The sequence below is a fragment of the Alphaproteobacteria bacterium PA2 genome, from assembly GCA_002256425.1.
In the GTDB taxonomy this organism is placed as follows: Bacteria; Pseudomonadota; Alphaproteobacteria; order Caulobacterales; family Caulobacteraceae; genus Phenylobacterium.
Window position 1 is genome coordinate 2,268,403 of sequence record NKIZ01000001.1, and the last position, 909,495, is coordinate 3,177,897.

At 64.4% G+C, this 909,495-nt stretch carries 846 protein-coding genes, 13 tRNA genes, 6 pseudogenes and 2 riboswitches (2 of these 867 cut by a window edge); of the genes and pseudogenes, 358 read left to right on the forward strand and 507 right to left on the reverse strand.

The annotated features are described in order from the left end of the window. Both CFE28_10935 and CFE28_10940 read right to left on the reverse strand, forming a co-directional pair. Positions 1–370, reverse strand: partial view of a hypothetical protein gene (locus CFE28_10935; GenBank protein ID OYU70458.1) — the 5' portion only. The gene continues 161 nt to the left of window position 1, outside the view; only the first 370 of its 531 coding nucleotides appear in the window; the start codon lies at positions 368–370; its stop codon lies off the left edge, out of view. Positions 371–592: 222 nt separating this feature from the next. Beyond that, positions 593–1,576 carry a peptidase M23 gene (locus CFE28_10940; protein ID OYU71673.1) on the reverse strand — a complete coding sequence of 328 codons (984 nt, stop codon included), beginning with the start codon at positions 1,574–1,576 and terminating at the stop codon, positions 593–595. Positions 1,577–2,985: 1,409 nt separating this feature from the next. Between CFE28_10940 and CFE28_10945 the strand changes: the two genes are divergently transcribed. After that, positions 2,986–3,486: a calcium-binding protein gene (locus CFE28_10945; GenBank protein OYU71674.1), complete on the forward strand. Its 501-nt coding sequence runs from the start codon at positions 2,986–2,988 to the stop codon at positions 3,484–3,486. Positions 3,487–3,519: 33 nt separating this feature from the next. On the opposite strand, the gene CFE28_10950 is transcribed toward CFE28_10945, so the two are convergent. Next, a complete protein-coding gene (locus tag CFE28_10950) occupies positions 3,520–4,251 on the reverse strand; it encodes a hypothetical protein (GenBank protein OYU70459.1) in 732 nt (243 codons plus the stop codon). A gap of 72 nt (positions 4,252–4,323) precedes the next feature. Here CFE28_10950 and CFE28_10955 point away from each other — a divergent pair, with 72 nt between their 5' ends. Beyond that, a complete protein-coding gene (locus tag CFE28_10955; GenBank protein ID OYU70460.1) occupies positions 4,324–5,808 on the forward strand; it encodes a serine 3-dehydrogenase in 1,485 nt (494 codons plus the stop codon). 33 nt (positions 5,809–5,841) lie between these two features. Here the strand turns inward: CFE28_10955 and CFE28_10960 are convergent, their stop codons facing one another. The 5 genes from CFE28_10960 to CFE28_10980 form a co-directional block, all read right to left on the reverse strand. Beyond that, complete coding sequence (locus CFE28_10960; protein ID OYU70461.1) at positions 5,842–8,382, reverse strand: hypothetical protein; 2,541 nt, start codon at positions 8,380–8,382, stop codon at positions 5,842–5,844. 125 nt (positions 8,383–8,507) lie between these two features. After that, positions 8,508–10,424, reverse strand: a complete 1,917-nt coding sequence (locus CFE28_10965; protein OYU70462.1) for a hypothetical protein — start codon at positions 10,422–10,424, stop codon at positions 8,508–8,510. A gap of 211 nt (positions 10,425–10,635) precedes the next feature. Then, positions 10,636–12,258, reverse strand: coding sequence for a hypothetical protein (locus tag CFE28_10970; GenBank protein OYU70463.1), 1,623 nt, complete (start codon positions 12,256–12,258; stop codon positions 10,636–10,638). Positions 12,259–12,750: 492 nt separating this feature from the next. Next, complete coding sequence (locus tag CFE28_10975; protein OYU70464.1) at positions 12,751–13,161, reverse strand: transcriptional regulator; 411 nt, start codon at positions 13,159–13,161, stop codon at positions 12,751–12,753. A 777-nt stretch (positions 13,162–13,938) separates the two neighbouring features. Next, a complete protein-coding gene (locus CFE28_10980; protein OYU70465.1) occupies positions 13,939–14,331 on the reverse strand; it encodes an XRE family transcriptional regulator in 393 nt (130 codons plus the stop codon). A gap of 385 nt (positions 14,332–14,716) precedes the next feature. Here CFE28_10980 and CFE28_10985 point away from each other — a divergent pair. Then, positions 14,717–14,792, forward strand: a tRNA-Thr gene (locus CFE28_10985). Between the two features lie 864 nt (positions 14,793–15,656). On the opposite strand, the gene CFE28_10990 is transcribed toward CFE28_10985, so the two are convergent. The 13 genes from CFE28_10990 to CFE28_11050 form a co-directional block, all read right to left on the reverse strand. Beyond that, positions 15,657–16,472, reverse strand: coding sequence for a methyltransferase (locus CFE28_10990; protein ID OYU70466.1), 816 nt, complete (start codon positions 16,470–16,472; stop codon positions 15,657–15,659). Positions 16,473–16,726: 254 nt separating this feature from the next. Next, positions 16,727–17,023, reverse strand: coding sequence for a hypothetical protein (locus CFE28_10995; GenBank protein OYU70467.1), 297 nt, complete (start codon positions 17,021–17,023; stop codon positions 16,727–16,729). A gap of 556 nt (positions 17,024–17,579) precedes the next feature. Beyond that, positions 17,580–17,942: a hypothetical protein gene (locus CFE28_11000; GenBank protein ID OYU70468.1), complete on the reverse strand. Its 363-nt coding sequence runs from the start codon at positions 17,940–17,942 to the stop codon at positions 17,580–17,582. 44 nt (positions 17,943–17,986) lie between these two features. Continuing rightward, the gene (locus CFE28_11005) at positions 17,987–19,522 is read right to left on the reverse strand and encodes a methyltransferase (GenBank protein OYU70469.1); all 1,536 of its coding nucleotides are present in this window, start codon (positions 19,520–19,522) and stop codon (positions 17,987–17,989) included. Positions 19,523–19,683: 161 nt separating this feature from the next. Further along, positions 19,684–24,000, reverse strand: a complete 4,317-nt coding sequence (locus CFE28_11010; GenBank protein OYU70470.1) for a hypothetical protein — start codon at positions 23,998–24,000, stop codon at positions 19,684–19,686. Between the two features lie 192 nt (positions 24,001–24,192). Then, a complete protein-coding gene (locus CFE28_11015; protein OYU70471.1) occupies positions 24,193–25,737 on the reverse strand; it encodes a hypothetical protein in 1,545 nt (514 codons plus the stop codon). Between the two features lie 68 nt (positions 25,738–25,805). Next, positions 25,806–26,843, reverse strand: coding sequence for a glycosyl transferase family 1 (locus CFE28_11020; GenBank protein ID OYU70472.1), 1,038 nt, complete (start codon positions 26,841–26,843; stop codon positions 25,806–25,808). Beyond that, positions 26,840–27,874 carry a glycosyl transferase family 1 gene (locus CFE28_11025; GenBank protein OYU70473.1) on the reverse strand — a complete coding sequence of 345 codons (1,035 nt, stop codon included), beginning with the start codon at positions 27,872–27,874 and terminating at the stop codon, positions 26,840–26,842. Before CFE28_11025 ends, CFE28_11020 begins: the two co-directional genes overlap by 4 nt. Before the next feature lie 6 nt (positions 27,875–27,880). Next, positions 27,881–28,990, reverse strand: coding sequence for an aminotransferase DegT (locus CFE28_11030; protein ID OYU70474.1), 1,110 nt, complete (start codon positions 28,988–28,990; stop codon positions 27,881–27,883). Further along, positions 28,987–29,646, reverse strand: a complete 660-nt coding sequence (locus tag CFE28_11035) for a hexapeptide transferase (GenBank protein ID OYU70475.1) — start codon at positions 29,644–29,646, stop codon at positions 28,987–28,989. Before CFE28_11035 ends, CFE28_11030 begins: the two co-directional genes overlap by 4 nt. Further along, positions 29,627–30,640, reverse strand: coding sequence for a GDP-mannose 4,6-dehydratase (gmd, locus tag CFE28_11040; protein ID OYU70476.1), 1,014 nt, complete (start codon positions 30,638–30,640; stop codon positions 29,627–29,629). The genes CFE28_11035 and gmd overlap by 20 nt, the downstream gene beginning before the upstream one ends. A gap of 86 nt (positions 30,641–30,726) precedes the next feature. Then, positions 30,727–32,031, reverse strand: coding sequence for a secretion protein HlyD (locus CFE28_11045; GenBank protein ID OYU70477.1), 1,305 nt, complete (start codon positions 32,029–32,031; stop codon positions 30,727–30,729). A 32-nt stretch (positions 32,032–32,063) separates the two neighbouring features. After that, positions 32,064–33,770, reverse strand: coding sequence for a type I secretion system permease/ATPase (locus tag CFE28_11050; protein ID OYU70478.1), 1,707 nt, complete (start codon positions 33,768–33,770; stop codon positions 32,064–32,066). A gap of 591 nt (positions 33,771–34,361) precedes the next feature. On the opposite strand from CFE28_11050, the gene CFE28_11055 reads away from it, so the two are divergent. From CFE28_11055 to CFE28_11085, 7 genes are all read left to right on the forward strand, one after another. Further along, entirely contained in the window at positions 34,362–34,658 is a 297-nt protein-coding gene (locus CFE28_11055; protein ID OYU70479.1) for a transcriptional regulator, read from the forward strand. Positions 34,659–34,696: 38 nt separating this feature from the next. Continuing rightward, complete coding sequence (locus tag CFE28_11060; protein OYU70480.1) at positions 34,697–36,238, forward strand: hypothetical protein; 1,542 nt, start codon at positions 34,697–34,699, stop codon at positions 36,236–36,238. Between the two features lie 628 nt (positions 36,239–36,866). Continuing rightward, positions 36,867–37,703, forward strand: coding sequence for a methyltransferase (locus CFE28_11065; protein OYU71675.1), 837 nt, complete (start codon positions 36,867–36,869; stop codon positions 37,701–37,703). Next, complete coding sequence (locus CFE28_11070; protein OYU70481.1) at positions 37,700–39,013, forward strand: glycosyl transferase family 1; 1,314 nt, start codon at positions 37,700–37,702, stop codon at positions 39,011–39,013. The genes CFE28_11065 and CFE28_11070 overlap by 4 nt, the downstream gene beginning before the upstream one ends. Positions 39,014–39,159: 146 nt before the next feature. Beyond that, positions 39,160–39,762 carry a recombinase gene (locus tag CFE28_11075; protein ID OYU70482.1) on the forward strand — a complete coding sequence of 201 codons (603 nt, stop codon included), beginning with the start codon at positions 39,160–39,162 and terminating at the stop codon, positions 39,760–39,762. Then, complete coding sequence (locus tag CFE28_11080) at positions 39,759–39,968, forward strand: hypothetical protein (protein ID OYU70483.1); 210 nt, start codon at positions 39,759–39,761, stop codon at positions 39,966–39,968. The genes CFE28_11075 and CFE28_11080 overlap by 4 nt, the downstream gene beginning before the upstream one ends. A gap of 178 nt (positions 39,969–40,146) precedes the next feature. Continuing rightward, complete coding sequence (locus tag CFE28_11085; GenBank protein OYU70484.1) at positions 40,147–40,431, forward strand: transcriptional regulator; 285 nt, start codon at positions 40,147–40,149, stop codon at positions 40,429–40,431. Here the strand turns inward: CFE28_11085 and CFE28_11090 are convergent. The 5 genes from CFE28_11090 to CFE28_11110 all read right to left on the reverse strand — a co-directional run bounded on the left by CFE28_11090 (position 40,409) and on the right by CFE28_11110 (position 46,704). Continuing rightward, positions 40,409–41,665, reverse strand: a complete 1,257-nt coding sequence (locus CFE28_11090; GenBank protein OYU70485.1) for an integrase — start codon at positions 41,663–41,665, stop codon at positions 40,409–40,411. The genes CFE28_11085 and CFE28_11090 overlap by 23 nt on opposite strands. Positions 41,666–41,983: 318 nt before the next feature. Next, positions 41,984–43,549, reverse strand: a complete 1,566-nt coding sequence (locus tag CFE28_11095; GenBank protein ID OYU70486.1) for a GMP synthase (glutamine-hydrolyzing) — start codon at positions 43,547–43,549, stop codon at positions 41,984–41,986. Between the two features lie 15 nt (positions 43,550–43,564). Beyond that, positions 43,565–44,836: an MFS transporter gene (locus CFE28_11100; GenBank protein ID OYU70487.1), complete on the reverse strand. Its 1,272-nt coding sequence runs from the start codon at positions 44,834–44,836 to the stop codon at positions 43,565–43,567. A 9-nt stretch (positions 44,837–44,845) separates the two neighbouring features. Beyond that, on the reverse strand, positions 44,846–45,244 hold the full coding sequence (locus CFE28_11105) for a hypothetical protein (protein OYU70488.1): 399 nt from the start codon (positions 45,242–45,244) through the stop codon (positions 44,846–44,848). Beyond that, on the reverse strand, positions 45,244–46,704 hold the full coding sequence (locus tag CFE28_11110) for an IMP dehydrogenase (protein ID OYU70489.1): 1,461 nt from the start codon (positions 46,702–46,704) through the stop codon (positions 45,244–45,246). Before CFE28_11110 ends, CFE28_11105 begins: the two co-directional genes overlap by 1 nt. A 207-nt stretch (positions 46,705–46,911) precedes the next feature. Here CFE28_11110 and CFE28_11115 point away from each other — a divergent pair, with 207 nt between their 5' ends. Both CFE28_11115 and CFE28_11120 read left to right on the forward strand, forming a co-directional pair. Next, positions 46,912–47,475, forward strand: coding sequence for a phage tail protein (locus tag CFE28_11115; GenBank protein ID OYU70490.1), 564 nt, complete (start codon positions 46,912–46,914; stop codon positions 47,473–47,475). A gap of 39 nt (positions 47,476–47,514) precedes the next feature. Then, positions 47,515–48,141 carry a glutathione S-transferase gene (locus tag CFE28_11120; protein ID OYU70491.1) on the forward strand — a complete coding sequence of 209 codons (627 nt, stop codon included), beginning with the start codon at positions 47,515–47,517 and terminating at the stop codon, positions 48,139–48,141. Between the two features lie 30 nt (positions 48,142–48,171). Here CFE28_11120 and CFE28_11125 read toward each other — a convergent pair whose 3' ends face one another. Genes CFE28_11125 through CFE28_11135 form a run of 3 tightly spaced genes read right to left on the reverse strand, consistent with a single transcriptional unit; the run spans position 48,172 to position 51,681 of the window. Continuing rightward, positions 48,172–49,800, reverse strand: coding sequence for a glycosyl transferase family 1 (locus tag CFE28_11125; GenBank protein ID OYU70492.1), 1,629 nt, complete (start codon positions 49,798–49,800; stop codon positions 48,172–48,174). Between the two features lie 55 nt (positions 49,801–49,855). Continuing rightward, on the reverse strand, positions 49,856–50,569 hold the full coding sequence (locus CFE28_11130; GenBank protein OYU70493.1) for an rRNA methyltransferase: 714 nt from the start codon (positions 50,567–50,569) through the stop codon (positions 49,856–49,858). Then, positions 50,566–51,681: an exopolyphosphatase gene (locus tag CFE28_11135; GenBank protein ID OYU70494.1), complete on the reverse strand. Its 1,116-nt coding sequence runs from the start codon at positions 51,679–51,681 to the stop codon at positions 50,566–50,568. Before CFE28_11135 ends, CFE28_11130 begins: the two co-directional genes overlap by 4 nt. A gap of 155 nt (positions 51,682–51,836) precedes the next feature. Here CFE28_11135 and CFE28_11140 point away from each other — a divergent pair, with 155 nt between their 5' ends. Further along, positions 51,837–52,217: a DNA-binding protein gene (locus tag CFE28_11140; GenBank protein OYU70495.1), complete on the forward strand. Its 381-nt coding sequence runs from the start codon at positions 51,837–51,839 to the stop codon at positions 52,215–52,217. A 102-nt stretch (positions 52,218–52,319) separates the two neighbouring features. Continuing rightward, positions 52,320–53,135 carry a phenylalanine 4-monooxygenase gene (locus tag CFE28_11145; GenBank protein OYU70496.1) on the forward strand — a complete coding sequence of 272 codons (816 nt, stop codon included), beginning with the start codon at positions 52,320–52,322 and terminating at the stop codon, positions 53,133–53,135. Positions 53,136–53,304: 169 nt separating this feature from the next. On the opposite strand, the gene CFE28_11150 is transcribed toward CFE28_11145, so the two are convergent. After that, the gene (locus CFE28_11150; GenBank protein ID OYU71676.1) at positions 53,305–57,384 is read right to left on the reverse strand and encodes an autotransporter; all 4,080 of its coding nucleotides are present in this window, start codon (positions 57,382–57,384) and stop codon (positions 53,305–53,307) included. 89 nt (positions 57,385–57,473) lie between these two features. Continuing rightward, positions 57,474–59,258 carry a hypothetical protein gene (locus CFE28_11155; protein OYU70497.1) on the reverse strand — a complete coding sequence of 595 codons (1,785 nt, stop codon included), beginning with the start codon at positions 59,256–59,258 and terminating at the stop codon, positions 57,474–57,476. Positions 59,259–59,540: 282 nt separating this feature from the next. Between CFE28_11155 and CFE28_11160 the strand changes: the two genes are divergently transcribed. From CFE28_11160 to CFE28_11170, 3 genes are read left to right on the forward strand one after another with little or no spacing between them, the layout of a single operon-like run. After that, complete coding sequence (locus CFE28_11160; protein ID OYU70498.1) at positions 59,541–60,947, forward strand: hypothetical protein; 1,407 nt, start codon at positions 59,541–59,543, stop codon at positions 60,945–60,947. Continuing rightward, complete coding sequence (locus CFE28_11165; protein ID OYU70499.1) at positions 60,944–61,888, forward strand: hypothetical protein; 945 nt, start codon at positions 60,944–60,946, stop codon at positions 61,886–61,888. Before CFE28_11160 ends, CFE28_11165 begins: the two co-directional genes overlap by 4 nt. 11 nt (positions 61,889–61,899) lie before the next feature. Next, complete coding sequence (locus CFE28_11170; protein OYU70500.1) at positions 61,900–62,880, forward strand: transglutaminase; 981 nt, start codon at positions 61,900–61,902, stop codon at positions 62,878–62,880. Between the two features lie 61 nt (positions 62,881–62,941). Here the strand turns inward: CFE28_11170 and CFE28_11175 are convergent, their stop codons facing one another. From CFE28_11175 to CFE28_11185, 3 genes are all read right to left on the reverse strand, one after another. Next, positions 62,942–65,704, reverse strand: a complete 2,763-nt coding sequence (locus CFE28_11175; protein OYU71677.1) for a hypothetical protein — start codon at positions 65,702–65,704, stop codon at positions 62,942–62,944. 496 nt (positions 65,705–66,200) lie between these two features. Further along, a complete protein-coding gene (locus CFE28_11180) occupies positions 66,201–67,796 on the reverse strand; it encodes an amidohydrolase (GenBank protein OYU70501.1) in 1,596 nt (531 codons plus the stop codon). A 281-nt stretch (positions 67,797–68,077) separates the two neighbouring features. Continuing rightward, positions 68,078–68,152 (reverse strand) — tRNA-Lys (locus tag CFE28_11185). 164 nt (positions 68,153–68,316) lie between these two features. Here CFE28_11185 and CFE28_11190 point away from each other — a divergent pair. Beyond that, the gene (locus CFE28_11190; GenBank protein OYU70502.1) at positions 68,317–68,829 is read left to right on the forward strand and encodes a hypothetical protein; all 513 of its coding nucleotides are present in this window, start codon (positions 68,317–68,319) and stop codon (positions 68,827–68,829) included. A 1-nt stretch (position 68,830) separates the two neighbouring features. Here the strand turns inward: CFE28_11190 and CFE28_11195 are convergent, their stop codons facing one another. Next, a complete protein-coding gene (locus CFE28_11195; protein ID OYU70503.1) occupies positions 68,831–69,943 on the reverse strand; it encodes a tRNA guanosine(34) transglycosylase Tgt in 1,113 nt (370 codons plus the stop codon). Between the two features lie 3 nt (positions 69,944–69,946). Beyond that, positions 69,947–70,993 carry a tRNA preQ1(34) S-adenosylmethionine ribosyltransferase-isomerase QueA gene (locus CFE28_11200; GenBank protein OYU70504.1) on the reverse strand — a complete coding sequence of 349 codons (1,047 nt, stop codon included), beginning with the start codon at positions 70,991–70,993 and terminating at the stop codon, positions 69,947–69,949. 66 nt (positions 70,994–71,059) lie between these two features. Here CFE28_11200 and CFE28_11205 point away from each other — a divergent pair, with 66 nt between their 5' ends. Continuing rightward, positions 71,060–72,025 carry a hypothetical protein gene (locus CFE28_11205; GenBank protein ID OYU70505.1) on the forward strand — a complete coding sequence of 322 codons (966 nt, stop codon included), beginning with the start codon at positions 71,060–71,062 and terminating at the stop codon, positions 72,023–72,025. Here CFE28_11205 and CFE28_11210 read toward each other — a convergent pair. From CFE28_11210 to CFE28_11280, 15 genes are all read right to left on the reverse strand, one after another. Continuing rightward, positions 72,022–72,579: a phosphohydrolase gene (locus tag CFE28_11210; GenBank protein OYU70506.1), complete on the reverse strand. Its 558-nt coding sequence runs from the start codon at positions 72,577–72,579 to the stop codon at positions 72,022–72,024. The two genes, CFE28_11205 and CFE28_11210, sit on opposite strands and share 4 nt — an antisense overlap. Next, positions 72,576–73,037, reverse strand: a complete 462-nt coding sequence (locus CFE28_11215; protein ID OYU70507.1) for a peptidylprolyl isomerase — start codon at positions 73,035–73,037, stop codon at positions 72,576–72,578. Before CFE28_11215 ends, CFE28_11210 begins: the two co-directional genes overlap by 4 nt. After that, positions 73,037–73,903, reverse strand: a complete 867-nt coding sequence (locus CFE28_11220; GenBank protein ID OYU70508.1) for a peptidylprolyl isomerase — start codon at positions 73,901–73,903, stop codon at positions 73,037–73,039. The genes CFE28_11215 and CFE28_11220 overlap by 1 nt, the downstream gene beginning before the upstream one ends. Positions 73,904–73,954: 51 nt before the next feature. Then, positions 73,955–74,467, reverse strand: coding sequence for a pantetheine-phosphate adenylyltransferase (locus CFE28_11225; protein ID OYU70509.1), 513 nt, complete (start codon positions 74,465–74,467; stop codon positions 73,955–73,957). An 87-nt stretch (positions 74,468–74,554) separates the two neighbouring features. Further along, positions 74,555–77,347 (reverse strand): DNA gyrase subunit A, encoded by a 2,793-nt coding sequence (locus CFE28_11230; GenBank protein OYU70510.1) that lies wholly within the window; start codon positions 77,345–77,347, stop codon positions 74,555–74,557. Between the two features lie 190 nt (positions 77,348–77,537). Continuing rightward, positions 77,538–78,029: a single-stranded DNA-binding protein gene (locus CFE28_11235; GenBank protein ID OYU70511.1), complete on the reverse strand. Its 492-nt coding sequence runs from the start codon at positions 78,027–78,029 to the stop codon at positions 77,538–77,540. A 115-nt stretch (positions 78,030–78,144) separates the two neighbouring features. Next, complete coding sequence (locus tag CFE28_11240) at positions 78,145–78,531, reverse strand: hypothetical protein (protein ID OYU70512.1); 387 nt, start codon at positions 78,529–78,531, stop codon at positions 78,145–78,147. A 33-nt stretch (positions 78,532–78,564) separates the two neighbouring features. Continuing rightward, entirely contained in the window at positions 78,565–79,257 is a 693-nt protein-coding gene (locus CFE28_11245; GenBank protein ID OYU70513.1) for a hypothetical protein, read from the reverse strand. Between the two features lie 42 nt (positions 79,258–79,299). Further along, positions 79,300–82,146, reverse strand: coding sequence for a hypothetical protein (locus CFE28_11250; GenBank protein ID OYU70514.1), 2,847 nt, complete (start codon positions 82,144–82,146; stop codon positions 79,300–79,302). Positions 82,147–82,233: 87 nt separating this feature from the next. Continuing rightward, complete coding sequence (locus CFE28_11255; GenBank protein OYU70515.1) at positions 82,234–83,061, reverse strand: flagellin; 828 nt, start codon at positions 83,059–83,061, stop codon at positions 82,234–82,236. Positions 83,062–83,245: 184 nt separating this feature from the next. Then, positions 83,246–83,434 carry a hypothetical protein gene (locus tag CFE28_11260; GenBank protein ID OYU71678.1) on the reverse strand — a complete coding sequence of 63 codons (189 nt, stop codon included), beginning with the start codon at positions 83,432–83,434 and terminating at the stop codon, positions 83,246–83,248. A 273-nt stretch (positions 83,435–83,707) separates the two neighbouring features. Beyond that, complete coding sequence (locus tag CFE28_11265) at positions 83,708–84,538, reverse strand: flagellin (protein ID OYU70516.1); 831 nt, start codon at positions 84,536–84,538, stop codon at positions 83,708–83,710. 292 nt (positions 84,539–84,830) lie between these two features. After that, positions 84,831–85,652, reverse strand: coding sequence for a flagellin (locus CFE28_11270; protein ID OYU70517.1), 822 nt, complete (start codon positions 85,650–85,652; stop codon positions 84,831–84,833). 260 nt (positions 85,653–85,912) lie between these two features. Next, a complete protein-coding gene (locus CFE28_11275) occupies positions 85,913–86,275 on the reverse strand; it encodes a hypothetical protein (protein OYU70518.1) in 363 nt (120 codons plus the stop codon). Further along, positions 86,241–86,660, reverse strand: a complete 420-nt coding sequence (locus tag CFE28_11280) for a flagellar biosynthesis repressor FlbT (GenBank protein OYU70519.1) — start codon at positions 86,658–86,660, stop codon at positions 86,241–86,243. Before CFE28_11280 ends, CFE28_11275 begins: the two co-directional genes overlap by 35 nt. Before the next feature lie 239 nt (positions 86,661–86,899). Between CFE28_11280 and CFE28_11285 the strand changes: the two genes are divergently transcribed. From CFE28_11285 to CFE28_11295, 3 genes are all read left to right on the forward strand, one after another. After that, complete coding sequence (locus CFE28_11285; GenBank protein OYU70520.1) at positions 86,900–88,702, forward strand: flagellar protein FlbA; 1,803 nt, start codon at positions 86,900–86,902, stop codon at positions 88,700–88,702. A gap of 157 nt (positions 88,703–88,859) precedes the next feature. Beyond that, positions 88,860–89,726: an ATP-binding protein gene (locus CFE28_11290; protein ID OYU70521.1), complete on the forward strand. Its 867-nt coding sequence runs from the start codon at positions 88,860–88,862 to the stop codon at positions 89,724–89,726. Positions 89,727–90,025: 299 nt separating this feature from the next. Further along, positions 90,026–90,805, forward strand: a complete 780-nt coding sequence (locus CFE28_11295) for a hypothetical protein (protein ID OYU70522.1) — start codon at positions 90,026–90,028, stop codon at positions 90,803–90,805. A gap of 24 nt (positions 90,806–90,829) precedes the next feature. Here CFE28_11295 and CFE28_11300 read toward each other — a convergent pair whose 3' ends face one another. Both CFE28_11300 and CFE28_11305 read right to left on the reverse strand, forming a co-directional pair. Then, positions 90,830–91,204 (reverse strand): hypothetical protein, encoded by a 375-nt coding sequence (locus CFE28_11300; GenBank protein ID OYU70523.1) that lies wholly within the window; start codon positions 91,202–91,204, stop codon positions 90,830–90,832. A gap of 17 nt (positions 91,205–91,221) precedes the next feature. After that, on the reverse strand, positions 91,222–92,049 hold the full coding sequence (locus CFE28_11305; GenBank protein OYU70524.1) for a universal stress protein UspA: 828 nt from the start codon (positions 92,047–92,049) through the stop codon (positions 91,222–91,224). Between the two features lie 142 nt (positions 92,050–92,191). Here CFE28_11305 and CFE28_11310 point away from each other — a divergent pair, with 142 nt between their 5' ends. From CFE28_11310 to CFE28_11325, 4 genes are all read left to right on the forward strand, one after another. Beyond that, positions 92,192–92,785 carry a phosphohydrolase gene (locus CFE28_11310; protein OYU71679.1) on the forward strand — a complete coding sequence of 198 codons (594 nt, stop codon included), beginning with the start codon at positions 92,192–92,194 and terminating at the stop codon, positions 92,783–92,785. 2 nt (positions 92,786–92,787) lie between these two features. Further along, positions 92,788–93,300, forward strand: a complete 513-nt coding sequence (locus CFE28_11315; GenBank protein OYU70525.1) for a protein tyrosine phosphatase — start codon at positions 92,788–92,790, stop codon at positions 93,298–93,300. Then, positions 93,300–94,262 (forward strand): NAD regulator, encoded by a 963-nt coding sequence (locus CFE28_11320; GenBank protein OYU70526.1) that lies wholly within the window; start codon positions 93,300–93,302, stop codon positions 94,260–94,262. The genes CFE28_11315 and CFE28_11320 overlap by 1 nt, the downstream gene beginning before the upstream one ends. A 71-nt stretch (positions 94,263–94,333) precedes the next feature. Further along, a complete protein-coding gene (locus CFE28_11325) occupies positions 94,334–95,317 on the forward strand; it encodes an NADP-dependent oxidoreductase (GenBank protein OYU70527.1) in 984 nt (327 codons plus the stop codon). Positions 95,318–95,354: 37 nt separating this feature from the next. Here the strand turns inward: CFE28_11325 and CFE28_11330 are convergent, their stop codons facing one another. From CFE28_11330 to CFE28_11340, 3 genes are all read right to left on the reverse strand, one after another. After that, positions 95,355–95,831, reverse strand: coding sequence for a hypothetical protein (locus CFE28_11330; GenBank protein ID OYU70528.1), 477 nt, complete (start codon positions 95,829–95,831; stop codon positions 95,355–95,357). A gap of 70 nt (positions 95,832–95,901) precedes the next feature. Next, complete coding sequence (locus CFE28_11335) at positions 95,902–96,807, reverse strand: C-5 sterol desaturase (GenBank protein ID OYU70529.1); 906 nt, start codon at positions 96,805–96,807, stop codon at positions 95,902–95,904. Further along, positions 96,807–97,178: a hypothetical protein gene (locus tag CFE28_11340; GenBank protein OYU71680.1), complete on the reverse strand. Its 372-nt coding sequence runs from the start codon at positions 97,176–97,178 to the stop codon at positions 96,807–96,809. The genes CFE28_11335 and CFE28_11340 overlap by 1 nt, the downstream gene beginning before the upstream one ends. A gap of 146 nt (positions 97,179–97,324) precedes the next feature. Here CFE28_11340 and CFE28_11345 point away from each other — a divergent pair, with 146 nt between their 5' ends. From CFE28_11345 to CFE28_11360, 4 genes are read left to right on the forward strand one after another with little or no spacing between them, the layout of a single operon-like run. Beyond that, the gene (locus tag CFE28_11345) at positions 97,325–98,296 is read left to right on the forward strand and encodes a short-chain dehydrogenase (GenBank protein ID OYU70530.1); all 972 of its coding nucleotides are present in this window, start codon (positions 97,325–97,327) and stop codon (positions 98,294–98,296) included. Next, complete coding sequence (locus tag CFE28_11350; protein ID OYU70531.1) at positions 98,278–99,579, forward strand: hypothetical protein; 1,302 nt, start codon at positions 98,278–98,280, stop codon at positions 99,577–99,579. Before CFE28_11345 ends, CFE28_11350 begins: the two co-directional genes overlap by 19 nt. 45 nt (positions 99,580–99,624) lie before the next feature. Next, entirely contained in the window at positions 99,625–100,653 is a 1,029-nt protein-coding gene (locus CFE28_11355; GenBank protein OYU70532.1) for a glycosyl transferase, read from the forward strand. Positions 100,654–100,662: 9 nt separating this feature from the next. Next, positions 100,663–101,340: a methyltransferase gene (locus CFE28_11360; GenBank protein ID OYU70533.1), complete on the forward strand. Its 678-nt coding sequence runs from the start codon at positions 100,663–100,665 to the stop codon at positions 101,338–101,340. On the opposite strand, the gene CFE28_11365 is transcribed toward CFE28_11360, so the two are convergent. Continuing rightward, positions 101,316–101,768, reverse strand: a complete 453-nt coding sequence (locus tag CFE28_11365; protein OYU70534.1) for a hypothetical protein — start codon at positions 101,766–101,768, stop codon at positions 101,316–101,318. The genes CFE28_11360 and CFE28_11365 overlap by 25 nt on opposite strands. 77 nt (positions 101,769–101,845) lie before the next feature. Here CFE28_11365 and CFE28_11370 point away from each other — a divergent pair, with 77 nt between their 5' ends. Beyond that, positions 101,846–102,931 carry a radical SAM protein gene (locus CFE28_11370; GenBank protein OYU70535.1) on the forward strand — a complete coding sequence of 362 codons (1,086 nt, stop codon included), beginning with the start codon at positions 101,846–101,848 and terminating at the stop codon, positions 102,929–102,931. Positions 102,932–102,937: 6 nt separating this feature from the next. Here the strand turns inward: CFE28_11370 and CFE28_11375 are convergent, their stop codons facing one another. Both CFE28_11375 and CFE28_11380 read right to left on the reverse strand, forming a co-directional pair. After that, positions 102,938–103,201, reverse strand: coding sequence for a hypothetical protein (locus CFE28_11375; GenBank protein ID OYU70536.1), 264 nt, complete (start codon positions 103,199–103,201; stop codon positions 102,938–102,940). Positions 103,202–103,416: 215 nt separating this feature from the next. Further along, positions 103,417–103,788, reverse strand: coding sequence for a hypothetical protein (locus CFE28_11380; GenBank protein OYU71681.1), 372 nt, complete (start codon positions 103,786–103,788; stop codon positions 103,417–103,419). A 171-nt stretch (positions 103,789–103,959) separates the two neighbouring features. Here CFE28_11380 and CFE28_11385 point away from each other — a divergent pair, with 171 nt between their 5' ends. Both CFE28_11385 and CFE28_11390 read left to right on the forward strand, forming a co-directional pair. Then, the gene (locus CFE28_11385; protein ID OYU70537.1) at positions 103,960–104,322 is read left to right on the forward strand and encodes a thiol-disulfide oxidoreductase; all 363 of its coding nucleotides are present in this window, start codon (positions 103,960–103,962) and stop codon (positions 104,320–104,322) included. Then, entirely contained in the window at positions 104,319–104,777 is a 459-nt protein-coding gene (locus tag CFE28_11390; GenBank protein ID OYU70538.1) for a DUF3429 domain-containing protein, read from the forward strand. Before CFE28_11385 ends, CFE28_11390 begins: the two co-directional genes overlap by 4 nt. On the opposite strand, the gene CFE28_11395 is transcribed toward CFE28_11390, so the two are convergent. Continuing rightward, complete coding sequence (locus tag CFE28_11395) at positions 104,774–106,114, reverse strand: RNA methyltransferase (protein OYU70539.1); 1,341 nt, start codon at positions 106,112–106,114, stop codon at positions 104,774–104,776. The genes CFE28_11390 and CFE28_11395 overlap by 4 nt on opposite strands. 230 nt (positions 106,115–106,344) lie before the next feature. On the opposite strand from CFE28_11395, the gene CFE28_11400 reads away from it, so the two are divergent. Both CFE28_11400 and CFE28_11405 read left to right on the forward strand, forming a co-directional pair. Continuing rightward, positions 106,345–106,770 (forward strand): hypothetical protein, encoded by a 426-nt coding sequence (locus tag CFE28_11400; GenBank protein ID OYU70540.1) that lies wholly within the window; start codon positions 106,345–106,347, stop codon positions 106,768–106,770. 76 nt (positions 106,771–106,846) lie between these two features. Then, positions 106,847–107,479 (forward strand): hypothetical protein, encoded by a 633-nt coding sequence (locus CFE28_11405; protein ID OYU71682.1) that lies wholly within the window; start codon positions 106,847–106,849, stop codon positions 107,477–107,479. 54 nt (positions 107,480–107,533) lie between these two features. Here the strand turns inward: CFE28_11405 and CFE28_11410 are convergent, their stop codons facing one another. From CFE28_11410 to CFE28_11440, 7 genes are all read right to left on the reverse strand, one after another. Further along, positions 107,534–108,268: a TlyA family rRNA (cytidine-2'-O)-methyltransferase gene (locus tag CFE28_11410; protein ID OYU70541.1), complete on the reverse strand. Its 735-nt coding sequence runs from the start codon at positions 108,266–108,268 to the stop codon at positions 107,534–107,536. Then, positions 108,269–110,020 carry a fatty acid--CoA ligase gene (locus CFE28_11415; protein ID OYU70542.1) on the reverse strand — a complete coding sequence of 584 codons (1,752 nt, stop codon included), beginning with the start codon at positions 110,018–110,020 and terminating at the stop codon, positions 108,269–108,271. A gap of 42 nt (positions 110,021–110,062) precedes the next feature. Continuing rightward, positions 110,063–111,553, reverse strand: a complete 1,491-nt coding sequence (locus CFE28_11420; GenBank protein OYU70543.1) for a peptidase S10 — start codon at positions 111,551–111,553, stop codon at positions 110,063–110,065. A 71-nt stretch (positions 111,554–111,624) separates the two neighbouring features. Beyond that, positions 111,625–114,288 (reverse strand): valine--tRNA ligase, encoded by a 2,664-nt coding sequence (locus tag CFE28_11425; protein OYU70544.1) that lies wholly within the window; start codon positions 114,286–114,288, stop codon positions 111,625–111,627. A gap of 123 nt (positions 114,289–114,411) precedes the next feature. Next, positions 114,412–114,975, reverse strand: coding sequence for a pole-organizing protein PopZ (locus CFE28_11430; GenBank protein OYU70545.1), 564 nt, complete (start codon positions 114,973–114,975; stop codon positions 114,412–114,414). A gap of 141 nt (positions 114,976–115,116) precedes the next feature. After that, positions 115,117–116,571 (reverse strand): hypothetical protein, encoded by a 1,455-nt coding sequence (locus CFE28_11435; GenBank protein ID OYU70546.1) that lies wholly within the window; start codon positions 116,569–116,571, stop codon positions 115,117–115,119. A 123-nt stretch (positions 116,572–116,694) separates the two neighbouring features. Next, positions 116,695–117,267: a protein-L-isoaspartate O-methyltransferase gene (locus tag CFE28_11440; protein OYU70547.1), complete on the reverse strand. Its 573-nt coding sequence runs from the start codon at positions 117,265–117,267 to the stop codon at positions 116,695–116,697. Positions 117,268–117,402: 135 nt separating this feature from the next. On the opposite strand from CFE28_11440, the gene CFE28_11445 reads away from it, so the two are divergent. The 4 genes from CFE28_11445 to CFE28_11460 all read left to right on the forward strand — a co-directional run bounded on the left by CFE28_11445 (position 117,403) and on the right by CFE28_11460 (position 119,602). Next, positions 117,403–117,476, forward strand: a tRNA-Cys gene (locus tag CFE28_11445). A gap of 33 nt (positions 117,477–117,509) precedes the next feature. Further along, positions 117,510–117,728, forward strand: a complete 219-nt coding sequence (locus tag CFE28_11450; protein ID OYU70548.1) for a hypothetical protein — start codon at positions 117,510–117,512, stop codon at positions 117,726–117,728. Further along, positions 117,725–117,934 (forward strand): hypothetical protein, encoded by a 210-nt coding sequence (locus tag CFE28_11455; GenBank protein OYU70549.1) that lies wholly within the window; start codon positions 117,725–117,727, stop codon positions 117,932–117,934. The genes CFE28_11450 and CFE28_11455 overlap by 4 nt, the downstream gene beginning before the upstream one ends. Next, on the forward strand, positions 117,935–119,602 hold the full coding sequence (locus tag CFE28_11460) for an amidohydrolase (GenBank protein OYU70550.1): 1,668 nt from the start codon (positions 117,935–117,937) through the stop codon (positions 119,600–119,602). Between the two features lie 7 nt (positions 119,603–119,609). Here the strand turns inward: CFE28_11460 and CFE28_11465 are convergent, their stop codons facing one another. After that, positions 119,610–120,113 (reverse strand): hypothetical protein, encoded by a 504-nt coding sequence (locus CFE28_11465; GenBank protein ID OYU70551.1) that lies wholly within the window; start codon positions 120,111–120,113, stop codon positions 119,610–119,612. Between the two features lie 123 nt (positions 120,114–120,236). Between CFE28_11465 and CFE28_11470 the strand changes: the two genes are divergently transcribed. Beyond that, on the forward strand, positions 120,237–121,367 hold the full coding sequence (locus tag CFE28_11470; protein ID OYU70552.1) for a dolichol monophosphate mannose synthase: 1,131 nt from the start codon (positions 120,237–120,239) through the stop codon (positions 121,365–121,367). Continuing rightward, the gene (locus tag CFE28_11475) at positions 121,289–122,851 is read left to right on the forward strand and encodes a glycosyl transferase family 39 (GenBank protein OYU70553.1); all 1,563 of its coding nucleotides are present in this window, start codon (positions 121,289–121,291) and stop codon (positions 122,849–122,851) included. Before CFE28_11470 ends, CFE28_11475 begins: the two co-directional genes overlap by 79 nt. A gap of 36 nt (positions 122,852–122,887) precedes the next feature. On the opposite strand, the gene CFE28_11480 is transcribed toward CFE28_11475, so the two are convergent. Beyond that, on the reverse strand, positions 122,888–123,181 hold the full coding sequence (locus tag CFE28_11480; GenBank protein OYU70554.1) for a hypothetical protein: 294 nt from the start codon (positions 123,179–123,181) through the stop codon (positions 122,888–122,890). 113 nt (positions 123,182–123,294) lie between these two features. On the opposite strand from CFE28_11480, the gene CFE28_11485 reads away from it, so the two are divergent. Beyond that, positions 123,295–124,530, forward strand: a complete 1,236-nt coding sequence (locus CFE28_11485) for a hypothetical protein (GenBank protein ID OYU70555.1) — start codon at positions 123,295–123,297, stop codon at positions 124,528–124,530. 18 nt (positions 124,531–124,548) lie between these two features. On the opposite strand, the gene CFE28_11490 is transcribed toward CFE28_11485, so the two are convergent. Together CFE28_11490 and CFE28_11495 are read right to left on the reverse strand one after the other, a co-directional pair. Next, complete coding sequence (locus CFE28_11490; GenBank protein OYU70556.1) at positions 124,549–124,947, reverse strand: cytochrome C; 399 nt, start codon at positions 124,945–124,947, stop codon at positions 124,549–124,551. Positions 124,948–124,957: 10 nt separating this feature from the next. Then, a complete protein-coding gene (locus tag CFE28_11495; GenBank protein OYU70557.1) occupies positions 124,958–126,550 on the reverse strand; it encodes a monoamine oxidase in 1,593 nt (530 codons plus the stop codon). A gap of 221 nt (positions 126,551–126,771) precedes the next feature. Here CFE28_11495 and CFE28_11500 point away from each other — a divergent pair, with 221 nt between their 5' ends. Then, on the forward strand, positions 126,772–128,034 hold the full coding sequence (locus CFE28_11500; protein ID OYU71683.1) for a sulfate permease: 1,263 nt from the start codon (positions 126,772–126,774) through the stop codon (positions 128,032–128,034). 3 nt (positions 128,035–128,037) lie between these two features. Here CFE28_11500 and CFE28_11505 read toward each other — a convergent pair whose 3' ends face one another. From CFE28_11505 to CFE28_11520, 4 genes are all read right to left on the reverse strand, one after another. Beyond that, positions 128,038–128,862 carry an enoyl-CoA hydratase gene (locus CFE28_11505; protein ID OYU71684.1) on the reverse strand — a complete coding sequence of 275 codons (825 nt, stop codon included), beginning with the start codon at positions 128,860–128,862 and terminating at the stop codon, positions 128,038–128,040. A gap of 64 nt (positions 128,863–128,926) precedes the next feature. Continuing rightward, entirely contained in the window at positions 128,927–130,162 is a 1,236-nt protein-coding gene (gene kynU, locus CFE28_11510; GenBank protein OYU70558.1) for a kynureninase, read from the reverse strand. Next, positions 130,159–130,515: a protein kinase gene (locus tag CFE28_11515; protein OYU70559.1), complete on the reverse strand. Its 357-nt coding sequence runs from the start codon at positions 130,513–130,515 to the stop codon at positions 130,159–130,161. Before CFE28_11515 ends, kynU begins: the two co-directional genes overlap by 4 nt. Beyond that, positions 130,512–131,498 carry a phosphotransferase family protein gene (locus CFE28_11520; GenBank protein OYU70560.1) on the reverse strand — a complete coding sequence of 329 codons (987 nt, stop codon included), beginning with the start codon at positions 131,496–131,498 and terminating at the stop codon, positions 130,512–130,514. Before CFE28_11520 ends, CFE28_11515 begins: the two co-directional genes overlap by 4 nt. A 116-nt stretch (positions 131,499–131,614) precedes the next feature. Between CFE28_11520 and CFE28_11525 the strand changes: the two genes are divergently transcribed. Further along, on the forward strand, positions 131,615–132,949 hold the full coding sequence (locus CFE28_11525) for an acyl-CoA dehydrogenase (protein ID OYU70561.1): 1,335 nt from the start codon (positions 131,615–131,617) through the stop codon (positions 132,947–132,949). A gap of 1 nt (position 132,950) precedes the next feature. On the opposite strand, the gene CFE28_11530 is transcribed toward CFE28_11525, so the two are convergent. Then, positions 132,951–134,297, reverse strand: coding sequence for an oxidoreductase (locus CFE28_11530; protein OYU70562.1), 1,347 nt, complete (start codon positions 134,295–134,297; stop codon positions 132,951–132,953). Between the two features lie 2 nt (positions 134,298–134,299). Then, complete coding sequence (locus CFE28_11535) at positions 134,300–135,121, reverse strand: hypothetical protein (GenBank protein ID OYU70563.1); 822 nt, start codon at positions 135,119–135,121, stop codon at positions 134,300–134,302. Between CFE28_11535 and CFE28_11540 the strand changes: the two genes are divergently transcribed. Next, entirely contained in the window at positions 135,020–135,874 is an 855-nt protein-coding gene (locus tag CFE28_11540; GenBank protein OYU71685.1) for a hypothetical protein, read from the forward strand. The two genes, CFE28_11535 and CFE28_11540, sit on opposite strands and share 102 nt — an antisense overlap. Here CFE28_11540 and CFE28_11545 read toward each other — a convergent pair. Beyond that, positions 135,871–137,232 (reverse strand): hypothetical protein, encoded by a 1,362-nt coding sequence (locus CFE28_11545; protein ID OYU70564.1) that lies wholly within the window; start codon positions 137,230–137,232, stop codon positions 135,871–135,873. The two genes, CFE28_11540 and CFE28_11545, sit on opposite strands and share 4 nt — an antisense overlap. Positions 137,233–137,466: 234 nt before the next feature. On the opposite strand from CFE28_11545, the gene CFE28_11550 reads away from it, so the two are divergent. From CFE28_11550 to CFE28_11560, 3 genes are all read left to right on the forward strand, one after another. Beyond that, a complete protein-coding gene (locus tag CFE28_11550) occupies positions 137,467–138,507 on the forward strand; it encodes a hypothetical protein (protein OYU70565.1) in 1,041 nt (346 codons plus the stop codon). A 398-nt stretch (positions 138,508–138,905) separates the two neighbouring features. Then, positions 138,906–138,981 (forward strand) — tRNA-Asn (locus CFE28_11555). 60 nt (positions 138,982–139,041) lie between these two features. After that, positions 139,042–139,812 carry a pseudouridylate synthase gene (locus CFE28_11560; protein ID OYU70566.1) on the forward strand — a complete coding sequence of 257 codons (771 nt, stop codon included), beginning with the start codon at positions 139,042–139,044 and terminating at the stop codon, positions 139,810–139,812. Here the strand turns inward: CFE28_11560 and CFE28_11565 are convergent. Both CFE28_11565 and efp read right to left on the reverse strand, forming a co-directional pair. Next, positions 139,809–140,987, reverse strand: a complete 1,179-nt coding sequence (locus tag CFE28_11565; protein ID OYU70567.1) for an aminoacetone oxidase family FAD-binding enzyme — start codon at positions 140,985–140,987, stop codon at positions 139,809–139,811. The genes CFE28_11560 and CFE28_11565 overlap by 4 nt on opposite strands. Before the next feature lie 22 nt (positions 140,988–141,009). Next, positions 141,010–141,576 (reverse strand): elongation factor P, encoded by a 567-nt coding sequence (efp, locus tag CFE28_11570; GenBank protein OYU70568.1) that lies wholly within the window; start codon positions 141,574–141,576, stop codon positions 141,010–141,012. Positions 141,577–141,717: 141 nt separating this feature from the next. Between efp and CFE28_11575 the strand changes: the two genes are divergently transcribed. Continuing rightward, positions 141,718–142,785, forward strand: coding sequence for an EF-P lysine aminoacylase GenX (locus CFE28_11575; protein OYU70569.1), 1,068 nt, complete (start codon positions 141,718–141,720; stop codon positions 142,783–142,785). A 19-nt stretch (positions 142,786–142,804) separates the two neighbouring features. Continuing rightward, positions 142,805–143,836: a lysine 2,3-aminomutase gene (locus CFE28_11580; protein OYU70570.1), complete on the forward strand. Its 1,032-nt coding sequence runs from the start codon at positions 142,805–142,807 to the stop codon at positions 143,834–143,836. Here CFE28_11580 and CFE28_11585 read toward each other — a convergent pair whose 3' ends face one another. Continuing rightward, positions 143,837–144,277 carry a lactoylglutathione lyase gene (locus CFE28_11585; protein ID OYU70571.1) on the reverse strand — a complete coding sequence of 147 codons (441 nt, stop codon included), beginning with the start codon at positions 144,275–144,277 and terminating at the stop codon, positions 143,837–143,839. Positions 144,278–144,523: 246 nt separating this feature from the next. Here CFE28_11585 and CFE28_11590 point away from each other — a divergent pair, with 246 nt between their 5' ends. Then, positions 144,524–145,600, forward strand: a complete 1,077-nt coding sequence (locus CFE28_11590) for an efflux transporter periplasmic adaptor subunit (GenBank protein ID OYU70572.1) — start codon at positions 144,524–144,526, stop codon at positions 145,598–145,600. Positions 145,601–145,673: 73 nt separating this feature from the next. Then, a complete protein-coding gene (locus tag CFE28_11595; GenBank protein OYU70573.1) occupies positions 145,674–148,901 on the forward strand; it encodes a transporter in 3,228 nt (1,075 codons plus the stop codon). Between the two features lie 3 nt (positions 148,902–148,904). Here the strand turns inward: CFE28_11595 and CFE28_11600 are convergent, their stop codons facing one another. Both CFE28_11600 and CFE28_11605 read right to left on the reverse strand, forming a co-directional pair. Next, entirely contained in the window at positions 148,905–150,740 is a 1,836-nt protein-coding gene (locus CFE28_11600) for a metal ABC transporter permease (protein OYU70574.1), read from the reverse strand. Continuing rightward, a complete protein-coding gene (locus tag CFE28_11605; GenBank protein ID OYU70575.1) occupies positions 150,737–151,591 on the reverse strand; it encodes a hypothetical protein in 855 nt (284 codons plus the stop codon). Before CFE28_11605 ends, CFE28_11600 begins: the two co-directional genes overlap by 4 nt. A 22-nt stretch (positions 151,592–151,613) precedes the next feature. On the opposite strand from CFE28_11605, the gene CFE28_11610 reads away from it, so the two are divergent. Then, the gene (locus CFE28_11610) at positions 151,614–152,213 is read left to right on the forward strand and encodes a Rossman fold protein, TIGR00730 family (GenBank protein ID OYU70576.1); all 600 of its coding nucleotides are present in this window, start codon (positions 151,614–151,616) and stop codon (positions 152,211–152,213) included. On the opposite strand, the gene CFE28_11615 is transcribed toward CFE28_11610, so the two are convergent. The 4 genes from CFE28_11615 to CFE28_11630 all read right to left on the reverse strand — a co-directional run bounded on the left by CFE28_11615 (position 152,210) and on the right by CFE28_11630 (position 156,096). Next, on the reverse strand, positions 152,210–153,871 hold the full coding sequence (locus tag CFE28_11615) for an NAD+ synthase (protein OYU70577.1): 1,662 nt from the start codon (positions 153,869–153,871) through the stop codon (positions 152,210–152,212). The genes CFE28_11610 and CFE28_11615 overlap by 4 nt on opposite strands. Positions 153,872–153,890: 19 nt before the next feature. Then, a complete protein-coding gene (locus CFE28_11620) occupies positions 153,891–155,045 on the reverse strand; it encodes an aminotransferase (GenBank protein OYU70578.1) in 1,155 nt (384 codons plus the stop codon). A 90-nt stretch (positions 155,046–155,135) separates the two neighbouring features. Then, a complete protein-coding gene (gene dksA / locus CFE28_11625) occupies positions 155,136–155,564 on the reverse strand; it encodes an RNA polymerase-binding protein DksA (GenBank protein ID OYU70579.1) in 429 nt (142 codons plus the stop codon). A gap of 85 nt (positions 155,565–155,649) precedes the next feature. Continuing rightward, on the reverse strand, positions 155,650–156,096 hold the full coding sequence (locus tag CFE28_11630) for a flagellar assembly protein FliX (GenBank protein ID OYU70580.1): 447 nt from the start codon (positions 156,094–156,096) through the stop codon (positions 155,650–155,652). A gap of 216 nt (positions 156,097–156,312) precedes the next feature. Between CFE28_11630 and flgI the strand changes: the two genes are divergently transcribed. The 7 genes from flgI to CFE28_11665 all read left to right on the forward strand — a co-directional run bounded on the left by flgI (position 156,313) and on the right by CFE28_11665 (position 161,574). Continuing rightward, positions 156,313–157,422: a flagellar biosynthesis protein FlgA gene (flgI, locus tag CFE28_11635; GenBank protein ID OYU70581.1), complete on the forward strand. Its 1,110-nt coding sequence runs from the start codon at positions 156,313–156,315 to the stop codon at positions 157,420–157,422. Further along, complete coding sequence (locus CFE28_11640; protein ID OYU71686.1) at positions 157,422–157,763, forward strand: chemotaxis protein chel; 342 nt, start codon at positions 157,422–157,424, stop codon at positions 157,761–157,763. The genes flgI and CFE28_11640 overlap by 1 nt, the downstream gene beginning before the upstream one ends. Further along, positions 157,760–158,203, forward strand: a complete 444-nt coding sequence (locus CFE28_11645) for a flagellar basal body protein (protein ID OYU70582.1) — start codon at positions 157,760–157,762, stop codon at positions 158,201–158,203. Before CFE28_11640 ends, CFE28_11645 begins: the two co-directional genes overlap by 4 nt. Positions 158,204–158,283: 80 nt before the next feature. Further along, positions 158,284–158,445, forward strand: a riboswitch (FMN riboswitch). Positions 158,446–158,526: 81 nt separating this feature from the next. Continuing rightward, positions 158,527–159,039, forward strand: a complete 513-nt coding sequence (locus CFE28_11650; protein ID OYU71687.1) for a riboflavin synthase subunit beta — start codon at positions 158,527–158,529, stop codon at positions 159,037–159,039. Then, a complete protein-coding gene (locus tag CFE28_11655) occupies positions 159,036–159,455 on the forward strand; it encodes a thioesterase (GenBank protein OYU70583.1) in 420 nt (139 codons plus the stop codon). Before CFE28_11650 ends, CFE28_11655 begins: the two co-directional genes overlap by 4 nt. 97 nt (positions 159,456–159,552) lie before the next feature. Continuing rightward, complete coding sequence (locus tag CFE28_11660; protein ID OYU70584.1) at positions 159,553–160,773, forward strand: peptidase M19; 1,221 nt, start codon at positions 159,553–159,555, stop codon at positions 160,771–160,773. Between the two features lie 3 nt (positions 160,774–160,776). Continuing rightward, complete coding sequence (locus CFE28_11665) at positions 160,777–161,574, forward strand: enoyl-CoA hydratase (protein ID OYU70585.1); 798 nt, start codon at positions 160,777–160,779, stop codon at positions 161,572–161,574. Positions 161,575–161,600: 26 nt separating this feature from the next. On the opposite strand, the gene CFE28_11670 is transcribed toward CFE28_11665, so the two are convergent. Together CFE28_11670 and CFE28_11675 are read right to left on the reverse strand one after the other, a co-directional pair. Further along, positions 161,601–162,968: an MFS transporter gene (locus CFE28_11670; protein ID OYU70586.1), complete on the reverse strand. Its 1,368-nt coding sequence runs from the start codon at positions 162,966–162,968 to the stop codon at positions 161,601–161,603. An 82-nt stretch (positions 162,969–163,050) separates the two neighbouring features. Continuing rightward, positions 163,051–164,895, reverse strand: a complete 1,845-nt coding sequence (locus CFE28_11675) for a DUF885 domain-containing protein (GenBank protein ID OYU70587.1) — start codon at positions 164,893–164,895, stop codon at positions 163,051–163,053. 232 nt (positions 164,896–165,127) lie between these two features. Here CFE28_11675 and CFE28_11680 point away from each other — a divergent pair, with 232 nt between their 5' ends. Together CFE28_11680 and CFE28_11685 are read left to right on the forward strand one after the other, a co-directional pair. Further along, positions 165,128–168,025 (forward strand): excinuclease ABC subunit A, encoded by a 2,898-nt coding sequence (locus CFE28_11680; GenBank protein ID OYU70588.1) that lies wholly within the window; start codon positions 165,128–165,130, stop codon positions 168,023–168,025. A 72-nt stretch (positions 168,026–168,097) separates the two neighbouring features. Next, positions 168,098–168,709 (forward strand): glutathione S-transferase, encoded by a 612-nt coding sequence (locus CFE28_11685; GenBank protein ID OYU70589.1) that lies wholly within the window; start codon positions 168,098–168,100, stop codon positions 168,707–168,709. Between the two features lie 228 nt (positions 168,710–168,937). On the opposite strand, the gene CFE28_11690 is transcribed toward CFE28_11685, so the two are convergent. Next, positions 168,938–169,804 (reverse strand): hypothetical protein, encoded by an 867-nt coding sequence (locus CFE28_11690; GenBank protein OYU70590.1) that lies wholly within the window; start codon positions 169,802–169,804, stop codon positions 168,938–168,940. 133 nt (positions 169,805–169,937) lie between these two features. On the opposite strand from CFE28_11690, the gene CFE28_11695 reads away from it, so the two are divergent. Further along, positions 169,938–171,317, forward strand: a complete 1,380-nt coding sequence (locus CFE28_11695) for a methylenetetrahydrofolate--tRNA-(uracil(54)-C(5))-methyltransferase (FADH(2)-oxidizing) TrmFO (protein OYU70591.1) — start codon at positions 169,938–169,940, stop codon at positions 171,315–171,317. Here CFE28_11695 and CFE28_11700 read toward each other — a convergent pair. The 6 genes from CFE28_11700 to yajC all read right to left on the reverse strand — a co-directional run bounded on the left by CFE28_11700 (position 171,314) and on the right by yajC (position 176,017). Next, a complete protein-coding gene (locus CFE28_11700) occupies positions 171,314–171,997 on the reverse strand; it encodes a phytoene synthase (protein ID OYU70592.1) in 684 nt (227 codons plus the stop codon). The two genes, CFE28_11695 and CFE28_11700, sit on opposite strands and share 4 nt — an antisense overlap. A gap of 65 nt (positions 171,998–172,062) precedes the next feature. Next, positions 172,063–172,668 (reverse strand): hypothetical protein, encoded by a 606-nt coding sequence (locus CFE28_11705; GenBank protein ID OYU70593.1) that lies wholly within the window; start codon positions 172,666–172,668, stop codon positions 172,063–172,065. 77 nt (positions 172,669–172,745) lie between these two features. Further along, on the reverse strand, positions 172,746–173,105 hold the full coding sequence (locus CFE28_11710) for a hypothetical protein (protein ID OYU70594.1): 360 nt from the start codon (positions 173,103–173,105) through the stop codon (positions 172,746–172,748). Next, positions 173,106–174,047, reverse strand: coding sequence for a protein translocase subunit SecF (gene secF, locus CFE28_11715; GenBank protein ID OYU70595.1), 942 nt, complete (start codon positions 174,045–174,047; stop codon positions 173,106–173,108). A gap of 8 nt (positions 174,048–174,055) precedes the next feature. Next, entirely contained in the window at positions 174,056–175,648 is a 1,593-nt protein-coding gene (secD, locus tag CFE28_11720) for a protein translocase subunit SecD (protein OYU70596.1), read from the reverse strand. A gap of 9 nt (positions 175,649–175,657) precedes the next feature. Beyond that, positions 175,658–176,017: a preprotein translocase subunit YajC gene (yajC, locus tag CFE28_11725; protein OYU71688.1), complete on the reverse strand. Its 360-nt coding sequence runs from the start codon at positions 176,015–176,017 to the stop codon at positions 175,658–175,660. 116 nt (positions 176,018–176,133) lie between these two features. Between yajC and CFE28_11730 the strand changes: the two genes are divergently transcribed. The 5 genes from CFE28_11730 to CFE28_11750 all read left to right on the forward strand — a co-directional run bounded on the left by CFE28_11730 (position 176,134) and on the right by CFE28_11750 (position 181,369). Beyond that, entirely contained in the window at positions 176,134–176,973 is an 840-nt protein-coding gene (locus CFE28_11730) for an AAA family ATPase (GenBank protein OYU70597.1), read from the forward strand. 93 nt (positions 176,974–177,066) lie between these two features. Next, entirely contained in the window at positions 177,067–178,236 is a 1,170-nt protein-coding gene (locus CFE28_11735) for an acetyl-CoA acetyltransferase (GenBank protein OYU70598.1), read from the forward strand. A 61-nt stretch (positions 178,237–178,297) separates the two neighbouring features. After that, on the forward strand, positions 178,298–180,331 hold the full coding sequence (gene fadH / locus CFE28_11740; protein OYU70599.1) for an NADPH-dependent 2,4-dienoyl-CoA reductase: 2,034 nt from the start codon (positions 178,298–178,300) through the stop codon (positions 180,329–180,331). A gap of 2 nt (positions 180,332–180,333) precedes the next feature. Next, positions 180,334–181,023 carry a hypothetical protein gene (locus CFE28_11745; protein ID OYU70600.1) on the forward strand — a complete coding sequence of 230 codons (690 nt, stop codon included), beginning with the start codon at positions 180,334–180,336 and terminating at the stop codon, positions 181,021–181,023. Positions 181,024–181,099: 76 nt separating this feature from the next. Further along, positions 181,100–181,369 (forward strand): hypothetical protein, encoded by a 270-nt coding sequence (locus tag CFE28_11750; GenBank protein ID OYU70601.1) that lies wholly within the window; start codon positions 181,100–181,102, stop codon positions 181,367–181,369. 23 nt (positions 181,370–181,392) lie between these two features. Here the strand turns inward: CFE28_11750 and CFE28_11755 are convergent, their stop codons facing one another. Both CFE28_11755 and CFE28_11760 read right to left on the reverse strand, forming a co-directional pair. After that, positions 181,393–182,367 (reverse strand): nitronate monooxygenase, encoded by a 975-nt coding sequence (locus tag CFE28_11755; GenBank protein OYU70602.1) that lies wholly within the window; start codon positions 182,365–182,367, stop codon positions 181,393–181,395. Positions 182,368–182,484: 117 nt separating this feature from the next. Then, the gene (locus CFE28_11760; protein OYU70603.1) at positions 182,485–183,534 is read right to left on the reverse strand and encodes an aspartate-semialdehyde dehydrogenase; all 1,050 of its coding nucleotides are present in this window, start codon (positions 183,532–183,534) and stop codon (positions 182,485–182,487) included. Between the two features lie 315 nt (positions 183,535–183,849). Here CFE28_11760 and CFE28_11765 point away from each other — a divergent pair, with 315 nt between their 5' ends. Next, positions 183,850–185,307, forward strand: a complete 1,458-nt coding sequence (locus CFE28_11765) for a sugar transporter (GenBank protein ID OYU70604.1) — start codon at positions 183,850–183,852, stop codon at positions 185,305–185,307. Here the strand turns inward: CFE28_11765 and CFE28_11770 are convergent. From CFE28_11770 to CFE28_11835, 14 genes are all read right to left on the reverse strand, one after another. After that, positions 185,304–186,386, reverse strand: coding sequence for an acyl-CoA dehydrogenase (locus tag CFE28_11770; protein ID OYU70605.1), 1,083 nt, complete (start codon positions 186,384–186,386; stop codon positions 185,304–185,306). The two genes, CFE28_11765 and CFE28_11770, sit on opposite strands and share 4 nt — an antisense overlap. 11 nt (positions 186,387–186,397) lie before the next feature. Next, complete coding sequence (locus CFE28_11775; GenBank protein OYU70606.1) at positions 186,398–187,576, reverse strand: acyl-CoA dehydrogenase; 1,179 nt, start codon at positions 187,574–187,576, stop codon at positions 186,398–186,400. Positions 187,577–187,635: 59 nt separating this feature from the next. After that, positions 187,636–189,381, reverse strand: a complete 1,746-nt coding sequence (locus tag CFE28_11780; GenBank protein OYU70607.1) for a peptidase M24 — start codon at positions 189,379–189,381, stop codon at positions 187,636–187,638. Positions 189,382–189,481: 100 nt separating this feature from the next. Further along, positions 189,482–190,147, reverse strand: a complete 666-nt coding sequence (locus CFE28_11785; protein OYU70608.1) for a protein-L-isoaspartate O-methyltransferase — start codon at positions 190,145–190,147, stop codon at positions 189,482–189,484. A 1-nt stretch (position 190,148) separates the two neighbouring features. Beyond that, positions 190,149–190,940 carry a 5'/3'-nucleotidase SurE gene (locus CFE28_11790; protein OYU70609.1) on the reverse strand — a complete coding sequence of 264 codons (792 nt, stop codon included), beginning with the start codon at positions 190,938–190,940 and terminating at the stop codon, positions 190,149–190,151. Then, a complete protein-coding gene (locus CFE28_11795) occupies positions 190,937–192,217 on the reverse strand; it encodes a serine--tRNA ligase (GenBank protein ID OYU70610.1) in 1,281 nt (426 codons plus the stop codon). The genes CFE28_11790 and CFE28_11795 overlap by 4 nt, the downstream gene beginning before the upstream one ends. 54 nt (positions 192,218–192,271) lie before the next feature. Next, entirely contained in the window at positions 192,272–193,240 is a 969-nt protein-coding gene (tatC, locus tag CFE28_11800) for a twin-arginine translocase subunit TatC (GenBank protein ID OYU70611.1), read from the reverse strand. Then, on the reverse strand, positions 193,237–193,728 hold the full coding sequence (gene tatB / locus CFE28_11805) for a twin-arginine translocase subunit TatB (protein ID OYU70612.1): 492 nt from the start codon (positions 193,726–193,728) through the stop codon (positions 193,237–193,239). Before tatB ends, tatC begins: the two co-directional genes overlap by 4 nt. Positions 193,729–193,778: 50 nt before the next feature. Beyond that, entirely contained in the window at positions 193,779–193,976 is a 198-nt protein-coding gene (locus tag CFE28_11810) for a twin-arginine translocase TatA/TatE family subunit (protein OYU70613.1), read from the reverse strand. An 87-nt stretch (positions 193,977–194,063) separates the two neighbouring features. Next, a complete protein-coding gene (scpB, locus tag CFE28_11815; GenBank protein ID OYU70614.1) occupies positions 194,064–194,741 on the reverse strand; it encodes an SMC-Scp complex subunit ScpB in 678 nt (225 codons plus the stop codon). Continuing rightward, positions 194,738–195,550, reverse strand: a complete 813-nt coding sequence (locus tag CFE28_11820) for a segregation/condensation protein A (protein OYU70615.1) — start codon at positions 195,548–195,550, stop codon at positions 194,738–194,740. Before CFE28_11820 ends, scpB begins: the two co-directional genes overlap by 4 nt. After that, positions 195,541–196,563, reverse strand: a complete 1,023-nt coding sequence (locus CFE28_11825; GenBank protein ID OYU70616.1) for a beta-N-acetylhexosaminidase — start codon at positions 196,561–196,563, stop codon at positions 195,541–195,543. The genes CFE28_11820 and CFE28_11825 overlap by 10 nt, the downstream gene beginning before the upstream one ends. Continuing rightward, complete coding sequence (locus CFE28_11830; protein OYU70617.1) at positions 196,560–197,498, reverse strand: sporulation protein; 939 nt, start codon at positions 197,496–197,498, stop codon at positions 196,560–196,562. The genes CFE28_11825 and CFE28_11830 overlap by 4 nt, the downstream gene beginning before the upstream one ends. 97 nt (positions 197,499–197,595) lie before the next feature. Then, complete coding sequence (locus CFE28_11835; GenBank protein OYU70618.1) at positions 197,596–198,765, reverse strand: deoxyguanosinetriphosphate triphosphohydrolase; 1,170 nt, start codon at positions 198,763–198,765, stop codon at positions 197,596–197,598. An 82-nt stretch (positions 198,766–198,847) separates the two neighbouring features. Between CFE28_11835 and CFE28_11840 the strand changes: the two genes are divergently transcribed. Beyond that, positions 198,848–199,180 carry an iron-sulfur cluster assembly accessory protein gene (locus CFE28_11840; protein ID OYU70619.1) on the forward strand — a complete coding sequence of 111 codons (333 nt, stop codon included), beginning with the start codon at positions 198,848–198,850 and terminating at the stop codon, positions 199,178–199,180. A gap of 28 nt (positions 199,181–199,208) precedes the next feature. Here CFE28_11840 and CFE28_11845 read toward each other — a convergent pair whose 3' ends face one another. Together CFE28_11845 and CFE28_11850 are read right to left on the reverse strand one after the other, a co-directional pair. After that, complete coding sequence (locus CFE28_11845) at positions 199,209–200,180, reverse strand: curli production assembly/transport component csgg (GenBank protein ID OYU70620.1); 972 nt, start codon at positions 200,178–200,180, stop codon at positions 199,209–199,211. 85 nt (positions 200,181–200,265) lie between these two features. Then, the gene (locus CFE28_11850; GenBank protein OYU70621.1) at positions 200,266–200,997 is read right to left on the reverse strand and encodes an ATPase; all 732 of its coding nucleotides are present in this window, start codon (positions 200,995–200,997) and stop codon (positions 200,266–200,268) included. Between the two features lie 45 nt (positions 200,998–201,042). Here CFE28_11850 and CFE28_11855 point away from each other — a divergent pair, with 45 nt between their 5' ends. Together CFE28_11855 and CFE28_11860 are read left to right on the forward strand one after the other, a co-directional pair. Continuing rightward, complete coding sequence (locus CFE28_11855; protein ID OYU70622.1) at positions 201,043–202,506, forward strand: hypothetical protein; 1,464 nt, start codon at positions 201,043–201,045, stop codon at positions 202,504–202,506. Continuing rightward, positions 202,503–203,708, forward strand: a complete 1,206-nt coding sequence (locus CFE28_11860) for a hypothetical protein (GenBank protein OYU70623.1) — start codon at positions 202,503–202,505, stop codon at positions 203,706–203,708. The genes CFE28_11855 and CFE28_11860 overlap by 4 nt, the downstream gene beginning before the upstream one ends. Here the strand turns inward: CFE28_11860 and CFE28_11865 are convergent. From CFE28_11865 to CFE28_12045, 37 genes are all read right to left on the reverse strand, one after another. Continuing rightward, entirely contained in the window at positions 203,692–204,687 is a 996-nt protein-coding gene (locus tag CFE28_11865; protein ID OYU70624.1) for an RNA pseudouridine synthase, read from the reverse strand. The two genes, CFE28_11860 and CFE28_11865, sit on opposite strands and share 17 nt — an antisense overlap. Beyond that, positions 204,684–205,067 (reverse strand): camphor resistance protein CrcB, encoded by a 384-nt coding sequence (locus CFE28_11870; GenBank protein ID OYU70625.1) that lies wholly within the window; start codon positions 205,065–205,067, stop codon positions 204,684–204,686. Before CFE28_11870 ends, CFE28_11865 begins: the two co-directional genes overlap by 4 nt. A 41-nt stretch (positions 205,068–205,108) precedes the next feature. Further along, a complete protein-coding gene (locus CFE28_11875) occupies positions 205,109–205,852 on the reverse strand; it encodes an RNA pseudouridine synthase (GenBank protein ID OYU70626.1) in 744 nt (247 codons plus the stop codon). Further along, positions 205,822–207,123 (reverse strand): AAA family ATPase, encoded by a 1,302-nt coding sequence (locus CFE28_11880; GenBank protein ID OYU70627.1) that lies wholly within the window; start codon positions 207,121–207,123, stop codon positions 205,822–205,824. The genes CFE28_11875 and CFE28_11880 overlap by 31 nt, the downstream gene beginning before the upstream one ends. Positions 207,124–207,147: 24 nt before the next feature. Beyond that, positions 207,148–208,563, reverse strand: a complete 1,416-nt coding sequence (locus tag CFE28_11885) for a serine protease (protein OYU71689.1) — start codon at positions 208,561–208,563, stop codon at positions 207,148–207,150. A 68-nt stretch (positions 208,564–208,631) separates the two neighbouring features. Then, a complete protein-coding gene (locus tag CFE28_11890) occupies positions 208,632–209,876 on the reverse strand; it encodes a tetracycline resistance MFS efflux pump (protein OYU70628.1) in 1,245 nt (414 codons plus the stop codon). Between the two features lie 173 nt (positions 209,877–210,049). Beyond that, entirely contained in the window at positions 210,050–211,333 is a 1,284-nt protein-coding gene (locus CFE28_11895) for a tetracycline resistance MFS efflux pump (protein ID OYU70629.1), read from the reverse strand. A gap of 76 nt (positions 211,334–211,409) precedes the next feature. Continuing rightward, a complete protein-coding gene (locus tag CFE28_11900) occupies positions 211,410–212,618 on the reverse strand; it encodes an alkaline phosphatase family protein (protein OYU70630.1) in 1,209 nt (402 codons plus the stop codon). 107 nt (positions 212,619–212,725) lie between these two features. Then, positions 212,726–213,142, reverse strand: a complete 417-nt coding sequence (locus CFE28_11905; protein OYU70631.1) for a 50S ribosomal protein L17 — start codon at positions 213,140–213,142, stop codon at positions 212,726–212,728. A 48-nt stretch (positions 213,143–213,190) separates the two neighbouring features. After that, on the reverse strand, positions 213,191–214,207 hold the full coding sequence (locus CFE28_11910; protein OYU70632.1) for a DNA-directed RNA polymerase subunit alpha: 1,017 nt from the start codon (positions 214,205–214,207) through the stop codon (positions 213,191–213,193). 80 nt (positions 214,208–214,287) lie between these two features. Next, positions 214,288–214,677, reverse strand: coding sequence for a 30S ribosomal protein S11 (locus CFE28_11915; protein ID OYU70633.1), 390 nt, complete (start codon positions 214,675–214,677; stop codon positions 214,288–214,290). A 12-nt stretch (positions 214,678–214,689) separates the two neighbouring features. Next, positions 214,690–215,058: a 30S ribosomal protein S13 gene (locus tag CFE28_11920; GenBank protein OYU70634.1), complete on the reverse strand. Its 369-nt coding sequence runs from the start codon at positions 215,056–215,058 to the stop codon at positions 214,690–214,692. A 188-nt stretch (positions 215,059–215,246) separates the two neighbouring features. After that, the gene (locus CFE28_11925) at positions 215,247–215,813 is read right to left on the reverse strand and encodes an adenylate kinase (GenBank protein OYU70635.1); all 567 of its coding nucleotides are present in this window, start codon (positions 215,811–215,813) and stop codon (positions 215,247–215,249) included. Between the two features lie 64 nt (positions 215,814–215,877). Further along, complete coding sequence (locus CFE28_11930) at positions 215,878–217,227, reverse strand: preprotein translocase subunit SecY (protein ID OYU70636.1); 1,350 nt, start codon at positions 217,225–217,227, stop codon at positions 215,878–215,880. 144 nt (positions 217,228–217,371) lie between these two features. Beyond that, positions 217,372–217,884: a 50S ribosomal protein L15 gene (locus CFE28_11935; protein OYU70637.1), complete on the reverse strand. Its 513-nt coding sequence runs from the start codon at positions 217,882–217,884 to the stop codon at positions 217,372–217,374. Positions 217,885–217,966: 82 nt separating this feature from the next. Beyond that, positions 217,967–218,143 (reverse strand): 50S ribosomal protein L30, encoded by a 177-nt coding sequence (locus tag CFE28_11940; protein OYU70638.1) that lies wholly within the window; start codon positions 218,141–218,143, stop codon positions 217,967–217,969. Between the two features lie 3 nt (positions 218,144–218,146). Next, a complete protein-coding gene (locus CFE28_11945; GenBank protein ID OYU70639.1) occupies positions 218,147–218,752 on the reverse strand; it encodes a 30S ribosomal protein S5 in 606 nt (201 codons plus the stop codon). Between the two features lie 10 nt (positions 218,753–218,762). Continuing rightward, positions 218,763–219,119: a 50S ribosomal protein L18 gene (locus tag CFE28_11950; protein ID OYU70640.1), complete on the reverse strand. Its 357-nt coding sequence runs from the start codon at positions 219,117–219,119 to the stop codon at positions 218,763–218,765. Positions 219,120–219,122: 3 nt separating this feature from the next. Beyond that, positions 219,123–219,656, reverse strand: coding sequence for a 50S ribosomal protein L6 (locus tag CFE28_11955; GenBank protein OYU70641.1), 534 nt, complete (start codon positions 219,654–219,656; stop codon positions 219,123–219,125). 1 nt (position 219,657) lies between these two features. Further along, positions 219,658–220,053 (reverse strand): 30S ribosomal protein S8, encoded by a 396-nt coding sequence (gene rpsH, locus CFE28_11960; protein ID OYU70642.1) that lies wholly within the window; start codon positions 220,051–220,053, stop codon positions 219,658–219,660. Positions 220,054–220,063: 10 nt separating this feature from the next. Continuing rightward, positions 220,064–220,369: a 30S ribosomal protein S14 gene (locus CFE28_11965; GenBank protein OYU70643.1), complete on the reverse strand. Its 306-nt coding sequence runs from the start codon at positions 220,367–220,369 to the stop codon at positions 220,064–220,066. A 20-nt stretch (positions 220,370–220,389) separates the two neighbouring features. Continuing rightward, positions 220,390–220,947, reverse strand: a complete 558-nt coding sequence (locus CFE28_11970) for a 50S ribosomal protein L5 (GenBank protein OYU70644.1) — start codon at positions 220,945–220,947, stop codon at positions 220,390–220,392. Then, positions 220,940–221,254: a 50S ribosomal protein L24 gene (locus tag CFE28_11975; protein OYU70645.1), complete on the reverse strand. Its 315-nt coding sequence runs from the start codon at positions 221,252–221,254 to the stop codon at positions 220,940–220,942. Before CFE28_11975 ends, CFE28_11970 begins: the two co-directional genes overlap by 8 nt. Then, on the reverse strand, positions 221,254–221,622 hold the full coding sequence (locus tag CFE28_11980; GenBank protein OYU70646.1) for a 50S ribosomal protein L14: 369 nt from the start codon (positions 221,620–221,622) through the stop codon (positions 221,254–221,256). The genes CFE28_11975 and CFE28_11980 overlap by 1 nt, the downstream gene beginning before the upstream one ends. Positions 221,623–221,637: 15 nt before the next feature. After that, complete coding sequence (locus tag CFE28_11985; protein ID OYU70647.1) at positions 221,638–221,889, reverse strand: 30S ribosomal protein S17; 252 nt, start codon at positions 221,887–221,889, stop codon at positions 221,638–221,640. 13 nt (positions 221,890–221,902) lie between these two features. Next, entirely contained in the window at positions 221,903–222,097 is a 195-nt protein-coding gene (locus CFE28_11990) for a 50S ribosomal protein L29 (protein OYU70648.1), read from the reverse strand. Beyond that, entirely contained in the window at positions 222,097–222,525 is a 429-nt protein-coding gene (locus CFE28_11995; GenBank protein OYU70649.1) for a 50S ribosomal protein L16, read from the reverse strand. Before CFE28_11995 ends, CFE28_11990 begins: the two co-directional genes overlap by 1 nt. A 9-nt stretch (positions 222,526–222,534) precedes the next feature. Further along, the gene (locus CFE28_12000; GenBank protein OYU70650.1) at positions 222,535–223,293 is read right to left on the reverse strand and encodes a 30S ribosomal protein S3; all 759 of its coding nucleotides are present in this window, start codon (positions 223,291–223,293) and stop codon (positions 222,535–222,537) included. Then, positions 223,293–223,673, reverse strand: a complete 381-nt coding sequence (locus tag CFE28_12005) for a 50S ribosomal protein L22 (protein OYU70651.1) — start codon at positions 223,671–223,673, stop codon at positions 223,293–223,295. Before CFE28_12005 ends, CFE28_12000 begins: the two co-directional genes overlap by 1 nt. A gap of 2 nt (positions 223,674–223,675) precedes the next feature. Next, positions 223,676–223,954: a 30S ribosomal protein S19 gene (locus CFE28_12010; GenBank protein ID OYU70652.1), complete on the reverse strand. Its 279-nt coding sequence runs from the start codon at positions 223,952–223,954 to the stop codon at positions 223,676–223,678. 3 nt (positions 223,955–223,957) lie between these two features. Then, on the reverse strand, positions 223,958–224,794 hold the full coding sequence (locus CFE28_12015; GenBank protein OYU70653.1) for a 50S ribosomal protein L2: 837 nt from the start codon (positions 224,792–224,794) through the stop codon (positions 223,958–223,960). Between the two features lie 4 nt (positions 224,795–224,798). Next, positions 224,799–225,098: a 50S ribosomal protein L23 gene (locus CFE28_12020; GenBank protein OYU70654.1), complete on the reverse strand. Its 300-nt coding sequence runs from the start codon at positions 225,096–225,098 to the stop codon at positions 224,799–224,801. Continuing rightward, the gene (locus CFE28_12025; protein OYU70655.1) at positions 225,098–225,736 is read right to left on the reverse strand and encodes a 50S ribosomal protein L4; all 639 of its coding nucleotides are present in this window, start codon (positions 225,734–225,736) and stop codon (positions 225,098–225,100) included. Before CFE28_12025 ends, CFE28_12020 begins: the two co-directional genes overlap by 1 nt. Beyond that, the gene (locus CFE28_12030; protein ID OYU70656.1) at positions 225,736–226,485 is read right to left on the reverse strand and encodes a 50S ribosomal protein L3; all 750 of its coding nucleotides are present in this window, start codon (positions 226,483–226,485) and stop codon (positions 225,736–225,738) included. The genes CFE28_12025 and CFE28_12030 overlap by 1 nt, the downstream gene beginning before the upstream one ends. A gap of 11 nt (positions 226,486–226,496) precedes the next feature. Continuing rightward, a complete protein-coding gene (locus tag CFE28_12035) occupies positions 226,497–226,805 on the reverse strand; it encodes a 30S ribosomal protein S10 (protein ID OYU70657.1) in 309 nt (102 codons plus the stop codon). A 316-nt stretch (positions 226,806–227,121) separates the two neighbouring features. After that, positions 227,122–227,427 carry a hypothetical protein gene (locus CFE28_12040; GenBank protein OYU70658.1) on the reverse strand — a complete coding sequence of 102 codons (306 nt, stop codon included), beginning with the start codon at positions 227,425–227,427 and terminating at the stop codon, positions 227,122–227,124. 117 nt (positions 227,428–227,544) lie between these two features. After that, positions 227,545–228,393 (reverse strand): hypothetical protein, encoded by an 849-nt coding sequence (locus CFE28_12045; GenBank protein OYU70659.1) that lies wholly within the window; start codon positions 228,391–228,393, stop codon positions 227,545–227,547. 202 nt (positions 228,394–228,595) lie between these two features. Between CFE28_12045 and CFE28_12050 the strand changes: the two genes are divergently transcribed. Further along, the gene (locus CFE28_12050; protein OYU70660.1) at positions 228,596–229,273 is read left to right on the forward strand and encodes a hypothetical protein; all 678 of its coding nucleotides are present in this window, start codon (positions 228,596–228,598) and stop codon (positions 229,271–229,273) included. Between the two features lie 109 nt (positions 229,274–229,382). On the opposite strand, the gene tuf (CFE28_12055) is transcribed toward CFE28_12050, so the two are convergent. The 4 genes from tuf (CFE28_12055) to CFE28_12070 all read right to left on the reverse strand — a co-directional run bounded on the left by tuf (CFE28_12055) (position 229,383) and on the right by CFE28_12070 (position 233,659). Beyond that, positions 229,383–230,573 (reverse strand): elongation factor Tu, encoded by a 1,191-nt coding sequence (tuf, locus tag CFE28_12055; GenBank protein ID OYU70661.1) that lies wholly within the window; start codon positions 230,571–230,573, stop codon positions 229,383–229,385. A gap of 49 nt (positions 230,574–230,622) precedes the next feature. Continuing rightward, positions 230,623–232,701, reverse strand: a complete 2,079-nt coding sequence (gene fusA, locus CFE28_12060; protein OYU70662.1) for an elongation factor G — start codon at positions 232,699–232,701, stop codon at positions 230,623–230,625. A gap of 101 nt (positions 232,702–232,802) precedes the next feature. Continuing rightward, positions 232,803–233,276, reverse strand: coding sequence for a 30S ribosomal protein S7 (locus CFE28_12065; protein OYU70663.1), 474 nt, complete (start codon positions 233,274–233,276; stop codon positions 232,803–232,805). An 11-nt stretch (positions 233,277–233,287) separates the two neighbouring features. Then, the gene (locus CFE28_12070) at positions 233,288–233,659 is read right to left on the reverse strand and encodes a 30S ribosomal protein S12 (protein ID OYU70664.1); all 372 of its coding nucleotides are present in this window, start codon (positions 233,657–233,659) and stop codon (positions 233,288–233,290) included. Positions 233,660–233,993: 334 nt separating this feature from the next. Here CFE28_12070 and CFE28_12075 point away from each other — a divergent pair, with 334 nt between their 5' ends. Next, positions 233,994–234,659, forward strand: a complete 666-nt coding sequence (locus tag CFE28_12075; GenBank protein OYU70665.1) for a hypothetical protein — start codon at positions 233,994–233,996, stop codon at positions 234,657–234,659. A 25-nt stretch (positions 234,660–234,684) separates the two neighbouring features. On the opposite strand, the gene CFE28_12080 is transcribed toward CFE28_12075, so the two are convergent. The 4 genes from CFE28_12080 to rpoB form a co-directional block, all read right to left on the reverse strand. Continuing rightward, positions 234,685–235,731, reverse strand: a complete 1,047-nt coding sequence (locus CFE28_12080) for a phospho-N-acetylmuramoyl-pentapeptide-transferase (GenBank protein OYU70666.1) — start codon at positions 235,729–235,731, stop codon at positions 234,685–234,687. A gap of 124 nt (positions 235,732–235,855) precedes the next feature. After that, the gene (locus CFE28_12085) at positions 235,856–237,832 is read right to left on the reverse strand and encodes a hypothetical protein (protein OYU70667.1); all 1,977 of its coding nucleotides are present in this window, start codon (positions 237,830–237,832) and stop codon (positions 235,856–235,858) included. A gap of 123 nt (positions 237,833–237,955) precedes the next feature. Beyond that, the gene (rpoC, locus tag CFE28_12090) at positions 237,956–242,149 is read right to left on the reverse strand and encodes a DNA-directed RNA polymerase subunit beta' (GenBank protein ID OYU70668.1); all 4,194 of its coding nucleotides are present in this window, start codon (positions 242,147–242,149) and stop codon (positions 237,956–237,958) included. A gap of 90 nt (positions 242,150–242,239) precedes the next feature. Next, positions 242,240–246,310 carry a DNA-directed RNA polymerase subunit beta gene (gene rpoB, locus CFE28_12095; GenBank protein OYU70669.1) on the reverse strand — a complete coding sequence of 1,357 codons (4,071 nt, stop codon included), beginning with the start codon at positions 246,308–246,310 and terminating at the stop codon, positions 242,240–242,242. Between the two features lie 336 nt (positions 246,311–246,646). Between rpoB and CFE28_12100 the strand changes: the two genes are divergently transcribed. Next, a complete protein-coding gene (locus CFE28_12100) occupies positions 246,647–247,948 on the forward strand; it encodes a hypothetical protein (protein ID OYU70670.1) in 1,302 nt (433 codons plus the stop codon). 61 nt (positions 247,949–248,009) lie between these two features. Here CFE28_12100 and CFE28_12105 read toward each other — a convergent pair whose 3' ends face one another. The 12 genes from CFE28_12105 to CFE28_12160 all read right to left on the reverse strand — a co-directional run bounded on the left by CFE28_12105 (position 248,010) and on the right by CFE28_12160 (position 255,786). Continuing rightward, the gene (locus CFE28_12105) at positions 248,010–248,387 is read right to left on the reverse strand and encodes a 50S ribosomal protein L7/L12 (protein ID OYU70671.1); all 378 of its coding nucleotides are present in this window, start codon (positions 248,385–248,387) and stop codon (positions 248,010–248,012) included. A gap of 48 nt (positions 248,388–248,435) precedes the next feature. Further along, a complete protein-coding gene (locus CFE28_12110; GenBank protein ID OYU71690.1) occupies positions 248,436–248,951 on the reverse strand; it encodes a 50S ribosomal protein L10 in 516 nt (171 codons plus the stop codon). Between the two features lie 331 nt (positions 248,952–249,282). Continuing rightward, positions 249,283–249,783, reverse strand: a complete 501-nt coding sequence (locus tag CFE28_12115; GenBank protein ID OYU70672.1) for a hypothetical protein — start codon at positions 249,781–249,783, stop codon at positions 249,283–249,285. Then, the gene (locus tag CFE28_12120; protein ID OYU70673.1) at positions 249,768–250,595 is read right to left on the reverse strand and encodes an enoyl-CoA hydratase; all 828 of its coding nucleotides are present in this window, start codon (positions 250,593–250,595) and stop codon (positions 249,768–249,770) included. The genes CFE28_12115 and CFE28_12120 overlap by 16 nt, the downstream gene beginning before the upstream one ends. Before the next feature lie 33 nt (positions 250,596–250,628). Continuing rightward, positions 250,629–251,081, reverse strand: a complete 453-nt coding sequence (locus CFE28_12125) for a transcriptional regulator (protein OYU70674.1) — start codon at positions 251,079–251,081, stop codon at positions 250,629–250,631. 15 nt (positions 251,082–251,096) lie between these two features. Next, positions 251,097–252,293, reverse strand: a complete 1,197-nt coding sequence (locus tag CFE28_12130; GenBank protein ID OYU70675.1) for an acetyl-CoA acetyltransferase — start codon at positions 252,291–252,293, stop codon at positions 251,097–251,099. Positions 252,294–252,343: 50 nt separating this feature from the next. Then, entirely contained in the window at positions 252,344–253,423 is a 1,080-nt protein-coding gene (locus CFE28_12135; protein OYU70676.1) for a hypothetical protein, read from the reverse strand. 125 nt (positions 253,424–253,548) lie between these two features. After that, complete coding sequence (locus CFE28_12140; protein ID OYU70677.1) at positions 253,549–254,238, reverse strand: 50S ribosomal protein L1; 690 nt, start codon at positions 254,236–254,238, stop codon at positions 253,549–253,551. 3 nt (positions 254,239–254,241) lie between these two features. After that, complete coding sequence (gene rplK / locus CFE28_12145; protein OYU70678.1) at positions 254,242–254,673, reverse strand: 50S ribosomal protein L11; 432 nt, start codon at positions 254,671–254,673, stop codon at positions 254,242–254,244. An 81-nt stretch (positions 254,674–254,754) separates the two neighbouring features. After that, positions 254,755–255,321, reverse strand: a complete 567-nt coding sequence (locus CFE28_12150; protein ID OYU70679.1) for a transcription termination/antitermination protein NusG — start codon at positions 255,319–255,321, stop codon at positions 254,755–254,757. Between the two features lie 10 nt (positions 255,322–255,331). Continuing rightward, positions 255,332–255,643 (reverse strand): preprotein translocase subunit SecE, encoded by a 312-nt coding sequence (gene secE / locus CFE28_12155; protein OYU70680.1) that lies wholly within the window; start codon positions 255,641–255,643, stop codon positions 255,332–255,334. Positions 255,644–255,710: 67 nt separating this feature from the next. Beyond that, positions 255,711–255,786 (reverse strand) — tRNA-Trp (locus tag CFE28_12160). Between the two features lie 367 nt (positions 255,787–256,153). On the opposite strand from CFE28_12160, the gene CFE28_12165 reads away from it, so the two are divergent. Beyond that, positions 256,154–257,035: a hypothetical protein gene (locus CFE28_12165; protein ID OYU70681.1), complete on the forward strand. Its 882-nt coding sequence runs from the start codon at positions 256,154–256,156 to the stop codon at positions 257,033–257,035. A 109-nt stretch (positions 257,036–257,144) separates the two neighbouring features. On the opposite strand, the gene tuf (CFE28_12170) is transcribed toward CFE28_12165, so the two are convergent. The 3 genes from tuf (CFE28_12170) to CFE28_12180 form a co-directional block, all read right to left on the reverse strand. Next, positions 257,145–258,335 (reverse strand): elongation factor Tu, encoded by a 1,191-nt coding sequence (gene tuf, locus CFE28_12170; protein ID OYU70682.1) that lies wholly within the window; start codon positions 258,333–258,335, stop codon positions 257,145–257,147. A gap of 27 nt (positions 258,336–258,362) precedes the next feature. Next, positions 258,363–258,436, reverse strand: a tRNA-Gly gene (locus tag CFE28_12175). 51 nt (positions 258,437–258,487) lie between these two features. Beyond that, positions 258,488–258,573, reverse strand: a tRNA-Tyr gene (locus CFE28_12180). Between the two features lie 65 nt (positions 258,574–258,638). On the opposite strand from CFE28_12180, the gene CFE28_12185 reads away from it, so the two are divergent. Continuing rightward, positions 258,639–259,448, forward strand: coding sequence for a 23S rRNA (guanosine(2251)-2'-O)-methyltransferase RlmB (locus CFE28_12185; GenBank protein ID OYU70683.1), 810 nt, complete (start codon positions 258,639–258,641; stop codon positions 259,446–259,448). 57 nt (positions 259,449–259,505) lie between these two features. Further along, positions 259,506–261,029: a hypothetical protein gene (locus CFE28_12190; protein OYU70684.1), complete on the forward strand. Its 1,524-nt coding sequence runs from the start codon at positions 259,506–259,508 to the stop codon at positions 261,027–261,029. Between the two features lie 111 nt (positions 261,030–261,140). On the opposite strand, the gene CFE28_12195 is transcribed toward CFE28_12190, so the two are convergent. Further along, positions 261,141–262,376, reverse strand: a complete 1,236-nt coding sequence (locus CFE28_12195) for an acyl-CoA dehydrogenase (GenBank protein ID OYU70685.1) — start codon at positions 262,374–262,376, stop codon at positions 261,141–261,143. A 337-nt stretch (positions 262,377–262,713) separates the two neighbouring features. On the opposite strand from CFE28_12195, the gene CFE28_12200 reads away from it, so the two are divergent. After that, entirely contained in the window at positions 262,714–264,384 is a 1,671-nt protein-coding gene (locus CFE28_12200; protein OYU71691.1) for a hypothetical protein, read from the forward strand. Positions 264,385–264,471: 87 nt separating this feature from the next. Further along, positions 264,472–265,611, forward strand: a complete 1,140-nt coding sequence (locus CFE28_12205; protein ID OYU70686.1) for a hypothetical protein — start codon at positions 264,472–264,474, stop codon at positions 265,609–265,611. A 70-nt stretch (positions 265,612–265,681) separates the two neighbouring features. Here CFE28_12205 and CFE28_12210 read toward each other — a convergent pair whose 3' ends face one another. After that, complete coding sequence (locus tag CFE28_12210) at positions 265,682–266,728, reverse strand: amidohydrolase (GenBank protein ID OYU70687.1); 1,047 nt, start codon at positions 266,726–266,728, stop codon at positions 265,682–265,684. Positions 266,729–266,857: 129 nt separating this feature from the next. Here CFE28_12210 and CFE28_12215 point away from each other — a divergent pair, with 129 nt between their 5' ends. Further along, the gene (locus CFE28_12215; protein OYU70688.1) at positions 266,858–267,610 is read left to right on the forward strand and encodes a tellurium resistance protein TerC; all 753 of its coding nucleotides are present in this window, start codon (positions 266,858–266,860) and stop codon (positions 267,608–267,610) included. 15 nt (positions 267,611–267,625) lie between these two features. On the opposite strand, the gene CFE28_12220 is transcribed toward CFE28_12215, so the two are convergent. After that, positions 267,626–268,897 (reverse strand): cytochrome P450, encoded by a 1,272-nt coding sequence (locus CFE28_12220; protein OYU70689.1) that lies wholly within the window; start codon positions 268,895–268,897, stop codon positions 267,626–267,628. 159 nt (positions 268,898–269,056) lie between these two features. On the opposite strand from CFE28_12220, the gene CFE28_12225 reads away from it, so the two are divergent. Continuing rightward, entirely contained in the window at positions 269,057–269,767 is a 711-nt protein-coding gene (locus tag CFE28_12225) for a lysoplasmalogenase (GenBank protein ID OYU70690.1), read from the forward strand. Here the strand turns inward: CFE28_12225 and CFE28_12230 are convergent. Continuing rightward, positions 269,725–271,515 carry a methionine--tRNA ligase gene (locus CFE28_12230; protein ID OYU70691.1) on the reverse strand — a complete coding sequence of 597 codons (1,791 nt, stop codon included), beginning with the start codon at positions 271,513–271,515 and terminating at the stop codon, positions 269,725–269,727. The genes CFE28_12225 and CFE28_12230 overlap by 43 nt on opposite strands. Positions 271,516–271,674: 159 nt before the next feature. Between CFE28_12230 and CFE28_12235 the strand changes: the two genes are divergently transcribed. The 5 genes from CFE28_12235 (at position 271,675) to CFE28_12255 (ending at position 276,149) form a co-directional block, all read left to right on the forward strand. Next, a complete protein-coding gene (locus CFE28_12235) occupies positions 271,675–272,109 on the forward strand; it encodes a hypothetical protein (GenBank protein OYU70692.1) in 435 nt (144 codons plus the stop codon). 77 nt (positions 272,110–272,186) lie between these two features. Beyond that, positions 272,187–273,299, forward strand: a complete 1,113-nt coding sequence (locus tag CFE28_12240) for a spermidine/putrescine ABC transporter substrate-binding protein PotF (GenBank protein OYU70693.1) — start codon at positions 272,187–272,189, stop codon at positions 273,297–273,299. Then, a complete protein-coding gene (locus CFE28_12245) occupies positions 273,296–274,459 on the forward strand; it encodes a polyamine ABC transporter ATP-binding protein (protein ID OYU70694.1) in 1,164 nt (387 codons plus the stop codon). The genes CFE28_12240 and CFE28_12245 overlap by 4 nt, the downstream gene beginning before the upstream one ends. Continuing rightward, entirely contained in the window at positions 274,456–275,355 is a 900-nt protein-coding gene (locus CFE28_12250; GenBank protein OYU70695.1) for a putrescine ABC transporter permease PotH, read from the forward strand. Before CFE28_12245 ends, CFE28_12250 begins: the two co-directional genes overlap by 4 nt. Then, positions 275,352–276,149: a putrescine ABC transporter permease PotI gene (locus tag CFE28_12255; GenBank protein OYU70696.1), complete on the forward strand. Its 798-nt coding sequence runs from the start codon at positions 275,352–275,354 to the stop codon at positions 276,147–276,149. The genes CFE28_12250 and CFE28_12255 overlap by 4 nt, the downstream gene beginning before the upstream one ends. Here CFE28_12255 and CFE28_12260 read toward each other — a convergent pair. After that, the gene (locus tag CFE28_12260) at positions 276,146–277,558 is read right to left on the reverse strand and encodes an amidase (protein ID OYU70697.1); all 1,413 of its coding nucleotides are present in this window, start codon (positions 277,556–277,558) and stop codon (positions 276,146–276,148) included. The two genes, CFE28_12255 and CFE28_12260, sit on opposite strands and share 4 nt — an antisense overlap. 118 nt (positions 277,559–277,676) lie before the next feature. On the opposite strand from CFE28_12260, the gene CFE28_12265 reads away from it, so the two are divergent. After that, a tRNA-Thr gene (locus tag CFE28_12265) sits at positions 277,677–277,752 on the forward strand. 23 nt (positions 277,753–277,775) lie between these two features. Here the strand turns inward: CFE28_12265 and CFE28_12270 are convergent. Both CFE28_12270 and CFE28_12275 read right to left on the reverse strand, forming a co-directional pair. After that, entirely contained in the window at positions 277,776–279,008 is a 1,233-nt protein-coding gene (locus tag CFE28_12270) for an aminotransferase (protein ID OYU71692.1), read from the reverse strand. 10 nt (positions 279,009–279,018) lie between these two features. Beyond that, positions 279,019–281,412 carry a TonB-dependent receptor gene (locus tag CFE28_12275; protein OYU70698.1) on the reverse strand — a complete coding sequence of 798 codons (2,394 nt, stop codon included), beginning with the start codon at positions 281,410–281,412 and terminating at the stop codon, positions 279,019–279,021. Positions 281,413–281,524: 112 nt separating this feature from the next. Between CFE28_12275 and CFE28_12280 the strand changes: the two genes are divergently transcribed. Together CFE28_12280 and CFE28_12285 are read left to right on the forward strand one after the other, a co-directional pair. Continuing rightward, the gene (locus tag CFE28_12280) at positions 281,525–282,142 is read left to right on the forward strand and encodes a hypothetical protein (protein ID OYU70699.1); all 618 of its coding nucleotides are present in this window, start codon (positions 281,525–281,527) and stop codon (positions 282,140–282,142) included. Positions 282,143–282,203: 61 nt separating this feature from the next. Next, positions 282,204–282,722, forward strand: a complete 519-nt coding sequence (locus CFE28_12285; protein ID OYU70700.1) for a cytochrome c family protein — start codon at positions 282,204–282,206, stop codon at positions 282,720–282,722. A gap of 2 nt (positions 282,723–282,724) precedes the next feature. Here CFE28_12285 and CFE28_12290 read toward each other — a convergent pair whose 3' ends face one another. The 5 genes from CFE28_12290 to CFE28_12310 form a co-directional block, all read right to left on the reverse strand. Continuing rightward, a complete protein-coding gene (locus CFE28_12290; protein OYU70701.1) occupies positions 282,725–285,967 on the reverse strand; it encodes a multidrug transporter AcrB in 3,243 nt (1,080 codons plus the stop codon). Next, a complete protein-coding gene (locus CFE28_12295; GenBank protein OYU71693.1) occupies positions 285,964–287,121 on the reverse strand; it encodes an efflux transporter periplasmic adaptor subunit in 1,158 nt (385 codons plus the stop codon). The genes CFE28_12290 and CFE28_12295 overlap by 4 nt, the downstream gene beginning before the upstream one ends. Positions 287,122–287,365: 244 nt before the next feature. Next, positions 287,366–288,136, reverse strand: a complete 771-nt coding sequence (locus CFE28_12300) for a class II aldolase (GenBank protein OYU70702.1) — start codon at positions 288,134–288,136, stop codon at positions 287,366–287,368. A 139-nt stretch (positions 288,137–288,275) separates the two neighbouring features. Next, positions 288,276–289,892 (reverse strand): hypothetical protein, encoded by a 1,617-nt coding sequence (locus tag CFE28_12305; protein ID OYU70703.1) that lies wholly within the window; start codon positions 289,890–289,892, stop codon positions 288,276–288,278. Between the two features lie 81 nt (positions 289,893–289,973). Continuing rightward, positions 289,974–291,068, reverse strand: coding sequence for a tRNA 2-selenouridine(34) synthase MnmH (locus CFE28_12310; GenBank protein ID OYU70704.1), 1,095 nt, complete (start codon positions 291,066–291,068; stop codon positions 289,974–289,976). Between the two features lie 99 nt (positions 291,069–291,167). Between CFE28_12310 and CFE28_12315 the strand changes: the two genes are divergently transcribed. Next, entirely contained in the window at positions 291,168–292,214 is a 1,047-nt protein-coding gene (locus tag CFE28_12315; GenBank protein OYU70705.1) for a selenide, water dikinase SelD, read from the forward strand. Between the two features lie 150 nt (positions 292,215–292,364). On the opposite strand, the gene glpK is transcribed toward CFE28_12315, so the two are convergent. Next, the gene (gene glpK, locus CFE28_12320) at positions 292,365–293,864 is read right to left on the reverse strand and encodes a glycerol kinase (protein OYU70706.1); all 1,500 of its coding nucleotides are present in this window, start codon (positions 293,862–293,864) and stop codon (positions 292,365–292,367) included. Here glpK and CFE28_12325 point away from each other — a divergent pair. The 3 genes from CFE28_12325 (at position 293,806) to CFE28_12335 (ending at position 296,456) form a co-directional block, all read left to right on the forward strand. Next, positions 293,806–295,065 (forward strand): hypothetical protein, encoded by a 1,260-nt coding sequence (locus CFE28_12325; protein ID OYU70707.1) that lies wholly within the window; start codon positions 293,806–293,808, stop codon positions 295,063–295,065. The two genes, glpK and CFE28_12325, sit on opposite strands and share 59 nt — an antisense overlap. Before the next feature lie 34 nt (positions 295,066–295,099). After that, positions 295,100–295,882, forward strand: coding sequence for an NAD kinase (locus CFE28_12330; GenBank protein ID OYU71694.1), 783 nt, complete (start codon positions 295,100–295,102; stop codon positions 295,880–295,882). A gap of 91 nt (positions 295,883–295,973) precedes the next feature. Then, positions 295,974–296,456: an Hpt domain-containing protein gene (locus tag CFE28_12335; protein OYU70708.1), complete on the forward strand. Its 483-nt coding sequence runs from the start codon at positions 295,974–295,976 to the stop codon at positions 296,454–296,456. 23 nt (positions 296,457–296,479) lie between these two features. On the opposite strand, the gene CFE28_12340 is transcribed toward CFE28_12335, so the two are convergent. After that, complete coding sequence (locus CFE28_12340; protein ID OYU70709.1) at positions 296,480–297,277, reverse strand: NUDIX hydrolase; 798 nt, start codon at positions 297,275–297,277, stop codon at positions 296,480–296,482. Positions 297,278–297,328: 51 nt separating this feature from the next. Next, the gene (locus CFE28_12345) at positions 297,329–298,477 is read right to left on the reverse strand and encodes a hypothetical protein (protein ID OYU70710.1); all 1,149 of its coding nucleotides are present in this window, start codon (positions 298,475–298,477) and stop codon (positions 297,329–297,331) included. Positions 298,478–298,678: 201 nt separating this feature from the next. On the opposite strand from CFE28_12345, the gene CFE28_12350 reads away from it, so the two are divergent. Continuing rightward, positions 298,679–300,475 (forward strand): hybrid sensor histidine kinase/response regulator, encoded by a 1,797-nt coding sequence (locus CFE28_12350; protein OYU70711.1) that lies wholly within the window; start codon positions 298,679–298,681, stop codon positions 300,473–300,475. A gap of 68 nt (positions 300,476–300,543) precedes the next feature. Beyond that, positions 300,544–301,737: a CoA transferase gene (locus CFE28_12355; protein OYU71695.1), complete on the forward strand. Its 1,194-nt coding sequence runs from the start codon at positions 300,544–300,546 to the stop codon at positions 301,735–301,737. Here CFE28_12355 and CFE28_12360 read toward each other — a convergent pair. Beyond that, complete coding sequence (locus tag CFE28_12360) at positions 301,734–303,404, reverse strand: hypothetical protein (GenBank protein ID OYU70712.1); 1,671 nt, start codon at positions 303,402–303,404, stop codon at positions 301,734–301,736. The two genes, CFE28_12355 and CFE28_12360, sit on opposite strands and share 4 nt — an antisense overlap. Positions 303,405–303,488: 84 nt before the next feature. Then, positions 303,489–304,337, reverse strand: a complete 849-nt coding sequence (locus CFE28_12365; GenBank protein OYU70713.1) for a lytic transglycosylase — start codon at positions 304,335–304,337, stop codon at positions 303,489–303,491. 152 nt (positions 304,338–304,489) lie between these two features. Between CFE28_12365 and CFE28_12370 the strand changes: the two genes are divergently transcribed. Continuing rightward, positions 304,490–305,176, forward strand: a complete 687-nt coding sequence (locus CFE28_12370; GenBank protein OYU70714.1) for an energy transducer TonB — start codon at positions 304,490–304,492, stop codon at positions 305,174–305,176. Positions 305,177–305,196: 20 nt separating this feature from the next. Here the strand turns inward: CFE28_12370 and CFE28_12375 are convergent, their stop codons facing one another. Genes CFE28_12375 through CFE28_12395 form a run of 5 tightly spaced genes read right to left on the reverse strand, consistent with a single transcriptional unit; the run spans position 305,197 to position 309,969 of the window. Beyond that, positions 305,197–306,366, reverse strand: coding sequence for an acyl-CoA dehydrogenase (locus CFE28_12375; protein ID OYU70715.1), 1,170 nt, complete (start codon positions 306,364–306,366; stop codon positions 305,197–305,199). 14 nt (positions 306,367–306,380) lie between these two features. Then, positions 306,381–307,397 (reverse strand): D-amino-acid oxidase, encoded by a 1,017-nt coding sequence (locus CFE28_12380; protein ID OYU70716.1) that lies wholly within the window; start codon positions 307,395–307,397, stop codon positions 306,381–306,383. A 34-nt stretch (positions 307,398–307,431) separates the two neighbouring features. Beyond that, a complete protein-coding gene (locus CFE28_12385; protein ID OYU70717.1) occupies positions 307,432–308,202 on the reverse strand; it encodes a hypothetical protein in 771 nt (256 codons plus the stop codon). Further along, positions 308,199–309,017 carry a hypothetical protein gene (locus CFE28_12390; GenBank protein ID OYU70718.1) on the reverse strand — a complete coding sequence of 273 codons (819 nt, stop codon included), beginning with the start codon at positions 309,015–309,017 and terminating at the stop codon, positions 308,199–308,201. Before CFE28_12390 ends, CFE28_12385 begins: the two co-directional genes overlap by 4 nt. Further along, positions 309,001–309,969, reverse strand: coding sequence for an ABC transporter (locus CFE28_12395; GenBank protein OYU70719.1), 969 nt, complete (start codon positions 309,967–309,969; stop codon positions 309,001–309,003). Before CFE28_12395 ends, CFE28_12390 begins: the two co-directional genes overlap by 17 nt. A gap of 344 nt (positions 309,970–310,313) precedes the next feature. On the opposite strand from CFE28_12395, the gene CFE28_12400 reads away from it, so the two are divergent. Beyond that, positions 310,314–311,813 (forward strand): FAD-containing monooxygenase EthA, encoded by a 1,500-nt coding sequence (locus tag CFE28_12400; protein ID OYU70720.1) that lies wholly within the window; start codon positions 310,314–310,316, stop codon positions 311,811–311,813. Positions 311,814–311,879: 66 nt separating this feature from the next. Here CFE28_12400 and CFE28_12405 read toward each other — a convergent pair whose 3' ends face one another. Then, entirely contained in the window at positions 311,880–312,464 is a 585-nt protein-coding gene (locus CFE28_12405) for a TetR family transcriptional regulator (GenBank protein ID OYU70721.1), read from the reverse strand. A gap of 373 nt (positions 312,465–312,837) precedes the next feature. Between CFE28_12405 and CFE28_12410 the strand changes: the two genes are divergently transcribed. Beyond that, a complete protein-coding gene (locus tag CFE28_12410) occupies positions 312,838–313,248 on the forward strand; it encodes an XRE family transcriptional regulator (protein OYU70722.1) in 411 nt (136 codons plus the stop codon). 3 nt (positions 313,249–313,251) lie between these two features. Here CFE28_12410 and CFE28_12415 read toward each other — a convergent pair whose 3' ends face one another. Next, positions 313,252–314,058, reverse strand: coding sequence for an RNA methyltransferase (locus CFE28_12415; GenBank protein ID OYU70723.1), 807 nt, complete (start codon positions 314,056–314,058; stop codon positions 313,252–313,254). A gap of 149 nt (positions 314,059–314,207) precedes the next feature. On the opposite strand from CFE28_12415, the gene CFE28_12420 reads away from it, so the two are divergent. The 4 genes from CFE28_12420 to CFE28_12435 all read left to right on the forward strand — a co-directional run bounded on the left by CFE28_12420 (position 314,208) and on the right by CFE28_12435 (position 318,847). Then, positions 314,208–315,464, forward strand: a complete 1,257-nt coding sequence (locus CFE28_12420; protein OYU70724.1) for a cytochrome P450 — start codon at positions 314,208–314,210, stop codon at positions 315,462–315,464. Positions 315,465–315,608: 144 nt separating this feature from the next. Then, positions 315,609–316,364, forward strand: coding sequence for a crotonobetainyl-CoA--carnitine CoA-transferase (locus CFE28_12425; GenBank protein ID OYU70725.1), 756 nt, complete (start codon positions 315,609–315,611; stop codon positions 316,362–316,364). A gap of 4 nt (positions 316,365–316,368) precedes the next feature. Further along, positions 316,369–316,947 carry a GNAT family N-acetyltransferase gene (locus CFE28_12430; protein ID OYU70726.1) on the forward strand — a complete coding sequence of 193 codons (579 nt, stop codon included), beginning with the start codon at positions 316,369–316,371 and terminating at the stop codon, positions 316,945–316,947. Next, positions 316,937–318,847: an epimerase gene (locus CFE28_12435; protein OYU70727.1), complete on the forward strand. Its 1,911-nt coding sequence runs from the start codon at positions 316,937–316,939 to the stop codon at positions 318,845–318,847. The genes CFE28_12430 and CFE28_12435 overlap by 11 nt, the downstream gene beginning before the upstream one ends. On the opposite strand, the gene CFE28_12440 is transcribed toward CFE28_12435, so the two are convergent. Then, positions 318,844–319,581, reverse strand: a complete 738-nt coding sequence (locus CFE28_12440) for a hydrolase (GenBank protein OYU70728.1) — start codon at positions 319,579–319,581, stop codon at positions 318,844–318,846. The genes CFE28_12435 and CFE28_12440 overlap by 4 nt on opposite strands. Before the next feature lie 10 nt (positions 319,582–319,591). Beyond that, positions 319,592–320,362 (reverse strand): 3-ketoacyl-ACP reductase, encoded by a 771-nt coding sequence (locus tag CFE28_12445; protein OYU70729.1) that lies wholly within the window; start codon positions 320,360–320,362, stop codon positions 319,592–319,594. A gap of 104 nt (positions 320,363–320,466) precedes the next feature. Here CFE28_12445 and CFE28_12450 point away from each other — a divergent pair, with 104 nt between their 5' ends. Genes CFE28_12450 through CFE28_12460 form a run of 3 tightly spaced genes read left to right on the forward strand, consistent with a single transcriptional unit; the run spans position 320,467 to position 324,232 of the window. Next, positions 320,467–321,966 carry an FAD-binding oxidoreductase gene (locus CFE28_12450; protein ID OYU70730.1) on the forward strand — a complete coding sequence of 500 codons (1,500 nt, stop codon included), beginning with the start codon at positions 320,467–320,469 and terminating at the stop codon, positions 321,964–321,966. Further along, positions 321,967–323,007 (forward strand): glycolate oxidase subunit GlcE, encoded by a 1,041-nt coding sequence (locus CFE28_12455; GenBank protein OYU70731.1) that lies wholly within the window; start codon positions 321,967–321,969, stop codon positions 323,005–323,007. Between the two features lies 1 nt (position 323,008). After that, positions 323,009–324,232, forward strand: coding sequence for a glycolate oxidase iron-sulfur subunit (locus CFE28_12460; GenBank protein ID OYU70732.1), 1,224 nt, complete (start codon positions 323,009–323,011; stop codon positions 324,230–324,232). On the opposite strand, the gene CFE28_12465 is transcribed toward CFE28_12460, so the two are convergent. Continuing rightward, a complete protein-coding gene (locus CFE28_12465) occupies positions 324,216–325,157 on the reverse strand; it encodes an ornithine cyclodeaminase (protein ID OYU70733.1) in 942 nt (313 codons plus the stop codon). The two genes, CFE28_12460 and CFE28_12465, sit on opposite strands and share 17 nt — an antisense overlap. Positions 325,158–325,248: 91 nt before the next feature. On the opposite strand from CFE28_12465, the gene CFE28_12470 reads away from it, so the two are divergent. Together CFE28_12470 and CFE28_12475 are read left to right on the forward strand one after the other, a co-directional pair. Then, positions 325,249–326,454: an acyl-CoA dehydrogenase gene (locus tag CFE28_12470; GenBank protein OYU70734.1), complete on the forward strand. Its 1,206-nt coding sequence runs from the start codon at positions 325,249–325,251 to the stop codon at positions 326,452–326,454. 145 nt (positions 326,455–326,599) lie between these two features. After that, the gene (locus tag CFE28_12475; GenBank protein OYU70735.1) at positions 326,600–328,783 is read left to right on the forward strand and encodes a hypothetical protein; all 2,184 of its coding nucleotides are present in this window, start codon (positions 326,600–326,602) and stop codon (positions 328,781–328,783) included. A 99-nt stretch (positions 328,784–328,882) separates the two neighbouring features. Here CFE28_12475 and CFE28_12480 read toward each other — a convergent pair whose 3' ends face one another. Then, positions 328,883–330,289, reverse strand: coding sequence for a malonyl-CoA synthase (locus CFE28_12480; protein ID OYU70736.1), 1,407 nt, complete (start codon positions 330,287–330,289; stop codon positions 328,883–328,885). 93 nt (positions 330,290–330,382) lie between these two features. Between CFE28_12480 and CFE28_12485 the strand changes: the two genes are divergently transcribed. The 4 genes from CFE28_12485 to CFE28_12500 all read left to right on the forward strand — a co-directional run bounded on the left by CFE28_12485 (position 330,383) and on the right by CFE28_12500 (position 334,021). After that, entirely contained in the window at positions 330,383–331,591 is a 1,209-nt protein-coding gene (locus tag CFE28_12485) for a hypothetical protein (GenBank protein OYU70737.1), read from the forward strand. Further along, complete coding sequence (locus CFE28_12490) at positions 331,588–332,640, forward strand: hypothetical protein (GenBank protein ID OYU70738.1); 1,053 nt, start codon at positions 331,588–331,590, stop codon at positions 332,638–332,640. The genes CFE28_12485 and CFE28_12490 overlap by 4 nt, the downstream gene beginning before the upstream one ends. A 72-nt stretch (positions 332,641–332,712) precedes the next feature. Then, complete coding sequence (locus CFE28_12495) at positions 332,713–333,153, forward strand: limonene-1,2-epoxide hydrolase (protein OYU70739.1); 441 nt, start codon at positions 332,713–332,715, stop codon at positions 333,151–333,153. Positions 333,154–333,223: 70 nt separating this feature from the next. Continuing rightward, positions 333,224–334,021: a hypothetical protein gene (locus CFE28_12500; protein ID OYU70740.1), complete on the forward strand. Its 798-nt coding sequence runs from the start codon at positions 333,224–333,226 to the stop codon at positions 334,019–334,021. Here the strand turns inward: CFE28_12500 and CFE28_12505 are convergent. From CFE28_12505 to CFE28_12590, 18 genes are all read right to left on the reverse strand, one after another. Continuing rightward, a complete protein-coding gene (locus CFE28_12505) occupies positions 334,018–335,481 on the reverse strand; it encodes an apocarotenoid-15,15'-oxygenase (protein OYU70741.1) in 1,464 nt (487 codons plus the stop codon). The genes CFE28_12500 and CFE28_12505 overlap by 4 nt on opposite strands. A gap of 52 nt (positions 335,482–335,533) precedes the next feature. Then, entirely contained in the window at positions 335,534–335,863 is a 330-nt protein-coding gene (locus CFE28_12510; GenBank protein OYU70742.1) for a hypothetical protein, read from the reverse strand. Beyond that, the gene (locus CFE28_12515) at positions 335,860–336,765 is read right to left on the reverse strand and encodes a hypothetical protein (GenBank protein ID OYU70743.1); all 906 of its coding nucleotides are present in this window, start codon (positions 336,763–336,765) and stop codon (positions 335,860–335,862) included. The genes CFE28_12510 and CFE28_12515 overlap by 4 nt, the downstream gene beginning before the upstream one ends. Before the next feature lie 55 nt (positions 336,766–336,820). Then, positions 336,821–336,897 (reverse strand) — tRNA-His (locus CFE28_12520). A gap of 144 nt (positions 336,898–337,041) precedes the next feature. Further along, complete coding sequence (locus tag CFE28_12525; protein OYU70744.1) at positions 337,042–337,737, reverse strand: energy transducer TonB; 696 nt, start codon at positions 337,735–337,737, stop codon at positions 337,042–337,044. A gap of 3 nt (positions 337,738–337,740) precedes the next feature. Beyond that, positions 337,741–338,193, reverse strand: coding sequence for a biopolymer transporter ExbD (locus tag CFE28_12530; protein ID OYU70745.1), 453 nt, complete (start codon positions 338,191–338,193; stop codon positions 337,741–337,743). A 5-nt stretch (positions 338,194–338,198) separates the two neighbouring features. Continuing rightward, positions 338,199–339,110 carry a tonB-system energizer ExbB gene (gene exbB / locus CFE28_12535; protein ID OYU70746.1) on the reverse strand — a complete coding sequence of 304 codons (912 nt, stop codon included), beginning with the start codon at positions 339,108–339,110 and terminating at the stop codon, positions 338,199–338,201. A 526-nt stretch (positions 339,111–339,636) separates the two neighbouring features. Continuing rightward, on the reverse strand, positions 339,637–342,915 hold the full coding sequence (locus CFE28_12540; protein OYU70747.1) for a carbamoyl-phosphate synthase large subunit: 3,279 nt from the start codon (positions 342,913–342,915) through the stop codon (positions 339,637–339,639). A gap of 89 nt (positions 342,916–343,004) precedes the next feature. Further along, positions 343,005–343,080 (reverse strand) — tRNA-Phe (locus tag CFE28_12545). Between the two features lie 65 nt (positions 343,081–343,145). After that, entirely contained in the window at positions 343,146–343,319 is a 174-nt protein-coding gene (locus CFE28_12550; protein ID OYU70748.1) for a DNA gyrase inhibitor YacG, read from the reverse strand. Then, complete coding sequence (locus CFE28_12555; protein OYU70749.1) at positions 343,316–344,356, reverse strand: RNA-binding protein; 1,041 nt, start codon at positions 344,354–344,356, stop codon at positions 343,316–343,318. The genes CFE28_12550 and CFE28_12555 overlap by 4 nt, the downstream gene beginning before the upstream one ends. Next, positions 344,353–344,934, reverse strand: coding sequence for a septum formation protein Maf (maf, locus tag CFE28_12560; protein ID OYU70750.1), 582 nt, complete (start codon positions 344,932–344,934; stop codon positions 344,353–344,355). The genes CFE28_12555 and maf overlap by 4 nt, the downstream gene beginning before the upstream one ends. A gap of 8 nt (positions 344,935–344,942) precedes the next feature. Next, the gene (locus CFE28_12565; protein OYU70751.1) at positions 344,943–345,161 is read right to left on the reverse strand and encodes a translation initiation factor IF-1; all 219 of its coding nucleotides are present in this window, start codon (positions 345,159–345,161) and stop codon (positions 344,943–344,945) included. 127 nt (positions 345,162–345,288) lie between these two features. Further along, positions 345,289–345,756, reverse strand: coding sequence for a low molecular weight phosphatase family protein (locus tag CFE28_12570; protein ID OYU70752.1), 468 nt, complete (start codon positions 345,754–345,756; stop codon positions 345,289–345,291). 3 nt (positions 345,757–345,759) lie between these two features. Next, complete coding sequence (locus CFE28_12575; GenBank protein OYU70753.1) at positions 345,760–346,239, reverse strand: hypothetical protein; 480 nt, start codon at positions 346,237–346,239, stop codon at positions 345,760–345,762. A gap of 193 nt (positions 346,240–346,432) precedes the next feature. Then, a complete protein-coding gene (locus CFE28_12580; protein ID OYU70754.1) occupies positions 346,433–346,876 on the reverse strand; it encodes a hypothetical protein in 444 nt (147 codons plus the stop codon). A 110-nt stretch (positions 346,877–346,986) separates the two neighbouring features. Beyond that, the gene (hisD, locus tag CFE28_12585; GenBank protein OYU70755.1) at positions 346,987–348,276 is read right to left on the reverse strand and encodes a histidinol dehydrogenase; all 1,290 of its coding nucleotides are present in this window, start codon (positions 348,274–348,276) and stop codon (positions 346,987–346,989) included. 32 nt (positions 348,277–348,308) lie between these two features. Further along, positions 348,309–348,728 carry a hypothetical protein gene (locus CFE28_12590; protein ID OYU70756.1) on the reverse strand — a complete coding sequence of 140 codons (420 nt, stop codon included), beginning with the start codon at positions 348,726–348,728 and terminating at the stop codon, positions 348,309–348,311. 247 nt (positions 348,729–348,975) lie between these two features. Between CFE28_12590 and CFE28_12595 the strand changes: the two genes are divergently transcribed. Together CFE28_12595 and CFE28_12600 are read left to right on the forward strand one after the other, a co-directional pair. Continuing rightward, positions 348,976–349,050: transfer RNA gene (locus tag CFE28_12595), tRNA-Thr, on the forward strand. Between the two features lie 103 nt (positions 349,051–349,153). Further along, positions 349,154–349,750 carry a hypothetical protein gene (locus CFE28_12600; GenBank protein OYU70757.1) on the forward strand — a complete coding sequence of 199 codons (597 nt, stop codon included), beginning with the start codon at positions 349,154–349,156 and terminating at the stop codon, positions 349,748–349,750. On the opposite strand, the gene CFE28_12605 is transcribed toward CFE28_12600, so the two are convergent. The 13 genes from CFE28_12605 to CFE28_12665 all read right to left on the reverse strand — a co-directional run bounded on the left by CFE28_12605 (position 349,707) and on the right by CFE28_12665 (position 358,928). Continuing rightward, positions 349,707–349,922, reverse strand: coding sequence for a hypothetical protein (locus tag CFE28_12605; GenBank protein ID OYU70758.1), 216 nt, complete (start codon positions 349,920–349,922; stop codon positions 349,707–349,709). The genes CFE28_12600 and CFE28_12605 overlap by 44 nt on opposite strands. Next, positions 349,894–350,286 (reverse strand): hypothetical protein, encoded by a 393-nt coding sequence (locus CFE28_12610; protein OYU70759.1) that lies wholly within the window; start codon positions 350,284–350,286, stop codon positions 349,894–349,896. The genes CFE28_12605 and CFE28_12610 overlap by 29 nt, the downstream gene beginning before the upstream one ends. A gap of 66 nt (positions 350,287–350,352) precedes the next feature. Further along, positions 350,353–350,595 carry a hypothetical protein gene (locus CFE28_12615; GenBank protein OYU70760.1) on the reverse strand — a complete coding sequence of 81 codons (243 nt, stop codon included), beginning with the start codon at positions 350,593–350,595 and terminating at the stop codon, positions 350,353–350,355. Continuing rightward, complete coding sequence (locus CFE28_12620) at positions 350,592–350,933, reverse strand: hypothetical protein (GenBank protein ID OYU70761.1); 342 nt, start codon at positions 350,931–350,933, stop codon at positions 350,592–350,594. The genes CFE28_12615 and CFE28_12620 overlap by 4 nt, the downstream gene beginning before the upstream one ends. Then, positions 350,930–352,018, reverse strand: a complete 1,089-nt coding sequence (locus tag CFE28_12625) for a hypothetical protein (protein OYU70762.1) — start codon at positions 352,016–352,018, stop codon at positions 350,930–350,932. Before CFE28_12625 ends, CFE28_12620 begins: the two co-directional genes overlap by 4 nt. After that, positions 352,018–352,374 (reverse strand): hypothetical protein, encoded by a 357-nt coding sequence (locus tag CFE28_12630; GenBank protein OYU70763.1) that lies wholly within the window; start codon positions 352,372–352,374, stop codon positions 352,018–352,020. The genes CFE28_12625 and CFE28_12630 overlap by 1 nt, the downstream gene beginning before the upstream one ends. A gap of 5 nt (positions 352,375–352,379) precedes the next feature. Further along, positions 352,380–353,888 carry a hypothetical protein gene (locus CFE28_12635; GenBank protein OYU70764.1) on the reverse strand — a complete coding sequence of 503 codons (1,509 nt, stop codon included), beginning with the start codon at positions 353,886–353,888 and terminating at the stop codon, positions 352,380–352,382. Positions 353,889–354,466: 578 nt separating this feature from the next. Further along, a complete protein-coding gene (locus CFE28_12640; protein OYU70765.1) occupies positions 354,467–354,874 on the reverse strand; it encodes a hypothetical protein in 408 nt (135 codons plus the stop codon). A 22-nt stretch (positions 354,875–354,896) separates the two neighbouring features. Continuing rightward, complete coding sequence (locus CFE28_12645; protein OYU70766.1) at positions 354,897–355,556, reverse strand: hypothetical protein; 660 nt, start codon at positions 355,554–355,556, stop codon at positions 354,897–354,899. A gap of 1 nt (position 355,557) precedes the next feature. After that, positions 355,558–355,755 carry a hypothetical protein gene (locus tag CFE28_12650; protein OYU70767.1) on the reverse strand — a complete coding sequence of 66 codons (198 nt, stop codon included), beginning with the start codon at positions 355,753–355,755 and terminating at the stop codon, positions 355,558–355,560. Positions 355,756–355,796: 41 nt separating this feature from the next. Next, the gene (locus CFE28_12655) at positions 355,797–356,420 is read right to left on the reverse strand and encodes a hypothetical protein (protein OYU70768.1); all 624 of its coding nucleotides are present in this window, start codon (positions 356,418–356,420) and stop codon (positions 355,797–355,799) included. A gap of 9 nt (positions 356,421–356,429) precedes the next feature. After that, positions 356,430–357,629: a hypothetical protein gene (locus CFE28_12660; protein OYU70769.1), complete on the reverse strand. Its 1,200-nt coding sequence runs from the start codon at positions 357,627–357,629 to the stop codon at positions 356,430–356,432. Between the two features lie 486 nt (positions 357,630–358,115). Then, the gene (locus CFE28_12665; GenBank protein OYU70770.1) at positions 358,116–358,928 is read right to left on the reverse strand and encodes a hypothetical protein; all 813 of its coding nucleotides are present in this window, start codon (positions 358,926–358,928) and stop codon (positions 358,116–358,118) included. Positions 358,929–359,202: 274 nt separating this feature from the next. On the opposite strand from CFE28_12665, the gene CFE28_12670 reads away from it, so the two are divergent. Continuing rightward, positions 359,203–359,988: a hypothetical protein gene (locus tag CFE28_12670; protein ID OYU70771.1), complete on the forward strand. Its 786-nt coding sequence runs from the start codon at positions 359,203–359,205 to the stop codon at positions 359,986–359,988. Positions 359,989–360,104: 116 nt separating this feature from the next. After that, positions 360,105–360,512, forward strand: a complete 408-nt coding sequence (locus tag CFE28_12675; protein ID OYU70772.1) for a hypothetical protein — start codon at positions 360,105–360,107, stop codon at positions 360,510–360,512. Here CFE28_12675 and CFE28_12680 read toward each other — a convergent pair. Together CFE28_12680 and CFE28_12685 are read right to left on the reverse strand one after the other, a co-directional pair. After that, complete coding sequence (locus tag CFE28_12680; GenBank protein OYU70773.1) at positions 360,509–362,197, reverse strand: hypothetical protein; 1,689 nt, start codon at positions 362,195–362,197, stop codon at positions 360,509–360,511. The genes CFE28_12675 and CFE28_12680 overlap by 4 nt on opposite strands. A gap of 100 nt (positions 362,198–362,297) precedes the next feature. Next, positions 362,298–363,026 carry a hypothetical protein gene (locus CFE28_12685; GenBank protein OYU70774.1) on the reverse strand — a complete coding sequence of 243 codons (729 nt, stop codon included), beginning with the start codon at positions 363,024–363,026 and terminating at the stop codon, positions 362,298–362,300. Between the two features lie 225 nt (positions 363,027–363,251). On the opposite strand from CFE28_12685, the gene CFE28_12690 reads away from it, so the two are divergent. Then, on the forward strand, positions 363,252–363,692 hold the full coding sequence (locus CFE28_12690) for a hypothetical protein (protein ID OYU70775.1): 441 nt from the start codon (positions 363,252–363,254) through the stop codon (positions 363,690–363,692). Here the strand turns inward: CFE28_12690 and CFE28_12695 are convergent. The 4 genes from CFE28_12695 to CFE28_12710 form a co-directional block, all read right to left on the reverse strand. After that, positions 363,668–364,264, reverse strand: a complete 597-nt coding sequence (locus tag CFE28_12695) for a DUF1287 domain-containing protein (GenBank protein ID OYU71696.1) — start codon at positions 364,262–364,264, stop codon at positions 363,668–363,670. The two genes, CFE28_12690 and CFE28_12695, sit on opposite strands and share 25 nt — an antisense overlap. A gap of 65 nt (positions 364,265–364,329) precedes the next feature. After that, positions 364,330–364,641, reverse strand: coding sequence for an addiction module antidote protein, HigA family (gene higA, locus CFE28_12700; GenBank protein ID OYU70776.1), 312 nt, complete (start codon positions 364,639–364,641; stop codon positions 364,330–364,332). 27 nt (positions 364,642–364,668) lie between these two features. Continuing rightward, entirely contained in the window at positions 364,669–364,953 is a 285-nt protein-coding gene (locus CFE28_12705) for a Killer protein (GenBank protein ID OYU70777.1), read from the reverse strand. A 73-nt stretch (positions 364,954–365,026) separates the two neighbouring features. Beyond that, entirely contained in the window at positions 365,027–366,262 is a 1,236-nt protein-coding gene (locus CFE28_12710; GenBank protein ID OYU70778.1) for a hypothetical protein, read from the reverse strand. Between the two features lie 204 nt (positions 366,263–366,466). On the opposite strand from CFE28_12710, the gene CFE28_12715 reads away from it, so the two are divergent. Continuing rightward, positions 366,467–366,664, forward strand: a complete 198-nt coding sequence (locus CFE28_12715; GenBank protein OYU70779.1) for a hypothetical protein — start codon at positions 366,467–366,469, stop codon at positions 366,662–366,664. A 253-nt stretch (positions 366,665–366,917) separates the two neighbouring features. Here CFE28_12715 and CFE28_12720 read toward each other — a convergent pair whose 3' ends face one another. The 9 genes from CFE28_12720 to CFE28_12760 all read right to left on the reverse strand — a co-directional run bounded on the left by CFE28_12720 (position 366,918) and on the right by CFE28_12760 (position 374,319). Further along, positions 366,918–367,592 (reverse strand): aquaporin family protein, encoded by a 675-nt coding sequence (locus CFE28_12720; protein OYU70780.1) that lies wholly within the window; start codon positions 367,590–367,592, stop codon positions 366,918–366,920. A 3-nt stretch (positions 367,593–367,595) separates the two neighbouring features. Continuing rightward, positions 367,596–368,114 carry an ArsR family transcriptional regulator gene (locus tag CFE28_12725; protein ID OYU70781.1) on the reverse strand — a complete coding sequence of 173 codons (519 nt, stop codon included), beginning with the start codon at positions 368,112–368,114 and terminating at the stop codon, positions 367,596–367,598. Positions 368,115–368,122: 8 nt separating this feature from the next. Further along, positions 368,123–368,455, reverse strand: a complete 333-nt coding sequence (locus CFE28_12730; protein OYU71697.1) for a transcriptional regulator — start codon at positions 368,453–368,455, stop codon at positions 368,123–368,125. 199 nt (positions 368,456–368,654) lie between these two features. Then, the gene (locus CFE28_12735; protein OYU70782.1) at positions 368,655–369,833 is read right to left on the reverse strand and encodes a serine hydrolase; all 1,179 of its coding nucleotides are present in this window, start codon (positions 369,831–369,833) and stop codon (positions 368,655–368,657) included. A 26-nt stretch (positions 369,834–369,859) separates the two neighbouring features. Continuing rightward, complete coding sequence (locus CFE28_12740; GenBank protein ID OYU70783.1) at positions 369,860–370,378, reverse strand: GNAT family N-acetyltransferase; 519 nt, start codon at positions 370,376–370,378, stop codon at positions 369,860–369,862. 60 nt (positions 370,379–370,438) lie between these two features. Continuing rightward, positions 370,439–370,639: a hypothetical protein gene (locus CFE28_12745; protein OYU70784.1), complete on the reverse strand. Its 201-nt coding sequence runs from the start codon at positions 370,637–370,639 to the stop codon at positions 370,439–370,441. 5 nt (positions 370,640–370,644) lie between these two features. Continuing rightward, a complete protein-coding gene (locus CFE28_12750) occupies positions 370,645–372,438 on the reverse strand; it encodes a Na+/galactose cotransporter (protein OYU70785.1) in 1,794 nt (597 codons plus the stop codon). Between the two features lie 355 nt (positions 372,439–372,793). Then, on the reverse strand, positions 372,794–373,138 hold the full coding sequence (locus CFE28_12755) for a hydroxylase (protein ID OYU70786.1): 345 nt from the start codon (positions 373,136–373,138) through the stop codon (positions 372,794–372,796). Between the two features lie 62 nt (positions 373,139–373,200). Further along, on the reverse strand, positions 373,201–374,319 hold the full coding sequence (locus CFE28_12760) for a hypothetical protein (GenBank protein OYU70787.1): 1,119 nt from the start codon (positions 374,317–374,319) through the stop codon (positions 373,201–373,203). 198 nt (positions 374,320–374,517) lie between these two features. On the opposite strand from CFE28_12760, the gene CFE28_12765 reads away from it, so the two are divergent. Both CFE28_12765 and CFE28_12770 read left to right on the forward strand, forming a co-directional pair. Continuing rightward, positions 374,518–374,877, forward strand: a complete 360-nt coding sequence (locus CFE28_12765; GenBank protein OYU70788.1) for a hypothetical protein — start codon at positions 374,518–374,520, stop codon at positions 374,875–374,877. Positions 374,878–374,896: 19 nt separating this feature from the next. Beyond that, positions 374,897–375,376 carry a hypothetical protein gene (locus CFE28_12770; GenBank protein ID OYU70789.1) on the forward strand — a complete coding sequence of 160 codons (480 nt, stop codon included), beginning with the start codon at positions 374,897–374,899 and terminating at the stop codon, positions 375,374–375,376. Between the two features lie 5 nt (positions 375,377–375,381). Here the strand turns inward: CFE28_12770 and CFE28_12775 are convergent, their stop codons facing one another. After that, entirely contained in the window at positions 375,382–375,882 is a 501-nt protein-coding gene (locus CFE28_12775) for a hypothetical protein (protein ID OYU70790.1), read from the reverse strand. Here CFE28_12775 and CFE28_12780 point away from each other — a divergent pair. Genes CFE28_12780 through CFE28_12790 form a run of 3 tightly spaced genes read left to right on the forward strand, consistent with a single transcriptional unit; the run spans position 375,881 to position 377,424 of the window. Next, positions 375,881–376,354, forward strand: a complete 474-nt coding sequence (locus tag CFE28_12780; GenBank protein ID OYU70791.1) for a hypothetical protein — start codon at positions 375,881–375,883, stop codon at positions 376,352–376,354. The two genes, CFE28_12775 and CFE28_12780, sit on opposite strands and share 2 nt — an antisense overlap. A gap of 3 nt (positions 376,355–376,357) precedes the next feature. Further along, on the forward strand, positions 376,358–376,585 hold the full coding sequence (locus tag CFE28_12785; GenBank protein ID OYU70792.1) for a transcriptional regulator: 228 nt from the start codon (positions 376,358–376,360) through the stop codon (positions 376,583–376,585). Continuing rightward, positions 376,582–377,424, forward strand: a complete 843-nt coding sequence (locus CFE28_12790; GenBank protein OYU70793.1) for a hypothetical protein — start codon at positions 376,582–376,584, stop codon at positions 377,422–377,424. Before CFE28_12785 ends, CFE28_12790 begins: the two co-directional genes overlap by 4 nt. 3 nt (positions 377,425–377,427) lie before the next feature. On the opposite strand, the gene CFE28_12795 is transcribed toward CFE28_12790, so the two are convergent. Further along, positions 377,428–378,264 carry a hypothetical protein gene (locus tag CFE28_12795; GenBank protein OYU70794.1) on the reverse strand — a complete coding sequence of 279 codons (837 nt, stop codon included), beginning with the start codon at positions 378,262–378,264 and terminating at the stop codon, positions 377,428–377,430. A 57-nt stretch (positions 378,265–378,321) separates the two neighbouring features. Continuing rightward, complete coding sequence (locus CFE28_12800) at positions 378,322–379,110, reverse strand: hypothetical protein (GenBank protein ID OYU70795.1); 789 nt, start codon at positions 379,108–379,110, stop codon at positions 378,322–378,324. A gap of 96 nt (positions 379,111–379,206) precedes the next feature. On the opposite strand from CFE28_12800, the gene CFE28_12805 reads away from it, so the two are divergent. Continuing rightward, complete coding sequence (locus CFE28_12805) at positions 379,207–379,593, forward strand: transcriptional regulator (GenBank protein ID OYU70796.1); 387 nt, start codon at positions 379,207–379,209, stop codon at positions 379,591–379,593. A gap of 24 nt (positions 379,594–379,617) precedes the next feature. Here the strand turns inward: CFE28_12805 and CFE28_12810 are convergent, their stop codons facing one another. Together CFE28_12810 and CFE28_12815 are read right to left on the reverse strand one after the other, a co-directional pair. Next, positions 379,618–380,535 (reverse strand): protein-tyrosine-phosphatase, encoded by a 918-nt coding sequence (locus CFE28_12810; protein OYU70797.1) that lies wholly within the window; start codon positions 380,533–380,535, stop codon positions 379,618–379,620. Positions 380,536–380,561: 26 nt separating this feature from the next. Beyond that, positions 380,562–382,871 carry a TonB-dependent receptor gene (locus CFE28_12815; protein OYU71698.1) on the reverse strand — a complete coding sequence of 770 codons (2,310 nt, stop codon included), beginning with the start codon at positions 382,869–382,871 and terminating at the stop codon, positions 380,562–380,564. 237 nt (positions 382,872–383,108) lie between these two features. On the opposite strand from CFE28_12815, the gene CFE28_12820 reads away from it, so the two are divergent. Beyond that, the gene (locus CFE28_12820; protein ID OYU70798.1) at positions 383,109–383,510 is read left to right on the forward strand and encodes an aldehyde-activating protein; all 402 of its coding nucleotides are present in this window, start codon (positions 383,109–383,111) and stop codon (positions 383,508–383,510) included. A gap of 201 nt (positions 383,511–383,711) precedes the next feature. On the opposite strand, the gene CFE28_12825 is transcribed toward CFE28_12820, so the two are convergent. The 3 genes from CFE28_12825 to CFE28_12835 all read right to left on the reverse strand — a co-directional run bounded on the left by CFE28_12825 (position 383,712) and on the right by CFE28_12835 (position 385,877). Further along, on the reverse strand, positions 383,712–384,260 hold the full coding sequence (locus CFE28_12825; protein OYU70799.1) for a cysteine hydrolase: 549 nt from the start codon (positions 384,258–384,260) through the stop codon (positions 383,712–383,714). A gap of 30 nt (positions 384,261–384,290) precedes the next feature. Further along, entirely contained in the window at positions 384,291–385,385 is a 1,095-nt protein-coding gene (locus CFE28_12830) for a hypothetical protein (GenBank protein ID OYU70800.1), read from the reverse strand. Positions 385,386–385,451: 66 nt separating this feature from the next. Then, the gene (locus CFE28_12835; protein ID OYU70801.1) at positions 385,452–385,877 is read right to left on the reverse strand and encodes a hypothetical protein; all 426 of its coding nucleotides are present in this window, start codon (positions 385,875–385,877) and stop codon (positions 385,452–385,454) included. A 46-nt stretch (positions 385,878–385,923) separates the two neighbouring features. Between CFE28_12835 and CFE28_12840 the strand changes: the two genes are divergently transcribed. Both CFE28_12840 and CFE28_12845 read left to right on the forward strand, forming a co-directional pair. After that, positions 385,924–386,835 (forward strand): transcriptional regulator, encoded by a 912-nt coding sequence (locus CFE28_12840; protein OYU70802.1) that lies wholly within the window; start codon positions 385,924–385,926, stop codon positions 386,833–386,835. Positions 386,836–386,903: 68 nt separating this feature from the next. Beyond that, a complete protein-coding gene (locus tag CFE28_12845; protein ID OYU70803.1) occupies positions 386,904–387,284 on the forward strand; it encodes a hypothetical protein in 381 nt (126 codons plus the stop codon). 48 nt (positions 387,285–387,332) lie between these two features. On the opposite strand, the gene CFE28_12850 is transcribed toward CFE28_12845, so the two are convergent. Both CFE28_12850 and CFE28_12855 read right to left on the reverse strand, forming a co-directional pair. Continuing rightward, positions 387,333–388,145 (reverse strand): short-chain dehydrogenase/reductase, encoded by an 813-nt coding sequence (locus CFE28_12850; GenBank protein OYU70804.1) that lies wholly within the window; start codon positions 388,143–388,145, stop codon positions 387,333–387,335. Positions 388,146–388,195: 50 nt separating this feature from the next. Beyond that, entirely contained in the window at positions 388,196–389,167 is a 972-nt protein-coding gene (locus CFE28_12855) for an aldo/keto reductase (GenBank protein OYU70805.1), read from the reverse strand. 92 nt (positions 389,168–389,259) lie between these two features. Between CFE28_12855 and CFE28_12860 the strand changes: the two genes are divergently transcribed. Beyond that, positions 389,260–389,880, forward strand: coding sequence for a hypothetical protein (locus tag CFE28_12860; protein OYU70806.1), 621 nt, complete (start codon positions 389,260–389,262; stop codon positions 389,878–389,880). Between the two features lie 26 nt (positions 389,881–389,906). Here CFE28_12860 and CFE28_12865 read toward each other — a convergent pair whose 3' ends face one another. Beyond that, on the reverse strand, positions 389,907–390,629 hold the full coding sequence (locus CFE28_12865) for a chromosome partitioning protein ParA (GenBank protein ID OYU70807.1): 723 nt from the start codon (positions 390,627–390,629) through the stop codon (positions 389,907–389,909). A gap of 120 nt (positions 390,630–390,749) precedes the next feature. Continuing rightward, positions 390,750–391,259, reverse strand: a complete 510-nt coding sequence (locus CFE28_12870; GenBank protein OYU71699.1) for an AsnC family transcriptional regulator — start codon at positions 391,257–391,259, stop codon at positions 390,750–390,752. Between the two features lie 93 nt (positions 391,260–391,352). Here CFE28_12870 and CFE28_12875 point away from each other — a divergent pair, with 93 nt between their 5' ends. The 3 genes from CFE28_12875 to CFE28_12885 are packed head-to-tail and all read left to right on the forward strand — an operon-like array spanning position 391,353 to position 395,102. After that, positions 391,353–392,399, forward strand: coding sequence for an arginine N-succinyltransferase (locus CFE28_12875; protein OYU70808.1), 1,047 nt, complete (start codon positions 391,353–391,355; stop codon positions 392,397–392,399). Next, complete coding sequence (astD, locus tag CFE28_12880) at positions 392,386–393,822, forward strand: succinylglutamate-semialdehyde dehydrogenase (GenBank protein OYU70809.1); 1,437 nt, start codon at positions 392,386–392,388, stop codon at positions 393,820–393,822. Before CFE28_12875 ends, astD begins: the two co-directional genes overlap by 14 nt. Continuing rightward, complete coding sequence (locus CFE28_12885; GenBank protein OYU70810.1) at positions 393,819–395,102, forward strand: succinylarginine dihydrolase; 1,284 nt, start codon at positions 393,819–393,821, stop codon at positions 395,100–395,102. The genes astD and CFE28_12885 overlap by 4 nt, the downstream gene beginning before the upstream one ends. On the opposite strand, the gene CFE28_12890 is transcribed toward CFE28_12885, so the two are convergent. Next, positions 395,099–395,539: a hypothetical protein gene (locus CFE28_12890; protein OYU70811.1), complete on the reverse strand. Its 441-nt coding sequence runs from the start codon at positions 395,537–395,539 to the stop codon at positions 395,099–395,101. The genes CFE28_12885 and CFE28_12890 overlap by 4 nt on opposite strands. 140 nt (positions 395,540–395,679) lie before the next feature. Between CFE28_12890 and CFE28_12895 the strand changes: the two genes are divergently transcribed. The 3 genes from CFE28_12895 to CFE28_12905 all read left to right on the forward strand — a co-directional run bounded on the left by CFE28_12895 (position 395,680) and on the right by CFE28_12905 (position 402,781). Continuing rightward, positions 395,680–397,449 (forward strand): amidohydrolase, encoded by a 1,770-nt coding sequence (locus CFE28_12895; protein OYU70812.1) that lies wholly within the window; start codon positions 395,680–395,682, stop codon positions 397,447–397,449. Positions 397,450–397,557: 108 nt separating this feature from the next. Then, a complete protein-coding gene (locus tag CFE28_12900) occupies positions 397,558–400,596 on the forward strand; it encodes a TonB-dependent receptor (protein ID OYU71700.1) in 3,039 nt (1,012 codons plus the stop codon). Positions 400,597–400,741: 145 nt separating this feature from the next. Next, positions 400,742–402,781: a hypothetical protein gene (locus tag CFE28_12905; protein OYU70813.1), complete on the forward strand. Its 2,040-nt coding sequence runs from the start codon at positions 400,742–400,744 to the stop codon at positions 402,779–402,781. A 71-nt stretch (positions 402,782–402,852) separates the two neighbouring features. On the opposite strand, the gene CFE28_12910 is transcribed toward CFE28_12905, so the two are convergent. Beyond that, the gene (locus tag CFE28_12910) at positions 402,853–403,341 is read right to left on the reverse strand and encodes a DNA mismatch repair protein MutT (protein OYU70814.1); all 489 of its coding nucleotides are present in this window, start codon (positions 403,339–403,341) and stop codon (positions 402,853–402,855) included. A 103-nt stretch (positions 403,342–403,444) separates the two neighbouring features. On the opposite strand from CFE28_12910, the gene CFE28_12915 reads away from it, so the two are divergent. Both CFE28_12915 and CFE28_12920 read left to right on the forward strand, forming a co-directional pair. Beyond that, on the forward strand, positions 403,445–404,446 hold the full coding sequence (locus CFE28_12915; protein ID OYU70815.1) for a fatty acid desaturase: 1,002 nt from the start codon (positions 403,445–403,447) through the stop codon (positions 404,444–404,446). Between the two features lie 9 nt (positions 404,447–404,455). Continuing rightward, positions 404,456–405,742: a peptidase M20 gene (locus CFE28_12920; GenBank protein ID OYU70816.1), complete on the forward strand. Its 1,287-nt coding sequence runs from the start codon at positions 404,456–404,458 to the stop codon at positions 405,740–405,742. A 191-nt stretch (positions 405,743–405,933) separates the two neighbouring features. Here the strand turns inward: CFE28_12920 and CFE28_12925 are convergent, their stop codons facing one another. Next, positions 405,934–408,018 carry a hypothetical protein gene (locus CFE28_12925; GenBank protein OYU70817.1) on the reverse strand — a complete coding sequence of 695 codons (2,085 nt, stop codon included), beginning with the start codon at positions 408,016–408,018 and terminating at the stop codon, positions 405,934–405,936. A gap of 141 nt (positions 408,019–408,159) precedes the next feature. On the opposite strand from CFE28_12925, the gene CFE28_12930 reads away from it, so the two are divergent. The 5 genes from CFE28_12930 (at position 408,160) to CFE28_12950 (ending at position 412,098) form a co-directional block, all read left to right on the forward strand. Then, on the forward strand, positions 408,160–408,798 hold the full coding sequence (locus CFE28_12930) for a hypothetical protein (protein ID OYU70818.1): 639 nt from the start codon (positions 408,160–408,162) through the stop codon (positions 408,796–408,798). A 19-nt stretch (positions 408,799–408,817) separates the two neighbouring features. Beyond that, positions 408,818–409,282 (forward strand): hypothetical protein, encoded by a 465-nt coding sequence (locus CFE28_12935; GenBank protein OYU70819.1) that lies wholly within the window; start codon positions 408,818–408,820, stop codon positions 409,280–409,282. A 495-nt stretch (positions 409,283–409,777) separates the two neighbouring features. Continuing rightward, a complete protein-coding gene (locus tag CFE28_12940) occupies positions 409,778–409,966 on the forward strand; it encodes a hypothetical protein (protein OYU70820.1) in 189 nt (62 codons plus the stop codon). 25 nt (positions 409,967–409,991) lie between these two features. Continuing rightward, on the forward strand, positions 409,992–410,990 hold the full coding sequence (locus tag CFE28_12945) for a hypothetical protein (GenBank protein ID OYU70821.1): 999 nt from the start codon (positions 409,992–409,994) through the stop codon (positions 410,988–410,990). Positions 410,991–411,357: 367 nt separating this feature from the next. After that, the gene (locus CFE28_12950; protein OYU71701.1) at positions 411,358–412,098 is read left to right on the forward strand and encodes an ATP-sensitive inward rectifier potassium channel 10; all 741 of its coding nucleotides are present in this window, start codon (positions 411,358–411,360) and stop codon (positions 412,096–412,098) included. On the opposite strand, the gene CFE28_12955 is transcribed toward CFE28_12950, so the two are convergent. The 10 genes from CFE28_12955 to fliQ form a co-directional block, all read right to left on the reverse strand. Next, positions 412,095–413,990 carry a beta-glucosidase gene (locus CFE28_12955; GenBank protein ID OYU70822.1) on the reverse strand — a complete coding sequence of 632 codons (1,896 nt, stop codon included), beginning with the start codon at positions 413,988–413,990 and terminating at the stop codon, positions 412,095–412,097. The genes CFE28_12950 and CFE28_12955 overlap by 4 nt on opposite strands. 117 nt (positions 413,991–414,107) lie before the next feature. Beyond that, the gene (locus tag CFE28_12960) at positions 414,108–416,051 is read right to left on the reverse strand and encodes a hypothetical protein (protein ID OYU70823.1); all 1,944 of its coding nucleotides are present in this window, start codon (positions 416,049–416,051) and stop codon (positions 414,108–414,110) included. Positions 416,052–416,133: 82 nt separating this feature from the next. Beyond that, positions 416,134–417,453 (reverse strand): serine hydrolase, encoded by a 1,320-nt coding sequence (locus CFE28_12965; protein OYU70824.1) that lies wholly within the window; start codon positions 417,451–417,453, stop codon positions 416,134–416,136. Beyond that, positions 417,453–418,736, reverse strand: coding sequence for a phosphatidylserine decarboxylase (locus CFE28_12970; protein ID OYU70825.1), 1,284 nt, complete (start codon positions 418,734–418,736; stop codon positions 417,453–417,455). Before CFE28_12970 ends, CFE28_12965 begins: the two co-directional genes overlap by 1 nt. 121 nt (positions 418,737–418,857) lie before the next feature. After that, complete coding sequence (locus tag CFE28_12975; protein ID OYU70826.1) at positions 418,858–421,158, reverse strand: TonB-dependent receptor; 2,301 nt, start codon at positions 421,156–421,158, stop codon at positions 418,858–418,860. Positions 421,159–421,276: 118 nt separating this feature from the next. Beyond that, positions 421,277–422,617, reverse strand: coding sequence for a hypothetical protein (locus CFE28_12980; protein ID OYU70827.1), 1,341 nt, complete (start codon positions 422,615–422,617; stop codon positions 421,277–421,279). A gap of 21 nt (positions 422,618–422,638) precedes the next feature. Continuing rightward, positions 422,639–424,714 carry a hybrid sensor histidine kinase/response regulator gene (locus CFE28_12985; GenBank protein OYU70828.1) on the reverse strand — a complete coding sequence of 692 codons (2,076 nt, stop codon included), beginning with the start codon at positions 424,712–424,714 and terminating at the stop codon, positions 422,639–422,641. A 107-nt stretch (positions 424,715–424,821) separates the two neighbouring features. After that, positions 424,822–425,901 (reverse strand): flagellar biosynthesis protein FlhB, encoded by a 1,080-nt coding sequence (flhB, locus tag CFE28_12990; GenBank protein OYU70829.1) that lies wholly within the window; start codon positions 425,899–425,901, stop codon positions 424,822–424,824. A 3-nt stretch (positions 425,902–425,904) separates the two neighbouring features. Beyond that, positions 425,905–426,663 (reverse strand): flagellar biosynthetic protein FliR, encoded by a 759-nt coding sequence (gene fliR, locus CFE28_12995; GenBank protein ID OYU70830.1) that lies wholly within the window; start codon positions 426,661–426,663, stop codon positions 425,905–425,907. 4 nt (positions 426,664–426,667) lie between these two features. Next, complete coding sequence (fliQ, locus tag CFE28_13000; protein ID OYU71702.1) at positions 426,668–426,931, reverse strand: flagellar biosynthetic protein FliQ; 264 nt, start codon at positions 426,929–426,931, stop codon at positions 426,668–426,670. 177 nt (positions 426,932–427,108) lie between these two features. On the opposite strand from fliQ, the gene CFE28_13005 reads away from it, so the two are divergent. After that, complete coding sequence (locus CFE28_13005; protein ID OYU70831.1) at positions 427,109–427,363, forward strand: plasmid stabilization protein; 255 nt, start codon at positions 427,109–427,111, stop codon at positions 427,361–427,363. Then, positions 427,360–427,785: a VapC toxin family PIN domain ribonuclease gene (locus CFE28_13010; GenBank protein OYU70832.1), complete on the forward strand. Its 426-nt coding sequence runs from the start codon at positions 427,360–427,362 to the stop codon at positions 427,783–427,785. The genes CFE28_13005 and CFE28_13010 overlap by 4 nt, the downstream gene beginning before the upstream one ends. A gap of 7 nt (positions 427,786–427,792) precedes the next feature. On the opposite strand, the gene CFE28_13015 is transcribed toward CFE28_13010, so the two are convergent. The 4 genes from CFE28_13015 to CFE28_13030 form a co-directional block, all read right to left on the reverse strand. Beyond that, positions 427,793–428,425 carry a superoxide dismutase [Fe] gene (locus tag CFE28_13015; GenBank protein ID OYU70833.1) on the reverse strand — a complete coding sequence of 211 codons (633 nt, stop codon included), beginning with the start codon at positions 428,423–428,425 and terminating at the stop codon, positions 427,793–427,795. Positions 428,426–428,565: 140 nt separating this feature from the next. After that, positions 428,566–428,955, reverse strand: coding sequence for a VapC toxin family PIN domain ribonuclease (locus tag CFE28_13020; protein OYU70834.1), 390 nt, complete (start codon positions 428,953–428,955; stop codon positions 428,566–428,568). Next, positions 428,948–429,190, reverse strand: coding sequence for an AbrB family transcriptional regulator (locus tag CFE28_13025; GenBank protein ID OYU70835.1), 243 nt, complete (start codon positions 429,188–429,190; stop codon positions 428,948–428,950). Before CFE28_13025 ends, CFE28_13020 begins: the two co-directional genes overlap by 8 nt. A gap of 94 nt (positions 429,191–429,284) precedes the next feature. Beyond that, on the reverse strand, positions 429,285–430,787 hold the full coding sequence (locus tag CFE28_13030) for an ABC transporter ATP-binding protein (protein ID OYU70836.1): 1,503 nt from the start codon (positions 430,785–430,787) through the stop codon (positions 429,285–429,287). A 292-nt stretch (positions 430,788–431,079) separates the two neighbouring features. Here CFE28_13030 and CFE28_13035 point away from each other — a divergent pair, with 292 nt between their 5' ends. After that, entirely contained in the window at positions 431,080–432,162 is a 1,083-nt protein-coding gene (locus CFE28_13035) for a hypothetical protein (GenBank protein ID OYU70837.1), read from the forward strand. 14 nt (positions 432,163–432,176) lie between these two features. On the opposite strand, the gene fliE is transcribed toward CFE28_13035, so the two are convergent. The 3 genes from fliE to flgB are packed head-to-tail and all read right to left on the reverse strand — an operon-like array spanning position 432,177 to position 433,351. Next, positions 432,177–432,485, reverse strand: coding sequence for a flagellar hook-basal body complex protein FliE (fliE, locus tag CFE28_13040; protein OYU70838.1), 309 nt, complete (start codon positions 432,483–432,485; stop codon positions 432,177–432,179). Between the two features lie 13 nt (positions 432,486–432,498). Then, on the reverse strand, positions 432,499–432,918 hold the full coding sequence (flgC, locus tag CFE28_13045; GenBank protein ID OYU70839.1) for a flagellar basal body rod protein FlgC: 420 nt from the start codon (positions 432,916–432,918) through the stop codon (positions 432,499–432,501). 10 nt (positions 432,919–432,928) lie between these two features. Then, positions 432,929–433,351, reverse strand: coding sequence for a flagellar basal body rod protein FlgB (flgB, locus tag CFE28_13050; GenBank protein ID OYU70840.1), 423 nt, complete (start codon positions 433,349–433,351; stop codon positions 432,929–432,931). 105 nt (positions 433,352–433,456) lie between these two features. Here flgB and CFE28_13055 point away from each other — a divergent pair, with 105 nt between their 5' ends. Together CFE28_13055 and fliP are read left to right on the forward strand one after the other, a co-directional pair. Further along, positions 433,457–433,756, forward strand: coding sequence for a hypothetical protein (locus CFE28_13055; GenBank protein ID OYU70841.1), 300 nt, complete (start codon positions 433,457–433,459; stop codon positions 433,754–433,756). Further along, positions 433,749–434,555: a flagellar biosynthetic protein FliP gene (gene fliP / locus CFE28_13060; GenBank protein OYU70842.1), complete on the forward strand. Its 807-nt coding sequence runs from the start codon at positions 433,749–433,751 to the stop codon at positions 434,553–434,555. Before CFE28_13055 ends, fliP begins: the two co-directional genes overlap by 8 nt. A 129-nt stretch (positions 434,556–434,684) precedes the next feature. On the opposite strand, the pseudogene CFE28_13065 reads toward fliP, so the two are convergent. The 5 genes and pseudogenes from CFE28_13065 to CFE28_13085 all read right to left on the reverse strand — a co-directional run bounded on the left by CFE28_13065 (position 434,685) and on the right by CFE28_13085 (position 440,775). Continuing rightward, a pseudogene (locus CFE28_13065) lies at positions 434,685–437,555 on the reverse strand (endoglucanase). A 144-nt stretch (positions 437,556–437,699) separates the two neighbouring features. After that, positions 437,700–438,590: pseudogene (locus CFE28_13070) on the reverse strand (hypothetical protein). After that, on the reverse strand, positions 438,587–439,150 hold the full coding sequence (locus tag CFE28_13075; protein ID OYU70843.1) for a flagellar positioning protein PflI: 564 nt from the start codon (positions 439,148–439,150) through the stop codon (positions 438,587–438,589). The pseudogene CFE28_13070 and the gene CFE28_13075 overlap by 4 nt, the downstream one beginning before the upstream one ends. Beyond that, positions 439,147–440,151: a flagellar motor switch protein FliM gene (locus tag CFE28_13080; GenBank protein OYU71703.1), complete on the reverse strand. Its 1,005-nt coding sequence runs from the start codon at positions 440,149–440,151 to the stop codon at positions 439,147–439,149. Before CFE28_13080 ends, CFE28_13075 begins: the two co-directional genes overlap by 4 nt. 96 nt (positions 440,152–440,247) lie before the next feature. Next, a complete protein-coding gene (locus CFE28_13085) occupies positions 440,248–440,775 on the reverse strand; it encodes a flagellar basal body protein FliL (GenBank protein OYU71704.1) in 528 nt (175 codons plus the stop codon). A gap of 306 nt (positions 440,776–441,081) precedes the next feature. On the opposite strand from CFE28_13085, the gene flgF reads away from it, so the two are divergent. The 5 genes from flgF to CFE28_13110 are packed head-to-tail and all read left to right on the forward strand — an operon-like array spanning position 441,082 to position 444,616. Continuing rightward, the gene (gene flgF, locus CFE28_13090) at positions 441,082–441,819 is read left to right on the forward strand and encodes a flagellar basal-body rod protein FlgF (GenBank protein ID OYU70844.1); all 738 of its coding nucleotides are present in this window, start codon (positions 441,082–441,084) and stop codon (positions 441,817–441,819) included. 13 nt (positions 441,820–441,832) lie between these two features. Further along, complete coding sequence (flgG, locus tag CFE28_13095) at positions 441,833–442,621, forward strand: flagellar basal-body rod protein FlgG (protein ID OYU70845.1); 789 nt, start codon at positions 441,833–441,835, stop codon at positions 442,619–442,621. Between the two features lie 4 nt (positions 442,622–442,625). Then, positions 442,626–443,351: a flagella basal body P-ring formation protein FlgA gene (gene flgA / locus CFE28_13100; protein OYU70846.1), complete on the forward strand. Its 726-nt coding sequence runs from the start codon at positions 442,626–442,628 to the stop codon at positions 443,349–443,351. 14 nt (positions 443,352–443,365) lie between these two features. Next, a complete protein-coding gene (locus tag CFE28_13105) occupies positions 443,366–444,097 on the forward strand; it encodes a flagellar basal body L-ring protein (GenBank protein ID OYU70847.1) in 732 nt (243 codons plus the stop codon). 30 nt (positions 444,098–444,127) lie between these two features. Continuing rightward, on the forward strand, positions 444,128–444,616 hold the full coding sequence (locus tag CFE28_13110) for a hypothetical protein (protein ID OYU70848.1): 489 nt from the start codon (positions 444,128–444,130) through the stop codon (positions 444,614–444,616). On the opposite strand, the gene CFE28_13115 is transcribed toward CFE28_13110, so the two are convergent. From CFE28_13115 to CFE28_13130, 4 genes are all read right to left on the reverse strand, one after another. Then, positions 444,613–446,529, reverse strand: coding sequence for a 1-deoxy-D-xylulose-5-phosphate synthase (locus CFE28_13115; protein OYU70849.1), 1,917 nt, complete (start codon positions 446,527–446,529; stop codon positions 444,613–444,615). The genes CFE28_13110 and CFE28_13115 overlap by 4 nt on opposite strands. A 29-nt stretch (positions 446,530–446,558) precedes the next feature. Beyond that, entirely contained in the window at positions 446,559–447,443 is an 885-nt protein-coding gene (locus tag CFE28_13120) for a farnesyl-diphosphate synthase (GenBank protein ID OYU70850.1), read from the reverse strand. Beyond that, positions 447,443–447,685, reverse strand: coding sequence for an exodeoxyribonuclease VII small subunit (locus CFE28_13125; protein OYU70851.1), 243 nt, complete (start codon positions 447,683–447,685; stop codon positions 447,443–447,445). Before CFE28_13125 ends, CFE28_13120 begins: the two co-directional genes overlap by 1 nt. Positions 447,686–447,757: 72 nt before the next feature. Continuing rightward, positions 447,758–448,684, reverse strand: a complete 927-nt coding sequence (locus CFE28_13130; GenBank protein ID OYU70852.1) for an acetoin utilization protein — start codon at positions 448,682–448,684, stop codon at positions 447,758–447,760. Positions 448,685–448,718: 34 nt separating this feature from the next. Here CFE28_13130 and CFE28_13135 point away from each other — a divergent pair, with 34 nt between their 5' ends. The 5 genes from CFE28_13135 (at position 448,719) to CFE28_13155 (ending at position 453,874) form a co-directional block, all read left to right on the forward strand. Next, a complete protein-coding gene (locus CFE28_13135) occupies positions 448,719–449,249 on the forward strand; it encodes a GNAT family N-acetyltransferase (protein ID OYU70853.1) in 531 nt (176 codons plus the stop codon). A gap of 88 nt (positions 449,250–449,337) precedes the next feature. Then, positions 449,338–450,534: a VWA domain-containing protein gene (locus tag CFE28_13140; protein OYU70854.1), complete on the forward strand. Its 1,197-nt coding sequence runs from the start codon at positions 449,338–449,340 to the stop codon at positions 450,532–450,534. A 43-nt stretch (positions 450,535–450,577) separates the two neighbouring features. Then, positions 450,578–451,234: a TetR family transcriptional regulator gene (locus CFE28_13145; protein OYU70855.1), complete on the forward strand. Its 657-nt coding sequence runs from the start codon at positions 450,578–450,580 to the stop codon at positions 451,232–451,234. Between the two features lie 86 nt (positions 451,235–451,320). Next, a complete protein-coding gene (locus CFE28_13150) occupies positions 451,321–452,409 on the forward strand; it encodes a hypothetical protein (GenBank protein OYU70856.1) in 1,089 nt (362 codons plus the stop codon). Between the two features lie 169 nt (positions 452,410–452,578). Further along, positions 452,579–453,874, forward strand: a complete 1,296-nt coding sequence (locus CFE28_13155) for an MFS transporter (protein OYU71705.1) — start codon at positions 452,579–452,581, stop codon at positions 453,872–453,874. Here CFE28_13155 and CFE28_13160 read toward each other — a convergent pair. The 5 genes from CFE28_13160 to CFE28_13180 all read right to left on the reverse strand — a co-directional run bounded on the left by CFE28_13160 (position 453,840) and on the right by CFE28_13180 (position 457,502). Beyond that, positions 453,840–454,841: a lysophospholipase gene (locus CFE28_13160; GenBank protein OYU70857.1), complete on the reverse strand. Its 1,002-nt coding sequence runs from the start codon at positions 454,839–454,841 to the stop codon at positions 453,840–453,842. The two genes, CFE28_13155 and CFE28_13160, sit on opposite strands and share 35 nt — an antisense overlap. After that, the gene (locus tag CFE28_13165) at positions 454,838–455,338 is read right to left on the reverse strand and encodes a uracil-DNA glycosylase (protein ID OYU71706.1); all 501 of its coding nucleotides are present in this window, start codon (positions 455,336–455,338) and stop codon (positions 454,838–454,840) included. Before CFE28_13165 ends, CFE28_13160 begins: the two co-directional genes overlap by 4 nt. Positions 455,339–455,424: 86 nt before the next feature. Continuing rightward, on the reverse strand, positions 455,425–456,063 hold the full coding sequence (locus CFE28_13170) for a glutathione S-transferase (protein ID OYU70858.1): 639 nt from the start codon (positions 456,061–456,063) through the stop codon (positions 455,425–455,427). Continuing rightward, complete coding sequence (locus tag CFE28_13175) at positions 456,060–456,350, reverse strand: hypothetical protein (protein ID OYU70859.1); 291 nt, start codon at positions 456,348–456,350, stop codon at positions 456,060–456,062. Before CFE28_13175 ends, CFE28_13170 begins: the two co-directional genes overlap by 4 nt. 3 nt (positions 456,351–456,353) lie before the next feature. Then, positions 456,354–457,502, reverse strand: coding sequence for an acyl-CoA dehydrogenase (locus CFE28_13180; protein ID OYU70860.1), 1,149 nt, complete (start codon positions 457,500–457,502; stop codon positions 456,354–456,356). A gap of 119 nt (positions 457,503–457,621) precedes the next feature. On the opposite strand from CFE28_13180, the gene CFE28_13185 reads away from it, so the two are divergent. Further along, a complete protein-coding gene (locus CFE28_13185) occupies positions 457,622–458,080 on the forward strand; it encodes a thioesterase (GenBank protein OYU70861.1) in 459 nt (152 codons plus the stop codon). Then, on the forward strand, positions 458,077–459,075 hold the full coding sequence (locus CFE28_13190) for a hypothetical protein (protein ID OYU70862.1): 999 nt from the start codon (positions 458,077–458,079) through the stop codon (positions 459,073–459,075). The genes CFE28_13185 and CFE28_13190 overlap by 4 nt, the downstream gene beginning before the upstream one ends. Here the strand turns inward: CFE28_13190 and CFE28_13195 are convergent. The 3 genes from CFE28_13195 to CFE28_13205 form a co-directional block, all read right to left on the reverse strand. After that, positions 459,072–459,686, reverse strand: a complete 615-nt coding sequence (locus tag CFE28_13195; protein OYU70863.1) for a glutathione S-transferase — start codon at positions 459,684–459,686, stop codon at positions 459,072–459,074. The genes CFE28_13190 and CFE28_13195 overlap by 4 nt on opposite strands. A gap of 7 nt (positions 459,687–459,693) precedes the next feature. Further along, positions 459,694–460,977 carry a Na+ dependent nucleoside transporter gene (locus CFE28_13200; protein ID OYU70864.1) on the reverse strand — a complete coding sequence of 428 codons (1,284 nt, stop codon included), beginning with the start codon at positions 460,975–460,977 and terminating at the stop codon, positions 459,694–459,696. Positions 460,978–461,065: 88 nt separating this feature from the next. After that, complete coding sequence (locus CFE28_13205) at positions 461,066–462,145, reverse strand: NADH:flavin oxidoreductase (protein ID OYU70865.1); 1,080 nt, start codon at positions 462,143–462,145, stop codon at positions 461,066–461,068. Between the two features lie 98 nt (positions 462,146–462,243). Here CFE28_13205 and CFE28_13210 point away from each other — a divergent pair, with 98 nt between their 5' ends. Further along, the gene (locus CFE28_13210; GenBank protein ID OYU70866.1) at positions 462,244–462,669 is read left to right on the forward strand and encodes a hypothetical protein; all 426 of its coding nucleotides are present in this window, start codon (positions 462,244–462,246) and stop codon (positions 462,667–462,669) included. Positions 462,670–462,689: 20 nt separating this feature from the next. Here the strand turns inward: CFE28_13210 and CFE28_13215 are convergent, their stop codons facing one another. The 3 genes from CFE28_13215 to CFE28_13225 form a co-directional block, all read right to left on the reverse strand. Next, positions 462,690–464,141 carry an MFS transporter gene (locus tag CFE28_13215; protein OYU70867.1) on the reverse strand — a complete coding sequence of 484 codons (1,452 nt, stop codon included), beginning with the start codon at positions 464,139–464,141 and terminating at the stop codon, positions 462,690–462,692. Then, on the reverse strand, positions 464,104–465,594 hold the full coding sequence (locus tag CFE28_13220; GenBank protein OYU70868.1) for an MFS transporter: 1,491 nt from the start codon (positions 465,592–465,594) through the stop codon (positions 464,104–464,106). Before CFE28_13220 ends, CFE28_13215 begins: the two co-directional genes overlap by 38 nt. 109 nt (positions 465,595–465,703) lie before the next feature. Then, entirely contained in the window at positions 465,704–466,609 is a 906-nt protein-coding gene (locus tag CFE28_13225; GenBank protein ID OYU70869.1) for a 3-oxoacyl-ACP reductase, read from the reverse strand. Between the two features lie 215 nt (positions 466,610–466,824). Here CFE28_13225 and CFE28_13230 point away from each other — a divergent pair, with 215 nt between their 5' ends. Next, positions 466,825–468,720 (forward strand): methyl-accepting chemotaxis protein, encoded by a 1,896-nt coding sequence (locus CFE28_13230; GenBank protein OYU70870.1) that lies wholly within the window; start codon positions 466,825–466,827, stop codon positions 468,718–468,720. 60 nt (positions 468,721–468,780) lie between these two features. On the opposite strand, the gene CFE28_13235 is transcribed toward CFE28_13230, so the two are convergent. The 3 genes from CFE28_13235 to CFE28_13245 are packed head-to-tail and all read right to left on the reverse strand — an operon-like array spanning position 468,781 to position 471,610. After that, positions 468,781–469,746, reverse strand: coding sequence for a hemolysin secretion protein D (locus CFE28_13235; GenBank protein OYU70871.1), 966 nt, complete (start codon positions 469,744–469,746; stop codon positions 468,781–468,783). A gap of 2 nt (positions 469,747–469,748) precedes the next feature. Next, positions 469,749–470,471 (reverse strand): ABC transporter ATP-binding protein, encoded by a 723-nt coding sequence (locus tag CFE28_13240; GenBank protein OYU70872.1) that lies wholly within the window; start codon positions 470,469–470,471, stop codon positions 469,749–469,751. Beyond that, complete coding sequence (locus CFE28_13245; GenBank protein OYU70873.1) at positions 470,468–471,610, reverse strand: permease; 1,143 nt, start codon at positions 471,608–471,610, stop codon at positions 470,468–470,470. The genes CFE28_13240 and CFE28_13245 overlap by 4 nt, the downstream gene beginning before the upstream one ends. Before the next feature lie 200 nt (positions 471,611–471,810). On the opposite strand from CFE28_13245, the gene CFE28_13250 reads away from it, so the two are divergent. Next, positions 471,811–473,289, forward strand: a complete 1,479-nt coding sequence (locus tag CFE28_13250; protein ID OYU70874.1) for an MFS transporter — start codon at positions 471,811–471,813, stop codon at positions 473,287–473,289. A 19-nt stretch (positions 473,290–473,308) separates the two neighbouring features. On the opposite strand, the gene CFE28_13255 is transcribed toward CFE28_13250, so the two are convergent. Continuing rightward, entirely contained in the window at positions 473,309–474,439 is a 1,131-nt protein-coding gene (locus CFE28_13255) for a sodium:proton antiporter (protein OYU70875.1), read from the reverse strand. 164 nt (positions 474,440–474,603) lie between these two features. Here CFE28_13255 and CFE28_13260 point away from each other — a divergent pair, with 164 nt between their 5' ends. The 3 genes from CFE28_13260 to CFE28_13270 all read left to right on the forward strand — a co-directional run bounded on the left by CFE28_13260 (position 474,604) and on the right by CFE28_13270 (position 477,619). Continuing rightward, positions 474,604–475,848 carry a hypothetical protein gene (locus CFE28_13260; GenBank protein OYU70876.1) on the forward strand — a complete coding sequence of 415 codons (1,245 nt, stop codon included), beginning with the start codon at positions 474,604–474,606 and terminating at the stop codon, positions 475,846–475,848. A 5-nt stretch (positions 475,849–475,853) separates the two neighbouring features. Next, positions 475,854–476,999: a hypothetical protein gene (locus CFE28_13265; protein ID OYU70877.1), complete on the forward strand. Its 1,146-nt coding sequence runs from the start codon at positions 475,854–475,856 to the stop codon at positions 476,997–476,999. Positions 477,000–477,067: 68 nt separating this feature from the next. Then, on the forward strand, positions 477,068–477,619 hold the full coding sequence (locus CFE28_13270; protein ID OYU71707.1) for a GNAT family N-acetyltransferase: 552 nt from the start codon (positions 477,068–477,070) through the stop codon (positions 477,617–477,619). Here the strand turns inward: CFE28_13270 and CFE28_13275 are convergent. Next, positions 477,616–477,885 (reverse strand): N-acetyltransferase, encoded by a 270-nt coding sequence (locus CFE28_13275; protein OYU70878.1) that lies wholly within the window; start codon positions 477,883–477,885, stop codon positions 477,616–477,618. The two genes, CFE28_13270 and CFE28_13275, sit on opposite strands and share 4 nt — an antisense overlap. 85 nt (positions 477,886–477,970) lie before the next feature. Between CFE28_13275 and CFE28_13280 the strand changes: the two genes are divergently transcribed. Beyond that, complete coding sequence (locus tag CFE28_13280; GenBank protein OYU70879.1) at positions 477,971–478,537, forward strand: hypothetical protein; 567 nt, start codon at positions 477,971–477,973, stop codon at positions 478,535–478,537. A 5-nt stretch (positions 478,538–478,542) separates the two neighbouring features. Here CFE28_13280 and CFE28_13285 read toward each other — a convergent pair whose 3' ends face one another. Further along, on the reverse strand, positions 478,543–479,730 hold the full coding sequence (locus CFE28_13285; GenBank protein ID OYU70880.1) for an acetyl-CoA acetyltransferase: 1,188 nt from the start codon (positions 479,728–479,730) through the stop codon (positions 478,543–478,545). A 95-nt stretch (positions 479,731–479,825) separates the two neighbouring features. On the opposite strand from CFE28_13285, the gene CFE28_13290 reads away from it, so the two are divergent. Next, entirely contained in the window at positions 479,826–480,464 is a 639-nt protein-coding gene (locus CFE28_13290) for a heme-binding protein (protein ID OYU70881.1), read from the forward strand. On the opposite strand, the gene CFE28_13295 is transcribed toward CFE28_13290, so the two are convergent. From CFE28_13295 to flgK, 3 genes are read right to left on the reverse strand one after another with little or no spacing between them, the layout of a single operon-like run. After that, positions 480,451–481,614 carry a tRNA 2-thiouridine(34) synthase MnmA gene (locus CFE28_13295; protein ID OYU70882.1) on the reverse strand — a complete coding sequence of 388 codons (1,164 nt, stop codon included), beginning with the start codon at positions 481,612–481,614 and terminating at the stop codon, positions 480,451–480,453. The two genes, CFE28_13290 and CFE28_13295, sit on opposite strands and share 14 nt — an antisense overlap. A 43-nt stretch (positions 481,615–481,657) precedes the next feature. Further along, entirely contained in the window at positions 481,658–482,587 is a 930-nt protein-coding gene (locus CFE28_13300; protein OYU70883.1) for a flagellin, read from the reverse strand. A gap of 11 nt (positions 482,588–482,598) precedes the next feature. Continuing rightward, positions 482,599–484,704: a flagellar hook-associated protein FlgK gene (gene flgK, locus CFE28_13305; protein OYU70884.1), complete on the reverse strand. Its 2,106-nt coding sequence runs from the start codon at positions 484,702–484,704 to the stop codon at positions 482,599–482,601. A gap of 477 nt (positions 484,705–485,181) precedes the next feature. Between flgK and CFE28_13310 the strand changes: the two genes are divergently transcribed. From CFE28_13310 to CFE28_13325, 4 genes are all read left to right on the forward strand, one after another. Continuing rightward, positions 485,182–486,717: a hypothetical protein gene (locus tag CFE28_13310; GenBank protein ID OYU70885.1), complete on the forward strand. Its 1,536-nt coding sequence runs from the start codon at positions 485,182–485,184 to the stop codon at positions 486,715–486,717. A 2-nt stretch (positions 486,718–486,719) separates the two neighbouring features. Beyond that, a complete protein-coding gene (locus CFE28_13315) occupies positions 486,720–487,406 on the forward strand; it encodes a flagellar hook capping protein (GenBank protein ID OYU70886.1) in 687 nt (228 codons plus the stop codon). Positions 487,407–487,455: 49 nt separating this feature from the next. Beyond that, positions 487,456–488,841: a transposase gene (locus CFE28_13320; protein OYU70887.1), complete on the forward strand. Its 1,386-nt coding sequence runs from the start codon at positions 487,456–487,458 to the stop codon at positions 488,839–488,841. Positions 488,842–489,006: 165 nt separating this feature from the next. After that, positions 489,007–489,297: a hypothetical protein gene (locus tag CFE28_13325; protein OYU70888.1), complete on the forward strand. Its 291-nt coding sequence runs from the start codon at positions 489,007–489,009 to the stop codon at positions 489,295–489,297. Between the two features lie 72 nt (positions 489,298–489,369). Here CFE28_13325 and CFE28_13330 read toward each other — a convergent pair whose 3' ends face one another. Then, on the reverse strand, positions 489,370–489,756 hold the full coding sequence (locus tag CFE28_13330) for a hypothetical protein (protein OYU70889.1): 387 nt from the start codon (positions 489,754–489,756) through the stop codon (positions 489,370–489,372). 80 nt (positions 489,757–489,836) lie between these two features. Here CFE28_13330 and fumC point away from each other — a divergent pair, with 80 nt between their 5' ends. Continuing rightward, positions 489,837–491,228 (forward strand): fumarate hydratase, class II, encoded by a 1,392-nt coding sequence (gene fumC, locus CFE28_13335; GenBank protein ID OYU70890.1) that lies wholly within the window; start codon positions 489,837–489,839, stop codon positions 491,226–491,228. Beyond that, the gene (locus CFE28_13340; protein ID OYU70891.1) at positions 491,228–491,665 is read left to right on the forward strand and encodes a GNAT family N-acetyltransferase; all 438 of its coding nucleotides are present in this window, start codon (positions 491,228–491,230) and stop codon (positions 491,663–491,665) included. Before fumC ends, CFE28_13340 begins: the two co-directional genes overlap by 1 nt. Position 491,666: 1 nt before the next feature. On the opposite strand, the gene CFE28_13345 is transcribed toward CFE28_13340, so the two are convergent. After that, positions 491,667–492,626 carry a farnesyltranstransferase gene (locus CFE28_13345; GenBank protein ID OYU71708.1) on the reverse strand — a complete coding sequence of 320 codons (960 nt, stop codon included), beginning with the start codon at positions 492,624–492,626 and terminating at the stop codon, positions 491,667–491,669. 144 nt (positions 492,627–492,770) lie between these two features. Between CFE28_13345 and CFE28_13350 the strand changes: the two genes are divergently transcribed. Continuing rightward, positions 492,771–493,556 (forward strand): methyltransferase, encoded by a 786-nt coding sequence (locus CFE28_13350; GenBank protein OYU70892.1) that lies wholly within the window; start codon positions 492,771–492,773, stop codon positions 493,554–493,556. A gap of 15 nt (positions 493,557–493,571) precedes the next feature. On the opposite strand, the gene CFE28_13355 is transcribed toward CFE28_13350, so the two are convergent. Continuing rightward, the gene (locus CFE28_13355) at positions 493,572–494,381 is read right to left on the reverse strand and encodes an acyl-CoA thioesterase (GenBank protein OYU70893.1); all 810 of its coding nucleotides are present in this window, start codon (positions 494,379–494,381) and stop codon (positions 493,572–493,574) included. 117 nt (positions 494,382–494,498) lie between these two features. Here CFE28_13355 and CFE28_13360 point away from each other — a divergent pair, with 117 nt between their 5' ends. After that, entirely contained in the window at positions 494,499–495,299 is an 801-nt protein-coding gene (locus CFE28_13360; protein ID OYU70894.1) for a short-chain dehydrogenase/reductase, read from the forward strand. A gap of 499 nt (positions 495,300–495,798) precedes the next feature. On the opposite strand, the gene CFE28_13365 is transcribed toward CFE28_13360, so the two are convergent. Both CFE28_13365 and CFE28_13370 read right to left on the reverse strand, forming a co-directional pair. Next, positions 495,799–496,818: a ketol-acid reductoisomerase gene (locus CFE28_13365; protein ID OYU70895.1), complete on the reverse strand. Its 1,020-nt coding sequence runs from the start codon at positions 496,816–496,818 to the stop codon at positions 495,799–495,801. Positions 496,819–496,979: 161 nt separating this feature from the next. Next, positions 496,980–497,705, reverse strand: a complete 726-nt coding sequence (locus CFE28_13370) for a hypothetical protein (protein ID OYU70896.1) — start codon at positions 497,703–497,705, stop codon at positions 496,980–496,982. 225 nt (positions 497,706–497,930) lie between these two features. Here CFE28_13370 and CFE28_13375 point away from each other — a divergent pair, with 225 nt between their 5' ends. The 6 genes from CFE28_13375 (at position 497,931) to CFE28_13400 (ending at position 503,423) form a co-directional block, all read left to right on the forward strand. Then, on the forward strand, positions 497,931–498,770 hold the full coding sequence (locus CFE28_13375) for a thymidylate synthase (GenBank protein ID OYU71709.1): 840 nt from the start codon (positions 497,931–497,933) through the stop codon (positions 498,768–498,770). Between the two features lie 30 nt (positions 498,771–498,800). Then, entirely contained in the window at positions 498,801–499,739 is a 939-nt protein-coding gene (locus tag CFE28_13380; protein OYU70897.1) for a hypothetical protein, read from the forward strand. 57 nt (positions 499,740–499,796) lie between these two features. Further along, positions 499,797–500,315, forward strand: coding sequence for a dihydrofolate reductase (locus tag CFE28_13385; protein OYU70898.1), 519 nt, complete (start codon positions 499,797–499,799; stop codon positions 500,313–500,315). Positions 500,316–500,420: 105 nt separating this feature from the next. Further along, positions 500,421–501,332 (forward strand): gluconolaconase, encoded by a 912-nt coding sequence (locus tag CFE28_13390; GenBank protein OYU70899.1) that lies wholly within the window; start codon positions 500,421–500,423, stop codon positions 501,330–501,332. After that, the gene (locus tag CFE28_13395) at positions 501,325–501,753 is read left to right on the forward strand and encodes a globin (protein OYU70900.1); all 429 of its coding nucleotides are present in this window, start codon (positions 501,325–501,327) and stop codon (positions 501,751–501,753) included. The genes CFE28_13390 and CFE28_13395 overlap by 8 nt, the downstream gene beginning before the upstream one ends. Positions 501,754–501,812: 59 nt before the next feature. After that, positions 501,813–503,423 (forward strand): acyl-CoA synthetase, encoded by a 1,611-nt coding sequence (locus CFE28_13400; protein ID OYU70901.1) that lies wholly within the window; start codon positions 501,813–501,815, stop codon positions 503,421–503,423. Between the two features lie 42 nt (positions 503,424–503,465). On the opposite strand, the gene katG is transcribed toward CFE28_13400, so the two are convergent. Both katG and CFE28_13410 read right to left on the reverse strand, forming a co-directional pair. After that, positions 503,466–505,658, reverse strand: coding sequence for a catalase/peroxidase HPI (katG, locus tag CFE28_13405; protein OYU70902.1), 2,193 nt, complete (start codon positions 505,656–505,658; stop codon positions 503,466–503,468). 126 nt (positions 505,659–505,784) lie between these two features. Next, positions 505,785–507,566 carry a hypothetical protein gene (locus CFE28_13410; GenBank protein OYU70903.1) on the reverse strand — a complete coding sequence of 594 codons (1,782 nt, stop codon included), beginning with the start codon at positions 507,564–507,566 and terminating at the stop codon, positions 505,785–505,787. Positions 507,567–507,642: 76 nt separating this feature from the next. Between CFE28_13410 and CFE28_13415 the strand changes: the two genes are divergently transcribed. Beyond that, positions 507,643–508,599, forward strand: a complete 957-nt coding sequence (locus tag CFE28_13415; protein ID OYU70904.1) for a hypothetical protein — start codon at positions 507,643–507,645, stop codon at positions 508,597–508,599. A gap of 39 nt (positions 508,600–508,638) precedes the next feature. On the opposite strand, the gene CFE28_13420 is transcribed toward CFE28_13415, so the two are convergent. Then, positions 508,639–509,739, reverse strand: coding sequence for a 12-oxophytodienoate reductase (locus CFE28_13420; protein OYU70905.1), 1,101 nt, complete (start codon positions 509,737–509,739; stop codon positions 508,639–508,641). Positions 509,740–509,958: 219 nt separating this feature from the next. Between CFE28_13420 and CFE28_13425 the strand changes: the two genes are divergently transcribed. Beyond that, positions 509,959–511,227 carry a cytochrome P450 gene (locus CFE28_13425; GenBank protein OYU70906.1) on the forward strand — a complete coding sequence of 423 codons (1,269 nt, stop codon included), beginning with the start codon at positions 509,959–509,961 and terminating at the stop codon, positions 511,225–511,227. 224 nt (positions 511,228–511,451) lie between these two features. Here the strand turns inward: CFE28_13425 and CFE28_13430 are convergent, their stop codons facing one another. From CFE28_13430 to CFE28_13465, 8 genes are all read right to left on the reverse strand, one after another. After that, positions 511,452–511,724: a hypothetical protein gene (locus CFE28_13430; protein OYU70907.1), complete on the reverse strand. Its 273-nt coding sequence runs from the start codon at positions 511,722–511,724 to the stop codon at positions 511,452–511,454. Next, positions 511,714–511,977, reverse strand: coding sequence for a hypothetical protein (locus CFE28_13435; GenBank protein OYU70908.1), 264 nt, complete (start codon positions 511,975–511,977; stop codon positions 511,714–511,716). Before CFE28_13435 ends, CFE28_13430 begins: the two co-directional genes overlap by 11 nt. 32 nt (positions 511,978–512,009) lie before the next feature. Then, entirely contained in the window at positions 512,010–513,167 is a 1,158-nt protein-coding gene (locus CFE28_13440) for a 1,4-butanediol diacrylate esterase (protein OYU70909.1), read from the reverse strand. An 8-nt stretch (positions 513,168–513,175) separates the two neighbouring features. Further along, a complete protein-coding gene (locus CFE28_13445; protein ID OYU70910.1) occupies positions 513,176–513,934 on the reverse strand; it encodes a methyltransferase in 759 nt (252 codons plus the stop codon). A 35-nt stretch (positions 513,935–513,969) separates the two neighbouring features. Continuing rightward, positions 513,970–515,193, reverse strand: a complete 1,224-nt coding sequence (locus tag CFE28_13450; protein ID OYU70911.1) for a pimeloyl-CoA dehydrogenase large subunit — start codon at positions 515,191–515,193, stop codon at positions 513,970–513,972. Positions 515,194–515,232: 39 nt separating this feature from the next. Continuing rightward, positions 515,233–515,520: an antibiotic biosynthesis monooxygenase gene (locus CFE28_13455; protein ID OYU70912.1), complete on the reverse strand. Its 288-nt coding sequence runs from the start codon at positions 515,518–515,520 to the stop codon at positions 515,233–515,235. Positions 515,521–515,634: 114 nt separating this feature from the next. Further along, positions 515,635–515,922 carry a hypothetical protein gene (locus CFE28_13460; GenBank protein OYU70913.1) on the reverse strand — a complete coding sequence of 96 codons (288 nt, stop codon included), beginning with the start codon at positions 515,920–515,922 and terminating at the stop codon, positions 515,635–515,637. 102 nt (positions 515,923–516,024) lie between these two features. Then, positions 516,025–516,720 carry a molecular chaperone DjlA gene (locus CFE28_13465; protein OYU70914.1) on the reverse strand — a complete coding sequence of 232 codons (696 nt, stop codon included), beginning with the start codon at positions 516,718–516,720 and terminating at the stop codon, positions 516,025–516,027. 72 nt (positions 516,721–516,792) lie between these two features. Between CFE28_13465 and CFE28_13470 the strand changes: the two genes are divergently transcribed. From CFE28_13470 to CFE28_13480, 3 genes are read left to right on the forward strand one after another with little or no spacing between them, the layout of a single operon-like run. Beyond that, complete coding sequence (locus CFE28_13470; GenBank protein ID OYU70915.1) at positions 516,793–520,350, forward strand: 5-oxoprolinase; 3,558 nt, start codon at positions 516,793–516,795, stop codon at positions 520,348–520,350. Positions 520,351–520,379: 29 nt separating this feature from the next. After that, positions 520,380–521,144: a hypothetical protein gene (locus tag CFE28_13475; GenBank protein OYU70916.1), complete on the forward strand. Its 765-nt coding sequence runs from the start codon at positions 520,380–520,382 to the stop codon at positions 521,142–521,144. Positions 521,145–521,158: 14 nt separating this feature from the next. Continuing rightward, on the forward strand, positions 521,159–521,806 hold the full coding sequence (locus CFE28_13480) for a protein-disulfide isomerase (protein OYU70917.1): 648 nt from the start codon (positions 521,159–521,161) through the stop codon (positions 521,804–521,806). Here the strand turns inward: CFE28_13480 and CFE28_13485 are convergent. Further along, a complete protein-coding gene (locus CFE28_13485) occupies positions 521,803–522,690 on the reverse strand; it encodes an ATP-sensitive inward rectifier potassium channel 10 (GenBank protein ID OYU70918.1) in 888 nt (295 codons plus the stop codon). The genes CFE28_13480 and CFE28_13485 overlap by 4 nt on opposite strands. 55 nt (positions 522,691–522,745) lie before the next feature. Then, complete coding sequence (locus CFE28_13490) at positions 522,746–523,147, reverse strand: hypothetical protein (protein ID OYU70919.1); 402 nt, start codon at positions 523,145–523,147, stop codon at positions 522,746–522,748. Positions 523,148–523,310: 163 nt separating this feature from the next. Here CFE28_13490 and CFE28_13495 point away from each other — a divergent pair, with 163 nt between their 5' ends. After that, the gene (locus CFE28_13495; protein OYU71710.1) at positions 523,311–524,000 is read left to right on the forward strand and encodes a TIGR00266 family protein; all 690 of its coding nucleotides are present in this window, start codon (positions 523,311–523,313) and stop codon (positions 523,998–524,000) included. Positions 524,001–524,210: 210 nt separating this feature from the next. Next, on the forward strand, positions 524,211–525,143 hold the full coding sequence (locus CFE28_13500; GenBank protein OYU70920.1) for a hypothetical protein: 933 nt from the start codon (positions 524,211–524,213) through the stop codon (positions 525,141–525,143). A gap of 66 nt (positions 525,144–525,209) precedes the next feature. Here CFE28_13500 and CFE28_13505 read toward each other — a convergent pair whose 3' ends face one another. Beyond that, positions 525,210–526,319, reverse strand: coding sequence for a succinylglutamate desuccinylase (locus CFE28_13505; protein OYU70921.1), 1,110 nt, complete (start codon positions 526,317–526,319; stop codon positions 525,210–525,212). A gap of 95 nt (positions 526,320–526,414) precedes the next feature. Between CFE28_13505 and CFE28_13510 the strand changes: the two genes are divergently transcribed. Then, positions 526,415–527,695 carry a Xaa-Pro dipeptidase gene (locus CFE28_13510; protein ID OYU70922.1) on the forward strand — a complete coding sequence of 427 codons (1,281 nt, stop codon included), beginning with the start codon at positions 526,415–526,417 and terminating at the stop codon, positions 527,693–527,695. An 8-nt stretch (positions 527,696–527,703) separates the two neighbouring features. Here CFE28_13510 and CFE28_13515 read toward each other — a convergent pair whose 3' ends face one another. Together CFE28_13515 and CFE28_13520 are read right to left on the reverse strand one after the other, a co-directional pair. Beyond that, the gene (locus CFE28_13515; GenBank protein OYU70923.1) at positions 527,704–528,246 is read right to left on the reverse strand and encodes a hypothetical protein; all 543 of its coding nucleotides are present in this window, start codon (positions 528,244–528,246) and stop codon (positions 527,704–527,706) included. Positions 528,247–528,314: 68 nt separating this feature from the next. Next, positions 528,315–529,124, reverse strand: coding sequence for an AraC family transcriptional regulator (locus tag CFE28_13520; protein OYU70924.1), 810 nt, complete (start codon positions 529,122–529,124; stop codon positions 528,315–528,317). Between the two features lie 187 nt (positions 529,125–529,311). On the opposite strand from CFE28_13520, the gene CFE28_13525 reads away from it, so the two are divergent. Further along, positions 529,312–530,346 carry a metal-dependent hydrolase gene (locus CFE28_13525; GenBank protein OYU70925.1) on the forward strand — a complete coding sequence of 345 codons (1,035 nt, stop codon included), beginning with the start codon at positions 529,312–529,314 and terminating at the stop codon, positions 530,344–530,346. A gap of 4 nt (positions 530,347–530,350) precedes the next feature. Here CFE28_13525 and CFE28_13530 read toward each other — a convergent pair whose 3' ends face one another. The 9 genes from CFE28_13530 to CFE28_13570 form a co-directional block, all read right to left on the reverse strand. After that, a complete protein-coding gene (locus tag CFE28_13530) occupies positions 530,351–530,806 on the reverse strand; it encodes a hypothetical protein (protein OYU70926.1) in 456 nt (151 codons plus the stop codon). Continuing rightward, positions 530,772–531,197, reverse strand: a complete 426-nt coding sequence (locus CFE28_13535) for a hypothetical protein (GenBank protein ID OYU70927.1) — start codon at positions 531,195–531,197, stop codon at positions 530,772–530,774. Before CFE28_13535 ends, CFE28_13530 begins: the two co-directional genes overlap by 35 nt. A gap of 3 nt (positions 531,198–531,200) precedes the next feature. Beyond that, positions 531,201–531,839, reverse strand: a complete 639-nt coding sequence (locus CFE28_13540; protein OYU70928.1) for a coenzyme A pyrophosphatase — start codon at positions 531,837–531,839, stop codon at positions 531,201–531,203. 41 nt (positions 531,840–531,880) lie between these two features. Continuing rightward, on the reverse strand, positions 531,881–534,535 hold the full coding sequence (locus CFE28_13545) for a methionine synthase (GenBank protein OYU70929.1): 2,655 nt from the start codon (positions 534,533–534,535) through the stop codon (positions 531,881–531,883). After that, entirely contained in the window at positions 534,536–535,597 is a 1,062-nt protein-coding gene (locus CFE28_13550) for a 5-methyltetrahydrofolate--homocysteine methyltransferase (protein OYU70930.1), read from the reverse strand. Then, entirely contained in the window at positions 535,594–536,454 is an 861-nt protein-coding gene (locus tag CFE28_13555; GenBank protein OYU70931.1) for a subclass B3 metallo-beta-lactamase, read from the reverse strand. Before CFE28_13555 ends, CFE28_13550 begins: the two co-directional genes overlap by 4 nt. After that, positions 536,451–537,371 (reverse strand): methylenetetrahydrofolate reductase [NAD(P)H], encoded by a 921-nt coding sequence (gene metF, locus CFE28_13560; protein ID OYU70932.1) that lies wholly within the window; start codon positions 537,369–537,371, stop codon positions 536,451–536,453. Before metF ends, CFE28_13555 begins: the two co-directional genes overlap by 4 nt. Before the next feature lie 2 nt (positions 537,372–537,373). Further along, complete coding sequence (locus CFE28_13565; protein OYU70933.1) at positions 537,374–538,339, reverse strand: ArsR family transcriptional regulator; 966 nt, start codon at positions 538,337–538,339, stop codon at positions 537,374–537,376. Positions 538,340–538,454: 115 nt separating this feature from the next. Further along, positions 538,455–539,384 carry a hydroxyacid dehydrogenase gene (locus CFE28_13570; protein ID OYU70934.1) on the reverse strand — a complete coding sequence of 310 codons (930 nt, stop codon included), beginning with the start codon at positions 539,382–539,384 and terminating at the stop codon, positions 538,455–538,457. A 112-nt stretch (positions 539,385–539,496) separates the two neighbouring features. Here CFE28_13570 and CFE28_13575 point away from each other — a divergent pair, with 112 nt between their 5' ends. The 3 genes and pseudogenes from CFE28_13575 (at position 539,497) to CFE28_13585 (ending at position 541,804) form a co-directional block, all read left to right on the forward strand. Next, entirely contained in the window at positions 539,497–540,876 is a 1,380-nt protein-coding gene (locus tag CFE28_13575) for an adenylosuccinate lyase (GenBank protein ID OYU70935.1), read from the forward strand. Continuing rightward, a pseudogene (locus CFE28_13580) lies at positions 540,839–541,135 on the forward strand (hypothetical protein). The gene CFE28_13575 and the pseudogene CFE28_13580 overlap by 38 nt, the downstream one beginning before the upstream one ends. Positions 541,136–541,159: 24 nt before the next feature. After that, entirely contained in the window at positions 541,160–541,804 is a 645-nt protein-coding gene (locus CFE28_13585; protein OYU71711.1) for a hypothetical protein, read from the forward strand. On the opposite strand, the gene CFE28_13590 is transcribed toward CFE28_13585, so the two are convergent. Next, the gene (locus CFE28_13590) at positions 541,801–543,126 is read right to left on the reverse strand and encodes an aspartate aminotransferase family protein (protein OYU70936.1); all 1,326 of its coding nucleotides are present in this window, start codon (positions 543,124–543,126) and stop codon (positions 541,801–541,803) included. The genes CFE28_13585 and CFE28_13590 overlap by 4 nt on opposite strands. A gap of 163 nt (positions 543,127–543,289) precedes the next feature. On the opposite strand from CFE28_13590, the gene CFE28_13595 reads away from it, so the two are divergent. Next, complete coding sequence (locus CFE28_13595) at positions 543,290–544,306, forward strand: aldo/keto reductase (protein OYU70937.1); 1,017 nt, start codon at positions 543,290–543,292, stop codon at positions 544,304–544,306. A gap of 57 nt (positions 544,307–544,363) precedes the next feature. Here the strand turns inward: CFE28_13595 and CFE28_13600 are convergent, their stop codons facing one another. Further along, entirely contained in the window at positions 544,364–545,620 is a 1,257-nt protein-coding gene (locus CFE28_13600) for a peptidase U34 (protein ID OYU70938.1), read from the reverse strand. Positions 545,621–545,750: 130 nt separating this feature from the next. Here CFE28_13600 and CFE28_13605 point away from each other — a divergent pair, with 130 nt between their 5' ends. Further along, positions 545,751–546,596, forward strand: a complete 846-nt coding sequence (locus CFE28_13605) for a hypothetical protein (protein OYU70939.1) — start codon at positions 545,751–545,753, stop codon at positions 546,594–546,596. Between the two features lie 152 nt (positions 546,597–546,748). Further along, on the forward strand, positions 546,749–547,978 hold the full coding sequence (locus CFE28_13610) for an MFS transporter (GenBank protein ID OYU70940.1): 1,230 nt from the start codon (positions 546,749–546,751) through the stop codon (positions 547,976–547,978). Positions 547,979–547,980: 2 nt separating this feature from the next. Here the strand turns inward: CFE28_13610 and CFE28_13615 are convergent, their stop codons facing one another. After that, positions 547,981–549,450 (reverse strand): carotenoid oxygenase, encoded by a 1,470-nt coding sequence (locus tag CFE28_13615; protein ID OYU70941.1) that lies wholly within the window; start codon positions 549,448–549,450, stop codon positions 547,981–547,983. A 22-nt stretch (positions 549,451–549,472) separates the two neighbouring features. After that, positions 549,473–549,871: a hypothetical protein gene (locus tag CFE28_13620; GenBank protein OYU71712.1), complete on the reverse strand. Its 399-nt coding sequence runs from the start codon at positions 549,869–549,871 to the stop codon at positions 549,473–549,475. A 266-nt stretch (positions 549,872–550,137) separates the two neighbouring features. On the opposite strand from CFE28_13620, the gene CFE28_13625 reads away from it, so the two are divergent. Next, entirely contained in the window at positions 550,138–550,815 is a 678-nt protein-coding gene (locus CFE28_13625; protein OYU71713.1) for a hypothetical protein, read from the forward strand. Positions 550,816–550,885: 70 nt separating this feature from the next. Here the strand turns inward: CFE28_13625 and CFE28_13630 are convergent, their stop codons facing one another. Then, positions 550,886–551,323, reverse strand: coding sequence for a hypothetical protein (locus tag CFE28_13630; protein ID OYU70942.1), 438 nt, complete (start codon positions 551,321–551,323; stop codon positions 550,886–550,888). 108 nt (positions 551,324–551,431) lie between these two features. Then, entirely contained in the window at positions 551,432–551,884 is a 453-nt protein-coding gene (locus tag CFE28_13635) for an AsnC family transcriptional regulator (protein OYU70943.1), read from the reverse strand. Positions 551,885–551,981: 97 nt separating this feature from the next. On the opposite strand from CFE28_13635, the gene CFE28_13640 reads away from it, so the two are divergent. Both CFE28_13640 and CFE28_13645 read left to right on the forward strand, forming a co-directional pair. After that, on the forward strand, positions 551,982–553,100 hold the full coding sequence (locus CFE28_13640; GenBank protein ID OYU70944.1) for a saccharopine dehydrogenase: 1,119 nt from the start codon (positions 551,982–551,984) through the stop codon (positions 553,098–553,100). Positions 553,101–553,141: 41 nt separating this feature from the next. Next, on the forward strand, positions 553,142–554,650 hold the full coding sequence (locus tag CFE28_13645; protein OYU70945.1) for an aldehyde dehydrogenase family protein: 1,509 nt from the start codon (positions 553,142–553,144) through the stop codon (positions 554,648–554,650). A gap of 58 nt (positions 554,651–554,708) precedes the next feature. On the opposite strand, the gene CFE28_13650 is transcribed toward CFE28_13645, so the two are convergent. From CFE28_13650 to CFE28_13660, 3 genes are all read right to left on the reverse strand, one after another. Beyond that, positions 554,709–555,368, reverse strand: a complete 660-nt coding sequence (locus tag CFE28_13650) for a methyltransferase type 11 (GenBank protein ID OYU70946.1) — start codon at positions 555,366–555,368, stop codon at positions 554,709–554,711. A gap of 103 nt (positions 555,369–555,471) precedes the next feature. Next, on the reverse strand, positions 555,472–560,514 hold the full coding sequence (locus CFE28_13655; GenBank protein OYU70947.1) for a hypothetical protein: 5,043 nt from the start codon (positions 560,512–560,514) through the stop codon (positions 555,472–555,474). Positions 560,515–560,697: 183 nt separating this feature from the next. Next, complete coding sequence (locus tag CFE28_13660; protein OYU70948.1) at positions 560,698–562,365, reverse strand: energy-dependent translational throttle protein EttA; 1,668 nt, start codon at positions 562,363–562,365, stop codon at positions 560,698–560,700. 208 nt (positions 562,366–562,573) lie between these two features. Here CFE28_13660 and CFE28_13665 point away from each other — a divergent pair, with 208 nt between their 5' ends. The 3 genes from CFE28_13665 to CFE28_13675 all read left to right on the forward strand — a co-directional run bounded on the left by CFE28_13665 (position 562,574) and on the right by CFE28_13675 (position 568,469). Continuing rightward, positions 562,574–564,937 carry a TonB-dependent receptor gene (locus tag CFE28_13665; GenBank protein OYU71714.1) on the forward strand — a complete coding sequence of 788 codons (2,364 nt, stop codon included), beginning with the start codon at positions 562,574–562,576 and terminating at the stop codon, positions 564,935–564,937. A gap of 110 nt (positions 564,938–565,047) precedes the next feature. Further along, positions 565,048–566,631, forward strand: coding sequence for an amidase (locus CFE28_13670; GenBank protein OYU70949.1), 1,584 nt, complete (start codon positions 565,048–565,050; stop codon positions 566,629–566,631). A gap of 77 nt (positions 566,632–566,708) precedes the next feature. Beyond that, positions 566,709–568,469 carry a hypothetical protein gene (locus CFE28_13675; GenBank protein ID OYU70950.1) on the forward strand — a complete coding sequence of 587 codons (1,761 nt, stop codon included), beginning with the start codon at positions 566,709–566,711 and terminating at the stop codon, positions 568,467–568,469. 1 nt (position 568,470) lies between these two features. On the opposite strand, the gene CFE28_13680 is transcribed toward CFE28_13675, so the two are convergent. Then, positions 568,471–569,697 (reverse strand): acyl-CoA dehydrogenase, encoded by a 1,227-nt coding sequence (locus CFE28_13680; protein OYU70951.1) that lies wholly within the window; start codon positions 569,695–569,697, stop codon positions 568,471–568,473. Between the two features lie 14 nt (positions 569,698–569,711). Beyond that, complete coding sequence (locus CFE28_13685) at positions 569,712–570,824, reverse strand: acyl-CoA dehydrogenase (protein ID OYU71715.1); 1,113 nt, start codon at positions 570,822–570,824, stop codon at positions 569,712–569,714. 137 nt (positions 570,825–570,961) lie between these two features. Between CFE28_13685 and CFE28_13690 the strand changes: the two genes are divergently transcribed. Next, positions 570,962–571,537 (forward strand): hypothetical protein, encoded by a 576-nt coding sequence (locus CFE28_13690; GenBank protein OYU70952.1) that lies wholly within the window; start codon positions 570,962–570,964, stop codon positions 571,535–571,537. Positions 571,538–571,539: 2 nt separating this feature from the next. On the opposite strand, the gene CFE28_13695 is transcribed toward CFE28_13690, so the two are convergent. Both CFE28_13695 and CFE28_13700 read right to left on the reverse strand, forming a co-directional pair. Further along, the gene (locus CFE28_13695; protein ID OYU70953.1) at positions 571,540–572,970 is read right to left on the reverse strand and encodes a hypothetical protein; all 1,431 of its coding nucleotides are present in this window, start codon (positions 572,968–572,970) and stop codon (positions 571,540–571,542) included. Positions 572,971–572,976: 6 nt separating this feature from the next. Then, positions 572,977–574,599: a hypothetical protein gene (locus CFE28_13700; GenBank protein OYU71716.1), complete on the reverse strand. Its 1,623-nt coding sequence runs from the start codon at positions 574,597–574,599 to the stop codon at positions 572,977–572,979. Here CFE28_13700 and CFE28_13705 point away from each other — a divergent pair. Continuing rightward, positions 574,522–576,429: a hypothetical protein gene (locus CFE28_13705; protein OYU70954.1), complete on the forward strand. Its 1,908-nt coding sequence runs from the start codon at positions 574,522–574,524 to the stop codon at positions 576,427–576,429. The two genes, CFE28_13700 and CFE28_13705, sit on opposite strands and share 78 nt — an antisense overlap. Positions 576,430–576,500: 71 nt before the next feature. Next, the gene (locus CFE28_13710) at positions 576,501–576,749 is read left to right on the forward strand and encodes a hypothetical protein (protein ID OYU70955.1); all 249 of its coding nucleotides are present in this window, start codon (positions 576,501–576,503) and stop codon (positions 576,747–576,749) included. A 70-nt stretch (positions 576,750–576,819) separates the two neighbouring features. Here CFE28_13710 and CFE28_13715 read toward each other — a convergent pair whose 3' ends face one another. Together CFE28_13715 and CFE28_13720 are read right to left on the reverse strand one after the other, a co-directional pair. Beyond that, positions 576,820–578,751 carry a hypothetical protein gene (locus tag CFE28_13715; GenBank protein OYU70956.1) on the reverse strand — a complete coding sequence of 644 codons (1,932 nt, stop codon included), beginning with the start codon at positions 578,749–578,751 and terminating at the stop codon, positions 576,820–576,822. A gap of 137 nt (positions 578,752–578,888) precedes the next feature. Further along, positions 578,889–579,536: a hypothetical protein gene (locus tag CFE28_13720; protein OYU70957.1), complete on the reverse strand. Its 648-nt coding sequence runs from the start codon at positions 579,534–579,536 to the stop codon at positions 578,889–578,891. 193 nt (positions 579,537–579,729) lie between these two features. Between CFE28_13720 and pepN the strand changes: the two genes are divergently transcribed. Both pepN and CFE28_13730 read left to right on the forward strand, forming a co-directional pair. Continuing rightward, positions 579,730–582,348 carry an aminopeptidase N gene (gene pepN, locus CFE28_13725; protein ID OYU70958.1) on the forward strand — a complete coding sequence of 873 codons (2,619 nt, stop codon included), beginning with the start codon at positions 579,730–579,732 and terminating at the stop codon, positions 582,346–582,348. A 138-nt stretch (positions 582,349–582,486) separates the two neighbouring features. Then, positions 582,487–585,015, forward strand: coding sequence for an ATPase (locus CFE28_13730; GenBank protein ID OYU70959.1), 2,529 nt, complete (start codon positions 582,487–582,489; stop codon positions 585,013–585,015). Positions 585,016–585,036: 21 nt separating this feature from the next. On the opposite strand, the gene CFE28_13735 is transcribed toward CFE28_13730, so the two are convergent. The 15 genes from CFE28_13735 to CFE28_13805 form a co-directional block, all read right to left on the reverse strand. Further along, the gene (locus CFE28_13735) at positions 585,037–585,471 is read right to left on the reverse strand and encodes a hypothetical protein (GenBank protein ID OYU70960.1); all 435 of its coding nucleotides are present in this window, start codon (positions 585,469–585,471) and stop codon (positions 585,037–585,039) included. Beyond that, complete coding sequence (locus tag CFE28_13740; GenBank protein ID OYU70961.1) at positions 585,468–588,359, reverse strand: bifunctional glutamine synthetase adenylyltransferase/deadenyltransferase; 2,892 nt, start codon at positions 588,357–588,359, stop codon at positions 585,468–585,470. Before CFE28_13740 ends, CFE28_13735 begins: the two co-directional genes overlap by 4 nt. Further along, a complete protein-coding gene (locus CFE28_13745; GenBank protein OYU70962.1) occupies positions 588,359–589,759 on the reverse strand; it encodes a histidine kinase in 1,401 nt (466 codons plus the stop codon). The genes CFE28_13740 and CFE28_13745 overlap by 1 nt, the downstream gene beginning before the upstream one ends. 18 nt (positions 589,760–589,777) lie before the next feature. Continuing rightward, positions 589,778–590,449 (reverse strand): DNA-binding response regulator, encoded by a 672-nt coding sequence (locus CFE28_13750; GenBank protein OYU70963.1) that lies wholly within the window; start codon positions 590,447–590,449, stop codon positions 589,778–589,780. Between the two features lie 24 nt (positions 590,450–590,473). Further along, positions 590,474–592,027, reverse strand: a complete 1,554-nt coding sequence (locus CFE28_13755) for a serine protease (GenBank protein ID OYU70964.1) — start codon at positions 592,025–592,027, stop codon at positions 590,474–590,476. Between the two features lie 215 nt (positions 592,028–592,242). Then, positions 592,243–592,689: a cytochrome c-type biogenesis protein CcmH gene (locus tag CFE28_13760; protein OYU70965.1), complete on the reverse strand. Its 447-nt coding sequence runs from the start codon at positions 592,687–592,689 to the stop codon at positions 592,243–592,245. After that, positions 592,686–594,659, reverse strand: a complete 1,974-nt coding sequence (locus CFE28_13765) for a heme lyase NrfEFG subunit NrfE (GenBank protein OYU71717.1) — start codon at positions 594,657–594,659, stop codon at positions 592,686–592,688. The genes CFE28_13760 and CFE28_13765 overlap by 4 nt, the downstream gene beginning before the upstream one ends. Next, positions 594,656–595,141, reverse strand: a complete 486-nt coding sequence (locus CFE28_13770; protein OYU70966.1) for a cytochrome c biogenesis protein CcmE — start codon at positions 595,139–595,141, stop codon at positions 594,656–594,658. The genes CFE28_13765 and CFE28_13770 overlap by 4 nt, the downstream gene beginning before the upstream one ends. Continuing rightward, positions 595,138–596,229 carry a c-type cytochrome biogenesis protein CcmI gene (gene ccmI / locus CFE28_13775; GenBank protein ID OYU70967.1) on the reverse strand — a complete coding sequence of 364 codons (1,092 nt, stop codon included), beginning with the start codon at positions 596,227–596,229 and terminating at the stop codon, positions 595,138–595,140. The genes CFE28_13770 and ccmI overlap by 4 nt, the downstream gene beginning before the upstream one ends. 43 nt (positions 596,230–596,272) lie before the next feature. After that, positions 596,273–597,643: a hypothetical protein gene (locus CFE28_13780; GenBank protein ID OYU70968.1), complete on the reverse strand. Its 1,371-nt coding sequence runs from the start codon at positions 597,641–597,643 to the stop codon at positions 596,273–596,275. Positions 597,644–597,750: 107 nt separating this feature from the next. Further along, the gene (locus CFE28_13785; protein OYU71718.1) at positions 597,751–599,040 is read right to left on the reverse strand and encodes a sensor histidine kinase; all 1,290 of its coding nucleotides are present in this window, start codon (positions 599,038–599,040) and stop codon (positions 597,751–597,753) included. Positions 599,041–599,135: 95 nt separating this feature from the next. Then, entirely contained in the window at positions 599,136–599,828 is a 693-nt protein-coding gene (locus CFE28_13790; protein ID OYU70969.1) for a DNA-binding response regulator, read from the reverse strand. Between the two features lie 10 nt (positions 599,829–599,838). Next, complete coding sequence (locus CFE28_13795; GenBank protein ID OYU70970.1) at positions 599,839–600,171, reverse strand: hypothetical protein; 333 nt, start codon at positions 600,169–600,171, stop codon at positions 599,839–599,841. A gap of 83 nt (positions 600,172–600,254) precedes the next feature. After that, positions 600,255–601,148: a molecular chaperone DnaJ gene (locus CFE28_13800; protein ID OYU70971.1), complete on the reverse strand. Its 894-nt coding sequence runs from the start codon at positions 601,146–601,148 to the stop codon at positions 600,255–600,257. A gap of 94 nt (positions 601,149–601,242) precedes the next feature. Then, positions 601,243–601,704 (reverse strand): hypothetical protein, encoded by a 462-nt coding sequence (locus CFE28_13805; GenBank protein ID OYU70972.1) that lies wholly within the window; start codon positions 601,702–601,704, stop codon positions 601,243–601,245. A gap of 55 nt (positions 601,705–601,759) precedes the next feature. Between CFE28_13805 and CFE28_13810 the strand changes: the two genes are divergently transcribed. The 7 genes from CFE28_13810 (at position 601,760) to CFE28_13840 (ending at position 611,207) form a co-directional block, all read left to right on the forward strand. Then, a complete protein-coding gene (locus tag CFE28_13810) occupies positions 601,760–603,976 on the forward strand; it encodes a penicillin-binding protein (protein OYU70973.1) in 2,217 nt (738 codons plus the stop codon). 48 nt (positions 603,977–604,024) lie between these two features. Continuing rightward, a complete protein-coding gene (locus CFE28_13815; GenBank protein OYU70974.1) occupies positions 604,025–605,818 on the forward strand; it encodes an elongation factor 3 in 1,794 nt (597 codons plus the stop codon). Between the two features lie 537 nt (positions 605,819–606,355). After that, the gene (locus tag CFE28_13820; protein OYU70975.1) at positions 606,356–607,360 is read left to right on the forward strand and encodes a nitrate ABC transporter substrate-binding protein; all 1,005 of its coding nucleotides are present in this window, start codon (positions 606,356–606,358) and stop codon (positions 607,358–607,360) included. A gap of 12 nt (positions 607,361–607,372) precedes the next feature. After that, complete coding sequence (locus CFE28_13825; protein ID OYU70976.1) at positions 607,373–608,122, forward strand: ABC transporter ATP-binding protein; 750 nt, start codon at positions 607,373–607,375, stop codon at positions 608,120–608,122. Next, positions 608,119–608,886, forward strand: a complete 768-nt coding sequence (locus CFE28_13830) for an ABC transporter permease (protein ID OYU70977.1) — start codon at positions 608,119–608,121, stop codon at positions 608,884–608,886. The genes CFE28_13825 and CFE28_13830 overlap by 4 nt, the downstream gene beginning before the upstream one ends. A gap of 36 nt (positions 608,887–608,922) precedes the next feature. Then, the gene (locus CFE28_13835) at positions 608,923–610,101 is read left to right on the forward strand and encodes a hypothetical protein (protein ID OYU70978.1); all 1,179 of its coding nucleotides are present in this window, start codon (positions 608,923–608,925) and stop codon (positions 610,099–610,101) included. Positions 610,102–610,106: 5 nt separating this feature from the next. Beyond that, the gene (locus CFE28_13840; protein OYU70979.1) at positions 610,107–611,207 is read left to right on the forward strand and encodes a hypothetical protein; all 1,101 of its coding nucleotides are present in this window, start codon (positions 610,107–610,109) and stop codon (positions 611,205–611,207) included. Here CFE28_13840 and CFE28_13845 read toward each other — a convergent pair whose 3' ends face one another. From CFE28_13845 to CFE28_13870, 6 genes are all read right to left on the reverse strand, one after another. Further along, positions 611,208–612,593, reverse strand: coding sequence for a hypothetical protein (locus tag CFE28_13845; protein OYU71719.1), 1,386 nt, complete (start codon positions 612,591–612,593; stop codon positions 611,208–611,210). It lies immediately after the preceding gene. A gap of 144 nt (positions 612,594–612,737) precedes the next feature. Further along, a complete protein-coding gene (locus CFE28_13850) occupies positions 612,738–613,472 on the reverse strand; it encodes a 16S rRNA pseudouridine(516) synthase (protein ID OYU70980.1) in 735 nt (244 codons plus the stop codon). Beyond that, positions 613,469–614,377: a methyltransferase gene (locus CFE28_13855; protein ID OYU70981.1), complete on the reverse strand. Its 909-nt coding sequence runs from the start codon at positions 614,375–614,377 to the stop codon at positions 613,469–613,471. The genes CFE28_13850 and CFE28_13855 overlap by 4 nt, the downstream gene beginning before the upstream one ends. A gap of 5 nt (positions 614,378–614,382) precedes the next feature. Then, entirely contained in the window at positions 614,383–615,984 is a 1,602-nt protein-coding gene (locus CFE28_13860) for a peptide chain release factor 3 (GenBank protein OYU70982.1), read from the reverse strand. A gap of 75 nt (positions 615,985–616,059) precedes the next feature. Next, positions 616,060–616,440 (reverse strand): hypothetical protein, encoded by a 381-nt coding sequence (locus CFE28_13865; protein OYU70983.1) that lies wholly within the window; start codon positions 616,438–616,440, stop codon positions 616,060–616,062. An 89-nt stretch (positions 616,441–616,529) separates the two neighbouring features. Next, positions 616,530–616,862 carry a hypothetical protein gene (locus tag CFE28_13870; protein OYU70984.1) on the reverse strand — a complete coding sequence of 111 codons (333 nt, stop codon included), beginning with the start codon at positions 616,860–616,862 and terminating at the stop codon, positions 616,530–616,532. A gap of 221 nt (positions 616,863–617,083) precedes the next feature. Here CFE28_13870 and CFE28_13875 point away from each other — a divergent pair, with 221 nt between their 5' ends. Further along, a complete protein-coding gene (locus CFE28_13875) occupies positions 617,084–617,872 on the forward strand; it encodes a hypothetical protein (GenBank protein ID OYU71720.1) in 789 nt (262 codons plus the stop codon). On the opposite strand, the gene CFE28_13880 is transcribed toward CFE28_13875, so the two are convergent. Beyond that, a complete protein-coding gene (locus tag CFE28_13880; GenBank protein OYU70985.1) occupies positions 617,869–619,500 on the reverse strand; it encodes a two-component sensor histidine kinase in 1,632 nt (543 codons plus the stop codon). The genes CFE28_13875 and CFE28_13880 overlap by 4 nt on opposite strands. Positions 619,501–619,662: 162 nt before the next feature. Between CFE28_13880 and CFE28_13885 the strand changes: the two genes are divergently transcribed. After that, on the forward strand, positions 619,663–620,094 hold the full coding sequence (locus CFE28_13885) for a cysteine desufuration protein SufE (GenBank protein OYU71721.1): 432 nt from the start codon (positions 619,663–619,665) through the stop codon (positions 620,092–620,094). On the opposite strand, the gene CFE28_13890 is transcribed toward CFE28_13885, so the two are convergent. The 4 genes from CFE28_13890 to CFE28_13905 all read right to left on the reverse strand — a co-directional run bounded on the left by CFE28_13890 (position 620,091) and on the right by CFE28_13905 (position 623,657). Further along, positions 620,091–620,585, reverse strand: a complete 495-nt coding sequence (locus CFE28_13890; GenBank protein ID OYU70986.1) for a histidine kinase — start codon at positions 620,583–620,585, stop codon at positions 620,091–620,093. The two genes, CFE28_13885 and CFE28_13890, sit on opposite strands and share 4 nt — an antisense overlap. Before the next feature lie 182 nt (positions 620,586–620,767). Beyond that, positions 620,768–621,190 carry a MucR family transcriptional regulator gene (locus tag CFE28_13895; protein ID OYU70987.1) on the reverse strand — a complete coding sequence of 141 codons (423 nt, stop codon included), beginning with the start codon at positions 621,188–621,190 and terminating at the stop codon, positions 620,768–620,770. A gap of 268 nt (positions 621,191–621,458) precedes the next feature. Further along, complete coding sequence (locus CFE28_13900) at positions 621,459–622,688, reverse strand: hypothetical protein (protein OYU70988.1); 1,230 nt, start codon at positions 622,686–622,688, stop codon at positions 621,459–621,461. A gap of 84 nt (positions 622,689–622,772) precedes the next feature. Beyond that, positions 622,773–623,657: an enoyl-CoA hydratase gene (locus tag CFE28_13905; GenBank protein ID OYU70989.1), complete on the reverse strand. Its 885-nt coding sequence runs from the start codon at positions 623,655–623,657 to the stop codon at positions 622,773–622,775. Positions 623,658–623,800: 143 nt separating this feature from the next. Here CFE28_13905 and CFE28_13910 point away from each other — a divergent pair, with 143 nt between their 5' ends. The 4 genes from CFE28_13910 (at position 623,801) to CFE28_13925 (ending at position 627,617) form a co-directional block, all read left to right on the forward strand. Further along, positions 623,801–625,339 (forward strand): acyl-CoA synthetase, encoded by a 1,539-nt coding sequence (locus tag CFE28_13910; protein OYU70990.1) that lies wholly within the window; start codon positions 623,801–623,803, stop codon positions 625,337–625,339. A gap of 9 nt (positions 625,340–625,348) precedes the next feature. After that, a complete protein-coding gene (locus tag CFE28_13915; protein OYU70991.1) occupies positions 625,349–626,617 on the forward strand; it encodes a hypothetical protein in 1,269 nt (422 codons plus the stop codon). A 92-nt stretch (positions 626,618–626,709) separates the two neighbouring features. Then, positions 626,710–627,042 (forward strand): tRNA-binding protein, encoded by a 333-nt coding sequence (locus CFE28_13920; protein ID OYU70992.1) that lies wholly within the window; start codon positions 626,710–626,712, stop codon positions 627,040–627,042. Continuing rightward, on the forward strand, positions 627,039–627,617 hold the full coding sequence (locus CFE28_13925) for a demethoxyubiquinone hydroxylase family protein (protein OYU70993.1): 579 nt from the start codon (positions 627,039–627,041) through the stop codon (positions 627,615–627,617). Before CFE28_13920 ends, CFE28_13925 begins: the two co-directional genes overlap by 4 nt. 13 nt (positions 627,618–627,630) lie before the next feature. Here CFE28_13925 and CFE28_13930 read toward each other — a convergent pair whose 3' ends face one another. Continuing rightward, a complete protein-coding gene (locus CFE28_13930; GenBank protein ID OYU70994.1) occupies positions 627,631–628,182 on the reverse strand; it encodes a carboxymuconolactone decarboxylase in 552 nt (183 codons plus the stop codon). 123 nt (positions 628,183–628,305) lie between these two features. On the opposite strand from CFE28_13930, the gene CFE28_13935 reads away from it, so the two are divergent. The 6 genes and pseudogenes from CFE28_13935 (at position 628,306) to CFE28_13960 (ending at position 635,683) form a co-directional block, all read left to right on the forward strand. Then, positions 628,306–628,572 carry a transcriptional regulator gene (locus tag CFE28_13935; protein ID OYU70995.1) on the forward strand — a complete coding sequence of 89 codons (267 nt, stop codon included), beginning with the start codon at positions 628,306–628,308 and terminating at the stop codon, positions 628,570–628,572. A gap of 218 nt (positions 628,573–628,790) precedes the next feature. Then, entirely contained in the window at positions 628,791–629,345 is a 555-nt protein-coding gene (locus CFE28_13940) for a lipocalin (protein OYU70996.1), read from the forward strand. 178 nt (positions 629,346–629,523) lie between these two features. Then, positions 629,524–632,049, forward strand: a complete 2,526-nt coding sequence (locus CFE28_13945; protein OYU70997.1) for a TonB-dependent receptor — start codon at positions 629,524–629,526, stop codon at positions 632,047–632,049. A 151-nt stretch (positions 632,050–632,200) separates the two neighbouring features. Next, the gene (locus CFE28_13950; GenBank protein OYU70998.1) at positions 632,201–632,563 is read left to right on the forward strand and encodes a response regulator; all 363 of its coding nucleotides are present in this window, start codon (positions 632,201–632,203) and stop codon (positions 632,561–632,563) included. A gap of 124 nt (positions 632,564–632,687) precedes the next feature. Beyond that, positions 632,688–635,012 (forward strand): annotated as a pseudogene (locus CFE28_13955) (hybrid sensor histidine kinase/response regulator). A gap of 248 nt (positions 635,013–635,260) precedes the next feature. Further along, positions 635,261–635,683, forward strand: coding sequence for a hypothetical protein (locus tag CFE28_13960; GenBank protein OYU70999.1), 423 nt, complete (start codon positions 635,261–635,263; stop codon positions 635,681–635,683). Here CFE28_13960 and CFE28_13965 read toward each other — a convergent pair. Beyond that, positions 635,680–637,239 carry a proline--tRNA ligase gene (locus CFE28_13965; protein OYU71000.1) on the reverse strand — a complete coding sequence of 520 codons (1,560 nt, stop codon included), beginning with the start codon at positions 637,237–637,239 and terminating at the stop codon, positions 635,680–635,682. The two genes, CFE28_13960 and CFE28_13965, sit on opposite strands and share 4 nt — an antisense overlap. Before the next feature lie 120 nt (positions 637,240–637,359). Here CFE28_13965 and CFE28_13970 point away from each other — a divergent pair, with 120 nt between their 5' ends. Further along, a complete protein-coding gene (locus CFE28_13970; GenBank protein OYU71001.1) occupies positions 637,360–637,809 on the forward strand; it encodes an enoyl-CoA hydratase in 450 nt (149 codons plus the stop codon). Between the two features lie 52 nt (positions 637,810–637,861). Here CFE28_13970 and CFE28_13975 read toward each other — a convergent pair whose 3' ends face one another. Continuing rightward, positions 637,862–638,797 carry an esterase gene (locus CFE28_13975; protein OYU71002.1) on the reverse strand — a complete coding sequence of 312 codons (936 nt, stop codon included), beginning with the start codon at positions 638,795–638,797 and terminating at the stop codon, positions 637,862–637,864. Then, positions 638,794–639,726 carry a hypothetical protein gene (locus CFE28_13980; protein ID OYU71003.1) on the reverse strand — a complete coding sequence of 311 codons (933 nt, stop codon included), beginning with the start codon at positions 639,724–639,726 and terminating at the stop codon, positions 638,794–638,796. The genes CFE28_13975 and CFE28_13980 overlap by 4 nt, the downstream gene beginning before the upstream one ends. Before the next feature lie 159 nt (positions 639,727–639,885). Between CFE28_13980 and CFE28_13985 the strand changes: the two genes are divergently transcribed. The 3 genes from CFE28_13985 to CFE28_13995 all read left to right on the forward strand — a co-directional run bounded on the left by CFE28_13985 (position 639,886) and on the right by CFE28_13995 (position 641,158). Then, positions 639,886–640,140 (forward strand): hypothetical protein, encoded by a 255-nt coding sequence (locus CFE28_13985; protein ID OYU71004.1) that lies wholly within the window; start codon positions 639,886–639,888, stop codon positions 640,138–640,140. Between the two features lie 86 nt (positions 640,141–640,226). After that, positions 640,227–640,505, forward strand: coding sequence for an antibiotic biosynthesis monooxygenase (locus CFE28_13990; GenBank protein OYU71722.1), 279 nt, complete (start codon positions 640,227–640,229; stop codon positions 640,503–640,505). Between the two features lie 71 nt (positions 640,506–640,576). After that, positions 640,577–641,158, forward strand: coding sequence for a hypothetical protein (locus CFE28_13995; GenBank protein OYU71005.1), 582 nt, complete (start codon positions 640,577–640,579; stop codon positions 641,156–641,158). Between the two features lie 3 nt (positions 641,159–641,161). On the opposite strand, the gene CFE28_14000 is transcribed toward CFE28_13995, so the two are convergent. Further along, positions 641,162–642,031: a glutathione-dependent disulfide-bond oxidoreductase gene (locus CFE28_14000; protein OYU71723.1), complete on the reverse strand. Its 870-nt coding sequence runs from the start codon at positions 642,029–642,031 to the stop codon at positions 641,162–641,164. Positions 642,032–642,207: 176 nt separating this feature from the next. Continuing rightward, positions 642,208–643,032, reverse strand: coding sequence for a peptidase S1 (locus CFE28_14005; protein ID OYU71006.1), 825 nt, complete (start codon positions 643,030–643,032; stop codon positions 642,208–642,210). A 110-nt stretch (positions 643,033–643,142) separates the two neighbouring features. On the opposite strand from CFE28_14005, the gene CFE28_14010 reads away from it, so the two are divergent. From CFE28_14010 to CFE28_14025, 4 genes are read left to right on the forward strand one after another with little or no spacing between them, the layout of a single operon-like run. Further along, a complete protein-coding gene (locus CFE28_14010) occupies positions 643,143–643,952 on the forward strand; it encodes a dehydrogenase (protein ID OYU71007.1) in 810 nt (269 codons plus the stop codon). A gap of 2 nt (positions 643,953–643,954) precedes the next feature. Next, positions 643,955–645,520, forward strand: coding sequence for a dehydrogenase (locus tag CFE28_14015; GenBank protein OYU71008.1), 1,566 nt, complete (start codon positions 643,955–643,957; stop codon positions 645,518–645,520). Next, positions 645,517–647,613, forward strand: a complete 2,097-nt coding sequence (locus tag CFE28_14020) for a S9 family peptidase (protein ID OYU71009.1) — start codon at positions 645,517–645,519, stop codon at positions 647,611–647,613. Before CFE28_14015 ends, CFE28_14020 begins: the two co-directional genes overlap by 4 nt. Then, positions 647,591–648,133: a GNAT family N-acetyltransferase gene (locus CFE28_14025; GenBank protein OYU71010.1), complete on the forward strand. Its 543-nt coding sequence runs from the start codon at positions 647,591–647,593 to the stop codon at positions 648,131–648,133. The genes CFE28_14020 and CFE28_14025 overlap by 23 nt, the downstream gene beginning before the upstream one ends. Before the next feature lie 4 nt (positions 648,134–648,137). Here the strand turns inward: CFE28_14025 and CFE28_14030 are convergent, their stop codons facing one another. The 10 genes from CFE28_14030 to CFE28_14075 form a co-directional block, all read right to left on the reverse strand. Next, positions 648,138–649,481, reverse strand: coding sequence for an iron transporter (locus tag CFE28_14030; protein OYU71011.1), 1,344 nt, complete (start codon positions 649,479–649,481; stop codon positions 648,138–648,140). Positions 649,482–649,494: 13 nt separating this feature from the next. Further along, on the reverse strand, positions 649,495–649,734 hold the full coding sequence (locus tag CFE28_14035; GenBank protein ID OYU71012.1) for a hypothetical protein: 240 nt from the start codon (positions 649,732–649,734) through the stop codon (positions 649,495–649,497). A 74-nt stretch (positions 649,735–649,808) separates the two neighbouring features. Then, positions 649,809–650,201, reverse strand: a complete 393-nt coding sequence (locus CFE28_14040; protein OYU71013.1) for a response regulator — start codon at positions 650,199–650,201, stop codon at positions 649,809–649,811. 47 nt (positions 650,202–650,248) lie between these two features. Further along, entirely contained in the window at positions 650,249–652,747 is a 2,499-nt protein-coding gene (locus CFE28_14045) for a hypothetical protein (protein OYU71014.1), read from the reverse strand. 69 nt (positions 652,748–652,816) lie between these two features. Then, positions 652,817–653,212, reverse strand: coding sequence for a response regulator (locus CFE28_14050; protein ID OYU71015.1), 396 nt, complete (start codon positions 653,210–653,212; stop codon positions 652,817–652,819). Positions 653,213–653,282: 70 nt separating this feature from the next. Beyond that, positions 653,283–656,351, reverse strand: a complete 3,069-nt coding sequence (locus tag CFE28_14055) for a hypothetical protein (protein OYU71016.1) — start codon at positions 656,349–656,351, stop codon at positions 653,283–653,285. 340 nt (positions 656,352–656,691) lie between these two features. Further along, complete coding sequence (locus CFE28_14060; GenBank protein OYU71017.1) at positions 656,692–659,811, reverse strand: hypothetical protein; 3,120 nt, start codon at positions 659,809–659,811, stop codon at positions 656,692–656,694. A 299-nt stretch (positions 659,812–660,110) separates the two neighbouring features. Further along, the gene (locus CFE28_14065; protein OYU71018.1) at positions 660,111–663,161 is read right to left on the reverse strand and encodes a hypothetical protein; all 3,051 of its coding nucleotides are present in this window, start codon (positions 663,159–663,161) and stop codon (positions 660,111–660,113) included. A gap of 106 nt (positions 663,162–663,267) precedes the next feature. Further along, the gene (locus CFE28_14070) at positions 663,268–664,275 is read right to left on the reverse strand and encodes a hypothetical protein (protein ID OYU71724.1); all 1,008 of its coding nucleotides are present in this window, start codon (positions 664,273–664,275) and stop codon (positions 663,268–663,270) included. Between the two features lie 546 nt (positions 664,276–664,821). Continuing rightward, positions 664,822–664,895, reverse strand: a tRNA-Gln gene (locus CFE28_14075). Between the two features lie 125 nt (positions 664,896–665,020). On the opposite strand from CFE28_14075, the gene CFE28_14080 reads away from it, so the two are divergent. The 6 genes from CFE28_14080 to CFE28_14105 all read left to right on the forward strand — a co-directional run bounded on the left by CFE28_14080 (position 665,021) and on the right by CFE28_14105 (position 671,466). Next, positions 665,021–665,097, forward strand: a tRNA-Pro gene (locus CFE28_14080). 43 nt (positions 665,098–665,140) lie between these two features. Continuing rightward, positions 665,141–666,082 (forward strand): hypothetical protein, encoded by a 942-nt coding sequence (locus CFE28_14085; GenBank protein ID OYU71019.1) that lies wholly within the window; start codon positions 665,141–665,143, stop codon positions 666,080–666,082. Positions 666,083–666,161: 79 nt separating this feature from the next. After that, entirely contained in the window at positions 666,162–667,946 is a 1,785-nt protein-coding gene (sppA, locus tag CFE28_14090) for a signal peptide peptidase SppA (protein ID OYU71020.1), read from the forward strand. Between the two features lie 48 nt (positions 667,947–667,994). Then, entirely contained in the window at positions 667,995–668,537 is a 543-nt protein-coding gene (locus CFE28_14095) for a hypothetical protein (protein OYU71021.1), read from the forward strand. A 76-nt stretch (positions 668,538–668,613) separates the two neighbouring features. Further along, positions 668,614–669,810: an aspartyl beta-hydroxylase gene (locus CFE28_14100; protein OYU71022.1), complete on the forward strand. Its 1,197-nt coding sequence runs from the start codon at positions 668,614–668,616 to the stop codon at positions 669,808–669,810. Between the two features lie 48 nt (positions 669,811–669,858). Continuing rightward, complete coding sequence (locus CFE28_14105) at positions 669,859–671,466, forward strand: hypothetical protein (GenBank protein ID OYU71023.1); 1,608 nt, start codon at positions 669,859–669,861, stop codon at positions 671,464–671,466. 311 nt (positions 671,467–671,777) lie between these two features. Here the strand turns inward: CFE28_14105 and CFE28_14110 are convergent, their stop codons facing one another. The 4 genes from CFE28_14110 to oppB form a co-directional block, all read right to left on the reverse strand. After that, positions 671,778–674,792, reverse strand: coding sequence for a TonB-dependent receptor (locus tag CFE28_14110; protein OYU71024.1), 3,015 nt, complete (start codon positions 674,790–674,792; stop codon positions 671,778–671,780). 240 nt (positions 674,793–675,032) lie between these two features. Further along, positions 675,033–676,892 carry a hypothetical protein gene (locus CFE28_14115; protein ID OYU71025.1) on the reverse strand — a complete coding sequence of 620 codons (1,860 nt, stop codon included), beginning with the start codon at positions 676,890–676,892 and terminating at the stop codon, positions 675,033–675,035. Between the two features lie 57 nt (positions 676,893–676,949). Beyond that, entirely contained in the window at positions 676,950–677,840 is an 891-nt protein-coding gene (locus CFE28_14120; protein ID OYU71026.1) for a peptide ABC transporter permease, read from the reverse strand. Then, positions 677,837–678,760, reverse strand: coding sequence for an oligopeptide transporter permease (gene oppB, locus CFE28_14125; GenBank protein OYU71027.1), 924 nt, complete (start codon positions 678,758–678,760; stop codon positions 677,837–677,839). The genes CFE28_14120 and oppB overlap by 4 nt, the downstream gene beginning before the upstream one ends. Before the next feature lie 101 nt (positions 678,761–678,861). On the opposite strand from oppB, the gene CFE28_14130 reads away from it, so the two are divergent. Together CFE28_14130 and CFE28_14135 are read left to right on the forward strand one after the other, a co-directional pair. Further along, on the forward strand, positions 678,862–679,272 hold the full coding sequence (locus CFE28_14130; protein ID OYU71028.1) for a TIGR01244 family protein: 411 nt from the start codon (positions 678,862–678,864) through the stop codon (positions 679,270–679,272). Between the two features lie 220 nt (positions 679,273–679,492). After that, positions 679,493–680,386 (forward strand): MBL fold metallo-hydrolase, encoded by an 894-nt coding sequence (locus tag CFE28_14135; protein OYU71029.1) that lies wholly within the window; start codon positions 679,493–679,495, stop codon positions 680,384–680,386. Here CFE28_14135 and CFE28_14140 read toward each other — a convergent pair. Next, positions 680,371–682,581: a long-chain fatty acid--CoA ligase gene (locus CFE28_14140; GenBank protein ID OYU71030.1), complete on the reverse strand. Its 2,211-nt coding sequence runs from the start codon at positions 682,579–682,581 to the stop codon at positions 680,371–680,373. The genes CFE28_14135 and CFE28_14140 overlap by 16 nt on opposite strands. 110 nt (positions 682,582–682,691) lie before the next feature. Between CFE28_14140 and CFE28_14145 the strand changes: the two genes are divergently transcribed. Further along, a complete protein-coding gene (locus CFE28_14145; GenBank protein OYU71031.1) occupies positions 682,692–683,267 on the forward strand; it encodes a hypothetical protein in 576 nt (191 codons plus the stop codon). Here the strand turns inward: CFE28_14145 and CFE28_14150 are convergent, their stop codons facing one another. From CFE28_14150 to CFE28_14165, 4 genes are read right to left on the reverse strand one after another with little or no spacing between them, the layout of a single operon-like run. Beyond that, positions 683,268–683,639, reverse strand: a complete 372-nt coding sequence (locus CFE28_14150; protein OYU71725.1) for a hypothetical protein — start codon at positions 683,637–683,639, stop codon at positions 683,268–683,270. It abuts the gene before it with no gap. 6 nt (positions 683,640–683,645) lie between these two features. Then, on the reverse strand, positions 683,646–684,104 hold the full coding sequence (locus CFE28_14155) for a hypothetical protein (protein OYU71032.1): 459 nt from the start codon (positions 684,102–684,104) through the stop codon (positions 683,646–683,648). A gap of 3 nt (positions 684,105–684,107) precedes the next feature. Continuing rightward, positions 684,108–685,082, reverse strand: coding sequence for a hypothetical protein (locus CFE28_14160; protein ID OYU71033.1), 975 nt, complete (start codon positions 685,080–685,082; stop codon positions 684,108–684,110). A gap of 59 nt (positions 685,083–685,141) precedes the next feature. Beyond that, entirely contained in the window at positions 685,142–685,531 is a 390-nt protein-coding gene (locus CFE28_14165; GenBank protein OYU71726.1) for a TIGR02301 family protein, read from the reverse strand. A gap of 119 nt (positions 685,532–685,650) precedes the next feature. Here CFE28_14165 and CFE28_14170 point away from each other — a divergent pair, with 119 nt between their 5' ends. Together CFE28_14170 and CFE28_14175 are read left to right on the forward strand one after the other, a co-directional pair. Beyond that, positions 685,651–686,256, forward strand: a complete 606-nt coding sequence (locus CFE28_14170; GenBank protein OYU71034.1) for a hypothetical protein — start codon at positions 685,651–685,653, stop codon at positions 686,254–686,256. Positions 686,257–686,696: 440 nt separating this feature from the next. Then, on the forward strand, positions 686,697–687,167 hold the full coding sequence (locus CFE28_14175; GenBank protein OYU71035.1) for a hypothetical protein: 471 nt from the start codon (positions 686,697–686,699) through the stop codon (positions 687,165–687,167). Here CFE28_14175 and CFE28_14180 read toward each other — a convergent pair. Beyond that, positions 687,139–688,062: a LysR family transcriptional regulator gene (locus CFE28_14180; GenBank protein OYU71727.1), complete on the reverse strand. Its 924-nt coding sequence runs from the start codon at positions 688,060–688,062 to the stop codon at positions 687,139–687,141. The two genes, CFE28_14175 and CFE28_14180, sit on opposite strands and share 29 nt — an antisense overlap. A 178-nt stretch (positions 688,063–688,240) precedes the next feature. Between CFE28_14180 and CFE28_14185 the strand changes: the two genes are divergently transcribed. The 3 genes from CFE28_14185 to CFE28_14195 all read left to right on the forward strand — a co-directional run bounded on the left by CFE28_14185 (position 688,241) and on the right by CFE28_14195 (position 691,245). Next, a complete protein-coding gene (locus CFE28_14185; GenBank protein OYU71036.1) occupies positions 688,241–688,939 on the forward strand; it encodes a hypothetical protein in 699 nt (232 codons plus the stop codon). Positions 688,940–689,029: 90 nt separating this feature from the next. Beyond that, a complete protein-coding gene (gene wrbA, locus CFE28_14190; protein ID OYU71728.1) occupies positions 689,030–689,629 on the forward strand; it encodes an NAD(P)H:quinone oxidoreductase, type IV in 600 nt (199 codons plus the stop codon). Positions 689,630–689,994: 365 nt separating this feature from the next. Further along, positions 689,995–691,245 (forward strand): hypothetical protein, encoded by a 1,251-nt coding sequence (locus CFE28_14195; protein ID OYU71037.1) that lies wholly within the window; start codon positions 689,995–689,997, stop codon positions 691,243–691,245. On the opposite strand, the gene CFE28_14200 is transcribed toward CFE28_14195, so the two are convergent. From CFE28_14200 to CFE28_14210, 3 genes are read right to left on the reverse strand one after another with little or no spacing between them, the layout of a single operon-like run. Then, positions 691,242–691,781, reverse strand: coding sequence for a metal-dependent phosphohydrolase (locus CFE28_14200; GenBank protein ID OYU71038.1), 540 nt, complete (start codon positions 691,779–691,781; stop codon positions 691,242–691,244). The two genes, CFE28_14195 and CFE28_14200, sit on opposite strands and share 4 nt — an antisense overlap. Beyond that, entirely contained in the window at positions 691,768–693,270 is a 1,503-nt protein-coding gene (locus CFE28_14205) for a phosphonate monoester hydrolase (protein OYU71039.1), read from the reverse strand. The genes CFE28_14200 and CFE28_14205 overlap by 14 nt, the downstream gene beginning before the upstream one ends. Positions 693,271–693,283: 13 nt before the next feature. Next, complete coding sequence (locus tag CFE28_14210; protein OYU71040.1) at positions 693,284–694,204, reverse strand: Hsp33 family molecular chaperone; 921 nt, start codon at positions 694,202–694,204, stop codon at positions 693,284–693,286. A gap of 89 nt (positions 694,205–694,293) precedes the next feature. On the opposite strand from CFE28_14210, the gene CFE28_14215 reads away from it, so the two are divergent. The 4 genes from CFE28_14215 (at position 694,294) to CFE28_14230 (ending at position 698,783) form a co-directional block, all read left to right on the forward strand. Continuing rightward, on the forward strand, positions 694,294–695,430 hold the full coding sequence (locus tag CFE28_14215; GenBank protein OYU71729.1) for a threonine aldolase: 1,137 nt from the start codon (positions 694,294–694,296) through the stop codon (positions 695,428–695,430). 111 nt (positions 695,431–695,541) lie between these two features. Then, on the forward strand, positions 695,542–695,838 hold the full coding sequence (locus CFE28_14220; GenBank protein OYU71041.1) for a hypothetical protein: 297 nt from the start codon (positions 695,542–695,544) through the stop codon (positions 695,836–695,838). 58 nt (positions 695,839–695,896) lie between these two features. Then, positions 695,897–697,084: an acyl-CoA dehydrogenase gene (locus CFE28_14225; GenBank protein ID OYU71042.1), complete on the forward strand. Its 1,188-nt coding sequence runs from the start codon at positions 695,897–695,899 to the stop codon at positions 697,082–697,084. A gap of 178 nt (positions 697,085–697,262) precedes the next feature. Then, a complete protein-coding gene (locus CFE28_14230) occupies positions 697,263–698,783 on the forward strand; it encodes a hypothetical protein (protein ID OYU71043.1) in 1,521 nt (506 codons plus the stop codon). Here the strand turns inward: CFE28_14230 and CFE28_14235 are convergent. Both CFE28_14235 and CFE28_14240 read right to left on the reverse strand, forming a co-directional pair. After that, entirely contained in the window at positions 698,780–699,880 is a 1,101-nt protein-coding gene (locus CFE28_14235) for a glycosyl hydrolase family 10 (GenBank protein ID OYU71044.1), read from the reverse strand. The genes CFE28_14230 and CFE28_14235 overlap by 4 nt on opposite strands. A 97-nt stretch (positions 699,881–699,977) precedes the next feature. Continuing rightward, complete coding sequence (locus CFE28_14240) at positions 699,978–702,092, reverse strand: hypothetical protein (protein OYU71045.1); 2,115 nt, start codon at positions 702,090–702,092, stop codon at positions 699,978–699,980. A 185-nt stretch (positions 702,093–702,277) separates the two neighbouring features. Here CFE28_14240 and CFE28_14245 point away from each other — a divergent pair, with 185 nt between their 5' ends. Together CFE28_14245 and CFE28_14250 are read left to right on the forward strand one after the other, a co-directional pair. After that, complete coding sequence (locus tag CFE28_14245) at positions 702,278–703,252, forward strand: hypothetical protein (GenBank protein OYU71046.1); 975 nt, start codon at positions 702,278–702,280, stop codon at positions 703,250–703,252. A 16-nt stretch (positions 703,253–703,268) separates the two neighbouring features. Next, on the forward strand, positions 703,269–704,510 hold the full coding sequence (locus CFE28_14250) for a hypothetical protein (protein OYU71047.1): 1,242 nt from the start codon (positions 703,269–703,271) through the stop codon (positions 704,508–704,510). Here CFE28_14250 and CFE28_14255 read toward each other — a convergent pair. Beyond that, positions 704,473–706,065, reverse strand: coding sequence for a hypothetical protein (locus CFE28_14255; GenBank protein OYU71048.1), 1,593 nt, complete (start codon positions 706,063–706,065; stop codon positions 704,473–704,475). The genes CFE28_14250 and CFE28_14255 overlap by 38 nt on opposite strands. Further along, on the reverse strand, positions 705,878–706,696 hold the full coding sequence (locus CFE28_14260) for a glycosyltransferase (GenBank protein ID OYU71049.1): 819 nt from the start codon (positions 706,694–706,696) through the stop codon (positions 705,878–705,880). The genes CFE28_14255 and CFE28_14260 overlap by 188 nt, the downstream gene beginning before the upstream one ends. A 39-nt stretch (positions 706,697–706,735) precedes the next feature. On the opposite strand from CFE28_14260, the gene CFE28_14265 reads away from it, so the two are divergent. From CFE28_14265 to CFE28_14325, 13 genes are all read left to right on the forward strand, one after another. Beyond that, complete coding sequence (locus tag CFE28_14265; GenBank protein OYU71050.1) at positions 706,736–707,389, forward strand: UDP-phosphate galactose phosphotransferase; 654 nt, start codon at positions 706,736–706,738, stop codon at positions 707,387–707,389. Continuing rightward, positions 707,386–708,336, forward strand: a complete 951-nt coding sequence (locus CFE28_14270; GenBank protein OYU71051.1) for a hypothetical protein — start codon at positions 707,386–707,388, stop codon at positions 708,334–708,336. The genes CFE28_14265 and CFE28_14270 overlap by 4 nt, the downstream gene beginning before the upstream one ends. After that, positions 708,021–709,301, forward strand: a complete 1,281-nt coding sequence (locus tag CFE28_14275; GenBank protein ID OYU71730.1) for a hypothetical protein — start codon at positions 708,021–708,023, stop codon at positions 709,299–709,301. Before CFE28_14270 ends, CFE28_14275 begins: the two co-directional genes overlap by 316 nt. 93 nt (positions 709,302–709,394) lie before the next feature. Beyond that, positions 709,395–710,144: a transaldolase gene (locus tag CFE28_14280; protein OYU71052.1), complete on the forward strand. Its 750-nt coding sequence runs from the start codon at positions 709,395–709,397 to the stop codon at positions 710,142–710,144. 8 nt (positions 710,145–710,152) lie between these two features. After that, entirely contained in the window at positions 710,153–710,890 is a 738-nt protein-coding gene (locus CFE28_14285) for a nucleotidyl transferase (GenBank protein OYU71053.1), read from the forward strand. Next, positions 710,887–711,426 carry a D,D-heptose 1,7-bisphosphate phosphatase gene (locus CFE28_14290; protein ID OYU71054.1) on the forward strand — a complete coding sequence of 180 codons (540 nt, stop codon included), beginning with the start codon at positions 710,887–710,889 and terminating at the stop codon, positions 711,424–711,426. The genes CFE28_14285 and CFE28_14290 overlap by 4 nt, the downstream gene beginning before the upstream one ends. A 19-nt stretch (positions 711,427–711,445) precedes the next feature. Next, positions 711,446–712,063: a sugar isomerase gene (locus CFE28_14295; GenBank protein ID OYU71055.1), complete on the forward strand. Its 618-nt coding sequence runs from the start codon at positions 711,446–711,448 to the stop codon at positions 712,061–712,063. 3 nt (positions 712,064–712,066) lie between these two features. Next, positions 712,067–713,092 (forward strand): galactokinase, encoded by a 1,026-nt coding sequence (locus CFE28_14300; GenBank protein OYU71056.1) that lies wholly within the window; start codon positions 712,067–712,069, stop codon positions 713,090–713,092. After that, on the forward strand, positions 713,089–714,150 hold the full coding sequence (locus CFE28_14305) for a dehydrogenase (GenBank protein ID OYU71057.1): 1,062 nt from the start codon (positions 713,089–713,091) through the stop codon (positions 714,148–714,150). Before CFE28_14300 ends, CFE28_14305 begins: the two co-directional genes overlap by 4 nt. After that, a complete protein-coding gene (locus CFE28_14310) occupies positions 714,132–714,824 on the forward strand; it encodes a hypothetical protein (GenBank protein ID OYU71058.1) in 693 nt (230 codons plus the stop codon). The genes CFE28_14305 and CFE28_14310 overlap by 19 nt, the downstream gene beginning before the upstream one ends. Before the next feature lie 72 nt (positions 714,825–714,896). Then, positions 714,897–715,658 carry a hypothetical protein gene (locus CFE28_14315; protein ID OYU71059.1) on the forward strand — a complete coding sequence of 254 codons (762 nt, stop codon included), beginning with the start codon at positions 714,897–714,899 and terminating at the stop codon, positions 715,656–715,658. 165 nt (positions 715,659–715,823) lie between these two features. Beyond that, positions 715,824–716,606 (forward strand): hypothetical protein, encoded by a 783-nt coding sequence (locus CFE28_14320; GenBank protein OYU71060.1) that lies wholly within the window; start codon positions 715,824–715,826, stop codon positions 716,604–716,606. Between the two features lie 77 nt (positions 716,607–716,683). Further along, positions 716,684–717,490, forward strand: a complete 807-nt coding sequence (locus CFE28_14325) for a hypothetical protein (GenBank protein OYU71061.1) — start codon at positions 716,684–716,686, stop codon at positions 717,488–717,490. Positions 717,491–717,493: 3 nt separating this feature from the next. Here CFE28_14325 and CFE28_14330 read toward each other — a convergent pair whose 3' ends face one another. From CFE28_14330 to CFE28_14375, 10 genes are all read right to left on the reverse strand, one after another. Further along, positions 717,494–718,354, reverse strand: a complete 861-nt coding sequence (locus CFE28_14330; GenBank protein ID OYU71062.1) for a hypothetical protein — start codon at positions 718,352–718,354, stop codon at positions 717,494–717,496. Further along, complete coding sequence (locus CFE28_14335; GenBank protein OYU71063.1) at positions 718,351–719,355, reverse strand: hypothetical protein; 1,005 nt, start codon at positions 719,353–719,355, stop codon at positions 718,351–718,353. Before CFE28_14335 ends, CFE28_14330 begins: the two co-directional genes overlap by 4 nt. A gap of 9 nt (positions 719,356–719,364) precedes the next feature. Further along, positions 719,365–720,675, reverse strand: a complete 1,311-nt coding sequence (locus CFE28_14340) for a DUF58 domain-containing protein (GenBank protein ID OYU71064.1) — start codon at positions 720,673–720,675, stop codon at positions 719,365–719,367. A 3-nt stretch (positions 720,676–720,678) separates the two neighbouring features. Further along, positions 720,679–721,545, reverse strand: coding sequence for a magnesium chelatase (locus CFE28_14345; GenBank protein OYU71731.1), 867 nt, complete (start codon positions 721,543–721,545; stop codon positions 720,679–720,681). Positions 721,546–721,621: 76 nt separating this feature from the next. Then, positions 721,622–722,842: a hypothetical protein gene (locus CFE28_14350; protein ID OYU71065.1), complete on the reverse strand. Its 1,221-nt coding sequence runs from the start codon at positions 722,840–722,842 to the stop codon at positions 721,622–721,624. After that, positions 722,839–723,495: a hypothetical protein gene (locus CFE28_14355; protein OYU71066.1), complete on the reverse strand. Its 657-nt coding sequence runs from the start codon at positions 723,493–723,495 to the stop codon at positions 722,839–722,841. The genes CFE28_14350 and CFE28_14355 overlap by 4 nt, the downstream gene beginning before the upstream one ends. A 75-nt stretch (positions 723,496–723,570) precedes the next feature. Then, entirely contained in the window at positions 723,571–724,347 is a 777-nt protein-coding gene (locus tag CFE28_14360) for an ABC transporter (GenBank protein ID OYU71067.1), read from the reverse strand. Continuing rightward, positions 724,344–725,321, reverse strand: a complete 978-nt coding sequence (locus CFE28_14365; protein ID OYU71068.1) for an ABC transporter permease — start codon at positions 725,319–725,321, stop codon at positions 724,344–724,346. The genes CFE28_14360 and CFE28_14365 overlap by 4 nt, the downstream gene beginning before the upstream one ends. Next, positions 725,318–726,112: an ABC transporter substrate-binding protein gene (locus CFE28_14370; GenBank protein ID OYU71732.1), complete on the reverse strand. Its 795-nt coding sequence runs from the start codon at positions 726,110–726,112 to the stop codon at positions 725,318–725,320. The genes CFE28_14365 and CFE28_14370 overlap by 4 nt, the downstream gene beginning before the upstream one ends. A 99-nt stretch (positions 726,113–726,211) precedes the next feature. After that, positions 726,212–727,465 carry a phosphatidylserine decarboxylase gene (locus CFE28_14375; protein ID OYU71069.1) on the reverse strand — a complete coding sequence of 418 codons (1,254 nt, stop codon included), beginning with the start codon at positions 727,463–727,465 and terminating at the stop codon, positions 726,212–726,214. Positions 727,466–727,527: 62 nt separating this feature from the next. Between CFE28_14375 and CFE28_14380 the strand changes: the two genes are divergently transcribed. The 4 genes from CFE28_14380 (at position 727,528) to CFE28_14395 (ending at position 731,163) form a co-directional block, all read left to right on the forward strand. Then, complete coding sequence (locus CFE28_14380) at positions 727,528–728,301, forward strand: hypothetical protein (GenBank protein ID OYU71070.1); 774 nt, start codon at positions 727,528–727,530, stop codon at positions 728,299–728,301. A gap of 12 nt (positions 728,302–728,313) precedes the next feature. Continuing rightward, the gene (locus CFE28_14385; protein ID OYU71071.1) at positions 728,314–728,886 is read left to right on the forward strand and encodes a YbjN domain-containing protein; all 573 of its coding nucleotides are present in this window, start codon (positions 728,314–728,316) and stop codon (positions 728,884–728,886) included. A 63-nt stretch (positions 728,887–728,949) separates the two neighbouring features. After that, on the forward strand, positions 728,950–730,203 hold the full coding sequence (locus CFE28_14390; protein ID OYU71072.1) for an MFS transporter: 1,254 nt from the start codon (positions 728,950–728,952) through the stop codon (positions 730,201–730,203). Positions 730,204–730,239: 36 nt separating this feature from the next. Further along, positions 730,240–731,163, forward strand: a complete 924-nt coding sequence (locus CFE28_14395; protein ID OYU71073.1) for a 3-hydroxyacyl-CoA dehydrogenase — start codon at positions 730,240–730,242, stop codon at positions 731,161–731,163. A gap of 28 nt (positions 731,164–731,191) precedes the next feature. Here the strand turns inward: CFE28_14395 and CFE28_14400 are convergent, their stop codons facing one another. Both CFE28_14400 and CFE28_14405 read right to left on the reverse strand, forming a co-directional pair. Further along, entirely contained in the window at positions 731,192–731,788 is a 597-nt protein-coding gene (locus CFE28_14400; protein ID OYU71074.1) for a hypothetical protein, read from the reverse strand. Beyond that, complete coding sequence (locus CFE28_14405) at positions 731,785–732,264, reverse strand: GNAT family N-acetyltransferase (protein OYU71075.1); 480 nt, start codon at positions 732,262–732,264, stop codon at positions 731,785–731,787. Before CFE28_14405 ends, CFE28_14400 begins: the two co-directional genes overlap by 4 nt. A gap of 40 nt (positions 732,265–732,304) precedes the next feature. Between CFE28_14405 and CFE28_14410 the strand changes: the two genes are divergently transcribed. Beyond that, positions 732,305–732,646, forward strand: coding sequence for a transcriptional regulator (locus CFE28_14410; protein OYU71733.1), 342 nt, complete (start codon positions 732,305–732,307; stop codon positions 732,644–732,646). Here the strand turns inward: CFE28_14410 and CFE28_14415 are convergent. Both CFE28_14415 and CFE28_14420 read right to left on the reverse strand, forming a co-directional pair. Continuing rightward, positions 732,643–733,596: an oxidoreductase gene (locus tag CFE28_14415; GenBank protein OYU71076.1), complete on the reverse strand. Its 954-nt coding sequence runs from the start codon at positions 733,594–733,596 to the stop codon at positions 732,643–732,645. The genes CFE28_14410 and CFE28_14415 overlap by 4 nt on opposite strands. 17 nt (positions 733,597–733,613) lie before the next feature. Beyond that, on the reverse strand, positions 733,614–734,681 hold the full coding sequence (locus CFE28_14420; GenBank protein ID OYU71077.1) for an MBL fold metallo-hydrolase: 1,068 nt from the start codon (positions 734,679–734,681) through the stop codon (positions 733,614–733,616). Between the two features lie 169 nt (positions 734,682–734,850). Between CFE28_14420 and CFE28_14425 the strand changes: the two genes are divergently transcribed. The 4 genes from CFE28_14425 to CFE28_14440 all read left to right on the forward strand — a co-directional run bounded on the left by CFE28_14425 (position 734,851) and on the right by CFE28_14440 (position 739,639). Further along, entirely contained in the window at positions 734,851–736,173 is a 1,323-nt protein-coding gene (locus CFE28_14425; protein OYU71078.1) for a hypothetical protein, read from the forward strand. 210 nt (positions 736,174–736,383) lie between these two features. After that, a complete protein-coding gene (locus tag CFE28_14430; protein ID OYU71079.1) occupies positions 736,384–737,466 on the forward strand; it encodes a glycosyl transferase in 1,083 nt (360 codons plus the stop codon). Then, entirely contained in the window at positions 737,463–738,098 is a 636-nt protein-coding gene (locus tag CFE28_14435; protein OYU71080.1) for a methyltransferase type 11, read from the forward strand. The genes CFE28_14430 and CFE28_14435 overlap by 4 nt, the downstream gene beginning before the upstream one ends. Beyond that, on the forward strand, positions 738,095–739,639 hold the full coding sequence (locus tag CFE28_14440) for a hypothetical protein (protein ID OYU71081.1): 1,545 nt from the start codon (positions 738,095–738,097) through the stop codon (positions 739,637–739,639). The genes CFE28_14435 and CFE28_14440 overlap by 4 nt, the downstream gene beginning before the upstream one ends. A gap of 45 nt (positions 739,640–739,684) precedes the next feature. On the opposite strand, the gene CFE28_14445 is transcribed toward CFE28_14440, so the two are convergent. Genes CFE28_14445 through CFE28_14455 form a run of 3 tightly spaced genes read right to left on the reverse strand, consistent with a single transcriptional unit; the run spans position 739,685 to position 744,019 of the window. Continuing rightward, positions 739,685–741,226, reverse strand: coding sequence for an acetolactate synthase large subunit (locus tag CFE28_14445; GenBank protein ID OYU71082.1), 1,542 nt, complete (start codon positions 741,224–741,226; stop codon positions 739,685–739,687). A 46-nt stretch (positions 741,227–741,272) separates the two neighbouring features. Beyond that, on the reverse strand, positions 741,273–743,051 hold the full coding sequence (locus CFE28_14450; protein OYU71083.1) for a feruloyl-CoA synthase: 1,779 nt from the start codon (positions 743,049–743,051) through the stop codon (positions 741,273–741,275). Positions 743,052–743,110: 59 nt separating this feature from the next. Continuing rightward, the gene (locus tag CFE28_14455; GenBank protein OYU71084.1) at positions 743,111–744,019 is read right to left on the reverse strand and encodes a LysR family transcriptional regulator; all 909 of its coding nucleotides are present in this window, start codon (positions 744,017–744,019) and stop codon (positions 743,111–743,113) included. A 67-nt stretch (positions 744,020–744,086) separates the two neighbouring features. Here CFE28_14455 and CFE28_14460 point away from each other — a divergent pair, with 67 nt between their 5' ends. Next, on the forward strand, positions 744,087–744,902 hold the full coding sequence (locus tag CFE28_14460; GenBank protein ID OYU71085.1) for a dioxygenase: 816 nt from the start codon (positions 744,087–744,089) through the stop codon (positions 744,900–744,902). Between the two features lie 31 nt (positions 744,903–744,933). Continuing rightward, positions 744,934–745,551 carry a polyisoprenoid-binding protein gene (locus tag CFE28_14465; protein OYU71086.1) on the forward strand — a complete coding sequence of 206 codons (618 nt, stop codon included), beginning with the start codon at positions 744,934–744,936 and terminating at the stop codon, positions 745,549–745,551. 59 nt (positions 745,552–745,610) lie between these two features. On the opposite strand, the gene CFE28_14470 is transcribed toward CFE28_14465, so the two are convergent. Together CFE28_14470 and CFE28_14475 are read right to left on the reverse strand one after the other, a co-directional pair. After that, on the reverse strand, positions 745,611–746,948 hold the full coding sequence (locus CFE28_14470) for a dihydroorotase (GenBank protein OYU71087.1): 1,338 nt from the start codon (positions 746,946–746,948) through the stop codon (positions 745,611–745,613). Then, the gene (locus tag CFE28_14475) at positions 746,948–747,913 is read right to left on the reverse strand and encodes an ADP-heptose--LPS heptosyltransferase (protein ID OYU71088.1); all 966 of its coding nucleotides are present in this window, start codon (positions 747,911–747,913) and stop codon (positions 746,948–746,950) included. The genes CFE28_14470 and CFE28_14475 overlap by 1 nt, the downstream gene beginning before the upstream one ends. Before the next feature lie 70 nt (positions 747,914–747,983). On the opposite strand from CFE28_14475, the gene CFE28_14480 reads away from it, so the two are divergent. The 8 genes from CFE28_14480 to CFE28_14515 all read left to right on the forward strand — a co-directional run bounded on the left by CFE28_14480 (position 747,984) and on the right by CFE28_14515 (position 755,509). After that, on the forward strand, positions 747,984–748,793 hold the full coding sequence (locus CFE28_14480) for a glycine cleavage system protein T (GenBank protein OYU71089.1): 810 nt from the start codon (positions 747,984–747,986) through the stop codon (positions 748,791–748,793). Between the two features lie 36 nt (positions 748,794–748,829). Beyond that, positions 748,830–749,420 (forward strand): DNA-3-methyladenine glycosylase I, encoded by a 591-nt coding sequence (locus CFE28_14485; protein ID OYU71090.1) that lies wholly within the window; start codon positions 748,830–748,832, stop codon positions 749,418–749,420. A 274-nt stretch (positions 749,421–749,694) separates the two neighbouring features. After that, a complete protein-coding gene (locus tag CFE28_14490) occupies positions 749,695–750,285 on the forward strand; it encodes a ribonuclease HII (GenBank protein ID OYU71091.1) in 591 nt (196 codons plus the stop codon). A gap of 79 nt (positions 750,286–750,364) precedes the next feature. Beyond that, positions 750,365–751,351, forward strand: coding sequence for an enoyl-CoA hydratase (locus CFE28_14495; protein ID OYU71092.1), 987 nt, complete (start codon positions 750,365–750,367; stop codon positions 751,349–751,351). A gap of 25 nt (positions 751,352–751,376) precedes the next feature. Continuing rightward, positions 751,377–752,009 carry a hypothetical protein gene (locus tag CFE28_14500; GenBank protein OYU71093.1) on the forward strand — a complete coding sequence of 211 codons (633 nt, stop codon included), beginning with the start codon at positions 751,377–751,379 and terminating at the stop codon, positions 752,007–752,009. 50 nt (positions 752,010–752,059) lie between these two features. Continuing rightward, positions 752,060–753,112: a hypothetical protein gene (locus CFE28_14505; protein OYU71094.1), complete on the forward strand. Its 1,053-nt coding sequence runs from the start codon at positions 752,060–752,062 to the stop codon at positions 753,110–753,112. Positions 753,113–753,197: 85 nt separating this feature from the next. Then, a complete protein-coding gene (locus CFE28_14510; protein OYU71095.1) occupies positions 753,198–754,277 on the forward strand; it encodes a modification methylase in 1,080 nt (359 codons plus the stop codon). Between the two features lie 59 nt (positions 754,278–754,336). Continuing rightward, positions 754,337–755,509: a hypothetical protein gene (locus CFE28_14515; protein OYU71096.1), complete on the forward strand. Its 1,173-nt coding sequence runs from the start codon at positions 754,337–754,339 to the stop codon at positions 755,507–755,509. On the opposite strand, the gene mutY is transcribed toward CFE28_14515, so the two are convergent. After that, positions 755,506–756,537, reverse strand: a complete 1,032-nt coding sequence (gene mutY / locus CFE28_14520; GenBank protein ID OYU71097.1) for an A/G-specific adenine glycosylase — start codon at positions 756,535–756,537, stop codon at positions 755,506–755,508. The two genes, CFE28_14515 and mutY, sit on opposite strands and share 4 nt — an antisense overlap. Before the next feature lie 86 nt (positions 756,538–756,623). Between mutY and CFE28_14525 the strand changes: the two genes are divergently transcribed. The 8 genes from CFE28_14525 to CFE28_14560 all read left to right on the forward strand — a co-directional run bounded on the left by CFE28_14525 (position 756,624) and on the right by CFE28_14560 (position 764,110). Further along, on the forward strand, positions 756,624–757,172 hold the full coding sequence (locus tag CFE28_14525; protein OYU71098.1) for a hypothetical protein: 549 nt from the start codon (positions 756,624–756,626) through the stop codon (positions 757,170–757,172). Between the two features lie 63 nt (positions 757,173–757,235). Further along, on the forward strand, positions 757,236–757,844 hold the full coding sequence (locus CFE28_14530) for a disulfide bond formation protein DsbA (protein ID OYU71099.1): 609 nt from the start codon (positions 757,236–757,238) through the stop codon (positions 757,842–757,844). Positions 757,845–757,862: 18 nt separating this feature from the next. Beyond that, complete coding sequence (gene smc, locus CFE28_14535) at positions 757,863–761,306, forward strand: chromosome segregation protein SMC (GenBank protein ID OYU71100.1); 3,444 nt, start codon at positions 757,863–757,865, stop codon at positions 761,304–761,306. A 235-nt stretch (positions 761,307–761,541) separates the two neighbouring features. Next, positions 761,542–761,892, forward strand: a complete 351-nt coding sequence (locus CFE28_14540; GenBank protein OYU71101.1) for a F0F1 ATP synthase assembly protein I — start codon at positions 761,542–761,544, stop codon at positions 761,890–761,892. Positions 761,893–761,908: 16 nt separating this feature from the next. Further along, complete coding sequence (locus CFE28_14545) at positions 761,909–762,694, forward strand: F0F1 ATP synthase subunit A (protein ID OYU71102.1); 786 nt, start codon at positions 761,909–761,911, stop codon at positions 762,692–762,694. A gap of 49 nt (positions 762,695–762,743) precedes the next feature. Beyond that, positions 762,744–762,968: a F0F1 ATP synthase subunit C gene (locus tag CFE28_14550; GenBank protein OYU71103.1), complete on the forward strand. Its 225-nt coding sequence runs from the start codon at positions 762,744–762,746 to the stop codon at positions 762,966–762,968. 72 nt (positions 762,969–763,040) lie between these two features. Further along, positions 763,041–763,607: a hypothetical protein gene (locus tag CFE28_14555; protein ID OYU71104.1), complete on the forward strand. Its 567-nt coding sequence runs from the start codon at positions 763,041–763,043 to the stop codon at positions 763,605–763,607. Continuing rightward, a complete protein-coding gene (locus CFE28_14560; protein OYU71105.1) occupies positions 763,607–764,110 on the forward strand; it encodes an ATP F0F1 synthase subunit B in 504 nt (167 codons plus the stop codon). The genes CFE28_14555 and CFE28_14560 overlap by 1 nt, the downstream gene beginning before the upstream one ends. Before the next feature lie 47 nt (positions 764,111–764,157). On the opposite strand, the gene CFE28_14565 is transcribed toward CFE28_14560, so the two are convergent. The 6 genes from CFE28_14565 to CFE28_14590 all read right to left on the reverse strand — a co-directional run bounded on the left by CFE28_14565 (position 764,158) and on the right by CFE28_14590 (position 769,810). Then, a complete protein-coding gene (locus tag CFE28_14565; protein OYU71106.1) occupies positions 764,158–764,565 on the reverse strand; it encodes a hypothetical protein in 408 nt (135 codons plus the stop codon). 101 nt (positions 764,566–764,666) lie between these two features. Continuing rightward, on the reverse strand, positions 764,667–765,122 hold the full coding sequence (locus CFE28_14570; protein OYU71107.1) for a hypothetical protein: 456 nt from the start codon (positions 765,120–765,122) through the stop codon (positions 764,667–764,669). A gap of 128 nt (positions 765,123–765,250) precedes the next feature. Then, on the reverse strand, positions 765,251–766,819 hold the full coding sequence (locus tag CFE28_14575) for a glycine dehydrogenase (aminomethyl-transferring) (protein OYU71108.1): 1,569 nt from the start codon (positions 766,817–766,819) through the stop codon (positions 765,251–765,253). After that, positions 766,816–768,162: a glycine dehydrogenase (aminomethyl-transferring) gene (locus CFE28_14580; protein ID OYU71109.1), complete on the reverse strand. Its 1,347-nt coding sequence runs from the start codon at positions 768,160–768,162 to the stop codon at positions 766,816–766,818. The genes CFE28_14575 and CFE28_14580 overlap by 4 nt, the downstream gene beginning before the upstream one ends. 5 nt (positions 768,163–768,167) lie before the next feature. Beyond that, positions 768,168–768,533, reverse strand: a complete 366-nt coding sequence (gene gcvH, locus CFE28_14585) for a glycine cleavage system protein H (protein OYU71110.1) — start codon at positions 768,531–768,533, stop codon at positions 768,168–768,170. A gap of 14 nt (positions 768,534–768,547) precedes the next feature. Next, positions 768,548–769,810, reverse strand: a complete 1,263-nt coding sequence (locus CFE28_14590) for a glycine cleavage system protein T (protein ID OYU71734.1) — start codon at positions 769,808–769,810, stop codon at positions 768,548–768,550. After that, positions 769,811–769,904: riboswitch (glycine riboswitch) on the reverse strand. It abuts the gene before it with no gap. A gap of 73 nt (positions 769,905–769,977) precedes the next feature. Between CFE28_14590 and CFE28_14595 the strand changes: the two genes are divergently transcribed. Then, positions 769,978–770,742, forward strand: a complete 765-nt coding sequence (locus CFE28_14595; protein OYU71111.1) for a hypothetical protein — start codon at positions 769,978–769,980, stop codon at positions 770,740–770,742. Here the strand turns inward: CFE28_14595 and CFE28_14600 are convergent. The 3 genes from CFE28_14600 to CFE28_14610 all read right to left on the reverse strand — a co-directional run bounded on the left by CFE28_14600 (position 770,735) and on the right by CFE28_14610 (position 774,078). Continuing rightward, the gene (locus CFE28_14600) at positions 770,735–771,505 is read right to left on the reverse strand and encodes a hypothetical protein (protein ID OYU71112.1); all 771 of its coding nucleotides are present in this window, start codon (positions 771,503–771,505) and stop codon (positions 770,735–770,737) included. The genes CFE28_14595 and CFE28_14600 overlap by 8 nt on opposite strands. A gap of 99 nt (positions 771,506–771,604) precedes the next feature. Continuing rightward, positions 771,605–773,404 (reverse strand): arginine--tRNA ligase, encoded by a 1,800-nt coding sequence (locus CFE28_14605; protein OYU71113.1) that lies wholly within the window; start codon positions 773,402–773,404, stop codon positions 771,605–771,607. Further along, positions 773,401–774,078, reverse strand: a complete 678-nt coding sequence (locus CFE28_14610; protein OYU71114.1) for a Tat pathway signal sequence domain protein — start codon at positions 774,076–774,078, stop codon at positions 773,401–773,403. The genes CFE28_14605 and CFE28_14610 overlap by 4 nt, the downstream gene beginning before the upstream one ends. Before the next feature lie 201 nt (positions 774,079–774,279). Between CFE28_14610 and CFE28_14615 the strand changes: the two genes are divergently transcribed. From CFE28_14615 to CFE28_14645, 7 genes are all read left to right on the forward strand, one after another. Beyond that, complete coding sequence (locus tag CFE28_14615) at positions 774,280–775,233, forward strand: 4-hydroxy-3-methylbut-2-enyl diphosphate reductase (protein ID OYU71115.1); 954 nt, start codon at positions 774,280–774,282, stop codon at positions 775,231–775,233. 62 nt (positions 775,234–775,295) lie between these two features. Continuing rightward, a complete protein-coding gene (gene thrB / locus CFE28_14620; protein OYU71116.1) occupies positions 775,296–776,261 on the forward strand; it encodes a homoserine kinase in 966 nt (321 codons plus the stop codon). Next, positions 776,258–776,704 (forward strand): ribonuclease HI, encoded by a 447-nt coding sequence (locus CFE28_14625; GenBank protein ID OYU71117.1) that lies wholly within the window; start codon positions 776,258–776,260, stop codon positions 776,702–776,704. Before thrB ends, CFE28_14625 begins: the two co-directional genes overlap by 4 nt. A gap of 53 nt (positions 776,705–776,757) precedes the next feature. Further along, complete coding sequence (locus CFE28_14630; protein OYU71118.1) at positions 776,758–777,234, forward strand: hypothetical protein; 477 nt, start codon at positions 776,758–776,760, stop codon at positions 777,232–777,234. Positions 777,235–777,242: 8 nt separating this feature from the next. Further along, positions 777,243–777,593 (forward strand): hypothetical protein, encoded by a 351-nt coding sequence (locus CFE28_14635; protein ID OYU71119.1) that lies wholly within the window; start codon positions 777,243–777,245, stop codon positions 777,591–777,593. 142 nt (positions 777,594–777,735) lie between these two features. After that, positions 777,736–778,116 (forward strand): hypothetical protein, encoded by a 381-nt coding sequence (locus tag CFE28_14640; GenBank protein ID OYU71120.1) that lies wholly within the window; start codon positions 777,736–777,738, stop codon positions 778,114–778,116. Between the two features lie 65 nt (positions 778,117–778,181). Beyond that, positions 778,182–778,352 (forward strand): DUF1328 domain-containing protein, encoded by a 171-nt coding sequence (locus CFE28_14645; protein OYU71121.1) that lies wholly within the window; start codon positions 778,182–778,184, stop codon positions 778,350–778,352. Positions 778,353–778,392: 40 nt separating this feature from the next. On the opposite strand, the gene CFE28_14650 is transcribed toward CFE28_14645, so the two are convergent. From CFE28_14650 to CFE28_14660, 3 genes are read right to left on the reverse strand one after another with little or no spacing between them, the layout of a single operon-like run. Then, complete coding sequence (locus CFE28_14650) at positions 778,393–779,079, reverse strand: hypothetical protein (protein OYU71122.1); 687 nt, start codon at positions 779,077–779,079, stop codon at positions 778,393–778,395. Continuing rightward, positions 779,076–779,693, reverse strand: coding sequence for an RNA polymerase subunit sigma-70 (locus CFE28_14655; GenBank protein ID OYU71123.1), 618 nt, complete (start codon positions 779,691–779,693; stop codon positions 779,076–779,078). Before CFE28_14655 ends, CFE28_14650 begins: the two co-directional genes overlap by 4 nt. After that, positions 779,690–779,872: a hypothetical protein gene (locus tag CFE28_14660; protein ID OYU71124.1), complete on the reverse strand. Its 183-nt coding sequence runs from the start codon at positions 779,870–779,872 to the stop codon at positions 779,690–779,692. The genes CFE28_14655 and CFE28_14660 overlap by 4 nt, the downstream gene beginning before the upstream one ends. Before the next feature lie 147 nt (positions 779,873–780,019). Between CFE28_14660 and CFE28_14665 the strand changes: the two genes are divergently transcribed. The 4 genes from CFE28_14665 (at position 780,020) to CFE28_14680 (ending at position 781,891) form a co-directional block, all read left to right on the forward strand. Continuing rightward, a complete protein-coding gene (locus CFE28_14665; GenBank protein ID OYU71125.1) occupies positions 780,020–780,787 on the forward strand; it encodes a response regulator in 768 nt (255 codons plus the stop codon). 84 nt (positions 780,788–780,871) lie between these two features. Then, on the forward strand, positions 780,872–781,096 hold the full coding sequence (locus tag CFE28_14670; GenBank protein OYU71126.1) for a general stress protein CsbD: 225 nt from the start codon (positions 780,872–780,874) through the stop codon (positions 781,094–781,096). Continuing rightward, complete coding sequence (locus CFE28_14675; GenBank protein OYU71127.1) at positions 781,096–781,257, forward strand: entericidin; 162 nt, start codon at positions 781,096–781,098, stop codon at positions 781,255–781,257. Before CFE28_14670 ends, CFE28_14675 begins: the two co-directional genes overlap by 1 nt. Positions 781,258–781,348: 91 nt before the next feature. Continuing rightward, positions 781,349–781,891 carry a hypothetical protein gene (locus tag CFE28_14680; protein OYU71128.1) on the forward strand — a complete coding sequence of 181 codons (543 nt, stop codon included), beginning with the start codon at positions 781,349–781,351 and terminating at the stop codon, positions 781,889–781,891. Here the strand turns inward: CFE28_14680 and CFE28_14685 are convergent. Next, on the reverse strand, positions 781,883–782,938 hold the full coding sequence (locus CFE28_14685) for a histidine kinase (GenBank protein OYU71129.1): 1,056 nt from the start codon (positions 782,936–782,938) through the stop codon (positions 781,883–781,885). The genes CFE28_14680 and CFE28_14685 overlap by 9 nt on opposite strands. A gap of 229 nt (positions 782,939–783,167) precedes the next feature. Between CFE28_14685 and CFE28_14690 the strand changes: the two genes are divergently transcribed. Beyond that, the gene (locus CFE28_14690) at positions 783,168–784,028 is read left to right on the forward strand and encodes a hypothetical protein (GenBank protein OYU71130.1); all 861 of its coding nucleotides are present in this window, start codon (positions 783,168–783,170) and stop codon (positions 784,026–784,028) included. Positions 784,029–784,070: 42 nt separating this feature from the next. Here CFE28_14690 and CFE28_14695 read toward each other — a convergent pair whose 3' ends face one another. After that, a complete protein-coding gene (locus tag CFE28_14695) occupies positions 784,071–784,376 on the reverse strand; it encodes a PhnA protein (protein OYU71131.1) in 306 nt (101 codons plus the stop codon). A gap of 160 nt (positions 784,377–784,536) precedes the next feature. Here CFE28_14695 and CFE28_14700 point away from each other — a divergent pair, with 160 nt between their 5' ends. Genes CFE28_14700 through CFE28_14710 form a run of 3 tightly spaced genes read left to right on the forward strand, consistent with a single transcriptional unit; the run spans position 784,537 to position 787,360 of the window. Next, positions 784,537–785,322 (forward strand): hypothetical protein, encoded by a 786-nt coding sequence (locus tag CFE28_14700; GenBank protein ID OYU71132.1) that lies wholly within the window; start codon positions 784,537–784,539, stop codon positions 785,320–785,322. A 2-nt stretch (positions 785,323–785,324) separates the two neighbouring features. Next, a complete protein-coding gene (locus CFE28_14705; protein OYU71133.1) occupies positions 785,325–786,923 on the forward strand; it encodes a choline dehydrogenase in 1,599 nt (532 codons plus the stop codon). A gap of 8 nt (positions 786,924–786,931) precedes the next feature. Next, a complete protein-coding gene (locus CFE28_14710; GenBank protein OYU71134.1) occupies positions 786,932–787,360 on the forward strand; it encodes a hypothetical protein in 429 nt (142 codons plus the stop codon). On the opposite strand, the gene CFE28_14715 is transcribed toward CFE28_14710, so the two are convergent. Then, positions 787,357–789,507, reverse strand: coding sequence for a malate synthase G (locus CFE28_14715; GenBank protein ID OYU71135.1), 2,151 nt, complete (start codon positions 789,505–789,507; stop codon positions 787,357–787,359). The two genes, CFE28_14710 and CFE28_14715, sit on opposite strands and share 4 nt — an antisense overlap. 126 nt (positions 789,508–789,633) lie before the next feature. Beyond that, entirely contained in the window at positions 789,634–791,052 is a 1,419-nt protein-coding gene (locus tag CFE28_14720) for an XRE family transcriptional regulator (protein ID OYU71136.1), read from the reverse strand. A gap of 148 nt (positions 791,053–791,200) precedes the next feature. Between CFE28_14720 and CFE28_14725 the strand changes: the two genes are divergently transcribed. After that, entirely contained in the window at positions 791,201–792,793 is a 1,593-nt protein-coding gene (locus CFE28_14725) for an isocitrate lyase (GenBank protein OYU71137.1), read from the forward strand. A gap of 70 nt (positions 792,794–792,863) precedes the next feature. Here the strand turns inward: CFE28_14725 and CFE28_14730 are convergent, their stop codons facing one another. The 7 genes and pseudogenes from CFE28_14730 to CFE28_14760 all read right to left on the reverse strand — a co-directional run bounded on the left by CFE28_14730 (position 792,864) and on the right by CFE28_14760 (position 799,156). Next, positions 792,864–793,475: a thioredoxin family protein gene (locus CFE28_14730; GenBank protein ID OYU71138.1), complete on the reverse strand. Its 612-nt coding sequence runs from the start codon at positions 793,473–793,475 to the stop codon at positions 792,864–792,866. 22 nt (positions 793,476–793,497) lie between these two features. Continuing rightward, a complete protein-coding gene (locus CFE28_14735; protein ID OYU71139.1) occupies positions 793,498–795,582 on the reverse strand; it encodes a hypothetical protein in 2,085 nt (694 codons plus the stop codon). 125 nt (positions 795,583–795,707) lie between these two features. After that, positions 795,708–796,169: a hypothetical protein gene (locus CFE28_14740; protein OYU71140.1), complete on the reverse strand. Its 462-nt coding sequence runs from the start codon at positions 796,167–796,169 to the stop codon at positions 795,708–795,710. Positions 796,170–796,294: 125 nt separating this feature from the next. Next, complete coding sequence (locus CFE28_14745; protein OYU71141.1) at positions 796,295–797,125, reverse strand: hypothetical protein; 831 nt, start codon at positions 797,123–797,125, stop codon at positions 796,295–796,297. Beyond that, positions 797,122–797,754 (reverse strand): hypothetical protein, encoded by a 633-nt coding sequence (locus tag CFE28_14750; GenBank protein OYU71142.1) that lies wholly within the window; start codon positions 797,752–797,754, stop codon positions 797,122–797,124. The genes CFE28_14745 and CFE28_14750 overlap by 4 nt, the downstream gene beginning before the upstream one ends. Positions 797,755–797,828: 74 nt before the next feature. Further along, positions 797,829–798,281 (reverse strand): hypothetical protein, encoded by a 453-nt coding sequence (locus tag CFE28_14755; GenBank protein ID OYU71143.1) that lies wholly within the window; start codon positions 798,279–798,281, stop codon positions 797,829–797,831. Positions 798,282–798,361: 80 nt separating this feature from the next. After that, positions 798,362–799,156: pseudogene (locus CFE28_14760) on the reverse strand (hypothetical protein). Between the two features lie 302 nt (positions 799,157–799,458). Between CFE28_14760 and CFE28_14765 the strand changes: the two are divergent. Further along, on the forward strand, positions 799,459–801,345 hold the full coding sequence (locus tag CFE28_14765; protein OYU71144.1) for a hypothetical protein: 1,887 nt from the start codon (positions 799,459–799,461) through the stop codon (positions 801,343–801,345). A 9-nt stretch (positions 801,346–801,354) separates the two neighbouring features. Here the strand turns inward: CFE28_14765 and CFE28_14770 are convergent, their stop codons facing one another. The 10 genes from CFE28_14770 to CFE28_14815 all read right to left on the reverse strand — a co-directional run bounded on the left by CFE28_14770 (position 801,355) and on the right by CFE28_14815 (position 812,243). Further along, the gene (locus tag CFE28_14770; GenBank protein OYU71735.1) at positions 801,355–802,854 is read right to left on the reverse strand and encodes a hypothetical protein; all 1,500 of its coding nucleotides are present in this window, start codon (positions 802,852–802,854) and stop codon (positions 801,355–801,357) included. Between the two features lie 62 nt (positions 802,855–802,916). Continuing rightward, complete coding sequence (locus CFE28_14775; GenBank protein OYU71145.1) at positions 802,917–804,638, reverse strand: hypothetical protein; 1,722 nt, start codon at positions 804,636–804,638, stop codon at positions 802,917–802,919. 66 nt (positions 804,639–804,704) lie between these two features. Beyond that, entirely contained in the window at positions 804,705–805,700 is a 996-nt protein-coding gene (gene virB11 / locus CFE28_14780) for a P-type DNA transfer ATPase VirB11 (protein OYU71146.1), read from the reverse strand. Further along, positions 805,697–806,767, reverse strand: a complete 1,071-nt coding sequence (locus CFE28_14785) for a type VI secretion protein (protein OYU71147.1) — start codon at positions 806,765–806,767, stop codon at positions 805,697–805,699. The genes virB11 and CFE28_14785 overlap by 4 nt, the downstream gene beginning before the upstream one ends. Further along, positions 806,764–807,546 carry a type VI secretion protein gene (locus CFE28_14790; GenBank protein OYU71148.1) on the reverse strand — a complete coding sequence of 261 codons (783 nt, stop codon included), beginning with the start codon at positions 807,544–807,546 and terminating at the stop codon, positions 806,764–806,766. The genes CFE28_14785 and CFE28_14790 overlap by 4 nt, the downstream gene beginning before the upstream one ends. After that, positions 807,546–808,688 carry a type VI secretion protein gene (locus tag CFE28_14795; GenBank protein ID OYU71149.1) on the reverse strand — a complete coding sequence of 381 codons (1,143 nt, stop codon included), beginning with the start codon at positions 808,686–808,688 and terminating at the stop codon, positions 807,546–807,548. The genes CFE28_14790 and CFE28_14795 overlap by 1 nt, the downstream gene beginning before the upstream one ends. Beyond that, positions 808,685–811,063, reverse strand: coding sequence for a type VI secretion protein (locus CFE28_14800; GenBank protein OYU71150.1), 2,379 nt, complete (start codon positions 811,061–811,063; stop codon positions 808,685–808,687). Before CFE28_14800 ends, CFE28_14795 begins: the two co-directional genes overlap by 4 nt. Continuing rightward, the gene (locus CFE28_14805) at positions 811,063–811,347 is read right to left on the reverse strand and encodes a type VI secretion protein (protein OYU71151.1); all 285 of its coding nucleotides are present in this window, start codon (positions 811,345–811,347) and stop codon (positions 811,063–811,065) included. Before CFE28_14805 ends, CFE28_14800 begins: the two co-directional genes overlap by 1 nt. 3 nt (positions 811,348–811,350) lie before the next feature. Continuing rightward, entirely contained in the window at positions 811,351–811,659 is a 309-nt protein-coding gene (locus CFE28_14810) for a type VI secretion protein (GenBank protein ID OYU71152.1), read from the reverse strand. Continuing rightward, complete coding sequence (locus CFE28_14815) at positions 811,656–812,243, reverse strand: transglycosylase (protein ID OYU71153.1); 588 nt, start codon at positions 812,241–812,243, stop codon at positions 811,656–811,658. Before CFE28_14815 ends, CFE28_14810 begins: the two co-directional genes overlap by 4 nt. A gap of 299 nt (positions 812,244–812,542) precedes the next feature. Here CFE28_14815 and CFE28_14820 point away from each other — a divergent pair, with 299 nt between their 5' ends. Together CFE28_14820 and CFE28_14825 are read left to right on the forward strand one after the other, a co-directional pair. Then, positions 812,543–812,893 (forward strand): hypothetical protein, encoded by a 351-nt coding sequence (locus CFE28_14820; protein OYU71154.1) that lies wholly within the window; start codon positions 812,543–812,545, stop codon positions 812,891–812,893. Between the two features lie 159 nt (positions 812,894–813,052). Continuing rightward, entirely contained in the window at positions 813,053–814,579 is a 1,527-nt protein-coding gene (locus CFE28_14825; GenBank protein ID OYU71155.1) for an EmrB/QacA family drug resistance transporter, read from the forward strand. 4 nt (positions 814,580–814,583) lie between these two features. On the opposite strand, the gene CFE28_14830 is transcribed toward CFE28_14825, so the two are convergent. From CFE28_14830 to CFE28_14880, 11 genes are all read right to left on the reverse strand, one after another. Next, positions 814,584–816,464, reverse strand: coding sequence for a GGDEF domain-containing response regulator (locus CFE28_14830; protein OYU71156.1), 1,881 nt, complete (start codon positions 816,462–816,464; stop codon positions 814,584–814,586). A 72-nt stretch (positions 816,465–816,536) separates the two neighbouring features. Beyond that, positions 816,537–816,692, reverse strand: coding sequence for a cbb3-type cytochrome oxidase assembly protein CcoS (gene ccoS, locus CFE28_14835; protein ID OYU71157.1), 156 nt, complete (start codon positions 816,690–816,692; stop codon positions 816,537–816,539). Then, positions 816,689–818,749 carry a cation-transporting ATPase gene (locus CFE28_14840; GenBank protein ID OYU71736.1) on the reverse strand — a complete coding sequence of 687 codons (2,061 nt, stop codon included), beginning with the start codon at positions 818,747–818,749 and terminating at the stop codon, positions 816,689–816,691. Before CFE28_14840 ends, ccoS begins: the two co-directional genes overlap by 4 nt. Before the next feature lie 107 nt (positions 818,750–818,856). Next, on the reverse strand, positions 818,857–819,342 hold the full coding sequence (locus tag CFE28_14845) for a ferredoxin (protein ID OYU71158.1): 486 nt from the start codon (positions 819,340–819,342) through the stop codon (positions 818,857–818,859). Then, complete coding sequence (gene ccoG / locus CFE28_14850) at positions 819,335–820,843, reverse strand: cytochrome c oxidase accessory protein CcoG (GenBank protein ID OYU71159.1); 1,509 nt, start codon at positions 820,841–820,843, stop codon at positions 819,335–819,337. Before ccoG ends, CFE28_14845 begins: the two co-directional genes overlap by 8 nt. A gap of 5 nt (positions 820,844–820,848) precedes the next feature. Then, positions 820,849–821,715: a cytochrome-c oxidase, cbb3-type subunit III gene (gene ccoP / locus CFE28_14855; GenBank protein OYU71160.1), complete on the reverse strand. Its 867-nt coding sequence runs from the start codon at positions 821,713–821,715 to the stop codon at positions 820,849–820,851. Further along, complete coding sequence (locus CFE28_14860; protein OYU71161.1) at positions 821,702–821,881, reverse strand: CcoQ/FixQ family Cbb3-type cytochrome c oxidase assembly chaperone; 180 nt, start codon at positions 821,879–821,881, stop codon at positions 821,702–821,704. The genes ccoP and CFE28_14860 overlap by 14 nt, the downstream gene beginning before the upstream one ends. Next, positions 821,878–822,612 carry a cytochrome-c oxidase, cbb3-type subunit II gene (gene ccoO, locus CFE28_14865; GenBank protein ID OYU71162.1) on the reverse strand — a complete coding sequence of 245 codons (735 nt, stop codon included), beginning with the start codon at positions 822,610–822,612 and terminating at the stop codon, positions 821,878–821,880. The genes CFE28_14860 and ccoO overlap by 4 nt, the downstream gene beginning before the upstream one ends. A 13-nt stretch (positions 822,613–822,625) precedes the next feature. Further along, complete coding sequence (ccoN, locus tag CFE28_14870; protein OYU71163.1) at positions 822,626–824,278, reverse strand: cytochrome-c oxidase, cbb3-type subunit I; 1,653 nt, start codon at positions 824,276–824,278, stop codon at positions 822,626–822,628. Between the two features lie 72 nt (positions 824,279–824,350). Then, positions 824,351–824,809 carry a hypothetical protein gene (locus CFE28_14875; GenBank protein ID OYU71164.1) on the reverse strand — a complete coding sequence of 153 codons (459 nt, stop codon included), beginning with the start codon at positions 824,807–824,809 and terminating at the stop codon, positions 824,351–824,353. 167 nt (positions 824,810–824,976) lie between these two features. Continuing rightward, on the reverse strand, positions 824,977–825,342 hold the full coding sequence (locus CFE28_14880) for a hypothetical protein (GenBank protein OYU71165.1): 366 nt from the start codon (positions 825,340–825,342) through the stop codon (positions 824,977–824,979). Between the two features lie 226 nt (positions 825,343–825,568). Between CFE28_14880 and CFE28_14885 the strand changes: the two genes are divergently transcribed. The 8 genes from CFE28_14885 to CFE28_14920 all read left to right on the forward strand — a co-directional run bounded on the left by CFE28_14885 (position 825,569) and on the right by CFE28_14920 (position 835,458). Then, positions 825,569–826,231 (forward strand): Crp/Fnr family transcriptional regulator, encoded by a 663-nt coding sequence (locus tag CFE28_14885; GenBank protein OYU71166.1) that lies wholly within the window; start codon positions 825,569–825,571, stop codon positions 826,229–826,231. 38 nt (positions 826,232–826,269) lie between these two features. Then, positions 826,270–827,097, forward strand: a complete 828-nt coding sequence (locus CFE28_14890; protein OYU71167.1) for a universal stress protein UspA — start codon at positions 826,270–826,272, stop codon at positions 827,095–827,097. A 47-nt stretch (positions 827,098–827,144) separates the two neighbouring features. Continuing rightward, positions 827,145–828,641, forward strand: a complete 1,497-nt coding sequence (locus tag CFE28_14895; GenBank protein OYU71168.1) for a PAS domain-containing sensor histidine kinase — start codon at positions 827,145–827,147, stop codon at positions 828,639–828,641. Further along, positions 828,634–829,239 (forward strand): DNA-binding response regulator, encoded by a 606-nt coding sequence (gene fixJ, locus CFE28_14900; GenBank protein ID OYU71169.1) that lies wholly within the window; start codon positions 828,634–828,636, stop codon positions 829,237–829,239. Before CFE28_14895 ends, fixJ begins: the two co-directional genes overlap by 8 nt. Before the next feature lie 107 nt (positions 829,240–829,346). Continuing rightward, the gene (locus CFE28_14905) at positions 829,347–829,736 is read left to right on the forward strand and encodes a response regulator (protein OYU71170.1); all 390 of its coding nucleotides are present in this window, start codon (positions 829,347–829,349) and stop codon (positions 829,734–829,736) included. A 121-nt stretch (positions 829,737–829,857) separates the two neighbouring features. Next, positions 829,858–832,965, forward strand: a complete 3,108-nt coding sequence (locus tag CFE28_14910; GenBank protein ID OYU71171.1) for a hybrid sensor histidine kinase/response regulator — start codon at positions 829,858–829,860, stop codon at positions 832,963–832,965. 53 nt (positions 832,966–833,018) lie between these two features. After that, positions 833,019–834,563 carry an acyl-CoA synthetase gene (locus CFE28_14915; protein OYU71172.1) on the forward strand — a complete coding sequence of 515 codons (1,545 nt, stop codon included), beginning with the start codon at positions 833,019–833,021 and terminating at the stop codon, positions 834,561–834,563. Then, on the forward strand, positions 834,397–835,458 hold the full coding sequence (locus tag CFE28_14920; protein OYU71173.1) for a hypothetical protein: 1,062 nt from the start codon (positions 834,397–834,399) through the stop codon (positions 835,456–835,458). Before CFE28_14915 ends, CFE28_14920 begins: the two co-directional genes overlap by 167 nt. Here CFE28_14920 and CFE28_14925 read toward each other — a convergent pair. Continuing rightward, a complete protein-coding gene (locus CFE28_14925) occupies positions 835,430–835,942 on the reverse strand; it encodes a hypothetical protein (protein ID OYU71174.1) in 513 nt (170 codons plus the stop codon). The genes CFE28_14920 and CFE28_14925 overlap by 29 nt on opposite strands. A gap of 104 nt (positions 835,943–836,046) precedes the next feature. Between CFE28_14925 and CFE28_14930 the strand changes: the two genes are divergently transcribed. Further along, the gene (locus CFE28_14930) at positions 836,047–836,496 is read left to right on the forward strand and encodes a hypothetical protein (GenBank protein ID OYU71175.1); all 450 of its coding nucleotides are present in this window, start codon (positions 836,047–836,049) and stop codon (positions 836,494–836,496) included. Here CFE28_14930 and CFE28_14935 read toward each other — a convergent pair. The 3 genes from CFE28_14935 to CFE28_14945 form a co-directional block, all read right to left on the reverse strand. Next, the gene (locus CFE28_14935) at positions 836,493–836,840 is read right to left on the reverse strand and encodes a hypothetical protein (protein ID OYU71737.1); all 348 of its coding nucleotides are present in this window, start codon (positions 836,838–836,840) and stop codon (positions 836,493–836,495) included. The genes CFE28_14930 and CFE28_14935 overlap by 4 nt on opposite strands. A 107-nt stretch (positions 836,841–836,947) precedes the next feature. Next, positions 836,948–837,712: a methyltransferase type 11 gene (locus CFE28_14940; protein OYU71176.1), complete on the reverse strand. Its 765-nt coding sequence runs from the start codon at positions 837,710–837,712 to the stop codon at positions 836,948–836,950. 221 nt (positions 837,713–837,933) lie between these two features. Continuing rightward, positions 837,934–838,326, reverse strand: a complete 393-nt coding sequence (locus tag CFE28_14945) for a response regulator (GenBank protein OYU71177.1) — start codon at positions 838,324–838,326, stop codon at positions 837,934–837,936. Positions 838,327–838,437: 111 nt separating this feature from the next. Between CFE28_14945 and CFE28_14950 the strand changes: the two genes are divergently transcribed. From CFE28_14950 to CFE28_14980, 7 genes are all read left to right on the forward strand, one after another. Continuing rightward, complete coding sequence (locus CFE28_14950) at positions 838,438–839,973, forward strand: hypothetical protein (protein ID OYU71178.1); 1,536 nt, start codon at positions 838,438–838,440, stop codon at positions 839,971–839,973. A 21-nt stretch (positions 839,974–839,994) separates the two neighbouring features. After that, a complete protein-coding gene (gene ppk2, locus CFE28_14955; protein ID OYU71179.1) occupies positions 839,995–840,753 on the forward strand; it encodes a polyphosphate kinase 2 in 759 nt (252 codons plus the stop codon). Between the two features lie 3 nt (positions 840,754–840,756). Continuing rightward, on the forward strand, positions 840,757–841,956 hold the full coding sequence (locus CFE28_14960; protein OYU71180.1) for a cytoplasmic protein: 1,200 nt from the start codon (positions 840,757–840,759) through the stop codon (positions 841,954–841,956). A gap of 297 nt (positions 841,957–842,253) precedes the next feature. Then, positions 842,254–843,327: a hypothetical protein gene (locus CFE28_14965; protein OYU71181.1), complete on the forward strand. Its 1,074-nt coding sequence runs from the start codon at positions 842,254–842,256 to the stop codon at positions 843,325–843,327. Positions 843,328–843,411: 84 nt separating this feature from the next. After that, the gene (locus CFE28_14970) at positions 843,412–843,933 is read left to right on the forward strand and encodes a lipocalin (GenBank protein OYU71182.1); all 522 of its coding nucleotides are present in this window, start codon (positions 843,412–843,414) and stop codon (positions 843,931–843,933) included. Between the two features lie 94 nt (positions 843,934–844,027). Then, the gene (locus CFE28_14975) at positions 844,028–844,654 is read left to right on the forward strand and encodes a hypothetical protein (GenBank protein ID OYU71183.1); all 627 of its coding nucleotides are present in this window, start codon (positions 844,028–844,030) and stop codon (positions 844,652–844,654) included. Then, positions 844,644–845,165, forward strand: coding sequence for a hypothetical protein (locus CFE28_14980; GenBank protein OYU71184.1), 522 nt, complete (start codon positions 844,644–844,646; stop codon positions 845,163–845,165). Before CFE28_14975 ends, CFE28_14980 begins: the two co-directional genes overlap by 11 nt. Before the next feature lie 103 nt (positions 845,166–845,268). On the opposite strand, the gene CFE28_14985 is transcribed toward CFE28_14980, so the two are convergent. Together CFE28_14985 and CFE28_14990 are read right to left on the reverse strand one after the other, a co-directional pair. After that, entirely contained in the window at positions 845,269–845,700 is a 432-nt protein-coding gene (locus CFE28_14985; GenBank protein ID OYU71185.1) for a hypothetical protein, read from the reverse strand. Between the two features lie 102 nt (positions 845,701–845,802). After that, a complete protein-coding gene (locus CFE28_14990) occupies positions 845,803–847,614 on the reverse strand; it encodes a multidrug ABC transporter ATP-binding protein (protein OYU71186.1) in 1,812 nt (603 codons plus the stop codon). Between the two features lie 343 nt (positions 847,615–847,957). Between CFE28_14990 and CFE28_14995 the strand changes: the two genes are divergently transcribed. The 8 genes from CFE28_14995 (at position 847,958) to CFE28_15030 (ending at position 855,662) form a co-directional block, all read left to right on the forward strand. Further along, the gene (locus CFE28_14995) at positions 847,958–848,890 is read left to right on the forward strand and encodes a 4-hydroxybenzoate polyprenyltransferase (protein ID OYU71187.1); all 933 of its coding nucleotides are present in this window, start codon (positions 847,958–847,960) and stop codon (positions 848,888–848,890) included. A gap of 57 nt (positions 848,891–848,947) precedes the next feature. Next, positions 848,948–850,180, forward strand: coding sequence for a cytochrome P450 (locus tag CFE28_15000; GenBank protein OYU71188.1), 1,233 nt, complete (start codon positions 848,948–848,950; stop codon positions 850,178–850,180). Positions 850,181–850,189: 9 nt separating this feature from the next. Continuing rightward, positions 850,190–851,125: a fatty acid desaturase gene (locus tag CFE28_15005; protein ID OYU71189.1), complete on the forward strand. Its 936-nt coding sequence runs from the start codon at positions 850,190–850,192 to the stop codon at positions 851,123–851,125. Positions 851,126–851,134: 9 nt separating this feature from the next. Next, positions 851,135–851,797, forward strand: a complete 663-nt coding sequence (locus tag CFE28_15010) for a nicotinamide N-methylase (protein ID OYU71190.1) — start codon at positions 851,135–851,137, stop codon at positions 851,795–851,797. Positions 851,798–851,838: 41 nt separating this feature from the next. Next, on the forward strand, positions 851,839–852,180 hold the full coding sequence (locus CFE28_15015) for a glyoxalase family protein (GenBank protein OYU71191.1): 342 nt from the start codon (positions 851,839–851,841) through the stop codon (positions 852,178–852,180). A gap of 71 nt (positions 852,181–852,251) precedes the next feature. Then, positions 852,252–853,454 carry a hypothetical protein gene (locus CFE28_15020; GenBank protein OYU71192.1) on the forward strand — a complete coding sequence of 401 codons (1,203 nt, stop codon included), beginning with the start codon at positions 852,252–852,254 and terminating at the stop codon, positions 853,452–853,454. Between the two features lie 66 nt (positions 853,455–853,520). Further along, entirely contained in the window at positions 853,521–855,287 is a 1,767-nt protein-coding gene (ggt, locus tag CFE28_15025; protein OYU71193.1) for a gamma-glutamyltransferase, read from the forward strand. 24 nt (positions 855,288–855,311) lie between these two features. Continuing rightward, positions 855,312–855,662 carry a hypothetical protein gene (locus tag CFE28_15030; GenBank protein OYU71194.1) on the forward strand — a complete coding sequence of 117 codons (351 nt, stop codon included), beginning with the start codon at positions 855,312–855,314 and terminating at the stop codon, positions 855,660–855,662. Here CFE28_15030 and CFE28_15035 read toward each other — a convergent pair. Then, positions 855,659–855,877, reverse strand: a complete 219-nt coding sequence (locus tag CFE28_15035) for a hypothetical protein (protein OYU71195.1) — start codon at positions 855,875–855,877, stop codon at positions 855,659–855,661. The genes CFE28_15030 and CFE28_15035 overlap by 4 nt on opposite strands. Positions 855,878–855,970: 93 nt before the next feature. On the opposite strand from CFE28_15035, the gene CFE28_15040 reads away from it, so the two are divergent. The 5 genes from CFE28_15040 to CFE28_15060 all read left to right on the forward strand — a co-directional run bounded on the left by CFE28_15040 (position 855,971) and on the right by CFE28_15060 (position 860,370). Continuing rightward, positions 855,971–857,497, forward strand: a complete 1,527-nt coding sequence (locus CFE28_15040) for a hypothetical protein (GenBank protein OYU71196.1) — start codon at positions 855,971–855,973, stop codon at positions 857,495–857,497. 64 nt (positions 857,498–857,561) lie between these two features. Next, positions 857,562–857,960 (forward strand): glutathione S-transferase, encoded by a 399-nt coding sequence (locus CFE28_15045; GenBank protein OYU71197.1) that lies wholly within the window; start codon positions 857,562–857,564, stop codon positions 857,958–857,960. Positions 857,961–857,996: 36 nt separating this feature from the next. Further along, positions 857,997–859,328, forward strand: coding sequence for a modulator protein (locus tag CFE28_15050; protein OYU71738.1), 1,332 nt, complete (start codon positions 857,997–857,999; stop codon positions 859,326–859,328). A 2-nt stretch (positions 859,329–859,330) separates the two neighbouring features. Beyond that, on the forward strand, positions 859,331–860,125 hold the full coding sequence (locus tag CFE28_15055; protein OYU71739.1) for a 3'(2'),5'-bisphosphate nucleotidase CysQ: 795 nt from the start codon (positions 859,331–859,333) through the stop codon (positions 860,123–860,125). Between the two features lie 14 nt (positions 860,126–860,139). After that, on the forward strand, positions 860,140–860,370 hold the full coding sequence (locus tag CFE28_15060) for an inositol monophosphatase (protein ID OYU71198.1): 231 nt from the start codon (positions 860,140–860,142) through the stop codon (positions 860,368–860,370). Positions 860,371–860,376: 6 nt separating this feature from the next. Here CFE28_15060 and CFE28_15065 read toward each other — a convergent pair whose 3' ends face one another. Continuing rightward, positions 860,377–861,042: a protein tyrosine phosphatase gene (locus CFE28_15065; GenBank protein ID OYU71199.1), complete on the reverse strand. Its 666-nt coding sequence runs from the start codon at positions 861,040–861,042 to the stop codon at positions 860,377–860,379. A 122-nt stretch (positions 861,043–861,164) separates the two neighbouring features. Between CFE28_15065 and CFE28_15070 the strand changes: the two genes are divergently transcribed. The 5 genes from CFE28_15070 to lpxK are packed head-to-tail and all read left to right on the forward strand — an operon-like array spanning position 861,165 to position 866,881. Further along, a complete protein-coding gene (locus CFE28_15070; GenBank protein ID OYU71740.1) occupies positions 861,165–862,949 on the forward strand; it encodes a multidrug ABC transporter permease in 1,785 nt (594 codons plus the stop codon). Then, positions 862,946–863,662, forward strand: a complete 717-nt coding sequence (locus CFE28_15075; GenBank protein ID OYU71200.1) for a hypothetical protein — start codon at positions 862,946–862,948, stop codon at positions 863,660–863,662. Before CFE28_15070 ends, CFE28_15075 begins: the two co-directional genes overlap by 4 nt. Then, the gene (locus CFE28_15080; GenBank protein OYU71201.1) at positions 863,662–864,627 is read left to right on the forward strand and encodes a cation transporter; all 966 of its coding nucleotides are present in this window, start codon (positions 863,662–863,664) and stop codon (positions 864,625–864,627) included. The genes CFE28_15075 and CFE28_15080 overlap by 1 nt, the downstream gene beginning before the upstream one ends. A 47-nt stretch (positions 864,628–864,674) precedes the next feature. Next, a complete protein-coding gene (locus tag CFE28_15085; protein ID OYU71741.1) occupies positions 864,675–865,877 on the forward strand; it encodes a 3-deoxy-D-manno-octulosonic acid transferase in 1,203 nt (400 codons plus the stop codon). Next, positions 865,874–866,881, forward strand: a complete 1,008-nt coding sequence (lpxK, locus tag CFE28_15090) for a tetraacyldisaccharide 4'-kinase (GenBank protein OYU71202.1) — start codon at positions 865,874–865,876, stop codon at positions 866,879–866,881. The genes CFE28_15085 and lpxK overlap by 4 nt, the downstream gene beginning before the upstream one ends. Here the strand turns inward: lpxK and CFE28_15095 are convergent. From CFE28_15095 to CFE28_15130, 8 genes are all read right to left on the reverse strand, one after another. Continuing rightward, positions 866,878–867,945 (reverse strand): phosphotransferase family protein, encoded by a 1,068-nt coding sequence (locus CFE28_15095; GenBank protein ID OYU71203.1) that lies wholly within the window; start codon positions 867,943–867,945, stop codon positions 866,878–866,880. The genes lpxK and CFE28_15095 overlap by 4 nt on opposite strands. A gap of 80 nt (positions 867,946–868,025) precedes the next feature. Further along, a complete protein-coding gene (locus CFE28_15100; protein ID OYU71204.1) occupies positions 868,026–869,297 on the reverse strand; it encodes a phosphoribosylamine--glycine ligase in 1,272 nt (423 codons plus the stop codon). Positions 869,298–869,345: 48 nt separating this feature from the next. Then, positions 869,346–870,038: a phosphate regulon transcriptional regulatory protein PhoB gene (gene phoB / locus CFE28_15105; GenBank protein OYU71205.1), complete on the reverse strand. Its 693-nt coding sequence runs from the start codon at positions 870,036–870,038 to the stop codon at positions 869,346–869,348. A gap of 17 nt (positions 870,039–870,055) precedes the next feature. After that, entirely contained in the window at positions 870,056–870,751 is a 696-nt protein-coding gene (phoU, locus tag CFE28_15110; protein ID OYU71206.1) for a phosphate transport system regulatory protein PhoU, read from the reverse strand. 10 nt (positions 870,752–870,761) lie between these two features. After that, complete coding sequence (locus tag CFE28_15115; protein ID OYU71207.1) at positions 870,762–871,589, reverse strand: phosphate ABC transporter ATP-binding protein; 828 nt, start codon at positions 871,587–871,589, stop codon at positions 870,762–870,764. A 46-nt stretch (positions 871,590–871,635) separates the two neighbouring features. Continuing rightward, a complete protein-coding gene (gene pstA, locus CFE28_15120; GenBank protein OYU71208.1) occupies positions 871,636–872,925 on the reverse strand; it encodes a phosphate ABC transporter, permease protein PstA in 1,290 nt (429 codons plus the stop codon). Then, a complete protein-coding gene (pstC, locus tag CFE28_15125) occupies positions 872,918–874,360 on the reverse strand; it encodes a phosphate ABC transporter permease subunit PstC (protein ID OYU71209.1) in 1,443 nt (480 codons plus the stop codon). The genes pstA and pstC overlap by 8 nt, the downstream gene beginning before the upstream one ends. Positions 874,361–874,459: 99 nt before the next feature. Next, a complete protein-coding gene (locus CFE28_15130; GenBank protein OYU71742.1) occupies positions 874,460–875,716 on the reverse strand; it encodes an ATPase in 1,257 nt (418 codons plus the stop codon). Positions 875,717–876,012: 296 nt separating this feature from the next. Here CFE28_15130 and CFE28_15135 point away from each other — a divergent pair, with 296 nt between their 5' ends. The 4 genes from CFE28_15135 to CFE28_15150 are packed head-to-tail and all read left to right on the forward strand — an operon-like array spanning position 876,013 to position 880,820. Beyond that, positions 876,013–876,789 (forward strand): hypothetical protein, encoded by a 777-nt coding sequence (locus tag CFE28_15135; protein OYU71210.1) that lies wholly within the window; start codon positions 876,013–876,015, stop codon positions 876,787–876,789. Then, a complete protein-coding gene (locus tag CFE28_15140) occupies positions 876,786–877,541 on the forward strand; it encodes a sugar ABC transporter ATP-binding protein (GenBank protein OYU71211.1) in 756 nt (251 codons plus the stop codon). Before CFE28_15135 ends, CFE28_15140 begins: the two co-directional genes overlap by 4 nt. 31 nt (positions 877,542–877,572) lie before the next feature. Continuing rightward, a complete protein-coding gene (locus tag CFE28_15145) occupies positions 877,573–879,519 on the forward strand; it encodes a glycosyl transferase (protein ID OYU71212.1) in 1,947 nt (648 codons plus the stop codon). A gap of 53 nt (positions 879,520–879,572) precedes the next feature. After that, positions 879,573–880,820: a glutamate carboxypeptidase gene (locus tag CFE28_15150; protein OYU71213.1), complete on the forward strand. Its 1,248-nt coding sequence runs from the start codon at positions 879,573–879,575 to the stop codon at positions 880,818–880,820. On the opposite strand, the gene CFE28_15155 is transcribed toward CFE28_15150, so the two are convergent. From CFE28_15155 to CFE28_15180, 6 genes are all read right to left on the reverse strand, one after another. Then, a complete protein-coding gene (locus CFE28_15155) occupies positions 880,817–881,413 on the reverse strand; it encodes a haloacid dehalogenase (protein ID OYU71214.1) in 597 nt (198 codons plus the stop codon). The two genes, CFE28_15150 and CFE28_15155, sit on opposite strands and share 4 nt — an antisense overlap. Then, positions 881,410–884,109 carry a DNA mismatch repair protein MutS gene (locus tag CFE28_15160; GenBank protein OYU71215.1) on the reverse strand — a complete coding sequence of 900 codons (2,700 nt, stop codon included), beginning with the start codon at positions 884,107–884,109 and terminating at the stop codon, positions 881,410–881,412. The genes CFE28_15155 and CFE28_15160 overlap by 4 nt, the downstream gene beginning before the upstream one ends. An 86-nt stretch (positions 884,110–884,195) precedes the next feature. Continuing rightward, positions 884,196–886,088 carry an alpha/beta hydrolase gene (locus tag CFE28_15165; GenBank protein ID OYU71216.1) on the reverse strand — a complete coding sequence of 631 codons (1,893 nt, stop codon included), beginning with the start codon at positions 886,086–886,088 and terminating at the stop codon, positions 884,196–884,198. A gap of 106 nt (positions 886,089–886,194) precedes the next feature. Next, positions 886,195–887,343: a molecular chaperone DnaJ gene (gene dnaJ, locus CFE28_15170; protein ID OYU71217.1), complete on the reverse strand. Its 1,149-nt coding sequence runs from the start codon at positions 887,341–887,343 to the stop codon at positions 886,195–886,197. 128 nt (positions 887,344–887,471) lie between these two features. Beyond that, on the reverse strand, positions 887,472–889,376 hold the full coding sequence (locus CFE28_15175; GenBank protein OYU71218.1) for a molecular chaperone DnaK: 1,905 nt from the start codon (positions 889,374–889,376) through the stop codon (positions 887,472–887,474). Positions 889,377–889,555: 179 nt separating this feature from the next. Next, positions 889,556–889,945, reverse strand: a complete 390-nt coding sequence (locus CFE28_15180; protein ID OYU71743.1) for a hypothetical protein — start codon at positions 889,943–889,945, stop codon at positions 889,556–889,558. 130 nt (positions 889,946–890,075) lie between these two features. Here CFE28_15180 and CFE28_15185 point away from each other — a divergent pair, with 130 nt between their 5' ends. Continuing rightward, positions 890,076–890,687, forward strand: coding sequence for an alkylated DNA repair dioxygenase (locus CFE28_15185; GenBank protein ID OYU71744.1), 612 nt, complete (start codon positions 890,076–890,078; stop codon positions 890,685–890,687). Between the two features lie 18 nt (positions 890,688–890,705). On the opposite strand, the gene CFE28_15190 is transcribed toward CFE28_15185, so the two are convergent. The 3 genes from CFE28_15190 to CFE28_15200 form a co-directional block, all read right to left on the reverse strand. Continuing rightward, positions 890,706–892,814, reverse strand: coding sequence for a methyl-accepting chemotaxis protein (locus CFE28_15190; protein ID OYU71219.1), 2,109 nt, complete (start codon positions 892,812–892,814; stop codon positions 890,706–890,708). Positions 892,815–892,941: 127 nt separating this feature from the next. Continuing rightward, complete coding sequence (locus CFE28_15195) at positions 892,942–895,041, reverse strand: hypothetical protein (protein ID OYU71220.1); 2,100 nt, start codon at positions 895,039–895,041, stop codon at positions 892,942–892,944. A gap of 157 nt (positions 895,042–895,198) precedes the next feature. Then, positions 895,199–897,121 (reverse strand): methyl-accepting chemotaxis protein, encoded by a 1,923-nt coding sequence (locus tag CFE28_15200; protein OYU71221.1) that lies wholly within the window; start codon positions 897,119–897,121, stop codon positions 895,199–895,201. Positions 897,122–897,372: 251 nt separating this feature from the next. On the opposite strand from CFE28_15200, the gene CFE28_15205 reads away from it, so the two are divergent. Together CFE28_15205 and CFE28_15210 are read left to right on the forward strand one after the other, a co-directional pair. Next, positions 897,373–900,198, forward strand: coding sequence for a peptidase M16 (locus tag CFE28_15205; protein OYU71222.1), 2,826 nt, complete (start codon positions 897,373–897,375; stop codon positions 900,196–900,198). Continuing rightward, positions 900,198–900,452, forward strand: coding sequence for a hypothetical protein (locus CFE28_15210; protein ID OYU71223.1), 255 nt, complete (start codon positions 900,198–900,200; stop codon positions 900,450–900,452). The genes CFE28_15205 and CFE28_15210 overlap by 1 nt, the downstream gene beginning before the upstream one ends. On the opposite strand, the gene CFE28_15215 is transcribed toward CFE28_15210, so the two are convergent. The 4 genes from CFE28_15215 to CFE28_15230 all read right to left on the reverse strand — a co-directional run bounded on the left by CFE28_15215 (position 900,424) and on the right by CFE28_15230 (position 905,930). Next, complete coding sequence (locus CFE28_15215; protein ID OYU71224.1) at positions 900,424–902,037, reverse strand: bifunctional phosphoribosylaminoimidazolecarboxamide formyltransferase/IMP cyclohydrolase; 1,614 nt, start codon at positions 902,035–902,037, stop codon at positions 900,424–900,426. The genes CFE28_15210 and CFE28_15215 overlap by 29 nt on opposite strands. 166 nt (positions 902,038–902,203) lie before the next feature. Continuing rightward, the gene (locus CFE28_15220; GenBank protein ID OYU71225.1) at positions 902,204–903,949 is read right to left on the reverse strand and encodes a heparinase; all 1,746 of its coding nucleotides are present in this window, start codon (positions 903,947–903,949) and stop codon (positions 902,204–902,206) included. Positions 903,950–903,961: 12 nt separating this feature from the next. Then, positions 903,962–904,627, reverse strand: a complete 666-nt coding sequence (locus CFE28_15225; protein OYU71226.1) for a ribulose-phosphate 3-epimerase — start codon at positions 904,625–904,627, stop codon at positions 903,962–903,964. Between the two features lie 37 nt (positions 904,628–904,664). Then, on the reverse strand, positions 904,665–905,930 hold the full coding sequence (locus tag CFE28_15230; protein ID OYU71745.1) for an rRNA methyltransferase: 1,266 nt from the start codon (positions 905,928–905,930) through the stop codon (positions 904,665–904,667). Positions 905,931–906,031: 101 nt separating this feature from the next. Between CFE28_15230 and CFE28_15235 the strand changes: the two genes are divergently transcribed. Both CFE28_15235 and CFE28_15240 read left to right on the forward strand, forming a co-directional pair. Beyond that, the gene (locus CFE28_15235) at positions 906,032–906,223 is read left to right on the forward strand and encodes a DUF1674 domain-containing protein (GenBank protein ID OYU71746.1); all 192 of its coding nucleotides are present in this window, start codon (positions 906,032–906,034) and stop codon (positions 906,221–906,223) included. 1,103 nt (positions 906,224–907,326) lie between these two features. Then, a pseudogene (locus CFE28_15240) lies at positions 907,327–907,431 on the forward strand (RNA-binding protein). A gap of 81 nt (positions 907,432–907,512) precedes the next feature. On the opposite strand, the gene pyrF reads toward CFE28_15240, so the two are convergent. Further along, positions 907,513–908,202 carry an orotidine-5'-phosphate decarboxylase gene (gene pyrF / locus CFE28_15245; GenBank protein OYU71747.1) on the reverse strand — a complete coding sequence of 230 codons (690 nt, stop codon included), beginning with the start codon at positions 908,200–908,202 and terminating at the stop codon, positions 907,513–907,515. A gap of 102 nt (positions 908,203–908,304) precedes the next feature. Here pyrF and CFE28_15250 point away from each other — a divergent pair, with 102 nt between their 5' ends. Continuing rightward, entirely contained in the window at positions 908,305–908,997 is a 693-nt protein-coding gene (locus CFE28_15250) for an antibiotic resistance protein MarC (protein OYU71227.1), read from the forward strand. 83 nt (positions 908,998–909,080) lie between these two features. Then, on the forward strand, positions 909,081–909,495 hold the 5' end (the start) of the coding sequence (locus tag CFE28_15255) for an oligoendopeptidase F (protein OYU71748.1). Its footprint extends 1,376 nt past the window's final position; the window shows 415 of its 1,791 coding nt (coding positions 1–415); it begins with the start codon at positions 909,081–909,083; its stop codon lies beyond the right edge, outside the window.

The window sequence follows — 909,495 nt, forward strand, 5'->3', positions numbered from 1 at the left end:
TGCCAGACGTTGCGCCAGCAATGGCGCCCAGCACGGCTACGCTGGCCCTCTCCCCCATGGTGTTATCGTCTATGCCCGGCTCGCGCATATCCAGACCAAGGGCGCCATTCAGCGGCAGGACCTCATAGACAATCCAGTCGCAGTCTATGTACTGCGGCCGTGCATATGGATCCTCCAGGGCCGCCAGCAGGACATCGGGGATTTTTGACTGCAGGACATTGACGTCCCGCAGGGGCGCCGTAATGGCGTTGGGAAGATCAGCCCGCCTGGCCTGTGAGGGTGTCTGCACCTGCGGAGACCCATCCGGCGGAGTGGTGACACATCCGCCGACCGCAATCAGCGCCCAAATCATCAGGTGCACGCGAGCCATACAATACCCTAACGCGAAAACACGCCCAGACGAAGTGCAGATTCTTGGGTCACCTAGGGCGAATGACATTCCAATCAGATCACACACCTGCAATGCGCAAACACATCGTCCAGAAGGGCAACGACCTGAGCTCCTCCCTCCTTGTCGGCACGACGAGGTCGCGTCATCCCGCCGACAACAACCAAGCCGCGAAGCTGACCTGCCCCTAGCCCACCAGCTCGTTCACAATCGAACTGTAAAACTTGCGCTCACCACGACCTGCCCCTTCCTGAGCACCTGAAACTCTCCGCGATGGGATCCGCTTGTCCATCCCGCCCTGGGACGCCTCAGACCAAGAAGGGAGAGCGTCTGCGCCTGGTCCCGGTCGAGAGCTGTGAGAACCTTGGAAGCCAGAATTTCCCCGTTGGGGGCCGCAACGGTCAGGCGCTGAACATCTCCGGCCTTCAGGTGGATGGCCCGCACATAAGCCACCAGAATTGGACTGGCGGCGCCGGGCGCAGGCGTGCGGCCGGACTCCACATCCTCCATGGACACGACCGTGCTCGAAAAACCGGTATTGAGCACGGCGCCCGTCCGGTAGCCGAGGGCTTGCCTTGCGGCGTCATCCCAGAGGTCGGTACCGGCAATTGGGCTGCAGCGACCAGGCGCAAGATCTGGCGCAAAGGGATCGACCACCTTGCCATGACGCCGGACGCTAAGATGCAGGTGCGGAAACTCGGTCATACCCGACAGTCCGACCTTGCCCAGAACTGCGCCCCGGGCGACCTGCTGACCGACCTTCACCTTAAGGCTCCCGCGGGCCATGTGACAGTATTGTGTCTCCCAGCCATCACGGTGGGCGATGATGACGCCATTGCCACACTCTGCGCCGACGGCCGGGGGCGCGCCTTCCGCCTTGAAGGACACATCGGCTGAGCCGTCCCGTAGTCGCAGCACTGTGCCCGGCACCGCAGCCAGGACATTTACGCCCCGACGCTGCTCGGTCATGTCCGCCAGGCGGATATCGACCCCATTGTGGCCCTGATAGGTTTCGGCGCCGCAGCGATAGTCCTGGGCGCGGCCGCCTGCGCCAAGGTCAACATAGTTCTGGACAAGGCAGGCCCTTGTCGCCTTGCAGTCTATTGGCAGACCCAGAGTGAGGTCTGCCGCCCTTGTGGCCCCGGGCAGGCAGAACAGTGCCGCCACCATGACCAGACCAGCACCCATAGCCCTTACAGGCGCCAAGCTTTGCAAGGGGGCGCGGCTGTCGGACGGCAGGGCCAGCACAAGGGCCATGGGTGATCCTCAAGATCAGCCAGGCAGCGGCCTGGCGAGCCCAGGCAGGCTAGCGGTCATCAGGCCATCCCGAAATGGCAAATATCCAGGGGTGCGCAAGGTCCGATGTGGACAGCGAATTCACGGGCAGGCCTGGGCGCAGGCACGGCCTGATTGTGCACCGCAAGACGCCCAAGCCGACGACGGAAAGCCTTATGCCTACTCATTCGGTAACCACACACCTTCACGAAACACAAACAGGCCCTGTGTTCTAGGAATGACGAACGCGCAGGCAGACGTCGTGTCCATGCCTGCGCAAGGTCAAATTTTCCGGTCATGGAGATCATACTATGACAACCTTCAATGTTGACGGCCCCATCAGCTTTGGCAAGGCGCTGAAAGTCGCCCAAGCGGGCGACACGATTGCTCTGGCCGCTGGTGTCTATACCGGGCTCAGGATTACCGAGCTCAAGACAACGGGCCTGACCATCACCTCCCAGGATCCCGGCCGCCCGGCTGTCCTGAAGGACCTGCTGATCAATAATGCCAAGGGCCTGACCTTTACGGGTCTTGAGTTTGTCGTAGACGCCAGCAAGGGCGACGTACCCTTCAAGATCGCCCAGTCTTCCAACATCGTCTTTGACCACCTGAAGGTCCACGGGTCGCTGGACGGCAATGCCGCCAATGATGTCAACGCCTTCGCCGTCTACAAGAGCACAGGCGTTGTCCTGAGCAATTCGGAGATCCAGCAGGTCAAGAACGTGGTTCTTCAATCTGCAGAAGACCAGACCACCCTGACCGGCAATGATGTGCATGACATCACCGGTGTGGCGGTAAAGGTGATCACCGAGACCTCAAAACCCTCAACCTCTGCGACTGTGGACGGCAAGACGCCGACGACCAAGCCGCCTGAAACGGAGCGTCCGGCCACCAGTGCACCCCCTGCAACTGGAACCGAGCCGACAAAGACCGAGCCCCCGAAGACAGAACCTACGAAAACTGAGCCGGTAAAGACCGAAACCCCGCAGGCCGGAGTATCGACGCCGACCAAGGACCAGCCGACAGCGGGAACCGAGCCCACCAAGGCTGAGCCGACGAAAACCGAGCCCACAAAAGCTGAGCCTGCAAAGACCGATCACCCTGAAACCGGGGGATCGACCGAAACCAAGGACCAGCCTGTGACCGGGACTGTCCCGACCAAGACTCCGCCCGCGGACGCCCCCCCTGAAACAGGCAAGTCAGCCGACACGGACCAGGCGCCGACCGCCGGTTCAAAGACGCCGGAAGCGGCCTCCACCATCAAGGTCATCGCGGCGACAGAAAAGGGCGGCCGTCTTGACGGCACGGCCGGTGACGACCTCATGAAGGGTGGCAAGGGCGCTGATGAGTTCCACGGCGGGGCCGGCAACGACTATCTGCTGGGCGCCGCCGGCAATGACGCCCTCTACGGCGACGCCGGCAATGACACCCTTTCGGGGGCGGACGGTAGTGACATTCTGGCCGGTGGATCCGGGATCAACACGCTTCTGGGCGGCGGCGGCGCAGACGTCTTCGTGTTCAAGACGGGGGATTTCGAGGGCGGCGTCAGCAAGAACCGGACGACGATCAGCGACTTCTCACATGCCCAGGGCGACAAGATCGACCTTACGGGCCTGGACGCCATTGCCGGAACGGCGGCTGACGACGCCTTCACACTGATCGGATCTCAAGGCTTCCACAAGCTGGCCGGCGAGCTGCGTTATGAAGTGAGCGAGCGCAATGTCACCCTGCTGGGTGACACCAATGGTGATGGTGTCGCTGATCTCGTCATCCTGCTGTCCAATGCCGCCGGGTCGGTGACGCCAGGAGATGTTCTGCTCTAGGAGGATCACATCCCGGTCCGTGGTGCAGCGGACCTAGTCCAGTCCGTTCACTACAAAAGTCAGACCGGGGACCGGCGATGCCTCCATGGTCAGGCCCCCTGGGTGACTCAGGTCAAGACGCAGGCTCCGGTCTGGCCCCCACGGGGCGCTGGTCACGATTTCTACTGACCCAAGACGGAACGCCTCGCCCTCTCCAGGGGGCGAGGATGAGGCCCGCGCGCCCAGCGGGCTGGCCCCCAGGGCCTCAAGGGTAGAACGAGCTTCTGCTGCATCGTCGACAGGGAGCCACAGACGATCAAGCACGACCTCCCCCGCCCCCGGCGCGGCTAGATCATAGAGGGGTCCTGCTAAGTCGGGCCCACCGGGGGTTTCGAGATCGTACTCAATGACGAAGATGTCGGATATCAGCCCCTGATCCCGCCGAAAGGACAAGGTCGACCAATGGGGCGCCAGGTCCGGGCGCTCTGCGTCTGACCGGCGCGACGTCTTGCTCTTCCAGCCATGCTGATCGCCGAGGCGCTCCAGGTGATCGATGGATCCCGCGAGGCCCACCAATCTGTGAAACGCCCGGTCAAAGCCCGGCAAAACCCGACCAAGCTGATGGATGTCGAGGAAGGGACCATTCCTGAAGCGAACGCCCCTGGCTATGACCTGACCGCCTGGTGAGAACCCGTTGAGAATGCCCATGCCGAGGCGCTCATTGAGGAATGCCAGTATGCGATCGCTCCGGTCCGTCCAGATCGGAATATGGTCCAGCTCAACCACAATAGGTCTCCACCCTGAGGATGCACGCGACGCCTGCCTAACCCATTAGGCGATATTTTACCCTGCTGCTGCATGCTTTTGGCCATGAGCAGCAAGACCGCACCTGACATGTTTCCGCAGCAAGTGGGCGGCGCAACGCCCCTCCTCGCTACGCCCCAGTCCTATCTGAATGCAGATCAGCGATCAGGGGTTGTTGTAAATTCCAAGCCGAGCCTGACCATCAGCCAGGCCGCAAGCCAGCTGACCGGCGATCACGTCGGCTGGAATTCGGACCTCGGCCAGGGCGTCACCGTCACCTATGCCTACCGGGCTTCAGCGCCTTCGGTCCTGCCGGGGGATGTCGGCGGCTTTTCGCGGTTCAATGCTGCACAGATTGCGCAGGCCGAGCTGGCGCTCAAGGCCTGGTCAGATGTCGCCGACATCCGTTTCGTGCGGGTCACCGGCGCCCCTGGCCCCTATTCAAACTCAGCGACCATACTCTTCGGCAACTATGCCTATGGAGCAGCCGGCGCCTCCGCCTTCGCCTTCCTGCCTGGCAGTTCGGCTTTCTCCGCCATTGAAGGCGATGTCTGGGTCAATAATTCCTACAGTTTCAATCAGGCGCCAACCGTCGGAAACTATGGTGGTCTGACCCTTATCCATGAACTTGGCCATGCCATCGGCCTCCTGCATCCGGGACCCTATAATGGCGACGACAGCGGCGCGCTGACCTATGCTGCAGACGCGGTCTATTATGAAGACAGCCAGCAATATACGGTCATGAGCTACTTCTTCGAGGAGGAGACCGGCGGTACCGCAGCGGCCTTTTCGGCCGCCCCCATGCTCGACGACATCGCCGCCGCCCAGCTGATCTACGGTCCGAACCTGAAAACCCGGACGGGCAATACGACCTACGGCTTTCACTCCAATTCCGACCGTCCCTGGTACATGCTCGACAACAACTCCTCCGTCGCCCAGTTCGCGGTGTGGGATGCGGGCGGCAACGACACCTTTGATTTCTCCGAATACTTCAGCAACCAGTTGATCGACCTTGGTCAGGGCCATTTCTCCGACGTCGGCGGATATCTCGGCAATGTCGCCATCGCCATGGGCGTCGACATTGAGAACGCCGTTGGCGGCTATGGCGCTGACGTCATCATCGGCAACGCCCTCAACAACAATCTGAACGGTCACCTGGGCAATGACACGATTTTCGGCGATCTGGGCAATGACACGCTGAATGGCAGCGAAGGCAGCGACAGGCTGTGGGGGGGCGCCGGCAACGACACCCTCGTGGGCAGTTCAGGCAATGACTTCCTGTCCGGCGACGCCGGCGTAGACGCCCTTTATGGCGGCCCCGGCGCCGACGTCTTCCACAGCGCCCGCGGCGCGGACATCGACAGGATCATGGATTTCAACCGCGGTCAGGGCGACACCATCAACCTGGTTCTGGGGACCGCCTATACGGTTGCCCAGAGCGGGTCGGATACGATCATCACCCTGGACGATGGTGCCCAGGTCATCATGGTCGGTGTCAAGATGAGCAGTCTCACAGGCGCCTGGATGACCCTCGGCTAGGCCCTACCCTCATTCAGCCTTGCGCCCCGCCCCCTACCCGCTGACATAGCGATAGGACGGGTTATCGAACTGGCCGATGAGATTTACGCCATAGGTAGTTGTTCCATTGGCTATGGCGGTGAGGAAGGCGTCATTGGCCAAGGCATAGGAGCCGAGGTCAGCCTTGACCGCCTCCCCCAGCAACCAACCGACCATGGCAGCCTTGGTGCCAAGGCCATTCACGCCATCCTGACCATAGAAGGCGAAGTACTGGGCCCTCGTCTCTGTTCCCCCAAGACCATCGGGCACCATGCCGTTCAGCAGGAGATCGACCTTGCCGGCCGACGGCGTGGACCCAAAGATCGTCGCATAGGCCTTGCTCAGGGCATCGGCCAGGGACAGGGATCCATACCCGGCCTGGAAGGACGCCTGACCTGCCCCCGCCTTGCCCAAGTTGACCGCAAAATTGATGTAGCGGTTCTCAAGGCTGAAGCTCTGGTAATAGGCCGAGTTCAGATTGTTGGCGTTCGGCCCCGTCGGCGACACCAGATAGTCCATCCCCGCCGCCCCAGGCGTCGCCCCGGTGAAGAACTGATAAGCCAGGGTCGCCACAGATGTCGTGTTGTCGGCGGTCTTGATTATCTGACCCAAGATCCCAGACAAACTGGAGCCATCTGCAAGTTTGGCCGCGACAGACTGGCCAGTAGGGAGACCAAATGGAGAAGATGGACTGGCCCTAAGAATGTCCCTGAATGCTGTATCGACCGATGTTGGCAGATCAACGCCAATGACCAGATCCTTGTCACTGAATCTGAGCATTTCGATACTGGTCAGATGGTCGACGCCCTCTGGCGCGCCCGCGCGCAAATCGGACACTAGCCAAGTGTCGTCTGAATTGTAGGTCACTGAAAAATCTACAGAGCGCCCACCGTAGACGACGATGTCGTATCCAGACCCTCCACGGATCTTGTCATTGTCGACTTTGGTACTGGCGACCTGAGCCAGATAGGGCGCCAAGCCAACCTGGATGTATCCACTTTGATAGAGCATCCAGGTCCCAGGTCGCGGTGCATCAAAGAGTGGGTAATAGGTAGTATCGGTGGCCAACAGGGCCACACCTCCCAGCACGATGGACTGGGTGATGAAGTTTCTATCCTGACCCGATCCCTTGTATTCGTCATTGTCGAGCGTGACCTTTAGCGTCTCAACATTCATGCCTGAAGGAATATTAAACATCAGGGTCTGCGAACCTGTGAGGGATTGCCCATCACTTCCTCGATTGGCCTCAACTGGTGTGAGTTGGCCCGAGCCTATGTTTACGCCATTGACGAAGACGGAAATCTTTGGCGCGACTCCATCCAAAATGCCCCCGATACCGGTAATCCGGAGTTCTGAAGTAGCCATTGCGGGAACCGGGCCTGTTAATCCGCTTTGGTAGATCGTGTCTGCCCCTGATCCTGAAGCGACGATATCACTGCCAGAGCCTGCATAGACAGTGTCTACACCCGTCCCTGCATAGATGATGTCTGCACCACTGCTTCCAACATAGGACTTGATTTGATAGCTTTGTACGCCTGTATAAAAGTTGGTGATCGTTGCTGCTGCTGGCTTTTGATAGCTGCTGAACTCCTGCGTGTTGTAGATGGTTTGAAGAGCGCTGGCGGTCATTAGCTCGGGGGTGACCTGCCAGAGACTTACGCCAGCAAACCAGTCACCTGCGTACTTTTCCAGGGCGCTCAGATATGCAGCCAGCCCATTGTTTTGAACGGCCGTATTCACGACCTTGTTGGGACTGGGCATATCGGTCACATTGAAAAGCCCACCCGATACACTTTGATACCCCCCCTCTAGAGCAATCACCGGCTTTGCATATCGGACGGAAAGGTCGCTCAGATACCGGGTGACGTCCTTGATGTCGCCGAACGGATTATTGGTCCAGGCTGCCAGTAGCTCTTCGGCACTTGCATTGTCATTTTGGCTCAAGGGAACGTAGAGCGAAACCGAGATGGCGTCCAAAAGGTCCCAGAAGACGACGTCACCGACATCCATGACTGTAGCATTGAGGTTGAAGAGGGCGTCGTAGGTTACGAGACCCGTAAACTGGGCCCGCACATTTGCGATGAGCGCAGCCCACTCGCCCCTATGAGATGTGTCAATGAAGTTCATCTCAGTTCCAATGACAATGCCTTCGACACTGCTTTGCTGTGCAAAACTTGCCAGGCTTGTGAGATAGCCAGACCAGTCTCGAAACATCAGATCGGCGCTGAATGTCGTCAGATCTGTGTTCCAAGTATTGCGGTTGTCTGCGGTGGTGCTGAGTGTCACATGCGGCTTGAGGAAGACCTTCAATCCCAAATCATGGGCGGCAGATACGACATAAGACAGGTCTGCAAAATTCGGCGTTTGGGACGCAGCATCAGCAGCGGGGACAATGGAGCCATCATTCTTGAAATTGACGGGCCAATCCACCGGGACAAAGTTCGCACCCGTGCTCTTGATGTAAGCCAAGGCCAAATCGACCAGACTGTGATCGGCCCAAGCTGTCTTGCTCCAGCCCGTAAGGTTCAGACCCTGGTATTTGAATGGACTGGACATCTGTTTCCTATTGTTTGGGTTGGAAAATGCAATTCCGGGCTTCCACTTTCTAAAGTCCCCATTTGCGCAAACTCCGCATTCAAGGCGTCCTTGGCGGCAGAAATTGAGCTCCCTGCAGCCCGCCCCTACCCGCTGATGTAGTGGTAGGAAGGCTTGTTGTACTGCCCGATGAGATCGACGCCATAGGTGGTTGTTCCATTGGCTATGGCGGTGAGGAAGGCGTCATTGGACAGCGCATAGTCTCCGATGTCTGCCTTGACCGCCTCTCCCAGCAGCCAGCCGACCATGGCGGCCTTGGTGCCAAGGCCATTCAGCCCATCCTGGCCGTAGAAGGCAAAGTACTGGGCCCTCGTCTCCGTTCCCCCTAGACCATCGGGCACCATACCATTCAGCAGGAGAGCAATCTTGCCGGCCGACGGCGTGGATCCGAATATGGTCGCATAGGCCTTGCTCAGAGCATCGCCCAAGGACAGGGATCCATAACCGGCCTGGAAGGACGCCTGGCCGGCCCCGGCCTTGCCAAGATTGACCGCAAAATTGATGTAGCGGTTCTCAAGGCTGAAGCTCTGATAGTAGGCCGAGTTCAGATTGTTGGCGTTCGGCCCCGTCGGCGAGACCAGATAGTCCATGCCCCCGGCCCCAGGCGTAGATCCGGTGAAGAACTGGTAGGCCAGCGTTGCCACAGACGTGGCCGATTGAGCACGGATGAGGATTTGATGAAGAGCTGCGTCCGCAGATTGGGTTCCGTTGTTGACCGCGCTCACCAGTGGGGCGGCAAACGATGCGTCTGCCCAACGCGTTACATTCAGCGCTGCGGCCTGAAGGGATTGAGCTGCTGGTGTTAAATCGCCAGTGGACAAACTCGACCCAATACGCACCAAGATGGGATGGTCCGGTACCGCAATGTTTACGGTCGTGGTCTTGCTTGTTGTGGAGATCGACTGGGTACCGACAAGAGGATCAAAAACCGCCACATCCAACGCGCTGCCGAACCGTAGTGACACATTGTGGGCAGGTACATTCGTGAGCGTCAGGGAGTTGGGGCCGTAGGCGCGAACCTCGTTCCAGAGGGCCAACCAGTAGGATCCATCAGCATTCTGGAATAGTTGGTAGTGGTCGTCAGCCGTGAGACCGCTTAAATCTACCGATAGGGACATGGGTGACAATACGCTGGGCTTGTCGTTGAGCAGGTATAAAAGGTTGTGAATTGCTCTCGCCGAGATTTTTGGCGTCCCATCAGCGGTGAATAGTCCAAAATTGTCTTCGCGATCAGCGCTGTTGGCGTGATCATCGAGAAGTTCGTAGATGTAGGTCTTGACGACGCCAAGTTGGAATGCGTCCAGAAGACCTGCCAACAGAGTCTTCGCACGGACAGTCTCATCTACCAGGTCGCTCGATAGATTATAGTTTTGCAGTCCGAACTCGGTGAATATTACCGGCCGATTTGCAGCAATCTGTGCAGCCGGGATGATGGGCCGCATGACTTCGAGGGGTGTCTGACCGTTTATCAGATAGGGGTGGGCGTTTGCGTAGTCGCTGATGGCCGTCAGGTTTCCCGCGTAGTTATAGACCGTATAGGAGTACGGCAGGATGCTCATGTTTATGACGGGGACGCCGCTCGCCTTACCAATAGCATAGAGCTCGCCCTGGTAACCCGTTACAGTTGCAGGGGTGGCGCCGACCAAGGCGCCGTAGTCGCCGTTCGGTTCGTTTGAGCCTTCAATTAGATTGACAATGCCGAGAGAGATTAGCGCCTTAATCTGCCTCAGTATGTCTTTGACGTCGTTATCGCTGCCGGGGGGAATGACAAAGTCGAACTTTATGTCTGCATCGCGCGCAAACGTAGCCCAAAAGCCGTTTTGGCTTAGGTCGGTCGAACCGAAGGGTGTGTCGCGGACATTCTTTACGCCCAGATATTTGACTGCCGACAACGCAACGCCGGGGACGAGGTAGCTGTAACCAGCGAAAAGAAGATGGGTATTGACGCCTACAGAGTTGACGAAGTCGCCCGCCCGGACGGCGGTAGTGGTAATCGTAGGCATGCAGACTCCGACGGTTTCAGGTCGACGCTAGCCTGAACGCCTCCGATGTCAGTAGGAAATCCACTACCCGCACGCAGCTCATCGCGCAATGTTAAGTTGCGAAGAGGGGCCGTTTCTAGGGCTCTTGCGCGCACCCAACCAACTGGCGCCTGCTGGGGGCAATGACGCATAGGTCGAGCGCCTTTTTCTGGTTCGCCAAAGCCCCCGCCCCCTACCCGCTGACATAGCGATAGGACGGGTTATCGAACTGGCCGATGAGATTTACGCCATAGGTAGTGGTTCCATTGGCTATGGCGGTGAGGAAGGCGTCATTGGCCAAGGCATAGGAGCCGAGGTCAGCCTTGACCGCTTCTCCCAGCAACCACCCGACCATGGCGGCCTTGGTGCCCAGGCCATTCAGGCCATCCTGACCATAGAAGGCGAAGTACTGGGCCCGAGTCTCTGTTCCCCCAAGACCATCGGGCACCATGCCATTCACCAGGAGATCGACCTTGCCGGCCGACGGCGTGGATCCAAATATGGTCGCATAGGCCTTGCTCAGAGCATCGCCCAAGGACAGTGATCCATAACCGGCCTGGAAGGACGCCTGGCCCGCCCCGGCCTTCCCGAGATTGACCGCAAAATTGATGTAGCGGTTCTCAAGGCTGAAGCTCTGATAGTAGGCCGAGTTCAGATTGTTGGCGTTCGGCCCCGTCGGCGACACCAGATAGTCCATCCCCGCCGCCCCAGGCGTCGCTCCGGTGAAGAACTGATAGGCGAGCGTCGCTACCGAGGTCGTGTTGTCGGCGGTCTTGATGACCTCCTGAATTGCAGCGGCGGTTGTCGATGTCCCAGCTGCAAGTTTCAACTGCAGGTCTGATGCAAAGGCATTGGTGCTCGATGAAGAGTCAGACCGCAAAATGGCGCTGTAGGCGGCTTGAACGACCGCAGGCAGGGAGATTTCGAGCGTCACCGTACGATCGGAAAACTTGAGAAGCTCAATACTCGTCACGGTGTCCACACCGTCCCGGCCTGCCTGACTGTCGGTGATCAGCCAGGCTCCGCTTGCCTGCTTTGTCCAGGTGTAGGCGGTCGAAGCGCCCGAATAGACGGCCGTATCGATACCTTCTCCGCCATTGACGGTGTCATTTCCGCCGAAGCTGGTGATGACATCGTCTCCCGCGCCGCCATACATCCTGTCGGCCTGTCCAGACCCGATCAACTTGTCTGACAGGACCGTTGCGACACCCGTGTCACTCAGTATCGCGACGTCGAGGGCACTGATGGCGTACCTGTACCCTGTCGTCAGGACCAGGCCATTCATCAGGTCGGTATCCATGCGGAAGTTCGGACTCGAACCCACATGGAACACATTGCCCGGGGTGATCGGGACGGCCCCGCCATAGATGGCCACCGCCTTTTCGCCAGTAAAGAAGGGTGCGCCATCGCGCACCTCAATGAGTTGATCAAAGCGCGATATGTATTGGGGTTTTACATAGGTGGTCTGGTTGATGAACCCGTTGAAGCCTAGGGCGTGACCCAATTCATGGGCGATCACGTCAACCAGGTTGTTCTTGCCGCTCGGCGTCTTTGACCCGTCCAGTGGATCGATCCAGTACCACGTCGACATGAAGTCGACATCGAAGAACACCTCAATGTCCGCGACAGCCCCGTTTGGATCTATACCGGTTCGCAGCTCATAGGCCGCGCCTTGCGCGGCTATGGTGCCAGCGCTCGATGTGACCTCAGCGACGGAGCTAAGGGACCTCCCTCCCCCGCGGTTCGCATTGTTGCTGACAAGATGAAAATCGACTTCGATCGACGCGTCGGAAGGCGCCAGATAGGAAGCCCACATAGCCCATGCCGCTTCAAAGTTCCGGACTAACAGGCTGGATTGACTGGTATATCGACCTGTCGGATCAGAGAAGACGACGTTGATTGGCACCTGGAACAAACTCCAAAATGGGTGAGTTTCGTTGGCCCTTTCATGCTGCAGGGCATGCAGAAACGATCATTTCTGACTGTGGCCAAGAAATCCGCCGCTGACCATCAGACATGGCTCCCCTGCTGTCTCAATTCGGGGCGCAGTGGGCTGCCTTGCGCGTCAATAGATTTGCCTTGACGCCACACGCCCCCTTCCCGAGCGATTTCAGGATTGAAAAGAAAGAACAGAAAATACAAGCCTTAGGAGGAGCACCATCGGGACGGCGACCCATGGATCTCCAAGGCAATCCAGGCTCGGGAACAGCCCGATTGGGCCAAACTGTCTCGTGGTTTCTATTTCAACGCTAGTTTGGAATAGTCTGAAGGGGTTGGGCGCCAGATAGATGATATTGTCTTGGGAAGTTCAGAAGACATCTGACTGGGCTTCACCAGCCAGCGCTTGCGCGAGCGCTCGAACAGCGTTTCGCTCTGGATCCGAGAGCTTCTGATAGAGGCTGAGGAGCTCTTGCGCGCCTTCGACCTTCAAGGTCTTGTCCAACTCCTTTGAGCCGCGCGTCACCTTCGGCGCCTCACCGATCAAGTCGGACACTGTGGTTTTCAGCAGATTTGCGCTGTAGACCAGCATTGAGGCCGAGATCCGGTTCCGCCCCTTTTCGTATTTTTGAACCTGCTGGACGGTGACGCCGAGGTGGGCCGCCAGCGCAATCTGCGAAATCCGCATGGCCAGGCGGCGTTCCCGCACTCGTCCGCCCACGGCCTCGTCTATGACGTGATCTTCTTGTGAGTAGGAATCATCTCGCGCCTTTTTGGTCATGGGTGAGTCCTGACTTACTACTCTCGCCTGCAGTCACCATCATCGCAACCAATGTCAAATTCTCAAGTGATCATGGATGACGTTTCAAGGGCCTTTAACACTGTCGATGTGGAAGCTTCCATTCAAGGTCTGGGCTCAGCCCTGAAACTGTGCAGAACAGGCAACTAGCGCCAACAGTGCGCTCGATGCACGGTCGGAGATCGAACTTGCTGACAATGAGGGGCGTCATCGGCGCCCAACTGGCCAACTCCGCCAGGGTCAAGTTGCGACCAATCCATTGCCGGACTTCGATGCAACGGCAGACGGCGCTCAGCATGCATGACGACAACTCCTTGTCGCCCTATGCCAACCATTGATCACAAGGGCGGAAAGCGCCGCGCCAGTGGAAATTCCTTGAAATACGCCTTGGCATTTCATCCACAGGCCAAGGGGCTAGCGCCTTCTATCCCCAATTCATCCACAATCGACTGTGAACCGAAATGTGGCCTCAGTATCACTTCCGCAGACCGACAGAAAGAAGCCTTGCCGATTTGTGCCAGGAGATCGACGCCACCCGTAAGAGGCCCATTGCGACGATCGGGAATGGGTGATCGGAACTTTGCCGTCGAGGATTTGACTGCTTCACCAGACGCCACCGGCCTCAAGCGTTCTGCCACGCCTAGCCATTAAACCTGGCGCGAGGCCATTATGCGTACCCGCTCAGGACAGGCTGACCATGAATACGCCGATGTGGGTATCTCTGGATTGAAGGCCTGCGGCCTAGCAAGCCACACGTGATCAATCGCCAGCAAGCGCATGCACAAGGGCTCGAACGGCATTGCGCTCAGGGGCAGGAAGACGTCTGTATAGGCTGAGAAGCTCGCCCGCGCCCTCTGCCCCGACTGCCCTTGCCAGCGCCGCTGCGCCTCGACTTTCGTGCGGAAACTCGCCAACCAGGTCCGACACGGTCGTCTTCAGCATTTCGGCAGCCCGGACAAGCATTGAGGCGGACATACGATTGACGCCCCCTTCGTACTTCTGGACCTGCTGGAATGCGACACCCAGATGCGCCGCCAAAGTCCGCTGGGAGAGGCCTAGCGCCCGCCTGTGGTCACGGACACGCTTGCCCACGGCCTGATCAACCAGTCTGTCCTGCGCCGGATAGGGCTCTTCGTGTCCTGGTATGACCATAGATCGATCCACTAAAAATAGACGCCGCTCCACGCTTCGGACGTCAAAGCCGACTTCACACTTCTGATTGCCGACGCAGCCAAACTCTATCGGCGTGATCTGCTAAGATTTACTTGCGGGGCACTTCCGAGCCTCGGCGTTGGAGATGCTGAGAGGGCTGCCCCATTCCGTCCTGCATGTGTGTGCCCTATACCTGTCCCCGGTCTACAGATTCCCGGTGGGACATCTGCAGGAGCAGGCTGAGGCGATGCACTTCTTGACCCAATTGGCGCCTTGCAAAGCCATCACTGACATTCGGGCCTGGCCGGCGACTGCAAAATGCCGATTTGGTTACAAAAAGCTCGATCCGGTGGGGCGAAGTTTGTATGGGACTGGCAGGGATTAAGCCGCTTTAGCTCAGCTGGTAGAGCACATCATTCGTAATGATGGGGTCAGGTGTTCGAGTCACCTAAGCGGCACCACCTTGCTCCAGGATCGCATAGCCGACCGGATGCGCTGAACAATAGATGCCGGGCATGCCGCAGGCCCGGGTTTGCCAAGCGCGAGCGAGACCCTTTCGGAAATGCGGCGGGTTGTCGCGCCCTATTGATGGACCAGGTTGATTGTCGCAGAGTGATTAAACCTGTGGGCTCTCGCAGCCGCCGACCGGACATACGGGGTACAAAGACAGCACAAATTGAGCTTTCCTGTGGATAGTTTTGATTTGCGGAACCTTTCCGGTTCCCTGCCGGGCAATCCTTCTCCGTACGCGCGCCCAGACCCGTTTCCAGAAAACGGATCCAGCACGGGGTCAGGGATTTCCTCCCCGGACCTCCGAATGCGACCAAAAGACATGGGCGCCCAGGCTTGAAGGGCGTGCGGTACACTTGAAAATCGGCTGGCCCCGAGGCCCGGATTCACGTGACCCCCGCCAATTCATGGCAGGGGTCACATCAGCCCATGGTGGGGCGCCGGGCTGTCGGCTTTCATCAAAGCCCGCGCTGTGGGGGCGCGTGACGCCATTATAACCTGGTTTCCAGGTCAGAGAACACCTCAAGTTGATCACCCATGAATGTGGTGGATTTGCCCATCAGACGTGCATGCCTGGTCGGGAGTCTGACTGTGGAACCAAGACATGAGTCAAATCCCAGATAGTTGGGAATAACTGGCGCCAGATCCCCCAAAAGCGATTGACGGCGATCTGCCCGTGGCCGATTGTCCGCCCGCTTACTCTACAGTTATGGCTCCGTAACCATGGTGGTTGCGGGGCCATTTCTGCTATATGGGCAGACGCTGGCATGCTGGAAAATGGCGCGCAGTCAGAACCAGGCCCCACCCGGCAAATCCTACATTGAGAAAGTCCGCGCCTGGAAGGCGCCATCGGCGACCGTATCTGTGAGCGTGAAACCGGACCGCTCAGCCAGACGAAGGGGCGCCTCGCCCAGCGGGAAAAACACGTGGAACCGCGTAAAGGCGAAGGACCACTCATAGCAAGGCGAGGCGTGGACCATCTTGCCATCGGGTTTCAACAGGTCGCGGAAGTCCAGGAATTGCGCCAAAGGCGAAAACAGGTGCTCGATCACATTATTGGAGAAGATCCCGTCAAACCGTGCACTGACCTCTTCCCGGCGCCGCACCACAAAGGGGCTGTCGGTCTGTGCATTGGGCTCATATCCCCAGACATCATAGCCTTGGGCCCTCAATATCTCCACAGAGCGGGACCATGCGCCGCTGCCCCAGTTCAGATAGAGCCGGTCGCGGCTGGGCTTTAGCAGATCAAAGGCCCGCAGCTCTTCTTCTGTTGAATCTCCTTCACTGTAGAAGGAATAGAGCAAGGCGTAGTCAGCCGAGACAAGCGCATCTGGCGTCCTGAGATATTTCAAGGGCCCAAAGACACAGCCACACTCCGGGCACTCCAGCCGTTCCAGGCGCCCGCCACCGAACACGCACTCATCCACGCGGCCGGCGAAGGCCCCGGTCTGCCCGGCGTGACCACAGGCAAGGCAGGAAGCCAGGCCATCATCCGGCACAGCGGCTTCGAGACGATCCAGGGCGTTCCAGTAAGCCGGCACGATGAAGTCCCGGAGGCGCTGATGCTGCCCTTCAAGCTTTTCAAGCCGGATCTCCAGGTCATCAAACCGGTGTCGATCGCGATCTCGCATGGCTTAACATCTCGCTGAATGAACATCTCAAGCCAAGGCCTGGCGGCCAGGACCACTCTGCGACAAGGCAGTTGGGCAAGGCCTGACATGGAAACCTAATATTGCCTGTCAAATCAGGCAATCAGAACCCGGATTGCAACCTGCCGCCGTTGCCAAGGCTTCTGTTCCAGCCCTCCGCCCATACCCCTCCCTGAGTACACGCTTCATCGGGACGGCCGTCCTAAACAGCGTTGCCCGCCTGGACACCCTGGCGCTCAAACCATGAGGTGGAAATGGCTGGCCAGCACCTGGACCAGGCCATAGGCGGTGGCGACGCAGGCGCAGGCAATCACAAAGGCAATGGAAACATAGCTGAGCAGGAAGGAGCGGCTGACCTGGCTTGCGGGTCTGGCCGAGGACCGAAACCATTTTCCGGCTTCACCGAAGACGTAGCTGTTATTGAAGAAATAAATGGCCGTGCAGGCCATGGCGACAACCGGAATTAGACCGGTCTTTGCCCCCATGGCGCCCAGAATTCCACCAAGGGCCAAGGCGAATCCGATTTCCAACATAGCGCTATCCTATACTCAACACACTTGGGCGCCCCCACGCCCGTTCAGAGATCCCAAGCGCCCCCTCGCCAAATACGATACTACCTACCGATAACTCAACCTCCAGACAATTTCGTGACCGGCCAGGATGTATGGTCGTCGGGCCCACTCTTTTGTCACCTATCCGCCCTGCCCGCTGAATTTTTGCCAATGGCTAGCGCTGTGAGCTCCAGCACATGGCTGCCTTACCTCCGATGAATTGGCGGCAGGATGAAGATCCACACCCATTCACGTTTCACCGCAAATCAGATGTCCCCAAACCGCCGTGCTAAGTGGCAACCAGCTCCTGGACATGCCGTCTGCGGTGGTGAAACAATCACTCAAATCCGGCGTACTGAGGACTGTTTGTAGACCACGCTCCGCCCAAAGATCGCACATTCTTCCAGTTGACGCCCCTGCGACCGATCGCCGCCCTGGATGGCCAGGTCGCCCTTCTACCCTACCGGACAGAATTGGCGTCAGCCGCTAACCTAAAACCATGACGGCCACTTGCGAAGTCGGATTCCTCTCGGCCAACCTAGGCGGACTGGGCGTTCGCAACCACCAGCAGGCCAATCATGATGATCCCAAAGCCGAAGGCGGCCTGCCACGATACGGGCTCCTTGAAAACCAGCCAGGCCAGGAGAGGCACAAGCCCCGCCCCGGCCATGGAAAAGGCATAGGCCTTGTACAGTGGCACGCGGGACAGGATGTAGACCCAGAGGATAGCCGTCAGGCCATACCAGGCAAACGCCCCCCACAAGGGAAGGTTATTCATCAGCCTAGAGACGATCGATCCGCCAAGACGTCCACTCTCAATGGCCGCCAGTTTGAAAAGCGTCTGGCCGGCAGGCAGCGCGACCGCGAAGACGGAGCACAGGGCAATATCCTTGAACGTCATGCGACAATCCTTACGACCCTGCCGATCGACCTATCCCGAGCTGGCTATGCAATGCCGAGTGATTTCAGGATTGGCAGCTTCAGATCCCCAAAAACCACAGCCTGGCGCGTAAGTTCCGCGAGGTTTTCTTCAGCCGTTAGAAGGGTTTGCCCATCTTTTATAAGGCTCTGCCCCACCCCGGCAATTCGCCCCCAGGCCTGCTCTGCCCAAGCCTGCGGCGTCTGTTCACCGGCCAGATATGCCGCCAGGAACATCTGCTCAAATCGCTGAACCACAAATCCACCCCCCGTCACCGGGCTCGCGAGATAGGTGATCTCCGGCCGAACGTCGGCCTGAGCCATGATCTTCGCATTCAGTCGGACGCAAGCTTGTGCCGCCGCTGCGACGCGCTCAGGATCCTGCGCAACCTGTACGGCTCCCATTCCAACCAGGATAGGAATGGCCGAGAGCGCCTTCTGAGAGGTAATACCTGCGCCCACGCCCGCCGCTTCTACTTCTGCTACCGTGTGTACAGCGCCATCCGCCAAGAAATCCAAGAGCGGCCCATAGACTTCAGGATGAAGCGATGCCTCCCCCAGCGCACCGGCTACCTTAAGGACAACTTCGGCCCTGGGGATGGTGAGAACAATTCTCTGGGTACGAACCGCCCGGATGCGCTCCACCGCATTGAGACGTGACGCACCCTTGATCCAGACATCCCTCCGAAACTGCTGATTGACACAAAAGTCTCGAATGCTTTCCCGGTAGTTTGTATCGCCAAGGGTTCCCAACAGTGTCTGCTGTTCGGCGGTCAGGTTGATGACATCAACGCCATCCAGCGGATGTGCAGAGCAAGCGAAGCCGACCTTCGCCGCATCCATACGCTGCGCGAAGTCTGCGTAGTAAGTCACATTCCAATGATCGGTCAGATACTCGTGAGCGAGGTAGTTTTTGTTTTGAGTCGATAGCGGCTTCATGCGCTCCGCTGCGCGCGGAGCCGCCTTCAGATAGAATGGATCTACGGCGGCAAGTTGGTCCAGAAAGGCGATGCTGGAGTCAATGCGACTAAATAGAGGCGAGGCTGGCGAACCAATCCTGTCCACGTGTTCCTTGAACAGCTGACGAATTGGGGCCAGATCCGCCCAGCCAGGGAAGGTATTATAACTTACATACAGAACTCCGCCCGGCCTCAGCTTCCGGCGGACGAAATCGATCACCACATCCTGATTTGCTGTGGAAATCCAAGTCCAGACCCCATGAAGCCCTATGAAGTCAAACTCAGGGAGATCTGGCCGGGAACAGAATTCCGCAAAACCTTGCTCATCCAGGCGGTTCGCCTGCGAGGTGGAATCCGACAAGCTCCTGGCCTGGGCCGCGTGTTGCGGATTGAAATCAGTACCCCACCACTCAGTGCCCTGTGCAGCACTGTGGATCGAAATGGAAACTCCCTGACCGAACCCTAGTTCACACGCATTACCGAAACTCGGGGACTGATATCCAGCATATGCCAGGACAAACGCCGCCCGGATCGGGTTCAGCTCACCATAGTAGCCATGTGTGTATTCAACATTCTGCACATGACCCTGGCCTGTTGCAAACATAGCTCTCTCCGCCCCGACGTAAATATGTGCGGCCTAGATACTGGGCAAGGAACTTCTGCACTCAGAATTGCGGCCACTACAAAAAGAAAACGGCGGAAGACCTAAGTCTTCCGCCGCGGTAGAGCCCCCGCCCCAAAATGAGGCGGGGATTATTTCTAGGCCTAGCCGACGACCGTGAACACGCCGGGCGCACCGGCGGTCAGGGTGTCAGCACCGCCAGCATCAAGATAACCAACGAGAACCACAGCATGGTAGTTACCAAGGGCAGTCGTGCCGTTGTCGTCATAGACAAAGAGGCTCGACGTACCAGCGGTGCTCACCGTGAACTGGTTGGTCGCCGCATCGTAGTTGCCGGTAACCAAAGCTGCGTTACCAGCCGTGTCGTTGCCGAAGGTACCGCCATTGCGGGTCAGGGTGGTGCCCAGGGTCACGCCCGTAAGCGAGATCGTGGCGCCAGCCGACATGCCCGTCACGACATCAAAACCAGAGGTGTTGATGACCTGAAGGTTGGCAGGAACAGCGGCCGAGGCGACGAACCCGGAAACAACGCCCGTGTCCGAGGTCGGAGCCGCCAGGATGATGACATCAGCGCCACCGCCGGTGGTGATGCGGTCAGCACCAGCGCCAGCCGTGATGGTGTCAACGCCAGCGCCGCCGACGATGACGTCACCAGCAGCACCCGTAGTCGTCGAGGTGATGGTGTGCGCACCGGCGTCAGTTGCCGTGTAGCTGATCGTACCCGCGCCCGTCGCTGCGACGGTGTTAGCGGCAGAAGCCGTAACCGTCGTAACGCCGTGGTTGGCAGTGGTGTTGACGGTCAGCGTACCCGTACCAGCGTGGTTCGCCGTCACGGTTCCGGTGGAACCAGCAGCTTCGTTGATCGTACCGCCGTTTGCACCGGCAGTCGTAACAACCAGGGTGCTTGCTCCAGTGCGGGCGGCTTCCGTGATGGAACCACCAGCAACCGTACCAAGACCAGTGACGGTGAAGTTACCGGCGCCGGAGATGGTTTCAACCGCACCGAGAGCCGCTGCGTTGATGGTCGTCGCAGATGCGCTGGTAACGGTTTGAGCGTTGTTGGAAGCCGTCACAGAGAGCGTACCCGTCGCCGTGCTGGTCACCGCGCCCGTCGTATTCCCGGCGGTCACGAAGTTGGACGTGCCGCTGAGGGTCAGGGTTTGACCAGCAGAACCGGCAACCGTGATGGTGTTGCCCGTACCAGCAATGGTCGTAGCGCCAGCACCTTGGTTAACCGTCACCGCCGCATCAGGCGTGATGTTCAGGGTCGAGGCGCCCGTGAGAGCGATGGTCTCGAAGCCCGAAACTGCCGAAGCGCCGTTAGCAACAGCCGTTGCGCCGAAGGTCACGGTACCAGCGTCCGTCACGTTCAGAACGTCAGTGGTGCCGAGGCCACCAGCCAGGGTCGAACCAGCCGAATTGGCGACCGTGGTGTTCACGGTGTCATTCGAAGATCCGAGCGTCACGGAGGTGTTCTTTCCGCCCAGCGTAATGGTGCTGGCCGTACCACCGATGACAGTCGAAGCAACCGTGATCGACTGACCGTCGGCCGTGGTGGTGGCCGTGAGGCCGCCGCCGGTCGCGCCAGCGCCCGTGATCGAGATGCTCTTAACGTCGGTGCCGATGTTGGCGCCGAGGTTCATCAGACCGGTAACCTGCGAGAAGGTAACGTTCTCGACTGCCGTCAGCTTAACGCCGGTGGCGCCCGCTGTGGTCAGGGTCGTGAGCGTTTGGGCTTCACCAGAAACCGTGATGCTGTCCGTACCAATTCCGGCGTTGACATCGCCATTCACCAGGTTGGCGAAAGTCGAAGAAATCACGTCACCTTCGTTGGTGGCCTTGCCGGAAGCGTTGGTCGCAACCGTCGTGGACAGAACAGGGGCCAGACCGGTCAACGTGATGGAAGCACCGGTGCCGAGGCTCAGATCCGTAGCCGTCAGCGCGGAGTTACCCGTCAGAACGACCCGGAAGTCATTACCGTCGAGCTGACCATCGCCATTGATATCGATCCAGAGCGTGCTGGCGTCCTGCTGCAGGACAGCCTGACCGGCCGTCTTGGTCAGAGCGCCTTGCGACAGACCAAAGGTCGTACGCGAGCCGAGGAACAGGGCCGTTTGATTAAGGCCGAGGGCCGTCAGATCGAGTTTGTCGGTGCCGGACACGAAATCGGTGATGGTGTCGGTCGTCTTGTCACCGGACTGCGTAAGAGCAGTGTAGGTCACGAGGTCCTTACCGCCGCCGAGGGTGATGGTGTCACCCGCCGTCGCCGTACCGGCTGTAGCCGTAGCAACCAGCTTGTCATCGGCGGAGCCGAGCTTGATGGTTGCGCCGGTCAGAGCCGTGGTAACGCCGCCGCTCAGATCCAGCTTCCCGGTGGAGGCCGAGGCATCCAGGCTGGTCAGCAGAGCACCACCAACGGCGCCCGTGGTCGTCACGTCCGCGTTGTTGGTGACCGTGATGGTCTTGGCCTTAGCAGCCGTCAGACCAGCGACGGACAGAGCGCCCACGCCAGCAACAGCCGCATCGTCAGCGATGTTGACAGTCACGGAGTCGAAGTCCGTCGCCGTCACAGCGCCCAGCAGGTCAGCAGCGCCGACCTTGTTGACGTTCAGGGTCAGGGCGTCAGACGCACCATCGGTAGCCACAGCGACCGCCAGGGTATTGGCGACCGTGCCGGCGTCAACGGTGACAGCTTGGGTAGCGCCCGTCTTGGAGACGACGGTAGCGCCGATCAGGCTGTTGCCCGTAGCAATGCCCGTGCTGGTGTAGACCACGGAGGTCACGCCAGCGAACTTGCTCATGTCGACCGTGCCGGTGCCGCCTGCCGAGATTTCCAGGACTTCGATGTTCGAAGCCGTGCCACCGAGAGCGCCCGTCGCGACCGTGTTGGTCACAGCCAGGGTATCGGTGCCAGCGCCGCCGTTGAAGGAGTCCTTCGCGGCGAAGCCGTTGGAGAAGTCAGCGCGGTCGGCGCCCGAACCACCCGTGACAGCCACATCGGCTGCGCCGGAATTGGTCAGGGTCACATTGACGCCGCCCGTGTTAGCCGAAGCGTCGACGGTGCCGGTGGTACCAGCGAAGGTCAGAGCGCCGATGGTCACGCCCTGAGCGCCGGAGACATTGACGGTCGCCAGAGTGTTGGAAGCAAGCGTCGCCAGGTTGGAAGCGGCGGAGCCGGCGCCAACCACGTTGAAGATTTCAACGCCATTGGCCGTGACCGAAGACGCAGTGGTCGTCGGAACGGCCGGGTTGAACACGTTCTCCAGGGTCACCTTTTGAGTGGTGGTGGCGCCTGCAGTGGCGGCGGCGTTGTAGTTCAGGGTCGTGTTGACCGTGGCGCCGGTGGGCTGGCTCGGGTTGCGGACGGTGATTTCAGCAACCGTATTAAGACCCGTGACAACCAGATCCGAGGAGCTGTTGTCGTTGACCAGCGAGGTCACGCCAGACGCGTTGGAAACGTCGAAGGTGGTGCCACCGACGGCGTCGGACGTCACTTGCATGACTTCAATGCCAGCCGAGGTGAAGCCAGCCTGATTGACGGCAACAGCGCCCGCCGACGAATAACGCAGGGTGTCAACGCCAGCGCCGCCATCCAGGGAGTCAGCGGCCGAGAGGGTCGCATTGGTCGCGGTGAAGGTGTCGTTGCCCGTCGAACCGGCGAAGGCAGGAGCCACGTCCGGATTAGCCGTCAGAACGAAGGACTTGCCAGCGCTCGGAGCGTTCGGGAAGGCGGTCAGCAGATTGACGCCCGCGGTGGCGGTGATGCCGCCGTCCAGGGATCCATCCAGAGCGCCAACCAGCAGGCGTTCCGTAGCGGCGTTGTAGTTACCCACATCAGCCGTAGCGCCGGCGGACATGATCTGACCAACGAGAGCGGCGCGGATGGCCAGCTCAACGTTCACACCAGGAGCCTTCTGGGCCACGAAGGCGCGCAGGTATGCTTCGTTCTCGGCGCGCGACAGATAGTCGATCGCGGCGGTCACGTTGATGCCAGCGGTTGTGGCGGCGGCGGTGCCGATGACGGCTTCATAAGCGACCTGGGCCACTTCCTTGAAGGTCAGGGTGCCGTAGGTCGCCTCAAAGTTCGCCTTACCAGCGCCGGCCGCAGAAGCGCCCAGGTTGATCGCGAAATTGATGTAGCGGTTTTCGGTGCTCAGAGGAGCATACTGGCCCGGCGCAGCGTCATTCAGGTCATTGGTGTTGACCGTGCTGTCGACCAGATAGTCCATACCGTCGCCACTGGGCGTGCCGCCCGTGAAGAACTGGTAGGCCTGAACAGCCACGGCCGACGTGCCGTCGAGCATGTCGACGATGCGGTCGATGGCGTCGGAGTCGCTGAGGGCGCCCGATTGGGTCTGGGTGGCGATGCTGGCGAGCAGCAGCGATTGGGCCGCAGTCGGCGCCTTGCCGAAGTTGCCGTTTGTTAGAAAGGTAGTCAGTTCGGCTGTCGTATAAGCCATGTGGGGTCTCTCCAATGGATAGCTGTCCCTCCGCACAAGACGCACGATGGGCCCACATCGTCACTACAGTAAACTACATAGGCCTGCAACTCCCTTTCACTAACTATTTTGCAAGCACGTTTTGAGGGCGCCAGGGGCTCCCCTTCCCTATTGCGATGTCGCCATGAACGGCTTCGCTTAATGGGTTCGCGCCTACTGCGTGGGAGGCAGGCTTGTGGCCCCCGGGTCCTTCTTGATGATGTCCAGGACAGAGGTCATTGGCTTGGGGGGAGCTGGAGTCGGTTGGGCTTCAGCCCCCTGAGGGCGCGATTCGAGCCTGCTGGCAGGGCGAGGCTTTGCAGTGGGAAGCGAACCAACGGCGTCGAGGATGATGACCGGGACATCAAGTGGCGTCACGCCCCTGTACTTGACCCGCTTGAAGTTTCTTTTCGGATCATAGGTCTCGACCTGATCTGAAAGCACCTGCGGCGTAAGGGTGCCCGTCAGGGCTAGAAGCTGAACCCTGCTCACATATTCCGCCGTCTGGGCGCGGGCCAAGTTTTGTTGGGCGGCGTTCAATTCCGCCTGGGCGTTCAGGATCTCGATATTGCTGCGGAGGGCGTAACGTTCCTCAGCCCTTACCCCGAGAAAGGCCAGCTCGTTTGATTTGACTTCTTCCTGCAGGGTCTGGAGCTGCTGGCGAAGGGAGGCCATGTGTTCCCAAGCCTGGGCGACATTGGAGACCAGTTGAAGGCGCACTTCTTCCACGGACAATCGATCGCGGTTGTTTTCTTCCACCGACTGCCGAATCGCTGAGCGAATTTGTCCGGCAGAAAAGATCGGTTGGCTGAACACCACGGACGCCGATCGGCTGTCATCATAGAGGTCGCCCTGGTAGGGCAAGTAAGGAGAGCGTTGCATTTCCGCCCGCGCTGTCACTGTCGGCATGCCGTTTGCCTTGGCGCGTGCTATCCGGGCGCGGGAAGCCTGCTCATTGAATTGCGCGCCCAGGAGCTGAGGATTGTGCGATTCGGCGGTATCGAATGCAGTGTCCAGACTTGCAGGCAGCTGCTCCAGGGGCGGCAGGGGCTCTAGCTGCCCGGGATTTTGCCCAACCACCGCCAGGAACTGACTGCGGGTTGCTGCGAGTTGCTCCTGCGCGTTGAAGAGTTGCGTGCGGGCCTGAGACAGTCGCGCCCGCGACTGCGCCAGATCTGTAAGGGTCACTGTCCGGACATCATACTTCGCCTGGGTGTCCTCTAGCCCCCGCTGAAGAACCGCCACTGTCTCCTGGGCGATCTTCAGAAGCTGCTCGTCCCGTCTAACACCAGCATAGGCCGCAACCACCCGGACCATCACATCCATTTCATAGCGGCGCAGCTGCTCGCGGCCTGCCAGGATCTGGGCCTCCGCCTCGGAGACCCGTGCGCGGACCCGCCCGCCCGTATAGAGCGGCTGGACTGCCGTAACGCTCATACTGTTGGTAATGGCGTCGGCCTTGGCGCCATCCCGGCGAATTTCATAGGACGTTTCTCCGGCCTGAGCTGAAATGTTCAATCCATACCCAGCCCTCGCTTGGACATAAGACTCGTCTGCGGCGCGGACAGCAGCCCGCTGCGCCTGCAGGCCCGGATTATTGTCATAGGCATAGGCAATGACCTCCGAAAGGGTTTCGGCGCTTGAAGGGAAGGCAGCCATGCAAAGGCTGACCACGATCGCGGTGGAGGACTTGAGCATCAGGCGCACATTCATGGTCATTGGCCCAATCAGGCCTCAGCAGAAGTTGAAGATTGAGGAGGGGGAAGCAGGGGTGTCATGGCGATCTCTCAGGAGAGCAACCGTTGAATGGTCGTCTTCCAGGTCAGGTCCCGTGCCTGCCAGGCCGACCTCGCCGCCAGGCCCAGGTCTCGCGCCCGTGCTCTGTCAGAAGCAAGCCACTCAAGGCCCTCAGCCACTGAAGCCGGATGAGGCTCGGCGACGTAGCCCGTGAATTCATTGACAAGTTCCAGCAGGCCGCCTGAGTCATTGGTTGTTAGCACCGCCTTCCCTGCGGCGAAGGCTTCCATGGTCACATAGCCAAGGGAGTCCTCATCATAGGGCAGATAGGCGCAGGCCCGGGCGGAATTGACCCAATCGGCGATCATCTCACGAGGATGAAAGCCGAAATGAAGCTCAACTCTATCCTTCAGACCAAGATCCGAAACCAGCTGACGCAGCTGATCTGCATAGGCCTCGCTGTCAGGAGGCCCCGCCACCACCAGTTTCGCTTTGAGCTTGGGCAGAAGCGCCATGCCTTCGATCAGGAGGTGCTGACGCTTTCCGGGCCCGATCCGTCCGCCGGCGAAAATGTACCCGCCGTCACTGCCCCCAACAAAGAGGGCTTCATCATTAAGCGGCGGATAGAGGATTTCACTCTGAACATTGTTGTAGCGCGCCAGTCGATCCTGGGTGGTGGGTGAATTCACATAGATGGCGCGGCACTGGGCGAAGCACTGCTCATCGGCCGTCCTGATGGTTTGCTTTATCACGCCATCACGCCCCTCATCACCAAGGCCCTGGCCGACATCCCCCAAGTCATAGGCCTGCCTGAACTGGTGAAGCAGCCAGAGGGTTTTGTGTTCATGGGGAACAAGATAGGCCGGGAACTTCAGCGCAATGACGCGGTCGGCGTTATAGATGCGCAGGGTGCGGTGCAGGAGCACCTCATCAATCAGCCGCTCTGAAGGCGTCCATTGAAAGGGCAGCCTCATCAGCTCGCTTTCAACACCCGGTGTCTGATTGAGCTGCCGCACCAGATTGTCCGCCAATTCTTCAGCGCCGCCGCGGATAAAGGGCGCGGCATTGTTCACGACGAGAACCTTCATGTGGTGAGCGCCGTTACTACGTGATCCCAATCTATGTTTAGCTCGGAAAGACGGCGGAAATTTGCCTGCCCAAATTGTTCAGCGAGCTTGCGGTCCCGATAGAGCTTGTCCATCGCCTGAGCCAGGGCGACAGGATCAGGCTCAGCCACCAGGCCGTTCCTGCCATGCTCCACCAGCTCAAGCACGCCGCCGGAGTCTGTGGTGGTAATGACGCACTTCATGGAATGGGCCGCCTCAAGGGACGGATAGCCATAAGAGTCTTCGTCGTGAGGCAGATAGGCCGCCGCCAGGGCTCCAGCCAGCATGTCAGCCTTTTCGTCCTCCGAGATCCAACGATCTTCGAATATGACGCGGTCCTGAACGCCCAATGAGGCAATGAGGTCTTCGATGACCCGGGCGTAGGCCGGACTGCTGCAACTGCCGCAGAGACGCAGGCGGACATCTGTCTTCACATGGGCCATAGCCTCAATCAGCAAGGCCTGACGCTTGTGGGGTTCCACCCTGCAGACCACAAAGATTTCATCGCCATAGCCATCACACCTGAAGCGCTCTGGCTTGTAGATTGGCGGATAGAGAGGCTGAGACGCCACCCCATTGAACGCCGAGAGGCGATCACTGACCACCTGGGAGTTGGTGAAGACCTTTTGAGCTTCCCCCAACGCCCGGGTGTCGAGGTCCATCAGGGTCTGACGAATGGCGAGGTTGTGGGGGGTGGGATCTGGCGAATGGGGCTGCCCCCAGAGGTCATAATAGGCCCTGATGTGATGGATGAACCAGAGCACCTTGTTGGGATGGCGCAGGACATAGGCTGGCGGCCGAAACGCGATCAACCTGTCTCCCGCCTGGCTGAGATCCATCAGTCGGAGGGCCGCAATCTGATCAAGCATGTCATGCGGTGTCTCAATGAAAGGCAGGTAGAACCGCTCGACCTCATGACCGTGCTCTAGCAGCTTTTCCTCGAGCCACTCGACGATGAATCGGGCGCCGCCATTGATGAAAGGCACAAAGGTGGATGCGAGAACGACTTTCATGGCGACCTAGGCCAAGGCCTCGATCAACACCGAAACCACCCGGTCGAGATCAGCTTCGGACAGGCCGCCATGGGTGGGCAGGTTGATGCCGCGCTCCGAACACCAGTCCGCATTGGGATAATCCCCTTCCAGCTCGGCATAGGGCGGCATGACGTGCATGGGGTAAAAGATCGGGCGTGACTCAATTCCCGCCTGGTCAAGGGTTTCAATGACCATGTCCCGCGACTTCAGATCCGGCTGGTTAATGAGCACGGTGTACATCCAGTAGACGTGCCCGGCCCAGTTCTCACTCACAGGCAGGGTCAGTATGTCACTATAGCGAGCCAGCCGGTCTTGATACCCGGCCGCAACGCGCTGGCGCATGGCCAGATGGTCTTCGATCCGTTCCATCTGGGCCAGGCCAATAGCGGCGGCAATGTTGGTCATCCGGTAGTTATAGCCGACCACAGGAAACCAGTAGCGACGGGTCGGGTCCATGCCCTGGCTGCGGTAAAGCCGCAGCTTCTGGGCAAGGACGTCGTTATTGGTCGTAACCATGCCCCCCTCCCCTGTCGTAATGATCTTGTTGCCAAAAAAGCTGAAGGTCGCGCAATCTCCAATCCCACCGACCCGCCGGCCTTTGTAGGTGGCCCCGACGGCCTCGGCGGCGTCTTCCAGGACAAAGAGATTGTGCCGTCTGGCGACCTCCATGACGGGATCCATGTCGACCGGGTGGCCATAGAGATGCACCGGTATGATCCCCTTGGTCCGCGGCGTGATTTTGGCTTCGAGAAGGTCGGGATCCAGGTTGAAGGTTCGGGGGTCATTGTCCACGAAGACCGGGGTGGCGCCGCAATAGCGGACCGCATTTGCGCTGGCGATATAGGTCAGGTCAGGCACGAGGACTTCATCGCCCGGCCCCAGGTCCAGGGCCACCAGGGCCAGGTGCAGGGCCGTGGTGCCGTTGTTGACGGCAATGGCGTGTTTGACGCCACAGAACTCTGCAAAGGCAGCCTCGAAATCGGCAATGAACCGTCCGCTGGATGATATCCAGCCAGAGGTCATGCACTCCATGACGTACTCGGTTTCACGACCTCCGAGATCAGGGGCCGCCACGGAAATCTTTGTTGTCGTCATGGCCTTCCCTTCTGAATTTCACCCTTGGCACGAGCCGGCACCCCCACCGCGACCAGGTCTGGCGCGATGTCATCAATGACGCACGCTCCCGCGCCAATTATGGCGCCTTCTCCAATGCTGCAGCCCGGCGCGACACTGGAACCGACGCCCAGAAGGGCGCCGCTGCCAATATGTACCCCACCCGCGACCGCAGCGCCGGGTCCGACATGACTACCACGTCCGACAAAGGTGTCGTGATCGACCCCAGCCCCGGTATTGATTATGGCCAGGTCGCCAATCTGCGCATCCGCATTGATGACGGCCCCGGCCATGATCGCCACACCCCGCCCCAGGCGGGCAGAGGGAGAAATTGTCGCCCGGGGGCTGATTGCATTCACAAGATCAAAACCCAAGGCATGAACCCGTGCGCCCATGGCGAGACGAAGCTGATTGTCCCCGAGCGCAACAAAGACATGACGAACGCCCTGGGTGAACAGGGACGGCAGGATCTCATCATTGCCCAGAACGGGCGCGCCCAGAATCCGGCGCGGCGAACCATCCACATCCGTCAGCCCAAAGATCGGGACGCCAGAGCTGTTCAGCAGGTCGATGACCACCTTGGCGTGACCGCCGGCGCCGATAATGACGACGGCGTCTTTAGGGTCGGGTCCCGGCATGGACGCGATCCTTTTCCATTTCAAACTTGATACGCACCAAATCAGCGTCGACCATTTCGCGCATCATTGTCTCCAGGTCCGTGGTGGCTTCCCATCCCAGGACGCGCTTGGCCTTGGCCGGATCGCCAATGAGGACATCCACCTCAGCCGGACGCATGAAGGCCGGATCGATTTTCACGTGGTCTTCCATGCGCAGGCCAACGTGAGCAAAGGCGATCTGGCACATTTCCCGAACCGTTGTGGTGCGCCCGGTGGCGATCACATAGTCATCGGGGGTGTCCTGCTGCAACATCGCCCACATGGCCTCCACATAGTCCGCCGCATGGCCCCAGTCGCGGCGGGCATCCATGTTTCCGAGCTTCAAGGTGTCTGTCAGGCCAAGTTTGATGCGGGCCACCCCATCTGTGACCTTGCGCGTGACAAACTCTATGCCCCGCAGCGGACTCTCATGATTGAACAAAATGCCTGAGGAGACATGCAGGTTGAAACTCTCGCGATAATTGACCGCGATCCAGTGGGCATAGAGTTTGGCCACGGCGTAGGGTGAGCGTGGATAGAACGGTGTGGTCTCGCTCTGGATTGGCTGCTGCACCAGGCCATACATCTCTGATGAGGACGCCTGGTAAAACCGCGCTTCGGGGCATTCAAGACGCATGGCCTCCAGAAGGTTTGTGGCTCCAAGAGCCGTAACCTCGCCCGTCAGGAAGGGTTGGCTCCAGGACGAAGTCACGAAGCTCTGGGCCGCAAGATTGTAGATCTCGTGGGGCTGGATCGTCCGGCAGAGGCGAATGAGCGAGGAAAGGTCGATCATGTCGCCATCGACCAGATTCACCTGGCCGTGGATCCCCAGCCACTTCAGACGCTCCTGCATGAATTCTGCGGAAGCTGACCGACGCACCAGACCAAAGACCTCATAGCCCTTCGCCAGGAGTGAACGGGCAAGATAGGCGCCATCCTGGCCCGTTACACCGGTAATTAGCGCACGCTTCGACATTGCAGTCTCCGTACCGGGCAAGACGCACCCGGCCTTCATTTCAGTTGAGGACGGGCGGCGTTTGGAGAACGCGCCCAGTCAGGCCCTTACTTCTCACGCATGGTCCTGTGCAGGGCGTTTGTGAGCGGATTGAAGATATATTCAAGTGCTGAGCGCTTGCCTGTGGGCACGACCACTTCAGCTGGCAGGCCCGCCTTCAACCGCGGTTTCAATTCGGCCGGCAGGTCTGAATCCTTGATGTTCACAATTACCAGGAAATAGGGCGCACGGGTGGCCTCATCGACAAGACGATCCTGTGAGACCGATCCGACCTTGCCTTTCACGATCGGAACGGAGCGATCATGGAAGCTCGAAAACCTGAGTTCCGCCTCCATACCGGGATGTACACTGTCCACATCCGTGGGAGAAAATTGGGCGTGGATAACCATGTCGCCCTTGTCCGGGGCGATTTCCACCAAAGGCTCAGCTGGCCGGACTACGGCGCCTTCGGTGAAGAATTTCAGATTCTGGGCTGTTCCACTGACCGGCGAGACGATCTTGACGCGCCGGGCCATATCGGCAGCCACGGTATACTTTTCCCGCAGGTCCGTCGTCTGAACCTGTATGTCAGCGAGCTCCTTGGCGATATCCTGATCAAACTGCTGCCGGATTTGACGCGATTGAAGGGATGCTTCGCCAATTGCCTTTTGGGTCTGGGCTATCTCGGACTGCGCCCTGCCAATTCCCCCCAAGATCTGTTCCCTCTGGTTCTCCAGGGCCAGAATCCGAGGCTTTGGAACGAGATTTTTCGCGTAGAGCTCATTCAGCCCCACCAGCTCCTCGGTGTAGAGATCGACCTGCCTTGTCATGCTCGCCCGCTGCATTTCGATCCCTGCGATCTGCTCACGGTATTGCCCAACCCTGGCGTCAAGAATTTCCACCTGGCCGGTTACGGTGCCCAGCCGTTCCTGGAACTGTCGCTTCTCATCTTCAACAGCCTGGCGGACAACCGGATCTCCAAGCTGGGCAGCGACTTCCGGGGAGAAACGGACACTTGAATAGCGGTTTCGTTCAGAGTTCAGCCTATCGGCGCGGGCAAGCAGGGTGAAAAGCTGATTGCGAACGATTTCCAACCCCGCATCTGCCTGGACCGGGTCAAGTTCAAACAGCACCTGACCTGCCCGAACACGATCACCGTCGCGGACCATGATCTTGCGGATCATGCCGCCTTCGAGATGCTGGATGGTCTTGCGGTTGTTCTCGGTCGTCAAAACCCCTTGGCCGATCACGGCGCTGCTCAGGGGCGCAAAGGCCGCCCATAGACCCAGGACGCCGAATGTCACAAAGATCAGAACAAAGCCGATCCTGGCAAGCCGCTGATAGTTGTCACTAGGACGCGCAATGTCCGCCATGGCGATTTCTCTCTAGATTACTCTGACCCAGATCAGGCTGAGGCTGGGGCGGGCGCATTGTTGGCGATCAAGCGGCTCAGGATGTCATCGCGGTCGCCAAACTGCGTTACCGTACCGTTCTGCATGATCATGATCTTGTCTGCGAAGGCCAGTAGATTGGTCTTGTGGGTCACAAAGACAATGGTCTTTCCCAGGGTCTTCATGTGCGCGATGGCCCGCGACAGAGCCAGCTCGCCTTCGGCGTCAAGATTGGCGTTTGGCTCATCCATGACGATGAGGGCCGGCTTTCGAAAGATCGTCCTCGCCAATGCTAGCCGCTGCCTCTGGCCGCCCGAGAGGGCCGCGCCGCCATCCCCGATCTGTGTCTCGTAGCCCTGAGGCAAGGCCTGAATGACCTCGTGAACACCTGCTATCTGGGCCGCTTCGATGACATCGGCGCTCTCGAACTCGGTGAATCGCGCGATGTTCTGCGCGACGGTTCCTGAAAAGAGTTCGACATCCTGGGGCAGGTAGCCGACGTGCTGGCCCAGCTGCAGAGGGTCCCACTGCCGCAGCTCAAAGCCATCCAGGCGAACGGCGCCACTGACAATTGGCCAAACCCCGACAAGTCCGCGCACCAGGCTCGATTTGCCGGCGGCGCTCGGACCAATTATCGCAAGGGATGTGCCCGCCTCCAGAAGGAAGCTGGCATTGATCACAGTGGGGCGCTGGGCGCCAGGCGGTACAATGCTGGCGGCCTCGACGAGAAGTCGCCCCTTGGGATCAGGCAAGAGCATGCGCTCACCCCCATCTGCATTGTCACGAAACATCTTCTGCAGCCGATCCCAGCTGCCACGGGCATTGATAAAGCTCTTCCATTGCCCAACAGCAGCTTCAATCGGCGCAAGCGCGCGACCGACCAGAATTGAGGCGGCGATCATTGCGCCGGGCGAAATCTTGCCTGTGATCGCCAGATAGGCCCCACCGCCCAGGATGAGGGTCTGGACGGCCTGGCGAACGAATTTGATCGTCGCCATGATGGTCCCGCCACGATCACTGGCGGCGGCCTGCCAGCCGATCAGGTCGTCGCGACGGACCTGCCAACGGCTCTGCAGACCGCGCCACATGCCCATGGCCCGCATGACTTCTGAGTTCCGCAGGGTCGCGGCGACGTCATTCTGCGCACCGATTGACGACATGGTCGCCCGCTGGATGGGTGTGCGGGTGGCGTAATCATTGGCCACGGCCAGACCAAAAATCATGATGCCGGAGATTATGGCAAGGAAGCCGAAAAACGGATGCAGGATGAATGAAACAATCAGGAAGACCGGGATCCAGGGCGCATCACAAAACGTGATCAATCCCGCCCCGGTGATGAACTCCCGAACGCCATCCATGTCGCGAAATGCCTGTGCATCCCCTCCCCTTCGCAGAAGGGTGCCGTCCAGCACGGTGCGAAAGGTTGGCGCGCTTAGGTTCGAGTCAAATCTGATACCGCCCCGCACTAGGACCTGGGTGCGCAGAATCTCCAGGACCGCGTAGACAACAAATAGAAAGATTACAATTGCAGTGATAAAGAACAGGGTAAGCGAGTTTCGACTTGTCAGAACCCGATCATAAACCTGAAGCATGTATATTGGGCTTACGAGCGCCAATATATTGATGAACATACTGAAAAAAACGGCAATTAGTATCGCCGGCCTGACGCTTTCGAGCGCCTGGTTCAGTGGGGTCGGCTTTTCGGTTGAGTTAAAGGCCATATGCTAGCGTCTCGCTACGAAGTTATATTCTGCGCCGGCTTCGCAGGGGGCACGGGGAATTATTGGTTATAAGGAGTGGGCCGCCACTTGAGGATGCCAATTGCAAATGCCCATTCAAAGGTCACGGCAGAGACCGGCGCTAAGGGTCGCCTGACTGTGTCAAGTTTATGACCACCTAACGAAACAGAGCTCCCTTGCATCATAGAGGCTGGCGGCCTCAACACACTTCACTCCCTGAAATCGTAGCGCCTCGACGCGCATGGCGACAAGTCTGTCGCTTGCGACGCTAGCTGGAGACTCCAGCTAGCATTTCAAGGCAAGTCTTCGGCGAGATTGCCGAGGCCTTACAGAAGCGCCCTATCAGATTCAATGAATTTCTGGGCAGGGTTGAAGATTGCCGCAAACTCAGCGGCTCGAGCCGTTCTTCCTCCCCGATTCGCCAATGGCCGATGGAAAGCTTCCAGAAATCAACTTCTTTGTGGGAGAATCAATTTTGATGGGTACAGCGAGTGTAAAATGCTGTACACCTGTCCATCGGTATTGAAGAGTTTCGTTATCGGGCCAGAAGCGGCCCGGTCAGGATCGGATAGAATGTACGGCAACCCACAGAAGCGCAGCGCCGTTGAGGTGCAAGATCTCCGCCGCGAAGGCGGCCGTTGGCTGAAAGGCCTGAGAGAGGCCGCAGGGCTCTCGCAGCGCGAGTTGGCAGCTGGTGTAGGCGCGGATTATTACACTTTCATTTCGCAGCTGGAGACGGGCCGCGGACGAATCCCGCCGGACCGCTACGTGGATTGGGCGCGCGCCTTTGGCGTGCCGGAGAAAGTGTTCGTTCGTGAAATTCTTCGGTACTATGATCCGATAACCTATGGCATCCTGTTCGACGAATAGCGCCCCAACGACCCAATGACAGGAAGCAACCTTACTTCATGGTCGCCCAAGTAATTTCACTCTTCCAGCCGTCTCCTCCGGTTTCACGCGACTGGACCCAGCAGGAGACTGCCGAATTTTACCGGGTGGAGAGCGCTCTGATCCAGGCCGGCGTCCGGCTGGAGAGCGACCGGGGCGTGTCGGATGAAGGTGATCCCTGGTTCATTTTCTGTCGCGTCGACAATGGCGATGTATTCATCCATTTCGCCCGGATCGACGGGCAGTATGTTGTTGATGGCGTCGCTTTCGAAACACCCGCCCGGGGACCGGATTTTGCGGCGCTGGTCCGGCGGCTTATTTCAAACTATCCGATAGCGACCGCCCGAGCCCGTAACAATTCGAATATTTTCGTCCACCCTGCGGCCCTGCTGATCGCCCTGGTTGGCGCCGCATTTTTTCAGACCAGTGAAGCGAAGGCTGCGACTTCGACGCCCCCTGACAGCAAGGTTGAGCATCGTCGAAGCTCCCTCATTGTCGCAACCGCCCCCCAGGCAGCGGCGGGGAGCACTCCGCCGGCCCAAATCACCCTGGACGTGGATGCCAATCAAGCAGCGGCGATCCTGCTCAGCGCAGTCCTGGCCTTGCATGACGATGCGGCCATAGTTTCGCGTGGAAGTGTGACTGCGACACCCGAGGCCGAAGGCGCCTTTGCCCTTCGCAATTGGGTGATGTTGAGCTCGCAGAAGATGGAGTCGTTTGCGGGCAGTAGTCCCTCAACGCCAACTGGGGCTCTGGACCTTTCAATCGTGCGGCTTCCCGAGAGTGAGAAAGCAGCGCCGTTGTCCGTGGCTTCTACTGCAGCGGACATTTTTGGGCGTGAAAGCTCTGAGGTTTCCCTCCAGGCGCCGTCCGCGCCGTCCACGAGGGAGGTGGTGGCGCTCATTCAGGCATCTTCCGCACCTGCGGATCCGGTGGACTACTCAGCCGCAAAGCCCCTGTTTTTCCTCAAGGTTTCGAGCGCACCCGCTCCCAAGATTGAGGCCATTGCGATTTTGAGCGCCAACGCTGCCCTGGCGGAGCTTGTCGCAAAAGCCCTTCCGCAGGTCGATCGGCTGCCCACGAGCATTCTGGACCTGATCAGCAAGGGGGATCATCTCGATGCTTCTGTCCAGGGACTTGCACAGCAAGGACCGTCGGAGCCGGCAAATCCCCAACAGGACGCCCCGAAGACCGTTACGGAGCCAGGCGCCAGCAATTCGACGGAAACCCCTCCACTGGAGTCCGCGTCTGCTCCAGCAACCTCTGCCCTTCCTGTGGCCCCGGCGCCCGCAGTTGTTCAGGCGCCTACCGTAGTCGCCGCAACCGCCGTCAAGGTCCATGATGCGGCAATCAACGCAGCTATCACGGCCTTCATGAGCCATGTTGAACATCTGGATATGCTTCTGCAGGGCAACCAGTTGGTGATCTATGATCGTGACATCCTGGATCCCCTCGCAGGGCGGATGGAGCTCGATAGCATCACGATCACGTTTGAAGATGGCAGCTCACTCAGCTTGGTCGGAACCGCCGCGGACCTGAGCCATTTTCATTGGCCAGGCTGATCTCAGCGGCCACCAAGCGACCAATCGCCAATATTACCTAATACTATCAAACCGCTAGGAATGGCATAAAGTGGCGCGCGTCAATCTTACAATTGGCATCCGAAACGCCATGACAGACCCGATCGCGACGGAAGAAGCCAGGCTGATGGCGCCAGACGACGATCTGCAGATCCCTGCCAGAACTGAAGCAGCCGAAGACCGGCCCGTTGCTCAGGAAGCCTTGCCTCCAAAGGCAGGCCGCAAGACCCTCAGGGCGATCTTTTTCGGGAAGATCGCGGACTATGCGCGGCGCTATCTGACCGCGTCCGTAGACCATCGGCTCACCTTGATCCAAGACAAGCTGGAGGTTCTGAGCACCCGGAATGACCGCTTGGAAGCCCTTCTGACTGGGTTACACAGCGCCCAGGCTGCGCAGGCAGACAGATTGCTCGGACTTCTGCTTGGAAAGGCAGCTGAAAGCCAGGTTGAGACGCTGAAATGGCTGGAAACCTTGCAGGCTCAGGGTCACGGCATCGAGCTTCTGGCCCGGGGCCTTAAGGCAAATCTCGAAAACGCCCAAGGCGTGAGCGCGAAGCATGCCACCACCCTGGAAGGGGTGCAGACCAGCCTGGGCGCCCTGCCAAGCCTGATGGGCCCAAGGTTCGATGAGATCGAGGTGAAGATCCGGCCCCTGGTCACCTTTGACGAGGACTCCTACGCCATCCGCCTTCGGGACGGTTACGCCATGGTGCCGCGGAGCGAGCCGGTCTTTGCGGTCATGGTCGCAAACGCCACCTCAGAGGGCCTCGAGCCCGGCACCCGCCGCGTCCTGCAGGCCTTGATTGAGCCCGGGATGGTTGTTGCCGATGTTGGCGCCAATGTCGGCCTGCTGACCCTTGCCTGCGCCGTTGCGACCGGCCCCAGCGGCCGTGTCCTAGCCTTTGAGCCTGAGGCCGGCCCCCGGGCTCAGCTTTTGAAAACCAGGCATCTGAACGGCCTGCGTTGGGTGGACGTGCACGACCTGGCCGTCGGCGCGAAGACAGAGGTCAAAACCTTCAATGTCAGCCCGGTGATCGGGCACAGCTCGCTGTATGCCCTGCCGGAAGAAGATGGGGCGGGACGCGAAATCTCCGTCCAGGTGACCCGACTGGATGATGTCATAGCAAAGGGCGCGCGCCTTGATGTCGTGAAAATAGATGTCGAAGGCGCCGAGCTGGATGTCCTCAGCGGCATGGACCGAATTCTCGCTGAAAACCCCGACATCGCCCTTGTCGCCGAATACGGGCCGTCCCACCTGGCCCGCATTGGCATCACGCCCAAGGCCTGGTTCAAGGCCTTCAAGGACGCGGGTTTTGATGGCTATGCGATATCAGAGCCAAGTGGTGTCTGTCGGAAGGTCACTTACGGGGATTTGAAGGATGTCGTGTCTGTGAATCTGGCTTTTGTGCGATCCAAGGGCGCAGCTTACAAGCGGCTTCCGAAATGAGGATTGCCTGGGCAAGTCCCATTGATCAGCGCTCGGCGATCGGGCGGGATGGACTGAGGGTTGCCCGCACGCTCGCCCTTTGGGGTAACTCCGTGCGGATCATCTCGACCGATACGGTGACGGGCGGGAAGCCGCTGAAGACCGATTTCGAGGTATTGGACTGGAGAAACACTTCAGCGGACATCCTCCGACGGGATTTCGACATACTGGTGGCCGCGGTCGGCGACAATTTCCACTTCCACGGCGGCATGTTCAACCTGCTGGGCCATATCCCAACTGTTGGGATCTTCCACGACTTCTACCTCTACGACCTCTTCAACGGTTGGCTTTGGGATGACGGGCGAAGGCCTGACGACCTCCGGGGTCGGCTGCACGATCATGAGGTTCTGGCGATCTATGGACCTCAATTGGTCGGGCCGGGCAGATCTGCCCGATCCGGGGATCTGGACCTGGCCGGCATCGCCGAAAGTCTGCCGATGACGGAGTGGGTCGCCAGACTCTGCGATGGCGCCCTCGCCCATTCCAGTTTCTACATGGATCGCCTCCTCGCAGCTTGCCCCGGCCCGGTTGCAGAAGCCGCCATGCCTCTTGCCGGTCGCGGAATTGCGCCCTTGGGGGATCAGGCCCAATCCAGGGTCCGGATCCTCACGGTCGGCGTGATGAACCCCAACAAGTGCGTTGATCTGGTCATAGAGGCGATCGGGCGCTCCCCTGCCCTATGTGAGAGCGTTGACTATCATCTTGCAGGCCCGATTGAGCCGGCGGAGGCTGATCGCCTCACCCAACTGGCTTCCAGCCTGGGATACAAAGGCCTGACCATTCATGGCGCGGTCAGTGATGACGTCCTTAATGTACAGCTGGAGGCGTCAGACATCATCTGCTGTCTGCGACGTCCCGTCCTTGAAGGCGCGTCAGGATCAGCCATTGAGGGTCTGCTTGCGGGGCGCCCCCTCATCGTGGCCAACGCAGGCTTCTATGCCGACCTGCCAAATCATCTGGTTTTCAAAGTCCCCAAGACCCTCGACGCCGACGCCTTGACTGGGCAACTGCTTCGCCTGGTCCAGGATCCCGCCCTCCGGCGAGAGACCGGGTCTGCAGCAAGATCATGGGCCGAGGGCCGCTTTCGGCTGGAAACCTATGTCCTGGGCCTTGAAACCCTCATGCGGGATACGATTACGGCCAAGGCCGTGATCAATGTCGGCCAGAGATTTGGCCGGGACCTGCAAGGCCTCGGAATTTCGAAGGATGATCCAGCTGTAGTTGCAATCTCAGCAACCCTGTCAGGCCTTCTGGTGACCCAAGCCGGCTGATATCGGGCGACGGGGTCCTGCCCGTCCCTATCCCTCGAAAGGAATGCCGGTGAACCGGCGACATTCCCATACCACTCCTTGAAACCCGCCCCCGACACGTCCATGACCGAACTTGGCATGACGACCGGGCGGGAGAATGAGGTCAATTGCAGATCGGCTATACCCAGGTATCGACAGCAAGTCCCGACGCCGCGCCTGCGGTTGAGGCGTTGAAAGGCGCCGGCTGTGTTGAAGTCCTCATAGAAACCGCATCTGGGGCCCAGCGCGAGAGACCTGCCCTCAAGGCCGCGCTCGCACGGCTTGTAGACCACCCAGGAAGCAAACTGGTGGTCTGCCAGCTTGGAACCCTGGCGATGTCGTTTCGCCAGTTGGTTGCGACGGTGCGCGAACTGGACGGCAAGGGCCTTCACCTTCGGTCGCTCGCTGAAGGGATCGATACCCAAGCCGACGGTGGGTCGACCTACTTCGTATTTGCCGCGCTATCCGACTTCGATAAGTCGGTTCGTCTTGGGCACTATTCGGATGGCCTCAAGGCGGCGCAAAGGGGCCGGCAAAAGGGTGGGCGCCCCCTGGCCCTCAGTCTTCAGGATGCTGAACGAGCCAAGGCCCTCCTCGCTGACCGATCCTTCACGGTGCAACAGATTGCGCGCCGCCTTGGTGTATCGAGCGCAACCCTCTATCGGTATATTCCCGGTGGCCGGGCCGCACTATTCGCAAGGCAGCAAGATAGGGCTGACGACAAAACATGACCCTTCCCGAGAAGGTCGCAGCTCCGAAGGACCGAAAAAGGATCATTGTTCATCCTGACCAGGTAACCCAGCCAGATCGGCGTCCGTGGAATGATCGCCCGCTTGAAGATGTCCTGATCCGGTTCGTCCTGATGTCGGCGCTGTTCATAGGCATTGCTGCCGGCGCCATCGGTCTGGGACTGGGCCTGTTGCGTGGCGGCTCTTAGGGACAAACCCCAGTCTCCAATCGCTCACAGCAGGAGGGGCCCGCCTCATCGAGGCTGCTGTGACCGACCCAATTGCACGCATACCTGCGACGTCCTGCTACGAACCTGGATCCGAGCTTTCATTCGGCGCCATCAATCGCCTTCAATTCCCGACAAACGGCGATCAAAGGGGTTTTCAATGAAGCGCCAACCCGAACCCGCAATCCATCGGACCATCCGGCGCCAACAGCTCCGGGACCTCGTGCCGCTGGCGGATACCACCATCTATGACATGGAGCAGCGCGGTGAGTTTCCACAGCGGTTCTACCTCACAGCGCGCTGTGTGGTCTGGGACCTGTCGGAAGTCGAAGCCTGGCTTGAGGACCGGCGCCGCGCCTCTCGCGCAAGAGCCATGAAGCGCGCGCCCATTCCAGATGTACGGCTTCGCAAGACCCGTCCCGTCAGACATCCGGCCCGGGTGTGAACATGTCCATGGTAGGTGGATAAAGGGTTGGCGAATACTTCCGCCCCGCCGCCCAGGCATCCACCAGATTGGACCACTCCTGCATCATGTGACGCCGTTGAAGCTCATACTCGGCCTTGTTGTAGACGCCCCTTGAAGACCGCCCATCCTCGTGCGCCAGGCACTTCTCGATCCAGTCGCTGTTGAACCCCAACTCGTTCAGCAGGGTTGAACCTGTCCGCCGAAGATCATGAACTGTGAAAGGCTCAAGCGGCAATCCCTCCTTCTGCGCCCGTTCCACAACCGCCGTCGTGATCCGGTTGAACGTCGCCCGGGACATGGGCGCATCAGCGTCGTATCGCGAAGGCAGGACGTATCTGGAGTTTCCGGCGCAGGTCTTGAGGGCAATAAAGATGTCGACCATCTGATCCGACAGATAGACGTTGTGCGCCTTTGAGCGCTTCATGCGCTCCTTGGGGATCGACCAGACCGCGTTTTCGAAGTCGACTTCATCCCAGACCGCATCCTGCAGCTCGCTCTTTCGCACCATGGACAGGAGGATCAACTTCAGTCCCAGCCGGATCGTAGGCAATGTCGCCACATGCTCTAGCTGACTGAGCAGTATGCGGATCTCACCGGGTGACAGGGAGCGGTCCTTTGGCACGAAGGTCGCAATGGAGGCCGGCCCGACTTCGTCACCAGGGTTGGCGACCTTCTCTCCGTGAAGAATGGCGAAGGCGAAGACCTGTTTTACGATGTCCCTCACGTGGACAGCCGTCGCCGGCGCCCCTCGCGCTTTGACCTTGGCGCATAGCCCTCGCAGGTCTTCGGGCAGGACCTCCTTCAGCAGCCGTTTTCTGAACGCAGGAAGGACATCACGTTCGAAGATCGATCTGCGCATGGCGCGGGTGCTGTCGGCCATGCGCGCCTCCTTCAGCCAGCGCTCCCCAAACTCGCCAAAGTTCCGGGCTTCCTGAAGGCGCCGTTTCTCGCGCTGCTTCTCCTGGGCGGGAGAACGGCCTTCGGAAATGGCGCGCCTGGCGTCGATCACCTTCTCACGGGCCCGGGCCAGGCTGAGTCCGGATGCGCCATAGCGACCGAGGGTCAGGGTCTCCCGACGGCCGTTCAGACGGTAGTCCATGCGGAAGACGATGGAGCCAGCGGGCTGGACCACGACATACATACCGTCACGGTCCACCACCTTGTACAATTTATCCTTTGGTTTCAGTGCCTTGATAGCTGCATCAGTCAGCATTTACGCCCTCCAGAATAGCCAAAAAAAGCTGGAGAGCGACCAACTATACCGTCAGGCCGAATTCGACCATCCCGGCGCCATATTTTCTCTTATTTTTCAATGAATTATGGCGAAAATTATACCGTCAGAAGCACTCCTGAACCTGACGGTACAGGCAAATCTGGAGCGAGACAAGAATCTCCCCGCCGTCAGCTATACCGTCAGACTGGAGGACTACCCCCCGATCGACTGCGAAACATGCGGAGAGATTATTGTAGATATTTCAGTGCATTATGGCGTATTGTGGCGTAGTATCGGATACGCCCGGACAGGCCCGAATTATTCCCACTCAATTGTCCCGGGCGGCTTGCTGGTGACGTCATAGACCACGCGGTTGACGCCCCGGACCTCGTTGATGATCCGGGTGGCGCAGCGGCCCAGCACCTCCCAGGGGAATTCGAAGAAGTCGGCAGTCATCCCGTCGGTGGAGGTGACGGCGCGCAGGGCGAGCACATCTTCATAGGTACGGGCGTCGCCCATGACGCCTACGGTCTTGACCGGCAGGAGGACGGCGAAGGCCTGCCAGATCCTGTCGTAGAGGCCGGCCTTGCGGATCTCATCCAGATAGATGGCGTCGGCCTGCTGCAGGACGGCGACCTTTTCCCGGGTGATCTCGCCCGGAATGCGGATGGCCAGGCCCGGTCCCGGGAAGGGGTGACGGCCGACAAAGGCGGGCGCCAGACCCAGTTCGACGCCCAGGGCGCGGACCTCGTCCTTGAAGAGCTCGCGCAGGGGCTCCACCAGCTTGAGCTTCATGTATTCGGGCAGGCCGCCGACATTGTGGTGGCTCTTGATCACCGCCGAGGGCCCGCCCCGGGCCGAGACGCTCTCGATGACGTCGGGATAGAGGGTGCCCTGGGCCAGGAAGGCGGCGCCTTCGATCTTGGCGGATTCCTTGTCGAAGACGTCGATGAACAGGCGGCCGATGATCTTGCGCTTGGTCTCAGGGTCGGAAACCCCGGCCAGCTCGCCCAGGAACAGGTCGCCAGCCTCCACGTGGATCAGGGGGATGTTGTAGTGGTCGCGGAACAGGGTCACCACCTGCTCGGCCTCGTTGTGGCGCAACAGGCCGGTGTCGACGAAGACGCAGGTCAGCTGATCGCCAATGGCCTCATGGATCAGGACGGCGGCGACAGACGAGTCCACCCCGCCCGACAGGCCGCAGATCACCCTGCCCTCGCCCACCTGGGCGCGGATCTTTGCGACCATTTCCTGGCGGAAGGAGGCCATGGTCCAGTCGCCGGAAAGGCCCGCGATCCTGTGAGTGAAGTTGCGCAGCATCTGCGCGCCGCGGGGGGTGTGGGCCACTTCCGGATGGAACTGGACGCCATAGAACCGGCGGGCTTCGTCGGCGATCACTGCATAGGGGCTGCCCTCTGAGGCGGCGGCGACGGAGAAGCCTTTCGGGATGGCGGTGATCTTGTCGCCGTGACTCATCCAGACGGTTTCGAGATCGCCGACCTCGCCCAGACCTTCCAGCAGGGCGCAGGGACGCTCAATGCGGATCTCGGCCCGGCCGAATTCCCGGGAATGGCCGCTCTCGACCTTGCCGCCCAGCTGCTGGCAGAGGGTCATTTCCCCATAGCAGATGCCCAGGACCGGAACGCCCAGCTCGAAGACCCGCGGCGTGACCGAGGGGCTCTCATCCTCATGGGCGCTGGCCGGGCCGCCGGACAGGATCACCGCCTTGGGGGCGAAGGCGTCCAGCATGGGCTCGATCTTGTCGTAGGGATGGATCTCGCAATAGACCCCGCTCTCCCGCAGGCGCCGGGCGATCAACTGGGTCACCTGGCTGCCGAAATCGACGATCAGGACGCGTTCATGGGTAGGAGCAGCTTGGGTCATGGAAGGATGTCCGGTCTAGGCTGTCCGCTCCAGGACCGCCACGAAGAAGCCGTCGGTGCCGGCGCTCTTGGGGGTCAGGCGCAGATAACCCTCAGGGGTCAGGTGCTGAACAAATTGCATGGTGGCCGGGCGCACGGCGAAGCCGGAGCTGCGGGCCAGGAAGGCTGCGACCCGGTCCTCGTCCTCTTCGGCGAGGACGGAGCAGGTCACATAGATCATCCGGCCGCCGACCTTGACGAACTTCGCCCCCAGATCGAGGACGGCGTCCTGGTCGGCCTGACGCTTGGCGAAGGTCTCTTCGCTGAGCCGCCACTTGGTGTCGGGGTGCCGGCGCCAGGCGCCCGAACCCGAGCATGGGGCGTCGATGAAGACCACGTCCATGCGGTTATCCAGGCCCTTCAGCGCATCATCATGGACCGGCGAGCGGATCTGCAGGTTACGCACGCCTGCCCGGTCGCCCCGGCGGATGGTGTCGGCCAGGCGTCGCGCTTCGCTGTCATAGGCGTAGATCTGGCCGGTATTTCCCATGGCCGCGGCCAGGGCCAGGGTCTTGCCCCCGCCCCCGGCGCAGAGGTCCAGCACCTGGGCGCCCTTGACGTCGCCGGCGCAGGCGGCCGCGATCTGCGAGCCCAGGTCCTGCACCTCGAACCAACCCTTGGAAAAGGCCGGAATGGTCTCGACCGAGCCCGCCCGCTCCGAGGCCGCTGGGGCCGGAATACGCAGGGCGGTTTCAAGCTCAGGCAGGGCTTCGGCGTTCAGGGGCGAGGTCGCCTTCAGCGCCCGGGCCGGATCGGATTTCAGGGTATTGACCCGCAGGTCCACCGGCGCCCGCTCGGAGAGGGCCGCCCCCTCCTCCGCTGCATGGTCGCCAAACACCCGCTGGAAGGAGGCCTCCAGCCAGGCCGGATAGTCGCCCTGCACCGAAGCCGGGGCGTCAGTCAGTGCAATCGGCGTGGTCAGGGTGACGCGCTCGGCCTCGGTCAGGGGGCCATGGCCGTGGAACTCTTCGGCGACGGCCTCGGCCAGGCGATCCAGGGACCAGCCCCACTCGTAAGCGAGCACGCCCAGAATGGCCGCCCGGGGGCTCTCATCGCCCATCCGCCAGCCAAGGGACCGGCGACGGCGCAGGGCGTCCAGGGCCAGGCCCGAGACATAGGCGCGGTCCTTCGACCCCGCATAGCGGGCCCCCTCGCCCCAGTTCTTGAGCGCCATGCGAATGGGTTTGTGACGGGTTTCGACGTCAGTCAGAACTTCAATCGCCGCAGTAACTCGGCCGCCGTCACGCAAAGGGTAACCTCACAGAAAGATCGCCGAAACGACCATCAGGGTGCCGGTGAAGGCGATGAACCAGACCAGGGTCCGGGTCCAGGGAATGGACAGATAGTACATGGCCGGATGCAGGGCGCGGCCGATCACATAGAGGCCAGAGCCCCACAGGGTGACAGGGCCGGTCTTGGCCAGCAGGTAGACGACGACCACCGCTGCAGCATGCAGGGGGAAGGTCTCCAGGAAGTTCCGGTAGGACCGCTGCAGGCGGGCCGCGCCGCCAGACAGGGGGCTTGGCTCATCCTGAGGACCCCGGCCATATTCCAGACCCTGCTGGAACCGGGCGGCAATGGTCGCCCACAGCAGCTGCACCACGCCCACCAGCACGGCGCAGCCCAGGAGCAGGAGTTCGGCGGAGGGTTTGGGCATCAGACCGGGCTCGTATAGTTGGGGGCCTCACGGGTCATCATGACGTCGTGCACATGGCTTTCGCGAAGGCCGGCGCCGGTGATCCGGATGAACCGGGCCTTGTCCTGGAAGGACAGTATGTCCGGCGCGCCCACATAGCCCATGGCCGCCCGCAGGCCGCCGACCATCTGGTGCAGGATGCCGCCGATCGGACCCTTGTAGGCCACCTGACCCTCAATGCCTTCCGGCACCAGCTTCAGGGTCGAGACCTCCTTCTGGAAATAGCGGTCGGCCGAGCCATTGGCCATGGCGCCCAGGGAGCCCATGCCGCGATAGGCCTTGTAGGACCGTCCCTGGTAGAGGAAGACCTCGCCCGGAGCCTCGTCCGTGCCGGCAAAGGCCGAGCCCATCATGGCCACCGAGGCGCCCATGGCGATGGCCTTGGCGAAGTCGCCGGAATACTTGATCCCGCCGTCGGCAATGACCGGAACCCCGGTACCCTTGGCCGCGCGGACCGCGTCGGCGATGGCGGTCAGCTGGGGAACGCCCACGCCCGCCACAATGCGGGTGGTGCAGATCGAGCCCGGGCCAATGCCGACCTTGACCGAGTCTGCGCCAGCGTCGATCAGGGCGCGGGCCCCGTCATAGGTGGCCACATTGCCGGCGATGATCTGGACCTTGTTGGCCTCCCGGCGCAGGCGACCCACCGCCTTGGCGACATCGGAATTGTGGCCGTGGGCGGTGTCGATCACCACCACGTCCACACCGGCGTCCACCAGGGCCATGGAGCGCTCAAAGCCCGGATCGCCCACGGTGGAGGCGGCGCCGACCAGCAGGCGGCCCTGACCATCCTTGGCGGCCAGGGGATGGGCCTGGGCCTTTTCCATGTCCTTGACGGTGATCAGGCCAACGGCGCGATAGGCGTCGTCCACCACGATCAGCCGCTCGATCTTGTGACGGCGCAGCAGGTCCCGGGCCTCGGCCTGGGTGCAGCCCTCGCGGACCGTGATCAGGTTTTCCGAGGTCATCAGGGTCTTGGCCGGGGCGTCGGACGAGCCCTCGAACCGCATGTCGCGATTGGTGAGGATGCCCACCAGCTTGCCCGTGCCGGGCTCGACCACCGGGAAGCCGGAAATCCGCCGACGGGCCTTGATCTCCAGCACTTCCTTCAGGGGCGTGTCGGGATTGATGGTCATCGGATTGATGACCATGCCGCTTTCATAGCGTTTGACTTCGCGGACCTGGTCGGCCTGTTCCTCGATCGTCAGATTGCGGTGCAGAATGCCCATGCCGCCCGACTGGGCCATGGCGATGGCCAGCCGGCTCTCGGTGACCGTATCCATCGCCGCCGAGACGATGGGGATGTTCAGACTGATTTCGCGGGTGAACCTTGTGGTGGTGTCGACCTGCGTCGGCATGACGTCAGACGCGCCGGGTTCCAGCAAAACGTCGTCGAAGGTAAGCCCTTCGCGAATCTCCATGAGATACTCCATTTTGCGAGCCGCGTATAAGGGGTTCAGGGGGTCCGGGGCAAGGGCTGGCGGCGAGAAAGACAGCTGTGGCGGCCCTGTCAGGCGCACTTGCGTCCCGTCCCCGTGGGCCATCCTTCCCGTGCCCTGCGGACTCGAACACCGTCGCCGTTCGTTCCGGTTTGATCTAGGATCATCGAAGATCCAGCGGGACACACCATGCCGACCAATTCTGAATTCCCGAAGGCGACCTACCGTTACGACCCGTATCGCAACTTCAAGTTCCGGGTGAAGTGGGACGGAAAGTATGTGGCGGCTGTTTCCAAGGTCAGCGGCCTGTCCCGCACCACCCAGGGCATCAGACACAGGGAAGGCGGCGATCCCTCAACGCCCCACCGGCTGCCCGGCCAGAGCGAGTACGGGGCCATCACGCTAGAGCGCGGCGTCACCCACGACGTCGCCTTTGAGCAATGGGCGAACAAGGTCTGGGACTACCACAATTCCACGACGGACGATCAGCAGGGCGCCGCGGGCAATCAGGACATCTCCCTGAAGGACTTCCGCAAGGACATCGTCATCGACCTCTATAACGAGGCCGGACAGAAGGTCATGGCCTACAACATCTATCGCTGCTGGCCTTCGGAGTTCACCGCCCTTCCGGAGATGGACGCCAACGGCAATGCGGTGGCGATCCAGATGCTGAGGCTGGAGAACGAGGGCTGGGAAAGGGACACCACGATCACCGAGCCGACCGAGTCCAGCTTCACCCTGCCGCAGGGCTGAGGTTCCAAAGGTGAGCCGCCAAGAGAAGAGGACCCGTGCATGATCACCATCTGGGGCGGACAGACCTCGCGATCGATCCGGGCCGTCTGGGTGCTGGAGGAGATGGGCCTGCCCTACCAGATCCGGCAGGTGGACATGCTGGCGCCCGAGCCGGACCCGCAATTCCTGGCGGTCAATCCCGCCTACTACCTCCCGGCCCTGCAGGACGGCGAAGTCGTCATGGTCGAGTCCATCGCCATCATGGAGTACCTGATGGCCCGCTATGGCCCGACGCCGCTTGCGCCAACACCCCAGTCACCGGACTTTCCCGCCTATCAGCAGTTCCTGCACCTGGGTGAAGCCGGCCTTGCGACCCTGATGATGCCCGTCGTCGTCAGCCGCTTCCTGGCGCCCGAAGCCGAGCGGGAGAACTGGGGCGCGGCCTGGTGCGAGCAGGCCTTCCAGAAGCGGCTGAAGCTGGTCAGCGCGCGCCTCGCCGCCTCCCCCTACCTCGCCGGCGAAACCTTCACCGCCGCCGACATCTCGGTGACCTACGCCCTGGGGCTGGGGCAGAGGAACTGCGGGCTGGTGCTTGGGGATGTGGAGCAGGCGTATATGGAGCGGACGACGGGCCGCGAGGCGTACAAGCGGGCTATGGAGAGGTCGTTTGAGGGGGTGGACAATTAGGGTTATCCCACAGCGCGCTGAGGCTCCCTTCTACCCCTGCGGATGCAGCCCGGGCGCCTCCTGCCCCGTCCGCGCGACATACTCCGTATAACCCCCGCCATACTGGTGCACCCCCTCCGGGGTCAGTTCCAGCACGCGGTTCGACAGCGCGCCCAGGAAGTGGCGGTCGTGGGATACGAAGAGCATGGTGCCTTCGAAGTCGGCCAGGGCGGCGACCAGCATTTCCTTGGTGGCCATGTCCAGGTGGTTGGTGGGCTCGTCCAGGACCAGCAGGTTGGGCGGATCAAACAGCATCTTGGCCATGACCAGCCGGGCCCGCTCGCCGCCGGACAGGACCCGGCAGGGCTTTTCCACATCATCGCCTGAAAAGCCGAAACAGCCCGCCAGGGTGCGCAGGGCGCCCTGCCCCGCCTGGGGGAAGGAACTGTCGAGGGACTCGAAAATGGTCTCCTCGCCCTCCAGCAGGTCCATGGAGTGTTGGGCGAAATAGCCCATCCGCACATTGGCGCCGATGCTGACGGCACCCTGGTCGGGGGCGATGTCGCCGGCCACCAGCTTCAGCAGGGTGGACTTGCCCGCGCCATTGGCCCCCAGGACGCACCACCGCTCCCGCCGGCGCACCAGGAAGTCGAGGTCGGCATAGATGGGCTGGGATCCATAGCCCTTGTGGACGTTGCGCAGGCTGATCACGTCATCCCCTGACCGGGGCGGGCTGCGGAACTCGAACTGGACGGTCTGGCGGCGGCGGGGCGCCTCGACCCGCTCGATCTTGTCCAGCTTCTTGACCCGGCTCTGGACCTGGGCGGCGTGGGAGGCCCGGGCCTTGAACCGCTCAATGAATTTGACTTCCTTGGCCAGCATGGCCTGCTGGCGCTCGTACTGGGCCTGGCGCTGCTGTTCGCTGAGCGCCCGCTGACGGTCGTAGAAGTCGAGGTCGCCGGAATAGGTGATCAGCGAGCCGCCATCGATCTCCACCACCTTGCCGATGATCCGGTTCATGAAGGCCCGGTCGTGGGAGGTCATCAGGAGGGCGCCGTCATAGGACTTCAGGAAGGCCTCCAGCCAGATCAGGCTCTCCAGGTCCAGGTGGTTGGAGGGTTCGTCCAGCAGCATGCCGTCGGGCCGCATGAGCAGGATGCGGGCCAGGGCCACGCGCATCTTCCAGCCGCCGGACAGCAGACCGACATCGCCGTCCATGCGCTCCTGGCTGAAGCTCAGGCCCGCCAGCACTTCCCGGGCGCGGGCCTCCAGGGCATAGCCGTCCAGTTCCTCGAACCGCTCCTGCAGCTCGCCATAGCGCTCGATCACGGCCTCGAGTTCGTCGGCTTGGTCGGGATCGATCATGGCCTGTTCGAGCTGGGCCATTTCGGTGGCGATGGCGCTGACCGGGCCGACCCCGTCCATCACGGCGGCCACGGCGCTCTGGCCCGCCATCTCGCCGACATCCTGGCTGAAATAGCCGATGGTCATGCCCGGATCGATGACCACCAGGCCATCGTCGGGGACTTCCTGACCGGTGATCATGCGGAAGAGCGTCGTCTTGCCCGCCCCATTGGGACCGACCAGTCCGACCTTTTCGCCCTTCATGACCCCCATGGAGGCGTCAATGAACAGGATCTGGTGGCCGTTCTGCTTGGAGATATTGTCGAGGCGGATCATGGGCGCCCTGCTAGCCTGCTGCAGTGCAAAAGGCCAGCCTCAGGACGCCTCTGCCCTACCCCCGCCCCTTGAACCCTGTCGCCACCAGGAAGACCTCGGAGCTGTCGGCGCGGCTGGCCTTGGGCTTGAAGTTCTTCACGTCGCTGAAGTTCTGCTTGAGCAGGGTCATGACCTGGGAGGTTTCACCCCCCTGGAAGGCCTTGGCGACGAAGGTTCCCCCTGGGCGCAGGACCGAGATGGCGAAGTCGGCGGCGGCCTCGATCAGGCCCATGATGCGCAAGTGATCCGTGCGGCGATGGCCCACCGTATTGGGCGCCATGTCTGACAGGACCGCATCCGGCGCCCCGCCCAGCAGGCTGATCAGCAGGGGGCCGCACTCGGGATCGGTGAAGTCCATCTGCAGGATCTGGGCGGGCGGCAGGGGATCGACGGGCAGAAGGTCGACGCCGACAATATGGGTGACGCCCCGCTCAATGGCCACCTGGGTCCAGCCGCCGGGGGCCAGGCCCAGGTCGACGATGCGGACGCCGGGGCGCAGGATCTTCAGCCGGTCATCGATCTCCGACAGCTTGTAGGCCGCACGGCTGCGATAGCCGTGGGCCCGGGCCTTGGCCGAGAAGGGGTCATTGACCTGGCGGGACAGCCAGGCCTGGGAGGACGGGGTCCGCATCTTTGCGGTCTTCAGGCGCGCTGGTTTGCCGCGGCCTTCCTCGGCGCCGCCGCTGGGCGGCTTGACCATGCGTTTGCGGGGGGGCGGTTCATCACTCATGCGGCAGCCGCTCTCGATCGGTTGGTGCGGCGGCCGCGACGGCGACGACGGCGTTTGGGCGACTGGGCCTCGGACATCAGGGACATGAGCATGCCCTCGCGCAGGCCCCGGTCGGCGACCCGGACCCGGGTGCAGGGCCAGAGCTCCTGCACGGCCTGGAGGATGGCGGCGCCGGCCAGGACCAGATCGGCCCGGTCGGGGCCGATGCAAGGCTGCTCGGCCCGCTGGGCGTTGGTGAGGTTCAGCAGCTGGCCGGCCGCGGCGTCGCACTCATCCCGGGTCATCCAGAGACCATCGACCCGGGAGCGCTCATAGCGGCGCAGGCCCAGGTGCATTCCGGCCAGGCTGGTGATGGCGCCCGAGGTGCCGATCAGGTGGGCCCGGTCGGCGTCGAAGATCGGCCGCATGGGGTCGGCCTTGCGGAATTCCGCCAGATCCTGCTTCACCCGATCAACCATGGCCCGGAACCAGGTCTGGGTGTCGGTCAGGCCTTCGGGGAAGGCTTCGGCCAGGGTGACCACCCCCAGGGGAATGGAGACCCAGGCGCGGATCGGCAGGCGGCTGGCCGAGAACTGGCCGATGTCGCCATTGAGCCCGTCAGCGGTGAGGTCGACCCAGGAAAGCTCGGTGGAGCCACCGCCCACATCCACCACCAGGGCGGCCTCGGCGCTCTTGTCCAGAAGGTTGAGGCAGCCGGCCACGGACAGCTGGGCCTCTTCCTTGGGAGAGATGATCTGCAGGTGCAGGCCGGTTTCCTCGGCCACTCTCTGGATGAAGGCCTCGCCATTCTCCGCTCCGCGGCAGGCCTGGGTGGCGATGGCCTTGAGCTTGATCACCTTGCGGCGGCGGATCTTTTCGGCGCTGACCTTCAGCGCGGCCATGGCCCGCTCCATGGCGTGCTCCGACAGGCGGCCCGAGGCGCCCAGCCCCTCCCCCAGGCGGACAATGCGCGAATAGGCCTCGACAATCCGGAAGCCCCGGCCCTGTGGGGTGGCGATCAGCAGACGGCAGTTGTTGGTTCCGAGGTCGAGGGCGCCGAAGCATGGCGGCGCGCTTTCAGACTCTCCCCGATCCCGCACATTGGGGCCGGGCGCATTGTGCGCCGCAGACATGGGCCGCCCTGTTCTTACGCAGACGTCACACAGACGTCTCAGTTGTCGGGCATCCTACAGGATCACGGACTGCGCCGGAAGGCGTTGTCTTGCGCTGCGCTCAATGCGCATTACGTTCACCTCCCAGTTAGGTGATGTGGTGTAGATTCTTTTCCATGGAAGCTCGATCAGACAGCAGTCGCGCCGGTCGGGGGCCTGAGGCCCTCTCCGAGGTCCGCCATGCCCGCTATGCGATCGGCGATGTGGTCAAACACCGCGTCTTCTCGTTCCGTGGCGTGATCTTCGACGTGGATCCCACCTTCAACAATACCGAAGAGTGGTGGCTGTCGATCCCTGAGCACGTGCGGCCGCGCAAGGACCAGCCCTTCTATCACCTGCTGGCCGAGAACGACGAGAACGCCTACGTCGCCTATGTCTCCGAGCAGAACCTGCTGCCTGACGAGAGCGGCGAGCCCGTGGGGCACCCCCAGGCGCCCGTGATTTTCGAGTCCTTCGACCACGGCCACTACACCCTCCGCCCCCGGGTCAGCCACTAAACACCTGCATTCGGGCGGTTTCCGGAAGATTTTTCCGGACTTTGACCAATATCGAGCAAAATCCGGACGGAAATTCCGCTCATCCTGGGTGAATCTCCACCCATGAACCCCGTGCGCGCCCGTGTGGAAATAGATCAGGCCTGGGACAGCCATACCCGGGTGGATCACCGGGTCTGGGACCTGCTCTATGCCCGGCAGGTCGAGGTGCTGGAGACCCGGGCCAGCGGGGCCTTCCTGAAAGGTCTGAAGGCCCTCAATCTCGACCGGGGCGGCGTCCCCGACTTCCGGGTGCTGAACGCCGACCTGATGGCCCTGACCGGCTGGTCGCTGATCGCGGTTCCCGGTCTGATCACCGACGCCGACTTCTTCGCCCTGCTGGCGGCCCGCATCTTCCCGGCGGGGCGGTTCATCCGCACGGCTGACCAGTTGAACTATCTGCAGGAACCCGACGTCTTTCATGATGTTTTCGGTCACGCCCCCATGCTGGCCGATCCGATTTTCGCCGACTACATGCAGGCTTATGGGCAGGGCGGCCTGCGGGCCCTGGGGCGTGGCCAGCTGCACCATCTGGCGCGGCTCTACTGGTACACTGTGGAGTTCGGCCTGGTGGAAGAGCCAGGCGGCCTGAAGATCTATGGGGCTGGCATCGCCTCATCCCATGGGGAGAGCCTCTACGCCCTGGAAGACCCGGCGCCCCACAGGCTGGGTTTCGACCTGAGGCGGATCATGCGCACCCCCTACCGGATCGACGACTTCCAGAGCCTCTATTTCGCAGTTCCCAGCCTGCAGACCCTGCTGGAGGCCACCCTGGCCGACTTTGACCAGCTCTACGCCAGCCTGAGCGGCGCGGAAGATCTGGAACTGGGCGCGGTGGTTGAGGGTGACCGGGTGCTCAGTAAGGGTTTGCCTCCCCGATAGCGCCCCTTCCGGATGCCCTGCGCCTTACGAACTGGATACCGGCCTTCGCCGGTATGACCGATGGCGGAAGTCAGGTCGCGGGCCAGTCCCAACCACCGGTCACCCCGGCGAAGGCCGGGGTCCAGTTCATGGGGCTCTGAGTCCGTCATAGCCTCGAGAAGAGAGCGCCTCAGTAATCCTTACGCCAGCGGACGGCCAGCTTGCCATCCCCCTGCCCGGCCAGCTTGGAAATCAGGGACAGGGCCCGGTTGATCCGCCATTCCACCTGGGCCGAGGGCCCTTCCCGGCCGCCGCCGGTGATTTCCAGATAGACGTCGTCGGTCAGGTATTTGCCGCCCGACACGGTGACCCCGGTCGTCCCGCCGCCGCCCAGGGCCAGGCGGTCGAGGCCAGCAAAGGTCTTGAGGTTGCCGATCACGTCAAAGCCGCCGCCGCCCGCCAGGGAGGACAGGGCTGAGGCCAGCTGGGCGGCTTCCACCGGGGTCAGCTGGGAGGCCGAGCGCCCGAACAGCACCTGGGACAGGACCTCGTCGTTGGGCAGGGTCGGGGTCGAGGTCAGGGTGATTTCAGGCCTGGCCGCCGTGCCCCTGATCTGCACCGCCGCCATCAGGGTCGTATCATCCCGGCTGGCGGTGAGGTCCAGTCGGATGTCCTTGGGATCGGTGGCCAGGCGGACCGTGCCCCGCTCGTCAAAGGCAAAGCGTTTGCCGGCGAAGTCATAGTCGCCGCGCACGACCCGGGCCACGCCGGTCAGGGAGGGGCGCGAGGTCGATCCGCCTACATGGGCGTCAAGGGACAGCTCTGCATCCAGTCCGCGACCACGCAGATAGATCCGGCGCGGCGCCTTGAGGCTGACGGCCAGGAGCACCCCCTGCCCGCCACGGGTGCGTGCAGTGGTGGCGGGCGTAAGGTCCACAGGGCGATTGATCTCGACCACATCCATGGGCGTGACGCCTGAGGGGGCCGGTGGCTTGGCCGAAACATCGGCGCGATCGATCGCCAGGGCCCCGCTCAGCTTCACCTTGCCGTCGGCATTGCGGTTGATGGTCGCCTGGCCGGTGGCCGAGGCGGTGGCCAGGTCATTGTCGATGAGCCGGAAGCCTTTGAGGTCGAGACGGAAGCTGGAGTCCCCGTCCCGCAGCAGGGAGATACGGCCCTGACCGCTCAATCCGCCCCCGTGGCCATCCGAAGCGGACACCTGGGCTATGTTGAGGGCCTGATCAGCCAGGTCCGCCTGCAAGGCCACATCCCGCAGCACTAGGCCGCTGGCGCCATCCGAGAAGCGCCCATTGTCGACGCTGGCCTGCCCAACGGAACCGAGATCGGCCAGGGTCCCACCCAGCTGGCCTTCCAGATGGACATGGCCAGCCAGTTCGCGATCGCCGCCGATCAGCAGGTCCCAGAGCGGTTTGACCTCGCCATCGGCGAAGGCGCGGCCGCGCAAGGGCTTCTGGCGATTGATGGCGATGCGGAAGGGCGCCGCCGAGGTCTCGGCGGGCAGGACCAGGTCGGCCTGGGCCTTCAGTCCCTGGCTGTTGGCCAGCTGGCTGTCGATCTGGATCTGGTCGCCTGCGAGGTGAGCCCGAAGCTTGCCGTCCAGGCCCTGGGCCTTGTCTGCGCCCAGGCCGCGCGCGCCCAGCAGGTCGGCATTGAGGTCGCCGGTCAGCCGGCCGCCCTGGCCGCTGAGACTGAGGTCGGCGTCCACCTTGCCGGTGAGATCCTGATCCAGGACCCCCAGATTGATGTCGCTGAGCCTGGCCTTGAAATCCGCCGCCGCCTTGGTGAAACGCCCGTCAATATCGAGCTTGCCGCCCTCATTGGTGGCCAGTCGGATCCGGGCGCCGGTCTGGCCATCCTCGAAGGTGAAGGCCGCAGGCTCCGTGGTCTTGAGGCCGTGTACGCCCAGACGACCGCCGCCCTCAAAGCCCAGCCGGTATCCCTCGCCTTCAGCCCCCGCCAGTCCGCCCCCGGTCAGGGACCATTTTCCGGCGTGGGAGGCCCCATTGGCCTGCAGGTCGTAGGGAAGGCGTGACAGGGGGCCATCGGCTGTCAGTCGGCCGGCGCTGATGGCCACAAGCTGACCCGACAGGATGACCTCGGCCAGGTCGAGCGCCAGTTTCGCCCGTGGTCCGCCTGGCGCATCAGTGATCTGGACCTGCCCCTTGATGTCACCGCCATCGATCAGGGCGCCGCGACTGATGTTCAGCTTCAGGTCCGCACGGGTCCCATCCCCGGGTCGCAGGGCGAGGTCGCCCGACGCCTTCACCCCGCCGGCGTCCATGACCAGATCCGTGAGGTTCAGGTCGCCGCCGTTGAGGCCGAAATTCGCCCGGGCTGAGGCAGGGCCATAGGCGCTGGCGGCGTTCAGGGCCACGGCGCCCATGGTGGACTGTGCGCCCTTCTGGAAGGTCAGGGTCAGACGGGCCGCCGTGAGGGGCAGTTTCGGGATGTCGATGGCCTCGAAGTCGGCGGAAAGGTCGGCGCGAGGTTCTGACAGGGTCCCAGCGACCGTACCCGACCCCCTGGCCCGGCCGGTGATTTCCAGCGGGCCAAACCGGAAGGGGCCGTCCGCCGACCAGCCGAGGTCAAACTTCATGGGCCCCTTGAATTCCGCCTGCCCCTGCCCCGTGGCATCAAGGGCTGCGCCATCAAGACTGGCCCTGGTGAGGGTCAGCCGCCCGCCGCCAATGCCGCCCTGGGCCGCAAGGCGGGGCGCCGGACCCAGCAGGCGATCCAGCACCGGATATCCGGTGGCCAGGTTTTGACCTTTGCCATCCAGGCTGAGGTTCCAGGGCTTGCCAGCCCCACCCTGGTCGGCGGTCCATGACACCTCCGCCGCCCCCTTCGCGCCCAGCCGCGCCATGGTGAGATTGGAAGCCACAGCCTTGCCCTTCAGGGTCAGACCGCCGAACAGGCTGCGGCCGCCCTGGGCTGAAAGGGTCAGGCCGCTGCCCTGGGCCTTCAGGTCCTTGAGGGCGAGACGGCCATCGGAAAGCCTGGCCAGATCTATCTCTGCCTTCGGCGCCGCCCCCAGCATGGCGAAGAGATAGCCGCTGCCCTGACCACCGGAGCCGACGAGCTTGCCTGTCAGGCCAAGCTCTCCCCGCCTTGAGGTCAGGGTCAGAGGGCCAGAGGCGGCGCCCAGGCGATAGTCGCCGATGGCCATGGCGCCGACTGACCCGGTTCCTGCGAACCGCCAGTCGTCGCTCATCCCCGCAAGCCGGCCAGCAACCCTGGCGGGCCCCAGGCTTGGGCCGCCTGTGATCTTGCTGAGGGCCGGCGAGGTCGCCACCAGGTCCATGCCCTGCGGGCCGAGACGGCGGCCCTTCAGGTCCGCCCGGCCTGAAGCGGTCAGGGTCAGGTTGGCCATGTCCATGCGGGCGGCCATGTTGAAATGCGTCTGGTCCGCCTTGAACCCTGAAAAGGTCAACCGGGCTTCCGACCCAAGACGCTGGGCAAGATTTCGGGTCAGGGTCGAGGCTGTCAAGGAAACGCGGCCCGTCCCCTGCCCGCCCTGATCCGTCCAGACCCCGTCCAGTGTCACTGGTTGATCCGGGCCACTGGTCAGAACCGCATGCAGCTTGCCTTTGGACTCCGCCCCCCCTGCCCGGGCGTGCAGCTCGAAGGGACGGTCAGAAGGCAGGCCGAGGGCGCCGGCGAGGGCGCCGCCCCGGCTCTCCGATGCATCGGCGACGACCCTCAGGGGCTCGTACTTCAGGAAGGCCACATCGAGGGCCAGATGATCGCCGGCATGGAGCAGGCTCCTGGCCTTGATGCGACTGGTGAAGCCGCCCTTGGCCCGTCTGACCGCCAGCTGCCCGTCCAGATCAAACACGCCCCGCTGGACGCTGAACTCCGGCAGCATTTCCAGCCGGGTCCGGATGGCGTCGATCTGGATGCTGACCGGCAGTTCCCGGGAGGTCTGCTTTTCGGTCAGGCTCGGGCGGCGCAGAACCGTCACATGCTGTGCTGTGACCCGGTCAATATGCAGTTTCCGGGTCAGCAGGGGCATGTAGCGCCAGGACACCTCCAGGGCCCGGGCGTCCAGCCAGACCCCCTTTTCATCGACAATGGTCAGACGCCGGATGCGGAAGTCCTTCATCAGGTCGCCTTCGACGCCTTCGACCTTCAGCTTGCCAATCCGGCCAAGCTTGAGCCCATTGGCGCCGGCTTCAACCAGCAACCGGCCCTGTGGAGACAGGATGGCGAAGCGCGCGCTGAGGGCGCCGAACAGCAGCAGTCCGGCCATGATTGCCGCCGTCCAGACAAACAGCCGCCGCAGCGAGAACGGAGTCTTCGCCCTTGGCCCGGGCGGGCTGGTCTCTGGGGTCGCCTCGGTCAAAAGCTCTGACCTATGCTGAGATAGATCTGGAAGCTGGGATCATTGGAGCGCGGATTGAGCGGCACGGCGATGTCGACACGGATGGGCCCGAAGCCCAGGTCATAGCGCACCCCGAAGCCCGCCCCCAGACTGAGGTTCTTGCCATCGGGAATCTGGTCCGAGCCAATGGAGCCCGCATCGACAAATCCCACCAGGCCCCAGCGCTGCCCGATCTTCTGGCGTAACTCGGCGGAGGCCTCAACAAGAGCAAGGCCGCCCTGGGGAGTGTTGTCCGCCAGAACCGGCCCGACCCCTTGATAGGTATAGCCCCGCACCGAACCGCCGCCGCCGGCATAGAAGCGGCGGGAAGCCGGCACATCCGGAATGGCGCCGCCCAGGATCGCGCCCACCTTGAGACGGCCGGCGAGGACCGTGCGGCCCTTGGGATCAAAGGGCAGGTAGGCGCTGCCCTGGCTCTGCATTTTCAGGTACGGCAGGGTGGAATCCCCGCTGATCAGGGTAGGCTCCACCCGGGCCTCAAGCCGCCAGCCCCTCTTGGGATCCAGGGGATCATCTGAGCGGTCGAGCGCCATGGCGCCCAGAAGGGCTGCTGCGATCTGCGAGCGCCCCAGTCGGGCCAGGGAGCCGGCGGAAACCTCGCGGGTGCGGCTGTAGTCGAGGGACGCGCCAAGAGTGACATAGGAGGTGCGGTCAAACTTGCGTTCAACGTCCAGGCTCGTGCCGACGCCGGTCTCCTGATAGGCCGAGGTCAGCTGCTGATAGACGAAGGCCGAGCCCTTGAGGGTCTGGCGGGCCCTCTGCCAGTGCGGCAGGCTGATATCGACCCCCAGTCGGCTGTCTATGGTCGAGGCCCTTGCAAAGACCGAAGTGGTGTCGCCGCGGCGGAACTGGTTGTAGCGGGTCCAGCGGGCGTCGCCGCCAGCGCCCTCGCTGGTGGAATAGCTGGCGCCCAGCTCCAGCCGCCGGTAGGCGCGGTCAGCCAGACTGACAATGACCGGCCTCAGGCCGTTGGCGTCAGCCTGCTCCCTTGGCGCCAGGGCGACGGTGACGGACTCATAGACGCCCGTGTCGAGCAGCCGCCGCTCAAGTTCGCCCACATCGTCAGGGTCGTAGACGTCACCTGACTTCCAAGGCGCCAGATGACGCAGCCATTTGGGCTCGCTCTGGGATGGGCCGGTAATGTCCAGGCCGCCCAGGTGGACAAGACTGCCCGCAGCAATCCTGAAATCCGGACGAACCGTGCGGTCGGCATGGTCGACGATGACCTCCCGAGGCGCAGCGGCCACATCGGCATAGCCCCGCTTCTGGACAGCTGCGACGATCCGGCCTTCAGCGCTGACCACATCGGCTGCGCGACCGGCCTGACCATCGGCCAGACCCATGACCGCCTCGGCCGCCCGCTGCACCGGCTCGGCCGGCGGCGCGTCGACCCAATCGACCCTGGGATCGGCGATTCGGAATCTCTGGCCCGGCCTGATCTTCACCACGGGCTGGGATGGCTCGGTTTCAGTGACCGTCGGCTCGACTTCGCTGCCGTAATAGCCTTCAGACCTCAGGACCGCGGTGGCGTCATCGGCGGCCTCGCGGGCGCGACGGCGGGCCTCGAACCGGCTGGTGACGGGACGATCGGTCTGACCGATGGCGTCGGTGATTTTCGATTTCAGGGCCGCCTTCATGGCCCCTTCGACAGCGGCCTTCGGCTGCGCCGCGCACGCTGTTTCGGCCGCAGCCTGTGCGCAGAGAGCCGCAAGGGCGGCGCCAGCAAGGGCCAGTCGTCCCAAAGTCCAAATCCTTATGCGCCCCGCCCTAGGTGTAGCGCGCCGACACAGGTTATGTCACCCGACTGTGAGCATGCGGATGCTTTTCCATTGGGCAGAAGTCTGCCCAAATGATAGGCGCCCATCAGGTAGAGCCCTGTCTCGGGCGAATTTCCCGGTCGCACAGCGGCGCGGTTTCTAAGGTCGTCCTGCACGCAAACTGCGGGAGGCGAGTTCACGGTGGGGTACAGGGTGGCGATAGCAGGACGGTCAAATGCGGACTCAACGCCTCTGCCCTATGATGAAATGCTCACGGCCGATGGCCTTGTGCGACCTCACTACAGCGCCCTCGACCAGAGGGTGGCGGCCCTGGGCGACCAGGAGCTGGCGGACCGCCAGAGGACCCTGGAGCGGTTCTTCCTGCTTCAGGGCATAACCTTCACGGTCTATGGGGGCGAGAGCTCCACCGAGCGGATCATTCCGACAGACCTGCTGCCCCGGATCATTCCGGCGGAGGAATGGTCGGTGGTCGAAGCGGGTCTGACCCAGCGCCTGCGCGCCCTGAACATGTTCCTGGCCGACATCTATGGCGCCCAGCAGATCCTGATGGACGGCGTGGTGCCGCGGGAACTGATCCTTTCGGCCCCCTCCTATCGCCGGGAAATGCAGAACCTGTTTGTCCCGCACAAGGCCTACGCCAATGTCTGCGGCAGCGACCTGATCCGTCAGCCAGACGGAGCCTTCGCAGTCCTGGAGGATAACCTGCGGGTGCCATCCGGCGTGTCCTACATGCTGGCTAACCGCGAGGCTTCCAAGCGCACCTTCCCTGGCACCTTCCGTCTGGCGGGAGTGCGCGCCATCGACCGTTATCCCGACATGCTGATGTCGACCCTCAAGGGCATGGCGGCGGACTGGCGGCCCAATCCCCAGGTGGTGGTCCTGACCCCCGGGGTCTACAATTCCGCCTATTACGAGCATGCCTATCTGGCCCGCCTGATGGGCGCGCCCCTGGTGGAAGGCCGCGACCTCGTGGTCCACGACAACATGGTCTATATGCGGACCACCACCGGCCTCCGGCGCATCGACGTGATCTACCGCCGGGTGGATGATGACTTCATCGACCCCCTCACCTTCCGTCGGGATTCAAGTCTCGGCGTGGCGGGCCTGTTCAACGCCTATCGCGCCGGCAATGTGGTGATCTGCAACGCCCCGGGCACCGGGGTGGCGGATGACAAGGCTGTCTATGCCTATGTTCCTGAAATCATTAAGTACTACCTCGGCGAAGACGCCATCCTGCCCAATATCGAGACCTATCTCTGTCGCGAACCCGCCCAGCTGAGCCATGTCCTGGCCAATCTCGACAAGCTGGTGGTCAAGGCCGTGGGCGCCTCCGGGGGCTACGGCATGCTGATCGGGCCCCACGCCAGCGCCAAGGAGCGGTCCGACTTCGCCGAAGCTATCAAGGCTGATCCGTCCAACTATATCGCCCAACCTACCATCCAGCTTTCCACCGCGCCCTGCCTGATCGACGGGGCGATCGACGCCCGTCACGTGGACCTGCGGCCCTTCATCCTGTCCGGTGAGAAGATCGTGGTGACACCTGGCGCCCTTACCCGGGTGGCCCTCAAGAAGGGTTCGCTGGTGGTCAATTCCAGTCAGGGTGGAGGGTCCAAGGACACCTGGATTCTCGGCGCCGAGGAGACCCGGCCATGATGCTCGCCCGCGTCGCCGACAGCCTCTACTGGATCGGCCGCTATGTCGAACGGGCCGAGCACATGTGCCGCCTGTCGGACGTCATGCTGAACGCCACCCTCGACCGGACCGATGCGGCCGCCCAGGTCACAAGGAACGTCCAGGCCGCCGTTGGCGACCCGGAAACCGAAGAGGTCCTGACGCCCTATGAAATGGCCAGGTCCCTCGCCCTGAATCGGGAGGATCCGGGCTCCATCACCACCTCCCTGTCCCGGGCCAGGGAAAATGCCAGGCAGGTCCGTGACCAGATCACCACCGAGACCTGGGAACGGCTGAACCTGATCTATCTGCGGGTCACAGGGCCTGGCGCCGCCAAGGCCTTCGAGGACGGCTCGTCCAGCTTCCTGAACGAGATCATCTCGGACCTGCACATGTTCAAGGGCGCCGCCGACGCCACCATGAGCCATGGTGAAGGCTGGGGCTTCCTGATGCTGGGGGCCTATCTCGAGCGCGCCCAGCTGATCGCGCGCCTGCTCAAGGTCTGCTTTGGCGATGAGAAGCAGCCGCCGGTCACCGATCACTCGGCCCTGACTAGCCTGCTGCGGATGGGCTGCGCCCTGGAACCCTATCTGCGGCGCTACACCGCCGACATCCAGCCCAAGCTGATCCTGGAATTCCTGATGTTTGACGCAGACTTCCCGCGATCCCTTCGCTTCACCACAGCACGGATCGCCGATCACCTGGCGGGGCTGAGCGGGTATGTGGACCATTCAAGCCATTCAGGCCCCGAGCGCCTGGCCGGCCGTCTGAAGGCGCGACTGCAATACGCCGATGTGGACAATCTGCAGATCCGCGACGCCAGCCCCATGGTCGGCACGGTTCTGGACGAATGCGCAGGCATCCACTCAGCGATCTATGACACCTTCGTCGCCTATTCCCTTGAAATGCGTCTTCCGGCCTAGGACCTGAACCCATGCTTCTCGAGGTCCGTCACCTGACCGAATACCACTATGCCGACCCTGTGCGCGAAAGCGTCATGGAGGTCTGGATGCAACCCCAGAAGAGCGCCTCCCAGCGCCTGGTCGCCTTTGAACTGGAGCTAGATCCGGCGGCCCAGCTGTTCTCTTACGGCGACGCCTTCGGCAATGCCGTCTACCATTTCGATGTGCCCCAGCCCCACTCGAAGCTGGCCATTGTCGCCCGTTCGACAGTCGAGACCCAGATCCCGGCCCCCCTTCCCGACGCCCTGGACATGGGTGAATGGGACCGGTTGAAGAGCGACTTTGTCCGGGGCGAGAACTTCGACTTCCTGCGGCACCACGGCTTCGCCATAGAGACCGACGCCCTGACCAATTTCGTGATGGAATCCGGGATTGATCGGCTGAGGGCCCGCGACCCCCTCACCGCGGTGCGCCGCATGTCGGAAATCATCTATGAGTCCTTCGCCTATGAGGCCGGCGTCACCGACGCCGAGAGCCCCATCGATCTGGCCCTTAGCGTCAAGCGCGGGGTCTGCCAGGACTTCACCCACATCATGATCGCCATCTGCCGGGCCTGGGGCATTCCGGCCCGCTATGTGTCGGGCTATCTGTTCACCGACCGCCAGCATGGCGACCGCTCGGACCCGGAGGCTACCCATGCCTGGGTGGAGGTCTTCCTGCCGTCCACCCGCTGGATCGGCCTGGACCCCACCAACAATGTCCTGGCCGGAGAGCGCCACATCGCCTGCGCCGTGGGCCGGGACTATAACGACGTTCCGCCATCCCGCGGGGTCTACAAGGGTGAATCCGACAGCCAGCTGGCCGTCGCGGTTTCCGTGGGACGGGCCCGGGCCGCGCACAGCGAGCCGGAATTCATCCGCGTCGCCCAGCCGACCTTCAACCGCAGCGGCCGCCGCCGTCCTGTTCCCGGCGGCATGAATTCCGACCAGCAACAACAGCAGCAACAGCAGTAGCCTCGCCGCTGCTGATGGAAGAACGGGCCCGCCGGACTGTGACCAGTCCGGCGGGGTTCTTCTAGAAGGCCATGCGCAGGCCGACCCGGAAGACACGGCCGAGAACGTCATAGAGGCCGCGATTGGTCTGAAGGTAGCCGACCGTATTCTCTGCACCCAGATTGTTGGGGTTGGAGGTCAGGACAGGGTCCTTGTTGAACACGTTCCGGATCGAGACATAGGCCTCGGTGTCAGCCTTGTTGATCTGGAAGCTGTAGGACGCCGACAGGTCGAAATAGGTCGCCCCGTCTATGTGGTTGTCATTGATGGTGAAGTAGGGCGACACGCTGGCCGGGCAGCCGCTGGTGCATTCGGTGTAGGCGTTGCTGACGACACCGGAGCTGACGCCCCGGGCCGTTCCCGTGAAGGACCAGTCCTCGATCTTGTAGGTAGCCGTCAGGCGATAGATCCAGTCCGGGGTGCTGCCGGAATTGGCGCCGGCCAGGTCGATGTGGGTGACCCCGTCATCGGTGACGTTCTCCATATAATGGGTGGCCTGGGCCCGCAGGCTGAGGTTCCCCTTCAGAGGCTCATAGAGGTCCTCAAGGTCGGCGCGGTAGGAAGCCTCTACATCCAGCCCCCTGGCCGTCAGCTTGTTGAGGTTGGCGTAGTAGAGGTTGATGGTGTTGAGCACGCCCTTGCTGTCATAGACAAGGTTGCTGCAATAGCTCTGGACCTTGTTCAGGAAGCAGTAGTCGGCGGTCTGCTGGGCGGTGACAAAGCTGATCACCCCCTCAACCCGGATGTCATAATAGTCCAGCGAGGCCTGGAAGCCCGGCAGGAAGCGTGGCTGGACCACAACGCCGACACCATAGCCGTCGGCGACCTCGGGCTGGACGGACGGGTTGCCCTGCAGGTTCTGGACGAAGGCGGTCGAGACGCCGTTGATCGACACCGAATTGCTTCGCGCCGTGCCGCTGTCATAGAGCTCGCTCATATTGGCGGCGCGGATATCCCTGGAACGGGAGGCCCGGAAGGTGATGTCGTCAATCGGCGTATAGGTCAGGCCGGCCTTCCAGGTCGTGACCCCGCCCGAGGTGCTGTAATCGGTGTATCGGGCGGCGCCGTTGAAATCCAAACCCTTCATCAGGGGCATGAGGACTTCGACATAAGCCTCCGCCACATCATACTTTCCCTGGGTGACCTTGTAGTTGCCGTACTTCCAGCCCGACGCCTGATACTGAAGCTCGACTGCGCCTCCCATCTGCTCCTTGCGGTACTCCGCGCCAGCGGCGAGGGAGACCGGGCCGGCCCAGTTCTGGAACTCCGAAGAGCGGACATTGAAGGCGAAGACGTCCTGCTTGAACTCCTGGGTGCGGTAGGGCGTGCCCAGCACATAGTTCAGGGCGGCCTGGCTGGCCACGCCGACGCCGAACCGGTTAAGGGGCACACAGCCATTGGTCGGCGCTGTCAGGGTCGAACGGCAGACAATCTGGCCGTTGGCCGGATTGATCACCGCGTCCGTAGCCAGGGCCAGACGGGCATTGTTCCAGGTGGCGGTGAGCTTCTCGTCGGTCTCGGTCTTGCCGTGCTGGTAATAGCTGTCCCAGGTGAGGCTGTGGCCCATCAGGTCCAGGTCGCCCTTGGCCCCGACCACAAAGCGCTCGGTCTTGCGCACATTGGCGCTGCCGGAGGCCGGCATGTCGGCATTGCTTGTGCCCATGGTGAAGGTCTTCAGGCCGCCTGCGGTCATCTGCGCCTTCACCGAGGCTGGCAGATAGGCGTTATCAGCCTGGATCACGATCCCGGTCTGGGTCGGATTGATGTAGTAGCTCAGCCCCTCATACTTGGCGTAGGAGGCCTGGGCGAAGACCTGGACCTTGTCGGTCAGATCGAAGCTGACCCGGCCAAAGAGGCTGTCGCGGTCCTCGTCCGGCGCCAGACTGTTGGTGCCGTTCATGCCCGATGATGAGTACTTCCAGTCACCGCCGACCATCCACTGGCCAGAGACGGCGCCATAGGCCAGCTGATTGACCGCGCCATTGACCCCGAAGTAGGTGCCTTTGAGGGGACCGGCGGTGATCAGACCGCCCGGGGTGTAGGCCGAGATCCCGACATTGTGGGAGACAAGATAGAAGGGCGCTCCGGCCGAGAGGTCGGTATTCCGGATGGCGAAATAGCCCGACTTGTTCCAGTCACGGCTGGTATAGTGGATGCCGTCCTGGGTGACCCGCTCGGCGCTGAACAGGACATGCCCCCGGCCGTCCAGGACCTTGGCGCCCGCCGTGACATTGAATTTCCAGTTGGCGTTGTCGCCATAAGTCGTCTCGCCGTACTCCGCCGTCATTTTCAGGCCGGTATAGGTCTTATCGAGGATGAAGTTCACAACCCCGCCGACCGCATCAGAGCCATAAGCCGAAGACGCCCCGCCAGTCACAACCTCAACCCGCGAGATCAGCGCCTGGGGAAAGGTGTTGGTGTCCACCTGGCCGGTTGAAGCCGAAACCACTGAACGCTGGCCGTCAAACAGGACCAGGGTCCGGCCTGTGCCCAGGGCGCGCAGGTTCAGGGCGCTGATCCCCGCCACACCATTGCTGAGGCCGCCTGATGAGTTCGCCGCTGTCGCACTTCCCGCCACCGATGGCAGGGTGTTCACGAAGTCGGCGATGTTCGCAGCCGCAGCCGCCTTGATCTCTTCCGTGCCCAGCACATTGACCGGCGTCGGGGCGTCATATCCGTCCCTCACCACCCGCGAGCCTGTCACCATGACCTCTTCAAGGTCCGTGGCCTTGACCACCGCATCAGCCGCTTCGGCGGCGTAACTGGCCGTTGCAGCGCCCAGCATGGCGGCAAGGCTGGCAGATGTCAGGATGGAGGCCTTCAGTTTGAAGCGCCGACCGTCAAAGGTGTTGGTTTTCATGATGATTTCCGGACTGGGATGAACGTGAAGTGTTCTCGGCCGAACCCGTGGTCGTGCGTCCTGAAGGTCAGGCTGCGCCTGATCCCAACAGCCGCTCGAACACCGTCACCGGCCTCCGAACCGCCCCGCCGCCTGGCTGATCTGGCTTCTCCCGCAGAGTCCTGCGGAGGACGCGTCAATCAGGCCTAGTCTGGCGCCTCACCCCCAAGCTCTTGCATCGCGGACTCTCATGGTCCTCGATCCGATCCTCAGGCAGACTTGGAAAAACAGGAAAGACCAATTGGAAATCATCTAAATATTCACAAAATTGCCAAATTTATAAACATCATGCCTTTCAAATAGATGCCCATGAAGTCAAGCATCTGAACAAAAAAGGGCGAGCCAATCAGGCTCGCCCTTTCCATAGATATTCTGCCCTTACCTATTTTGGAGCTTCTCCATTGGGATAGGTGATCCCGAGTTGCTCCAAATAGGTCCCGTACTTCTTTGAATTGTAATAGAAGGGCTCCATTTTGGGGCGCATCTTGGCCATGATGTCGGCATTGAGCCAGATGGCCGGCTTGTCGGAAGGCGACAGGACCGGATCGTACTTGGTGTCCTTCAACTGGACGTTCTGGAAGTAATCCTTGGCGTCGGTCACCAGTTTGGGTGTCGTGACAATGTCCAGAACCGTCAGGGCGACGGCCTTTGCGCCGACCACAACACCCTTGTGGGCGATGGGTGTGGCCATGGCCATGGCCGAGGTCACATTGTGCCCGATGGCGTTGGGGATGTTGGAGGGGTAGCGGATGGTGATGGTCGGCACGCTCCACATGACGTCGCCGATATCGTCAGACCCCCCGCCCATCGGCGTTCCCCGGGTGTCCGGCTCGGAAATCGGCGCGACAACGGTCGAAAGCGGCTGGAGCTTGAAGCCCTGGGCCGTCTGGACCCGCTTGGCGAAGGTCTGGTCGTCCTCACTCCACTGCGGCATGCCCACAGCCTTGATGTTGGCGTAGGCGGCGAGGGCCAGGGGCTTGTTGCTGTAATTGGGCGCGGCATAACCCAGCACGCGGCGCTCGACCGTCGTGCCGGTCGCCTGGGCGGCGGCTTCGGAGATGGTATTGCCGAGTTCGTAGAGCTTGCGGATGGAGTCAAAGGTGTTTTCGCGGAAATAGTACCAGACCGAGGCAACACCCGGGACGATGTTCGGCTGTCCGCCCCCATTGGTGATGACATAGTGCGACCTCTGGGTCAGGGGCAGATGCTCCCGCCGCAGGTTCCAGGCCATGTTCATCACTTCCACCCCGTCCAGGGCGCTCAGGCCATCCCAGGGCTGGCCGGCGGCGTGGGCAGTCTTGCCATGGAAGGTGTATTCCACCGAGACCATGCCGTTATTGCCCCCGGGGCCCCAACCGGTTGAGAAGTCACGGCCGACGTGCACGAAGATCGATGCGTCGACCCCTTTGAACATGCCGTCCCGCACATAATAGGCCTTGGTGGCCAGGAGTTCTTCGGCCACCCCCGGCCAGACCATCAGCCGTCCAGGGATCTTGTTCTTCTCCATGACGTCCTTGGCCGAAAGGGCGGCGACGATCATGAGGGGCAGGCCCGAATTATGTCCTTCGCCATGGCCAGGCGCACCTTCAACCATGGGGGTCACGGTCGGCACGCCCGGGTATTGGGAGAGACCCAGCAGGTTATCAATGTCGCTGCCCAGGGCCACCAGGGGACCGCCCTCACCCCAGGTCGCCGTCCAGGCTGTTGGGATACCGGCTGCGCCCCGGGTGATCTTGAAGCCATTCTTCTCGAGAATGCCGGTGAGGTATTCCGAGGTCTTGAATTCCTGAAAGCCCGGTTCGGCATAGCTGAACACCTGGTCGACCATGACCTGGGCCAGTTTGGTACGGGACTCGACACCGGCCACGGCGGCATCGCGCATGGCCTGGGTGGGCTCGGCATGAGCCACGGAAACCGTAGCCGTCAGGGCGGCGAAGGCCGCAGCCCCGAGCAATCTGGACCTCAGTACATTGAACATGGAATTCCCCAGCAATTGACCAACGAAAATTCTGTGCGGGTCAGGGCCCTGCCCCGGCTGCCGTCAGCAATCCGAAGTGAGACGGCCTGAGCCTGTCGCCGACATATGAAATGTGACTCGTCAGATGCTGCAGTGCGAAACTGTGCGCTCAAGCGGCGCCGGGAACAGATTTTGGTCACATTCCTGCAAGGAATTTGAACTCGGGCGCTTGGCGCAGGAGCTCGAAACCTGGGTCGTACCGCACCGCCATGTGTGGACTGCGCCGCCTCGGCAAGGCGGAATGGTAGGCCGGGTGGGGATCGAACCCACGACCACTCGATTAAAAGTCGGGTGCTCTACCGCTGAGCTACCGGCCCTTGGCGCGACGCAGATCATGCGCCGGGCGAAGCGGCGCGGACCATAGGGCCGGGGCCCTGTCGGGGCAAGGGTCTGAGGGAAATCATCGCCGCCGGCCCGGGAAACAGGGCTTTGCCCGCCCCACCCCTTCGCGCTAGGGTGTTGCATGATCCGGCCGCACCTCTTGATCCCTGTTCTTCTGGCCCTGGGTGGATGCGTGACGGCGTCGCCTGATGGTTCCCCCCAGGTCCAGACGGCGTCGCAGGCCCGCCGGGCCGACCTGCCCAGCGCCGTCACCTCGCCTCTGCGGGATGCAAATCTGCTGCAATCCAAGATCCCCGATGTCCTGCTGGCGGCCCTGGACAATCCCTATGGGAGGCCGGCGCGGGTGGACTGCGACTGGGTTGTCGCCGAAATGCTGCCGCTGAACGGCGCCCTGGGGGTTGATCTGGAAGAGCCCGACCTGGATGACCACACCCTGGGCGAGCGGGGCGCTGAAACCGTACTAAGCGCCATTGCCGGCGCGACCTCCGGCGCACTGCCCATGCGGGCCTGGGTTCGGGAACTCTCCGGCGCCCAAAGACATGACAAGGCCATTTCAGCAGCCATTACGGCGGGTCAGATCCGCCGCGCCTATCTGAAGGGCCTGGGCGAAAGCCGGGGCTGCGCGCCGCCAGCCCGCCCCTACGGCCACTGACCTACTTTACCTGACGGTCCCGGAAGTCCTTCACGAAGGCCGCGAACCGCCCCTCGGAAATCGCCAGCCGCATGGCCGCCGTCAGGGCCTGGAAGAATGCGATGTTGTGCCAGGACAGCAGGACCTGGCTGAGTATCTCTTCCGACTTCACCAGATGATGCAGATAGGCCTTGGAATAGTGGCTGGAGGCCGGGCAATCCGAGGTCGGATCCAGGGGCGTATCGTCCTCGGCGAACCGGGCGTTCTTGAGGTTCACCGATCCCTCCCAGGTCCAGGCCTGGCCGTGGCGGCCTGATCTGGTGGGCAGGACACAGTCGAACATGTCGACGCCCCGGGCTACGGCCTCCACCAGATCAATGGGCTTGCCAACACCCATCAGATAGCGCGGCCGGTCGGCGGGCAGCATGGCGGGCGCATAGTCCAGCACCTCACACATGGCCTCATGCCCCTCGCCCACGGCCAGACCGCCCAGGGCGTAGCCGTCAAAGCCGATCTCCATCAGGCGGTCGGCGGACTCCTGTCGCAGGGCCTTGAAGGTCGAGCCCTGCTGGATGCCGAACAGGGCCTGGGTGGGGCGCTCGCCAAAGGCCGCCTTGGACCTGGCGCCCCAGCGGGCCGAGAGCTGCATGGCCGCTGCGGCGGCAGGTTCCTCCGCCGGCCAGGCCACGCACTGGTCCAGCTGCATGACAATGTCCGAGCCCAGATGCTGGGCCTGGATTTCGATGGAGCGCTCGGGCGTCATGATGTGCTTCGAGCCGTCAATATGGCTCTGGAAGGCCACGGCCTCCTCGGTCACCTTGGCGATCTTGGACAGGGACATGACCTGGAAGCCGCCGGAGTCGGTGAGGATCGGCTTGTCCCAACGCATGAACCTGTGCAGGCCGCCCAGCCGCGCCACCCGCTCGGCGCCTGGCCGCAGCATGAGGTGATAGGTATTGCCCAGGATGATGTCGGCCCCCGTAGAGGCCACCTGGTCCACAGTCAGGGCCTTGACCGTCGCCGCCGTACCCACAGGCATGAAGGCCGGCGTGCGGATGTCGCCCCTGGAGGTCTTGAGCACCCCGGTGCGGGCCGCGCCGTCTGTGGCCGAGATTTCGAAGGGAAAGGCGGTCATGGCTTAAGCCCTCCAGAGCAGGCTTGAATCGCCATAGGAATAGAAGCGGTAGCCGGTGTCGATGGCCCGCCGATAGGCCCCCTGCATGACCTCGAGGCCGGCGAAGGCGCTGACCAGCATGAACAGGGTCGACCTGGGCAGGTGGAAGTTCGTCATCAGGCCGTCCGCCACGCGGAAGCGGTAGCCGGGGGTGATGAAGATCGCGGTTTCGTCGGCGAAGGGCCGGACCAGCCCATCTTCACCCGCAGCGCTTTCCACCAGTCGCAGGGAGGTGGTGCCGACACAGACCACACGACCTCCGGCAGCGCGGGCAGAATTGATGGCGTCGGCGGTTTCCGGGGTCACCTCGCCATACTCGGCGTGCATCCTGTGCGTGGAAATGTCGTCGACCTTTACCGGCAGGAAGGTCCCGGCCCCCACATGCAGTCGGACGAAGACGACGCCAACGCCCCTGGCCTTGATCTGCGCCAGCAGGTCCGGGGTGAAGTGCAGGCCGGCGGTCGGGGCGGCCACAGAGCCGTCTGCGGCGGCATAGACGGTCTGATAGTCGACCTTGTCGCGGTTATCCTGGGCCCGCTTGGCGGCGATATAGGGCGGCAGGGGCATGACGCCGACCTCGGCCACCGCAAGATCCAGATCGACGCCGGATCGGTCGAAGGACAGGACGATTTCCCCGCCTTCCCGCTTCTCGATGATGGTGGCCTTCAGCAGGTCGCCGAACACGACCTCATCACCTGACGCAAGTCTCTTGCCAGGTCGCATGAAGGCCGCCCAGACGTTGGGCGCCAGCCTTTGATGCAGGGTGGCCTCGGTCTTGATTCTGGACTCACCCCGGATACGGATTCCGCTCATCCGGGCAGGGATCACCCTGGTGTCGTTTAGGACCAGGATATCCCCGGCGCGCAGCTGGTCTGGCAGATCCGAAACCTTCAGGTCTGCAAGTGGCCGTCCTGGCGACACCAGCAGCAAGCGCGCAGAATCCCGCGGCTCTGCAGGGCGGAGCGCAATGGCCGTTTCGGGCAGGTCAAAGTCAAAATCTGCAAGTTGCATGGGCGGGGGCGTGAAGCGCACGCAAGAGGCCCGGCGTCAAGGCTCCGCTCGTGCTAGAGGGCGGTGATGAGCGTGATTCCAAGAGTGATGCTGCTGGGTCTGGACCTTCTGGCTGTGCTGTTCGGCGCAGGCTGCCTCGTGGCCGCCCTGCTGGCCCAGGGAGGGCGGTTCAACGCCCGACTGGACCTGTTCAGCCACTTCGCCCTGATCTGGCTGTGCGGCGGCCTGGCCGTCCTGCTCTATGGTCTGGTTTCCCAGGGGCCCCGACCGTTCCTGATCGGGCTAGGGCTGGCGACCATGGCGGCGGCCCTTGCCCTGATGGCGCCTGAATACCTCCGCCCCCTGCCGAAGCCTGCGCCAGCGTCTGCTACCGGAACCATAAAGATCATCCAGTTCAACGCCTGGCGGAAGAACGCCGATGTTCAGGCCGATGTGGACTGGCTGATCTCGGAATCCCCGGATGTCATCGCCATTCAGGAACTGACCCCGGAATTCCGGGACGCCCTCATGGCGCGCGGTGGCTATTTCATGACCCGGGGCAGGCTCAGCAGCGCGCTTTTTACAAAGGCCATACCGGTCCAGAGTCCGATCGAGGTGACCCGCCCGGGCCGCGCCTGGCCAGACCTCGCCTCCGCCACCCTGCCCTCTGCTGCAGGGGACTTCACAATGATCGGCATGCACCTGACCTGGCCCACCTATCGCGGCCAGGCTGGCCACAGGGAAACGCTTCTGCAGGCCCTGGAGCGTGTTGACCGGTCAAAGGTCATAACTGTCGGCGACTTCAACCTGACCCCCTGGTCCTTCGCCCTGCAGGACTTTGACCGGCGCAGCGGCATGATCCGCCGCGATCGGGCGATCTTCAGCTGGCCGGGACGCCCCTTCTGGCGCGGACGGCTCAGGGCGCCAGTACCCTTCCTGCCCATTGATCACGTCTATGCCGGATCAGCCTGGCGCACAGTCAGCATTGCCCGCGCCCCCAAGCGGGGATCGGATCACTATCCGCTTGTGGTGGTGCTGGCGCCCGCCAGCTAGGCCAGTTCCGCGATTTCCCGGGCCAGGTTCTCGCGGGCCCCGGCTTCAAAACGCTGCCGCAGATCCGGATCAGGGTAGATGAACCTGGCCTCCAGGAACGTCTTCAGGACAGCCGGACGGCCCATCTTCCAGGCATCATCGGGGACATGGGCGTATTCTTCCCGCACAGCCCTCGCATAGGCGTCATAGGCCTCGGGTTCTGCGCCCAGGATGGCCAGGTCGATGGACACCAGGATCTCACCCAGCCTGTCCTCTTCCTCAACCTCATGTCCTGCGGTCAACAGGATCAGCCGGGCGACTTCCTCACGGGCGTGAATGGAGACGTCGAAATCCCGCAGGTCCCGGCGCGCCATCTCGGCGCTCCGGGCCTCATTGTCCTTGGCCAGCGGGTCGTAGACCGCATCATGCCACCAGATGGCGTAGGTCAGGACCTGACGCTCGCTGTCCATGAGGTCCGGGACCTCGTCCAGAAGCGCCAGGCACTGTTCTATGTGCCGGCGCGTGTGATAGCGCCGGTGAGGCTCTGCATAGGCGGCCTCAAGGGACGGGGTCACGCGTCCGCCGCGACCTTCATGGACACGATCTTGCCGGGAGCCCGCGGGGGCTCGCCCTTGGGCAGGGCGTCCACATGATCCATGCCCTCAACCACTTCGCCCCAGACGGTGTACTGGCCGTCCAGGAAGGTGGCGTCGTCGAAGCAGATGAAGAACTGGCTGTTGGCCGAATTCGGGTTGGCGGTCCGCGCCATGGAGCAGACGCCCCGGATGTGCGGCTCGCGGGAAAATTCTGCAGGCAGGTTGGGCTTGGACGAGCCGGAGGTGCCGGTGCCGGTCGGATCACCGCCCTGGGCCATGAAGCCCGGGATCACCCGGTGAAAGACCACGCCGTCATAAAAGCCCTCGCGGGCCAGTTCCTTGATGCGGGCCACATGCTGGGGCGCCAGGTCGGGCCGGAGCTTGATGGTCACTGTTCCGGCTTCGAGGGCCATGTGTATCGTGTTTTCGGGATCCATTACTTTACCTCCGATGGGATTTGAATGGCGCAGGCCGTGAAGTCGGCGCCCATTTGATTGCGGACGCGGGCCACCTCGGCTGCGAACCATGCGCTGCGCGGATCGATTACCTTGACCTTGGGACGGGTGGCTGCGGGCATGTCGGCCAGGATCTGGACCTTGACCATCTTGTCCCTGGGTTCTTCCACGGGCTCGCCGGTCTTGATGGCCCGGATGGCGTCAATGCCGGAGATCATCCGGCCAAAGGCTGTGTAGCGCTTCTCCAGGGATGGATAGGCCTGACGCATGAGGAAGAACTGGCTGTTGGCGCTGTCTGGCTCGCCGCCCCGGGCCATGCCGGCGACGCCCGGGCAATAGAGCGCCCAACCGGAAACCTTGTTGTCAGCGGTCATGGCCATCAGCATGCTGCTCTGGGTCATGACCGGCAGGGCGCCGAGGAAGCCGATGTCGGCCACGGTCTGATCGGCCACCTGGACAAACGGAGTCTGCGCCCCACGGCGGAAGGTGAACTCGGCGGCCAGGTCAGGCTGGTCGGAGCCGCCGGTGCCATCTTCCTTCGGGTCGCCCGTCTGGGCCATGAACAGGTCAATCACCCGGAAAAAGCTGCGGCCGTCATAAAAGCCCTTACGGACGAGGCCCTTGATCCGCTCCACATGCTTGGGGGCGACCTCCGGGCTGAGTTCCACCACCATCCGGCCCTTTGTGGTGTCAATCACCATGAGGTTCTCGGGATCAGGCGACCGCCAGTCGCCGGCGGTTGGCGGACCAGACGGCCCCTGGGCCACTGGCGCCGGCGGCGGTGCGGCGCAGGCCGCGCTGGACAGGGTCAGGGCCGCGATGGCCGCGATGGATAGCGATCGGATCATGGAGTCACTCGTATGGAAGACGAACGCGAACGTCCAATCTGGAGCGGGACTTTAGCCGTTTTGAGGCGGAGTCCGGCCAACCTTGGCCAGCAGGGCTTCCTTGACCCGGGGACTGACGAACTTGCTCACATCTCCGCCCAGAAGGGCGATTTCCTTGACCAGCTTCGAGGCGATGGCCTGATGCCGGGGATCGGCCATCAGGAACACGGTCTCGATCTCGCGATCCAGTTGCTGGTTCATGGCGGTCATCTGGAACTCGAATTCAAAGTCAGACACGGCGCGCAGGCCGCGGACAATGACATTGGCACCGATATGCCGGGCAAAATGCATGGTCAGGCCTTCGTAGGGCATGACAACAATTTCGGTGGATCCGCTCAGGGCTGCAGCTTCGGCTTCGACGATAGCGACACGCTCGTCGAGGCTGAACATGGGCCCCTTGCCGGTATTGATGGCCACGCCGAGGACAAGCTTGTCCACCAACTTGACCACCCGACCAATGATGTCGGTATGGCCATTGTGGATGGGATCAAACGTCCCGGGATAAAACCCAATGCGGGTCGCCATGTGACCTGATCCCCAACTGGTTCTTATCTGGCGTTTCGCCGTCCTGCGACAGATTGGCAAGTGCAAACTTGCCAGGGGCGAACACGATTATGCGTCCGGCGCTCCGGAAACGTCCTCGCCCTCACCGCCAGCATCACCGTCATCCTCATCGCCGCCCTGGTCTGCAAGGCGCTCAACAGAGACGACATGCTCGTTTTCGGCTGTACGGAAGATGGTGACGCCCTGGCTGTTACGGCCGACGACGCGAACCTGGGACACCGGGGTACGGATCAGTTGCCCCTGGTCCGTGACCAGCAGGATCTCGTCATGCTCGTCCACAGGGAAGGAAGCCGCCAGGCGGCCGCCCTTCTTGGAGAGGTCCTGGGCCAGCAGCCCCTGCCCGCCCCGTCCGGTGCGACGGAATTCATACGCAGATGTCCGCTTGCCGAAGCCTTCGGTAGAAACGGTGAGGATCTGTTCCTCTGCGGCGCCCAGCTCGGCGATCCGCTCCAGACTCAGGGAGGCCATATCCTCGCCTTCGGCCTCTTCGTCGTCGGTCGGCGCCGATGTTTCTTCGGCCTCTCCGGAATCCGCGCCCAGTTCGGCCCGACGCATGGCGTTGGCATGCTTCACATAGGCGGCCCGCTCGGCGGCGGTCGCATCCACAGACCGCAGTACGGCCATGGAGATCACCTGATCGGTGTCGGCCAGTCGTATGCCCCGCACCCCGGTGGATTCCCGGCCGGCGAAGACCCGGACCTCTTCCGTGGCGAAGCGGATGCAACGGCCCAGGGCCGTGGTCAGAAGTATGTCATTCTGGGCCGCATTGCAGAGCCCCACGCCGATGATGGAGTCGCCGTCATCCAGCTTCATGGCGATCTTGCCGTTCCGGTTGATCTGCACGAAGTCCGACAGCTTGTTCCGGCGCACGCCCCCCGACTGGGTGGCGAACATGACGTCGAAGCGATCCCAGGTGGCCTCATCCTCTGGCAGGGGCAGGATGGAAGTGATGGTTTCGCCGGGCTCGATCGGGAACAGATTGATGAAGGCCTTGCCCCGCGAAGTCGGCGTGCCGACCGGCAAACGCCAGACCTTCAGCTTGTAGACCTTGCCGCCGGACGAGAAGAACAGCATGGGCGTATGGGTCGAGGCCGAGAAGACCCGGGTGACGGCGTCCTCGTCCTTGGTCGACATGCCCGACCGGCCTTTTCCGCCCCGGTGCTGGGTGCGGTAAGTGACCAGGGGCGTCCGCTTCACATAGCCGCCGTGGGTCACGGTGATGACCATGTCCTCCCGGGCGATCAGGTCTTCGTCTTCCACGTCGGCGTCGCCGTCGACGATTTCCGTGCGGCGGGGAACGGCATAGGCCTCGCGGACCTCGACAAGTTCGGACCGGACAATGGCCATGATGTTTTCGCGGGACGACAGGGTCGTCAGGTGGCCCTGGATCAGGTCGGCCAGGCTGCGCGCCTCGCCAAAGATCTCATCCCGGCCAAGGCCGGTCAGTCGCGACAGGGTCAGGGCCAGGATGGCGCGGGACTGCTCATCGGTAAGGCGGATGTTACCGCCGTCCACGACGAAGCTGCGCGGGTCGGCGATCAGCTCCACCAGGGGCAGCATGTCGCCCGCCGGCCAGTCGCGGGCGACGAGGCGCTCACGGGCCTCTGCCGGATCCTTTGAGGACCGGATGATATGGATGAACTCGTCGATATTGGCGACGGCGATGGCCAGACCGACCAGGACGTGGCCGCGATCGCGGGCCTTGCTCAGTTCGAACTTGATCCGGCGGACCACCACTTCTTCGCGGAAGTCCACGAAGGCGACAATCATGTCCCGAAGGCCCATCTGCCGCGGACGCCCGCGATCCAGGGCCAGCATGTTGACGCCGAACGAGCTCTGCAGGGGCGTAAAGCGATAGAGCTGGTTCAGGACAACGTCGGCCGATGCGTCGCGCTTGAGCTCGACCACGACACGCATGCCGTCGCGGTCGCTTTCGTCCCGCAGGTCGGCGACGCCTTCAATACGCTTTTCACGGACCAGTTCGGCGATCCGCTCGACAAGTGAGGCCTTGTTCACCTGGAAGGGGATGGCCGTGATGATGATGGCTTCCCGGTCCTTGCGGATATCCTCGATCGCCGCCTTGCCGCGGATGATGACGGGACCTCGCCCGGTCATCAGGGCGTTGCGCGCACCGGTCCGGCCGATGATTTCGCCGCCGGTCGGGAAGTCCGGCCCGGGAACAATGTCCAGCAGCTGGTCGAGGCCGATTTCCGGGTCATCGACATAGGCCAGGCAGGCGTCGACGATCTCACCCAGATTGTGGGGCGGAATATTGGTGGCCATGCCGACGGCGATACCCCCCGCCCCGTTCACCAACAGGTTGGGAATGCGCGATGGCAGGACAACGGGCTCGGACTCCGAGCCGTCATAGTTTTCCTTGAAGTCGACGGTTTCCTTGTCGAGGTCCGCCAGAATGGACATGGCGGCCTTGGTCAGGCGGCACTCGGTGTATCGCATGGCGGCGGGCGGATCATTGTCCACCGAGCCGAAATTGCCCTGACCGTCGATCAGCAGCAGACCCATGGAGAAGGGCTGGGCCATGCGGACCAGGGTGTCATAGATCGCGACGTCGCCGTGGGGGTGATATTTACCCATGACGTCGCCGACCACACGGGCCGATTTCACGTAGGAGCGATCAGGGGTGTGGCCCTGCTCATTCATCGAAAACAGGATCCGGCGGTGAACCGGCTTGAGGCCATCGCGCACGTCGGGCAGGGCCCGGCTGACAATGACGCTCATGGCGTAGTCGAGGTACGAGCGCCTCAGCTCATCCTCAATCGCAATAGGGGCTATACCCCCCTGCCGACCGTCCAGAGACGGGGTGTTTTGATCATCACTCAAGGGAAAGGTAAGCCCTTAGAATCGGACAGAAATTCGTCCCCCCTTGTTAGCATTCGCCGACCTGAAAGACCAACAGGACTCCGGACCAGGATCAATTCATCCACAAGCCATCCACCGCTGATCCCCAGTTGCGGGGCTCAGCGGGAGGAAAATCCGGGATATCTTGAGAAATCCAGCGCTTAGGCGAAGCCTAGAACGGGATTTCGTCGTCCAGATCGGCCGAGAAGTCTTCCCTTGGGCCAGAGCCCGGATTGGCCCGGCCGCCGCCAAAGCCTCCGCCGCCTCCGGCATAGTCGCCGCTATCGCGGCTGCCGCCGGCGTCATCACCGCCGCGACCGCCCAGCATGGTCAGTTCGCCACGGAACTTCTGCAGGACGATTTCCGTCGAGAACTTCTCGACGCCCGACTGGTCGGTCCATTTGCGGGTCTGGATCGAACCCTCAATGTAAACCGTGGAGCCCTTTTTCAGATAGTTTTCCGCCACCTTCACCAGGTTCTCGTTGAAGATCACCACCCGGTGCCACTCGGTCTTTTCCTTGCGCTCGCCCGAAGTGCGATCCCGCCAGGACTCAGACGTCGCAATGCGCAGGTTTGCGACGCGATCACCCGATCCCAGGCTGCGAATTTCAGGGTCGGCGCCGAGATTGCCCACCAGAATGACCTTGTTGACGCTTCCCGCCATGAGACTTTCCTGTCGTTTCCGTAGTTTTCAAACCAGATCAGGCTAATCAAGGGCTACCCCTTGATCAACCAAAATGTTCTATCTTCGTTCCTGTCGTTGAACCTTGCGCTGCGGCCTACTGGGCGATGGCGGTCGGCAGGGTCAGACGGCCGTCGCCGGTGCGGACCAGGGCCAGGTACCTGTGTGACTCCATGGTCGGCGCCGTGAATATGCCGTCCGGCTGCAGGAAGATGAAATTGCCCTGATAGGCGCCCACCAGCATGCGCTGCGAACCGCCCATAGACAGGAACTGCAGGCGCATGGCCTCAAGCGCCGCTGCGCAGTGCTCCAGATCCTTCTGGGTCGACGGCATCCTGTTGTATTTCAGGGTTCCGTCCTTCAGGGGCTGCACATGATAGCAGACATTGGGATCGCCAGGCGGACGGGTCTTGGCGGCGCAGGCGCTCAGCCCCAGGGCGGCGACCGCGAGGGCAAGGCAGGAAACCGTCTTCAGTGCAGTCATGGCGAAGGCCTATCAGGAAAAGTCGGTCAGACCTTAGGGGACCGGCGCGACAGCGCAATTCGGCGACTGCTCGGTCAAAGGGGAAAAGGTTCGATTGTCGGTGGATGATTCCACCCTTCCGGCCACGAGGCGCAGGGTCGTTGACGCCCAACGACCATAGGCGGCGTCGCCGGCGTGTACGCAGCGGCCGTTGAACAGGGTCTGCACGCAGGCATCGAGGGAGACATCGGTCGGGGTCTTGCGCCACTCGCCGGCGGCATACTTCCAGCAGCTTTCAGGGCCCGCCCGGGAAACCTTCCGGTCGGTCTCCTCCCCGGCTGGAATCTCGGCGGGCTCAGCCGTCACGACCTCCTTGGGGGGCAAGGGCGTCAGACCCATGCCAGCCCCCTGGGCGGCCGCCAGATTGCCGCCGGGATCAACGCCAACGTCCAGGGCGCCGGTGGCCACGCCATTCTTCCGGGCGCATTCGGCCAGGGTGGCTTCACCGACAAACCTGCCGCCGACAAAGCACCGGAGGTGGGCCGTGGGATCGAGGCTGCGGTCGACCTCTCCCTTGGTTTCAACAATCAGGCCGGCCTGGGAAGCCGGGGGCGCGAGGGCCGCATCGGCGGCGTGCTCCCTGGACAGCAGGAGCGCAACCGCAAGTCCCGCCAGCAGGGCGACCAGGGCCCCGATCGCCATAAGAATGTTGGGGCGCGCCTTGAGGGCCTGCCAAATCGCTTCCATGCGCTTGGCTAGACTGCTCCTAGACGGGTTTCAAGGCCGCTATCAGCCGCCAAGGCGGCGCAGGGCTTCCTGGTAGTTGGCGATCTGCGCCGACATATAGGCCGGAATGGGCTTGTTGGAGGCTGCAGCGGCTTCGGTTACGGCCTTGGGGGTCGCCGCCGCCTGCAGGTCCTTGTAGGCCTGCCTGATGACGCCGAGGGCTGCAGCAAGCTCGGCTGCGGTGTGGGCGATTTCCTGGGCTGATTCCAGATTGATGTGCTGGTCCAGCTTCAGGCCATAGATCTGGCCCTTGCCGTCGGCAGGAACAACCTTGCCTGCCTTGGACACCACAGTGGCCCGCACAATGCCGTCGGGAATGCCGAGCCCGGCCAGGGCATCCTTGCCATCCGGGCCGGAAAACAGCTCCAAGGTGTTGAAATTGTTGGTCGGCTTGATCGAAAGGCTCTTGCCGGCGTCGGTGGTCGTCGTGGTGACCGCCGCCTGTCCGGCGAAGGCGTGCTTCACCTTGGCCGCCAGCGTGTCGAGGGTTTCGCCCTCGGCGATCGTGATGGTGGTCTTCACGCCGAAGACGCCGGCCTTCACCTGGAATGAGTCCCCAGGACGCAGGGAGCTGGCGGCGGAAAGCTGCTTGGAAGCCACGCCCCCCATGACGCCCTTGGGCAGGCCCAGCTTGTCGAGCACGCTGGCGCCGGTTGCGTCGATGGCGATGGCGTTGGGCGTCACGAACCCGGCCTTGCCGGAATAGCGCCGCGACCAGCCCAGAGCGCCGGTGCCCGGGTCAACCTGGGCGATGAAGCCGTCCTTGGTCCCCACGGCGGCCTGGCCCGGAAGATCTGTCCCCGCCTGCCCGGTCAGGAACACCTTGCCGGCGGACACGGCCATGCCGGTCACCTGATCATCGCCTGTCCCGCCATAGAAGCTGAGCCGATCGGATGCGGCCGCGGTCAGGGTCGTGCCGAGCTGGGCGACAAAGCCGTCGCGATTGCCGCTGAGGGTATTGTTGGCGGTTCCGGCGGCCAGGGCTGCATTGCCGGTGCTGCCGCCAACCACCAGGGATCCGCCATTGAGCGCCAGGCCGACGATCGACCCGCCGCCAAGGTCGCCCAGATCGCGTCTGGCTGTCTGGGTCGGCGTGGTGGTCGAAACATCAAAGCGATAGAGCACCCCCCGTCCGGCTTCGTTGTTGGCCAGCACTATGGACGTACCGTCCACCACCAGACCTGAGGGCTTGTCCGTGCCGGTTGTGCCAACCGTCTGGGTGAAGAGGGTCTGGGGCTTGCCGGTGGAGTCGGCCTTGAAAGCCTCGATATAGGTGTCCCATCCGCCGATGGCGGTCTGGCCTGGCATGGCCGACTGGGTCCGGCCGGCGACATAGACGGTGCCATCAGCGCCGAAGGCCAGATGGGTCGCCTCATCATCGCTGCGGGCGCCACGCTTTACGGTCCAGAGCTCCTCGCCCGCCGCATTGAAACTGGTGACAAAGCTGTCTGATGTGGTGGCGTCGGGCGAATTCGACGGTCCGGTCGCCGCGCCGCCGATCTCGCCATTGACCTTCCCGGCTATGGCGATGGAGCCATCAGCAGCGATCGCCATGGTCAGGCCGGCCGCGCTGGTCGTGGCGCCAAGGGTGCGGGTGAACAGCAGCTTGCCTGCCGAGTCGTACTTCTGAAGGACAGCATCCTGGGCGCCTTTCAGCGCCTGGCCGTCCACCTTGGCCGTCGCGTCAGACAGGGTGTAGACCGCACCGTCCGGGCCGACCTGGGTGGCGTGAATGACCCCCGAAGCGGCGTCGATATCCTTTGCCCAGACCCTGCCGTCAAAGAAGTTGGTCTCGCCCACCTTCTGGGTCGGCGCGGCAAACAGGCTCGTATCGGTCTGCACCTTTATGAGCTGCTGGGTGATCTTGCCGTCCTTGGTCAGGGGCTTCTTGTCGGGATCGGGATCGCCCGTGGACTGGGCGATGTAGACCGCAGGCTCGGTCGCCACCGGCGTCATGGTGACCGTATCGCCGGAGTCCAGGTTGAACTTCATTGCGAACGAGTCGGGATTGGTTCCGACCTTCACCGACTTGCCGCCCACAGTGACCATCTTGTCACCGCCGGGAATGCGCTCGACAGCAACCCGGGTCGCAACGCCTTCGGCGGAAAGCTTGCCGTTGAGATAGCCCATCACATTGACCAGGCTGCGGGGCGTCGCGCCCATCTCTGAAAGATCGACGGCGATATTGCGGGTGGTCCCGCTGCGTTTGACCGACATGGTGAACCGCACATCCCCCTGGAAGGCGTCCACTACATTTGAAGAACTGCCGGTCACCAGGGGTGGGGTTGAATAGCTGGCGGTCGTCTTTCCGACCCCCACAGTCGATTTAGCTGTCGAGGAGGTATCGCCCTGGGTGAGCCGGATGTCTTCGAACTTCAGGCTGTTGGCATAGGCGTTGATCTCGGCCAGGCCCTTCTTGAAGGTCGACTTGATCTGGTTCTTCTGGGCGGACGACAGATCCTTGCCGTTGATCTGGTCGGCGACCCCAGAGAGGGTGTTGAGGCCCGTATAAAGGGCGAACAGCTTCTTGTAGTCCGCGCTCGCGCCTTCGAGGTCGAGCTTGGCGGCGTTCTCATTGATCAGCTTGCCGCCCGACAGCGCCGCCTTGGCTGCCGCTGTCAGGGCCTTGGGATCATTGGCTGCGTTGGGAGAGGCGGAATAGGCCCAGGGTGCGGTCGGCGCGTACTTCTTGTTGGCCGAGGAGGTTGCAAAGCCGGTAGCGCCGAGCTTGGCCGAATACAGATCCGCCAGCGAAGACGTGTCAACGCCAACGGGCTCGTATGTGTCGGAGGTCGAGTTGGAGTATCCGAAGAGACTCCCGACCATGTTCGCGCTGATGTTGATCGCCATCACAAACCGTCCACGGACAGGTGTCCGAAGCTAAAGCTTTAGGCGACAAGGCTTTACGCCCCGTAAAATTACCGCGTCAGGGACAGGCTATTTGAACAGGGACAGGATGATGGACGGCGCCTGATTGGCGATGGACAGGGCCTGTGTTCCCAGCTGCTGCTGGATCTGCAGGGCCTGCAGGCGCGCACTCTCCTTGGAGAGATTGGCGTCGACGATGTTGCCTATGCCGGCCGTCACAGCGTCATCCAGCCGGGATACAAAGGAATTGTGGGCCGTGATCTGCCGCGACTGGGCGCCGAGGGTCCCAAGCGCCTGGTTCACATTGGTAATGGTCGCCGTCAGGGTGGTCATGGCCGAACTGGCCAGGGTCACAGTCGAGATGGACGCGGTCGCCGCCAGGGTGATCACGGCGCCGCCAAGGCTGAGGTTCTGCCCCGAAAGGGTCAGATAGGAATTGGAATCTGCGTTCGCCATGAAGCGAAGGGACGCCGCACTGCCGTCGAGCATGTTCGCGCCATCGAAGGTGGCGTCCTGAACAATCCGGGCGATCTGGTTCAGCAGGGTCTTGAAATCAGTGTTCAACGCTGCGCGGGAGGTCGAATCCAGGCTGGTATCTGTCGCAGCGAGGACCTTTTCCTTCATTTCCAACAAGAGGTTGGAGACGGAAGTTCCAGCAGTCACAGCCACGTCGGCAATGGACTGCGCGCGATCGAGGCTCATCTTCACGGCGGCCAGGGCGTGAAGATCCGACCTCTGCCCCTGCGCCACGGCCCAGACGGCTGCTCCATCCTTGGCCTTGGCCACGGAAAGGCCGGAACTGACACGGTTCTGGACGGTCGCCAGGTTTTCCTGGGTGGCGTTGAGGGTCTGCAGGGCCACCTGGGCCGGATTATTGCTGCGTACGCTGATGGTCATTCTGAACTCCATGGCGCGATCGGCCCAGGACTGACCTGCTACTGCGAGTCGCCGTCCTGACCGGATAGGCCATGAAATTAGGAAATTATGGTGAGCAGAAGGTTAACGCCCACGCGCCAACGCCCGCCAGCCGGGGGACGGCGACGGGAAAACCGCTTAATTTGCAGGACCTTAGGTCCCTGCTTCAGACCTTCGCGTTGACGACGCTGCCTGCAGTATAGTCAGAGGCTTCCCGCATCTTGACGATGTCTTCCCTGGGATACTGGGCCAGGGTCTCACCCGTCGTGCGGTTGATCGTCTTGTAGATGTAGGACCCCCTGTCCTCCTCGATCACCAGACGGAGATCCGCCTCATCGAGTTGTCCCGTGGCGATCTGCGAGGCGAGCGAGCCAGGCGCAATGCCAGGAGCGAGGGTTTCGCGCTTCTCATGGTGGGCCGGCGCTGCTTCAGGCGTCGGAGCCGTGGGAGGCGTAAGGGTTGTTGCGTCAACAAGCGGGGGAATTGCTGCCAGTCTGTTTTCCATTTCTCCGTTCGCCGGGGGGTATTGGCCCTGATCGGCGTCCCTGCTGGGCCAAAGATGGCGGGAAGGTCGCCCTCCCCGCCGCCATTGGCTGGGCGCGCCGCCGAAGCGACGCGCTCAACGTTCCTATCGGAACAGGCTGAGAAGGCTCTGGGTCGAGCTGTTGGCGATTGAAAGCGCCTGGAAGCCCAACTGCTGCTTGGTCTGCAGAGACTGCAGCTTCGCACTTTCCTTCGACAGGTCAGCGTCGGTGATGTTGCTGATACCTGCGTCCACGGCGTCCTGCAGCTTCGAGATGAAGTCGCGATGCTGAGTCACGATCCGCGAACCCGTACCGAAGGAGGCCAGGGCGTCAGACACCTTGCCGATCGAGACGTTCACCGCGGCCAGTGCAGTCGAGGCCGTAGCCGCCGAGTTGAACGAGCTGTTGGCCGCCACGGTGACGTTGGCGCTGCCGAGGGTCATGGACTTGCCCACAACGGTCAGCTTGGAGGTGCCGGTGTCGCTGGCGAGAGCCGAAATCGTGGCGTTCGCCGTACCGCTGATCATGTTCACGCCGTTGAAGGAGGCGTTGTTGACCGCCTTCGTGATCTGGTCGCGAAGGGCCTTGTAGTCGGTGTTCAGGATGGAGCGCGAAGTTGCGTCCGTCGAGGCGTCGACAGCGGCCAGGGCCTTTTCCTTCATCTGAAGAAGCAGGTCGGAGACCACGCCGGCCGCAGCCGAGGCCACGTCAACGGTCGACTGAACCCGGTTCAGGGATTCCATGACCGTATTGTAGGCGCGAGAAGTGCCGCGCTGGTTCTGGGCGATGGCGAAGGTGGCGCCGTTGTCAGAAGCGTTGGCGACTTTTTGACCGGTGCTGATGCGGCGCTGAGTGACGGCCAGATCAGATTGGGTCTGATTGAGGTTCTGGAGAGCGGATTGCGCGGCCAGATTGACGTTAATACCCATAGGCATTGTGTAAAACCCTTGTTTTTAAGGTCGATCACCATCGTTTTGATGGCTTGGAGCGTTTTGCTCCGGTTTCCTTAAGTGCAAGGGGCGGGCCAGAAGGCCACGGGCTATTGTCTCGCTATAAGTCGTTGAAATAGTGAGATTAAACCCTTGTTAGGGACGTATTTTCTCGGCATCTTTTGCCGGGTTACGCGGTGCTAGGGAAGAAATTGCCGACCTCACGCGGCAAAAAGCGCCTAGCGGTTCAAAGAGCTCACCAGGCGAGCCCTTTCGGACCCGCCTGGCGATGCGCCCATCACTTGAACAAGCTCAGGAGAGACTGCGGCGACTGGTTGGCGATGGAGAGGGCTTGGTACCCCAACTGCTGCTTTGTCTGCAGCGCCTGGAGTTTCGCACTTTCCTTCGACAGGTCGGCGTCGACAAGGTTGCCGATGCCGGCGTCCACCGCATCTTGCAGCTTGGAAATGAAATCCTTGTGTTGCCCAAGGACCCTCGAGTTCGTGCCAAGTTTCGCCAGTGACGTCGAAACATTGATGATCGATGCGTTCACCAGACCCAGCGCCGTGGACGCCGTGGCTGCGGAGTTGAACGAGGACGTGGTAGCGACTGTAACGATCGCGCCGCCCAGAGACATTGTCTGGCCGACAACGGTCAACTTCGAGGTGCCGGTTTCACTCGCCAGCGCCGCGACAGTCGTACCCGACAGAATGTTCACTCCGTTGAACGAAGCATTGTTCACCGCCTTGGTGATCTGGTCGCGCAGGGCCTTGAAGTCGGTGTTGAGGATGGACCTGGAAGTGGCGTCCACCGAAGCGTCCACCGCTGCCAGAGCCTTTTCCTTCATCTGCAGAAGCAGATCCTGGACAACACTACCGGCGGCTGACGCCACATCGACTGTCGATTGACTGCGAGCCAGGGACTCCTGAACGATTCCCAATGCTCTCGAGGTGCCACGCTGGTTCTGGGCGATCGCAAAGATCGCGCCATTATCCTTGGCGTTGGCGACCTTCATTCCCGTACTGATTCGTGTCTGTGTAGCTCCTAGATCCTGTTGGGTCACATTAAGGTTTTGGAGCGCAATCATTGCGCCCATGTTGGTGTTAATCGACGAGTTCATCGTAGACGTCCTTCCATTCTGGTCGGGGGTTTACCGGCTTACTGCCAGTGAGCGATTCTTCGCTTCCCAGACCATCGCAAGGCACGGGCCAGCCAGCCCCAGCGCGGCCGGTTTTTAAGATATTGATTTTATGGAATTAATTGGGCGCCCTAGCGAGCACGGTATCGTGGTGACGCTGTAAAAGTCGCAGGTGGGCATGACTTGCCGGTTCAAACCTGCTGCCGGGCCAGATGAAGTCGGCAAAAGCCGACCCTGGCGGGCTATGCGGCGACAGCTTCCCCGGACAGGCCCTGCATGATCATGCGGTTGACGTCGATCAGGTCCTGTATGTCATCACGACCGGCTATGACCTCGGTCGTATATCGGCCGACCCAGAGCGCCAGGGACAGAATTCCGGCGCGGGTCTCAGCCGGCAGCTCGTTCGAGGGATCAGCGCAGTCAGCACCCAGCGCAGACCAGAGACGCCGGTTCCAGTCCAGCGCATCCATACGACCCACAACATCAGTGCGGTCGAGTTTGGCGGCCGAAATCAGGGCCATGGTGACCTGGGCAAACAGCCGATACTCCGCCTGACGCGGAGTTTCAGCCCTAGCCGAGGTCTGCTGATACGCGCGAAGCGACATTCCCCAACCTTTGGTCTTCGTATTCAATCAATTTCCGGCAGAGCATCAAAGCCTTGTAGTACTCGCGCTCCATGCAGTGCTTGGAGACATTGACACAGACGGCCAGCACGTCGGGGTTCTGGATCGCCCCCATGAACTCGCTGAGACGCTGGACAAAGTCCTGATAGTACCGGCCGGCGTCCTGCTCATCGATATACATCATCATGACAGGCATATAGATGCGGCGGGCCGGGCTGTTGGCGTCCTCGGGCTGCAGTATGTCCTTCTCACGAAGAACCGAGGCCTTGTTCTGCAGGATGAGAACCCCTCGCCTGTCGCCATTCTGGACGACAGCGCCATTCAGCACGAACTTCTCGCCGGGTCTGAGCGACAACTTGAGCGGCAAGACTTGCTCCCCTGACTGGCGGCGACATGGACAAACGCAACAGGCAGTTGCGCGCTTTCGCCGGTTCAAAGCGGCGCAAGCCCACCTTCAATAATCCAGGCTGGTTAACGACGCCTTGCAGTTGCGGACTGGAATTCCGGTCACGGTGTCGCGGGGCCTGCAAACGGGCTTAGCCAAAGCTTAACCTCGACGCGCGCTTATCCACCCAAACAGATTCCGAAATCTCTGGAGACCCGGACATGGCGCAGGTCAAGTTTGACAAGCTGGCCCTTGAGGGTTCGGCAGCGATCGTCGCCGCGCCAGCCCAGGCGCGCATGTCTTCCGGCATTGCAGGCGACAACACCTCGCGCCAGGCCCTGCTGAACCTGTCGGCCAGCCTCATCGGCGTCAAACAGGAGGTTGTGCAGCAATATCTGAGCAAGGCGTCAGTGGAAATGGGTCGGGGCCACCCCGAACGCGCCGAAACCTGGGCCCTGAAAGCCCTGGAGGTTGACGAAAAGTCGGGGATTTCCTGGCACTACCTGGCCATGTGCCGGGAAATGGCCGGCGATTTCACCAGCTCGATCAGCTGTTACGAGGCCGCTCTGCGGTTGTTGCCGGACGACGGCGAAATCCTCAACAATCTGGGCCGCCTCGCCAGCCGGATGGGCGATGACGCCAGCGCCGAGAAATTCTTCCGGCTCTTCCTTCAGCGTTTCCCCGGACATCCTGAAGGGGCCAATAATCTGGGCTGCGTGCTGCGCAACCAGAGCCGGTTTGATGAAGCCATCGACGTCCTTAAGGAAGGCCTGAACAAGAACCCTGACAAGCCCATCCTGTGGAACGGCATTGGTTCGGTCATGGCCGAAATCGGCGACATCGAAAACGCCTTCATCTTCTATGATGAGTGCCTGAGGCTCGACCCCAAATTCAGCAAGGCCCGCTATAATCGGGGAAACATGCGCCTGGCCATGGGCGACGCCCAGGGTGCGCTCCAGGATTGCGACAAGTCGATCAGCCAGACAAAGGCTATGGACGAACTGTGCATGATGAGGCTGGCGCGAGCGGGCATTCTGTTGAACCTGGGCCGCATCAGCGCTGGTTGGGATGAGTATGAAGCCCGGCGCAATCCGAACTTTTCAGACTGCATAATCTACAATGTTGGAGACCTGCAGCAGTGGGAGCCAAAGTCGTCGATCTATGGAAAGTCCCTTCTGGTAATTTGCGAACAGGGGCTGGGCGATGAAATACTTCACGGAACCATAATTCCAGACATCATAGAAAAACTTGGTCCGGAAGGTAAACTTACGCTGGCTGTGGAAAACCGGTTGGTGAATCTCTTTCAGAGAACATTCCCAAATGCCACTGTAGGATTTCACAGGACTTACAAAATTCATGGCAGGGATTTCAGAATCTTGCCCTTCATGGATGAAGACTACTCCGGCATTGACATGTGGGCTCCCATCGCGACCTTCATGCGGGAATACCGCAGAACGCTGGACGCCTTTCCGGATCGCGTAGGCTATCTGAAGCCAGACCCCGAACGCGTGGCCTACTGGTCCAACTGGCTGAAAACCGTTTCTGACCTGCCCAAGGTCGGCCTTCTCTGGAAGAGCGGCATCATCAGCAATGGTCGCCATCGGTTCTTTTCGCCTTTTGACCGCTGGGAGCCCATTCTGAAGACCCCCGGGGTCACCTTCGTCAATCTGCAGTATGGGGATTGTGATCCGGAACTCGCCCGCGCCAGGGAAGACTTCGGTGTTGAAATCATTCAACCTCCGGGCATCGACCTGAAACAGGATCTGGATGAGGTGGTCGCCCTGTGCGCCGCCATGGATCTTGTGATCGGCTTCTCCAACGCCACCTTCAACATGGCTGCCGCGGCCGGCGCGCCGTCCTGGCTTATCCTGCCCCCGGCCGCCTGGACCAGCATGGGCACCGGTCGATATCCCTGGTACCCCCAGGTTCGGCTTTTCATGCCCGAAGAGTTCAATAACTGGGACCCGGTCATGCAGGAAATCGCCGCAAGCCTGGGCGAATACGCCGCCAACCCCACGGACTGACCCACGGAAATCTGCCCTGCAGAGGCTACAAAACCGCCGGAGAAGGCTTCTCCGCGCGGAACGCCCTTGAATGTCGCGTCCCAGGCTCTAGTCTGACTCCAGTTTGAAACAATTGTTCGAGAGCCGGCGCCCCGTCGCGTCGTCCCGGGGAGCCCATATGAAGCAGCGTTTTGAAGGCACTGAGAATTACGTCGCCACCGACGACCTGAAGGTGGCGGTGAACGCCGCGATCGCCCTGGAGCGTCCGTTGCTGATCAAGGGCGAGCCCGGCACCGGCAAGACCGTTCTGGCCTATGAAATCGCCAAGGCGCTCGATTCCGAACTGATCACCTGGCACATCAAGTCGACCACCAAGGCTCATCAGGGCCTTTACGAGTACGACGCCGTTTCCCGTCTGCGCGACAGCCAGCTGGGCGACGAGCGCGTCAAGGACGTCAAGAACTACATCAAGAAGGGCAAGCTCTGGGAGGCCTTCACCTCCGGCAAGCGCCCGGTCCTGCTGATCGACGAAATCGACAAGGCCGACATCGAATTCCCGAACGACCTGCTCCAGGAGCTCGATCGGATGGAATTCTACGTCTACGAGACCAATGAGACCATCAAGGCCGAAATCCGCCCGGTGGTGATCATCACCTCGAACAATGAAAAGGAACTGCCGGACGCCTTCCTGCGCCGCTGCTTCTTCCACTACATCAAGTTCCCGGAAGCCGAGACGATGAACGAAATCGTCGAGGTCCACTTCCCCGGCATCAAGCAGAAGCTGGTCAATGAAGCCCTGCGGATCTTCTACGACATGCGCAAGGTGCCCGGCCTGAAGAAGAAGCCCTCCACCTCGGAACTCCTCGACTGGCTCAAGCTGCTCATGGTCGAAGACATTGACGAGAACGCCCTGAAGGAACGCGATCCCACCAAGCTGATCCCGCCCCTGCATGGCGCCCTGCTGAAGAACGAACAGGACGTCCACCTGTTCGAACGTCTGGCCTTCCTGGCCCGCCGCGAAGGCGCTGCGCGCCCCGGCCAATAAGTCGGTACAGGCCTCGCTCCAGAGCATGTTCCGATAAGTGGGAACCGGTTATCGGACCGAAACATGCTCCAACGCGCTAAAAATGCGCTGAAGCGAGGCTTACCGCGAATTCACTCGACCTTTTCAGGCTTCGCCCTCACCGTTCCCATCGAACGGACAGGAGATGATCGTCCATGAAAGCCCTAGCTCTCTGCGCTGTCTCGGCACTTGCCCTGAGCACCGCCGCCTGCGCGCAACGTGACAGTCATTCGGCAGCCATGACCGGGCGTCTCGACTGCCCCGAGCAGGCTGGGGATCTCATGCGCACCAGCATTTCGCCGGATGGCAAGTCCTGCGAATACCAGATTGCAGATGGCGCCCATGTGTCCCTGAAGCTCGTGGCTCTGGACGCCAAGGGGCCCGACACCTTGCTGACCCGGCTGGAAACCGAACTCAGGGCCGAAGCCGCCACGGACGAGGGTGTTCAAACCGCTGAAACCGACGCCGCCAAGGCTGTTGAAGAGGCCCGCCAGGACGCCGCAGAAGCCCAGAAGGCTGAAGCCGAAGCCAGGGCTGACTCAGAGAAGGCCTGGTCAGCATCGGACTCGGCCAGGGATGCATCCGAGATTTCGGAAGTCGAACGGACTGTTGACTCCAAGCTCAAGGAGCGGGGCCTCAGCGACGGCGATCAGTCGGCCAGCGTTGTCCTGCCCGGGGTCCGCATTGACGCGGATGGAAAGGATGACTCAGCTCACATTTCCATGCCCGGCGTGCGCATAGACGCCGAGGGGGACGGCGCCGCCATCCGTGTTGGGCGCATGCACATCGACACCGACAATGACAAGGCCGTGGTCAAGGCCGTGTCTGATGTCCGACTGAGGGGCGAAGGTCTGGCCAGAACCAAACGGGGCATCCAGGCCATGTTTGTCTATGCCGGAGACAATCTGGGCGGTGGCTACAAGTATGTCGGCTATGAAGTGGCCGGGCCCAAGACAGGGCCGCTGACGGTCGCCATCATCAAGTCGAAGAAGTCCGGCGGTTTCCATGGCGACGTCTATGGAGACGTCAAGCGCCTGGTCCGGCGCAATGGCGGCGTGTAGGGCGCCAGACCTCCAGGCTGGCATTCAGCCTGTGGGTTGGACCTCGACGACCTTGTAGGTCAGGGGCCGGCCGTCTTCGTCCGTCACGGTGACATATTCCCCGACGGCGAAGCGATGATCGCCAAGGCGGTGCACCGGCTCGTCATCCGCTGATCCGGCTACATCATAGTCAAAGAACCAGACCTTGCCGCGATGGGCGAGGTGCCCAATGGCCGGGTCCTCATCCGGCGAAAACCGTCGCACGCTGCAGGCTGCCTTGTGTTTGGCATAGGCAGCTTCATCCAGATGGCTGTCGGAGGTCAGGGGCGCGGTCAGGGTGTAGCCTCGATGGTCATCCCCGCCGGCGAACTCCGTGCCGGGATTGCGGGCCAGCCGCATGACGATACGAGACAGGGACATGGAATGACCTTCGTGACTCAGTGGGACAGGAAAAGGGTCGGCTGATCGGCGGCCAGAAGGCTGCGGGTTGTGCCACCAAAGATGAATTCCTGGAGCCTCGGGTGACCAAAGGCGCCGGCGACCAGGATTTCGGCATTCGCCTTCTTGGCGGCGTAGAGCAGGACCGGGCCAGCATCGCCGCTGTCGGGCAGCATATCAATGTCAGCCGCAATGCCGCGGGCCGCGTAATAGCCCTGGAGCTTGGCGGGATCAAAGCTGCGGGAACTGGCCTTGGGCGCTGCCAGGATCACGACCTTTGAGGCCTTTTCCAGAAGAGGCATGGCCAGGCGCGCCGCACGGCTGGCTTCCTTGCCGCCATCCCAGGCGACCGCAACCACACCACCAACCTTGAAACCCTCACGGGCGATCAGAACGGGCCGCTGCTCGTCGGCCACCATCTGCTGGAAGACTTCAGCCAGCGGGCCCCGACCCCGTGGGGGATCATTTGAGAAGACCACCACATCTGACAGGCGGCTTTCTACCGACAGCCCAGCCCATACAGGGGTCTGAAGTGCGATGAACTGCTTCTTGGTATAGGCGCAGGCATCCATATGGGCCCGGGCGTGCTTCTCACCCACGGCGGCGGCTTCCTTCAGGGACTCAAGCGCCGTGCTCTGCACCCCACCCAGAAACCCTTCGCCCATCCAGGGCATGAGGTCGGCCACATCGGCAGGCGCATAGACGCCCGCCAGTTCGGCGCCGAAGGGCTCGGCCAGAGCGGCTCCGGCCAGGATCGCGGCCTTGTCGTCTGCGCCGCCCGACAATGGAGCGATAATCCGTGCCCAACTCATAGCTGCGTCCCTCATGATGCAAGTTCACACGCGAGCATGCCCCCATGCATTGATCTTTCTCAAGTCCTGGTTCAGGTCAGGGGATCACGAGAAGGGGAACGGCGAAGTGGTCAAAGGGTTGCGAAAGGCCAAGGACCTGCCCAGGGCCTGGCAGCGCATGTTGTCCGGCCGTCGCCTTGACCTGCTGGACCCCTCCCCCATGGATATCGAGATCGAGGACATCGCCCACGGCCTGGCCCGTGTCGCCCGGTGGAACGGTCAGACCGTAGGCGAGCACGCCTTTTCCGTGGCGCAGCACTCCCTGGTGGTCGAAGAGGTCTGCGCCCACATCCAGCCGGATCTCGAACCCCGCTGGCGGCTGACCGCCCTGCTGCACGACGCCTCGGAATATGTGATCGGCGACATGATCAGCCCGTTCAAGGCCGCCCTCGGCTATGATTACAAGGTGTTTGAGGAGCGGCTGGAAAACGCCATCCACATCCGGTTCGGCCTTCCCGCCAAGACCCCGCCGGCCATCAAGAAGCTGATCAAGCGCGCAGACCGCACCAGTGCCTTCTTCGAAGCCACCCAGCTGGCAGGGTTTGCCCGTGACGAGGCGCTCGACCTGTTCGACGCGCCGCCGGTCGGCTATCAGCTGGAGATCGAACCCCTTACCGCCCACCAGGCGCAGATGCGCTTCGTGGCCCGGTACCATACCCTGTCGGAGGCCGCCGGCTTTGCCTCTGCGCCTGCGGCTTTCGAGACGGAGTGAGCATGACCCTCATCGTCTGCGGATTGGCTGAAGCCGCCAGGGTGATCGCCGAGCGCCGCCCCTCCCATATGGTCTCACTGCTGGATCCTTCCAGCATGATCACCACCCCCCTGGGCATCAGGGCGGAGCGGCATCTGAAGCTGGGGGTAAATGACATCTCCATACCCACCGAGGGCCTGGTTCCACCCAATGAAGAGGTCGTCCTCAACCTGCTGGAGTTCAGTCGGTCCTGGGATGAGACCGCCCCCATGCTGGTCCACTGCTGGGCCGGGATCAGCCGCTCTACGGCGGCGGCCTTCGTCATAGCCTGCGACAAGAGCCCGGGAGCCGATGAGCGGTCCCTGGCCCTGACCATGCGACAGGCCTCCCGCCACGCTTCGCCGAACCGGCGGATCGTCACCCTGGCCGACGACATCATGGGCAGGGGCGGCCGCATGGTCGACGCCCTGGACGCCATGGGCGATTACGACTTCATCGGCGCGGGTGCGCCCTTTGACTTTGCAGCGCGCCACTGATGGTCAATCGGGTTGTCATCGGACTTTCAGCCGTGGTGGTCGCCGTTCGGGATGGCCAGGCCCTGGTGCTGACAGTTCGGGCGCCTGGCCAGCCGGCCGGCCTGCCCTTCGGACCCTTTGACCCCGATGGCGACCGGACATTCGAACTGGCCCTGCGGGCCTTCGTGACCGCCCAGACCCGGTTCGATCTTGGCTATGTGGAGCAGCTCTACACCTTCGGCGACAAGGGCCGGGACGCGCCTGTGGCCGTTCTGGAAGCCGGCGACCGGGCAGCCCGGGTCATCTCGGTGGGTTATCTTGGCCTGACCCCTCATGCCGTTGAAACCCACGCGCCAGACAGCGCCTGGGCGGACTGGCTGAAGTTCTTCCCCTGGGAGGACTGGCGGGAAGGCCGCCCCCCTGCCCTCACCGCCATGGAGCCCGCCCTGCGGAACTGGGCGAGAGGTGACCGACTGCCGCGCACCCGCCTCCTGTTCGCCCTGGACGGCGCACCCTGGAATGAAGAGCGGGTCCTGGAGCGCTATGAGCTGCTCTATGAGGCGGGCCTGGCGCCCGAGGCGGCCCGGGATCGCGGCGAGGCGCCGGCCCCTGCCCTTTCCGCCCTTGGCGCTGCCCTGGGCGAGCCGATGATTTCCGACCACCGGCGTATTCTGGCGACGGCCCTCTCCCGGCTGCGGGGCAAGCTGAAATACCGCCCGGTGATCTTCGAGGTCATGCCGGAGTCCTTCACCCTGTCGGCCCTGCAGCGGGCGGTTGAGGCGGTGGCGGGCATCCGGCTTCACAAACAGAACTTCCGTCGGGCGCTTGAGCGGGCTGACCTGGTCGAAGGACTGGGCAGGCTGGACCAGGACACCGGCGGGCGCCCCGCCGAACTCTTCCGCTTTCGCCGGGAAGTGCTTGGGGCCAGGCCAGTCTCAGGTCTTTCCCTGCCCCTGCTGCGGGACGATTCGTCGGCGGGCTGAAATCGGTGGTCGCCATGGCCTGCGGCTTCGTGATCTAAGGTCCGCAAAAGACCACCCCGGAGGAAACCACCATGACCGTCAACCGCCAGATCCACCTCATCAAGCGCCCCTCAGGGCTCGTGACCGTCGACGATTTCGCCATTGTCGAAACCACGACCCCCGACATCGGCGCCGGCGAGATCCAGGTCCGCAACCTGCTGATGTCCGTAGACCCCTATATGCGGCCCCAGCTGGACGCCAACCAGCCGCTCAACGCCCCCCTGCTGGGCGGCGGCATTGGTCGGGTGACCCAGTCTGACAACCCGAAGTTCCAGGTGGGCGATATTGTCCGGCACGGAGCGGGCCAGCGGGAAGTCTTCAACAGCGATGGCCGTGGCGTCCAGGTGATCAACCCCGATCCCGAATTGCCCCTCAGCGTCTACATGCACGCCCTGGGCGGCACGGGCATCACCGCCTATGGCGGGCTGCTGGAAGTCGGCGCGCTCAAGGACGGTGAGCAGGTCTTTGTCTCGACCGCCGCCGGCGCGGTCGGATCGGTGGTCGCCCAGATCGCCAAGATCAAGGGCTGCCATGTGGTCGGCGCCACCGGGGCGGCCGACAAGAAGGCCTGGCTGCTGGACGAGGTCGGGCTGGACGGCGCCATCAACTATCAGGCCGAGCCCCTCGCCAAGACCCTGAAGGCCCTCATGCCCAAGGGCATTGACGTTTATTTCGAGAACGTCGGCGGCGCCCATCTGGATGCGGCCCTGCCTCGCATGAATGTACGGGGCCGGATCCCGGTCTGCGGCATGATCTCGACCTATAACGGCGGCGGCGAAGGCGTCCGCAACCTCTCCACCATCATCTACAGCCGGGTCCGGATGGAAGGCTTCGTGGCCAGTGATTTCGGCCACCTCAACGCCCAGTTCCAGTCTGACATGACCGCCTGGCTGAAAGCCGGCAAGGTCAAGTACCAGGAGACCATTCTCGATGGCTTCGAGCGTGGGCCCGAAGGCCTGGTCGGCCTGTTCTCGGGAAAGAACAACGGCAAGATGTTGATCCGCCTGGGCGAATAGCCCTGGGGCCTGACCGGCCAGGGCCGGTCAGGCTTTCTCAGGACATCAACGTAAAGATGACCGGAAGGGCGATACCCGACAGCAAGGCGGCCAGGACCAGCCCCTTGCGGCGGTTGTACATCAGGCCCATCCACACCCCGAGGCCGGTCGAAACGACCAGACCCACCGAGACGAAGGCGAAGTAGGCCTGCATGAGCTTCACGCCGAGGGGCTTCTCACGCTTTTTTGGCGGCGCCTTAGCAGCTTCACCGCCTGCCTTGGCAGGTGCGGCGCCTTCGGGGCGCTCCCGCTTGGGCGCAGCGGCGAACACCGAATCCTTGTGCAGACGCCCCATCTTCTCGACGATGGGCAGAGGTTTGTAATTGGGGTGGCTCTCCTGCAGCCGATAGACCTGAAGGCCGCCAGAGATGGCGAACATCAACAGGCTCGGCGCGATCAGGGCGCTCACATAGACGTGGATCTGCCGGATAAACGCCAGCCGGAGGGCGGGATTGGCGCGGGGACGTTCGGACATTGTATCGCCTTCAGTTTTGACGGTGCTGGTCGTGCACCCGATAACGCGAATGCGCCGTGATCTGACGCAACTATTCGGCTGGAGCGTTCAGGGATCGCCACTGCGCCTTGAGACTGGCGCTGGTGTCGCGACTTCCGTCCGGACTCCAGCCCGGTGGTCCGACAACATAGCCAAGGACATCACGCAGGGATTTCGCCCGCGCAACATCGGAGAACATTCCGACCCATTCGTGAAACGCGACCCTCAGGATATTGAAGTCTCCCAGGTTCTTCACAATGCCATAGCGGCAGGGCTCCTCGTCCAGTTCTGGCTGGAAAGTGCCAAACAGCTTGTCCCAGATGATGAGGATTCCGGCATAATTGCTGTCGAGATAGCGCGGGTTCCGGGCGTGATGGACCCGGTGATGGCTGGGCGTATTCATCACCGCCTCGAACCAGCGCGGCATGCGGCCGATGGCTTCGGTGTGGATCCAGAACTGATAGACCAGACTGATACCCTGCTGGATGGCGATCTGGGCCGGTGAAAATCCCAGCCACGCCAGGGGCAGCCAGAGGATCCAGGTTCCGGCAATGCCGCCGGTCCAGGTCTGCCTCAGGGCCGTCGACAGGTTGTAGTGCTGGCTGGTGTGGTGATTGACGTGGGCCGCCCACCAGAACCGACGCTCGTGGCTCAGCCTGTGGAACCAGTAATAGGTCAGGTCCTCCAGGAAGAAGATCGCCACCCAGCCCCAGATGGCGGTGAAGGGGACGGTGAAGATGCGGTGGTTGTAGACGAAGACCGTGGCCGCAAAGATCGCACCGCCCAGCAGGACGCCGGGAATTCCCCGCCCAAGCCCCATGGCCAAAGAGGTCAGTGTGTCCCTGGCCTCGTAGTGGGTCTTCACCCACCCCATCCGCGCCAGGCCGATTTCCAGGATTATGGCCAGGATGAAAAAGGGAACCGCGAGGGTCACCGGGTCGAATGGGGCGTGAAGCATTATGGAACCTGGATCGGGGGCCAGGCGGCGAAGGCCAGATTCGCCCTGGGCGCCGCAAAATCATGAAGTCGGACCATTACCGTGCCGTTTGTCACCGTCGAGGCCGCAATGTCTTCCCAGGGCAGGTGTCTGGCGACAAACCCGTCGCCGGCGGCATAGAGGACCATGGCGGCGGCGCCTGACTTGGCGACGGCGCCCCGGCCGTCATCACTGATCCACACCCGCTCCAGCGGCCGGCCCGGGAACTCCTCGGACAACAGCCTCCGTGCGGCAGCTTCATCCAGGGCTGGCATGGGCCTGGCGAGTCGCGCCAAGGCCGCAAGTCCTGCCAGCACGAGGACAGCGACGCCGGATGCGGCCGTTTGCAACAGGAATGCGGTGGTGAAAATGGTCAGATCCTCCTCACCCAAGGTCCGACGCCGCCGCCTGCCCCGTCAAGGCGGCATTCGCCATGAGGCTTTGCGAACCCGGGAGAAAGGCGCTTAAGTCCTGGCAAAACATCCCAGGAGGAAATGCGATGAAGGACTTTGCCGGCAAGACCGCCGTGATCACCGGCGGCGGAACAGGCATGGGCCGGGAACTGGCTCGCCAGCTGGTGGCTGAAGGCTGCAATGTGGCCATGTGCGATGTCTCGGCGAAGAACATGGCCCAGACCATCGCCCTCTGCGACGCCGACGGCCGGCCGCAGGGAACCCGGATCACCGCCCATGTGGCAGACGTTTCCGACGAAGCCCAGCTCATCCGTTTTCGCGAAGAACTGGTGGAACAGCACCAGCTGGACCACATCCATCTGCTGTTCAACAATGCCGGTATCGCCGGCGGCGGATCCATGGTCCGTGACAGCCGTGAAGCCTGGGAAAAGACCTTCAATGTCTGCTGGGGCGGGGTCTATCTGGGGGTCCGCACCTTCCTGCCCCTGCTGATGGCGGCAGATGAGGGACACATCATCAACACCTCCAGCGTCAACGGTTTCTGGGGAACCATAGGGCCGACCACGCCCCACACCTCCTATGCCGCCGCCAAGTTCGCTGTGAAGGGCTTTACCGAAGCCCTGGTCACGGACCTGCGGAACACTGCCCCGCACATCAAATGCTCGGTAGTCATGCCCGGGCATATCGGCACGTCCATTGTCGCCAACTCCCGCAAGGTACAGGCCGGAACCGAGGCTGACGAAATGACACCTGAGGAAATCGCCGCCGCCCGCGCCGCAGCGACGGCGGCAGGGGCGGACATGAGCCAGGTCCCGGACGCCGCCATCGCCGCCATGGTCGCCGAGCGGGCCCGCAGCTTCCTGGAAGACGCCCCGATGACGGCCGCGGAAGCCGCCCGGGTCATACTTGATGGGGTCAAGGCCGAGCGTTGGCGCATTCTGGTGGGCGACGATGCCCACATGCTCGACGAATGGGTCCGCCGTGACCCGGAACAGGCCTATGAGGTGAAGTTCTATGAAGACTTCACCAAGGCTGTTGGGTGGCGACTGGGCAGCTGAGGCTTCAGACAACCCTCACCTTTGTCGTCTTGAATGGGGTCTTCCGATTCTCTGCATCTGCGGCAGGCCCACTTTCCATGTCCAACCTCCTCACCCTGCTCCGAACCGGCGACTGGCTCACGCCGCAGAGGCTGAAGCTGATCGCCGTATTGTTCGCCATGGTCTCCCTGGTGGGTCTGGCCGGCGACATCTGGGTTCATACCCGGTTCGGCGTGGTGAATGGCGAAGGCGAGCAGCTGGGTCGGGACTTCGTGAACTACTGGGCCGGGCCCCGCCTGGCCATGCAGGGCCAGGCCGCCAAGGCCTACGACCTGAACTGGTTCTGGGCCTATGAGCGCAGCCTGACAGCGCCGAACGCCGAATTCAAATGGTACGGCTATCCGCCGGTAGCCATGGTGCTGGCCGCACCCTTCGCCCTCCTGCCCTTCCTGCCGGCCTTTGCGGCCTGGACCCTCAGCGGCTGGGCGATCGTCACCGGCATGCTGTCGAACCGGCTGACGCCCCTTTGGGCAGGCCTGGCCGTGCTGGCCCTGCCAGCCTTCCAGTTCAATGTGATGACGGGCCAGAACGGCGCCTTCACCGCTGCCCTGCTGGCTGGGGGGATCATGGTGCTAGAGTCCAGCCCGATCCTCGCCGGCATGTTGTTTGGGGCTCTCTGCTACAAGCCGCACATGGGCGTCCTGATCCCGGTGGCCATGCTGGCGGCGGGCCGCTGGAAGACCATCTTCTCAGCGGCGGCGACAGTTGCCCTGCTGGTGGCGATCAGCCTGGTCTGGACCGGCCTTCCGACCTGGGAAGGCTTCCTGCACAACACGCCTTTCCACAGACGGATACTTGAGTCCCAAGGGCTGGGCTTCATCCACATGCCCTCCACCTATCTCATGCTTCGCAGGATCGGGGTGGACAGCCTGTTCGCCTATGGTCTGCAGGGGGCGACAAGTCTGCTTGCCGCCTGGATGGTCTTCTCGGTCTGGCGCACGACGGCCTCAAAGGAGCTCAAGGGTGCTGTCCTGCTGGTCGCCACTTTCGTCGCGACGCCCTATGTCTGGGACTATGACCTGATTGCCCTGCTTTTCGCCTCTGTCTGGCTCTGGGCTGAAGCTGAAAGGACCGCTTGGCGGAATTGGGAGAAGACCGCCCTGATGGCCATGCTGGCCCTGCCTAGCCTGGCGAGCCTGATAGTGCTCCCGACCGGCCTGCAACTTGGGCCTTTCGCCATGTGGTGGGTCTTGATCCTGCTGGTCCGGCGGGCGACCAGCCCCCAGAAACTGGCCACGTCCTGACCACATGCTTGGGGTTCGTTAACCCAACCCGCCTAGACGGGTTTCATGGCTGATACGATCCTGAAGCGCCGGAACAAGGCGAACCTTCGCCCCCGGGACATCCACGACGCACTCGACCGTGCAGCGGAAGTCGCTCCGCCTGTGCATGCTGCGGAAGTCGCCGTGGTCATTCCCTGCTATAACGAGCAGGCGACCATTGCTGATCTGGTCCTTGCTTTTCGGGCAGCCCTGCCCCTGGCGCAGATCTACGTATTCGACAACAATTCCAGCGACCTGACATGTCAGGAAGCCCGACGGGTCGGCGCCCTCGTCCGCCATGCCCCCCGCCAGGGAAAGGGCAATGTGGTGCGGCAGATGTTTTCAGACGTCGACGCCGACATCTATGTGATGGTCGATGGCGACGGCACCTACGATGTATCCGCCGCACCCCGCCTGATCGCCGAACTTCTGGATGGCGGTTATGACATGGTCACTGGCTCGCGGGTGACAGAGGTCCAGGCCGCCTATCGCCCCGGTCATGTCTTCGGCAATCGACTGCTCACCGGCCTGGTCAGCATCGGCTTTGGCTGTCAGGTCCGGGACATGCTTTCCGGCTACCGGGTCTTCAGCCGTCGGTTCGTGAAGAGCTTCCCGGCTTCTTCAGCCCGCTTCGAGGTTGAAACCGAGCTGACCGTTCACGCCCTGCAGATGCGCCTGCCCACCAGCGAGGTCGAGACGGCCTATGGCGCCCGGCCTGAAGGCTCGACCAGCAAGCTGAACACCATCCGCGACGGCATCCGCATTCTGGCCATGATCGGCCTTCTGCTGCGGGACGAGAAGCCCCTGCCCTTCTTCGGTGTTTGCGGCCTCGCCCTCTTCGCCGTGGCCGCCGCCATGGGACTGCCCGTCGTCGCCGAGTTCTGGAGAACGGGCCTGGTTCTGCATTTCCCGACCCTGATCGTCTCGGTCGGCGTCGCCGTGACAGGCCTGCTCAGCTTTACCTGTGGCCTCATCCTCGATTCCGTCGCCAGGGCCCGCCAGGAGCAGCGTCGCTTCGCCTACCTTCAGCACCCCGCCCCCTCTCATCTGAGATAGGCCGCACCCATGACTGTCGTTGACGCCCGCTACTATGAGGCCACAGCCCCGAAATCGCTCAGCGAGCGGGTACTGGTCTGGGCGCGGGAGGCCATGTACCGCGACTTTGAACGGGTGATGGCCCCGAAGGCCAGCGACCAGATCCTCGATGTCGGCGTGTCCGATGTGATCAATGACGGCGCCAACATGCTGGAATGGCGCTATCCCCATCGCCAGAACATCACCGCCGCTGGGCTGGGTGAAGGCGCCCTCTTCCGCAACGCCTATCCCGAAGCGACCTACCGCCAGATCCAGCCCGGGGCGCCGCTTCCCTTCGCAGATCAGCAGTTCGACATCGCCGTTTCCAATGCGGTGATTGAGCACACGGGCAGTCGCGAGGCCCAGAAGGCGTTTGTGGCTGAACTGTCGCGGGTGGCGAAAACGGTCTTCCTTACAGCTCCGAACCGCTGGTTTCCCATCGAGCATCACACCGCCCTGCCCCTGGCCCACTACCATCCAGCGACCTTTGCCGCGGGGTGTCGACTGACGGGCAAGGAACTCTGGCTGGACCCGGCGGAGCTGATCCTGACCGGCCCGGCGGACCTGCGGGCGGCAATCCCGGCGGGCCGCAAGGCAGACCTGGGCTATACGGGCCTCAAGCTGGGGCCGTTCAGCTCGAACATCTATATGGTCCTGCGGGCGGACTGAGAAAACCGCTTCAGGAGCACGACGGGATCCCGCGTCTCTGAAGTCGAGATCAGATCGGCCTTGCGCACAATCAGGCCAAGGGCTGGCCTTGCCAGAAATTCCCTGGGCTTTACCCCGCCATAGCGTGCATGCGTCAGCGCGCCCCCGGAAAAGTCCTTCAGCGCCTTCAGACGCTCACCATCGGCTCGGAAGAACGGGGGAAGGATCAGCAACCAGTCTGACTTCGCCGCCATCGCTGCCGCCACCAGTCCCCCCTGGATCAGGTCGACACCGGCGTCCTCGCAGAAGTCTGCTGTCGGGTCTTCAGATCCGTCATCAGCAACCAGGACTTCGCGGATCAGGCCATCCACCGCAGCCGGAGTGAGATCACCCAGCAGCTTCTGCAGGTCTTCGAACTGATTGCGGGCGGGGATAAGCACGGAAAACATGCCGCCACTGGCCTTGAACCCGTTGCTGAAGTCAAGAATGTTCTTTTTTTGTTCTCTTTTTCCGCTAGGGTTTCGCCATGCCTGCGACATCCCTTCCAATCCCCGCCCGCGGACGTGGCGCCCGGTCAAACATTTCCAGCCGGTTTGAAGGCCAGGTCCGCGAAGGCTTTGACGATGGCTGGACCCTTGAGGACCCTCAGCCGGCGCAGATCCGCACGACCCTGTCGGAGGAAGTCGCCCGGACCATCATCACGCGCAATGACAGCCCCGACATCGGGTTTGACCGATCCATCAACCCCTATCGCGGCTGCGAACACGGCTGCATCTACTGTTACGCAAGACCAGCCCACGCCTATATGGGGCTTTCCCCGGGTCTGGATTTCGAGACCCGGCTGTTCTTCAAACCGAACGCCGCCGAGCTATTGAGCCGCGAACTCAGCAATCCTCGCTACAAGGTCGGCGTCATACACATTGGCGGCAATACCGATCCCTATCAGCCCCAGGAGAAGGCCACCCAGGTCACGCGGCGGATCATCGAGGTTCTGGCCAAGTTTCAGCACCCCTTCTCGATCATCACCAAGTCGGGGCTGATTGAACGGGATCTCGACCTCCTGGCGCCCATGGCGGCCAGGGGCCTGGCCCGGGTCGCCATCTCCATCACCACACTGGACCGGAAGCTGGCCCGAAGCATGGAGCCCCGCGCCGCAGCGCCCGAACGCCGCATGGCTGCCGTTCGATCACTTGCCGGGGCAGGCGTTCCAACCATGGTCATGTTCGCTCCGGTCATTCCGGGGCTCAATGATCATGAACTCGAGGCTGTTCTCGAGGCTTCGGCCAGGGCGGGAGCCCGCAGCGCAGGCTATGTCGCCCTGCGACTGCCCCGGGAGATTGCGGCCCTGTTTCAGGAATGGCTGGCGACAGACCATCCGGATCGGGCTGACAGGGTCATGTCCCTGGTCCGGCAGATGCGCGGTGGAAAGGACTATGACGCAGACTGGAAAACCCGCCTGAAAGGCGAAGGGCCCATTGCAGAGATCCTGGCCAGGCGGTTCGCCATGGCGCGGAAGCGGTATGGCCTGGATCAGCCCCAACCCGGCCTCAGGACGGATCTCTTTGCCCGCCCCGGTATGCCGGGCGATCAGGGCGACCTGTTTGGGCCCTGATCTGCCCTACTTGCCGACAGCGCCGGTGATTTCCTTGATCATGGCCTGGACAGGCGCCTTGCCGCCAACCGCCCAGATCAGCTTCAGATGGGCAAGCGTGCGGGCTGCAGCGTCGTCAAAGCGCCAGTCGCAGTCTTCAAATCGACACTGACGGAAGACCGGGGTTTCCCCACCGGAATAGACCATGCGGCAATCGCGGAATTCGCAGTCCTCGAAAGCCTCGCCATCCAGCTGGACGGTCTCACGGTTGAATATGATCGCGGTCTGCATAGGTGGGCTCACGCTTCGTCGTCGTTGGCGTCAGCAGCGTCATCGTCGCCGGCGGCCGGTGAATTGGGATTGTCCCGTTCGCGTTGTTCGCGCTTGGCCTTGGCCTTTTCAGCCACCTTGATCGCCTTCAGACGATCCCGTTCCATGCGTTCGAAATTGTAGTTGGGTTTGCGCGCCATGCCCGCAGCCTCCTCGTAAACTGGATTGATCAGGGACTATTTGCGCGCCTTGCGGGCGGCATAGCGGGCGTCACGGGCGGCCTTGGCCTCGGCCTTGGTCAGCGCCTTGCGCTCCTTGCGGGCGCCGCGCTTGGCGCCCAGTTCGGCTTCGGCCAGGGCGTCGGCTTCCAGACGCTGGGCTTCGGCTATCTCTTCAGCCAGGGCCTTGGCGGTGGCGCGGGCTTCGGCGCGGGCAGAGCGGACGGCGGCCAGTTCGTCGGCCTTCTCCTTGGCCCGAAGAGCGGCGCGCTCGGCGAACATGGGGTCGATGACCGCCGCTTTGGGCTTCATCTTTTCGAGCAGGGCCTTCTTGGCCTCTGCAGCCGACTTCAATCGCTCGGCGAATCCGGTCTTGTCGTTCTCGTTCATCACACTCTGGGGTGTTTGGGCCGGGCCGTACCGGACGGTTTGAAGGTATGGCGGAAAATGTCCTGCCACCGTCTTCGGCATGGTGTAGCGTCCGAACATGGACGATCAGACCCGCAGCCGAGGCCCTGCATGGCACAGTTTGGCGCGAACACCTAACGGCGAGGCGTCTTCATGCCTCAATTGACGGTCTGGTACGACGGAGACTGCCCCCTTTGCGTCCGGGAAATCGCCCTGATCCGGCGACTGGACCCAGGCGGCAGGATTGCATTCGAGAATCTGGCTCAGGGCGGATCATGCCCCCTGGACCGGGACGCCCTGCTGGCCCGCTTTCACGCCCAGGAGGCTGGCGGCCCCATGCTTTCCGGGGCGGCGGCCTTCGCCGCCATGTGGCGGGCGACGCCCCTCCTCCGCCCTCTGGGCCTTGCCGCGCGCTGGCCACCGATCCTCTGGTGTCTGGAGCGGCTCTATCGGCTATTCCTCATCATTCGTCCCGGCTTGCAGGGACTGGTCCGACGCGTGGCGCCCCTTTCATGACTGATCCCGGCAACAACACCCCAAAAGCAGCCCTGATCCTTGGCGTAGCGGGACTTGTTCCCTTCTTCGCTCTCTCCGCCGCCATCGCCCTTCGGCTGCAGACGCCCTATGGGTCGGCCTCACTCTGGCTGGCAGCCTATGGCGCCGTCATCCTGTCATTCATGGGCGGAGCGCAGTGGGGGATTACCGTCGCCCGGCCAGGACGTGGGGATAACTGGCGGGCCTATGCGGTCAGCGTCATACCGGCCCTGGTGGCCTGGCCTGCCCTCTTCCTGCCGATTACCTGGGCCCTGGCGACCCTCTCAGTCACCTTTGCCTGCCTGCTTGGCTATGACCTTTGGACCGTCCGCCGGGGCGAGGCCCCAGAGTGGTATGGCCAGCTGAGGCTTGGTCTGACTGCTGCAGTGGTTCTCTGCCTGACCTTTGCAATCCTGGCCAACAAGAGCCCTATCTAGCGCTCAAACACCCCGACCAGTTCGATGTGGGGCGACCACAGGAACTGATCCACAGGCAGAACCTGCTTCAGGACAAAGCCTGCGTCCACCAGGGTCCTGGCGTCCCGCGCAAAGGTTGCTGGATTGCACGAAACCCCGATCACCCGCGCCACGGATGAACGGGCCAGTTCGGCTGATTGCTCAGCAGCCCCTGACCTGGGCGGGTCAAAGACCACCGTATCGATCTTTTTCAGCTCTTCGGCCAGGACGGGGCGGCGCACCAGGTCCCGGGCCTCGGCGACAATGCCCTTCAGACCAGGCGCTGTCGCCGTCGCGGCCGTCACCGCGCGGATTGCCGGCGCAGACATCTCCGCCGCCATCACCGGCGCCACTGCTGCGAGGGGGAAGGTGAAGGTGCCGACGCCGCAATAGAGGTCGGCGATCCGTGTAGCGCCCTCGGCGGCCCTGGCGACAAAGGCGCTCATCATGGCTTCGGCTTCGACCGTGGCCTGCAGGAAGGCGCCGGCCGGCAGGGCGACCGTGGCAGGCCCGAAGCGGACGGTCGGCTGGCGCGCCATGAAGGCGATCTCGCCATCAATGGTCACCCGGGCGAAGTCGGCCTCGGCGGCGCGCTCGGCAAGGGTCATGCGTGCATCAGCAGACAGACCGCCGGACTTGGCCTCGACCCCTGAAATGTCCACATCCAGCCCGGCGGCGGTCAGGGTGACGTGCAGGGTCGGCGCAGACTTGTGGTGCTCGAAGAGCGGCGCCGCCAGGCGACGCAAGGCCGGAAGCGCGGCGTCGAGACGGGGGTCAGCCACCGGACAGCGTGAAATCTCCACAACCGACCAGGATTTCCGCTCCTTGAAGCCCAGACGCGCCTCATCCCGGTTTCCCTTTCGGGCATGCAGGGCAAGACGACGACGGCTTCCCGGCTTTGCGGCTATGGCCGGCAGGATCTCGGTTTCCAGGTGCTGCAGGGCCAGGGTGCCGCGCAGACGTTCGACCTTCCAGTCCAGATAGGCCCTGGCCTCCCAATGCTGGAGAGCGCAGCCGCCACAAACGCCAAAGTGCGGACAGGGCGGCTCGACCCGCTGGGAACTGGGGGTAATGACCTTGTCCAGTTCCCGCCGCTCGCCGCCACCAACTACGCGGACCAGTTCGCCTGGCAGGGCGAAGGGCGTGTAGATGGTCTTGCCGTCCGGCCCCTTGCCGACACCGTCGCCCTCCCCGCCCACGGAATCGATACGGATTTCGATGGGGGGACCGCTGACCGGCGCAGGTCCCGGTGGACGCGGGCCAGACCTCTGGGATCCGTACCGCTGGCTTTTGCCCGGGGGGCGCTTGGACTGTTTCATGATGAGAGGGGTTTAGACCATATGGAGGCGCTCTGGATACGCCTTGCCCCAGGAAAGCGTCTGGAACCCAGGAACTCTGGCCCTGCCTGGGCAATTCCCGTCTGGGGCGCATTCGCTGGCCTTGATTAAATGAACACGACACACTCTGTTCAAGGCGCGTTCAGGTTCATTTCTTCATAACCCTATTCAACACGACGGCTCCGCCGCCGCTATCAAGGGACACAAAGCCGATGAAATCCGCACTCGCCCTCAGTCTGGCAGCCGCCTGCGCCCTGTCGGCCATGGCCGTGCCGCAATACGCCGCCGCCGTGGACCGCGATTATGGCAGCGGTGACATCTGCGTGGCCAAGAAGAAGGAAGCCACAGCCAACGGAACCATTGCCGGCGGCGCCATCGGCGCACTGGCGGGGGCGGCCCTGGCTGGAAAGAAGGACCGCGCTGCAGGCGCCGTGATCGGCGGCCTTGTCGGCGCTGGCGTCGGGCATCAGGTGGGAAAGCACTACATCAAGTGCTCGCCCTACCCGACCCGCGTGGCGCAGACCGCCTACAGCCGGAAGAACTGCCAGTGGATCACCGAGACCTATGACGGTCGCGACCACGACCTCGAAATCTGCCGCAACAAGGACGGCGTCTGGCGTCCCAGCGGCCGCTCGTAATTCTCAAGCGAACTCGTAAGGAGAGTCCTCGATGAAAAATGCATCCATCTTCACCAAGGCCGGCCTCGCCGGTCTCATGGCCCTGACCGCCGTCGCAACGGCGCCGTCCTTCGCCGCCGCCCAGTCTTCGACCTACTATGGCTCGCGCAGCTACGACTATGATCCCTGCCGTCGCGATACGGTGGGCCGATCGACCACGGGCGGCGTCCTCGGCGCCCTGGCCGGCGCAGCCATCGGCTCCAATGTCGCCGGTCGCGGCGTCCGCAAGGAAGGCGCCGTCCTCGGCGCCCTGGCCGGAGCCGCCGTTGGCGCTGGCATAGGCCGCAGCTCCGCCGCCTGCCGCCCCGATCCCCGACAGGCCTACAACACTGACAACCGCGACTATGGCGACGCGTCCTATTCCGGCTACGGCTATGATGATCGCTACAATGGCGGTTACGGCTCGGCAGGATATGGCGGCGGCTATAACAGCGGCTATGGCTATTCCAACAATGGCTACGGCTATCAGGACCGCAGCACCGTGGTCGTCCGCCGCTATGAGAGCCAGCCAGTCTACCGCGATGACCGCTATGCCGCATCGCGGGCACCGGCCAATGCCGGGAACTGCTCCCTGGCGGAAAGTCCGATCTACCTGCCGGACGGCCGGGTCCAGAAGCGCTTTGTCCGGGTCTGCCAGGACGCCAACGGCCGCTATCAAGTCGTCGACTAGGGCCTGAGTCAGGATTGAGTTACAGCGCCGCCGGGCCCGGGTCCGGCGGCGTTTCTATGTGGCCTTGATGGCGTGGATCAGAAATTCCGCCTGTCCGGCGCCACCAGAAATGGGGCTGGGGGCCATGGCCTGAACGGCCCAGTCCGCACCCTCAAGGAACCCCGAGACCTCGTCCTGAACCCGGGACAGAACCTCCGGATCCTTCACAAGCCCCCCCTTCCCCACATGGTCAGGACCTGCCTCGAACTGGGGCTTGATCAGGGCGATGAGGTCCGCGCCATTGCGCGCAAGACCCAGGGCGGCCGGCAAGACCTTGGCCAGGCCAATGAAGCTCGCGTCACAGACAATGGCGTCCGGCGCTTCGGGAACAAGCTCAACGGAGAGACTGCGGGCGTCGACGCCTTCCAGAACCACCACGGAGCTATTCCTGCGCAGACTTGCGTGGAGCTGGTCGCGTCCCACATCCACCGCATAGACCCGCCGGGCGCCCCGCGAGAGACAGACTTCGGTAAATCCGCCGGTGGAAGCGCCGACATCGACGACACATCTGTCCGTCATTGAAATCGACCAGAGGTCCAGGGCGTGAACCAGCTTGAGGGCGCCCCGTCCGACCCAGGGATGAGCCGCCGTCACCTCCAGGTCGATGTCGGGATCAAGGCCTTCGGATGCCCTGGAGACGATCCGCCCGCCCGCGAGGACGCCGCCTGCAGCAATCGCCGCCTGCGCCCTGGCCCGGCTCTCGACCAGGCCGCGGGCCACCAGCAGGGCGTCAGCGCGGACCCTGGCCATCTAGCCCAGGTCTGCGAACAGCTTCTTCAGCTCGTTCTTCAGGATCTTGCCATTGGCGTTGCGCGGCAGGGTTTCGTGCCAGAACTTGACCTGCACAGGCACCTTGAAGGCAGCCAGATGCTCCGCCACGTGGGCGCGCAGTTCGGCCTCGGTCGCCTCTGCGCCGGGCTTGAGGGTGACAACGGCGCCAGGCTCCTCGCCCAGGGTGCGGTGGACAATGCCGACCACGGCGGCGTCCATGACAGCCGGGTGATCGTAGAGGACGTTCTCCACCTCAATGCAGTAGATGTTTTCGCCGCCGCGGATCAGCATGTCCTTGGCCCGGTCGATGATGAAGCAGAAGCCTTCTTCATCCACCCGCGCAAGGTCGCCAGTCCGGACCCAGCCATCGACAAAGGTCTGGGCAGTCGCCTCGGGCTTGTTCCAGTAGAGCTTCACCACCTGGGGGCCGCGAGCCCAGAGCTCTCCCACCTGGTTGGGGCCCAGAACCGTGACGCCATCGGCCGGATCACGGATTTCCAGGTCGGAAACAGGCACTGCAGGCCCGCAGCTGTCAGGACGGTTGGCGTAATCCTCGGCGCCATGATTGGTCACCGTGGCGCAGGTCTCGGTCATGCCCCAGCCATTGCCCGGCGATGAATTGGGGAAGGTTTCCTTGATCTTCCGGACCAGTTCCGGAGCCGACGGGGCGCCGCCATAGGACACGCTCATCAGGGATGAGAGGTCATAGTTCTTGCGAAGCGGGTGCTCGATCAACTGCCAGGCAATGGTCGGCACGCCGCCAGCCAGGGTGACCCGTTCACGCTCGATCAGTTCAAAGGCCCGCACCACATCCCACTTGTGCATCATGACCAGCTTGGCGCCGCCAATGATGGAGGGGTTCAGTATGGCGATGCAGCCTGTGGCGTGGAAGAAGGGCACCGATAGCAGGGTAGCCGCCTGGGGCGCATTGGGATCTGGCGTCGGCGGCGTTTCACCGCGACGCAGGAAGGCCCGCGCGCCGATCACGACCGAGGCCATGATGTTTGAATTCACCCCCCGGTGAGTGGCCAGCGCACCCTTTGGCCGGCCGGTCGTTCCGGAGGTGTAGAAGATGGTGGCGTCATCATCGGGCAGGATTTCCACGTCCGGGAGCGCCTGATCCGGAAGCCCGCCCCAGGTGGGCGGCGCGCCGATCACCGTTTCCAGCTTGGTGACCAGGGGATGGGCGATCTCCTCCCGGGCCCGGCTGACATAGACCCGCTCGAGGTCCGGACAGTTGGGCAGATGCTCGGTCAGGCGCTCGAAGCGCTCATTGTCCACCAGGGCGACCTTGGTTCCAGAGTCGGTCAGACCGTATTCCAGCTCTTCGCCGGTCCACCAGGCGTTCAGGGGCGTGACGATAGCCCCCAGGGAAACGGCGGCGTAGAAGGCAACCGGCCATTCGGGAAGGTTGCGCATGATGACCGCGACCCGATCGCCCTTGCCTACGCCGTCAGCACTCAGGCGGGCGGCCAGGGCGGCGACAGCGCGATGGAAGGCCTCGAAGGTCACGCGCTCGTCTTCATAGACCAGGAAGACCTTCTCCCCATGGGCGCGGCCGGCCTCGACCACGGAGCGGAGGGAGGGAGGCAGGTTCTTCCAGACCCGGGTCTTCACACCACCGATCAGAACTTCATCCATCTCTCCCGGCATTCCCGGAGCCGTGAGAACCGCATGGGCCTCGGCGATGGACATGGCGGGCCAGCCGGTGGGCAGGGTCGTGTCAGTCATGGTGCATCCTCCGAAGTACTTTTCTGTCGACTTGCCTGCCGGTCAGCGGGCGCCGTAGAGCGCCATGACATCCTTGCGGAAGGCCGCCATGCTGTCAGTGCGGGAATAGAACATATGGCCGCCCGGATAGAGGGCCAGCCTTACCCGATCAGCGCTGCCCATGGGCGGGATCTGGTCGACAATCAGCCTGCTGGCGAAATACGGACAGCTCAGATCGTCATAACCATGGACGATGAGCACCTTCATCTTGCCGTCAGCCGCAAGGGACTGGCGCAGGTCAGTGACCGACTCGATGGTGTTGTAATAGCCCGGCTCCCAGGCCTGGTTCACGGCGTTGGACAGGGCGTTGAACCGGCCTTCCACCTTCCAGCCCACTGTGTGGGTGGTGAACTCGACCATGGCGCTGGTGGTCGGCGCAATAATGGCGTCGAGGATGGGGTCCCCGGCATTCTGCTCGTTGCGCCAGGGGAATGGGTCCCAGGTGGTGACATTGGGGTCATAAACCGACGGCAGTTTGCCCGTATCGCGATAGAGTTCGCGCAGGAAGGTGCGGGTATCCACGCGACCGCCCATACGCTTCACCAGGGCCGGATCCAGCCCGGTATAGCGGGTAACCCTGTCGACCACCCGCGCTACGGCGGCGGGATCGGCCATGCCCTTCATCAGATCGACGGCGAATTCACCCCGGGTATAGGCTTCGACTTCAGACAGGAGCGCAGGCGACAGGGCCTTACCCTGGCGTTCATAATTGGCCGCCGCCATGGACGGCAGGTTGATCATCCAGGGAATGGGAGAGAGGTCTTCAGCAACCCCGGTGCGGGCGTCCAGATAGGGCGACACCAGAATGACGCCCGAGGGGCCGACCCCGAGTTCAGCCTGAAGGAAGCGGGCGATGGCCGGAGCCCGATAGCCCCCATAGCTCTCGCCGACCACATATTTTGGCGAGGCCATCCGGCCGTTCTTGACCAGCCAGTCAAAGACGATCCGGGAGAGGTATTCGATGTCCGGCTTGACCTGGAAGAACCGCTTCTTGGTCTCGGCCTCATCCACCAGACTGCGGGAATAGCCGGTGCCCACCGGGTCGATGAACACCATGTCGGTGAAATCCATCCAGGTGCCGGGATTGTCCACCAGGGCGGCGGGATCGGAGGCTGAGTCGCCCTGCGCCCCGAACTGTATGCGCTTTGGCCCGATTGCGCCCAGGTTCAGATAGACCGAGGCCGCCCCCGGGCCGCCATTGAAGGCGAAGGTGATCGGCCGCTTCGGATCACGGGGGCCATCCAGGGTGTAGGCGGCGAAAACCACCTCGGCGATCTTCTTGCCCTTCTCGTCCCGCACCGGCAGGGAGCCGATGGTGGCGGTATAGTTCAGGGTCTTTCCGGCAACCCGGGTGACCTGCTTGATCGAGGCGTCCGCCGGGAAGGCCGGCAGATCAATCTTGGCGGCCTCGCCCTTGGGGTTGTCCTCCGCCACCGCAGGCGCAGCGACAACCATCAGGGTCATGACGGCGATCAGGCTCAGGAACTTGCGCATGCTCGACATCCTGTTGGGTCAGCGGAATTCAGGCTCGAACATGGGGCATCCAGCCCCAAGGCTCAAGGGTATCAGGCGACGGCTTCGAGACGCTTGAGGGCGCCTTCCAGCTTGGTTTTTGCGGCTTCAGCCTCAGCCAGGCGTTCACGATTTTCCTCGATCACCTCTTCCTTGGCCCGAGCCAGGAAGTCGGGATTGCCGAGTTTTTTCATGACGTGGGCGATGTCGCTCACATGACCGGCGATCTCCTTGACCAGGCGGGTCTTTTCCGCCGCCAGATCGATGAACTCGGCCACCGGCAGGGCCAGGGTCGCCCCCTGAACCACGAAGGGAATGGCGCCCAGAGGAGCTTCAGCCTCGAACTTCACTTCGGAAACCCGCAGGGTCTGGGCGATAACGGCGGCATTGGCCTCCAGAACGGCGCGCTGTTCGGCCGTGGCGTCGATCACCAGCAGGGCCGGACGGGCTGAATGCGGCACGTTGAGCTCCGCCTTGACCGAGCGGCCTTCAGTCACAGCAGCGACAATCAGGTCGATCTCGGCCTGGGCCTTCAGATCTACCAGATCCGGGGAGAGATCCGGCCAGCGGGCTGCCACCAGCAGGCCTTCAGGACGCCCAGCGCCAAGGTCCGCCGTCTGAGCCCAGAGTTCCTCGGTGAGGTAGGGCATGATCGGATGCAGCAGCTTCAGGATCTGATCGAGAACCCAGGCGGCGACAGCCTGGGTCTCAGCCCTGGCCGCCTCGTCTGAACCGGTCAGCAGGGGCTTGGACAGCTCCACATACCAGTCGCAGAAGGTGTTCCAGATGAAGCGGTAAAGGACGGTCGCCGCACCATCGAAGCCGCAGCTGGCTATGGCTTCGGTGACGGCGACAGAGGCCCTCTGGGTTTCGCCGATGATCCAGCGATTGAGCACGCCCTTGACCTGGGCCGGGTCAAATCCCTCGGCCCGGGCGCAGCCATTCATCTGGCAGAATCGCGCGGCGTTCCACAGCTTGGTGCCGAAATTGCGATAACCCTCAATGCGTTGGGTCGAGAGCTTGATGTCCCTGCCCTGCCCCGACATGGCTGTCAGGGTGAACCTCAGGGCGTCTGCCCCGTATTCATCCACCAGTTCAAGGGGGTCCATGACATTGCCCTTGGACTTGGACATCTTCTTGCCGGCCGCGTCCCGGACCAGGGCATTGAAGAAGACCCGCTTGAACGGGACCTCGCCCGTGAAGTGCAGGCCCATCATCATCATCCGGGCGACCCAGTAGAAGATGATGTCAAAACCGGTCACCAGGGTATGGGTCGGGTAGAAGCGCGCCAGGTCGGCGGTCTTTTCCGGCCAGCCAAGGGTCGAGAAGGGCCAGAGGCCTGAAGAGAACCAGGTGTCGAGAACGTCCTCGTCCTGCTTCAGCTCTTCATCACGGCCATAATGTTCGCGGGCGGCGGCCCGGGCCAGGGCCTCGGTTTCCTCAACGAAGATCCTGCCGTCAGGACCATACCAGGCCGGGATCCGGTGTCCCCACCAGAGCTGGCGGGAAATGCACCAGGGCTCGATGTTCCGCATCCACTCGTAATAGGTCTTTTCCCAGGCCTTGGGCTCGAGGACCGTACGCCCCTCCTCCACCGCCTTGATGGCGGGTTGGGCCAGGGTCTTGGCGTCCACATACCACTGATCGGTCAGATAGGGCTCGACCACGACACCGGAGCGGTCGCCGTGCGGGACGGCGTGCTTCGTCTTCTCGATCTCCCGCAGGAGGCCGAGCTCTTCGAAGGTTTCGACCACCTTCTTGCGGGCGGCGAAACGATCCAGGCCCTGATATTCCCGGGGGCCGTTCTCGTTGATCTTCGCAAAGGCGTCGAAGATGTTGATCATCGGCAGGTTGTTGCGCTTGCCGACCATGAAGTCGTTGAAGTCGTGGGCCGGGGTGATCTTCACGGCCCCCGAGCCCTTTTCCGGGTCGGCATAGTCGTCGGCAATGATCGGAATGGGCCGGTTGACGATGGGCAGGCGCACAGCCTTGCCGATCAGGTGCTGATAGCGCTCATCCTTCGGGTTCACGGCGATGGCCGTATCGCCCAGCATGGTTTCAGGGCGGGTGGTGGCCACCACGATCTCGCCCGTACCGTCTTCCAGAGGATAGGCGAAGTGCCAGAAGTGGCCGTCGACCTCCTTCTGCTCGACTTCGAGGTCAGAGATCGCCGTCTGCAGGGCTGGATCCCAGTTCACCAGCCGCTTGTCGCGATAGAGCAGCTTCTGCTTGTAGAGGGTGACAAACACCTTCCGAACAGCGGCGCTGAGCCCCTCATCCAGGGTAAAGCGCTCCCGGCTCCAGTCGCACGAAGCGCCGAGGCGTCGCAGCTGGTTGGTGATGGTTCCGCCGCTCTCGGCCTTCCATTCCCAGACCTTGGCCACAAAGGCTTCGCGGCCCATGTCCCGGCGGGTCATGTTGCCGGCAGCAGCCAGCTGACGTTCAACCACCATCTGGGTCGCAATGCCGGCGTGGTCCGTCCCCGGCAGCCACAGGGCAGCCTTGCCGCGCATGCGCTCGAAGCGGATCAGCACATCCTGGAGGGTATTGTTCAGGGCATGGCCGATGTGCAGGGACCCCGTCACATTGGGCGGAGGGATCACTATGGAGAACGGCTCTGCAGCCGGATCATCGGTCGGCGCAAAGGCGCCCGACGATTCCCATTGGGCGTAGAGACGCGGTTCAGCGGTTTTTGGATCGAAATTTTTGTCTAGCATGGCTCGCCTGTAGGCGGTGAATACACGCCCGATCACGCCCGCGAAAGGCGCGACAGAGCGGAATCAGGTGAGATCCCGCCCAATCCTGAAATCAGATCGCGAAATGGGCCGCCCGACGACGCCCTAGCCGCGGCTGCCGCGGGAAATACGCTCGACTTCGGCCTGGACGGTTTCCTGCACAATCCTGGGCAGATGGTCGTCAAGCCACTGCTTCAGCAAGGGCCTCAGCAGTTCGCGGGTTACGTCCTCAAGGGTGCGCCCGTCGCGAGGCATCAGAATTGAGGTCGAGAGGTGCTCGAACGCGGCCGCGGCTGCGCTGGCTGCGGGCGTACCTACCAGCCCAGGACCTGGGTCATAGGTGGGTTCCGGCAAGGGCGGCGGGACCGGCGCGGGGGTATAGACGTCCAGATCACCGACCGTATCGACCTTTTCGGTCAATTCCAGAACATCGTCCTCGTATGCCGGCTCAGGTTCGGGCGGCGGGGGTGGAGGCGGCGGCGGGGGCGGTGGGGGCGGAGGTTCGTCCTCAAGGACGATGGGCGAAGGCTCGGGCGCTGGCTCGGGCAGAGGTTCTTCATCGGCAAGTGGAAGCGCTTCGCCGGCTGGCGCCTCATCTTCGGAAATAATCCGTCGGATGGAGGCGAGGATTTCCTCCATTGTCGGTTCTTGGGATTGAGAGTCAGACATGGCGAACCGTCACTGAAGCGAAAGAGAATCCCTGCATTCGAGGCTGGGTATGCAGACGTGATCCTGCAATTTCCGGCGTAGGACGCAAGGACAGATTCGTGTGTGAGGCGAATCCGCGCACGGGAACCAATAGCGCCGGGGCTATTTCGGGGGCGTTCTTTCCGTCACGGCCGCCTTTTCCTTCGCCTTCGGCGTCAGGGCCGAATCGACGATTGCAATCGGCTCCTCCCAGGGCACCCAGCCCCAGGTCATCCGCAGCTTGTTGAAATTGGCCTTGGCGTCATAGCGGGACGTCGCCGGGATGAGGTCAGCCGTCAGGTGACCCATCTGGTTCAGGACGGTCGCGGCGGCGACGTAGGCGTCGCGATTGGCGTTGACCTGGGAAAGCTGTGCCTGACGCAGTTCCTGTTCGGCGTTCAGCACATCCAGCGTGGTGCGCAGACCAACCTGCTGCTCCTGACGCACACCTTCCGCGGCAAGCCTGGCTGACTTCACCTGCTGCTCGGTGGAAATGATGTTCGCCCGGGCCGCGATCAGTGAACTCCAGGCCTGGGTAAGGCTCTGAATGACCGACCGACGGGTAATCTCGACCGTAATCCTGTCGACATTGTTCCGCTCGACTGCGGCGCGGACCCTGGAATTGGTCAGCCCGCCGGCAAAAAGCGGAATGGTCACAACAGCTGCGCCGGTGACATTGCGCGTGTAGGTTTCAGTATGCAGGGGCTGGGCCACCCCGCTTTCGCCCAGGGTCGCCTGCAGGGACAGGGACGGAAGTCGTTCCGCCCGAGCGCCCGCCACCCGGGCGCGGCCGGCGTCTTCGGCGTACTGCGCGCCACGGATCTGGGGATTGTCCTTTTCAGCGACATCCATGGCGCCGTCGATCGTCTCAGGGATCAGGGGATCCAGGGATGGAGGTGTAGCCAGTTCACCGGGCGCCTGACCAACCACAGCGGCGAAATTCGCCCTGCTCACCGCCAGTTGTCCCTGAGCGGATTGGCGGAGGGCGACGGACGCCGCCAGTCGGGCCTCCGACTGGGCCACGTCGGTGCGGGTGATTTCACCCACTTCGAAACGCGCCTTTGATTCTTCCAGCTGCCTTTGCAGGACCGCAACATTCTCGTTCTGGATCCGCAGGGATTCCTGATCCCGTCGGACATCCATATAGGCCTGGATCACCGCGCCCAGGACCTGAGCCTCGACCCGACGAAGGGCTTCACGACCTGAGAGGATGTCCCCCCGGGCCGCAGCAACCGCCGCACCAACCCGGCCGCCGGTGTAGATGGGCTGATTGAGGGAAAGGACGGCGCGACCCGAGTTTGACTCGATATTGCCGACCAGGGCCGGAATCCGGGTCTCGCTGTAACTGGCTGTGACCTGCCCGCTTGCGCTGGGCCGAAAACCGCTCCGGGCCTGAACCCAGTTTTCGTCAAGCGCCCTCAGGCTCGCCCTTTGCGCCTGGATCGTCGGATTGGACGCATAGGCCAGCGCTATGGCGTCGGCCAGGGTGTCGGCATGGGCCGACAAAGGCGCCAGACCCAACATCAGGGCGGCGGCGGAAACCGCGGCGATGGGAGCACCACGTGTTCGTCTAGACATACAGTATCCCCGACCAAAGCGAGAAAAAGCTTGGCCTCTTATGACCGTCGAATTGCCCGGCGACTAGAGGTCGTCACCTTAAGCTTTTTTCACACGCGATGGAGATTAAGATTTCAGCGCCGACTAAAACGCAAAGCCTGCAGAAATCTCATGGCCTGCGAGAACCGGCGGCGTGGCGTCAAAAAGCACCCGGCGGCCAACGCCGTCAGCATTCCTGACATAGAGGCAGGCCTTGCCGACGGGACCGTCGCGCTCGACCAGAGCCATTCGTCCACCCAGGGCCAGGGCCTTGATCCAGGCCTCTGACGCCTTGCCAACCGCGCCTTCGACCACAATCAGATCAAAACCACCTGCCGGGACGGCATTCAGGTCGTCCCCATCGTGGCGGACAACATCAACCCCCATGTGGGACAGGACTGCGGCTGCATAAGGCGCTGCAATCGCCAGCGCCTTCTCACCCTCGACCGGCTTGACGGCCTGGAGGAGTTTGGCGACATCGCGCGGCTTGAGAAGGGCGCGACCGGGGGAATACTCCAGCGGAGCGTCAGTATAGGCGAGATAGGCCTTGCCCTTCGGGGCGAAGTCTTCCCTTGGCAGGGCCAGCATGGCGTCCTGAATTCGCAAATCGGTGACGTCTGCGGTGCGAACCTGGCTGTCGACCATGTTTGCCCGGGCTGCGGCGAGATCAGTCATGATTCTGGAAAATCCCTCGGCGACTCCCGGCGCTTATAGGTCTGTCCCCCACAAGAAGGCAATGCAAAGGCGCGAAGGTGATTGCCGTGTCGTATTGCTTCTGTTAGCCATCCCGCCCTCCCGGCTATGTCGGAACTTGGCCTGATGGCGGAGTGGTTACGCAGCGGATTGCAAATCCGTGCACCCCGGTTCGATTCCGGGTCAGGCCTCCACAAATTCCAGAGCGGGAAAGCCCGCCGATCAGGGTGGACAAGGCCATGGCGCTTTCTCTCCAACGTCGGTTCACAACGCCGGAACCAGACGAGACCCTGGAATCCCTGGCCGCCCGCGCCCTCCCCGACCTGCCGCTTGAGACCGCCATGGAGCAGATCCGCGGCTGGAACCTGCACATTTTCCTGATGCGTCGCCCGAGGGGGCTGCTGCTCGGCGGCGACGTGGTCTTCATCGAGCCACCCCAGGCATGAGCCTGGCCACAGTCCTGGCGGCCGACATCGCCGCGGGCCATGATGGCGAAGCTGACCTTGTCATTACCGTCCGATACGAGAATGGTGTCGTAGGGTCCGTTACCCTTGACGCCGACTCCGCGTTTGAAATCATGCAATCCTGTGGCGCCGCCAGCTCCGCAGACCTCGTTGGCCGACCCTGGCGCGACATCATGAAGGGGGTTTGAATGTTCGACATCCTGATCAAGAACGGCATGATCGTTGATGGAACCGGCTCGGATGCCTTTTTCAGCGATATCGGCGTCAGGGACGGCAGGATCGCCGCCATCGGACCAGACCTGAAGGATGGCGGAAAACAGGTCATCGATGTCGCCGGAATGGTGGTGTCCCCCGGCTTCATCGATCCCCATACCCATTTCGACGTCCAGCTTCTTTGGGACGGCGCGGCGAAACCCGCCCTTGAGCACGGGGTGACCTCCATCATTCCAGGAAACTGCTCCCTCTCCCTAGCCCCCATCAAGGTTCAGGACCGCAAGGCCGTGGTGGGCATGTTCCAGCAGATCGAGGAAATGCCCCCGGAGGCCTTCACCCAGGCGTTCGACTGGACCTGGGAGGATTTCGCTGGTTACCGGAAGGCCATCGAGGCCTCGCTTTCCGTGAATGTGGCCCCCCTGGTGGGCCATAGCGTCATCCGTCTTTGGGTCATGGGCGCCGACGCCCAGCAGCGCGCCGCCCGGCCGGACGAGATTTCCGCCATGCAGGACCTCCTGCGGGAATGCCTGGAGGCCGGCGCTGTGGGCCTGTCCACCAGCTTTGTCGATGTGGATGAGAACGCCCGTCCCGTCCCCAGCCGCTTCGCCCAGTATCAGGAGCTGGACGCCCTTTGCGCCGTCCTCGGCGAATTTGGCCGCATGCTCCAGATCGTGCCTGAATTCTACGACACGGACATCACCATCGCCCGGATAGATCAGCTGGCCGAGCTGTCCCTGAAGCACAGGATCCCCACGACCCTGTCTCCGGTCTTCGACAACCGCCAGTCCCCGAACAATGTGCCCCGCACCCTGGCGCGGATCGAGGAACAGACGGCGCGGGGGGCCAGGGTCTGGCCGCAGATGCAGACCCGCCCCATCGACATCAGCTTTTCACTGCTTCGGCCCAGCCTGTTCTTTGCCCGCCTGCCCAGCTGGATCAAGGTCCTGCGGCTGCCGGTAGCAGACAGGATCGCAGCCCTGCGGGATCCCGCCACAGCCGACAAGCTGGTGGCCGATGTCGGAGAAGATGGCGGCGTGCGCCTGATGGGAAGGCTTGTGGTCCGTGGCGGCGGCGAAGCCCCGGAACATCTGGTGGGTCGCACCCTGGGAGATCTTGCTACCGAGCGCGGTGAGGTTCCCGCCCGGGCGCTCATCAACCTGTCCCTGGAGAACGACCTGGACATCGCCTTCCTGGCGGCCAATGGCGGTCATGACTCAACCGAGCGGATCGGGCCCATGCTGGCCAATCCCCTGGTGCATATCGGCGCCAGCGACGGCGGCGCCCACATCAACTCGTTCTCCACCTATGGGGACACCGGCTATCTGTTCAGCGAGTTTGTCCGGAATTCCGGAGCCATGACCCTGGAACAGGCGGTCCGCAAGATCACCCTGGATACGGCCGAGATCTGGGGTCTGAAGGACCGCGGCGTTCTGAAACCGGGCTATGCGGCGGATGTGGTGATATTCGACCCGATGATCATAGACCGGGGTGATGAGCGACCGGTCTTCGACATGCCGGGCGGCGGCATGCGCTATGTCCGCGACTCCGTCGGGGTCGATACGGTCCTGGTCAATGGCCAGGTCGCCTGGGCCAGGGGCGTCTATACCGACGCAGCACCCGGCCGGATCTGCGAACTGGCCTGAGCCCCGGCTATTCGGGGGTATTGCTGGTTCCCAGAGCCGCCTTGGCCTCGTCTGAACGCAGGGCGTCCGCGGGACAGGTGTCGCCCAGCCGCTTTGCGTCCGTGGTTGCCTTGCCCGACAGGGGCACACCGCCGATCTTGGTGGAAATGGACATGACCAGCTTGAAGGTTGTCGGCGAATAGGTCCCCTGGGCCGAGACATAGGCCACCTGCCCCTTCTTGGTGGCGCAACTGCCCTTCAGACGGATCTTGCCGTCGCCTGTGGCCCGGGTTGGATAGGTGCAGGCATAATGGCGGTTGCTGGGGCCGTTCAGGAACTTGGTGATTTCAGATCCCACCAGGCAGCGGTGCTCGATCTTCTTGGCTGAAAACAGCAGGGTGGCGATCTCGCCCACCTCCCAGTAGCCGGGCTTGGGCTTGCCATCCACAGACTCAGCGGCCATGGCCGGGGCTGCAAGGCAGGCGGAAACCACCGCCGTCAGAACAGCTGTGCGAACCATGCTCATCTTCATCAACTCCTGAACATCTCATCCTAAGAGATAGGCGTCCCGGGCCCACAGTGCAGCCATCTCGTGTCCAAGGTGTGGCGTCGAGTCGGTCGGCCTTGTAAACCGGGCTCATCAGGAGATTCCCCTTTGGCCAAGACCGCTCCGACCAAAACCGCAGCACCTTCCGAAAGGCTGGAGGTCACCGTTGTGGTGCCAACCTTCAATGAGCGGGCCAATGTCGCCAAGCTGGTCAGCAAGGTCGAAGCTGTTCTGGCCGGGAAACGCTGGCAGATCATTTTCGTCGATGACAACTCCCCGGATGGCACCGCCGCCGAGGTCAAGGCCATTGCCGCGGAAGATTCCCGGGTACAGTGCCTGCACCGCATGGGACGACGCGGGCTGGCGGGCGCGGTCATAGAAGGCATTCTGGCCAGCGCCGCCCCCTTTGTCGCCGTCATGGATGGCGACCTCCAGCACGACGAACGCCTGCTGCCGAAAATGCTCCAGGCCCTGCAGGCCGATGAGGCGGATCTGGTCGTGGGAAGCCGGTATGTGGGCGGGGAAGACGCCGACGCTTCGGCTCTTGGCGCCACCCGTGAGGCCGGCAGCCGGTTCGCCAACTGGCTGGGCCAGAAGGTTCTGCAGGTCCAGCTCAGCGACCCCATGAGCGGCTTTTTCATGATCCGGCGGGACAAGGTGGACCCGGTTGCGTCCAAGCTCGCCACGGACGGCTTCAAGATCCTGTTTGACATCGTGGCCTGCCAGCCGACGCCAATCCGCACCCTGGAACTGCCCTACACCTTCCGCGCCCGGGAGGCCGGCGACTCCAAGCTCGATAACGGCGTCGTGGTCCAGTATCTGGGCCTGCTGACCGCCAAGCTTACCCGTGACGCCGTATCACCCCGGTTCCTGATGTTCGCCATTGTCGGGGCCAGCGGCATAGTCGTGAACCTGGTTCTCCTGAGGGCCATGTTGAATGTCGGTTTCGACTCACAGGCCCTGTTTCCGTTCGCCCAGGCCTTTGCGGCCCTGGGCGCCATGACCTCGAACTATCTGATCAACAACTCCATCACCTACCGGGACCGTCGCAAGCAGGGGCTCGACCTGATTGTGGGATATGTGAAGTTCTGCCTGCTTTGCAGCGTGCCGCTCGCAGCTAACGTGGCGGTGGCTTCGGTCGTCTATCAACATGGTGCAGCATGGATCGCGGCCGGGATCGCCGGCGCCGTGGTCGCTGCGGCCTGGAACTATGTAACCACGTCCAAGGCGGTATGGTGACGGCTGAGACCACCCGGCTTCAGCACAGGCTGGGGCTGTTCGTACTGGCTGTGACGGCCCTGCGGCTTGTAGCGGCCGCCATCATCCCCCTGACCGAGGATGAGGCCTATTACCGACTCTGGGCCCAGAACCTGCACCTCGGCTATTACGACCACCCGCCCATGGTGGCCTGGTGGATCGCCCTGGGTCAGGCCCTGGTCGGCCCCACGCCCCTTGGAGTCCGGCTTCTGCCCGTCCTTGGCGCCGGGATTGCCTCCATACTTGTCGCCGCCATAGCCCGCGATCTGGGCGCCGCGCCCGGGACAGCCCTGCGCGCCAGCGTCTGGTACAACGCCACGACCACGATCGGCCTGGGGGGCATTCTCGCCACCCCAGACGCCTCGGCGACCCTCTTCTGGGTCGTGACCCTCTGGGCCCTCAGCCGGATCCATGCCGGACGAAGCCCGACCTGGTGGATCCTCGCTGGCCTCGCAGCCGGTCTGGCCTGCATCTCCAAATACTCCGCCCTCTTCCTGGGTCCGGGCGTCTTCCTCTGGCTGGTGTCAACCGCCGAGGGGCGAGGCATGCTGCGCACCCGATGGCCATGGATCGCCGCCCTGCTGGCGGGCTGCGTGTTCTCGACCAACCTCGCCTGGAACGCCCAGCATGACTGGCTGACCATGGACAAGCAGTTTGGCCGGGTCGCTCCGGGCGGGCTGAACCCCAAGCATCTGGGCGACCTGGTGCTGACCCAGTTCCTGCTGCTCAATCCCATGATCGCCATTCTGGCGGCGCGGAGCCTTCCCGCCGCCTGGAAGGACCGCTCGGGGCCCCTTGCCCTGCCGGTCCTGACCAGCCTGCCCTTCATCATCTACCTGATGACCCACGCCCTGCACGACCGGGTTCAGGCCCATTGGCCCGTGCCTCTTTTTGCGGGTCTGGTCATCGCCGCCGCCATTTTCGCGGACCGGGACTCACAGTCCGCCAGGGCAAGGCGCCTTCGGGGCCTGGCGATCGGCGCCGGGTATCTGCTCAGCCTTGGACTGATCGGTTTCATCGCCTTCGGATCCGCCCCGTCCCTCGGGCGCAAGGACCCCGTCCTGACCCTGCGGGACTGGACGCCCTTCGCCCGGGCTGTCGAGGCGCGCCGGGCGTCAGCAGGCGCGGCGTGGGTTGGAACCGTTGGCTATGGCACGGCAGCCCAGCTGGCCAATGCTGGCGCCATCACAGCACCCCTGCTCCAGGTCATCGAACGGGAGAGATATCTGGACCCAGGCCCCAGCCCTGACCAGAGCCGCCCCGGCCTCATTGTCGACCTGGACCGGCGGGTGGACGCCAAGGATCTCGTCACCTGCTTCGGCCGCGTGGAGGCCCTGGGTCAGATCGTCCGCGGACCTTCGGCGACCCACGGGATCAGGTATGACGTCTTCCTGGTTTCAGAGCCCAGGGTGGATCTGGCCGAACAGGGCTGCCCCAATGATCTGGGCAAGAAGCCGAAGAAGTAGCGCCAAGGGCCCTGGCCCTGTTCAGGCGCCCTCCAGCTAGAGTATGCGGAGCGTCGCGCCCTTCGAGCAGTTCACGCGTCCAAGCGGCACCCAACGGGATCCCTTACCCAGCCGATACTTGATCCTTACGGTTTCGGCCGGGGCAATGATCCACGGCGATGGCGCATCCGGCTCAACGTGCTCAGACCCGATCAACTCGCCTTCATCGTTGATGGCGGTGTCTTCGAAGATCAAGATATCGACAGGCGTCGCAGATACAAACCTGCAGATATTCGCCTTGTCTGCACCACTCGCAAGAGTCGCAATGGCAAGGGCCAGAAATGGCGACATGGATTTCCCCAGAGCAATTCAGCTGCGGCTCCAGATAGCAATCCAGCGTTATTTAATCTTTAAAATTGTGATGAAAGGGTCTGAAACAACCCTCCAATCCGGACGAATCACCCATGTTTCGCGCTTTTTGGCACAGAGAAGACGGCGTTTCCGCCCTTACCTTCGCCATTTCCGCCGCCGTCATGGTCGGCCTTGCCTTCGGGGCCATTTCCTTCGCCTCTGCAACTTCGGAGAAGTCCCGCATCCAGGATTCACTGGACGCCGCAGCCCTGGCTGGCGCGCAACTCTTCGTTGGAAACACCCCCACGGTGACCGCCATCGAGGACCGGGTGAAAGGCTATCTGAAGGCGGCGAATCCGACCCGCCCGGAATTGCTGGACACGAACATCACCGTGGATTCGACAGAGAAATCCGTCCTGCTGCGATACACCGGCGGCTCAAAGGGCGCCATTGCCACGCCCGTCTGGGACGGTGTGGTGAACCTGTCGGTTACATCCAAGGCCCGGCTTGGCGCGCCGACCCCCTATCCGGTCTGCATCCTGATTACAGAACCCTTCGACAACCACACCCTGCGGTCCGGCAAGAATGGGTTCATGGATCTCAACCACTGCCTGGTCCAGGTGAATACGGCCCACTGGGACGCCGTCGAAGCCGAGAAGGACGGGTCGTATATCCACATCAATGACGGCCAGAACTGCTATGTGGGGGACATCCATTTCGGGGATGTCCAGCCGGCTAAAATGCCGACCTGCCAGCTGTTCCCCGACCCCTTCAAGAACCTGACCATTCCGGCCCACAGCTGCAATCACACCAACAAGGTGGTCACGTCGTCAGCGACACTATCCCCTGGCGGCTATTGTGGCGGCCTGACCATCAATGCCGACACGACCTTCCAGCCCGGCGTCTACTACATCAAGGACGGCCCCCTGCAGATCAGCGGAGGCTCGACAGATGTCACAGCAAACGGCGTGACCTTCGTCCTTGAAGGGCATAACGCGGGACTGAAGATAAACAGCGCCGGAAGTGTTGTCGTGACCCCGGCCGCAGGCGCAGGCGACCTGGACGGTTTCGCCTTCTACCAGGACCCCGGCCCCACAACGAGCCCTATCGCCACCAGCTATGTGAAGTCGGCCAACCTGACGGTCAAAGGAGCGCTCTACTTTTCGCCATCCCTCTTCGTGATGAGTTCAGGCGCCAATATCACCGTCAACGAAGGTTCAATGGTGACGGGATATCTTCTCGCCCAGGGCGGAAAGCTGGTCTTCAATGGCAAGGGTGACGCTGTCACCGCCGCCCAGATCGCCCTGCAGAAGGACATCGAGAACATGGCGCCGGTCATCGTCCGCTAGTCCCGACGTCCTGCCTGGTCAGTGCGCCAGAAGCGACGCCTTGGCGTTTTCGCGACGACCACCATGCAGGGCCGTGACATCGGCAGGCTGGATTGGCGAGGCCTTGTTCCCCCAGGCGCTGCGCACATAGGTCAGGACGGTCGCGATCTCCAGATCGGTGAGTTCGGTCTGGAAGGACGGCATGCCGCCCCGTCCCTTGAGGACCCGGGTAATCGGCACCTTGGGGTCCCCCTGGGCGACCTTGCTGCCCTTCAGGGACGGAAATGAGCCGGGAACGCCCAGGCCACTGGCCTGATGGCACGCCGCGCAGTTATCCATGAACAGGGACTGACCCCCGGCTGCGAAGGCGGCGACCGGAGTCGCCGCCAGTACAAATCCAAACGTCCCAACTGCGAGACGTGAAACAACAGACACCATGTCCCTCCCCTTAGGCCGCGTTGATCCGGGCGTGCAGCTTGCCGATCTGCTGCCACGCGCTTTCGATGCCGCCGGCCTGCCAGCCGGTGATGTAGCTGAGGTGCTCCCCGGCCAGGTAAAGCCGGCCGTCGGGTTCGCACAGGATGGGATAGGCGGTCTCGCGACCCTCGTCGTCCCATTGGGCCCAACCGCCCAGATTGTGTTCGATCCGGTGCCAGGAGGCTGAGAAGTGCTTGTCGATGTTCGAAGAGAAGCCCTCGAACACCCGATCGCCGGCGCGGCCTGACAGCTTGGCCCGCTCGGCAGGTGAAAGGGCGCTGACCTTCGCCGCCTGGGCGCCGAAATTATAATAGCCCAGCAGCGTCCCCTTCTTGCCCTGCCAGCCATAGGACGGCAGGGACATGGTCTGGATTTCGGGGTCATCATAATAGATGTGACCCCCATAGATCTGGTGATCCTCTTCCCAGAAGCGGCGCTTCATCTGCAGGCCGATCTTGCCCACCAGGGCGTAGGACACGGCGCCGATCGCTTCCTTGAACTTCTTGGAAACCTGGAAGTCCATCTGACGCAGGACCGAAAGGGGGATGGTGCAGATGCAGTAGTCGGCCTTGATCACCCCCGGCTTGCCGTCGGCGTCCTCGTAGGCGATCTCGACGCCCTTGGCGTTCTGCCTGAAGGATTTGACCTTGGTTGAGTACTTGATCAGGTGGCCAACTGCGCCCTCAAACCCCTTGGCCACGCGATCCATTCCGCCAACCGGCTGGAACATGGTGCGTTGCTGCTCATAGCCCGTCACCGACCCCAGGGTCTTCCAGGCGCCGCCCGCCAGGACATCGCTGAAGCTGTTGGGGGTGGTAAGCTTGCCGGGCCCGGGATCAACCCCGGCTCCGGGGTGAATGTCATAACCGCGCCCCTCGGCGCCCTTGTAGGCCAGATCATTGGTCAGATAGCCCTCACGGACCAGGTAGGCGATCAGGTTTTCCCGGTCATCGGCGGTCATCTGCTGGTCAAGGGCGCCCTGCTTGACCACCTTGGCCAGGATTTCGGCGGCGCCGCCCCGGACGTCAGCGGCCACGTGACCCTTGCGGATCGGCTTGCCGTTCAGGGGCCCCTTGCCCTTGCCGTACATCACATAGGAGTTGTCGTTGTCGTTGACGAAGATCTCCAGCGGGATGTTGAATTCCTTGGTGTAATGCAGGGTCGACTGGTGGTGATAGGGTATCCGCCAGGGGCCATGATTGATGTACTGGCCATCATCGAAGTCGCAGACCTGGGTCTCTCCGCCCAGTTCGGTCAGTTTGAAGCCGCTACGGGCTGTCTGGCAGCGGCCGCCAGCGAAGCTGCGGGCTTCCAGCACGGTGACGTCATAGCCAGCCTTGGAAAGCTCATAGGCGCTGGTCATGCCCGCGACACCGGCCCCCAGGACCACGATCTTCTTGCCATTGCCGCCGCTCAGCTTGGGCGGCGCCGCCTGCGCCGAAGCGATACCGAAGCCCATGGCGGTCATGCCCGCCAACAGGAGCGCAGAGCCCCCGACACTGCTCAGGCCCTCGAGGAAGGCCCTGCGGGAAAATCCGCCACCGCTTCTGAAATCCGACTGCATGTCACCACCATCAAACTGATAATGGAGTCCAAGAGGGGAAGGCTCGGACCTTAAGACAACGGTTCTCGCGACCCTTTTGCCTAAAAAGCACCCAGCCACCGATAGGCGCCCAATCCTTGTGCGTTGCAGCGTGCTTTTTGAGTGCACCTGCGAAGTCTGAGGGACCATCTCCGGGTATGTACCTGTTTGCAGCGCCCTGGCCGGAGGCCTAGGCTTTGCAGGTGAAACCCAAGCTTCTCACCACCCTCGCAGATTATTCGGGTCGCCTGTTCATGGCCGACCTGTTTGCTGGCGTCACGGTCGCCCTTGTGGCCATGCCGCTCAGCATCGCCATAGCCATCGCATCTGGTGCAACCCCGGCTGTGGGTCTGGTGACAGCAGTGATCGGCGGTTTCCTTGTTTCCGCCCTCGGCGGCAGCCGGGTCCAGATCGGCGGACCGACCGGCGCCTTCATCGTCGTGGTCTATGGGGTGATTGCTCAACATGGCTATTCAGGTCTGGTCCTGGCGACCGCCATGGCCGGGCTGATCCTGATCATCGGCGCTGTCTGCCGCGCCGGCAAACTGATGACCTACATCCCGGAGTCGGTAATCGAGGGCTTCACCGTTGGCATCGCCGTCATCATCGGGGTCAGCCAGTTGAAAGACCTGCTGGGCCAGACGGTCGCCAAACTGCCAGCCGAGTTCATCCCCAAGATCGAGGCGCTATGGGCTGCGAGGGATAGCTTCAACACCCAGGCACTGGGCATTGGTCTGGCGGCCATGGTGCTGATCGTCCTGTTCAGGCGGCTGGCCCCTCGCCTCCCGGGATTGATTGTCGCCGTGGCCATTACCTCGGCCCTCGTCACGGCCTTTCATCTACCTGTGGACACCATTGCCTCGCGCTATGGAGACCTGCCCAGAGGCCTGCCCATGCCCGGCATTCCGGCTTTCAACCTTGCAATGGTTCTGGACCTATTGCCTTCGGCCCTGGTTATCGCCTTCCTGGCGGGCATAGAGTCCCTGCTGTCGGCCATTGTCGCTGACCGGATGATCGGCGGCGCCCACCGCCCCAATGCCGAGCTCATGGCCCAGGGCGTCGCAAATTTCGCCTCGGCCATGTTCGGCGGACTGCCTGCGACCGGCGCTATCGCCCGAACGGCGACCAATGTCAGGGCGGGCGGCAAGTCCCCCATGGCGGGCGTTATCCATGCCCTGGTGATCCTGCTGGTCCTGTTGTTCGCAGCGCCCCTGGCGGGATATCTGGCCATGCCGGCCCTGGCGGGCCTGCTGCTGGTCACCGCCTGGAACATGAGCGAGCCGCATCGCTGGAAAGAACGCCTTGCCGCCAGCCTGCCCGATCAGGCGATCTTCTTCATCACCCTGGTTCTGACAGTCCTGGCCGACCTGACAGTCGCCATCGCGGTTGGAACCGGTCTTGGCCTTGCCCTACGCCTCGCCCGCAGGACCAGGGCGCCTGAGCCCTGGTCGCCACCGGAACACTAGGACCTAGCGCGCCTTGAACTCGGCAGGCCGCTTCTCGAGGAAGGAGGTCATGCCTTCCCGGAAATCGTGGGTGCGGATCAGCTGCAGGAACTGCAGATAGACATGGTGCACATGGTCATTGAAGGTCTCGTTCAGGCCCATCCGCATCAGCCGCTTGGCCGACTGGACAGCCAGGGGCGCGTTTGACGCCATTTCCAGGGCCAGGGCGCGGGCATAGGCGGGCAGCTCAGCGTCGGGGACCACGTGCGAGGCCAGACCCATGTCGACGCTTTCCTGGGCCGTCAGGGTACGGCCGGTGAAGATCAGCTCCGCCGCCTTGGACCAGCCCAGCAGGCGGGGCAGGATCCAGGTGCCGCCGGATTCCGGCACGACGCCGCGCTTGACGAAGGCCGCCGCCATCTTGGCGCTCTGGGCCATGACCCGGATGTCGCAGCCCAGGGCCGTATCGAGGCCATAGCCGGCGGCGGAACCGTTCAGGGCGCAGATGGTCGGCTTGTCCATTGCGAACAGGACGGTGGGCGGCGTATTGCGCAGGTCGAGATTGACCGAGACATTGTTGGGCTGGGAGCCGATCCCCGAGCCCTGGGTGGCGTCAACCAGGTCGAGCCCGGCGCAGAACGCCCGACCGGTGCCCGTCAGAATCACGACGCGGACCTCAGGGTCCTCATTGGCCTTGATCAGCAGCTGGGTGATCTGGGCCAGCATGGGGCCGGAAATGGTGTTCAGCCGCTCCGGACGGTTGAGGGTCAGGGTCGCAATGCCCTCGCTCACGTCATAGAGCACCTCATCGGTGGTTTCGGCGCGGACCTTGGTTGCAGAGTCGGTCATGGTTTCCATCCCTAGATTTTGCGGCAGCTAAGGACGGTACCCCGCCCCATGCAAGAATTTTCAGTCAGGTGACTGCCGAGACCTCGGCATAACGTGGATCACGCCATGCCTCGGTCTCCATGACCTGCCTCAGAATATCCACGGCGTCCCAGACATCGGCATAGCCCACATAGAGGGGCGTGAAGCCGAACCGCAGGATGTCGGGCGCCCGAAAGTCCCCGATCACGCCGCGATCGATCAGAGCCTGCATGATCGCATAGCCGGAGGGATGCCGAAGGGCGACCTGGCTGCCCCGCGAGGCGCCGTCAGTCGGACAGGCCGGGGTCAGGTCTTCGCCGCATCTCTCGGCCACAAGCCGCAGGAAGAGGTCACCAAGCGCCATGGACTTGGTCCGGACGGCAGCCATGTCGACGCCATCAAACGCGGAGAGCGCAGCTTCGAGCGCCGCCATGCCCAGCACCTGGGGGGTTCCACACAGCAGCTGCGCCATGCCCTTGCCCGGCCGATAGTCATCGTCAAAGGCGAAGGGCTGGGCATGGCCCATCCAGCCGGTCAGGGGCGAGCGGAAATCCTGCTGATGGCGCCGCGCCACATAGGCGAAGGCCGGGGCGCCCGGGCCGCCGCTCAGATACTTGTAGCCACATCCGACGGCCAGGTCGGCCTGCGCGCCGGTCAGATCCACAGGCAGTGCGCCGGCGGAATGGCTGAGGTCCCAGAGGGTCAGGGCGCCGACGGCGTGCGCCCTGGCGGTCAGGGCCGCCACGTCATGGACCTCACCGGTCTTGTAGTGGACCTGGGTCAGGAGCAGCAGGGCGACGGTCTCGTCCAGGGCCTCGGCCAGCTGGGCCCGGGGAACCACCCGGACTTCCACCCCCGGCTCAAGGTCAGAAAGACCCTGCAGGATATAGAGATCACTGGGAAAATTGCCGGGCTCGGTGAGGATGACCTTCCGCTCCGGCCTCAGGGCCAGGGCGCCGGCGGCCAGCTTGAACAGGTTCACCGAGGTGGAGTCGCAGGCGATCACCTCATCGGCCCCGGCGCCGATCAGGGGCGCGATCCGGGCGCCGACCCGGGCGGGGAGATCGATCCACCCCGCCGTATTCCAGCTGCGGATCAGGTCCCTGCCCCACTCCTCCGCGACCACCTGTGCGAGCCTGCCCGGAACCGCCTTTGGCAAGGCGCCCAGGGAATTGCCGTCCAGATAGATCACGCCCTGCGGGAGGTCGAACAGGTACCGTCGATCCCGCAGGGGGTCGGCAAGATCGAGGGCGACGCAGTCCTCGCGGGACACCCGGCTCAAGACCCTGTCGCCGAATAGTTCGGCTGGTCGATGGCGATCTGGTCGGCGATGTTGGCCTTCAGCGCCGCCAGAAGCCCCGGGGTCCCGGCATCCATCTCTCCGGCCCGCAGTTTCTCGCACAGGAGGGCGTTCAGGGCCTTCACATCGCCGGTCTCACCCAGCAGGGCCGACAGGCGCTCAATGGCCGCGGCGTCCGCCTGCGGGCCAAGCAGAAGCTCACGCTTGACCACCGACAGGACATTGGCCGCCACCCGCGCCAGGAAGGCGTCCCTTGGCGGCAGGCCCGGCCTTATGCTGTCGATCCATTTGGCGACGGCGTCGACCAGCTCGTCAGCTCTGGGGTTCTCGATCACAGGCCCGCCTCCAGAAGATTCACAAGGTCGATTTCGGTTTCCGACACCCGCCGGCCGATCATGGGCCGCTCCACCGAGGTCGTCGCGCCGGAGGCATAGCTGGAATACATCAGCAGGCACATGACGCCCCACTTCAGCGAACCCAGGGCCTGCCAGTAGCGCACCCGGCTGAGGGGAATTTCGACGCCACCAGCTTCTGCATAGCCGTCCAGCATGTCCTGATATTCCCCGAACCCGCCGACCGGTTTGGAGCTGACCCCGAAACGCCAGGAATTGACGCACAGCCAGGAGAGGTCCTCGGCCGGGTCGCCGAGGTGGGATAACTCCCAGTCGAGAACGGCGGCCACCCCATCAGTTTCGTTTATGATCAGGTTTCCGTTTCTGAAATCCCCATGGAGCAGGACTTCAGGCATGGGCGTCGGCGCATGCTTGCGCAGGTGCTGGAAGGCCAGTTCAAGGATCGGCCGCTCGGTCTGGAAACTGCGGTAGAGGGCCTCATACCGTTCCAGCTCGCCCAGGGCGTCCGCCGACTTCAGCGGAACCTCGGAGGTCGGGATGCTGTGGATCTGCGCCAGGATCCGGCCGCACTGACGGGCCAGTTTTGGCCGGACGGCCTCGAACCGGGGATCGGTGACAATCTTGCGGCCCAGGGTCTCTCCTGCGATGCGGGCCGTTATGTGGGCCTCGCCCAGGCCATCTTCCGGCTGACACAGCCGGATCAGAGGCGCGACCGGCGCGCCGGCCTTTTCCGCCGCAGTGATCAAGGCCGCCTCGGTCGCCAGGGAGGTCGATCGTGCGCTCTCCTCGTCAAAGGGCCCCGGCCGACGGCGCAGGATCATTTCCCGTCGCCCCTCGGCGCCGTCGACGACAAAGGCCCAGGTCTCCATACTGGCCCCCGCCGACAGCCTCTGGACTTCGGAAACCGTCTCGCCCCCAAGTTTGGGGGCCAGGGCCTGAAGGCCTTTTGCAATATCGACTTCCATGACGTTAGGGCGCCTCGCGTCTTCTGGTATCTGACGATCTGGAGGACAGAGCGCCGGCTTGTAAATCGTCAAAATGACCGGAGCCGTCTTTAGACGCATGACCGAAGGGAAACGCCATGAACTTCAATCTCGACCCTGAACTGATCGCCTATCTGGGTGAGCTGGACGCCTTCATCGAGGCCAAGATCAAGCCCCTGGAAAACCAGGACGACAACATCAAGTACTTCGACCACCGGCGGGAATATGAGCGGACCGACTGGGAAGCCGGCGGCCTGCCCAAGCACGAGTGGGAGGCCCTGCTGGGCCAGGCCCGCAAGCTGGCGGATGAAGCTGGTCACCTGCGCTTCGCCTGGCCCCCGGAAATGGGCGGCAAGGGCGGTTCGAACCTGGCCATGGCGGTGATCCGCGAACACCTGGCAGCCAAGGGTCTGGGCCTGCACAACGACCTGCAGAACGAGCATTCCATCGTCGGGAACAACCCCTTCATCCTCATGTTCAAGGAGTTCGCCACCAACGCCCAGTACGAGCGCGACGGCGACAAGCTGCTGAACGGCAAGATGCGCACGGCCTTTGGCCTGACCGAACCCAATCACGGTTCGGACGCCACCTTCATGGAGACCACGGCGGTCCGTCAGGATCGGGACGGCCAGCCCGGCTGGCTGATCAATGGCGAGAAGATGTGGACCACCGGCATGCATGTGGCCACCCACATGATGACCTTCGCCCGGACCAGCGGCAAGGACGGCGACGCCACCGGCATCACCTGCTTCATCATCCCCACCGACACCCCCGGGCTGAAGATCGAGGAGTATCTCTGGACCTTCAACATGCCCACCGACCACCCTCGGGTCAGCCTGACCGACGTCTGGATTCCGGAAGACAGCTATTGGGGCGCCATCGACCGCGGTCTGGGCCTTGGTCAGAGCTTTGTGCACCAGAACCGCATCCGCCAGGCGGCGTCATCCCTGGGCGCGGCGGTCTACTGCATCGAGGAGAGCGTGAAATACGCCCGCTCACGCAAGCCCTTCGGCAAGGCGCTTGCGGACAACCAGGCCATCCAATGGCCCCTGGTCGAGCTGTCCACCCAGGCCGAAATGCTGCGCCTGCTGATCCGCAAGACCGCCTGGGAAATGGACCACATGGAGCACAAGGAGATCGAACGTCAGATCTCTGACAAGGTCTCCATGTGTAACTACTGGGCCAACCGGCTGGTCTGCGAAGCTGCCGACCGGGCTATGCAGGTCCATGGCGGCATCGGCTATTCCCGGCACAAGCCCTTCGAGCACATCTATCGCCACCACCGCCGCTACCGGATCACCGAGGGCTCGGAAGAGATCCAGATGCGCAAGGTCGCAGCCTTCCTGTTTGGCTTCATGGGACCGCGCAAGAAGCTGTTCGCCGAAAGCGACGCGAAGAACGAATACGTCCAGCCGATCCCGGCCAGGCACTGATCTAGCCGGGCGGGCGGCCCATCCAGGGATGGAAACGTCCCTGGGGATCCCGTTCCGCCCGGATGTCATCCAGGCGTTTGAGGTTCTCCGGCGCCATGAAGGCCGCGGGCCGGCGCCCAAGGTTCTCGTCGGCCAGCTGGATGCCCAGACTGTGGGCTTCGAGCGCCCGCATGTGGTCGGTGGCCCAGGCGTCGTGCCGATCTGCATCGGCCTTGTTCCGCAGGCCGCCGTAGAGGGCCAGGTAGGTCCGCGTCTCCAGGGAAAAGGCCATGTCCGGCCTGCCCCTTGAAGGATTCCAGTTGAGCCAGAGGGCGTGGCTGGGCGCCGGGGGTTGGGTGTCCGCGATCTGCCTGAGGGCCGGGATCAGGGGATCGATGGGATCATTCATCCACATGCTGTCCGAGGTCCACTGGGTGTTGGGCAGGAAGAGGGTCTTCTCTCCGGTCTTCATCATGAAGGACAGCGACAGGGGAACCAGCGGCGAGGTCAGGCTGGCCTTTGATTTCAGCGGGCTGTTGGCGATGAAGGCCACCGCCTCCTGCGCGGCCTTGAAGCTGTCGGTCATGACCGGGGCGAAGACTTCGATCCCCGGCGCGCCTATGCACATGGCCTTGCGGTTCAGCACCATCTGGAATTCCACATGGGGCGAAACCTGCGGTCCCACCTGGTCAGCCCAGGCGAAGACCTCTTCCAGATGCTTCATCCGGAAGATCTGCAGCTTCAGGCCCGTGAACTTCGGACGGTCGTGCAACCGCAGATGAAACCGCACGGCCACGGCGAAGAAGCCTGGTCCTGAGCCCCGGGCCGCCCAGTAGAGGTCGGCGTTCTCGGTCTCGCTGGCATGGACCAGATCCCCATTGGCCAGGACCAGGTCCAGACCTATGACGCTTTCGCAAGCGAGACCCACCAGCCGGCTGTTCCAGCCAAAGCCCCCCTGCAGCAGGAAGCCGCCCATGCCGACCGTGTAGGCGTGGGCCACCGGAAAGAAGAGCCCGGCCCGCCTGGCGGCGGCGTCCAGCTCCCCCGACAGGACCCCCGGACCGATAACGGCGGTCCTCGCATCCCGGTCGATCTCGATACCGTTGAGGCGGGACAGGTCCAGCATCAGCCCGCCTTCGCGGATGTGGTTCTGGGCCCAGCTATGACCGCCAGAACATATCCCGATCCTGAGGCTCTCACGCCCGGCCCGCTTAACCGCCGCGATCACTTCGAAGGCGTCATTGGCCTGGATCACCAGATCTGGCCGTCTGCCTGGATCCCGCGCGTTGAAGCTTGTGCCCAGGACAGCGTAGTCGAAGCCGCGATCCGACGGCGTCAGGACGGCGCCCTTTTGTTTTGAGGCCTGCATGGTCAGTCCTGCGGCTTGGGACCGAAGTCCGCATGGAGATCGGGAAGTATGGCGGCCAGATGGGCCATTTCCTGGGCGCAGTGGACCAGCAGGTCGCCGGCGTCTCTGAGCGGCAGGGGCGACAGTTTCGCCGCCACAGCACCCAGGGCGGCGCCAAGGGGCCCGCTCATGCCCCTGGGTCGGATATACGGCCCGCCGAGCCAGAATCTCGATCGCATCTCGCAGCCGTCCGCCGTGGGACGCAGATGGTGGATCAACCAGCCGGTCTCCACCGGCGCGCCGGCCAGCCCGCCCCGGGCGCAGATCGCCACCTCGCCCTGGGCGGCCAATCTGGCTTCGTCGAGACCAAGACTGGCGGGCGACACGAAGCGGATGGTCAGGTCCAGGCGTGAGGCGCCGACATACTCGACCACCCTGGACGTCCGGCCGACATAGCGACCAAGGTCCCCTTCCCCGTCTGCCCAGGCCGCATGGACGTGGGCCCTGGGATGCCAGAGCTTGTATTTCAACGCCTCATCCCCGTGCCAGCCGAACCACCAGTCCCACATGGCGGGCTTGACCCCGGGCATGGGAGTCAGGGCGAAGATCCGCGCCGAGCCGTCCGGGCAGACGGTGTATCCGGTCTCCATCGGCCAGTAGCCCGGCTCCAGCAGGGTCGGCGCTGCGCTCAGGTCCGGGAAGAGTTCGGGGGCCTGACCGCCCACCAGCACCGCTTCCTGCGCATGGGGCGACAGGGGCGCCATGTCCGGCCGGAAATAGCCGGCCAGCGGACTGTCCCGCAGGTCACCCGGCCTGTAGCCCAGATAGAGACTCCCTTGAGTCATGCCCAACCCTCACTTCGTGATTTATTGGGATATCTCTCATTTTTGGGAGAGTTGTCAATTTTGTCGTTCCGGGCTAGTTTCCCGCCAGCAAACGGAGGCCTCGTGACGTCATCATTCCTGTTCGCCGGGGAAGCCCGCCAACGCGGCAAGAGCGAACGCACCCGCGCCCAGCTGATGGACGCGGCGACCGGCCTCTTCGCGCGGCAGGGCTTTGAGGCCACCTCGGTGAGTGACATCGCCCGGCTGGCCGAAGTCGCCAACGGCACCTTCTACACGCACTTTGCGGGCAAGGACGCCATCGCAGCCGCCGTCGCCTACGGGATCGCCCAACGCATTATCCGGCAGCTGGACGAAGCCATGGCCGGGGTTGATGACGCCGTGGACAGGGTCAGCTTCGGGGCCCGTCAGTTCATCGAGCTTGCCAGCCGCAATCCGGACTGGGGCGGCGCCCTGTTCCATGCGGTCTGGGCGTTTCCCGAACTGCGCACCACGCTCTACGACTACCCCAGGGCCGATCTGGAGCGCGGCGTCCGGCAGGGTGTCTTCACGGTCGAAATCAACGACGCTGTGCTGACCGTCTTCGCCGGCATGGTGATGAGCGGCCTGTTCACCCGCCTGAAGGATTCAGGGGCCACAGACATTGGCCCCGCCACAGCGGAAATGCAGCTACGCATGCTGGGTGTCGCGGCTGACCGGGCGAAGGAAGCCGCCTGGCGTCCCCTGCCGCCCCTTCAGATCCGGATCGGCGACTAGGCGTACAGCCGGTCAAAGACACCCGGCAGGGTGTCTGGCAGGCCCAGCAAAGGTCCGGACGACAGCAGCAGGACGATCTCGTCACCCTTGAGGGCCGACAGCGCCTCCATAACCGCCTCGGCGCTCTCCACGCCCAGGGTCGGAATCTGCGTCGCCTCTGTCCGCGCCAGGATCTCGGCGAAGGTCGACTGGTCGTGGCTCTCGGCGCCGTGGCCGGGCGGCGGGCAGATCAGCACCCTTGCGGCGCCTTCGAACACGGTGTCGTACCAGTTCAGGGCGTCCCGGGAGCGCCAGCTGAAGGTGTGGGGCTCGAACACCACCGTCAGGGGGCGATGTGGGAAGTGCAGCCGCACGGCCTCGATGGCCGACCGGGCCTTTTCATAGGACGAGCCGAACCCCTCGATGACCGGCACGCGGGAGGTGGTGGTCAGCCGGTCCAGCCGGCGGCGGATACCCTCAAAGCTGGCAACTCCCTCGGCGAAGGCCTGGGGCGAAACCAGACCACGGGTCAGGAGATAGGCGCCGACCCCGACAATGTTCTCGATATTGTGGGCGCCCAGCAGACGGGTTCCCAGATCCAGGGTCTGCCCCTGCGGCCCCACCAGGGTGAAGGTCGAGGTCTCGCCATAGGTCACATCACGGCTGAACCAGCCGTCGCAGGGCTCGGTGTCGTACCAGAGAACCTGGGCGCGGGTCTGATCGGCCACAGCCCGGATCGCCGGATGGTTCCGCATGACGCAGAGCCCGTCCGCCGGCAGCCCGCGCAACAGCTCCAGGAAGGGCGCCTCATAGTCGGCGAAGGTCGGAAAGACATTGACGTGATCGTGGATCAGCGAGGTCAGCAGCAGGTGCTGGGGATGATAGAGGGCGAACTTGGAGCGCGTGTCGCCATTGCCGATGACGTACTCATCGCCCTCCAGCACCATGTCGGGCGCCTGACCCCAATGGCCGGTCTCCGGCAGGGAGGCTGAAATGGCGCCGATCATCCAGCCAGCGTCCACGCCCGCCTGCCGCAGTATGTGCGCCATCAGGGCCGTACAGGTAGACTTTCCGAATGACCCCGCGACGACGGTGTTCGTCCGCTCCAGGGTGAAGCGCCCGACCAGCTCTGCGAAGTTGGTGATGGGAACACCCCGCGCCTTCGCCGCCAGGACTTCGGGATTGTCCCCGCCCCCCAGTTTGGCGCTGGCGCCCAGGACCAGAACGTCCAGGCCCTCCGGCAGGTTGGCGGAGTCAAAACGGTAGGTCACCGGGAAGCCCAGCCCCGCCACATAGGTCGACATGGGCGGAAAGACGTCGGCGTCAGACCCGGAAACCTCATGACCGGCATCGCGCATCATCAGGGCCACGGCGCTCATGCCCGCCCCTGCAATGCCGGTGAAGTGAATGCGCAAAATAATACCGCCCGCGAGTCAGTCGTTAGGCTTTGGTTAACCAACGCGGCAGAGTCTGTCCCTGTCTTCTTTGAGGACACCCCACCATCACAAACTTTTCCAGCCCGGCGCGTTTGCCGGGCTTTTTTTTGATTCAGCGCTTTGCCAAGGCCGCCGTCCCGCGCTTAGCTGAACCAACAAAGGTTCAGGGAGACGAAGATGGCCAGGCCCGCATCAGGCTTCACGACCCGGCTCGCGCCCGAGGATGAGTTCACTCATGATCCCGGCGACGCCAAAAACTACAATGAAAGCATGTACTTCAACGTCTTCGATCCCAAGGCGAAGACCGGCGGCTGGTTCCGGATCGGCAACCGCGCCAATGAGCACTATGCGGAAATGACCATCTGCCTCTACCTGGCTGACGGCCGGGTGGCCTTCATGTTCGCCCGCCCCGCCATTGCCGACAATTCGGAAATGAACGCCGGCGGCCTCAAGGTCGAGGTGGTCGAACCCTTCAAGACCCTGAAGGTGACCTATTCCGGCAAGGCCCTGATCCTGGCGCGGCCCCACGAAATGGCCGAGCCCAAGAAAGCCTTCAAGGAGAACCCCACCCTGCCCTGCACCATCGACCTGACCTATGAGGGCGTCTCGCCCATGTATGGCGGCGAAACCGTGCGGATCGACGGCAAGCCCATGGAGATCGACCCGGAAAAGTCCTTCGCCAAGGCCCATTACGAACAGCATTGCGCCGCCAGCGGGACCTTCACCGTGGGTGATGAGACCTTCGAGATTTCCGGCTATGGCCTGCGCGACAAGTCCTGGGGGCCGCGCCACTGGCAGGCCATAGACTGGTACCGCTGGTGCCCGATGAATTTCGGCCGGGACTTCGGCATGATGCTGTCAGTGATCGGCGACGGCAAGGGCGGCGCCCGGCAGGGCGGCATGGTCTTCCGGGACGGGATCTATGACCTGATCGAGGAATGCGTCATCGACAGCCAGTGGGACGAGAACGGCTATCAGACCGAGCTCAAGGCCCATGTGAAGACGGAAGGCGGCAAGGTCTATGCGGTTACCGGCAAGGTCATGTCCCTGATCCCCCTGCGCAACCGCCGCACCACCCCCGACGGCGTCGAACTGCAGACCCGCATCACCGAGGGCATGACCGAATACCGCTGCGGTGATCTGGTGGGCTATGGCCTGTCGGAATACCTGGACCAGATCGTCGACGGCCAGCCGAACGGCAAGGTCGCGGGGTACTAGAATCCCCGCCACTTCGGTCACCCCGGCGAAGGCCGGGGTCCAGTTCATAAGGCTGTGAGCTGAACCTTCGCCCGAGGAGCAGACTTTCCGGACAGGCCGTGACCTACGACCTGGATACCGGCCTTCGCCGGTATGACCGATTGAAAAAATCACGCACCGAGCCCCGGCCTCCACCGGTCACCCCGGCGGAGGCCGGGGTCCAGTTCATAGGGCTGTGAGCGGGTTGTGCGCCCAAGGAGCAGACTTTTCGGACAGGCCGTGACCTATGACCTGGATACCGGCCTTCGCCGGTATGACAGGGGGTTGAGGCTGCCACTGGTGCTTCATCCACAACCCAAAAGCCGAACTGGCTTGCGCACCACGGCGGCGCGGTCTATACGCCCGCCCTCTAACGATGTTCCCCGATAGCTCAGCTGGTAGAGCAGTCGGCTGTTAACCGACTTGTCGCAGGTTCGAGTCCTGCTCGGGGAGCCATCGTCAGACTCTTTCCCCTGACAACCAGACCCCAACAGCGCAGATGCGCCAGGATGACCCATGGCCTGGACCCGCACCTATGACGAAGCCGAGCCCCAGCGGGTCAATCGCTGGCTGGCCCAGAACGGCGTCTGCTCCCGGCGTGAAGCCGAATCCCTGATCACCGACGGCCTGGTCAGCATTGATGGCGAGACCGTCGCCGATCCCGGTCGCAAGATCAGCCAGGGCCAGACCCTGGTCCTGTCCGACAAGGCCCAGACCCAACTGGCCTCCAGCCTGACGGTCGTGATCCACAAGCCCCCCGGCATTGTCTCCGCCCACCCTGAGCCCGGTCAGACCCAGGCCAGCGACATCCTGACCCGTAAGGGCTGGCGCGGCGAAGGCCCGGCCCCGACCACACACGACAAGAGCCTGCCGCCCCTGGGCCGCCTGGACATGGAGTCCCGGGGCCTGCTGATCCTCTCGGAGGACGGCGTCCTGGCCAAGGCGATCATCGGGCCGGACTCTGAGCTGGACAAGGAATATCTGGTGGAGGTCCGGGGGACCATCACCCCCCAGAAGCTGGGCATGCTGCGCCATGGCCTGCAGCTGGACCGGCGGCAGCTGCGACCGGCCAAGGTGGATATGGTCGCCGACCAGACCCTCCGCTTCATCCTGACCGAAGGCCGCAACCGCCAGATCCGCCGCATGTGCGATCTGGTCAGCCTGAACGTCGTGGATCTTCACCGCATCCGCATCGGTCCGTTGGGGCTTGGCGACCTGCCGGAGGGCGCCTGGCGCGCCCTGACCCCCAGTGAGCGGGCCCAGTTCCTGTCGGCGAAGAGAAGCTAGACCGACTGACCGGCCGACCAGCCGCTGGCCCAGGCCCACTGGAAGTTATAGCCCCCCAGCCAGCCGGTGACGTCCACCACCTCGCCTATGAAGAACAGCCCCTTGACCGCTTTGGCCTCCAGGGTCCGGCTGTCGAGGCCCTCTGTATCGACCCCGCCCAGGGTGACCTCGGCCGTGCGATAGCCTTCAGACCCCACAGGCTTGACCCGCCAGTGATTGACCGCGTCGGCCAGCCTGCGAAGCACCTTGTCTGAGCAATCGGCGATATTGCCCTTCAGCCCTTCGGCTTCCACCAGATGCTGGGCCAGCCGCTTGGGCACCAGGGTCGCCAGGACCGTATGCGGCGATTGCCGGGGCTGGTCTGTCCTTGCGGCGCGAAGGGCGGCGAAGGCGTCGACGCCGGGCGCCATGTCCAGCTCGATTTCCTCGCCCTCCCGCCAGTAGGACGAGATCTGCAGGATCGCCGGGCCGGACAGGCCGCGGTGGGTGAAGAGCATGGCCTCGGCAAACTTCGCCTTGCCGGCCTTGGCCAGGGCGTCCAGGGCGATGCCCGTGAGCCCTTTGAGGCGTTCCAGCAGGCCGACTTCAAAGGTCAGGGGCACCAGGGCCGGACGGGTCTCGGTGACCGCAAGGCCGAACTGCCGGGCCACATCATAGCCAAACCCTGTGGCGCCCATCTTGGGAATGGACTTGCCGCCCGACGCAATGACCAGGGACTGGCAGGCGATCTCGCCACCGTTCAGTTCCATCCGGAAGCCGGCTTCGCTGCGGACAATGTCGGTGACAGTCGATGACAGCCGAAGGCTGACGCCCGCCTGCCGCATGTCGGTCAGGAGGCCGTCAATGATCTCCTTCGCCGAGCCGTCGCAGAACAATTGGCCAAGGGTCTTTTCGTGCCAGGCTATGCCGTGCCGCTCTACCCAGGCGATGAAGTCGGCCGGGCGATAGCGTCGCAGGGCCGATATGGCGAAGCGCGGATTCTGCGAGAGGAAGTTCTCGGGCCGGACATTGCGGTTGGTGAAGTTGCACCGACCGCCACCGGAAATGCGGATCTTCTCGCCGGGCGCCTTGGCGTGATCAATCACCAGCACCCGACGGCCGCGCTTGCCGGCCTCGATGGCGCACATCATGCCGGCTGCGCCCGCGCCAATGACGACGACGTCGAAGGTCTCCACGCCGTCGCCCCTGATCCTGTTCCTAGTCCTTGGCGCGTTCCTGATAGGAGAAGTCGTCGGTCAGGATCACGACGCGGGTGCCCGCAGCGATATAGGGCGGCACCATGACCCGCGCGCCATTGGTCAGGATGGCGGGCTTGTAGGAGGACGAGGCCGTCTGGTTCTTCACCGCAGGCTCAGTCTCGGAGATTTCCAGGGTCACCAGGCGCGGCAGTTCCATGGCGATGGGAACACCCTCATGGGTCGAAAGGGTCACGGTCATGCCGTCAGCCAGCCACAGGGCGGAGTCGCCGACCACGTCTTCCGTCGCCGTCACCTGATCGAAGGTTTCCGGGTTCATGAAGTGAAAGCCGTCGCCGTCCTGGTAGAGGAAGTTGTAGTTGCGGTCGTCCACGAAGGCGCGCTCGACCTGCTCGGTGGTGCGCCAGCGTTCCGACACCTTCACCCCATCGGAGATCCGGCGCATGTTCAGCTGGGTCACCGGAGTGCCCTTGCCAGGGTGGATGTTTTCGGCGGTCAGAACGACATAGAGCTTGCCCTCCATATCAACGACGGCGCCTTTACGCAGAGAGCTGGCGGCTACTTTCACGGCGATCTTCCTCGTCTCTTCGCGCGGTCACAGGAACCGGGCGCGAATGTGCTAAACAAATCAGTTCCCGCGCACCTATACGATTGCGGATGAAATCTCCAGTCGCGCAGGCCTTTTGCGCTCCATTCATGGGCCCTTCTCGTGTCTCAGCCGAAATCTTCCCCCTGGTGGAGTCCCGACCGGCACGCTGACCGCCGCCCCCTTCTGCTGGCGCGCAACGCGATCACCCGGGCCGTGCGGGACTGGTTTGACGCCCGGGACTTTGTCGAGGTCGAGGTCGCGGCCCTGCAGGTCTCGCCGGGCAATGAGGCCCATCTTCACGCCTTCGCCACCGAGGCCCTGAGCCTGGAAGGCGGTCGAGCGCCCCTCTATCTGCACACCTCGCCGGAATTTGCCTGCAAGAGCCTGCTGGCGGCCGGGGAGCAGCGGATCTTCAGCCTAGGCAAGGTCTGGCGGAATCGTGAGCGCGGTCCCCTGCACCATCCGGAATTCACCATGCTGGAATGGTACCGGGTAGGTGAGGACTATCAGCAGCTCATGGCCGACTGCGCCGACCTCATGGCCCTGGCGGCGGCAACCACAGGCGCGAAGGCCTTCCGGTTCCGCGACCGCACCTGCGATCCTTTTGCCGAGCCCCAGCGCCTGACCCTGGCCGGGGCCTTTGCCGACATGGCCGGGATCGACCTGCTGGCGAGCATCGACCAGGAAGGCGCCACGAACCGGGACCAACTGGCCGGCGCCGCGGAGGCCGCCGGAATCCGGGTGGCCGGAGACGACACCTGGGCTGATGTCTTCAGCCGGGTCCTGGTGGAAAAGATCGAGCCCCATCTGGGCATGGGCCGCCCCACCCTGCTCTGCGAATATCCGGTCCCCGAGGCGGCCCTGGCCCGCCCCTGCCCCCACGATCCCCGGGTGTCGGAGCGGTTCGAGCTCTATGCCTGCGGGGTGGAACTGGCCAATGCCTTCGGCGAACTGACCGACCCGGTGGAGCAGCGGAAGCGCCTCAATGCCGAGATGGACGAGAAGGCCCGGATCTATGGCGAGCGCTATCCCGTGGACGAAGACTTCCTGAGCGCCCTGGCGATCATGCCGCCAGCCTCAGGAAGCGCCCTGGGGCTGGACCGGCTGGTCATGCTGGCTGTGGGGGCCGACCGGATCGACCAGGTCCTATGGACCCCTGTGGCCGACCAGACTGGCGTCCAGGGCTGACCTGGGCCATATGCGCCCCATGGACGCTCCTGTCACACTTCGCTCGGCCCGGGCCCTCTCCGCAGCCGGACTGATTGCGCCGGAAGCCCTGCCGGAACTCGAGCAGGTCGCAGCGAAGTATGCGGTGGCGATCACCCCGGCCATGGCGGACCTCATCGAGGAGCCGGACGACCCCATCGGCCTTCAATTCCTGCCCCAGGCCGCGGAACTGGCGCAGACGCCGCAGGAATCCGCCGACCCGGTCGGCGATGACCGGTTCTCGCCGGTTCCGGGCATTGTCCACCGCTATCCCGACCGCGCCCTGCTGAAGATCACCCATACCTGCGCCGTCTATTGCCGGTTCTGCTTCCGGCGGGAAATGGTGGGCCCTGACGGCTTGAAGCCCCTCGACGGCGCAGCCCTGGACGCGGCCCTCGCCTATCTGGCGGACCACAATGAGATCTGGGAGGTCATTGTCACGGGCGGAGACCCCTTCATCCTGTCGCCGCGGCGGATTTCAGACCTGATGTCCCGCCTGGCCGCCATCGATCATGTGAAGGTGGTGCGCTTCCACACCCGTGTGCCGGTGGTCGACCCGGAGAAGATCACACCCGATCTGGTCGCCGCCCTGCGGTCTGCGGACAAGGCCGTCTATGTGGCCCTTCACGCCAATCACCTGAGGGAGCTGACGCCTGCCGCCCGGTCAGCCTGTGCAAGGCTGATCGATGGCGGCGTGCCCATGCTGAGCCAGACCGTCCTTCTCAAGGGGATCAATGACACCCCCGATGCCCTGGGCGCCCTGATGCGCGGCTTTGTCGAGAGCAGGATCAAGCCCTACTACCTGCACCATCCGGATCATGCCCCGGGCACAGGCCACTTCAGGACGACCATCGCCGAGGGACAGGAAATCCTGCGGGCCCTGCGCGGCCGCTATTCCGGACTCTGTCTGCCGACCTACATCCTCGACATCCCCGACGGGCACGGCAAGGTGCCTATCGGGCCGGACTATCTGTCAGAAGGTCAGGTGGCGGACCCAAGGGGCGCGCTGCACCCCTATCCGCCCAGATCCTGATTACCAGGCGCCGATATTCGGCATGGATGTCCAGGGCTCGGCCGGGGCCAGGGCCGGTCCCGCCTGAAGCAACTCGACGGAAATTCCGTCCGGCGAGCGGACAAAGGCCATGCGGCCATCCCGGGGCGGCCTGTTGATCACCACGCCGCCCGCCTCGAGCCGGGCGCAGGTCTCGTAGATATTGTCGACAGCATAGGCCAGATGGCCGAAATTCCGGCCGCCCTGATAGTCTTCGGTGTCCCAGTTGAAGGTCAGCTCGACGGTGGGCGCACGACCAGCCCTGGCCATCTCCAGATCCTCGGGCGCGCACAGGAAGACCAGGGTGAAACGCCCGGCCGGGCTTTCCGACCGCGAGACCTCCATCAGGCCCAGCTTGTTGCAGTAGAAGTCCAGGGAGGCCTCGAGGTCCTTCACCCGGACCATGGTGTGCAGATACTTCATGCGCGTCTTTCCTTCGACCGGTCACTGAGAGGGGAAATGCGCTTCCGCCGAAAGGGATGCAAGAGCCGGAAATACTCAGCCGCTCACGGATCATCCGTGATGCCAGGGCCACATTCTGTCCGAGAATTCATTTGTTTCCCGTGCCTTCTGGCTCCACTCCTCGGCGCAGACTAGGGTCAAAGCGCGCCAGGGATGCTGATTCCGCAGCTTTCAATTTTTGGGTGCGCTGGTTTGGGAACGGGCTGAATGCGCTTGAAGTCCTCGCAGGTTTTTGCGATCGCCGTTGGCCTCGTCGTGGTGGCCTTTTTCGTGATCGGCAGCGTCATCAATGGCGTGAAGGAACACAGTCCAAAGCCCAAGACGGCTACAGCGGCTGATACGCGCCCTCTGGCGACCGTTCAGGTGACCGACACCCCCGAAGAACTCCACCCCTACACTGTGGCCATACGGGGTCGCACCGAGGCCGCCCGCAGCGTGGTGGTGCGGTCTGAGACGGCGGGCATTGTTTCCCAGACCCCCGCGGTGGAAGGCAGTCTGGTCAGCAAGGGGCAGGTCCTTTGCCGCCTGAATGTCGACGCCCGGGCCGCGAGCCTGGATCAGGCGAAAGCCGCCCTGAAGTCACGGATCCTGACCCAGCAGGCTTCCGCAGAACTGGCGGCCAAGGGATATCGCTCCAAGACCCAGCTGCTGCAGGATCAGGCCGCTCTGGATGGCGCCAAGGCTGCCGTGCGTCAGGCCGAAATCGCCCTGGAGCAGACCAATATCCGGGCTCCCTTTGCGGGCTCCTTCGACAAGCGCGACGCCGAAGTCGGCGCCTATCTGGCGCCGGGGCAAGCCTGCGGCACGGTGATCGAGCTGAGCCCCATCCTCATCGTCGGCGACATTCCTGAATCCGATGTCTCGAAATTCGTGGTCGGGGCGCCCGCCGTGGCGAAACTGATCTCGGGCGAGGTCCTTTCGGGCCATGTGCGCTACCTGGCCCGCGATGCGGATCCCCAGACGCGTACCTACCATCTCGAAGTGACCGCTCTGAATCCCGGCTTGAAGGCGCGGTCAGGTCTGTCTGCGGACCTTCGGATTTCCGCCGGCGCCGGGCCTGCCCACCGGATCCCGATCTCGACCCTGGTGCTTGACGCCGCAGGTCGCCAGGGCGTGCGGTTTGTCGGGCCAGGAGATGTGGTCGCCTTCGCGCCTGTGACCGTGATCGAGGAAACCGACAAGGGCATCTATGTGTCGGGCCTGAAGGGGCCGACGCGGCTGATTACGGTCGGTCAGTCCTATGTGGCTGAAGGGCAGAAGGTTCGGGTCGGTCCGGCGCGCTAGACGCTGACGGGCGATATTCCAGAGGTTTGGGGTTGCCTGGCGTTATCCGGCGGCCCTCGGGGAGACGAAGATCATGATCGGTCCCTTGATCGACGGTGCGATCAAACGGCGCAAGGTGGTTCTGGGCGTGACCCTGATCGCCGGGCTGTTTGGCCTGTTCGCCTATCTGAACATGCCCCGGGAAGCCCAGCCCGACATCAAGATCCCCTTCGTCAGCGTGGTGGTTCCCTATCCCGGGGTCAGCCCGGAAGACGCCGAACGCCTGCTGGTCAAACCCCTCGAGACCAACCTTCAGAGCATTGAAGGCCTGAAGGAAATGAACGCCGTGGCCCGGCAGGGCATGGCGGTGGTCTCCCTGGAGTTCGAGGCGGACTTCAACCAGGACAAGGTCCTGAGCGACGTTCGGGCCAAGGTCGATCTGGCCAGGGGGCGCTTCCCGCCCGACGCCGAAGAACCCATCATCCAGGAAGCCAACTTCTCCGGCGATCCGGTCATCGGCATCATCCTCTCCGGGCAGGCGCCGGAACGGGAACTGATGCGGGTGACCCGCGACCTGAAGCAGAGGCTGGAGTCCGTGCCAGGGGTGCTTGAGGCCGACCTTTCGGGCGGACGCGAAGAGTTCCTGGAAGTCACCATCGACCCCCTCCGGATGGAGGCCTACAATGTCACGCCCGGCGAGATCTCGCAGACCATAGCCCGCAACAACCAGCTGATTCCTGCAGGCGACATGCTGTCGGGCGGCGGCAAGTTCGCCGTCAAGATTCCTGGCGTTGTCGAAAAGCCCGAAGACATTCTCGCCCTGCCCATCAAGCGCGCCGGCGACCGGCTTATTACAGTCGGCGACATCGGCGATGTCAGGCGGACCTTCAAGGACGCCAGCTTCATCGCCCGCTTCGACGGCCAACCTGCCTATTCGCTGGAAGTTTCCAAGCGTTCCGGGGCCAATATCCTGGATACCGTGAAGCGGATCCGGGAGACCGTGGAAAGCGAAGAGAAGCGATGGCCTTCGACAATCCGCGCCTCCTACACCTTTGATGAGAGCGACTTCATCGGCCGGACCCTTCTGGTGCTGGAGGGAGGGCTGATCTCGGCGGCTATTCTGGTGATGATCATCATCGTCGCCAGCCTGGGGGTCAGGCAGGGCCTGATGGTCGGCCTGGCCATTCCGGCCTGCTTTACCCTGGCCTTCCTCATGCTCAACGCCATGCATGTGACCCTCAACCAGATGGTGATGTTCGGCATGGTGCTGGCGGTCGGCATTCTGGTGGACGGCGGCATTGTGGTTGTGGAGTACGCCGACCGGAAGATGGCCGAAGGCCTCAGCCGGGAAGACGCCTTCGCCGCCGCCGGCAAGCGCATGTTCTGGCCGGTGCTGAACGGCACCCTGACCACCCTGTGCGCCTTCCTGCCCTTCATGTTCTGGAATTCAATCGCCGGGAAGTTCATGAGCTTCCTGCCGCTGACCCTGTTCTTCGTGCTGGGCGCCTCGATCTTCGTCGCCCTGATCTTCACCCCGGCCCTGGGATCCATATTCGCCCGGGAAGCGGCGGTGGACGAAGAGCATCTGGCGGAAATCGAAAAGTCAGAGCGGGGCGATCCCCGCGAAATGGCCGGCTTCATGGGCTGGTACGCCCGGACCATCAGCTATCTTGGCGAGCATCCCTTGCGGGTCATGGCCGGAACCCTGTTTGTCATCGTGGCCGTATTCATGTGGTTCGGAAGCACGAAGCACAGGACCGAATTCTTCCTCGACCAGGACCCTGAATTTGTCGCGGTCTATGTCAAAGGGCGGGGCAACATGTCCGCCCCGACCCAGGACGTTCTGGTTCGGGAGGTCGAAAATCGCCTGGTCGGGATCAAGGGCGTGCAGTCGCTCTATGTCCGCACGGGCTCGGCCAGCCCGGGTGGTGGGCGCAACCAGACCCCCAATGACACCATTGGCCGCATCCAGGTCGAGTTCCTGAAATACGAGGACCGCAAGGCCCTGGGCCTGCGAGGCAAGGACATCGCCACCGAGGTCCGCAAGCGGGTCGCAGACCTGTCCGGATTGCAGGTCGAGGTGCGGGAACCCCAGGGCGGGCCGCCAACAGGCAAGGCCATCCAGGTTCAGTTAAGGGGCCCCGACCCCGCCGCCCTGAACCGCGCCGCCGACCTGATCGAAGCCAAGCTCAAGGCTGACCCCCAGCTGATCGAACTGGAAGACAACCGCACGGCCCCGGGCATTGAATGGTCCCTGGCTGTCGATCGCGAGGCCGCCGGCCGCTACGGCGTCGACGTGGTCTCCGTCGGTCAGGCGATCCAGTACCTCACGGGCGGCGTCCTGGTCGGACGTTTCAGGCCGGACGACGCCGAGGACGAACTGGACATCCGGGTGCGGTTCAAGCCTGAAGGTCGAAACGCCGCCGCATTCCAGAACCTGAAGATCCCGACAGCCCAGGGTCCGGTTCCGCTCAGCTATTTCGTCAAGAGCGTTCCAGCCCAGCAGGTCACCAGCATCCAGCGTCGTGACAGCCAGCGCCTGGTCCTTGTGCAGGCCAACACACTCCCCGGTGTCGCCGCCAATCAGAAGATCGCCGAGTTGAAGCCCTGGCTGGAAAAGGCGGGTCTTGATGACTCGGTCCGGTGGAAGTTCACCGGGGCGGACGAAGAAGGTCAGCAGGCCGTGGTCTTCTTCATGACCGCCATTGCGGCATCCCTGTTCATGATGATGATCATCCTGCTGTGGCAGTTCAACAGCTTCTATGGGGTGGTGGTCACCCTGTCGGCGGTGATCCTGTCGACGGTAGGCGTCCTGCTGGGTGTGCAGGTCAACCTGTTCCACACCTTCGACTACATCTCGGTGATCATGCTGGGCACAGGCGTTGTGGCCCTGGCCGGGGTGGTCGTCGGCCACAACATCGTTCTGGTCGACACCTTCTATCAGCTGAGACAGCAGGGGTTTGAGGCCGATGAAGCCGCCGTGCGGGCGGCAACCCAGCGATTCCGGCCGGTCATGTTGACCACACTGGTGACCGTCGTCGGCCTTCTGCCGCTGATGTTCCAGATCCATCCCGACTTCGGCCGGGCCATCATGGAATATGCCGCACCGGGTTCGGAATGGTGGGTCCAGCTGTCTGCGGCTGTCGTCTGGGGCCTGACCTTCGCCACCCTGCTGACCCTGGTCCTGACCCCGGTCCTGCTGGCGGCGCCCAAGGTCATGGGACGTCGGTTCCGCTGGCTCTACGAGGAACTTCGGGTCGCTTTGGGCCGCCCCAGGAGACCGTCCGGCGGAACCGTCCAGAGCCCCTCTCCTGCTGAGTAAGCTCTAGGCTGTCCGGGTCTGACGACGCCAGAGGGCCGCGTACTCCCCGCCCCTGGCCAGCAGGTCGTCATGAGTTCCGCGCTCGACCACCTTGCCCCGCCGCAGGACCACGATCTGGTCGGCGTCGACAATGGTCGACAGGCGGTGGGCGATGACCAGGGTGGTGCGTCCGGCCCGCACCTTGCGCAGGGTTTGCTGGATGGCCTCCTCCGTGGGACCGTCCAGGGCGCTGGTGGCCTCATCCAGGATCAGGAAACGGGGATTGGCCAGCAGGGCCCGGGCAATGCCAACCCGCTGACGCTCTCCGCCAGACAGCTTCAGGCCACGCTCCCCCACCATGGTGTCCAGGCCCTGGGGCAGGCTGTCGATGAAGGCGCCCAGTTCGGCGGCGTCAGCTGCGAGCCTGACATCGGTCTCGGAGGCCAACGGACGCGCGAAGGCGATATTGGCGCGCAGGGTGTCATTGAACAGGGCCACATCCTGAGGCACCAGGGCGATGGCGCCCCGAAGTTCCGACTGTCGGACCATTTTCAGGTCCAGCCCGTCGATGACCACCCGGCCCGAATTGGGATCCAGCAGACGCAGGGCGAGGCGCACAGCCGTGGTCTTGCCGGCGCCAGAGGGCCCGACAATCGCCGTCGTGGTTCCTGGCGGAATCCCGAAACTGACCCCCTTCAGGCCAGTTGAACGGGCGTCATGCTGGAAGTCGACCTGTTCAAAGGCGATGGCCGCGCCGCGACCGCTTGAGGGCGGCAGGTCTACAGCGTCGGAGGCGTCGACGATGTCCGGCGCCACCGCGGTCAGACTGACCATCTGCTCCATGTCGATGAAGGCCTGGCGGATTTCCCGATAGTTGAAGCCCAGCATGTTGAGGGGAACATAGAGGCTGGTCAGCAGCAGTATGGCGGTCGTGACGTCGCCGATCCGCATGCGTCCCTGGAGGACTTCGATCCCCGCAAGGACCGTCATGATGGCCAGGCCGATATTGAGGATGACCGCCTGAACCGCATTGAGCAGGGACAGCGAGGTGTTGGCCTGGACCGAGGCCTTCACATAGCGCCCCATGGCGTCCTGATAACGCCCCACAGTCCGGCCTTCGGACCCGAAGGTCTTGATGGCTTCGTAGTTGATCATGGAGTCGACGGACAGGCCGGCGGCCTTGCTGTCGGCTTCGTTCAGTTCGCGTCGATGACTGAGCCGCCAGTCGGTGATCCTGAAGGTCAGGATCGTGTAGATGACGATGGTCACCAGGGCGGTGGCGGCGAAGCGCCAGTCCAGTTTCAGGGCCATGACCGCCATGGCCAGGACAAGCTCAACAGCCGTAGGTCCCAGGCTGAAGACCACGCTGCGGATCAGGAAGTCCGTCGAGCGCGATCCCCGGTCAATGATCCGGGCCAGGGTTCCCGTCTGCTTGCTTTGATGGAAGTCCAGGGACAGGCTCAGGGTATGGCCAAAGGCTTCAACTGCGGACTTGGCCATGGTGGCCTGGGACACCGGCGTGAATATGGCCTCCCGGGCGAAGGGAGCACAGGCGGAGAGCAATCTCAGGGCGGCGAAAGCCAGGGCAAGGCCGACGAAGTTTGCGCCAAGCACCGCCCCCGCCTGGGCTCCGGGCGAGAGGGTGTTGATGGCCTCGCCCAGCATGACCGGCGCCCACACACCAGCCAGCTTGCCGGCAAACACCAGGGCCAGGGCCGACGGAATCCGCCAGGTCAGGCCCGGCGCGCCACTGCGCATGACCAGCCGTCCCAGATCGGCCATGGAACTCCAGAAGCTGAACTTCACCCCGGCAGGCGCTACAGCTCCGGGCATGCGGCCGGAAGCATGATGGAAACTCATTTGGCCGGGATCTCCTGGCCGTAGACCCAGGTTGTCTGTTCTCCCCCGCCCGGGGTCATCCAGTCCACCCTCAGGTGAGGCCCGACCATGGCCGCGCGGTAGGGGCCAGACGTGAGCGCACTGGCGCGGCTGGCGTCGATAGTCATCGCCACATCAATGGCTTCGCCAAATACCTTCAGGCTGTGCCGTCCGGGATTGACCGGTCCGGTAAGGGCCAGGACAAAGCGTCCCCCGGCGTCTGTACGCCCCTCACCCAGCTTGTCGCCATCAACCCTGATGCTGATCCGGGTTCCGGGGGGACCAAATCCCGACACGACAGCCCCGCCCTGCCGATCGATGTCGAAGGCCGTCACCCGGGATGGCTCTGGTTGGGACAGGACCAGGGCGCCGGCGCCGGCCCGCAGGACGACCCCCAGGCCATCAGGCGTCACAAGCAGATATCCCGACGACTGAAGGGTGCGGCCAGCCGTCACCTCTGACACGCCATAGAGCTGGGCCTGCCCTGAAGCTGGCGTGTTGATGACCCATCTGCCGCTGGCGTTGGCAGTGGCCTGGCCAGCAGGTCCATCCGGCCTCGCCAGCCGCACCACCGCTCCAGCCGTGGAAGCGCCGAAAATTTCCACCTGGCCAGCCACGATACGAACGGACGTCACTTGCGGGGGCGCCTGATAGTCAACCTCCGCATTCCCCTTGGCCGCTGGCGTCGGTGCGCCGGCCGGGGCCCGACTGCAGGCCGACAGGGCGCAGCAGGCCAGGATGGCAAGAATTTCGAAGGAACGTTGCTTAGGGCGCACGGTTTGGTCGAAACTCCGGGAACGTGAGTCTTGTGGCGGCGAGGCTTCCATCTTCATAGACCATTTTGCGGAGCATCCCATGGGCCATTCCCCCGAGTCCATTTCCTCGGTCTGCGTCTTCTGCGGCGCCTCCAATGACGCTGATCCCGCCCTGCTGGAGGCCGCCGCCCAACTGGGACGCGATCTGGCGGCGGCGAAGCTGAAACTGATCTATGGCGGCGGCGGGGTTGGACTGATGGGCGCCTGCGCCCTGGCAGCCCATCAGGCTGGCGGCGATGTGCTGGGCATCATTCCTCATTTCCTGAAGGTCCGGGAACAGCGCCTGGATGTGGTGGAGACCATCGTCGTGGACTCCATGCACGAGCGGAAGATCCAGTTGTTCGACCGGTCCGACGCCTTTGTGGTGCTGCCAGGCGGGATTGGCACCCTGGAAGAGATCGTCGAGCTGCTGTCCTGGCGGCGCCTGGACCTGCATGCCAAGCCGGTGGTCTTCTACAATGTGGATGGCTTCTGGGAGCCGCTCTTCGCCCTCTTCCAGCACACGGTGGACGCAAGGCTGACCCCGCCGGAATTCATGCAGAGCTGGTCGAGCGCAACCACGGTGGCGGAGATCCTGCCGGCCCTCTACGCCGCCCTGCCCGTGCCGGATGGAGATCCAGCAATCACCAGCAAGGCCTAGCTGACCATGTCCCGGAAGCCGTTGACGATGGGATAGCGGCGATCACGGCCAAAGGCCCTGGGGCCGATCTTGACGCCCGGCGCAGCCTGCCGCCGCTTGTATTCGGAATTGTAGAGCAGGCGCTGGACGCGCTCGACCGTTTCCGGCGCATGGCCCCGGGCGACGATCTCGTCCAGTGTCGCTTCCTCTTCCACCAGCCCGTGCAGGATGGCGTCCAGTTCGGCGTATTCCGGCAGGCTGTCCTGGTCCTTCTGGTCGGGCCGCAGCTCGGCGGAAGGCGCCTTGGTCAGGATGCGCTGAGGGATTGGATCATCGGCGACGCCGAAGGGATTATTGGCGTTGCGCCATTCACAGACCCCGTAGACGTCGGTCTTGTAGATGTCCTTCAGGACGTTATAGCCGCCGCACATGTCGCCATAGAGGGTAGCGTAACCCACCGCCATCTCGCTCTTGTTGCCAGTGGTCAGCAGCATGTAGCCAAGCTTGTTGGACAGGGCCATCAACGACAGGCCCCGGGTTCGGGCCTGGATGTTCTCTTCGGTCAGGTCAGGCGCCCTGTTTCCAAAATGTGGATTGAGCATTTCGGCGAAGGCGTCGACCGCAGGGGAGATCGGGATCTCGTCCAGCCGCACGCCGAGCCGACGGGCGCAGCCTTCAGCGTCCTCGAGACTGTCGCGGCTGGTGTATTTCGACGGCAGCATGAAACAGCGGACCCGATCAGGGCCAAGGGCGTCAGCAGCGACCACAGCAACAATAGCCGAGTCCACGCCACCGGACAGGCCCAGCAGCACGCCCGGGAAGCCGGACTTGTTCACATAGTCCCGCAGTCCCAGCACCATGGCGTGATAGACCTCGCCATAGCCCGTCAGCCAGTCGGCCATGGGCGCGCCGGCCAGGGTCCAGCCGTCCGAACCCCGGGTCCAGGTGGTCAGGGCCAGGGCCTCTTCGAACATAGGCAGGCGCATGACCGTCTCGCCCTGGGCGGAAACAGCGAAGGATCCGCCGTCGAAGACCAGTTCGTCCTGACCGCCCACCTGATTGACGTAGAGCAGCGGCAGGCCGGTCTCGGCGACCCTGGCCAATGCGACCTTCATCCGCTCATCATCGGCTGTTCGCCGGTAGGGCGAGCCATTGGGAACCACGAGGATTTCAGCGCCCTGCGCCTTGAGGTCCGCGCAGACCCCCTGCCCCCAGATGTCCTCACAGATCGGCGTTCCGAGGCGGACGCCCTTCCATGTGAAGACGCTGGGCCCCTCGCCGGGCTCGAAGACCCTCTTTTCGTCAAAGACGCCGTAGTTGGGCAGGTCGCACTTGAAGGCCAGCCCCCTCACCTCACCGCCGGCCAGGAAGGCCAGGGCGTTGCGGGGTCTGCGGCCGGGCGCCTCTGCGGGCCAGATCACGCCGATCAGGACCGCGAAGTCATCGTCCGTCTCAAGGGCCAACCGCTCGACGGCGGCCTTGCCGGCGCCCCAGAAGGCGGGCTTCAGGGACAGGTCTTCAGGCGGATAGCCATTGAGGAACAGTTCGGAAAATACCGCCAGATCGGCGCCAGCGGCTCTGGCCTGGGCCATGCGCTCCCGGGCGATGGCTTCGTTTTTGGCGATGGCGCCCAGGGTCGGGTTGGCCTGGATGGCGGCGATGACAAGACGGTCGGTCATATGTGGTGTGTAACCTCGCCTAAACCCGCTCGCCAGAGGCAATAGGCGTCCGGGCGGCGAACCAGGGGCGCAGGCGCGAAAGGGCTTCCCGGACCTGATCCGTTGAGACCGCAAAACTCAGGCGGATGAATTTGTGGCCCTCGACCGGATCGAAGTCGACACCGGGCGCCGTGGCGACCCCCGTCTCTTCCAGCAATTGGCGGCAGAAGCTCATGCTGTCGTCCGTCAGATGACCCACATCGGCATAGACATAAAAGGCGCCGTCCGGCGGTGCGATGGCGGCAAGACCCAGGCTCGGCAGGGCTTCCAGCACCAGGGCGCGATTCGCGCGATAGACCGCCACGTGGCCTTCCAGCTCTTCGCGGCAATCCATGGCCACCAGACCGGCGTGCTGGCTCAGGGAGGGTGGTGTCAGGAACAGGTTGGTCATGAAGGCCCGGGTGCGCTCCACAAGGTCCAGAGGCGAGATCACCCAGCCAAGACGCCAGGCCACCATGCTGAAATACTTGGAGAAACTGTTGACCACAAAGGCGCCGGGTTCGAACTCCAGAATGGAGTGGGCCCGCTCTCCATAGCTGAGGCCATGGTAGATCTCGTCGGAGACAATCGCGATATTCCGCGCCCGGCAGACTTCGGCTATGCCGGCCAGCTCATCACGGGGAATGATGGTGCCGGTGGGGTTTGCGGGGCTGGCTATGATGACCCCGGCAGGCGCAGGATCCAGGGCTGCAAGGTGTGCGGCGCTCAGCTGAAAGCGATCTTCCGGGCCACAGGGGATTTCCTGAGGTTCCAGATTCAAGGCCTTGATTGTATTGCGATAAGCCACATAGCCTGGCCTTGCCAAGGCGATGCGATCGCCCGCCGAGAACCGGGCGGACAGGGCCAGGACCAGGGCCGGAGAAGCGCCGCAGGTCAGGATCACCTGCCGGGCGTCAAGGCTGACTCCATAGGTCTCGGCATAGTGCCGGACGATCCGCTGCTTCAGGGGCTGGCTTTCCCAATAGCCCATGGGATCGGCGTCCAGCACCCGATGGGCTTCGGCTATGGCCGCGGCCGGCGCGCCCGTAGACGGCTGGCCGAATTCCATGTGCAGGATTGAGCGGCCTTCGGCCTTCAGCTTGTGCGCCAGACCACTGATGGCCACCGCGTGAAACGGATCAATCTCGACCGCCATGATCCCTCGCCAAGTCGGGCGCACTTCGCCCTCGTCGGGGGTTTAGACGGCTTCGTTCCGGTCGGCTACATCGGTGCGCCAGATCGGGGCTCAGTCGTCCCGGTGAATGCGCTCCCGACGCTCGTGACGCTCCTGGGCTTCGACGCTCAGGGTGGCGATGGGGCGGGCGTCAAGACGACCGACGCCGATGGGTTCGCCGGTATCTTCGCAATAGCCGTAGGAGCCATCCTCGATTCGACGCAGGGCTTCATCGATCTTGGAGATCAGCTTGCGCTGACGATCCCGGGTGCGGAGCTCGAGGGACCGGTCAGCCTCTGAGGTCGCACGGTCGGCCAGGTCAGGATGATTTTCCGTTTCAGCCTGCAGATGGACGAGGGTTTCCCGGGACTCCCGCAGGATTTCCTCTTTCCAAATCAACAGCTTCTGCTTGAAGTACTCACGCTGCCGTTCGTTCATGAACGGCTCGTCGTCCGAAGGACGATAATCCGGCTTGTCCGCCAACGCCGAAGCATCAGTCATTTACGCCTTACGTTCCCTTCGGAACGCCCCCTAGACTTCGGGACGGCTTATATCAAAATGGGTAGCGGCCGCAACGGACCTTGCGTCAAGCGCGAACCTTGCTCGCCGCACTCGCGTATTCCAGCTTGGCCAGCTCGACGGCGGCGCGGGTTTCGATCTCGTTGAGGATCTCTTCCAGCTTGGGATCTTCGGTCTCTTCCCGCTGATCCCTGATGGCCTGCTGGAGGCGGCCAAGGCTGTCCAGGGTGGGCTCGCCGGACAGCAGCTGCAGCTTCATCTCATCAAGGGCGTCCAGCATGCGCGCGGCGCGCCTGACGGCCTTGCGCTTGCGCTCGGTAGGGCTGCCGACATCCTGGAGAGCCAGCAGGGCGCCGACATTCATCACCGGCGACAGTGAGCTGACGCTGGCTGCAGCCGGGGCGGTGCTGGCGCCCCCGACAGTCGGCAGCGAAAATCCCTGCCCGCCGCCGGCTCCACGGGCCTTGCCGGCTCCGGTGGCGGCCCCGGCGCCGCTGGTATTGGTGACCTTCATGGAGGCGAAAAACTCTCGAACTGAACTCTGCGACTCACCTTCGCCTCCGCCGCCTTATGGCATGGTTAATGCCGGGCAAAATCTGCCCGCGCGGCGAATTCGCCTTGTGGAGGATTTGCCCTCTCGCTGATTTGATTGGCTTTTCCCGGGCGACCCAACTGGCACGCCCTTCGCAACGCGTTTGCGGATTCCGTTTCTTCGGACGACCGGGGCTGCATGCGTCGATTTTCAGGTTTCGTTTTTGGTCTGTGTTTTCTGGTGGCCAGCGCCATGGCCAGCCCATGTCTCGCCAAGTCCCGCATCAAGGACATTGTCGAGTTCGAGGGCGTCCGGAACAACATGCTGGTGGGCTACGGCCTGGTGGTCGGCCTGAACGGGTCCGGCGACTCCCTGCGCAACGCCCCGTTCACCAAGCAGAGCCTCGAAGCCATGCTGGAGCGCCTGGGGGTCAATACCCGGGACGCCAACCTGAACACCAAGAACGTCGCCGCCGTCATGGTCACGGCCAGCCTGCCGGCCTTTGTCGCCACGGGCGCCCCCATTGACGCCACGGTTTCTGCCCTTGGCGACGCCAAGAGCCTCCAGGGCGGCACCTTGCTGGTCACGCCGCTTCTTGGCGCAGATGGCCAGGCCTACGCGGTCGCCCAGGGTACGGTGCAGACCGGATCGGTTTCAGCCGGAGGCGCTTCGGGCAGTTCTGTTTCCAAGGGCGTGCCCACCGCTGGCCGCATCGCCTCGGGCGCCATTGTCGAACGCGAGATCGGCTTTCAGCTGGCGACCATGGGGCAGATGCGCATGACCCTGCGCAATCCCGATTTCACTACGGCCTCGCGCATCGCCAATGTGATCAACACCAACTTCCCCGGCTGCGCCCGGGCCGACAACCCGACCATTGTCACCATCCAGCCCCCTGCCGGACAGGACATGGTCCGCTTCCTGTCCCAGGTGGAAAACCTCTCGGTCGAGACCGACGAGCCCGCCAAGGTGGTCATAGATGAAGTGGCCGGCGTCATCGTCATGGGCGAGAACGTCCGGATTTCCACCGTAGCCATCGCTCAGGGCAATCTGACCATCCGCGTCCAGGAAAACCCCGGCGTCAGCCAGCCCGCGCCGTTCAGTCAGGGCCAGACAGCGGGCGTTCCCCAGACCCAGATCTCGGTCGACGAGGAAAAGGGCAAGCAGCTGATCACCCTGAAGAGCGGGACCTCGCTTTCAACCCTGATTTCCGGCCTCAACTCCCTGGGGGTCACCCCGCGGGACATGATCTCCATCCTGCAGGCCATCAAGGCGGCGGGCGCCCTCCAGGCCGAAATACAGGTGATGTGATGGCTGACCTCGCCTTCGTCCCCCCTGCCCTCCTGACCAGCAAGACCCCCGTCGCGCCGACCTTCGCCGGCGGAGTTACCGAGAGCATCAAGCGCGCCCAGATCGCCAGGTCCGCCAGGGAATTCGAAGCCTCTTTCCTGTCGGTGATGATGGGGCAGATGTTCCAGGGCGACAGCCTCAAGGGGCCGTTCACCGGCGGCGCCGGAGAAGACGCCTTCAAGTCCTTCATGAGCGACGCCATGGCAAAGCAGGTCGTCAGCTCCGGCGGCATAGGCATGACCGCCATCGTCCAGAGAGAAATGCTGAAGCTTCAGGGCCTCAGCGAGGAGCCCACCCAATGACCTTGTCCGCCACAGATTCAACCGACCGCGTCGAACAACTGATCGCCCTGACAGACCGCCTGACCGAGCTGATCGCCCTGGAAGCCCAGGCCTTCGAACAGCATCGCCCCCAGGACGCCGCGGCGCAGATCGACGAAGTCTCGAAGCTGGCCAATATCTATCGCCACGAGTCCACCAGGGTCCGGGCAAATCCTGAGCTGATCGCTTCGGCGCCCCTGGCCCAGCGCACCCGACTGACCCGGTCTACTGAGGCCTTTGACGCGGTCCTGGCCCGCCAGAGCCGCGCCCTTTCAGCCGCCAAGACGGTCACCGAAGGTCTGGTCCGCGCCATTGCCGACGAAGTCGCCGTCCAGCGCACCAATGCCTCCAGCTATGGCCCCGGCGCAACGACCACCAAGGCCGGACAGGCCACCGCCATCACCCTGAACAAGCGCGCCTGACAGGGCCTTCAGAATTTAAACACTTGTTCGACGACACATCCTCGTCCTAATTTGTCCCGTCGCCGGGCTTTTCCGGCGTCGCGCGTTCTCAGGGCGGGGTGAAAGTCCCCACCGGCGGTAAAGGCGGAGCTGCAAGGCGAAGCACGAGCCCGCGGGCGCTCTCCAGACCTCTGGTCCGGGGAGGCAGCAGACACCGGTTGGATCCCGGGGCCGACGGTTAGAGTCCGGTTATGAGAACCACTGGATGACGACGCCTTCTGTTTTCAGGGGGAGTCTGTCGACTGGTGTCTCCCTGAGTCGTGGTTCCTCAATGGGAGATGACCATGACCCAAGCTGCAATCGCACAAATCTCAGAATACCGCACCGCCAACGGCGCCTATCGCCCGGCCCGGATCGCCTTTGTCCAGGCCGGCTGGCATCACGACATCGTCGACAAGGCCCGGGAGGGCTTCATCGCCGAAATGGAGAAGCTGGGCTTCCCGGCCAACGCCGTCGACGTCTTCCAGACGCCAGGCGCCTTCGAGATCCCCCTCCACGCCCAGACCCTGGCCCGCACCGCCAAATACGCCGCCGTGGTCGCTGCCGCCTTTGTGGTGGATGGCGGAATCTATCGCCATGAATTCGTCGCCGAGACCGTGGTGAACGGCCTGATGAAGGTGCAACTGGATACCGAGATCCCGGTGTTCTCCGTGGTGCTCACGCCTCACCACTTCCAGGAAACGCCCGCCCACCAGGAGTTTTTCCAGGCCCACTTCGTCAAGAAGGGCGCCGAGGCGGCCAGGGCCTGCACCCAGACCCTGGAGAGCCTGCATCGTCTGACGGGCAATGCCGGATGAGTACAGACACCATCCCGGACACCTTCGCCCGACACTACCGGCAAAGCCCCCTCACCGACCCCTGGGAGCCGCTCTACAGCCGCAAGGATGACCGCAAGGTCGTCCTGGCCCTGCGAGCCGAGGCGGCGCACACCAACAGCCGCGGCTTTGTCCACGGCGGCCTGATCTCCGCCCTGGCCGACAACGCCATGGGCCTGTCCTGCGGTCAGGCCAGCGCTGGCGAAACCAGCTATATCACGGTCAATCTCAGCGTCGACTTTCTGGGAACCGCCAGGATCGGCCAGTGGCTGGAATTCGACACGGTCTATGTGAAGACCGGATCAACCCTCAGCTTCGCCCAGGCCTTCATCACGGCCGACGGCGAGGTCTGCGCCAGGGCCAATGCAGTCTTCCGGGCTGTGAAACGCCCGACTTGACGACATCGGGGCGGATCTTGCGGTCCGCCCCGATACCCACACTTGCCTCGAGCCTCTTTGGCTGTGACCTTGGCGGCCTCGTTCCAAGGAAGCCGTCATGCGCCGTTTCGCCCTGCCCCTCGCCCTTCTCCTGGCATCCGCCGCGCCGCAAGCCCTTGCAGCCAAGGCCAATCCCCTGCCGGCCTGGGCCATTGCGCACCGCGACGCCATCGTGGTGGACACCCACTTTGACACCCCGGCCAATTTCCACGTGCCGGGCTGGGACATGCTCGACCGGCACTCGGTCGCAGCCGATGGCAGCCAGGTCGACTATCCCCGCATGGTGGAGGGCGGCGTTGATGGCGGGTTCTTCGCGATCTTCACGGCCCAGGGCGCCCGGGGCGCAGAAGCGAATGCAAAGGCCCGGGACTTCGCCCTGGTCAGGGCCACCGAAATCCACGAGATGGTCGCAAGGAATAATACCCGCTTCGCCATCGCCCTGACCGCGGACGACGCCCGGAAGATCCTCGACCAGAAGAAGAAGTTCGTCTTCCTCAGTATGGAAAACGGCTCGCCCGTAGCCGGCGAAATCAGCCTGATGAGCGCTTTTTACGCCCTGGGCGTCCGGATGATGGGGCCGGTCCACTTCATGAACAATGATCTGGCGGACTCGGCCACCGACAAGCCCGAATGGGGCGGCCTGTCACCGGCCGGAAAGGCCTTTGTCGCCGAAGCCAACCGCCTGGGCATAGTGCTCGACGCCAGCCATGCCTCCGATCAGGTGCTGGACCAGATGCTGGTCCTGTCGAAGGCGCCAATCATCCTGTCCCACTCAGGCAGCAAGGCGGTCTTTGATCACCCACGCAATATTGACGACAACCGCCTGCGCGCCCTGGCGGCCAAGGGCGGGGTCATCCAGATCAATGCCTTCTCCAACTACATGGTCCCGACGCCGAAGATTCCCGAGCGTGAAGCCGCCCTCGCTGCGCTCATGAAATCCATCGGCATGACCGGCCGCGACATGAGCCCGGCCCAGCGCAAGGCCTTCCTGAAGGGCAAGGCGGCCATTGACGCCAAATGGCCCGTGCCCCGGGCCAATCTGGACGACTACATGAAGCACATGCTGCACGCCATCGAGGTGGCTGGCATCGATCACGTGGGCGTTTCCGGCGACTTTGACGGCGGCGGCGGCGTCGACGGCATGAACGAGGTCACCGACTATCCCGCCATCACCCAGCGCCTGATGGCTGCGGGCTACACCAAGGCGGACGTGGCCAAGATCTGGGGCGGCAACGCCCTGCGGGTCCTGCGCGCCGCCGAAGCCGCCAAGGGGAAGTAGCCCATGACCTATGAACACCTGGACATCGTCATAGAGGACGAGGTGGCCTGGGCCACCATGAACCGCCCCGACCGGCTGAACGCCCTGAACCCGAAGCTGGTGGACGAGCTCCGCGACTTCTTCGTCGGACTTTACTGGCGGCGGGATGTCCGGGTGGTGGTCCTGCGGGGCGCCGGGCGCGCCTTCTGCGCGGGCCTCGATCTCAAGGACCGATCAGGTTCCAACGCCGAGCGCACGGTGGGCGAGAGCCTGACGGGGCAGCGCAGGATCAGCGAGATCGTCATGGCCATGCGTCGCTGTCCCCAGCCGATCATCGCCTGTGTTGACGGTGCGGCCAGCGGCGGCGGCTTCGCCCTGGCCCTGGCCAGCGATGTGCGGATCGCCACCCCAACCCTGAAAATGAACGCCGCCTTCATCCGGATCGGCCTGTCGGCCTGCGATATTGGTGTGAGCTATTTCCTGCCCCGCATGGTCGGCAGTTCGGTAGCGGCGGAATACATGCTGACCGGCCGGTTCATGGGCGCTGACCGCGCTTACCAGCTGGGTCTGATCAGCCGCATTGTCGAGTCAAACGGCCTTGAGGCCGAAGCGCGGGCCTTCGCGGCCGACATGCTGCACGCGACGCCCCTGGGCCTGCGCCTGACCAAGGAGGCCCTGAACCACGCCATTGACGCCAATGGCCTTGAAGCCGCCATCGCCATGGAGGACCGCAACCAGATCCTCTGCGTCCAGGACGGGGACTTCGGGGAAGGCGTCAGGGCCTTTCTGGAAAAGCGGGCGCCCGACTACCGGAAAGGCTGAGCCCTTCCGGCAGCCGGGCCGCCGGATCAGGATTCCATTTCTTCGCGGATCGTCTTCCTGGCCATCCAGAACAGGAGGAAGGCGAGGATCCCGAAGCAGGTCGAGATCATCAGGGCCCAACGCACGCCCTGGGCTGATCCCAGTCCCACCCCGTTGGCCATGATGTCGGAAATCACCCCGACAACCGTGGGGCCAAGACCAAGGCCGATCAGGTTGATGACGAAGAGCAGGATGGCCGAAGTGGTCGCACGCATGTGCGGCGGCACAATGGACTGGCCGATGGCGTAGACCGGACCATACCAGAGCGAACCCAGCAGGCCGTTGATCACCAGAATGCAGAGTGCGACCGACGCTGAGGGCACGCTCACGGCAAAAATGTAGATCGGAACAGCCAGTAGCGAGGCAATGGCCGGAACGACCACATAGCCGCGCAGATCCGACTTGGCGAAACGGTCTGCGACCTGTCCGCCCGCCCAGGACGAAATGATGCCGGCTGTCCCGCCCATGAGGCCAAGAGCCAGGCCCAGGAACCCGACGGACTTGAGGTCGAACATGGCGGCCAGCCTGGCGACTTCCTCGGTATGAACACGCAGGAAGAACGACGCGGTGAAAGGCGCGTGGCCATAGCCAATGAAGGCCTTGATCGCCGCACCAACGGCGATCAGCCAGAAGGTCTTCTTCTTCAGCAGATAGGCCAGGGTTTCCGGGAAGGTGGCTTGATTGGCGACGATCCGGGCGCTGTCTTCAGCCAGCTTCTTCCGGGGCTCCTTCAGGGTGAAGATGCACAGGACCGCGAAGAGCAGACCGGGCGCGCCGGCGACGAGAAAGGCCGTCCTCCAGCCATAGGCGTCGGCGATCAGTCCGCCGAGCACCAGGCCCAGCAAGCCGCCCAGGGGCGTGCCCATGGAATAGAAGGCCAGGGCCGAGGCGCGCTTTTCCTTGGGGACATAGTCGGCGATCAGGGAGTGGGCCGGGGGTGTACATCCCGCCTCCCCCACACCGACCCCGATCCGGCAGAGGACCAGCTGCAGGAAACTGGTGGCTGCGCCGGACAAGGCGGTGAAACCTGACCAGACCGCCACTGAGGTTCCGATAATGAACGGCCGGTTCTTGCGCTCGGCCAGCTGCGCCAGGGGAATGCCCAGGAATGTGTAGAAGAGCGCGAAGGCCAGACCGCTCATCATGCCCAGTTGCCAGTCGGCCAGATGCAGCTCGTCCTTGATCGGCTCGGCCAGGATGTTGATCACCGAACGATCAAGGAAGTTGACCGTATAGATCCCCAGCAGGAGCAGCATGGCATAGCGGGTGTAACCTGCCGAATATGGTGCGGCCGTGACACTCGCGGTCGCCGGCGGCGAAACGGGATCCGTCGACGGCGAAGCGGTCTCAGTCATGGTCTCCTCCCAGAGCCTTGTTTTTTTATCATGAACACATGGTGGCGGACTTGAAGAAGTCCAGAGGCGGCGGCGGTTATTCCTACGCTTTCCCGCCTCTTGCGATCAGCGCATCCACTTCTGTCGCCAGGACGGACAGGGGAACAGCTCCGGTCTTGACCAGGGTGTCATTGAAGACCTTGACGTCAAACCGCGCGCCCAGGGCGGCTTTGGCCCTGTCCCTAAGGCGATTGATCTCCGTATGGCCGACCTTGTAGCCGCAGGCCTGCCCTGGAGAGGCGCAATAGCGGTCAATCTCACTGGTCATGGCCGCCTTGGTGCGGCCGGAATTGGCCACAGCCCAGTCAATGGCCTGTTCCCGGGTCCAGCGCTTTGCATGCATGCCGGTGTCGACCACCAGACGGATAGCCCGGAACCGCTGGGCCTGCAGATAGCCAAGCTGACCGGCCCAGTCGTTCTCGTACATGCCCATCTCATCGCCCAACTGCTCGGCATAGAGGGCATAACCCTCAACATAGGCGTTGAACCCCGCCAGGATCTGCCGGACCAGGGGCACATGGCCGCTCTCGGTCAGATAGGCGCCCTGCCAGGCATGGCCGGGCAAGGTCTCGTGATAGGTCAGGGAGGCCAGTGAGAATTTCGGCCAGTTCCGGGTCGACTTCAGATTGATGTAATAGGTCGAGGGCCGCGAGCCATCCAGGGACCCGGTGTTCATATAGCCCTGCCCTGCGCCGTCCTGGATTTCGATGGGGACGCGCTTGGCGAAGACCGGCGCCTTGAGCTTCAGATTGAACTGGCTGGCCAGACGCGGGCGCACCTGGGCGATGATGTCGTTCAGGTGCTTGATGACCTCAAGCTTGCCCGCCTCGGTGTCGGGGAAGAGCTGGGCCGGGTCATTGCCCAGGGCGATCATTCTCTCCCCGACCGTGCCCTGAGTCAGGCCATGGGCCTTGAGAACCCCATCCATCCGCGCTTCGATGGCCCGGTTCTGCTCAAGGCCCATCTGGTGGACTTCATCCGGGGTCAGGGTCGTATTGGTGCCCTGCTTGAGAAGCCAGCCGTAATAGGCCTCGCCGTCCTTCAGGCGCCAGACGCCGGCGTCATGGACAGCCTTGGCGGCATTGGTCCGAAGGATCTCTCTCTGGCGGTTCAGGGCCGGGTAGATTTCGGACTCGACGATCCTGGTCGCCATGGCGGCGTAGTCGCCGGCAATCCCCTTGGCCGCTGCGCGACCGGCGACCGAGGTCACGAACCGGGACTCCCCAGCAGCAATGGCCAGCAGGCCATCCATCTGACCCAGCATGTTTTCGGCGATGAAGTCCGGCGCAGTGACCCCCAGTCCCGCATCGCGACGAACCCGGTCTGTCTCCTGATCAACCACCTTCGCCATGGCGTGCAGACGGGCCAGATAGGCGTCGGCGTCGGCCTTGGTGTTGATCTGGTGCTGGCTGTCGAGGAATTCCGCCGTCCCGGAATAGGCCCCGCCCTGCTGGCTGACCACGTAAGGACCGGCGCTCTCGCTCATGGCGCTGAGCATGGTGTTGTCGCCGAAGTCGAAGGGGGCGGACTCAACGCCCAGTTCGAGGGCGTAGACCGCGACGGCCTTGTTGATCCGAGCCTCGTGGCTCAGGGTCGCGTCCGGAATGGCCTTGATCGCCCTGAGCTCGTCCCGGCAGAGGCGGTTCAGGCTTTCGACCTCGGCCCAGGACTCATCACTGAGACGCGATTTCAGTGCGGCGTTGGCGCCCTTGTCGAGTCCGAGGCCTGTGGCCAGTTCCGGCGACCGGTTGAGCAGGTCCCTGCCAAGACGATCGAGGCGCCCGTTCAGGGCCGTCTCTGCTGAACTGGCCTTGGCGACGGCTACCCCGCCCCCGGTCAGGGCGACGGCTGCGGCGGACAACAGGACCTGACGGCGATCAATCGACATTGGGGTACTCCAGGCAAAACAGATTACGGCATACTGAGACCAAGCAGAGGCCCGCGTCCACTGAAGAGGCCAAACCTTGCTGACACAATCGGGCGGCTGGGGCGTTAGTCTGGAGTGACAAACCTGTTGTGGCGTTTGTTCGCTTATTGTTCCCATGTTATCCCTGAGTCCGATTGCTAAATTGGCGGGCTCCGGCGATGACGTCGGTCGGTTGAGGACGTTCTGGGATTTCATGGCTGAGCAGCTGAACTTCATCCGGGTCCGAGGGGCCCGGGAGCACAATCTGAAGGACGTCAGTGTCGACATCCCCCGGGGGGAGCTGGTCGTGCTCACCGGCCTGTCGGGCTCAGGCAAGAGCTCGCTTGCCTTTGACACCATCTATGCCGAAGGCCAGCGCCGCTATGTGGAGAGCCTGTCCGCCTATGCCCGCCAGTTCCTGGAACTGATGAGCAAGCCGGATGTGGACCTGATCGAAGGCCTGTCCCCCGCCATCTCCATCGAGCAGAAGACCACCAGCCGCAATCCCCGCTCCACAGTGGGAACTGTGACCGAGATCCACGACTATATGCGCCTGCTCTGGGCGCGGATCGGCGTTCCCTATTCTCCGGCTACGGGCCTGCCGATCGAGAGCCAGACCGTCTCCATGATGGTCGACAAACTGACCGCCCTTCCCGAGGGCGAGCGGATCTATCTGCTGGCGCCGGTGATCCGCGGCCGAAAGGGCGAGTACCGCAAGGAAATCGCCGAGTGGCAAAGGGCCGGCTTCCAGCGCCTGAAGATTGACGGCGAGTTCTATCCCATTGAAGACGCGCCAGTTCTGGACAAGAAGTTCAAGCACGACATCGACATTGTGGTCGACCGGCTGGTGACCAAGCCGGGCCTGGAATCCCGCTATGCAGACTCCCTCGAAACCGCGCTGAAACTTGCCGACGGCATCGCCGTGGCCGAGTGGGCCGGGCTCGCGGAAGGTGAAACAGAGCCCCGCAAGCTGCTGTTTTCAGAGAAGTTCGCCTGCCCCGTCTCAGGCTTCACCATCAGCGAGATCGAACCCCGGCTGTTCTCGTTCAACAACCCCTTTGGCGCCTGCCCGGCCTGTGACGGCCTGGGTTCCAAGCTGGCCTTCGACCCTGACATGATTGTCCCGGACAAGGAAAAGACCCTGCACAAGGGCGCCGTCGCCCCATGGGCCAAGGGGCCCTCGCCCCTCTATACCCAGACACTCCAGGCTCTGGCCGCCCACTTCGAATTCTCCATGGACGAGCCCTGGTGGATGCTGCCCGAGCTGGCCCAGAAGGTCGTGCTCTACGGATCGGGCTCGGAGAAGATCAAATTCATCTATGACGACAACGCCAGGAAGTACGAGGTCAACAAGACCTTTGAAGGGGTCATTCCCAACCTCGAGCGGCGCTGGCGGGAGACGGACTCCAGTTGGGTCCGCGAAGAGCTGGGCCGCTTCCAGTCCGACACCCCCTGTGAGGCCTGCGCCGGATATCGCCTGAAGCCGGAAAGCCTGGCTGTGAAGATCGCCGGTCAGCACATTGGCGAGGTGTCGCGCCTGGCCATCCGCAAGGCCGGCGACTGGTTCACCGCCCTGGAGACCAGTCTGACCGACAAGCAGATGGAAATTGCCAGGCGGATCCTGAAGGAGATCAATGACCGCCTGCGCTTTCTGGTCAATGTGGGTCTGGACTACCTGAACCTCAGCCGGGCGTCCGGCACCCTGTCCGGCGGCGAGAGCCAGCGGATCCGCCTGGCCAGCCAGATCGGCTCAGGCCTGACCGGCGTGCTCTATGTCCTGGATGAGCCCTCCATCGGTCTGCACCAGAGGGACAATACCCGCCTGCTGGAAAGCCTGCGCGGCCTCAGGGACCTGGGCAATTCCGTTCTTGTGGTCGAGCATGACGAGGAAGCCATCCTCACAGCAGACTATGTGATCGACATGGGCCCGGCCGCCGGGATCCATGGCGGCGAAATCGTCAGCCAGGGCAAGCCCGCCGAGGTCATGGCCGACCCCAACAGCATTACCGGCCAGTACCTGTCAGGCGTCCGCGAGATCGAGGTTCCACTGGATCGTCGCCCGATCTCGAAGAAGAAGGTCCTGCGGGTGGTCGGCGCCACCGGCAACAATCTGAAGAATGTTACCGCCGAGATCCCGGCGGGCACCTTCACCTGCATTACCGGCGTTTCCGGGGGCGGCAAGTCCACCTTCACCATCGAGACCCTCTACAAGGCCGCCGCCCGCCGTCTGCACAACGCCTCGGACGCCCCGGCCCCCCACGACCGCATTGAAGGTCTGGAGCAGTTCGACAAGGTCATCGATATCGACCAGTCGCCCATCGGCCGGACCCCCCGCTCGAACCCGGCCACCTATACCGGCGCCTTCCAGCCGATCCGCGACTGGTTCGCCGGCCTGCCCGAGGCCAAGGCGCGCGGCTATGGCCCCGGCCGTTTCAGCTTCAACGTCAAGGGCGGCCGCTGCGAGGCGTGCCAGGGCGATGGCCTGATCAAGATCGAGATGCACTTCCTGCCCGACGTCTATGTCACCTGCGACGTCTGTCACGGCAAACGCTACAACCGTGAGACCCTGGAGATCCTGTTCAAGGGCAAGTCGATCTCTGACGTCCTCGATATGACCGTCGAGGAGGCCGCCGACTTCTTCAAGGCCGTGCCACCAGTCCGCGACAAGATGGAGACCCTCAAGCGGGTGGGTCTGGGTTATGTCCAGGTCGGCCAGTCGGCCACCACCCTGTCGGGCGGTGAGGCCCAGCGGGTGAAGCTCAGCAAGGAGCTGTCCCGGCGCGCAACGGGTAAGACCCTCTACATTCTCGACGAACCCACAACCGGCCTGCATTTCGAAGATGTGAAGAAGCTGCTGGAAGTGCTCCACGAGCTGGCCGACCAGGGCAATACCGTCGTGGTCATCGAGCACAATCTTGACGTGGTGAAGACCGCCGACTGGATCATCGACTTCGGACCCGAGGGCGGTGACGGCGGCGGCGAAGTGGTGGCCATGGGATCACCGGAGCAGGTCGCCGCCAATCCCAAGAGCTGGACCGGGCGCTATCTGGCCGAGGTTCTGGCGCGGCATGCGGAGCGACGCACGGCAAGGCGCAAGCTGATCGGGGCCTGATCCCGGGCTGGACGGCTCGCCACAGGCGGTCGCCCGTGTATGATCGGGGGGAACCTTTCAGGAGCTCCCCCCATGATCCTCTATGGCGCGCCCAATCCGGCCCCCAATCCACGCCGCGTTCGCATCTTCCTCGCTGAGAAGGGCGTCGACCTGCCCGAAACCCTGGTCAACATGATGAAGCGGGAACACAAGTCCGAGGACTTCCGCGCCAAGAACGCCATGGGCCAGATCCCCACCCTGGAGCTGGATGACGGGACCTGCATCTCCGAGACCGTCTCCATCTGCCGTTATCTGGAAGAGCTTTACCCGGAGCCGCCCATGTTCGGGACGACCCCGGTGGAGCGGGCCATGGTGGACATGTGGATCCGCCGTATCGAGTTCAGCGTCATGATGCCGGTGGGCCAGTTCTGGCGTCACGCCCACCCGCGCACTGCGGCCCTGTTGACCCAGTTCACGGACTTCGGCGAGTCAAACCGCGCGACCTATGTGGGCGCCCAGAAGTTCATGAACCGCGAGCTGGAAGGCCATGACTTCGTGGTCGGAAACACCCTGACCATGGCCGATATCTGCCTGCTTTCCACAGTCGATTTCGCCGAGTGGATCGGCCTGCCCATGGAAGCGGAGTTCACCAACCTGGCCGCATGGCACGCCCGCATGACCGCAAGGGCCAGCGCTGCGGCTTAGGTTAGGCGCGGCCACCACCGGGGATGAAACTGGACACCGGCCTTCGCCGGTATGACCGGGGGTAAGAGTTGCACGCCGAACCTGACCCGAACACCGGTCACCCCGGCGGAGGCCGGGGTCCAGGTCCTAGAGCTCTGTGTTCGGCCAGAACCCGAAATCCGGCCTTTCCGGCCGTCACAGCTGATACAACTGGATAACGGCCTTCGCCGGTATGACAGCAGTTGTAGCCTAGGGCTTGGACCAGACTCCGACCTTCCAGGCGTCATCTTCCTTGAGTTCGCGGTAGGCCACGGCCAGGGGCGAACTCAGCATGACGACCTGCAGGGTCTGGGTCAGGGCCTGTACGAACAGGGTCATCACAAGGGCCAGTGCTGATAGGGGCCGGAAATGCGAGGGATGGGAAATGGTCCCCGCCCCTCCGCCCAGGGAAACAAATCCCAGTCCGATCACCAGCAACAGGGCCCAGACCATGGCGTAGAAGACGATGGACATGACGACCATGCCCAACAGGGGCCAGAAGTGTCCTTCGGTCAGTTTCCAGGCCTGAACAATGGCCACACGACCTTCACCGAAGGTCATGGGCGTCACCAGGATCAGCCGCACGCCGACCCAGATCAGCAGTGCCGACAGGCCCAGACCGATGATGGCGCCCTGCGGGCCGCCAACCAGGGCGAAGGTCGCCGCAATGACAAAGGACAGGACACCGATCGCCTGCAGGACAAGGTTCACAATGCCAAGGCGCAGTTCATCCTGCCCCAGCTGCATATGGGCAACGCCCTTGTCATGGGGTTTGAGCACCATGCGGAAAATGCCGCCGGTCTGGATCGAGGACACTGTTGTGGAAATGACCACGATCATCAGGAAGATCGGCCAGGACTTCCGCAGCATGGCCATATAGGCGGTGGGATCCCCGCCCTGCATGCCATTGCTCTGGATGAAGGCCTTGAATTCGGGCGCCGCCATCGTGTTCATGACCACGCCCATGGTCAGCAGACCGATAAAGTAGAGCAGGCTCCACACAAGGATGGCGCTTGGCTGCTCGCGGCTCAGCCTGAAACCTTCCAGCGCCGCCTCACTTGGCGAAAACTTCGTCATCTTCTCACCAGGCCGAGCGGCTCAACGGAGCCTGCGATTCGGCCAGTCCTTCGAGAGTCTCTTGTGGGGTGCAGGCCGCAGGCTCGCAAGGCCCCGCTCGCGATCTTGGCGGATCGTTGCTAGTAAGCCACGCATGACACACAAACCCGTACACGTGATCGGCGGCGGATTGGCCGGATCAGAGGCCGCCTGGCAGATCGCCCAGGCAGGCGTTCCCGTAGTGATCCACGAAATGCGCCCCCTGCGCCAGACCGACGCTCACCAGACCGAGAACCTGGCCGAACTGGTCTGTTCAAATTCCTTCCGGGCTGATGACTGGACCGGAAACGCCGTCGGGTTACTGCATGCCGAAATGCGGAAACTGGGCTCGATCATCATGGCCTGCGGCGACGCCCATCAGGTGCCGGCCGGCGGCGCCCTGGCCGTTGACCGGGACGGCTTTTCCCTTGCGGTGACCGAGCGCCTGCTCGCCCACCCCCTGGTGACCCTCGCCCGGGAAGAGGTGGCTGGCCTGCCCCCGGCCGACTGGGACAATGTCATAGTATCAACCGGGCCCCTCACCTCGCCCGCCCTGGCCCAGGCTGTGCTGGATCTGACCGGCGAGGGCCAGCTGGCCTTCTTCGACGCCATCGCGCCCATCGTGAACTTCGAGTCCATCGACATGGGCGTGGCCTGGCGCCAGTCGCGCTATGACAAGGAAGGTCCTGGCGGGGACGCTGCGGCCTATATCAACTGCCCGATGGACAAGGCGCAGTACGAGGCCTTCATCGACGCCCTGCTGGCGGGTCCCAAGACCGAGTTCAAGGACTGGGAGAATGTCCCCTATTTCGACGGCTGTCTGCCCATTGAGGTCATGGCTGAGCGGGGGCGGGAAACCCTGCGCCACGGCCCCATGAAGCCGGTCGGCCTGACCAATGAGCATAACCCGCAGGAAAAGGCCTGGGCCGTCGTCCAGCTGCGTCAGGACAATGCCCTGGGCACCCTCTGGAACATGGTCGGCTTCCAGACCAAGCTGAAACACGGCGCCCAGACCGAGATCTTCCGGATGATCCCGGGCCTCGAAAAGGCGGTCTTCGCCAGACTGGGCGGCCTGCATCGCAATACCTTCCTCAACAGCCCGCGACTGCTGGACGGCCAGCTGCGGCTCAAGGCTCAGCCCCGCCTGCGGTTCGCCGGACAGGTCACCGGTGTGGAAGGCTATGTGGAGAGCGCCGCTGTGGGCCTGCTGGCTGGCCGCTTCGCCGCCGCAGAGCGCCTTGGCGCGCCCCTGACCCCGCCGCCGGCCACTACCGCCCTCGGCGGCCTGATCGGCCACATTACAGGTGGTCACCTTGATGGCGGCAAGGGCTCGTTCCAGCCCATGAACATCAATTACGGCCTCCTGCCCCCGGTCGAGGTCATCAAGCGCGACGAGGCTGGTCGCCGTCTAGGGGCCAAGGAAAAGAGCCGCAACAAAAAGCTGGCCGTGGGTGAGCGGGCCCTGGCCGATCTGGCCGCCTGGATGGTCGCCTAGATCCGACCGGTCATGACGGCCCACATCACGCGGGCGCGGAGGGCGAGATCGCCGGGGGTCTGCCCCCTGGCCCTGGGTCGTGACAGGGCACCGTGGGCTATGGCCGGAAAGGCTTCGGCAGAAAGGCTCGCTGACGCCGTCTGCGCGCACACAAGGGCGGACTGAGCCCCCTCCCCTTCAAGGCCGGCGGTAGCCATGAGCCGGCCAATGGCCCAGGCCTGACCTCCCGCCCGGGCGGCCTCCAGGTCTGATTGAGGATCAAGGATCCGCGCGGCGACCAGGGCGGCGTTTCCGCCTGTATCACCAGCCCATACCAGGGCTTCATCCAGGGTCATGGGTTCGGCGTCCAGTTCCCGCAGGCGGGCGTCGATCATGGACTCCAGCGGTTCGCGGGCAAGGCTCCGGCGGGTGATCGTCGCCGAAAGGGCCTGAGCCGTCGGATGCTGGCGAACGGGCCTGGCCTCGTACACCTCGTCGAGAACCTCCCGCCACCAGGCCAGCCGGATCTCGCCCATCAGGGGGTTGCTGGCCACCTTGGGCGCCCGGCCCAGCTCATGGTCGAAGGCATAGACCGCCACCACATCGGCGCGGGCCTGCACATCCCCGATGAACCGGCTGGAAAGCCAGCGGTCGGGGTCCACCCGCCGGAGCAGGTCATCGAGGTCGAGGTCATCGGTCATGGGTTCAAACGAAAAGGCCCGCCCCAGTTCGGAGCGGGCCAGATCTCTGACAAACCTTGGTCGGCCTAGCCGAACAGGGTCTGGTTCATGGTCATGGTGACCAGCATCGGGATCGAGAGGAAGGTGTTGGTCCGCGAGAACAGCATGGCGGTCCGACCTGCCTTGGCCTTGGCGTCAGCGTCGCCTTCCACCAGGCCCAGGGCGATCTTCTGGTTCGGCCAGATGAAGACCCAGACGTTGAAGCACATGACAGTGGCCAGCCACATGCCCAGACCGATGAAGGTGTGCTGCGGCACCGAGAAGCCCTGCAGGGCGCCCAGGGTGTAGGCTTCCACCAGATACCCGCGGTTCCAGGCCAGCAGTATGCCGACCACCAGGGTCAGCAGGGCCGCCCAGCGGAACCAGAACAGGGCTTCAGGGGCGATGTACTTGGAGACGCCCGGCTTCAGCTCGGCCGGAATGGCCGGCATCATGCGGATCTGCACGAAGTTGAAGTAGTAGAGCAGGCCGATCCACATGATCCCGCAGAGGACGTGGAGGAAGCGCAGGACTGCCTGCCAGAAAATCTGATCTGCGCCCTGATTGTGCTGCATGTAGCCGCCGATCACCACGAGGGAGATCAGGAAGCTGAGAATAACGGTGTTACGAAGATTGGAGAGTAGTCCGGCCATTGGTTGCGCCCCTTTAGGATCCTGCCCTGATACGGCAGCTATAGGGGTTTTTTGATCTAGCGCAAAGTACCCGCCGATCAGATGGCGATCAGGGCGGCCGCCAGTCTGCGGCCCTCGGCGGTCAGCAGGTTGTAGGTCCGGGTGGCTGTCGGGGTGTCCATGAATTCAAGGCCGATCCCGGCGCCGGCCAGGGCTTCGCGAACAGCCTTTGGCGGCAAGCCGTTTGTTGGACCCGTCCCGAGCAGGACGAATTCCACCGCCAGGGACCCCGCGGACAGCACTGCTGCGAAATCCTCAGGGGTGAGCCCCTTCAGTGAGGTCGCCGACCAGGGTTGGGCGACATCTTCCAGGATCAGGACTGACCCCTCATGCCAATCACCGGACAGACGGAAGCCGCCGCCCCCATAGGCGTCCACCGAGGGGGCGTTGCGGGCCATCTACCTGGCGGTGGCGGGCTTGAGTGGGGCGGCGTCCTCGTCATTGCGGCGCACACCCCACAGCAGGATGATCGGCAGGGCCACATAGATGGACGAATAGGTCCCGATGATGATGCCGAACACCATGGTGAAGACCAGGGGGAAGAGCACGGGGCCGCCCATGAACAGGGCGCCGGCCAGGGCCAGAATGGCGGTTGTGCCGGTGATCAGGGTCCGGGACAGTCGCTCGTTTTCCGACTTGTTGATCACTTCGGCCAGGGGCGTGGTCTTGTACTTCCTCAGATTCTCCCGAAGCCGGTCAAAGGTGATGACCTTTTCGTTCATCGAATAGCCGATCACCGTCAGAAGGGCGGCGATCGAGGTCATGGAGAATTCCAGCTGCATGAAGGACAGCAGGCCCAGGGTCAGCAGGACGTCATGGAACACCGCCACGACGGCGCCGAGGCCGAACTGCAGCTGGAAGCGGAACCAGATGTAGCCAAGCATCAGCAGCAGGGCCAGGCCCAGGGCGAAGAAGCCCTTTTGCACCAGCTCCCCCGAGACCTTGGCCCCGACCGTTTCGGCGCGCTTGATCTTGATGCCCGGGAAGGCGCGGAACAGCTCGTTGCGGACCTTTTCGGTGGCCTGGACGACATTGGTGTCTTCAGCCGACCGGAAGCGCACCATGGCGCCGTTTTCGGAGCCGAGGGTCACCACCTGAGCGTCATGCCCGCCTACACGGGTGACGGCGGCGCGAAGATCAGCCACGGGCGGCGGACCGGCGGTCTGCACTTCCAGCAGGGTGCCGCCGACAAAGTCGATGCTCATGTTAAGGCCCTTCGCGACGAAGGACGCGCCAGACGCAAGGATCAGTATGGCCGACAGGATGGCGGCATAGGGCGCCAGACCCACGAAGTTGAAACTGAATTCCCGCGGCAGGTTGCGGATGAGTGGCCAGGACATGGGGGCCTCTAAACGATCGGCAGGGTTTTGGGCTTGGTGGCGCGATACCACCAGCCGATCAGCAGTTGGGTGATGACCACGGCCGTGAAGACCGAGGTGATGACCCCGATGAGCAGGGTCCAGGCAAAGCCCTGAACCGGTCCGGCGCCGAACATCAGCATGATCAGGGCCGAGATGGCGCTGGTGATGTTGGCGTCGAGGATGGACACCAGGGCACGGGCATAGCCGTGATCCAGGGCGCTGATGGGCGAGCGGCCCGCATGGGCCTCGTCCCGCACCCGTTCATAGATCAGGACGTTGGCGTCGACCGCAACCGCCAGGGTCAGGATCAGACCGGCAATGCCCGGGAAGGTCAGGGTCGCCTGGGTCATCGACATGGCGCCGAAGATCAGCAGGACGTTGACCAGCAGGGCGATGGCCGCAAAGACGCCGAACAGGCCATAGGCCAGGATGATGAAGACGATGATGGCGGCCGCGCCAATGGCCAGCGAGATGGCGCCGGCCTTGACCGCATCCGCACCCAGTTCGGCGCCGACCGTATTCTGCTGTTCGACACTAAGGGGCGCCGGAAGGGCGCCGGCCCGCAGCAACACAGCCAGGTCATTGGCTGATTCAGGCGTGAAATTGCCGGTGATCTGACCAGATCCGCCGAGAATGGCGCTCTGGATTACCGGGGCGGAAATGATCTTGCCGTCCAGGACAATGGCGAAGCGCTTGCCGATCCCGTTGGCCGTGGCGTCACCGAAGCGCTTGGCGCCGACTCCGTTGAAGCGGAAGGTGACGACGGCCTGTCCCGTCTGCTGATCAAAGCTCTGGCGGGCGTCGGTCAACATGCCGCCATCCACCAGGGCCCGCTTCTTCACAAGGAGCTGCCCCTCGTCCTGGCTGGGCAGGATGATCGAGCCCGGCGGAATACGACCCTGGGCCGCCTCTGCCGGGGTGACCGAGTCATCCACCATCTGGAAGGTCAGCTTGGCGGTCTTGCCGATAATGGCCTTGAGGCGCTCGGGATCGCTCTCGCCCGGCGCCTGGACCACGATGCGGTCAACGCCCTGACGCTGGATTGAAGGCTCCTTGGTGCCAAGGGCGTCGATACGGCGTCGGATGATTTCGATGGACTGCTCCACCGCCTTGCCCGCCTCGGCGGCCATGGCCTGGTCGGAAAAGCTCATCTTGATGTGCTGGTCGTCGCCCTGGGCGATGGTCACATCCCGACCTGTGCCGTTGGGAAGAGGTGCGCCGACCCTGTTGCGCAGCAGGTTCATGGCCTCGTTCACCCGGGTAGGATCAGAAATCCGCACCAGAACATCGCCGCCGACCTGGCCCAGATCCGAGAAGTCGATGGTCTCCTCACGCAGGGTGGAGCGGGTGTCTTCGATCAGATTGGTGATCTTCTCCGCCCGCAGGGCCTTGGTATCCACCGACAGAAGCAGCATGGAGCCGCCCTGCAGGTCGAGACCCAGGTTCAGGGTCTTCTTGGGCATGAAGGCGGGCAAGGCGTCCCGCGTGCTCAGCGGCAGGACGTTGGGCAGGGTGAACAGGATTCCGAGGATCACGGCCGCCAGGACCGAGAACGTCTTCCACCGCGACGGCGCAATCATTGAAAGAGCCTAGACCTTGGCGTCGTTGGCGGCGGCGGCAGGCTCACCACGGGTCCGGACTTCGGCGATCATCGCCTTGACGACCTTGACCGAAACGCCCTGGGCGATTTCCAGACCGATTTCCTTGTCTTCGACGCGAACCACCTTGCCGATGACGCCCGAGTTCAGGACCACGGTGTCATTGCGCTTCACGCCCGAAACCATGGCCTGATGGGCCTTCATCCGCTGCTGCTGCGGACGGATCATCAGGAAGTAGAAAAGCACAAACAGCGGAACGAAGAACAGCAGCGAGCCGAAGGGCTCGGGCAGGCCAGCAATTCCCGGGGCGGCGCCGGCGGTCGTCTGGGCAAAAGCAGGGGTGGCGAACATGGCCTCTCCGGTCGTCAATAGGGGCGCAGCCGTGCGCCCTCTTTCAGGGTCGCCGGAAGCTAAGGGTTCCCCCCCGGTTTTGCAATGGAACGCCACTAAAGCTAATCACTCAATCCATGACATCTGACCTCAAACCCGTCCTTGAGCGCATTGCGCAGGCCCTGGAACGCATGGCGCCGCCACCTCCGGCACCGGCTGACTTCAGTTCCGCCCGCCTGTTCCGCCATGACGCCGCGACTGGCGTCTTCCGGTCGGCCCCGGACTATCCCCTTGCCCTGGACAGTCTGGTGGGGGTGGATCGCCAGAAGGAAAGGTTCCTCGAGAACCTCAGAAGATTCGCCGCGGGCCTCCCTGCCAACCACGTCCTGCTGTGGGGCGTGCGCGGTACTGGCAAGAGTTCGCTTGCCAAGGCCGCCTTCATGACAGCGGCCTTGGAAGCGCCCGTCCTGAAGCTTGTGGAAGTCGACCGGGACGAGATCACCGCCCTGCCCGACCTGTTCGACGCCCTGCGTGTCCGCAATGAGCGATTCCTCGTCCTGTGCGATGATCTCTCCTTCGAAGAAGGCGCCGACGCCGCAAAGGCGCTGAAATCTGCGCTTGAGGGCGGGGTTTCCGGCCCTCCTGCCAATGTCCTCTTCGTGGCCACCTCCAACCGCCGGCACCTCATGCCCCGGGGTCATGACGAAGCCCGCGGCCTGATCGCCACCGCCGAGGACGCCGAAGAGGAAATCAGCGTCTCGGACCGCTTCGGCCTGTGGATCGGCTTCCCACCCATGGACCAGCCCACCTATCTGGCGGCGGTGGCGGCCTATGCAGAGCGGCACGATCTGAAGGTTGAAAACCTGGAGCGTCGCGCCCTACAGTGGGCCCAACTGCGTGGCGGCCGGAGCGGCCGTGTCGCCTGGCAGTTCATCCGGGATCTGGCGGGAGAACTGGGCAAGAGCCTGCCCCTCTAGGAAAGGTTCCCTTTAAAACGCTTGTTCAAAACCAGATTGTCAAAAACCCCCTCCCCCGGCATAACTTCGCCAACCCCAGGGAGGACTACCTAAATGCGTGAAGCTGTCATCGTTTCCTATGCCCGCACCGGGCTGGCCAAATCCGGCCGCGGCGGATTCAACATCACCCCGCCGATGAGCATGGCGGCCCACGCCATCAAGCACGCCGTCGAGCGTTCCGGCGTGGAAAAAGACTTCGTTGAAGACTGCTACCTCGGCAACAACGCCCACGGCGCCGCCAATATCGGCCGCCAGGCCGCCCTTCTGGCCGGCATGCCCGTGACCACGGCGGGCGTCTCGGTCAACCGTTTCTGCTCGTCAGGCCTTCAGACCATCGCCATGGCCGCCAACCACATCCGTGGCGACGGCGCCGACTGCGTTGTGGCCGGTGGTGTGGAAAGCATCTCCATTCCCGGCGGCGGCATGGGCCGTGAAGCCATTGACCCGGAACTGGCCAATATCGCCCCGGCCATCTTCATGGCCATGATCGACACCGCCGACATCGTGGCCGAACGCTACAAGGTCAGCCGCGAATACCAGGACGAATACTCTCTGCAGTCCCAGCAGCGCATGGCCGCCGCCCAGCAGGCCGGCAAGTTCGCCGACGAAATCGTCCCGATGAAGACCAAGATGAAGGTGGTCAACAAGGAGACGAAGGAAGAGTCCATCGTCGACTACACCGTCGACCGAGACGAATGTAACCGCCCCGACACCAACCTGGCGGGCCTCTCCAAGCTGGAACCCGTCAAGGGCGCCGGCAAGTTCATCACCGCCGGCAATGCCAGCCAGCTGTCCGACGGCGCCGCCGCTGTGGTGCTGATGGAAGCCAAGGAGGCCGAGCGTCGCGGCCTGACCCCCATGGGCCGTTTCGTGTCCTGGGCCGTCGCCGGCTGCGAGCCTGACGAAATGGGCATTGGCCCGGTCTTCGCCATCCCCAAGCTGCTGAAGCGCCAGGGCCTGACCGTCGATGACATCGACATCTGGGAGCTGAATGAAGCCTTCGCCAGCCAGTGCCTCTATTCCCGCGACAAGCTGGGCATTGATCCGGCCAAGTACAACGTCAATGGCGGCTCCATCGCCATCGGCCACCCCTTCGGCATGACCGGCGCCCGTCTGACAGGTCACATCCTGCAGGAAGGCAAGCGTCGCGGCGCCAAGTGGGGCGTGGTGACCATGTGTATCGGCGGCGGCCAGGGCGGCGCCGGCCTCTTCGAGATCTACTAGGATCTACCCAAGTCCCCGCAGCTTACCGGCTGCGGGGATTTTTCTTGTCAGGACCAGACCCATGGCGACTTCCGCACGTTACCCCCTGCTGTTCTCGCCCCTGGACCTTGGCCATGTGCGCCTGAAGAACCGGGCCATCATGGGCTCCATGCACACCGGCCTGGAAGACATTCCCGGCGGCTATGAACGCCAGGCCGCCTATTTCGCTGAACGCGCCCGTGGGGGCGTCGGCATGATTATCACCGGCGGCATTTCTCCCAACACCGATCCCGGCGCCCGGGGCCGGCTGGCGACGGCTGAAGATGCTGCACAACACCGGATCGTCACCACGGCCGTTCACGCCGCCGATCCCGACGTGAAGATCTGTCTGCAGATCCTGCACGCGGGCCCCCTGTCGCGGGGCGATGAATGCGTCGCCCCCTCGGCTGTCCGCTCCCGCATCAGCCCCCAGGTACCCCACGAACTGGACGACGCCGGCATCGAGAAGCAGTTCTCCGACTTCGCCAACTGCGCCAGCCGCGCAAAGGAAGCCGGCTATGACGGGGTCGAGATCATCGGCTCGGCCGGATACCTGCTCTCGACCTTCCTCGTGGAAAAGACCAACCGGCGCACCGACCAGTGGGGCGGCCCCTTCGAGAACCGCATGCGATTCCCGGTGGAGATTGTCCGTCGGGTCCGTGAGGCCGTCGGCCCCGACTTCATCGTCATCTTCCGCATCGCCGCCATGGACATGCTTGAAGGCGGCATGGCCTGGGATGAGGTCGTCACCCTGGGCAAGGCCATCGAAACTGCGGGCGCCAGCATCATCAGCACCCACTTCTGCTGGCATGAGGCCCCCGTCCCGACCATCGCCACCATGGTGCCCCGCGCCGCCTTCACCCAGGTGACCGGCCGTCTGCGCAAGCTGCTGAACATTCCGGTCATCACCAGCAACCGTATCAACATGCCCGACGTGGCCGAGACGGTCCTGGCCCGGGGCGACGCTGATCTGGTCTCCATGGCCCGGCCCATGCTGGCCGACCCGGACCTGGTGAAGAAGGCCCTGGAGGGCCGCGAGGACGAGATCAACACCTGCATCGGCTGCAACCAGGCCTGCCTCGACCACACCTTCACCGGCAGGCTGACCAGTTGCCTGGTCAATCCAAGGGCCTGCAATGAGACCCTGCTCAACTACGAACCAGCCCTTTCCCCCAAGACCATCGCAGTGGTCGGCGCCGGGCCTGCGGGCCTGGCCTACGCCACCGTGGCCGCCGAGCGCGGTCACAGGGTCACCCTGTTTGAGGGATCAGGCGAAATCGGCGGCCAGTTCAACCTGGCCAAGCGCATTCCAGGCAAGGAAGAGTTCTACGAGACCCTGCGCTATTACGGCCGCCGCCTCGAAGTCCTGAAGGTCGACGTGCGCCTGAACACCCGGGTGGACGCCGCCGGCCTGAAGGGCATGGGCTTTGACGAGATCGTCCTGGCCACCGGCATCGAACCCCGCACACCGGACATTCCCGGCGCGGACCATCCGATGGTGGTCGGCTATATCGACGTCATCACCGGCAAGGCCAGGGTCGGCAAGAAGGTCGCCATCATCGGCGCGGGCGGCATCGGCTTCGATGTGGCTGAGCTGATCAGCCATTCCGGTCCTTCGGGCGCGACCGACATCGAGGTCTTCGCGAAGGAATGGGGCATCGACTTCAAGAACCATCCCCGGGGCGGCGTCACCGGCGTGGTCCCCCAGGTGGCCAAGGCCGATCGCGAGGTCATCCTCATGCAGCGCAAGGCCGATGCCCTGGGCAAGACCCTGGGCCGCACCACCGGCTGGACCCACAAGGCCACGCTGCAGCGTCGCGGGATCCAGATGGTCGCCGGGGTCGAATACGAAAAAATCGACGATCAGGGCCTGCATACCCTGGTGGGCGGCGAGCCCAAGCTGTTCGACGTGGACACGGTCATCCTCTGCGCCGGCCAGCTGCCCCTCCGGGCGGTCTATGAGGACCTGGAGGCCATGGGCGTGAAGGCGACCCTGGTCGGCGGCGCCTTCGAAGCTTCCGAGCTGGACGCCAAGCGGGCCATTGATCAGGCCAGCCGTCTGGCGGCTGCGGTCTGAGCATGATGGAGGCCTTCGCAGAGGGCCTCTGGATCGCCCACGGCCCGATCATCGAGGTCGCAGGCTTCCGGTATCCGACACGGATGATCGTCATCCGGCTGGCGGACGGCGGTCTGTTCGTTTGCTCGCCCGTCGCCATGACAGACAGATTGAAGCGTGAGGTTGATGACCTGGGCGACGTGCGCTGGCTGGTCGCCCCCAATTCCCTGCATCACCTGTTCCTGGGGGAATGGCAGGCAGCCTACCCAGAGGCCAGGACCTTCGCCCCACCAGGCCTGCGTGCGAAGCGGCCTGACATCAGATTTGACGAAGACCTGACAGATTCAGTTCCTGCCAACTGGGCAGAGGACCTTGATCTGGTGATCGTGCGTGGAAGCCTCATCACCGCAGAAGTGGTCTTCCTCCATCGACCCAGCCAGACCGCGATTTTTACGGACCTGATCCAGCACTTTCCGCCCGGATGGTTCTCCGGATGGCGGGGCCTGGTAGCGAGGCTGGACCGGATGACCGGCGCCCTGCCCGAGGTCCCGCAGAAGTTCCGCAATACCTTCGTCAACCGGCCAGCAGCCCGCAGGTCGATCCGCCGCGTTATGGATTGGCCATGCGAAAAGGTCATCATGGCTCATGCGCCGCCAGTGACCTCGGATGGACGCGCCTTCATCGCCCGGGCATTCCGCTGGCTCGGGGTCTGAAGCATCCACAACGGAATGGAACATAACAGGAACATTTGACTGGACATTGCAAGGCCAGCCGCCCTACCCTGCGGCCATGCTTACCCTCGCAGAGTGTCGTCAGAAGCGGTTCGACATCGTCGTCCAGTGCGACCTTTGCCGGTCCACCCATCTTGTCCGCCTGCCAGAGCGACGGACCCGGTTCGAGGGTCGGCGGGTGGCGGAATTGTTCGAGGAAGGCGTAATCGGCTGTCATTCCCACGGCGGCCTGGCCACCCTGCTGCAGATCCGGTCAAACGCTGAGTCTGCGGTGGTCGGAGGGGTACTTGAGGCCTGGCCTGCAGAAGCAAGCCTGCAGGCCCGTTAAGGCCTGCAGGGCGAAGAAAAATTCTAGGCCGAGAAGGCCCGCATGCGCTTGGCCAGGATTTCGTCGGCCTGGGTCATGATGTTCTTGACCAGGTCAGCGCAGGTCGGGATGTCGTGGATCAGGGCCTGGCTCTGGCCGGTCGTCCAGATGCCGCCATCCATATTGCCGTCCCGCAGGACGTTCTCGCGACCACGGGCGCCCGCCATCAGTTCCTGAACCTCGGCGAAGGTCTTGGTGGTGTCGCGCTGGATTTCAAAGACCTGCTCGGAGACCGCATTGCGCGCCACCCGGGAGGTGTTGCGCAAGGATCGGCCCACCAGGATGGTGTCGCGCTCGGTATTGGCGACGATCTGTTCCTTCACGTTCTGGTGGATCTTGGCTTCCTGGGTGGCGCAGAAGCGCGTGCCCATGTTTACGCCTTCGGCCCCAAGGGCCAGGGCCGCCACAAGGCTGCGGCCGTCGGCCATGCCGCCAGAGGCGATGACCGGCACATTAATGGCGTCGACCGTGGCGGGCAGCAGAACGATCAGGCCGACATCGTCTTCGCCGGGGTGGCCGGCGCATTCAAAGCCGTCAATGCTGATCACGTCGCAGCCATGCTTCACGGCCGAGACGGCGTGACGGACCGAGGTGCACTTGTGGATGACCTTGACGCCGGTCTCCTTGAAGCGCGGCAGGTGATCGATCGGGGTGCGGCCGGCGGTTTCGACGATCTTGATCCCGGATTCGATGATGGCCTCGCGATAGGCGTCATAGGGGATGGGATTGATCGACGGCAGCAGGGTCAGGTTCACGCCGAAGGGCTTGTCGGTGAGGGTCTTGATCCGCTCGATTTCCGCCAGAAGGGCTTCACCGGACGGGTACATGTGGGCGACGAGGAAGCCCAGGGCGCCGGCATTGGCCACGGAGGCCACCAGATCGCCCATGCCGACCCCGGTCATGCCGCCCATGACGAGGGGAGTTTCGACGCCGAACATTTCGGTGATGGCGGTCTTCATGGCTGGTTTCCTTCCTGGATTGCGTGTCGCCTTGCCTGGCGAGCTCGCTCCAAGAATTGCACGGGGGCCGCCACCCGTCGAGACCGCGGCGCCCCGTGCAGGCCAATTCCAGCGACTTTATGCCGGGCTGAAGCAGAAGACTTCGGCCACCTGAACAGCGTTCAGGGCGGCGCCCTTACGTAAGTTGTCCCCGGCCACGAACATGGCCAGGCCGTGGGGCACGGTCGGATCATTGCGCACCCGCCCGACAAAGACCGGATCCTGACCGGTGGCGGCCAGGGGATTGGGAACCTCGTCGATCACCACGCCGGGTGCGGCAGCCAGGAGCTCCAGGGCGGTCTGCGCCGACAGGGGCCGCTCGAATTCGGCGTTGATCGACAGGGCGTGGCCGGTGAAGACCGGTACCCGGACACAGGTGCCGGACACCGGCAAGCCAGGAATTTCCAGGATCTTGCGGCTCTCGTCCCGCAGCTTGATCTCCTCCTCGGTATAGCCGTCCTCGACCACCTCATAGTTCAGCGGAACGACATTGAAAGCGATGGGGACTGCCCACTTTTCCGGCTGGGTCAGCCCCGCCGCCGCGCCGTCGCGGGCCAGCTCGGCGCCGCTGGCGGTGACAGCCCGGTTCTGGCGTTCCAGGACATCGATCCCGGCGACGCCGCCGCCGGAGACCGCCTGATAGGTGCTGACCGTCAGACGCTTCAGACCCGCCGCCAGGTGCAGGGGCTTGAGGACCGGCATGGCCGCCATGGTGGTGCAGTTGGGATTGGCGACAATGCCCTTGGGAATGTTGTTCAGGGCGTGGGGATTGACCTCGGACACTACCAGAGGGACCTGCGGGTCATTGCGCCAGGCCGAACTGTTGTCGATCACCAGGGCGCCGGCGGCGGCGACTCTGGGCGCCAGGGCCTTTGACGTCGAGCCGCCCGCCGAGAAGAAAACAATGTCCAGGCCGGCATAGTCCGCCGTCGCGGCGTCCTCGACCACAATCGCCTGCCCCTTCCAGCTCAGGGTGCTGCCCGCCGACCGGGACGACGCAAACAGTCGCAGGGACGCCAGGGGAAAATCCCGCTCGGCCAGAAGCAGGCTCATCATCTCGCCCACAAGGCCGGTGGCGCCGACTATGCCCACATGAGGGGGGCGGGAAGCTGAAAATCGGGAAGTCATCTTGCGTCTCCTGGAAGGTGCGGAGGCGCGGGTCTTGCCTGGAGGGCCCCGCGCATCGGCGGGGCTTGGTCTGTAGTGTCGTGCGCTAGATCAGCCACGCACCCACAGACGCCCCGCCGAAGCGGATCGTTTTGCGGGTAATGGTTTTAATGGTCGCGCGGGACATGGCGGCGTCCTTAAGCGAAATGCCGACGCCTGTAAACGGGCCAGGGGATCGGACATCGGCTCTTGTCTTTCCCGGCCCGGGCCAGCAAGGTTCCTGGCTCAATCGAAGCTGAGACTTCGACCCGAAAACACAAAACCCCAGGGGGAAACATGACCACGGCCGACGCCACCCACGCCGGACCCAAACTCTCCCTGTGGACCAAGCTTTCCTACGGATTCGGCTCCGTCGCCGTCGGCGTCCGGGAAAACGGCCTCTCCTACTTCCTGCTGCTGTTCTACAGCCAGGTCATGGGACTGGACGCCCGCCTGGCGGGTCTGGCCCTTACCCTTGGCCTGGTCATTGACGCCTTTCTGGATCCGATCATCGGCTATGTGTCCGACAATTTCCGCTCGAAATGGGGACGTCGCCACCCCTTCATCTATGCCTCGATCATCCCGATCGCCCTGGTCTATTTCCTGATCTGGAGTCCGCCCACCGGGCTCAGCCAGTCAGGCCTCTTCTGGTGGCTGCTCGTCACCATGGGCGCTGTCCGCCTGTTTTATTCGGTCTTCGAGATCCCCTATGCCGCCCTGGCGCCGGAACTGACCAAGGACTACGACCAGCGCACGGTCCTGCAGTCCTTCACCCTGTTTTTCGCATGGTTCGTCGGCAACTTCATGTCGGTGTTCAACTTCTGGCTCTTTGGCCTGTTCGCCACGGCGACCATCAAGGATGGCCGTTTCAATCCCGCCGCCTATCATGTGTATGGAATGCTGGCCTCGGCCATCATGTTCGTCGCCATCGCCGTGACGGCCCTGGGCACCCACCGGCACATACCCAACCTCAGCCAGCCGCCAGCCCGGGAGAACAAGACCCTGGGGGCCATATTCCGCGACATCTACGAGACCCTGGTCGACAAGTCCTTCTTCTCGCTCTTCCTGTCGACCCTGTTTGGCTCGATCGCCGGCGGCCTGTCTGCGGCCATGGCCTTCATCAACTACACCTATTTCTGGGCCTTCACGAACGCCCAGAGCGGCCTGATGGTGACCGGCGTCTTCATCTCCGCCATCATCGGTGCGGTCCTGGCGCCCATCATTTCCCGGACCATTGGCAAGAAGCGTGGCGCCATCATCATTGGCCTGATCGCCTTCCTGGGTTCGCCCATGCTGATGGTCATGCGCCTGTTTGACCTCTTGCCGCCCAACGGCTCGCCGGTCCTGTTCTGGACCTATTTCGTGGTCAACGTTTTCGATGTCGGCCTGATCATCTGCTACCAGACCCTGGTGCCGTCCATGATGGCTGACCTGGTTGAGCATGCCGAGGTCAAGACCGGGCGGCGTTCAGAGGGGGTCTTCTACGCCGCAGCAGGCTTCATCCGGAAACTGGTGGCCGGAAGCGGCGTCCTGATTGCGGGCTTCATCATGGCCGCCGCCGGCCTGCAGAAGGGCGCAGATCCGGCGTCCGTGTCGGCTGAAACCATCTGGAAGCTGGGCGCCTATTACTCACCGACCATCGTCGCCCTCTGGATGCTGATGCTGCTGGTCCTGTCGACCTACACCATCAGCCGCGAAGGGCACGAGGAGAACCTGCGGACTATCGCCCGCAACAAGGCCTCGCAAGGCGACTAGGCGGCGAAACCCTGCAGGCGGGCCGCATCTTCGCGGACCGTCTGGGGGCCGCCGAGGATCTGGCGGTCAAAGCCTATGCGCTTGAACCAGTAGTGCAGGCCCACCAGGTCGGTGAAGCCCATGCCGCCGTGCACTTCAGTCGACCGCCGGGCCACAAAGGTTCCCACTTCTGACAGGTGGGCCTTGGCGTGGCAGGCGGTCACGGAAGCCTCATCCGGAAGGGCGTCGAGGGCGTGGGCCGCATACCAGACCATGGCCCGGCAGGGCTCGAGGGCGGCGACCATTTCAGCGCACATGTGCTTGACCGCCTGGAATGTGGCGATGGCCCGCTCGAACTGCTTGCGTTCCTTGGAATAGGCGACGGCCTGATCGAGCATGTCCTGGGACGCGCCCAGGATGTCAGCGGCGAACATCACCCGTCCCACATCGATAAGCTCACGCAGGACCACCGGACTGCTTCCGGGAAGAGCATCAGCACTTACGCCGTCAAGACGCAGTTCACCGGTCGGTCGCGTCCCGTCTATGGTCTTGAGCGCGATCCGGGTCAGGCCCAACGCATTGGCGGGAACCAGGTGCAGGCCGCCCTCCCGGTCCGCAAGGACGTAGATGTCAGCCTCATAGTCGATGACGAACAGGGCTGTTCCCGAGAGCTTCCCGTCCTTGAGGGTCACGCCGGCGTCGCCGCGGGGACCGGTGGCCTCGGACAGGGCGACTCCCGCCACCACCTCCCCGGCCGCCAGCCTGGGCAGCCAGTGACTCTTCTGGGCTTCGCTTCCGGCCCGCATGAGGGCCAGAGGCGCCAGGACGGCGGTTCCCACATAGGGCGCCGGGGTGACAAACCGGCCCATGGCCTCGGCCACAATGGCCGCGTCCAGAAAGGACAGGCCGACCCCGCCAAATTCCTCGGGGATGATCAGGCCCATGATCCCGAGGCCTGCCAGACCCTCAAGGACGTCGCTGGCGCGGACCTCGTTGTCGCCGATGAATTTGCGGGTGCGCGCCAGTCCGCCCTGCTCGGCGAGGAAGCGCTCCACCGAGGCCTGAAGCATGACCTGTTCCTGGGAAAGTCCGAATTCCATGGGTCAGGTCCTCAGGCCGAGGCCAGCTTGGCTTCCCGGGGCATGCCCAGGCCGCGCTCGGCGATGATGTTTTTCTGGATCTGCGACGTCCCGCCGCCAATGATCAGGCCCAGGAAGTACATGTAATCCCTCTGCCAGCTGCCGTGGCCGCGCAGGCGGGGCGTATCGCCATAGAGCAAGCCCAGCTCACCCAGGACATCGATGGCCAGGGCCTCCAGCTCGTGACGCAGTTCCGTGCCCTGCAGCTTGACCACCATGGCGGCGACGCCGGGGTTCTGGCGGTTCACCGCAGCCGACAACAGGCGCAGGTCGTTGCAGCGCATGGCCAGGACCCTGCCCTGGATCTGCATCAGTCGATCGCGATAGATCGGATTGTCCATGACCGGCCGGCCATCGAGGGTCTCGGTCTTCATCATGTCGGCCAGGGCGTTGACCCGGCTGAGCATGGTGTTGGGGTCAGCCAGGGAGCCGCGCTCGTGGCGCAGGATGGAATTGGCGACCTGCCAGCCCTGACCCCGGCGACCGACAATCTGATGCTGCGGAACGCGGACGTCGGTGAAGAAGACCTCATTGAAGTTCGCCGCGCCGGTCATGTCCACCAGGGGGCGGATTTCGATGCCGGGGGTTTCCATGGAAAACAGCAGGAAGCTGATGCCCTCATGCTTGGCGGCGTCAGGCTCGGTCCGCACCAGGCAGAACATCCAGTGGGCGAGATGGGCCGTGCTGGTCCAGATCTTCTGGCCATTGATCACCCATTCCTCGCCGACCAGCTCACCCTTGGTGGCCAGGCTGGCCAGGTCACTGCCGGCGTTTGGCTCGGAATAGCCCTGACACCAGAGCATTTCCCCGCGCAGGGTCGGACCGATGAACTGGACCTTCTGCTCTTCCGTGCCCATTTCCAGCAGGGTGGGCACCAGCATGGAGATCCCCTGCCCGCCCATGCCCGGTGAAATCTGCGCCCTGGCGAACTCCTCGGCGATGATCCGCGACTTCAGGATGTCGGGCTCGGCGCCATAGCCGCCATAGGCCTTTGGAATGGTCCGGGCCGCATAGCCGTTCTCGATCAGCAGGGCCTGCCAGGCCAGGGCGCTGGGGCCGCCGGGACGCGGCGCCAGATGCCGGTTGGCCTCGATGAAGGCCACCGTCTGTCGCCGGAAGTCTTCATGCTCGGCGCTATAGGACAGGTCCATGCGTTTCCCCTGCTTGCTGGGAGTCTTCTTGTATCGCCGGACCGTGAGGCCAGGTTGGACTACTTGCCCAGCACGAGTTCCGGATTGACCGGGCGGGCCCGCTCGGTCGGCACAGGAGCATAGCGGACCTCAAAGTGCAGTTGAACCTCGGACATGCCGCCCGTGTCCCCGGCCAGGCCCAGTTGCTGACCCTGGACGACCTTCTGCTGCATCTTCACATCCACCCGCGCCAGATGGCCATAGGCCGTAACCCAGCCGTCAGCGTGCTTGACCAGGATCAGATTGCCAAAGCCAGGCACCTGGTCGCCGGCATAGACAACGTCGCCGGCTGCCGCAGACCGAACCGTATCGCCGGTGCGGGCGCGGATATTGATGCCGTCATTGCGCTGGCCAGTGCCCTTGGGGCCGAAGTCGGAAATCAGGTCGCCGCGCAGGGGCCACACAAAGCGTCCCCGACCCAGGGCTGAAATCTGGGAGTCGCTGAGCGGGCCGGAAACGGCGGGCGGGATGGGCGGCGGCGTCTGGGGTCGCGGGGTCACTACGGGCGGAACATAGGGCCTGGGAGTAATAACTGGCGGTGTCGGGCGCTCGGTGACTGGCGGCGTAACCGTCACAGTCCGTGTAACCGGGGTATCAACCGGGCCGCTCCGGATGGTCTCCCGGACAGGGCCGCGATCACGGACTCCATCCGGCAGGGTTATGCGCTTGCCGGGCCGCAGGGTCTTGCCATTCAGGGCCACCAGAGCCTTGGAGGTCGTCGAGAACCGTTTGGCGATCAGGGCAAAGGTATCACCCTCCACCGGAACATACCCCTTGAGGGTCTTTGGCGGCCCCTTGAGGACCTTGCCCGGTCGCAGGATATAGGGCGCTTCGAGATTGTTGAGGTCGGCAAACTCCTTGCGGGTCATCCCCATGCCATGGGCGATGGAGTCGACCGCGTCGCCCTTGCGGACGGTATAGCTGATGGGCTTTCCGGTGAATTCGACGACCTTGCCGGTGACACTGACCCTGGTCGTGGTCACCGGGCGGGTGGCGACGGCAGGGGTGTCCGAAGGTTCTTCCTGAACCGGCTTTTCAACCGCGGGAGGCCGCGTCGTAGGCCGGGTTGGCGCGACCGGCTTTGGCGCAACTGCATCTGCCGTCACAACCACCTGGGTGCGGGTGGGGCCCTTGTCCTTGTAGCCATCCGGCAGGATCAGCTTGCGGCCCGACTTCAGGGCCTGGCCAGTCGACATGTCATTGGCCTGCGCCAGATCCTTGGCGGACACAGAGAAACGTCGGGCGACAGCGTAAAGGGTGTCCCCCTGCCCGACCACATAGGCCTTGGCCTGTCCCTTGGGCCCCTTGATACGGTCGCCGGGTTGCAGGCGGTAGGGCGGCTTCAGGCCGTTCTGGGCCGCGATATCCATGGGGTCCATGTCCCATTCCCGGCCGATTGCCGCGAGGGTGTCTCCCGACTTGACCACATGGACCTTGGCCGGACCTTCGGCGGAGACCACCCGCCCCGCAACGGTTGTCCGGGTTTCGGTGCGGGTCACCGGCGCCGGGCGCGTTTCCGGACGTGGCGCAGCGGCTTCAGCCAGGGCGCGCGCCTCGACACCTTCAGGCGCCGGAGTTGATGGCATAGGAGGCGCTTCACGCACGGCATCGTCGGGCTCCGCCGTTGGCGTCGGCAGGTCCTCATCCGTCGCCGCCGGAAGGGCGATCGGGAAGTTTGGCTTGGGCATCTGCGCCCAGGCCATTGACGTTGTCAGGGCGGTCGCCGTCACGAGGGCAAGGGCGGTTCGGGAAAGAAATTGCGTCATCGCCGCTCCGGCAGCAGTTTCGGATTCAGTCGTGGCGTTGCGGTTAACCAATGATGAAGTTCGAAGTCACAGCCAACCCACAAGTTCGTAATCTTGCGGCTCAGAGCTCCTTCGCCACCCCGTCCAACAAGGGCACAAAGCGGACTTCGGTCATCGACTCGACCGCGAATCCCCCGTGACCGTCGCCAGTATAGCGCTTTAGCACCTGCACAGGTCCCTTGCCGATCGGCGCCACCAGAACGCCGTTGGGCTTGAGTTGTGCAAGCAGGGCCTCGGGCTCATCTGACGCTGCAGCTGTGACCATAATGCGGTCAAAAGGCGCCTGTTCGGGCCAACCAAGCCCGCCATCACCGAACCGGGTGATGATGTTTGTCAGTTCCAGCTGTTTGAACCTGTACTCCGCCGCCTTCATCAGGGTGCGATAGCGCTCCACCGTGTAGACCAGCCGCGAAAGCTTGGAGAGTATTGTCGCCTGGTAGCCGGACCCGGTGCCGATCTCCAGCACGCGCGAACGGGAATCCAGACGCAGGGCCTGGGTCATCAGGCCAACTATGTAGGGCTGGCTGATCGTCTGGCCGCAGGCGATCGGAAGGGCAGAGTCTTCCCAGACCCGCTCCTGGAACAGGTCGGGGGTGAATAGCTCACGCGGTGTGGATTCGATCGCCGCAAGGACGGCGGGGTCGGTGACCCCCTGGGCCCGCAGGCTCAGGAGCAGTTTGGCCAGACGGACATTGCCCTCCTCGGCCTCAGGGGTTCCAGCCGTCATCTCAACCCCTTGGCGGTGCGCCGCCCAGGTGCGACCGCATCTTGTGGACGGTCTCCATATGGGTCAGGTCGATGTGCAGGGGCGTCACGGAGATCTTGCCGTCGTAGATGGCCGCAAGGTCTGTCCCCGGTGAAGGCCTGGACTTTTCAGCCCGGAAACCCATCCAGTAATAGGCGTTTCCGCGCATGTCGGTGCGCTTCTCGGCCTTGCGGACATGAACGTCGCGGAAGGTCTGGCGGGTCACTTCAACTTCGGTAATGGCCTCAGTGGGGCGCGAGGGGAAGTTGACATTCATCACTACGTCGTCAGGCCAGCCGATCTCCATCAGGCGCCTGACAATGCCAGGGGCGAAGTGCTCAGCCGGGGTAAAGAGCGGCGCCTTGGACATTTCCTGCCCGGCGATCGGCCAGCTCATCTGCGACAGGGCGATGGAAGGAATGCCCAGGGCCATGCCCTCTATGGCCCCAGCCACGGTGCCGGACATGGTGACGTCCTCGGCCAGGTTGGCGCCGCGATTAACCCCTGACAGAACCAGATCAGGCCGCAGACCGCCCATCAACTCGGTCACCGCCATCATGACGCAGTCAGTGGGCGTGCCAGTGGTCGAGAACCGGCGCTCAGTGACCTGGCGCACCCGGATCGGCTCATCCAGGGTCAGGGACCGACTGGCCCCGGATTGCTCATACTCAGGCGCGCAGATCCAGATGTCGTCGGTCAGGACGCGGGCGATCCGCTCCAGGGCCTCAAGCCCCTCGGCATGGATGCCGTCGTCATTGGTCAGGAGCAGCCTCACCCTTCACCGCCGATATGGGTCAGTCCGGGCAGATAGGGGTGAAGGGCCTGCGGGATGGCGATCCGTCCCTTTTCGTCCTGATAGTTTTCCATGAGGGCCACCAGAGTGCGGCCCACCGCCAGACCCGACCCGTTCAGGGTGTGCACATAGCGGGTGCCCTTTTCACCGGCCTTCTTGGTGCGGGCGTCCATCCGCCGGGCCTGGAAGTCGCCACAGCTCGAGCATGAGCTGATCTCGCGATACTGGCCCTGGGACGGGATCCAAACCTCGAGGTCATAGGTCCGCCGTGCGCCGAAACCCATGTCGCCCGTACACAGCAGCATGGTGCGGAAGGGCAGCTCGAGCGCCTTCAGCACGGACTCGGCGCAGGCCACCATGCGCTCATGTTCCGCGTCGCTCTGGTCCGGAGTGGTTATCGAGACCAGCTCGACCTTGTAGAACTGGTGCTGGCGGATCATGCCGCGGGTGTCGCGCCCGGATGCGCCGGCCTCTGACCTGAAGCAGGGCGTCAGGGCAGTGACCCGCATGGGCAGCTCTTCTTCCGCAACGATCTGACCCATGACCAGGCTGGTCAGGGGCACTTCCGCCGTCGGGATCAGCCAGCGGCCATCCGTGGTCTGGAACAGGTCATCAGCGAACTTCGGCAGCTTGTCGGTGCCATAGGCTGCGGCATCGTTGACCAACAGCGGGGGCGAGACTTCCAGATAGCCGTTCTGCTGGGTCTGGTGATCCAGCATGAATTGGCCGAGCGCCCGCTCAAGGCGCGCCAGCTGCCCCTTGATGACCGTGAAACGGGCCCCGCTCATCCGGGCGGCGGCCTCGAAGTCCAGCATGCCGAGGCCTTCGCCCAGTTCGACGTGATCCTTCGGATTAGCCACGTGATTGGGTTCACCCCAGCGACGGACCTCGACATTTCCGTGCTCGTCAGCCCCTTCAGGTACGTCTGGCGCCGGAATGTTGGGAAGGGCCGCCAGCAGGTCCTGCAGTTCGGCGCTGAAGGTGCGTTCGGCCTCCCCCTGGGCTGCGAGGTCAGCCTTCAGGGCTTCGACCTCAGCCATGAGCTGGTTGGCCAGGGCGTCATCCTTCTGGCCCTTGGCCTGGCCTATGCGCTTGGACAGGTCATTTCGCCGGGACTGGGTGGTCTCGGAAGCCAGCTTGGCCGCCCGGACCTTGCCATCCAGGTCCAGGGCCTGAGCCGCAGCGCCGGATCGACCCTTCGCAGCCCAGGCTTTCTCGTAGAGCTCGGGGGTTTCGCGAAGGGCTCGGATATCGTGCATTGGTGGCCGCCATTAACAATTGGGGCCTTGTCTAGTCCGCGTCGCCGTGGGCGCCTAGACCGGAACGATGTCCTGGGACGCCTCTTCGCGCTTCCGACGCAGCTCGATCAGCTTCACGCACCAGATCGAAATCTCGTAGAGCGCGATAATGGGCATGGCGAGCAGGGTCTGGCTGATCGGATCCGGTGGCGTCACCACGGCGGCCACGATGAAGATCCCGACAATGGCGTATCGGCGGCCTTCCCGGAGCAGATCCGAACTGACGATCCCCGCCAGGCCCAGCAGGGTCAGGACAACCGGCAACTGGAAGCAGAGGCCGAAGGCCAGAAGCAGCGTTGTCACAAGGGTCAGATAGTCCGAGACCTTCGGCAGCAACTCGACCGAAATCGCGCCTGCGCCGGTGATCTGCTGGCTCAGGGAGAACCAGAGAACAAAAGGCAGGATCATGTAATAGACCAGCCCGGCGCCCAGGACGAACAGGGATGGCGACGCGACCAGGAATGGCACAAAAGCCCTGCGCTCCTGCTTGTAGAGCCCTGGCGCCACGAAGCCATAGACCTGGGCGGCCAGCACCGGGAAGGTCACCACGACAGCGCCAAATCCCGACAGCTTCAGTTTGGTGAAGAAGAATTCCAGAGGCGCGGTGAAGATCAGTTTCAGGTTCTGGCCCGCGACATTCGGAACTTCCTTAAGACCGACCAGGGCAAGCAGCAGGTCAAAGGGTCCGCCCGAAGGCTTTTGATCTGGCGGGGTCGGCTGAAGATGCAGGAACTGCATGATCCCGTCCCAGAACCCCACCTTGGGTCCATGTCCCTGGGCAAGCTTTTCGGCGGCGAGGATCTGCGCTGCGACTTCATAGGGGTGAAGCAGCAGGGTGTAGATCTGGGTCGAGAGGGCGAAGCACACGACAAAGCCCAGAGCCAGGGCCACGACACAGATCAGCAGGCGCTGCCTGAGCTCAACCAGGTGGTCCAGCAAAGGCGCGCGAGAGGCCTCGATTTCATCGTCATGGCTGTCGCTCACGAGGCAGGTTCCGCCTTTGGTTTGCGCCTTGCGCGAACTGGCGCGGCCTTTTCGGTGGCGACCTTTTCTGCAGCAGGCTTGCGTTTGCGCGGCGCCTTCACCGGCGGGGGAGCCACCTCGACGGTCATGGGCTCTGCTGCAGCGGCCTCGATCTGATGGCTCATGGGCGGATGGAACTGGACCCCGCCAGCCTGCAGGCTGTCGCCGATTTCATTGAAGATCTGGCTCACATCGCCCATGGATTCCTGCTGGGCCTGATCAAGGATCTGGCCCTTGCGCATGGCTTCGACCTCAGCGCGAAGCTCATCAAGTTCGGACTGCCGGGCCATCTCATCAAAGCTGGCGCGGAATTCCGCAGCCATACCTCTCAGCTTAGCGACGAACTGCCCGACCACCCGCAGCATCTTGGGCAGGTCTTTGGGCCCCACCACAAGGAGGGCGACGACGGCGATAACAAGGTATTCAAGCCCACCGACGTCGGGAAGCATGCCCAGGTCCTAACAGTGCGCCCCGCCTGATGGACGGGGAATAACGGAAATCAGCTGCGAGCTTCGTCTTTTTTGGCGTCGACCGCGGCGGCTTCCGTAGAAGCAGGCTCGTCCTTGAGGCCGTCCCGGAAGGCCCGGATGCCCTTGGCGGCGTCGCCCATAATGCCGGACAGCTTGCCCTTGCCACCGAAGAACAACAGCGCGACCACAGCCACCAGCAGCCAGTGAATAGGTTGAAAAGCGCCCATACGTTTAACTCCTAATCCCGCACCAGTGCGCGGGCCGAACCTGCATATAGTCTCTTGAACGGCGCTGCGCCAAGGAGATCACCGAGTTTAGTTGAGGCTTATGTCCTCTGCGAGAAAATCCGTGTGGAATTCAGGCGCCGAGCCGTCATCCTCCAGGGGATCCTCGTCCGTAACCTCGCCCAAGGGGTTGGGCACCGAGAAGTCTGCCGGTATGTCGAGACTGAGAAGTCCAGCCGCCTTCATCTCGGCCATCCCCGGCAAATCGGCCAGACTGGCCAGGCCATAGTGTTCCAGGAAGATGTCCGTGGTGCCGAAGGTCACCGGCCTGCCCGGCGAACGGCGACGTCCGCGCATGCGCACAAGACCAAGCTCCAGCAGGACATCAAGGGTTCCCCGACTGGCCTGGACGCCGCGGACGGCCTCGATCTCCGCCCGGGTGACAGGCTGATGATAGGCGATGATGGCCAGGGTTTCCTGGGCGGCCTTGGACAGTCGACGGGGCTCGTCGCGCTCTTCGGTCATCAGGAAGGCCAGGTCGGCGGCGGTCTGGAACCTCCACCGGTCAGCGACACACACCAGCTCTACTCCGCGTCCGCCATACCGCTGCACCAGGGCGGCGACCCCGGCCTCAACGTCGGACTTTTCCGGCAGGCGCTTGGCCAGGTCATCCAGACTTAAAGGACCGGCTGCGGCGAACAGCAGGGCCTCGATCCGCCGCTCTGTGTCAGCCGGGTCGGGCGTCGCAATGTCTTCGTCTTTGGTCATGCCAGGCTCACGCGGCGGGCTCGCAGGTAGATGTCGGCGAAGGCTTCCAGCTGGCGGGCCTCCATCGCCCCTTCCTTCACCAGTTCAAGTCCCGCTGACAAGGTCGAAGCCACATAGGAGGCGCGGCTGGGCCCCTCCCCCCGGTCGGATACGGCTGGAGCCAGGCCCTCAAGGGCGGTCCACCGCGTCATGTCAGGCAAAAGGTCCCGCAGGCGCTCCCGGGCGACTTCCAGGGGATAGGCCTGGGGTGGCGTCGGCCGATAGGTGCGCACCTGCTCCTTGCGACGCTGGGCGATATAGGCGCTCATCAGGCTGTAGAGGTCGCCCTCAAGCCGGGTCGACGGAATGATGGCTATGGCCTGGGGATCGCCGCGCATGAAGACCTCCCGACCCAGTTGGGGACCGTCCTTCAGGGCTTCAGAGGCCTTGCGCATGGCGTCCAGCTTGGCCAGCCGGAAGGCCAGCTGGGCGGCGAGTTCCTCGGCAGCCGGTTCTTCAGCCTTTGGCCGTTCGGGCTTGGGCAGGAGCAGGCGGGATTTCAGGTAGGCCAGCCAGGCGGCCATCACCAGATAGTCCGCCGCCAGACTGAACCTCTGGGCGCTCAGCTTCTGGACAAAGGCCAGATACTGCTCGGCCAGCCGGGTCACCGACAGTTTCAGCAGATCGACCTTCTGGGTGCGCGCCAGGGCCAGAAGTACGTGGAGGGGACCCTCATAACCGTCCAGATCAACGATCAGGGACTCGCCATCCTCCGCCGCATTGCGGGCGGCGGTGAAGTCAAGATTGGGCTGGAACTGACCTACGCCCATTGACCACTGAAGGCCGCGTCAAAGCGCGCCCTCCCCTCTTCCACATCGAAGGGTTCCGGCGTCCTGGCCATCCGGCCAAGGGCCGCTTTCGCCCGCTGGGCGGACCTGCCAGTGAGAAGTCTGGTTCCGGCGATTACGGCCTGCATTTCAGCCATGTCGCCATTGCAGTGCAGGACGATGTCGCACCCGGCTGACAGGCTGTCCCTGGCCCGCGTGGTGAAGTCGCCGCTGAGCGCCTTCATGGACAGGTCGTCGGTCATCAGGAGGCCGTCAAACCCTATGGCTTCCCGGACGACCTTGCGCAGCACCTTGCGCGACGTCGTACCCGGACGTTTCGGATCAATGGCCGAGTAGATGACGTGGGCGGACATGGCCATGGGCATGTCGGACAGCACCCGGAAGGGCGCGAAATCCCGTCCATCGAGCTCTGGATAGCTCGCTTCGACAACGGGCAGGTCCAGATGACTGTCGGCCAGGGCCCGGCCATGCCCTGGAATGTGCTTGATGACCGGCAGGACGCCCCCGGCGATCAGGCCTTCACAGGCGGCGCGCCCCAGGGCGGCTACGACTTCGGGGGTGGCGCCATAGGCGCGGTCGCCAATGATGTCGTGAGATCCAGGGACAGGAACGTCCAGCACCGGCACGCAGTCGACATTGATGCCCAGGGCGGCAAGGTCCCAGGCCAGAAGCCGTCCGCCCAGGCGGGTAATTTCCCGCTTGTGCAGCAGGTCATTGGCGGGAAGATCCCCATAGGCCCGACCGGGAGGATAACGCCGCCAATGGGGCGGTCCCAGCCGCGCCACACGCCCGCCTTCCTGGTCGATGAGGATCGGCGCGTCCGGGCGTCCGATGGTCTCGCGCAGGGCAGTCGTCAGGGCTCTGACCTGATCGGGCGACTCTACATTGCGCTTGAACAGGATGAAGCCCCAGGGGCGGACATCCCGGAAGAAGGCGACCTCTTCCGCGCTCAGGACCAGACCCCGGCAGCCCAGAATGGCGGCGTGGATGGTCACTTCACGAAGCAGCTTTTTCCGGCGGCCTTGAGCTGGTTGCAGAAGGCGGTGGCGGCCTCACGACTGGCGAAACCGGTGACCGTGGTCCGGTAGAGGGTGGCGCCGTTCTTGTCGACGGCCTCGACCTTCTTGCCCTTGCCGGCGGCGGGGCCGGGAGCGACCTTCACGGCGTCATTCCAGCCCTTGTCAGCCAGGGCCTGGGACGAGAAGGCCCCGATCTGGACAGAGGCCGATCCGGCAGCCGCAGCAGGAGGCGCTGGCTTGGGAGCTTCCACCTTCACGGGCGCCGGCTTGGCCGGGACAACGGCAGTCGGTTTGGGGGCTGCGGGCGTTACGGCCGCGGGCTTGGCCGGAGTGGGAGCCGGCTTGGCCGCGACAGGCTTGGGCGCCGGAGTCTGAACCACGACGGGGGCTGGCTTGGGCGTAATGACCACCACCGGCGCGGGCTTTGGCGCAGGTGGCCGTTGAGCTGGCGCCGTGGCTGTGACGGCTGGCTTGAAGGCTGGAGGCGCATTGGCGGCCGGAAGGGCCGCTACGGGGGCCTTGGGCTGGACCGGCGCGGGCGCGGGCACAATATCCGTGCGCGCCTGGGGCTGTTCCGGCGGCGGGGTGAAATTGGGCGCCGAGGGTTGGGCCTGGCCTTCGTCCTGCTGATAGATCTGCAGGCCCCTTGCGGGATCTTCCGGCTGGGCCTCGGCTGGAGGCGCAGACTTCATGGTCTCCACCGGCTTGCCGACCATGGGGGGCGGACCGGATTCACGGCCAAGGCCCGACCGCAGAATGACCAGGATCACCACGAGCAACACAAAGAGTATGCCAGCGCTGACGATGAGCATCATGGGCATGGGCGCCCTTCCCCGAACCGGGCGCCGGGCGTCGAAGGTCAACGGCTCTTCGGTAGGAGGCGAATAGGCGCCTCGATCGGAATTGGGCATGCGGGGCTCCGGGGACTCAAGACCACGCGAATCAGGGACTCACGCGACTCGGTGACAGTTTACCTTCGCAAACGGCCCCTTCGCACCCTCCCTTCGATCAGTTCCAGACATCCAGCTGGAATAACTTGCGGTGCTCTTCGATGGCGAAGCGGTCGGTCATTCCGGCAATGTAATCACATACCACACGGCCCCGTCCGGCCGGATCGCGGTTCTGGGCTCGGGCGAACCACTCTGTCGGCATGACATCAGGCTCGGCCATGAACAGTTGGAACATTTCAGCCAGGATCCGCCGCGCCTGGCTGCGGGTCCGGTTGACCCGCCAGTGGCGGTACATGCGGCTGAGCAGGAACTCCCGCAAAGCGCCGAGATCCTCCAGCATGTCCCTGGAGAAAGCCACCACCGCATGATCCAGGTGGCGAACAGAGTCGGCGGTGTCGACCTTGGCCGCCGCCACCCGGCGGCCTGTCTCGGCGATCACGTCGTCAGCCATGACGCCGATCATCCGCCGCACAGCCTCCATGCGGATGATCACCGGGTCGATGTCGGGATATTCCTGGAAAACCCCATGCAGGATCGGCCCGATCAACGGCACGTCCAGCAATTCCTTCAGATGGAAGATCCCGGCGGCGACGCCATCGTCCACATCATGATTATTGTAGGCGATGTCATCGGCCAGGGCGGCCACCTGGGCCTCGGCGGACGCCCAGGTGCCCAGACCCAGGTCATAGCCCTTGTCGAAATCCACCACGGCCTTCCAGGAGGGCTTGGAGAGTTTCTCCGTCACCGGCCCATTGTGCTTGATGATGCCTTCCAGGGTTTCCCAGGTCAGGTTCAGGCCGTCCCAGCGCGGATAGCGACGCTCGAGTTTGGACACCACGCGGAAGGTCTGGACGTTGTGATCAAAGCCGCCAAAGGCTTCCATCTGGTTATCCAGCTCGTCCTCGCCGGCATGGCCAAAGGGCGGATGCCCCAGGTCGTGGGCCAGGGCGATGGTTTCAGCCAGGTCTGCTTCCAGCCCCAGGGCGGTGGCGAGAGTGCGGGCCACCTGGGCGACTTCCAGCGAGTGGGTCAGGCGCGTACGGTAGTGATCGCCTTCGTGGGCGACGAAGACCTGGGTCTTTTCCTTCAGGCGTCGGAAGGCGGTGGAATGGATGATCCGGTCGCGGTCCCGGGCGAAGGGCGTGCGGGTGCGGCTTTCAGGCTCGGCAATCTTCCGTCCCCGCGACTTTGCGGCGTCTTCGGCGAAAGGAACGCGTGGAATGACCATTCAATCCTGCACAAATGAATTTGACCCCTTGGTGAGGGCTGCTTAGGCACACATATAGGCTAGAAGTGAAGATAACGCAGCCATGACCCAACCTGACCTGACCCTGACCCCCGCCGCAGCCAGGCGGATCGCCGCCATCGGCGCCGCCGAAGGGCGGTCCGTGATGCTGCGCGTTGCGGTCGAAGGCGGCGGCTGTTCCGGCTTCCAGTACCAGTTCGATCTGGTGGAGGCCGCCAATCAGGACGACATCAGGGTCGAGCGCGACGGCTCAGCCGCCCTGGTGGACGAGATGAGCCTGGTCCTACTCAAGGGCTCGGAGATCGACTTCGTGGACGAGTTGGCCGGAGCTGAATTCCGGATCCGCAATCCCAACGCCAAGTCCAGCTGCGGCTGTGGGGTGAGCTTCTCGATCTAGCTCATCCCCGCCCCAGCCTGAGCCTGACCTACTTGGACGGCTCGAGCTTGGAGTTCAGGACCCAGCCGGTGTTGTCGTTCTCGTCGGCCACTTCCCACCACATGCCGTTCTTGGCGCCCGTCGGATAGACGGTGGCGCCGACCGGCAGATTGCGGACCAGGGCCGCCTTGGGGTCCGGGCCCTTGCGCAGGTTCAGGGGTGCGATGGCGACAAAGGTCTTGGAGGGCGCCGCCTGGGCCGGGGGCGGGCCATCGCCCAGCAGGCCCAGCTCACCGACCATCTTCGAATAGGCCTGGATGAAGGCCAGGGTGACGATCCGGCCGGTATCGGTGTCTTCATAACCGCCGCCGACCACGCCGCCGAAGCCGCCAAATCCCCCCAGACCGCCGCCGGCGCCCCAGGACACGTCAGTTTTGGCCGCATAGCCGTCCTGCACCGAAACGGTTTCAGTGGTCCGGACATTGGTCAGGGAGAGGACGGTGTTAGCTTCCAGCTTGCGGGTCTTGATGCCGCCTACCAGACCGCCCACCCGGCCACCGATCAGCGCGCCGGCGATCCCGGCCACGGCGGAACCACCGGCATTGCCGTTCTGGGCCTGGACTTCCGCCACCAGGACATAGTCCGCCGCCTTGATCTGGCCCTTGCCGACATTGGAGCCGCGCTGCAGGCCCAGGGACCCGCCAATGTCACGCTCGGTCGCCGCCGCGTTGAGGCCCGCGCCACGGTCCACCAGATTGAAACAGCCCGACTTCTGCACGAGGACCTTCAGCAGCTTTTCAGGTGGGGCCAGGTTGAACTGTGTCCAGCCATAGGGATCGTCGCCATTGGCGATGGACACCGTCCCGAGCTTACGGGTGCAACGGGGAATGTCAGAGACCGCCGCTTCCTGCATCTTCTGGGCATTGCTGGGCTTTGCTGGTTTTGGCTGGGCGAGTCCGACGCTCGGCGCAGCTGAAACCAGGGCGGCGCTCAGCAGAAGCATGCGGGCGGAAACGGACATGAGAAGACTCCCCAGGAAAAACAGCTTTAACCAAGTCTACGTCCCGACCGCACAGAAGTTAAGCCGCCTGTGCGCGACATATTGCTCAGGATCGCAGAGCCTCGAACCACCGCCCCAGCATCTGCGCCTCGAGGGCCAGCCTGGCCGTCCGCTCCGCGGCCTCCTCGTCTATGCCCCACTTCTCTTCCTGGAAGGCCTCGTCCACCCGGCTGACGGCATAGGTCTCCTCACCTGACATCCAGCCCCGCGACAGGGCCAGGGTCAGGACAGCAGATCCGAACAGGGGCGCGCCAAAGGCCAGCCCCGCCAGCCCGAAATCGTCATGCTGCAGGGCCAGGGCCTTCACCCCCGAAAGTGTCGGCTCAGGCTGGGATTGATGTCGGACTCCCGCGGCCCGGACAAAGGAGAGGCCCAGTTCGGACTCGGCGCGCTGGAGAACCGGCTCCCACGCCTCGGCCTGGCGGGCCACGAGCGCGCTGGGCGCCTCGGCGAAGTAGCAGATCAGGTCAGATCCCGCATAGTCGGCGAACTGCTGGGCCACCTGGTCCCGGACGGGCGGAATGGCCTCGATCGCCGTGAAGCCCAGCCGGCTAGCGTTCATGCCGGCAAGTTCGATGAACTCGCCCTGCCCAGCCCATTCCGCAGCCATCATCTGCGCGAGGGCTTCGGTCGGCGCGGTCAGTCTGGCGCCCTTGGACGACCTGGGGCTGCGACCGTCCAGCAGGACCTGAAATCCGGTCTCGCCAGGCTCCACCGTCACGGTCGAATAGAACCGCTTGGGCTTTTCCCCGGGTTCGTGAAATCCTCTTTGCGCCACGCAACATCCTCCGATCCGACAAAATGCGGACCCATTGCCGTGGAAATGAAGGGTCAGCGCGATTTAGGCAAGGAGCCAGCCATGGCCGACGAGGACCTTGAGGCCGCCATAGCCCTGACCCGGTTCGGCATGGGCGCGCGGCCAGGTGAATTGGCGCAGGTGCGATCTGACCCGAAAGGCTGGCTGCAGGGCCAGATCCGAAGGGAGGGCGCCGACCAGCCTCAAACCAGTCCGGCCACCACACAGGAGAGAATTGCCGAGTACCGGGAGTTCGGGGAAGCCAAGAAGCAGGCCAAGACCGCTGGCGAAACGCCTGAGGGTCGAGACCCTGTGAAAATGGCTCAGAAGAAGCTGCGGGAAGAAACAGGGGGCGACTTTGCCGCCCGGGCCCAGCTCGCCGCCACCACCGACGCGGGCTTTCGGGAACGCTGGACCCTGTTCTGGGCCAATCACTTCACGGTCAGCGCCACCAAGCTGGCGACAGCGACCCTGGTCGGCCCCTTTGAGCAGGAAGCCATCCGCCCTCACGTCTTTGGCCCCTTCACCGCCCTCCTGGGCGCCGCAGAAACCCATCCGGCCATGCTGCTCTATCTGGACCAGGCCCAGTCGATTGGCCCGGACAGTCCTGCAGCCACATTTATCCGCAGACCCCGACCCATGGGCGTGGGGCAGCAGGACCTGGCCAGAAAGGTCCGGGCGCCTGGCCTGAATGAAAACCTCGCCCGCGAAATACTGGAACTGCACACGGTCGGCGTGAATGGCGGCTACACCCAGACCGATGTCACTGAATTCGCCCGGGCCATGACCGGTCTGTCCATTGGCGGCCTGCGGGAAGGCCCGGCGACCATGGGCGCAACAATCTTCCGGGCTCAGACCCACCAGCCGGGCGACCGGACGGTCATGGGTGTTCGCTATCCCTCCGGCGGCAAGGAGCAGGCCGGCGCCATACTCACAGACCTTGCCGCCAGGCCGCAGACAGCGCGGTTCATCTGCACCAAGCTCGCCCGGCACTTTGTGGCCGATGATCCGCCTCCAGCCCTGATCGAACGCCTGACCAGGACCTGGATGAACTCCAATGGCGACCTCTCCCGGGTGGCCGCAGCCTTGATCAGCGCGCCAGAGGCCTGGGATCCACGCCCGGCCAAGTTCAAGACCCCCTATGAATTCCTGATTTCCAGCTGGCGGGCGGCCGGGGGCAGTCCAAAAGACATCACGGCCCTGGCGCCGACCCTGACCGCCATGGGCCAGAAGCCTTTCGCCCCACCCTCTCCCAAGGGTTGGCCAGAGGACGCCACATCCTGGGCGGCGCCGGACGCCCTGGTCAAACGCATGGCCTGGGCGCAGAAATTCGCCGATCGGGCCGCCGCGGATCGTGATCCGCGGGTCCTGGCCATGGACGCCCTGGGCGCCCGCCTGCAGCCAGAGACAGCCACCATGATCGCCCGGGCCGAAAGCCGCGCCGAAGGCCTGGCCCTACTGCTGATGAGCCCGGAGTTTCTACGTCGATGAACATGCTCTCACGCCGTCAGGCCCTCATTTCAGCCGCAGGCCTTGGCCTTTCCCTGAACTTCCTGGCCCGCACCGCCGAAGCCGCGACATCCAGCCGCCGGCTGATCTTCATCAACTGTCGAGGGGCCATGGATGGCCTGTCTGTCGCCCCGCCTGTCGGCGATCCAGATTATCCAGACCTGCGCCGCGGACTTGTCCTGACCGACACGGCCCTGAAGCTGGACAGCGATTTCGGCCTGCACCCCGCCCTGACCTCGGTCTACGCCCTGGCGCAGGCTGGACAGGCGCGGATCGCTCCGGCCATCGCCACCCCTGACCGGGCCAGGTCCCATTTCGAAGCCCAGGACGTTCTGGAGAGCGGATCGTCTGTCGTCTACGGCGCAACAACCGGATGGCTGAACCGCGCCGTCGGCGCCCTTCAGGCCAGGGGCAGGCTCAATGCCCTGTCCATCGGCGCCACGGCCCCTCTGGTCATGAGGGGACCGGCCGAGGTCTCATCCTGGTCCCCAGGGGCACTGGTCAATCCGCAGGCGCGCCTGCCTGGCCTGCTCATGGACCTCTACCGTAACGATCCCCTGCTCGGCCCGGCCTTCGCCCGGGGCCTGGAAACTGAAGCCATGGCCCGGGAAGCCATGCGCGAGGATCTGGACATGAGCGCTGTCGCCCCCGCAGACCTCAAGGCCTATGCCAAGCAGGGCCAGGACGCTTCGCGGAAACTGGGCGACACCCTGGCCGATTTCATGAAGGCGCCCGGCGGCCCGCAGATCGCGGCGATCAGCCTCGACGGCTTCGATACCCACGCCAATCAGGCGGGTCTGATCGCCGCCCGGCTGGGAACACTCGACGCGGTCATTGACGGCATCCAGAAGGGCCTGGGCCCTGACTGGGCCAATACGGTGATCATTGTGGCCACAGAGTTCGGACGGACGGCCAGGGTCAATGGCACAGGCGGCACCGACCACGGTACGGCCTCCACGGCCATGGTCCTCGGCGGCGGGCTGAAGCGCGGGGGGGTGATAGGCGACTGGCCCACCCTCAAGAGTTCCGCCTTGTTCGAGAACCGTGACCTGGCCCCGACCCTGGACATGAGAGCCCTCTTCAAGGGCGCGTTGGCCGATCAACTGGGCCTGGACCGCCAGACCCTTGATACGGTCGTCTTCCCTGACAGCAGGTCGGTTACGCCCCTCAGCGGCCTGATTTAGCGGGCCGCTTGGCGAAGGGGTCAGGATCGGCCTCATGCTGGTCAAAGCCGAACTTGGCGAAGCCGGCCTTCATCTCCGGGCTAATCGGCGCTTCAAGCACCAGGGTCCCCCGGGACGGATGCGGCAGGCTGAGCCTGCGGGCGTGAAGCTGCAGTTTCAGCGGGCCGGACAGCTCGACGGACTCGGCGTTCTTGTACTTGGGGTCGCCCAGTATGGGGTGACCCATGGCCAGCATGTGGACCCGTAGCTGGTGGGTTCGGCCGGTGTGGGGACGCAGCGCCATCCAGGCGACACGGGCGCCGGCCCGGGAGATCATGGTGAACTCGGTCTCCGCAGCTTCCGCCCCCGGTTCCTTGGGCTGAGCGGGAACGACCATTTCCCGGTCCCCGACGCCCTTCTTGATCAGGGGCATTGAGAGAATGCCGTCCTGGGGGCGCGGGTGACCCATGACCAGGGCCCAGTAGGTCTTCTGCGCCTTGCGACGGGCAAAGGCGCCCGCCAGCTTTGCGGCGGCGCCGGGTGTCTTGCCCAGCACCAGAACCCCGGACGTGTCACGGTCCAGCCGGTGCACCAGACGGGGCCGATCCAGTCCCTCCCCCCAGGCGCTGAGCAGGCGATCGATATGGTGCTTGGTCTTGGTGCCGCCCTGCACGGCCAGACCCGCAGGCTTGTTGAGCACCAGGACTTCCTCGTCCTCAAAAAGGACCAGACTCTTGGCGAAGGCGGTGTCGCGGGAATCCAGCTGCTTGTCACGCTCTCCCGGGGCCGGAGCTTCTGGAAGGGGCGGCACCCGGATCTGGGCGCCTGCGGTCAGGCGGGTGTCGGGCTTGGCCCGGGCGCCGTCGACCCGGATCTGACCCGAGCGGGCCAGCTTCTGGATCTGGATATGGTTCAGATGGGGCCAGCGGCGCTTGAACCAGCGGTCGAGGCGTACGCCGTCTTCACCAGCGTCCACATGCAGGGTGCGGACTTCCTTCATGCGAAGACCCTCCGGGCCAGCAGCAGGCCGGCGAACACCGCGAGGACCGACAGCACCACGGAACTCACGGCATAGCCGGCGGCGGCCCCATAGGCCCTTCGCTCGATCATAAGTGCAGTTTCCAGGGAATAGGCCGAGAAGGTCGTGAAGCCGCCAAGGACCCCAACCTGAAGCAGCAGGCGCATGCGTTCCTGATCCGCGCCGCCCCGGAAAGTCAGGTATCCGGCAAGCAGACCGATCAGGGAGCCGCCGATAAGGTTTGCGGCGAAGGTGCCATAGGGCCAGCCTGGGCCGAACCAGCGCAGGGTCTGGCCGCCCAGGGCGTAACGCGCCACCGAGCCCACCGCTCCACCGAAGGCGACGAGAAGATACTTGTCCATGCGCCCCTTATGCGCCGGTCGGGGCTTCAGATCAAAGGGCGCTATCCCAGGGACAGGGCTTTGAGGATATCGGCCATGTCGGGGGGAGTTGGCGCTTCAATCCGCTGGCTTCCGCCACTGGGGTGGGGAAAGCGCAGGGCGGCGGCGTGCAGCATCAGCCGCGGCACAGGGACGCCATCCACCGCCAGAGCGCCGCCATAGCGGGCATCTCCCGCGATAGGTCGCCCTATGGAGGCCAGGTGGACCCGAAGCTGGTGCATCCGACCCGTTTGCGGCGCCAGGTCCAGCAGGGCTGCGGTGTCGGTCATGGTCAGTGTTCTGTAGCGGGTCTCGGCGGTCTCGGCGTCAGGATGGTCCGGAGCGCAGACCCGCATATAGGCCTCCCGCCCCGCCTCATCACGACGCAGTGGCTCGGTGATCAGACCTTCACGGGGGACTGGCGCCCCGGGGGTGACAATGGCGCGATAGGTCTTGGAAAACTTCCGCGCCATCATGGCCTTGCCCAGGAAACCTGCAGCGGGTTTGGTCCTGGCTGTGAGGATGACGCCGGAGGTGTCGCGGTCCAGACGGTGGATCAGGCGGGGCCTGGCCTTGCCCGGCTTGGCGAAGGCCCAGACCAGTTCATCAAGGGTATGCACCTGACCCCGGCCGCCCTGGCTGGACAGGCCTGCCGGCTTGTTCAGCGCCAGTATGTGGTTGTCCTGATAGATCACGAGGCTGTGGACGAAGGCGATCTCGTCGGGGGTAAGGACGATCACTTGGTATCCTTGCGCGCCTGGGCCCAGCGATCGAGGCGGTCCTTGATCTTGGCTTCAACCCCCTCGCCCTTGGGGTCATAGAACTTCCGCCGGGCCATGCCGTCCGGGAAATAGTTCTGGCCGGAAAAGCCGCCCGGGACATCGTGGTCATAGGCATAGCCCTGACCATAGCCCAGGTCCTTCATCAGCTTGGTGGGCGCATTGAGGATGTGGGCCGGGGGCGCCAGGGAGCCGGTCTCGCGGGCAGCTTTCCGGGCAGCGTTATAGGCGGCATAAACGGCGTTGGACTTGGGCGCGGACGCCAGATGGACCACGACCTGGGCCAGGGCGATCTCGCCCTCGGGACTGCCCAGAAAATCGTAGGCGTCCTTGGCGGCGTTGGCGAGCACCAGGGACATGGGATCAGCTTCGCCAATGTCTTCCATGGCTGCGCGGATCAGGCGCCGGGCGATGAACAGCGGGTCTTCGCCCCCATCCAGCATGCGGGCCAGCCAGTAGAGCGCCGCGTCGGGATCAGACCCCCGGATGGATTTGTGCAGGGCGGAAATGAGGTTGTAGTGCCCTTCCCGATCCTTGTCGTAAGCGGGACTGCGTTTCTGCAGGAAGAGCCCCAGGGCCCGGGGATCCAGAGGCTGGGCGGCGCCGACATTGAACAGGGTCTCAGCCAGCGTCAGAAGGTATCGACCGTCGCCATCGGCCATGGCGATCAGGGTGGCCCGCGCCTCAGGGTCCAGCGGCAGGGGTTTGGCTTCGTGGGCTTCGGCCTTGGCCAGCAGGGCTTCAAGGGCTTCCTCGTCCAGGCGCTTGAGCACATAGACCTGAGCCCGGGACAGCAAGGCGCCATTGAGTTCAAAGGACGGATTCTCGGTGGTCGCGCCGACAAGGGTGACAATCCCCTCCTCTACAAAGGGCAGGAAGCCGTCCTGCTGGGCGCGGTTGAAGCGGTGGATCTCGTCGACGAACAGCAGGGTCGACTGGCCGGCCGAACGGCGCACACGGGCCTGCTCAAAGGCCTTCTTCAGGTCGGCCACGCCGGAAAAAACCGCCGACAGCTGCTGGAATTCATAGCCCGCCGCCTTGGCCAGAAGGCGGGCGATGGTGGTCTTGCCGGTGCCAGGCGGTCCCCACAGGATCATCGAGGACAGGCGCCTGGCCGCCGCCATTCGCCCGATGGGCCCTTCAGGACCCAGCAGGTGATCCTGGCCGACCACATCGCCCAGGGTCTGGGGGCGCAGACGGTCCGCCAGCGGCGATGGCGCCTGCGGTGTCAGTCCCGCCGCTTCGAAGAGATCAGCCATGCCAAGCCTGTATCAGGGTTTGGCTCAGGTGCGGAAGGTCCCCGTGATTTCCTTGCCACCCCTGACAATGGTCACCTGCCATTGACCGCCCTGGGCTCCCAGGACCGAGCGCAGGTCGCTGACCGATCCTATGTCCCGTCCATTGACCTTCCTGATCAGGTCGCCGGGCTGAAGTCCGGCATTGAGCGCGAAGCCCCGGCCGATCTTCAACACCATGACGCCCTTGCCCAACAGGGGATCAAGGCCCAGTTCATCGGCGACGGCCGGCGAGAGGTTGACCACGGTTGCGCCGTCAAAGGGGTGCCGACCGCTAAGGGCCTGCTCGTCCCTTGCCGGGGTGGCTGGGGGGGCTTCAGCGCGGAAGCTGACGACCCTGTTGGCGTCTCCCCGGCGATAGGTAAGCTTGACCGTGTCGCCGGGTCTTACGGCGCCGACGGCATAGGACACTGTGGAGGCGTCGATGACAGGCTTGTCGTCGACAGCCGTTATCACGTCACCCTGCTTGAGCCCGGCACGGTCCGCCGGACCGCCTGGCCAGATGTCGGCCACCAGGGCGCCCTGGGGCGAAGGCAGGCCAAGGCTCTTGGCGATCTCACCGGTCACAGTCTGGGTATGGGCGCCCAGCCATGACCGCACCAGGGTGTGACCGCCGCCCGCAGCGGTCTCGACAATGCGTTTCACCATGGCTGCGGGCACGGCGAAACCGACGCCGGAAGACGAACCCGACCGCGAGACAATGAAGCTGTTCACGCCGATCAGATCGCCGTCCATGTCCACAAGGGCGCCGCCGGAATTGCCCGGATTGATAGCGGCGTCGGTCTGGATATAGGCCGTCACCGCCTCGCCATTGGGATCGGCTGTCCGGTCCAGCGCCGAGATGATGCCGTTGGTGACGGTCTGGCCAACACCGAAGGGGTCGCCAATGGCCAGAACCAGGTCGCCCACCTGGGCATCGCCAGAGTCATCAATGGCCAGGACCGGCAACCGTTCAGATCCCGCGTCGATCTTCAGGACGGCCAGGTCCAGTCGGGGATCAGAGAGCAGGACCTTGGCGGCGAACTCCCGACGGTCCGAAAGGGCCACGGTGATTTCCTGCCCGCCCTGGATGACGTGGTTGTTGGTGACAATGATCCCGTCGGATCGGACGATCACGCCCGATCCCAGAGAGCCCTCGATCCGGTTGCGGGGCGCACCCATGCCGAAGAACTCCCAGAAGGGATCATTTGGCGTTCGCACCAGGCGCTTGGACGAGATGTTCACCACGGCAGGCGCCGCCCGCTTCACCACGGGGGCGAAGGAAGCCTTCATGGTCAGGGCTTCACTGGGCGCGGCGCGGGTCGGCTGGGCCAGGGCTGGCTGCTGGGCGCTGGACCGCGACGATGGGTCTGAACAGGCGGCCAACAGGGCAATGGCGGGGATCAGGACGCGGTAGGCGCGCATGGAGTCTCCGGGAAACAGGAACATGGTCTCAGTGAACAGGGTTTTCTGGCGCAAAGATGGCGACGGGATCAATGGGTTGAAAGGCCCCGCCCCTCTTCCTGTCGCGAGATCCAGACCAGGGTCCAGGCTATGGCGCTCAGGACGGCCCCAGCCAGAATGGTCACGCCGGACCATCCCGGACCATGTCCCAGGCTGATGGCCCAGGCGAAGAGCTGGGTAAAAGCGATGGGGCCGAACAGGCCCGTCATGCTGCCGATTGACCCCATGGCGCCCTGCAGCCTGCCCTGCTCGTCGGGGTGCACCTTTGAGGTCATCAGGGCCTGAAGGGCCGGTCCGGCGATATTGGCCAGGATCATAGGAATATTGGCCAGCCAGAAGATCAGGCCCGTGGGCGCCAGGCCGACGGCGGCGAACCCCACCACCTGAAAGGCCAGTCCCGCCAGGACCGCGCGACGCTCGCCCAGCCTCCGGGCGACGCGGCTGGCCAGCTGGGTCTGGACCACGATATTGCCCACAGCCAGCACGCTGCAGAAGATCCCCAGGGCCATGGGGGTCCAGGTGTAGCGATAGGCGGTATAGAGCACGAAGACGCTGTTCATGGCCTGGGCGGCGAACCAGAGCATGAAGAAGACCACGCCCAGGATCAGCAGCCCTGACCTCTCCCTCAGGAGGGTCAGGCTGGACCAGGGGTTGGCCTGACGCCAGTTCAGGGGCGCGCGACGATCTTTCGGCAGGGACTCCGGAAGGACGAAAAGGCCGTAGACCCCATTGGCCAGGGCCACGGCTGCCGCCGCCCAGAAGGGCGCCCGGGGATCCATGGCTCCGAGCAGTCCGCCGATGGCCGGGCCAATGATGACCCCTGTCCAGGCCGCGGCGTTCAGCAGACCATATCGCTGGGTGCGTTCTTCGGGCGGCGTAATGTCGGCCACATAGGCCATGGCGGCGGTCTGGGCGCCCGCCGTAAGGCCACACAGGATCCTGGCCACCAGCAACCAGGCAAGGTTCGGCGCCAGGGCCGTAACCACCAGATCAAGGGCCAGCCCAAAGACCGAAATCAGAATGACTGGCCGCCGGCCAAACCGGTCCGACAACATGCCCAGAACCGGCGCCGCGAAGAACTGGGCCAGGGACCAGCCTGCAAAGAGGACGCCGACCCATCGGGCTGCGCCGGGCCGATCCCCGCCCAGCAATTGCTCGACCAGTCGCGGCAGGACGGGAAAGACGATGGTGTGGGAGACCACGTCCAGACAGACGGTCACGGCGATGAAGGCGAGGCCCGCCTGGCGGGCTGGCAGGGTTTCCTGCTGTGACATAGGGGAGAACTCGAATGGTCACCGGGCATGCCGGTTCAAAGGGGACCCGGCCTGAAGACAGGCCGACGCGGACGCTCTGGCGCGGGAAGTTTCCCTGCCGGGGGCGTCTAGGCTGTCATGGTCTCGACCTCGATCATGGGGTGAGCTTAACGCGCTCGCCCGATTTGACAAGATCAGGCTGTGGCGGTCGCCTCAACCCGGCTGGGCGCATGGCCGACCCTGATCGCCAGCAGGAAGGCGCTGAGCAGCAGCCCCGAAGCGATGAAGATCGGCAAGCCGGGCATGTGCAGGGTCCGGTCCTGATGGATGGCCCAGGCAAAGGTGCCGTTGAAGATCAGTGGGCCCAGGACAGAGCCAATGCCCTGCAGGGCCTGATTGGCCCCCTGCAGTTGCCCCTGCTCCTGAGGTCCGACCCGGCGGGTCATCAGACCCTGAAGGCCAGGCTGCAGGAAGTTGGTCAGGGCGAAGACCGGCGCTGAAGCCAGGTAATGCCATCCGTCTGAGGCCAGACCGTAGAGCAGGAAACCTGCGGCCCCGCCGAGAGTGCCGAGCAGCAGGGCGCCGCGCTCGCCGATCCGCTTGACCACGGGCCCGACGGCGAAGATCTGCACCAGGACCCCGAGAACGCCCGTGCCCATCAGAGTCAGGCCGATGATGTCGCTGGTCCAGTGATAGCGATAGCCAGCATAGAGTACGAAGATCGAAGGCAGGACCGTATGGGCCAGCTGGAACAGGAAGCCCACCGAAGACAGGCCGACCAGGTCGCGATGCACCCGCAGGAACGTCAGGGACCCGACGGGATTGGCCTTGCGCCAGTCGAACTTCTTGATCCGGTTTTCGGGCGCCAGGGACTCCGGCAGGATGAAGAAGCCATAGACCAGATTGACCGTGGTCATGGCCGCCGCCACCAAGAAGGGAATGCGAAGGGCGAAATCCCCGAAGATCGGCGTCATGGCCGGGCCTGCCAGGAAGCCGCCCAGCACCGGTCCGATCAGGAATCCGAAGCCGAAGGCCGAGCCCATATAGCCGAAGGTCTTGGCACGATCTTCCGGCGCCGTGACATCCGCCACATAGGCGTTGGCGGTGGAGAAGCTGGCCGAGGTTACGCCATTGATGATCCGGCCCACGAACAACCAGGCCAGGCTGGGTGCAAAGGCCATGAACAGGAAGTCGACGGCAAGGCCGAAGAACGAGATGAGCAGGACGGGCCGCCGTCCGATCCTGTCCGAAAGCATGCCCAGAACCGGGCCGCAGAACAGCTGCATCAGACCCCAGACCGAACCGAACAGGGCGTTCCACTGGGAGGCTGTAGCCGTATCTCCGTCCGAGAAATGCTTCATGAGCTGAGGCAAGACCGGGATCATGATCCCGAACGAAATCGAATTCATCAGCGCACAGGCGAAGATGAATCCAAAGGCGGCTGTCCTGCGGCGTCCCGCTTCGGTCGTCTGTGTCATGCCTTCCCTTACCTCAGGCTGGGGTGGGCGACAAACCTAGGCCGCCAGAACGCAAAAGCTGTCAGCAGGGTGCGCGCTATTTTTCCTTTGGCTTCAGGGCTGGACGCACGGGCGCAAGGCTGCCGTCACCGGGCTGCGCCACAATCCCCGCCAGACGGGCGATCAGGGGATAGACATCCACATTGTCGAAGGTCCGAAGGCGCACCCCTGCCCTGAATGCCGGACCGCTTGCCACAAAGACCGCCGCCATTTCCGGCGCATAGGGGTCAAAGCCGTGCGTCCCCTTCTCCCAGTTGCCCGGCTTGCGGGCGCGGCTGTTGATCGTCCATCCCGTATCCGGCAGGCAGAAGATCGGCGCGACCCGGGGATTGCGACCATAGTAGAAGCGGGCCGGAAACTGACCCCTGCGCCAGCAGGTCATGTGGACGTGTCGCCTCACCAGGGCCCTGTCCAGCAGGCCTTCCTGCCCCGGCAGGGGAACCAGGGTCATGAAGGCCCCGGCGCCCAGTGTCCGGAAGGTTCCTGCAGGAACAAGGTCTTCAATGTACAGTTGGCGGTCCTCGGAAATGGCGGCCATTCCATGGTCGGCGACTATGACGAAATTGACCTCCAACCCCCGCGACTTCAGACCTGACTCCAGACGCCCGATAGCGGCGTCAACCCTGGTCGCCGCAGCGTTCACCTCTGCAGAGTCCGGGCCGTAGGTATGGCCCATGGTGTCGACGTCATCAAAGTACAGGGTAATGAACTGCGGCCGCTGATCGGGCGGTAGATCGGCCCAGGCCAGGACCTGATCGACCCGGGACTCAGCGCTTTTTGACTGGTTGAAGGGCAACCACAGGCTGGGTCTGACACCCCTGACGTCGGCCTCTGATCCGGGCCAGAACATCGTAGCCGACCGCACGCCAGACTTCTCCGCCGTGACCCACAGGGGCTCGCCCTGATCCCACCAGCGTCGATCCACCACGGCCTCATGGTTGGACATTCTGAAGGAGACCCCGGGAATGGCGGGATCCTCCATATTGTTCTCGACAATCCCGTTACGGTCAGGCCGCAAGCCGGTGATGATGGCGTAGTGGTTGGGGAAGGTCTTGGAGGGGAATGACGGGCGCATGGCCCCCGAGGCGCCCCGCGCCGCCATGGCCGACATGGTCGGCGTAACCCCCCGCCCCAGATAGTCGGCCCGGAAGCCGTCAATCGAGATCAGTACGGTCAGGGGACGGGCTGACGCAGTCTGGGTCGCCAGAGCCAAGAATGCGAGGACGAGGAGCAGTTTTTTGCGCATGCCGATTCCTAACCGGAATTCGTGACACCTGCCTACATTCCAGAACGCAAAAACCCCGGATGTCGCCATCCGGGGCCTTGCAGGAAGATCCAGTGGATCAACCGAATTTATTCGTCGCCGAAGCTCGGAGCCTGCGACGGACCGGAGTCCTTGCCCTTTTCCGAAGGATCGCGATCCACGAACTCGATCACGGCCATGGCGGCGTTGTCGCCGTGGCGGAAGCCGGCCTTCAGGACGCGGGTGTAACCGCCCAGGCGGTCCTTGTAGCGCGGGCCGAGGGTGGCGAACAGCTTGCCGACCTGCTCGACGTCACGGACCTGGCTGATCGCCTGACGGCGAGCGTGCAGGCTGCCGCGCTTGGCAAGGGTCACCAGCTTTTCGACGACCGGACGCAGTTCCTTGGCCTTGGGCAAGGTGGTCACGATCTGCTCGTGCTTGATCAGGCTGGCCGCCATATTGGCGAACATTGCCGTCCGGTGAGCCGTGGTGCGGCCCAATTTGCGGTGCGCGGAACCGTGGCGCATGGGAAGTCTCTCCTAACAGGCGGGGCGTCTCGCGACGCGCCGCAGGGATTACATCTGGTCTTCGAACTTCTTGGCCAGCTCTTCGATATTCTCAGGCGGCCAGTTGGGCACGTCCATGCCGAGGTGCAGGTTCATGCCAGCCAGCACTTCCTTGATCTCGTTCAGGGACTTGCGTCCGAAGTTCGGGGTGCGGAGCATCTCGGCTTCGGTCTTTTGGATCAGATCGCCGATATAGACGATGTTGTCGTTCTTCAGGCAGTTGGCCGAACGGACGGACAGCTCCAGCTCGTCGACCTTCTTGAGAAGGGCCGGGTTGAAGGGCAGTTCCGGCTTGGACTCGCCTTCCACCTTCTTCTTGGGCTCTTCGAAGGTGATGAAAATCTGCAGTTGGTCCTGGAGGATGCGGGCGGCGTAGGCCACCGCGTCCACCGGCGAAATGGCGCCGTTGGTTTCAACTTCCATGACCAGCTTGTCGTAGTCGAGGCTCTGGCCCTGACGGGTCGGCTCAACGCGATAGGCGACGCGCTTGACCGGCGAATAGAGGCTGTCCACGGCGATCAGGCCGATGGGCGCATCTTCCGGACGGTTCTGCTCGGAGGGCACATAGCCCTTGCCGTTCTGGACCGTGAACTCCATGCGCACCGTAGCGCCGTCGTCCAGGGTGCAGAGCACGTGGTCAGGGTTCAGGACTTCGATTTCAGAGCCGGTGTCAATCTGACCGGCGGTCACGGCGCCGGGGCCGGTTGCGCGCAGGGTCATGCGGCGCGGGCCTTCGGTGTGCATCCGAAGGGCCATCTGCTTGATGTTCAGCACGATGTCGACGACGTCTTCACGGACGCCTTCGAGCGAGGAGAACTCGTGGACCGCGCCGTCGATCTGCACGGCCGTCACAGCGGCGCCTTGCAGGGAGGACAGCAGAACGCGACGCAGGCTGTTGCCCAGGGTCACGCCAAAGCCGCGCTCAAGAGGTTCAGCAATCAGACGCGCCTTGCGGTTGGCGTCAGCGCCGAGCTCAATGAGCGGCTTTTCGGGACGGGTAAGCTCGTTCCAATTTCTCTCGATCACGGATAGGTGTCCCTCGAACGCAGGATCGCCGGACGCGACATACGCGGTCCGGCGTGGGAGTATTGCGGTGCTTACGTACTCTAGACGCGCCGGCGCTTGGGCGGCCGGCAACCGTTGTGCGGAATGGGGGTCACGTCCCGGATGGTCGTGATGGTCATTCCCACAGCCTGCAGAGCACGCAGCGCCGATTCACGGCCCGAACCCGGACCAGAAACGTTGACCTCAAGGGTCTTCACGCCGTGCTCCGCAGCCTTGCGGCCTGCATCTTCCGCCGCCATCTGGGCTGCGTAGGGAGTCGACTTCCGAGAACCCTTGAAACCCATCATGCCGGCCGAGGACCACGAGATCGTGTTGCCCTGGGCGTCGGTGATGGTGATCATGGTGTTGTTGAACGAGGCGTTCACGTGCGCCACGCCCGAAGTGATGTTTTTGCGTTCGCGCCTTTTGACGCGTGCCGGTTCCTTGGCCATCGCTGAGCTCTCTTACTTCTTCTTGCCGGCGATCGGCTTGGCCGGGCCCTTGCGGGTCCTGGCGTTGGTGTGGGTGCGCTGACCACGGACCGGGAGGCCCTTACGGTGACGCAGACCGCGATAGCAGGCCAGATCCATCAAACGCTTGATGCTGACCGCCGTCTCACGGCGAAGGTCGCCTTCCACCGTGTAGTCACGGTCGATGGTTTCACGGATTTGCAGCACTTCGGCGTCAGTGAGCTGGTTGACGCGGCGAGCCGCCTCAATTCCAACCTTGCTGACAATCTCGGCGGCCTTAGCCTGACCGATGCCATGGATGTACTGCAGCGCGATGACGACGCGCTTGTTAGTCGGGATGTTTACGCCGGCGATACGGGCCACGTCTGGTATTCTCCTGGTCACGCAGAGATGCGCGAACAACGCCCCGGCCAGGAATTCGGCCAGCACGTCCCTCGCGCTTTTCGCGGAAGCGGCCCGTTATAGGGATAGTTGCGTTTCCGTCAATGCCGCTCTTTAGCAGAACTGAAGGAATCCGCACCCAACCCTGGGCCGAACCCGCATGTTTGGCTCTAGGACCCCTTCAGAGCCGCTTCAATCGCAGCAGAGACGGCTTCCACCGTGCCCATGCCATCGACTTCCACCAGCTTCTTCTGGTCCTTGTAGTAGGGCAACAGGGGCGCCGTCTGGTCGTTATAGGCCGCCAGGCGCACCTTGAAGCTGTCGGGATTGTCGTCGGGGCGCCCCGACTCAGCGAATCGACCAGCGATGCGCGTCATCAGCGCTTCATCGTCCACCTTGAGCCGGATCACCAGATTGATGGGACGACCACGCTTGGCCAGCATGGCGTCCAGGGCTTCAGCCTGGGCCAGGGTCCGGGGGAACCCGTCAAAGATGGCCCCGCCGGCGGCTTCAGCCTCTGGAAGGCGATCCTCGATCAGGGCGATGACGATCTCGTCGGTCACCAGCTCACCGCGCTGCATCACGCCTTCGACGCGCTTGCCGAGCTCCGAACCCGAAGCAATGGCGGCGCGCAGCATGTCACCGGTGGAAAGCTGGACCATCTTGCGGTCCTCCACCAGACGCTTGGCCTGGGTTCCCTTGCCCGCGCCGGGCGGTCCGAACAGGATCAAATTCATCGCTTAAATGTCCCCTCCCCGCCTTACCCATCCCCGTGGGCGGCGAAAAAATGTCGCGACAGGTCTAACGCCCGCGCGCGCCGCGCAATTTCGACTTCTTGATCAGGCCCTCATACTGGTGAGCCAAAAGGTGGGATTGAATCTGGGTCACCGTATCCATGGTCACGCTGACCACGATCAGGATTGACGTGCCGCCCAGATAGAAGGGCGCATGATAGGCCGAGATCAGGATCTCGGGCACGAGACAGACAATGGCGATATAGGCCGCGCCCACAACGGTCAGGCGGGTCAGGACAAAGTCCAGATACTCCGCTGTCCGCTTGCCCGGACGGATCCCCGGCAGGAAGCCGCCATACTTGCGCAGGTTCTCGGCCGTATCCTCCGGATTGAAGACCACGGACGTGTAGAAGAAGCAGAAGAAGATGATCAGAAGGCCATACAGCACCATGAACAGCGGCTGTCCGTGCTGAAGCTGGCCCACCGCCACCGGCAGCCATTGCAGCTGGCTGGGCAGGTTCGCATTGGCCAGGAAGCTCATGGCAGTCGCCGGCAGAAGCAGCAGTGACGACGCAAAGATCGGCGGAATGACGCCGGCGGTATTGACCTTCAGCGGCATGAACGAGGTGTCGCCGCCGAACATGCGATTGCCCTGCTGGCGCTTGGGATACTGCACCAGCAGACGGCGCTGGGAGCGCTCCATGAAGACGATGGCCAGAATGGCCCCTACCGCTACGGCCAGGATGGCGACGCCACCGACCGCTGACATCTGCCCGGTCTGCATGACGGTCAGAAGCTGCATGATGCCGGTCGGCAGATTGGCCACGATACCGGCGAAGATCAGCAGGGAAACACCATTACCGACCCCGCGGCTGGTGATCTGCTCGCCCAGCCACATGAGGAACATGGTACCGCCGGTCAGGGTGACCACGGTCGAAATGATGAAGAACAGGCCCGGATTGAGCACCAGGCCAGGTGTCGCCTGCAGTCCCGACGCAATGGCAAAGGACTGGAGGAGCGCCAGAACAACCGTCAGGTAGCGGGTGTACTGGTTCATGGTCTTGCGACCGGCCTCCCCGCCTTCCTTCCGCAGCTTCTCCCAGGGCGGATAAACCGTACCGAGCAGCTGGACGATGATGGAGGCGGAAATGTAGGGGCTGACGTTCAGCGTAAAGATCGCCATGCGCTGGACAGCGCCGCCCGAGAACATGTTGAACATGCCCAGAATGCCCTTGGACTGACCTTCAAAGGCCTGGGCAAAGGCGACTGTGTCGATCCCCGGAATCGGCAGGTAGGTGCCAAGCCGGTAGACCACCAGGGCCAACAAGGTGAAGTAGATCCGATTGTGAAGCTCCGTCGCCTTCTGAAAGGAGCCGAAGTTCATATTGGCGGCGAGCTGTTCGGCGGCCGAAGCCATTTAGAACCTCACGGATTGATCGGGTCGTACATAGGGGGTCTGCAGCCGTCTGTCATCTGGCGACCAGGACCGATGATCCGAATACAGCGCGAAGGCGGCCTGGCCGCAAGCGACCAGTCCCTACTTCCGCGCCGCGAGACGGTGCTAGGCCTTGACCTTTTTCTGCAGCTTGCCCTTGGGGGCGTCGCTGACAACCGGAGCGGTGAGCGTGACCGAACCGCCAGCCTTCTCAACAGCGGCCACGGCCGCGGCGGAAGCGCCATAAACTGTGATGTTCAGCTTGGACTTCAGCTCGCCCTTGGCCAGGAGGCGCACACCGTCGAGTTCACGACGGACGATGCCGCTCGCCAACAGGGCGGCCGCGTCGATGGGCTTCTTGGCGTCCAGCTTGCCGGCGGCAATGGCCTGCTCCAGGCGCCACAGGTTCACTTCGGCGAACTTCAGGGCGTCAGGATTGTTGAAGCCGCGCTTGGGCATACGCATGTGCAGCGGCATCTGGCCGCCTTCAAAGCCCGCAATGGCGACGCCGGAACGGGCCTTCTGACCCTTTACGCCGCGACCAGCGGTCTTGCCCTTGCCCGAACCGGGGCCGCGGCCGACACGCATGCGGCCCTTGGTGGAACCCTCGCGGGGGGAAAGCTCATTGAGCTTGGTCATAGACGCCTCTCCTTGGAGATCAATCGCCGGCCTGCGCCGACTCGGCTGAATGGAAACCGCCCCCGAAGGGGCGGCTGGAAACTTAACTTACGACTTCGACCAGGTGGCTGACCTTGGCGATCATGCCGCGAACCGAAGGGGTGTCCTCGAGGATCGCGGTACGACCGATGCGGTTCAGGCCCAGACCGACGAGGGTCGCGCGCTGGTCCGAGGTCCGACGGATCGGGCTGCCAGTTTGGCGAACGGTGACTTTAGCCATGGGTTACTCTCCGTCGGCGGCGGTCGCGGCGGCGCCATCGGCGCGACGGCCGAGCACATCCGAAACCTTCTTGCCGCGCTTGTTTGCAACTTGCCGGGGCGAAGACTGGGCCTTCAGCGCCTGGAACGTCGCGCGCACCATGTTGTAGGGGTTGGACGAACCAACCGACTTGCCGACAACGTCCTGGACGCCGAGGGTTTCCAGAACCGCACGCATCGGACCGCCAGCGATGACGCCGGTGCCGGGAGGTGCCGAGCGGACCATGACCTTGCCAGCGCCCCAGCGGCCGTTGCCGTCGTGGTGCAGGGTGCGGCTCTCGCGGAGCGGCACGCGGATCATGGACTTCTTGGCTTCTTCCGTCGCCTTGCGGATTGCTTCGGGAACTTCCCGAGCCTTGCCGTGACCAAAGCCGACACGGCCCTTCTGGTCGCCAACGACCATCAGAGCAGCGAAGGAGAACCGGCGGCCCCCCTTCACGGTGGCGGCGACACGGTTGATGTGCACCAGCTTTTCGACGATGTCGGACTCGGCGCGCTCTTCCGTCGGAGCATTCCGGTCGCGACCCCTGCGAGGACCGCCTTCGCCGCGTTGTTCGTTTCCACGAGCCATCAGCTTACCCCTAGAAGTTCAAGCCGGCTTCGCGCGCGGCGTCGGCAAGGGCTTTCACCCGGCCGTGATACATGTAGCCGCCACGATCGAAGACGACGTCCTTGACGCCCTTTTCCATCGCGCGTTGAGCGACCAGGGCGCCGACACGCGCCGCTGCTTCCTTGTCCGAGCCCTTGGTCTTGCCTTCACCTTCGAGGGAAGACGCCGCCGCCAGGGTCACACCCGCCTTGTCATCAATAATCTGGGCGTAGATGTTCTTGGACGAACGGAAAACCGACAGGCGCGGACGCCCGTTGGCCAGGGAACGGAGACGAATGCGGGTGCGCTCGGCGCGCCGCTTCGCGGAATCTCTGTGAGAAATAGCCATGACCTACTTCTTCTTGCCTTCCTTGCGGCGAACCTTCTCGCCGGCATAACGGACACCCTTGCCCTTGTAGGGCTCCGGCGGACGGATGCGGCGGATACGGGACGCGATTTCACCGACGGCTTGCTTGTCGATGCCGCTGATCTTGATTTCGGTCTGCTTCGGCACCGCGAAGGAGATCCCCGCCGGCGGCGGCAGATCAACATCGTGGCTGAAGCCCAGTTGCAGGGACAGGTCGTTGCCCTTCATCGCCGCACGATAACCAACGCCGACCAGTTCCAGGGTTTCTTCAAACCCGGTGGTGACGCCGGTGACCATATTGGCGATCAGGGTGCGGGACAGACCCCACATGGCCTGGGCCCGGGTGGACTCCACGCGCTTGGACAGGGTCAGTTCCCCACCGTCCTGCTTGACCTCGATTTCTTCGGCCACGGTCCAGGAGAGTTGCCCCTTGGGGCCCTTCACCGAGACGGTCTGGCCGTCGATTGTGACGGTCACGCCGGCCGGAACCGGCACGGCCTTCTTTCCGATCCGCGACATCTTAGTAGACCCGCAACAGAACTTCGCCGCCCACATTGGCTTCGCGAGCCGCCGTGTCGGACATCACGCCCTTGGGCGTCGAAAGGACCGAGATGCCGAGGCCATTCTTGATGGGCTTCAGATCTGCGATCGACGAATAGACGCGACGGCCAGGCTTCGAAACGCGCTTGATCTCGACGATGACGGGCTGGCCGTCAAAGTACTTCAGCTCGATTTCGAATTCCGGGAATGCGCCGGGCTTTTGGACCAGCTGGTAGCCGCGGATGTAACCTTCTTCGGCCAGCACATCGAGAACGCGCGCACGCATCTTCGAAGCGGGGGTCGAAACCTTCGAACGTCCGCGGGTAGCGGCGTTCTTCATGCGGGCGATCATATCGCCAACGGGGTCGTTCACCATGGGACCCTCCTCACCAGCTCGACTTGACGAGGCCGGGGATCAACCCGTGCGAGCCCAGTTCGCGCAGGGCGATCCGGCTCATCCTCAGCTTGCGGTAATAAGCGCGCGGACGTCCGGTCACATCGCAACGGTTGCGGATGCGGGTCTTGGACGAGTTGCGCGGCAGCTCGGCGAGTTTAAGCCGGGCTTCGAAACGCTCTTCGAGGGGCAGGCTCTCGTTGTTGGCGATCGCCTTGAGCGCATCGCGCTTGCTGGCGAACTTCTTGACGAGGGTCTTGACCATCTCGTTACGGTTGACGGCGCTCTTCTTGGCCATTTGCTCTTTCCTTCCCGTCCCTAAGCGTTGAACGGGAACTGGAATTCCTTGAGAAGCGCACGCGCTTCGTCATCGGTCTTCGCAGTCGTGGCGACGATAATGTCCATGCCCCACATCTGATCGATCTGGTCATAGTTGATCTCGGGGAACACGATGTGTTCCTTCAGACCCATGGCGTAGTTGCCACGACCGTCGAACGAAGTGGGCTTCAGGCCCCGGAAGTCCTTCACCCGCGGCAGAGCGATGGTGATCAGACGGTCCAGGAATTCGTACATGCGGTCCGAACGAAGGGTCACCTTCGCACCGACCGTCATCCCTTCGCGCAGCTTGAAGCCGGCGATGGAGTTGCGGGCCTTGGTGGGCATGGGCTTCTGACCGGCAATCTTGGTCAGATCGGCGATCGCCGTATTGACCTTCTTGGAGTCTGAAACCGCCTCACCGATCCCCATGTTCAGGACGATCTTGTCCAGCTTGGGGATCTGCATTTCGTTGGTGTAGCCAAACTGCTCCTTCATCGCAGCGCGGATGCGCTGGCGATACTCGGTCTTCAGTCTCGGCTCATAAGCTTGCTCAGCCATTGATCACCTCGCCGGTCGTCTTGGCGACCCGAACCTTCTTGTCGCCCTCGACCCGGAAGCCGACGCGGGTCGGCTTGCCGTTGGAGTCCACCAGAGCCACGTTGGAGACGTGAAGCGGGGCTTCCTTGTTCTTGATGCCGCCCTGGGGGTCACCCTGCGACGGCTTGGTGTGGCGCTGAGCAATGTTCAGGCCTTCCACGACGACGCGGCTTTCCTTGGGCAGAACCTTCAGGATGTTGCCCTGACGGCCCTTGTCCTTACCGGCCAGGACCACAACGCGGTCCCCTTTTTTGATCTTTGCAGCCATCACAGCACCTCGGGGGCGAGGGAGATGATCTTCATGTGGTTCTTGGCGCGCAGTTCGCGGGGAACCGGGCCGAAGATCCGCGTGCCGATCGGCTCGCTCTGCTTGTTCACAATGACGGCGGCGTTCTTGTCGAACCGGATCACCGATCCGTCCTTACGCTTGATCGCCGAGGACGTGCGCACGACGATGGCCTGAAGGACGTCGCCCTTCTTCACCCGTCCGCGCGGAATGGCTTCCTTGACGGAGACGACGATCTTGTCGCCGACGCCGGCGTAACGACGCCCCGCACCGCCCAGCACCTTGATGCACATGACGCGACGCGCACCGGAGTTGTCGGCCACTTCAAGGTTGGTCTGCATCTGGATCATTGGATCGGACCTCCCTTATGACGACTGTTGGGAGTCGCCCTTAGGCAGGACTTCCCAGGTTTTGGTTTTCGACTTGGGCGCACACTCGACAATGCGGGCGATCTCGCCGGCCTTGAAGGTATTGCCTTCGTCATGCGCGTGGTACTTCTTCGACCGACGGACGGTCTTCTTCAGCACCGGATGCAGGAAGGTGCGTTCCACCTTCACAATTATGGTCTTGTCGCCCTTATCGGAGACGACGAGGCCTTCGAGAACTCTTTTCGGCATTTCGTCGGTCTCCTTAAGCCGTAGCCTGCTTGGCGCGCAGGACGGTCTTGATCCGCGCAATGTCCTTGCGGACTTCGCTCACGCGGTGGGTCTTCTCGACCTGGCCCGTCGCACCCTGGAAGCGCAGGTTGAACTGCTCCTTCTTCAGGTTCAGCAGGCTTTCGGCCAGTTGGTCGGGCGTCATGCCCCGGATGTCATCAATCTTCATCACGCGTGCTCCGCGACAGCGTCGATGCGGGTGACGATGCGGGTCTTCACCGGAAGCTTGGCTGCGCCAAGGCGCAGGGCTTCACGGGCCACATCGTCCGGCACGCCGTCGATTTCGAACATGATCCGGCCAGGGTGAACCCGGGCGGCCCAGTATTCCACGGCGCCCTTGCCCTTACCCATCCGGACTTCGGCAGGCTTGTCGGTCACGGGAAGGTCCGGGAAGATCCGGATCCAGACCCGGCCCTGACGCTTCATCTGACGGGTGATCGCGCGGCGGGCCGCTTCGATTTGACGTGCAGTGATGCGCTCAGGCTCGACGGACTTCAGCCCGTAGGACCCGAAATTCAGGGTGAAACCGCCCTTGGCGATCCCGTGGATCTTGCCCTTGAACTGCTTGCGGTACTTGGTTTTCTTCGGCGAAAGCATGGTTAGACCTTACGCTCCAGCTTGTTCGCGACGGTCACGACGCGGGCCGCGATCAGGACGATCGCCGCGCTCACGTCCACCGCCCTCACCGGCCGGGCCGGATTCGGTTGCGAGACGCTTGTCGAGGGCCATGGGGTCATGCTCGAGGACTTCGCCCTTGAACACCCAAACCTTCACGCCAATGATGCCGTAGGTCGTCTTGGCTTCGGTGAAGCCATAGTCGATGTCGGCGCGCAGGGTGTGACGCGGCACTCGGCCTTCGTGATAGGATTCGGCCCGGGCGATTTCCGCACCGCCGAGACGACCCGAAACTTCGATACGCATGCCCTTGGCGCCGATCCGCATGGCGCTTTGCAGCGACCGCTTCATGGCGCGACGGAAGGCGATCCGGCGCTCGAGTTGCTGGGCGATGTTTTCAGCGACCAGCTGGGCGTCAGCTTCCGGCTTGCGGATTTCGACGATGTTCAGGTGAACCTCGCCATCCGTCATGGCGGCGATGTCCTTGCGCAGCTTTTCAATGTCCGCACCCTTCTTGCCGATGACCACGCCAGGGCGGGCGGCATAGATGGTGATGCGGCACTTCTTGTGCGGGCGCTCGATGATGATGCGCGACACGCCAGCCTGATAGAGACGCTTCTTCAGGTTCTTGCGGACGGCGATGTCTTCATGGAGCAGCTTGCCGTACTCGGCGCCGTCGGCGAACCAACGGCTGTCCCAGGTGCGGTTGATGCCGAGGCGAAGCCCGACCGGATTGACTTTTTGACCCATCAGGCGGCCTCACCCAATTCGCGGACCACGATGGTGATCTCGCTGAACGGCTTTTCGATACGGGAAGCACGGCCGCGAGCGCGGGCCGAGAAACGCTTCATGATCAGGTTCTTGCCCACGAAGGCCTCGGCCACGACCAGGGAGTCGATGTCGAGGTTGTGGTTGTTTTCAGCGTTGGAGATCGCCGAATACAACGCCTTGCGGACGTCGCCAGCGATGCGCTTGTGGCTGAATTCCAGCTCGTTCAGGGCCCGCTGGACCTTGAGGCCGCGGATCGACTGGGCGACCAGGTTCAGCTTCCGGGCGCTGATACGCACCGCGGTCACCTTCGCCATCGCTTCGGCCGGCTTGAGCCGACGCGCTTTTGCTTGCTTGGCCATGGCTACTTTCTCTTCGCCTTCTTGTCGGCGGCGTGACCGGGGAAGTACCGGGTCGGCGCGAACTCACCGAGCTTCATGCCGACCATGTCTTCGCTGACCAGCACGGGAACGTGCTTCTGGCCATTGTGGACACCGAAGGTCAGACCGACGAATTGCGGCATGATGGTGGAGCGGCGCGACCAGGTCTTGATCACATCCTTGCGGCCGGAGCCGAGAGCGGCGTCGGCCTTCTTGAGCAGGTATCCGTCGACAAACGGACCTTTCCAGACGGAACGGGTCATGGCTTAGCGAGCCTTCCGAGCATGACGCGAACGGATGATGTACTTGTCCGTCGCCTTGTTGGTGCGGGTCTTGGAACCCTTGGTCGGCTTGCCCCACGGGGTGACCGGGTGGCGACCGCCGGAGGTGCGGCCTTCGCCGCCGCCGTGCGGGTGATCGACCGGGTTCATGGCCACGCCGCGAACGTGCGGACGACGGCCCTTGTGACGAGCGCGACCGGCCTTGCCGAGCACTTCGTTCATGTGATCCTGATTGGAGACCGCGCCGACCGTAGCCATGCAGCCGTCCTGGACCATGCGCAGTTCGCCGGAATTCAGGCGGATCTGGGCGTAGCCGGCGTCACGACCGACCAGCTGGGCGTAGGCGCCAGCCGAACGGGCGATCTGACCGCCCTTGAGGGGCTTCAGCTCGACATTGTGGATGATCGTGCCGATCGGCATGCTGCGAAGGGGCATGGCGTTGCCCGGCTTCACGTCAGCGCGCTCAGCGGCGATGACCTGATCGCCAGCCTTCAGACGCTGAGGCGCCAGGATGTAGGCCAGTTCACCATCTGCGTACTGGATCAGGGCGATGAAGGCGGTCCGGTTAGGATCGTATTCTATGCGCTGAACGACGCCGACCACGTCAAGCTTGCGACGCTTGAAGTCAACAACGCGGTAGAGACGCTTGTGACCGCCGCCACGGAAGCGGACAGCGATACGACCGCCGCCGCCACGTCCGCCGGACTTGGTCAGACCTTCGACGAGCGACTTTTCCGGACGGCCCTTGTGGAGCTCGGAACGGTCGATCAGCACCAGGGTGCGGCGACCCGGCGACGTCGGATTAAACTGCTTCAGAGCCATCGGATCAGAGCCCCGTGGTGATGTCGATCGACTGGCCTTCAGCCAGGGTCACGACAGCCTTCTTGACATCCGAGCGACGGCCCGGACGACCGCGGAACCGCTTGGTCTTGCCCTTGACGACCAGGGTGTTGACCTTGGTGACAGTGACCTTGAACAGGGTTTCGACGGCGGCGGAGATTTCGTCCTTGGTCGCGTCCATGGCGACCCGGAAGACGACCTTGTTCTGCTCGGAAAGCAGGGTGGCCTTTTCCGTGATCACCGGCGCGAGGACGGTGTCATAATGACGGGCGGAGGGATTGGCCATCAGGCGGCTTCCTTCTCAGCGAAGCGCGCATTGATCGCTTCGACCGCGTCCTTGGTGAGGACGAGGGTCTGACGACGCAGCACGTCATAGACGTTGAGACCGGCGTTGGGCAGGACATCCACATTCGGGATGTTGCGGGCGGCCAGCTTGAAGTTGGTGTCGACTTCGACGCCGCCGATGACCAGGGCGTTGATGAGGCCCATCTTGCCCAGCTGCTCGCGCAGGCCGGCGGTCTTGGCTTCCTTCAGCGCGAGGCTGTCGACGATGACCAGCGAACCAGCCTTGGCCTTGGAGGACAGGGCGTGGCGCAGGGCCATGGCCCGGATCTTCTTGGGCAGGTCAAAGGCGTGACTGCGGACGACAGGGCCGTGAGCCTTGGCACCGCCGACGAACTGGGCCGCACGGCGTGAACCGTGACGGGCGCCGCCGGTGCCCTTCTGCTTGTACATCTTCTTGCTCGTACGAGAGACCTCGTTACGAACCTGAATCTTGTGCGTGCCGGCGCGACGCTTGGCGAGTTGCCAGGTCACGACCCGCTGCAGGATGTCACCGCGGATGTCTTCGATGCCGAAGATGGCGTCGGACAGTTCAATGGAACCGCCCTTTCCGCCGTCGAGTTTGATGACGTCGAGTTTCATTATTCTTGACCCTCGGCTTGCGGCGCTTCAGCCGGAGCTTCTTCCGCAACGGCAGGAGCCGCAGCAGCCTGGCCAGCCTTACGGAAGGCGCCCGGCATCGGAAGGTCGGCCGGAGCCTTGGCCTTCACGGCGTCGCGGATCTTCACGTAGGAACCCTCGGTGCCGGGCACTGCGCCCTTCACGAGGATCAGGCCACGCTCGGTGTCGATACGCCAGATGGTGACGTTCAGGGTGGTGACGGTTTCCTGACCAAGGTGGCCAGCCATCTTCTTGCCCTTGAAGGTCTTGCCCGGATCCTGGCGCTGACCGGTCGAACCGTGAGCACGGTGCGAGACGGAGACGCCGTGGGTGGCGCGCATGCCGCCGAAGTTCCAGCGCTTCATGGCGCCGGCGAAACCCTTACCGACCGTCGTCCCGGTGACATCGACCTTCTGGCCGGCCAGGAAGTGGTCCGCCGTCAGCTCAGCGCCGACGTCGATCAGGTTTTCCGGAGACACGCGGAATTCAGCGAGTTGCTGCTTGGGCTCGACCTCAGCCTTGGCGAAGTGTCCGCGCAGGGCCTTGGTGGTGTTCTTGGCCTTCCTGGCGCCGGCTCCGAGCTGGAGGGCGACATAGCCGTCTTTTTCCTGGGTCCGCTGAGCGGTGACCGAACAGCCTTCGAGGCTGAGGACAGTCACCGGCACATGGGTTCCCGCTTCATCAAAGAAGCGCGCCATGCCCAGTTTCTTGGCGATCACGCCGGTACGCATCGACCGATCCCCTACAGCTTGATCTCGACGTCCACTCCGGCGGACAGGTCGAGCTTCATGAGCGCGTCCACGGTCTGCGGGGTGGGGTCGACGATATCGAGCACGCGCTTGTGCGTGCGGATTTCGAACTGCTCGCGCGACTTCTTGTCGATGTGCGGCGAGCGGTTGACGGTGAATTTATTGATGTGCGTTGGCAGGGGGATAGGCCCCCGCACTGTCGCGCCGGTACGCTTGGCCGTGTTTACGATCTCGCGTGTGGAATGATCCAGCACGCGGTGATCGAAGGCCTTGAGCCGGATGCGGATGTTCTGACGATCCATATCGCTCTTCAGTTTCCCCTACAGACGTCGAACCGTCCGCGTGACTTTGACCATTTCAAAGACCAACCCGTGCACCCCCTTTCGAGAGAGGCGCCCGTACGCGAAAGTCCGCTAAAACGACTTAAGACCCATGCAACGACGTTGCGGGGGTCTCAACTTGCTCCCCGAAATCCTTGGAAATCAGGGCGTTTTGCGGGCCGCGTCTGCATTCCAAATCACTCTGGAATGCACAGCCGGTCCAACAAGAGGCGCGTCTATACGTGTGCGACTCGTAGCCGTCAAGGGCTGCGGGGCGCCAAATCCCGTCCCCGCGCGATTATGGGAGCGGCGTCGAAGAGGTCAGGCTGAAAGCGGACTGGAGGTTCCGGTACACGACAACCTGCCAGCGGCTTCCGTCCGTCAGTGTCAGATCCAGCCGGTAGTTGAGGCCCGCCACCACCTGGCTCTGGGCTGCGTCCAGGCTCTTGAGGGTCGCGCCCGGGCGGTTGAGGGCGGTGACAGCAAAGACCGCCGCAGACTTTGCGTCCTCGTCGATCGCCGCCTGGCTCCACCCGCCGGTGATCGTGGGCTCGACCCGGGTTTCAGGCGGGTTGGTCGGTACAGGCGGCGCACAGGCCCCCATGGCCAGGACCAGACTTAGGGTGAGGCTCCACCTTGATGCTGAATTCATTTCCCGCTCCTTCTGTCCAGGCGCCCGCATTATGGACCATGGCGCGCCCGGACCAAGGGGTGGCGGCAACTATTCAGGCTTGTATTCCGAACCGCCGATCAGGATCGAGCCAGAACCGGCCGTCGATTTCGAGACACTGCCGGTCACCTTGTGCACCCGGATGTCCCCCGACCCGGCGACCCGCGCCCTCAGTGACCCTGCGACGAGGTCGAGATTGACATCGCCGGACCCGGCGACCGAGACCGAGGCGTCCGAAGCGTGACCTCCGGCTATCAGGACATCTCCAGATCCGGCGACCTTGACATCGACCGGACCATTCGCCGAGGCCACCTTGACGTCTCCGGAGCCGGACACCGACACCGTAACCGGGCCAGCCGCTGGGCCGGCAGAGAGATCGCCGGACCCGGCTATCCGAACGTCAAGCTCGCTGGATGCACCCATCCGGATGTCGCCAGACCCGGCCTGCCTGATCCTGGCGCGCCCAGCCACGTCCGCAAGAACCCAGTCGCCGCAGCCGGCATTGCCGACATCAAGGCTCCCAGCCTTGCCGATCACACCAAAGACAGCGCCGCCGGCTTCCCCAACCACAGCCTTGGGCGTGCGGATCACCACCTGGGGCATGTCGGCGTAAGCGATTTCGCCGAGACCAAGGACGTTCACCCGCACATTCTCGCCCATGGCGCGGCAGTTGGTGATCCGGTGGCCGAGCTTTCCGTCAATCACCACCTTGTCGCCCTCAGTGCGGACCGTCAGAGGCACCTTGGTGTTGGCCTTCAGCACCTCAACCTTGATGTCATTGCGAGCTTCGGGGATCACAACCACACGAGCAACCGCGTCGCGGACCTCGTAGGCGGCTGCATTGGCCGCGCCGCTTGAGGCCGTCAGGAAAAGCGCAGCAAGAAAAGACATTCGACCCATGGTCAGGCTCCCAATCCAGGATGATGAACAGAGGCTAGTCGCAAGCAGCACCTGAAACACTTTAATTCGAGGTCATGACAAATCGGTCATTTCGAACGGGTTCTTCGCGGCTGGCGGGTGTCTTCATACCGATTTTTCCACTGGCGCCCTTGGCGGAGACTTCTATTCTGACCCAGAGGGCGTCCTCTGGAGAGAAATTGAGATGAGACTGCAACTGGCTGTACTCGCGGCCCTGGCCGTTCTGCCGGCGACCCCAATTCAGGCGCAGGCCTATGCCGACCAACCCCCGCCTGGGGACTACTGGCGCACCTGCCGCAATGTTAACCTGGATGGATACGGCGCAAGCGCTGCCGTCAGCGCCACCTGCCGCGACGACCGTGGGCGCACGCGCAGCACGTCCCTGGCCTTCGCCAGCTGTAATGGCCCCGTGACCAACCGCGATGGTCAACTGGTGTGCGCCCGCAACGGCTACGGCCCGCCCAATCAGGGCGGCGGATACTATTCCGGCGGCAACGGCGGTTACTACGGTGGCGGCTACACCCCAGGCGGCGGCTATAACAATGGGGGCGGCTACAATGGTGGTGGCTACAACAGTGGCGGTGGCTATGGCGCTCGTCCCGGCGCCTATGCCCCGGGCGCCATCACGCTGTATTCCGGTCCCCAGTTCCAGGGGCCGGCCTTCACGGTGAACCGGGAGGTCACAAACCTTCCGCGGCAGTACAATGATCAGGCCATGAGCCTGCGTGTTCAGGGCGGTGCCTGGCAGATCTGTGCTGACAGCGATTTCGAAGGTCGCTGCCAGGTGATCGACCGCGACGTACCGAACCTGAATGAGCTGGGGCTCGGAGAGGCCATCAGCTCGGTCCGGCAGGTCCGTTAGGCGACAAGGGGACGGGGCCCTGGCCCCTCCCCGACCCGCTTCATTGCGCAATAAAAAAGGCCGCCCGGGTTTCCCTGGGCGGCCTCTTCTATGGGGTGGTGTCTGAAGACTACTCGATGATCTTCGAGACGACGCCGGCGCCGACCGTACGGCCGCCTTCGCGGATGGCGAAGCGCAGGCCCGGATCCATGGCGATCGGGGTGATCAGCTCAACGTCCAGCTCGGCATTGTCGCCAGGCATGATCATTTCCACGCCTTCACGAAGACGGATGATCCCCGTCACGTCGGTGGTGCGGAAGTAGAACTGAGGACGATAGTTCGTGAAGAACGGCGTGTGACGACCGCCTTCTTCCTTCGTAAGGATATAGGCCTCAGCCGTGAACTTGGTGTGCGGCGTGATCGAGCCCGGCTTGCAGAGAACCTGACCGCGCTCAACGTCTTCACGCTTGGTGCCGCGCAGCAGAACGCCGACATTGTCCCCAGCCTGACCCTGGTCAAGCAGCTTGCGGAACATTTCGACGCCGGTGCACACCGTCTTCTGGACGGGACGGATGCCGACGATCTCGACTTCCTCACCGACCTTCACAATGCCCTTCTCGATACGACCGGTCACAACCGTGCCGCGGCCCGAGATGGAGAACACGTCTTCCACAGGCATCAGGAACGGAAGGTCCACAGGACGCTCCGGCTGCGGGATGTAGGCGTCGACGGTTTCCATCAGAGCCAGGATCGACTGCTCACCGATCTTCGGATCGCCGCCGTCAATGGCCACCTTGGCCGAACCCATGGTGATCGGAATGTCGTCGCCCGGGAACTCGTAGGACGACAGAAGTTCGCGAACTTCCATCTCCACCAGTTCCAGCAGCTCGCTGTCGTCAACCAGGTCGACCTTGTTCATGTAGACAACCAGGGCCGGAACACCGACCTGACGGGCCAGCAGAATGTGCTCGCGGGTCTGGGGCATCGGGCCGTCGGCAGCGCTCACCACCAGGATGGCTCCGTCCATCTGGGCCGCACCGGTGATCATGTTCTTCACATAGTCAGCGTGGCCAGGGCAGTCGACGTGGGCATAGTGACGGTTGGCCGTCTCATACTCGACGTGAGCCGTGTTGATCGTGATGCCGCGGGCCTTTTCTTCAGGCGCCGCGTCAATGTCCGCGTAGGCCATGGCCTTCGCGCCGCCGGCCTTGGCCAGCGTCATCGTAATCGCCGCCGTCAGCGTCGTCTTGCCATGGTCAACGTGACCAATCGTGCCGATGTTGCAATGCGGCTTGTTGCGTTCGAATTTCTCTTTGGCCATCTCAAGCTCCAGCCCTATCCGGGCTTGTCCTCTAATCTAGGGTTGGGGTTTAGGCGTACTTCTTGATCACTTCGTCGGCGACGGCTTGCGGCACCGTTTCGTAGTGGTCGTACTGCATCGTGAACTGCGCCCGGCCTTGGCTGAAGGAACGCAGGGTGTTGATGTAGCCGAACATGTTGGCCAGCGGCACGAAGGCCGTGACCACCTGGGCATTGCCCCGGGTTTCTGTGCCCTGGATCTGACCACGGCGAGAGTTCAGGTCGCCGATCACGTCGCCCATGTACTCATCGGGGGTCAGAACCTCGACCTTCATGATCGGCTCGAGCAGCTTGGGGCTGCCCCGTTCACGGAGTTCACGGAAGGCGGCGCGGCTGGCGATTTCGAAGGCCAGGACCGAGGAGTCAACGTCGTGATAGCCGCCGTCATAGAGGGTGGCCTTGAAGTCGATCAGCGGGAAGCCGGCCAGCAGGCCATTGTCCTTGGCGGACTCGATGCCCTTCTGGACGCCGGGGATGAATTCCTTCGGGACCGAGCCACCGACAATGGTGTTCTCGAAGACGAAGCCCGTACCGGCTTCACCCGGCTCGAACTTGATCTTGACCCGGGCGAACTGACCCGTACCGCCGGTCTGCTTCTTGTGGGTGTAGTCGATGTCGGCGACGCGGCCGAGGCTCTCGCGATAGGCAACCTGAGGCGCGCCGATATTGGCTTCGACCTTGTAGGTCCGCTTCAGGATATCGACCTTGATGTCCAGGTGCAGTTCGCCCATGCCCTTCATGATGGTCTGACCCGACTCCTGGTCGGTGTGGACCGTGAAGGACGGATCTTCGGCGACCATCTTGGCCAGGGCAACGCCCAGCTTTTCCTGGTCAGCCTTCGACTTCGGCTCAATAGCGATTTCGATAACCGGCGCCGGGAAGTTCATCTTCTCGAGGATGACCGGGGACTTGGTCGGATCGCACAGGGTGTCGCCGGTGCGGGTGTCCTTGAGGCCGGCCAGGGCGACGATGTCGCCGGCGAAGGCTTCCTTGATGTCTTCACGGTTGTTGGAGTGCATGAGCAGCATGCGGCCAACCCGCTCGCGCTTTTCGCGGGTCGAGTTGAGCAGGCCCATGCCGGTTTCCAGCTTGCCGGAATAGATGCGGCAGAAGGTCAGGGAGCCCACGAAGGGGTCGTCCATGATCTTGAAGGCCAGAACGGAAAGGGGCTCTTCATCGGACGCATGGCGCACGATCGGCTCTTCTGTCTTGTAGTCGATGCCGGGCGTCGGAGGAATGTCGAGGGGCGACGGCAGATAGTCGACCACGGCATCGAGCAGGGGCTGGACGCCCTTGTTCTTGAAGGCCGAGCCGGCGAGGATCGGATAGAAGGCGCCGGTCAGAACGGCCTTACGCAGGCACTTCTTGATGACCGCTTCGGTGGGCTCTTCGCCGCCGAGATAGGCTTCCATGGCTTCGTCGTCGAGTTCGACGGCGTTTTCGATCATGTAGTTGCGGGCTTCTTCAGCCTCGGCCTTCATGTCGTCGGGAATTTCTTCGTCGTGATAGTTGGCGCCGAGACCTTCGGAGTCCCAGACCACGGCCTTCATGCGGACCAGGTCGACAATGCCCTTGAGGCTCGACTCAGCGCCGATCGGCAGCTGGATCGGAACGGCCTTCACGCCCAGGCGCTCGCGGATGGTCTTCAGGCACATCTGGAAGTCAGCGCCGATCTTGTCCATCTTGTTGACGAACACGATGCGCGGAACGTTGTAGCGGTCGGCCTGACGCCAGACGGTTTCAGTCTGGGGCTCAACGCCCTGGTTGCCGTCGAGCACGGCGACCGCGCCGTCGAGAACCCGCAGGGAGCGTTCGACTTCAATGGTGAAGTCCACGTGGCCGGGGGTGTCGATGATGTTCAGGCGGTGGCCATTCCAGTAGGCGGTGGTCGCAGCCGAGGTGATCGTGATGCCACGCTCCTGCTCCTGCTCCATCCAGTCCATGGTGGCCGCGCCGTCATGGACTTCGCCGATCTTGTGGCTCTTGCCCGTGTAATAGAGGATCCGCTCCGTCGTCGTGGTCTTGCCCGCATCGATGTGGGCCATGATTCCGAAGTTACGGTAGTCGCTGATGGGGTTCGAACGGGACATAGCGGGCGGCCTGCTAATAAGGATTTCGGCGGGTGGCAAACGAACAGCGCGGGCGGTTTATCGCAAACCGCCCGCGCCGGAAAGTCAGTGTTTCGCGGGTATTACCAGCGGTAGTGCGAGAACGCCCGGTTGGCTTCCGCCATCTTGTGGGTGTCTTCACGCTTCTTGACGGCGGAGCCGCGGTTCGAAGAGGCGTCCAGGATTTCACCGGCCAGCTTTTCGGTCATGGTGTTTTCGCCACGCTTGCGAGCGGCGGTCACCAGCCAACGGATGGCCAGGGCCTTGCGGCGGTCCGGACGAACTTCGACGGGCACCTGATAGGTGGCGCCGCCGACCCGACGGGAGCGGACTTCGATCCCGGGGGCGACGTTTTCCAGGGCCGAGTGGAAGGTTTCCAGGGGACCCTGGTCCTTGCGCTTGGCTTCCAGAATATCGAAGGCGCCGTACAGAATGTTTTCTGCGACGGCCTTTTTGCCTTCGTACATCACGTAGTTCATGAATTTTGTGACAGTGAGGTCTCCGAACTTCGGATCCGGCAGAACTTCACGTTTCTCGGCGCGACGGCGGCGGGACATGTTTCTTTTCCTTACTTAGGACGCTTGGCGCCGTAGAGCGAACGACGCTGCTTGCGGTCCTTCACCCCTTGGGTGTCGAGCACGCCGCGCAGGATGTGGTAACGCACGCCGGGAAGGTCCTTCACGCGGCCCCCACGGATGAGCACAACGGAGTGCTCCTGCAGATTGTGGCCTTCGCCGGGGATGTAGCACAGCGCTTCGAAGCCCGTGGTGAGACGCACCTTGGCCACCTTACGAAGCGCGGAGTTCGGCTTCTTCGGCGTGGTCGTGTAGACGCGGGTGCAAACGCCGCGACGCTGGGGGCAGCCCTTCAGGGCCGGAACCTTGTTGCGCGACGGCTTGTCCTGCCGGGGCTTACGGATGAGCTGGTTGACTGTTGGCATCTAATCTCTGCTCTGGAAGCGTGTGCCGTTGGGCCGAGGCGCTTCAATTGGGGTTTTTGTTGTTCTCGCTTCCGCGACCGACCTTCTGAACGCAAAAACACGCCGGCGCCTGGGCCCCGGCGGGTTCGCCCGCCCCTAGGGGAGAGCCGTTCATCAGGACCAGGGACGACTCCCGGCCTCGAAAAGAGCGCGGTTCATACTCGTGAAGGGGGTTGGCGTCAACGGCGGCGGCGACAAGTCCGCCAAATGAGGCCGCTATTCCCCGATTGTCGCTTTGCGGCCACGATTTCGCCCCGGCCTTCCAGCAGCTTGGCTGTGAGTATACGAGGGGGCGATGGCGCAGGGAAAGACCTATCAGAGGCCGGCGATCGCCCTTGCCTCCCTGGCCTTCCACGCCCTGATCCTTTCGGGACTGGCCCTCCACCATGGCCGGGAGATGCGCATCGCCGCCCCGGAAGATGTCTTCGCCGTGACGGTCCTGCCCAGATACCTGACGCCTGAGGAACAGGTGCGGCGGGCGCCGACCCTGGTGAAAATCCACAAGACGGAACGTAGACCGGAGAGGCAGGATGTCCCGCCCCTGATCCTGCCCCCTGCCCCGCCCCTGGCGACGAGCCAGCCCGGCGCTCCCCCCTCCGGCATCACCCCGGAACAATTGGGCCAAGCTCTCCGCAATGGCGGCGTCGGGTGCAATCCACCGGGACTTCCAGGCCTGAGTCGCGAGGCGCGGGAGATCTGCGAGGCGCGGCTGGCTGCAGGGGCAAGGACCGCAGGCTATCTCGGCAACGGCGTGGCGCGGGACAAGCAGGCGGCTTTTGACCAGGTCACCAGTTTCAGGGAATGGCGCAACCGTCAGGCGCCCGCCGGGATGGGACATGCCAATGTCACCGCAGAGGCGGCCCAGAGGCGAAACCAGAACGGGTCCGGTCGTCCGGGGGATGAAGGCGCAGCGCCGCCAGGCCTGGGCGACATGCCTCACAAGACAGTCGTGCCGTTCTAGCCTCAGTTAGGCGCCGGGCCTCCGTCTAGCGGACCTTCAGCACCAGAATGACCAGCAGGGCTGACAGGGCCAGCTGCACCATCAGGAACCGCACCAGAACCTGGGTGTTCGACCATCCCAGCTCCTTGCGACAATGGTCGTGCAGGGGAAAGCGGATGCCCCCGAGGATCTTCAGACCGAAGAACCGCAGCAGGGCGACCTTGAACAGTCCGGTCGCCCCGTTGAGCAGGATGACCGAGGCCGTCAACACAATGAAGGTCGGATTGTTGGTGGCGACGACCAGCATGCCGATCAGAAGCCCCAGGGGCCTGGATCCGGCGTCCCCCATCAGCACCAGGCTGGGAGCGGCGTTGTACCAGAGATAGCCTGCAAGGCAGCCGACCATCAGGAAGGCCATAATCGCCCAGTTGGCCCCTTCCCGGTTCACCGGAATGGAAAGGTGGTCCGCCACCACGGCATTGCCGATCACCGCATAGAGCAGGCCGCCCAGGATCATGATCGCAGTTCCGGCAAGGCTGCCTGAAACGCCGTCCACACCATCGGAGCAATTGGTCGCGTTGATGGAAATCCAGATGATCCCGGTCGCCAGGGGAATGGCCAGCCAGGGGCTGAGATGCAGGGTTTCCTTCCACCCCGGCAACCAGATGGGCGCATCCTGGGTTCCGCAGATCACCAGGGCCGCCGCCCCGGCGATCAGGAGGTCAAAGACGGCGAGCTGGTACTCATTGAAGCCGCCCCGTCGGTCATCGAAGTATCCGACCATCATGGCGGCCAGGATGATCGGCACGGTGTAGAGGCAGCGGGCGCCGAAGGGCACGAACAGCAGGGCGGCCAGACAGAACAGGCTCACGAAGATCAGACCTGCGCTTACCGGCTTTCCCACGCTGAGTTCGGCGTTGACCGCAAACGCCCTGCCCTTGTCTGTCGGCAGATGGCCCCAGAGTTTGGGCAGCAGGATCCAGGTCGCGAGGGCGCTCAGGGCGAAACCAGTGGCGGCAAGAAAGAAGAATGAATTGAAGAGCCGCAGAGGTCCCCAGACCTCGCCGAAATTCGCATAGATCCAGGTCAGCATCGATCGCAGGTTCCGAGGGAGAATCCCTGCGCCAGTTGTAGCGGCCGCCCAGGCGTCAGGACCAGACCCCACCAATCACCGATGACCGGCAGCGCCTAGTCACATCCCAGGCGGGCGTCCCGCCTCATGGCTTGGCTGGCAGGTTCCTGGCCAGGAATGCGCCCAGGGTCTCCAGCATCTGGATCCGGGTCGGCGACTGCATCAGATAGTGATCATCCCCCGCCAGATTGACCAGGTCCACGGACTTGCCGGCCCTGCTCAGGGCCGCGGCCATGCGCTGGGACTGTTCGGGTAGGACAATGGTGTCGCGATCGCCGTGCATGAGCAGGATGGGTATCTTGACGGCATTCACCTGCTGCATGGGCGACATGGCGCTTTGCTGCGCCAGGTCAGCGCGCCCCAGGGCACGACGCCAATACTTCAGTGAATCGGACTCGCTGCCATAGGCGCGGGCCTGTTCACGGATGAACAAGGTCACATCAGCCACCCCGGCCATGGAGGCTGCGCAACGGTATGCGTCAGGATTGAGGGTCGCCCCCGCCAGGGCCGCATAGCCGCCGAAGCTCCAGCCGAATATGCAGACCCGCTTGGGGTCCGATATGCCGGCCGACGCCAGGGCGGCGACTCCATCCAGCAGATCGGTCTGTATCTTGCCCGCCCATTCCCCATGACCAGCCTTCTCGAATTCGGCGCCATAGCCGTCAGACCCTCGAAACTGGGGTCTGAGAACGGCATAGCCCCTGGAGGCAAGGAATTGGGTGAGATAGTCGAACCCCGGATCATCATGTCCGGCCGGCCCTCCATGTGGCATGACAACAAGCGGCGGCTTGGTCTTTCCCGGCTGCACCCCTGCCGGCAAGGTCAGGAATGCCGGGATCTCCAGCCCGTCCCTGGCCTTGTAGTTGAATGCCTGGGTCGTCCCCAGGGTAAGGTCCTTCAGTTCAGGATAGGCCTCCCCGATGGGTGAGATCGCCTTCCTGGGAATGTCGAAAAGATACCAGACCGGTGGCAGATCAGCGCTCTCTACGGAAAAAACAAAGCGGCTGCGGTCCGCAGACCAGCTTTGCAGTTCCACCTGCTTGCCTTTGAATATCTTGGCGAGAACGCCATGGATCGCGCCGACGCCGGGATCCAGCCATTCGACAGCAGGAGACTTGCCCATGACCTGGACGCCGACCGCAGCCTTCAGACCGGCGTCCCAGACAAGGGCGAGATCAGCGTCCCTGGTCTGACGACTGATCGGGGTGGACGCGCCATCCTTGAGGCTCTGCCTGACAATTTGCAGGCCATCTGCGCTCTCGCGGGTCAGGAAGATGGCGTCATCCGGGTCGGAGTAACCCAGATAGCCGGTGTGATCGTCCATGCGGGTCTCGGAGAACACAGAATTCCAGGCCGACTTGCCTTTTGGTCGCGCCATGATGGTGAACTTGCCGGTCAGCTCATCGGTTTCCAGCCGGACCCTGGCCTGCCCGGTTACATCGGTCGCCCATCCCCAGGCGTCGAAATCGCCAAGCTCAGCTATGGCGCCGTTTCCATTGGCTGGATCGACGCTCCACATGGCCCATGTAAGGGAGGATTCCGCTCCCTTTCGCTTGAAGCGGGTGTTTGCATTCTGCTCCGCCTCACCGGCGTCATGAAGGCCGAGCATCAGAACCCTGGGCTTGGCTCCGCCGGTTACCCCGACGATGGGTTGTCCAACCGCAAAGTTTGAATCGACGCTGTTGTCCAGCAACCTGGACGCCACCTTTGCGGAAGGCGTGATGGCGTAGGTCCTCTCGAGGCGATAGGCGACCTTCTCGAGGGAATTGTCCCAGTGCGCGGTCTGCACCAGCACATAGGCGTCGGCCGCCCACCTGATGCCGACCGTTTCGACCTTTCCCAGCCTGAGGGACGCAACATCAGGTTTGTCGACAGTTGCGATGGAGACAGTCCGGTCATCCGGTGCGCCACCGAGAATGGCGATCATCTGCCCATTGGGCGAGATCACCGCCTGCTGGACGGACGGCAGCCTGCCAAAGGCCGATGCCGGAATCTGTGATTGCGCGACAGCCGGTCCTGCAAACCCCAACCCGAGGATGACCAACGCAACTGACACTTTCATGATACCGCCCCTCAACCTGTGACGAGGCTATCGACAGGTTATATTCGGGGCAAGATCACCTGCCAAAAACAAACGGCCCGGGATTGCTCCCGGGCCGCTGGTCTTTGACGAAGACTTCGTCGTTTAGGCGTCGGCGTTTTCGGCTTCGGCTTCCACGGCGATGATTTCCGGCAGGGGCTCCATGGCCTCTTCGCGGCTGGCGGAGAGGGCTTCGTCGCGCTTGGCGGCGATGCGCTGGAGGCTGCGCAGATAGGAGCCCGTGCCCGCGGGGATCAGACGTCCCACGATCACGTTTTCCTTCAGGCCTTCGAGGGTGTCGGTCTTGCCCTGCACCGAAGCTTCGGTCAGCACCCGGGTCGTTTCCTGGAAGGACGCGGCCGAGATGAAGCTGCGGGTCTGCAGCGAAGCCTTGGTGATGCCCAGGAGGACCGGCTGGGTAATGGCCGGACGTCCGCCGCGGGCTTCCGCCTTGGCGTTCTCCTCGAGGATTTCCGGCATGTCCAGGTGATCGCCGCGCAGGAGGCCGGTGTCGCCGGGCTCGATGATCTCGCCCTTCTGCAGCATCTGGCGCACGATCGTCTCGATGTGCTTGTCGTTGATCGGCACGCCCTGCAGTCGATAGACCTCCTGGATTTCGTCCACGAGGAATTCGGCCAGGGCTTCAATGCCCAGGATGCGCAGGATGTCGTGCGGATCCGGGTTGCCGTCGATCAGGTACTCGCCCTTGCGGATGATGTCCCCGTCGTGGACGGCGATGTGCTTGCCCTTCGGGATCAGGAATTCGACGGGTTCGCCGCCATCCTCCGGGGTGATCTTGATGCGGCGCTTGTTCTTGTAGTCGCGACCGAACTCAACACGACCATCCATTTCGGCGATGACCGCGCAGTCCTTCGGACGGCGAGCTTCGAACAGTTCAGCAACCCGCGGCAGACCGCCGGTGATGTCCCGGGTCTTGGCGCTTTCCGTCGACATACGGGCCAGAACCTCGCCGGGCTTGATCTCATCGCCGTCGCCGACGGAGAGAATGGCGCCCACGGGCAGGAGGTAACGGGCCTCGCCGCCGTTGGAGATCCGGCGATAGGCGCCGTCGGCGTCGATGACCGCCATGGCCGGACGCAGGTCCGTCCCCTTGGTCGAGGCGCGCCAGTCGATGACCACCCGGCTCGAGATGCCTGTGGCTTCGTCGGCTTCCTCGCGGAAGGAGATGTTTTCCACCAGGTCCTCGAAGCGGACGCGACCGCCGACTTCGGTGATGATCGGGGTCGAATAGGGGTCCCATTCGGCCAGACGCTGACCGCGCTTCACCTTGTCGCCATCCTTGGCCTTCAGGCGGGCGCCGTAAGGCGGCTTGTAGGATTCCCGATCCTTGCCATCCACCTGAACCGTCAGGATCAGGTTGCGGCTCATGCAGATCAGCGCGCCGTCAGGAGCGACCACGGTGTTGCCGCCGACGATCTTCACGGTGCCGTTGTTGGTGCTTTCGAAGAAGGACTGCTCAGCCACCTGGGCGGTGCCGCCAATGTGGAAGGTGCGCATGGTCAGCTGGGTGCCGGGCTCACCGATGGACTGGGCGGCGATGACGCCGACAGCTTCACCCATGTTCACCGGCGTGCCACGGGCCAGGTCGCGGCCATAGCAGGTCGCGCAGACGCCGAGCTTGGCCTCGCAGGTCAGGACCGAACGGACCTTGATCGACTGGACGCCCAGGGCATCGACCTTGTCGCACATGTTTTCGTCGAAATAGGTGTCGGCCGGGATGACGACTTCGCCGGTGTCCGGATCCTTCACGTCTTCCGCCGAGAAGCGGCCCAGGACGCGCAGGCCCAGCGAGACGAGGACGTCGCCGCCCTCGACAACGGCCCGCAGGGTGATGCCCCGGGTGGTGCCGCAGTCTTCCTCGTTGATGATGCAGTCCTGCGCCACGTCCACCAGACGACGGGTCAGGTAACCCGAGTTGGCGGTCTTCAGCGCGGTGTCGGCCAGGCCCTTACGGGCGCCGTGGGTGGAGTTGAAGTACTCCTGGACGGTCAGGCCTTCCTTGAAGTTCGAGATGATCGGCGTTTCGATGATCTCGCCGGACGGCTTGGCCATAAGGCCGCGCATGCCGCCGAGCTGCTTCATCTGGGCCTGCGAACCACGGGCGCCGGAGTTGGCCATCATGAAGATCGAGTTGATCTCGAGTTCGCGGCCGTCAGGAGCCCGCTTCACGGTGGAGATTTCCGCCATCATTTCGTCAGCGACCCGGTCCGTAGCCTTGGCCCAGGCGTCAACCACCTTGTTGTACTTCTCGCCCTTGGTGATGAGGCCGTCAGCGTATTGCTGCTCGTACTCTTCCACCAGCTTGCGGGTCTGCTCGACGATCGGCTTCTTCTTTTCCGGGATGATGATGTCATCCTTGCCGAAGGAGATGCCGGCCTTGGCGGCCTCGCGGAAGCCCAGACCCATGATCTGGTCGGCGAAGATCACCGTCGCCTTCTGACCGCAGTGGCGGTAGACGATGTCGATGAGGTTGCCGATTTCTTTCTTGGTCAGGTTCTTCTCAAGCAGGCGGTGACCCACGGCCGGGTGGTGCGGGAACAGGGCCGAGATCTTCATCCGCCCGGGGGTGGTGTCGATCAGCTTGGTCCGCAGAACGCCTTCGGCGTCCATTTCAGCATGCCGCGCCTTGATCTTGGAGTGCAGGGTCACGACACCGGCGTCGAGGGCCGCGTCGATTTCCGCCATCTGACCAAAGGCCTTGCCTTCGCCCGGCTCGCCATCGCGGGCCAGGGACAGGTAGTAGAGGCCCAGAACGATATCCTGCGACGGCACGATGATCGGGCGACCATTGGCGGGCGACAGGATGTTGTTCGTCGACATCATCAGGACGCGGGCTTCCAGCTGGGCCTCGAGGCTCAGCGGGACGTGCACGGCCATCTGGTCGCCGTCGAAGTCGGCGTTGAAGGCGGCGCAGACCAGCGGGTGCAGCTGGATGGCCTTGCCTTCGATCAGCTTGGGTTCGAAGGCCTGGATGCCCAGACGGTGCAGGGTCGGCGCGCGGTTCAGGAGAACCGGGTGCTCTCGGATGACTTCATCCAGGATGTCCCATACCGCGGGCTGTTCACGCTCCACCATGCGCTTGGACTGCTTGACGGTGCCTGACAGCCCCTTGGCGTCCAGACGGGCGTAGATGAAGGGCTTGAACAGTTCGAGCGCCATCTTCTTGGGCAGGCCGCACTCGTGCAGCTTGAGTTCCGGACCCACGACGATGACCGAACGGCCGGAATAGTCGACGCGCTTGCCGAGCAGGTTCTGACGGAACCGGCCCTGCTTGCCCTTCAGCATGTCAGCCAGGGACTTCAGCGGGCGCTTGTTGGCGCCGGTGATGACCCGACCGCGACGGCCGTTGTCGAACAGGGCGTCGACGGATTCCTGCAGCATCCGCTTTTCGTTGCGGATGATGATGTCCGGCGCGCGGAGCTCCATCAGGCGCTTGAGGCGGTTGTTCCGGTTGATCACCCGGCGATAGAGGTCGTTCAGGTCGGAGGTAGCGAAACGACCGCCGTCCAGGGGCACCAGGGGGCGCAGTTCCGGCGGGATGACCGGCACCACCGACAGAACCATCCACTCGGGCTTGTTCTTGCTCTCGATGAAGCTCTCGATGAGCTTCAGGCGCTTGGAGGCCTTCTTCAGCTTCATTTCCGAGGTGGTGACCAGCAGCTCTTCGCGCAGACGGTCAGCTTCCTTGGACAGGTCGATGCCGCGCAGCAGGCCCTGGATGGCCTCGGCGCCGATCTCGGCGGTGAAGCTGTCGTCGCCGAACTCTTCCTGATAGCGCATGTAGTCGTCTTCCGAGAGCAGCTGGTGCTGCTTCAACGGGGTCAGGCCCGGCTCGGTGACGATGTAGTATTCGAAATAGAGGACGCGCTCGATGTCCTTCAGGGCCATGTCCAGCATCATGGAGATGCGGCTGGGCAGGGACTTCAGGAACCAGATGTGGGCGACCGGGCTGGCCAGTTCGATGTGGCCCATGCGCTCGCGCCGGACGCGGGCCAGGGTGACTTCAACACCGCACTTTTCGCAGATGATGCCCTTGTACTTCATGCGCTTGTACTTGCCGCAGAGGCATTCGTAATCCTTGGTCGGGCCAAAGATACGGGCGCAGAACAGACCGTCCCGCTCGGGCTTGAAGGTCCGGTAATTGATGGTCTCGGGCTTCTTGATCTCGCCGAAGGACCACGAGCGGATCTTTTCGGGCGAAGCCAGAGCGATACGGATGCGGTCGAACGTCGGAGCGGCGGCGACCGGGTTGAAGATATTCAGGACTTCCTGGTTCATGAGCTTTCCAGATCGTCAGTCGTTTCAAAGGCGAATTGGGAGGAGCTGACGGCCCCTCCCCTCGCACGAGGCGGTATCGAAGTCCGGCGGTTAGCCGTTCTCCAGCTCCACATTCAGGCCCAGGGACCGCATTTCCTTCACGAGAACGTTGAAGCTCTCCGGAATGCCGGCCTCGAAGGTGTCGTCGCCGCGGACAATGGACTCGTAGACCTTGGTCCGTCCCGCCACGTCGTCGGACTTCACCGTCAGCATTTCCTGCAGGGTGTAGGCGGCGCCGTAGGCTTCCAGAGCCCAGACCTCCATTTCCCCGAAACGCTGACCGCCGAACTGGGCCTTGCCGCCCAGCGGCTGCTGGGTAACGAGGCTGTACGGACCGATGGAGCGGGCGTGGATCTTGTCATCCACCAGGTGGTGCAGCTTGAGCATGTAGATATAGCCCACGGTGACCGGACGCTTGAAGCGTTCGCCCGTCTGGCCATCGTACAGGGTCGACTGACCCGACCGGTCGAGACCCGCCTTTTCCAGCAGGTTCTCGATGTCGTCGATGTGCGCGCCGTCAAAGACCGGGGTCGCGAAGGGCACGCCCTTGGACAGGTTCTTGCACAGCTCGATCAGCTCTTCCTCGGTGTCGGGCAGCTCCTGATCGGGGCCGTAGACGCTGCGGAGATGATCGATCAGGGCCTGCTTCTGTCCGCCATTCTGCCAGGCTTCCATAAGCTCGGCGATCTGACGGCCAAGACCGGCTGCGGCCCAACCCAGGTGGGTTTCGAAGATCTGACCCACGTTCATCCGGCTGGGCACGCCCAGGGGGTTGAGCACGATGTCGACGTTCTGGCCGTTTTCCAGATAGGGCATGTCCTCGATCGGAAGGATCTTGGAGATAACCCCCTTGTTGCCGTGACGGCCGGCCATCTTGTCGCCGGGCTGAAGCTTGCGCTTCACGGCCACGAAGACCTTGACCATCTTCATCACGCCAGGAGGCAGTTCGTCGCCGCGCTGCAGCTTGTCGACCTTGTCCTCGAAACGACGGTCCAGGCGCTTGCGGGCTTCGTCGAACTGGCGGCGCATGGCCTCCAGCTCACCCATGGCCTTTTCGTCTTCCATGGCGATCTGCCACCAGAGACCGGGCGCGATTTCGTCCAGCTTCTCGGCGGTGACTTCGCCACGGCCCAGGCCCTTCGGACCGGAAACGGCGACCTTGCCGACGATCAGCGTACGCAGACGGCTGGTGACGTTGCGGTTCAGGATGGCGAACTCGTCGTCGCGGTCCTTGCCCAGACGGTCGATTTCGGCCCGTTCAATGGCCAGGGCGCGTTCGTCTTTTTCGACGCCATGACGGTTGAACACCCGGACCTCAACCACCGTGCCGGCGACGCCGGGGGGCAGCTTCAGCGAGGTGTCGCGAACGTCGGAGGCCTTTTCACCGAAGATGGCGCGGAGCAGCTTTTCTTCCGGCGTCATCGGGCTTTCGCCCTTTGGCGTGACCTTGCCCACCAGGATGTCGCCCGGCAGGATTTCGGCGCCGATGGCGACAATGCCGGCTTCGTCGAGGTTGCGCAGGGCTTCTTCACCAACGTTGGGAATGTCGCGGGTGATTTCTTCCGGACCGAGCTTGGTGTCCCGGGCCATCACTTCGAACTCTTCAATGTGGATCGACGTGAAGACGTCGTCCCGCACGATGCGCTCGGAGATCAGGATGGAGTCTTCGAAGTTGTAGCCATTCCAGGGCATGAAGGCGACGAGGGTGTTCCGGCCCAGGGCCAGTTCGCCCAGGTCGGTCGACGGACCGTCGGCGATCACGTCGCCCGTATTGACCTTGTCCCCCACGCGGACCAGCGGGCGCTGGTTGATGCAGGTCGAGGTGTTGGAACGCTGGAACTTCTGCAGGCGATAGATGTCGACGCCCGAACGGGTCGGGTCGTTGTCTTCCGTCGCCCGGATGACGATCCGGGTCCCGTCCAGCTGCTCGACCACGCCGGTGCGGCGGGCGACCACGACGGCGCCGGAGTCCACGGCCACGATGGCTTCCATGCCGGTGCCCACCAGGGGGGCGTCGGACTGGATCAGAGGCACAGCCTGCTTCTGCATGTTCGAGCCCATGAGGGCGCGGTTGGCGTCATCGTTTTCGAGGAAGGGGATCAGCGAAGCGGCGACAGACACCACCTGCTTGGGCGACACGTCCATCAGGTCGACGTCGGCCTTGGGCAGGAGCGAAGGTTCGCCATTGATCCGGCCGGGGACCAGATCCTCGACGATCTCGCCGTCGATGATCTTGATATTGGCCTGGGCGATGACGTGCTTGGCCTCTTCCATGGCGGACATGTAGACCACGTCCTCCGTGGTCTTGCCGTCCTTGATCCGGCGGTAGGGGCTCTCGATGAAGCCGTACTTGTTGACCACGGCATGGGTGGCCAGCGAGTTGATCAGGCCGATGTTCGGGCCTTCCGGCGTTTCAATCGGGCAGATCCGGCCATAGTGGGTCGGGTGCACGTCGCGGACTTCGAAGCCTGCGCGCTCGCGGGTCAGACCACCCGGGCCAAGGGCCGAGAGACGGCGCTTGTGGGTGATTTCCGACAGCGGGTTGGTCTGGTCCATGAACTGCGACAGCTGGGAGGATCCGAAGAACTCCCGGACGGCTGCAGCGGCCGGCTTGGCGTTGATCAGGTCGTGCGGCATGACCGTGTCGATATCGACCGAGCTCATGCGCTCCTTGATCGCCCGCTCCATGCGGAGCAGGCCGACGCGGTACTGGTTTTCCAGCAGTTCGCCGACCGAACGGACCCGGCGGTTGCCGAGGTTGTCGATGTCGTCGATTTCGCCGCGGCCATCGCGCAGGCCAACCAGGGTCTGCAGAACCGCCAGAACGTCTTCCTTGCGCAGGACGCGGACGTCGTCGGGGCAATCCAGCTCCAGGCGCATGTTCATCTTCACGCGGCCGACCGAAGACAGGTCATAGCGTTCGCCGTCGAAGAACAGCGACTTGTACATGGCCTCGGCGGCTTCCACCGTCGGCGGCTCGCCCGGACGCATGACGCGATAGATGTCGAACAGGGCGTCTTCGCGGGACGAGTTCTTGTCCACGCGCAGGGTGTTGCGCATGTAGGCGCCCATGGTCACATCATCGACGTCCAGGACGTCGAGGGTGTTGAAGCCTTGATCGGCCAGGGCCTGGATCAGGGCGACATCGAGCTCGTCGCCGGCTTCGGCGTAGATTTCGCCGGTTTCCATATTGACCAGGTCGCGGGCCATATAGCGGCCCGTCAGGGCTTCCGGCGGCAGGAGCAGGGTCGAAAGACCACCGTCTGCGAACTTCTTGGCGTTACGGGCCGAAACCTTCTGGCCGGCCGGAGCGATTTCCTCGCCCGTCTCGGCGTTGACCAGGGGGTATTCCGGCTTCACGCCGCGCCAGCGCTCGGCCTTGTACGGGGTGGCCCAGCCGCCATCGCGCTTCTCGAAGGGAACGCTTTCATAGAAGGTCGACAGGATTTCTTCGCCATCCATGCCCAGCGCCATCAGGAAGGTGCTGGCCGGCAGCTTGCGGCGACGGTCGATACGGACGAAGACGATGTCCTTGGCGTCGAACTCGAAGTCCAGCCAGGAACCGCGATAGGGAATGACGCGGGCGGCGAACAGCAGCTTGCCCGACGAGTGGGTCTTGCCCTTGTCGTGGTCGAAGAACACGCCGGGCGAACGGTGCATCTGTGAGACGATGACCCGCTGGGTGCCATTGACGATGAAGGTGCCCTTCTCCGTCATGAGCGGGATATCGCCCATATAGACGTCCTGCTCCTTGATATCCTTCACGGAGCGGGCGCCGGTTTCTTCGTCGGTTTCGAACACGATCAGGCGAAGCTTGACCTTCAGCGGCGCCGCATAGGTCATGTCGCGCTGGACGCACTCTTCGACGTCGTACTTGGGCTCCTCAAATTCGTAGGAGACATATTCCAGCACAGCGCGCTCGTTGAAGTCCTTGATCGGGAAGACCGACCGGAAGACCGCTTCGATGCCCTCGATGCGGCGGTCCGCCACACGGGTCTCTCTCTGCAGGAACTGTTCGTAGGAGGAGCGCTGAACCTCGATCAGGTTCGGCATCTGCACGGCTTCGGGGATGCGGCCGAACGAGTGACGGATCCGCTTTTTACCGGTGAAGGATTGCGCCATTTTTTTCCCTTGAGCGACGCCCGGAACGGTTTCCGCGCGTCAAGTCGTGTTCAAATCCTGCGTCCACCCTCAACCCCCAGACGGGAGCCGGACACTGGAAGCCCCTAACAACGCCAGGGGCGTTCCCTCGCATGGCCGGAGGGTAACGGGCCATGCCTCGGAACGAATGCGCACGCAGAATCGTGTCTAGAGCGAAGTCGGATTTTGCGGAGCCGCCCAGTTAGGGGTTTTGCTCACGGAAGAAAAGCCCTTTGCACAGTTTTTTTTGGGAAGCCCCCTCGCCCGCGCCTCGCAATTCGGTCTAGCCAGCATGAGTCGTGCGGCTGAAGCCGCAAAATGGAGGCTCCCATGACCCGCGCCCCGGACCGTCGCACCGTGGCCCTCGGCCTTACCTCACTGGGCCTGGCCGGAGCAACGACGCCGCCACCCGTATTGATCGCCCCGGAAAATGGTCCGGGAACCCTCAGCGCCGGACTGATCGCCCGCGGCCCGGACGGCCGGGTGCTGCGACAATTGGCGCTCGGCCGCGCCTGGGGCCCCGATGGTGTTTTCAACACCTTTACCCTCGAGGCCCCGTTCAGGGTGGCGTCAGTCTCGAAGATGATCGCCACGGTCGCCATCCTTCCCCTCTTTTCGGCAAAGGGGGTCAGTCTTGACTCCGACGCTTCAGATCATCTCGGCTTCCGGCTGAGGCATCCGGCCTTTCCGGACACGCCGATCACCCCCAGCATGCTGCTCTCCCACACCAGCGGCCTGCGGAACGGGCCGAGCTATCCCGTGCCCCTCGGTCACGCGCTCAGCGAAGCCTTCCTGCCAGGCGGGCGCCATTATGATGAGGGCCAGTGGTTCGGGCCGGCGACTTATCGCCCGGGCGCCTGGTTCACCTATGCCGACGTGAACTTCGCCCTCCTGGCCCAGATGGCCGAAGCCCTCAGCGGTCAGCGCTTCGACCTTTTCATGCACCAGGCCCTGTTCAGCCCCCTTGGCCTGGACATTGGCTTTAACTGGAGCGGCGTTTCGGCAGGGAGGCGCGCCCGTGCGGCGGCAGGCATGCGCTGGCTGGATGGCGCCTGGACACCCCAGGTCGACGCCCCGCCACCGCCCTTCCCCGAGCTCTTCCTGGCGAAGGCGAAGGACGTTCCCGGCGTCAGCCTCGACGACTATCAGCCCGGAGCCAATGGCTTCCTGACCTCCCCGCTTGGCGGTCTGCGTCTGGGCCTCAAGGACATGGACCGTCTGGCCCGGGTGTTTTCAGCAAAGGGCCGTTGGCGTGGCCGGCAGGTCATGGATCCCAAGGTCATCGCCATGATGGAAGCGCCTGCCTGGCGCCTGGACCTGTCCCACCCGAACGGACAGACCGACGAAGGCGTTTTCCAGAGCTATGGCCTGGGCATGCAGACCCCCATGGGACGCCCCGGTCCCTCAGGAGACGCCTTCTTCGGCCCCGACACCGCCGACTGGCGCGGACACCTTGGGGACGCCTATGGCTGGATGACCGGCCTGTTCTGGAATGTAAAGGACGGCCGGACCATCGTCTGGGCGATCAACGGCATGCCGGAAACCGATCGCCCGGCGGGCCTGCGGTCAACCCTGACCAGGCCCGAGGAAGTTCTGGTGGACTGGGGCCTGTCCAAATGAAAACGGGCCCGGAGGTTTCCCCCCAGGCCCGCTCTGAAACATAACGCTGGAAGCGTCTGTCTTACTTCACGGTGACCTTGGCGCCGGCTTCGGTGAGCTTCTTGGCGACTTCGTCGGCCTGTTGCTTCGAAACGTTTTCGACGACGTTCTGAGGAGCGCCTTCGACCAGGTCCTTGGCTTCCTTCAGGCCGAGGTCCGGACGGACGCCGCGGACTTCCTTGATCACGTTGATCTTCTTGTCGCCGCCGTCGGTGAGGACAACGGTGAACTCGGTCTGCTCTTCAGCAGCTTCAGCCGGGGCGGCGGCGGCGGCGGCGGCCACGGCCACCGGAGCAGCGGCGGAAACGCCCCACTTGTCTTCGAGGAGCTTCGAGAGTTCCGAGGCTTCCAGAACGGTCAGGGCGGAGAGGTCTTCGACCAGCTTTTCAAGCTTAGACATAGGGTTTTATCCTTTAGGTGATGAGGTTGGTTATCTGGGAAATACCGATCAGGCGGCGTCTTTGGCGGCGTAGGCCGACAGAACGCGCGCAATCTGCGCACCAGGGGCTTGCAGGACGCCGGCGATCTTGGTCGCAGGCGCTTGAAGCAGGCCGATGAGCTTGCCGCGGAGTTCGTCCAGCGAAGGCAGGGTGGCGAGCGCCCCGATGCCCTTGTTGTCCAGAACTTCCTTACCCATGAAGCCGCCGATGATGGCGAGCTTGTCGTTCTCTTTGGCGAACTGGGTTGCGACCTTGGCGGCGGAGACAGGGTCTGGCGCATAGGCGATGGCGACGGGGCCAGCGAAGAGGGCGTCGCCCGCTTCACCGATCGAGCCGGCAAGTGCCTTTTGAGCCAGGGTGTTCTTCACCACCTTCAGATGGGCGCCTTCCTTGCGGAGGCGGCCCCGAAGATCGGTCATTTCCGCAACAGTCAGACCCAGATTGTGGGTCACGACCACGGCGCCGGCCTCTTCGAAAACGCCCTTGAGCGTCTCGATCGAAACCTGCTTTTGAGCGCGGTCCATTGCGGTCTCCATACTCAGGTCCGACCTCGGGACAATTCCCGAAGCCGCAATATGATCCTGAAGCCCGGTTGCCCGGACCCTTGGATCAGCCTGTCCTTGAGAAGCCGCAGTCTCCGACGCCCAGGCGCTGACGCGCCGAGCCAATGGAAACCTCATCTCCCCGTCTCCCCGCGATCACGGAAGGGCTCTTCCGCCGATTATGGTCTCCGGTGGCCCCGGAAACCTCGCAGTTCATGGACAGGATCGGGGGCGAACCCCCGAACCCGCCTCCCCTTGGCGGAGGAGGCGAAACTCTAGAAGGGGCGGCGTGTACACGAGCCGCGGGGGAAACTCAAGCGCCCTGCTGCGGACGGTCAAGGATATGGGCCGCCAGGACTGCGGCCTTCTCCAGGTCCTTGGGTCGACCGAAGGTCTTAAGGATCCTGACCTGATCATCGAGGTCCGGCGCCGGCCACATCCTTCCGGCGAAGTGGTGATGGGCCACGGGCCCGGGATCCAGAGGTGTCCAGCCGTAGGGGCCCCGCACCATCAGATCACCCATCACTTCCACACGCCCGTGGGTGAAGTCGTAGGTCGAAAACCGCGACCTGAACGGCGCTTCGCCATCAAGGGGGTATCCCGTGTCCCTCCGGATCGCCCAACGGGCCTCCAGGGCCTGGGCGCCGATGGCGGTCGTCAGGATGTCGATGTCCTGACAGGACGGCCAGTCCACCCCGGCCACCATCAGGGCAGCGCTGCCGATCAAACGCCAGGGATGATCCATGGTGTCGAGATCGGCCGCCAACTCTTCCAGCAGATCTGCCAGCTCGTCTCGGGTCATGCCTTGGTCCATTCAGCTGGTCGCTTTTCGGTCCAGGCGCGGACGCCCTCCTTGTAGTCCGGCTCGCGGATCATGGCCTCCAGCAGTCGCTCGGCGGCGACTACCGAAGCCGCCGCGTCGCGATGCAGGTCCCGATAGATCTGGCGCTTCGACTCCCGTGCAGATCCCGGGGCGACATTGCGCGCCAGGGTTCGGGCATAGTCCAGCACCTGGGCCATGAGGTCTTCCGGCGCGATCAACCTGTTCAGGAACCCCATGGCCATGGCCTCTTCAGAGGTGAAGGTCCGGCTAGACAGCAGAATGTCATTGGCGTGAGTCAGACCGACAATCCGTGTCAGGACCCAGGACAGGCCGAACTCCGCCGGGAAGTTGAACCGTCCGTGCGCTGCTGTGAACTTGGCGCCAGGCACGCAGAACCGCAGGTCCGCAAAGGCCGCCAGGACCAGGCCGACCCCGGCCGCCGGACCATTGATCGCCGCAATGACCGGCTTTCCGATCCCGAAATGATAGGCGAAGGTTGCGTCGAACGCCGGATCGACGCCAAAGCCCGGCATGGAGATGGTGTCATCGGTCCCGCTGTCATAGCGGCCCTTCTCGGCGTGCCCGTCCAGGGCGCCAAGGTCAGCTCCTGCGCAGAAGGCCTGACCTTCCGGATCACCGGTCACAACAATCACCCGGACCGCAGGGTCCTGATCGGCCTGGGCCAGTATCCAGCGATACTCCGTGTGCATGCGCCCGGTCCAGGCATTGCGACGCTTGGGCCTCGCCAGGGTGACCACGGCCACCCCCTGATCGACCTCGTACCGTGTGGCCTTGAGCTCCATGGAGTCCTCCGGGCGGCGACCTTGCCTATGGTTTCAGTAGGGTGAGCCGTCCTTGTGTTTGAAGCAACCGTCTGCAGATGCGCTCATCAGGTCAATGTCCGAGCAGATGGTGACGTCGGCCTCTGACCTGGCCCCCACTTCCAGGTAGATCGCCGTCACCTTGGACCGGTTGATCAGGTGGTGACCATCGCCCGTTCCCTTGGGAAAGGCCGCACTGTCCCCGGCGCGCAGGAGGGTTTCGCCGCCGTCCTCCACCAGGACCAGTTCGCCTTCGATGACGTAGACGAACTCGTCCTCATCAGAGTGCCAATGACGCTGGCTGGACCAGTTTCCAGGCGGCAGCCGCATGAGGTTGACGCCGAAGTCCGTCAGGCCGCCAGCGTCGCCAAGGCGCTTGCGGATACGCTCAGCGCAGGGCTGGTCAAAGGGCGACGGATAGCCAACGCCCCGGCGTTCCGGAACCGCGCCGAGGTCAACCTTTGGCATGCCCCTGCTCCATGATCAGGCCCGCTCGAAGATGGCGGCAATGCCCTGCCCGCCGCCGATGCACATGGTCTCCAGACCATAGCGCCCGTCGCGACGTTGCAGCTCCCGCAGCAGGTTGGCCAGGATCCGGCCGCCAGTGGCGCCGATGGGGTGGCCCAGGGAAATCCCCGACCCGTTGACGTTCAGCCGGTCGCGCTCGTCCCAGCCCCATCCGCGCAGAACGGCCAGGACCTGGGGCGCGAAGGCCTCGTTCAGCTCCACCAGATCGATGTCATCCCAGCCCATGCCGGTGCGGGCGAACAGGCGCTCGACCGCCGGCACCGGGCCAATGCCCATGCGGGAGGGCTCACAGCCCGCCGCCGCCCAGCTGACGAACCAGCCCATGGGATCCAGGTTCAGCTCGGCCAGCTTGTCTTCACTGACCACCAGGCAGGCGGCCGCCGCATCATTCTGCTGGCTGGCGTTGCCGGCGGTGACCACCCCGCCCTTTTCGATGGCGCGCAGCTGGCCAAGGCTTTCAGCGGTCGCGTCGGCGCGGACGCCTTCATCCTTGGCGAAGATGATGGGATCACCCTTCTTCTGCTTGACCGAGACCGGCACCAGCTCGTCGTCGAACTTGCCCGCCGCCCAGGCCGCCGCCGCCCTCTGGTGGCTCATGGCGGCGTATTCATCGCACTCTTCCCGGCTGATCTGATAGTCGCGCGCCAGGTTGTCGGCCGTCTCGATCATGCCGGAAATCACGCCGAACCGCTCGATGGGCTGGCTCATCACCCGGCCGCGGGACAGGCGGTCGTGCATGGTGACAGACCCCATCCGCGCGCCATTGCGCATGTCGGTGGTGTAGTACTCCACATTGCTCATGCTCTCGACGCCGCCGGCGACGACGATGTCGGCAACGCCCGTCTGGACCATCATGGCCGCATCGATCACCGCCTGCAGGCCAGAGCCGCAACGGCGGTCCAGCTGATAGCCCGGCACGCTGATCGGCAGGCCCGCCGCCAGGGCCGACCAGCGGGCGATGCAGGGCGCCTCGCCCGAGCCATAGCCCTGGGCGAAGATCACGTCGTCAATGCGCTCGGGGTCGATCTTCGTCCGTTCCACCAGGGCCTTGAGCACCTCGGCCCCCAGCTCTCCGGCGGTCAGGCTGGACAGGCCCCCCTGAAACTTTCCAACAGCCGTGCGGATGGGCGAGACGATGGCGGCGCGTTTCATGACAGGCTCCAGGATTGCAAGGATGGGCGCAGGCGATAGGGCCTGATCGGTCAGTTGTATAGCGGCGAGAAGCTGAAGACCCAGGGCGTGTCAGTATCGACGCCCACCGAAACGGCCTTGAGATCAGGGGCGCCATAGACCTGCAACCGCGTGATGTTGCCATAGAGCGGCGGCTTGGACTCGCCCTGCCCCACCCGGAACGGGCGGTCGACAATCAGATCATGGAAGTCGCCATTGATCAGCAGGACCGGCTTGCCGAACTGGGAGCCCAGGTCGCGGATGGCCAGGGCCACCCAGTAGTACGGCCCCTCGGCGCCGCCGCGCAGTTGCTTTCCGGAGAACTCATCGCCCTGCTGATCGAAGAACATGCCCGCCTGCATGGCGATAACAACGGCCTTGGCCTTGCTGGCCTTGGCCTGGGCGAAGGTCGCCTTGATCCATTCCACATTGGCGCGATTGCGTTCAATCGCTTCAGTCGCCCGGACAGGATCGACCATGGTGAAGCCATTGCCTGATCCGGGCACGCTGATCGTGGCGAAGACAACGCCGCCCTTCTCCCATCTGGCATTCTCAACCACAGCCTTGAAATCAGAGACATCCGGCTGCCGAACCACAGGCATGGGGTGTGCCCCCAGGCTCTGGGGCTTTCCGAAATAGAGTTTGCGGATCAGGGCAAGGGCCCCGAGGGGATTGTCAAAGCCCTCGCCCTTCATATTGGCGTCCAGACCACGGAGCGGCAATAGGAGGACATAGTCCTGCGGCGTCGCCTTGCCGGCGACATACCGGGTATAGGCCTCGAGCACCTCCGGCTTGCGGCAATCCGTCCATTCATTGTCGCCGGGCGTATAGACCACAGGCTGCTCATATCGGGCGAACCAGCCGAGGACCCGCTTGTGCTCGTCTTCGGTACAGGGCGAGGCGCCCCAGATATCGCCAACATGGATACTGAAGGCCGGCTGGGAGGCGTTTATGCGGCTGATCAGGGCGTCATAGACTGGATAGTCGACGGCGGGATTGTAGGCCGTATCGCCCAGGGCGACGAAGTTGAACTTCTCCGCCAGGGCGGTCCCCGACAGGCTGAGCGATATCAGAACCCCGCTTGCAAGGGCCGCAAGACGCCTCTGAAGCATGACCTTCCTCCCTCTCGTTACCGCGACAATAGCTGAGGGAAGCCGGGGGACAATCTTTTGCCCACGAAAAAGGGCGCTGCATGACTGCAGCGCCCCTGTCTTTCGCAGATCGAAGACGGTGAGGCTTAGACGCCGACCGTGTTGGTTTCGACCTTGAAGCCCGGTCCCATGGTCGAGGACAGGCTGATACGCTTGATGTAGACGCCCTTGGCGCCGGACGGCTTGGCCTTGTTCAGTGCGTCAACCAGGGCCCGGACATTGGCCAGGATCTGGTCATCGGTGAAGCTCGCCTTGCCGATGCCGGCGTGGATGATGCCGGTCTTTTCGGTGCGGAACTCGATGGCGCCGCCCTTGGCGTCCTTCACGGCCTGAGCCACGTTGGGGGTCACGGTGCCGACGCGCGGGTTCGGCATCAGGCCGCGGGGGCCCAGCACCTTACCCAGACGGCCGACGAGGGCCATCATGTCGGGGGTGGCGATGACGCGGTCAAAGTCCATGAAGCCGCCCTGGATGCGTTCAACCAGCTCTTCAGCGCCGACAATGTCGGCCCCGGCGGCGGTGGCTTCAGCAGCCTTGGCGTCCTTGGCGATGACGGCGACGCGGACGTCGCGGCCGGTGCCGGAAGGCAGGTTCACCACGCCGCGGACCTGCTGGTCAGCGTGACGGGGGTCGACGCCCAGATTGACGGCGATTTCGACGCTTTCATCAAACTTGGAGGTGGCGTTGGCCTTCACCAGTGCGACGGCAGCTTCCACCGGATGGGCGACAGTGCGGTCGCCCGTGCGGGCCTTGATGCGCTTGGTCAGCTTGGTCATGTCTTAGGCCTCCACAATCGACAGGCCCATGGACCGGGCGGAGCCTTCGATGATCTTGGCCGCGGCCTCGATGTCGTTGGCGTTCAGGTCCTTCATCTTGTTGGTCGCGATCTCGCGCAGCTGGGTGCGGGTGATCGAACCGGCCGTATCCCGGCCCGGCAGCTTCGAGCCGGACTTCAGGTTCAGGGCCTGCTTGATGAAGTGGGTGGCGGGCGGAGTCTTGGTGATGAAGGTGAAGGACTTGTCCTGATAGACGGTGATGACCGTCGGCAGGGGCGTGCCCTTGGTTTCCTTCTCGGTACGGGCGTTGAACTCCTTGCAGAAGCCCATGATGTTGACGCCGCGCTGACCCAGAGCCGGCCCGATGGGCGGCGAAGGCGTTGCGGAGCCCGCGGGCACCTGCAGCTTGATATAGCCCAGAATTTTCTTGGCCATGTTTCTCCTCTTTGACCGGTTTCCGGTCGGTTGAGCCGTGGTGCGGAGACTGGCGCTCCTCCCACGGGTTTGTACGGGTGGTTAGGAGACCTTCTCCACCTGCCCGTATTCGAGCTCGACCGGCGTGGCGCGTCCGAAGATGGACACGGTCACGCGCAGGCGGGCGCGTTCTTCGTCGACCTGTTCCACCGAGCCGTTGAAGCTGGCGAACGGGCCATCCGTAACCCGCACGGTCTCGCCGATCTCGAACTGGATGGTCGGCTTGGGCCGCTCCACACCTTCTTCGATGGCGCCGATAATGCGGGCGACTTCCTTTTCCGAGACGGGCATGGGCTTGTTCTGGCTGCCCAGGAACCCGGTGACCTTCGGTGTGTTCTTGATGAGGTGATAGGCCTCGTCGGTGAGCTCCATCTTCACCAGGACATAACCCGGGAAGAACTTGCGCTCGGCGTTGATCTTCCGGCCGCGACGGATTTCGATCACGTCTTCGGTGGGGACCAGGATGTCGGAGAAGTTTTCGTCCAGACCCTGGGAATGGGCCTGTTCACGAATGGACTCGGCCACCTTCTTCTCGAAGTTCGAGTAGGCGTGGACGATATACCACTTGTGGCGGGGATTGGCGGCGACGACGGGCGCTTCGGCGTTCATGTCTTTTGGATCAACCCCCGTTCACGAGTTTCAGTATCAGCGCAATGCCCGTCCCGAAGATCCAGTCGACCAGGGACAGGAAGATCGCGGCCATGACCACCATGATCGCCACCATCACCGAAGTGATCCAGGTTTCCTTGCGGGTGGTCCAGGTGATCTTGCGAGCTTCAGAGCGGACTTCCCGGAAGAACTGGGCGATGCTCACCCGCTTCTTGGGGGCCGCCGGCGTCGTCGCCAGAGGCGAGGCAGGGGCGATCGCCGCAGCCGTCTTGGCGGCGCGGTTCCTCATCGCTGTCGGCGTTGAGCCGGGTTTCCTGGCCATCGAAGGTCTCGAAACTCTCTACAATGAAGGCGGCGATCCGCCCTCGGGGTCTAATATAGGCGCTTATTGGCAGGAGTGGAGGGACTCGAACCCACGACCCTCGGTTTTGGAGACCGATGCTCTACCAGCTGAGCTACACTCCTACGAACCTTACCCTTGCGGGTCTGGCCTCCAGCCAATGAACAACGCGCCGGAAAGGCTCCCGGCGCGCATCCCTCAACTAGAGCCGGGTCGTTTAGCAGCGACCATGCCTCGGAGCAAGGGTGACAAACACCAAGATTGGGCTGAACAGCGCTGGAGCACCCTTCAATGCGCTTGGCGAGTGCAAGGTCATATTCGGTTTCAGGCTGCTCTGATGCGCCCGGTCACACCGGATCAGCCCTTGGCGGGCAGACTTGCCATCAACTGAAATACACCAGGCTCGACACTTATGCCCTTGCCCACCCTTTTAGATGGCAATTATCGTGGGAAAACATTCTCAGGTAGCAGTTTGGGTTTGGGAGGCAGAAAATGCGATCAAGGGATCAGAGATTTCCACTTTTACTGGTTCTGGGCGCCATGGCATTAGCGCCCGCATCCGGATTGGCCCAGGCAAGGGGCGCCCCGCCGCCTCCTGGTGACTATTGGCAGTCCTGCCAGAACATAACCACCTTCGGGTATGGCCGTGACGCCATGATGACCGGCCAGTGCAAGGACAGGTTCGGGCGCTACCAGTCCACCAGCCTAAAGTTCGGCTCCTGCTCCTCGGTGGTCAATCTGAATGGCCAGCTGACCTGCGGATCCCTGACGCCCGGCGGCGGGAATGGCGGCGGCGGCCGCGGTTCCACCCTGAGCCTCTACAGGTACGCCAATCATGACGGCCACCTGATCGACACGACCCGCGAGTACTCGAACCTTCCTCGCCAGTACAATGACATGGCCATCAGCCTGAAGATTTCCGGGCGGGGCAACTGGGAAGTCTGCGCCGACGCCAACTTCCGCGGCAACTGCCAGACCTTTGACAGGGACGTTCCGGACCTGCGTCGCTACGGGCTTGGAGAGACCATCAGCTCCGTTCGCCCGGTGGAGTCCCACGGAGGCTACCCCCCTCCGCCTCCACCGCCGCCAGCCCCGCCCTGGAATGGCGGCGGACAGCACGGTGGAACGAGCCTCAACCTGTACAGTGTGGTCGGCTTCTCCGGACAGGCCTTCGAAGCCCGAATGAATTACAGCAACCTGCCCCGGGTCCATAACGATCAGGCCCAGAGCCTGCGGATCAACGGACGCGGCGCCTGGGAAGTCTGCGCAGACAGCGACTTCCGTGGTCACTGCGAAACCTTTGACCGCGATGTGGCGGACCTCCGCCGCTTTGGCCTGAGCCTTTCCATCAGCTCGGTCCGGCAGGTCCGTTAGGCGACAAGGGGACGGGGCCCTGGCCCCTCCCCGACCCGCTTCATTGCGCAATAAAAAAGGCCGCCCGGGTTTCCCTGGGCGGCCTCTTCTATGGGGTGGTGTCTGAAGACTACTCGATGATCTTCGAGACGACGCCGGCGCCGACCGTACGGCCGCCTTCGCGGATGGCGAAGCGCAGGCCCGGATCCATGGCGATCGGGGTGATCAGCTCAACGTCCAGCTCGGCATTGTCGCCAGGCATGATCATTTCCACGCCTTCACGAAGACGGATGATCCCCGTCACGTCGGTGGTGCGGAAGTAGAACTGAGGACGATAGTTCGTGAAGAACGGCGTGTGACGACCGCCTTCTTCCTTCGTCAGGATATAGGCCTCAGCCGTGAACTTGGTGTGCGGGGTGATCGAGCCGGGCTTGCAGAGAACCTGACCGCGCTCAACGTCTTCACGCTTGGTGCCGCGCAGCAGAACGCCGACATTGTCCCCGGCCTGACCCTGGTCAAGCAGCTTGCGGAACATTTCGACGCCGGTGCACACCGTCTTCTGCACAGGGCGGATGCCGACGATCTCGACTTCCTCACCGACCTTCACAATGCCCTTCTCGATACGACCGGTCACAACCGTGCCGCGGCCCGAGATGGAGAACACGTCTTCCACAGGCATCAGGAACGGAAGGTCCACAGGACGCTCCGGCTGCGGGATGTAGGCGTCGACGGTTTCCATCAGAGCCAGGATCGACTGCTCACCGATCTTCGGATCGCCGCCGTCAATGGCCACCTTGGCAGAACCCATGGTGATCGGAATGTCATCGCCCGGGAACTCGTAGGACGACAGAAGTTCGCGAACTTCCATCTCCACCAGTTCCAGCAGCTCGCTGTCGTCAACCAGGTCGACCTTGTTCATGTAGACGACCAGGGCCGGCACGCCGACCTGACGGGCCAGCAGGATGTGCTCGCGGGTCTGGGGCATCGGGCCGTCGGCAGCGCTCACCACCAGGATGGCGCCGTCCATCTGGGCCGCGCCGGTGATCATGTTCTTCACATAGTCAGCGTGGCCAGGGCAGTCGACGTGGGCATAGTGACGGTTGGCCGTCTCATACTCGACGTGAGCCGTGTTGATCGTGATGCCGCGGGCCTTTTCTTCAGGCGCCGCGTCAATGTCCGCGTAGGCCATGGCCTTCGCGCCGCCGGCCTTGGCCAGCGTCATCGTAATCGCCGCCGTCAGCGTCGTCTTGCCATGGTCAACGTGACCAATCGTGCCGATGTTGCAATGCGGCTTGTTGCGTTCGAATTTCTCTTTGGCCATGGGGTTCCTGCCGGCGGTCTAGAAGGTTGGAGCGGGTAGCGGGAATCGAACCCGCATATTCAGCTTGGAAGGCTGCTGCACTACCACTGTGCTATACCCGCAGAGATCGACGCCCTTTCGAGCCTCTTGAATAATGCTTTCGCTCCGGCGCGTGGTGGGGGAAGTAGGACTCGAACCTACGAAGGCTGACGCCAGGGGATTTACAGTCCCCCCCCTTTGCCACTCGGGACATTCCCCCAGCGCGCACAGAGCCCTATCAAGGCGCAGATTTTCGTCCGGCCTCAATTTGGAGCGCGTCTTATAGTGGCCTCGCACACCGAACGCAACGCAAGCCGCAAGGCCTTTCGAAAACCAGGCGGAAAGCCCGGTCCTGCGGGCTTTAAACCCCGACGGGACGCGGTGTCTGACGACTGGTTGTGGGGTTTTCACCCCGTGGTCGCCGCCCTGGAGAACCCGAAAAGGCCTGCGCCCATCCGCCTGATGGCCACCGCCGACCGGGGAAAGGAGCTGGAAAAGCGATTCGGCCGACTGCCGGTTCTCGAGGTGGTCGAGGGTCAGGCCATCAGCCAGATCCTGCCCCAGGGCGCCGTCCACCAGGGTCTGGCCCTGCGAATCCTCGAGGCTGATTCGCTGACCGTTGAGAATTTCGAGCCGGTCAGGGGCGCCGTCCTGCTCATGCTGGACCAGGTCACGGACCCGCAGAATGTCGGCGCCATCCTGCGCTCGGCCGCCGCCTTCGGGGCCAGGGGGGTCATCATCCAGGATCGCCACGCCCCGAAACTGTCCGGCGCCCTGGCCAAGGCCGCCGCCGGCGCCGTGGACAAAATTCCGGCGGTGCGGGTCATCAACCTGTCCCGCGCCCTTGAAACCCTCAGCGAGGCCGGCTGGCGCACGGTGGGTCTGGCAGGAACCGGCGAGCGCAGCCTGGAGCAGGCCCTGGACGGCGCCCCCGTGGTCCTGGTCCTGGGATCTGAGGGTGAAGGCCTTCGCCGGCTGGTGGCGGAACACTGTGACGAACTGGCGAAAATTCCCATGCCGGGGGGCTTTGAGAGCCTGAACGTCGCCGCCGCCGCAGCCGTAGCGTTGTATGAGGCCAGCCGCATTCGCCCCTGAGGTGAAACCCATACTATGACACCGAATTTCCCTCTTTAACGGCTGGAGAATTGTGTGTTGGAATGGGTGAAAGCCCGCCTTGCGCCCGAAAACCGGAGCATGGCGATGCTGAAGGAACAGAATATGGCGACTGGTCTCCAAAAGGGCGTCCGCCTGAGCGTCTCGCTCATCGCACTCAGCTTCCTGGCCAATTGCAGCCCGCCGCCGCCGGTGGACCTGCCTGCCGCCCCGCCTGTCCGGGATGGCGCCGACAATGGCCAGTCGCCTGACGCCAGTGGTGACCGCAGCGGCCTGCTGGGCGGGCCGGTGGCAGGCCCTGACGCCGTGACCTCCTCCAAGGCTGACAAGCTGATCCGGACCATGCGCCCCGACGGCGTCGAAGTGATCACCAACCGCCCCATCGCCAATCCTGGTGAGACCGCCTATGGCCGCCGTGGCGTCCGCCATCACGCCGCCGCCCCTACCCCGCGCATGGCCCCTGAACATGTGGCGCACGCCGCAGCCCCCCGGGTTGCAGCCCGTCCGGCGCCGGTCGCCAGGCCTGTGGTTCGCCCCGCCGCGCCAACCATGGTCAGGCCCGCCGCCCCCAAGGTCCTTGTCCCCGCGCCGGTGATCAAGCCGGCCCAGGCGCCGCAGGTGATCGCGCCGCCGGTGATCGCCGCGAAGCCATTTGTGGTTCCTCCCGCCGTAAAACTGGCGGCCCCCAAGGTTGACGCCCCCAAGGTGGATCCCGCCAAGGTCGCCGTCGCTGCGGCCGCAGCGGCCCAGGGCGTGCGGATGATCCCGGCCCTGGCCTCCACCGATCCCCGCCTGGCAGGTCTGCAATCGGATCTGCTGCCGACCCTGACCGACGGCGCGAAATTCGTGGTCGACCCCGGCATCGCCAAGGGCCAGGCCGGCCCGGTGTCCCTGACCCTGCCCGCCACCCTGTTCAGCGACATCCGCGACAAGGCCGCCCGCCACGGCCTGGACCGTTTCGCCCAGCAGACCAGCGTCACCGCAACCCTGACCGGAACCGGCTATGAGGTCATTCCCGCCAGCCCCCTGACCAACGAACTGTCCAAGGACAAGGCCACGGTCTTTACCTGGCAGGTCGCCCCCCAGCCGGTGGCCCGCACCCCCCTGCATGTGGATCTGGCCGCCAGCCTGACCGGCGGCTCGACCACCCTGGCCCTGCCCCTGGCCGGTCTGGAGCCCAAGGGCGCCGCCGTCGCTGGCGAGGCCGCTGACCTGTCTGGCAAGAAGCAGTTCCTCCTGCCGGGCCTGTCGGCCGGAGCGTCAAAGTCGGTGGTGGCCGCCGGCCTGCTGATGGTCGGGATCGCCTTCCTGGCCTTCGCCGCCCGCCGCAGCAATGACAGCCAGAGGGAAGAGGAACGCCGCCGTCGCCAGCGCGACGCCATGATGTTCAACGCCCCGGCCCCTGCACCTGAGCCCACCCCGGCCCCAGCGCCGGCGCCCATCATCACCCCGCCCGCACCGTCCGTCGCACCTTCGGGCGATGGCCGCAGCATTGTCCAGGTGATCGCCGAGGCCGTGTCCGACCTGCGCGACGCCGACGGCAAGGACACGCCAAAGAAGTAGGCCAGAGCCCACCTCCAGAAACGTCAAAGCCCGGCGTCACCGCCGGGCTTTTTCGTGGGCCGATCCTGTACGAGGGTCAGTCTCTTTTCGAGACCGACCCCCAAGGTCTGATCAGAGCAGGTCGCCGCCGGCCGCCGAGGCGGTGGTGCCGAACTTCTCATAGGCCTTGATCACATTGCGGCCCACCGTCCAGCGGTGCACCTCATCGGGGCCGTCCACCAGCCGCTGGGAGCGGATGTGGGTGTACCAGGCGGCGAGCGGCGTATCACGGCTGTAGCCCAGAGCCCCGTGCAGCTGGATGGCGGTGTCGACCACCTTGTGCACCATGTGGGCCAGGAAGACCTTGGCGATGGAGTTTTCCTGCCGCAGGTCCATGCCCTTCTCGGCCTTGTAGGCGATGTGCAGCAACATCAGCCGGGCCATGTAGAGCTCGCTGGCGCAGTCGGCCAGCATCCACTGGACCCCCTGGCGCTCCGACAGCTTCTTGCCGAAGGTTTCGCGCTGGGTGACGTGGGCGGCGGCCATGTCCAGGGCCCGCTGGGCCATGGCCACATTGTGCATGCCGTGCCGCAGACGCCCGTAGGCCAGACGATGCTGACCCATGTTGAAGCCCTGTCCCTCCCCGCCCAGCAGGTTCTCGGCCGGCACCTTCAGGTCGACAATGTCGATCTCGGAATGCCCGCCGCCCATGATGTGGCTGAGCGGCCCCTCCACCGCCATGGTCTGGATGTCGCGCTTGATCCGGTAGCCCGGATTGGGCAGCTCGACGATGAAGGTGGAATAGCGCTGGTGCCGGGGGGCGTCGGGATCGGTCATGGCCATGACCACCGCCAGATCGGCCGCGCTGGCCGCTGACGAGAACCACTTCTCGCCGTTCAGTATGTAGTTCTCATTGCCGTCTTTCACCGCCCGGGTCTGCATGCCCGTGGCGTCGGCGCCGGCCGCCTTTTCCGTCATGGAATAGCAGACCCGCATGTCGCCGTTCAGCAGGGGCTTGAGATACTTCTCCTTCTGCTCGGGCGTGCCGTGGGCCAGCAGGGTCAGCATGGTGGCGTCGTCCGGCCCCTGGCTGTTCATGGACAGGGCGCCCAGATGGCTCTCGCCCAGCTCCATCTGCACCAGGGCGTTGGCCAGGGGGCCCAGCCCCATGCCGCCATATTCCTTGGGGATGAAGGGCAGCCACAGACCCTGGGACCGGGCCTTGGCCCGCAGCTCGGCCAGGACGGTCTTGAAGGACTCCTTGTCCACCAGGCGCTTCTCGGCGGGAATGCACTCCTCGTGCACCCATTTGCGCACCTTGGCGCGGATGGCCTTGGCCTCGTCCGGGATCTCGAAATCAATCGACATGGTGTTTCCTCAACTGTGGTTTTTCTGGTTGCCCACAAGGTGCGGGCTTCCCGGGCTTTGGGCAAGGTCAGGAATTGTACGGAGGCGCCACCAAACCCCGGTCATACCGGCGAAGGCCGGTATCCAGATCATAGGACTCGGAAATTCAGGAAAGGCAGCTCCTCGGATCGGCGATCAGTTCACAGCCCTACGAACTGGACCCCGGCCTCCGCCGGGGTGACCGGTGGGGGATATTGCATTCCCCGCGCCCCGGTCCAATCATCGGGCAAACGGAGTCACCCCCATGCGCGCCCTGAAAATCCTGGCCCTCGCCGCCCTCACTGCAGCAGCCCCGGCCATGGCCCTCGCTGCGGGCCTGAGTTTCTCGGTCAGCTTCCCGGCCTCGGTCCAGCCCGCGCCGCAGGACGGCCGGCTGATCCTGCTGATCTCGCGCAAGGCCGAGGGCGAGCCCCGCCATCAGGTCACGCCGGAATCGGCCCTGCCCAACCCCTATATCTTCGGCCGCAATGTCAGCGGCCTGAAGCCCGGTCAGAGCGCCATCATCGACGCCGGCGCCTTCGGCTGGCCGGCCCGCAGCCTCTCGAAACTCAAGGCCGGGGACTACACGATCCAGGTGGTCCTCAACCGCTATGAGACCTATCGCCTTGAGGGCGGCCAGGTCGTCCAGCTGCCGCCAGACCGGGGCGAGGGTCAGCAGTGGGCCATAAAGCCCGGAAATCTCTACTCAAAGCCCGTGCGGATTCACCTGGACCCGGCCAGGCCCGCCACCATCAAGCTGGCCCTGACACAGACCAATCCCGCCATCGCCCCCAAGCCCGACACCCCTTACGTCAAACACTTCCGCATCAAGTCCGAGCGCCTGTCCAAGTTCTGGGGCCGGCCGGTCTATCTGGGCGCCCATGTCCTGCTGCCCGAGGGATATGAGGCCCATCCGAACGCCCGCTATCCCCTGATGGTCTTCCACGGCCATTTCCCCGACGACATTTCCGGCTTCCGCACCACCCCGCCGGACCCGGACCTCAAGCCCGACTATTCCGAGCGCTTTCACCTGGCCGGCTATAACCGCATCCAGCAGCAGGAGGCTTACGCCTTCTACCAGCGCTGGATCTCCAAGGACTTCCCCCGCTTCCTGGTGGTCGAGATCGACCACGCCAACCCCTATTACGACGACAGCTATGCGGTGAATTCGGCCAATCTCGGCCCCTATGGCGACGTCATCAATTACGAGCTGATCCCCGAGATCGAAAAGCGCTTCCGGGGTCTGGGCCAGGGCTGGGCCCGGTTCACCTATGGCGGCTCCACCGGCGGCTGGGAGGCCCTGGCCACCCAGGTCTTCTATCCCGACATGTACAACGGCGCCTTCGCCGCCTGTCCCGACCCCATCGACTTCCGGGCCTATACGGTGGTCAATCTCTACAAGGACCAGAACGCCTATACCCTGGCCGGCCAGTCGACCTCCATCGAACGCCCCGCCATCCGCAATTACATGGGCGAGATCTTCGCCACCCAGAGGGACTCAAACCATCAGGAGCTGGCCATTGCCGACAAGGGCCGCTCGGGCGGGCAGTACGACATCTGGCAGGCGGTCTATGGCCCCCGGGGCGCCGACGGCTATCCCCAGCCGATCTGGGACAAGCTGACCGGCCAGATCGACCCCAAGGTCGCCGCCTACTGGCGCGACAATTACGACCTGACCCACATCATCGCCCGCGACTGGAAGACCCTGGCCCCCAAGCTGAACGGCAAGATCCACATCTATGTGGGCCGCGGCGACAACTACTTCCTGACCAACGCCGTCTTCTACGCCCAGGACACCCTGCAATCCCTGAAAGACCCCGCCTTCGACGGCGAGTTCGCCTATGGCGACCGGGACGAACACTGCTGGAACGGCCAGTCCCCTAACCACCTGTCCCGCCTGCACTATAACTTCCAGTACCTGCCGAAGATCCTGGACCGGATCGCCAAGACGGCGCCGGCCGGGGCGGATGTGACGAGCTGGCGGTATTAGGGGGGCGGCCAGCTCCCAATGCTGGCCCGATCCTTGCCGTGTAACGGCTGATGAGTCCCGTTTCGGGACGTTGGGCGGGGCTTTGGCATGACCCAGACGGCAGGTGAGATCCGGGCGCTGAATACGGTGCGGGGGCTGGCGGCCTTGATGATCGCCCTGCTGCATGCGCCGGTGGCCTTCGGGGTGCGGGAGCTGTTTCCCCACGCCAATCTGGGGGTCGACCTGTTCTTTGTGCTGTCGGGCTTCGTGATCGCCCATGCCTATGGGCCGCGGATTGACGGGGGCATGACCCTGGCGCGGTTTGGCCAGCTGCGGCTGGCGCGGCTGTATCCCCTGATCGTGCTGGCGACCTTTGTGGGCTTTGCCCTGTGGGCTGTGCGGATTGCGGTGAACCACCTGCCGGTGACCCAGCACGCCCTGCTGGCCCTGCCCCTCAACCTGTTCCTCTGCCCTGCGCCGTCGGATTCCGATCCCGGCGGAGTCGCCTTTCCCTTCCTGCTGCAGGCCTGGTCCATCACCTGGGAAATCGTGATGTATCTCAGCTTCTTCCTGTGGCGGCGGTATCTGGGGCGTGGGGCCTGGGTGGTCAGCGTCATCGGCGGGGTGACCCTGTGGGCCCTGGCTGTGGTCTATGGCCGGCTGGACGGGGGCTGGACGACCGAGACCTTCTTCATCGGCGGCGCCCGGGCAGTGTTCGGCTTCTGGACCGGGGTGGCCATTGGCCGGCTGCGCATCCGGGAGGACGGGCCGAGCCTGTCGCCCCTGGCCGACCGGGCCCTGATGGCGGGCGCCAGCCTGGCGGCGGCGGCCATGCTGATCTACGCCATCTTCATCTCGCCGACCTATTGGTGGGCCGACGCCCTGGGGGTGACCATCGGCGTGCCCCTGGTGCTGGCGGCCCTGGTCCTGCGGCCCCAGAAGTGGCTGGAGAACTGGCTGGGCGACCGGGTGGGCGAGGCTTCATACTCGCTCTACATGCTGCACTTCATGACCCTGGACCTGCTGGGCACGGTGCTGCGGCGCCTGCCGCCGATTGATCCGACCCTGCACATCGTCCTGGGCCTGGCCTGGATGACCGGGATCGTCGCCGCCAGCTGGTGCGTCTGGCGCTGGGTGGAGACGCCCCTGCGGGTCTATTTCAGCCAGCCGATAGCTTCAAACTCCGGTCACCCCGGCGAAGGCCGGGGTCCAGTTCATAAGGCTGTGGGCCAGTCCAGCGCCCGATGAGCAGGCTTTCCGGAGAAGCCCCGCCCTACGAACTGGATACCGGCCTCCGCCGGTATGACCGGTATAAAACCTAGACCGCCAGTCGGTAGACCCGCCGGGCGGTTCCGGCGAAGAGGGCGGCCTTTTCGTCGTCGCCGGCGCCCCGCGCCAGGACCTTGAAGGCGTTCCACAGGACGTCATAGGTGCAGCTGCCCAGGTCCACGGGGAAGTTGCTCTCGAACATGCAGCGCTCGGGTCCGAAGGCCTCGATGCAGGTCTCGATATAGGGCCGCCATTCCGCCGCCAGACCTTCAGATGAGGTGGGCGGATCCGACATGAAGCTGTCAAAGCCCGGGAAGACCATGGCCAGGCCGCCCAGCTTGACGTTCACCTTCGGCGACTTCGCAAGTTCACGGATATTGTCCCGCCAGATCCCGAACCGTTCGTCCCGCTTCCCCGCATAGGCGCCAATGCCAAGCGGCGTGCCCACATGGTCCAGGACGATATCGGTGTCGGGGAAGGCCCGGGCCAGGCTGATCAGGTCGGGCAGCTGGGGCTCGAGCATCCAGGCGTCGAAGGAGAGGTTCAGCGGCGCCAGCTGCGCAAAGCCCTTGCGGAAGTCGTCGCTGAGATAGAGGCCGGGTCCCATGCGGTGCAGGGGCCCCAGGACATCGGGGTCGGCGTCGGCTGAGGCGCTCTGGCGTATGCCCCGGAAGCGGCCGCCGCCAGCGGCGATGTGGGCCTCGAGCACCCGGGCCACCGGGGCGCCGAGCTTGAGGTCCGCATGGCCGACGATTCCGGCGCAGGCGCGGATGTCGCCGAACCGGCCGCTGGCGGTGACGGCGGCCACGCCATTGACGAACTCGGTCTCGCCCACGGGCTTCAGCTCAGCCGGGCCGTCGGCGCGGTACATGGAGCCGCACTCCATATAGACCGTGCCGATGACCTTGTGGCCGCACTGCATGTCGGCGACCAGCTCCTCGGTCATGTAGCGGGGCGACATGCGGATAATGTGCTCGAAGCCATGTTTTGGCGGCGGCAGGGCGGCGATGGCTGAGGCGGGCCGGTCCCACAGGTGATGGTGCGGATCGATGATCGGCAGGTCGGGCTCGAGAATGGGCTCGCGGGCTTGGGTCATCTGGGCCTCCCTCTGTGCATATCATCCTGGCGTCCTGGGGACGTCTTTGCGCCACCCTGCCCGGCTCGTCATGTCCGGGCAAGGGCTCCTGCGGCTTGCCCTTGGGACCGCATCGCGCCATCTAGGGGCATGGACTTCATCAACGCCCTCCCAAACTCCGGTTCGCTGATCACCTTCTTCCAGGTGGTGATGATTGATCTGGCCCTGGCCGGAGACAATGCCGTGGCCGTGGGCCTGGCGGCGGCGGGCCTGCCGGTGGACCAGAGGCGCAAGGCGATCATCTACGGCCTGCTGGGCGCCGTGGTCATGCGGATCGGCTTCGCCCTGATGGCGGTCTTCATGCTCAAGCAGATCGGCCTGCTGCTGGCCGGCGGCATCCTGCTGATCTGGGTCTGCTGGAAGATGTGGTCCGAGCTGCGCGAGCAGCACGCCGAAGAGACCGCCCAAGGGGAGCAGGCCCTCGAAGACGCCACCGGAGTCGAGATCACCAATGAGGTCGCGACCACCAAGCCCCAGGCCAAGACCCTGGGTCAGGCCCTGACCCAGATCCTGATGGCGGACGTCGCCATGTCCCTGGACAATGTCCTGGCCGTGGCCGGCGCTGCGCGGGAGCACCCGCAGGTCATGGTGGCCGGCCTGCTGATCGCCATCACCCTGGTGGGCTTCGCCGCCAGCTATATCGCCCAGCTGCTGCACCGTTTCCGCTGGCTGGGCTATCTGGGCCTGGCCATCGTCTTCTATGTGGCCCTGCACATGATGTGGGAAGGCCACAGGACCGTGGTCATCGACCTCAAGGGGGTCGAGGCCTACAACGCCGCCATGCCCGACCTGCTGGACATCTCGGCCGCCGAAACCGCCGAACGCAACCACCAGCGGAAGTGACCGGACTTTCCCCGGTCAGTTCTTCGTCGGGATGATGACCGGCAGGGTTTCGTAGCCCTTCACGAAGACCGAGTGGGTGCGCTGGGGTTCGGCCACGACGCGGACTTCCGGGAAGCGCTTGAGAATCTCGTCCCAGATGATGGTCAGCTGCAGCTCGGCCAGGCGGTTGCCCACGCAGCGGTGAACGCCGAAGCCGAAGGACATGTGGTGGCGGGGCCTTTCCCGGTCGATCAGATAGGCGTTGGGGTTCTCGATGACCTCTTCGTCGCGGTTGCCCGAGACGTACCACATGACCACCACATCGCCCTTCCTGATCATCTTGCCGTTCAGCTCGAAGTCGCGGGTCGCCGTGCGGCGCATGTGGGCGAGCGGGGTCTGCCAGCGGATGGTCTCCGACACCATCGACGTGATCAGGGACGGGTTGGCCCGCAGCTTGGCGTACTGCTCGGGATACTTGTTCAGGGCGTAGATCGAGCCGGAAATGGTGTTCCGGGTGGTGTCATTGCCGCCGATGATCAGCAGGGCGACATTGCCGTGGAACTCGTGGATGTCCATGTCCCGGGTCTGCTCGCCATGGGCCAGCATGGAGATCAGGTCATTGGCCGGCGGCTCGTTGAGGCGGGCGTTCCAGAGCCCGGTGAAGGTGTTGAAGCACTCGCTGATCTCGGTGCGCTTCTGGTCCCAGCTGGTGACCGGGCCGTGCCCCGGCGCATTGGTCATCATGTCGGACCAGTGGGTCAGCTTGCGGCGGTCCTCGAAGGGGAAGTCGAAAATGGTCGCCAGGGTCATGGCGGTCAGTTCCTTGGAGACCAGATCCACCCAGTCGAACTCCTGGCCGATGGGCAGGCTGTCAAGGATCAGGCCGGCCCGCTCGCGGATGATCGGCTCGAGCCTGTGCAGGTTGGCCGGCGCCACCACCGGGCTGACCGTCTTGCGCTGCACGTCGTGCTTGGGCGGATCCATGGCGATGAAGCTGGGGCGGGTCGGCCGGTTGGAGTTCTCGGCCTTGGCTTCCAGCGAGACCAGGGTGATGCCGTCGGCCGACGAGAAGACCTCATGGTTGGTGTCCACCGCCATGATGTCGTTCCACTTGGTCACCGACCAGTAGGGTCCGAAGGCGCTGTCGGCCACATAGTGGACGGGGTCTTCCTTGCGCAGGCGCTCGAAATAGGCCCAGAGCTTGTCCTCGGTGAACAGCTCCGGCCGGGCGGGATCAAGGGTTTCCAGCGGCAGGCCATAGGCCTTTGCGCGGGTCTCTGCGGAAATATCGATGGCGCCGTCGCTCATGAGAAGTCTCCCTGAATTTCGGTCCGGCGATGGCCGCCGGCAGGACTCTGATGGTCCGATCGTCACATGACGACAATCCGAACGCTGTTTTGCAAGGGAAACCTCCCATCCGCGGCGGATTGATCTATTCTGTCGCCTTGCACCCTGGAGACCCGGACCATGAACCGCGACGCCCTGAAACCCTTGATCCTGGCCGCTTCGGTGATCTGCGGGGTCAGCTACATGGCCAGCTGGAACCTCGACCTGCCGCCCCTGGCCGGCATGGTCTGGAAGGGATCGGGGGTCGCCCTGCTGGCGGTCTGGGCCGCCCTGTCGGCGCGGAACCGGGCCGGATGGGAGATCACCGCCATCATGGGTTTCGGCGCCCTGGGCGACGTCCTGCTGGAGGCCATGGGCATGATCCCCGGCGCCCTGGCCTTCCTGGTGGGGCACAGGATCGCCATCGGCCTCTATCAACGCTATCGGCGGCCCAACCTGACCCGCAGCCAGATCGCCCTGGCCCTGACCCTGATCCCGGCTGTGGTGCTGATCGCCTTCTTCCTGCCCACGGTCCGCAGCAGCGCGCTGGGCATAGCCATCTACGCCCTGGTGCTCAGCCTGATGGCGGCCACGGCCTGGACCAGCCGCTTCCCGCGCTATCAGGTGGGCCTGGGCGCCATGATGTTCGTGGTCTCGGACCTGCTGATCTTCGCCCGCAGCGGCCCCCTCCAGGGCGCCGCCTGGGTGGGGTTCGGCGTCTGGATCCTCTATTATTTCGGCCAGCTGATGATCTGCCGGGGCGTGGTCAACACCCTGCCCGTCCTCGAAGCCGAGGACGAAGCCAGGGCTCAGGAGGCCCCGCCGAACCTTTCGGCCCATTCCGCCACCTGAGCATCCTCGACCTTGCGGAACAGGACCTCCGGCGCCTTCACCGGCCGCCCGGGGGGCAGCAGCTTCAGGGCGTTTTCCGCCGTCGGCCAGGCCCCCGGGACACTCTCACCCACCCCGCCGGCAATGGCCTCGGCGGCGAAGGGAATGAAGGGCTCTGACACCCTGGCGAACAGGGCCACCAGATTGAGCCCCGTGCGCACGGCCACAGCGGCGCGGTCTCGGTCGGTCTTCACCGCCGTCCAGGGGGCGGCTTCGGTGAGGTACTGATTGCCCAGCACCCATAGCTGACGCACAGCCTGGCAGGCCTTGCGCATTTCAGCCGCATCGAGCATGGCGGTCAGTTCTGCAAGCTTTTCAGCCACATCGGCCGCCAGCTTGATTTCCAGAGGACCATCCTCGCCACCCTCGGGAACCACGCCTTCGAAGCGGGTCTCGGTGAATTTGAGGATACGGTTGACGAAATTGCCCAGCACGTCAGCCAGGTCGGCGTTCACCTGGGCCTGGAACTGCTCCCAGGTGAAGGTGGCGTCGCTGCTCTCGGGCGTATTGGCGGTCAGCCACCAACGCCAGTAGTCGGCGGGCAGGAGATCCAGCGCCGTATCCATGAAGATGCCGCGCTTGTGGGTGGTCGAGAACCGGCCGCCGTAATAGTCCAGCCAGTTGAAGCCCTTGAGGGTGTCCACCAGCTTCCAGGGTGCATTGTCCGCCGGCCGCCACTTGCCGTCCGGGTCGAGGATCTCGTTCACCCCGATCAGGGTGCAGGGAAAGCCCACAGTGTGGAAGGGCACATTGTCCTTGCCCATGAACTCCACATAGGTGACGTCCGAAGACTCCGGGCCCCGCCACCAGGTCTCCCAGTCGCTGTCTGCCGCCTTGCCGCCGGGCGCCTTTGCGTCGGCCCATTCCCAGGTGGCGGCGATGTACTCGATGGGGGCGTCAAACCAGACATAGAAGACCTTGCCCTTGAGGCCTTCGGCGTCCGGCTTCACCCCTTGCGGGTTCGGACCCCAGTCGGCAGCGTTGACCGGCACGCCCCACTCCAGATCCCGGGTGATGCCGCGATCCTGCAGGCCCTCATCCAGCCATTTCTGGGCGATGGAGGTGACCAGGACCGGCCACTCCCCCTTCTTGCCGTTGATGATTTCCTGAAGCCGCGGGGCGAATACCGTCTGCTTCAGGAAGAGATGCTTGGCGTCGCGGATCTCGATCTCGGTGGAGCCCGACACTGAAGAGCGCGGCGAGATCAGGTCCACAGGATCCAGCTGACGGGTGCAGTTGTCGCACTGGTCCCCCCGGGCGGCGTCATAGCCGCAGTGCGGGCAGGTGCCGACCACATAGCGGTCGGGCAGGAAGCGCCTGTCGGCCAGGGAATAGACCTGCTTGGTCACCCGCTCCTCGATGAAGCCGCGCTCCCAGAGGGTCTGGGCGAAGCTCTGGGTCAGCTGGCGGTTCTGCGGCGAGGAGGACCGGCCGAAATGGTCCCAGCTGAGGCCATATCTGCGGCCAAGGTCATGCTGGATCTGGTGCTGCTCGGCGCAGAAGGTCGCCACGTCCTGGCCCGCAGCGGCGGCGGCCAGTTCGGCCGGGGTGCCATGTTCGTCCGTGGCGCAGATATAGAGGGTCTCGACGCCCCGGGCGCGCTTGTACCGGGCGAAGACGTCGGCGGGCATCATGGATCCCGCGAGGTTCCCCAGGTGCTTGACGCCGTTGATGTACGGCAGGGCTGAGGTAATCAGGACGCGGGTCATGGAAGCTCTCGAAATGAGGAGGAGCCCGGCTTATAGGGCGCCGCCCCGGCCGATTGAAACCCCGGACCTGAACCTGCGCATCCCGATACCGTTTTTCGCTAGCCTTCCCCAACGGGATGGGCCAGATTTCCCTATACGCAAAATGGGGAGGGTGTTTCCGTGTTTAATCGCATCAACTGGGTTGCAGTAACGGTCACAGTCATCGCCTTGGAAGGCCTTGGATTTGTCTGGTACGCCATGCTGTTCGGCGATGTCTGGACCGCAGCCTACACAGAGTCATTCGGACGCGCCCCGGTAGAGGGCGATATGGCGGTCATGCGCAGCCTGGGCATGGTCAACACCCTGATCCTGAGCCTCGGGCTGGCGGTCCTGCTGCCGAAACTGGGGGCGACGGGCCTCAAAGCGATCAAGTTGGCCGTTATGATCTGGTTCGCCTTCGGGTTCACCACCATGGCCATCGAATACCTCTATATGGGCGTCGGCCTGAAGCTTGTGGGGCTCAACATGGCCTATCAGCTGGTCGCCTATCTGGTCGCCGGGGCCATCATTGGCTGGCTGCCCGGCAGGGCCTCCGCCGCCCCTGCTGAAGAATGATCCCGGGGCTGCAATTTCCCACTTAACCTGCGCCCCCCCCGGACTATAACGGGGGTCACAATACCGGAGGGGGTTGCATGGTAATTTGGGTGAAGCGCTTGACGGCGGCTGTTGCAGCCGCGGCCAGCCTCGCAGTTGCCGGATGTGGGAAGGCGCCGTCTGATGAGCCGAAAATCCTGCATCTTTACAACTGGTCGGACTATATCGACCCCAAGATCCTGACAGACTTCACCTCCGAGACCGGCATCAAGGTCGTTTACGACACCTACGACTCCAACGAGATCCTCGAGACCAAGGTCCTGCAGGGTCAGACCGGCTACGACATTGTCGTCCCGTCCAATCACAACATCCCGCGTTACATCACTGCCCAGGCCCTGGCGCCGCTGGACAAGAGCCAGCTGAAGAACCTGGGCAACCTGTGGCCCAAGATCATGGCGCACATGGATCCCTTCGATCCGGGCGCCAGGTACACCATCCCCTACATGTGGGGCACGGTGGGCATCGGCTATAATCCTGAAGCCCTGGCCAAGCGGCTTCCCGGCGTGAAGATCGACTCCTGGGCCATAGCCTTTGACCCCAAGATCCTGGCCAAGCTGCAGGATTGCCGGGTCTACTGGCTGGACGCTTCAGAGGACATGTTCGCCGTCGCCCTGAACTATATGGGTCGCGATCCGAACTCGAAGTCCGTCGCAGACTACAAGGCCGCCGCCGGCATGATGTCCGCCGCCCGGCCCTATGTCCGCAAGTTCCACTCGTCCCAGTACATCGACGCCCTCGCCAATGGGGATATCTGCCTGGCCGTCGGTTACTCTGGCGACATCCTCCAGGCCAAGGACCGGGCTGAAGAGGCCGGGGGCAAGGTCAAGGTGGCCTACGCCATTCCCAAGGAAGGCACCCAGATCTGGTTTGACGTCTTCGCCATGCCAAAGGACGCTCCCAATACCGGGGCAGCCTATACCTTCCTGGACTATATGATGCGGCCGGACGTAATCGCCCGCGCCTCGAACTTCACAAAATATGCCAACGCCAATTCGGCCTCCACAAGCCTGGTGGAGGCCTCGGTCCGTGACGACCCGAACGTCTATCCGACCGACGAGGTCTTCAAGCGGCTGTTCGTAACCACCGGCAAGGAAGAGGACCTGCTTCGCGAGGTCAATCGCCAGTGGGTCCGGGTCCAGACGGGGCAATGACCGCATCCAGCCGCCTGAATATTGGCGCCGTCCGCTTCAGTTTTTCCCCCTGGGAAGACCCTGCCGCCAAGCCCCTCATCAGGTTCGATGGGGTCGTGAAGAAGTTCGGCGACGAGGTTGCGGTCAACGGCGTCTCCCTGGACATCTACGAGAAGGAGTTCTTCGCCCTGCTCGGCCCGTCCGGCTGCGGCAAGACCACCTTGATGCGGATGCTGGCCGGGTTCGAAACCCCGGATGAGGGTCGCATCACCCTGGAGGGCGAAGACATTCTGGACAGGCCGGCCCACAGGCGGCCGGTGAACATGATGTTCCAGTCCTACGCCCTCTTCCCCCATCTGAATGTCGAAAAGAACATCGCCTTCGGCCTGAAGCATCTGCCCAAGGCGGAGCGGACGGACCGGGTCCTTGAAATGCTGGCCCTGGTACGCCTGGAGGGCCTTGCCCGGCGCAAGCCTGACCAGCTGTCCGGCGGCCAGCGCCAGCGCGTGGCCCTGGCCCGGGCCATCGCCCCCCGCCCCCGGCTCCTGCTGCTGGATGAGCCCCTGGCGGCCCTGGACAAGAAGCTGCGCGACGAGACCCAGTTCGAACTGGTGGCCCTGCAGGAGCGCCTGGGCATGACCTTCATGGTCGTCACCCATGACCAGGAAGAGGCCATGGTGATGTCGACCCGGGTCGCGGTCATGGACAAGGGCCAGATTGTCCAGGTCGGCCGCCCCTCCGAGGTCTATGAAACCCCCAACAGCCGCTATGTGGCCGACTTCATCGGCGAGGTGAACCTGTTCGAAGCCCGGGTGACCTCGGCCGACGGCAAGGTCCTGAAGCTGGCCGGGGAGAACTGTCCCGCCGGCTATGAAGTAAGCGAGGATGACCTGTTGGCCCGGGGAACGCCAGTCTGGCTGGCGGTCCGCCCGGAAAAGATCCAGGTCAGCCAGGACCGCCCCCCGGCCGGTGCAGGGCCTGTGGCCAATGGCATGGCCGGCAAGGTCGCCGACATCGGCTATCTGGGCGACTGGACCACCTATCTGGTGACCGTGCCTGGCGGCATGACCGTCCGCGCAGCCAGGGCCAATTCGGCCCGGGTTGTCGAGCGGCCCATCGACTGGGACGATGAGGTCTGGCTGAGCTTCAGCCCGGACGCGGCTGTGGTGCTGACCGCTTGACCCGGCCGCGCACGCCCCGGCGAGGCCTGGCCGCCCTGGCGCCCTTCCTGTGGCTGGCGGCCTTCTTCCTGTTTCCCTTCGTCCTGGTGGCGAAGCTGTCCCTGTCGGACATTGCTCTGGCCATACCGCCCTATGCCCCGCGCCTGGACCCTTCAGAGGGGCTGGCGGGCCTGGCGACCTTTGCCCGAGGCCTGGATTTCGACGCCTACCGGCACATGATCGAGGACGGGGTCTATGCGGCCTCCTACCTGTCGAGCCTGAAGTTCGCGGCCATTGGTACAGGCATATTGCTGCTGGTCGGCTATCCCATGGCCTATGGCATGTCCCGGTGCGCGCCTGGGATGCGCCAGGCCCTGCTGATGATGGTGGTCCTGCCCTTCTGGACCAGCTTTCTGATCCGCATCTATGCCTGGATCGCCATCCTGAAGCCGGAAGGCCTGCTCAACGCCCTCCTGGCCTGGCTGGGCCTCCCGCCGGTCGCCCTGATGGACAACGACCCTGCGGTCTATATCGGCCTGGTCTACGCCTACCTGCCCTTCATGGTCCTGCCGCTCTACAGCGTGCTCGAGCGCCAGGATGAGAGCCTGCTGGAAGCAGCCGCCGATCTGGGCTGCACCCGGTTCGAGACCTTCTGGCGGGTGACATTCCCCATGTCACTACCCGGTGTGGCGGCAGGCGCCCTGCTCTGCTTTATTCCGATGGTCGGAGAATTCGTCATTCCGGACCTGCTGGGCGGCTCGTCCACCCTGATGCTGGGCAAGACCATCTGGACCGAGTTCTTCGCCAATCGCGACTGGCCCGCCGCCTCGGCCGTCGCCATCATCCTGCTGGCCACCCTGATCGTTCCGATCATCATCTATCAGCGCCAGCAGGCCAGATTGCTGGACGCCCGATGAAGCGCGGCCCGTCACCCTTCAATTTCGCCTCGATCGTGCTGGGCATGGCCTTCCTGTACCTGCCGATCATCCTGCTGGTGGTCTTCTCGTTCAACGCCAGCAAGCTGGTGACCGTCTGGGGCGGCTTCTCCACCCGGTGGTATGGCGCCCTTTTCCAGGATCAGCAGATGCTGGACGCCATCGGGGTCACCTTGCGGGTCGGCCTGGTGTCGGCGACCGTGGCGACCTTTCTGGGAACCCTGGCGGCCCTGGCCCTGTCCAGGGTCGGCGGCTTTCGGGGACGCCTGCTGTTCTCCGGAATGATCTATGCCCCCCTGGTCATGCCAGAGGTCATCCTGGGCCTGTCCCTCCTGCTTCTGTTCGTCGCTGTCGGCGCGCCCAGGGGCATCTGGACCGTGACCGCCAGCCACGCCACCATGACCATGTGCTATGCCGCCGTGGTCATCCAGGCCCGGCTGGTCAGCTTCGACAAGTCCCTGGAAGAGGCCGCCCGGGACCTTGGCAGAACACCGATACAGGCCTTCATCGAAGTCACCCTGCCCAACATCGCCCCTGCCGTCATCGCCGCCTGGATGCTGGCCTTCACCCTGTCCCTGGATGATCTGGTAATCGCCAGCTTCACCTCCGGGCCGGGCTCCACCACCCTGCCCATGCGGATCTACAGCCAGGTGCGCCTGGGCGTGAATCCGGAGATCAACGCCGTCTCCACCCTGCTGATCGGCCTGGTCGCCACAGGGGTCATTGCGGCCTATCTGGTCCAGCAGCGCCGCAGGACTGCAGATACCCTCAGCTAGAGCGGCGCAGTCCGGTCAAACCATGGCCTGGCCTGCTCCAGCTGCCCCGCCAGCCGGAACAGGGTCGCCTCATCGGCCATCCGCCCGACGAACTGAAGCCCGATCGGCAGGCCGCCGGCGCTCCAGCTCAGAGGCACGGTCATGGCCGGCTGGCCGGTATTGTTGAAGGCCTGGGTGTTGGGCATGAAGTGGAACAGCCGCTCCACGAAGAGCGAGACATCCTCGGTCAGATGGCCCACCGGAATGGCCGGGCAGCCCAGGGTCGACAGCAAGAGCACGTCATAGTCCTGGAACAGCCGCGCCACGGCCCGGCCATAGGCATGGATCGCCGCCAGACCCCTCACATAGTCGGACCCTGAAACGCCCTTGCCCCGGCGATACATGCCCCAGGTCAGGGGCTCGAGTTCATGGTCGGCGATCGGCCGTCCGCGACGGTCAGCCTCGGCGTCAACATTGGCGGTGACCGAGGCGGCGATCACATTGCCCGCCGCCAGCTGCATGGCCGCCAGGTCGCCGGGCACGGTCACCTCCTCGACAATGTGGCCCAGGGACTCGCACAGCTTCGCCGCATCCAGGACAGCGGCCTTGCACTCCGGATCCAGGGCCGGCGCCGCCAGGGCGGCAGTGGTGAAGCCGATCCGCAGGGCGCCGGGGGGCCTCAGGACCTCATCGGCAAAGGGCTTTTGCGGTGCGCTCAGGTAGTACGGGTCGCCGGCCTGGGGCTGGCAGGAAATGTCCAGCAGGATGGCGCTGTCGCGAACCGAGCGGGTCACGGCGTGCTGGATGGAAGCGCCGCCCCACCCCTCCCCTGCAGGCGAAAAGGACACCCGCCCCCGGGAAGGCTTCATGCCGAACAGGCCGCAGGCCGAGGCCGGGGTGCGGATCGAGCCGCCGCCGTCGCTGGCGTGGGCCGCCGGCACAATGCCCGCCGCCACAGCTGAAGCCGCCCCGCCTGACGAGCCGCCTGGCGTCCGCGAGACGTCCCAGGGATTGCGGCAGGGACCCAGCAGGACCGGCTCGGTCACCGGCACCAGTCCGAATTCCGGGGTATTGGTCTTGCCGAAGATCACCAGACCGGCGGCCTTGTAGGCGCTGGTCAGGGCGCTGTCCGTGGGCGAGACCACGTCCTTGAGCATGGCCGAACCGCTGGTGGTGACCGTCCCGGCCATGGCCGCGCCCAGGTCCTTCAGCAGGTAGGGAACTCCGGCCAGGGGGCCTTTCGGGGTCTGATCCGCCAGAGCCTTCCGCGCCAAGTCGGCAAGGTCGGTGGTCACAGCGTTCACCGCCGGATTGACCTGCGCCATCCGGGCCACGGCCGCGTCCAGCAGTTCGACGGGAGACACCTCGCCCCTGGTCACCAGTCCCGCCAGTCCGACAGCGTCGTGTTTGCGATAGTCCTCGAACTTCATGGCCGTGCTCCCTTTTGGTTTTCCCCAGAGGATCACAGGTCAGACCGCCTTCCAAGCCGGGATCATCGTCTCGCGCCTTGCCCCGGAGGCCGGGTCATGGCATTCGACCGCCCTTGGGGCCGGCTTAGCTCAGCTGGTAGAGCAGCGGTTTTGTAAACCGAAGGTCACGGGTTCGATTCCTGTAGCCGGCACCACAGCGCCCCGAACGTTTTCGCAGTCAGACTTGACCCTGCGCGATCACGCGCACGGCCGTCGCCAGCTTGAGGACATCGGCTTCCGTCGTGAACAAGGCCGGGGTGACGCGCACGCAAGCCCCGCCGGCGAGCCCGGTGCGATGCACCGTGAATATGCCGAACTGATCCAGAAGGCGTCTGGCCAGGGCGACATTGTCCGCCTCGGTCGTCCGGCCGGAAAGACGAAAGGCCCCGATGGCGCTGACGAGACGAGAATCGGTCGGTGTGAGGACCTGCACGCCCGCCAAAGAGCGTAAGGGCTCGCTCCAGACCCGGTGCAGGGCTGTCAGGCGTTGCTGCTTGGCCTTAACCCCGATCGCCTCATGGAAATCGATGGCCTCGTTCAGGGCCAGGAAGGCCGCCATATTGGCGGTGCCTGAGTGCACCCGGGCGCGAACATCATCGGGTGGCGTCTGGTCTTCCCCCATGAAGGGGTCGATGTCGCCAATCCGGGCGCGGCGGATATAGAGGACGCCAACCCCCTGAGGGGCGCCGATCCACTTGTGACCGTTCAGGCCGACAAAGTCAGCACCCAGGTCCGGAAGCCGGAAATCAAGCTGACCCCAGGCGTGGGCGCTGTCCAGTATGACATCCACTCCCCTTGCCCTGGCCATGGCCGTGATTTCAGCCACAGGCAGGACCAGGCCATTGCGATGGCTGACATGGGTTAGCAAGATCATCCGGACCTGGGGATGGGAGGCCAGGGCGGCCGAATAGGCATCGATCAAGCCTTGATGGGTCGCGGGCTCAGGCAGGTTCATGCTGATGACGTCAACCTGCCGGCGCACCTTGAGCCAGCGCACGGCCGTTTGCATCGCATCGTAGTCATGGTCGGCGTAAAGCACCGCGTCGCCGGGCCGCAACCGGTTATAGCCGCCGATCAGGGCCTGCAGGGCCTCGGTCGCGCCGCGCGTGAAGGCGATCTCGTCGGGGGAAACCCCCAGCGACGTCGCGGCCCGGGTTCGGACCCGCTCCAGATCCGCGCCATAGCCGCGTCGGGAATAGAAGGACGTTTCCCGGTTCACCCGCCTCAGGTGGCGCTCATAGGCCGCCAGGACGGGCTGGGCCATCATGCCCCAATTTCCGTTCTCCAGCTGAATGGTCTCGGCCGTGACGGTGTATTGGGCGGCGACCTGCGCCCAGTCCCGCTCAGACGCCCCAGCGGCCGGCCCAGCCGCCAGCGCGGCCCCCATGAGACCGCGCCGCGTCAGGGCCAGTGGGTCCGGTCTAGAACCGTGCATCAAGCCGGACGTAGTAGTTGCCGCCATTGGTGTCGTATGGCGCGTTGCGCGAATAGACGAGACCGCGGCTGGCCTGGAAGATCGCCTCGTCGGGATAGGTGTCGAGGACATTTTCCGCGCCAACCTTGATGGCCAGGGTGGGGTTGACCTTATAGGTCACCGCCAGATCGAAGAGGGTCAGGGCGTCAAACTCCTGGAAGATCAGACCCGTGGAATTACCCGTCGAGTCCGTCCAGGCCCCGTAATAGCGGGCTCGGCCAGTCAGCTCGACCGGCCCCAGGGCCCAGCTGGCCGAAGCCGTGAAGTTGTTCTTCGGCCTTGATTCCTCGAACAGGCGCTTCTGGCTGGCATTGGTCGAGATGGAGCCCGCCGTAACCGTCGTCTTGTTGTAGTTGTAGGCGCCCGTGAGATCCAGCTTCCCACCCAGAACCTCGCGGGTATAGGTCCCGACGATGTCCACACCCTTGGTGCGGGTATCGAAGTCGTTGGTGAACCAGCTGATCGACGTAAAGGCCGAGGCGCCCGACACGCCAAGCGCCACGAGCTGAGCCTTGATCGCCGGCGTCACAGCCACGGTGGCCGAGCTGCTGAAGCGCTTTTCGACGTCGATCTGGTAGACGTCCACCGTGGCCGAGAAGCCGCTGCTGTTCCGCCAGACGAAGCCGCCGGTCAGGGTCGTGGATTCCTCCGGCGAAAGCGGCTTGGCGCCCAGGAACGCGGCCACTGGATTGGTCGGCGACAGACGGCCGGCGGTGAACAGCTGCAGGGTCACGGTGTCGAGACCCTGCGAGGTGGAGGTCGAGTTCAGCTGCGCCGGGGTCGGCGCGCGGAAGCCCGTGGAGTACGCGCCGCGCAGGGCGAAATCCGGAGTGAACTCAAAGCGGGTCGCCAGCTTGCCCGTGGTCGTGGAACCGAATTCCGAGAAGTCCTCATAACGGAGCGCTGCACTGGCGGTCCATGCAGAGGTCAGGGAGCCTTCGACATCCACATAGGCCGCATAGCTGGTCTGGTCCCACTCGCCGGCCTGCTGGGCATTGAAGCCCGGGAAGCCGTTGGCGTTGGGCGCGAGGCCCGCCGAAGCCCCTGGACCCACGGCGTAGGAGGCCGTATCGCCCACGCCAATCTGGTAGGTCTCGAGACGGCGTTCGGCGCCGAAGGCCAGGTTGACCGGCTCGGCCAGTCCGGCCATGTCCAGGCGATAGGCGGCGTCGGCGTTGAGGTTGACTTCGGTCTGGGTCAGGCGGCCCAGATAGAAGCTGCGGGGGCTTGCTGGACCCAACGAAGCATTGATCGAGTTGTCGAGGTTGAACTCGGTTTCATTGCGGCCGCGGGAAACGCTGAGGTCCCAGGTGAAGTGCTCATCATCCCGATTCCTGAGACCAGCAACAATATGGTTGTCCTTGGAGTGGATGCTCTCGGTCGGCGTAAACCCGCCCGGATAGATGTTGAGCAGGTTGAAGCCCGGATAGACGGTGGTGGTCTTGAAGATGGAGGGGTTGGCCGCAGGATTGCGCCAGTTGATGTCGTTGACGCCATCGGTCTTGCCCGCAGTGCCAAAGATGTAGGCTTCCCCCACCGCGCCAAGCGGCATGGCTGCGTCCAGGGCGCCGCGATAGGTGGTCAGGTCCGGATTGCCCCACCGCTGCACGGGGTTGTTGACCTGGACCGTCGGGTTGGCGGCGGCGAAAGCGATGGCGTCGGCCCGCTGCCGGGTCCGCGAGGTGAAACCAGCATCCGCCCATTCAGCGGTGGCGTTCAGATGGCCTTCGCCCAGGGCGATGCCGGCCTTGGCGCCCAGCTGGTAGGTTGCCCCGTCGCCCTTGTAGAACTGGGAGCCCTGGGCATAGGCCGCAAAGCCCGGCTTGTCGTCGAGCAGGATATTGATCACCCCGGCAATGGCGTCCGACCCGTACTGGGCGGAGGCGCCGTCGCGCAGGACTTCGATGCGCTTGACGCCGAAGTTGGGCACCTGACCGAGGTCAGCGGACTGGGCCCCGCGCTGCCCCAGGAAGGCTGAGCGGTGCAGTCGCTTGCCATTGATCAGGACCAGGGTCTGATCAGCCGCCAGGTTGCGGAGGGTGGCTGGCCTCACAAACTGCAGACCATCAGAGGTCGGCAGTCGCTGGACGATGAAAGAAGGCACCAGTTGGGCGAGGTTTTCGCCAACCTGGCTGGAGATCGAGGACCGGATGGCCTTCTCGGAGATAACATCGATCGGGGCGAGGCTGGTGAACTGGGTGCGGCTGGTTTCGCGCGTGCCGGTGACCACCAGTTCCTCAACCTTGACGTCGCTCGCCGCTTCGGCGGCGCAAGCGGCGCCGGCTGTCAGTGAAACAAACACGGAAACGGCAGCCAACAGGCTCTGACGATAGCTGTACATTTGATAAGCCCCCAACGCTCAAGATTTGGGCGCCATGTGCCTTGGGACTGCGACATTCCTGCTACAGATCCGTGACGTTTGCGTACCGCCTGCGGAGCTTGGGCGCCGGACAATGCGGGCAGCCGACGGTTTCCCTGGACCGGGGCGCCGCCCGGGTGGGCATATTTCGGTTTCCTGTTTTGATTGGACTTCGAAATCCTGGTCTGGGATTTCGTGTCCTTTAACCGGCGCCACAGCGCCCTTAAGGACCATCCCCTTGGCTGACAAACCCATCGAGGTCTTCATCGACGCCGACGCCTGTCCGGTGAAGGACGAGGTCTACAAGGTCGCCCAGCGCTATGGCCTGAAGACCTGGGTGGTCTCCAACGCCTTCATGCAGATCCCCCAATCGCCGATGATCGTCCGGATGATTGTCGACGCAGGGCCGGACGTGGCCGATGACTGGATCGCCGAGAATGTGAGCCCCGGCGATGTGACCATCACCAATGACATTCCCCTGGCCGAGCGGGTGCTGCAGGCGGGCGGTCACGCCCTGTCGGCCACCGGGCGGCCCTTTACGGAAAACTCCATCGGTCAGGCCATCGCCCAGCGGGCCCTGATGGAGCAGTTGCGGTCGACGGGCGAGTTCACCGGCGGCCCCAAACCCTTCGATCGCAATGACCGGTCGCGGTTCCTTCAGGCCCTGGACGAAGTGATTCAGAAAGAACGTCGAAAACGCGGAATCCGGTGATTGCACGCCCCGCCGGTTGGAGTAGTGACTGGCGCCAGACTTTGAATTTCTGGAGAGACACATGCGCGCCCTTCCCATCGCCGTGGCCATTCTGGGCCTGACCCTCGCAAGCTGCAGCAAGCCGGCCGAGGAAGCCAAGGCGCCCGAATCTGCTGAGGCCCCTGAGGCGGCCGAAGCCCCCGAGGCCGAAGAGGCGGAGGAAGTGACCGAGGCGCAGAAGGCCGCCCTGGTGGCCGCCCTGCCCGCCCCCTACAATGGCGGCGACATCGCCCACGGCAAGCAGCTCTTCGCGGTCTGCAAGGCCTGCCACACCCTGGTGGAGGGCGGGGCCAACATGACCGGCCCGAACCTGTGGGGCGTGTTCGGCCGGAAGGTCGCTGCGTCCACCGGCTTCAACTATTCCGACGGCATGAAGGCTGCGACCTTCAGCTGGGACGCCGCCCAGATGGACAAGTGGATCGAGAAGCCCTCGGCCATGATCACCGGCACCAAGATGACCTATGCCGGCATGAAGGCGCCCCAGGACCGCATCGACCTGATCGCCTATCTCCAGAGCGAAACCAGCGCTCCCAAGGAATAAGCCTATTTGGCGGCGGCGGGCGCCTGCTCGCCGCCTTCATAGGCCTCAATCCTGCGGGCGATGGCCTCTGGTGACTTCGTGTACCGGGCCAGCAGGTTGTAGAAGACCGGCACGATGAACAGGGTCAGCAGGGTCGAGAAGATCGCCCCGAAGAAGATCACAACGCCGATGGTCTTGCGGCTCTCGCCCCCGGCGCCGCCCCACAGGATCAGGGGCACTGCGCCCGCCGCAGCCGAGATCGAGGTCATGATGATCGGCCGCAGACGCAGGGCGGCGCTTTCGATCACCGCCTCCCGCACTGACCGACCCTCATCGCGCAGCTGATTGGCGAACTCGACAATGAGAATGCCGTTCTTGGCGGCTATGCCCACCAGGATGATCAGACCGATCTGACTGTAGGTGTTGAGCGTCGATCCGGCGATCAGCAGGCCGAACAGTCCGCCCAGCGCCGCCACCGGGACGGTCACCATGATGACCAGGGGATGGATCCAGCTTTCGAACTGGGCGGCGAGCACCAGAAACACCAGGAGCAGCGCCATGCCGAAGGCGAGGCCCACGGCGCCGCTGGCTTCCAGATAGTCCCGGGCCGTGCCGCCCCACTTGTAATTTACCCCGGGTGTCTTGCCCAACTCCGCCTTGAAGAAATCCACAGCCTGGCCGACCGTATAGCCGGGGTTAAGCTGGACCGTCAGACTGATGGAGCGCAGACGGTCGACCCGTTCGCGACTGGGGGTATCGCCCCGCACATGGGTGGTCACGACTGAGGACAGGGGTACAGGCGAGCCGTTGGACGTGCGGACATAGAGCCCGTCCAGGTCTGACTCATTCATCCGGTTGGCGCGGTCGGTCTGAAGGATGACGTCATACTCCTGACCAGCCTTCACATAGGTGGTCGCCTTGCGGGACCCGAACATGGTCTCCAGCGCCTTGCCTACGGACTGCGCCGGGACGCCGAGCTGGGCGGCCTTGTCACGGTCCAGGGAGACCAGAAGTCGGGGCGATGTCGGCTCATAGTCCAGCCTGGGCCGGGCCATGCCTGGATTGCCCATGGCCGCCGCCATCAAGGGGCGGACAATCCGTTCAATGTCGGGATACTCATCGCCGAGCACGATGATTTCGACCCCGCCGCCGCCACCACCACCGCCGCCCCGTTGCAGGCTCGGCCTTACCGAGGCGATGGCGCGGACGCTGGTGATGGCGCCGAACTTCTTGTTCATGTCCGCAGCTAGGTCAGGGGACGAGATCTTGTGCTTGGTGTCGTCAGGCAGGGACAGGTTGCCATTGCCGGTATTGAACTGGCTCTGGCCAAACCGCGGCATGCTGTAGGTGTAGAGCGCCGCCGAGCCGTCATTCACATAGGACTGCAGGATCTTTTCGACCTGGGCGCCGGCAGGCAGCATGTAGTCGAAACCGGCCCCCTCAGGGCCCTGGACCGAGATATCGACCCGGCCACGGTCTTCGTTCGGCACCAGTTCCTTCGGAAGGAATACAAAAAGGCCACCGGCGCAAAGGGCCAGACTCACCACCAGCACCATGGAGCCCACCGTCGCCGCCGGGCGGCCCAGCAGGGCCTCAAGGGAGGCGTGGTAGGAGGCGCGCAAGCTGCCCATGCCGTGGTCGACCTTACGGGCCAGCCAGCCTTCGTTCTCGGATTTACGCAGCAGCTTGGAGGCCAGCATGGGCGATAGGCTGAGGGCCAGCAGGGCCGAGAAGCCGACCGCCGCAGAAATGGCCACGGCCAGCTCCACGAACAGCCGCCCGATATAGCCGGGCATGAACATCAGGGGAGCGAAGACCGAGATCAGCACCACCGTTGTGGCGACCACCGCGAAGAAGACCTGCCGCGCGCCGCGCTGGGCGGCGATGACCGCAGGCTCTCCCTCATCCACCCGACGCTGGATGTTCTCCACCACGACAATGGCGTCATCCACTACAAGGCCGATGGCCAGCACCAGGGCCAGCAGGGTCAGCAGATTGATGGAGAAGCCCAGGGGCGCCAGGACGATGAAGGTCGACAATATGCAGATGGGCGCGACGATGGAGGGGATCAGGGCCGCCCGCCATGTGCCCAGGAACACGAAGTTCACCAGGGCCACCAGCACCAGGGACATGGACATGGTGATCCAGACTTCCTGGATGGCGTGCCTTGTGAAGACCGTGAAATCGGTGGCGATCTTCAGCCGCGTGCCTTTGGGCAGGGTCTTGTTGACCTCTTCAACGACCTTGCGCACGCCGTCGGAGATATCCAGGTCATTGGCCTGTGACTGGCGGGTGACGGCAATGCCAACCATGTCCAGACCGTTGGATCTGAACATGCGACGGCGCTCATCCGGGCCTTCCTCGATCCGGGCTATGTCCCCGAGCCGGGTGACATAGGCGTTCAGGTTCGAGGCGCTGGCCGTCGCCGAAGACGCGGCATTGGCTGCTCCGCCTGCCTGGGCGGTGGTGCCCAGGACGCCATTGGACCCGGCGACCGACGTCGTGCTTGCCCGGGTGGTTCCCCCCGCGGTGACCGGCAGACGGGCAAACTGCTCGGGCGTGGAATACCCCCGGGCGACGCGGATGGTGAAGTCCTTGGTGGGCGCCTCCAGGGCGCCAGCCGGCAGTTCCAGGTTCTGTGCGTTGAGGGCCGATTCCACGTCGTCGACAGTAATGCCCCGGGCCGCCATGGCCTTGGGGTCAAGCCAGATGCGCATGGCGTAGATCTGGCCGCCGCCGAGATTGACGGTCGCCACGCCGGGGACCGTGGAGAGCCGCTCGACCAGATAGCGATTGGCATAGTCCGACAGCTGCAGCCGTGTCTGGTTGCTGGACTGGAAGCTGAGGAACATGATCGGTGAGGCGTCCGCATTCGCCTTGGCGATCTGCGGCGGATCCGCCTGATTGGGCAGCTGGGACGAAACCCGGCTGACGGCGTCCCGGACATCATTGGCGGCCGCATCAAGATCGCGGTCCAGGGTGAAGGACACATTGACCCGGCTGACCCCGTCCCGCGAGGTGGAGTTGACCCGGTCAATACCCTGGATCCCCGCTACCTGGCGCTCGATCACCTGGGTGATGCGTTCTTCGACAACTTCTGCCGAGGCGCCGCGATAGGTGGTGGAGACACTGACCACCGGCGGATCCACGCTGGGCAGTTCGCGGACAGACAGGGTGGTGAAGGCGGCCACGCCGACAACGCACAGGATGATCGCCGCGACGGCGGCGAAGACCGGACGCCGGACGGAGAGATCGGAAAGGGTCATTGGGCCGGCCGGCTCGCGCCCTGGGCCCCTTGAGGACCGCCCGCGCCGGAGGGCGCACCAGCGCCGGGCCTGCCGCCGCCCTTGCCCACCGGCCGGATGGGCTGGCCGGGCTGAACCTTGTTGAGACCGTCGGCGACGATCATGTCACCCGCCGCCAGACCTTCCCTGATTTCCACCAGACCGTCCTGACGCACGCCGGTCACCACGATCCGCTGGTCAGCCATCATCTTCTGGCCGACCTTCTGGGCGGCGAAAACAAAGGCATTGTCCCCCTGGACCGAAACCGCTGTCTCGGGCGCGGCGAGCCCAGTACGGTCGCCCTTGGCGATCGCCACATGGAGCATCATGCCGGGCTTGAGGGCCTGGGAAGGATTGGGAAATTCGGCGCGGGCCGTCAGGGCGCGGGTGCGTTCGTCAATGCGGGTGTCCAGCCGGGCGATCACCCCGTGGACCTCCAGGCCCGGATAGGAATCGACGGTCGCTGTCACGGCCTGCCCCTGGCGCACGGCGGACAGGAAGCGGTCGGGAACCTGGAAATCGACCCGGATGGCGCTGAGATCATCCAGGGTCACAATCGCCGCCCCGGGGTTGATGACTGCGCCGGGGGCTATGTCCGACAGGCCGACAACGCCGGAGAAAGGCGCCCGGATCATCCGGTCGCCCTGCCGCGCCTGGGCGGCGGTCACGTCAGCCTTGGCGGACAGCCAGGCGGCTTCATACTGGTCGACGGCGGCCTTGGAGGCGAAACCCTTCTCGGCCAGGGATTTCCAGCGCAGATAGGCCCGTTCGGCCTGGACCAGCTTGGCCTGGCTCTGAAGGAGCCCGGCGTCCTGTTCCGAGGATTTCAGCTCGACCAGGACCTGGCCCCTGGTCACGGTCTGACCTGGCGTGAACAGCACCCGGCTGACCAGCTGGGTCGTCGCGGCTGAAAGGGTGACAGACTGTCTGCCCTTGGCCACGCCGATGACATCGAGCGTATCGGTGAAAACATGAGGCTTTACGGCGATCAGGGTCACCTGACTGGGCATGCCGCGGCCGCCACGGCCACCGCCGGCTCCACCACCGCCACCGGGTCCGCCTGAGCTCGCTGCAGGCCCGCCGCCACCCGCGCCCTTGGCCGGGGACAGCAGCTTCACGGCGCCTGCGACAATCATCAGGACCAGCACGATCAGTGCGCCTGCGAGGAAAAAGTGACGACGCAACAAGTTGGTGAAGCTCCAGGGGCCGCAGATCGGTGGCCCGACTCTCAAGGACGAAGTGCTCTTTGGGCCTCGAATCTAGGAGCGTCCAGTGTCTGCCGGATGGCGAAATATTTCGAAGTGAAAATAATCGGATTCCGCATACAAAACGGGCGCCCCTTTCGGGACGCCCGCGTGTTTCATACCTGGCGGTCAGACCTCAGGCGTCATAGCCCGGCAGGGCCCGGTCCAGCTTGCGCAGATTACCGGCCCAGCCCAGCTTGCCGCCAATGCCCCGGGACATCTGGTTGCGCACTTCGTTCTGGGCGGCTTCCGGTGCGAACAGCACGTTCTCGCGGCCGGCCGACAGGGCCATGACCTGTTGCTTGCAGGCGCGCTCGAGGAAGAACATCCGGGTCCAGCAGTCGGCGGCGTTCTCGCCGACGGTCAGGGTGCCGTGATTGCGCAGGAGCATCATGTTCTTGGTCCCGATATCGGCCACCAGACGCTCGCGCTCGTCCAGATTCAGGGCGATGCCTTCATAGTCGTGATAGGCCAGGTCCGGCAGGACGATCAGGGCGTGCTGGGACAGGGGCAGCAGGCCTTCCTTCTGCGAGGCCACGGCCACACCCTGGTCGGAATGCAGATGCATCACATAGTGGGCGTCTTCCCGGGCGGTGTGGACCGCCGAGTGGATGGTGAAGCCCGCCGGATTGATGAAATAGGGCGTGTCCTGCAGGATGTTGCCATCCAGATCGATCTTCACCAGGGACGAGGCGGTGATTTCCTCGAACAGCATGCCATAGGGGTTGATCAGGAAGTTATGCTCAGCTCCAGGAAGCCGGGCCGAAATGTGGGTGTAGATCATGTCGTCCCACCCATGCAGGGCGACCAGACGATAGAGGGCGGCGAGATCAACCCGCGCCTGCCATTCCTCGGCGCTGACCTTGCCCTTGAGCGAGATGACGCCAGCCATTGAACCGTCGGCCATGTGAAGCCTCCCTTGGATGTTCGGTTTGATCCTTGTCTGCAAAGTCGCGCCGACTGCGAGCAGCGTCAAGGGTGGAAGGCAGCGACAGCAACTCCCCCCAATCCTCACTCAACTGAAATCAGGGCACAACTCGCTCACTTCAAAAACCCTCAGTAAGCACGCTCAGGCCATCATAATCGTCTTCATCATCGTCCTCATCATGCTCATATCCATATCTGGTTCTGCTGATCGCCTTCGAATTGATCTTCTTCAGCTTTGATATGTGATCATCAAAGTCTATCAATTTTATGTTTCGACTAGCTAGATGTCCGAATTCACCGGCATAAAGTCCGCTAAACGGTGCACTCGTATATCCAATTGATTTGCCAACAAGATTTAAAAGCCAGTTGGCATCCATCGTATTAAGTTTCGCACCAAACTTGATATCTGGTTTCCTTGATATCTTCATATCTACAAATGCTTGAATAAGCATTACACGAATGTGTCCATTATTTGACTTTGAAAGCGCTATCAATAATTGATCTGAAATTCCAATTTCACATACAATCATCAACCAAAGCATCCATACTACTTCGTGATGATGATTCAATGACAACCCCCTACTTATGATCATTTCCGCAACGGACCGCCATCCATCCTTGTCAATTGAATGACCTCTCGCATATCTTTTAGCGACTATAAGACACGCATAGTCTAGTGCGTGTGGATGCTTTTGAACAATTCTTTGAATATTGGATTCTACGAAATCCCAGTTTCCCGATATGTATATACTACTATCATCAAGAGCTCTTAATAATATCTTCATTGGACTGTCAGATCCCACCTCCTTGGAGGTATTTACTGATTCTGATATCGCCCTTTCAATATCATTTACTTCAGACGGAAATCCAAAAATTCGCCCGGTATGATCACGCAACCTCTGGGCCCAAAGATCATTTATCGGATCTAAGCTTGAATATATCTTCGTCTTCTGATCATTCAGATTCAATTCATATGTAGCAAGCACTTCTCTTAGATGAGAAAGAACAGACTGCGCATCATATTCGGTCCTCAATCCAATGTAGTAGTCATCTACATGACGAACTGCGCCAATGATAATATTGTTGACCAATTTCTCCAATTCTTCGTCGATTTTTGATAGGACAAATTCCGCGATTATTCTATAGGCATCCGGCCCTATCAATACACCTCTAGTATTTCCATTTTGGGAATTTCTGACAAAGAAATCTAGCGCATTGAACTGATTTTTCTTGGAGTTTTTATTTGTGTCCGATTTTGACTCAGAAATTCCGTGTGCAGCCCATGCTATAGAATGTGTATATATGCTTGGAAAACATTGAGATATATCGGCCTTTAGTATGTATGGTGAGAATTTTAGATTCTTCGATGTGTGTTTTGACAATTCAGATAGAGAAGGTACTTTAATTGTTCTGTCGTCTAAATGCCCTAAGGGAACAGGTCTTCCAATTGAATAATGGGATTTATTCAATTTTCTTTCAATGAATTTCCATTTCCTCCAAATAAATGTAGAAATATGAAAATATGAAACAATATTTGGAGTCCCAAAGAATCTTCTACTGCCATCATGCTTAGTGCCACTATATCTTATATATTCTGTTCTTCTTTCATGAAACTTTCCGTTGTCTAAATCCGAAACAATTCCGCGAAATGATCTCTCAGAATCTCTGGAGTCAAAACACGGAGGCAAAGTTTCCGGATACAAACCATTGTTCATGAGGCTAAAGCGAGATTTCATGCCTAATCTGTCTCCGAGTACTTTGAACCAAGATTCAATATAGCCAATTCAGAGGCGCGGATTTAATTCACTCAATCTCAGCTAGCTGTCAATTTTTACGCACGGAGAAACTCTCGTTCCTCGCGGATTAACCAACTCCGCAACCGCCCCGGCCGCAGCCTCCAGCCCCGACGTTGTCATCTCCCCAAGTTCGACCACCCCGCACAGGGGGCGTTCGTCCTTGCGGGCCGAGCGGTCATAGGCCGGGTCGTAGTGGTGCTCCATCAGGGCCTCGGCCAGGTCTGCGAAGGCGCCTTCGTCGGCCAGGGCCCGCCAGTCGGTGAGACGCTTCTGCCCGGGATAGACCGGCAGGCGGGCGAAGGCGGCTTCCAGGGCCTGACGGTCCTCGATGATGTCGCGATAGGCGGTCACCAGGTAGCGGGCCCGCTCAGCCCGGGGGGCGTGGACCTCGATGCGCGGGGCGACCTGCATGGCCTTCCACAGCAGGGGCGGCGTCATGATCTGGCCGATCTTGCTGGACTCGGCCTCGACCACCACCGGCCGAGCGGGATCCAGGGCGTCCACGGCGGCCAGCAGCCGGCTCTCGAACATCTTCTGGCTGGGCTGGGGCTTGCCGGCCATGGCGCCGAACAGGGAGCCGCGATGGTGGGCCAGGCCCTCCAGGTCCAGGGTCTGCACCCCGTAGGCGGCCAGGCGGTTCAGTATGTCGGTCTTGGCCGAGCCGGTGTGGCCGTCCAGCAATATGACCTGAAGAGGCGAGGTCTCGTCATAGAGCCTGGTCTGCACAGCCCGGCGATAGGTCTTGTAGCCCCCGGTAAGCAGGGTGACGGGCCAGCCCACCTGATCAAGTATGGTCGCCATGGCGTTGGACCTCTGCCCGCCACGCCAGCAATAGATCAGGGGCTTGAAGCCCGAAGGCCGGTCGGTCAGGGCGTTTTCCAGGTGCTTGGCGATGTTGCGGGCCACATGGGCCGCACCGATCCGGCGGGCCAGGAAACGGGACTCCTGGACATAGATGGTCCCGACCTCGGCGCGCTCTTCGTTGTCCAGGACCGGCAGGTTTTCGGCGCCCGGCAGGTGGTCCTCGGCGAACTCGCCAGGGCTGCGCACGTCGATGATGGCGTCGTATTTCGCCAGGGACGCGGCGTCGACGGCGGAGGTGGTCTGGATGGCCATGGGGATTTGCTAGCACAGCGCGGCGGGGGCATGCGAGCGGCTGGCGCCAGATTGGTGAACCGGGGTATGAGGCGCGGACTTCTTTGCAAGGACGCCCCCATGACCCAGCCCGTGCGCCTGACCTCCCTCGCCCACGGCGGCGGCTGTGGCTGCAAGATCGCCCCGGCGGTTCTGCAGGACATCCTGTCGAAAATGCCGGCGGCCGCCAGCTTTCCCAATCTTCTGGTGGGGACCGAAAGCTCGGACGACGCAGCGGTCTGGAAGCTCAATGACACCCAGGCCCTGGTGGCCACCACCGACTTCTTCATGCCTGTGGTGGACGATCCCTTCGACTTCGGCCGGATCGCCGCGACCAATGCCCTGTCGGACATCTACGCCATGGGCGGGACCCCGATCATGGCCCTGGCCATTGTCGGCATGCCCATCGACAAGCTGTCGCCGGACACCATCGGCCAGATCCTGGCCGGCGGCGCCTCGGTCTGCGCCGCGGCGGGTATTCCCGTGGCCGGGGGCCATTCCATCGACAGTGTTGAGCCGATCTATGGCCTGGTGGCCCTGGGCCTGGTCCACCCTGACCGGGTTCTGAAAAACACCGGGGCCCAGGCCGGGGACGTACTGATCCTGACCAAGCCCCTGGGGGTGGGAATCCTCAGCGCCGCCTTCAAGCAGGAGAAGATCTCCACGGCCGGCTATGACGCCCTGATCGCCTCGACGACCCAGCTGAACCTCGTGGGCCAGGCCCTGGGCGGCATGGACGGCGTCCATGCCATGACCGATGTCACCGGCTTTGGTCTGCTGGGCCACGGCCTGGAAATCGCCCGGGGCTCGGGCCTGACCGCCGTGATCTCTGCCCAGGCGCCCGCCATCCTTCCCGATGTGGAGGCCCTGGCCAAGGACGGGGTGCGAACCGGCGCCTCGGTGCGGAACTGGGCCAGCTATGGCGGGTCGGTGGACGGAGCCGACGCCCTTCCCGACTGGCGCCGCGACCTGCTGTGCGATCCCCAGACCAGCGGCGGCCTGCTGATTTCGGCCGCGCCGGACAAGGCCGATGAGGTCATGGCCCTTGTCCGCGCCGGCGGCTTCGCCAATGCCCGGGTCGTTGGCCGCCTGGAAGCCGGCGGCGGACGCATCCGGGTCGAGGCCTGACCCACACACCGGTCACCCCGGCGGAGGCCGGGGTCCAGTTCATTGGGTTGTGCATTGGTCGGATGCCCAAGGAGCAGCCTTTCCGGAAGGGCCGTGACCTACGACCTGGATACCGGCCTTCGCCGGTATGACCGGGGTTGCTTGGGGACCCTAGCCCTCCGTCCGGACCCTAGCCACGGCGTCCAGCCAGTGGGCGTAGGCGGCCTCTCTCTGGTGGCCGTCAGAACTGGGTTCATGCCGCTCCGTGGTCGGACGGCTGGCGGCGGCTTCTGCGACGTCGGCATAGACCCCGGCGCCTACCCCGGCGAACAGGGCCGCGCCAAGGGCTGTCGTCTCCTGATAGGTGGCCCGTCCCACGGCCACACCGGTCAGGTCGGCCAGCCTCTGGCTGAACCAGGACGAACGGGACATGCCCCCATCGATCCGCAGCTCCACACCCTCGCCAAAGGCTTCGGAGGCGTCGGCCCGCATGGCCTCGATCAGGTCGCGGGTCTGAAGGGCGCAGGCGTCGAAGGCGGCATGGGCGATTTCGGCCAGGCCTGTGTCCCGGGTCATGCCAAACAGCGCCCCGCGGGCATCTGCATCCCACCAGGGTGCGCCAAGGCCTGTGAAGGCGGGGACCATGACCACCCCGTGGTCGGCCTTTGCGGTCTGGGCCAGGGCCTCAACCCCGCCGCCGCCGCCGGGCACGCCAAGCCCCTCATTGACCCATTGCAGGGCCGCGCCGGCGATGAAGATCGAGCCTTCAAGGGCAAAGGTTGTCTTGCCGCCGACCCTGGCGGCGACGGTGGTAAGCAGGCGGGCGTGGGATGTCGGCGCCGCCTCGCCGGTATTGACCAGCATGAAACAGCCCGTGCCATAGGTAGCCTTCATCTCGCCGGGCCGGATGCAGCCCTGCCCCATCAATGCGGCCTGCTGGTCGCCGGCCACCCCGCGGATGGGAATGGCGGCGCCGAACAGGGCCGGATCGGTCTGGCCATAGTCATCCGCGCAATCCAGCACCCGGGGCAGGATCTGCGGCGGTACATCCAGCATTTCCAGCATGTCGGACGACCAGGCCTGCTTGCGGATGTCGAACAACAGGGTGCGGGAGGCGTTTGTGGCGTCGGTGGCGTGGACCGCCCCGCCGGTCAGCTTCCAGATGACCCAGGTGTCCATGGTGCCCATGAGCAGGTCGCCCGCCTGTGCCCGGCTCCGCGCGCCATCCACATTGCCCAGCAGCCAGGCGACCTTGGTTCCCGAGAAATAGGGGTCGAGCAGCAGGCCCGTCGTCTCGGTGACCAGGGCCTCAAGCCCGGCCTTGCGCAGGCGTTCGCATGTGGCCGCAGTGCGGCGGTCCTGCCAGACAATCGCCTTGTGGATCGGCTCGCCCGTAACCTTGTCCCAGATGACCACGGTCTCACGCTGGTTGGTGATGCCGATGGCGGTGATGTCGCCGGCCTTGCACCCGGCTTTGGCTATGGCTTCTGCGATGACCGCGACGCTGGTCTGAAAGATCTCGGTGGCGTCGTGCTCCACCCAGCCGTCCTGGGGATAGAACTGCTCGAGGGGCCGGCCGGCCTCGGCCAGGGGTTCGCCTCTGGCGTTGAAGATGATGGCCCGGGTCGAGGTGGTGCCCTGGTCGAGGGCGAGGATCAGAGGTTCAGCCATGTCGTCTCCCCGAGGGCGGCCCGGCCGCGATCAATTTGCGGCAAGGTCCTGTTTCCACGATTTTGTAACCATGTTTTCACGTCCCCGGAACAGGCTCCCCCCAGCACTTGGCACCAAAAAGGATTCGGTCTTGGGACTGGCGGCATATTCCGGCGACCTGGCGAGCTATTCCGCTGACTCCGCCTCCCCCGCCGCCCGGGACCGGCTGGTCATGGCGGTGGTCAGGCTGTGCCGGCTTGCACAGGGTGCGCCTGTGCCCACCGAAGCCGCCAGCCAGGTGTCAGGCCTGACCCATAATCTCCTGGCCTTCAGTGACCCTGAAACCCGGTTGCGCCTTGCCGAGGACCTGGCGGAGGCGCCCTGGCCCAGCCAACAGCTGGTCTGGGCCCTGGCGACCGGCCCCATCGACTCCGCTGCGACGGTCCTGAGGTCCAGCCCGGTCCTCGACCGCGCCGACCTCTGCGCCCTGGTGCGCGCCACCGGGCCAGACCATCATATCGAAATCGCCCGACGCAATGGCCTGCCCTCGCCGGTGACCGACCTGCTCATCAGCCTCAAGGACGGCGCCGTCCTGACGGCCCTGGCGGAAAACCCGCGCCTGGACCTTACCCGGTCCCACCTCAATGACCTGACAGCGGCGGCACGGACAGTGGCGGCCCTGCGCAGTCCCCTGGCGGATCATCGTCAACTTTCCGAGAGCCAGGCCTATGGGCTCTATGCCTGGTGTGATCCTGCGCTGCGGGCCCGGCTGGCGGAGCGATTCAGCCTCAAGACTGAAACCCTGGACACCGCCCTCGCTGTTTCCGACCCCGCCCTGGTGTCTGACGACGCGGCCATCGGCGCCCAGATCGCCAAGATGCACAGCGCCGGCCAGCTGACCTGCGGACACCTGGTTCGCAATGCGCTGGACAGCCAGCTTGCCGCCTTCATTCAGGGGCTGGCCCGCCTGGGCGATCTTCCGCTGCCTCGCCTGCGCGCAGCTGTGAACGGAGAGAGCGTCGAGCCGCTTGCCCTTGCCTGCCGGGCTGTGGGCATGGACCGCACGGTCTTCCCCCAGGTGCTGGCCGCCGTGCGAAGGCTTAACGGCGCACGTCCCCTTGGACGGTCTGATGACGCCGAACGGATAGATCAGGCCTTTGGCGGGATATCCCCCATCTGGGCCGCCAGGGCCTTCAGACTGCTTGACCAAAACCAGGTTTGACATTGGGCCAGGTTCCAAGGCTTTTGGCGCCGGCATGAGTACGACCAATCCTCCCGTCCGCAGCCTGGCCTTTCTGGCCAGCGATCGGCCCGAAGCCCAGGAGGCGCTCGCCCGGCTGTCGGCGCGCTATGGCCAGTGCGCACAGGACGAGGCCGATGTGGTGGTGGCCCTGGGCGGCGACGGGTTCATGCTGGAAGTCCTGCACGGCCAGCGTGGCAGCCACCGTCCCATCTATGGCATGAACCGGGGATCGGTCGGCTTCCTGATGAACGAATACGCCGAGGATGATCTGCTCGAGCGGATCAATGACGCCGAGCGGGCGACCATCCACCCGCTGAAAATGCTCGCCACAGATTCCGCAGGTGTCGTGCACAAGGCCATGGCGATCAATGAAGTGTCATTGCTGAGGCAGACCCGCCAGACCGCGAAGCTGCGGATCTCCATCGACGGCAAGGTCAGGCTGAGCGAGTTGTCCTGTGACGGCGCCCTGGTTTCAACCCCAGCCGGATCGACGGCCTATAACCTGTCAGCTCATGGTCCGATCATTCCTCTGGACGCCAAGGTCCTGGCCCTGACGCCGATCAGCGCCTTCCGCCCCCGCCGCTGGCGCGGCGCGCTTCTGGCCCACACCGCGCGGGTTTCCTTTGAAATTCTCGAAGCCGAGAAACGTCCCGTTTCGGCGGTGGCCGACAATCTGGAAGTCCGCGACGTGGTGGAAGTCCATATTTCTGAAGACCGCCAGGTCAGTATGCGGATGCTATTTGACGCAGGCCGCAGCCTGGAAGAACGGGTGCTCGCCGAGCAGTTTTCCGTTTAGTCTCGGCGAAATCCAGCCCCTGACTCGCCACACCCATTGTTAACCGGTGGGAATTAACCTTCAGGGTGATTGTGATCCGAGGTGACGTGTCTTGAGCCAAGATAACTCCGTTCAGGTGATCCCGGCCTCTAACGCCCTGCGTGAAAAGGTCGGCGGTCGGTTTGGCGCCATTGACCCGGCGGCCATCGCCAAGGCTGAGGCAGCCCTCCAGAGCCTGTCGGGCAATTTCGCCCAGTGGCTGAACGATGAAGTGGTCAAGCTCGACGGCGCGCGCCTGCGCGTGAAGAACGAGGGCCAGAACGTCGAGACGATGGAATTCCTCTATCTGCGCTGCCACGACCTCAAGGGCCTGGGCTCCACCTATGGCTTTCCCCTGGTCACCCGCTTCAGCGCTTCCCTGTGCAAGCTGATCGACGACAAGGAAAAGCGCGTCAACGCGCCGATGAACCTGATCGACGCCCACATTGACGCCATCAAGGCCGCCGTGCGCAACGAGATCAAGACCGATGAACATCCCATCGGACGCGCCCTGATCGCCGAGCTGGAAAAGACCGTCGCCGAGCTCAGCGCCTAGAGCGCCGACAGGACGAGCCCTGGCTACATGACGTTGGCCAGGGGTTCTTCGACAATCCCGTAACCGGCGTCCGGTGGCAGGGCCAGGACCTTGCCGTTCGGCGTATCCTTCATTTCCGGCCTGACCGTGACGAGCTTGCGGGCCTGCGCCCGGGCTATGCAATCGTCAGCGCTGCTGGCTTCGGCGAGAAGCTGCACATTCATGCGGGTCGGGAAGATCACCTTGCGCTTTCCGGCCTGCGCCAGGCGCAGGACTTCTGAGGGCTCAATCCACTCGGCGTCCACGGTCTCGCGGCCATCACAGGCGGCCAGCTGGTCAGCCGGGGCGTGCGCCACATAGAACCAGGTGTCGAACCGCTTGGGGGTCATGGGCGGCGTGATCCAGCGGGCGAAGACCGTCAGGGTGTTCAGGTCCAGCTTGGCGTCCAGGTCCCGCACCACGTCCAGGAAGGCGGTCTTCCCGGCGTCCACCGCCTGGCGGACCTCCATGGGGGCCACCTGATCGCCCATGGGCGAACCGTCCGTTCGCCGGGCCAGCAGAATTCCAGCTTCCTCGAAAACTTCGCGGATCGCAGCTATGCGAAGGCCGCGCTGGACGGCGTCGTGGTCCTCGCCTCCGAGAATATGATCGGCCCAGGCTGGATCATCATCCCCCGCATGGGTCTTGCCGCCCGGAAAGACCAGGGCGCCTGAGGCGAAGTCGATCTGGTGATGACGCTTGACCATCAGCACCTCGAAGGTCGGGTCATCGCGCAGGATGAGGATGGTGGCGGCGGGCTTGATTTCGCTGTCAGGCGCTATGCGTGGGGCGTTGTCGGTCATGGGCACAGCTTGGGCGCCGCTGCGGCGCAAGGCAAGAGGCCTTTGGCGGGATCAGACTGCGAGGGCCGGACGCTTCTCGGACCGGGTTTCGGTCGACAGACGGTCCATCTTGTCCAGCAGGTATTCCACGTCTTCCTTGGCCACATGGACAGGCTGGGTCAGGAAGCGCTGGAGCATGGTTTCCTGGAAGCGCTCGCGATCCTTGGCGCCGCCGTCGAATTCCATGGTATGGAAGGTGTCCACCGCCGCCCGGAAGGCGGGGAAAAGGCGGGCCGGCAGACCGGTTCTCTCGTAGATGGCCCGAAGACCAAGAGGGCCGGCGTCATGGACCATCATCCAGGTCCGGTGATGCGGAATGGCGGAGAGCTGGGACAGGCCCCACTCAAAGAACGACATATGGCCGTGGGCCAGGGATCGCAGCAGCAGGGAGGCCGTCAATCGGTCATGCTTGTGCAGGTGGGCGACAAAATTGCGGATGTCGCCGGTCTTGCCGGCCTGGTCCACCAGATCGATGGTCGCCCGCTCCTTGGCGCCCAGGGCGATATCCAGGGCCAGCTCTGCGGAAATCTCATGATGGTTCAGCAGGTGATCGCGGACCGTATCACCCACCATGTTGATGAGCTTTTCCGTCACCGACATGGGCAGGGCGTGGCGATAGGCCACCGCCGCCAGGACCCGCTCGGACTGCTCGAAGCGGACCAGGACCTCCTCCAGGGTCGCTTCTGCGAAGTCGGCGTTATCATTGGCGCAGACCGCCTCGACGGCGCGCTCGACACCATGCTCCACTATGGCCGTGCTCACGGATTTGGAAACCCGCGGGCGCTTGGCGATGACAACCTGACGGACAGGATCACCAAGACGAACAATCTCCACCAGATCCTCGTCGGTAAAGACCGGCGACATGGACAGGATGGGCAGGGCGATGCTTTCGACGTCCCTGGACAGGCGCAGGGCCACGTCCCGGGGGATCATGGGCGAGGCCTTCAGGGTGACCGCCAGGGCCCGGCGCACCAGCTCAGTGGCGTCCTGGGCCATGACCCGCAGGATGTCCTCAGCGCGCTCGCGCTCTTCCCCGGTCAGGGTGTTACGGTCGACATAGCGGCAGATCTTGTGGGCGGCGATGGCGCGCTCGTCCGGCGTCGCGCCCTTCACCAGCATGCGGACGTCTTCATCCGTCAGCGCGGCTCGTGTGGTCGACATGCCAGCCTCAATACGTCCCGAAGGGAGGGTCCCCGAAGGGTGATAATCAGTCGTTAGGCTTAATGAACGGTTTCGAAGGCGCCGGGAAGCCGGTTCCATCGACCAAATTGTGGATTGTCAAAGAGCCGCCGTAACCTGTTGCAAACTTTGAGGTCTTACCTTTCACGAATATCTCGCTGCATCCAGGAATTGTGCGACTACATGCAAGAACAACTCGCCGGGCGTCCCGTTAAGGATCAGGCCCTGACCAGACAGGCCCTCGAGGCCCAGGCGGCCCTCCTGCCCTATGCCCTGGCGACCTTCGCCATCTGCCTGCCGATTTTCGTCTGGGGCGGTAGCCTGGCGCCCAATTCCGTGTGGATGAGCATCAGCTTCGCCCTTTTCGCTGCGGCCTGGGGCATTTTCTACGCCGCTGTTTCCTGGATCAAGGCTCCGGCCTCGCAGGGCCGGATCGAGGTCAGGTCGCGCCTGCAGGTGGCTTGCGGCCTTGTCTGGTCCCTGGCCGTTGCGGAGATCGCCTTCTTCGCCGACCACGCCGGCCCCTTGCGCGAGACCCTGCTGCTGATGTCAGTCGCCGCCGCAATCCTCGTGGTGTTCTTCGCCGCACCCTGGCTGCCCAGCCTGCTGATTGTCGGTCCTGCCGCCGCAGCCGCACCGGTGCTGCTGCTCAGCCTGAACCCCGAGACCGCCGATTTGGGGCGCATATGTCTTGGGGCGGTAGCCCTGTCCCTGGCCCTGGCCCTGATCTTCAACCGTGTCCTGCGACGACAGTTCGAAATGGCCGCAGACCGCGAGGCCCTGATCGCTGACCGTGCTGGCGCTGTGGATGAAGCCAGGCGCCTGGCCCAGTCCAAGTCCGACCTCGTCGCAACCCTCAGCCACGAAATCCGCAATGGCCTGACCGGCGTGACCCAATTGCTGGCCGCCGCAGCCGAGCGCGGTCATCGCAGCGGTCCGACCCGCGAGCAGGTCGCAGACGCCCTGCGGGCCGCCAATGAGCTCATCAATGTCCTGAATACGACCCTGGATTCGGAAACCGCCGTCGCCGGCGAGCTGATGGTCAGCAAGACGGCTTTGGACTTGCCGGGACAGGTGCGGAGCCTGGCCGCCACCCAGCGCGGGATTGCTTCCGCCAAGGGCCTGGAGCTGCAGGTCTTCATTGACCCGGAACTGGAGACCCAGGGCGGAGCCGCCCTCGGGGATGCGGGCCGGGTCCGGGACATTCTGGCCAACCTGCTTTCCAACGCCCTGAAGTATACCGTCCGGGGCCGGGTCGAAGCGCGCCTCGCCCTCCTGGGCCGCGACCGCATGGTGGTCGAAATCGTCGACACTGGTCCGGGCCTCGACGCCCGGGAACTCGCCCAGGCCTTTGAGCCCTTTCATCGCGTGGAACGCACCAGCGCCGGGACTTCGGGCGCCGGACTTGGCCTGTCCCTGTCAAGGGAGCTGGCCCAGTTGATGGGCGGCAGCCTGACCGCCTCTGGTGCGGTCGGCGTTGGCTGCTGTTTCCGGCTGGAACTGCCCTTTGATCCCCTGGCTGTCGCCCCGGCCGGCGCCGAACCCGGAGATGCCGAAGTCCCGCAGCCATCAGAGCGTGATACCCTGCGGGTGCTCTTCGCCGAAGACGACGCCCTGGCCGCGGCCATGCTTCGCGCCACCCTCGAACAACTGGGCCACCAGGTGGTCCAGACCACCACCGGCCGGCGCGCCATTGACCTGGCCAGGATCTGCGACCTCGACCTGATCATGATTGATGGGGACATGCCCGGCATGGATGGTCCGGAAACCATCGCCGAGATCCGCAGGATCGATGGGCCAGCCGCAAGGGCGCCCATTGTGGCGGTGATCGAGGGTGACGCCGATCAGGCCCAGGCCTGCCGGGACGCCGGGGCCGACGCCATTTTGCGCAAGCCGGTGTCAGCGGTGGCCCTCAGCCGCGCCGTCGCCGACGCCCTGGCCGTGAAACCCGCGACGCCAAACCTCCGACTGGTCAGCTGATCGCGCCTTGAGACATCGGAGCGAAGCCGTCACTATGCCCGCGCAAACTGTAGCGGGGGGATTTCGTGCTGCTCAAGGGTCTGAAGGTCGTCGAGTTCGCGACCTATATCGCTGCGCCTGGCGCCGCCGGAATACTGGGCGACTGGGGGGCTGAGGTCACCAAGGTCGAGCGGGCCCAGGGCGATCCCATGCGTAACGCCTTCGCCGACGCCAAGAACGCCTTTGCTGGCAACCCCACCTTCGCCGTCGACAACCGCGGCAAGCGGGCCGTCGCCCTGGACACCTCCAAGCCTGCCGGCCGCGAGGCCCTGGCCAGGCTGGCGGCCGCCGCCGACGTCTTCATTACCAATGTCCGTCCCGCCGCCCTCAAGCGATCCGGTCTGGACGAGGCGACCCTGCGCGCCGCCAATCCGCGCCTGGTCTACGCCGCCGTCACCGGCTACGGCCTGGAAGGTCCGGACGCCGACAAGCCCGGCTTTGACGTCACGGCCTTCTGGTCGCGGGCAGGCGTCGCGCGCATGCACACCCCAAAGGGCTCCGAGCCCTTCATCCTGCGCACCGGGGTTGGCGATCACACCACATCCCTGGCCACGGTCTCGGCCATTCTGGCAGCCCTCTATGAGCGCGAGCAGACCGGGGTCGGGCGCTACGTCCAGACCTCCCTGCTGGCCACCGGCATCTATACGGTGAGCTCTGACCTGGCGGTCCAGCTGTCCCTGGGCCGGCTGGCCTCGAACCGGTCGCGCAAGGATCCCTTCGATCCCCTGGCGAATTTCTACCAGAGCCGGGACGAGAAATGGTTCGTGCTCAATCCCCGCAGCGGCAATGCCGACTGGCAGGTCCTGGCCCCTGTCGCCGGGCGGCCCGAGCTGGTCAATGACGAACGCTTCGCCACCAGCAAGGCCCGCAAGGCCAACGCCATGGCCCTGGTGGCCGAACTGGAGTCCGCCTTCGGCGCCCTGGACTTTGACGAAATTGCCAAACGTCTCAATGACGCCGACCAGGTCTGGGCGCCCGTCCAGACCCCCGCCGAAGTTGCTTCTGATCCCCAGGCTGCAGCCGCAGGCGCCTGGGTTGAGGTTGAGGATGGCCAGGGCGGAACCTATCGCTCCCCCGCCGCACCGGCCGTTTTCCCGGGCGCCGACATGGGCCCGCGCCCGGCCTATCCAGGCATTGGCCAGGACACCCGGACTGTACTGGGCGAACTGGGCTATAGCGCCGCCGATATCGACGCCATGATCGCAGATGGGGCGGCGACCTAGCCGATATAGATCCAGTTGCCGGTCAGACTGGTCAGCTGCACGCCGACCAGGATCACCTGATCGCCATTGCCCATGTCGACAATGGTGTCAGCGCCTGACTGTCTGAGGGTATAGGCCGTGCCTGGATCCAGCAGGACCCGGTCGCCTTCAGCCAGGGAAAAGTCCACGACCCGGTCTATGCCGGCGCCGGATGAACTGTGGAAGATGTCGGCGCCCGGACCGCCGCTGACGGCGTCGCCGCCCCGGTCTCCGGACAGCCAGTCATTGCCGGCCCCGCCGATCACCCAGTCATCTGCCTGACCGCCCCGGATGGTGTCATTGCCGTCATCGCCATAGCAGGTGTCATCGCCGAGATTGCCGTAGACAATGTCGTTCCCGGCCTCGCCATAGAGGACGTCATTATCCTTGCCGCCCACCACCCAGTCGGCGCCCGCGCCGCCCCGGGCTGTGTCGTTGCCCATATTGCCGTTGATGTCGTCAAAGCCGGTCCCGCCGGACAGGCTGTCATTGCCGTCGTCGCCCCGCAGGTAGTTGCTGCCGGAGGGGTCTGTGATGGTGTCGTTTCCGGCGCCGCCGAAAATGGAATTGTCAGCGGCGTTACTGGTGATCGAGTCCGCCCCCGATCCTGCCTTCACCGTCTCGATCGTGGTGTTGGCCATGATGAAGACGTTGTTTTTCCACTCGTAAACCTTGCTGGCGTCAGAAAAGAGACTGGCAATGTACGAGCCCGAATAGGTGGGAAACTGCGCCTGCCAATAGGCGATCTGATCGGAAATCTTGAAGTAGTCGACACTGGACCAGGTCCCGGGCGTCAGGTTCAGGATCGAAGCGCGGGTATGGGTGGACAGGTCGATCGTATCCATGCCCGAGGGATCATAGATGGTCTCGAAGGTCGGGGAACTCTGGTTGAAGGTATAGGTGTCTGCGCCGGCCCCAGCCAGGGTCTCAGCCCCATAGATCTGCTGGGCGACCTGGATGTCGAAGGACATGGGGGTTGTCGGATTGACCCAGGGGCGAAGGCCGTAGAGCAGATTGTCCGCCCGCCGTTCGAAGGAGACCACGTACTCATCAATGTCCGTATAGGACATGATCGAATACCGCTTGTTGTCCCACTCAGCCGGAAGGGGATTTGACCCTTCAAAGGGATGGTTCAGGCCAATGGCATGCCCAAGCTCGTGCACCAGGGCGATATAGTTGTAGGTCCCCGCCGTGAAACTTTCCGACACATGCTCGGCATTGATCCAGATGTCATAGAGCCGGCCAAAATTGGTGACAAAGCTGTTCTCGAGGAAGGCCTTGGTGAAGGACGGATTGCTGGTGATGTAGTTCTCGAGATTTCCGGTCGAGGCATAGCCCCAGATATTGTTCAGGTCCGTGTCATTGCTGAAGGCGACACGGATGGTCGTCTGCTGGGTCGCCGGATTGGTGTGTGTGAAGTTGGGTCTGATGACCTTGTCCCAGGCGGCCATGGCCTGATCCAGGGCCAGCGACTGGCCTGCATTCAGACCTGTCCAGACATTGGGATCAAACGGTTCGTTGTTGGTGGCGGAATATCCATCCCAGGTCTGGCCGACCTGTGGAGCGCCATAGGTGTAGTAACCGGCAGGCACATAATTGCCGCGATAGTGAAGCGCCGCGAAGATCTGGGCCGCTGTCAGGTCCGCCATGAGCTCAGGTCATCCGGGTTACGCAGATCCGATTTGCAACCTAAGGCCTTTTGCCAGGCGATCTCAAGGCCTGGCGGTCTGGACCTAGTTGTCCTTGTCGTTCCGGGCTTCCGACAGGACCCTCAGCATTTCGGTCGAGAACATTGACCCGGTCAGTCGGCCGGTGTTCGAGCCGCCTCCCCCACCGCCCAAGGTGTCAGCATCCTGGGAGCCCCGCAGGATGAGATCCACCAGTTGGTCCTGTTCGCGCTTGCGCTCAGCCTGACGGGCCGAAGCGTACTGGATGAAGCCCGAGTCCTGGACTGGCCCCGTCCCGGAGGTTTGCGTCTCGCCGCTGCCGCCGGCGCGGGTGAGATTGGCATAGACCTCGCTGACAGTGGCCGGGCGACCGTCGCGGTAGAAGATCGAGCGGTTTGAGGCCGCGGCGTCCGGAAACAGGCTCGCCGCCGAGGCGCCTGGACGGGTCTGGACGGCTTCAATGAGCCGGGCAGATCCCTGGGGACCCAGGAAGTGCGCAGCATAGAGCTCGCCCCCTGTCGGCGCCCTGCCCGTCCGGCCACGCAGATATGAGGCATGGTCAGAAGCCAGCTCGCCCGCCATGAGGGATGAGGCATGGGGGTCCAGCTTCAGGTCCATGACGGCCTTGCGCGCCTCCGCGCCATCGACATGGAAACGGCCGTCAGATCCCTTGGTGATCAGCTCGGCATAGCGGCCATAGCCGTATTTGGACCCATGCTGTTTCAGGGTGGAGAGCCAGGTCTGGTCGACGAACTGGAACAGGCCCGCGGCCGAAGAGGTGGCCGCCTTGGCCCGGGGATTGAAGCTGCTCTCCCGGTTGGCGGTCTTCATGAGGAATGTAAAGTCGACGCCCGTCGCGGTCGACGCACGCTGGATGGCCGCCTCTACGACCCCTCGCAAACCTTGAATAGCCATGGCCTGTCTGTGCCGCAGTTATGGTTAACGACGCGCTAACCATGATTTGAAACCGACCACCTTCCCCTACGTCAACATTCGGCCGCAATCAGGGCGCGCACTTGCCTGCAGGCGCCCCATCAGAGGCGCCGCCAACAGGAAGGAATGATCAGATGATTGCGCGAATTCCAGCCTTTCCGGGCCTGCCCCAGCCCCGGGCCAACGCCTCCCGCCTCACGACGCCTGTCGTTCTTGGGGTTTCGGTGGCGCTCCACTTGGCCCTGTTCGGCTATCTGGCGGTCCAGAGGTTCACCGCGCCGGCCGCCGAGGAAGACGCCCAGGCGACACCGGAAACCACCATCACCCTCTGGAACCCCCCGAAGGCTGAGGCGCAGACGACAAAGCCCCCACCGATCCATACGCCCGTCATCTCCGACAGGGCGCCGCCGGTGACCACGCCCATAAAGGCTGACCCGCAAACCCATACCATCACGCCAGCGGGGCCCATCGAGACCCTGACAACCTCCGGGACGCTCACCACCGCCCCGCCTGACCCCGATCCGGTAATCACCTCGCCATCCTGGATCCGCAAGCCCGGCGCGAAGGAGTTCGCCCGCTTCTATCCGGACCGGGCCCTGCGCATGGAAAAGGCCGGGTCCGCAGTACTGGCCTGCCGGGTCACCGGCGCTGGCGCCGTAGTCGGATGTCAGGTGGCGTCAGAAACCCCGACTTCCTACGGTTTCGGAGAGGCGGCCCTGAAGCTCGCCCCCTACTTCCAACTCTCGCCGCCCACGCGGGACGGTCGCCCCATCGAGGGCGCCGGCATCCAGATCCCGATCCGCTTCAGTCTGGGAGGATAGGCCGCACCGACAGGCCCCCGTCAGTAGCTCTTCGCCAGGCCCAGAACGCGCTCAGCGATGAAGTTGAAGACCATTTCGCGGCTGATGGGGGCGATGCGGGCGATCATGGCTTCGCGGAAATAGCGCTCCACGTCGTATTCCTTGGCATAGCCCATGCCGCCGTGGGTCAGTATGGCGGTCTCGCAGGCGTTGAAGCCGGCTTCCGCCCCCAGATACTTGGCGCCATTGGCCTCGGCGCCGCACTCCTTGCCCGCATCGAACAGGGCGGCGGCCTTGAAGGCCAGAAGGTTGGCGGCTTCCAGCTCGATCCAGGCCTTGGCCAGGGGATGGGCTATGCCCTGGTTCTGGCCGATGGGCCGACCGAAGATCACCCGTTCCTTGGCGTAGTTGGCGGCCCTGGCCAGGGCGGCGCGGCCCAGGCCCACGGCCTCGGCGGCGAACAGCACCCGCTCGGGATTGAGACCGTCCAGCAGGTAATAGAAACCACGGCCCTCCTCGCCGATCAGATCCTCGGCGGGAACCTCCAGATTGTCGATAAAGACGCTGTTGGACTCGATGGCCTTGCGGCCCATCTTCGGAATGACCGTGGCGCTGATCCTGCTGCGGTCAAAGTCTGTGTAGAACAGGCTGAGGCCCTGGGTCGGCTTGGCGCATTCTTCTTTGGGCGTGGTCCGGGCGATGATCAGGATCTTGTTGGCGCGCTGGGCCATGGTGGTCCAGACCTTGCGGCCCGAGATCACATAGCCGCCGTGTGTGCGGACGGCCCGGGTGGTCAGGCTGGTGGTGTCGAGGCCTGAGTCCGGCTCGGTAATGCCGATGCAGATCTTGTCCTCGCCGGAAATGATCCGCGGAATGGCCTTCTTCTTCAGGGCCTCGGAGCCATATTTTGCCACAGGCATAGGCCCGAAAATGTTCAGGTGCATGGCGCTGGCGCCTGTAAAGCCCGCGCCCGACTGGGCCACAGCTTGCATCATGATCGAGGCCTCGGTCAGGCCAAGCCCCGCGCCGCCAAGGTCCTGGGGCATGACCGTCCCGAACCAGCCGCCTTCGGCCATGGCCGCGATGAAGGCTTCAGGGAATTCCCCGGTCTCGTCGGTCCTGCGCCAGTAGTCGGCGTCGAACCGGGCGCAGACCCGGGTGACGCTCTCGCGGATGGCTTCCTGTTCGTCCGTGAAATCGAAGGCGGACATGTCTGCTCCAGAACTTAAACAAACCGCATGGGGTCCAGGCGGGCGGCATATGGTCCCGCCTCACCCTCCGTCAGGCAAGCGGTGATGATCTGCGCCGCCATGGGCGCCAGGAGCCAGCCATTGCGCCGGGCGCCCACCGCCAGGAAGACATTCGGGTCCGCCGTGCAGCCGATCATGGGCAGGCCGTCGGGCGTAGCCGCCCTCACCCCGACCTGGGTCTCGAAGTTCGTTTCGAGGTCGGGGAAGGCATCCCGGGCGACGGCCTCAAGGCGCATTCTGGCATCCTCCGTCGGCGCCAGATCATCAACCCCGGGCTCCATGGTTGCGCCCACGGCAAACCCTCCGGAGCCGCCGACGCAATAGCCGTTGGGCAGGCGCAGCACGCCGTCGAAGCCTGATGCCCCAGCACGCAGGATCTGCCCCTTGATCGGCGTCAGGACTTTCAGCAGCGGCGCGACTGACGTCAGGCCCTGTGCGGCGCCGGTTGCTATGACCAGTCTGTCAGCGCCTTCCAGCCCGGCGGCCGATTGCCTGCGAAACACGACGCCGGCTTCCGTCGCCGACTTCCTCAGGGCGGCGAGCGCCGCCGCGGCGTCCAGCCGCCAGTCCTCAAGGGTCAGCAGACCTTCCATCAAGGCCGGAGCGAGACCCGTCGCAGCGGCTTCCAGATCCGACCTCGCCAGTTCCTGTGCGGTCAGGCCGAGCTTTGCAAATCCTGCAGCGACCGCGCCCAGAAAATCGCCATCGCCGACGGCCATGGCCCCGCCAAGGTCCAGCTTGACGCCCACCTCCCTGGCGAGCTTCGGCCAAAGGTCACGCGCCGCCAGAAGCAGGGGAAAGTGCCCGGCGGCGACCGGATCCAGGAGGGTCTCGAAGACCGGCGCCAGCATGCCGGCGGCGACGCTGGAGGCGTTGGTCTCGGAAGGGTCGAAGACCGAAACCGTAAAGCCTGCCCGGGCCAGGCTCCCGGCGATGGTCAGACCAAAGGCTCCGGCGCCGGCGACCGTGATTCGGGTCCTGGCCCTATCCATCTGAATTTACCTGGAAAACCACAGCCAACCTGATCTAGCCCGCGAGGCGCTCTCCCCTCCGGTATCGCCGCAACCCCAGATGAAACAAGCCCAGGGCCGCACCAGCGTAGCCGCCAGCCGCAAGGATCACCACCGCCAAGGCTTCCGGACCCGGGGAACGGATCAGACTGGCGGGGGTCAGCACGATGAAGCCCGCTGGCAGGAGGGTGAAGGCGATGACCTTGACCGCACCCTGGTAGATCGTTCCGGGATAGGTGGAGAACAGCAGGGTGAAGTCCATCAGCTCGCGGGAAAAGCTGCGGGCGCCGCTCGCCCAGAAGGCCAGGCTGGCGAAGGTGATGGAGGCCGACAGATAGACCACCCCGCCGACAAGCAGAGCGATCAGGGTCCAGGGCAGGTCTGCCAGGGACAGGCCGGAAAACCAGATCAGCAGGACCGCCCCGCCCGCCAGATCGCCCCAGGCGCCCGCCAGACTCTCCCGGGACAGCAATCGGCTGATCAGCCCTTTGGGCTGGGTCAGCAGGCCATCCAGCTCGCCATTCAGTATGGTCGCCGCCATGTCACGATAGCCGCCGGCGAAGACGCCCGTGACGCCGACAAGGGTCATCATCAGACCCATCAGCAGGGCCATGTCGGGCCTCGCCCAGCCGCCGACGCTGTGGAATCCGGCGAAGAACATCCACCACATGACCAGGAAGACCAGGTCATTGAGGACCATGCCGCCCACCTGCAGGGTGAAGGCGCCCCGATCACTGAGGGATGCGCGAATGGCCGCCCTGACCTGGGCGGCGTAGAGACCGATCATACCCCGCCCTCCCGCAGCACCCTGGCTTCACCAGCGCTCCACAGGCCGGCGCAGGCCATGGTGAGCAGCCCGATCCAGACCCCCTGCCAGACCAGCCCCTGCAGGAAGCTGGGCAGTGAAGGTTCGAGCATCTGCCGCCCCGCCCAATAGAGATGGGCGGCGAAGGGCGTTCCCTGGCTGAAGTCCGACAGCCAGGCGGGATAGAGGGTGACCGGCGCAAACAGGCCGCCCAGCAGGAACATCAGCTTCTGGATGACCAGCTGGAAGGGCAGAACCCGTCGCGTCCAGAAGGCGGCGAGGCCCGCCAGGGCATAGAGCAAAAGGCCTACCGCCAGCCCGCCAAGCCCCAGGACAGCGAGAAAGGCGAACCCCTCAAGAGGCGGCCAGGTCCTGCCCGACACCGCCAGCATGGCAAGTCCCGTCAGCCCCAGGGCGCCCAGCCGCACGAGGGACCCGCCATAGGCCTGGGCCAGGGACAGGGGAAAATAGCCCTTGGGACGAAGGAGATGGGTTTCGAGACGACCGCTCCGGATCTCTCCCTCCAGAATGCTGTGGAAGGCCGGAATGGACAGGGTGATCCACTCGGTCGCCCCGACATAGAGGGCCAGGTCTCCGGGCAGGCGCACCGCCCCGACAACCTGATCTGCAGCGACCTTGTCCCAGAGGGCCGAGATCACGACCATGAGCAGGACAAAGTACAGGCAGCGTCCGGCCAGGATCTGCCACCCCGCCGCCGTCTGACGGGCGCCGAGGACCAGGGCCGCCAGGAGTGAGTCCAGATTCAAGACTGACCCCTTCTCAGCGGAGATCGGCATAGATGTCATGAATGACCTCCTCCATGGGCGGGTCTTCAATGGTGACGTCTTCGATGTCACCCGACGCCATGGCCAGGGCGATGACCTGGGCCACCGGCGCCTTGGCGGTGTCCACTTCGAGGATCGTCGTGTGGGGGGCGGACGGCCGTCGGACGACGCCAGCAAGCTCGAGGCTCGGCAGGGCCCCGGCCGACTGGAAGGTGATGATCTTCCGGCCCAGGAACCGGCGGCGCAGCTGGTCGGTGGATTGGTCCACGACGATCCGCCCCTGATTGACCACGATGACCCGCTCGCAGACCAGTTCGATGTCACGGGTGTCGTGACTGGTCAGCAGGACGGTCAGGCCCTTGGCCTGGGCCTGGTCCCGGATGAAGTCGCGGATCGCCGCCTTGGCCGTGACATCCAGACCGATGGTCGGCTCATCCAGCAACAGCAGGCTGGGCCCATGCAGCAGGCTGGCGGTGATCTCGCACCGCATGCGTTGGCCAAGGGACATGCGGCTGACCGGCTGGCCGATGAAGTCGGCCAGATCAAACCGCTCGATCATCTCACCAAGACGGTGGTCGAACACCGTCTGGGGCTGGTCATAGATGCGCCGCAGCAGGTTGAAGCTGTCCCGGGCGGGCAGGTCGGCCCAGAGCTGGGATCTCTGCCCGAACACCACGCCGATCTGGTAGGCCAGCGCCTTGCGCGACCGCCAGGGAGTCAGGCCCAGAACCTCAGCCTCGCCCGCGCTGGGTTCCAGCACGCCGGTGAGCATTTTCAGGGTGGTGGACTTGCCTGCGCCATTGGGCCCGATGACGGCCACCTGCTCCCCGGCTTCAACCTCGAACGAGACCTCGCAGACGGCGTCCACCGCCACGGTCTGCGCCGAAAAGGCCCCGCGCCAACCCTTGGCGCGGCGAGCGTAGCTATAGGACTTGGAGAGGGATCTTACGGAGACGGCGGACATTTTGAGGCTCGGAACTTTTCAGGGTCAGGACGGGTAGAGACGGGCACGGCCAATTGCTCGGGCGATAAAGCCCGGCGCCTGCGCACATCATTACGGTCTGACCAAACATGGTTCTGTTGCCTGTCCGCCGCAGAAGAATTCCGCGGATATGGCCATGGCTAACCGCAATCCGGCGGATCGGCAAGGGTTCAGGGGAGATTTTTGCGCGTGACCATCAGTTAGCGCACGAACAAACCCATCTGACCCCGCGTCCGGCAAATCTGCGGTTTGACCTTGATCAAGGAGCGGAAACGTAGAAACTCCACCTAGGTTATCATCGATAATAAAAAGACCGAGGAAGCGCCATGACGCAGACCGCCACCCTTGAACGTCCCGCCTCCACGTCGGTGGAGCATTTTGACGTCCTGATCGTCGGGGCCGGAATTTCCGGCGTCGGCGGGGCCTACCATCTGAAGGATCAGTGCCCGGGCAAGAGCTTTGTCATCCTGGAGACCCTCGACAGCTTCGGCGGCACCTGGCTGACCCACAAGTATCCGGGCATCCGCTCTGACAGCGACCTCTTCACCTTCGGCTACAGGTTCAAGCCCTGGACCAGCGCGCCCATCGCCTCGGCCGAAGAAATCCTGAAATACATGAACGAGGTCATCGACGAGAATGACCTGGGCCAGCACATCCGCTACGGCCACCACATCGAGAACGCCACCTGGTCCAGCGCCGACGCCAGGTGGACCATCGACGCCGTGAAGAAGGCCACGGGTGAGAAGGTCAAGATCACCGCCAACTTCCTGTGGATGTGCCAGGGCTATTATCGCCACTCGGAAGGCTACACCCCCGAATGGCCGGGCATGGACACCTACAAGGGCCAGATCATCCACCCGCAGACCTGGCCGGAAGACGCCAATCTGAAGGGCAAGAAGGTCGTCATCATCGGGTCTGGCGCCACTGCCGCCACCGTCCTGCCGGCCATTGCCGACGAAGTCGACCACGTGACCCTGCTGCAGCGGTCGCCGACCTATTTCATCCCGGGCCGCAATGTGGACGACCTGGCCGACACCCTGCGCCAGCTCGACATCGACCCCATGTGGACCCACGAGATCGTCCGCAAGAAGCGCCTCTATGACGGGGCGGTCTTCGCCAAGAACTCCTTCGAGCACGCGGAAATTGTCCGCGAGGAACTGCTGAACGGCGTCCGGGCCATCATCGGCGACGAACTGGTGGAAAAGCACTTCACCCCCACCTACCGCCCCTGGCGTCAGCGGGTCGCCTTTGTGCCCGATGGCGACCTGTTCAAGTCCGTCCTCAGCGGCAAGGCCTCCATCGCTACGGACGAAATCGAGACCTTCACCCCCACCGGCCTGAAGCTGAAGTCCGGGGAGACCCTGGACGCCGACATCATCATCACGGCGACCGGATTCAACCTCAGCGTCCTGGGCGACATAAACTTCACGATTGACGGCAAGCCCCTGAACTTCGGCGATACGGTCAGCTATCGCGGCATGATGTTCACCGGCGTGCCCAACATGGTCTGGGTCTTCGGCTATTTCCGCGCCAGCTGGACGCTCCGCGCCGACCTGGTGGGTGACTTTGTCTGCCGGATGCTGAACCACATGAAGGCCAAGGGCGCCAAGAGCGTGGTTCCGGCCCTGCGACCCCAGGACCACAACATGAAGCTGGGCCCCTGGATTGACCCGGAGAACTTCAATCCGGGATATCTGATGCGGGGCATGCACCTGCTGCCCAAGGCCGGTGACAAGCCGGAATGGCGTCACTCCCAGGACTACTGGACCGAGAAGGACGAGATCCCGAAAATCGATCTCGACGACGCGGCCTTCGTCTACAAATAGGGCGATCTGAGATCCCGGAATTCCAGCGCCCGCCGGTTCACACCGGCGGGCGTTCCGGTTTGTGGGCTACCGCCTGCGGAACAGGGCTTCGAGCCCCTGGATGACCTCTTCCATCAGCCGCCCCTGCTCTTCGGCGTCATCGGCCAGGGTCATGGAAGCGGCGCCATGGCCGCAGGCCCAGACCGCCAGGGAAATCCGGTGGACGGTCTGCGGATCGCGGTCAGCCTGGCTGGCGGCTGCGGCAATGGCCGCTTCAAGCACGGCGAAGGCCCTGGCCCGCGCAGCGGAGACGTCGGCCTCGGACAGCATGACAGGATCGAACATCAGGGCGTAGAGGGCCGGCTGGGCCCGGGCGAAGCCGAAATAGGCCAGGGCGCAGGCCCGGATCGGTATGGGCTGGGCTGCGTCGGCCGCGGCCTGCAGGGCGCTCTCGAGCTCGCCAAAGCCGTTGGCGGCCAGGCCCGCCAGCAGGGCCTGCTTGGACGCATAGTGGTGATAGACCGAGCCTGCAGCGATCCCCGCCCTGGCCGCAAGGCCACGCAGGTTGACCTGTCCCAGGCCGCCCTCTTCCAGCAAGGCCCGGGCCTCCTCCATCAACTGGGCCCGCAGATTGCCGACGTGATATCCCCGGCGCTTGATCATCACCATCATGGGCGGGCCTTACGCCTGGGTCGGACCTGAATGATTTCGTAAGGGCGACTCATCGGGTCCTCGAACTCGAAGCGCGGCGCCTGACCTGCGCGTCGTGGGAAAAAGCATTGGAGAGATCATGATTTCAGTCCGGGGGCCTTTGTCCACCTCTGAACATCATTCATTGCAGTCCGGGCGCAATTTTGTCGGGATTTACCAATAAAGATCACCTCATCGAAAGGCTGTGTGTGGCCGATTGCCCAACCAGGGGCCGCGTTCCCGACTATGCTCAAATCGGGGATTTTGTACGAATAACAAAGGACTAGCGAAAACGCAGCCAAATGTGCGACAAGGCCGCAATACGCGGCGCTTTGCGTAGACGAAGGATAAAGTTGTGAAAGACACCGTTGCAGACACCGGGCCCGATCCCATCGACATCGCCGTCGGCCACCGTATCCGGGTCCGTCGGAAATGGCTGGGCGTCTCCCAGTCGACCCTGGCCGAGCATCTGGGCGTGAGCTTCCAGCAGGTCCAGAAGTACGAGCGCGGCGCCAACCGGGTTTCAGCCTCCATGCTGGTGCGCATCGCCCACAAGCTGGACACCTCCGTCGGTGATCTGGTGGGTGAAGCCACCGAGCAGGCCGGCGATCCGTCCCTCTTCGAGAAGCTTGCCGTTCCGGGCGCTGTCCAGTTGCTGGAAGCCTTCGCCAGCGTGAAGCAGCCTGGCCTGCGCACGGCGATCCTGAATCTCACCCGGTCCCTGATCGAAGAAGCCGACGCCCAGCCCCAGCGCCGGGCGCGTTAGGCCCTAGACCTTCGCGAACCGCAGGTGATGCAGGACAATGCCTCCGGTGGTCGCGACATTGAGTGAGTCAAAACCGTGCGCCATGGGAATGGTCACGGTTTTTGACCTTTCCAGATAGGACTGCGGCAAGCCCGGTCCTTCCGCCCCCATCAGCACGGCGCGCCGTTCAGACGCCTTCAGATCCACAAGCCGCACCTCCCCCTGGGGACTGAGGGCCAGAGGCTGGAATCCGGCGCCTGTCAGGACAGAGATCATGTCCTCGTCACTGGACAGCCGGGCGAAGGGCATGGTCAGGGCGGCGCCGACGCTGACCCTTATGGCCTTGCGATAGAGCGGATCACAGCAGTCATGGTCGGCCAGCACGGCGTCGACGCCGAAGGCCGCTGCATTGCGGAACAGACCACCCATATTGTCATGATTGGCTATGCCGCAGACGGCCAGAACCGTGGCCTGCGCAGGCAGGTCGGCGAGCAGACGGGCGGCGTCCCGGATCTGTTTCCGTCGTCCGATCGCCAATATGCCCCGGTGGATGGGAAAGCCGACTATGGTGTCCATCACCTCCTGGTCGGCGACATAGATCTCAGCTTCGGCCGGAAGTGAGTCGATGACATCCGCCATGCCCGCCAGGCGCTTGCGGGCCAGAAGCAGGGAAACCGGCTCGACCTCGGCCGACCCGGCCAGTCGCCGGACCACAACTTCGCCCTCTGCGATGAAAATCCCGTCCCGCCCTACCAGATCCTTCTCCCGAACCTGGCAATAGGCGGAAATCCTGGGGTCCAGAGGGTCGATGATGTCATGGAAGGCGCGCATGGCCTCTGGAGAGGTCTCCCCTCGCCCGGCGTCAAGATCATCCTGAAAATCGGTGACGGATTTTCACGGCAAGCCGTTGGCGTTTACGGACTTTCAAGCTAAGTTGACGCAAGCGTCATGAATTGAGGACGACGCAAGGGAGCACGACGATGAGCGACGGAAACGTGGATCTGGCCAAAGACCATCAGGCCTTGGCCTACAGCATGCCGCTGGACCAGATTAACCCGGCTCAGCCGCAGCTCTTCAAAGACGATGTCATGTGGCCGTACTTTGAGCGTCTCCGTAAGGAAGACCCGGTCCACTACACCGAAGAACACGAGTTCGGCCCCTACTGGTCGATCACCAAGTACAACGACATCATGGCCGTGGACACGAACCACCAGGTCTTCTCGTCCGAGGGCGGCATCACCATCGCCAACCAGACCGGCGGCGAAGGCCCCCTGCCCATGTTCATCGCCATGGACCCGCCCAAGCACGACGTCCAGCGCAAGACAGTCAGCCCCATCGTCTCGCCGATCAACCTGGCGACCCTGGAGCCCCTGATCCGCGAGCGGGCCGCAGCGATCCTCGACAACCTGCCCATCGGCGAAGAATTCGACTGGGTGGACAAGGTCTCCATGGAACTGACCGCCATGACCCTGGCGACCCTGTTCGACATGCCCCAGGCTGACCGCCGCAAGCTGACCTACTGGTCAGACGTAGTCACCGCCGCCCCGGGTCAGGGCCTGATCGACACCATCGAACAGAAGATGCAGATCTTCGTCGAATACCACGCCTACTTCACCAAGCTCTGGAACGAGCGGGTCAATGCGCCGCCGGCCGCGGACCTGATCTCCATGCTGGCCCATGGCGAGGCCACCCGGAACATGGAGCCCCGCGAGTATTTCGGAAACGTCGTGCTGCTGACCGTCGGCGGCAATGACACCACCCGCAACACCATCACCGGCTCGGTGCTGGCCCTGAACCAGAACCCGGACCAGTACGCCAAGCTGCGGGCCAATCCGGAACTGGTGACCTCCATGGTCTCCGAAACCATCCGCTGGCAAACCCCGCTGGCCCACATGCGCCGTATTGCGCTCAGCGACTACGAGATCGGCGGCAAGCTGATCAAGAAGGGCGACAAGGTTGTCATGTGGTACGTCTCGGGCAACCGGGACGAAGAGGTCATCGAGAACCCCAACGCCTACATCATCGACCGCGAACGTCCCCGTCAGCACATCAGCTTCGGCTTCGGCATCCACCGTTGCGTCGGCAATCGCCTGGCCGAGCTGCAGCTGCGGATCATCTGGGAAGAAATCCTCAAGCGCTTCCCCGACATCCAGGTCGTGGCCCCGCCCAAGCGGGTCTATTCCAGCTTCGTGAAGGGCTATGAATCCCTGAAGGTGATCATTCCGCGCCGGCTCTAGTCGACGTCCGGGACGCCAGATATTCCAGCGCCCGTCGCCCGCTTCACGCCGGCGGCGGGCGTTTTCTGTTGGCCGGCAGCAGACGCAAAAAAACCCTCCGTTCATGCTTAAGACGTATGCCTTTGTCCTGCAAAGGAGCGTCCCATGAGCTCGCCGCCCCCCATCCGAACCCTTGGCGGTTCAACCGCATCGGAAGTTTCCAACAAGGCGCAACTGGCCGCCCGGCTGCGCAGCGCGGCCATTCCGGACGGTGAACTCCTCGACAATCTGGGCCTGTTCCTGACGCGGCAGACCCTGTCGCGGATCAACTTCATGCAGCAGCTCTACCAGATGATCGTGCCGGTCCACGGCGTGATCATGGAGTTCGGAGTCCGCTGGGGCCAGAACCTGGCCCTATTCTCCGCCCTGAGGGGGATCCACGAACCCTTCAACTACAACCGGCGGATTGTCGGCTTTGACACCTTCTCAGGCTTCCCGTCGGTCAGCAGCGAAGACGGCGGTGCGGTGGCTGTGGGCGACTACGCTGTCAGCGAAAACTGGAAGGACGAACTGGACGCCGTCCTGAACTTCCACGAAGCCAACGCCCCGATCCCCCAGAAGAAGAAATTCGAGCTGGTCCAGGGCGACGCCACCCAGACCCTGCCCAGATATCTGACCGACCACCCCGAAACCATTGTGGCCCTGGCCTATTTCGACTTCGACATCTACCAGCCCACCAAGGCCTGCCTGGAGGCCCTGCTGCCGCACATCACCCGGGGCACGGTCCTGGCCTTTGACGAGCTGAACTGTCCCGAATTCCCGGGCGAGACCCTGGCGGTCCGGGAGGTGCTGGGTCTGTCCCGCTACGCCCTCCGCCGGGACCCGAACAACCCCCTGACCTCCTACCTCGTCGTCGACTGAGACCATGTCAGCGCCCGCCAGCTATGCCTGTCTTCCAAGGCCGCTGATTGCGCTGGGCGACTATGCTGTCCGTCCCGTCCAGCCTGACGACATCGAGGACATCCGCCTGTGGCGCAATGCCCAGATGGACGTCCTGCGCCAACAGTCGCCCCTCTCGCCTGCTGACCAGATCGCCTACTATGACCGGCATGTCTGGCCGGTCATGCCCCAGGCCGAGCCCGCCAATATCCTCGTGACCTTCCTGAAACATGGCCAGAGGATCGGCTATGGCGGCCTGGTTCACATTGCCTGGCCCCATCGCCGTGCAGAGGTGTCATTTCTGGTGAGCCCGGACCTGGCCGCCGATGCGGCGCGATATGCCGAGGCCTTCGACACCTTCTTCGGCCTGATGAAGGTCCTGGCCTTCGACGACCTGGGGCTCAACCGGCTGACCACCGAGACCTACGCCAACCGAACCGCCCATATCGCCCGACTTGAAGCCGCTGGTTTCATTCCAGAGGGCCGACTGCGGCGTCATGTCCGGATCAATGACGATTTTATCGACTCCCTCCTCCATGGCTGTGTGACGACCGATGCAAGGTAAACGCGTTTTTGTCAGCGGCGGCGCTGGCGTGATCGGACAGGAAATCGTTCCACGCCTGCTCAAGCGCGGCGCAACAGTCCTCGTGGGAGACCTCAAGCCACGGCCCGCGGATTTCGGGCCGGAGGTCATCTATCGTCGCGGCGACCTGAACGCCATGACCACCGCCGAGTTTGAGGCCTTCGCGCCGGACGTCTTCATCCACCTGGCGGCGACCTTCGAGCGGTCCACCGAGACTTACGGCTTCTGGGAAGAGAACTTCTCGCACAATGTGGGTCTGAGCCACCACCTCATGACCCTGGCCAAGGATGCACCCTCCCTGAAGCGGGTGGTCTTCGCCTCCAGCTATCTGATCTATGATCCCGACCTCTACCAGTTCGACGCCGCCAGGGATCAGCCGACCCGGCTGAAAGAGACCGATCCCATACTGCCGCGCAATCTGACCGGCATGGCCAAGCTGGCTCACGAGATCGAGCTCCGCTACCTCGAGCCCTTCGTCGCCGACCGGTTCTCAACGGTCTGCGCCCGGATCTATCGGGGCTATGGACGAAATTCCCGGGACGTGATCTCCCGCTGGATCCGCGCCTTGCTGAAGGGCGAGCCCCTCACCGTTTTCCGGCCTGAGGGTCTGTTCGACTATATCTACGCTGCGGACACCGCCGAGGGCCTGATCCGACTGTGCGAGACCGGGTCCCTGACGGGCATCATCAATCTGGGGTCAGGCCGGGCGCGGCGGGTCAGTGAAGTCATCGAAATCCTGGCCGGTCACTTCCCCGACATGGCCTTCACGGTGGAAGAGTCCGACATTCCATTTGAGGCTTCCGAGGCTGACCTCTCCCTGCTCGATGAAGTGCTCGGTTGGCGACCGGTCCATGGCCTTGAAGAGGCCATTCCGGAGATGATCGCCTTTGAGCGCTCAAGGCTGGCCAAGCCACTTTCCGCGCCAGCCCAGCTCAAGGTCCTGCTGTCCAGCGCCTCCCGCAAGGTTCCCCTGCTCCGCGCTCTGGAAACGGCGGCCCAGGCTGTCGATCCGGAAGCCGAGGTCATCTGCGGCGACGCCAATGGCGAAGCCCTGACGGCACATATCAGCAAGGCCTTCTGGCAGATGCCCACCACGCGCCCCGAAAACCTCGACCTCCTGATCGAGGGATGCAGGTCGCGGGGGGTTCAGTTGGTTCTGCCGACCCGTGATGGCGAACTGATGTTCTGGGCGCAGAACGCCGGGGCCTTCCGCCAGGCCGGGATCGAGGTGCTGGTCTCCAGCCCGGTCGCCGTGAACACCTGCCTGGACAAGCTGGAATTCTCCCGGTTTGGCGGCCTGAACAACCTGCCGGTCATTCCGACCGTCCTGGATCTGGAAGACCTTCCCGGCGATCGCTTTGTGGTGAAGGAACGCTTCGGCGCCGGTTCCCGCGGCGTCGCGATCAATGTTGACCGATCGGCGGCCAGGGCCCACGCCCAACTTCTGGATCAACCCATCTTCCAGCCCTATGTGGCGGGTGGGGAAATCAGCGTCGACGCCTGGCTGGACAGGAAATGCAGGCTGAAAGGCCTGGTGCTCCGCCGCCGGGAGGTTGTGGTCAACGGAGAGTCCCAGGTGACCACCACCTTCCGCGACCCTGCCATTGAGGCCGAGGCCGGCCGGGTGCTGAACGCCCTTGGCCTGTCAGGTCCTGTGGTCCTGCAGATCATGATCAGCCCGGATGGAAGGCCGCACATCATCGAGTGCAATGCCCGTTTCGGCGGCGCCTCGACCACAGGCATAGCCGCAGGTCTGGACAGCCTTCGCTGGAGCCTGCTTGAAGCCCAGGGCGAAGACCTTGGGGTTCATCCCTTCCACCGCATAGCCGGCGAGGTCCGGCAGATCCGGGCCCCCGCCGACGTCTACGACCTGATCGCCTAGCCCAGATTACGCCGGAAGAGGGCCAGAACCCTCTCCCAGTGCCGCTCCGCCGAAGGCTTGTCATAGGCGGGTCTTTGCGGGAAGGCGAAGCCGTGATGAACGCCGGGATAGATCTCCACCTCGGCGTTGATCCTGTCGGCCTTGAGCGAGGCGTCCAGGGCGGCGATGGTCTCGGCCGGCGCCCAGACATCGATTTCGGCGCAGGCGAAGTAGAGTTCCCCCCTGGCCTTGCGGGCCATGACATGGGGGCTGTTCGGCTTGTCGGTGACCAGGAAGGTGCCATAGACCGAGGCCCCGGCGGCGACCTTGTCCGCATGACGCGCCGCGGCATTGACCACGAACTGACCGCTCATGCAGTAGCCGACCAGTCCGACCTTGGCCGTCGACGCCGCGGGATCAGCTTCTGCAAAGGCCAGCAGGGCGTCGGTGTCCTCCATGACCATGTCGATCGTCAGGCCATTCATCAGCTCGAACATCTTCTTGCGGCTGCCATGCTCGGGATCGGGATTGATCGGCCCCAGCTCCATTTCACCTGCCCGGTAGTAGAGATTGGGCAGCATGACGTAATAGCCGCTGGTGGCGAACCGCCGGGCCATGTCGCGTAGTTCCTCCCGGATGGCCGGGGCGTCCATGTAGAAGATCACCAGGGGATGGGGACCATCCCGGTCTGGGTGTACGATGAAGGTGGTGGTGGCGCCGGCCGTGGTCGGCACATCAAGTTGACGTTCAATCATCGGATTTACCTCAGAAGTTGACGCGGGCGCTGATGGCGCCGTCGACGACCATGTTGATGCCGGTTGTGAAGGCTGACCGGGGGCTGGACAGGAAGACCGCTGCGGCGGCGATTTCCTCCGGGGTCGCCATACGGCCTGTAGGATTGCGCTTGAGGGTCTGCTCGAAGAAGGCCGGCATGCCCGCCTTCACCCGTCCCCAGACGCCATCCTCGAAGAAGACCGTGCCGGGCGAGATCACATTGCAGCGCACGTGCTTGGACGCATTCGCCTTGGCGACGCCCTTGGCGAAGTGGATCTGGGCCGCCTTGATGGCGCCATAGGCCGAAGGATTTGCGGCCTCCGCCGCCGAGATCGAGGAAATGATGATCAGGGCCGCATCGCCCTTTTCGGCGCCGGCCTTTTCCAGGAAGGGCCTGGCGGCCTCCAGGACATTGACCGCCCCCAGCATGTCGATCTCGAACATGGCCCGCCAGTCGGCTTCCTTCGAGCCCTGGACCAGGGCGCTGGCGTTGGAGACCACGATGTCGACACCCCCCAGGGCTTCGCCTGATGCCTTGATGAAGGCCTGCAGGGCCGCGCCGTCGGCAATGTCCACCACCTGACCGAAGGCGGAAACGCCCTTGTCCTTCAGGGCTGCGACCGCGGCTTCGACCTCGTCGGCCTTGCGGGCGCAGATGGCGACATTGGCGCCTTCGTCGGCGAACAGGTCGGCAATGGCCCGACCTATGCCCCGGGTGGCGCCCGTGACGATTGCTGTCTTGCCTTTCAGACCGAGGTCCATCTTCGTCTCCCTGGAATTTGCAATTTCCTCCTTGTAGCCGAAGGCGCGGTTGAGGCTAAAGGATTGATCGCGAGATTTTCCCTCGCGGCCGGGATAGGGCGCCCATGCTTGATACCTTTGATGAACAGGTGGACGGACCGTTTGGCCAGGTCGGAACCGGCCTGCTGCGCCGGACCCTGGAGCCCCTGTTGCCGGCTGGCGGGCTGGTGACATCGGTGGAGGGCATGAAACCCTATGAGACCGACGGTCTGGCGGCCTATCGCAGCATGCCCGGCGCTGTCGCCCTGCCCGAGACCGTGCCCCAGGTCCAGGCGGTTCTGAAGGCCTGCTCGGCCCTGGGGGTTCCCGTGGTGGCACGGGGCGCAGGCACCGGCCTGTCCGGCGGCGCCCTTCCCTTCCCCGGCTGTGTTCTGCTCAGTCTGTCCAAGTTCAACAGGATCCTGGAGATAGACGCCCAGGCGCGGACAGCCCGGGTCCAGCCTGGCGTCCGCAATCTGGCGATATCCGAGGCTGTCGCCCATCTGGGCCTGTTCTATGCGCCGGATCCGTCTTCCCAGCTGGCCTGCTCCATCGGCGGCAATGTGGCCGAGAACGCCGGCGGGGTGCATTGCCTGAAGTACGGCCTGACCGTCCACAACATCCTCCAGCTGGAGGTTGTGACGATTGACGGCGATCTCGTGCATCTGGGCTCGGAGGCCCTGGATGCCCCGGGCTATGACCTGATGGCCCTGATGACCGGCTCGGAGGGCCTGCTGGGGGTTGTGACCGAGGTCCTGGTCAAGCTGACCCCCTTGCCCGAGGTCGCAAAGGTGATCCTGGCCAGCTTTGATGATGTCGAGGTCGCGGCTGGCGCCGTGGCCGCGATCATGGCGGCAGGGATCGTGCCGGCCGGTCTGGAAATGATGGACGGCCCGGCCCTTCGCGCCGCCGAGGACTTCGCCCAGGCCGGTTATCCCAAGAACGCAGCAGCCATTCTGCTCTGCGAACTGGATGGCGAGGAAGCCGATGTCGCCGAAGAGATCGAAAGGGTCTCGGCCCTGCTTTCAGGCGCCGGCGCCTTTGAGGTTCGGGTCGCCCGGGACGAGGCCGAGCGCAAGCGGTTCTGGGCCGGCCGAAAGGGCGCCTTTCCGGCCATGGGGCGGCTGGCCAATGACTATTACTGCATAGACGGCACCATTCCCCGGAGGGCCCTGCCGAGGGTGCTGACAGAGATTACCCGGCTGGCCGAGGCCCACGGCCTGGGCGTGGCCAACGTCTTTCATGCCGGAGACGGCAATCTCCACCCCTTGATCCTCTACAATTCCGAGATTGAGGGAGATTCCGAACGGGCTGAAGCCCTGGGCTTCGCCATTCTGGAACTCTGCGTGGAGGTGGGCGGCACCATTACCGGCGAGCACGGGGTTGGCCGCGAGAAGATCAACCAGATGTGTGTCCAGTTCACCCAGGGCGAAAACGACGCCTTCCACGCCCTCAAGGCCGCCTGGGATCCCAAGGGCCTGCTCAATCCCGGCAAGACCATTCCGACCCTGGCCCGCTGTGCTGAATACGGCGCCCTTCACGTGCACAAGGGCGTCCTGCCCCACCCGCATCTGGAGCGGTTCTAGGTGGATCAATCCCGCGCCCTTACAGAAGCGGTCCAGTCGGCGGCGGCGACACACCGCCCCCTGAGACTGGTCGGTGGCGGAACCCACGCCTTCTATGGCCGGCCGGTGGAAGGCAAGACCCTTTCCATAGCCGGGCACAAGGGGATCATCGACTATGACCCCAGCGAACTGGTGATCACCGCCCGAGCGGGCACGCCCCTGGCGGAGATCGAGGCGGCGCTGGCCGAGAACCAGCAGATGCTGGCTTTTGAGCCCCCGAAATTCGGCCCCTCCGCCACCCTCGGCGGCGCTGTCGCGACCGGCCTGTCAGGCCCCAGACGGCCTTTCGCCGGCGCCCTGCGGGATTTCGTATTGGGCGCCCGCATACTCGATGGCCAAGGTCAGTCCCTGCACTTTGGCGGCACGGTGTTCAAGAATGTGGCGGGGTTTGACGCCTTCCGCCTGATGGCCGGAGCCCAGGGCGGGCTGGGCCTGATCCTGGATGTCTCGCTCAGGGTCACCCCGCGACCGAGGCAGGAACGGGCCCTGGCCTTCGACCTGGCCTCCGAGACAGCCCGGCTGAAGGTCATCGACCTCATGCGCCGCCCCCTGCCTCTGTCGGGGGCATTTCACGATGGCGAGCGCCTTCACCTGCGCCTGTCCGGCGGTGAAGCGGCGGTTGCCGGAACAGCCCGGGAGCTCGGCGGCGAGAATGAGCCCCTCAGCCTCTGGACCGATATCGCCAACCTGACCCATCCGGCCCTTGCGGGGGACCAGAGGCTTTGGCGCATCGCCATTGGTCAGACCCGGACTGCGCCTGCGGACTGGGGTCCGGTCTGGGACTGGGCTGGCGGCGTTCGCTGGGTGAAACAGGACGCTGAGGCGCCAGACCTCTGGGAGGCCGCCGCGTCCCTGGGCGGACACGCCACCCTGTTCCGGGGCGCCCGCGACGAGGTTTTCCAGCCCCTGGCGCCTGCCGTTTTCCGCCTGCATGAGCGCCTGAAAGCCGCCATGGACCCCTACGGGATCTTCAATCCCGGCCGCCTCTACGAAGGGCTCTGACATGCGCACCGCCATAGAAGGCCCCCTGGCCGACACCGAAGCTGGCGCCGTCGCCGCCAAGGCCCTGCGCGCCTGCGTCCATTGCGGCATGTGCAACGCCACCTGCCCTACCTATCAGCTGGCCGGGGACGAGCTGGAGGGCCCCAGGGGGCGCATCTATCTGATGAAGCAGGCCCTGGAAGGCGCCAAACCGACCCGCCTGACCCTTGACCATCTTGACTCCTGCCTGACCTGCCGGGCCTGCGAGACCACCTGCCCCTCAGGGGTCGAATACCACCGCCTGCTGGATATCGGACGCGAGGCTGTCGCCCAGGCCGTGCCCCGCCCGTGGACGGAGAAGCTCTTGCGGGAAGGCCTGCGTCGCCTGACGATTTCCCCGCGCCTGTTCTCAAGCCTGCTGGCCCTGGGGCGGATGTTGCGACCAATCCTGCCTGCGGCCCTCAAGGACAAGCTGTCTCCCCGGGTGGAGGTGGGCGAGCGACCCGCCAGATTGCACTCCAGGACCATGCTTATGCTGGAAGGCTGCGTACAGTCGGCGGCGGCGGCCCATTTCAACGCCGCAACGGCCCGGGTCTTTGACCAGCTGGGGATCACCCTTGTGGAAGCTCCGAAGGCCCGCTGCTGCGGGTCTGTCAGTTTTCATCTGGATGCTGCAGAGGCGGCCCGGGCCCAGGCCCGCGCCAATCTTGACGCCTGGGCGGCCCTGATCGATGGAGGGGCTGAAGCCCTGATCGTCAATTCCAGCGGATGCGCCGCCTTCATCAAGGACTATCCGGACCTGTTCCGGGACGATGCCGTCTACCTGCCTCTCGCCCGCCGCATCGCCAGCATGATGCGGGACCCGATCGAGGTACTTGAGTCCGCAGACATGTCCCTGGCGCGTAGTCCGGTGGCGCCGAGGATTGCCGTGCATGAGCCCTGCACCCTCCAGCATGGCCTGAAGCTGACGGGGAGAATAGCGAGTCTTCTCAGCCGCCTGGGCTATGAACCTCAACCGGTGGCGGACAATCATCTGTGCTGCGGATCAGCCGGCGCCTATTCGATCCTGCATCCGGAAACTGCCAACACCCTGAAGGCCAACAAGCTGAAGGCCCTCAATGCGTCACAGCCTGCAGCAGTCTACACCGCCAATATCGGCTGCTGGATGCATCTGGCGACCGGCGACGGCGCGCCGGTGCGTCACTGGATGGAAGCGGTCGAAGCGGTTCTCAGCGACCGTCCATGAGGGCCTGAACGCTGGCCAGGTCCTGAACAATGTGGCCGAGGGACTTGTAGGCGGTGATCTGGTCGGCCGATTGCCGCCCTTCCAGGGCCCCGTTCAACACCTGCCCGATCTCACCGACCACATGGTCGTCTCCCACAAGGCCAGCCCCCTTGGCGACCAGGAACTCCGCCCCCTGGGCCAGCGCGCCCTCGCGGCTGTCGGCGATGAACCGGCTGGCGACAACCAGATCGCTGTCGACTTCCACCGGCCCGGCCCGGCTTGAGCCCACCAGATTGATGTGTGTCCCTGGCTGGACCCAGCGCCCAAGCAGGATCGGCGTTTCGGCCCCGGAGACGGTGCAGATGATGTCTGCTTTCGCGGCCGCAGCTTCTACTTCGGCCACGGGCAGGACTTTGAGCCCGGTTTCCTGAGCCATCCGGCCAGCGAAGCTTTCAGATCTTTCCGCTGATCGTCCCCATACCTGCACCGAAGTCAGCTTCCGAACCTTTGACACGGCGCGGATGTGGGTTGCGGCCTGTTCGCCATAGCCCAGGATCAGCAGTCGCGACGCCTCTGGCCGGGCAAGGACGTCCGTCGCCACGGCGCTGGCGGCGGCGGTCCGGATGGCGGTCACCTCGCCGGCATGGGCCAGGCAGACAGGAGCTCCAGTGTCGGGATCGAACAGCAGGACAAAGCCCTGGTGGGATTGGATCCCCCTGGCGAAATTCTCGGGATAAACGCTGATCAGCTTGGCGCCGAATGCCCTGCCCTCGCCCAGGGCGCCCGGCATGATCCCGAAGGCGCGGTCGCCGCCCAGGGGCAGGATCGAGCGCAGGTGCTGGCGGGTCACGCCCGCAGAGAAATCCTTCATGGCCTGACGCACGACCTCAATGGCCAGGTCATAGGTCAGGCGCTGCGCCACCTCCTCACGATCCAGGAAAATCATCCCGTCCTCCGCGTTGACACAAGCCGCGCCCGGTTCTCTTCTAAGCCCAAAGACCGGCGCAGAAACAGGCCGGACCCGCGGAGGACTGACCATGGCTGATTTCGGCGCAACTGAACTCGAGGCATTCCGGGCGGAAGCAAGGTCCTGGCTGGCCGCCAACTTCCCGCCTTCCCTGAAGGACCGGGGCGATATCGCGGCGTCCGAGGCGCCGGTTCCGGTCGAGGGCGACTACAAGATCTGGAAAGAGGCCATGGGCGCCAAGGGTTGGGGCACGCCCACCTGGCCCAGGGCCTATTGTGGCGGCGGCCTGACCCCTGCCGAGACGCGGGTTCTGCAAGCGGAAATGCGGGCCATCGGCGCCTGGAACCCCATTGGCGGCATGGGGGTCATGATGTTCGGTCCCACCCTGCTGGAATATGGCAATGAAGAGCAGAAGCAGAGGCACATCCCCCCGATCGTCCGGGGCGAGAAGCGCTGGTGCCAGGGATATTCCGAGCCGGGCGCCGGCTCCGATCTGGCTAGCCTGCAGACCAAGGCCGAGGACAAGGGCGACCACTTCCTGGTCAATGGTCAGAAGATCTGGACCTCCGGCGCCCAGTACGCCGACTGGTGTTTCTGCCTGACCCGGACAGATCCGACCAAGAAGCATGAGGGTATCAGCTTCCTGCTGATCGACATGCGCACCCCGGGGGTCGAGACCCGGCCCATCCTGCTGATTTCCGGCAGCTCGCCCTTCTGCGAGACCTTCTTCACCGATGTGAAGGTGCCCAAGGAAAACCTGGTCGGCCCCCTGAATGGCGGTTGGACCGTCGGCAAGCGCCTGCTTCAGCATGAGCGCAATGGCCTGTCCGGCGGCGGCGACGGCCGGCCCCGTTTCGACCCTGCCGATCTGCGGAATGCTGCCAAAAACTACATCGGCCTCGATGAGGACAACCGTCTGGCCGACCCTGACTTCCGGACCCGCCTGGTCCAGCACGACATGGACGCCAGGGCCTTCGCCCTGACCCTGCAGCGGGTGGCCGCCGAGGCCCGCAGCGGCAATGGCCCGACCGCGGCCACCTCGATCATGAAGAACGCCAATTCAAAGATCGCCACGGACCACTGCGAAATGATGGTCGAAGCCATGGGCAATCGCGGCCTGGGCTGGGAAGGCGACTACACCCCGGAAGAACGGGAGGCCCAGCGCATCTGGCTGAGGATCAAGTCCTCGACCATCGCCGGCGGATCGTCGGAAGTTCAGAACAACATCATTTCCAAGCGCATTCTGGGCCTGCCGGACACGACCGGCAAAATGTAGCGTCAAATTAGGCCTTCCGGAGCCGAAGGCGGGGTTTCTGCTTTCTTAAGCCCGCCCCCGAGTGATATCGAGCCATTCCTGCCCTCGATGGGGCGCGGATGGTGTTTGATTTTCTCGTCCGGGTGACGAGATTCAGGAGCGTAAAATGGCCCTAGCCGGAACAAGCTACTTCTTCGAAACAATTACGGCGACCCAAGCGGCCGGCTTTACTGCAGCTGACACCCTGGTGTTCTCGACGGCGGGTTCCAAGAACACCGACGCAAGCGTGACCTATATTGCCGCCGTAGCGGCTTCCGGTGCATCACCGGCCATTCCTGCGCACATTTCGATCACCTTTGGTGGCGTGACCAAGGAATTTGGCGCGACCAGCAGCTTTGACGGCTTCACCTCGGCGACCGGCGGTCTGATCTTCTCGGACGGCTCCAAGCTGCTCCTGGGCGGTTCGGCCAATGATGCCTGGCTAACGGGCGCGACCACCACCGACGTGATCTATGGCGGCGGCGGAAATGACACCATCAGCAGCGCGGGTGGCGTGGCCAACAAGGGCTCGGACACCATTCAGGGCAATGCCGGCGACGACACCATCACCGGCAGCAGCAGCGCCGACGTGATCTACGGCGGCAAGGACAACGACTCCGTGACGGCCGGCGACGGCGCCAACAACGTCAACGGCAACCTGGGTAATGACAGCATCCTCGGCGGCGCCGACGCCGACACCCTGCTCGGCGGTCAAGGCGATGACACGGTCAGCGGTGGCGCAGGCGCCAACTTCCTGAACGGCAACCTGGGCGATGACACCATCACCGATGGTAGTGACGGCACCAATACCTCCACCATCTTCGGTGAAGGCGGCAATGACTCTGTCGACAACTCAGCTGGCGGCAATGACTCCATCGATGCTGGCGACGGCAATGACAAGGTTCTCGGCGGCGCCGGCAATGAATTTGTCTTCGGTGGTGCCGGCAATGACTCCATCAATGCTGCCGGAGGAGCCAATACCGTCAACGGTAATGCGGGCAATGACACCATCACGGCTGCAGGTGGCAATGACAGCCTCTATGGCGGTCAGGGGAACGACAATATCGACCTTGGCGAAGGCACGAACTGGGCCACTGGAAATCTGGGCGATGATACGCTTGTCGGCGGACAAGGTAATGACACTCTGCTCGGTGGTCAGGGAGATGACAATCTCAGCAGCACCGGCGGTGTCGACTTCCTGAACGGCAATCTTGGGAATGACACCCTGACGGCAAGCTCTGGCGGTGGAGCAACCCTGCTCGGCGAAGACGGCAACGACTCCCTCACAGGCGGTTCGTCCAACGACAGCCTCGATGGCGGCATTGGCAATGACTGGCTGTCCGGAGGGGGCGGGTCAGACACAATGGTCGGCGGAGAAGGCAACGACTCCATCACCCAGACCGGGTCTGGCAAGTCCTCCATCGATGCAGGGGCTGGAGACGACAATCTCAATGATACGTCGTCCGGAAATGACACTATCTCCATGGGCGACGGCAACGACACTCTGACGGCTGGGGGCGGCAATGACGTCATCTCCCTTGGCGCCGGCAATGACAGTTTCAACCAGGTAATTTTTGCATCTAACGATTCAATCGACGCAGGGGATGGAAATGACACCGTCCGAGGCCTGTCAGGCGATTTCTCGATCGCTGGAGCGGCCGGCAATGACTCCATCTATGGTCAAAATGGCAATGACACCCTGATCGGCGGAGAAGGGAACGATACGATCACCGCGACGGGGATCAGTGTGGGTTCCGGCAACTGCATCATCGATGGCGGCATCGGCGATGACTTGCTGACCGGCGGCACGGGTAACGACACAATTACCGGCGGCGACGGTGCGGACTCGATCATAGACACGATTAACGGCAATGATTCGATCGACGGCGGCAACGGAGCGGATACCATTGCCGGAGGCATAGGCAATGACACCATTGCCGGTGGCCTCGACGTGGACAAGCTTACCGGCGGCGGCGGAATTGACCGTTTCGTATTCACGCCCGGCACCTCGATCAGCGCGACGCCAGACACCATCACCGACTTCACGGCCGGCGCAGGTGGCGACATCATCTCCTCAACCGTTGTCGGAAGCGCCGCCAACTTCGTGAACAGCAATGTCTTCGCGACCTATGCGCTGGCTCAGACCGCAGCTGCGGCCCTGATCAGCACAGGCAATACGGATATTGTCGCCGTCACGGTTGGCGCCGACGCCTATGTCTTCATCGACAATGGCGGGAACAACGCGATAGGCTTGGCCATCAAGCTGACAGGTGTGTCTGCGGCCAATCTGGTTGCTACCAACTTCATCTAGGCTGGATGTTCAGCAAGAGAGTTTTGGGGCCGTCTCGCAAGGGGCGGCCCTTTTGCTGTTCAGGCCTCAACTGAAATCGAAGGCTGACTTTGGCCTTGCCTAGCCCTCAAACGTCCCCGCATACCGCTCCCGCAGCAGGTTCTTCTGGACCTTGCCCATCGCATTACGTGGCAGATCTTCCACGAAGAATATCCGCTTGGGCGCCTTGAAGGCGGCCAGCTGGGTCCGGCAAGCGGCGATCATGGCCGCATCGTCGCCCTTGCCGATCACCACGGCGCACACCGCTTCCCCGAAATCGGGGTGGGGCAGGCCTATGACGGCGGACTCCGTGACCCCGTCCATCTCATCGAGGATTAGTTCGATCTCCTTGGGATAGACATTGAAGCCCCCCGAAATGATCAGGTCCTTGGCCCGCCCCGAAATCCAGACCCGCCCGTCGGGATCGCGGCGCCCCACATCGCCGGTTATGAAATAGCCGTCGGCCGTGAACTCCTCGGTGGTCTTTTCCGGCATGCGCCAATAGGCCGAAAAGACGCTGGGCCCCTTGATCTCGATGACCCCGGTCTCCTCCCCGCCGCCGATCCGAAGATCCACTCCCGGCAGGGGATAGCCCACACTCCCAGCCAGCCGGTCACCGGTCAGCGGATTGGTGGTGATGATCACAGCCTCGCTCATGCCGTAGCGCTCAAGAATGGTTTGACCGGTCCGCGTCTGGAACTCGGCGAAGGTCGATGGCAGCAGGGGCGCAGATCCGCAGACGAACAGGCGCATGTGCGCCGCCCTTTCCCGGGTAAAGTCGGGATTGGCCAGCAGGCGCGTATAGAAGGTCGGCACGCCCATCATGACGGTTGCGTCAGCCAGGCCCTTCAGCACCTGGGCGTCGTCGAACTTCGGCAACCAGATCATGGGCGTTCCGGACAGGAAGGCGCAGTGCAGGGCGACAAACAGACCATGGACGTGAAAGATCGGCAGGGCGTGGAGCAGGACATCACTTGCTGAAAAGCCCCAGGCCTGATGCAGGGCCAGGGCGTTTGACGCCAGATTGCCGTGGGTCAGCATGGCCCCCTTGGAGCGCCCGGTCGTGCCGCTGGTGTAGATGATCGAGGCCAGGTCTGCTGATGTCCGCGGCACGGCCTTCGAGAGCGGCTCTGCATCCTGTGCGCCCGCCACATATCCCACCGCGTCCTGGATGAAGAGCCTGGGCTCGGCATCCTTCAGGAAGTAATCCACCTCCCCTGGGGTGTAGGCGCTGTTCAGGGGAAGGAAGACCGCGCCAGCCATGAGCGTCGCGAGATAGATCATCACCGCCTCCGGAGACTTCTCAACCTGCAGGGCCACGCGGTCGCCAGGGACAACCCCCTCAGCGACCAGTCGCCCGGCTATGGCCGCCACCTTGGCCTGCACAAGATTGTACGAAATGGACTCCCCATCGAGCAGCCGGAAACAGACCCGATCCGGGGCCGTAGGAAAGCGCGAGGACAGCAACTCATAGAGATTGTCAGACATGGCCCGGATCCGCAGACAGAGGATTGCGTTCCGCGCGGTAACACGATCAATCTGGCCCGCATAGGTCGCGCAAGACGCCCTGAGGAGGACGCCATGAAATCCCTGCCCCTTACCCTGATCGGCCTGCTGCTGGCCGGCGTGGCCAATGCAAAGACCCTTGAGGTCCCTGCCGGTCCGGACGCCCAGGAGCGGGTGCAGACCGCACTGCTGGATGCAAGGCCAGGGGATGTCGTCGCCCTTGGCGCAGGGCGGTTCGACCTCAGCGATGGTCTGTCCCTGGACATCCCCAATGTGACCGTCCGTGGCGCCGGAGAGGCCAGGACCATACTCTCCTTCGCCGGCCAGAAGGGCGCCGGAGAAGGTCTGCTGATCACCTCCAGCGGGGTCACGGTCCGGGACCTGACGGTCCAGGATTCCCGAGGGGACGGGATCAAGTCCAAGGGCGTCGATCAGATCAGCTTCCTCAGCCTGACCGTCGAATGGACAGGCGGCCCGAAGGCCACCAATGGCGCCTATGGGGTCTATCCCGTGGCCTCCACCAATGTGCTCATCGACCGTGTCACCGTGCGCGGCGCTTCCGACGCCGGGATCTATGTTGGGCAGTCGAAGAACATCATCGTCCGCAACAGCAGGGCCGAATTCAATGTCGCCGGGATCGAGATCGAAAACTCGATGAACGCCGACGTCTACGACAATGTCGCGACCCGCAACGCCGGCGGCATACTGGTCTTTGACCTGCCGGATCTGCCCCAGATGGGTGGACACTCCACCCGGATCTTCCGAAATCAGGTCATCGACAATGACACGCCGAACTTCGCTCCGAAGGGCAATATCGTCGCCGGTGTTCCGACGGGGACCGGGGTCATGCTCATGGCCAATCGCGATGTCCATGTGTTTGAGAACACGATCAGCGGCAACCAGACCACCGGCGTGATGATCATCGCCTACATCCAGGACTTCACGGACAAGACCTATAATCCCCTGCCGCGGGACATGGTGGTTCGCGACAACACATTTGGCCGCAATGGCTGGGACCCCAATCTTGCTGGCGGCCCCATGCTCGCCAAGGCCCTCGGCGGCGCCCTGCCCCCGGTTCTCTGGGATGGCGTAAGCCAGGCTGGCGGTGTGTCAGCCCCGGTCAAGCTTTGGCTTAAGGACGGGCCTGTCCTCAATCTCCGCCTGCCCAAGGCCGGCGCCCTGGACGCCGCCAATCCGGATGTCCTGGCAAGTCTGGGATCCCCCGGCCAGGCTGAACCCAGGCCCGTCGTCCTGCCGGCGGCCCAGGCCAAACTCAAGCCGTGAGGCGGCTCTTCGCCCTGATTGCGGCGGTTGCCTGTCTTGGGGCCGCGCCAGCTCCGGTGGACCTTGCCGCCCTGATGGCGGAAAAGCCGGCCGCAAAACTGGCAGCCTATCGGCTGTTCCTGGACGAAGGTGGACGCCGTCCCAATGAGGGCGTTACGCCCTATTCCCTGAATACGCCCCTGTTCACCGACTATGCCGACAAGGAACGGTATCTCTACCTGCCGCCAGGCCGGTCGGCCCGGTACCGCGCCAGGGGCGTTCTTGACCTTCCGGTTGGCGCGACCCTGGTCAAGACCTTCTCCTATCCGGCGGACCTGCGCCGGCCGGGAGAAGCATCCCGTTCCGTGGAAACCCGCATTCTCGTCCGCAAGGCAAAGGGATGGGAGGCGCAAACCTATGTCTGGAATGCAGATCAGACCGAGGCGGTGCTCAAGCGCGCCGGCACGCGCCTGACGGTCAATACGCTGGACAAGTCCGGCCGCCCCCTGGCCATCGACTATGCCGTTCCCAACACGAACCAGTGCAAGGAATGCCACTCCCAATCCGGAACCCTCGTTCCGATCGGGCCCAAGGCGCGCAACCTCAATGGCTTGCACACCTATACAGGGGGTCAGGAAAACCAGCTCCAGCATCTACGAAACGCAGGTCTGCTGATTGGTCTGCCTTCCCCGGAGAAGATTCCGAAAACGGAGGACTGGACAGACTTGCAGGTCCCGTTGGCTGACCGGGCCCGCGCCTATCTCGACGCCAATTGCGGCCATTGTCACTCCGCCCGAGGCATGGCCAGCAATTCCGGACTCTTCCTCGACTGGGAGACGCAGAAGCCAAGCCAGCTTGGTGTGGGAAAGCGCCCTGTGGCGGCCGGTAGGGGATCGGGAGGATTGGATTTCGACATCGCCCCGGGAGATCCGGACCAGTCCATCCTGTTCTACAGAATGGCTTCCCTTGAACCCGGCGTCATGATGCCGGAACTGGGGCGATCCCTGATCCACCAGGAGGGCCTGGATCTGATCCGGGAATACCTGGCAAAAATGCCCCCGCCGCGTTGACTTGCATCCAATGTCCCCCTTTGCTCGTATTGATGACGTGAAAAGCGTCACAGGGTGTGCGGAGGAAAGTCTATGGCGCAGCAAGCAAGCCTGAAGCTGGATGTCATGAAGGCCCTGATCGCCGCCTGGTCCCGTGGCGATGTCGATGGGGCGCTTGATCACATGACCGATGACATTGTCTGGCACTACGCCGCAGGCGTCGCGCCGCCGATACGCGGCAAGGCCAAGGCCCGGAAGTTTCTCGAGAATTTCAAATCGCAGGTAACCAACGTCAACTGGCGGATATTCGACTTCGCTGAGAACGGCGACCGTCTTTTTGTTGAAGGCGTGGACGAACACACTTCCACATCCGGGACGGTCATCGCGACCCCCTATGCCGGGGTGCTGGAGTTCCGCGGCAACCTCATCTGCGCCTGGCGCGACTATGTTGATGTCGGCGTCATGGAAGCCCAGCGTGGCGGTGCGCCGGCCTCAGCCTGGGCGGCGGACCTGACCGCCAGGCCGGCGATTTGACCCCTTATCTGACTGCAGACAAACTCCAGACCGGCGTCCGCGCCGCCAGCCATACTTAGGAGCTCCCCCCATGGAAATCGCCCAGCTCTTGGCGACCAACTTCGCGATCGTTTGCGCCTTCTTCCTGGCGTGCTGGGGGATCAATGTCGTCATCAAGGATCCCAGCTTCGTCGACAGCCTCTGGGCGCTGGGCATGGTGGTGGTCGCCGTATCCACCTACTTCATGACCGGCGCACGGGGACCGCACGCCACGGTCCTGACAGTTCTCTGCGCGATATGGGGATTGCGCCTGGGCCTTTACCTGCTCTGGCGCTGGCGCAAGAATGGCCCGGATCGGCGCTATGTCACCATGATGGGCAAGGCTCAATCAGAGCGGGGCTGGGGTTTTGCCAAGGCCAGCCTGATCCTTGTCTTCGCCCTGCAGGCGCCCCTGCAGTTCATTGTCTGTCTTCCGATCCAGCTCGGCCAGGTCGCCCAGACGACGCAACTGGGTCAACTGGCTACGGCGGGCATGTCGCTGGCCATCATCGGGATCTTCTTTGAAACCGTTGGCGATTGGCAGCTGGCGCGCTTCAAGGGAAATCCGGCCAATGAAGGCAAGATCCTGGATACCGGCCTTTGGCGCTATACCCGCCACCCCAACTATTTCGGCGACGCCTGCGTCTGGTGGGGTCTTTTCCTGATTGCCGCTGAAACCGGCCCGATCGGCATAGCCTCCCTGCCAGGCCCGATCCTCATCACCCTGCTCCTGACAAAGTGGAGCGGCGTGCCCACCACTGAAGGTCGTATGCGCCGCAAGCGTCCGGAATACATGGACTATGTGGCGCGGACCTCCGGGTTCATTCCCATGCTGCCCAAAAAGCTTTAGGTGCTGGTGGCCAGCATTTCCCGACCCGCCCAAACCGCATGAGTTCCGCTGGAGATCTTGTGCGGTAGGGCGATCCTGCAGATCGGTCCCTTGGCTATGTCCCTGGCGTCCAGCAGAACGCACTCAGACCGGCCCTGGTTCTCGTCGATCAGAAAGCTCACCAGGTATCCGTCATCCTCGTCCACAGCCCCGATGCGGGGCGCGAACGGGGCTTCGCTGGCATAGACGCCTTCTGGCAGCATGAAGGTCGTACTTTCCCGGGTTTCCAGGTCGGTCTTGACGAAGCCCGTGAACAGGAACCAGCCGGGCTTGGCGACCGTTGAATACCCGTAGCGGTACTTCCGTCCGGCATACCTGGCGTTGATCATGCCAAATTCCATGATCCGCTCATCAAGATGCTCTTCCCGGGTCGAGCCGTCATTCAGGTTGAAGCGCCAGCGATGAAGCTTGGGGCGGAAGCTGTGCTCATCCAGAAAGGCCATCATGTGCTCATAGCCGGGCAGAGCATCCGTATGGGGCGCCGGAGTCGGATCCTCCTGGAAATACCCATCAAGGATGACCTCGTCGCCGTCCTCATAGGCGTTCAGCCAGTGCAGCACATAGGTCGGCGCAGCCTCAAACCACCGCACCTCTCCACCCTGCCGGGGAACAAGCGCAAACCGGGACGGAATGCCCTCGTGGAACCGCACGGCATGGATGTTCCGCTCCAGCAGTTTTGCATCCCAGAATGCCGGTAGGTCGTTCAGAATGGCGTAGTTCTCGGTGAAGGCCATGTCATGGGGCAGCCTCGGTCCGGGGACCGGCACCGGCTGGTAGACCTTGAGTTTGTCGTCTGCCCCCACCAGGCCGTAGTGCAGGTAGGGCGCATGCTTTGAATAGTTGAAGAACATCAGCTCGCCAGTGTGCTCATCGACCTTGGGATGGGCTGAAATCCCGTCGATCGGCGTCCAGGGCGCCAGGCCCTCCGTCTCGAGCGTAAGGGGATCCAGGCGGTACCCCTCGCCGCATTGATAAAAGGTCGAGAGCGCCTTTCCGGCATGGACAACAATGTCAGTTGAGGACGAGTCCTTCAGGGAGCCATGGGCGCCCCAGCCCGGCCTTTTCGCCAATTGCACCGGGTCAGCCAGGCCACCCCACAACGAGCCACGGGCCTCCTGCTCGGCGGCGAATCCCCGGGTGCGCACGAAGCGGTTCCGATAGCTCGCCTTACCGCCGGAAAAGGCGATCTGGTGGATCATGCCATCCCCATCAAAGGGGTGATAACGGCCAAGGGGCTGATGGATCTGGTTCTCGGTATTACGCAGATAGATCCCGCCCAGGTCATCGGGAATAGCCCCGAAGGTAACCTGCAGGTCGTCGACATCGACCTCTTCATGCAAAGGGGTCCAGGCCCCGTTGAGGTAAGGGTGGTTCGACGGGTTCAGCGTCGTGATGACTGCAGGAAGCCGATTGATCGACATGAGCGCCTTCTTTCCGGGTCTGCGTCAGTCTTCGCTTGCCCGAGCGCCCCTGTCAAAGGTCGGTCTTGACCCTGCGCGCCCTCAGGCGATTGGGCGGCGGGTCCATGGCGAAGTCGCCGACCTTGCCGACCCTGGCATTGCAGCTGGGGCACCGGACATCCTGGTCCTCCGGCGCGTCGGTCGGAGGATCAAATCCCTGTCCACAGGGCTTGCACTTCCAGCCGAACACCTGGGGCGGCGGAGGCGGCGGTTTCTGCGCCCGTGGCGGGCGGGAGGGCCGAGCAGGCCGCAAGGGCGCCAGCGGCTCGGGCCCCAGGGGACGAGTGACCACAACGCCAGGCTTGAGGCTCAGAGTCTTGCGGGGACGCGGTTCGTCGCTCACGGCCGACCTCCAAGCTCGCCAAGGGCGTCGACGAGGGGAAAGAGCTGGATCCAGGCCGCCGACTTGGGGGCGATCAACTCAAAATGCCCGGCGCCCTGAATGGTCAGGACCTGAACCGGATCGCCAGACTTCATGGCCGCAGCGCCATAGGCTTCGCCAAATGAGGATGGAACAATAGGGTCCAGGGCGCCTGAAACCACCATCTGGCCCCGATCAAGGGGCAGGAATCTGGGGGGCGAGGTATCAGCAAAGGCCTTGGCGCCCCGGGTCTCAAAACCTGTCAGGCGGTCAATAATGCCCGGACCACCGCAAGCGTCCGGTCCGTGATCCTTGTAGGACTCTAGGTCGATTATGCCCGCCAGGCTGACCACGGCACGAGGCTCGAGGGGCTCGCCCGCATGAAGTGGGCTTGTGGCCGGCAACCTGCTGCGCCCCGCCGCCCACACCGCCAGATGACCTCCGGCAGAGTGGCCCATGAAGACAACCCGTTTCAGGTCAATATTGCGGGAACTCGCAAAGTCACTGACCTTGTCGATACCCAGACCAACATCCTCAAACGTGCCTGGATATCCGGCTCCGTCATGCCCGAGCCGCCGGTATTCCAGATTCCATACCGCCCACCCGCGAGCAGCAAGGGCTTCGCTGAGCGGCGCCTGCAGTTCAAGGCCCGGGAGGTCTGCCCGCCAGCAGCCGCCATGGATCATGACAACAAGGGGATGCAGGCCTTTGGATTTCGGAAGGTACAGATCGCCGAACTGCTGCGGACCGTTTCCATAGGTGATCCGCTGTGCGGCCGATCCATGGGGAAGGGCCAGGATGTCCTGGAACGACAGAAGCGCCTCTGCTTGCGCAGGCGATGTGCACATCATGACAAGGGCGATCACGAGGGTCTTGAGTTTCATGGACAGAACTCCGCCGCCTGTTCCGCGACGTCGACCGGAAAGGTGTCGCTCGCGATGGTACCACCTCTCGGGCTCGAACCGAGGACCTCTAGATCCACAATCTAGCGCTCTAACCAACTGAGCTAAGGCGGCCTATCGCGAGACGAGGGTTCTAGTCGGGCCCCGGCCTTCGATCAAGTCGGGACTGAGGCCCCTTGGAAATTGGACAAAGAAAAAGCCCCGGAGGCGAACCTCCGGGGCAAATTCATCAGCCCACCTGGGATGGATCCTTTCGGATCACTCCTTGGGAAGCGTGAAGCGAAGCGGGATCCGGACAGTGCCACCATCAACTGGCGCGCCATCCAGGGCCTTGGGCTTCATCTTGAAGAGCTTGCTCATCCGCATGGCGGCCGAGCCGAATTCCTGGTCTGCAGGATCTTCTGAGACCACGGAACACCCTTCCAGAGTTCCCTTCGCCGTAACCGAGCAACTGATCGTCGCACGGCCTTCGACACCCATCCGCTGCGCCCGGTCAGGATAGTACCGGGCAATGTCCTCTCCGGACGGGCGACGCGCCCAGTCAGGATTGGAGATGACCGAAGGGCGCTTCACTTCCGGCGCGGGCGCCGGCGGCTTGGGCTCTTCGATGCGCTTCTCAACCGGGGGAACCGGCAGAGGCGGAATCGTGGGCAGATCCGACGGCACGTTCACCGGAGGACGCGGCTGCAGCTTTGGTGGCGGCGGCGGCGGCGTGTTCGGCGGCGGAGGCGGCGGAGGCGGCGGAGGCTTGGCCACCGGCTTGATCATCTGCACGTCAGTGACGTCGTCCGAGTACTGCTTAATCTTCAGCTCGAACTTCTTCTTGTAGATGATGTAACCGACGATCGCGTGTGCTGCGATCGCGATGATCAAGGCTATGCCCATAGCCCCCGAGGACTTCTGCTTGGGGGGGTCGAAGGGGTTGTGATGCAAAAATGTCGCGTCTTCAGCCATGCGTCACTTTGCCCCCGGTTTGTTGTCGTCTTTGCCGACCAGGGCCACGCTGTAGAAACCATTGTCCTGCAGCATGTTCATAACGCCCATGAAGTCGCCATAGACCACGTCCTTGTCGGCGCGGATGTAGATCCGCTCCTTGGTCGGGTCCCGACGGCCACCCATCTGTGTGCGCATATCATCACCCAGAGTGGAAATGTCGGTCGCAAAGTCCCCAATGAAGATCCGGCCGGTAGGCTGGATCGAGATATAGACTGGCTTGGGAGGTGACTTCGTGTCTGGCTTTGCAACAGCTGGCGCGAGTTCGACCTTGACGGTGACGGCTGCCATTGGAGCCGCCACCATGAAGATGATCAGAAGGACCAGCATGACGTCCACGAAGGGCGTAACATTGATCTCGCTGTTCGCTTCAACCGCGTACCTGCCACCCCCAGAGCCTGAGAGTTTGGCGCCCATCTGGTTTAGGCCCCTTTGTCGAGCTGGCGGGAGATAGCGTTCATCAGTTCCGAAACGAAGCCTTCCGAACGGGCTCCCAGGGCCGAGATGCGGGTCTGGAAGTAGTTATAGAAGATAACCGACGGAATAGCGGCGAAGAGACCGATGCCGGTAGCGAGCAGAGCCTCGGCGATGCCGGGGGCGACGACGGCCAGGTTGGTCGTGTTGGTGTTCGCGATGCCGATGAACGAGTTCATGATCCCGTAAACGGTGCCGAACAGACCGATGAACGGACCGGAGGAACCGACGGAAGCCAGGAACTGCATGCCGCTGGAGAGGCGTGTGCCGAGCGAGGACTGAACGGCGGACACGGCGGCTTCGGCGCGATGCTGCGTCGATTCGCGATGTTCGCCGCTGACGGCCAGGCCAGCCTGACGCGACAGTTCAACTTCCTGGGCAGCCGCGGCGGCCATGTCGGCCAGCGGGTTGCCTTCGAATTCTTCCGAAGTAGCGGTGCGGCCGATTTCGTTGATCGTCTTGGCGCCGCGGAAGGCTTCGAGGAAGGCGGTGGCGGTCTTGTTCAGCCCGTTGAACTCGATGGCCTTGGTCACGAGAATGGCCCAGGACAGGACCGAGCAGAGCAGCAGACCGATCATGACCGTCTTAACGACGGGGTCGGCATCGATAAACATCTGGAAGACGCCGGCCTTGCCTGCGTTCTTCATTTGCGGAGGAAGTTCTTCCGCGGGAGCGGCTTCAGCGGCCGGAGCGGCGGCTTCGGCAGCCGGTGCAGCGGCGTCAGCAGCGGCCGGAGCAGCAGCGTCAGCAGCAGCCGGAGCGGCGGGAGCGGGGTCCGCGGCGAAAGCCGGGGCGCTGCTCATGAGCGCAATGGCGCCGAGGAGCGCGATGAAAGGAGTCGTTCGTTTAATATCGAGCATCTGTCGCCAGTTCCTGCTTGGTCTAGCACGTTTGGGCCGAGGGTCGTCGCGCCAGAGCGTCTCTTCCCTAGTGAATTTTGCCCGCTGCCACGTCCAGTCACCTGTCCGAAGCACCGAAGCGGTAATCGCCGTCTCTGTTCTGACGTCGTTTTCACCGTGTGGTGAGGACGCATCCAGTCCAGAGCCAGACCTCGCTCCCCGCAGGGATCCGAAAGTCTTACCGCTTTGTTAGTCGGGCGGCAGAAGTCCTTTGGCAATCCCTTTTGAAGTGGTCAAGGGGGCATGCACCGCGCCGAGGGCAAGGTTTTGCGACACACATCCGCTGATTATTGCGATGCACAACAAACTTTCCCCCGCTCAGTGGGGTTGGCTGTCCATTTTTGCCCCAAAAACGCCGCAGTGCAGCAATTCCGGCCGGCATTCTTGGTCCTGTACAATGTTGAGAGATAGTCAGCAGGCTGGTCGCTTCAATGACAGCGCACAAATTTGCGGCAGGTCTGCGCGGGGCGTGGTCGGCCTGGATGGGTCACCAGACATCGACAAAGGACCGACGTGGGGCCGAGCGGTCAACCGGGCACGCCTTCAACCCGCGGGACAGCCATGCGCGGGTGTCCTTGGGATCGATAACCGCGTCTATTTCAAGCACCTCGGCAACAGAGACCGCCTTGCCAGCCTCATACATCCGGGCAAGCCGGGCGTCGAACATGGCCTGGCGCTTTTCCAGGTCCGGTTCAGCCTCCAGTTCCTTGCGATAGCCAAGCCGGACTGCGCCCTCCAGGCCCATCGGACCAAATTCCGCCGTTGGCCAGGCGACGATCATGGCGGGGGCCGAAAAATCGCCTGCCGACATGGCCTGGGCGCCCAGACCATACCCCTTTCTCAGAACGACCGTGAAGAACGGAACCCTGAGCGATGCCCCGACGACAAACATCCGGCTCCCGCGACGAACCCCGGCGCCTATTTCACTGTCAGGGCCAACCATGAAGCCAGGCGTGTCGCAGAGCGAGAGAATCGGGACGCCGAACGCATCACACATCTGCATGAAGCGGCCGGCCTTCTCGCCCCCCTCCCCGTCAATGGCGCCGCCCAGGAACCTGGGATCATTGGCGATGACGCCCATGGGCCTGCCTTCAACGCGCAGGAAGCCGGTTATCATGCCCTGACCGTAGCCGCCGCGCAGTTCGATCCAGCTGCCGTCATCCGCCAGGGTCTCGATCACGGCCTTCACGTCATAGACCCTGACCCTGTTCTCGGGGATCAGGTGGCGCAGCTTCCGCTGATCCGGACATGACCAGGTGGGGACGGCCCCCTGAAAACACGAGAGGATCTGCTTGGTCGCTGCGACCGCCTCGGCTTCATCCTCAACCAGCACGTCCAGGACGCCGTTCTTCCATTGGACCTCCGACGGACCGATCTCATCGGCAGTGAAGACGCCAAGACCGCCTCCCTCCACCATGGCGGGACCGCCCAGACCGATATTCGAGTATCGGGTCGCAATGGTGATGTCCGCACACCCGAAGAAGACGGCGTTGCCTGCGAAGCAACGACCGGAATTCACCGCTATGCGAGGCGCATTTCCCGACAAACGGGCGAAAGTCGTGAAGCTGGTCGTGTCGAGGGATGAGGCGCCCGTCGTGACATCAACATCGCCAGGACGACCGCCGCCGCCCTCGGTGAACCAGACGATCGGAGTTTTCCAGTGCTCCGCAAACTCGAGGATGCGGTCGGTCTTCTTGTGGCTGAAATGACCCTGGGTGCCTGCCAGGACCGTAAAATCATAGGCCAGACCCACGCACCGGGAAACTTCCGGCGGGAAGAGATGCCCATTCACCTCCCCTACCCCGGTGATGATCCCGTCCGCCGGCGTATTGCTCCTGAGATCCTCAAGGGATCGGCGTCGCTTCTGCGCGGCTATGGCCAGGGCGCCGTACTCGTTGAAACTGCCCGGATCAAACAGGTCGCCGAGATTCTCCCGGGCCGTCCTCTGGCCGGTCTTGCGCCGGCGGGCGACAGAATCGGGACGGGCCTCATCGAGGGTCAGCGCCTGGCGCGCAAGGACAGCCGCAAGGTCAGGGCGGATGGAATCCAGGTTGACCTCCACCCGGGCTTCGATCGCCTCAGACTGGTCACCAGGCTCGATGAAGACCAGGGCCTGTCCTTCGTCGACGACATCGCCGACGGCCGAGGCCAGCATTCGCACAACCCCTGCCTGCGCGGCAGCGACCACATGCTGCATCTTCATGGCTTCAAGCACGGCGAGGGTCTGGCCAATCCTGACCGTGTCGCCCTCAGCGACCTCAAATCCAACAACGGTCGCCCGCATTGGCGACGGGCTCGAAATCGTTCCGGATGGCCCGTTGACCACCGCGACGCTGACCCCGGCAGCCAGGTCCCGGGCTTCAGGGACCGGCGTCAATTCCAGGGCCCTCGCGGCGAGACTTGCCAGGTTGGCCTCGATGAACCCCGTGGTCGCGGTTGCAGACCTGACCTCCGCACGCTCCAGCAGGGCCTGAAGCAGACCGAGATTGGTTCCGGGGCCGGTCAAGCGGAACTCTGCTACAGCCCGCAAGGCCTTGGCTGCAGCCACGGCGAAGTCCCCCGAGGGGCTGTGCACGATCAGCTTGGCGATCAGGGAATCGAATGAAGGATTGGTGCGATAGCCGCCATATCCATACCCATCCACCCGCACCCCGGGTCCGCTTGGCGGCTCATACTGGCCGATCACTGCGCCGGCCGTGCTGGTCAGGCTTCCGTCGCCCGCCAGGGTCTCAAGATTGACCCTCAGTTCAATGGCGAAGCCCAGGGCGACGGGCGGGCCTTCCGCCAAGCCAAGATCCTTGATGGTCGCGCCCGCAGCTATGGCCAGTTGCAACTGGACGAGATCAAGTCCGGTCACGGCCTCCGTCACGGTGTGCTCGACCTGCAGCCGGGGATTGGCCTCGATGAAAAGGACCGTCTCGCCATCAGCGGCGTCCAGAAGGAACTCCATGGTGGTCAGGCCGCGCACCTTCGCTGCACGGGCCAGGTCCACGGCGGCGGTCGTCAGGCGCGCCCTGAGCTTATCGGAGAGGTTCGGCGCAGGGGCGACCTCAATGATCTTCTGGTTTCGCCTCTGGATCGAACATTCGCGGTCGTGAATTGCCACGGCTTCAATGCCGTCGCCCAGGATCTGGACCTCGATATGTCGGGCGGAACCGACAAACCGCTCGGCAAACAGCCGCCCGTCGCCAAAGGCCGCCACAGCCTCCCTGGCGCAGATTTCGTAGGCCTCTGCAGGATCATCGGCGGCTGAAACGGCCCGCATTCCCCGCCCGCCGCCCCCGGCTACCGCCTTGATCATGATGTCGGCCCCGAAGCTGGCCTTGAAGGCCCGGATATCCTCCAGGCTCGCGCCGCCGGCCGTGGCGGGCGCCAAAGGGACGCCAAGGCTGGCCGCCAGTTCACGGGCCTTCGCCTTGTCGCCGAACAGTTCCAGGGTTTCGGGATCGGGCCCGACAAAGGTCAGCCCTGCCTTGGCGCAAGCCCGGGCGAAGGCTGGGTTCTCGGCCAGGAACCCATAGCCGGGATGCACGGCGTCACACCGCGCCTCAATTGCCGCTGCGACCACCGCTTCAATGTCGAGATAGGCCCTGGGTCCCACGCCCTTCAGACCAATGGCCTCATCTGCCAGCCGCCCGTGCAGCGCCGCGCCATCATCTTCTGAAAAGATCGCGACAGCGGTTATGCCCAGCTCCTGCGCCGCCCGGCTGATGCGGATGGCGATCTCGCCGCGATTGGCGATCAGCAGGCGGGTAATGGCGGTCATGATCCTGGCTCCCCACGGGAACTCACGCCCCGTCACGGCACTGTGGCGCGAGGATCAAGGTCAGGACAAGTCGGGACGTAAGGGAAGGATGGTGCCTGGGGGCGGATTCGAACCACCGACACGCGGATTTTCAATCCGCTGCTCTACCAACTGAGCTACCCAGGCGCACCCCGCCGTAGCGGGAGGCGTGTCTATAAAAGAGGGTCGGGCCTCTGTCCAGCGACCGAAGGTCAGGATTCGTCTTCTGAGCCATCGATCTTGGTTTCGTCATCCTCATTGACCGGCAGGACATAGCTTCCCGTCAGCCATTTCTGCAGATCGAGATTGGCGCACCGGCGCGAACAGAACGGCGCATAGTCCGGCGTGGGGGCGTGACGGCACATGGGGCAGGTCACCTTCTTCATGCCGGCGCCACCTGCATGAGCGTTCGGTTCCAGCCATCCTGCGGCGAAAGGGTCACCCGACTCCCGACCTTTTCCCTCAAACTTGAAAAGAACTCCTGCGCAGCAGAGGCGACACCGGTTTCGGCCTTGGCGACAAGTCGCCCGCCGGGATCCATCCGGGCTTCAGTCTCCGCCAGCCGCACCAGCCGCAGGGCCAGGGTCTGGTCCGTCATCCGGCCAGCTTCATCCAGCAAGATGTCCCGGACGCTTCGGTCGCGGCGGGGAATCAGCAGCTCCATCGTGCCAAACCTGCCCACGGCGCCAATCGAGACGCCGGGATTGTCCGGGGCGAAGGCCAGACGGGCGGCGGCCAGCAGGGCATGGGCGTCATGCCCCCGTCCCACCAGATCAATGATGACTATGCCGCCCAGCCCCTTAAGGCGCAGAAGCCGCGCGGATTCCGCCAGGGCCGTCATATTGGCCTGCCGGCTGATGCGTTTGGCGTCCTGACCCTTGCGATCCCCCAGGTCCACATCAATGGCGACCAGGGCGCGGGTGGGCTCGATCGCCAGACTTCCACCGCCGGCGAGGGGGTGCACGGTTTCCAGAGCTTCCGCCTCGGCCAGATCGGCGATCCGCCGGGCTTCCGGTCCGGATTCAACCTCATCGCACTTGCCGAGCGTACAAAGCAGGGTCTCAAGATCCAGCGCTGGCGCCAGCAGACGGGGCCCGCCATCCTCCTCGCCGATGACCCTGACTGTCGCAAGCTTTCCCGGCCTCGGCGCGGTTCGGATCTCCACATCCAGCATCTGGCCTTCCACCGGGCGGCTGTCGGGCTTGAAGGCCATCATGGCTTCCCGCCCTTCGCCAAGGTCCAGAAAGGCCGAAGCGAAGGCCGGTTCGACCTTGCGGACACGACCGGCCAGTCTGGCGCCGACCTGCAGGCCGATGTCTTCGTCTTGGCGGCGGATCAGCAACCGCTCCGCGCGACCGTCCAGCAGGATGACCCCGCGGTCCTCGCCGATTCCACGGTCCAGATAGGCGCTTCGCTCAGTCATCCGTGGCGATATCCAAGACCTGTCAGCAGGTTGGCGGTCTCGTAGACCGGCAGACCCACCACCCCAGTGTAAGATCCCTCCAGCGCCATGATGAAGGCCCCAGCCCTGCCCTGAATTCCATATCCCCCAGCCTTGCCCAGGCCCTCACCTGACGCGACATAGGCCTCGATTTCCTGGCTGGTCAGTCGTTTCATGTGCAGGCGGGTTTCGGAAAGTCGGGCCGCGGATCTTCCGTCCGGCGCGATCACACAGACACCGGTCAGCACCTTGTGGGCGCGGCCCGACATCAGGGTCAGGCACTGACGCACCTCATCCTCTGTTTCAGCCTTGGGCAGTATCCTGCGGCCAACAGCCACCACCGTGTCTGCAGCCAGAACATAGGAGTCTGCTTGGTTTGCCGCGACAGCACTCGCCTTGGCCTTGGCCAGCCGTAGCGCCAGCAGGCGGGGCGTCTCGTCGCGTAAGGGTGTTTCGTCCAGGTCGGCGGCCGCCACCAGATCGGGCTGGACACCGATCTGCGCCAGAAGGTCCAGCCGTCGCGGGCTTGCTGAAGCCAGCACCAGTCGCGACGGGCCCATGGACGTCTTCAGCGAACGCGGAAGGTGATGCGACCCTTGGTCAGGTCATAGGGGGTCATTTCCACAAGAACCTTGTCCCCGGCCGAAACGCGAATGCGGTTCTTGCGCATCTTGCCCGCCGTATGGGCGACGATCTCGTGGTCGTTCTCCAGCTTCACGCGGAAGGTGGCGTTGGGCAGGACTTCACTGACGGTCCCGGGGAATTCCAAGAGTTCTTCTTTGGCCATAGAGGCTCCAAAACAGATCGGCAAAAAGACGTCCGCCGCAGTCCTGAATCGGAGCCGTGGCGATCAAAAGAGCGCCTCTATACCCTACAGCCCCCCGTTCGGTCGATACGGTCTTGCATTTCACCCCTCAGGGCGCGCCGAACCTCTGGGCGATGAGTGTGGCCAGGGCGTCGCGCACTTCACGATAACTCGCCAGTCGTGCTTCCCGCGAGCCATCTGCATCCGTCGGGTCATAGGTCGGCCAGTACTCAATGGTCACCGCCCTTCCCCGGGTCATTTCAACGGCCCTGTGCTGCGCCTGGGGCGTCAGGGATATGACCAGATCAAAGGCGTCGGCGTTCAGGTCATCAAAGGTCTTGGCCCGGTGTCGCGACAGGTCACACCCCACCTCGGCCATGACAGCCTCGACAAAGGGGTCAACCGGACCCAGTTCCTCGGCCCGGGCGTCCAGCTTCACCCCGCAGCTGTCCACATAGACCCGGTCGCCGAATTCCCGCTTCAGCAGGGCCTCGGCCATGGGCGAGCGCACCCGGTTGAAATTGCAGGCAAAGAGCACCGCGCCTGGCAAGGACGGCCCACCCGTCACGTCGGCCATGCCCTATCCCCGCCTGTAGAGGGCGCAGATCAGGGTGAAGAGCCGCCGGGCCGTATCCAGGTCAGTCTCGATCTTGCCCGACAGCCGGGTCCGCAGAAGCTCCGACGCCTCGTTGTGCAGGCCGCGACGGCCCATATCCAGGGCTTCGATCTGCTGTGGGGTGGAATTGCGGATCGCCTGATAATAGCTCTCGCAGATCATGAAGTAGTCTTTGATCAGGCTGCGGAACGGCGAGAGCGAGAGGATGTGACGCCGTTCGTACTCCGGACCGCGAACATCCAGCACCAGACGGTTTTCGATCAGGCCCATATGCAGATCATAAGGTCCGCCTGACGCCGCCTCGGGGAAAAAGAAGTTCTGTTCCAGCAGATCAAAGATCGCGATCTGCCGTTCCTGCTCCTGGTCGCGCGACACCGCAGCGAGGGATTCCTCGTCCAGTTCGACGGACTGCAGTCGGTGAAGGGATTTCTGGTCGTCGGCCATGGCGTTCAGACAGGGAGGTCTCAAGTCCTTTAGGCCAAACCCGCCCCTCGCGTCACCCTGTCTCTTTGCGCAAGCAGGACGACAAGGGCAAAACGCCCGGCGTGGGCCAACGCCGGGCGTTCCGTCATCAGGATCGTGGTCGACCCGACTGGCATGTGGCCATACCGGGAAGGCGACGGTCCTTCAGAACCTGTCAGTAGTCGTAGCGGACATGGTCCGGACCAAAGTACCGATAGTCCAGGGGCCGGACATTTCCGGCGAAGACATAGCCCACAGCGACGCCCCGCTGACCGACCAGGATCCAGTCGCCGCGACCGACGCGGGCCAGGGCCTGGAACCGCTCACCGGCATGGAGGCGCCCCACCCGATATGAAGCCATCGTCGGAGCGGCGCGCAGGGCCTGCGTCGAAATCGACACATAAGGTCTGGCGTGACGCTCATACCGGACGGGCGCTGGCATTCTGGACGCCCAGTGGTGATCGGTCTCGATCAGCACCCGGGCATGGGCCGGGTTACGGTCTTCGAACCGGGGGCCGGGATCAGCCGACGCCGAACCGGCGGCGACCAGGGAAATTGCGCCGGCCAGGAGAGCCATCGCGGCGCTGCGAGTGGACTTCGCGTTGAACAGGTTACGCATGTTTCGTCTCCGATGTTTCTCGACCGAAGCGAGGGAGGCTTCGATGGGAACCACCTTAGACAGGCCTCTCTGAACGGCGCCGGGGCGCCCCTGTCAGAAAGGGTTCATGTTCAGTTTTTGCCCTGGGACAGCCGGATCGCCGCCGACCGGCTGTGGGCCGGCAGACCTTCTGCATCCGCAAGGGCGACGGTGTGGGGCCCCAGAATTGCGAAGGATTGGGGGTCGCACTTCACAATCGAGGTGCGCTTGATGAAATCATAGAGCGACAGACCCGATGAGAACCGCGCGGCCCGGCTTGTGGGCAGGACGTGGTTGGACCCCGCCACATAATCGCCAATGGCTTCAGGTGTATGCCGACCCAGGAAGATGGCCCCGGCGTGCCGGACCCTGTCGGCCAGCCGCTCCGGATCATCCATGGCGAATTCCACATGCTCGGGGGCGATGGCGTTCACCAGGTCCGGGGCCTGATCCATCGGGGCGATGATGATTGCCCCATGATCGCGCCAGGAAGCGGCTGCGTCAGCCCCCGTACTCAGGGTGGTCAGCTGCCGTTCGACCGCATCGGTGACCTGGCCTGCGAAGGCTTCATCATCCGTGATGAGAATGGACTGGGCGGCCGGGTCATGTTCAGCCTGCGACAGCAGGTCAGCGGCGATCCATTCCGGGTCATTGCGGTTATCCGCGACCACGACAATTTCCGAAGGCCCCGCCAGGGCGTCAATGCCCACGGTTCCATAGACCTGCCGTTTTGCCGCGGTCACATAGGCGTTGCCCGGCCCGACAATCTTGTCCACGGGCGCAATGGGTCCGGCGCCGTAGGCCAGGGCGGCGACAGCCTGGGCCCCGCCTACCCTCCAGATTTCCGTCACTCCTGCTTCCTTCGCCGCCGCCAGAACTGCTGGCTGCAGCCGACCAGGGGGCGTCACCATGGCGATCCGGTCCACCCCGGCCGCCGAAGCAGGCACGGCATTCATCAGCACGGTCGAGGGATAGGCCGCCCGGCCGCCAGGCACATAGATGCCCACCGCTTCCAGCGGGGTCCAGCGCCAACCCATCTCCACCCCCGCCTCATCGGTAAAGGCGGCGTCGGCCGGTCGCTGGCGCTCGTGATAGGCCCGGATACGTTTCGCCGCGAAGGCTATGGCCTCGCGCACCTCAGCCGGACAGGCTGCAACCCCGGCGTCAATCTCGTCCTGCGTCACCCGCAGGGTCTCCGCCGTGAGCTCGACCTTGTCGAAATCCCGTCCAAAACGGATCAGGGCTTCGATTCCGTCCCGCCGCACCGCCGCCAGCACATCCCGTACCGACGCATCCACGTCGGCTGGGGTGTCCCGGCGCTCATTGATGAAGGCCTCAAAGGCGACGGGGAAGTCTGGATCGGTCGTTCGGAAGCGGCGCATAGCCGCTATTTAGCGATGCCGGGCTGCTTCCGCTATGGCGTCTCGTGACTGGGCTGGCGGGGAGTCGACCAGGGTTCTGAAAGGTCAGCCAGAATCGCGTCGACGCATTCCACGGTCACAGCCAGGTCTCCGTCTCCCGCGAACTGGAAGGTCAGCACTCCGCCGGGCGCCTCGCCGGGGGTGAATTCCAGGCTCAGCAGCTCAAGCACCGCGTCCTTGGCCGTCCGCCTCAGCCGCCGCGCCTTGACCCCCAGAACCCCGCCGATCTGCAGGGCCGAGCGCACTCGCTCTCCCCCTGGTCCCTCCCAGCGATAGCGGTTCATGGTCAGGGTCAGCCGCCGCGCCTTTGATTCGAACACGATGTCGCCGATCCGGCAAACGGCGTCCTGGGTCGCAGAAGCGATGACCGGCAGGTCCTCGGCGTCCTCAGCCAATAGTCGTAATAACGCCAACTCTACTCCTCAGCGGCGCCTGAGCCGCCACTTGTCTTGTCCTTGGGCGGGATCGCCGCCTTGCGCCGTCGCAGATTCGCCCGCAGGGCGGCGGCCAGTTTGGCCTGGCGGTCATCCTGCGGCGGTTTCGGCGATTTGCCCATGAAAAGCAGGGGTGCGACGGCGTCAGACGAAGGTCAAGTGACGTCTCGGCGTTTTTGCCCTTCACGGGAGCCTTTGCTTTGGCTATAGCCCGCCGCTCGGTTTCGCCGCCGTAGCTCAGTGGTAGAGCGCATCCTTGGTAAGGCTGAGGTCGGCAGTTCAATCCTGCCCGGCGGCACCATCTCTTCCGACCTTCGGGTCGGCGATCGGGGCGCATCGTTTTCGATGCGCCCTTTTTCGTGCCCGAATGCTGGCCGTTGCAGGCTGGACTTATTATTACCCGGATGATATTGGCCGCGCCCAACAGGAGCAAGCCCATGTCCGTTACAGCCTTCGCCGACCAGAAAATCATTGCCCAGGGCAACCTGGCCCAGGTGGCCGTGGCTCTGGCCGCCCGGACCCAGACCGTCCTTGTGCTGGACGATCAGACCGGCAGCCCCCTGGACCTGGACCTGCGGGGCGAGGCCGCCGAGATCGCTGCGCGCTATGCACAGTCTTCGCCAGCCCCGGAGAAGGCGGGTCGGGGTCGTCCAAAACTCGGCGTGGTCCCCCGGGAGGTCACCCTGTTGCCCCGCCATTGGGACTGGCTGAATGAACAGCCCGGCGGCGCTTCGGCGGCCCTGCGGCGTCTGGTCGAATCAGCCCGGAAGGAAAACGCTGGCCAGAACGCCCGTCGTCAGGCCCAGGACCTGGCCTATCGCGTCCTCTCCGTCCTGGCGGGCAACCTGCCGGACTATGAAGAAGCCCTCCGCGCCTTCTACGCCGACGACGATACCCGCTTCGAGGGCCTGACCACGGCCTGGCCCTTGGACATCCGGACCTATGTCCTGGCCCGGGTCAGGGCGGTCCGGACAGCAGACGCTGAAACCAGCCAGGCCTAGGGGGCCTCCCCAGGGCCTGCTGGGCGTCAAAGGTCTCAACTGCCAGCCGCCGGGCGCTGTCACAGGCGACAATCTGCGCCCCGCGCAGGACAAAGCCGCGATCGAGGTCCGCCTCGGTCGCGTCCTTCGGCAGGACAAAAAGCTCACAGGGCTGGCGGGCGGCTGGGGGCATTTCGATCTGCGGCCCGGCAACCGCCAAGCTGCGGGTCGAGCTGGCACAGGCGCTGGTCAGCCCGGCGCAGACGGTCGCGACGATCAGCCTTGAGGGGCGCATGGGCGGTCTCCGAATGTGAAAGGTCAGCATCAAGTTCGGCCGCAATGGCGGCGGCCTGTCCGGCCGTCCGGGCCTGATCAACCATGCGACGGCCTGAGGCCTGCGCCTCCTCCGCCGACTGTCGGGCGGCCCGGGCCGCGGCCTCGGCGGTCGCCAGCCGAGGGCGAAGGGCTGCGGTCCCGCCAGATCGGCCCCAGAGGTACAAGCCCAGGGCCAGGGCGAGGACAAGCAGGCCTCCATAGACAATGAAGGTCATCCGCATGACGGCCCCCTCCCTCCGGAAGTCGCCTTCACTTCCGACTCCATCTGTCTGAAACGAATCAGCAAATCAGCTCTCCCCTCCACCACGGGCCGCCCGCGCCAGTCGCGCCCAGTCAGTGACCGTCGCCCCGGCCAGATAGAGTGTGGCGACCACCACATTGGCGCCGATCAGGGCCAGCCCCAGACCGGCCAGGGCCCGTGGGTCATTCAGCCGACAGATGACAGCGCTGACCCCCAGACTGTTCAATCCGCAGGTCGCGAAACTGAAAATCCGCCTCCAGACCCACCGGGTCTCGACCTCGCGACTCATGATGGCCGCCCCTTCAGCCCCATCACCGCCAGGGCCGCGGCCAGACCTGCCGCCACCCAGGGGGCGCTGCGACTGATCCAGCCCCAGAACCAGGCGACCCCGGCCACCCGGTCCCGCTGGGACTCCAGGGCGTCAAGTCGCCCCTGGGCCTGTTTCAGTTCGCCCCGCACGGCGTCCACCAGCTTGCCGGCCTCTTGAGCCTCAAGTCGCACCAGCCGCTCGCGCACATCGTCCACCTTGGCGGCCAGACCCTCCAAGCGCCGGGTCAGGGCGGCCAGATTGTCGCCAATGTGCTGCAGGGTCAGGATCTGACTCTTCTGCAGGGCCACCAGGGTCATATCGCTTTCGACTTCAGCCATGGCGCCTGTCCAAAAAGGTTTGCCGCCTGCAGGGCGGTGCTGAGATAGTTTCCCAAGGTCCCGTCGGACTCCGTTGTCGTGGAATTGACGGTCCCCTTGCTGTCGGTCACCTGTCCGTGGAACAGGGCCGAGGGCAGGCCGGAAAACATGTCGATCTGCTGGGCCAGGGTCGCCATGGGCGCCTGCCGCCAGGATTGGTCCACCCCCCGAAGCTGGGCGCCCAGGGCTGCCTGGGACGCAATATTGGCCCGGGTGTTGGCGTCCTCATCCAGACCGAACTGGGCCTGGAACTGGGCCATCTGCGCCCTCTGGCGCTGGTCTTCCAGGGCCGCGTCGGATTGCGCCTTCTGCCAGGCCAGATCAGTCGTCGCCCTCTGTTGCTGGTCCTGGGCGTAGAGCTGGGCCTTCTGGAACTGGTCCTGTTGCGCCAGCTGGGCGTTGGCCACGGAGACCTGCTGGCGTCGGTCCGCATCCTGCCCGGCAAGGCCTGCGCTGGAGGTGAACATGTCCGACAGCAGCTTCGACAGCTGTGAACTCCGGGCCCGGGCCATCTCCCCCTCGGTCAGCGACCGGGTCAGGGCTGCACCGGATCCGGCAAATGCCCCCTCCCCCGCCAGGCTCAGATCCTGCGCCGCCCGCGTCCGCCCTGCCTGGGCGTCGAAGTCGGCCATGGCGGCGTCGGTCACCTGCCGGCGATAGGGGTTCTGATAGGCTTCCAGATTGTCCAGCAGGCTGGCCGCAGAAGCACTGGGCGCTGCGCTCTTCAGAATGCCGCCCAGCCAGGGATCAGCCTCTCCCACAGGCCGACCACCGGGGCTCAGGGGCGGCAGGGCTGTAAGTCCGCCTCCCGCCACACGTCCCAGCCCCAACCCTGCGGCGGCGCCCGCCGCCCGACTTTCCAGATCCGACAGCGGCGCCACAAACCGTGTCGGGTCTCCCTGTCCCAGGGCCGTCAGCCGGTCGCTCTGGGACTGCGCGCCCTGGCTCACCCAGTCCGCATTGGTCGGGGCCACCACCGAATGGCTGGTCTCGCTCGAGCTGGTCTTGGTCTTCTTCTTTCCCATCAAAGCCTCCTCATCAGTTCATCGCCCACGGTCACAAACCCATGGGCCGCAAGCACCCGCCGCCAGCCCTTGCGCCCGCTCAGGGTCACCCGGTTGCAGCCCTGCGCCCGCCCCCAGGCTTCGACGCCGGGCTTGAGTTTCAGAATGTCAGTCAGATCTCCGCCGGCCAGCCAGACATGCAGGCAGGCGCCGTCCGGATCTTCCACGCATTGGGTCACCATGGCGGCGGCCTCTCCCACCCAGAGCTGGGCCCGCCCCTGGGTCAGGTCAGCGACCAGACTCGCCTCGGTCCCGCACTCCGGGCGCAGGGCTGCCTGCAGCCAGGGCCTGCACCGGGCCCAGATGTCAGGGGTCATGGCCCCTAGCGACCTCCCGCCAGGGCGACCTTGAACACCGGCTTGCCGATCCGGCAGGCCGTGGGGGCCGAGCCTCCGGCGAACCGTATGCGGAAAAACCGCCCGTTCGCCCGGAAGTCCGCCCTTGCCTGTCCCGGCGCCAGGGCGAAGGGGCCGCTGACCGCTACATCACCTTGCGGCGCCAGACGACTGAACAGACTCAGCTTTACCGGTCCGGCCTGATCACCAAGATCGGGCCAGAGGCCCAGGGCCATGACGGTGAGGTCCTCGTCCAGCACCTGATCGGCCGTCTCGATGAACCAGCTGAAGGCTGCGCCGTCAGCGCTGTGACCGCGCTCGTGGTGGAAGACGCCGCCCTGCGGGTCGACCCCGACGGGATAGGCGGCCGGGCCGGCGTCAATCATGGTGGTCCTGGCCATTTCCCCCCGGCTCCAGGCTCCGTCCAGGGTGGAAAAGAGCACATAGCGGCTGTTCTCTACGCCATCCCTCTGGTCGGGATAATCCCACCTCACCTCGCCAAACAGGGACGTGGTCGAGGCGCAGATCTTGTCGCCCTGCGACGCCGCAAGGTTCTCCACCAGGTCCCGCCGCACCGAGCACGGCAGAACCTCCGCCGCCCCGCCCAGGTCATAGCGATAGAACTGCAGGTCAGGCCCCAGCCAGTAGGCGCTCTGCCCGGCTATGGCGACGGCCTGCGGGCCGATCAGGCCGCACCGCTCTCCCACCCGGTCAAACCGCCAGGGCTGGCCCACAGCCCCGACGAAGCTGCCGAGGAACAGGGCGTGATTGGTCCAGACCAGCAGGGAGGTGCCGATCACCCGCCCGGCGACGATCCGTCCGCCGCCCGGCAGTATGTATTCCCGCGCCGTCGTGGCGGGTCCCGTGGTCCATTCATTGTTCTTCCGCACCGACGAATGCCGCAGGCAAAGGGGGTTGAAGACCCCCGAGACCTCTTCATTGCAGCCCAGGGCGAAGACCTGATCTGTCGGCGCCATCAGCATCTGGGTGATCTGGCCCGGCGCTCCGGCCACAGGCGCAGCAGCGCTCGCCGGGTCGTTGGCCCAGGCATAGAGGCCGCCGCCCCGCGGACTGGCCAGCAGGACCTCACCCCAGGCCCCGAAAGACCATGTACGCGGAAAGAATTCTCCCGCCGCCGGTTCCGAGAACCGGCCTGAAGAATAGGTCCCGGTTCCGAACCCCTGCCCGCCCGCGCCGTCCACCTGGCCCGGTGCAAGACCCGCCGGCGTCACGTCAAAAAGTCCGCCGCCCCGCCACACCTGAAGGCCCGTATGGGTCCCAAATGCGAAGGTCAGGATGCCGGCCCGATCCGTCCAGCCAAAAGCGCCCCGACACACCCCGCTCAGGGTCTGACCTGTCAGCCGCTCCCAGCCGCCGATCACCTGCGGCCGCCCCCGCCAGAACCGCACATTGGACCCATCCGCCCACCGCCCGGCAGCCGCATAGGAGGTATCCTCAGCCCAAAGTCCCGGTGGCGGATCCAGTGGAATTCTCATAGCTTAGAGGCTCCCCTCAAAGACTATCAGTACGAGCCCAGCGCCGCCGCAGGGTCCTGCACCGCCGCCATCGTAAGCACCGCCTCCGGGATTTCCTCCGGACAACGTCTCGCTTCCCAATGCGCCGCCTACTCCACCTTGGAAATTTCCAAAGCTACCGGCCGCACCGCCGTTCAAACCAGAGCGGGGCTGTCCAGGAACATTCACGTCACCTCCCGAGGCAATCCCTGGAAGGCTTGCGACATTGCCCCTAGCTCCGCCGGTAGTCGTCACAAGCGTCGCATCAGGAAAGAGGACTGTCGTAGTCCCTCCATTGGCTCCGTCTGCAGCCTGACCTACACTCAAAGACAAGGCCTGCCCGGCGACGATCCACCGGACTGTCTGTGCATGGGCGGCACCGTCGCCGCCTGAGCCCCCACCTCGAGCGCCCCCCCCACCCCACTGCACAACCCGGTACCGCCCCGTTCGCGGACACACCCAGGTGCTGGTCCCTGCGCCGAAATTGGCCACATAGCCCAAGGTTTCGGGACGCTTGGCGCCGGTCAGGGACTGGCCCAGCCAGCCGCGCAGGCCGGGCATCAGTAGTCGCCCCACTCGGCCAGGACACAGACATTGGCCGCCGCACCCAACGCCGCATGGATCGTTTCACCGGCCTGCAGCAGGACCGGATTGGTCTCGGAGTATCCGAAGTCCGTCGTGGGAATGTCCGTCCCCGCCGTCATGGCGCAGGCGGGCATGAGGGCGCAGTCGAACAGGCGCTTGGTCACGCCGGCGTCGGTTGAACGGAACAGCTGGATCAGGGTGGCGCTCAACGCCGCCCTGGGTATGGCGCTGATCTTCGTCACCCTGGCGCCATTGGGCCCGGCCGTGGCCAGGAGGACTGTATTGGTCGGCGCGTCGGTCAGGACGGAATTGGCCGCCGACAGGGCGGCCGTTCCGGCCTTGGGAACCTGTGGCGTGATGATGCTGTTGGGGGTTGCAGGCATGGGGCCTCGCTTGTGTTGAGGGTCAGAGTGTCAGGGCGGCAGCCACCGCGAAGGCGCGCAGGGCGGCGCCCCGGGCGGCCTGATCGGCGGCGTAATTGGTCAGGTCGGCTGTGGTCAGGGTGGCCCAGGCCGGGCTGGTCCCATTGGTCCTGAGCACGCCGCCGGCGTTCCCCGCCTGCCCCGGCAGGGCGCCGGAAAAGCTGGCGAAGACCTGGGCGTCCACATAGGCCTTTGTGGCGGCGTCCTGCGGGCTGACGGGATCCCCGACACCGGAAAGCCGGGCGCCGCCGAACTCTGTCGCTCGCACCTTGTAGACATTGGCGCCGTCGCAGATCACCGCCGCCAGTTCACCGGGTCCAAGGCCCGCCGTTGCGCCGGCTCCAGTCGTCAGGGTCACCGGCCCGCCGGCGGCGTTCATCACCTCATAGCGCTTGCTGACCGCCGGAAGGGTCACGGTGCAGCCGCCAGCCCCGGTGAATTTCAGCAGGGCCGCCCGGGCCTCGTCATCGCCGTTCGACGCCGCCAGGGCATAGTCGCCGTTCAGGGCCAGGGTGACCCAGCCGGCTATGGCGAAGTCCAGCCGGGCGATCACGGCGTTCAGCCGCGGCGCGCCCCAGGTGTTCAGGTTCTCGCCCGCCGCCTGCATTTCCAGACGCAGGCGCGGGGTGAAGGAAGATGGCATGTCAGATTGCGCCTCCTGTGTCCGAGCGGATCCAGCGGACCCCGTCGGAATGGGCCAGAATGTTGAGATCCCTCACCAGCAACAGGCCCTGGGGCCAGGCTCCGGGGGGCGGCAGATCAGTGGCGGCGCAGGCAAACAGGGCCGTGGGCGAGGTCGGGGCGGCCAGTTGCCTCGCGGCCTCGACCAGCTCGCCCAGCAAGGCCCTCAACTCCGGCGGAACGCCAGGCCCGAGGGTCGCCGTCATGGCCGCCCCTCCCCCAGGACAGCGGGCTCAAGGCGCAGGGCCGCCAGGGTGCGGCTGCGCCCTTCCTTGATCCGGGCCTCGGTCAGGGCTGCGTCAAACCTGGCGGCGAACAGGCCCAGCATGTCGGCGTCCCTCAAATAGGGGGCCGCCTCCACCAGGGCGCCGAACAGGTAGAGGTCCGGATAGTCGGTCAGGACCCCGTTGACGGGTTGGCTGTCGGACAGGACCAGCCGGCCCAGCATGCGCAGGGTCAGGGTTTGGGCCCGGTCGAAGGGCCGGTCAAAGACCAGCCGGTCGCCGTCGATCCCCCAGAACCTCGGCGGCCCGGGAGCCTTGTCCACCTCCATATCGGCCGGATCCCGGAAGGTCACAGCGCAGCGGCCCGTGGCGGTCTCCAGCCACAGGCCGAGCGCTTCACGGAAGCCCGGTGGCAGGGAAACCGACCTCGACCCTGGCGTCGCCGCCAGGATCTGGTCGCTCTCCAGGCAACGGGCCCGCAGGGTGCGATTGAGCCGGGACTCCGCCAGGGCGATGAAGTCAGCCGTCCGCTCGGCTAGGTCGCTCCGCTCCATCCAGTCGGCCACGGCGGCCTTGAGCTGGCCATAGGTGCTCAGTCCCATGCTGGCCCCCTAGTTGTTGGCCAGTCGCACGGCCATCTGCGGCCGCACGGTCCTGAAACCGTAGAGGACATCGAGACGGCAGGGGAACTTGTCGCTGTTGATGTCGTACTGGCGGACAATCCGCATGGAGACGCCGTCGAACACCTCACGGGCGGCGAAATCCACCCCCCGGGGCATGATCATGTCGGCGGTCGCAAAGGCGAAGGCGCTCTTGTGATAGGCCATGGAGATCCCATGCTGGGTCCCTGCCGACCCGGCGATGTTGAGGGCCGCCGCCCCATTGGGCGAGGCCACGGCCACATTCTGCATGGGCCCGGCCAGGATGATGGCCGGCGCAATCGACAGGGGTCCCGCCCCGCCGGCGAAGGCCTGGGTGACCACGAACTGTTGCAGCTGGCTGGTGGTAGCCTTGGTCTCAGGATGCACCCGATAGACGCCGGCCAGGGTGAAGACTTCGCCCTTGGCCAGGGTCCCGGTTCCCACCGTCACATTCAGCACCGACACCGGATTGGCCGTGACCGGCAGGGCGGCCGGCAGGGTGTTGGCGGTATAGCCTGCCCCCGAGCCGCGGGCATGGCTGGGCCACAGGGTGTTCTCCATGAAGTCGAACCCGGCGGTCCGCCCCATATAGCCCTCGCGGTACTGGGCCGAGATGCTGTCCCGGTCATTGAACAGGCCCTTGAGCCCGTCCACCAGATCCACATTGTCCTGGGTGTTCAGATTGGCTGTCCGCCCGGCCAGGGGCGCCAGATTGTCCACCAGCATCTTGCGGCCCTGCAGCACCTTGGCGAAGGTCGCCGCCTGGCCGTGATTGTTCACCTGGTTGAAGACATCGGCATACATGGTCATGGCGTCGGACTCGATATTGGCCGCCAGCACGCCCATGGCCGGCTCCAGGATCCGGTCGCTGAAGTCATCCAGGGTCATGGTCAGGTCCACCGAGGTGAAGTTCAGATCCACCCCCTTCTGGGTCGCCACCTTCAGGTCGACGCTGGTCTCGGTGGTGTCCTGGGCCGCCAGGGTGGGGCCAGAGCGCACCACATACTGGTTGGGCAGCCGCACCTTCAGGGTGTCGCCGATCTTGGCCCCCTGTTTGGCGAAGCTCTCGTCATAGTCCCGGGTGATCGAGCCGACGAAGTTCAGCTTCTGATGCAGAACCCGCAGGGCCTCACGGGTCACCGTGGTCGCCGACAGCAAACTGTTGGGCATAAGTCCTCCTCTCGCCCGCCCACCACGGGCGGTCGCTAAAATTTTGAAATTGATCGATAAAGACGGTCACCCCGGCGAAGGCCGGAGAAGGGTCACCCGCCTCAGCCAGCAAGGACGAGTTCACTACAAAGGTCACAAAGACCGGTTCAATCCCGGCTTCGTGTCCCTTCGCGCCCTTCGTGGTGAAAACTTACGGCCCCGAACCAACCCCAACCCCCGGTCACCCCGGCGAAGGCCGGGGTCCAGTTCAAAGGGCCGCAGCGCCGCTCCAGACGCCCAAGGCGCAGGCTCTCCTCAAACTCAGAGCCCTGTGAACTGGATGCCGGACTCCGCCGGCATGACCGGGGAAGGGTCACCCGCCTCAGCCAGCAAGGACGAGTTCACCAAAAAAGGTCACAAAGACCGGTTCAATCCCTGCTTCGTGTCCCTTCGCGCCCTTCGTGGTGAAGACATACGGCCTCCGCCGCCATGACCGGTGATCTGAGACTACCGCCGCCGGGTCTGGGCGTTGCGGCGGCTGATCCAGTCACGGACCGGCATGTCGTCGGCAACGCCTCCCGGCCCCGCCGAGCCCCCGGACACCCGCACCGCAGGTCGCACAGCCGCCAGCTTCTCCGCCTGGGAGGCCTTGTCCCGGGCCGCCCTGGCCTCGTCTCCGGCATGGGCACGGTGCAGGATCCGCCACAGCCGCGGGTCGGCGATCTCGCGCAGTTCATCCACGGTCACGCCGAAGGCCCTGGCATATTCCACCAGCTTCGCCGCCACCTGTGGCGACCAGCCGTCAATGGTCCGGCTCAGCTCCTGACCGGTCTTCAACCATTCGGCCGCCGCCTGGCGGTCGGCCTCGATCTGCGCCTGCTGATCGGCATGGGTCAGGGCCTCGGCATAGTGGTCGCGCAATTGCCGCGCCTGTTGATACTGACCCCACAGGGCCCGCGCCTGCTCGGGGTTAGCGGCCCCGAGACCTGGCCAGTCCACCCCCTCGAATCCGGCGATCTGCTGGTCCAGCAGATGCAGCTGGGCCCGGTCGGCCAGGCTCGCCCCTACCCGCTCGGCATGGGCCTCCAGCTCGGCCCTGTGGCGGGCCAGCTCGGCCGCGCCCGCCGCGTGACCGGCGCCAGCCTCGACCAGGTCCCGGAGGGCGGAAGGGACGCGATAGACCTGCCCCTGATGCTCGACCTCATAGTCATCATCGGCGTCAACCTCAGGATCGACGCCTTCCATCTCCGCCAGGGGCGGCGTGTCGGCGTCCAGGGACAGGTCATCGCTCACGGCCCCTTCGGGCGTGTCCTTGCGCATTCTCGAAACCTCGGATTTTCAGTGAAGGAAGGTTCAGCCGCCGTCTGAAACGACCGGCCAAAATGGCACAGCTGGGGGTCCAGGCGCCGCGGATCCCCGTCGGGCGCACCTCGTCAACTTGAAGAGATCGTAGCCCTAACGAGTCCATATGTCAAGAACAAAACAGGAACAATTTCCCGCGCCAGGCGAAGGTCTCACCCCCTGAGGGTTTCCGCCCCGCTGGCGCCCGTCTTGCTCACAGACCCGGTTAACACTCACGAACAAGACGAGTCCCATGACCAACGCCGTCGTCGCCGCCAATCTGGACGTCTATGTCCGCCCCAAGATCGCCCAGTGGTACGCCACCCAGTCCGAACTGCTGAAGGCCGAGGTCACCGCCTTCGACATCGCCCGTCCGATCTGGGAAAACGGCCGGGTCCTCGACATGGGCGTCGGCGGCGGTCGCACCACCGAAAGCTTCGCCAGGGCCGCCGCCTATGTCGGCGCTGACTACAGCCAGGCCATGGTCGACGCGGCGAAGGAACGCTATCCGACCCATGAATTCCGTCAGGTCGACGCCCGCGACCTCAGCGCCTTCGCCGACGAGAGCTTTGACTTCGTCCTGTTCTCCTACAACGGCCTGGACTGTGTCGGCCACGCCGACCGCCTCCAGGTCCTGGCCGAGGTCCATCGCGTCGTCCGCCCCGGCGGCATCTTCATGTTCAGCTCGCACAATATGGACTGGGTCCATCGCCGCCGCATTCTGGGCGACATCTTCCGCATCGAGCGCGCCAGCTCACCGGTCGCCATGCTGAAGAACCTGCTCAAGCCCGCCCTGCGCATCCGCAACTATGTCCGCGCCCAGGCCTGGGCCGAGACCACGGCGGACTATCTGCTCCACCCCGATCCGGGCGACCAGTTCGCCGCCCCCCACTACAACACCTCCATCGGCGTGGTCCGCCGCCAGCTGGCCGACGCCCAGTTCAACCTGACCCATGCCATCAATGACTCCGGCGTGCCGGTCAGCGGCGATCACGAGACCGCCTCCTCGACCCTCTACTACCTGGCCACCCGGGTCTGAGGTCACGGTTCGGCAAGCCGGAAATCCCGGCTTGCACCGCGGCCCTGCCGCTCTAGAATAACCTGATACCGATCTGAGTGCGCCTGCGTTACTCAACAATTTCAGGGAGTTGGGTAATGAAAATCACGGTTGAAAGGCTGGTCCGCAAGCCTCTGCCTGTCGTCTGGGCCGCCTACACCACCCCGGCTGACATCATCGCCTGGAACGCCGCATCCGACGACTGGCACACCACCGCCTCCACCGTGGACCTGCGGGTCGGCGGCGAGTTCTCCTCCCGCATGGAGGCCAAGGACGGCAGTTTCGGCTTTGACTTCACCGGAACCTATTCCGAGGTCGAGACCGGGCGCCGCCTGGCCTACGATATGGGCGACCGCGTCGCTGAAATCGACTTCCTGCCCGAAGACGGCGGTGTCCTGGTGCGGGTCACCTTCGATGCGGAAACCGAGAACCCCGCCGAAATGCAGAGGGAAGGCTGGCAGGCCATTCTCGACAGCTTCACCCGGCACACCGAAGCCAAGACCTAGGGGCGGTTCGGCACGAGGCTGGCCAGCCGTTTGGCCACCTCATCGGCCCCCGGCCAGTCCAGGTTCTTGGCCAGCAGATCACCGATCAGCGGCGCAGCCGGCGGATAGGCGCGGATCAGCTCGATCATCTGGCTGGCCGCCTCCTCCCGCCTTGAGGTGTAGGACGGCCCGGCGCTCACCGTCAGGTCATAGCGCCCGACGCACAGGTCAAAGACCTTCTCCAGCGACCCCGACAAGGGTTGGTTGATCGCCGCCATTTCCGCCTCGCCATTGGGCCCCAGGATCCGCACCATCCGCGGCGCGCTGTAAACCTTGGGGATCAGGTCGATCAGTATGCGCCCGGCATGCCGGATCGCCCGGCTCAGATTGTCGATATAGTGGAAGGTCGAGACGTCCCCCTCCCTCTGCCGGGCCATGATCGCCTTGCCCGAGGTCTCGTTGGATTTCGCCCCCAGACTGGCGTCATACATGCCCATGATCGCCTTCATGTCGTCGCTGGCGTTCAGCGCCTCCTGAAGGGCCCCCGCCGGAACCCCGGCATAGGGCTGCCTCTGCGGGGCTTCAGGGCCGTCATATTCGATGAAGGCGTGGGACTGGGTGTTGGCGCTGGCCCACTTGGCGGCGTCCGTATCAAACGCCCCCCGTCGGCCGATGAAGGGCGTCTTGGGCGCCAGGGCCACCAGCTCGGTCGAGGCCGTCCGCCAGTAATTGTACATCCGCTGCGGATCCTTGGCGTCCCGCACCAGAGACCTCAGGCGCCGGGCGCCGTCCACATGGATCGCCTCCCCATAGACCGGCACGATGGGGATGTACCGCCCGGCCCAGTCCACGGTCTCCAGCACCTCGGCACCCGAGAGGATGTACTGCGTCACCTTGTGGCTGGTCGCCGGCCTTGGCCGCCCAACCACCGTCGCGCCCGCCGCATCGAACAGGGCCTTCTGCGCCTCATAGACATCCTGCCCCACCACCTGACCGTCCGACAGGGCCAGCAGGCTGCGGCTCACCGTCTCCCGCTTCCAGAACTCGGCCAGCCGCACCCGGTCGGCTCCGTCCCGGCCACCGCCGCCGGATCGCCGGTCAGCCCCCTCGCCGCCGGTCCAGTCGCAGACCTCCGCCCCCTTCCAGCGGGCCTCGAAGCCCTTGCGGGTCAGGCTCTCCACCACAAAGGCCAGGTTCCAGTCTGCGGAGTCCGCCCCCGTGGCGAAGGGATCGCCATAGACGCTGAACGGATCGGCCACCGGCTCGATGGCCAGGTCCTGATGGAAGCTGTCATCGTCGGCGTAGCGCGTATTGATCCGGAAATAGCCGAACCCGCCTGTCACCGCGAAATCCAGGGCTGTGTCATAGGCCACCTCGGCGTCGCTGGACTGCTCGATGTGGCGGATCAGGCCGTTCAGCAGTTCGGCTGTCTTCGGGTCCGCCCCGTCCCCAACCGGATGGCAGACAATCGCCGGCTTGTTCTGCCGCGCGTCATTGACCACCTGCCGGATGAAGGCCGGCAGCCGGTTGATGGTCAGACAGGGCCGCCCCTCGGCCTGCCGCTCGGCCATGACCCGCGGGCTCCACTGCTCCCCCAGCCGGGCGAACCGGATATCATCCGCCGCCGCCCGACGGTTCTCCCCCTCCGCCTCACTCGCCAGGGCGAAGGCCGCCTGGGCCTCACTGAGCAGATCGCTGTGCTTCATCAGACATGACTCCTTGCGCCCCGGTTGGGGGCGTTGGGTTGGTTTTTAAACTGCGTCGGTTTTGGGCCTCAGCCCGTGCAGGTCCTGTCGGCGGGTCGCCTCAGCGTCCCTGGTTCTGAGCGTCCCAGGCCTGAGCCTTCACCCCGGCGATCAGCAGCCAGAGGGTCAGGGTCCCTTCCGCCAGGAAGCCCGGCAGCAGGATCCACGGGAACAGCCCCGACGCCACGGACGGCGCGACAATCCCCAGGGCGCTGTTCACCACATAGCAGACCCCGGCAAACCCAAGGGCCCAGCCCAGGACCCGCGGCAGGAACTTCGCCTTGGCCACCAGGGCGCCAACCATTACCAGATGCAGGCCAAACAGCATCAGGCCGATGGCGAAGATCGCGGTGTGCAGCCGCAGGGAATACATGGCCAGGCCCATGGCCTGAGCCGCCTCCGCCGCTGACTTTCCATCCAGATTGCCTACCAGCAGGACTGGAACCAGGAACAGGCCGGCATTGGCCAGAATGACCGCCGAATAGACCAGCCGGAAGGCCGCCGCCCCGAAGGACAGGGCCTTGCTCACCGGCGCCAGCAGCAGGAACAGCAGGACCCCGACGGCCACATCGCCGATCGCCACCGCCACATCGGCCAGAACACCCCAGCGCCACAGGTCCTGCGAGGCCGAAATCTTCGCCGCCGTCGCCGCAGCATCGCCGGAAACAACCAGCCCGCCCCGCACCACAGCCTCGGCGAAGATCGCCCCCACCATGATCACCAGGTAGAAGGCCCCCGCCCACCGCGCAGCCCGGCGCGCCGCAGCGCCATCAGCAAGTCCAGCCATCATCGCCCGCCCCACAGAAGCCCAGCCTGAGGCTAGTTCAGCCACCAGCGGACCCGAAGTGAATTAATGTTCACGGCCTCCCCTCCGCCGGGGTGACCGAATGCAGCCAAATTCGCCTCTCAGGCGAGTTTTCTTAATTCTCTCAATCCTCTGGCGAGAAATTCTTTGACAATCCGCCGCCGCTCCCCTCCCTGCCGGGAAAAGGTTAACGCAGGCGACGGGGGTCCCATGTCCAGCATTCGCAATCTCATCGCTGCGGCGACGGTCATCATCTCCACGGCCCTGGCGCCCGCCGCCCAGGCCTGGAACTGCCCCCCGGGCTGGCTGCCGGTGGTGGACATCGACCCGCGCGCCACTGGCGGCCGGTATGGCGAGGCCTATATCGACAACGCCAATATGGACTTCGTGGCCCCGGGCATTGTCGCCATCTCGGTCTTTGTCCTGCACCAGAGGGGCTATGTGATCGATGGCCTGCCTACCAAGAAGTCCAACTTCCGTGTCGAGATCGACTGCCGCCGGTCCGACCTGCGGATTGTCAGCCTCAACCTGCTCAGCGACCGCCAGTTCATCAGCACCCGCTTCCAGGGCCGCGACCTGCGCTGGAGCACCATCCTCCCCGACACCAACGGCGACGTCATCGCCCGCTATGCCTGCTGGTACGGGCGGTAGGGCTTAAGGGCCGGGCGCCAGCGATAGTGCCCGGCGGCCGCATCCAGCCACAGGGTCAGCAGCAGGTCCTCTCGCGCACCAAAACCATGGTTCTGAACCACCCTTGGCAAGACGCCTGTGTGCGAAACAATCGCCACATGCGGTCCACCTCGAGGAAAGCCGCGCCAGGTGAGGATGTCGCCGACCTCGAGCGTCCCGGGAAATCCGGTGATCATGGCCGACTCTGATGCCTCCCAGACCTTCGCACCGCACCGCCGCCAATAGGTCTCCAGATTGGGCACCCGTCGATGGTCGATATTCCTGTCAGGCTTGGTCAGTCCCCAGCGACCCGGATAGGCCTTGAAGTTGGCGGCCATGTCTTCATGCACCAGCTGTTGCAGGTCGATGCCCCAGGCGACCCTGGCTGCCCGCACGATAACATCGGCGCACACCCCGGTGTTCATCGGTGCATCGCCATTGGGATAGGCCAGCTTCCGATAGGCCGGGTCATACCCCTTGGTCACGCCGATCTGCCTGCGCGCGGCCGCAACCAGGTCGGCGCCTGCGGCAATGTGCGGACCGCCAGCCATCATGGGTGCGGCGGCCAGTCCCGCGATCAGCTGTCGACGGGTTGGTTGCGCTATTGCCGTTTTGTCCATCACCGCGGTGCCAGCGGCTGGATCTTCGCCAGATCATCCCGGGCAGCTATGGCCGCCTTGGAAAGATCGTGTGTCGTCTGGAGGTTGATCCAGAAATCGGCGCTGGTGCCGAACACCCTGGCCAGCCGCAGGGCCGTGTCCGCCGTCACCGGCTGCTTCTCGCGGATCAAACGTTCGATCCGCGTACGATCCTTCAGCCCCATGGCCCGCGCCAGCGCCCCCGCCGTCAACCCATAGTCCGGCAGATAGTCTTCGCGGAGATGCTCGCCGGGATGCGGGGCAGGTGTTTCAAAGGTCGTGAAATCCGTCATACGCCCGCGCTCCGATGGCCAATCGCCCTAGTGATAGTCAACAAACTCAACATCTTCCGGCCCTTCATCGCCCCAGACAAAACAGATGCGATACTGGTCGTTTACCCGGATTGACCATTGTCCGCCTCTGTCCCCCGTGAGCGGGTGCAGCCGGTTGCCGGGCGGCGACCTCAGGTCGTCAACCTGAACGGCTGCGTCCAGCTGCAGAAGCTTGCGCCGTACAGCTTTCAAGGCGTCAGGCGCAAAGCCCTTGCCCGGATTTCGACCTTCAAAGATCCGCCTGGCAGCCTGACTTTTCCAACTCCGGATCATCTTGCCGATCTGCTCCGTCTCTGTAGCACATCGCGCTACACATTCAAGTCGATTGTAGCTCCATGCGCTACGATTACCCCATCCAGTCCAAAGGCCCACGCTCCATCACCCTCACCGGCCTGACCGCCCGCACCAGCCGCCGGTTCAGCGCATACTCACCAAACGCATCCGCCCCATGGCTGGCCTGATCATGCAGGGGTCCTGAAAAGCTGTAGGTTCCGGTGTTCCAGCGCTTGCGATAGGCCCTCAGCCGCTCCAGGCCCGCCGCACAAGCCGCCTCGTCGAACCAGGCCATGGGGATCATGGCTCGGGCTGCGGCTATGCGCTCCTCCGGCCCCGCCGCCGTCCCCACCTCGATGGGCGCCAGGCCCAGACCGCTCAGGGTTTCCAGCCGCGAGCGCCCCTCGGCGCCTAGTTCCCGCACCCGCACATCGTGGGGCAGGTAGTGGCGGCCATAGACATAGGGCTTCCCCGCAATCGCCTGCCGGACAATGGCCTGCAGCCCCTCGCCGGAGGTCTCGAAATAATCGATGACCCGCACCTCCCGGCCCGCCGTCTGGAAGAACCAGATGGCCGTATAGTCGTCGATCCCCAGGTCCCAGGCGGTGTCGACCTTGAGCGTCGGGTCGTAGGGCACGGAGGTGATCCGCCCCTCTGCCTGCGCCGCCTCCAGGGCCTCGCCGTAATAGGCGCCTGGCGCCGGACTGTCGAAGGCCACCATGTATTCCGAATTGAACCTGGCCCGCCCTTCGGCCTGGGAGCCGCACTCAGCGATCAGGTCGGCCTTTTCCTGGGCCAGCTGGTCGGGCGTAAACACAGAGGTCTCGGTGGCTGGCGCCTTGAGGGTGAACCAGTCGCCATCCCGACTGCGGCTCTCAAAGGCCCGCACCGCATGGTTCCGGCCCCTGGGCGTCCACAGGAACAGGGCCCAGCCGCCGTTCTCCGCCAGGATCGGCCGCATATAGGTCCAGGCGTCGGGCTTGGCCAAGGCCCACTCCGAGAACACCACGCCCAAGGGCGAGGCCCCCACAAGCCGGTCATAACTATCCGACCCCACCACCTGCCAGACCGAGCCGTTCGCGAAGGTCAGCTTCATGTCGGCGTCCCGGGTGCTAGTGCGCAGGTGTCTGGCGAAGGCCTCGTCGATCCGCTTGCGTCCGGTGTGGGGATTGACCGCGTCCCAGATGGCCTTCCGCCCCTGGGCCAGCTCGGGCAGCATGTGCCAGTAAAGGCCGGGCTTTGAGGCCATGCACATGGCCGCCCAGTGCAGGGCCACCTCATCCTTGCCCCACCGGCGATGGGCCGCCACATCGGCCCGTGTTCCGCCCTTCTGCAGATAGTCGATCAGGCCGGCCTGATAGTCTCTCGGCCGCCAGATTTCGGGAATGTGCGTCAGAATTGGCGGACCTCCACCTCATAGCCTTCCGGCCAGCCCCGGGGGTCCCGGGGCGGATCAGGATCTGGTTTCGAAGTCCCGGGCGGCGCAGCCCTGGCAGAGGACTTGGCAGGGGGCTTGGCGGTGGACTTGGCCCTCGCCTTCGCAGGCGGCCTTGCCGCCGCCCTGCCCTCAACCAGGGCCAGCCGCGCCTCAACCGCCGCCAGCCTGGCCGCACAGTCGCAATCTGGCAGGCGCGCAGGCGCAATCGCCCGCCCCCTGAGGAGTGGTCTGAACATGGAGCCTCCAACCTGTCTGGAATGTGTCGGAGAGTAAGGCCCGCCCCTGGCCGCAGACCCACTCCCTCAAACTGGTCAGAACTTACCGGAAACGACTCCAGTCGTCAAGAACAAAAGAAGAACATTTGACCGCAGAAGCAGCCCCCACCCCCGGTCATACCGGCGAAGGCCGGTATCCAGTTCATAGGTCACACCATGTCCGGAAAATCCGCTCCTCGGGCGCCCGATAACCGCCCAGCCTTACGAACTGGACCCCGGCCTCCGCCGGGGTGACCGGTGGTAGCGGGACCTCAGTCCCGCCCCTTCAGCAACCACCCCATCACCCCCAGCCCGATCCCGGCGCCCGCCAGTTGGGCCGCGATGAACCCGGGCGCTGAGGTCGGTGCAATCCCCGCAAAGGTGTCGCTGAGGCTGCGCGCAATCGTCACCGCCGGGTTTGCAAACGAGGTGGAGGCCGTGAACCAGTAGGCGCTGGTGATGTAGAGCCCGACCATCCAGGCCGTGGCCTCGGGCCGGAACCGCACCGAGCCCAGAATGACCGCCACCAGACCAAAGGTCGCAATCACCTCGGCCAGCATCTGCGACGGTCCGTCCCGCAGCTTGGTGGAGACCTGGACCAGGGGTTCAGCAAACATGGCGTGGGCCGCCCAGACCCCCAGGATCGCCCCGATGATCTGCACGGTGATGAAGGCTGCGGCCTCGCCCCAGGCCAGCTCCCGCCGCGCCGCAAAGACCAGGCTCACCGCCGGATTGAAATGGGCCCCCGATATCGGCCCCAGAATGGTGATCAGCACGGCCAGGCCGGCCCCCGTCGCCAGGGTGTTTCCCAGCAGGGCTATGGCCACATTCCCGCCGGCCAGGGTCTCGCCCATGATCCCGGAACCCACCACAATGGCCAGCAGCAGGGCGGTTCCCAGCCCCTCGGCGGCCAGCTTGCGGCCAAGGCTGAACGGCGCGTCAGCCATGGCTCAGGCCTCGTCCCGGGTCTTGCCGATGTCGGTCAGTTTGGCCTGGAGGGTCATCCGGTCCAGGGTCGCCAGGGGCAGGCTGACAAAGGCCTCGATCCGGTTCTGCAGTCGCCGATAGGTCTCGGCGAAGGCCAGGGCGATTTCCGCCTCACTTCCCTCGGCGTCGGCGGGATCAGGCACCCCCCAGTGGGCGGTCATGGGCTGGCCCGGCCAGATGGGGCAGACCTCGCTAGCGGCGTTGTCACAGACGGTGAAGACGAAATCCAGCTCGGGGGCGTCGGGGTTCTGCGCCCTGGAGAATTCATCCCAGGCCTTGGACCTGAAACCCGAGGTGTAGTAGTCCAGCTTGTCCAGCAGGGCCACGGCGTTGGGATTGACCCTGCCCGTCGGCATGGACCCCGCCGACCAACCGACGAACCGACCCTTCCCCAGCCGGTTCACCAGGGCCTCGGCCAGGATCGAGCGGCAGGAATTCCCCGTGCACAGGAACAGCACATTGTAAGGCCGCTTCATGGTCATCTCCCCCCTTAACAGCAGACTTCGTCGGACAGCTTCAGATCGCCGCAGATTTCCGGCGAGCCATTGCAGCAGTCATCCACCAGAAAGCCGAGGACCTGACGCATGCGATCAAAGCCCGCAGAATAGATGATGGATCGACCCTCCCGTCGGGAGGTCACCAGACCTGCGCCCGCCAGAATGCTCAGGTTCGCCGACAGGGTATTGGCCAGGCTGCCGGTGGTCCGGGCAATATCACCGGCCGCCAGACCCTGCGGGCCGACCTTCACCAACAGGCGGAAGACCGCAAGCCGACCGGGATGGGCCAGGGCGCTCAGAGCGCCGACAGCATCTGTAATTTCCATATTTCCGGAATAGTCGAATTCCCGGACCGGCCAAGTGAAGCTTTGATGACACCCAACCCCGGCCATGCCGGGGAAAGACAGGATCACCACAAAGGTCACAAAGACCCGTCGCCTTCGTGGCCTTGGCGCCCTTCGTGGTGAAAAGAGACGGCCCGGAACGCCGCCGCCCCAACCCCGGTCATACCGGTGGTGGGTTTGGCTACCCCAGAGCCCCTGCAATCAGGTCCTGGGTCATGGACTGCAGGCGAGGGGAATTGTCTTCCGCCATCCGCTGGATCAGACCCACAAAGATCAGGTCATTCTCCCAGTCCACCCAGAACCAGGTCCCGGCTGCGCCATCCCACTGATAGGTCCCCCTGCCCACCCGCGATCCCGCCGCCGCCGGATCATGGAAGACCGCGCCGTTATAGGCCTGCCCATAGCCCGGCCGGATCTGCTGCAGGCCAATGCCATAGCCGCCCCCCAGAACCTCGTCGGACAGGCGCTGGGCGCTCATTTCGGCCACGGAGTCCGGCGAGATGATCCGCACACCCTCCAGCTCGCCGCGGTTCAGCAGCATCTGGGCGAACCGGGCATAGTCGGTCGCCGTCGAATAGAGTCCGCCCCCGCCGCCCGGCAGGGGCGGAATGGCCTCGGGGCCCCTCACAATGATCGGCAGGTTGGAATTGGTCAGGCCCTTGGTCTTGCTCATCCGGTAGAGGGTGGCCAGCCGGGGCATCTTCTCGGCCGGCACGAAGAAGTCCGTGTCGACCATGCCCAGCGGCGTGAAGATCTTCTCGCGCATGAAGTCGGGCAGGCTCATCCCCGACAGCTTCTCGATCAGGGCGCCCTGCAGGTCCATGCCTAGGCTGTAGCGCCACTGGCTGCCCGGCATGAAGCCCAGAGGACAGGCCGCAATCGCCTTGGACATCTCCGCCAGGTTCGGCTGGCCCCAGACCCCATTGGCCAGGTATGTCACATCAACCGGATCCTCGGGGTTCCAGCCATAGCCCAGCCCCATGGTGTGGGTCAGCAGGTGCAGCAGGGTCGGCGCCGCAGCCTGCCCGTCCAGCGTCTTGACGTCGGCAAACTCGGGCAGGTGTCTGGACACCAGGTCGTCAGGGGACCACAGGCCCTGCTCCCGCAGGATCATCATGGCCACGGCCGTCACCGCCTTGGTCATGGAGAAGATGCGGAAGATGGTGTCGAACTTCAGGGGCTCGGCGGTGGCCAGATCCTTCATCCCCTGGACCGAGCGGTGGGCCACCTTGCCATGCCGGGCCACCAGGGTGACGGCGCCCGCCAGCTCTCCCGCGGCGATCAACTCGGCCAGGGTCTTATCGATCTTCGCCAGCCCAACGGGGGAAAGGCCAAGGCCCTTCGGATCTGCATCCATCATGGTCGTCTCTCCCCGACTTATTGTTTTTAAAGTATTTTTTCCAGAACGACGAATTCCAGGCCGGGAACCTGCGGCTCGCCGAACCTGGGAATGTCATAGGGAAAGGGCCGGGTCTCGCCGGTCTTCTGATAACCCCGGCGCTCGTACCAGGCGATTAGCTCTGCGCGGATCGAGATCACGGTCATTTCCATGCGCCGGGCCCCTTCGGCCCGGGCCAGATCCTCGGCCGCCGCCAGAATGGCCCGGCCCGATCCCTGGTCCTGCTCGCCCGGACGGACCACCAGCATGCCCAGATACCAGACCTCTTCGGTCTTCGGCTCCAGCCAGACCGTGCCCTTGATCTCATCTCCGGCCTTGACCAGCATCAGCCGGGCGCCGGGAATTTCGGCCAGTTCCCGGGCAAGGGTCTCCGGGTCCGTCCTCTGGCCATCCACATAGTCGGCTTCAGTGGTCCAGCCCTGCCGGGAGGAGTCCCCCCGATAGGCGGAGTTCACCAGGGCGGCGGCGGCGGTCAGGTCGGCGGCGGTGGCTTTAACGAGCATCATGCCCCCCGAAAACCACGCCCCGCCCCGAAAATCGAGCAGAAAAGCGCGGCGCCATCTCCCCTAATCCCGATGCTTCTCCGCCCGCAGGGCCATGACCATGGCGCCGACCCCGAAGGCCAGCATCACCGCCCCCCAGACCAGGTTCAGGTTGAAGCCTATGGCCTCCAGCTTCAGCTCGGCCGCCGGGGTGATGAACCCGGCCAGGATCAGCAGCAGGCCGATCCCGGCGCAGAGCAGTCCAATGGGCATGCGGACATCCATGGGGATCACCAGAAGACAATGTTGAGGGCAAGGGTGGCGGCCAGGACAATCACCCCCAGCACCACCGGGCTTTTGAACCAGGCGCTGGCGGGCTCATCCACCCTGGGCGTCAGGGAATAGACCAGTCCCACCAGGGACTCCTCGTCATGGGCCTTGGTCATCAGGCTGCCGACAATGGTCAGGACGAAACAGACGCTCCAGGCCCAGATGGCGGTGGTGAAGTTCTGGGCCATTTCGCTGGGATAGGTGTGGACCAGGCCCAGCCAGCCGCCCTTGATCCCCGCCACGGCCCCCACTGACAGGGTCAGGCCATGGTGCAGGGCCGCCGCCGCCGTCCCGGCCAGCAGGCCCCAGAAGGCGCCATGCCCCGTGGCCCGCTTCCAGAACATGCCCAGCAGGAAGGTCGCAAAGACCGGCGCATTGACGAAGGCGCAGATCAGCTGGATCAGGTCCATGATGTTGTTGAACTGGGTGGCCATATAGGCCGCGCCTATGGACAGCAGGATCCCCGCCGCCGTGGCGATCCGGCCCATGGTCAGATAGTGGGCGTCCGACGCCTCCTTGCGGATGTAGGCCTGGTAGATGTCATAGGTCCAGACGGTGTTGAAGGCCGTCACATTGCCCGCCATGCCCGACATGAAACTGGCCAGCAGGGCCGTCAGCCCCAGGCCCAGCATGCCGGTGGGCAGGCTCTTGATAAGCAGGTTCGGCGTGGCCAGGTCATAGTCCAGCTGGGGCTTGCCCGCCGCATCCAGCATGGGCTTGCCCGTCACCGCGTCCAGCTTGACCGGAATGATCCCCTGGGACGCTGCGGCCGGACTGGCCCCAACGCCACTGGCGTGGGCCGGGTTCATGGAGGCCGTGGTCAGGGCCATGGCCGCAAGACCGGGCACGATCACCAGGAAGGGAAACAGCATTTTCGGAAAGGCGGCGATCAGGGGGGTCCGCCGGGCCGCACCCATGGAGTCGGCCGCCATGGCTCTCTGCACCACCAGGAAGTCGGTGGTCCAGTAGCCGAAGGACAGGACAAACCCCAGGCCCATGATCAGACTGCCGGCGTCGATCCCCATCCGGTTGGTCTCGGGGCTGCCCATCCCCTCCCACACATGCAGGTAGGAGGGATCAAGGGTGGTGGTCAGGCCCTGCCAGCCCCCTACCGCCTTGAAGCTCAGCCAGGCCAGGGGGACAAATCCCGCCACGATCAGGAAGAACTGCAGGACCTCGTTATAGATCGCCCCCCGCAGCCCCCCGGCGTAGATATAGGTCATGACCACCAGGGCCGAGGCCAGTATGGCCGCATGGAAGATCCAGGTCTGGGGCAGGTGCAGGGCCGCAAACGGCGCGTCCAGCACGTGCAATACGGTGATCAGCTTGGCCATGGCGTACATGGACACCCCCGACCCGATGATGGTCATCACCGCAAAGCTGAGCGCATTCAGCCCCCGGGTCTTCTCGTCAAACCGCAGGCGCAGGTATTCCGGGGCCGACCTAGCCTTCGAGCCGTAATAGAAGGGCATCATGAAGATGCCGATGAAGACCATGGCCGGTATGGCGCCCAGCCAGTAGAAATGGGCCGTGGCCATGCCGTACTTGGCGCCCGAAGCGCCCATGCCGATGACTTCCTGCGCCCCCAGATTGGCCGAGATGAAGGCCAGGCCGCACACCCAGGCCGGGATCGACCGCCCGGCGAGGAAGAAGTCCGTCCCGCTCCGGGTCCGCCCGGAAGCCAGAAACCCCACCGCCAGCACCACCACCAGGTAGAGCCCCAGAATCGACCCGTCGATCAGACTTAGATGCACGCTTCGCCTCCCCAGGCTTTGGGAGGATCATTCGCTGGAATGGGGGTGAGGTCAAATGCCCACCGGTCATTCCGGCGGAGGCCGGTATCCAGGTCCTAGGTCACGGCGCATCGGGAAAGGCCGCTCCTCGGGCGCCCATCATGCTCAAAGCCTTATAAGCTGGACCCCGGCCTCCGCCGGGGTGACCGGTGGGGGGCTGATAGGTCGCGACATCTACCCCCACCCCCGGTAATACCGGCGGAGGCCAGTATCCAGTTCGTAGGTCACGGCATTTCCGGAGGGGTCGCTCTTGGGACCCTGGCCCACTACGCAGCCCCATCAACTTGACCCCGGCCTGCGCCGGGGTGACCGGGGTTCAAACCTCCCAAAGCCCATGATCCACCCCGCCCTGGAGGTAGATTGCAAACCGCCCCCGCCCCGGCATGTCCGTGGGCGCCATGGCGATGGTCGCGCCCTGGGCCGCAACCGCAGCCACGGCCGCGTCAATGTCCTGCACCCGCCAGTAGGGCCGCACCACCGGGGCTTCGCCGGGCCTCAAGGGCCCCCGCACCCCCACCTCGCCGCCGCCGGCCATGACGGCGGTCCGGGCGCCGCCCAGTTCAGGCACGGCGGGACCGAAGCTCACCCCATGGGCGGCCTCATAGGCGGCGCAGACGGCGTCGACGTCCTCGGTGACGATTTCCAGATAGTGCGGGGTCATGGCAGGGCTCCTGGCGGCATGGCCCCGCATAAGAGCCGATCCGCCCGGCGATGTTTAGCCCCCTACCCCCCGAACGCCGCGCCCACCAGGCCCTTCAGCACCCCTGACATGCGCAGGCCCACATCCTTCCGGTAGGCCGCCGCATCGCTCAGAGTCGCAGCGAAGTTGAAGTGGGTGGTTCCGCCGAGGGAGGCGCGCAGGGACTGGCCGGCGGTCGCCCCGGTGCTGGCCACCTCATAGTACTGGCTTCCCACCAGGACCGGCCGGGCCAGGGTGACGATGACGTCGCCATCCTTGGGGCCCATGGAGCGCACCACCCGCTTGGCGTTGGTGCTGGTGGGCAGGCGGAAGGACAGGCGGGTCTTTTCCTCGCGGAACCGCACGGCCGACTGGGCCGTCGCCGAGAACTCCACCGTCGAGCCGCCGACGCCCCCGGCCCAGCCATTGCGGACCACCCCGCCGGAGATCTGGGTGAAGTTGATGAACTGCCAGGCCTTGATCACCACACAGTCCAGGGCCTTGCCGATCTCGATCTCCCAGCCCGGGGCATAATAGGCGGTCTTGGACGGATAGGTCTTGCCGTTGAGATAGCAGCAGGTGCTGCCCTCGAAGGGCGACAGGTTATAGGGCGGCAGGCCGGTGGCGCCGACCACCTGGACGGTCCCGTTATGGTCGAGGTCGTTGAGGGCGCCCGTCCCGGAATTGTCCGTGATGTTGAGAACCGTATAGGTCCCGTGATTGGTCAGGCCTGTGCCGGTGAGGATGCTGGCATAGGCCGGCTGGGCCGCCAGCAGGGCCTCATCGAGCACTTCGATCCCCTTGGCCCGCAGGTCAGCCTTCAAGGCGGCCAGGCCCTCATCGGCGATGGACTGCATGATGGCGGTGTCCGGATTCTGCCAGACCATCTGGGCGGCCACCTCCCGGGCGTTTCCGCCCCCCAGGACGAGGTTGCCGAACCGGGTGGCGTTGTCCTTGCGCACGGCGCCGTCCAGCTGAAAGGCGCAGACAAAGTTGGCGATGATCACCCGCTTGACCCCGGCCAGGGAGGCGACAGCGCCCTCGACCACGGCGAAGTCGCCAGCTGGGGTCTGCCCCCGGGCGGCCGGACCGGCGAGGGCCGCCAGGCCAAGGGCCCCGGCTGAGGACAGAAGGACCCGGCGAGACAGATTGGACTTCGACATTGGCTGATTTCCCGAACGGCGATCCGGAGTCAGGCAGGCGCCCCGGTCACGCGGTTTCGGGCAGACTTGCGGACCCTGCGCGGCCTGTCTTGACCCAAACGGGTCTTGTCGCGCGGGATGAACTGTGCATGTCGGTGTCGCGATCCGGCGGGGGTCCTGATACCGTTCACCCGTCGCCTACCCGCCCGGGAAAACCAAATGGTCATGCTCGCTGCGAAATACCTGATCTGGCTTGGTCTGGTCCACATCGGGTTTGGACTGACCCGTTACCGGGGCATCCTGCTGGCGGCCCTGCGGGAGGGCTTCACCGGCCGTTTCGCCGAATCCGACGAGCGCAGGGCCGCCTTCTGGTTTCTGATGGCTGGCCCCCTGACCAGTCTCACCGGGCTGGGCGCCGTGGCCGCCGCCCGTGGAGATCAGGGTCTGATACTCACAATGGGGATCTGCTTGCTTCTGACCTGCGGCGTCGGTGTTCTGGCCTTCCCGAAATCGCCCTTGTGGACCATCCTGCCCCCAGCCTTGATCTTCATCGCAGGCGGCCTGGGCTTCGTCAGCTAGCCCCCGAAAGGAGCACCCCATGTCCCCCATGACCCTCTGCCTCTGGTACGACAAGGACGCCGAAGCCGCGGCGACCTTCTATGCGCAGACCTTTCCGGACACGAAGATCACCGGGGTCAGCCGGGCGCCCACCGACTATCCCGGCGGCGGCAAGGCGGGAGACGCCCTGACGGTGGAGTTCATCCTGATGGGCGTGCCCTGCATCGGCCTGAATGGCGGGCCCATGTACAAGCACAGCGAGGCCTTCTCCATGCAGATCGCCACCGACACCCAGGAAGAGACAGACCGCCTGTGGAACGCCATTGTCGGCAATGGCGGCGAGGAAAGTCAGTGCGGCTGGTGCAGGGATCGCTGGGGCCTCTCCTGGCAGATCACCCCGCGGGCCCTGTCCAACGCCATGGCCCGGGGCGGCGAGGTCGCACAGCGGGCCTTCACCGCCATGATGGACATGGGCAAGATCGACATCGCCGCCATTGAGGCAGCCGTGCGGGGTGACTAGGGACCCTACTGCGGCCCGACCATGGCGGTGATGAAGCTTTCATAGTCCTTCAGGGCCGTCGGATCGTCCTTCACGATCTGGACCATCTGGGCCGGAATGTCCTTCAGGTGGTCCTGCATGGCGTCCGGCGAGCCGCCCATGGATGAACCCAGGGCCCGGAAGATGGCGTAGGACTGCTGCTGGTAGGCTGGGAAGTCGACCTTGTCGGCGCCATTGGCGAAGGTCTTCACTGACAGGTCATAGAAGGCGTGGGCGTTGGGGTTGGCGAAGAAGGCCGCCTGGTCATTGCCCTGCATGTTGAAGCCCGGCTGGCCAGCTGCCCCGCCGTGATGGGGTCCCCCATGTAGATGCGCCCGCATGCGGTCATGCATGGCGTTCAGGTCATGACAGGCGGTGAGGCCGAGCAGGGCGATCAGGGGCAGAAGTCTGAAGTTCACGGGACGCTCCTTTGAGGCGTTGCAGCGGCGACCTTGTCTGGCTATCAACAGGTCAAGAAACTTGAACATGATGTCAGTGATTATTTACATTATGTCAAGAATACTTTCCATCATGGAGCCCGACATGTCCTTTCGCGAGACCTCAGCCTGGATCACCCTGGTCAGCGTCGCCCTGTGTTTCGGGATCTATTTCGGCGCCCTGGCCACGGGACTTGTCCATGTCCCGAGCCTTGAAGTCCTTCACCTTCTGCTGGCCTGCGTGGTCGGTCTCGTAGCCCTGCAGGTCGGCCTGCACGCCCTGGCGGCCCGTCTGACCCCGGCGGCGGACAGGGCCCTGGCCGATGAGCGCGAGGCCCTGATCCAGATGCGCGCCCGGTCCATCGGCTATTATGTCCTGATGGTCGGGGTCCTGGCCCTGGCCATTCCCGGGCATATGGAGATCAGCAAGATCGACCTGCTGAACTTCGCCCTGCTGGACCTGGTCATCGCAACCTTCGTCGTGGCCGCCGCCCAGATCGTCATGTTCCGGCGGAGCCTCTAGGCCATGGCCGCCCCTCCCCCCATCGCCAACCACATCCGGCGCCTGCGCTTCGAGCACGGGGAAATGACCCAGTCCGAGCTGGCGCTGAAGATCGGCATGACCCGGCAGACCATAGCCGCCATCGAGGCCGGCAAGTACGCGCCGTCCCTGGAGGCCGCCTTCAGGATCGCCAGGGCGTTCGGGGTTCCGCTGATCGAGGTCTTCCAGTGGGTGGAGGGCGACCAGCCTTGACCACCGCCTCCAGACCTCTTGCGACCTTCGGCCTCCTGTCCCTCGCGACCGTCGCTCTTGGTGTCTTCATAACCGTGTCCCAGGGCGCGCCCCTGGCCCTTGGACTGCGCAATTTCGGAGCCTGGGGGGCCGGAGCCCTGCTGGCCACAGGGATTGCAGCGGTTCGGTGGACGGGGCTGCAGGCCCTGGTCCTGCGTCTGTCGCCAGTAATCCTGCTCCTCACCCTCTTCAGCGCCGACATGCAAGGGGTCCGCCGATGGGTGGATCTGGGGCCGGTTCACCTCAACGCCGCCATGCTGGTCCTGCCGTCGGCGGTGGTGGCCCTTGCAGGGCTGGCCGGGAAAGGTCCCTGGCCCTGGGGCCCCGCCCTGGTCTGCGGCGCCATATTGGTGGCCCAGCCCGACGCCTCCCAGGTCACGAGCCTCGCCGCCGCCAGCCTCGTCATTGTCCTGCTCAGTCCGGGCAGGCCAGCCGTCAGGGCTGCGGTGGTGCTGACAGGCCTGGTCCTGACCGCCATGGCCTGGACCCGGCGCGACCCCCTGCCGCCCGTTCCGGAGGTTGAGGGCGTCATCAGCCTGGCCTTCGCCTACAGTCCCCTGCTTGGCGTTGTCGCGAGCGGCCTGCTGCTGGCCGTGGTGGTCTGGCCGCTTATGGCCCTTCGATCAGGTGAAGCAAGACTGGGCGCCGCCGCCCTCAGCGCCCTGCTGGCCGGATGGGTGCTGACGCCTTTCGTCGGCGCCTACCCCGTCCCGCTTCTGGGCCTGGGCATGAGCCCGATCCTCGGTGTCTGGCTTGGGGTGGGCATGCTAGCCCGTCAGGCCCGGTCAGACACGGCCTAGGCCCTATTTCGGACCGACAAGGCTGTAACCATACCGCCCCATATAGGGGTAGGCGGCGCTGTGGCCAGGCCGGCTCTCGGCAGGAGAGGTGACCGGGGTCAGGTTCCAGATGTTCTCGACCCCCGGCGGCAGGGCGACAATATTGGCGTCGCCTCCGGTGCTGTTGGCCGGAATGCCCTTTTCCGCAATGTAGGTCACAAAGGGCGCGAAGAACCAGAAGACCTGATAGCCGGCGTCCATGAAGGTGGCGATGACCTGACGGCTGGCTTCGGGGTGCTGGATGGTGGCTTCAGCCAGCCAGATGGCCGACTTTCTGGCGATCAGATCCTTGGCGCCCTTGAGCACCTCGGGCTCATAGCCCTCGACGTCAATCTTCACCAGACGGGTGTCGGCCGGGGCGATGTCGTCAAGCCGGACGACCATGACCGGTTCGGTCGCTTCTTCGGTCAGATTGATGCCGATCTGGCCGAAATTCCGGTGCTGGGACAGGGGCGCCTTGGGAAACTGCACCAGACCCGGCTCAGCCCCGGCGGCCGCGTGGAAGACCTCCACGTTGAACAGCCGGTTGTTGAGGACATTGGCGTTCAGCAGACCGGCGATTCCCCGGTGAGCCTCGATCGCCACGACCTGCCAGTCGGGCCTGCGGCGCGCGAAAGGCAGGGCGATGGAGCCGATATTGGCGCCCACATCGATATAGGTCCCCTGCCCCACAGCGGACTCCACCAGGAAGTCCAGCTCCATCCGGGCGAATTCCCCATGGTCCCGCAACGACCGACCTACAGTTGCGTCCAGGGCCGGAAATTGAAAATTTAAACCGTAAGCTGTGGTGCAATCGATCATGATCACGGATTGCACGGGGCGCCAGGCGGTGCAAGGTGCGCCCTGTCGCACCCCTGCTCAGAACTTGCCGTTGTTGTGAGCCATCTCCATTGGGATTTCCGAGATGATATCCCAGTGCTCGACGATCCTGCCGGCCTCCAGGCGGAACAGGTCATAGAAGGCCGAGTGGGCGCCGGCGAACTGACCCTCCGAAACCGCCAGGACGAAATTGCCCTCGGCCACCAGCCGGTGCAGGCGCGTATAGGTCATGGAGAGCCCCTCCCGGGCCATGGCCGTCAGGGCGGTGTTGAGGCCGTCCAGGCCGTCGGCAATGCCGGGATTGTGCTGGGCATAGTCCGTCTGGCTGATGAAGTCGGTGATGGCGGGAGAATCCTGGCCGATCAGAATGGTCTCGATGAAGCCCTTCACCAGCGCCCGGTTGGCCTCGGTCAGCGCCACGTCAGTCACCGCCGTCGGGCCATCGGTCTGGGTACGGCCGGAGGGATTGGCCGGGGCCAGGGGCGCCAGGTTGTCCCAATGCTCCACCACCTGGCCGTTCGCCACCCGGTAGATGTCAAAGCCTGCCAGCCTGGGGCCGCCGAACAGGTCGGCGTTCTCATAGGTGTTGTGGAAGGCCACCAGGTCACCGTCCGCCAGGGTGCGGTGGGTGGTGGCCTTCAGGCCGCTGGCCTTCAGTGCCGGCAGGAAGCCCAGAATGGTCTCACGACCCGTGGGAACAGCGGGATTATGCTGGATGTAGTCGGGGGCGATCAGGGTCTGCGCCCGGTCAGAATCAAAGTCTGTAAACAGGGCTGTCTGGGCGGCTTCGGCGATCTGGCGGGTCGGGCTGATGGGGGTCTGGGTCATGGAAGCGTCCTCTGGTCTGGCCCGGAATTGCGGCCTTGCAGGGCTCGGTATCAATCTGATACCAAGTGTCAATTACGCACCTTTTGGATACCCGGTATGCTGCAGATAACCGTCACCTCCCTGCAGGACGGCGCCAACTGTCCGATCCGCAACGTCCTGGCCATGGTCAGCGGCAAATGGCAGACCCTGATCCTCCTGGCCCTGGCCGATGGTCCCCTGAGGTTTTCCGCCATCAAGCGGGCCATAGGCGACATCACCCAGCGGGTCCTGACGGAAAACCTGCGTCTGCTGGAACGGGACGGATACCTGGTCCGGACGGTGGTCGCCACGTCGCCGGTCCAGGTCAGCTATGAGCTCACCGCCTTCGGCGACGAATTCGTCACCCTCTTCATGCCCCTGGCCGGCTGGGCCGAGGGCGCCCTGCCCCGGGTGGTCAGGGCACGGGCGGACTATGACCAGCGCAAGGCCCGGGACCAGTCATGAGGACCAGGGCCTGATCCTGTGACCCTAGCGTACGGGCTCCAGCAGCCTTGCGCGAATGGTGGCGAGCTCTGCGGCAGACACGCCCAGGCGCTTGCGGACAAAGGCTTCGACTGACCCATAGTCCTTGGTGATCTGGGCCAGGGCGGCCTCCAGATAGGCCGGGTCCGCCCGCATCAGGGGAGCGATGAGGTCGGACTTGGTGTTGCGCATGTAGGCATAGGGATCCTTGTCCCCAGGAGGCGGCGGCGCAGAGGCTGCAGCGCCCCGGAAGTCGCCGGCCTTTTCGGTCAGGACATAGTCTTCGATCACCTTGTCCCGTGGCACGCCGAGGACGCTCAGGACCAGGGCAGACGCCAGGCCCGTCCTGTCCTTGCCCGCCGTGCAATGGAACAGGAGTGGCGACTTGTGCGCCGCCAGACGATGAAAGACCTCGCTGTACTGGTCGGCATATTGCTCGGGCATCTGATGATAGAAGCCGATCATGGCCTCCCTCACCTTGGCCTGGGACGCGTCGGGCCCCTGCATGGCGCCCATGAGGGCGGCTTCACCCTTTGAGGTGTAGGCCTTCGAAAGGATTTCAGGCTCGCCAGCCCGCCAGTTGGTGGGCTCAGAGGCGCGCTCGGCTGTAGAGCGGAAGTCGATGACCGAGGTGATGCCCAGGGGCGCCAGGACGGCGTAGTCCTTGTCGGTCAGTTGGGTCAGGCTGCCGGAGCGGTAGAGGACGCCCCAGCGCACCTGATGGCGACCATCGGCGGTGCGATAGCCGCCGAGGTCCCGAAAGTTCCGCTGACCTTCCAGAGGGATGGTCCGCGGGTAGGACGCCTTGCTGGCGGCGACCGGCGCCGGGCTCGCCCGGTGCGCGACCTCCGCCAGGACTGGCGTCGCCGCCAGGCTGAGGGCCGCAACGAGGCTCAGTGTACGTAACATGGTCATGGTCCTCATTGCGGAAAGCCCCTCGCCTTTCGGCCTTACATCTTCAGATTGATTTCAAAGCCCACCGTACGGGGCTCGTTGTAAAAGCCGCTGAGACCTGCGGCCGTGCTCATGAAGTTGGCGAAGATGTGCTCTTCGTCGAGCAGGTTGCGCGACCAGATCGAAAAGGTCGCCTTGCCCGCCGAGGTCGGGATCTCCGTTATCGCCATGCGCGCATTGACGATGAAGGCCTTGTCGCCCTTGGGCTGCTTGACAGTCACAGCCCGCGTCACCGGGTCATATGCGACGTCGGTGTAGTTGGAATAATAGCCGGAGTCATAGTTGGCATCGAGGTGGGCGATGAACCTGGCGTCCATGAAGGGCGCCTCATAGTCCATGGCAAGGCTGCCGGAATTTTCGGGCGTGTAGACCTGATAGATCGGGATCGGAACGGTGATCAGCTGGCCGTTGGACTGCCGGAAGGGGTTCAGGGTGTCCGGAATGTCGACGATATTGTGCGCGAAGCTGGCCGAAAGTGTCAGGTTGTCGGTGGCAGCCAGGGTGAAGTCGGCTTCAAAGCCCTTCAGATCACCATTGCCCGGCGCATTGGTGGTCTCCGTGGTGGTGCGCAGGGTGCTGAGCAGAAGGCCGGTAACGGGATCGGTCTGAAGATACTGGGCGCTGAAGTCCAGCTGGATATCCTTGTAGGTCCCGGCATAGGCCGCGACATTCAGGCGGGCGCGGTTGTCGAAGAACTCGGTCTTGGCGCCGACTTCGAACATGGTGACGACTTCTGGATTGAAGGCTGAATAGAACAGCGAGCGGGAATTGGCGCCGCCGGACTTGTAGCCGCTGCTCCACTTTCCGTAGACAAGTACGTCGCTGCTGACGTCATAGGCGACATTGATCAGCGGATCGAAGCGCGACCAGGAGGTGTTCAGGTTGCGGGCGGCGGACACGCCATTGACCACAGGCAGGGCGCCATTGATCGTGAACAGCTGGCCGACCTTCTGGTCCTCGGTCCAGCGACCGCCGGCCGTAATGTGCAGGGCTTCGTCGAGGACCTTCGGGGTCCAGGTGGCCTGACCGAATACGCCCTTTGAAGTGGTCTCGACCCGGCTGGCGCGATCGATCCGCTGCTTCGTGGGGTCCAGGGACAGGATGGTGTAGGCCGAGCCGGCGGCGTCAGTGAACTGGTTGGTGTTGAAGGCCTGGGCGTTGTCCTGGACGTTCTCCTGATAATAGAGCGCGCCGACCACGTACTTCACAGTCTCGGTATCGCCGATCAGCTGGATTTCCTGGCTCTTCTGGTCCTGGGTAAACTGGGCCAGGCTGTAGCGGCTGAAGGTAACCCCGGTGAAGACGCCCGACTGGCTCAGCATGGTGCCCGAGGCCGAGCCGTTGTCATACTGACCCTGGCTCAGGTCCCGGAAGGACGAGATCGACTTGAGGGTCATGTTGTCATTGATCTTCCAGTCCAGAGTCAGGCGGTGACCGGAGGTCTTGCCGATGCTGGGCTGCTGGGGGCTGCCGACGCTGGCGGTGGAGGCGCGGCTGGTCTGGACCTGGGATATGGCCGCATATTTCAGGGGGCCAGGAACCAGCAGCTGGGCGTAGAGCGTCGTGGTGGAGTCGTAAGAGGTGTCATAGGCGTAGTCGGCGCTGAAGTCGGCCGACGGCGTCCAGAGCAGGCCGGCATGGATGCCGCGCTTGGTATAGCCGCCGAAATCGCTGGCGCTTTGCAGGGGGTTCTGCACCCAGCCGTCACGGGCAGTGATCACCCCGTCCAGCTTGAGGGCGAAATCACCAAAGCTTGGCAGGTCGAGGTGGAGTTCGCTCTTGTAGGAGCCGAAATTGCCAGCGCCCGCCGTGGCAGAGAGCTTGAACTTTCCGCTGGGCTTCTTGGTGACGATGTTGACCGCACCGCCTTCGGTGTTGCGGCCGAACAGGGTGCCTTGTGGCCCCTTCAGCACTTCAATGTTCTCGATGTCATAGAGGGCTGAGCCCAGACCCTGCGGGCGTCCCATATAGACGCCGTCGACATAGACGCCGACGCCCTGGTCCCGGGCGGGCTGATTGCTGTCCGAGAGAACGCCGATGCCACGGACATTCATGATCAGGGCGCCGGGGCGGGAGAAGAAGGGCGCAACCTTCAGGGACGGGATGGCGCCGTCGCCGAGGTCGACCAGGGACTGAACGTGGCGGTCTTCCATGGCCCTGGCGCTCAGCACCGAGACCGAGATCGGCGTGTCCTGCAGGTTTTCAGTGCGCTTCTGGGCGGTGACCACCACTTCTTCCAGGGCCGGGGCCTCCGAGCCGTTGGCGGCGGCTGCATCGGCCGCGATGGCCGGGGTTGAAGCCGCCATGACGATGGCGACAAGGCTGGTGGTAGCCAGATAATTTGAAATGCGCACGAAAAGCCCCTTTTTGTGGTCTGGGGCCGGTGTCTAGATCAGGCTTGCATCGGTTTTTTTGCAGATATTTTCACTATACGTGTTGGAATTGCGACAGATCAGTGACTTCTATTGTCGGTATACTGTTCAAATTTCCAACTCTATATGACGGCATGTCGCGAGACTGGCGACTTACTAAGGGGACTATGAATGCACACCGGCTCATGCCTCTGCCGCGCCGTCCGGTTCGAGATCCATGGGGACCTTGCGCCGATCCAGGTCTGTCACTGCAGCCAGTGCCGCAAGGCCCAGGGCTCGGCCTTCGCGACCAATATTCCGGTGCCCTCTGCGGACTTCCAGTTCCTGGGCGAGGTGACGTCCCTGCGGGCGTTTGAAAGCTCGCCGGGCAAGGTCCGGGTGTTCTGCGGTGATTGCGGCTCGCCCATTTTCAGCCAGAGACCCGACACGCCCGACGTCCTGCGCCTGCGGGCCGGAACCCTGGATGATCCGGTGGAGACCGTCCTGGGCTTCCACTTTCACACCGGGTCCAAGGCGACCTGGCTGCCCCTCGACGACGCCCTGCCCCACTATCCCGGTCCAAAGCCGGACTGAGCTCCGCACCGGTAATACCGGCGTTGGTTGTGTGGTCTCTGCCGATCCCCCACCCCCGGTCATACCGGCGAAGGCCGGTATCCAGTTCGTAGGTCGCGGCACCTCCGGAAAACCTGCTCCTGGGGCGCTAGGCAGGCTCACAGCCCTATGAACTGGACCCCGGCCTCCGCCGGGGTGACCGGTGGTTAGAACCTCAGGGGCTCAGCCTAGGTTGCCGGCATGGACAAACTCGATCTGAGCGCTCGGGCGGACCAGGATCCGGTGATCGGGATGGGCCAGGTGGCCAAGGGCATAATTGTGATGCCGGATGGTGGTCTCCGCGGGGCTCACCGCGTCGCCTGTCGTATGGGCGTCAGAAGCCAGGACCACGTCGAACCCATGGGAGATGGCGGCCCGGGCGGTCGCGTCGACACAGAACTCGGTCTGGAGGCCACAGATGACCAGCCGTCTGACCCCAAGCCGCGCGATCTGGTCAGCAAGGCCTGTCTGATAGAAGCCGTCCGAAGCCGTCTTTTCGATAACAGTGTCGCCCTCGTGAGGCGCCACCTCCGGATGGATGGCCCAGCCCGCCGCACCCCGCCTCATCGGCTCGTAGCTGTCTTCGCCATGCTGCAGATAGATGACGGGCGTTCCGGCGGCGCGGGCCCGGCCCGCCATGTCCGAGATCGCGGCCAGCACTTCGGCCTCGCGGTAAGCGCCCGTGACTATGGCGACCTGGACGTCGATGATGAGGAGTGCGGTGTCAGTCACTGTGTCGTCCTCGAGGTTGCGGTTGCACCGTCAGGGCTTTGTCACCGGATTCAGCCGCGCCACGCCGCCGCCGGGCAGGTGGGCCTCATAGGTGCTGAACCGCCTATCGGGGGTCATGTAGTCCGTCGAGACATAGTGTGCGCCCGAATTGAAGGCCGCAATCTGGGTCGAGCGGTCATTGGTGCGGGCCTCCACGGTATCGGCGTCGGCGCGGGTGCGGACAATCAGCCCCGCCCTGACTGCCGCCGCAATCCGGGCGGCCTGGGTCTTCGGCTCATTGAGGGTGATATAGCCCGCCGCCGACTGGCCTTCATCCACATTGACGAACATGACCCGGCCCTCGAGGTTCCTGCGGCCGGCGCGGTAGATGTCGGACTTGGCCGGGCCCTCGTCCATGGCGAACAGGAACCTGCCCCGGGCAGACTTCAACTTCGGCCAAGCGCCTGCAGCCACAGCCTCACGCAGGGTGGGATAGCGGCCCTGGACGCTGTCGGGGGTGATCAGGTCGCCGGGGCGGAAGACTGACCGGATCTCGGCGTCGATACTGTCCATGGCCGCAACGTCGAAGGGCAGAAGCTGCGTCGCGCCCGGGACCGGGATCTGGTCGGTCTTGAGGTTCATGATCACCAGGATTGGCACATGGTCAGGGTGGCGGCGGGACCAGTCGCGCATCTCCTTGAGGCACAGGACAAAGGTCTGGCAGACGCTGCGATAGTCGAGGTCCGGTACATGCATGACCTTCAGCCCCGGCGCCGCCATGAGGCTGTTGTCATAGGGAACCTTCTCCTTCGCCAGTTTCAGGCCAAGGGGGTTTGAATAGCGGCCGCCTTCGGGATCATGGACGTAGTCCAGCTCGATCTGCCGGGCCCCGGCGTCCAGCTGGTCTTTGAGGGGCGGCTTGGCGTAGTCGAGGCTGGCGGCGGTCTTCGGGTTGATCGCCTTCAGCGTCGCCATTTCGGCGGGCGCAATGGCCATCTTGTAGCTGTTGTGGGTGCCGATCGCCTGGATCGCCGTCATGGGCAGGGCGTCCACCGCCGCCCGTGTACAGCCCGGCGCCCCGCTGGGCTTCTCCAGATCACAGCCAGGGGAAACAGTCAGGGCGGCGGCGAGGATGAGGGACAGCATGGTCGGGGCCTTTCAGGTCAGGCCCCGACGCTACACGGGTTTTGTGTCAGGTCGGAGAGGGGAAAATCACCCCTCGGCCTTCAAGGCCCCGCTCCTCAGCAGACCCACGACGTACATGGCGGTCAGGGCGATATTGGGGATCACGTTCAGCCCGTAACCGGTGGCGCAGGAAAGGGTCGAGTCAATGACGAACCAGCTGATCATCCCTGCGGTAATGGCGTTCCAGAGGGACCGACCCGCAGCGCCCTGCCGAATGGCTTCCTGGACGACGAAGTGCAGCATCACCGCCCAGCCGATTGAGACCCCGCCCATGACCCCAAGGCTGAACCGCAGAGGCGCGTCGAACAGGGCCGGGCTGGGCCCCTGCAGCATGGCCAGCACCAGCCGGGCCGGAGCATCAGTCGCCGGAAGGGCGCCGCCCGCCAGAACCACCCCGAACAGGCCGATGGACAGACACCAGATGAAAAACCACGAACGCCAGAGCCCGGACATGCTGCTCTCCCTCAAGATTGAGCCTTGATGACACGCCCAGGACTGCATGCAGTCAATTACCTCTCTGGTCATTGACCCGAGCACGGCCCGGGCGACATGTAGGATCAAACTTCGGGAGTCCTGCGTGTCCCTGTCCAATCCGGAAACCCGTCCCGAGGCCGAAGCCGGCTTTCCCCGTCACCTGCGCGACTGGCGCCAGAAGCGCCGCCTGTCCCAGCTGGACCTGGCCCTGGCTTCGGGAGTTTCCCAGCGGCATGTGAGCTTTCTGGAATCAGGCCGGGCCAATCCCAGCCGCAACATGATCCTGCAGCTGAGCGAGACACTGGATGTGCCCCTGCGCGACCGCAACGCCTGGCTGACCGCCGCGGGCTTTGCGCCGGTCTTCCGCACCCGGACCCTGGACGACCCCCAGATGGGCCAGGTCCTGGCTGCCGTGCAGATGATGCTGTCGGCCCATGAGCCCTTCCCCGCCATCGCCCTGGACCGGGCCTGGAATGTCGCCATGTCCAACAGGTCCTTCGACATGCTGGGCGCCATGCTGGGGGAAGACATCTGGGAGCGGATCGGTGGCGGCCAGCGCAACCTCATGCGCCTGATGTTCCACCCGAACGGCATCAGGCCCTTCATCACCAACTGGTCAGCTGTGGGGCCCCTCATGTGGCGCCGGGCCCAGAAGGAGGCCGAAACCCTGGGCGGCCTGGAGATGCAGGCTGTGCTGGATGACCTGGCGCCCCATCAGGATTTCGAGGTCCTCTGGTCGGCCGCAGACACAGCCCTGCTGCCGGTCATGCCCTTCCAGATGCAGGTGGGCGAGCTGAGGATCTCCATGTTTGCGGTGGTCGCCACCTTCGGCACGGCCCAGGACGTCACCGCCGACGAACTGCGGATCGAGACCCTGTTCCCGGCCGATCCAGAGACCGAAGCCCTGTTCAGGGGCGCGGCGGGCGCAAACCGATGACCTGCGGGGTAATTGCGGAACGCCCGATCCTTGCAAACCATGATCACAGGATTTTTCAGGAGAGCCCAATGTCCGCATCGCCGATCGACGTCTGCCGCAAGTTCATGAAGCTGATGGAGCCGCTGAACTATGACGAGGCCCTGAAGCTGGTCTCAGACAAGTGCGAATACATCAACCCCGCACCCTTCGGCACGGTGATCGGACCGGCTGGCGTCCGCGCCGTGCTGGAGCCCTTCTTTGCGCCGACCACGGAAAACGAGTTCAAGGTCCTGCGGGAATCCACCGTCGGCAATATCGTCTTCCTCGAGCGCCTGGACCGTCACCTGTTCGGCGACAAGTGGGTCGAGCTGCCGGTGACCGGCGTCTATGAGGTCAATGACGGCCAGATCACCTACTGGCGGGACTATTTCGACGTGGCGACCATCATGTCGCAAATGCCTCAGCCCTGATCCTGATGAGCCGGCGGCGAGGCCCTGCCCCGCCGCCAGTCAGGGTCTTCAGCCGCCCAGGAACATCTGCTTGATGCCTGCCCGGAACGTATCGATGCCGACCGCCAAGCGCTGGGCGTAATTGGCCTTGGCGTCTTCACCGGCCACATAGGTGATCCTGTCGGCGTCGTCGATCACGGCGTCGTAGACCGCCTGGGCAACCTGTTCGGCCGTGGAGCTGGAGGAACGACGGTTCGGATCGGAGAAGGCCGCCATGGTCTTGCCGATGGCCTCCATATAGGCCGGGTGGGTGGTGAAGACGAGGGAGCGGCCGGCGAAGTCGGTGGAAATGCCGCCCGGCGCAATGGTCTTCACCTTGACGCCGAAGGGCTCCAGTTCGAAGGCCAGGCTCTCGCTCCAGCCTTCCAGGCCCCACTTGGTGGCGTGATAGACAGAGTTGAACGGGAAGGCCACGAGACCGCCGATCGAGGTGGTGGTGATGATGGTTCCCTTACCCTGCTCGCGCAGGGCCGGCAGGAAGGCCTGGGTCACCCGCATGACGCCCAGCAGGTTGGTGTTGAGCTGGTCCACCAGTTGGGCGTCCGTCGCGCCTTCAAAGGCGCCGGCCAGGCCGTAGCCGGCATTGTTGAACAGCACGTCGATGGGGCCTAGGGCGACCGCAGCCTTGGCGGTTTCAGCGATCTGGGCGGGGTTGGTCACATCCAGGCCCATGACGGTGACGCCCGGAACCTTGCCGAGCTCGGTTTCCTTGTCAGGGCTGCGCATGGTGGCGATGACCTTCCAGCCCTTGCTGGCGAACAGCAGGGCGGTGGCGCGGCCAAGGCCGGTGGAGGCGCCGGTGATGAAGATGGTCTGGGACATGGGATCGGTTCCTCTTGGAATGTCTGTGTCAGTTGTCAGGAGCGGACGGCCTAGCCGTTCAGGGCGCCCATCATGGCCGGAGCATACCGCGCGCCTGCTGCCAGGTCCCGGGGGAAGGCGGCGTCGATCTCGGCCAGGTCAGCGGCGGTGAGCTGGACCTCCAGGGCCCCGAAATTCTGCTGGAGATACTTTGTGCGACGGGTGCCCGGGATGGGAACCAGGTGCTCGCCCTGGGCCATGACCCAGGCCAGGGCCAGCTGGGAGGGCGCGACGCCCTTGGCTGCGGCCATGGCGATGACCTTGTCCACAAGCTTCAGATTGGCCGTGAAGGCCTCGCCCTGGAAGCGCGGATTGCCCCGCCTCCAGTCGCCCTCTTCAAAGTCGTCCGGGCTGCGGATTTCGCCGGTCAGGAAGCCCCGCCCGAGGGGGCTGTAGGGCACAAAGCCGACGCCAAGCGCTTCGCAGGCGGCGAGGATCCCGTCCTCGGGGTCGCGGGTCCACAGGGAGTATTCACTCTGCACGGCGGTGATCTGATGGACCTTGCACGCCCGCTCCAGGGTCTCGGGCGAAACCTCCGACAGGCCCAGGTGCCGGACCTTGCCCGCCTTGACCAGACCGGCCATGGCCTCGACCGTTTCCTCGATCGGCCGACCCGGCTGGGCGCGATGCAGATAGAAGAGGTCAAGGGTTTCGACGCCCAGGCGCTTGAGGCTGGCGTCGCAGGCCTCGACCGCATAGGCCGGGTCGCCATTTACGCCCTTCATGGTGATGCCGAATTTCGACGCCAGGAAGACCTTGTCCCTGCGGCCTTCCAGCACCTTGCCGATCAGGGTCTCGTTATGGCCCATGCCATAGACATCGGCCGTGTCCCAGAAGGTGATTCCGAGATCCAGGGCCAGTTCCAGGGTGGCGACCGCCTCGGCCTCGTCGAGGGCCTGGCCATAGACCGGGCTCATGGTCATGCAGCCCAGGCCCAGGGCGGAGACGGTGGGGCCTTTCGAACCAAGTTTACGGGTCTTCATGACTCTTCCTGACCAAATGACCAAAATCGTGTATCTGGTCATTCTGCCAGCTTTGGCTTGAAGTCAACCCTCAACTCATCCCATTGGGAGCCATGTCCCTGTCCGATCCGCAAACCGCGCCGACACTGCCCGGAAAACGCGAGGCCATACTTGCGGCCGCGACCGGACACTTTACGCGCTTCGGCTATCGCCGGACCTCCATGGACGACATCGCCCGGGCGGCGGGCGTCGCCAAGGGCACGCTCTATCTCTACTTCGACAGCAAGGCGGCGGTGTTCCGGGCCATGCAGATGGCCAATTTCGAAGAGGCCCAGGCCCGGTGCCAGCAGGCCGTGGACCAGGGCGCCAATTTCCTGGAACGCCTCAATGGCCTGCTTCAGGCCAATTACGGCTGGATGCACGCCCGGTTTGGCGGGTCCGAATTCCTGGCCGAACTGGGAGATGCAAGGTCAACTGTCGGGGCCGACATCGCTGAGCTGTCGGACAAGGCCTATCTGGGCTGGATCGCAGACCTGATCACCGCCGCGGATCGCTCGGGCGATATCTCCCTGACGCGAACGGGTCTGACCGGAGAAGGCCTCGCGACCACCATCCTGGCCGCCGCCCGGGGCGCGAAATCAGGATCGGCCGGGGGCGTTACGCCCGACGAATACGCCGCCAGTCTGCGACAGATTGCGGTGGTGGCCTTTGCGGCGGTTGAACCAAGGGCCTAGGGGCTCTTCCTGCAAGGCCGCCCGCCTCAGGTGCGGACCAGCCGCTCGACCAGTGTCCCTGACTGGATGTCGGCAGGATGGAGATATCGGATACGACCCGGGGAAAGTGATGAGCCCGCCGCCTGGCGGAAGGCCCAGATGGTGTCGCAGGCGCTGGCCATTTCGGCCGCCGCTTCATCATCGAAACTCTCTTCAACCGACACACCCAGTTGGGGCGCCCGCTGGTAGGACCGGCGCAGACGGATGATGGCGCTGGAAACCGGGAGGCCGAACAGCGCCAGGGCGGCGATCGCCCGGGCATTGTCTGGTCGCTCCTCGCCCTTCAGGGTCGGCGGCGCCTGGTTCAGGAGGATCATGGCCGGCTTGCCCAGGCCGCGGACCGCCGAGACGGTCGGCGCAGCCGCGACAATGTCGAGATAGGTCGGCCGCACCACGATCAGGCTGGCGTCGGCCAGGCGGATGGCCTCGAGGCGTTCAGCGTCGGACCCGGCGGCCGTATCGATCACCAGGTCTTCAATTCCAGCCTTCCGGGCATCTTCCAGACATACAAAGAGTTTTCGGGCTGTGGTCGCGCGGACCAGGGGCCCCGAACTCTTCCTGTGACCGAGCGCTTCCACGGCTGACGCCTGGGGGTCCATGTCGGCCAGCAGGGTGAAGCGTTCGCGCAGGTGCCCGCCAATGGCCAGATGGATGGCCATGGTGCTCTTTCCTGCGCCACCCTTTCGGGCGACGATCGCCAGGCTGCGCATGTGAAGGCCTCCCCATCGTCAGACCTGCGTCAATTCGACACAGACGGGAGAGGGAGCGGCAAGAACGGCGCCAACCTCAGGCGGTGTTTTCCAGGCCAGGACACCAACTGTGAGTGGTCTTCAATCCCGGCCTGGCGAGGGCGAAACCTGCACGCCAGCAAAGCCCTTTGCGGTCTTCATCACCACATGGGACGAAATCTTGGTGACCCCGAGGTTCGAATTGAGGATCTGGTCGGAAAACTCCCGCCAGGCCTCCATGTCGCCGACCACCACCCGCATCAGATAATCGTAGGCGCCGCTGACCTGGGCGGCCTCGACGATTTCGCGGGAGTCCCTGACAAAGGTCTCGAAGCGGGCGAAGTCGCCGGGATGATGCTGGCCGAGGGTGACCTCGGCAAAAATGGCGACGGTGGGCCCCAGGCGATCGACGGCGATATCGGCATGGTAGCCCTGGATCAGACCTTCCATTTCGAGACGGCGAACCCGGGCCAGGCAAGCGCTCGCCGACAGGCCCACGGCTTCAGCCAGCGCCTTGTTGCTGACCCGTCCGTCGGCCTGGAGTCGCGCCAGGATCTTCTGGTCAATGCGGTCAACCGCAGGGGCTGCTGAAATGGGAAACTCCCGCCGCAGATAATTCGGTGAGGCGACCTTGATACCGTCACCCCTGTAGTGGCGCAACCGGTAGACTGCGGCGGCTCCGTTCAGCGGAGCGCGGGGACAGTCATGGGCGAGCACCAGCCAACAACATCACTGGTCGTGAGGGTCGCCCTGCCGGGCGATCTTGAGGGCCTGTATGACCTCGCCCGGGTCGCTGGCCCCGGCATGACCAACCTCCAGGCTGATCGTGATGTCCTGGCTGAAAAGCTTGGCGCGAGCGCGGCCGCCGTGACCTCGGCAGAGGCCAGGGAAGCGGGGTCCCCCATACTGCTGGTTGTCGAGCAGTCGACGGCCGGCGCCGGACCCGAGGTCGTGGGGACAGCCTGCATCTTTCCCAGAGTCGGGGTGACCTGGCCCTTCTACAGCTACCGGATCACCCGTCAGAACCGGGCGTCCCAGGCCCTGGGCAAGCGGGTTTCCCACGACATTCTCAACCTCGCCAATGACTTCGATGGCGCCGCCGAAGTAGGCGGCCTGTTCATCCTGCCCAGCGTCCGCGGCATGGCGGCAGGCCGGCTGGTGGCCCGGGCGCGATATCTCTTCCTCGCCAGCCATCGCGACTGGTTCGGGCCTCAGGTGATCTCCGAAATGAGGGGCTATCAGGACGACGCAGGCGGCTCTCCCGTCTGGGACGCCCTGGGTCAGCGCTTCTACGACATGGACTTCGCCGAAGCCGACCGGACCAACGCCCTGACCGGCAACCAGTTCATCGCCGATCTCGGCCCCCGGCACCCGATCTATGTCAGCCTGCTGTCCGACGCCGCCCAGGCCGCCCTGGGCAAGCCCCACGATCACGGTCGCCCCGCCATGCAGCTCCTGCTGGAAGAAGGCTTCCGCTTCGAGGGCTATGTGGACATTTTCGACGGCGGTCCGACGCTGTTCGCCGATGTCGACGATCTGGTGGCTGTCAGGGACAGCCAGTCTGCCCGGATCCACCGAGTGGTCGCCGGGGACCAGGGCGAAACCCGGCTGGTCTGCGCCGGTCAGGGCCCGGACTTCCGCTGCGCGAAGGGCGCGTTCAACCCGACCGATGGGGCCGTCGAAATCAGCCAGGGCCTGGCCGACAGCCTGCGGGTCAAGGCCGGAGATCAGGTGCGCCATGTCCGCTTCTAGCCTTCAGTCCTTCAATCCCTGCACCGGCGACCTGATCTGGGAGGGCGCTGCATCAAGCCGCGCCGACCTAGACCGGGCCGTAAACACCGCCCGGAGCGCGGCTTCCGCCTGGGGCGAAACCCCGCTGGAGGACCGCCGCAGGGTTGCCCTGACCTTCGCAGGCCTGGTGACGGAACGCCGCGCCGCCATAGCCCGCCTGATCGCCGAGGAAACCGGAAAACCCTTCTGGGAAACCCTGACCGAGGCCGACAGCGTCGCCGCAAAGGTCGCCATCTCCATCCGGGCCCAGGACCAGAGGGCCGGTGAGAGCCTTGTGGAGTCCGCAGGGGTGAGACAGGCCCTGCGCCATCGGCCCCACGGCGTTCTGGCCGTTCTGGGGCCCTTCAACTTTCCGATGCACCTGGCCAATGGTCACATTGTCCCGGCCCTGCTGGCCGGCAACGCCGTGGTGTTCAAGCCCAGTGAGAAGACCCCCGCCTGCGGGGCCCTGATGGCGGAAATCTGGAAGGATGCGGGTCTTCCGGACGGCGTGCTTCAGGTCGTACAGGGCGCTGGCCAGGTCGGCGCAGACCTCGTCACCCATCCGGACATTGACGGGGTCCTGTTCACCGGATCCGTGAAGGCCGGCCGGATGATCCATGGGCAGTTGGCGGACAGCCCCTGGAAGGTGCTGGCCCTGGAGCTGGGCGGCAATAACCCGCTGATCGCCTGGGACGTCGACCAGGCCGAAGACGCCGCCCACATGATCGTCCAGTCAGCCTTCATCTCGGCGGGCCAGAGGTGCTCCTGTGCGCGCAAGCTTGTGGTGGAGACAGGTGTCCGGGGCGACCGCCTGATCGACGCCCTGAAGGAGGTCACGGCCCGCCTGCGGATCGGGGGACCGTTCGATGACCCGGAGCCCTATCTGGGCCCGGTCATAGACAATCCCTCGGCTGACGCCCTGCTCGGCGCCCACGCCGCCCTGATCGCTGCTGGAGGCAAGGTCATTCAGGGACTGGAGCGGATTGACCCTTCCCGTCCCTTCCTGCGCCCCGGCCTGATGGATGTAGGCGCCGTTGCGAACCTGCCCGATGACGAACTGTTCGGGCCCCTGCTGCAGGTCGTCAGGGTCAGCAGCTTTGACCAGGCCCTGGTTGAAGCCGGCAAGACCAGGTTCGGTCTTGCCGCTGGCCTGATCGGCGGCGACGAAGCCCTCTTTGACCGCTTCTGGCGGGGCATGCGGGCCGGCGTGGTCAACTGGAACCGTCCGACCACCGGCGCGTCTTCTGCAGCCCCCTTCGGCGGGGTTGGCGCCTCGGGCAATCACCGGCCCAGCGCCTTCTACGCCGCCGACTACTGCGCCTATCCCGTCGCGGGCCTTGAGATGTCTGAAACCACATTCCGGATCGGAAACGGTCTTGATCCGAAGACAGGTGCAGCATGACCGCCATCGAGATCAATTTCGACGGGCTGGTGGGCCCCACCCATAACTATGCAGGCCTGAGCGCCGGAAACCTGGCCTCCCAGAACAATGCCGGGGCCATCGCCAATCCGCGCCGGGCGGCGCTGCAGGGCCTGGCGAAGGCACGGCGGATGATCGAACTGGGCCTGCCCCAGGGCTTCCTGCCGCCACCCCTTCGCCCCTCTGCGGACCTGCTGCGCGCAATGGGACGCCAGGGAACGGACGAGGAGATCCTGACCGAGGTCGCGCAGGAGGACCCGGTCCTGTTCCGGGCCGCCTGTTCATCGTCCTCGATGTGGCGCGCCAACGCCGCAACTGTGATTGCCGGACCAGAGACCCATGATGGCCGCACCCGCCTGCTGGTGGCCAACCTGGCCACCATGCTGCACCGGGCCCTTGAAGCCGATGACACCTTCCAGCTCCTGAAAAAGGTTTTCCGCGACCCCGACCGGTTCGCTGTCGAGCCGGCCATGCCTTGGGGCGCCCACTTCGCCGATGAAGGCGCGGCCAACCACATGCGTCTGACCCCGGACCATGGCGCTCCGGGCCTCAACATCTTCGTCCACGGCGCCGACACTGCCGGACGCTTTCCGGTCCGGCAGACCCGCCGGGCAAGCCAGGCCCTGTGCGGACACTGTGCGCCAGGTCGCGGCATTCTGGTGGAACAGTCGCAGACGGCCGTGGACGCCGGCGCCTTCCACAATGACGTGGTGGCGGTCTCCAATCTTGACCTCCTGCTCTGCCATGCCGAGGCCTTCACCGACATGCAGGGGTTTGGCGACGACATCCGCCGCCGCTTACAAGGAGCCCGGATCATCGAGGTCAGCGACCTCAGCCTGGCCGACAGTGTTTCAAGCTATCTGTTCAATTCACAGCTCGTCAGCCTGCCCGGCGGCGGCATGGGGCTGATCCTGCCTGCCGAAGCCGCAGAAAACCCTTCGGCGAAGAGGGCTGTGGACCAGATCGTGTCCAGGGCGGGCGATATCGAACATGTTGAATACGTCGATGTCCGCGAAAGCATGCGCAATGGCGGTGGCCCGGCCTGTCTGCGTCTCCGGGTTCCCCTGTCGCAGGCTGGTCTCGCCGCCGTCCACCCCGGCTACATTCTGGATCTGGACCGGATCGAACGTCTGGAGCGCCTGGTGGAGCTTCATTGGCCGACGTCGGTTACGCCAGATGACCTGGAGGATCCTGCGCTCTGGGCCCATGCGAAGGGCGCCGAAGCGGCCCTGAAGGCCTTCATTGACCAGGCTGGGTCCTAAAGCGCGCCACCCACCATCCGCGGCTTGATCCAGGCCGGGCCGCACAGGTCGTCCTGCCAGCGCTCGAATTCCTCTCCAGGAACATCCTCCTGAAGATAGACCTGACCATCCCGGACAATGAAGACCACATCAGGTCCGGCCGGCTTTCGACGACCGTCTGCGCCCAGGGGCGCTGCAAACCCGGACCAGCCACAGGCCACTGCATCCCGTCCCACCTGACTGCGTACGACAAAATGCAGTTCCCGTGCGCCATTCAGCCGGCCATAGAGCGGCCGTCCATTGGGGTCCTTGCCCATATAGAAACAGCAGGCGTGGGCGCCGGCCCTCTGGTTAAGGGCGTTGAGGATCTGGGCGTCGGTGAGGACCTGTGGCGCGGCGCCGCGCCCCGTGCAGGCCGCCAGAAGCAGCACTGCGGCAATCCAGGCTGATCGAACCATCCCTGATGTCATCACGACCTTCCGCCGTTTCGCCCGGTCAATAGACACCCGGGCGCGATTTGCCGCAATGACGCGGTCCGCCCCTCGGAATCGACGAAAACTCCGCTAAGACTGTGGCTGAACAATCGGGGACACCAGACATGACGCGCGCCAAGCACCTTTCCGCCACCGCCCTGGCCGCGGCCCTCGCCATCAGCAGCGCCGCACTGGCGGCACCGGCGCCGTCTGTGGTGGCCATTGTCGGCGCCAACGTTTTTGACGGCACAGGCGCCGCGCCGCAGAAGGCCAATGTGATCATTCGCAATGGCCGGATCGTCGCCGTCGGTCCCAAGGTCAGGATCCCCATGGGCGCCAAGGTCATCAAGGCCGAGGGCGAGGCCCTGCTGCCGGGTTTCTATGACCTGCACACCCACTGGACCCCGGCCGGCGCCCCGGCGACCCTGCCGCAGATCGCCTCGGCCTATGTGGCGGCCGGCGTCACGACCGTGAACGACTTCCACGCCGCCCCCGAAAGCTATGCCCCCAAGCGGGCCTGGCTGGCCAACCTGACCTCTCCCCATGTCTATTATGCCGCGCGGGTCTCGACCCCCGGCGGCCACGGCGCTGACTGGGCCGACACCTCAACCACCAAGTGGGTCAACACCCCGGAGTCCGCCCGGCGGGCCATTGAGAGCCTGGCGCCCTACCACCCCGACTTCATCAAGGCCTTCACCGATGGCTGGCGCTATGGAATGGCGCCTGACAATACCAGCATGGACGGCTGGACCCTCAGCGCCCTGGTCGAGGCGGCCCACAAGCAGAACCTCAAGGTCCTTACCCATACGGTCAGCGTTGATCGGGGCGTCGTGGCCGGCAAGGCGCGGGTCGACATCATCGCCCACAGCCTGCAGGACCGCCCCATCGACTCGGCGACCATCGCCGCCATGAAGGCCGGCGGCACCAGCATTGCCCCGACCCTGGCCGTCTATGAGCCCGTCAAGCCGGGCCAGGCTGCGAGCGACCCCGAGGGCGGCAGACCCGAGCAGGCCTTCCGCAAGTTCGAATACGCCCTGGCCAACGCCAAGGCCCTGTTCGACGCCGGCGTCACGGTCGGGGTCGGCACTGATGCAGGCATGCCCGGGACGAAGCACGGCTATTCCACCCTGCATGAGATGGAACTGCTGGTCCGCGCCGGCCTGACCCCAAGCCAGGCCCTGGCGGCCGGCACCTCGATCAGCGCCCGGCTGATGTCCCAGGACAATGACCGTGGAACCATCGCCGTTGGCAAACGTGCTGACCTGGTCCTGATCAAGGGCGCGCCCTGGAAGGACATTGCCGATGTTCACAAGACCGACCGGGTGTTCATCGACGGCAAGCTGGTCTTCGGCCCGGGCGCCCCACCCATGACCGCCAACGCCGCAAAGACCCTGCCGGCCCAGGTGCTGAAAACGGCCCTGGTGGATGACTTCGAGCGGGCAGATGGCCGCACGGCCCTGGACACCCTGCGCACTGATGAATTCGATGGCGGTATTGATCGCTCGCTGGAAGTGGCCCAGGTGGTCGCCCGGCAGGACGGCGGCCACGCCCTGTCCATCGACGCCCGCATGTCGATCAAGGCCAATCCCGTGGCCGGCGCCAACTTCCCCCTGTCCCGGGGCGGGGTCCAGCCCATGGATGTGAGCGGCTTTTCGGGCGTTCAGATGCAGGTGCGCGGAGACGGGGCCTACAGCCTCGGCTTCGATGGCGTGGCCGGTCGCTGGACCCAGCCCTTCACCGCCGGCCCGGAATGGCGGACGGTGAAACTGCCTTTCAGCGCCCTGGCGGGCCGGAACCCCTGGACAGGCGGCGACGTCACCTCCCTTTCGGTGACGGCATCCCGCAAGGCCGGAGAGAAGGTCTGGATCGAGGTCGATAACCTCACCTTCTATTGATCTTTGGGCAGACAGCCCTAAAACACCCCCAGAAATCAAAGCCCGGCGCTAGAAACCTTCAGGGTTGTCGACCGGGAAACAGGCTGTTTCAGGGGAACTACCAAGATGATGACGACAAAGGCGACCTTGCGCGCTGCTATTCTCGCGACCACGGCCATCTGCTCGGCCTGGGCCACTTCAGCGGTTGCTGCTGATGCCGGCAAGGCTGAAACCGTCGATGAACTGATCGTCGTCGGCTCGCGCATTGAAGGCGCCAAGGTCACGGCCGCCCTTCCCGTCACCGTCATCGGCCAGGATCAGCTCCAGGCCGTCGCCGCCTCGTCCGGCGACGAACTCTTCCGCTCCATCCCGCAGATGGGCGATGTGAACTACAATTCCGGCTTCCTGCCAGGCAGCAGCAACTCGGCCCGTGGCGACATCGGTTCGGTCAACCTGCGTAACCTCGGCTCGGGCAACACCCTGGTCCTGCTGAACGGCCGCCGGGTGGTGAACCACCCCACCAGCCAGGCCGACGGCATCAGCCTGGTCCCGACCCTGACCTATAACACCAACGCCATTCCGACCACGGGCCTGAAGCGCCTGGAAGTCCTGCGTGACGGCGCCGCCGCCATCTATGGCGCAGACGCCGTGGCCGGCGTGGTCAACACCGTCCTGCAGAACAATTTCGACGGCCTGCAGTTCGAAGCCCAGTACGGCTCGGCCGAAAGCACCCACATGGCTGAGTACAGCCTCAATGGCCTGTGGGGCCGGAACTTCGAGCGGGGCAACCTCACCGCCTTCCTGAACTACGACAAGCGTACGGCGCTGAAGTCCACCGACCAGGACTTCACCGCCTCGTCGGACAAGCGCCCCCTGTTTGTCGGCACCCGCTTTGACGGCGCCGCCGGCGTCGACGGCCGCGCGACCACCACCCCGTGGGGCAGCTTCACCGCCGCCTCCTCGGTCCGCATCGGAACCAGCCTGATCACCAGCACGGGCGGCGCCTTCCACATCCAGCCCAACACGAATACGGGCTGCCTGGTTACCCTGGGAACCGGCGTCTGCCTTGACGACGCCGCCGCCGCCACCTCGGCGGAAGACCGCAACCTGCGCTTCGACAACGCCGCCTCGGGCCTGTCGGTCATGCCGCAGGTCAAGCGCCTCAATGTCTTCCTGACCGGCGATTATGAACTGACGGACGGTCTGACGGCCTTCGGCGAGTTCGGCATCTACAAGGCCGAGAGCACCGCCCTGCAGGCCCCGGTCGCCACCAATTCGGCCCAGGTCATCACCGCCCCGGCGACGGCCTATTACAACCCCTTCGGCGCAGCCACCCTGGGCGGTGTCGCCAACCCCAACCGGATCGCCGGCACAACGGCGCCGGCCACGGGCCTTGCGGTCACCCTGACCAGCTATGCCTTCGTGGACGCCGGCCTGTCCCGGGTCGACGTGGACAACGACCAGATCCGTTTCCTGATGGGCCTGAAGGGCGAGAAGTTCGGCTTCAAGTGGGAGTCGGCGGCCTTCTATTCGGAAGCCGAAGCCAAGGACGTTTCCGACGGCATCAGCGCCACGGCCGCCCAGCGCCAGATCGCCCTGTCGACCTCCAGCGCCTATAACCCGTTCAACGGCGGCACCGTCGCCCAGCCGAGCAATGGGGATGCAAATCCCAGCAGCACGGCCGCCATCGACGCCATCCGGATCAAGTCGACCCGCGACAGCATCAGCACCCTGGCCTCCTGGGATTTCCGCATCAACAAGGCCGACCTCTTCACCCTGCCGGCCGGCGATGTCGGCATGGCGGCCGGTCTCGAATACCGCCGCGAGACCCAGAAGGATGACCGCGACGCCCGCGTCGACGGAACCATCACCTACACCAACTCGGTGACCGGCATTGTCTATGGCAGTGACCTGGTGGGCACCAGCCCGTCTCCGGACACCAAGGGCAAGCGCAAGGTCACCTCGGCCTATGTGGAATTCGGCGTGCCGGTGATCTCGCCGGAAATGGGCATTCCCCTGGTCCGCAATGTCGAGCTCCAGCTGGCCGGTCGTTTCGAGGACTACAGCGACCTCGGCAATGTGGCCAAGCCCAAGGTGGCCATGGCCTGGGACCTGGTGGAAGGCGTCCGCCTGCGGGGTTCCTGGGCCCAGGGCTTCAAGGCGCCCAACCTCGAGCAGATCAACGCCTCGGTCATCACCCGGGCCAATACCCGCACCGACTGGGTTCGCTGCGAAGCCGACCTGCGGGCAAAGCGCATCACCAGCTTCAGCGCCTGCTCGCGGTCGCTGAGCGTCTCGGCCCAGCGTTCGGGCAATCCCGACCTGCAGCCGGAAGACTCCGAGACCTACGGCTTCGGCGTGGTGTTCGAACCCAAGTTCATCCCGTCCGAGTTCGGCCGATTCACCTTCACCGCCGACTTCTGGGACGTGAAGCAGGAAGGCATTGTCGGCCTGTTCGGTGAAGGCAACGCCCTGATCGCCGACTATCTGGCCCGCACCACCGGCGGCTCGAACCCCAATGTCGTGCGCGCCGCAGCCACGGCTGACGACGTGACCGCCTTCGCCGGCTCGGGCCTGACCCCGGTCGGCACCGTGCTCTATGTGAAGGACCAGTACGTCAACCTGCTGCCGCAGCAGGCCCGGGGCATCGACTACGCCCTGAACTGGAGCCTGAAGGGCACCAGCCTGGGTAACTTCAATGTCCAGGTCTCGGCCGCCAACCTGCTGAAGTTCTACCAGAAGCCTTCCCCGGCCATCGCCGAACTGCTGGCCGCCCGGGCTGCAGGCAAGATCAACGCCGGCACCACCATCACTGGCGGCGGCAATCTGGTGGCCCAGAACGGCCGTCCGGAGTGGAAGTGGAACGCCTCCATGACCTGGAACCTCGATCCCTTCACGGTCGGCGCCTTCACCCAGTATGTCTCGCCCATCGACGACACCGGCCTGCTGGACTCCGCCGGCTCGCCCTGGGTTATCGAGTCCCAGCTGACCGCCAACCTCTATGGCGAAGTGGCCTTCGACGAGGGCCTCATGAGCAATACCAAGGTCAAGGTCGGCGTCCGTAACCTGACCAACGAGCAACCGCCCCTGTCGTCCAACGGCTTCCTGGGCACGGTCTACCAGCCCTATTCCCGCTACTGGTATGTGAGCGTGAAGAAGTCCTTCTAGGACTGGCTGAACGGAAACTGGATCAGGGCCCGGGTAACTCCGGGCCCTTTTCTTTTGGGGCCAATTGTCGCTGCATTGGACGGTTTCATGCAGGATTAACCGTGCCCGGTTACCCGGAAGAGGGGACGAGTACGAGATCGCAAGAATGGCCGCCGCTGATTCCGATGAAAGACGCCTGCGGGCGCTCCGACAGTTCGAGGTCCTCGATACGGGTCCCGAAGCTTGCTTCGACCGCCTGACGGAACTTGCCGCTGAAATTTTCGACGCGCCGATCGCCCTCGTCTCCCTGATCGACGCCGACCGTCAGTGGTTCAAGTCCCGGTTCGGCCTGGAAGCGACGGAAACCCCGCGCAGCTGGGCCTTCTGCGATCACGCCATCCAGCTGGAGCCGAACAGCACCTTCGTCGTGGAAGATCCGGTTCGCGATCCGCGCTTTGCTGAGAACCCTCTGGTTACGGGTGATCCGAACATCCGCTTTTACTCCGGCGCTGTTCTCACCGACCGTGATGGCGTCAATCTCGGGACCCTCTGTGTCATCGACAACAAGGTGCGCGAGGCGCCCACCGAGAGGGAACTGAAGCGCCTGCGGGTTCTGGCCGACATCGTCGTCGACGAGCTTGAATTGCGGAAGGCGGCAAAGTCACTTGCTGTGAAGGAGAACCTTCTCGACCTGGCGGAACAGATGTGCCGGGTTGGACATTGGCGGGCGTTTCCGGAAAGCCAGCAAGTGGAATGGTCGGACGAACTTTACAGGATCTACGGGGTTGAAAGGCAGAGTTATCCACCTGTCTGGGGCGCCTCGCGGGACTTCTATTCAGAAGCCGACGCCGGAAAACTGGAAAACCTGTTTCGCCGCGCGGTGAAGTACGGCGAATGCCTGGACTATGAGGTCACCATTCGCCGCGGAGATGGCGAGGAGAGGATCATCACCGGCAAGACGGACATCCAGAAGGATGAATCCGGCCGTGTCTCAGTGATTGTCGGGGCCATCCAGGACGTGACCGAGTTTCGTGCAGCAACCAGGGCCGCCGAAGCCGCAGCCGAAGCCAAGGCGGAATTCCTGGCGAATATGAGCCATGAGCTGAGAACCCCCCTCACCAGCATAATCGGGTTCGCTGAGCTTGCTTCGAACCAGGCCGGGATTACTGCAGAGACCGGCGGGTATCTGAAGCGTGTGCGCAGCGCCAGCCAGGCCCTGCTTGCAACCGTCAATGACATTCTCGACTTCTCGAAACTCGAAGCGGGGCAGATCATTCTTGCGCCCGAGCCCACCGATGTGGCTGAGCTCTGCCGGGAAACCCTCGACCTCCTGACCCCCCAGGCCGCGCCCAAGGGCCTGTCGCTGAACCTGGAAACCGAAGGCAGCGTTGGCGGACACAGCCTCCTGGACGCCAATCGGGTTCGCCAGATCCTGCTCAATCTTGTCGGCAATGCCGTAAAATTCACTGCTGCGGGCGGGGTTCGGGTTGTGCTTTCCCGGGACGGTGACTGCCTCAGGTTTGAAGTCCACGACTCCGGACCGGGCATTTCGCCTGCTGACCAACAGCGCCTCTTCCAGCGGTTTTCCCAGATTGACGGGGCCATTTCATCCGGAGGTCCCGGCACCGGCCTGGGGCTGGCCATCTGCAAGGGTCTGGCGGAGGCCATGGGCGGGGAGATCGGCGTCACCTCGACCATGGGTGTGGGCGCCTGTTTCTGGATGAAGGTTCCGGCCCCGGCTGTCGAACCTCGACCGGCAAGTGTCGATGACGCGGCCCGTCAGCCCCCAATGAATCTGGATGGCCTGAAGCTCCTCGTCGCCGACGATCATGAAACCAATCGGGAACTGGTTCGCCTGATCTTCACCGGCCTTGGCGCCAGCGTGACCCTGGTCGAGAACGGACAGGACGCCGTTATCGCTGCACGAAACGAGACCTTTGACGCCATCCTGCTTGATGTGCGTATGCCGGTCATGGGTGGGGTCGAGGCCTGCCGCAGGATCAGGGAAGCCGGTGGTGAAAACGGCGAGGCCGCCATTTTCGCATTTACGGCTGATGCTGATCTGGAACAGCCAGGCATGATCGGCGGGCAGGGTTTTGACGGCCTGATCTCGAAGCCGGTCAATCCCGCCGCCATGGTGACAGCCATACTGCAGGAATTGACCCATCAGGATGCGGATCCCGGCCTTGTCCGGGCTGGCGGCTAAGGCCAATTGCATCTGAGCTGGATATCGGTCCGGTTCACGCCGGGCCGTTTTCTTTTGGGCGCCAGGGGCGGTCACCCCCGCGGAACGGTGATGTCCAGCACCTCGTCCGGATACCGCCCTGCCGCCACCTCGGGCAGCAGTTCCAGCATGCGCTCGGGAAAGACCCGCTCTACGCAGGTCGCCAGGTCCTGCAGGGTCCACCAGCGCATGTCGTCCACCAGATCATGCTCGTGGGCCTCCCAGTTGTCGCGGACCGGCTCGCCAGCGGGAACCCAGGCGACCATATAGGTCTCGATCTGCATGACCCGCTCGCCGTCCGGCAGCATACCCGGGGCGGAGCGCCGCCAGACAGCAGGTCCCAGGGTGACCTCGGTAAAGCCGGACTCCTCGGCGATTTCCCGGCGGGCGCAGGCCTCAAGGGTTTCTCCGGGGTCCGCCCCGCCGCCGACCGTGAACCAGACCCCGGAGTTCAGCGGCCGGTTGGGCAGGCGGCCCTTCATCAGCAGGATCCGGCTGTCGGGATCAAACAGCAGGACCCGGACGGTAATCCGCTCACGCATGGAGAATTCCTGACTCTGGAGGCGCCAGCCGTCGTACAAACGGCGCAAACATGATGGATATACATCGCAACCGATTTTTGGAGCCGATTCGTCCGTGACACAGATGGAAGACTGGAACCGGAAGCTCGCCGCCTACCGGAAGTCAGACCTGGGACGCAGCCTGTTCGAGCTGATCCTGACCACCGCCGCCCTGGCCGTCTGCTGGGTGCTGGGCTGGCTGACCTGGAATTTCGGCCATCCGGCCTTCGCCCTGATCTTCACCCTGCCCGCCGGGGTCTTCCTGGTGCGGATGTTCATGATCCAGCACGACTGCGGCCATGGCGCCTTCTTCGAGGCCAGGGCCGCCAATGACTGGGTGGGCCGGGCCATCGGCGTCCTGACCCTTACCCCCTACAGCTACTGGCGCCAGACTCACGCCATCCACCACGCCACCTCGGGCAATCTCGACCGGCGCGGCCTGGGGGTCATCGAAATGCTTACGGTCGCGGAATACGAGGCCCTGACGCCGATCAAGAAGCTGGGCTACCGGCTCTATCGCAACCCCCTGGTCATGTTCGGACTGGGCCCCGTCTTCGTCTTCTTCTTCCAGCAGCGCCTGCCCATCGGTCTGATGAAGCAGGGATGGCGGCCCTGGCGCTCGACCCTGGGCAATCTGGCCGGAATCGCCGTCGGTCTCGCCCTGCTGATCTGGTGGGTCGGCGTCGCGCCGGTGCTGGTGATCAACTTCCTGACCATGGTGGTGGCCGCCACCATCGGGGTCTGGCTGTTCTACGTTCAGCATCAGTTCGAGGGCGTGACCTGGGCCCGCAATGACGACTGGAACCGGGACGACGCGGCCCTGCGCGGCAGTTCCTATTACGACCTGCCCCCGGTCCTGCGCTGGCTGACGGCCAATATCGGCATCCACCATGTCCACCACCTGTCCAGCCGTATCCCCTTCTACCGCCTGTCGGACATACTGAAGGATCACCCCGAGCTGAAGGCGGTCAGCCGGATCGGCCTGTGGGAGAGCTTCAAGACCGTCCGTCTGGCCCTTTGGGATGAAGCCAACCAGCGGCTGGTCTCGTTCCGCGAGGCCCGCGCCGTCGCCCGTAACCGCACCTAGGAAGTCGCAATGATCCTTCCCCGCCTCCTGGCCGCAGCCGCGGTCCTGGCCCTGCTTTCCGCCCCGGCCCAGGCCGCAGACGCCGACAAGGCCGTCCAGAAGATCCTGGCCAGCAAGGGCTACAAGATCGCCGTCCAGACCCTTTCCGACACCCACGACCAGACCGTGGCGGACCTCATCACCCTGACGGAAATCCCCGCTCCGCCCTTCAAGGAAGCCGAGCGTGGCAAGGCCTATCTGGCCATGCTCAAGGCCGCCGGCCTGACCGAGGTGGAAACCGACGCCGAGGGCAATGTCATGGGCCTGCGCCCGGGGACCGCCCACGTTGACGGCGGCCCGGTGGTGGTCTTCGCCGCCCACCTGGACACGGTCTTTCCCGAAGGCACCGATGTGAAGGTCCGCCGTGAGGGCACGAAACTGATGGCTCCCGGGATCGGCGACGACACCCGGTCCCTGGCCACCCTGCTGGCCTATCTGCGGGCCATGGACGCCGGCAAGATCAAGACAAAGGCCGACATCCTCTTCGTCGGCAATGTGGGCGAGGAAGGGGCCGGCGACCTGCGCGGCGTCCGCTATCTGTTCAACAAGGGCAAGTATGCCGGCCGCATCAAGGCCTTCATCTCCATGGACGGCGCCGACCCGCGGTTCGTGGTCAATCAGGGGGTGGGGTCCAAGCGCTACAACATCAACTTCCACGGCCCGGGCGGCCACAGCTATGGCGCCTATGGCATCGTCAATCCCATGGCCGCCATGGGCAGGACCGTGACCGACCTCTACGCCATCACCACGCCCACCGAGCCCAAGACCACCTATGCCGCCAGCGTGGTGGGCGGCGGCACCTCGGTGAACGCCATACCCCACGACGTCTTCCTGCAGGTCGACCTGCGTTCGGAGAGCGCGGCGGAACTGGCCAAGCTGGACAAGCAGCTGAACGACATCATGGCCAATGCCGTGGCGTCCGAGAACAAGGCCCGCTCCACCCGGTTCGGCCCGGTGACCTATGAAGCCAAGGTGATTGGCGAGCGCCCCACCGGCCGCACGGACGAGTCCGCAGCCATTGTGAAATTCACCCAGGCCGCCAGCGAGGCCCTGGGCTTCGAGACCAGCTTCGAGGCCTCATCCACCGACTCCAACATGCCCATGAGCCTTGGCATTCCCGCCGTGACCATCGGCTCCGGCGGCGCCGCCGGCCGGGCTCACGCCCTGGACGAATGGGTGGATGTGGAAAAATCCAGCAGCCTCAAGGGCATGCAGGTTGGGCTGGTGTCGCTTCTGGCCCTGGCCGGAGCTCAGTAGAGCCCTTTCAGAAAGCGCCGCTCTCTACGAACTGGATACCGGCCTTCGCCGGTATGACCGGGAGGTGGAGTTCGGTCGCGCGCTATCAACAACAACCGGTCACCCCGGCGGAGGCCGGGGTCCAGTTCATAGGGTTGTGAGCGTCAGGTCGCCCGAAGAGCGGCCTTCTCCGGTATGACCGGAAATGGAACTCAGCCCTTGTCGCGCTTGGGGCCCTTGAAGGGCTTGCCGCCGCCGGCCGGCTTGAAGGGCTTGCCTTCGCCACGGGGCGGACGGGGGGCGTCATTGGACTTGCCCTTGAAGGGCTTTCCGCCACCGCCGCCGGGCTTGTCGCCATAGGGCTTGGCCTTGAAGGGCTTGTCCCCGAAGGAAGGCTTGTCTCCATAGGCGGGCTTGTCGCCGTAGGACTTCTCACCTGCCGGGCGGTCCTTGCCGGCCCAGGGCTTGGGACGGTCGCCGTCGGGCTTGCCCTCTCCTCGCTGGAATGGGGGTTTGCCCTCGCCCTTGTTGAAGGGGGGCTTGCCTTCGCCGCGCTTGAAGGGCGGCTTGCCGTCGAAGGACTTGCGCGGTCCGCCGCCACCGCCTTCGGGCCGTCCGCCGGGAGGCGTCGAGGGCTCGATCTTGATCTCGTCGGCCTCGGTGGCCTTGACGGAATTGGTGAACTTGTCGGCGGCGATATTGGCGATCTCGAACTTGGTCTCGCGATCAAAGATCCGGATCGAGCCGATTTCCTTCTTGGTCACATGGCCAAGCCGGCAGATCAGCGGGATCAGCCACTTCGGGTCGGCATTGTTGGCCCGGCCCACCGTGACCCGGAACCAGGTGACGTCTTCCGGCGCCATGCGCTCGGGCCTACCCACGGGACCGCCATCGCGGTCATCCCGCTCGGGACGCCACTTCTCGCCCTTTTCACCGCGGTCGCCGCGGTCGCCCTTTGAGCCAACAGTGCGCTGACCATTGTCACGGGGATCATCATAGAGGTCTTCCGGCGAGGGCAGACCCTTGCGGTAGAGACGGATCAGGGCCGCAGCAATGACTTCCGGCGTCATGGTCTCCAGGACCTTGGAGGCCAGGGCCAGATCCTCTTCCGCCGCCGGTTCGGCCAGGATGGGATCCTCCAGCAGGCGGATCTGGTCCTTGGCGCGGATTTCCTCGGCGGTGGGCGGGCCGCGGAACACGGCCTCGATGTGGGCCGAGGCCAGCAGCATGTCGACCTTGCGACGGCGGGTATAGGGCGCCAGCAGGACCGAGACCCCCTTCTTCCCGGCCCGGCCGGTGCGGCCCGAACGGTGCAGGAGGCCGGCCTTGTTCACCGGCAGGTCGGCGTGGATGACGAGACCAAGGTCCGGCAGGTCAAGGCCGCGGGCCGCGACGTCGGTGGCGACGCAGACCCGGGCATGGCCGTCGCGCAGGGCCTGGAGGGCGTCGGAACGCTCCCTCTGGCCCAGCTCGCCCGACAGGCCGACGACAGAGAAGCCCCGCTCGCGCAGGGCCGCATGCATGTGCCGGACCCCGTCGCGGGTATTGCAGAACACCAGGGCGCCGGGCGCCTCGAACAGGCGCAGGACATTGACCACTGCGTGCTCGATCTCGTTCGGCGCAATACGGATGACCTGGTACTCGATGTCGCCATGGGCCTGGTTGCGGTTGACCGTGTCGATCCGCAGGGCGTCAGTCTGATAGCGGCGGGCGAGGCCGGCGATTTCCTTGGCGATGGTCGCCGAGAACATGAGGGTCCGGCGGCCTTCCGGCGCGGAGTCGAGGATTTCCTCCAGGTCTTCCCGGAAGCCCATGTCCAGCATTTCGTCGGCTTCATCCAGGACCACGACCCGCAGGGCCGACAGGTCCAGATTGCCGCGCTCCAGGTGGTCCTTCAGACGACCGGGGGTGCCGACAACGATGTGGCAGCCGCCCTGCAGGGCCCGCTGCTCACGGCGCGGATCCATGCCGCCGACGCAGGAGACGACAATGGCCCCGGCGTCCTTGTAGAGCCAGGACAGCTCGGTATTGACCTGGATGGCCAGCTCCCGGGTCGGCGCGATCACCAGGGCCAGAGGCGCGACACTGTAGGCCAGCTTGTCGGCGTCACCCAGCAGGGTCGGACCAGCGGCCAGACCAAAGGCCACGGTCTTGCCCGATCCGGTCTGGGCGGAGACCAGCAGATCTCGGCCAGCGGCGTCATCGGCCAGCACGGCGGCCTGTACCGGGGTCGGCTCGGCATAGCCCTGAGCAGCCAAAGCGCGCGCCAAGGCGGGGTGAACAGTCGGAAATGGCATGAAGTTTAATGTCCTGGAGCGCCGCGCCACACACAAAAGGGATCACGGGCCGCGCTAGATGAGGCTTTGCGGCCCGAGAAGCAAGGTTTGTTTGTGGATTAGGGGCTTGATCTGCCCGACAAGGCGGGCGTTCATGGTCAGATGCCCTCGCTGAAATCCAGAATTCAGGTCAGAGCCGCCCCCGCCATCGGGATCTTGATCCTCATGCTCTGCTCGGGATTTCCGGTGGCGGCCTCCGAAGTTCGCGCCTCAGGACTTCGGGTCTCCGGAGGCGTCGTAACGGTGCGCTCGCCCGCCATGAGGGTCGCCGCCCCTGCGGGCTTCAGATCTACCGGTCCGCACAGCTTCACGAAGTCGGAGGACAACGGCTACCACTTTGATGTCTCCCTCGTGAGCTATGTCACACCCGGACAGGTCATTTCCGTGGTCGCTGAGCGCCTCGTCGAGGATGTTCCCCTGAACTATGATGACCTTGCTCCGGCTTCCTGGCCCGGCCCCTCATTCCTGGCCCGTGCTTCGGGCTGTGTCAGCATGACGTCCGCAGCCGCCGCCGCCATGCCGGCCGAAAGCGGCATGGCGGAGATCCTGAAGGCCGGTTTCAATCCGAACGGGTCCTTCGCCTTCGAAACCGCCCTGCTCCTGGCTCCGGACCGGCGGCACGAAGCGTCAATCGAATTGATCTCCCGGGTTCCATCCTGTGATGATGCCGGTAACGTCCAGGCAGTGCTTGCGGACCTGAAGGGCCGCATCAGGGTCAGGAAGACAGGGGCTGCTGGCTGAGGCCAGGAGGAAATCAGCAATGCCCAGGACCGCCAATAAATGGCTTCTCGCTGCGGGGATACTCAGCCTGCTGGCCTCCCTCATGCACATCGCCATCATCATTGGTGGCCCTGACTGGTACCGGGCCTTCGGGGCCGGCGAGCGCATGGCGCGGGCTGCGGCCCGGGGGGCCATCATGCCGACCCTGGTCACCCTTGGCATTGCCTCCGTCCTGGCGATCTGGGCGCTCTATGCCTTCTCCGGCGCGGGTCTGATCCGCAGGCTGCCCCTGTTGCGTACCGGCCTGGTGGTGATCACCGCCATCTACCTCGCCCGGGGTCTGGCTCTCTTCCCGGCCCTGATTTTCAGGCCTGACCTGGTGGACGGCTTCATCTTCTGGAGTTCGTTTGTGGTGCTTGGTTATGGCGCGACCTACGCCATTGGAACCTTCAAGGCCTGGGACGGGATGTCAAAGGCAAACCTGGCAGATGATCAGTCGGCTTGAGGCTCTGGTGGATGGAATCGGGCGCTCGGCGGCCAGCGCCCCAGCGAATGATTCATTGATGATCTGGCCCATTTGGTTGGGCGCCGGTCCGGCTGCGCACGGGGCTGAACACCCCTGATGATGCCCGCTCCGTTTGGCTGTGCGCAACAAGGCAGACCCGAGGTCTTGCAGATCGCGGCTCGCCTCCCCATGTACCGGCTGCGGCCCGGGCCCCTCTGACGATCATCGTGATCGTGATGTCGGATCGCATCGGGTGCGCTCGATGATGGGGTCCGGCTTGTTTCTCCCCCCTTCGAACACCGGCGCCTCAGCGTCGATCGCGCCCTTCTCGAGAAGGAGTGGCTCAATGGTGTCCATCTTGCTTGCGCGTCTGCGCCGCCTTCGCCTGCTGATGCAGGCGGTCCTCACCCCTATCAAGGCCAGGGGCACCCGACAGACGAAACTGCGCCCGTCGCTGTGGGGCCGCGCCCTCGTGGCGGATCAGGGTCGGACGCCATGAGGGTCGGGCCTCCCCTCGTCTCGCCCTGGACCGCAGCCCTGTCCGTCCAGCTCACCCAAACCGTCGCCAAGGCCGCGGGTCATCGCAGTGTTTCCACCGAACGGCCGGTCGAGCCCGTCAACGCCCTTCAAGACCAAATGACCAGGCGTCGCGTGAGCCCGCACACGTTCGACATTCGCGTTTGATCACCCCAGGGGCACCGGAGGCTATATGGACTTTCTAACCCAGGACTTTCTGTCAAAGCCGATCTGGATGTGGGCGAGCTTCCTCGCCCTCGTCGTCGTGCTGCTGGTGCTCGATCTCGGCGTCCTGCACCGAAAGCATCGTGAAATCGGCGTGCGCGAAAGCCTGCTGATGTCGCTCGGCTATCTTACCCTGGGCCTCGGCTTCGGGGGTTGGGTCTGGTTCACCCTCGGCGCCCAGTCCGGCATTGAGTATCTGACCGGGTTTGTAGTCGAAAAAAGCCTGGCGATGGACAATGTCTTCGTCATCGCCATGATCTTCGGATACTTCGCCATTCCCCAGATATATCAGCACCGGGTGCTGTTCTGGGGAATTCTTGGCGTCATTATTCTTCGCGCCATCATGATCGCCGGCGGGGCCGCCCTGGTCGCCGAGTTCTCCTGGCTCCTCTACGCCTTTGCAGCCTTCCTGATCTTCACGGGGATCAAGATGCTCGCCATGGCCGGCAAGTCGCACAGCTTGGCGGACAACCCGCTTCTGCGCGTCATGCGACGCTGGCTGCGGGTCACCGACGACCTGCACGGAGAGCGCTTCTTCGTCAGGATGGCAGATCAGAAGACCGGCCGGCTGGCGACCCATGTGACGCCCGTGTTCATGGCCTTGCTGCTGATCGAAATCGCCGACGTCATCTTCGCGGTGGATTCGGTGCCGGCGATCTTCGCCATCACCACCGACCCCTACATCATCTACACGTCCAACATCTTCGCCATCCTTGGCCTGCGCGCGCTCTATTTCGCCCTGGCCGCCATCATTCATCGCTTCGCCTATCTGAAGCATGCTCTGGCCGTGCTGCTGATCTTCATCGGCTCGAAGATCTTCGTCGCCGATCTGCTCGGGTGGGAAAAGTTTCCAGCATGGGTTTCGCTGAGCGTGACCCTGGCCATCCTCGCCGGGGGAATCGCCTGGTCACTCTGGCGAACCCGCCCTGGCGCTTCTGCGACAGTCCAACCCGCTGCTCACCCCTAGCCGTTGAAAGGATCTCCCATGGAAATCCGACCCTGGCGCTCTTTGCATTCTCCGGCGCCGGCCTGGTCCGCAGGCTTCCGCTCTGGTCGACCGGTCTGGTGGTGATCACCGCCAGCGACCTTGCGGAGGATGTCGAAGGGGAGCGTGTGGGCGAGCCAGTCTGACTCTGCTTCACCCCCGCGACACGCCTACAGCCCCCTGCTAACCTCTTCGCATGAAGCGCCCTCCCCCCGACCTCTCGCCGAAACACCCTCGCGTCCTGGCGCGGGGGGACGGGTTCCGGGTTATTCCCATCGGGCGCAGCCGGGCGGTGTTTTCCGATCTCTACATCCGTCTGCTGGGGGGCAGCTGGCGGACCATCGGCCTGATGCTGGGCGGGGTGTTTCTGGGGATCAATCTGGTCTTCGCCAGCGCCTATCTGGCCCTGGGGGATGGCATAGCCAATGCCCGACCGGGCTCCTTCGCCGACGCCTTCTTCTTCAGCGTCCAGACCTTCGCCACCATCGGCTATGGAGGCATGGTCCCGCGGACCATGGCGGCCAACCTGCTGGTGACCACCGAGGCCCTGTTTGGCTTCTGCTATACCGGCGTGGTGGCGGGTCTGGTGTTTTCCAAGTTCGCCCGGCCCACAGCCCGCATTCTGTTCAGCAACAAGGCGGTGATCACCACCCATGAGGGCAAGCCGCACTTCATGCTGCGGATGGTCAATGAGCGGGACAACCGGATCGTCGACGCCCAGGCCAAGCTGACCCTGATGCGTGACGAGGTGACCGCCGAGGGCAAGACCCTGCGCCGGTTCTACACCCTGCCCCTGGTGCGCAGCGAGAACCCCCTCCTGCGCCTGTCGTGGACGGTCATGCACGAGATCAACGAGGCCAGCCCCCTCTTCCACATGGACCATGAGGCCCTGCAGTCCACCGAGGCCGAGATCATTGTCTCGGTTTCAGGCCTGGACGAGACCCTGTCCCAGATGATCCACGCCCGGAATTCCTACATAGCCGACGAGATCGTCCGTGGCGCCGCCTTCGCCGATGTCCTGCACCGCAAGGACGATTTCGTGCTGGAGGTCCGGTACGACCGGTTCCACGACCTGAAGGACGAGGACTAGACCTTCACCGAAAACCCGTTGGCGAACAGCGGGTCAGGATCATCATCCGGCGTGTCCCAGCGGCGCTTGCGGACATCCTCCATGGACCTGGGCAGGCTGAAGGGCAGCCGTCCTCCAGCAGTGGCTCTGCCCGTCACCACGTCCAGCATCGCCTCATCGCTGGCGCCGAACTCGGCATAGAGGCCGTCGGCCAGGGGGGCGATATTGGTCAGGACCGCCGGGCGGTCCAGGTGGATGACAATGATCTTGCGTAGGCCGGACGGCAGGCTGCGCAGGAAGGCCAGGTCAGGGTTGTCGTCCTTGAAGTCCAGGTCCCCTTCATGCTGACGGCTGCCGAAGAAGAAGGTGGGGTGCAGGGTCTGGTAAGGGGTCGACAGGCGGATCAGGGCCGCTGTGGCCTCTGCGGGATTGTCGGTGGTGGCGAGGCCTCGGGCCTTCAGGGCGCCGTCCCCCATGCCGTGGAGAATGACGATGTCGTCGTCCCGAAGCTGACCGTCCTTGAGCAGGACAAGGGACTGCCTCTGGGCGGCCAGACCGGCCTGTCGGAACGCAGGCGAACCCACCATACTGTCGGCACTGACCTCATCCACGAAGGGCTGGTCGAACAGGCCCAGCTCGAAGGTCTGGGTCAGGACCCGCAGGACCGACTGGTCGATGCGTTCCAGGGTGATCAGCCCCTGCTCCACCGCCGACAGCAGCAGGGCCGGGTCATCCTCGCCGCCGAACTGGTCAAGGCCCGCATTGACCCCCAGAGCGACGCGCTCGACAGGCGAGAGATGCTCAACCCCCCAGGACATGGCGATGTCCTTGGGTTGCTGGGGCGGGTCGCCGGTCAGGCAGGCCTGGTTGGCGTCCTTGGAAATCGCCCAGTCTGAAATCACCACCCCGTCAAAGCCGCAGGTCCCGCGCAGCAGGTCGGTGAGCAGCAGACGGCTGAAGCCGGCGCCCACAGGTTCCACCGGCTGGCCGTTCACCAGCACGCCCTTGAGGATGTTGTAGGTGGGCATGATCCCGGCGACCTTGAACTCAAAGGCGTCGAGGAAGGCGTTCACATGGTGCTGGAAGGCCCCGCCCGGAAAGGCCGAATAGCGGCCATAGCTGTTGTGGCCGTCAAAGCCGTCCTCGGTGGCGCCATAGCCCACCCAGTGCTTGGCCACGGTCGCGACGCCGTCAGCGGTCAGGCCTGAGCGCCCGCCCTGCAGGCCCTCCACATAGGCGCCGGTCAGGGCGCGGACCAGGCCGGGGTCCTCGCCGAACGAACCCTCGATCCTGGGCCACATGGGCGAGGTGACCAGGTCCGCCTGGGGCGAGAGGGCCATCTGGATTCCCACGGCCCGGTATTCCTGCCGGACAATGTCGGCGAAGGCGCGGACCAGCTCCCGGTCGCCAATGGCGCCAAGACCCAGGGTCTCGGGCCATTGGGAAAAGCCGAAGGCCACGTCGCTGGCGCCGATGATGGACAGGAAGTGATGGCGGGGGTCCGTGCTGACCACCAGGGGAATGCCCAGGCGTCCCCGGGCGGCTATGGCCTGCAGGGCGTTGTTCTGTTCGGCGAAGGCGCCGGGCGCGGCCACCAGTCGGGTGATGGCCGCCGTGACACCGGCCTTGAGGATCAGGGCCTCGCATTTCTCAAGGTCATATTCAGGACCGTGACCCAGAAAACCCCAGGGGCCGGTTGAGGCCAGGGTGCCGTGCAGCATCTGGCCGACCTTCTCGGCCAGGGTCATGCGACCCAGCAGGTCCCTCGCCCGGTCCGCTGCAGGCAGTCGCCAGTCCTCATAGGGCGCGACCACGCCGTCGTGATCCAGATCCACGAACCATTGCCCGTCCTGCTGGATGCGGGGCCGGGGATCGAAGTCTGCGGGCGCGGCGGGATTTCGGGCAGCGGTCATGACAGGCGCATCCTCCAGGTGGGCTGAAGGGCCTCCAGGGACCGGACCGTAACCGGCCTCAATTCAGCCCTTCGAGGTAACACCCTGCCACGGCCGGCTTCAAGCAGGTTGGGCCGCCTAAGCTCCAGGCGTGAACCAGATGGGCGAGGTCCAGGCCCGCTCCTGGATGGTGGGCGGCGCCTTGGCCGGCAGGGGCAGGCCATTGTGGATGGCCAGCAGGGTCGACCAACGTGGGCTGGGCACCTCGAGCACCCGGCCATAATAGACCGCCGGACTCTTCGGGTCGAATTCTGGATCGCGCCAGGCCACGGTGAGCATGCCCGACCCGATGGTGTTGCTGGCGCGTCCGGTCTTCAGGTCCACCGTATTGCCAACGGGGGGTGCGCGACCGTCAGCGCCCGCCTTGCGGTTCCCCGACAGGGCGACATTGAAGACCTTTTCCTTCTGGACCCCGTTCTCAACCCAGAGCTTGACCACCTGAATGCGGTCGAGGTTTGCGCCCGTAGGGTCCTTGGATGCCTGGAGAATGAAGGTCGGCGCCTTGGCCTGGGCCGGTCTTTGCGGCAGGTCACGCCCCATGGGCACCCCGGCCGCATAGGCCCTGGCCACCCAGCCCGACTGTTTCAGCATGGCGTCGGAGAAGGTCCACCCGCCGAACATCCGCACCCGGATGCGGGTTCCGGACGTCGCGAAGGTCTCCTTGCGCTTCAGGGCGGCGAAGATCGAGCCCCGGGTATTCTCCTCCGCCCAGACCCCTGTCAGGGCCGCAGAGCCGAACTGGATGGGGTCATTTTCCCTCTGGCCATTGGGGCGCAGGGTCGGCGGCGGCCCCATGCCCAGGGCCCTTTTCGCATTGGCGCCGGTGGGCAGCATGGTGCGGGGATCCAGGGTCGCCTCCCCGGACGCAAAGGCGTTTTCATCACTGGCCGACAGGCCGTTGTGCGCGTCCGAAGCGCCGACCAGCCCCATCTTGAAGGGATTGGCGCCGATCCTGTTCTGAATGGTCAGCCCCCTGCCCAGGGCCTCGCGGACATAGGAGCCATGCTGATTGGGGGACGTCTGGCCCTTGTAGAGCCGGTCCATGACTTCGAAACCGGCGAACTCATCATTGGGCGAGAGTTCCGGCGTCGTCTCGGACGTACCCTTGGTCTGGGCGATCTCCACCAGGGGCTCATTGACTGCCCGCGCCCTGGCATAGGCCGCATCGATGGGCTGACCGTCCGAATTGTTCCAGTCAAAGTCCCGGCCGTCGGAAAAGTTGCTGTTGTGGGGAATGGCCAGGACGTCGCTCCCCCTGGCGCGGGCGGTCTCCAGATACTTCCAGAGATCTTCGGGACGATTTGAATCATTGGCCGAGAAGGGCGTCGGCGCGGTGTCGCCGCTGAAGATCACATTGCGGTGCATGTGGATGCCCTGCCCCGGCGAGGCGGACCACTCATAACCGATAAAGGTGGTGAACTTGCCCGGCTGGTAGTTGGCGTTGGCCGCCCGCATTTCCAGATTCCAGCCATCCGAAGCCTCGGACGCAGCCGCCAGGGCCTTGGCCGTTTCGGCCTCTCCCCGCATCATGGTCAGGACGATGAAGCCGGCGCGACCGGCCTCCTTGAACTTCTGGCCAATGGCGGACAATGAAAAGGCGCTGCCCGGCAATTCCAGCTGGGTGAACCCGCCCAGGTATTCCGAGTGATCGGTCACGGCCATGAAGTCCAGGGGCCAGGCCCGCCGGGCCGGCATGGGCTGGGTGGTGGCGATGCCATGCTCGGCGGACATCTGTGTGGCCGGCACCATGACCGTTTCGCCCCGGGCGAAACGATAGGCCTGATCGGGGGTCACCCTGCTGCCGAAGGTCCAGGCGTCCAGGGACATGGTGGTGTGCAGGTGAAGGTCACCAAAATAGGCGCGCCTCTGGTCTGCCGGGATCTGCGCGCCCGAGCCCGCGGGGGCCGCCGCCGGCTGCTGGGCATCCGTGCCTGCTCCGGCCTGACGGACGGTCAGCAACAGTCCCGCGCTGATGGCGATGGTGACCGCGGCCGTAGCCAGAAGGACCTGACGTCGCACCATGTTGAATCTCCCCTTTCCGGGATTGATGCCCGGACAGGCCGATCTGGCAAGGGCCGGAGTCGCCCGAAGAGGGGGCCGGGACCTATTTCCCGAGGGCCTGATAGGTCAGGTTGCGCAGGTCATCGCGGACAAGGGCCCGTCCGGGCGGAATGACCTGGGTCATGAAGACCACCACCACATGCTTGACCGGATCCACCCAGAAGGTGGTGCTGGCCGCCCCGCCCCAGGCATATTCGCCGACCGAACCAGGGTCGTTTGCAGACTTGCCGTCGGTCAGGACTGACCCGCCATAGCCAAAGCCGAGACCATCGCCGGAACCGCCAAGGCCAAAGCCTGCGGTGGATTTCAGCTCCACCAACTGGTCGGAGGTCAGGTGGTTGGACATCATCAGCCTGATGGACTTGCGCGACAGGATTCGCCGTCCGTTCAGGGCGCCGCCTTCCTGCAGCATTTCGGCAAACCGGGCATAGTCGTCCACCGTGGACAGCAGGCCGCCGCCGCCCGAGAAACCGGGGATGGGTTTCAGAAGGGCGCTGGTGGCGCCGACATCGGTGACCCTGAGGCCGCCGTCACGCGTGGGCCCATAGAGCGAAGCCAGGCGACCGCCCTTTTCCGCCGGCATGTCGAAACCGGTGTCGGGCATGCCCAGGGGCTCGAAGATCCGGGTCTGGAGGAACTTGCCGAAGGGCACGCCCGAGGCGCGCTGGACCACCAGGGCGGCGACATCGAGCGCCATGCTGTAGTGGAACCGCTCACCCGGTTGATAGGCCAGGGGCATGCTGGCAAGGGTCCGGGCCAGTTCGCCGCCCCCGGCATAGGCAGGGTCAAACCGCCACCGGTCCCCGCCCAGCGGAGACTTCTGGTACATGGCCGCCACCGGCGTGGTCAGCTGGAAGGCATAGGTCAGACCGGCCGTATGGGTCAGCAGGTTTTCCACCGTCATGGGACGGGCCGGCTCGGTCTGCATGACCCCGTCCTTCATGCCCGTATAGACCTGCAGGTTGGCGAACTCCGGAACGTACCTGGTGACCGGATCGCTGAATTTGAGCTTGCCCTCGTCCACCAGGATCATCACGGCGGTCGTGGTGACCGGCTTGGACATGGAATAGATGCGGAAAATCGTATCCCGCCGGACGGGCTGCCTGGCCTCCACATCCATCAGGCCAGCCTGCGCATAATAGGCTTCCTTGCCGTCCTTCAGGATCAGGACATTGGCGCCCGGGAATTTCCCGGTGTCCACCAGCTGCCGGAGATAGTCGCCGACGGGCTTGAAATCCGGCTTTGCGGAAGCACCGGCGGCATGGGCCGCCAGGGGCCCGCCGAGCAGGGCGGCGGCCAGGGCCGTGGTCAGCAGGGCGCGAAATCCAGTCTTCAACATGGTCAGATCTCCGGAGATTGCCATCACGCGGCGACAATGGGGGGCAAGCGGTAACGGCCGTCGCGGAATTCCGGCCGGGGCAGATAGGTCCGCAGGGACAGGGTGTAGGGCCCCCTGGCCGGCGCCGGCAGCCAGTTGGCCGTGCGCTCGCCGCCGGGATCGGTCCGGCCGATCCAGATGTCCAGGCCGCCGTCGGTATTGTATTTCAGACCCGGCGTCCGATCGCCGATGGAATAGCGATCCAGGACATTGTGGGTCAGGAACCGCTGCTTCTGGTCGGTGATTTCATAGAGGGTCAAGGACCAGAAGGCGTCGACCGGGGGCGGGGTCTTCATGCTGAACCGGAACAGCCCGTCACCCTGGAACTCGCCCCGCCCCGTGTCGCCTTCAGGCTGCATGTACATGGTCTCGGCCACTGGCAGGGCGGCCAGTCCGACCAGGGCGACGACCGCGCGATAGCTGTAGTCCTCGCCGAACAGGCCAAGACTGGGCAGGGGATAACTCCAGCCCTCGATGAACCGGCTCTTGCCCACCATGCCGAACAGCTCGGCCTTGGCGTCGGCAATGCCCAGCTCCACCTGTGCCCACTGGTCGGAGGTCAGGGCCGGAAGGGCCTTGCCGCCCACCAGCCTGGTCCAGTCCAGATGCGCCCTGTCTCTGGACAGGGGCGGGTCCGAGGCCATCAGGGCCGCTGCGGCGCCCAGCACCTCCGCCGCCCTGGCGTTGCGCCTTGGGAAGGCCGGGGCAGGGTCGCATCCTGGCGCCGCCAGTTTCAGACCGTCCTGCGCGGCGGTCGCCCCTGGCAGGTCTGCAATCCCGTCCACCAGGGTCCGGACAAGCATCCAGCCGTGCGGCGTGGTCATGCGGACAATCTGCGGGCCCTTGAGCTTGCTGTCGGGCCCCACCAGGGTGAAGACGCCGCCCTTGTGGCCGATGGTCCGGGGGCTGAGCACCGCGTCCGCGTCGGTGTACATGTTCATGATGTGGATGGATTGGTAGCGCGATCCCGTCGGCGGAACCGTCAGGGTGACAGGCCCCCGGGTCAGGTCGATCCAGGCCGAGGAAAACAGGGTGTCGTTGTTGGGCGCCGTGACGCCGCGATCCTGCCAGGTCGTCAGGGTGCGCTTGTGGGCCAGGGTGTTGGGCGCTCCGCCCTGACTGCGGGTATTGGCCATCTCGATCAGCGGCAGGGCGAAGATCCAGGCCTTGTGAGCCGCAGTGCGGTAGTCGCCCTCGGCGGCGTATGCCCGGGCGGCGGGGCTGAGGCCGATGGCGAGAAGGGCGGTCAGAAGGTCTCTGCGCTGCATGGAGCTTGTCCCGGTAGGTCGTGAAGGCGAGGACACGCGCCTCGGGAAGGCAAGGCGCGTGCTTCGCCGATAGGCGACGACTTTGCCCCGGACAGGCCAGGCCTGCCCGGATGCAGGGGCCCTAGCGACGAACCCGGAAGGTGAAGCCCCAGGTCTGCGGATCACCGGGGAAACCGATGACGTAGCCGGGCGAAAGGGCCTGGGATGAGGTCAGATAGTCCTTGTCCGTCAGGTTCTTGACCCAGCCATAGACGTCCCATGACCGGTCTTCCGACCGCAGGCCGGCCCGGGCGTTGACCAGGCTGCGGCTTGGCAGGATCCCGTAGATCGAGACGGTCGCCGTTGAGTTCAGCTTGGAGCGGAAGCTGTCATCGACCCCCAGATAGAACTGGGCCTCCTTGCCGCCCAGGCTGACCGGCCGATGGTACTCAAAGCCGCCTGACGCCGCCCACTTGGGAACCCCGGGAAGAGCGGCGCCGCTGAGATTGCAGGTAGCCGGAACCGGCAGGGGCTGTTCCGCCGTGCAGGGCGAGTTCGGGAACTTCGTATAGACAGCTTCGTCATAGGTCACCGAGGCGTAGAAGGACACGCTCTCGCTGGGCCGCCCCTGGGCGGACACTTCGATGCCCTTGGAGGTGACCTCGGGGATGTTTGACAGATAGGCCTTGAGCAGGACCGGATCGATGGTCAGGGCCTGATAGTCCTCATCCTTTTCCACAAAGGCCGCGGCGTTCAGGGTCAGGCGCCGGTCGAAGAGCCGGGTCTTGATGCCGGCTTCATAGGCGTCGATGGTCTCCGGGGCGATGACCGCGCTGGCGCCATTGGGCAGGGAATTCAGATTGAGTCCGCCGGAGCGGCTGCCCCGGGAATAGCTGACATAGGTCATGATGTCGGAATTGACGTCATAGGTCAGGTTCAGGTGCCCGCCCCAGGCGTCCTTCTTCGACCGGGCGACAAAGCCGCCGGCGGGGGCGAAGCCCGCGCGGATGGCCGCAAAGGCCGCCAGCGGACCGGCCAGGGGCAGGCCGCCAGTCACGACGGCATTATACGACCCCTTCTTGGTGTCAGAGGTATATCGTAGGCCCCCGGTCAGGCTCACCTTGGGGCTGACATTCCAGGTCGCCTGGCCAAAGGCGGCATAGCTGTCGGTCTTGTAGGCGTTGTTATTGCTCTGGGTGACCCCATTGAGGATCAGGGCAGGCAGGAGCGGGCTGACCAGGACCGGAATGGCGGCCGCGCCATACTGGGTCGTGCCATAAGCCTCCAGCTTTTCACGGAAGAAGTAGAGGCCGCCCACATAGTCCACGGTGTTCTCGCCTGTGGAGGCGATGCGCAGTTCCTGGGTGAACTGGTTCTGCCGGTCGATGACCTGGGATTTCTTGAAGTCATCCAGTCGGGACTGGATCAGGTCGCTGGCCGGCGACCAGTTCCAGTACCGCCAGGCGGTGATCGAGGTCAGGACCGCGCCGGGCAGGTCCCAGTCAGCCTCGACCGAAACCCCGCCGCTCTCCTGATTGGCCTTCACCGGGGCGTCGACATCCACCTGGCCGACAACTGGGGTATAACCGAACCGGGCGGCGATGGCCGGGAAGCTGACGCCGGTGGGCGGGTTCCACAGGCCGCTGATCTCGGCCGAGCAGCAGTGCATCTGCTGGCGGTTGTAGTCCGCGATCACCCGGACCTTGAAGTCATCGGTCGGCGTGAAGAGCATCTGACCACGGGCGGTCACATTGTTGTAGTCATTGATCTTCTTGCCGTCGAAGAGGTTGGTCTGGAACCCTTCCCGGTCGGTGTAGGAGAAGGAAAAACGCCCCGCCAGTCGGTCGGCGATGATCGGGCCGGTCACCGAGCCCTTGGCCTGGACATAGCCGTAATTTCCGGCGCTCACTTCACCGGCGGCGCCGAAATTGAAGGACGGGCTGGCCGTGGTCACCAGGACGGCGCCGGCCGTCGTGTTCTTGCCATAGAGGGTACCCTGGGGACCGCTCAGGGTCTCAATCCGCTCCAGATCGATCAGATCGAAGGTCGCTGCAGCCGGCCGGTTGTAATAGACACCGTCCACATAGAAGCCGACGCCGGGATCTAGGCCGTCATTTGCCAGGCCGACATTATTGCCCAGGCCGCGGATGTTGATCTGAGAGTTGCGGGCATTGACCGTCTGGAACTGGACGCTGGGCACCATCTGCGAGATCTGGCCGATCCCCACCGTATTGCTGGCCGCAAGCTGCTCGCCGCTGATGGCGGTCACGGCTGCCGGCACATTCTGGGCGTTTTCTTCCCGGTGACGGGCGGTCACCACCACTTCCTGCACGGTCGCCGTATCCTCGGCGGCAAAGGCGCTGGGCGCGATCAGGGACAGGCTGACCCCAGTCATAAGCAGGGTGGTCAGGCGCAAGCCGGACAAGGCCTTGGAATTGGTCATGAATGTTTCCCCTCAATGCGCGCCGATCCCATGGACAGGACCAGATTCTACGTTTCAGTGTCATATTTCACTGAAACGTCGCAAAGCGTCAAGGAATTCTACATTTGAGTATCCGAGCTCAGAGGGCGCGAAGTCCCAGGCTGAGGACTTCCACCACTTCAGCGGCGATCAGGGCGCGTCGGGCCTCGTCGACGTCCTGGCGGTTGAGCCAGTTCATCGAGTTCCACCAGATGTTCGGCGGGCCCACCAGGCTCAGCTCGCCGAACCGCCGCATCTGGCCGGAGGTCTGGAGTTTCGATAGCAGGTCCTGACGGACCTGATTGTCTTCAAGGATGATGTCCCGCACCTCAAGGAAGGCGTCCTCGGTCATGCCGTCCATGCCGCCTGAGCCTCTCACGGGCTCAACGTCCCGGCGAAGCTGCGCCATGGCAAGGCTTCGCTGCCATCTGACAACCGCCTCCGCGGTAGGATCGCCGCCGTCCAGGGATTCCAGCACCTGATGGAGGACATATCGGAAAATCTGTCCTGTGCGCCGCGCGCATGCCAGGGTCAGGGCCGTTTTGTCGCCGACCAGCTGATAGAGGGTACGTTTCGTTGCGCCGACAGCCAGGGCGATTTCGTCCAGCGATGTGGAGTCCACGCCCTTCCGGTTGAACAAACCTGACGCCGCCACAAGTATCGCCTCGCGTCGGGCACGGGCCAAGGCCGCGCGATCAAAAGCGTCAACCTTGGCAATCGCGAACACCTCCAGATCGACCGGCAATGGGTCCAGGACCTGTGATCGATCGGTCATCCATCCCCGGGTCAGCATGTCCTGGGCCAGGGCGATCTGCAGTCGGCGGTCGCCGACTTCGGGTCCCTGGGCGCTCATCGCCCAGCGGCTGTTGGCCGGGACCGAGATGACAATGCTGATGATGGTTCTGGCGGCGATGAAGACATCGCACGGCCGGATTTCACCCCGCGCCTGTCCCTGCGCCAACAGACCCGCGAAACGCCCCACGACCTTCTCGAAATCCCGCTGGACGATATCCCGGTCATCGGGCCGCAGAAGTCCCATTTCCGCCTGGACGCTGAGGTCCGGCGCCTCCGGGGCCATGGCCAGTGCGATAAATTCCTGGACCACGGCCATGGCGTCCGGACCGGCCGACATGGCGCCGGCCAGGGCCTGATCCAGGAGCTCACACGTCCGGCGATAGACCTGGAAAACCAGATCTTCCCGGTCCTTCACATAGTAATAGAGCGCCGCACGGGACAGGTTCAGCCGTTCAGCCAGGTCCGACAGGGGCTTGGACGACACCCCTCGGGTATTGATCATCCGCGCGGCTTCGTCGAGGATCTGGATATGCCGCGGTCGATCCGCCGCGCTGGGCGCGAGTTTCGCCGCTTTCATGAAAGCCCCATCATCGACCTGGAAGACTCCGAACGGTGGTCCACGGCCCAATTCTACAAATTGGGCCATTTTCGAACCAGTCTGTCAAACTCAGGCCGCCCGCTGGAGCTCCTGCTTCACCCGCTCGGCCAGGGTCTTGATGTCGATGGGCTTGGCCAGGAAGGAGATGTTGGCCTCCCCTTCCAGCAGGTTCGAGAATTCTGCCTCGGCATAGCCCGAAATGAACATCACCGGCGCCCCGCCCAGATAGCCGCGGGCGGCCTTGAGCAGGTCTGGTCCCTGCATGCCGGGCATGACCACGTCGGAAATCATCAGGTCGATGGAGCCGGCATGTTCCTCGGCCAGTTCCAGGGCTTCCTCGCCAGACGCGGCCTCGATCACCTCATAGCCCCGGGCGCGGAGCAGCTTGGCGGCGACGCCACGGACGGCGTCCTCGTCCTCGACAAACAGGATGCGGCCAGCGCCGGACAGGTCGCGGGCCTGGGGCCGGACGGGCTTGGCGGCCGCCGCGATGGGCGCAGCGCCTGCGACGGGCAGGTGGACCGGCAGGAAGATGCGGAAGGCAGTTCCCTTGCCGACTGTGGAATCCACGGCGATCCAGCCGTCCGACTGTTTGACAATGCCATAGACCGTAGCCAGGCCGAGGCCCGTCCCCTCGCCCACCGGCTTGGTGGTGAAGAAGGGGTCGAAGATCTTGTCGATGACGTCGGCGGGAATGCCCGAACCGTCGTCAGACACCTCGATCATGGCCTGCTCGCCCTGGGCGGCGGGATAGCCCATGACCTGGGCATCCTCTGCCGAGACCCTGGCCGTGCGGATGGTGACGGTGGAGCCCCCATGGCTGCGGATGGCGTCCCGGGCGTTGACCGCCAGGTTCATCACCGCGGTTTCAAGCTGGCCCCTGTCAGCGCGGACATGGGGCAGGCTGCGGCCATACTCGGTGCGCAGGGTCACGTCTTCCTGCAGCACCCGGCGCAGGAGGACTTCGAACTCGCTGATCAGTTCGCCCAGGTCGAGGATTTCCCTCTGGACGGTCTGTTTGCGGGAGAAGGCCAGCAGCTTGCGCACCAGGTCGGCGGCGCGGGTCGAGGTCTGGCGGATCTCGTTCAGGCCCTCATAGGAGGGATCGCCCACCGGGTGGCGGCTGGCCAGGACGTCCAGCTGCATGAAGATGGCGGTGAGCAGGTTGTTGAAGTCGTGGGCCACGCCCCCGGCCAGCTGGCCGATGGCCTGCATCTTCTGGGACTGGGCCAGCTGCAGCTCGATCTGCTTCTGCTCGGACACGTCCACCAGATAGGCCACCCAGCGCCCCGCCGACTTGGACAGGTAGAGATGGGCGATCTTGGTGGGGTCCTTGGCCAGGCGCACCTCGAGGGCCGCCTCGGTGTGGGGCTGCTCGGCCAGGCGTCGGGCGGCGTCGGCCCGGGTGACCGGTTCGATCAGTTCGCCGAACACCGAGCCGGGGCCGGCATAGCCGGGAATGGCCGCCAGGGTCGGGTTGGCTTCGATGATAGTGGCGGTGAAGGCGTCCTCGCCATCCAGCAGGGCTGCGCCAAAGGGCGAGGCGGCGGCGAAGGCGTCCAGCACCTTGGGCGGCGGCGGTGAGGCGTTGCTGAAGGCGGCCAGGACCTCGGCGGCGGCGGTGGGCAGGGCCAGGGGCTCGGGCGGCGGGCCGGACAGCCGGACCAGATAGCGGCGCTCGGCCACGCTGGTGACCGTGGCGTGATGCTCCTGACCGCGAACCTTGAGCACGGCCTTGCCGGTCTCGCCCCGGCGGGCGGCGCCCAGGGCGGCGAACAGGTTGGCGGCGGCCGGACCGGACTTGGGCAGACGGGCATGGTCGCCGAACAGCTCGGCCCAGGCGGCGTTGGCCACATGGATGCGACCGTCAGCGGCGGCGAAGGCGGCGGGTTCGTCCAGGGCCAGCAATAGGGTGTCGGGGCCAGGCTCGATCTCGCTGGGCGGATCACCGGTCATCAGCAGGGCGAAGACGCCAGCCACGGTCACGCAGACCAGGCCGACCAGCAGCAGCATGCCGCCAGTGGTCGCCACACTGCCATTCAGGGCCGGTACGGCGGCGAAGGCCACGGCCGCCAGGAACGAACCGACAGTCGCGGCCACCCAGAGGTCGGCGGGCTTTCTCTTCGAAGCTTTGGGCTTGGCCATGGTTTGCGCCGCGGGTTTTGCCTCGGGACGGGGAACAGCCCCGCTCGAATCAGGTGTCAGCATACATCAACCTGAACAAACCAAGGATTTCACAGATTTTTTGCCGGTCATACGGCGCCCGGCAGCTTCTTCTTGCCGTTCATGATGAAGCCGATGATCTTGGCGACCGCCTCGTAGTGAGCCAGGGGGATGTAGTCCTCGATCTCCACCGAGGCGTAGAGGGCCCGGGCCAGGGGGGGATCCTCGATCACGGTCACCCCGGCGGCCTCGGCCACAGCGCGGATCCGCAGGGCGACGGCGTCGACGCCCTTGGCCACGCACTGGGGGGCCGTCCCCTCGCCGTCCTCATATTTCAGCGCCACGGCGAAGTGGGTCGGGTTCATGACCACCACCGTGGCCTTGGGCACATTGGCCATCATCCGACGACGGGCCCGCTGGATCCGCAGGGCCTTCTGCCGGGCCTTGATGTGGGGGTCGCCTTCGCTCTGCTTGAAGTCTTCCTTGACCTCTTCCTTGGTCATCATCAGGCGCGTCATGTAGCGCTGGCGCTGCCAGAACCAGTCGAACCCGGCTATGGCCAGCATGAAGGAGCCTATGGAGAAGACCAGCTGCTTCATGATGCCCAGGGCGAAGGGCAGCATGAGCATGGGATCCTGCTGGGCCAGCTGCTGCAGTTCAGGCCAGTGCGGCTTGATCACCGCATAGGCGATCCAGGTCACAAGGCCCACCTTGACCAGGGACTTGGCGAAGTGGACCAGGGCGTCGATCCCGAACAGCTTCTGCAGGCCCGAAGCCGGGTTCACCTTGCCGAAGTCGAAGGTCAGCTTGTCCGGGGTCCACATGAAACCGGTCTGGATCAGGTGGCCGGCCACCCCGGCTATGGCGGTCACCCCCAGCACCAGCAGCATGAAGGGCGCAGCGGCCAGCATGGCCTGGCGCGCCACAAGGACGCCCCCGCCCCCCTGCAGGTGGATGGCTTCGGGATGCTCGAGGAACGGCATGAGGGCGGCGCTGAGATTGTGCGACAGCCAGCCGCCGAAGATCAGCAGGACCGCCGCCGCCCCGGCGAAGGAGGTCAGCTGGGGAAGGTCCTGGGTCTTGACGACATCGCCGCGCTCTCGAGCCTGCTCGAGGCGCCTACTGGTAGGTTCCTCTGACTTTGTCCCCGCATCATTTTCCTCGGCCATGATCTAGCCTGCGAAATTACGGATGAGGACGCGGTAGCCGTCGACCCAGACCAGCCCGACCACCCCAAGGGTGATGGCGAAGATCGAGAGGCCGAACAGCACCATCAGGGGTGAGGCGACGAAATAGACCTGGAACTGCGGCATGACCCGGCCGATCAGGCCGATGGCGATGTTGAAGATCAGGCCGAATACTGCCACCGGCGCTGAAAGCTGCAGCCCCATCTTGAACGATTGTGACACGGTCTGGACCGCCAGCTCCCCGGCGTCGGCCACGGGAATATCCCGGGTGAAAGGGAAGATGGCGTAGGACCGCACTATGGCGGCGATGAACATGTGGTGCAGGTCTGTGGTCATGATCAGCACCAGACCGATCAGGCCCAGGAAGGTGCCCAAGGTTGTCGAGCCAGGGGCGATGCCCGGCGCCGAGGTCTGGGCGAAGGACAGGGTGGTCTGGATCGAGACGATCTCGCCGGCCGTGGCCAGGGCGGTCAGGAACAGACGCAGTATGGTGCCGATCATCAGACCGACCAGCACCTCCTTGATCACCGCCCCGGCGATGTCGCTGACAGCAGGGGGAATGGCCGGAAGCACCGGGGCGATGACCGGGGTCAGGGCCAGGGTCATGACGAAGGCGAAGGACAGGCGGATGCGCGGCGGCACCGAGGCGTCGCCCACCCCAGGCATGGTCATGACCAGGGAGGCCAGGCGCGCAAAGATCAGGGCGCCGGCATAGATCTGCTGGGTGGTGGCGTAGGGCTCCACCTGGCTACATGCCTGCTATGCGCGCCGCGATAGACCGCATGAAGCTGCTCATCAGGGCGCCCATCAGGGGCAGGAAGAACAGCAGGGAGGCGAAGACCGCCACGATCTTGGGGGCGAAGACCAGGGTGGCCTCCTGGATCTGGGTCAGGGCCTGCAGCAGGCCGATGGCGACCCCGACAATCAGGCCGACGATCAGCACAGGGGCGGACAGCTGGATGGTCAGCCAGATCGCCTCACGACCGACGTCCAGAACTTCGGCGCCCGTCATGATCGCCCCCTCCATTGCATGGAAAACCTGAGGGACCAGATGCGCCGGTTATGGTTAACGAAGGGTTGCGGAGATAGCGATGTTCTGGTTTTGTTTCACGTGAAACTCCCTGTTGAAAACTGATATCACTATGGCTATTGTGATATCATTCCTGTTCGGTTGGAGACCATCGCCGCCATGGCCGCTGTCACCATACGCAATCTCTCTGACGCAGCTCACCGCGCCCTCAAGGCTCGCGCTGCCAGGCACAACCGGAGCACAGAGGCCGAGATACGTTCGATACTTGAAGCCTCGGTTCAGTCAGAACAACGTGTGAAGCTGGGCGCCTCCCTGGCGGAACTGAGCCGCAGGGCTGGCCTGACGAATGCCGACATCGAGGCGCTGGACACGGCCCGCGACGGCCGCCCGGCCGAGCCCATGACCTTCGGATGATCCTTCTCGACACCAATGTCGTCTCGGAGGCGATGAAACCGCAGCCCGATCCCGCAGTACGGCAATGGCTCGACGACCAGGCGGTGGAAACCCTTTTCCTGTCCGCCATCACCCTGACTGAACTCAGGTTTGGGGTCGCTTCCCTGCCCCACGGCCGACGCCGGGAGGGCTTGGCGACCGTCATCGATGGCCTGTTGGGCCTGTTCGAAGGAAGGGTCCTATCCTTCGACGCGCTGGCTGCTCAAAGATACGGCGACCTCGCCGTCAGGGCCCGGGCGGCCGGCCAAGGCTTTCCCACGCCTGACGGTTATATTGCCGCCATAGCCGACGCCCACGGCTTCGCAGTCGCCTCACGCGACGCCAGCGCCTTCAGGGCGGCGGGACTGACACTGATCGACCCATGGAAAGCCGCCGGAGTCTGATGCCCCCTCACCCCGCTGGGTGCCGCCAGGGCTCGAGTTCGCCCTTGGCCGCGGCCAGTTGCTCGCCGGCGAAATTCCAGTTGGGCAGGGCGTCGAACCAGTCTTCCAAGTAGGCCTTCCGGTCATTCTGATGGTCCAGGTAATAGGCGTGCTCCCACAGGTCGCAGACCAGCAGGGGCGTCAGGGCCGCCTGACCCAGGGTGTCGTCGGCGTCATGGGTGGACCTCACGCTGAGATCGCCTGACCGGTCAGCCACCAGCCAGACCCAGCCTGAGCCGAAATGCTCGGCCCCTTCCTTCACGAAGGCCAGCTTCAGCCCCGCCAGATCGCCAAAGCCAAAGCGGATGGCGGCGTCCATGTCCCGGTCAGGCCGCTGGGGTTCGGCGGTCATCGAGGCCCAGAAAAAGCTGTGGTTCCAGGCCTGGGCGGCGCTGTTGAACACCTTACTGTCCCCCGACATGGAGGCCTCGCGGATCACGTCTTCCAGAACGGTCGGCGCGGTCTCGGCGCCCTCCAGCAGGGCGTTGAGGGTCTTGATGTAACCGCCGTGATGCTTGTCGTGATGGAAGTGCAGGGTCCGGCTGGAAATCACCGGCTCCAGGGCGTCATGGGCGTAGGGCAGGTCGGCAAGCTTGAACATGGGGCGGTCCTCTTTCGGGGAGAACGCGCGGGGGGTGGGGATGGTTCAGTTGGGGCAGCCCTCCTGTCCAGTTCATAGGGCGCTGCATTTGAGGAAGGAGATTTGGGACCATTCTCAAGGTCCCTGACCACCAGGGCTTTCTAGCGCACCACCTGAACTTGAACGTCCACTTCCAGATCCTCCCACGCCCGATCGGCGGTGACAGCCACAGCTCCCAGTGACGCGGCCAGGGCAAGGCAGGCGCGGTCGCCCAGGGACAGGCCGGCCTGTCGGGTTGTCCGGCGCAGGAGTCCAGCGAACTCGGCCTGGGGTCGGTCCATGTCGCAAATGATCAGATCAAGCTCGGACAGGTCCTTGAGGATGTCTTCCCGGTCCAGGCCCAGGTCTGAAAGCCTGGCCACCACCTCGCTGAGATTTGCGGCGCTCATCCGGGCGCCCGGCAGAACGACCTCGACGGCGTCAGCGCCCGGCTCGTCAAACAGCACGGCCAGGAGGGCCGAGGCGTCCAGGACGTAGACAGGATCACTCATCCGAAGCGGCCCGCCGCCGGTCGGCGATCAGGTCATCGACCACGGACCCTGCCGCTGCGGCGCTGAGCTTGGCCTTGAGACGCTTCAGGGCCGCGCTGGCGGGGCGGATGCGGACCTCATCGCCATGCAGCTCCATGATGACCCCGTCGCCCTTGCCCAGACCCAGTTCCCGGCGAAAGGCGGCGGGTAGCACCAGGCGCCCGCCTTCTGCCAGCTTGCCATGTATGGCTGTCATGTTTGCAACTCCGCCCTGAATTCCCGACAAGACATCATAACATATAATGACAGATTTTCCAGTTATGCCATTTTTGCAAAGGATGGCATATCCATCACGGCAAGACCACCGTTCCATTCCCCTCCCCGTCCAACTCGATCCGCCAGGTCACCGCCTCCAGCTTCTCCAGGAACACCAGGTCGTGGCTGACCAGCAGCAGGCCGCAGGGGCAGTCGGTCAGGGCGGTTTCGAGGGCTTCTATGGAGGGCAGGTCCAGGTGGTTGGTGGGTTCGTCGAGGACCAGCAGCTGGGGTGAGCGGGACAGGCCCAGGGCCAGGAGGAGCTTGCGGATTTCCCCGGGGCTGGGTCGGGCGGTCTCCAGCAGGCGCTGGGGGCGGGAGCCCAGACGGCTGACGGCGGTCATCACCGGGCCCAGTTGCGCGGCGGGCAAGTCCTTGGCCTCGTCCAGCAGGCGGGCGGCGTCCGGCGCCGACACCTCCTGCGGCATTTCGATCAGGTGGTCCGGCGGAACCCGGATCTGCGACAGGATCTTGGCCAGCAGGGTCGACTTGCCCGCCCCATTGGGACCGACCAGGGCAATGCGGTCCGTGGGTCCCATGGACAGGGCCCGATGGCGAAGGACCCGGTGGTCCCCCAGGGGGATCTCGCCGGGTTCAAGGGCGAACAGCCGGTCGCGACGGGAGGCCTGGGCCGACAGCCAGATGCCGGTGCGGTATTCCTTGTCCACCCGGGCGGCGTCCAGGCGGTCCGCGGCCTGGCGTTCCCGGCCCTGCATCTGGCGCAGGGGGGCGCCGGCCTTGCTGTCGGCCACCCGGGCGGCGTTGATCTTGCCCCGGCCGTCACTGTCGTGACGATCAAGGTGGCGCTTGGAGCGCAGCTGGTGCTCGCGGGACGCCTTCTCCCGGCGGACAGCCATTTCCTGTTCCAGGGCCCTGTGGGCGCGGGCCGCCTTGTCCCGCTCCGCCAGGCGATGTTCGCGGTCGGCCTGGCGCAGGTCGCGGGCGGCGGAATAGCCGCCGGGATAGACCTGCACCCCCGGTGGTTCGAGCCAGATGCACTGGACGCACAGTTCATCCAGCAGGGCGCGGTCATGGCTGACAATCACTCCGACCCCGCGAAAGCCCTTCAGGGCGTCGATCAGCAGCCGCCGCGCCCCGGCGTCCAGATGGTTGGTGGGCTCATCAATGGCCAGCAGGTCGGGGCTGAGCCACAGGGCGCAGGCGATCTGGGCCCGCTTCCGCTCCCCGTGGCTGAGGGTATCCCAGCGCAGGGCGAAGTCGGGCTCTATGTCCAGCCGGCCCCGCAGCCGGGCGGCGTGGGCGCTCCAGTCTTCCAGGAAGGCGTCCAGCTCCGGCGGCGGGTGGTCGGTTCGCTGTTCGCAACAGACGGCCTGCCCGCCGCCCTCCACATGGCCAGAGGTCGGGTTCAGCCGCCCGCAGAGCAGGTTCAACAGGGTGGACTTGCCTGCCCCATTGGCGCCCAGCACCCCGGTAAAGCCCCGGGGCAGATGGGCTGACAGGCCGGAAAACAGGGGCGCCGTCGCGCCGTCATACTGATAGGAAAGGTCGCGGAAGGCGACATAGGGGGCGTCAGACACGACAGGTCTCCACTACTCGAATGGCCTTGGGCCGGGCTCGGGTATCAGATGCTGTTCGTGTTCATGGTCCTCGGATGTCCTGTAGGCGGGTGATCCGCCGGGGGAAGATTATGGCGGCCTTCCTGCGGCGTCAATCGGCTGCGGTGGGCTTGGCCGGCCCCGCCCAGGCCATTGAAGCGGACCCCGACCTCCGCCGCACTGACCGGAGCTGGCCATTGTTCCACGCCCCGGAATGCCGCTATCAGGGTCGGCGCGTCGCAGGGGCGCAGGCGCCAGGCGGAGACCCTTTTCGATGAACAGCGCAGACAGTTTCAGCGCCGACTACCCGCAGGCCCGGGCCAAGTTCCTGGAAGCGGCGCGCGAAGCCAACGGGGCGCTGGACTCCATCACCCATCCTGAGCGGGGCCCGGACGGCAGTGAACTGGCCACCGATGTCGCCTGGTTCGGCCCCAGGCAGGCCCGGTCGGTTCTGGTCCTCATTTCCGGCACCCATGGGGTCGAAGGGTTCTGTGGATCGGGCGCCCAGATCGACTGGCTGCGCCGTGGCGGCGCGGGGAGCCTTCCCGGGGACGTCGCGGTCATGGTGGTGCACGCCATCAACCCCTATGGGTTCGCCTGGCTGCGGCGGGTGACTCACGAGAATGTCGACCTCAACCGCAACTGGATCGATTTCTCAAAACCACTTCCGGCCAACCCGCTTTATGAGGATCTGGCCGAGGCGCTCTGCCCCGAGGCCTGGACACCCGAGGTCCAGGCCGCCTGCCGGAAGGCCATGAGCGCCTTCAACGCTGAAAGGGGAAGCCGGGCCCTCCAGCAGGCCGCCACCGGCGGTCAGCACACTCACCCGAAGGGCATATTCTTCGGCGGCCTTGAGCCGACCTGGTCCCGGCGGACCCAGACGGCCCTGTTCGAGCACTATCTGGGGCAGGCCGGACGCATAGGCATCATCGACTATCACACCGGCCTGGGCCGATGGGGCTATGGCGAACAGATCGTCCTGGACCCGGTGGGCAGTCCCGGCTTCGAACGGGCCCGCCGCTGGTTTGGCGCGGCCATAACCTCACCCACGGACGGCACCTCGACTTCAGCCGAAATCCGGGGCGATGGCCTGTCTGCGGCGTCAGACCTTTTGAAGCACGCCGAGGTAACCTCCATGGCGCTCGAGGTGGGAACCCAGGACCCAAGGGCCGTGCTGGATGCCGTACGGGCCGACGCCTGGGTCCACGCCCATGGCGACCCGATGAATGCTCAGGGGCGGGCGATCAAGGCGCAGATCCGGGACGCCTTCTATGGCGATCAGGACGACTGGAAGGGCATGGTGGCGGGCCAGTCCCTGCTGGCGATCAAACAGGCGCTCGGCTCCCTGGCTGTCTAGCCAGGGCAGGCGCCCTAGATCGGCATCCGCATGATTTCCTGGTAGGCGCTGATCACCTGGTCGCGGACGGCCATGACGGTTTCCAGGCTGGTCTCGGCGGCCGAGATGGCGGTGGCCACATCGATCAGCTGGGCCTTGCCCTGGGTGTGGTTGACGATCTGGGTCTCGGCATTCTTCGAGGCCTGCATGGCGTCGGTCATGGCGTTCTTGACCAGGGCGCCAAAGTCCATGCCCCCTTCGGCAGCGCCGGCGAGGCCAGAGGTCGCTGACGTGGTCTGGCCGGCGGCGGCGTAGGCCTTGGCGGCGGCAAGGGCGGTCATCATGGCTTAAGGCCCCCTATTTGCGCAGGAGATCGAGGGTGCGCATGTCCATATTGCGCGCCGTCTCGATGACATTGAGGTTGGCTTCATAGGCCCGCTGGGCCTCGCGCATGTCCAGCGCTTCCACCAGGGAGTCGACATTGGGCAATTTCACATAGCCGCTGGCGTCGGCCGAGGGATGCCCCGGCTCGTATTCCATCTTGAAGTCGGAGGTGTCGGGCATGACCTTGGTCATCCGCACCCCCTCGCCGCCATCCACCCTGACCGGTTTGAAGACCGGGATCTGCCGGCGATAGGGATCGCCGCCTGCGGTCTTCGAGGTCGAACCGGCATTGGCGATGTTCTCGGCGATGATCCGCATCCGCGCCTGCTGGGCGCGAAGGGCCGAGGTGGCGATGGTCTGGGCGGCGGAACCCGCGGACTTGATTTCAGCCATGGATCAGCTCCTAGCGGCTCGGCGGCCGGGCGGCCATCTTCAGGAGATTCAGCGACTTCTGGTAAAAGCTGACCGCCGCCTCATAGTTCATGCGGGTGTCGGTCAGTTTCAGCATCTCGTCTTCCAGCACGACGCTGTTGCCGTCCAGTGTGGTCTCGGTGTCCAGGGTCTTCCTGGACCTGACCTTCGGCGGATTGGGCGAGGTGGCTGTGTGGGCGATGTGCATGGGGCTGGTCACCGCCACCGACATCGGCCCCGGCGGCGGCGCAACCGCCGCCATGTGGGACTGGAAGCTGTACTGCTTCAGGTCCTGGGGCATGTAGTTGGGGGTGTCGGCATTGGCCACATTCTGGGCGATCACCCTCTGACGTTCCGTCAGATAGCCCATGCGCGACTTGAGCATGGCGAACAACGGAATGTCGGTGATGTCCATGGTCAATATGGTGAAGAAATAGGGTTAATCGGTCCTTAAGACCCTCCCGGCCATATCTCGCGCGGACCGGCGCCCGTCTGGCCGGCCAGCTGGACTGATCTGGACATGAACCTCGCTGACGCCGTTCGCGCCATATTCGCCCTCGCCCTGACCCTGGGGCTGGTGGGGCTTGCCGCCGTGGCCCTGCGGCGGTTTGGTCCTGACGCCCTGACCAACCTGATCCCCAAGGGCAGGATGCGGCGACTGGCCGTGGTCGAGACCCTGATCCTGGATCCCGCACGGCGGCTGGTCCTGGTGTCCTGCGACGGCGAGGAGCAGCTGCTCCTGCTGGGCGAAGGCCAGGCCCTGAAGACCCTGCCTCCCCTGCCCGTTCCCCAACCGACAAAGGCTGTTTTCGATGCTTGACCGCCTGCGCAGCCTTTGGGTTTCGACCTTCGGGTCCTGGCACAGGGACGATGTCCGGCGAGCGGCCGGCCTTGCCCTGATCGCCACACTGGCGGCCATGATCGCGCCGACCCACGCCATCGCCCAGGCGGTGAATATCGACCTGGGCACGGGCTCTGGCCTGACCAACCGGGTGGTCCAGCTGATCGGCCTGCTGACCGTCCTGTCCCTGGCCCCGTCCATTGTCATCATGACCACGGCCTTTGTGCGGATCGTGGTGGTCCTGTCCCTGCTGCGCACGGCCCTTGGCCTGCAGCAGAGCCCGCCCAATGCGGTGATCATCAGCCTGTCCCTGTTCCTGACCGCCATTGTCATGGGCCCGACCTTCCAGACCTCATACAATCAGGGGATCAAGCCCCTGCTGGACCAGCAGATGGAACTGCCCCAGGCCTTCACGGCCGCCGGCGCCCCGGTCAAGACCTTCATGCTGGCCCAGGTGGACCGCGAGGACCTGGATCTCTTCGTCCGCCTGTCCAAGACCCCCAAGCCCCAGACCGTGCAGCAGCTGCCCCTGCAGGTGGTGACCCCGGCCTTCATGATCTCAGAACTGAAGCGGGCCTTCGAAATCGGCTTCCTGCTGTTCGTGCCCTTCCTGGTCATCGACCTGGTGGTGGCCAGCGTGCTGATGAGCATGGGCATGATGATGCTGCCGCCCGTGGTGGTGTCCCTGCCCTTCAAGCTGATCTTCTTCGTCCTGGTGGACGGCTGGCGACTGGTGGCCGGCAGTCTGGTGGAAAGCTTCCATACAGCCACGCGTTAGCGGGCATCTGAACAAGGCGGGTTCTGCGGCCTACGCCGGGGTGACCGATGCTGTAGCCTAGCCCTTGGTCGCCTTGGGGGCGGCGGCGGCGGCCTGGCGGGTGGCGGGGCCAACCGGGGCCGGGGCCTGCCTGAAACGGGTCTTCATCTTGCCGACCCAGCCGGTGAAGGCCTCATTGTCGGCGGTGATCCGGCCGAAGTCCTGGACGCTGAGCTGGCCCTCGGAAATGCCCGACAGGGCAACCTTCATGGCTTCGGGATTGCGCGACTGGTCCACAAAGGGCTGATAGCGGCTGCGCAGGCGGGCCAGGCTGGCGTCATCCCCGGCCAGGCTGTAGGCCACGCCGGCCCGCAGGACCTTGCCCTCATCCTCGGAGGACAGGGCATCGGCGCGCTTGTAGCGGTCGCCCAGGCTCTTTTCGAAATTGAAGCCGGCCTGGGGCCAGTTCTTCTGGCGCCAGAGCATTTCATTGCGCAGGTCCTGGGCCTCGGCCCCGGCGTCCCGCTCCAGCAGTTCCAGCCCGGCGTCGATCCGGTTCAGGTTCATCAGGGCGCGGGCCTCCACCAGACGGCGCTGGGCGTTGAGGCCGGCGGGCAGGATCGTGGTCCGGGAACTGTTGATGGCGTCAAGGGCGGCCTCAGGCTTCTTGTCCATCAGGTAGATGACCGCCAGATCCGTGGACACCTGGGCCTTGGGCACGCCGTCCAGGCGGTTCTCGGCCTGATACTTCAGAAGCTCCGCGGCCTGGTCCAGAAGGTCCACATCCACCAGACGCCGGACCTGCTTGCGCACCATGAGGTCGCCATCCGGGCCGTAGGGTGTCAGTTCCTTGAAGTCCATGAACAGGGCCAGGGCCTGGATGGGCTCGAGCCCGTCAGCCGCGCCGTCCAGGAACAGGGATTTGAAGGCCAGGCTGAGGTCGGCCTGCAATTGCCGGGCGGTGGGCAGGTCGGGCAAGCGGTTGCCGGCGGACCGCAGGGCCTCGAGCGCCTCGCGATAACGCCCCTGGTTCAGATAGAGCTGACCAAGGGCGCGGATGGATTCAAGCTCGGTGGCGTCGCCCCGCCAGCGATACCTCAGACCGTCGAAAACCTCCGCTGCCTGGACAGGAGTGATCTTGCCCATATCCATGCGGATCTGAGTGGCCCGCAGCAGGGCGGGCGCCGACAGGGACTCGGTGGGCGCGCCGGTGATGGCGGCATAGATCCTCAGGGCGCGATCTGGATGCCCCGACATCTCGACATACCGCGCCTCGACCAGGCGGGTAGCCAGTTCTTCCAGGGGTTCGGTCTTGTCGCTTAGGGCCAGTCGGACGGACCGGCCAGCGGCCTCGACGTCGCCAAGCTCAAGGGCCGCCTGGGCGTCGGATCGCGCGAACCGCGCCTTCCACTTGGGAGAGAATTCGGCGAAGGCGTCGGCGCCGGCTGCGAACTGGCTGCGGACATCATTCCACTGGGCCAGCTGGGCGGCGGCATAGGCGCGCCACAGGGCCGCCGACGGATCGTCGGACAGGATCGGCACGCCCAGATCGACCTGGGCCTCCTTGTAGCGGCGGGCCATGATCTTGGCGATGCCCCGCAGGGCCCGGAACTCGGCGTCGTCGGAGATCGAGGCATTGGCCCGGGCCGCGTCGTTGAGAACGCCAATCGCCTCATAGGAAAGCTCGTTGCCGATCAGGAACCGCGCCAGGGCGTAACGGGCCGCTGTCGGCGCATCCTTGCCCTTCTGTGTCTCCACCATGGCGGCGTTCAGCAGGGCGTTGTACCGGGGCATGAAGCCTTCAGGCCCGGTGCGGGACCAGTCGGGATCAATCAGGCCCGGGCGGCTGGCGGCCTCCGGTGGACCAAGGGAGGATAGCGCCTTCTCCGGCTCGTCCGAAGCCTTGGCCGAGATCGGCGACAGGACAAGTCCTTCCTGACGCCCGATGTGCACAAGGTCGCCTTCGTGGGTGACCGAGAGATCCTCCACATAGGATTCCATGGCCAGGCCCTGGACCGAGGGCAGGACGGCCATCTGGACATACTCGTGGCGCGCCGCCACGCCCTTGGACGGACCAAGGGCGGTCACGACAGAGAGCTCGTCCCCGACTACGGGGTCCGACACCTTCACCGACCGGGTCGCTCCGGCCAGGGCTGCCTTCAGGGATGCGGGGCCGCCAATGTCGTCGCGGACAATGCGCACCTGATTGCCGGCCGCCTGGGGGCCCGATCCCAGGCCTATGGTCCAGGTGGATCCCAATGCGCTGGCATAGAAAGGGGTCGCAGGCGATGTGGTGATGCGCACCGCAGAATAGTCAGGGCCCTTGAAGGCCTGGACATTGGAAAACTGTTTCAGCCCCCGAGGCGCCCGGGACACGTCGATATTGGCGGGCGCATCGAACACCACCCAGATGGAAGCCCCCCTGCGGAAGACCGCCGCGCCATTGGGATTGGCCCACGGGAAGGTCAGTTCGACCTGGCCGTGCTGCAGCTTGGCGTTCATCTGGACCACCCCGCCAGGCGGAACAGGGTCGGCCCGCGGGGCCATGGTCTCGGGGACATCCTCGATCCGGGCGACCTGATCGGGTTCTGGTTTCGGCGCCGGGGTCGGCTCGACCTCGGCCTTCTGGAAGAGATTGACGAAGGTGGCGCCGTCGGCGTTTCCGACCTTGGCGTCAGCGTCGTCCGTCAGGGTTATGACCAGCTCGAGCACGCCCGCCGCATGTCTGGCTTCAGCGCTCTTGACCCAGGGCGGTGGGCTGATCCGCAGGCGGGTCAGATCGGGATTGGCGTCCCGATTGAACTTGAGGACCAGCTTCTGGCCCTCCCGGGTGACCTTGGCCTGGGCGCCGCCGGCCCAGTGGAATTCGATGCGGGTGAAGTCCTTGGCCAGACCCACATGGACATTCAGCGCGCCCCGGGGCGTCGGCCGCGCAACCGGCGCCACCGCCCCGACCGGGGCGGCGATGGCGGCGATGGTGATCGCCGCGACGCTGGAATGGAGGGCGCGCCTGAGCTTCATGGCCTAGTTGGGATTGGCCGCTGCAGGCGGAAGGGATGGCGGTTCCGGCGCCGGCTTGGGCTCAGCCGGAGGCTTCGGCTTGGGCTTCGGCTTGGGTTTAGGCTTCGGCTTGGGCTTTGGCTTTTCCGCAGGCTGGGTCGGATCGGGAGAGGCCGCAGCCGGGTCAGGACCTGCCTTGGCGCCAGCCTCGGTCGCCGCAGGCTTGGCGGCGGGGGCGGCAGGGGCTGCCGCCGCCGCAGGGACACCGGCCTTGTCCGCCCCGGCCGCTGCAATGGCGCGGGTGGCGGCGAACCTGCGGGCCAGGGCTTCGGTCAGTTTCTTGGCTTCGGCCGGAGGCATCTGGGCGAGAACCGCAGAAAGAGACTTTTCCTTCATCTTGGCGGCGATCGGCAGACGCACGGCGTCGTCCAGAATGACCATGCGCGGCGCAGCGTCCTTGGGCTTCATGCTCTCGAACACCTTGACCATGCGGTCAATTTCCGCCTGCTCCTTGGCGTCGGCCTGCCCCATCAGGCCCTTGATTTCGGACTTTACAGCGGCGAGCGCCTTGAGCTTGGCGTCGACCTTGGCTTCAGCGGCCGCCATGAGGGCCAGCTGGACCGAGAGGTCGGTCTCGCGCTTGTCCAGCTGCCCCCGCCGGGCGCCCAGGCTCTGCATGACCTGCAGTTCCGCCGGAGACAGGCCGGCGGCCTTGGCCAGCTCTGCGGCTGTGGGCGCGCAGATCTTGGCGGGCTTGGCGCCTGCCGGGGCGTTCGCAGCATCTTCACCGGCCTCTGTGGCCGAAGGCGCAGCCTCGCCACCTTCCACCGGCGGGTCGGCGGGGCCAAGCTCGTGCTCATCGCTCGCCTTGGCCTCGGGCTTTTCGCCCTTGTCTGCCGGCTTTTCAGCCGCCTTGGGCTTGGCGGCGGTTTCCGCAAACGCCCGGGCGCCGGACATCAGATCCGGCAGGGTCTCAGCCCCGGAAATGGCATTGACGGCCAGGACTCCGGCCGCCGCAACACCGATCAGGGGAAGTATGCGTGGAATTCTGTTCATCGACGCCCCGCCGCGGTCTTGCGCAGGACCAGATCCCCAGCCTCATCATCCCCGCCGAACAGTTCGTCCTCATAGCCGGGACGCTGGCGGGATGGCTTGGCTGACAACCTTGCCTCGGGCTCTGGCGCCATGCGCTGGCGGGGCTCGCGGGCCGCCGACAGCAGGGAGCCCAGCCGGTGGGCGACGCGCTCCACATCGGCCTCGGACACCGGGCGTTCCTGATCGTCTCCATGGCTGCGGCGAGGCATGGGAACCACCTCGCCCCGGGCGCGGGGTTCAGGCGCCCGCTCTACCTGCCGCTCCAGCTTTGCGGCCAGGGCGCGGGCCTTTTCGATCCGGTCGGACAGCAGGTCCACAGCCTCGTCCGTCGCTTCGCGCAGGGCGGCGAGGCCGCGCTCGGCCCGCAGGCCGGCGGTGTCCAGTTCGGCCACAGCCCGGGCGAAGCCCTCATGGCTCTGGCGCAGGGCGTTGAGGCGGCGGTTCAGGCGAAAACCCATCCAGAGGGCGACCAGCAGCAGGCCGGACAACAGGGCGTTCAGGCCGATGGCGACGAGACTCATGAGGACCTCTGAAGTTCGGATCGGGCGTTGGGAGACAGGGGAGCCTCCACCCGGACAGCGATGTGATGATTGCGGCGACCCATGCGGCCATAGGTCAGCGGGATGGTGCCGGCGCGCAGCTGGACCATGCTGTCAGGGGTGGCGTTGAGCATCAGGGTCTCGCCGACCTTGAGGTCGAGGACCCGCTTGAGGCTGATCTGCTGCTCATCGAGCACGGCGCGCACGTCCATCTGGGTGGTCCAGATCTCGGTGGCGAGGTGGCCTTCCCAGATATTGTCGCGACCGAACTTCTCACCCATGAACTGCTGGAGCAGCATCTTCCGGATGGGCTCGAGGGTGGCGTAGGGCAGCAGGAGCTCGATACGGCCGCCGCGGTCTTCCATGTCGATGCGCAGCTTGACCAGAATGGCCGCATTGGCCGGACGGGCGATGGCGGCAAAACGGGGATTGGTCTCGAGGCGGTCCAGGGTGAAGGTCACCGGGGTCAGGGGCTCGAAGGCTTCAGCGGCATCGGCCAGCACGACCTCGACCATGCGCTGGACCAGAACCCGCTCGATGGTGGTGTAGGGACGGCCTTCGATCCGCATGGCCGCCGTACCGCGACGCCCGCCCAGCAGGACGTCGACGATGGAATAGATCAGGTTGGAGTCCACGGTCAGCAGACCGTAGTTCTCCAGCTCCTCGGCCTTGAACACCGACAGGATGGCCGGCAGGGGGATGGAGTTCAGATAGTCGCCAAACCGGATGGACGAGATGTTGTCCAGGCTGACTTCGACATTGTCGCTGGTGAAGTTCCGCAGGGAGGTCGTCATGTGCCGCACCAGGCGGTCAAAGACGATTTCGAGCATCGGCAGACGCTCGTAGGACACCAGGGCCGAATTGATGATCGACCGGATGCCTGACCGTTCAGACGAGTCCTCGTCAGAGAGGTCAAAACCCAGAAGACTGTCGATCTCATCCTGGTTGAGGATGCGCTCGGCGCCCACCAGGGTCTCGGCCATGTTGTCGGCGCCCCAACCGGGGGTGTCAGCAGCGGCGCCGTCGGCGGGAGGATCTGTTTCGTCAGCCATAGGGGGCGTGCAACCGGGCCATTTGGCCTAGTTGATCAGCATCTCCTCGATCAGTACGGCGTTCACCTTTGCGGGGGCGATCACCAGGTTCACCCGGCGAAGTATCTCGGTTCTAAGTTGATAAGATCCTTGCGAACCCTGAAGATCTTCGGGGCGCAGCTCGCGCAGGAAGGTCTGGAACATGTCCTGCATGCGCGGCATGGCCGGCTCCAGGGCATCAGCCGTTTCCTCGTCCGGAACCTCAAGGGTCAGCTTGAGCTTGAGGAAGGTGGGACGGCCATCGGCCGTCTGCATGTTGACGACGATGTTCGGCAGGGTGGCGAACATGACGCCCTCAGGGCCTTCCTTGACCGTGACGAGCGGCTTTTCGTCCTTGCCCTCGCCTTCCTTCTTCTTGCCGTGCTCTTCCTTCTTGCCCTTTTCCTTTTCCTTCCCGGCCTCCCCATGGCCAGCCTCGCCATGAGCTTCAGGCTTGGGCTTGAGGAGGAAGAAGGCCGCCGCGCCGCCGCCAAGGGCCAGGACCAGCACGACAGCTGCGATGATGATGATCATCATCGGGGGCTTTTTCTTGCCGCCGCCTTCGCCTTCTTCGCCTTCCGGGACTTCGTCCTCGGACTCTTTGGCGTCTTTCTTGCTGGACACGCGCGCGTTTCCTTAGACTCTGGTCTCCCATTCATGCGTTGAACTTGGTTAATGATCGGTTTTTTTCCGGGTTCTGCTCAGCGGAAACATGCCGGGCAAAAATCGCCGACCGTCAAAAATTAACCATTCTAATCACTGATTTCATTACTGTTTTCAGGTGGCCCAATCCTTGCAGGCTCTCACGTGCTCACCCCTGAGCAGGATGCGGGTCGGATTTGAATGGATAACGCCCTCTATGTTGGCCTGTCGCGGCAGATGACCCTGCGTCGCGAGCTCGACATCGTGGCCAACAACATCGCCAACGCCGACACCACCGGATTCAAGGTCGAGAGCCTGCTGGTGAAGACGGCGCCGAGCGCGCCTGCACGCACCCAGGATGGCCCCAAGCCGGTGAAGTTCGCCCTGGATGTCGGCGTCGCCCGGGACTTCACGCCCGCCGCCCTGCACGCCACCTCGGCGGCCCTTGACCTGGGCATTGACGGACCGGGCTTCTTCAAGATTTCAACGACAGGTGGCGAACGCTACACCCGCAATGGCCACTTCCGGATGGACGACACCGGAAAGCTGGTGAACCAGGCCGGTCAGGCCGTCCTGGATGAAGGTGGCGGCGAAATCACCCTCGACCCCCAGAAGGGCGCGGTTTCCATCGCGACTGACGGCACGATCAGCCAGGGCGAGGAACGGGTCGGCAAGGTCGCGGTGGTCAAGTTCGACAGCCTGTCCGCCCTGGATAAGTCCGGGGACAATCTCTACCGCAACCTGTCCAACCAGCAGCCCCAGCCCCTGACCACCGCCGTGGTGCGTCAGTCCATGCTGGAGAACTCCAACGTCAATTCCATCGCCGAGATCACCCGGATGATCGAGGTCACCCGCGCCTATGAGTCCATGGCCAAGATGATGGACTCCACAGCTGAACTCTCCCGTCGCTCGGTCGAGCGAATGGGCCGCGTACAATAGGGAAATCTAGGTAATGCAAGCGCTTAGAACCGCCGCGACGGGCATGTCAGCCCAGCAGATGAATGTTGAAGTCATCTCCAACAACATCGCCAACATGAACACCATCGGGTTCAAGCGGCAGCGGGCCGAGTTCCAGGACCTGCTCTACCAGACCCTTGAGCGGGCCGGCGCCCAGTCCTCCGACCAGGGCACCATTGTTCCCACCGGCATCCAGATCGGCGCCGGCGTGAAGACCGGATCGACCTACCGCATCACCGAACAGGGCGCCCTGACCCAGACCGGCAACAAGCTGGATGTCGCCATCCAGGGCCGCGGCTATCTGCAGGTTCTGATGCCGTCCGGCGAGATCGGATACTCCCGGGCCGGCAACCTGTCGGTCAATGACCAGGGCCAGCTGGTGACCAAGGACGGCTATCAGGTCCAGCCCGCCGTGACCCTGCCCTCCGACGCCCTGGACGTCAGCATTTCAAAGTCCGGCCAGATCCAGGTGACCCAGGCCGGGCAGACCGCCCCCAGCATCATCGGCAATCTGGAGTTGGCGACCTTCCTCAATGAAGGCGGCCTCGATCCCATCGGCGACAACATGTTCATGCAGAGTGGCGCGTCAGGCGCGCCGACCACCGGCATTCCCGGCACGGCGGGGATCGGCACCCTGCTTCAGGGCTATACCGAGGCTTCCAACGTCGACGCCGTGAGCGAAATCACCGCCCTGATCGTCGCCCAGCGCGCCTATGAGATGAATTCCAAGGTCATCACCTCGGCCGACCAGATGCTGGCCGCTGCGAACCAGCTGAAGAGCTAGGATCATGCGCCGCATCATCATCGCCCTCACCCTGGCCCTGACCGCCGCCCCGGCCCTGGCCGGCCAGACGGTCAATCTGAAGCCCCAGGTGTTCGACGCAGATGGCGTCATCACCCTGGACGACGTCTTCGACAATGCGGGTTCGGCCGGACGGGTGGTCGTGGCCCTCCGCCAGGGCCAGACCGCAGTGCTGGACGCAGCCCTGGTCCAATCCCTGGCCCGGCGAAACGGCCTGGACTGGGCCAATCAGAACGGCCTGCGCCGGATCATTGTCGGCGGCCAGGTCGTGTCCGCCCAGAGAGCCAATATCGATGTCCTGACCTATGCCCGCAACCTGTCGGCCGGCGAGATCGTCCAGCCCCAGGACCTGCTGTGGGCCAAGGTCGCCGCCGCCCCCAGCGACGCCGCCTCCGACGCCGACCAGCTGATCGGCATGGTGGCCAAGCGTCCCCTGCGGATGGGCGCGGCCGCCGCGCGCCACGATGTCTCGGCCCAGGTGGTCATCAAGCCAGGCGACCTGGTCACCGTCACCTTCGAGGCCGAGGGGATCAGCCTGTCCCTGCAGGCCAAGTCCATCGGCGCCGCCGCGATAGGCGAAGCCGTCGATATCCAGAACATCTCGTCCAAGAAGATCATCCAGGCGGTCGCCACCGGCCCGGGCCAGGCCGCCATCGGCGCCCAGGCCGACCAAGTCCGCGCCGCCGCCCGCACCCAGATCGCACTCCGTTAGTGAAGGTTCACCTGATGCGTTTTCCCCTGCTCGCCCTCATCGCCCTGGCCCCCCTCGCCGCCTGCTCCACGGTCACCGACGTGGTGCGCGGTCCGGAAATGGCGCCGGTGGGCTATCCCTCGGCCCTGGTCCCACGCGACCAGATGGTGCTGGCTTCAGCCGCCGAGCGGGCCAGTCAGCCGGCCTCGGCGAATTCCCTGTGGCGCAGCGGCGCGCGGGCCTTCTTCATAGATCAGCGCGCGGCGAAGGTCGGCGACATCCTGACCGTCCAGATCGATATCGACGACAGCGCCAAGACCTCGAACTCCTCGACCGCGACCCGGAAGTCCAACATGTCCGCCGGAGTGCCGCACCTTCTGGGCCTGGAATCCAGCCTCGGGAAAATCCTGCCGGGCGGCTTTGACGCGTCCAACGCCCTGGAAACCACCTCGACCTCGACCAATGCCGGGGCCGGCAGCGTCAACCGGTCTGAAAAGATCTCCCTGACCATCGCTGCGGTCGTGTCGGCGGTCCTGCCCAACGGCAATCTGGTCATCCAGGGCACGCAGGAAGTGCGCACCAACGCCGAGCTGCGGCAGCTGACCGTGGCGGGCATTGTCCGGCCTGAGGACATTTCCTCGGCCAATACGGTCAAGCACACCCAGATCGCCGAGGCCCGGATCAGCTATGGCGGCCGCGGTGACATTTCGGTGGCCCAGCGCACGCCGGCCGGCATCGCCCTGACCCAGAAGTTCAGCCCCTTCTAGCACCCGTATTGCAGTGCTAGCCTTCCGGGCATGATCGCAACCCTGCCCTTCATCCTGTTCGCCCAGGTCGCCAGCCAGACGGCGGCGCCCGGGGCCTGGACCCTGGAGACTCCCAAGGCCGCCCCGGCCATCTTCACCTATGCCAGGGACGGGGCGCAGCTGGTCCAGATGACCTGCCAGCCCGACAGCGGTCAGATCCTGTTCAGGGTGGCCGTGAGGAAGCGGCTTGCAGCGCGAAAATCAGGGACGATCTGGACAAACGCCCTGGGCATGCCCGCGCCCTGGCCCGCCAGTGTGACCCTGACCTCTGCAGACACAGCCAGCACCCTGAGGGGCGCCCTGGACGCCGAGACACAGACAGGGGCGTCCATCGCCCTGGCCGAGGCCTCGACCCAGGCGCCATTCCTCAGGAACTTCGGAAAAACCGGCGCCATGACCTTCACGGTCATGGGTGAAACCATCGGGCCGGATCCTGCCAAATCTGGAGATGCCCGGAAGTTCCTCCGGGCGTGCGGCTAGGCTCGCAGGCCTGCCGCCGAGACATTGTCGACACCCAGGGCTGACAGGGCGCCACGGGCGATCCCTTCGGCGTCCAGACCCGCCTGGGCGTACTGGAGCTCGGGCTTGTCGTGATCCTGGAAGATATCGGGCAGGGTCAGGGTGCGGATCTTCAAGCCCCGATCCAGGGCGCCATGTTCCGCCAGGGCCTGAAGCACGAAGGCGCCAAAGCCGCCCATGGAGCCTTCTTCCACGGTGATCAGGGCCTCGTGTTCCCGGGCCAGGCGCAGGATCAGATCGATATCCAGGGGCTTTGCGAAGCGGGCGTCGGCGACCGTCGTTGAAAAGCCCCGGGCCGCCAGCAGGTCTGCGGCCTTGAGGCTCTCGGCCAGGCGGGTGCCGAAGGACAGTATGGCGACCGCCGTGCCTTCGCGGACAATGCGACCCTTGCCGATTTCCAGGGCCTGTCCGATTTCGGGCAGGGCGACGCCAACACCCTCGCCCCGCGGGTAGCGGAAAGCGGACGGGCGGTCGTCAATGGCCACGGCGGTGGCGACCATGTGGGCCAGTTCGGCCTCGTCGGCGGCGGCCATCAGCACCATGCCTGGCAGGGCGCCCATATAGCCGATGTCAAAGGATCCAGCATGGGTGGCGCCGTCAGCTCCCACCAGTCCGGCCCGGTCCATAGCGAAACGGACGGGCAGCTTCTGGATGGCGACATCGTGCACCACCTGGTCATAGCCGCGCTGCAGGAAGGTCGAATAGATGGCCGCAAAGGGCTTCATGCCATCTGCAGCCAGGCCGGCCGCAAAGGTCACGGCGTGCTGTTCCGCAATGCCGACATCGAAGGTGCGGTCCGGGAAGGCGGCGCCGAACAGATCCAGGCCCGTGCCGGAGGGCATGGCGGCGGTGACGGCGACGATCTTGGGGTCGCGCTCGGCCTGACGGATCAGTTCCTGGGCGAAGACCTTGGTGTACTGCGGCGCCGCGGCCTGACCCTTGGCCTGCTGGCCGGTGACCACATCGAACTTGGCGACGGCGTGCAGCTTGTCAGCGGCGGCCTCCGCCGGCTGATAGCCCTTGCCCTTCTGGGTGACCACATGAACAAGCACCGGCTTGTCCTTGATATCACGGACATTTTTGAGAATCGCCACAAGGGCGTCCATGTCGTGGCCGTCGATTGGCCCGACATAATAGAATCCGAGCTCTTCGAAGAAGGTGCCGCCGGTGACCATGCCCCGGGCGAATTCCTCGGCCTTGCGGGCGGCCTCCATCAGGGGCTTGGGCAGGGCGCCGGCCATGGAGCGGCCGATCTTGCGGATCTGACGATAGCCGCCGCCGGAAACCAGGCGCGCCATATAGGCGCTCATCCCGCCGACGGGCGGGGCGATGGACATGTCGTTGTCGTTGAGGATGACGGTCAGCTGGCCGGTGGTTTCGGCCGCATTGTTCATGGCCTCATAGGCCATGCCCGAACTCATGGAGCCGTCGCCGATGACAGCGACAACCGAGTTGGCCTTGCCCGCCGCGTCCCGCGCCGCGCAGAAGCCCAGGGCGGCAGAGATGGAAGTGCCGGCATGGGCCGCGCCAAAGGGGTCGTATTCGCTTTCCGCCCGGCGGGTGAAGCCGGACAGGCCGCCGCCCTGGCGCAGGGTCCGGATTCGGTCGCGGCGACCGGTGAGGATCTTGTGAGGATAGGCCTGGTGGCCGACGTCCCAGATCAGGATGTCGTCGGGGGTCTCATAGACATGATGCAGGGCGACGGTCAGCTCGACCACGCCCAGGCCCGCGCCAAGGTGCCCACCGGTCTGCGAGACCGCATCAATGGTCTCGGCCCGCAACTCATCGGCCAGCTGGCGCAGTTGCGGAACCGTGAGGCCGCGGGTGTCCGCCGGCAGGGAGACCGTATCAAGCAAGGGCGTGTGAGGAGGCATGATCTAAGCGGACTGGGAGAACGAAGACGTCAGTGGGAGCGATCTAGCACGAAATCGACACTGTTCCTCAGGAAATCCGCGCGTCGGCCAAAGGGTTCGAGATGGGCCTTTGTCTGGTCGATCAGCAGGTTCAGCCTCTGCCGCGCATCACCTACCCCGAGCAGGGTGACATAGTTTGCCTTGCCCTTTTCGGCGTCCTTGCCGGCCTTCTTGCCCAGAGCCGCGCCGTCGCCCTCGGCGTCCAGCAGGTCATCAACGATCTGGTAGGCCAGACCCAGGTCCTGGGCGAATCCCATCAGGGCGTGATGCTCTGCACCGCTGGCGTGAGCCATGATCATCGGAAGTTCGAAGGAGACCGCGATCAGGGCGCCGGTCTTCAGTCTCTGCATGCGGGCCACCGCGCCCAGATCGTCGCGCACCCCCAGCAGGTCGATCATCTGACCGCCGCACATGCCCCGCGCCCCGGCTGCGACGGCCAGCTTCAGCACCATGTCAGCCCGGACCCGGCCATCGGGATGGGTCTCCTGGTCGGCGAGAATTTCGAAGGCCACGGCCTGCAGGCTGTCGCCCACCAGAATGGCGGTCGCCTCGTCAAAGGCCTTGTGCACAGTGGGCTGGCCATGCCGGACATCATCGTCATCCATGGCCGGCAGGTCGTCATGAACCAGACTGTAGGCGTGGACGCATTCCACGGCGCAGGCGGCGCGCAGGACCGACTTGGGATCCAGATCAAACAGACGGCCGGTCTCTATGGCGAAGAAGGGCCGCAGTCGCTTGCCGCCGCCCAGGGCCGCATAGCGCATGGCCTCGGTCAGCCGGGCTTCGGGACCTTCGGCCCGGGGCAGCAACTCATCCAGGGCGACCGTGACCAGATCAGCGGTTTCGGCGATCCGCCGCGCAACCTCTTCGGTCATCAATTGAACTCGGCGGGCTCTGCACCGGCGCCGCCGCCGGCCCCGACCACGATCTTCTCCACACGCAGACGCGCGGCCTCGAGCCTCTGCTCGCAGTGGGACTTCAGCCGCGCGCCGCGCTCGTAGAGTTCAATGGAAGCCTCAAGGGGCGCCTGACCCGACTCTAGCTGACCGACAATCCGTTCCAGCTCGGCCAGGGCCTGCTCAAAGGTCAGGCCGTCAATATCCGAAGCGTCCGCCATCGTTGTCCCCTTGGTTCGCTGAGCAAACTAGTGAGACGACTTCACGCCCGCAACGGCGTATCGCCCTCCGTCTCAAGACAATTGCAGGGCCCGGAGGTGGGCGGTCGCCGAGGTTCCCAGGGCGTTGAGGCCATAGCCCCCTTCAAGGGAGCTGACGATCCGGCCCTTGCTGTGCTTTCGCGCCACGGTCGCTATGGCCCGGGTCGCCCATTCGAAATCTTCGGCCTGGAGATTCTGCGCCGCATCGCCCACCGGATCGCCGGCATGGGCGTCAAACCCTGCCGAGATCAGGATCAGATCCGGGGCAAAGGCGTCCAGGCGGGGCATGAGGCTCTCAAAGGCCTTGCGCCAGACTGCAGCGGGCGCGTTGGGCGGGGCGACGGCATTGCAGATATTGGCGGCTGAAACTTCATCCGGATGACCGGTGCCGGGCCACATCGGCCATTGCTGGACCGAGGCGAGGAACAGGTTGTCGGCGCCGGCGAAGGCCGCCTGGGTGCCGTTGCCGTGATGGACGTCGAAGTCCACCACCGCCACCTTCCCAAGACCTGCCGCCTGCGCCGCCCGGGCGGCGACCGCGACATTTGAGAAGATGCAGAACCCCATGGGCTTGTGAGGCTCTGCGTGATGGCCCGGCGGCCGCACGGCGCAGAAGGCCCGATCCCCCTGCCCCGCCGCGACATCGCGTACTGCCTGGACGACTGCCCCGGCTGCCCGGCGCGCGGCGGCGAGACTGCCGGCCGACATGTAGGTGTCTTCGTCCAGCATGAGCCGCCCCTGCTGAGGCGCTGATCCGAATATGGCGTCCACATAGTCGCCAAGATGCACAGTGGCGAGGTCTTCCCGGGTCACCAGCGGCGCCTCCCGGCGATCAAGCCGCAGGTCGCTTGCGTCTTGCAGGGCGTCCAGAACTGCTGTCAGTCTCTCGGAGCGCTCGACATGTCCCGGCCCAGGACTATGGCCTAACATATCGGCGTGGGTGTAGAGCCCGACCGTCATATTGATTCCATCTAGAGTGGCGCTGATCTCGTCTATGGCTGCATTAAGCATTCGCAAAGCACAAGTGGCCGATGCCGCCGCCCTGGCTGAAATTGGCGCAAAAACATTCGTCGAGACCTTCGGACACCTCTATCCGGAGCCTGATCTGAACGAATATCTGGCCCAGGCCTATGACATTGGCGAGACACGGGCCGGGCTCGAACATCCCCAGAAAGCTTCCTGGCTTGTTGAAGACGAGGGCGAGGTCGTCGGGTTCGCAACTGCTGGTTTGAGCGATTTGCCGCACCCCGACATCGGACCCAGGTCCTATGAACTCAAGCGGTTCTACCTGCTCAAGGCACGACAGAACGGCGGGATTGGCTCGACCCTGTTCCATGAGGTTATGGACTGGATGCTGGCTCAGGATCCCAGGGATCTGTGGATCGGGGTCTGGTCAGAAAACACCGGGGCCCAGCGGTTCTATGAACGCCATGGCTTCGAGCGGGTGGGCGAATACGGCTTCAAGGTGGGCTCAACAGTCGACCACGAATTCATCCTGCGGAAGACCCTGGTCCCGGCGCACTGATTCCTGCGCCTTCTAGGCTGGACAGACCGGCCTTCGGTCTTCATCTTGCCAGATCAAACAGTTGTTCGTCCCTAGAGGGGAACCCCCGATGTTCATGCGTTTCTTCACCGAGCTGCGCGACGCCAAGGTCCCGGTGTCGCTCAAGGAATACCTGATGCTCATGGAAGCCCTGGACAAGTCGGTCATCGACCGGTCGGTGGAGGACTTCTACTTCCTGTCCCGGGCCGCCCTGGTGAAGGACGAAAAAAACCTGGACCGTTTCGATCAGGTCTTCGGCCATGTGTTCAAGGGGCTGGACAAGGTCGAAGGTCTTGGCGTCGCCGACATTCCGGCTGAATGGCTCAAGCGCATTTCCGACCAGTTCCTCACCGAAGAGGAAAAGGCGCAGATCGAGGCCATGGGCGGCTTCGACAAGCTGATGGAAGCCCTGGCTGAGCGCATGCGCCAGCAGAAGGAAGAAGAAGGCGACGGCGACGGCAAGGGCAAGGGCAAGAACGGTCGTGGAGACCCCCCTGGCGACTCACCCTTCGGCGCCAATGGCTATCATCCCGAGGGCGTGCGGATCGGCCAGGACAAGGGCCGTCACGGAAAGGCCATCAAGGTCTGGGACAAGCGCGAGTACAAGAACCTCGACGACTCCGTCGAGCTTGGCACCCGCAACATCAAGGTCGCCCTTCGCCGCCTGCGCAAGTGGACCCGGGATGGCTCGGCTGAAGAGCTGGACCTGGACGGCACGATCCAGGGCACGGCCGAGAAGGGCTATCTGGACATCCAGCTGCGCCCGGAACGGCGCAACAAGATCAGCGTCCTGATCTTCTTCGACATTGGCGGGTCCATGGACAGCCATATCAAGATCTGTGAGGAGCTGTTCTCGGCCGCCCGGACCGAGTTCAAGAACATGGAGTTCTACTACTTCCACAACTGCCTCTATGAGAGCGTCTGGAAGGACAACCGCCGCCGGCACGCCGAAAAGCTGTCGACCTTCGACGTGCTCCACAAGTTCTCCAAGGACTACAAGGTCATCTTCGTCGGCGACGCGACCATGAGCCCCTATGAGATCACCTATCCGGGCGGCTCGGTGGAGCACTGGAACGAGGAAGCCGGGGCTGTCTGGCTGGACCGGGTCTGCCAGACCTTTGACGATGTGGTCTGGCTCAATCCTACGGCCGAGCGCCACTGGGACTACACCCCGTCCATCGAGGTCATGCGGCAGCTGGTGGGCGACCGTATGTTCCCCCTGACCATCGAAGGCCTGGAAAAGGCCATGAAGGAGCTGGCTCGCTGATCCCTGGGGTCAAGCTCGTCAGACGCCTGAAGGATTCGCCGAAGTGACGGACATCCCCGCACCGCATGACGCCGGAGACACCGGCGAAGCTGCGACCAAGGCGGCGGTTTTCAACGCAGCGGAGCGCCTGTTCGCCCTGCGCGGCTTCCAGAACGTGTCGGTGCGGGACATCACGTCGGAGGCAGGGGTCAATCTGGCCTCTGTGAACTATCACTTCGGGTCCAAGGACGCCCTGCTGTTCGAGATCTTCCGGCGGCGCACGGCCGAGCTCAACCGCGAGCGGGCCCGCATGCTGCACGAGGCTTCGGACAAGCATCAGGGCAAGCCGCCGGTCCGCGCCATTCTCGAGGCCCTGTTCGCGCCTCCCCTGCGCTGGGCCGCACCCTCCCTTGACCGGCGCATCTCTGTCCAGTTCATCATCCGCGCCCGCTCCGAAGGCACCGAGGAAATGCGTGATGTCCTGGTCAAGGATGTCAGCCATCTGGCCCGGTTCGCCGACGCCCTGATCATCGCCCGCCCGGACCTGCCCCGTGAGACCATTTTCTGGCGGCTGCACTTCTGTCTGGGCATGATCCACAACAACCGCTTCGCCGAATTCGATCGCCTGCACGTCCTGTCTGACGGCGCGACCCGTGAGGGCGATATCGAAGGCCTGCTCCAGCGCATGCTGGACTTCGCCGAAGCCGGGTTCCTGGCCTGACCCGCGACCTCTCCAGCCTTCTGACCAAGGCCTACGCCTTCAGGTTCCTGGACGCCTTCCTTCTGGTCTATCCGGTCTATGGCGTCATGTTCGTGGCCCACGGCCTGACCCCTGTCCAGGTCGCCTCGACCCTGATCGCCTGGTCCATCACCGGCATTGTCCTGCAGATACCCGCTGGCGCAGCGGCGGATCGCTGGTCCCGCCGCGCCGTCCTTGCGGTAGGCCAGGCCGTGCGGGCTGCAGGCTTTCTGGTCTGGGTGATCTGGCCGACCTATCCCGGATTTCTCATCGGCATGATCGGCTGGGGGGTGAAGAGCGCCCTGACCAGCGGCATATTCGAAGCCCTGCTCTATGACGAACTGGCGGCCATGGACCGGCGGGAGTCCTATGCCCAGCTGGTAGGACGAACGGCGGCCGTGTCCTATGTGGCGGTGCTAGCCGCCTCCATCGGCGCTTTCCTCAGCGTTTCCCTGGGCTATCCGGTGGTGATCCTGGCCAGCGCAGCGGCCTCCGGCGCAGCGGCCCTGGCCGCCATGTCCCTGCCCCACGCCAGGGCGGCCCTGGCGGTGCACAAGGCCCTGGACCTCACCCAGATCCGGGATGCCGCCGCCTTCGCCTTCACGCACCCCGCCATACCCTGGGTCATAGGGCTGGCCGCGGTGAGCATAGCCTTTGGCGGCGGCCTCGACGGGTTCTGGCCCATCTACGCCTCGGGAACCGGACTGAGCGTCGAGCATGTGGCCATTTTTTCGGGGGTGATCAGTGTCGGCCAGATCATTGCGAACATGACAGCCCACAGGCTGAGGCGCATCCCGGAGGCCGGATTCTATCTCCTGGTGCTCGCCATGGGCGCCCTGCTGATCCTGGCGACCGGCGTCTATCAGCCCTGGACCATCGCCATTGTCGCTTTTGTGCCCGGCCTGTTCAAACTGATCGACGTGAACTTCGACGCCCGGCTTCAGGCCCTGATCCCCTCGGAAACCCGGGCGACCCTCGGCGCCATCAAGACCTTTGTCGGTCAGATCGTCATGACCGGACTTCTGGCCGCCTTCGGGGCCCTGGCCCAGGCCAGGTCATACCGGGTCGCCTTCCTGGCCTGTGGGCTGGCCCTTGCCGGGACCGCAGTGGTCTTCCTGGCGGCAAGGCGCAAAAACGGCGGCCTGGACCCGGCCTAGTTCCAGTGCAGGCTTCCCCTGACCCGGGACTCTGCTAGACCGATCATATTGAACGGGACTAGAATTTTTCAGGGAGAGCCTGCACGCCAGAAATCGTGGCGCGGGCGGAATACATTTGGAAAAAGACAATCTGAGCAGTCCTGCCGGAGTCGCCGTCGAAGACGACTCCATGGCCGCCAAGGAAGAAGCCTATGAGCGCTTCGTCTGGGACAATCTGAAACGCAACTACATCGGCAACTACATCCACGGCATGCTGGGCATGACCGGCTTCCGGCTTGTGAATGCGCCGACCTTCCTGCCCGCCTACCTGCACCTGATCTCAGGATCCAACGCCGTGGTGGGCCTGGCCCTGGGTCTCCAGCAACTGGGCAGCGTCATTTCTCCGGTGTTTGGCGCCACCCAGATCGAGCACCGCACCAAGGTGATGCCGGCCGCCGTCTGGATGGGCGGGCTGGCGCGGGTCCAGATTGTCGGCATGGCCCTGGCCGGCTGGTTCCTGCACGGCCAGCCCCTGATCATCGCCATGATGGCCCTGATGTTCCTGTTTGGCCTGTTCATGGGCACCCAGCGGGTGGTGTTTGGCTTCCTGATGGCCAAGGTCATCCCCCTGAGCCGGCGCGGTCGGCTGCAGGCCTGGCGGAACGCCACAGGATCGCTGATCGCAGCGGCCCTGGCCTATGCAGCGGGCAAGTACATCATCAAGGCAGACCTGTTCGGGAACGGCTATTCCACCACCTTCGCCCTGTCGGCCATTCTGACCTCGCTCGGCCTGTGGGCCCTGCAGGTGCTGATCCGTGAGCCCGAGCCCCCGAACCTGCCAGCCAGGACAGGCTTCAAGGACCGACTGAAGGACTTCCCCCAGCTGATCCTGGGTGACCGGGGTTATGCCTGGTTTCTAGTGATGCAGATGCTGGGCACAGCCGGTCGGGCGGCGACGCCGTTCTACGCCATCTATGTCACCCAGCAGATGACCGCCATGGGCGCCGTCAGCGGCCTGGCCGACACCGGAACCTTTCTGGGCCTTCTGGGTCTGGCCTTCATCGGCGCCGACGCCATTTCGAACCTGGTCTGGGGCTATCTGGGCGACAAGACCGGCTTCAAGCTGGTCCTGACCCTGTCCATGTCGCTTTCCATTGCGTCCACGGTCCTGCTGATGAGCGTCCATGTTCCCTGGGCCTTCTTCCTCGCCTTCTTTGGCCTGGGCGCGTCGCAGTCGGGCTATATGATGGCTGCCCAGACCATGATCCTGGAGTTTGGCAGCCGGGAAGAAATGCCCATGCGCATTGCGATTTCGTCCATGGCCGAGGGGATCATGGCCTCCCTGGGTCCCCTGGCCGCCGGACTGATGGCCGACAAGCTGGGCTATCCCTTCGTGTTCGGAGCCTCCATCGGCTTCCTGGTCACCGGCCTCGGAATCCTGCTGGCCTTCGTCAAGGAGCCGCGGACCGCAAGGCTGGCGACCTAGGAATTGCAGGCGCGCCTGATGGCAGTGGCGCCTCTGGATCCCGGACAAAGCTGAGTATGTCGGCCCAGACCTTCGGGCCCTGCCGGTCCCGGGTCATCAGGTGCCAGCCATCGGCGTAGTAGGCTGAGCGGATGCCGGGGCTCAATCGCCCGGCGGCCGAGAACGCGGCCTCCTTCGGAATGATCTGGTCATTGGCGCCATAGAAATAAATGGCCGGCCCCGGCAGGCGGTCGATCCGCGTCCAGCCGGTCTCCATCAGCTCCACAAGGCCATAGAGCGTATCAGCCCGCGCGCCCCAGACCATCAGGGGGTCTCGCCCCATCCCGATCAGTTCCTCGCGGTTGTCCGTCGGTGAGACCTTGGTGGTGAGCCAGCGGGGCGGCTCCCAGATCTTTGACCCGTCCGAGTGGGCGGCAGCCCAGAGGGCGGCCTTGTAGGGCAAGGGTTGGGTCGACCAGCCCCAGACCGCCGGCGAGAGCAGGACAATGCGGTCTACCGGCAGGGGGCGGTCTGAAGTCGCCGCGGCAATGGTGACAGCGCCGCCCATGCTTTCGCCGGCGACGGCCAGTATGGCGTTTGGATATCTGGCCCGCACAAGGGCCACCAAGGTGCGCAGGTCCTCGACCATCAGGTCCTCGCCGGCCCAGACCCCGCGCCCGGGAGAGCGGCCAAAGCCCCGCTGGTCATAGGCGATGGTGGTCACCCCCTGCCCGGCCCACCAGGGCGCCGCCAGATGGAAGGCGTTGGCATAGTCGTTCATGCCGTGGACTCCAATGATCACCGCCCAGGGCTCGCCCCGGGCTTCCCATGTGGTGAGTCCCAGACGTACGCCGTCAAAGCTGACAAAAGCTCCGGGATCGAGGCGGGGCCCCTGGAAGGTCAGGTCGGGCCGCGCCGCCCGCTGCACCGCAAGTGGGGCGCAGGCGGTGAGGACCATGGACAGGACGGCGGCGAGAAGGCGCTTCATGGATCAAGTAGTGTTCGAACCCTTTGGCGAAGATATGGCGTCACTTCGGCTTCAAACCAGGGGTTTCGCTTCAGCCAGGCGGTATTCCGCCAGGAGGGATGCGGCATTGGAATGACTTGGGGGCCATAGTCCCGCCAGGCGCGGACCGTCTCCGTCATGTTGGCCCTGGCGCGTTCCTTCAGGGCCCAGACCTGGGCATAGCCGCCGACCAGCAGGACAAGTTCCACCCCGGGCAGGGCCGCCAGGAGGCGGCTCCTCCACAGTTCAGCGCACCTTGGCGGCGGCGGATAATCGCCGCCCCTGGGATTGGTCCCGGGGAAACAGAAGGCCATGGCCGCCACCCCGATTTCCGGACGGCCATAGAAGGTCTCGGCGTCAAGGCCCATCCATTGCCGCAAACGATCCCCGGAAGGGTCGGTGAAGGGGACCCCGCTCTCATGCACCCGCCGCCCCGGCGCCTGACCGCAGATCAATATGCGGGTCTGCGGCGCGACCATGACTACGGGTCTGGGCTGGTGAGGCAGGATGTCTGAACAGGCGCGGCAGGAACGGATTTCCTGCAGCAGGATGTCCAGGTCCGATGTCACCTCGCCACGATCGCCTTCTCGGCGGCGATATGGCCCGCGAAGGACGGCCGGGCATGGATCGCCGCCACATAGGCCGCAACCTTGGGATAGACCGCCGGATCCGGCGTCCAGCCCACATGCATCAGGTTCACGAAGGGACTGGCCACGGCGATGTCGGCCAGGGTCAGCCGGTCCTCGACCAGGAAGCCGGAGGCCGGAAGGACCGATTCCAGATAGGCCACAGCGGCCGGCAGGAGATTGGCCTCGGCGTGGGCGGCGGCGGCCTCATCGCCGGGCTTGCCCATGAATTTCGGCATGACCAGACGGTTGAAGAACATGGGACCTGCGGCGCCCACCAGAATGGTGTCGGCGTATTCATCGAACCAGATCGATTTCGCCCGGGCCCTGGCCTCGGTCGGGATGAGATTGGGCTCTGCCTTGAGGGCCTCCAGATAGGCGACGATGGCTGAGGAGTCCGCCAGGGTGAAGTCGCCATCCTCGAGGGCCGGGATCTTGCCGAAGGGACTGGCCGCCTTGAAGGCTGGCGAGCCGCCGCCCATACCCCCAGGCGCGCTCTCGACGGCTATTCCCTTCTCGGCGGCAAAGGCCAGGGACTTGCGGACAAACGGCGACATGGACGAGCCATAGATGATCATTCTTCAGGTCCTTCAGGCGTGGGCGCGGCGAACTTCGGATCGCCGTCCAGGGGCATGCGCAGGCGATAGACACCCTTGAAGTTCTCAGGGTCGGCGGGCTTGCCGTGGCGGGTCACGACGATCTTGCCCTGGCGGGCCAGGCCCCGGGCAGTGGCGCGGACATGGCCGGTCAGCCTCTGCCAGCGCTCGGGACTGGCGGCCCGGGCAACTTCTTCGGACGATGCGGACTTTCCGGGGGCCAGCTTGCTGAGCACCTCCAGGATCACCGCTTCCATATCGACGGTCATGGTCTATCCGCCCCGCTTGAGGGTCTCGCGGGCGATGATCACCTGCTGGATCTGGCTGGTGCCCTCATAGATCCGGAAGATGCGGACATCGCGATAGAAGCGCTCAATGCCGTAGTCGGCGATATAGCCGGCGCCGCCGAAGATCTGCACGGCCTTGTCAGCCACCCGCCCGACCATTTCCGAAGCGAAGTACTTGGAAGCTGCCGCTTCCAGGGTGACGCTCTGGCCGGCGTCGCGCTTGCGGGCGGTTTCGAAGGTCAGCGCCTTGGCGGCCAGGACCTCGGTCTTGCAGTCGGCGATCATGCCCTGGATCAGCTGGAACTGGCTGATGTTCTGACCAAACTGCTTTCGCTCGGAGGCATAGGCCACGCTGTCGGTGATGAGGCGCTCGGCCACGCCGATACAGACCGAGGAAATATGCAGACGACCGCGGTCCAGCACCTGCATGGCCACCTTGAACCCTTCCCCTTCGCCGCCCAGACGGTTCTCCACCGGCACCCGGACATTGTCGAAATTGACGTCGCAGATATGGGCGCCCTGCTGACCCATTTTCTTCTCGGGCTTGCCAACGGTCAGACCGGGAAGGTCCCGCTCGACCAGGAAGGCGCTCACCCCACCGCCGCCGGGCTTGTTGGGGTCGGTTCGGGCCATGACCGTAAAGAGGTGGGCCTTGTTGGCGTTGGTGATGTAGCGCTTGGAGCCGTTCAGCACATAGTGGTCGCCGTCGCGCACGGCGCGGGTCTGGACTGCGGCGCTGTCGGAGCCGGCCTCAGGCTCGGTCAGGGCGAAGGAGGTGATGATGTCGCCAGAGGCTATGCCCGGCAGGTACTTGGCCTTCTGCGCGTCCGTCCCGAACATGACCAGGCCCTGGCTGCCAATTCCGACATTGGTGCCGAAGGCCGAGCGGAAGGCGGGGCTGGTGCGGCCAAGCTCGACGCCCACCAGGCACTCCTCCTCCATGGTCAGATCAAGCCCGCCATATTCCGCAGGGATGGTCAGGCCATAGAGCCCAAGGGCCTTCATTTCCTCGATGACGTCATCGGGCATGGCGTCGGTTTCGGAGACCTGAGCCTCCAGGGGACGCAGGCGTTCAGTAACAAAGCGGCGGACGGTGTCGATCAGCTGGTCGCGGGTTTCTGGGTCTAGGGCCATGTTCGGTCTCGTTTGCGGAGGGAGGCGCTTGCATCGCTGGACGCAGCCGCTTAGGTCGGCGGCTAACCTAGTAGTGGATTGCGCGTCGGGCAAACCTTCCGGCGCATGGGAGACAAGATATGGACGGCGGCGAAGAGCAGGCCTCGGGCTGGGTGCACAAGACGGTGGAATCCGGCGAGTGGGCTGGCTGGTCCTACTACAATGCCGATCCCTTCGAGGATCATGCCGGGCCCTTCTATTATCGCGTGGACGAGGACGGCCAGCGGGTCAGCGCCTTCCGCACCGAACACAAGCACATGAATGGCGGGAACTTCCTGCATGGCGGGGCGATCATGACCTTCGCCGACTACGCCATCTTCGTCATTGCCCGGGACGCCCTGCAGGACGGCCACAGCGTGACCGCCAGCTTCAATGGCGACTTTGTCGGCTCCGTGCCCCCCGGCGCCCTGGTTGAATGCCGCGGCGAAGTGGTGCGAAACGCCCGCAGCATGGTCTTTGTTCGCGGCCTGATCACTTCGGGCCCGGATACGGTCATGAGCTTTTCGGCCATCATCAAGAAGACCCGGCCACGGACGTGAGCCCGGTCCTCTCGGTCCTCGACCTGTCGCCAGTTGGCGGCGACAACACCCAGGCCCAGGCGGTCCGTGAGACCATCGAGGTGGCCAAGGCCGCCGAACGGCTGGGCTACAACCGCTTCTGGGTGGCCGAGCACCACAATATCGGAACCCTGGGTTCCGCCGCACCAGAGATCCTGATCGCCGCCCTGACCCAGGTCACCAGCACCATCCGCCTGGGCTCTGGCGGGGTCATGCTGGTCAACTACTCGCCCCTCAAGGTGGCAGAGGTCTTCATGGAGCTGGAAGCCCTGGCGCCGGGCCGCATCGACCTGGGCGTCGGCCGCGCTCTGGGCACAGACAGCCGGACCGGCGGCGCCCTGCGCTCTGTGAGTTCAGAGGCCTTCCCGCAATACTTCGCCCTGCTGAACGCCTGGCTGCTGGACGCTTCGGGGGTCGAGCCCATCACCGACGCCCACCCGGCCCGGGGCATACACGCCAGCCCCTCAGGTCCATCCCATCCGGACCTGCACATGCTGACCTCCTCGCCCGACAGCGCTGCCTTTGCAGGCCAGTCAGGGGTCGGGATGGTGTTCGCAGAGTTCATTGCCCGGACCGATGGCGGGCCGTCTGTGGCGGCCTATAAGCGGGCCTTTGAGCCCTCGGTCTTCCGCACCAGCCCCTGGGCCGCGGTGGCCACCATTGCGCTCGCCGCTGAAACCGATGCGGAAGCCCAGAGGCTGGCAGCCCCCATGCGGGCCGGCGCCCTGGCGACCCTGGACAATGAACGGCGGCGGTTCCCGTCCATTCCCGAAGCCCTGGCCTTCCTGGCCGAGCGGGCCGACGATCCGAGGCTGCCCGGCGTCATGGCGCGGTCCATTGTCGGTGATCCTGAGACCGTCAAACGGCGACTGGCGGAAAAGGCCCAGACCACGGGCGCTGACGAGATCTTCGTCATGGCGGTCGGCCCCAGCCTCGAGACCCGGATCCGGTCGCTGGAGTTGATAAAAGGCGCCTAGGCCTGTGCTGCGGGACGCTCCCGCATGGCCTGCGCCCAGCGGGCGACTTCGGTCAGGTTTTCCGGCAGTGCCATGCGGATCAGGCGGGTGAAGTCCAGGCCGATGAAGGCGACAATGTCGGCTATGGTCAGCCGGTCGGCGGCGAGCCAGTCCCTGCCCTTGAGCCTCTGATCCAGCAGGCCCAGGGCCTTGAGCGCCTGATCGCGGTTATGGCCCCCGACCGTGGCGTCCTGCTGTTCCAGCCCCGCCAGCACGGGCGAGAGGTGGCGGACACCGATCATCAGGGGATGGGCCACAAGCAGCTCGGCCCGGCGGGTCCACATTTCGATGACCGCAACCTCATCCAGGCTTCGCCCGAACAGGTTGGGCTCTGGATATCGGCCTTCCAGATAGCGGCAGATGGCGAGGCTTTCAGTCAGGGTGGTTCCGTCGTCCATTTCCAGAATGGGCAGGCCCACAAAGCCTTCCGTCCGGGTCAGGATCTCGTCGGTCCTGTGCTGGCCTTCGGCCATGTTGAGGCGCACCACTTCGATGTCGGTGATCGCCTTCTCCGCCATCACCCAACGGACCCGGCGGGGATTGGGGGCGACGGCTGTGTCGTAGAGCTTCATGGATGACCTAGTGCTGGAAGAGTTCAGCCGGCATCAGGCCGACCACGGCGGCGGTGACGCAGGTGGCCAGGAAGCCGGCGAACATGGCCTTCCAGACCATGCCGATGACTTCAGACCGACGCGAGGGCACCAGCACCGAATAGCCGGCCACATTCATGCCCACCGAGGCGATATTGGCGAAGCCGCAGAGGGCGTAGGTCATGATCACCCGGCTGCGGTCAGCCATCTCGGCCACGGGAATGGCGCCCAGTTTGATGAAGGCGGTGAACTCGGTCAGCACCAGCTTGACCCCCAGAAGGGAACCCGCCGTGGGCGCATCCTTCCACGGAACGCCAATGGACCAGGCCAGGGGGGCGAAGATCACGCCCAGGCCGCGCTCGACCGACAGCGGCGCCCCGCCGACCGGAGGGAACATGCCCAGAATGCCGTTCAGCATGGCCACCAGGGCCACGAAGACGATCAGGGTGGCGGCGATGTTCAGCACGATCTGCAGGCCGTCTGACGTGCCCTTGATCATGGCGTCGATGGAGCTTTCGTAGACCTTGTCGGAGTCCGGATCGAGGGTCTGGGGCTGTTCCTGGGCTGGATCGCGAGGGACGAGGATGCGGGCCAGCAGGACGCCAGCCGGTGCTGAAATGATCGAGGCGGTCAGGACGTGGGCCGCGGCGTTGGGCAGGACGCCCTTCAGTATGGTCGCATAGGCCACCATGGTGGAGCCCGAGACACAGCTCATGCCCACGGCGATCAGCATGAAGAGCTCAGAGCGCGACAGACTGGTCAGATAGCTGCGGATGAAGATCGGGCCTTCCACCTGGCCCATGAAGACGGTCGCAGCCGTGGCCAGGGCCGGGGGGCCGCGCAGGCCCATGGTCTTTTCGAAGACCAGGCCAAAGCCCCTGGTGATCCACTTCAGGATTCGCCAGTGCCACAGCAGGGCCGCAAGGGCGCAGACAACCAGGATCACCGGCAGGACCCGGAAGGCGAAGACGAACATGTTCTCCGGGTGTGACAGATCGTAGGGCTGGTTCGGCGTACCCGCCAGAAAGCCGAAGACGAAGGCGACGCCGGTCTGGGTGCTGGCCGCAAGACCATCCACCGCGCCGCCCATGGCGGCCAGGACGGCGCGCAGGGCCGGAACCCCGAACAGGGCCAGGACGAGAACCGCCTGCAGGGCTATGGCGCCCGCCGCCAGCTTCCACGGAAACTTGCGGCGATCTTCCGACATGGCCCAGCAGGCCAGCAGGATCAGGGTCAGGCCCACCAGGCTCTGGAGGTTTTCAAGTCGGATCATGAATGCATCGCCCCGTCCCGCCGACCAGCTTCTCCGGCGGCAGGGTTCCATTGAGTATCAAGCGGCCCGCCGTGGCAAGCCATGGCGCCTATTCCGCAGCGACGAAGCCAGGCCAGGTGGACATGTAGCCGACAAAGGTCGGGCCAAGCCCCTCGGCCACCAGATGCGCCCGGGTGACCGGCAGGCTTACCGGCAGGAAGCCCGGATCTGCTGCCAGCTTGTTGGGATAGTCATGGTGCAGGATCGCCGCCCGACCCAGCAGGACGAAGTCGGCGCCGGCGTCCAGACAGGCCTGGGCGTTGGCGGGGGTCATGATCTTGCCGGCGACGCCCAGGCGGACCGAGCCACGGTCCAGTTCAGTGAAGACCGAGATCAGGGGCTTGTCGGTGAAACCGCCCTCGGAGGTGGTCTTGAAGCTGTCCCAGAGGGACATGTCCAGATAGTCGATCTTGCCTTCGGTCATCAGGGCCTGGGCCAGGTCGCGGGTCTCGATCAGGTCAATGCCGAACCGCTCCGGCGACAGGCGCAGGCCGAGATTGAAGTCGGCCCGGCAGCGGGCGCGGATGCCGTCGATGATTTCGCGGACAATACGGGCGCGGTTCTCTGGCGAGCCGCCATAGGCGTCGGTGCGCTGGTTGACCTCGCCACTCAGGAACTGGCCCAGGATATAGCCATGGGCGCCATGGATTTCGACGCCGTCAAACCCGGCCTTTTCCGCGCGCTGGGCGCCGGCGATGAAGTCCTCGACCAGCTGGGCGACCTCTTCGGCGGTCAGGGCCCGGGCGCTGAATTCGGCATTGTCGGAGGGGCAGACCGGCGCCTGACCGATAAGGTCAGAAGGCGACCGCATGCCGGCGTGGTGGAGCTGTACAATGGCGAGGCTGCCCTCAGCCTTGATTGCGGCCGCCAGCCGGGTCAGGCCCGGCAGGTGGGCGTCGGAGAAGATGCCGAGCTGTCCCGGAAAGCCCTGGCCGATGGCCTGGACGTGGGCGGCGCAGGTCATGGTCGCGCCAAAGCCGCCGACCGCCCTCTGGGTCAGCCAGTGATACTCATCGTCCGACAGGGTCCCGTCCGGATGGCTCTGCAGATTGGTCAGGGGCGCCAGCATGAAGCGGTTCTTCATGGAGGGCCCGCGCTTGAAGCTCATGGGCGCAAAGAGGTCGGTCATTGGCGGTCTTCCCTGATGATTTGGCATGGTCATAGGCGAGGCGGAGGCCCGGGGGCAAGGCTAACCGGCTGATAAGAATGCCCTGCTAGCTTTGAGCCATGACACAGACCTTTGGTCGCCGCACTGCGCCTTCCTATCACGCTCCGGTTCGGGAGCCGGCGATCCCGCACGAGGTGCAGCAGGCCCTGGCGGCGGTAAGGCGCCCGCAGCAGGATCCCGAGTTCGCCGCCTGGACCCGAGCCAGGGCCATGACCCGTTGGAAGATCTGGGGCATGTGCTTCCTGATCGTTCTGGGCGGCCCCCTGGCCTTCTTCCTGCCCGAAGGCGTTGGCCGCATAGCCGGCATTGCTTCCACCACAATCGGGATCACCGGCATGGTCCTGCGTTGGATGGAAAGGCCGCCCACCGCCGAGCCCCGGCGCAAGCGCTCCCGACACCAATCGGATCGGGATGGAGGTTTCGACACGGAAAGCCTTGGCGACCGGTGGTCGCCCGACGGCAGTGGCTCAGACGGCGGCGACTAGACCAGCCTATCGCGCAGGCGCTAGGGCCGGTCCGGCGGCGATGCGATCGAAACACCTGTAGCCGCCTCGAAGGTCCGCGCCTCGGCCGCCAGGGCGTCGCGAATGTCCAACTGACGACGAACCTCTCCATGGCGCTCGGCGTCAAGCTTCCAGCCAATGAAGGCGGCTCCACCAAGGAAGACCAGGGTGATGGGTGCGAAGACATAGGTCATTTCCAGACCGTGTATCGCCTGGGGCGTATTCACCGCACCCTCGGCAGCCTTGTACCCGACGATTTCCAGCACCTTGAAGCTGATACCCACCGTGATGGCTGCGCCGACCTTCTCGGCCGTGGTGATCAGGGCATAGAGCAGTCCGGTTCGTTCGTGGCCGGTTTCCAGCCTGACCTCGTCGGCCACATCGGCGACCATGGCCCGCACGATCGGAGCGAAGGCCGAGCCCACAAAGCCCACGAAGAACATGCCCGGAATGGCGAGGGACATGGTGGCCGGGGGAATGATCATCAGGGCGGTCTGGGCGACCGCATAGGCCACGGATGAAGCCATGATCGCCCTGTGCTTGCCGATCCTCTGGGCGACGGCGCCCCAGAACAGCGATCCGACCAGACCTGCAGCAATGTAGAACAGTAGCAGGATCGAGGTCTGCGGCAGGGTGTACTGGCGGGCGTCGTGGAAGAAGAACAGGTAGAGCGCCGCCGTCGTCCCCGGGCCAAGTGCGATGATGAAGTCGGCCCAGACCAGCCTGAGAACCTCCGGGCGGGTCAGCAGGGACCAGTAGTCCTGCAGTGTGACCGGCGTTTCATTGTCCGCCCGGGGCGAGATCTTTTCCGGCGTGATCAGGGCGCAGAGGACCACGGTCAGCGGCAACAACCCGATCAGGAACCAGCCCATGGCTGGCACGCCGCCGTGGGCTCCGCTGGGTTTGCCGGTCAGCGCCAGGGGAAGAAGGAGGATGAGGATGGCGCCGATCACCCCAACGGCCTGGACCACCCCATAGACCCGGCTTCGATCGTGATAGTCGGTGGCCAGGGTTGCGCCCCAGGCCGCCTGGCCCAGGGTCAGGATCGAGACTCCGGAATACAGGACCAGCAGCCAGAGCAGCAGGCCTGCAAAGCTGAGGCCGGGCTGGGCCATGAACAGCATGTAGATGGCGAGCATTGTGATGGGGGCGCCCAGGATCAACCATGGGCGATAGCGGCCCAGCCTGGTCCGGGTGCGGTCCATGGCCATGCCGAGCAGGGGATCGAGTCCCATGTCCAGCAAACGGACAATCATGAAGGCGGCGCCCACAGCGCTGAGGCCTAGGCCGATATAGGTCGAGAAGAACCGCGGCAGGTAAACGCCCATGACAAGGCCAATGGCAGCGATGGGCGCGGCCGTGGAGCCAAAGGCGGCGACAACAGGCAGGGACAGGCGGTTTGACGTCGCCACGCCCCTACTCGCTGACCGTCGGCTTGCGGTCATCGCCCACATAGACAGCGTCCGCCTGGCCCGTCAGGCCCTCAAGGCTGGCGGTCTCGTCGTAAAGGGCGTCCCGTTCTTCCAGCTGGCTGCGGATTTCTGCATGGCGCTTGGAGTCCAGCTTGTAGCCCCAGAAGCAGGCGCCGCCGAGCATGACAAAGAAGATCGGGCCGATCAGGTAAGCCAGTTCCAGACCGCGGATCTGCTCGGCGGTATTGATGGCGCCTTCCTTGGCGTTGAAGCCGATCGCCGCCAGGACGTTGAAGGTCAGGAAGATCGAGCCGGCGCCGGCGACCTTGGTGGTGGCGTTTGTGAGGGCGTACAGCAGGCCGATCTGCTCCTTGCCGCCTTCCAGCCGGATTTCGTCGCCGATATCCGCGGTCAGGGCGCGGATCATCACGCCAAAGCCCGAGGCGAAGGCGCCCAGCAGGGCCATGGGAATCAAACCAATAAGGACACTACCCTGGGGCACGGCCATCAAGGTGATCAATCCGACGGAGTAGAGCGTCGTGGTCAGCATGAGGGCGCGATGCTTGCTGATCTTGTTGGCCAGCCATGCGGTCGCAGGCGCGCCGACAAATCCGGCCAGGATGTAGACGGCCAGAAGTGCGTTGGCGTCAGTGACCGAGAAGCCACGGGAGGCCGTGAAGAAGAAGATGTAGATCGCGGCCATCCAACCGGGACCGAGGGTCACACAAAGGTCGGCCAGCAGGATCCGGACGACATTGCCCTGGGTCAGAAGGGCGACATAGTCCTTCAGCTGGAAGTGCCCTTCGGCATGGTCCCGGGTGATTTTTTCCTTGGTGCTGAGGACCACGGCGCCCACGGCGATCGGAATGAGGGCGATGATGGCCCAGCCCATGGCCATGACGCCTTCGGCATTGGACTTGCCCATGCTCGACATGACGATCGGAATGACCAGGGCCATCAGGGCGCCGGCGACGCCGACGGCGGCCAGGACGCCGAAGATCCGTGATCTTTCCTGATACGAGGTGGCCAGATTGGCCGCCCAGGCTGAGTGCGACAGGGTCAGGATGGACAGGCCCAGATACATGATGAGCAGCCAGGTGATCAGATAGACAATGGTGGCCCCGACCGGCGCGTGGAACAGCATGAAGAGGCCGCCCATCAGAATCGGCGCCCCGGCCAGCATCCAGGCCCGGTATCGGCCGATGGGTGTCCGGGTCCGGTCCATGGCCAGGCCGATGAAGGGATCGAGGGGAATATCGATCAGGCGGACTATGGCGAAGGCATTGCCGACGACGGCGAGGCTGATGCCCAGGTGCCCGGCAAAATAGGGGGGCAGTTGAACTGAAATGGCGATGGCCAGAGCCGCGACCGGCAGGCTGGTGCCTGCAAATGCTAGAATGGCGGCGAGTGAAAGCTGCTTCTGGCGATCCGCCGTCGTACCGACTGACAAGGTGTCTTCTCCCTGGGGACAGGCGTCTCTCAAGGGACGCTGCAATGCCCTAGGTTACGCGCGATGATCCAGTCTGGCGCAAGAGAAGATTTGTGACGAAGGCACATGGCGGGCGTTTTTCAGGACGCCCGCCTCAAGCCGGGTCAGGGTGCGCCTAACCGCCGGCCATCTTGCGGAAGAACTTCCCGCCCTGTTCGCCGCCGCTGAAATAGGCGGCCTGGCCTTCGGCGTCGGTGATCTTTGACCAGTTGTCGCGGACCTCTTCCACCGACAGACCGCCCTCGCCCAGATAGACACCTTCGGTCTCGTAGATACGGCTGAGGGCGAAGCTGCCGCCGCCGGCGGTCAGGATGGCGCCCGTGGGGGCTTCTTCACTGGCCAGGAAGACGACGCCCGGCGTCACATATTCCGGGTTCAGCTTGGCCAGGATTTCCGGCGGCATCAGGTTTTCGGTCATGCGGGTCGCGGCCACCGGGCTGATGGCGTTGATGTGGATGTTGTTCTTCTGCCCTTCGAGCTTGATGGTGTTCATGAAGCCGATGAGCGCCATCTTGGCCGCGCCATAGTTGGACTGGCCGAAATTGCCATAGAGGCCCGAGGACGAGGTGGTGACGATGATGCGGCCATAGTTCTGGGCCTTCATGATCTCCCAGACCGCCTTGGCCGGCTTCACCGTGCCCATCAAGTGGACATTCATCACCAGTTCGAAGTCGGCGATCTCCATCTTGGAGAAGGACTTGTCCCGCAGGATGCCGGCATTGGCCACCAGGATGTCGATCCGGCCCCAGGTGTCCATGACCTGCTTGACCATCAGGGCGACGCCCGCGTCATCAGCCACGGACGAGCCATTGGCCATGGCTTCACCGCCAAAGGCCTTGATCTCGGCCACGACAGCGTCGGCCGCTGCTGAATTGCCGCCCGAACCGTCGACCGAACCACCCAGGTCATTGACCACCACCTTGGCGCCGCGACGGGCGAGCTCCAGGGCGTGCTGACGTCCCAGGCCGCCGCCGGCGCCGGTGACGATTGCGACTTTGCCGTCGAAACGAATGTCAGCCATGGAAAATCTCCTGATGAATTGGGGCTGGAATTGCGGCGGCGTTGTGGGACGGGCCGTCTGGGCCGTCAAGCGCCGGCTTCGAACCTGCGAGCATCAACAAGAGATTAATCGCCCTGGTTGTTGCCCGTTTTTGTGGCATTTATGCACAATTAATAATCATATGCGCATGAAAACTAATCTTCCTCGGTCCATTTGAGACTTCCAAAGGCATTTTCATGTTCCAGACCATAAAATCCAAGGTCGCCATTGCAGGCGTGGGCCTGCTGATACTCAGCGCCGGCTTGGGTGGATGCGGCATTTGGGCCACTTCGCGTCTGGCGTCGGAACTGGCGTCGTCCTCCAGGATTTCAGCCCTCCTGCGAGATCACATGCAGGCAGACATGATGCACGACGCCATGCGAGGCGACGTTCTGGCTGCGCTCTTGTCTCACGATCCGCGAATGGGGCTGAACCCCGCCGAAGTGCAGACGGATGCGTCGGAGCATGCGCGGATTTTCGAAGAGTCCATTTCCAACGCCCTACACCATGCTGACGCTGACATAATTCCAATCCTCAAGACCCTTGATCAGCCGATCAAGGACTATGCTGAGGCCACCCAGACCATGGTCGCCCTGGGCTCGCGGAACCCTGAAGCCGCCGTTGTCCGACTGGGTGAGTTCAACGAGACCTTTCGTCGCGTCGAAGTTCTGATGGCAAAGGCTTCAGACAAGATCGAGTCCCGCGAAGCGGCGCAGGTAAAGGCCGCAGATGGGTTGGCGACCCTGGCCAGGACCATAATGATGATCGCTCTGGCCATCGGGCTGTCCGGCGTCAGCGCCCTGATTTTCGCCGCCAACCGAATACTTGTTACGCCATTGCTAAGCCTGACCGGAATCATGACCCAACTCGCTGAAGGGCGTCTGGACTTGAAGGTCTCTGGGATCGAGCGCAAGGACGAGATCGGCGCCATGGCCAGGGCCACGGACACATTCCGTGAGGCCGGAGAGGCCAAGCTGCGACTGGAGGCTGAGGCCGCCGCCAACCGCAGCGAGGCTGAAAAGGCCCGGGAGCAGTCCGAGACCGAACGCCGGATCGCCAATGAGGAGCAGGCGGCCGCCATGGCCGAACTGGCGACCGGCCTGGGTCGTCTGGCCGAAGGCGACCTTACCCACCGCTTCACGGCCCCGGTCGCCGACCGGTTTGAATCGGTGAAGGCAGACTTCAACCGCACGGTGGAACGGCTGGAAGAGACTGTGGGAACAGTGGTCAAGACCGTGGGTGACCTGCGCGCCGGGGCGGATCAGATCTCATCTGCCGCCGACAACCTGTCCCATCGCACCGAGCAGCAGGCGGCCAGCCTGGAACAGACCGCAGCCGCCCTGGAAGAAATCACCGCTACGGTCGCCCAGACCGCCACAGGCGCCCGTCAGGCCAATGAAGCCGTGGTCTCAGCGCGGGAGGAAACCGCCCACTCGGACGGTGTGGTGGCCGGAGCTGTCGGCGCCATGAAGCAGATCGAAAATTCCTCGAAGGAAATCAACCAGATCATCGGCGTCATCGACGAGATCGCCTTCCAGACCAACCTGTTGGCCCTCAATGCCGGCGTGGAAGCCGCCCGGGCTGGAGATTCCGGCAAGGGCTTCGCCGTAGTCGCCTCGGAAGTCCGGGCCCTGGCCCAACGCTCCGCTGAGGCCGCCAAGGAGATCAAGAGCCTGATCCAGGTCTCGTCCCAGCAGGTCAATCAGGGCGTCGGCATGGTGGGCGAAGCAGGCAAGGCCCTGCAGAACATCAGCCGCCGGATCGAGGAAATTGACACCCTGGTCGGCCAGATCGCTGGCTCCACCCAGGAACAGTCCTCCGCCCTGGCCGAGGTCAATTCCGCAATCTCGCACATGGACCAGGTGGTTCAGCAGAACGCCGCCATGGCTGAGGAGTCCTCGGCTGCCGCCAGGACCCTGAAGGACGACAACTCCCGGCTCGCGGAATTGACCGCCAGGTTCCGGGTGGGCGGCGTGCGACAAGCCAGCCCGGTTGACCGGCCAGCCCCCTCTCCTGCCCGCAGCCTGCACCGAAGGGTGGCTGCCGCTGTGGGTGGATCTCCTGCGCGCCAGGACAGCTGGGCGGAATTCTGAGCCGTCAGTAAACCCGTCACGAGGGCCCGGACCTGCGCCGGGCCCTCTTCATTTGCGGGATCAACCGCCTGTCGCGCTCGCCTGGGCCGCTGTGCGCATGAACTTCACCAGCACCCTCTGACCGATCAGGAAGGGCGCCGACTCTGACGAGACGACCACCTCGACCACCCGGTCGTCGGTCCGCTCGGACGGATCGTCAGAGACCAGCTTCCGGGCGCCGAAGACCGCCGCCTGACGCAGGACCCGGCCCGGATAGGTCCTGGCGGGATCGGACTCTGTTGAGACCTGGACGGGCTGTCCAAGAGCGACAAAAGGCAGGGCGGTTTCGGCGACTTCGGCCCGGATGATCCGCGCCGTCGCCGGCTCCAGGTCAAACAGGGCCGTGACATTGAGGGTCGAGGCCCCTGCTCCCGGATTGGCGTAGCGGCGTGCGATGCGCCCGTCAGCAGGCGCCCGGATGATGGTCAGGTCTTCATTATAGAGGGCCTGGGCCAGGGCAGCCTTTGCAGTGGCGATGTTCGCCCGCTGGGCTTCGAGATTGGCCTCCGCCTGGCGGATGGCGTCATTGGCCTGATCCAGCTTCTGACCCGCCACGAAGTTTGTGGCGACCAGACCCTGAAGTCGGGCCCTTTCCCGCCGGGCCGTCGACAGCTGGACCTCCAGCAGTGCGACCTGGGCCTGGGCCTGCCGGACCACCGCTGCAGCCTGGGCCGCCGCGAGTTTCAGCTCATCATCCTCCTGCCGGGCCAGGATCTGGCCCTTGGCCACTCGGTCGCCCTCGTGGACATAGACCTCGCGGATGATGCCGCCGCGGCGGGCGGCCACCTGGATCATGCCGCCCTCAACGTCAGCCTTGCCATTGGCTATGGCGACAAAGGGGCTCTTCTCGGCATGGGCGGCGGTCGCCTTGACTTCGGCGGCCTTCTTCGCCTTGGCCTGCCCACTCATGACCATGCCGCCAACGCCTAGCACCAGCACAGCCGCCAGGACAATCCAGGCAATGGGGCGGCGGAGTATTGCAAACATGGTCAGGCTCCCTGGGGCGCGGAGGCCGCTGCCGACGCCGTGCGCCGATCGCTGAGAATGCGGCCGTCTTCAAGATGGATGATCCGGTCGGCATAGGCTTCCAGACGGGGATCGTGGGTGACGCAGATGACAGCTGCGCCATGGGACTTGGCCGCCCTCTGCAAGAGCTGGATGACGATCTGGCCGTTCTCGCCATCAAGGGCCGAGGTGGGCTCATCGGCGAACAGTAGGCGCGGCTGCTTGGCCAGGGCGCGGGCAATGGCCACCCTCTGCTTCTCGCCGCCGGAAAGCTCTGCAGGGCGCTGGTTGAGCTTGGGGCCAAGGCCCACCTCTTCCAGGGCGGTGATCGCGCGTTCACGGCACTCATCTGGCGACAGACCGGTGTATTTCAGGACGGTGGTCACCTGCTGCAGGGCGGTCAGGGACGAGAACAGGTTGAAGCCCTGGAAGATGAAGCCGCAGTGATCCAGCCGGAACCTGTCGATCCGTCCGGGCTTCAGATCCCACAGGCTCTCGCCAAGGGCCGAGACCTGTCCCGCATCCGGTTGCAACAGTCCAGAAAGGGCGGCGACAAGGGTGGACTTGCCGGAGCCAGACGGCCCCATGACCATGGTCACGTCCCCATGACGGGCGTCGAAGTCCACCGACTTCAGCACCTCGATGAAGGTGCGGCCGGTCTTGAACCGCTTGGTCAGGCCGGTTGCGGAGAGGGCGGCGGCAGTCATCGCAGGAGATCCGCTGGCTGGCTCTTCTTCAGTATGCCCATGGCCATCAGGCCAGAGGCGATGGAGATGACCATCAGCAGGGCGGCGACCCCGACGACGGCGCCTATGGGAAAGCCCATGGGCAGGCCTGCGCTTTTGGCCAGGAGGTATACCCCGAAGGTGAAGAGCGCCGTGGCGCCCAGGCCCACCAGGCCGACCCAGAAGGACAGCTCCACCACAATCAGCCGCAGGGAGCCCATGGACACGCCCAGGGCCCGCAGGCTGGCGAACTCCTTGATATTGGCCAGGATCGCGCCCCGCAGGGTCTGCGACGTAATGCCGACCCCGATCAGGAAGCCCAGGAAGACTGAAAAGCCCAGGAAGATGCCGATGATCTGCTCCTTCAGCAGGGCGCCTTCATTGGCCTTGGCCAGCTCCGCCCGGGTCCAGACGCGGTAGGCGCCATGAGAGACGGCGTTCAGCTCATCGCGGACAATTTCGGCCCTGGAGGGATCCTTGATGCGAACCATCAGGGGGCCGGTCTTGTCGTCCTTGCTGAACATGCCCATCAGCCGGAAGGTGTCCCGGGACATGACGATGGCGGGCTGGTTGATGTCGGGATAGCCGTCCAGGAAGGCCCGGACCTTGACCGTCTTGCCCCGCACGGTGGCCGTGTCATTGAGCTTGACCCCCAGCCGCGCCATGGCCGACCGGTCGATGGCGATCGCATAGGGCTCGAGCAGGGCGATCCGCACGCTTTCAGGATAGTCCACCGGCAGGGTGACAGCCCCGGGCTGGGGATCGACCATGTTCACCTGAACAAAGGTGGTGATCTGCTTCACCCCCTTTGGCGGATGGTTCGCCCAGCTGGCGCCATCACCGTCAAAGCTGGCCACCTGCAGAACCTCGGGATTCAGATAGATCTGCGGACCGATCCTGCGGGGCAGGCCGCTGGGGCCGGAATTGATCAGGCTCTCGGACTTGGGCGACAGGATCATCAGGTCGGCCCGCGACCGGTCAATGGTCGCTGTCGCCCCCCGGACAATGCCCGTGAACAGGCCGACCTGGGCCAGGATCAGCAGGCCTGAAAAGGCCAGGGCGATCACGGCCGCCATGTACCGGCGCCATTCATAGATCAGTGTGGCCAAGGCCAGCGACATGGGTCCCTCCAAGCCGCCCGACCATGGGAGGGGCCTGACGGCCGCGCCAATTAAATCCAGGTAATCAGCTGACGAGACGCTGTTTTTCTTATATTTTTCAAGACATTAAATTTGGTTCATGTCTGGGGCGCTCGGCGGGCGGCATTGCCTCGTCCCTGAGCCGAAATCCTGTGGCTTCGCCATAATCCGAACAAAAACGGTTGCGCCATGAGACAAGCCAAGGTCTGTTGCGCGGATTACGGCTCCGTCAGAGAGCCCCCTATGAATTTTTGAGGAAACGTCACTTGAGCCCCCCCGCGTCTGCGGCGTCCAAACGCCTGTCCACCCTCGCCCTTTTCGCCTTCGCCTGCGCCGGCATTCCGGTGTCCGCCCTGGGTCTGGCCTCGGGAACCTATCTGCCGCCCTTCTATACCGGCTTTGTCGGCATCAGCCTGGTGGCCTTCAGCGTGACGACATCGGTCGTGCGCCTTGTCGACCTGACATTTGACCCCATCCTGGGCTGGATCATGGATCGCACCCATACAAAATGGGGACGGTTCCGTCCGTGGTACGTCCTGGGCGTGCCTATCACCATGCTGGGCGCCTACATGCTGCTCAACCCGCCCCTGGGCGCCGGGGTGACCTATCTGGGCCTCTGGTACCTGATCCTGTGGATCGGGCTGTCGATCCTGAGCCTCAGCCACGCGTCATGGGGCGCTGCCCTGGCCGCCAACTATCATGAGAGATCCCGCATCTATGGCTGGATGACCGCCATGGCGCCGATCGGATCGGTCAGCCTTCTGCTCCTGCCCATACTGACCGGTCACAAGCTGACCCTGGGCGATCCCAAGAGCTTCCACGACATCAGCCTGATCATCGTCTTCGGCATACCGATCGGCGCCACCATCATGCTGCTCTTCACGCCCGAGCGCCCCAAGGTCACGGCTTCCCACCAGAAGTTCGGCTTCATGGACTATGTGGCCATGATGCGCCGCCCGACCATGGCCAAGCTCATCCTGGCTGACCTGGCCTACACCCTCGGCCCGGGCGTCACCGGGCCTCTCTACGCCTTCTTTTTCGGTCAGATCAAAGGCTTCGACCGGGCCGAAATCGGCTTCCTGCTGATCTTCTATATCGGCGCAGCCCTGGCTGGCGGCTTTGCCTGGCCCATGATCGCCAAGCGCATCAGCAAGCACAGGGCCATCCAGGTGGCTTCGGTCGCCTATGCCGTGGCCCAGACCTCGCTCATGGCCACCCCGCGGGAGCTGTTCTGGCCAACGGCCATCGGCATGCTGTTCGTGGGCTTCTGCGTCAGCGCCTTCATCCTGCTGATCCGCTCCATGGTCGCCGACTATGCCGACGAGATGCAGCTGGAACAGGGTCGTGAACGGGCCGGCGTGCTCTACGCCATGGTCACAACCACCCAGAAGCTGGGCGCCTCGATCAATGTGCTGCTGGTCTTCCCGATCCTGCAGTTCATCTTCAAGTTCGACCCGAAGAAGCCGGTGAATGACGCCTTCGCCCTCCAGGGGCTGCAGCTCTGCTACCTGTTTGCACCGATCATTTTCGTTCTGGTCGGGGCAGCCCTGTTCTTCGGCTACCAGCTTGACGAGGCCCGGCACTCTGAAATCCGCGCCGCCCTCGACGCGCGGGAAGCCGCCGAAAGCGACGACCTGCCTGCCGCAGATGAACCCGTCTGAGAACGGGCCGTCCGACTGATCAGGCCAGGGCCTCGGCCATTGTGCTGAAGGCTCTGGCCGACAGGCCGTCAGGCGTGACAGCCACCACCGGCTTGCCGTCATCGCAGGCCTGACGCAGGGCGATGTCCAGGGGGATTTCCGCCAGCAGGGGCACGCCCAGCTTGACGGCCTCGGCCTTGGCGCCGCCTTCGCCGAAGATGTGAACCCGGGCGCCGGTGGCCGGGTCCGGATAATAGGCCATGTTCTCCACCACCCCGAGAATGGGGGTTCCGGTCTTGCGGAACATGGCGGCGGCCCGGCGGGCGTCGATCAGGGCGATTTCCTGGGGCGTCGAGACGATCACCACCCCATCCACCTTCAGCTTCTGGACCAGGGTCAGCTGGATGTCGCCAGTGCCGGGGGGCAGGTCAACAACCAGGACATCCAGGGGCTCGGCTTCGGAGCCCCAGGCCACGTCGCCGATCATCTGCCTGACAGCTGACGAAGCCATGGGGCCCCGCCAGATCATGGGCGCGGCCTCATCCACCAGGAAGCCGATGGACATGACCTTCATGCCCCAGGCCGCCAGGGGCTGGAGCTTGCCATCCACAAAGGCCGGATCGCCGTCGACACCCAGCATTCGGGGGGCCGAGGGGCCATAGACATCGGCGTCGAGAATGCCCACCCGAAGGCCGCGCGCTGCAAAGGCGGCCGCCAGATTCACCGAAATGGTCGACTTGCCCACCCCGCCCTTGCCGCTGGCCACAGCAATGACCCGCTTCACATGGGGGGGACGATCGGCGGTCGGCGGCGGCGCCAGCTGGGCTCCGGGATCGGCGTTCATCCTCGCCCCCTTGCGCACCCGGGTTGCACCGGGCGCGACGGGAGGTTCAGGCAGGGACGACACGCTGCCGGCCTGGGCCGTCAGAACGACCTGGGCCTTTTCGACGCCCGGCTGACGGGCGATCAGGGCTTCGGCCTCATCCCGGACAGACTGGTAGAGGGGCACGTCATCGCGGGCTACCTCCAGCATGAACCCGGCCCGCCCAGGCGCCAGAATGATGCCGCGGACCAGTCCGGCCGCAGCCAGGCCCTGGCCGGTTATCGGATCGCGCACCTGGTCCAGCAGGGTCATCAGGGCGGCGCGATCGATTGGAGCGGAGGAGGACATGGGGGCCTTTTAGGCTGGAACGCGGAACGACCCCACATTTCTTCCCGACTGACCGGGTTTTCAAGGCAATTCGCGACCGGGCCCCTCCCCTCAACCTCCATCCATATTGCATCCACAATCCTGAAATAGCCGTCCGACAGAGGCAGGAACCGGGGCACACCAAAATGGCAGGTCAGAAATTCAGGACGGCGGCGTTCGCGATTGCGGCGGCCTTGATGGCGGCCGGCTGCGGCGGCGGCGGTGACAGCTCCAGCACCCTGTCGGGCGCCGGGTCCACCAATACGGTTCCGACCGCGCCCACCATTGGCGCGGGCACGGCTGGCAACGGCAGCGCCAGCATCACCTTCACCGCGCCCACATCGAACGGCGGAACCACGATTACCGGTTATACGGCCAGTTGCACGGCGGGAACGACAGCGACCGCCGCCGGAACGGCCAGCCCCATTGTCGTTTCGGGACTGACCAATGGCACGACCTACAGCTGTTCGGTCACGGCGACCAACTCGGTCGGCGTCAGTCCGGCCTCCGGCGCCGTCAGCGTCACCCCGACGGCGGGCGGGACCACGGGCGGCAGCGTTTCGACCGCTTCCATCCTCTGCCCCTACAGCCAGAGCACGCCGAACATCACCCTGACCTCAGGGGTCACGGCGACCAGCACCTCCTCGTGGACCTGCAGCACGACCGTGCGCTCCATGACCGCAAATGGCGTCCCCAATCACCAGATCGGGACCTTCCCGAATTCGGGCAATCCAAATACGCCCACAGTCCAGTCAAATGTGACTTTCGCCGCCACCCTCACGCCGGTGCTGGGCAGCAGCAACAATACTTCGCGGTCACTGGGTTATGCCCTCAATGGCGTAAAGTTCGACCCGGCAACGGCCGGCAGCTGTCCGGCAACGGCCACAAGGGCCTCGGATTGCTCGGCTATTGGCCAGGGCGCCTATCAGCTGGAAGCCCTGCAGGCCTTTTTCGATTTCGGGGTCGACAGCAACAACGCCCACGTTCAGCCCGGCGGCGTCTATCATTACCACGGCATGCCCGAAGGCATTCTGACCGCCGCCGGGGTCTCCAGCTCGGCGCCGAAGATGCAGCTGATCGGATGGGCCCCTGACGGCTTCCCGATCTATGCCCGCTACGGATACTCGGTCGCGACCAGCGCCTCGAGCGCGCTGAAGGTGATCAAGGGAAGCTATGTCCTTGATACGGTTGCAGACTCCGGCCGGCCGCTGGCGACCAATGTTCCCCTTGGCGTCTTTCCCACGGACTGGAACTATGTCGCCGGGTCAGGGGATCTGGACGATTGCAACGGGCGCTTCGGCGTGACCCCGGAATTCCCGGCCGGGATCTACCACTACTACGCCACGGACACTTACCCCTACCTGACCCGCTGCTTCAAAGGCGTGTTCTAGACAGGATGGCGATCCAGTCCCTGCATGGAGTCGCGCGCCCCGGATGGACGGCGGGGGTGGTCTTCCTGGGCATTCTTGCCCTGGCCACCCTGTTGGCCATGGCCGGTCCAGCGCAGGCCCATCTGCTCCCGGCCCAGACGGCGACCATGAACCTTGCAGGCGACACGGCCTATTTCGTGGTCTCGGTGCCGGTCTCTGCCCTGGAGGGCATTGATGATGACCGGAGCGGCGGCGCTTCGAGGGCCGAAATAGCCCGGCATTCGGCGGATATTGCGACACAGTTCAATCGGCGCTTTCAGGTGACGGGGGACGGCAAGGCGGGACTTGCCCTGATGACCATGGCCTGGTCGCCGCAGACAGAAGGCGCCCCGACCGACAGCGCCTATGTCGTGGTGCTCCACAGTGTCCGCTTTACCGAGCCGCCCCGTGTTCCTGCGGTCGCCACCGACCTGTTTGGCGCCCGTCCCGGCGAGGCGCAAATGACCCTGACGGCCAAGCGCGACAGGCAGGAATCCACGGCTGAAGTGGCGATACTGCGGCCGGGAGCATCCGAGCACAGCTTCTTCAAGGGCGGCCTGGCCACCTTCACTGACTTCGTACGGCTTGGCGTCGAGCACATTCTGACCGGCCCGGACCATCTGATCTTCCTGCTCACTATCATGGTGGCGGCAGCAGGATGGCGTTACTGGCTGAGCGTCGTCACCAGCTTTACGATCGCGCACAGCATCACGCTCACCCTGGCGGCCTTCGATCTGGTGCGGATCTCTCCGAAGATCACAGAGCCCGGGATTGCGGCCAGCATCATCCTGATGGCGGTCCTGAACCTCTGGCGGGGAGGCCCGGAAACCAGCGGCTGGCCACGCATCGCCATCGTATTTGCCTGTGGCCTGTTGCACGGCCTGGGATTTGCGTCCGCGATCGGCGCCATGGCGGCGGATGCCACGCTCCGGCTTGCGACCCTGGCGGGCTTCAACCTCGGCCTCGAACTTGGACAGTTCGCCTTCCTGGGCATGCTTCTGGCGCTTCTTGAACTCTCCCGCAGGTTCGGCGCCCTGCCTGGCCTGCTGCCGGCGCCGCGTCTGGCTTCAATCACAGCCCTGGTCGCCGCCACCGCCATGTTTGTTGGCAGGATCCTGCCGCGCAATGGGTAAGGAACTGCCTCCCAGACGCCATTCCTGCCTTGCGGGAATGGCGGTCGGAGTCCTATTTCATCACAATCATGCCGTGTCTGGTCACCCCTGATTCCCGTTATCTGAGGTCCTTCGTGGCGGCGCTGCGGGAAGGCTTCGATCGGGACACGCTCCGGCCCGAGACAGCAGAGACCATCGCCGAGGTCGCGTCAGACCCGGAGGCCTTTCTCGAGAGTCAGTTGACCCCGCCCCGCCACATCACCCTGCCCAATGGCCGGGTGGGGCGGGCTGTACCCTCGACCTCCCTCTGGTGGGTGGAGGGTACGGAGTTTCTTGGCTGGGCCAATATCCGGCACGATCTGGATGAGCGGCTGTCAAAGGTCGGCGGACACATCGGTTATGCGGTCCGACCAGGGGCGCGGGGCCAGGGACACGCCACAGCCATTCTGGCCGCCGCCCTGCTCTGGATCGGGGACAACCTGCCGCTGAAGAGAGTGATGCTGACGGTCAGTCCCACAAACACGGCCTCAATCAGGGTGATCGAGGCCAATGGCGGGGTCTTTACCGCCGAGGTCGATCACACCTGGCGGCCAGGTGAGACAGCCCTTCAGTTCTGGATTGATATTCCTGGGAAAACCTAGCTGACCAGGTCGCGGAACTCGTCGCTGCGGTTCAGCCAGGCGGCGGCGTAGGAACAGATGGGCGTGATCTTCAGGTCCGAGTCCCGGGCATGCTGGGCCAGGGCCGCCATCAATCGGCCCGATGCGCCGGTTCCACGCAGTGCGACCGGGCTTTCCACGTGATCCACGAAAAGTCGCCCATCCTTGCGCCGGTAGTCGGCCCAGGAGGTCATGCCCTTTTCGTCCAGTTCGAAGCGGGCGCCGGTGTCTCTGAGTGCTTGGGTCATGCAACCATATTACGCTGGCCAGGCTTCTGGGCTAGGCTCTGATGATCACATCCCTGGGAGGTCGGCAATGACTTGGCGTTTGGTGATGATGGCAGGCGCAGCGACCCTGGCCGTTGCGGCCTGCAGCAAGCCCTCGCAGCCCGAGGCCGAGGCAGGTGCGGCCGCCGGAGCCCCTCAGGCCGCCAGCCAGATCTCAGCGCCGCCCCAGGCGCCGCCGACCCTGCCAAAGCGCAGACCGGGTCTTTGGAAACAGACCGTCATCGGATCAGGCATGACCCAGGTCAGCCGTATCTGCCTTGATGAGGCGGCCGAGGCCAAGCTGGCCATCTGGGGCGCCCAGACCGGCAAGGACATCTGCGCTGAACAGGAAGTGCGCCCCACGGCTGGCGGCTGGGATTTCAATTCCCGGTGCGACATGGGCAGCGGCGGCACTGTGGTCTCGGAAGGCACTGCGACTGGCGACTTCAACACCAGCTATACGGTGCAGGTACAGAGCACCACTTCAGGCGCCGCCGCGCCGCAGATGAACGGTGCGCACAAGGTCAGCATTGCTTCAGAGTGGCAGGGCCCCTGCCCGGCCGGCATGGCGCCAGGCGACATGGAACTGCCCAATGGCATGAAGATCAACATGCTCAAACTGGGCGGGAAATAGACGCCCTAGATTAGTTCCACCGCCATGGCTGTGGCCTCGCCTCCGCCAATGCAGAGGCTGGCGACGCCCTTTCGGCCGCCCCGGGCTTCCAGCGCCGAAAGCAGGGTCGCCAGGATCCGTGCGCCTGAAGCGCCAATGGGATGGCCAAGGGCGCATGCGCCCCCATTGACGTTCAGTTTCGCCCGATCGATCCCAAGCTCCTGCTCGGCCACCATGGCGACCACGGCGAAGGCTTCATTGACCTCGAACAGGTCCACATCGGCCACGGACCAGCCGGCCTTGTCGAGCACCTTGCGGATGGCCGGAACCGGCGCAGTTGCGAATTGTCCCGGCTCATGGGCGTGGGCGGCGTGCGCCACAACCCGCGCCACGACCTTCAGCCCCAACCGCTCGGCCACCGAGGCCCGAGTCATCACAAGCGCCGCCGCGCCGTCAGAGATGGATGAGGCGTTGGCCGCTGTAATGCCGCCGTCTTTGGCGAAAGCCGGCTTGAGGGTCGGGATCTTGGCGGGATCGGCCTTGAGGGGTTGTTCGTCTGACGCCACCGTCTCGACGCCCTTGCGGGTGGTGACCTCCACAGGGACGATTTCCCGGACGAAGGCGCCAGATTCCACGGCTGCCCGGGCCCGGCTGAGGGAGGAAATGGCGTAGTCGTCCATCTGGCCGCGGGTGAACTGGTAGGTCCGCGCGGTCTCTTCGGCAAAGGCGCCCATCAGCTTGCCCGGCTCATAGGCGTCCTCCAGACCGTCCAGATACATGGAGTCCGAAATCACATCATGGCCGATGCGGGCCCCGCCCCGGTGCTTGGTCATCAGATATGGGGCATTGGTCATGCTTTCCATGCCGCCTGCGATGATGACGTCGGCTGAACCGGCCGCCAGGGCGTCGTGGGCCATGATGGCCGCCTGCATGCCCGAGCCGCACATCTTGTTGACCGTTGTCGCCGCGACCGAGATGGGCAGGCCCGCGCCCAGAGCAGCCTGGCGGGCCGGGGCCTGACCAAGGCCGCCCGGCAGGACACAGCCCATGATGATCTGGTCGGCATCTTCGGCCTTCAGTCCGGCCCGCTCTACGGCGGCGCGGACAGCGGCCGCGCCCAGGTCAGTGGCCTTGACGGGGGACAGGACGCCCTGGAAGCCGCCCATGGGCGTGCGGGCATAGGCGGCGATGACGACAGGATCTGAAGTGCTCATGGACCTGATATAATCCCCGACACGGAGACTTGCATCCCTCTTCGGTCCAGAGGCGTATAGGCATTGCGGCCCGTCCGGGGTGCAGAGGAGATACCATGCCGAGCTTCGGCGAAGTCGTCGTGACCGTCCTTGCAGGATTTGGACAGCTGGTGGGCGTGCGCGCCGGAACCGAGGCGCCGAAGTACGAGGTGGTTGAGCGGCTCGGGGACGTGGAAATCCGGCACTATGGTCCGCGGCTTGCGGCCGAAGCCGTCGTATCCGGTCCCGTGGAAACCGCCCGCAATGAGGGCTTCCGCAAGGTGGCCGGCTATATTTTCGGCGGCAATACGACCAAGGCTTCCATCGCCATGACGGCCCCGGTGGCCCAGGCCAAAGCCAAGGGCTCGCAATCCATCGCCATGACAGCGCCCGTGGTGCAGAGCGCTGATGGCGCAGGCGCCTGGAGGATCCAGTTCATCATGCCGGCCAAGTACACCCGGGCGACCCTGCCCATTCCCAATGATCCGGATGTGAAGATCGTCGACGTGCCGGCCCAGGACTATGCGGTCCTTCGCTATACCGGTTCCACGGGTGCGCCCGGGGTGGCCCGGAAGACCGCCGACCTCCGGGCAGCCCTGGCGGGCAAGACCTGGGAGACTACGGGCGAGCCCCTGTCCTGGTTCTATGATCCGCCCTGGACCGCCCCCTTCCTCCGCCGGAACGAAGTGGCCATTCCGGTGGTCAGGCGGCGCTGAGGGTCCGGTCAATGAACCCGCCGCCGAGCACGCGGTCGGGGCTTGAAGGATCGTAGAGGACGCAGGCCTGACCGGGGGAAACCCCATGCTCTGGCGAATCGAAGATCACGGCGATATCAGAGCCCTGCAGGGCGAGATGGGCCGCAACCGGCTCGGCCGTCGAGCGCACCCGGGCCAGAACTGCAAGAGATTCAGCGCCCGCCGCCTCTACATTAATATGGTCGCCGAGCCAGTTGATTTCCTTGAGAATCACGCCCGCGGTTAACAGGGCTTCTCGTGGCCCGACCACCACCTGACGCGCGTCGGCATTGATCTTGACCACATACAGCGGGTCGCCGACGGCCACATTCAGTCCGCGTCTCTGGCCGACGGTATAGCGGGTCACGCCTTCGTGCCGCCCGAGAACCCGACCATCCATGTGAACGATGTCGCCGGGAATGGCGCCCTGCGGCCGGATCCGGTCAATGACCGTCGTATATCGCCCCTCGGGCACGAAGCAGATGTCCTGGCTGTCGGGCTTGTCGGCTATGGCCAGGCCCAGCTCCGCCGCGGCCCGTCGCACTTCCGGCTTGGGCATGCCGCCCAGGGGAAAGCGCAGATAGGACAACTGATCGGCCGTGGTGGCGAACAGGAAATAGCTCTGGTCCCGGGCAGGATCTGCGGCGCGGCGCAGTTCCGGTCCATTGGCGCCAACTTCCCGACGGACATAGTGGCCCGTCGCCATGGCAGAAGCGTCGAGGTCTCTGGCCACGTCCAGAAGGTCGCGGAACTTGACTGTCTGATTGCAGCGGATGCACGGCACCGGCGTTTCACCGCGCAGGTAGGCGTCGGCGAAGTCCTCGATCACCTGGTCCCGGAACCGGCTCTCATAGTCCAGGACATAGTGAGGAATGCCGATGGCGTCGGCGGCGTTGCGGGCGTCGTGAATGTCCTGACCCGCACAGCAGGCGCCCTTCTTCTGGATCGCCGCGCCGTGGTCATAGAGCTGCAGGGTGACGCCAACCACATCATATCCGGCCCTGGCCAGCAGGGCTGCGGTGACGGTGGAATCCACGCCGCCGGACATGGCCGCAACCACCCGGGCGCCCACGGGCAGGCCCACCGCCTGGCGGGCGGCTTCAACGGCGGCGTCGGTGAAGGCGGCGTTCATGGCCGCTATGTAGCGTTTCAGCCCGGACTTTGCGAGGGCGCCCCTAGCTGAGGAAGTTGAGCAGGGAGGAATCCTTCAGGGTCCGGAAGGCCTGGGCGGCAGCCTGCATGGACTGCTGGGCCAGGTTGAGCCGTGTCGAAGCCTCCGCAAGGTTCACGTCGGTGGTGTCGCTGAGGATGCTCTTGATGTTGATCTGATGAGCCTCGATGCCCGTCTGGACAGTCGTCACCCGCGCCTGGTTGTTGCCGTTCTGGGCTGTAGCCGTGGTCAGGGAGGTATGGACGCTGGTCCAGGTCGCCAGCTGGTTTTCCAGGAAGGTGCGCTGGGCGGCGGTCAATTGTCCATTGAAGGGCCCGCTACCCCCCTGATGGAAGGCCTGCAGGGTCTGGAAGGCCGTCATCATGTTCGTGCCCAGCTGGTCGGCCAGCATGCCCGTGGAAATGGTGGTGGAGTCGTCGACCTTGGCCTGGGCCACAAAGGTGTCGTTGTGGAACTGACCAGCAATGGTGGCCAGGGGGGCTGTCAGATCGCTGAGCTGGGTCGCCGAGACCGGCTTTGTGTTCACCTGGCCGCCGGCAAACAGGTATTTGCCATCATAATCCGCGTTGAGGGCGCCGACCGCATTACCGAACTGGGCCTGCAGATCCTGCATCAGGGTGGTGGCGCTGTCGGTGGCCAGGGCGTTGGCGATGGCCTGTCGTGTGGCGTCGGCGGCGTCGGCCACCCGGTTGAGGGCCAGATCCTGCATGGACAGCCGGTTGGCGACCACCTTGTTCTGATCGGCATAGGTGGTCAGGCGGGCGTCGACGGTCTGCATGGCCGTCAGCACTTCGGCCTTGCTGGCATAGTCCTTCAGGTTGATCCCGATCTTGCCGGACGAGACCTGGTTGCCCGCCTCCACCTGACGCTGCTGGGCGCTCTGGATATTGGCGAGAATGGCGCTGTAGCTGCCGGCTGACGAAATGCGGTTCATGTCGGCCCTCCTCAGACGATGCTAGTCAAGACGTCGAACAGTTCTTTGGTCGCCTGGATCATGCGCGCCGAAGCGTTAAACGCCTGCTGATAAGTGGTGAGACGGACCAGTTCCTCGTCGAGATTGACGCTCTCGACCGACTGCATCCGTGATGTGGCCTCGGCGACAACGGCGCTGGAGGCCTGTTTCTGTGACTCCGCGCTCTGGGCCAGACGCCCGATCCCGCCGCCGAACTGCGAGGCATAGCTGTTCACCGAGGTCGCCAGGTTTCCCAGGGTCCCGGCAGCGCCGAAATGGGTCGTTACTGCCCCGGCCGTGGCAAGGCCCTGGGCGCCGCTCCCGTCGCCGGGGCGAATGGCCGGCTGGGTCGCTGCGACCGTCAGGTCCAGCTTGTTCAGGGACAGCTTGGTGGGGTCTGCAGCTATGGCGGGCGTCACTGTCAGGCGCGATGCCCGGGAAGCCCGGGTGCTGGTTCCCAGGCCGAACAGGTCGCTGACCGTCGGTCCACCCGCCCCCCGCGCCGTCTGATCAGCTGTCACCGAAACGGTGACCGGCAGGGCGTTATTGCTGGTGAAACTCAGCTTGCCATTGGTGTCGAGACCGAAGCTGCCGAAGATGCCGACGCCGGTCGCATTGGCGTTCAGGGAGTTGAGCAGGTCCTGCATGGTGGTCGCCGCAGGAACCGTGATGGTCATGTCCTTGATCGGCCGCCCGTCGGCCTGGGCCACCCGCAGGCTCAGGGTCTGGCCGGCGGTGAAGCCGTGGGGGTCCGTGGTTTTCAGGCCGGTGTCGAAATTGGTGATGCCCGAGGACTGGACCAGATCGTTGAGACCGAAGAACTGCGAGAACCCCTGCCCCGCCTTTGTGGCGGTGCCCGTATCAAAGGCAAGGCCATTGCCGCCTGCAGCGTTGAGGGTCAGGCCCCGATTGGTGAAGGTGGCGGAGCCCGAGGCGCCAAGGGCGGCGTTGAGGCTGGCCAGGAAATTGGCCGGGGTGAAGGCCGCGCCTGCCCCGCCATTGACGCTCATTGTTCCTGCGGTGAAGTCGATGGCGACGGTTCGCTGGACGACCCCCGCGGCGTTGGTGATGGCGAGCGTTGTGGTTCCTGTGAAGTTGGAAACCGCCGTCGGCAGGTCCAGTCCGGTATCCCGCCCGGTCATGGTCGCCGGCGCCGGAACCCGCGCAGCGCTGTTGTGGGCAGCGTTCAGCTGGGCCGCCACCTGGTTGGCGAACTCACCGAGCTGATCGGTAATCCCCGGCAGGATGTCATCGTGCAGGTCCAGCAGACCGCGCAGTTCGCCGCCGGTGATTGAAATCGCCTGCGGATTGCCGAGACCATCCCCGGACATGGCGGTGATATAGCCGGGCGCCCCGGAGGTCTGGTTGAAGGTAAGCTTGGCCGGGCCCGTCGCTGTACCTGTCAGGGCGTAGCCTTCGGCGCTGCGCACAATGACCCCGCCCGTGCTCAGGGGCTGGACCTGGATGTTCATCAGGGCCGAGAGCTGGTCGATATAGCCCTTCTGGAGATTTTCAGATCCGGAAGGATCGCCGGAGGTGACCTTGGCCCGACTGATATCGGCGTTCAGCCGGTCAATCTGCGCCAGCAGGTCATTGACCTTGGCGATGCCCGCAGTCGTCTGGGCCGCGACGGTCTTTCCGATTTCGGCGACCTGGTCGTTGGTGCGGGTGGTTTCACTCAGGAAGTCCTGAACCCCGGCAATGCTCTGGGCCCGCAGAATGGTCGATGTGGGGTCATTGGCGGCGGCCGAGAAGGCTGACCAGACCTTGTCCAGCTGGGAGAAATAGCCGCTGGTGCTTGACGGGTCGCCAAACAGGGACTGGGTCGTGTCCAGATATCCGGACACCACGCCCCACCGCGAACTCTCTGCCGTGGCCGTTGTCGCGGCCTTTTCGAGATAGCCGTCGGTGACGCGGCGGATGGCCGAGACATTGACCCCGACACCCGCCCCGGCGGCGACCAGCTGCTGCTGGTCAACGACCTTTCGCACATAGCCGGGCGTATTGACGTTGGCGACATTGTCCGACGTCGTCCGCAGACCGATCTGAGCGGCCATCAATCCCGAGGTTGCGCTTCTCAACGTTGCGTTCAGCGACACGTTTCAAACCTCCAACCGGCAAGCCTTGCGCAGTAGCGGCGAATTCTGCCGGGGTGTTTTGAAGAACACCCGCGCGAGGGACCGGAAAAATCCCAAATATTTCAATACCCATGCTGCCAGGGCGGCCTGGGGTCTGAATCCGGTGTCGCAAGACGGGCGCCAGTCCCCGACCCTGATGCAAACCTTGCGTCGAGTGGCGACTGCCCGAGCGCCGTATCACCACCCAGGGTGATGACCATCAGCTAGGCGGAAAAAGGCTCCAGGGCGGCAGGACCGACCTATCTGGCCTGCCCGTCGGCAAATTCCGCCATGGGTGATGAGACCGATAACTCCAGGTTTTCAGATACCTTTTCTGTTATTTTTCAATGTGATGATTGCCGTGCCGCAAGTTGGCGCGGAGGTTGCGAGGGGAGAGCGGAAGTTTGGGCGCGACCTGCGTCCGCAATCACAGGGCCCGGCCGCGAGGACGGGAATTGAATGAACGCCGGTCTCGCCACCGCCGCATTGCCGCCGCCGCCCGGACCCCAGGTGTCCGCAGCGACGAACGCTCAGCCTGCCTCCACCAAAGCAGCAGGCGAAGGCTTTGGCGCGCACCTGGCCAAGGCCATCGCCGTCAAAACGCAATCCAGGTCCATCGAGGCGGCTGAAGCTGCACCTCAGGGCCGCGACACGCAATCTCGTGAGATTCCGTCCCGCCGGTCCGACGTCGATCGTCCAGTGCGCGCAGAGCGGGCTGAGAAGACTGACAAGGTTGAGCCTGCCAACGAACCGCAGGCTGCGGCGCCCGAAAGCGCCAGCACGGCTGGATCCGATGCCGCAGCCCAGGCCCAGGCCGCCGCCATGGCGGCTTCACAGGCCCCGGCCCCATCTGAACCCAAGGCGCCGGCGGAGGCCGCCATCGCCGCCGAGACGAGCCGAACAACTGGTCCCGGACCTAATGCGTCGATCCTGCTTGCTGAAGCGGCCACGGATGAGGGCCTGGCCGCCGATACGGTCGTGGAAGCCGGGACCTCAGATCTTTCCCAGGCCGCCTCAGCCCCGTCGACCGCCAATGAAGCCCTGGACGCCAAGCCCCAGCCGGTGACCCCTGACCTGGCGCGTCTCGCCCGGCAGGCCGCCGCTGAACAGGCTATGGCTGCAGAGGTTCAGGCCGAACAGCTGCAGGCTGAGCTGGCCCAGTCAGAGCTTGCGCCGGCATCCCTGGATCAGGCCCTTCAATCGGCGGCCGACGAAGCCATGGCTGCAAGTGCGCCTGAAGCCCCCAAGGTTTCTGCAGGATCAGAACAGCCCTCCGCCAATGCAAAGTCCGCCAGGTCCGAAGGCGGGCTCCAGTCCGCCCCGGCCACCGGAAGCCCGATCACCGCCATGACCTCGACCGGTGGGTCGAGCGGCGGGTTCTCCGGCGAGGCCCGGCAGGATGGACAGGCCTCCGACCTGGCCTCCAATCCATCAGTGTCGACTGACGCCGCGGCGGCCCAGCCAGCGCCAGTGGCCGAAGCCAGCCAGACGCCGATCCCCGCACCGATCCATGTTGCGCCCCAGACCCTGCAGACGGCCGCCGTGGTGCTCAAGTCCGGGCCCCAGACCGTGTCGACCCTTGCGGCCCAGATCGTCAGCAAGTTCGACGGCGGCGCGACCCGTTTTGATCTGGAGCTGCATCCCCTTGACCTCGGGCGGGTGGATGTCCGGCTTGAAGTCGGCGCTGGCGGCCAGATCAGCGCCTCCATGTCCTTCGACAATCCCCAGGCCGCCGCCGAAATGCGCTCGCGGTCGGCCGAACTCCAGAAAGCCCTCGAGAACGCCGGATTCAATCTGAGCGGGGGCCTGTCCTTCGACGTGGCCGGTGATCGCGGCCAGGGCGGATCGCGCCACACCGGCGGCGAGCCTGGCCCCGCCCAGCGGGCCCGCGCCCTCGAAAACGCCGCCAGCGCCGCAGCCGACGTGGCCGACGCCGCCAGCCTCATGAGCGCCTATGGCGCCCGCCCCGCCCGGGGCGTGGACATCAGGATCTAGTCATGACCACCACAACCGCAGCCAGCTCCGCCGCCGCCACCACCGCCACGGACTCCGGTTCCCTGGGCAAGGCGCGCCTGGCTTCCAGCTTTGACACCTTCCTGAAACTGCTGACCTCGCAGCTGAAGAACCAGGACCCGCTCTCGCCGCTGGATTCCAACCAGTTCACCCAGCAGCTGGTCCAGATGACCGGTGTCGAGCAGCAGATCTTCTCGAACGACCTGCTCAAGCAGCTGGTCACCAATTCCGGCTCGACGGTCTCGCAGGCCGTTTCGGTCATCGGCAAGGATGTCCAGGCTTCGGTGGCCACGTCGGGCCTGTCCGGCGGCAAGGCCAGCTGGAACTACAAGCTCGACCGGGCCGCCACGGACGTGAAGCTCGAAATCGTCGACGCCAACGGCAAGATCGTTCACGCCGAGGCCGCCGGCGCCACCACAGCCGGGGACCATGCCCTGAACTGGAACGGCAAGGATCTGGCCGGAGCCCAGCTGCCCAACGGTGGAACCTATACCCTTCGGGTCACGGCCGTGGACGCCTCCAACACCACGGTCGCCTCGTCATTATCGATCAAGGGCCGGGTGACCGCCGTGGAACAGTCCAACGGTGCCATCCTGCTCAGCGTCGGTGGCGCAAAAATCCCCTTCAGCTCGGTCACCACAGTGACCGAAGCCGCACCGGCAGGGGTCTGACCCCGGCCATGACCTCAAATCGCCTTGAAAAAATAAGGATGGAGAATCCATGAGTATCAGCAGCGCCATGCAGGCCGGGGTTTCCGGCCTGATGAGCAACTCGTCGGCTCTGGCGGCGATCTCGGACAATATCGCCAACATCAACACCACTGCCTACAAGCGCACCCAGGTCAATTTCTCCGACATCGTCACCGCCCAGGCGCTGAAGAACCGCTATTCCGCTGGCGGTGTGCAGGGCACGGTCCGTCAGTATGTCAGCCAGCAGGGCCTGATCCAGGCGGCCAACTCTTCGACCGATCTGGCGATTTCGGGGGATGGCTTCTTCGTCGTCGCCAACAAGGGCGCCGGTCTTGCGTCCTCAGATCCCCGGAGCTTCACCCGGGCCGGCAGTTTCAGCGTCGATTCCGCCGGTTATCTGGTCAATGACGCCAAGCTCTATCTCCAGGGCTGGCCGGTGCAGACCGACGGAAGCTTCATCACCAATGCCTCGGACCTGACGATGATGGACTCCATCAACGTCAAGAACATCAGCGGCGTGGTCAGCAAGACCACCGATGTGACGGTCAACGCCAATCTGGACAAGCGGGGCGTCACCGGCTCGGTCGGCGATGCGACCTATGTGGGCACCACCGCCTTCTCAATGGCTGACTATGCTGATGACCCGACGACCGGGACCAAGCCGGATTTCACCCTCGACCTGCCGGTCGTGGACTCCGAAGGCGAGACCCACAAGTTTCAGATGGCTTTTCTGAAGGATTCCTCGGCCCCGAACAGCTGGCATGCTGAAATCTACGCGGTTCCCAAGGCCGACGTGACCGGGCTTGGTCGCCCTGGCCAGCTGGCCAGGGGCAAGGTGACCTTCAACACGGACGGGTCATTCAACCAGACAACCACGACCCTGTTTGGCGCCGCCAACGCCATCCCGAAACTCACCCTGGCTGCATCCGGGGGCGCTGCTCCCGCTTGGGCCGCCACCGAGGGCGTCGCCGCCTCGACCGTGAATCTGGATCTGGGAACACTTTCCCAACTGGCCGCAACGTCCACGGTCACCGCAGTGAGCGGCAATGGCGCGACCGTTGGCAATGTCGTCGGCGTCCAGGTGGATGAAAAGGGCGTTGTCTCGGCGATTTTCGACAATTCCCAGGTGCGGAAGATCGCCCAGGTCGGGATCGCAACCTTCCAGAATGCTGATGGCCTGATGGCGCAGAGCGGAAACTCTTACCAGGCGACGCTTGGATCGGGCTCCTACACGATCAAGCAGGCGGGGATCGGGGGCGCCGGTCAGGTCTCGTCTTCATCACTAGAAGCTTCAACAGTCGACCTGTCTGCTGAGTTTACCGGCCTGATTACGACGCAGAAAGCTTACTCCGCGTCTTCGAAAATCATAACAACCGCCGATCAGATGCTTGAAGAGCTTATCAATATTAAGCGCTAAATTCAGAGCTTAATGGGTCTTAATCTCTCCTAACGTCTTGACTGTACCATATTAATACACGGGGCATCGATGATTATCAGTTTTTTTACTATCACGATTCATCGGCCGTTATGGCCTGTCGCTTATCTTCCGTCCGAACAGTGATGGTGTGAAAGGCGAAAAGCCATGTTGCAACAACAACAGCAGACCCGGACCAACAGCCGCGGCGAAGCTTACGTGATCGGTCCGACGGGCGTGCCGTTGACGATCTCCGACCTGCCCCCGCCCAATACGGGGCGATGGGTCATCCGGCGCAAGGCCGAGGTTGTCGCCGCCGTGCGTGGCGGTCTGCTCTCCCTCGATGAGGCCTGCGAACGCTACACCCTGACCAACGAGGAATTCCTCGCCTGGCAGAAGTCGATTGATCGTCACGGCCTCGCCGGCCTGCGGACCACCCGGCTCCAGCAATACCGTTAAAAGCTCGTCGCCCATGCGAGCTCTCTGAGTGCAGCCGCCCCTTGCCCCGGGGCGGCTGTTCTTGTTTCAGGATCAGGGCTTTGGCGGAACCCAGCCGCTCAGATCACGCAGCTTGCGCACGGTGATCGCCACCTGCTCCCGCTCCCCGGCCCGCCGTTCGACCAGCAGGCGCGAGACCTGGGCGTCGTCGTGAAAGACATAGCCCTTGATCGCGTCCAGCAGGGCCTTGGCCAGATTGTCCAGATCCATCCAGGGCGGATCGCCCACATAGTCCATGATGATCTCGACAGAGAACTCGCCCCAGGCCGGCCGGCCGCCCCGCCAGGACTTGCGGAAGAACTCATAGACCAGTGGCTTGTAATAGCGGCTCTGGGTTGTCAGGCCGTCGATCACCAGCTCGAAAACGCCATCACCCTCCCGGGCGCGCACCTTGCCTTGCTGGGTCCAACCATCGCTCATAGGCCTTACTAGATCGACCAAGCCTTGCAGTCTCCCCCGGCTTGGCTAAACCAAGCGCGAAAATCATCGGAGCCCTGACCATGACCGCCACCCGCACCGAATCCGACACCTTCGGCCCGATCGAGGTCGCCAGCGACGTCTACTGGGGCGCCCAGGCCGAGCGCAGCCTCGGCAATTTCAAGATCGGCTGGGAAAAGCAGCCCCAGCCGGTGATCCGGGCCCTGGGCATCGTCAAGCGGGCCGCCGCCGAGGCCAACATGGAGCTGGGCCGCCTGGATCCCAAGATCGCCGCCGCCATCATCGCCGCCGCCCAGGAAGTCATTGACGGCAAGCTGGACGCACACTTCCCCCTGTCGGTCTGGCAGACGGGCTCGGGCACCCAGTCAAACATGAACGCCAATGAGGTGATCTCGAACCGCGCCATCGAGATGATGGGTGGGGAAATGGGCTCGAAGAAGCCGGTTCACCCCAATGACCACGTCAATATGAGCCAGTCGTCCAACGACACCTATCCGACGGCCATGCACATCGCCTGCGCCGAGCAGGTGGCCAACAACCTTCTGCCGGCGCTCGACCACCTGCACGCCGCCCTGAAGGTCAAGGAAGCGGCCTTCGCCCACATCATCAAGATCGGCCGGACCCACACCCAGGACGCCACCCCCCTGACCCTGGGCCAGGAGTTCTCGGGCTATCGTCAGCAGGTCGAGAACGGCCGCCGCCGCATCCAGGAGACCCTGGGCGGTCTCTACGAGCTGGCCCAGGGCGGCACCGCCGTCGGCACCGGCCTCAATGCGCCGATCGGCTTCGCCGAGCTGGTGGCCGCCAAGATCGCCGCCATCACCGGCCTGCCCTTCGTCTCGGCCCCCAACAAGTTCGAAGCCCTGGCCGCCCACGACGCCATGGTCTTCAGCCACGGCGCCATCAATTCCATGGCTGCTGGCCTGTTCAAGATCGCCAATGACATCCGCTTCCTGGGCTCCGGACCGCGGTCGGGTCTTGGCGAACTGTCCCTTCCGGAAAACGAACCCGGCTCGTCCATCATGCCGGGCAAGGTCAACCCGACACAGTGCGAGGCCCTGACCATGGTCTGCACCCAGGTGTTCGGCAACAACGCCACCATGACCTTCGCCGGCGCCTCAGGCCATTTCGAGCTCAACGTCTTCAACCCGGTCATGGCCTACAACTTCCTGCAGTCCTGCCGCCTGGTGACAGACTCGGCCATCTCCTTCACCGACAACTGCGTGGTCGGCATCGAGGCCCGGGAAGACAACATCAAGGCGGCCCTGGACCGTTCGCTGATGCTGGTGACCGCCCTGGCGCCCAAGATCGGCTATGACGCCGCAGCCAAGATCGCCAAGACCGCCCACAAGAACGGCACCACCCTGCGCGAGGAAGCGGTCGGCGGCGGCTATGTCACCGACGCGGAATTCGATGAAGTGGTCCGTCCGGAGAAGATGATCTCGCCGGGCTGATGGTCCAGCTTGTCCGCCTGACCGACGGCCTGCCCGAAGGCTTCGACGCCCTGATGGCCCTCGCAACCACCGAGGGTCACGGAAACATGGCGCGGCTCGCTGATGAGGTTGCGACCGGCTCGACCGCCTTCATCGCCCTGCTGGCGGCCATGAACGGCGGAGACCTGGTCGGGATCGGCGGCATGACCCTTGAACCCGAACCTGCCCCCGAGCCCGCCATACGCATGCGCAGGCTCTATGTGGCGCCGTCCGCCCGCCGTGAGGGCGTCGCAAGAACCCTTGTTTCAGCCCTGCTGCAGGAAGCCTGGGATCAGGTGGATCTGGTGACGGTCCACGCCGGATCGAAGGAGGCCGGCCGGTTCTGGGAGGCCCAGGGCTTTTCCGTGGTGGAGGGCTTGCCCTGGTCCCACCAGGCGCGGCGGTCAGGCCAGGCCTGACCTACATCTTCCGGGCGACGGCGAAGTCGGCCAGATCTTCCAGGGCCGGACGCCAGCTGTTGGATGTGGAGAAATCCGCCAGGGCCGCCTTGGCCGCAGCGGCATAGTCGGCGGCGAGGTCCAGGGTCGCCTTGTCCGCCCCGGTTTCGACGATCAGGGCCCGGGCCTTCTGGAAGTCTTCGTCGGTCTGTTCGCGACGGCCCACCGTGCGGTCCCAGAAGGCCTTCTCGGTAGTGGCCGTCCTGGCGATGGTCATCAGCAGGGGCAGGGTCGCCTTGCCTTCCCGGAAGTCGTCCCCGGGATTCTTGCCCAGGACTTCGCTCTCGCCGGAATAGTCCAGGGCGTCGTCCACCAGCTGGAAGGCCAGGCCCAGATTCTGGCCATAGCGGCGCAGGCCCCGGCACTGGTCGGGCGTAGCCCCGGCTGACACGGCGCCGGCTTCAGCTGCGGCGGCGAACAGCTCGGCTGTCTTGGCCTTGATGATTTCAAGATAGGTTTCGGTGGGCAGGTTCAGGTCGTGGGCCCGGGTCAGTTGCAGGACCTCGCCCTCAGCTATGACCCGGCTGGCGCGGGCCAGGATTTCCAGGGCCTGCATGCTGCCGGCCTCGACCATCAGCTCGAAGGACCGGGCAAACAGGAAGTCGCCAACCAGGACGCTGGCGGGAGCGCCCCAAATCAGGTGGGCCGCCACCTTGCCCCGGCGCAGTTCGGAGGAGTCCACCACGTCATCATGCAGCAGGGTGGCGGTGTGGATGAACTCGACCGAGGCCGCCAGTTTCAGGCAGGCGTCGTCAGTGGATCCAGACACCCGGGCCGCAGCTATGGTCAGCAGGGGGCGCAGGCGTTTGGCTGATCCGCCAATAAGGTGCTCGGCCAGGGCCGGGATCACCGAGACCGGACTCTGCATCCGGTCGCGGATCAGGGCGTCCACTCCGGCCATGTCAGCCCTGGCCAGAGCCATCAGGCCATCAATGGACACGGGCTTGGATGCAATGGCGGCGCCGTCTGCGTCCACGGGGACTCCTGTCTTTTCCGCGGCGCAGGGAGAGCGCGCCGCTTGAGGGCGACAATGGCGATGCGATAAGGCAGGCTAGCACAAAGCACAATGTCGGACCGACATCTGACGGAAGGAAAGACCATTTCCTCGGGCCAAACTCCTCCTGAAACGGATGGCTTCCTGGGCGGGCGCCTGCGCCTGCGCCAGTCCGGCAAGGGCTATCGGGCCGGCATGGACGCGGCCTTGCTGGCCGCCGCCTGCGACGCCAGGGCCGACGACCGGGTGGTGGAGGCCGGCTGCGGCCCAGGGGCGGTCCTGCTGTCAGCGGCCCTGAGGCGGCCAGAAGCCGAGTTCACGGGTCTGGAAATGGACCCTGAAGCCCTGGCCCTGGCGCAGGACAATATCGCCCTCAACAACCTCGCTGACCGGGTCAGGGTTCAGGCCGCCGACATCGGCAAGCCCTTCGCCCGGCTGAGCCTGCCGCCCTTTGACGCCGCCCTGGCCAACCCGCCCTTTTTTGATGATCCCGCCGCAATGCGCGCACCAAAACCTGAAAAGCAGGCCGCCTGGATGGCGCAGGGCGGGCTGGAGGCCTGGACCATCTTCCTGCTGAAGTCGGTTCGCGAGGGCGGGACCATTACGGTCATCCACCGGGCAGACCGCCTGGCCGACCTGCTGGCCCTGCTCAGCCCCAAGGCCGGCAGCTTCCAGATCCGCCCCATCCACCCCTTCGCCGACGCCCCGGCCAAGCGGGTCCTGGTCCGGGCCCTGAAAACCGGCAAGGCGCCGCTCCAGCTCCTGCCGCCAGTGATCCTGCACGACCGCGAAGGCGGCAAGCACACCCCCCAGGCCGACGCCCTGCTCCGCGGCGAAGCGGCCTTGGGGTGGGTCTAGATTCGAGACCGACCCCTACCCCTTGAACCAGACCAGCTGGTTGCTCACCGCCAGCAGTTCCCCGTCATCGGACCAGAGCCGGGCCGACTGGTCGTTGAAGCCATGCCTGAAGACCGCCGCATCACAGACCGCCAGCAGGGGTCGGTCGCCCTGCCGCGCCAGAGCCGCCGCGTCGGCCATGAAATAGGTGCTGAGGGTCGCAGTGGCCACGGGCGAGAAATCCCCCCGGACCATGAAGATCCTGGGCAGGAAGGCGTCGCTGATCGCCGCCAGGGCCGGAAAGTCCAGGGGCCGCGATGGCGTCTCGCGCACCCACATGGACGTCTGCGGATCCATCAGCTCCCCGCCCGGGCCCAGGGGCCTTGGCCCGCCGGTCAGGAACCGCATTTCATAGTTCTTACGCCAGGCCACCGGGACATCGCCCTCTGAGAGCGGGGTCTGATCCCAGGCTGGAACCTGCGGCATGGAGGCCATGGCGTGACCCCAGGTCTCCCGCTCGGCGCCGGTGACCACCGTGGCCGTGGTGGTGATCCCGCCCTCCCCTTGCGTCTGCTCAACCGACCAATGCTGGGTCGAGCGCCCGTCCCGGACCAGCCGCACGGAGACCTCGAAAGCCCCCTCGGCCACAGCCCCGCAGAAATTGACCGTCAGGGCCGCCGGCCGACCGCGGCATTGGGGATGATCCAGCACAGCCTTCAGCATGACCGCTGCTGTCGCCCCGCCGAAGGGCCCGGCCATGTTCCAGTAGTCCGCCGTGGTCGCGCCCGCGAACCGTCCCGCGCCGATGGGTGTCAGGGCAATGGCAGCGTCGAGGGGGTGGGACATGGGGGAGGCTTTCTACTCAGACCTTCGAGGCCAACCGGCCCTCAAGGTTGTATTATGCAAAAGACATCAAATCCGATACGTGAACTCGTAGGGTTCGCGTCGGGATAGGACAGGAAAATGGCGGGGTCAAAGAGGGTTTTGGTTACCGGAGCCGGCCGGGCCATCGGGTTCGCGACCGTTCAGGTCCTGGCCCAACGGGGTCACAGGGTTATCGCCACCGCCCGCGACACATCGACCTTGTCAGCCCTGGAGGGTATCGAGGTCTGTCAGCTGGATGTCACCGACCAGGCGTCAGTCGACGCCTGTCTGGCTCAGGCCGGCGAGCTGGATGCTATCGTCAATAATGCGGCCCTCGCAAGAACAGGGCCGGCGGAAGACTATCCCCTGCAGGGCTTCCGCGACATGTTCGAGACCAACGCCCTGGGCGCCCTGCGGATCATTCAGGCCCTGCTGCCGAAATGGCGCGAGCGGGGATCGGGCGTCATCGTCAATGTCTCCAGCGTCAATGGTCAGGTCGGGTCACCTATGGAAGCGGCATATGGTGCGTCGAAGTTCGCCCTTGAGGCCATCACAGAGGCCCTACATTACGAGGTCCGCCACTTTGGCATTCGCAGCGTCATTATCCAGCCAGGCTATATCGCGCCGGGCATGAAGCCGAGCGGTCGCCACGACGGCCCGCCCGCCTATGCCGAACTCTGGGCCCAATGGACTGGCGCTGACGGCAAGATGCTTGGCACAGGCGGCAGACCCGGGCCGGAGATCGTTGGAGAGGCTATCGCGAATGCTATCGAGGACCCTGCGACCCCGCTACGGGTTCCTGTTGGGGCCGACGCCAAAATGATCCTCGGCGCCCGCCGAGCTATGGATGATCAGGCCTTCGAAGCGGCCATGCGCCAAGTTCTGAAGCTGACTTGGTAGGGAAAGTCGTAGAAATGGAAGTCAGGCGCGGCGCAACACGAATAGCGTTCCTGATTGGTCGGTTGGCGATAAAAGTTCCAACAACTCGGACTTGGAGGCAGTTTTTAAGAGGCCTTCTAGGCAACATGGATGAGGTGGAATTCTACCAGAATGATCCAGTTGGCCTTTGCCCGGTAGTTTTCCATGTTCCGGGCGGCATACTTGTCGCAATGCGACGCGCTCGTCCCCTGACCGACGCAGAGTGGCATACAATCGAGTGGCAAGAGCCAGATGTGTTTTCAGGGGGCCTAAAGGTCCGCATTGAGCACAAGCGATCCTCATGGGGCGTAGTAGCCAATCAACTTGTCGCCGTAGACTATGGTGGGCCAGGGTAGCTGGACGTTTTGACCGATCAATTGAAGTCGTGCGATCGCTTTGATGAACCCGGTGAGACTCTGAAAACAAAAAGGGCCCGGACCGAAGTCCGAGCCCTTTTCTAATCCGTGAGGTCTGTCGTCGCCTAGTTGCGGGCGGTGTCGACCAGCTTGTTCTTGGCGATCCAGGGCATGAGGGCGCGGAGACGGGCGCCCACTTCCTCGATCTGGTGCTCGGAGCCGCGACGGCGGGTGGCCTTGAAGCTGGGCGCGCCGACGGCGTTTTCCTGCATGAAGTCGCGGACGAAACGGCCCGACTGGATGTCTTCCAGAACGCGCTTCATTTCGGCCTTGGTGTCCGGGGTCACGATGCGCGGGCCGGTGACGTATTCGCCGTACTCGGCCGTGTTGGAGATCGAGTAGTTCATGTTGGCGATGCCGCCTTCATAGATCAGGTCGACGATCAGCTTCACTTCGTGCAGGCACTCGAAATAGGCCATTTCCGGCGCATAGCCGGCTTCCACCAGGGTTTCGAAGCCGGCGCGGATCAGCTCGACCAGGCCGCCGCACAGGACGGCCTGTTCGCCGAACAGGTCGGTTTCGCACTCTTCGCGGAAGGTGGTCTCGATGACGCCTGAGCGGCCGCCGCCAATGGCCGAGGCATAGGCCAGGCCCAGATCATGGGCGTTGCCCGTCGGGTTCTGGTGGATGGCGATCAGGCAGGGGACGCCGCCGCCCTTCTGGTACTCGCCGCGCACGGTGTGGCCGGGGCCCTTGGGGGCGATCATCAGCACGTCGATGGTCGACTTGGGCTCGATCAGGTTGAAGTGGACGTTCAGGCCGTGCGCGAACAGCAGGGCTGCGCCATCGCGGATGTTGGGGGCGATCTCTTCGTTGTAGATGCCGCGCTGCAGTTCGTCGGGGGCCAGGACCATGATGGCGTCGGCCCACTTGGCGGCCTCGGCGACGCTCATGACCTTCAGGCCGTCAGCTTCAACCTTCTTCGCGGTGGCCGAGCCGGGACGCAGGGCGACCACGACATTCTTGGCGCCGGAATCGGTGAGGTTCAGCGCATGGGCGCGACCCTGGCTGCCATAGCCTACGATGGCGATCTTCTTGTCCAGGATGCGGCCGAGGTCTGCGTCGCGATCATAATAAACGCGCATGTTTCTTCTCCTGAAGACAAGGGGAGCCGCGATCCGCGCAAGAGCGGGGCAGCAAAGGCGGGGCTATGGAGGGGAAAATTGCGCATTCGTCAAGCCAAAGCCCCCGCCAAATGTGCATGGCGGGGGCCCTGGAGACCGTTTGGAAGGCGGTTTAGCGCGCCTTACCAGAAGACGTCATAGACCACGCGGTGGACCCTGCCGGTGTAACGGTCGATCAGCAGGGCGTCGTCGCCAACCCGGACCCACTCGGAGCCGACGGGCGGGCGCGGCAGTCCATAGCTCCACCATTGGCCAATCCGGTAGTCCTGCGCCCACCAGGATCTGGGCAGGAGGTCGCCGAAGATCCAGCTGTGGGAGTAATAGCCAACCGGCGGACGGTAGTTCCAGCCGTGGTAGCGGTTCTGGCTGCGCCAGCGCCAGTTGTCGTTGTCGCGGTTGCGCCAGCTCCAGTCACGGCGGTCGTCCCAGTCCCAGCCACGACGGACATTGCGGTCATCGCGCCAGTTGCGGTCGTTGTCGCGCCAGTTGCGGTCGTCGCCACGCCAGTTGCGGCCATCACCGCGATCGCGGTCGTTCCAGGTCCGGCGATCATCACGGCCATTGAAGCCTCGCCCGTCCATGCGATCTCCGTCGTGACCTTCCCGTCGGACGGCGACCGGCGGTGCGATGGTCGGGGGCGCGACGCGGACGGCGGGGGGTTCACCGGCGCGCATTTCGGGGCCGCGGGGCCTTTCACGGTCCCCAGGCTGGGCTGGTATGCCAGATGGGCCCCAGCGACCGTCACGGTCGCCCCGTTCACCTCTTTGTCCGTAGTCCTGGGCATGAGCCAGGCCGGCGCTGGAGGCCAGCAGGGCCAGAGCCCAGGCGGTGCGTGTGAGCACTTTCATCTTCGTTCCTCTTGTCCGGCGCGGCGACCGGTCTGAATTGCCCTCGCTGACAGGAATGACGCTTCCAACCTGAACCCGACTTGAACGTAAACACCAGTTAAGGGTCACAGCGACCGGTGATGCGTGGGGATAAAACCCCGGACCTGTGGATGCGACCTCGTCGCCCGGTTCAGGGTCGCCGGTTTTGTGGCAATCTTGGCCGAATCGCCGCCGAAGTTTCAGGTCATGAACGCCCCCGCCCTCATTTCTCCGCAGATGGAAGAAACCCACCCGGAACAGGCCTATCTGGACCTGCTGGCCGACATACTGGCCAATGGGGTCCAGCGGGGAGACCGGACCGGCACCGGGACCCTGGGGGTCTTCGGCCGTCAGATGCGATTTGACCTCAGCAAGGGCTTTCCCCTGCTGACCACCAAGAAACTGCACCGCAAGTCGATCATCCTGGAACTGCTCTGGTTCCTGCGGGGCGACACCAATGTGAAGTGGCTGCAGGATCAGGGGGTCAGCATCTGGGACGAATGGGCCGCACCGGATGGCGAACTGGGCCCGGTCTATGGCAAGCAGTGGCGGTCCTGGACGGCGCCGGATGGTCGGGTGATCGACCAGATCGCCAATGTCGTGGCGGCGCTCAAGGCCAATCCCGACAGCCGCAGGCACATTGTCTCGGCCTGGAACCCGGCCGATGTCGACGATATGGCCCTGCCCCCCTGCCACTGCCTGTTCCAGTTCTATGTGGCCAATGGGCGCCTGTCCTGCCAACTCTACCAGAGGTCGGCGGATGTATTCCTGGGTGTGCCGTTCAACATAGCTTCCTACGCCCTCCTGACGGTGATGATGGCCAAGGTGGTCGGTCTCGAGCCCGGAGAGTTCGTCCACACCCTGGGTGACGCCCACCTGTACCTGAACCATCTGGATCAGGCGCGGGAACAGCTCCAGCGCCGTCCATATCCGTTTCCGACCCTTGAAATTGCCGACAAAAATGACCTGTTCGATTTCGCCTACGAAGACTTCAAGCTGCGGGGATACAAGGCCCATGAGAAGATAGCTGCGCCCATCGCGGTCTAATTCTCTACTCCTGGTCGCAATGAACTGGACTTGCTGGCCTGGAGCCGGTATCCGGATGCCACTTCTGAATTCCCGAGACTCGACAAGGTGAACCCTACCCCCCTCCTCTACAGGTCAGGTTCCCGGCTTGCCGGAGCCTACTTCTCCGACAGCGGCTGCCTGCTGACAGCTACCCTGAACGAGGATCTGGGCCCGTGCATCATCTACACCGCCATTGTGGCGTCCAATGTCGGCGGCCCGGACAACATCGCCGTATCCAATGCCCGTTGGGATGACCTGATCCAGTTTCCGGTGTCTGTGTATCGCATGGCGCAGGATCTGGGCCTGCCCTACGAGACGGTCCGCAGGTACGCCGCGAAGCTGCTCGCCAGGGGCCTGATCGAACGTTCCAGTGAAGGCCTGATCGCCCGTCATGAGGGCCTGAGTGAGCCTGCCATTGCCGGCATGCTGACGGAATTCTCAGGCATGACTGTGAAGATGCATTCCAGCCTGCAGGCCATGGGCGCCAACCTGACCACCCAGGGAAAAATCGCCAGCCCGGCTCATGAGCGGCGCATCTCAGCCATGTCGATCCACTACTTCCTCAAGGGGGTGAAGATCGCCACGGAAACCCTGCGGGTCGATCCGGTTCCGGCCATGATCCACTTCACCATCCACCGGGCCAATCTTGCGCATCTGGACCCCCTGCCCGGATCAGAGGTGCTGGACTCGGCCCATGTCCACCTGGACGCTGCCCGCAAACCGGTTTCGGTCTTCGCCGTCGCCCGCAACCTGAACCTTCCTTACGAGACTGCCCGCCGGCACGTGTCGCGACTTTCCAAGCTCGATCTGGTGCGGCGACAGGGGGAGGAAGGCTTTATCGTCCCCAGCGACCTTCTGAAGACCGAGCCCTTCGTGAACTGCGTAAAGGATACGATCCAGGCGACCTACGACTTCATGGAAGCCGCCTTTTCCCCGCGACTGCATTAGGCGCGCCGTCCGGCTCAGTTTAGACTGGTTCGGACTGACCTTCAGACCCGGACACCCATGCCCCAGCCCATACTCACCGCCGGCCCCATAGCCCGCGCCCGCAACGGCGTGATCGGCAGGGATGGCGGCCTGCCCTGGAAGCTCAAGACAGACCTGGCGAACTTCCGGGCTGTGACCATGGGCAAGCCTGTGATCATGGGCCGCAAGACCTGGGACAGCCTGCCCAAGCGCCCCCTGGTCGGCCGGACAAACATCGTCCTGTCCCGGGACGGCGCCTTCGCCCCGCCCAACTGCGTGGTCTGCGAAGAGTTCAACGAAGCGGTGTCCATCGCCAAGGAACAGGCGGAGGATGACGGCCGCGACGAGGTCTGCGTGATCGGCGGCGTCTCCCTGTTCGAAATGGCCCTGCCCCGGGCGCGACGGATCTATCTGACCGAGGTCCATGCCGAGGTGGAGGGAGATGTCTTCCTCAAAGGCTTTGACGAGAGCCAGTGGAAAGAAGTCCGCGCCCAGGACTATCCCGCCGGCGAAGACGATGACTTCGCCTTCACCCTGCGGGTTCTCGAGCGGAAATAGGGAAAATCAGGCGGCCCGACGAAAAGGCCCTTGTTTTCCCCCGGGGTGATCGGGCCATAGTGCGCGCCGCAAGAACCGGACAAACCGGGCGAGTAGAGGAAGCGCATGGACATTCAACTGATCGCCGAGGACTTCCAGTTCCCGGAAGGCCCCATAGCCATGGATGACGGCTCGGTGATCCTCACCGAGATCAAGCGCCAGACCCTCACCCGGGTGACCCCCGACGGGAAGAAGGAAATCCTGGTGGAGACCGGCGGCGGCCCGAACGGCGCGGCCATCGGCCCCGACGGCGCCATCTACATCACCAATAACGGCGGCTCCTTCGAGTGGCTGGACAATATGGGCATGACCGTTCCGGGCCCGACCCCGCCCAGCCATGTGGGCGGCATGATCCAGCGCTATGACCTGGCCACCAGCAAGCTGACCACCCTTTATACCGAGTGCGACGGACGTCGGCTGATCGGCCCCAATGACCTGGTCTTCGACAAGCAGGGCGGCTTCTGGTTCACCGACCATGGCTGCACCACCCCCGAAGGCAGAAAATTCGGCGCGCTCTATTATGCCAAGATCGACGGCAGCCATATCAGCCGCCAGCGTGACCACATTATCTCGCCCAATGGCGTCGGCCTGTCGCCGGACGAAAAGACCGTCTACGCCGCCGACACCCAGCTGGGCCGACTGTGGGCCTTTGACATTGAAGCCCCCGGCGTTCTGGGGCCCGCACCGGCCTTTGCGCCGGGTCGGGTCGTGAAGAACCTGGAAGGCTTCCAGTTGCTGGACAGCCTGGCGGTTGAGGCCGGCGGCAAGGTCTGCGTCGCCACCATCATAAATGGCGGGATCACCGCCTTTGACGAGGATGGCTCGATCGAGCACTACCCCTTCCCGGACCTGATCGTGACCAATATCTGCTTTGGCGGACCGGACATGAAGACGGCCTGGATCACGGCCTCGGCCACGGGCAAGCTCTTCCGGGCCACCTGGCCCCGGCCTGGTCTCAAGTTGAACTTCAATGCCTGATCAACGGGAACAGCTGATCATCGAGACCTTCGAGATCGCCGCTGATCTCTGCGAGGATCTGACACCTCTGGTCTATGCCCGCCTGTTCCGGGATCAGCCTGAAATGGAGCCCCTCTTCTGGCGGGACAAGAACCATCAGGTGAAGGGTGAAATGCTCAGCCGGGTGATCAGCGCCATTCTGGATTTCGCGGGTGAGCGGCACTACGCCTCGACCATGATCCAGTGCGAAGTCATCACCCACGAGGGTTATGATGTACCGCCGGAGGTCTTCGCCACCTTCTTCGGAACCGTGCGGAACACCCTTGCCGAACTCCTGGCCGGGCAATGGACCCCCGCCAAGGACGAGGCCTGGGCAAGTCTACTGATCGAACTGAATTTTTACGTCACTCATCCTGACCAGAGCCAGACCATTCCGGCCTGACAGGAAGAGGGATCCAAAGTTATTTTCACGCTGAAAGCAGCGGTTGGGGAGTGAGACATATGGGTTGGAATTTCGGCGATATCCTGGACGCGGTGGGCCCTGAACTGCCGCCCGAGGCGCCAGCCTTCATCCACGGCGAGCGCCTGGTCACCTGGGGGCAGGCCAACAAGATCACCAACAATGTAGCGCGGGCCCTGATCGCCCGGGACGCCAAGCCCGGCGACAAGATCGCCATCTACATGCGCAACCGGCCCGAATACCTGATGGCCGTGGCCGCTGGCTGGAAGGCGCGCCTGACCCACGTCAACGTCAACTACCGCTACACCCCGCAAGAGGTCTGGTACATTTTCGACAATTCCGACGCCCAGACCGTGGTCTATTCGTCGGAATTCCGTGACGCCATCACCGAGATCCGTCCGCGCCTGCCCAATGTGAAGAACTGGGTCGAGGTCAGCGACACCGGCGAGGTCGCCTCCTTTGCTGAGTCCTTCGAGGCCCTCGGCGAGGAAGGAAATGGCGGCCCCCTGGACATCGTCCGCTCCGGCGAGGACCAGTTCTTCATCTACACCGGCGGCACCACCGGCATGCCCAAGGGCGTCATGTGGGCCCACCAGGACCTGCGGGAAATCACCCTCCAGGGCGCCCGGCTGATGGGTCCGGTTCCCGAAACCCTGGAAGAGCTCGCCGCCTTCACCCGCCAGGTCGGCCCTGGCGGCCGGATCCTGCCCGCCCCGCCCCTGATGCACGGCACCGGCCTGCTGAGCGGCATGGGTGTCATGATGGCCGGCGGCTGCGTCATCACCCTGACCGGCCAGACCTTCGACCCCATCGAAATGCTGGAGGCCATCCACAAGCACAAGCCGACCTCCCTGGTCATTGTCGGCGACTCCTTCGGCAAGCCCCTGCTGAACGCCCTGAACGCCGAGCCTGGCAAGTACGACCTGTCCAGCATCATCGGAGTGGTGTCTTCGGGCGTCATGTGGAGCCATGAGGTCAAGGCCGGCATGCTGGAGCACATGCCCGGCGCCATGCTGAACGACGCCTTCTCGTCTTCGGAAGCTCTGGGCATGGGGTCATCGGTGATGACCAAGGGCCAGGAGGTCCAGACCGCCAAGTTCATGCTGGGCGGCCGCTGCAAGGTGTTCGACGAGAACGACAATCCGGTGGAACCCGGCTCGGGCGTACCCGGGATTGTCGCCATCGGCCCGCCCAATCCAGTGGGCTACTACAAGGACGAGGAAAAGTCGGCGCGCACCTTCCGGGTCATTGGCGGGGTCCGCTATTCGATCCCCGGGGACTGGTGCATTGTCGAAGCCGACGGCACCCTGACCCTGCTGGGTCGCGGCTCGGCCTGCATCAATACGGCCGGCGAGAAGGTCTTCCCCGAAGAGGTGGAAGAAGCCCTCAAGACGCATGCCTCTGTCGAAGACGCCCTGGTTATCGGCCTGCCCGATGAGAAGTGGGGTCAGTCGGTGACCGGCATTGTCCGTCTGGCTGAAGGTGCCAGCCTGGACGAGGACGCGGTCCGCGCCCACGTCCGCAAGTCCCTGGCCGGGTACAAGACCCCCAAGCGGATCTTCGTCACCACCGAGGTCATCCGAGCCAGCAATGGCAAGGCCGACTATCCCACAGCCAAGCGTATCGCCGAAGAGGCCATCGCTGCGGGTTAGAAATGCGGGAGGAGGCCCTGAAGGGCCTCCTCCCCATCTTGTTTACGCCAGGTCGAAGCGGTCTGCGTTCATGACCTTGGTCCAGGCGGCCACGAAGTCGCCGTAGAACCGGTCAGCAGCGTCATCCTGGGCATAGACCTCGGCGATGGCCCGGAGCTGCGAGTTCGAGCCGAAGGCCAGATCAACCCGGCTGGCGGTCCACCGGACCGAACCTGTCGCCGCATCGCGACCCTCATACCGATTACGGGCGACCGGGGTCCAGGTGACGGACATGTCCACCAGGCCCGTGAAGAAGTCATTGGTCAGGACGCCAGGACGGTCCGTGAAAACGCCCTCGGCGGCGGCGCCGTGATTGACGCCAAGCACCCGGAGACCGCCAACCAGCACCGTCATTTCCGGAGCGCTGAGACCCAGCAGCTGGGCGCGGTCCACCAGCTGGGCTTCCGGCGGCAAGCTGAAGGCCCGGGCCTCATAGTTGCGGAAGCCGTCGGTCAGGGGCTCAAGGACTTCGAAGGACTCGATGTCCGTCTGTTCCTGGGTAGCGTCAGTCCGGCCCGGGGTGAAGGGGACCACCAGCGGATGGCCGGCCTTCAGGGCAGCGGATTCGATGGCGGCGCAGCCCCCCAGGACGATCAGGTCGGCCATGGAGACCTTGCGGTCGCTGGCGCCATTGAAGGCCGCTTGAACCCCTTCCAGCACTGACAGGACCCGGGCCAGTTGATCGGGCTGGTTCACCGCCCAGTCCTTCTGGGGCGCCAGTCGGATCCGGGCGCCATTGGCCCCGCCCCGCTTATCGGACCCGCGATAGGTGGAGGCAGAAGCCCAGGCGACACTGACCAGCTCGGACACGGTGAGGCCAGACACCAGGATCCTGGCCTTCAGGTCGGCGATGTCGGCGGCATGGATCGGCTCTTCAGTCTGAGCCGGAACCGGATCCTGCCAGATCAGCACCTCGGCGGGGACTTCCGACCCGAGATAGCGGACCCGGGGACCCATGTCCCGGTGGGTCAGCTTGAACCAGGCCCGGGCGAAGGCGTCGGCGAACTCGGTTGGGTTCTGATGGTAACGACGGGCGATGGGCTCGTAGATCGGGTCGAACCGCAGGGCGAGGTCGGCCGTGGTCATCATCGGCGCATGGCGCTTTGACGGATCATGGGCGTCGACGACCATGTCCTTTTCAGCGACATTCATGGCGCGCCATTGATGGGCGCCCGCCGGGCTCTTCACCAGTTCCCATTCATGGCCGAACAGGGTGTCGAAATAGCCATTGTCCCAGGTGGTGGGATTGGGCTTCCAGGCGCCCTCGATGCCGCTGGTGATGGCGTCGCCGCCCTTGCCCGTGCCGTGGGTGGAGATCCAGCCCAGCCCCATATGCTCGACTTCAGCGCCTTCCGGCGCCGGCCCGACAAGAGCAGCGTCTCCGGCGCCGTGGGCCTTGCCGAAGGTGTGGCCGCCAGCCAGAAGGGCCACCGTCTCCTCGTCATTCATGGCCATCCGGGCGAAGGTCTCGCGGATATCGCGGCCCGAAGCAACCGGGTCAGGATTTCCGTTGGGGCCCTCGGGGTTCACATAGATCAGGCCCATCTGTACGGCGGCCAGGGGGCTCTCCAGCTCACGATCGCCGGAATAGCGGGTGTCGCCCAGCCAGGTATCTTCGCCGCCCCAGTAGATGTCCTCTTCCGGTTGCCAGACGTCGACCCGGCCACCGCCGAAGCCGAAGGTCTTGAAACCCATGGACTCCAGGGCGCAGTTGCCGGCCAGGATCATCAGGTCGGCCCAGGAAATGGCGTCGCCGTACTTCTTCTTGATTGGCCACAGCAGGCGCCGCGCCTTGTCGAGATTGCCATTGTCCGGCCAGCTGTTCAGGGGGGCGAACCTCTGCGAGCCGGATCCCGCGCCGCCACGACCGTCCGAGGTGCGGTAGGTGCCGGCGCTGTGCCAGGCCATGCGGATGAAGAGGGGTCCATAATGACCCCAGTCCGCCGGCCACCAGGCCTGGGACTTGGTCATCAGGGCGACAAGGTCAGCCTTGACCGCCTTCAGGTCCAGGCCCTGGAAGGCCTTGGCATAGTCAAATTCGTCGCCCAGCGGATTGGAGGCCGGAGCGTGCTGGTGGAGGATGCTGAGGTTCAGTGCATTGGGCCACCAGTCGCGGTTGGACCTGCCTGCATGGGTGGCTGCGGCTCCGGCGCCGTGCATGACCGGGCAACCGCCTGCCCTGTTGTTCGCGTCCATGGGTTTCTGCCTTTCAAGCCAGTGAACATCTCGTTCTGAGACGTCAAACTAGCGAAGGCAGATGCATAGATAAAATCAGATGTTTCTTTAGTTGGAATAGATTTTGTCTATTCCAACTAAAGCGCCTCAGTCCTCCGCCGCCATATAGGCGTCGAGGGTCTGGTGGTAGTGGCGGATGCGGCTCTCCTGGTATTGCGCCAGGACCACGGTCGGCCGGCTGGAGGCCCGCAGTCCCTTCTGGATCCGCATCAGGTTTTCCGTGTCCTGATCGGCGACAATGGCGGCCGATCCCAGTTCACGCGCTGTCGCCCAGGGCTCATCTGGCCCCAGCAAGCGGATCTCGGCGGGCGCAGGATGGCTGCCGTCCGGCGCCTTGGCGAACAGGAACATGATCTCCATGACCGACTGCTCGGGATTGTCGCCATAGGGCCGGAACCGGTAGCAGACCGGCAGGGACTGACCGCCCCAGGGCACCATGTTCGGAAACAGCAGGTACTCGATCAGGTCGAGGGACTCGGTGTCGGACAGCGTCGACAGGTCATTGCCGGTTGACCGGCCGATCTTCTGACGGGCGCGCTCGGCCAGTTTGGCGCGGGGCGTCTCGCCGGGACCAACCTCGATCGGCTTTCCGTCATAGAAGGGCATGTCCCGACGCATGTGCTTGATGACGGTTTCGTCGGAGACATCGCTCATGGAGGGGCTTGGCACCCCCTGAACACTGATCATCCGGTTCACATGCCGCACACCAGGCCAGACGTCGTACTGGGTGTTCTGGTCGCCATAATAGGCCAGGACCTGGGGGTGGGCGCTGGGGACATGATAGCTCTCGATGAAAGCCTCCATGGCCAGCTTCCAGTTGCAGGGCATGATCTTGGCCACATGGGCGGCCTTGTAACGGTCCTCCAGGGCGAAGGCCTTGAAGTGCTCGGGCAGGATTTCGAGATAGCTCTCCAGGGGTTCGCAGTCCTGGTCGAAATTGACGAAGACAAACCCGCCCCAGACTCCCACCCGCGCCTCCGGCAGGCTGTAATCCTTGCCTTCCACCTGCGGAAAGTCCCAGGCGCCCGGCAGGTCCGTCAGCTTGCCCTGCAGGGACCAGGTCCAGCCGTGGAAGGGACAGCGGAACTGTTTCACACAACCGCCCTGGGTGCGCAGCAGGGTGCCCCGGTGCAGGCAGGAATTCACATAGGCGCGGATCTCGTCGGGTCCGGTCCGCACCACGATCAGGCTGTCGTGGACGATCTCGTAGACCACATGATCACCGACATCGGGGATTTCCTCCACCCGACAGGCCAGCTGCCAGGTCTTGCGCCAGACCTTCTCCACCTCGCGGTCATGCCAGGCCTTGGAGAAATAGCGCTCGGAGGTGACGTCCTCGGTTCCCAGGTCGAGGGGCGACTCTTCCAGCATGACGGCAGGGGCGGGATTGACGTCCTGACTAAGGACGTCCTGCACGGATGGACCCGGCCGCCCTACCGGAAACTTCAGCTGCACCATGGTGATCTCTCCGATTGCCTGTCGTCCCCCGAAGAGTGCATATGTTACTCTCTCTATGCAACCAGACTCTTGGAGCGCCCCATGTCGAACCTGACTCCCCGCCCCCTGATGACCCTCAAGCTGGATGTAGCCTTTGACCGAATGCTGGATTTCGGTGTCGGGCCCCAGGGACGTCGCCGGATTGCTCCGATCCTGGGCGGGCGGTTCGAGGGCGAGCGTCTCAAGGGCGAAGTCCTGCCCGGCGGCGCGGACTGGGTGATCAACCGGCCCGACGGCGTCATGGTGATCGATGTGCGCATCGCCCTGAAGACCGAGGACGATGTCCTGATCTACATGACCTATCAGGGACGGTTCCTGGCGGAGCCCGAGGTCATGAAGCGCTTCAACCGCGGCGGCCAGCTGGAGCCCCACGAATACAGTCTGCGGGTCTCGGCGAAGTTCGAGTGCGGGAATCCGGCCTATGCCTGGCTGAACGACACCGTGGCCCTTGGCGTCGGCGAGCAGACACCGGCCGGGCCGATCTACACCTTCAGCGACCTTGGCTGACCCCACGCGATCTGCAGCCCGACCGGCGCCGACTGACCCGCAGTCCGTCACCGCCGTGCTGACGGCCGTCCGACAGGCCGCAGATGTGATCTGCGATCGCTGGTCCCTGACCCTGATCCTGGCCGCCTTCCACGGTGCGACGCGCTATGGGGAGTTTTCCCGGGACACCGGCATGGCGGACCGGTTGATCGCCGACCGCCTCAAGGGTCTTGAGCAGCAGGGCATTTTTGCGCGCGAGCTCTACAGCCGCCGTCCGCAGAGATACGGATACCGACTGACGCCCATGGGTCGCCAGACCTCTGAAATCTTCCGCCAGATGGTCCGGTGGCAGGTCAATTCTGACCTCCCGCCCGACCCCACGCTAGTGTCCTGGGCCACACCCTTAGCCGCTAGCCTGGCTTGCCCGGGCTGTGGGCAGATCCTGACGGCCCGGGACATTGATCTGCGGCTGGTTCCCGGACTTCTGAGGCAGATCCCCGACAAGCAGGTCGCCAGGCGGCGTTCCACCCTGCCCGCAGGATCAGGTCCCATGGGCCTGGGCCCCAGCCTCGACATCTTTGGCGACAAGTGGGGGATAGAGGTCCTGATCTGCGCCTTCATGCGCCTGCGCCGGTTTTCGGACATGCGGGCAGCCACGGGCATGGCTGCGAACATACTCACGGACAGGCTGGCCCGACTTTCAGACCTGGGCCTGCTGTCGAAGTCAGATGCGGGTTACCGGCTGACCAAAAGGGGACTTGATCTCTACGGCGTCACCGTCGCCATCCAGGACTGGGCCGACGCCTGGCTGGAGCCGCGATTCAGATCACCTGTGAGGCTCATGCACAGAAGCTGCGGCGGTGTGTTCAGCCTGCCGCCCGTCAGTCCCCCACTGGGATGGGAGTCTCGCCAAGGCTGAAAGCGCCCCCGGCCTGTGGCCGGAGGCGCCGGTCAGGTCCTAGCTGAGCGTCGCCATGGCCGAGGCGTCGAAGTTCATCAGTTCGTCCGTGCGGCCTTCCTTGACCTTCAGGGCCCAGAGCGGGTCCTGCAGCAGGGCGCGGCCGACGCCGACCAGGTCGAAGTCGCCCCGGTCGAGCATGAAGATCAGCTTGTCGAGGCTGGCGGGCTTGGAGGCTTCACCGGCATAGGCGGCGATGAATTCACCGGTCAGACCCACCGAGCCGACGGTGATGGTCGGCACGCCGGTCAGCTTCTTGGCCCAGCCGGCGAAGTTGAGGTCCGAGCCTTCGAATTCCGGCTCCCAGAAGCGGCGCTGCGAGCAGTGCAGGATGTCGGCGCCGGCGTCGGTCAGGGTCGTGAGCCAGGCTTCCAGGGCCTTGGGGTCTTCGGCCATCTTCACGGTGAAGTCCTGCTGCTTCCACTGGCTGATCCGGATGATCACCGGATAGTCGGGGCCGACGGCCTTGCGCACGGCGCGCAGGATGTCTGCGGCGAAGCGGGCGCGGCCCGGCAGGTTCTTCGAGCCATAGGCGTCTTCCCGGGCATTGGTGCCGTCCCAGAAGAACTGGTCGATCAGATAGCCATGGGCGCCGTGTAGCTCGATGGACTCAAAGCCCAGGGCCTTGGCTTCGGCGGCGGCGTCGGCGAAGGCGCGGATGGTGTCGGCCACCTCTTCCTCGCTCATGGGCTCGCCGAACTGCTTGCCGGGGCTGGAGAGACCCGAGGGGCTGTCATAGCCGCCTTCCGGGTTCCAGCTCGGATCACGGGAGCGGACAGCGCCGGTGTGCCAGAGCTGAGGCGCCATGGCGCCGCCCACCGAATGGACCTCATCAATGACCCGCTTCCAGGCTTTGAGCTCGGTCTCACCGTGGAACCGCGGCACATTGGCGTCGTTCAGGGAGGCGGGGCGGGAAACGCCGGTGCCTTCCGAGACGATCAGGCCGACCTCGGCCGCCGCCCGGCGCTTGTAGTACTGGGCCACCTCTTCGGTCGCCACGCCGCCGGGGGACTTGGACCGGGTCATGGGCGCCATGACAATCCGGTTCTTGAGGTTCAGGCCCTTGAAGGACCAGGGTTGGAAAAGCGCGTCGGCAGCCATGGGGGATCCGTCAAACAGTTGTTCGTGTGGAGGGTGGATAAAGCACGGCGGGCCGCCGCCGTCAGCGGAGAAAATCTGGCGCCCGCAGAAGCTGTGCCGTGGAGGACACGGAGCAGCCAAAATCCCCTGCGCCGTCTTGCCATTCGGGGCTTCGATAGGCATCTTCCTTAACACTGATTAGATAGGGGCGTTGGACCACGACGCCAATTGGAGGATCTCATGAGCGACGGCGCTATTGACCTGAAGGCGGATGCCCGGGCCCACGCCTTTTCCATCCCCCTCGAAGACATCAACATTGTCGACGTCGAGATGTGGCGGAACGAGACCTACTGGCCCTATTTCGAGCGCCTGCGCCGCGACGATCCGGTTCACTGGCACCCCGAAGGCCAGCACGAGGACGGCCCCTTCTGGTCGGTGACCAAGTACAACGACATCATGGCCGTGGACACCAACCACGAAGCCTTCTCGTCGGACACGAACATCACGCTTTTTGACCAAAAAGATGATTTCAAGATGCCGATGTTCATCGCCATGGATCCTCCCAAGCACGATGAGCAGCGCAAGACGGTCAGCCCCGTCGTGTCGCCGATGAACCTGGCCATGCTGGAGCCCCTGATCCGCAGCCGCATCCAGAACACCCTGGACAACCTGCCGATCAACGAGCCCTTCGACTGGGTGGATCGTGTGTCGATCGAACTGACCACCCAGATGCTGGCCACCCTGTTCGACTTCCCCTTCGATGACCGTCGCAAGCTGACCCGCTGGTCCGATATCGCCACGGCGGGTCCTGAGTCCGGCCTGTTCGTGACCGAGGACCCGGAAATGGAACGGCGCATGGAGCTGTTCCAGTGCGTGGAATACTTCAGCCGCCTGTGGGAAGAGCGCGCCGCTCAGCCGCCCAAGGGCGACCTGATCTCCCTGCTGGCCCACGGCGAGTCCACCAAGAACATGGATCGCATGGAGTACCTGGGTAACCTGGTCCTGCTGATCGTCGGCGGCAATGACACCACCCGCAATTCCATGACCGGTTCGGTCCTGGCGCTCAGCCAGAACCCGGAACAGGAAGCCAAGCTGCGGGCCAATCCGGACCTGATCCCCTCCATGGTCTCGGAAACCATCCGCTGGCAGACGCCCCTGGCCCACATGCGCCGCACCGCCACCCGCGACATCGAACTGGGCGGCAAGCAGATCAAGAAGGGCGACAAGGTTGTCATGTGGTATGTCTCGGGCAACCGCGATGAGACCGTCATCGAGAACCCCAATTCCTTCATCGTCGACCGTGAACGCCCCCGTCAGCACATCAGCTTCGGCTTCGGCATTCACCGCTGCGTCGGCAACCGTCTGGCCGAACTGCAACTGCGCATCCTCTGGGAAGAAATCCTCCCGCGCTTCCCCAAGATCGAAGTCCTGGCCGAGCCCAAGCGCGTGCCCTCCAACTTCGTGAAGGGCTATGAGCAGATGATGGTCCGCATCCCGGCCAAGAACTAAGCGTCGATTTCAGGATCGGCCTTGCAGCGCCCGCCGGAAACGGCGGGCGTTTTGCGTTGGAGGATAGCTGTCTGACGCCGAGCCCTATGAACTGGACCCCGGCCTCCGCCGGGGTGACCGGTGGGAGCCGATAGCCCACGATCGAACTCCCACCCCCGGTCATACCGGCGAAAGCCGGTATCCAGTTTCATCCGGAGCGTTGGCCGCACCAATAGACTGTCTGGCTACTTGTCTTCCGCAAATCCTGACAGCAGGGCATCGGCCAGCACCTGCTCCATACGCGCCCGCCAATCGGCGCCCTGGGCCTGATAGGCTTCAAAAAGGCTGGTTCGGAGACGAAGGGTGACGATTTTCTTCGGGTCAGCCGACCTTGGCCGACCAACCTTAAGTTTGGCCTGAAGGCCAGCTGGCAATTGGTCAAAACGCACCGCCCGAGCGTTCAGATCGTCTGACCATTCAGGCGCTTCCTCGTCCAGTGCGGTGGGGTCAGGTTTCATATCGCTTCACCTCTCGCGCATTGGCCTTCCGGAAACTGATGACCCGGATGCCTTCAGGGGCCTCGCAGAAGACCAACAGGTGAACCCGTCCATCGAGCATGCCGAGCGCGATGTATCGGCGCTCGGCATAGTCCCTTCTCAGGTCCTGGGCGAACTTGGCGGATCCGAAGTCGAAATCCGTCGCCCGCTCAAACGACAGTCCACGATCTCGAATGTTCCTGGCGTTCTTTTCAGGATCAAACTCGATCTTCATATTTTCCGTATAACGGATATTCAGGAGCGCGCCTAGCCCCCGTAAGCCGCCGCCTCAAGCTTCTTGAGCAGCCCCAGCATGTCCGCATCCCCGAACGGCAGGAGCTGGGTCATGACCAGGCCCGCCTTCCCCACCGCCGGATCGGCCCAGTAATAGGTGTTGGCCAGACCTGCCCAGGCCAGGCTCCGGCCGCTTCGTCCTTCGGTGGTCGGCTCGGGGTTGATCAGGGTGGCCAGGCCATAGCCGGTGTGCATGTCCGGATAGATGTCGAAGTCGTTGGACATCATCGGATTGGAGGTCGTGAAGGCGCCTGCCCGGTGCGGGCCGGTCTGGACGACGCCCAGTGACGCCACCGTCTCGGCCTTGAGGACCTGGCGATCCCCATGCCGTCCGCCATTCAGCAGCATGCGCAGGAAGCGGGCATAGTCGACCGCCGTGCCATAGAGGCCGCCGCCTCCGGACAGGACCTCGGGATTTTCCGGCATGCCGAAGGGGATGGGCATGACCTTGCCGTCCGGGCCGCGCATGTGCACCGAGGCCTTGCGGGTTTGCTGCTCGGCGCTCAGGGCGAAGCCCGTGTCCTTCATGCCCAGGGGGCCGAAGACCTGATCCTGGAGGTAACCATCCAGCCTCTGGCCGCTGGCGGCCTCGATGACCACGCCGACCCAGTCGGTATTGATGCCATAGGCCCAGCCTTCACCGGGATCGAACAGCAGGGGCTGGACCATGTCGGCCCGCACCCCGCCGGCCGGGTCGCCGCGGCCTGAATGCTCCCGCCACCGGGCGATCTGCGGCTGGATGAAGCCATAGCCGAAGCCGGCCGTATGGCTGAGCAGATGGCGCAAGGTGACCGGCGCCCTGGCTGGACGCAGGATTGGCGCCCCCTTGTCGTCAAAGCCCTCGAGCACCTGCAGGCCGGCGAATTCCGGGATCAGCTCAGCCAGATCGCCGTCGAGGGTCAGCTTTCCCTGGTCCACCAGCTGCAGGGCGCCCACAGACACCACCGCCTTGGTCATGGACGCCAGCCAGAAGATGGTGTCGGGGCTCATGGCGGCGTCCGCACCTGCCGCTCTCACCCCGACCGCATGGCTGTAGACCTCGCCCACCGAGTCCGTCACCAGGGCGACAACCCCAGAAAGGCGGCCGGACTCAACGGCCTTCGCCGCCTCGGTTTCGAACTGCTCGAACATGGATCGACCTATTTCAGCGGCTTGACGAACTTCAGGATGAACTGGTCGGTCTTGCCCCGGATGGCGGGGGAGAAGACATTGTCGGTGTGTGGATCAGCGGAAGCGGCCAGCATGGGGCTCTCGGCGACCAGCTTGAAGCCCGCAGCCTCGACCTCGGATTTCACCGCGGCCACATCAATCCGGTGCAGGGTATTGGCGGCGCTGAGGCCGGAACCCGCCGTCGCCGCATGGTCGACAATCAGATAGACGCCGCCGGGCTTGAGCGACTGATAGATCTCGGCATTGACCCTGGCCGCCATGCCCTTGGGAAAGGGCGCCAGATAGAGGTCGTGATAGTTCTGTACGGTCAGAACCAGGTCGAGATTGTCGGGCAGGACCACCTTCATGAAGCTGGAGGAGTCCGCCGTGACATTGGAATAGGCCGAGACCGCCGCCTTCTGCTCGTCGCCATAGGCAGCGCGGAACTGGATGAATTCCGCAGGCTGATAGGCCAGGACGCTGCCCTGAGGCCCAACGGCCGCGGCAAGGATGCGGGTAAAGTACCCGCCGCCCATGATGAAGTCGGCGACCTTCGCGCCCGGCTTCAGCCCGGCGAAGGCCAGCAGCTCTGCGGGCTTGCGGGCCGCGTCGCGCCTGGCGTCAGCCTCCGGACGGCCCTTGTCGGCAAGGGCGGTTGTCTGAAATGCCGGGACCTCCGAAGCCGACGCCGCAGCGGCGGCCCCAAGGCTGATGGCCAGAACCGCGATCGCAAAGTGACGACGACGCATTAGCTTCCTCCCAAACATGAGTGTTTGGGTGAAGGCTAGAGCCCGAGCACCATCTTGGCCATGATGTTGTGCTGGATCTCATTGGATCCGGCATAGATCGAGGTCTTGCGGTAGTTGAAATAGTGCGGCGCCAGGGTGGCGGCATAGTCCGGACCAGCCCGGGGCTCGTTGCGGATGCCCTTGATCTCGGCCCAGGTGTCCTGGACGAAGGGCTGGGCGTAGAGCCCCGCCGCTTCCAGGGCCAGTTCCGTGATCAGCTGCTGGGCCTGACTGCCCTCCAGCTTCAGCATGGACGAGGCCGCGCCCATGGCTTCCCCGGCATTGCGCGAACCGAACATGCGCAGTTCAACGGCGTTCAGCACATCGATCTTGATCTGGGCTTCGGACAGCTTCCTGCGGAAGTCGGGATCATCAATCATCCGCCTGCCGCCGTCAGAGGCTTCCAGGCCGGCGATCTTCTTGACCTTGTTGATCTGGTTGGTGAGGCCCGGGGCATAGGCGCCGCCCCGCTCGAACTGGAGAAGGTACTTGGCGTAGGTCCATCCCTGGTCCTCTTCGCCGATCCGGTTGGAGACCGGCACCCGGACATTGTCGAAGAAGACCTGATTGATCTCCTGCTCGCCATCGGCGGGACCATCCAGGGTCGGCAGGGGAACGATATTGATCCCCGGGGTTTTCATGTCGAGCAGGAGGAAGCTAATGCCCTTCTGCCTGATCGGGTCGACGCTGGTGCGGACCAGACAGAACATCCAGTCGGCCCATTGGGCGTAGGTGGTCCATATCTTGGAGCCATTCAGCACATAGTGGTCGCCGTCCCGCTCGGCCTTCATGGACAGGGAGGCGAGGTCAGATCCCGAACCCGGCTCGGAATAGCCCTGGCACCACCAGACATCGGTGGAGAGGATTTTGGGCAGGTGCTGGGCCTTCTGTTCTGGCGTCCCGAAGGCCATGACCACCGGGGCGCACATGCGCAGGCCCATGTTCGAGGTTTCCGGCGCCCCGGCCAGTGCCATTTCCATGTCGAAGATGAACTTCTTGGCGTGGCTCCAGCCTGTGCCGCCGTATTCCACCGGCCAGTCCGGGGCGATCCAGCCCTTGGCGTTCAGGGCCTTCAGCCAGCGGACCTGACCAGCCTTGTCGATGTGATGGTTCTTGGACTGTGCGGAGCGTGCCCGCATGTCGTCGTCAAAGTTCTCGGCGATGAAGGCCCGCACCTCGTCACGGAAGGCGAGATCCTCAGCGGAAAAATCCAGATCCATTTTGAAGTCCTTTCCAGATTCAAGGTGCGGGTATCGGGTCTAGACCCCGTCGAGGTATTCGATTTCCGGACGACCGCCCATGCAGGGTCCCATCTTCGGGCCGGCGGCCTTGAAGTATTCGGTCTGGCCGTGAAGGCTCAGGGCTTCCTGGTCGGCATAGAGCTCGAGCACCTTGTAGACTTGCGGATTGCTGCGGCTCTTGGTCAGCTGATAGGCTAGGTTGCCCGGCTCATTGGCCCGGACCTGCTTGGCCAGTTCGGTGAAGATGGCTTCGAATTCCGCATTCTTGCCTTCGGCCACCGTCAAGGTGGCGATCACGCCGATCATGAATTTCACTCCCAACAATTGTTTGAAGTCGGAAGTTAGAGGCCCATCCCCAAGGCGGCAAGCCAAAGCGCGCGGTGACGCGGGGTGAAGGTCAGAGAAAAATCAGGGAAGGCTTTAGGGCCGGTCGTTCCAGCCATAGGCGACCCAGTGATGGCCGCCCAGATTACGCGCCTCGATCACGCCGTCTTCGGCCTTGGGGGCGGCCGAGCGCCGGGCGCGAAGGGCCAGACCAGCCAGGCCCAGCAGGGCCGAGGACATGACGGCGATCACCACAACCGTTGCGGCGGCGAAGACGGCCAGGACTGCGCCAATGGCCACGGCCGCGGCGGTCGCGAGGGCGCCGCCGAGCATGGCTATGCTGCGGAAGGCTGAACCGGACTGTCGCGCGAAGTCGTTGACCATGGCGTCCTCACCTCACCATCATTTTGATGGCGTCAGCGCATACTTCGGGGGCGGGGGGTTCGCCGTCAACCGAGCAGGCATCAATTTTATGACAAAACAGGGTCATGACGCTTCATTGAGCGCCAGGCTCCGGCGCTCGCGCATGATGGCGTCATAGGCCGAATTGATGGCCGCCGCCTTGGCCTCTGCGACCTCGACATACTCACTGGGCAGGCCGCGCGCCCGGGCGCGATCCGGGTGGGCCTCGCTCAACAGGGCGCGCCAGAGCTTGCGGACATCCTCGTCCGGCGCATCTGGCGCGATGGACAGGACCGCATAGGGATCGTCCGCCGCAAGGCCCAGGTGCGTGGCCTTCAACCGCCGGAATGTCAGGGGCGAGAAGCCGAAGTGATGGGATACGGTTTCCAGGTAGACCAGCTCGTCGTCGGTCACGACGCCGTCCGACCGGGCGATATGGAAGAGGCCGTCGAGGACGTCCTCCAGCAGGCTGGGGCAATTGCTGTAACGTTTGGCCAAACGCTTGGCATAGCTCTCATAGCCATGGGTGGTCTGACGGGCGAGATCGTAGAGCCGCAGTATGTTCTTCTCTGACCCGCCGTCGGTCTGGAAGACTTCGAAGAAGGCGTCGTATTCCTGGATATTGGCGCGGCCGTCCGCCTTGGCCAGCTTGGCCCCAAGCGCCGTCACCGCCGTGGAGAACGCCGGGTCTTCTCCGGGCAGGCCCGGGGGGCAGTCGCAGTCTTCGCAGCCATCCGGCCGTTTCACCGCGCGCCCTGCAATGTTGCGCCAAAAGCTCATAGGAGTATCCAGACGCTTTAGGCCCTCCCCGCGTTCCTGACAACGCGAACCATAGCCGCAGAGTCTTAAGCTTTGGACATGAAATGGCGTTTCTGGATTGATCGCGGCGGCACCTTCACCGACGTGATCGGAGCCCGTGGCGATGGCGGCGAGGTCTCCGCCAAGTTCCTGTCCGCTTCGCCCGCCTATGCCGACGCCGCCGTGGCGGCCATGCGCAGCCTGATGGCCGTGCCCGATGCGGCCCCGTTCCCGGCGCACCAGGTCGACTCCATCCGCATGGGCTCGACCGTGGCCACCAACGCCCTGCTCGAACGGCGGGGGGCCAGGACACTCTTCCTGACCACCGCAGGCTTTGCCGACGCCCTGGTCATCGGCGATCAGTCCCGGCCTGACCTTTTCGCCCTGGACCTGACCCGGCCGCCGCCTCTCTATTCCGGAGTGGTCGAGGCTGATGAGCGCCTGGCCGCCAATGGGGCTGTGGTTCTGCCCCTGGATGCTGACGCCCTGCGCCTGATCCTGCAGACCGCCTTTGCTGAGGGCTATGAATCCCTGGCCGTGGCCTTCATGCACGCCGACCTCAACCCGGCCCACGAGGTCCTGGCTGGCGAGATCGCCCGGTCTGTCGGCTTTTCCTTTGTGGCCCTGAGCCACGAGGTCAGCCCCCTGCCCCGGTTCATCCCCCGGGCGGAAACCACGGTGGCCGACGCCTATCTGACTCCGGTCCTGCAGGCCTATGTCCAGCAGGTGGCACGGGCGGTGAACGGCGCGCGCCTCTATTTCATGACCTCGGCCGGCGGACTGGTGCGGGCCGACGCCTTCCGCGGCCGCGACGCCGTGGTTTCAGGCCCGGCTGGCGGAGTGGTCGGGGTGGCCGAGACGGCCCGGCAGGCCGGGGCAGAGGCGGTCATCGGCTTCGACATGGGCGGCACCTCCACCGATGTCTGCCGGTTTGCCGGAACCCTCGAGCGCCGTGACGTGGCGAAGGTCGCCGGGGTGCGCCTGCGAAGTCCCATGCTGGATGTGGAGACCGTGGCGGCGGGCGGTGGGTCCATCCTCACCTTTGACGGCCACAGGGCGCGGTCAGGGCCACACTCGGCGGGGGCAAATCCGGGGCCGGCGGCCTATGGACGGGGCGGACCTGCGACCGTCACCGACGCCAATCTGGTCCTGGGCCGGCTGCATCCGGACTTTTTCCCGAGGATTTTCGGGCCCGGGGCGGATCAGGCCCTGGACGTGGCCGCAGCCCGGACGCGGCTGGAGGAACTGGCCGCCGCCATGGGTCAGGACAGTGTGGAGGCCGCCGCCGAGGGCTTTGTCGCCGTCGCCATCGAACAGACCGCCCAGGCTGTGCGCCGCATTTCCACAGAGCGCGGTTTCGACCCCCGGGATCACGCCCTGGTGGCCTTTGGCGGGGCGGCGGGCCAGACGGCCTGTCAGGCCGCCGAAGCCCTGGGGATCGGCGTCATTCTCTGCCCCCGCCATGGCAGCGTTCTCTCCGCCTGGGGCATTGGTCAGGCGGCGATCAGCAGCCTCAAGCAGGCCGGGCTGGAGGTCGTCCTGGATGAGGCTGGTCTGGCCAGGGCGCGAAGCCTGGCGACCGGGGTCGAGGACCAGGCCCGGCAGGCGCTCGCGGAGCAAGGGGCCATTGAAGGTCAGGTCCGTACAGTCCTTCGCCTGCGGTATGAGGGGGCTGACGCCGAGCTGCCGGTCTCCCTGTCGGACCTGAAGACTGCACGGTCTGAATTCGAAGCCGCCCACGCCAGGCTGTTCGGCTTTATCGAGGCTGACCGCGACGTACTGATCGCCACCGTCGAAGTGGAGGCGACCGCCCCGACCGCCGGGCCGACCGGCCGGTCGCCTGCGCCCTCCCTGGATCAAGGTCCTGACCTGACCATCGCCATGTTCGCCCTGGGACAGCGCCACCATGCTCCGGTCATCCGGATCGAAAATCTTGACCAGATCAAGGGCCCGGCCCTGATCATCCGGGGCGACACCCAGATCGCCGTGGCGCCTGGCTGGCTGGCCTGTCGCGAAGCCGATGACCTGGTCCGCCTGACCCGGATTGGCGACAGCCAGACGGGCCCCATCGACGCCAGCCGCCCGGACCCCGTGACCCTGGAGCTGTTCAACCGCCGCTTCATGGGGGTGGCTGAGGCCATGGGGGCGGCCCTGGAGCGCACGGCCCATTCTGTGAACATCAAGGAGCGGCTGGACTTCTCCTGCGCCCTCTTCGACGCCGATGGCGGACTGGTGGCCAACGCCCCCCACATGCCGGTGCACCTGGGCTCCATGGGCGCCAGCGTCCGCGCCGTCCGCGACCGGCATCCGACCCTTAAACCCGGCGACGGCTTCGCCCTGAACAATCCCTATGCCGGCGGCACGCACCTGCCGGATATCACCGTGGTCATGCCCATCTTCGTCGGGGACACGTCCCGGCCGACCTTCTATGTGGCGGCCCGTGGCCACCACGCCGATGTGGGCGGCGTCCAGCCGGGCTCCATGCCGCCCTTCTCGAAGACCCTGGATGAGGAAGGTGTCCTGCTGGACGCCCTGCCCATACTGAACAATGGCCGGTTCCTGGAGAAGGAAGCCCTGGCGGCCTTTCAGGCTGGCCCCTGGCCTTCCAGGGCGCCCCTGCGCAATCTGGCCGACCTCAAGGCCCAGATCGCCGCCTGCCAGGCCGGCGCCCATGCGGTCGCAGGGATGATCACCGCCCATGGCGGCGAGGTGGTCGCCCGCTATATGGGCTTCGTGCAGGACAACGCCGCCCAGTCGGTGCGCAAGGCCATCGGCCGCCTCCGGGACGGCTTTGCCCGCGTTCCCATGGATGGCGGCGGCGAGATCGTGGTGTGGACTACGGTGGACGCCCAGGCCGGGGAAGCAACCCTGGATTTCCGCGAGTCGGCGGACCAGTTGACCTCCAACTTCAACGCCCCGTCGGCGATCGTGGACGCCGCTGCGCTCTATGTCTTCCGCACCCTGGTGGATGACGACATTCCGCTGAACGCCGGATGTCTGAAGCCCCTCAGGATCCTGACCCGTCCCGGATCCATGCTGGCTCCCGCTTATCCGGCCGCCGTCGTCGCCGGAAATGTGGAGACAAGCCAGCATGTGGTGGACGGCCTCTATGCCGCCCTGGGCGTCATGGCCAACAGCCAGGGGTCGATGAACAACTTCACCTTCGGCGACGAAACCCGTCAGTACTACGAGACCCTCTGCGGCGGGACCGGCGCCACAGCCGCCTGCGATGGGGAATCGGCCATCCATTCCCACATGACCAACTCAAGGCTGACAGACCCGGAGATCCTCGAGCGCCGGTTCCCGGTCCGGGTCGAGGTCTTCTCCAGGCGCTGGGGTTCCGGCGGAGCAGGCGCGAAGACCGGCGGCGACGGCGCGGTGCGGTCAATCCGCTTCCTGGCGCCCATGGAGGCGGCCCTTCTCTCCACCCGACGGACCCACGCGCCACGGGGACTGGCGGGCGGCGGAGACGGCCTGACGGGACGTCAGTGTTTGATCAGGGCCGATGGCGGGGTAAGAGACCTGCCCGGATGCTTTTCGATCAAGGTCGAGGCCGGGGACCGGATCGAAATTGAAACGCCGGGAGGCGGCGGTTTTGGCTCCGCCTCATGACCGCCGAAATTCACAGGTAGCCGCGTCCCATGTCCGCCCTTCTCCTTGCCCTCGCCCTGATGACCGACCCGGCGCCTGTGGCCGTCGTCGATCCGGCGACCACCCCGCCCGCCGTCGAGACCCAGCCACTCCCTGCTGAGGCTCCACCCGCGACCGACCCAGCCCCGCCGACAGCGGCCGAACCTGACCCTGCGCCGGTGGCCGTGGTTGAAACCCCTTACCCGCCGGACGCTCCCAAGGATGACTACGGACTGGTCGCCTGGTGCTATGGTCTGCTCAGCGGCTATCTGGAACTGCACGACAGGGTGCTGCCGGAGGTGACCCGTATCGAAGGGGCCTTCCGCAAGCCGGGAACCAGCCTTGCCGACGACATGGCTGTCTATGAGGACATGCAGAAAGTCAGCCGCAGCAATATGAAGCTGTTCGAGCGCGCCATGGAAGCGGCCGAGCGGGCCAGTATTCGCCCCATCAACCAGGCCGGCGCTTCAGCCGTCGCCCGGGGCCGGTCCACCTGGTCAGCGGCCGCCAACCTGCCGACCCGCATTGTGGCCCAGCAATGGATGGGCTGGACCCTGCCCGGCGTCTGCCCCACCCGGGCCGAGGCGCTGGAGACCCGGGCCAAGCTGATGGGCCTGACCTTCAAGGTCAATGAGCCTCCGCCCGAAGCCGCCGCTGCCGAAGCGCCGCCACCTGCTGCTGCAGCTGAGCCCACCGCGCCTCCGCCTCAGGAGGTCGCTCCGACCGCGCCTGCGCCAACGGCGACAGACGAGGCGGCGCCCAAACCGCAATCCTGACCCCGGAGCCCGCCATGGACACCCCTCACCTGGTCTATTTCAGCGATCCCATGTGCTCGTGGTGTTACGGGTTCTCGCCGGTCGTTGCCGACATCCGGAAGAATTTCGGCCGGTCCCTGCCGATCCGCCTGGTCATGGGCGGCCTGCGCCCGGGGACGGAAACCCCGATGACCGAGGCGGCCAAGACCGAAATCCGCGGTCACTGGACCCATGTGGCGGAGGCGGCGAACCTGCCATTTGATGGAGCCGTCCTCGACCATCCCGGCTTTCGCTACGACACCGACCCGGCGGCCCGGGCCGTGGTTCGGGTGCGCAGGCAGGACCCCGAGCTGGCCCTGACCTATCTGGAGCGGGTGCAGCGCGCCTTCTACGCCGAGAACCGCAATGTCACCGAGACCGGCGTCCTGGCCGATCTGGCGGCGGAACTGGGCTTTGACCGCGACGGCTTCCTGGCGGACATGGAGTCCGACGACCTGAAGAACGAGACCTGGAGCGACTACGGCACGTCCCAAAGGGCCGGGGTCACCGGCTTTCCGACCCTGGTGGCCGGACCCAACGCCCAGGGCGCCTTCGGCGTCGTCACCCGGGGCTGGCAACCAGGCCCGCAGATCCTGGCCGTCCTCCACGCCTGGATCGAAGGACCGACAGCAGGAACAGCCTAGATCTCGGGTTCCAGCAGGCTGATGCGGGTCAAGTCGGCCTGGGTCATGCCCGACTCGGACTGAGAGACGGCGTCGGCATACCGACGGCCCCAGGCGACATCTGACGCGGCATAGGTATGCAGGGCGTGGACGTCGGCGCCGAGGGCTGGATCATGGGTCTCGACCGTCAGGAACAAACGCATTTCATCATCAAGCATGTGCTGTTCTGTCAGCCCCTTCAGCGGTCCTGAGTCCAGCCGGTGCTGCAGGGTGATGGTCAGGGCGAATATGGCGTAGCGGTCGGTGACCAGGGGCAGGTCAACGGATCGCCGGAAGGACAGGCCCTCTTCGCCAACCTCCCTGACCAGGGCTGAAAGACGCAGTTTCAGGTCTGTCAGGACATTCATCCGGCCATTGCCAAGGCGGATCATCAGGGTTGGCGCGCCGTTGTGGATGGTGATGATCGGCTGTTCGGCGAAGACGATCTTGGCGCGGGGTTTGGAGAACCGCACGAAGACCAGACCCGTCACAATGGCGGTGAACATCATGCCCAGCACAATCTCGAAGGTCGCCACCCAGTGGGCGCCGGGGGTGGCTGGCCGGAAGTCGCCATAGCCCACCGTCGCGAAGGTCTCGACCGAGAAGAAGAAGGCGTCCAGCAGGGCGCCCGGCCGGGCATTGGCCACGGATCCTGGCATGGCCACATAAACCAGGGCGAACAGCAGGTTGATCAGGACATAGAGACCGCCGACCACAGCCATGAAGGCGCCCCAGCCAACCGTCAGGGCGGCGTGATAGGGGTCGGACAGGTCATACCGGCTTGCGCCGATCTTGGTGAAGTTGAAGCTCGCGCCGGAAAAGGCGTTGGCCGCCCGTCGTCTGCGAACAGTGTGCGCGCCGCCCATGAGCCCTCCTCAAGCCAGAGGGAACCCTAGCATTGCAGACGCCCCGGGGAAGCCCTCAGGAGGTTGCGCAGGTGGACAGGTTGATTGCACCGACAATCGCCGTGCGGGCCCAGACGCCATTGGTCTTTGCGAACACAGCCCCACCTGAGGCAGAGTCATAGTCGGCGCGCTTGGCGTTCCACGCGTCCCAGGTCATGGCCGCGACGATGCGGGCCGTTTCACCGGGCTTGCCCGGCTCAAGGTCCATGGACGCCTTGCACTCGACGTTGAAGTTTACGCAGGCGTGGCCGTCCGCAGGCTTTTCAGCACAGACGGGCTGGGCCTCGATATCCCTGTGCCAGGCGTCAATGGCCGAAGAGAGCCCTGAATAGGGCCCGGATTCAGCCACCTCGGGCGCCTTCTGGCAGGCTGAAAGGGTCAGGGTCGCTGATACACAGACAAGAACGAAACGCTTCAAGGCAGACTCCAACCAGAACAAGCCAGCCGCTTATCACGGCAATCGGGGCCGGTGCATGGCCGATCTGCGGCTTTTCGGAATCAACGCGCTTTTTGGCGGGTTTGCCCCGGCGGCGGCAGGTCATATGCTCAGCCATCGCGCATCCGGCGCGAAGGAGGCAGGTATGCGTTACAATATCTCCGGTACGGTGATGCAGACCGTCGAAATAGATCTTTCGCCCGGCGAGACGATCTACAGCCAGACCCACGCCATGTCCTGGATGAATGACGGCGTGAACATGCACACCAATACCGGCGGCGGCCTGTTCGCCGGCCTCAAGCGCAGCCTGACTGGCGGTACCTTCTTCGTGACCGACTTTTCCGGAACCCGAGCCGGCGCTCATGTGGCCTTCGCGCCCCGTTTTCCAGGCGCCATCCTGGCCCGTCAGCTGGCGCCGGGCGAGGCCCTGATCTGCCGCAAGGAGACCTTCCTCTGCGCCGAGAAGTCAGTGACCCTGGAACTGGCCTGGCAGCAGAGGATCGGCACGGGCTTTTTCGGCGGCGCCGGCTTCATCCTGCAGAAGGTGATCGGCCCCGGAACCGTCTTCCTGGATCTATCGGGCGAGGTCGTCCACAAGTCCCTGGCGCCCGGCGAACGCCTGCTGGTCCATGCCGGGCATGTGGGCGTCCACGCCCCCACAGTGAGTTTCGACATCCAGATGGTGCCCGGCTTCCGGAACATCCTGTTTGGCGGCGAAGGCCTGTTCCTGGCCAGTCTGACCGGCCCTGGGGACGTCTTCCTGCAGTCCATGCCGATCATGAACCTGGCCGAAGCCCTGGCCCAGTATCTGCCCAGCGGCGAAGGCAAAGGCTGACCGCATCGCTTGGGGCCCGCCCCACGGTCAGGCCCGTGGTTCATTGTCATCCCGATAGCCGGTCAGGCGACTGATTTTCTGGCCGCAAACCACAATTGGCATGACAAGAGCCAATTTCCCGTCCTATGCCAATTTGCCACAGAGACTCTCGCTGGACGTGCATGCCTAATGCGTCTAGCTTTCACGGTGCTTTCACGCGTTTTTCACGTTATGGATTTCGGCATGGCCTATGACAACGCGATGGGAGATCTGGTGTTTCGTCCCGGCGCCCATCTGTCGATGAATTATTTCCTCGACACCACGGACAGGGTCAGCCTGTGGCTTGGTCGCGACGTTGTTGATTCCATGGTCTTCCTCGCCATTCTGGGTGAGAATTTCCGCGATCAGATTTTCACGGGGCCGGACGAATTTGCGACGGCGGTCGATGAGCGCACCCCGGTGTCCATTACAGCCCTGGCGCGAGTTCTGGACATGCCCTACGAGACCGTCCGCCGGCATGCCCTGGCGCTGAAGGCGGCAGGCTTCTGCCGCAAGCAGAAGGGCGGCTATGTCGTGCCCTCGCAGGTCGCCGATTGTCTGGACCTGGAAGACCTGCTGTCAGGCATGACAACGGCCACCCAGGGCCTTCTGGACAATCTTGCGCAGGTGGGAGCTCCCTTGCCCGCTTCGACCTCGCCCCCCTCAAAGGCCATGGATCGAAGGTCGGCGCGCATGGCGATCCGCTACTATGTCGAGGGCATGGCTGACCTGTGCCGGACACTTAACATGGATGTGATCCGGTCGGTCATCCTGCTGAACATCATCCGGCGCAATCATGCGGCCTTCGAGCATGGCGTTGGCGCCGGAGTCGCTGTTGGAGCCCAGGCCCAGTGGTTCACCGATCCCATGCGCCAGTCGGTCAGCACCTACTGCGTCGCCAAGACCCTGCGGATGCCCTACGAAACCGTGCGGCGTCACTGCCGGGCCCTGCTGGCGCAGGGCGTTGTCGAAAGCGATGAAAAGGGCCAGCTCCTGGTCACCGGACGTCTGCTGGACACCCAGAGGGGCGTAGCCGCCGCCCGGTCGGCCTGGGTCGCGACCCGCACCTTCATGGAAGGCCTGGCCAAGCTGGGCGTACCCATGCCGGATCCCGCCTTCGCCTGACGCCTTGTCCCGATAGTCAGGGCAGGGTTGGACCCGATCGCCGGGTCCGACCTATCGGAATAGGCTCTAGGGGCAGCCCTTGGCCGCACAGACCGGGTCGTCAGACCAGGCCAGGATCCGGACCAGCAGGGCGCCAGACTCCCTGACAGGCGTCGTCGCCAGGGATAGGACACGCCCTGCCATGGGCGCCCTGGCCGTATGGACCACCCGCCCGAAGGCATCAGAAATGGTCGCCACCGGCTGATCGAACTTCACCTCCGACCCCAGGGGCGTCAGCACCCGTGCAAAGCCCCCTCTGGGCGCCACGACATCCACGGTCTTGTTGCCGATGAAGGGTTTGACGGCAGGGGGTTCGGCGGGCCCCTCGATCATGCCCAGATCCCGCATGACATTACGCAGGCCCGACAAGGCGCGGGCGATCATGACCGGATCAAAACGGTCCGGCTCGCCCAGCTCCAGGGTCACGGCGTCGACGCCATTGGCGTTCAGCGTCGTTTCGACCGAGCCCCGCTCACCGGGGTCATACTTGATCATGTCAGGACCCAGGGCTCGGGCCATGGACCGCGCCGCAGCGGTCTCGGCGAAGACATACATGGGATAGGCCGTGCCCCGGGACTGGGTGTGCAGGTCCACCGCCGCATCGGCGTTTCCGGCGAAGATCTGCGACCAGAGGCGCCCGGCATAGACCCGGCCGATCTCGCCGGAATTCACGTCGCCAGGCATCTGCCGGTTCAGATTGACCCCGGTGGCGCCCGAGCTGGGTGCAAAGCCGCGGCTGGCCTGCAAAAGGCCCGGAATGTTGACGCCCGGCAGGGCCACTACGGCGCCCTTCAGGCGAGCCGGATCGAGGCTGGCGGCAAGATCCTGGATGATGGCCACCCCGTTCAGTTCATCCCCGTGAACGGCGGCGGTCAGCAGCAGGCGCTTGCCGGGCGCCGCGCCCTTGATGACCATCACCGGAACATACCAGCCCTGGCCGACCGCCTGATCGGTCACCCGGAAGTAATAGCGCGAGACCTGTCCCGCCGGCTGATCGGCCAGGTCCAGCTTTTCGATCACGGGCACGCCGTCGATCCGGTCGCCGGTCAGCAGGCTCGCGGCCTGTCCAGGGGTGGCTGTCGCCAGCAGGGCCGCCGCAAGACCCGCGGCGCCAAGGGTCAGATTCAGGGTCTTCATGCCGGCAGACTAGCGAAGGCTGCACGGCCGGGCCATGGGTCTTGCGCTGCAGGCGACGGGCTGGGAAGACAAGGGCCGCCCATTAGGACGCCGCCATGCTGAAAGCCTCGCCCACTGTCGCCCTCGCCCTCGCCCTGCTGGCTGCATCGCCGGCCCTGGCGGGTCCCATCTATGTCCACGCAGGCCGTCTGGTGGACCCCGTGTCCGAAAAGCTCCTGGTCAATCAGCTGATCAAGGTGGTGGACGGTCGCGTCGCCGCGATCACCCCCTGGACCGGCGCCCCCAAGGATGGCCCGGTAACCGACTGGTCCCGCTATCATGTCCTGCCCGGCCTGATCGACGCCCACGTCCACCTGGCCGACACTGACCAGTCCAGCAATGTGGCCGAGCCCCTGCTGCACTCTAGCGCCGACATCGCCTATCTGGGCGCCCGCCATGCCCGCCAGACCCTGAAGGCCGGCTTCACCACCGTGCACAATGTCGGCAACTTCCGGGCCCTGGCCGATGTGGCCCTGCGCGACGCCATCAATCGCGGCGATGTGCCTGGCCCGCGGATCAATGCGGTCGGCGCCTACATCACCACCCCCGGCGGCGGCGGCGAGGTGACCGGGTTGTCCCCAGACGTGACCCTGCCCGCAGACATGCGCGTCGGCGTGGTCATCAGCCCCGAGGACGTGACCCGCAAGGTCAACTACCTGTTCCAGAACGGCGTCGACAGCATCAAGCTGATCGCCACAGGCGCGGTCCTGGCCCTGGGCACCGAGGTCGGCCGTCAGGAACTGACCGAGGCCGAAATGACCGCTGCGGTAAAGGCCGCCGCCTCGCACGGCGGCTGGGTCACCGCCCACGCCCATGGCGCAGAGGGCATCAAGTCAGCCATCCGCGCCGGGGTCAGGGCCATTGAGCACGCCTCCCTGATCGACGACGAAGGCATAGCCCTGGCCAAGTCAAAGGGCGTCTGGCTCGATATGGACGTCTATAACGGCGACTTCATCGAAGAGGTCGGAACCCGCGACGGCTGGCCCGCCGACTATCTGCGCAAGAACCGCGAGACCACCGACCTGCAGCGGGAGGGCTTCCGCAAGGCCGTGAGGGCCGGGGTGAAGATGACCTTCGGCACCGACGCCGGGGTCTATCCCCACGGCGATAACGGCAAACAGTTCAAATACATGGTCCGTTTCGGCATGACCCCCATGCAGGCCATCCAGGCCGCCACGGTCAATGGGGCGGCCCTGCTGGGCTGGTCAAAGGATGTGGGCGCCCTCTCCCCCGGCCACTATGCCGACATGGTGGCGGTGGACGGCGACCCCCTGAAGGACATCACCGTGCTCGAGCAGGTGAAGGCGGTGATCAAGGGCGGGGAGCTGGTGAACTAGCCCGCCCCTCAGCGCTTCATAGCTGACCCACGGATGGGGTCGAACTGCTGGGCGTCCTCGGCGACCTCTTCATTGTGGCCGTGGGCGATCTTCCAGCCGGCGCTGGTCCGCACATAGACCATGGTCATCCGCGTCGGGTGGGGCGGCAGCTTGTGGCCGTCGGGGGTGGTGAAGGCGCCCATCCGCCAGAGCACCACCGCCACCATCACATCCTTGGTCACCGGAGTGAGGGACTCGATGTCCAGCAGTTCCTGTGGAACCCCTTTGAACATGATGTCGAAATAGATCCGGTGGGCACGGTCGACTTCCTCAAAGCCCCGCCAGTGCATGCCCCGGACATTCACCCAGTGAACATCGGGGGTGTAGAGCCTGCCCATGGCGTCCAGATCGCTGGCATTCCAGCTGTCGCGGTACTGGTGGATCGCGGCTGTGACGGCCAGGACATCCTTCGGATCTGCGGACATGTTCATCTTGTTCTCCCCGTGGGCGCTGGTGGCGATTGTCGCAAGAACCAGCCCTTGCAGCACAGTGCGACGTTTCATGGATCTCATCCTGGTCCGGGCCGGTCCTGGCCCCTGATGCGAACCTATGAGGTGGTCAGACGGCAGGATTGAAGATTTCAGACATTCTGCTCGGGGATGGCCAAGAGTTCCTGGATCAGCACCTCCGGCGTCCGTCCGGCCAGGCTGCGGGTCTCACGGATGAGATGGGCCTGATCGGCAAAGCCGTACTCCGCCGCCAGGTCGGCCCAGGCCCGGTCCGGCGCCTTGCGTCGCGCCTCCAGCACCGAGGAGAAGCGGTGGACCCGGGCATAGCTCTTGGGCGTGGCGCCGACATCGGCCAGGAACCTGCGCTGCAATTGCCGGGCGGACAGGTCAGACCGCGCCGCCAGGCGGTCGATGGAGACCCGCCCACTGGACCGGGCAATGACCCTGGCCGCCCAGTCCACGGCGCCGAAGGACCGGGCCGGGCCCATCCGGTCGTAAAGCCAGCCTTCGGCGGCGGCGATCCTGCCGTCGAAATCAGACTGACGGCGGACCGCGCTGTCCAGCCCGGCAAAGCCGCCGCCTATGACATCCCTGCCGTGAAAGGCCTGATCGGTCATGTCGGTCATGGGCAGGTTGAACAGCCGCGCCAGGCCGGTGGGCTGGAAGTGGATGGTGAAGGTCTGGACATCCCCGACAAAGCCCAGGCGCTTGCCCGGGGTCAGACAGGGCCCCACCAGGACCGTCTGCGGCGCCGGGGCGAAACCCTTGCCCTCTTCTTCGACCTGATAGGGATCAACCAGATAGAATTCGAGGAACTGGTTGGGGCGGGCGTGCAGGGGCCGCAGCACCGACATCTCTGCGAACTGTCCCAGCCGCTGGGAGAAGTGGGTCACGACCGAAGACAGGTCGCGATGGGGTCGCCGGATCCGGACCTCAAACACGGGTCCCTCCTGGGACAGGGTAAGCGTGAGCGTCTAGGCGTGCAGTGTTACAGCTTGATTGGCCAGTGGGAAGGCTAAGTCGCACAACGGCCAGTCGTCATCCCCCTCCTCCCTGAATTGGCATGACAGGCCATCAATCGCCATCCACAAATCAGGCATTCCCTCCGCCGCGATTCACGGATTGCCCATGTACCTGACCCGCCACCTCGTCGCCCTTGCCTGCCTGAGCCTGCTTGCGGCGCCCCTGGCAGCGCGGGCGGAAGGCGGTGGAACCCTGCCGATCCTCGACGTCCACCTGCACGCCCTGCCCGCCAATGATCAGGGTCCGCCGCCGCTCGCCATGTGCACGCCATTCACCGAAATGCCCCGCTGGGACCAGACCGAGCCCTTCGATCAGGCCTTCCTCGGATGGTTCAAGCACCCGACCTGCAAGGATCCGGTCTGGTCGCCCATGACTGACGATGAGGTCATGAACCGGACCCTCGACATCATGAAGCGCCGCAATGTCATCGGCGTGGTGAGCGGCAAGTACGCAATGGTGATGAAGTGGAAGGCCCAGGCGCCCGAAAGGGTCCTGCCCGGCCTCCTGCCGGACATGCCGCCCAGGGACAGCCTGACCCGCGAGGTCGCCGCCGTAAAGGCTGCCGGAAACATCGCCGTCCTGGGTGAGCTGGGCCTGCAGTATGACGGCATAGCGCCCAATGACCCCAGGATGGAGCCGATCTGGAAGGCGGCGGAGGCCAATGACATTCCCGTGGCCGTCCATGTGGGCCCAGGCCCCATGGGCGTGGCCTATCTGCCGGGATCAGGCTACCGCGCCAGCCTGAGCAACCCCTTGCTTATGGAAGATGTGCTGGTCCGGCATCCGAAGATGCGGGTCAACATCATGCATGCCGGCTACCCCATGCTGGATGCGACCCTTGCCCTGCTCTACGCCCACCCGCAGGTCTATTTGGACACCGGGATCATCGTCTACTCCCAGCCTCGCCCGGCCTTCTACCGCTATCTGCAGGCCCTGGTGGACGCCGGCTTCGAAGACCGCATCATGTTCGGCAGCGACCAGATGGTCTGGCCCGAAACCCTTGAGCGGGCCATCGCCGTGATCAATGAGGCGCCCTTCCTGTCCGAGGGCCAGAAGCGGGACATCCTCTACAAAAATGCGGCGCGGTTCCTGCGGCTGGATGAGGCGACTCGGGCGCGGCATTTGGAGATGGGGAAGTAGGCCCTCACCCCGCCCCGGTGGACCGCGCGTCGAAATAGCGGACATCGTCCTGATCCTTGTCCCAGTCGGCCCGGGAGGCGCAGAACAGGTGAGTGCGGATCCCCTTGCCAAGGGGGACGTCCAGTGTCCCGGCCGTCACATAGATGTTCGCCTCGTCAGCCTCCGCCGGCAGGGGCGTGCCACAGGTCTGGCAGCGGGTGATGGTGTAGGTCTCGCGCAGGGCGAAGGTGACCCCGTGGTCCTCGCCCCTCACCCACCGGAACTGGCTGCGGGGCACGATGAGAATGGCGTTGCCGTTCCCGCCGCTGGCCTTGCGGCACAGGGAGCAGTGGCAGATCCATACGGCGTCGATCTCGCCGTCGATCTCATAGGCCCTGGCGCCACAGAGGCAGCTGCCGGTTTTGGTGGTCATGGCTTGCTCCCCGTCAGGCTGCAGGCGCGGCAATCCGCCTGGCCACATGACCGCGAAGGATCAGCATCGCCAGTGCGGCGGCAAGGATCAGGTCCGCCACACTGCAGAAGCCCGCATACCAGGCCGGAACGCCCGCATTGGTGATGAAGCGGGAGTGGATGAGGTCAAAGACCCCATGACCCAGCAGGGCGACCACCACGAGCCAGAGGTTCCAGCGATGGCCCGCGACGGCGAGGCCGACAAAAACGGCGGCGGCGGCGCCTTCCAACAACAGGGAGGCAGGCGGAACCGCAATGACGGCGAACAGAATGTAGGCCAGGGCGATGATGATCATCAGGGTCGGATAGTAGGATCGGTCCCGGTCAAACCCCAGGACATGGCTCGAAACCACCGTGCCCAATCCGATGAGCAATCCCCAGACAAGATCCATGGCCATCATCTCCTAGCGCCGCGCAAAATCCGGCTGGTCGAAGTGGGCGACAGAAAGATAGCGCCCATGCATGGCCACCTCCCGGAACTGATAAAGCAGGGCCGCCGTCGGGGCATGAAGGTTGTCCTCGCCGACGCTGAGGCGGAGGATGGGGCGGCCAGGGGTGTCGCCGGGCTCCAGCACCGGCGAGCCCGGGGCGTTCAGAACCGACAGGGGCACATGCTTGACCAGGGCGACCTCGTGCGGGTCGGGCTTGAGTTCAGCCAGGCCCGGCGACCAGTAGACATGGGGGGCGATGACATAGCCTGAACGGGTCTCATAGTCGTCCAGACGGCCCAGCAGGCTGTCTTCCGCCAGGTGCAGGCCAATCTCTTCCAGGCATTCCCGGCGGGCGGCGGCGTCAGGGGTTTCGCCCGCCTCGATCACCCCGCCGGGCAGGGCGAACTGACCGGAATGACGGCCGGGCCTTGAGGCGCGAACGGTGAGCAGGAAGTGGGCATGGCCCTGGTCGCAGGGCGTCACGACAATGGCCACAGCCGCGGCCTTCAGGCCCGGGCTCGCCTGACCCTGGACGACCGACATGCCCCCAAGCCGTGCAGACATGGTAGCGCGGAGATCGGGTGTGAAGGCGACGGGCAGCGGACTCGGCATACACCAAGCATGACCGCCCGTCGGCAGAAGGCAACCTCAGTCTAGGCTGGCTGATAGTTCAGGATGGGCGCCAGCCAGCGTTCGGCGGTCTTGAGGTCCCAGCCCTTGCGCCGGGCATAGTCCTCGACCTGATCCTTCTCGATCCGGCCGACCCCAAAATAGTGGGCCTCCGGATGGGCGAAGTAGAGGCCCGAGACGCTGGACGGCGGGCTCATGGCGAAGCTTTCGGTCAGCTCCATGCCTGTGGCCTTGGTGGCGTCGAGGATCCGGAACAGCTCGGCCTTTTCCGTGTGGTCGGGCTGGGCGGGATAGCCGGCGGCGGGCCGGATGCCGCGATAGCCTTCGCCAATCATCTTCTCGAGATCGAAGGCCTCGTCCGGGGCATAGCCCCACAGCTCGGTGCGGACCTTGCGGTGCATGGCCTCGGCGAAGGCTTCGGCCAGGCGGTCGGCCAGGGCGGCGGCCAGGATGGCGGAATAGTCGTCCCCCGCATCCTTGAACTTTTTGGCAATGGCCTGCTCGCCGTGACCGGCGGTGACCGCAAAGCCGCCAATCCAGTCGGGCTTGCCCCCCACCGGGGCGATGAAGTCCGACAGGGCGACATTGGCGCGGCCGCCCTCCCCCTTGGACATCTGCTGACGCAGGCTGTGAAGGCGGGTGAGTTCGCTGGTCCGGGTCTCGTCGGCATAGACCACGATGTCGTCGCCATCGGCCTGGGCGGGCCAGAAGCCCACCACGCCCCGGGCCTCGAACCACTTCTCGTCGACGATCTTCTTCAGCATGACCTGGGCGTCGCGATAGAGGTCAGTGGCCGCCTCGCCCACAACTTCATCCTCAAGGATCTGGGGGAAGCGACCGATCAGCTCCCAGCTGGCGAAGAAGGGAGTCCAGTCGATGTGTTTGACCAGTTCGGCCAGGTCATAGCTGACAAAGGTCCGGGTTCCGGTGAAGCGGGGCCTTGGCGGGTCATAGGTCTTCCAGTCGGCCTTGAAGCCATTGGCCCGCGCTTCGGCCAGTGTGGCGCGGGCGCGGTTGGACTGACCCCTGGCGAACTGTTCGCGGACCTTCACATAGTCGGCCCGGGTCTCGGCCTGCAGCCGGTCGCGGTCGTCCTTGGACAGCAGGCCCGACACCACGCCCACTGCCCGGCTGGCGTCGAGAACATAGGTGGTGGAACCCGACTTGTAGGCCGGCTCGATCTTGACGGCCGTGTGGGTCTTGGACGTGGTCGCCCCGCCGATCAGCAGGGGGATGTTGAAGCCTCGCCGCTCCATTTCGGCGGCCACATAGACCATCTCGTCCAGGCTGGGGGTGATCAGGCCTGACAGGCCGATAATGTCGACATTGTGCGCCTTGGCCTCGTCGAGGATGCGGTCGGCCGGGACCATGACGCCCAGGTCGATGACCTCGTAATTATTGCACTGGAGCACCACGCCGACGATGTTCTTGCCGATGTCGTGGACATCGCCCTTCACCGTGGCCATCAGGATCCGCCCGGCGTTCTCCCGGGGCTTGCCAGCCTTTTCGGCCTCCATATAGGGCATGAGATAGGCCACAGCCTGCTTCATCACCCGGGCCGACTTCACCACCTGGGGCAGGAACATCTTGCCCGCGCCGAACAGGTCGCCGACGACATTCATGCCGTCCATCAGCGGGCCTTCAATGACGTGCAGGGGCCGCTCGGCCGCCTGGCGCGCTTCTTCGGTGTCGACCTCGATGTAGTCGGTCAGGCCATGGACCAGGGCGTGGGACAGGCGGGCCGCAACCGGGGCTTCGCGCCAGGCCAGGTCCGGCCCCTTGGCCTCGCTCTTGCCGCCCTTGTACTTCGGCGCCAGTTCCACCAGCCGCTCGGTGTTGGTGAGCTTGGGATCCCGCTGGGGGCGGTTGAGGATGACGTCCTCGACGGCGTCCCGCAGTTCCAGGGGGATGTCGTCATAGACCGGCAGGTCGCCCGCATTGACGATGCCCATGTCCATGCCCGCCGAAATGGCGTGATAGAGGAAGACCCCGTGAATGGCCCGGCGGACCGGCTCATTACCCCGGAAGCTGAAGGAGACGTTGGAGACGCCTCCGGAGACCTTAGCATGGGGCAGGGTCTGCTTGATGACCCGCGTCGCCTCGATGAAGTCGACGGCGTAGTTGTCGTGCTCCTCGATCCCCGTCGCCACGGCGAAGATGTTGGGATCGAAGATGATGTCTTCCGGCGGGAAACCCACCTCGTCCACCAGGATGTGATAGGCGCGGGTGCAGATCTCGACCTTGCGGGCGGCGGTGTCGGCCTGGCCCTGCTCGTCAAAGGCCATGACCACCACGGCGGCGCCATAGCGCAGGCAGGCGCGGGCGTGCTTGCGGAAGGTGTCTTCGCCCTCCTTCATGGAGATGGAATTGACGATGGCCTTGCCCTGGACGCACTGCAGGCCAGCCTCAATCACCTCCCACTTGGAGGAGTCGATCATGATCGGCACCCGGGCGATATCGGGCTCGGCGGCGATCAGGTTGAGGAAGGTGGTCATGGCCTTCTGGGAGTCCAGCAGGCCTTCGTCCATGTTGATGTCGATGATAGAGGCGCCGGCGTCCACCTGCTGGCGGGCGACACTCAGGGCCGCCGGATAGTCGCCCTCGGCCACCAGCTTACGGAATTTGGCCGAGCCGGTGACATTGGTCCGCTCGCCGACGTTTACAAAGGTAGGGCGCATTCAGATCAACTCAAAAGGCTCGAGGCCGGCCAGACGCATGGCCTTGGGACGTTCGGGAATCTGGCGCGGCGTCACGCCCGCCACTTCCTTGGCCACGTGGGCGATGTGGTCAGGGGTGGTGCCGCAGCAGCCGCCCAGGATGTTGACCAGGCCGTGCGTGGCCCACTCGTGCAGTTCGTGGGCGGTCTCGTGGGGCTGTTCGTCATACTGACCCATGGCGTTGGGCAGGCCCGCATTGGGATAGGCGCTGATCAGGGTGTCGGCGACCCGCGCCAGCTCTGCGATGTGCGGACGCATCAGCTCGGCTCCCAGGGCGCAGTTGAAGCCGATGGCGAAGGGCCTGGCGTGCTTGACCGAGTTCCAGAAGGCCTCGGCGGTCTGGCCCGACAGGGTCCGGCCCGAGCGGTCGGTGATTGTGCCCGAAATCCAGATGGGCAGGGGCTCATAACCCTCGTCTTCCAGGTCCAGTATGGCCTTGATCGCCGCCTTACAGTTCAGGGTGTCGGTGATGGTCTCCACCAGATAGAGGTCCACCCCGCCATCATGCAGGGCGATCATCTGCTGGCGATAGGCCTGATAGACCTCTTCGAAGGTCACCGACCGGGCGCCCGGGTCGTTCACATCCGAAGACATGGACAGCATCTTGTTGAGCGGCCCGACCGAGCCGGCCACGAAGCGCGGCTTGTGCGGCTCTTTCTCGGTCCAGCGATCGGCGACCTCCCGGGCGATCTTCGCCCCCTGGAAGTTGATGTCATTAACAGCTTCGCCCATGTCGTAGTCGGCCTGGGCTATGGTGGTGGCCGAGAAGGTGTTGGTCTCGCTGATGTCGGCGCCGGCGGCGAAATACTGGTCGTGCAGGTCGGCGACAATGTCGGGCCGGGTCAGGCAGAGAATGTCGTTATTGCCCTTGAGCTGACCATTGTGGGCGGCGAAGCGGTCGCCGCGATAGTCTTCCTCGGTCAGGCCGCGCTTCTGGAACATGACGCCCCAGGACCCGTCAAGGATCAGGACGCGCTCCTTCGATATGGCCTTCAGCTTGGCGATCCGTTCTTGCCGGGTCATTTGGCGGCGTCCTGTTGTCTGGCGAGATCACGTTTGAAGTCGGCTTCCGAGGCCGCGATGGTCCGGGCCAGTTCGGTGGGATCGATGAAGGGATTGGGGCCGCCCGCCTTCAGCCTGGCCCGCTTGGCGTCCAGGTCGAACTGCTCATTATGCGGCGCCAGGAAGATGTCGGCCTTCATGGCTTTCAGACGTGCAAAGCTCTGCTGATAGGCGGCGACAATGCCCGGATACTGCGGACCGCGGGTCTTGTTGACCAGGCGGTTGGCCGCGACGCTGGTGCTGCAATAGAGCAGGGCCTGGCGCACCTTGCCGTCCACCTTTACCGGGAAGGTCCAGGTGGTGCAGCCAGCCGTGTGGCCCGGCGTGATGTGAGCCGTCAGGACCATGCCACCCAGGCTGACCTTTTCGCCATCGCCGATCACCTGGTCGACCTTGACCGGGTCGAAGTCCAGGGCCTTGACCTCTTCCGAGCCGGGATAGGTTCCGGTCTCCAGGGCCTTGCGGTCAGCGGCGCTGGCGATCAGCCTGGCGCCGGTGTCGCGCTTCAGTCCGGCCAGTCCGGCCGCATGGTCGAAGTGGCCGTGGGTGTTCAGCAGGATCTTCACGTCACTGACCTTGAAGCCCAGGGCCTTGATGCTGGCTTCGATGGTCTTGTCGCTGCCGGGCATGGCGCCATCGATCACGATATGCCCCTTGGGCGTCGTGATCAGGAAGACCGAAATCCCCTCGGTCCCGACATAATAGAGGTTGTCGGCGATCCTGAAGGGCGCGGTCGGCGCCGACCAGTTGGCTGGATAGCCGGCGGCCCAGGCAGGCAGGGTCGCGGCCAGGGCGATCAGCAGTCCCCAGGGTTTCATGCAGCCTCCGTCGGGGTTTCGCGGACACCCAGCACCCGGCAGAGGGCGTAGACCAGGTCGGCCCGGTTCAGGGTGTAGAAGTGGAAGTCGGAATAGCCCTCTTCGGCCAGGCCTGCGCACATTTCCGCAGCAACGCTGGCGGCGATGAGTTTGCGGCTCTCCGGATCCTTGTCCAGGCCTTCGAACAGATTGCCCAGCCAGTCCGGCAGGGTGATGCCCACGGGGGCGGCCATCTTCTTGAGGCCCTTGAAGTTGGACACCGGCATGATCCCCGGCGAGATCGGAATGGTCACTCCGGCCTTGCGGACCCTGTCCATGAACCGCAGGAAGCCGTCTGTGTCATAGAAGAACTGGGTGATGGCCCGGGTGGCGCCGGCGTCAATCTTGGCCTTCAGGACGTCGATGTCCTTGTCCAGATCGGCGTTTTCGGGATGACCCTGGGGATAGAGACTGACGCTGACCTCGAAATCGCCAATGGCCTTTATGCCCTTGGTCAGCTCAGTGGCGTTGAGATAGCCGTCCTCCCGGGGAACATAGGCGCCGCCGATCTGGCCGGGGGGATCACCGCGAAGGGCGACAATGTGCCGGATGCCTGCGTCCCAGTAGGCCTGGACCACCTCGTCCACCTCGGCCCGGCTGGCCTCGACGCAGGTCAGGTGGGCGGCGGGCTTCAGCGTGGTCTCCTTCAGCATCCGCACCACCGTCCGGTGGGTCCGGTCCCGGGTGGAGCCACCGGCGCCGTAGGTCACCGAGACGAAGGTCGGGTTCAGGGGCTCCAGACGGCGAATGGCCTCCCACAGGCTCTCTTCGGCCTCAGGGGTCTTGGGCGGCGAAAACTCGAAGGAGATTGAAGGTCGTTTGGCGAGGCCTGCACCGGCCCGGGCCACCGGTCCCAAAGCGCTCCTGGTCTGGCTCATACTCAACTCCCCTTACTCGGCTGGCCGCGTTGGGCGGTCCAGATCTTGACGGTCAGGCCGTCCTTGCGGGCCGACGGCAGGGCGTCGATACGCACCTCCGACAGTCCGGTTTCTTCCAGCCAGCGGCTCATCTCGGCGTCGGTGAAGCCGAGGCGGCGGTGCTGATGCTGCTCACGCAGGAATTCCAGGGCGTGGGGCGCGAAGTCGACGATCAGCAGTCGCCCCACCTTCCCCACCAGCCGCCCGGCCTCACGTACTGCGGCGGCCGGGTCGCCCAGATAGTGCAGGACCTGATGGACAACCACTAGGTCGGCGCTGCCGTCCGGCAGGCGGGTGTCAAAAATGTCCCCATGACGCAGCTCGCAGGCCTTCAGCCCGGCCTCGGCCACATGGGTGCGGGCTATGTTCAGCATCTGCTGGGAGAGATCGAGCCCAACCGCCGTCGCCGCCCGGGGAGCAAGCAGGGTCAGCATACGTCCGGTGCCGGAGCCAAGGTCCACCAGACGCCGGACAGGATCAGGACCCACAGCCTCAAGGATCGCCGCCTCCACGGCAGCTTCCGAAACATAGAGCGACCGGATCTCGTCCCAGCGCGCCGCATTGCGGGCGAAATAGGCGTCGGCGTCCGAGGACCGTTCGGCCCGCACCGCCTGCAATTGCTCGAAATCCCGGGCCAGGACCGGGTCCTGATCCTCGGTACGCCCCAGAATGTCGTCAGCCAGGCCACGGGCCTCGCCCCCAGCCGCCAGCCGGTAAAAGACCCAGGCGCCATCGGGGAACCGCTCCACCAGACCGGCGTCGGCCAGCAGCTTCAGGTGCCGCGACACCCGGGGCTGGCTCTGGTCCAGGATCTTGCACAGTTCGAGGACGGCCAGCTCTTCCCGTGACAGCAGGGCGAGGATACGCAGGCGCGATGGCTCCCCCGCCGCCCGCAAGACCTCAACCGTTTGATTCGCCGTCAAACTCATGGGTCACATAAAGATATCTTTATGTCTTTATGTCAAGTTAACATGGACCGGTGAGCGAGGCTGGTCCCGTATACACCACCAACTGAAAAATGGATCGTGAACGGGCGGCGGTCCGTCAGGAATAAACCGGGCTCGACAGGGGCTCTCCCGCAAAGTGCAGGCGCAGGTTCTCGAAGCACTGGCCGATCATCAGGGGCAGGGAATTGGTCGTGCCCCCGGCCGTGTGGGGCGTCAGGAAGGTGTTGGGCACGTCGGCCCAGCGCTCGGGCGGCGTCGGCTCCACGGCGAAGACGTCGAGGCCCGCCCGGCCCAGCCTTCCGGCCTTGAGGGCGTCGATCAGGGCGTCCTCATCAATGACCGAGCCCCGGGCCACATTGACGATCATGCCGTCCGGACCAACCGCATCGATCACCTGGGCCGACACCGCCTGGCGGTTGGAAACATCGGCCTTGCAGGCCACCACCAGAATGTCGCTGTCCTGGGCCAGCTGCAGCAGGGTTTCGGCCCTCGGCCATTTCGCATCCGGCTTGGGATTGGGACCCCACCAGGCGACCTCCATACCGAAGGCTTCGGCCCGGACAGCGACCGCCTGCCCGATATGGCCCAGGCCCATAATGCCCATCTTCAGGCCGCGCAGGCCCCGGGGCGGCCGCATGCGCGACTCCTGGCTCCACTTGCCGGCCCGCAGTTGTGCGTCCCCGGCCAACAGGTTGCGCCAGGCGCCGATCATCAGGCCCATGGCCACATCGGCCACATCCTCGGCGTTCAGCCCCTCCGCATGGGTGACGGCTATGCCATGCTCGGTGCACCAGGGCACGTCCACCCCGTCATAACCGACGCTGACATTGGCGATCAGCTTAAGCGCCGGCAGGAATTTCAGGAATTCATGGGTCAGATGGTTCTCGCCCACATGGACAATGGCCTCGACCCGGCCCGCCTGCTCCAGACTCATGTCCCAGCGCCGGACAACCTCATACCCCTCGGCCTCCAGCCGGCCTTGCAGGCCCCCCAGCATTTCATGGGAAATCAGGACGGTCTTGGACATGGCGGTCTCCGGGAGAAGGCTGGGACTATAGCGGGAGAGTCCGGGGATTGGGCAAGGGGTCCGATCCGTGGTAACCGCCGGGCCATCGGAACCGCCGCACCCCGGAGACCATGTGACCTCTCTGCCCCCACAGCCCCTGAGCCCATTGGATGGCCGCTACAGCGCCGCCGTCACCGCCCTTGGCGACTATCTGTCGGAAGCGGGACTGAACCGGGCCCGGCTCGAGGTCGAGGTCGAGTGGCTGATCGCCCTGACAGACCGGTCCCTGTTCGGATCCTCACCGCTCGGCGCCGACCACAAGACCAGCCTGCGGGCGCTCTATGGCGAGTTCGGGCCGGCGGAGATCAAATGGCTGGCCGACAAGGAGGCCGTCACCCGCCACGACGTCAAGGCGGTGGAGTATCTGGTCCGTGACCGGCTGGAGACCCTGGGCCTGGGCGCCATTGCTGAACTGACCCACTTCGCCTGCACCAGCGAGGACATCAACTCGGCCTCCTACGCCCTCACCGTCCAGCGGGCCGTAAAGCTGGTCTGGCTGCCCAGGCTGAAGGGCGTCATCGCATCCCTGCGCGACATGGCCCATGCCCACAGGGACGCCGCCATGCTAGCCCGCACCCACGGCCAGCCCGCCACCCCTACCACCATGGGCAAGGAGATCGGCGTCTTCGCCTGGCGGCTGCAGCGCGTTGGCCGGCAGATCGAGGCTGTGGAATACCTGGCCAAGTTCTCCGGCGCGACTGGCACCTGGTCGGCCCATCTGGCCGCCGCCCCGGATGTCGACTGGCGGACCCTGTCCCGGGAATTCATCGAGTCCCTGGGGATCGGCTTCAATCCGGTGACGACCCAGATCGAGTCCCATGACTGGCAGGTCGAGCTCTATGACCGTATCCGCCATGCGGGCGGCGTTCTGCACAACCTGGCCACGGACATGTGGGCCTATATCTCCATGGGCTATTTCACCCAGATCCCGGTGGCGGGGGCGACGGGGTCCTCGACCATGCCGCACAAGATCAATCCGATCCGGTTCGAGAACGCCGAGGCCAATCTGGAGATCGCCTCGGGCCTGCTGGCGACCATGGCCCAGACCCTGGTCACCTCCCGCCTGCAGCGGGACCTGACGGACTCCACCACCCAGCGCAATATCGGCGTCGCGCTGGGTCACTCCCTGGTGGCCCTGGACAACCTGCAGCGCGGCCTGGGCGAAGTCTCCCTGGCCGGGGACCTGCTGGCCGCCGACCTGGACGCCAACTGGGAAGTTCTGGCCGAAGCCATCCAGACCGTGATCCGCGCGGAAATCACCGCGGGCCGCTCGAAGATCTCCGATCCCTACGCCCTGCTCAAGGACCTGACCCGCGGCCATCGCCTGACGCCGACGGACATGGCCGCCTTCGTCCAGGCGCTCGATATTGGCGCGGAAGCCAAGTCCCGCCTGCTGGCCCTGACCCCGGCGGGGTATGCGGGCCTGGCTGCCGAAATCGCTGATCAGGTCTAGCCCGGAGGCTCACGCAATGTCCGACATCCTTCTGCACCAGTACGATACCTCGCCCTTCTCGGAGAAGGTGCGGATCTGCCTGGGCATCAAGGGCCTGGCCTGGAGCGCGGTGGACCAGCCCACCATCATGCCCAAGCCTGATCTGACACCCCTGACGGGCGGCTATCGCCGCATTCCGGTCCTGCAGATCGGTGCGGACATCTATTGCGACAGCCAGCTGATCGTCCGTGAGCTTGAGCGGCGCTTCCCGCAGAAGCCGCTCTATCCGGCCGGCCTCCAGGGCATGGTCAATGCGATCGAGCAATGGTCCGACAAGTCGGTCTTCCAGTCGGCGGTTCCAGCGATTTTCGGCTCTATCGGCGATCGGGTGGATCCGGCCTTCGTCAAGGATCGCGAGGCGCTTTCAGGCCAGCCCTTTAACCTGGCGGCGATGAAGGCGGTCGCCCCCTTCGCTCTGACACAGATCAAGGCCCACGCCGCCCTGCTCGCCCAGCAACTCGCCGACAGCGGGGCCTTCCTGGCGGGCGCCGAACCCTGTCTTGCGGACGCCGCAGCCTATTACAATTTCTGGTTCCTCCGGTCCTTTGCGCCGGGTCTGGCTGACCGGTTTGACGACCTTGCCGGATTTGACGCCTGGTATGATCGGGTGAAGGCGATTGGCCACGGCCAGCGCGCCTCACTGTCGCGAAGCGGGGCCCTTGATGTCGCCAGGGCATCTGCCCCGGAGGCGTCTTCGATCCTGGCGTCCGACGCCGACCTGAAGGGCAGGACCGTGCGCCTCGCCGCCACCGACTATGGCCGGGACCCGATCATCGGCGTCTTTGCAGGGTCGACCCCCTACAGCCTGACCGTCGCCCGCGATGTTGAAGGCCTCGGTCAGATCAATGTCCACGTCCCGCGACTGGGCTATTCGCTCACCGTCGCCTAGGCCACCTCGTCCAGCACCCCGCCCAGGATTTCAATGATCCTGGCGATCTCATCCTCAGACACGATGAGCGGCGGTGAGAGGGCTATGGTGTCGCCGGTATAGCGGACCAGCAGTCCGGCCTTCAGGCAGCGGTTCAGCACCTCATAGCCCCTGGCCCCCGGCTCGCCTTCGCGGGGTGCCAGATCGAGGGCGCCCATCAGGCCCAGATTGCGGATGTCGGTGACATGGGGCTTGCCGCGCAGACTGTGCAGGGCCTCCTCCCAGACCGGCGACAGCCTGGCTACGCGGTCGAAAATCCCCTCGCCCAGATAGATGTCCAGACAGGCCATGCCCGCCGCGCAGGCCGCCGGGTGGCCGGAATAGGTGAAGCCGTGGAAGAACTCGATGGTGGCTTCCGGTCCCTGGACGATGGCGTCGTGCACCTTCCGGTCCACAAAGACCGCGCCCATGGGAATGGCCGCATTGGTCAGCCCCTTGGCCGTGGTCATGATGTCGGGAACCACCCCCAGGGCCTGGGCCGCGAAGGGAGCGCCAAGACGGCCAAAGCCGGTAATGACTTCATCGAAGATCAGCAGGATTCCGTGTTTGTCGCAGAGGTCCCGCAGGCGCTTGAGATAGCCCACCGGCGGCGGCAGGACGCCGGTTGACCCCGCCACAGGCTCGACAATTACGGCGGCTATGGTCTCGGCGCCGTGCAACGCCACCAGGCGCTCCAGCTCATCGGCCTTTTCGGCGCCATGCGGGGGCAGGCCCTTGCTGAAGGCGTTCATCCCGACATCCCAGGTGTGGGGCAGGTGACTGACCGCCGGCAGGGTGGCGAAGGCCCGGCGGTTGTTGACCAGGCCGCCCACGGACAGGCCGCCAAAGCCGACCCCGTGATAACCCCGCTCGCGCCCGATCAGACGGACCCTTTGGCCCTCCCCCCGGGCCCGGTGAAAGGCCATGGCGATCTTGAGAGCGGTATCAACGGACTCCGATCCTGAATTGGTGAAGAAGATGCGGTCCAGACCTGGCGGGGCGATCTTCGTCAGGGCCTGGGCGAATTCAAAGACCAGGGGATGGCCCATCTGGAAGTTGGGAGCATAGTCCAGGGTCATGAGCTGGCGATGGACGGCGTCGGCGATCTCGACCCGGCCGTGGCCGAGATTGACGCACCAGAGGCCTGCACAGCCGTCCAGAACCCGGTCTCCGTCCGGTGTCTTGTAGTACATGCCGCTGGCCTCGCTCAGCAGGCGGGGCTGGGCCTTGAACTGCCGGTTGGCGGTAAAGGGCATCCAGAAGGCCGACATGTCGGGTTGGTTGTCGCCAAAATCAGCAGGCATGGTCGGACCTCACAGGGCTTGAACATGCCGACCTTAGCCGCTCCCAGAAAATATGGGAGGGGTCAGGCTGCCTCGGCGGCTTGCCTTGGACCATATGCCTGCGTATCAGCCATCCAGCATTTCCGGCCCCGTCGCCGCCACGCCACCTCCGAGGTATTTCAGCATGCAAACCAAGCGCCTGGGCCGCAGCCCCATCGTCGTCTCCAAGATCTGCATGGGCACCATGACTTTCGGCTCGAGCGCCGATGAAAAAATGGCGCACAGGATCCTCGACCGATCCCTCGAGGCCGGGATCAACTTCTTCGATACTGCGGAAAACTATCCCGTCCCGCCCCGCGAGGACTGGGCTGGCACCACCGAGGAAATCGTCGGCCGCTGGCTGAAGACCAAGCGCCGGGACGAAGTGATCATCGCCACCAAGGTCAGCGGCCCCAGCCACGGCTGGATCAAGTCGGCTCAGCGGGCCGGCATGACCGCCCTGGACCGCCACAATGTCATGCGCGCTGTCGAGGCCAGCCTCAAGCGCCTGGGCACCGACTATATCGACCTCTACCAGACCCACTGGCCCGACCATGGCACCGGCTATGAGCATGCCCTGGAGGCCCTCGATGATCTGGTCCGTGAAGGCAAGGTGCGGATCATCGGCTGCTCCAACGAAACCAGCTGGGGCCTGATGAAGTCCCTGTCGGTTTCGGAACAGCGGGGCCTGGCCCGGTTCGAAACCATCCAGAACAATCACAGCATGAACAACCGCCGCTTCGAGGACGACCTGGCCCAGGTCTGCCTGCAGGAAGGAGTCTCCTCCATCCCCTACTCGCCCCTGGCCGGCGGCGTCCTGTCGGGCAAGTACAATGGCGGCGCCACCCCGGACGGCGCTCGGTTCTCCAACTACCTCAAGCTGGGCGGCCGTCAGGCAGTCATGGCCAAGCGCTTCGTCAACGACAAGAGCCTGGCGGCTACCGAACGTTTCGGCGCCATCGCCCAGGAAGCCGGCATGTCCCTGGTGACCATGGCTACCGCCTGGAGCAAGCAGCACGACTTCGTCGCCTCGACCATTGTCGGTGTGACCCACGAGGACCAGCTGGCCGATATCTTCGCGGCCGCCGACATCAATCTGAGCCCTGAGGTCATGGCCAAGATCGACGCGGTCTCGAAGGAAATCATGTACCCGATGGGGTAAGTGCACGCCGAAAAGTGGGACCCGGTTTGCGGCTCCCGTGCGCGTAATCAGGAAAGCCTAGACCCTGTCGCAGACCTGGTCCAGGCGAGCCCAGCTGCGACCATAGGGCGTAGCGGGCCAGCGGGCCGGGCTCAGCATGGCGGCCCAACGGGCCTCGACCCGGGCCGCCTCGCGCCAACAGCCGGCTATGGTCGGGGCGTCCGGCGCCAGGGCGATCCGGGTCTGGAAGTCGGTCTCAATGGCGTCGCGTTCTGCAGCTATGGCGGCTTGGACCTCGTGGAAGTCCTTGAGCGCCCGGCGGTGGAAGGCTTCGTGCCGCCACCAGTGACTGGCCTCATCCCGGTGATCTGATGGCGTCGGCCCGAAGTCCGTGGGGCCGACCCCCAGGATCACCGGCTTGAACAGGCTGAGGCAGGGCGCCGAGGTTCCGGTCACCCAGTGGACCGCCTGCTCATTGCCCAGCTCTGAAACCATGGACGCCACGGACTGACTGCGGCGGGGGCCCTCAGCGGCGTGCATGCAGATGGTGCGACCCGTCGTATTAGCCGGGCTCCAGTCGGTCGCTTCGCCATGGTCGCGCAGGATGGCCATCATGGCCGATGGCGTCAGGGCCGGGACGTCGTCCAGCAGGGTCTGACCCCGGGCGCAGCGGCCCCGACCAAAGCTGACGGCGTCCCGGGCCTCATCGATCAGATGGGCGGCGACATCGAACCGCCCCTGCCCCTGCGCCTGAAGCCCCGGACTGATGGCGTCGAAGCCCGCGCCGATGCTGTAGGCGTTGGAGAGGGACCGGCGATCCCTCACCCGCTCTACCACCCAGTCACGGCCAACGGTTTCCAGGACATAGGCCTCTGATCGGTCGGCGATGATGAAGCCGTTCTGGTAATAGAACCGACCCAGATGACCGCAGTCGCCCCCCTGGCCGTGGCGCTCCAGCAGGGTGATGATCACCTCAAGGGCCTCGGCGGCCGAGCCTCCGCGCTCAAGGCCCAGGCGGACCAGATCCATGCCGATCAGGGCGCGGCGTCTCTGTGCGGGGGTCCTGGCATGCAGGGCCTCATTGCCGATCACTACGCCGCGGTCATTGGCCCCCATCTCCGCCCCCCACATCCAGAAGGGCCGGCTGAGCAGGTAGGCGTGGGTGCGCGGGGCGTCAGGGATGGTGATGTAGGTGGCCCTGAGGTCGCCGCCGCCCTGTCGGGGAGGATGGACCTCCAGAACCTGGGCCTCATTGCGCTCGCGGTCACTGTTCTTGGCGAACAGAGCCGCGCCATTGGCGCTGGCGGCGGACAGGGCGGTGAGGGTGTCGCACATGGGGTCAGACTAGTCGGCGTGACACAGGGCGCAAACCACATCGCAGAATTTCAGGCTCAAACAACCCAAGAGTGCGTAACGAAACCTTATCCCTTGCGCCCTTAGAAACGCGGTGAACCGGGGGTTTAGGATGCGTCGTTCGATCTGGCTTTTCGCCGTTTTGTGCCTTGGACTGTCGGCCTGCGCGTCGCACCGCACGGCCCTTGATCTGCAGCGGCCGCCGGTTCCCAACGCTCTGGTCTTTGCCGTGCCTCCCGGCCACCCGTTCTACCACACCGTGGTGATCGACTATATTTCGGGAATGTCCAAGTATTCCCACTGGTTTGCGGAAGCCAACCAGAGCGCCTTCAGACCCCAGCTACAGAAAGCCCTTGAAGACTCCAGTATGTCAGCGCCGACAGCCATTTCGGCCCGCTATGGTCTCCAGATCGAGTTTACGGAACTCCGGACATCGCCAGTTGGCGTGACGCTGGAAAGCCGCAGTCGCGCCATCTACCGGATTATCGATCGCCGCACAGGGCAGATCGCATTCCAGAGCCCCGTTGAATCCGACTTCCGGGCCAGGTTCGTTGGCCTGAATGAAGAAGACGCGCTGATCGCCGGCACGGTTATCGGCGCCCCGATCGACGCTGCGCTTTTCGTCAGACCCGGCAACTTCGTCGCGTCAAACAACCTCTTCGGCGACCATGCTGAAGTCAGGGCCCACACCCTCAATGGTGACCTGGCGAGATCAGGCTTTGGATCCCGCGACGGGTTCGTCCGCGCCAAACAGGCGGATTTCCAAATGATGAGGCAGAGCATCGCCAAGTTCGTGATGGCCCTGGCCGCGGACCAGAGGTTACCCATGACCCAGGTCCTGCCCTGCCTCAGCAATACGGACATCGCCCGGGAAAAGGCCAATATAACCGCTCGGGGCATGCGCTGGGTCCAAGAAGACTGCGGTAGCGATAGTGACCGGACTCGCATCGTCTACTAGCTGACGCCCTTGGCTAGGCATTGACCGGCGCACGACCTCCCCTGATAGTCAGGCCATCGAGCGCGCGAGGCGGCGCACAATGGCGCTCGATCTTCGCTCCCCTGGCCTGAGGGCCAGCCGGGATACAGCCCTGCTGACCGCTTCAGGTTTCCATGACCCAATCACCCGCGCTCTGGCGCCACCCGGCCTTCGCCCGCCTCTGGGCTGCCCAGGCCATTTCCGCCTTCGGCGCCCGCATTACCCGCGAAGGCCTGCCCATACTGGCCGTCACAACCCTGGCCGCCCCGGCTTCGGGGCTGGGCGCCCTCTCCGCCATAGCCAGCGGCGCAGCCGTGCTGACCGGCCTGGCCGCCGGGCGGTTTGTCGACAGCCGGGCTCGCCGCCCCGTGCTGGTAGGGGCAGATCTTTTCCGCACCCTGGTCCTGCTGACCATTCCCCTGGCCGCCGCCTTTCATGTTCTCGCCCTGCCCCAGGTCCTGTTGGTCGCAGCCCTGGTGGGCGCCGCCAGCGTCCTCTTCGACATGGCCAGCCACGCCTATCTGCCCGGCCTGATCGGCGCCGAGCGGCTGATGGACGGCAACGCCCGCCTGGCCTCCACCGAAGCCGTGGCCGAAACCGGTGGCCCAGCCCTGGCCGGAATTCTGTTCCAGTGGCTCAGCGCCCCCTTCGCCCTGGCGGTCAATGCCGGCACCTATCTGGCCTCGGGCCTCATCCTGATGGGCATCCGCGAAAAGGAGCCGCCGCCGGAAATCCCGCCGCCCCAGCACTGGACCGCCGAGATCAGCGAGGGCCTGCGCCTGTCCTGGGGCGAGCCCCGGGTCCGCGCACTGCTGCTCATGGGTCTGATCCAGGGCCTGTTCGGCGGAGTGTTCGGCGCCCTCTACATCCTATTCGCCCTGCGGACCCTGCACCTGCCCACCAGCCTGCTGGGCCTGGCCATCGCCATGGGCGGGGTCGGCGCCCTGATCAGCGCCTGGCTGGGGCCCTGGCTGGCGCGCAGGATCGGCATGGGCCCGGCCATCATCGCCACCATCACCGGCGCCAGCCTGTCGGCCCTGATGATCGCCACGGCGCCCACCGACCGCGGCGGCGCCATGACCGTCATGATCCTGACCCAGATCACCGGGGACGCTTTCGGAGGCGCCGCCTGGATGCTGATGGCCACCCTGCGTCAGGGCATCATGCCCCAGGCTGTACTGGGCCGGGTGGCCGGCGCCTTCCAGGCCAGCGCAGGCCTGGTGGCCATACCCGGCGCCCTGTTCGGTGGCTGGCTGGGGACCGTGCTGGGGGTCAGGGAGACCCTGCTCATTGCAGCCGCAGGGTTCCTGGTGATCCCGCTGATCGGTTTGATGTCGCCGTTGAGACGGGTGCGAGAGGTCTAGCCTCAAACAGCGACAAAGGCTCCATGCAGGCTGACCGGCAGGACGACATTGGCCCGCCAGGTGCAGATCGGGCCTGCAGCCACATGGCCGGCGTCGAAGACATGGAGTTCGGTGGCGCGGGTCAGCAGGTTGACACTGGGCGCCAGGAGCCAGCCGTCGAGTTCCGCAGACCCCGCAGGGCGCGGCACGAAAACGGCCTCCTCCATCAGGTGGCTCTCTCCGAAGTCATAGACATCGGACTTGCCGGTCTTCCAGTCATGGGTCGCCAGGCCGTTGAACAGCGGTCCCTGGCCGCCGGCGCCTGTGGCGTAGAAGGTATAGCGGCGAGCTGACCCGGCCAGTCTTTGGTTGGTGCGCGGGAATTCGGCGGCGACCCCGGTTGCCTCCATCCGCGCCTTGCCGTCAGGCGAGAGCACGAACAGGGTCAGGATCGGGCTCGGCTCGGAAGTCCATCTGCCCTTCATCAGGTTGCGGCCGTTATGGATGGCGAAGCTGGGGTCGGCGCTGACGCACCCATCAAACCGCAGGGTTCCGTCGGTCTCTTCCCAGGCGTCGCCATAGTGGAAGGCGAAGAAGGCCGGGAGGTCGAAGACGCGCCGTTTGCTGAGATCGCTCTTGTCGAGGACCAGGACCTTGGTCCCCAGCCCGGGACGCCACGAGAAGCTGTCGACATAGGGAAGGACCATGCGGTCCTGAACCCAGGGCTGGAGGATCAGGATCAGGTAGCGTTCGGACGCGGTGAAGTCGTGGACATAGCTGGCCATCGGCAGGTCGACGAGGTCAGCCGACTTCAAAGACCCGTCGCGGGCCAGGCGCCAGACAATGGCCTTGTCGCCGGACACACCCAGGCTCCAGACATCGCCATTGGCGTCGATGCGCGGATGGGCCAGGAAGGGAACGTGGGCGAGGTCGGGCCGCAGGGTCTTCATGCCCCTGGTGGACAGGTTTCCTGCATCCATGGCGAAGGGGGAGCCGCTCTCCCACAGGGCCCAGACCTCATCGCCCACCGGCAGGACAGAGATGTTGGCGCCGTTGACGTCGTCATTGGATTCCACCCGCGCGCCAGGTTTCGCAGCCGTGCCGAACCCTGGGGTGACCACGGCGTTTGCGGCTGTGTCGGTTCTGCGCTTGGGCGTATCCACAAACCGCGCCGTCAGCGTCGCCTCGCCGTCCGCCACCCGGAAGGCGCGCATCAGACCATCGCCGTCAAACCAGTGATCAACCGAGCCCCCCGGACGATGGAACTTGCCAGGGCCGTTGCGATAGAGGCTACCCGCCAGGTCGACCGGCGCGCGCCCCGAGATCCGGCGCATGGCGGTGGGGGCGATGTCAGCTTCCAGATCGGCGAACCCCAATCGCCAGTCGAAGCTGGAGGCGCGATTGAGTTGGGCCCTGGCCTGCGCCAGCTCAGGCGTGACCAGGCTGGCGAGGGCGACGCCCGACAGGGATTGAAGCAGATTGCGGCGGTTCATGGCGGAGCTCCCGAGTCCTGGATCAATCAATGGAGATGGTCTGGGCATTGGCGCCGGCCTTCACCTCGAATGAAGCGTCCGGCCATTTTGCGGGCCCCATCACCCCGTGGGCATTGTTGGAGAAGGCGAAGGGCTCGGTGGGCATGCCGAAGGGGTTGGCGCCCATCTTTCCGTCGCCATTCACGTCATGGAACGCCTTGATGGCGTAGCGTCCCGGCGTCAGGCCCGTAAAGGTGGCGGTGATGGTTTCGCCGGTGGCGGGGACCATGGCCTGACCGGAGGGCGGCGCCTTGTCGTCATAGGCCTCGGCACTGCCCGCCAGGGAAAGCAAGACTGCGCCGGTCCTGGTCTTCACACCCTCGAAGGTGACGGTGAGGGTTCCGGTGGGAGCCTCCGTAGCCAGGGCGGCCGGCGTGATCATCAGGAAGCTGCAAACAGTTCCCAGCAGCAAGATTGACTTGAGGAGGTGAGCGGGCTCAATCGGGCGAAGGGTCATCGGGAAGCTCTCTGTGTCTGGATTAGCGATGCGACAGGTCTATCGGGAGGCAAAACGGCGTGCCGACTGAGACTCGCCAGCCAGCAGCTTTGTTTCGCAAACTGACATCCCTGTTCGTTGGCGCTTCGCCAGTGAACAGCCGTCTGAGCGTTTGGCGCGAGGTGGCGGTCGCCCTGGCCACCGGAGTCTTCATGGCGCTCATCGGCGCCCTGGGAACCCAGGAAGCGTCCCTGCAGGTCCGGCTGGTCTTCTGGGTCGGACTGATGTTCGCCGGGACCCTGATCGGCCACGCTGTGACACTTTTCGCCGGACGGCTGGAGATGTTCGAGCAACGGCCCTGGCTTTGGGCCGTCCTCACAGCCTTGCTGATCACCCCGCCCCTCAGCGTCGTCGTCTGGCTCGCCGTCGGCGCAGCTTTTGATCGGCAGCTAAACCTGATGTCGATCGTCAATCATTTTCCCGCGGTGCTGACCGTGTCTCTCGGGATGACCGCCCTGACAGTGTTGTCCCAGAAGCGCCCCTTCGAGACCCACGCCAGCGGGATCTCTGCAAGCCCGTCGGTTTTCCTGGACCGACTGCCCGAGAAACTGCGGGGGGGCGAAATCTTCGCTGTTGAGGCAGATGATCACTATCTGCGCCTGCACACCAGCCGGGGCCAGGACCTGATCCTGATGCGACTGGCCGACGCGCTGGGCGAACTTGAGGGCCTGGAGGGCGCGCAGGTTCATCGGTCCTGGTGGGTCGCCAAATCCGCAATTGCGACAGCGTCCCGGGGAAATGGTCGCGCAAGCCTGACCCTGAAAAGCGGGGCGGTCGTCCCGGTCAGCCGGACCTATGCGCGGGCTCTGCGGGAGGCCGGCTTGATCTGACCGGTGATGGCGGGCTTATCCGCGTTGGGAGAGCAGGCCACAGGTCCATGGCCTGATCGGCGCACCGGGGTCAGGCTGTGATCCAGCCCTTTCGTGCGCAGAACCCGGCGAACCAGATCGAGAATGCGCCGACGGCGGCGATGAACAAGGGGAAGGGCAGGACCTGGCCCCAGCCCTTGTGCGCCAAAAGGTCGGTCGCCGCGAAGGCATAGCCAAACATGACAATGATGGCGACGAATGAGACCCAGAACAGCCGGGTCGCCCAGCTGTTGCGCAGCAAGAGGGCGAGGCCGCCCAGCAGCCCGCCGAAGGTGGCGATGGCATAGACGCCGTTATACCAGACAGGCAGGGCCGCGTAGTACTTGAGCGACCAGTCATCCACCGGCCCCATGGCCGCCGCCCCCAGCCTGATCTGCTGGACGCAACTGAAACAGCCCATCACTTCCCAGAGCACCAGGACGACGGCAGCAATCCAGAACCAGGTCGGTGGTTTGGCTTTGTCGGTCATGGATTTGCCCCTTGTCTTAAAGGTCGGATGGAAGGCGCTGGCGTGCGCCCAGGTCAGCTTCAGGCGCCAGACGCATATTGTCGAGACGCTCCATGACCCTCTCGGACCCTACCGCCGTATCCGCGTCGACAGGATGATCGAGCTGGTCGTCCGCTCAACCCCGTCGATCATGCCGATGGCGTCCAGCACCCGGTCCAGATCTTCGATACTACCCGCCGCCACCTCGACGATCATGTCGAAGGGGCCGGAGACCGAGTGGAGGGACTCCACCTCCGGCAGGGTGCGCAGGGCGGCTTCTATGTGGGCGGCGGCCTTGGGGGCGGCTGTAACCAGGACGTGGCCGCGGACCCGGCGGGCCTGGGCAGCTTCGCCTAAGCGGATGGTGAAGGCGCCGATGACCCCGCGGCTGATCAGCCGGTCAATCCGGGTCTGGACCGTGGTCCGCGACACCCCCAGCCGCCGGGCCAGGGTGGCGGCGGACAGGCGCGAGTCGGCCTGGAGCAGGCGGATCAGCTCCAGGTCCCGGGCGTCAATCTGCGTTTCGTCAGTCTGATTGGGCATAATGTCAGGCAAAATAGGTCAGTTCGGGCGCTCTGTCTGTTCAAATTGACACGCCCACAGGAGACGATCACCGATCACCATCCTGGGAGGGAAGACCATGAAGGACATAGTTGTCATCGGCGGCGGCAAGATCGGTTCGGTCATTGCGGAAATGCTGGCGGATTCCAGCGACTATGCGGTCAAGGTCGTGGACCGCGCCGCCGAGGCCCTGGCCCTCCTGCCCAAACACCCCAAGGTTTCCGGTGTGGTCGCCGATGTGGCCGACCCTGCCGCCCTGGACGCCGTGCTCAAGGGCGCCTTCGCCGTCCTGTCGGCCGCCCCCTTCCACCTGACCGGCAGGGTCGCCGAGGGCGCGGCCCGGATGGGCTGCCACTATCTGGACCTGACCGAGGACGTGGCCACTACCCGCAAGGTCAAGGACCTGGCCAGGGGCGCCAAGACCGCCTTCATCCCCCAGTGCGGCCTGGCCCCCGGCTTCATCTCCATCGCCGGCGCCGAAGTGGCCCGGGGCTTTGACCGGGTGGAGGAACTGCGCCTGCGGGTCGGCGCCCTGCCCCGTTATCCGTCCAACTCCCTGGGCTATAATCTGACCTGGTCCACCGAGGGCGTGATCAACGAATACTGCGAGCCCTGCGAGGCCCTGGTGGACGGGGAACTGCGGGAGGTCGAGGCCCTGGAGGGTCTGGAAACCTTCAGCCTGGACGGCGTGACCTATGAGGCCTTCAATACCTCGGGCGGTCTGGGCTCCCTGGCCGAGGTCCTGGCCGGCAAGGCGAAGAACCTCAACTACAAGTCCATCCGCTATCCCGGCCACTGCGCCCTGATGCGCACCCTGCTCAACGACCTGGACCTGCGCTCCCGCCGGGGCCTGCTGAAGGACGTGCTGGAAGGCGCGGTGCCCGGCACCGAGCAGGACGTGGTGGTGTTCTTTGTCACCGCCTCGGGCTGGCGCAATGGCCGGCTGATGCAGGAGAGCTATGCCGGCCGGGTACTGGGCGAGCATCACGGCGCCCACTTCTGGAGCGCCATCCAGATCACCACCGCCGCCGGGATCTGCACGGTGCTTGACCTGCTGGTCCAGGGTCACCTGCCCCAGTCGGGCTATGTGCGGCAGGAGGAGATTGCGCTGAGCGACTTCCTGGCCAACCGGTTCGGCAAGGCTTATCGCCAGCCTGGCGACGCTGCGCCTCTGGCGAGCCTGTCCGCCGTCGCGTAAGACCGCGCGGTCTTTTCCATCCCCGACTCCCGAGACCTGCCATGACCCTGCCCTCCGTTCGTGACGACGCCCTGGCGACCCTGTCCAATCTGGGCGTCAGCCTGAAGGCCCTGGAGGGCGGCGACATTCCGGCCCGCTCGCCGGTGGACGGCACGGTCCTGGCCACCCTGCGGGCCAATACGGTGGACGAGGCAAACGCCGCCGTTGAAGCCGCCCATCAGGCTTTCCTGTCCTGGCGCAAGGTTCCCGCGCCGCGCCGGGGCGAGCTGATCCGCCTGTTCGGCGAAGAGCTGCGGATTGCCAAGGCCGACCTCGGCCGTCTGGTGGCGCTGGAAGCCGGCAAGGTCACCTCCGAGGGCCTGGGCGAGGTCCAGGAGATGATCGACATCTGCGACTTCGCCGTCGGCCTGTCGCGACAGCTGCATGGCCTGACCATCGCCACCGAGCGGCCGGGCCACCGGATGATGGAGACCTGGCACCCCATCGGCGTCTGCGGCGTGATCTCGGCCTTCAACTTCCCTGTGGCGGTCTGGTGCTGGAATGCGGCCCTGGCCCTGGTCTGCGGCGACCCCGTGGTCTGGAAGCCCTCGGAGAAGACCCCCCTGACCGCAGAGGCCGTCCAGTCGGTCTTCCTCAAGGCCGTCGCCCGGTTCGGCGACGCGCCGGCCCATCTGAGCCAGGTCCTGCAGGGCCGGGGCGATGTAGGCGCGGCCCTGGTGGCCCACCCCAAGGTCGCCGTGCTGTCGGCCACCGGCTCCACCCGCATGGGCGCCGCCGTGGGCCCGGTCCTGGCCGCCCGCTTCGCCCGGGCCATCCTTGAGCTGGGCGGAAACAACGCCGCCATTGTCGCCCCGAGCGCTGACCTGGAGCTGACCCTGCGGGGCGTCGCCTTCTCCGCCATGGGTACGGCGGGGCAGAGGTGCACAACCCTGCGCCGGCTCTTCGTCCATGAGGACGTGGCCGACGCCCTGATCACCCGCCTGAAGGCGGCCTATGCCTCTGTGCCGGTGGGCGATCCCCGGGCCGAGGGCACCCTGGTCGGGCCGCTGATCGACGAGGCGGCCTACAACGCCATGCAGATCGCCCTCACCGAAGCCATTTCCGAAGGCGGCGTGGTCCACGGCGGCCAGCGGGTCGAGCGCCCCGGCGTCTATGTCCGCCCGGCCATTGTGGAAATGCCCGCCCAGACCGGCCCCATGTTGCGCGAGACCTTCGCCCCCATCCTCTATGTGGTGCGCTATCGTGATCTCGACGACGCCATCGCCCTGCAGAACGCCACAGCGGCGGGCCTGGCCTCGTCCATCTTCACCAATGACATCCGCGAGGCCGAGCTGTTCGTCAGCGATGTGGGCTCGGACTGCGGCATCGCCAATATCAATATCGGCCCGTCCGGCGCCGAGATCGGCGGGGCCTTTGGCGGCGAGAAGGAAACCGGCGGCGGCCGCGAGGCCGGGTCAGATTCCTGGAAGGCCTATATGCGCCGGGCCACCAATACGGTGAACTATTCCCAGGACCTGCCCCTGGCCCAGGGCGTCAGGTTCGACGTGTAGAGCGCGTTCCGGAAAGTGGATGTCGGTTTCCGGATCAAATGCGCGCCAAGGAAAAACCTTACGGTTTGACGACCATCAGGGACTTGGTGAGGCCGAACACCTTTTCCTCGACCAGTCGACCGTCCGGGAACAGGTAGCGCATCTGGGCCCTGTCCAGCAGGCGGGCGCTTTGCACGTGCCGCATGGCCTCGCCCATGTCTGAACTCCTGGGCGCCCAGCCGTGGGCCCTACGCAGCATCCGGCTGGCCCGCACCCCTTCCGGCAGCCAGTGGAAGAAAGGCGCGGTAAAGTGCGGCTCCACGGGAAACCAGTAATAGGGCGTCTGGACGAAGTACGCCGGGGCCAGGCGGCGGGCCTCGGCGGCGAACCGCTCCATGTTTCCCCAATCGCCCACATGCTCGATCACCGAGTTTGAGTGGGCGATGTCAAAAGAGAGGTCGCCGAACTGGGGCAGGTTCAGGGTGTCGCCCTGGATCTCGGTGAACATGGGGTCAGAGACGCCCCCGGGGGTCTCGAGATTGACCGTGGTCACATGGACCTTGTTGGCCTCCAGGAAGCCCCGGTCGAACAGGTCCCAGTAATTGGCCCGGCCGCCCAGATCGATGATCCGGCAGTTGCCTGTGCGCTGGAAGGCCGCCTCGATCAGGGGCAGGAAGACCGCCACCCGCTTGCGCCGGAAGCTCTGGGACAGGGACTCGCGTCGCTCGGCAAGGGTCAAGGTCGAAAGGTCCGCTTCAGCAGGCTGTGGAAGCGGTATTATCGTCACGAAGGGTAAACAGGTTCCTCGCCCCGGTCTGGCGCGAGGAACCTGTTCAAAGCTCCTAGACGAAGTCGCCCAGACCGACGCTGGCCGGTGTGGTCAGCTTGATGGCCAGGTTGACGCTATTGGTCGCCCCGCTGTCGACGAAGACATAGGCGCCGGCATCAACACCGGTGACCGTCACCACCACGATGTCCCGGGTTCCTGCCGAGATCAGCGAGGTCGCCTGGGTCAGGGCCGCCGCAAAGCTGGTGGCCGACTGGCCGAGCAGGGTGTTGGCCGCCGTGGCGGTGACCCCTACGGCCAGCTTGTCTGCGCCAATGGTGAAGTCGGTGATGCGGTCCATGGTGGAGGCGACCTTGGTGGAGTCCCCCGCGGCGAAGTAGAAGACGTCCGCTCCGGCCCCACCGGTCAGCACATCGGACCCCGCGCCGCCGATCAGGGAGTCATCGGCCCCGCCGCCTGACAGGGTGTCAGCGCCGTCGCCGCCATAGAGGGCGTCCTTGCCGCCGCCACCGGCCAGGCTGTCATTGCCGACCCCACCGAAGGCCTCACCTCCGCCGATTCCAGACGCGAGGGTGTCATTGCCCTCTTCCCCGAACATCTTGGCCGAGGTGTTTCCGCCCGACAGGCTGTCATTGCCCAGCCCGCCGTGCAGCTCGTTGGCATTGCCCTGGGCCAGCAGGGTGTCATTGCCATCCTCGCCGAACAGGAAGGAGGCGCCCGTCCCGCCGGCCAGGCTGTCATTGCCCGCGCCACCAAAGACTTCGCCGCCAGCCGAGCCTGCGGTCAGGGTGTCATTGCCCGCCTCGCCGAACATCTTGGCCGAGGTGGTTCCGCCCGACAACATGTCATTGCCCGCCCCCCCGAACAGCTGGTTGGCGTTGGCCTGGGCCGCCAGGGTGTCATTGCCGTCCTCGCCGAACAGGAAGGAAGCCCCCGCGCCACCAGACAATTTGTCGTCGCCCGCGCCGCCGAAGACTTCACCGCCCGAAGAGCCCGCAGTCAGGGTGTCATTGCCATCCTCGCCGAACATCTTGGCCGAGGTGGTCCCGCCCGCCAGGACGTCATTGCCGATCCCGCCGAACAGCTGGTTCAGGCTGCCCTGGGCGAGCAGGGTGTCGTTTCCATCCTGTCCGAACAGGAAGGACGCACCCGTTCCACCGGCCAGGCTGTCATTGCCGGCCCCGCCGTGAGCTTCGCCGCCGCCTGACCCCGCCTGAAGCGAGTCATTGCCGTCCTCACCAAACATTTTGGCGCTGGTTAAGCCACCGCTCAGGCTATCGGCGCCATTTCCGCCGAATAGGACGTTCAGGCTCGATCCGGCCACCAGGGTGTCGTTGTCCTCATCCCCGTAGAGGCTGGTCGCCCCACTACCTCCGGTCAGAAAATCCCGGCCATTCCCACCGTAGAGCTGACCGCCACCATCAGACGCCAAGCTGTCATTGCCGTCTTCCCCGAACGCGGTGTCCATGCCCGAACCGGTCGACAATGAATCATTTCCCGCCCCGCTCCGGAGCTGGTCATTACCTGCACCGCCCAACAGACGGTCAGAGTAGGTTCCTGATATCAGAGTATCATTGCCGTCTTCGCCGGTCAGGGTGCCACTGCCCGTGGTGGCCATCAGGCTGTCATTGCCTGCGCCGCCATTCATGTTGGTGCCGACGAGAGAATTGGCGATCAAGGTGTCGTCGCCCTCATCCCCCCGAAGACCCGAGCCATGTTCGCTACCGATGATCAGATCATTGCCGGCTCCGCCAGAGAAGACGGATGAGAGAGGGAATGGGTCCACAATGGGCCCACTGCCATCCAGTGTATCATTGCCCGAACCGCCGCTCAGCGTGTCGCTGCCACTCCCGCCCAGCAAATAATCATTCCCGTCGCCGCCGCTGAGGCTGTCATCGCCTGCGCCACCGTTCAGGGAGTCATTTCCAGCTCCGCCATCGAACAGCTCATTGCCAGAACCGCCAACGCCAAGATCATTTCCATCACCGCCATTGAAGGTCGATGCCCCCGCGGCGCCAGTAAAGCTGTCATTGCCTTCATCGCCGAAATGGAGGGACGCTCCAGTTCCGCCAGCCAGGCTATCATTGCCCGATCCGCCGTGGGCCTCGCCATTGCCTGATCCGGAGATCAGGGTGTCATTGCCCCCATCCCCGAACATTTTCGTCCCCACCGAAGGCATGGTGTCCTGCAGGAGGTCATTGCCATTGCCTCCGAACAGTTCCGAGTCTCTTGGGCCGGCTGTGAGGGTGTCATTTCCCTCCTCGCCATACACTTTTGAGGCGCTGAGACCGCCTATCAGGCTGTCATTGCCGCCGCCGCCGAACATCATGTTCATGCCGTAACTGCCGCCGACCATGGTGTCGCCCAAGGCTGTGCCGATGACCCCCTCGACCCCGGGCAGGCTGTCGCCGCCCGCGCCTCGGGCCATGGAGAGGTTTACATCCACCCCTGCGCCAAATGCGCTGTAATCCACCGTGTCCTGGCCAGCGCCGCCTACAAAAGTGTCGGCTCCGGTCCCACCTGTGAACCGGTCATCGCCGTCGCCACCGTAGACGATCCCGGCGCCTGATGAGTTGGCGATCAGGGTGTCATTGCCATCACCGCCGCTCAGCGTGTCCCTGTTGTCCCCGCCAACAAGATAGTCGTTACCGCTGTCGCCGCTCAGGCTGTCATTTCCAGCGCCGCCCATCAGGGTGTCATTGCCAGCGCCACCGTTCAGGGAGTCATTTCCGGCGCCACCGTTCAGGGAGTCATTTCCAGCTCCGCCATCGAACAGCTCATTGCCAGAACCGCCAACGCCAAGATCATTTCCATCACCGCCATTGAAGGTCGACGCGCCTGTTCCGCCGGCTAGGCTGTCATTGCCAACCCCGCCGAAGAGCTCGCCACCAGCCGAACCAGCTTGCAGGGTGTCATTGCCATCGTCACCGAAAATCCTGTCCGTAGTGGCACCGCCGGTCAGGCTGTCATTCCCAGTTCCACCATAGAGTTTGGTATCTACACCATATGAATTCACCAAGGAGATTGTGTCATTGCCTGCGTCGCCATAGGCCACGCCACTGCTGGCAAAGATCATGTCATTTCCGTCTCCACCACTCATGAGCTGGCCGCCAGCAATTGTGTCGTTCCCCTCATCGCCATGTAGGGTTTCTGCGCCTAAGCTCGCCCTAAGCGAGTCATTGCCAACACCACCGAAATACTCAGCCACGTGAGCGACGTAGTCGTCGGCATTGCTGCCCACAAGCGTATCATCGCCCTCATCGCCATGGAGGGAGTTCACGCCGTTTCCGGCAGTGATTTGGTCATTGCCGAGACCACCAAAGGCATTGCCGCCGCCGTAGCCCAAAGCCAAAGAGTCAGCCCCATTTCCGCCTAACAAATAACCGCCGCCGTCTCCGGAGAGCGTATCGTCTCCATCATCCCCGAAGACAGTGTCTTGCCCGACCCCGCCAGAAAGGCTGTCATTGCCACTCCCGCCGTTCAGTTTGTCGTTCCCAGCGCCACCGGCGAGAGTATCGCCGCCGCCTGTCCCTGAAAGGCTGTCATTTCCGGCCCCCCCAGATGCGAGACGAGCGTCAACAATCTGATCATCGCCTCCGCCGCCATCGAATACCGTATCTAGGGACCCTGGTTGGCCAGTCAGGATGTCAGCAAACTCGGTTCCTCTGACGTAGGCTAGACGTTCAAAGTTCTGGATGACGCCACCGCCGACATTAAGGGCAGCACCCGGCACGAAGCTGGAAACGGCAAACGTTACACCAGTGCTTCGTCCACCAAACGATAGACGTAGGATGTCAAACCCATCACCGCCATCCGCATCGTCCCCATAACCGATGGCTAGGAAATCGTTCCCGGCACCGCCAGATAACCGATCACGCTCATTGCCCATATCATCAGCAGGGTCGGGTCGGCCCGGTATGAAGTCCCCCGAATAGAGATAGTCATCTTGGCTACTGCCAATCAGAGTATCGGCACCCGAGCCGCCTGCTGCAGCATCGTTGGGACTGCCAAATCGGAGATTTTCGCTCATCGTGATTTGGTCATTGCCCTCATCGCCAAAGACCATCGCTCCAGATTGCATGACGATCGTATCGTTGCCCAACCCACCATGGGTGAGCCCATTCCCGTAGATTACATCATTGCCTGCACCACCATTCGATTGCGCGCGGCCGTTGATCGTCGAGTAGATTGTGTCGTTGCCTTCACCACCTTCAATGAGATTGAGGTATTGACTTAGCCGTCCATCAAGAAAATCATTGCCCTCGTCACCATAGATATAATTTGTATTGTACCCAGCAACTATGGTGTCGTTTCCACCCATGCCCCGGACAAACGTACTTTCATAATAGTTGATTAGGTTTGGGCGTAGGGTGATCTTGTCATTAAACTGGCTCCCTTCTACATAGTTGATACTTTCAATGCCGGTGATAAATCCTCCGCCGATGGTTTGGCTCTCCAGTCCGAAGTCGGCTGTCACGCCGGATGGAGCCCCCTGAAAGCTGATGAAAAGAGAGTCACCCCGAGCACCATTCGCCCCGCCGTCGATATTGTCGCCATATCCAGCATAGATTTGGTCGGAACCGTTCCCTCCGATTAGGGTATCGACCTCGGATCCCGTGTCGAATTGAAAGGAAGCGGAAGGCGCACCCGGGATCGCCCAATCACCGGGCAAGGGTACCTGACCACTGTACAAGGAATCGTCGCCATCTCCGCCATCGATCCGGTCCGCGCCCGCGCCTCCCACCAAAACATCATCGCCCGCACCGCCCAATACCGTGTCTTTTCCCCCAGCGGCGAAGATCAAGTCAGATTCTGATCCACCGCTATGAATGTAGCTCGCATTTGGATTCCCAATGATCAGTAATGTGGAGTTGCTGGCGCCGTATATAGGCTGAGAGGTACTATATATGCCTGGTCCGAAGGAAACAGTTCGGGATCCATATGTTAGATCGACGTGCGCAGGCGCCGACCCATTAGCTGCCACAAATGAGACACGAGGAGGATAATCTTCGTTCAAGTATCGAATTTGGATCTCATCGGACGGACCGAAATTCAAAGCCTGATCCGCCGTGATCGTCTCGAAATAATACGTCGCCATGATCAGTCCCCAATTGCCAGCCCGCCCCCGCCCGCTCCAGGCGCGGCATTGATCGATCGGCGCGCAGAGTCGCTCTGCGCCACGATCCAAGTGGACAACTTAGGGGTAGTATTCGTCAAGGCCTCAACCGAACTCACCCAATAGGGGAATCCGGTCGAGACGGGGGCCCTGTCCCCGCCCCGCCTACCGTCCGAACTTCTGGAACTTGATCCGGCTGGGGATCAGGCTGTCGGCACCCAGGCGGCGCTTCTTGTCATCTTCGTAGGCTTCGAAATTGCCTTCGAACCATTCCACATGGCTGTCGCCCTCGAAGGCCAGGATGTGGGTGCAGAGGCGGTCCAGGAACCAGCGGTCGTGGCTGATGACCACGGCGCAGCCGGCGAATTCGTCGAGGGCCTCTTCCAGGTTCTGCAGGGTCTCGATGTCCAGGTCGTTGGTCGGTTCGTCCAGCAGGATGACATTGCCGCCGGTGGTCAGGGTCTTGGCCAGGTGGACGCGGTTGCGCTCACCGCCTGACAGCTGGCCGACCTTCTTCTGCTGGTCGCCGCCCTTGAAGTTGAACGAGCCCACATAGGAGCGGGTGTTGATCTCCCGCTTGCCGACAGTGAGGATGTCCAGCCCCTGGCTGACCTCCTGCCAGATGGTCTTGTTGGGATCTAGCGCATCGCGGCTCTGGTCCACATAGGAGAGCTTGACGGTCTCGCCCAGTCGGAAGGTTCCGCTGTCGGGTTGTTCCTGGCCGGTGATGATCCGGAACAGGGTCGACTTGCCGGCGCCGTTCGGGCCGATCACGCCGACAATGCCGTTGGGCGGCAGCTTGAAGGAGAGGTTCTCGAACAGCACCTTGTCGCCATAGGCCTTGCTGAGATTGTCGGCCTCCAGCACCACATTGCCCAGGCGCGGGCCAGGCGGGATCTGGATGGTGGCGAAGGTCTGGGCGCCGCGCGCCTGTTCCTGCTCGCGGACCATGTCGTCATAGGCGGCCAGACGGGCCTTGGACTTGGCCTGGCGGGCCTTGGCGCCGGACCGCACCCATTCCAGTTCGCGCTTCATGGCGCGCTGGCGGGCTTCGGACTCGGACTGCTCCTGGACGATCCGCTTGGTCTTCTGTTCCAGCCAGCCGGAATAATTGCCTTCGTAGGGTATGCCCTTGCCGCGGTCGAGTTCCAGGGTCCACTTGGTCACCTGATCCAGGAAGTAGCGGTCGTGGGTCACCAGGATGACACAGCCTGGGAAGGATTCCAGGTGGTGCTGCAGCCAGGCCACGCTCTCGGCGTCCAGGTGGTTGGTCGGTTCGTCCAGCAACAGCATGTCGGGCTTGGACAGCAGCAGGCGCGCCAGGGCGACCCGGCGCTTTTCACCGCCGGACAGGTTGTCGACCTTCCAGTCGTCAGGCGGGCAGCGCAGGGCGCCCATGGCCATCTCGACCTTGGAGTCGATGTCCCAGAGGTCGCCGGCGTCGATCTTCTCCTGGAGGGCGGTCATCTCCTCCATCAGCTCGTCGGTATAGTTCTCACCCAGTTCCGCCGCGATGGCGTTGTAGCGATCGACGATCTGCTTTTCCTCGCACCAGGAAATGACATTGCCCCAGACATCGAGGTTCTCGTCCAGGTGGGGCTCCTGTTCCAGATAGCCCATCTTGACGCCGTCGGCGGCCTTGGCCTCGCCGCTGAATTCCTTGTCGATGCCGGCCATGATCTTGAGCAGGGTCGACTTACCCGAGCCGTTGACCCCGACCACGCCGATCTTGGCGTCGGAATAGAAGGACAGCCAGATGTTCTCGAACACCTTCTTGCCGCCCGGAAAGGCCTTGGTCAGGCCCTGCATCTGGAAAATGTACTGCTGCGCCATGGGGCGTCCGGCTCACTGATCTGAGGATGGGGGTTTGGGGCGGGAGATAGCGGTCGCAGGGCCCGAGCGCAATGTTGCGCATTCGCCCTGCCCGAGGGGCAGGGTCAAAAGGTTCACAACTCCGGCGCAAATCCGCAGCCGAAGCGTCACAAATGGCGACTACCCACCACCCTCACGTGCGGGGCTCGCCCGCCGAATGGGGTATGACATGAAGATTGAACTCTTGAGCGGCGTCGCCGCTGCAGCACTGACTCTGGTTGTCGGCCCGGCCTGGGCCACTGATGTCGCCGCGACGTCCGCCGCGACCACCGAAGTCGAAGAAATCGTCATTTACGGCAAGGGTGAAAGCCGCCAGGTCCAGGAAATTCCGGTCCAGGAAATCGCCCAGGCTACGCCGGGCACAAGCCCGATCAAGCTGGTGGAAAAGCTGCCGGGCGTGAACTTCCAGTCCTCGGACGCCTTTGGGTCCTATGAGTGGTCCACCCGCATCTCGATCCGTGGCTTCAACCAGAACCAGCTCGGCTTCACCCTGGACGGCGTTCCGCTGGGGGATATGAGCTATGGCAATTTCAACGGCCTGCACATCAGCCGCGCCATCGCCTCTGAAGACCTCGGCGGCGTGAAGCTGGCCCAGGGCGCCGGCGCCCTGCAGACGGCTTCGACCTCGAACCTGGGCGGCGCCCTGCAGTTCGCCAGCCGCACCCCGTCCGACACCCTGGGTGGTCTGGTCTCGGCGACCTATGGCTCGGACAATACCTCGCGGATCTTCCTGCGCGGCGAGACCGGCCTGCTGCCCTCCGGCGGCAAGGCCTTCATCTCCTATGCCCGCCAGCAGGCCGACAAGTGGAAGGGTCAGGGCGAGCAGAAACAGGAGCAGATCGGCTTCAAGTTCGTCCAGCCCATCGGCGACTTCAACCTGACCGGCCTCTACGACTATTCCAAGCGCCGTGAGAACGACTACCAGGACCTGTCGTTCGATATGATCAAGCGCCTGGGCTACAACCTGGACAACAATACCGGCCGTTGGGCTGACGCGGTCCAGATCGCCAGGGCCTACAACACCGCCGCCAACTATGCAGGCGCTACGCCCATCCTCGATGGCAATGGCTGCTATACCGGCGCCGGCGCCAACCCCTATCCGGGCAAGATCAAGTGCGTTGACGACAGCTATTATGATGCTTCCGGCCTGCGCGATGACCGGTTGTGGAACCTGAGCCTGTCGGGACCCGTCGGGCCGTTGAAGGTCGACGGCAAGGTCTATGGCCACACCAATAGCGGCCAGGGCACCTGGTACACACCCTATGTGCCGTCGCCGCTCTATGGCGTCGCAACCGCCACCACCAACAACGCGCCCATCTCGGTCCGCACCACCGAATACGCCATCAACCGTCTTGGCGTGATCGGTAACGCCACCTGGGTTGTCGGAGATCACGCCATCAGCTTCGGTGGCTGGTTTGAGGAAAACAAGTTCAACCAGGCCCGCCGGTTCTACGGTCTGGACCTGGCCTCTCCGCGCTCGTCCCTGGACTTCATGAGCAGCCCCTTCGCCACCCAGTGGGAGTACGCCTTCAAGACCAGGACCACCCAGGGCTATCTGGAAGATGTGTGGTCCGTCACCGACGCCCTGAAGGTCAATTTCGGCTTCAAGGCCCTGAAGGTCGACGCCACCGCGGCCACCATCCAGGGCGCGCCGGTCCTGGCAGGAACCATCACGTCCAATGAAGGCTTCCTGCCACAGGTGGGTGTCAGCTACCGGGTCAATGCCGACCACGAGCTGTTCGCCGGCTATACCGAGAACATGCGGGCCTTCGGCGCCGCCCACACTGGCGCCTCGCCCTTCGCCGGCAACCAGGCGACCTTCGACCTGATCATCGGCAAGACCAAACTCGCAAATGGCAAGGCCCTGACCCTTCAGCCGGAAACCTCCAGGACCCTGGAAGCCGGCTGGCGCTTCAACACCGGCCCTGTCCAGGGCGTCGCGGCGGTCTATTATGTCGAGTTCGAGAACCGCCTGCTGGGCAATTCCACCGGCGCCGGCATTGTCGGCAATCCGACCGTCCTCTCCAATGTCGGCGGTGTGAAGTCCAGGGGCTTTGAAACCGCCGCCACCTGGAAGATGTCAGACGCCTGGACCCTGTTCGGCTCCTACGCCTTCAACGACAGCACCTATTCGGACAATGTGCTCGATCCGACCTCGGGCGCGGTCCTGCAGCGTATCTCGGGCAAGACGGTCACCGACACGCCCAAGCACCTGTTCAACGCCGAGATCGCCTACGACCAGAACGGCTGGTTCGCCAAGCTGGCGGCCCACATGACCTCCAAGCGCTTCTTCACCTACACCAACGACCAGAGCGTGCCTTCGGTGACGACCGCTGACTTCTCGGCGGGCTATCGCTTCGAAGGTGAAGGTCTGACCAAGGGGCTGGAGATCCAGGCCAACATCACCAACCTGTTCGACAAGCAGTACATCTCGACCATCGGCTCCAACGGCTTTGGATACGCTGGCGACAACCAGACCCTGCTGACGGCCGCTCCCCGCCAGGCCTTCATCACGGTACGCAAGGCGTTCTAGAGCGCCTCAATTCCGGTCGGCGTGAGGAAAGGGCGACCTTTCTTCACGCCGCTCTGGCCAAGTCCGCCTGCGATCTGTCCAATGGCGTCTACCAAACCGGGAGACGCGACATGAAACGGGCGGTGCTGGCGGCGGGCCTCATCCTTGCGGCGACAAGTGGTGCATGCGCCGAGGACGATCCTGCCTTCCGATCCATGGGCGAGATGCGGGCGCAGATCGCCGCGGGCAAGGCATCGTCGGTCTCGATCACCCAGGCCTATCTGGCCAGGATCAGGGACCTGGACCGTCAGGGTCCGAAGCTCAACAGCATCATCGCCCTCAATCCCCACGCCATCGCAGACGCCCGGGCCCTCGACGCCGAGCGTAAGGCCGGCCATGTGCGTGGCCCACTCCACGGCCTGCCCATTCTGCTGAAGGACAATATCGAGTCCGCCGATGATACGGCGACCACCGCCGGTTCCCTGGCCCTCAAGGCCAATGTCACCAACCGCGACGCGCCCCTGGTCAAGCGCCTGACCGACGCCGGCGCGGTAATCCTGGGCAAGACCAACCTGTCGGAATGGGCCAACTACCGCTCCACCCGGTCGATCAGCGGCTGGAGCGCCATGGGTGGTCTGGTGCGGAACCCCTATGGTCTTGATCGCAGTTCCTGCGGCTCCAGCGCCGGAACGGGGTCAGCCATAGCTTCAGGCCTGGCGGCCGGGGGCGTCGGCACCGAAACAGACGGCTCCATCACCTGTCCTTCGGCCATCAACGGCCTGGTGGGGCTCAAGCCCACGGTCGGTCTGGTCTCAAGAACCTTCATCATCCCGATCTCGGCCAGCCAGGACACTGCCGGGCCCATGACCCGCCATGTGGCCGACGCCGCCGCCATGCTGACGGCCATGGCCGGGTCTGATCCAGCTGACCCGGCGACGGCCGGGGCAGACGCTCATAAGACCAATTATCTAGCAGGCCTTGATCCCAACGCCCTGAAGGGCGCGCGGCTGGGAATTCTGCGGATCACTGCAGGCCGGTCACCCCAGGCTGACGAAGTGTTCGCCCGGACCCTCAAGGCGCTGGAAGCCGCCGGGGCGATCCTGGTGGAGGTCAAGGCGCCGGACCTTGCGCCGATCAACGCCGCCGAGGACCTGATCCTGCGCACGGAGTTCAAGGCCGGGGTCAACGCCTATCTGGCCTCCACGGATCCGGCCAGGGTCAAAACCCGGACCCTGGCGGACCTCATCGCCTTCAACGCCGCCGAGCCCCGGGAAACCGCCCTGTTCGGGCAGGAGATCTTCATGGCCAGCGAGGCCGGACCCGGGCTGGACGACCCGGCCTACCTCAAGGCCAGGGCCGATGCCAAACGGCTGGCCGGGCCAGAAGGCATTGACGCCCTGATCGCAAAAGACAGGCTCGACGCCCTGATCGCCTGGAGCGGCCCAACCGGCATTGTCGACCCGGTCAACGGAACCCGCATTTTCGGTCCACCCTCGGGCCTGGCCGCCGTCGCAGGCTATCCGCACCTGACCGTGCCCATGGGCTATGTATCCGGCCTGCCCGTTGGCCTGTCTTTCATGGGCCCGGCCTGGTCCGAGGCGAAACTGCTCAGCCTGGGCTATGCCTTCGAGCAGATGAGCAGGGCCCGTCGCAATCCGACCTTCCCGGCCAGTGTGGCGACCAGGCCCGAGATAGCGCCCGCCCTGGACCCATAAGGAACACCCCTTCGCCCAGATTTCGCCCCCGGCTGCATCCAGCGTGAAACATGGGGGCCAAAAAGGAGGCGAGGAAAATGTCCAGTCTGCGTAAAGGCGCCCAGGTCGCGCTCTGTCTCATAACCGCCGCCAGCACTCCGGCCCCGGTTATCGCTGCGCCCCTCCCGGTGCGGGATGGCGAGCCCACGGCGGAAGCCTGCGCGGCGGTCGGCTATACCCTTCGCACACACCGCGAGGAAGACAGGTACGTCCACCGTCGCATCGGAGGCCGGATGTATCCAACCCCTCCTCCACCGCCGCCAAGCCCCATGGTCATGGCGTCGCCCTCCGTCGCCCTGCACGAAATGGCGATCGCCCCGGCCAAGTCCATGCCGCCCCCCGGCTACAACCGCCCGATCGCCGGCGACGTGGAAACCGAACGCTATCCCCACGCCACGGCAAACCCGGTCAAGCGCACGGCCGACGAGCCGGTCTCGACCCTTTCGGCCGATGTGGACACCGCCGCCTACGCCAATGTCCGGCGCATGCTGCAGAACGGCCAGACCCCGCCCTCGGACGCCGTCCGGGTCGAGGAGCTGCTGAACTATTTCGACTATGGCTATGCCAGGCCTGAGAGCCCCCGCACGCCCTTCAAACCCTATGTGGCGGTGACACCCTCCCCCTGGTCGGCGGACCGCCAGATCCTGCATATCGGCCTTCAGGGCTATGACATTCCCCGCACCGAGCAGCCGCCCCTGAACCTGGTCTTCCTGATCGACACCTCGGGCTCCATGTCGTCGGAAGAGCGCCTGCCCCTGGCCCGCAAGGCGCTCAACATGCTGGTCTCGCAACTGCGGCCGCAGGACCGTGTGGCCATGATCGCCTATGCCGGATCTGCGGGCGAGGTCCTGCCCCCGACTTCGGGCAACCAGAAACTGAAAATGCGCTGCGCCCTTGGATCCCTGGAATCCGGCGGCTCGACGGCGGGCGGCCAGGGCCTCTCCCTGGCCTATGCCGTGGCCCAGAGGAATTTCGATCCCCGGGCCGTGAACCGGGTGATCCTGATGACCGATGGCGACTTCAATGTCGGGGTCAATGATCCGGCCAAACTCACCGACTTCGTGGTGGAGAAGCGCAAGTCCGGGGTCTATCTCTCGGTCTACGGCTTTGGCGGCGGCAATTACAACGACACCCTGATGCAGGCCCTGGCCCAGAACGGCAACGGGACCGCCGGCTATATCGACACCCTGTCCGAAGCCCGGAAGACCTTCCGCGATGACTTCTCCGGCTCGCTCTTTCCCATAGCCGACGATGTGAAAATCCAGGTGGAGTTCAATCCGGCCCAGGTCTCGGAATACCGGCTGATCGGCTATGAGACCCGGCTGCTGAACCGGGAAGATTTCAACAATGACCGGGTCGACGCTGGCGAGGTGGGATCGGGAACCTCGGTCACCGCCCTCTACGAGATCACCCCGGCGGGCTCAGCCCCCTCCAGCGATCCCCTGCGCTATGGCCGCGTCAGGCCGCCGGCGCCCAATGGACCGGCCGACGAACTGGCCTTCCTGAAGGTGCGCTACAAGCTGCCGGGTCAGTCGGACTCACACCTGATCTCCCGCCCCATTGACCGGGAAGATGTCTCGCGAACCGTGACGAGCGCGCCGGAGGCGACGCGGTGGGCCCTGGCTGTGGCAGGCTTCAGTCAGAAACTGCGCCATGACCCCTGGGTCTCGGACCGCTTTGGCTGGACCCAGATCCAGGCCCTTGCCGACAGCGCCAGGGGAGAAGACCCCTTCGGCCTGCGGCGTGAATTCCTCAGCCTCGTCCGGACCGCCAGTGGCGGCCCGGAGCGAGAGGAGTAGGTCAACGGCCTGTAGGCATGTCCTTGAAGGCTACGTCCTTGTCGACGCGGATATCGCCGGGCAGGCCAAGAACCCGCTCGGCGATGATGTTCTTCAGGATTTCGTCCGTGCCGCCGGCGATACGCAGGCCCGGCGCAAACATGACCGAGCTCTGGAACCCGCCATGCTGCGGGGCCAGGTCGACATCATTGATGATGCCGTACTGATCGAGCATTTCTAGGGCCTCATTGGCGAGGTCCTGCATCTGCACCGCAGAGACGATCTTGCCGATGGAGCTTTCCGGCCCGGGGGTCTGGCCCCGGGACAGGGCGGTCATGGTGCGGTTGCGGGTGTGCTTCAGGCCTTCGGCCTGGACATACCAGTCGGCCAGCTTCTCACGCAGGGAGCTATCCTTCAGGGCCGGGCCGCCGTCCATGCCGGGGGTCTGGCGGGCGGCTTCCATGAACTGGGACCAGCCCATGCCGGTGGCGCCGCCAACGGCGAGGCGCTCGTTCATCAGGGTGACCAGGCTGACCTTCCAGCCATCGCCGATCCCGCCGAGTCGCTGGCTGTCCTTGATCCGCAGATCGGTGAAGAAGACTTCGTTGAAGCCCGAGCCCCCCGACATCTGATGGATCGGCTTCACCTCGACCGCTGGATCCTTCATGTCGATCCAGAACATGGTCAGGCCCTTGTGCTTGGGCACGGTGGGATCGGTTCTGACAATGACAATGCCGAAGTCCGAGAACTGGGCGCCCGTGGTCCAGACCTTCTGGCCATTGATGATCCAGTCGCCCGACCCGTCAGGCGCACGCTCGGCCTTGGTGCGGGCGGCGGCCACGTCGGAACCGCCAGACGGCTCGGAGAACAGCTGGCACCAGATTTCCTCACCGCGGATGGCGGGACCGGCGAACCGTTCCTTGGTGGCCTGATCGGCGAAGTTCATCACCGTGGGCACGCACATGCCAAGACCGATCTGGAAGGGATTGCCCGGGATCGGATACTTGGCCTCTTCCTGGCCAAAGATCACACTCTGCAGGGGCGTGCCGCCCTGACCGCCCCATTCCTTGGGCCAGGTGATGCAGGCATAGCCCGCAGCGGCCTTCTTGGCCTGCCAGGCGCGGGACGCTCCCAGAGAGTCAGCCCCTTCCGGATCAGACCCCACGTGGGCCTTGGGGGCGTTGGCTTCGAGCCAGGTCTTCACCTGGGCGCGGTAGGCGGCTTCTTCGGCTGAATCGTTGAAATCCATGATCCCAATCTCCCTTAAGCGGCCGCGTTACGGCGTTCGAGGTGGCTGACAAGGCGTTCCTTCCAGACCCGGGGCGCGCCGGCCACCAGAGAAAGCTGGCGGGAGCGCCGATAGTAGAAGTGGCAATCCATCTGCCAGGTGAAGCCGATGCCGCCGTGGGTCTGGATGTTTTCCTTCGAGGCGAACCAGAAAGCTTCCGAGGCGGCGATCCGGGCGGCGCTGGCGGCGATGGGCAGTTCGCTGGCGTCGGTATTGAGGGCCCAGGCCCCGTAATAGGCATTGGAGCGGGCCAGTTCGTTCTTCACATACATATCGGCCAGCTTGTGCTTGATGGCCTGATAGCTGGCGATGGTGCGGCCGAAGGCATAACGCTCGAGGGCGTATTCCTTGGCCATTTCCAGGCTGCGGTCGGCGCCGCCGGTCTGCTCGAAGGCCAGCAGGATGGCGGCCCGGTCGAGGATCTGCTCCAGCAGGTTGAGACCTTCGCCTGCGCCGCCCAGACGCTCGGCGGAAGCACCGGAGAAGGTGACCTTGGCCGCATCCCGGGTGGGATCCAGGGTCTTGAGCGGCTCGCGGGTCACCCCGGACATATCCACCAGGTAGAGGCCAGGCTGGCCGCCTTCCTTGGCCAGGACCAGGGCCACGTCAGCGATATCGCCATCGGTCACCGGGATCTTGACGCCGGAAAGCTTGCCGCCCTCGACGCTGGCGGAAACCGTGGCTGCGGAAACCGCGCCGGGGCCTTCCGAAGTCGCCAGGCAGCCGATGATCTCACCGGCGGCGATCTTCGGGAGGTAGGTAGCCTTCTGCGCGTCGCTGCCGGCCATCATGATGGCTTCGGCGAGGATATAGACCGTCGAGGCGAAGGGGATGGGCGCCACTACCCGGCCCAGTTCCTCGGCGATCACGCAGAGCTCGAGGTGGCCGAGGCCAAGGCCGCCATGGGCCTCGGGGATTGCCGCGCCCATCCAGCCCTGGGCGGCGACCGCCTTCCAGAGGTCGGCGTCATAGGCCTTGGCGTCATCTTCCAGCACCTTGCGGACCTGGGAGGTCGGGCAATTGGCTTCGAGGAACTTCCTCGCCTCGCCCTTGAGAAATTTCTGGTCGTCTGAAAAGTCGAAATTCATTTCCGCCCTCACCCGGCTCAGGCCGGTCAATTGTGATCTTGAAACCGACCATACGCGCCTTGCCGGGCCTCTGGGAAGATTGACTTGGCGTCAACGATTTCAGGCTTTTATGGGGCGAATCATTTTGGGACACCCTCATGGCCAAGGCCGTATTTCACCGCAACCAGCGCGTCTGGGTCGAAAGCGTTGGCGCCTGGGCGGTGATTGAAAAGATTGTGCCGCTCTGGGCCCAGGGCTTCGATGAGCCGGTCAAGGTCAGCTATGACGTCGGCCTGGGTCGCTCCTTCCAGGCCCACGAACTGCGCGCCGAGCAGGAAGAGGACGAGGCAGAGGTCGATCTGGGTCCGCGCTGGCGTTTGCTGCGGGTCCACAACAAGTGGCAGACAGCCGAGGCCTGCCGGCATCATCCCTTTCCCGGCAGCTTTCCTGTGGTGGTCACCGACACCAATGACTGGGGCGGCTGGCGGACGCCGGGGGCGGAATACGACCGTGATCCGCACAAGATCGAATACCAGGCCAGGCTGATCGCTTCGGCGCCCCATCTCCTGGCTATCGCCCGGTCCGTCGCTGCCCTGGCGGCCTCCACCCCCCGCCCGTCTGCGGAACTCAAGCGGCTGGCCGCAGAGAGCGCCAAGGTCGAGAAATTCCTGAAGGACGCCCCTGCTCCGCCAGACGGAGCCGGCCAGGGCGACGACCTGGCCAAGGCCAGCTGACCTCAGCGCCCAGCAGTCGCCAGAACCTGGTCAATCCAGGCGGAATAGGTCGAGACCCGGGTAAAGACCGTAAAGTACTTGCACCCGGCGCCCCACGAGACGACGCCGAAGACAACCGGGCGGTCCCGTCCGCGGACGTAAGGTTCGTCACGGGCTCCACGGCGCTTTGCGTACATGTTCGAATGGGCGACCAGGGGGCCGCCGCTGTCGCCCTGGCACGTGCCGGAGTTCCCACCTGCACAGAGATTTCCCGGATGCACGGCCGACACGGGCGGAGGTGTCCTGTCACTGGCATGGATGCGGTCGCGGATTTCTTCTGCACATTCGCCCTGATCAAAGACCCTCTGCGGAACGATCCTGAGCACGGGACTCATTTTCAGATGCCCATTGGCTGAGATGCGGCGGGTCTGTTCCTCGAAGGAAGAGGCTTCTGTCGCCCCCCAACCGGACGCTGTGACCGCCTCGCGGATCTTCGGCGGCTGGAAATCCTTGCGGGCATAGGGAATGATCGCCAGACGATCCGGGTCGTTCAGGGGCATGGCCCTGGCCAGGCGCAACAGCGCGATGTCGGACTGGGCGGGCGCCGTCGCGCTGGAAACCCTGTATTCGGGATGAACAAAGATCTCCTGGATGGGCACAGGTGGAGAGAGATCCGCCAGGGCTTTTGCACCGCCCCTCACCTGGTAGGTCGAGGTGGGGCGGACGCTGGCGGTCTTGCGATCCCAGACGCAGTGCGCCGCCGTCAGCACCCAGTCTGCGGCGATCAGGGCGCCGCCACAGGAATGCAGCTCCTCGGGGCTGTAGGGAGGAATGTGACCCTCAAATCCGGCCCACTGAATTTCCACCTGCCAGGGAGCGTTCGGATAGTACGCTGTCTCGGCGCCATGGGCTCCGGCAACGGGAAACGGGTTGATGAATTCGGTCTGACCCACAGCGAACAATTCGGGGCTGTCGCAGGGAACCAGCTGCAGTGCGGCAAACTTCGCAGCGATCAGCGGCTTGGCGAGCCTGATCCTGGCGTCCAGCGAACTGGCCAGTCGCTCGCGCAACTGCTCTAGCTCAAGGTCCGTGGCGGCTGGCGACGCCAATGCCGCGTCCAGCGCCTCCTGAGAGGCTTTCACATCCCGATCTGCGACCTGGATTTCCGGCACGAGGCGGACATCGGCCTCGATCTGGGCGGTCACCGGATAGAGCGAGAGAATGTAAGTCCCCAGAGCACCAACATACTCTCCTTCGCGGCCAAGGGGCCGGGCCCGCTGCAGGGCGTCCAGGGCCAGACGGGCTTTCTCCACCCCCGGGAGCGGGGTGGCTGAAGGCTGGGCCGCCGCCCCGATACCCTGGGCGGATCCCATTGAGGGTCCGGCGACTAACAAGCAGAGCAGTAGAGCCGCAGCCCACCTTGCCGGGAAATTTCGTATGCTGCGTCCCTGCATTAGAAACTACCTCCCGGCCACGCTTTCGATCCAGGCCCTGTAGGCCCAGACCTTGGTGAAGACGGTGAAATCCTGGCATCCAACCCCCCAGGACACCAGGCCGATGAGCCGGGTTCCGTCGTCAGGCTCGACCGGGCGGCTCCGGGCATTGGCTGGTATGGGCGCAGGCTCGCCATGACCCACCAGTGGTCCACCGCTGTCGCCCTGACAGGTCCCTGACCATTGGGAGCCCGCACACATCATGCCCTCCGCCAGAGGGGCCACAGGCTGGCCTGATTCAGACCCGTAAATGCGGTCCCGGATCTTCCTGGCGCAGTCCACATCAGCCATCGTCTTGAGTCTTGCCACACGCAGGTCCGGGCTCATCCGCAGGCGACCGCCCTGTGCAGCCCTTTGGTTCTGGTCCTGCAGGGTCTGGCGGACCGTGGCGCCCCAGCCCGACACCGTCACCCCCTGCCAATTGGCGGGCGGATCCGGCGGCGCAAGCCGGACGGTCCGCAAACGGGTCGGGTCTGTCAGTCCGGCGGCTGGAGAAATCCGCAAAAGGGCGATGTCGTTTCGGGCAGGCGCTGTCGCCGTAGAAGGAACATAGGCCATGCTGGCCGGCGGCATTCTGGTCTCGCGGATCTGGAAGGTCTGCATGGGACCTGTCAGGTCACCGGAGCCGGCCCTTACCCTCAGTCCGGTCAGGACAGTCCTGGTCTTTCGGTCCCAGACGCAATGGGCCGCGGTCAGGACCCATTCGCGCCGGATCAGGGCCCCGCCGCAGGCATGGAGGTCCGTGGCGGGATAGGGTTTTCCCTGCGCGTCCACGGCGACCCACTGCAGTTCCACCTGCCACGGCGCCTCCGGCCACCGGGCGTCTTCGATCCCGAAGACCGCACCCACCTGAGGCCTGATGTAGGTAAACCTGTCCCCCAGGGACTTTACGAAGTCCTCTCCTGAGGGAAAGGGGCCGCCAGCCTTTTCCATCTCTGCCAGGATAGCTGCGCTGCGGGCCTGCAGCGCCGCATATCTCGCCTCGCCGGCGACTTGCCGCGCATGCTCTGCGTCTGCAAAGTCGGCTGCCTCTGTGTCAGGGGCCGCCGCCAGCCTTGTGTAGGTCGCATAGGCCTCATCGTAGCGCGTTGACAGTCGGACGACCTCCGGATCCACCTCGGCCTCTGTCCACGTCCTGAACAGCAGCCCCCTGTGGGCAACCTCGTAGGCTTCGACGGCGAGGTAGAAGTCAGCGGAAGGTCCGGCGCGGGCCAGGAGGCGCATGTCTGCAAGTTTCGCCCGCGCGAGACTGGCCGCCGCCAGGGTCCTGTCGTGGGCGGCCACAGGAGGAACCGCCGTCGAGCTGGACGGCGCGACCTGGGCCCAAGCCGGACCGGCGGCCACAAGATGCGCCACCAGGACCGCCATGCATGCAAATCGAACGGGGTTCATGCTGCAGATCCGCCACAAGGAGCCCAACCCTAGGCGCCAGTACCTGTGCATGTCCAACAGAAGACGACGGTATATGAAGACCCTGCGCAGACGGCCAGATCCTGTGCTAGCCTTGCCGCCATGTCGTCGCCCTCCGGACTCCGGATCTTTTTCAGCTATACCAGCGCTGACCGCGAGCGCGTGGCGCCGATTGTCCATGCGCTGACCCAGGCCGGTCACACGGTTTGGTGGGATCGGCACATTGCCGGGGGCGCAGCCTATGCCCGCGAGATTGAGGCCGCTCTCGAGGCCTGTCAGGTCGTCATTGTCGCCTGGTCGAAAACCTCGCTTGAGTCCGACTGGGTGCGCGACGAGGCGGCCTATGGTCGGGATCGAAAACGCCTCCTGCCGTTGCGCCTGGATCAGGTGGAGCCGCCCCTCGGCTTTCGGCAATACCAGACCCTGGACCTTTCAGCCTGGAGTGCTGACGTCAGCAATCCTGCCCATCATGGACTGCTGAAAGCCCTCGATACCGAAGGCATCAATCCGCCCGGGCCGGGAACTGCGCGAACACGGTTCACCGCCAGCCGCCGGGGCATTCTGGCGGGAGTTGGCGGCCTGGCGGCCCTGGCCGGCGCAGGCGCCTGGTGGACCCTTGGCCGCGGCGGCGGAGCTCCGCCACACAGCATAGCTGTCCTGCCCTTCGCCAATCTCAGTGGCGACCTGGCCCAGGACTATTTCTCCGACGGCCTGTCGGAAGAGCTAATCAACGCCCTGGCGCGGATCAAGCTGCTGCAGGTGGTCGCTCGCACTTCGGCCTTCAAGTTCAAGGGCAGTACAGCCGACAGCGGCGAGATCGGCGCCAGGCTGGGGGTGGCGCATCTACTGGACGGCAGCGTCCGCCGGGCCGACGGCCGGGTGCGGGTCAGCGCCCAGCTGGTGGAAGCGCGAACCGGCTTTGAAAAATGGTCCCAGACCTTTGACCGCGATCTGAAGGACATTCTGGCCGTTCAGAGCGAGATCGCACAGGCCGTCGCCGAGGCCATGAAGGTCCACCTGCTGGGTGACGAACTGGCCAGGGTCCAGACCGGCGCCGCCGCCAATGCCGAAGCCTTTGACGCCTATCTGAAGGGCAAGCGACTTTTCGACGCCGGGGGCGACGAGGCCGCCTATCGGGCCGCCCTCAGCCAGTTCGACACCGCCATAGGGCTGGACCCCAACTATGCCGCCGCCCATGCCGGGCGCGCCCGGGTTCTGATGAAGATCGGAGACCAGTATTCGGGCCCGAGCGAGGTCAGGGCGACTTATGATGCAGCTCTGGTCTCGGCGCGACAGTCTGTCGAACTGGCGCCATCGCTTCCAGAGGCCCAGGCGGCGCTCGGGGGGGTGCTTTCAAATGCCAGGCTGGATTTCAAAGGCGCTCGCCAGGCCTATGCCCAGGCCATGGAGTCTGGATCCGGTGACGCCGACATTCTGACCAGGGTCGGCCTGTTCAATTGCTGGGTTGGCGACCTCCAGACGGGACTGCCGGCGGTGCGCAGGGCCGCTGTCCTCGACCCGCTCAATCCGCGTGTACATCGCGCTCTTGGGCTGGGACTGATCTATGCCCATCAATATGCCCAGAGCATCGAGGCCATGAAGCAGGCGCTGTCGCTCAATCCCAAGGTGGAAGGGGCCCACGGCGCCATAGGTGACGCTCTTCTCCTGTCAGGGGACGCCAGGGGCGCGCTCGCTTCCTATTCCCGCGAGCCCCTGCTGTCCCTGAAACTGGCAGGTGAAGCGATTGCGGCAAAAAAGCTGGGTCAGGATGCGGCTGCCGACAAAGCCTTCGCGGCGCTCAAAACGGCGCCCGGACTTGTGACCGACTACCAGCAGGCGCAGGTCCTGGCGCAATGGGGAGATTCCCGAGGCGCTGTATCCGCCCTGGAGAATGCAAGGCGGAATGGCGATTCAGGCATAGCCCTGATGAAAGCCGACCCCCTGCTCGACCCCATTCGAAGGGTTCCGGAGTACCTGGGTCTGCTTTCTGACCTGGGGCTGTCTTCCTGAAGGCGGCAGGCTTGACCGATGTCCAAGTCAGGTCCAGCGTCACGGCCTCACAACTGGGGAGGTCAATAGACATGAACATTTCGAAGATTACGGGTCTGACTGTTTCGCTCGCCCTTGCAGCGTCTCTCGCGGCCTGCAGCAAGCCAGCAGAAGATTCCGCACCGGCCGCAACTGAGCCTGCAGCTGCAGCAGCGCCTGCTGCTGACGCCGCCGCAGCCCCCGCTGCTGACGCTGCCGCCGCACCTGCCGCTGATGCTGCAGCTGCTCCGGCTGAAGCTGGCGCGGGTGATCAGACCAACCCGAGCCCTGGCGGACACTAGACCCGATATCTGGCGGCTCGCGGGTCAAAGGCGTCTCAGGACGTCCAGGACCAGCGGGCCGCCATTCTTACTAGGCCGTCGGCTCGTACCAGATGGGCGATGACCAGGCCCGTTCCATGACCGTCGCCTGCATGTAGGGGTTCGGTGGTGTGCCATTGCGGATGGCGTCCCAGGTGGACCACCGGCAGGACGGATTTTCCAGAACCCGCACATAGTAGAAGGCCCGTTGCTTCGGATTGAAGGTCGGGTCCGTCCACACCGTCTTGAGCTCGACATCACCCTTGAAACGATCGGGCTGACAATTGGTCAGGTCGACCTTTGCTCCATTGGCCGGGCAGCGCCATGAACCCTGGTCGAGGGCAAGTTTGTCCGAGCAGGCCACGTCGAATACCCGCTCCTTCGCCACCCCGTTCTCGATCCAGCCCTTCACGATCTGCGCCCTCTGCAGATAACCCGAATTCGGGTCACGGACCGCCCAGACCAGGAAGCTGGGCGCCTTGCCCTTTGAGGGCAGAAGGTCACCGCCCATGGGCACACCCCGGGAATAGGCCTGACGGACCGTGTCCACCCTCTGGGTCAGGCCGGCAGGGAAGTCATAGCTGCCGAAGAACCGGACCCGGATGCGTGGTCCCGACGTGGCGAAGGTCTCCCGGCGCTTGAGCGCAGCATAGATCGCGTCGCGGGAATTCTCCTCGGCCCAGACCCCGGCCAGACCGCTGGCGCCCCAGGCCTGCTGCGCCGGAATGATCGCCGCCTTCGGATCAGGCGCAGCCACACCGTCCCAGGTCTTCGCGCCATTGGGGGGCACAGAGCGCCGCAGGTCCGGCGTACCGTCAGTCCGGCCGACCTTGCTGAAATAGTTGGGCTCTTCCACGCTTCCAGGCGCTGCATTGTGCGTGTCGGATGAGCCGATGAAGCCGAACTTGAACCCGTTGATCCCCACCTTGTCGCGCATGAGCAGGCCATCTTCCAGGGCCCGGCGCACATAACTGCCGGCGAACTTGGTGACCTTGATGTCCCGGCCGATGTAATTTTCCATGATCTCGAAGTTCGCCCATTCGTCATTGGGCGACAGCGTCGGATGGGTTTCCGAGGTGCCCTTGATCTGGGTGATTTCGGTCAGGGGCTCATTGCGGGCCCGCAGCTCGGCATAGGCCCGGTCGACAGGCGCGCCATTCCTGCGCACGGAGTCGAACATCAGGCCATCGCTGCCATTGGAATTGTGGGGAATGGCCAGGGCTTCGATACCCTTGCCACGCCAGCCGTCCATGGTGCGCCAGAGATTTTCAGGATCATTGGATTCCGACGACGAATAGGGCATGGCCGGAACATTGGCGCCGCGGAAAATGACGTTCCGGTGCAGGTTCCGGCCGCCCGGCGCCGAGGTGTATTCATAGCCCACCAGGGTGGTGAACTTGCCTGGCTGATTGTTGCGTGCGGCGGCCTGCTGAACCTCGGTCCAGGCCCGGGAAATGATGTCGGGATTGTTGAATTCCTTTGGCAGGGTCCCTGCTTGCCGCCCCATGGTGAAGGCGGTGAAGGCTCGCTGGATCTCGGCAGGGTCGGTGCTGAACAGGCCCTGGGTAAAGGGCAAGGCATGCAAGGCTGAATCTGGTTTTCCAGCCTCGCGGATGGCCGACATGTATTCCGCGTGATCGGTCACGGCCACAAAGTCGAGGGGGCCTCCCGCCAGGCGGATGTCGAAACCACTTGAGTGACCGATCGCCTCGCCCCGGGCGAAGCGGTAGGCGTCATCAGGGGTCCGCCGGACATTGAAGATATAGGCGTCGTTGGACAGATAGGTGTGGACGTGAAGGTCGCCGAAATAGGCGTTGCGGTCAGCACTGTATCCCGGAAGGCGAGCTGCAGCGGCGGCTTTCACAGGCGCGGCCGGCGATGGCTTGCCGTCAACAGGTCGTCCGCTGCTCCAGGCTGCGCCAGTCAGAAGTGCGCCCGCCAGAGCCGCTGTTCCAAGATATCGGAGCCCCGAAATGCTCACCATAACTCCCCTCCCCAGGGTCAGTTGTGTTTGTTGTCAGCACTAAATCCCCCGCGGCCTTGCCTGTGAAGGTCCAAATTGCAGGCGCAAAAAAACCCGGAGACCTTTCAGGGCCTCCGGGTCCAGTTGGGGTAGACGCTCTAGAACTTGTAGCCGACGCCGGCGGACACCACCCACGGGTCCAGATTGACCTTGGAGACCAGGGTCCCGCCGTTGATCTTGGCCGTCGTGTTGAAATAGACCTTCTTGACGTCGAGGTTGACGCTCCAGCGATCCTTGGTCGCCACGTCGACCCCGGCCTGGAGGGCGTAGCCGACGCCGTCCTTCACCTTCACCTTGAAGCCGTTGTAGTCCTTGCCGCCGTAGAAGAGCATGTAGTTCAGGCCGGCGCCGACATAGGGGCTGACCCGGGCGGCGGGTGCGAAATGATACTGGAGGGCGACCACCGGAGGCAGGACCCAGGTGTCATGGACCTTCACATTGGTGGCGCCGCCGACGGCCTTGATGTCGTGGTGGGAAGTGCCCAGGACCAGCTCGCCTGACACATGGTCAGTCAGGAAATAGACCAGACCGACAGTAGGCACGACGCTGGAATTCACTTCAGCATTCAGACCGGTCGCGCCGCCAGCGGCGGTCTTGATGGGATCGCCGGCATCAGGCGCGACATCAGTAACCCGCGTCTGCAGCATGAACAGGCCGGCATGCTTGCCCTGGAAGTCTTCCGCCGAAGCTGCGCCTGCAATGGCGAGGGCGCCAACCAGCGCCAGTCCGAATTGAGTCTTGGTCATGTTCTTTCCCCGTATTGCGGGCGAGTGAGAGATCGCCGCCTGGGAACAGGTCTAGACGCAGGGACTCAGACCGCCTTGATCCAACTCAAACAAACGTTTGAAGCCATGTTTGGTCAGGAAAAATTGAGACACAGCGGGCTTGCTGCAATTGACGGCCTCGCCCAAGTCAACGGGATCACATAGGTTTCAAGCCATGCGCACAGACACCCCCCAGCCCATCCGCCTCACCGACTATCGCCCGCCAGCCTATTTGATCGATGAGGTCAGGCTGGACTTTGACCTGGCGGCCAACGCCACACGGGTCCGGGCGCGGCTGTCCATCCGGCGCAATGGTGAGCATTCAGACCCGCTTGTGCTCAATGGCGAGCGGCTGAAGCCGGTTTCCGTGGCGATTGATGGTCGCAAGCTGTCGGCGGATGAGCATCAGATCGACGCCGAATTCCTGACCATCCCCTCGCCTCCGGCGGCCTTTGTCCTGGAGACCGAGGTCGAGATCGATCCCGAGGCCAACAAGGCCCTGGATGGCCTCTATATGTCAGGGGGCCGGTTCTGCACCCAGTGCGAGGCCGAGGGCTTCCGCAAGATCACCTGGTATCCGGATCGTCCGGACGTGCTCAGCAGGTTCACTGTGCGGATCGAGGCCGACAAACGATTCCAGCACCTGCTGTCCAACGGCAATCTGATGGAGTCCGGCGTCCTGCCGGGGGGGCGTCACTATGCCCTGTGGAATGATCCCTTCCCGAAGCCCTGCTACCTCTTCGCCCTTGTGGCCGGAGAGCTGGATGTCCTGTCCGACAAGCTGGTCACCATGACCGGTCGGACCGTAGACCTGAAGATCTATGTGGATCCTGGCATGGCGGAGCGGGCGGCCTACGCCATGGACTCCCTGAAGCGGTCAATGAAATGGGACGAGGAGGTCTTTGGTCGTGAATACGATCTGGATCTCTTCATGATCGTCGCGGTCCGCGACTTCAACTTCGGCGCCATGGAGAACAAGGGGCTGAACATCTTCAACTCCTCGCTGCTGCTGGCGGACGCCGCCACCGCAACGGACCTGGACTATGAGCGCATCGAAAGCGTCGTGGCCCATGAGTATTTCCATAACTGGACGGGCAACCGCATCACCTGCCGCGACTGGTTCCAGCTGTGCCTCAAGGAAGGCCTGACCGTCTTCCGCGACCAGAGCTTCTCGGCCGACATGCGCGGTGAAGCTGTCCAGCGGATCAAGGACGTCAAGGCCCTGCGGGCCCGGCAGTTCTCGGAAGACCAGGGCCCCCTCGCCCACCCGGTCAGGCCGTCCAGCTATCTGAAGATCGACAACTTCTACACGGCGACCATCTATGAGAAGGGCGCCGAGGTCATCCGGATGCTCAAGACCCTGATCGGCGCGGAAAAGTTCCGGGAAGGGATGGATCTCTATTTTGATCGGTGGGATGGCCACGCCACTACGGTCGAGGAGTTCATCCGCTGCTTCGCCGAGGTCACCGACCAGGACCTTTCAGACTTCTTCGCCTGGTACGAACAGGCCGGAACGCCGCAGGTCGACCTGAAGCACACCTATGACTCTGACAGGAAGACCCTGATCCTCGAGCTGACCCAGCTGACCCCGCCAACCCCGGGTCAGGGGACAAAGCGGGCCCTGCCGACTCCGGTGCGGATCGGCCTTCTGGACTCCGACGGCCGGACCCTGGCCTTCGAGCGTGATGGCCAGGCCATGGACGAAACCGTGGTCGTTCTGGATCAGCCAAGGACCCGGATCACCCTGACCGGCGTTGACTCCGTCCCTGTCATTTCCGCCCTGCGCGGATTTTCGGCCCCGGTTGGCCTGACCACCGACGCGGCGCCCAAGGACCGCTACGTCCAGCTGGCAGGCGACCCCGACCCCTTCAACCGCTGGGAGTCCGGCCAGGACCTGGCCCGGGACCTCATCCTCAGTCGCGCGGCCGGCCGCCCGGACGAGGTCGGCGAGGAGCGATACGCCCACGCCATTGAACGGGCACTTTCGGACCAGGCGTCGGAACCTGCCTTCAAGGCCCTGCTGCTGGGCCTGCCCGCCGAGACGGACCTGGCCCTGGCGCGACAGCCAGCCGATCCCGCAGCCATTCACGCCGCCCGGGAGGCCCTCAAGCAGCGCCTGGCCCTGCACCTGGCGGATGACCTCAAGCGCATGCACATGGGCCTGCAGGACACCGGCGAATTCTCCCCCGACGCCGCCAGCGCCGGACGGCGCGCCCTGCGCAACGCCGTCCTTGATCTCCTGGCGACCAATCCCAGAACCGACATCGCCGACCTGGCGGAGGGCCATTACCGCGCGGCCCTGAACATGACGGACGCCATCGGCGGCCTGAACGCCCTGATGACCATCGGGGGATCGGCCTTTGATGCGGCCCTGGCGGATTTCTATGACCGCTGGAAGGACGAGCCCCTGGTCATAGACAAGTGGTTCGCCCTGCAGGCCCGGGATCCGGGACCTGGCGCCCTCGGGCGAGTTCTGGGTCTGACGGTCCATCCCGCCTTCGATCAGACCAATCCCAACCGGTTGCGCGCCCTGGTCTCGACCTTCGCCGCCGCCAATCTGGTGAACTTCCATGATCCCAGCGGGTCAGGTTACCGGTTCCTGGCGGATCAGATTCTGGCGGTTGACCGGTTCAATCCGATGACGGCGGCCCGGATGGTCGAGCCCCTGGGGGGCTGGCGAAGATACACGCCTGATCTGGGCGCCTTGATGAAGGCCCAGCTCAAGCGGATTTCATCATCGGAAGGCCTGTCCAAGAACGTGTTCGAACTGGTCGAAAAGGCCCTGGCCGACTGATCTGGCGCCCGCCGCGACGCCCCCCGCGACGCCATGACTCACCTTCCGGGCCAACGGGACCGTGACGGCGCGGACCCGGCCGGATAGACTCACGTGCGCGGGGGGTGACTCGGCCGTAGGTTTGGGGAGCACTGGGCTTTGGCCGAGAGCAGTGAGTATGCTGGAGTGAAGGACCGGAGGCGTCGGGCGACCGACCGCCGCGCCCATCACGACGCCTATTCAGCGCCCACCCAGGGACTGGCCCGCATCGCCACCCTGGCCGGCCTACTGGTCATCACCATCTACACCGCATTTGCGAGTTATCAGGCCGTCACCCAGCCACAGATGGCGACCCTGATCAATCAGGCCCTCCCCCACCGCAGCGAAACCCTGGCGGCGCGACTGGACGCAGAGACGGCAGACCTGCGCGGTGGCGTACTGGCCGCCCGGACACTCATTCGCGGTGAGGTCCAGCAACCTGGCGACGCCATCAAGACCGGACTGGCGGCCACGGGCGGCGCGGGCCTGGCCATGGCTGTGGTGAGTGACCAGGGCGTCCTGGCCTCAACCGGTGCAACCCGGGGCATAGACTGGCTGAAGCTCGACAAGATCGCAGAGATGTCGGCCAAGGATGTCTGGCTCGGCCCTTCACAGGCGTCAAAGGCGGGACTGGCCGCGGCCACGGCGACCCATACGGTGAAGGGCCTGCGCCGGATCATCGTCGTAGGCGACCCCGCCCGGCTTTCCGCATGGCTGGCCAAGGACCGCATTGAAGTCGTTGTCACGCCTGAAGGACGCGTGGTCGCCGCCTCCAGCGGCGTCGCGCCGGGCGATCAGATGAGCGTCGCCCTGGGCCTGACCCCCACTGAACTCAATCTCGAAGGCGGTCTGAAACGCGGCAAGCTGGCCGATGGCCAGGCCCTGGACGTCGCCGCCCGCCCCGCCATGGGCGGCGCGCTCTACACCATTGCGGCCGCACCTTCCGGGCCGGATGAGGTCACATCCCTGCAGTTGCAGCTGGGGCGTTTGCTGGCGGTCTGGGGCGCCTCCATGGTGCTGGGCATCCTGCTGATCACCCAGAGCCGCAAGGCTGAAGCCGCCCACAAGGACTTTGTCGATTCCGAACACCGGTTCCGCATGGCCGTTGAAGCAGCCCGGTGCGGCATCTGGGAATGGGATCTGGAAGCCGACCAGATGTACATGTCAGACGTCACTGGCGCGATCCTGGGATGGGGCGGCGGCGGCGTCGTGTTTGGCGATGAAGTCATGCAGAGGGTCGCTGAGGAACACCGCGACCGGGTGCGACAGGCCCTGACGACCGCCTCGGAATATGGTGGCTTCGACGTGTCCTTCAGGGCGCTGTCCCTGGAAGACGGTCGCTCGACATGGGTCGACGCCCGGGGTCAGGCCTTCGGCAAGACCGCCCGGGGCTTTACCCGGATCATCGGGGTCGCCCTTGACGTGACCGAGGAGCGCAGCGCCCAGGCCCGCGCCCAGGCCGCTGAGACCCGCCTTCGCGACGCCATCGAAAGTACGTCGGAAGCCTTTGTCCTTTGGGACCGCAAGGGCCGCCTGATCATGTGGAACCGAAACTACCGGGACTATTTCTCCCTCAGCGGTCAGGTGCTTGAACCCGGCGCCCACTACAAGAATGTTTCACACCTGGCCAAGGCTGCAATCCGCCAGGAAATACCCGCCGTGGATGGTCGCAAGGGCATTCGTGAAGCCGAGCTCAATGATGGTCGCTGGCTGCAGATTTCCGAGCGCAGGACTGCAGAGGGCGGCCTTGTCATGACGGCCGCCGACATCACCACCATCAAGATGCAGGAAGAAGCTCGGCGGATTAACGAGGAGCAGCTGCAGAGGGCGGTGGCCAGTCTCGAGCAGAGCCAGATCCAGCTGTCGGAACTTGCGCGGAAATACGAAGGCGAGAAGGTCAAGGCCGAGGCGGCGAACCGGGCCAAGAGTGAATTCCTGGCCAATATGAGTCATGAACTGAGGACGCCCCTCAATGCCATCAACGGCTTCTCGGAAATCATGTCCCAGGAGATGTTCGGCGCCCTGGGCGACGCCAGATACAAGGGCTATGCCCACGACATCCTGTCCTCGGGCCAGCACCTCCTGGCCCTGATCAACGACATTCTCGACATGTCCAAGATCGAGGCCGGCAAGATGACCCTGCGGCTGGAGCCTGTCATGATGGAAGACGTCGCAGAAGACGTCGTCCGCCTGATGCACAACCGCGCCGAAGCGGCTGGCCTCACCCTCAGCGTCAGCATTCCAGACCACCTCCCCGAGGTCGAGGCAGACTATCGCGCCGTGAAGCAGATCCTGATCAACCTGCTGTCAAATGCCGTGAAGTTCACCCCAAGGGGCGGGGCGGTCATCCTGCGGGCCGAGCCTGTGGTGGATGGTCTGGGCGAGCAGATCAAGATCACGGTCGAGGACACCGGGATCGGCATCGCCAAGGACGATCTCGAACGCCTTGGCCAGCCTTTCGTCCAGGTAGAGAGCCAGCATTCCAAGACGGTCCAGGGGACAGGTCTTGGCCTGGCCCTGACAAAGTCATTGATCGAGCTGCACGGCGGCGAACTGGACATGCGCAGCATTCCCGGACAGGGCACCCAGGTCAGCTTCAAGGTGCGGGTTTTCAGGAACGAGACCGGCCGCACCCAACAGGTGGCCTGAAGCGCCCCCTGAACCGTCCCGTCAGTCCCTGGCGTCATCCCTGGCAGGCTGGCGGGAAGCCTTCAATTCAGCCTTGTCCAGCCAGCCGTCGCCATTGGCGTCAGCTTTCGCAAAACGCTTCTGGGCGCCCAGATCCATCTCGGCGCGCGACAGCTGGCCATCCTGATTGCCATCATCTTCCGAGAAACGCCGGGCGGCGCGCCTGCCGACCTCAGCGCCTGCAAAACGGGAAATCATGTCGACGGCGCTCTGGTATTCCGCGCGGGCCAGTATCCCGTCCTTGTTGGTATCCAGTCTCTGAAGCAGCTGGGATGAGGAAACGGACCTGAACTCCGGCAGGGTGACCTTGCCGTCCCGGTTTACATCCGGGTTCGGCGGCCCCAGCTGCGCACTGGCTGTACTGGCTGAGGCCAGGACGACCGCCAGGCTCATGAGAAAACCGGATGAAATCTTCATGGGGTGACCACCTTCAGAAAGGCCTGATGGGCCTGGACCTGGGCTTGCGACAATCTGAGCTTGAGGGTCCTGAAGTCGCGCAACCCCGCAGCGCGGGCCATGATCTTGCGGAATGCTGCTGGCTGGTCCTCCGGCGCATCGTCCGCCGTCAGGGCCAGCTTAAGGATCTGGGTCAGGTTCTGTTGCAGGACCCAGGCCTTTTGCAGGGCCTCCAGGGAGTCTTCGGCCACCAGGCCCGAAGCCCCCAGCGCACTCAGGGCTTCGGCGGTGTTTGCGCGCAGAGGTCCGCCCCGGGCGGCGTGGGCCAGTTGCAGGAACTGGGCTGCAAACTCGATATCCACCAGGCCCCCCGGACAGAGCTTGAGGTCCCAGGGCCCCTTGGGCGGCCTCTCCCGCGCCAGAAGATCCCGCATCTCCCGGGTATCTGCGGCCACTGTCCTGATCTTTCGGGCCTTGCGCAGGGCAGCTTCGATCGCCCGCTCCGCACGCCCCGAGAATTCTGCAGATGACGCCCACACCACCCGGGCGCGGGTCAGGGCCAGAAGCTCCCAGGTCTCGGCTTCCCCTTCGTAGTAATCCTCAAAGGCGGTCATGCTGACAGCGACCGGCCCCTTGGTCCCCGAGGGCCGAAGCTGCATGTCCACTTCGTAGAGCTCGCCTTCCGCGGTTGGTGTCGAGAGAGCGGCGATCAGCCTCTGGGTGAACCGTCCGTAGAAGACATCAGCCGTCCAGCCCTTGCCGGCGGATACGCCGTCTGGTCGTGTCGGAGCATAGACGGTCATCAGATCAAGATCTGACCCCGCGCTCATCTCCCTGGACCCACACTTGCCAAGGGCGACCACGGCCACGTCGCCCTCAAACCCTCCGCCCAGCCGTTCAGCCTCTGCAAGCGAGATGGGCGCCAGCCCCGAAATCAGGGCGTCGGCGAGGTCGGCGAAGGCCCTTCCGGCGGTCTCGGCGTCAGCAGTTGCACTCATGACCTGAACGCCGATGCGGAAGGCCTGCTCGCGATGGACCCGGCGCGCCATGTCCATGGCCTCTTCAAATCCCGTTGCCCGCGCCAGGCTGGCCCTGACCGCTTCGCGATCCTCATCGCCCCTGAAGGCGGCGAAGAAGTCACCGTCCAGCATGGCGTCCAGGGCGGCCGGCCGGCGCGCCAGGGTGCTGGCCAGGCGGGGCGCGAAGGCCATGACCTGAACCACCAATTCGAACAGTTTGGGATTGGCCAGGAACAGGGCCTGCAACTGCACGCCGGACGACAGCCGGCTGAAGAAGTCCGCAAACCGTTTGAAGGCGACATCGGCCGCTCCCGTAGCCTGGGCCGCATCCAGCAGGCGCGGCGCAAGGCGGGTGAACAGCTCGCGGCCGCGCTCGGTCCGGGTGGCGGCGATATTGCCGTGGTGCCAGCTGCGGATGGTCTGGGACACCAGGGCCGGATTGCCCATGCCGATCCTGGCCAGGGTCTTCAGGGTTTCGGGGTCATCGTCGACCCCGGTGAAGATCAGGCTGCCGAACCTGGATGACAGGGGCTCTTCGTCGGGGAACAGCTCCCCATAGCGGCTGTTCACGGTCTTCAGGGTCCGCTCGACAGAGGCGTCGAAACTGGCCAGACGTCCCTGCCCCATGAGGGCGGCGACCCGACGCCGCTCGGCGTCTGACTCCGGCAGCTTGTGCGTCTGCTCATCGGCCAGCATCTGGATGCGGTGCTCGATGGCGCGCAGGCGACCATAGCTCTGGCTCATGTCGGCGCAGGCGGCGGGAGTGATGTGTCCCGCCTGGGCCAGGGCTTCCAGGGCCTCCACCGTCCGGCGACTGCGCAGGGCCGGATTGCGACCGCCCAGGATCAGCTGCTGGGTCTGGACGTAGAACTCGATCTCACGGATCCCGCCGCGGCCCAGTTTTACGTCCATGCCCCGCGCGGTCAGGCGATCATCGACCTTGTGGACATGGATCTGCCGCTTGATGGCGTGGATGTCGGCAATGGCCTCGAAATCCAGGTTCTTGCGCCAGACGAAGGAGGTCAGCTCCTTGAGAAAGGCTTCGGCGCAGGTCGCATCACCCGCGCAGGCCCGGGCCTTGATAAAGGCAGCCCGCTCCCAGTTCTGGCCAACGCTTCCGTAGTATTCCAGCGCCGCGGGGACGGTGACCGCCAGGGGGGTGGAGCTGGGGTCAGGCCGAAGGCGCAGGTCGGTGCGGAATACGTACCCGTCGGCCGTTCGCTCCTGCATGATCTGGGACAGCCGGTTGGTCAGCCGGACCGCCACGGACTGTGCTTCCTCGCCTTCTGCAACGGGCATCAGGTCAGGCTCGAAGAACACCGAAATGTCGATGTCGCTGGAATAGTTCAGCTCAAAGGCCCCGTGCTTGCCCATGGCGATGCAGAACAGCCCCGGGACAGGGCCTTCCGCCCCCTCACCGAGCCGGGCCAGCCTTCCTGCTTCGAACTCAGCCATGGCCGCAAGCCTCACCGCTGCCTGGAGGGATGAGTCTGCGAAGCGGGTCATGGCGCCGGTCACCTGATCCAGCCCCCAGACCCCGCCAAGATCGCATATTGCGGTCAGCAGATGGGCTTCGGCCTTCAGGTTGCGAAGGGCCGCCATGCCACGGGCAAGGTCCATGACCGCAGCCTCTGCAGTCCGACGCAGAAGATCATCCAGACGGGCGTCGGGATCAGCCTGAAGCAGGGCCGCGAGCCGCGGCGGGTCCCGGCGGACCAGGCTGGAAAGGTAGGTGGAAGCTCCGAAGATCGGCGCCAGTGCGGGCCAGGCCGCTTCAATCACGCCGATATCGGCAAGGTCACGTGAGACCAGCAGGGCAAGGAGCCGCGCCGAGGCCTTGGGATCAGGGTCCGGCCCACAGGGCTGCAGCCTTTCCAGCAGGACCGCCATCAGGCCCTCGGCAGAACCAGGGCGACCCGAAGGCCCGGACCGATGTCACCGACCATGCCGGGCCCCTCCGCAAGCTCCAGGCGCCCATGGTGGGCCTCGGCGACAGCGGCGACCAGGGACAGGCCAAGACCGGCCCCGGGCTGGTTCCGGCTGTTCTCCAACCGGACGAAACGGTCCACCACCCGGCTGCGATCAGCCTCCGGGACGCCGGGGCCGGTGTCTGTGACCGAGAACTCGACCTCGCCGGAAGATCTCTGGCGCACCCGCAGCATGATGGCGCCGCCCGTAGGGGTGTATTTGACGGCGTTATCCAGAATATTGGCCAGGGCCTGGGCCAGAAACTCGTGATTGCCCCGCACCACCAGGTCCTGGGCAAGCTCGGCGCGGAACTCCAGCTCCACATCCTCGCAGACCGGCTCATAAAGCTCGGCCATATTGGCGGCCAGTTCTCCGGGATTGAGCAATTGTGGACTTGGCGCTTCGCCGGCGGCCTGCAGGCGGGCAATGGCCAGGACGGCGCCGAAGGTCTTCAGCACGCCGTCCGTGTCCTCCAGGGCCTGGGCCAGGGCCTGTTCGGCATTCCCCCGCCCGGCTTCCAGGTCGATATAGGCGGCCTCAAGACGGGCCCGCAGCCGGGTCACCGGAGACCGGAGGTCATGGGCGATGGCGTCGCCGGCATGCCTGTGGCCGGCCATGGACCGTTCCAGCCGGTCGAGCATGTCATTAATGCCCTCGGCCAGCTCGTCAAACTCATCGCGGGATCCCCGCACCCGGGCCCGGGCGCCAAAGTCGCCATTGCGGACGGAAGCCACCACATCGGTCAGGCTGGCCATGCTGCGCGACACATTGCGGCTGACCAGAACGCCGCCGGCCAGGCCCAGAACCACCACCAGGGCGCCCGCACCCCACAGGGCCCGGACGATCTTGCCCACATAGGCCTGGTCCTCCCCGATATCGGCGCCGACAAACAGGATCTCCCCCGAGGCGAGGCGTTCCTGAAAGCCACGGGCCGGATGTTTCACGGGCCGGTTCTCGGCGTCCAGATCACTGACGGAAAAGCTGGCCCAGGTCGGGGAGCCGTCAAATTTGTCCAGGGGGCTCTCGGCGATGGAGCCGGAAATCCTCTGCCCCTGGGGCGTCATCAAGAGATAGAGGAAGGGCCGCTCATTGGCCGCCCGTTCGATCAGGGACTGGTTGAGGCCATCCAGCCCGCCACGATTGTAGGCCCCAGCCAGGGAGGCCGCCTCGCGGGTGATCTCCTTGTCCGTCCGTCTCTGGGCCTCGCCAGCCGTAGCCACGTAGATATAGGCCAGAAAGGCGCTGGCCGCCGCCCCGAACAAGGCCAGGAACAGCAGGGTCAGGCGGAACGGGGTGGTTCGGAACAGGCGCGGCAGGCGCATGGGGACGCGCCTCCGCGATCAGGTTTCGAGGCGATATCCGGCGCCGCGGACGGTCTGCAGCATGGCGCGGTCAAAGCCCTTGTCGATCTTCGAGCGCAGCCTTGAAATGTGCACATCGATCACATTGGTCTGCGGATCGAAATGATACTCCCAGACCTTTTCCAGCAGCATGGTGCGGGTGACCGACTGCCCGGCATGGCGCATCATGAATTCGAGCAGCTGGAACTCCCGGGGCTGGAGATCGATCTCCTTGCCCTGGCGGTGCACCGACCGGCCGATCAGATCCATTTCAAGATCGCCTACCTTGAGCAGGGTCTGGACTGAACCGGTTTCCCGGCGGCGGGACAGGGCCTCGACCCGGGCGATCAGTTCGGCGAAGGCGTAGGGCTTGACCAGATAGTCATCGCCCCCGGCCTTCAAACCGGTGACCCGGTCATTGATTTCGCCCAGGGCCGAAAGGAACAGGACCGGTGTCTGGTCCCCATCGCGACGCAGGGTCTCAACAAGGGTGACGCCGTCCATCCTGGGCATCATGCGGTCGACGATCATCACGTCGAACTCGGCCTGTCGGGCGACGGCCAGGCCTTCCTCGCCGTCTGCCGCCCGACGGCACTCATGCCCGCCCTCGGTGAGGCCGCGGTCCATGGCTTCCGCCGCCTCTACGTCGTCTTCGACAATCAGAATGCGCATGCCGCCCCCCGGGGTTTGATCGATCTAGCCAGACACTTTGAGCGGCAGGAACAGGGTCCGGCCACCACGATAAATGCCCACCAGCACGCTCTGGCGACCAGCCTTCTTGGCCGCCTCGACGACGCTGTTGAAGTCCTCGGCGCTGGCGACCTCCCGGTCTCCGGCGCGAACCAGGATGTCATCTGGCCGCACGCCCTTCTGGGCGGCGTCGGAATTGGGATCGAGGCTGGAGATCACCAGGCCCTTCACGGCGCCGTCGACGCCCAACCGGCGACGGCCGGCGTCATCCAGGGGTGTGAGGGTCAGGCCGATAACGGTGGTCTTGGCGGCGGCGCTTCCGCCCTTGCCGGGGGCCGCATCGTCCTTCTGGTTGTCATTGGCGACCAGGTCCTTCTCGCTGGGCCGGACGCCGGACCGGATTTCGACCGTCCGCGCCTTGCCCATACGCAGGACGTCAAGACGCAGGACTTCGCCGGGGCTGGCCTTGGCCACTTCCCGGGTCAGCTCGGACGAGGTGCGGACCTTGGCCCCATTGACCGCCACCACCACATCGCCCGCCATCAGGCCGGCCTTCTGTGAAGGACCGCCCGGAACCAGGTCGGCGACGATGGCGCCCTTCTGACCGGCCAGGCCCTGGGCCTCCGCCATTTCAGGGGTGAAGTTCTGGATCGAGGCGCCGATATAGCCGCGGGTGATCTTGCCGCCGGCGATCAGCTTCTTGGTGATGTTGTCGGCGACGTCAGCCGGAATGGCGAAGCCAATGCCCACAGACCCGCCGGACGGCGAGAAGATGGCGGTGTTCACGCCGATGACCCGTCCATAGACGTCAAAGGTCGGACCGCCGGAATTGCCCCGGTTTATGGGGGCGTCGATCTGGATGTAGTCGACAAAGGTTTCGCCGATGTCGCGGCCATAGGCCGAGATAATACCGGCGGTCGCCGTTCCGCCCAGCCCGAAGGGGTTGCCGACGGTAATGACCCAGTCACCGACCCGGGGCTTGGCTGCGTTCTCGAAGTTCACGAAGGAGAAGCCCGTTCCCTTCACCTTGATGACCGCCAGATCCGTGCCTTCGTCGCGCCCGACCACCACGGCGTCGAGCTCGCGTTCGTCCTTGAGGACGACCTTGATCTCATCGGCGTTCTCAATGACGTGGTTGTTCGTGACGATGTAACCGTCGGCCGAAATGAAGAAGCCTGACCCGGCTGACTGCTGGGTCGGAGCCCGGGGCGTCGGCCTGCCCTTTACGGCTGGCGGCGCATCTTCATCGTCGCCCTCTGGGGCGCCGCGCGGCACGATGTCGAAGGGAAGTCCCGGGATCTGGCGCCGCAGGGAGCTGGGATCGACCTTGGAGGTCACATTGATCGACACGACCGCCGGGGAAACCTGCTCGAAGATGTCGGCGAAGGACAGGGGCGCGCCGGGCGGCGGGGCGAAGATCGGCGCCGTCGAGGCGCGGATCAGCCGGGCGTCTCCAGCCTGGGCGTTTGGCAATTGCACAGCCGCCCCCGCCATGGCGCCCGAAACAATGACGCCGCCAGCGAGGACGCCCAAAAGGTAACCGGTCTTCTTCGAAGTCATTGGTCTTTCAGTTCCCTGTGGGTCCGGGTGTTGAACCGGCCCGATCCCGACAAACTAGGTTCGATCGCAAAGAGCGCAACTGGTGGATCGAATTTGACATCGGCATGGACGCTCGCATCTGTGAGACGCCAATGTCAGACTAGATCCCGTAGGCTCAAGTTACGAATAGGTCACGCTTCAGAGCGGCATGGCGACCGTTCTGAGGCGCAATCATGTCATTGCGCCTGATCCTGCGACAATCGTGCAATTCTTTCAGCCTCTTCGGTCGTGAGTGCGGGCTCCACCGCAGGCCTGCGTAGGGTGAAAAGAAACAAGCCCAGACCCAGCAGCACCACCCCGGCCGGGGCGCCCCAAAGCACGGCGTTTCCCAGAGAAAAGGTCGGCTTGAGAAGCACGAACTCGCCGTATCGCGAGACGAGATAGGCCTTCACTTCGGCGTCCGTCCGACCCGCCTTTATTTCATCGCGGACCAGCTTTCGCAGATCCCCGGCCAGATCCGCCGTCGAATCGTCGATGGACTCGTTCTGGCAGACCAGACACCGCACCTCGCGGAACACCGCCCGGGCCCTGGCTTCCTGGGCAGGATCAGATAACCGCTCACGAGGGTCCGCCGCCGCCGCCAGGCTGAGGACGGCGGCAAGTATGACGATCACCCGCTTCATGCGGCTTCGCCCGAGCGTTTGCCGACACCCAGCCGGAGACGACGATCAGACAGGGACAGCAGCCCTCCCAGGGCCATGACGACAGGCCCCAGGAAAATCAGCAGGGCGAGGGGATTCCAGTAGGCCCGCACCAGCCAGACAGGGGCGCCAGGGCCCGTCCGACGCTCCCCGAGGACCACATAGAGGTGGCTCATGCCACGGGTGCAGATGGCGACCTCTGAGGTGGTCTGACCACCAGCCGGGTAGAAGCGCCGCTCCGGCATGGGCCGGCAGATTTCCACCCCGGACTTCCGCGCCGTGATGAGGCCCCGTTCGGCGTCGAAATTGGGACCATCAACAGCCACTATGCGATCCAGGGTCAGCTCATAGGCGCCAACCTGGATTCGACCGCCCTGGGGTAGGGTTTCGGCGGCCTCAATCCGCCAGCCGGTTTCAAAGCAGGCGCCGATGACAAAAATGCCAAGGCCCACATGGGCCAGGGTCATCCCCCAGCTGCCCCGCGGCAGACCGGTCAGGCGACGCCAGGTTTCGGCCGCCGAAACCTTCAGCAAACGGGTGCGCTCGGCCACTTCGACCAGAGCGCCGGCGATCAGCCAGCCGCCCAGGCCCAGGCCTGCGCTCGCCAGAGCCTTGTGCGGACTGACAAGGGCAAAGACCAGCAGGCCAAGACAGCCGGCTGCCACGGCGGCGACGATGAGCCGCTGATAGACCCCCCTGGCGTCACCCCGCTTCCAGGACAGCAGGGGCCCGGCTGGCAGGAGGATCATCAGCGCCACCATCAGGGGCGTGAAGGTCAGGTTGAAGAATGGTGGTCCGACTGAAATCGGTTCCCCGGTCGCCGCCTCCCGGATGAGCGGATAGAGCGTGCCCATCAGCACGGTCATGGTCGCCGCCGCCAACAGGATATTGTTCAGGACCAGGGCGCTCTCGCGGCTGATGGGGGCGAAGACACCCCCCGGCGCCAGAACCGGCGCCCGCCAGGCGAACAGGCTGAAGGCGGAGCCCGCCGTAACCGCCAGAATGCCCAGCAGCAGGGCGCCCCGGGTGGGATCGACGGCGAAGGCATGGACAGAGGTGAGCACGCCGGACCGCACGAGGAAGGCGCCGAGCATGGAAAAGGTGAAGGCCGCGATCGCCAGGAACACGGTCCATCCGGAAAGGGCGCCTCGCTTTTCCGTCACGATGGCCGAGTGCAGGAGGGCCGTGGCGATCAGCCAGGGCATGAAGGAGGCGTTCTCCACCGGATCCCAGAACCACCAGCCGCCCCAGCCCAGCTCGTAATAGGCCCAGAAGGCGCCCATCATGATGCCCATGGTCAGCATGCTCCAGGCCGCCAGGGTCCAGGGCCGCACCCAGCGCGCCCAGGCCGCATCAACCCGACCCTCGATCAGGGCGGCGACGGCGAAGGAGAAGACCACCGACATGCCAACATAGCCGGCATAGAGAAACGGCGGATGGACGGCCAGGGCCGGGTCCTGCAGCAGGGGATTGAGCGATCGGCCTTCGACGGGCGCCTGGTAAAGTCTCACAAAGGGATTTGAGGCCAGAACGGTATAGGCCAGAAAGACGCTGCCCAGGGCGCCCTGGGTCATCACGGTCAGGGCTTTCAGACCCTTGGGCAGATCGCGACCAAGGCCGGCAACAGCCGATCCGAATCCCGTCAAGGCCAGACACCACAGCAGCATGGAGCCTTCATGGCTGCCCCAGGTTCCGGCGATCTTGTAGATCAGCGGCTTTTCCGTGTGGGAGTTGGCGGCGACATTGGCGACGGAAAAGTCGGACGTGATGAAGGCGTGCATGAGGGCCGCAAAGGCCAGGGCCACCGCCAGGAAGGCCGCCAGGGCGGAGCCTTCTCCGGCCCCGGCCAGCAGGGCCGAACGTCGCCAGCGCCCCACTGCCGAAAAGCCAGCCTGGGCCAGGGACAGACACAGGGCGAGGACCAGGGCAAAGCTGCCGAATTCAACGATCATCTGGGCGAACCATAGGTCGGGGATTGGCCGTCGCCGCGCCATTCGCCCTGCTTCTTCAGGGCCGTGGTGAGCTCCTTGGGCATATAGCGCTCGTCATGTTTGGCCAGGACCTGCTTGGCCTCGAACACGCCGTCTGCGCGGAAGTGACCCGTAGCGACGATCCCCTGCCCCTCCCGGAAAAGGTCGGGCAGATCGCCCTGGAAGACGATGCGATCCGACATGGTCTGGTCGCTGACCACAAACTCCACCTGACCATCGCTGTGCTTGAGCACGCTGCCGGCCTTGACCAGTCCGCCAAGCTGCACTGAACGCCCGGGAGGTGGATTTGCCGCCTCGGCCTGGGAGGGCGTGTAGAAATAGGAAATCGAATCCGACAGGCCCCAGAGGGTCAGGCCAACCGCCATGACCAGCACGGGAGCCACGGCTGCGACTATGATCAACCGCCGACGTGCTTTCGGGGACTTGGGCAGCCAGCCGCTCACTTCATGGCCTCCGTTTTTGACGCAGCATCCAGCTGGGACATGATGTCAGCCCGGCCACGATAACGCGCCTGGGCCTGAGCCAGGGCCGCGTCGCGCGCCTTCACATCGCCGAGTACGGAATAGGACCTGACCAGGCGCACCCAGCCATCGGGATCGTCCGGATTGGCCTTCAGCTTGTCGGCCAGGCTGGCCACCATGGAGCGGATCATGCCCATCTGGTCGCCGCCCACGGCAGGCGCCTCAGGCGAAGGCGCAGGACGTGGAGCCAGGGCTTCCCGGATGGCTTGCTGGACATCCTGACGTCTGGGATCGCCCGAGGGCAGGTCTGCCTCAATGGCGCGGAGGGCGGCGACCGCGCCATCCCTGTCACCGGCCTGATCCCTGGCGCGGGCCAGGTGGAACCTGGCGACCATGGCCTTGGGGTCGCGCTTGATGGCCTCCTGGAAAGCGTTCTGCGCGGCCTCGGACTCCTGGCCATCGGCCTGGATCACGAGGACTTCACCCAGCATTTCCCAAAGATCCGCCCTTTGGGGCGCCAGGGTGATCGCCTTGCGCAGGGCCCGGGCGGCGCCCGACGGATTTTGCGACTGGGTTTCTGCAAGGGCCAGGTAACGGAGACCTTCAGGGTCAGGCCGCTGCGCCGTGACCTGGCGCAGGATCACAACCATTTCCGGCGCCGTCAGCTGGCCTGGATCGGTCGCCCGCCACTTTGCGATCCGCGCGAACATGGGCTGGTCCTGGAGGCTCGACGAACCGACCAGCAGATAGAGCGCCAGAGCTGACGCGCCGACCACAGCCACCACCCCGGCTACCCAGGGCCTTTCGGTGGTTGCAGAACTCCAGACTGCGGCCTGATGGTCAGCAGCGCCCAGTAGGCGCCGCCCGGCCTCGGCCTTGGCCGTCGCATGCTCATCCGGATCGAGAAGTCCGTTGTCCGCCAGGGCGTCCAGCTCGCCAAGCTGACGGCGATAGACATCCAGCGTCGGGTCGCCCGACCCGCCGTTTGACGCAGCGCCTGCTGCGCGGAGCAGAATAACTATGGCTGCGGCGGCGGAGAGTGCGCCCGCGGCCACCCAGAGGGTGATCATGCCCTGGGTTTAGCGGGTTTAGGCGTCGCGCGCGAGGGGGCGATCAGCCATATTTGGCATGATCCCGACGTTCATTGTCTGTGGCGGCGACAATGCGCCGACGCACGAGGTCAGCGCTGACAGAGTCCCTGACCAGTTCCAGGAATTCGGCCGCATAAGTCAGATGGGTCACGGCGAGATCGAAGTCTTCGACTTCATGATCGCGCATCAAAGCCAGACCGTCTTCCGCATAGCGGTCCAGCACCTCGGCGGCGGACTCGCAGATCTTGGTCCTGGCGGCGGCGAAGCCCCCAAGGTTCGCGCTGGCCCGGATCGCCTCCATGAAGGTGAGCAGGGTTCTGGCGTTGTTGATGTCTTCCGCCTTTGCCGGGACCGTCATGCGGGGCACCTTGCGGCTGGCATGGGCGCCCCGGACCGTATGGTAAGGCAGGGCCGCGCCGATCAGGGCCTCGGTCTTGCGCATGCGCGTCTCGACCGCCGCAGCGAGGGTCTGCTTCTGCTTCTGGACCCTGGCGCCCCAGCCGCTGTCGCGGGTGAATTCAATGCCGGCTTCAAGTTCGGAGATCTGACGCGCCACCAGCTTGACGAGGCCGGCAGCGTTCCTGGCTTCTTCCGGGGTCTTGGTGTGATCGAAACGGCCGATCTGCGCCAGATTCACGTCGATCAGGTCCATGACCCGGGTCGGGAAGGATGAGAGCTCGGAATCCCCGAGATAGCGCTGACTTGGCCGATCCATGACCAGGCTGATCAAACGGATGATCATCCAGGGTTCTTCCATGCTGGACGCCAGCATTTCAAACAGCAGGGGGCCATTGTCTTCGGAAATCGCCGTAGCGTCCCTGTAGGTCACCCGCAGGGCGGCGGCCCGTTCCTCGTTGGGACGTGCAACCCAGTCGGCCAGACGATAGGTCGCATCCCGAACCAGGGGCGCCAGGGCAAGACACCTGCAGAAGGTCTCGCCAAGTTTCGGATTGACCTCGTTGAGACTGCCCGCGGCAGCCACATAGGCATTGGAACTTCCATCCCGCAAACCTTCGAGCACGCGCCGCAGGAGGCCGTTCAGAGGGCCGGTCCGGGTTTCTGCGGTGGCCCCTTCCAGCAATCTCTCGACCATGGAGACCTGGTCCGGTGCTTCTTCCTTCAGCGCTTTCCAGATGAGCGGCAGGGCAGAGCGCGGAAAGACCAGGCGATCCTTGACCCTGGCCGGGTCGTCGAACATGCGGAGCACAGGTGAGAAGACCGTGTCGCGGAAACGCCTGTCCATCATCTCGTGGGACACCAGATTCCGGACTTCCGACAGGGCAGCATCATTGGCGCCCGCAAGGGCGGAGTGCAGGCCCCCGACCACGCTGTCTGGCGATGACGCCATCAGCATGCGTACGATCTCGATTTTGCGGTCAGACAGACCGGACATTCGATGCTCCAGGCGCAGTACTGCGTACTAACTGGGCATTGTTACACGACCGAGGGTTAAGGCTATCCAAAGATGAATTGCGGTTTTCCCTTACCCATCAATGGGTTTCAGGACTGAGCGCGCGGCAGCCTCAAGGTCACAAGCAGGCCGCCCAGGCGCGACTGGCCAAGGCTGAGACCGCCACCATATGAACGCGCCAATTCGTCAATGATATTGAGACCCAGACCGGATCCGGGTGCGGATTCATCCAGCCGGGCGCCCCGGGGCAGCACAGCCGACATCTGATCTTTCGTCAGCCCGGGACCATCGTCTTCAACGGTCAGGGTCATCTGCTCTTCAGAGTCGGCAATGCTCCGCACGCGAACCCTTGAATGTCCCCACTTGCAGGCGTTTTCCATGGCGTTCCCCGCCAGTTCCAGCAGGTCCTGTCGCTCGCCCAGAAAGAACAGGTCCTCATCGGCGTCCCAGTCGATCGCCATGGGCTTTGAGGCATGAATCCGTCCCAGGGTCCGTGAGAGCTCATCCAGGACCTCAGCGACGGAAGTCCGCTCGCCAAGTCCCTGGGTGCGGGCGGCGGCCCTGGCGCGGCGCAGGTGGTGATCGACCTGACGCCTCATGGCCTCGGCCTGCCGCGTGACCACGCCCGCCAGGTCGCCAGGCTGCTGCTCAGCCTCGGTCAGCATGACGGAGAGCGGAGTCTTCAGGGCGTGGGCCAGGTTGCCGACGTGGGTGCGCTGCCGCTCGACCACTTCCTGGTTGTGCGCCATCAGGGCGTTCAGTTCCGCGGCAAGTGGCGTCAGCTCTGTGGGGTAAGCGCCGACAATATGATCGGACTTGCCGCGCCGCACTTCTGCAATCTCCCGACGCAGGGCGAAGAGCGGATTGAGGCCCACGCGCACCTGGATGACGACAGCCGCCACCAGGCCCGCGCCCAGCAGGAGCAGGACAGCCGCCGTGGCGGTGGTGAAACTGCGGATATCCCGGTTGAGTCCCGTACGGTCCTCACCGGCCATGAAGATCAGGGGCGCGGCGCTCCCCGGAAGCTTAACCTGCGACGCCAGCGCCCTGACCGGTTCGGACATCGGCCCCCGCGTGTCATAGCTGACCGCCTGCCCCGGATTTGCCGCGAGACGCTGGACCAGATCCGGCGGGCCTTTCAGTTCGGAGTCCCAGAGGGACCTGGACCTGACCAGAATACGAAGACCCTTGTCGGGTGTCGGACGTGCGATCTGCCAGTATTTTCCGGAATAGGCCCTGAGGGCGCGCAGGTCCGTGAGCGCTGGCGCCGCGATCCCGCCATCAGCCCTGGGGGTGGATCCCGCCACCAGATTGTCGATCAGTTCCGCCAGACCCTGATCAAACCGCCTCAGGGCCGCCTGCTGGAACAGCAGGGCCATGACAAGGGCCGAGACCAACAGCACGGCAAGCGACCAGCCTGCCGCCAGAAAGATCAGGCGGCGGACAAGGGATGGCCGACGGAAGAGCTCGAACCTCACGCTTCGCCCGCGGCGTCCTTGAGTTCGCTGGCCGGCGCCGTCAGGCGATAGCCCAGGCCGCGCACTGTATCGATCCGGTCAGATCCGATCTTCTTGCGAACCCGGCCGATGAAGACTTCGATCGTATTGGAGTCCCGGTCGAAGTCCTGATCGTAGAGATGCTCGACCAGCTCGGTCCGGCTGATGACCCTGCCGTGGTGCATCATCAGATAGTGCAGCAGGCGATATTCCAGCGAAGTCAGTCGCAGGGGTTCGCCATTGACGCTGGCCCGGGCGGCCCGGGGATCAAGGCGCAGGCCGCCGACGGCAAGACTGGGTGCGGCATGGCCGGCCGACCGGCGCAGCAGGGCGCGAAGGCGGGCCAGAAGCTCTTCGGTATGGAAGGGCTTGGTCAGGTAATCGTCCGCTCCGGCGTCAAACCCGGCGACCTTTTCGCTCCAGGCGCCGCGGGCCGTCAGGATCAGGACAGGGGTCGATACATTGCCGCGGCGCCAGCGCTCCAGAACCGAGACACCGTCCACCCTGGGCAGGCCCAGGTCCAGGATCACGGCGTCATAGGGCTCGGTCTCGCCAAGGAACTGGGCTTCTTCGCCATCGGTGGCGTGATCGACAGCATAGCCTGCATCAGCAAGTGCGGCCTTGAGCTGCCGCGACAGGTCTTTGTCGTCTTCGACGAGGAGAATTCGCATGTCGGAGTCCCTAGCCGCCCTGACGGCCGATGATCTGGCCGGACTGGGCGTCGACGATGAAGATGATCACCCGGTTGTCCGGGGTCTGCCACTGAACGAAATAGGCGGCGCGACCGTTCACGTCGCCCAGGGTCGTGTTCAGCTGCCGCCCGGGCGTGCGGGCGGAGATCTGGGCGATGACGGCGGCCAGAGGCACATGGCGCCCGCCGCGGACGGCGTCCAGGGCGCGGTCCTGCTCGCCGGCGCCGAAGGATGGCCGGTCAAATCCGCGATAGCCCTGCGCTGTCGCCGGGACCGGGGTCACGGCGAGCAGCAGAACGGCAATGGCGAAAAGTCGCGTCATGCAATCTGTCCTAGGCCTCCGTGACTGAACCCAGCCTGAATGACTGATTTATTTCAGCCTAGTCCCATTCTGTCACTTTCCGCCTAACGCTTGCGGGGAGTGTAGGGCCTCTTGGTCCGCCATTTCTCGGCAAAGGCGATCAGTTCGTCGTCCGGGGTTTCCGGTAGGACCAGCACCAGCCGGGCGATCAGATCGCCCCGCTTTCCGTTGGGATCAGACAGCCCCTTGCCTTTGAGCCTCAGGGCCTGACCGGAATTTGCGCCCTTGGGAACTGTCATGGTCACGGCGCCGTCCGGCGTTGGCGCCTGGACCTTGCCCCCCAGTATGGCGTCCGGAACCGACACAGGCAGGTCCATGACCAGAACCTCGCCCTCGCGGCGATAGGTCGCGTGCGGGCGAATGATCAGTTCGATAATGGCGTCCCCCGGCCCCGCACGGCCAGGCGACCCCTGCCCCTTGAGGCGCAGGGACTGACCGTCTTCCGCGCCCCGGGGGATGGTCATGTCGATGGTGCGGCCATCGGAAAAGGATATGCGCTTCTTGCCGCCATGAATGGCGTCTTCCAGATCGATCTCGACCTTGGCCCGGACATCGGAGCCCTTGGGGGCGAAGCCGCCGCCGCCGCCGCCGCGTCCACGCCCCAGTATGTCGCCAAACAGGTCGCTCAGATCGACGCCGTCGAAGGCTGCGCCCCTCTGTCCGCCGCCGAAGGGCGAGCCCCCCGGCTGGCCGCCAAATCCCCGGAAGGATTCCCGGCCATCGGCGTCGATCTCGCCAGCGTCGAACTTCCGGCGCTTTTCCACATCGCCCAGGATGTCGAAGGCGGCGCTCACCTGCTTGAATTTTTCCTCAGCCGCCTTGTTCCCGGGATTGGTGTCGGGGTGGTGCTGTTTGGCGAGCTTGTGGAACGCCTTGCGGATCTCGGCGGCCGAGGCGCCGCGGGAAACGCCAAGCTCCAGATAGGGGTCACGCGCCAAGGAAGTGTTTCTCCGTCATCAGCCTGTCAGCTTCCACTTATGCAGTATAATCGGTGGCGCAAGGGCGAATGTTGCAAAAATACAACATTTCGGGTCAGCGACCGCGTTCTTCCAGCAGATCCGGCGCCAGGTGCTCCAGGGCGTCTTCCTCGCCATCCAGGTCGGCTTCACTGATGGTCTCGCCCCGAACAGAGACCCCCGCCCGGTGGACGCTTTCGGGGTCACCGCTGATCAAGGGATGCCAGTCCGCCAGACCCCGCCCCTCATTTATCCTGCGATAGGCGCAGGACAGGGGCATCCAGGCCAGGGTCCGGACGTTCTGCGGGGTCAGCTTGATGCAATCGGGCACGTGAGCCTTGCGATTGGCATAATCGGAACAGTGGCAGGCTTCGGAATCAAACAGGCGGCAATGCACCCTCGCCGGAACGATTTCACCGGTATCTTCGTCCTCGAAGCGGATCAGACAGCAAAGCCCGCACCCATCGCACAGGCTTTCCCATTCCCGATCAGACATCTGATCTAGACGTTTTGTTTCCCAATAGGGTCGTATGGCCATCTCCTCTATGGTTTAGCGCAAATTCACCCTGTCCGTCCCGCCCTGCTTTTCGAATATGACTGAAGATCCCGATCAGCCCCCGAAACGATCGACGGATGCCTCGCAAGGCTCCGGCGAGGGCGCGGCTGATGGGCAGGTCGGACCAGCCGAAACCTATCGCGCCGACCTGCCAAAACCCGGCAGGCCCAGGCGGCCAAGGCCGCCCCCCCGCAAGCCAGGGGAACCCAGGCCCCGGCCCAGATGGGGCTGGAAGTTCTGGCTGATCTCCATTGTCCTTGGGGTCTTTCTGGCTGGCCTGTCAGCCCTGTTCAGCGGATATGCCTTCGTCCAGGAGCACTATCTCCAGGACGTGCCCGAGACGCCGGCCAAGGAGCAGCTGGATGTCATCAACCGTGCGCCTGCCATCAGATTTTTCGACAGATCGGGAACCCTGATCGCCTCGCGGGGACCAAAATACGGCGACCGCATGCGGCTGGGCCAACTGCCCGCCTATGTGCCGCAGGCCTTCATGGCGGCGGAAGACCGGCGGTTCTACCAGCATGGCGCCCTGGACTATGTCGGCATAGCCCGGGCTGTGGTGGTGAACTATCAGGCCGGCCGGATCGTGCAGGGCGGCTCGACCCTGACCCAGCAGCTGGCCAAGAGCCTGTTCCTGACGCCTGACCAGACCCTGAAGCGCAAGGTGCAGGAGGCTGTGGTCGCCCGACGCCTGGCCCGGATGCTGACCAAGGACGAGCTGCTGGAGCTCTACCTGAACCGCACCTATTTCGGGGCCAACACCTTCGGCATTGATGCGGCTTCAAGGACCTATTTCGGCAAGCCGGCCAGCAAGCTGACCCTGGCGGAGTCCGCCCTTCTGGCGGCCCTGCCAAAGGCGCCCACCCGCATGGCCCTGACCCACAACATGGCTGGCGCCCTGCAGCGCCAGAGGCTGATCCTGAACACCATGGTGGAAGAAGGCTGGATCACGCCACAGGAACAGGCCGCCGCCCTGGCAAATCCGCCAAAGCTGTCGGACCAGGAAGCCGCCATTGACGGGGTCATGGGCTATGCCCTGGACTACGCCACCAATGAAGTCCTGAAGCTGGCGCCCGCCAACAGCCCCGACCTGATGGTGCGCCTGACCATAGACACCTCCCTTCAGCAGGCCGGGTCTGAATCCCTGCGGCAGGTCATACGGGGAGATGGCGCAAAGGCCGGCGCGAGCCAGGGCGCCCTTCTGGCCCTTTCCCCCGAGGGGGCGATCCGCGTCATGGTCGGCGGGGTCGACTATAACCAGAGTGTCTTCAACCGGGCGGTCCAGGCCAGGCGCCAGCCCGGCTCAAGCTTCAAACCCATCATCTACGCCGCCGCGCTGGAAAAAGGGGTTTTGCCAACTGACACGGTGATCGACGGCCCCATCCGCTTTGGCGACTGGGCGCCCAGGAACTATGGCGGCGGCTATCGCGGCGCCGTCACCGTAGAGACCGCACTTGCCCAATCCATCAACACGGTGGCGGTGAAGCTGGCCCAGCAGGTTGGCGGCCCGGCCATAAGCCAGATCGCGGCGCGCTTCGGATTTACCGGCATTCCGGCCAATCCGGACCTTTCGGTCGCCCTTGGCGCTTATGAGGCGCCGCTGATCGAGATGGTTTCAGCCTTTCAGGTCTTCCAGAACCAGGGTCAGTCCCTCCGCCCCTATATTGTGGATGAGATCCAGACCAATTCGGGCGAACAGCTCTATCTGCACCAGACCGCATCACCCCTGCCCGTCTATGACATTGTCCATACCAGCATGATGGTTCGGATGATGGAGAAGGTGGTCACCAGCGGCACCGGAACCCGGGCCGCCTTCGGCCGGCCGGCAGCGGGCAAGACCGGCACCAGCCAGAACTGGCGCGACGCCTGGTTCGTCGGCTTCACCCCCGACTACGTCGCCGGGGTCTGGGTCGGCAATGACGACAATTCGCCCATGAACAAGGTCACGGGCGGCGTGGTTTCGGCCGAGATCTGGCGCCGTTTCATGATTACGGCCCACACGGACCTCCCGAGCCGGGATTTTGACTGGCTCATCGCCGACCCCACCCTTCCGCCCGAAGAGGTCGAGATTCCGGAGGTCGAACCCGAACCTGAAGTCCGTCACAGTGATCCGCGGGGCGCCTTCTACGACGACCTGTCCAGCGACTTCGGCTCGGCGCAGGGTGAGCAGCCGCGTCCCGAAGACCTACCCTATGACCAACCCTATGTGGATGAGCGGCCCCGTCCTTATGAGCCGCCGCCTGAACCCTATTGAGCGAATAGGGTTGGATGCCGCCGCCGGGCCGGGTATGTCGGGCGCCACATGAGACCTCCCATCCTCGCCCTCAAGGCCGTCCGCCTCGCCGACGGCCCGAAAATGCTGTTCGACGGCGTGGAGATCGGCCTCGAGAGCCGTGTTCGCGCCTGCCTGGTCGGGCGCAATGGCGCCGGCAAGACCACCCTGCTGAAGGTTCTGGCCGGAGAAATTGAGCCCGATGACGGCGAGCGGGTGGTGACGCCCGGCACCCGGGTGGCCTTTGTTCCCCAGGAACCGATCATCACAGGCGAGACGGTCCTCGACTACGCCACGGCGGGCGGCGCCCAGGACTATGAGGCCGAAGCCATGCTCGACCTCTTCGCCATTCCGCCATCAAGGTCTGCCCAGGGTCTGTCGGGCGGCGAGATCCGCCGGGTGGCCCTGGCCCGCGCCCTGGCCGAGGATCCGGACGTCCTGTTGCTGGACGAGCCGACCAACCACCTGGACATCCTGGCCATCGAGACCCTCGAAGCCGAGCTGACCAGGTCCAAGGCCGCCATCCTGATTGTCAGCCACGACCGCGCCTTCCTGGAGCGCACCACCGGTCGCTGTTTCTGGCTGGAACATCGCAAGGTCCGTGCACTGGACCGCGACTTCTCGGCCTTCGACGACTGGGTGGAAAAGATCCTCGCCGGTGAGGCCGAAGAGACCCGCCGCCTCGACAAGCAGCTGGAGCGCGAAGAGCATTGGCTGCAAAGGGGTGTCACTGGACGCCGGGCGCGAAATGAGGGCCGCCGACGCGCCCTGCTGGACCTGCGCAAGGTCCGCGCCGAGCGCCAGAAGGAAGTCCGCGGCGACATGAATATCGGCCTGGCCAGTTCAGGCCTGTCCGGCAAGCGGGTTGTCGAGGTCAAGGACCTGGCCAAGAGCTTCGGCGACCGCGTCCTGCTCAAGGGATTTTCCACCCGCATACTGCGCGGCGACCGGGTGGCGATTGTCGGCCCGAACGGCGCGGGCAAGACCACACTGGTCAAACTGCTGCTGGGGGATCTGACCCCGGATTCCGGGACGGTCCAGCTGGGGGCCAATCTCGACATCGCCTATATCGACCAGTCCCGTATCGCCCTGAAGCCGGACATGATGCTTCGCGATGTCCTGACCCCGCTGGGCGGCGATCAGGTCATGGTGCGTGGTCAGCCCCGGCATGTGAACGCCTACGCCAAGGACTTCTTGTTCACCGAGTCCCAAATCCGCCAGCCGGTGAAGAGCCTGTCGGGCGGTGAGCGCAACCGACTGCTGCTGGCCCGCGCCCTGGCGACGCCGGCCAATCTTCTGGTCCTGGACGAGCCCACCAACGACCTGGACATGGACACCCTCGACCTGCTCGAGGACGTCCTGGCCGATTATGAGGGCACCCTGCTGCTGGTCAGTCACGACCGGGACTTCATTGACCGGCTGGCCACCTCGACCATCGCCCTGAGCGGCCGGGGCGAAGTTGCGGAGACCCCCGGCGGCTGGCAGGATTTCCTGTCGCAGAACCCCGACTTCTTCAAGGCCAAGGGTCCCCGGTCCGAACCGACGCGGGCTCCGCCTCCCAAGGCGCCGCCGCCAAAGGCCGCCAAGCTGTCCTACAAGGACCAGAGGCGACTGCAGGAACTGGACGCCCTGCTGGCGGACCTGCCCAAGAAGATTGCTGATCTCGAAGTCCAGCTTGCCGCGCCAAACCTTTACACCGCCAAGCCGGACCGCTTCGCCGCCCTGACCCGCGATCTGGAAACTGCCCAGTCAGCCCTGGCCGCCGCAGAAGAGGAATGGCTGATGCGGGAAGAGCAGAAAGAGGCCCTTGAAAAAGGGGCCTAGAGGCCGTATCCGAGCGCCGAAAAGGCAGGAACCGCCAAATCAGTGAATTATTCAATAGACTGATTTTAATGAATTAATCGGATAATCCACCGGTTAGTCACAGGCTTTTCCACCGTATCCGGACGATCTGTCCACACCCCCCTCCAAACGACCTGTTGCGCAAAATCCGGATCGGCGTGAACCTCACCTTGTCGAGAGGGACAACGGCGCGGGCCAGACGGGAAACCGGAGGGAAAAGCGGGTTGGAGGCTCCCGGAACGGAAGGCGAAGGGGAAACCCGGAGCCGGAAACGACCGGAGGCACCGGGAAGACGGGGAAGCGCGGGGAAACCTGCGAAGACCTGACGATCGACCTTACGGCGCAGATCCCCCAACGGATCTGAGAGAGGGCGACGGCACGGGAAACCGTAGCGTCGCCCTCTTGCTATGTGGGACATGCCTCGACCTTGGCGATATTTCTCCAGGCCCATGCAAAACTGCTTCCCTCCCTTTGGGTTAGGGCACTAGAGATTCCTTCGACTCTGCGAGGGACTCCCCCATGACCTTCATACGCACCCTGACCCTTGCGGCCCTGACAGCCCTGGTCTGCGCCTGCTCGCCCGCCCAGAAGTCGGCGACGCCAGCAGCCCAGACCCAGATCCGCTTCGCCACAGACTGGCGGGCCCAGGCTGAACAGGGCGGCTTCTATCAGGCGGTTGCGACGGGCGAGTACTCCAGGCGAGGTCTGGATGTGCGGATCGTCCAGGGCGGCCCCGGGGTGAATGTCCCGCAGCTTCTGGCGGCCGGCGCCGTCGAGGCGGGCATGGGCTCGAACAGCTTCATCGCGCTGAACATGGCCAATGAGGGCGTTCCGGTCCGCGCCGTGGCGGCCATGATGCAGAAGGACCCCCAGGTCCTGATCGCCCACCCCGATCAGGGCATTGAAAAGATCGAGGACCTCAAGGGGCATCCGATCCTGCTGTCGGACGCCTCGGTCAGCGCCTTCTGGGTCTGGCTCAAGTCCAAGTACGGCTTTGCGGACAGCCAGGTCCGCAAATACACCTTCAATTCGGCGCCCTTCCTGGCCGACAAGTCCGTGGCCCAGCAGGGCTATCTGACCAGCGAGCCCTACACCCTGGAAAAGGAAGCCAGGCTCAAGGCCAAGGTCTTCCTTCTGGCCGATAATGGCTATCCCAGCTACGCCACCATGATCCTGTTCCCGCAGAGCCGGATCGACCAGAATCCGGAGGCGGTGAAGGCCTTTGTCGAGGCCTCGGCGGCGGGCTGGAAATCCTACCTCTATGGGGACGCCAAACCCGGCGACGCCCTGATCCTCAAGGACAATCCGGAAATGACCCAGGATATCCTGGACCAGGCCCGGGACAAGATGCGCACCTATGGCATTGTCGACGGCGGCGACGCCAAGGCGGGCGGAATCGGCGTCATGACCGACGCCCGCTGGGCAGAGTTTGCGAAGATGTCGGTGGAACAGGGCGTCTATCCCAGGACCCTCGATGTCTCGAAGGCCTATACGCTCCAGTTCATCGCGCCTCCGGCAAAATAGGCGCACGCGGACATGGCCCCCATTGTCGCCCTGGATCAGGTCGAGGTCGACTATCCCGGTCGGGGCCGGGCTCTCGGCCCGTTCAGCTTCACTGTCGCGCCCGGAGAGATCGTCGCCCTGGTAGGTCCCTCCGGCAGCGGCAAGTCCACCGCCCTGCGACTTCTGGCGGGCCTTGAGGGCCCCACCCGCGGCGTTCTGAGCCGCGACCTCGGGCGTGGCGAGACCAGCGTGGTCTTCCAGGCGCCGACCCTTGCCCCCTGGCTCAGCGCCCAGGCCAATGTCGCCCTGCCCCTCGAACTGTCAGGTGTTCCCAAGGCTGAGGCCTTCGCCCGCGCCGGGGCCGCCCTTGACCGGGTGGGCCTTGCAGGCGCCTGGGCGGCGCGCCCGGCCCAGCTTTCGGGCGGCATGGCCATGCGGGTTTCACTGGCCCGCGCCCTCGCCACAGGCCCGAAGCTGCTGCTGCTGGACGAGCCCTTTGCAGCCCTGGACGAAATCACCCGCCGGACCCTGGCTGATGATGTGCTGACCCTCTGGTCCCAGTCGCGTCCAGCGATCGTCTTCGTAACCCACAGTGTCGAGGAGGCCGCCTACATGGCCGCCCGCGTGGTGGTCCTTACCCGGGGCCCCGGCCGGATCGCCGGCGAAATCGCCATTCCCGGAGACCTGCCCCGGCCTGCCGCCTTCCGCGCCACCGCTGGCTTCAGGCAGGCGGCTGAAGACATTTCCGCCTGCCTGGCCAAGGGTTCGGAGGCGACCGCATGAACCGCCTCGCCAACGCCCTGGCCCCCCTGGTCCTGCTCGGCCTGTTGCTGGCCATCTGGGAAGTCTCCTGCCGCGTCCTGAACGTGCCGGCCTATTTCCTGCCGACCCCCTCCGCTGTCGCCCTGGCCATCGCCCAGGACGCGCCAAGCCTCATCGCGGCGGCCTGGAACACCCTCTCCGTGGCCCTTCTGGCCCTTGTTCTGGCCAGCCTTCTGGCCCAGGCGGTGGCGATCATCATCGCGCTGAATCCCCTCCTGGAACGGGCCGTCCGTCCCCTGGCTTCAGTGCTGCAGGTGACGCCTGTTGTCGCCATCGCGCCCCTTGTGCTGATCTGGGCGGGCATTGACCATCCCGAGAGGGCGGTGATCGCCCTGGCCGTTCTGGTGGCCTTCTTCCCCATCTTCTCCGGGGCTGTCACAGGTCTGCATGCCGCGGATCCGGATCTTGAGAGGCTGTTTGATCTCTACCAGGCCGGCCAGATCCAGAGGGTTTTGAGGCTGAGGCTCCCTTCAGCGGTCCCCTTCCTCCTGGAGGGTCACAAGGTCGGAGCGGGGCTGGCCATCATAGGCGCTGTGGTGGCCGAGTTCTCCGCTGGTTCAGGCGGCATTCGCGGTCTGGCCTGGCGAATTCTGGACGCGGGGAACAAGCTGCAGACCGCACGCATGCTGGCGGCCCTGGTCGTACTTGGATTGATGGGCGTAGTGCTGCACGCCGCCCTGGACCGCCTGGAAAAGTCCGGCCTCAAGTGGTGGCGGGGCCGTTAGGCGCCGGTTAAGCGATTATGCTTACTAAATCACAGCATGAAGCCTCATGCCCTTGTCCTTGCCCTGTCCGCCATATCGGCTGCTTCGGCCACGGCCCAGACCATGGGCGACCGATACGGCTATGATCGCAATGCCTATGTCCCGCCATCAGCCTATGGCGCACCCTATGCTTCCCAGCAGGCGCAGCCTGCTGTCGGACGCACCCTGAACTGGTCCAACAAGTCGGCCTATGGCGCTCCGGCGCCAGCCTATGACAACCGTTACCAGCAGCAGAACTACAGTCCGGTCCAGTCCATGCCTGGCCAGTACACCCCAGGACAGTACGCGCCTGAGCAGTACGCGGCTCCGGCCCGGGACTATGGACAGGCGCCCTACGCACAGCCTCAACCCCTCCCGACGCCCCAGAGGCAGGCCTACGCTCCCCAGTACGCCCAGCCAGAGCGTCAGGCGCCGCCGTCCTACAGCCAGTCTGAAGTCAGTGGGCCTTATCAGCCCCAGACGCCCTATTACGACCGGACTCCGCCATCCCAGGCGCCCCAGCGGCAGGCCATGGCGCCACAGTATTCACAACCCTATGAGCCACCGCCCCAGCAGGCGCCCCGCTATGGGCAGCCTCAAAGGCAGGTCCAGCCGACCTACATTCCGCAGCCTCAGTATTCCGAGCCTCAGTCGCCTCAGCGCCAGGCTTCTGCGCCTCAGTATGATCAGGCTCGACCGACCTACACCCAGCCGCCGCCCTACACTGAACCGCAGACGCCCCGGTTTGAGCCAACCACCTACATCCCGCCAAGCCGCGGCCCGACGACCTACATTCCCGTTGAGCGCCCTGCCATGATCCGCTCTGCGGCGCCCGAGCGGAATGGCGCGCAGATCGAGATGTCCTCAGAATTGTCTGGCGGTCCTCCCCAGCCTCTTCGTGCTGCGCCCGAACAGACGCAGGCGCGGCCCATGGCGGCCCAGGTGACCCGCATCCCTGCCGGGCGGCCCGCCGCCCAGCCCGCACCGCCCATGCAGGTGGCCCAGGCCCAACTGCCTGAGCAGAAGAGCCAGGTTCACTATTATTCCCTGCACAGAGCCTATGGCCTGACCCCGGACACCATTCCCGCTCCTGACCCCAACCAGAAAATGGTGTTGATCGGGCCCGGAGATTCCGGACAGGCGTCAAAGGACGGCTCCGGCAAGGATGATGACTCCGCCAGCGAAAAGCCCTTCTGAGCCCCATGGAATCGACCAGCAAACTTCAAGATCTGATCGCCCTCGCCGGGGAATCCTCCAGCGAACGCCGGCGTGAGCTGCTGCGCGGCGTCACCGATCTCTTCTTCACCAGCGAAGACGAGGCTGGCCCTGCCGCCCTGCCGCTTTTTGACGACGTCCTGAGCCAGCTGGCCGGTGAGATGGAAGTCGCCGTCCGGGCTGAGCTGGCCGAGCGCATGTCACGGGTTGAGGGCCCTCCCCATCGCCTGATCCGCAAACTGGCGTCTGATGAGTCACTGGAAGTGGCTGGGCCGGTTCTGCAGAACTCGCCCGCCCTGACCGAAACAGACCTCCTCGATGTGGCCCGGATTGCCGGCCAGGGTCACCTGCAGGCCATTTCCCGGCGGGCCGAGGTCTCCGAAGTCCTGTCCGATGTGATTGTCGCGCGAGGCGATGACACGACCCTGGGAACCCTGGTGTCCAATCCCGGCGCCCAGATGTCGCGGCAAGCCCAGGAGATCGTGGTCGATCGCGCCCTGGCCAATCCAGACCTTCACTCGGCTGTGGTCAGTCGCAAGACCTTGCCGCCTGACCTGCTGAACGAAATGTACTTCGTGGTCGAGGCGAACCTTCGCGCCAAGATCATGGAGCGGAACTCCTCCATGGATCCTGCGGCGCTGGATGCAGCCCTGGCCCGGGGGCGTGAAAAGGTGGCTACCCGCGACGGCGCCCTGCCGCCGGACTATGAAGGCGCAGACAAGGCCATCAAGGCCCTGCTCGCACGGGGCCCGATCGGTCCCTCTACCCTGGCTGGATTTCTCCGCAACCAGGAGACCACCAAGTTCCTCCTGGCCCTGGCGGCCTCGGCCAGCATCGACTTCGGGACCGCCCGCCGCATTCTGGAAAAGCGCGAGCTGGACGCCCTGTCGATCGTCTGCAAGGCGGCCGGTTTTGACCGCTCACTGTTCCTGACCTTCGCCATCCTGATCCTGGACAAGGAAGACAACGCCATGGGCAAGGCCCGTTCCTATGGCGAACTCTATGAAGCCCTGCCCAAGGAAACCGCCGAACGCACCATCCGCTTCTGGCGCATGCGCCGGCAGAACGGCGACGTCCTGGCCGCCTGATCAGGTCCTGGAAGGATTGGCCCTTGCCCGGGCTGAGTTGGACAGCCGCTCAAGGGCGTCGGAAGCTATGACGCTCAGCGACCGGAGTCCCTGCTCGGAGAAGACATCCAGAGCCGCAGACAGGGCCGTTGCGGCCGCAGCGCGTTCGCCCTTGTCCACCCCGGTAATGTCCATCCGGGCTTCATACAGGCGGGCGAGATTGACCTGCAGCAGGGCCCAGGCCGTGGGATTGCGGCCTGCGGCAAAGCCCAACAATTCCATGCGGAAGGCCGCCTCGGCGGCGTCCAGCACGGTCAGATCGCCTGACAGCTCGGCCGAGCGTGAGAGGCAGACCGCGCGGTTCGAGGTTGCAAAGGCCCCCAAGGCCAGGGCCGGCACGGTCTTGAAGACGGTGTTGGCGCGATCGTAGCAGGTAACGGCCTGCTCGAAGGCCTGCTCGCTCGCCGTCGCCTCTCCAAGGGCTTGCAGGGCCTGAGCCAGGGCGGTCTGGATCCGCGCCCAGTCCATGGGGCTCTGATCCTTCGAGAATTCCTTCAGCAGACCGGAGAGCAGGTTGACCCCGTCCAGCAGGCTTTCAGCCTGGCCGGTCATTTCCCCCAGGAGGACAAGAGCCTGGCCCTTCAGCGAGGTCGCCCGGGCGTGGGTGACCGGCTCGTACTCCGCCTGAAGGACATCCAGGGCCAACTCAGCTTCGGTAAGGGCGTCCTGGAGGAGACCCTGATCGACCAGTCGTGCGCCCCACCCCAGCAGGAGTTCAGTCCGCACCATCCGGGCTTCGACGGCCAGAACCCGGGCGGCGCGCACCCGACGGGTCTGGGCGTTCAGCTCTGCAATGGGCTGGACAAAGCGGGCCGCTGCAATCCGCGCAGATTGGGCATCCTTGGGCGCCGGCCGCGTCAGGGCGTCCACAGCCAGAAGTCCGATGTCGGACAGGGCGCGGGCCAGGCCGCCACGGGTGGCCTGCGCGGCCTCACGGAAGGCGATTTCGGCGGCGGCGTTCAGGCCTTCATCACCGTAGAGTTCTGCACCGAGCATGGCGCAATAGGCCTGCTCGCAGCGGGCGCGGGCCCAGCCATCAGGCCGGCGACGACGATCGAAGAGTTCCGCAGCGCCTTCGGCAGTGGCGGCGGCCTTGCGCAGGGCGACGGCGTCGCCACTGCGACGGGCGACTTCGCGCCAGGCGATGGCGGCTTCAAGTTTCCGCTGGGCGCGGTCCTTGGCGCTGATACGGCCAGCTGCCACATCGCAGGAGCGGGCTTCATTGTGGAGCAGGCGCAGGTCCAGCAGTTCGAGCAGGGACTGATCACCGCCCGTCAGGCCGTCACGGTGGGCACTGAAGGTGTCCACACCAAAGAAACGCCGAAGCTCGCGACCAAACTCAAACATCATCATCCACTCCGATGGCCCGGCCAGCGTCTCATCTCGGGACGCTGTCGACGGGTTCAGACTGGAACTAGCAAAGCGCCTGCCGAGACGCTTAACAAGTGGTTAACTGCTTGATTATGGTTAACGAATTACGAATTTTCGGATTCAGCCGAAAATCGATGCCTGATCCTCCGGGTTCAGTATGCGCCAGCCGCCGGGCTCCAGGTCGTCCGGCAGGAACAGTCCGCCGATCCGGTCCCGATGCAGGCCGACCACATGGTTCCCCACCGCCGCAAACATGCGGCGGACCTGGTGATAGCGCCCCTCGGTGATGATCAGGTCTGCGGATTTCCCGGCGGTCGGAACCAGCTGGGCCGGGGCCAGGGGATCAGCCTCCCCCTCCAGCATCAGGGTCCCGGACGCGAACAGGGCGGCTTCCTCACCGCTGAGCGGGCGATCCAGCTCGGCGCGGTAGCGTTTGGCCACATGACTGCGTGGCGAGATGACCCTGTGCAGGAATGGACCATCATCGGTGATCAGCAGCAGACCGGAGGTGTCCTTGTCCAGGCGGCCGACGGTCGAAAGACCCGGCATGCGCGCCCGCCAGCGGTGGGGCAGCAATTCATAGACGCTGCGCCCGGGCTCCTTGTGCGAGCACACCACCCCGAGCGGCTTGTTCATGATCAGGGTCAGGGGGGCGGGCGGATCGACCGGCGCGCCATTGATGGTCATCTGGTTTGGCAGGTCGGCCGTCACCGGGACCTTGGCGCCTGAATCGGTCAAGGGCCTGCCGTCGAAAACGATCCTTCCAGCCTTGACCAGGGCCGCCACTTCCCTTCGCGATCCATAGCCGAGGTTGGCCAGAAGCCGGTCAAGCCGCGCCATGGGCGGACGGCTCATGCCTGGGCCTCATAGATTTTGTAGCCGCCGTCCTCGGCCCGGAGGTCCACCCGCCGGAAGGTTTCCTGGAGAACGGCTTCATAGGGCAGGTGACGGTTGGCCGTCAGCCAGCAGACCCCGCCCTTGCGCAGCATGCCCGCCGCCGCACGGATGAAGGCCTGGCCCAGGGCCCGGTCTTCCTGACCGCCGTCATGGAAGGGCGGATTCATGACCACGAAATCCAGCCCTGTCAGTTGCCCCTCCAGCTGCCGCACATCGCCCCAGACCACCTTGACCCGGGGGTCGTCCAGATTGTGCTCTGCGGCCCGGACGGCCCGGCGGTCCAGCTCGACAAGGGTCAGTTCGGAAACCCCCTCCCCGGCCAGAACCTTGAGGGCCAGGAGGCCAATGCCGGCGCCGAGGTCCGCACCCCGGCCCTTCAGATCGGGCAGGGTCTTCAGCAGGAGTTCGGTTCCCCGGTCCAGCCGGTCCCAGCTGAACACGCCCGGCTGGGTCCAGAGACCTGTATCGTCCAGTCGCCTGGGGGCGCCGGCTGCAAGTGCGGCGTCGAGACCGATCAGGGTCTCGGGTCGCTCCACCTGACAGAAGCGGTGATGACGCCTGGCGTCCTCGAAAACCTCACAGCCGAAGGCTTCCAGAGCCTTGCGCAGGCGCGAGCCGCCCTTGTCCTTGGGCGCAAAGACGGTGAGCTCGCCGCCAGCCTTCACGGCCCTCAGCGCCTGGGCGATCACATAGGCCCGCTCCTGGGTGCCGGGCGGCGCCAGGATCAATGCGGACCCGGCCTCCCCGGCTTCGAGGTCGGCAAGATCGGCAGATCCCGGAACCAGGGGAGAGACCTGCTCGGCCCCTGGCGGTATCTCGATCAGGCCCGGCGCTGGCCGGCCATAGAGCAATATGCGCCCCACGCGGTCTAACCCCGTTCCCGGGTGCGCTGGAATCCAAGGTCGGGAAAGCGCTCTGTCACATAGCCCAGTTCCCAGGCGGACTTGGCCAGGAAGACCGGCTGCTCATCAATATCGGTGGCCATGGCGGTCTTGTGCTTGTCGATGAAGTCCTTGATCTCCGCATCCTTGCCGGTCAGCCAGCGGGCCTCGGCGAAGGGGCTGGGCTCGAACATGACCTCCAGCTGGTATTCGTTGGCCAGACGGTCGGCCATGACCTCGAACTGCAGCTGCCCCACGGCGCCGACGATGAAGTCTGCGCCAAACTGCGGGCGGAACAGCTGGGTGACGCCCTCCTCCGCCAGACCTTCCAGCGCCTTTTTCAGGTGCTTGGCCTTGAGGGGATCCTTGACCCGCACGCGCTGCAGGATTTCAGGGGCGAAGTTCGGCAGGCCGGCGAACCGCAGCAGGCCGGTCTCCGACAGGCTGTCGCCCACCCGAAGCACCCCGTGGTTTGGAATGCCGATGACATCGCCGGCAAAGGCCTCCTCGGCCAGTTCCCGGTCCGAGGCGAAGAACATGATGGGGGCATTGACCGACAGCTGGCGGCCGGTGTTCTGGACCTTCAGCTTCATGCCCCTCTGGAACCGTCCGGAGCACAGACGCAGGAAGGCGATCCGGTCCCGGTGGTTGGGATCCATATTGGCCTGGACCTTGAAGACAAACCCGGTGACTTCGGGATCGCCAGGAACAATGTGGGTTTCCACAGCGGACTTGGTCGCGGCCACCGACTTGGGCGCAGGGGCATAGGCGCCGAGGCCCGCCAGCAACTGATCAATACCGAAATGGCGCAGGGCCGATCCGAAGAAGACCGGGGTCATGTGCCCTTCCAGGAATGACTGGGGATCGAAGGGCTTGGAGGCTTCCTGGATAAGCATCGCGCCTTCCTCCAGTTCGGCCTGCTCGTCCGGATCCAGATAGCTGACCACTGCATTGCCACCGAAGGCCACGGGCTGGGGGTGGCCCTCATCCTTGTTGTCGGCGGTGCGCTTGGCGAAGGGCAGGAACTGCTGGGTCCGCAGGTCCAGCATGCCCTTGAACCGCCCGCCCGAGCCGGCCGGCCAGAACAGGGGCGCGGGATCCAGGGCCAGCTTGGACGAGATTTCATCCAGCAGCTCGATGGGGTCCTGGGCTTCCCGGTCCATCTTGTTGATGAAGGTGACGATGGGAATGTCGCGCAGGCGGCAGACTTCGAACAACTTGAGGGTCTGCGGCTCGATGCCCTTGGCGGCGTCCAGCACCATGACTGCGGCGTCGGCGGCGGTCAGGGTGCGATAGGTGTCTTCCGAGAAGTCCTCGTGACCTGGCGTGTCCAGCAGGTTGAACATCAGACCTTCGTGGTCGAAGGTCATGACGCTGGCCGAAACGGAAATCCCCCGTTCGCGCTCGATCTTCATCCAGTCGGAACGGGTGCGGCGGTTCTCGCCCCGGGCCCGCACCTGACCGGCGGCGCGGATGGCGCCCCCTGCCAGCAGCAGGTTTTCGGTCAGGGTGGTCTTGCCGGCGTCCGGGTGGGAAATGATCGCGAAGGTGCGGCGGCGGGCCGCTTCGACGGAGGGTGACTGGCTCATGGACAGGCAGGTAGCGCGACCCGGCCTGTCAGGCAAACCGCGACGCGCATTTCGCCTGTTCTGCGGATCGGCCGATCAGGCCGCCAATCGACCCCAGACCAGCCGGTCCACCCAGATTGAATCCAGGCCATCGCCCTTCTGACGGGACACCAGATTGGCCATGACCTCGAAGGCCAGGTTGCAATAGCGGAACCCGACCTCTTCCGGCTTGCAGCCTTGACGGGGCGGTGTGAACTGGATGGCGTTGATGCCCGGAGCCTTGACGATGATAAGATAGGCCAGGCGTTGGGCGCGCTGGGGGTGGGTGATCTGCAGGTTCGGGTACTGGGAAAACAGCTCCCGTCCCAGATGCATCACCTCATCGAAACTCAGGCCCCGAAAACGGTGGCCCTGCAGTTCAGGAACATGCTCGGACGGTTCAATCTCGAGCACCGTATTGTTCATCAGGAAAAACATGAGCGGTATGCGTGACTGCCGGTGGATGTGAGGGGCCACCCTAGGTCGACACGCTTTCCGACCCCTTTTTGAATATGGGGAATTTTGCCTTAATCGCGCTCGACAGGCTCGGTCAGGAAGTGCCGGCCGTCGCGATCATCGATCTCGACCACCCAGATATCCGGATCCACCCGGACGGCCCGGGCGAAATAGGCGTCCAGGTCCACTTCCTGCTCCGACAGGTTTGGCCGCATCCAGACCTTTTCACCGTCACCGCGGGTGGCCTCGGCATAGAGCCGCGCGGTTCCCTGCCCGCGATTCAGCACCTTGATGAGCACACTGCCGGCCCTGGCGTCGCCCTTGCGGACCACCACGCCGAAGGCCCCGCCCAGCTCCGCCCGGCGGATCAGGGCGGCCACCCAAATGTCGGACGAAAACATCATGACGCTACAGGCCTCGATAACGGAACAGAAAGGCGGCGAACCTAGAGTGGCGGTCCGGAAAACCGACCATACAAGAAAAATACGCGCCCATGACGAGTCCGCACAGAACCGTGCGTCGCCCGGCTGATCGATGGATGGGACTGATCCTTGGCACAGGCCTTCTGGCCAGCCCGGGACAGGCCGCCGCAGGCAGCCTCGACCTCTTTTACGAACGCGCGATCATGTCTGTGGCAGGCGACAGATGCGGCCTCTTTGAGCCCGCAGTCGGATCAGCCCTCAATGTCGCCATGTACCAGGCGCGGGGGGCCGCCCTCAGGGCCGGAACCGACGCCACGGTCGTACGCAATCTGACTCAGAAGGCGGTGAACAAGGCCTATTCCGTACCCTGCAACTCTCCGGATCTGGAAAAAGCAGCTGGACGGGTGCGCATGGCCTTCGACAGCTACACCAAGATGCTGAAGATGGACTATCCCGGAGACATCGTCGGCTGGAAGGCTGACCGGGGTTCCAGCAATCTGGCCTTCCGCTGGCGCCTGACCCAGGATGTGACACAGGGCGGTGACCGGCTCCTGTTCGGCTTCGCCGGAAGATCAGGGGCCAACGCCCTGCTTGCCCTGGCCCATTTCAGGAATGAGCGCGCCCCCTACTCCGCCCGGCTGGTCATGCGTGATGAGCGACTGACCTCCGGGCCCTATCTGGACGCCCGGGGCGGCCCTCAGCGCAGTATCCCCCTGGATCGCCGCTTCGCCGCCAACGGCGCCCAGATCAGCTTCACGGCCGAGGCCCGCAGCTCGGCAGGGTCGGACCTGTTGCCCAAGGGCATGACGTCAGGCTGGGCTTTCCGGTTCCCCGCTGAGGCGGCCCGGGCCCTGGCGGCCCTGGATCCCCGCGAAGCCGTGGCGATCGATTTCATCTTCCCAGATGACTCCACCCGTCGACTCTATCTTGAGGTCGGAGACTATGCTGCCGGCCGCGCCTTCCTGCAGTCCGCGGGACGGCCTGCCGACTAGGCCCGGACAGGTCCGCGGGCCAGGACCGGCATGCGGACCGTGACCGTCGTCCCCTCGCCCAGCTGGCTTTCCATCAGCATTTCGCCGCCGTGCAACTGGGCGAAGGCCTTGACCAGGGACAGGCCAAGACCGGTTCCGCCAACCTTGTGGTCGCTGTCGCCCACCTGGGCATAGGGCCGCCCGAGCTTCTGCAGGTCGTCCGCGCTGATCCCGGCGCCTGTGTCGGCCACAATCAGTTCCAGATTCTGCCGGTCCTCGCGCAGGGTCACGGTGATCACCCCGCCCTTCGGCGTGAACTTCAGGGCGTTGGACAGCAGGTTCAGGGCGATCTGCTTGAGGGCGCGACGATCCGCCGACACCTCAAGGGGTTCCCGGGGCAGAAGCCCGCGCAGGGCGACCTCAGCCCGGTCAGCCTGGCCGCGCATCAGGCGCAGGACGGCGTTCACGGCCTCGCGGGCGTCGAAGTCTTCCAGATTGAGCTCGTACCGCTCGGCCTCGATCTTGGACATGTCGAGGACATCGTTGATCAGCTCGAGCAGGTGCGCCCCGGACTCGTGGATCATCTCGGGATAATCGCCATAGCGATCGGGGATGGGGCCAAACAGCCTTTGGCGCATGATGTCGGCAAAGCCCATTATGGCGTTCAGGGGCGTGCGCAGCTCGTGGCTCATATTGGCCAGGAACCGGGACTTGCCGGCGTTCTGCGATTCAGCGGTATCCCGGGCTTCCACCAGGGCCAGTTCCCGGGCCAGCTGTGGCCGCAGGTCCTGGATGGACCCGATCAGACGGGCATGGCCGATCCGCCGGAGACGCAGCTCCGCCCAGGCCGTTTCACCGTCGTTGGGGGCGAACCTCACGATGGCGGACCCATCGGTATGGGCAGTGTTGAGGGCTTCCTCGAAGGCGACGCCATAGCCAGGGCCTGCAAGACCACTCAGCCGGCTGTCCGGCCTCGCCAGGGCGGCAAGCTCGGCTGATCCCCTGCCCCAGCTGCGGTGAATCCGGCCGTCGGCGTCAAGGTCCAGCAGGAGGTCAGGCTGGGCCTGAAGGATCTCCCGGAGTTCCGTCTCGGCGAACTGGGCGCGGCGGGCGTCCACGGCGACCTGTCTGTGGAGCAGGACAAGGGCTGATCCGATGCCCATGGTCAGGGTCACAAGGGCGATGGCGCCGAGGGCCGCCGCAAGGGCCGGGTCCGGCGGCTGAGGCAGGGGCAAGGTAAACAACCAGGCGATGGAAACCCCGAGGCTCGCCAGGGTCACCGCCGTCGCAAAGGCCAGATGCCGGGGACGGCCCATGGCCGCGGCGCCCGCCAGGGGCGCCAGGTGCATCAGGCTGAGAGGGCCGCCAATGCCGCCCGTCAGCAGGGTCGCCAGCAGGCCGCACGCTCCCCAGAGGGTCAGCAGGATCTCATCAGCAATCTTCAGGGACGTCCGCGCAAGGACAAGTCCGGCCCCGGCCGGCAAGCCGACGAAGCAGAGGGCCAGCAGAACCCGCCCTGTGGTCAGGAACGGCGACATCAACAGCAGGCTTGCGCCCAGGGCCAGGGCAGCCAACCAGCAGGCATGCCACCAGTCCAGGTTGGACGGTGCATCCTCTACGCGGTCAATCTGGCCTTGTTGCGGTTCCACGAACGGGGGGCTTCTTCGTCATTTTCACCCGCCTCTCAGGTGGGCGAGGGACCCTACGCCCGCAATGGGGCCGGCGCGAGCATGCTCGCCCAATGGGTGATGTTGACCGATCAACTCGCCTGCGCTTGCCACGGCGATCGCCGCCGCCTAAGTCGCCTGACCATGACCGGCATCGACCAAGACCTTTCCGATCTCGCAGACGAATTCGAACTCCTGGGCGACTGGGAGGAACGCTATCGCTATGTGATCGAACTCGGCCGTGACCTGGCGCCCATGACAGACGCCGAGCGGAGTGAAGCCAACAAGGTCCGGGGTTGCGCCAGTCAGGTCTGGCTGGTGACCGAGCCGCAGGCCGATGGCGCCGTCAATCTTCGCGGCGACTCTGACGCCCATATCGTGCGGGGCCTGATCGCCGTCCTGCTCCGGCTGCTGTCGGGCAGGCCCGCTACGGAGATTCTGGCCTTTGACGCCCAGGCGGCCTTCGGGCGGTTGGGCCTGGCCAGCCATCTGTCGGCGCAGAGGTCCAATGGTCTGGCTTCCATGGTCGAGCGCATCCGCCGCGACGCCGCCGCCCTTTCGCAGCCCAAGGTCTAGGCCGCGCGAATTCCCGTGTGATGCTGGGTTTCGGGCTTCATGCCGATGACGGCGTCAAAGCCCAGGATCATGTCGACATCGACCCCGTTGGTGGCCAGGGGCAGCCTGAGCCAGAGAATGGAGATATGGGCGGCGGAACGCCAGGCCATGCTGTGCACACCCACAGCCGGGCGCCGATCATGAACGATCTTCGTCAGCTCGGTTTCCCAGTATTCGGCTTCCGGTGCGGTATAGACATCGCGCAGGGTCCGGCCGGTGATTTCCTGACCATAGACGCTGTACAGCCCCGTCCCCGCCAAGCGCAGACGGAATTCGAGCGGGTCTGATTTCACGTCGATCAAACTCAATGTCGGCAGAAGAGCCTTCAGGTCCTCAGGCCGTATATCGGAACGGCCGGGCAGCTTGGGCCCACGTTTGAGTCCCGCCCAATAGGCGAATAACTCCTGGTGCGCTCTAGCTGCCGCCGCAGAAGCCCCGATCTGCGTCGCCATAATAAGATTCCTTAACAACCCCTTGGAATCACAACGAATCGCTTATCGCCTGATCCGCGAATCGGCGGCAAGGCGAAATGTGTTAACGGACTCATTTTTCCCGGAGGCCGGACGCAGAAAAGCAAAACGCCCGCCGGTGAAAACCGACGGGCGTCCTGAATTCGCTGACGAATTTTGGAAGCTTACTTACCGCGCTTGCGGGGCGCCTGACGGCCGCCCTGACCCAGGCCCATCTGCTTGGCCAGGTCCGAACGCGCCTTGGCGTAGTTCGGGGCGACCATGGGGTAATCCTTGGGCAGGTTCCACTTCGCCCGATAGTCTTCCGGGCTCATATTGTACTTGGTGCGCAGGTGCCGTTTGAGGGACTTGAACTTGCGGCCGTCTTCCAGGCAGACCAGATGGTCCGGGGTGATGGAGCGGCGAACCGGCACTGCAGGTTCCTTCGGCGCAGCTTCAGGAACTTCGGCGACGCCGGTAATTCCCGACAGGGCGCGATGGACGCTCTGAATCAATCCCGGCAATTCCGCAGCGGAAACCGAATTGTTGCCGACATAGGCCGACACAATGTCTGCCGTCATTTCAATAACTTCTGATTTCTCGTCCATTACACAGGTTCCGTGAATAAGATCGTGATCATGACATTTGACTGATTCACAACATCAGTTGGGAAGGGCTCTTATACCTGGGTCTTGAGCCGCACAAGCAAAGATCAGAAAACAGGATGAATTCGACACCTCCAGTACTTTGTTTCCAAATCGAAACCGAATACCGATGTGATGTCCTCGGGAAGTGTGCGTGAAAATACCGTATGCCAGAAGTTGCAGGGATTGCATTGCTCCCCCCGCCTGAACGCCTCGATTGGGGTCCCGGAGCCTAGCTTGACTGGCCGAATTCGTGGCGCAGGGCCAGAAGGGCCGACTTCTGCGCCACTGAGTATTCATCTGACTCGAAGTCTTCACCATCCCGGATGGCGCGGATCAGGGCCGGCGTCAGGGCTGAAGACAATGACCAGTTCCAATACTTCAGGACGGTCTGCGCCCGGTCGACGGCGATCATGTCATAGACGGTCTGCACATAGGCGAACTGCGGGTCGGGACTGCCGTCGGGCGCCGTTTCGGGCCTGCGCAGTCCCCGCCAGAGCGCGCGCAGGGCGGCCTTGGGCAGACCCGTCGACTTGCAGAGTATGGCCAGGGGTTCTCCGCCGGGATCGGTGAAGATCTTGGCGCCCGTCATGGGCTTCAGGCCCGACAGGTATGAAATCTCTTCGGCGACTTCCCGGGTCAGGCCATACTGGGCCTCGGTGACAGCCGCCTCCAGGCTGTCATAGGGACTCTTCTCGATGGCCGCCCGGTTCCGCTGGCGACGCTCGATGAATTGCAGGGCCTTGCGGGTCAGGGGATCCTGCCAGCCCTCGGCCGCAGCGATGGGGAAGACGTCGCCGGCGGCCTCCTGGAGGACCTCCCGGGACACAGCGAAGCGCTGGAGGATCGTCCGGCGGACATCCCGGCTGGCCCACCAGAACAGCACATAGGCGTGGGAGGGCCGCAGTTCAGGGCGACGCAGCAGGGCGTCGGCCAGATTTCCCTCGCCCCGGGTGACGCCGACAATGGTCTCGACCGCAGAACTCGACAGCCGCGCCAGGTCATTGCGCAGCAGGCCCTCGATGACGACGGACTCCTCGAATTCCACCAGGACATCGGCAAGAACTTCGCTGACCCCCCGACGCAGGGCGATCAGTCGTCTGTGCTCGGCGTCGGTATTGCGGGCGCAGTCGATCAGATCGGAGTCGCACAGGGAGGCGCAGTCGACCAGAAGCACTTCGGCCACATCCAGCTGGTCGCGCAGCAGGACACGAACCAGACTGGCCGGAATCTCCGTCAGTCCCGACAGGCGCCGCGCCACCCGACGACGTTCGTCCGGCTGGGCTTCCCGCAGCATGTCCACCAGCAGGTCGGCCGTCACCGACCGCTCGAAGGCGTTGACCCGCGAACCCGGCAGGCTGACCACGTCGGCCAGACGCTTGAGCAAGGCCACACGCGACTTGAACGCCGCGGGCTGCGGCATTTCTCGCTCGAGGGCTTCGTTCAGGGAGGCTTGGCTCATGACTCCCGAAAGAACCACAACGCAGTTAACGAACCTTGTGCGGTGTGGCTTAACTTGCCTGCCTGGTCCCCTGTGGGAACGCCTCTAGCGGAATTCAGGCGCCTTCCAGTGATCCCAGATGTCGGGCAGGTCGGTGGAGACCTTGTCCGGATAGACCGCCGGCCGCTTCTCGAGGAAGGACATGACCCCTTCCTTGGCGTCGGCCATCTTGCCCCGGGCCTGGATGCCGCGGCTGTCGGCCATGTGGGCCTCGATGGGATGGCTGGCGCCGGCCATGCGCCAGATCAGCTGGCGGGTCAGGGCGATGGAGACCGGAGCGGTGTTGTCGGCAATCTCCCGGGCCAGGGTCATGGCGGCGGGCAGCAGGTCCTCTGGCGCATGGAGCGAGCGGACCAGGCCCTTGTCGAAGGCTTCCTGGGCCGGGAAGACGCGACCGGTATAGCACCACTCAAGGGCCGTCTGGACGCCCACCAGCTTGGGCAGGAAATAGGACGAAGCCGCTTCGGGGTTCAGGCCCCGACGGGCGAAGACCAGGCCGAACCGGGCTTCGGTGGAGGCCAGCCGGATATCCATGGCCAGCTGCATGGTCACGCCCACGCCGACGGCCGGACCGTTCACGGCGGCAATCACCGGCTTCTTGCTCTCATAGATGCGCAGGGTCAGCAGGCCGCCGCCGTCCCGCTGGACGCCTTCCTTGGTGCGGGCAGCCCTGTCGGCGCCGCCCCGGGCGTCATAGTCAAAGGTCTGGCCACCGGCGGACAGGTCCGCCCCGGCGCAGAAGCCACGCCCGGCGCCGGTCACGATCACGCACCGGACATCATCGTCGGCGTCGGTGAAATCGAAGGCCGCGATCATGTCCAGCATCATCTGGGTATTGAAGGCGTTCAGCTTGTCGGGCCGGTTCAGGGTCAGGACGGCGACGCCGTCGGCAATGTCCAGCTTGATGGTCTCGAAGGTGGGGGCGGTCATGGCGTGTCTCCCTGCACGAAGTGATTTTCTTGCACAGGGCCTGCTTGACGGACGGTCCGTCAAGCACCGCATATGAAAATCACAACGATAAATTCTTAGGGAACGGCCTCGTCCAGGCGGGCGCCGCACAGTCAGGAACAGCCATGCATCCGGCCACACACGCCCTCAATCACCCCGACCGCGCCGCCTATTTCATGGCCGGATCCGGCGAGACGGTCACCTACGCCCAGCTGAATGACCGCTCCAACCAGGGCGCCCAGCTTTTCCGGTCCCTGGGGCTCAAGGTCGGCGACGTCATCGCCCTGATGATGGACAACAACGCCCGCTATTTCGAGATCGCCTGGGCGGCCCAGAGGTCGGGCCTGTATTTCACCTGCATCTCGTCCAAGCTCAGCGCCGGCGAGATCGAGTACATCATGACCGACTGTGAGGCGAAGGTCCTGATCACCTCGCCGGGCGTCGGGCCAGTGGCCGATGAACTGCCCAAACTCGTGCCCAATGTGAAGCTCTACATGGTCGGCGAGGCCAGGGCGCCTTTCGAAAGTTTCGAGGCCGCCCGGGACGCAATGCCCGCCACCCCCGTCGCCGACGAGACCGCCGGTACGGACATGCTCTATTCGTCGGGCACCACCGGCCGTCCCAAGGGCATCAAACACCCCCTGGCCGGAACTCCGATTGATGCGCCAAACGGCCTGGCCCAGATGGCCCAGGGCCTGTTCGGGTTCAAGGAAGACAGCGTCTATCTCTCGCCGGCCCCGCTTTATCACGCCGCCCCCCTGCGCTGGTGCATGAGCGTCCATCGGCTGGGCGGCACCGTCGTGGTCATGGAAAAGTTCGATCCGGAGACGGCCTTGCAACTGATCCAGGACCACAGGATCGATGTGGGACAGTTCGTGCCCACCCACTTCGTGCGCATGCTCAAACTCGATCCGGCCATTCGCGCCAAATACGACGTCTCGTCCATGCGCAGCGCCGTCCACGCCGCCGCCCCCTGCCCCATCCCGATCAAGGAACAGATGATCCAATGGTGGGGCCCGGTGATCCAGGAATACTATGCCGGCAGCGAGGGTAACGGCTTCTGCTATATCGGCCCCAATGACTGGCTGACCCACAAGGGCTCGGTGGGCCGGGCGATCAATTGCGAAGTCCGGATCTGTGGCGAGGACGGCGAGGCCCTGCCGCCGCGCACCGAGGGCACGGTCTACTTCTCCGGCGGCGCCCCGCTTGTCTATCACAACGCCCCCGACAAGGTGGCCGAGAACACCAACCGCCACGGCTGGACCACCCTGGGCGATGTGGGCTGGGTGGACGAAGAGGGCTTTCTCTACCTCACTGACCGCAAGAGCTTCATGATCATTTCCGGCGGGGTGAACATCTATCCGCAGGAACTGGAAAATCTGCTCATCACCCACCCCAAGGTGGCCGACGCCGCCGTGGTCGGCGGCCCGCACGAGGAAATGGGCGAGCAGGTGATCGCGGTCATCCAGCCCATGAACTGGGCCGATGCGGGCGAAGACTTGAAGGCCGAACTCATGGCCTTCTGCCGCGCCAATCTCAGCCATGTGAAGTCGCCCCGCGTCATCGACTTCATGGCCGAACTCCCCCGCCACCCGACGGGCAAGCTCTACAAGCGCCTGATCCGCGACGCCTACTGGGGCAAGGAAGGCTCGAAGATCGTCTAGGGGGTCAAGTTGACCGGCTCAGCAGACCCTGATCGCGACGCCAGCAATGGCGGCAGGCTCAAACAGGCCTGCCGCGACATGTTCGCTGTGCATGAGGTCGAGGCGTTTGGCGAGCGGTTCCATGTGCCGGCGGCGCGGGAGTACAGCTGCCTGTTTTCCTGGGACAGCGGCTATCACGCCCTTGCCCTCCGCCACCTTGACCCGGCCCTGGCCCGGCGGGAACTCGGCGCCCTGTTCCGCGCCAATACCTGCGAGGATGGCCTGCTGGCCCACGAACGGCCACTGCCGGGATCAGAGGCGCGCACCGCCCTGGTCACCGACTGGCTGGGACCCATCTACCGGCCTGACGGTCGCAGCTGGCTGATCGACCCTCCCGTGGGCGCCTATGCCGCAGCCCGGCTCTATCTGGAGGACGCGGCGCCAGACACTGAATTGCTGGCCCTGGCGCCCCGCAGTCTCGAAGCGATAGACCGCCACCGCCTGCTGACCCCGGGCGGCGCGCCCGTCCTGCTTCATCCCCTGGAGTCCGGCGCCGACGTATCGCCCCTGTTCGACGCCCTGGTCGATACCTCAAGCCGCCGCAGCCTGCTGAACGCCCACAAGGCCCTGAGCCAGCATGTCACCGCCGCCGGCTATGACCTGCACAAGGCGCGGGAGACCGGCCACAGCTTCATCGTCAGCGACCCTATCTTCTGCGGCTGGCATCTGCTGGCCCTGGAGGAACTGGCCCTGGCCTGGGGCAAGGCCGGCAATGCCGACAAGGCCAAGGCGCTGGACGCCAGGGCCGGGACCCTGGCCCAGGCCATGGTGCGCGACCTCTGGTCGCCGCAGCTGAACCTCTTCGTGGGCTATGACCATGTGGGCGGCCGGCAGCTGGAGGTCGCGACCCTGGGCGGGATCATCGCCGGGGCCAGCCGCCACATGCGCGCCTCGGGCCATGCCCAGCGCATCATCGAGGCTCACCTGCAGCCGGGAACCTCGAAATTCTGGGGACCCCGGGGCCTGGCCTTCAATCCCCTGGACGGCAAGGTGATCGATCCCAAGGCCCTGCTCTGGCGCGGCGATGTGGTCTGGGGGGCGACCCAGTACTGGGGCTATCTCGTCCTGTCGCGCAATGACCGACCAGCAGACGCCCGGCATGCAGCGGCCCAGATGGCCGGCCTGATCTCCACGTCCGGGTTCCGGGAATTCTACAGCGCGATCAGCGGCGAAGGCTTCGGCGCCGGGGCCGAAGGCGGCTTCACATGGCCCGCCCTGGTGCTGGACATGACGGGCTGATCGGGGATTTGACAAGGTGATGGAACGCCGGTCCCATCTCCCGTGACACCCCATGGAAAATCCTGAGTTCAAGAGTACGGACGGTTCGGCCTATGACCATCAGCTGGGAAGATTTCGAGAAGGTCGCACTCGTCACCGGGACCATTGTCCAGGCTGAGGATTTCCCCGAGGCGCGCCGTCCGGCCTACAGGCTGATGGTCGATATCGGCGGCGGGGTCATCAAGAAGTCCAGCGCCCAGATCACCCACCTTTATTCAAAGGAAGAGCTGGTCGGCAAACAGGTCATCTGCGTCACCAATTTCCCGCCCAAACAGATCGGGCCCATCATGTCTGAAATCCTGGTCACGGGGTTCTACAACGACAGTGGCGAGATCATCCTCGCTGTACCGGACAAGCCGGTTAAGAACGGCCTTAAGCTGGGGTGAAGGCGCCGGGAGAAACCTCACGGGCGCACCTGACAGCGCAAATTCTAAGGGTGAACCATGCGGGCGAGCATGGGGCCATCGCGATCTATCGCGCGCAGATTGCTCAGTTGGGGACCCGGAGCGCCGAACTCACCGGTTGGCTCAATGAGACGCTCAGCCATGAAATACGACACCGAGACGCATTCACAGCCGCAATGAAGGAACGATCGGTGACTCCTTGCGGCGCCTTGGCCATTTGGGGCATCGGCGGCGGCGCCCTAGGTCGAACAATGGCGCTTCTCGGCCCCTTTGGGGTGATGATCTGCACGGCGTCCGTAGAGCGCGTCGTGCATCGCCACCTGCAGGAGCAGGTAGCGTTCCTAGCCGTTTACGATGAAGGGTTGGCGGACTTAATCCGAGACATACAGAGGGAAGAGAACGATCACCTCGAATTTGCGGAAGCCCACCACAACCCAAACAGTCTGGTAGCTAGGGCGCTTTCGTTGGCCGTGGCGGGCGCAACAGCGCTTCTTATTCTGGCTTCGACGCAGGGAAGTTCACTGGGACTGACGGCGCGCTTAAACTCACGCAAATGACCAGGTTGGCGTCCTAACCAACCACCACTTCAAAGCGTGCGGCTGTCGGTTCGAGGGGCAGGTCCAACCCGTTGGCGAGGTAGGCGACCGTTCGGTAAAATCCGCACAGCATGATGATCTCTAAAACCTGCGCCTCGTCATACCAGGCGCGCAGAGCGGCAAACTCAGCGTCCGAAAGTCGGGCGTTGGCGTGCAAGGCGTTGGCGGTGGCGATCAGCGCCCCTTCCGCTTCGCTCCAGGTTTCGCAAGCTCCATCCGATGTGCACGTGGCTGCAATCTCATTGGGCGTCAGGCCTGCAGCCTTCGCGAAGGCGGCGATGTGGACGCCCCATTCGTATTCGCATCCTGCCAAGGCACAGGTCCGGTCGATAAGGATTTCCCGCTCGCGCAAGCTTATGAGCCGGCCATCCAGCAGTGACCCCTCTCGGAATTTTCGCCATGCCCGCGCGCTCCTGCCCACCGTCCGGAACAACACCAGCGGCGGGACGCCTTTTGACATGATCTGATCGAAGTTCGCCTGAAGCTCAGGGCTATAGGGCGGTTCGAGCGGCGCCAGCCTTGGCATGGGTCCAATCCATTGCTATGAATTCAGTAGCGTACTGATGCTACTATTTTCGTAGCAAATCAAGGATTATTTAGCGTGGTTCCAGGAACTAAGGTCCGCGGCTCCCAATCTGGTCGACCGATCATGGCCTTGTTGGATCTGCTGGGCAGACGCTGGTCGCTTCGGGTGATCTGGGAATTGAGAGACGGAGCGCTGACCTCCCGCGAGCTGAGGGCCGCGTGCGATGACGTATCTCCGACTGTGCTGCAGACCCGTATCAATGAATTGCGGGAAGCCGGACTGGTCGACCATCAGCCTGGCGAAGGCTATAGCCTCACCGCCTTGGGAGCAGAGTTTATGCAAGCCTTCGCGCCGCTGAATGCTTTCGCGCAACAGTGGGCGAAGCGTTAGGCCAACAAGTCAAATTGCGCCAGGCATGCAGGCGTCGCTAGAGATGGCTGAACTTAGTCACCTCGCTTCTGAGAAACTTCCCAGATCATCGGCCGACGCCGCTAGCCCCACACCTTTGATCGCAGGGGCGGAATAGGGTGCGACGGGGCCCCTGCGACTCTCAGTGTCCCCTGACATGGCGCAAGGAACCAAGGTCGGCTTCCTGCCGTTGTATCCACATGAACACTCCTCGCGCGTCCGCCTCCCTGACCCTGATCGCCCTCGCCGCCGTGGGACTCGCCGCCTGCTCGTCCCTGACCGCCGGGCCGGTGGGCAACAGGTCGGTGCCGGCCCCCGCAAAGGCCGTCGACCTGACCCGTTATGTCGGGCTCTGGTACGAACTGGCGCGCTATGAGAACCGGTTCGAACGCAATTGCGAAGCGGCGACAGCCGCCTACCGCGCCCTGCCGGACGGTGCGATCGAAGTCCTGAACAGCTGCCACAAGGGAGCGGTCGGCGGGCCTCTGCAGGTCGCAAAAGGGCGGGCCAGCGTGGTCGCCGGAACCCAATCGGCGAAGCTGAAGGTCTCGTTCTTCGGGCCCTTCGCCGGAGACTACTGGGTGCTTGACCATGCCGACGATTACAGCTGGTCGATCGTCGGGGAACCGTCCGGTCGCTACCTGTGGATTCTGACCCGTCAGGCGAACCCGGACACCGCCACCCGTGAAGCCTTGCAGGCCCGGGTCCAGGCCCTTGGCTATGACACGACACTCATTCGCCAGACCGCCCATTAGGCGGAAGGCGGGCTGAGCGCCCTGGTTTCCCGGTCCAGGAAACCACCGTCTCGCCCAACATGTCCGCCCGGAAATAACCGTGACTTAAAACCGTCCCCATATAGGGCCAGACAAGACTGACTCTTCGCGCCGCCGGTTCCTCCCCGGCCTCCGGGTGGCGCGCTCATGGGATTTGAGAATGATTTCGACACGGCAGCGCGCCCTGTGCGGCGCGGCGATAACCCTTTGTGGCCTGTGGGCGCCTGCAGCCCTGGCCCAGTCCATGCCCAGGCCTGCCGCGACAGACAACGATCCGGCGGAGGTTTCCGAACTGGTGGTTACTGGCGCCCGGGCCCTTCCGGGCGCCGTGGTGGGCGACGTGAAGGCCGAGGTGCAGATCTCGCCAGCCGAAATCCGCGCCATGGGGGTGACCTCGGCCGCCAGCCTGCTGGCTGAGCTGGCGCCCCAGCTTCGCAGCAGCGGCGGACGTCGCGGCGGCATGCCCGTCGTGCTGGTGGGTGGTCGCCGGGTGTCGGGCTTCAACGAGATCCGCGACCTGCCGGCCGAAGCCATCCTCAGGGTCGATATCCTGCCGTCAGAAGCGGCTCTGAAATTCGGCTATCCCGCCGACCAGAGGGTGATCAACTTCGTCCTGCGGCCCCGCTTCCGGGCCAAGATCCTCGAGGTCCAGGGGGGTGGCGCCACAACGGGCGGCGCCGCCAACGGGTCGGCCGATCTGGGCTATCTGAAGATCATGGGCGAGAACCGCCTGAACCTGAACCTCAAGGCCTCGGCCAGTTCCGGCCTCACCGAGGACGAGCGCGACGTGGTTTCGGCCACCCCGGTCACCACCATCGGACTTTCCGGTCTTGAGGCCCTCCAGCGCAACCGCAGCCTCACGCCCCAGACCCGCTCGGCCAGCCTCAACGCCGTCTACAGCCGCGCCAGTCTCGGCGGCCTGGCCACCACATTCAACGGAACCCTCGAGACCAGCAGCCGGGAGTCCCGCCTGGGCCTGCCACTGGTCAGCCTGTCGGTCCCGGCCTTCAGTCCGTTCAACAGCGCCACGAGCCCCCTGCCCGTCCTGCGCTATGTGGAAAACAACGGCCCATTGATCCAGTCCAACCAGGGCTGGAGCGGCCACCTGGGCGGGGTGGTGAACAAGGATCAGGGCAAGTGGCGACTGTCAGCGACGGCAGCCCTGGACCATGCCGAGAGCCGCACGGAAAGCGACGCCGGCCTAGACCCAACGGCCATCCAGGCGGCCCTGAACAGTCTGAGCGCGACGGTGGATCCCAAGGGCGCCCTGATCGGTGGCCTGCTCATCAACCGGGCCGACAATACCGCCCGTTCGCAGACCGACACCGCCAATGTCCAGATCCAGGCGTCAGGCCCCCTCTTCCATGTGCCGGCCGGCGACGTGCGGGTGAGCGTCAATCTGGGAGACACCGAAACCCGGCTGAGCACCCTCTCGGTCCGGTCCGGAACCCGCCTCAGCAACGACTTCAGCCGCAGCGCCCAGCTGGTCCAGGGCAATATCGACATCCCCATAGCCAGCACTGGCGGCGGCATTCAGGGCATTGGCGCCCTGTCCCTCAACCTCAATGGCAATGTGACGCCGATCAGCGGCTTCGGAAGCCTGACCTCCATCGGCTATGGCGCCAACTGGAACCCCATGACCGGGGTCAATCTGATCGTCTCGCAGAACCAGGACCATGGCGCCCCCAGCCTGCAGCAGATCGGCGATCCCCTGGTGGCGACGCCCGGGGTCCGGGTCTTTGACTACGCCACGGGCAGGACCGTCGACATCACCCGGCTGGATGGCGGCAATGCGGCCTTGAAGGCCGATGACCGCAAGACCCTGAAGGTCGGTCTGACCTATCGGCCCCTGGCCGAGAAGGACCTGACCCTGTCGGCCAATTATGCGGCCTCGAGGAACTTCGACATCACCGGCTCCCTGCCCGCCGCCACGGCCCAGGTGGAGGCCGCCTTCCCTGGCCGGTTCGTGCGCAATGCCGCAGGGGATCTGATCTCCATCGACAACCGGCCGGTGAACTTCGCCCAGGAGGATCGGCGTGAGGTGAAGCTGGGCCTGAACTATTCCATGCCCGTGGGTCCGCAGCCTGCGCCCGGCGCCTTCCCGCGGCCGCCTGGAGGCGCTCCCGGCGCAGGGGGCGCCCGTCCTGCCGGCGGACCGCCCGGCGGCTTCCGGCCCGGTGGCGGCTTTGGCGGCCCTCCCATGGGCGGACGCATGCAGTTCGCCATCTATGACACCATCGTCCTGCAGGACCGGATCCTGACCCGGGTGGGCGGACCGGTGCTGGACCAGCTGAACGGCGCGGCCTCCGGCAATTCCGGCGGTCAGGCCCGGCACCTGGTTGAGGTTCAGGCCGGCCTTTTCAAGAACGGCATGGGCGCCCGCCTCAACGCCGACTGGACCAGCGCCACCACGGTCAAGGGGACCACCCCGGCCGGAGACCTGCGCTTCTCGGACCTGGCAAAAGTGAACCTCAACCTGTTCGCCGACCTCGGCCAGCAGCCCAAGCTGGTCAAGGCCCATCCCTGGCTGAGGGCCAGCCGGGTCTCCCTGTCGGTCAGCAACCTGTTCGACGCCCATCAGGAGGTCCGCGACGCTTCGGGCGCAACCCCGGTCGGCTACCAGGCCGCCTATCTGGACCCCACTGGCCGCACCTTCCGGGTAAGCCTGCGCAAGGTGTTCTTCTAGGGAGGGGGATCGCCCGGCGCCGCTGCAGGGATATTTGCAGTCTGCGGGAACCATCGGGTCGCTGCGTCGTTCACACCTGTAAGTCGGAAACAGTTCAACCGACATTCAGGGGGCCCCACGCCATGCACTTCGCAACAGACCCGGCGGCCTGATGGCCATGATACTCATTGTCGAGGACGAGGTCTTCATCCGGCAATACGCAGAATGGACCATCCGGGACCTGGGCCATGACATACTGTGCGCTGGCGATGTGGACGAGGCGCTGGGCCATCTCTCGGCCTCCGGTCACATAGACACGCTCTTTGTGGACATTCGCCTGCGCACCCGGAAGGACGGCGGCTACGAAGTCGCTGATCACGCGGTCAGGTATCGCCCCATGCTGAAGGTGCTCTACACATCCGGCAGCCCTCTGACGGCGGAAATGAGCAGCAGGTTCGTCGTTGGCGGCCTTTTCCTGCGGAAGCCCTACACTGCGCCCCAACTGGAAGACGCCTTCGGGGCGGCCTTGAACTAACCCCTCTTGCGACACTCCCCCATTTTGCTCGCGCTGACCGGAATCAGGAAATCCAATCACTGGCACAACTAAGAACCGCAGGGGCGGAAGCCCCCTGCCAGGTAGAACAGCCGATACCAGGGGCGATGAAGCCCCGCTCCAGGCCGGCGCCCTTCAGAACGCGATCTTCAACAGCGCCAACTTCTCGAGCATAGCCACCGACGCCAAGGGGGTGATCCAGATCTTCAATGTCGGCGCCGAGCGCATGCTGGGCTATGCCGCCAACGAGGTGATGAACAAGATCACCCCGGCGGACATTTCCGATCCGCAGGAGCTGATCGCCCGCGCTGCGGCCCTGAGCGTCGAGCTGGGCACGCCGATTACCCCCGGATTCGAGGCCCTGGTGTTCAAGGCCTCCCGCGGCATCGAGGACATTTATGAGCTGACCTATATCCGCAAGGACGGTACGCGGTTCCCGGCCGTCGTGAATGTCACCGCCCTGCGGGATGCCCAGGACGCCATCATTGGCTATCTGCTGATCGGCACCGACAACACCGCCCGCAAGCAGGTGGAGGAAGAGCAGAAGAAGTCCGATCAGCGCCTGCGCGACCAGCAATTCTATACCCGGTCCCTGATCGAATCGAACATTGACGCCCTGATCACCACCGACCCGGCCGGCATCATCACCGACGTCAACAAGCAGATGGAAGCCCTCACCGGCTGCACCCGCGATGAACTGATCGGCGCCCCCTTCAAGGACTACTTCACTGATCCGGTTCGGGCCGAGGCCGGGATCAAGCGGGTGCTGCTGGAAAAGTCGATCACCGACTATGAGCTCACCGCCCGGGCCCGCGACGGCAAGCAGACCGTCGTCTCCTACAACGCCACCACCTTCTATGACCGCAACCGCAAGCTGGAAGGCGTCTTCGCCGCGGCGCGGGACGTGACCGAGCGCAAACGGGTCGAGGTGGAGCTTCAGCTGGCCAAGGCCGCCGCCGAGAGCGCCAGCCGGACCAAGTCGGACTTCCTGGCCAGTATGAGCCATGAAATCCGCACGCCGATGAACGCCATCATGGGCATTGCCGACCTGCTGGCCAAGACCGCCCTCACCCCCGAACAGGACAAGTTCGTCCAGATCTTCCGCCGGTCGGGCGACAATCTGCTGAACCTGATCAACGACATTCTCGACCTGTCCAAGGTCGAGGCCTCCCAGCTGGACCTGGAACGCACGGGGTTTTCCCTCAGCGATCACCTGGAAAAGGTGATGGAAATCGTGGCCCTGAAGGCCCAGGAAAAATCCCTGGCCCTGGTCTGCGAGATCGCCCCGGGCGTCAGCAATGACCTGGTCGGCGACCCAACGCGCCTTCGCCAGGTCCTGCTCAACCTTCTCGGAAACGCCGTGAAGTTCACGGAGGCAGGCAGTGTCTCCCTGAGGGTCGAGCCCGCCGGGGACGGCGCCATACCGACCGCCCTGCGCTTTACCGTGGCGGACACCGGGATCGGCATTTCCGAAGACAAGCTGGATCAGGTGTTCGAGCGCTTCACCCAGGCCGACTCTTCCACCACCCGACGGTTCGGAGGCTCGGGTCTGGGCCTGACCATATCGCGACGGCTGGTGGAGCTGATGGGCGGCCGCATCTGGGTCGAGAGCGAAGTCGACCAGGGCAGCCTGTTCGCCTTCGCTGTGCCCTTCGAGATCTCGACCATCGCCAAGGGCCCGGTCGCCGCCGCGATCGACGCCCGTCGGGACGCACCGCTTCCCGCCCTGCGCATACTGATGGCGGAGGACTCCCCGGACAACTGCACCATCGCCCTGGCCTATCTGGAAGACACCCCCTACCTGGTCGATGTGGCCGAGACCGGATTGCTGGCCTGCGAGATGTTCAGGAACGGCCGCTATGACCTGGTCCTGATGGATCGCCAGATGCCGGTCATGGACGGCCTGACAGCCACCCGGACCATCCGCGCCTGGGAGCAGGCCAATGGCCGCCTGCCCACACCGATCATCGCCCTGACAGCCTCCGCCCTGAAGGGAGACCGGGAAACCTGCCTAGCCGCCGGATGTACGGCCTATCTGACCAAGCCCATCAAGCAGGACGTGCTCCTTCAGGCGATCAGGGACTATTCCGTCGTCGGGCCGTCGGCCATCGCCGGCGCCGCTGTCGGAGGAAACAGTGGATCAATGGCCGCCCTGAGGCTGGCGGGCTTGATACCGGCCTATCTCGACAGCTGTCGGCAGAATGTCATCCAGATGCATGCCGCCCTGGACATGTCCGATTTCGCCCTGGTGACGACTTTGGGTCACAACATGCGGGGCTCGGGCGGCGGCTTCGGCTTCCAGACCATCACAGACATAGGCGCAGAGATCGAAGAGGCGGGAGAAGGCGCCGATGCGGACAAGGCGCGCAGTCTGATCCTGGATCTGTCGAGCTATCTGGACCGCGCCGGAATGGACGTTCGGCCCCATTGAAAGTCAGACCGCCTAGCCCACACCAACCACGGTCACCCCGGCGGAGGCCGGGGTCCAGTTCATAGGTCTCGGCTTGTGTTCAGGACCCGGAATCCGGTCTCCCCGGCAGCCGCGGTTGATGAAACTGGATACCGGCCTTCGCCGGTATGACCGGTGTGGGACATTCCTCCCGGCGTACAAATGACCGCCGAGGTAATTGCGCTGGCCTTGAAAGCCCTGTGCACTGGGCGCCTGCAAAGGAGCGCTCCATGTCTCACAGCTTCCACAAGCTCTGGCTCAAGGTCACAGCCGTTGTCGTCGGATCCTTTGGCCCCGTCTTCTTCCTGGGAACCATGGCCGGGACCCTGGAGCCGGCCCGCTGGTCCCTGGACCTGCTCAGCTGGCCCCTGGATGGCGCGACGACCTATGCCTCGCCAGACACCCGGTTCCTGTCGGCCCTCACAGGGGGCTTCCTGCTGGGCTGGGGGGTTATGATCTGGTGTCTGTCCACCTGGGTCTACGACCTGGCGCCCGAGCCAGTACGCAGGACCGTGCTGACCGGCGTCCTGGCCTGGTTCTTCCTGGACAGCGCCGGATCAATCGCCTCAAGCAATCCCTCCAACGCCGCCTTCAATGTGATCGTCTTGCTGCTGGCCGTCGGGCCCCTCTGGCGTCCCGCAAAGGACGCCTAGTACGACCGCCCGATCAGCACCTCTTCCACACCAGGCGCGCCGGTGAAGATGCAAGTTCCGAAGGTCGACGGCTGATCCATGGGCGCATTGCGGATGGTCAGCTTCTGGGCCTTGAGACGCTTGTCCACCTCTTCCAGGGCCTCGCCGGTCGGGCGGGACCAGGCCACCCGGACCCAGCCCTTGAAGGCTAGGGTGTCCTCGTCATCCTCGGCGGCGGCGCCGAAATACTCGGTCAGGCCTTCGAAGGTGGTGACGTCGCGGATGATGTTGGCGTCCAGCCGGGCCTTGGCCTCGTCATAGAGGGCCTGCTGGATCTGGGCGAGCAGGGCCGGAATCCCGGCCACGAACTCATCCCGCGGCAGAGCCTGGCTTTTCACTTTGTCGCCGTCGCGCAGGTCATCCCGACGCATGAAGCTGACCATGCCGGCGACCACGTCACGGGGACCCAGCTCGACAATGATCGGCGCGCCGCGACGCACCCAGTTCCAGCGCTTTTCCGCCGACTTCTGGGCCTTGGTGTCCAGCAAGGCGCGGATGGGCTCGCCGAGCGCAAAGGTCTCGTTCAGCTGGGCCACCAGGGCCTGACCAAAGGCCAGGACCTCGGCGTCCTCGGGCTTGTCCCGCAGCATGGGCACGACAACGATCTGGCGCGGGGCGATGGCAGGCGGCAGGCGCAGGCCGTCGTCATCGCCGTGGGTCATGATGACGCCGCCGATCAGCCGGGTTGAAACCCCCCAGCTCGAGGTGTGGCAGAAGGCCAGCTCGCCGGCGTCATTCTGAAAGCGGATGTTCTGGGCCCGGGCGAAGCTGGTCCCCAGATAGTGCGAAGTGCCAGCCTGCAGGGCCTTGCCGTCCTGCATCATGGCCTCGATGGAATAGGTGGCGTCTGCGCCGGGGAAACGTTCGTTCTCGGGCTTCTCCCCGGCGATCACCGGCATGGCCAGGATGGTCTCGGAAAACACCCGGTACATTTCCAGGGCTTCCAGGGTCGAGGACAGGGCGTCTTCCCGGTCGGCGTGGGCGGTGTGGCCCTCCTGCCAGAGGAATTCCGACGTCCGCAGGAAGAGGCGCGTGCGCATTTCCCAGCGCACCACATTGGCCCACTGGTTGATCTTCAGCGGCAGGTCCCGGTGGCTCTTGATCCAGCGGGAGAAGGCGTCGCCGATGATGGTTTCAGAGGTGGGGCGAACCACCAGGGGCTCTTCCAGCTTGGCCTCGGGATCGGGCGTCAGCTTGCCGTCGATCATCTTCAGCCGGTGATGGGTGACCACCGCCATTTCCTTGGCGAAGCCGTCCACGTGCTGGGCTTCCTTGGCGAAGAAGCTCAGGGGGATGAACAGGGGGAAGTAGCAGTTGTCGACCCCCAGGGCCTTGATCCGCCGGTCCATGACCTGCTGGATCCGCTCCCACACGCCAAAGCCCCACGGCTTGATGATCATGCTGCCGCGCACGGGCGAGGGCTCGGCCATGTCGGCCTCGCGGACAATGGCCTGATACCAGTCGGGGAAGGTGAACTTGTTGCCGGTCATCCGGCTGACGCTGAGCGCGCGTTGCATAGGGGTCTCCAAACAGGCGCCTTCTGTAATCCGCTCCGGCCGGTTGCGCAAAGCTCCCTTGCGCCTTTGCCCGGCAATGCTAAGCCGGAAGATCAAGTTTCAAATCTCAGGGAGAGACATATGAACCCCGTTGAATTTTCGGACCTCGCCGGTCTGGTCGGCCAGGAAGTCGGCGTTTCGGATTGGGTGGAGATCAGCCAGGAGCGGGTCAACCAGTTCGCGGAAGCCACCGGCGACCACCAGTGGATCCACGTGGACGTCGAGCGGGCCACCCGCGAAATCGGCGGCCCGATCGCCCACGGCTATCTGACCCTGTCCCTGATCCCCTTCCTGGGCGCCGGCATGCTGCCGATCAAGGGCGTCACCCGCGGCATAAATTATGGCTCGGACAAGGTCCGCTTCATCAACATGGTCCGGGTCGGCAAGCGCGTGCGCATGCGCCAGAAGCTGCTCTCGGCCGAGCCCAAGGCCGGCGGCATGCAGCTGAAGAACGAGTGCACCATCGAGATCGAAGGCGAAGCCAAGCCCGCCTGCATCGCCGAGACGATTTCCGTCGTCTACGGCGGCTAAGACTAAAGGCCCCCGGCGTCGCAGGTGCGGCGGCCGGGGGACTCTTGTTTCCCTAACGCCACAACCACCTTAGCGACTCCGCAAACACCGCCCCGCCGTGGCGCAGGTTGTGCGCGCCCGTTCCGAATTCCAGGCGACTGTCATACCCCGCAAAGCTGAGCGCCTTGGCCAGGGCCTGGTTGGCCAGGGGCCAGTCGCCGTTGACATTGCAGGCGTCATTGGCCCCGTCCTGCAGGAAGACCCGGATCGGCTTTCTGGGCGTCACGCCCACCATGTAGGCGTAGTTGTGCCCGCCCAGAATGTTCACGAAGGAGCCGCAATGGCTCAGCACCCGGCCAAAGCTGTCGGGGAACTCCCAGGCGCAGGTGAAGGCGCAGATGCCGCCGCTGCTGATGCCGCAGACCGTCCGGTGGGCAGGATCTTCTGAGAAGGTCAGGCCGTGCTCGGCGGCGACCCAGGGCAGGACCTCGTCCTTGAGGAACCGGCCGAAGTCGGGGGTCAGGCTGTCATATTCGAACCGCCGCTGCAGGTTGGCGGCTTCGTTGACCTCCTCGCGGCTCATGGCGGGGTCGGCGGGATGGCGGCCCGGATTGACGAATATTCCGACGGTCGGAGCAATTTCCCCGGCCGCGTGCAGGCTGTCGAGAACCTGGGGCGCCCGCACCGGACCCTTGGACGCCACATAGCCATAGCCGTCATTGAAGATGATGACCCGCGCCGGTTGGCTGCGATCAAGACCTGCCGGGATGTAGACGGAAATGACACGCTGGGTGCCAGGATAGATCGTCGTCCGGTCCCAGTCGGCATGGCGGATCACCTCGCCCTTTGGAACTTCCTCGCCGGGAAAGGCCTCGGGACAGGGGTGATAGGCGCTGTCCCCTGCGTGCTGCAGATAGGCGGCGAACTCGGCCGGGGAATGGCCATTGGCGAACATGTCCTGGGGCAGGTGCAGCCCCAGGCGCATGTAGTTCTCCACATCCATGCTCATGCGGCTTTGGCCTTCAGGGCGGCGCGGTAGGGGCCGAGGTCCCAGCCGGGATAACGCACCTGGGCCCGGCGCAGGGTTTCCTCGGTCCAGAAGGGATGGCCCGGCCTCTGGACGCCGAAACAGGCCAGCTGGTCGGGGGTGGCGTGATTGAAGATATTCCCCCACGGTTTGGTGTGATGGAACGGCCAGGCATGGAAGCCGATGGAGTCATCGCTCGCCGCCCGGAAGCAGACCATGACCGCATAGCGGACCCCGCCCGGCGCGGTCATGTTGGTGCCCCGGTGATAGACGTCGATGGCGTAGGGGGCGATGGAGCCCGCCGGGCTTGCCGTGGACTTCGAAAAGGGCTTCAGGCCCGCCTGCAGCCGGGCGTGGTTTTCAGGGTCTGAATCGAAGGTGGCTTCCGGGCCCGCCACGGTCAGGCTGTCAGGCCGGGTCACATAGTGCATGGGCCCGTGGGCCTCGGTGACATCGCTGAAGTAGCACATGATGGTCACCGAATTCAGCGCCTCGTCCTCCGACGGCACCGTCAGGGTGTGATTGACGAAGTCGCAGTGGAAGGGCTGGTCATAGTCGGACTCGCCGGTGAACTTGGCCCAGGACTGGCACTGGTAGAGATAGACCTCGTCGGTCTTCAGGGCCTGCTTGGCAAACTCGATCAGGGCCGGATGGACGCCGATCAGGTTGAGCGCCGGGGAACAGTCGATGGGCACGGGCTGGATGCCCAGGAACTGGGTGCCGTGGAACCGGCCCACCTGCCCGTCCCGCTTCCTGTCGATCGGGTCAGACGCCTTTTCGGACCCGCCGAACACCTTGACGAAATCGGCCCGGACGGCGGCGACCTCCTCGGGGGTGAAGAAGTTGTGGATCGGGGCGCAGCCCTCCCGACGCCAGGTTTCCACATCCTGCGGGGTGAAACGATCGTGCATTCATCGACTCCAGGGGACACGCCAATGCGGCGGTCAGGACAGGGATATGTGTGATCCCCTTGCCCCTATTTGAAGCCTGCCTTTTGCATTTGCGCCAGCCAAAGCTGTTGAAGCTCGTCCCGCCCACGCTCATGGTGGTCGAAATCGGGAGGACCGCACATGTTCGGACTGGCATTGGCCCTGGCATTTTTGCTGAGCGCAGCTGAAACCCCGGCTGTTCCGCCGGCATCCGACCCGCCCGCCGCAAAGCCCGCAAAACCGCCCAAGCCCCCCAAACCCAAGCTGATCTGCGTGGAGGCCGCCCCCACCGGTTCGCTCTTCCCCCAGACCACCTGCGCCACGGCCGAGCAGTGGGAAGCCCGGCGGCTGAGGGATGAGGACCAGATGCAGCGCAGCCGGGACGTGCCCAATTGAGTCCGCCCGACCCTGACCGGCGAAGGGTTATCGCCTATGCAGGCGCTATCGCCGTCCTGCCCTCCCCCACCAAGGAAGAAAACAAGATGTATGGTCTGATCGGACAGATGATCACCGCCCCTGGCCGCAGGGCCGAACTGGCTGAAATCCTGCTGGCAGGGACAAAGGACATGCCGGGCTGCCGCAGCTATGTGGTCGCTGAAGACCTGACCAATCCGGACGCCCTGTGGATCACGGAAGTCTGGGACAGCCAGGAACTTCACGGCGCATCCCTGAAGCTCCCGGGCGTTCAGGCGGCCATCGCCAGGGGCCGCCCGCTGATCGCGGGCTTTGGCAGCCGGACCGAGACGCGACCCCTGGGCTAGGGCTTGGTGGGACGCCCCTTGAAGGCGCAACAATTCAGGTCTGCTCGAGAGATTTTCAGGAAAACCTTCAGATGAAACCCACCGCCGCCCTGGCTCTCTGCGTCCTCGCCTTCATTGTCGGGTCCGCCCACGCCAAGCCCAGGATGGTCAGGGCGGACGACATCCCCGTCGCCCACACCCCGCCGGGCGGTTACGGCAAGACCTTCCCGGCTCCGGTCCTGGCGACATGCACTGAACCCCTGGCGCCCGGAGCGCCGGACCTGCGGGGCATCTGGAAGACCCTCAGGGCCGAACGCAATGGGGTGACCGCTCCGGAGGGCGACCGGATCTACAGCTATGTGGAGCGGATCGAGCAGTGCGGGAACCGCATTGTCGACATGGGCGGTGGAACCATAGCCGACGCCCGGGCGGACGAGGTTGCGGAACACGGCGTCCACGATGTTTCGGCGTTTGACTACAAGAACCCGATCCATGTGATCGCGACCTATGAGGACAAGGTCTTCATCCTGCGGCCGATCGGCATTCCGGGGATCCAGGTCACCCGCCGGCTGGACGCCGACGGGCACATGATCTGGGTCCGTCCGGATCTGGGCAAACTCACCGTCACCCTGGAGCGGATCGGGGGGCCGAATGACCCCTATACCCGCCCCTAGATCCTAGCTCGGCGGGTTCAGCTTGTCCTGGGTCCGCAGGTCGAAGTCGCTGGCGTCGTGGCGCTCGTGCAGCTGGCTGGAGGGCTCGCCGCTGACCCGGTTGACCATCCGGCCGCGCTTGACGCCGGGACGTTCCGCCAGTTCGTCGGCCCAGCGGATGACGTTGGTGTATTCGTGCACCTGCAGGAATTCGCCGCCCTCATAGAGCAGGCCCTTGGCCATGCCGCCATACCAGGGCCAGATGGCCATGTCGGCGATGGTGTACTCGTCGCCGCACATATAGCGGTTGTCCGCCAGATGCCGGTTCAGCACGTCCATCTGCCGCTTGGTTTCCATGGCGTAGCGGTCGATGGCGTACTCGATCTTGATCGGCGCATAGGCGTAGAAGTGGCCGAAACCGCCGCCGAGGAAGGGGGCGCTGCCCACCTGCCAGAACAGCCAGGACAGGCACTCGGCGCGAGCCGCGGGATCGGTCGGCAGGAAGGCGCCGAACTTCTCTGCCAGGTGCACCAGGATGGCGCCGGACTCAAAGACCCGGAAGGGCTTGTCGCCGCTGCGGTCCACCATGGCCGGGATCTTGGAATTGGGATTGATGTCCACAAAGCCGCTGGAGAACTGGTTGCCATTGATGGCCAGAAGCCAGGCGTCATACTCCGCGCCGGTATGGCCCGCCGCCAGCAGCTCCTCGAACATGATGGTGACCTTCACCCCGTTGGGCGTGCCCAGGGAGTAGAGCTGGAAGGGATGCTTGCCGACCGGCAGCTCCTTCTCCGAGGTCGGCCCGGCGATGGGGCGGTTGATGGCGGCGAAGCGGCCGCCGGCCTCCTTGTTCCAGGTCCAGATTTTCGGCGGGGTATAGGTGGCGTCAGACATGCTCATCTCCCGGGGGCTGCGCTTTGCCGATTGGATGACACGGCGTTCTGACGGAGTCGAGATTGCAGACCAGCAGGACTTCTGAGTTCGCCGATCAGATCACCTGATGATAGATGACAAATATGTTATCTATCAGATGTTTGTCAGACTTTCCTCAAGTTGAACCGAGACGCAAACTACCGCTTTTCCGTGGCATCTCCGGCGGAGGCAGCCTTGGCTTCGGGCGCAGCAGCTGCCGTGGCGGACGCCGGGCTCGCCCCCCTGTCCAGCACGTCGATGGCCTCGCGGATATAGCGGGCGTGGACGACAATCCCGATCTCCAGGCGCTCCTTGTTCAGTTCCACCTGCTGGCTCAGAAGCCCGGCGATGAACTGGGCGGGCGGAGTTCCGGCGGCGCCTGCGCGACGACCGGCTGTCTCGGCCATGAAGACCGGCCCGCCGGAGTTTCCGGGGAAGACGCTGAAGTCCAGCAGGAAGGTCGGATAGAGGCTGGCCGGCGCCACGGGATAGGAGGCCACCCGACCCGACCTCAGGATCGGAAAGCCGGCCCCATTGGCTGACAGTCCCCGGGGAAATCCAAGAGCCATCATCTCATCCCCCGGCCCCACCGCCAGTTTGGCGAAGGTCTGGTCCTCGGCCAGCCAGGTCTTGGGAATGGCGGCGCGGGCGAAGGCCTCGGGGGCGCTCACCCGCATGACGGCGATGTCCTTGTCCGGATGCTGGATCCAGAGGGCGCGGCCCTCCTTGTCCCGGATGGTCAGGGGGGTGGGCGCATAGGTCCAGGACCCGTCGGTGTTTTCCCTGCGATAGCCGATACGGGCTTCGGAACCCGGCATCCTGTCGAAGACGTGCTCGGCGGTCACCAGAACGATCCGCGTCGCGCCATCAGGACCGGCATCAGCGATCAGGAAGCCGGTCCCCACCGTCCGGGTGCCATCACCCAGGGGCTGCTCGAGCTGAACAGTGGCGTGGATCAGGGCCATGGAAAGGTCGAAGGCCATTGCGGTCTCGGGCTCAGGAGGGCGGGTCTGACTGTCTTATAGACCTCACCTTAACGGCAGGCGAAATTGGGGCGCCTTGAGATCGCCATCCGCGCGCGCGATGGTCGGTTATGACTGAGTCCCCACGCCCCCTCGCCCTGGTCACCGGCGCCTCCTCGGGCCTGGGCGCAGAGTTCGCCCGGGCCTATGCCGCCAGGGGTTATGATCTGCTCCTGACCGCGCGGCGGCTGGACCGGCTGGAGGCCCTGGCGGCGGAACTGTCGGCGGCCCACGGGGTCGAAGCCTTCTGTGTGTCCGCCGATCTTGGCGCCTTTGAAGCCGAGAAGCCGATCCTGGAGGCCCTGGCCGCCCGGGGGCGAACGGCCGACGTCCTGATCAACAATGCGGGCTTCTCCATCCCGCAGAGTTTTGGGGCCGTGCCCTGGTCCCGGCAGAGGGATTTCCTGATGACCCTGATCGTCGCCCCCTGCGCCCTGTCCCACGCCGTCCTGCCAGACATGATCGCCAAGGGCGCCGGAAGGATCATCAATGTAGCCTCCATGGCCAGTTTCGCCCCCGGCGCGGCCGGTCACAGCCTCTATCCCGGCGCCAAGAGCCTGATGCTGACCTTCTCCCAGGCCCTGGACGCGGAGTACCGGAGCAAGGGCCTGAAGGTCACCGCCGTCTGTCCCGGATTTACGAAGACCGAATTCGCAGAAGCCAACGCCACCGCCCACCTGATGGACGACGCCCCTCGCCTCTTCTGGCAGTCAGCCCAGACTGTCGTCTCTGCGGCCATTGCAGGGAATGAGGCAGGCAGGGTTGTGGTCATCCCTGGCTGGCACAACAAGCTGGCGGCCATACTGTTACAGCACCTGCCCCAGGGTCTGGTGCGCGCTGTCGTCCAGGCCGGATCGGCCAGGTATCATCTGGGAGACTGAGCATGGCCTCGCATTTTGATGTCATCATCATCGGATCGGGCGCCGGCGGCGCAACCCTGGCCCAGAGACTGGCGCCCAGCGGCAAATCAATCCTGATCCTCGAGCGAGGCGAGCACATTGTCCGCGAGGCCGAGAACTGGGACGCCAAGGCGGTTTTCGTACAGCACCGCTATCGCACCCATGAGCAGTGGCTGGACAGCCGGGGCAGGCCCTTCACCCCCAACACCCATTATTGGGTGGGGGGCAATACGACCTTCTATGGCGCGGCCCTCATGCGCCTGCGGGCCAGCGACTTCCAGGAAGTGAAGCATGCGGGGGGGACCTCGCCCGCCTGGCCGGTCAGCCTGACCGATATGGCGCCCTACTACGCCGAGGCCGAGACCCTGTGGCAGGTCCATGGCGCCCGGGGGGTTGATCCTACCGAGCAGGGTGATGAGCCCCCCTACGCCTTTCCAGCCATCAATCATGACCCCGGCATCGCCCAGCTGCGCGATCACTGGGAGGGCCAGGGCTGGAAGCCCTTTCATCTACCCGTCGGGGTCAAGCTGGATGAGTCCAACCCGGTCACCTCACCCTGCATCAAGTGCAAGACCTGCGGCGGCTTTCCCTGTCTGCTGAAGGCCAAGTGCGACGCCCGGACCATCGCCATCGAGCCCCTGCTGGACCTGCCAAACGTCACACTGCTGACGGGGCGAATGGTTCAACGCATCGAGACCGATCCCAGCGGCAGGACCGCCACCGAGGTGGTCTGTCACACGGCCGGGGGCGAGGAGCGCTGGCGAGGCGACATCATCGTCGCCGCTGCAGGCGCCGCCAATACCGCCGCCCTTCTGCTCCGGTCCCACAGCCCGGCCCACCCCAACGGCCTGGCCAATGGATCGGATCAGGTGGGCCGGAATTACATGTTCCATACCCTGACCGCCATGGTCTCCCTGACGGCGGCGCCGGCGCCCATCCTGTTCCCCAAGACCCTGGCGGTGAACGACTTCTACCACCGCGATCCTGCGGGCGGTTTCGACTACCCCATGGGCCACATCCAGATGCTGGAATACATGAACGGCCAGACCCTGGAGGGGCAGATTTCCGACTGGTTGCCGCCTGCCCTGGTGCCGGATGCCTTCACCAACGCCCTGGCCGAACGCCTGCTGTCCATGCTGGTGATTTCAGAGGACCTGCCCATGCCGGACAATCGGGTCACACTGACCCCCGAAGGCCAGATCAAGCTGACCTATGAGCACAACAATCTCGAAGGCCATGAGCGGCTGGTGAAGACCCTGCGGGCCTCCCTGAACGGCTTCACGGACCATGACCATCCGATTTCCCAGCATCATATCCAGCTGGATTCCCTGCTGCCCCTCTATGGCACCGCCCACCAGTGCGGCACGGTGAGGTTTGGCGCGGATCCGAACAGCTCTGTCCTTGACCCCTGGTGCAAGGCGCACGAACTGGACAATCTCTATGTGGTGGATACGGGCTTCTTCGTGTCTTCCGCCGCCGTAAACCCAACCCTGACCACTGTGGCCAACGCCATGCGGGTCGGCGACCATCTTCTGGAGCGCCTGCGATGAAAGCCCCGGTCGCCAAGCGCGAGCCCAAGACCATCTACCAGGTGAACCGGGTACGCATAGATGACTATGCCTGGATGAAGGACGAGAACTGGAAGGAGGTCCTGCGCGATCCCTCCACCCTCAGGCCCGACATCCGCGAACACCTGAACGAAGAGAACGCCTATACCGACGCCATGCTGGCCGGGACCAGGGCCCTGCAGGCCGAGATGTTCGCCGAGATGAAGGGGCGCATCAAGGAAGACGACAGCTCGGTTCCCAGCCCGGACGGCGCCTGGGACTACTATGTCCGCTACGAGGTCGGCGCCGAGCACCCGATCCATGGACGCCGCCCCCGTGGGCGTATGGACTCAGAGCAGGTCCTGCTGGACGAAGAGGCCCTGGCCAAGGGCAAGGCCTTCTTCCAGGTGGGCGCGGCCCATCACAGCCCCGATCACCGGCTCTATGCCTGGGCCGCCGACGAGCAGGGCTCGGAATACTACACCATCCGGGTCCGCGATCTGGCGACGGGGCAGGACCTGCCCTTCACCATCGACAGCGCCTATGGCGACTTCACCTTCTCACCGGACAGCCAGTGGCTGTTCTGGATCTGGCGGGACGAGAACGCCCGGCCGTCCAAGGTCTATCGCCGTCCGGCCCGGGGCGGCGATGACGTCCTGGTCTATGAGGAAGCCGACGAGGGCATGTTCTTGGGGGTGGGCACGACCTCGGACGACAGCCATCTGGTCATCCATGTGGGCAATCAGGAAACCACCGAGATCTGGCTGATCCCGGCGACGGACCCGACCGCCGCGCCGGCCGTCGCCGAGCCCCGGGAGGAAGGGGTCAAATACGACCTCGACCACTGGACCGACCGCTGGATCATCCGCACCAATGCCGATGGCGCTGTGGATTTCAAACTGGCGAGGTCAGAGGCGGCCGTCCCGGGCCGGACCAGCTGGGTGGACTTCATCGCCCACAGGGCCGGGCGCTACATTACCGGCTTCGCCCTCTATGCCGGCCATCTGGTCCGGGCAGAGCGGGTGGACGCCAATGACCAGCTGGTCATCATGGCCCGGACAGGGGGCGAGCATACCGTCGCCTTCGAGGAGGAAGCCTACGCCCTGGATCTCTCGGGCGGCTATGAATACGAAACAACCCTGACCCGGTTTGTCTACCAGTCGCCGACGACGCCCCGTCAGTGGTTTGACTATGATATGGACACCCGGGAACAGACCCTGCGGAAGACCCAGGAAATCCCGTCCGGACATGATCCATCCCTCTACGCGGCCAGGCGGCTGAATGCGCCAGCTCCGGACGGCCAGATGGTGCCCATCACGGTCCTGATGCGGCGGGACACGCCCCTGGATGGGTCGGCGCCCCTGCTGCTCTACGGCTATGGCTCCTATGGCTACGCCATGGATCCCAGCTTCTCCATCCGCAACCTCTCCCTGGTGGACCGGGGATGGATCTGGGCCACCGCCCATATTCGGGGTGGCTCGGACAAGGGCTGGGGCTGGTTCCTGGATGGGCGCAAGGAGAAGAAGACCAACACCTTCACCGACTTCATCGCCTGCGCAGAATATCTGGCCGATCAGGGCTATGGCGCCCGGGGCCGGATGGTCGCCTATGGCGGGTCAGCTGGGGGCATGCTGATGGGCGCAGTGGCCAACATGGCGCCGCGCCTCTGGGCCGGGATCATCGCCGCTGTACCGTTTGTCGACGTGCTGAACACCATGAGCGACACCACCCTGCCCCTGACGCCGCCGGAATGGCCCGAATGGGGCAACCCCCTGGAAGACGCCGGCGCCTATGACCGGATCGCCGGCTACAGCCCCTATGACAATGTGGACGCCCGCCCCTATCCGCCCATACTGGCGACGGGAGGCCTGTCGGATCCCCGGGTCACCTATTGGGAGCCGCAGAAGTGGGTGGCCAAGCTGCGGGCCAGGACCACCTCGGAATCGCCTGTCCTGCTGAAGATCAATATGGAAGCCGGGCACGGCGGCGCGTCGGGACGGTTTGACTTCCTCAAGGAGATCGCCCTGGATTATGCCTTTGCGATCTGGGCCATGGAGCGGGGTTGGGAGCAGGATGATCATAAGACCCTCGACTGAGGCTGACGTCGAGGCCCTGGCGGCGATCTATGGCCACCATGTCCTGCACGGGTTCGGGACCTTCGATGAGATTCCCCCCTCCCCTGCCGACATGCTGACCCGCAGGGCGGCGATCGTGGCCCTGGGCCTGCCCCACCTGGTTGCTGAGGCTGATGGCAGGGTGCTGGGCTATGCCTATGCCAGCGCCTACCGGCCCCGGACCGGCTATCGCTACACCGCCGAAGACAGCGTTTATGTGGCGCCGGACGCCATTGGCATGGGTGTGGGCCGCGCCGTGCTGACAGAGGTGATCCGGCTTTGCGAGGAGAAGGGGCTGCGCCAGATCATCGCGGTGATCGGAGACTCCGGAAACGCCGCGTCCATCGGACTGCACACCGCCCTGGGCTTCGAGCCGATCGGCGCCGTGAAGAATGTCGGCTTCAAGCATGGCCGTTGGGTGGACACCTATCTCATGCAGCTTTCCCTGAATGGCGGCGCCACCGTGCCGCCAGACAATCCGGGCCTGAAACTGGGCGGCTGAAGTCCTATCGGCCCCAGGTGGCGAACATGCCCACCGACGCCAGCAACATGACCCCTGATGCCACCCATCCGACAAGTTTGAGGCCACCCGGCAGGGTGAAGTCGCCCATGACCTTCCGGCTGGAGGACAGGACCATCATCATGACCATGATCGGGGTGGCGACGACGCCATTGACCACGGCGCTCCAGAACAGGGCCTTGATCGGATCAATGGCGCTGAAGTTGAGGCCGATCCCCACCAGGGTGGCGGCAGCTATGGTGGCGTAGAAGGCCGGCGCCCGGCGGGGCTTGCGCGCCAGACCCACATGCCAGCCAAAGGTCTCCCCCAGGGCGAAGGCGGCTGATCCGGCCAGAATGGGCAGGCCCAGCAGGCCCGTGCCGATAATGCCAAGGGCGAAGACGAGGAAGACGAAGGGCCCGGCTATGGGCTTGAGGGCCAGGGCCGCTTCAGCCGAGGTCCTGATGTCCGTCACCCCATGGGCATGCAGGGTGACGGCCGTGGAAATGATGATGAACAGGGCGACCAGATGGGCGAAGGCCATGCCCACATAGGTGTCGATGCGGATACGGCGGAATTCGGCACTGGCCTGGTCGGGGGCGCGGATCAGGGGCTTGGCGCCTGTCCGCTCCTTGACCTCCTCCACCTCTTCCTCGGCCTGCCAGAAGAAGAGGTAGGGACTGATGGTCGTGCCGAGAATGGCGACCACCATGGTCAGGTAGCTGGCTTCAAAAGTGATGTTGGGCGCCAGGAGGTGATAGCCCACGGTCGCCCAGGGCGTCTTCACCACAAAGGCCACGGCCACATAGGCGAACAGGGACAGGGTCAGCCATTTGAGGATGGAGACATAGCGGGAGTACCGCATGAAGACCTCCAGCAGGACCGAAGCCACGCCGAAGGCCGCCACATAGGCCAGCTGGGGTCCGCCGACCAACAGCTTGAGGGCTGCGGCCATGGCGCCCAGGTCCGCCCCAAGGTTGATGGTGTTGGCGACCACCAGCAGGCCGACGACCGTGACCAGAACGGGCCTTGGGAAGTGGAGCTTGATGACCCCGGCCAGGCCGCGGCCCGTGACCCGGCCAATGCGGGCGCTGACCTCCTGGATGGCGCACAGGAGCGGCAGGCTGAAGAGGATCACCCAGCCGAGGCTGAAGCCGAACTGGGCGCCGGCCTGGGAATATGTGGCTATTCCGCTTGGGTCGTCGTCCGAGGCGCCGGTGATCAGGCCAGGCCCCATAATGCTGAGCAGGCCGGGCTTGTCGGGTTGTTTGACTTCGACCTTGCTGTCGTGGGCCGAGGCGTGCCGGCGGTGAGCCTCCAGCAGACGCCTCTGGAGCGCTGTGCTCCTCATGCCCGGACCAGGTTCATGCCGCCTGCAGCATTCCGGCGATCTGATCCTTCAGGGTCAGCCTCTGCTTCTTCAGGTCTTCGAGCGCGGCATCAGCGAGGGCCTCGACGCCGGACTCAGCCCGGTGAATGGCGCGGTTCACGGTGTGATAGGCGTCGGCAAGTTTGGCGAAGTGCCTGTCGTGGGTCTTCAGGTGATGAAGCCGTTCAGCCTGGTCGGGAAACTCGTCGTGAAGTTCGTGGGCGGCGTGGCTCATGGGGGCGCTCCTTGAAAAGGCCCCTTACATGACATGCATCTGGAGACGACCGCCTTGAGGCAGGTCAACGCGCCCTAGGAGAGAACGGCCGCGTCGCCTTCGCCGCTGGCCAGCATGCGACCGATGGCGTCAAACAGCAGGTCCATGGCCACAGGCTTCATGATCACTTCGTCGGCGCCAGCGCCGAGGCAGTCCTGGCGGATGGTCAGGCCGGTGTCAGCGGTGACGACGATTACCGGCAGCTTGGCCTTGGCGTCGCCCCTGGCGCGGATATGGCGAATGGCCGTCAGCCCGTCCATGCCGGGCATGCGCAGATCCATGAGGATCAGGTCGTAGTCATTGTCGGACACCATCTGCAGTCCGGTCTCGGCCTCTGGGGCCTCGGCCATTTCCACATCGGCGACGCCCAACATGTCTTTAACGACACGGCGGTTCATCGCGTCGTCTTCGACGAACAGGATGCGCACGGGGTATCTCCGGCTTGATCAGGAGCGATCGGTACGAGTTATAGATGCTAAGCGGTTAATAGGGACTTTAGCTCTGGTTGCGCCACAAAATTGTCCAGTACAGTCTCACAGGATTCCTTCAGTCGCTCCACAATTGCCTGCGGCGACATGGGTTTGGCCAGGACCTGGGCGACGCCAAGCGCCAGAAGCGCCTGGGTGTCATCCTCGGTCGGCTGTGACCAGAGGACGCTGACCGGTGAGTTTCGGGCCGCTTCCAGGAGGGTGCGGATGGACTCAAGACGCTCGATGTCCGGCAGTTGGGAGGCAGCGCCTTCAAGAATGATCCGGTCAAAATGCTTCTGTTCGAGGGTCGACAGCGCCAGAGCGCCAGAGCCGACGATCTCCAGGGCGCGAACGTGAGGGGCCAGGGCCGCCTTCATCATGCTTTGGGCCAGGGGGTTGGCCTCAACCAGCAGGACGGTGCTGTCGGCCAGGGATCTCGGACCACTGGTTTCGTCGCTTTCGGAGACCTCGACCTCGACCGGCTCTTCAACCCGGGTCAGGGGCAGGACGACGGTGAAGACCGAGCCTTCGCCCACAACGCTCTCGATGGTGATGTCGCCATCCATGGCCGTCGCCAGATTGCGACAGATGGTCAGGCCAAGGCCCGTGCCGCCGTGCTGACGGGTCGTGCCGCCATCCAGCTGCTTGAAGGAGACGAAGACGTCATCGAACTGGTCAGATGGAATGCCGATGCCCGTGTCGCTGACACTGAGGGCAAGGTGTTCGACGCCATTCTTTTCGATCACCCTGGCGGTCAGGCCCACCTCGCCTGTGTCGGTAAACTTGATGGCGTTTGACAGCAGGTTGAAGAGCACCTGACGCAGGCGGGTGCCGTCCTCGACGATCCGCTTCGGCGCGCCTTCAATGTCCAGTTTGAAGCCCAGGGACTTGGTCGCCGCCTTCTCGCGCCACATGCGGGCGGTTTCCTCGAGAATGCGGGTGAGGTCGGTTTCCTCGCGCACCACGCTGAGATTGCCGTTCTCGATCTTGGCGACGTCGAGGATGTCGTCGACCAGGGCGCGCATGGTCTCGGCGGCGCCGTGGACGATGGAAATCTTGTCACGCATGGCCGCATCGACCCGCTGGTCGGCGAGGATCACCTGGGTCATGCCCAGAATGCCGTTCAGCGGCGTGCGGACTTCGTGGCTGGTGGTCGCCAGGAATTCGGTCTTGGCCTTGAGGGCCTTTTCAAGCGAGGTGTTGACCTCGTTCAGATTGACGTTGGCGGCGCGGACCTGGTCGCGGCTGCGCTTCAGGGACAGCAAGCCGACCACAAGCAGGCCAGCTATGATCACCAAGCCTGCCAAGAGCACCATGGTGATCATGGTCCGGAACCGGGCGAGCTTGATATCCCTCTGCAGCTGTCCGGCCTTGAGGTTGGCGATCTTGAGGTCCTGGTTGGCGAAGTCGAACTTCGCCGCCATCAGGGCGGCGTTGGTATCGGCCGCCAGGGCCCGAGTTTCGTCGTCAAGACGCTTGTAGGCCTTGAGGTGCAGGAAGGCGAGATGGTCGTTGCCTGCCGCGCTGTAGATGCCGACCGCGTATTTGTGCAAATCCGAAAAGGCTGGTGGAGTTTTCTCCAGGTCCTGACCTGAGAAAGCCTTGCCGAGATAGTTTGACGCCGCAGGGATGTTGCCTTTTTTGAACTGAATCTGAGCGATGATGCCATTGAGGAATGGCTTCTCGCTCCTGGCTTCCTCGAATTTCATCAAGCCAGCACTGATTGCAGCGTATTTGTCGGCCTCGACGATATTTCCGAGATCTATATTCGTAACCGAAATGTTATTTACAGTGATAGCTTCAAGATATTTACTATCCAGCTTGAAAGCGATATCTTTTGCTTTCTTAAATTCAACAATTGCCTCCGGCAATTTGCCCATATACTTATAAACCATCGCCTTATTGTTCAAGAGCGAATAGGCCAAGTTTGGGTCAGCTGAATAGGCTTCTTCAGCCTGCTTGTAGTATTGCAGCACGCGTGGAAAATCGCCAGCGTTCTGGTAGATCGTTCCAATGTCCAATAGAGACATCGCCTGACCGCGAGGCTCGCCGGCCTCACGGTAAACATCGTGCGCGGACTGAAGATCGGGCAACGCCAGTTGCACCTTGCCAGCTGCGACATAGGCATTGCCTCGCGATCGGATCAAATCGCCATGGATCTTTGACTTCGGAAAGCCCGATATTGAAGCTAAAGCCTTGTCCAGAAGTGGAAGTGCGTCTTCCGCGCGACCGGTCCGGATAATTGCCTCTGCCTGCAGCCATTGGGCGGCCGCTGTCTCCATGACCTTGGTTTTTTCGTCTTCCGCCTCATTGGCAATTGCGTAGAGGTTCTGGATCTTGGGTTCAGCGTTCGCAGGATTGGTCATCGCCAGCGCCTTGGCGTCGCTTAGGGCAGCGTTGAATTTCTTTTCATGGGCGGTCAAGGCGTCGGCTGCGCTTGCCGGGAGCGCAGCCGCGATCAAAGCAGCGCAAGCGAAAGCGCTCAGGCCCGTCTTGATCCTCATGTGCTGCAACCTCCAGTTTGAGGTGCCAGACTAGGATGGCATCGTTAATTTCGCTCTAAGTCGCGAAACCTAGGCTAGGGCCAGATCGGCAGGCTCGTCAGAGGCCGACATCATGCGGGCAATGGCGTCAAACAGGCTTTCCATCACGACGGGCTTGTGGACCAGGTCGTCCCCGCCCGCATCCTGGACCGACTTCTCGATTTCCAGCCCCATGTCTGCGGTCAGGACCACCACAGGCACCCTTCCCCTTGCATCCCCGCGGGACCGGATTTTGCGGATCGCCGTCAGGCCATCCATACCCGGCATGCGCAGGTCCATAAGCACCAGGTCATAGTCTTGGGTGTCGATCATTCGTAGTCCGGTCTCGGCGTCAGACGCCTCGTCCATGGATACGCCGGCGATATCCAGCATGCCCCTGACAACCCGGCGGTTCATCTCGTGATCGTCAACGAACAGTATTCGCATGGTCAGATCCCGAAGGGGTGCTGGGCAAGTGACCGGGCCGACCAGGCTTCAGCCTGACCGACCCTGATCCCTAGAACTTCACCCGGAAGCGGGCGCCGCCCATGAACTCGCTCTTGGCCGAGCTGCCGACAGGATTGGTGTCGGCACGACCATAGAGGCTGACATCCCCGGCGCCCTTGAGCACCGGGCGGCCATAGAGGACCTCTGCGGCGAAGGGACGGGCCTGATGCAGGTCCAGGCTCCGGTTGACCACCCCGATCTCGCCGGTGTGACGGTCGGTCACTTCGGCAATGGCGATGTTCAGCTTGCCGCTTTCCACATGCATGGGCTGGGACAGGCTCATCCGCAGGACGTCGCCCCGGGCCAGGAGGTTGGACTTCGTCAGGACCGCTTCATAGGCCGAAGTGGTCACGCCAGCCTTGTCCACGGCGATGTTCTGACCCGAACCGGCTGCGGTCTTGCCGACCGTGCCGCTCAGGGCCAGGCGGGTGTCGTGGCCAAGGTCGGCATTGACGCCCACGGTCAGGCCGTGAGAGCGCGAACCGCCGCCGAAGTCGGTGGGATCCAGGGACTGGGTGCCCAGGAAGGCGTTGGCCTCGTTGAGGTGGGTATAGGCGCCCATCAGCTGAACCCCGTCCGTCAGACGATAGTTCAGGCCGAAGTGCTGGGCGTTGGCCTGATAGCGTTCAGCACCGTTGCCCAGGACGGCAAGGGTCGGAGAGCCGTCGACATCCCGCAGCATGTTGCGGTTGGTCATGCCGGCCGAGAGGTCGACCCTGTCGTTCAGGTGGAACTTCAGATTGGCGAAGCCGCCGCCGGAAGCCAGGCCCAGCAGGGGATCCAGGCCGCCCTTGGTCGCATCCACATCGCCGGCCAGGGCAAAGCCCTCCATGCCGCCCACAGGGATTGCGCCGTCGCCGAAGCCGAAGTCCAGACTGGTCTGCTCGCCAGCCACGTGGACCTTGGATTGATAGTCCATGCCGCTCTGGACAAAGCCCTGCACGTTCGTGCGCGGGGCGATGGTCAGGGTCATGTCCGCAGACCAGGGATTGGCGACGGGAACGCTCTGGCTGTTGGAGAAGGCGAACCCACTGCCGCTGCTGCTCGATCCGCTCGACGACTGGGTCGCAATCCAGCTGTCCAGGCGCTTGACCAGATAGTCCTGGAACCGCTCTGACGAACCCTGGGCTGACGTGAAGGTCTGACCGATCAGCTTGCTGGCCAGCGGGATGGCGAAGTCGCGCTTGGTGTTCCCGATGGTCTCGAAGGCATAGTAGTAGAGGCCATCCGCGCTCTGCAGATTGCCCGATTCCTTGACCTTCTCAGTCGCCCGATTGCTGATGATCTGACTGATCGGCACAACACCGCCGAGCTTGCCATTGGCAGGCGCGTAGAAAACCGCCTTGCCGAAATCCAGCGGCGACTGTGCAGCCGTGATGTCCAGCAGACCGGCGCCGAAGACCGCGTCAACGCCCGGGGCGCCAAGGTCCTTGGCCGACTTCAGGATGATGTCCGAGGTTTCCTTCGGATAGGTCGAGAGCCAGGGCCAACGGTCGTGGAGTAGGGCCACAGCGCCGGAGACGATTGGCGCCGCCAGGGAGGTGCCGGTATGGCGGGCGACGCCACCCTTGTCGTCAGAGACCAGGATCAATTCGCCGGGCGCCACCAGATAGCGGTCCATCAGGCGGTTGCCGGTCTGGCAGGTTCCACCGCTTACCACCAGGCAGGCCGTGCCCGGCTGGTTGTTGAAGTTGGAAATGGTCAAGCCATCGGACTGGATCGACCCGACAATCAGCAGGTTGGGGTTGGTGGCGAAGTTCCAGGTAACGTTGGTGGTCTGGACCACGCCATCATTGCCGGCGGCCAGAACGAAGAGGTTGTCCTTGGCCACCAGACTGACATCTGGCCGGCTGAAGACGTCGTTCCAGCTGGGCGCAAGGGCGAAGCCGCCTTCGCCGAGAGATGCATTGATGATGCTGGCGCTGCTCGCGGCCAGGGACTTGATGCCCGTCGCGACATCGTCCCAGCTGGCGGTGCCCGTAGAGTCGAAGGGGTTGTAGGCGACCACCTTGGCCCTGGGCGCTATGCCCATGACGCCAACGCCGTCGTGGGCGCCGACCATCAGGCCCGCTACAGCGGCGCCGTGGCCGTTGGTGAAGCTGGACACGCCATCAAAGGCGACGATGTTCTTCTGGATGGTGACATCACCGGCGACGGTGAAATCCAGCAGGCCGATGGTGGTGTCGGAACCTGACCCCTGGGTCTGTGTGAGGGAAGGCGACCAGTTGGCGGTGGCCATCCAGTGATCGATATGATCAGTGCCAGTATAGTTCATCAGGCCGTCATACCAATCCAGGAAGAAGAGGGCCCTCTGGGTCGGCGACAGCGCCGCCAGGGTCGCCGGCTTTTTCGGATCGATGCCGTACTTGGTCATCAAAGGATCGGCGAACTTGGTCTTGAAGGAGCCGCTCGTGCCGGTCGGGACAACGGCCTTGGTCCAGTATTCACTGGCCTTGGAAACCATCTCCTGCAGCTTGGAGGCGATCTCGCTATACGACCCTGAAGAGGCCGTCGGTGAAATCGCATTCCACGTGTTCAAGGTCTCCTGGTAAGTTTTACCAGCTTCCTTCCAGTATTCGGCCAGCTTTTCGCTGGTGATCGCGCCCTGGTAGGGCCTGGTGGAACCCCAGAATGGCGTGACGCCATTCTGCGTCAGTGTGCCCGCCAGGTAAGGGTTGACGGCGCCAGACCCTCCCGACAGAGGAGAAACGTTTCCATAGAGGCCATTCACCTCGCCCCACAGTGGCGAGACATTGCCGTAAAGCGGTGAGACATTGCCGTACAGGGGCGAAACATTGCCATAGAGTGGCGACACATTTCCGTAGAGCGGGGACACGTTGCCATAAAGCGGCGAAACGTTCCCATAGAAGGCGCGAACCGGCTTGATGAGCGGAGCCGCGGTCGAAGCGGGCGCCGTCGTCGGCGCTGCGGTCGCGGCGGCCGTCTTGGGCGCCGCCGTCGTCGTGGTGGTCTTGGGCGTCGTGGTCGTCGTGGCTGTCTTGGTGGTCGTCGCAGTCGACGTCTTGGTCTTCGTCGCCGCATCGGCCGATATGGCGAAGCTCGACACCGAAGCCAGCATGGCCAGCGGCAGAGCGTAACGCAGAGTCTTCAACTTCGTAGCCATGGCGGCCCCCAATTCCGGAACACTTTGTTCCGCAGTACGGGCTTACCGCTGCTCAGATAAGATAGATTGAAGGAACTAGATGAATCGCAATTAACCGCAGTTTTTACTGGACTGGGCGCGGAAGTTTGACTCCACGAAATCGAGTATAGAATTTGTAAATATTGTTTACTGAATCACTACACCGGGTGTGCGCCTCGATGGACTGAATTGAAAAAGGTCCCTGGTGCTGTGCGCCAGGGACCCCTTCCTTAGGGAACTGAAATCCACCGGACAGGTCGCCCTGCCCGGCTGGAACCTAGAAGCGGAACTTGAACCGTGCGCCGCTCATATAGGTGGTCTCGGTATTGGACGTGTCGGTGTCGACGCGGCCGTAGAAGCTGACCTCGCCAAGACCCTTGAGCACCGGGCGGCCATAGAGCATTTCCGTGGCCAGGGGCCGCGGGGGGGCGGTGCCGATGTGCTGGGTGATGAAGCCCAGCTCGCCGGTCTCGCGGTCAGCAATGCCGTAGGAGGTGAAGGCCAGGTCGCCCTTCTCCACATGCAGGGGCTGGGACACGGAGATCCGCACCACATCGCCCTTGGCGAAGAGATCGCCCTGGGTCAGGGAGACCTGATAGGCCGTCGAGGTCATGTCCTTCGCGCTGAAGGCCTGGCCGCCGTTGGTCCGGGTCTTGCCGACCGTGCCCGAGACCGCAAGGCGGGTGTTCGGGCCCAGAGCCGCATCGACGCCGACATTGTAGCCGTCGGTGGTCGAACCGGCGCCCAGGTCGCTGGCTTCCAGGGACTGGATGCCCAGCAGGCCGCTGGCTTCGGTCAGGTGGGTCAGGCCGCCCAGGATGTGGACGCCTTCAGCCACCTTCACATTGACGCCGAGATTGGTCGCCGCCGCCTCGTAACGCTCGGCGCCATTGCCCAGGACCCGAAGGCCAGGGCTGGAGCCGGTGTCGCGCAGGTCGTTCCTCTGGGTCGAACCGGCCGAAACCTGGACATTGTCCGTCAGGTTGAAGGCGATCTTGCCAAAGGCGCCGCCGGAAGCCAGGCCCAGGAGGGGGTTGGCCCCACCGCGGGTGGCGTCATAGTCGGCAGCTTGGCCGAAGCCCGGCATGGCGCCCAGGGTGACAGCGCCGTCGCCGAAGCCGAACTCGGCTTCCGAGCCGTCGCCGGCAATGTGCAGGCGGGACTGGTAGGCCACCCCGGTCTGGACAAAGCCGTCACGCTTGGACTGCGGCGCAATCGAAAGGGACATGTCGGCGCCCCAGGGATTGCGCATGGCCACGCCCTTGGCGAAGCCCGCAAAGTTGGCCTTGGAGCTGTCCTCGGCGAAGGCTGGCTTGGTCGCGATCCAGCCTTCCATCCGGCTCACCAGATAGCTTTGGAACAGGTCAGCGTCGCCCGAGGCGCGGGTCACATTCTGACCGATCAGCTTGCGCGCCACCGGAATGGCGAAGTCGCGACGGGTGCGGGTGCCGGTCAGGGCGACATTGGCGTTGAGATTGGCGCCTGTCGTCGCGTTGAATTCCTCGATGGCGTAGAAGTACAGCCCCTGGGCATTCCAGGCGTTGGTCTTGTCCTTGCGGAAGTCCTTGATCACGGTGGCGACCGAGCTGGTCTTAAGCCCTGTGGTGGAGATGACTCCATTTGTGCTGACCGCCGTCGTGGAGTTCTTCTTGCCCGTATAGTAGATAAGATTATCCCAGTTCAGCGGCGACTGTGCTGCGGTAACATCGAGCAGGCCGCGACCATAGATCGGGTCAACCCCCGGATCGCCCAGATCCCGAGCCGTATTCAGCAGGATGGAGTTGGTGACCTTGGGATAGCTCGCCAGCCATTTCCAGCGGTCGTGAAGCAAGGCCACCGCGCCCGAAACCAGCGGCGCCGCCAGGGAGGTGCCCGACTGACGCGAAACGCCGCCAGCGCCGTTGTCGACGAGGATCAACTCGCCAGGCGCAACAAGGAAGCGATCCTTCAGATAGTTGCCGGGCTGGCAGACCGTCGTGCCGGGTGCGAGCAGGCAGGCATTGCCGGGGGTGTTGCTGAAGTTCGAGATATAACCGGCGGCATTCACCGAACCGACAAGCAGGACATCGGGATATTTTGCAAAATCCCAGGTGACATTGGCCGTCTGCGAAACACCGTCATTGCCGGAGGCGATCACGAAGACCGTCTTGCCTGCGATAGCCGAAGTGGCGGGGGCGGCCAGGCTGCTGAAGACCGTGCCCCAGCCGGGCGCCAGGGCGTAGCCTGGTTCACCGAGGGAGGCGTTTACGATGCTGGCGCCCTTGTAGGCGGCAGTGCCAGTCGTAAGATTTACGATGCCTGTGGTGATGTCAGTCCAGTTGGTGGTGCCTGTCGCATCAAAGGGATTGTAGGCGATCACCTTGGCCTTGGGCGCAATGCCCATGATGCCGGCGCCATCATGGGCGCCGACCATCAGGCTGCCCACGGCGACCCCATGACCATTGGTGAACTGCGAGACACCGCTATAGGCGACAATATTCTGACTGACCGTGGTGTTTCCTGAAACCGTAAAGTCCAGGAGCCCGATCGTGGTGTCTGAGCCAGACCCTTGGGTCTGCGTAAGGGAAGGCGACCATTGAACCAGGTTCATCCAGTAGTCGATGTAGTCAGTGCCCGTATACTTCATCAGGCTGTCGTACAGATCCAGGAGGAACAGGCCTCGCTTGGTCTGATCCATCTGCGCAAGGGTTGCAGGGCTGGAAAGACTGATGCCGTACTTGGCGAACAGGGGATTGGCGACAGCCTGCTGATACCCGACTCCGCCGGTCTTGGCCTTGATCGCCAGATCCCAGAAGGTGGTCGCACTCTGCCCAAAGGCGTTAAGCTGAGTGGCGATCGGCGCATAGGCGGCGGCGGTGGATCCTGCGGGGATTGCAGCCCAGGCCGTATCGATGCCATTCCAGGTCAGGCCCGCGGTCTTCCAATAAGTGTTAAGACCGGCGCTGGTCATGTTGTTGGTGTAGGGCGCAATCGTTCCCCAGAAGGCCGATACGCCATTGAGGCTGCTGGAGCTGGCGGTATAGGGGTTCAGCTGGGTCGAGCTGCCATCCAGGGCCTTGATACTGCCCCAGAGCGGAGACACGTTTCCGTAATACGGGTGAACAGTGCCCCACAACGGCGACACGTTACCGTAAAGCGGAGAAACATTCCCGTAGAGGGGAGAAACATTGCCGTAGAGTGGAGACACGTTGCCATAGAGAGGCGACACATTTCCATACAATGGGGAAACATTGCCATAAACGGGCCCCACAGAGCCCCAAAGCGGCGAAACATTGCCATAGACCGGCTTCACCGGGCCGGCCTGAGCCGACGGTGCAAGGGCAATCGCAGAAACTGAAGCCATTGCGGCCAGAGCGATCACGTTCAGCTTTGTCTTCTTAGGCATGGAAGCCCCCATCACTCGGATCTTTGAGTCCGAGCCTGGAAGATATCCACAGCCTATCTAATGATTTGCCAAGATGTTTAGTAAAGGGGATTTAATCGTATTATCTCTGTGAATGTTATCATTTGCAGGCATTGGGAAAACTCTTCTTAAGATTGTCGAAACCATATGATTTTGGGTATTCGTTATTGAAAAATGAACGCCTGAAAACTGAAATCGACACCTTACATCATGACTTCTGAACGCAAAAAGGCCCCCGGCAAATTGAGCCGGGGGCCAGATTGTCGTCTGTAGGTGTGGAGCTGGGTCCTGTCCTAGAAGCGGAACTTGAACCGTGCGCCGCTCATATAGGTGGTCTCGGTATTGGACGTGTCGGTGTCGACGCGGCCGTAGAAGCTGACCTCGCCAAGACCCTTGAGCACCGGGCGGCCATAGAGCATTTCCGTGGCCAGGGGCCGCGGGGGGGCGGTGCCGATGTGCTGGGTGATGAAGCCCAGCTCGCCGGTCTCGCGGTCAGCAATGCCGTAGGAGGTGAAGGCCAGGTCGCCCTTCTCCACATGCAGGGGCTGGGACACGGAGATCCGCACCACATCGCCCTTGGCGAAGAGATCGCCCTGGGTCAGGGAGACCTGATAGGCCGTCGAGGTCATGTCCTTCGCGCTGAAGGCCTGGCCGCCGTTGGTCCGGGTCTTGCCGACCGTGCCCGAGACCGCAAGGCGGGTGTTCGGGCCCAGAGCCGCATCGACGCCGACATTGTAGCCGTCGGTGGTCGAACCGGCGCCCAGGTCGCTGGCTTCCAGGGACTGGATGCCCAGCAGGCCGCTGGCTTCGGTCAGGTGGGTCAGGCCGCCCAGGATGTGGACGCCTTCAGCCACCTTCACATTGACGCCGAGATTGGTCGCCGCCGCCTCGTAACGCTCGGCGCCATTGCCCAGGACCCGAAGGCCAGGGCTGGAGCCGGTGTCGCGCAGGTCGTTCCTCTGGGTCGAACCGGCCGAAACCTGGACATTGTCCGTCAGGTTGAAGGCGATCTTGCCAAAGGCGCCGCCGGAAGCCAGGCCCAGGAGGGGGTTGGCCCCACCGCGGGTGGCGTCATAGTCGGCAGCTTGGCCGAAGCCCGGCATGGCGCCCAGGGTGACAGCGCCGTCGCCGAAGCCGAACTCGGCTTCCGAGCCGTCGCCGGCAATGTGCAGGCGGGACTGGTAGGCCACCCCGGTCTGGACAAAGCCGTCACGCCTGGACTGCGGCGCAAGGGTCAGGGACATGTCGGCGCCCCAGGGATTGCGCATGGCCACACCTTTGGCGAAGCCCGCAAAGTTGGCCTTGGAGCTGTCCTCGGCGAAGCCGGGCTTGCTGTCGACCCAGGTTCCCATGCGATCCACCAGATAGGCCTGGAACTTTTCAGTGGAACCATTGAGGCGAACCACGTTCTGACCGATCAGCTTGCGCGCCACCGGAATGGCGAAGTCGCGACGGGTCGGACCAAGCTCTTCAATGGCGTAGATGAAGAGGCCCTGGGCGTCCCAGGTCTTCTGCTTTTCGAGCTTGGACTGGGTGATGATGGTCGAGACGCTGCGCTGGGTCAGGGTATTGGTGCTGATGACGCCGGTATTATTGGCGGTCGCCGTACCCGTATAGTAGGTCAGGTTGTCCCAGTTCAGCGGCGACTGGGCCGCCGTGATGTCCAGCAGGCCGTGACCATAGATCGGGTCAACGCCGGGGTCGCCGATGTCACGAGCCGAATTGAGGATAATGTAGTTGGTGACCTTCGGATAGTTGGCCAGCCATTTCCAGCGATCATGGACGAGGGCCACGGCGCCAGAAACCAGCGGAGCCGCGAGAGATGTCCCCGACTGACGGACAACGCCACCGGCGCCATCGTCGATGAGGATCAGCTCACCAGGAGCCACGAGGAAGTGGTCCTTCAGATAGTTTCCAGCGACGCAGGTGGATGTCCCGCTGGCCAGCATGCAGGCATTACCTGGCGTATTGCTGAAGTTCGAGATGTAGCCGACCGAATTCACGGAACCGACAATCAGAACATCAGGATTGGTATTGAAGTTCCAGGTGATGTTGGTTGTCTGAGCCACGCCCTCATTGCCGGCTGCAATTACAAACACGGTCTTGTTGGCAACCGCCGAAACGCCGGGCGAGGTGAAGACGGTGTTCCAGCCCTGCGCCAGCGCCAGGCCAGGTTCGCCGAGGGACGCATTGACAATGCTGGCGCCCTTGTAATTGGCCGTGTCGGTCGTCATGGCGATGACGCCAGTCGTGATGTCGGTCCAGTTGGTGGTGCCGGTCGCATCAAAGGGGTTGTAGGCGATGACCTTGGACTTGGGCGCTATGCCCATGACGCCCTTTCCGTCGTGGGCGCCAACCATCAGGCTGCCAACCGCGACGCCGTGGCCATTGGTGAACTGTGACACGCCGCTATAGGCGATCACATTCTTGGTGACCGTGGTATTGCCCGAAACGGTGAAGTCCAGCAGACCGATGGTCGTATCGGCGCCCGAACCCTGGGTTTGGGTAAGGGACGGCGACCATTGAACCAGGTTCATCCAGTAGTCGACATGATCGGTGCCTGTGTACTTCATCAGGCTGTCGTAGAGATCCAGGAAGAACATGCCGCGCTTGGTCTGATCCATCTGCGCCAAGGTCGCAGGATTGGACAGATCAAGGCCATACTTGGCCAGCAGCGGATTAGACACCGTCTGGACATAGCCCACGCCGCCAGTCTTGGCCTTGATGGCCGGATTCCAGAAGGTCGCGTTGGTCTGCCCCAGGGCGTTGAGCTTGGTGACGATCGTCTGATAGGCGCTAGCAGGGGAGCCCGCTGGAATGGCTGCCCAGGACGTATTGATGTCATTCCAGGTCAGACCGGCGTTCTTCCAGTATGTGTTGAGGCCGGCGCCAGTCATGTTGTTGGTATAGGGCGAAGTCGTACCCCAGAAGGCCGAAACGCCATTAAGGGTGCTGGAGCTGGCGGTATAGGGATTCAGCTCGGTCGCACTGCCATCCAGGGCCTTAATGCTGCCCCAGAGCGGAGACACGTTCCCATAATACGGGTGAACAGTGCCCCAGAGCGGCGAAACGTTGCCGTAGAGCGGAGACACATTGCCGTATAGTGGCGAGACGTTGCCGTAAAGAGGTGACACGTTGCCGTAGAGAGGCGACACATTTCCATACAAAGGGGAAACATTGCCATAGACGGGCGCTACAGAGCCCCAAAGCGGCGAAACATTTCCATACATGGGCTTGACCGGGCCGGCCTGAGCCGACGGAGCCAGAGCAAACGCAGATACTGAGGCCATTGCGGCCAGTGCCGATCGGCTAAGCTTTGTCATACTAGGCATTGGAGCCCCCATCACTCGGATCTTTGCGTCCGAGCCTAGAGACTACATCGAGGTACTATAAGACTTTGCCAAAAGACCTGGTAAAGGCGAATTAATCGTACTTTTTTATTTCGAAGTACTACGCCTTGTTAGCCTTGAGCCTGTCCATCAACATGGCGGGGATCGGCGAAGCCAGCTGGACTTCGGCGCTGAGGAAGGTGTCCAGGTCGCCGAACTCAAGAGGCTTGGAGATCAGATAGCCCTGAACATGATCACATCCCATCATGCGCAACAGGGCCAGGGCGCCGGGATTGTTGACGCCTTCGGCCGTGACCACCATTTCCAGGGCGTGAGCCAGGTCGATGGTGGAGCGGACCAGCAAGGGGTCGCGATGGCTTGAGGTCAGACCGGAAATGAACATCTGGTCGATCTTCAGTTCGTGGGCCGGCAACTGCTTCAGATAGGCCAGGGACGACAGGCCCGAGCCATAGTCGTCAATGGCGATCTTGATCCCTGCGTCAGCAATGGCGTGCAGATGCGCCAGGGCCGTCTCCGGATCATCAATGACTGCGGTTTCGGTGATTTCAAAGCCGATCTGGCCCTCAGCCCGGGCGGCTACGGTTTCGATCGCCCAGTCGATGAAGGCCTTGTCGGCCACCAGGCGGCCCGACAGGTTGATATAGACCTCGACATGATGCCCCCGCTCGATCAGCAGGGCCTGTTCCTCGATGGCGCGCACCAGGACCCAGCGGGTCAGGTCGGCGACAAGGCCGGTTTCCTCGGCAGGGCCAATGAATTCATCGGGGGGAATGAGTCCCCGCTCGGGATGCTGCCAGCGGATCAGGGCCTCTACCGAGTGGATCTCATTGGAACGGGTATGCAGCTTGGGCTGATAGACCAGGAAGAGTTCATCCCCCGTGATCGCCCGGCGCAGATCGCCAAGCATGACCAGACGGGCGGCGGCCTGCGAGCGGTCCTCTTCCCGGAAGCCGACAACCTTGCGGTGGCCGACCTGGGCGTGACCCAGGGCAAGGGCGGCGCACTCGACAGCTGAATCCCCACACTCGTCGAGACTGGCATAGCCCAGGGCGACTTCCAGGTCGAAGCTCTGGCCTTCGACTTCCAGACGCGAGCCCAGCACTTCCATCAGCGCCTGAAGCTTGGAGGACGCCGACTCGTCATTGGGGGCCGTGAAGGCGAATTCGATATTGGTCCGGCCGATCCGGCCGATCCGCGCCGAGCCGATATTGTTACGGATCCGGTCAGCGGTGGCCCGCAGGACAAGGTCGGCGATCTTGGAGCCGATGTGCCCGCGCAGGGTGGAAAAGCCGCCAGCGCCCATCAGGGCGACATAGGTGGGCATTTTCGAGCGTCCGCGCTTGTTGGGCGCCAGCAGGGAAGTCGTCGGAGCGGCGGTGTTCGTCTGCAACTGCTGGGCAAGCAGGTTGAAGGCGCGGACAACCCGGGGCGAGGCTGCGCCGGTGGTCAGACTGGCGCGTCCGCCAGCCGCCAGGGACTCGAGTGCTGCAGCCAATTCGTCCGAAGCGCGGGCGGCCGCAGACTCTTCCAAGTCGACGACGTCCGGGGAATTCGGGCCTGATTTATTCCGTACCATGCCCAACAGTTGCGCACAGTTGCTTTAAGGCCCGATGAATCGGCTCCTACCACAAGGTAAACGGGAGATCGGGAAGATTGGCTGGGGAACTAGGACTCGAACCTAGAATGACGGTACCAAAAACCGCTGTGTTACCATTACACCATTCCCCAGCAGGAACGGCGACGAAGCAAGCTCCGCGCGAGGGCGTCGAGATAGCGTAACACTTGCGGTTATGCAACGCCTCGTCGGCAGCTTGCGGCGGTTGGGTTGCTACTCTATAAGGCCGCTCCCTAGTCGGAGTGTGGCTCAGTCTGGTAGAGCACCGCGTTCGGGACGCGGGGGTCGCAGGTTCGAATCCTGCCACTCCGACCAATTCTTCCCGCGTTCGCCCCAGTCTTGAAGCGAAAGGTCGCCTATGCGGAGCCCGCGCGCCGAGCAGATCCACAATCGTGGGCGCGCCCTGGCCTATGAGGGTCAATTCGCCCGGGCGGCCGAGGAATTCCGGCGGGTCCTGAAGTTTGATCCCGGAAATCCGTTCGCAAGATACGATCTGGCTCTCGCCCTGCTGGCCCAAGGTCGCTTTGATGAGGGGTTCAGCCACTACAGCGCCCGATATGAGCTGCCTGGCGCCCGGCCGCGGCCCGACCTCCCCTTCCCCGCCTGGACCGGCCAGTCCCTCGAGGGAAAGTCCCTGGTGGTGTTTCCCGAGCAGGGCTTTGGCGACCAGATCCAGATGGCCCGGTTCGCACCCGTGCTCGCCGGCATGGGCGCAGACGTAACCTGGCTGTGCGAGCCGGCGCTGGCGCCCCTGTTCCAGGGCCTGGGCGTGCGGGCTCTGGCCGCCGCCGGGAAGGTGGAATTCCCCGATCCGGACTACTGGTGCCAGGTCATGGACCTGCCGGGCCTGCTCAGGGTCAGTTCCGACAGGATTCCGGGAGCGCCCTATCTGTCGGCGCCCCCGAAGCCATTGGGCGGCAAGGTCGGACTGGTCCGGCGGGGCAAACCCAGTCACGCCAATGACGGGGTCAGGTCCCTGCCGGATGACCTGATCCTGCCGTTTGAGGCCCTGAACCTCGCCCCGGAGTCGACCGGCGCACGATCCTTCCAGGAGACGGCGGAGATCATTGCCGGTCTGAACCTTGTGATCAGCGTCGATACCGCCATCGCCCACCTGGCCGGCGCCCTGGGAAAGCCCTGCTTCCTGATGCTGGCCGCCCAGGGGGTGGACTGGCGCTGGAAGCGGTCGGGTTCAACAAGTCCCTGGTATCCAACCATGAGACTCTACCGACAGCCACGCCCCGGAGACTGGGCCACGGTTGTGGCGCAAGTGCAGAAGGACATGCAGGACTTCCTCTGAACCCTGGTTCCTGGACGCCAGAACTGTGCAGACACCCGGAAAACAGGCTAGAACCGGTTTTCCTCGTCCTGGATGTCAAATGAAGCAGTTCCTCATCACCGCGGCCGGCGTCTTTGCAGGCCTCATGCTGTTCCTCGTGGGCATTCCCGTGCTGCTGATCGGCATGGCGGCCAGTTCTTCGGGGGGTGAGGTGGCGCCTGATCAGACCGTGCTGAATCTGGACCTGCGGCAGAACCTGACTGACCAGGACTCCGGCAATCCCCTTTCGGCCCTGAGCGGCGGCTCCCTGTCGGTGATGTCGATCATCTCGACCCTGCGCCACGCGGAAACCGATGACCGGGTAAAGGCCCTGCTGATCCGCCTGCCAGAGGGGGGAATGGAGCCCGCGGCCGCTGATGAAATCCGTGGCGCAATCAAGCATTTCAAGGCCACCGGAAAGCCTGTCCTGGCGCACAGCCAGGGACTCTATCCATCCGGAATGGTGACTTCGACCTACGCCGTCGGGACCGCGGCTGATGAACTCTGGATGCAGCCGGGGGCGTCATTCCAGGTGACCGGCATCGCCAATGAGGACATTTTCTTCAAGCGCATGTTCGACAAGTACGGTGTCAAGGCCAACTACGAGCAGCGCTATGAGTACAAGAACGCCGTAAACGGATACCTGCACGACAACTATACCGACGCCCACCGGGAGGCCGAACTGGGATGGATCGGCTCGATCTACCAGATCGCGACTGCCGCCGCCGCGGCTGACCGCAAGCAGGCGCCCGAGGAAATGAAACGGAATCTGGAGGCGGGCCCCTACCTCGCCGAACAGGCCCTCAAACTGCGGCTCATCGACAAGGTCGGCCAGGTCAAGGACGCCGAAGAAGCCATACTGGCCAAGGCGGGGACTGAGTCCGCCCTCTATGACTTCCAGGACTATGCCCATAGCGCCCGGGAAATCGACACAGGCATGGGCCCCGCCATCGCCGTGGTCGAAGCGGAAGGCCCCATAGTCACCGGCAATGCCGGGTCCGGCGGCAATCCCTTCTCCAGCGAGTCGACCATCTATTCCGACACCATGTCCCAGGCGCTTTACGACGCCATCGAGGATCAGGATGTGAAGGCCATCGTCATGCGGGTGAATTCGCCTGGCGGGTCTGATACGGCTTCCGAACAGATCCTGGCTGCCGTGAAGACCGCCAAGGCGGTCGGCAAGCCGGTTGTGGTCTCCATGGGCACCTATGCCGCCTCAGGCGGGTACTGGATCAGCTCCCAGGCCTCATCGATTGTTGCACAGCCCAGCTCGCTGACAGGGTCTATCGGCGTGTTCGGCGGCAAGTTCGCCCTCGGCGAGGCCCTGGCGCGCTATGGGGTGGATGTCCGGCAGCTGAACGTCGGATCGTCCTATTCCGGCGCCTTCGGCATGGGCCGCGAATTCACACCCCAGGAGCGGGCATCCTTCGCTGGCTGGATGGACCAGATCTACAACAACTTCATCGTCCGGGTTGCTCAGGGTCGCAAGCTGCCCGAGGCGCGGGTTCGCGAGATCGCCAAGGGGCGCGTCTGGACCGGCGATCAGGCCAGGCAGCTGGGTCTGGTTGATCAGGTCGGCGGCTTCTATGACGCCGTCGAGAAAGCCAAGACCCTGGCCAAGCTGAAGGGCGAGGTCCGGCTCAAGCCCATGTCGACCCAGTTGTCCACCTTCCAGGCCCTGCAGCACGCCCTGGGCGTCTCCGCCACCTCTGTCCGCACCCTGGCGGCGGCGGCCTGGGTTCTGGGTGACCCGCGCGCCAAGGGCATGCTCGACCAGATCGCGGAGGAACGCCTGCGCGGCCAGACCGGAGGCGCCGCTGTCCTGGCGCCGCGGGCCGTTCACTGAGCCTCGACCAGCCAGACGCAAACTGAAATCCCGCAGAGGAAAACACCCATGAAGACGTCAGCCCGCTTCGCTCTGCCCATCCTGCTTGGCGCTCTCGCCATGGGGGCGCCAGCTGTCAGCGCCGCCAAGGATGTCGCCCCGGACAAGGCGGCGGTTCTCAAGGCCCTGCTGGACTGCAAGACCAGGACAAACCCGACCGAGCGCCTGGCCTGCTATGACTCTGCAGCCACCCAGTTCGAGACGGCCACGGCCAAGGGCGACGTGGTTGTGGTGGACCGCGAACAGATCCGGACCATCAAGCGGCAATCCTTCGGCCTGAGCCTGCCCAGCTTCGCCATCTTCAACGGGGGCTCAAAGACCGAGGAAATCGACACCCGGATCGAGCTGGTGCTGGATTATCCCCAGGCCGGGGAAGACGGCCATCTGCAGTTCGTCTTCGAAGACGGCGCCGTCTGGCGGCAGTTCGACGCCGGGGACATCTATCCCAAGCCCCGCAAGGGCATGAAGGCCGTGATCACCCGTGGCGCCGTGGGCGGCTTCTTCATGTCCCTGAACGGCAAGCCCGGGATCAAGGTGCAGAGGTTGCGCTGAAACGGGGTACATTTCGGTGGCCTGACCCTGCCGGAAGTGGTCTAGATTCCGGGGTCTTCGCCTGGATTGAAACCACATGTCGGACGCCCCAGCCCCAACGCCTCTGGACGTGAACACTCCGGCCATGCGGGCCATTGCGGCCAATGATCCCGGCAGGGCCCTGGAAATCCTGAAGCGCGCCATCTCCCTGGATCCGAAGAACCTGGGCGCCTGGCTGAACTATGCCGGCCTTCTGCGCCGCAGCGGTCAGGCCGACGCCGCCCTCGACGCGGTCAACCACGCCCTGGATGTCGAGCCCCGCTCCTTCCACGGCCTGCTGATGAAGGGGTCGATCCTTGACAGTCAGGGCGACACGCCCGCCGCCGGTCGGGTTTACGCCGTCGCCCTGGTCTTCGCCCCGCCTGAGGCGGAACTGGATCCGCCGACCCGAACCGCCCTGGCCCGCGCCCAGGCCGTCTACTCAAAATACATGGACGATTTCACCTCGGCCATGTGGGAGACGGTAGAGGCCAAGTCGCCTGCCGCTTCCCGACAGGAGCGCAAGCGCTTCGACCATTTCGTCAATGTGATCACCGGCAAGGCCAAGGTCTTCCAGTCCCAACCGTCGGACTTCCACTTTCCGGGCCTGCCCTCCATCGAGTTCTATGACGACAGCCTGTTTCCCTGGATGCCCGAGGTGGAGGGCTTTTTCGAAGCCATACTGGATGAGGTCCAGCAGGAACTGGCCCGGGGCCAGGAAGCCTTCTCACCCTATGTCCAGCTGCCCATGGGGGTGCCAGTCGACCAGTGGGCGGATCTCAACCACTCACAGACCTGGACAACCCTGGCGCTCAAGTCCCGGGGCAAGGTGGTCGCAGAGAATGCCGACAGGTTCCCGAAGACCCTTGAGGCCCTCGACCTCCTGCCCCAGCCCGTAGTTCCGAACCGCTCGCCGGTTGCTGTCCTTTCCGCACTCAAACCCCACACCCGCATTCCGCCGCACCACGGGGTATCCAACACCCGCCTGGTCTTCCACCTGCCGCTGATCGTGCCCGACCATTGCGGCTTCCGGGTCGGGTCCGAGACCCGGCCGTGGGTTCCCGGGAAGGCCTGGGTCTTCGACGACACCATCGAGCATGAGGCCTGGAACAACAGCGACCAGTTGCGGGTCATACTGCTGACCGATGTGCGCAATCCCTATGTGACCCAGTACGAGCACGACCTGTACGGCGAGGTGCTTGCGGCCATTGATGAATTCCACAATGAGGCGGCGGAGTATACAGAAGCACTCTGAGGCTGGTCGGCCTCGGACCGTTCCGCCCTATCGACACTGAGGCCCCCATTGGATCGCCAAGAGCTCTTCGACAGCATCAACCAGAAGCTCGCCGCCAACGATATTGAAGGCGCGGTTGACCTGGCCGAAGTGGCGGTCGCCCTGGGTGAAACCCACCCTACCCTGCTGAATCTCTGCGCACACCGCCTGGAGGTCCAGGGCGATTTTCCCGGCGCCCTGAAGCTGCTTGACCAGGCCCTGCAGATCGCTCCCGATGATGTGAGCATACTCAGCGCCATTGGCCATTGCTGGATCAAGCAGGCCGAGCCTGTGAACGCCCTGCGGGCCTTTTCGGCGGCCCTGGCGCGGCATCCGGGTTTTGCGCCGGCCCAGCATGGCGCCGGCCTGGCCCTGAGGGCGCTCGGCGACCTCAAGGAGGCCAGGACCGCCCAGGCGCGGGCTGCGGCCCTGGACCCCAACTATCCCGATCCCAGGGGCGCTCTGGCCATACTTTCCCTGCACGAGAAAAAGCCTGATGAAGCCCGGGCGCACGCCAACACCGCCCTGCGCCTCAACCCCCGGGAGCCGGCGGCCTTCCTGACCCTCGCCACCCTGGACATTGAGGCGGGCGACCACGCCGCCGTGGCCAGCCGGCTGCAGGGTGAACTTGACGATCCCCAGATTGCGCCCCTGCAGAAGGCGCCCCTGTGCCGATTGCTGGGCGACGCCCTCGACGGTCTGGGACAGTACGACGATGCCTTCGCCGCATATCTGGAAGGCAACACCATTCAACGGCGCATCTACGCCCCCCAGCATGGCGGCGATGACGTGGAGAGCGCCCTCAGCCTCTGCCAGCGCCTGACCCGGGAGTTCTCGGCCGAAGGCATGACCTTCCCGGTCAGACCCCCATCGCCCGGCCCTGATGTGAACCATGTCTTCCTGGTGGGTTTCCCCCGGTCAGGGACGACCCTGCTGGAACAGATCCTGGCCAGCCACCCCGATGTCCTGGCCCTGGAAGAAAAGCCGACCCTGGGCGAGGACATCACGACCTTCTTCCTGGAGCAGGACTCCATGGAGACCCTGCTCTCCCTGGATGACGCCGGGATCGCAAGCCGGGTGGCCGCCTATTGGCAGCGAATTGCTGATTATGGGCTGGCGGTGGACGGCAAGACCTTTGTGGACAAGCAGCCCTCCCTCACAACCTATCTGCCCCTGGTGGCCAGGCTTTTCCCCAAGGCCAAGGTGATCATCGCCCGCCGCGATCCCCGGGACGTGGTCCTGAGCTGCTTCCGGCGGGGTTTCAACATGAGCCGGACCATCTACGAGTTCACCGACCTGGAACGGCTCTCGGCGCTCTATGGCGCCACCATGGATCTGGCCGAGCTGTACGCTGAAAAGCTGCCGCTGAAGTTTCACGTCCACAGTCATGAAGACATGATCGCCGACTTCGACGGGCGGATCAGCGCCCTGTGCGACAGCCTCGGCCTCGAATTCGATGTGAACATGCGCAACTTCGTGGAAACCGCCAGGAGCCGCGACATACGGACCCCGAGCGCGGGTCAGGTGGTCCAGGGCCTCAATGCCGGCGGTGTCGGCTACTGGCGGAATTATGAAGCCCACATGGGGCCCGCCATTGCGGTCCTGCAGCCCTGGATCCAGCGCTACGGCTACGCCTGACCGGCTATCAGGGAGCCCCGGGGCAGGTCACGACCTGACCGGACAGGTCGTCCCTCGGCCTTCACCTCATCTCCGAGCTTGATGAACTGGACCCCGGCCTCCGCCGGGGTGACCGGTGGGTGTTGCGAGTCCGCGCCCGATCTCCAACCCCCGGTCATACCGGCGGAGGCCGGTATCCAGTTCCTAAAGCGCTGCGTAACCTTAGAAGGGCTCCTCTTCGGCAGAGCTTGGATGCGCCAGTCACCCGCGCACGAAAAAGGCGGGCCGGCTTTCGCCGACCCGCCTGATTTCGTTCCGAATGTCAGCGTGACTTAGAAGTCAGCGGTGACGCTCATGAAGACGTTACGACCAAGGGTGTCGTAAAGCTGCGGGAACATGTTGCCGTTACCACCGCCGAAGGCGCCGGTGTTGTTGGCGTCGCCGCGCGGCGGATCCTGGTCGAACAGGTTGTTCGCACCGGCGCGGAGGGTCAGACCCGTCCGGACCTTCCAGGAGGCGCTGAGGTCGATGTAGTTGGTAGCCTTCACCTTGGCGTCGATCGCGTTGATGTAGCCCTGGTTCAGGAAGGCGTTCTTCGAGTTACCGTCGAATTCCGCGCTACCGATATGGCGCCAGGTCAGGGTGCTGGTGATGTTCCACGGCGTGGTCCACGACAGCTTGGCCCGGTGACGCCACTTGGGCTGGGGAACATTGCAGGTCACGCCATAGAGACCGGCGCACTCATAGGTGCCACCGCCCGAGATGGGCTGGGTCACGTAGTTCTTGGTGTAGGTGCCGACCAGGCCAACGCTCAGGCCACCCCAATCCGGCAGGCCGAGATCGGACAGGTCGGTCCGGTAGTTGGCCGCAAGGTCCAGACCCTTGGTCTGAATGAAGCCGGTGTTGACGTTGGTGGAGTCCACGTAACCCGAACCGAACAGCAGGCCGGTGGTCGTGTCACGATGGACGGCGCTGCAGAACACCGGAGAACCGGTGGACAGGCAGTTGCCCAGGGTAACAGCTGCACCGCCGAGGCCGCGCTGGATGATGTTGCGGACGCGGATGTTCCAGTAGTCGATGGAGAAGGTCAGGCCGGGCGTGAAGCGCGGGCTGAACACGGCGCCGTAGGTGTAGGTGTCGGCAGTTTCCGGGTTCAGCAGCGGGTTGCCGCCGGTGAGCGAGCCGCACTGCGAAGCAGGGCAGGCGTCGATCTTGCCATACTGGGCGGCGGTGACGCCGGTCCGCTGGCAGGCTGCGAGCGACTGGGCAGGCTTGGTGCCGGCGCAGGGGTCGGAACCGTTCCACAGATTTTGGACCTGGGCTTCGAACAGGTTGACGATGTTCGGAGCGCGGACAGCGCGGTTATAGCTGTAGCGGAAACGCACGTCGTCGGTCGGGGCGTATTCGCCTTCGGCCTTGAAGGTGTTGGTGTTCACGCCGGTGTTATAACGCGAATAGCGATAGCCGGTGGTGACCGCCAGGGACTTGACCCAGGGCTTGTCTTCCATGAGCGGCATGCGGGCTTCGCCGAACAGTTCGTAGACGTCGAAGGCGCCGGAGACGCTCTTGGACTGGCTGCCGCCAGACAGATCGCCGGAGGTGTAGTTGGCGTCGACGTTATACTCGATGCTCTCACGACGATATTCAGCGCCCAGGGCGATGCCCAGGCCGCCATCGGCGTAGGGCGACTTGGCGCCATACTGGCCGAGGTCGCCGGTGATCGATCCACTGACGATCTGCTCGACTGTGGAGCCGTTCCGGAGACCGGGGGTCAGCAGATAGTCATAGGCATTCTGGGTGATGCCGGCGCTGAGGGCCTTGAACAGGTTCAGCGGGACGCAGTCGCCGCCGGAGATGCACTTGCCGGTGGCAGGGTCGACCAGCAGGGCCTTCTGGATCTTGGCCAGAGAGGCGTAGCCGCCCTGGGTGTCCTGATAGCCAGCCGTGCCGTACTGCGCATAGGCGTCGTATGCCCAGCCGTCACCCAGATCGCCCCGGAGGCCGAAGTTGATCTTGTAGTTGGTGTGGCTGTAGGCGTCCGAACGGGGAACCGCGGCGAAGCGGTAGCCGATCAGGGCCCGGCCAATGGCCGACGTGTTTGCGGCTGCGCCGCACATGGCGGTCTGCTGCTGCAGGGACATCAGCGGGTTGTTACAGTTGATCTCCATATAGCTCTGACCAACCACGGCGCCGCCGCCGGCGAACAGGCCGGACGGTGCGTACTGGGCCCGCGAACGGTCGTCAGCGAACATGAATTCCGAATAGAGTTCAACAGCCGGGTTCAGCTGGTAGTGCGCGAAATAGCCGGCCGAATAGCGGTCGTCCTGACGCTGCAGATAGCTGAGGGTGTTGAAGTTGTAGCCGAAATTGCCCGACGAAGACGGCACGAAGGTGTTGGTGCCGTTGGGATTGGCAGCCTGGCGAACCGTGGTGCCGGGCGTCACGCCAGGGGCGTCGATGAAGCTGAAGCGGCCATAGGCGCCGTTGGACGAACCAAGGCAGAAATAGCTGTCATAGGCCGAGTTGACCGAGGTCGGGCCGGGCTGCGAAGCCAGACCGCAGGCGGCGAAGTCGCGGGTCGCCTGGGTGACGGGCTGGGCGTTGAAATAGGTCGCGTAGACCGTGATGTTGCCCTTGTCGTCGTCGAAGTTCGAACCGAAGACCAGGGAGGCGCTGGTCTGGCCACCGTCAGAACGGTTGCCCGGGATGGCGTAGTTGCCAGCCTTGAGGACCGACTGAGCCAGGGAGTCCTGCTGGCGGTGCTGGTTGAAGCTGTACTGAGCGTCCATGCGGACGCCCTGGAAGCTCTTGATCATCATGAAGTTGACAACGCCGGCCACGGCGTCGGCGCCGTACACGGCCGAGGCGCCGCCGGTGACGACGTCAACGCGTTCAACCAGGGCGGCAGGGATCGTGTTCAGGTCGGCGACCGGGGTCTGCGGGTCACCGGGTTGCAGGCGGCGGCCATTGACCAGAACGACGGTCCGGCTCGGGCCGAGGTTCCGCAGGTCGATGGTGGCGGTGCCGTTACCATTGATGGACTGGCCGAGGTTCTGACCACCGAAGACTTGCGGCAGCGAGTTCGTCAGGGTGTCGATGGAGGCCGTACCGGCGACCTTCACGTCTTCCTGGCTGACGGTCACCAGAGGGCTGTTGGAGGTCAGGTTCGGCTGCGCGATACGCGAACCGGTGATGACCACTTCCGCGACTTCAGGCGCAGCGTTTTCAGCGGCGTAGGCCGAGCCGGCCACGAGAGCGGCGCTGCAGATGATCGAGGAGGCCAGGAGCCTCTCGCGCAGGGTGTTGATTTGCAAAGTGTTGGTCCTCCAACGGAGACGGCCGCACATGGTGCGGACCGCAGCCCCCAAAAAAATAAGATCCCATCGCCGGTAGACTGGCGCGGTTATGCCGGAGTTACGGGGGCTGGGCACTCAGGGTCAACGCACATTAACAAGCTGCAATGGTTTAGGCGCTCGCCTGTCGCTTTTTGGTCACATATCAGACCAATTTGAGCGGCTATCGGCGCAAACGCCGGATTCGTGGGCAAACTTCACCCCGGCAAATGCGGCTCGATCCCGCCCTCGGCTTCACCGATTCGGAGTTCTGGGCGCCACATCAAAGGCGATGGTGATCCGCCGCTCCTGGGATGTGAACGGCACGGTGCCGTGCCACATATAGCTCGGGAACAGGGCCAGCAGGCCGGGCCTTGGCTGGATGTAGTGTTCCGGGCCCAGCTTTGGCTGGGTAGGTTGGCCGGGTTCGCCGAACTTGATCCATCCGGCCTTCGGGTCCGGCGAGGGTTGGGTCGGCATTTCCACGTAGAATGCCGAGGACAGCCAGCCCTGGTGATGGATGTGGTCTGCGTGAAAGCCGTCAGGCCGCAGGAAGACCGACCAGCACCCGGCGATCCGATAGTCACCAAGGAATCGGCGCCCCAGTGGCCCGGGCGCTTCGGCGACCTTGCGCATGTGCTCCCGGATCGGTCCGTCAACGGCCTTGAAGAAGGCCCGCAGGGTAGGATCTGACGACCGCATCAGGTTCTGTGAGGTCTGGCTGCCATTGCGCAGGGACTGATCAAACGGCTCCTTGCGGAAGCTGTGCAGGGTGGTCAGGGAGGCGGCCAGATCACTGAGATAGGCCGACATGCTGGACCAGCCGTCCGGCGTCTCGACCTCGTAGGGCGCCACATAGGCTTCATAGTTGTAGAGGGCCTTGTAGCGCGGATCTCCCATCAGCCGGTAGGCTGTGGCGAGGCGGGCCGTCGCCGTCACATTGAGCGGATCAAAGCTGAGGATCTCCTCCAAAAGTTCCGCAGCGGATTCCGGACGCCCCAGAGCCAGGTCGGCGTCGCACAGCCGGGCCCATATGCCGGGATGCTCGGGGTCAAGGGCGATGGCGCGCTCTGCCTCAGCCCGGGCCGAGGCGGCGTCGCCCAGGGCAAGGTTGATATCGCTCAGCAGCAGATGAAGGCCCACATCCCGGGCGCCGACCTGCAATGCGGACCGCACGATGGTCTGGGCGCCATCCAGGTCCCCCGCGACCTGATGCAACTTGGCCAGGGCCGTGACCGCCCCAAGGTCTCTGGGATCCTTGGCCAGAACGGTGCGTTGAGGCGCGCCCGATTCCTTCAAATCACCCGTGCGCATCCAGATCAGCTGGGACAGGTCGCGATGGATCTCGGGGCCTGCGATCCCCTGCTCCACGGCCTGACGGAAGGCGTCTTCGCCCTCTGACAGCCTGCCCATGCCGGTCAGGGCCCGCCCTCGCACCAGCCAGGGCGCCTCGCCTGTCGCCCTCAGACGGAAGGATTCCGCCGAGGCCCGCTCGGCCTCTGGCCACATCTGGAGGTCGGCATAGCCAGCAGCCAGATTGTGCCGCATGGAGGCGCTCTGCGGATGGTCGCGGACGCACTGTTCAAAGATCTCAAGGGCCGCCTCGGGGCGACCGACTGAGCGGTAAGCCTGGGCCAGGGCGAACAGCAGCCGCAGGTCTTTTGCCCCGGCCTCAACCTCGGCCTCGAGAATGGGCAGGGCTTCGGCAGGTCTGCCCTGGGCCGTCAGGGAGGCGGCGAGACCTTCCAGGGCGTCAAGCACCGGCTTGGCCAGGGCCTGGCCCGACTGGCGTGGCGGGGCCAGGGCAAGGACATCACGATAGGCGGTCTCGGCCTCGGCGATCCGGCCGACCGCCGTCATCAGTTCTCCCTGGGCCAGTATGTAGACCAGTTCGAGCGGGGCCAGCCTTCTGGCATTGGCCAGGGCGGCTTCGGCGCCGGCCGTATCCCCTGCCCTGCGCAGGACAAATCCCAGCAGGCCGTGCAACCGCGCATCGGGGACCCCGGCCTCGACCCAGGGGATCAGAATGTCCCGGGCTTCTGCAATGCGACCGGCCTGGAAGGCCGTGCCTGCGGCGTTATAGGCGCTGTCCGGCGTCGGTTTGGCGGAGCTCATATTGTGGACTCTCCTGGCGACAGCCCCGCCGCGCGGTGGCTGGCCCCGCGATAGGGCCTAGCGGTCCTTGGGGTCAATGGCGTCGCGCAGGCCATCGCCGATGAAGTTGAAGGACATCAGGGTGGCCACCATGGTCAGGGAGGGGAAGACCAGCAGCCACCAGGCCAGCTCCATGTCCTGGGCGCCGCCGGCGATCAGGGTGCCCAGGGAGGCGGCAGGGGGCTGAACCCCCAGTCCGAGGAAGGACAGGAAGCTCTCTGACAGTATGACCGCCGGAATGGTCAGGGTGACATAGACCATGACCGGGCCCAGCAGGTTCGGGACGATGTGGCGGATGATGATGGCGCCCTGCGTCAGCCCGGCGGCCCGGGCGGCCTCGATGAACTCTTTCTGTTTCAGCGAAAGGGTCTGGCCCCGGACAATCCGGCTCATGGTCAGCCATTCCACTGCCCCGATGGCCACGAAGATCAGCACGATGTTCGAGCCGAAGGTGACCATCAGCAGGATGACGAAGAAGATGAAAGGCAGGGCGTACATGACGTCGACAATGCGCATCATCACTTCATCCACCACCCCGCCCAGATAGCCGGCGATGGCGCCCCAGGCGACGCCGATCACCAGGGAGACACAGGTGGCCACCAGGCCGATCATTAGGGAAACCTGAAGGCCGCTGAGCAACCGCGCCAGCAGGTCTCGGCCAAGGGCGTCGGCGCCCAGTATGTGGCCCTGGGTCAGGGGCGGCGCCCAGACATCGTTCTTGTTCACGGCGTCATAGGTGAAGGGGATCAGCATGGGGCCGATTACGGCGGCCGCCACCAGGGTCGTCAGCATGATCATGCCGGTCAGGGCGGCGCGGTTGCGCAGGAGACGACGCAGGGCGTCATCCCAGAGGCTGCGGCCATGGACGGCTTCGGGAACAGCGGCGGCCGGAATGTCGATGCTGCTCATGACAGGGTCACCCGCGGATCAAGGACCGCTAGCGCCAGATCGGCCATCAGGTTCAGGAAAAGGACCAGGGCCGCATAGAAGATCACCATGCCCATGACCACGGTATAGTCCCGCTGCATGGCGCTGATGACGAAGAACTTGCCCAGGCCCGGCAGGTTGAAAATCTTTTCCACCACCAGGGATCCGGTCAGCAGGCCTGCGCTGGCCGGGCCCAGATAGTTGACCAGGGGCAGGATGGCGGCCCTCAGGGCATGGTGGGTGACGATGCGATGGGCGGGCAGCCCCTTGGCCCGGGCGGTGCGTACATAGTTGGAGGTCAGGACCTCGATCATGCCGGCCCGGGTGAAGCGGGAAATGATGGCGATCTGTGGCAGGGACAGGACCGTGACCGGCAGGATCAGGTTCTGGATGGCGCCGCCATTCCAGCCGCCATTGGGCAGCCACTGGAGGATGGAGCCGAACAGCAGGACCAGGAGGGGCGCCGTCACGAAGGTCGGAATGCAGACCCCCAGGATCGCCACCCCCATGACGCCATAGTCCACCCAGCCGTTCTGGCGCAGGGCCGCCATGACGCCCAGGGTCATGCCGACAACAGAGGCAAGGATCATGGCCGAGGCCCCAAGGATCAGACTGACCTTGTAGTTCTCCTGCAGGATCTGGAGGACCGACTTGTCCTTGTATTTCAGGGACGGACCGAAATCCCCGTGCAGGACATCGACCACATAGTCGGCGTACTGGGCGACGATCGGCTTATCGAGCCCGTACTTGGCCTTGATGTTCTGCTCGATTTCCGGGGAAAGCCTGCGGTCGAGGTCAAACGGGCTGCCAGGGGCCGCACGCATCATGAAGAAGGCGACTGTGACCACCAGGAACAGGGTCGGAATGGCCACAAGCAGTCGTCGACCGATGAAACCCAACATTCGAAGAAACGACTCGCTTTGAGACCTTTTGATCGGCCAGACATTGCGAAACTTTCACCGCCCCCCGATGATGTCAATTAAGCCCAACCGGACCCGCAATCATGTCGAAGTTTACCCGAGTCACCGACCAGATTTCCGTCGCGCCCCAGGTGGCCCTGAGCGACATGGCCATCGCTGCGGCGGAAGGCTTCACCCTGGTGATCAACAACCGCCCGGATGGAGAGGACATGTCCCAGCCCTCCAGCGCTGACATGGAAGCCGCGGCCCTGGCCGCCGGCCTGGCCTATGCCCACATTCCGGTGCGCGGCTCACCCACCATGGATCAGGTGGAGGAAGAGCGGCATCTGCTTGAAAGCCACAGCGGCCGGGTCCTGGCCTACTGCCGGTCCGGCACCCGGTCCATTGTCACCTGGTCCCTGGGTCAGACCCTGGCCGGAGACCGGACCCGGGAGGAACTGGTCGCCCTGGGCGACGCCGCCGGATATGACCTGTCCAGCGTCCTGCCGCGCTAGTACTGCGCAAGGTCGATGGGGATGCGGACCGCCCCGGGAGGCGCAGGTGCAGACGCCGTCGCCGCCGCAACCAGTTGGACCGCCATGAGACACAACAGGGCAAAGGCGATCCGCTGGAGCCGTTTTGAGACAAATATCGCCAGATTGACCATCAATTGCGCCTGGAAACCCGAGTACTGAGCCCCTCAGCGCAAGGAACAGGCCGTCAAAGGACCCGCCCATGATCCCCTATGTCCGCGAGATCAAATTCGAATACGGCGTCTGCGATCAGGTCTCGCCCCTGATCCGGCGGGTGGTGGCCAACAATCCCGGCCCCTTCACCTATCTGGGCACCGGCACCTACATCATCGGCAGGGGCGAGGTCGCGGTCGTCGACCCGGGCCCGGACCTGCCCGCCCACCTGGACGCCATACTGGCGGCGACGGCGGGTGAGACCATCACCCACATCCTCATAACCCACCACCATTCTGACCACTCGCCCCTGGCCGGGCCGCTGAAGGAAAAGACCGGCGCCACCATTTATGGCTGCGCGGTCGAGGTTCCCAAGGCAAAGGACAGCGTCATCACCGAGGCTGGCGCCGATTTCGGCTTTGCGCCGGATGTCAGCCTGTGCGGCGGCGGCCAGATCCTGTCGGGTCCAGGCTGGACCGTTGAGGCCATCGCCACCCCGGGCCACACCTCAAACCACATCTGTTTCGCGCTGAAGGAAGAGAACGCCCTGCTGTCGGGCGACCACATCATGGGCTGGTCGACGACGGTAGTCTCGCCGCCAGACGGCGACATGACCGACTACATGAACAGTCTGGAGCTGATCAAGGCCCGGGAATTCACCACCCTTTGGCCGACCCACGGCCCGCCGGTCACCGAGGTGACGCCCTTCATCGAGGCCTATATCGCCCACCGCAAGGACCGTGAGGCCCAGGTTCTGGGCGCCCTGAGGAATGGTCAGACCCGGATCAAGGAGATGGTCCCGGTGCTCTACGCCACCGTGGATCCCAGGCTGCACCCGGCCGCGGCCCGGTCGGTCCTGGGACACATGATCGATCTGGTGAACCGCGGTGTGGTGATCACCGACGGTTCCGCAGATCTGGATTCAGACTACCGGTTGGCCTGACCCTGGGTCAGGTCCAGACGCACCGCCGCGGGCTGGACCACCGGGGCCTGGGGCTGGGAAACAACCTGCTTGGCCCAGGCGAAGAAGCCCACCGTCGCGGCGGCCAGCGCCAGGATCAGCAGGGCCTTCATGCCGAACCGGCGGAAGCCGGCGAAGGCTGCGCCGATCACGCCCAGCACCGCCGTCAGCACGCTCAGCTGGGCCAGACCGGGGGCGAGGTGCAGCAGGTCCAGGCCAAAGCCCTTTGAATTGCTGATCAGGCCGGTCTGCGACAGGGCCGCCACGCCCACAATGATCAGGGCGGGAAGCAGCGCCAGGACCAGGGCGAAGTTCAGATACCGACGCAGCCAGGGACGCGCGGCGGTGGAGGCCGGTGCGGCGGCCGCAGGCGTTTCCACCTCGGCCTCCGGGGTCGGCAGGCCGGCCAGCTCGGCCTCAACCGCGGCGGCAGGACCGGTATCCGCCAGGGCCTTGGGACCGGGCTCGAACTTCAGGGTCTCAGGGGCATAGATCTTGGGCTCGGGCGGGGCCGCCAGGGCCTTGGTCACAGTGGCAGCCGCAGCCGTCGCGGCAGCTGTCGGCAGGACATAGTCGGCCATGCGCTGACGGATCAGCTTCTTGTCGATCTTGCCCGTGGCGCCCAGGGGGATGTCGTCCACGAAGACCACGTCATCGGGGGTCCACCACTTGGCGATCTTGCCTTCGAGGAATTTCAGGAATTCCTCCTTGGTGCCCTCGACACCCTGCTTCAGCTTGACCAGCAGCAGGGGGCGCTCGTCCCACTTGGGGTGGAAGACGCCGATCACGGCGGCCAGGTCGGCCTTGGGGTGGCCGGCGGCGATGTTCTCGATCTCGATGGAGCTGATCCATTCCCCGCCGGACTTGATCACGTCCTTGGAACGGTCGGTGATCTGCATGAAGCCGTTGGAGTCCAGGGTCGCCACGTCGCCGGTATCGAAGAAGCCGTCCTTGTCCAGGATGTCGCCGCCATCGCCGCGGAAGTACTCGCCGACCACGAAGGGGCCCTTGACCAGCAGCTTGCCGAAGGTGTGGCCGTCCCGGGGCAGGAGCTTGCCGTCGTCGTCCTCGAGCTTGAGGTCGATGGCCAGGGGCGGACGGCCCTGCTTCAGCTGATACTTCAGCTGATCCTCGGCGTTCATGGCCGCGATGATGTGATTGGGGGTGGCCTGGGTGCCCAGGGGCGAGGTCTCGGTCATGCCCCAGGCGTGGGTGACGCTGACCCCGTAGTCGTCCCGGAAGGCGCGGACAATGGCTTCGGGCACGGCCGAACCGCCGATCACCACCCGCTTGAGGGTCGACAGGGTTCCGTTGGTTTCCCGCAGGTGGTTGAGCAGCATCTGCCAGACGGTCGGCACGGCGGCCGAGAAGGTGACCTGCTCGGTCTCCAGCAGTTCGTGGATCGAGGCGCCGTCCAGCTTCTGGCCGGGCATGACCAGCTTGGCGCCCACGGCCGGCGCCGAGAAAGCGACCCCCCAGGCATTGGCGTGGAACATGGGGACCACCGGCAGCACGGTGTCGCAGGCGCCGATGCCCAGGACGTCTGCGCCCATGGTCACCAGGGTGTGCAGGAAGTTGGACCGGTGCGAATAGAGCACGCCCTTGGGATTGCCCGTGGTGCCCGAGGTGTAGCAGAGGCCGGCTGGCGAATTCTCGTCAAAGCCGCCCCAGACGCAGTTCTCGGAGGATTCCTCGACCAGGGCCTCATAGCAGAGGGTGCCCGGGACCTCGTCGGTCATCCGGTCCTGGCCGGCGAAGACGATGATGTGCTTGACCGTCGGGATCTGGCTGCGGATCTGGTTGAGGATCGGCAGGAAGGTCATGTCCGTGAAGAGGACCTTATCCTCTGCATGGTTGATGATGTAGACCAGCTGCTCGGCGAACAGGCGGGGATTGAGGGTGTGGCAGACCGCGCCAATGCCCATGATGCCGTACCAGGCCTCGATGTGGCGGGCGGTGTTCCAGGCCAGGGTCGCGACCCGGTCGCCCTGCACGACGCCCAGGGCCTTCAGCACATTGGAAACCCGCTTGGCGCGCTTGTGAACTTCGCCATAGGTGGTGCGGACAATGGGGCCCTCGACCGAGCGGGAGACGATCTCGCGGTCGCCATGCCAGGAGGCGGCGTGGTCCAGGATACGATCCACGGTCAGCGGCCAGTCCTGCATCCTGCCTTGCATCTTGTTCTTCCTTGAGAGTCGGCCTCCCCAATGAGGCGCTATATAGCTAGTTTCGTCGGGCGCATTTCGCAACGCGTTGCAAGCGACAAGCGAAGGAAGGGGCGACGCCCATGCCGGATAACGGCCTGACTGAACAGCAGAAGAAGTGGATGGCGTCTGTCCGCGCCAGCCTTGAAAGCAGCACCGGCAAGACGCTGGACTCCTGGATCGAAATCGCCGCTGGGTGTCCCGAGACCAGACCCAGGGCCCGCCAGAAGTGGCTCAAGGACCTCCATGGCCTCGGCCAGAACTACGCCATGCTGGTGCTCGGTGAGGTCGCCCGCCGGTCAGGGGAGACGCCCCGCGACCCTGACACCATGAAGGTGAGCCTCTGGTCCGACCCGAATTCAGCGGCCATCGCCCAGGCCCTGCAGGCCAGGGTGGACGCCCTGCCCGGCTCCATCACCGGCCAGAGGAAGACCTACACCACCTGGTCGCGGAACTTCGCCTTCGCCGCCGCAAGGCCGGTCAAGGGCGGCGGCGTTCGGCTGGGACTGGCCGTTGGGCCAGACGTCAGCCCCCGGCTCTCTGAGGCCGATAAGGAAGGCTGGTCCGAGCGGCTGAAATCAGTGGTGGTGCTTGGGAGCCCCGATCAGGTCGACCAGGACCTCGGCGACCTGATGGCTGCAGCCTTCGACCTCAGCTGATCAGACCAGGGCCGCCAGCTTGCGCGGCGCGGCCAGCCGGTAGCTGATCCGGACCCGCTCGGCGATGTGATCCCAGTCCACCGGGTCATCTCCCCCGACGCTCATGGAGAGCCAGCCGGCGACGCCGATATAGGGCGGGAAGAGAAAAAGGTCCGGGTCGGCTTCCAGCAGTATGTCCTGCTCGTCCCGGCCCGAGGTCTTGATCTGGACCACGGTCAGGTCATCGCCATGATGGTTGTGCGTGAAGTAGGCGAACATCTTGCCCTTCACGTGGAAGGCCTGGGACCCGTGGGATATCTTCTCGGCCGTCTCGGGCAGGGCGAGGCAGATCTCCCGGAGTCTGGCCAGAAGGGCGTCCGGATCAGCCGCCAGCATGGCTCAGGCCGCCTTGACCTTCAGGTGGGCGCCGTCCACGCCGGTGACTTCCACAGCCGCCCCTTCCGGTAGGTCCAGATCAGAGTCCGTGGTCGCCGCCCACTCCTTGCCGTCGATGAAGACCCGACCGGCCCGGCCGGTAAAGGCGCCCACTGTCTTGCCATGGTGGCCGATCAGCCGCCCCGTGGCGTCATTGATGTCGCGGTGATCCTCCCCCGCCAGCTGGGGAACGAACCTGCGTCCCAGATAGGTCGAGGCAATGGTCAGGGCCGCGAACACCCCAACAGCCTGCAGGGCGTCCAGAGGCAGGACCATGACCAGCACCGCCATGATCGCCGCGCAGGCCGCGGGCCAGAGAAGCCAGCCTGATCCTGACAGGGACTCAGCCCCCAGCAGGGCGGCGGCCAGACCTGCCCAGACCCAGAAGGGATTGTTGGCCGCAAGGGTCAGCAGCTGATCCATGACCTAGCTCCCGACCGTCGGTACGGAGCTCCCACGGGGTCTCGGCGGAGGCGGAGGCGTCGCCGCAGCCGTATTCCTGGCGCCGCTGACCAGTTCGCCAATGCCGGCGATGGAGCCCACCAGGGAGGCCATGTCGGCAGGGACAATGACCGTACGCTGCTGCGGGCTTTCGGCCAGCTTGGCGAAGGCCTCGACGTACTTCTGGGCGACGAAATAGTTGATGGCGTTGACGCTGCCGGCCTCGATGGCGTCAGAGACCAGCTGGGTCGCCTTGGCTTCAGCCTGGGCCGCCCGCTCGCGCGCTTCAGCGTCGCGGAAGGCGGCTTCCTTGCGGCCCTCGGCCTGGAGGATGGCCGACTGCTTGGCGCCCTCTGCCCGGGCGACCGCAGCCTGCTTTTCGCCGTCAGCCTCGGTGATGACCGCCCGGCGCTCCCGCTCGGCCTTCATCTGGCGGGCCATGGCGTTGGTGATGTCCGGCGGCGGCTGCAGGTCCTTGATCTCGATCCGCGCCACCTTGACCCCCCAGGGGCTGGTGGCCTGGTCGATGACGTCCAGCAGGCGGGTATTGATCTGGTCGCGCTGGCTGAGCACCTCGTCCAGTTCCATATTGCCGACCACCGTCCGCAGGTTGGTCATGGTCAGCTGGGTGATGGCGAAGTCCAGATTGGTGACACGATAGGCCGCATTGGCCGCATCCATCACCTGGATGAAGACGATGGCGTCCACCTGGACAGTCACATTGTCCTTGGTGATCACCTCCTGACGGGGCACGTCCAGCACCTGTTCCATCATGTTGATCTTCCGGCCTACGGCCTCAACAAACGGGGTCAGGAAGCTGATGCCGGGCTTCAGGGTCCGGGTGTAGCGACCAAAGCGCTCGACCGTATATTCCGTGCCCTGGGGGACGATCTTGATCGCCCCCAGAACAATGGTGAGGGCCAGAAATCCGAAGAAGAAGATTGCAATCAACTGGGCCATGTATCGCCTCCGATATGCCTGAAGGACATCCTATATGCGTCTTGGGTCGCTGTCGCCTGTCAGGGTTGATAGGGGTCGGCGGGCGCCGTGCGGGCCAGCCTGGCGGCCAGGACCTTGCCCCGGGCCAGAACCCTGGTCATGGCGGCGCGGGCCGGCGGATTACATGCAGGATGGGCCCCCTGCCGCGCCACAAAACCGGTATTGAAGGCGTCCTTCAGCCTCTGGGCCAGGGCCTCGTCGGGCTGTTCCGTATCCACCAGGCGCATCATCCGGGTCCGCCAGTACTGGTCGCTGGCGCCCTCGCAGACCTGCCGCAGGGCATGGGCCTCGCCCAGGACATAGGCCATGTCCACCAGGGTCTGGCGACCAGCGGGATCGCGGGTCTGCCCAAGGGCGCTGGCAGGCGCGCCCAGCAGCAGGGCGATCAGGACAAGAGGTGGAACGGGCATCCGCATACCGGCAATCTGCCCTCGCCAATGCAGAATGTCACGGCGCGACCCGACTCACGCTTTGATCCGACCCTGATCGGGGCGCAGATGAAGCGCCTGGACTCCGGAGACCAAAGACCATGCGCGCGCCGATATTCGCCCTATGTCTCAGCCTCGCCCTCGTCACTGCGCCTGTAATGGCGGCGACGCCCGCAAAGCCTGCGGCTGCGGCCAAACCAGCGGCGCCCAAGCCCGAAACCCCGAAGACGGAAACGGCCAGGGCCGACGCCCCAAAGCCCGCCAAGCCCAGGTCGGGGCCCTTCTACGCCACCAACCCCGCCGACATCATCGCCCTGTTCTCGACCATGGGCGCCAAGGCCACCCAGGCGAAGTCGGAGGATGGCATGGTGTTTCTGGATGTCACGGCGCCGGGCGCAGCCTTCGGGGTCCAGATGATCGGCTGTGATTCCAAAGGCAGGACCTGCCGCGCCATGGCCCTGTTCTCGGTCTTCGACAAACCCGGGATATCCCTGGCCCAGATCAACGACTTCAACCGCAGCCAGTTCGCCTGTCGTGGCGTCCTGACCCCCGACGGCCAGCCCAGCGTCATGTACGCCGCCCTGGTAGACGCCCGCCTGAACCAGGACCAGACCAGGGCCCACCTGGGGGTCTGGCAGGGCTGCCTGAAGGGCTTCGGGGAATTCGTGGCCGATCCGGTGGAGTTTCTGTCCAAGCCGCATGGCTAGGCAGGGGTGCTGAATGACCCTGCGCCTCCAGGCTCACTGGTCACGCCCAGCCAAAGTTAGTTGTCACATGTTTGGGTTGAGTCTAGCTTCTGCTCATGGTGCGTGCGGGCTTCAACCCTGGTCGGCGAAGCCGAAACATCGGAACGGCTCGCCAAGGGCACGGGCAGGACAATAGTCTGGTTATTCCAGACTTTGCGGCCTCGTATCGAACCTGGAATTCCCGCCTTAACAAGCATCAAGTGGTCCGCCGCTCCGTAGGTGAGCAAACGATCACCTTCTTTGTCGAAGACAATACTGGTGGTTGCCAACATGCCTGCTCAGTCGATGACGTTTGCCATGTCCTGTCCCATCTCCCGCCGGCCGATTGGGAGGGTTTGGAAACCATCGTACTGCGGCAATCGACAAAAAAACAAAGGCTGCTGGATAAGACCTGGGGCCGAATGTTCTACTTTGCTGACCTTGGCGATCAGCGTGGTCGGTCTATTACATTTGGCCCTGCCATCTTCCTTGAGGCGACCGACCCTATCGCCAAGCTGAATTGGTCAAGCTCACTCGATCCCGATGATCAGGCGGAATTGAATCGGCTGAAAGAGGACGGGCACATCATCGAAAAGGTTGGAAGACGCCATGTCTTTCAAATGACCCTCGCGTCAGTTCGCGCCACTCAGCTGTATAGCACCCTGCTCCATGAGATTGGGCACTGGGTGGACTGGTTGGAACGTGTAGAGCGCCCAAGGGATCAAGGTGAGGACTATGACGCTTTGTATGACGCCTTCTTCAACAGACCTAAGGCCGAACGCGAGGCCTTTGCTCATCGGTATGCCGATCTTGCCCGAGAACGCTTGAAGCAATCAGGGGTTATCCCATTCGAGCCCTTGAGCCTCATATTTTCGCCCAAGGCGCCGCGCTGAGCCGTTCCGCCAGGAAGTCCTGCAGCACCTTCACCCGCAAAGGCCTCAGCCGTCCGGGCGGCGTCACCAGGTGCAGGCCGATGTCGGGCGCCCGCCAGTCGCACATCACCGCCTCCAGTCGCCCCTCGGCGATCTCGGACCAGACGAAGAATTCCGGTAAAAGGGTCAGGCCCTGCCCGGCCAGCAGCATGGGCAGGAGGGCGTCGGAATTGTTCACCTGCAGGGGGCCTGAAACCGTGACGCTCTGTTCCTGACCATCGGCGGTGGCGAACCGCCAGACCTCGGGGGTCAGGGCGTAGGCATAGGTCAGGGCCTTGTGCCAGACGAGGTCCCTGGGCTCGGCAGGCCTGGGGCGGCTGGCGAAATAGGACGGGGCGGCCACCAGCACCATGCGCACGGCGCAGAGGCGGCGACTCAAGAGGGCGGAGTCCGGCAGGACGCCGATCCGCACCCCGAGGTCAAAGCCCCGGGCCACCAGGTCCAGCCTCTGGTCTGACAGGTCGAGGTCGATGCTGATGTCGGGATAGGCCCTGAAGAAGTCTGGCAGGTGCGGCGCCACGTGTCGCAGGCCAAAGGACATGGGCGCGGCCAGCCGGACCAGGCCTTGCGGAACCGTGGACTGGGCCATGGTCTCCAGCTCCACGGCCTCGCCCTCGGCCAGCAAGCGCTGGGCGCGGTCGAGGGCCAAGCGGCCGCTCTCGGTCAGGGACAGCCGGCGCGAGGTGCGGTGAAAGAGACTGGTCCCAAGGCGCGCCTCCAGCCGGGTCACCGCCTTGGAAGCCGTCGCCTTGGAGAGGTCGAGGTCCTGCGCCGCCCGGGCGAAGGCGCCGGTCTCGGCCACCTTGGCGAAGACGGCCCAGGCCTCGAAGTCAGGAAGCTTGCCCACGGCGATCATGTCCAATTCAGAAACAATGAATTTCTATCGTTTCTATTTCGGATTTCCAAGGGGTCGCTATCTTCCCCTCAAGCAAGCGCCGCCCCCGCAGCGTCATTTCAAAAGATTGAGAGCATTTTTCGATCCGATAACCGGTTCCCACTTATCGGAAAACGCTCTCGCAAGGAGGTCTCCCCCCATGATCGAAGTCCGCAGCTTTGACAGCCTGGGCGCCGCCGACCACGGCTGGCTGGACGCCCGCCACCACTTTTCCTTCGCCGACTATTACGATCCCAAGCGCATGGGCTGGGGCCCCATCCGGGTGTGGAATGATGACCGCATTGCGCCCAACACCGGCTTTCCGCCCCATCCCCACGCCAATATGGAAATCGTCACCTATGTCCGCGAAGGCGCCATCACCCACCAGGACAGCCTGGGCAATCGCGGCCGCACTGAAGCGGGCGACGTTCAGGTGATGAGCGCCGGGTCTGGCATCCGCCACGCCGAGTACAATCTCGAGGCAGGCCCCACCACATTGTTCCAGATCTGGATCCAGCCCAACCAGGCTGGGGGCCAGCCCTCCTGGGGCGCCAGGCCCTTTCCCAAGGGCGACCGGGCCGGTCAGTTCGTGACCCTGGCCTCCGGCGTGCCCGGAGACGAAGACGCCCTGCCCATCCGCACCAATGGCCGGGTGGTCGCCGCCACCCTCAAGGCCGGTGAGACCGCCACCTACCCCCTGGGCGCCGAGCGGTTCGGCTATCTGGTTCCGGCCACCGGCTCGGTAGAGGTCAATGGCGTCACCCTGAAGACCCGGGATGGCGCCGCCATCCGCGACGAGGCCACCCTGACCGTCACCGCCCTGGAAGACGCGGAACTGGTTCTGGTCGACGCCGCTTAACCCAGGGACTGCCCCAAACCCCCGTTCGCCAACTGCCGTCCCCCTGGGGCGGCGGCGCGAGCCCCCATGTCTGCAAATCAGGAATTCAAGATGACCAAGGTCCTCGTCCTCTATCACTCCACCTACGGCCACATCGAAACCATGGCCCAGGCCGTCGCTGAAGGCGCTCGCGAAGCCGGCGCCCAGGTCGACGTCAAGCGGGTGCCGGAAACCGTTCCCCTCGAAGTGGCCAAGGCGGCCCACTACAAGCTCGACCAGGCCGCGCCGATCGCCACGGTCGCCGAGTTGGCCGACTATGACGCCATCATCATCGGCGCTGGCACACGGTTCGGCCGGATGGGCTCGCAGATGGCGGCCTTCCTGGACCAGGCGGGCGGGCTCTGGGCCCGGGGAGCCCTCAATGGCAAGGTGGGCGGCGCCTTCACCTCCACCGCCACCCAGCACGGCGGTCAGGAGACCACCCTCTTCTCGATCATCACCAACCTGCTGCACTTCGGCATGGTGATTGTCGGCCTGGACTATGGCTTCGCCGGCCAGATGACCCTGGGCGAAATCACCGGCGGGGCGCCCTATGGGGCGACAACCCTGGCCGGAGGCGACGGATCCCGTCAGCCGTCCGAGAACGAACTGGCCGGCGCCCGCTACCAGGGCCGTCGGGTGGCCGAAACGGCGATCAAGCTCACGGCCTGAAGGACCCACCCCCGGTCATACCGGCGAAGGCCGGTATCCAGGTCATAGGGCGAGGCATGTCCGGAAGGGTTGCTCTTCGGATGATCGACATATTCACAACCCTACGAACTGGACCCCGGCCTCCGCCGGGGTGAGCGGTGGAAGGGGAATGGCGCGGGCGAACCTCCAACCTCCCGGTCATACCGGCGAAGGCCGGTATCCAGTTCATAGGGCGCGACATGTCCGGAGAGGTTGCTCTTCGGATGATCGACAGACTCGCCACCCTACGAACTGGACCCCGGCCTCCGCCGGGGTGACCGGTTGAGGTAGTTGACTCCCCCGCCTGCCCGCGCATCCTGCCTCCAACAGGAAGCGGGGGAAGCGGAATGACCACAGGTGCAGCGGGGGACCGCCATATCTCGATCGACGCCGTGCGCGGGGTCGCTATCCTGGGCATTCTGCTGATGAACATTGTCGGCATGGGCCTGCCGACCTTCGCCTATATCAACCCGACCTATGCCGGCGGCCATGAGGGGGCCGACCTGTGGACCTGGGCGATCAACAACGTCCTGACTGACGGCAAGATGCGGGCCCTTTTCACCATGCTGTTCGGGGCCAGCACGGTTCTGATCGCCAGCCGGGCCGCGGTTGGAACCGGCCTGGGACCGGCCCAGACCCACTATCGCCGCCTGTTCTGGATGTTCGTTATTGGCATGCTGCACGCCTATTTCCTCTGGTACGGCGACATTCTGGTGACCTACGCCCTGGCCGGCGTGTTCATCTTCCCCTTCCGCAAGCTGAAGCCCCGGGTGCAGATCGCCATCGGCGTGGCGGTCCTGACCGCTCTGCTGGGCTATCACCTGTTCGAGACCGCAGCCCTGGAGGCCATGAAAGCCGCCGCCGCTGCGCCGGGCGCCAGCCCTGCCGCCCTGAGCGCCTGGCAGGAGGCGTCCTTCCTGATCAATCCGCCGGCCGAGATGGGCCAGCAGGAGCTGGCCCTGTTCCGGGGCGACTTCTTCCAGGCCCTTCAGGCAAGGACCCAGGTGGCGTCCCTGTTGCAGACCACCATCATGCCGACCGACGAAATTCCCGAAGCCATCGGCCAGATGTTCATCGGCATGGGCCTGTTCCAGACCGGCTTCTTCACCCTGGGCTGGTCAAGCCGGGCCTATGGAACCCTGATCGCCGTGGGCTATGGCCTGGCGGTTCCGGTGACGGCGATCCTGACCTGGCTGATCTGGAAGGGCGATTTCGAGCCCCTGCGCCTCCACGCCCTGGAGGTCTGGCAGGCCCCGACCCGGCCAATCATTGCCCTGGCCCATGCCAGCGTCCTCCTGCTGATCATCCGAGCCGGCGCCCTGAAAGCCCTGACCGAGCGTCTGGCCGCGGCCGGCCGCATGGCCTTCAGCAACTATCTGTTGACCTCGATCATCACGAGCACGGTCTTCTGCGGCTATGGGCTGGGCCTCTATGGCCACCTGTCGCGGTTCCAGCAGCTGGGCGTGGTCTTCGCCGTCTGGGCCTTCATCCTGATCTGGAGCAAGCCCTGGCTGGAGAAATTCCAGTACGGGCCTTTTGAATGGCTGTGGCGCTCCCTGGTCCAGTGGAAGCGCCAGCCCTTCGCAAAGGCTGCCTAGGCCCTGGCGAACTGCCGGAGGGCGGGCCGCCAGTAGTCCAGGTCAGGCACATCGGCTCCCACCACCTTTGCAGCCTCGTCAGCGCGACGCAGGTCCAGGCCTGCCTTGCCATGGGGCTCGGCGTCGAAGGCGGCGACTTCGACATCCGACATGTCGCCGCCCTGCAGGGCCAGGGTGCGGATGCTCTCTGGCGAGAGGCGGGCCCGATAGGTCGGGTCTGTGGTGACCAGATAGCGTTTGGCCGGGATGTGCAGGGCCACAAGCTCAGCAATGCGGTCGCCCATCAGGTCACGGACCAGGCTCGCCCCGGCCACCCCATGGTCCCGGATATGCGAGACCGTATGCCCGACATCATGGAGCAGGCCAGCCACCTGGAGCTCAAGGTCATCTGGCGCCAGACCCCGGAGTTCCGCTGCGCACTGCAGGCCGTGGTCCAGCTCCGTCAGACCTTCGGCTTCCGAAGACGGGGTCCGCCCCATCAATTCCAGAAAGGCCTCAAGCGACGCGACATTGGCGAAGGGTTCAGGCTGTGACACGGGCGGTCTCTCCCCAGTTTGCGGGCATGGCGGGCCACCGACCGACGCCGCCGTTCTGAACGAGCATGCCGGTCAGGGTGCGGTCAGTTGTCTGGGCGCGCCAGGTCAGGAGGGCCTGGGCCTGCTCGAGTATCACCGCCGGATCCGTCACCAGGGTGCGCCAGGTGGGATCGGCTGCGAGGTCGAAGCACAGGGAAGCGCCATCGCCAAAGTGCACATAGGCGACATCAGCCCGGCGCTGGACCACCAGATTGCGGGTCTCGAGGCGCCGGTCCCAGGGCCAGGGATCGGGGCTGGCCGGGATCTGTGCCTGCCGCCAGTCATATTCCCAGTGGGCGGCGTCCCGCCACCAGGGCGGAATTTCATTGCGCAGGAAATGGGTCAGCGGCGCCCCGTCGCACTGGGCGGGCACCGGAACTCCGACGGCTTCGCAGATGGTCGGGAAGATGTCGACATTCTCGGTGAAGGCCTCGACGGTCAGGCCCTTCGACCCCCGGGGATCACGGACAACGCAGAGGATGTGATAGCTCTCTTCGAACCAGGCGGCCTTCTGGATCAGGCCGTGATCGCCCAGCTGCTCGCCATGGTCGGCGGTGACAATGATCAGGGTGTCTTCCCACTGGCCCGATGCTTCCAGCGCCGCCCAGATCCGGCCCAGCTGGTGGTCGGCCTCGCTGACCATGCCGAAATACTGGCGCTGGATGTGGTCCATGTCGGCGGGCGCCGCATAGCCCGGGACCCCGAGCAGACGCTCATGGAGCTTGTGCAGCGCCGGTCCCGCAGCAATGGGGGTTGGCAGGTCTGCATCATCATAGAGCTTCGAGAAGTCTCCCGCCGCCGCATAGGGCGGGTGGGGACGGGTCTGGCTGATATGGGCGAACCAGGGTTTTTCCTGCGTCTCCATCCAGCCCAGGAGCCGCTCGGTCAGGAAGGCCGACATGCTGTGCTCGGCCGGACGTTGGGGTTCGGACTCCAGCATGGCGTCCCAGTCGGGAACCACCTCGTGGCCGAGGCCTGCGAGCCAGTCATACCAGCACTGGGCGTCGTCCGGCTTCAGCTCAAGGCCGACTGAAAACCCCGGCAGGACGCCTTCATAGGACAGCAGTCGCGGGTCATCCGGGCCGTCGGTCTCGCGGGGATCGACGCTCTGATCGGTATAGCCGAACAGGGTGGGGGCATAACCGGCGCGGCGGGCGGCCAGGGCCAGGTTGTCGAAGCCGGCGTCCAGGGGCGTGCCATTGGCCACCACCCGATGGTTCATCTGGTACATGCCGGTATAGAGGCTGGCCCGGCCCGGACTGCAGGGGGCGGCCTGGCTGTAATGCCGGGCGAAACGCACGCCCTCGGCGGCGAGCCGGTCAAGGTTTGGCGTCCTGACCACCGGATGACCGGCGCAGGACAGACAATCCCCGCGGAACTGGTCGAGGGTGATGAGCAGTATGTTCAAGCTTTGACTCCGGGCGGGCTCAGGGACCGTAACCGAGGTCAATGACAGGTTCGCGTCAAGTCTCTGCGGCGGCGATCAGTTGCTCCGGCGTCAGGGCGTAGACCGAGGCGCAATACTCGCAGGTCACCCGGATCATGCCGTCGTCTTCGAGCATGTCCGCCTGCTCCTCAGGGGCGAAGGACGAGAGGACGCTGATAATCCGGTCCTCTGAACATCTGCAGACCGCCTTCAGGACCTTGGGCTCGAATACCCGGACACCGTCCTCGTGGAACAGGCGGAAAAGCAGACCCTCCGAAGTCAGGGTCGGGTCGATCAGCTCGTCCTCGCCAATGGTCTCGAAGAAGGCCTGGGTGCGTGTCCAGGCCTCGGCTGTGGAGCCCCGGGCGTCGTCCTCGGCGATGTTCTGGATCAGCATGCCGCCGGCCCGCCAATGGGTCCCCTGCGCATTGACCACCTGCCCCACAGCCAGGCGAACCCGGGTAGGGGTCTGTTCCGACTGGGCGAAATACTGCTCGGCGCATAGGGCCAGGGTCTCGCCCTCGATGGCGGTCACCCCCTGATAGCGGTCCATGTCCGGGCCCTGGTCGACGGTCATGATGAAGACCCCCTGCCCCAGCAGGGTCTTGGCGCCAGGGCGGATGAAGCCCTTGCCGGCCTCGGCGACGGCGGCCTCGTCATAGCGGCAATAGCCGCGGATATGGCCCGAGGTGTCATAGTCGCAGACCACATAGCGCACCGGCCCGTCGCCCTGGGCCTGGACGATCATCCGGCCTTCGAACTTGAGGTTGGACCCGACGAGAGCCGCCAGCGCGCAGGTTTCGCCCAGCAGGTTGGCGACGGCTTCGGGATAGTCATGGGCCGCCAGGATCTTGTCGATGGCGGGACCGAGGCGCGTGATGCGGCCGCGTACAGGCTCACCTTCGATCTGGAAGGGAGCGACATGGTCGTCGGTGACATCGGCGAAGGGGGCGGACATTGGGGGACCCATGGATTTGCGGGCGAAGCGCGGTCATATAGTCGTGCGCGCCGCCAATTGCGAGCCGCCCTGCGCCGGAGTCCCCCATGATGCCCAGCGACGACCAACGTCTCCACGGCCATCTGATCGGCCGCCAGGGCTCGAGGCGGGACCTGAACACGCCGGTTCTGGTGGTCGAGCTGGCTGCCCTTGAAGCCAATATTGCGACCATGGCGGCCCTGGTGAAACGGCATGGCGTCGACCTCCGGCCCCACGCAAAGACCCACAAGAGCGTCGACATCGCCCGGCTCCAGATCGCCGCCGGAGCCGTCGGACTCTGCTGCGCCAAGCTGGGCGAAGCCGAGGCCCTGGCCGCAGGCGGGATTACCGGCCTGCACATCACCTCTCCTGTGGTCACGCCTCAAGCCATCTCCAGACTGGTCGCCCTGCAGGCGCAGAGCCCGGACCTGTCGGTGGTGGTCGACAACCTCTTGAACATCGCCGCCCTGAACGCCGCGGCGTCAGCGCCCTTGACGGTTCTGGTCGATATTGACCCTGGCCTGCATCGAACCGGCGTCGCTTCGCCAGACGAGGCCGTCGCCGCCGCCAGAGCCATCTCCCAGGCCGATCACCTGGTCTACGGCGGGATCCAGTTCTACTGCGGCCGAGAGCAGCATATCCTCGGCTATGCCGAGCGCCGGACCGCCATGGAAACCCGCACCGCCTATCTGCAAAGCGTGATCAGGGCCCTGGAAGGCGCCGGTCTATCGCCGCCGATCATTACCGGGTCAGGCACGGGAACCCATCAGATCGACCTGGAGCTGGGCGTCTTCACCGAGCTGCAGGCCGGGTCCTATGTGTTCATGGACGATCAGTATCGCGCCTGCGACCTGACCGGCGAGGGCGCCGAGGCCCCGCGTTTCCAGTCCTCCCTCTTTGTTGACGCCAGTGTGGTCAGCGCCAACAGCAAGGGGCTGGTGACGGTGGACGCCGGTCTGAAGGCCTTCGCCACTGAAGGCGACCCGCCCCGCCCGACGGGGGTCAATGCCCGCTACGCCTTCATGGGCGATGAGCACGGCGCGCTCGTTGCGGAATGCATTGAGAACGAACTGCCCCTGGGCGCTCCGGTCAGGCTGACCATTCCCCACTGCGACCCCACCGTCGACAGGTTTGACAGCTATCATCTGCTTGAGGGCGACACGCTGAAGGACATCTGGCCGGTCAGCGCCAGGGGAAGATCACGCTAGGACGCCCCTGCGACACTTGCGTTCATAGAGTGTTGGCAGGCCCGGTGATATCATGGCGCCGTGAACAATCCGCTGAGCCAACACGACCGTCGCGCAGACCCACGGGAGACCGTGAACCAGCGCGCCCGCGTCTTCTACGGGCCGACCCGCGCCATGTGGGCCGACGCGCAGATTGTCGACCTGTCCAAGTCCGGCGCCAAGCTGATGGTCCCGGAGATCTATCCCCTTTCCCCGCGTTTCCTGGTCCTGCAGATCAGGGGCGGCGTGGTCTATGAAGTCCGGCTTCGCTGGCGTCGTGGGGATCTGGCCGGTCTGGCCATTGAAGGCCGACGGGAAATCGAAGGCTCCAGCGATCAGGACCTGATCGCCCTTGAGCCGACCTGGAGAGCTTTGGCGGCCATGTCCTGAAGGGGTATGGGCACACCTCTTGCATCCGGCTAGGTTATTCTTGCCAGGAGGCGCCAAAATGCGCACCAAGTCTGAAATTGGGACACTCGAAGTGACCAGTGTCGGGACACAATTCCCAGCCGAGGTTCTCGAGATCGCCCGGGCGACTGCCGAGGCGGTCGACGCGGAGGGGCGGTTTCCGTCTGAAACCTTTGAGGCTCTGAAGGCCCACGGACTGCTCAGCTTCCTCGTGCCGGGCGTCTATGGCGGGGCGGGCGGGAGCCTGGCCGACGCAGCGCTTCATTGCCAGGCCCTGGGCGCTGCCTGCGCCAGCTCAGCCATGATCCTGGCCATGCACCACATCCAGGTGGCCAGCCTGGTTCGCCACTCCGCGGCCAATGGATGGCATGCGGACTTCCTGCGTCATCTGCAAAGGGACCAGTTGCTGCTGGCCTCCGTCACTTCGGAAGAAGGCGTCGGTGGCAGCATCCGCACCAGCAGCTGCGCCCTGGAGCGGGACGGCGATGAGTTCTCGGTCACAAAGCGTGGAACGGCTGTGTCCTACGGCGCTGCGGCCGACGCCCTGCTGCTGACGGCCCGGGCTCATCCGGCCGCCCAGAAGGTCGATCAGGTGATGGTGGTGATTGATCGCTCGGGGCTCGCCCTGGAACGCACCAGCGTCTGGGACGCCATGGGCATGCGCGGCACCGGAACCGAGGCCTTTGTCGTAACCGGCCGCGGATCGATCAGCCAGATCGTGCCGGCCCCCTTCGCAGAGATCGCCGCCGCCACCATGACTCCGGTCTCCCACATCCTGTGGAGCGCAGTCTGGACCGGGATCGCTGGCGACGCCGTCAACCGTGCCTGGAATTTCCTGCGCGCCCGTCGCAAACCCGGGGAAACCGAACTGCCCCAGGGCGCCCTGATCCTGGCCGAAGCCGTCGAGGTCCTGCAGATGGCCGAGGCCCGCCTGCGAACAGCCATTGCGGGCTTTGAATGGGACTCCAACGCCGCGCCAAACTTTGCCGGCGCAGCTTTTGACAACGGCCTGAAGACCTCGGTTTCCGAGGCCTGCCTGCATGTCGCCCGGGAGGCGATGACGGTCTGTGGGTTTGTCGGTTATGCCCGTTCGGGGGAATTCAGTGTGGCTCGGCATGTGAGGGATCTCACCTCCGCCCCGCTGATGATCGCCAATTCACGCATGCGGGATGGCGCGGCCAGATTGCTGATGGCCCAGCGCCCGCAAATCGGGCTGGGCTCTGTCTGAACCGACCAGCGCGACCAGTATGCAAACCGATTCCACATTGGCTCCGGTTGGCCACCTGCCTTCCGTGCGCCCTGTAGAGATCGCCGGACAGTTCGGGTGGCTGCACCTCTCCAGCTCGGCGCCTCGACGGCGGGCCGGCTTCGTATTCTGCGCGCCTCCGGGCCGGGACGGACGTTGCGTGCACCGTCCCCTTCGGAGCCTGGCCCAGTCCCTCTCGGCCCTGGGGTTTCCCGTCCTGAGGATAGACCCTCTCGGGATCGGAGATTCTGCAGACCTCGACGAGGACGCCGAGGCCTGGAGCCATTGGCGCCACGGCGCTGAAGCGGCCAGGGATTTCCTGAAGGGCCAGACCGGGGTCGATCAGGTCGTCATGGCCGGTCTTCGGATGGGCGGCCGCCTGGCCGCAGACATTGCATCAGAAGGGCTTCTTCTCCTGGCGCCAGTCGCCTCGGGCAAGACCTGGCTGCGGGAGCTCAAGCTGGCCGCCGCCATGAGCGGAACCTCGGGCGCAGAGGGGGATGATGGGCTGGAGTCAGAAGGCCTGCGTCTCAGCGGGGCAGCCGTCCGCAGCCTGCAGACCGTGGATCTCGCAAGCCTGACCACAACAGCGGCCCACGCCCTGGTCTTCGCCCAGAACGCCCAGGCGGCCAGTGTGGGCAAGCGCCTCACCGACCTTGGGGTTGACACCCAGGTTCACGACTTCCCCGGTTATGAAGACCTGCTGGATGACAGCCACAGCAACAAGGCGCCTTCGGAAGTCTTCGAGATCATCCTGGCCTGGGCGGAGCAGACCTATCCCGGAAACCAGCTATCGGCCCCGCAACCGGACCTGCAGCCCTGCCGGATGTCAGGCCCGGGCTATGTGGAAGATCCGGTCGACCTGGGCGGCGGATCCAACGGCCTGGTCACCCGCCCCGTTGCTCCCTCTGGCCTGGGTCTCATCATCTGCAATACCAGTTGCGAACCCCGGGCGGGGATCGGACGGTTTGCGGTCTCGACCGCACGCACCCTGGCATTGGAAGGCGTGACCAGTCTGAGGTTCGACTTCCTCAGCATGGGTGACAGCGATGCCGAGGGCGAGGGCCACATGTATCTGGCCGATCGCAATCCTGAATTCGCCCGGGCTGAAGCCTTCCTGCGAGGTCAGGGATGCACGAAAATCGCCGTTCTCGGCGTCTGCTCCGGCTCTTTCCACGCCATCCGCGCCACGAGCGCGCTTGAAACCCTGGACAGGGCCTATTGCGTCAGCTCCCGGCTGGTCTGGCAGAAGGGCGACAGCCTGGACCCGCAGTTCCGCGATCAGGGCAAGGCGACGGTCAGCTATGTCGCCGGCGTCCGCAATCCGGAAACCTGGAAACGTCTGATCAAAGGGGACATCGACGTCCCGGCTGTGCTCCGCACCCTCTGGGGCCGTCTGCTGACCAAGGTAAAGGCCCGGCTGAACAGCAAGGCCAGCGCCCCTCTGCGCCAGGGCGTCGCGGCCATCTCCGGACGGGGCGGAGCCCTGCGGCTGGTCATGGGTCTGGAGGACTCATCCCTGGACGAGCTTGAATCCTATTTCGGGCCCCGGGCGGGGCGGTTCACCCGTCAGCCCGGCATGTCCATGCTGGTGATTGATGACCTGGACCACGGTCTCGCCAAGGCCGCCAATCGCGCAATCGTGCTGAAGGACCTCAAGGCCTTCCTCGACCTGGGCTAGACCCCGAAAGACTTCGCCAGAGCGAAGGCGCTCGCCTTGGGCTGAAGGTCAGAGTCATACGGCAAGGGCCGGACCGGATCGCCATCGGCGCGGGGGAAGAAGACCGACTTCGAAGTGTATCGGTCGGACAGTCCCCAGGTCACCACCATCTCGACGGCGGGATTGGCCAGAACCGCTTCAAGGAAGCGGGCATAGTTTTCGGCCACCACCTGATCGCGGACAGACGCTGGCCCCGGAATATTCTGATCGCTGACATCCAGTTCGGTGATCAGGATCTTCAGGCCAAGGTCGCTGACCGCCGCCAGGAAATCCCGCAGCCCCTGGCCGAAGGCAGGAGGCCGGTCTCCCCAGAGATGGCCTTGCAGGGCCAGGGCCTGGACCGGAACACTCCTGGAAAGCAGGGTTTTCAGGAAGGCCAGGGTGGTTCCGCGCTTCTCGACCATCCAGCGCTCGTCGTCATATTCCAGGCCATAGTCGGAAAAGGCCAGCAGGGCCCTGGGGTCGGAATCATGCGCGGCGCCGAAGGCAATGTCGAAATAGGCTGGCCCAAGGGCCTTGTACCAGGGCGAAATCCGCAGGCCGTCAGGGCGACCGTCATTGCGCTCAATACCTTCATTGACCACGTCCCAAGATCTGACGACCCCGGCATAGCGTCCCACCACCGTCCGGATGTGGTCCAGCAGCAGGCCCTCGCCCCGCCCTGCCCTCAGTGCCGGGGCCAGCCAGTCGGGCATGGCGTCGTGCCAGACCAGGCAGTGGCCATGCATGGGCACGCCGTTTGTCCGGGCGATGGCGGCCACCCGGTCAGAGGCGCCGAAGTCAAAGCGGTCCTCAGCTGGGCGCAGGGCGTCCCACTTCATGGCGTTTTCGGGGGTCAGAATGGCGCACTGGCGGGCGACCAGGGCTGCGAAGTCTGCGTCTCCCTCAATGGATTGAGGCTCTATGGCCGCGCCAAACAGGATCCCCTTCTGGCCGGCCACGTCCGTCAGTATCGGGTCAACCTCGGTGACGGGCGCGCCCTGGGTGCAGGCAGGGCCAGCCAGGAGTCCTAGGCCGCCAATCAGGGCGGCCCGTCGGGTCAGATGGGGCGGGAACATGGGCTGGTCCTCCGTTCGTCAGAGGCGATAGGTGTCGATCCTGCCGGGCTCAAGGACTCTCCCCCGTCGGGGGAACCCGATAGCCGCCAGGGGGCGGTCAGAGCGACCGGTAAAGCCACCGGGGAATGTAGAAGGACCGCTTGTTCAGAACAGCGCCGATCACCTGGCCGCCGGCGTCCTCTACCTGATCCACCAGACGCCGCGCCACCGCCGCGCGGGTGACTTCGGCCTCGACCACCACAAGGGTCGCATCCGCCAGGGCCGCAACTTCAATACCCGCAGACGAACGCTCAAATGCGGGAGAGTCGATGAGGATCAGGTCAAAGCTGGAACGGGCCGCCTTGATGATCGTACTCCACTTGGCTTCCTCCACCTTCAGGCCGCCGGCCCCGATCGGCGCGGAGACGAAAAGTGTCGTATCGCCGACCTGGAAGGTGCGGCGTTCGGAAGACACGGGATTGAGGTCATGACCCTGTGCGGCGAACATGGACGCCGCCCCGCGCCCATCAGGCGGTTCAATGTCCAGCAGCAGGACCTTGCGCATGCCGCCTGAAACGGCGATCGCCGCCAGGTCCCGGGTAAGGTTGGAAACCCCCTCCCCTTCATGGGCGGAGATCAGCTGCATGACCCCGCCGCCGGATCTCTGGAGGGTCGACATCACCCGTAGCAGCAGGCGCCCTTCATCCTGGCTGAGGCGGGAAGGCGTCAGTCTGCCGGACCGGCGCGGCGAGCCTTCGTCATCAAGGGCGACCGACAGCAGGACTGGAACCCCCACCTTGTCCTCGAGATCCCTGGGGGTGACCATGACCTCGGAGAGGGCCGACGCCAGGACCACGGTGGCGAAGGCGGCGGCCATGCCGGCGACAATTCCCGCCAGCAGCATGAGGGTCCGGCCGGTCTTGCCGCGGATCGGCGGCTCCGCGGCCTGGATCACCCGGACATTTGCGCGGGAGCGGGCGGTGGAGTTGGCGATGCCGCCATCCTCGACGGTCCGGTCGAGGTCCTGCAGGGCGCCTTCGACCACGGTGCGGGCGCGCATGAGCTCCCGATATTCCGGGCCGATCCGCACAAGTTCCTCCAGCCGGTTCGTCACCTGATCCAGGGACTGGGTCAGGGCGGACCGACCACTGCGCAGGCCAGCGACATCCCCTGAGGAGTCAGCCAGTTCCGTGTCGATCTGCTGGTGAACAGGGTTCAGCCCCCTGCGCTCCACGGAAACCTGCTGGGCCGGAACCCGACGCATTTCAGCCTGGACGGCGGCGATCCGCGCATCGAGTTCGGTGAGCAGCGGATAGCCTTCCCGGAATTTTTCCGCCGCTTCCCGCCTCTGGGCCTGCAGGGCGATGAGGTTCTGCATGAGACCTTCCATCACCGTGGAACGCGAGCGGTCCGTCGAGACCTGGATCTCCTGCGGGGTTGTCCGGCGCAGGATCGAAAGCTGGGACGCCCGCCCGGCGCGGGTGGCGATCTGCTGGTCCAGGGACTGCAACTGGCCCTGCAGGAGCGCCTGCTGGGTCTGAACCGCGTTGAATTCCTGGGTATAGTCGCCAAAGCCGTACCGGGTGGAGAAGTCGGTGATCTGGGCCTCGATCTGGTTCAGCCTCTGGCTGAGCACATCACGCTGGACGCTGACCGTCGTTGGGTCCGCCCGTTTGAAGACTTCGCTGCGACGGACCAGATAGACCTCGACCAGCTTGTTCAGAAGGTCGGCGGACACCTTGCGGTCCCGGGCCTTGAGCTTCATCTCCACCACGTTGGAGGTGGGAATGTTCGTGATGGTGAGGTCTTTTTCCAGCTGGTCCACACCCTTGCCCAGGCCATCGGGCATGCCTGCAAAATTGGGGTAGACCCGCGAAAGGCCAATGGTCTTCAGGGCCTCTGTCCGAACATCCCTTGATTTCAGGATTTCCATTTCGGCCAGGACGATCTGGGACCGGTCAAAGGATTGCGCCGTCGCCGTCTCCGTCGCGGACGACTTGAACACATAGTCACCGCCCAGCAGGATCAGCAGACGGGACTGGGCCACATAGACGGTCTGGGCAAAGAAGATGGCGACCCAGGCCAGCAGGAAGGGCAGCAGGAAGGCCAGTATGGCCTGTCGCTTGTAATAGAATACCGGAGTGATCAGCTCGCGCAGGGTGAAGGGCGTCCGAATCCTGCGCTTGGAGGGCGGTGCGGCGTACGATGTCTGATCGAGGACCGCGGAATTCATCAAGACGCTGGGCGACAGGGGTTGCGGCGACGCACGCCGGGGCTTTGGTTCCTCCCAATTGGTAAAGATTTGCGGTTAACAAAAAGCTGCCGAGCCCGCCTTCGCCAACCCTTTGATAACCATAAACTGAGAAACCCGTAGGGATTGGACTGCGCGCCGCGCGGGAAACATCTCGGGAACCGGTCATGTTGAAGCGATCAAGGACAGGTCTTTCAGTGCTTGCAGCCCTGGCGGCTGGACTTGCAGTGACCGCCTCAAGCCCGACGGCCCTGGCCCAGGCAAGCCCGGTTTATGCGCCGCAAGCCTATGCGCCTGAAGGCTACGCGCCGCCGTCCTATGCGCCGTCGGCGGCCCCCTATCAGCCCCAGCAGACCCGGAGCGACTATGGCAGGCCGGCAGAGACCGAGGGTTACCGCCCGCCGGCCTACAATCCGGCCTGGGTGCCACAGGGCTATGGCGCGAACCAGGCCCTCCCCAACCAGGCCGCCGCCCCGCCCCCGCAGGTCGCGGCCTATTCCGAGCCCCCGCGCTATTCCGGCGGCCGCTATGCAGACTGGTCGGACAGCGACTATCGCTACCGGATCAGCGCCGGTGACGAACTGTCCCTGCGGTTCCTGCTCAATCCGGATCTCAATACGGGCGTGCTGGTGGGTCCCGATGGCCGAGGCGTCTTTCCCCTGATCAGTGGGGTGCGGGTGGCGGACATGACGGTCGAGGAGGCCAATGGCGTCCTGTCGCGAGCCTATGCCCAGATCCTCCGACGCCCCGACGTCCAGGTGCTGATCACTGCCTATGGATCATCCCAGGTCTATGTGGGCGGCGAAGTGCGGACCCCTGGCGTCTATCCCATCCGGGGTCAGCTGACCCCGGCCCAGGCCGTGATGATGGCGGGGGGCCTGGCCACTTCGGCCCGCCTTGGTCGCGTCGCCATCATTCGTCAGCGCCCGAACGGCCAGATCCTCGTCAAGCAGATCGACCTCAAGGCCTATCTCTCCAAGGGTCAGGGCATTGGTCCCTTCACCATCCTGCCCGGCGATCTGATCTTCGTGCCGCGCAGCTCGATCGCTGAAGTCGATCTTTTCGTCGACCAGTACATTACGGGCCTCTTGCCCCTTGGACGCGTCCTGGGCTACCGCGACAACACGATCGCAACATTCTGAAAGGTCGCGCAGCCCTGTGACCCGGTATCTGACGGCGGCGATCGAGCAGGCCCTCTGGTCGATCCTCAATCTCGGGGTCAACCTGCTCCTGCTGCGCGTGGCGACGCCTGACCAGTACGGGACCTTCGCCTTCTGGGCCAATGTCGGCTTTGTTTTCGTGAGCCTGCAGAACGCCCTGACCGTCACCCATCTCAGCGTGCTGCCGCCAGGGGATGACCTGCACGAGGACAGGCTGCCGACCGAGCGGATCATGCACGGGGTCACCGGGATCTTCCTGATCCTCACCGCCTGTGGAGTCCTGGGTGCGACCCTGTTCCTCAAGGGCGCGGGCCAGGAGCTCGGCGCACCCATGGCTGCGCTCTTCGTCCCGGCCTTTCTCATGCAGCAGTATTTCAGGTTTCTGAGCTTTTCCCGGGGTAGGCCCAACGAAGCCCTGGCCCAGACCCTGGCTGTTCTGGTGAGCGCAGTCCTGCTGCTGGTCGTGGGCTCCATGACCACCGGGTCCCTGACCGCAGACCATATACTGGGCCTGCTGGGCCTGTCCTATGGCGCCGTAGGACTGGTGGCCGGAGTTCTGGCCGTCCGGCGTCAGGGCCTGAGCTTTTCGCCATCGGTCCTGTCAGGCTTTCACGGTTTTCTGAAGCCGACGGGCTGGCTGTTTCTGGGTGTGACCTCCTCCGAGCTCCTCACCCGATTCTACGCCTTTGCGGTGGCAGGCGCCTTCGGGGCCAGCGCCCTGGCCTCCCTGTCGGCCACCCAGCTGCTGCTGCGGCCTATCCCTCTCCTGGCGACATCCTGGTCGCAGGTGGCGCGGGTAGACCTGATCCGCCGCAAGGAGAGCAGGCAGTGGCGGGCTTTCTCCTGGATGGTCGTGACGGCGCTGATCGGCGGCCTGATCGCCTCAGCGATCTGGTCTGGGGCGATTGACCTGACCTGGCCCTGGCTGTCGCAACTGGCCTTCAAGGGAAAGTATCTGGAGGACCGCTGGATGGTCATGCTCTGGGGCGTCTCTGCGGCCCTAAGCCTGGTGCAGGTGGTGATCAATACGCCGCTTCAGGTCCTGCAGGACTATCGCGCCCTGGCCATCGCCAACGCCGTGGCCTCGGTCGTGTCGGCGGCCGGAATTCTGATCGGCATGCGCATGATCGGACCCGGCGGCGCCATTATCGGCACCTCGATCGGTCAGCTGGTCGAAGTCCTGATCATGGGCGGTCTGCTGGTCACCGCGATACGGTCGGCGCAAAATCAGGGGCGTTGAAGCCGCCCGGTCGATTGCGGTCTGGCCAGCGCAGGTCGATGTCCAGGCCCACCAGCAGGATCAGGATGCCGTAGGTCGCATTGGCGGTGAAATAGCTGCTCTCCAGGAAGTTATGGAGTGTGAACAACAGCGGAAAAAGCGCGAGAAAGACCCCATAGGGATAGGCGACCTGATCCTCGCTTCGGCCAGACATCATGGACAGTCTGAGCATGGACAGGGCGCGCCATATCCACCGGGCCAGCATGAGCAGGGCGCCGACAAGGCCGATGATTCCGGTTGTGGCGAGGATGTCGATATAGCCGTTGTGGGACTCGTTGGTGAAGGCGTCGGGCTGGGCGAACCATTCGTCGGTCTGAAGGCTGGGCTGGACTGAAGGGTCCACATCCCAGAGGGAGCCGAAGCCGACCCCCTTCCACGGCGTTTCCGCCCAGACCCCCAGAACAAACCGCCAGACGTCGGTTCTCTGGGTGAAGGTGATTTTCGACAAAGCCGAGAAGGGCTCATCGCCGTTCATGGCGTTCCATCCCAGCCAGCCCAGAAAAAGGACAGCGAGGACAGCGAGCCCTGTGCATATCGCGGCCCAGATCAGGCTTGCCCGAAGTCTGAGGAGCCAGATCAGGACCGGCGCAGCCAGGCCGGCCGCAACGAGAATGCCCAGGCTGGTCTTGGATTTCGAAGCGATCAGCAGTGCGAAGCCGGCCAGAACGACCAGACTCCAGAAGGCCCGACCGAGGAAGGATTTGCGACCCTGGAGATAGGCGGCGCAGACAATGCAGCAATACATCATCACGCTGCCCAGGGTGTTCTTGTGGGTATGGATCGCCGCAAGTCCGATCTCGGTCATGCTTTTGGCCGGGGCCAGGATCCACGAGAAGAAGTCTATGGCCACCATGATGGCGCAGGCGGTCGCCATGACGGCCAATATCCTGTCCGCCCGGCGTATGGACAGGGCCAGGGCCAGACAGATCAGAACCTGGATGACCAGGAGCAGGAGCCGCTTTGATGAAACCGCAGGGTCCAGGGCCCACCGCGTGGTGATCGCAAACCAGACCAGCATGGCCACCAGGGGCCAGACCCGGCGCAGGGCTTCGAGAATGACCCCGCGACGAAACCAGAAGATCGGCGCCGCCAGCCCGAACAGGGCCAGCCAGACCAGACGGAACCAGGGCGAGACCGGCGCAATTCCGGTCGCCGGATCTATGACCGCCTCGTGCTCATAGGGCGCCACCCCGATCATCATGAAGAGCAGCATGATGGTCAGAATTCCCGAGCCGAGAAGTCCCAGCCAGAAGTCGGCGAATTCAGAAACCTCCGCCCGCCGTTCTTCCTGGCTGGCGCGCCAGTCCGCCAGAATGTCGACCCGGTGATCAGCCATTGGGGAGTTCAGACCCGCTTGGCGATCTGAGCCCCAGTCGGATGGCCGCCACATCACGCAGGCCAAGACCCAGGCCCACCAGGCCGCGCACCAGATACCGGCGCCACAGTCGCCTGGGCTCCCGCACCAGCCGATAGAGCCAGACAAGGCCAGAATGCTCCATCCAGTCGGGCGCCGCATCCAGCCGCCCGGTCACCACGCTGATGGACGAGCCTATGCAGAGGCCGACGCCGACCGAACGGCCATCGGCGATGATATGCTGGCAGAACTTCTCCGACTGGGGCGGACCCATGGCCACAAAGACAAACCTCGCGGGATGGGTCGCCACGAATTCCACGGCTTCCGCAACGGCCACCGGATCGTTGATGAAGCCCATGGGCGGAATGTGCTGGACCACATTGGTCAGGGAGAACTGCCGGACCAGATCGGCGACGATTTCCGGCGTGCAGCCTATGATGCTGATGGGGTCATCTGTCGCCACGCCGTTCCTGAACATGTGGTCCACCACATAGGCGCCCGGTGCGAATTTCAGGTCCAGGCCCGCCAGCCGGGCTGCCCGGCCCAGAATGCGGCTGTCATTGGTGCTGATCCAGCAGGTGTCGCCACAGGCCCGGAACAGGGAATCCCGGCGACGAAGGAAGGCATGTTCGGCATTGGGGGTGACGAAGGGCGTGAAGGGCGCATCGGCGGGACGCCCTATCAGGGCGCTCACAGTTTCTTCCACGCTCAGCGGCGTGAACCGCAGGCCGGCGAAACGCACCTCGCCAAACTCGGTCTTCTGGTCGGAACCGGTTGTCAACGGGTTGCCCATATAAGTCTGCGTCCAGAACTATCAGTCGTGCGATTCACCATGAGCCACACCATCAGTTTACGCCCCGTTCTCGCCGGAGGGCGAAATGTCGCCTTCGAACTCGCGGTCAAGCGGGTCATGGACATCTGCGTGTCGGCCTTCCTGCTGGTCGCCCTGTCCCCCATGCTTCTGATCGTCGCCCTGATGGTCAGGCTGACCTCCCCCGGCTCCGTCTTCCATACCTGCGACTGGATCGGCCACGAAGGCCGGCCCTTCCGCGGCTGGAAGTTCCGCACCATGATTCCGAACGCCGACTCCATGGAGGCCGAACTGCGGTCGCGGAACGAGATGACCGGCCCGGCTTTCAAGATCACCAATGACCCCCGGGTGACCCCCGTGGGCCGCATACTGCGGCGCTACAGCATTGATGAGCTGCCCCAGCTCTGGAACGTGCTCAAGGGCGATATCAGCCTGGTCGGGCCCCGGGCCCCGCGGGAACATGAATACGCCCAGTTCACGGACTTCCAGAAACAGAAGCTGGCGGTCAAGCCGGGCATTACCTGTCTGTGGCAGGTCCAGGGCCGCCACAGGATCAGCGACTATGACCGCTGGGTCGAGCTGGACCTGGAATACATCGCCACCTGGTCGCTCTGGCTGGACATCAGGATCCTGGCGCGGACCGCCTTGGTGGTGGTTCAGGGGACCGGCGTATGACCCGGCCCGACATCAGCGTCGTTGTCCTCAGCTATGACCGGGTCCACCTGCTGAAGCGCACCCTCACCGAGGGGCTGAAGCAGGTCATGGCGCCAGGCCGGTCCTATGAATTCATCGTGGTGGACAATCATCCGGACGAGCTAGCCGAGGATATGGTCAACAGCCTGGCCGCATCGGGCGCGCCCATCACCTATCTGGCCGACGACCGTCGCAACATTTCCATTGTCCGTAACAAGGGGATCGCCGCCTCCCGGGGAACCTATGTGGCCTTCATCGATGATGATGAGGCGCCCGATGCCCGCTGGCTGGATGAGTTGTTCGAGTGCCTCGAGCGCACCGGGGCCGACGCTGCCTTCGGCCCGAAACTGCCACTGTTTGAGTCCGGCAAGGCGCCGGACTGGGATCGTGAAGCCTGGCTCTACACCCTGGACTTCCGGCTTCCGGCTGACGCGCCCATCGAAATGTTCGGGCGCTTCCGGCGCAAGGGCAAGGGGCTGGGCAGTGGCAATGCGGCCTTCCGGGTGGCCACCTGTTTCAATTCAGCCGAACCCTTCAGCGTGGCCTTTGGCGACGCCAATGGTGAGGACACCCAGCTGCTCTTCCGCCTGGCCCTGGAAGGCAAGCGCTTCGTCTGGTGTCCCGCCGCCATAGTCCGCGAGTTCATCGAGACCGACCGCACCAAGCCGGAATACATGGTCACCCGCATGAAACGGGGCTCGCAGCACTATGCGGCCTCGCGGATCAATACCAGCGACACGCCGCAGATGACCCGGCTCAAGGTGATGGGCCTGGGCCTGGCCCAGTTCTGCGTCCATGCCGGCCTCTTCCTCGCCAGTTTCGAATTCCTCAGCCGCACCCGCTATACCCAGCGTATCGGCATGGCCAAGGGCCTGGGAAAGCTCAGCTACCGGGCGCCCATCGGCTTCATCGACGAGCATGCTGCGTGAGTTCGGTCGACGTTTCCATCGTCATCGCCACCTATAACCGGCCGGTACAGCTGGCCGAGACCCTGAAGTCCTGCCTGGGCCAGTCCAACCGCCTGGGCCAGACCCTGGAAATCGTTGTCGTCGACAACCATCCCTCCCGGAACGGCATGCCGGTGGTCGAACAGATGGACGTCAGCTCGCCCTTCGCCATCCGCTATGTGGCCGACCCCGTCCGCAACATGTCGGCCCTGCGCAATCGCGGCTTTGCAGAAGCCAAAGGGCGGTGGGTCGCCATCATTGATGACGACGAAATCGCTGACCATGACTGGCTGGACGAGCTGATCGGCGCCGCCGAAGCCACCGAGGCCGACATCGTGGTAGGGCCGCGCCTGGCCAGTTTCGCAGGCGGACGCCCTCCGGCCTACGATCCCGACGGGGCCGACTTCATTCGCGACCTGGGCCTGAAGGATCAGGCCGTGGTTGATCTGACCTGGCCGGACGGCAAGCCGCGCTATGGCCTTGGCACCGGCAATTCGGCCTTCAACATGGCGCGTTGCTTTCCGGCAGGCGAGCCGCCTATGCGGCTGGAATTCGGCGACGCAGGGGGCGAGGACGCAGAGCTGTTCATCCGCCTGCACAGGTCGGGACGCAGGATTGTCTGGGCGTCCAGGGCCTTTGTCACCGAGACGGTGGCCGGACACCGCACAAAGGTCGCCTATCGTCTGGTGCGCGCCCGCCGCGAGGCCCAGCACTATGTGGCCATCTATCTGGATGTAACCCCGAAGCCGTCACGGGTGCGGGCCATCCTGATCGCCAAGGGTCTGGCCCAGGTCGTGGCAGGATTCCTGCTTGCCCTGGTCACCCTTGAGTTCGGATCCGAAACCCGCCTGAAAGGGCGCCTGATGATGGCCCAGGGATTGGGCAAGCTGACCTGGACCCGCCCCGTCGGCTATATTTCCGAGCCCACCGCCTCCGCCGCGAGCTGAATCCGCACCGCGTTAACCTGAACCCTGCGGTACTGGCACACTCTTTGAAATCCTCCCCTCAATCTTCCTCGAACGGAGGTCTTGAGGGTCAAAATGCTACACTCATTGAACGTTGCGAACGACGCCACCGAGATCCGCGCCTCTGCGGATGTCAAACTGTACGGCGATGGCGCCACCCTGTCGGACTTCGCCCGCCTCCACCAGGAAGGCGTTGTCACCGGCTTCACCACCAATCCCAGCCTGATGCGCAGGGCCGGCGTTTCGGACTATGCCGCCTTTGGCCGCGAGCTTCTGGCCGTGATTCCGGACATGCCCATCTCGTTTGAGGTCATTGCCGACGATTTCCCGGAAATGCGCCGCCAGGCCCTGCTGCTCGCCTCCTGGGGTCCGAATGTCTATGTGAAGATCCCCATCACCAACACCAGGCGGGAATCCAGCCTTCCCCTGATCGCCGAACTCTCGGCCATGGGCGTGAAGGTCAATGTGACCGCCATTCTCACTTTGGAACAGGTTGCTGGCACGGTCGAAGCCCTGGCCCCCGAAACCCCGGCGGTGATTTCGATCTTCGCCGGTCGCATCGCCGACACTGGCCTGGATCCCATGCCGATCATGCGCGCCGCCGTCGCCATGGCCGCCCGTCGTCCCCATGCCGAAGTCCTCTGGGCTTCGATCCGCGAAGTCCTGAACGTCTATCAGGCCCAGGAGTGCGGCTGCCACATCATCACCGCCACCCCTGACCTGCTGAAGAAGCTGGACATGGCAGGCAAGGATCTGGCGGACCTGTCGGCGGAAACCGTCGCCATGTTCGACACCGACGCCCGCGCCGCCGGCTACCAGCTCTAGGCGCAGGCATGACCCGGGCCCTTGTTCTGGCGGCAGGTCTGGGAAGTCGCATCCGCGATGTTGCGGGCGACCTTCCCAAACCGCTCATGCCTTTCGGGGATGCGCCCATTCTGGCGCATAACCTGACCTGGCTGGCCGCCGCCGGGATCAGGGACGCCTGGATCAACCTGCACTATGGCGCCGACCTGATCCGCACCCGGATCGGCGACGGATCAGCCTTTGGCCTGAAGATCCACTATGTCTACGAGCCGGAACTGCTGGGCACAGCCGGCGCCATGAAGAACATCGCCCATGCCGTCACCGGGCCCATGCTGGTGGTCTATGGCGACAATGTCGTCCGGTTCGATCTGGAGGGCCTGACCCGCACCCACGGCCGATCTGGCGCCGAGGCCACGGTCGTCGTCTATGACCGCGACCGCCACATGAACACCGGCATAGCCGGCGGCCGGGTCCAGATCGCCGATGACGGCGCCATCACCCGGTTTGTGGAAGGCCCTGAGGCCGCAAAACTCTCCAGCCTGGTCAATGCCGGGGTTTATCGCATCGAACCTGGCCTTCTGGACCTGATCGCCTCAGGCCAGGCCGTGGACTTTGGCCGCGATGTCTTCCCGGCTATGCTGGCCAGGGGCCGCAAGCTCATGGCCCATGTCATGGATGACGCCGGGGTCTGCCTTGGCCTCGACACCCCCGAAAGCCATGCCGCAGGCCAGACCCTGCTGGCGGACGGCCGACTGGTGCTGGCATGACCCGGGCTGTTTTCCTCGACCGCGACGGCGTCCTGAACGCCATCATCGAACGGGACGGCAAACCCGCCTCGCCGCGCAGCCCTGATGAGCTGCAGATCGTCGCCGACGCCCTTTCAACCCTGATGGCGCTCAAGGCCCAGGGCTTCTCCCTGTTTGTGGTGACCAACCAGCCCGATATCCGCCGCGGGCTGATGAGCCAGGCCAGCCTCGACGCCATCCATGCCCGCCTGGCCACCGCCCTGCCGGTGGACGGGATCTCCGCCTGCCAGCACGACAACGCCGACAACTGCCACTGCCGCAAGCCCCGGCCAGGCCTGATCCTTGACCTGGCCCTCCGCCACGGTATCGATCTGTCCCAGTCCTGGATGGTCGGCGATCAGGACCGGGACATCACCTGCGGCCAGGCCGCCGGTTGCCGCACCATCCTGCTGAACCGCCCCTACAATTCCGGCGCCGCGTCTGGCGCCGACCATGTGGTGGAAAGCCTCAGCCAGACCCTGACTGTCATCACCCCCACCCCGCGCCTGTGCGCCTGAACTGACGGAACCCCCCACCGTGTTTACTGATCAATTCTTCGACGTCGCCGCCCGCGCCATGGCCGCCATTGACCGCGCTTCGGTGGAAGCCACCGCCCTGGCCCTCCGGAAGGTCCGCGATCAGGGCGGCCGACTGTTCCTGATCGGGGTCGGCGGCAGCGCCGGCCATGCCAGCCACGCCACCAACGACTTCCGCAAGATCTGCGGCTTCGAAGCCTATTGCCCGACGGACAATGTCTCCGAGCTGACCGCCCGCATCAATGACGAGGGCTGGGAAGGCACCTTCTCCACCTGGCTGCAGTCCAGCCGGCTGCGCGCCGAAGACGGCCTGCTGATCTTCTCGGTGGGCGGCGGCAGCGTGAACCCGCCGGTCAGCGCCAACATCGTAAGGGCCATCGAACTGGCCAAGGAACGGGGGGCCACAGTCACCGGCATTGTCGGGCGCAATGGCGGCTTCACCGCCCAGGCGGCCGACGCCTGCGTCATCGTCCCCACCGTCGATGACCAGCTGATCACGCCCATCGTCGAGGGTCTGGCCGCCGTGGTCTGGCACCTGCTGGTCTCCCACCCGGCCCTGTCGGTGTCCAAGGGGCACTGGGAACAGATCGCCGCCGGCACGGTCAAGGTCCCGGCCTAGGCCATGATCTCGACCCGCACCCCCCTGCGCGTCACCCTGGGCGGCGGCGGCACCGATCTGGAAAGCTATTACCGCCATGGCGGCGGCTTCATCTTCGCCATGGGTCTGGACAAGTACATCCATATCGCCGCCCACCGCCCGGCCTTCCACGGCGACGTCATCCTGCATGGTCCCGATCCGGAATCCTGCGCCTCGGCCGCCGAGCTGCGCCATGAACTGGTGCGCGCCGCCCTGCAGGCCCATGGCATTGACGACCGGTTCGAAGCCGCCTCCATCGGCGACATCGCCGGCGGCACGGGGCTGGGGTCTTCCAGCTGTTTCCTGGTGGGATTCCTCAACGCCCTTCACGCCCTGAAGGGCCACACGCCGGACCGTCAGGCCCTGGCGGAAGAGGCCTGCCGGATCGAGATCGAGACCCTGGCCAAGGGCATTGGCAAGCAGGACCAGTACATGGCGGCCTTTGGCGGCCTGACCACCCTGGACATCGCCCCCGACGGGACCGTCCAGGTGGGAACCGTACAGATTCCTGCACAGACCGAGGCGGCCTTCGTCGCCCATACCCACATCTACTATACCGGCCTGCGCCGGGACGCCGCCGTCATCCTGGATGACCAGAACAGCGCCATGCTGTCAGGCAGCGCCGCCCACCACGACGCCGTCGCCGAGAGCCTGGGCGCCATCAAGACCCTGGGCTACCGGATCCGCGACGCCTGGGTCGAGGGCGACCTCAATGGCTGGGGCGAGATGCTCCACGAGCACTGGCTGTCCAAGAAGAAGCTGTCTTCCAAGATTTCCTGGCCGCACATCGACCAGCTCTACGACCATGTCCGAGCCGAATACGGCGTGCTGGGCGGCAAGGTCATCGGTGCCGGCGGCGGCGGCTTCCTCATGCTGTTCGACCCCAGCGACGGGCGCGAGCTCGAGGCCTATATGGCCGGCCAGAACATGCCCCGGCTGAACTACCAGATCGATCGCGGCGGGACCCAGGTCCTGCTCGGCCAGGAAGCCCAGTTCAGGCGCGCTGCATGATCACCCGCCCCACGCCAAAGGATTTCGACGTCCGGTCAAGGGCGCCCCTGCGGCTGGGCCTGGCCGGGGGCGGCACGGACCTGTCACCCTATTGCGACCAGTTCGGCGGCGCCGTGCTGAACGCCACCATTGGCCGTTTCGCCTTCGCCCATGTCACCCCCAGCCCGGACGGTCTGATCCGCTTCCGCGCCCGGGACCTGGGCGGCGCTGAGGAAACCTTCCGCGACCTGGACCAGATCACCCTGGACCAGGGCCTGATCCTGCATCGCGCCGTCTACCGTCATGTGGTCGAGACCTGGCTGGACGGGCGGGCCCCTGCCCTCACCGTCTCCACCAATATCGACGCCCCCGCAGGCTCTGGCCTCGGCTCGTCGTCAGCCCTGGCCGTGGCCCTGATCGAGGCCTTCCGGGTGGCCCTGGACCTGCCCCTCGGTCCCTATGAAATCGCCCGCCTGGCTTTTGAGCTGGAACGGGTGAAGCTGGGCCTGGCCGGCGGCCGGCAGGACCAGTACGCCGCAGCCTTCGGCGGGGTGAACTATATCGAATTCCTCACGGACGACCGGGTGCTGGTCAGCCCCCTTCGGGTGCCCCGGGCCTATCTCAATGAGTTCGAGAGCTCGCTGGTCATCTGCTTCACTGGCCAGTCGCGGCGGTCCGAAGGCATCATCCAGGAGCAGATCAACGGCCTGAACGCCATGGACGCCCAGACCCTGGCCAGCATGCATTCCCTGAAGGCTGACGCCTCCGCCATGCGCGAAGCCCTGCTGCGGGGTCAGGTTCACGATGTGGCCGACATCCTCATGCAGTCCTGGGCCGCCAAGAAACAGACGGCCAAGGGTATAGCCACCGAGTGCGTCGACCGGTTGTTCGATCACGGCATGGCTAATGGCGCCTGGGGCGGCAAGGTGTCGGGCGCCGGCGGCGGCGGCTTCCTGATGTTCTGCACAGACCCGGAAAATCGCTACCGGCTGATCAGCGCCCTCAATCAGGCCGGCGGTCAGGCCAGCAGTGTCAGCTTCACTTTCGAGGGCGCCGAAGCCTGGAGCGTACCCCGGTGAAGGTCCGTCAGTGCGCCATACTGGCCGGCGGCGCCGGAACCCGTCTTGGCGCCCTGACCCATGACACGCCAAAGCCCCTACTGCCCGTGGCGGGCCGGCCCTTCCTGGAACACCTGATACAGAAGGCGGCCGGGCATGGCCTTGACCGCATACTGCTGCTGGTCGGCCACCACGCCGCCGTCGTCGAAGACTGGTTGGCGGGATCGGATCTGGCGGGCAGGCTGGGCGTCGAGATCAGCCTCTCCATCGAGCCGCGCCCCCTGGGGACTGGCGGCGCGATCGCCTTCGCCCGCCCGCGGCTGGACGAGGCCTTCCTGCTGATCAATGGCGACACCTGGTTCGACTTTGACTGGCGGGTCCTGGCGGATCTGGACGGCGCGGCCATCGCCCTGCGCCAGATTCCCGAGGCCGACCGCTATGAGACCGTCGAAGTGGAAAATGACCGGGCCGTGGCCTTTGTGCCCAGGTCAGGACAGAGGCGGCCTGGCCTGATCAATGGCGGCGTCTACCGGCTGGAGCGGGACATCATCCCCGACGGCCCCTTCTCTCTGGAAACCGAAATCCTGCCCGGCCTGTGCGAAGCCGGCAGGCTGGGCGCCAGGGCCTTTGACGGCGCCTTCATCGATATCGGCGTCCCCGAAAGCTACGCCGCCGCGCAGAAGCTGCTGGCCTGAACTGGCGGTCGACAAGACGGGAGGGGCGTGGTTAGTTCCTGTCAGGGTTGATTTTCTGGGCGCGGCAATTTCATGGCGACAGGTTCAGGGGCATTCGAGAAACTGGACATCGGGCGGGTTTTCCAGACCACATTCGGCATAATCCGGCGAAATATGATCCCATTGGCCATCCTAGGGATAGTGCTCGATATCCTGCCTTCAGCGCTGTCGATCATCATGAAGCAAAAGGTTCTGCTTGGGATCGAAAAGCCTGAATCCCTCCCAACCAATATGGCCATTGCCTTTGTCACCATGTGCTTTGCGACCGTTTTTCAGGCCGCCTCGATTCACGTGACGATTGCTGACCTGAATGGACGCTCCATATCTGTCGCAGAAGCGCTGCGGCGATCAGTGAAACTCATAATTCCGCTAATCGGGATCGGAGTGATGCTGAGCATCGCAATTGGCTTTGGCATACTTCTGCTGATCGTGCCCGGGCTGATGGTGGCTTGCGCTTTCGCGGTCGCCGTGCCTGCCCGGGTCGTTGAGGGCATTCCGGCCAACGCAACCCTTGACCGCAGCCGCTACCTTACCCGCGGAAACCGCTGGCGTATTTTCTGGCTCGGCGGGATCTGGTTGATCATGCTCGCCGTTTTTGAGGCTGCAGTGATCGCCTTGTCCGGCAATATGCAGAGCTTACCCAATCTGGGATTGGGAAGCGCCGGCATAGCTACCCTGGTTGTGAGCTTTGTCATCGGCGTCGTTTCAACTGTGACCATAAGCGTCCTCTACTTCGAACTCCGTCGGATCAAAGACGGTGTTGGCGCCACTGACCTGGCGACTGTTTTTGACTGACTGGAAGGTCAGCCAATCCATCCCGGACATTCGAAGCCGCCTTAATCGATATCGGCGTCCCAGAAAGCTGTCCCGCCGCGCAGAAGCTGCTGGCCTGACCATCGACATCGAGGCGAGGCCGTGGTTACTTCAATGAAAGGTTGAAACTCGGGGGCTTTCAGATTCATGACGACGACAACGGCGCCTGTTGAAAAGCTCGATATCGGCAAGGTGATTCAGGTCAGCTTCGCTCTCGTCCAGCGATACCTGTCCACATTTGCCATTCTGTCCCTGCTTCTCGCAGCCTTGCCAGCCTTGCTGAACGCCTTTGTGCAAAGCCAGACCATGGCGAGCGTTGGAGCCTTCGGGGCACGCTACAGTTCCACTTCGGGTGTTTGGCTTGGAGTTCTGGGATGGCTGATTACCCTGTGCGCGAACGCAGTTTATCAGGCGGCCTCCATCCAGATCAGCGTCTCGGATCTGAACGGCCGAGCCATCAAGGTCAGCGACAGCCTGCGTTTGGGCCAAAAGCATCTGGTCCCTCTGATTATCGTCTCCCTTTTGCAAGCCCTGGCTATTGGCTTTGGAACTGCCTTGCTGATTGTCCCGGGAATGATGATGGCCTGCGCCTTCGCTGTCGCTGCCCCGGCACAGGTGGTGGAGAACATTCCCGCCATGTCGACATTTCGGCGGAGCCGGGACCTGACCCGTGGAAACCGCTGGAGAATTTTCGGCCTGGCCATGGTCTATTTCATCATGATCGCCATCCTAGAGGGCGTTCTGTTTTCCCTGTTTGGCGGGCTGACAACCCTGACAGATCCGACATCGGCGCCGCGCCTGATACTGCTGCCGATCATCACCATGATTATCGGAACCCTGACCGCCTCCAGTGTCGGCGTCCTCTATTTCGAACTCCGCCGGATCAGGGACGGTGTCGGCGCGACCGACCTCGCGGCCGTTTTCGACTGACACACAGAAGTCATCGACAACCTGCAGATACCGTGTTCACCTTCGGGCAGGGTTGAAACTCAGGGGCTTGCAAACTCATGGCGATGACAGACGTGTCCGCAGAAAAGCTGGATATTGGCCGGGTCTTCCAGCTGGCGATTGAAATCGGGAAGCGGCGGTTCGGACGGCTGGCCATACTGTGGGCCATCGCCATGGCAGGAGTGATCGCCCTTGGCGTCCTGCTGGTTCTCGTCGCTGGCGGCACCATGCTGACAGACATTCTGGCCGGGGGAAGGCCGAGCCTTGCCACTGTGCAGAAAATCTGGCCGATCGCCTTGGTCGGCATTGTCATCATTGCGATCTTCACCGCCGTGATCCAGGCGGCCAGCATCAGTGTCGCCATCGGTGACATTGCTGGTCGGACCACGACCCTGGAGGAAGATCTGAAGCTGGGGCTACGCAAGGCCTGGCCGCTTCTCGCGGTCTCTTTCCTGTTCTCCATCGCCCTTGTCTTCGGATTTGCCCTGCTGATCGTGCCCGGGATCATGATCGGCCTGGCCTTCTCACAGGCCATCCAGGCCACGGTCGTCGAAAAGATCGGGATCATGCAGGCCTTCGATCGCAGCCGCTTTCTGACCCGCAACAACCGCTGGCGGCTTCTGGGCCTCTGGGCGGTGGTCATTCTCGCCTACATGGTCCTTTCCATTGTCCTCGGGGCCTTGACTGGCGGACTGGCCATGCGCGAGTCTGGCGCGGCTGCCGGCATTGGCGTCTTCGCCTCCAACATCATTGAGAGTCTGGTCGCCAGCATTGCGGGCTATTGCCTGCAGGGTGCCGCCTATGCCGAACTGCGGCGGATCAAGGATGGCGCCGGAGCGGCCGACCTGGGCGAAGTCTTCGACTGATCCCTAGCCCAGGTCGAACTTGTCCTTGCGACGCCGACCAAACAGGACCTGACGCTCGAGCCGCGCTCGCAGCGCCGCATAATAGGCGGCGAGGAAGGCGCGGTCTGAGGTCTCCGTGCCCCCTGTCCAGACAATGCGGCGGCGGATTCGGGTGGCCACATCCGTCAGGGTCTTGCGGTCGCCAATGCGCAGGACCCTTTCCAGCACCTGGAGTTCCTTGATCCCGTAGGCGTCCAGCTGCTCATCGGTGAAGCGCACTTCCGACAGGGCCAGGACCCCGTCATTGGCCAGGTCCGGCGCCAGCAGGTGCTTGGGGTTCCGCACCACCAGGGTTCCGGCGATCAGGTCTCCGGCCCTCAGGCGCTCGGCGTTGAACAGGGGAAACAGCAGGAAGACCAGCGACCACAGACAGCCCAGGGCTATGACCCAGCCGTCGACACCGTTCCCCCTGGCCATCATGAAGGTGAGGGGCAGGAAGAGCTCCAGTTCGCGCAGGGCGTTGCGGGCGAAGACGGCGTCCGCGGTTAGAGGGCCCCCGTGCCGGGCGATAACCCTCAGCTTCATCAGCCGCTTGCCCGGCGTCGCGGCCCGGGGCTGCATTTCAAAGACCGTGAAATAGAAGTTCCGCAGCAGGAAGAAGCCCAGGATCCAGATCACGGCCAGGGCGGATCTGGGGGCCTCGGTCTTGGTCGCCCAGACCACCATGCCCAGCACCAGGGTCATGCCGATGACCCCGGCGATGATGATCAGCAGGTCAATGATCAGGGCGCCTGCCCTGGCCGATACCTCGCCCAGTTCAAGCCGCAGATCGACGCCTTCCGGAGTAATGAGCTCCCGCCGGCCGGAGAGATGGGGCCCGCTCATGCGTCCAACCCCGGTCGCCGGGCATAAAAGTAGAGGCACCACAGGAAGGCCGAGACCGCGGCGATGGTCAGGCGCACGGGGGTATCCTGGATCAATTGCCGGGCGAAACCTTCCAGCAGGCCTGCGACAAACAGCATGATCACCACGCCGATCATCACCATCCCGCCACGCTTGCCCGCTGCCATGATGGCGTCCATCCGCGAGACGTCCCCGGGGAACAGGCTGGCCCAGCCAATGCCCAGGCCGGCGGCGCCCGCCAGGATGACGGCGAACAACTCCGTGACCCCGTGGATCATCAGCCAGCCTGCGGCCTCAATGCCCAGGCCGCGGGAAATGAACACACTGAGGAAGGCCCCCAGCATGGCGCCCGTCGAGGCCATCAGGGCCGCCGTCGGCACGCAGAAGGCAAAGCCCAGGGCAAAGGCGAAAATCGCGATCCGGGCATTATGGGTGAAGAGGAAGGACGCCATGACCCCCAGCTGGTCCTGTTCACCGGCCCTGGGCGCCCCATGCAGGGTCTCGCGCAGGAAGGCCGTGGTCGCCGCCGGGTCACGGCCATTGGCCAGATCCTTGGCGACAAAGGCGTGGAACCAGTCCGGATCACTCTGCACCAGGACCATGGCGACGATCACGCCCAGCGCCATGATGGCGGCGGAGACCAGGGTTTCACGTCCGAGACTGCGCACGGCGTTCGGCCAGTCCCGGACAAAGAACCTCTGCAGGCGCTCCAGCAGCCCGATGCGGCCCCCATAGACCACGAAATAGGCCCGGGTACAGAGGCTCTCCAGATAGTCGGTCAGGCCCTGATCCAGGGAGATGGACCTGGCCACCGAGAGGGAAGACAGGGCCTGGCGGTAGAGCACAGGCAGCTCCAGCAACTGGGTGATGGACAGCCGCGACGGCGCCCCGCCCTCGACCCTGGTCAGCAGGCGCTCAAGCTTGCGCCAGTCGGCTTCGCGCTCTTCCCGGAACCTTTGACTCTTGAGCTGGAGCTCAGCCATTCCGCACCCCTAGAGCAGGTCCCGACGCTTGGCGTCGAGATAGGTGTTGACGAGATCAGGCCCCAGCTGGTCCGGCGTCGCCTCGACGATCTGGGCGCCGGCCCGGCGCAGGCGATTGAGGACGGCTTCCCTTTGCTGGAGCAGGCTGCCGGCGATGACCGCACGGGAAATGTCGTCGGCCTCCTGCGGCTGTCGGTCCGCCAGCTCCTCCAGTTCAAGGTCCCGCAGGACCACGAACATGACCAGGTGGGTGCGCAGCAGGCGGCCGACATTCTCCAGCATCAGCTGGGCGCTGGTCGGGTCGGCGAAGTCGGTGAAGATCACCACCAGGGCCCGGCGGTTCAGCTGTCCGGCCAGCGTGGTCAGGCCCAGGGTGAAGTTGGTCTCCTCGGTGGAATAGTCGATCCCCGCCGCCAGCTTCTGCAGCAGGGGAAAGGCCGCCGCCCCGCTGGCCGGGCCGCTGGAAATCCGCGGTCGGGCGTCGAATGCAAACAGGCCGACCCGGTCACCCAGCTTCAGGCTCACAAAGGCCATCAGCAGGGCGGCGTTGATCACGTGGTCTATGCGGGCAATGCCCTGCAGGGGCGCGCACATGAGCCGGCCGGTGTCGAGGGCCAGGATGACCGGATGGTTCCGCTCGGAGTGGTACTCCCGGCCGACCAGCTTGCCGTGCCGGGCGCTCTGTTTCCAGTCGATGGCGCGGATGTCCATGCCCGTCTGGAATTCCTTCAGGGCGTGAAACTCGGACCCTTCACCGGTCTCCATCTGGGCCTTGACCCCCAGCATGCCGTCCCGGGCGAAGAGGCGCAGGGCGGCGTCCCGGACCCCGGCAATGTTCGGCGTGACAGCCAGGGCGTGATCGAGGACGTCGCGCCTCTGAACCCAGGCCAGTCCCAGAGGACCTGACCAGCGGGACCAGAGGGTTTCAATACGGCCGTCCCCACGGCGCAAGGGGGTGATCTGCACCTCGGCCTCGCCCTGCCCGTCCCGGATCTCCACGGAGCGCCGCGGCAGGGTAAGGCTGAGGCGGTCATTGACGCCAACGGCCAGCTCAAGACGCGAGGGCGCGCCGCGGGCGAAGGCGGCCGCGATCCTGCCTCCGCCCTTTCCGCCAACGCCAAGGGCGCCCGGCGCGGTCAGGGCCAGGGACAGCTTGTCCGGAGACGCCGCGAGCCAGGCGTCCATCGCCACCAGGGCCAGGGCCGCCAGGGCCCAGAAGGCGCCCAGGGTCCACCCACCAGGCGTCACAAGGCCTACCGCCAGCACAACGGGCGCGCCAAGCAGGGCCAGGACGATTGCACGGCGGGTGGGATAGATCATGGGTTAGCGCGGCGCCTCGATCTGATCGACCAGTGAGGCCAGAACCTGATCCACCTGGCGACCCTCGATCTCGGCGGCCGGCGACAGGATGACCCGGTGGCGCAGACCCGCCAGGGCCAGGGCCTTCACGTCGTCAGGAATGGCATAGTCGCGGCCATCGAGTACGGCGCGGGCCCGGGCGGCCAGGGCCAGCATGGCGGCACCCCGGGGGGATGCGCCGCTCTGCAGGTCGGCGCTCTCGCGGGTCGCCCGCACCAGATTCAGGACATAGTCGACAATCTCGTCGCTCAGGCGGACCTGGGCCACCGTGTCAGCGGCGGCGCGGATCCAGGCGGCGTCGGCTACCTTTTCCACGCCCATGGCGGCCGGGTCAGCCTGGCCGCTGCGCAGACCGTGGCTGGCGATGATGGCCCGCTCTTCCTCGCGGCTGGGATACTGCAGGACCTGCTTGAACAGGAACCGGTCCAGCTGGGCTTCCGGCAGGGGATAGGTGCCCTGCTGTTCCAGGGGATTCTGGGTCGCCACCACCATGAAGCGGTCGCTCAAGGGGTGGGACTTGCCGTCCAGGGTCACCCGGCGCTCCTGCATGGCTTCCAGCAGGGCGGCCTGGGTCTTGGGCGGGGTGCGGTTGATTTCGTCGGCCAGCAGCAGCTCGCAGAACACCGGGCCCGGATTGAAGGTGAAGGCGCTGGTCTGGAAGTTGAACAGGTTGGCCCCGACGATGTCGGCCGGCATCAGGTCGGGGGTGAACTGCACCCGTCCGAAATCCAGGGTCAGGGTGTGGGCGAAGCACTGGGCCAGGAAGGTCTTGGCGGTGCCGGGCGGACCTTCCAGCAGGACATGGCCCCCCGCGATCAGGGCGGTCAGCATCAGGTCCACGGTTTCGGCTTGCCCGACCACCGCCTTGCCGATCTGCGCCCGGATGGCGTCGGCCCTGGATTTCACTTCATCGACGGTCACGGGTCATCTCCGACTTCCATTGGAACAGTTTGCGCGCCGCGGTCAGGGCGGCGTTGCGGTTGGTGGCGGACCTGGCCTGGGGCAAGAGGTCCGAAAGGGGTGTGGTGACGGAGCGCCCGGCTTCCTGCCGCATCAGGCGCGCTGTGCGGGCGGCGGGGTCGGTTTCGCGGTCCCCGGCGGACTTGGCGACCCGGGCTTCGATCAGGGCGGCATAGGCGGGGGTAAGTTCATGAGCCTTGCCCGCGGCATGGATCAGGCCAGCAGAACTGTCGATCAGGGCCGCCTTGCCCAGGGCCAGAGCCCTGCCTCCGGTCCGGGCCGGCCCGAACCGCACAGCCGCGTGCACCCCCATCAGGATGATGGCCGCCAGCAGGCAGAGGGTTCCGCCCAGCAGGGGCGGCTCGACGGCAAGCTTGAGCGGATTGCGGGTCCGCATGAAACCGTTCGGTGTCACGTCGAAAGCCAGTCCCCCATCGCCCCGCAGGACATTGAGGATCGCCATGCCTGCGCGGGCGGTGTTGATGTCCTTCAGTCCCTGGGTGTTGAGCAGGTCGGGATCGGCCAGGACCAGCAATTGGGTATCCTTGTAGACGGCCAGGACCATGCGACCCTGTTCATCGGTCAGGACCGGATGGAAGTCGGGACCGGCAATGGTTTGCAGCCGGTCGACCGGGCCGAGGGGCAGGTAGGTTCCTTCCCCGAACGGACCGCCGGCGCCATGGAGGCGGGGCCTCGTAATGCCCTTCCGGTGGTAGAAGGCCGGGCGGCTCAGATCGGAAATCGGACGCTGGACGGCCAGGTTCGACAAGAGGTCGATCTTGCGCACCCAGCCCTGGTGCCGGGGGTCTGGCTGGACCGACCATTTGGGCAGGACCACCAGCAGATTGCCTTCCCTGTCGTACTCACGCAGGGCCTTGGGATCAAAGTCCACATCGGGCGTCAGCACCCTTAGCGCCCCGTTTTCATTGGGGTCTGTCAAGGGATCCCGGCTGATGACGACCGGCACGCCCTGGGCCTGGGCCATGACCACAGCGCCCTGGAATCCTATGGCCGATTTCGACAGGGGATGGCCCCCGCCATCGTCTCCCCCCCGAAGTTCGCCGGCATAGAGGCCCAGCAAGGCGAATCCGGAAAAGGCGAAGACGCCCACCAGAATGACCGCGATCATCACCCTGGGTGAAAAGGGATTCTGGCTCTCTCCGCTCATGTCCACCGCTCCGGCAGGGCGAAGTCGGCATAGGCCTGGCGGCAACCGGCGAAGGCGTCAGCGTCGACGGGCCGGCCTCCGAACAGGCTGCGCTCCACCACCTGGGCGATCTGCGAAAAGGCGGTCCGGGCCGGGGGCGGCATGGCCTCCAGTCTGGCCAGGTCGCGACTGGTATAGGCAGGGCGCAGTACTCCCGGACGCTTGGCGGCGAAATCGTTGACGCTGCGGACCAGAAGCAGGTGGGCGGCCTCGGCATAGCGCCCCTCCGCGGCCAGGGCGTCAGCGTCGCCCAGCAGGGCCTTGGCGCCCTCTGCGGTCGGCCGCCAGCCGGCCTCCTGACCGCCCAGACTGAGGGGTCGGGCCAGTCTCTGGGCGCGGGTGCGGATCAAATCCCGGGCGATGAACCAGGCGATCAACCCCAGGGCAAGGATCAGTCCCCCCCAGAAGAGGAATTTCAGGACAGGCGCAATGCCGATCAGGAACTTGCCGATCCCCTGAAGAAGGTCGGTAAGCCAGCCCGGCGGCTCGGGCAGCTTGTAGGTGACGAAGTCGAACTGCAGGTCCCTGGCGGCCAGCAGCTTGCGGTGAGCAGCCTGCAGGGTCTGCTCCGCATCCGAGGGCTGCGCCGCATCACTCAACTCGAACTCCTGCAGCGACCTATGGTGGTTTCAGCGAGAAACAAACGCTAGCCAGCCACGGAACGAAATGAAACCTGTTTCCGACAGAGTCTAAGCAGATCGACCGACTATATCTATCGTCAGACCGTCTTCGCCCTGACCAATTTCCGCGCGGACGCCGTAGGTCGCCGCGATCACATCGGCTGTCAGGGCCTGCGCGGGCGCGCCATCGGCGACGATCCTGCCCTCTGACAGAACCAGCACCCTGTCGGCGAACCGTGCGGCCAGGGACAGGTCGTGCAGGGTCAGGACAACGCCGCAGCCCTGGGCGCCGGCAAGGGATCTGAACAGGGACAGGGCGTCCAGTTGATGGCCGGGATCCAGACCGGTCAGGGGTTCGTCCGCCAGCAGCCATTCCGGCTCGCCCGCCAGGGCTCTGGCGATCAGGACGCGGGCCCGCTCACCGCCGGAAAGGGTGGAAACATCCCGGTCGGCGAGGTCTGCAGCGTCAGCAGCCTGCAGGGCCTCCTCGATATGCCGGGCGTCGTCGGCAGACAGGCCACGGGCGCCTATAAAGGGCGTCCGACCGAGACCCACAAGAATGCGCGCCTCCACCGCCCAGGCGATTTCCGGGGTCTGGGGCAGGAAGGCAAGCCGTCGGGCCCGAGCCCTGGGCTTGAGAGCCCGCAGGCTGACATCATCGAGCCTGGCCTGACCGGCGTCAGGGAGTCTCAGCCCCGCCAGCACCTCCAGCAGGGTGGACTTGCCGGCGCCATTGGGGCCCAGGATCGCTGTAACCTGGCCTGGGGCAAAGGCCCCGGAGACACCATCAAGCACCTTGCGTCCACCAAAGCTCATGGTGATGTCGTCGAAGGCCAGCAGGCTCATCCCAGCCTCCGCCGCATGGACAGCAACAGCGCCAGGAAGAAGGGACCACCCAGCAGGGCCATGGCCACCCCCAGCTTCACCTCCGCCGCCCCGGGGGTCAGCCGCACCACGATGTCAGCCGCAGTCACCAGCACGGCGCCGCCCAGGGCGCCGGGAACCAGGAGGCCGCCGGGCCTGGCTCCGACCAGGGGGCGCAGGAGGTGGGGAACTATCAGGCCGACGAAGCCGATGACCCCGGTCACCGCAACACTGGCCCCGGCCGTAAGGGCGACGCCCAGAGCCAGGAGCAGCCGGGTCCGCCCCAGGTCAACACCCAGGGATTTTGCGCCGGTCTCCCCCAGGGTCAGGGCGTCGAGGGCCGGGCCCAGGGTGAGCAAAAGGCCAAGGCCTGTCAGGATCATGGGTCCCGCCAGGGCCAGGTCGGCCATGCTGCGGTCGGTCAGGGCGCCCATGAGCCAGGTGACGATCTCGTCCTTGGCCCAGGGATTAGGGGCCAGACTGAGGGCCAGGGCGACCCCGGCCGCCGCCAGGGTCTGGAGAATGACGCCCGACAGGACAAAGGCCACAAGGCTCGATCCCTCCCCAGCCAGGGCGATCAGCAGTCCCACCGCCGCCAGGGCGCCGATCATGGCCGCCAGGGCCATGACCCAGGGCTGCTGGGCGCCCGCCCCGAAATAGAGGGTCAGGACTGCGCCGAAGGCCGCCATGGAAGCCACACCCAGGGCGCCCGGATCGGCCAGGGGGTTTCGGGTATAGCCCTGCATGGCGGCGCCCGACATGCCAAGCGCCGCGCCGATGGTCAGGGCCAGCAGGGTCCTTGGCAGGCGAAGGTCAAACAGGATCGGCGCCAGGGGGTTCATAGGGTCCAGCCAGACCGACAGGGGAACCCAGACCTTGCCCGCCATGAGGCTGAGGGCGCCCAGGACGACAATGGCCGCCGCGAGTCCGGCCAGGGTCAGGGTGCGACGGGTCATGCCTGCGCCATCCGGGCGCGCCGGCGGATATCCGCCAGGGCGACGGCCGCCTCGATCAGCACGGGGCCGCCGCAATAGGTCAGCCTCTGCGGCAGGGTGGCGCGGAACATGGCGGGCCCTATGCGGGCCAGGGCCGGATGGCGCAAGAGGCGATCGGCCCAGTTCGGCGCGCCGGCCCGAAGCTGTCCCGCCAGCAGGACTTCCGGCGGATTGGCGATCAGGCGCTCGAGGGGCAGATCCCCTGTCTGGGTCAGGCCGTAGTCCGTTGCGGCGTTGGCGAAGCCTGTCCGTCGCAGCATTTCGTCCATCAGGGTGCCGGGCGCCACGGCAAAGCCGCCGGTCTGGTAGACCAGGGCCCGGAGGGGGCGTTCGCCGTGCTTGGGAGCGGCCTCGGCCAGGGCCTGATCCATGCGCCTGCAGAGAGCTTCGCCTCGCCCGGGCCAGCCGATCACCGCCGCCAGTCGACGCACCTGGGCCTGACTTTCGGCAATGGTGTCGGGCAGACCAAAGGTCTCCAGCCGAAGTCCGCGACGCCTGAGGGCTGTCGTGGTCGCCGGCGCGGCATAGGGTGAGGTCAGGACCAGATCAGGGTTGAGAAGCAGGACCTCTTCCGCCGTCCCGTAGGTGAAGGGCAGGGTCAGGCCCGCTGGTCCCAGGCTGGAGCTGGAAAGGTCGTGCGAATAGTGGCTGACAGCTGCGATCTGCCGCCGATCAGCCAGGGCATGGAGCATGACGTCCAGGCACGGGTTCAGGGATACGACCCTCTCCGGCCGTCGGCCGCGACCCGCCATCAGACCGATCCCGGCCCCGAGGGCGGATCGTCGGGTAAGGTCGGCGGGTGGGGTCATGCCGGTATTATGGCCCAAACCCTTGCCTCCGGCGACTGCGCCTCACGCAGGCTCGACGGCTGGCAGCCGATACTGACCATCCAGCAGGGCTGGCCTGGCGAAATAGGCCCGCATGAACAGGGCGAAGGGTCCGGCCGGCGCAGGAAGCCAGTTGCCGAGGCGCTCTTCCCCGGGGGACTCGTGGCTGATCCAGATGTCCAGCGATCCGTCCGCATTATGGGTCAGGCCCGGGGTGCGGTCGCCAATGGCGTAACGATGGATCGGGTTGTCCGTGAAGAAGAACTGGCCGTCCGCCGTGCCCTCATAGAGGCTGAGGGACCAGAAGCTGTCCACCGGGATCAGCTTGTCAGCGGGGAAGTGCAGGCGCCAGGGCCGGGTCCCGTCATAGAGCCCGCGGTGCTCTCCGACGGCGCGCATGTACATGGCCTCCACCGGCGGCAGGGCGGCCAGGCCGCTGAGGGCCACCAGGGCGCGGAAGCCATAGCTCTCGCCAAAATTCCCCAGTTCCGCCTTGGGATAGGTCCAGCCATTGATCACCCCGGCCCTGCCGGGGGCGTAGTGGTGCAGGGTGGATCTGGCCTTGGCCACACCGGCCTCGATCGCGGCGGCCTCTTCGCTCGAGAACCGCTCAGGATCGAATTTTCCGGCCCCCAGACCCAGGGGCGCGATCCGTGACAGCAAGGCGCCGTCGGTGGCCGGCGGCGGGTTCTCCACCATCAGGGCGTCCGCAGCCGCAAAATAGGCATGCCAGGAGTCTGACCGGCCGCCCCGCGGGGGTTGGGGCGGAGAGGCCGGGCCCTGGATGGAAACACCCGACTGGACCGCCCGGGCGGCCTCAAGGTCGTGCGGGCCATCCACCAGGATCCGCGCCAGGGCCCAGACATGATTGGTGGGCGAGCGGATCGTCCCCACGCCGCCACCGGCGTCATCCGGCCCGATCAGACGCCAGGTTCCCCCTTCCGTGCCAGTGGTCCGGGTGCCGAGAACGGCGAAGTTGTTGGTCCAGGCGTCCATCAGGGCGACCGAGAGGTAACGGGCCCCGGAGGCCGGCAGGGTCAGGCTGACAGGTCCGTGGCTGAGATCCAGCTGGGCGCTGGAATAGAGGGTGTCATTGTTCGGCGTCGTCACCGCCCGGGAGGTATGGTCCGCAAGATCGCGGGAATGGGTCAGCTCATTGATCCCGCCGCCGAAAGCCCCCTTCCCCGTCCGGGTCGAAGCGACCTCAATCAGTGGCAGGGCATAGACCCAGGCCTCCCGCGCAGCTTCGCTGAGGGCGGTGATGCGGTCCGTGGTCATGGCGGTTTCCTTCCGGGATCGTCTCTTGCCGGAGGTTTACCCGCCCGGTCGGCCCCAGGGCAATGCCACACCTGTCCGCCTGCCGGGCCCCGGTTGGACTCGGCGACTTGTCTGGTATGGTCGCCATGGAGATCGCTGCGGGACTGACCATGGATCAACTGAAGGCGCTGTTGCCTGACATACCAAGGTGGGTTGAAGCCCGGGACCTGGTGCTTTCGGGGGAAGGCGAAGTCTTCGGCCTCGAGACCGCGGGGCCTCTGAGCCTTGTCCTTCGCAACCCCGACGACGACGTGACCTTCGTCATTGGCAGGCCAGACCCTTCTGCGGTCCTGGCGGCTGTGGGGACGGGCGACCTGATCGCCGGGGTCGAGGCCCGGAACTGGCTTGCGGATCTCCTGCCTGAGCGGACCTGCGAAGTTGCGCCTGTCTTCACAATGGCTCGGCCCAATTTGCCGCCGCCGACACCCGAGGTGAGGATTGTTTCCCTCGCCGAGATCACCAGGTCGGTCGATGACGCGGAACTTCTGGAGGAACTGGAGGCGGCGTCCGAATTCACCGAAATCGCCGCAAGCTTTGAGGACGGCCGACCCGTGTCCTTCTGCTATGCCGGCTCCGAAACCGAAACCCTTTGGGATGTCGGCATTGACACCCTGGAAGCCTATCAGCGACGGGGCCACGCCGCGCGGGTCGCAGGCTTCATGATCCGCCGCATGAAGGCAGAAGGACTGGATGTGGTCTGGACCGCCCTGGAGAGCAACCTCGCCTCGGTGAAACTGGCCGGCGCCCTCGGCTTTCATGAAGTCGACAGGATCGTGATTTTCCAGCGGCCGGACTAAGCGGCGCTCATCATGCGCAACCGGGTAAGCCGGACTAGACCCCGGCGGAACACTCCCCTAGATTCTCGCGGCAATTTACTGACGCGGTTCGCCGGTCCTCTCAGGGAAACTCCCATGCGCGCTTCCATTTTCGCCCTGGCCCTGGCGGCCGCCCTGCCCCTCAGCGCACCGGCCATGGCGCGGGAACTTCCCGATGGCGGCGTGACGGTCGGTGAATTCGCCGACGCCCTGCAGTCCAAGGGTTTCAAGGCCGAGATCGGGAAGGACGCCCAGGGCGATCCCAAGATCACCAGCGCCGCGGATGGTTCGACCTTCACGGTCTTTTTCTACGGCTGCGAAAAGAACCGCTGCAAGTCGGTGCAGTTCTCCTCGGGCTTCGACATGAAGAGCGGCATGGCCCTGTCAGAGGTCAACAAGTGGCACTCTGACTATCGTTTCGGTCGCGTCTATCTGGACGACGACAATGATCCCTACCTGACCATGGACGAGGATCTTGAACATGGTGCGACCGACACGGCCCTCGAGAACAACATAGAGCGCTGGGAGGCGACCCTGGTCGGCTTCAAGAAGTTCATCAAGTGGTAGCCGGGGCCTGACCTTCGCCAAGGCGCTTGCGGCCGGGGGCCGGGCGGGTCAAGTTCCCGGCCAATGACCCAGACCGATCCCCCAGAAGACCTTTCCGTCCGCGCCCTTCTAAAGCGTCGCGACTTCATGCTGTTCTGGGCCGCCCGGGTTGCGGCGACCCTGGGTGTGCAGATCCAGAGCGTGGCCCTGGGCTGGCAGATGTATTCGGTGGCGCGGGAGACCATGGGCGTCGCCCAGTCGGCCTTCTATGTGGGCATGATCGGGCTGGCGGCCTTCGTGCCGGTCTTCGTGCTGGCCCTGCCGGCCGGGGAAGCCGCTGACCGGTATGACCGGCGCAGGATCCTCCTGCTTTGCTATCTGGGCGAAATCGCCACGGCCGTGATCCTTGCCGCAGCGGCGATCTTCGACTTCGCGACCATTCCCCTGCTGCTGGCCCTTTCGGCCCTGTTCGGCGCCAGTCGGGCGTTCATGGGACCTGCTTCAACCGCCATGGGGCCCATGCTGGTGCCCAAGAGCCTTCTGCCCCGGGCCATAGCCTGGAATTCCCTGGCCTGGCAGGGAGGCTCGATCATCGGTCCTGCCCTCGGAGGAATTCTCGTCGGGATCTCCGCGGGGATGTCCTACTCCGTAACGACGGCGCTCTACCTGGCAGCGGCCCTTTGCGTCTTCCTGGTGCGCGGCAATACCCAGCCCGTGGTCAATCCGGGATCACGCTGGGCCCTGATGCGGGAGGGTCTCAGCTATGTCTGGACCAACAAGATTGTCTTCGGCGCCATTTCCCTGGACCTGTTCGCGGTCCTGCTGGGCGGCGCAACGGCCCTGCTGCCTGTCTTTTCCCGCGACATATTGCACGCTGGTCCCGAAGGGTTTGGCCTGCTGCGCGCCGGGCCGGCGATCGGCGCGACCCTGGTCGCCGCCGCCCTGGCCAGCTTCCCCATTCGCCGACATGCGGGCTTGATCATGTTCTCCGGGGTCGCCGTGTTCGGGGCCGCAACCATCGTCTTCGGCCTCTCGACCTGGCTGCCGCTTTCTGTCCTGGCCCTGGCCATACTGGGCGCCGCCGACATGCTGAGCGTCTATGTCCGCCAGACCCTGGTCCAGATCGTCACCCCCGACCAGATGCGCGGACGGGTGGCGGCGGTTTCGTCCCTGTTCATCGGCGCTTCCAATGAACTGGGCGAATTCGAGAGCGGCGTTGTGGCCAGATTCCTGGGCCCGGTTGGCGCCGCCGTCTTTGGCGGCGTTGGCGCGTTGATCGTCACCGGTCTTTGGGCCAATCTGTTTCCGGCCTTGCGCAAGGCCGACAGGCTCGAATAACAGACTTCAGAAGCATTTTTTCAGGGAGATAATTTCATGGGCGCCCTTACTGGCAAGGTTGTTCTGGTTACCGGAGGCGGCAACGGCATCGGCCGCGACTGCGCGCTGATCGCAGCGCAGGAAGGCGCCAAGGTCGTGGTCAACGATCTGGGCGGCGGTCTGAAGGGCGAGGACGAAGGTTCCGCCAGCGCCGCCGAAATGGTGGCCCAGGAAATCCGCGCCGCCGGCGGCGAAGCGGTCTCGAACTCGGAAAGCGTCACCAGCCTGAAGGCTGTTGAAGGCATGGTCGAGCAGGCCCGCGACACCTTTGGCGGCCTGCACGCCGTGATCAATCCGGCCGGGATCCTGCGGGACGTGATGTTCCACAAGATGAGCGAGCAGGACTGGGATCGCGTCATCGACGTGCACATGCGCGGTTCGTTCAACGTGGCCCGCGCCACCATCGACCTGTTCCGCGAACAGAACGACGGCGCCTACATGTTCTTCACCTCGACCTCGGGCCTGTTCGGCAATATCGGCCAGGCCAATTACGGCGCGGCCAAGATGGGCATTGCCGGCATGTCGCGGATCATCGCCATGGAAGGCGCGCGCAACAATGTGCGTTCCAACTGCCTGGCCCCCGTCGCCTGGACCCGCATGACCCAGTCCGTGCCGGTCAAGGACGAAGCCGCTGTCGCCCGCCGGGCGGTGATGGCTGAAAAGATCCGCGCCGATCAGCCGGCCCGCTTCTCCGTGGCCATGATCGCTCCTGCGGCCAGCCACGTGTCGGGTCAGATCTTCGGCGCCTCGGGCGAAAACATCATCCTCTATTCCCAGCCGCGGCCCATCGAGACCGTGACCAAGGAAGAGGGTTGGTCGGTTGAAACCATCCTGTCGGAAGCTGTTCCGGCCATGGCGCCCAAGTTCTTCGATCTGAACCGCGCTGTCATGCCGGGCGCCCAGCCCGCCAAGACCAGCTGATAGACTGAAGGCGAGCGCCTGGATCGGTTCAGAGCCGGTGCAGGCGCTCCCACTCTTCCCGGGTCAGCTCCCAATAGAGCGACCGCCGCGATGAGCCGTCAGGCTTGACGCTTTCCACCTCGCCCATGGACCGGAAGCCGGCGCCTTCGATGGCCCGCGCTGACCGCACATTGTCCAGGGCCGCCGTCAGGCCGATCAGCCGCAAACCCAGGACCTCGAACATCCAGCCGATGGACTGGGTGACGCCCTGGCGTCCGCCGCCCGAATTCTGCAGATCCGCCCGCCTTGCACCGGCCAGTTCGCCCGACGACCGCTCGGGCCAGATGCTGAACCGGGAATAGCCCGCCACCTCTCCCGCCTCATCCAGATTGACCGCCAGAACGCAGCGGCCTTGCTGCTGCAGGTCTGCGCTCTGGGCGACCCAGTCTGCAATGCTGTCCCGGGTGATGGGACGGGGCAGGTCATAGATGGGGCCGGAGACCCGCTCATCTGACAGCAGGGTGTAAAGACCCTCCACATGCTCGGGCCCTGCGATGGTCCGCCCCGGCGCAGCGCGCACGGCGGCGATGATGGCCGCCTCTTCGTCAGGCGTTGCGGTCAGAACGGTGACCGGCGGCGCGCTCATGAGCGGGCCAGACTGGTCAGGGCCTCACCTGTCAGACGGCGGGTGATCCACTCGGTCTTGGCGCTGGCGCCGAGGGAGTCATAAAAGGCGATGGAGGGCGCGTTCCAGTCCAGGACTGACCATTCCAGCCGCCCCAGATCCTCAGCCTCGCACCTCTGGGCCAGCCCCCTCAGCAGGGCCTTGCCGCCGCCCAGACCCCGGGCCTCCGGAACCACGAACAGGTCCTCCAGATAGATGCCGTGGCGGCCCTGGAAGGTGGAATAGTTATAGAACCAGATCGCAAAGCCGATGGGCGCGCCGTCAGCCTCGGCAATGTCGCAGAACAGGCGGGGGCCCGGACCGAACAGGTCGCGGCTCACCTCGGCCGGGGTGATCTCCACCTCGTGGGCCAGTTTTTCGTACTCGGCCAGGGCCACGATGAAACCGTGGATCAGAGTGGCGTCTTCGGGGCGGGCGGGGCGGACAGACAGGGTCATGGGCGCTATCATCCATGGAGAATGGCGGGAGGGCAACGGCATGGCGGTTTCGCCGGACTATCGGGAATATGTCCTGGAACTCCTGGCCCCGATGGGCGGCCTGCGGCACACAGCCATGTTCGGCGGTGTGGGCATTTACAGCCACGATGTCTTCTTCGCCCTGATCGCCGAAGACGCCCTCTATCTCAAGGTCGACGCCGTCAGTCAGCCAGACTTTGAAGCCGCCGGCTGCGAACCCTTCCGCCCCTTCGGCGGCGACAAACCCATGAGCTACTGGTCCGTTCCCCTGGAAGCCCTCGAAGACCCCGACCTGCTGGTTGAATGGGCCGGCAAGGGCATCGAGGCCGCCATGCGGGCCAAGGCTGGAAAGAGGAAGCGCTAGCCGATCGTCTCTTCCGATATCATCCACAGGCGGTCGGCATCCTCGGGGTCCAGGGCGTGGGGCATGACGCCGGCCATGGGCTCTTCGCCCCAGGGCAGGGCCTGGGCGAGGTTTTCAAGATAGAGGCCGCCGACGCCCTCCAGCTCCGGCCCGATGGCCGCCCAGACGCTGGTGGAGGCGCCCTGGGGCGGGGTCTTGAAGCCCTGGGCGATGACGCCCTCGTCATTCATCCAGCCCATGGCGATCATCTCCTCCCGGGGCAGATGGCGCTGCAGGGGGGTCATGATGCCGCCCGGCATGACGGCGTTGGCGGTAATCCCCAGCTCGGCGAACCGATCATGGAAACCGACCGCGAACAGGGAATTGGCCGTCTTGGACTGGCCATAGGACTCCCACTTGTCATAGGGCCGGGTGCGATAGTGGATGTCGTCCCAGTTGATGCCGCTGCGCCGGTGACCAATTGAGGACAGGCTGACCAGGCGGGCGCTGCGGCCTTCCTCTTCGCCATTCATCAGGGCCCGGACCAGACCGACGCTCAGGAGGAAGTGGCCGAAATGGTTGGTGCCGATCTGCATTTCCAGATCATTGGCCGTGTAGGTCTGGGGGCAGGCCATGACCCCGGCATTGTTGATCAGCACATTGAGGGGCCTGTCCCCCCACGTCCGGACAAAGGCGGCGACCGATGCCAGGTCCGACAGGTCCAGGGCGCCGACGCTGACCCGCTCGGCGCCGATCTGGCTGTTGATCTCCGCGGCGGCGTCCTCGCCGGCCTTGCGGTTGCGCACGGCGATCATCACCTCGGCGCCGGCAGCCGCCAGGGCGCGCGTGGTCTCGATGCCTATACCGGTCGCCCCGCCAGTGACGATCATGGTGCGACCTGACAGGTCATGGCCCTCGGCGATGTCTGCGGCGTCAGTAAAGGGGCTGAGGCCGGCGGTGATGCGGGTCATGGTGAAGTCCTTTGGGGTCAGGAGACGGTCTGATACCAGGCGACGCCCTGGTCATCTGTGGTTTTGATCATCTGACCGCGACTGATCAGACAGTTGATGTGGGCGAGGCTCTCGCCAGTGGCCATGCCCAGGACCCATTGGTCGATCTTGCGCCGGAACAGGACATGGAAAACGTCCACCGCCCGCTTGGGTTCGACGGCCAGCTTGGCCAGACGGTCCAGACCCCGTTCATGGCCGCCGATCAGGTGGTCAATCCGGGCGTAAAGGCCGTGGAAGGGGTCGTTGTGGGCGGGCAGGACCAGGACATCGTCCGGCACCTGGGTCTTGATGCGAGCCAGGGAAGTCAGCCAGTCCGTCAGGGGGTCGCCGGCCGGCTCGGTCGGAAACACCGACACATTGGAAGAGATCTTGGGCAGGATCTGGTCGCCGCTGATCAGCAGCTTCAGGTCCGGACAATAAAGGCAGGCATGCTCGGGTGAATGGCCGGATCCTACGACGATCTTCCAGACATGGGCGCCAATGCGGATTTCATCGCCGTCGGTCAGCCGGTGGAAGCTGTCAGGCAGGGCGTGAAGGCCGCGACCAAAACCACCGAACTTGGCCTTGTAGTTTTCCAGGGCGTCCTCGTCCCAGCCGGCGGCCTTGTAGAACTCTATGGCGTCGTCAGGGGCTTCGCGGCCTGTGTCCGCCGCCAGGGACCGGCACATCAGGAATTCCAGCCGGGTGATCCACAGACGGCAGTCGAACTTGCGGGTCAGCCAGCCGGCCATGCCGATATGGTCGGGATGCATGTGGGTGACAAAGACCCTGGAGACCTTCATGCCTGCCAGGGGCCCCGCGAAGGCCTTGCGCCAGGCCTGCTGGGTCTCGGTTCCACCCATGCCGGTATCGACAATGGCCCAGCCGTCCTCTTCCTCGATCGCCCACACATTGATGAAGGACAGGGCGCCGCCCAGCGGCATGCGCAGCCACTTGACGCCGGGTGCGACATCGATGGCCTCACCCGTTTTGGGGCCCGCCTCGAAGGGATAGGTCAGCTTGGGACGGGGCGTGTCAGGGATCGGATTTTCAAAGCCGTCTCGCATGCGGACCCTCCTTTTCGTTGCGCCCCATTGTCGACTGTCGCGGCTCAGGGATCAAACATCCATTGCGCGCACCCCAAATCCATTCAGCCTGGGTTCACGGGGCGCTTGCTCAATGTACGCCCTAGGGCTTATGGACGCCCGAAGGAACACATCCAGGAGAGACTCGATCATGAGGCCACTAGGACTCGGCGCATTCGCCGCCCTCATCATCGCCGCGATGATACCCGTCGCGGTGATGTCTGCAGCCAAGGCTCCCGAGGGGATCCCGGAAGCCGCGCGCAAGCAAGGCCTGGCTGAGGCTCCGGCCGTGGCCCAGGCCGCCGGCATCACCTGCCAGGTGGCCGACGCCCGCTTTGTCGGCAAGTCGACAGACGCCAAGACCAAGATCTCGACCTCCTACTACGAGATCGACTGCAATCAGGGTCTGGGTTTCGTGCTGGCGAATGTCACGGGCTCCAAGCCCACCGCCTTCACCTGCATCGAGGCCAACACGCCCCAGCCGGACGGCAAGCCCTCGGCCCTGCCCTGCAAGCTGCCGGGCAATGCCGACCCCAAGGCTGACCTGGCGCCCCTGCTGGCCGCAGCAAAGACGGTCTGCACGCCTGAAGCCGCCCGCGGCATCGGCCAGAGCGCCAAGAACACCTTCCTGGAAATCGCCTGTCAGGGCGGCGTGGGTTATGTGATGCAGGCTGGCGCGCCGGCCAATCCGGACTCCCCGACTGTCGCCAGCGACTGCCTGATCTACGACAGCGCCGACGGCAACATCAAATGCACCCTGCACGACAAGGCCTATCGCCTGGCCGTCATGGATCAGTTCGTCACCGCCGCCAACAATGGCTGCGTGGCCAAGGACAAGCGCTATATCGGCCTGTCCCAGGCTGGCGCCACCTACTACGAAGCCGCCTGCACCGACGGTAAGGGCTATATCTACAAGGTCGAAAAGGGCGCCCTGGCTTCCGCCACCCCCTGCGAAAAGGCCGCCATGCTGCTCGGCGGCTGCGAACTGACCAACGCCAAGGAAGCTGAAACCGCCCAGGCTGGCCTCTACACCAAGCTGGCCCAGAAGGTCGGCTTTGACTGCCAGGTCTCCAAGTACGCGCCCTTCCCGTCTCCGGCCGGCAAGGACATTGTGGAACTGGCCTGCTCCAACCGTCCTGACGGCGGCGTCGGAATCTTCGGCGGCCCCAACGACAAGTCCAGCGTCATTGACTGCGCTCACGCGCCGGTCGCCGGCTATCGCTGCAGCTTCACCCCGGAATCGGCCACCAATGGCCTGCTGACCGCGGACCTGAAGAAGCAGGGCAAGGCCTCCTGCGACGTCTCCAAGTCCCGTCTGGTGGGCAAGACCGCCAAGGGCACGACCTATGTCGAGGTCGCCTGCTCCGACGGCCTGAAGGGCTATATCATCGAGTACAGCGCCGATCCGATCGCGCCGATCAGCACTGTGGGTTGCGCCTTCACCAAGGACTGCAAGCTGCCCGGCAACGTCTGAGTTCAGCCTGCAACTGATCAGATCCGGCTCAACCGGGACCTGATCAGCCAGGACAGGACAAACCGGAACGAAACGGACAGGCCCGCAGAGCAATCTGCGGGCCTGTTTGCTTCTGGGGGTGTCCCCGCCGAAGTCAGTTAACGGGCATTCAACAAATTTGACCGACTTCCTGAGGTTGCGCCTGTGCGCCTTTCGGAAAGTCCCAGTTCAATGACCGCGCCAGGCCCAGAGAGCGATCCCCCACCGGCACTTCCGGAGAGATCCATCGCAACCCTCGCAGAGGCGAGATCGAGCCTGGGAAAGGTCCGCAAGCACCCCCCATTTCTGCTCTATGGCGTCCTCCTGATGACGGGCGGCGTTGCAGCCGATCTCATCGGCGTTTCCCTCGGCCTGCCAAGGCTCCTGCTGAGCTTTAACCAGGGCCTGTCCCAGTTGCTCTACAACTGGCAGCTGGTGACAACCTGGTACAGCGGGGTTCCGATCGCCCTGGGCATGGCCTTGATCTTCATCGATCTGTTCATCCTGTTCGACAAGAAGCGCTATGGCTTGCCCCTGCGCCATGATCCGGTTGACGGCCAGCAGGTCACGGTCGTCCTTACGGCCTACAATGATCAGGACAGCATTGCCGAAGCCGTTCTGGACTTCAAAAACCATCCGCGGGTGGCCCGCGTCATCGTCGTCAGCAATAACAGTTCAGACCTGACGGCCGAGCGCGCCGAAGAAGCCGGCGCCATTGTCGTGAATGAAACATCCCCGGGTTACGGACGTTGCGTCTATCGCTGTCTGACCGAGAGCCTGAAATACACAGACACCCATCTGACCCTGCTGTGCGAAGGCGACCGGACCTTCCGGGCATACGACATCGAAAAATTCCTCGCCTACATACCCCATGCTGACATCGTCAACGGCACACGGACGACAGAGTCGCTGAGGGAACATGAAACCCAGCTGACCACCTTCATGTACTACGGAAACATGTTTGTCGGAAAACTGCTGGAGGCGAAGCACCTCGGACGCGGAACGCTTTCTGACGTCGGAACGACCTACAAGATCTTCAGAAACAACGCTCTCGGGATCCTCCTGCCCGCCTTGAATCCCAAGGTGAACCTTGAGTTCAATGCCCACCTTCTGGACCAGGCCCTTGCGATCGGCGCTGTCGTGATCGAGTGCCCGATCTCGTTCCATCCCCGGGTTGGGGTCAGCAAGGGCGGCAATATCAACAACTGGCGGGGCTTTACCGTCGGACTTCGCATGATCGGCGGCATCACTTTCGGCTGGCCGGAGGCAAAATGACCGATGCCTATTTCGAGACACGCCTGACCTACGACAATCGTCGGGCCGTGCTGTGGAAAGCCCTGTGGCGGTACTATTTCTCTCGGAAGATCCGGCCGGAAGACAGCGTCCTGGAGCTGGGCTGCGGCTACGGCGATTTCATCAACAATGTGAAGTGCGCCCGCCGGACGGCGGTTGACCTCTGGCCACAGTTTCCCGGCTATCTGGAAGCCGGTGTCCAGCCGGTCATTTCCTCTGTCACCGACCTGTCCCAGATCGAAAACGACTCTGTCGACTACGCCTTTGCCAGCAATCTGTTCGAGCACCTGACCGTGGCGGAGTGTGAAACGGTTCTGGCCCAGCTCAAGCTCAAGCTGAGGGCGGGAGGCCGGCTTACCCTGCTGCAACCGAACTACAGATATTGCAGCACCGAGTACTTCGACGACTATACCCACGTCACCGTATGGTCCCACGTCAGCATCGGTGACTTCCTGGCGAAGAACGGCTTTCAGGTTCAGTCGCTCGTGCCGCGATTTCTGCCGCTCACACTCAAATCCCGACTGCCTGTGAGCCAGTTCCTGATTGGCCTTTATCTGCTCTCCCCGGTGAAACTCCTGGCCAAGCAGATGCTCATCGAAGCGAAACTGCCATGAAGCCTGACTCGAGGCTTCTGAACATCACCGTCGCAGCCATAGCCTTACTGCCGATCTGCCTGTTTGCGCAGTATGCTTACGCCTGCATCCAGTTTCCCTATTCAATTGATTATGCTGAAGGAATCCTGCTTGAGCAGGCCAGGCTGATATTCACGGCGCGCGCCTATGGCTCGATCGAGACCTGGCCGGCGATCGTCTTTCACTACACGCCGTTCTTCCACGCGGCCACAAATCTGATCTCCGGTGTGACAGGTCTGGACCTGCTCGCAACCGGTCGGGCCCTGTCCGCAGGCTTCACCATCCTGCTCTGTGTGCTGGTCGGAAGACTGGCCATCATGGGGGATCGGGGGACGAGTCTTCCTGCCGACCGACTTTCCGCAGGCCTGATGGCGGCATGCGCGGCGATTTCAATTCCGGCGCTCTTCAACTGGAGCCCGCAGATGCATACCGACCTTGCCGCCCTCGGGCTCAGCGTCCTGGGCTTCTACCTGGCCATGGCCTCCCTGGAGAGGCCTCGCCTTGCTGTCCTGGCAGGCATTGTCTTCGTGTTGGCTGTCTACACCAAGCAGACCAGCATCGCTGCTCCTGCGGCGGGTTTCCTGACCCTGCTCTTCTACAGGCCGCGCACAGCGGTGGCTGGCATAGCCACTTCGGTGGTCCTGGGCGCTATAGCTCTCGTGGTTCTGGCCCTGGCCACGCACGGCCGGTTCCTGCAGCACATCTTCTTCTACAACATGAACAGATACAGCCTCGAATGGCTGGTCCGGAATTCATCGGCCCTCCTGCTTTGCGCGCCGGTCGTTGTCGCAGGACTGCTCTATGTCCTGACCCAAATCTGGAGGACTGCCTTCTTTCAATCCAGGGGGGATGGTGGCCTGCTGTCGCGTCTGAAGTCCCTAGACCCGATCCTTGCTGGCCTGTCGATCTATCTCCTGACCTCAGGCTTGATGATCCTGATGTGCGGAAAGTCCGGCGCGGGTCCCCACTACACGATGGAATTCGCCGTTGTCTGCGCCGTCATGTTCGGGCGCTACTTCCTTCAGGCAATCACGACCTCCCGCGCCAGCCAGGGGCTGGCGGCCAGGGCCATGGCCCTGGTGCTTGTCCTCGCCTTTGCCGGCCAGGTTGCCATCCTCGCAAGCTTCAAGAAGGATGCAAACCTGCTGCTCAGCCGGGAATATGTCGCTGAGCACGACGCCCTGTTCAACTTCATCAAGGCGACGGAAAAGCCCGTCATTTCCGATGAGATGGTCATGGTCGTGAAGAGCGGCAAGGACATTCAGTGGGAACCCGCGATATTTGCGGAGCTGGCGTCCAAAGGCATGTGGAGTGAAGCCCCGCTCATTGACCGGCTGAACCGGAAATATTTCGGGGCGATCGTCACCGCTGGCGATCACGGCAACTTCTACTTCGACGCCCGATATACGCCGACAGTCTACAAGGCGATGGCGGAGAACTACCCGGTCAAGCGCCAGTACTGGATATACACCGTCCACCTCCCCAGACCGATTTCAGACGCGGTCCCGGGACAGAAGCCGTAACCTGTCCCGGCGCCCTGGTTGTCCAGGCGAGCGTGAGGCGGCGCCCTAGATCGCTGCCTCGATGAACTTCGGGCCCGGCTCCTTCATGGCCCGGGCGAAGGCGGCCTCGAACTGTTCGGCGGTCTCGCAGCGCACGGCGTCGACCCCCATACCCTTGGCCATGGCCACCCAGTCGATCTTGGGGTCTCCCAGGTCCAGCAGCTTGCTGGCCGACGGGCCGGGATTGCCGGAACCGGTGCGGCCCATTTCGATATTGAGGATCCGGTAACTGTGGTTGGCGAAGACCACGACGGTGACGTCCAGCTTTTCCCGGGCCAGGGTCCACAGGGCCTGGACCGTATACATGCCGGCCCCGTCGCCGCTGAGGGCGACGACCTTCTGGTCGGGCTTTGCCACGGCCGCGCCGATGGACATGGGCAGGGCTATGCCGATGGCGCCGCCTGTGAGGGCAAGCACCTCATGGGGCGCAGCGGTCAGACAGGGCACAGCCACCCCGCCGCCCGAGGTCACGGCGTCGTCGCAGATGATGGCGCCTTCGGGCAGGTGCCGGGCGATGGACTGGCCGCAGGCCTGGGGGGTCAGGCCGCCGGTCGGGGCGGCTTCCGGCCGGCGCAGGGGCTGGACCGGACCAGTCGCCGGAGCGCCCAGGGCGTCGGCCAAGGCCTGAAGCCCCAGGGCGGCGTCTTCACTGCGGGCGCAGAGGGTCAGGGTTTCGCAGCCCTCAGGAACCAGCACGCTGGGCCGCTCGGGATAGGCGAAGAAGGCCACCGGCATGGTGGTGCCCGCATAGACCATCAGGTCGACACCCTCGAGGTCAGCCAGGGCCGCCTCCCCGAAATACTGCATGCGGCCGGGAACATAGACCCCCGCGCCCCGGGCCTGACGGGAAACGAAGGTGTCAGCCAGAACCCGGATTCCGTGGGCCGCCAGGCGGCTGGCCTGGGCCAGGGCGGCCTCGCGACAGGCCTGGCCACCGATCAGCAGGACCGGCTTCTTCGCAGCGCGCAGGGCCCTGGCGACGGTGTCCACGGTGTCGGTAGCCGGTGCAGAACGGGTCGGGACCTGCGCCTTGACGGCGCCATTCTTCGTCTCGGTCCAGGCGGCGTCCGCCGGAAGGATCAGACTGATCGGGCCGCCGGGGGGGCCGTAGGTGGCGCTGATAGCCTCGGCCGTAATGATCCCCACCGTGTCGGCAGTGTCGGCCGACTTCACCCAGATGGAGTTCGGCTTCACCAGGGTGGGAATGTCGGAGTTCAGCGGGGCGTCGTACTGGCGGTGATAGGTGGCGTGATCGCCGATCACGTTGACGATGGGGGTATAGGCCCGCCGGGCATTGTGCAGGTTGGCCAGACCGTTGCCATAGCCGGGACCCAGGTGCAGCAGGGTGCAGGCTGGCACATCGGCCATCCGGCCATAGCCGTCAGCGGCGCCTGTCGCCACGCCTTCAAACAGGCAGAGCACGGGCCGCATGGACGGCTGGCGGTCCAGGGCGCTGACGAACTGCATTTCGCTGGTGCCGGGATTGGCAAAGCAGGCGGTGACGCCATTGGTCACCAGGGTTTCGATCAGGGCGTCTGCGCCGTTCATGGTGTGTGGGCCTCCCAACCCGTCATTCCTTGGTCCTGGCCTCGGGTCAGGAAAAATCCATCACGCCGGGCCCGGGGGGCTGGGCGAAGAGATCGGTCACGGCCTGGGCCCGAAGGTTCCGCGCCAGGGCCTGGGCGATATAGCCCTTGTCGGTGATTTCCCCGGAGTTTGCATCGGGCGCGCTGTCGAGAACCAGGGCGCGGACCACCCTGCCGCCCGAGCCCCGGGCCCCGGCATTGTGCCGCATTACGCCTTCGCGAACCGCCGCCTCGATGACGGCGCGGTCAAAGCCGGGCTTGGGATAGAACATCAGGCCGACATTTTCCTGGCCCTCGCCGCAGACCACGGCGTCGGTGACCGGATCGCCCACGGCGCCGACGGCGGAAATACGCAGCTCGCCCACCGAGACAAAGGTGCCGCTGGCCAGCTTGAAGTTCTCGGATAGGCGGCCGTCAAAGGCCAGGCCCTGATAGGGGTCTTCCGGATCGATCCACCGGGCGGCGTCGCCCAGGCGATAGAAACCGTCCTCATCGAAACTGGCCGCGGAAACCTCGGGCAGGCCCAGATAGCCCGGCGTGATCTGCGGACCCTTGACCCGGAACTCCAGCCGGTCGCCCTCGGGCGCCAGCTTTACCGACGTACCGGGAATCGGCAGGCCCATCATGCCCATGCGGGCGTTTGGCCAGTGGACATTGGCGGCGGTCGGACCGGTCTCGGTGGCGCCATAGCCGCTGCCGAAGCTGATCCTTTCGCCGACGGTCGCGACCGCCACGGCCTGGATCCGGTCGCCGATTTCCTGGGACAGGTTGGCGCCGCCATACTGCATGATCCGCACCCGCGAGAAGAAGGTTCGCGCCAGATCAGGGTCCTGCTCGAGGGCGCTGACAAACAGCATCCACCCGGCGGGAACCATGTTCTGATAGGTGGTCGGGATCTCCTTCAGATTGCGGATGGTCTCATCGAACTTCCCTGCAACCGGCTGGCCGGCGTCGATGTAGAGCGTGCCGCCCCTGTGGGTGATGAGATGCAGGACGGAGTTGGCGCCCAGGCTGTGGCTCCAGGGGGCGGAATTGACCATGACCGGCGGCTCGTCATCCTCGAAGCACGAGGTGATCTGCGCCACATTGGCCGCCATGTTCCGGTGCAGACAGGTCACCGCCTTGGGCCGTCCGGTCGAGCCGGAGGTCAGCAGGTATTTCGCCGTGTCGTCAGGTTGCGCCGTGGCGGCGACCGGGCTGGCCTTGAGTAAGTCCTGAAAAGAGACCGACCCCGGGCGGGCGCCCTTTCCGGCGATGACGGGAAGGCCTGAAAGGAAGGGCGCGTCGAGGGCGTCGCGAAAAAGCTCGGCGTCCTCGGTATAGACCGCGGAGGGATTGAGCACCTCCACCGCATGGGCCAGCCGGGTCAGGTTGGCTCCGGGCAGGCCGTACTGAGGCGAAACCGGCGCCACAGGCATACCCTGGCTCATGGCGGCGTATTTGATCAGGGCATGGTCAATGCCATTGCGGGCCAGGATCAGCAGGGGCGGGGTTCCGATGACGCCCATGCCACGCAGGCCGCCAGCCAGGGCGCTGACCCTTTTCAGCCCCTCGCCATAGGTCAGGGTCCGCCAACCCTCCCCGTCCCGTTCGGCCAGCCAGACACGGTCTGGCTCGGCGCCTGCCCAATGGACCAGAGGCTCCGCCACCGTGGCGAAGGCGCCCTTGATCGGCGTGGCGTTGAACAGGATGACGCTGCCATCGGGGCGACGCTCGACCTCCAGCCGGCGCGGCGCATAGCGGGGGTCGCGGAAGGGGGCTGTGGCGATGTCGGGTCTGGCGTCCATGAGCCAGAGGCTTACAGGCCAGAGCGGGTTCCCGCCAAGGGGGCTGGCGTCATCTGATGTCAGATTGCGTCAGCCGGCGCCCGGCTCAGTCGCTCAAACAGCCAGGTTCCCGCCACCCCCAGGGCGCCCGCCTTGGGCCTCGCCGCCATGACCGGCAGGCGCGGCATGCCTGGCCGACCGTCCCAGTTCTGCGGCAGAAGCTCAACCAGGCGCCCGGCGGCCAGATCGGCGGCGACCATGTGCCGAGGCATACTGCCCCAGCCCAGGCCGGCCAGCAGCATGGCGTGCTTGGCGCCCAGATCGGCCAGTCGCCAGGTCCGCAGGCCCACCACTCCACGATCCCGGCCCTGGGTCAGGGTGGACCGGTCGGTCAGGACCAGCTGGACATGTTCCCGCAGGATTTCCGCCTCCAGCGGCCCCGTGATCTGCGCGACCGGGTGCTGGGGCGCAGCGACCGCCACCAACTCCACCTCGGTGACGAGGCTTCCCGCCAGTTCGTCTATCCGCTCGGCGAAGCTGATCACCAGGCCCATATCCCCCGGGCCATCCAGCACAGCCTCCACCGCCGCACCCAGGGTCTCGACCCGGACCCGGGTCTGGACAGAGGGAAAGAGGGCCTGAAACTCCGTGAGGGCGCCCAGAAGTTCGTCCATGGGAAACATGGCCTCGACCACCAGGGTCAGTTCGGCTTCAAGTCCCCGCGCCATGCCCTGGGCCTGGGCCCGGAAGGCGGTCAGGTCTTCGACAATGCGCTGGGCCCGGGGCAGCAGGGCCCGGCCGGCCTCGGTCAGCCCGGCGCGATAGGTCTGGCGGTCAAACAGGGCGACGCCGGTTTCCCGCTCCAGGTTCCGGATCTGATAGGTCACCGCCGACTGGGCGCGCCCCAGCTTGCGAGCCGCGGCGGCAAATCCGCCGGTCTCGGCGACGGCCAGGAAGACCTTGAGCTGGGCCAGGGTCAGGGCGTCCATATCGATCCAATTTCCTGATAGAGATGATCGATATTATGCCCATTTAACTGATTGCACGCCACCCTATATGGGACTCATGACCCAGCGCATGCCCACCCTCTATATCCCCCATGGCGGCGGCCCCTGCTTCTTCATGGATCCGCCCCCGGGCGCGCCCCAACTGTGGGACAATATGGCCGACTACCTGAAGTCCATCGCGGCCGGCCTGCCGGAAAAACCCCGGGCCCTTCTGGTGATTTCCGCCCACTGGGAAACGGCTACCCCGACCCTCAATGTCGCGGCCAGGCCCGGCATGCTCTATGACTATTACGGCTTTCCCGAGCATACCTACCGGCTTCAGTACCCGGCCCCTGGCGCACCGGAATTGGCCCCGAAGGTCCAGACCCTCCTGGCGGACGCCGGGATTGCAGTCGATCTGGACGGAGCCCGGGACTATGACCACGGGGTCTTTGTGCCTCTGATGCTGGCCTTCCCGGACGCCGACATACCGATCCTGCAGCTCTCCCTGCGCCAGGACCTGGATCCCGCAGCCCACCTGGCCATCGGTCGCGCCCTGGAACCCCTTCGGGACGATGGCGTCCTGATCATCGGATCAGGGATGAGCTTCCACAACCTGCGCACCCTGCGCGGGCCCCAGGGCGACACCCAGTCCGACATGTTCGACACCTGGCTGACGCAGGCCGCCACGGCCGCGGATCCCAACCAGCGCGACCTCGCCCTCTCACATTGGGCCCAGGCGCCCCATGCCCGGGAAGCCCATCCCCGCGAGGAACACCTCCTGCCCCTGATGGTGGCGGCCGGCGCCGCCGGAACCGACATCGGGCGGCGCACCTATTCCGACCATCTGGGCGGAAAGGCCGTTTCGGCCTACCAGTTCGGCTAAGTTTTCCCTTCCCCCACCCAAGGACTTCTTCATGACCAAGACCCTTCGCCTTCTTGCCCTGACCTCCGTCGCGGCCCTCAGCCTCTCCACCGCGGCCTTCGCCCAGGCGTCAAAGGACCCCGCCGGCGTCCAGGCCGGGACCTACGCCCTGGAAACCAGCCACGCCCGGGTGGTCTTCTCCCTGTCCCACATGGGCTTCTCCACCTGGTACGGCGACTTCTCCGGCGCCACGGGCACCCTGGTCCTGGACCCCAAGGCCCTGGCCAACGCCAAGCTTGATGTGAGCATTCCCGTCGCCTCGGTGACCACCACCAACGCCAAGGTCGATGAGGAACTGAAGAGCGCCGCCTGGTTCGACGCCGCCAAGTATCCGACCATCACCTTCCGCTCGACCCAGGTGGCCGTGACCAGCCCGACCACCGCCAAGGTGACCGGCGATCTGAGCTTCCACGGCGTGACCAAGCCCACCACCCTGGACGTCACCTTCAAGGCGGTCGGCACCAATCCCCTGTCCAAGAAGGTGACCATCGGCTTTGACGCCACCACCGCCATCAAGCGCAGCGACTTCGGCCAGAAGACCTATGTGCCGATGATCGGCGACGACGTCAGCCTGCAGATCAGCGCCCCCTTCGAAAAGAAGGCCGACTAGGCGTCAGACGCTCACGAGTTTGAAGGGCCGGCTTCGAAGGATCGGAGCCGGCCTTTTTCTTATCCGGTCGGCAGGGTCTCTGCGAAACGGACGGGCTCGCCGAGGCTGGGCGCCACGATCTCGCCGTCCTGCATGACCAGCTTGCCGCGGATGATGGTGGCCATGGGCCAGCCCTTGGCTTCGAAGCCGTCGAACGGGGTCCAGCCGACCCGGGTTCCCATGTCCTCATGGCGGATGGTCCGCCGGGCCTTGAGGTCCACCAGGGTGATGTCGGCGTCATTGCCGACGGCCAGCCGGCCCTTGTCGGCCAGGTTGAACAGGCGCTGGGCGCCGTGGCTGGTCAGGTCGACAAACCGCTCGAGGGACAGACGCCCCTCGGCCACATGGGTCAGCATGACCGCCGCCAGGGTCTGGACCCCGGGCATGCCCGAGGGCGAGGCCGGATAGGGCCGGGCCTTTTCCTCGCGGGTGTGGGGGGCGTGGTCGGATCCCAGAACATCGGCGACGCCCAGCTGGACTCCCCGCCACAGGCCCGCCTGATGCACGGCCCCGCGGATGGGCGGGTTCATCTGGGCGAAGCCCTTCAGGCGCTCATAGGCCTCGGGCGCCGTGAGGGTCAGGTGCTGGGGGGTCACCTCGACGCTGGCCACGTCCTTGTTCCTCGCCAGAAACTCCATTTCTTCGACCGTGGTCACATGGAGCACATGGATGCGCTTGCCCAGGCTGCGGGCGATACGGACCAGGCGGTGGGTGGATTCCAGGGCCGAGGCGGCGTCGCGCACCTCTTCGTGGCTGGTCCAGTCGCCGGTGCGGGCCAGGGGCCGGCGTTCGGCCAGGCGGTATTCGTCCTGGGAGTGGAAGGCCGCCCGGCGATTCACATGGCGCAGGACCTGCTCAATGCCTTCGTCGTCCTGGACCAGCAGGGTGCCGGTGGAGGCGCCCATGAAGACCTTGATCCCGCAGCAGCCCGGCAAACGCTCCAGCTCGCCCAGGAAGCGGGCATTGTCGTGGGTGCCGCCCACATAGAAGGCGTGGTCGCAGTGCATGCGGCCCTTCGCCCGGGCCAGCTTGTCCGCCAGGGCATCCGGGTCCGTGGTGGTGGGCTCGGTATTGGGCATTTCAAAGACCGCCGTCACCCCGCCCAGCACAGCGGCGCGGGAGCCGGACTCCAGGTCTTCCTTCCACTCCAGCCCCGGCTCACGGAAGTGGACCTGGGTGTCGATGATTCCGGGAATGACCGTCAGGCCCGTGGCGTCGATCACCTGGCCCGCTGAGGCCTGGGAGAGATCGCCGATCTCGACAATCTTGCCGCCGCGTACGCCCACATCGGCCATGCCGCGACCGGCATGGTTCACCACTTCGCCGCCGCGGACGATCAGGTCATAGGTCTTAGTCATCAGGTTTCCGCCAGCAGTTTCGTCGCCGCATCCACGACGGTTTCCACCGGCAGGTCCATCATGTGGCACATGGTCTGCTGGAAGCCGGGATCGACGGCGCGGATGGTCGGGTAGTCCCGGGGGCCACGGACAATCCGGGTCTTCTCGCCCCAGGGACCGTAGAGCGCCTCGTCCGAGGGGCCGAACAGGCCGACGGTCGGCGCTCCAGCCGCAGCGGCCATGTGCATGAGGCCCGAGTCATTGCCGACGAATATCCGCGCCTGACGCAGGCAGGCATAGGTGGTCAACAGGTCGACCTTGCCTACCAGGTCGATGAACCGGTCCATGGGCACCACGTGGCGCAGGGCCGAGACGGAACCCACGTCCTCGGGCCCGCCCAGCACCATGATCCGGCCGCCATGGAGGGGACCGCCCTCATCGACCATGCGGATGGCCAGCTGGGCGAAGCGCTCCAGGGGCCAGGTCTTGCCCACCCAGTTGGCGGCGGGCGCCAGGGCCAGGATCGGGCCTTCGCCGGCCGTCAGCTCGGCGGCCAGGGTGTCGGTGGCTTCGGAAGTGAAGAGAAAGGGCGCCGGCGGCTCGGACTCAAGGTTCAGCACCCGGGCCGCCTCGATCACCTTGTGCACTGGCGGGCCCGGGCTGCGCTTGAACACCGCCCGGCGTTTGCGGCTGAGGAAGCCGCTGAGGGCGGAGCCGCGCATGTCGACCACCAGACCCCACTGGGTCTTTCGGACCTGCCGCCAGAGGCGGAACCAGTGGCGGCCGTCCTTGGCCTTCTCGAAGAGGATGATTTCCTTAAGGCCGGGCAGGTCCTTGTAGAGACCCGCCGCCGCCGGTCCGGCGACAATGGTGAAGCTGGCGTTGGGGATTTCCTGCGACAACCGGCGCACCAGTCCCGACGACAAGACCGCATCGCCAATTCGGGTGGCGGTAATGAACAGAATCGGGAAGGACCCAGCGGGCATTGGCTTCATATAGGGTGCGCAGGGCTGGCGCTCCACCCGCGCCATGCCTAATTGCGATACTGTGATCGCCATGACCCAAATCGCCCGCCTCCACAGCCGCGCCCTGATCTCCGTCACCGGGGAGGACTGGGCCAGTTTCCTGCAGGGCCTGATCACCCAGGACGTCGAGACCCTGAAGGATGGCCAGTTGAGGTTCGGCGCCCTGCTGACCCCCCAGGGCCGGCTGCTCTATGACATGTTCATCCTGGGCGAGGCGCAGGGCTGCCGCCTGGACGTGGCCGCCGAGCACCGCGCCGCCATCATGCAGCGCCTGATGATCTATCGCCTGCGGGCCAAGGTGGTGATCGAAGCCGACGAGACCCCGGTCTTCGCCGTCTGGCCAGCTTCCGCCGACCCGGGCGGTCGGACGGATCCCCGCCTGCCTGAACTGGGCGTCCGGATTTACGAGTCAGAACCGACTCCCAATACCGATGAGGCCGCATACGAAGTCCACCGCCTGGCCTGCGGCGTCCCGGGGCCCGCCGACTGGGGCAGCGATCGGACCTATCCCATCGAGGCCAATTTCGACCTGCTGAACGGGATCGACTTCAAGAAGGGCTGTTTTGTCGGCCAGGAGACCACCTCCCGCATGAAGCGCCGGGGTCAGATCAAGTCGCGCATGGCGCCGGTGACTCTCAGCGCCTCAACTGCGGAGACGGAGATCCTGAATGGGACGCTCCGGGCTGGAGAAGTGCGGTCAGTCATCGGAGATCGTGGCATGGCCCTTGTGCGGCTGGACCGGATTTCAGGTGACCTCACCCTTGGCGGCGCCGGACTTCAGTTGGACATGCCCGAATGGCTGAAGCCAAGCGCGGAAATCGGACCGCAAACCCAAGGCTAGCTTTTCCTGCGCATCCGCCTTTGCGACAAAGGCGGCATGACGAACGATCCGAATCGATGCGGCTGGCGGGGCATGGCGGGGGATCCCCTGTACGAGGCCTATCACGACGAAGAATGGGGCGTGCCCGAGTACGACTCCCGCGCCCTTTGGGAGAAGCTGGTCCTCGACGGCTTTCAGGCGGGCCTGGCCTGGATCACCATCCTGCGCAAACGCGAGGCCTTCCGCGCCGCCTTCGACAATTTCGATCCGGAAAAAGTGGCGCGCTATGATGACGCCGACCGGGCGCGGCTGATGGCCGACGCGGGGATCGTAAGGTCCAACGCCAAGATCGATGCCGCCATTTCGGGCGCCCGGATCTATCTCGACATGCGGGACCGGGGGGAGGACTTCTCGCAGTTCCTGTGGGCCTTCACCGACGGCAAGCCGATCCAGAACCGCTTCACCGTCATGGGCGATGTGCCAGCCCAGACCCAGGTCGCCGTCGACATGTCCAAGGCCCTGAAGGCCAGGGGCTTCAAGTTCGTCGGCCCGGTGATCGTCTACGCCTTCATGCAGGCCACCGGCCTGGTGAACGACCACCTGGTCCACTGCCCCTGCCACGAGCGCATCCGCAAGCTGTCGGTCTGATGCCGGACATGTCCCCATCAACCGGTCACCCCGGCGAAGGCCGGGGTCCAGTTCGTAAGGCTGTGAACTGGATGTCAGCCCCAGGAGCGGCCTCTCCGGAAACTCCGTGCCCTATGACCTGGATACCGGCCTCCGCCGGTATGACCGGGGGTGGGAGAGCAGCCTGCGGTTCAAGATCTGGCGCCGAATCTGCCCCATCCACCGGTCACCCCGGCGGAGGCCGGGGTCCAGTTCGTAGGGCTGGGCGCTGTACGACGGCCCGAGGCGCTTTCTGATGCCCGACATGTCTCTTGAGGCGAAATACCCCGGCCCTGTATGCGGGGTCGATGAGGCCGGGCGGGGGCCCTGGGCCGGGCCGGTTTCGGCCGGAGCGGTCATCCTTGATCCGGACAATGTGCCGGCGGGCCTCAACGACTCCAAGAAGCTGACTGCAAAGGCCCGGGAGCGGCTTGAGATCGAGATCAAGGCCACCGCCCTGGCCTGGGGGGTTGGCCTGGCCTCCCCTCAGGAGATCGACGAGATCAACATCCTGCAAGCCACAGGCTTGGCCATGCGCCGGGCCATGGCGGACCTGAAGATCGCCCCGGCCTTCGCCCTGGTGGACGGAAACTACCGCTTCGACCTGCCCTGTCCCCTGCAGCCCATCGTCAAGGGCGACGCCCTCAGCGCCTCCATCGCCGCCGCCTCAATCCTGGCCAAGGTGGAGCGGGACCGGATCATGACCGCTGCTGACCTGGAGTATCCGCAGTACGGCTTCGCCGGCCACAAGGGCTATCACGCCGCCAGCCATGTGGCGGCCCTCAAGGCCCACGGCCCCTGCCCCATCCACCGGATGAGCTGGGCCCCGATCCGGGATTTGGGCTGAGACGCCCCCTTGCCTTCCGCGCCGCCCCGCTATTAACTGACACGATAAGTGTCATTAGTTGGGTCAGGGAGCCGCGCTCATGTCAGGTCAGTACCGGATCTTCGGATCGGAGATGTCGCCCTATTCCGTGAAGGTGCGGTCCTGGTTCCGGTTCAAGGGCATTTCCCACCAGTGGATCGCCCGGGGCCCGGCCAATGAGGACGAGTTCAAGAAATACGCACGCCTGCCCATCGTGCCCATGGTGGTCACGCCGGAGGATCAGGGCATCCAGGACTCCACCCCGATCATCGAGGCGGTGGACCCGCTGTGTCCCGAGCCCTCCATCCATCCTGCCAGCCCGGCCCTGAACTTCCTCTCGGCCCTGCTGGAAGAATTCGGCGATGAGTGGGGCAACAAGCTGATGTTCCACCACCGCTGGTTCGCACCCGTGGACCAGCAGGCCTCGGCCCTGACCCTGGCCCACCTGAACATGCCGGGCGCCCCGCCGGAGCAGATCGAGGGTCTGGCGGGCATGATCCTGGGCCGGATGAGCACGAGGGGCCATTTTGTCGGCTCCAGCCCCGAGAACGCCCCCCTGATCACCGCCTATTATCAGGAGCTGCTGGACCTGTTGCAGGCCCATCTGGCGACCCGGAAATACCTGTTCGGCGCCCGTCCCGGCTTTGGCGATTTCGGCCTGGCGGCCCAGCTCTATGAGGCCTCGGTGGACCCCACCTGCGGCGCCATCATGATGGGCCGCGCCCCTGACGTCCTGGCCTGGTGCCACCGGATGATGGAGCCCCGCCTGGACGGCGAGTTCGAGACCTGGGCCAGCCTCCAGCCGACGCTTGCGCCGATCATCGCCTATGTGGGCCGCTATTTCCTGCCCTGGACCAAGGCCAATGCGAAGGCCCTGGAGGCCGGCGAGGAGATCTTCTCCGTCGACCTGCCCGGCGGAGTCTATGTCCAGCCGCCGCAGAAGTATCACGCCCGGTCCCTGACCGCCCTGCGCGCGAAGTACGAGGCCGTGAAGTCTGATCCCGAACTGGCCGCCATACTCGAGGCCGCCGGCTGCGACCTGTCCTGACCCCAAGCCTGAAACGGATATTCCGATGACCCTCTGGATCTGGGCCAGCGCCCTCCTGCTCTACGCCGCCTTCCTGGGCTGGTACCGCAACTGGAAGGGCCCGGTGCGCGGCGCCGAGATCGACAAGCTGATCAACGCCATTAAGGCGGCCAATCCCGAGGCGGAGAGCCGCAACGAAATGGGCGCCCTGCGCAGCTTTCTGGAAGCCGATGACGGCCGGGAATTCTTCATGCTGAACCTGGTGCGGTTTGCGCCGGGCGAGGTGGCCGACCCGATCACAGGCCAGATGAAGCCCGCCCGCGAAGTCATGGAGGGCTATACGAAGATGTTCCTGCCCGCACTCTTCGCCCGGGGCGGTCACCCGGCCGTGGCCTCGCGCAAGGTCGGTCCCTGGTTCGACGCCTGGGGGGTGAATGAGACGCCCGAATGGAACCTGATGGGCTATATGCGCTATCGCAGCCGCCGGGACCTGGCCATTCTGGTGGCCGATCCGAAGTTCGGCGGGGCCCATGACTTCAAGTTCGCCGCCATGCCCCAGACCGGCTCCTTCCCGACCCAGCCGCAGATCATGACCCTGATGGGACCCACCGGCTATGTGGGCCTGATCATCGCCCTGGCGGCGGCCCTGATGCAGGTCGCCGTCCTCGCAGCGGGTTGATCGGCTGAATCAAGATTGACCCCCGGCGCATCCGGGGGCGTCGTCGGGGCATGTCAGAACTCGCTTCCGCCTTCCGCATGCAGGCCCTGGGCTGCGCCAATTTCGGCTCGCCCTTCCATGAGGCCCTGCTCAACCGCGCCGCCGAGGACATCGAGGCCGGCGGCCCGACCCTGGCCCTGATGGCGCCCTGGGCGAACGCCACCCGCAAGGAGGTCTTCGCCGACGCCTCCCACCTGCGCCTGCTGGGCGGCCTGCACAATCTGGTCCTCAGCGGCGATGACGCGGCCATGGTCGCCGCCTATCCCCGGGAGGGCCGACCAACCGACATGGAGGCCGTATGGGCCGCTGTCCGGGCCGCCATGGTCACCCACGCAGACCGGCTGGCCGCCTTCATCACCCATGAGCCCCAGACCAATGAGGTCCGGCGCTCGGCCGTCCTGCTGCCGGGCTTCCTGCAGATCGCCAAGGAAACCGGCCTGCCCCTGGCCACCTTCGAGATCGCCGCCAGCGCGGGCCTGAACCTCAACTGGGATCGCTATGCCTACAGGCTGGGGGACAAGTCCTGGGGTGACCCGGCCAGCCCCGTCTCCATGGAGAGCGTCTGGGAAGGGCCCGCCCCTGCCCTGGACGCCCAAATCAGGGTCGTCTCCCGCGCCGCCTGCGACCGCCGCCCCAGCGACCTGACCGACACCGACCAGAGCCTGCGCCTGCTGTCCTACATCTGGCCCGACCAGTTCGAACGCATGGCCCGCATACGCGCCGCCATGGATCTGGCCGTGTCCCTGGGGGTGAAGGTGGAAGAGACCGACGCCGTCGACTGGACCGCCCGCATGGCCGCCCCAAGGCCCGGGGTCGCCACCGTCGCCTATCACTCGGTCTTCTGGCAGTACATGCCGGCCAACAGCCAGGCGGCCCTGGCGAAGGTCCTGGAAACCCACGGCCAGGCCGCAACGGCGGAAGCCCCCTTCGCCTGGCTGCGCATGGAGCCTGCGGCGGACAATATGGCGCGGATGGAGCTGAGGCTGCACCTCTGGCCGGGCGGCGAGGAGCGGGTTCTGGCGGAGGTTCATCCCCACGGGGCGTGGGTGAAGTGGGCTCTCTGACACCTATCTCCCTGTTAACCACGTTTGATCACAGAGCCTAAACCACGATGATTCAGGATTCAGCCTTGGTTCTAGCGAGGCGAATATGGCTGTTTCCCACGACACGATCATTCTTGGCGACTGCATCGAGTCCCTGAAGGCCCTGCCGGATAAATCCGTCGATCTGGTCTTCGCCGATCCGCCCTATAATCTGCAGCTGGGCGGCGACCTGCTGCGGCCGGACAATTCCAAGGTCGACGCGGTGGACGACGACTGGGATCAGTTCGAGAGCTTTGCGGCCTATGACAAGTTCACCCGCGAGTGGCTGTTCCAGTGCCGCCGGGTGCTGAAGGATGACGGCGCCATCTGGGTGATCGGCAGCTATCACAACATCTTCCGGGTGGGCACGGCCCTGCAGGACCTGGGCTTCTGGCTGCTGAACGACATCATCTGGCGCAAGTCCAACCCCATGCCCAACTTCAAGGGCACCCGCTTCACCAATGCCCACGAGACCCTGATCTGGGCCTCCAAGAGCCAGGGCGCCCGGCGCTATACCTTCAACTATGACGCCATGAAGATGGCCAATGACGAGCTGCAGATGCGCTCGGACTGGACCCTGCCCCTGTGCACCGGCGAAGAGCGGCTGAAGGACGAGAACGGCGTCAAGGCTCACCCGACCCAAAAGCCCGAGGCCCTGCTGCACCGGGTGATCCTGGCCTCGACCAAGCCGGGGGACGTGATCCTCGATCCCTTCTTCGGCACCGGCACCACGGGCGCGGCCGCCAAGCGCCTGGGCCGTCACTATATCGGCCTGGAGCAGGACCCGAAGTACGCCAAGCTGGCCAAGGAGCGGATCGAGAAGGTGATGCCCATCGCCCCGGCGGACCTGGATGTGTTCGGCTCCAAGCGCGCCGAGCCGCGGATTCCCTTCGGCCAGATCGTCGAGGCCGGCCTGCTGCGGCCAGGCGACGTGCTCTATTGCCCCAAGGGCGAACGCTCGGCCCGGGTGCGGGCGGACGGCTCGCTGATCATCGGCGAAATGGCCGGATCGATCCACAAGGTCGGGGCCATGATCCAGTCGGCGCCGGCCTGCAATGGCTGGACCTACTGGCACTTCAAGTCCGACAAGGGCCTGGCCCCCATCGACGTCCTGCGGGCCAAGGTCCGCACCCAGATGGCGGCCTAATCTCCATCCCCGGGAGATTTCTGCTAGGCGAATGACCTGAGGCGTCTAAGCTTCAGGTCATGAACCCGCGCATATTCGTCCTGACCCTGGTCACCTTCGCCTTCGGGTCCGGGGCCTTCATCTTCGCCGGCATGCTGGAAAACCTGGCGGCGGACCTGGGGGTGACCACCTCGGTGGCCGGGCAGCTGCAGACCGCCTTCGTCCTGACCTCAGCGGTCCTCGGGCCCCTGGCGGCCTGGATCTTCGGACGGGTTGATCGCAAATACATGGTCATGGGCGGGCTGAGCCTGGGCCTGATCCTGCACCTGGCCTGTTCGCTGACGCCGAACTTCGACACCCTGCTGGGCCTGCGGGCCCTGGCTGGCCTTGCCGGCGCCATGTCAGGCCCCGCCGCCAGCGTCGCCGCCGCCTCCCTGGCGCCGCCGGAACGAAGGGGCTCGGCCATAGCCATGGTGTCCAGCGGCATGACCCTGGCCTTTGTGGTCGGCATTCCCATGGGCAGTCTGATCGGCGCGGCCTTTGGCTGGCGCTCGACCTTCCTGTTGGCGGCGACCCTGTCGGCCATCGCCCTGATCGCCGTCACCTTCTTCCTGCCCAAGGTTCCGGCCCCGCCCAAGCGCGACGGCGGCAGCCTGAACCTGCCGGTGGTCTGGCCCTTTTATCTGACCACCTTCCTGACCTTCGCCGCCAACATGACGCTGAACCTCTACATCCAGCCCATTGTCCGGGTGGGCGCAGGGGTGACCGGCGCCGGCGTCGGCGCCTTCCAGGCCATGATCGGGGTGGGCTCAATCGCAGGTCTGGCCCTGGGCGCACGGGCGGCGGACCGGAATGCCGGGCGGGGCTGGATCCTGCAGGGCTTCGCCATCCAGGCCACGGCCATGAGCGTCCACTTCGCCGCCACCCACCATGCCCTGCCCGCCGGCTGGCCCAGCGCCGCCCTGGTGGCGCTGGGGATCTTCCTGGCGGCCACGGCCCTTTTCTCCATCACCCCGGTGATCCAGTCCCGGCTGATCCAGGCGACCGGCGGAGCGCCCGTCGCCCTGGCGCTCAATGGTTCGGTGGTGTCGCTGGGCCAGGCGCTTGGCTCGTCCGTCGGGGGACTTGCACTGCATATGTCCGGGGTGCCTGCCATTCCAGCGGCCGCCCTGGCCATGTCCCTGACCGCCCTGACCACCCTGGCCTTCCTGTTCCCGAAATCGCAGGAAAAGACCGAAAAGGTCGAAGCCTAGATCAGGTTGAACAGCCCGGCCCGGGCGGCCTTCAGGAAGACGCTGGGCAGGCCGTCGAGGTCCCGGCGCGGGGACCAGATCAGGTCTTCCGCCGACCCTTCCCCTCGCAGCACCTTCAGGGTCAGGGAGAAGTGGGTGAAGACGTGCTCGACCTCGCCCATGTTCCGCCAGTTTGCGGCTGACGGCGCCAGCGCCTTCGCCTCCGCCTCGGTGAAAGGCTTGTCCCGCCATTCCGTGGTCGGCAGGGCGAGCATGCCGCCCAGCAGACCCTTTGGCGGACGGCGGACAAGTCCGACCTCCTCGCCTCGGGTCAGGACATAGGCGACGCCATGGCGATGGGGCCGTGCGGCCTTGGGTGTCTTGCGCGGATAGGTCTCGGGCGCACCGAGGGCTTTCGCTTTGCAGTCCGTCTCCAGGGGACAGATGTCGCAGGTCGGGGACCTTGGCTTGCAGACCGTCGCCCCCAGATCCATCAGGGCCTGGGCCCAGTCGCCGGGGCGGTCGTCAGTGACCAGTTCCGCCGCCAGGGCCTTCAGCTCCGGCTTGGCGGCCGGCATGGGCGCTTCGACGGCGAAGAGCCGGGACATGACCCGCTCCACATTGCCGTCCACCACATTGGTCGGCCGGTCAAAGGCGATGGCGGCCACGGCGGCGGCCGTATAGGGCCCAAGCCCCGGCAGGCTGCGGAGCCCCTCCTCGGTATCGGGGAAGACCCCGCCATGATCAGCGGCCACGGCCCGGGCGCAGGCCAGGAGGTTGCGGGCCCGGGCGTAATAGCCAAGCCCCGCCCAGGCGGCCATGACCTCGCCGTCAGCCTCGGCCGCAAGGTCGCTGACCGTGGGCCATCGGGCGGTGAACTTCAGGAAGTAGGGGGTGGCGTGGGGCACCGTGGTCTGCTGCAGCATGACCTCGGACAACCAGACCCGATAGGGATCGGCCCTCAGGCCTGTCGCCAGGGCATCCGGCCGGATGCGCCAGGCCAGCTCCCGCCCGTGGGCGTCGTACCAGTCGAGGAGTTTGCGGCGCATTGGGTTCACCCGGCCTTCATGCCTTAAGTGTGGACGGGGTGCGACGGGTCCGTGGCGGATTTCTTCATCCGGGGCTAAGGTCAGGCATGCGCCGCAGGAGCCTGCCCACCATCCGAGAAGCCGCCGAGATCCTGGCGCGCAAGCGGTCGCGGCCGCCGCCCCAGGGCCTGCCCCCGGCCGGGCGCAGCCTGAACAGGACCCTGAAGGAACTGGACGAGCGGTTCGGCAAGGGCCCTGGCGCCCTGCAGGCCCGCTGGAAGGAAGTGGTCGGCCCCGACATCGCCCGCCGGACCGAGCCCGTCAAACTGACCAAACCCCGGGGCGGAGGCCCGGCCGCCCTGGAGATCCGCGTGGCCGGACCTGCAGCGGCCCTGATCCAGCACCAGGCCCCCGAGATCGTCGCCCGGGTCAATCTGTTCCTCGGCGCCGGCGCGGTCGACAAGCTGCGGATTGTTCAGGGCCCCCTGCGCGGTCTGGTCAGCGCAGCCCGGGCCCTGCCCCGGAAATCCCCGCCCCTGGACGCCGCCGCCGAGGCGGATTTGCGCAAGGGGCTGGCGGATGCGCCAGACGGTCCCCTAAAGGACGCCCTGCTCAAACTCGGGCGCGGGGTGATGCGGGACCGCCCCAAACCTTGACTTTCAACACGTGGCGCGGGAATCGCGCTTTAATCTTCCATTCGGATTTGCGCAGGGGATCCCATGCCGACTTTCAGCCGTAGTCTTTTCGTCGCCGCCATGGTTGGCGTCATGGCCCTTGTCGGGTGCAACAAGGCGCCTTCAGCCGACGCCGCCGACATGACCATGGGCGACGCCAACGCCAAGGTGAAGATGGTCGAGTACGCCTCGGCCAGCTGCACCCACTGCGCCGCTTTCAACAATGACGTCTTCCCGGCTTTCAAGGCCAAGTACATCGACACCGGCAAGGTGCACTACACCTTCAAGGAATTCCTGACCCCGCCGGTCGAGGTGGCCGCCGCCGGCTTCCTGACCGCCCGCTGCGCCGGAAAGGACAAGTATTTCAGCGTGGTCGACGCCATCTTCCGCGCCCAGCAGGAGATGTTCCAGACCGGCGACATGCGTGGCGTCCTCCTGCGCGTCGCCCAGTCCTCGGGCATGACCGAAGCCCAGTTCAACGCCTGCATTACCGACGAAGCCTCCCTGAAGGCGCTGAACGAGCGGGTCGAAAAGGCCATCAAGGTCGACAAGATCAGCGGCACGCCGACCTTCATCATCAACGGCAAGCAGGTGGCGTCGGGTGAAGTCACCCTGCAGCAGCTGGACGCCGCTTTCGCCGACGCCTCGAAGTAGGAAGGCTTCGAGCCCAAAGTGCACTTCCAGCGACTGCGCCTTTCCGGGTTCAAGTCCTTTGTCGATGCGACCGAGTTCCGCATCGAGCCTGGAGTCACGGGCATTGTCGGCCCCAACGGCTGCGGCAAGTCGAACCTGCTGGAGGCCCTGCGCTGGGTGATGGGCGCCAACTCCGCCAAGGCCATGCGGGCCGGCGGCATGGACGATGTGATCTTCGCGGGGTCCAGCGGACGGGCCTCGCGCAATCACGCCGAAGTCACGCTGACCATAGACAATGCCGACCGCAGGGCGCCCGCCGCCTTCAATGACCATCCGGTCCTGGAGGTCGTCCGGCGGATTGATCGGGGCGAAGGCTCGACCTATCGGGTCAATGGCCGGGAGGTCAGGGCCCGGGACGTGCAGCTGCTGTTTGCGGACGCCTCCACCGGATCCAACTCGCCAGCCCTGGTGCGCCAGGGTCAGATTTCCGAGCTGATCGCCGCCAAGCCCCAGAACCGTCGGCTGATCCTCGAAGAGGCCGCCGGGGTGTCGGGTCTGCACTCCCGCCGGCATGAGGCCGAACTGCGCCTGAGGGCGGCTGAGACCAATCTCGAACGTCTGGACGATGTGGCCAAGGAGCTGGAAAGCGCCCTGGGTCGCCTGCGCCGGGAGGCGAGGCAGGCCGATCGCTACAAGAAGCTGTCGGCGGAGATCCGCACCCTGCAGGCCGCCGTCCTGCATGGACGATGGGTGGAGGCCCGGGACGCCGCCGGCCGCCTGACCGGGGAAGCCGATGAGGCCAGCCGGGCTGTGGAGGCTTCGGCCAGGGAAGCCGCCGCTGCGACCGCCCGCGCCGTCGAGGCCGAGGCCCAGATCAAGCCCCTGCGGGAGGCCGAGACCGTGGCCGCCGCCGTCCTTCACCGCCTGGCCATTGACCGCGACCGTCTGGAGCGTGAGGGCGAGGCCCTGGCCGCCGAGGTCGAGCGCCTGACCGGCGAGGCGGCCCGCATCGATCAGGATCGCGCCCGGGAAACCCAGATCGTCGAAGACGCCGACGCCGCCCTGGCCCGGCTGGTTGAAGATCTCGAGGCCCTGCAGGCCGCCATCGCCGCAGCGCCGGTCCGCACCCCCGAACTGCAGGCGGCCGCCGAGGCGGCGGAGGCGGCGCGGGTCGCCGCAGATGCCGAGGTCGAAGGCCTGGCTGCCCAGATCGCCGCCGAAGACGCCCGTTTCCGCGCCGGGGCTGCGCGGGTTGACGAGGCGACCACCCGGGTCTCGCGCACCCGGCGCGCCCTGGATCAGGCCAGGCATGAACGCGAGCAGCTGGGTCCAGCCGTCAATCCCCAGACCCAGTCGGCCCGGGATGACCTGGAAAAGGCCGAGACCGCCCTGACCGCCGCCCGCGCAGCCCTGGAAACTGCCGAGTCATCGCGGCTCTCCGCCCAGGCCAGCGAAGGCGAGGCCCGCGAGACCTCCCGCAAGCTGGACGAACAGCTGGGACGGATGACCGCCGAGGCCCGGGCCCTGGCCCAGCTGGTCGCCCAGGCCCGTCGCGGCGGATTCACCCCCGCACTGGAACAGGTTTCTCCCGACAAGGGCCTGGAAGCAGCCCTGGCTGCGGCCCTTGGCGATGATCTCGACGCGGCCCTCGATCCCAAGGCGCCGGCCTATTGGGGCGGCGGCGACACCCTTTCGCCGGAGTGGCCCAAGGGCACGCAACCCCTCGCCGGCCTGGTCAAGGCGCCCGACGCCCTCTCGCCCCGCCTGGCCTTTGTGGCCCTGGTAAACCGGGCTGATGGCGATCGCCTGCAGTCCCAGCTCAGCCCCGGCATGCGTCTGGTTTCCCGGGAGGGCGATCTCTGGCGCTGGGACGGGTTCACCGCACGGGCGGATGCTCCAAAGCCGGCGGCTGTCCGGATGGAGCAGCGCAATCGCCTGTCGGAAATCGAAGCCGACATCGAGGCCCTCGAGCCCAAGGTAAAGGTCGCCCGGGAAACCCTGGCCCGGGCAAGCGCCGCCGTCCAGGCTGCTGAAGGGCAGATCCGGGAACTTCGTCCGACCATTCCCCGGCTGGAAGCGGCCGTGACCGCAGCGCGCAGCGTTGTGGAAAAGCTGGAGCGGGAGTCGGCCCGGCGGGAGGCCCATGCCGCTTCGCTTGATGACGTGATTTCACGGTTCGCCGCCGAACTGGCCGAGACCGAGGCCGCCCTGCAGGCAGCCCAGGCCGACGCCCAGACCGATCCCGCGCAGGGCGATCTCCCCCAGAAGCTGGCCCAGGCGCGGATGAAGGCCGGCCCGGCCCGGGAAGCCGCCGCGGCCGCCCGCGCCGCCGTGGACGTGGAGGCCCGTGAACGGGATGGTCGCGCCCGGCGTCTGGAGCTGCTGACCAAGGACCGGGAGGACTGGGTGAAAAGGGCCCAGGCCGCCGCAAAGCGTCTGGACCATCTGGTCAAGGCCCGGGCGGACGCCAAGGCGGCCCTGGACGAGGCCCATGACAAGCCTGGCACCCATCAGCGCCGCCTTGAAGACCTGCTGAGCCAGTTTGCAGAGGCCGAGGCCAGGAGGGCGAAATCATCCGACGCCCTGGCCCAGGCCGAGGGCGCGCGGGCAGAGGCTGACCGGCTGGTCCGGGCGGCTGACGCCGCAGCGGCCGAGAGTCGCGAGCTTCGCGCCACCCTGGCGGCTCGCCTGGAGGCCGCCTCGGATCGCCTGGCCGAAATCGTCCAGCAGATCAGCGACTCCCTGCATATGTCGCCCAATGAACTTGCCCGGAAGCTTGCGGACGAAGCCGTCGCCATCCCTTCGGCCACGGACGGGGTTGAGGCCCATCTCCAGAACCTTGAGCGCCAGAGGGACGCCATCGGCCCGGTCAATCTCCGGGCGGAGGACGAGGCGTCTGAACATGCCCAGCGCCTTGAGACCATGCAGATCGAGCGCGCGGACCTGACCGGCGCCATCAGCCGGCTGCGGCAGGGGATCGAAGAACTGAACAGTGAAGGCCGGGATCGCCTGGTCGCCGCATTCGATGTGATCAACGGCCATTTCAAGACCCTGTTCGAAGCCCTGTTCCAGGGTGGTCAGGCTGAATTGCGGCTGGTGGAATCGGACGACCCCCTTGAGGCCGGCCTCGAAATCTACGCCTGCCCCCCGGGCAAACGCATGGCGACCATGAGCCTGATGAGCGGGGGCGAGCAGGCCCTGACGGCCTGCGCCCTGATTTTCGCGGTCTTCCTGGCCAATCCGGCGCCGATCTGCGTGCTCGATGAGGTGGATGCGCCCCTGGACGACGCCAATGTGGAGCGGTTCTGCAGCCTGTTGGACGAGATGCGCCGCAGGACGCAGACGCGGTTCATCGCCATCACCCATAATCCCGTGACCATGGCCAGGATGGACCGTCTTTTCGGGGTCACCATGGGCGAGCGCGGCGTCTCCCAGCTGGTGTCGGTCGACCTGCGCCAGGCAGAGGCGATGGCGGCCCAATAGCAGCCCCCTGATCGGTTTCTGCAGGCGCTGTGCAAGGGGAAGCTTGCCCCTCTCCGGCCGCGAAACGACTTCCAGCCCGACGGAAGGCGGATGATCGTCAGGTTATTGTTTGTTTTCAATGGATTAAATCCACTTCCAGCCAGCCTTGACGCACCGCACACACGGCTATAGGTTCCGCGCGACTTGAAGCCCGGGGCTGTGGCGGAGACGTCACGGTCTACAGACCGTGTGACGCATGGCAGTTCCCGAAACTTCGCGTGAGGAGGCCATAAAAAGCCTCGATGCGCGAGCCGAAGCGCTAGCGGCGCGGACGACTCAGCCTACGCCGGACTATGGGTCCAGGGCGCATGGCGACGGCGCCCGCCTCATTGGTGTTTTGTTCGGGGGCGCATTTGTTGGGATCGGATTCGGCGCTATCGTCGACTCGCTGATCCACACAGCGCCCTGGGCTATGATCATCGGAGTCCTGATGGGCTTCGCTGTTTCGATTTGGATGGCCGTTCGCATGGCCGCACGTATGAGCGCCGAGTTGGCGAGTGAGTGGGGGCCCCCGAAGGACCTCCCCATCGACGACGAGGACGATTGAAGGAGTTCGAGGCGGCATGGCCAGCCCGATGCATCAGTTCGAGATCCACCCGGTTCTCACCTTGCCGACCGTCAACGTCCCTGGCCTTGGCGCCATTGACCTGTCGATCAACAACTCCATCCTGTCGATGCTGATCGCTGCGACCATCATCGTGGCCTTCTTCGCCCTGGTGACCGCCCGGGCCGCCGTGGTTCCCGGCCGCCTGCAGGTTATCGGCGAAGGCATTTTCGGCTATATCGACGACCTTGCGACCGGGATCATCGGCCATGAAGGCCGTACCTTCTTCCCGTTTGTCTTCACCCTTTTCCTGTTCATCCTGGTGATGAACTTCCTGGGTCTGTTCCTGGTGTTCACCGCAACATCCCAGCTTGCGGTCACAGCGAGCCTCGCAGTCATGACCATACTTCTGGTGCTGATCGTCGGCTTCGCCCGAAACGGCGCCAATATGTACAAGCTGTTCGTGCCGGCGGGCGTGCCCTGGTACATGCTGATCCTGGTGACCCCGATCGAGCTCATCTCGTTCATGCTCCGGCCCGTCACCCTGGCCCTTCGTCTGTTCGGCAACATGCTGGGCGGCCACGTGGCGCTGAAGGTGTTCGCCGGCTTCGTCGTTTCCCTCTGCGCCCTCGGCGCCACAGGCGGCGTCGCCACGCTGGGTTATGCCGGCGCCCTGCTTTCCCTGGGCGGCGTTGTCGCCCTGACCTCTCTCGAATTCCTGGTAGCCTTCCTCCAGGCTTTCGTCTTCGCGGTTCTGGCCTGCGTCTATCTCAATGACGTGGTCAACCTCGGCCATCACCACTGACGGTCGGGTTTCTTCACTCTCTTCTCAACTTCCAAACGGGACTAAAAACATGGATCCGGCTGCAGCTAAATACATCGGTGCGGGCCTCGCGACCCTCGGCATGATCGGCGCGGGCATCGGCGTGGGCACCATCTTCTCGGGCTTCCTGCAAGGCGCGACGCGTAACCCGTCGGCCGCCGCTGGTCAGTTCACCAACCTGATCCTGGGCGCCGCTCTGACCGAAGCCCTGGGCATTCTGGCCTTCGTGCTCGGCCTGCTCATCCTGTTCAGCTAAGCTGAGACCACAGCAAGGGGCGTCTGGCGTAACCGTCAGGCCGCCCCTCTGTAATTAGGACGTCTAAGCCTTATGGCCGCCGAACCTACATCCCATCCTGCCAACTCCGCAGGCGCTCACACCAGTGAGTCCACGGAGGCCGCCCAGAGCGGCGGCGGGCTGCCGCAATTCAAGTTTGAATTCTGGGGCGGCCAGATTGTCTGGCTGGTCCTGATTTTCGCTGTCCTCTATACCCTGCTGTCCAGGGTCTTCGTGCCTCGGCTGCGCAAGGTGCTGGATGTCCGGGCTGAAACCATTGCTTCGGCAGTGGACCAGGCCAGGACCGTCCAGGCTGAAGCCGACGCCCAGGCTGCAGCTGCAAAAGCCGAGATCGAGCAGGCCCGCGCTGCGTCCCGGGCCCTGGCGGTTGAAGCCAAGGCCAAGGCCACGGCAGAACTCAATAAGCGCCAGGCTGCTGAAGATGAGCGTCTGGCCGGGGAACTCGCCCAGGCTGAGGACCGTATTCGGGGTCTTCGCGACGCCGCCATGGCCAATGTCAGCGGGATCGCCGTGGAAACCGCGCAGGCTATTGTCGAGCGCCTGACCGGATCCAAGGTCTCGGCCGCCGACATCAAGGCCGCCGGCCAGGGAGCTGTCTGATGCCTGAATTCCTTAATCCCGCAGACGCGGAATTCTGGGTCGGCGTCGGCCTGCTCATTTTCCTTGGCATCGTGATCTTCGTGGCCAAGGCCCCCAAGGCCATAGCCGCAACCCTCGACGCCCGGACCGCCTCCATTCAGTCAGACCTGGATGAAGCCGCCCGGATCCGGGCTGAAGCCGAACGCCTTCTCGCCTCCCTGCAGGCAGAGCGCGCCGAGGCTGAGCGTCAGGCAAAGGACATGCTGGCCGCCGCCCGCGAACAGGTCCGGGTCTTCGAAGCCGAGGCCAAGGCCAAGCTCGAGGAAAGTCTCGCACGGCGTCAGCTTCTTGCGGAACGCAAGATCGCCAATGCCGAGGCGCAGGCTCAGACCGAGGTCAAGGCGGCTGCGGCTGACCTTGCAGCCCAGATGGCGGAACAGGTTCTTGTGGCCCGTCTCGCCGGTTCGAAGAGTGACCCCCTGATCGACATCGCCATCGGTCAGATGAGCAGCAAGCTTCAATAGACGTCCGGCGAAGCGCGGAGTTCAAGGGCCCGAAAGGGCCCTTTTTCTTATCTGGACCTGCGTCGCTTGAGCTTGCGTCGCCACAGGACCGCGCGCCGCCACCTGGGCGGCAGGAGCAGGCGCTCCAGCCGGAGGAATTGCTCCCAGAAGAACAGGATGACTTCCGGATCCCGCCTCAGCAGGCGGCGAAGCGGGCGGGCGATTTTGGGGTGGGACTGCTGGAAACGGACAAACTGTCGCCGCGCCTTGAAGGAGTTGCGCAGGATCAGCATCAGGCCAACCACCATGACCGGCACCCCAAGGGGGCCAGGCAATGGGGCGATGACAAGCCCGATTATGACGACCACGACCCCGAGCAGGGTCAGCACAATCCTGGCCGCCCGCCCGGCATAGGCCAGGACAAGAGCGTCTGCCGCCCGGTGAACGCGCTTGTTCTCCAATGGACCTTCAGAAATTCAAAGAGAAAGCAGGGTGCTTGGGGGTCTGGCTGAGGATATGTGTCGCCGACGGATCAATTGTAAGGCGCAGACGAAAATATCGGACAGCCGTCTGTGGACTATTCAGCCGGAAGGATGCCAGGCGCAAAACCGGGTGTGCTCGGCCCGGCGGGCTTGCGGCTATGGCGACGGAAAGCCCGACGCGCCTTGACCAGAATCCGGTGCTTCCGGTTGGGAATGATGCGTTCGACCCTGAGGAACTGCTGCCAGATCACCAGCACGACCTCTGGTTCCCGGCGCATGAGGCGGCGCAGGGGAAAGATCATCTTGGGGTGAGCCCGCTGCATGCGGACAAACCGGCGACGGGCCTTGAAGGAATTGCGCAGCACAACCATCAAGCCGACCACCAGGATCGGCAGGCCCAGGTGCCCGGGAAGGGGAGCCGTCACAAGTCCCACAGCCATGATCACCAGACCCAGAGCCACGAGGAGGAAGCGCCCAACGCGACCGGCAAGGTCGCGGGCGGCTTCATCCGAGGCGCGCGTCAAGCGCAGGGTGGGCGTCAAAATAGACACGGCATGCTTCCTGGGGTCCGTGGTCCGCGGCGACTTGGGGAGGTGCGCCGGTGATCACGTTAGGTGGATATGAGCATGTAACATTGAATCGTAAAGGCAGGGTTCTCGTTAAATTTCCGCAAGGTGCGCTATTCCGCCGCAAGGGGCGTTTGGGACACAGGCTTCCAGGTCAGCTTGGGCTTACGGGCCGCCTGGGTTTCATCCAGACGCCTGAGAGGCGCCAGATAAGGTGCGCCGGTAAACCGGTTCACATCCCCCGCCTTGGCGGCATTGGCCAAGGCGATCAGGGCGTCACAGAAGCGGTCCAGCTCCTGCTTTGATTCCGTTTCCGTAGGCTCGATCAGCATGGCGCCGTGTACGACCAGGGGGAAGTACATGGTCATGGGATGGAAGCCCTCGTCGATCATGGCCTTGGCGAAGTCGAGGGTCGTGACCCCGGTTCCTTCCAGCCAGTGGTCGTCAAACAGGGCCTCATGCATGCAGGGCCCGTCCGGGAAGGCGGGAGTCATCACTCCGGAGAGCCGTGCCTTGATGTAGTTGGCGTTCAGGACAGCGTCCTCAGCCACCTGACGCAGACCGTCCGCCCCATGGCTGAGCATGTAGGCATAGGCCCGCACGAACATGCCCATCTGACCCTGGAAGGCGACCATCCGGCCAAAGCCCTGGGCAGCCTCCCCTTCAGGGCTTTCGATCAGATCAAAGCCCTTGGGGCCCGAGACCACCCATGGAGCCGGGGCGAAGGGCGCCAGGGCTTCGGACAGGACCACGGGACCCGCGCCCGGCCCACCGCCACCATGGGGCGTCGAGAAGGTCTTGTGCAGGTTGATGTGCATGGCGTCGACGCCGAGGTCGCCGGGACGCACCCGACCGACGATGGCGTTGAAGTTGGCGCCGTCACAATAGAAGTAGGCCCCCGCCGCATGGGTCAGCCGGGCGATCTCGATAATGTCCCGCTCGAACAGGCCGCAGGTATTTGGATTGGTGACCATGATGGCGGCCACATCGCTGGAGAGCTTGGCTTCCAGATCAGCCAGATCGACCCGGCCGTCATCGGTCTGGGCGATCTCGGTGACGGAATAGCCCACAAACGCCGCCGTCGCCGGATTGGTGCCGTGAGCCGAGGTCGGCACCAGGACGGTCCGCCGGTGGCCCTGGCCCTTGGCCTCATGGGCGGCCTTGATGCACAGCAGGCCGCAGAGTTCGCCGTGGGCGCCAGCCTTGGGTGACATGGCGACTGCAGGCATGGCGGTCATGGTCTTCAGCCAATGAGCCAGTCGGTCCATCAGCGCCAGGGCGCCCTGGGAGGCCGAGACCGGCGTAAGGGGATGCAGGTCGCCAAACCCGGCCAGCCGCGCCATTTTCTCATTGAGCCGCGGATTGTGCTTCATGGTGCACGATCCCAGGGGATAGAGGGCCAGATCGATGGCGTGGTTCTTCTGGCTGAGGCGCACATAGTGCCGCATGGTTTCCGGCTCGGAGAGCCCGGGAATGCCGATCGGCGTCTTGCGGACCAGATCGCCAAGGTCAGAGGCATCTAGGGCCGGCGCTTCCAGATCGACGCCGGACTTGTCCCATCCGCCCAGTTCGAAGATCAGGGCTTCATCCTGCAGCAGGCCACGGGCCCCGGTCAGGGAGCCGCCAACACCTGCGGCCTGGCCCTCAGGACGCGTCGGGCGTCCAACACTGTTCATGGTCATTGGCCGAACCTCCCCTTCATAGCTGCAATCAGGGCGGCGATGTCGGCCTCCGTTGTGGTTTCCGTGGCGGCGACCAGCAGGACGTCATCCAGACCCGCCTCAGGCGCCAGCCGCGAATAAGGCGCGCCAGCTATGATCCCCTGCCCCACCAGATCCTCGACCACGGCCGCAGCATCCTGAGGCAGGCGCACGGCAAATTCGTTGAAGAAGCGCGGGGTCAGGATCTCGACGCCGGGAATGGCGGCCAGGGCGTCGCGCAATTGCCGCGCCCGGCTGTGGTTCAGCGCCGCCAGATCCCTCAGCCCCCGCTCGCCCAGCAGGGAGAGGTGGATGGTGAAGGCCAGGGCGCAGAGGCCGGAATTGGTGCAGATGTTGGAGGTCGCCTTATCGCGGCGGATATGCTGTTCCCGGGTCGACAGGGTCAGGACAAAGCCCCGGCGACCTTCGGCGTCCAGGGTTTCTCCGCAAAGCCGGCCAGGCATCTGGCGGACGTATTTTTCCTTGCAGGCGAAGAGGCCAACATAGGGCCCGCCATAGCTGAGGCCGACGCCTATGGACTGGCCCTCGGCCACGGCGATATCGGCGCCCATTTCGCCTGGGGATTTCAGCAGGCCGAAGGACACCGCTTCGGTCGTCACAACAATCAGGAGGGCCCCGGCGGCGTGGGCCGCCTCGGCGATCCGGGTGACATCCGTGACCGTGCCAAAGGCGTTGGGGGTCTGGACCACGACACAGGCCGTGTCGCTGTCAATTTCGGCGACCACGGCGGCCTCGGCGTCGATTGCGGCGGCTAGACGGTTGATCTCCATGCCCTCGGCGTGGGCGATGGTCTGGGTCACGGCGGAATAGTGAGGGTGCAGGCCGCCTGACAGCACGGCCTTGTTACGACGGGTGACCCGCTGGGCCATCATCACGGCCTCCGCGCAGGCGGTGGAGCCGTCGTACATGGAGGCGTTGGCCACCTCGAGACCCGTCAGGGCCGCCACCTGGGTCTGGAACTCGAAGAGAACCTGCAAGGTCCCCTGGGCGATCTCCGGCTGGTAGGGCGTATAGCTGGTCAGGAACTCCGACCTCTGGATCACATGGTCCACGGTGGCCGGAATGTGATGCTTGTAAGCTCCTGCCCCACAGAAGAAGGGACCTGCGCCGGCCGGCCGGTTCAGGGCGGCCAGGGCGGCGAGCTCGCGCTCAACCTCCATCTCGCCGGCATGGAGCGGCAGGTCGAACAACTCGGCCTTCCGGGCGACGCCCGGCACGTCAACAAACAGGTCGTCAATGGACTTTGCGCCGATCACCGACAGCATGTCGGTGCGATCAGCAGGGGTCAGGGGAAGATAGCGCATGAGGCTCAGAGGGTTCCCAGATAGGCTTCATAGGCGGCGCGATCCATCAGGGCCTCGAACTCGGCCTTGTCGGCGATCCTGATCTTTGCGAACCAGCCGAGGCCTTCAGGCTGGTCATTGACGGTTTCGGGCGCGTCGCCCAGGGCGGCGTTGCCTTCCACCACTTCCCCGGACAGGGGCGCGTAAACGTCAGAGGCGGCCTTGACGCTCTCGACCACCGCCATGGAGTCGCCGCCCTTCAGGGCCTTGCCGACATCCGGGGTCTCGACGAACACAACATCGCCCAGTTGTTCCGCCGCATAGGCTGTAATGCCGACCGTGGCGATGTCGCCGTCCAGTTCGACCCATTCGTGATCTTTGGTGAAGCGCATGGTGTGGGTCCTTCTCAGAGCTTGCGGACGTAGCGGTGGGGAACAAATGGCATGGCGGTGACCTCAGCGGACTGAGGCTTGCCCCGTACGATGACCCTGAGTCGGGTCCCGGGCGAGGCGAAAGCTGGGGGTACAAAGCCCATGGCGATCGGTGCGGAAAGGCTGGGGGCGAAACCGCCGGAGGTGACGATGCCGATGACCTTGCCGTCTTCATCGGCGATCTCGGCGCCTTCCCGAGCGGGGGCGCCTTCGAGGACTTTCAGACCAACCCGCTTGCGGGTCGCTGCGCCCTGAAGTTCGCCCAGTATGCGGGCGGCGCCCGGGAAGTCGGCGGCTTCCCGACGCTTTACGGAGACGGCAAAGCCCAGATCGGCCTCGATGGGGCTGACGGTTTCGTCCACGTCATGGCCATATAGGGGAAGCCCGGCCTCAAGCCTCAGGCTGTCGCGGGCGCCCAGGCCGATGGGCCGCACCCGTTCATCAGCGAGCAGCATGTTCCAGACGCGCTCGGCTTCGCTGGCCGGGACAGAGATTTCATAGCCGTCTTCGCCGGTATAGCCGGACCGCGACAGGAGGACGTCCGTCCCGAAGCCTTCGAGGGCGGCGCTGTCCATAAAGACCATCTGCGCAGCTTGCGGAATGTGGGCGGTCAGGACGGCGCAGGCCTCAGGGCCCTGCAGGGCCATCAGCGCACGGTCTTCAAGCCGCTCGATCTCGACCTGCCCGGCCAGGGCTTCACCCATGACCTTGAAGTCATTGTCCTTGCAGGCGCCATTGACCACCACGAACAGGCCGTCATCGTCCGGGCGGGCGGCCATCAGATCATCAATGATCCCGCCAGAGGCGTTAAGCAGGACGGAATAGCGCTGCTTGCCGGCCTTCAGCCCCTTGAAGTCGCCAGGGGTGACCTGCTGGAAGGCCGCAAGGGGCGCCTCGCCCCGCAGCCTTGCCTGGCCCATATGGCTGACGTCGAACAGACCTGCATGGGCGCGGGTCCAGAGGTGTTCCTTGAGCACGCCGTCCTTGTACTGGACGGGCATGGAATAGCCGGCAAAGGGCACCATGCGGGCGCCTGCCGCAACATGCGCCGCATGTAGGGGCGTGGTCCTGAGGGTCTCTTCAGACAAGGGTCGACTCCGCTGACGTGACGCGTGCGGAAGGGATCTCCGACGTCGCCCTGCCCCCGCTGTCTTTGGAACCTGAGAGATTTCAGAACCCGCAAGGGTTCTTTGCTCCTTCGGCGAGCCCCCGCGAGGGTGCTGCTTTCCAGCGTTCATCAGCCTTTCGCGGTCCGTTTGCCTGAGCGTTTCCGGGGCGGTTGCGCCTTCGGCTCCGGGGCTTTGGGGCCCCGATCTCTCCCGCGAGAGTCGACTGTCAGAGTCGTTGAACGGGCTTTCGGAGTCAAGGATGCTGGACTAGCCTCGATCAAGGAAAGGGGCCCTGCATGTTTTCTGTGCGTCTGAGATTTGCGGCCTTCGGATTGGGGGTCCTGCTGCTCCCGGCAGTCCTCATAGGAAGCGGCCAGACGGACCTGCAGAACCTTGGCAAGCTGGCCATGATCCTGGGGCCGGCGGTCCTTGGAAACGCCCTGGCTTGGGGCCTGAAGACCGAACGGCCAGCCCTCCGACCTTCAGAAATCCTGCGCGCAGCCATCATCACCCTGGCCATTGTCCTGTCTGCAACGGCGACGGCCCTGATTTTGGGCAAGGCTCACCTTGGCGGGCTTTCTCCCACACCCCAGGCTGTTGCAACGGCGATGGCGGGCAGTGGCCTGACCAGTGTTCTGGAAGAGCTGGGCTGGGCGGCGGGCGGCCTGACCCTGGCCCGTCAGGCCCTGGGCCCGCGCCTGGGCGTCCTTGGGCTCGGCGCGATCTGGGCCCTCTGGCACCTGGTCCCGGTTCATTTCCGCATCGGCCTGTTTCCGGATCTTGAAACCGCGCCGCCGGCGATGATCGCGGCTTTCATCGCCGCATGCCTTGTCTATCGCGCCCTCCTGACACGGCTGTGCGATTGCGCGGGATCCTGGCTCGGGGCCGCAGCCGGACATGCTGCGCCAAACATCGTCATGGCGGGACTGATCGCCGGAGGTCTGGGTGGCTGGTCAGGCAGCTGGTGGGCGTTTCCGGCGCCGGGGGGGCTGATCTTCCTGGCCCTGGCGGCGGGGGCGCTGATCTGGGTGTCCAGGGCTCGGTTCCAACCTGCTAGTTGATCAGGTCATAGCCCTGCCACATGGCCAGGCCGGTCACCAGCAGCCCCACAAGCCACGTAAGGGGCCGCAGGGGTATATGCTTGGTCGCCCATCCGGCGATCGGGGCCGCGACGACGCCGCCTACTACCAGGCCGCCGACAGACCAGATGTGATCTGTCAGACCTGTCGTCTGCCAATGCCCCGTAATCAGGGCGGTCAGGAAGGCGGCTGACACGGCGACCGCCATGAAGAATTCCGCGGTATTGGTCGTGCCGATGGCCTGCCTTGGCTCTGCCCCTCCCCCCATCAGGGTCGAGGTGACGATGGGTCCCCAACCGCCCCCGCCAATAGCGTCGAAGAAGCCGCCGACAAAGCCAAGGGGGAATGGCAGCCGCCATGAGAAAAGCTGGGGGCGGGTCTGTCTCCAGGCGCGGTAAAGGATGACCAGCCCCATGAGCCCGAGCCAGCCGACCACAAAGGGTTTGACGGCATCACCCTTGATCGAGGTGAGCACATAGGCGCCGAGGACCCCGCCAATGACCCCGCCAAGGGCCAGCAGGATCAGCAATCGGCGACCGACATTGCGGTGGTAGAGATGGCTGATGGCAGAGGCGGCGCCGGCGAAGACCTTGGCCGCGTGGACGCTTGCCGACGTGTTCGCAGGTGAAACACCCATCATGAGAAGTGTGGATGAGCATATGACGCCGTAGGCCATGCCCAGGGCGCCATCCACCAGCTGGGCCCCAAACCCGACGGCGACGAACATCCAGAAATCAGCAGGCATGCAAAGCTCCTTGCAGGGTTTGCATGGGCCCAAACCTGCCTGCCTGGCAAAGGGGTTTACCTTCGCAAGGGATCAGGTTTTCTATCAAGCAGCCGCGGCCTACATCCGCTCGGGCGCTACAATCCCCAGCAGGTCCAGGCTCAGTTCCAGCTGACGCAGAGCCGTCTGGGCCAGGGTCAGGCGCGATGACCTGACAGCAGCTTCGGCTGGAAGGATGGGGCAGGCCGCATAGAATTTAGAAAAGCCCTGGGCCAGCTTGTAGGCATGCTCGGCGATCAGGTTGGGCGCCTTTTTTTCATAGGCGTCCACCAGGGCCTGGTCGAAAGCGTCCAGCAGCAGGACCAGATCCCGCTCGGCAGGTTCGGTCACAGTGACTGGGCCCGCCGAATGGCCAGCCTCGGCCGCCCGACGCAGGACTGATTTCACCCGAACTGCCTGGTAGAGCAGATAGGGACCCGTCTTGCCTTCGAAGCTCGAGAAGCGATCGAGATCGAACACATAGGACGTCCCACGGAAATTCTGCAGGTCAGCGAACTTGAGGGCCGCCACCGCTACGGCATGGGCGGTGGCCTCGAAGGCCTCCGGGTCAAGCTCGGCGCCCAGGTCGGCTTCCTTCAGGCGCTCGCGGGCCTTTTCCCGGGTCATTTCGATCAGGTCGTTCAGCTTCAGCACCCCACCCTCGCGGGTCTTGAACGGTTTGCCGTCAACCCCGTTCATGGTGCCGAAGCCCAGATGCTCCAGGCCGCCTTCCGCCGCATAGCCGGCCATCAGGGCGGCGCGGAAGACGATCTCGAAATGGTCGGCCTGCCGCTGGTCCACCACATAGAGGATCTGGTGGGGATCAAAGCTGCGCTTGCGGTCCAGAATGGTGGCCAGGTCCGTGGTGCCATACATGGCCGAGCCCTCGGACGAGACCACCAGAAGGGGCGGCAGCTGGCGCTTGTCGTCCTCGCGGGCGACGCGGATGATCCGGGCGCCCTGGTCATCCTCGATCAGGCCCTTGGCGTCCAGCTCGGCCACCATGGGATCGATCAGATCCTCGACATCGCTCTCACCCTTCCAGAGGTCGAAATCGACCCCCAGGGCGTGGAAGTCCCGCTCCAGGGCGACCCGCGTCACCTTGGCGAAGTGCTTCCAGAGCAGGTGATAGCCCGGCGTCCGGTCCTGCAACCCCGCCGTGATCTTGCGGGCGCGGTCGCGATATTCCGGATCTTCCTTGCCCTGGGCCGCGGCGGCCGGGTAGAGGCGATCAAGATCGTTCAGGGTTATACGACTTTCGAACAGGGCGAAGGCCTCGGCCTCCCGGACCTCGGAGATCGTGTCGTTGGAGCCGTTGATTCCATTGATCAGGGTGGCGATCTCGGGCGCCTCGTCCATGGCCGCGCCGATCAGCAGGCCCATCTGATAGCCCCAGTCGCCGAAATGGGCGTCGCCCAGGACGGTGTCGCCACGGTAGCGATAGATCCGCTTCAGGGACTCGCCGATGATCGAGGCCCGCAGGTGGCCCACATGCATCGGCTTGGCGACATTGGGTCCGCCATAGTCCACCAGTATGCGCCGGACAGTTCCGACCTGGCTGGCTCCCGCCCGTGGATCGGCTGCAAGGGTGTTGGCCCGGGCCGACAGCGCCTGATCGGTGACCTTGAAATTGATGAAGCCGGCGCCGGCGATCTCGGCCGCAGCTAGCCTTTTGTCCTTGTCCAGCTCAGCGAGGACCGCCTGGGCGATTTCCCGGGGATTGCGGCGGGCCGCCTTGGCTGCGGAGAGGGCCCCGTTGCACTGGAAGTCAGCCAGGTCAGGGCGATCGGACGGGGTCACCCGCCCGAGGTCTGCAGGGAGGTCCAAGGCCGCGAAGGCCGCCGAGACAGCCTGGGTCAGGCCTTGCTTCAGATCCGTCATTTTTGATTCGTCGCCGCCGATGCCGCGCCGGCGTTCAGGCGGAAGCGTTTGCCCAGACGATTGAACTCGGCCATTTCCGGGGTGACGTCAAAGCCCACCAGGACTTCGAAGTTCGAGCCGGATGTGGTCAGCTTGGCCCGGGGGATCACCACCTGGTTGATCTCTTCCGTCACATAGACCCGATCCTGACCCGGCTGGAACTTCACAGGCAGGTTGAAGTATTCCTTGGCGATCACGGCCTCATTGCGCTGGGTGACAGCGATCCAGTAGCGGTAGGTCTTGCTGGAGCCTTCGGCCTGCGGACCCTTGCCCAGTTCGAACAGGACCTGCATCTTCAGGGTGATGGGTTCGTCGTCCTTGTAGGCGCAACCGGCGGAAATACTTTGGATTTCTCCTGAATACCCGACGTTGGCGGAGGCTTCCCTGCCGTCCTTGAACTCTACATATCGCCCGGCGTCGTAGAGGACCTTTACATAGGGGCACGGACCGGCGTTCCGCAGCTGCGGCAACGGCGCCTGGATATCGCCGAACTCCTGGTCACGCTTTTTCTTCTTGGCCTGGTCCTGCTGCTGGCGATCTTCATCGCTCTGGCGGCCCTGGGCGAACGCCGTATTGGCTGGAAGGGTGACGGCGGCGCCGAGAAGGGCGGCGATAAGGATAAGTGACCGGCGCATGAGGTCGTCCAGACAAGGGGCTGCAGCGGGGGACCCGCCTTGGGGTTCCTAGTAATGTCTAAAGATTGCGGCTGCAACGCGGCTGGTGTTCCGAGTCCGACAATGGCGTACGATGTCCGCGCGCAACGAGACCAATTTCAGGAAGCGAGCGCCAGACTCGCTCCACTAGCGTCGAAGCCTCTGAAGCCCTAGCTTGGGATCATGTCTTCCCCGGCTCCCCCTCCCCGCCCCCTGACCGTCCTTCTGGCCACCCCGCGGGGCTTTTGCGCCGGGGTGGACCGGGCGATCCAGATCGTTGAACGCGCCATCGAAAAGTATGGGGCGCCAGTCTATGTTCGCCATGAGATCGTCCATAACCGCCATGTTGTGGACAGGCTGAAGGCCCTTGGGGCGGTCTTTGTCGAGGAACTGGAAGAATGCCCCTTAGATCGGCCGGTAGTCTTTTCAGCCCATGGCGTTCCGAAGGCCGTGCCGGCGGAGGCCAGGTCCCGCAACATGCTCTATCTCGACGCGACCTGCCCCCTGGTTTCCAAGGTCCATGTTGAGGCCGGCAGACATTTCGACGCCGGACGCGAGATCATCCTGATCGGCCATGCCGGACACCCCGAGGTCGTCGGCACCATGGGCCAGTTACCCCCAGGCGCCGTCGCCCTGATCGAGACGGTCGAGGACGCCAGGGCCTTCACGCCCAGGGACGCGGGTAATGTGGCCTTCGTCACCCAGACCACCCTGTCAGTGGACGATACGGCCGAAATTGTCAGCGCCCTGCGCGAGCGGTTTCCAGCGATTTCGGCGCCGCACAAGGAGGACATCTGCTACGCGACCACCAACCGTCAGGACGCCGTCAAGGCCATGGCGGAAGGTAGCGATGTTGTGCTGGTCATTGGATCGGCCAACTCCTCGAACTCGGTTCGACTGGTGGAAGTCGCCCTGAGGGCCGGCGTGAAAGCCGCACACCTGATTGATGACGCTTCACACCTGGACCTTTCCTGGATGGAAGGCGCCAGCGCCGTAGGTGTGACGGCAGGCGCCTCCGCCCCGGAAGTCCTGGTGCAGGGGGTGATCGACAAACTGAACGCAGCCTTTGAGGTCACGGTGCGCGAGGTCGAGGCCGCGCGGGAGACGGTCAGCTTCAAGCTGCCGCGCATGCCCTAGGCGCATGGTCGAGCCTTCTGTGACTTGACCGGCGGCCCGACCTCCCGCAATCGGAGCGTCACATGGCTGTTTACACCGACCTCACCGACGAAGATCTGGCGTCCCTGTTGGCGTCCTATGACCTTGGCGCGCCTCTGGCCTTCAAGGGCGTGGCCGAGGGGGTGGAAAACTCCAACTTCATGCTGGAAACCGAGACCGGACGCTATTTCCTGACGGTCTATGAAAAGCGGGTCCGGGCCGACGAACTGCCCTTCTTCCTGAACCTGCTCAGCTGGCTGGCGGACCATGGCTATCCCAGCGCTGCACCGGTGGCTGACCGCTCTGGCAAGGTCCTTCAGACTGTTCGGGGCAAGCCGGCCGCTATTGTCACCTTCCTGCCCGGGCTTTCGGTCCGTAGGCCCAGCGTGGCCCACTGTCGGGAGGCCGGTGAAGGACTGGCCCGACTGCATCTGGCCGCGGAGGGTTATGGTGGAACCCGCGCCAATGACCTGGGACAGGAAGCCTGGGCGCCGATGTTCGAACGCCTGAAGCCGGCAGCCGAGGCCTTGAAGCCCGGACTTGCGGCCACCCTTGCGGCGGACCTGGATTACTTTGCATCCAACTGGCCAGGTGGACTGCCAACAGGGATCGTTCACGCGGACTATTTTCCGGACAATGTCTTCTTCAATGGCGGGAAGTTTGCGGGGGCCATCGACTTCTATTTCGCCTGTGTCGACGCCCTGGCCTATGACATCGCCGTCGCCCTCAATGCTTGGTGTTTCGAGGCCGATGGCAGCTTCAACATAACCGCCGCCCGCGCCATGGTGGCGGGCTATGAGATCCACCGCCCCCTGACCCCCGCAGAACGTCAGGCTCTTCCAATTCTGGCCCACGGCGCAGCCATGCGGTTTTTCCTGACGCGCCTCGCCGATTGGGGCGCAACCCCGGCCGGCGCCCTGGTCCGGCCCAAGGATCCCCTGGAGTATGAGCGCAAGCTGGCCGTACATCGGGAAGCTCCCGATCTGGTCCTGATGGGAGCCGGGCAATGACCCCTTCAGTGGTGATTTATACGGACGGCGCCTGCTCGGGTAATCCCGGGCCCGGAGGCTGGGGCGCCATACTGACCCTGGGCCAGACCGTGAAGGAAATCTGCGGCGGCGAGCCAGACTCCACCAACAACCGGATGGAGTTGATGGCCGCCATCCGAGCCCTGGAAGCCCTGACCAAGCCCTGCTCTGTCGAACTTCACACCGACAGCACCTACGTCATGAAGGGCATTTCCGAGTGGATCCACAACTGGAAACGCCGGGGCTGGCGGACCGCAGACAACAAGCCGGTCAAGAATGATGATCTCTGGCGCAGGCTCGATGAGGCCCGGGGCCGCCACCAGGTGACCTGGAAGTGGGTCAAGGGCCATGCCGGCCACCCCCTCAATGAACGCGCCGACGAACTCGCCCGCCAGGGCCTGACCGAAGCACGCGCCCGTCCTTGACAAGGACGACGACGCTCCCCAGATCGTTCAGGATTGAACGAGTGGAGGCGTGAATGTCCTCAATCCCCCTTCGCAGCGCCACTTCGCCCCAGGACCATCCTCACATCGAGGTCTTCACCGCCATTGGCGTCATTGAACACTTCCTGCGGAAGACCGTGATCCGCCATCTGCCGCCGGGCATGACCTATGCGCATTTTGAAGTCCTGCGGCACTTCATGCGCCATGGCGATGGCCTGACCCCAGCAGAGCTCTCCCAGGTCCTGCTGGTGACCAAGGGTGCGGTGACCAACATACTCCAGAAAATGGAGGAACAGGGTCTGATCGCGGTGATCAGTGACGTGGCGGACGGCCGCAAGAAACGGATCAGGATCACCCGCACCGGAATTGAAACCGCCAACGCCCTCTTCAAGGCCATGAAGGCCCAGACCGAAAAGCTGAGGGACGGCTTCACGGACAATGAGTTCCGCGACGCCCTGCCATTCCTGAAGGCCCTCGGCGCCTTTCTGGCGGAAGAGACTGCTGCAGGTTAGGATCAGCCATGCTGTACCTGATCCTCAAGGCTGGCCTGTCCGGGCTGATCATCGCCGCCGTCTCGGAAATCGCAAAGCGGTCCCCCGGATTTGGAGCCCTTGTGGCGTCCCTGCCTCTGGTTTCAGTGCTCGGCATGATGTGGCTGTGGAAAGATACCCATGACCCCGTCAGGCTGGCTGACCATGCTCAGGCAACCGTCTGGTATGTTCTGCCGTCCTTGCCCATGTTTCTGATCATTCCGGCCCTGCTGAGGCGTGGAACGCCGTTCTGGGGCGCTCTCGGCGTCGGCTGTCTTTTGACCATCGGCCTCTATCTGCTGATGACCTGGGTTGGTCCCCGGTTTGGCATAAGGCTTTAGGACCATCTGAACCGATCGGCGAACTGACAATTCCTGGATCGAATGTCGTCCGGGCGCGTTTCCCCGGGTACCTGGAACGGAGCCATCTGCTCAGGCCCAAATGCTTGAGCATCTCCGTCAGAGACCTGGAAGGACCAGTTCTATGACTGAACAGTACATTTCACCCCAAGGCATTCCCGACCGGATGAGCGACAGGATCACAGCACAGGACGAGGCCGTGATCCGGAGCCGACGGGAGAAAGAACATGCCCACGCCCTGCGACATGGGTCGAACTCAAGCCTCCTCGCCGGCATAGTGATCGGCGGCGTCATAGCCATGGGCGCTACGGCCTACTTCGCCCGGGAAAGCGGGTCCTTTGCCAACGCTGGCGGGGCCGTTGACCGGAGTATTGAGTCCACCACCGCCGCCTCCCAATCCGCGACCGCTGACGCCGCCCAGTCCGTAGGGTCCGCCGCCCACAATGCTGGCGAGGCCGTAGACAAGTCCATGTCTGACGTCGCCGCCAAGACCCGCCCCGAGTGAGTTGGCCCTGTCTCCGGCGGGCCTGAACCCGCCGGCCTCACTCTCCAAGCAAGAAGGATTTCGCCATGTTTTACTGGACTGCAGTTTTCCTCGTCATTGCTCTGGTTGCCGGAGCCATTGGCTTTGGCGCCGTCGCATCGATCTCATTCAGCTTTGCAAAGGTCGTGTTCGTCCTGGCCATTGTCCTCTTCCTGCTGAGCGCCCTGTTCGGCATGCAGGGGCGGCGTCTGGGATAGAAATTCCGCAAGACCCCGATGAAAATCGGCCCCTCCTGCCTCAGGGCAAGGGGGGGCTTTTCGTCAGTCCGGTCAGGGCCCGGACAGGAAACGTCACCTCGAGGGCCAGGGTCTGGCCAATGCCCTGCTCGATGCGCAGGGGCCCACCAAGCTGCCGGGCCAGGGCTTGGATCATGTGCAGGGCAGGCTCGCCCATCACCAACTGGCCGGGCGCTTCAGATCTACCCGCAAGGTCCACCCGAAGGGTCGCCTGGTCGAGATCCCGGGTAAGGGCGACCAGGGCGGTCGGACTGTTCATGCCCGTGTCAATGGCGGCGGCGAGAAGCACTTCGATCACCATGAGGGCGACAGGCATGGCGTCGTCCAGGGGCAGGACAACGCCTTCGGCGCTGACCTTGACGGCCGGCCGGACAGGGCGATCGGATATGGTCTCGACCACCTGAAGCGCCAGATCCTGAAGAGTCTCTCCCATGTCGACCATGGCCCGGTGCGGAACATCATCCAGAGTCCGGTAGACGGCGATCATGCCTGAAACCCTGGCGCGCAGCATGGCCAGCACAGACCGGGCTGCAGGCTCGGTGCTGGACCTGCTGGTCACATCGATCAGCGACGCCACCACTTGCAGACTGTTGCGGACCCTGTGGTCGATTTCCCGCCGAAGATGGGCGTTCTCAGCGAGAAGGTCCTCGCGCGACGCCGTAACAGACGGCGTGGTGGGCGGACTCAAGGGGTCGCAGCGGCGCGTTTGACCAGCTGATCAGAGTCCCGGATCAGGCCGGCGGCCGCGCCCATGACCGGGGTCGGCGTACGGCGGTTATGTCGTTTGGTCATGAGGACGGCCAGGGTTGACCGGCCGCGGGAGACCCGGCTTTTCACCGTGCCCACCGCAACCCCGATGATCCTGGCGACCTCATCATAGTTGAACCCGCCGGCTGCGATCAGGATCAGGGCTTCGCGCTGCTCGATCGGCAGTTGTCGGATGGCGCTGGAGACCTCTGCAAGCTCCATGGCGGTCTCAACATTTTCGATCGCCCTCGCCGTCTTGGCGTGGTGCTCCTCGTCAATGGAAGTCAGGCGTCTGGATTTCCTCCAGGTGGAATAGAATGCATTTCGGAGAATCCGGAAGGTCCAGGCCTTGAAGTTGGTCCCTACAATGTAGGATCCGCGGGCGGTCCAGGCCTTGAGCATGGTTTCCTGAACGAGGTCGTCAGCCAGGGCGGGGTTGCCGCAGAGTGACCTGGCGAAGGCGCGCAGGGCCGGGATGATCGCGACCAGATCAGCCTTGAAGGCCTTGGACTTGTCTTCCGTTGTCGTTCCGGCGCCTTGCGTGTCCGATGTCATCGGGGAGCCTCGCCCCGCTCCAGGGCGTCAAGCAGGTCCAGGAGCTCGGAGGGCACGGGTTCGGCCAGGACCGTCTCGTACTGCTCCCGCAGCACCTTGCCGATGACTTCGCCCTGCAGCCGTCTTGCCGGACTGCTCGGGGCCGGCCGCGCCGGGCTCGAGGTCTGATCTCTCGTCAATGCCCAGGCCCTTTTTCCACATCACAGGGTCTGGGATCGACCCCGTTTCGTCCACAGCACACACGCCATTTGGGAACCCTACGTGCGAGGGGGCGTTTTGGTTCCTTGGGATCGAAAGAATTGGTCCGTTTGTCAGGGGATCAACAGATGAACTCAGCCCGGAAGATTGCGGCGGACCTGCCCTATCTCAGACGCTATGCAAGATCGCTCACGGGCGATCAGATCCGCGGAGACGCCTATGTCCGCGCCACCCTGCAGGCCCTGCTGGACGGCGATCTCGAGCTGGAGGAAAGGGATACGCCAAAGGTGGCGCTCTATATGGCGTTTCACCAGATGTGGGACCGGACCGGCGCCACTCTGGAACAGACGCCCAGGTCCACCCTGGCCTCTGACCAGACCCTGCAGAGGCTTTCGCCGCCGGATCGCAAGGCGTTCCTCCTGACGGCCATGGAAGGGTTTACCCTCGACGAAGCTGCCGAGATCCTCGCCATGTCCCCCCTCGAGGTCGCCCGGGACATTGCCTCCGCCCATGCAGACATTGATGCAGCCCTGAAGACCCGGGTCCTGATCATCGAGGATGAACCCATCATCGCCCTGGACATTGAAGGCCTCGTCAGGGAGCTCGGTCATGATGTGATCGCGGTGGCGCGCACCCGATCTGAAGCCACCGCCGCTGCTGCAGAAGAAGCCCCGGGACTGATTCTGGCTGATATTCAGTTGGCGGATGATAGTTCAGGCATAGACGCGGTGAAGGACATTCTCGGCCACGAAAGCATCCCGGTGATCTTCATCACCGCCTTCCCTGAAAGGCTGCTCTCGGGAGATCGGCCGGAGCCGACCTATCTGATCACCAAGCCCTTCAAGCCCGAGACCGTCAAGGCGGTGATCGGCCAGGCCCTGTTCTTTCACGGGTAAGAACCTCCGGAGAATCGGAACCTTCCAGACCACGGCGCGTTGTTCAGGAGACCGGATGACGGCCGAAAAAGTGGAGGACCTCCGATGAACTCAGATACCCTTAAGGGCCAATGGAAGCAGCTGTCGGGCGAAGCCAAGCGCCAGTGGGGCAAGTTGACCGACGATGACCTGCTGCGGGTCGAAGGCGATGCCGAGAAGCTCGCCGGCGTCGTGCAACAGCACTATGGCGTCACCCGTGAAGACGCGGACCGCCAGGTCAAGGAATGGCACGACAAGGCCTCAAAGGCCGCTGACAAGGCCAAGATGTGATGGCCCGCCCTTCCCTCAAGACCCTGATCCCCCTGGTCGCTGTACTGGCCTTCGGCTTGACGGCCTGCAACACCATCAAGGGCGCCGGCCGCGACGTCTCGGCAACAGGCAAGGCGGTATCCGATGCCGCCGCCACAACCCAGCAGGACATGAAGAAGTAGGCGACGCCCCAGCCTGCGGATCATGGAGGCCTGAAATCGTCGCAGAAATGCGGCGGTTCCAGGCCTCAACTACCTGAAGCTGGAAAACCCTATGACCGAGAGAACAGACCAGGACCTGCCGCGATACGTCGCGGACGCCGTCGACGCCATGGCCAAGGTCCACGCTGAGCACCAGCTGGACGCGACCCGTCTGGACCGCCGCATGGCCCAGATGACGGCCTGGCTGGGCCATCCGGCCTTCAGCATATTCCTGACGGCCTTCGTACTTGCCTGGATTCTCGGGAACCTGTTTGCCCCGGGCATGGGCTTGACCCCGCTTGACCCGCACCCGTTTCCCCTGCTCGCGGGAGCCGTCGCCCTGGGGGCGCTCTACATGACGGCCATCATTCTGACGACCCAGAGACGCGAGGACCTGAGAGCGGCCCGCAGGGAACAGCTGACCCTGGAGTTGGCTATTGTCATTGATCACAAGACGTCAAAATTGATCGAGCTGCTCGAAAGTCTTCGTCTCGATAATCCAAACGTCGCCAACCGGATCGACCCGGAGGCCGAGGCAATGTCATCAGCCGCCAACACCCAGATCGTGCTCGAGGCCATCATAAAGACCCACGAGGCGGACCCGGCTTCAGACTGAAGGTGACGGGTCCCCTGCCCTGAGCACGGGCCCAGACATCTCGACCCGGGTTCCTGGCCGGTTGTCCTTCGTCTCGACGTGCGCCTCCAGCTGGTGGGCAAGCGCTTCAACCAGGTGGGTCCCCATTCCCGACTTCCTGACAATCCCCTCCACCGGCATGCCGACGCCATTGTCGGACACCGAAAGGGTCCATGCGGCGCTGCCGACCTTGTAGACAACACGGACAATGCCTGAGCGCTCATTGGGAAAGGCATGTTTGAGGCAGTTGATCACCAGCTCCGTGACGATCAGACCAAGACTGGTCGCTTCCTGGGATGTGACCGTAGCGGGGTCCGCCTTGACCTCCAGGGTAAGCCCCCGGCCGCCGCGCATCATGGACGAGGCCAGGCTGGAACACAGTTTCTGCAGGTAGGGCTCTACATCCACCTGACCGGAGTTTGGCTGAAGGTGCTGTTGCACGGCGGCAATGGACATCACCCGATCATGGGCATCCTGGAGATGCAGCCGGCTCTCCTCTGAAGACACGCCGCGCGCCTTGAGAAGCAGGACGCTGGCGATGATCTGCAGACTGTTGGCCACCCGGTGCTGCATTTCCTGCAGCAGAACCCCCCGTTCTTCCAGAAGTCGGTCCTTTTCCCGGAGCAAGGCGGCGTTCTCCCGCTCTACCCGTCTGATCTGGGTCACGTCGTTCAGGATCATCAGGATACGGGCCTCGGCCGGTGGGCCTTTGACAACCCGTCTCACATCGACAGCCAGGGTATGGGTTGTTCGGTCCGGGTGTCGCAGGTCGGTCTCATACCGGCCAATATCCTCGACGCCCTGAAAGGCGGACTCCACCAGTGTCGCAAGCTGGGGCTTGTTCCATTCCCCTTCGCCGATCGTGGTCAGGGACCGGTTGAGAACCTGATCCCTGGGACGGCGGAAGGTCTCACAGAAGCTGTCGCTGACAGCGACCACGAGGGCGTGGCCATCCAGAAGCAGGACCGGAATGTGCGAGGAGAGGACAAGCGCCTTGCCCAGCTCGATCGACGCGTCGTCTGCCGGCATGTCTGATGTCCGAACTGAAGTCTGAGCCAGGAAAATTCCTTAGCCGCATGTCTTGTCACGATATCAGAATACACCGTGAATAATTGCAGCTTATTGTCATAGATCATGTATCTGGGTTTTAGTCGTGAATGACTCGAGAGTGCGGGTTGGATAATATTGGAACCTATTATTATAATGCGCGTTCACCGAGTACATGCGCGACGATGGGTTGCGCTAATGGACTCATCAAATGAAACTCAAAATCATGGCGGTCATACTGGCCGCAGCCCTGACCCCTACACTAGCTTTCGCACAGCAGAACTGTGAGGAGCGGAAAACTAACCGCGTGGCCGGAACCCTGGCCGGCGCCGCTATCGGCGCCCTGCTTGGCAATGCCGTAGCAGGCGACGACCGGGCAGCCGGCACGATTCTCGGCGGTATTGGCGGTGGCGTGATCGGCAATCAGCTGGCCAAAGGCGACTGTCAGCACGCCTACGGATACTACGATAACAACCGAGTCTGGCACGCCAATCCCAAGAGTTCTGTCGCAGCGACAGGATACTATGACCGCAACGGGAACTGGATGAACGGCGTCCCCAACGGCTACTATGACCGTCAGGGCCACTGGATCGCTTCGGGCGGAAACACCGTGGCCGCTGGCTATTATGACTCAAACCGTCGCTGGGTGCCGACCTCTTCCCAGGGGTATTATTCGGATAATGGATCCTGGGTGAATGGCTCGGCCACCGGTCACTATGACAGCCGACGGCGCTGGGTCGCAGGGCCTGTCACAGGCTACTACAATACCCGAGGACAGTGGATCGCGACCTCTGCGACAGCTCGGGAGAACGCCCGTCCCGGCAACCGTCCCGGCTGGACCGGCGCCCGGGAAGACACCCGAGGCCGCGAGGTCTGGTTTGATCGGGGAATCCGGCGCTCCATGGCAAACCGGACCATCACTACCAATGACGGGGCCTATGCCCTCCGCTCCCTGGACGCCATCCGCCGGGATGACGAAGCCCAGAGGCGCAATGACGGCTCCCTGACCCGCGAGGATCAGTCCGACATCATTTCACGCCTCGATGACTTGAGCCGCGAAATCAACTGGTAAATCAATATCTTCCGGATCGGGGCTTCCCCGGTCCGGAAGATCTCAGGACTTCCGGACGAACTCCGCCCGCAGGACCAGGCCCTTGATGCCTTCATAGCGGCAATCAATCTCCTGATCGTCCCCGGTCAGGCGGATCGACTTGATCACTGTCCCACGCTTCAGGGTCTGGCCGGCGCCCTTGACCTTCAGGTCCTTGATCAGGGTGACGCTGTCGCCATCGGCCAGCAGGTTGCCGACAGAATCCCGCACCTCGACGGCCGCGTCCGCCTTATCCTGCAGGGAAGCTGCACTGACCCACTCTCCGGTCGTCTCGTCGAAAACGAAGTCGTCAGCATTGTCTTCGGCCATGGTCTGGTCTCTCCGGAAAGCCCCTGTCGCAAAGCAGGCGATAGCAGAAGTCACGCCCGGACGCCCCGACTAGTTTGCAGCCAGCCTGTCCCCAGCGGTCGGCCCTTTGTTCTGGCCCCCCTGCCTCGACTGTTGCAGACTGCCCTCAAAGGGGGGTTTCATGACAATCCAGCTTCGGCAGATCTGCCTCGTTGCGGAAAGGCTCACGCCGGTCATTGACGATCTCACCGACATTCTGGGCCTTGAGGCCTGTTACATCGACCCGGGCGTGAAGGTCTTCGGGCTGGAAAACACCCTGCTGCCCATCGGTCGCAATTTCCTGGAGGTGGTGGCGCCGATCACTGAGAACACCGCCGGCGGGCGCTATCTGCAGCGGCGCGGCGGCGATGGCGGATACATGGTCATCACCCAGGCCGACACGCGACAGGCCCAGTCTGAAGTCCGCCGTCAGGCGATGGAGAACGGGGTCCGGGTCGCCTATGAGTTCGAGCGGGACGGCTGGAACCTCTGTCAGCTCCATCCAGGAGACATGGTCGCCGCCTTTCTGGAGGTGGAATGGGACCAGTATGAGGATCTTGCCGGCCACTGGATGCCCGCCGGGGGATCTGGCTGGGAGAAGCATGTCCGCCAGGATATCACCTGCGACCTGATCGGCGTTGAGCTTCAGGGCGCCGACCCGGCGGCCCTCGCCGACCTTTGGGGGCGGGTGCTCGGTCAGGAGGTCCGGGACCAGGATGGAACCCTGACCCTTTCCCTCAACAATGCCGACCTGACCTTTGTCGAGGCGACCGACGGCCGCGGGCCAGGCCTGTCCGGACTGACCCTGGCGGTCCGCGACCCGGACGGGATCAGGGCCCGGGCCTCAGCTCGGAACAGGCCGGTTTCGGGATCGCGAATTGATATCGGCGGCGTCTGGTTTGATCTGAAGGCCGAGGCGAAAGTCTGACCATGCTGGAGACCGTCGACGTCCTGATCATTGGGGCTGGCGCCTCGGGCGCGGCAGCGGCCTGGAGCCTTGCGGACACGCGGATGCGTATAGTCTGTCTCGACCAGGGGGACTGGCCGAACCCCTCGACCTTTCCATCCGCGGGCCGGGACTGGGAGGCTCGTCAGCATACGGATCATAGCTTCAATCCCAGCATCCGACGGGCTGCCGCGGACTATCCGATCAACGAGGATGACTCACCCATCAAGATCGCCAACTATAACGGCGTCGGCGGCGGGACAGTCCTCTATGCCGGGCACTTCCCACGGTTTCATCCCTCCGACTTCAGGGTGAAGACCCTGGATGGGGTCGCCGATGACTGGCCGATCGACTATGCGACCCTTGAGCCATTCTACGATCAGAACGACGCCATCATGGGCGTCGCCGGCCTGCGGGGCGACCCTGCAAATCCACTTAAGCCCGAGCGCATGCCTCCCCTGCCCCTGGGCAAGTCCGCCGCCGCCGTCGCCCGGGGTTTCAACGCCCGGGGCTGGCACTGGTGGCCCTCAGACAGCGCCATCGCCACCCGGGAACACGAAGGCCGGGCGCCCTGCATCAACCTGGGCCACTGTCTCTATGGCTGCGCCCAGGGCGCCAAGGCCAGCACTGACATCACCTACTGGCCCCTGGCTGTCCGGGCGGGCGTCGAGGTGCGGACCGGATGCCGGGTGCGGGAGGTCTGCGTCAATGACCAGGGCCGGGCCAGCGGCGTCATCTATTTCGACCCCGAGGGTCGTGAACAGTTCCAGCCGGCCCACATTGTCATCATGGCCTGCAACGGGGTCGGCACCCCGCGCATTCTGCTGAACTCGAAATCCAAGCTCTTCCCCGATGGCCTGGCCAATTCCAGCGGTCTGGTCGGCAAGAACCTGATGTTCCACCCCTATGCCGCCATCACCGGCTATTTCGATGAGCCCCTGGACGGCGGACGTGGCCCCAGCAATGGGCTCTGGAGCCAGGAATTCTATGAGACCGATCTCAGCCGTGGCTTTGTCCGGGGCTATACCTATGAATTCAGTCGCGGGGGCGGGCCGGCCAGCCAGGCCCTTTCGACCATGGGAACAGGGCGGGTCCCCCTGGGCCCCGGCCACCACAAGGCCTTCCGACAGCGTCTTGACCGGTCCACCGGCATGGTCGCCATCTGCGAGGACCTGCCCGAACTCCACAATACTGTGACACTCGACGAGACCCTGACCGACGCCCACGGGATCCCGGCGCCCAAAATCACCTATGCCATCAGCGACAACAGCCGTCGGATGCTGGACTTCGCCATGGCGCGGGGCGCCGAGGTCATGAAGGCGGCAGGCGCCTATGAGGTGCGCACGGACTCTCCCCTGGCCTTTGGCGGTTGGCATCTGATGGGTACGGCGCGCATGGGGCGCGATCCCAGGTCCGCCGTGGTCAATGAGTGGGGCAGGACCCATGACGTGAAGAACCTCTTCGTCATCGACGGCAGTCTTTTCGTCACTTCGGCGGGCGTGAACCCGACTTCGACCATCCAGGCCCTGGCCCTCTATGTCGCAGACGCCATCAAGTCGCGTCTGGCCAACCTGTTTGATTGAAACCGCTCATGGCCCTGACAGAACAACAGCTTGCAGACTTCCGGATCATCGCCGGACGCATGATCCCGGCTGAGGACGGCGCCCTTGGCGCAGATGATCCGGTCATCTTCGCTGATATCAGTTCAAGCTTGAACGACATTGCACCGGCGATTGTAAGCGTTCTCGACGCGGTGACGTCTGAAGGTCCCGGAAACTTCGCCGCCCTGCCTCCGGAGGGGCAGGACACCATCCTGCAGAAGGTCCAGGCAGCTTTGGGCATGACCTTCTGGGCCGCCGTCCAGCGGGTGACCCTCTGCTATTACCGCGACGATCGCGTGCTCAGGTCGCTCGGCCTGCGCCCTGGTCCGCCCTTCCCCCGCGGGCAGGTTCTGGAACAGGGCGACTGGACACTGCTGGACCCAGTAAAGGCCAGGGAGCCCTTCTGGCGGAAGGCCTAGGCCCCGGCCAGCTGGGCCTTACGCTCCCGCCGCCGGCGGTGAAGGATATGCTCGGTATAGCCGTTGGGCTGGACCCGTCCCTCGAACACCAGGTCAAGGGCGGCCTGGAAGGCAATGCTGGCGTCGGGGTTGCCCGCCATGGCCTGGTAAAGCGGATCATCGGCGTTCTGGCCGTCCACCACACTGGCCATGCGCAGCAGGGTCTCGCGGACCTGGGCCTCGGTGCAGACGCCGTGGTGCAGCCAGTTGGCGATGTGCTGGCTTGAGATCCGCAGGGTGGCGCGGTCTTCCATCAGGCCGACATTGTGAATGTCCAGCACCTTGGAGCAGCCGACGCCCTGGTCGATCCAGCGCACCACATAGCCCAGAATGCCCTGGGCGTTGTTGTCCAGCTCCTGCTGGATGTCGGCCTGGTTCCAGTTGGACCTGGCCAGGGGCGGGGTCAGCAGATCGTCCGTACCGGTGGCGGCCAGCTTGCCCATGGCGCTCTGTAGGGCGGCGACGTCCACCTCGTGATAGTGCAGGGCGTGCAGGGTCGCCGCCGTCGGCGACGGCACCCAGGCGGTATTGGCGCCGGCCTTGGGGTGGCCGACCTTGGTGGTCAGCATGTTCTGCATCTGATCGGGGGCTGCCCACATGCCCTTGCCGATCTGGGCGCGGCCCGGGAAGCCTGTGGCCAGGCCGATTTCCACATTGCGCTTCTCATAGGCAGCCAGCCAGGGCTCGGCCTTCATGGTGTCCTTGCGGACCATGGGGCCAGCTTCCATGGCGGTGTGGATCTCATCGCCGGTCCGGTCCAGGAAGCCGGTATTGATGAAGACGATACGATCGCGGGCGGCGTGGATACAGGCCTTCAGGTTTGCGCTGGTGCGACGCTCCTCATCCATGATGCCAAGCTTCACGGTGTTGCGTGCAAGGCCCAGGGCGTCTTCGACCATGTCAAACAGGCGGACTGCCAGGGCGACCTCGTCGGGGCCGTGCATTTTCGGCTTCACCACATAGACCGAGCCGGCCGGGCTGTTGAGGCGGGCGCCGTTCAGGTCGTGCAGAGCCGCCGTGACCGTGACCAGGGCGTCGACCACGGTCTCGAACACCGGCTGGCCGTTGAACCTGACCATGTCGGTCATCATGTGGTGACCCACATTGCGGACCAGCAGCAGGCTGCGGCCCCGCAGGACAAGGTCCGAACCCGTCGCAGTCTTGTAAACCCGGTCGGAATCCAGGGCGCGGGTTTCGGTCTTTCCACCCTTCTGGAAGCTGGCGGTCAGGTCGCCCCGCATCAGGCCCAGCCAGTTGCGATAGACATTGGCCTTGTCCTCAGCGTCCACCGCCGCGACCGAGTCCTCACAGTCCTGGATGGCGGTCAGGGCCGACTCCATCAGCACGTCCGCCACATGGGCCGGGTCATCCCGGCCGATATTGTGGTTGGGGTCGATCTGGATTTCCAGGTGGAGGCCGTTGTGGCGAAGGAGCACGCCTTCCGGGGCCTCGGCCGCCCCGCGCCAGCCGACGCACTGGGCGGCGTCCTTTAAACCTGTGCTGGCGCCGCCGGCCAGCGCCACGGCGAGAACGCCGTTTTCCAGACGATAGCTGGTGGCGTCTGCATGTGAGCCGCCGGCCAGGGGGGCGACTCGGTCCAGCAGGGCGCGGGCATAGGCGATGACCTTGGCGCCCCGGTCGGGATCATATCCCTTGCCGCCGGTCGGGGGCTCCAGGGCGTCTGTTCCATAGAGGGCGTCATAGAGACTGCCCCATCGGGCGTTGGCGGCGTTGAGGGCATATCGGCCGTTCGAGACAGGCACGACCAGCTGCGGTCCAGCCAGTTTGGCGATCTCGGGATCCACGTTCCGGACACCGATTTCGAAGGCCTCAGGCTCGGGCAGAAGATAGCCTATTTCCTTAAGAAATTCAGTTTCTTCGGCAACATCCAGCGTCTTCCCACTGCGGGCCTTCCACCAGGCGTCGATCTGGACCTGAAGGTCGTCCCGCCGCGCCAGCATCTGGGTGTTGCGCGGGGTGAAATCTGCGAGCAGGGCCTCAAGGGAGGACCAGAATTTCGCCCCTGAAATCCCGCTGTCTTTCAGCAGTTCCTGCTCGACAAAGGCATGCAGGAGGTCGTCAACCGAAAGCGAAGTGCTGATGTCCATGTGACGTCTCTGCTCGTTCCTGAAACGGTCTGGCGGCCCGTACCCGGGTCGCAATAGGCGGCGCTTTAGACACGGAAGCGAGAGAATTTGAAGCCCTTTTTCTGGGCGGCCGCCTTCGCCTGTCCATCAAGCATCCGAGAACCCGAAGGGTTCCGATGTGCGGCGAATGTCATCAGGCAGGATCTGTCGGCCGATCGGCGGTGCTGACCTGGCGGTGCATTCCGTGCGGTGGCAGAGGCGGCAGGTGACACCGATCGGAGTCGCCGTCTCTGGGCCGAAGCCCGGCCGGTCCTGGGTATAGATCAGCTTGCTGGCATGTTCTGCGGCGCAGCCCAGGGCGATGGCGCGCTCGACGCTCTGGGCGCCGAAACCGCCGCCGCCGGCGGTCACTGTCCGGGCGATGGAGAAGAACTTCTGGCCGTCCGGAAGCTCCAGCCATTGGGTGACGATCTGCCGGGGCGCCCGGAAGGCCTGGTGGACCGTCCAGAGCGGGCAACCGCCCCCGTGACGGGCGAAGGGAAAGCCTGCGCCGTCCAGCCGCTTGGAGACATTGCCCGCCGGATCCACCCGGATGAAGAAGAAGGGCACCCGCTCCTGTCCTGGCTTCTGCAGGGTCGTCATACGGTGGGCAGTCTGCTCGAAACTCGCGCCGAACTGGCGGCCAAGGGCCTCGACGTCATAGCGCCTGGCCTCCACTGCGCGGGCGAAGGCGGAATAGGGCATGAGGATGGCTGCGGCGGCATAACTGGCCAGGGCGCGACGGGTAAGCCTTTCACCCCCCTCGGTGTCGAACCTGGTCTTGCCCAGGGCGGCGTCGATCTCGGGTCGCAGTTCCAGATAGGCCAGCTGCAGGGCCAATTGAAAGGTCTGGCTGGCGGTGTCGAGGGAGTCGGCCAGCAGGATTTCCCGACGGTGCCGGTCCAGTCTACGGACCGATCCCACCATCACGCTGGCGGGCAGGCGCCGGACCTTCAGGGTGTGTCCCGCCAGGAGATAGCCCGACAGGCTGTCATGTCGCGAAACCGAATCCGCCAGGCGCTCGGCCGCATCGTCCAGGGTGGGAAAGCTGTTGCGCCGTGCCGCAAGGAACCGCCGTGACTCAGCCACAGGATCAGGCGGCTCGTCCGTTCCGTCCCCCAGAGCGCCGGCCTCTGCGCCCCGGTCAGCAAGGGCAAGCTGCTCCTCGCGATAGGCCGTGTAGAGCCGCAGAAAGGCGTCAGTGATCCCGGGGAAGTTCGTGGCGGCGTCGGCGGTCTCCAGGGGCTGCAGGTCGATGTCGGCGAACATCGGATCCTTGAGAACCCCCTGCAGGCGCGCCGTATGGTCCGACCCGTCCTTGCCGGCCAGGGTCGACATGTCGAGCTTGTAGGTCTGGGCGAGACGCAGCAGCATTTCGGCGCTCAGCGGCCGGTGATTGCGCTCCAGCAGGGCGATATAGGAGGGCGAGACCTCCAGATCGGCGGCCATGTCGGCCTGGGTCAGGCCGTTGTCCCTTCGCAGACGGCGCAGGCTTGGACCCACATAGAGGCGGCGATCGGCGGACACGGCTCAGGATCCTTGAATGTCGAGTTCTTACATACATACACGGATTTTCTGTAAAGTGTTACATCTAAACCTCGCACCGACTCCACACTGTGTGCGCGGGCCTGTAGGGCGACGTCCAGATTTCACTGTCGTTTCGAGGACGCGTTCCATGTCTTATCAAGACCACATCACCCAGGTCGGCCAGCTGATCAGCACCAAGGGCGGGACCTGGGACGGCATCAATGCCGAGTCCGTGGCGCGCATGCGCCTGCAGAACCGCTTTACCAGCGGCCTGGACATCGCCCGTTATACGGCTGCGATCATGCGCAAGGACATGGCGGCCTATGACGCCGACTCCTCGCAGTACACCCAGTCCCTGGGCTGCTGGCACGGCTTCATCGGCCAGCAGAAGATGATCTCCATCAAGAAGCACTTCGGCAATACCGACCGCCGCTATCTCTACCTGTCCGGCTGGATGGTCGCCGCCCTGCGCTCGGACTTCGGGCCCCTGCCCGACCAGTCCATGCACGAAAAGACCTCGGTCCCGGCCCTGATCGAGGAGCTCTACACCTTCCTGCGCCAGGCTGACGCCCGCGAACTGGGCGGCATGTTCCGCGAAATCGACGCCGCCCGCGCCGCTGGCGACAGCGCCAAGGAAAAGGCACTGCTGGCCGCCGTCGACAATTACCAGACCCACGTGGTTCCGATCATCGCCGACATCGACGCCGGTTTCGGCAATGCCGAAGCGACCTACCTGCTGGCCAAGAAGATGATCGAAGCCGGCGCCTGCGCCCTGCAGATCGAAAACCAGGTTTCCGACGAAAAGCAGTGCGGCCACCAGGACGGCAAGGTCACGGTTCCGCACGAGGACTTCCTGCAGAAGGTCCGCGCCTGCCGCTACGCCTTCCTCGAGCTGGGCGTTGAGGATGGCATCATCGTCACCCGAACCGACTCCCTGGGCGCTGGCCTCACCAAGCAGATCGCCGTCAGCCACGAGGCGGGCGACCTGGGCGACCAGTACAACAGCTTCCTCGACTGCGAAGAGATCACCCCGGAAAACGCCCGCAACGGCGATGTGATCATCAACCGCAATGGCAAGATGCTGCGTCCCAAGCGCCTGCCGTCCAACCTTTTCCAGTTCCGTGAAGGCACGGGCGCTGACCGCTGCGTCCTGGACTCCATCACCTCGCTGCAGAACGGCGCCGACCTGCTGTGGATCGAGACCGAAAAGCCCCACGTCGAGCAGATCGCCAGCATGATGGACAAGGTCCGCGAAGTGATCCCCAACGCCAAGCTGGTCTACAACAACTCGCCGTCCTTCAACTGGACCCTGAACTTCCGCCAGCAGGTGTTCGACGCCTACAAGGCGGCCGGCAAGGATGTCTCGGCCTATGACCGCGACAAGCTGATGAGCGTCGACTATGACACTACCGAACTGGCTGCCGAAGCCGACGAGCGCATCCGCACCTTCCAGGCTGACGGCGCCAAGCGGGCCGGCATCTTCCATCACCTGATCACCCTGCCGACCTATCACACGGCCGCCCTGTCCACGGACAACCTGGCCAAGGAATACTTCGGCACCCAGGGCATGCTGGGCTACGTGCTGGGCGTCCAGCGTCAGGAAATCCGTCAGGGCATCGCCTGCGTGAAGCACCAGAACATGTCCGGCTCGGACATCGGCGACGACCACAAGGAATACTTCGCCGGCGAAGCGGCCCTTAAGGCCGGCGGCGCGCACAATACGATGAACCAGTTCGGCTAAGGCCGGTTCATTCCATAAGCCAAGGAAGCGGCCCGGGGCTCACGTCCCGGGCCGTTTTCATGTCCTGGTCTCAGTACTCCACCGCGCAGCCATAGGCCCGGGTGAGGGGAAGCTTCACCGGCCGGCCGGCCTTCAGGTCCCGCAGGGCGGCGGTGACATGGTCGCGACCATCATCACGGGTCTTCTGGGAGTCGGCGTCAACCGCGCCCTGATAGGCCAGCCGCCCGTCACTGCCGATGACATAGAGGGTCGGGGTTGTACGGACGCCATAGGCCCGGGCCATGGATGTGGTCTCGTCCAGCAGCAGGCTTGTAACCTGTGAACCCGTGGCCTGCAGGCGGGCCTTCGCTGCCTCGGGCGTCAGGTGGCCAGCTCGCCCTGGCGGGGATGTATTGATGGCCAGCCAGACGGCGCCCGCCGCCCGGGCGCGCTTCTGTATCGCCTGCATCAGGCCGCGCCGGTATTTCAGCTCGGTATAGGGACAGACAGGACTGGTCCACTCGAGGACCACGACCCTGCCGGCGAAATCCGAAAGGGCGTGGGTGCGGCCGTCTGAACCCAGGGCCGAGAAATCCGGCGCCGGGCTTCCCGTCTCCAGTCGAGCCAGATCCGCCCGGGCCTCACCTGCCGTCAGGACAAGTCCCAACAGCAGCACCGGGAACAAGGTCAGGGCGCGCGCCATGAATGACCGCGCCCCTCTCCTGCTAGTGGGCGCCGGCAGATGGGGTCGCCGGAGGCGCCGGAGGCGGAGCAGGCGGTCCGCCGCCTGCGGGGCCGCCCCGGCCGCGACCGCGCATCATGGCCATGACCTTGTCCAGCTCTTCCTTGCTGATCGCGCCATCGTGGTTGCCATCGATCAGGAAGAAGTTGGATTTCATGCGCTCGCCCATGCGGCCAATCAGTTCTTCCTTCTGGAGCTTGCCGTCCATGTTGGAATCCATGATCCCCATGAACCGGTTCTCGTTGAGCAGTTCGTCGTACTTGTTCATGGTCGCCGAAGTCTCGCCGGCCCAGCGATAGCGCACGGCCGTATAGAGCATTTCGTCGAAGGACTGATCACCCCAGGGCACGGTCCGGTTGGGATCCGGATTGGCCGGATTCCGCTTGGAATTGTCATAGGTATAGATTGCGATCAGGTTCGAGCCGGCCGGGACCGGAATGGGCTCGGCGAACTCGAATTCCCTCTGCCAGTTGAAGTCATAGCGGGACAGGGAGAGGAGCAGCTTCTCCTTGCCGTCCGGATAGCGGATCCAGAGCTGGGACGAGGCCCCGCGATAGTGCGCATGCGGGAAGGCGCCGTGCAGGATCGCATCCTTGGGGAAATAGAGATGGGCCTTCTGTTTCCAGTTGGGCTCGTTGGGGGGGATGCTGATGTTCGGATTGATGATGACCGAGTTGTGCATGACCAGGTTCGGGGCCTTGTCATAGAAGTAGAGCGCAATCTGCGACTTCTCGGTCACGGCCTTGCCGAAGGGCGTATAGTGGTTCTGGAAGCCGATGGCCCCGCCTGGCGGGATATAGGCGCCGGTGTCCTCTGGCTGGACAATGGACTCAGCGCCAACCGCATATCCGCCGACCGAGACACCCCAACGGCTCTCATTGGCGGGCTCACCAGGCTTGGGCGCCTCATTCAGATATCCTGTCAGGATATGGTGGACCGACTGACGGTTCTCGACCTTGATCGTTGAGGCCCGGAGCCACTTGCCGTCCTTGAGCGGGTTCAGAACCGACGGGCGCTGATAGTCCACAATGCCGTTGGCAGGAATGTCATAGGCCGGGATGTCGAGGATCAGGTCCGGCTTGCCCAGGGGCCATTCCGCCGCCTTGTACTCAATCGCAGCAATCGGATCATCACCCTCGCCGCGGGGTGAGCCGGACTCGATCCAGTGGACCATCTGCTTGATCTGCTCGGAGCTCAGGCTGCGGTCGCCATGGAACTTGCCGACATCAGGATCAGCGCGCCAGGGCGGCATGCGCTGGGTGCGGATCACTTCCCGGATCATGGGCGAGAAGCTCTTGATCCGCTGATAGTTGGTGAAGGGCATGGGGCCGATGCCGCCCGGCTGGTGGCAGGCGACGCACTTCTCCTGGATGATCGGGGCGATCACCTTGGAATAGGAGATGTTCATGGCCGAGGGCTGGCCCCGGTCCGGGAAGTTGATCAGACAACCGACAGCAGGCTGGCGGGCAACCGCCACAGGCTTGCCGGCGAGGAAGGCGTTGAGGGCGTCCGCCGCCCAGGTCGCCGAGGCCTTGGCCTTCTGGCGCTCATAGGTGACCCGGTCGTCCACCGGGCCGCGATAGATGACAGTCCAGGTCTTGGGATCAAGAATGATGACTTCGGCGGTCCGGGTTACGCCCAGTTGTTCGCCAACCAGCTGATTGGCGTCCGCCAGGATCGGCATGTCCATGCCGTATTCCTTGGCCTCCTCCGCAATTTCCTGGCGGGTGTCCATGGGATTGGAGTTCAGCATCAGGAACTCGACGCCCTTGCCCTTGAAAGCGGCCTGCAGGGCCTTCATGGACGAGGCGGTGTTCCGGCTGACCGGACAACCATTCTGCTGGGTGATGATCACCACCGCCGAGGCGTCGGCCAGGCGATAAAGCTCGTGGGACTCAAAGTTCTGGTCAGAGAGCCGGAAGTTGTCGACCTTGGTCGGGCTCACGACAACCGCATCGTCTGCCTGTGCGACGCTGATCGCGGGCCCTTTCAGACCGACATAGCCAAGACCGAGGGCGCTGGCGACCACTGTCGCCGCCACTGCAGCACGTAGGAACTTTCCGGACATATTGTTTCCCTGGTCGGGGCCTGAGAGGACCCACTCATTTGCAGTCCTGATGTATCACGACCCATTGCGACATCAAGCGTGTCACATCTGCGGGTCCAATAGATTACCGGCAGGTTTCAGATGGCCTATTTTTTCTTGGGAAGGTCTGCAGGCCAGGCTGGCAGGGGGTCGGCGATGGCCGGGCCATTGGCCTTGATCTGCGGCCCGATCACATACTCGGCGTGGCAGGCCTCACAGACCTGGAAGATTTTTGCCCCGGTCTCAAAGACAGCCACCTTGTCCTTCTTGAAGGCCGCCAGCTTGCCTTCCGCCGCCCTGGCCGAAAGATCCTGAGCGTACTTGTTCCAGTGACCTTCAGGGTCTCGCGCCCTCCCGGGCAGCTGAAGCATGTTGCCCGCCTCGATCAAGGTCGCCGCGGAAGTCTCGAGGGCCTCCCAGCCCTCATCCGTGGTCGGCGCAAGCTCGCGGGTGCCTTCAACCGTCTCTTCCGAGCCCGAGCCCCTCCAGAATCCGAAGGCCGCCGGGTCCACAACATGGCCCATGAACTCGGCCATCTGGAGATTCGTGTCGTACTTGACTGACGCCATAGATGGATCCGCCCCCGGCTTCGAGCAGGCCGCCAGACATCCCAGTCCGCCGAGGACGGCCACCAGTGCGATAAGTCTGAGCTTCATGTCAGGGTTCCCGGGGTCAGATTGATGTTGCCGCCGTCCTAGGCGAAGGCGATCCAGCGACCGGCTGCAGCCGCTGTGACCCAGACGAGGATGGAAGCGTACCCGACCAGCTTTGCAAGCCTGGCTTCATCGCCGCCGCCTTGGGGCCTGAAGACTTCCCGGCCGGCATTGCCGGCGATCCAGAGGGCCAGGGCCACAGCGTAGGTCTTGTTGAATGGGTCAAGGCGGGCAAGGTCATCGGCTGGAATGGGGCCATGGGTGACAATGATCTGACCCACAACCAGCACAGCCAGCCCTGCGGCGAACACCAGCCTTGCCCGGCCGCGGGTCAGGAACAGCACCATGATGGCGGCCGCCATGAGCACATGGAACAGCCCTGGATTGGCCAGCACGGCTGTTGTGAAGATAGCGACCGAGAGCAGCCAGAGCGCGGCGCCGACAAGAAACCAGGTCCTGGCTGACGCATTGACCAGGCCGTCGGCCCTGGCGATCGGACGGCTGGCGCCATAGGTCAGGACAATGCCGGAGATCAAGGCGACAATCTTCACGACAAAGGCCGTGCTGTCATAGAGGCGCTCTGCATTGGCCATGCCGATGAGCACGCCGCTGATGATGATCCCGATGACGCCGGCATCCTGCCAGCGGCGGAGGCTTCGATAGACCTCGGACGGGGATTCTTCGGTCAGGCCGGCGCCGGCCAGTCGCAGGTTCATCAGGATCGCCGATCCGCCGAGGATGACGAGCGACAGGATGTGCAGGACTTCCCAGGACGCGAACTGGGGCTTGATGATGTAGGCGGGCCAGACCTGGTCCAGATGCTGCACCCAGGGCCTCAGGGCCGGAAGGAATTCGCCAAAGGTAATCTTCATGAGCCCTGCCCCCCGGCCTTGGTCATGGCGGACAGATCGACGGCGCCATTCTCCGACGCCTGGCAGTCCTGGACGACATTCACCCAGTGGGGAATCGGCTTGCCGCAATCAAACCAGCTGTAGGCCATGAAGCGCCCCAGGGTGATCACCAGCACCCAGGAGGTCAGGGACAGGGCCGCCAGCAGCCGCGTGTCCGCAGGAGGCTTGGGCAGGGCGTCCCACTTTTCCTGATTGCGCCGGGCGCGGACGTGAAAGACCACAATGTTGATCATGGCCAGGGCCAGAAAGACCAGTTTGGCCCTGAACCAGATATTGTGATAATAAAACAATGGCTTGGCGAAAAATAGCGCCATGCCCGTCACAATCATCAGGGCGAAGCCGAATACGGTCATGGGCAGGACGCGCCGGCTCAGGACCGAGACCGGAGTCCTTTGAAAGGTTGCGCCCAGCAGTCGGAGATCAACAAACAGGATCGTTCCGGCAAACAGCATCAGGGACAGCAGATGGGTGCCTTCGATCAGGCCCCAGAAGTTCAGGGACCCGAGAAGGCTCTGGCTCCAGGACTGAGCTGTATCGCTGGGGCCCTTGCCCAGATGGTCCTGTAGCCAGACCAGAAATTCCCGCACCACGTCCGCCCCTCCCGCAGAGTTCGCACATAGGTCAGGCCAGAAGTTCCAGGCCTGGCCGACCCGTCCGCCTCTGACTACTTGTCGTTCGGATCCGCACCGTCCTTCGGCGCACCGGTTCCGGAAGAGCCCATGAAGACCTTGCGCCCGTCAGGGAATGCCACGTCGCGACCATTGGCCTTGCAGATCGGGGCGCACGCCTTGTCCTTGGACTGATAGCCCCGAACGATGATCTCAGTGCCGGGCTTCAAGGTATTGCGGTCAATGCCAGAGCGCAGGAGGGTATTGGGCGTTCCGCCCTCGACCATCCAGTCACGCACCTGACCATCGGGGCCAGCGGCCTTGAGGTGCACCCAGGCATGGGGATTGATCCATTCGACCTTCGTGACTTTTCCCCGCAGGAGAACTGGCGATTTACCGTCAAATTCAGCGGCGAAGGCATGGTGGGCCTGAGCGGTCTGGACACCGAGAATGGCGGCCGAGATCAGGGCGGCTCCGATGACCCATGGTGCAAGATTGAGTTTCGTCATGTTCCGCCTCCAGCGGGCTCCAAACGTATCCAGATCAGAAATTTAAAATTCGGCCGGTAAATCTCTCCGGCCTCAAGACCCTATTTCAGCGGTTGCCGACGGTACTGACCGTACATCATTTCCTCGACAAACTCGACGCACTTGAACTGCTGGAGCTGGGCGTCTTCTCCCTGGCGCTTGTACAGGTTGACCGCAATTTTCCAGGGTCGGGTAAAGGTCGAAGGATCCGTGATCTCGGCTTCATAGCGCAGCACACCAGGTCCGGTCGGAGTCCAACGCTCAACCACCTTCATGTCGGCGGAATGAAAATTCCCGGCGCGGTCAAACCAGGTTGAATCCTGCTGACCGGTTACGGTCACCACCAGGGTGTCGCCTTCCCATTTTGCTACGGACTGCCCCATCCAGGAGTCCACGGGCGGCGGGCCAGGGTCCTTGAAGAACAGGTTCCGGACCGCTCCGGCATATTCATAGGCGATCAGCATGTCCTTGTCGGACTGGAAGATCTGGAACGGCAAGGCCATGTAGTTGGCCCGCGGCACCCCGGGCAGATAGCACTTGATTTCCGGGTCCCGGTTGATCCAGTCGGCGCGGTTTTCGTCGCGCTGCTTCCTGGCCTCCGGGGTATAGGGAATCTGGCCGCCAACGACCGCGCCAACGCCTGCCGGCACGGCGCCTATGGCCCCGAGCGCGACGACCTCCCGGGCTGGAACCGGACCCGCCGGGCCTTGTCGCATCTGGAGCGCCGCCCGGGCGCCGTGGGGTTCAAGATCCCAGTTCGCATTGTTCAGGGCCTGCCAGACACCGTTCAGGTCCGGATGGATCTTGTCTGGTCCGCGTGGCGCGCGATAGGCGGCGGCCTTGGTCGCTGCGGCCTTTGGGGAGGCAGCCTGGGCAGGAAGCGTCAGGATCTGGCACCCCAGAACCGAGGCGGCCATCAGCACGGCGGTCGCTGCTCTCATTGCAAATTCCCCTCAGTCATTTCCCGTCCCCGTCCTGCCAATCGCCAGGACAAGCCATCCACGTGGCCTTGGATTCATCTTCGACTTTCAGGACGCCTAAGTCTAGGGCGCGATGTCGCCTGAGGTCCTTGGACTTGTCGGACAGCCGTGTAGACTGTGGAAAAATCGCGTGCGGGAAGTTGGCCCGGCTTGAAGACGCGACGGCCAAAGGGAGTTGAATGGTGTCGAATTCATTGCGGGGACTGCTGGGCCTCGCCGCGATTTTCGGTCTGGCGGGTCCGGTCTTCGCCCAGACACCTTCATCGAATCTCGGGCAGCAGGTCTATGAACGGGCATGCGCCGGGTGCCATGCTGCACCGGCTGCCGGCAGCCGGGCTTCCTCGGTCGAGCAGCTGCGGTTGATGACTGCCCAGACCCTGCGAACCGCCCTGACCACCGGTCCCATGCGCGGCGTCGGCGAGAGTCTTTCGCCTGAGGAAATGGAAGGTGTGATCGGCTATCTTTCAAACAGGTCGGCGCCGGCTTCGGCCGGGATTCCTGCGCCGCCAATGTGCAGCTCAGACCGGCTTTCAATCCGTATTCCTCAGGGTGTGGCGACAAGAGGCTGGGGCTTTGATCCGGAGAACACGCGGCGCATGTCCGCCTCCCAGGCCGGCCTGACGTCTGGCAATCTGAAAAATCTGGAGGTCGCCTGGACGCTCGCCTTCCCCGGAACAACTACCCTCCGATCCCAGGGTGTCGTTGTCGGCTCGACGCTCTTCTATTCCGCTGGCCAGGCCGGACGGCTCTACGCGCTGGATGCAGAAACCGGCTGCGCGAAGTGGATTGCGGAGCCCCCTTCCGAAATCCGGACTGGCCTTGCCTTCGGGCGGCTGGGCAAGACTGGGCGGTTCGCCCTGGTGGGCAGCGATGGCGGTGGTCAGGTCCAGGCCTGGGACGCCACAACGGGCAAGCTGATCTGGCGTGTTGATCCGCGCACAGGCGGCATCGGCATGCTGACGGGGACCCCGGCCTTTGCAGGCGAAAAGCTGATCGTTCCGATTTCGGCGATCGACGTCGCCCTGGCCATGCGTCCGACCTATGGCTGCTGCAAGGGACATGGCGCGGTCGCCGCCCTCTCCGCCGAGACAGGAGCGCGGTTGTGGACCTACCACACCATGGTCGATGCAGCGCCGCTCGGGATTAAGAACAGTCAGGGCGTTGAGATGCAGGGGCCGTCAGGGGCGCCCATCTGGTCCTCTCCGGCCATCGACATGAAGCGCGGCCTGGTCTTTGTGGGGACAGGCGAGAACACCTCCCCGCCAGCCACAGCGACCAGCGACTCCATCATCGCCATCGACCTTAAGACCGGTCATGCGAAATGGGTCTTCCAGGCCCTGGCGAACGATGTCTGGAACATGTCCTGCCCCCAGGGGCGCGGATCCCGTCGCCCTCCCGGGGCCAACTGCTTCTTCTATGAGAGCGATAGCGTCCTGCGCGATCACGACTTCGGCGCGGGTCCGGTCATCGCAAGCGCTGGCGGCAAGCCGATGATTCTGGCCGGACAGAAATCGGGGGATGTCTGGGGCCTGGACGCCAGGACCGGCGAGAAGATCTGGAACCAGAAGCTCGGCATCGGAACGGCGCTCGGCGGGGTGCATTGGGGTCTGACGGCGGACGCCCGACGTCTCTATGCGCCGATCAGTGATCCGGGTGTGCCGCAGGAGAAGTCCGCCGCGGGGGTCCATGCCCTGGATCCCTCCACGGGAAAGGTGCTTTGGAGCTGGCGTGTTCAGCCAGCCTGTGACCCGCCGAGAGGCGCAAAGGTGGCGGGGTGCATGGCGCACGCCGGCATTTCTGCAGCCCCGATGGTTCTGGATCAATCCATTGTCGCCGGGGGCCTGGATGGCAGGGTCTGGGTGCTCGATGCAGCTACGGGCGCGGTCCAGGCCGTGCACGACACCATCGCGACCTTTGACGGGATCAACGGGGTGAAGGGCAATGGCGGCGCCATCGATTCCGCCGGGATCTTTGCCGGTGGCGGCTCGCTCTTCGTCAATTCCGGCTACAGCCAGTTCGGCCAGCAGGGGGGCAATGTCCTGATCGCCTATCGCTCCAGGCGATAGGCGACCCTGCTAGAGGAACCCAAGATATCTGGGCGAGAAGTACTGCAGGTTCGGGAAGATGGTCGCCAGATCGGCGTCCGAAACCCCGAACCATTTGCCGATGGTTGCGCCGTACTGATCAACCGAGGTCGTCGGCACCACTGCAGCGCCCACCATGTCCGGGTTCTTGAAGGACCCCAGATCCACCCCCAGGGTCGGATACTGACCATAAATATTCTTGCCGTTCACCGCGCCGCCCATGACGAAATGGTGGCCGCCCCAGGCGTGGTCAGTGCCGTCTCCGTTGGATGTGAAGGTTCTGGAGAAGTCCGACGCCGTGAAGGTGGTGACATTCGATCTCAGGTTCAGACCACCGATATTGCCAAGTACAGAGTCAAAATAGCTCATGGCATGGGCCACCTTGCCGAGCAGGTTCGGCTGGTTGGTGTTCTGGTAGTCATGGGAGTCGAAGCTGCCAATACTGACAAAGAACACCTGGCGCTTCATGCCAAGGGCGGCATTGGCGGCGATCATGCGGGCGACCGTCTGAAGCTGGGTCGCCAGGGAATTCGCCTCGACCCTGCCGGTAATGATGTTGGTATAGGCCGAAGGCGCCGGAACCGCCGTGACCGCTGCCTGGGTGAAGGCCTGGTTCAGCGCAGTGGCCGAATTCATCGACCGGCCCACCACGGTCGCATAGTCGGCCGAGAACAGGTTGGATCCGGAGGTATCAAGGATCGAGTCCCGCAGGCGCGAAGGCCCGACGCTGGATCCGAACAGGGTTGTTCCACTGGCCCCGGTGATGCTGAGCGCCGGCTGGGATGCCGTGGTCATCTGATACTGGGTGATATTGCGGCCTGACAGGAAGACCGCATTGCCCGAGACGGATATGGCCGTGAAGAGGGTGTTCGCCCCGTTCATGCTGGCCAGCAGATCGCCATATTGACCGCCCCAGCCTACCCGCGCGCCCTCAGCCGCCCCGGCCTGCCAGGTGGAAATCTGGTCATTGTGAGAGAAGAGGTTACGCGGAACCGCCACCGACTTGGCCTGATACTGGGCCTTGGTGATGGGACGCACCAGCGTTCCCACATTGGCGACCACGGCCAGGCGACCGGCGTTGAACAGGGTCTGCAGGGGCCCAAGCACGGGGTGAAGGGCGAAGGTCCGGGTGGAAGCGCTGGTTCCCGGCGGAACCGGATTTGCCGTGATCGGCGTGATCGGCAGGACGCCGCCCCAGGCCTCGGTCGACTTGAGCGTCACGGTCCGGCCCGTCACAGGGCTGACGGATCCGACCGGGGCTGCAGCCGTTCCAACCGGCATCAGGGCGATCGGCTCCTCGCCGATGTTCCGCGTCGTATAATAGCGCCCCCAGGAGTCGGCATCCGTAGCCAGCACGGTATTGTGGCTGTCATTTCCGCCGGACATGAAGACGCAGACTATGGCCTTGTAGTCTGGCGCAGACTGGCCCGCCGCAGACCCGGCCGCGGCCAGCTGCAGGGCGAAGGATCCCCCCGCCCCCACAAGCGACATGGCGCCGCCGACCCGGAGAAGATGACGACGATCGACTGACATCTTGGTCATGGTCATCCCTCCTAGCGCTGCACGATGTATTCGGGTGAGGTCATGGCCAGGAACACGGCCAGCTTGGCCCGGTTCAGCAGGGCCGCATCGATCTGCGCCTGGGTGGCCGTCCCGCCGGGCACTGCGACCCCGTTCACTGAATCGATGATCCGGGTGCGCAGGGTCGAGGACATCTGCTCGTTCAGCACCATGCGATTGACCCGGTCAGCCAGGGCGCTCGCATCATTGGCCAGGGCCATTTCCCGGGTATAGGCGGCCTTGATATCGTTTCCGCTTCCCACCCCGTTCCCGACAGCGCCCTGGAGGGTGTTCACATATCCGGCGACCGTGACTTCATCGACAATCTGCATTTCAGGCGCCGTAAGGTTCTGGGCGCCCAGCCTGGTTCCAGGCGGCACATAGCCGGGTCGATAGAAATTGAAGACGGAAGGCGAAGTCAGAGGAGACTGACCCAGGGAGGTGTTCGCACTGGTCGATCCCAGCAGAAAGGCGCCAGAGGTCGACGTCGCGCCAAAGGCCCGCATCCAGTTGGCCAGCCGCACTATGGGTTCACGGACCTTGCCATAGGTCGGGCCGGTGGTGACCGCTATGTCCCGCGCTTCGGTGTCGGTCAGCACGGCGCGTATAACTGCCGACATGTCCCCCCGGACGCCGGAACCGTTATTGTTGAAGACCGTGGCGACGCGCCCGACATAGGCAGGGGTCGGATTGCTGGTGACCAGTTGCTGGATCAGCCGCTTGGCCATGAAAGGTCCGACGTTCGGATGATTGAAGATCGTGTCCAGGGCGATTTTCAGATCGCCCGCCGGATCCGACGTCGTGGTCGCGGGAATAGTCGTCCCCAGGAAGCTCTTCTCGGTAATCGAATGGAAGGCCGGATACAGGGTCATGGGCGTGACGCTGGCGTTCGGGTCCTTGTTGCGACCGAAATAGGTGTTCGTGGTCGGTGTCGGTGAATACCAGCTCATCCCGGTGAAAACCTTGGCCAGACCGGAAATGTCCTCCGAGGTATAGCTCTGGATCGGGTTTCCGGCGGAGTCCAACTGGTTGGTGCCGTCATTGTTCAGCTTGAAGACCCCGATGCTCATCAGCTGCATGACTTCACGGGCATAGTTTTCGTCAGGGTGACGGCCCGTGGCCAGATCCTCTTTCTGGTTGGAAAGGCTGGTCAGATAGAGCCCCATCATCGGATGCAGGGTCACCCGCTCCAGGAGGGTCCGGTAGTTGCCAAAGGCGTTGGCGCCCAGCATGTCATAGTAGGAGGCCGCACCCCGGGTATCGACATTGGCGTCAGCCAGCGAGACGACAAAGATCTGCGACAGGGCGAACTTCATCCTCTGCCGCAACTGATCCGGGCCCGTCACCACCTGCGACCAGAAGCTCTGATAGAATTCGGTAGGCGTCAGCGTCGCCGCCGGATTGGACGCCTGCAACTGGGTCAGGCGGGTCTCGACAAAGGTCTGGTGCGAAGCTGACGGAGCCAGGGCCATCTGGCTGGTCAGCCAACCAGCATAGCCCTGCCCCTGGACATTGGAGATGTCTGCGTCCGTCACACCGAAGGTCGCCTGGGTCAGGAACCGCTCGGCCTGGGCATCTGTGGGGACGATGCTGCTGGGGGGCGTTGGCGTGGTTCCACCGCCGCCGCCTCCGCCACCCCCGCCGCCACAGCCAGCCGTCAGCAGCAGAAGGCCGAGGGACAAACCCAGTGTGACGCGCCTCAATGAGTCCAGCATCGACTCAGCCCTCCAATAGGCCCAGAGGGCTCAGGCTTTCACACTCCGCACGGCGTTTCCAGTGGTTCACGAAACCTTCGCAACATCCCCGGCGGGCCTGAAGAAAATTTCTGAAACCCGTCTGCCGGAGGCCGTCTTCTCGACCTGAACCACCACATCAACAATGCGGCGGACATAGGTCTGAAGGTGCTCCCAACCCAGGTCCAGACCGCTGGTCATGGCCAGGAGGGCGATCTGGTCCAGGGCCCCGGCCGCCGAGTCGGCATGGACCGTGGTCAAGGAACCCGGGTGCCCGCTGTTCACGGCCCTCAGGAAGGAAAACGCTTCCGCCCCGCGCAGCTCACCCAGCAGGATCCTGTCGGGGCGCATGCGCAGGCTTGCGGCCAGCAGGTCTTCGGCCGTCACCCGCGCCTCGCCCTGCTCGCCACGCACAGCCACAAGGCCGACGGCATTGGCCTGGGTAAGCTGGATTTCCGGGGCGTCTTCAATGGCGATCAGCCGCTCTTGCGGGCCGATCTCCTTGAGCAGGGCGTTCAGCAGGGTCGTCTTGCCGGCCCCGGCGCCTCCACTGATGACGATGGATTTCCGGGCCCTGACAGCAGCGCGGAGGAAGCCCTCAAGATCTCCGCTCGAAAGCAGGTCCTGCAGTCTTGCGTCGGAGCTTGCGCTTATCGCCTCTGATGCCGAAGCTGCGAAGAGACCCGCGGCGCCGAGATCCCTCAGCGAGAGGTCGGCGATGGCCTGGCGGCGGACAGCCAGAACCAGTCCGCCCCGGGTGGCCGGCGGTGCAATCACCTGGACCCGGGCGCCATCTGAAAGGGTTGCTGACAGAAGGGGCCGCTCGCGGCTCACCCCCTGGTGGCTTGCGGCGGCGACCTGTCTCGCCAGACGGCCCAGGACAAGTTCTGACAGCTCGGGCGCCGCCTCAAGGGTCATGACGCCCTGAGTGGTCTCGACCCAGACCTCGCCGGGACGATTGACCAGGATGTCGGTGACGTCTGACCGCTCAAGCCAGGGCTTCAGGGGCGCAAGATAGGCGTCCAGGAAAGGCGCCGCAGTCATGGACGCGGCGCCACCGTTGTAAAGTCCAGGTCACGGGTCAGCAGCACCTGGAGGGGGGTTCCCTGCCTGACCTTGATGGTCACAGGGACGGACTGGCTTTGCGGGGTCAGCCGCGAGGCCGCTTCAGAGCCGCCAATGCTGATGGCTGTGCTCGGCCCCTGTGACGACGCCGCTGCAACAGCGGTGTTCAGGATGGACAGCAATATGGCCCCGCCGAACCTTTCCCGGAAATGGGTATCGGTCTGTCCGGCAAGACCGCCCCGACCGAGGGGATCGGTGGAGGGCGACCCGATTTCTATGGATACGCCATCCGGCGTGAGGATCCGCGACCAGATCACAAAAGCCCGGGTCTGGGCATAGGCGACGCCGCTGCGATACTGGCCAAAGAGCTTGGATCCCCGGGGAATGAGCACCTGGGCGCCGTCAAAGCCCCGGACATCCTGACTGACCACCGCGCGAGCGGCGCCTGGCAGGTCAGAATTGATGGCGGTTTCCAGGACCGCCGGGATCAGCGTGCCCTGGGGCGCCACCCGGGACAGGTCGCGCAGGCGGGTGGCGCGGGCCGTCTCAACCCCGCCAGACCCGACCCGGGCCGCGAACCTTTCCTCGGCAGAAGCATTGGGTTCAACAGGTTCACCCCCAGGCCTGGCCGCTGCAGCTGCTGCTGCCGTGGCGGCGGGCCCGGCGGCCGGGTCGGCCAGGTCAACAACCATGGCAGGCGCCCTCAGACGCCGGGCGGGATCATTTTCCGGAATGACGACGGCGACCGGCGCTGTCGGAGCCGTGGCTGCTGGAACCGAGGCGGGCGTCGGCGCAACCACTACGGCCTGGGCAGGCGGCGTATAGGCGGCAGGCGCCTGGGGCGCGGCCTGCACCGGCGCCTGGACCTGGGCGCGGGCCTCCCGGCTGGAGCTCAGGGAGGCGAAGGTGACCATGCCCAACAATCCGGCCCCGGCCACGCCAAGCACCATGGTCCAGGGCGAGCTGGGTTGGGACACCTGCAGACCCGACCGGGTCGCCCGATCAAACACCGGGCTGGGGGGCGGGGAATTCGGCGATGGGGTCATTTTCGCCACCAGGAGGATTTCGGTCGGGGTTGGGGGCTCAGGGGGCCCGGGTCCGCGGTTCGGTAGCCATCATTGAACAGCCGGGTTTCTTCGGAGCCATTGCGCAGGACAAAACCCGGCGCCAGGCGATCAACCACTGTGTAGCCGTCGCGGGTGCGGCTGTTCACCACGGCTTCGGACTTGTCGGCCTCGAGGGCGAAGATTGCTGGCACCGAACCACCCGGCGCAAACTGGAAATAGGTCGATACGCCATCATCAAACACCCGCTGGGGCAGGTTGGCCTTCGAGCCCTGGTAGCTGTAGGCGTGGTTGACGTCCTGCGGCGGCAGGACCACGGGCGCTGCCGTGACGATCGGCGTCTCCGGAGCAGGGTAGAGGAATTTCAGATTATAGGTGACTGCAGAGGCGCCGCGCTTGCCAGCGTCCGCCCTTACAACCAGTTCGAAGGCATAGCGTCGCTGGTTGGTCACCACCTGCATATTGGTCGGCGGCGCCCGGTCCATCGGTTTGAGGAACAGCAGATTGGCCTTGCGGCTCGGCACCACCTGCCAGCTCAGGGAGTCGCCGATGGCGACATTCTCGATCCGCTCGCCCGGATCGAACTCTATGGTCAGCTGATAGCCCAGGGCCGCACGGACAGTGACCACCTGATAGGGATCATACCAGACCTCCCGCAGGCGGGGGTCGCCAGGACCTGGCGAAGGCTCCACAGCGGCAATGGCGCTGGAGGCCGAGAGGCAAATGGCCAGAATGGCTGCTGGAAGTGGACGCAGGAACATTATTGCAGAGCCTCCCTGGAGCCCCGTCGCGCACCGCCGGGTGAAGGCCGGCGATAATCCTGATCGGATCCGGAATAGGATGCCTGCGTCCGCCCAGGGCCGGGACTGCGGGCGGTCGAGGTCAGCTCGATGCGGCTGGAAGCCTCTCCGCGCATGCGATCCGCCAACATCCCTGCACGGGACGTAAAGCCTGGACCTCCCGTCGCCATACCGGCGTAGGCATCCTGCCGTTCGGCAAAGACCGGGTGGGTGGCTGCAGGCCTGTCGGCCAGAATTTTCGGGGGCTTCAGGGCGACCGCAATCACGATCGCCGCCAGGACCATGGCGACCTGACCAAGGGTGAACACGAAGACCAGGGTTGAGGTGCTGACAGCCGTATTGGCATTGAGGCTGCCGCTCTGGGCCTGCTGGGCGAGGGTAACCAGCCAGGGTGTGAGCGATGCGAATTCCAGGAAGACCAGGGTCCAGATCAACAGGGTCGAGACAGCCGTCGCCGCAAGGGCGCGGACCCAGCCCACAGCCAGACCCCGTGTCGCATCAAACAGGAACAGGGCCACAAAGAGGGGCCCGACAGCCGTGAGGACGCCAATAAGCAGGGTGCATGCAGCCAGCATGCCGGCGGTCACGACCAGCACCGTGTCCGCCGCAGAGGCCAGGGAAAGCGCAGCGGCGCCGAACCTGGCGGCGCCCGGCGTCTTCATGGCCCCCGCGAAGGCGCCGGAAGCGGCCGACAGCTGGTCATAGAGAACCTGCAATTGCCCAACGGGATCGGAAACCCCCTGGACCCCGCCGACGGACGGACTGGAGATCAGGGCCGCCAGCTGGCCCGGGGCCCTGGATGCGACGTCGAATACCAGGGTCTGGAAAAGGCTCCAGCTGGTGACCATGGCCAGGATGGCGCCGACCTTGAGGGCCATGCGCGGTCCATCGGAAAGCCGGGCGCCATCGGGCGCCAGCAACAGACGGTAGCCTACCGCCGCCACATAGATGGTCAGGGCGATGGTCACGCTGGTCTGGAAGGCCGGCGATCCGGCCAGGGCCAGATAACCCCTCTGGGCAAAGTCCTGGGTATTGCAGTCCACGGCGCCGAGCACGGCGCGGATGGACCCCAGTTCAGGGGACATCTGGCAGGCGCCGCTCATGGATTTGTTCCGGACATGAAGGGCTCGAGCCAGTCGGCCGGATCATCCCCCAGCCGGGCCCGCAGGACGTCCAGCCTGCGGACACTGCGCTCAGTCCCCGCAAGCACCCGAAGCTCTCCGCTCATGCCTGAAAGATCCAGGCGGGCGACGACGCTGGTGTCACCCTGCTTGACCAGGAAGCACCGCGAGGTGTCAGGCAGGGTCTGGACCAGGGCCAGCTCATGCTCGGTCAGACCGAAGCCGTCCACATAGTCCACGGCCCGCGCCCTCGGATTCGGGAAGAAAATCTGGGTCGCCGACTGCTCGACAATGGCTGAGGCTATGCGGCTCTCCAGGGCGTCGGACGCGCTCTGGGTGCAGAAGCCCACCAGACCGTTGCGTTTGCGGATGGTCTTTTCCCAGTCCTTGATCCGACGGGCGAAGACGTCGTCATCCAGGGCCTTCCACCCCTCGTCCACCAGGATCATGGCGGGCGACCCGTCCAGTCTCTGCTCGACCCGGTGGAAGAGGTACATCATGGCTGGAGTGCGGATGGTCGGAAAGTCCAGCAGCCGCGTCATGTCAAAGCCGACAATCCGCACCTCGTCGTCGATGAGGTCAGTCTCGTTGTCGAAGAGCCAGGCGTGCTCGCCGCCTTCACACCAGGCCGCCAGGCGCGATGCCAGGTCTCCGGCTGCCGGCCGACGGCCGCCCCGGAACAGGTCACGGAGATATCTCAGCCGCCTGAGGGCCGGAGGCTGCGCATAGCTGGCGTCGATGGCGTCAGAGATGGTTTCGCGATCCTGGGCGTCCAGGAGAGCGCCGTCGCCCTTGAGCAAGGTCGCCAGCCACTCCGCCAGGAAGGCGCGGTTTTCACCGGTGTCCGGCAGGGCCAGGGGGTTGAAGCCGGAGGGCGTCCCCGGGGTCAGGATGTCATAGCGCCCACCCACTGCGCGGATGAAGGCCTCGGCGCCCCGGTCCTTGTCGAAATAGGCGACCCGCGGATTGAACCTCTGGGCCTGGGCGGTCAGGAAGGTCATCAAGGCGGTCTTGCCCGAGCCCGACGGTCCGATGACCGAGAAATTGCCCAGATCCCCGTTGTGGAAGCTGAAGGCGTAGGGCCCGAAGGAGGTGGTCTCCAGAGTGGCGACCGGCGCGCCCCAATGCAGGTTGCGGGTCTGGCCAAGCGGCTGGTTGTGCAGACTGGCCAGGCTGGCGAAATTGGCGACCGACACCAGGGCCCGTCTGGCGATGAAGGCGAAGTTTCCGGGGAACTGCGCCCAGAAGGCGGGCTCGAGATTGACGTCCTCGCGCACGGAAATCGCGCCGGCCTCACCCAGGGCTGACTGGATTTCCGCCACGCCCTGATCCAGATCCTCGAGGGTTTCGGCCCTGGCCAGAATACTCAGGTGATGCTCGCCATAGACGGCGCGTCCGGCCCCGACCTCGTCCTGGGCGGCGGCGAGTTCGGATCTCAGACTGACCGCATCGTCCTCGGCGGCCCGAAGACGGCGAAGGGCCAGACCCATGCGATCCAGGGAAACCTGCCGGTCCACAAAACCGAAGCTTTCTGTCAGCACCATTTCCCGGGGCAGGCGCAGAACACCGTCCAGCATGCCGGGGCTGGACCGGGCCGGGTAGTCCTTGAGGGACACCATGGCGCCAAAGCTGACCGGCCAGGGTCCGCCAGCCCCGAACTCCATGGCGTCCATGCCAAAACTCAGGCGGCGGCCCGCAAGAGCGCGGCCGAGATCGCCAGACGGCGCCAGAACCCGTGAGGGCTCGCCATTGGCGAGACTTGCGAGAAACTCCGCCGGCTCGGAACAAAGCCCACCTGGCCCGTCATGGAGGGCAAGTGTCCTGGGGCCATAGTGCGACAGGGCGGACTGAAAGGTCTCCCGCAGGGCGTGGAGCTGGCGCAGCTGCCGGTCCTGGCCTTCATTGCCCGAAGTCCGCCTGCCGAAAAGCCCGCTGAGCAGGCCTGCGGTTCCCTGGAGTGGGCGGCTGACCAGGGTCAGGAAGATGTCATTCACATACAGTCGCCGGCTGGCGAGGCGGGCCTGCCAGGCATTGTCCAGGGCGGCGCAAAATGGCTGGTCAGGAGCCGTCTGGCGTGCAGGCTCGACCCGCCGCCGGATGACGTGATGATAGATGGCCAGCCGTGAAGAGGCCGCGCCGCGGAGCAGGGTTTCGCGGACCGCCTTGCGATAGTTCAGTTCATCGTCATCGGAGGTTTCAGCCGGGAAGCCCTGCAGTCTGATCACCTGGATCAGTAGGCCATCCCGGGTCCGCAGGGTCTGGGGATCCAGGTGACCCATATAGGGCAGCCGGTCACCGACCTCGACCTCCTTCGGGGCAAGGAGCCTGGCGGCCCGGCTTGTGAAGACCGAGCCCATTAGGGCCGATAGGAGTTGGCGCCCCAGAACCCGTGGTTCGGGATCCTCGGGCAGCGGCTGAGTTTGGTGATCCAGAGATCAAAGAACCTGGGCTCATTGATGCACCCGACATAGCCGACGCCATGCAGCACCAGGGCCAGCAGGAAGACCCAGAAGGACCGGGTGATCAGGAAGCCTTCAAGGGTGACGATCAGGTTGAAAACCGCCCAGGTATAGGTGACCCCGCCGATCATCTGCGGTCGCGTCAGGGCGCTGAAGACAGGGTCGGACTTGAGTGAGGCCATGGTCTAGTGGATTCCGCTGGCCAGGGACCGGATGCCGGCGACGATGGCAGCAGCTCCGAAAATGACGAAGCAGCCGATCACCACGGTCAGGCCACGCCGCCATTCAATGCGCCCGGTGAGCATCATGAAGCCCACCACTGCAACCGCGATCACTGCGGCCGTTGTGGCGAGGTTTCCCAGCAAGGTCCCCTGCACCCACTCCAGGGCGGCCACGATCGGCGATGAACCGGCCGGGTCCGTCGCCACCGTCTGGGCCAGGGCGTTCGAGGCCGTCGCCGTCAGGGCGAGCGCCAGGGATGTCCGGCGGATCATGGTCGGCTCCGAGCAACAAGGGTTGAAGCTTCCGACGCCGCCAGTCTTGCCAGAATGGCGGCCACATAGGCCTGGGTTTCGCGGTAGGGGGGCACGCCGCCATACTTCCGCACGGCAGCGGGGCCAGCATTGTAGGCCGCCAGGGTCAGGACAAGATCGTTGTCGAACTGTCCCAGGAGCTGTTTGAGATAGACCGCCCCGCCCTTGATGTTGTCCCTCATGTCCTCGGCCTGGACGCCCAACTGGCTGGCCGTCCCCGGCATGAGCTGCATGACGCCCCGCGCGCCCTTCGGTGAAACCGCTGTCTGATTGAGCCGGGATTCCTGCCAGGCGACCGCTTCGATCAGCCGGTCGCTGATCTGCACGGCTGCGGAGGTTTCCTGGATGGCCTGCACCACATCTGCCCTTGCGGCGGGCCTGGCGACGGCGATCTGTGACGGATTCACCGGGGCCGCGATCAGGGACCTGCCGGAATCCGTGGTCACCACCGGCCCGGAAATGACTTCGGTTTGCCCATCAGCGCTGATCTCGATCACCTGGGCGCGGGCCGCGCTGGAGGCCAGAACCGCCAGCGCAACGGTCATCAGCCGTGTTGAGAGGCCGGATAGGCCCCTCCAGACGGTCAATGCGCGCGACAATCCCAACACCCGGGGCCTCAATCTTCTTTGAGCCATCACTTCAGGCTCTATCCGGCCTTCAACCAATTCAAACCATCCCCCCGGAATGGGCGCAAGCGCCTTACCCCAGCAACAATGTGGACAACTTGATCGGGCGTTGGGTCGTCCGTGATGCAACTGGACCTGAAGGTTTGGCGGGTGGACAATCAGAAGGCCTGCATTGAGTCCCCGACCCGACTGCAGGACTGGAAGGATTCTGGCTCAAGATGGCGAACCTAAGGCACTCCGGACTCTTCCTGGCGCTGGTCGCCCTGGACCTGGCTCTGGCCGGGTGCGCAGGAATCTCCGGCGACAGGAACGATACGCCCGTCTCCAGAGGCAGAGCGATCGCTGCGGCATCCTGCGCGGCCTGCCACGACATTGACGGACCCGGCCCAGGTTCCGAAGGCGCCGCGCCGGGATTTTCTGACCCGGGGTTACGCCACACCGCCGCCCTGCCCGGCCGTCTGGAAAATCTGACCCGGGAGGGCCATTACAACATGCCGGCCAGACCCCTTACAGCGGCACAGGTCGGGGATCTGCTGGCCTACATCCAGCGCAATGGCGGGACTGAATGAAACTTCAGTCTGTGCGGGGCGGTTTTGACCGTGTTATGCCGTTTCAGCGTTTCGAGCTGAATGGCCAGAACGCCATTTGGGGGTGAGACGCCAGTCGGCCATGGTCAGATCAGGATCATCTAGCAAGGCCGTGGGACCATCCCGCAAAGGCCCCGGCGCATGACTTCGCCCCGCGACATCGCCAACCGCATTCCCATTACGGGCGCCCTGATGCTGGCGACCCTGATGAACACGCTGGATTCGACCATCGCCAATGTCGCCCTGCCCCATATCCAGGGCAGCGTGTCGGCGGCCCAGGATCAGATCACCTGGGTGCTGACCTCCTACATCATCGCCACAGCGATCATGACGCCCCTCTCCGGCTGGCTGTCCCAGAAGTTCGGCCGAAAGCGCATGTTCCTGCTGTCGATCTTCGGCTTCACGGTAGCTTCCATGCTGTGCGGCGTCGCAACGAACCTTCCGGAGATCGTCTTTTTCCGACTGCTTCAGGGGATAGCCGGCGCGTCCATGATGCCCCTTTCCCAGACCGTCATGCTGGATATCTACCCACCCGCACAGGTTCCGCGTGTCATGGCCTTGTGGAGCGCAGCGGTCATTGTCGGCCCGATCCTGGGGCCGGCCCTTGGGGGCTGGCTGACTGAAAATCTGTCCTGGAGATGGGTTTTCTACATCAATGTGCCAATCGGAATCCTGGCTTTCTTCGGCCTCTACACCTTCATGGACGACGACGAAGGGGGGCGACAAAGGCCCTTTGACTCCTTGGGGTTTACTGCCCTGGTCGTCTTTGTCGGCGGTCTTCAGCTCATGGCGGACCGTGGGCCAGGCCAGGATTGGTTCCATTCACCGGAGATCTGCGCCTATGGCATGGCGGTGCTGATCGGACTTTGGGTTTTCGTGGCCCAGACCCTTTCCGCAAAGAATCCGTTCTTCCATCGCGACCTCATGCGGGACCGGAATTTCGCCACCTCGACCATCATCTCGTTCTTCATCGGCGGCTTGATGTTTTCGACCACCGCCCTCCTGCCGACCATGATGCAGAGCCTGATGGGCTATTCCGTCCTTCATGCCGGATACGCCAGCATGCCGAGAGGCATTGGCTCGCTCATCGCCTTTCTTCTGATACCCCAGTTAATGATCTTGATCGGGGCCCGTCGCGTCCTGCTGACCGGTCTGGCGATCAGTTCCATCGCCGTCTACATGATGACCCGGTTCTCGCTGGAAATGACGTCCGACTCGATCATGGTTTCCGGCTTCATCCAGGGCTTTGGCACGGGCATGATGTTCGCGCCCCTGTCCATCCTGGCCTTCGCCACCCTTTCGCCTGTGCACCGGGTTGAAGGGACCATTGTCAACACCATGGCCCGAAGCCTGGGATCCAGTGTGGGAATCTCTGTCGCCCAGGCCCTGCTCGTGCGCCAGAGCGTCTCGGTCCACTCGGTTCTGGCGGGACATATCCAGCCGTCAGATCCGGTCATTTCGGCGGCATTGCCGAAGTTCCTGGATCCATCAAGCCAGTCGGGGATCATGACGCTGAATAGCGAGATCACCCGCCAGGGGGCCATGGTCGCCTATGACTGGGTGTTCTCGGTCCTGCTGCTGGCGTCCCTGGTGATTGTGCCCCTGCTGCTGATCATGCGCCCGCCGCCGCCGGTCGCGAGACCGACGCACGAGGTGGCCGCAGACTGAAGGGTCAGACCTTGGGATCGTCCATGTGGCCGGGGATCAATTCACCGGCCGGTGTCGGGCGACCGAAGTGGAAGCCCTGAAGCATGCCGCAGCCCGAGGCGATCAGAATGGTGCGTTGGTCCTCGGTCTCAACCCCTTCGGCAATGACGCTCATGCCAAGGGACTCGGCCAGCTTGGCCACCGAAGCCACGATAACCGCCGACTGCCGCTCCCGGGTGATGTTGTCGACGAAGGACTTGTCGATCTTGATGCAGTCAATGGCGAACTGCTTGAGGTAGACCAGACTGGAATAGCCGGTGCCGAAATCATCCAGCGCCACCCGGACGCCGGCGTCGCGCAGGACGCCCAGATTGTACGAGGCGCGCTCGACGTCATCGATGATGGCGGTTTCCGTCAGCTCGATCTGGATGCGCCTGGGGTCGACGTGCGCGTCGGCGGCATACCGCAGAATGCGTTCGCCAACATTGTGCCTGAGGAACTGGCGGGAAGAGAGGTTGATCGAAACATAGGGCAGGTTCCACTTGCGGCAGTCGCGCAGGGCCTCCCGGGCGATCCAGTCGCCGATATCCAGAATGAGACCGGTTTCCTCGGCGATGGGAATGAACTGATCGGGTGGGATGGACCCATAGTCGGGGCTGTCCCAGCGCACCAGGGCCTCATATCCCAGGATCGCACGGGTGTCGGCCTTCACAATGGGCTGGTAGACCATCTTGAACTGGCCGGAATTCAGCGCCCGCTCAAGGCCATTCTCAATGGTCAGGCGATACTGCGTGACCTCGTCGAGGTCGTTGTCGAACACCCTGTAACGGTTCCGCCCTTCGCGTTTGGCGGCGTAGAGCGCCAGGTCCGCCTGGCGCAGGAGTTCGACCTCGCTGTGGGTGGATCCCTGACGGGCGACGCCGATCGAGGCGCTGACCTGGACCTCGTGACCGGCGATGATGCGGCACTGGCTGGCGACCTTGAGGACCTTGTTGCACAGCTCGTTCATCCCGACATCGGTCAGGGCCTCCACGACGATCCCGAACTCGTCGCCGCCCAGTCTCGCCAGAATGGCCCCATTGGGCAGGACCCCAGCCATGCCGGTGCAGATCTTGCGGACCAGTTCATCCCCGGCGGCGTGTCCCAGGGTGTCATTGACCGCCTTGAACCGGTCAAGGTCGACCATGATGACATTCTGCATCTGGCGATTTCGCGCCAGACGGGCCGTGAGCTCTTCAACAAAGCCCGTGCGGTTCAGGCCGCCGGTCAGGTGATCGTGTCGTGCGGCATGTTTGGCGATGTCGAGGCGGGTGCGAAGCTCCTGGATCTGCAGCTCCAGACCCTTGATCACCTCGGTGCTGTCCCGAAGGGCCCGCTTGGAGTGTGCGCCAGTCCTCTGCCGCTCAGCCACCGCGCGCAGGGTGCGGACCACCAGGAGTGGCTCCATGGGCGCGGTCAGGAAGGTCATGCGTTCAGTGGAGCCGGCGACCTTGAGACAGGCGGCCAGGGCCGGGCTGTCGGTGGCTTCGACCAGGATCAGCAGTTCGGCGTCCCGAAGGGCCTGCCGCAGTTCCAGAACGCAGGTCGTCAGGTCGTCGACGCCGACGCCCCGATAATCCAGCAGGAAGATCGCCGCGGTCCGCCCCAGATATCGGGCCTGTTCAAAGAAGGACAGGGCCTCGCTGGCGTCCGCCGCCGAGGCCAGGGTCTCAGACGGCATGGCCTGCCGGACGAGGGGCTCAAGGGTCTGCAGGGCCTCTGCACGGGGGCTGACGACCACGGTCAGAATGGTCGAAGACGCCATGCCCGCATCCTGACCCGCCAGGTCGGAGAAGCTGCCAGGCGAAGCCGGTCTGGGCTTGGAAAACGAAATCGGACTGACCCTCAGAACAAGAGGGCGAACCATGCCATTTGAATTCCAATAAACCCCTAACGGAACGCCGAATCCGCATCTTCCCGACAGACGGGAACTCCTCAATCAGAGCGGGCGATCCTCGTCATCCTCGATCAGGATCCGTGCAGCGTCGCCCTGTGGATCTTCGTACTGGTTGTGCTTCATGGTCCACCAGAAGGCGCCCAGGGCGATCAGGGCCAGCCCCAGGGAGAAGGGGGCAAGCAGGACAAGGATGTTCACTTCTGGCCTCCCTTGAGGAGGCGCAGGGCGTTCAGCGTCACCACCAGTGAGGATCCCGACATGGCCAGGGCGGCGACGAAGGGATTGATCAGACCCAACATGGCTGCTGGTCCCGCAATAAGATTGTACAGGGCCGCAAAGGCGAAGTTTTCAAGGGCGCGCTTCCTGGCGGCGCGGGCGACATCAAGGGCCTCGAGGACAGAACCCAGCTTGTCTCCCGAAAAGATGAGATCAGCTGCCGTCTGGCTGGCGTCCAGGGCAGTGCCAGGGGCCATGGCGGCATGGGCCTTGGACAAGGCCGCTACATCATTCAGTCCGTCACCGACCATGAGGACGCGGGCCCCGCTGGTGGTCGCAGCCTCGACGGCCGATGCCTTGTCCTGGGGTGTCAGACCCGATTTCCAGACCGAAACGCCGGCGCTATGGGCGGCGGTGGCGGTGGGGCCTTCAAGATCGCCAGACAGGATCTCGACCTCACAGCCTCTTTGGCGCAAGCCCGCAACCGTAATGGCGGCGTCTGACCGCAGGGAGTCTGCGAAGCGGAAGCACAGGGCTTCGCCGCCCACCTCGCCAAACCAGAGTTCGGTCTCCCCGGAGGTCCGCCCCCCGGCGCCAACGAAATCGGCCCTGCCCATCCGATAGGTGCGCCCCTCCACAACGGCTTCAAGACCCTGACCTGGTGTCTCCTTGACCTCTCCGGCCACAGGCCCGGGCCCGGCGGCCAGGGCCAGGGCCTTGGCCAGCGGGTGGGCCGATGCGCGCGCCAGGGGGGCGGCGCGTTCTACGTCCGCCGGATTGGCGGCCAGCAGGCGTGGGCGGCCCTCGGTCAGGACACCGGTCTTGTCCAGGAAGACGCGATCCACTTCGGCCAGGCGTTCGAGGGCGATGCCCGACTTCACCAGGACCCCACGGCGGAACAGACGGGAAGCCGCCGCCACCTGGACCGCTGGCGCCGCAAGCCCCAGGGCGCAGGGACAGGTGATGATCAGAACGGTCGCGGCCCTGAGAAGGGCTTCCCGCGGAGACAGGCCGAGCCCCCATCCGGCCACGAAGGTCAGGGCTGCAGCAGAGTGGACCACGGGGACATAGATCGCCGCGGCCTTGTCAGCCAAACGGACATAGGCGGATTTGGACTGGGATCCGGCCTCCACCAGTCGCGCAATCTCGGCAAGGGTCGAGTCTTCCGACCTGGCCAGTGCGACCAGGGTCAGGAGACCATTCAGGTTCATCGCCCCGGCCCGGCAGAGCTCGCCCGTCCTGACCGGGACGGCCGCCGTCTCGCCGGTCAGAATGGCGTTGTCGAGATCCGATGTTCCCGAGACCACGCGGGCGTCAACGGGTATGCGCTCGCCCGGCCGGACAAGCAGGAGATCGCCCGGCGATACATCGCGGAGGGGAACGCGGCGTTCATGGCCCTGTTGATCCACCAGAATGGCGGTCGAGGCCTGAAGCGCCAGGAGGTCCGCCGCAGCTCCGCGGGCCTTGCGCCGCAGACTGTGGTCAAGCCAGCGGCCGATCAACAGCAGGAAGAGCAGGGTTACGGCGGCGTCAAAATAGGTGTCCCGGCCGTGGAGCACGGTTTCCAGGAAGCTCACGGCCAGGGTCAGAAGCACCCCGATGGAAATCGGCACATCCATGTTGGCCTGCCCGGCCCTCAGGGACCGCCAGGCCGATTTGAAGAAGACCATGCCGGCGAATACCGCGCAGGGTGCGCCGATCACGGCGCTGGCCCATTGCATCAGGGTCCGCGTCGCCGGGCCCAGTTCCTGGCCGAACAGTCCCGCCCAGATCGGGACCGAGAACATCATGGCGTTGCCGGCCCCGAAGGCGGCCACAGCCAGGGCCATGGTGATGGTGCGCCCTTCGCGGTCCTGGGCCTCTTCCGCCGCTTCAGGGTCAAAGAGGGTCGCGGGATAACCTATGCGCTCAAGGGTATCGAGGACCAGCACCGGGTCCCCGCCCCGCCTCAGTGAAACCGCGAGCTTGCCGGTGCTGAGATTCAGCCGGGCGGAACGCACGCCCGTCAGGCGGCTGATCTCGCCCTCTACCTTGGCCATGCACCCTGCGCAGTGGGCGCCAGGCACCAGAAGCTCCAGGAGCCCTTCGTCCTCTGACCTGGGTTTGACGAAGGCCGACAGGTCGACGTGGGGGAGAGACGTCTCGACTAGGGCCAAGTGAGCCTCCGCTCCGCTTCAAATCTCTGGCCCGCTGGATTGGAGGCGACGAGCGTCAGGTCCCAGGCGCCGTGAACGCCGGTCAGTTCGGCCTCATATCGTCCCGGCGCGGTTTCCCGGAACTTCGGAGTCAGGCGGCCGGATTCCGTAGCCGGATGTTCCAGCTTGGCTGCGAAGGACAGGCCCTGAACCGGCTCGCCGCCTTCATTGCGGAATTCCACCACTGCCCGGCCCGGCTCGGCGCCAGCGGTCGCCCGCCAGCCATACTTCTCCTGCTCGGCGAGCTGGGCGAGGGTTCGATTATAGGCAATGCCATCCTCATAGGGTGTCACCGACACTTCGCCCGGGAAGGTCCTGTAGGCCTGCACGAGAAAGATGGCGTCGACAGTGATGATCGCTGCGAAGAAGGTCACCACCATGGCCAGAACATGCCATCCGGTCAGACCGCGTGGGGGGGTTGCGGTTGATTCAGTCATCATCGTCCTCAGCATCAGAGTCAAAGGTCGTTTCGACGGCTTCCGTGCCGCCAGGCAGGGTTACAGTGAATTTCGCCGGCAGATGGGGCCCGTGCAGCGAGTCCTCCGGCACGGTGACAAACACCCTGACGGCGCGATCGGTATTGGCCTCGACAAGGGCGAAGATCGGCCCTGTGGTGGCCGCGGAAGCCGGGGTTTCCAGCCGGGCCCCCTTGGGTCCTTCGAATTCGATCCTGGCGGCGCCGGTCGTGAAACTGCGATTGGCGATTTTCAGCGTGTAGCCATTGCGGATCGCCCCATCATGAAGTCGCACAAAGGTCGGATTGCGGTCGCGAAGGACGTGCACGCTGATGAAGGTCCGGTGGGTCAGACCCCACAACATCACGACGGCGACAAGAGCCAGGGCTCCGGCATAGACCAGTGTCCGGGGGCGGATCAGGCGATAGACGCCCTCCCGGCCTTCAACCCGGTCTGTGACGGCCGAGTCCGTGTCGTAGGCGACCAGGCCCTTGGGTCGGCCGACCCTGGCCATGACCTCATCGCAGGCATCGGCGCAGAGGCCGCAGTTGATGCAGGCAAGCTGCGAACCGTCGCGGATATCGATCCCCATGGGACAGACGATGACGCACTGGCCGCAGTCAATGCAGTCGCCGCGTCCCTCCCAGGTGGCGTCCTTCTTGTGCGGACCGCGAGGCTCGCCCCGGTCGTGCTTGTAGGTGATCTGGAGGGAATGATTGTCCAGCATGCCACCCTGGATGCGGGGCCAGGGGCACATATAGATGCAAACCTGCTCGCGCATCCCGCCGGCGAAGACATAGGTGGTGAAGGTCAGCAGGGCGCAGAAGACATAGGCCGTCGCTGGCGCCTGACCCTGCCAGAAGGCCGGCAGGACGGTGGGCGCGTCGTGAAAGTAGAAGATCCAGGCGCCGCCGGTGGAAAAAGCCACAACCAGCCAGGTCAGGTGCTTGCCGACCTTGCGCCAGACCTTGTTGAACGACCAGGGCGCTGCGTCGAGACGCATGCGGGCGTTCCGGTCGCCCTCGAACAGCCGCTCCACATAGATGAAGAGGTCGGTCCAGATGGTCTGGGGGCAGGCATAGCCGCACCACAGTCGGCCGAACAGGGCCGAAACCAGGAAAAGGGCCAGGGCCGAAAGGACCAGCAGGCCGGTGACGAAATACACTTCCTGCGGCCAGAACTGCAGGTCAAACAGGTAGAAGCGGCGCCCCGTGAAGTCGATGAGAACCGCCTGATCGGGCAGGATCCCGGGCCGATCCCATCGAATCCAGGGCGTGATGTAGTAGATCGCCAGGGTGATGATCATCATCGCCCACTTGATCGCCCGCCACCGGCCGTGGACCAGCTTGGGGTAGATCGGCGCCCTTCGCTTGTAGAGGCCGCCGCCCGGGTCGCTTTGTTTGCGAACCCGGTCGGCGACCGAGACCGGTCCCGCAGCGTTCTCCCCCGAGACTTTGCGGGTCCGATCTATGACAACGACCATGGAGACTACTTTCCTGCGGCGTTCGCGTGGACGTAGACGGCCAGGGCCTTGATGGTTTCAGGATCCAGACGGGCCTCCCAGGTGGGCATGACCCCGCCACGACCATTCCAGATTTGTCCGCGGATATCCTCGCGGGCCGAACCGTAGAGCCACTCCTTGTCTGTCAGGTTCGGAGCGCCCAGGGCCTGATTGCCCACACCGGTCGCGCCGTGACAGGCAATACAGTTGGCCTGGAAGATTGGCGCTGCGCGCTGGACAGCCCCTGCATCAGCCTTGCGACCGGACAGGGCGACCACATACTCGGTGAGGTCGTCGATCTGCGCCGCCGGCAGGATCTGATCCTTGCCGAACGAAGGCATGATTGAGGACCGCGCCCTGGGATTTTCCGAACGGACGCCGACCTGGAGGGTGTGCTGGATGTCCTGGAGCGTGCCGCCCCAGATCCAGACATCGTCCCTCAGATTGGGATAGCCCTTGCCGCCGGCGCCGCCCGTGCCGTGGCAGGTGGCGCAGTTGTCGCCGAATACCGACTGGCCAACCGCCAGGGCGTAGGCCTGAAGCTTGGGATCGGCCTCAATCTGCTCAAGGCTGGCGTTCTTCAGCATCTGGCCTTCGACGCCGCGGATCTTGTGCAGTTCCGAGAGGTCGGCGACCACCTGGGCCCGGTCAGACTTGTGCAGTATGCCCTTGGTGTAGCCATTCAGGGTTGGCCAGGCCGGCATGGCGATCCAGTAGCCGATCGCGAAGACGACGCAGGCGTAGAAGATGTAGAGCCACCACCGGGGAAGGGGATTATCCCACTCCTGGATGCCGTCCCACTCGTGACCGGTCGTCTCGACTTCGTTGGTGTCGTTGGGTTTACGCTCCGACATGATCGTCCTCATCATCTTCTAGCGGAAGGCGCGCGAGGTCCTGGAAGGCTTCGCGGTTCTTCGGCCAAAGGGCATAGGCAACGCCGGCGAGGAACATGACGCCGAAGTAGACCGTTCCTCCCTGCTGGGCGATGCGCGCGACGGTTTCGTAGGTCAGGCTGCTCATCGCATGTTCTCCGGAGCGTCGGCCTTGTAGGTGCGGAAGTCGACCAGACCGCCCAGCATCTGGAGGTAGGCCACCAGGGCGTCCATTTCGGTGATCTTTTCCGGATTACCGTCATAGTCGCGCTGGATCACCTTGGCGCCGTAGCGCTTGTGAAGACCCGAGCCCGAAGCCGTGGGGTCGGCCTGGGCTTCCAGGTCGGCCTTGGCGGCGGCGATGTCAGCCTTGGTGTAGGGGACGCCAACCCTGGTCAGCGCCGCAAGCTTCAGCTGGATATCGCTTTCGTCGAGCTCCTTCTTCGCCAGGAAGGCGTAGGGAGGCATGACCGACTCCGGGACCACCGAACGGGGATCCGTCAGGTGGGCGACATGCCAGGCGTCGGAGTACTTCCCGCCGACCCGGGCCAGGTCCGGTCCGGTCCGCTTGGAGCCCCACTGGAAGGGGTGGTCGTACATGCTCTCGGCTGCGAGGCTGTAGTGGCCGTACCGCTCCACCTCATCGCGCAGGGGGCGGATCATCTGCGAGTGGCAGACATAGCAGCCCTCCCGCACATAGATGTCCCGTCCGGCCTGTTCGAGCGGGGTGTAGGGCCGCATGCCGTTCACCTTCTCGATCGTGCTTTCCAGGAAGAAGAGCGGAGTAATCTCCACCAGCCCGCCGATGGCGACCACGACAAGGATGCCGAGGACCAGGAGCAGGGAGTGGCGCTCAAGTTTACCGTGTTGCTTCCACATATCGGGTCCTCCCTTAGGCCTGAGCAGGCAATGCAGCGGCCGGACCCGAGGACTCGACCTGTCCTGCGGGGCTGGGCATTGCGATGGTCTTCCAGACGTTGAAGGCCATGATCAGCGTGCCCGAGAGGTACATGAGACCCCCGATGACCCGGATCACGTTCTCGACGTGCTTGGCTGCGACGGTCTCGACGAAGCTGTTGGCGAGGAAGCCCTGCGGCGTGTATTCGCGCCACATCAGACCTTCCATGATGCCCGACACCCAGAGCGCGGCGATGTAGAGCAGGATGCCGATCGTCGCGATCCAGAAGTGCCACTCAATCAAGGTGTTGGAGTACATCTTCTCCTTCTTCCAGAGCCAGGGCACCAGGCAGTAGAGCGCGCCGAAGCTGATAAAGCCGACCCAGCCGAGGGCGCCGGAGTGCACGTGGCCAATGGTCCAGTCCGTATAGTGGCTGAGGGCGTTGACCGTCCGGATGGACATCAGCGGGCCCTCGAAGGTGGACATGCCGTAGAAGGCGATGGCCACGGTCATCATGCGGACGACGGGGTCGGTGCGCAGCTTGTCCCAGGCCCCCGACAGGGTCATCAGGCCGTTGATCATGCCGCCCCATGAGGGCATCCACAGCATGATGGAGAAGGTCATGCCCAGGGTCTGGGTCCACTGCGGCAAGGCCGTGTAATGCAGGTGGTGCGGACCCGCCCAGATGTAGATGAAGATCAGCGACCAGAAGTGAACGATGGACAGGCGGTACGAATAGACCGGCCGCTCAACGCGCTTGGGCACGAAGTAATACATCATGGCCAGGAAACCGGCGGTCAGGAAGAAGCCCACCGCATTGTGGCCGTACCACCACTGGGTCAGGGCGTCCTGAACCCCTGCGAAGGCCGAATAGCTCTTGTGGTTCAGGAAGCTGATCGGCAGGGACAGATTGTTGACGATGTGCAGCATGGCCACCGTCACGATGAAGGCCAGATAGAACCAGTTGGCCACGTAGATGTGGGGTTCCTTCCGCTTCCAGATCGTTCCCAGGAAGACCAGCAGATAGACCACCCAGACAACCGTCAGCCACAGATCGACGATCCATTCAGGCTCGGCGTACTCGCGACCTTCGGTAATGCCCGTCAGATAGCCGATCGCCGCCAGGGCGATGAACAGCTGATATCCCCAGAACACGAACCAGGCCGCCATGCCCCCGGCCAGGCGGGCCCGGCAGGTCCGCTGAACCACATAGAAGGATGTGCAGAGCAGGGCGTTGCCCCCAAAGGCGAAGATCACGCCTGAGGTGTGGAGAGGTCTCAGCCGCCCGAAGTTCAACCAACCGAATTCCGGGAAGTAGAAGATCTTGGGCCAGGCCAGCTGGCAGGCGATGACCACGCCGACCAGCATGCCAACCGCCGCCCAGAACATGGTGGCGATGACCCCGGCGCGAACCACGCCGTCCTCATAGCGGGACTGGTCATTCTGGAACTGACCATTGGCTATGCCGATGGTCAGCGCCCCGCAGGCGATCACGAATGCGCCCAGGAAGATCCATCCCTGGAGGCGAAACAGCGGATCTGGCGAGAACGCCGTTGCAAGCAGGGCGCCCAGCGCAAGCACCCCCGTTAGTATTTGCAGGACCACCGCATTCGCGGGTGAAGCCTGTCGCTGAATCTCGGCGGTCATTTCCCCATGGCCCTCAAAGTTTCAATCATCCTGATCGGTGCAGGATTCTTTGAGGGGCAGCCTTGATATGGCTCAAAGCCCGGCGGGAGTCCCACGGGGCCGGCGGGGCGAGGCCTGGCCCAGACGATTCATATAGGCGACAAGGTCGCTGATTTCATTGGAATGGAGCCGCATGGGCGGCATGTCGTAGTGACCCGACTCTTCAATGTCGGTCAGCTTTTCCTGAAGGCTGTGTTCTTCATAGATCGCCGAGAGGTCGCGGAAGAGCGGCGACTTGGGATTGGGGCTGGAACCGGTCCGCTCTACAGCGTGGCAGGTCGAACACCGGGCGACAGCCAGTCTGTAGCCCCGCACTGACGCGCGGCTCTGGGCCGCAGCGGCCGGAAGGGCCGCGGATACACAAAGGACCAGGGTGATGAACGCAAGCCGGCGCACGGGGCATCCTCGTTGTAAGGCCGCCCCGGCGCGATGGCTTGCGACCAGGTCGGCAGATTCAGCGTTTGGCCTTGGTTGTGACGAGGGTGCAGACATGCGCCCAGACGACAGCGGCGGCAAATGAAGCAAAGCTGGCCAGCACGAGGGCCAGAAATGCGGTTTTCGTATCGAACATCAATTCCTCCTGTGCGTTCGCAGTTGCAACTTCTGCCAAGGAATGGCGGCGCTGACTTTGATGCGCGTCAAACAGCAGGAAATGAGACCTAGCGACCGCCGCGGCGCAGGGAGCAGGTGTAACTGGCCTTCAGGGCCGCCGCGATCACCGGCGCCGCCGCCAGGGTCGACTGCTCGGGCTTCTGGCGGAAATGATCCTGTACGGCGGATTTCAGCTGATCGACCGTAATCCCGGCCGGCAGGCAAAGGACAGAGCGGCGACGCCCCCAGATGTCCTGCTCAGCCAGTACCTGATCAACGGAGCCGAGAATGTAGCCGGAACAGAGTTCGGCGTCGGCCAGATCGCCCTGGCCCGAGCAGAGCTTCTCAAGCTGCCCGGCCTGCATGAAGGCAGGAATGGCTCCGGCTTCAGTCGGCGACAGGGTCGCAAGGGTAAAGGCTGCGACGACAAACATGGCGGACTATCCCCTGGACCCTTCCTCCGGATCTGGAGGCCTGGGTTCGATATGCGCCAAATCAAAGCGACTTGCCATGGACCGGCCTATGTCCTTTTTCACGGTCGGACGCGGGAATTCAGGGTCGGTCACCCAGGCCTCCGTAGGACTACTTAGGGGGCGCCCCTGAATTTCAGGGCAGCCGCTCACGCGCTATCCCGTGCATCAGTTCACACGGGGTTTGCCAATGTCCCTCGCCTACGATTTCCAAGACGCCATCCCGCCCGCCCGGCCAGAACTGGCCGGTGTTGATGAGACGCTCGATATCCTCAACCGCATGGGCGTCCGCATCGCCTACGCCAAGGATGAGGAGATCTACGGTCAGGACGAGGACGCCGACCTTGTCTACCGGGTCATCGAGGGCGCCGTGCGCACCTCCCGGGTGATGAGCGACGGCCGTCGCCAGATCGGCGACTTCTACCGCGCCGGGGAACTCTTCGGCTTCGAGACCAGCAGCCATCACCGGTTCGCCGCAGAAGCCCTGCAGGACTGCGTCATCCTGGTCCTGAAGCGCTCGACCCTGAAGAGCGCCGGCGGCGATCTGGAAAGACTGACCTGGGCCACCACAAACCGGGAACTGGATCGCGCCCAGGAGCATCTGCTTCTGTTAGGTCGCAAGACCGCCAGCGAGAAGGTTGCAAGCTTCCTGCTGGACCTGGTCCGGGGTTCGAACCAGGAAACTGTCGACCTGCCCATGGGCCGACAGGATATGGCCGACTATCTAGGCCTGACCATCGAGACCGTTTCGCGCATGCTTTCGCAGTTGCAGGCTTCGCGGATCGTTTGCTTCACCGCCACCCGAAAGTTCCGGGCTCCGAATATCGCAGCACTCGCGCGTTTGGCGGCCTGACAACAGTCTGGCGATCCACTGTCGAAATGGAGGTACCGATGTCCTATCGGACCCTGCTGACCCATGCCCAACCCTATGGCGCCTCTGACCTCAGGGTCGAAGCCGCCGCCGCCCTGGCGATAGACCTGGACGCTGTCCTCGTCGGTCTGGCGGCAGAATCCCTGCCCGTCTACGCCATCAGCGATCCCTATGGCATGGCGGCGCCCCAGCTGACCTCCATCCTGGTGGAACAGCAGACCAAGAACCTCGAGGACGCCCACAAGCGCTTCCAGGAGCATGCCGGATCGGCCCGTCAGGCGTGGCGTTCCATCCGCGACCTGCCGACTCCGTCCCTGGCCCGCGCGGCGCGCTCGGCAGACCTGATCCTCGTCGGCGGTGTGACCGCCGAAGCCCAGGACAAGAACTATGCGGTCAACACTGGAGAGTTGATCCTGACAGCGGGCCGCCCCGTCCTGGTTGTCCCGCCGTCTGGCGGACGCCTGGCCGCAAAGAAGGTCCTGATAGCCTGGAAGGACAGTCGCGAATCCCGCAGGGCTGTTTATGACTCCCTGCCCTTCCTTCTGGGGGCGGACGAGGTGATGATCCTGGGGGTCGGCGCCGCTGAAGACGCGGAATCCCTGCACTTCGAAACCACAGACGTGGCTGAACAGCTCAAGCGCCATGGTGTGAAGTCCTGCCGGCCGACTGTGGCGCCAGCCACAGGCGGAGGGGTGGAGGATGAAATCCTTTCCCAAATTGACGGCTTCGGCGCTGATCTGGTGGTGGCCGGCGGCTATGGCCACAGCCGGGCGACAGAGTGGGTGCTTGGCGGGGTCACAAGGACGCTCCTGCACCTGCCTGACCGGTTCGTCCTGCTCAGCCACTGAGGCCATATGGCCTTGTGCCCGGCTCCCGGTCGCCCTATCGCTGAGGCATGTCGCTTAGTTTTCTGTCCACGCACCTTTCAAGTGGTCGAACCCTGACGCAGCGCCTTCTGGCGAACCTGGCGGCGATCGGTGTGGTCGCCCTTTCCCTGGCGCTGTACGCCGTCCTGCAGCCCATGATGGCCGGCCATATCGGCCTGGTCCTGCTGATCCCGTCACTCCTGCTTGCGGCGGCGATCGTTGACCGGGGATCCGTGCTCCTGCTCACCGCCCTGGGCCTGGCCGGCGTTCTGGCCCTGACCGGGCTCGAGACGCTTTCACAGCCTGCAAACCTGATCGAAGTGGCGGCCTACATCATCCTGGGGCCCTGCTTCGCCTATGGGGGGTGGCGACTGAAGGTTTCCAACGCCGCCGCTGCTGCTGCGATCCGGCAAGCTGAAGAGCGTGGGGCGCACCTTCAATCCATTCTCGACACCGTGCCTGACGCCATGATCGTCATTGACGAGCGGGGGATCATCCACTCGTTCTCCGTCGCAGCAGAGCGGCTGTTTGGCTGGAGGTCCGACGAGGTCATAGGCCGCAACATCAGCGAGATGATGCCGGAACCCTACCGGTCAGCCCATGACAACTACATCCTGCGCTATCTCGCGACCGGTGAAGCCCGCATCGTGGGTATCGGCCGGGTCGTCGTCGGTGAGCGCAAGGACGGGTCGACCTTTCCCATGGAACTGTCCGTGGGCGAGATGAAGTCGGGCGAACATCGCTACTTCACCGGCTTTGTGATGGACCTGACGGAAACCCAGGCCGTCGAACGCCGCATGCAGGAAATGCAGTCGGAACTGATCCACGTCTCCCGCCTGACCTCCATGGGCGAAATGGCTTCAGCCCTGGCGCACGAGCTGAATCAGCCCCTGTCTGCGATCGCGAACTACATGAAGGGGTCTGTCCGTCTGCTTGAGGCCCCAGCGCCTGACCTGTCCAAGGTCAGGAGCGCCCTGGCCCAGGCCGGTGATCAGGCCCTCCGGGCCGGCGCCATCATCCGCAAGCTGAGGGATTTCATCACCCGGGGGGAAGCTGAAACCCAGGCCGAACACCTTCCCAAACTGATCGAGGAAGCTGGCGCCCTTGCCATGGTCGGGGCCAAGGAAATGGGTATCCGGCTGCTGTTCGAGCTGTCCCCCAATGCGGATCTGGTGATCGCGGACAAGGTTCAGATCCAGCAGGTCGTGCTGAACCTCATGCGAAACAGCCTGGACTGCATGGTCGACTCTCCCGTCCGCACCCTGACTGTGGCCACCGAACTGGATGATGACGAGATGGTGGAAGTGTCCGTAACGGATACCGGTCCGGGCATTGATCCCGAGGTCGCCTCCCGGCTGTTCCAGCCCTTTGTCACCACCAAGGCCGAAGGCATGGGGGTTGGCCTGTCAATCTGTCGGACGATCATTGAAGCTCACGGCGGGAAGATCTGGTTTGAACCGGGCCCGACCGGCGGTACGAGCTTCCGCTTCACCCTTCGGCGCGCGAAGACGGACGATCATGCTTAAGTCCCCGCAGGTCCACCTGATTGATGACGACGAGGCCATGCGGACCTCATTGTCCTTCCTGCTCGACAGCGCCGGGCTTTCCAACGCCGTCTATGCCTCAGCGGAGGCCTTTCTCGACGACATCGCCGACGACACTACGGGCTGCGTGATTACGGACATCCGGATGCCGGGCATGAGCGGCATGGAGCTGGTGTCCTTCCTGAAATCGAAGGGCGCCCAGTTGCCGGTCGTCGTCATTACCGGTCATGGGGACGTGCCGCTGGCGGTTGAAGCCATGAAGAACGGCGTCGTCGATTTTCTGGAAAAGCCCTTTGATGACGATGTGCTGCTGGCCGCCATTCGTCGGGCCCTGGTCGAACATCGACCCGAGGCGGAATCCACCGGCCAGGTGACGTTTTCTTCGGTCCTGGCGGCCCTGTCGCCCCGGGAAACCGAGGTCCTGCGCGGCGTTGTCGCCGGCAAGGCCAACAAGGTGATCGCCTACGAGCTCGGGATCAGCCCAAGGACGGTCGAAGTCTATCGCGCAAACGTCATGGCCAAGACCGGGGCCAAGGGCCTGCCTGAACTGGTGCGCATGGCGATGTCGGCGGGATTCTAGGGCGCCGCCCTTCCGGCCCGGGTCCGGAGTTGTGCGTTTGCGATGTATCAAGGTTTGGCCCCGGGAAACTCGGTACGGACAGGCTTCCAGCCGTCCGCAAGCCAGAAATGCTTCAAATCGCTTCCGCCCCGCCGTCTGTCTATCTGGTCGATGACGACCAGGCGCTGCGAACTGCGCTGAAGTTTTCGCTCGAACTGGAAGGCTTTGACGTCCGCACCTACGAGACCGGTGAAGATCTGTTGAAGGCGCACCTGCCCCACCGCGGCGGCTGCCTGGTTCTGGATCAGAACCTGCCCGGCCTTAGCGGCCTTGAGGCCCTTTCCGTGCTCCGCAGCCGCGCAGTCAAACTGCCGGCCCTGCTGATAACAAGTCACCTTGCCGCCGCCCTGCGGGACACGGCGAGGAACGCCAAGGCCACCGTGGTGGAGAAGCCCCTGCTGGGCGATGTGCTGGTCGGTTGCATCTGGCGCGCCCTGGACGAAGCAAGAGCCAGCTAGGCGCAGATACCCCCAACTCTGAACACGTCAGGGCTGATTGGGCACTGGATGACGCATGGGAACCCTATAACGTGGGGCGAATCATGTGTTCTGATACCGCGCGCAACTGGGGTAGTCCGCAGTGAACGTTCATGCCGACCCGAATGTGAGTCTGGACAACCACCCCCGGCGCATGGGGTGGATTGGCACCACCGCCCTGGCCATGGGCGGCAGCAATCAGAGCCTCTTCCTGATCGCAGCCCTATTTGTGGGTCAGGGGTCCATTCCAGGTCAGGGCAGCGCGGCTGTGCCCCTGCTGATTGTCGGCCTGATCCTCAGCTGGATGGCGGCGCCGGCCTGGACGGAACTGGTGCTGATGTCGCCCAATCGCGTGGGCGGCATTGCGGCGGTCTGCACACGGGCCTTCCGCCCCTACAGCTCGCTACTCTCGGCCCTGACCGGCACCTGCTACTGGTGGGGCTGGGTTCCCACCTGCGGCCTGACCGCCATCTTCTCGGCCTCGGCCATTGTGCACTGGGTCCTGCCCGGCGCGCCGATACCCCTTGTGGCCAGCGCGATCATCATCGCCTTCACAACCCTGAACCTGCTAGGTCTGAAGTGGGTCACCGCCTTCGCTGTCCCGATCGCCTTCGCCTCGGCGATCCTGGCCTTCCTGGCCATGCTCATTCCCATCTTCTCGGGCAGCGTCGACTGGAAGCAGGCCTTCGATTTTCACCTGACAACGCCGTTTGATGGCCTCTTCGGTCAGTTCACATCCATCATGGCGGGCCTTTACCTGATCGGCTTCGCAGCGCCCGCCTTTGAAGCAGCGACCTGCCATGTGGGCGAGACCAAGAATCCGAACCGCAATGTGCCGATCGCCGTCTTCGCCAGCGGCGGCATGGCGACGGTTTATTTCATCTTCCTGCCCGTGGTCTGGCTGGGAACCCTGGGCCCCGGCCCGCTGGGACAGGATCTCGCCATCTCTCTTGGGCCGGTTTTTGCGCCACTCCTGGGCAGCTTCGCCAAGGCCGCCGCCATCGGCTTCATGATGTTCAACATGTTCCACGGCACGCTTCAGCCCCTTGCTGGCGCATCCCGGGCCCTGTCGCAGCTCAGTGAAGACGGCCTGCTGCCGCGGGTGCTGGGTCTGCGGTCTTCCACGGACAGCCCATGGGTCGCAACCCTGCTGACGGCCGGCGTCTCGATCGGGTTCATGCTGATCGGCGACCCCATCTGGCTCGTCGCGGCCGCCAATTTCACCTATCTGATCAGTGTCTGCATGCCAAATGTGGCCGCCTGGCTCCTGCGACGCGACGCACCAGAAGCAGAACGTCCCTATCGGGCCCCGAAGGGGACCATCGCCCTTGGCCTGATCGCTTCAGGCGTCTGGCTGCTTTCAGCCATTTTCGGCTTCCAGCAATTCGGGCTCCCGACGGTGCTGTTTGGACTGGCCATGGCCTATTCCGGGGCTGCGCTCTATGTCTGGCGCAAGATCGAGGACCGGCTGGCCATGGGGCAGTCGCCCTTCAAACCCAGCCTTCATGTCACGCTGACGGGAGCCATGTTGCTGGTCCTGGTGCTGGACGGCGCCGGCTATCTGATGGCGGTGCGGTCGATTCCGGTCGGGGACGGTGGACTGTCCGTGGCTCTGGAAGACATCTTTGTCGGCGTCGCCCTTCTGACCCTCGCCGTGGGCCTGGTCCTGCCGGGCATCATCGCCAAGTCTGCCGAGGAGATCGCCGACCGGGCGGAACAGATGGCCTCCGGGGCGGTGCTCAACTTCTCCAAGGCCATGACAGCCCTGGGCAAGGGCGATCTGGACGCCGCCCACTTCACTGAGCCCATGACCCCCATGGTGGTTCGATCCCGGGACGAACTGGGGCAGATGGCCGCCAGCTTCAACCGGCTGCAGGATGAGGTGGCGATTGCCGCCGTGGGCCTTGAAGGCGCGCGGGAAGGGCTGCGGGCCAACCGCCGGGAGATCACGGCGACCAATGTCGCCCTGACCCAGAAGATCGCTGAGGGTGAACTTCTCCAGGAGCAGCTGCGGGTCGAGCGCGACAAGGCCGAGGCCGCCAGCCGCGCCAAGAGCCAGTTCCTGGCGATGATGAGCCATGAGATCCGCACCCCGCTGAACGCCGTTCTGGGCATGACCCAGGTCATCAGCCGCAGTGAACTCTCTCCTGAGCAACGGTCGAGGCTCGGGGTCATCGCCACATCCGGCGAAGCCCTTCTGGCCGTGCTCAACGATCTGCTGGACCTGTCGAAAATCGAGTCCGGCAAGCTGGAGCTTGAAAAGACCGAGGTCGATATCGTTGGCCTGGTAAGGGACGCCAGGGCCGCCTTCGCCACCCTGGCGGATGAGAAGCAACTCGCCCTGAACCTCGAGATCGATCCCAGCGCTGAAGGGCTCTTCGAGGGCGATCCTGCCCGGATCGGCCAGATCCTGGCGAACCTGGTGTCCAACGCCGTGAAGTTCACCGAGGCGGGTCACGTGACGATCTCCCTGTCACGACCGGCAGAGTCCCTCATCCTGAAGGTCAGCGATACCGGCATCGGTGTTTCCAAAGAACAACAGGGCCGGCTCTTCCAGAAGTTCTCCCAGGCCGACAGCTCGGTCACCCGGCGGTTTGGCGGCACAGGCCTTGGTCTGGCCATCGTCAACGACCTGACCGACCTGATGCATGGCTCGGTCGAGCTCGACAGCCGCATCGGGAAGGGCTCGACCTTCACAGTGACCCTGCCCCTGCCACGACTGTCACAGTCAGCGGTCGACGCCAGATGGTCACAGGAGGCGGCTGGGCCGCCAGCCAGCCTCTCGACCCTGCGCATTCTGGTTGCCGAAGACAATGCGACGAACCAGCTGGTGTTGCGCACCATCCTCAACCAGTTCGACGTGGACCCGGTCATTGTGCCGGACGGCGTTGAGGCCGTGCACCAGTGGCAGACCAATACCTGGGATGTCATCCTGATGGATGTGCAGATGCCGCAGATGGACGGCATGGCGGCCTGCCAGATGATCCGCGAGAGCGAGGTCGCCCAGGGCCGGTCGCCAACTCCGATCATCGCCCTCACCGCCAATGTCATGCCTGATCAGATCGAGATGTACCTGGCGCGGGGCATGACCGACGTGGTCGCCAAGCCGATCCAGATCGAACGACTGCTGCAGGTGATCACGGACATCCTTGATGGTCCCGATGCGCCGGCCGGCGCCCAGGCGACAGGAACCGGCGGCCCCCCAGCCTAGGCAGGCGCCGTTCTTCATGTATCGTGCCTCCAATCACCTGGGAGGCATGAAAAATGGATCTGAAGGATCACGCCCGTCTGACGCCGGATAAGCCCGCCATGATTTCGGCGGACAGCGGACGCGCCGTAACATTCGCCCAGCTTGAGGAGAACTCGACCCGGCTGGCGCACTTCCTTCATGGCCAGGGTCTGAAACGCGGCGACCATGTCGCCATCCTGATGGAAAACCACCTGTCCTTCATGGATCTGGTCTGGACGGCCTACCGCGCCGGCCTGTACGTCACCTCGATCAACCGCTACCTGCCGCCGGACGAGGTCGCCTATATCGTGCAGGATTGCGGGGCAAAGGCCCTGGTGACCTCCTTCGCCAAGCGGGACACGGCTGAACCCCTGGCAGACATGATCCCCGATTGCCCGATCAGGCTGATGGTCGACGGAACCATTCCGGGATGGAGTTCCTATGAAGCCGCCCTGGCCGGGAGCCCGGCGACGCCCCTGGACGAGGAATGGATGGGCGAGTCCATGCTCTACAGCTCCGGTACGACCGGCCGGCCCAAGGGCATTCTGCGGCCCCTGCCGAACCTGTCGACGGCGGAGGGCATGACCCTGCGCCAGTCGGTCAACCGCTATGGGCTGAGCCCCGAGGCGGTCTACCTGTCGCCAGCGCCGCTCTATCATGCAGCGCCCCTCTCCTATGTGCTTACCGTCCAGTCCTTCGGCGGAACCGTTGTGATGATGGAGAAGTTCGACGCCGAACACGCCCTGCGGATGATTGCAGAGCACAAGGTGACCCACAGCCAGTGGGTGCCCACCATGTTTGTCCGCATGTTGAAACTGCCGGCGGAAGTCCGCACAGCCTATGACCTGTCCAGCCACAGGGTGGCCGTTCACGCAGCGGCCCCCTGCCCCGTTGAGGTCAAGCGGGAGATGATCGGCTGGTGGGGTCCGATCCTCTATGAATACTATGCCGGCACCGAAGCCTCCGGCTCGACCTTCATCACCAGCGAGGAATGGCTGGCCCACCCCGGGTCCGTCGGAAAGGCGGCCCTGGGGATTCTCCACATCTGTGATGAGGATGGCGCTGAATTGCCGATCGGCGAGACCGGTCTGGTCTATTTCGAACGGGAGGTCGCGACCTTCCAGTACCACAATGACCCGGAAAAGACCCGGTCAGCCCGCCACCCCCAACACGACAACTGGAACGCCCTTGGCGACGTCGGCTATCTGGATGAGGAGGGCTATCTCTACCTCACCGACCGCAAGGCCTTCATGATCATCTCGGGCGGGGTGAACATCTATCCCCAGGCCATCGAGGACGCCCTGGTCACCCATCCCAAGGTAGGCGACGTGGCGGTCTTCGGCGTGCCGGACCCGGAAATGGGCGAGGCCGTAAAGGCCGTCATCGAGCCGGCGCCGGGCGTCGAGCCTACCGATGATCTGGCCAGCGAACTCCTGGCCTTCGCCCGCAGCAAGCTGGCCCATTACATGGCGCCCAGGTCTGTGGACTTCATCGCCGAAATGCCCCGACTGCCTACGGGCAAGCTCTACAAGCGCCTCCTGCGGGACGCCTACTGGCAGAACCAGGACGCCAAGATTTGACTCCGTGCGCCTGAGCAGCGGCCCTTATACGATCGAACTTGCACCCGACATCGGCGGGGCGATCTCGGGCCTCTGGTTTGAGCAGGATGGTCTTCGCACCCCGGTCCTGCGACCCGCCGGAGATGGGGAGACCGACCCCACCGGATGCGGCTGCTTTCCCCTGGCGGCCTTCTGCAACCGGCTGCGCGAGGGGCGCGTGAGGTTTCGGGGCCGGACCCACGACATCCCGCCAAACCGCCCGGGAGAACGCCACCCCCTCCACGGTCAGGCCTGGCTGGCGCCCTGGAGCGCCGAAATGCTGGGTCCGGATCAGGCCAGAATGCGGTTCGCGCACGAGCCTGGCCATTGGCCCTGGCGGTATGAAGCCGTCCAATCCATCGTCGCCTCAGAGAGCGGCGTCGCCCTGTCCCTGGAGGTCCGCAATCTCGACGACCAGGCCATGCCGGCAGGAATCGGTCTGCATCCCTACTTTCCCACCGGAGACGGGGTCAGGATCCAGACACGGGTCTCCGGCGTCCAGCTGACGGATGACGAGCGCCTGCCCACAGGCAAGCCGGTCCGGGCGCTCGGCGCCTATGACCTGTCCGACCGCCCGATCGCCGAGGCAGGACTGGACAACGGATACGCCGGTTGGTCAGGGCAGCTGGATATCCTCTATCCGACGCACACAGTCCGGATGACAGCCTCGTCGAACGCGGCCTGGCTGCAGGTCTATGCGCCCAAGGGCGAGACCTTCTTCTGCGCGGAACCCGTGACCCACGCCAACGATGCCCTGGCCCTGGGTGAAGCTGGCTGGGACGCCCAGGGAATAAGGATTCTGGAGCCTGGACGGTCGCTCCGGATGGATATGCGGCTTGAGGTCCTGGTCAGGCCTTTCCTGTCCGCTCCGCCTTGAGCAGTTCGGTCAGTTCGGCGACGGCCCGGGTCAGCTGGGACACCTCGCGCTGGCGCAGGGCGTCGATCTTTTCGTGTAGCAATTCGATCTCCAGCTCAGCCTTGATGTTCACGTGGTAGTCGTTCTCGGCCTCCTTGCGGTCGATCTCCTGCTGGCGGTTCTGGCTCATCATGATGAAGGGCGCCGCATAGGCGGCCTGAAAGGACAGGGCCAGATTCAACAGGATGAAGGGATAGGGATCCCAGTGCTGGACGTAGGCGGTCACGTTCAGGACGATCCAGGAAACCAGTATGGTCGACTGGATGATGATGAACCGCCAGGACCCCATGGTGGCGGCGACAGTGTCGGCGATCCTCTGGCCGATGGTGAGGGTATCGGGTGACTTGGCCGCCCATTTCTCCCGGAGCTTTCGGCGTTCCAGCCGGAGTTCAGCCAGGATCTTGAGTTCCGCCTCGTGAATTTCTGCAGCAATGTTTGACGACATGAGCTTGCTCCTGTGACCCTGGCGACCTGCACCCGACGGTAAAGACCTCAACAGATCAATGTGCGACAATACCGCATCTCAATCATTCGTCGGGACCAAAGGCCATGTCACGCACAGCCGCCGCTCTTGCCTTCGCCACGGTGATCGGCGCCGGCGGCGCCATGGCGGCGCGGATGGATAGCCCGTCTCCCATGCCCAAGGTGGCCGTGCTGATGAAGTCGGTTGTCGACAGGGCTTCGACCAACCTCTTCAATCGGGCCGGCGAGGCGGATCCGGCCAATGGCGCGGACCAGAAACTGCCGGACGCCAGGGGTTGGTCTCAAATCAAGACTGACGCCGATCGGCTGAAGGCCATCGCCGTCGCCCTGCAGAGCCCGAAGACCGGCAAGGTGCATGAGGTCAACTGGATGGTTCAGGCCAGGGCCATGGCGTCCACCTCAGCCGCAGCCAGCCAGGCCGCAGCCTTGCGCAATCCTGCAGCCCTCGCCAAGGCGGCCAACGACCTGTCTGACACCTGCAGCGCCTGTCACTCCATCTACAAGAAGCAGGACTAGGCCTTCTTCTTCGCCCTGCGGTCCCGGGCCCGCCTGGCGTTGTCCTCGATCTTTTCCTGGACTAGGTGACGCACCACCGCCTCCGGGATGGGCCGCTCAGGGGTGAAGCGTATGGTCCCCTTGCTGATCTCGAAGCCCTGCAGCTGGTCGGCCATGGCCATGACCGCCGTACCGTTCCAGCCATAGAGCGAGCAGTGATGGGTGTGGGCTGCGAAGGCCACCAGCATGCCGTCCTGTTTGAAAGCCGGCATCTGATAGCTGATGCATTCCTCGGCGTGCGGCGCGGTCTCCTGGATGATCCGTCTCAGGTCTTCCAGGGCGGCGCGCATGTCGGGGCGAACCATCTGCAGATAGGCGTCAATGGTCTTCGGCTTGTCGCTCAAGTGGTTCAATCCTGCAGGGCCTGGTGGGCCAGGATCGAACGCCAGACGAGCCCCGATGGCAAGATGGCTCAGGCGGCCTTCTCCAGAACGCAGACTGACTGGCCCAGGGCGCCCTGGGCTGTAATGACGTCGCCGCCGCCCCGCAGGTCGACAATGCCCATGCCCAGCTCGGCGGCCCAGACCCCGATGGTTCCCCGGTCGATGAAGGTGTTCATCGGCGCCGTCGCGCCCTGCTTGGCCAGGCCGACCGTGTCGCGGAAGATCTGCAGGTGAACCGGCTCGCAGAGTTCCAGGAAGGAGAACACAATCCTGCCACCGGGCTTGAGCACCCGCCGGGCCTCTTCAAGGTACCAGTAGCTCTGCTCGTGCTGGAGGTGGGTCAGGACCGAAAAGAAGCAGACCATGTTGGCGTGGCTGTCGATGTCCGGAATGCCGATATGATCGACCACTTCAAACCGCCAGTCAGCCCGCGCCGAAATACGGGCGGCATGGGCGATCAGGTCCGGCACCAGATCCAGGCCCAGATAGCTGCCGGTCATCCAGGCCGAAAGGGGCTGCGCGAGGCGGCCCGATCCGCACCCGACGTCCACCAGCCTGCCATCCTGCGGCAGGCCGTAATGCTGGACGAGGGCCAGTTCAACCGCGCCGATTTCGGCAAAATTGCCGCCAATGGCGATCTCCATGGCCTCTTCGTGGGGCATGACCCCCTTGAGCAGATCCACAAAGGCGATGTTGACGGCCTTCAGGCCCCGCGCCGGCCTTTCAGTCTCGGGGGCTATGCCCATGCGCGCGAGTACGCCGCGCGCCAGGCGCCGCAGATGTGTTGCCGCCATGTCAAACCCCTCGGGCGTCCAGGCCTCGGAACGAGGCGCCCAGATCGGCGGACCTTGGCCGCCGGCCGCGACCGGACCGGCAGATAGGCGACACGAAATTTGATGGTTCTGGGGTCTTGGATCGAAGACCGCGTCTTCGACAGGAACACAGGGCGGACTTAAGTCCGGGGAATCAAACGATTTGCCTTCCGGCGTCTGGATACCGCAGGGAACAGGGCCGCCTAGAGCAGGACGACCCGCTTTTCGTTGACGGCGGCCAGGGTGCGGCCGATGGCGTCGAACAGGGTGTCCATCATGACGGGCTTGAACAGCAGGGCGTCGCCGCCTGCTGCGTCCACATCGTCCATGATCTTCATGCCTGTATCGCCGGTGACGACCAGAACCGGAATCTTGCCCTTGGAGTCCCCACGGGCGCGGATTTCGCGAAGGGCGGTCAGGCCGTCCTTGCCGGGCATGCGCAGGTCCATGAGGACAAGGTCATAGTCCCGGGTGTCGATCATTGTCAGACCGGTGTCGGCTTCGGGCGCCTCTTCCACCGTCAGGCCCGCAACATCGAGCATTTCCTTGATGACCTGGCGATTGAGATCATGATCGTCAACGCAGAGGACTCGCATGGGGGTATCTCTCGACCTTCTGAAACCGGCAGCCGCCTTCCGGCGTGCTTGAGGTATACTAGGGCCGCGTGATGAATCCGGGTTTAAGGTGAACCCCCGAAAACCAGAAAAATTCCAGGCCTGGATCGCGCGATTGCGCTTCAGGCGGCGACGTCTAAACTCGCGCCAAACAGGACGGGGGAGTCATACTTGGCGATCGCAAACGCTGCGGGCCCTTCAGCGGGCTCCGCCGAGGGGCCAAAGCCCTCCTTCGCCGTCAAGGTTTTCTACGCCCTTGGTCAGAGTGCACAGAGTGGCGGGTTCGACACCGCCCTGGGCCTGGTCTTTTTCTATTACACCGCAGTCCTGGGCCTCTCGGGCGCCCTGGTCGGCGCGGCCCTGGCGGCGAGTCTTGCCTTCGACGCGGTCGTCGACCCCATTGTCGGATCCTGGTCCGACAACATGAAGTCGCGGCTGGGACGCCGCCTGCCCCTGATGATCGTGTCGATCCCCCTGATCACCCTATCCATCGGTCTCCTCTTTTCGCCGCCCAAGGGGCTCGACCAGACCGGTCTCTGTATCTGGCTGGCCGTTTTCTCGGTCGCAGCGCGGTGCTTCATTTCGGTGTTCAACGTGCCCTATATCGCCCTCGGCGCAGAGCTGGCTTCGGACTATCTGGAGCGCACCCGGGTCGTGGTCTTCCGATCCATTGCAGGCATTGTCACCGGCACGACCCTGACCTTCCTGGCCTTCTCGGGCTTCTTTGCCCATGGCGCCCTGCAAAGGCCCGAGGGCTATCCCGCCTATGGCTGGACCGTCGCGATCCTGGTCGCCGTCACCACAAGCCTGTGCTGTCTGGGGGTCGCCAGGTATGCCGCCGCCCTGCCGCAGCCGGCCCAGCACGCCCATCCCATGTGGCGGCGTCTGCCCGGCGAGCTGGCCGAGATCTTCGCCAACCGGTCCTTCCGGGTCCTCTTCATCTCGGCCGTGGTGGTCTATGTGGCGGTGGGCCTCAATGCGAGCCTCAACAATCACGCCTTCATCTTTGTCTGGCGCATGAGGAGCGAGACCCTGCAGTTCATCGGCTACGCCTATCTGTTCGGCATTCTGCTGGGCGTCGGCGCCGCCCCGGTCCTGCAGAAGCTGATGGAAAAGCGGACCGTGGTCATTGTGGGTTTCGCCCTGCTGATCGCCAACTGGCTGGTCCTTCAGGGCCTCATGCTGGCCGGAATCTATACTCCTCTGGGCGACGCCGCCATTCTGCCCATGCAGATCAATTCCTTCGTCGCTGGTATCGGGACAGGGCTCTTCATGGTGTCCTTCCCCTCGCTCATGGCCGACGCCGCTGACGAGCATGAACTGCTGTTCAAGGCCCGCCGCGAAGGGCTCTATTTTTCCGGGCTTGGCTTTGCCGGAAAGGCCGCCTCAGGCCTTGGCGTGATGGTCGCCGGCGTCGCTCTGGACCTGATCCGGTTCCCCAAGGATGTCGGCCAGCAGGTAGGGATCATCCTGCCAGAGGACGTGCAGTTCCGGCTGGTGATGATCTGGGGCCCGGTGGCGGCTGTGATCGCCATAGCCTCCCTGGTGATCTTCTCGTTCTACAACATCAACCGCCAACGCCACGCCGAGATCGCCGCCGCCCTGGCGGAGAGACGCAGCGCCGCATAACCCCGCAATAGGCCCTGACCCATGTCCAAAGACGCCTACGAAAAAGAACTGGCCGAACTGCAGCTTGCCCTGGTGCGGTTCCAGCAGGACGCCATGGCGTCTGGCGAGAAGGCGGTCATCGTCTTTGAAGGCCGCGACGCCGCCGGCAAGGACGGGACGATCAAGCGGATCACCGAGCACCTGTCAGTCCGTAACACCCGGGTCGCCGCCCTGCCCAAGCCGTCGGACCGCGAGCGCACCCAGTGGTTCTTCCAGCGCTATATCGCCAACCTGCCGGCGGCCGGCGAGCTCGTGATCTTCAACCGGTCCTGGTATAATCGCGGCGGGGTCGAGCCGGTCATGGGCTTCTGCACCCCGGAGGAGCACAGGCAGTTCCTGGCTGACGTTCCGGTCTTCGAGACCATGCTGGCCCAGAGCGGAACCCAGCTGGTGAAGGTCTGGATCGACATCTCCAAGAAGGAGCAGTCCAAGCGACTGGATGAACGCCGGACGGATCCCTTGAAGGTGCTGAAGATCAGCCCCCTGGACGCAGAGGCCCAGAAGCGGTGGAGCGATTACAGCGCCGCCCGGGACGAAATGCTCACCGCCAGCCATACGGCCGCCTCCCCCTGGACCTGCGTAAGGGGCGACGACAAGGAAGCCGCCCGGATCAATGTCATGCGCTTCCTGGTCCACCGCCTGGCCCCCAAGGCCATAGCCAAGGACGTGGCCGCCCCGGACAAGGACGTGGTCTTCCCCTTCGAGGTCTCCGCCCTCAGCGACGGCCGCCTGGAGCGCTGACCGGTGGCTGAGACCCTGTCAGCCCTGACCGCCCGGCGGATGGCCCTGGCCGCTCAGGGCTTCGCCCAGGCCCGACCGAACACGGCAGGCCGCAAGCATGTGATGCAGACCATTTCCCGTCTGGGAGTCCTGCAGATCGACTCGGTCAATGTGGTGTCGCGGACCCACTACCTGCCGCTCTTCTCCCGGCTGGGGCACTATCCCCGGGAGCTGCTGGAAGACCTGGCCTGGGGCAGGAAGCCCGAGCTGTTTGAATACTGGATGCATGAGGCCTCCCTGGCGACCTGGCCGGTCCAGGCCCTCATGCGCTGGCGGATGGAGGACGCCGCCAACGGGGTCGGCACCTGGAAGGGCGTCGCCCACTTCCTGCGCCACCGCCGGGACTTCGTGGACAGGGTCCGCGACGAGATCGACGCCCGCGGCCCCATGCCGGCTTCAGAACTGGAGATGGGCGCCAAGGGCCAGGGCGGCTGGTGGGGCTGGAGCGAGGGCAAGCGCGCCCTGGAATGCCTGTTCTGGGCCGGCGAGATCACCGCCGCCACCCGGCGCGGCACCTTCGAGCGGGTCTATGGCCTGCCCCACAAGGTCCATCCGCCCCACGTCCGCGACCAGGAGACCCCGCCCCGGGACGCGGCCCAGCGGGACCTGCTGCGCATTGCAATTGGGGCCATGGGCGTGGCCACCGAGCGGGACCTGCGGGACTATTTCCGGATGGGCGTGGCCGACACCAAGGCCCGGATCGCCGAACTTCAGGACCTGGGCGACCTGATCCCGGTGGAGGTCACCGGCTGGGACCAGCCCGCCTGGATGGCCCCCGACGCCCAGCGGCCGCGCAAGGTCGCCGCCAACGCCCTGCTCTCGCCCTTCGACAACCTCATCTGGTTTCGCGAACGGACCGAGCGGGTGTTCGGGGTGAAGGTCCGCCTGGAGATCTACACCCCCGCCCACAAGCGGGTGCACGGCTATTACGTCCTGCCCTTCCTGCAGGGCGAGGCGATCACCGCCCGGGTGGACCTGAAGGCCGAGCGCAAGGCCGGCTATCTGGCCGTCCAGAGCGCCCATGCCGAACCCTGGGCCGATGACCGCACGGCCGACCTGCTGGCGGCGGAACTCCACCTGATGGCCCGGTGGCTTGGCCTGGACGGGGTCAAGGTCCTGCCAAAGGGCGACCTGGCCGGGGATCTGGCGCGGGCGGTGGGCTAGGCTCCATCCGGCCCTTCGCGCCCAGGTCGAAACCTGCCCATACCCAGACCGCGTCCACTCGCCCGAAGGCGCGGGACGCAGGAGAGAGCCATCGCAAAATTTCAAGGATGGCGTTGACGCCCCAAGGTATGTGAATAAATTCCATGACAGGCAGAATGCTGCCGCAGCTTAAATCGGGTCTTGTTCCGGCGCCTGCCCGCAAGACCCCTATAAAATTCCAATATAAGTAACGGGGGGGGGGGCCGAGACGTGTCATTTTACTATGGTGGTCACACCTACGAAATAGTAAAAACAGCGATGAGCTGGGATAGTGCAAACGCCTATGCATCAAGCCTTGGCGGCCACCTCGCTTTTATTACTTCGGCGGCGGAAAATGATTACCTGCACGCCATGGCGCAATCTGATGTCCAACTCCTGGCGACTGCACCCACCGCATCAGATGGCGGTGGCGCGAGATATCTCTGGCTTGGCGGATCAGACGCCGCTGTCGAGGGCGCATGGAGATGGTCGGACGGGTCCCTCTTGTCTGGCTACACCAACTGGGGCGCCGGTTCCCTTGGCGTCGAGCCCGACAACTTCTTCGGCCTTCAGGACGGCATGGCTCTGGGCCTTCAGTCCTGGCCCCAACCCTCGGGCGGGATCGGCATTGCAGGAAAGTGGAATGACCTGAACCCCGCCGACCTGCTCTATTTCTATGTCGAGTATGACAGCATTCAGGGCACGTCCGGTAACGACAGCCTGATCTACTCATCCAGCAGCATTACCTCCTTTGGCGGGGCGATCTCGATATTCGGGGGAACCGGCAATGACACGATCGAGGCCCAGGGCGGGACCAACTATCTACGGGGCGAAGACGGGAACGACTGCATCATCGGCGGGACCGGCTTTGATGACATCCACGGTAACAAGGGTGATGACATCATCATCGGCGGCCCGGGTGGCGACTGGCTGGTGGGCGGCCAGGGTAATGACCTGATCACGTCCACGGGCGGCGTCGACATTCTCTACGGCAATCTGGGAAATGACACGCTCAACGGGGGCCCGGACGCCGACCTCATGCGCGGCGGCCAGGCTGATGACCTTCTCAACGGCGGCGGCGGCAATGACTGGCTCTCCGGCGACAGGGGCAGCGACACCATCACCGGCGGAACCGGCGCCGACATCTTCCACACCTTTGGAGATGCGGGCATCGACCGGGTGACTGACTTCAACCTGTCAGAGGGCGACCGCGTTCAACTTGATCCGGGCACGGTCTATACGGTCACCCAGGTCGGGGCTGATACGGTCATCAACATGACCGGCGGCGGACAGATGACCCTGGTTGGCGTCCAGATGGCGACCTTGCCTGCCGGGTGGATTTTCGGGGCCTGACCCCGATCCGGCATGGGCGCTGGGCCGGGCCTGCATCCTTAAGGCCCCTTCGCGCGTAAGGTCCTCACAGACAAAGGACGCCCCATGCGCAAATCCATCCTGCTCGCCCTCGCCCTTGCGACCCTTTCAGGGTCCGCCTTCGCCAAGGCGCCGGAGCCGGCCAAGAAGATCGACCCCATGGTCTTCTATTATGGCCGCTGGATCGAGATCGGCCGGCGGCCCATGTTCATCACCGATGGCTGCGTGGCCGGGACCACCGACTATCGCCGGACAGGCGACCTCACCGTCGCCGTGACGGACGGCTGCCGCAGGAACTCGCCCACGGGCAAGCCGGTGACCCTCAAGGGCAAGGGGACCATCCTCGACCCCGGAACCAACGCCAAGCTGCGGGTCCGCTATAACGCCCTGATCACCTGGGACTATTGGGTGCTGGACCGGGCCGACGACTACAGCTGGTTCATCTCGGCTGACCCGACGATGAAGAACCTCTGGATCTATACCCGCAAGACCCCGACGCCGGAGGAGCTGAAAGACCTGATCGGCCGGGCGAAGGCCCTGGGCTATGACACGGATAAGCTGGAGTTCCCGACGCCGCCGGTGGAGTGAGGGGGGTCTTAAAAGGTCAGCCCGCACAAAGCAGACTGTATCTGGCCCCGGAATTCCCTACGGTACTGGCTTAGCGCCAAAGGCCGCCCAGACCATGCCCCTGCAGAACCGCGTCGATCCCTTCGGCGACATCTTCGCCACGCCACACAAGGGCGGCTTCATGGGCAATCGGGGTGGTCGGCTGCACGACGCGCACAAACACATCGTCAAGCGCTGGACAAACAGGACCTGGATCATCTGTGTCCTGGCCTTCAAGGGACGGCGGCGGACCATCATGGGTCCGAACACCTATACCGAACTGTTCTTCATGGACGAGGCCACCGCCCTGGCCGCAGGGCACAGACCCTGCGCTGAATGCCGACGGGCTGACTACAACAGCTTCAAGACTGCATTCATCGAGAGCCAGGCAAGGCAGGGCGTCACGATCGCAACGGCGACCGACATGGACCGGGTTCTGCACCAGCAGAGGACTGAAAGCCCTCGCCCGAGGTCCGGCGCCAGAGACCTGCCTGATGGCGCCATGGCGGCCTTCGACGGCAAGCCCTGGCTGAAGCTGGGAAACCACCTGCACCTCTGGACGCCCGGCGGCTATGCCGACCGCATGGCCCTGCCTGCACAGGACATCGAAATCCTGACCCCAGCTGCAACCCTGGCCGTCCTGCGGGCGGGTTACCGGCCACAGGTGGACGCATCCCAATCGGCAGTCCGCCATGGCGATTGAGGCGTGCGGCTTTCCAGAGGGCAGCTCCCTCGATGGCCAGAGGGTGAAGGCGGCCTGGTTCCACGACTCCTATCGCGCCCCGTTGGGCAAGGACCACAGGTCCATGGCCGACATTTTCTTCGCCCTGTTCGGTCACAATCCGGCATGGGTGAAGGCGGTGCTGCTGACCCGCAACCGCATCGCCGCCGCCTGCGGGCTCGATGTGCCAGAAGCTTCAGACATCCAGAATCCGGTGCAGAAGGCCAGCTATCAGGTTGGCGACCTGATCGGGCCCTGGCCTGTGTTCTCGCTGTCGGAAAACGAACTGATCGCCGGACGCGACAACAGGCATCTGGATTTCCGTCTGGTCCTTCTCCGGGAACAGCACGCCGGACAATGGAATGTGGTCGTCTCGACGGTCTGCGAGGTGCACGACCTCTATGGTCGGATCTATCTCTTCTTCATCGTCCCATTCCACAAATGGGGTGTGAAGCAGTTGATGTTGAACGCGGTTCGCGGCGGGAGGTTGTGAGGTTTGGAGCTTCGAAATCTACATTGGAACCCTGGGAGGCCGCGACCTCATTTTCGCCATGGCGTCTCAATTTCCTGCGATGTCGCCGAAACACCAACCGCGGTTATGCGAGCGGAAAGCGTCCAGCTAAATTCCGACTGACAAAGCGCCGATCAACCTCGGTCTGCATATACTTGTCGAAGGCTTCCTCCTGGTCCGTGTCTGACACTCCGCCTGATTCCACAAAAATGAGGTTCGCAAACTGAACCGCGTGGCACTTGCTTGCAAAATTCAGTCTGCTCTTTGGGGCGATTGTCTGTCGCGCGGCGGTCAAGGCGGCCGCCGCAGCAAGCTCCTTCCGTCCGGTGTGGGAAGCGACGACAGCCAGGACCAGATTGACTTCAAGCGTCAGCTTTTCCGAGGGAAGTGCGACACCCCAAAGCCTCGCAAGCCTCTCAAGCACTTCGTGTGCGTCTTCGAACTTTTTGAATGCGGCAAGGCTTTCCGCCTTGGTTGAAAGCAGAGCCACTCTGAGAACATTCAGCAGGTTGGGCATGAATTCTCCGGATATGACCCAAATTCTGAGATATCTTGGGACGCAACTCCCGATTTTAGGGGGAACCACACTTGCTGTCGCGATCTTCGTAGACCTTGCCCCCTACCCCTCCCCCAGCGTCACCGCATGCAGCCGCGCATAGGCGCCGCCCTGCGCCACCAGAGCCGCATGAGACCCCTCCTCCACGATCTTCCCGTGCTCGAAGACCAGAATTCGATCCGCTGACCGGACGGTGGAGAGGCGGTGGGCGATGACGATGGTGGTGCGGCCGACCATCAGGGCTTCCATGGCGCCCTGGACGTCGCGCTCGGTCTCCACGTCGAGGGATGAGGTGGCCTCGTCGAGGATCAGGATCGGGGCGTCGGCCAGGAAGGCCCGGGCTATGGCCACCCGCTGGCGCTCGCCGCCGGACAGCTTGACCCCGCGCTCGCCCACCAGGGTGCTGTAACCCCGAGGCAGGCGGGCGATGAAGTCGTGGGCCCGGGCCCGCCGGGCGGCCAGCTCGATCTCGTCCTGCGTCGCGCCGGGCCGGGCATAGGCGATGTTCTCGGCTATGGTCCGGTGGAACAGGGCAGGGTCCTGGGGCACCAGGGCGATCGACGCGCGCAGGGAGGCCTGGGTCACCCCAGCAATGTCTTGACCATCAATCCTGATGGCGCCGGACTCCAGGTCATAGAGCCGCTGGACCAGCTTGACGAAGGACGACTTGCCCGCGCCCGTGGCTCCGACCAGGGCGATCCGCTCGCCCGGCGCAATGGTCAGGCTGAAGTCGGTGAACAGCGGCTCAGGGGCGGACTTGTAGCGGAAGGTCGCTGCGTCAAAGACGATCTGGCCCTGCTGGCCGACAAAGGCCGGAGCATGGGCGGCGTCAGCCACCTGGGGCGCCGTGCGGGCATAGCGGGCCACATCCTCGGAGTCGGCCAGGCCCTTCTGCAGCATGCGGATATTGTCGCCGATGTTTCGCAGATAGCTGCTCATCAGCATGAAGGCCGTGACCCCGAAGGCCACATCCCCCGCCGTAGCCTTGCCCAGGGTCCACTGCCAGATCAGCAGGCCGGTGAGCCCCGCCTGCAGGGCGGCCAGCAGGAAGTTCATCACCAACCAGACATCGGTGCCCCTTTGCCAGGTCACCTGGATGGCGTCGCGCCAGGTTGCGGTGACCCTGGCCAGGCGGCTCTCTTCACGGGCTTCGGCGCCGAAGCTGCGGACCGTGGCATTGCCGGTGATGGCGTCGGCCAGGGCGCCGCCCAGGCGGGAGTCCAGTGCCACCGAGCGCTGGTTGGCCGGGCGGACGAACTTCTCGGTCAGCAGGACATTGGCGGTCACATAGATCGCCACCACAACGAGGGAATAGAGCCCCACCAGGGGCCAGCGCACCAGCATGATCACCGACATGCCGATCAGCACGGCGAAGGCCGGACCCAGCCACAGGACCACGGCGTCGGAGACCGTGTCATAGCCCCACATGGCCCGGCTGATCCGGCGGACCGTGGCGCCGGCGAAGGCGTCGGCATGCCAGTCGGCCGAGAAGGACTGGACCCGCTTGAAGGCCTCGTCGGTCATTTCCGACATGTTCCAGGCGGCCAGGGGGATGAACATCTTGTTGGAGATGTTCCGGACGATGGCGAGGCTGAGATAGATGCCGATGAAGCTGGCCCAGGCTGACCAGGCGTCGTCCACATGGGCAGGGCCGGCGGCCACGGCGTCCACCAGCTTTCCGGACGCCCAGGGCAGGCTGAGGTCCAGGCCAATGGCCAGCAGGGTGGTGGTGATCACGCCAATCAGCAGGCCGCGGCGACGCAGCCAGAAGGCCGAAATGAAGCCCAGCACCTGGCCGTTGGACAGCAGGCGGGACCTGTTGTCGTCCTCGTCCTCATAGTGGGCGGTGTCGTCTTGGTGGGTAAGTTCGGTCATGGGAACCAGAAGGATCGAACAGGATGAGGCCCGGACCGGGCGCTGATGCTGTCTGTGTCAGGAGGTCGCCGGACAGGGTCCGGACAGGCGAAGGGTCGAAGGGGCGACCGGCGGACGGGCCGGATCAGACCTGTGGCTTCGACTTGCGGAAGAGGTCAGATACTGTGGCGTCGCACATGGCTTAAGACCCTCCTTTCCGCTCGCAGTTGACGTTGGGGAGAGGCTAGGCGCGGGGTTAACGGGCGTCAACCGGGCCGGAAGCAGGTTTCGCCCGCGGCCTCCAGACTGCGACCATTAAGTCACAAGACTTCCGCGCCGGCCCGACCGGAGTTATCAGCAGGCCATGACCGCCCCCCTTCCCGACGCTGCGCCGACCAACTGGGTCGACAGGTCTGCGCCTGCAGCCCTGCGGCCCTGGCTGAAGCTTGGCCGGTTCGACCGCCCAGCGGGGATCTGGCTGCTCATGCTGCCGGGCTGGCAGGGGGTAGCCCTGGCCTGCGCCATGCTGGGCAAGTGGCCGGACCCGGTGCTGCTGGCCAAGATCTTCCTCGGGGCGGCTCTGATGCGGGCGGCGGGCTGCGCCTATAACGACATTGTCGACCGGGAGATTGACGCCAAGGTGGCCCGCACAGCTGGTCGGCCCATCCCGTCAGGCCAGATCTCGGTCAAACAGGCCTGGGGTTTTCTGGTGGCCTGCGCCCTGGTCGCCTTTGGCATACTGGTCACCCTGCCGCCCCTGGCCATAGCCCTGGGTGTCGGGTCCCTGGCCCTGGTGGCGGCCTATCCCTTCATGAAGCGGATCACCTGGTGGCCCCAGGCCTGGCTGGGCCTGACCTTCAACTGGGGCGCCCTGCTGGGCTCGGCGGCGGTGGCGGGAGAACTGACCCTGCCCGCCCTCCTGCTCTACGCTGGGGGCGTCTTCTGGACCCTGGGCTATGACACCATCTACGCCGTTCAGGACCTGGAGGACGACGCCCTGGCCGGAGTGAAGTCCTCCGCCCGTCGGCTGGGCGCGGCGGCGCCAAAGGCCGTGCTCGGCTTCTATATGGCGGCTTTTTTCCTGGCACTGGCCACAGGCTGGTTCGGCCATCTGGGCCCGCTCTTCCTGCCGCCGGTCGCCCTCTATGGCGTCCAGCTGTCGCGGCAGGCCGCCGCCCTGCGGGTGGATGATCCCATGGGCGCGCTGAAGCTGTTCAAGTCCAACAGCCTGGCCGGCCTGCTGCTGTTTGCCGGCCTGGCTTTCGGGTCCTGGCAGGGCGCCAACCTGCCCTTCTGAGGTCTGGCTCCCGGCCCCGGCCCGTGGCAGATTAGGCAAAAGCATTAGGGACAGGCCATGACTGACACGCCTCTGCCAAACATAATGGCCATGACGCCCTTCAATCCGGAGTTCCAGAAGGACCCCCACTCGGTCCTGAAACCCCTGCGGGAACGCTGCCCGGTCCTGCGCGACGAGACGACGGGCAATTTCATCATCAGCCGCTTCAGCGATGTCCGCGCCATAGCCACGGACCTCACCATGTGGCGCGACCCCTTGCGGGCGGAACCGGCCGCGCTCATGCAGCGCCGGTTCGCAGACGCGGTGGTCGAGGGCGTTCCGCGTTCCGAGAGCACCAGTATCCTCATGCTGGACAATCCTGACCACGCCCGGGTGCGCGGCCCCCTGTCCCAGGCCCTCTATGCTCGGGTGGCGAAGATCCGACCCCAGGTGGAGACCATAGTCGATCAGGCCCTCGATCGCATGGCGACGAAGACCAGCTTCGATCTGATGGACGAATTCTGCGTCCCCATTCCCATCGACGTCATCGCCGTCATCCTGGGAGTCGACCATGACCGGCTGGTGGAGTTCCGCGACTGGTCCGAAGGGATCATCCAGGGCCTCAATCCCTTCAGGAATGAAGACCAGACCCGGCACATGGAGCGGTCCAGCGTCGCGTTGAACGATTACTTCACCGCCGCCCTGGCCGAGCGCAGGGACAATCCCAGGGACGACCTGATCAGCGACATGACCCGGCTGCAGGCCGAGGGCGCGCCACTCAGCGATGTGGAACTGCGGATCAACCTGACCGCCCTGCTGGTCGGCGGCAATCTCACCACGACCGACCTGATCGGCAATGGAGTCCGTCTCCTGCTGCTGAACCCCGAAGAACTGGCCAAGCTGCGGGCCGATCCCGGCCTGATCAACAGCGCGGTCGAGGAAATCCTGCGCTATGAACCGCCCGTCGACATGACCAGCCGTGTCGCGTCCCGCGACATGGAAGTCAGCGGCTGTCCGATCAAGGCGACCCAGGTCATGACCGTGTCCCTGCGGGGCGCCAACCGCGACCCGGAAGCCTTCCCGGACCCCGACCGTTTCGACATCAGCCGCAAACGCGCCTCGCACATGGCCTTCGGCGGCGGCGCCCATATCTGTATTGGCGCGCCCCTGGCCCGACTGGAGGCCCAGGTGGCCATAGCGCGCCTGCTGGAACGCTTCCCGAACCTGCGCCTGGCCGATCCTTCCGCCGAAGCCGTCTGGCGCACCCTGCCCTTCTTCCGCGGGCTGGAACGTCTGGACCTGGCGGTCTAGGACCTTCCCATGGCCGCTGCAGCACGCGTTGATCCCAAGACCTATTTTACCGCCGAGGAGTGGGCGCAGCTTTCGCCGCGGTCCTCGTGGAAGGGGCTGGCCCTGGTGGCGCACGCCTGGATCGTCATCCTGGCGGCCGGCGCCATGGCCATTGTCTGGCCGATCACCATTCCCCTGGCAGTCATCATCATCGGGGGGCGCCAGCTGGGGCTTGGCATTCTGATGCATGATGCGGCGCACGGCGCCCTGCACCCCAACCCGAAGATCAATGACCTTGTCGGCGAGTGGTTCACCGGCGGGGGCCTGGTCCGCTACCGGACCTATCACCTGGGCCACCACAAGTTCGCCCAGCAGACGGAAGATCCGGACCTGGGTCTTTCGGCGCCCTTTCCCATCACCCGCACCTCCCTGCGGCGCAAGATGGTCCGGGACCTGACCGGCCAGACCGCCTTCAAGCTGAGGTTTGGCGACTTTCAGGCCCGCCTGAAGGCCCGCCAGCCTGGCCAGCCGGTCCTGCCCATCATCCTGGAGGAATTCCGGCGCAAGCGGCGCTGGCTTCTGGGGGGCGTAATGGCCACGGCCCTTGGGGCGACCCTGGGGGTCTGGTGGGCGTGGCCAGTGGTCTGGCTGTTGCCCCAGTTCACCTGGTTCCCGGTGATCACCCGCCTGCGGAACATCGCCGAGCACGCCTGTATCGACAAGGACGAGCCCGATCCCCTGCGCCATGCCCGCACCACCCGGGCCGGCCCCATCGCCCGGATCATCCTGGCGCCCTATTACGTGAACTATCACTGCGAACATCACATGTTCATGCACCTGCCCTGCTACGTCCTGCCCAGGACCCATCGCCTGCTGAAGGCCAAGGGGGTGACCGAAGGCATGCGGATCGAGCCCGGCGGCTATCTTTCGGTGATCAGGCTGGCGACGAGCCTCCAGCAGGCCTAGAGCTGGTCGATGATCGATCCCAGTCTTGAGGGCCGGCGCGCCTTCATCCTTGAAAACACCCGCCTGCAGAGCCCACCCCATACGCCAGAGCTCAATCTGCGGCTGGCCGACGAGATCACCCCGATCTGGCAGATGACTGAAGAGGCCCTGGCCGAGATCGGCCTTCCACCGCCCTTCTGGGCCTTCGCCTGGGCTGGGGGTCAGGCTCTGGCGCGGTATGTCCTGGACCATCCTGAGCTGGTCAGGGGCAAGCGGGTCATAGACTTTGCCTCGGGGTCGGGGATTGTCGGCATAGCCGCCATGAAGGCCGGCGCCGCCCAGGTTCTCTGCGCCGACATTGACGGCTTCTGCCAGGCGGCCCTGTCACTCAATCAGGCCGCAAACGACGTGATGTGCGACTTCACCGACGCCGACCTGCTGGACGCGCCAGCGCCCGCCGCAGACGTCATCCTGGCCGGGGACATCTGCTATGAGAAGCCGATGACCGACAGGGTCATGGCCTGGTTGCAGGCGGCGCGGGCCCGGGGCGCCGCGGTGCTGATCGGCGATCCGGGTCGATCCTATTTCCCGAAGAGCGGCCTTGAAAAGCTGGCGGAATACCAGGTTGAGACCACCCGCGAACTGGAAGACTTCGCCGTCAAGAAGACCAGCGTCTGGACTCTCGTTTCTTGACTTGCTATCCGGAACGAAACCGGAACAATCAGGAGCGCCAGATGCGCGAAGACGGCAAGATCGACTATGTGGAAATGCCGGGGCAGGACCTGCCGGCGACCAAGGCCTTTTACAGCCAGGCCTTTGGCTGGGGGTTCGTTGACTATGGTCCGACCTATTGCGCAATGGAAGGAGCTGGGCTGGACGGGGGATTTGACGCCGATCCTGATCGCGTCACGGCGCCGCTTGTCGTCCTGTTCGCGACGGACCTGGAGGCCATGCTCGATCGGGTTACCTCGGCCGGCGGGCAGATCGTGAAGCCGATCTTCAGCTTCCCCGGCGGGCGGCGCTTTCACTTCCGCGACCCCAGCGGCAATGAACTGGCGGTCTTCTGCGAAGCCTGACTTGACCTTCTCCAGCTGAACTTGATGCTTGAGCTGTGAGAGCAGACCCAAGGGACGGGTAAAACGACGGCATGCGGAAGATTGCTCCCGGATTTGGCCTGCTGGCCCTGGCGGTCTCCCTGGCGGTCTGGGCGCCCGCAATGGCGGCGCCGGCGCCCCATCCCGTCCTGACCCTGGAAAACGTGACGGTAGGCCTGCGCAGGGATGAAGCCTGGGGCGGAATTTCGTCAGGCCCGGACTGCAGTATCCGCCAACCTCTGGTGTGGCGGGGCCCTCGCAGCGGCATTGGCGACCCGGCCTATGTGGAGGCCTTCCAGACGCAGTCGCAGAACCTGAAGGCGACGGAAAAGGTCGGATCTGGCCCCTATCAGGTCACCGCCAGGATCACGGCCATGCAGGTCGAAGCCTGTCTCAAGCCTGGCGCGGAGGGGATTTCCGCAAGCGGCAAGGCAGGCATGGATGTCGCCTGGCGCATTGTCTCAGACCCTGGGGCGCCGCCCCTGGCCGAAATCTCCACCCATGGCGCGGCGCCGATCGATCAGGCCGGTCAGAAGGATATGGTGAGGACCGCCCTTCGCATGGCCTTCACGGAGTCTGCCCGCGCCCTGTTCGCCGACCCGGCCCTGATCGCCGCCCTGCGGACCACAGCCGCCGCAAGCCCCATGGCCGCCGGACCGAAGGATCAGGCCGCAGCCCTGACCCTGGCGGGCGCCGCCAGCATTCGGCCAAGGCTGCCGCCGAAATCCATCGACAGCGTGGTCGCCATCTTCAACGCCCAGGGCATGGGTAGCGGCTTTCTGGCGTCCAGCGACGGCCTCGTGCTGACCAACGCCCACGTGGTGGGCAAGGACCCCGTGGTGAAGGTGCGGTGGTCGGACGGGGTTGAGGCCCAGGCCAGGGTTCTGCGCATTGACCCCCGGGTGGATGTCGCCCTGGTGCAGGTGGCCGGGGCCGGTCGTCACCCCCTGCCCCTCAAGGCCCGGCTGCCCGAGCCCGGCGAAACGGTCTTCGCCATCGGCACACCCCTGGAGATTGATCTTCAGGGCACCCTGTCCCGGGGCATTGTGTCAGCCATCCGCCACAGGGACGGCGAACTTCTGATCCAGAGCGACGTCTCCATCGCCCATGGCAACAGTGGCGGGCCCCTGCTGGACGAAAAAGGCAATGTGATCGGCATGACCGTATCAGGTCTGGAAAACACCACGGCCAATCTGAACTTCTTCATTCCGGTCGCCGAGATCCTCAAGGCGCTGAATCTGAAGCTGGGCGGCTGAAAGCCGGCCGTCGCCAAGCCCTGCCCCGGGCGCCTATAGTGGCCGCTCGCATCGACCGGAGTTCCCATGTTTCGCCGCGCCTTCCTCGCCGCCATGCCCGCCGCCGCCATAGCCAGCCTGGCTCACGCAGGAACCCGTTCGCAGAACCTCAATCGCGACCGCCGGGATGTAGGCTCCGGGGACCGGATTGATGGCGCCACCTTCGCCAGCCGCAGCGCCGCCTGGGGCATGCACGGCGCGGCCGCCACGGCCCATCCCCTGGCCACCCAGACCGCCATCGAGATGCTGAAGGCCGGCGGCTCGGCGGTGGACGCCGCCATCGCCGCCAATGCGGTGCTGGGCCTGTGCGAGCCCATAGCCTGCGGAATTGGCGGAGACGCCTTCGCCATGATCTGGGACCCGAAGACGAGGAAGGTGGAAGGCCTGAACGGCTCGGGCCGCAGCCCCATGGGCCTTTCCCTTGAAACCGTGCGGTCCCGCTCGAAGCATGGCCTGATCCCGTCCTATGGCGCGATTTCCGTCAGCGTACCGGGCGCCGTGGACGCCTGGTGGACCCTGCACCAGAGGTACGGAAAGCTGAATTGGGCCGACCTGTTCGCGCCGGCCATCGCCTATGCCCGGGACGGCGCGCCCGTCACCCAGAATGTCGCCTATTACCTTGGCGCGTCTCTGAGGGGGTTCTCCCGCCCGGAAGCCGGGATCGAGGAGATAGAGAACTTCAAGGCGGTCTGGGCGCCCAGTGGAAAGACCCCTGAGGAAGGCGAGATCTTCCGCAATCCAGGGCTGGCGCGCACCTATGACCTGATCGCCAAGGGTGGACGCGACGAGTTCTACGCCGGCGAAATCGCTGAAACGATTGAACGCTATTTCAAGCGGATCGGCGGCTGGATGACCAAGGCGGACCTGTCCGCCCACCACGCCCGCTGGGACCCGCCCCAGAAGATCAACTATCGCGGCGTCGACGTCTATGGCCTGTCGCCCAACAGCCAGGGCCTGGCCACCCTGCAGCTGCTGAACATCCTCGAAAACTTCGACATCAAGGCCATGGGCTTCCAGTCGGCCAAGGCCATCCACCACGCGGTGGAAGCCAAGCGCCTGGCCTTCGAGGACCGCGCGCGGTTCTATGCCGATCCGGACTTCTACAAGGTCCCCACCGAGTGGCTGCTCTCCAAGGCCTATGCCGCCGAGCGGGCCAAGCTGATTTCCGCCGACAGGATCCTCACCCCGATCCATCCCGGCCAGGCGCCCAGCCACGGCGACACCACCTACTTCACGGTGTCGGATGAGAGCGGCATGATGATTTCCCTTATCCAGTCCAACTATCGCGGCATGGGATCAGGCCTGATGCCCGACGGCCTGGGCTTCATGTTCCAGGACCGCGGCGAACTCTTCGCCCTGACCGACGGCCATCCCAATATCTATGCTCCGGGCAAGCGGCCCTTCCAGACCATCATTCCCGGCTTCGCCACCAAGGGAGACCAGCCCTGGCTGGCCTTCGGCGTCATGGGCGGCGACATGCAGCCCCAGGGCCAGGCCCAGATCATCTCCAACATGGTCGACTTCGGCCTGGCCGTTCAGGAGGCCGGGGATTCGCCCCGCTGGCATCACGAGGGGTCCTCCGAGCCCACCGGTGAGCCGGCGCGGGATGGCAATGGTCTGCTCCGGCTCGAGACGGGCGTCCCCGCAGCCACCCAGAAGGCCCTCGCAGACATGGGCTGGAAGCTGGGCCCGACCGATGGCGGGTTTGGCGGCTATCAGGCCATTGAGCGCTGGCCGGGCCGCTACGCCGCTGCCACTGAGATGCGCAAGGACGGCGTGGCCCTGGCCTACTGATCATAAGAAAAGAGAGAGGCAGACATGACGCCCGAGGAGATGGAAACCATCATCATGAGCTTCCCCGGCGCCGAGAAGGGGGTGTCCTACGGGTCGCCCGCCTACAAGGTGAACGGCAAGTTCTTCACTCGCCTGCGACGGGAGGACCAGAGCGTGGTGCTGGTGGGGATCAGCCCGGACGAGCGGGACATGCTGATGGAGGCCGAGCCCGGCACCTTCCACATCACGCCGCATTACAAGGACTATCCCAGCGTCCTGGCCCGGATCGCCACCCTGCATCCGGGATCCTTCCGGAACTTCCTCGAGCGGAAGTGGCGGACCCTGGCCCCGAAGAAGGTGGTCAAGGCGTACGACGCGGCCAAGGCGGCGGACTAGAACTCGTCTTCCATAAGGGAGCGGAACTGCTCGAAGATTTCCGCGGCCCGCTCCTGGCTTGGCGGGGGTTCCGGCTCGGGCGCCGGGGCCGCCATGCCAGCCAGCCGACTGACCACTACGCCGTTCTGGACCAGGACAAGCTCTTCACCCGCTTCCAGGCCGGTGAGCAGCTGGGCGAGCCTGGGCGGCAGGTCGTCTAGGTCGAGGCTTTTCATGGAAACCGAGTTTAGGCCCGAAGGCGCGGCGCGCAAAGGGTGACATGATCCGGCTTGGGGACTAGATCACAGGCTCGGAACACGGGAGTTGTCATGGCCTATCGGTCCTTGCGGGACTTCATCGCCAAGCTGGAAGCCGCCGGCGAACTGGTCCGCGTCAGCGAGCCCGTCTCGTCCGTCCTGGAGATGACGGAAATCCAGCGCCGCCTGCTGGCGACCGGCGGCCCCGCCGTCCTGTTCGAGAACGTCATACGGGCCGACGGTCAGCCCTCCGACATGCCCTGCCTGGTCAACCTGTTCGGTACGGTCAAGCGGGTGGCCATGGGCGTCACCCTTGAGGGCCGCGAGCGGACCACTGCAGCCGACCTGCGTGAGGTTGGCGAACTCCTGGCCTTCCTGCGGGCGCCCGAACCGCCCCGGGGCCTGAAGGACGCCTGGGACATGCTGCCCCTGGCCAAGACGGTCATGGCCATGCGGCCAGCGACGGTGAAGAAGGCGCCGGTACAGGAAGTGGTCCTGACCGGCGACCAGATCGACCTGACCAAGCTGCCTATCCAGACCTGCTGGCCCGGCGAGCCCGCCCCCCTGATCACCTGGCCCCTCGTGGTCACCAAAGGGCCGTCCGACAAGCGGGAGGACAACTACAATCTCGGCATTTACCGCATGCAGGTCCTGGACAAGAACCGGACCGTCATGCGCTGGCTGGCTCACCGGGGCGGCGCCCAGCACCATCAGCGCTGGAAGGCTTCCGGCGCCCGCGAGCCCCTGCCCGCCTGCGCCGTCATTGGCGCCGATCCCGGAACCATTCTGGCGGCGGTGACGCCTGTTCCCGACACCCTGTCGGAATACCAGTTCGCCGGTCTGATGCGCGGGTCCAAGGTGGATCTGGTCGCCGCCAAGACCGTCCCCCTGATGGTGCCGGCCGAGGCCGAGATCGTCATCGAGGGCCATGTCATGCTCGATGACTATGCCGATGAGGGCCCCTATGGCGACCACACCGGCTATTACAATTCGGTCGAGAAGTTCCCGATCTTCCAGGTTTCCGCCATCACCATGCGGAAGAACCCGATCTATCTGACGACCTTCACCGGTCGGCCGCCGGATGAGCCCTCCGTGCTGGGCGAGGCGTTGAACGAGGTCTTCATTCCCCTTCTGCGCCAGCAGTTCCCCGAAATCATAGACTTCTGGCTGCCGCCCGAGGGGTGCTCCTACCGGATCGCCGTGGTCTCCATGAAGAAGGCCTATCCGGGCCACGCCAAGCGGGTGATGATGGGCGTCTGGAGCTATCTGCGCCAGTTCATGTACACCAAGTGGGTGATCGTTGTGGACGACGACATCAACGCCCGGGACTGGAAGGACGTCATGTGGGCCCTGTCCACCCGGATGGACCCGGCCAGGGACGTGACCCTGATCGAGAACACCCCGATCGACTATCTGGACTTCGCCTCACCGGAGTCCGGCCTGGGGTCCAAGATCGGTCTGGACGCCACCAACAAATGGCCGCCGGAAACCCACCGCGAGTGGGGCCAAAAGCTGGGCATGGATCAGGCGACCATTGATCTGGTGAGCGAGAAGTGGTCGCGGCTTGGCCTTCCTGGCGACGGGACCCCCGTCGACTGACCCCTTGCCTCCGCCTGTTTTTTCAGCGCAACTGCTGATGGTTTTTGGCTGACTGGAGAGCACATTGGACGCCGCCGCCGGACACGCCGCCGCCTTGTGGGCCGGCCTTCACCTTCTGCTCGTCCTCGTCCTGTCCATTCAGGTGGTGCAGCAGAGGCGCAAACATAAGGTCCTGATCGGCGACGAAGGCATTCCGGAAATGGTCCAGGCCGTGCGCGCCTTTGGCAATGCGTCCGAGTATGCGCCCCTCGCCCTTGCGGGCCTGGCCATCCTGGCGGTGGCCCAGGCCTCGTCCATCGTGATCCATATCGCCGGCTTCACCCTGCTGGCCGGTCGGATCCTGCATGCCCTGGGCCTGTCCCGGTCGGGCGGCGCATCTTTCCCGCGGACCATCGGCATGATCCTGACCTGGGTCTCCTACCTGTTCCTGATCGTCGCCCTGCTGTTCTACGCCCTGCCATAGCTTGCCCCCGGACGCAGGCGCGGCCATATGGCGGGTATGGATGAGAACCTTTTATCTGATGTGGTCGCCGCCGCCCTGCGCGCCGGGGCCGACGCCGCCGAAGCCGTGGGCTCTGAACGTCAGGCCCTGGGGATCAACGTACGACTGGGCAAGCTGGAAGAGGTCGAGCGCGAGGAATCCCGCGACCTGAGCCTTCGGGTGTTTGTGGGCGGCCAGCACGCCACCGTGTCCGGCTCGGACATGTCCCCCGCCGCCCGGGCCAAGCTGGTGGAGCGGGCTGTAGCCATGGCCCGTTTGGCGCCGGAAGATCCCTATGCAGGCCTGGCTGACGCCAGCCTCCACGCAAAGGGACCCTATCCCGACCTCGATCTTTTCGACCCCTCGGAGCCCTCGCCAGACTCCCTCGAAGAGGTTGCTCGGGCCGCCGAGGACGCCGCCCGCGCCATGCCGCAGATCACCAATTCCGAGGGCGGCTCGGCCATGGCCTCGAAGTCGGAATGGCGGCTGGTCACGTCCAACGGCTTTTCCGGCCATCACAAGGCTTCGGGCTTCTCCATCGGCGCCTCCGTGGTCGCCGGAGACGGCGAAGTCATGGAAGGCGGCTATGATGGACGCTCGGTCCGCTGGCGCTCTGACCTGCCCTCCCCCGAGTCCATTGGCCGCGAAGCCGGACGTCGGGCCGCAGCCCGACTGGGCGCCCGCAAGATCGACTCGACCACAGCGGCGGTCATTTTCGAGAACCGCCTGGCCACCTCACTGATGAGCCCCCTGCTCGGCGCCATCAGCGGACCCTCCATCGCCCGGGGCACCTCCTTCCTGAAGGACAAACTGGGTCAGCAGATCTTCAGCAAGGGCGTCACCATCACGGACGACCCGCACAGGGTCCGCGGCCTGGGCTCATCCCCCTTCGACGATGAAGGGGTGGCCAACCGCCTGTGGAAGCTGATCGATGACGGCGTCCTGACAACTTGGCTGCTGAACACCTCATCGGCGCGGCAGCTGGGCCTGACCACCACCGGCCACGCCTCCCGCGGATCCGCGGGACCTGCAGGGGTTGGAACCTCGAACCTGACCCTCCTGCCCGGCGACCGGGATCAGGCCGGCCTGATGGCCGACGCCGGATCAGGGGTGCTGGTCACCTCCATGTTCGGGCCTTCCCTCAACGGCAATACCGGCGACTGGTCGGTGGGCTGTGCGGGCTATTGGTTCGAGAAGGGCGAGTTGGCCTATCCGGTGACCGAGATCACCGTGGCGGGCAATCTGATCGACATCTTCGCCCGCCTGGTTCCCGGCTCGGACCTGGAATTCCGCGGTTCGGCCAATGCACCGTCAATCCTGGTGGACGGCCTGGCCATAGCCGGAAAGTGAGCCTGACCGCCGATCTGGACCTGATTGTCGACGCCGCCCGGGAAGCCGGCGCCCTGGCCCTGCGCCTGCGCGGCGCCGGGCTGGATGTCGAGTACAAGCCCGGCAATTCGCCCGTGACCAATGCCGACCTGGCGGCCGACGCCCTGCTGACCGAGCGACTGAGGTCTGCCCGACCAGACTATGGCTGGCTGTCGGAGGAAACCGCGGACAATACCGACCGCCTGGACAAGACCCGCCTATTCGTGGTCGACCCCATCGACGGCACCCGCGCCTTTGTGAAGGGTCGCCCCTGGTGGTCGGTCTGCATCGCCGTCGTGGAAGCCGGCCGGCCCGTGGCGGCCGTGGTCTTTGCGCCGGACCTTGACGAGACTTTTACGGCACGGACGGGAGGCGGCGCCCACCTGAACGGCAAGGTCATCCAAGCCAGCCAGACCGATCGGGTCGAGGGCTGCGGCATGGTCGGCGATGAGGTCATGTTCAAACACCCGGCCTGGCCGACCCCCTGGCCGCCAATGCGCATCGAGCCTCGCAACTCAACCGCCTATCGCATGTGCCTGGTGGCCAATGGCGCCTTTGACGCGACCATCGCCATGGGTCCCAAGAGCGATTGGGATATCGCTGCGGCCGATCTGATCGCCACCGAGGCCATGGCCCATTGCAGCGATCACCAGGGTCAGCCTTTCGCCTATAACCGTCCAAATCCACAACAACGCAGCATGGTCTGCGCTGCGCCGCGTCTGGCGCCCTTGATCCTGGAGCGGGTCTCGCCTATCGCCTTGCGCAACAGCGTTCCCTAAGGAAAACCTCACCCATGCCCGACAGCCAGCTTCTGCATCTCGTGATCGGCGGCGAATTGGAGGATGTTGAAGGCGTCAAGTTCCGCGATCTGAACAAGATCGACCTGGTCGGCGCCTACCCCAGCCACGACGCCGCCCTCGCCGCCTGGCGCGCCAAGGCCCAGTCCACGGTCGACAACGCCCTGATGCGCTATTTCATCATCCACGCCCACAAGCTGCTGGATCCGAAGACCGACGGTCACTAGGCGGAGCTATTCGCGCTTCAGGATCCCGTCAGTAAGCAGCCGACCCCACATCTGCGAGCGGAAGTCGGCCTTGATGGCGGCTTCGTCATAGTCGGGGCTGTCGACCCATTCGAGGAAGGTCTGACCCCGGGGTTCGCCCTGGTCGAGATAACGCTCGAAGGTGTAATCGAGGACCCCGGTCTTGCCTGCCTTCACATGCAGGTATTTCAGCGACAGCTGTTCCAGGGCCTCACGGATGGGCAGGCCCTTTCGGAAGTGCATGTAGAAGACGCTCATGATGCCGGCCCGGTCCGCCCCGGATTTGCAGTGCATCAGGGCCGGATATTCCAGGCTTTCGAACAGGGCCTTGGCGCCATGGACCCGGGCCCGGCTGGGCACTTCCCGCGAGGTGATGGTGAAGTCGACCAGGGTCAGGCCCAGACGCTCGCAGGCGTCCTTTTCCAGGGCATGGAAGCTGGCGTCAAAGCCGCCGCGCAGGTTGACGATGGTCTTGATCCCCTGGGCCTTCCACTGCTCAAGCTGGAAGGGCCAGGGCTGATTGGTGCGGACCAGTTCGTCGGACACCCAGTGGGCGTTGCGGAATCTCAGGCGCAGATAGGCGTGATCCTTCCAGAGATAGTCCAGATAGGTCCGAAATCGGCCTTGCTTTGTGGTTAGGTCAAAATCGGCCAAGGGGAGCTCCGGCTGGGATGGCCTTCCTGATTAAGGGCTTCGGCCCTCAAACGGAAGCATTCAACGCGGTTGTCCCTATCGCCCATCTTGACTTCGAAGCCCTGACAGCCGACCCCAGCATGATGACACCTACCGCCCCAGAGCCTGCCGAAACATCGGCCCGCGCCCTGATAGGACGGATTGCGCGGGTCTACATGGCGCCAAGGGCCATGGCCTGGTCTGGCGCCATGGTGGCCGCCATCATTGTCGCAGCCCTGAGCGCCAAACTGATCCAGATCCTGGAGCCAGCGATCAATGACCTGATCGTCAATCACAAGCCCGGCGCCCTGATGGTGATTCCCGTCACCATCGCCGCCCTGGCCCTGGGACGGGGTCTGGCCCAGGTGATCCAGGCCTCCCTGGTCAACGAGATCGGGAATGCCGTGGTCGGCCAGGTCCAGGTCCAGCTGTTCGGGCGACTGGTGCGGGCTGACCTGGCCCGCCTGCGGACCCAGCACTCGGGTGAGTATGTCTCATCTGTCCTCTATGACGCCGGCCTGATCCGTGAGGCGGCGACCTCGGGCGTGATCAACTATACCCAGCACCTGCTGACCGTGATCGGCGCCGTGACGGTCATGGTGGCCAATGACCTCTACCTGTCCCTGACCCTGCTGGTGGCGGCGCCCCTGGCCACAGGGATCATGCGCCGCTTCGCCAAGCGGACCTCCAAGGCCGCCAAGGGCGCCATGGCCGAGACCTCTGCCCTTTCCACCGCCATCATGGAAAGCCTGGACGGCGTAAGGGTGGTGAAGATCGAGAACCGCGAAGCCTTTGAAGAGGCCCGGGTCGCTGAGGTGGTCAAACGACGTCAGGCCCACCTGGTCCAGGGCGCCAATGCCCGGGCGAGGGCGGCGCCGGCCACCGAAACCCTCATGACCCTGATCACGGCGGCGGTCATCGCCTATGCCGGTTGGCGGTCCCAGTCGGGGGGCATGAATGTGGGGGCCTTCGTCGCTTTCATCGGCGCCCTGGGCCTGGCCTCCCAGTCCCTGAGGCAGCTGGCCAATCTGCAGACCGTATTCGCCGAAGGCCTGTCGGCGGCGCGGCGCCTGTTCAGGGCCCTAGATATCGAGCCGGAAATCCGCGACCGAGCCGATGCAAAGTCCCTGGCCCTCGGACAGGCCACCATCGCCTTCGAGGACGTGGGCTTCGCCTATGGAGATGGCCCCTCAGTCCTCGACGGCGTCAGCCTCACAGTCAGCCGGGGCGAGACCGTGGCCCTGGTCGGGCCCTCCGGCGGCGGCAAGACCACCCTGCTCAACCTCATTCCCCGGTTCTATGACGTGACCCGGGGCAAGGTCAGCGTAGACGGAACCGATGTCCGGGATGTGACCCTGGCCTCGCTTCGCAACCAGATCGCCCTGGTGACCCAGGAGCCCTTCCTGTTCGACGACTCCATCCGCGCCAATATCGCCTATGCCAGACCCGAGGCGACCGCAGCCGAGATCGAGGCGGCGGCGACTGCGGCGGCGGCTCATGACTTCATCCTGGCCCTGCCCGGCGGCTATGACACCCTGGTGGGCGAAGCGGGCGCCCGCCTTTCCGGCGGCCAGAGGCAGAGGATCGCCATTGCCCGGGCCTTCCTGAAAAATGCCCCCATCCTGTTGCTGGATGAGGCGACCAGCGCCCTCGACACCGAGAGCGAAGCCCAGGTCCAGGCGGCCCTGGCGCGACTGATGGCCGGGCGAACCACAATCCTGATCGCCCACCGGCTCTCCACGGTCCGCAGCGCCGACCGCATCCACGTGATCGATCAGGGCCGGATTGTCGAGACGGGAACCCATGGCGAGCTGATCGCCCGGCAGGGGCTCTACGCACGGCTGGCCCAGTCCCAGGATCTGGAGCCAGTGGCGGAGGCCCGCCCATGAAGAAGGCCCTGCGCAACCCGACTGTTCAGGCCATTCTGGGCTGGGTGCTGGCCACCTATATCGCCCTGATCCGCCGCACGGTCCGCTGGCGGCACGAGGACCTGGACAAGGTCCTGCCCTATGTCGACTCCGATGTCGGCGTGATCAACCTGGTCTGGCACAGCCGCATTCCGATCTGGGGGTTCCTGGCTGAGCTCTGGGCCCGCAAACCCAAGAAGCAGTGCCTGGTTTCGCCCTCCGCGGACGGGGAGTTCCTGGCCCTGGCGCTCGTGCGCATGGGCTTTCCTTCCATCCGCATGTCTTCAGCCAAAAAAGGCGACGCGACCAAAGCGCGTCAGGCCGTGGCAGGCTTCCGCGAGGCCATGAAGGCCGTGGATGACGGCGCGGTCCTGCTGGTCACCCCTGACGGGCCACGCGGACCCAATGAGGTCATGGCCCTGGGCGCCCTGCAGATCGCCAAACGCACCGGCGCGCCGGTCTTCCTGACCGGTATCGCCGTCTCGCCTCACATACTGCTGAACACCTGGGACAAGGTCATGCTGGGGGCGCCGTTCGGCCGTGGCGTCATCACCTGGGACGGGCCCTACTACATCCCGGCCGACGCCGATGAGGCGGCGATCGCCCGACTGGGTGAAGACTGGTCGAAGGCCCTCAGCGCAGTGGCCCGCAAGGCCGAAGCCCTTTCCGCCCAGGCGCCCGGAAGGGCCAGCTGATGTCCGACGACGCCCATCACGATCACGGCGGTCATCATGACCATGATCACCATGACCACAGCCATCATCATCATGGCCATAGCCAAGCCCCCAAGGACTTCGGCCTCTCCTTCGCAGTCGGAGTCGGGCTGAACACAGGATTTGTGCTGATCGAGGTGCTGGTGGGCCTCAGCACCCACTCCCTGGCCCTGCTGGCGGACGCCGGCCACAATCTCTCTGATGTCATGGCCCTGCTGGTGGCCTGGGGCGCGGCCATCATGGCCCGACGCCCTCCGAGCGCCCGGCGCACCTATGGCCTGCGCAAGGGGACCATACTGGCCTCCCTGGCCAATGCGGTCCTGCTGCTGATCGCCGTGGGCGTCATTGCGTCTGAGTCTGCACGAAGGCTGATGGATCCCACAGCCATCGACACCCTGCCGGTCATGATCACCGCCGGCATTGGCGTCATCATCAATACGGCGACGGCCCTGATGTTCCTGCGGGGACAGGAGGACCTGAACATCCGCGGCGCCTTCCTGCACATGGCGACCGATGCAGCGGTGTCCCTGGCTGTGGTTGTCGGCGCGGGTGTGATGATGGCGACAGGCGGCTTTATCTGGCTGGATCCGGCCCTCAGCCTGGTCATTGCCGGTGTCATCGTGATCGGGACCTGGGGACTGCTCCGCGACTCCGCAGACCTGGCCATGGATGCTGCGCCGAAGAGCATTGATGTGGCCGCTGTCCGCGCCTGGCTCGCCGCCCGTCCCGGGGTGACCAATGTCCATGATCTGCACATCTGGGCCATGAGCACCACCGAGACCGCCCTGACGGTCCATCTCACCCGGCCCGACAACACCGACTCCGACGCCTTCCTCCATGAGGCCTGCGAAGGCCTGGCCGACCGGTTCCATATCGGCCATTGCACCCTGCAGATCGAGACCGGCGATGCGGCCCTGTGCCGCCTGTCGCCGGCGGAAATGGTCTAGGGGTGTGGTTGGGGCTTTATAGGGTCGTCACCGGCCTGCTGGAGCCCATGGTTCCCACCCTGCTGCGTGGCCGCGCCAAGCGCGGGAAGGAAGACCCGGTCCGGATCGGCGAGCGGTTCGGCTGCCCGACCCTGACGCGGCCCGACGGCAAGCTCGTCTGGCTGCACGGGGTGAGCGTCGGCGAAAGCCAGTCCCTGCTGCCCCTGGTTTCAGCCCTCAAGGCGACAAGGCCGGACCTGAACATCCTGGTCACTTCGGGAACCCGGACTTCGGCCGAACTTCTGGCCAGGCGGTTGCCGCAGGGCGTCCTCTACCAGTACGTGCCGGTCGACGCGCCCGGGGCCGTGAAGCGGTTCCTTGACCACTGGAAGCCTGCCGCCGGTATTCTGGTGGAAAGTGAGCTCTGGCCCAACCTGATCCTTGGCGCCCAGGCCCGAGGCGTGAAGCTGGTGCTGGCATCCGCCCGGATGACCGCGAAAAGCGCAAAGGGCTGGGGTCGGTGGCCCTCCGCAGCCAGCCGACTGCTGGGCGCCTTCAGTGCGATCCTGCCCCAGGACCCCGAGACCGCCGACAGGCTCGCAGCACTTGGGGCGGACATCGGTCCCTTCGCAAACCTCAAGCGGGTGGGCGAGGCCCTGACCTGTGATCCGGACGAGCTCAAAGCCCTCAAGGCTGCTGGCGGGGACCGGCTGGTCATTCTGGCCTCTAACACCCACCCCGGCGAGGAGTCCCTTATCGCCCGGGCGGCGCGGGATCCCGGCGCCCTTCTGGTGGTGGCGCCACGCCACCCAGAGCGCGGCGCTGAAGTGGCGGGCGCCCTTGCCGATCTGGGCCTGAAGGTCTGCCGCCGGTCCACAGGGGAAACCCTGACCGCGGCCCACGAGGTCTATCTGGCCGACACCCTTGGCGAGATGGGCCTGCTCTACGCCTGGGCCGACATCGCCGTCATGGGCGGCAGCCTCGTTCCCGGAATTGGCGGGCACAACCCTCTCGAACCCGCCCGTCTGGGCGTACCGGTCGTCACGGGTCCCCATGTCTTCAATGCCGCCGACCTCTACGGCGAAATGCTCGACGCTGTGGCGGCGATAGAGGCCAGGGATGAGACTGACCTTGCCCGTCACCTGAAAGGCCTGTCCAGCAATCCGCAGATCCGTCGGCAGATGTCGGACGCGGCCCTGGCCTATGCGGCGCGGCAGGGGTCAGCCCTTGAAACGGTTACGGCCACTGTCCTTCCCCTGGTGGACGCATGAAGCTGCCCACGCCGAAGTGGTGGTATGTGCGATCCGGCGCCCCTGCCCCGGTCACCCGCGCCCTGCTGACCCCCATCAGCTGGATCTGGGCCTGGACGACCGCCCGGCGGATCGCCCGCACGATCCCGATCGATCCCGGAGCGCCGGTCATCTGCGTCGGCAATCTGACCGCCGGAGGCACCGGCAAGACCCCCGTGGTGCGCGAGTTGCTGACCTTGCTGAGAGCCCGCGGCGTCGCGGCCCATGGTTTGTCCAGGGGCTATGGCGGCGCGGAGAAAGGGCCCTTGCAGGTCGACCTGTCTCGCCACACCGCTGCCGATGTTGGTGATGAGCCCCTGATGATGGCGGCTGATGGCCCCATGTGGATCTCCGCTGACCGGGTTGCAGGCGCCAAGGCGGCTGTGGCGGCCGGCGCCAGGGTCCTGGTCATGGACGACGGCCACCAGAATCCGACTCTGCAGAAGGCCCTTTCCCTCGTCGTCGTGGATGGCGAGACCCGGGACGGCGAGTGGCCCCTGGGCGATGGATCGGTGTTTCCCGCCGGGCCCCTGCGGGAGCCCCTGGCCACAGGCCTTGCCCGGGCGGACGCCGTGGTCCTGGTCCTGCCGCAGGACCTGCCCTCCCCCGATCCCGAACTTCTCGCCATGTTTCAGGGCAAGCCGGTGCTGGTGGTCAGGATCACCCCGGTCGAGCCACCGCCGCCCGGACCGCAATTGGGCTTTGCCGGCATAGGCAAACCCTGGAAGTTCGAACGCGCCCTGAAGGCCGCAGGCTGCGACCTGGTCGAATTCGCCAACTTCCCCGACCACGCCGACTATTCCGAAGACATGCTGACGCGCCTTTCCGATATGGCCGCGCACCGCGGGGCCGGTCTGATCACGACGGAAAAGGACTGGGTCCGCCTGCCGCCAGCCTGGCGGGAACGGATCAGGGCCTGGCCGATCCGCGCGAGCTTTGAAGCCCCCGCGGATCTGGAAACACTCCTGTCCGGTCTGGGCCTCTAGGCGCCGGCCCTCTGGGCGTAGTGCCAGGCCGACTGGGCCAGCAGGGGAACCCGTTCAGCCATGGCCGCCGCCTGCGGGCTGTTGGCCGTGCCGTCACGCACCCGACCGACAATGCCCTGGCAGATGCCTGCCAACCGGAACATGTTGTACGAGAAGAACCAGTCCAGATCCCGGAGGCCGGGACGGTTGGTGCGCTGGCAATAGATCTCCACGGCCTCTTCGAGCGTCGGCAGTCCATGGGCCTTGATGTCGGGCAGGGTGGAAATCGACCCGTTCACCCAGTTCATGAGCAGATAGGTGAAGTCGGCAAGGGGTTCGCCGAGGGTTCCCAGCTCCCAGTCCAGAACTGCGGCCACCCTGGGTTCGGTGGGATGGAGGACCATATTGTCCAGGCGATAGTCGCCGTGAACGACGCTGGTGCGCTCCTGCTCCGGCAGGGACTTCGGCAGGAAATCGATCAACCGCTCCATCTCTTCCAGGTGGACGGTTTCCGAGGCCTTGTACTGCTTGGTCCAGCGATCGACCTGACGGCCCATATAGTTGCCGGGCTTGCCATAGTCGCCCAGGCCAATGGCTTCGTGGTCTGTGTTGTGCAGGTCAGCCAGGGTTTCGATCTTGGCCTTGAAGATCGCAAACCGCTCCTGGGGCTCATAGGCCGGCAGGGACTGATCCCAGAGGATGCGGCCTTCCACCATGTCCATGATGTAGAACCAGGTGCCGATGACGGCGTCATCCGTGCAGAGCCCATAGGACCGCGCCACCGGGAAGCCGGTGGGATAGAGGGCGGTGATGACCTTGTATTCGCGATCGACGGCGTGGGCCGAGGGCAGCAGCTTGCCGGGCGGCTTGCGCCGCATGACATATTTCCTGGATGGGGTGATCAGCTGATAGGTCGGGTTGGACTGGCCGCCCTTGAACTGGCGGACTTCCAGCGGCCCCTCAAAGCCTTCCACATTGGCCTGCATCCAGGCGGCCAGTGCGGACTCATCGAAACGGTGGCTTTCGGCGACGTCCTTGGTGCCCGAATTGGCGGCTTCGCGTTCCTGCTCGGCTGTATCGGCCATGACGGGCTCCCTGGTTCTTACAAGTGTTTGAACCACCATACCGACCCGGAGAGGGATGCTGCAAGACCTCTAGGTCGAGATCACCGGCCCAGGGCGCGCCAGCCAATGTCGGTGCGATGGAATCCGCCTGGCCAGTCGATCTTCGCCACAGCGGCGTAGGCCTTGGCCCTGGCCTCTTCAAAGCTGGCCCCGTGGGCGCAGACATTGAGCACCCGACCGCCTGAGGCCCGCAGGGTTCCGTCGGGGTCTCTGCGGGTTCCGGCATGGAAGACCACGACATTTGCGCCGAAATCCTGCTCAGCGCCGCGGATCTCGGATCCGGTCTGCGGTGCGTCCGGATAGCCCCGGGCGGCCAGGACGACGCAAACTGCGGCTTGATCGGACCATTCGGGGTCCGGCAATTGGTCCAGGGTCCCGGTGGCGCAGGCCATGAGGTAGGGAACCAGATCACTCTTCAGCCGCAGCATCAGGACCTGACATTCGGGGTCGCCGAACCGGGCGTTGAACTCGACCAGCTTGGGGCCATCCCGGGTTGCCATTAGCTCGACAAAGAGCACGCCGCGATAGGGCGCGCCCTCTGAGGCTATGCCGGCGAAGGCGGGTTCGGCCAACCGGGTCCGCGTCTGATCCACCAGGGCCGGCGTGAAGACCGGGGCGGGGGAATAGGTGCCCATACCGCCGGTATTGGGGCCCCGCTCGCCGTCATAGGCGCGCTTGTGGTCCTGGGCCGAGCCGAAGAGCCTGGAGGTCCTGCCATCGCAGAGGGCGAAGAGCGAGCCGATCTCGCCCTCCAGAAATTCCTCGATGACGACCCGTGCTCCCGCGCCGCCGAACCGGCCGCCAATGGCGTCATCGATTGCCGCCTCGGCTGCCGCGAGGTCCTGGGCGATCACAACCCCCTTGCCCGCCGCCAGGCCGTCAGCCTTGACCACATAGGGAGCATTGAAGGCCGAAAGGCCCGCCTTTGCCTGGGCCGAATCTTCGAAGACGGCGTAGGCCGAGGTGGGCAGACCATGACGATCGCAGAAGGCCTTGGTGAAGGCCTTGGAGCTCTCCAGTCGCCCCGCCGCCGCAACTGGGCCGAAACAGGGTATGCCGGCATCAGCCAGGGCGTCCGCCAGCCCGGCCTCCACGGAGACTTCAGGACCGATCACGACCAGATCAGCCGCCATGTCCTGCGCCAGGGCGACCAGGGCCGGAACATCTGTCGGACTGATCGCCCGGAGTTCGCCAAGATTGCCCATGCCGGGATTTCCCGGCGCCATGACCAGGGTCCGCACCAGGGGCGAGGCCTTGATCTTCCAGGCCAGGGCGTGCTCGCGGCCACCAGATCCGACAAGAAGTATGTTCATAGCCGGGCTTTGACCTGCCGGGCGGCCAAGGTCAACCGACCCGATCTTCTAAGCGTCCAGATCCAGGGAATAGCCCGCTGACCGGACGGTGCGGATCGGATCAACATCGCCTTCCCTGCGGTTCAGCGCCTTGCGCAGACGTCCGACGTGCACGTCGACCGTCCGCGCCTCCACATAGACCTCCCGTCCCCAGACCGCATCCAGCAACTGCTCCCGGGAGAAGACCCGGCCGGGATGCTGCATGAAGTGGTCGAGCAGGCGGAATTCGGTGGGGCCAAGGTGGATTTCCTCACCGGACCGGCGCACCCGGTGCGCGACCCGGTCAATGATCAGGTCGCCCCTGTGGACCCTGTCCTCGGAGAGGCCTGGCCGGATGCGGCGCATGACAGCGCGAATCCGCGCTGACAGTTCGGACATGGCGAAAGGCTTGATCACATAGTCGTCAGCCCCTGTGTCGAGGCCGCGAATGCGGTCGGTTTCTTCTCCCCGAGCCGTCAGCATGATGATCGGCATGTTCCGGGTTTCCGTACGCTGACGAAGTCGCCGACAAACCTCGATCCCGGAAATCTTGGGCAGCATCCAGTCCAGAATGACCAGGTCAGGCGCCTGTTCCGCAACCTGGGTCAGGGCGTCTTCACCATCTGAGGCAAGGGCGACCTCGTATCCATCCTTCTCCAGATTGTACTGGAGAAGTGTGGAAAGTGCGTCTTCGTCTTCGACAACCAGAATTCGCGGCGCCATGGGGTTTGCCATTCTTCCTAGGAGGTCAGGCCGTCGGTCTTGGGACGGGCCGCACCGATCATTTCATCGCCGGTGATCTCGTAGTGGATGATCTCGGCGATATTGGTGGCGTGATCGCCGATCCGCTCCATGTTCTTGGCGACGAACAGCAGGTGGGCGCAGGCGGTAATGGTCCGCGGATCGCCCATCATGTAGGTCAGCAGTTCCCGGAAGAGGCTGTTATAGTGCTCATCCACTTCATCGTCCCGCGACCACACCTGCATGGCGCGATCAAGGTTCGAGGCGGTGTAGGCATCCAGGACATCCTTCAGACGGCCTGTAACCAGCCGGCCCATGCGTTCGATGGACCGGGTCAGGGCTGCCATGGGTTCGGCTTCGGCCAGGACCATTGTGCGCTTGGCGATGTTCTTGGCCAGGTCGCCACAGCGTTCAAGATTATTGGCGATCTTCATGGCCGCTACGGTGCGGCGCAGGTCATTGGCCATGGGCTGGCGCAGGGCGATCAGACGAATGGCCTTGCGCTCGATATCGGCCTGCAGGATGTCCAGCCGTTCATCGCGACCGACGACCTGTTCGGCGAGCGCCTGGTCGCGCTTGATGACGGCTTCGAGGCTGTCGGCCACCTGGGCCTCGGTCAGGCCGCCCATCCTGGCGCATTCGGCGGTCAGGGCGTTGAGTTCGTCCTCGTAGGACTTGACGATATGCTCGTTCATGGGTGCGTCCTTAGCCGAACCGGCCGGTGATATAGTCCTGGGTGCGGTTGTCCCGGGGATTGGTGAAGATGTCGCCGGTGTCGCCAGCTTCCACCAGCTTGCCCATGTGGAAGAAGGCGGTCCTCTGCGAGACCCGGGCGGCCTGGGCCATGGAGTGGGTGACGATCACGATGCAGTACTGGTTGCGGAGTTCGTCGATCAGCTCTTCGATCCGGGCCGTGGCGATCGGATCGAGGGCCGAACAGGGCTCGTCCATCAGAATGACTTCAGGGCTGACGGCGATGGCCCGGGCGATGACCAGGCGCTGCTGTTGCCCCCCGGACAGACCCGTGCCCGGCTGCTGCAGGCGGTCTGCGACTTCGGCCCACAGGCCGGCCCGCTTCAGCGACTTTTCGACAATGGCGTCCAGCTCAGCCTTGGTGGTGGCGATGCCGTGAATGCGCGGACCATAGGCGACGTTCTCGTAGATGGTCTTCGGGAAGGGGTTGGGCTTCTGGAAAACCATGCCCACCCGGGCGCGGAGGACCACGGGGTCAATGCCGCGGTCATTCACATCCTCGCCGTCCAGCTCGATCCGGCCTTCCACCCGGGCGCCGGGAATGGTGTCATTCATGCGGTTGATACACCGCAGGAAGGTGGACTTGCCGCAGCCTGAAGGGCCGATCAGGGCGGTGACCGACTTCTCCGCCACATCGAGGGAAACGTCGAACAGGGCCTGCTTGGCGCCATAGAACACATTGATGTCCCGGGCGCGGATCTTGATCGGATCGCCGACCGTCGTCGCCCCTGCACCCTGGGTCAGGCCGTCGTCGCGTTGAAGGGTCATGTGATGTCTCATGGGTGGATGCGGCGCAGGGATTGAACGAATTGAGGTGCCATCAGGGTCACCACCGACGCTCGAAGCGGCGTCGCAGCAGAATGGCGGCCAGGTTCATCACGATCATGAAGACCAGCAGGACAATGATCGCCCCCGCCGTTCGCTCGTGGAAGCCGCGCTCGGAGGCGTTTTCCCAGATGAAGACCTGAACAGGAAGGACCGTGGAGGCGCCGGTGAACCCTTCCGGGACGCCAGGAACAAAGGACACCATGCCGATCATCAGAAGCGGCGCCGTTTCGCCAAGGGCATGGGCCATGGACAATATGGCGCCAGTCATGACTCCGGGCATGGCCAGGGGCAGGACGTGGTGAAAGACGGTCTGGGTCTTTGAGGCGCCGACGCCCAGGGCCGCCTCTCGGATGGACGGAGGCACAGCCTTGAGGGCCGACCGGGTCGCAATGATCACGGTGGGCAGGGCCATGAGGGACAGGACCAAGCCGCCCAGCAGGGGAGATGACCTGGGCACATGCAGCCAGTTGATGAACACGGCCAAGCCGAGCAGGCCATAGACAATGGACGGCACCGCCGCGAGATTGTTGATGTTGACCTCGATGATGTCGGTCCAGCGGTTCTTGGGCGCGAACTCCTCAAGATAGGTGGCCGCCAGCACGCCGATGGGCACGGCCAGCAGGGCGGTTACGAACAGCATCATGGTCGACCCGACTATTGCGCCCCAGACGCCTGCCTGTTCGGGCTCGGTCGAGTCGGACTTGGTCAGGAAGCCGGAATTGAAGCCGGACGAGACCATGCCGGTGGACTTCATCCTGTCGAGCCAATCCAGCTGGGTATTGTCGAGCTTGCGCTCGTCCTCCGGGCTCGAACGCTTGATCTCGCCCTTGTAATAGAGCGCGCCGTCAGCCCGTACCGGCCCGGTGACCGAAATCGTCTTGCCGATCAGGCTCGGGTCAGCCCTGACCTTTTCAAGCACCTGGAAGCCCAGGTCATTGGACAGGATATCCATGACCTTGGAGGACTTGCTTCCAAAGTCATCATCCTTGACCCCCAGCCGCGCCAGGACCTGATCGGCGATGAGCAGGTCGAAATTGGTTCCGCTGATGTCGTTGCGATCAACCCGCGCCGGATCCACAAAAACCGGAATCGAGACGCTGTATTCCTGGAAGGTCGTATAGCCCTGGGCGACGATCCGCCCCAGCAGGATGGCGAGGAAGGACAGGGCGAAGGCTATGGCTGCAAAGCCATAGGCCCGGAAACGCTTTTCCTGGGCATGTCGGACCTTGAGCCGAGCCTCGACGGTCTGGCGAAGGGTCACCGCAGCGGGGGTGGTGGCGTCAGTCATACTGTTCCCGGTATCTCTGGACGATGCGCAGGGCGATGATGTTCAGGGTCAGGGTGACCACAAACAGCGTCAGCCCAAGGCCAAAGGCGGCAAGGGTCTTGGGACTGTCGAATTCCTGGTCGCCGGTCAGCAGGGTGACGATCTGGACTGTAACCGTCGTGACCGTATCGAGCGGATTGATGGTGGCGTTGGCCTGAAGTCCCGCAGCCATGGTCACGATCATGGTTTCACCGACAGCCCGGGAAACCGCCAGCAACATGGCGGCCATGATTCCAGGCAGGGCGGCGGGCAGGACGACCTTCTTTATGGTCTCGGACCTGGTCGCGCCCATGGCGAGACTGCCGTCCCGCAGGGACTGGGGCACAGCGTTGATGATGTCATCTGACAGAGAGGAAACAAAGGGGATGAGCATGACGCCCATGACCGCCCCGGCCACCAGTGCCATCTGATTCTGCACCTGGCTGAGATAAACCCCCAGGCCGTCCAGCCCTCCGCCGATCAGCATGGCGCCGATGGCGTTGAAGAATTCACGGAACAGGGGCCCCACTGTCAGGGCGGCGAAGAAGCCATAAACAACGGTCGGCACCCCGGCGAGAATTTCAAGAAGGGGCTTCACAACGGCCCGAGCCAGAGGGCTGGCGTATTCGGACAGGTAGATCGCAGAGAAAAGGCCAACCGGCGCCGCCACCAGCATGGCGATGAACATGATCAGGAAGGTGCCGATGAACAGCGGCACGGCGCCGAAGGCGCCGCTGGAGGCGTACTGGTCGGTGCGCATGGCGATCTGGGGATCCCAGTCCATGCCAAACAGGAAGTCGATCGGTGATACTGACTGGAAAAATCGCCAGCTCTCCCAGACCAGGGACCCGACAATCCCCACCGTCGTCAGGACGGCTGTGACCGAGCAGAGTATGAAGAGCCCTGCAATCCAGGTTTCCACACTGTTTCGGGCGCGGAAATCAGGCCGGATTTTCGGCAGGGCGAAGGCGGCCCCGGCGAAGGCCAGTACCAGGGCGGCGCCAAGGGCGCTGTAGGTAATCTGATCGCGGAGATGGGCGGCCTTGTTGACCGCAGCATCCAGGGCCTGCTTCTGCGCACCCTCATAGAGGGTTTCACTGGGCTGTCCGCCGAGGGACAGGGTGACGGCGTCGTTGAAGAACACGTCCTGCTGCTGGGAATCCATTCCCTTGATCGCCGGTACATCCGCCGACCTCAACAGACCCGCTTCCAGCCGACCGCCAAAACCGGCCGCCAGCAGCAGGATCAAGGCGGCGGGAACAGCGACCCAGATGGCGACATAGCCGCCGTAATATCCAGGGAGGGAATGCAGGGCGACCGGACGACCGCCAACCGCTGCAAGAGCCTTGCGGCGGGCGGCGAAGAACGTAGCCCCGGAAAACAGGGCGAGCGCCAGGAGTGCGACCCAGGTCAGCATGTCGTCCTTTTGATCCAGTACTCGTCAGGGTTCGGCCACTTCAGCCCTTGCTCTAGTGCGCCAGTGCTGAGCCTCTACGACAGTTTTGCGACAGTTTTGTCACAAACTCCGGTGGTCACCCAGGGCCATTGGGACATATGCGGTGAATGTCGCCCCCCGTCCCTCGACGCTCTCCACCACCAGGCCGCCCCGGTGGCGATTGAGGATGTGCTTTACAATGGCGAGGCCCAGCCCTGTGCCGGGGCGAGCGCCGCTTTTCTGGCCTTCGACCCGGTAGAACCGCTCGGTCAATCGCGGGAGATGTTCCCGGGCAAGTCCCGGTCCGGAGTCCGAGACGTGGAGCACAAGATAGCGAGCCGGTCCATGGTCGGGCGTCAGCAGGGCCAGCCGCGCGCTGTCTTCCATTACGGGGGCAGCGGCATCCATGGCGCTGAGGTCGGTGAGCAGGCGAACCGTGACCACCCCATCGGGTGGCGTGTACTTAAGGGCGTTGTCCACCAGATTCTGGACCACCTGGACCAGCTGATCGCGATCGCCAATGGTTACGGCGCTGCCTGGCGGCGGTATGTCCGATTTCAGATTTACCCGACCCTCCCTGGCGAGGGGACCGAGGGAGTCCAGAACGTCCAGGACCGCCAAAGCAAGGTCCATCTCGCCAGCCGGCGCGATGTGTTCATTGAGCTCTATGCGGCTGAGCGACAGCAGGTCGTCGATCAGCCGGCTCATGCGGTCAGCCTGGGTCTGCATGATCCCGAGGAACTTCTCCCTGGCCGCATCGTCGGCACGGGCATGGCCCCTGAGGGTTTCTATAAACCCGGAAAGGGAGGCCAGAGGCGTGCGCAGCTCATGGCTGGCATTGGCAAGGAAGTCGGCGCGGGTCCGCTCGGCCCGGCGGATGTCTGTCTCATCGCGCAGCACCAGAACCATGCTCATCATGCCGCCCTCTTCGCCGCCGAGCGGCTGGGCGAAGGCCTTGAGAACCCTGTCCTGGGCGCCGCCCTGATCGTAGAGCGCGGTCGCCGGAACCTGGCCGAACAGGGCCTCATCAACCGCTTCCAGCACCTCGGGATCACGTATTGCTGTAACCAGCAGTCCCGCCCCGGAGCTGAGGTTCAGAACCTCACGCGCCGCCCTGTTGGCGAGTACATAACGACGCCCCGTCGGGTCATCGGGCTCGATCGCCGTTACAAACAGAACCGGGTCCGGCAAGGCGTCCACAAGGGCGGCGTAGGGCGGATCGCGACTGAGCTCACCTTCCCGGGCAGGCATCGCCTGGTCATCGTGAATCGCAATGCTGGAAGCGCCCCCAAAACCGATCAGGGCGCCGGCAGCCAGGATCAGGGTCGCCCCGGCCATGGCCGAATCGAAATCAAGGAGTTTCAGGAACGCCAGGGCGCCAATGACCGCCGCACCGCACCCGGCGCTGGCCAGGGCTGTCCATATCGGCAGACTGTATCGGGATGGCGTCGGCAAGCCGATTCTCCATAAGCTGGGGTCAACCACGCCCCAGTCCTGTGACAGTTGAATGACAAGACCCCGATTCTTGGCGAACGGCTTGGGTCCGGCGTGGAATTGGAAACCCGTCGGGCGCCGTCCTCGGTTGTCGCCGGGCTCCCCCCGCTCTAGGCCGTGGAAGCTTACATGAATTCGCCATGGCTTACGCCGACCTGAGGGCCTCCGTGCCCAAGCTGGGTCTGGCCTGGTCCCTGGCGTCGCATGATGTGATTTCCCGCTATCGCGGCTCCATTCTCGGGCCGTTCTGGATCACCCTGTCCATGGCTTTCATGGTTCTGGGGATCGGCTTTCTCTATTCCGAGCTGCAGCACATCTCCCTGCAGGAGACCATGCCCTTTGTCGCCCTGGGCATTGTGTTCTGGGGCATGATCTCCCTGGTCATCATCGAGGGCTGTGAGACCTTCGTCCACGCCTCGGGCATGCTCAGCCAGACCTCCCTGCCCATGTTCACCTTTGTCTGGCGCACCCTGCTGCGCAATCTGGTGACCCTGCTGCATCACCTGATCATCATCGTCGCCGTCCTGATCTGGTTCGGCTACTGGCGGACCATGAACCTGCCCCTGGCGATCGCCGGCCTGGCCCTGACCCTGCTCAATGTCTCCTGGCTGAGCCTGGCCGTCGCCATTTCCTCGGCGCGTTTCCGCGACATCCCGCAGATCGTGACCTCGGTCATGCAGTTTTCCATGTTCATGACCCCGGTCTTCTGGAAGCCGGATTTCAACAGCCCGATGTTGAAGCTGGTCCTGATCTACAATCCCTTTTTCCACATGCTGGATGCGATCCGCGGGCCCCTGCTTGGCGCCCAGCCGGCAATGCATACCTATGTCGTCCTGGTGGTGATGGCGGTGATCGGCTGGGGCGTCACCTTCTCCCTGTTCGCCCTCACCCGTCGCCGGATTGTGCATTACCTATGAAGGCGCCTCCGGTCTCCATTACGGTCAAGGACCTCACCCTGCGTTTCCCGGTCTACGGAGTCGACGCAAAGTCCCTGAAGAAACATCTGGCCCGGGTGGCGATCGGCGGACGGCTGAGCAGCGCCCACCACGGCACAGCAGAAGTCACCGCCATCAGCGGCCTGTCCATGACCCTCAAGGCCGGCGACCGCCTGGGCCTGATCGGCCACAATGGCTCAGGCAAGACCACCCTGCTCCGGGCCCTGTCTGGCGCCTACGAACCCGATGAGGGCCAGATCGAGGTCAAGGGCCGCATTGCCCCCCTGCTGGATCTCAGCCTTGGCATTGACCCTTCTGCGACCGGCCTCGAGAACATCCGCCTGCGTGGCCGGATCGCCGGCCTGACCACAAAGGAAATCGACGCCAAGATGGAAGAGATCGGCCGGTTCACCGGCCTGGGTCCCTTCCTGGCCATGCCGCTCAAGACCTATTCCGCAGGCATGGCGGCCCGCCTGGCCTTCGCAGTTGCTACAGCCGTAGACGCCGACGTCCTGCTGATGGACGAATGGATCGCGGTCGGCGACGCCGAATTCCAGAAGATTGCCCACCAGCGGCTGCTCAGCCTTGTGGAACGGGCCGGTATTCTGGTCCTGGCGTCCCACGACATGGATTTGATCCGGTTGTACTGCAACAAGGTCATGCGTATGGAAGGCGGCGTCGCTTCGCCGGTCACGAGCATCAAGAATCTGGACCAGCTTCTCGCTCAGACCTGACGGCGTCGCGGGTCATCAACGGAATGCTCGCTTGCACCAGAAGAATGTGCCGCTGAAGGAACGCCTGTGGCAGCACATCCGGCCTGTGGCCGTCAGCCTGCTCGCCTCCATCCGCAAACGCCCCTGGCTGCACCGCCCCATGCATGCGCTGGCCGTTCGCGCCTCACGCTACCGGATGGCGGCGGTCTTCATCCAGGCGGTTCTCGAAGAACACTATCTGACAGCCTATGAGTATGACCGCTGGATCCAGGACAATGACACCCTGAGCGAAGCGGATCGTCGGGAAATTGCCGAACGCGTGGCCGCCATAGCAGCGCCGCCACAGATTTCGGTGATCATGCCGGTCTACGCCACAACGCCGGAATTCCTGATCGCCGCCATCGCCTCGGTCAGGGCCCAGCTTTATCCGCACTGGCAGCTCTGCATCGCCGACGATGCGTCTCCCGGTGAAGAGACCTGGGCGATATTGCAGGATCAGGCGGCGCAGGACCCGCGGATCAGGATTCTCCGTCGCAGGACCAATGGTCACATCAGCGCCGCCACCAATTCGGCCCTGAGCCTGGCTACCGGCGACTTTGTCGCCTTCATGGACCATGACGACATCCTGCCGCCCCACGCCCTCTATGAGGTCGCCGCCGAGATCCTGGCCGACCCTACTGTGGAATTGATCTATTCCGATGAGGACAAGATCGACGAGACCGGCCGCCGGTTCGATCCCCACTTCAAGACCGGCTGGAACCCCGAACTCCTGCTCGGGCAGAACATGGTCAAGCACCTGTGCGTCGCCCGGCGGGAGCGTGTCCTGCACCTCGGCGGCGCCCGTCTGGGATTTGAAGGCAGCCAGGATTATGACCTGGCCCTGCGCATCGCCGAGGGCGTGCCGGCCGACAGGATCCGTCATATCCCCGCCATCCTCTACCACTGGCGCCAGAGAACGGCGGCGAAGTCATTCTCGGAGTCGGCTCTGGACCAGTGCCTGGAGGCCGCCCGCAAGGCGGTGACCGAGCATCTGGAACGCACCGGCGTCAAGGGCGCGAGCGTCGCCCCCCTGACCAATGCGCCGGCCTATCTCAGCGTCAAACGCCCCCTGCCGTCGCCCGCCCCCCTGGTGTCGGTCCTGATCCCGACCCGCGACCGGGCCGAACTGCTGAAGCAGTGTGTGCAGGGCGTTCTGAAACAGACCAGATACCGACCCCTTGAAGTCATCATCATCGACAATGACAGTGTCGAGCCCGAGACCCATGCCCTGCTCAAGCGACTGGCCCGGGACAAGCGTGTCCGCGTCATTCCGGCGCCGGGACCGTTCAATTATTCAGCGATCAACAACATGGCCGTCGGTCATGCCAGGGGCGAGACCCTGCTGTTCCTGAACAATGATGTGGCCGTGATCGAGCCAAACTGGCTGGGCGAGATGATCGCCCAGGCCGTCAGGCCCGAGGTTGGCGCCGTCGGGGCGGGTCTTCTCTATTCAGATGGACGGGTGCAGCACGGCGGCGTTGTCCTCGGAGTCGGGGGACTGGAGGGCGAGGATGCTGTCGCTGGACACCTCTATGCCGGGGCCCGCTCGATTTCGAAGAGCTATTTCAACCATCTCAGGCTGGCGCGGAACGTTTCGGCCGTGACCGCCGCCTGCATGGCGGTGCGCAAGGATGTCTTCCTGAAGGCCGGCGGTTTTGATGAGACCAACCTGGCCGTCGCCTTCAACGACGTGGACCTGTGCCTCAGGATCGGCGCCCTGGGCTACCAGCTGATCTGGACGCCACGGGCCACCTTGTACCACCTGGAATCGGCTTCCCGTGGCTCTGATCTGGAGCCCGAGGTCATTGGCCGTTTCCGCAACGAGATCGCCTATATGCGCCGCCGCTGGGGTCCGGTTCTCGACAATGATCCCTTCTACGGCCCCAACTTCGACAAGCGCCATGTGGACTATCGGCTGGCGACGCCGGTGCAGCGCCTCAGGCCCTGGAAGCGTCCCTAGACTGCGGCGTAAGTGTCGGCCATGGTCCCCCTCCGAAAACCGGAGTGAAGAAGATGGCGCGGGCGAAGCTGGCTTGGATTGCAGCACTTGGACTTCTGGCGACCACGGCCCAGGCCGCACCGGCGCCGAAGAAGGACGCCAGGATCTGGGCCGCCGCAGAGGCCGCCCGCCCAGCCCAGCTGGAACTGCTGAAATCCGTGGTCAATATCGACTCCGGGACGGGCGACGTGGAAGGCGGTCGCAAGGTCGCCGCCATCCTGATCCCGAAGCTGAAGGCCCTGGGCGCCGCCATTGAGGTCGTACCCGCCGAGGCCCCCGGCCTGCCGGAAAACCTGGTGGCGACCCTCAAGGGGACCGGCAAGACCCGCATATTGCTGATCGGCCATATCGACACGGTCTTTGGTCCTGGCACCGTCGCAAACTGGTCGTTCAAGCAGGATGGCGACCGGATCACCGGCCCGGGCGTCGGGGATGAAAAGGGCGGGGTGATTCAGGCGATCACAGCCCTGCAGATCCTGAAGGACCAGGGCTTCAAGGGTTTTGGCACCCTGACCTTCCTGATCGAATCCAGCGAGGAGCGTGGATCGCCCGGGACCCGGGCCCTGATCGACCGGCTGGTCAAGTCGCACGATGTGGAGCTCAACCTCGAACCCGGCGACGCCCCCGACCTGGTGACGGTGTGGCGCAAGGGCAGCGCCACAATGGACATTGACGTCAAGGGTCGCCCTGCCCACGCAGGCGTCGCCCCGCAGGATGGCCGCAACGCCGCCGTAGAACTGATCCATCAACTGGCCGTGGTCGACACCCTGCCACACTCCGGAGAAGGCCTGACGGCCAACCTGACCATTCTTCAGGCCGGCAGCCGTTACAACATCATCCCCGAAGATGCCCGGGCGCAGATCAATGTCCGCGTCCGCCAGAAGGCGGATCTGGATCGGGTCGAGAACCTCCTGCGCGAGTCATCGAAGACCACAATCATTCCCGACACCAAGGTGACCGTAACCCGGGAAACGTCCTTCCCGCCCCTGCCCAACAACCCCATGACCGACGCCCTGGCGGAGCGCGCCAAGGCCATCTACGCCGGAATCGGACTGACCCTCGGCACCGGCGGCAATGGCGGCGCTTCGGAATCCGCCCTGGCCCATGAAGCCGGCACACCGACGCTGGATGGCCTGGGTCCGGTGGGCGGCGACTTCCACACAGACAAGGAGTGGATTGACCTGAAGTCCGTCACGCCGCGGCTGTACCTGCTGACCAAGCTGATCATGGAGCTCAGCGCAAGGCCGCCCAAGGCCAATTAGGGAACGAAGACCTCGGCCAGAGGCCGGCTGCCATCCCAGAGGGCGGCCGACCATCCGGCCGCCAGGGCCCCGTCCACATTGTCCTGCCGGTCGTCCAGCAGGAAGTGATCCTGTGACAGCCTGCCGGTCCTCGCCTCAATGGCCCGGAAGAAGGCGAGGTCAGGCTTGGCGGCGCCAAGATCGGCAGCATAGTGCATGGCGTCGAACCGGGCGTTCAGGCCAAGAGTGTTCCACAGATAACCGGCGCGATGGTGTTCCTGGACGGTGGCGAGATGCAGGGCCACCCCCTGGCTCCGCAGAGTCGCCAGATCCTCAAGCAGGGCCTCGTCCAGCCGCCCGTCGTTCCGGAACCAGTAGTCCATCAGCACCCTGGCGTTCAGATGGGGCGCGATCTGGTGAAGTACATCGTCCAGCACCCCCTGCAGGTCTGCTCGCCCATGAATGATGGATGGCCAGTGTGGGACGAAGAGATTCGCCTGCAGGTCAGCCCTAGTGATCCCGAGATCAGCCTCGATCTGGGCCGCCCAGCCACCCTGATGAACCGGATGGACGATGACGCCGTCCACATCCACCATCAGGATCTTCTGGGTCACGTGGCGAGACCCTTAAGTCGGTAGAGCGCCGCCATGGCCTCCCGGGGGCTCATGCCGTCCGGGTCGAGGTCGGCCAGGGCCACTTCAACCGGACTGGGCCCGGTGCGCCCTGGTGCAGCTGGCGCGGCGCCGGAAAACAGCGGCAGGTCTTCAAGATGGGCGGGGGCGCCGGCTTCGCGCTCCAGCCGGTCCAGAACCTCCCGCGCCCGGGCCACCACGGCCGGCGGAACTCCGGCAAGCTTGGCCACCTGGACCCCGTAGGACCGGTCCGCCGGACCGGGACCGGCCTCATGCAGGAAGATCAGGTCGCCGTTCCATTCCTTGGCCTTGAGGGACAGGTTGGTCACATAGGCGAGCCGGTCCTCAAGGACCGCAAGCTCATGATAGTGGGTGGCGAACAATCCCCGGCTGCGGTTGGTTTCGTGAAGGGCCTCGGCGCAGGCCCAGGCAATGGCCAGGCCGTCATAGGTGGCCGTGCCCCTGCCGATTTCGTCCAGAATGACCAGTGAGCGCGGCGTCGCCTGGGCCAGGATGGCGGCGGTCTCCACCATTTCGGCCATGAAGGTCGACCGGCCCCGGGCCAGATCATCTCCGGCGCCGACCCGGCTGAACAGACGGTCGACAACCCCCAGACGGAAGCTGACCGCCGGCACGAAGCAGCCCGCCTGGGCAAGGATGGCCAGCAGGGCGTTCTGGCGCAGGAAGGTCGACTTACCCGCCATGTTCGGGCCGGTGACTATGGCCAGTCGGGCCCCGGCGATGCCCTGCCCATCAAGGCGGCAGTCATTGGGGGTGAAGGCGTCGCCATTGCGCCTGACGGCCGCCTCCACCACCGGGTGGCGGGCGCCGACAGCCTCAAAGGCTGTGGAGCCATCCAGGACCGGACGGCAGGCGCCGGCGTCCTGCGCCCACTCAGCCAGGGCCGAGGCCACGTCCAGGGTGGCGGCCGCCTGGGCCGCAGCCTGGATCTGGTCAGCCACGGCGATGGCGGCCTCACGCCAGGCCTCGAATATGGCGGCTTCCATGGCCAGGGCCCGCTCGGCGGCCTGGGCGATCTTCGCGTCCAGCTCGGCCAGTTCCACCGTGGTGAACCGCACCTGGTTGGCCAGGGTCTGGCGATGGATGAAGGTGGCGTTGAGCGGCGCGCTCATCAGGGGCTCGGCCGCCTTGGCCGTGGTCTCGACGAAATAGCCCAGCACAGCGTTGTGGCGGATCTTCAGGGCCACCCCGCTGTCAGCCACCAGCTGGGCCTCGAGACCCAGTATGACCCGGCGGCTGTCATCACGCAGGGCGCGGGCCTGATCCAGCTCGGCGCGGACACCGCCGGCGACAAAGCCGCCGTCCCGCGCCTGGAGGGGAAGGTCCTGCCCCAGACCTGCATCCAAAACCGCCTTGAAATCCGCCAGGGCAGGGTGTCTGGCGGCGTCCAGCGCCTCCAGGGCTGTCGTGATCTCCTGCGGCGGCGCAGCCGTCAGCGGGCCCCTGGGCCGGGCAAACTGGGCGCAGATCGTCTGGCCGACGGAAAGGCCGCTGCGCAGACCCGCAAGGTCCCTGGGGCCGCCCCGGCCAAGAGCCAGCCGGGACAGGGCCCGGGCCATGTCGCCAAGACCCTTGAGGGCGTCACGCAGGTCGGCGCGCAAGGGGCGCTGCTCCAGGAACCAGGCGACGGAATCCAGCCGGGCGTCGATGGCCGCCGGATCCAGCAGGGGCCGGGCCAGCCTCGCCGCCAGCAGCCGGGCGCCCGGCGCTGTCATGGTCCGGTCGATGGCGGCCAGCAATGAGCCTTCCCGCGCGCCGGACAGGCTGCGCTCGATTTCCAGGCTGGTGCGGGTGGCCGGGTCGATGGCCATGACATCGGCCTCGCCCGAGCGGCGGGGCGCGCTCAGGGCCGGGGTCTTGCCGGCCTGGGTGGTTTCAAGGTGGGCGGCGATCAGGCCAAGGGCTGAAACCTCGGCCCCGGAAAACTGGCCAAAGCCGTCCAGGGTATCGACCCCATACAACCGTTTCAGGCGGGCCTCTGCGGCGCCGGGTTCGGCCAGGGCTGAGGGCATGGGCTGGACAAGCCCGCCCACCGACCGCAGCAGGGTGTTCAGGCCGTCGTCGGCGAACAACCGGTCAGGGACCAGGATTTCTGAGGGACCAAGAGCCGCCAGGGCCGAGCCCAGACTCTCCCTGGCTACGGCCCAGACCTCGACCTCTCCAGTAGAGAGCTCGACACTGGCGACGGCAGCGGACCCGGCCCGCCAGGCGACGGCGGCCAGACGGTTGGCGCCCCGGGCGTCCAGCAGGCCGTCCTCGGTCAGGGTGCCCGGTGTCACCACCCGGGTGACATCCCGCCGGACAATGGACTTGGAGCCCCGCTTGCGGGCTTCAGCCGGGTTTTCCATCTGCTCGCAGACGGCGACCTTGAACCCCGCCCGGATCAGCTTGGCCAGATAGGCCTCGGCCGCATGGACCGGCACGCCGCACATGGGGATGGGCGCCCCGCCGTGATTGCCGCGGGCAGTCAGGGTTATGCCAAGGGCGACGGACGCCTTCTGGGCGTCCTCGAAAAACAGTTCGTAGAAGTCGCCCATCCGGAAGAAGACCAGGGCGTCAGGCTGCCGGGACTTGGCCTCAAAGAACTGGGCCATCACCGGCGTGGCGCCGGCGGAGTCGGCCGCTGCCGTGGTCAGGGAAGGATCGTGGGCGGTCATGGTCAGGAAACAGGTTAACGCCCCCACAGCAGGGCGCCACCCCCCGCAAGCAGCGGGAGGGGCTCAGGCCTGTGGGCAAGTCGCTCCTAGTAGCGCGTGACGACCCCAAGGGCCCTGGGTGTCGGCGTGGTCGCCACCCCTTTGGACCGCTTCAGGACCCAGTCGATCAGGGTGTTGGCGACGGCGGAGTTGCCGGCATCCCCTGGCCGTCCCTTGTCCGGGGTCGAATCATCGGCCGAGACAAAGTCGGTATGGCGCAGGATGGCTACGTTGATCTTCGGGTCGAAGGGGGTCACCGCCCTTGCGGCTTCAGTCTGCCAGGTCCCGGTCTTGTTGATCTCGGTATAGTCGCTGACCCCCGGGAAGGGATTGCCGCCGGTCCCCTGGGTGAAGCCCTGGCGCGCCACATAGACCGGGACATTGGCGATGGCGCTCTTGTCCAGATCCAGCTTCACGCCGTCACGATCGACTTTCAGCACCTTGTAGCGGCCGACAAAGTTGGCGTCATAATCCCACCGCTCGGAAGCGTACCAGTTGGACGCCACCATGTCCGAGGCGTCGATGACCCGCTCGCCCGATTGGCTGAACACCACCTTCACCGGACGGATATTGGACCTTGCAGGCGCGAAGCCCTGGCTCTCCATCCAGAGCTTCGCCTTGCCCCCGTCAATGGACGATCCGCCGTTTCCACCGCCCTCGACCCAGTCATAGACCTTGTTCGGATCGACCATGGCGGCCGATGGCGCGCACTTTGGCGGCGGCGGCGCCATGGCCCGCATGGGGCCAGCCATGGGCGCAGGTGGCGTCAGGTCGCACTTGTCCTCGGTTCCGGGGACCGGCTTGAAATCCAGATAGCCCATGCCCTGCCCCAGAAACTGCAGGACCGGCATCTGGACGCCGCCGCCAGGCACCGGATCGGTGTCAAAGCTGGTTCCGGCCCGGGCCAGCCAGGTGGTGCGGATGGCCTTCAGGAATCCGCTTCCGGGCATGTCAGGCATGCCCTGGACCCGCAGGGGAAAGATGGACTCCGCCTTGGGGTCGACAAAGGCATAATAGATCCCCGTCACCGACTGGCTGACCGCCGCATTGGGGCCGGCCACGGCGCCCAGCAAGCCAGAGGCGTCGGTATAGACCGGGACCTTGCCGGTCCGCAGATCCTTCACATGGGCGAAATAGCCGTCCAGATCAGCAGCCGTTGGCGCAGGCTGGTTTCCGGCCGAGGGTCCACCGTCCAGAAACACGAGGCCGGCCAGTTTGGAGACAGCCCGCTTGCCGTCGGCCTGCTGCCGGGCCGCATAGTTGGAGACAAAGCCGCCGCCCTGACTGTGTCCGGCCAGGAAGATGTTGCGATTGCCGGTCTTCTGGGAAATCAGGCCGATGATCTGATCAACATCGCCGGCATAGGTCTGGAAGTCCCAGTCGGCCATGAAGCTGAGGTCGTTCGGGGTCAGGGCCTTCCATTTGGCCATCTCGGTGGCGGTTCCCACCTGGCCGGGGGCGCCCTGAATCGTCGAGGGCCTCTGGGCGTCGGGGCCGAGGTAATAGTCCAGGGCGACCTTGGGATCGCGGGCCTTGCGGGCCGCGGTCAGGGCTGTGGTCTCCGCCAGATTGGCGCCGCGCCTTTGCAGGACCCAGACCTCGACCCGGCATGGCTTGCCCTCACAGTCGCGGGCCTGCGCCTTGTGGACCAGCTGGCTGGCCAGGAAGAGCCAGTGGGCAGGGGTGGATGAGAATCCGGGAAGGCCGACAATGACCGCATTGGCGGCCTTGGGGGCGTCGCCATCCGCAGCAGCCCGCAGACGCAGGAAGGTGGCGGTGTTCAGGCCCTTTGGCGTACTGGGGGCGGCATATCCAGGGATCTGGATGTATTCCGCGGTGACGTCGGAATAGCCGGGCACGAGGCTCTTGGAATAATCCGCAGCCAGAGCCGGTGTCGCGATGGCGAGACTGCCCGCCAGGGCCAGAGCCTTAAGAGACATGGACAATCCTCCCACACATCGCGCCCGATGCAGGGCGCTGATCCTGGCCGGACTATAGCCAACCGCCTGGGAAGTTCGCGGGAAAAATCTCCGCCGCGCGCCGGGATCAGACCCCGGTGACGTCTTCCCAGAACCGTTTGGCCTTGCCGAGGAAATTGGCCGATTTCGGATGCTGCTGGTCGCCGCAGAGTTCGGCGAATTCCCGCATCAGGGCCTTCTGCTGGGCGTTCAGCTTGGCCGGGGTTTCCACGAAGAGCTCAACCACCAGATCGCCGCGCTCCCGGGACCGGAGGGAAGGCATGCCCTTGCCCTTCAGGCGGACGGTCTTGCCCGTCTGGGCGCCTTCAGGAACCTTGACGGCGATCTTGCATTCGCCGTCGCAGTTCTCGCCCCCCATCAGGCAGGGGGCGTCAATCTCGCCTCCGAGGACCGCGACGGTCATCGGCACGGGTACGGTGCAGAGCAGGTCCAGACCATCACGGTCGAACAGTTCATGAGGCCGGACAGACAGGAAGATGTAGAGATCGCCCCTGGGGCCGCCCCGTGCGCCCGCGTCGCCCTCGCCCGCCAGGCGGATCCGGGCTCCGTCATCGACGCCGGCCGGAATGCGGACCTGCAGGGTGCGCTCCTTGCGTACCTGCCCATGGCCGCGGCAGGTGGTGCAGGGGTCGGCAATGACCCGGCCCGCGCCGCCGCAGCGTGGACAGGCGCGCTCGATGGAGAAGAAGCCCTGGCTGGCGCGGACCCGTCCGGCGCCGCCGCAGGTTCCGCAGACGGTCGGACTGGTGCCGGGTTTGGCGCCGGACCCTTCGCAGCTTTCACAGGTCATGGAGGCCGGGACCACAATCTCGACCTCTGAACCGGCATAGGCCTGTTCCAGGCTGATCTCGAGATCGTAGCGCAGGTCCTGGCCGCGGGCCGGGCCGCTGCGCCTCTGGCGTCCGCCGAACATGTCGCCGAACACATCGCCAAAGACCTCGGAGAAGATGTCGTTCACATCGCCAAAGCCGCCAGCGCCCTGGCCGCCGCCCTGACCATTGACCCCGGCATGGCCGAACCGGTCATAGGCCGCACGCTTCTGGGCGTCGGAAAGGATGGAATAGGCTTCGTTGATTTCCTTGAACTTGGCTTCAGAGTCCGGATTGCCCGCATTGCGGTCCGGGTGGTGCTCCATGGCGAGCTTGCGAAAGGCGGATTTCAGCGCTGCGTCATCGACGTCGCGCCCCACACCCAGGATTTCGTAATAGTCCCGCATTGAAGATCAGGTCTCTGAGGAATTCGGAATTGAAGGTGGGGGTCTTTCAACGCCGCCACAACCACGGACTTGGTCCGGGCGTATGAAATCGGCCGCGACAGGGTGATCCTGTCGCGGCCTGAAAGCCCTTAGGCCGACTTCTTTTCGTCGTCGCCGCTGACTTCTTCGAACTCGGCGTCGACCACATCATCGGCGCCGACATCAGCGCCGTCGCCTTCGCCGCCGCCTTGCTGGGCGGCGTACATGGCTTCACCCAGCTTCATGGAAGCCTGGGCCAGGGTCTGGGTCTTGGCGGCGATGGACTCGGCGTCATCACCTTCCAGGGCCGACTTCAGATCGGCGATGGCGGCGGTGATCGCATCCTTCTCGGCCTGACCGACCTTGTCGCCATGGTCGGCCATGGCCTTTTCGGTGGAATGGACCAGGGCTTCGCCATGGTTCTTGGCCTCGACCACGGCCTTGCGCTTCTCATCGTCAGCCTTGTTGGCCTCGGCTTCACGGACCATGGCCTCGATGTCGGCGTCAGACAGACCGCCATTGGCCTGGATGCGGATCGACTGCTCCTTGGCCGTGGCCTTGTCCCGGGCCGACACATTGACGATGCCGTTGGCGTCGATGTCGAAGGTGACCTCGACCTGGGGCACGCCGCGCGGCGCCGGCGGAATGCCGACCAGATCGAACTGACCCAGGATCTTGTTGTCATGCGCCATGGGACGCTCACCCTGGAAGACCCGGATGGTCACGGCCGACTGGTTGTCATCGGCGGTGGAGAAGGTCTGGGAGCGCTTGGTCGGAATTGTGGTGTTGCGCTCGATCAGGGGGGTGAAGACGCCGCCCAGGGTTTCGATGCCCAGTGTCAGAGGCGTCACGTCCAGAAGCAGGACGTCCTTAACGTCGCCCTGCAGAACGCCGGCCTGAACGGCGGCGCCCAGGGCCACGACTTCATCGGGGTTCACGCCGGTGTGGGGCTCGCGGCCGAAGAAGGCCTTCACGATCTCCACGACCTTGGGCATGCGGGTCATGCCGCCGACCAGGATGACCTCATCAATGTCGGACTTCTTGAGGCCCGCATCCTTCAGCGCCTGCTCGCAGGGGCCGATGGTCTTGTTGACCAGGTCTTCCACCAGGGATTCCAGCTTGGCGCGGGAGATCTTGATGTTCAGGTGAAGCGGGCCCGAGGCGTTCATCGAGATGAAGGGCAGGTTCACTTCATAGGTGGTGGTGAAGGACAGTTCCTTCTTGGCCTTCTCGCCCTCTTCCTTGAGGCGCTGCAGGGCCAGCTTGTCATTCCGCAGATCGACGCCGGTTTCCTTCTTGAACTCTTCGGCCAGGAATTCCACGACGCGCATGTCGAAGTCTTCACCGCCCAGGAAGGTGTCGCCATTGGTCGACTTCACTTCGAAGACGCCGTCGCCGATTTCCAGGATGGAGACGTCGAAGGTGCCGCCACCCAGGTCATAGACCGCGATCTTCTTGCCGTCGTTCTTGTCCAGGCCATAGGCCAGGGCCGCGGCAGTCGGCTCATTGATGATCCGCAGGACTTCGAGACCGGCGATCTTGCCGGCGTCCTTGGTGGCCTGACGCTGGGCGTCATTGAAATAGGCGGGAACCGTGATGACGGCCTTCTCGACCTTTTCGCCGAGGTGCTGCTCGGCGGCTTCCTTCATCTTCTGCAGGATGAAGGCTGAAACCTGCTGGGGCGAATAGTCCTTGCCCTGGGCCTTGACCCAGGCGTCGCCATTGGGACCCTTGACGATGTCGTAGGGCACCATGCCGCGGTCCTTCTCGACCAGCGGGTCATTCGCATTGCGGCCGATCAGGCGCTTGATCGCGAACAGGGTGTTGGCGGGATTGGTGACGGCCTGCCGCTTGGCGGGCTGGCCCACGAGACGTTCGCCGTCTTCCAGGAAGGCCACAACCGACGGCGTCGTCCGAACGCCCTCAGCGTTTTCAATCACCTTGGGCGTCTTGCCGTCCATGATGGCGACGCACGAATTCGTCGTGCCGAGGTCGATGCCAATAATTTTGCTCATGATTGAGTCTCTATTCGCTCCATTGAGGCGGGCCACGCGTTGCAGAGCCTTGAAATCAAGCGCTCCATTTCTCGTCATGACCCCCGGTTCGATCAGGGTCTCGGGCGGTTAGCCTGTGAGCCGCCCGCCGTCGAGTCGCGATATGGGGCTGATGGCGGCCGCCGCAAGGGGAAATGCCCCTAAACCTGGTGTGGATTTGTAAAATTTGATCCAGGCCAAGTCGCCAGGACCTCTGAATAAACACGGGTTTCAAAGGGCGTTTCCGCCCCATGGTGGGCCAGAAAGGCGTGCTGCACAATCATGGCCTGCTGCTCGATATTCAGGCCGGCAAATTCACAAGGGGCGCTGAGATCATAGGCATAGGCCCTGTGTCCGTCGCCGGCCCGCAGCTTGGCGAGAATCAGGTTTACCCCCGACTGCGCCTGCCAGACATGGGTCAGCTCATGGACGAACACGCTCCGCAGATGCAGGGATGCCGTGGAAAAGTCCCGGCAGGCGCTGGCGGCTGGCCAGAAGATGAGGCGGGCGCCCGTCACAAAGGCGCGGTTCCAGACCGGCAGGGCGAAGATGGCAACCTTGCCTGCGTCCAGGCTTTCGCCAAACACCTCCCGGGCGAGGTCGCGCTCCCCGGGGGTCAATGTCCGGATTGCGCCAGGAGACATGCGCAGGGCCTGGTTCATGTGCATAATATGGCTGACCATGAGCCTTTCAGCGAGCGACGGATTCCGGATTTTTCCACAGCGGCTCACACCCGGGGCGCAGGCCGCCCTTGTCGCTGAAATCCAGGCGCTTCTGGTGCGGTCGCCCCTTTATCGCCCTGTGACCCCTGGCGGCCGGCCGATGAGTGTTGAAATGACCAATCTCGGCGCCCTGGGCTGGTGCACGGACGCCTCGGGCTATCGCTATCAGGATCGCCATCCGGTCACGGGAGATCCATGGCCGGACATTCCCCGTATCCTCCTGGACCTCTGGACCGACCTGGGAGACCCGGTGACAGGGCCAGACGCCTGTCTGGTGAATGTCTATGGCCCCGACGCCCGTATGGGACTTCATCAGGACAAGGACGAAGCTGATTTCCGCTTCCCGGTGGTCTCAGTGTCCCTGGGGGACACGGCCATGTTCAGGATCGGGGGCCAGAAAAGATCAGACCCGACGCGATCCCTGAGGCTCGCATCGGGCGATGTCTGTGTGCTGGATGGTCAGGCCCGGCTTGCCTTTCACGGCGTGGACCGGATCCTGACGGGGTCCTCCCGGGTCTGGCCGGGAGGTGGGAGGCTGAACTTGACCCTGAGGCGGGCCAGACCAGCCTGATCTGTGACCTGTCCGGGTCTAGAATTCTTCCCAGTTATCAATGTCACTCTTGAGGGCCAGGGCGCCCATGGTCCGGGTCTGCGTGGCGGGATATGCGGGCTCCCGGATGGCTGGAGCCTTTTCCTGCCGCGTCTGGCCGGCCTGCTGGGGCGCGTTGCTGATCCTGAAACCGCCAATCTGCTCGCGGAGCTGGTTGGCGTTGTTGCGCATGGAGTGCGCCGAGGCCGTGGTCTTTTCCACCATGCCGGCGTTCTCCTGGGTCGCCTGGTCCATGTGGTTGACCGCGATATTGACCTGGCTGAGGGCGGCGGACTGTTCCTGGGCGGAGGCTGCAATGTCGGTGATCAGCGCATCGATGCGGGAAACCTGATCGACAATGACCGCCAGGGCCTTGCCGGTTTCACTGACGTGGTTCACGCCGTTGCCGACGTGGCGCTCAGAGGCCTGGATCAGGCCCTTGATCTCCTTGGCGGCGTCGGCCGAGCGCTGGGCCAGGGCCCGCACTTCCGAGGCGACCACCGCGAAGCCGCGACCGGCGTCGCCGGCCCGGGCGGCTTCAACACCGGCGTTGAGGGCCAGCAGATTGGTCTGGAAGGCGATTTCGTCGATGACGCCGATGATCTGGGTGATCTGCTTGGACGAGGACTCGATCTCGCCCATGGCGTTGACCGCCTGACCGACTACCTCGCCGGACTTGTGCGCGCCTTCCTTGGCCTCCGCCACGAACTGGCGGGCCTCCTGGGCGACCAGTGAGGTCTGACGCACGGTGGCGGTCAACTCATCAAAGGCTGCAGCTGTCTGGCCGAGAGAGGCTGACTGCTGCTCGGTACGCTGGGCAAGGTCGTCGGCGGCCTTGGCGATGTCACTGGCGCCGGCGTCGACGCTGACCGTCGAGACGGCGATGGTGGAGAGCAGGCTGTCGAGGGCCTCAACTGCGGCGTTGAAGTCCTGACGGAGCTGTTCATATTCGGACGGGAAGGGATCGGGCAGACGGACCGTCAGATGGCCGCCTGCAACGGCCGACAGGCTTTCGGCCAGCTTGCGCACCACATCGCCGCGGATTTCATCAGCGGCCACCAGGGACTTTTCATGCTGCTTGTGCTCGGCGTCCAGCTTCTGGAGGGCGGCGACCGCGGCGTTGAAGTCCTGACGCAGCTTTTCGTATTCCTGCGGGAAGGCGTTGGGAAGTCGCACGTCATTGCGGCCGGCGGCCACATGGGACAGGCCATCCGCCAGCTGCTGGATGACCTCATTGCGCTCGGCCTCGGCGACCTGCATCTCGGATTCATGCTTCTGCCGCTCCTGTTCCGCGGCTTCGCGCAGGGCGGCCTGTTCCTTGTTACGTGCGCGGCGATCCTCTTCATTCACCCTGAAGACCTCGACGGACTTGGCCATCTCGCCCATTTCATCGGGACGGTCCGTGAAGGGGATCTTGACCGAGGCGTCACCTGAAGCGAGCCGGGTCATGATTTCGGTCAGGCGAACCAGGGGCGCCACCAGGACCTTTGTGGCGGCGGTCAGCATCAGGCCGACGCCCAGCAGGCTGATGACCAGGGCTGAAACCATGATAGTCTGCGCCGTGGCCGCAATGGCATTGGCCTTCTTGGTCTCTTCGGCGACGCGCGCCTCGATCTTGTCGGAGGCGTTGCTCATCAGGCCTTCAAGATCATGGAACTTGTCGATGAACTTCGGCAGGGCGGCGACGGCGGCGGCCGGGTCGGAGCCCGCAAGGGTGACCATGTCATCGGTCGCCTTGGCGTAGTCTTCAATGGGCTGGTCAAGGGCGTGAAGGGTGACTTCCAGGTCCTCATCGGCGAGGGCCTCCCCGGCCCGCACGGAAGCCCGGAAGGTCTGGGCGTGGTCAGCCGCGTCCGCCTTGATTTCCGCGAGGTCGATTCCCATCGCCGGATTGCTGGCCAGCAGGGAGGACAGCACATCGCCACGCATGGCGTCGTGCATCATGTCGGCTTCCATGTGATTTCGCAGAAGGCTCGAGACCCTGGCGGACGTCGCCATTTCACCTGAGAGCTGCTGCGCCGCGTAGACGCCGCAGCCGCCGGTAATGGCGCTGAGCACCAGCATTGCCGCGCCGGCAATCAAGACCTTCGACTTAATCGACTTCATCATCAGAATTCAGTCCCTGGGAAACGCAACGCGCCTGAGCGTGCTAGGTGGGACTGATTTCATTAATCACCCGTAAAATGCGGTATCCACAGGCTTGAGTTGTGCGCGGCGTTTCGCCACACCCATCGGCCTAGAAGTCGCCCCAGGCGTTCGCATCTTCCTTCAACGCCAGGGCGCCCTGGGTTCTTGGCCGGGATGCAAAGTCCTGCAGATCCTTGGGCTGGCTCGGATTGGCGCCCTGGCGGCCCGGTCGGCTGGTGGAGAAGCCGGCGATCTGCTCGGCGAGGGCGTGGGCGTCCTGACGCATGGCATGGGCGGACACTGTGGTCTTTTCGACCATGCCGGCGTTCTGCTGTGTCGCCTGATCCATGTGGCTGACGGCGACACTGACCTGGTTGAGCGATGTCGCCTGGCCCTGGGCCGAGGCTGCAATGTTGGTGATAAGGGCGTCAATGCGCGTGACCTGGGTCACGATCTCGGTCAGGGCCCGGCCGGTCTGGTTCACATGGTTCACGCCATTGCCCACCTGGCCCTCGGAGGTGGTGATCAGATCCTTGATCTCCCTTGCGGCGCCGGCCGATCGCTGGGCGAGGGCCCGCACTTCGGATGCAACCACGGCGAAGCCGCGGCCGGCCTCGCCTGCCCTGGCGGCTTCGACTCCGGCGTTGAGGGCCAGAAGATTGGTCTGGAAGGCGATTTCATCAATGACGCCGATGATCTGGCTGATCTGTTTGGACGAAGCCTCGATCTCGCCCATGGCCGCGATGGCCTGCCGCACAACGGCGCCGGACTTGTTGGCGCCCTCCTTGGTCTCTGCCACGAACTGGCGAGCCTCCTGGGCCACATTGGAGGTCTGGCTGACCGTCGCCGTCAGCTCCTCGAAGGCGGTGGAGGTCTGCCCCAGGGAGGCGGCCTGCTGTTCTGTGCGGCGGGCCAGTTCGTCGGCCGCTACGGCGATGTCGTGGGCGGCCCGATCCACGTTCCGGGTAGAGTCGCCGATAGTGGAAAGCAGGCTGTCGAGGGCTTCTACAGCCGCGTTGAAGTCACGGCGCAATTGTTCGAATTCGGACGGGAAGGATTCAACCAGACGTACGGTCAGCCGGCCTGCAGCGACCTCGGCCAGGCCCTGGGCCAGTTTCCTGACCACATCGGAGCGCAGACGATCAGCAGCCTCAAGGGATTCCTCGTGGATCTTCTGCTCAAAAGCCAGGGCCTCGAGAGCGTCGACCGCTGAATTGAAGTCCAGGCGCAGCTGTTCATATTCGCCGTGAAAGACCTCATCCAGCCGCGCGCCGACACCACCCTTGGAGAGGTTGGCCAGGCCGCGCGCCAGTTTGGCCACCACGGAGCGTCGGACCTCATCGGCCTCATGGGTCATGGCCTCATAGGCTTCCCGCTCCCGCGCCGCGGTCTCACGCAGTTCTTCCTGTTCGCGGCGTTGGGCCTGACGTTCAATGGCTCCCAGCCGGAATCCTTCCAGCGACTTGGCGATCTCGCCAACCTCATCGTGTCGGCCAAGATACGGGACCTTGATCTGGAAATTCCCGGCGGCCAGGTTTTCCGTATAGGCCGATATGCCCTGAATGGGCCTGATGACCCGCCTGAACAGCAGCCAGAGGGCGGCCATGGACACCAGGGTCATGGCCAACAGCATGGATCGCATCAATGTCCGGCTGGCGTTCAGCTCTGCCAGGGTCCCTGACTCAGCCCTGTCCCGAGCTGCAGAGATCAGGGGGACCAGCTCATCAATCGCCTTGCGGTGGGCCGAATAGGCGATCTCGATCTCATCTCCGGCGGCCAGCATGGCCTGGGTGTCACCGGCCCTGGCGGCTGGCAAAAGCTTGGACTCGGTTATCGACCAGAACTGCCTGGCGGCCTGATCAGAGGCGCCAAACATCACCCTGGAGAGATCCTCTGGGGGGTTCTGGGTCTTCCAGAAGGCGAGCCGCTGGTCATAGTCTTCATGCAGACGTTCAAGGTCGGCCTGCAGGTTGGCGACACGGGATGGTCGGGCCTGGACTTCCAGAACGGCGTTGTGGGCGTCCACCAGGTAGAGCGGCGGCGGCAGGACATCTGCCCGCAGGTCCTTCAGCGCTGATATCTCGCGATAGGCCGTCCCCCCGACCCGGGTCTGTTCCGTCGAGAAATAGAAGGTAATGGCCAGGATGAAGTTGCCGATGAACAGGAAAATCCCCAGGGACAGGGCGGCCTGGGAAAGGCGGACGTTCATGATCGAAGCCTCGGGCGACAGATAACCGGGAACTCAGACGCTGTTTCGGCCTAACGTCAGTTTAACGGGGCCAGCTTCATCGTCAGGCAAAGAAAAAGGCGGGGCCCGAAAGCGCCCGCCTGATCCTGTTACTGTCCTGGATCGTTCAGGTCAGGGACTAGAATTCTTCCCAGCCGTCCACGTCTTCCTTGAGGGCCAGGGCGCCCATGGTGCGGGGCGCTGCGGCGCGAGGCTCAGAACGGGCCTCATTATGGTGGGAAGCCTGGCCAGAGGGCTTGCGACTGACCGGGCCCATGCTGCTGGTGCGGAACCCGCCGATCTGGGCGGAGAGTTCGTTGGCATTGCTGCGCATGGTGTGGGCTGCAGCCGTGGTCTCTTCCACCATGGCGGCGTTCTGCTGGGTCATCTGGTCCATGTGATTGACCGCGATGTTCACCTCGCCAAGGGCTGAAGCCTGCTCCTGGGCCGAGCCGGCCATGTCGGTGATCAGGGAGTCGATCCGCGAGACCTGCTCAACGATCACGCTGAGCGCCTTGCCGGTTTCACTGACGTGGTTCACGCCGTTGCCGACGTGGCGTTCAGAAGCCTGGATCAGGCCCTTGATCTCCTTGGCGGCGTCGGCCGAGCGCTGGGCCAGGGCCCGGACTTCCGAGGCGACCACCGCGAAGCCGCGACCGGCGTCGCCGGCACGGGCGGCTTCAACACCGGCGTTGAGGGCCAGCAGGTTGGTCTGGAAGGCGATTTCGTCAATGACGCCGATGATCTGGGTGATCTGCTTGGACGAGGATTCGATCTCGCCCATGGCTTCCACGGCCTGGCTGACGACTTCGCCGGACTTGTGGGCGCCGGCCCGGGCTTCCGCCACGAACTGGCGGGCTTCCTGGGCGCCGGTGGCCGTCTGACGAACCGTCGCTGTCAGCTGGTCGAGGGCGGCGGCCGTCTCTTCCAGTGAGGCGGCCTGCTGCTCGGTGCGGCGGGCCAGGTCGTCTGCGGCGTGGGCGATTTCGGTCGCTCCGCTGTCAACGCCGGCGGTGGACATGCCGATATTGGCGATCAGATTGTCGAGGGCCTCGACAGCGTCGTTGAAGTCGGCGCGGAGCTGCTCGTACTCCTGCGGGAAGGATTCCTGCAGGCGGATCGTCAGGTGTCCGTTCGCGATCTGCGAGAGGCCGTCGGCCAGCTGGCGGACAACTTCGGTGCGGATCTGATCGGCCTGCTCCAGCTCACGCTCGTGGCGGCGGCGATCGGCCTCGGCCGATTCACGCAGGGCGTCCTGTTCCTTGCGCTGGTCCTGGCGTTCCACGGCGCTGACCCGGAAGACTTCCACCGAGCGGGCCATGTCGCCCACTTCGTCGTCGCGATCGAAGTAGGGAACCTTCTTGTTGTAGTCGCCGGAGGCCAGCTCGCCCATGTACTTGGAGATACCCTGGATCGGAACCACGATCCGGCCCTTCAGAACCTGCAGACCCAGATAGGCGATGACACTGATCAGCACGCCTGCGCCGATCAGCAGGATGCGGCTGTAAAGAACCGCCTGCTTCGATTCGGCCAGTTGCTCATCGACGTTTGCGGCCAGCAGGGGAACCATTTCATCCACCGCCTTGCGGTGGGCCAGGTAGGCGGCGTCGATTTCTGCACCAGCGGCGGCGATGGCTGCGGTATCGCCAGCCCGGGCTGCGGGAAGAAGCTTGGTTTCGACAGTGGTCCAGAATTTCTGGGCGGCGTCATTGGACGCCCCGAAGAGAAGGGTCGCAATTTCGGCCGGAGGCTTGGTTTCCTTCCAGAAAGCCAGGCGGGTCTCGTAATCCTTGTGGAGCTGGGCAAGCTTCGCGCTGGCTTCAGTAAGCTCCGCTTCCGGATGGGCGACGATGAGCTGGGCTGCAAGGTCTGCCTCGACCAGGTAGAGGGGCGGGGGCAAGATGTCCGCAACCAGGTCTTTCGAGTCCGATATGCTCTGATAGGACGTGCTGCCAATCCGCACCTGATCCATGGCTGCGTAGGAAATCGCGCAGAGGATCAATATGGCGGCGACGAGAAAATACCCGAACCACTTGGTGGCCTGTGCAATCCGGAACGACATTAGCAGCCTCGAAGACGTGGGATGTATGACCCTACCCTTCCGCCCCGCCGACCTAACAACGGCTTAACACCCCGGCCAAATTCGCACAAAAGTCAAAATGGTTAGGTCATGCCAACCATAGTCAGGCTGACCGCGGTGCTTATTTACCGCATATCGGGCCCTGACGCCGAAAACATGCCCTTGAACGGGGTTTGCAGAGCCCGGGTGGTTGCATGCTAGGCTGACCGCAAACCAGATCAGGAATTGCCGGAATGCTCGTCGCCCGAATCGCCGCCGCTGCCCTTGGCCTCTCACTTGTCGGCTCCGTGGCCCACTCTGCGCCGGCGGCGCCGGACAGGATTCCGCCCATCCAGTTTTCACAGCGGACCCTGCCCAATGGCATGAAGGTCTTTGCCTCCCGGGATGCGTCGACACCCAATGTGACCATCCAGGTCTGGTATGGCGTTGGATCCAAGGACGATCCGGTCGGTCGGTCCGGCTTCGCCCACCTGTTCGAGCACATGATGTTCAAGGCGACGCGCGATCTGCCCGCCGAGAGCATGGATCGCTTCACCGAGGATGTGGGCGGCTTCAACAATGCTTCGACCTGGGATGATTTCACCAACTACTACGAGGTGGTTCCGGCCAACCACCTGGAGCGCCTGCTGTGGGTTGAAGCCCAGCGCCTGGGCTCGCTGGTGGTGGACGAAGCCAACTTCAAGTCCGAGCGGGATGTGGTGAAGGAAGAGCTGCGCCAGCGGGTTCTGGCTGACCCCTATGGCCGTCTGTTCGCCCTTTACCTGCCCAAGGCGACCTACAAGCTTCACCCCTACAAGCGGCCGGGAATTGGCTCGATCGAAGAACTTGATGCGGCGACCCTTGATGATGTCAGGGCCTTCCACCACGCCTATTACCGACCGGACAACGCCGCCCTGATTGTGGTCGGAAACTTTGACGAAGCCCAGCTTCAGGCCTGGGTCGACAGGTATCTCGCCCCCCTGAAGAACCCTGAGGTCCCGCTTGCGCGGGTCACAACCGCCGAACCTGCGCGGACCGGCCCATTAGTCTATGACGGATACGGACCGAATGTGCCCCTGCCAGCGGTCGCCATCACCTGGCTGGGCGCGAAGGCGGCGGATCCTGACGCCCCGGCCCTGCGGGTCCTGGACGCCATTCTGTCCTCGGGCAAGTCATCGCGGCTCTATGACAGCCTGGTCTATGAGCAGCAGATCTCGGCCCAGATCTTTTCCACCGCCGACCTGCCACAGCAGCCGGGCATGTTCATGGTCGGTTCGATCATGGCCTCCGGCCACACGGTGGCTGAGGGTGAGAAGGCCCTGCTGGCCCAGATCAAGCGTCTGCGCGACGCCCCGCCCTCCGCAGCCGAACTGTCAGAAGCCAAGGCAGAGCTGGTGTCGGGCAAACTGCGCGAGCGGGAAACCATTGATGGCAGGGCCTTCGCCCTGGGCTATGCCTTCCTGACTGAGGGCGACGCCAGTCAGGCCAACAGCGCCCTCGCCGCCCTGCAGGCCGTGACCGCCGCCGACATCCAGAAGGTGGCGCGCAAGTACCTCGCCGACGACCGGCGCATGACCATCCGCTATCAGGCCGAGGACGCCAGGCCAAAGGATGCGACGGACCAGGATCCGCCCGCCCCGAAGGTTGCGTCTGTCGCCTATAATGGCCCGGTCACTGCACTGGCGCCGGAAGGTCAGCGCACGCCGCCACCCCAGGTCGCTGCGCCGGCAGCCGCCGTCCTCCCCAGGCCGGTGGAGAAGACCCTGGCCAATGGACTTCGAGTGATTGTCGCCAGATCATCGGACCTTCCCCTTGTGACTGCGGACCTGACCGTCCGGGCAGGCGCCTGGGCTGACCCGGCCGGCCTGGCCGGTACCGCCAATCTTGCGGCCGGCATGCTTACGGAAGGCACGCGAACCCAAAGCGCCCAGGCCATTGCCAAGGCCGCCGAGTCGGTCGGCGCCGTTCTGAGCTCCGGGGGCGGCCAGGAATCGGCCTCAGTGACCCTGAACGTCATGCCCGGCAAGCTGGCCCAGGCCATGCCCCTGATGGCGGACGTGGCGCGAAACCCTGCCTTCGCAAAGGAAGAGCTGGACCGCCAAAGGGCCCAGGCCCTGGACGGCCTTTCGGTCTCCCTGCAGGAGCCCGGGTCCCTGACCAGCTTCGCCACGGCGCCAGTCCTGTTCGCGGGAACCCCGTTTGGACACGTCTCAGGCGGGACCCCGGTGTCCCTCCAGAAGATCACGCCGGAAAATCTCCGGAAGATACACCAGACCTATTTCAGGCCCGACAACGCCACCCTGGTCCTGACGGGCGACATCACTCCGGAAAAGGGGTTCGCCCTGGCCCAGTCCGCCTTCGGAAACTGGGCGCGTCCGAAGAGCGTCCTGCCACAGCAACCGGTGATCGCGCCGAACCCGGGTCAGAGGGCTGTCGCCATTGATCTTCCGGGTACCGGTCAGGCGTCGGTGACGGTCGCCAAGGCCAGCATTCCCCGCAGCAGTCCTGACTACTATTCCGGCCTGGTCGCCAATACCGTCCTCGGAGGGGGCTATTCGGCCCGCCTGAATTCAGAAATCCGCATCAAGCGGGGCCTCTCCTATGGTGCGTCTTCCCGTCTGGCAGCCCAGCAGAGCACCGGCCAGTTCCGCGCCTCGGCCCAGACCAAGAACGAATCCGCCGCACAGGTCCTGGACCTGATCCGCGAGCAGATGCGTGACCTGATGACCACCCCGGCGACAGCCGACGAGTTGAAGGCCCGCAAGTCTTCACTGGTCGGAGGATATGGCAGAAGCCTGGCCACCACGGACGGCCTGGCGGACATCCTTGGCAACCTTGCCCTGTTCAATATCCCGCTGAACGAGTTGAACGCCTATGCGGACAAGGTTGAGGCGGTGAGCGCTGATCAGGTCCAGGCCTTCTTCAGAACCTATCTGAATCCGGACAGCGTCTCGGTCATCATTGCCGGCGACGCAAAGACCTTTGCCTCTGACCTGAAGACCCGGACGAACAATCTCGAAATCATCCCGGCCGCCGATCTGGATCTGGACGCCCCCAGCCTGCGCAAGGCTGCAAAATAATGGGGGACTTTCAGTTCGACGCCCTGTCGTTGTTTGGCCTGGCTTCGGTGTCGTCGAGCCTGCTCTGCTATGTGATGGAGCCCCGCAGCAACTGGTGGACCCTGGGCTTCATGGCCGCAAACCTGGCCTCGGCGCTCTACGGTTTCCTGCAGGGCGCCTGGCCGTTTGGTCTGATCGAACTGTTCTGGGCAGGGGCCGCCTTCGCCAGGTGGCGAAAGACGGGACTCAGTGGCGGAACACCCGCACCCCAGTGAAGGCCATGGTCACGCCGGCCTCGTCTGCGGCGGCGATGACCTCGGCGTCGCGGATGGAGCCGCCGGGCTGGATCACCGCCGTAGCCCCCGCTTCGGCTGCCTGGATCAGGCCATCGGCGAAGGGGAAGAAGGCTTCGGACGCACAGGCTGATCCCTTGGCCAGGCTGACCGGAAGACCGGCGGTCTCTGCGGCCTCGCCGGCCCGGATGGCGGCGATGCGAGCTGAATCCCGGCGGTTCATCTGGCCAGCGCCAATGCCTGCGGTCTGGCCGTCCTTTGCGAAGACGATGGCGTTGGACTTCACATGCTTGGCCACAGTGAAGGCGAACAGCATATCGGCGACTTCTGACGGCGTCGGCTGACGCTTGGTGACAATCTTCAGGTCCGCCGCGGTCAGATGCGAGGCGTCACGGCTCTGGACCAGGAAACCTCCGGCCACCTGCTTGAAGACGTCGCCGGCCGAGCGGGGGTCCGGCAGGCCGCCGGTCAGCAGAAGGCGCAGGTCCTTCTTCCTGGCGAACAGGGCGATGGCTTCCTCGTCGGCCTCGGGGGCGACCACAACCTCGGTGAAGATCTTGATCATCTCCCGGGCGGCGGCGGCGTCGAGGCGCGTGTTGACGGCGACAATCCCGCCAAAGGCCGAGACCGGGTCACACTGCAGGGCGCGTTCATAGGCGGTCTTGAGATCAGACCCCAGGGCGACGCCGCACGGATTGGCGTGCTTGATGATGGCCACAGCCGGCGCCGTCTTCGGATCAAACTCGGCGATCAGTTCGATGGCGGCGTCTGTGTCGGCGATATTGTTATAGCTCAGCGCCTTGCCCTGCAGCTGGCGGGCGGTGGCGACGCCAGTGCGCGGATTTTCCTCGCGGTAGAAGGCGGCGGACTGATGGGGGTTTTCCCCATAGCGCATGGTCTGGACCAGGGTCCCCGCAAAGGCCCGGCGGCGCGGCGCGACATCGCAGATCGCCTGGGCGAACCAGGCGGAAATGGCGGCGTCATAGGAAGCCGTGCGGGCATAGGCCCGGGCAGCCAGCTGTTTGCGCAGGGCAATGCCGGTGGTTCCCGACGTCTCAAGCTCGGCGATCACTTCCTGCAGGTCTGCCAGCTCGGTGCACACTGCGACATAGCCGTGATTCTTGGCCGCAGACCGGATCATGGCCGGCCCGCCGATATCGATATTCTCCACCGCCGTTTCGAAGTCGGCGCCGGCTGCGATGGTGGCCTCAAATGGATAGAGATTGACGTAGACCAGATCGATGCCGCCGATCCCGTGGTCAGCCATGGCCTGGGCATGCTCCGGCGCATCACGGACCGCCAGCAGGCCGCCATGCACGATGGGGTGCAGGGTCTTCACCCGGCCATCCATCATTTCCGGAAACCGGGTCAGGTCCGATATGTCCCGCACCTCAAGGCCTGCAGCAGCAATGGCCGCCCGGGTTCCGCCTGTGGAAACCAGCTCGACGCCTGCCTTGGCCAGGGCGCGGGCGGCGTCGATCAGGCCGGTCTTGTCAGAGACGGAAATCAGCGCCCGCTTGATGGGCGCGCGGTCGGCTGGCTTGGGGAAATCGGGTGCGGCGGGCATGGCGTTCTCCTGACGGGATCAAAGAAGAAGTGCCCAGGCGAGCGGCGTCTATGGCCCGCCTGCTCCCCGGTGGTCGCCCACCTTCATCGCCAGTCACACGCGGTCGATGAGCCTCTAGAGCAAGTTACGGATCGAGGGAACCGCCTATCAGCCGCAGACTGCGACTTCAGGCCTCTGACAGGGGCTCCATCCGCGGCGCGGCAGGGACATCTGAAGCCAGCTTCCAACGGACCCTGGCCCCGGCGTCGAGGCGCGCCTGCCCCTTCAGGACAACCTGCTGACTGCGCCGCGCCCGCAGGCCTTCAAAATAGACCGAAGCCTCTACCGAGATATCCTGGGCATCTGACCGCAGGCGCCATCCCACCGGGGCGTCTGCGGCCTGCAGGACGACGCTGCGGCCATCCCTGGCCAGACTGGCCCGGACCGTCGGATGCAGATGGAACCGCAGGGTGAAGGGCACAAAGCGACGGCTGGCCTGGGCGGCGGCGTTGTCGCCCAGGGGGGTCAGGCGATCCTCGCCGCGCAGCTCATCGGCCTCTATGTCCAGGAACAGACGCCGCTCGTGCCGCAGATGATATCGGCGGGCCCAGCCGTCGTGATGCAGGTCCAGCCAGATCCCGCCTTCAGCCTCGTGACGGCGCACATCGACCTCCCGATAGGCGCTGTCCAGCCGTGACCCGAGAATCTCGGCCGGAAACCCGCTGAGCGGGGCGCCGCAGGCGCCGTCACCGACCGAGAGGGTTGAGCCGGCGTCCACCAGACGCAGGGCCTGCGGGCCAAGGGCGTCTGGCGACCAGCCACAGGCGACGATCAGGCGACGACTGTGCGCCAGGACATCAAGGCCAAGAGGCTGGGCGCAGGCCCCCAGGCTCCAGGCTCCCTCCGCAGGCGGCGCTGCATCGACCATGATCTGCAGACCACGGCCATCCAGTCGCTGATATCCATTGCGGCCCGAGGGCAGGTCCGACCCTGGAGGCTCGATTTCTGCGGCGGCGACATAGGCCTGCCGGCACGCTTCGCCCCCCTGCATTTCGGGCAGCCGACCATCCTTCAGCATAAAGAACTGAAGGGTCTGATGAAGATCCTCCATGGCGCGGATCATGGCCGCCGGTGGTGGCTGCCCCCGCTGATGAAGGGCGCCCGCCAGGGTCTGCAGGTCGAACATCAATTCCAGAGCGGCCTGGGGACTGCGGGTCGCATGACCACCAGAAGGTTCAATCGTCGCCGCCAGCGCCGGGCTCAGACGGCGCAGACCCTTGCGCAGCAGGCCAGCGCCGACCTTGCCCGACAGAACGCATCCCGCCAGGGCGACAGCAATGGCCTGTTCCGCCGCCCGCTGGGGCTTGTGCATGCTGGAAGCCAGATATCGCGCCTGCCGTGCAAAGTCGAAGAGGATCTGGGCTTTCTCGGCTGGAGCGGCTTTGAGCAGGACCTCCGGCAGGGCGCAGGACAGGGCGTAGACCCGGCGACTGAGGACCGCCTCGCCCCAGGAGAAGGCGTTCCACTTCCCGAAGACCCTGGCCCAGTCCAGGACAAGCCGAAGGGCTTCGGCCCGGGCCTCCGGACCCGCAGACAGCAGGTCGGGCAACCATTCCATCCGGTGCAGCGCCCTGGCGAAGGCCATGGACGGGCTGGGACGGTCCCAGGGGTCTCCCAGGGTTCCGGTGTCCAGCACCGAGCCGCCCAGTTCAAAGCGGCCAGAGAGAATTGCGCGTCCGTGGACAAGGTTGGCGGGGCGGGGATCGACAGGAACCAGGTCCGTAACGCCCCTTGGCGCAGGCCGGGCGATCAGCCAGCGATTTAGCAGGGACAGGGCCCCATCGCGCCGGAACCATCCTCTGAGGGCATGGGTAAGGGCCAGGGCGTAGGTCACGCCAGGAAGCTGGGTCAGTGCAAGACGCCCCCCCGCCATCCTGCCTTCCCCTTAATCGCCCTTCAGGGCGGCGATGTTGGCGGCGTAGGCAGAGGGTCCGCCGCGGAAGACTGCTGTTCCGGCCACCAGGGCTGTAGCTCCAGCCTCGACGCACTGTCTGGCCGTCACCGGGGTGACGCCGCCGTCCACCTCAAGGGGAATGTCCCGGCCGGTGGCGTCGATCATCTGTCGAAGCCGACGGATCTTTTCCAGCTGTGACGGCATGAAGCTCTGCCCGCCAAAGCCGGGGTTGATCGACATGACGAGGATCAGGTCCACATCCTCCATCATCCACTCGATGACATTGGGAGAGGTTGACGGATTGAAGACCACGCCGGCCTTGGCGCCCAGTTCGCGGATGCGCTTGAGGGTCCGGTTCAGGTGGGGACCGCTTTCGGGGTGCACGCTGATGATGTCAGCGCCGGCGGCGGCGAAAGCCTCGAGATAGGGATCGACCGGAGCGATCATCAGGTGGACATCAAAGGGGATGCCGACATGGGGCTTCAGCGCCTTCACCACGTCTGGCCCGATGGTGATGTTGGGGACGAAGTGCCCGTCCATGACATCAATGTGCAGCCAGTCAGCGCCCGCCGCCTCGACCGCCCGGGCCTCTTCCCCGAGACGCGCGAAATCTGCAGCAAGAAGCGAGGGCGAGATGATGGGCGGCCTGGAGGTCATATTCCCGACTTAACCCCGGCCCTGCGTCGCGCCAACCCTATTCCGCGGTCTTGCGGAAGCGGGCGGCGAAGAAGCCGTCGGTCCCGCCGGGTCGGTGATGCGGCAGTATGCGCAGATCGCCGCTGGCCAGGAGGCTTGCCGCCGGAGCCCCGCCCTCTCCGGCACTCATGGGCGCCCGGGTCATTCCGGGGGTCCGCTTGAGGAAGGCGGCGGCCTGGGCCTCACCCTCCTCCGGCTCCAGGGAGCAGACGCAATAGACCAGCAGGCCGCCGGACTTCACGCGCTTGGCGGCGGAATCCAGCATCCGGGCCTGGACCTCGGCCAGGGCGGCGATATCCCCCGGGCGTGCAGCCCACAGCACATCAGGATTGCGGCGATAGGTGCCCGTCGCACTGCAGGGGGCGTCCAGCAGAACCGCATCAAACTGCCGGCTGTCAGTCCATTGGGCCGCGTCGGCGGCGACCACTTCGGCCTTCAATCCCATGCGCTCCAGATTGGCCTGAACCCGCTTGAGGCGTGCAGCCGAGCGGTCGACGGCGACCACCTGGGCGCCTGCAGCGGCCATCTGCAGGGTCTTGCCCCCCGGGGCTGCGCAGAGGTCCAGGGCGGTCTGACCGATCCGAAGATCAAGCAGGCGGACAGGCGCAGCGGCGCTGGCGTCCTGGACCCACCAGGCGCCCTCGGCAAAACCCGGCCAGGCTGAAACATCGCCGCGCAGGGCTGTGCGCCAGGTCCCGCCTGACAGAACTTCTGCCTCAAGCTCAAGCTCGGGCTGGGCAAGGGGGTCCCTTGGCGTCAGGTCGGTGGCGGGTTCGGCGGCGATTTCCCTGGACATGGCCAGGGCGGACTCGCGGCCATAGGCGGCCTGCCAGCGCGTAAACAGCCAGGGTGGGGCAAAGGCTTCGGGATCGGTGAAATCCGGCGGCTCACGGGTGAATCCGCGCAGGACGGCATTGACCAGGCCCTTGAAATTCCGGGTCGCGCCGGAGTCGCCCACCAGATCCACACTGGCGCTCACGGCGGCATAGGCCGGGGCGTTCAGGACAAAGGCCTGGGCCATGCCCAGACGCAGTATGTTCAGGACCCTGTCAGGGGGCGGCTTCTTGAGCTTGCTTTCCAGCGCCCGGTCGATAGGCCCCAGATGTCGCAGGGTGGCCAGCACCAGGGCATGAGCGAAGCCGCGATCGCGGGGGGACAGGTTGGCGAAGCCGGGGGTGGAGGTCGCTTCCTCAATGCCGGCCCGGCGCGCAAGGGCGGCGGTCAGCAGATCGAGGGCGGCCCGGCGCGCGGGCAGGCCGGCTATGTCTTCAGGGTTTTCGGTCACGGCGGTGGGGGTGCCCGCTCAGGACGCCGAATGCAAGGGCCATGCTGGCGAAACCGCTGGAACTCCCCTATTCTGAAGCCATGCGTGATCGTGACGATGACATTCCCCGCAAGGTCCTGACTCCCGAAGCCCAGCGGGCCCTGGCCGAAGCCCAGGCTCGTCGGGAGGCTGCCGAGAAGATCGAGCGGGATGCAGAAAACGGCGGACCGTCTGGCCTTGAGCCGACCCGATACGGGGACTGGGAGCGCAAGGGCATCGCCGTCGACTTCTGAGCCTTACGCCTGATTGGGCGAGCGCCCCTCGCCCATTAGGCGCAAGCGTTCGCCCCTGCGGTATTTTGTGCATAGTTTCCCGGCTTCCACGTTAGGAGGCGGAAATTATGGGTTGGATTATTCGCGGGTCCCTCGGACTTGCAGCGGCTTTGACCGCCTCGATGGCCATGGCCGGGTCCATGGCGCCCTACCAGAACAGCGACCTTGCCGGCGCAGGCCCGGGCTGGAACGCCATCTCGGATCGCGGCGGCGCACGCTACGTGCCGGTCCCCGTGCGCTCCGCCGATGACTATTACGCCTATGACAATGGCTACAGCAGCTATCAGTCGTCCGGCGCGGCCTATGCGGGACAGTCATCCTATGGCCGCCCTTCATATATGAGCCCGGCCTATCCTGAGCCGACCTATGTGGCGCCCTCGGCCTGCTGCGTGGCCCCACCCCCGCCGCCGCCGGTCTATATTGAGCCTGCGCCTTGCTGCGCCCCTCCTCCCCCTCCTCCGCCGTCCTGCTGCAGTGGCGGAGACCGTCGGGGCTATTATGATGAGAGCGCCTACGGCCGCACCATGTCCAACCGGACCTACAGCACCTATGGCTCGGCCTATCAGGGCTATTACGAGGACCGCTACGCCGCCCCGGCGCCGGTCGTCTATTACGGCGCGGACTATGACAACCAGTCGGTCTATCGCGGCGGCTATGCGGTCCAGTCCTATGTGGACGATACCCGCTACTACAATGGCGGCGGATACGGCTGCTGCAATCAGCCCCAGGACCGCTATGCCCCGCCGGTCCAGCAGCCCCGCGACTATGGCTGCGGCGCCAGCGGACCGGCCTTCCATGTCCGCAGCTATGGCGGCGCTGAACAGCACTATGGCGCCCCGCGCTGCAATACTGGCTGCGGCGCCTGTGACGCCGTGAGCACCCGGTCTTCCGGGGAAATCACCCTGGGCCAGGGCTTCATGTATTCCGAAGGCGGCGTCGGCCCAATTCCTGACGGTTATGTCGGCGGCGGCGGTGGCGGCATGGTCGTCATCGGCGGCGGCGGTGGCGGAAACGCCTATGCGTCTTCCCACGCCTATGCGTCATCCAGCTCCAATGTGAGCATCAATATCGGCGGACGCGGCGGCTATGGCGGCGGTCACGGTGGTTATGGCGGCCATGGCGGCGGCAAGGGTGGCGGCCACGGCGGTGGTCACGGCGGCGGCGGCGGGTGCAGTTCCTGCGGCGGCGGCGGCCACGGCGGCGGCCACTAGCCCTAAACCTGAATCACCTCGGACTATGGATGGCCGGAGCTATGCTCCGGCCATTTCCGTTATGATCCTTTGAGCGGCGACCTTTGGATCGTTGGCGGCCGTGATCGGCCGGCCGCAGACAATGTGCGAAGCGCCAGAGGCCAGGGCCTCGGCAGGTGTGGCCACCCGGGCCTGATCATTCTTTGCCGCCCAGTCCGGACGAACCCCCGGTGTGACGACCAGAAAATCCTTGCCGCCGATGGCCCGGGCCATGGCCGCTTCCTGTGGACTGGCGATGACGCCGTCACAACCGGCCGCCAGGGCCTGATGGATCCGGCGCTCCACCAGGGAGCGGGGGCTCTCGGAAAAGCCCATCTCGATCAGGTCCTTGTCCGACAGGCTGGTCAGCACGGTCACCGCCAGGATCTTGAGGCTGGAACGACCCTTGCCGCGCACGGCGGCCTCCATGACCTGGGGCTCTCCGTGAACAGTCAGGAAGTCGCCGCCGGTATCGGCCAGGACCGCAGCGGCCTTCTGGACGGTGGCGCCGATGTCGTGGAGCTTCCAGTCGAGGAAGACCTGCTTGCCCTGGGCTTTCAGGTCGCGGGCCAGGTCCATGCCCCCTGTCGCGAAAAGTTCAAGGCCGACCTTGTAGAAGCTGATTGAATCACCCAGCAGGTCGACCACCTGGCGGGCCTCGTCCACAGTCGGGAAGTCCAGGGGGACGATGAGGCGGGGATCGGCCTTCAGGCGCAGTTCTGCAGCGACCAGGGTCATGGGCGTCTCCCGACAAACGCGCACGGTCCTTCGCTGAAGGTCGGCGCCGGTTTCAAATTAGGCTAAGGACCTCCCATGAGCCCCGAAAACTTTGCGGTCAACTTCTTCGTCGCCCTGTTCGCCCTGATCGATCCGATCGGCAATGTGCCCCTTTTCGCCGCGGCGACCAGCGGCGTGCGCAACAAGGATGCCCGGCTGATTGCGGTCTATGTGGCCGTCGTCGTCCTGCTCTTCCTGACCTTCTTCTATTTCACGGGTCTCAGCCTTCTGGCCTTCTTCGGCATTTCCCTGCCGGCCTTCCGGATCGCCGGGGGGATCATCCTCTTCCTGCTGGGTCTGGAAATGGCCCGGGATGACTTCTCCGCCACCTTCGCCCTTGAGGATGACGGCGTCCCCCTCCACGGCCGGGCCGGCGCCCGCAAGCGATTCGAGCGGATGATCGTGCCCTTCACCATGCCCCTGCTGATCGGGCCTGGCGCCATCTCAACCGTGATCATCTACGCCAGTGAAGCCAAGGCCTATGGGCTGACCGGAACCTTCATCGGCCTGGGCGTCTTCGTCGCCGTTGCAATCTCCACCATGCTGTCCTTCTGGGCGAGCCCGCTGATCTCCAAGCTGATGGGCAAGATCGGCCTGACGGTCATTGTCCGAATTCTCGGCCTGATCCTTTGCGCCATGGCCGTGCAGTTCATCCTGTCGGGGATCGCCGACTCCACCCACGACGTCATCCTGAAGAACGCCTCAGCGCCCTATCAGTCGGGAAAGTAGGCGCTGGCGGGAAAGTAGGCGCTGGCCAGAAAATGGGCGCCGGGAGGTTGGCGGTCAGGGGCGGCATCCGCTAGATGCGGGGCATGAACGCTCCTACGACCTTTGAGACCCTGCCCGAGTGGCGCCTGGACGACCTCTATTCCGACCGGAACGATCCCAGGATCGAAGCCGACCTGGTCGCCGCCAGATCGGCTAATGACGAGCTGGTCAAACTCAAGGGCCGGTTCCTGGCCATGCGCGCCGATCCCCTGCATCTGGGCGAAATGCTGGACCACGGGATCGGCCTCTACGAAAAGGCCACCAACGGCCTCTGGAGTGTCGGCGCCTTTGCGTCCCTGGCCTCATCGACCGCCCGGGACGATCCGGCATGGGCCAAGTTCGAGGCTGACCTGCGGACCCGCTCGGCCCAGATCGCCGCCGAGAGCCTGTTCTTCACCCTCGAGCTCAACCAGCTGGACGACAATGAGCTGGAGCAGGCCTTCAAGGCCCACGCGCCGG

What these genes read in the sequence shown, in the direction of transcription:
- CFE28_10940 (OYU71673.1), bottom strand. Translation starts at nt 1,576, where the DNA reads ATGGGTGCTGGTCTGGTCATGGTGGCGGCACTGTTCTGCCTGCCCGGG.
- CFE28_10945 (OYU71674.1), top strand. Translation starts at nt 2,986, where the DNA reads ATGAAGGGTGGCAAGGGCGCTGATGAGTTCCACGGCGGGGCCGGCAAC.
- CFE28_10955 (OYU70460.1), top strand. Translation starts at nt 4,324, where the DNA reads ATGCTTTTGGCCATGAGCAGCAAGACCGCACCTGACATGTTTCCGCAG.
- CFE28_10960 (OYU70461.1), bottom strand. Translation starts at nt 8,382, where the DNA reads ATGTCCAGTCCATTCAAATACCAGGGTCTGAACCTTACGGGCTGGAGC.
- CFE28_10965 (OYU70462.1), bottom strand. Translation starts at nt 10,424, where the DNA reads ATGCCTACGATTACCACTACCGCCGTCCGGGCGGGCGACTTCGTCAAC.
- CFE28_10970 (OYU70463.1), bottom strand. Translation starts at nt 12,258, where the DNA reads ATGTGGGCTTCCTATCTGGCGCCTTCCGACGCGTCGATCGAAGTCGAT.
- CFE28_10975 (OYU70464.1), bottom strand. Translation starts at nt 13,161, where the DNA reads ATGACCAAAAAGGCGCGAGATGATTCCTACTCACAAGAAGATCACGTC.
- CFE28_10980 (OYU70465.1), bottom strand. Translation starts at nt 14,331, where the DNA reads ATGGTCATACCAGGACACGAAGAGCCCTATCCGGCGCAGGACAGACTG.
- CFE28_10990 (OYU70466.1), bottom strand. Translation starts at nt 16,472, where the DNA reads ATGCGAGATCGCGATCGACACCGGTTTGATGACCTGGAGATCCGGCTT.
- CFE28_10995 (OYU70467.1), bottom strand. Translation starts at nt 17,023, where the DNA reads ATGTTGGAAATCGGATTCGCCTTGGCCCTTGGTGGAATTCTGGGCGCC.
- CFE28_11000 (OYU70468.1), bottom strand. Translation starts at nt 17,942, where the DNA reads ATGACGTTCAAGGATATTGCCCTGTGCTCCGTCTTCGCGGTCGCGCTG.
- CFE28_11005 (OYU70469.1), bottom strand. Translation starts at nt 19,522, where the DNA reads ATGTTTGCAACAGGCCAGGGTCATGTGCAGAATGTTGAATACACACAT.
- CFE28_11010 (OYU70470.1), bottom strand. Translation starts at nt 24,000, where the DNA reads ATGGCTTATACGACAGCCGAACTGACTACCTTTCTAACAAACGGCAAC.
- CFE28_11015 (OYU70471.1), bottom strand. Translation starts at nt 25,737, where the DNA reads ATGACCATGAATGTGCGCCTGATGCTCAAGTCCTCCACCGCGATCGTG.
- CFE28_11020 (OYU70472.1), bottom strand. Translation starts at nt 26,843, where the DNA reads ATGAAGGTTCTCGTCGTGAACAATGCCGCGCCCTTTATCCGCGGCGGC.
- CFE28_11025 (OYU70473.1), bottom strand. Translation starts at nt 27,874, where the DNA reads ATGAAAGTCGTTCTCGCATCCACCTTTGTGCCTTTCATCAATGGCGGC.
- CFE28_11030 (OYU70474.1), bottom strand. Translation starts at nt 28,990, where the DNA reads ATGACGACAACAAAGATTTCCGTGGCGGCCCCTGATCTCGGAGGTCGT.
- CFE28_11035 (OYU70475.1), bottom strand. Translation starts at nt 29,646, where the DNA reads ATGCCGGGACCCGACCCTAAAGACGCCGTCGTCATTATCGGCGCCGGC.
- gmd (OYU70476.1), bottom strand. Translation starts at nt 30,640, where the DNA reads ATGTCGAAGCGTGCGCTAATTACCGGTGTAACGGGCCAGGATGGCGCC.
- CFE28_11045 (OYU70477.1), bottom strand. Translation starts at nt 32,031, where the DNA reads ATGGCGGACATTGCGCGTCCTAGTGACAACTATCAGCGGCTTGCCAGG.
- CFE28_11050 (OYU70478.1), bottom strand. Translation starts at nt 33,770, where the DNA reads ATGGCCTTTAACTCAACCGAAAAGCCGACCCCACTGAACCAGGCGCTC.
- CFE28_11055 (OYU70479.1), top strand. Translation starts at nt 34,362, where the DNA reads ATGTACGGCAACCCACAGAAGCGCAGCGCCGTTGAGGTGCAAGATCTC.
- CFE28_11060 (OYU70480.1), top strand. Translation starts at nt 34,697, where the DNA reads ATGGTCGCCCAAGTAATTTCACTCTTCCAGCCGTCTCCTCCGGTTTCA.
- CFE28_11065 (OYU71675.1), top strand. Translation starts at nt 36,867, where the DNA reads ATGGGCCCAAGGTTCGATGAGATCGAGGTGAAGATCCGGCCCCTGGTC.
- CFE28_11070 (OYU70481.1), top strand. Translation starts at nt 37,700, where the DNA reads ATGAGGATTGCCTGGGCAAGTCCCATTGATCAGCGCTCGGCGATCGGG.
- CFE28_11080 (OYU70483.1), top strand. Translation starts at nt 39,759, where the DNA reads ATGACCCTTCCCGAGAAGGTCGCAGCTCCGAAGGACCGAAAAAGGATC.
- CFE28_11085 (OYU70484.1), top strand. Translation starts at nt 40,147, where the DNA reads ATGAAGCGCCAACCCGAACCCGCAATCCATCGGACCATCCGGCGCCAA.
- CFE28_11090 (OYU70485.1), bottom strand. Translation starts at nt 41,665, where the DNA reads ATGCTGACTGATGCAGCTATCAAGGCACTGAAACCAAAGGATAAATTG.
- CFE28_11095 (OYU70486.1), bottom strand. Translation starts at nt 43,549, where the DNA reads ATGACCCAAGCTGCTCCTACCCATGAACGCGTCCTGATCGTCGATTTC.
- CFE28_11105 (OYU70488.1), bottom strand. Translation starts at nt 45,244, where the DNA reads ATGCCCAAACCCTCCGCCGAACTCCTGCTCCTGGGCTGCGCCGTGCTG.
- CFE28_11110 (OYU70489.1), bottom strand. Translation starts at nt 46,704, where the DNA reads ATGGAGATTCGCGAAGGGCTTACCTTCGACGACGTTTTGCTGGAACCC.
- CFE28_11115 (OYU70490.1), top strand. Translation starts at nt 46,912, where the DNA reads ATGCCGACCAATTCTGAATTCCCGAAGGCGACCTACCGTTACGACCCG.
- CFE28_11120 (OYU70491.1), top strand. Translation starts at nt 47,515, where the DNA reads ATGATCACCATCTGGGGCGGACAGACCTCGCGATCGATCCGGGCCGTC.
- CFE28_11125 (OYU70492.1), bottom strand. Translation starts at nt 49,800, where the DNA reads ATGATCCGCCTCGACAATATCTCCAAGCAGAACGGCCACCAGATCCTG.
- CFE28_11130 (OYU70493.1), bottom strand. Translation starts at nt 50,569, where the DNA reads ATGAGTGATGAACCGCCCCCCCGCAAACGCATGGTCAAGCCGCCCAGC.
- CFE28_11135 (OYU70494.1), bottom strand. Translation starts at nt 51,681, where the DNA reads ATGTCTGCGGCGCACAATGCGCCCGGCCCCAATGTGCGGGATCGGGGA.
- CFE28_11140 (OYU70495.1), top strand. Translation starts at nt 51,837, where the DNA reads ATGGAAGCTCGATCAGACAGCAGTCGCGCCGGTCGGGGGCCTGAGGCC.
- CFE28_11145 (OYU70496.1), top strand. Translation starts at nt 52,320, where the DNA reads ATGAACCCCGTGCGCGCCCGTGTGGAAATAGATCAGGCCTGGGACAGC.
- CFE28_11150 (OYU71676.1), bottom strand. Translation starts at nt 57,384, where the DNA reads ATGGCCGGACTGCTGCTGTTCGGCGCCCTCAGCGCGCGCTTCGCCATC.
- CFE28_11160 (OYU70498.1), top strand. Translation starts at nt 59,541, where the DNA reads ATGCTCACGGCCGATGGCCTTGTGCGACCTCACTACAGCGCCCTCGAC.
- CFE28_11165 (OYU70499.1), top strand. Translation starts at nt 60,944, where the DNA reads ATGATGCTCGCCCGCGTCGCCGACAGCCTCTACTGGATCGGCCGCTAT.
- CFE28_11170 (OYU70500.1), top strand. Translation starts at nt 61,900, where the DNA reads ATGCTTCTCGAGGTCCGTCACCTGACCGAATACCACTATGCCGACCCT.
- CFE28_11175 (OYU71677.1), bottom strand. Translation starts at nt 65,704, where the DNA reads ATGCTGGGCGCTGCAACGGCCAGTTACGCCGCCGAAGCGGCTGATGCG.
- CFE28_11180 (OYU70501.1), bottom strand. Translation starts at nt 67,796, where the DNA reads ATGTTCAATGTACTGAGGTCCAGATTGCTCGGGGCTGCGGCCTTCGCC.
- CFE28_11195 (OYU70503.1), bottom strand. Translation starts at nt 69,943, where the DNA reads ATGACCGCCTTTCCCTTCGAAATCTCGGCCACAGACGGCGCGGCCCGC.
- CFE28_11200 (OYU70504.1), bottom strand. Translation starts at nt 70,993, where the DNA reads ATGCAACTTGCAGATTTTGACTTTGACCTGCCCGAAACGGCCATTGCG.
- CFE28_11205 (OYU70505.1), top strand. Translation starts at nt 71,060, where the DNA reads ATGAGCGTGATTCCAAGAGTGATGCTGCTGGGTCTGGACCTTCTGGCT.
- CFE28_11215 (OYU70507.1), bottom strand. Translation starts at nt 73,037, where the DNA reads ATGGATCCCGAAAACACGATACACATGGCCCTCGAAGCCGGAACAGTG.
- CFE28_11220 (OYU70508.1), bottom strand. Translation starts at nt 73,903, where the DNA reads ATGATCCGATCGCTATCCATCGCGGCCATCGCGGCCCTGACCCTGTCC.
- CFE28_11225 (OYU70509.1), bottom strand. Translation starts at nt 74,467, where the DNA reads ATGGCGACCCGCATTGGGTTTTATCCCGGGACGTTTGATCCCATCCAC.
- CFE28_11235 (OYU70511.1), bottom strand. Translation starts at nt 78,029, where the DNA reads ATGGCGGGAAGCGTCAACAAGGTCATTCTGGTGGGCAATCTCGGCGCC.
- CFE28_11240 (OYU70512.1), bottom strand. Translation starts at nt 78,531, where the DNA reads ATGACTGCACTGAAGACGGTTTCCTGCCTTGCCCTCGCGGTCGCCGCC.
- CFE28_11245 (OYU70513.1), bottom strand. Translation starts at nt 79,257, where the DNA reads ATGGAAGCGATTTGGCAGGCCCTCAAGGCGCGCCCCAACATTCTTATG.
- CFE28_11250 (OYU70514.1), bottom strand. Translation starts at nt 82,146, where the DNA reads ATGGCGATCAACATCAGCGCGAACATGGTCGGGAGTCTCTTCGGATAC.
- CFE28_11255 (OYU70515.1), bottom strand. Translation starts at nt 83,061, where the DNA reads ATGACCATCAGCGTACGCAGCAATAATCCGGCCCAGGTGGCCCTGCAG.
- CFE28_11265 (OYU70516.1), bottom strand. Translation starts at nt 84,538, where the DNA reads ATGCCTATGGGTATTAACGTCAATCTGGCCGCGCAATCCGCTCTCCAG.
- CFE28_11270 (OYU70517.1), bottom strand. Translation starts at nt 85,652, where the DNA reads ATGAACTCGTCGATTAACACCAACATGGGCGCAATGATTGCGCTCCAA.
- CFE28_11275 (OYU70518.1), bottom strand. Translation starts at nt 86,275, where the DNA reads ATGTCGCTTCGCGCGTATCAGCAGACCTCGGCTAGGGCTGAAACTCCG.
- CFE28_11285 (OYU70520.1), top strand. Translation starts at nt 86,900, where the DNA reads ATGGCGCAGGTCAAGTTTGACAAGCTGGCCCTTGAGGGTTCGGCAGCG.
- CFE28_11290 (OYU70521.1), top strand. Translation starts at nt 88,860, where the DNA reads ATGAAGCAGCGTTTTGAAGGCACTGAGAATTACGTCGCCACCGACGAC.
- CFE28_11295 (OYU70522.1), top strand. Translation starts at nt 90,026, where the DNA reads ATGCGCACCAGCATTTCGCCGGATGGCAAGTCCTGCGAATACCAGATT.
- CFE28_11300 (OYU70523.1), bottom strand. Translation starts at nt 91,204, where the DNA reads ATGTCCCTGTCTCGTATCGTCATGCGGCTGGCCCGCAATCCCGGCACG.
- CFE28_11305 (OYU70524.1), bottom strand. Translation starts at nt 92,049, where the DNA reads ATGAGGGACGCAGCTATGAGTTGGGCACGGATTATCGCTCCATTGTCG.
- CFE28_11310 (OYU71679.1), top strand. Translation starts at nt 92,192, where the DNA reads ATGTTGTCCGGCCGTCGCCTTGACCTGCTGGACCCCTCCCCCATGGAT.
- CFE28_11315 (OYU70525.1), top strand. Translation starts at nt 92,788, where the DNA reads ATGACCCTCATCGTCTGCGGATTGGCTGAAGCCGCCAGGGTGATCGCC.
- CFE28_11320 (OYU70526.1), top strand. Translation starts at nt 93,300, where the DNA reads ATGGTCAATCGGGTTGTCATCGGACTTTCAGCCGTGGTGGTCGCCGTT.
- CFE28_11325 (OYU70527.1), top strand. Translation starts at nt 94,334, where the DNA reads ATGACCGTCAACCGCCAGATCCACCTCATCAAGCGCCCCTCAGGGCTC.
- CFE28_11330 (OYU70528.1), bottom strand. Translation starts at nt 95,831, where the DNA reads ATGTCCGAACGTCCCCGCGCCAATCCCGCCCTCCGGCTGGCGTTTATC.
- CFE28_11335 (OYU70529.1), bottom strand. Translation starts at nt 96,807, where the DNA reads ATGCTTCACGCCCCATTCGACCCGGTGACCCTCGCGGTTCCCTTTTTC.
- CFE28_11345 (OYU70530.1), top strand. Translation starts at nt 97,325, where the DNA reads ATGAAGGACTTTGCCGGCAAGACCGCCGTGATCACCGGCGGCGGAACA.
- CFE28_11355 (OYU70532.1), top strand. Translation starts at nt 99,625, where the DNA reads ATGGCTGATACGATCCTGAAGCGCCGGAACAAGGCGAACCTTCGCCCC.
- CFE28_11360 (OYU70533.1), top strand. Translation starts at nt 100,663, where the DNA reads ATGACTGTCGTTGACGCCCGCTACTATGAGGCCACAGCCCCGAAATCG.
- CFE28_11365 (OYU70534.1), bottom strand. Translation starts at nt 101,768, where the DNA reads ATGTTTTCCGTGCTTATCCCCGCCCGCAATCAGTTCGAAGACCTGCAG.
- CFE28_11370 (OYU70535.1), top strand. Translation starts at nt 101,846, where the DNA reads ATGCCTGCGACATCCCTTCCAATCCCCGCCCGCGGACGTGGCGCCCGG.
- CFE28_11375 (OYU70536.1), bottom strand. Translation starts at nt 103,201, where the DNA reads ATGCAGACCGCGATCATATTCAACCGTGAGACCGTCCAGCTGGATGGC.
- CFE28_11380 (OYU71681.1), bottom strand. Translation starts at nt 103,788, where the DNA reads ATGAACGAGAACGACAAGACCGGATTCGCCGAGCGATTGAAGTCGGCT.
- CFE28_11385 (OYU70537.1), top strand. Translation starts at nt 103,960, where the DNA reads ATGCCTCAATTGACGGTCTGGTACGACGGAGACTGCCCCCTTTGCGTC.
- CFE28_11390 (OYU70538.1), top strand. Translation starts at nt 104,319, where the DNA reads ATGACTGATCCCGGCAACAACACCCCAAAAGCAGCCCTGATCCTTGGC.
- CFE28_11395 (OYU70539.1), bottom strand. Translation starts at nt 106,114, where the DNA reads ATGAAACAGTCCAAGCGCCCCCCGGGCAAAAGCCAGCGGTACGGATCC.
- CFE28_11400 (OYU70540.1), top strand. Translation starts at nt 106,345, where the DNA reads ATGAAATCCGCACTCGCCCTCAGTCTGGCAGCCGCCTGCGCCCTGTCG.
- CFE28_11405 (OYU71682.1), top strand. Translation starts at nt 106,847, where the DNA reads ATGGCCCTGACCGCCGTCGCAACGGCGCCGTCCTTCGCCGCCGCCCAG.
- CFE28_11410 (OYU70541.1), bottom strand. Translation starts at nt 108,268, where the DNA reads ATGGCCAGGGTCCGCGCTGACGCCCTGCTGGTGGCCCGCGGCCTGGTC.
- CFE28_11415 (OYU70542.1), bottom strand. Translation starts at nt 110,020, where the DNA reads ATGACTGACACGACCCTGCCCACCGGCTGGCCCGCCATGTCCATCGCC.
- CFE28_11420 (OYU70543.1), bottom strand. Translation starts at nt 111,553, where the DNA reads ATGCGCAAGTTCCTGAGCCTGATCGCCGTCATGACCCTGATGGTTGTC.
- CFE28_11425 (OYU70544.1), bottom strand. Translation starts at nt 114,288, where the DNA reads ATGCTAGACAAAAATTTCGATCCAAAAACCGCTGAACCGCGTCTCTAC.
- CFE28_11430 (OYU70545.1), bottom strand. Translation starts at nt 114,975, where the DNA reads ATGTCTGACTCTCAATCCCAAGAACCGACAATGGAGGAAATCCTCGCC.
- CFE28_11435 (OYU70546.1), bottom strand. Translation starts at nt 116,571, where the DNA reads ATGTCTAGACGAACACGTGGTGCTCCCATCGCCGCGGTTTCCGCCGCC.
- CFE28_11455 (OYU70549.1), top strand. Translation starts at nt 117,725, where the DNA reads ATGAGCCTGGCCACAGTCCTGGCGGCCGACATCGCCGCGGGCCATGAT.
- CFE28_11460 (OYU70550.1), top strand. Translation starts at nt 117,935, where the DNA reads ATGTTCGACATCCTGATCAAGAACGGCATGATCGTTGATGGAACCGGC.
- CFE28_11465 (OYU70551.1), bottom strand. Translation starts at nt 120,113, where the DNA reads ATGAAGATGAGCATGGTTCGCACAGCTGTTCTGACGGCGGTGGTTTCC.
- CFE28_11475 (OYU70553.1), top strand. Translation starts at nt 121,289, where the DNA reads ATGGATCGCGGCCGGGATCGCCGGCGCCGTGGTCGCTGCGGCCTGGAA.
- CFE28_11480 (OYU70554.1), bottom strand. Translation starts at nt 123,181, where the DNA reads ATGTCGCCATTTCTGGCCCTTGCCATTGCGACTCTTGCGAGTGGTGCA.
- CFE28_11485 (OYU70555.1), top strand. Translation starts at nt 123,295, where the DNA reads ATGTTTCGCGCTTTTTGGCACAGAGAAGACGGCGTTTCCGCCCTTACC.
- CFE28_11490 (OYU70556.1), bottom strand. Translation starts at nt 124,947, where the DNA reads ATGGTGTCTGTTGTTTCACGTCTCGCAGTTGGGACGTTTGGATTTGTA.
- CFE28_11495 (OYU70557.1), bottom strand. Translation starts at nt 126,550, where the DNA reads ATGCAGTCGGATTTCAGAAGCGGTGGCGGATTTTCCCGCAGGGCCTTC.
- CFE28_11505 (OYU71684.1), bottom strand. Translation starts at nt 128,862, where the DNA reads ATGACCGACTCTGCAACCAAGGTCCGCGCCGAAACCACCGATGAGGTG.
- CFE28_11520 (OYU70560.1), bottom strand. Translation starts at nt 131,498, where the DNA reads ATGGAAGTCGATATTGCAAAAGGCCTTCAGGCCCTGGCCCCCAAACTT.
- CFE28_11525 (OYU70561.1), top strand. Translation starts at nt 131,615, where the DNA reads ATGAACTTCAATCTCGACCCTGAACTGATCGCCTATCTGGGTGAGCTG.
- CFE28_11530 (OYU70562.1), bottom strand. Translation starts at nt 134,297, where the DNA reads ATGCAGGCCTCAAAACAAAAGGGCGCCGTCCTGACGCCGTCGGATCGC.
- CFE28_11540 (OYU71685.1), top strand. Translation starts at nt 135,020, where the DNA reads ATGGGGCGACAGGGGCGCCATGTCCGGCCGGAAATAGCCGGCCAGCGG.
- CFE28_11535 (OYU70563.1), bottom strand. Translation starts at nt 135,121, where the DNA reads ATGACTCAAGGGAGTCTCTATCTGGGCTACAGGCCGGGTGACCTGCGG.
- CFE28_11545 (OYU70564.1), bottom strand. Translation starts at nt 137,232, where the DNA reads ATGAGCGCCGTGGCCCTGATGATGCGCGATGCCGGTCATGAGGTTTCC.
- CFE28_11550 (OYU70565.1), top strand. Translation starts at nt 137,467, where the DNA reads ATGGCCAGGCCCGCATCAGGCTTCACGACCCGGCTCGCGCCCGAGGAT.
- CFE28_11560 (OYU70566.1), top strand. Translation starts at nt 139,042, where the DNA reads ATGGCCTGGACCCGCACCTATGACGAAGCCGAGCCCCAGCGGGTCAAT.
- CFE28_11580 (OYU70570.1), top strand. Translation starts at nt 142,805, where the DNA reads ATGGACGCTCCTGTCACACTTCGCTCGGCCCGGGCCCTCTCCGCAGCC.
- CFE28_11585 (OYU70571.1), bottom strand. Translation starts at nt 144,277, where the DNA reads ATGAAGTATCTGCACACCATGGTCCGGGTGAAGGACCTCGAGGCCTCC.
- CFE28_11590 (OYU70572.1), top strand. Translation starts at nt 144,524, where the DNA reads ATGCGCTTGAAGTCCTCGCAGGTTTTTGCGATCGCCGTTGGCCTCGTC.
- CFE28_11595 (OYU70573.1), top strand. Translation starts at nt 145,674, where the DNA reads ATGATCGGTCCCTTGATCGACGGTGCGATCAAACGGCGCAAGGTGGTT.
- CFE28_11600 (OYU70574.1), bottom strand. Translation starts at nt 150,740, where the DNA reads ATGAGTTTCCATCATGCTTCCGGCCGCATGCCCGGAGCTGTAGCGCCT.
- CFE28_11605 (OYU70575.1), bottom strand. Translation starts at nt 151,591, where the DNA reads ATGAAGATGGAAGCCTCGCCGCCACAAGACTCACGTTCCCGGAGTTTC.
- CFE28_11610 (OYU70576.1), top strand. Translation starts at nt 151,614, where the DNA reads ATGGGCCATTCCCCCGAGTCCATTTCCTCGGTCTGCGTCTTCTGCGGC.
- CFE28_11615 (OYU70577.1), bottom strand. Translation starts at nt 153,871, where the DNA reads ATGACCGACCGTCTTGTCATCGCCGCCATCCAGGCCAACCCGACCCTG.
- CFE28_11620 (OYU70578.1), bottom strand. Translation starts at nt 155,045, where the DNA reads ATGGCGGTCGAGATTGATCCGTTTCACGCGGTGGCCATCAGTGGTCTG.
- dksA (OYU70579.1), bottom strand. Translation starts at nt 155,564, where the DNA reads ATGACTGATGCTTCGGCGTTGGCGGACAAGCCGGATTATCGTCCTTCG.
- CFE28_11630 (OYU70580.1), bottom strand. Translation starts at nt 156,096, where the DNA reads ATGAAGGTCACCAATACCAGCGGCGCCGGGGCCGCCACCGGAGCCGGC.
- flgI (OYU70581.1), top strand. Translation starts at nt 156,313, where the DNA reads ATGCGTCGATTTTCAGGTTTCGTTTTTGGTCTGTGTTTTCTGGTGGCC.
- CFE28_11640 (OYU71686.1), top strand. Translation starts at nt 157,422, where the DNA reads ATGGCTGACCTCGCCTTCGTCCCCCCTGCCCTCCTGACCAGCAAGACC.
- CFE28_11645 (OYU70582.1), top strand. Translation starts at nt 157,760, where the DNA reads ATGACCTTGTCCGCCACAGATTCAACCGACCGCGTCGAACAACTGATC.
- CFE28_11650 (OYU71687.1), top strand. Translation starts at nt 158,527, where the DNA reads ATGACCCAAGCTGCAATCGCACAAATCTCAGAATACCGCACCGCCAAC.
- CFE28_11655 (OYU70583.1), top strand. Translation starts at nt 159,036, where the DNA reads ATGAGTACAGACACCATCCCGGACACCTTCGCCCGACACTACCGGCAA.
- CFE28_11660 (OYU70584.1), top strand. Translation starts at nt 159,553, where the DNA reads ATGCGCCGTTTCGCCCTGCCCCTCGCCCTTCTCCTGGCATCCGCCGCG.
- CFE28_11665 (OYU70585.1), top strand. Translation starts at nt 160,777, where the DNA reads ATGACCTATGAACACCTGGACATCGTCATAGAGGACGAGGTGGCCTGG.
- CFE28_11670 (OYU70586.1), bottom strand. Translation starts at nt 162,968, where the DNA reads ATGACTGAGACCGCTTCGCCGTCGACGGATCCCGTTTCGCCGCCGGCG.
- CFE28_11675 (OYU70587.1), bottom strand. Translation starts at nt 164,895, where the DNA reads ATGTCGATTGATCGCCGTCAGGTCCTGTTGTCCGCCGCAGCCGTCGCC.
- CFE28_11680 (OYU70588.1), top strand. Translation starts at nt 165,128, where the DNA reads ATGGCTGAGCAGCTGAACTTCATCCGGGTCCGAGGGGCCCGGGAGCAC.
- CFE28_11685 (OYU70589.1), top strand. Translation starts at nt 168,098, where the DNA reads ATGATCCTCTATGGCGCGCCCAATCCGGCCCCCAATCCACGCCGCGTT.
- CFE28_11690 (OYU70590.1), bottom strand. Translation starts at nt 169,804, where the DNA reads ATGACGAAGTTTTCGCCAAGTGAGGCGGCGCTGGAAGGTTTCAGGCTG.
- CFE28_11695 (OYU70591.1), top strand. Translation starts at nt 169,938, where the DNA reads ATGACACACAAACCCGTACACGTGATCGGCGGCGGATTGGCCGGATCA.
- CFE28_11700 (OYU70592.1), bottom strand. Translation starts at nt 171,997, where the DNA reads ATGACCGATGACCTCGACCTCGATGACCTGCTCCGGCGGGTGGACCCC.
- CFE28_11705 (OYU70593.1), bottom strand. Translation starts at nt 172,668, where the DNA reads ATGGCCGGACTACTCTCCAATCTTCGTAACACCGTTATTCTCAGCTTC.
- CFE28_11710 (OYU70594.1), bottom strand. Translation starts at nt 173,105, where the DNA reads ATGGCCCGCAACGCCCCCTCGGTGGACGCCTATGGGGGCGGCGGCTTC.
- secF (OYU70595.1), bottom strand. Translation starts at nt 174,047, where the DNA reads ATGTCCTGGCCACTCATCCGCAACCTGCCGCGGGAATTCAGTTTCAAC.
- secD (OYU70596.1), bottom strand. Translation starts at nt 175,648, where the DNA reads ATGATTGCGCCGTCGCGGTGGAAGACGTTCTCGGTCCTGGCGGCCGTG.
- yajC (OYU71688.1), bottom strand. Translation starts at nt 176,017, where the DNA reads ATGTTCGCCACCCCTGCTTTTGCCCAGACGACCGCCGGCGCCGCCCCG.
- CFE28_11730 (OYU70597.1), top strand. Translation starts at nt 176,134, where the DNA reads ATGACATCTGACCTCAAACCCGTCCTTGAGCGCATTGCGCAGGCCCTG.
- CFE28_11735 (OYU70598.1), top strand. Translation starts at nt 177,067, where the DNA reads ATGCGTGAAGCTGTCATCGTTTCCTATGCCCGCACCGGGCTGGCCAAA.
- fadH (OYU70599.1), top strand. Translation starts at nt 178,298, where the DNA reads ATGGCGACTTCCGCACGTTACCCCCTGCTGTTCTCGCCCCTGGACCTT.
- CFE28_11745 (OYU70600.1), top strand. Translation starts at nt 180,334, where the DNA reads ATGATGGAGGCCTTCGCAGAGGGCCTCTGGATCGCCCACGGCCCGATC.
- CFE28_11750 (OYU70601.1), top strand. Translation starts at nt 181,100, where the DNA reads ATGCTTACCCTCGCAGAGTGTCGTCAGAAGCGGTTCGACATCGTCGTC.
- CFE28_11755 (OYU70602.1), bottom strand. Translation starts at nt 182,367, where the DNA reads ATGAAGACCGCCATCACCGAAATGTTCGGCGTCGAAACTCCCCTCGTC.
- CFE28_11760 (OYU70603.1), bottom strand. Translation starts at nt 183,534, where the DNA reads ATGACTTCCCGATTTTCAGCTTCCCGCCCCCCTCATGTGGGCATAGTC.
- CFE28_11765 (OYU70604.1), top strand. Translation starts at nt 183,850, where the DNA reads ATGACCACGGCCGACGCCACCCACGCCGGACCCAAACTCTCCCTGTGG.
- CFE28_11770 (OYU70605.1), bottom strand. Translation starts at nt 186,386, where the DNA reads ATGGAATTCGGACTTTCCCAGGAACAGGTCATGCTTCAGGCCTCGGTG.
- CFE28_11775 (OYU70606.1), bottom strand. Translation starts at nt 187,576, where the DNA reads ATGGACCTGTCCTATAGCGCCGAGCATGAAGACTTCCGGCGACAGACG.
- CFE28_11780 (OYU70607.1), bottom strand. Translation starts at nt 189,381, where the DNA reads ATGACGCAATTTCTTTCCCGAACCGCCCTTGCCCTCGTGACGGCGACC.
- CFE28_11785 (OYU70608.1), bottom strand. Translation starts at nt 190,147, where the DNA reads ATGACGGCTGGAACCCCTGAGGCCGAGGAGGGCAATGTCCGTCTGGCC.
- CFE28_11795 (OYU70610.1), bottom strand. Translation starts at nt 192,217, where the DNA reads ATGCACGATATCCGAGCCCTTCGCGAAACCCCCGAGCTCTACGAGAAA.
- tatB (OYU70612.1), bottom strand. Translation starts at nt 193,728, where the DNA reads ATGCTTCCCGACGTCGGTGGGCTTGAATACCTTGTTATCGCCGTCGTC.
- CFE28_11810 (OYU70613.1), bottom strand. Translation starts at nt 193,976, where the DNA reads ATGGGCGCTTTTCAACCTATTCACTGGCTGCTGGTGGCTGTGGTCGCG.
- scpB (OYU70614.1), bottom strand. Translation starts at nt 194,741, where the DNA reads ATGACCAAAGACGAAGACATTGCGACGCCCGACCCGGCTGACACAGAG.
- CFE28_11820 (OYU70615.1), bottom strand. Translation starts at nt 195,550, where the DNA reads ATGGGCGTAGGTCAGTTCCAGCCCAATCTTGACTTCACCGCCGCCCGC.
- CFE28_11830 (OYU70617.1), bottom strand. Translation starts at nt 197,498, where the DNA reads ATGCCCAATTCCGATCGAGGCGCCTATTCGCCTCCTACCGAAGAGCCG.
- CFE28_11835 (OYU70618.1), bottom strand. Translation starts at nt 198,765, where the DNA reads ATGGTCATTCCACGCGTTCCTTTCGCCGAAGACGCCGCAAAGTCGCGG.
- CFE28_11840 (OYU70619.1), top strand. Translation starts at nt 198,848, where the DNA reads ATGACCCAACCTGACCTGACCCTGACCCCCGCCGCAGCCAGGCGGATC.
- CFE28_11845 (OYU70620.1), bottom strand. Translation starts at nt 200,180, where the DNA reads ATGTCCGTTTCCGCCCGCATGCTTCTGCTGAGCGCCGCCCTGGTTTCA.
- CFE28_11855 (OYU70622.1), top strand. Translation starts at nt 201,043, where the DNA reads ATGAAGGGTCAGCGCGATTTAGGCAAGGAGCCAGCCATGGCCGACGAG.
- CFE28_11860 (OYU70623.1), top strand. Translation starts at nt 202,503, where the DNA reads ATGAACATGCTCTCACGCCGTCAGGCCCTCATTTCAGCCGCAGGCCTT.
- CFE28_11865 (OYU70624.1), bottom strand. Translation starts at nt 204,687, where the DNA reads ATGAAGGAAGTCCGCACCCTGCATGTGGACGCTGGTGAAGACGGCGTA.
- CFE28_11870 (OYU70625.1), bottom strand. Translation starts at nt 205,067, where the DNA reads ATGGACAAGTATCTTCTCGTCGCCTTCGGTGGAGCGGTGGGCTCGGTG.
- CFE28_11880 (OYU70627.1), bottom strand. Translation starts at nt 207,123, where the DNA reads ATGGCTGATCTCTTCGAAGCGGCGGGACTGACACCGCAGGCGCCATCG.
- CFE28_11885 (OYU71689.1), bottom strand. Translation starts at nt 208,563, where the DNA reads ATGCGCGCCTACCGCGTCCTGATCCCCGCCATTGCCCTGTTGGCCGCC.
- CFE28_11890 (OYU70628.1), bottom strand. Translation starts at nt 209,876, where the DNA reads ATGTCACAGCAGGAAACCCTGCCAGCCCGCCAGGCGGGCCTCGCCTTC.
- CFE28_11895 (OYU70629.1), bottom strand. Translation starts at nt 211,333, where the DNA reads ATGACACAGACGACCGAAGCGGGACGCCGCAGGACAGCCGCCTTTGGA.
- CFE28_11900 (OYU70630.1), bottom strand. Translation starts at nt 212,618, where the DNA reads ATGCGCAAAAAACTGCTCCTCGTCCTCGCATTCTTGGCTCTGGCGACC.
- CFE28_11905 (OYU70631.1), bottom strand. Translation starts at nt 213,142, where the DNA reads ATGCGCCACGGTTCCGCGCACCGCAAATTGGGCCGCACCACGGCTCAC.
- CFE28_11915 (OYU70633.1), bottom strand. Translation starts at nt 214,677, where the DNA reads ATGGCCAAGGAACCGGCACGCGTCAAAAGGCGCGAACGCAAAAACATC.
- CFE28_11925 (OYU70635.1), bottom strand. Translation starts at nt 215,813, where the DNA reads ATGAATTTGATCCTGTTCGGACCGCCCGGCGCGGGCAAGGGAACCCAG.
- CFE28_11930 (OYU70636.1), bottom strand. Translation starts at nt 217,227, where the DNA reads ATGGCTTCGGCCGCCGAACAGCTCGCCGCCAATATGAACTTCGGCTCC.
- CFE28_11935 (OYU70637.1), bottom strand. Translation starts at nt 217,884, where the DNA reads ATGACCAAGCTCAATGAGCTTTCCCCCCGCGAGGGTTCCACCAAGGGC.
- CFE28_11940 (OYU70638.1), bottom strand. Translation starts at nt 218,143, where the DNA reads ATGGCTAAAGTCACCGTTCGCCAAACTGGCAGCCCGATCCGTCGGACC.
- CFE28_11945 (OYU70639.1), bottom strand. Translation starts at nt 218,752, where the DNA reads ATGGCTCGTGGAAACGAACAACGCGGCGAAGGCGGTCCTCGCAGGGGT.
- CFE28_11950 (OYU70640.1), bottom strand. Translation starts at nt 219,119, where the DNA reads ATGGCTATTTCTCACAGAGATTCCGCGAAGCGGCGCGCCGAGCGCACC.
- CFE28_11955 (OYU70641.1), bottom strand. Translation starts at nt 219,656, where the DNA reads ATGTCGCGGATCGGAAAGAAGGCCGTGCCGGTTCCGGCCGGCGTGACC.
- rpsH (OYU70642.1), bottom strand. Translation starts at nt 220,053, where the DNA reads ATGGTGAACGACCCCGTTGGCGATATGATCGCCCGCATGAAGAACGCC.
- CFE28_11965 (OYU70643.1), bottom strand. Translation starts at nt 220,369, where the DNA reads ATGGCCAAGAAGAGCGCCGTCAACCGTAACGAGATGGTCAAGACCCTC.
- CFE28_11970 (OYU70644.1), bottom strand. Translation starts at nt 220,947, where the DNA reads ATGGCTGAGCAAGCTTATGAGCCGAGACTGAAGACCGAGTATCGCCAG.
- CFE28_11975 (OYU70645.1), bottom strand. Translation starts at nt 221,254, where the DNA reads ATGGCTGCAAAGATCAAAAAAGGGGACCGCGTTGTGGTCCTGGCCGGT.
- CFE28_11980 (OYU70646.1), bottom strand. Translation starts at nt 221,622, where the DNA reads ATGATCCAGATGCAGACCAACCTTGAAGTGGCCGACAACTCCGGTGCG.
- CFE28_11985 (OYU70647.1), bottom strand. Translation starts at nt 221,889, where the DNA reads ATGCCGAAAAGAGTTCTCGAAGGCCTCGTCGTCTCCGATAAGGGCGAC.
- CFE28_11990 (OYU70648.1), bottom strand. Translation starts at nt 222,097, where the DNA reads ATGAAGATTGATGACATCCGGGGCATGACGCCCGACCAACTGGCCGAA.
- CFE28_11995 (OYU70649.1), bottom strand. Translation starts at nt 222,525, where the DNA reads ATGCTTTCGCCGAAGAAAACCAAGTACCGCAAGCAGTTCAAGGGCAAG.
- CFE28_12000 (OYU70650.1), bottom strand. Translation starts at nt 223,293, where the DNA reads ATGGGTCAAAAAGTCAATCCGGTCGGGCTTCGCCTCGGCATCAACCGC.
- CFE28_12005 (OYU70651.1), bottom strand. Translation starts at nt 223,673, where the DNA reads ATGGCCAAGCAAGCAAAAGCGCGTCGGCTCAAGCCGGCCGAAGCGATG.
- CFE28_12010 (OYU70652.1), bottom strand. Translation starts at nt 223,954, where the DNA reads ATGACCCGTTCCGTCTGGAAAGGTCCGTTTGTCGACGGATACCTGCTC.
- CFE28_12015 (OYU70653.1), bottom strand. Translation starts at nt 224,794, where the DNA reads ATGGCTCTGAAGCAGTTTAATCCGACGTCGCCGGGTCGCCGCACCCTG.
- CFE28_12020 (OYU70654.1), bottom strand. Translation starts at nt 225,098, where the DNA reads ATGGCCAATCCCTCCGCCCGTCATTATGACACCGTCCTCGCGCCGGTG.
- CFE28_12025 (OYU70655.1), bottom strand. Translation starts at nt 225,736, where the DNA reads ATGAAACTCGACGTCATCAAACTCGACGGCGGAAAGGGCGGTTCCATT.
- CFE28_12030 (OYU70656.1), bottom strand. Translation starts at nt 226,485, where the DNA reads ATGCGTACCGGCGTGATCGCCAAGAAACTGGGCATGGCGCGCTTCTTT.
- CFE28_12035 (OYU70657.1), bottom strand. Translation starts at nt 226,805, where the DNA reads ATGGATCGTCAGAACATCCGCATCCGGCTCAAGGCCTTCGATCACCGC.
- CFE28_12040 (OYU70658.1), bottom strand. Translation starts at nt 227,427, where the DNA reads ATGGGGGCCTGTGCGCCGCCTGTACCGACCAACCCGCCTGAAACCCGG.
- CFE28_12045 (OYU70659.1), bottom strand. Translation starts at nt 228,393, where the DNA reads ATGGGTCGAATGTCTTTTCTTGCTGCGCTTTTCCTGACGGCCTCAAGC.
- CFE28_12050 (OYU70660.1), top strand. Translation starts at nt 228,596, where the DNA reads ATGAGACTGCAACTGGCTGTACTCGCGGCCCTGGCCGTTCTGCCGGCG.
- tuf (OYU70661.1), bottom strand. Translation starts at nt 230,573, where the DNA reads ATGGCCAAAGAGAAATTCGAACGCAACAAGCCGCATTGCAACATCGGC.
- fusA (OYU70662.1), bottom strand. Translation starts at nt 232,701, where the DNA reads ATGTCCCGTTCGAACCCCATCAGCGACTACCGTAACTTCGGAATCATG.
- CFE28_12065 (OYU70663.1), bottom strand. Translation starts at nt 233,276, where the DNA reads ATGTCCCGCCGCCGTCGCGCCGAGAAACGTGAAGTTCTGCCGGATCCG.
- CFE28_12070 (OYU70664.1), bottom strand. Translation starts at nt 233,659, where the DNA reads ATGCCAACAGTCAACCAGCTCATCCGTAAGCCCCGGCAGGACAAGCCG.
- CFE28_12075 (OYU70665.1), top strand. Translation starts at nt 233,994, where the DNA reads ATGGCGCAGGGAAAGACCTATCAGAGGCCGGCGATCGCCCTTGCCTCC.
- CFE28_12080 (OYU70666.1), bottom strand. Translation starts at nt 235,731, where the DNA reads ATGCTGACCTGGATCTATGCGAATTTCGGCGAGGTCTGGGGACCTCTG.
- CFE28_12085 (OYU70667.1), bottom strand. Translation starts at nt 237,832, where the DNA reads ATGAAAGTGTCAGTTGCGTTGGTCATCCTCGGGTTGGGGTTTGCAGGA.
- rpoC (OYU70668.1), bottom strand. Translation starts at nt 242,149, where the DNA reads ATGAACCAGGAAGTCCTGAATATCTTCAACCCGGTCGCCGCCGCTCCG.
- rpoB (OYU70669.1), bottom strand. Translation starts at nt 246,310, where the DNA reads ATGGCGCAATCCTTCACCGGTAAAAAGCGGATCCGTCACTCGTTCGGC.
- CFE28_12100 (OYU70670.1), top strand. Translation starts at nt 246,647, where the DNA reads ATGGAGGCTCCCATGACCCGCGCCCCGGACCGTCGCACCGTGGCCCTC.
- CFE28_12105 (OYU70671.1), bottom strand. Translation starts at nt 248,387, where the DNA reads ATGTCTAAGCTTGAAAAGCTGGTCGAAGACCTCTCCGCCCTGACCGTT.
- CFE28_12110 (OYU71690.1), bottom strand. Translation starts at nt 248,951, where the DNA reads ATGGACCGCGCTCAAAAGCAGGTTTCGATCGAGACGCTCAAGGGCGTT.
- CFE28_12115 (OYU70672.1), bottom strand. Translation starts at nt 249,783, where the DNA reads ATGGACCAAGGCATGACCCGAGACGAGCTGGCAGATCTGCTGGAAGAG.
- CFE28_12120 (OYU70673.1), bottom strand. Translation starts at nt 250,595, where the DNA reads ATGGAGCTCAAGGCCACACGGTACGAGGTCGATCAGGGGGTGGCCGTG.
- CFE28_12125 (OYU70674.1), bottom strand. Translation starts at nt 251,081, where the DNA reads ATGCCAAAGGTTGACCTCGGCGCGGTTCCGGAACGCCGGGGCGTTGGC.
- CFE28_12130 (OYU70675.1), bottom strand. Translation starts at nt 252,293, where the DNA reads ATGAAACGCGCCGCCATCGTCTCGCCCATCCGCACGGCTGTTGGAAAG.
- CFE28_12135 (OYU70676.1), bottom strand. Translation starts at nt 253,423, where the DNA reads ATGCTTCAGAGGCGTCTTGCGGCCCTTGCAAGCGGGGTTCTGATATCG.
- CFE28_12140 (OYU70677.1), bottom strand. Translation starts at nt 254,238, where the DNA reads ATGACCAAGCTGACCAAGCGCATCAAGGCCCGCACGGGCGACCGCACT.
- rplK (OYU70678.1), bottom strand. Translation starts at nt 254,673, where the DNA reads ATGGCCAAGAAAATTCTGGGCTATATCAAGCTGCAGGTGCCCGCGGGC.
- CFE28_12150 (OYU70679.1), bottom strand. Translation starts at nt 255,321, where the DNA reads ATGAACGCCGAAGCGCCCGTCGTCGCCGCCAATCCCCGCCACAAGTGG.
- secE (OYU70680.1), bottom strand. Translation starts at nt 255,643, where the DNA reads ATGGCCAGGAAACCCGGCTCAACGCCGACAGCGATGAGGAACCGCGCC.
- CFE28_12165 (OYU70681.1), top strand. Translation starts at nt 256,154, where the DNA reads ATGCGATCAAGGGATCAGAGATTTCCACTTTTACTGGTTCTGGGCGCC.
- tuf (OYU70682.1), bottom strand. Translation starts at nt 258,335, where the DNA reads ATGGCCAAAGAGAAATTCGAACGCAACAAGCCGCATTGCAACATCGGC.
- CFE28_12195 (OYU70685.1), bottom strand. Translation starts at nt 262,376, where the DNA reads ATGTCGATTGATTTCGAGATCCCGGACGAGGCCAAGGCCATCCGCGCC.
- CFE28_12200 (OYU71691.1), top strand. Translation starts at nt 262,714, where the DNA reads ATGGCCCTCGCTGCGGGCCTGAGTTTCTCGGTCAGCTTCCCGGCCTCG.
- CFE28_12205 (OYU70686.1), top strand. Translation starts at nt 264,472, where the DNA reads ATGACCCAGACGGCAGGTGAGATCCGGGCGCTGAATACGGTGCGGGGG.
- CFE28_12210 (OYU70687.1), bottom strand. Translation starts at nt 266,728, where the DNA reads ATGACCCAAGCCCGCGAGCCCATTCTCGAGCCCGACCTGCCGATCATC.
- CFE28_12215 (OYU70688.1), top strand. Translation starts at nt 266,858, where the DNA reads ATGGACTTCATCAACGCCCTCCCAAACTCCGGTTCGCTGATCACCTTC.
- CFE28_12220 (OYU70689.1), bottom strand. Translation starts at nt 268,897, where the DNA reads ATGAGCGACGGCGCCATCGATATTTCCGCAGAGACCCGCGCAAAGGCC.
- CFE28_12225 (OYU70690.1), top strand. Translation starts at nt 269,057, where the DNA reads ATGAACCGCGACGCCCTGAAACCCTTGATCCTGGCCGCTTCGGTGATC.
- CFE28_12230 (OYU70691.1), bottom strand. Translation starts at nt 271,515, where the DNA reads ATGACCCGCGTCCTGATTACCTCAGCCCTGCCGTACATCAACGGCGTC.
- CFE28_12240 (OYU70693.1), top strand. Translation starts at nt 272,187, where the DNA reads ATGGTAATTTGGGTGAAGCGCTTGACGGCGGCTGTTGCAGCCGCGGCC.
- CFE28_12245 (OYU70694.1), top strand. Translation starts at nt 273,296, where the DNA reads ATGACCGCATCCAGCCGCCTGAATATTGGCGCCGTCCGCTTCAGTTTT.
- CFE28_12255 (OYU70696.1), top strand. Translation starts at nt 275,352, where the DNA reads ATGAAGCGCGGCCCGTCACCCTTCAATTTCGCCTCGATCGTGCTGGGC.
- CFE28_12260 (OYU70697.1), bottom strand. Translation starts at nt 277,558, where the DNA reads ATGAAGTTCGAGGACTATCGCAAACACGACGCTGTCGGACTGGCGGGA.
- CFE28_12275 (OYU70698.1), bottom strand. Translation starts at nt 281,412, where the DNA reads ATGTACAGCTATCGTCAGAGCCTGTTGGCTGCCGTTTCCGTGTTTGTT.
- CFE28_12280 (OYU70699.1), top strand. Translation starts at nt 281,525, where the DNA reads ATGCGGGCAGCCGACGGTTTCCCTGGACCGGGGCGCCGCCCGGGTGGG.
- CFE28_12285 (OYU70700.1), top strand. Translation starts at nt 282,204, where the DNA reads ATGCGCGCCCTTCCCATCGCCGTGGCCATTCTGGGCCTGACCCTCGCA.
- CFE28_12290 (OYU70701.1), bottom strand. Translation starts at nt 285,967, where the DNA reads ATGACCCTTTCCGATCTCTCCGTCCGGCGTCCGGTCTTCGCCGCCGTC.
- CFE28_12295 (OYU71693.1), bottom strand. Translation starts at nt 287,121, where the DNA reads ATGATTGTCGCAGGCGCCGTGAAGCTGCTGTCCCCGGCCAAGGGCGCG.
- CFE28_12300 (OYU70702.1), bottom strand. Translation starts at nt 288,136, where the DNA reads ATGGCCGACGGTTCAATGGCTGGCGTCATCTCGCTCAAGGGCAAGGTC.
- CFE28_12305 (OYU70703.1), bottom strand. Translation starts at nt 289,892, where the DNA reads ATGAAATCTCGCTTTAGCCTCATGAACAATGGTTTGTATCCGGAAACT.
- CFE28_12310 (OYU70704.1), bottom strand. Translation starts at nt 291,068, where the DNA reads ATGGCCATCCAGACCACCTCCGCCGTCGACGCCGCGTCCCTGGCGAAA.
- CFE28_12315 (OYU70705.1), top strand. Translation starts at nt 291,168, where the DNA reads ATGACCCAGCCCGTGCGCCTGACCTCCCTCGCCCACGGCGGCGGCTGT.
- CFE28_12325 (OYU70707.1), top strand. Translation starts at nt 293,806, where the DNA reads ATGATGGCCCGGGTCGAGGTGGTGCCCTGGTCGAGGGCGAGGATCAGA.
- glpK (OYU70706.1), bottom strand. Translation starts at nt 293,864, where the DNA reads ATGGCTGAACCTCTGATCCTCGCCCTCGACCAGGGCACCACCTCGACC.
- CFE28_12330 (OYU71694.1), top strand. Translation starts at nt 295,100, where the DNA reads ATGAGTACGACCAATCCTCCCGTCCGCAGCCTGGCCTTTCTGGCCAGC.
- CFE28_12340 (OYU70709.1), bottom strand. Translation starts at nt 297,277, where the DNA reads ATGACCGACAACGCCCCACGCATAGCGCCTGACAGCGAAATCAAGCCC.
- CFE28_12345 (OYU70710.1), bottom strand. Translation starts at nt 298,477, where the DNA reads ATGTCGACCACACGAGCCGCGCTGACGGATGAAGACGTCCGCATGCTG.
- CFE28_12350 (OYU70711.1), top strand. Translation starts at nt 298,679, where the DNA reads ATGCAAGAACAACTCGCCGGGCGTCCCGTTAAGGATCAGGCCCTGACC.
- CFE28_12360 (OYU70712.1), bottom strand. Translation starts at nt 303,404, where the DNA reads ATGGCGGACCTGACAGCGGCCCAGATCTTCGCGGCGCTTCACTATCGC.
- CFE28_12365 (OYU70713.1), bottom strand. Translation starts at nt 304,337, where the DNA reads ATGGCTATTCAAGGTTTGCGAGGGGTCGTAGAGGCGGCCATCCAGCGT.
- CFE28_12370 (OYU70714.1), top strand. Translation starts at nt 304,490, where the DNA reads ATGATTGCGCGAATTCCAGCCTTTCCGGGCCTGCCCCAGCCCCGGGCC.
- CFE28_12375 (OYU70715.1), bottom strand. Translation starts at nt 306,366, where the DNA reads ATGTCCGCCTTCGATTTCACGGACGAACAGGAAGCCATCCGCGAGAGC.
- CFE28_12380 (OYU70716.1), bottom strand. Translation starts at nt 307,397, where the DNA reads ATGGATAGGGCCAGGACCCGAATCACGGTCGCCGGCGCCGGAGCCTTT.
- CFE28_12385 (OYU70717.1), bottom strand. Translation starts at nt 308,202, where the DNA reads ATGATCGGTCTCTACGCCGCCCAGGTCAGGGCGGCCATTCGCGCATCC.
- CFE28_12390 (OYU70718.1), bottom strand. Translation starts at nt 309,017, where the DNA reads ATGCCGATCTCCGCTGAGAAGGGGTCAGTCTTGAATCTGGACTCACTC.
- CFE28_12395 (OYU70719.1), bottom strand. Translation starts at nt 309,969, where the DNA reads ATGTCCGCCGTCTCCGTAAGATCCCTCTCCAAGTCCTATAGCTACGCT.
- CFE28_12400 (OYU70720.1), top strand. Translation starts at nt 310,314, where the DNA reads ATGACGCAGACCGCCACCCTTGAACGTCCCGCCTCCACGTCGGTGGAG.
- CFE28_12405 (OYU70721.1), bottom strand. Translation starts at nt 312,464, where the DNA reads ATGATGGTGATGATCAAGCGCCGGGGATATCACGTCGGCAATCTGCGG.
- CFE28_12415 (OYU70723.1), bottom strand. Translation starts at nt 314,058, where the DNA reads ATGCGCGCCTTCCATGACATCATCGACCCTCTGGACCCCAGGATTTCC.
- CFE28_12420 (OYU70724.1), top strand. Translation starts at nt 314,208, where the DNA reads ATGAGCGACGGAAACGTGGATCTGGCCAAAGACCATCAGGCCTTGGCC.
- CFE28_12425 (OYU70725.1), top strand. Translation starts at nt 315,609, where the DNA reads ATGAGCTCGCCGCCCCCCATCCGAACCCTTGGCGGTTCAACCGCATCG.
- CFE28_12430 (OYU70726.1), top strand. Translation starts at nt 316,369, where the DNA reads ATGTCAGCGCCCGCCAGCTATGCCTGTCTTCCAAGGCCGCTGATTGCG.
- CFE28_12435 (OYU70727.1), top strand. Translation starts at nt 316,937, where the DNA reads ATGCAAGGTAAACGCGTTTTTGTCAGCGGCGGCGCTGGCGTGATCGGA.
- CFE28_12440 (OYU70728.1), bottom strand. Translation starts at nt 319,581, where the DNA reads ATGATTGAACGTCAACTTGATGTGCCGACCACGGCCGGCGCCACCACC.
- CFE28_12445 (OYU70729.1), bottom strand. Translation starts at nt 320,362, where the DNA reads ATGGACCTCGGTCTGAAAGGCAAGACAGCAATCGTCACGGGCGCCACC.
- CFE28_12450 (OYU70730.1), top strand. Translation starts at nt 320,467, where the DNA reads ATGCTTGATACCTTTGATGAACAGGTGGACGGACCGTTTGGCCAGGTC.
- CFE28_12460 (OYU70732.1), top strand. Translation starts at nt 323,009, where the DNA reads ATGCGCACCGCCATAGAAGGCCCCCTGGCCGACACCGAAGCTGGCGCC.
- CFE28_12465 (OYU70733.1), bottom strand. Translation starts at nt 325,157, where the DNA reads ATGATTTTCCTGGATCGTGAGGAGGTGGCGCAGCGCCTGACCTATGAC.
- CFE28_12470 (OYU70734.1), top strand. Translation starts at nt 325,249, where the DNA reads ATGGCTGATTTCGGCGCAACTGAACTCGAGGCATTCCGGGCGGAAGCA.
- CFE28_12475 (OYU70735.1), top strand. Translation starts at nt 326,600, where the DNA reads ATGGCCCTAGCCGGAACAAGCTACTTCTTCGAAACAATTACGGCGACC.
- CFE28_12480 (OYU70736.1), bottom strand. Translation starts at nt 330,289, where the DNA reads ATGTCTGACAATCTCTATGAGTTGCTGTCCTCGCGCTTTCCTACGGCC.
- CFE28_12485 (OYU70737.1), top strand. Translation starts at nt 330,383, where the DNA reads ATGAAATCCCTGCCCCTTACCCTGATCGGCCTGCTGCTGGCCGGCGTG.
- CFE28_12495 (OYU70739.1), top strand. Translation starts at nt 332,713, where the DNA reads ATGGCGCAGCAAGCAAGCCTGAAGCTGGATGTCATGAAGGCCCTGATC.
- CFE28_12500 (OYU70740.1), top strand. Translation starts at nt 333,224, where the DNA reads ATGGAAATCGCCCAGCTCTTGGCGACCAACTTCGCGATCGTTTGCGCC.
- CFE28_12505 (OYU70741.1), bottom strand. Translation starts at nt 335,481, where the DNA reads ATGTCGATCAATCGGCTTCCTGCAGTCATCACGACGCTGAACCCGTCG.
- CFE28_12515 (OYU70743.1), bottom strand. Translation starts at nt 336,765, where the DNA reads ATGAAACTCAAGACCCTCGTGATCGCCCTTGTCATGATGTGCACATCG.
- CFE28_12525 (OYU70744.1), bottom strand. Translation starts at nt 337,737, where the DNA reads ATGGCTGAAGACGCGACATTTTTGCATCACAACCCCTTCGACCCCCCC.
- CFE28_12530 (OYU70745.1), bottom strand. Translation starts at nt 338,193, where the DNA reads ATGGGCGCCAAACTCTCAGGCTCTGGGGGTGGCAGGTACGCGGTTGAA.
- exbB (OYU70746.1), bottom strand. Translation starts at nt 339,110, where the DNA reads ATGCTCGATATTAAACGAACGACTCCTTTCATCGCGCTCCTCGGCGCC.
- CFE28_12540 (OYU70747.1), bottom strand. Translation starts at nt 342,915, where the DNA reads ATGACCGCCATTACCCGCCTGCTGATCGCCAATCGCGGCGAGATCGCC.
- CFE28_12550 (OYU70748.1), bottom strand. Translation starts at nt 343,319, where the DNA reads ATGAAGAAGGTGACCTGCCCCATGTGCCGTCACGCCCCCACGCCGGAC.
- CFE28_12555 (OYU70749.1), bottom strand. Translation starts at nt 344,356, where the DNA reads ATGACTGAGCGAAGCGCCTATCTGGACCGTGGAATCGGCGAGGACCGC.
- maf (OYU70750.1), bottom strand. Translation starts at nt 344,934, where the DNA reads ATGGGCCCGTCGCGACTGGTGCTGGCTTCAGCAAGCCCGCGACGGCTG.
- CFE28_12565 (OYU70751.1), bottom strand. Translation starts at nt 345,161, where the DNA reads ATGGCCAAAGAAGAACTCTTGGAATTCCCCGGGACCGTCAGTGAAGTC.
- CFE28_12570 (OYU70752.1), bottom strand. Translation starts at nt 345,756, where the DNA reads ATGGCCGACGTGACGGGTGGGCCGTCCTTGCCAGGCGCGGTGCTCTTT.
- CFE28_12575 (OYU70753.1), bottom strand. Translation starts at nt 346,239, where the DNA reads ATGGCCGACGACCAGAAATCCCTTCACCGACTGCAGTCCGTCGAACTG.
- CFE28_12580 (OYU70754.1), bottom strand. Translation starts at nt 346,876, where the DNA reads ATGCGTAACCTGTTCAACGCGAAGTCCACTCGCAGCGCCGCGATGGCT.
- hisD (OYU70755.1), bottom strand. Translation starts at nt 348,276, where the DNA reads ATGCGCCGCTTCCGAACGACCGATCCAGACTTCCCCGTCGCCTTTGAG.
- CFE28_12600 (OYU70757.1), top strand. Translation starts at nt 349,154, where the DNA reads ATGATATTGGCCGCGCCCAACAGGAGCAAGCCCATGTCCGTTACAGCC.
- CFE28_12605 (OYU70758.1), bottom strand. Translation starts at nt 349,922, where the DNA reads ATGCCCCCAGCCGCCCGCCAGCCCTGTGAGCTTTTTGTCCTGCCGAAG.
- CFE28_12610 (OYU70759.1), bottom strand. Translation starts at nt 350,286, where the DNA reads ATGCGGATGACCTTCATTGTCTATGGAGGCCTGCTTGTCCTCGCCCTG.
- CFE28_12615 (OYU70760.1), bottom strand. Translation starts at nt 350,595, where the DNA reads ATGAGTCGCGAGGTCGAGACCCGGTGGGTCTGGAGGCGGATTTTCAGT.
- CFE28_12620 (OYU70761.1), bottom strand. Translation starts at nt 350,933, where the DNA reads ATGACCCTGGTGGCCCTGCAGAAGAGTCAGATCCTGACCCTGCAGCAC.
- CFE28_12625 (OYU70762.1), bottom strand. Translation starts at nt 352,018, where the DNA reads ATGGGAAAGAAGAAGACCAAGACCAGCTCGAGCGAGACCAGCCATTCG.
- CFE28_12630 (OYU70763.1), bottom strand. Translation starts at nt 352,374, where the DNA reads ATGACCCCTGACATCTGGGCCCGGTGCAGGCCCTGGCTGCAGGCAGCC.
- CFE28_12635 (OYU70764.1), bottom strand. Translation starts at nt 353,888, where the DNA reads ATGAGAATTCCACTGGATCCGCCACCGGGACTTTGGGCTGAGGATACC.
- CFE28_12640 (OYU70765.1), bottom strand. Translation starts at nt 354,874, where the DNA reads ATGCCTGCAACCCCCAACAGCATCATCACGCCACAGGTTCCCAAGGCC.
- CFE28_12645 (OYU70766.1), bottom strand. Translation starts at nt 355,556, where the DNA reads ATGCCATCTTCCTTCACCCCGCGCCTGCGTCTGGAAATGCAGGCGGCG.
- CFE28_12655 (OYU70768.1), bottom strand. Translation starts at nt 356,420, where the DNA reads ATGGGACTGAGCACCTATGGCCAGCTCAAGGCCGCCGTGGCCGACTGG.
- CFE28_12660 (OYU70769.1), bottom strand. Translation starts at nt 357,629, where the DNA reads ATGCCCAACAGTTTGCTGTCGGCGACCACGGTGACCCGTGAGGCCCTG.
- CFE28_12665 (OYU70770.1), bottom strand. Translation starts at nt 358,928, where the DNA reads ATGCGCAAGGACACGCCCGAAGGGGCCGTGAGCGATGACCTGTCCCTG.
- CFE28_12670 (OYU70771.1), top strand. Translation starts at nt 359,203, where the DNA reads ATGACCAACGCCGTCGTCGCCGCCAATCTGGACGTCTATGTCCGCCCC.
- CFE28_12675 (OYU70772.1), top strand. Translation starts at nt 360,105, where the DNA reads ATGAAAATCACGGTTGAAAGGCTGGTCCGCAAGCCTCTGCCTGTCGTC.
- CFE28_12680 (OYU70773.1), bottom strand. Translation starts at nt 362,197, where the DNA reads ATGAAGCACAGCGATCTGCTCAGTGAGGCCCAGGCGGCCTTCGCCCTG.
- CFE28_12685 (OYU70774.1), bottom strand. Translation starts at nt 363,026, where the DNA reads ATGATGGCTGGACTTGCTGATGGCGCTGCGGCGCGCCGGGCTGCGCGG.
- CFE28_12690 (OYU70775.1), top strand. Translation starts at nt 363,252, where the DNA reads ATGTCCAGCATTCGCAATCTCATCGCTGCGGCGACGGTCATCATCTCC.
- CFE28_12695 (OYU71696.1), bottom strand. Translation starts at nt 364,264, where the DNA reads ATGATGGCTGGCGGTCCGCACATTGCCGCAGGCGCCGACCTGGTTGCG.
- higA (OYU70776.1), bottom strand. Translation starts at nt 364,641, where the DNA reads ATGACGGATTTCACGACCTTTGAAACACCTGCCCCGCATCCCGGCGAG.
- CFE28_12705 (OYU70777.1), bottom strand. Translation starts at nt 364,953, where the DNA reads ATGATCCGGAGTTGGAAAAGTCAGGCTGCCAGGCGGATCTTTGAAGGT.
- CFE28_12720 (OYU70780.1), bottom strand. Translation starts at nt 367,592, where the DNA reads ATGGCTGACGCGCCGTTCAGCCTTGGCCGCAAGCTGGCCGCCGAGGGG.
- CFE28_12725 (OYU70781.1), bottom strand. Translation starts at nt 368,114, where the DNA reads ATGACCATGAAGCGGCCTTACAATGTGCTGTTCCTGTGCACGGGGAAT.
- CFE28_12730 (OYU71697.1), bottom strand. Translation starts at nt 368,455, where the DNA reads ATGGAAATTACAGATGCTGTCGGCGCTCTGAGCGCCCTGGCCCATCCC.
- CFE28_12735 (OYU70782.1), bottom strand. Translation starts at nt 369,833, where the DNA reads ATGATGGATGCAGATCCGAAGGGCCTTGGCCTTTCCCCCGTTGGGCTG.
- CFE28_12740 (OYU70783.1), bottom strand. Translation starts at nt 370,378, where the DNA reads ATGATGCTCGTTAAAGCCACCGCCGCCGACCTGACCGCCGCCGCCGCC.
- CFE28_12745 (OYU70784.1), bottom strand. Translation starts at nt 370,639, where the DNA reads ATGGATGTCCGCATGCCCATTGGACTGCTCTGCGCCGGGATCGGCCTG.
- CFE28_12755 (OYU70786.1), bottom strand. Translation starts at nt 373,138, where the DNA reads ATGACCCCGCACTATCTGGAAATCGTCACCGAGGACGTCGACGCCGTC.
- CFE28_12760 (OYU70787.1), bottom strand. Translation starts at nt 374,319, where the DNA reads ATGTCGAAGTCCAATCTGTCTCGCCGGGTCCTTCTGTCCTCAGCCGGG.
- CFE28_12765 (OYU70788.1), top strand. Translation starts at nt 374,518, where the DNA reads ATGGTCATGCTCGCTGCGAAATACCTGATCTGGCTTGGTCTGGTCCAC.
- CFE28_12770 (OYU70789.1), top strand. Translation starts at nt 374,897, where the DNA reads ATGTCCCCCATGACCCTCTGCCTCTGGTACGACAAGGACGCCGAAGCC.
- CFE28_12780 (OYU70791.1), top strand. Translation starts at nt 375,881, where the DNA reads ATGATGTCAGTGATTATTTACATTATGTCAAGAATACTTTCCATCATG.
- CFE28_12775 (OYU70790.1), bottom strand. Translation starts at nt 375,882, where the DNA reads ATGTTCAAGTTTCTTGACCTGTTGATAGCCAGACAAGGTCGCCGCTGC.
- CFE28_12785 (OYU70792.1), top strand. Translation starts at nt 376,358, where the DNA reads ATGGCCGCCCCTCCCCCCATCGCCAACCACATCCGGCGCCTGCGCTTC.
- CFE28_12795 (OYU70794.1), bottom strand. Translation starts at nt 378,264, where the DNA reads ATGATCGATTGCACCACAGCTTACGGTTTAAATTTTCAATTTCCGGCC.
- CFE28_12800 (OYU70795.1), bottom strand. Translation starts at nt 379,110, where the DNA reads ATGACCCAGACCCCCATCAGCCCGACCCGCCAGATCGCCGAAGCCGCC.
- CFE28_12805 (OYU70796.1), top strand. Translation starts at nt 379,207, where the DNA reads ATGCTGCAGATAACCGTCACCTCCCTGCAGGACGGCGCCAACTGTCCG.
- CFE28_12810 (OYU70797.1), bottom strand. Translation starts at nt 380,535, where the DNA reads ATGAGGACCATGACCATGTTACGTACACTGAGCCTCGTTGCGGCCCTC.
- CFE28_12815 (OYU71698.1), bottom strand. Translation starts at nt 382,871, where the DNA reads ATGGCGGCTTCAACCCCGGCCATCGCGGCCGATGCAGCCGCCGCCAAC.
- CFE28_12820 (OYU70798.1), top strand. Translation starts at nt 383,109, where the DNA reads ATGCACACCGGCTCATGCCTCTGCCGCGCCGTCCGGTTCGAGATCCAT.
- CFE28_12830 (OYU70800.1), bottom strand. Translation starts at nt 385,385, where the DNA reads ATGCTGTCCCTCATCCTCGCCGCCGCCCTGACTGTTTCCCCTGGCTGT.
- CFE28_12835 (OYU70801.1), bottom strand. Translation starts at nt 385,877, where the DNA reads ATGTCCGGGCTCTGGCGTTCGTGGTTTTTCATCTGGTGTCTGTCCATC.
- CFE28_12840 (OYU70802.1), top strand. Translation starts at nt 385,924, where the DNA reads ATGCAGTCAATTACCTCTCTGGTCATTGACCCGAGCACGGCCCGGGCG.
- CFE28_12845 (OYU70803.1), top strand. Translation starts at nt 386,904, where the DNA reads ATGTCCGCATCGCCGATCGACGTCTGCCGCAAGTTCATGAAGCTGATG.
- CFE28_12850 (OYU70804.1), bottom strand. Translation starts at nt 388,145, where the DNA reads ATGTCCCAGACCATCTTCATCACCGGCGCCTCCACCGGCCTTGGCCGC.
- CFE28_12855 (OYU70805.1), bottom strand. Translation starts at nt 389,167, where the DNA reads ATGAAGACCCGTAAACTTGGTTCGAAAGGCCCCACCGTCTCCGCCCTG.
- CFE28_12860 (OYU70806.1), top strand. Translation starts at nt 389,260, where the DNA reads ATGTCCCTGTCCGATCCGCAAACCGCGCCGACACTGCCCGGAAAACGC.
- CFE28_12865 (OYU70807.1), bottom strand. Translation starts at nt 390,629, where the DNA reads ATGCGCAGCCTGGCGATCGTCGCCCGAAAGGGTGGCGCAGGAAAGAGC.
- CFE28_12875 (OYU70808.1), top strand. Translation starts at nt 391,353, where the DNA reads ATGGGCGAGCACCAGCCAACAACATCACTGGTCGTGAGGGTCGCCCTG.
- astD (OYU70809.1), top strand. Translation starts at nt 392,386, where the DNA reads ATGTCCGCTTCTAGCCTTCAGTCCTTCAATCCCTGCACCGGCGACCTG.
- CFE28_12885 (OYU70810.1), top strand. Translation starts at nt 393,819, where the DNA reads ATGACCGCCATCGAGATCAATTTCGACGGGCTGGTGGGCCCCACCCAT.
- CFE28_12890 (OYU70811.1), bottom strand. Translation starts at nt 395,539, where the DNA reads ATGGTTCGATCAGCCTGGATTGCCGCAGTGCTGCTTCTGGCGGCCTGC.
- CFE28_12895 (OYU70812.1), top strand. Translation starts at nt 395,680, where the DNA reads ATGACGCGCGCCAAGCACCTTTCCGCCACCGCCCTGGCCGCGGCCCTC.
- CFE28_12900 (OYU71700.1), top strand. Translation starts at nt 397,558, where the DNA reads ATGACGACAAAGGCGACCTTGCGCGCTGCTATTCTCGCGACCACGGCC.
- CFE28_12905 (OYU70813.1), top strand. Translation starts at nt 400,742, where the DNA reads ATGGCCGCCGCTGATTCCGATGAAAGACGCCTGCGGGCGCTCCGACAG.
- CFE28_12910 (OYU70814.1), bottom strand. Translation starts at nt 403,341, where the DNA reads ATGCGTGAGCGGATTACCGTCCGGGTCCTGCTGTTTGATCCCGACAGC.
- CFE28_12915 (OYU70815.1), top strand. Translation starts at nt 403,445, where the DNA reads ATGGAAGACTGGAACCGGAAGCTCGCCGCCTACCGGAAGTCAGACCTG.
- CFE28_12920 (OYU70816.1), top strand. Translation starts at nt 404,456, where the DNA reads ATGATCCTTCCCCGCCTCCTGGCCGCAGCCGCGGTCCTGGCCCTGCTT.
- CFE28_12925 (OYU70817.1), bottom strand. Translation starts at nt 408,018, where the DNA reads ATGCCATTTCCGACTGTTCACCCCGCCTTGGCGCGCGCTTTGGCTGCT.
- CFE28_12930 (OYU70818.1), top strand. Translation starts at nt 408,160, where the DNA reads ATGCCCTCGCTGAAATCCAGAATTCAGGTCAGAGCCGCCCCCGCCATC.
- CFE28_12935 (OYU70819.1), top strand. Translation starts at nt 408,818, where the DNA reads ATGCCCAGGACCGCCAATAAATGGCTTCTCGCTGCGGGGATACTCAGC.
- CFE28_12940 (OYU70820.1), top strand. Translation starts at nt 409,778, where the DNA reads ATGAGGGTCGGGCCTCCCCTCGTCTCGCCCTGGACCGCAGCCCTGTCC.
- CFE28_12945 (OYU70821.1), top strand. Translation starts at nt 409,992, where the DNA reads ATGGACTTTCTAACCCAGGACTTTCTGTCAAAGCCGATCTGGATGTGG.
- CFE28_12950 (OYU71701.1), top strand. Translation starts at nt 411,358, where the DNA reads ATGCTGGGCGGGGTGTTTCTGGGGATCAATCTGGTCTTCGCCAGCGCC.
- CFE28_12955 (OYU70822.1), bottom strand. Translation starts at nt 413,990, where the DNA reads ATGACCGCTGCCCGAAATCCCGCCGCGCCCGCAGACTTCGATCCCCGG.
- CFE28_12960 (OYU70823.1), bottom strand. Translation starts at nt 416,051, where the DNA reads ATGGTGCGACGTCAGGTCCTTCTGGCTACGGCCGCGGTCACCATCGCC.
- CFE28_12965 (OYU70824.1), bottom strand. Translation starts at nt 417,453, where the DNA reads ATGGCAATCTCCGGAGATCTGACCATGTTGAAGACTGGATTTCGCGCC.
- CFE28_12970 (OYU70825.1), bottom strand. Translation starts at nt 418,736, where the DNA reads ATGCAGCGCAGAGACCTTCTGACCGCCCTTCTCGCCATCGGCCTCAGC.
- CFE28_12975 (OYU70826.1), bottom strand. Translation starts at nt 421,158, where the DNA reads ATGACCAATTCCAAGGCCTTGTCCGGCTTGCGCCTGACCACCCTGCTT.
- CFE28_12980 (OYU70827.1), bottom strand. Translation starts at nt 422,617, where the DNA reads ATGGCCCAATTTGTAGAATTGGGCCGTGGACCACCGTTCGGAGTCTTC.
- CFE28_12985 (OYU70828.1), bottom strand. Translation starts at nt 424,714, where the DNA reads ATGGCCAAGCCCAAAGCTTCGAAGAGAAAGCCCGCCGACCTCTGGGTG.
- flhB (OYU70829.1), bottom strand. Translation starts at nt 425,901, where the DNA reads ATGGCCGAGGAAAATGATGCGGGGACAAAGTCAGAGGAACCTACCAGT.
- fliQ (OYU71702.1), bottom strand. Translation starts at nt 426,931, where the DNA reads ATGACGGGCGCCGAAGTTCTGGACGTCGGTCGTGAGGCGATCTGGCTG.
- CFE28_13005 (OYU70831.1), top strand. Translation starts at nt 427,109, where the DNA reads ATGGCCGCTGTCACCATACGCAATCTCTCTGACGCAGCTCACCGCGCC.
- CFE28_13010 (OYU70832.1), top strand. Translation starts at nt 427,360, where the DNA reads ATGATCCTTCTCGACACCAATGTCGTCTCGGAGGCGATGAAACCGCAG.
- CFE28_13015 (OYU70833.1), bottom strand. Translation starts at nt 428,425, where the DNA reads ATGTTCAAGCTTGCCGACCTGCCCTACGCCCATGACGCCCTGGAGCCG.
- CFE28_13020 (OYU70834.1), bottom strand. Translation starts at nt 428,955, where the DNA reads ATGAGTGATCCTGTCTACGTCCTGGACGCCTCGGCCCTCCTGGCCGTG.
- CFE28_13025 (OYU70835.1), bottom strand. Translation starts at nt 429,190, where the DNA reads ATGACAGCCATACATGGCAAGCTGGCAGAAGGCGGGCGCCTGGTGCTA.
- CFE28_13035 (OYU70837.1), top strand. Translation starts at nt 431,080, where the DNA reads ATGAACAGCGCAGACAGTTTCAGCGCCGACTACCCGCAGGCCCGGGCC.
- fliE (OYU70838.1), bottom strand. Translation starts at nt 432,485, where the DNA reads ATGATGACCGCCCTTGCCGCCGCCAAGGCCTACGCCGCCGCCGGCCAG.
- flgC (OYU70839.1), bottom strand. Translation starts at nt 432,918, where the DNA reads ATGGCTGAAATCAAGTCCGCGGGTTCCGCCGCCCAGACCATCGCCACC.
- flgB (OYU70840.1), bottom strand. Translation starts at nt 433,351, where the DNA reads ATGGACATCACCGACATTCCGTTGTTCGCCATGCTCAAGTCGCGCATG.
- CFE28_13055 (OYU70841.1), top strand. Translation starts at nt 433,457, where the DNA reads ATGAACCTCGCTGACGCCGTTCGCGCCATATTCGCCCTCGCCCTGACC.
- fliP (OYU70842.1), top strand. Translation starts at nt 433,749, where the DNA reads ATGCTTGACCGCCTGCGCAGCCTTTGGGTTTCGACCTTCGGGTCCTGG.
- CFE28_13075 (OYU70843.1), bottom strand. Translation starts at nt 439,150, where the DNA reads ATGAGTCTCGTCGCCATCGGCCTGAACGCCCTGTTGTCCGGCCTGCTG.
- CFE28_13080 (OYU71703.1), bottom strand. Translation starts at nt 440,151, where the DNA reads ATGGCCGAGACCCTGGTGGGCGCCGAGCGCATCCTCAACCAGGATGAG.
- CFE28_13085 (OYU71704.1), bottom strand. Translation starts at nt 440,775, where the DNA reads ATGATGATCATCATCATCGCAGCTGTCGTGCTGGTCCTGGCCCTTGGC.
- flgF (OYU70844.1), top strand. Translation starts at nt 441,082, where the DNA reads ATGGATAACGCCCTCTATGTTGGCCTGTCGCGGCAGATGACCCTGCGT.
- flgG (OYU70845.1), top strand. Translation starts at nt 441,833, where the DNA reads ATGCAAGCGCTTAGAACCGCCGCGACGGGCATGTCAGCCCAGCAGATG.
- flgA (OYU70846.1), top strand. Translation starts at nt 442,626, where the DNA reads ATGCGCCGCATCATCATCGCCCTCACCCTGGCCCTGACCGCCGCCCCG.
- CFE28_13105 (OYU70847.1), top strand. Translation starts at nt 443,366, where the DNA reads ATGCGTTTTCCCCTGCTCGCCCTCATCGCCCTGGCCCCCCTCGCCGCC.
- CFE28_13110 (OYU70848.1), top strand. Translation starts at nt 444,128, where the DNA reads ATGATCGCAACCCTGCCCTTCATCCTGTTCGCCCAGGTCGCCAGCCAG.
- CFE28_13115 (OYU70849.1), bottom strand. Translation starts at nt 446,529, where the DNA reads ATGCCTCCTCACACGCCCTTGCTTGATACGGTCTCCCTGCCGGCGGAC.
- CFE28_13120 (OYU70850.1), bottom strand. Translation starts at nt 447,443, where the DNA reads ATGACCGAAGAGGTTGCGCGGCGGATCGCCGAAACCGCTGATCTGGTC.
- CFE28_13125 (OYU70851.1), bottom strand. Translation starts at nt 447,685, where the DNA reads ATGGCGGACGCTTCGGATATTGACGGCCTGACCTTTGAGCAGGCCCTG.
- CFE28_13130 (OYU70852.1), bottom strand. Translation starts at nt 448,684, where the DNA reads ATGACGGTCGGGCTCTACACCCACGCCGATATGTTAGGCCATAGTCCT.
- CFE28_13135 (OYU70853.1), top strand. Translation starts at nt 448,719, where the DNA reads ATGGCTGCATTAAGCATTCGCAAAGCACAAGTGGCCGATGCCGCCGCC.
- CFE28_13140 (OYU70854.1), top strand. Translation starts at nt 449,338, where the DNA reads ATGTTCATGCGTTTCTTCACCGAGCTGCGCGACGCCAAGGTCCCGGTG.
- CFE28_13150 (OYU70856.1), top strand. Translation starts at nt 451,321, where the DNA reads ATGTTCGTGGCCCACGGCCTGACCCCTGTCCAGGTCGCCTCGACCCTG.
- CFE28_13155 (OYU71705.1), top strand. Translation starts at nt 452,579, where the DNA reads ATGGCCGCCAAGGAAGAAGCCTATGAGCGCTTCGTCTGGGACAATCTG.
- CFE28_13160 (OYU70857.1), bottom strand. Translation starts at nt 454,841, where the DNA reads ATGAAGCGCCTTCTCGCCGCCGTCCTGTCCATGGTCCTCACCGCCTGC.
- CFE28_13165 (OYU71706.1), bottom strand. Translation starts at nt 455,338, where the DNA reads ATGGTCGCGCCGCAGACCCGCATATTGATCTGCGGTCAGGCGCCGGGG.
- CFE28_13170 (OYU70858.1), bottom strand. Translation starts at nt 456,063, where the DNA reads ATGATCATCTATGGCTCGTCCATGTCGCCGTTTGTCCGCAAGTCCCTG.
- CFE28_13175 (OYU70859.1), bottom strand. Translation starts at nt 456,350, where the DNA reads ATGACCGTCGATATGGAAGCGGTGATCCTGGAGGTGCTCAGCAAGCTG.
- CFE28_13180 (OYU70860.1), bottom strand. Translation starts at nt 457,502, where the DNA reads ATGGCCCTAGACCCAGAAACCCGCGACCAGCTGATCGACACCGTCCGC.
- CFE28_13185 (OYU70861.1), top strand. Translation starts at nt 457,622, where the DNA reads ATGGACGGCGGCGAAGAGCAGGCCTCGGGCTGGGTGCACAAGACGGTG.
- CFE28_13195 (OYU70863.1), bottom strand. Translation starts at nt 459,686, where the DNA reads ATGAAGCTCTACGACACAGCCGTCGCCCCCAATCCCCGCCGGGTCCGT.
- CFE28_13200 (OYU70864.1), bottom strand. Translation starts at nt 460,977, where the DNA reads ATGATCCGACTTGAAAACCTCCAGAGCCTGGTGGGCCTGACCCTGATC.
- CFE28_13205 (OYU70865.1), bottom strand. Translation starts at nt 462,145, where the DNA reads ATGACCGACCTCTTTGCGCCCATGAGCTTCAAGCGCGGGCCCTCCATG.
- CFE28_13210 (OYU70866.1), top strand. Translation starts at nt 462,244, where the DNA reads ATGACACAGACCTTTGGTCGCCGCACTGCGCCTTCCTATCACGCTCCG.
- CFE28_13215 (OYU70867.1), bottom strand. Translation starts at nt 464,141, where the DNA reads ATGTGGGCGATGACCGCAAGCCGACGGTCAGCGAGTAGGGGCGTGGCG.
- CFE28_13225 (OYU70869.1), bottom strand. Translation starts at nt 466,609, where the DNA reads ATGGCTGACATTCGTTTCGACGGCAAAGTCGCAATCGTCACCGGCGCC.
- CFE28_13230 (OYU70870.1), top strand. Translation starts at nt 466,825, where the DNA reads ATGTTCCAGACCATAAAATCCAAGGTCGCCATTGCAGGCGTGGGCCTG.
- CFE28_13235 (OYU70871.1), bottom strand. Translation starts at nt 469,746, where the DNA reads ATGTTTGCAATACTCCGCCGCCCCATTGCCTGGATTGTCCTGGCGGCT.
- CFE28_13240 (OYU70872.1), bottom strand. Translation starts at nt 470,471, where the DNA reads ATGACTGCCGCCGCCCTCTCCGCAACCGGCCTGACCAAGCGGTTCAAG.
- CFE28_13245 (OYU70873.1), bottom strand. Translation starts at nt 471,610, where the DNA reads ATGTCGCTGGCCTTGGCCACACTGATCTATGAATGGCGCCGGTACATG.
- CFE28_13255 (OYU70875.1), bottom strand. Translation starts at nt 474,439, where the DNA reads ATGTCCTCCTCCGCTCCAATCGATCGCGCCGCCCTGATGACCCTGCTG.
- CFE28_13260 (OYU70876.1), top strand. Translation starts at nt 474,604, where the DNA reads ATGGCAGGTCAGAAATTCAGGACGGCGGCGTTCGCGATTGCGGCGGCC.
- CFE28_13265 (OYU70877.1), top strand. Translation starts at nt 475,854, where the DNA reads ATGGCGATCCAGTCCCTGCATGGAGTCGCGCGCCCCGGATGGACGGCG.
- CFE28_13270 (OYU71707.1), top strand. Translation starts at nt 477,068, where the DNA reads ATGCCGTGTCTGGTCACCCCTGATTCCCGTTATCTGAGGTCCTTCGTG.
- CFE28_13275 (OYU70878.1), bottom strand. Translation starts at nt 477,885, where the DNA reads ATGACCCAAGCACTCAGAGACACCGGCGCCCGCTTCGAACTGGACGAA.
- CFE28_13280 (OYU70879.1), top strand. Translation starts at nt 477,971, where the DNA reads ATGATGGCAGGCGCAGCGACCCTGGCCGTTGCGGCCTGCAGCAAGCCC.
- CFE28_13285 (OYU70880.1), bottom strand. Translation starts at nt 479,730, where the DNA reads ATGAGCACTTCAGATCCTGTCGTCATCGCCGCCTATGCCCGCACGCCC.
- CFE28_13290 (OYU70881.1), top strand. Translation starts at nt 479,826, where the DNA reads ATGCCGAGCTTCGGCGAAGTCGTCGTGACCGTCCTTGCAGGATTTGGA.
- CFE28_13295 (OYU70882.1), bottom strand. Translation starts at nt 481,614, where the DNA reads ATGAACGCCGCCTTCACCGACGCCGCCGTTGAAGCCGCCCGCCAGGCG.
- CFE28_13300 (OYU70883.1), bottom strand. Translation starts at nt 482,587, where the DNA reads ATGAACCGCATTTCGTCAGCCGGCAGCTACAGCGCCATTCTCGCCAAT.
- CFE28_13310 (OYU70885.1), top strand. Translation starts at nt 485,182, where the DNA reads ATGAACGCCGGTCTCGCCACCGCCGCATTGCCGCCGCCGCCCGGACCC.
- CFE28_13315 (OYU70886.1), top strand. Translation starts at nt 486,720, where the DNA reads ATGACCACCACAACCGCAGCCAGCTCCGCCGCCGCCACCACCGCCACG.
- CFE28_13320 (OYU70887.1), top strand. Translation starts at nt 487,456, where the DNA reads ATGAGTATCAGCAGCGCCATGCAGGCCGGGGTTTCCGGCCTGATGAGC.
- CFE28_13325 (OYU70888.1), top strand. Translation starts at nt 489,007, where the DNA reads ATGTTGCAACAACAACAGCAGACCCGGACCAACAGCCGCGGCGAAGCT.
- CFE28_13330 (OYU70889.1), bottom strand. Translation starts at nt 489,756, where the DNA reads ATGAGCGATGGTTGGACCCAGCAAGGCAAGGTGCGCGCCCGGGAGGGT.
- fumC (OYU70890.1), top strand. Translation starts at nt 489,837, where the DNA reads ATGACCGCCACCCGCACCGAATCCGACACCTTCGGCCCGATCGAGGTC.
- CFE28_13340 (OYU70891.1), top strand. Translation starts at nt 491,228, where the DNA reads ATGGTCCAGCTTGTCCGCCTGACCGACGGCCTGCCCGAAGGCTTCGAC.
- CFE28_13345 (OYU71708.1), bottom strand. Translation starts at nt 492,626, where the DNA reads ATGGCTCTGGCCAGGGCTGACATGGCCGGAGTGGACGCCCTGATCCGC.
- CFE28_13350 (OYU70892.1), top strand. Translation starts at nt 492,771, where the DNA reads ATGTCGGACCGACATCTGACGGAAGGAAAGACCATTTCCTCGGGCCAA.
- CFE28_13355 (OYU70893.1), bottom strand. Translation starts at nt 494,381, where the DNA reads ATGTCCCACCCCCTCGACGCTGCCATTGCCCTGACACCCATCGGCGCG.
- CFE28_13360 (OYU70894.1), top strand. Translation starts at nt 494,499, where the DNA reads ATGGCGGGGTCAAAGAGGGTTTTGGTTACCGGAGCCGGCCGGGCCATC.
- CFE28_13365 (OYU70895.1), bottom strand. Translation starts at nt 496,818, where the DNA reads ATGCGCGTTTATTATGATCGCGACGCAGACCTCGGCCGCATCCTGGAC.
- CFE28_13370 (OYU70896.1), bottom strand. Translation starts at nt 497,705, where the DNA reads ATGAAAGTGCTCACACGCACCGCCTGGGCTCTGGCCCTGCTGGCCTCC.
- CFE28_13375 (OYU71709.1), top strand. Translation starts at nt 497,931, where the DNA reads ATGAACGCCCCCGCCCTCATTTCTCCGCAGATGGAAGAAACCCACCCG.
- CFE28_13385 (OYU70898.1), top strand. Translation starts at nt 499,797, where the DNA reads ATGCCCCAGCCCATACTCACCGCCGGCCCCATAGCCCGCGCCCGCAAC.
- CFE28_13390 (OYU70899.1), top strand. Translation starts at nt 500,421, where the DNA reads ATGGACATTCAACTGATCGCCGAGGACTTCCAGTTCCCGGAAGGCCCC.
- CFE28_13395 (OYU70900.1), top strand. Translation starts at nt 501,325, where the DNA reads ATGCCTGATCAACGGGAACAGCTGATCATCGAGACCTTCGAGATCGCC.
- CFE28_13400 (OYU70901.1), top strand. Translation starts at nt 501,813, where the DNA reads ATGGGTTGGAATTTCGGCGATATCCTGGACGCGGTGGGCCCTGAACTG.
- katG (OYU70902.1), bottom strand. Translation starts at nt 505,658, where the DNA reads ATGGACGCGAACAACAGGGCAGGCGGTTGCCCGGTCATGCACGGCGCC.
- CFE28_13420 (OYU70905.1), bottom strand. Translation starts at nt 509,739, where the DNA reads ATGGCTGCCGACGCGCTTTTCCAACCCTGGTCCTTCAAGGGCCTGAAC.
- CFE28_13425 (OYU70906.1), top strand. Translation starts at nt 509,959, where the DNA reads ATGAGCGACGGCGCTATTGACCTGAAGGCGGATGCCCGGGCCCACGCC.
- CFE28_13430 (OYU70907.1), bottom strand. Translation starts at nt 511,724, where the DNA reads ATGAAACCTGACCCCACCGCACTGGACGAGGAAGCGCCTGAATGGTCA.
- CFE28_13435 (OYU70908.1), bottom strand. Translation starts at nt 511,977, where the DNA reads ATGAAGATCGAGTTTGATCCTGAAAAGAACGCCAGGAACATTCGAGAT.
- CFE28_13440 (OYU70909.1), bottom strand. Translation starts at nt 513,167, where the DNA reads ATGTTCGAGCAGTTCGAAACCGAGGCGGCGAAGGCCGTTGAGTCCGGC.
- CFE28_13445 (OYU70910.1), bottom strand. Translation starts at nt 513,934, where the DNA reads ATGCGTCGTCGTCACTTTGCGATCGCGGTTCTGGCCATCAGCCTTGGG.
- CFE28_13450 (OYU70911.1), bottom strand. Translation starts at nt 515,193, where the DNA reads ATGGATCTGGATTTTTCCGCTGAGGATCTCGCCTTCCGTGACGAGGTG.
- CFE28_13455 (OYU70912.1), bottom strand. Translation starts at nt 515,520, where the DNA reads ATGATCGGCGTGATCGCCACCTTGACGGTGGCCGAAGGCAAGAATGCG.
- CFE28_13460 (OYU70913.1), bottom strand. Translation starts at nt 515,922, where the DNA reads ATGGTCAACGACTTCGCGCGACAGTCCGGTTCAGCCTTCCGCAGCATA.
- CFE28_13465 (OYU70914.1), bottom strand. Translation starts at nt 516,720, where the DNA reads ATGAGCTTTTGGCGCAACATTGCAGGGCGCGCGGTGAAACGGCCGGAT.
- CFE28_13475 (OYU70916.1), top strand. Translation starts at nt 520,380, where the DNA reads ATGTCCGCCCTTCTCCTTGCCCTCGCCCTGATGACCGACCCGGCGCCT.
- CFE28_13480 (OYU70917.1), top strand. Translation starts at nt 521,159, where the DNA reads ATGGACACCCCTCACCTGGTCTATTTCAGCGATCCCATGTGCTCGTGG.
- CFE28_13485 (OYU70918.1), bottom strand. Translation starts at nt 522,690, where the DNA reads ATGGGCGGCGCGCACACTGTTCGCAGACGACGGGCGGCCAACGCCTTT.
- CFE28_13495 (OYU71710.1), top strand. Translation starts at nt 523,311, where the DNA reads ATGCGTTACAATATCTCCGGTACGGTGATGCAGACCGTCGAAATAGAT.
- CFE28_13500 (OYU70920.1), top strand. Translation starts at nt 524,211, where the DNA reads ATGGATTTCGGCATGGCCTATGACAACGCGATGGGAGATCTGGTGTTT.
- CFE28_13505 (OYU70921.1), bottom strand. Translation starts at nt 526,319, where the DNA reads ATGAAGACCCTGAATCTGACCCTTGGCGCCGCGGGTCTTGCGGCGGCC.
- CFE28_13510 (OYU70922.1), top strand. Translation starts at nt 526,415, where the DNA reads ATGCTGAAAGCCTCGCCCACTGTCGCCCTCGCCCTCGCCCTGCTGGCT.
- CFE28_13515 (OYU70923.1), bottom strand. Translation starts at nt 528,246, where the DNA reads ATGAGATCCATGAAACGTCGCACTGTGCTGCAAGGGCTGGTTCTTGCG.
- CFE28_13525 (OYU70925.1), top strand. Translation starts at nt 529,312, where the DNA reads ATGTACCTGACCCGCCACCTCGTCGCCCTTGCCTGCCTGAGCCTGCTT.
- CFE28_13530 (OYU70926.1), bottom strand. Translation starts at nt 530,806, where the DNA reads ATGTGGCCAGGCGGATTGCCGCGCCTGCAGCCTGACGGGGAGCAAGCC.
- CFE28_13535 (OYU70927.1), bottom strand. Translation starts at nt 531,197, where the DNA reads ATGATGGCCATGGATCTTGTCTGGGGATTGCTCATCGGATTGGGCACG.
- CFE28_13540 (OYU70928.1), bottom strand. Translation starts at nt 531,839, where the DNA reads ATGCCGAGTCCGCTGCCCGTCGCCTTCACACCCGATCTCCGCGCTACC.
- CFE28_13545 (OYU70929.1), bottom strand. Translation starts at nt 534,535, where the DNA reads ATGCGCCCTACCTTTGTAAACGTCGGCGAGCGGACCAATGTCACCGGC.
- CFE28_13550 (OYU70930.1), bottom strand. Translation starts at nt 535,597, where the DNA reads ATGACCCGGCAAGAACGGATCGCCAAGCTGAAGGCCATATCGAAGGAG.
- CFE28_13555 (OYU70931.1), bottom strand. Translation starts at nt 536,454, where the DNA reads ATGAAACCCTGGGGACTGCTGATCGCCCTGGCCGCGACCCTGCCTGCC.
- metF (OYU70932.1), bottom strand. Translation starts at nt 537,371, where the DNA reads ATGAGCCAGACCAGGAGCGCTTTGGGACCGGTGGCCCGGGCCGGTGCA.
- CFE28_13565 (OYU70933.1), bottom strand. Translation starts at nt 538,339, where the DNA reads ATGAGTTTGACGGCGAATCAAACGGTTGAGGTCTTGCGGGCGGCGGGG.
- CFE28_13570 (OYU70934.1), bottom strand. Translation starts at nt 539,384, where the DNA reads ATGTCCAAGACCGTCCTGATTTCCCATGAAATGCTGGGGGGCCTGCAA.
- CFE28_13585 (OYU71711.1), top strand. Translation starts at nt 541,160, where the DNA reads ATGGTCAATGCGATCGAGCAATGGTCCGACAAGTCGGTCTTCCAGTCG.
- CFE28_13590 (OYU70936.1), bottom strand. Translation starts at nt 543,126, where the DNA reads ATGCCTGCTGATTTTGGCGACAACCAACCCGACATGTCGGCCTTCTGG.
- CFE28_13595 (OYU70937.1), top strand. Translation starts at nt 543,290, where the DNA reads ATGCAAACCAAGCGCCTGGGCCGCAGCCCCATCGTCGTCTCCAAGATC.
- CFE28_13600 (OYU70938.1), bottom strand. Translation starts at nt 545,620, where the DNA reads ATGTGCGACACCCTCACCGCCCTGTCCGCCGCCAGCGCCAATGGCGCG.
- CFE28_13605 (OYU70939.1), top strand. Translation starts at nt 545,751, where the DNA reads ATGCGTCGTTCGATCTGGCTTTTCGCCGTTTTGTGCCTTGGACTGTCG.
- CFE28_13610 (OYU70940.1), top strand. Translation starts at nt 546,749, where the DNA reads ATGACCCAATCACCCGCGCTCTGGCGCCACCCGGCCTTCGCCCGCCTC.
- CFE28_13615 (OYU70941.1), bottom strand. Translation starts at nt 549,450, where the DNA reads ATGAACCGCCGCAATCTGCTTCAATCCCTGTCGGGCGTCGCCCTCGCC.
- CFE28_13620 (OYU71712.1), bottom strand. Translation starts at nt 549,871, where the DNA reads ATGATCACGCCGGCCGCCCTGGCTACGGAGGCTCCCACCGGAACCCTC.
- CFE28_13625 (OYU71713.1), top strand. Translation starts at nt 550,138, where the DNA reads ATGGCGCTCATCGGCGCCCTGGGAACCCAGGAAGCGTCCCTGCAGGTC.
- CFE28_13630 (OYU70942.1), bottom strand. Translation starts at nt 551,323, where the DNA reads ATGACCGACAAAGCCAAACCACCGACCTGGTTCTGGATTGCTGCCGTC.
- CFE28_13635 (OYU70943.1), bottom strand. Translation starts at nt 551,884, where the DNA reads ATGCCCAATCAGACTGACGAAACGCAGATTGACGCCCGGGACCTGGAG.
- CFE28_13640 (OYU70944.1), top strand. Translation starts at nt 551,982, where the DNA reads ATGAAGGACATAGTTGTCATCGGCGGCGGCAAGATCGGTTCGGTCATT.
- CFE28_13645 (OYU70945.1), top strand. Translation starts at nt 553,142, where the DNA reads ATGACCCTGCCCTCCGTTCGTGACGACGCCCTGGCGACCCTGTCCAAT.
- CFE28_13655 (OYU70947.1), bottom strand. Translation starts at nt 560,514, where the DNA reads ATGGCGACGTATTATTTCGAGACGATCACGGCGGATCAGGCTTTGAAT.
- CFE28_13660 (OYU70948.1), bottom strand. Translation starts at nt 562,365, where the DNA reads ATGGCGCAGCAGTACATTTTCCAGATGCAGGGCCTGACCAAGGCCTTT.
- CFE28_13665 (OYU71714.1), top strand. Translation starts at nt 562,574, where the DNA reads ATGAAGATTGAACTCTTGAGCGGCGTCGCCGCTGCAGCACTGACTCTG.
- CFE28_13670 (OYU70949.1), top strand. Translation starts at nt 565,048, where the DNA reads ATGAAACGGGCGGTGCTGGCGGCGGGCCTCATCCTTGCGGCGACAAGT.
- CFE28_13675 (OYU70950.1), top strand. Translation starts at nt 566,709, where the DNA reads ATGTCCAGTCTGCGTAAAGGCGCCCAGGTCGCGCTCTGTCTCATAACC.
- CFE28_13680 (OYU70951.1), bottom strand. Translation starts at nt 569,697, where the DNA reads ATGGATTTCAACGATTCAGCCGAAGAAGCCGCCTACCGCGCCCAGGTG.
- CFE28_13685 (OYU71715.1), bottom strand. Translation starts at nt 570,824, where the DNA reads ATGAATTTCGACTTTTCAGACGACCAGAAATTTCTCAAGGGCGAGGCG.
- CFE28_13690 (OYU70952.1), top strand. Translation starts at nt 570,962, where the DNA reads ATGGCCAAGGCCGTATTTCACCGCAACCAGCGCGTCTGGGTCGAAAGC.
- CFE28_13695 (OYU70953.1), bottom strand. Translation starts at nt 572,970, where the DNA reads ATGCAGGGACGCAGCATACGAAATTTCCCGGCAAGGTGGGCTGCGGCT.
- CFE28_13705 (OYU70954.1), top strand. Translation starts at nt 574,522, where the DNA reads ATGTCGTCGCCCTCCGGACTCCGGATCTTTTTCAGCTATACCAGCGCT.
- CFE28_13700 (OYU71716.1), bottom strand. Translation starts at nt 574,599, where the DNA reads ATGGACAATCGGCGCCACGCGCTCGCGGTCAGCGCTGGTATAGCTGAA.
- CFE28_13710 (OYU70955.1), top strand. Translation starts at nt 576,501, where the DNA reads ATGAACATTTCGAAGATTACGGGTCTGACTGTTTCGCTCGCCCTTGCA.
- CFE28_13715 (OYU70956.1), bottom strand. Translation starts at nt 578,751, where the DNA reads ATGGTGAGCATTTCGGGGCTCCGATATCTTGGAACAGCGGCTCTGGCG.
- CFE28_13720 (OYU70957.1), bottom strand. Translation starts at nt 579,536, where the DNA reads ATGACCAAGACTCAATTCGGACTGGCGCTGGTTGGCGCCCTCGCCATT.
- pepN (OYU70958.1), top strand. Translation starts at nt 579,730, where the DNA reads ATGCGCACAGACACCCCCCAGCCCATCCGCCTCACCGACTATCGCCCG.
- CFE28_13735 (OYU70960.1), bottom strand. Translation starts at nt 585,471, where the DNA reads ATGAAGATTTCATCCGGTTTTCTCATGAGCCTGGCGGTCGTCCTGGCC.
- CFE28_13740 (OYU70961.1), bottom strand. Translation starts at nt 588,359, where the DNA reads ATGGCGGTCCTGCTGGAAAGGCTGCAGCCCTGTGGGCCGGACCCTGAT.
- CFE28_13745 (OYU70962.1), bottom strand. Translation starts at nt 589,759, where the DNA reads ATGCGCCTGCCGCGCCTGTTCCGAACCACCCCGTTCCGCCTGACCCTG.
- CFE28_13750 (OYU70963.1), bottom strand. Translation starts at nt 590,449, where the DNA reads ATGCGCATTCTGATTGTCGAAGACGACGTAGAGGCGGCGGAAGCCATG.
- CFE28_13755 (OYU70964.1), bottom strand. Translation starts at nt 592,027, where the DNA reads ATGACTTCGAAGAAGACCGGTTACCTTTTGGGCGTCCTCGCTGGCGGC.
- CFE28_13760 (OYU70965.1), bottom strand. Translation starts at nt 592,689, where the DNA reads ATGAAGCGGGTGATCGTCATACTTGCCGCCGTCCTCAGCCTGGCGGCG.
- CFE28_13765 (OYU71717.1), bottom strand. Translation starts at nt 594,659, where the DNA reads ATGATCGTTGAATTCGGCAGCTTTGCCCTGGTCCTCGCCCTGTGTCTG.
- ccmI (OYU70967.1), bottom strand. Translation starts at nt 596,229, where the DNA reads ATGATCACCCTCTGGGTGGCCGCGGGCGCACTCTCCGCCGCCGCAGCC.
- CFE28_13780 (OYU70968.1), bottom strand. Translation starts at nt 597,643, where the DNA reads ATGTCCGGTCTGTCTGACCGCAAAATCGAGATCGTACGCATGCTGATG.
- CFE28_13785 (OYU71718.1), bottom strand. Translation starts at nt 599,040, where the DNA reads ATGGCCCTGCTGTTCCAGCAGGCGGCCCTGAGGCGGTTTGATCAGGGT.
- CFE28_13790 (OYU70969.1), bottom strand. Translation starts at nt 599,828, where the DNA reads ATGCGAATTCTCCTCGTCGAAGACGACAAAGACCTGTCGCGGCAGCTC.
- CFE28_13795 (OYU70970.1), bottom strand. Translation starts at nt 600,171, where the DNA reads ATGACGCGACTTTTCGCCATTGCCGTTCTGCTGCTCGCCGTGACCCCG.
- CFE28_13805 (OYU70972.1), bottom strand. Translation starts at nt 601,704, where the DNA reads ATGGCCATACGACCCTATTGGGAAACAAAACGTCTAGATCAGATGTCT.
- CFE28_13810 (OYU70973.1), top strand. Translation starts at nt 601,760, where the DNA reads ATGACTGAAGATCCCGATCAGCCCCCGAAACGATCGACGGATGCCTCG.
- CFE28_13815 (OYU70974.1), top strand. Translation starts at nt 604,025, where the DNA reads ATGAGACCTCCCATCCTCGCCCTCAAGGCCGTCCGCCTCGCCGACGGC.
- CFE28_13820 (OYU70975.1), top strand. Translation starts at nt 606,356, where the DNA reads ATGACCTTCATACGCACCCTGACCCTTGCGGCCCTGACAGCCCTGGTC.
- CFE28_13825 (OYU70976.1), top strand. Translation starts at nt 607,373, where the DNA reads ATGGCCCCCATTGTCGCCCTGGATCAGGTCGAGGTCGACTATCCCGGT.
- CFE28_13830 (OYU70977.1), top strand. Translation starts at nt 608,119, where the DNA reads ATGAACCGCCTCGCCAACGCCCTGGCCCCCCTGGTCCTGCTCGGCCTG.
- CFE28_13835 (OYU70978.1), top strand. Translation starts at nt 608,923, where the DNA reads ATGAAGCCTCATGCCCTTGTCCTTGCCCTGTCCGCCATATCGGCTGCT.
- CFE28_13840 (OYU70979.1), top strand. Translation starts at nt 610,107, where the DNA reads ATGGAATCGACCAGCAAACTTCAAGATCTGATCGCCCTCGCCGGGGAA.
- CFE28_13845 (OYU71719.1), bottom strand. Translation starts at nt 612,593, where the DNA reads ATGTTTGAGTTTGGTCGCGAGCTTCGGCGTTTCTTTGGTGTGGACACC.
- CFE28_13850 (OYU70980.1), bottom strand. Translation starts at nt 613,472, where the DNA reads ATGAGCCGTCCGCCCATGGCGCGGCTTGACCGGCTTCTGGCCAACCTC.
- CFE28_13860 (OYU70982.1), bottom strand. Translation starts at nt 615,984, where the DNA reads ATGAGCCAGTCACCCTCCGTCGAAGCGGCCCGCCGCCGCACCTTCGCG.
- CFE28_13865 (OYU70983.1), bottom strand. Translation starts at nt 616,440, where the DNA reads ATGTTTTTCCTGATGAACAATACGGTGCTCGAGATTGAACCGTCCGAG.
- CFE28_13870 (OYU70984.1), bottom strand. Translation starts at nt 616,862, where the DNA reads ATGATGTTTTCGTCCGACATTTGGGTGGCCGCCCTGATCCGCCGGGCG.
- CFE28_13875 (OYU71720.1), top strand. Translation starts at nt 617,084, where the DNA reads ATGTCTGTGGCAGGCGACAGATGCGGCCTCTTTGAGCCCGCAGTCGGA.
- CFE28_13885 (OYU71721.1), top strand. Translation starts at nt 619,663, where the DNA reads ATGACCGGCATCGACCAAGACCTTTCCGATCTCGCAGACGAATTCGAA.
- CFE28_13890 (OYU70986.1), bottom strand. Translation starts at nt 620,585, where the DNA reads ATGGCGACGCAGATCGGGGCTTCTGCGGCGGCAGCTAGAGCGCACCAG.
- CFE28_13895 (OYU70987.1), bottom strand. Translation starts at nt 621,190, where the DNA reads ATGGACGAGAAATCAGAAGTTATTGAAATGACGGCAGACATTGTGTCG.
- CFE28_13900 (OYU70988.1), bottom strand. Translation starts at nt 622,688, where the DNA reads ATGAGCCAAGCCTCCCTGAACGAAGCCCTCGAGCGAGAAATGCCGCAG.
- CFE28_13905 (OYU70989.1), bottom strand. Translation starts at nt 623,657, where the DNA reads ATGACCGCCCCCACCTTCGAGACCATCAAGCTGGACATTGCCGACGGC.
- CFE28_13910 (OYU70990.1), top strand. Translation starts at nt 623,801, where the DNA reads ATGCATCCGGCCACACACGCCCTCAATCACCCCGACCGCGCCGCCTAT.
- CFE28_13920 (OYU70992.1), top strand. Translation starts at nt 626,710, where the DNA reads ATGACCATCAGCTGGGAAGATTTCGAGAAGGTCGCACTCGTCACCGGG.
- CFE28_13930 (OYU70994.1), bottom strand. Translation starts at nt 628,182, where the DNA reads ATGCCAAGGCTGGCGCCGCTCGAACCGCCCTATAGCCCTGAGCTTCAG.
- CFE28_13935 (OYU70995.1), top strand. Translation starts at nt 628,306, where the DNA reads ATGGCCTTGTTGGATCTGCTGGGCAGACGCTGGTCGCTTCGGGTGATC.
- CFE28_13940 (OYU70996.1), top strand. Translation starts at nt 628,791, where the DNA reads ATGAACACTCCTCGCGCGTCCGCCTCCCTGACCCTGATCGCCCTCGCC.
- CFE28_13945 (OYU70997.1), top strand. Translation starts at nt 629,524, where the DNA reads ATGATTTCGACACGGCAGCGCGCCCTGTGCGGCGCGGCGATAACCCTT.
- CFE28_13950 (OYU70998.1), top strand. Translation starts at nt 632,201, where the DNA reads ATGGCCATGATACTCATTGTCGAGGACGAGGTCTTCATCCGGCAATAC.
- CFE28_13960 (OYU70999.1), top strand. Translation starts at nt 635,261, where the DNA reads ATGTCTCACAGCTTCCACAAGCTCTGGCTCAAGGTCACAGCCGTTGTC.
- CFE28_13965 (OYU71000.1), bottom strand. Translation starts at nt 637,239, where the DNA reads ATGCAACGCGCGCTCAGCGTCAGCCGGATGACCGGCAACAAGTTCACC.
- CFE28_13970 (OYU71001.1), top strand. Translation starts at nt 637,360, where the DNA reads ATGAACCCCGTTGAATTTTCGGACCTCGCCGGTCTGGTCGGCCAGGAA.
- CFE28_13975 (OYU71002.1), bottom strand. Translation starts at nt 638,797, where the DNA reads ATGAGCATGGATGTGGAGAACTACATGCGCCTGGGGCTGCACCTGCCC.
- CFE28_13980 (OYU71003.1), bottom strand. Translation starts at nt 639,726, where the DNA reads ATGCACGATCGTTTCACCCCGCAGGATGTGGAAACCTGGCGTCGGGAG.
- CFE28_13985 (OYU71004.1), top strand. Translation starts at nt 639,886, where the DNA reads ATGTTCGGACTGGCATTGGCCCTGGCATTTTTGCTGAGCGCAGCTGAA.
- CFE28_13990 (OYU71722.1), top strand. Translation starts at nt 640,227, where the DNA reads ATGTATGGTCTGATCGGACAGATGATCACCGCCCCTGGCCGCAGGGCC.
- CFE28_13995 (OYU71005.1), top strand. Translation starts at nt 640,577, where the DNA reads ATGAAACCCACCGCCGCCCTGGCTCTCTGCGTCCTCGCCTTCATTGTC.
- CFE28_14000 (OYU71723.1), bottom strand. Translation starts at nt 642,031, where the DNA reads ATGTCTGACGCCACCTATACCCCGCCGAAAATCTGGACCTGGAACAAG.
- CFE28_14005 (OYU71006.1), bottom strand. Translation starts at nt 643,032, where the DNA reads ATGGCCTTCGACCTTTCCATGGCCCTGATCCACGCCACTGTTCAGCTC.
- CFE28_14010 (OYU71007.1), top strand. Translation starts at nt 643,143, where the DNA reads ATGACTGAGTCCCCACGCCCCCTCGCCCTGGTCACCGGCGCCTCCTCG.
- CFE28_14015 (OYU71008.1), top strand. Translation starts at nt 643,955, where the DNA reads ATGGCCTCGCATTTTGATGTCATCATCATCGGATCGGGCGCCGGCGGC.
- CFE28_14020 (OYU71009.1), top strand. Translation starts at nt 645,517, where the DNA reads ATGAAAGCCCCGGTCGCCAAGCGCGAGCCCAAGACCATCTACCAGGTG.
- CFE28_14025 (OYU71010.1), top strand. Translation starts at nt 647,591, where the DNA reads ATGATCATAAGACCCTCGACTGAGGCTGACGTCGAGGCCCTGGCGGCG.
- CFE28_14030 (OYU71011.1), bottom strand. Translation starts at nt 649,481, where the DNA reads ATGAGGAGCACAGCGCTCCAGAGGCGTCTGCTGGAGGCTCACCGCCGG.
- CFE28_14035 (OYU71012.1), bottom strand. Translation starts at nt 649,734, where the DNA reads ATGAGCCACGCCGCCCACGAACTTCACGACGAGTTTCCCGACCAGGCT.
- CFE28_14045 (OYU71014.1), bottom strand. Translation starts at nt 652,747, where the DNA reads ATGAGGATCAAGACGGGCCTGAGCGCTTTCGCTTGCGCTGCTTTGATC.
- CFE28_14050 (OYU71015.1), bottom strand. Translation starts at nt 653,212, where the DNA reads ATGCGAATACTGTTCGTTGACGATCACGAGATGAACCGCCGGGTTGTC.
- CFE28_14055 (OYU71016.1), bottom strand. Translation starts at nt 656,351, where the DNA reads ATGCTGGCTTCGGTGTCGAGCTTCGCCATATCGGCCGATGCGGCGACG.
- CFE28_14060 (OYU71017.1), bottom strand. Translation starts at nt 659,811, where the DNA reads ATGGGGGCTTCCATGCCTAAGAAGACAAAGCTGAACGTGATCGCTCTG.
- CFE28_14065 (OYU71018.1), bottom strand. Translation starts at nt 663,161, where the DNA reads ATGGGGGCTCCAATGCCTAGTATGACAAAGCTTAGCCGATCGGCACTG.
- CFE28_14070 (OYU71724.1), bottom strand. Translation starts at nt 664,275, where the DNA reads ATGGAAGTGCTGGGCTCGCGTCTGGAAGTCGAAGGCCAGAGCTTCGAC.
- CFE28_14085 (OYU71019.1), top strand. Translation starts at nt 665,141, where the DNA reads ATGCGGAGCCCGCGCGCCGAGCAGATCCACAATCGTGGGCGCGCCCTG.
- sppA (OYU71020.1), top strand. Translation starts at nt 666,162, where the DNA reads ATGAAGCAGTTCCTCATCACCGCGGCCGGCGTCTTTGCAGGCCTCATG.
- CFE28_14095 (OYU71021.1), top strand. Translation starts at nt 667,995, where the DNA reads ATGAAGACGTCAGCCCGCTTCGCTCTGCCCATCCTGCTTGGCGCTCTC.
- CFE28_14100 (OYU71022.1), top strand. Translation starts at nt 668,614, where the DNA reads ATGTCGGACGCCCCAGCCCCAACGCCTCTGGACGTGAACACTCCGGCC.
- CFE28_14110 (OYU71024.1), bottom strand. Translation starts at nt 674,792, where the DNA reads ATGTGCGGCCGTCTCCGTTGGAGGACCAACACTTTGCAAATCAACACC.
- CFE28_14115 (OYU71025.1), bottom strand. Translation starts at nt 676,892, where the DNA reads ATGAGCTCCGCCAAACCGACGCCGGACAGCGCCTATAACGCCGCAGGC.
- CFE28_14120 (OYU71026.1), bottom strand. Translation starts at nt 677,840, where the DNA reads ATGAGCAGCATCGACATTCCGGCCGCCGCTGTTCCCGAAGCCGTCCAT.
- oppB (OYU71027.1), bottom strand. Translation starts at nt 678,760, where the DNA reads ATGTTGGGTTTCATCGGTCGACGACTGCTTGTGGCCATTCCGACCCTG.
- CFE28_14130 (OYU71028.1), top strand. Translation starts at nt 678,862, where the DNA reads ATGTCGAAGTTTACCCGAGTCACCGACCAGATTTCCGTCGCGCCCCAG.
- CFE28_14135 (OYU71029.1), top strand. Translation starts at nt 679,493, where the DNA reads ATGATCCCCTATGTCCGCGAGATCAAATTCGAATACGGCGTCTGCGAT.
- CFE28_14140 (OYU71030.1), bottom strand. Translation starts at nt 682,581, where the DNA reads ATGCAAGGCAGGATGCAGGACTGGCCGCTGACCGTGGATCGTATCCTG.
- CFE28_14145 (OYU71031.1), top strand. Translation starts at nt 682,692, where the DNA reads ATGCCGGATAACGGCCTGACTGAACAGCAGAAGAAGTGGATGGCGTCT.
- CFE28_14155 (OYU71032.1), bottom strand. Translation starts at nt 684,104, where the DNA reads ATGGATCAGCTGCTGACCCTTGCGGCCAACAATCCCTTCTGGGTCTGG.
- CFE28_14160 (OYU71033.1), bottom strand. Translation starts at nt 685,082, where the DNA reads ATGGCCCAGTTGATTGCAATCTTCTTCTTCGGATTTCTGGCCCTCACC.
- CFE28_14165 (OYU71726.1), bottom strand. Translation starts at nt 685,531, where the DNA reads ATGCCCGTTCCACCTCTTGTCCTGATCGCCCTGCTGCTGGGCGCGCCT.
- CFE28_14170 (OYU71034.1), top strand. Translation starts at nt 685,651, where the DNA reads ATGCGCGCGCCGATATTCGCCCTATGTCTCAGCCTCGCCCTCGTCACT.
- CFE28_14175 (OYU71035.1), top strand. Translation starts at nt 686,697, where the DNA reads ATGTTCTACTTTGCTGACCTTGGCGATCAGCGTGGTCGGTCTATTACA.
- CFE28_14180 (OYU71727.1), bottom strand. Translation starts at nt 688,062, where the DNA reads ATGATCGCCGTGGGCAAGCTTCCTGACTTCGAGGCCTGGGCCGTCTTC.
- CFE28_14185 (OYU71036.1), top strand. Translation starts at nt 688,241, where the DNA reads ATGATCGAAGTCCGCAGCTTTGACAGCCTGGGCGCCGCCGACCACGGC.
- wrbA (OYU71728.1), top strand. Translation starts at nt 689,030, where the DNA reads ATGACCAAGGTCCTCGTCCTCTATCACTCCACCTACGGCCACATCGAA.
- CFE28_14195 (OYU71037.1), top strand. Translation starts at nt 689,995, where the DNA reads ATGACCACAGGTGCAGCGGGGGACCGCCATATCTCGATCGACGCCGTG.
- CFE28_14210 (OYU71040.1), bottom strand. Translation starts at nt 694,204, where the DNA reads ATGTCCGCCCCCTTCGCCGATGTCACCGACGACCATGTCGCTCCCTTC.
- CFE28_14215 (OYU71729.1), top strand. Translation starts at nt 694,294, where the DNA reads ATGCCCAGCGACGACCAACGTCTCCACGGCCATCTGATCGGCCGCCAG.
- CFE28_14225 (OYU71042.1), top strand. Translation starts at nt 695,897, where the DNA reads ATGCGCACCAAGTCTGAAATTGGGACACTCGAAGTGACCAGTGTCGGG.
- CFE28_14235 (OYU71044.1), bottom strand. Translation starts at nt 699,880, where the DNA reads ATGTTCCCGCCCCATCTGACCCGACGGGCCGCCCTGATTGGCGGCCTA.
- CFE28_14240 (OYU71045.1), bottom strand. Translation starts at nt 702,092, where the DNA reads ATGAATTCCGCGGTCCTCGATCAGACATCGTACGCCGCACCGCCCTCC.
- CFE28_14245 (OYU71046.1), top strand. Translation starts at nt 702,278, where the DNA reads ATGTTGAAGCGATCAAGGACAGGTCTTTCAGTGCTTGCAGCCCTGGCG.
- CFE28_14255 (OYU71048.1), bottom strand. Translation starts at nt 706,065, where the DNA reads ATGCGGCGCCCGACTGGATGGAGCATTCTGGCCTTGTCTGGCTCTATC.
- CFE28_14260 (OYU71049.1), bottom strand. Translation starts at nt 706,696, where the DNA reads ATGGGCAACCCGTTGACAACCGGTTCCGACCAGAAGACCGAGTTTGGC.
- CFE28_14265 (OYU71050.1), top strand. Translation starts at nt 706,736, where the DNA reads ATGAGCCACACCATCAGTTTACGCCCCGTTCTCGCCGGAGGGCGAAAT.
- CFE28_14270 (OYU71051.1), top strand. Translation starts at nt 707,386, where the DNA reads ATGACCCGGCCCGACATCAGCGTCGTTGTCCTCAGCTATGACCGGGTC.
- CFE28_14280 (OYU71052.1), top strand. Translation starts at nt 709,395, where the DNA reads ATGCTACACTCATTGAACGTTGCGAACGACGCCACCGAGATCCGCGCC.
- CFE28_14285 (OYU71053.1), top strand. Translation starts at nt 710,153, where the DNA reads ATGACCCGGGCCCTTGTTCTGGCGGCAGGTCTGGGAAGTCGCATCCGC.
- CFE28_14290 (OYU71054.1), top strand. Translation starts at nt 710,887, where the DNA reads ATGACCCGGGCTGTTTTCCTCGACCGCGACGGCGTCCTGAACGCCATC.
- CFE28_14300 (OYU71056.1), top strand. Translation starts at nt 712,067, where the DNA reads ATGATCTCGACCCGCACCCCCCTGCGCGTCACCCTGGGCGGCGGCGGC.
- CFE28_14305 (OYU71057.1), top strand. Translation starts at nt 713,089, where the DNA reads ATGATCACCCGCCCCACGCCAAAGGATTTCGACGTCCGGTCAAGGGCG.
- CFE28_14315 (OYU71059.1), top strand. Translation starts at nt 714,897, where the DNA reads ATGGCGACAGGTTCAGGGGCATTCGAGAAACTGGACATCGGGCGGGTT.
- CFE28_14320 (OYU71060.1), top strand. Translation starts at nt 715,824, where the DNA reads ATGACGACGACAACGGCGCCTGTTGAAAAGCTCGATATCGGCAAGGTG.
- CFE28_14325 (OYU71061.1), top strand. Translation starts at nt 716,684, where the DNA reads ATGGCGATGACAGACGTGTCCGCAGAAAAGCTGGATATTGGCCGGGTC.
- CFE28_14330 (OYU71062.1), bottom strand. Translation starts at nt 718,354, where the DNA reads ATGAGCGGGCCCCATCTCTCCGGCCGGCGGGAGCTCATTACTCCGGAA.
- CFE28_14335 (OYU71063.1), bottom strand. Translation starts at nt 719,355, where the DNA reads ATGGCTGAGCTCCAGCTCAAGAGTCAAAGGTTCCGGGAAGAGCGCGAA.
- CFE28_14340 (OYU71064.1), bottom strand. Translation starts at nt 720,675, where the DNA reads ATGATCTATCCCACCCGCCGTGCAATCGTCCTGGCCCTGCTTGGCGCG.
- CFE28_14345 (OYU71731.1), bottom strand. Translation starts at nt 721,545, where the DNA reads ATGCTGACCGCCCTGATCGCGGGGGGCCATGTCCTGCTGGAAGGTCCG.
- CFE28_14350 (OYU71065.1), bottom strand. Translation starts at nt 722,842, where the DNA reads ATGAGCGGAGAGAGCCAGAATCCCTTTTCACCCAGGGTGATGATCGCG.
- CFE28_14360 (OYU71067.1), bottom strand. Translation starts at nt 724,347, where the DNA reads ATGAGCCTGCTGGCCTTCGACGACATCACCATGAGCTTTGGTGGACGC.
- CFE28_14365 (OYU71068.1), bottom strand. Translation starts at nt 725,321, where the DNA reads ATGACCCGTCGCACCCTGACCCTGGCCGGACTCGCGGCGGCCATTGTC.
- CFE28_14370 (OYU71732.1), bottom strand. Translation starts at nt 726,112, where the DNA reads ATGGCGGGTCGCGGCCGACGGCCGGAGAGGGTCGTATCCCTGAACCCG.
- CFE28_14375 (OYU71069.1), bottom strand. Translation starts at nt 727,465, where the DNA reads ATGACCACGGACCGCATCACCGCCCTCAGCGAAGCTGCGCGGGAGGCC.
- CFE28_14380 (OYU71070.1), top strand. Translation starts at nt 727,528, where the DNA reads ATGCCACACCTGTCCGCCTGCCGGGCCCCGGTTGGACTCGGCGACTTG.
- CFE28_14385 (OYU71071.1), top strand. Translation starts at nt 728,314, where the DNA reads ATGCGCAACCGGGTAAGCCGGACTAGACCCCGGCGGAACACTCCCCTA.
- CFE28_14390 (OYU71072.1), top strand. Translation starts at nt 728,950, where the DNA reads ATGACCCAGACCGATCCCCCAGAAGACCTTTCCGTCCGCGCCCTTCTA.
- CFE28_14395 (OYU71073.1), top strand. Translation starts at nt 730,240, where the DNA reads ATGGGCGCCCTTACTGGCAAGGTTGTTCTGGTTACCGGAGGCGGCAAC.
- CFE28_14400 (OYU71074.1), bottom strand. Translation starts at nt 731,788, where the DNA reads ATGAGCGCGCCGCCGGTCACCGTTCTGACCGCAACGCCTGACGAAGAG.
- CFE28_14405 (OYU71075.1), bottom strand. Translation starts at nt 732,264, where the DNA reads ATGACCCTGTCTGTCCGCCCCGCCCGCCCCGAAGACGCCACTCTGATC.
- CFE28_14410 (OYU71733.1), top strand. Translation starts at nt 732,305, where the DNA reads ATGGCGGTTTCGCCGGACTATCGGGAATATGTCCTGGAACTCCTGGCC.
- CFE28_14415 (OYU71076.1), bottom strand. Translation starts at nt 733,596, where the DNA reads ATGACCCGCATCACCGCCGGCCTCAGCCCCTTTACTGACGCCGCAGAC.
- CFE28_14420 (OYU71077.1), bottom strand. Translation starts at nt 734,681, where the DNA reads ATGCGAGACGGCTTTGAAAATCCGATCCCTGACACGCCCCGTCCCAAG.
- CFE28_14425 (OYU71078.1), top strand. Translation starts at nt 734,851, where the DNA reads ATGAGGCCACTAGGACTCGGCGCATTCGCCGCCCTCATCATCGCCGCG.
- CFE28_14430 (OYU71079.1), top strand. Translation starts at nt 736,384, where the DNA reads ATGACCGCGCCAGGCCCAGAGAGCGATCCCCCACCGGCACTTCCGGAG.
- CFE28_14435 (OYU71080.1), top strand. Translation starts at nt 737,463, where the DNA reads ATGACCGATGCCTATTTCGAGACACGCCTGACCTACGACAATCGTCGG.
- CFE28_14440 (OYU71081.1), top strand. Translation starts at nt 738,095, where the DNA reads ATGAAGCCTGACTCGAGGCTTCTGAACATCACCGTCGCAGCCATAGCC.
- CFE28_14445 (OYU71082.1), bottom strand. Translation starts at nt 741,226, where the DNA reads ATGAACGGCGCAGACGCCCTGATCGAAACCCTGGTGACCAATGGCGTC.
- CFE28_14450 (OYU71083.1), bottom strand. Translation starts at nt 743,051, where the DNA reads ATGGACGCCAGACCCGACATCGCCACAGCCCCCTTCCGCGACCCCCGC.
- CFE28_14455 (OYU71084.1), bottom strand. Translation starts at nt 744,019, where the DNA reads ATGGACGCCCTGACCCTGGCCCAGCTCAAGGTCTTCCTGGCCGTCGCC.
- CFE28_14460 (OYU71085.1), top strand. Translation starts at nt 744,087, where the DNA reads ATGGGACTCATGACCCAGCGCATGCCCACCCTCTATATCCCCCATGGC.
- CFE28_14465 (OYU71086.1), top strand. Translation starts at nt 744,934, where the DNA reads ATGACCAAGACCCTTCGCCTTCTTGCCCTGACCTCCGTCGCGGCCCTC.
- CFE28_14470 (OYU71087.1), bottom strand. Translation starts at nt 746,948, where the DNA reads ATGACTAAGACCTATGACCTGATCGTCCGCGGCGGCGAAGTGGTGAAC.
- CFE28_14475 (OYU71088.1), bottom strand. Translation starts at nt 747,913, where the DNA reads ATGCCCGCTGGGTCCTTCCCGATTCTGTTCATTACCGCCACCCGAATT.
- CFE28_14480 (OYU71089.1), top strand. Translation starts at nt 747,984, where the DNA reads ATGACCCAAATCGCCCGCCTCCACAGCCGCGCCCTGATCTCCGTCACC.
- CFE28_14485 (OYU71090.1), top strand. Translation starts at nt 748,830, where the DNA reads ATGACGAACGATCCGAATCGATGCGGCTGGCGGGGCATGGCGGGGGAT.
- CFE28_14490 (OYU71091.1), top strand. Translation starts at nt 749,695, where the DNA reads ATGCCCGACATGTCTCTTGAGGCGAAATACCCCGGCCCTGTATGCGGG.
- CFE28_14495 (OYU71092.1), top strand. Translation starts at nt 750,365, where the DNA reads ATGTCAGGTCAGTACCGGATCTTCGGATCGGAGATGTCGCCCTATTCC.
- CFE28_14500 (OYU71093.1), top strand. Translation starts at nt 751,377, where the DNA reads ATGACCCTCTGGATCTGGGCCAGCGCCCTCCTGCTCTACGCCGCCTTC.
- CFE28_14505 (OYU71094.1), top strand. Translation starts at nt 752,060, where the DNA reads ATGTCAGAACTCGCTTCCGCCTTCCGCATGCAGGCCCTGGGCTGCGCC.
- CFE28_14510 (OYU71095.1), top strand. Translation starts at nt 753,198, where the DNA reads ATGGCTGTTTCCCACGACACGATCATTCTTGGCGACTGCATCGAGTCC.
- CFE28_14515 (OYU71096.1), top strand. Translation starts at nt 754,337, where the DNA reads ATGAACCCGCGCATATTCGTCCTGACCCTGGTCACCTTCGCCTTCGGG.
- mutY (OYU71097.1), bottom strand. Translation starts at nt 756,537, where the DNA reads ATGCGCCGCAAACTCCTCGACTGGTACGACGCCCACGGGCGGGAGCTG.
- CFE28_14525 (OYU71098.1), top strand. Translation starts at nt 756,624, where the DNA reads ATGCGCCGCAGGAGCCTGCCCACCATCCGAGAAGCCGCCGAGATCCTG.
- CFE28_14530 (OYU71099.1), top strand. Translation starts at nt 757,236, where the DNA reads ATGCCGACTTTCAGCCGTAGTCTTTTCGTCGCCGCCATGGTTGGCGTC.
- CFE28_14540 (OYU71101.1), top strand. Translation starts at nt 761,542, where the DNA reads ATGGCAGTTCCCGAAACTTCGCGTGAGGAGGCCATAAAAAGCCTCGAT.
- CFE28_14545 (OYU71102.1), top strand. Translation starts at nt 761,909, where the DNA reads ATGGCCAGCCCGATGCATCAGTTCGAGATCCACCCGGTTCTCACCTTG.
- CFE28_14550 (OYU71103.1), top strand. Translation starts at nt 762,744, where the DNA reads ATGGATCCGGCTGCAGCTAAATACATCGGTGCGGGCCTCGCGACCCTC.
- CFE28_14555 (OYU71104.1), top strand. Translation starts at nt 763,041, where the DNA reads ATGGCCGCCGAACCTACATCCCATCCTGCCAACTCCGCAGGCGCTCAC.
- CFE28_14560 (OYU71105.1), top strand. Translation starts at nt 763,607, where the DNA reads ATGCCTGAATTCCTTAATCCCGCAGACGCGGAATTCTGGGTCGGCGTC.
- CFE28_14575 (OYU71108.1), bottom strand. Translation starts at nt 766,819, where the DNA reads ATGACCATGAACAGTGTTGGACGCCCGACGCGTCCTGAGGGCCAGGCC.
- CFE28_14580 (OYU71109.1), bottom strand. Translation starts at nt 768,162, where the DNA reads ATGCGCTATCTTCCCCTGACCCCTGCTGATCGCACCGACATGCTGTCG.
- gcvH (OYU71110.1), bottom strand. Translation starts at nt 768,533, where the DNA reads ATGCGCTTCACCAAAGATCACGAATGGGTCGAACTGGACGGCGACATC.
- CFE28_14590 (OYU71734.1), bottom strand. Translation starts at nt 769,810, where the DNA reads ATGAACGCTGGAAAGCAGCACCCTCGCGGGGGCTCGCCGAAGGAGCAA.
- CFE28_14595 (OYU71111.1), top strand. Translation starts at nt 769,978, where the DNA reads ATGTTTTCTGTGCGTCTGAGATTTGCGGCCTTCGGATTGGGGGTCCTG.
- CFE28_14600 (OYU71112.1), bottom strand. Translation starts at nt 771,505, where the DNA reads ATGCCTGCTGATTTCTGGATGTTCGTCGCCGTCGGGTTTGGGGCCCAG.
- CFE28_14605 (OYU71113.1), bottom strand. Translation starts at nt 773,404, where the DNA reads ATGACGGATCTGAAGCAAGGCCTGACCCAGGCTGTCTCGGCGGCCTTC.
- CFE28_14610 (OYU71114.1), bottom strand. Translation starts at nt 774,078, where the DNA reads ATGCGCCGGTCACTTATCCTTATCGCCGCCCTTCTCGGCGCCGCCGTC.
- CFE28_14615 (OYU71115.1), top strand. Translation starts at nt 774,280, where the DNA reads ATGTCTTCCCCGGCTCCCCCTCCCCGCCCCCTGACCGTCCTTCTGGCC.
- thrB (OYU71116.1), top strand. Translation starts at nt 775,296, where the DNA reads ATGGCTGTTTACACCGACCTCACCGACGAAGATCTGGCGTCCCTGTTG.
- CFE28_14625 (OYU71117.1), top strand. Translation starts at nt 776,258, where the DNA reads ATGACCCCTTCAGTGGTGATTTATACGGACGGCGCCTGCTCGGGTAAT.
- CFE28_14630 (OYU71118.1), top strand. Translation starts at nt 776,758, where the DNA reads ATGTCCTCAATCCCCCTTCGCAGCGCCACTTCGCCCCAGGACCATCCT.
- CFE28_14635 (OYU71119.1), top strand. Translation starts at nt 777,243, where the DNA reads ATGCTGTACCTGATCCTCAAGGCTGGCCTGTCCGGGCTGATCATCGCC.
- CFE28_14640 (OYU71120.1), top strand. Translation starts at nt 777,736, where the DNA reads ATGACTGAACAGTACATTTCACCCCAAGGCATTCCCGACCGGATGAGC.
- CFE28_14645 (OYU71121.1), top strand. Translation starts at nt 778,182, where the DNA reads ATGTTTTACTGGACTGCAGTTTTCCTCGTCATTGCTCTGGTTGCCGGA.
- CFE28_14655 (OYU71123.1), bottom strand. Translation starts at nt 779,693, where the DNA reads ATGACATCGGACACGCAAGGCGCCGGAACGACAACGGAAGACAAGTCC.
- CFE28_14665 (OYU71125.1), top strand. Translation starts at nt 780,020, where the DNA reads ATGAACTCAGCCCGGAAGATTGCGGCGGACCTGCCCTATCTCAGACGC.
- CFE28_14670 (OYU71126.1), top strand. Translation starts at nt 780,872, where the DNA reads ATGAACTCAGATACCCTTAAGGGCCAATGGAAGCAGCTGTCGGGCGAA.
- CFE28_14675 (OYU71127.1), top strand. Translation starts at nt 781,096, where the DNA reads ATGGCCCGCCCTTCCCTCAAGACCCTGATCCCCCTGGTCGCTGTACTG.
- CFE28_14680 (OYU71128.1), top strand. Translation starts at nt 781,349, where the DNA reads ATGACCGAGAGAACAGACCAGGACCTGCCGCGATACGTCGCGGACGCC.
- CFE28_14685 (OYU71129.1), bottom strand. Translation starts at nt 782,938, where the DNA reads ATGCCGGCAGACGACGCGTCGATCGAGCTGGGCAAGGCGCTTGTCCTC.
- CFE28_14690 (OYU71130.1), top strand. Translation starts at nt 783,168, where the DNA reads ATGAAACTCAAAATCATGGCGGTCATACTGGCCGCAGCCCTGACCCCT.
- CFE28_14695 (OYU71131.1), bottom strand. Translation starts at nt 784,376, where the DNA reads ATGGCCGAAGACAATGCTGACGACTTCGTTTTCGACGAGACGACCGGA.
- CFE28_14700 (OYU71132.1), top strand. Translation starts at nt 784,537, where the DNA reads ATGACAATCCAGCTTCGGCAGATCTGCCTCGTTGCGGAAAGGCTCACG.
- CFE28_14705 (OYU71133.1), top strand. Translation starts at nt 785,325, where the DNA reads ATGCTGGAGACCGTCGACGTCCTGATCATTGGGGCTGGCGCCTCGGGC.
- CFE28_14710 (OYU71134.1), top strand. Translation starts at nt 786,932, where the DNA reads ATGGCCCTGACAGAACAACAGCTTGCAGACTTCCGGATCATCGCCGGA.
- CFE28_14715 (OYU71135.1), bottom strand. Translation starts at nt 789,507, where the DNA reads ATGGACATCAGCACTTCGCTTTCGGTTGACGACCTCCTGCATGCCTTT.
- CFE28_14725 (OYU71137.1), top strand. Translation starts at nt 791,201, where the DNA reads ATGTCTTATCAAGACCACATCACCCAGGTCGGCCAGCTGATCAGCACC.
- CFE28_14730 (OYU71138.1), bottom strand. Translation starts at nt 793,475, where the DNA reads ATGGCGCGCGCCCTGACCTTGTTCCCGGTGCTGCTGTTGGGACTTGTC.
- CFE28_14735 (OYU71139.1), bottom strand. Translation starts at nt 795,582, where the DNA reads ATGTCCGGAAAGTTCCTACGTGCTGCAGTGGCGGCGACAGTGGTCGCC.
- CFE28_14740 (OYU71140.1), bottom strand. Translation starts at nt 796,169, where the DNA reads ATGGCGTCAGTCAAGTACGACACGAATCTCCAGATGGCCGAGTTCATG.
- CFE28_14745 (OYU71141.1), bottom strand. Translation starts at nt 797,125, where the DNA reads ATGAAGATTACCTTTGGCGAATTCCTTCCGGCCCTGAGGCCCTGGGTG.
- CFE28_14755 (OYU71143.1), bottom strand. Translation starts at nt 798,281, where the DNA reads ATGACGAAACTCAATCTTGCACCATGGGTCATCGGAGCCGCCCTGATC.
- CFE28_14765 (OYU71144.1), top strand. Translation starts at nt 799,459, where the DNA reads ATGGTGTCGAATTCATTGCGGGGACTGCTGGGCCTCGCCGCGATTTTC.
- CFE28_14770 (OYU71735.1), bottom strand. Translation starts at nt 802,854, where the DNA reads ATGTCGCTTGTGGGGGCGGGGGGATCCTTCGCCCTGCAGCTGGCCGCG.
- CFE28_14775 (OYU71145.1), bottom strand. Translation starts at nt 804,638, where the DNA reads ATGCTGGACTCATTGAGGCGCGTCACACTGGGTTTGTCCCTCGGCCTT.
- virB11 (OYU71146.1), bottom strand. Translation starts at nt 805,700, where the DNA reads ATGACTGCGGCGCCTTTCCTGGACGCCTATCTTGCGCCCCTGAAGCCC.
- CFE28_14785 (OYU71147.1), bottom strand. Translation starts at nt 806,767, where the DNA reads ATGACCCCATCGCCGAATTCCCCGCCCCCCAGCCCGGTGTTTGATCGG.
- CFE28_14790 (OYU71148.1), bottom strand. Translation starts at nt 807,546, where the DNA reads ATGTTCCTGCGTCCACTTCCAGCAGCCATTCTGGCCATTTGCCTCTCG.
- CFE28_14795 (OYU71149.1), bottom strand. Translation starts at nt 808,688, where the DNA reads ATGAGCGGCGCCTGCCAGATGTCCCCTGAACTGGGGTCCATCCGCGCC.
- CFE28_14800 (OYU71150.1), bottom strand. Translation starts at nt 811,063, where the DNA reads ATGGGCTCGGTCTTCACAAGCCGGGCCGCCAGGCTCCTTGCCCCGAAG.
- CFE28_14805 (OYU71151.1), bottom strand. Translation starts at nt 811,347, where the DNA reads ATGGCCTCACTCAAGTCCGACCCTGTCTTCAGCGCCCTGACGCGACCG.
- CFE28_14810 (OYU71152.1), bottom strand. Translation starts at nt 811,659, where the DNA reads ATGATCCGCCGGACATCCCTGGCGCTCGCCCTGACGGCGACGGCCTCG.
- CFE28_14815 (OYU71153.1), bottom strand. Translation starts at nt 812,243, where the DNA reads ATGACCGTTGCGCTGGCGGTTCTGGCCTCCAGCGCGGCCCGCGCCCAG.
- CFE28_14820 (OYU71154.1), top strand. Translation starts at nt 812,543, where the DNA reads ATGGCGAACCTAAGGCACTCCGGACTCTTCCTGGCGCTGGTCGCCCTG.
- CFE28_14825 (OYU71155.1), top strand. Translation starts at nt 813,053, where the DNA reads ATGACTTCGCCCCGCGACATCGCCAACCGCATTCCCATTACGGGCGCC.
- CFE28_14830 (OYU71156.1), bottom strand. Translation starts at nt 816,464, where the DNA reads ATGGTTCGCCCTCTTGTTCTGAGGGTCAGTCCGATTTCGTTTTCCAAG.
- CFE28_14840 (OYU71736.1), bottom strand. Translation starts at nt 818,749, where the DNA reads ATGGCCAAGGTAGAGGGCGAGATCAGCCGCCTGACGGGCGTGCGTTCC.
- CFE28_14845 (OYU71158.1), bottom strand. Translation starts at nt 819,342, where the DNA reads ATGACTGAATCAACCGCAACCCCCCCACGCGGTCTGACCGGATGGCAT.
- ccoG (OYU71159.1), bottom strand. Translation starts at nt 820,843, where the DNA reads ATGGTCGTTGTCATAGATCGGACCCGCAAAGTCTCGGGGGAGAACGCT.
- ccoP (OYU71160.1), bottom strand. Translation starts at nt 821,715, where the DNA reads ATGTCGGAGCGTAAACCCAACGACACCAACGAAGTCGAGACGACCGGT.
- CFE28_14860 (OYU71161.1), bottom strand. Translation starts at nt 821,881, where the DNA reads ATGAGCAGCCTGACCTACGAAACCGTCGCGCGCATCGCCCAGCAGGGA.
- ccoO (OYU71162.1), bottom strand. Translation starts at nt 822,612, where the DNA reads ATGTGGAAGCAACACGGTAAACTTGAGCGCCACTCCCTGCTCCTGGTC.
- ccoN (OYU71163.1), bottom strand. Translation starts at nt 824,278, where the DNA reads ATGACCGCCGAGATTCAGCGACAGGCTTCACCCGCGAATGCGGTGGTC.
- CFE28_14875 (OYU71164.1), bottom strand. Translation starts at nt 824,809, where the DNA reads ATGTCTGCACCCTCGTCACAACCAAGGCCAAACGCTGAATCTGCCGAC.
- CFE28_14880 (OYU71165.1), bottom strand. Translation starts at nt 825,342, where the DNA reads ATGTTTGTCGTCGCAGCCTTTACCCTTGCGACCCTGTCGCCGACTGAA.
- CFE28_14885 (OYU71166.1), top strand. Translation starts at nt 825,569, where the DNA reads ATGTCCCTCGCCTACGATTTCCAAGACGCCATCCCGCCCGCCCGGCCA.
- CFE28_14890 (OYU71167.1), top strand. Translation starts at nt 826,270, where the DNA reads ATGTCCTATCGGACCCTGCTGACCCATGCCCAACCCTATGGCGCCTCT.
- CFE28_14895 (OYU71168.1), top strand. Translation starts at nt 827,145, where the DNA reads ATGTCGCTTAGTTTTCTGTCCACGCACCTTTCAAGTGGTCGAACCCTG.
- fixJ (OYU71169.1), top strand. Translation starts at nt 828,634, where the DNA reads ATGCTTAAGTCCCCGCAGGTCCACCTGATTGATGACGACGAGGCCATG.
- CFE28_14905 (OYU71170.1), top strand. Translation starts at nt 829,347, where the DNA reads ATGCTTCAAATCGCTTCCGCCCCGCCGTCTGTCTATCTGGTCGATGAC.
- CFE28_14915 (OYU71172.1), top strand. Translation starts at nt 833,019, where the DNA reads ATGGATCTGAAGGATCACGCCCGTCTGACGCCGGATAAGCCCGCCATG.
- CFE28_14920 (OYU71173.1), top strand. Translation starts at nt 834,397, where the DNA reads ATGATCTGGCCAGCGAACTCCTGGCCTTCGCCCGCAGCAAGCTGGCCC.
- CFE28_14925 (OYU71174.1), bottom strand. Translation starts at nt 835,942, where the DNA reads ATGTCGTCAAACATTGCTGCAGAAATTCACGAGGCGGAACTCAAGATC.
- CFE28_14930 (OYU71175.1), top strand. Translation starts at nt 836,047, where the DNA reads ATGTCACGCACAGCCGCCGCTCTTGCCTTCGCCACGGTGATCGGCGCC.
- CFE28_14935 (OYU71737.1), bottom strand. Translation starts at nt 836,840, where the DNA reads ATGGTTCGCCCCGACATGCGCGCCGCCCTGGAAGACCTGAGACGGATC.
- CFE28_14940 (OYU71176.1), bottom strand. Translation starts at nt 837,712, where the DNA reads ATGGCGGCAACACATCTGCGGCGCCTGGCGCGCGGCGTACTCGCGCGC.
- CFE28_14945 (OYU71177.1), bottom strand. Translation starts at nt 838,326, where the DNA reads ATGCGAGTCCTCTGCGTTGACGATCATGATCTCAATCGCCAGGTCATC.
- ppk2 (OYU71179.1), top strand. Translation starts at nt 839,995, where the DNA reads ATGTCCAAAGACGCCTACGAAAAAGAACTGGCCGAACTGCAGCTTGCC.
- CFE28_14965 (OYU71181.1), top strand. Translation starts at nt 842,254, where the DNA reads ATGAGCTGGGATAGTGCAAACGCCTATGCATCAAGCCTTGGCGGCCAC.
- CFE28_14970 (OYU71182.1), top strand. Translation starts at nt 843,412, where the DNA reads ATGCGCAAATCCATCCTGCTCGCCCTCGCCCTTGCGACCCTTTCAGGG.
- CFE28_14975 (OYU71183.1), top strand. Translation starts at nt 844,028, where the DNA reads ATGCCCCTGCAGAACCGCGTCGATCCCTTCGGCGACATCTTCGCCACG.
- CFE28_14980 (OYU71184.1), top strand. Translation starts at nt 844,644, where the DNA reads ATGGCGATTGAGGCGTGCGGCTTTCCAGAGGGCAGCTCCCTCGATGGC.
- CFE28_14985 (OYU71185.1), bottom strand. Translation starts at nt 845,700, where the DNA reads ATGCCCAACCTGCTGAATGTTCTCAGAGTGGCTCTGCTTTCAACCAAG.
- CFE28_14990 (OYU71186.1), bottom strand. Translation starts at nt 847,614, where the DNA reads ATGACCGAACTTACCCACCAAGACGACACCGCCCACTATGAGGACGAG.
- CFE28_14995 (OYU71187.1), top strand. Translation starts at nt 847,958, where the DNA reads ATGACCGCCCCCCTTCCCGACGCTGCGCCGACCAACTGGGTCGACAGG.
- CFE28_15000 (OYU71188.1), top strand. Translation starts at nt 848,948, where the DNA reads ATGACTGACACGCCTCTGCCAAACATAATGGCCATGACGCCCTTCAAT.
- CFE28_15005 (OYU71189.1), top strand. Translation starts at nt 850,190, where the DNA reads ATGGCCGCTGCAGCACGCGTTGATCCCAAGACCTATTTTACCGCCGAG.
- CFE28_15010 (OYU71190.1), top strand. Translation starts at nt 851,135, where the DNA reads ATGATCGATCCCAGTCTTGAGGGCCGGCGCGCCTTCATCCTTGAAAAC.
- CFE28_15015 (OYU71191.1), top strand. Translation starts at nt 851,839, where the DNA reads ATGCGCGAAGACGGCAAGATCGACTATGTGGAAATGCCGGGGCAGGAC.
- CFE28_15020 (OYU71192.1), top strand. Translation starts at nt 852,252, where the DNA reads ATGCGGAAGATTGCTCCCGGATTTGGCCTGCTGGCCCTGGCGGTCTCC.
- ggt (OYU71193.1), top strand. Translation starts at nt 853,521, where the DNA reads ATGTTTCGCCGCGCCTTCCTCGCCGCCATGCCCGCCGCCGCCATAGCC.
- CFE28_15030 (OYU71194.1), top strand. Translation starts at nt 855,312, where the DNA reads ATGACGCCCGAGGAGATGGAAACCATCATCATGAGCTTCCCCGGCGCC.
- CFE28_15035 (OYU71195.1), bottom strand. Translation starts at nt 855,877, where the DNA reads ATGAAAAGCCTCGACCTAGACGACCTGCCGCCCAGGCTCGCCCAGCTG.
- CFE28_15040 (OYU71196.1), top strand. Translation starts at nt 855,971, where the DNA reads ATGGCCTATCGGTCCTTGCGGGACTTCATCGCCAAGCTGGAAGCCGCC.
- CFE28_15050 (OYU71738.1), top strand. Translation starts at nt 857,997, where the DNA reads ATGGATGAGAACCTTTTATCTGATGTGGTCGCCGCCGCCCTGCGCGCC.
- CFE28_15060 (OYU71198.1), top strand. Translation starts at nt 860,140, where the DNA reads ATGCCCGACAGCCAGCTTCTGCATCTCGTGATCGGCGGCGAATTGGAG.
- CFE28_15070 (OYU71740.1), top strand. Translation starts at nt 861,165, where the DNA reads ATGACACCTACCGCCCCAGAGCCTGCCGAAACATCGGCCCGCGCCCTG.
- CFE28_15075 (OYU71200.1), top strand. Translation starts at nt 862,946, where the DNA reads ATGAAGAAGGCCCTGCGCAACCCGACTGTTCAGGCCATTCTGGGCTGG.
- CFE28_15080 (OYU71201.1), top strand. Translation starts at nt 863,662, where the DNA reads ATGTCCGACGACGCCCATCACGATCACGGCGGTCATCATGACCATGAT.
- CFE28_15085 (OYU71741.1), top strand. Translation starts at nt 864,675, where the DNA reads ATGGTTCCCACCCTGCTGCGTGGCCGCGCCAAGCGCGGGAAGGAAGAC.
- lpxK (OYU71202.1), top strand. Translation starts at nt 865,874, where the DNA reads ATGAAGCTGCCCACGCCGAAGTGGTGGTATGTGCGATCCGGCGCCCCT.
- CFE28_15095 (OYU71203.1), bottom strand. Translation starts at nt 867,945, where the DNA reads ATGGCCGATACAGCCGAGCAGGAACGCGAAGCCGCCAATTCGGGCACC.
- CFE28_15100 (OYU71204.1), bottom strand. Translation starts at nt 869,297, where the DNA reads ATGAACATACTTCTTGTCGGATCTGGTGGCCGCGAGCACGCCCTGGCC.
- phoB (OYU71205.1), bottom strand. Translation starts at nt 870,038, where the DNA reads ATGGCGCCGCGAATTCTGGTTGTCGAAGACGAAGACGCACTTTCCACA.
- phoU (OYU71206.1), bottom strand. Translation starts at nt 870,751, where the DNA reads ATGAACGAGCATATCGTCAAGTCCTACGAGGACGAACTCAACGCCCTG.
- CFE28_15115 (OYU71207.1), bottom strand. Translation starts at nt 871,589, where the DNA reads ATGAGACATCACATGACCCTTCAACGCGACGACGGCCTGACCCAGGGT.
- pstA (OYU71208.1), bottom strand. Translation starts at nt 872,925, where the DNA reads ATGACTGACGCCACCACCCCCGCTGCGGTGACCCTTCGCCAGACCGTC.
- pstC (OYU71209.1), bottom strand. Translation starts at nt 874,360, where the DNA reads ATGCTGACCTGGGTCGCACTCCTGGCGCTCGCCCTGTTTTCCGGGGCT.
- CFE28_15130 (OYU71742.1), bottom strand. Translation starts at nt 875,716, where the DNA reads ATGGCCGGGGCGACCCTGATCCTGGCTGCCGGCGCCCTGATCGGTTTT.
- CFE28_15135 (OYU71210.1), top strand. Translation starts at nt 876,013, where the DNA reads ATGGCTTACGCCGACCTGAGGGCCTCCGTGCCCAAGCTGGGTCTGGCC.
- CFE28_15140 (OYU71211.1), top strand. Translation starts at nt 876,786, where the DNA reads ATGAAGGCGCCTCCGGTCTCCATTACGGTCAAGGACCTCACCCTGCGT.
- CFE28_15150 (OYU71213.1), top strand. Translation starts at nt 879,573, where the DNA reads ATGGCGCGGGCGAAGCTGGCTTGGATTGCAGCACTTGGACTTCTGGCG.
- CFE28_15160 (OYU71215.1), bottom strand. Translation starts at nt 884,109, where the DNA reads ATGACCGCCCACGATCCTTCCCTGACCACGGCAGCGGCCGACTCCGCC.
- CFE28_15165 (OYU71216.1), bottom strand. Translation starts at nt 886,088, where the DNA reads ATGTCTCTTAAGGCTCTGGCCCTGGCGGGCAGTCTCGCCATCGCGACA.
- dnaJ (OYU71217.1), bottom strand. Translation starts at nt 887,343, where the DNA reads ATGCGGGACTATTACGAAATCCTGGGTGTGGGGCGCGACGTCGATGAC.
- CFE28_15175 (OYU71218.1), bottom strand. Translation starts at nt 889,376, where the DNA reads ATGAGCAAAATTATTGGCATCGACCTCGGCACGACGAATTCGTGCGTC.
- CFE28_15185 (OYU71744.1), top strand. Translation starts at nt 890,076, where the DNA reads ATGAGCCTTTCAGCGAGCGACGGATTCCGGATTTTTCCACAGCGGCTC.
- CFE28_15190 (OYU71219.1), bottom strand. Translation starts at nt 892,814, where the DNA reads ATGATGAAGTCGATTAAGTCGAAGGTCTTGATTGCCGGCGCGGCAATG.
- CFE28_15195 (OYU71220.1), bottom strand. Translation starts at nt 895,041, where the DNA reads ATGAACGTCCGCCTTTCCCAGGCCGCCCTGTCCCTGGGGATTTTCCTG.
- CFE28_15200 (OYU71221.1), bottom strand. Translation starts at nt 897,121, where the DNA reads ATGTCGTTCCGGATTGCACAGGCCACCAAGTGGTTCGGGTATTTTCTC.
- CFE28_15205 (OYU71222.1), top strand. Translation starts at nt 897,373, where the DNA reads ATGCTCGTCGCCCGAATCGCCGCCGCTGCCCTTGGCCTCTCACTTGTC.
- CFE28_15210 (OYU71223.1), top strand. Translation starts at nt 900,198, where the DNA reads ATGGGGGACTTTCAGTTCGACGCCCTGTCGTTGTTTGGCCTGGCTTCG.
- CFE28_15215 (OYU71224.1), bottom strand. Translation starts at nt 902,037, where the DNA reads ATGCCCGCCGCACCCGATTTCCCCAAGCCAGCCGACCGCGCGCCCATC.
- CFE28_15220 (OYU71225.1), bottom strand. Translation starts at nt 903,949, where the DNA reads ATGGCGGGGGGGCGTCTTGCACTGACCCAGCTTCCTGGCGTGACCTAC.
- CFE28_15225 (OYU71226.1), bottom strand. Translation starts at nt 904,627, where the DNA reads ATGACCTCCAGGCCGCCCATCATCTCGCCCTCGCTTCTTGCTGCAGAT.
- CFE28_15235 (OYU71746.1), top strand. Translation starts at nt 906,032, where the DNA reads ATGCGTGATCGTGACGATGACATTCCCCGCAAGGTCCTGACTCCCGAA.
- CFE28_15250 (OYU71227.1), top strand. Translation starts at nt 908,305, where the DNA reads ATGAGCCCCGAAAACTTTGCGGTCAACTTCTTCGTCGCCCTGTTCGCC.